Annotated in this window: 816 protein-coding genes, 6 tRNA genes, 39 pseudogenes and 1 riboswitch (1 of these 862 running past the window's edge); of the genes and pseudogenes, 457 read left to right on the top strand and 404 right to left on the bottom strand. The window is 73.1% G+C overall.

The window, feature by feature from the left end; translation table 11 throughout:
- Together OG871_RS04515 and OG871_RS04510 are read left to right on the top strand one after the other, a co-directional pair.
- A protein-coding gene (locus tag OG871_RS04515; protein WP_371494357.1) for a response regulator transcription factor crosses the window boundary here: on the top strand, positions 1-470 show its 3' portion. 241 nt of this gene lie to the left of the window's left edge; 470 of the gene's 711 nt are visible here — the last part of the coding sequence; its start codon lies beyond the left edge, outside the window; its stop codon occupies positions 468-470.
- A gap of 6 nt (positions 471-476) precedes the next feature.
- Positions 477-1,634: a sensor histidine kinase gene (locus OG871_RS04510; RefSeq protein ID WP_371494356.1), complete on the top strand. Its 1,158-nt coding sequence runs from the start codon at positions 477-479 to the stop codon at positions 1,632-1,634.
- A gap of 3 nt (positions 1,635-1,637) precedes the next feature.
- Here OG871_RS04510 and OG871_RS04505 read toward each other — a convergent pair whose 3' ends face one another.
- Positions 1,638-1,760: a proprotein convertase P-domain-containing protein gene (locus OG871_RS04505; RefSeq protein ID WP_371494355.1), complete on the bottom strand. Its 123-nt coding sequence runs from the start codon at positions 1,758-1,760 to the stop codon at positions 1,638-1,640.
- Positions 1,761-2,049: 289 nt separating this feature from the next.
- Here OG871_RS04505 and OG871_RS04500 point away from each other — a divergent pair, with 289 nt between their 5' ends.
- Entirely contained in the window at positions 2,050-2,694 is a 645-nt protein-coding gene (locus OG871_RS04500; protein ID WP_371494354.1) for a hypothetical protein, read from the top strand.
- 31 nt (positions 2,695-2,725) lie between these two features.
- Here the strand turns inward: OG871_RS04500 and OG871_RS04495 are convergent, their stop codons facing one another.
- Positions 2,726-3,166 (bottom strand): alpha/beta fold hydrolase, encoded by a 441-nt coding sequence (locus tag OG871_RS04495; protein WP_371494353.1) that lies wholly within the window; start codon positions 3,164-3,166, stop codon positions 2,726-2,728.
- A gap of 124 nt (positions 3,167-3,290) precedes the next feature.
- Between OG871_RS04495 and OG871_RS04490 the strand changes: the two genes are divergently transcribed.
- The gene (locus tag OG871_RS04490; RefSeq protein WP_371494352.1) at positions 3,291-3,431 is read left to right on the top strand and encodes a hypothetical protein; all 141 of its coding nucleotides are present in this window, start codon (positions 3,291-3,293) and stop codon (positions 3,429-3,431) included.
- A 62-nt stretch (positions 3,432-3,493) separates the two neighbouring features.
- Positions 3,494-3,796: a putative quinol monooxygenase gene (locus OG871_RS04485; RefSeq protein WP_371494351.1), complete on the top strand. Its 303-nt coding sequence runs from the start codon at positions 3,494-3,496 to the stop codon at positions 3,794-3,796.
- 54 nt (positions 3,797-3,850) lie between these two features.
- On the opposite strand, the gene OG871_RS04480 is transcribed toward OG871_RS04485, so the two are convergent.
- On the bottom strand, positions 3,851-5,500 hold the full coding sequence (locus OG871_RS04480; protein ID WP_371494350.1) for a serine/threonine-protein kinase: 1,650 nt from the start codon (positions 5,498-5,500) through the stop codon (positions 3,851-3,853).
- A 100-nt stretch (positions 5,501-5,600) separates the two neighbouring features.
- Complete coding sequence (locus OG871_RS04475) at positions 5,601-6,677, bottom strand: NAD-dependent epimerase/dehydratase family protein (protein ID WP_371494349.1); 1,077 nt, start codon at positions 6,675-6,677, stop codon at positions 5,601-5,603.
- A 116-nt stretch (positions 6,678-6,793) separates the two neighbouring features.
- Here OG871_RS04475 and OG871_RS04470 point away from each other — a divergent pair, with 116 nt between their 5' ends.
- The 3 genes from OG871_RS04470 (at position 6,794) to OG871_RS04460 (ending at position 9,910) form a co-directional block, all read left to right on the top strand.
- Positions 6,794-8,269, top strand: a complete 1,476-nt coding sequence (locus OG871_RS04470) for a bifunctional phosphatase PAP2/diacylglycerol kinase family protein (protein WP_371494348.1) — start codon at positions 6,794-6,796, stop codon at positions 8,267-8,269.
- A 91-nt stretch (positions 8,270-8,360) separates the two neighbouring features.
- Positions 8,361-9,146 carry a DNA-formamidopyrimidine glycosylase family protein gene (locus OG871_RS04465; protein ID WP_371494347.1) on the top strand — a complete coding sequence of 262 codons (786 nt, stop codon included), beginning with the start codon at positions 8,361-8,363 and terminating at the stop codon, positions 9,144-9,146.
- Positions 9,147-9,187: 41 nt separating this feature from the next.
- Complete coding sequence (locus tag OG871_RS04460) at positions 9,188-9,910, top strand: HEAT repeat domain-containing protein (RefSeq protein WP_371494346.1); 723 nt, start codon at positions 9,188-9,190, stop codon at positions 9,908-9,910.
- Here the strand turns inward: OG871_RS04460 and OG871_RS04455 are convergent.
- Complete coding sequence (locus tag OG871_RS04455) at positions 9,861-10,493, bottom strand: uridine kinase (protein WP_371494345.1); 633 nt, start codon at positions 10,491-10,493, stop codon at positions 9,861-9,863. The genes OG871_RS04460 and OG871_RS04455 overlap by 50 nt on opposite strands.
- A gap of 158 nt (positions 10,494-10,651) precedes the next feature.
- Here OG871_RS04455 and OG871_RS04450 point away from each other — a divergent pair, with 158 nt between their 5' ends.
- The 5 genes from OG871_RS04450 to OG871_RS04430 all read left to right on the top strand — a co-directional run bounded on the left by OG871_RS04450 (position 10,652) and on the right by OG871_RS04430 (position 14,850).
- On the top strand, positions 10,652-11,161 hold the full coding sequence (locus tag OG871_RS04450) for an HD domain-containing protein (protein ID WP_371494344.1): 510 nt from the start codon (positions 10,652-10,654) through the stop codon (positions 11,159-11,161).
- Between the two features lie 188 nt (positions 11,162-11,349).
- Complete coding sequence (locus tag OG871_RS04445; protein ID WP_371494343.1) at positions 11,350-11,520, top strand: hypothetical protein; 171 nt, start codon at positions 11,350-11,352, stop codon at positions 11,518-11,520.
- Positions 11,517-11,810: a dsRBD fold-containing protein gene (locus OG871_RS04440; protein WP_371494342.1), complete on the top strand. Its 294-nt coding sequence runs from the start codon at positions 11,517-11,519 to the stop codon at positions 11,808-11,810. The genes OG871_RS04445 and OG871_RS04440 overlap by 4 nt, the downstream gene beginning before the upstream one ends.
- 174 nt (positions 11,811-11,984) lie before the next feature.
- A complete protein-coding gene (locus OG871_RS04435; protein ID WP_371494341.1) occupies positions 11,985-13,676 on the top strand; it encodes a protein kinase in 1,692 nt (563 codons plus the stop codon).
- Positions 13,677-13,689: 13 nt separating this feature from the next.
- A complete protein-coding gene (locus OG871_RS04430; protein ID WP_371494340.1) occupies positions 13,690-14,850 on the top strand; it encodes a hypothetical protein in 1,161 nt (386 codons plus the stop codon).
- Between the two features lie 34 nt (positions 14,851-14,884).
- Here the strand turns inward: OG871_RS04430 and OG871_RS04425 are convergent, their stop codons facing one another.
- Positions 14,885-15,241 (bottom strand): hypothetical protein, encoded by a 357-nt coding sequence (locus OG871_RS04425; protein ID WP_371494339.1) that lies wholly within the window; start codon positions 15,239-15,241, stop codon positions 14,885-14,887.
- A 326-nt stretch (positions 15,242-15,567) separates the two neighbouring features.
- Here OG871_RS04425 and OG871_RS04420 point away from each other — a divergent pair, with 326 nt between their 5' ends.
- A complete protein-coding gene (locus tag OG871_RS04420; RefSeq protein ID WP_371494338.1) occupies positions 15,568-16,095 on the top strand; it encodes an EF-hand domain-containing protein in 528 nt (175 codons plus the stop codon).
- Positions 16,096-16,159: 64 nt separating this feature from the next.
- On the opposite strand, the gene OG871_RS04415 is transcribed toward OG871_RS04420, so the two are convergent.
- The 3 genes from OG871_RS04415 to OG871_RS04405 form a co-directional block, all read right to left on the bottom strand.
- Positions 16,160-16,780, bottom strand: a complete 621-nt coding sequence (locus OG871_RS04415) for a CHAP domain-containing protein (RefSeq protein ID WP_371494337.1) — start codon at positions 16,778-16,780, stop codon at positions 16,160-16,162.
- Between the two features lie 117 nt (positions 16,781-16,897).
- Entirely contained in the window at positions 16,898-18,535 is a 1,638-nt protein-coding gene (dacB, locus tag OG871_RS04410) for a D-alanyl-D-alanine carboxypeptidase/D-alanyl-D-alanine-endopeptidase (RefSeq protein ID WP_371494336.1), read from the bottom strand.
- 286 nt (positions 18,536-18,821) lie between these two features.
- Positions 18,822-19,100: a hypothetical protein gene (locus tag OG871_RS04405; protein ID WP_371494335.1), complete on the bottom strand. Its 279-nt coding sequence runs from the start codon at positions 19,098-19,100 to the stop codon at positions 18,822-18,824.
- Positions 19,101-19,245: 145 nt separating this feature from the next.
- Between OG871_RS04405 and OG871_RS04400 the strand changes: the two genes are divergently transcribed.
- Genes OG871_RS04400 through OG871_RS04390 form a run of 3 tightly spaced genes read left to right on the top strand, consistent with a single transcriptional unit; the run spans position 19,246 to position 23,096 of the window.
- A complete protein-coding gene (locus OG871_RS04400) occupies positions 19,246-21,582 on the top strand; it encodes an FHA domain-containing protein (protein WP_371494334.1) in 2,337 nt (778 codons plus the stop codon).
- A gap of 9 nt (positions 21,583-21,591) precedes the next feature.
- Entirely contained in the window at positions 21,592-22,107 is a 516-nt protein-coding gene (locus OG871_RS04395; RefSeq protein WP_371494333.1) for a hypothetical protein, read from the top strand.
- Positions 22,104-23,096 (top strand): serine/threonine-protein kinase, encoded by a 993-nt coding sequence (locus OG871_RS04390; protein ID WP_371494332.1) that lies wholly within the window; start codon positions 22,104-22,106, stop codon positions 23,094-23,096. The genes OG871_RS04395 and OG871_RS04390 overlap by 4 nt, the downstream gene beginning before the upstream one ends.
- 26 nt (positions 23,097-23,122) lie before the next feature.
- Here OG871_RS04390 and OG871_RS04385 read toward each other — a convergent pair whose 3' ends face one another.
- The gene (locus OG871_RS04385) at positions 23,123-24,370 is read right to left on the bottom strand and encodes a streptophobe family protein (protein WP_371494331.1); all 1,248 of its coding nucleotides are present in this window, start codon (positions 24,368-24,370) and stop codon (positions 23,123-23,125) included.
- A gap of 197 nt (positions 24,371-24,567) precedes the next feature.
- Between OG871_RS04385 and OG871_RS04380 the strand changes: the two genes are divergently transcribed.
- Positions 24,568-25,920 (top strand): DUF6777 domain-containing protein, encoded by a 1,353-nt coding sequence (locus OG871_RS04380; RefSeq protein WP_371494330.1) that lies wholly within the window; start codon positions 24,568-24,570, stop codon positions 25,918-25,920.
- Positions 25,921-25,985: 65 nt separating this feature from the next.
- Here the strand turns inward: OG871_RS04380 and OG871_RS04375 are convergent, their stop codons facing one another.
- Both OG871_RS04375 and OG871_RS04370 read right to left on the bottom strand, forming a co-directional pair.
- Positions 25,986-26,873 carry a lysophospholipid acyltransferase family protein gene (locus tag OG871_RS04375; protein WP_371494329.1) on the bottom strand — a complete coding sequence of 296 codons (888 nt, stop codon included), beginning with the start codon at positions 26,871-26,873 and terminating at the stop codon, positions 25,986-25,988.
- On the bottom strand, positions 26,870-27,730 hold the full coding sequence (locus OG871_RS04370) for a GNAT family N-acetyltransferase (protein ID WP_371494328.1): 861 nt from the start codon (positions 27,728-27,730) through the stop codon (positions 26,870-26,872). Before OG871_RS04370 ends, OG871_RS04375 begins: the two co-directional genes overlap by 4 nt.
- 313 nt (positions 27,731-28,043) lie before the next feature.
- Between OG871_RS04370 and mptB the strand changes: the two genes are divergently transcribed.
- Positions 28,044-29,474: a polyprenol phosphomannose-dependent alpha 1,6 mannosyltransferase MptB gene (mptB, locus tag OG871_RS04365; RefSeq protein WP_371494327.1), complete on the top strand. Its 1,431-nt coding sequence runs from the start codon at positions 28,044-28,046 to the stop codon at positions 29,472-29,474.
- Positions 29,471-30,886, top strand: a complete 1,416-nt coding sequence (locus OG871_RS04360; protein ID WP_371494326.1) for a glycosyltransferase 87 family protein — start codon at positions 29,471-29,473, stop codon at positions 30,884-30,886. Before mptB ends, OG871_RS04360 begins: the two co-directional genes overlap by 4 nt.
- 125 nt (positions 30,887-31,011) lie before the next feature.
- Here OG871_RS04360 and OG871_RS04355 read toward each other — a convergent pair whose 3' ends face one another.
- Both OG871_RS04355 and OG871_RS04350 read right to left on the bottom strand, forming a co-directional pair.
- Positions 31,012-31,806 carry a maleylpyruvate isomerase family mycothiol-dependent enzyme gene (locus OG871_RS04355; RefSeq protein WP_371494325.1) on the bottom strand — a complete coding sequence of 265 codons (795 nt, stop codon included), beginning with the start codon at positions 31,804-31,806 and terminating at the stop codon, positions 31,012-31,014.
- Positions 31,807-31,877: 71 nt separating this feature from the next.
- Positions 31,878-32,609: a FadR/GntR family transcriptional regulator gene (locus tag OG871_RS04350; protein ID WP_371494324.1), complete on the bottom strand. Its 732-nt coding sequence runs from the start codon at positions 32,607-32,609 to the stop codon at positions 31,878-31,880.
- A 263-nt stretch (positions 32,610-32,872) separates the two neighbouring features.
- On the opposite strand from OG871_RS04350, the gene OG871_RS04345 reads away from it, so the two are divergent.
- From OG871_RS04345 to OG871_RS04325, 5 genes are read left to right on the top strand one after another with little or no spacing between them, the layout of a single operon-like run.
- Positions 32,873-34,435 carry an amino acid permease gene (locus OG871_RS04345; RefSeq protein ID WP_371494323.1) on the top strand — a complete coding sequence of 521 codons (1,563 nt, stop codon included), beginning with the start codon at positions 32,873-32,875 and terminating at the stop codon, positions 34,433-34,435.
- Positions 34,432-35,790, top strand: coding sequence for a glutamine synthetase family protein (locus OG871_RS04340; protein WP_371494322.1), 1,359 nt, complete (start codon positions 34,432-34,434; stop codon positions 35,788-35,790). The genes OG871_RS04345 and OG871_RS04340 overlap by 4 nt, the downstream gene beginning before the upstream one ends.
- A complete protein-coding gene (locus OG871_RS04335) occupies positions 35,787-36,488 on the top strand; it encodes a gamma-glutamyl-gamma-aminobutyrate hydrolase family protein (protein ID WP_371494321.1) in 702 nt (233 codons plus the stop codon). The genes OG871_RS04340 and OG871_RS04335 overlap by 4 nt, the downstream gene beginning before the upstream one ends.
- A complete protein-coding gene (locus OG871_RS04330) occupies positions 36,485-37,858 on the top strand; it encodes an aldehyde dehydrogenase (RefSeq protein WP_371494320.1) in 1,374 nt (457 codons plus the stop codon). Before OG871_RS04335 ends, OG871_RS04330 begins: the two co-directional genes overlap by 4 nt.
- A gap of 5 nt (positions 37,859-37,863) precedes the next feature.
- On the top strand, positions 37,864-38,637 hold the full coding sequence (locus OG871_RS04325; protein WP_371494319.1) for a 3-oxoacyl-ACP reductase: 774 nt from the start codon (positions 37,864-37,866) through the stop codon (positions 38,635-38,637).
- A 66-nt stretch (positions 38,638-38,703) separates the two neighbouring features.
- Here OG871_RS04325 and OG871_RS04320 read toward each other — a convergent pair whose 3' ends face one another.
- Positions 38,704-39,018 (bottom strand): hypothetical protein, encoded by a 315-nt coding sequence (locus OG871_RS04320; protein WP_371494318.1) that lies wholly within the window; start codon positions 39,016-39,018, stop codon positions 38,704-38,706.
- Positions 39,019-39,151: 133 nt separating this feature from the next.
- Entirely contained in the window at positions 39,152-42,877 is a 3,726-nt protein-coding gene (locus OG871_RS04315) for a SpoIIE family protein phosphatase (protein WP_371494317.1), read from the bottom strand.
- 198 nt (positions 42,878-43,075) lie between these two features.
- On the opposite strand from OG871_RS04315, the gene OG871_RS04310 reads away from it, so the two are divergent.
- Positions 43,076-44,023: a pseudouridine synthase gene (locus OG871_RS04310; protein ID WP_371494316.1), complete on the top strand. Its 948-nt coding sequence runs from the start codon at positions 43,076-43,078 to the stop codon at positions 44,021-44,023.
- 10 nt (positions 44,024-44,033) lie between these two features.
- Here OG871_RS04310 and OG871_RS04305 read toward each other — a convergent pair whose 3' ends face one another.
- The gene (locus OG871_RS04305) at positions 44,034-45,575 is read right to left on the bottom strand and encodes an ATP-dependent DNA ligase (RefSeq protein ID WP_371494315.1); all 1,542 of its coding nucleotides are present in this window, start codon (positions 45,573-45,575) and stop codon (positions 44,034-44,036) included.
- Positions 45,576-45,748: 173 nt separating this feature from the next.
- On the opposite strand from OG871_RS04305, the gene OG871_RS04300 reads away from it, so the two are divergent.
- Together OG871_RS04300 and OG871_RS04295 are read left to right on the top strand one after the other, a co-directional pair.
- Positions 45,749-45,964: a DUF6480 family protein gene (locus tag OG871_RS04300; protein ID WP_371494314.1), complete on the top strand. Its 216-nt coding sequence runs from the start codon at positions 45,749-45,751 to the stop codon at positions 45,962-45,964.
- Between the two features lie 88 nt (positions 45,965-46,052).
- Positions 46,053-47,567 carry a M1 family metallopeptidase gene (locus OG871_RS04295; protein ID WP_371494313.1) on the top strand — a complete coding sequence of 505 codons (1,515 nt, stop codon included), beginning with the start codon at positions 46,053-46,055 and terminating at the stop codon, positions 47,565-47,567.
- Between the two features lie 518 nt (positions 47,568-48,085).
- Here OG871_RS04295 and OG871_RS04290 read toward each other — a convergent pair.
- Positions 48,086-48,466: pseudogene (locus OG871_RS04290) on the bottom strand (FAD-dependent oxidoreductase); the annotation flags it as partial.
- Between the two features lie 212 nt (positions 48,467-48,678).
- Here OG871_RS04290 and gndA point away from each other — a divergent pair.
- The 3 genes from gndA to OG871_RS04275 all read left to right on the top strand — a co-directional run bounded on the left by gndA (position 48,679) and on the right by OG871_RS04275 (position 51,464).
- Complete coding sequence (gndA, locus tag OG871_RS04285) at positions 48,679-50,121, top strand: NADP-dependent phosphogluconate dehydrogenase (protein ID WP_371494312.1); 1,443 nt, start codon at positions 48,679-48,681, stop codon at positions 50,119-50,121.
- Positions 50,122-50,286: 165 nt separating this feature from the next.
- Entirely contained in the window at positions 50,287-51,189 is a 903-nt protein-coding gene (locus tag OG871_RS04280) for a diiron oxygenase (RefSeq protein WP_371494311.1), read from the top strand.
- Positions 51,190-51,278: 89 nt separating this feature from the next.
- Positions 51,279-51,464, top strand: coding sequence for a hypothetical protein (locus OG871_RS04275; RefSeq protein ID WP_371494310.1), 186 nt, complete (start codon positions 51,279-51,281; stop codon positions 51,462-51,464).
- Positions 51,465-51,468: 4 nt separating this feature from the next.
- On the opposite strand, the gene OG871_RS04270 is transcribed toward OG871_RS04275, so the two are convergent.
- Positions 51,469-52,308: an SDR family oxidoreductase gene (locus OG871_RS04270; protein WP_371494309.1), complete on the bottom strand. Its 840-nt coding sequence runs from the start codon at positions 52,306-52,308 to the stop codon at positions 51,469-51,471.
- A gap of 142 nt (positions 52,309-52,450) precedes the next feature.
- Between OG871_RS04270 and OG871_RS04265 the strand changes: the two genes are divergently transcribed.
- Positions 52,451-52,771, top strand: coding sequence for a winged helix-turn-helix transcriptional regulator (locus tag OG871_RS04265; RefSeq protein ID WP_371494308.1), 321 nt, complete (start codon positions 52,451-52,453; stop codon positions 52,769-52,771).
- A 555-nt stretch (positions 52,772-53,326) separates the two neighbouring features.
- Here OG871_RS04265 and OG871_RS04260 read toward each other — a convergent pair.
- Positions 53,327-53,824: a MarR family winged helix-turn-helix transcriptional regulator gene (locus OG871_RS04260; protein ID WP_371494307.1), complete on the bottom strand. Its 498-nt coding sequence runs from the start codon at positions 53,822-53,824 to the stop codon at positions 53,327-53,329.
- A gap of 72 nt (positions 53,825-53,896) precedes the next feature.
- On the opposite strand from OG871_RS04260, the gene OG871_RS04255 reads away from it, so the two are divergent.
- On the top strand, positions 53,897-54,412 hold the full coding sequence (locus tag OG871_RS04255; protein WP_371494306.1) for a cupin domain-containing protein: 516 nt from the start codon (positions 53,897-53,899) through the stop codon (positions 54,410-54,412).
- 78 nt (positions 54,413-54,490) lie between these two features.
- On the opposite strand, the gene OG871_RS04250 is transcribed toward OG871_RS04255, so the two are convergent.
- From OG871_RS04250 to OG871_RS04240, 3 genes are all read right to left on the bottom strand, one after another.
- Entirely contained in the window at positions 54,491-55,681 is a 1,191-nt protein-coding gene (locus OG871_RS04250; RefSeq protein ID WP_371494305.1) for an Ig-like domain-containing protein, read from the bottom strand.
- 725 nt (positions 55,682-56,406) lie between these two features.
- On the bottom strand, positions 56,407-56,781 hold the full coding sequence (locus OG871_RS04245) for an RNA-binding S4 domain-containing protein (protein WP_371494304.1): 375 nt from the start codon (positions 56,779-56,781) through the stop codon (positions 56,407-56,409).
- 69 nt (positions 56,782-56,850) lie between these two features.
- On the bottom strand, positions 56,851-57,408 hold the full coding sequence (locus tag OG871_RS04240) for a GNAT family N-acetyltransferase (protein WP_371494303.1): 558 nt from the start codon (positions 57,406-57,408) through the stop codon (positions 56,851-56,853).
- 238 nt (positions 57,409-57,646) lie between these two features.
- On the opposite strand from OG871_RS04240, the gene pgm reads away from it, so the two are divergent.
- Entirely contained in the window at positions 57,647-59,287 is a 1,641-nt protein-coding gene (gene pgm / locus OG871_RS04235; RefSeq protein ID WP_371494302.1) for a phosphoglucomutase (alpha-D-glucose-1,6-bisphosphate-dependent), read from the top strand.
- Between the two features lie 33 nt (positions 59,288-59,320).
- Here the strand turns inward: pgm and OG871_RS04230 are convergent, their stop codons facing one another.
- Complete coding sequence (locus OG871_RS04230; RefSeq protein ID WP_371494301.1) at positions 59,321-59,758, bottom strand: hypothetical protein; 438 nt, start codon at positions 59,756-59,758, stop codon at positions 59,321-59,323.
- A 345-nt stretch (positions 59,759-60,103) separates the two neighbouring features.
- Positions 60,104-60,418, bottom strand: a pseudogene (locus OG871_RS04225) (LacI family DNA-binding transcriptional regulator); the annotation flags it as partial.
- A 306-nt stretch (positions 60,419-60,724) separates the two neighbouring features.
- Between OG871_RS04225 and OG871_RS04220 the strand changes: the two are divergent.
- The 7 genes from OG871_RS04220 to OG871_RS04190 all read left to right on the top strand — a co-directional run bounded on the left by OG871_RS04220 (position 60,725) and on the right by OG871_RS04190 (position 68,694).
- Entirely contained in the window at positions 60,725-62,050 is a 1,326-nt protein-coding gene (locus tag OG871_RS04220; RefSeq protein WP_371494300.1) for an extracellular solute-binding protein, read from the top strand.
- Between the two features lie 117 nt (positions 62,051-62,167).
- The gene (locus tag OG871_RS04215) at positions 62,168-63,178 is read left to right on the top strand and encodes a carbohydrate ABC transporter permease (protein WP_371494299.1); all 1,011 of its coding nucleotides are present in this window, start codon (positions 62,168-62,170) and stop codon (positions 63,176-63,178) included.
- A gap of 11 nt (positions 63,179-63,189) precedes the next feature.
- Positions 63,190-64,080 carry a carbohydrate ABC transporter permease gene (locus tag OG871_RS04210; protein WP_371494298.1) on the top strand — a complete coding sequence of 297 codons (891 nt, stop codon included), beginning with the start codon at positions 63,190-63,192 and terminating at the stop codon, positions 64,078-64,080.
- A 134-nt stretch (positions 64,081-64,214) separates the two neighbouring features.
- Complete coding sequence (locus OG871_RS04205; RefSeq protein ID WP_371494297.1) at positions 64,215-65,699, top strand: GH1 family beta-glucosidase; 1,485 nt, start codon at positions 64,215-64,217, stop codon at positions 65,697-65,699.
- Positions 65,700-65,793: 94 nt separating this feature from the next.
- Entirely contained in the window at positions 65,794-66,405 is a 612-nt protein-coding gene (locus OG871_RS04200; RefSeq protein WP_371494296.1) for a GNAT family N-acetyltransferase, read from the top strand.
- A gap of 277 nt (positions 66,406-66,682) precedes the next feature.
- The gene (locus tag OG871_RS04195; protein ID WP_371494295.1) at positions 66,683-67,558 is read left to right on the top strand and encodes a peptidoglycan recognition protein; all 876 of its coding nucleotides are present in this window, start codon (positions 66,683-66,685) and stop codon (positions 67,556-67,558) included.
- A 101-nt stretch (positions 67,559-67,659) separates the two neighbouring features.
- Complete coding sequence (locus OG871_RS04190; RefSeq protein WP_371494294.1) at positions 67,660-68,694, top strand: hypothetical protein; 1,035 nt, start codon at positions 67,660-67,662, stop codon at positions 68,692-68,694.
- Between the two features lie 20 nt (positions 68,695-68,714).
- On the opposite strand, the gene OG871_RS04185 is transcribed toward OG871_RS04190, so the two are convergent.
- On the bottom strand, positions 68,715-69,257 hold the full coding sequence (locus OG871_RS04185) for a 2'-5' RNA ligase family protein (RefSeq protein ID WP_371494293.1): 543 nt from the start codon (positions 69,255-69,257) through the stop codon (positions 68,715-68,717).
- 127 nt (positions 69,258-69,384) lie between these two features.
- Between OG871_RS04185 and OG871_RS04180 the strand changes: the two genes are divergently transcribed.
- Entirely contained in the window at positions 69,385-69,600 is a 216-nt protein-coding gene (locus OG871_RS04180; protein ID WP_371494292.1) for a hypothetical protein, read from the top strand.
- A 59-nt stretch (positions 69,601-69,659) separates the two neighbouring features.
- On the opposite strand, the gene OG871_RS04175 is transcribed toward OG871_RS04180, so the two are convergent.
- A complete protein-coding gene (locus tag OG871_RS04175) occupies positions 69,660-70,919 on the bottom strand; it encodes a hypothetical protein (protein WP_371494291.1) in 1,260 nt (419 codons plus the stop codon).
- A gap of 441 nt (positions 70,920-71,360) precedes the next feature.
- On the opposite strand from OG871_RS04175, the gene OG871_RS04170 reads away from it, so the two are divergent.
- The 5 genes from OG871_RS04170 to OG871_RS04150 all read left to right on the top strand — a co-directional run bounded on the left by OG871_RS04170 (position 71,361) and on the right by OG871_RS04150 (position 75,705).
- Positions 71,361-72,482 (top strand): sorbosone dehydrogenase family protein, encoded by a 1,122-nt coding sequence (locus tag OG871_RS04170; protein WP_371494290.1) that lies wholly within the window; start codon positions 71,361-71,363, stop codon positions 72,480-72,482.
- Positions 72,483-72,587: 105 nt separating this feature from the next.
- On the top strand, positions 72,588-72,743 hold the full coding sequence (locus tag OG871_RS04165; RefSeq protein ID WP_371494289.1) for a hypothetical protein: 156 nt from the start codon (positions 72,588-72,590) through the stop codon (positions 72,741-72,743).
- Between the two features lie 167 nt (positions 72,744-72,910).
- The gene (locus tag OG871_RS04160; RefSeq protein WP_371494288.1) at positions 72,911-73,273 is read left to right on the top strand and encodes a cupin domain-containing protein; all 363 of its coding nucleotides are present in this window, start codon (positions 72,911-72,913) and stop codon (positions 73,271-73,273) included.
- A 202-nt stretch (positions 73,274-73,475) separates the two neighbouring features.
- Positions 73,476-74,396, top strand: a complete 921-nt coding sequence (locus OG871_RS04155) for a phosphatidylinositol-specific phospholipase C (RefSeq protein WP_371494287.1) — start codon at positions 73,476-73,478, stop codon at positions 74,394-74,396.
- A gap of 82 nt (positions 74,397-74,478) precedes the next feature.
- Positions 74,479-75,705 (top strand): trans-acting enoyl reductase family protein, encoded by a 1,227-nt coding sequence (locus tag OG871_RS04150; protein WP_371494286.1) that lies wholly within the window; start codon positions 74,479-74,481, stop codon positions 75,703-75,705.
- Between the two features lie 3 nt (positions 75,706-75,708).
- Here the strand turns inward: OG871_RS04150 and OG871_RS04145 are convergent, their stop codons facing one another.
- The 8 genes from OG871_RS04145 to OG871_RS04110 all read right to left on the bottom strand — a co-directional run bounded on the left by OG871_RS04145 (position 75,709) and on the right by OG871_RS04110 (position 91,036).
- Positions 75,709-77,076, bottom strand: a complete 1,368-nt coding sequence (locus OG871_RS04145) for an FAD-dependent oxidoreductase (protein WP_371494285.1) — start codon at positions 77,074-77,076, stop codon at positions 75,709-75,711.
- 340 nt (positions 77,077-77,416) lie between these two features.
- A complete protein-coding gene (locus tag OG871_RS04140; protein WP_371494284.1) occupies positions 77,417-80,293 on the bottom strand; it encodes a condensation domain-containing protein in 2,877 nt (958 codons plus the stop codon).
- The gene (locus OG871_RS04135; protein WP_371494283.1) at positions 80,290-82,089 is read right to left on the bottom strand and encodes an amino acid adenylation domain-containing protein; all 1,800 of its coding nucleotides are present in this window, start codon (positions 82,087-82,089) and stop codon (positions 80,290-80,292) included. The genes OG871_RS04140 and OG871_RS04135 overlap by 4 nt, the downstream gene beginning before the upstream one ends.
- Positions 82,090-82,148: 59 nt before the next feature.
- Positions 82,149-83,987, bottom strand: coding sequence for an amino acid adenylation domain-containing protein (locus tag OG871_RS04130; RefSeq protein WP_371494282.1), 1,839 nt, complete (start codon positions 83,985-83,987; stop codon positions 82,149-82,151).
- A 27-nt stretch (positions 83,988-84,014) separates the two neighbouring features.
- Entirely contained in the window at positions 84,015-85,187 is a 1,173-nt protein-coding gene (locus tag OG871_RS04125; RefSeq protein ID WP_371494281.1) for an acyl-CoA dehydrogenase family protein, read from the bottom strand.
- Positions 85,184-88,300 carry an amino acid adenylation domain-containing protein gene (locus tag OG871_RS04120; RefSeq protein ID WP_371494280.1) on the bottom strand — a complete coding sequence of 1,039 codons (3,117 nt, stop codon included), beginning with the start codon at positions 88,298-88,300 and terminating at the stop codon, positions 85,184-85,186. Before OG871_RS04120 ends, OG871_RS04125 begins: the two co-directional genes overlap by 4 nt.
- Positions 88,301-88,380: 80 nt before the next feature.
- On the bottom strand, positions 88,381-89,676 hold the full coding sequence (locus OG871_RS04115) for a condensation domain-containing protein (protein WP_371494279.1): 1,296 nt from the start codon (positions 89,674-89,676) through the stop codon (positions 88,381-88,383).
- Positions 89,677-89,731: 55 nt separating this feature from the next.
- Positions 89,732-91,036 (bottom strand): MFS transporter, encoded by a 1,305-nt coding sequence (locus tag OG871_RS04110; RefSeq protein WP_371494278.1) that lies wholly within the window; start codon positions 91,034-91,036, stop codon positions 89,732-89,734.
- Positions 91,037-91,446: 410 nt separating this feature from the next.
- On the opposite strand from OG871_RS04110, the gene OG871_RS04105 reads away from it, so the two are divergent.
- A complete protein-coding gene (locus OG871_RS04105) occupies positions 91,447-91,887 on the top strand; it encodes a DUF732 domain-containing protein (protein ID WP_371494277.1) in 441 nt (146 codons plus the stop codon).
- A 398-nt stretch (positions 91,888-92,285) separates the two neighbouring features.
- Here OG871_RS04105 and OG871_RS04100 read toward each other — a convergent pair whose 3' ends face one another.
- The 4 genes from OG871_RS04100 to OG871_RS04085 form a co-directional block, all read right to left on the bottom strand.
- A complete protein-coding gene (locus OG871_RS04100) occupies positions 92,286-92,885 on the bottom strand; it encodes a hypothetical protein (RefSeq protein WP_371494276.1) in 600 nt (199 codons plus the stop codon).
- 66 nt (positions 92,886-92,951) lie between these two features.
- Positions 92,952-95,879 carry a hypothetical protein gene (locus OG871_RS04095; RefSeq protein WP_371494275.1) on the bottom strand — a complete coding sequence of 976 codons (2,928 nt, stop codon included), beginning with the start codon at positions 95,877-95,879 and terminating at the stop codon, positions 92,952-92,954.
- A 168-nt stretch (positions 95,880-96,047) separates the two neighbouring features.
- Positions 96,048-96,686: a hypothetical protein gene (locus OG871_RS04090; protein WP_371494274.1), complete on the bottom strand. Its 639-nt coding sequence runs from the start codon at positions 96,684-96,686 to the stop codon at positions 96,048-96,050.
- A gap of 173 nt (positions 96,687-96,859) precedes the next feature.
- Positions 96,860-97,612 (bottom strand): ArsR/SmtB family transcription factor, encoded by a 753-nt coding sequence (locus tag OG871_RS04085; RefSeq protein WP_371494273.1) that lies wholly within the window; start codon positions 97,610-97,612, stop codon positions 96,860-96,862.
- 191 nt (positions 97,613-97,803) lie between these two features.
- On the opposite strand from OG871_RS04085, the gene OG871_RS04080 reads away from it, so the two are divergent.
- Positions 97,804-99,345, top strand: coding sequence for an MFS transporter (locus OG871_RS04080; protein ID WP_371494272.1), 1,542 nt, complete (start codon positions 97,804-97,806; stop codon positions 99,343-99,345).
- A gap of 25 nt (positions 99,346-99,370) precedes the next feature.
- Here OG871_RS04080 and OG871_RS04075 read toward each other — a convergent pair whose 3' ends face one another.
- Positions 99,371-99,754 carry a MerR family transcriptional regulator gene (locus tag OG871_RS04075; protein WP_371494271.1) on the bottom strand — a complete coding sequence of 128 codons (384 nt, stop codon included), beginning with the start codon at positions 99,752-99,754 and terminating at the stop codon, positions 99,371-99,373.
- 79 nt (positions 99,755-99,833) lie between these two features.
- On the opposite strand from OG871_RS04075, the gene OG871_RS04070 reads away from it, so the two are divergent.
- Entirely contained in the window at positions 99,834-101,042 is a 1,209-nt protein-coding gene (locus OG871_RS04070; protein ID WP_371494270.1) for an MFS transporter, read from the top strand.
- A gap of 97 nt (positions 101,043-101,139) precedes the next feature.
- Positions 101,140-101,967 (top strand): poly-gamma-glutamate hydrolase family protein, encoded by an 828-nt coding sequence (locus OG871_RS04065; protein ID WP_371494269.1) that lies wholly within the window; start codon positions 101,140-101,142, stop codon positions 101,965-101,967.
- Positions 101,968-102,013: 46 nt separating this feature from the next.
- Here the strand turns inward: OG871_RS04065 and OG871_RS04060 are convergent, their stop codons facing one another.
- A complete protein-coding gene (locus OG871_RS04060) occupies positions 102,014-102,853 on the bottom strand; it encodes a pentapeptide repeat-containing protein (RefSeq protein ID WP_371494268.1) in 840 nt (279 codons plus the stop codon).
- Between the two features lie 430 nt (positions 102,854-103,283).
- Here OG871_RS04060 and OG871_RS04055 point away from each other — a divergent pair, with 430 nt between their 5' ends.
- Entirely contained in the window at positions 103,284-104,177 is an 894-nt protein-coding gene (locus tag OG871_RS04055; RefSeq protein WP_371494267.1) for a DUF4394 domain-containing protein, read from the top strand.
- Positions 104,178-104,530: 353 nt separating this feature from the next.
- Here OG871_RS04055 and OG871_RS04050 read toward each other — a convergent pair whose 3' ends face one another.
- The 4 genes from OG871_RS04050 to OG871_RS04035 form a co-directional block, all read right to left on the bottom strand.
- Positions 104,531-105,559 (bottom strand): ABC transporter permease, encoded by a 1,029-nt coding sequence (locus tag OG871_RS04050; protein ID WP_371494266.1) that lies wholly within the window; start codon positions 105,557-105,559, stop codon positions 104,531-104,533.
- Entirely contained in the window at positions 105,556-107,172 is a 1,617-nt protein-coding gene (locus tag OG871_RS04045; protein WP_371494265.1) for a sugar ABC transporter ATP-binding protein, read from the bottom strand. The genes OG871_RS04050 and OG871_RS04045 overlap by 4 nt, the downstream gene beginning before the upstream one ends.
- Before the next feature lie 128 nt (positions 107,173-107,300).
- Positions 107,301-108,341 (bottom strand): substrate-binding domain-containing protein, encoded by a 1,041-nt coding sequence (locus tag OG871_RS04040; RefSeq protein ID WP_371494264.1) that lies wholly within the window; start codon positions 108,339-108,341, stop codon positions 107,301-107,303.
- A 643-nt stretch (positions 108,342-108,984) separates the two neighbouring features.
- Complete coding sequence (locus OG871_RS04035; RefSeq protein ID WP_371494263.1) at positions 108,985-109,215, bottom strand: RICIN domain-containing protein; 231 nt, start codon at positions 109,213-109,215, stop codon at positions 108,985-108,987.
- Between the two features lie 594 nt (positions 109,216-109,809).
- On the opposite strand from OG871_RS04035, the gene OG871_RS04030 reads away from it, so the two are divergent.
- From OG871_RS04030 to OG871_RS04010, 5 genes are all read left to right on the top strand, one after another.
- On the top strand, positions 109,810-110,760 hold the full coding sequence (locus tag OG871_RS04030) for a carbohydrate ABC transporter permease (RefSeq protein ID WP_371494262.1): 951 nt from the start codon (positions 109,810-109,812) through the stop codon (positions 110,758-110,760).
- Complete coding sequence (locus OG871_RS04025) at positions 110,757-111,656, top strand: carbohydrate ABC transporter permease (protein WP_371494261.1); 900 nt, start codon at positions 110,757-110,759, stop codon at positions 111,654-111,656. The genes OG871_RS04030 and OG871_RS04025 overlap by 4 nt, the downstream gene beginning before the upstream one ends.
- A gap of 58 nt (positions 111,657-111,714) precedes the next feature.
- Positions 111,715-113,058, top strand: coding sequence for an ABC transporter substrate-binding protein (locus tag OG871_RS04020; RefSeq protein WP_371494260.1), 1,344 nt, complete (start codon positions 111,715-111,717; stop codon positions 113,056-113,058).
- A gap of 113 nt (positions 113,059-113,171) precedes the next feature.
- A complete protein-coding gene (locus tag OG871_RS04015; protein WP_371494259.1) occupies positions 113,172-114,923 on the top strand; it encodes a beta-galactosidase family protein in 1,752 nt (583 codons plus the stop codon).
- A 183-nt stretch (positions 114,924-115,106) separates the two neighbouring features.
- Positions 115,107-116,090: a LacI family DNA-binding transcriptional regulator gene (locus OG871_RS04010; protein ID WP_371503209.1), complete on the top strand. Its 984-nt coding sequence runs from the start codon at positions 115,107-115,109 to the stop codon at positions 116,088-116,090.
- A gap of 219 nt (positions 116,091-116,309) precedes the next feature.
- Here OG871_RS04010 and galK read toward each other — a convergent pair whose 3' ends face one another.
- A complete protein-coding gene (gene galK, locus OG871_RS04005) occupies positions 116,310-117,452 on the bottom strand; it encodes a galactokinase (protein ID WP_371494258.1) in 1,143 nt (380 codons plus the stop codon).
- 174 nt (positions 117,453-117,626) lie between these two features.
- On the opposite strand from galK, the gene OG871_RS04000 reads away from it, so the two are divergent.
- The 3 genes from OG871_RS04000 to OG871_RS03990 all read left to right on the top strand — a co-directional run bounded on the left by OG871_RS04000 (position 117,627) and on the right by OG871_RS03990 (position 119,693).
- On the top strand, positions 117,627-117,983 hold the full coding sequence (locus OG871_RS04000; protein ID WP_371494257.1) for a hypothetical protein: 357 nt from the start codon (positions 117,627-117,629) through the stop codon (positions 117,981-117,983).
- A gap of 82 nt (positions 117,984-118,065) precedes the next feature.
- Positions 118,066-118,473: a DUF3224 domain-containing protein gene (locus OG871_RS03995; protein ID WP_371494256.1), complete on the top strand. Its 408-nt coding sequence runs from the start codon at positions 118,066-118,068 to the stop codon at positions 118,471-118,473.
- A gap of 137 nt (positions 118,474-118,610) precedes the next feature.
- A complete protein-coding gene (locus OG871_RS03990) occupies positions 118,611-119,693 on the top strand; it encodes a LacI family DNA-binding transcriptional regulator (protein ID WP_371494255.1) in 1,083 nt (360 codons plus the stop codon).
- Positions 119,694-119,732: 39 nt separating this feature from the next.
- On the opposite strand, the gene OG871_RS03985 is transcribed toward OG871_RS03990, so the two are convergent.
- Positions 119,733-122,186, bottom strand: coding sequence for an RICIN domain-containing protein (locus OG871_RS03985; RefSeq protein WP_371494254.1), 2,454 nt, complete (start codon positions 122,184-122,186; stop codon positions 119,733-119,735).
- A 378-nt stretch (positions 122,187-122,564) separates the two neighbouring features.
- On the opposite strand from OG871_RS03985, the gene OG871_RS03980 reads away from it, so the two are divergent.
- Both OG871_RS03980 and OG871_RS03975 read left to right on the top strand, forming a co-directional pair.
- Positions 122,565-122,786 (top strand): hypothetical protein, encoded by a 222-nt coding sequence (locus tag OG871_RS03980; RefSeq protein ID WP_371494253.1) that lies wholly within the window; start codon positions 122,565-122,567, stop codon positions 122,784-122,786.
- A 50-nt stretch (positions 122,787-122,836) separates the two neighbouring features.
- Positions 122,837-123,325: a DUF2809 domain-containing protein gene (locus OG871_RS03975; protein ID WP_371494252.1), complete on the top strand. Its 489-nt coding sequence runs from the start codon at positions 122,837-122,839 to the stop codon at positions 123,323-123,325.
- Positions 123,326-123,329: 4 nt separating this feature from the next.
- On the opposite strand, the gene OG871_RS03970 is transcribed toward OG871_RS03975, so the two are convergent.
- From OG871_RS03970 to OG871_RS03945, 6 genes are all read right to left on the bottom strand, one after another.
- Complete coding sequence (locus OG871_RS03970) at positions 123,330-124,586, bottom strand: glycosyltransferase (protein WP_371494251.1); 1,257 nt, start codon at positions 124,584-124,586, stop codon at positions 123,330-123,332.
- A gap of 239 nt (positions 124,587-124,825) precedes the next feature.
- Positions 124,826-126,067 carry a sensor histidine kinase gene (locus tag OG871_RS03965; RefSeq protein ID WP_371494250.1) on the bottom strand — a complete coding sequence of 414 codons (1,242 nt, stop codon included), beginning with the start codon at positions 126,065-126,067 and terminating at the stop codon, positions 124,826-124,828.
- Entirely contained in the window at positions 126,064-126,795 is a 732-nt protein-coding gene (cseB, locus tag OG871_RS03960) for a two-component system response regulator CseB (protein WP_371494249.1), read from the bottom strand. Before cseB ends, OG871_RS03965 begins: the two co-directional genes overlap by 4 nt.
- Positions 126,792-127,595 (bottom strand): hypothetical protein, encoded by an 804-nt coding sequence (locus OG871_RS03955; protein ID WP_371494248.1) that lies wholly within the window; start codon positions 127,593-127,595, stop codon positions 126,792-126,794. The genes cseB and OG871_RS03955 overlap by 4 nt, the downstream gene beginning before the upstream one ends.
- Before the next feature lie 102 nt (positions 127,596-127,697).
- Complete coding sequence (locus tag OG871_RS03950; protein ID WP_371494247.1) at positions 127,698-128,297, bottom strand: class F sortase; 600 nt, start codon at positions 128,295-128,297, stop codon at positions 127,698-127,700.
- A gap of 40 nt (positions 128,298-128,337) precedes the next feature.
- Positions 128,338-128,727, bottom strand: coding sequence for a hypothetical protein (locus tag OG871_RS03945; protein WP_371494246.1), 390 nt, complete (start codon positions 128,725-128,727; stop codon positions 128,338-128,340).
- Between the two features lie 415 nt (positions 128,728-129,142).
- On the opposite strand from OG871_RS03945, the gene OG871_RS03940 reads away from it, so the two are divergent.
- Complete coding sequence (locus OG871_RS03940; protein ID WP_371494245.1) at positions 129,143-130,885, top strand: S8 family serine peptidase; 1,743 nt, start codon at positions 129,143-129,145, stop codon at positions 130,883-130,885.
- Positions 130,886-130,986: 101 nt separating this feature from the next.
- Here the strand turns inward: OG871_RS03940 and OG871_RS03935 are convergent, their stop codons facing one another.
- Together OG871_RS03935 and OG871_RS03930 are read right to left on the bottom strand one after the other, a co-directional pair.
- Complete coding sequence (locus OG871_RS03935) at positions 130,987-131,829, bottom strand: aminodeoxychorismate lyase (protein ID WP_371494244.1); 843 nt, start codon at positions 131,827-131,829, stop codon at positions 130,987-130,989.
- A complete protein-coding gene (locus OG871_RS03930; RefSeq protein ID WP_371494243.1) occupies positions 131,826-132,770 on the bottom strand; it encodes an LD-carboxypeptidase in 945 nt (314 codons plus the stop codon). Before OG871_RS03930 ends, OG871_RS03935 begins: the two co-directional genes overlap by 4 nt.
- Before the next feature lie 285 nt (positions 132,771-133,055).
- Here OG871_RS03930 and OG871_RS03925 point away from each other — a divergent pair, with 285 nt between their 5' ends.
- Entirely contained in the window at positions 133,056-134,366 is a 1,311-nt protein-coding gene (locus OG871_RS03925) for a DUF3533 domain-containing protein (RefSeq protein WP_371494242.1), read from the top strand.
- Positions 134,367-134,500: 134 nt separating this feature from the next.
- Complete coding sequence (locus tag OG871_RS03920; protein ID WP_371494241.1) at positions 134,501-135,859, top strand: amidase; 1,359 nt, start codon at positions 134,501-134,503, stop codon at positions 135,857-135,859.
- Positions 135,860-135,869: 10 nt separating this feature from the next.
- Here the strand turns inward: OG871_RS03920 and OG871_RS03915 are convergent, their stop codons facing one another.
- Both OG871_RS03915 and OG871_RS03910 read right to left on the bottom strand, forming a co-directional pair.
- The gene (locus OG871_RS03915; RefSeq protein WP_371494240.1) at positions 135,870-136,907 is read right to left on the bottom strand and encodes a D-cysteine desulfhydrase family protein; all 1,038 of its coding nucleotides are present in this window, start codon (positions 136,905-136,907) and stop codon (positions 135,870-135,872) included.
- 58 nt (positions 136,908-136,965) lie between these two features.
- Entirely contained in the window at positions 136,966-137,601 is a 636-nt protein-coding gene (locus OG871_RS03910; protein WP_371503208.1) for a DUF4360 domain-containing protein, read from the bottom strand.
- Between the two features lie 189 nt (positions 137,602-137,790).
- Here OG871_RS03910 and OG871_RS03905 point away from each other — a divergent pair, with 189 nt between their 5' ends.
- Positions 137,791-138,678: a C40 family peptidase gene (locus OG871_RS03905; RefSeq protein WP_371494239.1), complete on the top strand. Its 888-nt coding sequence runs from the start codon at positions 137,791-137,793 to the stop codon at positions 138,676-138,678.
- Positions 138,679-138,735: 57 nt separating this feature from the next.
- Here the strand turns inward: OG871_RS03905 and OG871_RS03900 are convergent, their stop codons facing one another.
- Together OG871_RS03900 and OG871_RS03895 are read right to left on the bottom strand one after the other, a co-directional pair.
- A complete protein-coding gene (locus OG871_RS03900) occupies positions 138,736-141,546 on the bottom strand; it encodes a poly(A) polymerase (protein WP_371494238.1) in 2,811 nt (936 codons plus the stop codon).
- On the bottom strand, positions 141,546-143,297 hold the full coding sequence (locus OG871_RS03895; protein ID WP_371494237.1) for an RNA ligase family protein: 1,752 nt from the start codon (positions 143,295-143,297) through the stop codon (positions 141,546-141,548). The genes OG871_RS03900 and OG871_RS03895 overlap by 1 nt, the downstream gene beginning before the upstream one ends.
- Before the next feature lie 186 nt (positions 143,298-143,483).
- Between OG871_RS03895 and OG871_RS03890 the strand changes: the two genes are divergently transcribed.
- Positions 143,484-144,278: a metal-dependent hydrolase gene (locus OG871_RS03890; protein WP_371494236.1), complete on the top strand. Its 795-nt coding sequence runs from the start codon at positions 143,484-143,486 to the stop codon at positions 144,276-144,278.
- Positions 144,279-144,358: 80 nt separating this feature from the next.
- Here the strand turns inward: OG871_RS03890 and OG871_RS03885 are convergent, their stop codons facing one another.
- Positions 144,359-145,909, bottom strand: coding sequence for a glycerol-3-phosphate dehydrogenase/oxidase (locus OG871_RS03885; RefSeq protein WP_371494235.1), 1,551 nt, complete (start codon positions 145,907-145,909; stop codon positions 144,359-144,361).
- A complete protein-coding gene (locus OG871_RS03880) occupies positions 145,906-146,502 on the bottom strand; it encodes a TetR/AcrR family transcriptional regulator (protein WP_371494234.1) in 597 nt (198 codons plus the stop codon). Before OG871_RS03880 ends, OG871_RS03885 begins: the two co-directional genes overlap by 4 nt.
- A gap of 20 nt (positions 146,503-146,522) precedes the next feature.
- On the opposite strand from OG871_RS03880, the gene OG871_RS03875 reads away from it, so the two are divergent.
- Both OG871_RS03875 and OG871_RS03870 read left to right on the top strand, forming a co-directional pair.
- Positions 146,523-148,160 carry an FAD-binding oxidoreductase gene (locus OG871_RS03875; protein ID WP_371494233.1) on the top strand — a complete coding sequence of 546 codons (1,638 nt, stop codon included), beginning with the start codon at positions 146,523-146,525 and terminating at the stop codon, positions 148,158-148,160.
- The gene (locus OG871_RS03870) at positions 148,157-149,077 is read left to right on the top strand and encodes a diacylglycerol kinase (protein WP_371494232.1); all 921 of its coding nucleotides are present in this window, start codon (positions 148,157-148,159) and stop codon (positions 149,075-149,077) included. Before OG871_RS03875 ends, OG871_RS03870 begins: the two co-directional genes overlap by 4 nt.
- Before the next feature lie 82 nt (positions 149,078-149,159).
- Here OG871_RS03870 and OG871_RS03865 read toward each other — a convergent pair whose 3' ends face one another.
- Entirely contained in the window at positions 149,160-149,342 is a 183-nt protein-coding gene (locus OG871_RS03865; protein WP_371494231.1) for an antitoxin, read from the bottom strand.
- Between the two features lie 141 nt (positions 149,343-149,483).
- On the opposite strand from OG871_RS03865, the gene OG871_RS03860 reads away from it, so the two are divergent.
- The 4 genes from OG871_RS03860 to OG871_RS03845 all read left to right on the top strand — a co-directional run bounded on the left by OG871_RS03860 (position 149,484) and on the right by OG871_RS03845 (position 151,184).
- Positions 149,484-149,720, top strand: a complete 237-nt coding sequence (locus OG871_RS03860) for a DUF6400 family protein (protein WP_371494230.1) — start codon at positions 149,484-149,486, stop codon at positions 149,718-149,720.
- On the top strand, positions 149,707-149,967 hold the full coding sequence (locus tag OG871_RS03855; RefSeq protein WP_371494229.1) for a hypothetical protein: 261 nt from the start codon (positions 149,707-149,709) through the stop codon (positions 149,965-149,967). The genes OG871_RS03860 and OG871_RS03855 overlap by 14 nt, the downstream gene beginning before the upstream one ends.
- A gap of 114 nt (positions 149,968-150,081) precedes the next feature.
- A complete protein-coding gene (locus OG871_RS03850; protein ID WP_371494228.1) occupies positions 150,082-150,780 on the top strand; it encodes a hypothetical protein in 699 nt (232 codons plus the stop codon).
- 32 nt (positions 150,781-150,812) lie between these two features.
- Positions 150,813-151,184, top strand: coding sequence for a VOC family protein (locus tag OG871_RS03845; RefSeq protein WP_371494227.1), 372 nt, complete (start codon positions 150,813-150,815; stop codon positions 151,182-151,184).
- 37 nt (positions 151,185-151,221) lie between these two features.
- Here the strand turns inward: OG871_RS03845 and OG871_RS03840 are convergent, their stop codons facing one another.
- Complete coding sequence (locus OG871_RS03840; RefSeq protein WP_371494226.1) at positions 151,222-152,427, bottom strand: MFS transporter; 1,206 nt, start codon at positions 152,425-152,427, stop codon at positions 151,222-151,224.
- Positions 152,428-152,659: 232 nt separating this feature from the next.
- On the opposite strand from OG871_RS03840, the gene OG871_RS03835 reads away from it, so the two are divergent.
- On the top strand, positions 152,660-154,087 hold the full coding sequence (locus OG871_RS03835) for a S28 family serine protease (RefSeq protein ID WP_371494225.1): 1,428 nt from the start codon (positions 152,660-152,662) through the stop codon (positions 154,085-154,087).
- Between the two features lie 63 nt (positions 154,088-154,150).
- Here OG871_RS03835 and OG871_RS03830 read toward each other — a convergent pair whose 3' ends face one another.
- Entirely contained in the window at positions 154,151-155,665 is a 1,515-nt protein-coding gene (locus tag OG871_RS03830) for an amino acid permease (protein ID WP_371494224.1), read from the bottom strand.
- 204 nt (positions 155,666-155,869) lie between these two features.
- On the opposite strand from OG871_RS03830, the gene OG871_RS03825 reads away from it, so the two are divergent.
- The 5 genes from OG871_RS03825 to OG871_RS03805 all read left to right on the top strand — a co-directional run bounded on the left by OG871_RS03825 (position 155,870) and on the right by OG871_RS03805 (position 160,757).
- Positions 155,870-156,343, top strand: coding sequence for a DUF5709 domain-containing protein (locus OG871_RS03825; RefSeq protein WP_371494222.1), 474 nt, complete (start codon positions 155,870-155,872; stop codon positions 156,341-156,343).
- An 82-nt stretch (positions 156,344-156,425) separates the two neighbouring features.
- Positions 156,426-158,312 carry a Na+/H+ antiporter NhaA gene (nhaA, locus tag OG871_RS03820; protein WP_371494220.1) on the top strand — a complete coding sequence of 629 codons (1,887 nt, stop codon included), beginning with the start codon at positions 156,426-156,428 and terminating at the stop codon, positions 158,310-158,312.
- Positions 158,313-158,496: 184 nt separating this feature from the next.
- A complete protein-coding gene (locus tag OG871_RS03815) occupies positions 158,497-159,012 on the top strand; it encodes a hypothetical protein (RefSeq protein WP_371494219.1) in 516 nt (171 codons plus the stop codon).
- A 145-nt stretch (positions 159,013-159,157) separates the two neighbouring features.
- On the top strand, positions 159,158-159,361 hold the full coding sequence (locus tag OG871_RS03810) for a cold-shock protein (RefSeq protein WP_371494217.1): 204 nt from the start codon (positions 159,158-159,160) through the stop codon (positions 159,359-159,361).
- Positions 159,362-159,743: 382 nt separating this feature from the next.
- The gene (locus OG871_RS03805; protein ID WP_371494215.1) at positions 159,744-160,757 is read left to right on the top strand and encodes a YdcF family protein; all 1,014 of its coding nucleotides are present in this window, start codon (positions 159,744-159,746) and stop codon (positions 160,755-160,757) included.
- A 16-nt stretch (positions 160,758-160,773) separates the two neighbouring features.
- Here the strand turns inward: OG871_RS03805 and OG871_RS03800 are convergent, their stop codons facing one another.
- Together OG871_RS03800 and OG871_RS03795 are read right to left on the bottom strand one after the other, a co-directional pair.
- A complete protein-coding gene (locus OG871_RS03800) occupies positions 160,774-161,406 on the bottom strand; it encodes an alpha-ketoglutarate-dependent dioxygenase AlkB (RefSeq protein ID WP_371494213.1) in 633 nt (210 codons plus the stop codon).
- A 35-nt stretch (positions 161,407-161,441) separates the two neighbouring features.
- Positions 161,442-161,903 carry a MarR family winged helix-turn-helix transcriptional regulator gene (locus OG871_RS03795; protein WP_371494212.1) on the bottom strand — a complete coding sequence of 154 codons (462 nt, stop codon included), beginning with the start codon at positions 161,901-161,903 and terminating at the stop codon, positions 161,442-161,444.
- Positions 161,904-162,003: 100 nt separating this feature from the next.
- Between OG871_RS03795 and OG871_RS03790 the strand changes: the two genes are divergently transcribed.
- Together OG871_RS03790 and OG871_RS03785 are read left to right on the top strand one after the other, a co-directional pair.
- On the top strand, positions 162,004-162,867 hold the full coding sequence (locus OG871_RS03790) for an SDR family NAD(P)-dependent oxidoreductase (protein WP_371494211.1): 864 nt from the start codon (positions 162,004-162,006) through the stop codon (positions 162,865-162,867).
- 180 nt (positions 162,868-163,047) lie between these two features.
- Positions 163,048-164,679 carry a serine/threonine-protein kinase gene (locus OG871_RS03785; RefSeq protein WP_371503207.1) on the top strand — a complete coding sequence of 544 codons (1,632 nt, stop codon included), beginning with the start codon at positions 163,048-163,050 and terminating at the stop codon, positions 164,677-164,679.
- 36 nt (positions 164,680-164,715) lie between these two features.
- Here the strand turns inward: OG871_RS03785 and OG871_RS03780 are convergent, their stop codons facing one another.
- From OG871_RS03780 to OG871_RS03755, 6 genes are all read right to left on the bottom strand, one after another.
- On the bottom strand, positions 164,716-165,360 hold the full coding sequence (locus OG871_RS03780; RefSeq protein WP_371494210.1) for a hypothetical protein: 645 nt from the start codon (positions 165,358-165,360) through the stop codon (positions 164,716-164,718).
- Positions 165,361-165,587: 227 nt separating this feature from the next.
- On the bottom strand, positions 165,588-167,132 hold the full coding sequence (locus OG871_RS03775) for a hypothetical protein (RefSeq protein WP_371494208.1): 1,545 nt from the start codon (positions 167,130-167,132) through the stop codon (positions 165,588-165,590).
- A 177-nt stretch (positions 167,133-167,309) separates the two neighbouring features.
- The gene (locus OG871_RS03770) at positions 167,310-168,101 is read right to left on the bottom strand and encodes a hypothetical protein (RefSeq protein WP_371494206.1); all 792 of its coding nucleotides are present in this window, start codon (positions 168,099-168,101) and stop codon (positions 167,310-167,312) included.
- Positions 168,102-168,467: 366 nt separating this feature from the next.
- Positions 168,468-168,767: a protealysin inhibitor emfourin gene (locus OG871_RS03765; RefSeq protein WP_371494205.1), complete on the bottom strand. Its 300-nt coding sequence runs from the start codon at positions 168,765-168,767 to the stop codon at positions 168,468-168,470.
- 27 nt (positions 168,768-168,794) lie between these two features.
- Positions 168,795-169,871: a M4 family metallopeptidase gene (locus tag OG871_RS03760; protein ID WP_371494204.1), complete on the bottom strand. Its 1,077-nt coding sequence runs from the start codon at positions 169,869-169,871 to the stop codon at positions 168,795-168,797.
- Positions 169,872-170,090: 219 nt separating this feature from the next.
- On the bottom strand, positions 170,091-170,279 hold the full coding sequence (locus OG871_RS03755) for a hypothetical protein (protein WP_371494202.1): 189 nt from the start codon (positions 170,277-170,279) through the stop codon (positions 170,091-170,093).
- 280 nt (positions 170,280-170,559) lie between these two features.
- Between OG871_RS03755 and OG871_RS03750 the strand changes: the two genes are divergently transcribed.
- The 9 genes from OG871_RS03750 to OG871_RS03710 all read left to right on the top strand — a co-directional run bounded on the left by OG871_RS03750 (position 170,560) and on the right by OG871_RS03710 (position 185,956).
- Positions 170,560-171,426, top strand: coding sequence for a DUF4132 domain-containing protein (locus tag OG871_RS03750; RefSeq protein ID WP_371494201.1), 867 nt, complete (start codon positions 170,560-170,562; stop codon positions 171,424-171,426).
- A 71-nt stretch (positions 171,427-171,497) separates the two neighbouring features.
- Positions 171,498-176,411, top strand: a complete 4,914-nt coding sequence (locus OG871_RS03745; RefSeq protein ID WP_371503206.1) for a DNA-binding protein — start codon at positions 171,498-171,500, stop codon at positions 176,409-176,411.
- 122 nt (positions 176,412-176,533) lie between these two features.
- The gene (locus OG871_RS03740) at positions 176,534-177,715 is read left to right on the top strand and encodes an AAA family ATPase (protein ID WP_371494199.1); all 1,182 of its coding nucleotides are present in this window, start codon (positions 176,534-176,536) and stop codon (positions 177,713-177,715) included.
- Positions 177,716-177,750: 35 nt separating this feature from the next.
- The gene (locus tag OG871_RS03735; RefSeq protein ID WP_371503205.1) at positions 177,751-181,377 is read left to right on the top strand and encodes a DUF5682 family protein; all 3,627 of its coding nucleotides are present in this window, start codon (positions 177,751-177,753) and stop codon (positions 181,375-181,377) included.
- Positions 181,374-183,242, top strand: coding sequence for a hypothetical protein (locus tag OG871_RS03730; RefSeq protein WP_371494198.1), 1,869 nt, complete (start codon positions 181,374-181,376; stop codon positions 183,240-183,242). Before OG871_RS03735 ends, OG871_RS03730 begins: the two co-directional genes overlap by 4 nt.
- A gap of 103 nt (positions 183,243-183,345) precedes the next feature.
- Positions 183,346-184,083 carry an SOS response-associated peptidase gene (locus OG871_RS03725; RefSeq protein WP_371494197.1) on the top strand — a complete coding sequence of 246 codons (738 nt, stop codon included), beginning with the start codon at positions 183,346-183,348 and terminating at the stop codon, positions 184,081-184,083.
- A gap of 39 nt (positions 184,084-184,122) precedes the next feature.
- Complete coding sequence (locus tag OG871_RS03720) at positions 184,123-184,731, top strand: GNAT family N-acetyltransferase (protein WP_371494196.1); 609 nt, start codon at positions 184,123-184,125, stop codon at positions 184,729-184,731.
- A gap of 116 nt (positions 184,732-184,847) precedes the next feature.
- Positions 184,848-185,333, top strand: a complete 486-nt coding sequence (locus tag OG871_RS03715) for a hypothetical protein (protein ID WP_371494195.1) — start codon at positions 184,848-184,850, stop codon at positions 185,331-185,333.
- Between the two features lie 311 nt (positions 185,334-185,644).
- Complete coding sequence (locus OG871_RS03710) at positions 185,645-185,956, top strand: hypothetical protein (RefSeq protein WP_371494194.1); 312 nt, start codon at positions 185,645-185,647, stop codon at positions 185,954-185,956.
- 58 nt (positions 185,957-186,014) lie between these two features.
- Here the strand turns inward: OG871_RS03710 and OG871_RS03705 are convergent, their stop codons facing one another.
- Positions 186,015-187,658, bottom strand: a complete 1,644-nt coding sequence (locus OG871_RS03705; protein WP_371503204.1) for a cytochrome bc complex cytochrome b subunit — start codon at positions 187,656-187,658, stop codon at positions 186,015-186,017.
- Between the two features lie 421 nt (positions 187,659-188,079).
- Between OG871_RS03705 and OG871_RS03700 the strand changes: the two genes are divergently transcribed.
- Both OG871_RS03700 and OG871_RS03695 read left to right on the top strand, forming a co-directional pair.
- Positions 188,080-188,508 (top strand): hypothetical protein, encoded by a 429-nt coding sequence (locus tag OG871_RS03700; protein ID WP_371494192.1) that lies wholly within the window; start codon positions 188,080-188,082, stop codon positions 188,506-188,508.
- A gap of 121 nt (positions 188,509-188,629) precedes the next feature.
- Positions 188,630-191,290: a LuxR C-terminal-related transcriptional regulator gene (locus OG871_RS03695; protein WP_371494191.1), complete on the top strand. Its 2,661-nt coding sequence runs from the start codon at positions 188,630-188,632 to the stop codon at positions 191,288-191,290.
- Between the two features lie 34 nt (positions 191,291-191,324).
- On the opposite strand, the gene OG871_RS03690 is transcribed toward OG871_RS03695, so the two are convergent.
- Genes OG871_RS03690 through OG871_RS03675 form a run of 4 tightly spaced genes read right to left on the bottom strand, consistent with a single transcriptional unit; the run spans position 191,325 to position 195,868 of the window.
- Positions 191,325-192,722, bottom strand: coding sequence for a cytosine permease (locus tag OG871_RS03690; protein WP_371494190.1), 1,398 nt, complete (start codon positions 192,720-192,722; stop codon positions 191,325-191,327).
- A 38-nt stretch (positions 192,723-192,760) separates the two neighbouring features.
- Positions 192,761-193,441, bottom strand: a complete 681-nt coding sequence (locus tag OG871_RS03685; RefSeq protein WP_371494189.1) for a hypothetical protein — start codon at positions 193,439-193,441, stop codon at positions 192,761-192,763.
- Positions 193,442-193,463: 22 nt separating this feature from the next.
- Entirely contained in the window at positions 193,464-195,221 is a 1,758-nt protein-coding gene (locus OG871_RS03680) for a serine/threonine-protein kinase (protein WP_371494187.1), read from the bottom strand.
- A gap of 59 nt (positions 195,222-195,280) precedes the next feature.
- Positions 195,281-195,868, bottom strand: a complete 588-nt coding sequence (locus OG871_RS03675; RefSeq protein ID WP_371494186.1) for a hypothetical protein — start codon at positions 195,866-195,868, stop codon at positions 195,281-195,283.
- 227 nt (positions 195,869-196,095) lie between these two features.
- Here OG871_RS03675 and OG871_RS03670 point away from each other — a divergent pair, with 227 nt between their 5' ends.
- The gene (locus OG871_RS03670) at positions 196,096-196,950 is read left to right on the top strand and encodes a nitrilase-related carbon-nitrogen hydrolase (protein WP_371494185.1); all 855 of its coding nucleotides are present in this window, start codon (positions 196,096-196,098) and stop codon (positions 196,948-196,950) included.
- 3 nt (positions 196,951-196,953) lie between these two features.
- Here the strand turns inward: OG871_RS03670 and OG871_RS03665 are convergent, their stop codons facing one another.
- From OG871_RS03665 to OG871_RS03630, 8 genes are all read right to left on the bottom strand, one after another.
- Complete coding sequence (locus OG871_RS03665) at positions 196,954-197,754, bottom strand: calcium-binding protein (protein WP_371494184.1); 801 nt, start codon at positions 197,752-197,754, stop codon at positions 196,954-196,956.
- Positions 197,751-198,149: a hypothetical protein gene (locus OG871_RS03660; protein WP_371494183.1), complete on the bottom strand. Its 399-nt coding sequence runs from the start codon at positions 198,147-198,149 to the stop codon at positions 197,751-197,753. The genes OG871_RS03665 and OG871_RS03660 overlap by 4 nt, the downstream gene beginning before the upstream one ends.
- Positions 198,146-198,655, bottom strand: a complete 510-nt coding sequence (locus OG871_RS03655) for a PaaI family thioesterase (RefSeq protein ID WP_371494182.1) — start codon at positions 198,653-198,655, stop codon at positions 198,146-198,148. Before OG871_RS03655 ends, OG871_RS03660 begins: the two co-directional genes overlap by 4 nt.
- A 371-nt stretch (positions 198,656-199,026) precedes the next feature.
- On the bottom strand, positions 199,027-199,308 hold the full coding sequence (locus OG871_RS03650; protein ID WP_371494181.1) for a hypothetical protein: 282 nt from the start codon (positions 199,306-199,308) through the stop codon (positions 199,027-199,029).
- A gap of 222 nt (positions 199,309-199,530) precedes the next feature.
- Positions 199,531-199,836, bottom strand: coding sequence for a hypothetical protein (locus OG871_RS03645; RefSeq protein WP_371494180.1), 306 nt, complete (start codon positions 199,834-199,836; stop codon positions 199,531-199,533).
- Between the two features lie 59 nt (positions 199,837-199,895).
- Entirely contained in the window at positions 199,896-200,231 is a 336-nt protein-coding gene (locus OG871_RS03640) for a hypothetical protein (protein WP_371494179.1), read from the bottom strand.
- A 132-nt stretch (positions 200,232-200,363) separates the two neighbouring features.
- A complete protein-coding gene (locus OG871_RS03635) occupies positions 200,364-200,873 on the bottom strand; it encodes a hypothetical protein (protein ID WP_371494178.1) in 510 nt (169 codons plus the stop codon).
- 73 nt (positions 200,874-200,946) lie between these two features.
- On the bottom strand, positions 200,947-201,390 hold the full coding sequence (locus OG871_RS03630; RefSeq protein ID WP_371494177.1) for a helix-turn-helix domain-containing protein: 444 nt from the start codon (positions 201,388-201,390) through the stop codon (positions 200,947-200,949).
- A gap of 215 nt (positions 201,391-201,605) precedes the next feature.
- Here OG871_RS03630 and OG871_RS03625 point away from each other — a divergent pair, with 215 nt between their 5' ends.
- The 3 genes from OG871_RS03625 (at position 201,606) to OG871_RS03615 (ending at position 204,331) form a co-directional block, all read left to right on the top strand.
- Entirely contained in the window at positions 201,606-202,148 is a 543-nt protein-coding gene (locus OG871_RS03625) for an RNA polymerase sigma factor (protein ID WP_371494176.1), read from the top strand.
- A gap of 86 nt (positions 202,149-202,234) precedes the next feature.
- Entirely contained in the window at positions 202,235-202,588 is a 354-nt protein-coding gene (locus OG871_RS03620; protein WP_371494175.1) for a hypothetical protein, read from the top strand.
- Positions 202,589-202,753: 165 nt separating this feature from the next.
- On the top strand, positions 202,754-204,331 hold the full coding sequence (locus tag OG871_RS03615) for a glycoside hydrolase family 10 protein (protein ID WP_371494174.1): 1,578 nt from the start codon (positions 202,754-202,756) through the stop codon (positions 204,329-204,331).
- Between the two features lie 708 nt (positions 204,332-205,039).
- On the opposite strand, the gene OG871_RS03610 is transcribed toward OG871_RS03615, so the two are convergent.
- From OG871_RS03610 to OG871_RS03600, 3 genes are all read right to left on the bottom strand, one after another.
- Positions 205,040-205,843 carry a class E sortase gene (locus OG871_RS03610; RefSeq protein WP_371494173.1) on the bottom strand — a complete coding sequence of 268 codons (804 nt, stop codon included), beginning with the start codon at positions 205,841-205,843 and terminating at the stop codon, positions 205,040-205,042.
- A gap of 122 nt (positions 205,844-205,965) precedes the next feature.
- A complete protein-coding gene (locus OG871_RS03605; protein WP_371494171.1) occupies positions 205,966-206,154 on the bottom strand; it encodes a hypothetical protein in 189 nt (62 codons plus the stop codon).
- A gap of 140 nt (positions 206,155-206,294) precedes the next feature.
- Positions 206,295-206,744 (bottom strand): VOC family protein, encoded by a 450-nt coding sequence (locus OG871_RS03600; RefSeq protein ID WP_371494170.1) that lies wholly within the window; start codon positions 206,742-206,744, stop codon positions 206,295-206,297.
- 226 nt (positions 206,745-206,970) lie between these two features.
- On the opposite strand from OG871_RS03600, the gene OG871_RS03595 reads away from it, so the two are divergent.
- From OG871_RS03595 to OG871_RS03585, 3 genes are read left to right on the top strand one after another with little or no spacing between them, the layout of a single operon-like run.
- Complete coding sequence (locus tag OG871_RS03595) at positions 206,971-207,399, top strand: hypothetical protein (protein WP_371494169.1); 429 nt, start codon at positions 206,971-206,973, stop codon at positions 207,397-207,399.
- A gap of 23 nt (positions 207,400-207,422) precedes the next feature.
- A complete protein-coding gene (locus OG871_RS03590; RefSeq protein WP_371503203.1) occupies positions 207,423-207,626 on the top strand; it encodes a helix-turn-helix transcriptional regulator in 204 nt (67 codons plus the stop codon).
- Positions 207,623-208,603 carry an NAD(P)-dependent alcohol dehydrogenase gene (locus tag OG871_RS03585; protein WP_371494168.1) on the top strand — a complete coding sequence of 327 codons (981 nt, stop codon included), beginning with the start codon at positions 207,623-207,625 and terminating at the stop codon, positions 208,601-208,603. Before OG871_RS03590 ends, OG871_RS03585 begins: the two co-directional genes overlap by 4 nt.
- A 7-nt stretch (positions 208,604-208,610) precedes the next feature.
- Here the strand turns inward: OG871_RS03585 and OG871_RS03580 are convergent, their stop codons facing one another.
- Positions 208,611-209,864, bottom strand: coding sequence for a cation:proton antiporter (locus OG871_RS03580; RefSeq protein ID WP_371494167.1), 1,254 nt, complete (start codon positions 209,862-209,864; stop codon positions 208,611-208,613).
- A gap of 318 nt (positions 209,865-210,182) precedes the next feature.
- Between OG871_RS03580 and OG871_RS03575 the strand changes: the two genes are divergently transcribed.
- The 5 genes from OG871_RS03575 to OG871_RS03555 all read left to right on the top strand — a co-directional run bounded on the left by OG871_RS03575 (position 210,183) and on the right by OG871_RS03555 (position 213,524).
- Positions 210,183-210,452, top strand: coding sequence for a hypothetical protein (locus tag OG871_RS03575; RefSeq protein ID WP_371494166.1), 270 nt, complete (start codon positions 210,183-210,185; stop codon positions 210,450-210,452).
- Positions 210,453-210,471: 19 nt separating this feature from the next.
- Positions 210,472-212,244, top strand: coding sequence for a S8 family peptidase (locus OG871_RS03570; RefSeq protein WP_371494165.1), 1,773 nt, complete (start codon positions 210,472-210,474; stop codon positions 212,242-212,244).
- Positions 212,245-212,283: 39 nt separating this feature from the next.
- Positions 212,284-212,538, top strand: coding sequence for a hypothetical protein (locus OG871_RS03565; protein ID WP_371494164.1), 255 nt, complete (start codon positions 212,284-212,286; stop codon positions 212,536-212,538).
- 15 nt (positions 212,539-212,553) lie between these two features.
- The gene (locus tag OG871_RS03560; RefSeq protein WP_371494162.1) at positions 212,554-212,859 is read left to right on the top strand and encodes a hypothetical protein; all 306 of its coding nucleotides are present in this window, start codon (positions 212,554-212,556) and stop codon (positions 212,857-212,859) included.
- 182 nt (positions 212,860-213,041) lie between these two features.
- Positions 213,042-213,524 (top strand): YidB family protein, encoded by a 483-nt coding sequence (locus OG871_RS03555; RefSeq protein ID WP_371494161.1) that lies wholly within the window; start codon positions 213,042-213,044, stop codon positions 213,522-213,524.
- A gap of 12 nt (positions 213,525-213,536) precedes the next feature.
- Here the strand turns inward: OG871_RS03555 and OG871_RS03550 are convergent, their stop codons facing one another.
- From OG871_RS03550 to OG871_RS03530, 5 genes are all read right to left on the bottom strand, one after another.
- Entirely contained in the window at positions 213,537-213,764 is a 228-nt protein-coding gene (locus OG871_RS03550) for a hypothetical protein (protein ID WP_371494160.1), read from the bottom strand.
- A gap of 88 nt (positions 213,765-213,852) precedes the next feature.
- The gene (locus OG871_RS03545; protein WP_371494159.1) at positions 213,853-214,413 is read right to left on the bottom strand and encodes a hypothetical protein; all 561 of its coding nucleotides are present in this window, start codon (positions 214,411-214,413) and stop codon (positions 213,853-213,855) included.
- A gap of 11 nt (positions 214,414-214,424) precedes the next feature.
- A complete protein-coding gene (locus OG871_RS03540; protein WP_371494158.1) occupies positions 214,425-216,086 on the bottom strand; it encodes an alpha/beta hydrolase in 1,662 nt (553 codons plus the stop codon).
- Complete coding sequence (locus tag OG871_RS03535; RefSeq protein WP_371494157.1) at positions 216,083-216,391, bottom strand: hypothetical protein; 309 nt, start codon at positions 216,389-216,391, stop codon at positions 216,083-216,085. The genes OG871_RS03540 and OG871_RS03535 overlap by 4 nt, the downstream gene beginning before the upstream one ends.
- Before the next feature lie 286 nt (positions 216,392-216,677).
- The gene (locus OG871_RS03530) at positions 216,678-217,997 is read right to left on the bottom strand and encodes a M64 family metallopeptidase (RefSeq protein WP_371494156.1); all 1,320 of its coding nucleotides are present in this window, start codon (positions 217,995-217,997) and stop codon (positions 216,678-216,680) included.
- A 136-nt stretch (positions 217,998-218,133) separates the two neighbouring features.
- On the opposite strand from OG871_RS03530, the gene OG871_RS03525 reads away from it, so the two are divergent.
- Positions 218,134-219,489: a tetratricopeptide repeat protein gene (locus tag OG871_RS03525; protein WP_371494155.1), complete on the top strand. Its 1,356-nt coding sequence runs from the start codon at positions 218,134-218,136 to the stop codon at positions 219,487-219,489.
- A 16-nt stretch (positions 219,490-219,505) separates the two neighbouring features.
- On the opposite strand, the gene OG871_RS03520 is transcribed toward OG871_RS03525, so the two are convergent.
- Complete coding sequence (locus OG871_RS03520; RefSeq protein WP_371494154.1) at positions 219,506-219,940, bottom strand: hypothetical protein; 435 nt, start codon at positions 219,938-219,940, stop codon at positions 219,506-219,508.
- 190 nt (positions 219,941-220,130) lie between these two features.
- Here OG871_RS03520 and OG871_RS03515 point away from each other — a divergent pair, with 190 nt between their 5' ends.
- Positions 220,131-220,811 carry a DUF6445 family protein gene (locus tag OG871_RS03515; RefSeq protein WP_371494153.1) on the top strand — a complete coding sequence of 227 codons (681 nt, stop codon included), beginning with the start codon at positions 220,131-220,133 and terminating at the stop codon, positions 220,809-220,811.
- A gap of 25 nt (positions 220,812-220,836) precedes the next feature.
- On the opposite strand, the gene OG871_RS03510 is transcribed toward OG871_RS03515, so the two are convergent.
- Both OG871_RS03510 and OG871_RS03505 read right to left on the bottom strand, forming a co-directional pair.
- The gene (locus OG871_RS03510; RefSeq protein ID WP_371494152.1) at positions 220,837-221,511 is read right to left on the bottom strand and encodes an NAD(P)H-binding protein; all 675 of its coding nucleotides are present in this window, start codon (positions 221,509-221,511) and stop codon (positions 220,837-220,839) included.
- Positions 221,512-221,574: 63 nt separating this feature from the next.
- Positions 221,575-222,612, bottom strand: coding sequence for a zinc-dependent alcohol dehydrogenase family protein (locus OG871_RS03505; RefSeq protein WP_371494151.1), 1,038 nt, complete (start codon positions 222,610-222,612; stop codon positions 221,575-221,577).
- 98 nt (positions 222,613-222,710) lie between these two features.
- Between OG871_RS03505 and OG871_RS03500 the strand changes: the two genes are divergently transcribed.
- Positions 222,711-223,661: a LysR family transcriptional regulator gene (locus OG871_RS03500; protein ID WP_371494149.1), complete on the top strand. Its 951-nt coding sequence runs from the start codon at positions 222,711-222,713 to the stop codon at positions 223,659-223,661.
- A gap of 20 nt (positions 223,662-223,681) precedes the next feature.
- On the opposite strand, the gene OG871_RS03495 is transcribed toward OG871_RS03500, so the two are convergent.
- Genes OG871_RS03495 through OG871_RS03480 form a run of 4 tightly spaced genes read right to left on the bottom strand, consistent with a single transcriptional unit; the run spans position 223,682 to position 227,315 of the window.
- Positions 223,682-224,305 carry a TetR/AcrR family transcriptional regulator gene (locus OG871_RS03495; RefSeq protein WP_371494148.1) on the bottom strand — a complete coding sequence of 208 codons (624 nt, stop codon included), beginning with the start codon at positions 224,303-224,305 and terminating at the stop codon, positions 223,682-223,684.
- Positions 224,298-225,083, bottom strand: coding sequence for a fatty acid desaturase (locus OG871_RS03490; RefSeq protein WP_371494147.1), 786 nt, complete (start codon positions 225,081-225,083; stop codon positions 224,298-224,300). The genes OG871_RS03495 and OG871_RS03490 overlap by 8 nt, the downstream gene beginning before the upstream one ends.
- Positions 225,080-226,597, bottom strand: a complete 1,518-nt coding sequence (locus OG871_RS03485; RefSeq protein ID WP_371494146.1) for a phytoene desaturase family protein — start codon at positions 226,595-226,597, stop codon at positions 225,080-225,082. The genes OG871_RS03490 and OG871_RS03485 overlap by 4 nt, the downstream gene beginning before the upstream one ends.
- 58 nt (positions 226,598-226,655) lie before the next feature.
- Positions 226,656-227,315, bottom strand: coding sequence for a transcriptional regulator (locus OG871_RS03480; RefSeq protein WP_371494145.1), 660 nt, complete (start codon positions 227,313-227,315; stop codon positions 226,656-226,658).
- 216 nt (positions 227,316-227,531) lie between these two features.
- Between OG871_RS03480 and OG871_RS03475 the strand changes: the two genes are divergently transcribed.
- On the top strand, positions 227,532-227,978 hold the full coding sequence (locus OG871_RS03475; RefSeq protein ID WP_371494144.1) for a nitroreductase family deazaflavin-dependent oxidoreductase: 447 nt from the start codon (positions 227,532-227,534) through the stop codon (positions 227,976-227,978).
- Positions 227,979-228,305: 327 nt separating this feature from the next.
- Here OG871_RS03475 and OG871_RS03470 read toward each other — a convergent pair whose 3' ends face one another.
- A complete protein-coding gene (locus OG871_RS03470) occupies positions 228,306-228,635 on the bottom strand; it encodes a plasmid stabilization protein (RefSeq protein ID WP_371494143.1) in 330 nt (109 codons plus the stop codon).
- A 338-nt stretch (positions 228,636-228,973) separates the two neighbouring features.
- Here OG871_RS03470 and OG871_RS03465 point away from each other — a divergent pair, with 338 nt between their 5' ends.
- On the top strand, positions 228,974-229,888 hold the full coding sequence (locus OG871_RS03465; RefSeq protein WP_371494142.1) for a SigB/SigF/SigG family RNA polymerase sigma factor: 915 nt from the start codon (positions 228,974-228,976) through the stop codon (positions 229,886-229,888).
- 42 nt (positions 229,889-229,930) lie between these two features.
- On the opposite strand, the gene OG871_RS03460 is transcribed toward OG871_RS03465, so the two are convergent.
- Positions 229,931-231,034 (bottom strand): glycosyltransferase, encoded by a 1,104-nt coding sequence (locus OG871_RS03460; RefSeq protein ID WP_371494141.1) that lies wholly within the window; start codon positions 231,032-231,034, stop codon positions 229,931-229,933.
- A 148-nt stretch (positions 231,035-231,182) separates the two neighbouring features.
- On the opposite strand from OG871_RS03460, the gene OG871_RS03455 reads away from it, so the two are divergent.
- Both OG871_RS03455 and OG871_RS03450 read left to right on the top strand, forming a co-directional pair.
- Entirely contained in the window at positions 231,183-231,557 is a 375-nt protein-coding gene (locus OG871_RS03455) for an STAS domain-containing protein (RefSeq protein ID WP_371494140.1), read from the top strand.
- Positions 231,557-232,000, top strand: a complete 444-nt coding sequence (locus OG871_RS03450) for an ATP-binding protein (RefSeq protein ID WP_371494139.1) — start codon at positions 231,557-231,559, stop codon at positions 231,998-232,000. The genes OG871_RS03455 and OG871_RS03450 overlap by 1 nt, the downstream gene beginning before the upstream one ends.
- A 39-nt stretch (positions 232,001-232,039) precedes the next feature.
- Here the strand turns inward: OG871_RS03450 and OG871_RS03445 are convergent, their stop codons facing one another.
- Positions 232,040-232,573, bottom strand: coding sequence for a ferritin-like domain-containing protein (locus tag OG871_RS03445; RefSeq protein ID WP_371494138.1), 534 nt, complete (start codon positions 232,571-232,573; stop codon positions 232,040-232,042).
- A 152-nt stretch (positions 232,574-232,725) separates the two neighbouring features.
- Here OG871_RS03445 and OG871_RS03440 point away from each other — a divergent pair, with 152 nt between their 5' ends.
- Complete coding sequence (locus OG871_RS03440; protein ID WP_371494137.1) at positions 232,726-233,037, top strand: hypothetical protein; 312 nt, start codon at positions 232,726-232,728, stop codon at positions 233,035-233,037.
- 67 nt (positions 233,038-233,104) lie between these two features.
- Here the strand turns inward: OG871_RS03440 and OG871_RS03435 are convergent, their stop codons facing one another.
- Positions 233,105-233,920: a hypothetical protein gene (locus OG871_RS03435; RefSeq protein WP_371494136.1), complete on the bottom strand. Its 816-nt coding sequence runs from the start codon at positions 233,918-233,920 to the stop codon at positions 233,105-233,107.
- Positions 233,921-234,109: 189 nt separating this feature from the next.
- Here OG871_RS03435 and OG871_RS03430 point away from each other — a divergent pair, with 189 nt between their 5' ends.
- The 5 genes from OG871_RS03430 to OG871_RS03410 all read left to right on the top strand — a co-directional run bounded on the left by OG871_RS03430 (position 234,110) and on the right by OG871_RS03410 (position 236,487).
- Positions 234,110-234,565, top strand: coding sequence for an SsgA family sporulation/cell division regulator (locus OG871_RS03430; protein WP_371494135.1), 456 nt, complete (start codon positions 234,110-234,112; stop codon positions 234,563-234,565).
- 105 nt (positions 234,566-234,670) lie between these two features.
- The gene (locus tag OG871_RS03425) at positions 234,671-235,093 is read left to right on the top strand and encodes a hypothetical protein (RefSeq protein ID WP_371494134.1); all 423 of its coding nucleotides are present in this window, start codon (positions 234,671-234,673) and stop codon (positions 235,091-235,093) included.
- A gap of 53 nt (positions 235,094-235,146) precedes the next feature.
- Positions 235,147-235,587 carry a DoxX family protein gene (locus tag OG871_RS03420; protein WP_371494133.1) on the top strand — a complete coding sequence of 147 codons (441 nt, stop codon included), beginning with the start codon at positions 235,147-235,149 and terminating at the stop codon, positions 235,585-235,587.
- Between the two features lie 40 nt (positions 235,588-235,627).
- Positions 235,628-235,753, top strand: a complete 126-nt coding sequence (locus tag OG871_RS03415) for a hypothetical protein (protein WP_371494132.1) — start codon at positions 235,628-235,630, stop codon at positions 235,751-235,753.
- Complete coding sequence (locus tag OG871_RS03410; RefSeq protein WP_371494131.1) at positions 235,750-236,487, top strand: class I SAM-dependent methyltransferase; 738 nt, start codon at positions 235,750-235,752, stop codon at positions 236,485-236,487. The genes OG871_RS03415 and OG871_RS03410 overlap by 4 nt, the downstream gene beginning before the upstream one ends.
- A gap of 4 nt (positions 236,488-236,491) precedes the next feature.
- Here the strand turns inward: OG871_RS03410 and OG871_RS03405 are convergent, their stop codons facing one another.
- Complete coding sequence (locus tag OG871_RS03405; protein ID WP_371494129.1) at positions 236,492-237,316, bottom strand: hypothetical protein; 825 nt, start codon at positions 237,314-237,316, stop codon at positions 236,492-236,494.
- Positions 237,317-237,563: 247 nt separating this feature from the next.
- On the opposite strand from OG871_RS03405, the gene OG871_RS03400 reads away from it, so the two are divergent.
- Positions 237,564-237,725, top strand: a complete 162-nt coding sequence (locus OG871_RS03400; protein WP_371494128.1) for a hypothetical protein — start codon at positions 237,564-237,566, stop codon at positions 237,723-237,725.
- Between the two features lie 31 nt (positions 237,726-237,756).
- Here the strand turns inward: OG871_RS03400 and OG871_RS03395 are convergent, their stop codons facing one another.
- The 9 genes from OG871_RS03395 to OG871_RS03355 form a co-directional block, all read right to left on the bottom strand.
- Positions 237,757-238,251, bottom strand: coding sequence for a DUF6328 family protein (locus OG871_RS03395; protein WP_371494127.1), 495 nt, complete (start codon positions 238,249-238,251; stop codon positions 237,757-237,759).
- Positions 238,214-239,449 carry a glutamate--cysteine ligase gene (locus tag OG871_RS03390; protein WP_371494126.1) on the bottom strand — a complete coding sequence of 412 codons (1,236 nt, stop codon included), beginning with the start codon at positions 239,447-239,449 and terminating at the stop codon, positions 238,214-238,216. The genes OG871_RS03395 and OG871_RS03390 overlap by 38 nt, the downstream gene beginning before the upstream one ends.
- Before the next feature lie 134 nt (positions 239,450-239,583).
- Complete coding sequence (locus OG871_RS03385) at positions 239,584-239,952, bottom strand: hypothetical protein (RefSeq protein ID WP_371494124.1); 369 nt, start codon at positions 239,950-239,952, stop codon at positions 239,584-239,586.
- Between the two features lie 455 nt (positions 239,953-240,407).
- On the bottom strand, positions 240,408-240,746 hold the full coding sequence (locus OG871_RS03380; RefSeq protein ID WP_371494123.1) for a protease inhibitor I9 family protein: 339 nt from the start codon (positions 240,744-240,746) through the stop codon (positions 240,408-240,410).
- Positions 240,747-240,817: 71 nt separating this feature from the next.
- The gene (locus OG871_RS03375; protein ID WP_371494121.1) at positions 240,818-241,909 is read right to left on the bottom strand and encodes a protein kinase family protein; all 1,092 of its coding nucleotides are present in this window, start codon (positions 241,907-241,909) and stop codon (positions 240,818-240,820) included.
- A gap of 71 nt (positions 241,910-241,980) precedes the next feature.
- Entirely contained in the window at positions 241,981-242,376 is a 396-nt protein-coding gene (locus OG871_RS03370) for a hypothetical protein (protein WP_371494120.1), read from the bottom strand.
- A gap of 67 nt (positions 242,377-242,443) precedes the next feature.
- Entirely contained in the window at positions 242,444-243,997 is a 1,554-nt protein-coding gene (locus OG871_RS03365) for a sigma-70 family RNA polymerase sigma factor (protein ID WP_371494119.1), read from the bottom strand.
- 403 nt (positions 243,998-244,400) lie between these two features.
- The gene (locus OG871_RS03360) at positions 244,401-245,240 is read right to left on the bottom strand and encodes a YhjD/YihY/BrkB family envelope integrity protein (RefSeq protein ID WP_371494118.1); all 840 of its coding nucleotides are present in this window, start codon (positions 245,238-245,240) and stop codon (positions 244,401-244,403) included.
- Between the two features lie 350 nt (positions 245,241-245,590).
- The gene (locus OG871_RS03355; RefSeq protein ID WP_371494117.1) at positions 245,591-245,854 is read right to left on the bottom strand and encodes a hypothetical protein; all 264 of its coding nucleotides are present in this window, start codon (positions 245,852-245,854) and stop codon (positions 245,591-245,593) included.
- A gap of 256 nt (positions 245,855-246,110) precedes the next feature.
- Between OG871_RS03355 and OG871_RS03350 the strand changes: the two genes are divergently transcribed.
- Complete coding sequence (locus OG871_RS03350; RefSeq protein ID WP_371494116.1) at positions 246,111-246,557, top strand: SRPBCC family protein; 447 nt, start codon at positions 246,111-246,113, stop codon at positions 246,555-246,557.
- A 49-nt stretch (positions 246,558-246,606) separates the two neighbouring features.
- On the opposite strand, the gene OG871_RS03345 is transcribed toward OG871_RS03350, so the two are convergent.
- Complete coding sequence (locus OG871_RS03345) at positions 246,607-246,855, bottom strand: hypothetical protein (protein WP_371494115.1); 249 nt, start codon at positions 246,853-246,855, stop codon at positions 246,607-246,609.
- Between the two features lie 137 nt (positions 246,856-246,992).
- On the opposite strand from OG871_RS03345, the gene OG871_RS03340 reads away from it, so the two are divergent.
- The 12 genes from OG871_RS03340 (at position 246,993) to OG871_RS03285 (ending at position 256,771) form a co-directional block, all read left to right on the top strand.
- Positions 246,993-247,196: a hypothetical protein gene (locus OG871_RS03340; protein WP_371494114.1), complete on the top strand. Its 204-nt coding sequence runs from the start codon at positions 246,993-246,995 to the stop codon at positions 247,194-247,196.
- Between the two features lie 243 nt (positions 247,197-247,439).
- Positions 247,440-248,078, top strand: a complete 639-nt coding sequence (locus OG871_RS03335; RefSeq protein WP_371494113.1) for an HAD family acid phosphatase — start codon at positions 247,440-247,442, stop codon at positions 248,076-248,078.
- 209 nt (positions 248,079-248,287) lie between these two features.
- Positions 248,288-249,706, top strand: coding sequence for a pyridoxal-phosphate dependent enzyme (locus OG871_RS03330; RefSeq protein ID WP_371494112.1), 1,419 nt, complete (start codon positions 248,288-248,290; stop codon positions 249,704-249,706).
- 112 nt (positions 249,707-249,818) lie between these two features.
- Positions 249,819-249,930, top strand: a riboswitch (SAM riboswitch).
- A gap of 44 nt (positions 249,931-249,974) precedes the next feature.
- Positions 249,975-250,097: a putative leader peptide gene (locus tag OG871_RS03325; RefSeq protein ID WP_371494111.1), complete on the top strand. Its 123-nt coding sequence runs from the start codon at positions 249,975-249,977 to the stop codon at positions 250,095-250,097.
- 75 nt (positions 250,098-250,172) lie between these two features.
- On the top strand, positions 250,173-251,402 hold the full coding sequence (locus OG871_RS03320; RefSeq protein ID WP_371494109.1) for an LLM class flavin-dependent oxidoreductase: 1,230 nt from the start codon (positions 250,173-250,175) through the stop codon (positions 251,400-251,402).
- A 20-nt stretch (positions 251,403-251,422) separates the two neighbouring features.
- On the top strand, positions 251,423-252,808 hold the full coding sequence (locus tag OG871_RS03315; RefSeq protein ID WP_371494108.1) for an NtaA/DmoA family FMN-dependent monooxygenase: 1,386 nt from the start codon (positions 251,423-251,425) through the stop codon (positions 252,806-252,808).
- Positions 252,805-253,929, top strand: a complete 1,125-nt coding sequence (locus OG871_RS03310) for an LLM class flavin-dependent oxidoreductase (RefSeq protein ID WP_371494107.1) — start codon at positions 252,805-252,807, stop codon at positions 253,927-253,929. Before OG871_RS03315 ends, OG871_RS03310 begins: the two co-directional genes overlap by 4 nt.
- A complete protein-coding gene (locus OG871_RS03305; RefSeq protein WP_371494105.1) occupies positions 253,926-255,065 on the top strand; it encodes an LLM class flavin-dependent oxidoreductase in 1,140 nt (379 codons plus the stop codon). The genes OG871_RS03310 and OG871_RS03305 overlap by 4 nt, the downstream gene beginning before the upstream one ends.
- Before the next feature lie 184 nt (positions 255,066-255,249).
- On the top strand, positions 255,250-255,585 hold the full coding sequence (locus OG871_RS03300) for a WhiB family transcriptional regulator (RefSeq protein ID WP_371494104.1): 336 nt from the start codon (positions 255,250-255,252) through the stop codon (positions 255,583-255,585).
- A 160-nt stretch (positions 255,586-255,745) separates the two neighbouring features.
- Complete coding sequence (locus OG871_RS03295; RefSeq protein ID WP_371494102.1) at positions 255,746-256,105, top strand: PRC-barrel domain-containing protein; 360 nt, start codon at positions 255,746-255,748, stop codon at positions 256,103-256,105.
- 63 nt (positions 256,106-256,168) lie between these two features.
- Entirely contained in the window at positions 256,169-256,354 is a 186-nt protein-coding gene (locus tag OG871_RS03290) for a CsbD family protein (protein WP_371494101.1), read from the top strand.
- Between the two features lie 90 nt (positions 256,355-256,444).
- Positions 256,445-256,771, top strand: a complete 327-nt coding sequence (locus tag OG871_RS03285) for a hypothetical protein (protein ID WP_371494100.1) — start codon at positions 256,445-256,447, stop codon at positions 256,769-256,771.
- A gap of 111 nt (positions 256,772-256,882) precedes the next feature.
- On the opposite strand, the gene OG871_RS03280 is transcribed toward OG871_RS03285, so the two are convergent.
- Both OG871_RS03280 and OG871_RS03275 read right to left on the bottom strand, forming a co-directional pair.
- Positions 256,883-257,095 (bottom strand): hypothetical protein, encoded by a 213-nt coding sequence (locus OG871_RS03280; RefSeq protein WP_371494099.1) that lies wholly within the window; start codon positions 257,093-257,095, stop codon positions 256,883-256,885.
- A 33-nt stretch (positions 257,096-257,128) separates the two neighbouring features.
- Complete coding sequence (locus tag OG871_RS03275; protein WP_371494098.1) at positions 257,129-257,542, bottom strand: hypothetical protein; 414 nt, start codon at positions 257,540-257,542, stop codon at positions 257,129-257,131.
- 288 nt (positions 257,543-257,830) lie between these two features.
- On the opposite strand from OG871_RS03275, the gene OG871_RS03270 reads away from it, so the two are divergent.
- A complete protein-coding gene (locus tag OG871_RS03270) occupies positions 257,831-258,928 on the top strand; it encodes a glutamate--cysteine ligase (protein WP_371494097.1) in 1,098 nt (365 codons plus the stop codon).
- An 86-nt stretch (positions 258,929-259,014) separates the two neighbouring features.
- Here OG871_RS03270 and OG871_RS03265 read toward each other — a convergent pair whose 3' ends face one another.
- Together OG871_RS03265 and OG871_RS03260 are read right to left on the bottom strand one after the other, a co-directional pair.
- Entirely contained in the window at positions 259,015-259,704 is a 690-nt protein-coding gene (locus tag OG871_RS03265; RefSeq protein ID WP_371494096.1) for a response regulator, read from the bottom strand.
- Complete coding sequence (locus OG871_RS03260) at positions 259,701-261,299, bottom strand: ATP-binding protein (protein ID WP_371494095.1); 1,599 nt, start codon at positions 261,297-261,299, stop codon at positions 259,701-259,703. Before OG871_RS03260 ends, OG871_RS03265 begins: the two co-directional genes overlap by 4 nt.
- Positions 261,300-261,531: 232 nt before the next feature.
- On the opposite strand from OG871_RS03260, the gene OG871_RS03255 reads away from it, so the two are divergent.
- The 7 genes from OG871_RS03255 (at position 261,532) to OG871_RS03225 (ending at position 268,227) form a co-directional block, all read left to right on the top strand.
- Entirely contained in the window at positions 261,532-262,353 is an 822-nt protein-coding gene (locus tag OG871_RS03255) for an ABC transporter ATP-binding protein (protein ID WP_371494093.1), read from the top strand.
- Entirely contained in the window at positions 262,343-263,206 is an 864-nt protein-coding gene (locus OG871_RS03250; RefSeq protein ID WP_371494092.1) for an ABC transporter permease, read from the top strand. The genes OG871_RS03255 and OG871_RS03250 overlap by 11 nt, the downstream gene beginning before the upstream one ends.
- Before the next feature lie 34 nt (positions 263,207-263,240).
- On the top strand, positions 263,241-264,302 hold the full coding sequence (locus OG871_RS03245; protein WP_371494091.1) for an ABC transporter substrate-binding protein: 1,062 nt from the start codon (positions 263,241-263,243) through the stop codon (positions 264,300-264,302).
- Between the two features lie 468 nt (positions 264,303-264,770).
- Entirely contained in the window at positions 264,771-265,163 is a 393-nt protein-coding gene (locus OG871_RS03240; RefSeq protein ID WP_371494071.1) for a transglycosylase family protein, read from the top strand.
- 141 nt (positions 265,164-265,304) lie between these two features.
- The gene (locus OG871_RS03235; protein WP_371494089.1) at positions 265,305-266,825 is read left to right on the top strand and encodes an MFS transporter; all 1,521 of its coding nucleotides are present in this window, start codon (positions 265,305-265,307) and stop codon (positions 266,823-266,825) included.
- 67 nt (positions 266,826-266,892) lie between these two features.
- Positions 266,893-267,657: a TetR/AcrR family transcriptional regulator gene (locus OG871_RS03230; protein ID WP_371494088.1), complete on the top strand. Its 765-nt coding sequence runs from the start codon at positions 266,893-266,895 to the stop codon at positions 267,655-267,657.
- A 57-nt stretch (positions 267,658-267,714) separates the two neighbouring features.
- Entirely contained in the window at positions 267,715-268,227 is a 513-nt protein-coding gene (locus OG871_RS03225; RefSeq protein WP_371494087.1) for a DinB family protein, read from the top strand.
- A 3-nt stretch (positions 268,228-268,230) separates the two neighbouring features.
- Here the strand turns inward: OG871_RS03225 and OG871_RS03220 are convergent, their stop codons facing one another.
- Positions 268,231-268,923 (bottom strand): RraA family protein, encoded by a 693-nt coding sequence (locus OG871_RS03220; RefSeq protein WP_371494086.1) that lies wholly within the window; start codon positions 268,921-268,923, stop codon positions 268,231-268,233.
- A 245-nt stretch (positions 268,924-269,168) separates the two neighbouring features.
- Between OG871_RS03220 and OG871_RS03215 the strand changes: the two genes are divergently transcribed.
- Together OG871_RS03215 and OG871_RS03210 are read left to right on the top strand one after the other, a co-directional pair.
- The gene (locus OG871_RS03215; RefSeq protein ID WP_371494085.1) at positions 269,169-270,320 is read left to right on the top strand and encodes a PP2C family protein-serine/threonine phosphatase; all 1,152 of its coding nucleotides are present in this window, start codon (positions 269,169-269,171) and stop codon (positions 270,318-270,320) included.
- A gap of 130 nt (positions 270,321-270,450) precedes the next feature.
- The gene (locus OG871_RS03210) at positions 270,451-271,032 is read left to right on the top strand and encodes a hypothetical protein (RefSeq protein WP_371494084.1); all 582 of its coding nucleotides are present in this window, start codon (positions 270,451-270,453) and stop codon (positions 271,030-271,032) included.
- A gap of 96 nt (positions 271,033-271,128) precedes the next feature.
- On the opposite strand, the gene OG871_RS03205 is transcribed toward OG871_RS03210, so the two are convergent.
- Both OG871_RS03205 and OG871_RS03200 read right to left on the bottom strand, forming a co-directional pair.
- Positions 271,129-272,478, bottom strand: a complete 1,350-nt coding sequence (locus OG871_RS03205; RefSeq protein ID WP_371494082.1) for a VanZ family protein — start codon at positions 272,476-272,478, stop codon at positions 271,129-271,131.
- Between the two features lie 81 nt (positions 272,479-272,559).
- The gene (locus OG871_RS03200; protein WP_371494080.1) at positions 272,560-272,961 is read right to left on the bottom strand and encodes a hypothetical protein; all 402 of its coding nucleotides are present in this window, start codon (positions 272,959-272,961) and stop codon (positions 272,560-272,562) included.
- Between the two features lie 148 nt (positions 272,962-273,109).
- Here OG871_RS03200 and OG871_RS03195 point away from each other — a divergent pair, with 148 nt between their 5' ends.
- Positions 273,110-274,348: a hypothetical protein gene (locus tag OG871_RS03195; protein ID WP_371494079.1), complete on the top strand. Its 1,239-nt coding sequence runs from the start codon at positions 273,110-273,112 to the stop codon at positions 274,346-274,348.
- Positions 274,349-274,435: 87 nt separating this feature from the next.
- On the opposite strand, the gene OG871_RS03190 is transcribed toward OG871_RS03195, so the two are convergent.
- Both OG871_RS03190 and OG871_RS03185 read right to left on the bottom strand, forming a co-directional pair.
- Entirely contained in the window at positions 274,436-274,861 is a 426-nt protein-coding gene (locus OG871_RS03190; RefSeq protein WP_371494077.1) for a hypothetical protein, read from the bottom strand.
- A 225-nt stretch (positions 274,862-275,086) separates the two neighbouring features.
- The gene (locus OG871_RS03185) at positions 275,087-276,301 is read right to left on the bottom strand and encodes a glycoside hydrolase family 64 protein (RefSeq protein WP_371494076.1); all 1,215 of its coding nucleotides are present in this window, start codon (positions 276,299-276,301) and stop codon (positions 275,087-275,089) included.
- A gap of 558 nt (positions 276,302-276,859) precedes the next feature.
- On the opposite strand from OG871_RS03185, the gene OG871_RS03180 reads away from it, so the two are divergent.
- Entirely contained in the window at positions 276,860-277,810 is a 951-nt protein-coding gene (locus OG871_RS03180) for a beta-glucanase (RefSeq protein ID WP_371494074.1), read from the top strand.
- Positions 277,811-277,903: 93 nt separating this feature from the next.
- Here OG871_RS03180 and OG871_RS03175 read toward each other — a convergent pair whose 3' ends face one another.
- Positions 277,904-278,563 carry an RICIN domain-containing protein gene (locus OG871_RS03175; protein ID WP_371494072.1) on the bottom strand — a complete coding sequence of 220 codons (660 nt, stop codon included), beginning with the start codon at positions 278,561-278,563 and terminating at the stop codon, positions 277,904-277,906.
- Positions 278,564-279,189: 626 nt separating this feature from the next.
- On the opposite strand from OG871_RS03175, the gene OG871_RS03170 reads away from it, so the two are divergent.
- A complete protein-coding gene (locus OG871_RS03170; RefSeq protein ID WP_371494071.1) occupies positions 279,190-279,582 on the top strand; it encodes a transglycosylase family protein in 393 nt (130 codons plus the stop codon).
- A gap of 13 nt (positions 279,583-279,595) precedes the next feature.
- Here the strand turns inward: OG871_RS03170 and OG871_RS03165 are convergent, their stop codons facing one another.
- Positions 279,596-280,423 carry a GNAT family N-acetyltransferase gene (locus OG871_RS03165; RefSeq protein ID WP_371494070.1) on the bottom strand — a complete coding sequence of 276 codons (828 nt, stop codon included), beginning with the start codon at positions 280,421-280,423 and terminating at the stop codon, positions 279,596-279,598.
- A gap of 91 nt (positions 280,424-280,514) precedes the next feature.
- Positions 280,515-281,810 (bottom strand): RICIN domain-containing protein, encoded by a 1,296-nt coding sequence (locus OG871_RS03160; RefSeq protein ID WP_371494069.1) that lies wholly within the window; start codon positions 281,808-281,810, stop codon positions 280,515-280,517.
- A gap of 632 nt (positions 281,811-282,442) precedes the next feature.
- Between OG871_RS03160 and OG871_RS03155 the strand changes: the two genes are divergently transcribed.
- Positions 282,443-283,057: a plasmid pRiA4b ORF-3 family protein gene (locus OG871_RS03155; RefSeq protein ID WP_371494068.1), complete on the top strand. Its 615-nt coding sequence runs from the start codon at positions 282,443-282,445 to the stop codon at positions 283,055-283,057.
- A 246-nt stretch (positions 283,058-283,303) separates the two neighbouring features.
- A complete protein-coding gene (locus OG871_RS03150; RefSeq protein ID WP_371494067.1) occupies positions 283,304-284,503 on the top strand; it encodes a M23 family metallopeptidase in 1,200 nt (399 codons plus the stop codon).
- 36 nt (positions 284,504-284,539) lie between these two features.
- On the opposite strand, the gene OG871_RS03145 is transcribed toward OG871_RS03150, so the two are convergent.
- Complete coding sequence (locus OG871_RS03145; protein ID WP_371494066.1) at positions 284,540-285,007, bottom strand: recombinase family protein; 468 nt, start codon at positions 285,005-285,007, stop codon at positions 284,540-284,542.
- A 355-nt stretch (positions 285,008-285,362) separates the two neighbouring features.
- Here OG871_RS03145 and OG871_RS03140 point away from each other — a divergent pair, with 355 nt between their 5' ends.
- Positions 285,363-286,016 (top strand): HNH endonuclease family protein, encoded by a 654-nt coding sequence (locus OG871_RS03140; RefSeq protein WP_371494064.1) that lies wholly within the window; start codon positions 285,363-285,365, stop codon positions 286,014-286,016.
- 60 nt (positions 286,017-286,076) lie between these two features.
- On the opposite strand, the gene OG871_RS03135 is transcribed toward OG871_RS03140, so the two are convergent.
- Both OG871_RS03135 and OG871_RS03130 read right to left on the bottom strand, forming a co-directional pair.
- A complete protein-coding gene (locus tag OG871_RS03135; RefSeq protein ID WP_371494063.1) occupies positions 286,077-287,225 on the bottom strand; it encodes a serine hydrolase domain-containing protein in 1,149 nt (382 codons plus the stop codon).
- A 154-nt stretch (positions 287,226-287,379) separates the two neighbouring features.
- The gene (locus OG871_RS03130) at positions 287,380-287,748 is read right to left on the bottom strand and encodes a hypothetical protein (RefSeq protein WP_371494062.1); all 369 of its coding nucleotides are present in this window, start codon (positions 287,746-287,748) and stop codon (positions 287,380-287,382) included.
- A 188-nt stretch (positions 287,749-287,936) separates the two neighbouring features.
- Here OG871_RS03130 and OG871_RS03125 point away from each other — a divergent pair, with 188 nt between their 5' ends.
- Complete coding sequence (locus OG871_RS03125; protein ID WP_371494060.1) at positions 287,937-288,272, top strand: hypothetical protein; 336 nt, start codon at positions 287,937-287,939, stop codon at positions 288,270-288,272.
- Between the two features lie 33 nt (positions 288,273-288,305).
- Here OG871_RS03125 and OG871_RS03120 read toward each other — a convergent pair whose 3' ends face one another.
- The 3 genes from OG871_RS03120 to OG871_RS03110 all read right to left on the bottom strand — a co-directional run bounded on the left by OG871_RS03120 (position 288,306) and on the right by OG871_RS03110 (position 290,749).
- Positions 288,306-288,575, bottom strand: coding sequence for a hypothetical protein (locus OG871_RS03120; RefSeq protein WP_371494059.1), 270 nt, complete (start codon positions 288,573-288,575; stop codon positions 288,306-288,308).
- A gap of 115 nt (positions 288,576-288,690) precedes the next feature.
- On the bottom strand, positions 288,691-289,998 hold the full coding sequence (locus OG871_RS03115) for a diacylglycerol kinase family protein (RefSeq protein WP_371494057.1): 1,308 nt from the start codon (positions 289,996-289,998) through the stop codon (positions 288,691-288,693).
- 253 nt (positions 289,999-290,251) lie between these two features.
- Positions 290,252-290,749, bottom strand: coding sequence for a MarR family winged helix-turn-helix transcriptional regulator (locus OG871_RS03110; protein WP_371494056.1), 498 nt, complete (start codon positions 290,747-290,749; stop codon positions 290,252-290,254).
- A gap of 45 nt (positions 290,750-290,794) precedes the next feature.
- Between OG871_RS03110 and OG871_RS03105 the strand changes: the two genes are divergently transcribed.
- On the top strand, positions 290,795-291,712 hold the full coding sequence (locus OG871_RS03105; RefSeq protein ID WP_371494055.1) for an EamA family transporter: 918 nt from the start codon (positions 290,795-290,797) through the stop codon (positions 291,710-291,712).
- Between the two features lie 37 nt (positions 291,713-291,749).
- Positions 291,750-292,388, top strand: coding sequence for an NAD(P)-dependent oxidoreductase (locus OG871_RS03100; protein ID WP_371494054.1), 639 nt, complete (start codon positions 291,750-291,752; stop codon positions 292,386-292,388).
- A 34-nt stretch (positions 292,389-292,422) separates the two neighbouring features.
- Here OG871_RS03100 and OG871_RS03095 read toward each other — a convergent pair whose 3' ends face one another.
- From OG871_RS03095 to OG871_RS03075, 5 genes are all read right to left on the bottom strand, one after another.
- Positions 292,423-292,839: a VOC family protein gene (locus OG871_RS03095; RefSeq protein WP_371494053.1), complete on the bottom strand. Its 417-nt coding sequence runs from the start codon at positions 292,837-292,839 to the stop codon at positions 292,423-292,425.
- Positions 292,840-292,849: 10 nt separating this feature from the next.
- Positions 292,850-293,224: a helix-turn-helix transcriptional regulator gene (locus OG871_RS03090; RefSeq protein WP_371503202.1), complete on the bottom strand. Its 375-nt coding sequence runs from the start codon at positions 293,222-293,224 to the stop codon at positions 292,850-292,852.
- Positions 293,225-293,403: 179 nt separating this feature from the next.
- Positions 293,404-295,809 carry an ATP-binding cassette domain-containing protein gene (locus OG871_RS03085; RefSeq protein WP_371494052.1) on the bottom strand — a complete coding sequence of 802 codons (2,406 nt, stop codon included), beginning with the start codon at positions 295,807-295,809 and terminating at the stop codon, positions 293,404-293,406.
- 213 nt (positions 295,810-296,022) lie between these two features.
- On the bottom strand, positions 296,023-296,379 hold the full coding sequence (locus OG871_RS03080) for a VOC family protein (protein WP_371494051.1): 357 nt from the start codon (positions 296,377-296,379) through the stop codon (positions 296,023-296,025).
- Positions 296,380-296,519: 140 nt separating this feature from the next.
- On the bottom strand, positions 296,520-297,476 hold the full coding sequence (locus OG871_RS03075) for a LysR family transcriptional regulator (protein ID WP_371494050.1): 957 nt from the start codon (positions 297,474-297,476) through the stop codon (positions 296,520-296,522).
- A 105-nt stretch (positions 297,477-297,581) separates the two neighbouring features.
- Here OG871_RS03075 and OG871_RS03070 point away from each other — a divergent pair, with 105 nt between their 5' ends.
- Both OG871_RS03070 and OG871_RS03065 read left to right on the top strand, forming a co-directional pair.
- Positions 297,582-297,953, top strand: coding sequence for a carboxymuconolactone decarboxylase family protein (locus tag OG871_RS03070; RefSeq protein WP_371494049.1), 372 nt, complete (start codon positions 297,582-297,584; stop codon positions 297,951-297,953).
- Positions 297,954-298,075: 122 nt separating this feature from the next.
- Complete coding sequence (locus OG871_RS03065; protein WP_371494048.1) at positions 298,076-298,381, top strand: hypothetical protein; 306 nt, start codon at positions 298,076-298,078, stop codon at positions 298,379-298,381.
- A 41-nt stretch (positions 298,382-298,422) separates the two neighbouring features.
- On the opposite strand, the gene OG871_RS03060 is transcribed toward OG871_RS03065, so the two are convergent.
- From OG871_RS03060 to OG871_RS03035, 6 genes are all read right to left on the bottom strand, one after another.
- Positions 298,423-298,746 carry a hypothetical protein gene (locus tag OG871_RS03060; protein ID WP_371494047.1) on the bottom strand — a complete coding sequence of 108 codons (324 nt, stop codon included), beginning with the start codon at positions 298,744-298,746 and terminating at the stop codon, positions 298,423-298,425.
- 361 nt (positions 298,747-299,107) lie between these two features.
- Positions 299,108-300,334, bottom strand: a complete 1,227-nt coding sequence (locus OG871_RS03055; protein WP_371494046.1) for an FAD-dependent monooxygenase — start codon at positions 300,332-300,334, stop codon at positions 299,108-299,110.
- A 243-nt stretch (positions 300,335-300,577) separates the two neighbouring features.
- Positions 300,578-301,543 (bottom strand): pirin family protein, encoded by a 966-nt coding sequence (locus tag OG871_RS03050; RefSeq protein ID WP_371494045.1) that lies wholly within the window; start codon positions 301,541-301,543, stop codon positions 300,578-300,580.
- Positions 301,536-302,015, bottom strand: a complete 480-nt coding sequence (locus OG871_RS03045) for an OsmC family protein (RefSeq protein WP_371494044.1) — start codon at positions 302,013-302,015, stop codon at positions 301,536-301,538. Before OG871_RS03045 ends, OG871_RS03050 begins: the two co-directional genes overlap by 8 nt.
- A gap of 47 nt (positions 302,016-302,062) precedes the next feature.
- On the bottom strand, positions 302,063-302,368 hold the full coding sequence (locus OG871_RS03040; RefSeq protein ID WP_371494043.1) for a GNAT family N-acetyltransferase: 306 nt from the start codon (positions 302,366-302,368) through the stop codon (positions 302,063-302,065).
- A gap of 214 nt (positions 302,369-302,582) precedes the next feature.
- Positions 302,583-302,993 carry a YciI family protein gene (locus tag OG871_RS03035; protein WP_371494042.1) on the bottom strand — a complete coding sequence of 137 codons (411 nt, stop codon included), beginning with the start codon at positions 302,991-302,993 and terminating at the stop codon, positions 302,583-302,585.
- Between the two features lie 121 nt (positions 302,994-303,114).
- Between OG871_RS03035 and OG871_RS03030 the strand changes: the two genes are divergently transcribed.
- Positions 303,115-303,378, top strand: coding sequence for a hypothetical protein (locus OG871_RS03030; RefSeq protein WP_371494041.1), 264 nt, complete (start codon positions 303,115-303,117; stop codon positions 303,376-303,378).
- Here OG871_RS03030 and OG871_RS03025 read toward each other — a convergent pair.
- Together OG871_RS03025 and OG871_RS03020 are read right to left on the bottom strand one after the other, a co-directional pair.
- Entirely contained in the window at positions 303,321-304,211 is an 891-nt protein-coding gene (locus tag OG871_RS03025) for an alpha/beta fold hydrolase (RefSeq protein WP_371494040.1), read from the bottom strand. The two genes, OG871_RS03030 and OG871_RS03025, sit on opposite strands and share 58 nt — an antisense overlap.
- A gap of 123 nt (positions 304,212-304,334) precedes the next feature.
- Positions 304,335-304,817 (bottom strand): pyridoxamine 5'-phosphate oxidase family protein, encoded by a 483-nt coding sequence (locus OG871_RS03020; RefSeq protein ID WP_371494039.1) that lies wholly within the window; start codon positions 304,815-304,817, stop codon positions 304,335-304,337.
- Positions 304,818-304,979: 162 nt separating this feature from the next.
- On the opposite strand from OG871_RS03020, the gene OG871_RS03015 reads away from it, so the two are divergent.
- The gene (locus OG871_RS03015; RefSeq protein WP_371494038.1) at positions 304,980-305,489 is read left to right on the top strand and encodes a GNAT family N-acetyltransferase; all 510 of its coding nucleotides are present in this window, start codon (positions 304,980-304,982) and stop codon (positions 305,487-305,489) included.
- A gap of 117 nt (positions 305,490-305,606) precedes the next feature.
- A complete protein-coding gene (locus tag OG871_RS03010) occupies positions 305,607-306,623 on the top strand; it encodes an endonuclease/exonuclease/phosphatase family protein (RefSeq protein WP_371494036.1) in 1,017 nt (338 codons plus the stop codon).
- Between the two features lie 489 nt (positions 306,624-307,112).
- Here the strand turns inward: OG871_RS03010 and OG871_RS03005 are convergent, their stop codons facing one another.
- The 6 genes from OG871_RS03005 to OG871_RS02980 all read right to left on the bottom strand — a co-directional run bounded on the left by OG871_RS03005 (position 307,113) and on the right by OG871_RS02980 (position 310,720).
- A complete protein-coding gene (locus OG871_RS03005; protein WP_371494035.1) occupies positions 307,113-307,628 on the bottom strand; it encodes an HPP family protein in 516 nt (171 codons plus the stop codon).
- Between the two features lie 25 nt (positions 307,629-307,653).
- Positions 307,654-308,112, bottom strand: a complete 459-nt coding sequence (locus OG871_RS03000) for an SRPBCC family protein (RefSeq protein ID WP_371494033.1) — start codon at positions 308,110-308,112, stop codon at positions 307,654-307,656.
- 274 nt (positions 308,113-308,386) lie between these two features.
- Complete coding sequence (locus OG871_RS02995) at positions 308,387-308,797, bottom strand: transglycosylase SLT domain-containing protein (RefSeq protein ID WP_371494032.1); 411 nt, start codon at positions 308,795-308,797, stop codon at positions 308,387-308,389.
- Positions 308,798-309,369: 572 nt separating this feature from the next.
- Complete coding sequence (locus OG871_RS02990; protein WP_371494030.1) at positions 309,370-309,564, bottom strand: hypothetical protein; 195 nt, start codon at positions 309,562-309,564, stop codon at positions 309,370-309,372.
- A gap of 108 nt (positions 309,565-309,672) precedes the next feature.
- Positions 309,673-310,224, bottom strand: coding sequence for a hypothetical protein (locus OG871_RS02985; RefSeq protein ID WP_371494028.1), 552 nt, complete (start codon positions 310,222-310,224; stop codon positions 309,673-309,675).
- A gap of 142 nt (positions 310,225-310,366) precedes the next feature.
- The gene (locus OG871_RS02980) at positions 310,367-310,720 is read right to left on the bottom strand and encodes a hypothetical protein (RefSeq protein ID WP_371494026.1); all 354 of its coding nucleotides are present in this window, start codon (positions 310,718-310,720) and stop codon (positions 310,367-310,369) included.
- A 283-nt stretch (positions 310,721-311,003) separates the two neighbouring features.
- Between OG871_RS02980 and OG871_RS02975 the strand changes: the two genes are divergently transcribed.
- The gene (locus OG871_RS02975; protein ID WP_371494024.1) at positions 311,004-311,438 is read left to right on the top strand and encodes a nuclear transport factor 2 family protein; all 435 of its coding nucleotides are present in this window, start codon (positions 311,004-311,006) and stop codon (positions 311,436-311,438) included.
- A 162-nt stretch (positions 311,439-311,600) separates the two neighbouring features.
- Positions 311,601-312,197: a dihydrofolate reductase family protein gene (locus OG871_RS02970; RefSeq protein WP_371494023.1), complete on the top strand. Its 597-nt coding sequence runs from the start codon at positions 311,601-311,603 to the stop codon at positions 312,195-312,197.
- A gap of 98 nt (positions 312,198-312,295) precedes the next feature.
- On the opposite strand, the gene OG871_RS02965 is transcribed toward OG871_RS02970, so the two are convergent.
- Entirely contained in the window at positions 312,296-313,267 is a 972-nt protein-coding gene (locus OG871_RS02965; protein ID WP_371494022.1) for an SMP-30/gluconolactonase/LRE family protein, read from the bottom strand.
- Positions 313,268-313,404: 137 nt separating this feature from the next.
- Positions 313,405-314,295 (bottom strand): NAD-dependent protein deacetylase, encoded by an 891-nt coding sequence (locus OG871_RS02960; RefSeq protein WP_371494021.1) that lies wholly within the window; start codon positions 314,293-314,295, stop codon positions 313,405-313,407.
- A gap of 106 nt (positions 314,296-314,401) precedes the next feature.
- Between OG871_RS02960 and OG871_RS02955 the strand changes: the two genes are divergently transcribed.
- Together OG871_RS02955 and OG871_RS02950 are read left to right on the top strand one after the other, a co-directional pair.
- On the top strand, positions 314,402-315,382 hold the full coding sequence (locus OG871_RS02955; RefSeq protein WP_371494020.1) for an ATP-binding cassette domain-containing protein: 981 nt from the start codon (positions 314,402-314,404) through the stop codon (positions 315,380-315,382).
- Positions 315,379-316,182, top strand: coding sequence for an ABC transporter permease (locus OG871_RS02950; protein ID WP_371494019.1), 804 nt, complete (start codon positions 315,379-315,381; stop codon positions 316,180-316,182). The genes OG871_RS02955 and OG871_RS02950 overlap by 4 nt, the downstream gene beginning before the upstream one ends.
- Positions 316,183-316,214: 32 nt before the next feature.
- Here the strand turns inward: OG871_RS02950 and OG871_RS02945 are convergent, their stop codons facing one another.
- Entirely contained in the window at positions 316,215-316,646 is a 432-nt protein-coding gene (locus OG871_RS02945; RefSeq protein WP_371494018.1) for a nuclear transport factor 2 family protein, read from the bottom strand.
- A gap of 93 nt (positions 316,647-316,739) precedes the next feature.
- Here OG871_RS02945 and OG871_RS02940 point away from each other — a divergent pair, with 93 nt between their 5' ends.
- The 4 genes from OG871_RS02940 (at position 316,740) to OG871_RS02925 (ending at position 320,142) form a co-directional block, all read left to right on the top strand.
- Complete coding sequence (locus OG871_RS02940; RefSeq protein ID WP_371494017.1) at positions 316,740-317,309, top strand: PadR family transcriptional regulator; 570 nt, start codon at positions 316,740-316,742, stop codon at positions 317,307-317,309.
- 315 nt (positions 317,310-317,624) lie between these two features.
- Positions 317,625-318,554 (top strand): hypothetical protein, encoded by a 930-nt coding sequence (locus tag OG871_RS02935; protein ID WP_371494016.1) that lies wholly within the window; start codon positions 317,625-317,627, stop codon positions 318,552-318,554.
- A gap of 2 nt (positions 318,555-318,556) precedes the next feature.
- Complete coding sequence (locus OG871_RS02930) at positions 318,557-319,399, top strand: SDR family NAD(P)-dependent oxidoreductase (protein ID WP_371494015.1); 843 nt, start codon at positions 318,557-318,559, stop codon at positions 319,397-319,399.
- The gene (locus OG871_RS02925) at positions 319,399-320,142 is read left to right on the top strand and encodes a polysaccharide deacetylase family protein (RefSeq protein WP_371494014.1); all 744 of its coding nucleotides are present in this window, start codon (positions 319,399-319,401) and stop codon (positions 320,140-320,142) included. The genes OG871_RS02930 and OG871_RS02925 overlap by 1 nt, the downstream gene beginning before the upstream one ends.
- 26 nt (positions 320,143-320,168) lie before the next feature.
- On the opposite strand, the gene OG871_RS02920 is transcribed toward OG871_RS02925, so the two are convergent.
- Genes OG871_RS02920 through OG871_RS02910 form a run of 3 tightly spaced genes read right to left on the bottom strand, consistent with a single transcriptional unit; the run spans position 320,169 to position 323,430 of the window.
- Positions 320,169-321,266 (bottom strand): hypothetical protein, encoded by a 1,098-nt coding sequence (locus OG871_RS02920; protein WP_371494012.1) that lies wholly within the window; start codon positions 321,264-321,266, stop codon positions 320,169-320,171.
- A gap of 23 nt (positions 321,267-321,289) precedes the next feature.
- Positions 321,290-322,252, bottom strand: a complete 963-nt coding sequence (locus tag OG871_RS02915; protein ID WP_371494011.1) for an NAD-dependent epimerase/dehydratase family protein — start codon at positions 322,250-322,252, stop codon at positions 321,290-321,292.
- 53 nt (positions 322,253-322,305) lie between these two features.
- Positions 322,306-323,430, bottom strand: coding sequence for a DegT/DnrJ/EryC1/StrS family aminotransferase (locus tag OG871_RS02910; protein ID WP_371494010.1), 1,125 nt, complete (start codon positions 323,428-323,430; stop codon positions 322,306-322,308).
- A gap of 314 nt (positions 323,431-323,744) precedes the next feature.
- Here OG871_RS02910 and OG871_RS02905 point away from each other — a divergent pair, with 314 nt between their 5' ends.
- A complete protein-coding gene (locus OG871_RS02905) occupies positions 323,745-324,989 on the top strand; it encodes a cytochrome P450 (protein ID WP_371494009.1) in 1,245 nt (414 codons plus the stop codon).
- 235 nt (positions 324,990-325,224) lie between these two features.
- Here OG871_RS02905 and OG871_RS02900 read toward each other — a convergent pair whose 3' ends face one another.
- The 12 genes from OG871_RS02900 to OG871_RS02845 form a co-directional block, all read right to left on the bottom strand.
- Positions 325,225-326,985 (bottom strand): ABC transporter ATP-binding protein, encoded by a 1,761-nt coding sequence (locus OG871_RS02900; protein WP_371494007.1) that lies wholly within the window; start codon positions 326,983-326,985, stop codon positions 325,225-325,227.
- A 186-nt stretch (positions 326,986-327,171) separates the two neighbouring features.
- Positions 327,172-327,309 carry a SapB/AmfS family lanthipeptide gene (locus OG871_RS02895; RefSeq protein WP_371494005.1) on the bottom strand — a complete coding sequence of 46 codons (138 nt, stop codon included), beginning with the start codon at positions 327,307-327,309 and terminating at the stop codon, positions 327,172-327,174.
- Between the two features lie 101 nt (positions 327,310-327,410).
- Complete coding sequence (lanKC, locus tag OG871_RS02890) at positions 327,411-330,017, bottom strand: class III lanthionine synthetase LanKC (protein ID WP_371494003.1); 2,607 nt, start codon at positions 330,015-330,017, stop codon at positions 327,411-327,413.
- A 750-nt stretch (positions 330,018-330,767) separates the two neighbouring features.
- On the bottom strand, positions 330,768-331,007 hold the full coding sequence (locus tag OG871_RS02885) for an amphi-Trp domain-containing protein (protein ID WP_371494002.1): 240 nt from the start codon (positions 331,005-331,007) through the stop codon (positions 330,768-330,770).
- Between the two features lie 180 nt (positions 331,008-331,187).
- Positions 331,188-332,018, bottom strand: coding sequence for a DUF427 domain-containing protein (locus tag OG871_RS02880; RefSeq protein ID WP_371494001.1), 831 nt, complete (start codon positions 332,016-332,018; stop codon positions 331,188-331,190).
- 111 nt (positions 332,019-332,129) lie between these two features.
- Complete coding sequence (locus OG871_RS02875) at positions 332,130-333,116, bottom strand: LD-carboxypeptidase (RefSeq protein ID WP_371494000.1); 987 nt, start codon at positions 333,114-333,116, stop codon at positions 332,130-332,132.
- Between the two features lie 8 nt (positions 333,117-333,124).
- Positions 333,125-334,108, bottom strand: a complete 984-nt coding sequence (locus OG871_RS02870; RefSeq protein ID WP_371493999.1) for an ABC transporter permease — start codon at positions 334,106-334,108, stop codon at positions 333,125-333,127.
- Positions 334,101-335,027, bottom strand: a complete 927-nt coding sequence (locus OG871_RS02865; protein WP_371493997.1) for an ABC transporter permease — start codon at positions 335,025-335,027, stop codon at positions 334,101-334,103. Before OG871_RS02865 ends, OG871_RS02870 begins: the two co-directional genes overlap by 8 nt.
- A 94-nt stretch (positions 335,028-335,121) precedes the next feature.
- A complete protein-coding gene (locus tag OG871_RS02860; protein ID WP_371493996.1) occupies positions 335,122-336,789 on the bottom strand; it encodes an ABC transporter substrate-binding protein in 1,668 nt (555 codons plus the stop codon).
- On the bottom strand, positions 336,783-338,378 hold the full coding sequence (gene dacB / locus OG871_RS02855) for a D-alanyl-D-alanine carboxypeptidase/D-alanyl-D-alanine-endopeptidase (protein WP_371493995.1): 1,596 nt from the start codon (positions 338,376-338,378) through the stop codon (positions 336,783-336,785). Before dacB (OG871_RS02855) ends, OG871_RS02860 begins: the two co-directional genes overlap by 7 nt.
- Positions 338,379-338,509: 131 nt before the next feature.
- Entirely contained in the window at positions 338,510-339,361 is an 852-nt protein-coding gene (locus tag OG871_RS02850) for a serine protease (RefSeq protein WP_371493994.1), read from the bottom strand.
- Between the two features lie 415 nt (positions 339,362-339,776).
- On the bottom strand, positions 339,777-340,337 hold the full coding sequence (locus tag OG871_RS02845) for an isochorismatase family protein (RefSeq protein ID WP_371493993.1): 561 nt from the start codon (positions 340,335-340,337) through the stop codon (positions 339,777-339,779).
- Between the two features lie 196 nt (positions 340,338-340,533).
- Here OG871_RS02845 and OG871_RS02840 point away from each other — a divergent pair, with 196 nt between their 5' ends.
- A complete protein-coding gene (locus OG871_RS02840) occupies positions 340,534-340,845 on the top strand; it encodes a hypothetical protein (RefSeq protein WP_371493991.1) in 312 nt (103 codons plus the stop codon).
- A 77-nt stretch (positions 340,846-340,922) separates the two neighbouring features.
- Here the strand turns inward: OG871_RS02840 and OG871_RS02835 are convergent, their stop codons facing one another.
- Both OG871_RS02835 and OG871_RS02830 read right to left on the bottom strand, forming a co-directional pair.
- The gene (locus tag OG871_RS02835) at positions 340,923-341,339 is read right to left on the bottom strand and encodes a VOC family protein (protein ID WP_371493990.1); all 417 of its coding nucleotides are present in this window, start codon (positions 341,337-341,339) and stop codon (positions 340,923-340,925) included.
- Between the two features lie 126 nt (positions 341,340-341,465).
- Positions 341,466-342,449 carry an aldo/keto reductase gene (locus tag OG871_RS02830; RefSeq protein WP_371493989.1) on the bottom strand — a complete coding sequence of 328 codons (984 nt, stop codon included), beginning with the start codon at positions 342,447-342,449 and terminating at the stop codon, positions 341,466-341,468.
- A 98-nt stretch (positions 342,450-342,547) separates the two neighbouring features.
- On the opposite strand from OG871_RS02830, the gene OG871_RS02825 reads away from it, so the two are divergent.
- From OG871_RS02825 to OG871_RS02800, 6 genes are all read left to right on the top strand, one after another.
- Positions 342,548-343,135: a TetR family transcriptional regulator gene (locus OG871_RS02825; protein ID WP_371493987.1), complete on the top strand. Its 588-nt coding sequence runs from the start codon at positions 342,548-342,550 to the stop codon at positions 343,133-343,135.
- 94 nt (positions 343,136-343,229) lie between these two features.
- Positions 343,230-343,784 (top strand): hypothetical protein, encoded by a 555-nt coding sequence (locus tag OG871_RS02820; RefSeq protein ID WP_371493986.1) that lies wholly within the window; start codon positions 343,230-343,232, stop codon positions 343,782-343,784.
- Positions 343,785-343,944: 160 nt separating this feature from the next.
- Complete coding sequence (locus OG871_RS02815) at positions 343,945-344,706, top strand: SDR family oxidoreductase (RefSeq protein WP_371493984.1); 762 nt, start codon at positions 343,945-343,947, stop codon at positions 344,704-344,706.
- Positions 344,707-344,879: 173 nt separating this feature from the next.
- Positions 344,880-345,488, top strand: a complete 609-nt coding sequence (locus tag OG871_RS02810) for a transcriptional regulator (RefSeq protein WP_371493982.1) — start codon at positions 344,880-344,882, stop codon at positions 345,486-345,488.
- Between the two features lie 186 nt (positions 345,489-345,674).
- Positions 345,675-346,808 (top strand): aminotransferase class I/II-fold pyridoxal phosphate-dependent enzyme, encoded by a 1,134-nt coding sequence (locus OG871_RS02805; protein ID WP_371493980.1) that lies wholly within the window; start codon positions 345,675-345,677, stop codon positions 346,806-346,808.
- Positions 346,805-347,746 (top strand): ornithine cyclodeaminase family protein, encoded by a 942-nt coding sequence (locus tag OG871_RS02800; protein ID WP_371493978.1) that lies wholly within the window; start codon positions 346,805-346,807, stop codon positions 347,744-347,746. Before OG871_RS02805 ends, OG871_RS02800 begins: the two co-directional genes overlap by 4 nt.
- Positions 347,747-347,816: 70 nt before the next feature.
- Here OG871_RS02800 and OG871_RS02795 read toward each other — a convergent pair whose 3' ends face one another.
- Entirely contained in the window at positions 347,817-348,215 is a 399-nt protein-coding gene (locus OG871_RS02795) for a DUF4440 domain-containing protein (RefSeq protein WP_371493976.1), read from the bottom strand.
- 116 nt (positions 348,216-348,331) lie between these two features.
- The gene (locus tag OG871_RS02790) at positions 348,332-348,793 is read right to left on the bottom strand and encodes a hydrolase (protein ID WP_371493975.1); all 462 of its coding nucleotides are present in this window, start codon (positions 348,791-348,793) and stop codon (positions 348,332-348,334) included.
- Between the two features lie 274 nt (positions 348,794-349,067).
- Here OG871_RS02790 and OG871_RS02785 point away from each other — a divergent pair, with 274 nt between their 5' ends.
- Complete coding sequence (locus tag OG871_RS02785) at positions 349,068-349,583, top strand: PaaI family thioesterase (protein ID WP_371493974.1); 516 nt, start codon at positions 349,068-349,070, stop codon at positions 349,581-349,583.
- 46 nt (positions 349,584-349,629) lie between these two features.
- Here the strand turns inward: OG871_RS02785 and OG871_RS02780 are convergent, their stop codons facing one another.
- Entirely contained in the window at positions 349,630-350,070 is a 441-nt protein-coding gene (locus tag OG871_RS02780) for an SRPBCC family protein (protein ID WP_371493973.1), read from the bottom strand.
- A gap of 35 nt (positions 350,071-350,105) precedes the next feature.
- On the bottom strand, positions 350,106-350,918 hold the full coding sequence (locus OG871_RS02775; RefSeq protein WP_371493972.1) for a polysaccharide deacetylase family protein: 813 nt from the start codon (positions 350,916-350,918) through the stop codon (positions 350,106-350,108).
- A 321-nt stretch (positions 350,919-351,239) separates the two neighbouring features.
- Between OG871_RS02775 and OG871_RS02770 the strand changes: the two genes are divergently transcribed.
- Both OG871_RS02770 and OG871_RS02765 read left to right on the top strand, forming a co-directional pair.
- Positions 351,240-351,659, top strand: coding sequence for a YciI family protein (locus OG871_RS02770; protein ID WP_371493971.1), 420 nt, complete (start codon positions 351,240-351,242; stop codon positions 351,657-351,659).
- Positions 351,632-352,963: an RNA polymerase sigma factor gene (locus OG871_RS02765; protein WP_371493970.1), complete on the top strand. Its 1,332-nt coding sequence runs from the start codon at positions 351,632-351,634 to the stop codon at positions 352,961-352,963. The genes OG871_RS02770 and OG871_RS02765 overlap by 28 nt, the downstream gene beginning before the upstream one ends.
- A gap of 6 nt (positions 352,964-352,969) precedes the next feature.
- Here OG871_RS02765 and OG871_RS02760 read toward each other — a convergent pair whose 3' ends face one another.
- A complete protein-coding gene (locus tag OG871_RS02760; protein WP_371493969.1) occupies positions 352,970-354,313 on the bottom strand; it encodes a CoA transferase in 1,344 nt (447 codons plus the stop codon).
- Between the two features lie 211 nt (positions 354,314-354,524).
- On the opposite strand from OG871_RS02760, the gene pstS reads away from it, so the two are divergent.
- Positions 354,525-355,652: a phosphate ABC transporter substrate-binding protein PstS gene (gene pstS, locus OG871_RS02755; RefSeq protein WP_371493967.1), complete on the top strand. Its 1,128-nt coding sequence runs from the start codon at positions 354,525-354,527 to the stop codon at positions 355,650-355,652.
- 88 nt (positions 355,653-355,740) lie between these two features.
- On the opposite strand, the gene OG871_RS02750 is transcribed toward pstS, so the two are convergent.
- On the bottom strand, positions 355,741-356,184 hold the full coding sequence (locus OG871_RS02750; RefSeq protein WP_371493966.1) for a MarR family transcriptional regulator: 444 nt from the start codon (positions 356,182-356,184) through the stop codon (positions 355,741-355,743).
- A 110-nt stretch (positions 356,185-356,294) separates the two neighbouring features.
- Here OG871_RS02750 and OG871_RS02745 point away from each other — a divergent pair, with 110 nt between their 5' ends.
- Both OG871_RS02745 and OG871_RS02740 read left to right on the top strand, forming a co-directional pair.
- Positions 356,295-357,119, top strand: a complete 825-nt coding sequence (locus tag OG871_RS02745; RefSeq protein WP_371493965.1) for an alpha/beta fold hydrolase — start codon at positions 356,295-356,297, stop codon at positions 357,117-357,119.
- A 233-nt stretch (positions 357,120-357,352) separates the two neighbouring features.
- Positions 357,353-357,988, top strand: coding sequence for a three-helix bundle dimerization domain-containing protein (locus OG871_RS02740; protein ID WP_371493964.1), 636 nt, complete (start codon positions 357,353-357,355; stop codon positions 357,986-357,988).
- Between the two features lie 145 nt (positions 357,989-358,133).
- On the opposite strand, the gene gcvH is transcribed toward OG871_RS02740, so the two are convergent.
- On the bottom strand, positions 358,134-358,529 hold the full coding sequence (gcvH, locus tag OG871_RS02735) for a glycine cleavage system protein GcvH (RefSeq protein WP_371493963.1): 396 nt from the start codon (positions 358,527-358,529) through the stop codon (positions 358,134-358,136).
- 339 nt (positions 358,530-358,868) lie between these two features.
- Between gcvH and OG871_RS02730 the strand changes: the two genes are divergently transcribed.
- Positions 358,869-360,149, top strand: coding sequence for a hypothetical protein (locus OG871_RS02730; RefSeq protein WP_371493962.1), 1,281 nt, complete (start codon positions 358,869-358,871; stop codon positions 360,147-360,149).
- 598 nt (positions 360,150-360,747) lie between these two features.
- Here OG871_RS02730 and OG871_RS02725 read toward each other — a convergent pair.
- The gene (locus tag OG871_RS02725; RefSeq protein ID WP_371493961.1) at positions 360,748-362,271 is read right to left on the bottom strand and encodes an alpha/beta fold hydrolase; all 1,524 of its coding nucleotides are present in this window, start codon (positions 362,269-362,271) and stop codon (positions 360,748-360,750) included.
- Positions 362,272-362,364: 93 nt separating this feature from the next.
- On the opposite strand from OG871_RS02725, the gene OG871_RS02720 reads away from it, so the two are divergent.
- The gene (locus tag OG871_RS02720) at positions 362,365-363,312 is read left to right on the top strand and encodes a MerR family transcriptional regulator (protein WP_371493959.1); all 948 of its coding nucleotides are present in this window, start codon (positions 362,365-362,367) and stop codon (positions 363,310-363,312) included.
- 52 nt (positions 363,313-363,364) lie between these two features.
- Here OG871_RS02720 and OG871_RS02715 read toward each other — a convergent pair whose 3' ends face one another.
- Positions 363,365-363,826, bottom strand: a complete 462-nt coding sequence (locus OG871_RS02715) for a hypothetical protein (protein ID WP_371493958.1) — start codon at positions 363,824-363,826, stop codon at positions 363,365-363,367.
- A 456-nt stretch (positions 363,827-364,282) separates the two neighbouring features.
- Here OG871_RS02715 and OG871_RS02710 point away from each other — a divergent pair, with 456 nt between their 5' ends.
- Positions 364,283-364,786 (top strand): cupin domain-containing protein, encoded by a 504-nt coding sequence (locus OG871_RS02710; protein WP_371493957.1) that lies wholly within the window; start codon positions 364,283-364,285, stop codon positions 364,784-364,786.
- A gap of 27 nt (positions 364,787-364,813) precedes the next feature.
- On the opposite strand, the gene OG871_RS02705 is transcribed toward OG871_RS02710, so the two are convergent.
- The 4 genes from OG871_RS02705 to OG871_RS02690 form a co-directional block, all read right to left on the bottom strand.
- Positions 364,814-365,338 carry a GNAT family N-acetyltransferase gene (locus OG871_RS02705; RefSeq protein WP_371493956.1) on the bottom strand — a complete coding sequence of 175 codons (525 nt, stop codon included), beginning with the start codon at positions 365,336-365,338 and terminating at the stop codon, positions 364,814-364,816.
- Positions 365,339-365,441: 103 nt separating this feature from the next.
- Positions 365,442-366,341, bottom strand: a complete 900-nt coding sequence (locus tag OG871_RS02700; RefSeq protein WP_371493955.1) for an aminoglycoside phosphotransferase family protein — start codon at positions 366,339-366,341, stop codon at positions 365,442-365,444.
- A gap of 115 nt (positions 366,342-366,456) precedes the next feature.
- Positions 366,457-367,362, bottom strand: coding sequence for a hypothetical protein (locus OG871_RS02695; protein ID WP_371493954.1), 906 nt, complete (start codon positions 367,360-367,362; stop codon positions 366,457-366,459).
- 97 nt (positions 367,363-367,459) lie between these two features.
- A complete protein-coding gene (locus OG871_RS02690; RefSeq protein WP_371493953.1) occupies positions 367,460-367,924 on the bottom strand; it encodes a hypothetical protein in 465 nt (154 codons plus the stop codon).
- On the opposite strand from OG871_RS02690, the gene OG871_RS02685 reads away from it, so the two are divergent.
- The 3 genes from OG871_RS02685 to OG871_RS02675 all read left to right on the top strand — a co-directional run bounded on the left by OG871_RS02685 (position 367,910) and on the right by OG871_RS02675 (position 370,912).
- Positions 367,910-369,061, top strand: coding sequence for a hypothetical protein (locus tag OG871_RS02685; protein ID WP_371493952.1), 1,152 nt, complete (start codon positions 367,910-367,912; stop codon positions 369,059-369,061). The two genes, OG871_RS02690 and OG871_RS02685, sit on opposite strands and share 15 nt — an antisense overlap.
- Positions 369,058-369,738 carry an ABC transporter ATP-binding protein gene (locus OG871_RS02680; protein WP_371493951.1) on the top strand — a complete coding sequence of 227 codons (681 nt, stop codon included), beginning with the start codon at positions 369,058-369,060 and terminating at the stop codon, positions 369,736-369,738. Before OG871_RS02685 ends, OG871_RS02680 begins: the two co-directional genes overlap by 4 nt.
- Positions 369,739-369,832: 94 nt before the next feature.
- On the top strand, positions 369,833-370,912 hold the full coding sequence (locus OG871_RS02675) for an ABC transporter permease (protein ID WP_371503201.1): 1,080 nt from the start codon (positions 369,833-369,835) through the stop codon (positions 370,910-370,912).
- Between the two features lie 42 nt (positions 370,913-370,954).
- On the opposite strand, the gene OG871_RS02670 is transcribed toward OG871_RS02675, so the two are convergent.
- Both OG871_RS02670 and OG871_RS02665 read right to left on the bottom strand, forming a co-directional pair.
- On the bottom strand, positions 370,955-371,347 hold the full coding sequence (locus OG871_RS02670) for a DUF4234 domain-containing protein (protein WP_371493950.1): 393 nt from the start codon (positions 371,345-371,347) through the stop codon (positions 370,955-370,957).
- 85 nt (positions 371,348-371,432) lie between these two features.
- Positions 371,433-371,567, bottom strand: coding sequence for a hypothetical protein (locus OG871_RS02665; RefSeq protein ID WP_371493949.1), 135 nt, complete (start codon positions 371,565-371,567; stop codon positions 371,433-371,435).
- A 659-nt stretch (positions 371,568-372,226) separates the two neighbouring features.
- Here OG871_RS02665 and OG871_RS02660 point away from each other — a divergent pair.
- On the top strand, positions 372,227-374,335 hold the full coding sequence (locus OG871_RS02660; RefSeq protein ID WP_371493947.1) for an NACHT domain-containing NTPase: 2,109 nt from the start codon (positions 372,227-372,229) through the stop codon (positions 374,333-374,335).
- A gap of 67 nt (positions 374,336-374,402) precedes the next feature.
- On the opposite strand, the gene OG871_RS02655 is transcribed toward OG871_RS02660, so the two are convergent.
- A complete protein-coding gene (locus OG871_RS02655; RefSeq protein WP_371493945.1) occupies positions 374,403-375,035 on the bottom strand; it encodes a TetR/AcrR family transcriptional regulator in 633 nt (210 codons plus the stop codon).
- A 67-nt stretch (positions 375,036-375,102) separates the two neighbouring features.
- On the opposite strand from OG871_RS02655, the gene OG871_RS02650 reads away from it, so the two are divergent.
- Positions 375,103-376,692, top strand: coding sequence for an FAD-binding oxidoreductase (locus OG871_RS02650; protein ID WP_371493944.1), 1,590 nt, complete (start codon positions 375,103-375,105; stop codon positions 376,690-376,692).
- A 275-nt stretch (positions 376,693-376,967) separates the two neighbouring features.
- On the opposite strand, the gene OG871_RS02645 is transcribed toward OG871_RS02650, so the two are convergent.
- From OG871_RS02645 to OG871_RS02635, 3 genes are all read right to left on the bottom strand, one after another.
- Positions 376,968-378,521, bottom strand: coding sequence for an amidohydrolase family protein (locus OG871_RS02645; protein WP_371493943.1), 1,554 nt, complete (start codon positions 378,519-378,521; stop codon positions 376,968-376,970).
- The gene (locus OG871_RS02640) at positions 378,521-378,727 is read right to left on the bottom strand and encodes a hypothetical protein (RefSeq protein ID WP_371493942.1); all 207 of its coding nucleotides are present in this window, start codon (positions 378,725-378,727) and stop codon (positions 378,521-378,523) included. Before OG871_RS02640 ends, OG871_RS02645 begins: the two co-directional genes overlap by 1 nt.
- A gap of 398 nt (positions 378,728-379,125) precedes the next feature.
- Complete coding sequence (locus OG871_RS02635; protein WP_371493941.1) at positions 379,126-380,100, bottom strand: GlxA family transcriptional regulator; 975 nt, start codon at positions 380,098-380,100, stop codon at positions 379,126-379,128.
- Positions 380,101-380,201: 101 nt separating this feature from the next.
- On the opposite strand from OG871_RS02635, the gene OG871_RS02630 reads away from it, so the two are divergent.
- Positions 380,202-381,149, top strand: coding sequence for an NADP-dependent oxidoreductase (locus OG871_RS02630; protein WP_371493939.1), 948 nt, complete (start codon positions 380,202-380,204; stop codon positions 381,147-381,149).
- A gap of 49 nt (positions 381,150-381,198) precedes the next feature.
- On the opposite strand, the gene OG871_RS02625 is transcribed toward OG871_RS02630, so the two are convergent.
- From OG871_RS02625 to OG871_RS02615, 3 genes are all read right to left on the bottom strand, one after another.
- A complete protein-coding gene (locus tag OG871_RS02625; RefSeq protein ID WP_371493938.1) occupies positions 381,199-382,755 on the bottom strand; it encodes a CHAD domain-containing protein in 1,557 nt (518 codons plus the stop codon).
- 113 nt (positions 382,756-382,868) lie between these two features.
- Entirely contained in the window at positions 382,869-384,101 is a 1,233-nt protein-coding gene (locus OG871_RS02620; RefSeq protein WP_371493937.1) for a phosphodiester glycosidase family protein, read from the bottom strand.
- Positions 384,102-384,183: 82 nt separating this feature from the next.
- Positions 384,184-384,393 (bottom strand): hypothetical protein, encoded by a 210-nt coding sequence (locus tag OG871_RS02615; RefSeq protein ID WP_371493936.1) that lies wholly within the window; start codon positions 384,391-384,393, stop codon positions 384,184-384,186.
- A 125-nt stretch (positions 384,394-384,518) separates the two neighbouring features.
- Here OG871_RS02615 and OG871_RS02610 point away from each other — a divergent pair, with 125 nt between their 5' ends.
- A complete protein-coding gene (locus OG871_RS02610; RefSeq protein WP_371493935.1) occupies positions 384,519-385,547 on the top strand; it encodes a YihY/virulence factor BrkB family protein in 1,029 nt (342 codons plus the stop codon).
- A 257-nt stretch (positions 385,548-385,804) separates the two neighbouring features.
- Here the strand turns inward: OG871_RS02610 and OG871_RS02605 are convergent, their stop codons facing one another.
- Positions 385,805-386,905 (bottom strand): Ku protein, encoded by a 1,101-nt coding sequence (locus OG871_RS02605; protein WP_371493934.1) that lies wholly within the window; start codon positions 386,903-386,905, stop codon positions 385,805-385,807.
- Between the two features lie 227 nt (positions 386,906-387,132).
- Positions 387,133-388,122, bottom strand: coding sequence for an endonuclease/exonuclease/phosphatase family protein (locus tag OG871_RS02600; protein ID WP_371493933.1), 990 nt, complete (start codon positions 388,120-388,122; stop codon positions 387,133-387,135).
- Positions 388,123-388,550: 428 nt separating this feature from the next.
- On the opposite strand from OG871_RS02600, the gene OG871_RS02595 reads away from it, so the two are divergent.
- The 8 genes from OG871_RS02595 to OG871_RS02560 all read left to right on the top strand — a co-directional run bounded on the left by OG871_RS02595 (position 388,551) and on the right by OG871_RS02560 (position 405,047).
- Positions 388,551-389,084 (top strand): GNAT family N-acetyltransferase, encoded by a 534-nt coding sequence (locus OG871_RS02595; RefSeq protein WP_371493932.1) that lies wholly within the window; start codon positions 388,551-388,553, stop codon positions 389,082-389,084.
- A 79-nt stretch (positions 389,085-389,163) separates the two neighbouring features.
- On the top strand, positions 389,164-391,440 hold the full coding sequence (locus tag OG871_RS02590; RefSeq protein WP_371493931.1) for a WD40 repeat domain-containing protein: 2,277 nt from the start codon (positions 389,164-389,166) through the stop codon (positions 391,438-391,440).
- Positions 391,441-391,566: 126 nt separating this feature from the next.
- Complete coding sequence (locus OG871_RS02585) at positions 391,567-392,121, top strand: hypothetical protein (RefSeq protein ID WP_371493929.1); 555 nt, start codon at positions 391,567-391,569, stop codon at positions 392,119-392,121.
- Positions 392,122-392,414: 293 nt separating this feature from the next.
- Positions 392,415-394,748, top strand: a complete 2,334-nt coding sequence (locus tag OG871_RS02580) for a hypothetical protein (RefSeq protein ID WP_371493928.1) — start codon at positions 392,415-392,417, stop codon at positions 394,746-394,748.
- 102 nt (positions 394,749-394,850) lie between these two features.
- Entirely contained in the window at positions 394,851-395,702 is an 852-nt protein-coding gene (locus OG871_RS02575) for a hypothetical protein (RefSeq protein WP_371493927.1), read from the top strand.
- A gap of 4 nt (positions 395,703-395,706) precedes the next feature.
- Positions 395,707-402,531, top strand: coding sequence for a hypothetical protein (locus OG871_RS02570; RefSeq protein WP_371493926.1), 6,825 nt, complete (start codon positions 395,707-395,709; stop codon positions 402,529-402,531).
- Positions 402,532-402,653: 122 nt separating this feature from the next.
- Positions 402,654-403,967, top strand: a complete 1,314-nt coding sequence (locus OG871_RS02565) for a PP2C family protein-serine/threonine phosphatase (protein WP_371493925.1) — start codon at positions 402,654-402,656, stop codon at positions 403,965-403,967.
- A gap of 201 nt (positions 403,968-404,168) precedes the next feature.
- Positions 404,169-405,047 carry a hypothetical protein gene (locus OG871_RS02560; RefSeq protein WP_371493924.1) on the top strand — a complete coding sequence of 293 codons (879 nt, stop codon included), beginning with the start codon at positions 404,169-404,171 and terminating at the stop codon, positions 405,045-405,047.
- 106 nt (positions 405,048-405,153) lie between these two features.
- On the opposite strand, the gene OG871_RS02555 is transcribed toward OG871_RS02560, so the two are convergent.
- From OG871_RS02555 to OG871_RS02530, 6 genes are all read right to left on the bottom strand, one after another.
- Complete coding sequence (locus OG871_RS02555) at positions 405,154-405,642, bottom strand: hypothetical protein (RefSeq protein WP_371493923.1); 489 nt, start codon at positions 405,640-405,642, stop codon at positions 405,154-405,156.
- Positions 405,639-406,538 (bottom strand): MEDS domain-containing protein, encoded by a 900-nt coding sequence (locus OG871_RS02550; RefSeq protein ID WP_371493922.1) that lies wholly within the window; start codon positions 406,536-406,538, stop codon positions 405,639-405,641. Before OG871_RS02550 ends, OG871_RS02555 begins: the two co-directional genes overlap by 4 nt.
- Positions 406,539-406,809: 271 nt before the next feature.
- Positions 406,810-407,505 carry an NADPH-dependent F420 reductase gene (locus OG871_RS02545; RefSeq protein ID WP_371493920.1) on the bottom strand — a complete coding sequence of 232 codons (696 nt, stop codon included), beginning with the start codon at positions 407,503-407,505 and terminating at the stop codon, positions 406,810-406,812.
- Positions 407,506-407,698: 193 nt separating this feature from the next.
- The gene (locus tag OG871_RS02540; RefSeq protein WP_371493918.1) at positions 407,699-408,226 is read right to left on the bottom strand and encodes a GNAT family N-acetyltransferase; all 528 of its coding nucleotides are present in this window, start codon (positions 408,224-408,226) and stop codon (positions 407,699-407,701) included.
- Positions 408,227-408,402: 176 nt separating this feature from the next.
- Positions 408,403-408,798, bottom strand: a complete 396-nt coding sequence (locus OG871_RS02535; RefSeq protein WP_371493916.1) for a hypothetical protein — start codon at positions 408,796-408,798, stop codon at positions 408,403-408,405.
- Between the two features lie 63 nt (positions 408,799-408,861).
- Positions 408,862-409,917, bottom strand: a complete 1,056-nt coding sequence (locus OG871_RS02530) for a CorA family divalent cation transporter (protein WP_371493915.1) — start codon at positions 409,915-409,917, stop codon at positions 408,862-408,864.
- Positions 409,918-410,426: 509 nt separating this feature from the next.
- Between OG871_RS02530 and OG871_RS02525 the strand changes: the two genes are divergently transcribed.
- Both OG871_RS02525 and OG871_RS02520 read left to right on the top strand, forming a co-directional pair.
- Positions 410,427-410,672: an XRE family transcriptional regulator gene (locus OG871_RS02525; protein WP_371493913.1), complete on the top strand. Its 246-nt coding sequence runs from the start codon at positions 410,427-410,429 to the stop codon at positions 410,670-410,672.
- Between the two features lie 102 nt (positions 410,673-410,774).
- On the top strand, positions 410,775-411,113 hold the full coding sequence (locus OG871_RS02520) for a hypothetical protein (RefSeq protein WP_371493911.1): 339 nt from the start codon (positions 410,775-410,777) through the stop codon (positions 411,111-411,113).
- Positions 411,114-411,250: 137 nt separating this feature from the next.
- Here the strand turns inward: OG871_RS02520 and OG871_RS02515 are convergent, their stop codons facing one another.
- Together OG871_RS02515 and OG871_RS02510 are read right to left on the bottom strand one after the other, a co-directional pair.
- A complete protein-coding gene (locus tag OG871_RS02515; protein WP_371503200.1) occupies positions 411,251-412,345 on the bottom strand; it encodes a M20 family metallopeptidase in 1,095 nt (364 codons plus the stop codon).
- 246 nt (positions 412,346-412,591) lie between these two features.
- Positions 412,592-414,199, bottom strand: a complete 1,608-nt coding sequence (locus tag OG871_RS02510) for an RICIN domain-containing protein (RefSeq protein ID WP_371493910.1) — start codon at positions 414,197-414,199, stop codon at positions 412,592-412,594.
- A gap of 864 nt (positions 414,200-415,063) precedes the next feature.
- Between OG871_RS02510 and OG871_RS02505 the strand changes: the two genes are divergently transcribed.
- The 4 genes from OG871_RS02505 to OG871_RS02490 all read left to right on the top strand — a co-directional run bounded on the left by OG871_RS02505 (position 415,064) and on the right by OG871_RS02490 (position 419,784).
- Complete coding sequence (locus OG871_RS02505; RefSeq protein ID WP_371493908.1) at positions 415,064-415,909, top strand: RNA polymerase sigma factor; 846 nt, start codon at positions 415,064-415,066, stop codon at positions 415,907-415,909.
- A 321-nt stretch (positions 415,910-416,230) separates the two neighbouring features.
- Positions 416,231-416,602, top strand: a complete 372-nt coding sequence (locus OG871_RS02500) for a hypothetical protein (RefSeq protein ID WP_371493907.1) — start codon at positions 416,231-416,233, stop codon at positions 416,600-416,602.
- A complete protein-coding gene (locus OG871_RS02495) occupies positions 416,602-417,009 on the top strand; it encodes an ArsR/SmtB family transcription factor (RefSeq protein ID WP_371493906.1) in 408 nt (135 codons plus the stop codon). The genes OG871_RS02500 and OG871_RS02495 overlap by 1 nt, the downstream gene beginning before the upstream one ends.
- Before the next feature lie 378 nt (positions 417,010-417,387).
- Positions 417,388-419,784: a glycosyl hydrolase family 28-related protein gene (locus OG871_RS02490; RefSeq protein ID WP_371493905.1), complete on the top strand. Its 2,397-nt coding sequence runs from the start codon at positions 417,388-417,390 to the stop codon at positions 419,782-419,784.
- Between the two features lie 76 nt (positions 419,785-419,860).
- Here OG871_RS02490 and OG871_RS02485 read toward each other — a convergent pair whose 3' ends face one another.
- From OG871_RS02485 to OG871_RS02460, 6 genes and pseudogenes are all read right to left on the bottom strand, one after another.
- Positions 419,861-420,121, bottom strand: coding sequence for a transposase (locus OG871_RS02485; protein WP_371503199.1), 261 nt, complete (start codon positions 420,119-420,121; stop codon positions 419,861-419,863).
- Positions 420,122-420,646: pseudogene (locus OG871_RS02480) on the bottom strand (winged helix-turn-helix domain-containing protein); the annotation flags it as partial.
- Between the two features lie 66 nt (positions 420,647-420,712).
- Positions 420,713-421,336: a DUF6082 family protein gene (locus OG871_RS02475; RefSeq protein ID WP_371493904.1), complete on the bottom strand. Its 624-nt coding sequence runs from the start codon at positions 421,334-421,336 to the stop codon at positions 420,713-420,715.
- A 204-nt stretch (positions 421,337-421,540) separates the two neighbouring features.
- Positions 421,541-422,200 (bottom strand): hypothetical protein, encoded by a 660-nt coding sequence (locus OG871_RS02470; RefSeq protein WP_371493903.1) that lies wholly within the window; start codon positions 422,198-422,200, stop codon positions 421,541-421,543.
- 75 nt (positions 422,201-422,275) lie between these two features.
- Positions 422,276-423,150, bottom strand: a protein-coding gene (locus tag OG871_RS02465; RefSeq protein WP_371493902.1) for an IS5 family transposase whose coding sequence is annotated in 2 segments (ribosomal slippage) — positions 422,276-422,793 and positions 422,793-423,150 — 876 coding nt in all. Because the reading frame shifts where the segments join, the coding sequence is not laid out codon by codon here.
- 120 nt (positions 423,151-423,270) lie between these two features.
- Positions 423,271-424,125, bottom strand: a complete 855-nt coding sequence (locus OG871_RS02460; RefSeq protein WP_371493901.1) for a patatin-like phospholipase family protein — start codon at positions 424,123-424,125, stop codon at positions 423,271-423,273.
- Positions 424,126-424,208: 83 nt separating this feature from the next.
- On the opposite strand from OG871_RS02460, the gene OG871_RS02455 reads away from it, so the two are divergent.
- Together OG871_RS02455 and OG871_RS02450 are read left to right on the top strand one after the other, a co-directional pair.
- Positions 424,209-424,769, top strand: a complete 561-nt coding sequence (locus tag OG871_RS02455; RefSeq protein ID WP_371493899.1) for a TetR/AcrR family transcriptional regulator — start codon at positions 424,209-424,211, stop codon at positions 424,767-424,769.
- Between the two features lie 170 nt (positions 424,770-424,939).
- Positions 424,940-425,665, top strand: a pseudogene (locus OG871_RS02450) (transposase); the annotation flags it as partial.
- A gap of 98 nt (positions 425,666-425,763) precedes the next feature.
- Here the strand turns inward: OG871_RS02450 and OG871_RS02445 are convergent.
- The gene (locus OG871_RS02445; RefSeq protein ID WP_371493898.1) at positions 425,764-426,288 is read right to left on the bottom strand and encodes an AAA family ATPase; all 525 of its coding nucleotides are present in this window, start codon (positions 426,286-426,288) and stop codon (positions 425,764-425,766) included.
- A 52-nt stretch (positions 426,289-426,340) separates the two neighbouring features.
- Positions 426,341-426,487, bottom strand: a complete 147-nt coding sequence (locus tag OG871_RS02440; RefSeq protein ID WP_371493897.1) for a hypothetical protein — start codon at positions 426,485-426,487, stop codon at positions 426,341-426,343.
- Between the two features lie 489 nt (positions 426,488-426,976).
- Between OG871_RS02440 and OG871_RS02435 the strand changes: the two genes are divergently transcribed.
- On the top strand, positions 426,977-427,459 hold the full coding sequence (locus OG871_RS02435) for a cysteine/serine endopeptidase inhibitor (protein ID WP_371493896.1): 483 nt from the start codon (positions 426,977-426,979) through the stop codon (positions 427,457-427,459).
- Between the two features lie 105 nt (positions 427,460-427,564).
- On the opposite strand, the gene OG871_RS02430 is transcribed toward OG871_RS02435, so the two are convergent.
- From OG871_RS02430 to OG871_RS02415, 4 genes are all read right to left on the bottom strand, one after another.
- Complete coding sequence (locus OG871_RS02430; RefSeq protein WP_371493894.1) at positions 427,565-427,894, bottom strand: putative quinol monooxygenase; 330 nt, start codon at positions 427,892-427,894, stop codon at positions 427,565-427,567.
- A gap of 143 nt (positions 427,895-428,037) precedes the next feature.
- A complete protein-coding gene (locus OG871_RS02425; protein WP_371493893.1) occupies positions 428,038-428,193 on the bottom strand; it encodes a hypothetical protein in 156 nt (51 codons plus the stop codon).
- Positions 428,194-428,460: 267 nt separating this feature from the next.
- The gene (locus tag OG871_RS02420; RefSeq protein WP_371493892.1) at positions 428,461-429,096 is read right to left on the bottom strand and encodes a DedA family protein; all 636 of its coding nucleotides are present in this window, start codon (positions 429,094-429,096) and stop codon (positions 428,461-428,463) included.
- 181 nt (positions 429,097-429,277) lie between these two features.
- A complete protein-coding gene (locus tag OG871_RS02415; protein WP_371493891.1) occupies positions 429,278-430,423 on the bottom strand; it encodes a DUF4149 domain-containing protein in 1,146 nt (381 codons plus the stop codon).
- A gap of 359 nt (positions 430,424-430,782) precedes the next feature.
- Between OG871_RS02415 and OG871_RS02410 the strand changes: the two genes are divergently transcribed.
- A complete protein-coding gene (locus OG871_RS02410; RefSeq protein ID WP_371493890.1) occupies positions 430,783-432,843 on the top strand; it encodes a SpoIIE family protein phosphatase in 2,061 nt (686 codons plus the stop codon).
- 133 nt (positions 432,844-432,976) lie between these two features.
- Here OG871_RS02410 and OG871_RS02405 read toward each other — a convergent pair whose 3' ends face one another.
- Both OG871_RS02405 and surE read right to left on the bottom strand, forming a co-directional pair.
- Positions 432,977-433,594: an alpha/beta fold hydrolase gene (locus OG871_RS02405; protein ID WP_371493889.1), complete on the bottom strand. Its 618-nt coding sequence runs from the start codon at positions 433,592-433,594 to the stop codon at positions 432,977-432,979.
- Between the two features lie 168 nt (positions 433,595-433,762).
- The gene (gene surE / locus OG871_RS02400) at positions 433,763-434,665 is read right to left on the bottom strand and encodes a 5'/3'-nucleotidase SurE (RefSeq protein ID WP_371493888.1); all 903 of its coding nucleotides are present in this window, start codon (positions 434,663-434,665) and stop codon (positions 433,763-433,765) included.
- A gap of 627 nt (positions 434,666-435,292) precedes the next feature.
- Here surE and OG871_RS02395 point away from each other — a divergent pair.
- Positions 435,293-436,006: a phosphatase PAP2 family protein gene (locus OG871_RS02395; protein ID WP_371493886.1), complete on the top strand. Its 714-nt coding sequence runs from the start codon at positions 435,293-435,295 to the stop codon at positions 436,004-436,006.
- A gap of 112 nt (positions 436,007-436,118) precedes the next feature.
- Here the strand turns inward: OG871_RS02395 and OG871_RS02390 are convergent, their stop codons facing one another.
- Positions 436,119-436,841 (bottom strand): phosphatase PAP2 family protein, encoded by a 723-nt coding sequence (locus OG871_RS02390; protein WP_371493885.1) that lies wholly within the window; start codon positions 436,839-436,841, stop codon positions 436,119-436,121.
- 672 nt (positions 436,842-437,513) lie between these two features.
- Here OG871_RS02390 and OG871_RS02385 point away from each other — a divergent pair.
- The 6 genes from OG871_RS02385 to OG871_RS02360 all read left to right on the top strand — a co-directional run bounded on the left by OG871_RS02385 (position 437,514) and on the right by OG871_RS02360 (position 445,450).
- On the top strand, positions 437,514-438,461 hold the full coding sequence (locus tag OG871_RS02385; RefSeq protein ID WP_371493884.1) for an ABC transporter permease: 948 nt from the start codon (positions 437,514-437,516) through the stop codon (positions 438,459-438,461).
- A gap of 56 nt (positions 438,462-438,517) precedes the next feature.
- Positions 438,518-440,452 carry a dipeptide/oligopeptide/nickel ABC transporter permease/ATP-binding protein gene (locus OG871_RS02380; RefSeq protein WP_371493883.1) on the top strand — a complete coding sequence of 645 codons (1,935 nt, stop codon included), beginning with the start codon at positions 438,518-438,520 and terminating at the stop codon, positions 440,450-440,452.
- On the top strand, positions 440,449-441,447 hold the full coding sequence (locus OG871_RS02375) for an ABC transporter ATP-binding protein (protein WP_371493882.1): 999 nt from the start codon (positions 440,449-440,451) through the stop codon (positions 441,445-441,447). The genes OG871_RS02380 and OG871_RS02375 overlap by 4 nt, the downstream gene beginning before the upstream one ends.
- Before the next feature lie 40 nt (positions 441,448-441,487).
- Complete coding sequence (locus OG871_RS02370; RefSeq protein ID WP_371493881.1) at positions 441,488-443,038, top strand: ABC transporter substrate-binding protein; 1,551 nt, start codon at positions 441,488-441,490, stop codon at positions 443,036-443,038.
- Positions 443,039-443,162: 124 nt separating this feature from the next.
- Entirely contained in the window at positions 443,163-444,785 is a 1,623-nt protein-coding gene (locus tag OG871_RS02365; RefSeq protein ID WP_371493880.1) for a carboxylesterase/lipase family protein, read from the top strand.
- 92 nt (positions 444,786-444,877) lie between these two features.
- Complete coding sequence (locus tag OG871_RS02360) at positions 444,878-445,450, top strand: carboxylesterase family protein (protein WP_371493879.1); 573 nt, start codon at positions 444,878-444,880, stop codon at positions 445,448-445,450.
- A gap of 147 nt (positions 445,451-445,597) precedes the next feature.
- Here the strand turns inward: OG871_RS02360 and OG871_RS02355 are convergent, their stop codons facing one another.
- Positions 445,598-446,140 (bottom strand): sugar O-acetyltransferase, encoded by a 543-nt coding sequence (locus OG871_RS02355; RefSeq protein WP_329561730.1) that lies wholly within the window; start codon positions 446,138-446,140, stop codon positions 445,598-445,600.
- A 98-nt stretch (positions 446,141-446,238) separates the two neighbouring features.
- Between OG871_RS02355 and OG871_RS02350 the strand changes: the two genes are divergently transcribed.
- Positions 446,239-447,153 carry an IS982 family transposase gene (locus OG871_RS02350; RefSeq protein ID WP_371493877.1) on the top strand — a complete coding sequence of 305 codons (915 nt, stop codon included), beginning with the start codon at positions 446,239-446,241 and terminating at the stop codon, positions 447,151-447,153.
- A 102-nt stretch (positions 447,154-447,255) separates the two neighbouring features.
- Here OG871_RS02350 and OG871_RS02345 read toward each other — a convergent pair whose 3' ends face one another.
- Positions 447,256-448,221, bottom strand: coding sequence for an alpha/beta hydrolase fold domain-containing protein (locus OG871_RS02345; RefSeq protein ID WP_371493876.1), 966 nt, complete (start codon positions 448,219-448,221; stop codon positions 447,256-447,258).
- Between the two features lie 265 nt (positions 448,222-448,486).
- Between OG871_RS02345 and OG871_RS02340 the strand changes: the two genes are divergently transcribed.
- From OG871_RS02340 to OG871_RS02305, 8 genes are all read left to right on the top strand, one after another.
- The gene (locus tag OG871_RS02340; protein ID WP_371493875.1) at positions 448,487-450,109 is read left to right on the top strand and encodes an AMP-binding protein; all 1,623 of its coding nucleotides are present in this window, start codon (positions 448,487-448,489) and stop codon (positions 450,107-450,109) included.
- 65 nt (positions 450,110-450,174) lie between these two features.
- On the top strand, positions 450,175-450,660 hold the full coding sequence (locus OG871_RS02335) for an acyl-CoA thioesterase (RefSeq protein WP_371493874.1): 486 nt from the start codon (positions 450,175-450,177) through the stop codon (positions 450,658-450,660).
- 81 nt (positions 450,661-450,741) lie between these two features.
- Entirely contained in the window at positions 450,742-453,114 is a 2,373-nt protein-coding gene (locus tag OG871_RS02330) for an FAD-dependent monooxygenase (RefSeq protein WP_371493873.1), read from the top strand.
- A 32-nt stretch (positions 453,115-453,146) separates the two neighbouring features.
- Positions 453,147-454,151, top strand: a complete 1,005-nt coding sequence (locus tag OG871_RS02325) for a carbon-nitrogen hydrolase family protein (protein WP_371493872.1) — start codon at positions 453,147-453,149, stop codon at positions 454,149-454,151.
- Positions 454,148-455,269 carry a cupin domain-containing protein gene (locus OG871_RS02320; protein ID WP_371493871.1) on the top strand — a complete coding sequence of 374 codons (1,122 nt, stop codon included), beginning with the start codon at positions 454,148-454,150 and terminating at the stop codon, positions 455,267-455,269. The genes OG871_RS02325 and OG871_RS02320 overlap by 4 nt, the downstream gene beginning before the upstream one ends.
- A gap of 214 nt (positions 455,270-455,483) precedes the next feature.
- Positions 455,484-456,389 carry a fumarylacetoacetate hydrolase family protein gene (locus OG871_RS02315; protein WP_371493870.1) on the top strand — a complete coding sequence of 302 codons (906 nt, stop codon included), beginning with the start codon at positions 455,484-455,486 and terminating at the stop codon, positions 456,387-456,389.
- A 137-nt stretch (positions 456,390-456,526) separates the two neighbouring features.
- The gene (locus OG871_RS02310) at positions 456,527-457,270 is read left to right on the top strand and encodes an Asp/Glu racemase (protein ID WP_371503198.1); all 744 of its coding nucleotides are present in this window, start codon (positions 456,527-456,529) and stop codon (positions 457,268-457,270) included.
- Positions 457,271-457,421: 151 nt separating this feature from the next.
- On the top strand, positions 457,422-458,255 hold the full coding sequence (locus OG871_RS02305) for a PaaX family transcriptional regulator C-terminal domain-containing protein (RefSeq protein ID WP_371493869.1): 834 nt from the start codon (positions 457,422-457,424) through the stop codon (positions 458,253-458,255).
- A 3-nt stretch (positions 458,256-458,258) separates the two neighbouring features.
- Here the strand turns inward: OG871_RS02305 and OG871_RS02300 are convergent, their stop codons facing one another.
- Positions 458,259-459,266, bottom strand: coding sequence for a LacI family DNA-binding transcriptional regulator (locus OG871_RS02300; RefSeq protein WP_371493868.1), 1,008 nt, complete (start codon positions 459,264-459,266; stop codon positions 458,259-458,261).
- A 213-nt stretch (positions 459,267-459,479) separates the two neighbouring features.
- Between OG871_RS02300 and OG871_RS02295 the strand changes: the two genes are divergently transcribed.
- The 7 genes from OG871_RS02295 (at position 459,480) to OG871_RS02265 (ending at position 469,073) form a co-directional block, all read left to right on the top strand.
- Positions 459,480-460,730, top strand: a complete 1,251-nt coding sequence (locus tag OG871_RS02295; protein ID WP_371493867.1) for an MFS transporter — start codon at positions 459,480-459,482, stop codon at positions 460,728-460,730.
- Positions 460,731-460,833: 103 nt separating this feature from the next.
- Positions 460,834-463,329, top strand: a complete 2,496-nt coding sequence (locus OG871_RS02290; RefSeq protein WP_371493866.1) for a glycoside hydrolase family 3 C-terminal domain-containing protein — start codon at positions 460,834-460,836, stop codon at positions 463,327-463,329.
- 98 nt (positions 463,330-463,427) lie between these two features.
- Positions 463,428-465,056, top strand: a complete 1,629-nt coding sequence (locus OG871_RS02285; RefSeq protein ID WP_371493864.1) for an amidohydrolase — start codon at positions 463,428-463,430, stop codon at positions 465,054-465,056.
- A gap of 316 nt (positions 465,057-465,372) precedes the next feature.
- Positions 465,373-466,272, top strand: coding sequence for an oxidoreductase (locus OG871_RS02280; RefSeq protein WP_371493863.1), 900 nt, complete (start codon positions 465,373-465,375; stop codon positions 466,270-466,272).
- Between the two features lie 102 nt (positions 466,273-466,374).
- Positions 466,375-467,331 (top strand): GlxA family transcriptional regulator, encoded by a 957-nt coding sequence (locus tag OG871_RS02275; protein ID WP_371493862.1) that lies wholly within the window; start codon positions 466,375-466,377, stop codon positions 467,329-467,331.
- Between the two features lie 107 nt (positions 467,332-467,438).
- Positions 467,439-468,434, top strand: a complete 996-nt coding sequence (gene gap / locus OG871_RS02270; RefSeq protein WP_371493861.1) for a type I glyceraldehyde-3-phosphate dehydrogenase — start codon at positions 467,439-467,441, stop codon at positions 468,432-468,434.
- Positions 468,435-468,701: 267 nt separating this feature from the next.
- Positions 468,702-469,073 carry a ClpX C4-type zinc finger protein gene (locus tag OG871_RS02265; RefSeq protein WP_371493860.1) on the top strand — a complete coding sequence of 124 codons (372 nt, stop codon included), beginning with the start codon at positions 468,702-468,704 and terminating at the stop codon, positions 469,071-469,073.
- 31 nt (positions 469,074-469,104) lie between these two features.
- Here OG871_RS02265 and OG871_RS02260 read toward each other — a convergent pair whose 3' ends face one another.
- From OG871_RS02260 to OG871_RS02220, 9 genes are all read right to left on the bottom strand, one after another.
- Positions 469,105-469,878, bottom strand: a complete 774-nt coding sequence (locus OG871_RS02260) for a hypothetical protein (RefSeq protein WP_371493859.1) — start codon at positions 469,876-469,878, stop codon at positions 469,105-469,107.
- A gap of 215 nt (positions 469,879-470,093) precedes the next feature.
- On the bottom strand, positions 470,094-472,673 hold the full coding sequence (locus OG871_RS02255) for a collagenase (RefSeq protein ID WP_371493857.1): 2,580 nt from the start codon (positions 472,671-472,673) through the stop codon (positions 470,094-470,096).
- 204 nt (positions 472,674-472,877) lie between these two features.
- Complete coding sequence (locus OG871_RS02250) at positions 472,878-473,846, bottom strand: LysR family transcriptional regulator (RefSeq protein WP_371493856.1); 969 nt, start codon at positions 473,844-473,846, stop codon at positions 472,878-472,880.
- A 455-nt stretch (positions 473,847-474,301) separates the two neighbouring features.
- A complete protein-coding gene (locus OG871_RS02245; RefSeq protein WP_371493855.1) occupies positions 474,302-474,880 on the bottom strand; it encodes a Pycsar system effector family protein in 579 nt (192 codons plus the stop codon).
- Complete coding sequence (locus tag OG871_RS02240) at positions 474,877-476,136, bottom strand: hypothetical protein (protein ID WP_371493854.1); 1,260 nt, start codon at positions 476,134-476,136, stop codon at positions 474,877-474,879. Before OG871_RS02240 ends, OG871_RS02245 begins: the two co-directional genes overlap by 4 nt.
- On the bottom strand, positions 476,133-478,310 hold the full coding sequence (locus tag OG871_RS02235; protein ID WP_371493853.1) for a hypothetical protein: 2,178 nt from the start codon (positions 478,308-478,310) through the stop codon (positions 476,133-476,135). Before OG871_RS02235 ends, OG871_RS02240 begins: the two co-directional genes overlap by 4 nt.
- Positions 478,311-478,315: 5 nt before the next feature.
- Positions 478,316-479,086 (bottom strand): hypothetical protein, encoded by a 771-nt coding sequence (locus OG871_RS02230; RefSeq protein ID WP_371493851.1) that lies wholly within the window; start codon positions 479,084-479,086, stop codon positions 478,316-478,318.
- 4 nt (positions 479,087-479,090) lie between these two features.
- Entirely contained in the window at positions 479,091-479,975 is an 885-nt protein-coding gene (locus tag OG871_RS02225; RefSeq protein ID WP_371493850.1) for a Crp/Fnr family transcriptional regulator, read from the bottom strand.
- A gap of 190 nt (positions 479,976-480,165) precedes the next feature.
- Positions 480,166-480,771 carry a TetR family transcriptional regulator gene (locus OG871_RS02220; RefSeq protein ID WP_371493849.1) on the bottom strand — a complete coding sequence of 202 codons (606 nt, stop codon included), beginning with the start codon at positions 480,769-480,771 and terminating at the stop codon, positions 480,166-480,168.
- A gap of 107 nt (positions 480,772-480,878) precedes the next feature.
- On the opposite strand from OG871_RS02220, the gene OG871_RS02215 reads away from it, so the two are divergent.
- The 6 genes from OG871_RS02215 to OG871_RS02190 all read left to right on the top strand — a co-directional run bounded on the left by OG871_RS02215 (position 480,879) and on the right by OG871_RS02190 (position 485,350).
- Positions 480,879-482,471 (top strand): CocE/NonD family hydrolase, encoded by a 1,593-nt coding sequence (locus OG871_RS02215; RefSeq protein ID WP_371493848.1) that lies wholly within the window; start codon positions 480,879-480,881, stop codon positions 482,469-482,471.
- 30 nt (positions 482,472-482,501) lie between these two features.
- Positions 482,502-482,948 (top strand): DUF6069 family protein, encoded by a 447-nt coding sequence (locus tag OG871_RS02210; protein ID WP_371493847.1) that lies wholly within the window; start codon positions 482,502-482,504, stop codon positions 482,946-482,948.
- A gap of 95 nt (positions 482,949-483,043) precedes the next feature.
- Complete coding sequence (locus OG871_RS02205; RefSeq protein WP_371493846.1) at positions 483,044-483,511, top strand: cupin domain-containing protein; 468 nt, start codon at positions 483,044-483,046, stop codon at positions 483,509-483,511.
- A gap of 149 nt (positions 483,512-483,660) precedes the next feature.
- Positions 483,661-483,831, top strand: a complete 171-nt coding sequence (locus OG871_RS02200; RefSeq protein ID WP_371493845.1) for an AMP-binding protein — start codon at positions 483,661-483,663, stop codon at positions 483,829-483,831.
- Between the two features lie 2 nt (positions 483,832-483,833).
- Complete coding sequence (locus OG871_RS02195) at positions 483,834-485,159, top strand: long-chain fatty acid--CoA ligase (protein WP_371493843.1); 1,326 nt, start codon at positions 483,834-483,836, stop codon at positions 485,157-485,159.
- A 53-nt stretch (positions 485,160-485,212) separates the two neighbouring features.
- The gene (locus tag OG871_RS02190) at positions 485,213-485,350 is read left to right on the top strand and encodes a hypothetical protein (RefSeq protein ID WP_371493841.1); all 138 of its coding nucleotides are present in this window, start codon (positions 485,213-485,215) and stop codon (positions 485,348-485,350) included.
- Between the two features lie 55 nt (positions 485,351-485,405).
- Here OG871_RS02190 and OG871_RS02185 read toward each other — a convergent pair whose 3' ends face one another.
- Positions 485,406-485,915 carry a hypothetical protein gene (locus tag OG871_RS02185; protein ID WP_371493839.1) on the bottom strand — a complete coding sequence of 170 codons (510 nt, stop codon included), beginning with the start codon at positions 485,913-485,915 and terminating at the stop codon, positions 485,406-485,408.
- Between the two features lie 145 nt (positions 485,916-486,060).
- On the opposite strand from OG871_RS02185, the gene OG871_RS02180 reads away from it, so the two are divergent.
- Positions 486,061-487,113, top strand: coding sequence for a hypothetical protein (locus OG871_RS02180; protein ID WP_371493838.1), 1,053 nt, complete (start codon positions 486,061-486,063; stop codon positions 487,111-487,113).
- A gap of 54 nt (positions 487,114-487,167) precedes the next feature.
- Here OG871_RS02180 and OG871_RS02175 read toward each other — a convergent pair whose 3' ends face one another.
- Positions 487,168-487,677, bottom strand: coding sequence for a hypothetical protein (locus OG871_RS02175; protein ID WP_371493836.1), 510 nt, complete (start codon positions 487,675-487,677; stop codon positions 487,168-487,170).
- A gap of 346 nt (positions 487,678-488,023) precedes the next feature.
- Here OG871_RS02175 and OG871_RS02170 point away from each other — a divergent pair.
- A pseudogene (locus OG871_RS02170) lies at positions 488,024-488,344 on the top strand (VOC family protein); the annotation flags it as partial.
- A 401-nt stretch (positions 488,345-488,745) separates the two neighbouring features.
- Here OG871_RS02170 and OG871_RS02165 read toward each other — a convergent pair.
- The 3 genes from OG871_RS02165 to OG871_RS02155 form a co-directional block, all read right to left on the bottom strand.
- Positions 488,746-489,600: an IS5 family transposase gene (locus OG871_RS02165; RefSeq protein WP_371493834.1), complete on the bottom strand. Its 855-nt coding sequence runs from the start codon at positions 489,598-489,600 to the stop codon at positions 488,746-488,748.
- Between the two features lie 432 nt (positions 489,601-490,032).
- Entirely contained in the window at positions 490,033-490,788 is a 756-nt protein-coding gene (locus tag OG871_RS02160) for a DUF2637 domain-containing protein (RefSeq protein ID WP_371493832.1), read from the bottom strand.
- 29 nt (positions 490,789-490,817) lie between these two features.
- Positions 490,818-491,072, bottom strand: a complete 255-nt coding sequence (locus OG871_RS02155; RefSeq protein ID WP_371493831.1) for a hypothetical protein — start codon at positions 491,070-491,072, stop codon at positions 490,818-490,820.
- 463 nt (positions 491,073-491,535) lie between these two features.
- Here OG871_RS02155 and OG871_RS02150 point away from each other — a divergent pair, with 463 nt between their 5' ends.
- The 6 genes and pseudogenes from OG871_RS02150 to OG871_RS02125 form a co-directional block, all read left to right on the top strand.
- Positions 491,536-492,792: an IS21 family transposase gene (locus OG871_RS02150; protein ID WP_371493829.1), complete on the top strand. Its 1,257-nt coding sequence runs from the start codon at positions 491,536-491,538 to the stop codon at positions 492,790-492,792.
- An 89-nt stretch (positions 492,793-492,881) separates the two neighbouring features.
- The gene (locus OG871_RS02145) at positions 492,882-493,508 is read left to right on the top strand and encodes a hypothetical protein (protein ID WP_371493827.1); all 627 of its coding nucleotides are present in this window, start codon (positions 492,882-492,884) and stop codon (positions 493,506-493,508) included.
- Between the two features lie 268 nt (positions 493,509-493,776).
- Positions 493,777-494,073, top strand: coding sequence for a DUF3303 family protein (locus OG871_RS02140; protein WP_371493826.1), 297 nt, complete (start codon positions 493,777-493,779; stop codon positions 494,071-494,073).
- A 244-nt stretch (positions 494,074-494,317) separates the two neighbouring features.
- On the top strand, positions 494,318-495,520 hold the full coding sequence (locus OG871_RS02135) for a serine hydrolase domain-containing protein (RefSeq protein WP_371503197.1): 1,203 nt from the start codon (positions 494,318-494,320) through the stop codon (positions 495,518-495,520).
- A gap of 171 nt (positions 495,521-495,691) precedes the next feature.
- Positions 495,692-496,057: a hypothetical protein gene (locus tag OG871_RS02130; protein WP_371493825.1), complete on the top strand. Its 366-nt coding sequence runs from the start codon at positions 495,692-495,694 to the stop codon at positions 496,055-496,057.
- Between the two features lie 278 nt (positions 496,058-496,335).
- Positions 496,336-496,467, top strand: a pseudogene (locus OG871_RS02125) (peptidylprolyl isomerase); the annotation flags it as partial.
- A 177-nt stretch (positions 496,468-496,644) separates the two neighbouring features.
- On the opposite strand, the gene OG871_RS02120 reads toward OG871_RS02125, so the two are convergent.
- A complete protein-coding gene (locus OG871_RS02120; RefSeq protein ID WP_371493823.1) occupies positions 496,645-497,847 on the bottom strand; it encodes an erythromycin esterase family protein in 1,203 nt (400 codons plus the stop codon).
- A 58-nt stretch (positions 497,848-497,905) separates the two neighbouring features.
- On the opposite strand from OG871_RS02120, the gene OG871_RS02115 reads away from it, so the two are divergent.
- Positions 497,906-498,655 carry a TioE family transcriptional regulator gene (locus OG871_RS02115; RefSeq protein ID WP_371493822.1) on the top strand — a complete coding sequence of 250 codons (750 nt, stop codon included), beginning with the start codon at positions 497,906-497,908 and terminating at the stop codon, positions 498,653-498,655.
- A 100-nt stretch (positions 498,656-498,755) separates the two neighbouring features.
- Here the strand turns inward: OG871_RS02115 and OG871_RS02110 are convergent, their stop codons facing one another.
- From OG871_RS02110 to OG871_RS02095, 4 genes are all read right to left on the bottom strand, one after another.
- Positions 498,756-499,373, bottom strand: a complete 618-nt coding sequence (locus OG871_RS02110) for a TOPRIM nucleotidyl transferase/hydrolase domain-containing protein (RefSeq protein WP_371493820.1) — start codon at positions 499,371-499,373, stop codon at positions 498,756-498,758.
- A 129-nt stretch (positions 499,374-499,502) separates the two neighbouring features.
- The gene (locus tag OG871_RS02105; protein ID WP_371493819.1) at positions 499,503-500,660 is read right to left on the bottom strand and encodes a methyltransferase domain-containing protein; all 1,158 of its coding nucleotides are present in this window, start codon (positions 500,658-500,660) and stop codon (positions 499,503-499,505) included.
- A gap of 381 nt (positions 500,661-501,041) precedes the next feature.
- Positions 501,042-502,226, bottom strand: coding sequence for a hypothetical protein (locus OG871_RS02100; RefSeq protein WP_371493817.1), 1,185 nt, complete (start codon positions 502,224-502,226; stop codon positions 501,042-501,044).
- A 39-nt stretch (positions 502,227-502,265) separates the two neighbouring features.
- A complete protein-coding gene (locus tag OG871_RS02095) occupies positions 502,266-502,796 on the bottom strand; it encodes a SigE family RNA polymerase sigma factor (protein WP_371493816.1) in 531 nt (176 codons plus the stop codon).
- Positions 502,797-503,517: 721 nt separating this feature from the next.
- Between OG871_RS02095 and OG871_RS02090 the strand changes: the two genes are divergently transcribed.
- Positions 503,518-504,018 (top strand): VOC family protein, encoded by a 501-nt coding sequence (locus tag OG871_RS02090; RefSeq protein ID WP_371493815.1) that lies wholly within the window; start codon positions 503,518-503,520, stop codon positions 504,016-504,018.
- 297 nt (positions 504,019-504,315) lie between these two features.
- On the opposite strand, the gene OG871_RS02085 is transcribed toward OG871_RS02090, so the two are convergent.
- Both OG871_RS02085 and OG871_RS02080 read right to left on the bottom strand, forming a co-directional pair.
- A complete protein-coding gene (locus OG871_RS02085; protein ID WP_371493814.1) occupies positions 504,316-505,080 on the bottom strand; it encodes a hypothetical protein in 765 nt (254 codons plus the stop codon).
- A gap of 396 nt (positions 505,081-505,476) precedes the next feature.
- The gene (locus OG871_RS02080) at positions 505,477-506,106 is read right to left on the bottom strand and encodes a TetR/AcrR family transcriptional regulator (protein ID WP_371493812.1); all 630 of its coding nucleotides are present in this window, start codon (positions 506,104-506,106) and stop codon (positions 505,477-505,479) included.
- A gap of 85 nt (positions 506,107-506,191) precedes the next feature.
- On the opposite strand from OG871_RS02080, the gene OG871_RS02075 reads away from it, so the two are divergent.
- Both OG871_RS02075 and OG871_RS02070 read left to right on the top strand, forming a co-directional pair.
- Complete coding sequence (locus OG871_RS02075) at positions 506,192-506,857, top strand: class I SAM-dependent methyltransferase (RefSeq protein ID WP_371493811.1); 666 nt, start codon at positions 506,192-506,194, stop codon at positions 506,855-506,857.
- Positions 506,854-507,060, top strand: coding sequence for a hypothetical protein (locus OG871_RS02070; protein ID WP_371493810.1), 207 nt, complete (start codon positions 506,854-506,856; stop codon positions 507,058-507,060). Before OG871_RS02075 ends, OG871_RS02070 begins: the two co-directional genes overlap by 4 nt.
- A 16-nt stretch (positions 507,061-507,076) precedes the next feature.
- On the opposite strand, the gene OG871_RS02065 is transcribed toward OG871_RS02070, so the two are convergent.
- The 3 genes from OG871_RS02065 to OG871_RS02055 all read right to left on the bottom strand — a co-directional run bounded on the left by OG871_RS02065 (position 507,077) and on the right by OG871_RS02055 (position 509,613).
- Positions 507,077-508,447 carry an MFS transporter gene (locus OG871_RS02065; RefSeq protein WP_371493809.1) on the bottom strand — a complete coding sequence of 457 codons (1,371 nt, stop codon included), beginning with the start codon at positions 508,445-508,447 and terminating at the stop codon, positions 507,077-507,079.
- A gap of 117 nt (positions 508,448-508,564) precedes the next feature.
- On the bottom strand, positions 508,565-508,921 hold the full coding sequence (locus OG871_RS02060) for an ArsR/SmtB family transcription factor (protein WP_371493807.1): 357 nt from the start codon (positions 508,919-508,921) through the stop codon (positions 508,565-508,567).
- 266 nt (positions 508,922-509,187) lie between these two features.
- Entirely contained in the window at positions 509,188-509,613 is a 426-nt protein-coding gene (locus tag OG871_RS02055) for an arsenate reductase ArsC (RefSeq protein WP_371503196.1), read from the bottom strand.
- A gap of 299 nt (positions 509,614-509,912) precedes the next feature.
- On the opposite strand from OG871_RS02055, the gene OG871_RS02050 reads away from it, so the two are divergent.
- Both OG871_RS02050 and OG871_RS02045 read left to right on the top strand, forming a co-directional pair.
- A complete protein-coding gene (locus OG871_RS02050) occupies positions 509,913-510,224 on the top strand; it encodes an ArsR/SmtB family transcription factor (protein WP_371493806.1) in 312 nt (103 codons plus the stop codon).
- A gap of 59 nt (positions 510,225-510,283) precedes the next feature.
- Positions 510,284-511,054: an aquaporin gene (locus OG871_RS02045; RefSeq protein WP_371493805.1), complete on the top strand. Its 771-nt coding sequence runs from the start codon at positions 510,284-510,286 to the stop codon at positions 511,052-511,054.
- 162 nt (positions 511,055-511,216) lie between these two features.
- Here OG871_RS02045 and OG871_RS02040 read toward each other — a convergent pair whose 3' ends face one another.
- The 3 genes from OG871_RS02040 to OG871_RS02030 all read right to left on the bottom strand — a co-directional run bounded on the left by OG871_RS02040 (position 511,217) and on the right by OG871_RS02030 (position 512,493).
- The gene (locus OG871_RS02040) at positions 511,217-511,690 is read right to left on the bottom strand and encodes an N-acetyltransferase family protein (protein WP_371503195.1); all 474 of its coding nucleotides are present in this window, start codon (positions 511,688-511,690) and stop codon (positions 511,217-511,219) included.
- A gap of 16 nt (positions 511,691-511,706) precedes the next feature.
- The gene (locus OG871_RS02035) at positions 511,707-512,063 is read right to left on the bottom strand and encodes an ArsR/SmtB family transcription factor (protein WP_371493804.1); all 357 of its coding nucleotides are present in this window, start codon (positions 512,061-512,063) and stop codon (positions 511,707-511,709) included.
- Positions 512,064-512,130: 67 nt separating this feature from the next.
- Positions 512,131-512,493 carry an ArsR/SmtB family transcription factor gene (locus tag OG871_RS02030; protein WP_371493803.1) on the bottom strand — a complete coding sequence of 121 codons (363 nt, stop codon included), beginning with the start codon at positions 512,491-512,493 and terminating at the stop codon, positions 512,131-512,133.
- 392 nt (positions 512,494-512,885) lie between these two features.
- On the opposite strand from OG871_RS02030, the gene OG871_RS02025 reads away from it, so the two are divergent.
- The 4 genes from OG871_RS02025 (at position 512,886) to OG871_RS02010 (ending at position 517,377) form a co-directional block, all read left to right on the top strand.
- Positions 512,886-514,268 (top strand): NAD(P)-binding domain-containing protein, encoded by a 1,383-nt coding sequence (locus tag OG871_RS02025; RefSeq protein WP_371493802.1) that lies wholly within the window; start codon positions 512,886-512,888, stop codon positions 514,266-514,268.
- A gap of 8 nt (positions 514,269-514,276) precedes the next feature.
- A complete protein-coding gene (locus OG871_RS02020; protein WP_371493801.1) occupies positions 514,277-515,497 on the top strand; it encodes an MFS transporter in 1,221 nt (406 codons plus the stop codon).
- A 113-nt stretch (positions 515,498-515,610) separates the two neighbouring features.
- Positions 515,611-515,736: a hypothetical protein gene (locus tag OG871_RS02015; protein WP_371493800.1), complete on the top strand. Its 126-nt coding sequence runs from the start codon at positions 515,611-515,613 to the stop codon at positions 515,734-515,736.
- A gap of 9 nt (positions 515,737-515,745) precedes the next feature.
- Positions 515,746-517,377 (top strand): IPT/TIG domain-containing protein, encoded by a 1,632-nt coding sequence (locus tag OG871_RS02010; protein WP_371493798.1) that lies wholly within the window; start codon positions 515,746-515,748, stop codon positions 517,375-517,377.
- Positions 517,378-517,713: 336 nt separating this feature from the next.
- Here the strand turns inward: OG871_RS02010 and OG871_RS02005 are convergent, their stop codons facing one another.
- Positions 517,714-517,917 (bottom strand): hypothetical protein, encoded by a 204-nt coding sequence (locus OG871_RS02005; RefSeq protein ID WP_371493796.1) that lies wholly within the window; start codon positions 517,915-517,917, stop codon positions 517,714-517,716.
- An 884-nt stretch (positions 517,918-518,801) separates the two neighbouring features.
- On the opposite strand from OG871_RS02005, the gene OG871_RS02000 reads away from it, so the two are divergent.
- Positions 518,802-519,146, top strand: a complete 345-nt coding sequence (locus tag OG871_RS02000) for a hypothetical protein (protein WP_371493795.1) — start codon at positions 518,802-518,804, stop codon at positions 519,144-519,146.
- Between the two features lie 309 nt (positions 519,147-519,455).
- Here OG871_RS02000 and OG871_RS01995 read toward each other — a convergent pair whose 3' ends face one another.
- Together OG871_RS01995 and OG871_RS01990 are read right to left on the bottom strand one after the other, a co-directional pair.
- A complete protein-coding gene (locus tag OG871_RS01995; protein WP_371503194.1) occupies positions 519,456-519,923 on the bottom strand; it encodes a transposase in 468 nt (155 codons plus the stop codon).
- 210 nt (positions 519,924-520,133) lie between these two features.
- Positions 520,134-520,430, bottom strand: coding sequence for a hypothetical protein (locus OG871_RS01990; protein WP_371493794.1), 297 nt, complete (start codon positions 520,428-520,430; stop codon positions 520,134-520,136).
- Between the two features lie 339 nt (positions 520,431-520,769).
- Here OG871_RS01990 and OG871_RS01985 point away from each other — a divergent pair.
- Positions 520,770-521,282, top strand: a pseudogene (locus OG871_RS01985) (transposase); the annotation flags it as partial.
- A gap of 309 nt (positions 521,283-521,591) precedes the next feature.
- Here the strand turns inward: OG871_RS01985 and OG871_RS01980 are convergent.
- From OG871_RS01980 to OG871_RS01970, 3 genes and pseudogenes are all read right to left on the bottom strand, one after another.
- The gene (locus tag OG871_RS01980) at positions 521,592-522,164 is read right to left on the bottom strand and encodes an SMI1/KNR4 family protein (protein ID WP_371493793.1); all 573 of its coding nucleotides are present in this window, start codon (positions 522,162-522,164) and stop codon (positions 521,592-521,594) included.
- A 129-nt stretch (positions 522,165-522,293) separates the two neighbouring features.
- Positions 522,294-522,926, bottom strand: a pseudogene (locus tag OG871_RS01975) (carboxylesterase family protein); the annotation flags it as partial.
- Between the two features lie 279 nt (positions 522,927-523,205).
- Positions 523,206-524,024: an HAD-IIA family hydrolase gene (locus OG871_RS01970; RefSeq protein WP_371493791.1), complete on the bottom strand. Its 819-nt coding sequence runs from the start codon at positions 524,022-524,024 to the stop codon at positions 523,206-523,208.
- A gap of 101 nt (positions 524,025-524,125) precedes the next feature.
- Here OG871_RS01970 and OG871_RS01965 point away from each other — a divergent pair, with 101 nt between their 5' ends.
- The 3 genes from OG871_RS01965 (at position 524,126) to OG871_RS01955 (ending at position 526,270) form a co-directional block, all read left to right on the top strand.
- Complete coding sequence (locus tag OG871_RS01965) at positions 524,126-524,257, top strand: hypothetical protein (RefSeq protein ID WP_371493790.1); 132 nt, start codon at positions 524,126-524,128, stop codon at positions 524,255-524,257.
- A gap of 454 nt (positions 524,258-524,711) precedes the next feature.
- Entirely contained in the window at positions 524,712-525,128 is a 417-nt protein-coding gene (locus OG871_RS01960; protein WP_371493789.1) for a hypothetical protein, read from the top strand.
- 287 nt (positions 525,129-525,415) lie between these two features.
- Positions 525,416-526,270, top strand: coding sequence for a helix-turn-helix transcriptional regulator (locus tag OG871_RS01955; RefSeq protein WP_371493788.1), 855 nt, complete (start codon positions 525,416-525,418; stop codon positions 526,268-526,270).
- A gap of 56 nt (positions 526,271-526,326) precedes the next feature.
- On the opposite strand, the gene OG871_RS01950 is transcribed toward OG871_RS01955, so the two are convergent.
- Together OG871_RS01950 and OG871_RS01945 are read right to left on the bottom strand one after the other, a co-directional pair.
- Positions 526,327-527,721: an amidohydrolase family protein gene (locus tag OG871_RS01950; RefSeq protein ID WP_371493787.1), complete on the bottom strand. Its 1,395-nt coding sequence runs from the start codon at positions 527,719-527,721 to the stop codon at positions 526,327-526,329.
- 484 nt (positions 527,722-528,205) lie between these two features.
- A complete protein-coding gene (locus tag OG871_RS01945) occupies positions 528,206-530,593 on the bottom strand; it encodes a ricin-type beta-trefoil lectin domain protein (protein WP_371493786.1) in 2,388 nt (795 codons plus the stop codon).
- Between the two features lie 980 nt (positions 530,594-531,573).
- Here OG871_RS01945 and OG871_RS01940 point away from each other — a divergent pair.
- The 9 genes from OG871_RS01940 (at position 531,574) to OG871_RS01900 (ending at position 540,878) form a co-directional block, all read left to right on the top strand.
- Positions 531,574-532,953, top strand: coding sequence for a sensor histidine kinase (locus OG871_RS01940; protein WP_371493785.1), 1,380 nt, complete (start codon positions 531,574-531,576; stop codon positions 532,951-532,953).
- Complete coding sequence (locus tag OG871_RS01935) at positions 532,950-533,387, top strand: roadblock/LC7 domain-containing protein (protein ID WP_371493784.1); 438 nt, start codon at positions 532,950-532,952, stop codon at positions 533,385-533,387. The genes OG871_RS01940 and OG871_RS01935 overlap by 4 nt, the downstream gene beginning before the upstream one ends.
- The gene (locus OG871_RS01930; protein ID WP_371493783.1) at positions 533,384-533,767 is read left to right on the top strand and encodes a DUF742 domain-containing protein; all 384 of its coding nucleotides are present in this window, start codon (positions 533,384-533,386) and stop codon (positions 533,765-533,767) included. The genes OG871_RS01935 and OG871_RS01930 overlap by 4 nt, the downstream gene beginning before the upstream one ends.
- A 10-nt stretch (positions 533,768-533,777) precedes the next feature.
- Positions 533,778-534,359 carry an ATP/GTP-binding protein gene (locus OG871_RS01925; protein ID WP_371493782.1) on the top strand — a complete coding sequence of 194 codons (582 nt, stop codon included), beginning with the start codon at positions 533,778-533,780 and terminating at the stop codon, positions 534,357-534,359.
- On the top strand, positions 534,356-535,639 hold the full coding sequence (locus OG871_RS01920; RefSeq protein WP_371493781.1) for a cytochrome P450: 1,284 nt from the start codon (positions 534,356-534,358) through the stop codon (positions 535,637-535,639). Before OG871_RS01925 ends, OG871_RS01920 begins: the two co-directional genes overlap by 4 nt.
- 163 nt (positions 535,640-535,802) lie before the next feature.
- Positions 535,803-536,921 carry a polyprenyl synthetase family protein gene (locus OG871_RS01915; protein ID WP_371493780.1) on the top strand — a complete coding sequence of 373 codons (1,119 nt, stop codon included), beginning with the start codon at positions 535,803-535,805 and terminating at the stop codon, positions 536,919-536,921.
- Positions 536,918-538,558 carry a prenyltransferase/squalene oxidase repeat-containing protein gene (locus OG871_RS01910; protein WP_371493779.1) on the top strand — a complete coding sequence of 547 codons (1,641 nt, stop codon included), beginning with the start codon at positions 536,918-536,920 and terminating at the stop codon, positions 538,556-538,558. Before OG871_RS01915 ends, OG871_RS01910 begins: the two co-directional genes overlap by 4 nt.
- Positions 538,555-539,916 carry a cytochrome P450 gene (locus OG871_RS01905; protein WP_371493777.1) on the top strand — a complete coding sequence of 454 codons (1,362 nt, stop codon included), beginning with the start codon at positions 538,555-538,557 and terminating at the stop codon, positions 539,914-539,916. Before OG871_RS01910 ends, OG871_RS01905 begins: the two co-directional genes overlap by 4 nt.
- Positions 539,913-540,878: a hypothetical protein gene (locus OG871_RS01900; RefSeq protein ID WP_371493776.1), complete on the top strand. Its 966-nt coding sequence runs from the start codon at positions 539,913-539,915 to the stop codon at positions 540,876-540,878. Before OG871_RS01905 ends, OG871_RS01900 begins: the two co-directional genes overlap by 4 nt.
- Positions 540,879-541,189: 311 nt before the next feature.
- Here OG871_RS01900 and OG871_RS01895 read toward each other — a convergent pair whose 3' ends face one another.
- Positions 541,190-541,810: an L-threonylcarbamoyladenylate synthase gene (locus tag OG871_RS01895; RefSeq protein WP_371493775.1), complete on the bottom strand. Its 621-nt coding sequence runs from the start codon at positions 541,808-541,810 to the stop codon at positions 541,190-541,192.
- A gap of 435 nt (positions 541,811-542,245) precedes the next feature.
- On the opposite strand from OG871_RS01895, the gene OG871_RS01890 reads away from it, so the two are divergent.
- Entirely contained in the window at positions 542,246-543,115 is an 870-nt protein-coding gene (locus OG871_RS01890; protein ID WP_371493774.1) for a chitosanase, read from the top strand.
- A 216-nt stretch (positions 543,116-543,331) separates the two neighbouring features.
- Here the strand turns inward: OG871_RS01890 and OG871_RS01885 are convergent, their stop codons facing one another.
- Positions 543,332-544,054, bottom strand: a complete 723-nt coding sequence (locus OG871_RS01885) for a DUF6333 family protein (RefSeq protein WP_371493773.1) — start codon at positions 544,052-544,054, stop codon at positions 543,332-543,334.
- Positions 544,055-544,757: 703 nt separating this feature from the next.
- On the opposite strand from OG871_RS01885, the gene OG871_RS01880 reads away from it, so the two are divergent.
- The gene (locus tag OG871_RS01880; protein ID WP_371493771.1) at positions 544,758-545,420 is read left to right on the top strand and encodes a hypothetical protein; all 663 of its coding nucleotides are present in this window, start codon (positions 544,758-544,760) and stop codon (positions 545,418-545,420) included.
- A gap of 296 nt (positions 545,421-545,716) precedes the next feature.
- Here the strand turns inward: OG871_RS01880 and OG871_RS01875 are convergent, their stop codons facing one another.
- Entirely contained in the window at positions 545,717-548,587 is a 2,871-nt protein-coding gene (locus tag OG871_RS01875) for a BTAD domain-containing putative transcriptional regulator (RefSeq protein WP_371493770.1), read from the bottom strand.
- A 248-nt stretch (positions 548,588-548,835) separates the two neighbouring features.
- On the opposite strand from OG871_RS01875, the gene eccB reads away from it, so the two are divergent.
- The 8 genes from eccB to OG871_RS01835 all read left to right on the top strand — a co-directional run bounded on the left by eccB (position 548,836) and on the right by OG871_RS01835 (position 568,051).
- Positions 548,836-550,290 carry a type VII secretion protein EccB gene (eccB, locus tag OG871_RS01870; RefSeq protein ID WP_371493769.1) on the top strand — a complete coding sequence of 485 codons (1,455 nt, stop codon included), beginning with the start codon at positions 548,836-548,838 and terminating at the stop codon, positions 550,288-550,290.
- Positions 550,291-550,379: 89 nt separating this feature from the next.
- Positions 550,380-550,697 (top strand): hypothetical protein, encoded by a 318-nt coding sequence (locus OG871_RS01865; RefSeq protein ID WP_371493768.1) that lies wholly within the window; start codon positions 550,380-550,382, stop codon positions 550,695-550,697.
- A 37-nt stretch (positions 550,698-550,734) separates the two neighbouring features.
- A complete protein-coding gene (locus tag OG871_RS01860) occupies positions 550,735-551,034 on the top strand; it encodes a WXG100 family type VII secretion target (RefSeq protein ID WP_371493767.1) in 300 nt (99 codons plus the stop codon).
- A 19-nt stretch (positions 551,035-551,053) separates the two neighbouring features.
- Positions 551,054-551,413 (top strand): hypothetical protein, encoded by a 360-nt coding sequence (locus OG871_RS01855; protein ID WP_371493766.1) that lies wholly within the window; start codon positions 551,054-551,056, stop codon positions 551,411-551,413.
- A gap of 88 nt (positions 551,414-551,501) precedes the next feature.
- The gene (locus OG871_RS01850) at positions 551,502-553,670 is read left to right on the top strand and encodes a hypothetical protein (protein WP_371493765.1); all 2,169 of its coding nucleotides are present in this window, start codon (positions 551,502-551,504) and stop codon (positions 553,668-553,670) included.
- Positions 553,671-553,807: 137 nt separating this feature from the next.
- Positions 553,808-554,254: a YbaB/EbfC family nucleoid-associated protein gene (locus tag OG871_RS01845; protein ID WP_371493764.1), complete on the top strand. Its 447-nt coding sequence runs from the start codon at positions 553,808-553,810 to the stop codon at positions 554,252-554,254.
- Positions 554,247-554,546, top strand: a complete 300-nt coding sequence (locus OG871_RS01840) for a hypothetical protein (protein ID WP_371493763.1) — start codon at positions 554,247-554,249, stop codon at positions 554,544-554,546. The genes OG871_RS01845 and OG871_RS01840 overlap by 8 nt, the downstream gene beginning before the upstream one ends.
- Positions 554,547-554,614: 68 nt before the next feature.
- The gene (locus tag OG871_RS01835) at positions 554,615-568,051 is read left to right on the top strand and encodes a hypothetical protein (RefSeq protein ID WP_371493762.1); all 13,437 of its coding nucleotides are present in this window, start codon (positions 554,615-554,617) and stop codon (positions 568,049-568,051) included.
- A gap of 94 nt (positions 568,052-568,145) precedes the next feature.
- On the opposite strand, the gene eccD is transcribed toward OG871_RS01835, so the two are convergent.
- Positions 568,146-569,528, bottom strand: a complete 1,383-nt coding sequence (gene eccD / locus OG871_RS01830) for a type VII secretion integral membrane protein EccD (protein WP_371493761.1) — start codon at positions 569,526-569,528, stop codon at positions 568,146-568,148.
- A 195-nt stretch (positions 569,529-569,723) separates the two neighbouring features.
- On the opposite strand from eccD, the gene eccCa reads away from it, so the two are divergent.
- From eccCa to OG871_RS01795, 7 genes are all read left to right on the top strand, one after another.
- Positions 569,724-573,677: a type VII secretion protein EccCa gene (gene eccCa, locus OG871_RS01825; RefSeq protein ID WP_371503193.1), complete on the top strand. Its 3,954-nt coding sequence runs from the start codon at positions 569,724-569,726 to the stop codon at positions 573,675-573,677.
- A gap of 129 nt (positions 573,678-573,806) precedes the next feature.
- Positions 573,807-576,221: a hypothetical protein gene (locus tag OG871_RS01820; protein ID WP_371493760.1), complete on the top strand. Its 2,415-nt coding sequence runs from the start codon at positions 573,807-573,809 to the stop codon at positions 576,219-576,221.
- 11 nt (positions 576,222-576,232) lie between these two features.
- Complete coding sequence (locus OG871_RS01815) at positions 576,233-576,676, top strand: hypothetical protein (protein ID WP_371493759.1); 444 nt, start codon at positions 576,233-576,235, stop codon at positions 576,674-576,676.
- A gap of 61 nt (positions 576,677-576,737) precedes the next feature.
- Positions 576,738-577,601: a hypothetical protein gene (locus tag OG871_RS01810; protein ID WP_371493757.1), complete on the top strand. Its 864-nt coding sequence runs from the start codon at positions 576,738-576,740 to the stop codon at positions 577,599-577,601.
- Complete coding sequence (locus OG871_RS01805; RefSeq protein ID WP_371493756.1) at positions 577,598-578,089, top strand: hypothetical protein; 492 nt, start codon at positions 577,598-577,600, stop codon at positions 578,087-578,089. Before OG871_RS01810 ends, OG871_RS01805 begins: the two co-directional genes overlap by 4 nt.
- A gap of 83 nt (positions 578,090-578,172) precedes the next feature.
- Complete coding sequence (locus OG871_RS01800; protein WP_371493755.1) at positions 578,173-581,532, top strand: right-handed parallel beta-helix repeat-containing protein; 3,360 nt, start codon at positions 578,173-578,175, stop codon at positions 581,530-581,532.
- A complete protein-coding gene (locus tag OG871_RS01795) occupies positions 581,529-582,851 on the top strand; it encodes a S8 family serine peptidase (protein WP_371493754.1) in 1,323 nt (440 codons plus the stop codon). The genes OG871_RS01800 and OG871_RS01795 overlap by 4 nt, the downstream gene beginning before the upstream one ends.
- Before the next feature lie 219 nt (positions 582,852-583,070).
- On the opposite strand, the gene OG871_RS01790 is transcribed toward OG871_RS01795, so the two are convergent.
- Positions 583,071-583,820, bottom strand: coding sequence for a LysR substrate-binding domain-containing protein (locus tag OG871_RS01790; protein WP_371493753.1), 750 nt, complete (start codon positions 583,818-583,820; stop codon positions 583,071-583,073).
- Between the two features lie 151 nt (positions 583,821-583,971).
- Entirely contained in the window at positions 583,972-585,306 is a 1,335-nt protein-coding gene (locus tag OG871_RS01785) for a MinD/ParA family protein (RefSeq protein ID WP_371493752.1), read from the bottom strand.
- Positions 585,307-585,582: 276 nt separating this feature from the next.
- On the opposite strand from OG871_RS01785, the gene OG871_RS01780 reads away from it, so the two are divergent.
- From OG871_RS01780 to OG871_RS01770, 3 genes are all read left to right on the top strand, one after another.
- Positions 585,583-585,975 (top strand): hypothetical protein, encoded by a 393-nt coding sequence (locus tag OG871_RS01780; RefSeq protein ID WP_371493751.1) that lies wholly within the window; start codon positions 585,583-585,585, stop codon positions 585,973-585,975.
- 168 nt (positions 585,976-586,143) lie between these two features.
- Complete coding sequence (locus tag OG871_RS01775; RefSeq protein ID WP_371493749.1) at positions 586,144-586,494, top strand: hypothetical protein; 351 nt, start codon at positions 586,144-586,146, stop codon at positions 586,492-586,494.
- 127 nt (positions 586,495-586,621) lie between these two features.
- On the top strand, positions 586,622-587,356 hold the full coding sequence (locus OG871_RS01770) for a sigma-70 family RNA polymerase sigma factor (RefSeq protein WP_371493748.1): 735 nt from the start codon (positions 586,622-586,624) through the stop codon (positions 587,354-587,356).
- 7 nt (positions 587,357-587,363) lie between these two features.
- Here the strand turns inward: OG871_RS01770 and OG871_RS01765 are convergent, their stop codons facing one another.
- Positions 587,364-590,258, bottom strand: coding sequence for a BTAD domain-containing putative transcriptional regulator (locus tag OG871_RS01765; RefSeq protein ID WP_371493747.1), 2,895 nt, complete (start codon positions 590,256-590,258; stop codon positions 587,364-587,366).
- Between the two features lie 316 nt (positions 590,259-590,574).
- On the opposite strand from OG871_RS01765, the gene OG871_RS01760 reads away from it, so the two are divergent.
- The 4 genes from OG871_RS01760 to OG871_RS01745 all read left to right on the top strand — a co-directional run bounded on the left by OG871_RS01760 (position 590,575) and on the right by OG871_RS01745 (position 598,590).
- Positions 590,575-593,346 carry a BTAD domain-containing putative transcriptional regulator gene (locus OG871_RS01760; RefSeq protein ID WP_371493746.1) on the top strand — a complete coding sequence of 924 codons (2,772 nt, stop codon included), beginning with the start codon at positions 590,575-590,577 and terminating at the stop codon, positions 593,344-593,346.
- 346 nt (positions 593,347-593,692) lie between these two features.
- A complete protein-coding gene (locus OG871_RS01755) occupies positions 593,693-596,158 on the top strand; it encodes a tetratricopeptide repeat protein (RefSeq protein ID WP_371493745.1) in 2,466 nt (821 codons plus the stop codon).
- Positions 596,159-596,501: 343 nt separating this feature from the next.
- Positions 596,502-596,930, top strand: coding sequence for a hypothetical protein (locus OG871_RS01750; RefSeq protein WP_371493744.1), 429 nt, complete (start codon positions 596,502-596,504; stop codon positions 596,928-596,930).
- The gene (locus OG871_RS01745) at positions 596,896-598,590 is read left to right on the top strand and encodes a caspase family protein (protein WP_371493743.1); all 1,695 of its coding nucleotides are present in this window, start codon (positions 596,896-596,898) and stop codon (positions 598,588-598,590) included. The genes OG871_RS01750 and OG871_RS01745 overlap by 35 nt, the downstream gene beginning before the upstream one ends.
- A 72-nt stretch (positions 598,591-598,662) precedes the next feature.
- On the opposite strand, the gene OG871_RS01740 is transcribed toward OG871_RS01745, so the two are convergent.
- Positions 598,663-599,646 carry a GNAT family N-acetyltransferase gene (locus OG871_RS01740; protein ID WP_371493742.1) on the bottom strand — a complete coding sequence of 328 codons (984 nt, stop codon included), beginning with the start codon at positions 599,644-599,646 and terminating at the stop codon, positions 598,663-598,665.
- 42 nt (positions 599,647-599,688) lie between these two features.
- A pseudogene (locus tag OG871_RS01735) lies at positions 599,689-599,910 on the bottom strand (IS256 family transposase); the annotation flags it as partial.
- 164 nt (positions 599,911-600,074) lie between these two features.
- On the opposite strand from OG871_RS01735, the gene OG871_RS01730 reads away from it, so the two are divergent.
- Positions 600,075-600,974, top strand: coding sequence for a Gfo/Idh/MocA family protein (locus OG871_RS01730; protein ID WP_371503192.1), 900 nt, complete (start codon positions 600,075-600,077; stop codon positions 600,972-600,974).
- A gap of 155 nt (positions 600,975-601,129) precedes the next feature.
- Complete coding sequence (locus OG871_RS01725; protein ID WP_371493741.1) at positions 601,130-602,137, top strand: Gfo/Idh/MocA family protein; 1,008 nt, start codon at positions 601,130-601,132, stop codon at positions 602,135-602,137.
- Between the two features lie 216 nt (positions 602,138-602,353).
- Here OG871_RS01725 and OG871_RS01720 read toward each other — a convergent pair whose 3' ends face one another.
- Complete coding sequence (locus tag OG871_RS01720) at positions 602,354-603,511, bottom strand: ATP-binding protein (RefSeq protein WP_371493740.1); 1,158 nt, start codon at positions 603,509-603,511, stop codon at positions 602,354-602,356.
- Between the two features lie 660 nt (positions 603,512-604,171).
- Entirely contained in the window at positions 604,172-605,209 is a 1,038-nt protein-coding gene (locus tag OG871_RS01715; protein WP_371493739.1) for an NlpC/P60 family protein, read from the bottom strand.
- Between the two features lie 1,152 nt (positions 605,210-606,361).
- On the opposite strand from OG871_RS01715, the gene OG871_RS01710 reads away from it, so the two are divergent.
- From OG871_RS01710 to OG871_RS01675, 8 genes are read left to right on the top strand one after another with little or no spacing between them, the layout of a single operon-like run.
- Positions 606,362-607,282: a SagB/ThcOx family dehydrogenase gene (locus OG871_RS01710; RefSeq protein WP_371493738.1), complete on the top strand. Its 921-nt coding sequence runs from the start codon at positions 606,362-606,364 to the stop codon at positions 607,280-607,282.
- Positions 607,283-607,285: 3 nt separating this feature from the next.
- Complete coding sequence (locus OG871_RS01705) at positions 607,286-608,374, top strand: hypothetical protein (RefSeq protein WP_371493737.1); 1,089 nt, start codon at positions 607,286-607,288, stop codon at positions 608,372-608,374.
- A complete protein-coding gene (locus OG871_RS01700; protein WP_371493736.1) occupies positions 608,371-609,735 on the top strand; it encodes a YcaO-like family protein in 1,365 nt (454 codons plus the stop codon). The genes OG871_RS01705 and OG871_RS01700 overlap by 4 nt, the downstream gene beginning before the upstream one ends.
- Entirely contained in the window at positions 609,710-610,432 is a 723-nt protein-coding gene (locus tag OG871_RS01695) for a type II CAAX prenyl endopeptidase Rce1 family protein (RefSeq protein ID WP_371493734.1), read from the top strand. Before OG871_RS01700 ends, OG871_RS01695 begins: the two co-directional genes overlap by 26 nt.
- Positions 610,429-611,190 (top strand): type II CAAX prenyl endopeptidase Rce1 family protein, encoded by a 762-nt coding sequence (locus OG871_RS01690; protein ID WP_371493733.1) that lies wholly within the window; start codon positions 610,429-610,431, stop codon positions 611,188-611,190. Before OG871_RS01695 ends, OG871_RS01690 begins: the two co-directional genes overlap by 4 nt.
- The gene (locus tag OG871_RS01685; protein WP_371493732.1) at positions 611,187-612,182 is read left to right on the top strand and encodes an ATP-binding cassette domain-containing protein; all 996 of its coding nucleotides are present in this window, start codon (positions 611,187-611,189) and stop codon (positions 612,180-612,182) included. The genes OG871_RS01690 and OG871_RS01685 overlap by 4 nt, the downstream gene beginning before the upstream one ends.
- Before the next feature lies 1 nt (position 612,183).
- The gene (locus tag OG871_RS01680; RefSeq protein WP_371493731.1) at positions 612,184-612,933 is read left to right on the top strand and encodes an ABC transporter permease; all 750 of its coding nucleotides are present in this window, start codon (positions 612,184-612,186) and stop codon (positions 612,931-612,933) included.
- Positions 612,924-613,760, top strand: coding sequence for a class I SAM-dependent methyltransferase (locus tag OG871_RS01675; RefSeq protein WP_371493730.1), 837 nt, complete (start codon positions 612,924-612,926; stop codon positions 613,758-613,760). The genes OG871_RS01680 and OG871_RS01675 overlap by 10 nt, the downstream gene beginning before the upstream one ends.
- Positions 613,761-613,994: 234 nt before the next feature.
- Here the strand turns inward: OG871_RS01675 and OG871_RS01670 are convergent, their stop codons facing one another.
- Together OG871_RS01670 and OG871_RS01665 are read right to left on the bottom strand one after the other, a co-directional pair.
- Entirely contained in the window at positions 613,995-614,930 is a 936-nt protein-coding gene (locus OG871_RS01670) for an NADP-dependent oxidoreductase (RefSeq protein ID WP_371493729.1), read from the bottom strand.
- A 70-nt stretch (positions 614,931-615,000) separates the two neighbouring features.
- Positions 615,001-615,645: a DsbA family oxidoreductase gene (locus OG871_RS01665; protein WP_371493728.1), complete on the bottom strand. Its 645-nt coding sequence runs from the start codon at positions 615,643-615,645 to the stop codon at positions 615,001-615,003.
- Positions 615,646-615,768: 123 nt separating this feature from the next.
- Here OG871_RS01665 and OG871_RS01660 point away from each other — a divergent pair, with 123 nt between their 5' ends.
- From OG871_RS01660 to OG871_RS01590, 15 genes are all read left to right on the top strand, one after another.
- Positions 615,769-616,413: a TetR/AcrR family transcriptional regulator gene (locus OG871_RS01660; protein WP_371493727.1), complete on the top strand. Its 645-nt coding sequence runs from the start codon at positions 615,769-615,771 to the stop codon at positions 616,411-616,413.
- Between the two features lie 263 nt (positions 616,414-616,676).
- Complete coding sequence (locus OG871_RS01655) at positions 616,677-618,071, top strand: KamA family radical SAM protein (RefSeq protein WP_371493725.1); 1,395 nt, start codon at positions 616,677-616,679, stop codon at positions 618,069-618,071.
- Complete coding sequence (locus OG871_RS01650; protein WP_371493724.1) at positions 618,068-619,381, top strand: phenylacetate--CoA ligase family protein; 1,314 nt, start codon at positions 618,068-618,070, stop codon at positions 619,379-619,381. The genes OG871_RS01655 and OG871_RS01650 overlap by 4 nt, the downstream gene beginning before the upstream one ends.
- Positions 619,378-621,120, top strand: coding sequence for a prenyltransferase/squalene oxidase repeat-containing protein (locus OG871_RS01645; protein ID WP_371493723.1), 1,743 nt, complete (start codon positions 619,378-619,380; stop codon positions 621,118-621,120). Before OG871_RS01650 ends, OG871_RS01645 begins: the two co-directional genes overlap by 4 nt.
- A 19-nt stretch (positions 621,121-621,139) precedes the next feature.
- A complete protein-coding gene (locus OG871_RS01640) occupies positions 621,140-621,538 on the top strand; it encodes a hypothetical protein (RefSeq protein WP_371493721.1) in 399 nt (132 codons plus the stop codon).
- Positions 621,535-621,837 (top strand): hypothetical protein, encoded by a 303-nt coding sequence (locus OG871_RS01635; RefSeq protein WP_371493720.1) that lies wholly within the window; start codon positions 621,535-621,537, stop codon positions 621,835-621,837. The genes OG871_RS01640 and OG871_RS01635 overlap by 4 nt, the downstream gene beginning before the upstream one ends.
- Positions 621,834-622,784 carry an AMP-binding protein gene (locus tag OG871_RS01630; RefSeq protein ID WP_371493719.1) on the top strand — a complete coding sequence of 317 codons (951 nt, stop codon included), beginning with the start codon at positions 621,834-621,836 and terminating at the stop codon, positions 622,782-622,784. The genes OG871_RS01635 and OG871_RS01630 overlap by 4 nt, the downstream gene beginning before the upstream one ends.
- Positions 622,781-623,968 (top strand): phenylacetate--CoA ligase family protein, encoded by a 1,188-nt coding sequence (locus tag OG871_RS01625; RefSeq protein ID WP_371493718.1) that lies wholly within the window; start codon positions 622,781-622,783, stop codon positions 623,966-623,968. The genes OG871_RS01630 and OG871_RS01625 overlap by 4 nt, the downstream gene beginning before the upstream one ends.
- Positions 623,968-625,308, top strand: coding sequence for an amidase family protein (locus OG871_RS01620; protein WP_371493717.1), 1,341 nt, complete (start codon positions 623,968-623,970; stop codon positions 625,306-625,308). Before OG871_RS01625 ends, OG871_RS01620 begins: the two co-directional genes overlap by 1 nt.
- Positions 625,305-626,627 carry an acetyl-CoA carboxylase biotin carboxylase subunit family protein gene (locus tag OG871_RS01615; RefSeq protein ID WP_371493716.1) on the top strand — a complete coding sequence of 441 codons (1,323 nt, stop codon included), beginning with the start codon at positions 625,305-625,307 and terminating at the stop codon, positions 626,625-626,627. Before OG871_RS01620 ends, OG871_RS01615 begins: the two co-directional genes overlap by 4 nt.
- Positions 626,620-627,918 carry an MFS transporter gene (locus OG871_RS01610; RefSeq protein WP_371493714.1) on the top strand — a complete coding sequence of 433 codons (1,299 nt, stop codon included), beginning with the start codon at positions 626,620-626,622 and terminating at the stop codon, positions 627,916-627,918. The genes OG871_RS01615 and OG871_RS01610 overlap by 8 nt, the downstream gene beginning before the upstream one ends.
- A gap of 7 nt (positions 627,919-627,925) precedes the next feature.
- The gene (locus tag OG871_RS01605) at positions 627,926-629,227 is read left to right on the top strand and encodes an acetyl-CoA carboxylase biotin carboxylase subunit family protein (RefSeq protein WP_371493713.1); all 1,302 of its coding nucleotides are present in this window, start codon (positions 627,926-627,928) and stop codon (positions 629,225-629,227) included.
- Between the two features lie 28 nt (positions 629,228-629,255).
- Positions 629,256-630,416 carry a 3-deoxy-7-phosphoheptulonate synthase gene (locus tag OG871_RS01600; protein WP_371493712.1) on the top strand — a complete coding sequence of 387 codons (1,161 nt, stop codon included), beginning with the start codon at positions 629,256-629,258 and terminating at the stop codon, positions 630,414-630,416.
- The gene (hutH, locus tag OG871_RS01595; protein WP_371493710.1) at positions 630,413-632,101 is read left to right on the top strand and encodes a histidine ammonia-lyase; all 1,689 of its coding nucleotides are present in this window, start codon (positions 630,413-630,415) and stop codon (positions 632,099-632,101) included. The genes OG871_RS01600 and hutH overlap by 4 nt, the downstream gene beginning before the upstream one ends.
- The gene (locus tag OG871_RS01590) at positions 632,094-633,446 is read left to right on the top strand and encodes an amidase (protein WP_371493709.1); all 1,353 of its coding nucleotides are present in this window, start codon (positions 632,094-632,096) and stop codon (positions 633,444-633,446) included. Before hutH ends, OG871_RS01590 begins: the two co-directional genes overlap by 8 nt.
- 73 nt (positions 633,447-633,519) lie before the next feature.
- On the opposite strand, the gene OG871_RS01585 is transcribed toward OG871_RS01590, so the two are convergent.
- A complete protein-coding gene (locus tag OG871_RS01585) occupies positions 633,520-636,675 on the bottom strand; it encodes a BTAD domain-containing putative transcriptional regulator (protein ID WP_371493708.1) in 3,156 nt (1,051 codons plus the stop codon).
- A 147-nt stretch (positions 636,676-636,822) separates the two neighbouring features.
- On the opposite strand from OG871_RS01585, the gene OG871_RS01580 reads away from it, so the two are divergent.
- From OG871_RS01580 to OG871_RS01570, 3 genes are all read left to right on the top strand, one after another.
- The gene (locus OG871_RS01580) at positions 636,823-637,386 is read left to right on the top strand and encodes a hypothetical protein (protein ID WP_371493707.1); all 564 of its coding nucleotides are present in this window, start codon (positions 636,823-636,825) and stop codon (positions 637,384-637,386) included.
- The gene (locus tag OG871_RS01575; protein WP_371493706.1) at positions 637,383-638,315 is read left to right on the top strand and encodes a sporulation-delaying protein SdpB family protein; all 933 of its coding nucleotides are present in this window, start codon (positions 637,383-637,385) and stop codon (positions 638,313-638,315) included. The genes OG871_RS01580 and OG871_RS01575 overlap by 4 nt, the downstream gene beginning before the upstream one ends.
- A 221-nt stretch (positions 638,316-638,536) precedes the next feature.
- Entirely contained in the window at positions 638,537-639,286 is a 750-nt protein-coding gene (locus tag OG871_RS01570) for an SDR family NAD(P)-dependent oxidoreductase (RefSeq protein WP_371493705.1), read from the top strand.
- 544 nt (positions 639,287-639,830) lie between these two features.
- Here OG871_RS01570 and OG871_RS01565 read toward each other — a convergent pair.
- Both OG871_RS01565 and OG871_RS01560 read right to left on the bottom strand, forming a co-directional pair.
- Positions 639,831-639,986: a hypothetical protein gene (locus OG871_RS01565; protein ID WP_371493704.1), complete on the bottom strand. Its 156-nt coding sequence runs from the start codon at positions 639,984-639,986 to the stop codon at positions 639,831-639,833.
- Between the two features lie 343 nt (positions 639,987-640,329).
- Positions 640,330-644,649, bottom strand: coding sequence for a LamG-like jellyroll fold domain-containing protein (locus tag OG871_RS01560; RefSeq protein ID WP_371493703.1), 4,320 nt, complete (start codon positions 644,647-644,649; stop codon positions 640,330-640,332).
- A gap of 344 nt (positions 644,650-644,993) precedes the next feature.
- Here OG871_RS01560 and OG871_RS01555 point away from each other — a divergent pair, with 344 nt between their 5' ends.
- Together OG871_RS01555 and OG871_RS01550 are read left to right on the top strand one after the other, a co-directional pair.
- Positions 644,994-652,250: an RHS repeat-associated core domain-containing protein gene (locus OG871_RS01555; protein ID WP_371493702.1), complete on the top strand. Its 7,257-nt coding sequence runs from the start codon at positions 644,994-644,996 to the stop codon at positions 652,248-652,250.
- Positions 652,251-652,267: 17 nt separating this feature from the next.
- Positions 652,268-652,555 carry a hypothetical protein gene (locus OG871_RS01550; RefSeq protein WP_371493701.1) on the top strand — a complete coding sequence of 96 codons (288 nt, stop codon included), beginning with the start codon at positions 652,268-652,270 and terminating at the stop codon, positions 652,553-652,555.
- A 187-nt stretch (positions 652,556-652,742) separates the two neighbouring features.
- On the opposite strand, the gene OG871_RS01545 is transcribed toward OG871_RS01550, so the two are convergent.
- From OG871_RS01545 to OG871_RS01525, 5 genes and pseudogenes are all read right to left on the bottom strand, one after another.
- On the bottom strand, positions 652,743-653,135 hold the full coding sequence (locus OG871_RS01545) for a hypothetical protein (protein WP_371493700.1): 393 nt from the start codon (positions 653,133-653,135) through the stop codon (positions 652,743-652,745).
- Between the two features lie 66 nt (positions 653,136-653,201).
- Positions 653,202-653,417: pseudogene (locus OG871_RS01540) on the bottom strand (amidase); the annotation flags it as partial.
- A 203-nt stretch (positions 653,418-653,620) separates the two neighbouring features.
- Positions 653,621-655,030, bottom strand: coding sequence for an oxygenase MpaB family protein (locus OG871_RS01535; RefSeq protein ID WP_371493699.1), 1,410 nt, complete (start codon positions 655,028-655,030; stop codon positions 653,621-653,623).
- Between the two features lie 252 nt (positions 655,031-655,282).
- Entirely contained in the window at positions 655,283-655,597 is a 315-nt protein-coding gene (locus OG871_RS01530; protein WP_371493698.1) for a hypothetical protein, read from the bottom strand.
- 478 nt (positions 655,598-656,075) lie between these two features.
- On the bottom strand, positions 656,076-658,256 hold the full coding sequence (locus tag OG871_RS01525; RefSeq protein WP_371493697.1) for a M4 family metallopeptidase: 2,181 nt from the start codon (positions 658,254-658,256) through the stop codon (positions 656,076-656,078).
- Between the two features lie 584 nt (positions 658,257-658,840).
- On the opposite strand from OG871_RS01525, the gene OG871_RS01520 reads away from it, so the two are divergent.
- The 4 genes and pseudogenes from OG871_RS01520 to OG871_RS01505 all read left to right on the top strand — a co-directional run bounded on the left by OG871_RS01520 (position 658,841) and on the right by OG871_RS01505 (position 661,597).
- On the top strand, positions 658,841-658,996 hold the full coding sequence (locus tag OG871_RS01520; protein WP_371493696.1) for a transposase: 156 nt from the start codon (positions 658,841-658,843) through the stop codon (positions 658,994-658,996).
- A gap of 271 nt (positions 658,997-659,267) precedes the next feature.
- Positions 659,268-660,263, top strand: a complete 996-nt coding sequence (locus tag OG871_RS01515; protein ID WP_371493695.1) for a chitinase — start codon at positions 659,268-659,270, stop codon at positions 660,261-660,263.
- Positions 660,264-660,409: 146 nt separating this feature from the next.
- Positions 660,410-661,207 (top strand): annotated as a pseudogene (locus tag OG871_RS01510) (Tat pathway signal sequence domain protein); the annotation flags it as partial.
- Positions 661,187-661,597, top strand: a complete 411-nt coding sequence (locus tag OG871_RS01505; RefSeq protein ID WP_371503191.1) for a carbohydrate-binding protein — start codon at positions 661,187-661,189, stop codon at positions 661,595-661,597. The pseudogene OG871_RS01510 and the gene OG871_RS01505, both read left to right, overlap by 21 nt.
- Positions 661,598-662,199: 602 nt before the next feature.
- Here the strand turns inward: OG871_RS01505 and OG871_RS01500 are convergent.
- The 3 genes from OG871_RS01500 to OG871_RS01490 form a co-directional block, all read right to left on the bottom strand.
- Positions 662,200-662,472, bottom strand: a complete 273-nt coding sequence (locus OG871_RS01500) for a hypothetical protein (RefSeq protein ID WP_371493694.1) — start codon at positions 662,470-662,472, stop codon at positions 662,200-662,202.
- An 84-nt stretch (positions 662,473-662,556) separates the two neighbouring features.
- The gene (locus OG871_RS01495; protein ID WP_371493692.1) at positions 662,557-662,931 is read right to left on the bottom strand and encodes a helicase associated domain-containing protein; all 375 of its coding nucleotides are present in this window, start codon (positions 662,929-662,931) and stop codon (positions 662,557-662,559) included.
- 4 nt (positions 662,932-662,935) lie between these two features.
- Positions 662,936-663,670: an SDR family oxidoreductase gene (locus OG871_RS01490; RefSeq protein WP_371493691.1), complete on the bottom strand. Its 735-nt coding sequence runs from the start codon at positions 663,668-663,670 to the stop codon at positions 662,936-662,938.
- Between the two features lie 71 nt (positions 663,671-663,741).
- Between OG871_RS01490 and OG871_RS01485 the strand changes: the two genes are divergently transcribed.
- From OG871_RS01485 to iolD, 14 genes are all read left to right on the top strand, one after another.
- Complete coding sequence (locus tag OG871_RS01485; protein ID WP_371493690.1) at positions 663,742-664,671, top strand: LysR family transcriptional regulator; 930 nt, start codon at positions 663,742-663,744, stop codon at positions 664,669-664,671.
- A gap of 255 nt (positions 664,672-664,926) precedes the next feature.
- A complete protein-coding gene (locus tag OG871_RS01480) occupies positions 664,927-665,841 on the top strand; it encodes an ATP-binding protein (protein ID WP_371493689.1) in 915 nt (304 codons plus the stop codon).
- 186 nt (positions 665,842-666,027) lie between these two features.
- Positions 666,028-667,968, top strand: coding sequence for a glycoside hydrolase family 9 protein (locus OG871_RS01475; RefSeq protein WP_371493688.1), 1,941 nt, complete (start codon positions 666,028-666,030; stop codon positions 667,966-667,968).
- A 340-nt stretch (positions 667,969-668,308) separates the two neighbouring features.
- Positions 668,309-668,638: a hypothetical protein gene (locus OG871_RS01470; protein ID WP_371493687.1), complete on the top strand. Its 330-nt coding sequence runs from the start codon at positions 668,309-668,311 to the stop codon at positions 668,636-668,638.
- A 185-nt stretch (positions 668,639-668,823) separates the two neighbouring features.
- Complete coding sequence (locus OG871_RS01465; protein WP_371493686.1) at positions 668,824-669,567, top strand: GntR family transcriptional regulator; 744 nt, start codon at positions 668,824-668,826, stop codon at positions 669,565-669,567.
- Positions 669,568-669,944: 377 nt separating this feature from the next.
- Positions 669,945-670,991: a sugar ABC transporter substrate-binding protein gene (locus OG871_RS01460; protein ID WP_371493684.1), complete on the top strand. Its 1,047-nt coding sequence runs from the start codon at positions 669,945-669,947 to the stop codon at positions 670,989-670,991.
- Positions 670,988-672,094 carry an ABC transporter permease gene (locus OG871_RS01455; RefSeq protein WP_371493683.1) on the top strand — a complete coding sequence of 369 codons (1,107 nt, stop codon included), beginning with the start codon at positions 670,988-670,990 and terminating at the stop codon, positions 672,092-672,094. The genes OG871_RS01460 and OG871_RS01455 overlap by 4 nt, the downstream gene beginning before the upstream one ends.
- Before the next feature lie 14 nt (positions 672,095-672,108).
- On the top strand, positions 672,109-672,984 hold the full coding sequence (locus OG871_RS01450; RefSeq protein ID WP_371493682.1) for an ATP-binding cassette domain-containing protein: 876 nt from the start codon (positions 672,109-672,111) through the stop codon (positions 672,982-672,984).
- A gap of 58 nt (positions 672,985-673,042) precedes the next feature.
- On the top strand, positions 673,043-674,107 hold the full coding sequence (locus tag OG871_RS01445; protein WP_371493680.1) for a Gfo/Idh/MocA family oxidoreductase: 1,065 nt from the start codon (positions 673,043-673,045) through the stop codon (positions 674,105-674,107).
- Positions 674,104-675,018, top strand: a complete 915-nt coding sequence (locus OG871_RS01440; protein WP_371493679.1) for a TIM barrel protein — start codon at positions 674,104-674,106, stop codon at positions 675,016-675,018. Before OG871_RS01445 ends, OG871_RS01440 begins: the two co-directional genes overlap by 4 nt.
- Positions 675,015-676,046 (top strand): 5-dehydro-2-deoxygluconokinase, encoded by a 1,032-nt coding sequence (gene iolC, locus OG871_RS01435; protein ID WP_371493678.1) that lies wholly within the window; start codon positions 675,015-675,017, stop codon positions 676,044-676,046. The genes OG871_RS01440 and iolC overlap by 4 nt, the downstream gene beginning before the upstream one ends.
- Entirely contained in the window at positions 676,043-676,957 is a 915-nt protein-coding gene (locus OG871_RS01430) for a deoxyribose-phosphate aldolase (protein ID WP_371493677.1), read from the top strand. The genes iolC and OG871_RS01430 overlap by 4 nt, the downstream gene beginning before the upstream one ends.
- 41 nt (positions 676,958-676,998) lie before the next feature.
- Positions 676,999-677,964 carry a 5-deoxy-glucuronate isomerase gene (iolB, locus tag OG871_RS01425; protein ID WP_371493676.1) on the top strand — a complete coding sequence of 322 codons (966 nt, stop codon included), beginning with the start codon at positions 676,999-677,001 and terminating at the stop codon, positions 677,962-677,964.
- The gene (iolD, locus tag OG871_RS01420) at positions 677,961-679,883 is read left to right on the top strand and encodes a 3D-(3,5/4)-trihydroxycyclohexane-1,2-dione acylhydrolase (decyclizing) (RefSeq protein ID WP_371493675.1); all 1,923 of its coding nucleotides are present in this window, start codon (positions 677,961-677,963) and stop codon (positions 679,881-679,883) included. Before iolB ends, iolD begins: the two co-directional genes overlap by 4 nt.
- 438 nt (positions 679,884-680,321) lie before the next feature.
- On the opposite strand, the gene OG871_RS01415 is transcribed toward iolD, so the two are convergent.
- The 7 genes from OG871_RS01415 to OG871_RS01385 all read right to left on the bottom strand — a co-directional run bounded on the left by OG871_RS01415 (position 680,322) and on the right by OG871_RS01385 (position 684,878).
- Positions 680,322-680,663: a hypothetical protein gene (locus OG871_RS01415; protein ID WP_371503530.1), complete on the bottom strand. Its 342-nt coding sequence runs from the start codon at positions 680,661-680,663 to the stop codon at positions 680,322-680,324.
- The gene (locus OG871_RS01410; protein ID WP_371493674.1) at positions 680,548-681,294 is read right to left on the bottom strand and encodes a transposase; all 747 of its coding nucleotides are present in this window, start codon (positions 681,292-681,294) and stop codon (positions 680,548-680,550) included. Before OG871_RS01410 ends, OG871_RS01415 begins: the two co-directional genes overlap by 116 nt.
- 41 nt (positions 681,295-681,335) lie before the next feature.
- Entirely contained in the window at positions 681,336-681,926 is a 591-nt protein-coding gene (locus OG871_RS01405; protein WP_371493673.1) for a hypothetical protein, read from the bottom strand.
- Between the two features lie 1,125 nt (positions 681,927-683,051).
- The gene (locus OG871_RS01400) at positions 683,052-683,591 is read right to left on the bottom strand and encodes a hypothetical protein (protein WP_371493672.1); all 540 of its coding nucleotides are present in this window, start codon (positions 683,589-683,591) and stop codon (positions 683,052-683,054) included.
- 100 nt (positions 683,592-683,691) lie between these two features.
- Complete coding sequence (locus OG871_RS01395) at positions 683,692-683,847, bottom strand: hypothetical protein (RefSeq protein WP_371493671.1); 156 nt, start codon at positions 683,845-683,847, stop codon at positions 683,692-683,694.
- Between the two features lie 78 nt (positions 683,848-683,925).
- On the bottom strand, positions 683,926-684,276 hold the full coding sequence (locus tag OG871_RS01390; protein WP_371493670.1) for a hypothetical protein: 351 nt from the start codon (positions 684,274-684,276) through the stop codon (positions 683,926-683,928).
- A 272-nt stretch (positions 684,277-684,548) separates the two neighbouring features.
- The gene (locus OG871_RS01385) at positions 684,549-684,878 is read right to left on the bottom strand and encodes a hypothetical protein (protein ID WP_371493668.1); all 330 of its coding nucleotides are present in this window, start codon (positions 684,876-684,878) and stop codon (positions 684,549-684,551) included.
- 650 nt (positions 684,879-685,528) lie between these two features.
- Between OG871_RS01385 and OG871_RS01380 the strand changes: the two genes are divergently transcribed.
- The gene (locus OG871_RS01380) at positions 685,529-686,323 is read left to right on the top strand and encodes a hypothetical protein (protein ID WP_371493667.1); all 795 of its coding nucleotides are present in this window, start codon (positions 685,529-685,531) and stop codon (positions 686,321-686,323) included.
- Between the two features lie 225 nt (positions 686,324-686,548).
- Here the strand turns inward: OG871_RS01380 and OG871_RS01375 are convergent, their stop codons facing one another.
- Positions 686,549-686,782, bottom strand: coding sequence for a hypothetical protein (locus OG871_RS01375; RefSeq protein WP_371493665.1), 234 nt, complete (start codon positions 686,780-686,782; stop codon positions 686,549-686,551).
- A 126-nt stretch (positions 686,783-686,908) separates the two neighbouring features.
- Here OG871_RS01375 and OG871_RS01370 point away from each other — a divergent pair, with 126 nt between their 5' ends.
- Positions 686,909-687,118, top strand: a complete 210-nt coding sequence (locus OG871_RS01370) for a hypothetical protein (RefSeq protein ID WP_371493664.1) — start codon at positions 686,909-686,911, stop codon at positions 687,116-687,118.
- Positions 687,119-687,199: 81 nt separating this feature from the next.
- Complete coding sequence (locus tag OG871_RS01365) at positions 687,200-687,997, top strand: IS5 family transposase (protein ID WP_371503190.1); 798 nt, start codon at positions 687,200-687,202, stop codon at positions 687,995-687,997.
- Positions 687,998-688,015: 18 nt separating this feature from the next.
- Here OG871_RS01365 and OG871_RS01360 read toward each other — a convergent pair whose 3' ends face one another.
- Positions 688,016-688,780 (bottom strand): maleylpyruvate isomerase family mycothiol-dependent enzyme, encoded by a 765-nt coding sequence (locus tag OG871_RS01360; RefSeq protein WP_371493663.1) that lies wholly within the window; start codon positions 688,778-688,780, stop codon positions 688,016-688,018.
- Positions 688,781-688,927: 147 nt separating this feature from the next.
- Here OG871_RS01360 and OG871_RS01355 point away from each other — a divergent pair, with 147 nt between their 5' ends.
- Positions 688,928-689,476, top strand: a complete 549-nt coding sequence (locus OG871_RS01355) for a hypothetical protein (protein ID WP_371493660.1) — start codon at positions 688,928-688,930, stop codon at positions 689,474-689,476.
- On the opposite strand, the gene OG871_RS01350 is transcribed toward OG871_RS01355, so the two are convergent.
- The 4 genes from OG871_RS01350 to OG871_RS01335 form a co-directional block, all read right to left on the bottom strand.
- Positions 689,394-690,350 carry an IS5 family transposase gene (locus OG871_RS01350; protein ID WP_371493659.1) on the bottom strand — a complete coding sequence of 319 codons (957 nt, stop codon included), beginning with the start codon at positions 690,348-690,350 and terminating at the stop codon, positions 689,394-689,396. The genes OG871_RS01355 and OG871_RS01350 overlap by 83 nt on opposite strands.
- Before the next feature lie 132 nt (positions 690,351-690,482).
- Positions 690,483-691,127 (bottom strand): IS3 family transposase, encoded by a 645-nt coding sequence (locus OG871_RS01345; RefSeq protein ID WP_371493658.1) that lies wholly within the window; start codon positions 691,125-691,127, stop codon positions 690,483-690,485.
- A 2-nt stretch (positions 691,128-691,129) separates the two neighbouring features.
- Positions 691,130-691,417, bottom strand: coding sequence for a transposase (locus OG871_RS01340; protein ID WP_371493657.1), 288 nt, complete (start codon positions 691,415-691,417; stop codon positions 691,130-691,132).
- Between the two features lie 163 nt (positions 691,418-691,580).
- Entirely contained in the window at positions 691,581-692,438 is an 858-nt protein-coding gene (locus tag OG871_RS01335) for an alpha/beta fold hydrolase (protein WP_371493656.1), read from the bottom strand.
- Positions 692,439-692,538: 100 nt separating this feature from the next.
- Here OG871_RS01335 and OG871_RS01330 point away from each other — a divergent pair, with 100 nt between their 5' ends.
- On the top strand, positions 692,539-692,949 hold the full coding sequence (locus OG871_RS01330) for a winged helix-turn-helix transcriptional regulator (protein WP_371493655.1): 411 nt from the start codon (positions 692,539-692,541) through the stop codon (positions 692,947-692,949).
- Positions 692,950-693,303: 354 nt separating this feature from the next.
- Here the strand turns inward: OG871_RS01330 and OG871_RS01325 are convergent, their stop codons facing one another.
- The 5 genes and pseudogenes from OG871_RS01325 to OG871_RS01305 form a co-directional block, all read right to left on the bottom strand.
- Positions 693,304-693,828, bottom strand: coding sequence for a hypothetical protein (locus OG871_RS01325; RefSeq protein ID WP_371503189.1), 525 nt, complete (start codon positions 693,826-693,828; stop codon positions 693,304-693,306).
- 114 nt (positions 693,829-693,942) lie between these two features.
- Positions 693,943-695,061 (bottom strand): annotated as a pseudogene (locus tag OG871_RS01320) (FAD-dependent monooxygenase); the annotation flags it as partial.
- 366 nt (positions 695,062-695,427) lie between these two features.
- Positions 695,428-696,078, bottom strand: a complete 651-nt coding sequence (locus tag OG871_RS01315; RefSeq protein WP_371493653.1) for an NADPH-dependent FMN reductase — start codon at positions 696,076-696,078, stop codon at positions 695,428-695,430.
- Positions 696,079-696,374: 296 nt separating this feature from the next.
- Positions 696,375-697,892: an FAD-dependent oxidoreductase gene (locus OG871_RS01310; RefSeq protein WP_371493652.1), complete on the bottom strand. Its 1,518-nt coding sequence runs from the start codon at positions 697,890-697,892 to the stop codon at positions 696,375-696,377.
- Positions 697,893-697,947: 55 nt separating this feature from the next.
- The gene (locus OG871_RS01305) at positions 697,948-698,646 is read right to left on the bottom strand and encodes a TetR/AcrR family transcriptional regulator (RefSeq protein ID WP_371493651.1); all 699 of its coding nucleotides are present in this window, start codon (positions 698,644-698,646) and stop codon (positions 697,948-697,950) included.
- Positions 698,647-698,797: 151 nt separating this feature from the next.
- On the opposite strand from OG871_RS01305, the pseudogene OG871_RS01300 reads away from it, so the two are divergent.
- Positions 698,798-698,926: pseudogene (locus OG871_RS01300) on the top strand (FAD-dependent monooxygenase); the annotation flags it as partial.
- 500 nt (positions 698,927-699,426) lie between these two features.
- Here the strand turns inward: OG871_RS01300 and OG871_RS01295 are convergent.
- On the bottom strand, positions 699,427-699,900 hold the full coding sequence (locus tag OG871_RS01295) for a hypothetical protein (protein WP_371503529.1): 474 nt from the start codon (positions 699,898-699,900) through the stop codon (positions 699,427-699,429).
- Between the two features lie 269 nt (positions 699,901-700,169).
- Positions 700,170-700,349, bottom strand: a complete 180-nt coding sequence (locus OG871_RS01290) for a hypothetical protein (protein WP_371493650.1) — start codon at positions 700,347-700,349, stop codon at positions 700,170-700,172.
- An 85-nt stretch (positions 700,350-700,434) separates the two neighbouring features.
- Here OG871_RS01290 and OG871_RS01285 point away from each other — a divergent pair, with 85 nt between their 5' ends.
- Entirely contained in the window at positions 700,435-700,596 is a 162-nt protein-coding gene (locus tag OG871_RS01285; protein WP_371493649.1) for a hypothetical protein, read from the top strand.
- Positions 700,597-701,039: 443 nt separating this feature from the next.
- Here OG871_RS01285 and OG871_RS01280 read toward each other — a convergent pair whose 3' ends face one another.
- Positions 701,040-701,177, bottom strand: a complete 138-nt coding sequence (locus OG871_RS01280; protein ID WP_371503528.1) for a hypothetical protein — start codon at positions 701,175-701,177, stop codon at positions 701,040-701,042.
- Here OG871_RS01280 and OG871_RS01275 point away from each other — a divergent pair.
- Complete coding sequence (locus OG871_RS01275; protein ID WP_371493648.1) at positions 701,145-702,092, top strand: AraC family transcriptional regulator ligand-binding domain-containing protein; 948 nt, start codon at positions 701,145-701,147, stop codon at positions 702,090-702,092. The genes OG871_RS01280 and OG871_RS01275 overlap by 33 nt on opposite strands.
- Here the strand turns inward: OG871_RS01275 and OG871_RS01270 are convergent.
- Positions 702,028-702,477: a hypothetical protein gene (locus OG871_RS01270; protein ID WP_371493647.1), complete on the bottom strand. Its 450-nt coding sequence runs from the start codon at positions 702,475-702,477 to the stop codon at positions 702,028-702,030. The two genes, OG871_RS01275 and OG871_RS01270, sit on opposite strands and share 65 nt — an antisense overlap.
- 275 nt (positions 702,478-702,752) lie before the next feature.
- On the opposite strand from OG871_RS01270, the gene OG871_RS01265 reads away from it, so the two are divergent.
- Positions 702,753-702,847 (top strand) — tRNA-OTHER (locus tag OG871_RS01265).
- A 229-nt stretch (positions 702,848-703,076) separates the two neighbouring features.
- On the opposite strand, the pseudogene merB reads toward OG871_RS01265, so the two are convergent.
- Positions 703,077-703,448 (bottom strand): annotated as a pseudogene (gene merB, locus OG871_RS01260) (organomercurial lyase); the annotation flags it as partial.
- Between the two features lie 645 nt (positions 703,449-704,093).
- Between merB and OG871_RS01255 the strand changes: the two are divergent.
- The 3 genes from OG871_RS01255 (at position 704,094) to OG871_RS01245 (ending at position 705,771) form a co-directional block, all read left to right on the top strand.
- The gene (locus tag OG871_RS01255) at positions 704,094-705,059 is read left to right on the top strand and encodes a hypothetical protein (RefSeq protein ID WP_371493646.1); all 966 of its coding nucleotides are present in this window, start codon (positions 704,094-704,096) and stop codon (positions 705,057-705,059) included.
- A gap of 183 nt (positions 705,060-705,242) precedes the next feature.
- Positions 705,243-705,368 (top strand): hypothetical protein, encoded by a 126-nt coding sequence (locus tag OG871_RS01250; protein ID WP_371493645.1) that lies wholly within the window; start codon positions 705,243-705,245, stop codon positions 705,366-705,368.
- Positions 705,369-705,387: 19 nt separating this feature from the next.
- Positions 705,388-705,771, top strand: coding sequence for a helix-turn-helix domain-containing protein (locus tag OG871_RS01245; RefSeq protein ID WP_371493644.1), 384 nt, complete (start codon positions 705,388-705,390; stop codon positions 705,769-705,771).
- 155 nt (positions 705,772-705,926) lie between these two features.
- Here OG871_RS01245 and OG871_RS01240 read toward each other — a convergent pair.
- Positions 705,927-706,239 (bottom strand): annotated as a pseudogene (locus tag OG871_RS01240) (zinc ribbon domain-containing protein); the annotation flags it as partial.
- 105 nt (positions 706,240-706,344) lie between these two features.
- On the opposite strand from OG871_RS01240, the gene OG871_RS01235 reads away from it, so the two are divergent.
- Entirely contained in the window at positions 706,345-706,587 is a 243-nt protein-coding gene (locus OG871_RS01235; protein WP_371493643.1) for a hypothetical protein, read from the top strand.
- 73 nt (positions 706,588-706,660) lie between these two features.
- Here the strand turns inward: OG871_RS01235 and OG871_RS01230 are convergent, their stop codons facing one another.
- Together OG871_RS01230 and OG871_RS01225 are read right to left on the bottom strand one after the other, a co-directional pair.
- Positions 706,661-706,909, bottom strand: coding sequence for a hypothetical protein (locus tag OG871_RS01230; RefSeq protein ID WP_371493642.1), 249 nt, complete (start codon positions 706,907-706,909; stop codon positions 706,661-706,663).
- A gap of 99 nt (positions 706,910-707,008) precedes the next feature.
- Entirely contained in the window at positions 707,009-707,944 is a 936-nt protein-coding gene (locus OG871_RS01225; protein ID WP_371493641.1) for a helix-turn-helix domain-containing protein, read from the bottom strand.
- Positions 707,945-708,072: 128 nt separating this feature from the next.
- Here OG871_RS01225 and OG871_RS01220 point away from each other — a divergent pair, with 128 nt between their 5' ends.
- Positions 708,073-709,116, top strand: coding sequence for a trans-acting enoyl reductase family protein (locus OG871_RS01220; protein WP_371493640.1), 1,044 nt, complete (start codon positions 708,073-708,075; stop codon positions 709,114-709,116).
- Between the two features lie 235 nt (positions 709,117-709,351).
- Here OG871_RS01220 and OG871_RS01215 read toward each other — a convergent pair whose 3' ends face one another.
- Positions 709,352-709,684 carry a hypothetical protein gene (locus OG871_RS01215; protein WP_371493639.1) on the bottom strand — a complete coding sequence of 111 codons (333 nt, stop codon included), beginning with the start codon at positions 709,682-709,684 and terminating at the stop codon, positions 709,352-709,354.
- A 114-nt stretch (positions 709,685-709,798) separates the two neighbouring features.
- Positions 709,799-710,179 (bottom strand): annotated as a pseudogene (locus tag OG871_RS01210) (glutamate synthase-related protein); the annotation flags it as partial.
- A gap of 45 nt (positions 710,180-710,224) precedes the next feature.
- Here OG871_RS01210 and OG871_RS01205 point away from each other — a divergent pair.
- From OG871_RS01205 to OG871_RS01190, 4 genes and pseudogenes are all read left to right on the top strand, one after another.
- A pseudogene (locus OG871_RS01205) lies at positions 710,225-710,506 on the top strand (VOC family protein); the annotation flags it as partial.
- A gap of 207 nt (positions 710,507-710,713) precedes the next feature.
- A complete protein-coding gene (locus tag OG871_RS01200; RefSeq protein ID WP_371493638.1) occupies positions 710,714-711,742 on the top strand; it encodes a hypothetical protein in 1,029 nt (342 codons plus the stop codon).
- Complete coding sequence (locus OG871_RS01195) at positions 711,736-712,740, top strand: hypothetical protein (protein WP_371493637.1); 1,005 nt, start codon at positions 711,736-711,738, stop codon at positions 712,738-712,740. The genes OG871_RS01200 and OG871_RS01195 overlap by 7 nt, the downstream gene beginning before the upstream one ends.
- Positions 712,741-712,801: 61 nt before the next feature.
- Positions 712,802-714,265: pseudogene (locus OG871_RS01190) on the top strand (IS1634 family transposase); the annotation flags it as partial.
- A gap of 69 nt (positions 714,266-714,334) precedes the next feature.
- Here the strand turns inward: OG871_RS01190 and OG871_RS01185 are convergent.
- The 5 genes and pseudogenes from OG871_RS01185 to OG871_RS01165 form a co-directional block, all read right to left on the bottom strand.
- Positions 714,335-714,628, bottom strand: coding sequence for a DUF1330 domain-containing protein (locus tag OG871_RS01185; RefSeq protein ID WP_371493636.1), 294 nt, complete (start codon positions 714,626-714,628; stop codon positions 714,335-714,337).
- A 33-nt stretch (positions 714,629-714,661) separates the two neighbouring features.
- Positions 714,662-716,095: an MFS transporter gene (locus OG871_RS01180; protein WP_371493635.1), complete on the bottom strand. Its 1,434-nt coding sequence runs from the start codon at positions 716,093-716,095 to the stop codon at positions 714,662-714,664.
- Complete coding sequence (locus tag OG871_RS01175) at positions 716,092-716,454, bottom strand: MarR family winged helix-turn-helix transcriptional regulator (protein WP_014173936.1); 363 nt, start codon at positions 716,452-716,454, stop codon at positions 716,092-716,094. Before OG871_RS01175 ends, OG871_RS01180 begins: the two co-directional genes overlap by 4 nt.
- Positions 716,455-716,882: 428 nt before the next feature.
- Positions 716,883-717,155, bottom strand: a pseudogene (locus OG871_RS01170) (transposase); the annotation flags it as partial.
- 18 nt (positions 717,156-717,173) lie between these two features.
- Positions 717,174-718,106: an IS5 family transposase gene (locus OG871_RS01165; RefSeq protein ID WP_371493634.1), complete on the bottom strand. Its 933-nt coding sequence runs from the start codon at positions 718,104-718,106 to the stop codon at positions 717,174-717,176.
- Positions 718,107-718,365: 259 nt separating this feature from the next.
- Here OG871_RS01165 and OG871_RS01160 point away from each other — a divergent pair, with 259 nt between their 5' ends.
- Positions 718,366-719,397, top strand: coding sequence for an FUSC family protein (locus OG871_RS01160; RefSeq protein ID WP_371493632.1), 1,032 nt, complete (start codon positions 718,366-718,368; stop codon positions 719,395-719,397).
- A 395-nt stretch (positions 719,398-719,792) separates the two neighbouring features.
- Here OG871_RS01160 and OG871_RS01155 read toward each other — a convergent pair whose 3' ends face one another.
- From OG871_RS01155 to OG871_RS01145, 3 genes are all read right to left on the bottom strand, one after another.
- Positions 719,793-720,551: a transposase gene (locus OG871_RS01155; RefSeq protein WP_371493630.1), complete on the bottom strand. Its 759-nt coding sequence runs from the start codon at positions 720,549-720,551 to the stop codon at positions 719,793-719,795.
- Between the two features lie 150 nt (positions 720,552-720,701).
- Positions 720,702-721,949 carry a group II intron reverse transcriptase/maturase gene (gene ltrA / locus OG871_RS01150; protein WP_371493629.1) on the bottom strand — a complete coding sequence of 416 codons (1,248 nt, stop codon included), beginning with the start codon at positions 721,947-721,949 and terminating at the stop codon, positions 720,702-720,704.
- A 567-nt stretch (positions 721,950-722,516) separates the two neighbouring features.
- Positions 722,517-722,897: a hypothetical protein gene (locus OG871_RS01145; RefSeq protein ID WP_371493628.1), complete on the bottom strand. Its 381-nt coding sequence runs from the start codon at positions 722,895-722,897 to the stop codon at positions 722,517-722,519.
- Between the two features lie 65 nt (positions 722,898-722,962).
- Here OG871_RS01145 and OG871_RS01140 point away from each other — a divergent pair, with 65 nt between their 5' ends.
- Positions 722,963-723,430, top strand: coding sequence for a GNAT family N-acetyltransferase (locus OG871_RS01140; RefSeq protein ID WP_371503188.1), 468 nt, complete (start codon positions 722,963-722,965; stop codon positions 723,428-723,430).
- 24 nt (positions 723,431-723,454) lie between these two features.
- On the opposite strand, the gene OG871_RS01135 is transcribed toward OG871_RS01140, so the two are convergent.
- Entirely contained in the window at positions 723,455-723,670 is a 216-nt protein-coding gene (locus OG871_RS01135; RefSeq protein WP_371493627.1) for a hypothetical protein, read from the bottom strand.
- Positions 723,671-723,799: 129 nt separating this feature from the next.
- Between OG871_RS01135 and OG871_RS01130 the strand changes: the two genes are divergently transcribed.
- The gene (locus OG871_RS01130; RefSeq protein WP_371493626.1) at positions 723,800-725,131 is read left to right on the top strand and encodes a helix-turn-helix domain-containing protein; all 1,332 of its coding nucleotides are present in this window, start codon (positions 723,800-723,802) and stop codon (positions 725,129-725,131) included.
- 3 nt (positions 725,132-725,134) lie between these two features.
- Positions 725,135-728,974: a hypothetical protein gene (locus OG871_RS01125; RefSeq protein ID WP_371493625.1), complete on the top strand. Its 3,840-nt coding sequence runs from the start codon at positions 725,135-725,137 to the stop codon at positions 728,972-728,974.
- Here the strand turns inward: OG871_RS01125 and OG871_RS01120 are convergent.
- The 6 genes and pseudogenes from OG871_RS01120 to leuC form a co-directional block, all read right to left on the bottom strand.
- Positions 728,964-729,332: pseudogene (locus tag OG871_RS01120) on the bottom strand (transposase); the annotation flags it as partial. The gene OG871_RS01125 and the pseudogene OG871_RS01120 sit on opposite strands and share 11 nt — an antisense overlap.
- Positions 729,333-730,464: 1,132 nt before the next feature.
- Positions 730,465-731,709 (bottom strand): hypothetical protein, encoded by a 1,245-nt coding sequence (locus tag OG871_RS01115; RefSeq protein ID WP_371493624.1) that lies wholly within the window; start codon positions 731,707-731,709, stop codon positions 730,465-730,467.
- A 1,171-nt stretch (positions 731,710-732,880) separates the two neighbouring features.
- On the bottom strand, positions 732,881-733,672 hold the full coding sequence (locus tag OG871_RS01110) for a hypothetical protein (RefSeq protein WP_371493623.1): 792 nt from the start codon (positions 733,670-733,672) through the stop codon (positions 732,881-732,883).
- Positions 733,673-733,823: 151 nt separating this feature from the next.
- Positions 733,824-734,306 (bottom strand): SigE family RNA polymerase sigma factor, encoded by a 483-nt coding sequence (locus tag OG871_RS01105; protein ID WP_371493622.1) that lies wholly within the window; start codon positions 734,304-734,306, stop codon positions 733,824-733,826.
- Between the two features lie 684 nt (positions 734,307-734,990).
- Positions 734,991-735,578, bottom strand: a complete 588-nt coding sequence (gene leuD, locus OG871_RS01100; RefSeq protein ID WP_371493620.1) for a 3-isopropylmalate dehydratase small subunit — start codon at positions 735,576-735,578, stop codon at positions 734,991-734,993.
- Positions 735,579-735,589: 11 nt separating this feature from the next.
- Positions 735,590-736,990 (bottom strand): 3-isopropylmalate dehydratase large subunit, encoded by a 1,401-nt coding sequence (gene leuC / locus OG871_RS01095; RefSeq protein ID WP_371493619.1) that lies wholly within the window; start codon positions 736,988-736,990, stop codon positions 735,590-735,592.
- A gap of 379 nt (positions 736,991-737,369) precedes the next feature.
- On the opposite strand from leuC, the gene OG871_RS01090 reads away from it, so the two are divergent.
- From OG871_RS01090 to OG871_RS01055, 8 genes are all read left to right on the top strand, one after another.
- Complete coding sequence (locus tag OG871_RS01090; protein WP_371493617.1) at positions 737,370-738,161, top strand: LuxR C-terminal-related transcriptional regulator; 792 nt, start codon at positions 737,370-737,372, stop codon at positions 738,159-738,161.
- A 144-nt stretch (positions 738,162-738,305) separates the two neighbouring features.
- Entirely contained in the window at positions 738,306-738,905 is a 600-nt protein-coding gene (locus OG871_RS01085) for a cobalamin B12-binding domain-containing protein (RefSeq protein ID WP_371493615.1), read from the top strand.
- Between the two features lie 41 nt (positions 738,906-738,946).
- A complete protein-coding gene (locus tag OG871_RS01080) occupies positions 738,947-740,260 on the top strand; it encodes a methylaspartate mutase (protein ID WP_371503187.1) in 1,314 nt (437 codons plus the stop codon).
- Positions 740,257-741,234, top strand: coding sequence for a transporter substrate-binding domain-containing protein (locus OG871_RS01075; protein ID WP_371493614.1), 978 nt, complete (start codon positions 740,257-740,259; stop codon positions 741,232-741,234). Before OG871_RS01080 ends, OG871_RS01075 begins: the two co-directional genes overlap by 4 nt.
- 102 nt (positions 741,235-741,336) lie before the next feature.
- The gene (locus OG871_RS01070; protein ID WP_371493612.1) at positions 741,337-742,344 is read left to right on the top strand and encodes a DMT family transporter; all 1,008 of its coding nucleotides are present in this window, start codon (positions 741,337-741,339) and stop codon (positions 742,342-742,344) included.
- Positions 742,341-743,384: an aspartate-semialdehyde dehydrogenase gene (locus OG871_RS01065; protein WP_371493610.1), complete on the top strand. Its 1,044-nt coding sequence runs from the start codon at positions 742,341-742,343 to the stop codon at positions 743,382-743,384. The genes OG871_RS01070 and OG871_RS01065 overlap by 4 nt, the downstream gene beginning before the upstream one ends.
- Positions 743,381-744,469, top strand: coding sequence for an aspartate kinase (locus OG871_RS01060; RefSeq protein ID WP_371493608.1), 1,089 nt, complete (start codon positions 743,381-743,383; stop codon positions 744,467-744,469). Before OG871_RS01065 ends, OG871_RS01060 begins: the two co-directional genes overlap by 4 nt.
- A gap of 24 nt (positions 744,470-744,493) precedes the next feature.
- Positions 744,494-745,525, top strand: coding sequence for a TauD/TfdA family dioxygenase (locus tag OG871_RS01055; protein WP_371493607.1), 1,032 nt, complete (start codon positions 744,494-744,496; stop codon positions 745,523-745,525).
- An 83-nt stretch (positions 745,526-745,608) separates the two neighbouring features.
- Here the strand turns inward: OG871_RS01055 and OG871_RS01050 are convergent, their stop codons facing one another.
- From OG871_RS01050 to OG871_RS01040, 3 genes are all read right to left on the bottom strand, one after another.
- Complete coding sequence (locus OG871_RS01050; protein WP_371493606.1) at positions 745,609-746,493, bottom strand: LysR family transcriptional regulator; 885 nt, start codon at positions 746,491-746,493, stop codon at positions 745,609-745,611.
- A 44-nt stretch (positions 746,494-746,537) separates the two neighbouring features.
- Complete coding sequence (leuA, locus tag OG871_RS01045; protein ID WP_371493605.1) at positions 746,538-748,346, bottom strand: 2-isopropylmalate synthase; 1,809 nt, start codon at positions 748,344-748,346, stop codon at positions 746,538-746,540.
- Positions 748,347-748,773: 427 nt separating this feature from the next.
- On the bottom strand, positions 748,774-749,781 hold the full coding sequence (locus tag OG871_RS01040) for a TauD/TfdA family dioxygenase (protein WP_371493604.1): 1,008 nt from the start codon (positions 749,779-749,781) through the stop codon (positions 748,774-748,776).
- A 250-nt stretch (positions 749,782-750,031) separates the two neighbouring features.
- Here OG871_RS01040 and OG871_RS01035 point away from each other — a divergent pair, with 250 nt between their 5' ends.
- From OG871_RS01035 to OG871_RS01025, 3 genes and pseudogenes are all read left to right on the top strand, one after another.
- Positions 750,032-751,498, top strand: a complete 1,467-nt coding sequence (locus tag OG871_RS01035) for an MFS transporter (RefSeq protein WP_371493603.1) — start codon at positions 750,032-750,034, stop codon at positions 751,496-751,498.
- A gap of 121 nt (positions 751,499-751,619) precedes the next feature.
- Positions 751,620-752,288, top strand: a pseudogene (locus tag OG871_RS01030) (pyruvate carboxyltransferase); the annotation flags it as partial.
- Between the two features lie 134 nt (positions 752,289-752,422).
- Complete coding sequence (locus OG871_RS01025) at positions 752,423-752,815, top strand: hypothetical protein (RefSeq protein WP_371493602.1); 393 nt, start codon at positions 752,423-752,425, stop codon at positions 752,813-752,815.
- Positions 752,816-752,989: 174 nt separating this feature from the next.
- Here the strand turns inward: OG871_RS01025 and OG871_RS01020 are convergent, their stop codons facing one another.
- Together OG871_RS01020 and OG871_RS01015 are read right to left on the bottom strand one after the other, a co-directional pair.
- Complete coding sequence (locus OG871_RS01020; RefSeq protein WP_371493601.1) at positions 752,990-754,186, bottom strand: pyridoxal phosphate-dependent aminotransferase; 1,197 nt, start codon at positions 754,184-754,186, stop codon at positions 752,990-752,992.
- Positions 754,187-754,305: 119 nt separating this feature from the next.
- Positions 754,306-754,890: a cysteine hydrolase family protein gene (locus OG871_RS01015; RefSeq protein WP_371493600.1), complete on the bottom strand. Its 585-nt coding sequence runs from the start codon at positions 754,888-754,890 to the stop codon at positions 754,306-754,308.
- Positions 754,891-755,238: 348 nt separating this feature from the next.
- Between OG871_RS01015 and OG871_RS01010 the strand changes: the two genes are divergently transcribed.
- Together OG871_RS01010 and OG871_RS01005 are read left to right on the top strand one after the other, a co-directional pair.
- Complete coding sequence (locus tag OG871_RS01010) at positions 755,239-757,221, top strand: FAD/NAD(P)-binding protein (protein ID WP_371493599.1); 1,983 nt, start codon at positions 755,239-755,241, stop codon at positions 757,219-757,221.
- A gap of 102 nt (positions 757,222-757,323) precedes the next feature.
- The gene (locus OG871_RS01005) at positions 757,324-757,725 is read left to right on the top strand and encodes a cupin domain-containing protein (protein ID WP_371493598.1); all 402 of its coding nucleotides are present in this window, start codon (positions 757,324-757,326) and stop codon (positions 757,723-757,725) included.
- Between the two features lie 35 nt (positions 757,726-757,760).
- Here the strand turns inward: OG871_RS01005 and OG871_RS01000 are convergent, their stop codons facing one another.
- From OG871_RS01000 to OG871_RS00980, 5 genes are all read right to left on the bottom strand, one after another.
- Entirely contained in the window at positions 757,761-758,729 is a 969-nt protein-coding gene (locus OG871_RS01000) for a LysR family transcriptional regulator (RefSeq protein ID WP_371493597.1), read from the bottom strand.
- 132 nt (positions 758,730-758,861) lie between these two features.
- Positions 758,862-759,443: a TetR family transcriptional regulator gene (locus OG871_RS00995; protein WP_371493596.1), complete on the bottom strand. Its 582-nt coding sequence runs from the start codon at positions 759,441-759,443 to the stop codon at positions 758,862-758,864.
- A 205-nt stretch (positions 759,444-759,648) separates the two neighbouring features.
- A complete protein-coding gene (locus tag OG871_RS00990) occupies positions 759,649-760,371 on the bottom strand; it encodes an HAD family hydrolase (protein ID WP_371493595.1) in 723 nt (240 codons plus the stop codon).
- Positions 760,368-761,474: an acyl-CoA dehydrogenase family protein gene (locus OG871_RS00985; RefSeq protein WP_371493594.1), complete on the bottom strand. Its 1,107-nt coding sequence runs from the start codon at positions 761,472-761,474 to the stop codon at positions 760,368-760,370. Before OG871_RS00985 ends, OG871_RS00990 begins: the two co-directional genes overlap by 4 nt.
- A 17-nt stretch (positions 761,475-761,491) precedes the next feature.
- Positions 761,492-762,547: a ScbA/BarX family gamma-butyrolactone biosynthesis protein gene (locus tag OG871_RS00980; RefSeq protein WP_371493593.1), complete on the bottom strand. Its 1,056-nt coding sequence runs from the start codon at positions 762,545-762,547 to the stop codon at positions 761,492-761,494.
- A gap of 192 nt (positions 762,548-762,739) precedes the next feature.
- On the opposite strand from OG871_RS00980, the gene OG871_RS00975 reads away from it, so the two are divergent.
- The 5 genes from OG871_RS00975 (at position 762,740) to OG871_RS00955 (ending at position 767,579) form a co-directional block, all read left to right on the top strand.
- Positions 762,740-763,381, top strand: coding sequence for a ScbR family autoregulator-binding transcription factor (locus OG871_RS00975; protein ID WP_371493592.1), 642 nt, complete (start codon positions 762,740-762,742; stop codon positions 763,379-763,381).
- Positions 763,382-763,860: 479 nt separating this feature from the next.
- Positions 763,861-763,937 (top strand) — tRNA-Met (locus OG871_RS00970).
- Positions 763,938-765,044: 1,107 nt separating this feature from the next.
- Positions 765,045-766,232: a hypothetical protein gene (locus tag OG871_RS00965; protein ID WP_371493591.1), complete on the top strand. Its 1,188-nt coding sequence runs from the start codon at positions 765,045-765,047 to the stop codon at positions 766,230-766,232.
- Positions 766,233-766,571: 339 nt separating this feature from the next.
- Entirely contained in the window at positions 766,572-767,003 is a 432-nt protein-coding gene (locus OG871_RS00960; RefSeq protein WP_371493590.1) for a hypothetical protein, read from the top strand.
- Between the two features lie 159 nt (positions 767,004-767,162).
- Positions 767,163-767,579, top strand: a complete 417-nt coding sequence (locus OG871_RS00955; RefSeq protein ID WP_371493589.1) for an acetyltransferase — start codon at positions 767,163-767,165, stop codon at positions 767,577-767,579.
- A gap of 290 nt (positions 767,580-767,869) precedes the next feature.
- Here the strand turns inward: OG871_RS00955 and OG871_RS00950 are convergent, their stop codons facing one another.
- Both OG871_RS00950 and tnpA (OG871_RS00945) read right to left on the bottom strand, forming a co-directional pair.
- A complete protein-coding gene (locus OG871_RS00950; RefSeq protein WP_371493588.1) occupies positions 767,870-768,202 on the bottom strand; it encodes a hypothetical protein in 333 nt (110 codons plus the stop codon).
- A 165-nt stretch (positions 768,203-768,367) separates the two neighbouring features.
- Positions 768,368-768,796 (bottom strand): IS200/IS605 family transposase, encoded by a 429-nt coding sequence (tnpA, locus tag OG871_RS00945; protein ID WP_371493489.1) that lies wholly within the window; start codon positions 768,794-768,796, stop codon positions 768,368-768,370.
- Between the two features lie 50 nt (positions 768,797-768,846).
- Here tnpA (OG871_RS00945) and OG871_RS00940 point away from each other — a divergent pair, with 50 nt between their 5' ends.
- The gene (locus OG871_RS00940) at positions 768,847-770,031 is read left to right on the top strand and encodes an RNA-guided endonuclease InsQ/TnpB family protein (RefSeq protein ID WP_371493587.1); all 1,185 of its coding nucleotides are present in this window, start codon (positions 768,847-768,849) and stop codon (positions 770,029-770,031) included.
- A 142-nt stretch (positions 770,032-770,173) separates the two neighbouring features.
- Here OG871_RS00940 and OG871_RS00935 read toward each other — a convergent pair whose 3' ends face one another.
- Complete coding sequence (locus tag OG871_RS00935) at positions 770,174-770,854, bottom strand: TetR/AcrR family transcriptional regulator (RefSeq protein ID WP_371493586.1); 681 nt, start codon at positions 770,852-770,854, stop codon at positions 770,174-770,176.
- A gap of 78 nt (positions 770,855-770,932) precedes the next feature.
- Between OG871_RS00935 and OG871_RS00930 the strand changes: the two genes are divergently transcribed.
- On the top strand, positions 770,933-772,048 hold the full coding sequence (locus OG871_RS00930; protein ID WP_371503186.1) for an FAD-dependent oxidoreductase: 1,116 nt from the start codon (positions 770,933-770,935) through the stop codon (positions 772,046-772,048).
- A 65-nt stretch (positions 772,049-772,113) separates the two neighbouring features.
- Here the strand turns inward: OG871_RS00930 and OG871_RS00925 are convergent, their stop codons facing one another.
- Positions 772,114-773,037, bottom strand: coding sequence for a transposase family protein (locus OG871_RS00925; RefSeq protein ID WP_371493585.1), 924 nt, complete (start codon positions 773,035-773,037; stop codon positions 772,114-772,116).
- 87 nt (positions 773,038-773,124) lie between these two features.
- On the bottom strand, positions 773,125-773,697 hold the full coding sequence (locus OG871_RS00920; RefSeq protein ID WP_371493584.1) for a TetR/AcrR family transcriptional regulator: 573 nt from the start codon (positions 773,695-773,697) through the stop codon (positions 773,125-773,127).
- Positions 773,698-773,801: 104 nt separating this feature from the next.
- Here OG871_RS00920 and OG871_RS00915 point away from each other — a divergent pair, with 104 nt between their 5' ends.
- Complete coding sequence (locus OG871_RS00915; RefSeq protein ID WP_371493582.1) at positions 773,802-774,110, top strand: hypothetical protein; 309 nt, start codon at positions 773,802-773,804, stop codon at positions 774,108-774,110.
- 80 nt (positions 774,111-774,190) lie between these two features.
- On the opposite strand, the pseudogene OG871_RS00910 reads toward OG871_RS00915, so the two are convergent.
- Positions 774,191-775,015: pseudogene (locus tag OG871_RS00910) on the bottom strand (IS110 family transposase); the annotation flags it as partial.
- Between the two features lie 241 nt (positions 775,016-775,256).
- Here OG871_RS00910 and OG871_RS00905 point away from each other — a divergent pair.
- Positions 775,257-775,979, top strand: a complete 723-nt coding sequence (locus OG871_RS00905) for a VOC family protein (protein WP_371493581.1) — start codon at positions 775,257-775,259, stop codon at positions 775,977-775,979.
- A 275-nt stretch (positions 775,980-776,254) separates the two neighbouring features.
- Here the strand turns inward: OG871_RS00905 and OG871_RS00900 are convergent, their stop codons facing one another.
- Positions 776,255-776,959 (bottom strand): GntR family transcriptional regulator, encoded by a 705-nt coding sequence (locus tag OG871_RS00900; RefSeq protein ID WP_371493580.1) that lies wholly within the window; start codon positions 776,957-776,959, stop codon positions 776,255-776,257.
- A 163-nt stretch (positions 776,960-777,122) separates the two neighbouring features.
- Here OG871_RS00900 and OG871_RS00895 point away from each other — a divergent pair, with 163 nt between their 5' ends.
- The 4 genes from OG871_RS00895 to OG871_RS00880 all read left to right on the top strand — a co-directional run bounded on the left by OG871_RS00895 (position 777,123) and on the right by OG871_RS00880 (position 780,869).
- Positions 777,123-777,662, top strand: coding sequence for a YbhB/YbcL family Raf kinase inhibitor-like protein (locus OG871_RS00895; protein ID WP_371493579.1), 540 nt, complete (start codon positions 777,123-777,125; stop codon positions 777,660-777,662).
- A gap of 53 nt (positions 777,663-777,715) precedes the next feature.
- Complete coding sequence (locus OG871_RS00890) at positions 777,716-779,254, top strand: MFS transporter (RefSeq protein WP_371493578.1); 1,539 nt, start codon at positions 777,716-777,718, stop codon at positions 779,252-779,254.
- A gap of 119 nt (positions 779,255-779,373) precedes the next feature.
- On the top strand, positions 779,374-779,916 hold the full coding sequence (locus tag OG871_RS00885; protein WP_371493577.1) for an RNA polymerase sigma factor: 543 nt from the start codon (positions 779,374-779,376) through the stop codon (positions 779,914-779,916).
- Positions 779,913-780,869, top strand: coding sequence for a hypothetical protein (locus OG871_RS00880; protein ID WP_371493576.1), 957 nt, complete (start codon positions 779,913-779,915; stop codon positions 780,867-780,869). Before OG871_RS00885 ends, OG871_RS00880 begins: the two co-directional genes overlap by 4 nt.
- A gap of 158 nt (positions 780,870-781,027) precedes the next feature.
- Here the strand turns inward: OG871_RS00880 and OG871_RS00875 are convergent, their stop codons facing one another.
- A complete protein-coding gene (locus tag OG871_RS00875; protein ID WP_371493575.1) occupies positions 781,028-781,522 on the bottom strand; it encodes an SRPBCC family protein in 495 nt (164 codons plus the stop codon).
- 64 nt (positions 781,523-781,586) lie between these two features.
- Between OG871_RS00875 and OG871_RS00870 the strand changes: the two genes are divergently transcribed.
- Complete coding sequence (locus OG871_RS00870) at positions 781,587-782,183, top strand: TetR/AcrR family transcriptional regulator (protein WP_371493574.1); 597 nt, start codon at positions 781,587-781,589, stop codon at positions 782,181-782,183.
- A gap of 47 nt (positions 782,184-782,230) precedes the next feature.
- Here OG871_RS00870 and OG871_RS00865 read toward each other — a convergent pair whose 3' ends face one another.
- Positions 782,231-782,926 (bottom strand): alpha/beta hydrolase, encoded by a 696-nt coding sequence (locus OG871_RS00865; RefSeq protein WP_371493573.1) that lies wholly within the window; start codon positions 782,924-782,926, stop codon positions 782,231-782,233.
- 414 nt (positions 782,927-783,340) lie between these two features.
- On the opposite strand from OG871_RS00865, the gene OG871_RS00860 reads away from it, so the two are divergent.
- The 3 genes from OG871_RS00860 (at position 783,341) to OG871_RS00850 (ending at position 784,841) form a co-directional block, all read left to right on the top strand.
- Positions 783,341-783,961 (top strand): hypothetical protein, encoded by a 621-nt coding sequence (locus OG871_RS00860; RefSeq protein ID WP_371493571.1) that lies wholly within the window; start codon positions 783,341-783,343, stop codon positions 783,959-783,961.
- Between the two features lie 311 nt (positions 783,962-784,272).
- Positions 784,273-784,584 (top strand): DUF6247 family protein, encoded by a 312-nt coding sequence (locus OG871_RS00855; protein ID WP_371493569.1) that lies wholly within the window; start codon positions 784,273-784,275, stop codon positions 784,582-784,584.
- Positions 784,581-784,841, top strand: coding sequence for a hypothetical protein (locus OG871_RS00850; RefSeq protein WP_371493568.1), 261 nt, complete (start codon positions 784,581-784,583; stop codon positions 784,839-784,841). Before OG871_RS00855 ends, OG871_RS00850 begins: the two co-directional genes overlap by 4 nt.
- Before the next feature lie 560 nt (positions 784,842-785,401).
- Here OG871_RS00850 and OG871_RS00845 read toward each other — a convergent pair.
- Positions 785,402-785,995, bottom strand: a complete 594-nt coding sequence (locus OG871_RS00845) for an HU family DNA-binding protein (RefSeq protein WP_371493567.1) — start codon at positions 785,993-785,995, stop codon at positions 785,402-785,404.
- 438 nt (positions 785,996-786,433) lie between these two features.
- Here OG871_RS00845 and OG871_RS00840 point away from each other — a divergent pair.
- Positions 786,434-786,528 (top strand) — tRNA-Cys (locus OG871_RS00840).
- 269 nt (positions 786,529-786,797) lie between these two features.
- Here OG871_RS00840 and OG871_RS00835 read toward each other — a convergent pair.
- Positions 786,798-787,241 (bottom strand): hypothetical protein, encoded by a 444-nt coding sequence (locus OG871_RS00835; protein WP_371493566.1) that lies wholly within the window; start codon positions 787,239-787,241, stop codon positions 786,798-786,800.
- A 74-nt stretch (positions 787,242-787,315) separates the two neighbouring features.
- On the opposite strand from OG871_RS00835, the gene OG871_RS00830 reads away from it, so the two are divergent.
- Both OG871_RS00830 and OG871_RS00825 read left to right on the top strand, forming a co-directional pair.
- Entirely contained in the window at positions 787,316-787,495 is a 180-nt protein-coding gene (locus tag OG871_RS00830; protein WP_371493565.1) for an IS3 family transposase, read from the top strand.
- 290 nt (positions 787,496-787,785) lie between these two features.
- Positions 787,786-788,301, top strand: a complete 516-nt coding sequence (locus OG871_RS00825; protein WP_371493564.1) for a GNAT family N-acetyltransferase — start codon at positions 787,786-787,788, stop codon at positions 788,299-788,301.
- Between the two features lie 355 nt (positions 788,302-788,656).
- On the opposite strand, the gene OG871_RS00820 is transcribed toward OG871_RS00825, so the two are convergent.
- The 3 genes from OG871_RS00820 to OG871_RS00810 form a co-directional block, all read right to left on the bottom strand.
- The gene (locus tag OG871_RS00820; RefSeq protein WP_371493562.1) at positions 788,657-789,259 is read right to left on the bottom strand and encodes a hypothetical protein; all 603 of its coding nucleotides are present in this window, start codon (positions 789,257-789,259) and stop codon (positions 788,657-788,659) included.
- Between the two features lie 157 nt (positions 789,260-789,416).
- Complete coding sequence (locus tag OG871_RS00815) at positions 789,417-789,593, bottom strand: hypothetical protein (protein ID WP_371493561.1); 177 nt, start codon at positions 789,591-789,593, stop codon at positions 789,417-789,419.
- A 234-nt stretch (positions 789,594-789,827) separates the two neighbouring features.
- Positions 789,828-789,992 (bottom strand): hypothetical protein, encoded by a 165-nt coding sequence (locus OG871_RS00810; RefSeq protein WP_371493560.1) that lies wholly within the window; start codon positions 789,990-789,992, stop codon positions 789,828-789,830.
- A gap of 85 nt (positions 789,993-790,077) precedes the next feature.
- Here OG871_RS00810 and OG871_RS00805 point away from each other — a divergent pair, with 85 nt between their 5' ends.
- Together OG871_RS00805 and thpR are read left to right on the top strand one after the other, a co-directional pair.
- On the top strand, positions 790,078-790,725 hold the full coding sequence (locus OG871_RS00805) for a glyoxalase (RefSeq protein ID WP_371493559.1): 648 nt from the start codon (positions 790,078-790,080) through the stop codon (positions 790,723-790,725).
- A 225-nt stretch (positions 790,726-790,950) separates the two neighbouring features.
- Entirely contained in the window at positions 790,951-791,568 is a 618-nt protein-coding gene (thpR, locus tag OG871_RS00800) for an RNA 2',3'-cyclic phosphodiesterase (RefSeq protein ID WP_371493558.1), read from the top strand.
- A gap of 528 nt (positions 791,569-792,096) precedes the next feature.
- On the opposite strand, the pseudogene OG871_RS00795 reads toward thpR, so the two are convergent.
- Both OG871_RS00795 and OG871_RS00790 read right to left on the bottom strand, forming a co-directional pair.
- Positions 792,097-792,243: pseudogene (locus OG871_RS00795) on the bottom strand (alkanesulfonate monooxygenase); the annotation flags it as partial.
- Between the two features lie 166 nt (positions 792,244-792,409).
- Positions 792,410-792,871 carry a hypothetical protein gene (locus tag OG871_RS00790; protein ID WP_371493557.1) on the bottom strand — a complete coding sequence of 154 codons (462 nt, stop codon included), beginning with the start codon at positions 792,869-792,871 and terminating at the stop codon, positions 792,410-792,412.
- A gap of 213 nt (positions 792,872-793,084) precedes the next feature.
- On the opposite strand from OG871_RS00790, the gene OG871_RS00785 reads away from it, so the two are divergent.
- Positions 793,085-793,177: transfer RNA gene (locus tag OG871_RS00785), tRNA-Ala, on the top strand.
- Positions 793,178-793,291: 114 nt separating this feature from the next.
- Here the strand turns inward: OG871_RS00785 and OG871_RS00780 are convergent.
- The 3 genes and pseudogenes from OG871_RS00780 to OG871_RS00770 all read right to left on the bottom strand — a co-directional run.
- Positions 793,292-793,852 carry a hypothetical protein gene (locus tag OG871_RS00780; protein WP_371493556.1) on the bottom strand — a complete coding sequence of 187 codons (561 nt, stop codon included), beginning with the start codon at positions 793,850-793,852 and terminating at the stop codon, positions 793,292-793,294.
- A gap of 316 nt (positions 793,853-794,168) precedes the next feature.
- Positions 794,169-794,630 (bottom strand): hypothetical protein, encoded by a 462-nt coding sequence (locus tag OG871_RS00775; protein WP_371493555.1) that lies wholly within the window; start codon positions 794,628-794,630, stop codon positions 794,169-794,171.
- A 151-nt stretch (positions 794,631-794,781) separates the two neighbouring features.
- Positions 794,782-795,018 (bottom strand): annotated as a pseudogene (locus OG871_RS00770) (methyltransferase domain-containing protein); the annotation flags it as partial.
- An 841-nt stretch (positions 795,019-795,859) separates the two neighbouring features.
- On the opposite strand from OG871_RS00770, the gene OG871_RS00765 reads away from it, so the two are divergent.
- Both OG871_RS00765 and OG871_RS00760 read left to right on the top strand, forming a co-directional pair.
- The gene (locus OG871_RS00765) at positions 795,860-796,666 is read left to right on the top strand and encodes a thioesterase family protein (protein ID WP_371493554.1); all 807 of its coding nucleotides are present in this window, start codon (positions 795,860-795,862) and stop codon (positions 796,664-796,666) included.
- A gap of 54 nt (positions 796,667-796,720) precedes the next feature.
- Positions 796,721-797,209, top strand: coding sequence for an SRPBCC family protein (locus OG871_RS00760; RefSeq protein ID WP_371493553.1), 489 nt, complete (start codon positions 796,721-796,723; stop codon positions 797,207-797,209).
- A gap of 546 nt (positions 797,210-797,755) precedes the next feature.
- Here the strand turns inward: OG871_RS00760 and OG871_RS00755 are convergent.
- Together OG871_RS00755 and OG871_RS00750 are read right to left on the bottom strand one after the other, a co-directional pair.
- A complete protein-coding gene (locus tag OG871_RS00755) occupies positions 797,756-798,733 on the bottom strand; it encodes a transposase family protein (protein WP_371493552.1) in 978 nt (325 codons plus the stop codon).
- A 76-nt stretch (positions 798,734-798,809) separates the two neighbouring features.
- The gene (locus OG871_RS00750; RefSeq protein ID WP_371493551.1) at positions 798,810-799,379 is read right to left on the bottom strand and encodes a GNAT family N-acetyltransferase; all 570 of its coding nucleotides are present in this window, start codon (positions 799,377-799,379) and stop codon (positions 798,810-798,812) included.
- 71 nt (positions 799,380-799,450) lie between these two features.
- Between OG871_RS00750 and OG871_RS00745 the strand changes: the two genes are divergently transcribed.
- The 13 genes and pseudogenes from OG871_RS00745 (at position 799,451) to OG871_RS00685 (ending at position 813,504) form a co-directional block, all read left to right on the top strand.
- A complete protein-coding gene (locus tag OG871_RS00745) occupies positions 799,451-800,053 on the top strand; it encodes a hypothetical protein (protein ID WP_371493549.1) in 603 nt (200 codons plus the stop codon).
- Between the two features lie 347 nt (positions 800,054-800,400).
- Positions 800,401-800,497: transfer RNA gene (locus OG871_RS00740), tRNA-His, on the top strand.
- Between the two features lie 212 nt (positions 800,498-800,709).
- A pseudogene (locus OG871_RS00735) lies at positions 800,710-800,820 on the top strand (IS5/IS1182 family transposase); the annotation flags it as partial.
- 450 nt (positions 800,821-801,270) lie between these two features.
- The gene (locus OG871_RS00730) at positions 801,271-801,837 is read left to right on the top strand and encodes an RICIN domain-containing protein (RefSeq protein ID WP_371493548.1); all 567 of its coding nucleotides are present in this window, start codon (positions 801,271-801,273) and stop codon (positions 801,835-801,837) included.
- A gap of 234 nt (positions 801,838-802,071) precedes the next feature.
- Positions 802,072-803,078 (top strand): annotated as a pseudogene (locus OG871_RS00725) (IS5 family transposase).
- Between the two features lie 28 nt (positions 803,079-803,106).
- The gene (locus tag OG871_RS00720) at positions 803,107-803,529 is read left to right on the top strand and encodes a hypothetical protein (RefSeq protein WP_371493547.1); all 423 of its coding nucleotides are present in this window, start codon (positions 803,107-803,109) and stop codon (positions 803,527-803,529) included.
- 643 nt (positions 803,530-804,172) lie between these two features.
- Positions 804,173-804,325 carry a GNAT family N-acetyltransferase gene (locus OG871_RS00715; RefSeq protein ID WP_371493546.1) on the top strand — a complete coding sequence of 51 codons (153 nt, stop codon included), beginning with the start codon at positions 804,173-804,175 and terminating at the stop codon, positions 804,323-804,325.
- A 223-nt stretch (positions 804,326-804,548) separates the two neighbouring features.
- Entirely contained in the window at positions 804,549-805,016 is a 468-nt protein-coding gene (locus tag OG871_RS00710; protein ID WP_371493544.1) for a hypothetical protein, read from the top strand.
- Between the two features lie 130 nt (positions 805,017-805,146).
- On the top strand, positions 805,147-806,994 hold the full coding sequence (locus OG871_RS00705; protein ID WP_371493543.1) for a hypothetical protein: 1,848 nt from the start codon (positions 805,147-805,149) through the stop codon (positions 806,992-806,994).
- A 298-nt stretch (positions 806,995-807,292) separates the two neighbouring features.
- Positions 807,293-807,913 (top strand): hypothetical protein, encoded by a 621-nt coding sequence (locus OG871_RS00700; RefSeq protein WP_371493542.1) that lies wholly within the window; start codon positions 807,293-807,295, stop codon positions 807,911-807,913.
- A gap of 2 nt (positions 807,914-807,915) precedes the next feature.
- Positions 807,916-811,401: a hypothetical protein gene (locus OG871_RS00695; protein ID WP_371493540.1), complete on the top strand. Its 3,486-nt coding sequence runs from the start codon at positions 807,916-807,918 to the stop codon at positions 811,399-811,401.
- Between the two features lie 278 nt (positions 811,402-811,679).
- A tRNA-Ala gene (locus OG871_RS00690) sits at positions 811,680-811,775 on the top strand.
- A 712-nt stretch (positions 811,776-812,487) separates the two neighbouring features.
- Complete coding sequence (locus OG871_RS00685; RefSeq protein ID WP_371493538.1) at positions 812,488-813,504, top strand: hypothetical protein; 1,017 nt, start codon at positions 812,488-812,490, stop codon at positions 813,502-813,504.
- A 447-nt stretch (positions 813,505-813,951) separates the two neighbouring features.
- On the opposite strand, the gene OG871_RS00680 is transcribed toward OG871_RS00685, so the two are convergent.
- From OG871_RS00680 to OG871_RS00670, 3 genes are all read right to left on the bottom strand, one after another.
- Positions 813,952-814,755, bottom strand: coding sequence for a hypothetical protein (locus tag OG871_RS00680; protein WP_371493537.1), 804 nt, complete (start codon positions 814,753-814,755; stop codon positions 813,952-813,954).
- A 186-nt stretch (positions 814,756-814,941) separates the two neighbouring features.
- A complete protein-coding gene (locus OG871_RS00675; RefSeq protein WP_371493535.1) occupies positions 814,942-815,268 on the bottom strand; it encodes a hypothetical protein in 327 nt (108 codons plus the stop codon).
- A 139-nt stretch (positions 815,269-815,407) separates the two neighbouring features.
- On the bottom strand, positions 815,408-816,001 hold the full coding sequence (locus OG871_RS00670; protein WP_371493534.1) for a TetR/AcrR family transcriptional regulator: 594 nt from the start codon (positions 815,999-816,001) through the stop codon (positions 815,408-815,410).
- A gap of 166 nt (positions 816,002-816,167) precedes the next feature.
- On the opposite strand from OG871_RS00670, the gene OG871_RS00665 reads away from it, so the two are divergent.
- Positions 816,168-817,133 carry an alpha/beta hydrolase family protein gene (locus OG871_RS00665; RefSeq protein ID WP_371493533.1) on the top strand — a complete coding sequence of 322 codons (966 nt, stop codon included), beginning with the start codon at positions 816,168-816,170 and terminating at the stop codon, positions 817,131-817,133.
- 492 nt (positions 817,134-817,625) lie between these two features.
- Here the strand turns inward: OG871_RS00665 and OG871_RS00660 are convergent, their stop codons facing one another.
- Positions 817,626-818,282 (bottom strand): DUF4232 domain-containing protein, encoded by a 657-nt coding sequence (locus tag OG871_RS00660; RefSeq protein ID WP_371493531.1) that lies wholly within the window; start codon positions 818,280-818,282, stop codon positions 817,626-817,628.
- A gap of 449 nt (positions 818,283-818,731) precedes the next feature.
- Between OG871_RS00660 and ligA the strand changes: the two genes are divergently transcribed.
- Positions 818,732-820,765, top strand: a complete 2,034-nt coding sequence (gene ligA, locus OG871_RS00655; RefSeq protein WP_371493530.1) for an NAD-dependent DNA ligase LigA — start codon at positions 818,732-818,734, stop codon at positions 820,763-820,765.
- 642 nt (positions 820,766-821,407) lie between these two features.
- Entirely contained in the window at positions 821,408-822,517 is a 1,110-nt protein-coding gene (locus OG871_RS00650; protein WP_371493528.1) for a mechanosensitive ion channel family protein, read from the top strand.
- Between the two features lie 23 nt (positions 822,518-822,540).
- Here OG871_RS00650 and OG871_RS00645 read toward each other — a convergent pair whose 3' ends face one another.
- The 4 genes from OG871_RS00645 to OG871_RS00630 all read right to left on the bottom strand — a co-directional run bounded on the left by OG871_RS00645 (position 822,541) and on the right by OG871_RS00630 (position 824,749).
- Positions 822,541-823,080, bottom strand: coding sequence for a hypothetical protein (locus OG871_RS00645; protein WP_371493527.1), 540 nt, complete (start codon positions 823,078-823,080; stop codon positions 822,541-822,543).
- 40 nt (positions 823,081-823,120) lie between these two features.
- On the bottom strand, positions 823,121-823,597 hold the full coding sequence (locus OG871_RS00640) for an ATP-binding protein (protein WP_371493526.1): 477 nt from the start codon (positions 823,595-823,597) through the stop codon (positions 823,121-823,123).
- 76 nt (positions 823,598-823,673) lie between these two features.
- A complete protein-coding gene (gene wrbA / locus OG871_RS00635; RefSeq protein WP_371493525.1) occupies positions 823,674-824,282 on the bottom strand; it encodes an NAD(P)H:quinone oxidoreductase in 609 nt (202 codons plus the stop codon).
- A gap of 164 nt (positions 824,283-824,446) precedes the next feature.
- Complete coding sequence (locus tag OG871_RS00630) at positions 824,447-824,749, bottom strand: muconolactone Delta-isomerase family protein (RefSeq protein ID WP_371493523.1); 303 nt, start codon at positions 824,747-824,749, stop codon at positions 824,447-824,449.
- 189 nt (positions 824,750-824,938) lie between these two features.
- On the opposite strand from OG871_RS00630, the gene OG871_RS00625 reads away from it, so the two are divergent.
- Positions 824,939-825,652 carry an SDR family NAD(P)-dependent oxidoreductase gene (locus OG871_RS00625; protein ID WP_371493522.1) on the top strand — a complete coding sequence of 238 codons (714 nt, stop codon included), beginning with the start codon at positions 824,939-824,941 and terminating at the stop codon, positions 825,650-825,652.
- Between the two features lie 51 nt (positions 825,653-825,703).
- Positions 825,704-826,735 carry a nitronate monooxygenase gene (locus OG871_RS00620; RefSeq protein WP_371493521.1) on the top strand — a complete coding sequence of 344 codons (1,032 nt, stop codon included), beginning with the start codon at positions 825,704-825,706 and terminating at the stop codon, positions 826,733-826,735.
- A 109-nt stretch (positions 826,736-826,844) separates the two neighbouring features.
- Here the strand turns inward: OG871_RS00620 and OG871_RS00615 are convergent, their stop codons facing one another.
- Positions 826,845-827,465 (bottom strand): TetR/AcrR family transcriptional regulator, encoded by a 621-nt coding sequence (locus OG871_RS00615; RefSeq protein ID WP_371493520.1) that lies wholly within the window; start codon positions 827,463-827,465, stop codon positions 826,845-826,847.
- Between the two features lie 145 nt (positions 827,466-827,610).
- On the opposite strand from OG871_RS00615, the gene OG871_RS00610 reads away from it, so the two are divergent.
- A complete protein-coding gene (locus tag OG871_RS00610) occupies positions 827,611-827,964 on the top strand; it encodes an SgcJ/EcaC family oxidoreductase (protein ID WP_371493519.1) in 354 nt (117 codons plus the stop codon).
- Positions 827,965-828,431: 467 nt separating this feature from the next.
- Positions 828,432-828,599, top strand: a complete 168-nt coding sequence (locus OG871_RS00605; protein WP_371493518.1) for a hypothetical protein — start codon at positions 828,432-828,434, stop codon at positions 828,597-828,599.
- Positions 828,600-828,693: 94 nt separating this feature from the next.
- On the opposite strand, the gene OG871_RS00600 is transcribed toward OG871_RS00605, so the two are convergent.
- The 3 genes from OG871_RS00600 to OG871_RS00590 form a co-directional block, all read right to left on the bottom strand.
- Positions 828,694-829,098, bottom strand: coding sequence for a tautomerase family protein (locus OG871_RS00600; protein WP_371493516.1), 405 nt, complete (start codon positions 829,096-829,098; stop codon positions 828,694-828,696).
- 29 nt (positions 829,099-829,127) lie between these two features.
- Positions 829,128-829,937 (bottom strand): MBL fold metallo-hydrolase, encoded by an 810-nt coding sequence (locus OG871_RS00595; protein WP_371493515.1) that lies wholly within the window; start codon positions 829,935-829,937, stop codon positions 829,128-829,130.
- Positions 829,938-830,065: 128 nt separating this feature from the next.
- Complete coding sequence (locus tag OG871_RS00590; RefSeq protein ID WP_371493514.1) at positions 830,066-831,010, bottom strand: LysR family transcriptional regulator; 945 nt, start codon at positions 831,008-831,010, stop codon at positions 830,066-830,068.
- 125 nt (positions 831,011-831,135) lie between these two features.
- Here OG871_RS00590 and OG871_RS00585 point away from each other — a divergent pair, with 125 nt between their 5' ends.
- The gene (locus OG871_RS00585; RefSeq protein WP_371493512.1) at positions 831,136-832,335 is read left to right on the top strand and encodes a YbfB/YjiJ family MFS transporter; all 1,200 of its coding nucleotides are present in this window, start codon (positions 831,136-831,138) and stop codon (positions 832,333-832,335) included.
- Positions 832,336-833,007: 672 nt separating this feature from the next.
- Here the strand turns inward: OG871_RS00585 and OG871_RS00580 are convergent.
- The 4 genes from OG871_RS00580 to OG871_RS00565 form a co-directional block, all read right to left on the bottom strand.
- Entirely contained in the window at positions 833,008-833,760 is a 753-nt protein-coding gene (locus OG871_RS00580) for a nitronate monooxygenase (RefSeq protein ID WP_371503185.1), read from the bottom strand.
- A gap of 153 nt (positions 833,761-833,913) precedes the next feature.
- Entirely contained in the window at positions 833,914-834,618 is a 705-nt protein-coding gene (locus OG871_RS00575) for a type 1 glutamine amidotransferase domain-containing protein (RefSeq protein WP_371493511.1), read from the bottom strand.
- Positions 834,619-834,888: 270 nt separating this feature from the next.
- On the bottom strand, positions 834,889-835,071 hold the full coding sequence (locus OG871_RS00570; protein WP_371493509.1) for a transposase domain-containing protein: 183 nt from the start codon (positions 835,069-835,071) through the stop codon (positions 834,889-834,891).
- A gap of 239 nt (positions 835,072-835,310) precedes the next feature.
- Complete coding sequence (locus tag OG871_RS00565) at positions 835,311-835,862, bottom strand: YceI family protein (protein WP_371493508.1); 552 nt, start codon at positions 835,860-835,862, stop codon at positions 835,311-835,313.
- Between the two features lie 468 nt (positions 835,863-836,330).
- Here OG871_RS00565 and OG871_RS00560 point away from each other — a divergent pair, with 468 nt between their 5' ends.
- Complete coding sequence (locus tag OG871_RS00560; protein ID WP_371493507.1) at positions 836,331-836,936, top strand: dihydrofolate reductase family protein; 606 nt, start codon at positions 836,331-836,333, stop codon at positions 836,934-836,936.
- A gap of 120 nt (positions 836,937-837,056) precedes the next feature.
- Here the strand turns inward: OG871_RS00560 and OG871_RS00555 are convergent, their stop codons facing one another.
- Positions 837,057-838,070, bottom strand: coding sequence for a DUF6801 domain-containing protein (locus OG871_RS00555; RefSeq protein ID WP_371493506.1), 1,014 nt, complete (start codon positions 838,068-838,070; stop codon positions 837,057-837,059).
- Positions 838,071-838,146: 76 nt separating this feature from the next.
- Positions 838,147-840,555 (bottom strand): helix-turn-helix transcriptional regulator, encoded by a 2,409-nt coding sequence (locus OG871_RS00550; protein WP_371493505.1) that lies wholly within the window; start codon positions 840,553-840,555, stop codon positions 838,147-838,149.
- A 153-nt stretch (positions 840,556-840,708) separates the two neighbouring features.
- Between OG871_RS00550 and OG871_RS00545 the strand changes: the two genes are divergently transcribed.
- The 9 genes and pseudogenes from OG871_RS00545 to OG871_RS00505 all read left to right on the top strand — a co-directional run.
- Positions 840,709-841,392, top strand: coding sequence for a hypothetical protein (locus tag OG871_RS00545; protein ID WP_371493504.1), 684 nt, complete (start codon positions 840,709-840,711; stop codon positions 841,390-841,392).
- Positions 841,393-841,541: 149 nt separating this feature from the next.
- A complete protein-coding gene (locus tag OG871_RS00540; protein WP_371493503.1) occupies positions 841,542-842,387 on the top strand; it encodes a protein phosphatase 2C domain-containing protein in 846 nt (281 codons plus the stop codon).
- On the top strand, positions 842,384-844,321 hold the full coding sequence (locus OG871_RS00535) for a hypothetical protein (protein WP_371493502.1): 1,938 nt from the start codon (positions 842,384-842,386) through the stop codon (positions 844,319-844,321). The genes OG871_RS00540 and OG871_RS00535 overlap by 4 nt, the downstream gene beginning before the upstream one ends.
- Before the next feature lie 59 nt (positions 844,322-844,380).
- On the top strand, positions 844,381-844,608 hold the full coding sequence (locus OG871_RS00530; RefSeq protein ID WP_371493501.1) for a hypothetical protein: 228 nt from the start codon (positions 844,381-844,383) through the stop codon (positions 844,606-844,608).
- A 55-nt stretch (positions 844,609-844,663) separates the two neighbouring features.
- The gene (locus OG871_RS00525; RefSeq protein WP_371493500.1) at positions 844,664-845,215 is read left to right on the top strand and encodes a hypothetical protein; all 552 of its coding nucleotides are present in this window, start codon (positions 844,664-844,666) and stop codon (positions 845,213-845,215) included.
- A 156-nt stretch (positions 845,216-845,371) separates the two neighbouring features.
- Positions 845,372-846,286 (top strand): sensor domain-containing protein, encoded by a 915-nt coding sequence (locus OG871_RS00520; protein WP_371493499.1) that lies wholly within the window; start codon positions 845,372-845,374, stop codon positions 846,284-846,286.
- Positions 846,283-848,136 carry a DNA/RNA non-specific endonuclease gene (locus tag OG871_RS00515; RefSeq protein ID WP_371493498.1) on the top strand — a complete coding sequence of 618 codons (1,854 nt, stop codon included), beginning with the start codon at positions 846,283-846,285 and terminating at the stop codon, positions 848,134-848,136. Before OG871_RS00520 ends, OG871_RS00515 begins: the two co-directional genes overlap by 4 nt.
- Before the next feature lie 10 nt (positions 848,137-848,146).
- On the top strand, positions 848,147-848,728 hold the full coding sequence (locus OG871_RS00510) for an SMI1/KNR4 family protein (RefSeq protein ID WP_371493496.1): 582 nt from the start codon (positions 848,147-848,149) through the stop codon (positions 848,726-848,728).
- Positions 848,729-849,354: 626 nt separating this feature from the next.
- Positions 849,355-849,528, top strand: a pseudogene (locus tag OG871_RS00505) (transposase); the annotation flags it as partial.
- Positions 849,529-849,807: 279 nt separating this feature from the next.
- Here OG871_RS00505 and OG871_RS00500 read toward each other — a convergent pair.
- Positions 849,808-851,385, bottom strand: a complete 1,578-nt coding sequence (locus OG871_RS00500; protein ID WP_371493495.1) for a hypothetical protein — start codon at positions 851,383-851,385, stop codon at positions 849,808-849,810.
- Between the two features lie 213 nt (positions 851,386-851,598).
- On the opposite strand from OG871_RS00500, the gene OG871_RS00495 reads away from it, so the two are divergent.
- Positions 851,599-852,036: a hypothetical protein gene (locus OG871_RS00495; RefSeq protein WP_371493494.1), complete on the top strand. Its 438-nt coding sequence runs from the start codon at positions 851,599-851,601 to the stop codon at positions 852,034-852,036.
- 698 nt (positions 852,037-852,734) lie between these two features.
- Here OG871_RS00495 and OG871_RS00490 read toward each other — a convergent pair.
- Entirely contained in the window at positions 852,735-853,970 is a 1,236-nt protein-coding gene (locus OG871_RS00490; protein ID WP_371493493.1) for a serine hydrolase domain-containing protein, read from the bottom strand.
- A 226-nt stretch (positions 853,971-854,196) separates the two neighbouring features.
- Positions 854,197-855,114, bottom strand: a complete 918-nt coding sequence (locus OG871_RS00485; RefSeq protein ID WP_371493492.1) for a LysR family transcriptional regulator — start codon at positions 855,112-855,114, stop codon at positions 854,197-854,199.
- 120 nt (positions 855,115-855,234) lie between these two features.
- Between OG871_RS00485 and OG871_RS00480 the strand changes: the two genes are divergently transcribed.
- Complete coding sequence (locus OG871_RS00480; protein WP_371493491.1) at positions 855,235-855,837, top strand: maleylpyruvate isomerase family mycothiol-dependent enzyme; 603 nt, start codon at positions 855,235-855,237, stop codon at positions 855,835-855,837.
- 38 nt (positions 855,838-855,875) lie between these two features.
- Positions 855,876-856,013 (top strand): hypothetical protein, encoded by a 138-nt coding sequence (locus OG871_RS00475; protein ID WP_371493490.1) that lies wholly within the window; start codon positions 855,876-855,878, stop codon positions 856,011-856,013.
- A gap of 97 nt (positions 856,014-856,110) precedes the next feature.
- On the opposite strand, the gene tnpA (OG871_RS00470) is transcribed toward OG871_RS00475, so the two are convergent.
- Positions 856,111-856,539 carry an IS200/IS605 family transposase gene (gene tnpA / locus OG871_RS00470; RefSeq protein ID WP_371493489.1) on the bottom strand — a complete coding sequence of 143 codons (429 nt, stop codon included), beginning with the start codon at positions 856,537-856,539 and terminating at the stop codon, positions 856,111-856,113.
- Between the two features lie 50 nt (positions 856,540-856,589).
- Between tnpA (OG871_RS00470) and OG871_RS00465 the strand changes: the two genes are divergently transcribed.
- Complete coding sequence (locus OG871_RS00465) at positions 856,590-857,789, top strand: RNA-guided endonuclease InsQ/TnpB family protein (protein WP_371493488.1); 1,200 nt, start codon at positions 856,590-856,592, stop codon at positions 857,787-857,789.
- 45 nt (positions 857,790-857,834) lie between these two features.
- A complete protein-coding gene (locus OG871_RS00460; protein ID WP_371493487.1) occupies positions 857,835-858,188 on the top strand; it encodes a DUF1772 domain-containing protein in 354 nt (117 codons plus the stop codon).
- A gap of 278 nt (positions 858,189-858,466) precedes the next feature.
- Here OG871_RS00460 and OG871_RS00455 read toward each other — a convergent pair whose 3' ends face one another.
- Complete coding sequence (locus OG871_RS00455) at positions 858,467-859,384, bottom strand: hypothetical protein (protein WP_371493485.1); 918 nt, start codon at positions 859,382-859,384, stop codon at positions 858,467-858,469.
- A gap of 124 nt (positions 859,385-859,508) precedes the next feature.
- Positions 859,509-860,105: a TetR-like C-terminal domain-containing protein gene (locus OG871_RS00450; protein WP_371493484.1), complete on the bottom strand. Its 597-nt coding sequence runs from the start codon at positions 860,103-860,105 to the stop codon at positions 859,509-859,511.
- Positions 860,106-860,205: 100 nt separating this feature from the next.
- Here OG871_RS00450 and OG871_RS00445 point away from each other — a divergent pair, with 100 nt between their 5' ends.
- Entirely contained in the window at positions 860,206-861,426 is a 1,221-nt protein-coding gene (locus OG871_RS00445) for an alpha/beta fold hydrolase (protein WP_371493483.1), read from the top strand.
- 125 nt (positions 861,427-861,551) lie between these two features.
- Positions 861,552-861,704 (top strand): annotated as a pseudogene (locus OG871_RS00440) (transposase); the annotation flags it as partial.
- A gap of 592 nt (positions 861,705-862,296) precedes the next feature.
- Here OG871_RS00440 and OG871_RS00435 read toward each other — a convergent pair.
- Positions 862,297-863,292, bottom strand: a complete 996-nt coding sequence (locus OG871_RS00435) for a hypothetical protein (RefSeq protein ID WP_371493482.1) — start codon at positions 863,290-863,292, stop codon at positions 862,297-862,299.
- Between OG871_RS00435 and OG871_RS00430 the strand changes: the two genes are divergently transcribed.
- A complete protein-coding gene (locus OG871_RS00430; protein WP_371493481.1) occupies positions 863,291-863,485 on the top strand; it encodes a hypothetical protein in 195 nt (64 codons plus the stop codon). The two genes, OG871_RS00435 and OG871_RS00430, sit on opposite strands and share 2 nt — an antisense overlap.
- A 110-nt stretch (positions 863,486-863,595) precedes the next feature.
- Positions 863,596-864,411 carry a hypothetical protein gene (locus tag OG871_RS00425; RefSeq protein WP_371493480.1) on the top strand — a complete coding sequence of 272 codons (816 nt, stop codon included), beginning with the start codon at positions 863,596-863,598 and terminating at the stop codon, positions 864,409-864,411.
- 43 nt (positions 864,412-864,454) lie between these two features.
- Here the strand turns inward: OG871_RS00425 and OG871_RS00420 are convergent.
- A pseudogene (locus tag OG871_RS00420) lies at positions 864,455-864,691 on the bottom strand (transposase); the annotation flags it as partial.
- Between the two features lie 392 nt (positions 864,692-865,083).
- Between OG871_RS00420 and rho the strand changes: the two are divergent.
- From rho to OG871_RS00405, 3 genes are all read left to right on the top strand, one after another.
- Positions 865,084-866,613, top strand: a complete 1,530-nt coding sequence (rho, locus tag OG871_RS00415; RefSeq protein ID WP_371493479.1) for a transcription termination factor Rho — start codon at positions 865,084-865,086, stop codon at positions 866,611-866,613.
- A 177-nt stretch (positions 866,614-866,790) separates the two neighbouring features.
- On the top strand, positions 866,791-866,997 hold the full coding sequence (locus OG871_RS00410) for a hypothetical protein (RefSeq protein ID WP_371493478.1): 207 nt from the start codon (positions 866,791-866,793) through the stop codon (positions 866,995-866,997).
- Positions 866,998-867,717: 720 nt separating this feature from the next.
- Entirely contained in the window at positions 867,718-868,050 is a 333-nt protein-coding gene (locus tag OG871_RS00405) for a hypothetical protein (protein ID WP_371493476.1), read from the top strand.
- A 325-nt stretch (positions 868,051-868,375) separates the two neighbouring features.
- Here the strand turns inward: OG871_RS00405 and OG871_RS00400 are convergent, their stop codons facing one another.
- Positions 868,376-868,837, bottom strand: a complete 462-nt coding sequence (locus tag OG871_RS00400; protein ID WP_371493475.1) for a hypothetical protein — start codon at positions 868,835-868,837, stop codon at positions 868,376-868,378.
- 256 nt (positions 868,838-869,093) lie between these two features.
- The gene (locus OG871_RS00395) at positions 869,094-869,654 is read right to left on the bottom strand and encodes a TetR/AcrR family transcriptional regulator C-terminal domain-containing protein (protein WP_371493474.1); all 561 of its coding nucleotides are present in this window, start codon (positions 869,652-869,654) and stop codon (positions 869,094-869,096) included.
- Between the two features lie 27 nt (positions 869,655-869,681).
- Between OG871_RS00395 and OG871_RS00390 the strand changes: the two genes are divergently transcribed.
- The 4 genes and pseudogenes from OG871_RS00390 to OG871_RS00375 form a co-directional block, all read left to right on the top strand.
- Positions 869,682-869,972, top strand: coding sequence for a hypothetical protein (locus OG871_RS00390; protein ID WP_371493473.1), 291 nt, complete (start codon positions 869,682-869,684; stop codon positions 869,970-869,972).
- A gap of 116 nt (positions 869,973-870,088) precedes the next feature.
- Positions 870,089-871,645 carry a phosphatidylinositol-specific phospholipase C domain-containing protein gene (locus OG871_RS00385; RefSeq protein WP_371493472.1) on the top strand — a complete coding sequence of 519 codons (1,557 nt, stop codon included), beginning with the start codon at positions 870,089-870,091 and terminating at the stop codon, positions 871,643-871,645.
- A 185-nt stretch (positions 871,646-871,830) separates the two neighbouring features.
- Positions 871,831-872,688: pseudogene (locus tag OG871_RS00380) on the top strand (transposase); the annotation flags it as partial.
- Positions 872,689-872,829: 141 nt separating this feature from the next.
- Positions 872,830-873,216, top strand: a pseudogene (locus OG871_RS00375) (transposase domain-containing protein); the annotation flags it as partial.
- A 570-nt stretch (positions 873,217-873,786) separates the two neighbouring features.
- Here OG871_RS00375 and OG871_RS00370 read toward each other — a convergent pair.
- From OG871_RS00370 to OG871_RS00355, 4 genes are all read right to left on the bottom strand, one after another.
- Positions 873,787-874,551: an SDR family NAD(P)-dependent oxidoreductase gene (locus tag OG871_RS00370; protein WP_371503184.1), complete on the bottom strand. Its 765-nt coding sequence runs from the start codon at positions 874,549-874,551 to the stop codon at positions 873,787-873,789.
- 95 nt (positions 874,552-874,646) lie between these two features.
- The gene (locus OG871_RS00365; protein WP_371493471.1) at positions 874,647-874,811 is read right to left on the bottom strand and encodes a hypothetical protein; all 165 of its coding nucleotides are present in this window, start codon (positions 874,809-874,811) and stop codon (positions 874,647-874,649) included.
- A gap of 326 nt (positions 874,812-875,137) precedes the next feature.
- A complete protein-coding gene (locus OG871_RS00360; protein ID WP_371493469.1) occupies positions 875,138-875,854 on the bottom strand; it encodes a transglycosylase family protein in 717 nt (238 codons plus the stop codon).
- A gap of 530 nt (positions 875,855-876,384) precedes the next feature.
- Positions 876,385-876,627, bottom strand: coding sequence for a hypothetical protein (locus tag OG871_RS00355; protein ID WP_371493468.1), 243 nt, complete (start codon positions 876,625-876,627; stop codon positions 876,385-876,387).
- 638 nt (positions 876,628-877,265) lie between these two features.
- On the opposite strand from OG871_RS00355, the gene OG871_RS00350 reads away from it, so the two are divergent.
- Positions 877,266-877,475: a hypothetical protein gene (locus tag OG871_RS00350; RefSeq protein ID WP_371493466.1), complete on the top strand. Its 210-nt coding sequence runs from the start codon at positions 877,266-877,268 to the stop codon at positions 877,473-877,475.
- Positions 877,476-877,743: 268 nt separating this feature from the next.
- Positions 877,744-878,697, top strand: coding sequence for a PleD family two-component system response regulator (locus tag OG871_RS00345; protein ID WP_371493465.1), 954 nt, complete (start codon positions 877,744-877,746; stop codon positions 878,695-878,697).
- Between the two features lie 323 nt (positions 878,698-879,020).
- Here OG871_RS00345 and OG871_RS00340 read toward each other — a convergent pair.
- Positions 879,021-879,156, bottom strand: a pseudogene (locus OG871_RS00340) (transposase); the annotation flags it as partial.
- A 54-nt stretch (positions 879,157-879,210) separates the two neighbouring features.
- Positions 879,211-879,462, bottom strand: a complete 252-nt coding sequence (locus OG871_RS00335; RefSeq protein WP_371493463.1) for a hypothetical protein — start codon at positions 879,460-879,462, stop codon at positions 879,211-879,213.
- Between the two features lie 138 nt (positions 879,463-879,600).
- On the opposite strand from OG871_RS00335, the gene OG871_RS00330 reads away from it, so the two are divergent.
- Together OG871_RS00330 and OG871_RS00325 are read left to right on the top strand one after the other, a co-directional pair.
- Positions 879,601-881,052: a hypothetical protein gene (locus tag OG871_RS00330; RefSeq protein ID WP_371493461.1), complete on the top strand. Its 1,452-nt coding sequence runs from the start codon at positions 879,601-879,603 to the stop codon at positions 881,050-881,052.
- 145 nt (positions 881,053-881,197) lie between these two features.
- A pseudogene (locus tag OG871_RS00325) lies at positions 881,198-881,308 on the top strand (IS630 family transposase); the annotation flags it as partial.
- Positions 881,309-881,334: 26 nt separating this feature from the next.
- Here the strand turns inward: OG871_RS00325 and OG871_RS00320 are convergent.
- On the bottom strand, positions 881,335-881,910 hold the full coding sequence (locus OG871_RS00320) for a helicase associated domain-containing protein (RefSeq protein ID WP_371493460.1): 576 nt from the start codon (positions 881,908-881,910) through the stop codon (positions 881,335-881,337).
- 119 nt (positions 881,911-882,029) lie between these two features.
- Here OG871_RS00320 and OG871_RS00315 point away from each other — a divergent pair, with 119 nt between their 5' ends.
- Positions 882,030-882,821: a transposase gene (locus tag OG871_RS00315; RefSeq protein ID WP_371493458.1), complete on the top strand. Its 792-nt coding sequence runs from the start codon at positions 882,030-882,032 to the stop codon at positions 882,819-882,821.
- A gap of 115 nt (positions 882,822-882,936) precedes the next feature.
- Here OG871_RS00315 and OG871_RS00310 read toward each other — a convergent pair whose 3' ends face one another.
- Positions 882,937-884,040 (bottom strand): acyltransferase family protein, encoded by a 1,104-nt coding sequence (locus tag OG871_RS00310; protein WP_371493457.1) that lies wholly within the window; start codon positions 884,038-884,040, stop codon positions 882,937-882,939.
- 81 nt (positions 884,041-884,121) lie between these two features.
- Between OG871_RS00310 and OG871_RS00305 the strand changes: the two are divergent.
- Positions 884,122-885,128, top strand: a pseudogene (locus OG871_RS00305) (IS5 family transposase).
- A 642-nt stretch (positions 885,129-885,770) separates the two neighbouring features.
- Here the strand turns inward: OG871_RS00305 and OG871_RS00300 are convergent.
- Both OG871_RS00300 and OG871_RS00295 read right to left on the bottom strand, forming a co-directional pair.
- Entirely contained in the window at positions 885,771-886,061 is a 291-nt protein-coding gene (locus tag OG871_RS00300) for a transposase (protein WP_371493456.1), read from the bottom strand.
- 329 nt (positions 886,062-886,390) lie between these two features.
- Positions 886,391-890,332 carry a hypothetical protein gene (locus OG871_RS00295; RefSeq protein ID WP_371493454.1) on the bottom strand — a complete coding sequence of 1,314 codons (3,942 nt, stop codon included), beginning with the start codon at positions 890,330-890,332 and terminating at the stop codon, positions 886,391-886,393.
- A 634-nt stretch (positions 890,333-890,966) separates the two neighbouring features.
- Between OG871_RS00295 and OG871_RS00290 the strand changes: the two genes are divergently transcribed.
- Complete coding sequence (locus OG871_RS00290; protein WP_371493453.1) at positions 890,967-897,464, top strand: RHS repeat-associated core domain-containing protein; 6,498 nt, start codon at positions 890,967-890,969, stop codon at positions 897,462-897,464.
- A 631-nt stretch (positions 897,465-898,095) separates the two neighbouring features.
- On the opposite strand, the pseudogene OG871_RS00285 reads toward OG871_RS00290, so the two are convergent.
- The 4 genes and pseudogenes from OG871_RS00285 to OG871_RS00270 all read right to left on the bottom strand — a co-directional run.
- Positions 898,096-898,366 (bottom strand): annotated as a pseudogene (locus OG871_RS00285) (transposase); the annotation flags it as partial.
- 279 nt (positions 898,367-898,645) lie between these two features.
- Positions 898,646-899,640, bottom strand: a pseudogene (locus tag OG871_RS00280) (IS5 family transposase).
- 74 nt (positions 899,641-899,714) lie between these two features.
- On the bottom strand, positions 899,715-900,056 hold the full coding sequence (locus OG871_RS00275; protein ID WP_371503527.1) for a hypothetical protein: 342 nt from the start codon (positions 900,054-900,056) through the stop codon (positions 899,715-899,717).
- A 56-nt stretch (positions 900,057-900,112) separates the two neighbouring features.
- Positions 900,113-900,307: pseudogene (locus tag OG871_RS00270) on the bottom strand (transposase); the annotation flags it as partial.
- A gap of 168 nt (positions 900,308-900,475) precedes the next feature.
- On the opposite strand from OG871_RS00270, the pseudogene OG871_RS00265 reads away from it, so the two are divergent.
- Positions 900,476-901,595 (top strand): annotated as a pseudogene (locus tag OG871_RS00265) (IS630 family transposase).
- Positions 901,596-901,730: 135 nt separating this feature from the next.
- Here the strand turns inward: OG871_RS00265 and OG871_RS00260 are convergent.
- On the bottom strand, positions 901,731-902,306 hold the full coding sequence (locus OG871_RS00260) for a hypothetical protein (protein WP_371493451.1): 576 nt from the start codon (positions 902,304-902,306) through the stop codon (positions 901,731-901,733).
- A gap of 212 nt (positions 902,307-902,518) precedes the next feature.
- Positions 902,519-903,139 carry a TetR/AcrR family transcriptional regulator gene (locus tag OG871_RS00255; RefSeq protein ID WP_371493450.1) on the bottom strand — a complete coding sequence of 207 codons (621 nt, stop codon included), beginning with the start codon at positions 903,137-903,139 and terminating at the stop codon, positions 902,519-902,521.
- 63 nt (positions 903,140-903,202) lie between these two features.
- On the opposite strand from OG871_RS00255, the gene OG871_RS00250 reads away from it, so the two are divergent.
- Complete coding sequence (locus OG871_RS00250; RefSeq protein ID WP_371493449.1) at positions 903,203-903,796, top strand: peroxiredoxin-like family protein; 594 nt, start codon at positions 903,203-903,205, stop codon at positions 903,794-903,796.
- Between the two features lie 1,068 nt (positions 903,797-904,864).
- On the opposite strand, the gene OG871_RS00245 is transcribed toward OG871_RS00250, so the two are convergent.
- Positions 904,865-905,458 carry a hypothetical protein gene (locus OG871_RS00245; RefSeq protein ID WP_371493448.1) on the bottom strand — a complete coding sequence of 198 codons (594 nt, stop codon included), beginning with the start codon at positions 905,456-905,458 and terminating at the stop codon, positions 904,865-904,867.
- Between the two features lie 149 nt (positions 905,459-905,607).
- Here OG871_RS00245 and OG871_RS00240 point away from each other — a divergent pair, with 149 nt between their 5' ends.
- Positions 905,608-906,945, top strand: coding sequence for a hypothetical protein (locus tag OG871_RS00240; protein WP_371493447.1), 1,338 nt, complete (start codon positions 905,608-905,610; stop codon positions 906,943-906,945).
- A gap of 610 nt (positions 906,946-907,555) precedes the next feature.
- The gene (locus OG871_RS00235; protein WP_371493446.1) at positions 907,556-908,572 is read left to right on the top strand and encodes a S8 family peptidase; all 1,017 of its coding nucleotides are present in this window, start codon (positions 907,556-907,558) and stop codon (positions 908,570-908,572) included.
- A 328-nt stretch (positions 908,573-908,900) separates the two neighbouring features.
- Here OG871_RS00235 and OG871_RS00230 read toward each other — a convergent pair whose 3' ends face one another.
- Both OG871_RS00230 and OG871_RS00225 read right to left on the bottom strand, forming a co-directional pair.
- Positions 908,901-909,443 (bottom strand): hypothetical protein, encoded by a 543-nt coding sequence (locus tag OG871_RS00230; RefSeq protein WP_371493445.1) that lies wholly within the window; start codon positions 909,441-909,443, stop codon positions 908,901-908,903.
- Between the two features lie 581 nt (positions 909,444-910,024).
- Positions 910,025-910,303 (bottom strand): hypothetical protein, encoded by a 279-nt coding sequence (locus OG871_RS00225; RefSeq protein ID WP_371493443.1) that lies wholly within the window; start codon positions 910,301-910,303, stop codon positions 910,025-910,027.
- 91 nt (positions 910,304-910,394) lie between these two features.
- On the opposite strand from OG871_RS00225, the pseudogene OG871_RS00220 reads away from it, so the two are divergent.
- Positions 910,395-910,786, top strand: a pseudogene (locus tag OG871_RS00220) (hypothetical protein).
- 607 nt (positions 910,787-911,393) lie between these two features.
- On the opposite strand, the gene mscL reads toward OG871_RS00220, so the two are convergent.
- On the bottom strand, positions 911,394-911,786 hold the full coding sequence (gene mscL / locus OG871_RS00215; RefSeq protein WP_371493442.1) for a large conductance mechanosensitive channel protein MscL: 393 nt from the start codon (positions 911,784-911,786) through the stop codon (positions 911,394-911,396).
- Positions 911,787-912,073: the final 287 nt, after the last annotated feature.

Genomic DNA, 912,073 nt, shown 5'->3' with positions numbered 1-912,073 from the left:
ACCTGCCGGTGGTGATGCTCACCGCCAAGGGCGAGGAGGCCGACCGCATCCTCGGCCTGGAACTCGGCGCCGACGACTACGTCACCAAGCCGTTCAGCCCCCGCGAACTGGTGCTGCGGATCCAGTCCGTCCTGCGCCGCACCGTCCTCGCCGCGCCCGCCGACGGACTCCTCACCGCCGGGGACCTCACCCTCGACCAGCAGGCCCGCCGGGCCCGCCGGGGCGGGCGCGAGCTGTCCCTCACGCTGCGAGAGTTCGACCTGTTGGCCTTCCTGCTCCGGCACCCGGGCACCGCCTTCGGGCGGGAGGAGCTGATGCAGCGGGTCTGGGGCTGGGAGTTCGGCGACCTGTCCACCGTCACCGTCCACGTCCGCCGACTGCGGGAGAAGATCGAGGACGACCCGGCCGCCCCGGTGCTGATCAGCACCGTCTGGGGCGTCGGCTACCGCTTCGACCCGGTGAAGGGCTGAACCGCCGTGAAGGACCTGCTGCTCATCGCGATGTTCGCCGCCCTCGGGGCGTGTTCGGCCGGCCTGCTCGGCTGGCCGGTGGTGCGGCTGCTGCGCCGCCGCTCCGTCGCGCTCTCGCTGTTCATCGTCGCGCTGGTGACGGTGCTCGCCATGACGGCGGGGACGCTGGCGGTCGCCCGGGCGATGTTCCTGTCCCACCACGACCTCGGCGTGGTGATCACCGTGACCTCGATGGCCGCCGTGGTGTCCCTGGTCACCGCCGCCCTGCTGGGCCGCCAGGTGGTGGCGGGCAGCCGGGCGCTGACCGCGGCCGCCCGGACGGTCGGCAGCGACGCCGGGTTCACCGCACCCGGCCGCCCGCTGGGCTCCGAGCTCGCCGAGCTGAGCGCCGAACTGTCCGCCACCAGCGCCCGGCTGGCCGAGTCCCGTCGCCGCGAACAGGCCCTGGAGCACTCCCGCCGCGAGCTGATCGCCTGGATCTCGCACGACCTGCGCACCCCGCTGGCCGGGCTGCGGGCGATGGCCGAGGCCCTGGAGGACGGCGTCGCCGAGGACCCGGGCCGGTACCTGACGCGGATCGGCACCGAGGTGGACCGGCTGACCGGCATGGTCGACGACCTCTTCGAGCTCTCCCGCATCCAGGCCGGCGCGCTCACCCTCTCGCCCGCCCGGGTCTCGGTCTACGACCTGGTCGGCGACGCGATCGCCGGGGCGGACCCGCTGGCCCGTGAGCGCGGGGTCCGGCTGGAGGGTGCCGAGGTCGCCGCCGAGCCGATCGAGGTGGACGGCCGGGAGATCACCCGGGTGCTGGCCAACCTGCTGGTCAACGCGATCCGCTGCACCCCGGCCGACGGCGTGGTCGCGGTCGCCGCCCGCCGTGAGGCCGACGAGGTGCTGGTCTCGGTCACCGACGGCTGCGGCGGCATCCCCGAACCCGACCTGAGCCGGGTGTTCGAGACCGGCTGGCGGGGCGGCAGCGCCCGCACCCCCCGGCCGGCCGAGGCCGGCGCGCCCGGCCCCCACCACGGGGACACCGGCGCGGGCCTCGGCCTCGCGATCGTCCGCGGCATCGTGGAGGCCCACGCCGGGCGCGCCAGCGTGCGCAACGTCACGGGCGGCTGCTGCTTCGAGATCGCCCTGCCGTCCGCGGCCGCCCTGGGCTGAGGGTCAGAACTGCAGGGCCCAGGCGTCGAGGTGGCCGTGGAAGGCGATGATCTTGTCGCTCACCCGCAGCCGCCAGCGGCCGTCGGCGGTCTCGGCGGAGGCGTCGACGGTGAAGATCCGGGCCACGTCGTCGTCCCAGCACCACTCCCTCGGGCGGGCCCGCCGCCGACGCGGGGGTGCCGGCCGCGGCGCCGAGGAGCAGCGCCGTCGCGGCGGTGACCGTGGCGAGGGTGCGGTGGGTGTGGATCCTCGGTGCCATCGGACGGTCCTCCCGGAGCGGCGGTGCCCGGATGCGCGTCAGCGGAGATTAATGTGCATCTGCTCTCAGTAAGCTGACATGTGGTCATCCTGCGCACAAGGGGTGCGGCGCCCGGCTCTCGGCGGGGATGTCCGACCGGACCGCTACGTTCCAGTCATGGGACTCTCACTATCGGTCGGCATGCTCCACACCATGGCGGAAAGCGATCAGGAAGGACTCCGGTACCACCGGGAGGCCTTCGCCCGCCTCCACGACGCGCTGGCGGCGGAGGGCATCGACTGGCGCGAGCCGGAGCCTTCGGAGAGCGCCGGCACACCCCGGCACTACGCCGGCTTCCCCGCCCGCCACCTGACGCACCTGCGCCGCAGCTACGTCCTCCACCGGTGGGAGGAGCCCGTCACCCCGGCGCTCACCTGCGACCCGGCGCAGTACGCGCGCGACCTGCGGTGGATCGAGGACGAGACCTCGATGCTCTCCTCCCACCTGCTGTGCCACTCCGACTCCGCCGGCTACTACGTGCCGGTGGACTTCGACGACCCCCTCTTCCTGACGAGGGGCGCGGGGGTCGACGGAGGCGGCATCGTCGGATCGAGCCGGCGACTGCTGGCCGAACTGCGCGGCTTCGCGCCCGCGATCGGTGTGCGCCTCGACGCCGACGGCACCCTCAACGCCGAGGAGTCGGCCCGGCTGGCCCACCCCTCGCCGGACGACCCGTTCCAGGCCGAGACGTTCGGCTGGCTGCACCTCCACCTCGCCTGCCGGGCGAGTATCGCCGGTGGCCACGCCATCGTGTTCCACTGACCCGCCACCCGCCACAGCCGTGGGCAGGGCGTCAGACGTGGTGCGCGGACAGCCAGTCCAGGGCCGCCGTCGCGCCGGCGAGCACCGAGACGTGCCCTTCCCCGGGGAGCAGCCGGAGCTCGGCGGCGTGGCAGCGCCGGGCCAGCCACACACCGTGCGCACTCGGCACGATCCGGTCCCGGCCGCCGTGCAGCGCCAGCGTCGGCGCGGCCACCTGTGCGGGGTCGAACCCCCAGGCGCGGACGTACGCGAGGTCGTCGTCGACCATGGCGCCGATGCCGATGCCGATGCCGATGCCGTTGTCCAGGCCCCGGCCGGCGACGTCGGCGAGCCAGGACCACGCGCCGCCGAGCGCCGCACGGTCGGCCGCGGTGAACGACTCGGGATCGAACTCGGCGGCGGTCAGCAGGGCTTCGAGCGAGGACCGGCCCTCGACGGCGGCACGCAGCTCGGCCGCGCCGGAGCCCGCCATACCGGCGAACCAGTTGCGACGCCGCCGGGACGGCGGGCAGACTGCTGTCCCCCCGGCCGGGAGTCGCCGTGGGGACGCTGCCACGGATGCGGCTCCCGGTAGCGGTCACCCTGCGGAGGCTCCTGTGAACGACCGCCAGCGGCACATCCTCGCCGTGACCGTCGCCGTCGCCGTACCGGTCGCGATCATCATCCTGGTCCTCAGCGGGGTCCTCGCCCCCGACGGGCCGCAGTGCGGCACCGGCCAGGACGTCCACCCCTGCTGAGCCGGCGTCCACCCTCCGGACCGCCGACTGCGCCGCTGCCCGCGCCGGGTAGCCTTCCGCGCATGTCGCAGCCGGTGAAACTCGTCATCCTGATCACCACTCGGCCGGGCCGCGGCCCGGAGCAGATCGCCGCCTTCGAGCGTCTCGCGCCGACCGTACGAGCCGAAGCGGGCTGCCTGCAGTACGACCTGCACCAGGTGAGTGGCGAGCCCGACCGCTTCGTCCTCGTCGAGCGGTGGGCGTCGAAGGCAGCGCTCGCCGCCCACGATGCCACCCCGCACATGATCGAAGCCGATGCGGCCAACCCGGCGTTCCGCGCGGGCCTCGCCGAGGTCATCGAGCTCGTCGACGAACCGCTGGCCTGACGGCAGCCCGACCGGCGCCCCGCACCGGCGCACCTGGAGCAGGGACGCCCCCGGTCAGGACTGCCGGGTCAACCTGCTGCTCGCGAACCCGTCCTGCTTCAGCTCCAGGCTGCCGTCCGAGTTCAGCTCGAAGGTGACCGCCACCGACACCTGCGGGTCGCAGCCCGGGTTGGACGTGGTGAGGGTCTCCGAGACCACGACGGACTGCTCGGAGGCGGAGACCAGGATGGACGTCTCCCCGCACTGGATGCCGAGCGCGGCCATGGTCGTGGACGCGTGCCCGACGGTGTCGCCGACCTGGCCCTGGACGAGCTGGACCCGGTACGTCGAGACGGTGCCCGAGTCCTGGGTCACCACCCCCTGCCAGGTGCCGAGGTAGCCGTCCGGGACGGCCCCGGCCGGCTCCGGCTCGCCGGATGCCTGGGCCGCCGCGCCCTCCTCCGCGGCGGCACCGGTCTGGCCGCCGTCGCCCGCCGCGCCGCCCGCCTCCGCCGAGTCGGCCGAGGACTGCTGCGCCCCGCCGGCCCCGGCCGGTGCCGCGGTGCCGTGGCTGAGCCAGAAGGTCAGCCCCGCGGTGGCGGCCAGCGCGAGCGCCACCCCGCCGGCCGCGGCCGCCCGCCGGCGCCCGCGCTGCGCCGACCGGCCGGCCGCCTCGGCCACCGTCGGTCCGGCGGCGTCCGGTCGGGCGGTGTCCTGCCGGGCGGTGTCCTGCCGGGCCGGAGCCCGGCCGGCCGCCGGCGTGTCCAGCTCGGTGGGCGGGCCGAACTCCGCCGGGCGCCCGGCCGGTTCGCGGGTGGCCTCGGCGTCGAGGCCGAGCAGCTCGACCGCCAGCCGGGCGACGGAGTCGGACACCGCCGGCGGCAGCCACCCGGCCTGCCCGAGGCGGACCGGGCCGCCCGCACCGTTCGTCAGCCGGTCGCGGACCTGCTCCGGCGTCGGCCGGTCGGCCGGCTCCTTGGCCAGGCAGTCGGCCACCAGCTCGCGCAGGTCGCCGTCCAACGCGCCCAGCTCGGGCGGCTCGTGGACCACCCGGTAGATCAGTACGGCGGCGCTCAGCCCCTCGCCGAACGGTGCCGCGCCGGTGGCCGCGTACGCGAGCACCGCACCCAGCGAGAACACGTCGCCGGCCGGCCCCGGGGTCTGTCCCCGGGCCTGCTCGGGGGACATGAAACCGGGGGAGCCGACCACGAAGCCCGAGCGGGTGAGCGCGGTGGCGGCGTCCAGCGCGCGGGCGATACCGAAGTCGATCAACTGCGGGCCGTCCAGGGCCAGCAGGACGTTGGACGGCTTGACGTCCCGGTGCACCAGCCCGAGACCGTGCACCGCCGCCAGAGCGTCGGCCAGGCCCGCGCCGAGCGTCCGCACCGCGCCGTCCGGCAGCGGCCCGAACTCCCGGACCGCCGTGCCGAGGGCCGGCCCGGCCACGTACCCGGTGGCGACCCACGGACGGGCGCCGTCGGTGTCGGCGTCCAGCACCGGAGCCGTCCAGCGGCCGCCGACCCGCCGGGCCGCCTCGACCTCCTGGCGGAACCGGCTGCGGAACTCGGCGTCGGCGGCGTACTCGCCGTGCACCACCTTGACGGCCACCGTCCGGCCGCCGGCCGTCCGGCCGAGGTAGACCCGTCCCATCCCGCCGGCGCCCAGCCGCCGCAGCAACCGGTAGTCGCCGATCTGCTGCGGATCCCCTGCGACCAGTGCTTCCATGCCTACCCCGCCCCTGTTCCGGACCGCCGCCGGTCCCTTGCCGGGACGACCGTACCGGGTACGGGCGGTCCCGCGCCCGCCGGACCGGGGATCGGCACCGCTACCGCCCGGAGCTGCCCGAATCACGCCGCAACGCTGCCCCCGCGAACTCCGCCATCCCCTCGGCGAAGCCCACCCGCGGGCGCCAGCCGAGCTCGGCCCGCAGCCGCGTCGAGTCCGCCGTGACGTGCCGGACGTCCCCCAGCCGGTACCGACCGGTGACCACCGGCGCCGGCCCGCCGGAGGCCCGGGCCAGTACCGCCGCCATCGCGCCCACCGTGTGCACCTCGCCGCTGCCCACGTTGTACGCCCGCGCGCTGCCCGGCGGGCGCCCGGCGACCGCGCCGAGGGCGGCCACGTTGGCCGCCGCGACGTCCGCCACGTGCACGAAGTCCCGGCGCTGACCGCCGTCCTCGTACACCCGGGGGGCCTCCCCCCGGGCCAGCGCCGAACGGAACAGTGAGGCGACCCCCGCGTACGGCGTGTCGCGGGGCATTCCCGGCCCGTACACGTTGTGGTAGCGCATCGTCAGCACCCGTCCGCCGCAGGCCCGCGCCCACGCCGAGGCGAGCAGCTCCTGCGCCACCTTCGACGCCGCGTAGACGTTCCGCGGGTCCACCGCGGCGTCCTCGCCGACCAGCCCGGGCGCCAGCGGCGCGCCGCACTCCGGGCAGGGCGGCTCGAAGCGCCCCGCGTCCAGGTCGCCGACCCGGCGCGGCCCCGGCGCGACCGCGCCGTGCACCCCGCAGCGGTAGCTCCCCTCGCCGTACACCACCATCGACCCCGCCAGCACCAGGTCCCGCACCCCCGCCCGGGCCATCGCCGCGAGCAGCACCGCCGTACCGAGGTCGTTGCAGCCCACGTACTCGGGCGCGTCGTCGAGATCCAGCCCCAGGCCCACCATCGCCGCCTGGTGGCAGACCGCGTCCACACCCCGCAGCTCCTCCTCGACCAGCGCGCCGTCCCGGACGTCGCCCTGCCGGAACCGGACACCCGGCGGCAGCCGCGGCGCCCGGCCCGAAGGATGGACGGCGGGCAGCAGCGCGTCCAGCACCCGCACCCCGTGCCCGGCCGCGACCAGCTGCGCCGCGATCCGCGACCCGATGAACCCGGCGCCGCCGGTGAGCAGAATCTCCATGCCGCGACGTTAGAGCCCACCGGGCGCCCCGAGGGCCTGCCGCGACGGACCGTCAGCATTCCGTAAGGCCACGCCACGGCGCGACCGCCGCCCGCCCGGCCGCGTAGGCTCTGGACATGCGAGTGATCACCGATCTCGACCGCAGACTCTTCGACCGGGTCGCCGTGAGCCGACTGCGCGGGGCCCACCCCGTGCTGCCCAGACTCACCAGAGCCGCCAACCACGGCGTGCTCTGGCTGGGCACGGCCGCCGTCCTGGCCGCCACCCGCAACCGCACCGCGCGCCGGGCGGCGCTGCGCGGGGTCGGCGCCCTCGCCCTCGCCTCGGCGACGGCCAACATCTTCGCCAAGGGCGCCACCCGGCGGCCCCGGCCGCTGCTGGACCAGGTCCCCGTCGTCCGCCGCCTGGTGGTGCAGCCGACCACCACCTCGTTCCCGTCCGGCCACTCCGCCTCGGCGGCGGCCTTCGCGACCGCCGTCGCGATCGAGTCCCCGCTGCTCGGCCTGGTGGTGGCGCCGGTCGCGGCCGGGGTGATCGCCTCCCGGGTCTACGTCGGCGTCCACTACCCGGGCGACGTCCTGGCCGGTGCCGCGCTCGGCGCCGGCCTCGCCGCGCTCACCCTGCGCTGGTGGCCGGCGCGCGCCGCCGAACCGGCCCGCACCGCGCCGCCCGGCACCGAGGCACCGGCCCTGCCGCGCGGGAACGGCCTGACCGTGGTGGTCAACCCGAGCGCCGGCGCGGACGGCCCCGAGGCCACCATGGCGGAGCTCCGCACCCTGCTGCCCGAGGCAGACCTCCGGCTCTGCGGCCCGGACGACGACCTCGCCGAACTGATGGACCGCGCCGCCGGGGCCGCCACCCGGGCCGGCGGCGCCCTCGGCGTGTGCGGCGGCGACGGCACCGTCAACCTGGCCGCCACCGTCGCCGCCCGCGACGGCCTGCCGCTCGCGGTCTTCCCCGGCGGCACCCTCAACCACTTCGCCGTCGACCTCGGCAGCCACGACCTGCGCTCCACCGCCGAGGCGGTGGAGCAGGGCAGCGCGGCCGGCGTCGACCTCGGCCGGGTGACCGGCGGCGACACCGACCGGCCGTTCCTCAACACCTTCAGCATCGGCGTCTACCCCGACCTGGTCCGCATCCGCGAGAAGCACGAGAAACGGATCGGCAAGTGGCCCGCGCTCGGGCTGGCCCTCACCCGGGTGCTGCGCACCGCCCAACCGATGCCGGTCAGCGTTTCCGGGGTGCCGCGCCTGCTCTGGCTGCTGTTCGCGGGCAACGGCCCGTACGACCCGCCGGGCTTCGCCCCCAGCCACCGCAGCCGCCTGGACGACGGCCGGCTCGACATCCGGGCCGTCGACGGCAGTCGGCCCTTCGCCCGGACCAGGCTGGTCGGCGCCTTCCTGCTCGGCACCCTCGGCAACTCCCGGATCTACCGGGAGGTCCGGCTCTCTGCGCTCGACCTGACGGACCTGCGCGGCGTGGACCACTTCACCGTCGACGGCGAGGTGGTGAAGGCCCCGGACCGGCTGCTGCTGCACAAGGCCGCCCGCGCCCTGACCGTCTACCGCCCGCAGGACCCGGCCATCCCCTGATCCGCCCTGGTCCGAGCCGGTCCGGCGCGATCCGCCCCTGGATCCGCCCCTGGACGAGACCCGGCAGCGGCCGGTCGCGCATGATGGACGGGTGCCCGAAGGAGACACCGTCTACCGCGCGACCGCCCAGCTGCACGCGGCACTGGCCGGCCAGGTGCTGACCAGCGCCGACCTGCGGGTGCCCGCACACGCCACCGCCGACCTGACCGGCCGCCGCGTGCTGGAGGTCGTCCCGCGCGGCAAACACCTGCTGACCCGGATCGAGGGCGGCCTCACCCTCCACACCCACCTCCGGATGGACGGCCGCTGGGCGCTCTACCGCCTCGGCGAACGCTGGAGCGGCGGCCCCGCCTTCCAGATCAGGGCCGTCCTCGGCACCGACCACCACACCGCCGTCGGCTACCGCCTGCCCGTCGTCGAACTGCTGCGCACCGCCGACGAACAGCGGGCCGTCGGCCACCTCGGCCCCGACCTCCTCGGCCCCGACTGGGACGCCGCCGAGGCCCGCCGCCGCCTCACCGGACAGCCCGACCGCCCCCTCGGCGAGGCCCTGCTCGACCAGCGCAACCTGGCCGGCCTCGGCAACGTGTACGCCAACGAGCTCTGCTTCCTCGCCGGAGTCACCCCGTGGACCCCGGTCGGCTCGCTGCCCACCCTCGACCGCCTGCTCGCCCGCGCCCGGCAACTCCTCGACGCCAACAGACTCCACCCCGGCCACGTCACCACCGGCGACACCCGCCCCGGCCGCCAGAACTGGGTCTACGGCCGCGCCCGCCGCCCCTGCGCCCGCTGCGGCACCCCGCTGCGCACCGGCACCCACGCCGAGGACCGCCCCGCCACCTGGTGCCCGCACTGCCAGCGCGGCCCCACCCCCTGAAACACGCTTGCCCGCCCCGGCGGACCAAGGCGCTCAACCGGGTGGACCTCTTCGGCGACGGCGCGCTCGCCGGCCCGCTGCTGCGGGCCCTGGCCGACTACCCGGAGTTCCGCTGCGCGGCCTGGGCCGCCACCGCCTGCGCCGAACTCGGCCTGAGCCGGGCCGTCCCGCTGATCCTCCCGCTGCTGACGGACCGGGAGCCGCTGACCCGCTCCACCGCCTGTGAAGCCCTCGGGCGGTTCGGCGACCCGGCGGCCGTACCGGCACTGGTCGACCTCCTCGACGATCCGGCCGAGCACGTGCGCGCGGGCGCGGCGGCCGCCCTCGGCGCGATCGGCGGGGCGGCGGCCCGGGCGGCGCTGTGGCGCGAGCTGACGCTGCTGCGCCACCCCAGGGCCGGGTATCTGGCCTCCGCCGTCGGCACGTTCGGGCCGGCCGTGCTGGAGGACCTGATCGCGCTGGCCGCCGACCCGTCCCCCGACCGGCGGTACTGGGCCTGCCGGGCACTGGGCGTGACCGCCGAGGACCGCGCCCTGCCCGTCCTCGAACGGCTGGCCGCCACCGACCTGGCCCGTGCGGAGTTCGGCGGCCGGGTCGCCACCGCGGCCCGGCACGGGCTGCGGGCGGCGCACCGGATCCGCGCCCGCCGCAGCCCGCCGCGCGCCGGTGCCGTCGGCTCCGAGGAGGGAAGGGCCGTACCGGCAAAGGGTTCTGTCAGTGCTCGACCAGCGCGGGACGGCGAGGGTCGTCCACCCGAACGGTGAGGTCGGCCAGGTCCTCCGGACCGGTCTCGGCCCGGTAGCGGGCGAACGCGGGCAGCGTCCAGCGCTCCTCGGCCGGCGTGTGCCTGGCCAGCGCCCCGTCCCCCATCGCCAGATGCACCGTCAACTCGAACGGCAGCCATCGCCCCAGCAGCAGCGCCCCGTCCAGCACCAGCACCCCGCCCGGCGCCAGCTCGGTGTACGGGGTCCGGGCGGCCCGGTCGTGCTCCGCGTCCCGGAGTGCGGGCAGGACCCGGCCGCTGCCGCCGGGCCCCAGCGGGTCCAGCACCTCCCGCAGCAGGGCCCGGTCGTCCAGCCAGAGGTCGTGGTACGCGTCGACGTCCTGGTGCCCGTACTCCAGGCGGATCGAGGCCGGGCGCAGGAAGTCCGCCGCGGACACCCGCAGCACCGGCCGCCCGAGCAGCCGCAACGGCTCCACCAGTGCGTCCGCCAGCACACCGGGCCGCGCGGCCGGTGCTCCGTCGACGGCCACCCGCACCCACCGGCCCTCGCCGGCCGGCAGCGCGGCGATCCGTCCGGACAGTACCTCGGTCAGCCGTTCGGGAGAGATCGGTGTCACCTGCATCCCGCCATCCTGGCACCCCGCCCGGCGCCGGCCGCCGGGGGGCGCGCCCCGCCGCCGCGGCGCGCGGGGCGCGCACCCTGCCGGTCGGCATCGCCCGCAACACCGCTATATTGCGCCGGAACTGGCAGATGTTCACCTTGCGGGGGAGTGCCGTGCCCATGCTCAGCCTTGCCGACGTCGACCGCCTCGCCGCGGACGCCCACGCCGGACAGCTCGACAAGATCGGCGTGCCGTACGTGGCGCACGTCCGGGCCGTGGCCGAGGCGGTCGCGCCGTTCGGGACCGGCCTGCAGATGGCCGCACTGCTGCACGACGTCCTGGAGGACACCGCGCTCACCGCCGACGACCTGCTGCGGGCCGGGGTGCCGTTCAGCGTGGTCGCCACGGTGCGAAGGGTCAGCCGGACGGAGGGCGTCGGCTACCACGCCATGCTCCGGCAGATCGTCACCGACCACTCCGCCACCCTGGTCAAGATCGCCGACAACGCCCACAACTCCCGGGCCGACCGGGCCGCCCAGCTGCCCGAGGCCGACCGTGAACGGCTGGCCGAGCGCTACCGCTCCGCCCGGCGGATCCTGTGGCCGGCCGCCGCCCCGGCGGACATCCGGGCCATCCTCGCCGCCGTCAACCCGGCCCTGCTCGACGAGCTCGCCGAACCGGTCGCCTGACCCTGCTCCCTGCTCCCGAGCAGGCAGGGCGTGGGCGGGGCCGCGGCCCGGGCGTCCGGGCCAGCACTGGCCCGCAGCTCCGCACAGGAGCAGGCTGGAACCCAGGGACGCGTCCGGCCGGTCGCGGGCACCGTCACGGCGCCACGGTCCGGCCGACCGCACCAGCATCCGAGCACTGGGAGCCGGCGATGTCCGACATGCAAGACAGGTTCAGTGACAAGGCCGAGCGCGACGCCGAGGACATCCGCGCCGCGGACCCGGAGGAAGGCATCACCTCCTACCAGACCGCCCACGCCCAGGACATGTCCCCGGCCGAGGGCGAACTGCTGGAGGAGACCTCGGAAGGCGGCCAGCAGTGACGCACGGCGGCGCCGCGGCCCGCGAACCGAAGACCAGCGACTGGCAGGTCCGGCTGCACGTCACCGAGGACGGCGACCACACCCTGGCGCACGCCGTCCTCGACACCGGCAGCGGCCTGCTGGAGGCTGACGCCGAGGCCCACCGCAGCCCGCACGACCCCGCCGCCCCCGCGATCGGCGACGAGCTGGCCGTCGGCCGCGCCCTGCTCGACCTCGGCCACCGGCTGGTGCAGGCGGGGTCGGTCGCCGCCGAAGCCGCCGAATCGGCCCGCCGCCGCGACGGAGAGTGACTACGAAGCATCCTTGCCGCAGTAGCACCACAGGCCGGTCGACGTGAAAAGCCGTACCCGAATAACCGAAACTGTGTCCTATCATCGCCCGCGGGCCGGAACTCTCCGGCCCGTGGCTGCGTCACTCTCGGTGGCCGCATGCCCGTGCGGATCAGACCTCCCGGGGGTGGACAGGTGGACGAGAAGACAGGCACGACCGGCCCCGTCGGCGCGCAGCAGGACCAGGGCTGGGAACTCCCCGACTACGAACACCTCCGCGAGCTCGGCGCGGGCGCCGCCGGCCGGGTCGTCCTCGCCCACCACCGGGCCACCGGCACCCCCGTCGCGGTCAAGTACCTCACCGGCTCCTCCGCCGACCACCAGGGCTTCCGCGCCGAGGCCGAACTGCTCGCCGCGCTGCACTCGCCGCACATCGCCCAGCTCTACGAGTACGTCGAGAGCCCGAACGGCGCCGCCATCGTGATGGAGCTGGTCGACGGCATCTCGCTGCGCGACCTGCTGCGCTCCGAGGGCGCGACGGCCCCCGAGGCAGCGCTGACCGTCCTCAAGGGCTCCCTGCTCGGCCTCGCCGCCGCGCACGGCGCCGGCGTCGTGCACCGCGACTACAAGCCCGCCAACGTGCTGGTCTCCGCCGACGGCTCCTCCAAGCTGGTCGACTTCGGCATCGCCGTCCGCCGCGGCGACACCGGGGCGATCGCCGGCACCCCCGCCTACATGGCGCCCGAGCAGTGGGCCGGCCAGCCGGCCGCCCCCGCCGGCGACGTCTACGCCGCCACCGCGACCTTCTTCGAGTGCCTCACCGGCGCCAAGCCGTACGCCGGCACCACGCTGATGGAGCTGGCCGTCCAGCACACCGAGGCCCAGATCCCCGCCGAGCAGGCCCCCGAGGCGCTGCGCCCGCTGATCCGGGCCGGCCTGGCCAAGACGCCGCAGGAGCGGCCGGACGGCGCGGCCCTGCTGGTCGAGGAACTGGAGGCGGTGGCGGGCGCCGCGTACGGGGAGGACTGGGAGGAGCGCGGCCGGCGCCAGCTCGCCGGCCTGGTCGCCCTGCTGCCCCTACTGCTGCCGTTCGCCGGCGCGCAGGCCGGCGGCGCCACCACCTTCGCCAGCACCAGCCTCGCGCCGCCCACCGCACCCGGACCGGTGCCGGGCGCGGCGCGGTTCGGGCGGCGGGCCAAGCTGGCCAGCGCCGCCACCGGGGTCGTCCTGGTCGCGGGCGCCATGGCGGGCGTCGCGGTCGCCGGGGCGACCGGTGCCTCCGGCAGCACGGAGGTGGCCGCCCCCAAGGCGACCACCACCCTGGGCGCGGCCGGGCCCGTCACCGACCCCTCGCCCTCGCCGTCGGCCTCCGTCGAGCCCTCGCCGTCGCCCTCCGCGTCCGGGTCGGCCTCGCCCAGCGCCTCCCCGTCGCCCTCGGCGACCGTCGTCGCCCCGCCCTCGGCTCCCGGCACCCCGACGCCCAAGGTCTCGCCGAGTGCGTCGGTCACCACCAAGCCCGCCAGCCCCTCACCGACCCTCGGCACGGCCACGCCCACCGTCACCCCGACCGTGGTGGCGCCGCCCCTGCGGATCCTCTCGGTGAAGCCGGTGTTCACCTGCAGCCCGTCGTCGGCGACGGCGACGGTCACCGTCCTCACCGACGGCGCGGCCGACGGCACCCTGAACGTGAGCTGGACCAGCGGCCTGTCCCGGTTGCCGACCACGCACACCTTCGCCCTCCGCAAGGGTCAGACGAAGGCGGTAACGTTCAGCGACACGATGCCGTTCGGCGCGGCGTCCACCCTCACCGCCCGGGTCACCACCACCCCGGCGAGCAGCCTGTCGTCCCACACCTTCGACACCATCACTTGCAACCCGCCCCGCTGAGAGCAGGACCGGCATGACCACTCAACCCCCGTCCGACCCGGACCGCACCGTCCGCCTCGGCAAGCAGGGCGACGAGCCGGCCGCACCGGCCCTCGAGCTCGGCCCGGTCCGGCGCCCGAATCCCGCCGAACCGGAGGTTCCGGCCGAACCCGAGACTCCCGCGAAGGCCGGCCCGTCCGCCAGGCCAGTGCCGACCGCGAAGCCCGAGGCGCCGGAGCACACGGTCCAGCTGGTGGTGCCCGCCGCCGCGCCGGAGCAGACCGTGCAGCTGGTGCTGCCCGCCGCCGGACTCCCGGAGCAGACGGTGCGGCTCGGCGGGACGGCCGGGGGACCCGACGCCACGGTGCAGCTCCGGGTGGAGGACGTGCCCGACGCGGAGTCCACCGTCCGCCTTCCGCCGAAGGGGATCGCCGCGGCGCCCGGGGCGGAGGAACTGACGGTCCGTCTGGACGAGACGGACCCGGTGGCCGCCACCGTACGGCTCGACCAGCCTCCGGCCGCGACCTCCGTGACGGCGCCCGTCCCGGTGCCGGCCGACAGCGCGACCTTCCTCGACCCCGAGGCCTGGCCCAGCGCCGCCGAGCGCACCACCCCGCAGCCCGGGGTGCCCGCCGCGCCGGTGCCCGTCGCACCGGTGCCCGTCCCGCCCGTGCCCGCGGAGCCCGACCCGGCCGGCCCGACCCCGCCGGACGGCCTGCGCCGCTTCGGCCCCGGTGTCCCGCCGCAGGCCGCCGCGGTCTGGCACGGCGCCGCGCAGACCGAGGCGCCCGAGCCGCCCCGCAAGCGCCGGCGCCGCTGGCTGATCCTGCCGCTCCTGCTGCTGCTGGCGGTGCTCGCGTACCTCGGCTGGCAGCGCTACGGCCACCCGGTCGTGGTGAAGTCGGTCACCGTGCAGACCGACGCGGCCGGCCCGGCCTGTGACGGGACCCAGGCGATCACCGCCGAGCTGGAGACCGACGGCGGCGCCGGCGAGGTCCGCTACCGCTGGCTGCGCAGCGACGGCACGGACTCCGGTGAGCTCACCCAGCGGGTGCCGAGCGGCCACCGCACCACCGACCTGGTGCTCCGCTGGTCGTTCCACGGCCAGGGCAGCATGGATGCGACGGCCACCCTGGAGGTCCTGTCGCCGGACCCGCGTACCGCGGCCGTCTCGTTCACCTACACCTGCCGCTGACCCGAGGGTCGGCCGGCCCGGCCGGGCGCACCGGTCAGGCCGGCCACTCCACGGTGTCGCGCCGGACCACCAGGGGTTCGGCGACCTCGCTCTCGTGGAATCTCAACTGGCCGACCACCACCGGGCCTTGGACGCCGGTACGGGTGGCGAGCCGGCGCAGCAGTATCCCCAGGTCGTCGAACTCGTCGGGGTGAACCTCCCGGTGGGCCGTCAGTGTCCAGCCGTCGGGTGCCTCGGTGAGGGTGCCGCAGTCCGCCAGCAGCGGATCCGGGCCACCGGGGCCGGCCGGCCGGGGTCCGATCCCCAGGTGCCAACGCAGCCCGGCCAGTTCGCCGTCGGACAGCGGGCCCGGCAACCGCACCGACAGGGTCATCTCGTACTCGTCGCTCATCCGCCGCACCCTACCGCCGGGGCCGGGCGGCCCGGTCGGCGCCCGTCCTGTGTGCAGCCGAAACGGCGTCAGTCCGCCACACCGCTGCGCCATCGGGTGAGAGCGTGACCGCCGATGGCCGAGTGCGTGGGGTCGGCCGGCGCCGCGCGGCCATTGGCGTGACAGCCGGTGCGCATACGTACCGAGGGGGTCTCGCGCGGGTAGACCTTGGAAATCCGACACTCGTTCCGGGTGGCGTCTGCTCGGTCGCGCCGTGCCTTCGCGCTGCCACGGGCGCGAGCAGCCGAGCCCGCGTCCGCGGAGTCGCCCTCCAGGAAGGCAGAAGGATGCCCGACCCCACCCAGGAACGGAAGCTCCGCCGGCACTTCGAGCTGCTCGACTTTGACGGCAACGGTTTCATCGAGCAGAGCGACATCGAGGAGTTCGTCGAGCGGATCACGGAGGCCGCCGGGGCCGAGGGCACTCCGCAGAGCGTGCGTCTGCGGGAGGAGGGCGGGCGGCTGTGGCGGCGCCTGCAGAAGGCGCTCGACACCGACGGGGACCAGCGGATCAGCCGGGACGAGTTCGTCGGCGCGGCGGACCTGAACGCGGTGATGGCCATGGCGGTCGAGCTCGGCGCGGCCTCCTTCGAGGTGACCGACACCGACCGGGACGGCCGGATCAGTCTCCAGGAGTGGATCCGGATGGACCGGAAGCTCGGCGTCAGCCACGCCGACAGCATGCACGGCTTCCGGCTGCTCGACCGGGACGGCGACGGGTTCGTCACCCGGGCCGAGTACGTCAAGGGCGTGGAGGAGTTCTACCGGAGCGACGATCCCCAGGCGCCCGGCAACTGGGCGTTCGGCGGGTTCTAGCCGCCGGCTCGGGCCCCCGGCCGGCCCGGCCTGAGCCGTCCGGCGGGGGCCTGCTGTCACCGGGTCAGTTGTCCTGTTCGGACGGCTGGTCGCTGTCGGCCCGCTGGGCGGGCAGCTCCTCGGTGAGGCGGTGCGGCGGCGAGCCGGGCAGGTCGGACTCGTCGGCCCGGTGGCCGAAGTAGATCACTCCCGCCCGCCCTCGCCACGCGGGGTCGGCGCAGACCAGCCCCTCGGGGTAGGCGGGGTAGCCGTAGGACTCGACGTAGGCGGAGTGGCGCTGGTAGCTGCGGCGGTAGACGCCGTCGCCGTTGGCCGAGCCGTTGGCGTTGGTGTTGCCGGCCACGACGGTGATGGTGTCGTCGGTGTAGGCGATGCAGATGCCGGTGTGCGTCCCGCCCGGGCCGTCCGGGTTGCCGGGCGCGCCGAAGAAGACCTGGGCGCCGATCGCGGGGTAGACCGAGAGCCGGTTGCGCTGCTTGAACCAGCCGCGCCCGACCGTGCAGGAAGCGGTGTTGGGAAAGCGGGTGGCGTTGCCGGTCTGCTTGGCGACGGCGCTGACGAAGTCCGCGCACCAGCTCTCGGCGGGCCGGTTCATCTCCTGCGAGAAGCGGTTGGTGTTGCCGGGTCCCTCCCGGTAGCCGATCCAGCTCTTGGCCTTGTCGATCATCGCTCGTGCACCGGGCATTTCTTCCTCCAAACGGCCGGGCCCTGCCAACGACTGTCGGCAGGGCCCGGTCACGGGGATGGTGCGTCGACGTCCGATGCGCCGGACGGAGGATGGTCGGCGGCGCACCCTCCCGGATCAGCAGCGACCGAAGACTTCGCAGTCCTCCCAACGGGTTCCGCCGGGAATCGCGTCGGCGGGGGCCTCGGTGGCGGCGGGGGCTTCCGCGGAGCGTGCCCCGGGCGCGCTGAAGGACTTCACGCCGGGGGCGCTGCTGGGGGCGCTGGTGGGCGCGGTGGGGTGACCACCCGCGAGGCGTACGGCGATGGCGTCGATCACCGGGCGGGGGGTGGTGCCGGCGAAGTTGCTGAGCATGACGGTGAAGGCGAGCCGGCGCCCGTCGGGCGCGGTGGCGTAGCCGGACAGGTTGTCGACGCCGCTCATCGAGCCGCTCTTGGCGTGCACGTTGTTCGCGGCGGCGGTGCCGCGCATCCGGTTGGCCAGGGTGCCGCCGACCATCCGCTCGGGGTTGCCGGCCACCGGCATCGCGTCGTACCAGGCCTTGAACCAGGGCTTGTCCTGGGCGACCTTCAGCAGGCCGGTCATCTTCGCCGGGGTGATCAGGTCGTACCGGGACAGGCCGGAGCCGTCGACCTGGCGGCCGGCCGGGCTCTCCAGGCCGTTGGCCTTGAGGAAGCCCTTGACCTGGGTGATTCCGGCGGACCAGCTGCCCTGTCCGCCCTTGACCTTGCCGAGCTCCTTGGTCAGGTGCTCGGCGATGCCGTTGTTGCTGATCTTGAGCATCGGGACGATCAGCTCGCCGATCGGCTTCGAGTCGTGGGCGGCCAGCGGCTGGGAGGCCTCGCTGCCAGTGGCGGCGGCGACCGGCCGGGTCACCCGCACGCCGTGCCGGGCGAGCGCCCCGGCGAACACCCGGCCCGCGTAGTCGGTCGGGTTCTCCACGGTGGCCAGCGTGGACACCGGCGCGGCACCGACCGCGATGCTGCCGCTCAGCGCCAGCTCGTTGACCCCGCGGCGGCGCTCGGCGTCCGCGGTGGACCCGCTGCCCGCGGCGCCCGTGGTGACCGTGCCGATCAGCTTCACCGGCGCGTCGGCCGGGAACAGGGTGACCTTGGCCGCCTCGCCGGCCGTGGCACCCGGCGTGATGGTCACCTTGACGGTGTCCATCGTGTACTCGGTGTCGGTGGCGACCGTCAGGCCGGAGATCTGCGGGCTGTACGAGTACGGCTCGTCGTCCCAGGCCCAGCCGGGGCCGAGCGGGGTGGAGTCGTAGCGGGTGCCGTCGGCCAGCACCCGGCCGGTGACGTTGGTGATGCCGGCGGCCGACACCTTCGCGGCCAGGTCCTCCAGGTCCGCGGGCAGCAGGCTCGGGTCGCCGCCGCCGCGCAGCACCAGGTCGCCGACCAGGGTGCCGTTGTAGCGGCTTCCGGTGGTGCGCACCTCGGTGGTGAACCGGTGGTCGGCGCCGAGCAGGTCCAGCGCCGCGGCCGAGGTGACCGTCTTGAGCGTGGAGGCCGGGGTCAGCAGCGCGTCGGCCTGGTGCTGGTAGACCACCTGACCGGTGGTGGTGTCGATCACCTGCACGCCGGCCTGCGCGCCCGCGAGCCTGGCGTCCGCGAGGATCGCGTCCAGATCGGCGACGAGCGTCGGGTCGGCCGGCGGGGCACTGTCCGCGGCAGCGGATCCGACCAGCAGGGTGGCGGCGAGCGCGGTCGCCGCGAACGGCACGGCACGGCGCTTCAGGTGTGACGGCAAGAGTGCTCCAGGATCCGGGAACGGCGGGGAGCACACCACGTTGCGCCGTGCCGGTGTCCGGGCACGGGTCGACAGCTGCCCCCCGTTGGCGTGTGCCGGACAGATCATAGCCTGACGGTCAGTCAGTCGATCCCCGCCCGTACCGCCCTCACCAGGTGATACGCGTCGACGCGCGAAAAAGTCGCACCCGGGTTCGGCGGAGCCGCCGCCATTTTCGGATGCGCCGGTATCGCCCCGGTATCGCCGGCCGGACACCACCGTAAGGACAGTGCCGGCCCGGGGCGGCTCAGCCCTGCGGTGCGACCGCCTCCCCGTCCGACTTGACGGCCTCGACCAGACGCTGGTGCACCTCGCGCGCGGACGCCTCGTCGGCCGCCGCCACCGGGCTGCCCTCCACCGTGAACCAGTCCAGCGCCCCGCTGTACTGCACCGTCAGCCGGGCCTCGCCGTCGATCCACATCGTGTGCACGGTCAGATCGCCCTTGATCACCCCGATTTCCACCGTCCGCACCCCGCCGTGCCCCGCCAGAATCCCCTGTGTCGTCCAGGTCGCCCAGGTGTTCACCAGCCCACTCCCATCCGGCGCCGAACGCACGCCTCGCCCTGCCCCCACAGGTACCCACCCTGCGCCAGGCGGAGCCCGATGTCACCCGGACGGACGCATCCCGCCCCTCGGGCGGGGCGCTCCGGCCGGGACTAGCATCGGCACTATGGCAGAGCGACAGTTCGCGCTCACCGCGCCGCAGCTGGTCCTGGACACCGACGGCGACTCGCGGGTCATGAGCCCGGGCCGCACGTATCACGTCGGCCGGGACCCGGCGGGTGAGATCGTCCTCGACGACCCACGGGTCTCCTGGCACCACGCCGTCCTGCACACCGGGGACGGCCACTGGATGCTCGACGACATCGGCTCCACGAACGGCACGTACACCCAGGGCCACCGCGTCCAGCACCTGGACGTCGGCCCCGGCAGCGTCCTGCGCTTCGGCAGTCCCGCCGACGGCCCGCGCTGCACCCTCACCGCACTACCCGAGCCGACCACCCGGCGCCGGCCCTCCGCGCTGACCTCCCTCACCGGCTCCTACCGGCCGCCGACCGCGATGCACCCGCTGCCGGAGAAGGTGGTCCGGATCGGCCGTGCCCCCGACAACGACCTCACCGTCGCCGACCTCTCGGTCTCCCGGCACCACGCCGAGCTGCGGGCCCGGCCCGACGGCGGCTACGAGATCGTCGACCTCGCCAGCCACAACGGCACCTACCTCAACGGCCAGCCGGTGCAGAGCGCCGTGGTCGGCCCGCAGGACCTGATCGGCGTCGGCCACTCGATGTTCTGCCTGGTCGGCGACGAACTCCAGGAGTTCGTCGACACCGGTGACATCGACCTCGACGTGGAGGGGCTCACCGTCACGGTCGGTGAGGGCCGCACCCTGATCGACGGGATCAGCTTCCCGGTCGGCCAGAAGACCCTGCTCGCCGTCGCCGGGCCCAGCGGCGCCGGAAAGTCCACCCTGCTGAACGCCCTCACCGGCCTGCGCCCCGCCGACCGCGGCACCGTCCGCTACGACGGCCGCGACCTGTACCGCGACTACGCAGAGCTGCGCCAGCGCATCGGCCTCGTTCCGCAGGACGACATCCTGCACACCCAGCTCCAGGTCCGTCAGGCCCTGCGCTACGCCGCCGAACTCCGCTTCCCCGGCGACACCCTGCCCGCCGAACGGGCCGCCCGGGTCGAGGAGGTGATCGGCGAGCTCGGCCTCGACAAGCGCGCCGACCAGGTGATCTCCAGCCTGTCCGGCGGCCAGCGCAAGCGGGTGAGCGTCGCCCTGGAACTGCTCACCAAGCCCTCCCTGCTCTTCCTCGACGAGCCCACCAGCGGCCTCGACCCCGGGATGGACCGGTCGGTCATGCAGATGCTGCGCGGACTCGCCGACGACGGCCGCACCGTGGTCGTGGTCACCCACAGCGTGCTCAGCCTCGACCTGTGCGACCGGTTGCTGCTGCTCGCCCCCGGCGGCCGGATCGCCTACTACGGACCGCCCGGCGAGAGCCTGGAGTACTTCGGTTTCGGTCAGTGGCCCGAGGCCTTCGAGGCGTTCGAGAACGAGACCGACCGCGACTGGGCCGGCCAGTACCGCTCCTCCAACCCCTACCGCCGCTACATCGCCTCCGCGATGGAGCAGCCGGGCCGCCCCGCCGAGGCCCCGCCCGCCGTCCACCCGCCGCCGCCCGCGCCGCAGCACTGGCACCGGCAGGTCGGCACCCTGGTCCGCCGCTACGCGAGCGCGCTCACCGCCGACCGGACCTTCCTCGCCGTGATGATCGCGCTGCCGTTCGTCATGGGCGCGATGGCCCGCGCCCTGGCCGGCAGCAAGCTCACCCCGGACACCGCGCTGAACGCCCTGCTCATCCTCTGCGTCGGCGGTGTGCTCACCGGCGCCGCCAACGCGGTGCGCGAGCTGGTCAAGGAACGCACCATCTACCAGCGGGAGAGAGCCGTCGGCCTGTCCAGATCCGCCTACCTCTGCTCGAAGATCATCGTGTTGGGCACCATCACGGTGGTGCAGGCCGTGGTGCTCACCATGGTCGCCCTGGTCGGTGTCGAGCTCAGACCCGACGGCGGCTCCGGGGTCCTGATGTCACCCCTGGTGGAGATCGCCCTGGCCGTCGCGCTGCTCTCGCTGACCGCGATGATGCTCGGCCTGCTCATCTCCGCGCTGGTCAAGAAGGAAGAGGTGACCATGCCGCTGCTGGTCCTGGTCGCCATCATCCAGGTGGTCTTCTGCGGCGCCCTGCTCCAGCTCGACGGCATCCCCGGCCTCAACCAGCTGTCCTGGCTGGTGCCCTCCCGCTGGGCCCTCGCCGCCATGGCCTCCACCATCGACCTGCACGCCGTGGTGCCGGGCGACCTCACCGACGACCCGCTGTTCGCCCACAAGGCCTCCACCTGGCTGATCGACATGGGCGCGCTGGTCGCCCTGTCCGTGCTCTTCGGCTTCATCGTCGCCCGGCTGCTGCGCCGGCACGAACCGGCCGTGATGCGGCGGTAGGCGGCGGCCATGGGGAGCCCGACCGAATTCAGCCCCACCCATGTCGCGCCTGCCGACGGGCTGCAGACCTGGGCCGAGCCCGACCCGGCCCGGCCCACCGTCCGGCTCGACCCGCTGCTGCCCGTCCGACTGGTCGGCACGGAGGGCAACTGGGCCCGGATCGTCTGCGCCAACGGCTGGTCCGCCTGGGTGGACGGCCGCCTGCTGGTCACCCTGCCGCACCGGCCGCCCGGTACCGGGCAGCCGCTCGGCACCACGGAGGACCCGCGTCCGCTGCTGGCCGCCCTGGAACACGCCCTGGCCGACTACCGGCGGCTGATCGACCAGTACGCCGACGGCCGGATCGACCTGGCCACCTACCGGGCCCGCAGCCGCGGCCTGCGCCTGGGCGCCGTACTGGACGGCACCGAGGCCTGGGTGCTCGACCTCGACCACAGCCGCTGGTACTACTCCGACGGCGCCCAGTTGCAGACCTACGCCACCGTCGACCCGGACCGGTCCGCCGCGGCCGGTGACGGCCAGTGACCACCGCGGCCCGCACCGACCTGACCGGCCACCAGCTGGCCGGCTACCGGCTGGAGGAACTGATCGGCCGCGGCGGCATGGCCGTCGTCTACCGGGCCGAGGACCTGCGGCTCGGCCGCACCGTCGCGGTCAAGCTGCTCGCCCCCGAACTCGCCCGCAACGACGTCTTCCGTTCCCGCTTCGCCCACGAGTCGAAGGTCGCCGCCGCCATCGACCACCCGCACATCGTCCCGGTCTACGAGGCGGGCGAGGCGGACGGCCTGCTCTACATCGCGATGCGCTACGTCCAGGGCCGGGACCTGCGGATCATGCTCGACCGGCAGGGCCCGCTCGCCATCCCGCAGACCGCCCGGATCGCCGTCCAGGTGGCCTCCGCGCTCGACGCGGCGCACGCGCACGACCTGGTCCACCGGGACGTCAAACCGGGCAACATCCTGGTCGCCGAGGGCACCGACCCCGACCACCCCGAGCACGCCTACCTGACCGACTTCGGCCTGACCAAGAAGTCGCTCTCGCTCACCGGCCTGACCACCGTCGGCCAGTTCGTCGGCACCCTCGACTACGTCGCCCCCGAGCAGATCTCCGGCAAGCCGGTGGACGGCCGCTGCGACGTGTACGGCTTCGGCTGCGTGGTCTTCGAGATGCTCACCGGAGCCCCGCCGTTCGAGCGGGAGGACGACCTGGCGCTGCTCTGGGCGCACCTGCACGACGAACCGCCGCGGTTGACCGAACGCCGGCCCGACCTGCCGCCCGCCCTCGACGGGGTCCTCGGCCGGGCGCTGGCCAAGGCACCGGAGGAGCGCTTCGACGGCTGCCTGGAGTTCATCGCCGCCCTGCGTGACGCGGCCCCGTCGCCGACGTCGGCGCCGTCCCGGGCGGCCGCGCCGACCCCGACGCAGGTGGTGCCGCAGCTGGCCGAGCTGGTCGAGGAGGAGCCGGTGCCCTCCCCGCCGCTCTGGGCCTGGCCGGTCTTCGGCGTCCTGGAGTAGCGGTCTGCGGCGGCGCCCGGCCCGGTTCAGCTCTCCGCGCGCCGCAGCCGGCGGGCCGCGGCGCCGCCGATCAGCCCGGCCACCGCGCCCCAGCCGGCGCCCAGCGCGACGGCCACCAGCAGGTTCGGCTCCAGCTCGGTGGCACCGCGCGCGCCGAGCCCGAGCAGGGACAGGCCGAGCGCCGCCGAGATCCGGGTCAGCAGCCCGATCAGCAGCATCGCCAGCGCCAGTGCCACCGCGAGGTGCAGCGCGTGCCGCCAGGCCGGGATGCCGGGCGGGGCGTGCATCGCCATCCCGGTCCCGGTCAGCAGGACGGCCACCGCGGCCAGCACCAGCAGCAGCCAGGCCCGGCCGTCCTGCTCGGCGAGGGTGCCCAGATCCAGCGTGACGTCCTGCCCGGAGTGCAGCACGGCCGCCAGCGGCTCCGGCATCGGCAGCCCGATGGTGTCCGTCACATGGCCGTGCCAGGAGGCGCCCAGGCCGATGCCGAGGGCCAGCCAGGCCAGATTCGGCAGCCCGAGCATGATCACCGCCAGGGTCTCCCGGGCCTGCCCCTGGGTGACGGCGGTGACCAGGCCCACCACCAGGGCCAGGCCCACGTAGACCAGCAGCAGGGTCAGTACGGCGTGCGCGGCGGGCCGTACCGCCGAATGGAAGCGCACCAGCCTGCTCGGCAGCGGGGCCCGCCGGGACACCGCGAGCGCCAGGGCCAGCACCACCACCAGCCACAGCAGCCCGAGACCGGCCGCCGGGAAGGGCTCGACCTTGAAGCCCACCGTCGGCTCGGCGCCGATCAGGCTGCCCAGCTCGTCCAGCAGCTCCTCGCCGGTGGAGACGGTGAAACTGTGCTGCGCCCCGAGTGAGATCAGCACCACGGCGGCCACCCAGAGGACCGCCGTCCGCAGCACCCGGCCCAGCAGTTCACCCGGTCCGACCACCGCGTGCAGCCGGAGCGGACGCAGGAACACCGCCCCGGCGACCAGTGCGCCGACCAGCGTGACGGAGAGCGGGATCGCGGTGATGCCGCCCTGCGCGGTGGCCACGAAGACCGCACCGCCCTCCAACTGGGCGGGCACCCCGAGGGCCATCAGCACGGTCGCGGCGAGCACCGAGCCGAACCCGCCGCCGGGCAGCGAGTCGGCGCCCGCGAGCCACAGCCCCAGGGCGGCCACCACGGTCATCGCGGCGAGCGTCGCGAGCACCGTCGCCAGGGCGGCGAGCCAGCGCTGCAACTCCGTCGCGGAGGTGTCGGTCCGGCGGTCGGTCCGTTGCATTCCAAGACTCCTGGCAGGCCTGGCCCCCCGGCTGCCCCGGCCGGGACCGGCCGGATCCCTCCAGCTTCGGGCCTGCCGCCGGGAACGGCGAACCGATGGACGGGAAGTCGCGGGCCGGCGGCGGGGCACCCAGAATGAGGCGGCAGGGGGCCTGTGATCTGATTCGCCCCGATTCGCCACGATCCGGAGGAGGCCCGGTGACTTCCCCGCCGCCGTCCGACCCGCCGTCCGAGCCGCCCGAGCGGCCGTCGGTGCCGCCGTCCGCGCAGTCCTCGGACACGCCGTCAGGCTCGCCCTCCGGGCCGCCGTCCGGTCCGCTCTCCGGCCCGAACTCGGGTGCGGAACCGGACTCGACCCCGCCGCCGGACGAGAGCGGGGGCCCGCCCACCGAGGCGGTCCGGTCGCCGTCCGAGCCGGCCGGGAAGGCCTCGTCGGGCGCAGTTCCGCCCGTCCCGCCGACCGGTCCGCCGTCCCGGACGGTGGCCGGCTCCGGGGGCGGCGAGCATCGGCCCTGGTGGCGCGGGCGCCGCGGGATCGTCGCGGTCGCGGGGCTCGCGGTGGTCGGTCTGCTGGTCGGTCTGCTGCTCAGCAGCCAGTCGGGCGGCGGGAGCGCCCAGGCGGCCGAGAAGGTGGAGCTGCAGCCGGTGGCCGATGTCGGAAGGGACCCGTTCACCGGTTCGGTCGCGGTCCAGGAGGGGCCGACCAGCCCCGCCGCGTCCCCCGGAACGCCGAGCGCCGGCGGTACCCGCAGCGGCGCCGAAGCGGGGCTGTACGGCGGTTCGCAGTCGGTGGCCAGCTGCGACGTCCCGAAGCTCATCGGGTTCCTGGAGGCCAGCCCGGACAAGGCCAAGGCCTGGGCCCAGGTCGAGGGGATCGAGACGTCCGCCATCCCGTCCTACCTGAACGGCCTGGCGCCCGTCGTCCTGCGGGAGGACACCCGGGTGACCAACCACGGCTACGCCGACGGCAAGGCGGTGCCGTACCAGGCCGTCCTGCAGGCGGGCACCGCCGTCCTGGTGGACGCCCACGGCGAGCCCCGGGTCCGCTGTGCCTGCGGCAACCCGCTGCTGGCGCCGACGCCCGACAAGGGTGTGCCCGACTACGGCGGGGTCCCCTGGGCGAGCTTCCACAGTGACGCCGTCGTGGTGATCGTCCCCGCACCGGCCCCGGCCGACGCCATCGTGGTGGTGGACGAGCACGGGCGTCCGATCCCGAAGCCGGTGAACAGCGCCTCGCCGTCGGCCTCCGCGAGCACCTCGTCCTCCGGCCCGTCGAGCCCGTCCTCCTCGTCCTCCTCGCCGTCCGGCTCGAAGCCCTCCGGCTCCTCCGGCGGGTCCTCCTCGCCCGCGTCCGGGCCGTCCTCACCGCCGACCTCGGGGCCGTCCTCCGGTGCCTCCTCGCCCCACTCGGCGGGCTCCTCGTCCGCGGCGGTGTCCAGCCCGGCCTCCGCTCCGGCCTCGCTGAGCGGGCCGCCGTCGTCGGCCGCCGTCTCACCGCCGCCGCAGTCCCAGAGCGCGCCGGGCCCGGCCACCGTGAGCGCCGCGACCTGAGCCCGGGAGCGCCGTCGGCCCGGCCGTGCCGCCGGGCCGGCGGCGCGGGCCGGCGGGGCCCGTGATCAGGCCCAGCGGGCGGCCCGGCGCCGGGGAGCGACCCCCGCCGCGGCGGGGGTGGGGCGAACGGTGTGCGGGGGAACCGGCCCGCCGCAGGCGCGGCGTTCGACCGCCGCCTGCGCGGCCTGTGCCAGGACCCGGCGACCGACGTGCGGCGACGCCGTGATCGGCCCGGCGAGCTGCAGCTCCCCGACCAGACCGCGCGCGCCGACCACCCGCCAGACGGACGACAGCATCCCGTCGTCGCCGACGAAGGCCGGCGCGCTGGTGGCGGAGCCGTCCGTCAGGCGGTAACGGATCGTCACCGGCTGCACCGGCACGCCCGCGTCGATCGCGGCCTGGAACAGCGCGGGCCGGAACCGGCCGCCGCCGCCCCGGCCGCACCAGGTGCTGCCCTCCGGGAAGACCACCACCCGCCCGCCGCGCCGCAGTACCGCGCCGATCTCCCCGACGGTGCCGGGCAGCGAGCGCAGCCTGTCCCGGTCGATGAAGAGCGTCCCGCCCCAGGCGACGAAACGGCCGGCCACCGGCCACCGGGCGACCTCCGACTTGGCCAGCATCCGGCCCGGCCGGACCGCGGCGATCAGCAGGATGTCCAGCCAGGAGATGTGGTTGGCCACCACGAGCGCGCCGCCGCGCCCGGCCTCCGCCGCACCGGTGGCGCGGACCCGCACCCCGAGCGCCGCGGCCACCGTGAGCGACCAGCCCCGGACCAGCGGCGCCCCGAGCGGTGCCGGGAGCCGGCGGACCAGCGGGGCCAGCGCGATCCCGGCCGCCAGCAGGGTGAACCCCGCGAGGCAGCGCAGCACCCGGCGGACGAGGGAGACCGTCGCCGGCGGCAGCGCCACGCACGCCTGCGGGGTGCACGGGGCCGACGGCAGCCAGGCGCTCATGCCGCCGGTCCCGCCGGGCCGGTCGGCGCGGGCTGTCCGGCCGCCAGGAAGTGCCGCAGGTAGCGCGGGTCGGTGCGCTTCAGGGAGAGCAGCACGTACAGGTCGCTGACGCCGAAGTCGGCGTCGTACGCGGGCTCGCCGCAGACCCAGGCCCCGAGCCGCAGGTAGCCGCGCAGCAGCGCCGGGACGGTGGTCCGGGCCGGGCGGACGATACCGCTCGGGTCCCACGGGCGGTGCGGACGGACCCGGTACTCCGCCGGGGCGAGGTGCCGGGCGGCCATCGCGTCCCAGACCCCGGCCGCGGTGCCGCCGCCGTCAGACAGGGGGACGGAGCAGCAGCCGGCGATCCAGGTGTTCCCGGCCTCGGTCAGGTAGCGGGCGATGCCGCCCCACATCAGGTTGATGACCGCGCCGTTGCCGCGGTGCTCGGCGGCGATGCAGGAGCGGCCGACCTCGACCAGGTCACCGCGGATGCCGGCCAGGTTCGACAGGTCGAACTCGCTGTCGGAGTAGAGGCGTCCGGCCCGGGCCGCCTGCGCCGGGCGCAGCAGCCGGTAGGTGCCGACCACCTCGCCGGTCGACTCGTCGCGCACCAGCAGGTGGTCGCAGAAGTCGTCGAACGGGTCGACGTCGAAGCCGGGCAGCGGGGTGTCCAGCACCGCGCCGAGCTCCTCGGCGAAGACCTGGTGGCGCAGCCGCTGCGAGGCCCGCAGGTCGGCCTCGTCGCGGGCCAGCGAGACGGTGTAGACGGGCGCCGGTGCGGGAGTGGCCCGGCGGGCCGCCGGGGCCGCCGGGGTCGTGGGCGCCGAGGTGCCGTGGACGGCGGCCGGCAGCGTGAGAGTGGTAACTGCAGTCATGGCGAACTCTCCGGGGATTCGCGGGCGATGACCGGCGCGGGAAGCCGCGCACCGGGCAGGTCCGGGACGACCGTCACGCGTTTGGCGTGGCACCCGTATGTCTCCCCGAGTGGGCTGGCCTCGCGGTGGCCATTCGGCGGAGCGCAGATGTGCACCGGCTGAAGGCCTGGCTGCGCCGGCCGGAGGGCCCCGGGCCGGCCGGGGCGTGCGGCGTGCGCCGGGCCTGCGGCGGCCGGGAACCGGCCAGGCACCGGTCACCTGCAGGTCGGTGCCGCGTCGCCCGGCGGCCACCGGATCCTGACAGCGTGTCCGCATGCCGATCCGGGGTGTGGCCACTGACCCGTACTGGTGCCGGACGCTCGGATTCGCGGGCACGGCGGTCCTCGCGGTCGGTGGCCTGGCCGCGGGGGCGCTTCCGATCGGGGTGTCCTACGGACCGCTCCGCGGGCATCCCCGACTCGGGCTGCTGGCCGCGTACTTCGGGCTCGTCCTGCTCGTCGCCGGCTGGCTGCGGCTGGGGCGGGCGCTGCGCGGCCCGCGGCCGCCGGGGCCGCGTTCGCTGGTTCTGACGCTGGCGCTGTGGGCGGCGCCGCTGCTGGCCGGGCCGCCGCTGTTCAGCCGGGACGTCTACAGCTACCTGGCGCAGGGCGCGATGATCGACGGCGGCCTCGACGTCTACACCCACGGCCCGGCCGACCTGGGCGGACCGCTGGCCGAGGAGGTCCCCGCCGTCTGGCAGTCCACCCCGGCGCCGTACGGGCCGGTGTTCCTGGCGCTGGCCGGCGCGGTGGCCCGGCAGGCCGGGCAGGGGGTGTACCTCGGGGTCGTCGGTCTGCGGGTGGTGGCCCTGCTCGGGGTCGCTCTGCTGGTCTGGCTGACCCCGCGGCTGGCCCGGGCCTGCGGGGTGGACCCCGGCGTGGCGCTGTGGCTCGGTGCGCTCAACCCGCTGCTGCTGCTGCACCTGATCGCGGGGGCGCACAACGACGCGGTGATGCTCGGGCTGCTGGTCGCCGGGCTGGTTCTCGCGCTGACCCGGCGCCCGGTCTGGGCCGCCGGGGTCGTCACGCTCGCCGCACTGGTCAAGGCCCCGGCCGCGCTGGGACTGCTGCCGGTGGCGGTGCTGTGGGCCGACCGGCTGCGGGGGCGCGCCCGGACGGTCCGCGCGGCCTCGGCCACGCTCGCGGTCGCACTCGGCACGGCGGCCGCGGTGACCGCCGCGACCGGCACCGGCTACGGCTGGGTACGTGCCCTCGGTACCCCGGTCTCGGCCGGGAACTGGTCGGTGACCAGCGCCCTCGGCCGGGCCACCGACGCTCTGGCGGCCGCGCTCGGGGCCGGGCCGGCCGAGTCGGCGGTGCCGCTGTGGCGTTGGCTGGGCCTGGCCGGCGCGCTGCTGGTGCTGCTGTACCTGTGGACCGGACGGGACCGGCCCGCCCCCGTCCACGCGTTGGGGCTGAGCCTGGCCGCGGTGGTGGTGCTCGGCCCGGCGCTGCGGCCCTGGTACGCGCTGTGGGGCGTGGTCGTGCTCGCGGGGGCCGCGACCGGCGGGCGAATACGCCGCTGGGCGGCGCCCGCCAGCGGGGTGCTCGCGCTGGCCGTGCTTCCGAGCGGGTTCCCGCCCGAGCCCTCGGAGTTGGCGGCGGCCGTCGCCGGCGGGCTGCTGGCGCTGTCCTGCCTGCGGCTGCTCCCGGGCGGCCGGACCGCACCGCTGGCCCTGGAGACGCCGGGGGGATCGCCGTGGTGAGGCTGCCCGCCACCGGGCGCCGGGCCGTGGTCCTGCTCGCGCTGGCCGGTGCGACCGGGCTCTTCCTGGCCGTGATCCCGGGCCACCGCGGCTGGTTCGACGTCGGTGTCTACTACGGGACCGTCCGGCACTGGACCGACGGCGGCCCGCTGTACGACTACGTGCACCCCAACAGCACGATGGGCTTCACCTATCCGCCGTTCGCCGCGGTCTGCATGCTGCCGATGGCCCTGGTGGGCTGGCACACCGCCGTCGCGATCAGCGTCGTGCTGAGCGCGCTGGCCGCGGCCGCGCTGCTGCGCTGGCTGGTCGACCCGGTCGCCCGGCGCATGGGCTGGAACCGCTGGTTCGCGTTCGGGGTGGCCGGCTGCCTGTTCGGCCTGCTCGAACCCGTCCGGGACACCTTCAGCTTCGGCCAGGTCAACCTGCTGCTGGTCGCCCTGGTGCTGGCCGACTGGCGGCTGCTGGCGGGCGCCCGCGGCGGGGCCGCGCCCGGCCGCGAGGACGGCGACGCCGGCCGGCGGCGCAGCCGGTACGCGGGGATCGGGATCGGGCTGGCCGCCGCGTTCAAGCTGACGCCCGCGGTGTTCATCCTCTACCTCGCCGTCACCCGGCGCCGCCGCGCCGCGCTGGTCGCGACCGGCACGGCGGCGGCCGCGACCCTGCTCGGCCGGATGGCGGATCCCGAGGCCTCCTACGCCTTCTGGACCGATCTGCTGTGGCACACCGACCGGGTCGGCTCGCTCGGGTACGTGTCCAACCAGTCCCTCCAGGGCATGATCGTCAGGCTTGCCCCGGACCTGCCGGGCCGCGCGGTCTGGGGCCTGGCGGTGCTGTGCGTGCTCGCCGTCTGGGGGTACCGGGTGCACCGGGCCGCGGCGGCCGGCGACGAGGCCGGCGGCTTCGCACTGACCGGGCTGGCCGCCTGCCTGATCAGCCCGATTACCTGGGTGCACCATCTGGTGTGGGCGCTGCCGGCGCTGCTCCTGCTCGCGGAGGCCGGGCTGCGCGAGCCGGCCGACTCCGCGCGCCGCCGCCGGCTGCTCACCGCGGCGGTCACCGGGTACGTCCTGCTCTGCAGCAGCGTGGTGTGGCTCTGGCGGTTCGACACCGGCGGCGTGGGCGGACTGGTCGGCGGCAGCGCCTATCTGTGGATCACGCTCGGCCTGCTGCTCGGCCTGCCGATCCGCCCGGTCCGTGCCGCCGCCGACCCGCCGGGGGAGGATGCCGTCGCGGGCCGTCCGGTGCCGGCCGGTCGGACCGTTGGGACGGCTCCGGGAATCCACCGCCCGGCGGGAGGTGAATCGATCGGAGCCGGGCCCTCCCGCTCGCGCCGGCGAACGGTCGGGTCGGGCGGCCGCAGCCGTGGCGAGCTCCCGGAGCCCGAACACTCTGCGACACGCCCGATCTGAGTTCCCGTCAGCGCGTGTTCCGGCCCGGGCTCAGTCCTGTGGGTGGAGCGCGCCGTGCGGTGCCCGGACCGCCTGTTCGATCGCCGTCTCGGCGGCGTACGCTCCGCGCAGCACCGTCCGGCGGGTCACACGGGTGGGACGAGGGTGAAGTAGCGGTCCAGGACGGCCCGGTCGCCGGTGACGGCGAGGCGGTCGGCCGGGAGGCGGCCCCACAGGAAGAGCATCAGGTCGGAGGCGGTGCCGGCGAGCTCGACGTCGTACCGGTCGGCGCCGTCACCGAGAAGGACCTGCGAGCCGTCGAAGTGGGCCGTCCAGCGGCCCGGGCCGTCGCTCTCGCGGAGGCGGTAGCGTTCGCCCGATCCGGGTGGGGCCTGGCGCCAGGACCGGCGCGCGGGGGCCATCACGGTGAAGGTCTGCGCGACGGCGTCGCGGGCGAGTGCGGCGTCGACGGGCCGTGCGGTGCCGGCCGCGTCCTCGGCGTCCCAGCGGTGCACGGCGGCCTCGATGGCCTGCATCCGCTGCCAGAACCCGACGCTGCGCTCCGGCGACCAGGTCCACACCTCCTCGGCGGGGTCGCGGTCGGTGAACAGCGCGGCCAACTCCGCTGCCCCGGCGGTGAACCAGTCGCCCAGGCCCGGCGGCACCGGCCCCAGGTTCGGCTGGTGCTCCGGGGCGGGCCAGCCGTCGGTGTCCTCGGGGAGCCGGAGGAAGCCGAGGTCGGTGGCGTCCGGGACGCGGCTCGGCCGGTCCCGGATGACGTGGGTCACCACCCGGTGCACCGAGCCCAGGTGGAGCACGAGGTCGGACACCGACCAGCCGGGACAGGACGGGACCAGCGGCACCGTCTCCCGTCCGGCGGCCCGTCGGACCGCGACCTCGAACGCCCGGACCTCACGGCGGAAGTGGGAAACGTAGTCCATCGCCCCACTGTGCCACCCGGGGGCCGCGCCGGGCGGTGGGCCGGGCCGTGCGGCGCGGGACTCGGCGGGACTCAGCCGAGGAAGGCCCGCAGCAGGGTGGCGGTCGCCTCCAGGTGCTCCTCGGTGGCGCGGCGGGCGGCGGGGGCGTCGCCGGTGAGGATGGCCCGGGCCATCGCACCGTGCTGCTCGGAGGCGTGGTCGATGTTGCGGCCGAGCATCGGGATGGCGTTCAGCAGGTCGTTCAGCCGGATCCGGGCCTCGGTGATGCTGGCGGCCAGCGAGGGGGAGCCGGTCAGCTCGCCGATCGCGAGGTGGAAGCGGGAGTCGCACTGCCGGTACTCCTCGGGGCTCGCCCCGTCCGCGTCCGCGAGGCGCTGCAGCAGGTAGCCGCGCTGCTCCTCGGAGAGCTCGCGTCTGGCGGCCAGCTCGGCGGCGCCGGTCTCCAGGACGAGGCGCAGGGTGAGGGCGTCCTCCAGCTCGGCGCCCAGGTCGTCGGCGGCCCGGCGGAGCTCGTCGACGTCGGGTGCGGGCAGCCGGTAGGTGACGAAGGTGCCGCCGTAGCGGCCGCGTCGCGCCTCGACGAAGCCGGCCTGCTGGAGGGAGCGCAGGGCCTCGCGCAGGGTTTCGCGGCTGACGCCCAGGCGTGCGGCGAGGTCGCGTTCGGCGGGGAGCCGGTCCCCGTGGCCGATCACGCCGAGCTTGATCGCCTGGAGGATCCGTTCGACGGTCTCCTCGAAGGCGTTGCCGGTGCGCACGGGGCGGAACACGGTGCCGAGCTGCCGGTCCAACAGTGCTTCCTCCACGAGGGGATCGTACCCAGGTGCGAGCGGGAAACGGGCGGGGGAGTCCTCTTGACGGCGGGGTGGCCCGGGGTGAACGATGCTCGGCACAGCCCAATGGTCTGCTTCCGGGCCATTGAGCGCAAGGAGGGCGCACCACGACGACGTGGGTGCGCGTGTCGGTCCCGCCTCATTCCCCAGGGGTGCGCATGACGTCCGAACACCAGGCCGGCTCCAGCCCGGCCGAGCAGACTGCCAGACCGGTGTTTCCTGCCGGTTCCGCCACTATGTCCGAGCGGGCAACCGCGTCCGACCCCGCCGTGCTTTCCGAGGACGAACGCCGGCTGCGCGAACTCGGCTACACCCAGGAGCTCGCCCGCTCGATGTCGGGCTTCTCCAACTTCGCGGTCTCCTTCTCGATCGTCTCCGTCCTCTCCGGCTGCCTCACCCTCTACGGGATGGGCATGAACACCGGCGGGCCCGCCATGATCACCTGGGGCTGGCCGCTGGTCGGCCTGATGACGCTCTGCGTCGGCCTCGCGATGGCGGAGATCTGTTCCAGCTACCCGACCGCCGGCGGTCTCTACTACTGGGCCGCCAGGCTGGCCCGCACCAAGGGCCCCGCCGCCTCCTGGTTCACCGGCTGGTTCAACTTCATGGGCCAGGTCGCCGTCACCGCCGGCGTCGACTACGGCGCCGCGTTCTTCACCAACGCCTTCCTCGACCTGCAGTTCGGATTCACCGCCAGCACCGGCCACACGGTCACGATCTTCGTGGTGATCCTGCTGCTGCACGGACTGCTCAACACCCGCGGCGTCAAGCTGGTCGCCCTGCTCAACAGCGTCAGCGTCTGGTGGCACCTGGTCGGTGTCGCGGTGATCGTCGGCGCGCTGGCGCTGCTGCCCGACCACCACGCCTCCGCCTCGTTCGTGTTCACCGAGTTCGTCAACAACACCGGCTTCCAGAACGGCTTCTACGTCGGCATGCTCGGCCTGCTGCTGGCCCAGTACACCCTCACCGGCTACGACGCCTCCGCGCACATGACCGAGGAGACCCACGACGCGGCCCGCTCCGGCCCGCGCGGCATCGTCAACGCCATCGTGGTCTCGCTGGTGGCCGGCTGGATCCTGCTGCTCGGCATCACCTTCGCGATCCGGGACTACGACGGGGCGCTCGGCAGCTCCACCGGCGTGCCGCCCGCGCAGATCTTCATCGACGCGATCGGCCCGACCGGCGCCAAACTGCTCCTGCTGATCGTGATCGGCGCCCAGTTCTTCTGCGGTATGGCCTCGGTCACCGCCAACTCCCGGATGATCTACGCCTTCTCGCGGGACGGCGCACTGCCCGGCGCCCGCCTCTGGCACCGGATCAACCCCCGCACCCAGACGCCCACCAGCGCCGTCTGGCTGGCCACCGGCGGCGCCCTGCTGCTCGCCCTGCCGGTGCTGTGGAACACCACCGCCTACGCGGCGGTCACCTCGATCTCGGTGATCGGCCTCTACATCTCGTACGTGATCCCGGTGTTCCTCCGCCTTCGCCAGGGCGACGACTTCCCGCGTGGTCCCTGGCATCTGGGCCGCTGGAGCAGGATCATCGGCTGCGTCGCGGTCGGCTGGACAGCGGTGATCACCGTGCTGTTCATGCTGCCCACCGTCAGCCCGGTCACCGCCGTCAGCTTCAACTACACGCCCGTGGCGGTCGGCGTGGTGCTCGGGTTCGCCGGCCTGTGGTGGCTGGTCTCCGCCCGGCACTGGTTCACCGGCCCCCGGATCCACGACGGCCCCGCCGCCGGCAGCCAGGAACTGCCGGACCACCAGGCCTCCCCGGCCGACGAATTGGAGACCCGATGAGTGCGTCCCGGCTCACCCTCGACCGGCTGCGGCAGCTGGTCGCCGACGGGAGCATCGACACCGTCGTGCTGGCCATGACCGACATGCAGGGCCGTCTCCAGGGCAAGCGGGTGGCCGCCGACTACTTCCTCAGCGACGTCGTCCCGAACGCCGCCGAGGGCTGCGGCTACCTGCTGGCCGTCGACATCGACATGAACACCGTGGACGGCTACCAGATCTCCTCCTGGGAGAGCGGCTACGGCGACCTCGTCCTCACCCCCGACCTCGACACCCTGCGGATGGTGCCCTGGCACCCCGCCACCGTGATGGTCCAGTGCGACGTGCACCACCACGACGGCAAGCCGGTCACCGTCTCGCCGCGGCAGATCCTGCGCCGCCAGCTGGAGCGGCTGGCCGGCTACGGCTGGAGCGCCTACGTCGGCACCGAGCTGGAGTTCATCGTCTTCCGGGACAGCTACGAGCAGGCCTGGGACAAGGCGTACCACGGCCTCACCCCGGTCAACCAGTACAACGTCGACTACTCCATCCTCGGCACCTCCCGGATCGAGCCGCTGCTGCGCCGGCTGCGCAACAGCATGGCCGGCGCCGGCCTCACCGTGGAGTCCGCCAAGGGCGAGTGCAACCCCGGCCAGCACGAGATCGCCTTCAAGTACGGCGAGGCGCTGACCACCTGCGACGACCACTCCGTCTACAAGACCGGCGCCAAGGAGATCGCCTCGCAGGAGGGCGTCAGCCTCACCTTCATGGCGAAGTACAACGAGCGCGAGGGCAACTCCTGCCACATCCACCTCAGCCTGCGCGACGAGCAGGGCCGGCCGGTGATGGCGGGGGACGGGCCGAACGGCTTCTCCCGCACCATGGAGCACTTCCTGGCCGGACAGCTCGCCTGCCTGGCCGACTTCTCGCTGCTGCTCGCGCCGACCGTCAACTCCTACAAGCGGTACGTGCCGGGCAGCTTCGCCCCCACCGCCGTCGCCTGGGGACGGGACAACCGCACCTGCGCCCTGCGGGTGGTCGGCCACGGCCCCTCCCTGCGGTTCGAGAACCGCGTCCCCGGCGGCGACGTCAACCCGTACCTCGCGGTGGCCGCCCTGATCGCCGCCGGCCTGCACGGCGTCGAGCACCAACTGCCGCTGGAAGCGGAGTTCACCGGCAACGCGTACGCCTCCGACGCCCCCCGGGTGCCGTCCACGCTGCGCGACGCGGTGGAGGCCTTCGAACGCAGCGAGGTCGCCGCCGAGGCCTTCGGCAAGGAGGTCGTCCAGCACTACACCCACGCCGGCCGGACCGAACTGGCCGCCTACGACGCGGCGGTGACCGACTGGGAGCGGCGCCGCGGATTCGAGCGGCTGTGAGCGTGCGCCCCCTGATCGGCATCACCAGCTACCTGGACGAGGCGGCCTGGGGCGTCTGGCGCCAGAGCGCGGCCGTCCTGCCGCAGACCTACCTCGACGCCGTCTCCCGGGCCGGGGGCACCCCCGTCCTGCTCCCGCCCCAGGGCGGCGGCGTCCAGCGGCTGGTCGGCGCGCTCGACGGGCTGCTGCTGGCCGGCGGCTCCGACATCGACCCCGCCCGCTACGGAGCCGACCCGCACCCGCGCACCGGCCGGCCCCACCCGGCCAGGGACGCCTGGGAGTTCGAGCTGCTGGCGGCCGCCCTCGACCGCGACCTGCCGGTCCTCGGCATCTGCCGGGGCATGCAGCTGCTCAACGTCGCCCTCGGCGGCGACCTCGTCCAGCACCTGCCCGACGAGAGCCACCAGACCCTGCCGGCCACCTACGTCCGGCAGGGCGTGGTGGTCCGGCCGGAGAGCCGCCTCGGCGAGATCCTCGGCCCCTCGGCGCAGGTGTCCTGCTACCACCACCAGGCGGTCGGCCGGATCGGCAGCGGACTGCGGGCCACCGCCTGGAGCGCCGACGAGACCGTCGAGGCCCTCGAACTGCCCGACCGGTCCTTCGCGGTGGCCGTCCAGTGGCACCCCGAGACCGACCCGGACGACCCGCGACTGTTCGACGCGTTCACCGCGGCCAGCTGCAAGGAGGCAGCCAGATGACCGATCCCGACCACTACCAGGTGATCAACCCGGCCACCGAGGAGGTGATCACCACCGTCGAACTGGCCTCGCTCGCCGAGACCGACGCCGCCGTGGCCCGGGCCAGGGCCGCCTTCGACGGCTGGCGCAGGGTCGCCCCCGCCGACCGGGCCCGGCTGCTGCGGGCCTTCGCCGCCGCCGTCGACGCCGACCGCGAGCACCTGGCGGCCCTGGAGGTCGCCAACGCCGGGCACACCGTGGGCAACGCCCGCTGGGAGGCGGGCAACGCCCGCGACGTGATCGAGTACTACGCCGCCGCCCCCGAGCGCCTGTTCGGCCGGCAGATCCCGGTGGCCGGCGGACTCGACGTCACCTTCCAGGAGCCGCTGGGCGTGGTCGGGGTCATCGTCCCGTGGAACTTCCCGATGCCGGTCGCCGCCTGGGGCTTCGCCCCGGCCCTCGCCGCCGGCAACACCGTGATCGTCAAGCCCGCCGAGCTCACCCCGCTGACCGCGCTGCGCCTGGGCGAACTCGCCCTTCAGGCCGGTCTGCCCGAGCACGTCCTGCAGATCCTGCCCGGCCGCGGACCGGTGGTCGGACAGCGGTTCGTCACCCACCCCGACGTCCGCAAGGTGGTCTTCACCGGCTCCACCGCCGTCGGCAAGGGCATCATGGCCGGCTGCGCGGACCAGGTGAAGCCGGTCACCCTGGAGCTCGGCGGCAAGAGCGCGAACATCGTCTTCGCCGACGCCGACCTCGCCAGGGCCGCCGCCACCGCGCCCTACGCGGTCTTCGACAACGCCGGGCAGGACTGCTGCGCGCGCTCCCGGATCCTGGTCGAGGAGTCCGCCTTCGACGAGTTCATGGCCCTGTTCGAGCAGGCCGTCCGGGGTGTGCGGGTCGGCGACCCGACGGACGAGAAGACCGAGATGGGGCCGCTGATCTCGGCCGCCCACCGGGCCCGGGTGGCCTCCTACGTCCCCGACGACTCCGCGGTCGCCTTCCGCGGCGCCGCCCCCGACGGGCCGGGCTTCTGGTACCCGCCGACGGTGCTGGCGCCGGTGCGCCCCGACGACCGGGCCTTCACCGAGGAGATCTTCGGCCCGGTGGTCACCGTGGTGCCGTTCCGCGGGGAGGAGGACGCGCTGCGGATCGCCAACTCCACCGAGTACGGCCTGTCCGGGTCGATCTGGACCAGGGACGTCGGCCGGGCGCTGCGGGTGGCGCGCGGTGTGGAGGCGGGCAACCTGTCCGTCAACTCGCACTCCTCGGTGCGCTACTCGACCCCGTTCGGCGGGTTCAAACAGTCCGGACTCGGCCGCGAGCTCGGCCCGGACGCCCTCAACGCCTTTACCGAAACCAAGAACGTCTTCATCTCCACGGAGGAATGATCACCATGACGAAGCGACTTGACGGCCGGGTGGCGGTCATCACCGGCGCGGGCAGCGGCATCGGCCTGGCCACCGCCAAGCGGTTCGCGGCCGAGGGCGCCAAGGTGGTCTGCGTCGACCTCGACGAGGAGACCGGCAGCAAGGCCGCCAACGAGGTGGGCGGCCTGTTCGTCCGCGCCGACGTCACCGACGAGGCGGCGGTGAAGGCCATGTACCAGACGGCCGTCGACCACTACGGCAGCCTGGACATCACCTTCAACAACGCCGGCATCTCGCCGCCGGACGACGACTCCATCCTGACCACCGGGCTGGACGCCTGGCGCCGCGTCCAGGAGGTCAACCTCACCAGCGTCTACCTGTGCTGCAAGTACGCCATCCCGCACATGCAGCGCCAGGGCCGGGGCTCGATCATCAACACCGCCTCGTTCGTCGCGGTGATGGGCGCGGCCACCTCGCAGATCTCCTACAGCGCCTCCAAGGGCGGTGTGCTGGCGATGTCGCGCGAGCTCGGCGTGCAGTTCGCCCGCGAGGGCATCCGGGTGAACGCGCTGTGCCCCGGGCCGGTCAACACCCCGCTGCTGCAGGAGCTGTTCGCCAAGGACCCGGAGCGCGCGGCCCGGCGCCTGGTGCACATCCCGCTCGGCCGGTTCGCCGAGCCGGAGGAGATCGCCGCGGCGGTCGCCTTCCTGGCCAGTGACGACTCCTCCTTCATGACCGCCAACACCTTCCTGGTGGACGGCGGCATCTCCGGGGCGTACGTCACCCCCGAGTGGCAGTAGCCGGACACGGGACTGCGGCCGGGCACCCCGTACGGGGAGCCCGGCCGCAGCTGTACGGTCGGTGAATCAGGCCGCCGAACCTGCGTCACCGCCGACAGCAAAGGCGTCGCCGCCGTCGGCCGCGGCGTCGCCGCCGACCGCGAACGCCGACCCGGCCACGGCCCAGGCGTCGCCGCCGACGGCCAGGGCGTCGCCGCCGTCGGCCAGCGCGTCACCGCCGACCGCGAGGGCGCTGCCGTCGATGGCCGCGGCGTCGCCACCGACCGCGAGCGCGCCGTGCGGGTGGTCGTGCATGTGGGCGGAGGCCGAACCGGCCCCGCCGATCAGCGCGAGCCCGGCGAACAGGGCGGCGGTGGTGACCTTGGCAATGCTGGAACGCATCGAGTCCTCCTGGTTGGGAAAGGGACGGGACCGATGATCCACCGGCCCGGGCCGGTGGCGTGCGAACCACTCCGCACAGTCACCCGACCGGACCAGCCGCGACCGAGCCACGGTCGTTGGGGGCTCGGCGCGGTCAGGTCCGGCCGGCCGGCGGGACCTCCAGTTCGAACCAGACCACCTTCCCCTCGTGGGTGGCCCGGCTGCCCCAGCGGTGGGCGAGCTCGTTCACCAGGTGCATGCCTCGGCCGCCCTCGTCCTGCTCCCGGGCCCGGCGCAGCCGCGGTTCGTGGCTGTCCACGTCCGAGACCTCGACCGTGAGCAACTTGTCGCGGAACAGCCGCAGTTGGACGGGTGCTCCGGCATGCACCAGCGCGTTGGTGATCAACTCGCTGGTCAGCAGCTCCGCCTGGTCGCTCAGCGCGGCCAGGCCCCAGCCGGCCAGCGTCCGCCGGGCGAAGCGCCGGGCGTGCCGGACCATCGAGAGGTCACCCGCGAGGGAGAGCATCGCCAGCCGGTCGCGGCCGATCGGCCGCGCGTGCGCCATGATCACCGCCACGTCGTCCTGGCCGTTGTGCGCGCCCAGCACGTCGATGACCTCGTCGCAGGTCTCCTCCAGGGTGCCGCTGCGGGCGGCGACCGTCCGGCACAGCAGATCCATGCCCTCGTCCAGGTCCTGGCCGCGCCGCTCGACCAGCCCGTCCGTGTACAGCACCAGCAGCCCGTCCTCCGGCAGGGTGAAGTTCATGCTGTCGAACGGCACCCCGCCCACCCCCAGCGGCGCCCCCGGCGGGATGGTGAGCAGCCGGGTGGTGCCGTCGGGCGCCGACAGCACCGGCGGCAGGTGCCCGGCGGTGGCGGCCGTGCAGACCCGGTCCACCGGGTCGAAGACCACACAGACACAGGTCGCGAACTGACCCTCGCCGATCGCCGCCGTCGCGTCGTCGAGGCGGCGCAGCACCCGCGCCGGGTCGATGTCGAGCGTGATCAGCGTCCGGGCGACCGTCCGCAGCTGGCCCATGGTGGCGGCGGCCCGGATACCGTGACCCATCACGTCGCCGACGATCAGCGCCACCCGCCCGCCCGACAGCGGCACCACGTCGAACCAGTCGCCGCCGACCTCGCTGATCACACTGCTCGGCAGGTAGCGGTAGGCGATCTCCAGACCCGGCGTGCGGTGCACGTCCTGCGGCAGCAGGCTGCGCTGCAGGGTCAGCGCGGTGTCCCGCTCCCGCCGGTACAGCCGCGCGTTGTCGATGCACACCGCCGCCCGGGCCGCCAGCTCCTCGGCCAGCGCCACGTCCGCCGCGGTGAACGGATCCGGATTGCGGGTCCTGATGAACTCCGCCCCGCCCAGCACCGTCCCGCGGGCCAGCAACGGCACCATCAGGTACGAGTGCACCCCCGCCTCCAGGCTCGGCTGGACCCGGTCCGGGTGGGCCACGATCCGCTGCAGCGCCGGCTCGTCCACATGCGGCACCAGGATGGACCGGCCGGTCCGCAGGCTCTGCGCGTACAGCTTCGCCGACTGCGAGGTCCCGCCGATCGGATCGGCGGCCTCGGCCATCCGCCCCTCCTCGTCGATCTCACCGATCGCGATCGCCCGCATCAGCACCGAGCCGTCGGTCGGCACCGGATCCGGATCGTCGCCCTGCAGCACCGACTCCAGCACGTCCACCGTGGTGAAGTCCGCGAACCGCGGCACCACCACCTCCACCAGCTCCTGTGCCGTCCGGTGCAGATCCAGCGTGGTGCCGATCCGGGTGCTCGCCTCGTTCAGCAGTGCCAGCCGCTGCTGGGCCGCGCCCGCCGCCTCCAGCGCCCGCTGGCGCTGCTCGGCGGCGTCCCGCTCGCGGGTGTAGAGGAGCGCGTTGTCGATCGAGACCGCCGCCCGGGCCGCCAGCTCGGCCGCGAGCGTCAGGTCCTCCTCGTCGTACGGCCGGTCGGTCACGCTGCGGTAGAAGGTCGCCACACCCACCGCCGCGCCCCGCGCGATCAGCGGCACCACCATGAGCGAGCGGACCCGCTGCTCACGCACGGCGACGGCCCGCTCCTCGTCGTCGTTGAACCAGTTCAGCGCCCGGTCGTCGATGGTCGGCAGGAACACCGGCCGCCGGTGCGCCAGCACCCAGGCGTTCGGCGTGGTCGGGTGGAAGCGGTGCACCGAGCCGACCGGTGTGACCGGGAACATCCCACTGCCCTGCACCGTGTGGTACGCCATCCGCCGCAGCACCGCCGAACGGTCCGCCCGCCCCGGGCCCGGCCCGCTCGCGCCCCGCACCAGCGCGTCCAGCACCTCCACCACCACCGTGTCCGCCAGCCGGGGCGTGGCCATCTCGGCCAGCTCCCGGGCCGTCTGCACCAGGTCGAGGGTGGTACCGATGCGCGCCGTCGCGGTGTTCACCAGCGCCAGCCGCTCCTGCGCCGCCCTGGCCTCCCGCAGCGCCTGCTCGCGCGCCTGGGCGGTCTGCTGCTGGCGCTGGTACAGCCGGGCGTTGTCGATCGCCACCGCCGCGCGCGCCGCCAGCTCGTCGCCCAGCGTCAGGTCGGACTCCCCGAACGGGTCCCGCCCGGCCCGCCGCGAGTACACCACCATGCCCAGCACCGTGCCCCGGGCCACCAGCGGGGTGATCACCACCGGGCGCGGCTGGTCGCCCAGGTACCCCTGCAGACGCTCGGGCGGCACCTGGTCCGCCAGCAGCGGCAGCTCCCAGTTGGGCATGGTCACCGTCCGGCCCGTCGCCAGCGCCCGGGCGTACGCCGACTCCGGCGGCACCTGGTGCACCGACTCGGTCGGCAGGTCCTGCACGGGGTGGGCCGGGTCGACGGTGGCCACCGCCAGCCGGCGCACCAGCAGCGGGGCCGACGGGTGCGGGTCGTTGCCCGCCACCAGGTGCTCCAGCGCGAACACACCGACCGTGTCGGTCAGCCGCGGGACCAGCGCCTCCGCCAGCTCCCGGGCGGTGCGCCGCAGGTCGAGGGTGGTGCCGATGGACGCGCTCGCGTCGGCCAGCACCGCCAGCCGGTCCTGGGCCTTCGCCGCCAGCTGCTCGGCCTGGTGCCGCTGGGTGACGTCCACGATGGTCGAGCTGACCCCCAGCACCTGGCCGTCCGGCTGCTGCAGCCGGAAGTATGACGCCGACCAGGCGTGGTCGTGCCCGGGATCGCCCGGCGTCCGGCCGTGCGAACGGGTGTCGACCACCGCGTCGCCGCCCGCCAGGACGTCGCGCATCACCGCCTCGATCTCCTCCCCGTTCAGGCCCGGCAGCACCTCGGTGATCGTCCGGCCCAGGTGCTCGCCGATCGGGATCCCGTTGATCCGCGCCAGCGCCTCGTTCAGCCGGACGAACCGCAGCTCGTCGTCGTACACCGCCATCCCCACCGGGGACTGCGTGAAGAAACCGTCCAGCACCGCCAGGTCCGACTGCAGCCGCCGCAGCGCCGTCACGTCCGAGGCCACCGCCAGCACCAGCGGCTGCCCGCCGGGCCCCGCGATCGGGTGCGTCCGGAACTCCAGGTTCACGTCGTGCCCCGACCTGTGCCGCACCGGGAACACACCCGACCAGGCCCGGCCGTGCAGGATGTCCGAGAACAGCGCCATCACCTCGGGCCGCTGCTCCGCCGAGACCAGCAGCTGCGCGGCCGGCGCCCCCACCGCCTGCTGCGCGCTGTAACCGAGCAGGGCCTCCGCGTCCGGGCTCCAGTGCAGGATCCGCCCGTCCTGGCCGACCAGCGCAGTCGCGATCGGGACCATCAGCAGGCCGTCCGAAGCCCGCCCGCCGCGCTCGGCCCCGCCCTGCTCGGGCGCTGCCAGGGAGTTGCGGGTCGGAGGGATAGTCCTGTGGTGCTCGTTGGTGTCCATCTAGGCACCCGCCCGGAGGTCGGCGTTCCGCCCTGCCATCGTCGCATGCCCGTCCCGCGCCGCCCATCCGGCGGAGGGCGCGAATCGGGACGCGGGCCGGGGCGGATTGGGACGCGGGCCGGGTCGGATGGTTGGCTGGGTCCCGTCGGACGAGCCCCGCGGGGCCGGAGTCAGCAGCAGACGGAGGGTGTCCGGCCGATGAGGCGCAAGTCCGGGGTACCGGTCAGTCCCCTCCCGCAGCGCCACGGCGTCGACCCGGTCCGGCTGCGACTGCCCGTGACCGGCTCCTGGCCGACCGCCAGGGAGTACCTGCTCGAACGCTACGCGGCCGCCGTCGGCGCCGAGCGCGTCGAGGCGATGCTGGACGGCGGCGAGTTCACCGCCCAGGACGGCCCGATCACCGCCGACCGCCCCTACCGCCCCGGCGAGTACCTCTGGTTCCACCGCGAACTGCCCGCCGAGACCCCCGTCCCGTTCGCGGTCGACGTCCTGTACCAGGACGACCGGCTGGTGATCGCCGACAAACCGCACTTCCTCGCCACCACCCCGCGCGGCCGCCACGTCGCGCAGACCGCCCTCGCCCGGCTGCGCCGCGACCTCGGCCTGCCCCGGCTGAGCCCCGCGCACCGCCTGGACCGGCTCACCGCGGGCCTGGTGATGTTCGTCGCCGACCCCCGCCACCGCGGCGCCTACCAGGGGCTGTTCGAACACCGGCTGGTCCGCAAGGAGTACGAGGCCGTCGCCCGCTTCGACCCCGCGCTCCCGCTGCCGCGCACCGTCCGCAGCCGGATCGTCAAGGAACGCGGCGAGCTCGCCTCCCGCGAGGTCCCCGGCGAGCCGAACGCCGAGAGCCGGATCGAGCTGCTCGGCCACCGCGGCGGTCTGGCCCGCTACCGGCTGCACCCGCACACCGGCCGCACCCACCAGCTGCGCCTGCACATGTCGGCCTGCGGCCTGCCCATCCTCGGCGACCCGCTCTACCCCGAGGTGCTCGCCGAACCGGCCCCGGACGACTTCCGCCGGCCGCTCCAACTCCTCGCCCGCACCCTGGAGTTCACCGACCCGGTGACCGGCGTCCGGCAGCTCTTCCACAGCCGCCGCGAGCTGGCCGCCTGGACGGCGCCGCAGGAGTGGGACGCGCCGTAGCCGGGCCCGCTCAGCCGGGCCCGGCGGCGGCCAGTGCGCGGACCGCGGCGACGGTGTCCGCCTCCTCGGCGAGCTTGTCGTCCCGGTAGCGGACCACCCGGGCGAACCGCAGTGCCAGGCCCGCCGGATAGCGGGGGCTGCGCTGCAGGCCGTCGAAGGCGACCTCCACCACCAGCTCCGGCCGGACCCGGACGGTGGTGGAGTCCCGCCCGACCTCCCGGGCCAGCAGCTCCCGGGTCTGCCACACCAGCAGCTCGTCGGTCAGCCCCTTGAACGTCTTGCCCAGCATCACCCACGGCGGCAGCCCCTGTGCCCCGGCCGCCCGGGCGCCCAGGTGCAGGTTGCTCAGGAATCCCCGGCGACGGCCCGAGCCCCACTCGGCCGCCAGCACCACCAGGTCCAGGGTGTGGTGCGGCTTCACCTTGATCCAGCCCGCACCGCGCCGGCCCGCCGCGTACGGCGCCGCCGGGTCCTTCACGAGGACACCCTCGTGCCCGTGGCCGAGGGCGTCCCGCAGGAAGGCCTCGGCCTGCCCGGGATCCCCGGTGAGCAGGCCCGGCACCCGCAGCCCGGCGGGGACGGCCTGCTCCAGCGCGGCCCAGCGCCGGGCGGCCGGGAGATCGAGCAGGTCGGTGCCGTCCAGGTGCAGCAGATCGAAGAAGAACGGCCGCAGCGGAGTCTCGGCGCGCAGTCGGGCCGGGTCCTGGCGGGAGGCGGCCCGGGCCGCCGTCACCTGGAACGGGCGCGGCCGACCGCCCGGGCCGAGCGCGATCGCCTCTCCGTCCAGGACGGCCGAGCCGACCGGCAGGGCCAACGCCGCCTCGACCAGTTCCGGGACGCGCCCGGTGATCTCGTCCAGGCTGCGGGTGAACACGGCCACCTCCCGGCCGTCCCGGTGCACCTGGACCCGGATCCCGTCCAGCTTCCACTCCAGCGCCGCGGGGCCGTCGATCCGCTCCAGCGCGGCCGCGGTGTCCGGTGCGGCCGCCGCCAGCATCGGCCGCACCGCCCGGCCCACCCGCAGGCCGAAGGCGCGCAGCGCCGGCTCACCGTCCGTGAGGGCGGCGCCCGCCACCGCGCGGGCCGAGCCGCGCAGCATCAGGGCGCGCCGCACGGCCGGGGCCGGGACGCCGGCGGCCTTCGCCACCGCGTCGCCCAGCAGTGCGTCGAGCGCGCCCTGCCGCAGGTCGCCGACCAGCACACCGGCCAGCAGCTCCTGCTCCGGCCCGGTCGCCCGTCCGAACAGCGCGTCCAGCAGCCGTCGGCGCTCGGCCCGGGCGCCCGCGCCGTGCACGGCCGCGATCGCGGCCAGCGCGTCCTCCGTCTCCAGGACCCCCAACGAGGGCGCCGGCGCCGGGGCGGGCAGGTCGCCCAGCGCCGCCGGGCCGACCCCGATCCGCTGCCGCCGGGACTCACCGGACAGCAGGGCGACCGCCGCCGCCCCCTCGGCCGGGCCGAGTTCGCGCAGCAGGCCCGCCAGCAGGCCGACCTTGGCGTTGCGGGCCGGTTCGGCGGCGACCGCGCGGGAGATCTCGGCGATGCGGTGCAGCACGGCGGCCTCCCGGGTGTCCGCCCGGGGTTCCCCGGGTCGGCTCCCATGCTGGTCCGTCCGCGGGAGCGGTGCGCGTCGAGGCCGCGGGTGGCCCCGGCGGCCTCGGCGCGCGACGCTGGTGGGTAGGCCGCGACCTGCCCCGGGCCGCGGTACCGCGAGCGTCGGAGGACACCATGACCACTGCCGCACACCCGGGTGCCCGCCCTGTCCCGCTCGGCCCCGAACCGGCCGAGACCCCGGAGTGCGAGTCGAGCACCAGCCACGAGATCTCGACCCCCGAGGCCCCGGAGCTGCACAACGCCTGGCCGGGCTGGGCACCCATGCTGCTGATCGCCGTGATGGTGCTCGCCTGCGTCCTGTTCATGGTCGGCCGGATCTTCTCGATCTGACCCGGCCGTGCCCGGCGCGGCGCAGGACCTGACGCCGCGTCGGCCCCGATTACCCTGCCGGTTACCATGTGTGACGTCTGAACAGCACATGGAAGTGGTGGTTGCGCTGAACCCCTCCCGTACCGGCGCCGTCGTGCTCCTCGCGGCCGCGATGGTCTGGTCCTCCGGCAGTCCCGCCGCGCCGCTGGCGCCCCGGGGCGGGCCCGCGGACCCGGTCTATCCCGCGCTCGGCAACGCCGGCTACGACGTCGAGCGCTACGACCTGGACTTCACCTACCGCCCCGACAGCCGCAAGGTCGACGCCACCGCGCGGGTCACCGCGCGCAGCCTGGAGCGGCTGCCCCGGTTCGAGCTGGACGCGCTCGGGCTGGACGTGCACGCGGTACGCGTCGACGGGGCGCCGGCCGCCTTCCGGCTGCACGACGAGAAGCTGGTGGTCGAGCCGGGCCGCGCCGTCCCGGCCGGCGCGGTCATGACGGTCTCGGTGGCGTACACCGCCGATCCGCGCGCCTCGCTGCCGCACACGGGCTGGGTGCCCACCGACGACGGGTTCGCCGTCGCCGGGCAGCCGGACGGCGCGCACACCGTCTTCCCCTGCAACGACCACCCCAGTGACAAGGCCCGCTTCACCGTCCGGGTCACCGCCCCGGACCAGCTGCTCGGCGTCGCCAACGGCACGCTCGCCGCCGGCGCCGCGCGCGACGGGCAGACCACCCGTACCTACGTCTCGCGCTACCCGATGGCCACCGAGCTGCTCCAGGTCTCGGTCGGCGCCTACACGGTCAGAGAACGCCGCGGCCCCGACGGCACGCCGCTGCGCGACGTCGTCCCGACCACCCGGGCCGCCGCCACCGAGCCCGCGCTGGCGCTGACGCCGGGCCAGCTCGGCTGGCTCGAACAGCGGCTCGGGGCCTTCCCGTTCGAGACGTACGGCCTGATGCCCGCGGACACGGACGACCCGGAGGCCTTCGACTTCACCGGTCTGGAGACCCAGACCCTGACCATCTACAAGCCGGCCTTCCTGCTCCAGCCGGAGGCGAAGATCGGCTCGCACATGGTGCACGAGCTGGTGCACTCCTGGTTCGGCGACAGCGTCACCCCGCAGAACTGGGCCGACCTCTGGCTCAACGAGGGCCACGCGGACTTCTACGGGCTGCTCTACCGGTACGAGCGCGGCTGGCCGGACTCGCTGGGCTTCACCTCCTTCGAGGCCCGGATGAAGGACACCTACGCCCGGGGCGACCAGTGGCGCCACGACTCCGGCCCGGTGGCGGCCCCGAACGCGGCGAACCTCTTCGACAGCCAGCGCTACCTCGGCGGCGTCCTGGCGCTGTACGCGCTGCAGGAGGAGGTCGGTCCGGACGTGTTCAACCGGATCGAGCGCGAGTTCCTGCGGCGGTACCAGCACGGCACCGCGAGCACCGGCGACTACATCACCACCGCGTCCCGGGTGGCCGGCCGGGATCTCGGCCCCTTTCTGAACGCCTGGCTCTACGGCGACCGGACCCCGCCGATGCCCCACCACCCGGACTGGACCGTCGGCCCGGCCGCCGGCGTGCAGCGTTCGTTCGCGCCCGTGCCGAGGGGGAGCGCCACACTCTGACGCGCCGCCCCGGGACGGGCCGTGGCGGACGGCGGCCGAGCGCGGCCTCGACCCGCGCCGGCGGCCGTCCGTCCGCCACGGCGGCGAGGGCGACCGGCACAGGCTCCACCGCCTCGCCGTCGCCGCCGTCCACCGCCCGGCGGATCCGCTCCACCAGGCCGTCGCGGACCGCGGCCGTCGCCCTCGCCTCCCTTCCGTGGGCGCCCGCGGGGCCCTGCGGGCGCCCACGGTGCATTCGGAGCCGGCCCGCAGCCGGATGGGTCGCCGGTCGCGCCCGGTGCCGGAGCCCGCCCGAAGCGATGCGCCGACGCCGCGACCGTGCGCCCGCGCGGCCCGTCCGGGCACTCGGCCGCCCGGGCGCTCGGCGGCCCGGGCCGAGCCCCGGCCACCGCACCCCGGCGGTCACCGGCCCCGGTCGGCCAGCGGTTCGCGGGCGGCCCGGGCCCCGGAGGCCAGCGCACCCTGGACGGACCCCGTCGCCCGGTGACGGGATGGAGACCTCCGGCCGGTTCTTCCACCCGGGCCCCGAGCGGCGCGAGCGCCGCCAGGTCGCGGGCCGAGGCCGGCCGGCCGGGCCGCAGGTCCCCGGCCTCGCCCGGCCGCCGGGTCGGGTCGACGAAGCGCAGCCGTTCGCCCCGGCCGACCAGGAGGAACCCGGGGGTGAACGGGTGCAGCCGCAGCGACCGCAGCTCCAGCCGCCGCCTGACCTGCGGGTACGAGGTGTTGAACACCTGGAAGCCGCGGTCCAGCCGGAAGCCGCGCACCAGGTCGGTCCGCATCCGGCCGCCGACCCCGTCCGAGGCCTCCAGGACCAGGACCCGCAGGCCGCCCGCGACCAGGTCCTGCGCACAGGCGAGACCGGCCAGGCCGGCCCCGACAACCACGGCATCGAGGGTCACGGCACCGGCCTCCTTCCGGACGAGCGATCGGATCCTCCCGGACGGGCCCGGTGGCCCGGCCGCCGGTCGTCCGGCGTCCAGTCATGCCCCCCCGGCCCGCCGCGGCCCGAGGCGCCCCGCGGGGACCTGACTCGTCCGGGTGCGCGATCGGGCCGATCGCGACAGGGTTGGGAGGTCAGGTCCTCCCGGCGTACCAGTTGGAGCTTCCCGTCATGACCGAGCAACCCAAGGCTCAGATCGGCGTCACCGGACTGGCCGTGATGGGCCGGAACCTCGCCCGCAACCTCGCCCGCCACGGCTACCGCGTCGCGGTCCACAACCGTACGGAGGCGAGGACCACGGCGCTGGTCGAGGAGTTCGGCCACGAGGGCGAGTTCGTCGCCACCGGGTCCATGGCGGAGTTCGTCGCGTCGCTGGAACGGCCCCGCCGCCTGGTGATCATGGTGAAGGCCGGGCAGCCGACGGACGCGGTCATCGACGAGCTGGTGCCGCTGCTCGACGAGGGCGATGTGGTGCTGGACGGCGGCAACGCGCACTTCCTCGACACCCGCCGGCGCGAGCAGGCCCTGCGCGAACGCGGCCTGCACTTCGTCGGCAGCGGCATCTCCGGCGGCGAACAGGGCGCGCTGGAGGGCCCCAGCATCATGCCGGGCGGCACCGCGGAGTCGTACCGGGTGGTCGGGCCGCTGCTGGAGGACATCTCCGCCAAGGTCGACGGCGAGCCCTGCTGCACCCACGTCGGCCCGGACGGGGCCGGCCACTTCGTCAAGATGGTGCACAACGGCATCGAGTACGCCGACATGCAGCTGATCGCCGAGGCGTACGACCTGCTGCGGCACGCCGGCGGCCTGCGGCCCGCGCAGATCGCCGACGTCTTCCGCGGCTGGAACGGCGGCCGGCTGGAGTCCTACCTGATCGAGATCACCGCGGAGATCCTCGCCCACACCGACGCCGCGAGCGGCAAGCCCTTCGTCGACGTGGTGCTGGACCAGGCGGAGCAGAAGGGCACCGGCCGGTGGACGGTGCAGACCGCCCTCGAACTCGGCGTCCCGGTGAGCGGCATCGCGGAGGCCGTCTTCGCCCGCTCGCTCTCCGGCAGCGCCGACCTCCGCCGGGCCACCGGTGACCTGCCCGGCCCGACCGAGACCTGGCTCGACAGCACCGCCGCGGACCGGTTCGCGGACGACGTCGAGCAGGCGCTGTACGCCTCCAAGATCGTCGCGTACGCGCAGGGCTTCCACCAGATCCAGGCCGGCAGCAAGGAGTACGGCTGGGAGATCGACCCGGGCGCGATGGCCGTCATCTGGCGCGGCGGCTGCATCATCCGGGCCCGCTTCCTGGACCGGATCAAGGCGGCGTACCAGGGCGACCGGGAGCCGGCCACCCTGCTCACCGACGACCACTTCCGCGAGGCCCTCGGCTCCGCCCAGTCCGCCTGGCGCCGGGTGGTCTCCACCGCGGCCCAGCTGGGCGTGCCGGTGCCCGGCTTCTCCACCGCGCTCGCCTACTACGACAGCCTGCGCGCCGAACGGCTCCCGGCCTCGCTCGTCCAGGGCCAGCGCGACTTCTTCGGTGCCCACACCTACCGGCGGGTCGACCGCGAGGGCACCTTCCACACTCTCTGGGGCGGCGACCGCAGCGAGGAGCAGCACTGAAGGCAGCACCGACGGGTGCGGCGGCGGTCACGGGCGTGCGCGACTTCCGCCTGGATGTGGCGGGCCCGGATCGGGGGAGCGGTCTGCCAGGTCTATTGACGGACAGTCTAATAGCTCCTACCTTCTCGACAGTACGGGGAATGCCGTCGCCGAGGAGGCCGCGCAGTGACCACCCAGCCCGCCGAACCGCGCACCAGGGACCGCGAACAGACCGCCCAGCGGCTGCTCGCCTCCTCCGCCAAGCTCTCGTTCGACCCGGCCAAGGACGTCGACTGGCAGTCCCCGCCGGTACCCGGCCGCTACTACGCCCCGGCCCACCACCTCTCCCTCTACGGCACCGACCTGTGGGAGCGGCTCGACGAGGACCAGCGGATCGAGCTCAGCAAGCACGAGGTCGCCAGCATCGCCGCCGTCGGCATCTGGTTCGAGGAGATCCTCATGCAGATGCTGCTGCGGCACGCCTTCGACCGCGACCCGACCACCGCCCACGTCCAGTACGCGCTCACCGAGATCGCCGACGAGTGCCGGCACTCCGTCATGTTCGCCCGGATGATCTCCTGGATGGGCGTCCCCGCCTACGGCCCCAACCGTCTCGCCCACAACCTCGGCCGCATCTTCAAGGCCACCTCCACGCACAGTCAGACCTTCGGCGGCACCATGTACGTCGAGGAGATCCTGGACGCCTTCCAGCGCGAGGTGATGAACGACGAGACCCTCCAGCCGCTGACCCGTCAGGTCTCCCGGATCCACGTCATCGAGGAGTCCCGGCACATCAGCTACGCCCGCGAGGAACTGCTGCGCGGGCACATCGGCCCCGTCCGCCGCCGCTGGGAGCAGCTCTTCGTCGGCCTGATCGTCTACTTCGCCACCGTCAGCCTGATCAACCCCCGCCTCTACGCGGCCGTCGGCATCGCCCCCGAGGCCGGCCGCCGGGCAGCCAGGGCCAACCCGCACTGGCGCGCCACCAAGGTCCGGCTGGCGAGCAAGGTGATCGGCGTCCTCGACCGCGCAGGCCTGGTCGGCCGGACCAACCGCTGGCTGCTGCGCGCGGCCGGAGTGCTCGCCTGAGCGCACACCGGCGGGGTCGCCCCCGGGGGCTGTGCTGACTGCAGGGCCGCGGGGGGCGCTGCCGGTCCCGCGCGTGCGGGGAGCAGACCGTGCGCCGGGCGGACACCCTCGGCGCCCGCCGCGGCCAGACCGGGCGGAGGCTCGACCAGGTCGCCACCGGGATCGGCCGGCTCCGCCGCGAACGCCATCGCCTGACCGTCCGCGCCATCGCCCGGCGCGCCGACGTGTCCGCCACGTTCCGCTACGACAACGCCGAGCAGTTCCAGCGACGCTGACCGGTCAGCGGAACGCGGCGATATTGCGGGCGGCCCAGTCGCCGAACGGGCGCGGGGCGCGGCCGAGGACCCGCCGGACGTCCGGGCTGACGCGCAGTTCGGCCGGGTTCGGGGAACCGAGGATGGTCAGGGTGTCCTCGGCGAGCTCAGCCGGCATGCTCCGGGCCATGGCGGCCTTGGCCTCGCCGCGGGTGAGGTCGTGGAACCGCACTGGCGAGCCCAGCGCGGCGGCGATGGCCTCCGCCTGCCGGCGCGGCGTGATCACCTCCGGGCCGGTCAGCTCGTACACGCCGCCGGTGTGCCGGTCATCCAGCAGGCAGGCCGCCGCGACCTCTGCGATGTCCGCCGGGTCGATGATCGGCACCCCGATGTCGCCGAAGGGAGCGGCGACGACCCGCTGCGCGCGGATGGACTCGGCCCACCACAGGGCGTTGGAGGCGAAGCCGCCCGGCCGCAGGATGGCCCACTCCAGGCCGGACTCCCGCAGCACATCCTCCAGCGCGCGCATCGCGATCCGCGTTGCGCCGAAGGGCCTGGTCGCCACGCCCTGCGTGGAGAGCAGGACGACCCGGCGGACCCCGCCGGCCTCGGCTGCGCCGATGATGTCGGCCGGGCTGGCTCCGGCGGCGTGCATGTCGCCGGGCAGCAGCAGGAAAAGCGCTTTCGCTCCGGCCAGCGCGGGCTCAAGGCCGGTCGGCTCGGCCAGGTCGGCCGCCACGTGGCGGACGCCGTCCGGCATCGCCGCCGCGTGCCGCGACACCGCCGTCACCTGCTGGCCCGCCTCGGCCAGTGCCCGCGTCAACGGCCGGCCCACATTCCCGGTAGCCCCGGTCACCACGATCATTTAGAGCTCCTTGTCCGATGTCCTTTGTGGCCTTCACGGTAGGAGCCGGGCTAACTCTTGGTAAGGACATACCTCCAGGTAAGCTCATCACGTGACGGGAAGCGCGCAGCACATACGGGCCGAGGCGGCGGAGCGGTATGAGGTGTTTCACACCGACTGCCCCGCGCGCGATGTGGTCGACCACGTGACCAGCAGGTGGGGCGTCTGGGTGTTGATCTCCTTGCGGGGCAACGACCTCCGGTTCTACGAGCTGCGCGAGAGCATCCAGGGCATCAGCGAGAAGATGCTCGCCCAGACCCTGCGCGCGCTGGTCCAGGACGGCCTGGTCTGGCGGGAGGTCGAGCCGACGACGCCGCCCCAGGTCACCTACGGGCTGACCGAGTTCGGTCGGGACGTCGGCGAGCCACTGGCGGAGCTGTTCGACCGGATTACGCGGCAGCTGTCGCCGCGCAGCGCGGGATAGCGTGGTAGGGGCCGACCACGCAAGCGCATCCAGCGTGACCGAGCACCCCACTGACCCGAGGACCTGGTCCGGCCGGTCCGCCAGGAGGCGGGCCTGAGCCACGCTCAGCTCGCGCCGAGGAGACCGGTGTTGTGCCCGACGGGCCGGTGACGTGCAGGCTGTGCCACCGGCAACCGGATGCCGCCGACGGGCGAGTTCAGATACACGTTCCGGCACTGTTCCTGGAAGTCGCCGAGGCCGAGCGCTCGGGCGTGGCCGAGCACGTCGGAGCGCTGCCGGGACTGGAGGTCGGAGGCCCGTGTCCGAACGGCAACCTGGGCGGCGACAAGCCGGCTCCGCGGCCTGCGCCTGCCGCCGGTGTTCCGGCCGGCCGCTGATGGCCCGTCGGCGACGTGTCCGGTTCAGAGCGCCCCGAACGCCGGTCGAGCAGGTCGCGGCCGCCGTCATCGCCGTGGTGCCGGTGGTGTGGCTCCTCCAGGCGATGCGCCCCGGCGCCGATCATCCGCCGGTCCGCCCGAGGGCACCCGAGCGCGGGGGCGGCCCGAGGCGGTGCGCTCAGGCGTCGGCGTCGGTGTCGACCCCGTGCAGCAGTTTGCGCAACAGCAGGTCGAGGGTGGCGCGTTCGGGGTCGGTGAGGGGGGACAGCAGGCGGGCCTCGTTGGCGGCGTGGTCGGTGAAGGCCGCGTCGACGACGCCACGGCCGGTGTCGGTGAGGGCGACCAGGAAGCTGCGCCGGTCGTCGGGATCGAGGCGGCGCTCGACCAGGCCGGCGGACTCCAGGCGGTCGAGCCGGCTGGTCATCCCCGCGCGGGACATCATCAGGGTGGCCGCCAGCACGGACGGGATGAGCACGTACGGCGGGCCGGACCGGCGCAGGGCCGCCAGGACGTCGAACTCGCCGCGCTGCAGGCCGTGTTCGCGGAACACCCGGTCCACCGCGCGGCCTGCGAGCATCGCGAACCGGCCGAGACGTCCGGCGGTGCCGACGGCCGCGAGGTCCAGTCCCGGGCGTTCGCGGCGCCACTGGTCGAGAATCACGTCCACCTGGTCCATGGACGTATGCTATTCGATGGGAGATAGTTAGACGCAGTACTATCAGTCGCGGAACAATCCCGGGGAGAGATCATGTCGCTGGTGGGTCACGAGGCCGTGGTCGTGCGCAGCGGGGAGGCCGAGACCCTGTCCCTGCTCGGCGGTCGGGCCAGGCTGCTGGCGGACTCCAGCGCCACCGGCGGGGCGCTGAGTACGCTCCGGGTCACCCTCGGGCGGGGGGCCGACGGCGCCACCCCGCACCGCCACGGCAGGTCCTCGGAGCTGTTCTTCGTCGTCGACGGCTCGGCGCAGCTGCTGGTCGGCGAGGAGGTGGTGACCGCCGGGAGCGGGGATCTGGTGGTCGTGCCGCCGTGGGTGCCGCACGCCTTCGCGGCCTCGCCGGCGGCGGGGGCGGACCTGCTGATCGTGATCACTCCCGGGGTGGAGCGCTTCGGGTACTTCCGGCTGCTCGAACGGCTGGGCCGCGGCGAGGGGACCGTCGAGGAGCTGCTGGCCTCCCAGGAGCGCTTCGACAACCACTTCCTGGACGCCCCGCTCTGGACGGCGGCCCGGGAGGCGGCCCGGGCCGAGGGGCCCGAGGCCGGGTGAGCCGGCTGCCGCCGTGACGCGAAGGGGCGGGCACCGCCGCGGCGGTGCCCGCCCCGGTCGATCACCGGGCGGCGGTGGTCACCACTTGTCCCAGCCGATGTTCCAGCCGCTGAGGCCGTTGGCCGGGTCGACCTGCTTGCCGACCGAGTTCTTCACCGTCACCACGTCGCCGATCAGCGCGGACGCGTAGAAGCGGCCCGCGACCGAGTTGTTGTCGCCGTCCTCGGCGGAGCCGTCCTGGAGGCCGACGCAGCCGTGGCTGGTGTTGCGGCTGCCGAACGGGTTGTCGGGCGCGTACTTGCCGTGGACGTAGGTGCCGGTGGGGGTGAGCCGCAGTGCGTGCGGCATCTTCACCTTGTAGTCGGGGCCCTCGTGGTTGACCACGGTGGAGGAGTCCATGACGGTCGTCCCCTCCTTCGCCATGATCACCATCGTGCCGTTGAAGGTGTTCTGCGAGGCGGGCGAGTCCGCCCCGGCGCTGATCGGGATGGTCTCGGCCGGCTTGCCGTCCTCCTCGACCACCATCTGGTGGGACGAGGCGTCCGCCGTGCTGACCCGGGAGCGCCCGATGGTGAACGACTGGTCGCTGTCCACCTCGCCGTAGACGCCCGGCGCGGTCTCGACGCTCTTCAGGCGGTAGTGGGCGACGACCTTGCTCTGCGGCTTCCAGAAGGTCTGCGGACGGAAGTCGACCCGGCTGTCGTTGAACCAGTGGCCCTTGACCACGCTGCCGTCGGAGGTGTCGAAGGTGATCGCCTTCTCCACCGCCGCGCGGTCCTTGACGGGCTTCTTGAACGTCAGCGAGACGATCATGCCGGTGCCGTAGGTCTGCCCGTCCGCGATGTTGTCCTGCGGACTCGCCACCTGCTGCGGCGTCAGCGTGGTGAAGCTGCTCTCCGCGGTCGTCGCCACCCCTTCGGCGTCGGCCGCCTTGGCGCTCACCTTGTACTCGGAGGAGACCGCGAGCCCGGCCGCCGGGGCCCAGCCCAGGCCGTCGGCGGTGAGCGCGCCGGGCACCTCCGCGCCGTCCTTGCCGGTGACCTTGACCTCGGTCAGCTTTCCGTTCGCGACCGACACCTTGAGAGCGCCGGTCGGCTTGACGCCCGTCGCCCCGTTCGCCGGCTCGATGCTCACGGCCGCCGCGGACTTCTTCTCCTTGGACGCGGCGGGCCCGGAGGCCGACCCGCCCCCGCCGCCGCTGCACGCGGTCGTCAGCGCGAGCGCGCCACCGAGCACCGTCGCCGCCAGAACCCTGTACCTGCGCTCCACCCGAGTTACCCCTTTTGCCGTGATCCAGTCGTATATACGCAGCGGCGGGCGGTCAGGTTCCACGCCGAGGGCGACGATTCGGTCACACTGGGGCTTCGCGACGGCAGGCGGAGCGTCCGGACCGGGGTTGCGGCGGGCGGCCGCACTCCGATGGCGGCCGTGGCCCACCGGGCCGAGCAAGTACATCCGCTGGGCGATCGCGATGGCCGGCCTCCAGGACCGCACCCACTGAGCCCGGACGCCGCGCTGCGGGCCCGGGAGCTGTGCGGCAGCGCCCGGGCCTTGAGCTGCCGCAGCGAGAGCGGGGCCGCTGCCCCGGACGAACAGACGGACCGCGGCGACCGCGAGAACCGCGCCGCCCGCCCGGGCGAGCACGGGGGAGAGGCCGAGCAGGCCGAACACGGCGGCAGGCGCCCGCCGCCAGCACCAGCACGTCCGCCAGGGCGGACCGGCCCGCCGATAGGACCAGGCCGCGCTCGACGAGGACGCCGTGGATCTGCCGCAGCGCCTGCCGTGCCTCCCCGCGCCCCGGCAGCCGGTGGAGCTCCACCGGGTTGCCGAAGGCCGGGAGGAGGCCGGCGAGCACCGCCGCGGCAACCGGCAGCGCGACCGCCGGGACGAGCGGAATCCCCCGCATGGCGTACCCCCCGATGCCGAACGCCGTGCGAGAGCGCTCCGGCACCGTAGCGCGACCGGCCGGTCGGGAGTACGGAATCCGGCCCCGGCTACTGGCCCCGCAGCCGCTCGATGTCCCGGCGCTCGCGCTTGGTCGGGCGGCCGGCGCCACGATCACGGGCGGCGACGACGGCGACCTCCTCGCGCGGCGGGGGCGGCGGGCTGTTGTCGACGAAGCACTCGGCCGCCGGAACCGGGCCGACCCGCTTGCGGACCAGCTTGGCGACCACCACCACGCGCTCACGCCCGGCGTGGAACACCCGGACCTCGTCGCCCGGGTGCAGCGACTGCGCCGGCTTGACCTTCTCCCCGTTCACCCGCACGTGGCCGGCCCGGCAGGCCGCCGCGGCCAGGGCCCGGGTCTTGGTCAGCCGGACCGACCAGATCCAGCTGTCCACCCGTACGGTTGCGTCCTGCGACTCCATGCCGTCGACCTTAACCGCAGCCGTGCGGGCCGCCGAAACGGATATCGCGGCGCCGCGCCGGGCCCGACGTCAGCCGACCCGGGCCGGCACCTCGAAGATCAGCTCCAGGCCGTCCACCTCGTCCCACTGCTCGCCGACCGCCACGAAGCCGAAGCCCCGGATGGTGGCCAGCGACCCCTCGTTGTCCGGACTGATGGTGGCCCGCACCGTGTGCACCGCGGGCTCGGCGGCGGCGAGCCGCAGCAACTCGGCCAGCATCGCCCTGGCGTACCCCTGCCGGCGGAACTCCGGTGCCACCGAGTACCCGACCTCGACCATGCCCGCCTCGTCGGGCCCGCCGTGGAACCCGGCGTAGCCGACCACCTCGCCGTGCGGCCGCGCCACCGCGGCCCGTGCGAGCCACGGCGCGTCCTGCGGCCGCTCGGCCAGCTGGTCGAGCCGGTACCGCCAGAGCCAGCAGGCCCGGTCGGTCAGGAAGAAGTCGGTGAGGCGCAGCCCGACGAGGTCGCCGGCGCCCGCCAGGTCGCCGGCGAGGAGCGCGGTCATCGCGGGGGCGGGCAGCAGGGTGAAGCCGATCCGTCGGGGGACGCCGGGGCTGGCCGCGTGGGCCGGGGAGTGATCGTTCATGCTGCGGATGCTGCTGCACCGGACCGGTGGTGTCCACCGCATTGCGGACGGCCGCGCCCGGTGCGACGCGGCGATCCCCGGTTCGACCGCCCGGCGGCCGGAGTTCGACGTACCGGCACGGTCCGGTGAACGGGCGGTCATGTTCGCGCGCACAAGGACTGATGTACTGGTGGGGAGACAGGACAGCCCGGCCCCACCTGCCGGACGGGGTCGGGGTGACGCGACCGAAGGAGACGCGATGGTGCACGCACGGGCCGGATTGCAGGCGGATCCCGGAGACCTGGTGGACGTGGCGAGGCTGGTGACGGCCTATTACACGCTGCACCCGGACCCGGACGAGCCCGGGCAGCGGGTCGCCTTCGGGACGTCGGGGCACCGCGGTTCCTCGCTCGACACGGCGTTCAACGAGGACCACATCGCGGCCACCACCCAGGCGATCTGCGAGTACCGCGCGGCGCAGGGCACCACCGGCCCGCTGTTCCTGGGGGCGGACACCCACGCGCTCTCCGAGCCGGCCCTGGCCACCGCGGTCGAGGTACTGGCGGCGAACGGCGTCACGCTGCTGCTGGACAGCGCGGACGGCTACACCCCCACCCCCGCGGTGTCGCACGCGATCCTCACCCACAACCGGGCCAACCCGCTCGCGCGGGCCGACGGCATCGTGGTGACGCCCTCGCACAACCCGCCGCGCGACGGCGGGTTCAAGTACAACCCGCCGCACGGCGGCCCGGCCGGCTCGGACGCCACCGGCTGGATCCAGGACCGCGCCAACGACCTGATCCGGGCCGGCCTGGCGGGCGTGCACCGGCTGCCGCACGCCCGGGCGCTGGCCGCCGACACCACCGGCCGCCACGACTTCCTGGGCCGCTACACCGAGGACCTGCCGTCGGTGCTGGACCTGGACGCCGTCCGGGCGGCGGGCGTGCGGATCGGCGCGGACCCGCTGGGCGGCGCGTCGGTGGCGTACTGGGGCCGGATCGCCGAGACGCACCGCCTCGACCTCACGGTCGTCAACCCGCTGACCGACCCGACCTGGCGGTTCATGTCGCTGGACTGGGACGGCAAGGTCCGGATGGACTGCTCGTCGCCGTACGCGATGGCGTCGCTGATCGGCCGCCGGGACGAGTACGCGGTCGCCACCGGCAACGACGCGGACGCGGACCGGCACGGCATCGTCACCCCCGACGGCGGTCTGATGAACCCCAACCACTACCTGGCGGTGGCGATCGACTACCTCTTCCGGCACCGCAAGGACTGGCCGTCCGCCGCCGCGGTCGGCAAGACCCTGGTCTCCTCCTCGATGATCGACCGGGTCGCGGCCGAGCTGAAGCGCGAACTGGTGGAGGTGCCGGTGGGCTTCAAGTGGTTCGTCGACGGGCTGCTGGACGGCTCGGTCGGCTTCGGCGGGGAGGAGTCGGCCGGGGCGTCGTTCCTGCGCCGGGACGGCGGGGTGTGGACCACGGACAAGGACGGCATCCTGCTCGCCCTGCTCGCGGCCGAGATCACCGCCGTCACCGACCGCAGCCCCTCGCAGCACTACCAGGACCTCGCGGCCCGGTTCGGCGCCCCCGCCTACGCCCGGGTGGACGCGCCCGCCGACCGCGAGCAGAAGGCCCGGCTGGCCAAGCTCTCCGCTGACCAGGTGCGGGCCGGCGAGCTGGCCGGCGAACCGATCACCGCGGTGCTGACCGAGGCGCCGGGCAACGGCGCGGCCATCGGCGGACTGAAGGTGTGCACCGAGAACGCCTGGTTCGCGGCCCGGCCGTCCGGCACCGAGGACGTCTACAAGATCTACGCCGAGAGCTTCCACGGCCCCGACCACCTGGCCCAGGTCCAGGACCAGGCCCGCGCCCTGGTGACCGAGGTGCTGGAGGCCTGAGACCCGGCCGGGCCGCCCGGGCCCGACCGGGTGTCAGACCGGCTGCGCACCGCCGCCGCCGTCCGGACCGCGGACGGCGGCGGTGTTCCAGGGCTTGCCGACGGCGGCCAGCGAGCTTCCCGCCAGGGCCAGCGCCTCGCCGAGCACCCCCGCGATCCGGCTCGCCTCGCCGAGCTGCTCGCGGGCGTCCCGGACCGTCCTGACCAGGTCCAGGTCGGACACCTCGGGAGAGGAAGGGGTGAGCCGGCCGGCGGCCTGCTCGCTGCTCAGGAAGGTGCCGAGGCGGTCGAACAGCTCCGGCAGGTTCGCCGCGAGGGTGTGCAGGGAGCCGACCGTGTCGGTCAGCTGGTCGGCGTCCAACAGGCCGGGCCGGTCGTGCAGTTGGGCGATCTGATTGGCGGATCGGATGGTGTCGGCGGCCTCGGAGATCAACTCTCCGATCGGACGGTGCGACGGTACGGGCCGGCTCATCGGCATACCCCTCGGCTGGTCGGTGCGGGTGGGGCGGTCACCCGCCCCGCACTGAGCCTGCCCCGGGACCGGGGCTTCAGCGGATCGGAAACCGGCCATCCGCTGCGCGGCCGGATCGCGTCGGGAGGGTCGAGTGCCGTGCGCGGCTCGCTGTCCTGACCACTGAGCCGTGCTCGGAGGCGGATCGGGCGCCAGATGGCTGGGAGCGCTCCCAGTGATCGCCGGCGAATCCCATCCGGAGGGAGGGGAGGGTGAACGGGTCGGCGACGCAAGGGGCCGCCGCACATGAAGTCAGATCCGCTGCCGGAGCGTCAAGACGTCCAGCATCGTTCAAGTCTTGAAGGAAAGGCGTTCGGAGAAGTACGGCTCGGAGAGCAGCCGGGTCTCCGCCTCGGGCACCACCAGGGCGATCGAGTCGGTCCGCGAGGTCACCAGCGAGCGGGCGACCCGGTTCGGGACGTAGCCGAGCTCGGCGATCGCCGCCTGCACCGCGGCCCGTGCTGTGGCGCTGACCTTGGGCGAGCCGTTGATCACCCGGGACACGGTGCCCCGGCCGACCCCGGCGAGCGCCGCGACCTCCTCCAGTCTGGGCCGTACGGAACCGCGCCCACCTGCGGGGACGGCGGGAGACGCGGCGGGCCGCGGGGCGGTCGGGCTCATCGTTCACCTCGGGCGGGATAGGGGTGGGGCCGGGGCGGGATCGGGTGTGAGCGGGCCGGTCGGACCGGACCGTCGCGGGCGTCGGCCGGACACGCTCCGGTAACGCATTGGACTTCAAGTCTTGACATGTGACCCCGCCGGGAAGCAATCTTCCGGCAGACGCATGGGAGCGCTCCCACACTCTACTGGCAGAGCCCCAGGCCTCGGCAACGCCACCAGCCGCACGTCAACCGGCCGAATCCAGGCCGTCCCCCTTCGCCCCCGCTCCCGGGACGCACCGCCGCGTACCGGACCAAGGAGATGGACATGCGCACGTCCCGTGCCGCCCGCCCCGCCCCCTCCCGCAGAGCCGCCGTGCTCGTCACCGCCGTGCTGAGCGCCACCGCCCTGCTGGCCACCGGCTGCTCCAGCAGCGGCTCGGGCGCCTCGACCGATGCGAACGAGAAGATCACTCTGACGGTCGGTGACTTCGGGACCTTCGGCTTCAAGGAGGCCGGGCTGTTCGACGCCTACACCGCGGCACACCCGAACATCACCATCAAGGAGAACACCACCACCCAGGAGGCGGACTACTGGACCGCGGTGCAGACCCACCTCGCGGCCGGCAGCGGACTCGACGACGTCCAGGCCCTGGAGGTCGGCCGCATCGCGCTGGCCACCTCCGACGCGCTGAGCGGCGCGTTCCAGGACCTCTCGAAGGCGCCGGGCGTCAAGAAGGACGACTACCTGCCGTGGAAGTGGCAGCAGGGCACCACCGCGAGCGGCAGGACCATCGGCCTGGGCACCGATGTCGGCCCGATGGCCGTCTGCTACCGCCAGGACCTCTTCCAGGCCGCGGGCCTGCCCTCCGACCCGGCCGCGGTCGGTGCGCTGTGGGCCGGCGACTGGTCCAAGTACGTCGAGGCCGGAAAGCAGTTCCAGGCCAAGGCTCCCAAGGGCACGTTCTTCATGGACTCCGCGACCGGTCTCTTCAACGCGGCCGTCTCCAGCTCCAGCGAGCAGTACTACAAGGGCGGCAAGCTCGCCTACAAGGACTCCGCCGGCGTCAGGAAGGCCTGGGAGCTGGCCATGCAGGCCGACGCCGCCGGCACCTCGCAGGGCCTGAAGGAGTTCGACACCCCCTGGCAGACCGCGTTCTCCCAGTCCACCTTCGCCACCACCATCTGCCCGTCCTGGCAGCAGGCCAACATCGAGAAGTACTCCGGCCCGGCCAACGCCGGCAAGTGGAACGTCGCCCAGGCGCCCGCCGCCGGCAACTGGGGCGGTTCCTTCCTCGCGGTGCCCAGCTCGGGCAGGCACGTCGCCGCCGCGCAGGAGCTGGTGGCCTGGCTGTCCCTGCCGGAGCAGCAGGCGAAGGTCTTCCAGAAGGTCGGCAACATCCCCTCCAGCCAGGGTGCCTACGCGCTGCCCGGGGTCTCGGACTTCAAGAACCCCTACATCGGCCCCGACGCCCCCACCGGCCAGATCTTCTCCACCGCCGCCAAGGCCATCAAGCCGGCCGAGACCGGCGTGCACGCCGGTGACCTGCAGAACGCCTTCAGCAACGGCATCCTCCTGGTCGAGCAGAACGGCAAGAGCGCGGAGGAGGCCTGGAAGGCCACCGTCCAGCAGATCGACAGCACCATCCAGTAGCCCGCTCCCGGGGCGGGGCCAACCCCCGCGGCCCCGCCCCGCCGCCGCCCGTTCCACGCGGAGTTCCACTGCCGTCCAGTGACACCGCACGCCGTCCCTCACGGAAGGAAGCCACCCGTGGCCACCTCCATCAGCGCACGCGGAAGCGGACCGGACTCCGCCACTCCCGACCCGCCTGGCCCCGCGCCCGCCGCGGAGAGCCGCCGCCAGGCCCTGCGCAGCCGCCTCTACCGCTGGGACACCAAGGCCTCGCCGTACGCGTTCGTGGCGCCGTTCTTCCTGGTGTTCGCCGTATTCGGCCTCTTCCCGCTGCTCTACACCGGCTGGCTCTCGCTGCACCGGGTCAGCCTGTACAGCGTCGACCGGGCCGAGTGGGTCGGCCTGCGGAACTACACCGACCTGTTCACCGGCCCGGCGAGCCACTTCTTCTGGAACGCCCTGGGCAACACCGTCACGCTCGGCATCCTGTCCACGGTCCCCCAGCTGATGATGGCGATCGGCCTCGCCCACCTGCTCAACTACCGGCTGCGCGCCCGCTCGTTCTTCCGCACCGCGCTGCTCGCCCCGTACGCGACCTCGGTCGCCGCCGCCACCCTGGTGTTCGCGCTGATCTTCAGCCCGGAGAGCGGCATGGCCAACTGGTTCCTCGGCCTGTTCGGCCTCGACCCGGTCGCCTGGGAGGCCGGCGACTGGACGTCCCAACTCGCCGTCTCCACCATCGTCACCTGGCGGTGGACGGGCTACAACGCCCTGATCTACCTCGCCGCCATGCAGGCCGTCCCCGGTGAGCTCTACGAGGCCGCCGCGATCGACGGCGCCTCCCGCTGGCGGCAGTTCCTGCACGTCACCGTCCCGGCGCTGCGCCCCACCATCCTGTTCACGGTGGTGGTCTCCACCATCGGCGCCACCCAGCTCTTCGGCGAGCCCTTCCTGTTCGGCGGCCAGAGCGGCCACCAGGGCGGCGCCGCCCACCAGTACGAGACCCTCGGCGTCTTCATGTACGACCAGGGTTTCCGCAACAGCATGCTCGGCCGGGCCTCGGCCGTCGCGTGGACGATGTTCGCGCTGCTCCTGCTGATCGGCCTGGTCAACGCCCTGATCGCCCGCCGGCTGCGCACGTCGCAGTGAGAGGAGGAACCATGACCACCGCACTCCCGCACACCCGCCTCCTGCGCCGCGTCCCGCGCACCCGGGCCGGCCGCCAGCACCACGCCGGGCCGGTGACCTACGCCGTCCTGGTCGTCGTCGCGCTCGCCTCGCTGTTCCCGCTGTACTGGACCCTGGTCGCGGCCTCCACGGACGCGCACGCCGTGGTCTCCACCCCGCCGCCGCTCGTCCCGGGCGGCAACCTGTTCAAGAACCTCTCGTACGTCTGGCACAACGCCGGCGGCCGGGGGATGGGCGTCGCGCTGCTCAACTCGACGCTGGTGGCGGGCTCCGTCACGCTGGGCACCGTCTCGTTCTCGCTGCTGGCGGGCTTCGCCTTCGCCAAGCTCCGCTTCCCCGGCCGCGGTGCCATGACCGCCCTGGTGGTCGCGACCCTGGCCGTACCGGCCCAGCTCAGCGTGGTCCCGCTGTTCATCCTGATGAAGCACCTCGGCCTGGGCAACCACCTCGGCGCGCTGATCCTGCCCGCCCTGGTCACCGCCTTCGGCGTGTTCTTCATGCGGCAGTTCCTGGTCCAGGCCCTGCCCACCGAGCTGCTGGAGGCCGCCCGGATGGACGGCGCCAACTCGCTGCGGGTGGTCCGCCACGTGGTGGTACCGATCGCCCGGCCCGCGATGGCCGTGCTGGGGATGCTGACCTTCGTCCAGTCCTGGAACGACTTCCTGTGGCCGATCATCGCGATGAACGGCTCCACCAACCCCACCGTCCAGGTCGCCCTGGCCGGGCTCGGCACCGGCTGGTCCACCGACTGGTCGATCATCATGGCCGGTGCGCTGCTCGGCACCCTGCCGCTGCTCCTGGTGTTCGTGCTGTTCGGCAGGCACATCGTCGGCGGCCTCACCCAGGGCGCGGTCAAGGGCTGAGCCCGACCCGCCGTCCGACCTCTCGCACAACCACCGCCCGGCCGGGCACAGTTGATCCGTACCGAGACCACTCCGGTGCGGCCCCGGCGCCCCGGCCGCACCGACTCCAGCACTCTGATGGGAGCGCTTCCCGCATGACTGCCCCCTCTCCCTCCCTCGCCGCCCGGACCACCGTCGACCCGTCCGGCCGGCTCGCCTTCCCCGGCGGGTTCCTCTGGGGAGCGGCGACGGCGTCGTACCAGATCGAGGGAGCCGCCGCCGAGGGCGGCCGGACCCCGTCGATCTGGGACGTCTTCAGCCGCACTCCCGGCAAGGTGCACGCCGGCGACACCGGCGACGTGGCCACCGACCACTACCACCGGTACCGCGAGGACGTCGCGCTGATGTCCGAACTCGGCCTGCAGGCCTACCGGTTCTCGCTCTCCTGGTCGCGGATCCAGCCGACCGGCCGCGGCCCCGCGGTCGAGCAGGGGCTGGACTTCTACCGCCGCCTGGTCGACGAACTGCTCGCGGCCGGCATCCAGCCGGTCGCCACCCTCTACCACTGGGACCTCCCGCAGGAGTTGGAGGACGCCGGCGGCTGGCCCGTCCGGGAGACCGCCGAGCGCTTCGGCGAGTACGCGGCCATCGCCGCCGCCGCCCTCGGCGACCGGGTGAAGTTCTGGACCACCCTCAACGAGCCCTGGTGCTCGGCCTTCCTCGGCTACGGCTCCGGCGTGCACGCGCCCGGCCGCACCGACCCGGCCGACGCGCTGCGCGCCGCCCACCACCTCAACCTCGGACACGGCCGCGCGGTGGCCGCCCTGCGCGCCGGCCTCCCCGCCGACGCCCGGATCTCCGTCACACTCAACCTGCACCAGGTCCGCCCGCTCACCGACGGCGCGGCCGACCGGGACGCCGCCCGGCGCATCGACGCGGTCGGCAACCGGGTCTTCACCGGCCCGATCCTCGACGGCGGATACCCCGCCGACCTGCGCGCCGACACCGCCCACCTGGTCGACTGGGACGACCTGGTCCGGCCCGGAGACGAGGCCACCGTCGCCGCCCCGATCGACGTCCTCGGCATCAACTACTACACGCCGACCCTGGTGTCCGCGCCCGCCGCCGACGAGCGCCCCGCACCCGGCGAGGCCGCCCGCAACGACGCCCACGGCGCCAGCGACCACTCGCCCTGGCCCGGGGCCGAGCACATCGTCTTCCACCTGCCGCCCGGCGAGGTGACCGCGATGAACTGGGCCGTCGACCCGACCGGCCTCTACGACCTGATCACGGACGTCTCCCGGCGCCACCCCCGGCTGCCGCTCATGATCACCGAAAACGGCGCCGCCTACGAGGACACCGTCACCCCCGACGGGGAGGTGCACGACCCGCAGCGCATCGACTACGTCCACCGCCACCTGGCGGCCGTCCACCGCGCCATCGCCGACGGCGCCGACGTCCGCGGCTACTTCCTCTGGTCGCTGCTGGACAACTTCGAGTGGTCCTACGGCTACAGCCGCCGCTTCGGCGCCGTGTACGTCGACTACCCCACCCAGCGCCGCATCCCCAAGGACAGCGCCCGCTGGTACGCCCGCTCCGTCCGGGAGAACGCGATCCCCCCGGTCCGCGACCTGACCTGAACCGGCCCGGGGCAGGGCGCGGGGCGGGCACGGCAGCCGAGGGTCTGCCCCGCCCGCCCCGCGCCCGTCACCCGACAGCGAGGAGCCACACCCGATGCCGACCGTCCGGCCCTACCGCCCCAGCGACCGCGACGCCGTGTACGACATCTGCGTCCGGACCGGCCACCAGGGCGGCGACGCCCGCGGGCTCTACCCCGACCCCCTGCTGCTGCCCACCGTCTTCGCCGGGCCCTACCTGCGGCTCGATCCGGAACTGGCCTTCGTCCTGGACGACGGCGAGCGCGCCGTCGGCTACGTGCTCGGCACCGCCGACACGGCCGCCTTCGTCCGGGCCTTCCGGGACACCTGGCTCCCCGAGGTCACCGCGCACCACCCGGCCCCGGCCGCGGCCCCCGTCACCCCCACCGAGGTCGTCGTCGACCTGCTGCACCGCCCCGAACGCATGCTGCTGCCCGAACTGGCCGACCACCCCGCGCACCTGCACATCGACCTGCTGCCCGAACACCGACGGCAGGGCCACGGCCGCCGCCTGATGGACACCCTGCTGGCCGCCCTCGCCGAGCGCGGCGCCCCCGGCGTCCACCTCGGGATGGTCACCGGCAACACCCCGGCCCGCGCCTTCTACGACCGGCTCGGCTTCCTCGAACTCCCGGTGCCCGACCCGGGCCCGCTGACCTACCTCGGGCTGCCCCTGCCGCGAGCCTGACACCTCCCGACACCTCCGCACACCTCCGAACCACCGCCGAAACACCTCCCGGGCCCCGCCGCCGCGGCCCGCCGCGCGGGCAGACCCAGGTGGCGGTACGCCGTTGCCCCTTACGCGTGTTCCGTCCGGCGCCGTCGGCGGGCCCGCGGGCCACGCTGTGCGACGGGCGTACGCCAGGTCGCAGCGCGCGGCGGACCGCACCGGGCGGCGCGAACCCCCGCCCGCGCAGCGTGTCGACCGCAGGCGGGCGGCTGCCCGGGCTCATAGCCTCGCCGCCATGGACATCAACCGTCGCTCAGTGCTGCGCCGTGCGGTGCAGGCGGCCTCGGCGGGAGCCGCGGTCGCCCTGGCGGCAGCGGGCCCGCCGCGCCACCTGCTGCCGTTCGCCGACCACGGGCCGACCACCCCCGAACTGCCCGCCCTCGCACTGCAGGGCGGCGCGCTGCCGGCCCCGCTGCCGCCACCGCCGGTGGTACGCCGGTCCACCTGGAAGACCGACGAGCCCGAGACACAGACCCAGATCGACCGGGCCGTGCGGGTGGTCTTCATCCACCACACCGGCGACCGCAACGCCTACGGCCCCCAGGACGTCCCCGAGATCCTCAAGTCGATCTACCAGGAGCACCGGGAGAACCAGGGCTGGGACGACATCGGCTACAACTTCCTGGTCGACCGCTTCGGCACCATCTACGAGGGCCGGCTCGGCAGCACCGGCAACCCGGTGGTCGGCGCCCACACCCTCGGCTTCAACCGCGAGACGATGGGCATCGCGGCGATCGGCTCGTACGACGACGGCATCGAGGTGCCCGCGCCCGTCATCGACGCCATGGCCCGGCTGGCGGCCTGGAAGCTCGGCACCTACGGGTTCGATCCGCTGGCGAAGGCGGAACTCACCTCCAACAGCAGCGGCAGCCGCTTCCCCGCCGGGACCAACCACACCTTCGACACCATCTCCGGCCACCGGGACGCGTTCTGCACCCTCTGCCCGGGCGACGCGCTCTACGCCGCACTGCCGCGGATCATCGAACGTGCCGCCGGATTCATGCACGCCGCGGCCCCCGCGGTGAACGCCGCCCCGGGCGGCCCGGGGCGCGGACACTTCGCCGGGATCCCCACCGGTTCGGTGCTGCGCCGCCCCGAACGATCCGTCTGAGCCCGCCCGGGCCCGGCGCCGGCCGTGGGCTGCGCCGGTCCGCCCGGAACGGCCGTTCGAACAGGCATGGCCCCGCCCGCCGGCCGTGCGATGATCGCTGGGTGACGAGGGCGAACGAGCGGTGGCGGTGGCGGTCCCGGGCGATACGTGTCGGCACGGCCGCCGGGGCCGCGGCGCTGCTCGCGATCGGCCCCGCCGCGGGCCCCGCGGCCGCGGCAGGACTGCCCCGCGAGGCCTTCACCATCACCGACCCGCGGATCACCGAGTCCAGCGGCCTGGCCGCGAGCCGGGCCCACCCCGGCGTCTACTGGACCCACAACGACAGCGACGACGGCCCGTACGTCTACGCCGTCGACTCCGAGGGCCGCACCGTCGCGACGGTCACCCTGCGCGGGACGAAGCCGCGCGACACCGAGGCGATCTCCCTGGGCCCCGACGGACAGCTCTACCTCGGCGACATCGGCGACAACCGCGACGGCACCTGGCCCGAGGTGTGGATCTACCGCTTCGCCGAGCCCAGGGAACTGCGCGACCAGACCGTGGACGTCACCCGCTACCGGGTCACGTACGAGGACGGGCCGCGCGACGCGGAGGCGCTGATGGTGCATCCGGTCACCGGCCGGGCCTACATCGCCAGCAAGAAGCAGAGCGGCGGCGGCAAGCTCTACCAGGGGCCCGAGGCACTGTCCGCCACCGGGGTGAACGTCTTCCGCCCGATCGCCGACGTGCCCTGGGTCACCGACGGCGCCTTCTCGCCCGACGGCACCCGGCTGGTGCTGCGCGGCTACTTCTCCGGCACCGCCTACCGCTGGCAGGACGGCCGCCCGGTGGAGGACGGCTCGGTCAACGTGCCGCTCCAGCGCCAGGGCGAGTCGGTGACCTACACGGCCGACGGCAAGGCCCTGATGTTCGGCAGCGAGGGCAAGGGCAGTGCGGTCTGGCGCGAGGCGCTCGACGCCGCACCCGCCCCCGAGGGCGGTTCGCCGGCCCCCGGCGCGAGCGCTCCGGCGGCCGCCGGGACCGACAGCCGGGCGGACGGCTCCGGCACCGGTGGCGGCGCGGGCGGGTCGGCGGTGCTGGCCGTTCTGGTCGTCGGGGCCGTCGTGCTGCTGGTCCGCAAGCGCCGCAGCGGCTGAGCCCCGGTGGCCGGCGCTCCTCAGCCCAGCGCGCCGAGCCGGCCGCCGAGGGCGGTGGTGGCCTGTGCGGCGCTGTCGAAGCTGCGGGCCGCGTCGAAGGTACCGGTCAGGTCGGGCAGCCGGCCGACCAGGTCGTGGGCGAGGGAGAGTTCGGCGGGCTCCAGACGCCGGGTCAGGCCCAGGTGCGGGGACCACCGACCGGGCAGGTAGAGCGGGTTGGGCTCGTCCGCGGCCGCCAGGGCGGTCCAGATGTCCCGGTGCAGGGTGAGCAGTTCGACGGTCGGGACCACCGACCAGGTCAGCACCCGGCGGCGGCTGCGCGCGCTGAACGACAGCAGACCGGTGAGCCGCACGGGCAGCGGCAGCGCCCCCGCGAGCAGCTCGTCGATCCGGGCGAGCGCGCCGGCGGGCATCGCGCCGCAGGCGGCGAGGGTCAGATGCGGGCGGTGCGTGGGGTGGGTGTTGGCGGCGAGGCTCGGGACCCCGCCGTCGGCTAGCTGCCCCCACACCTCGCGCACGGCCCGGTCGAAGGCCTGGTCGCAGGTCAGTTCCACGGTCTGCATCCGACCACCGTAGATCGTCGGCGGTCCGGGGCAGCGGCCAGGTCGTGTGCGGTACGCCTGCGGCCCATGCCACCGTCCGGGCAGCCTGCTCTCGTCCGGGGCCGTGATCGGCAAGTAACCTGGCGCCATGAGTAGTCAGGTCCACCACTCCCGCTACTGCCCGACCTGCGGCACGCCGGTCAAGGACGGCCCACGCGGCGGGTACGTGTGCACGCTCTGCTACACGGTGGAGGAGCCCCCCGGCGCGGTCACCGACCGGACCGAGTGGCGGCACACCAAGCAGCGGCGGCTGGCGGCGGCCCGGGCCGTCTGGGAGCGGGAAGGGCTGCTCGCCGCCGACTGACGTCGCCCGCCCGCCCGGCGGGCCGGCACCCGGCGGCCGGGTGCCGACCCCCAACGGGATCAGCCGGCGGCGGGCCGCGCGCCGGCCGGCAGCGACTGCTCGAAGTCGGCGAGCGCGTAGCCGTACTGACCGACCGCGACGAACATGGTCGCCCGGTCCGTCAGGGCCCGGGAGAGCGCCGCGGGGCCCTCGGGGTGGCCGAGGCCGTCCAGCCGACGCGCCAGGGCGACGCCCCGGTCGAACAGCGGGAGCAGTTCTTCGAGCATCCGCCCGAGGCGGTCCCCGGCCTCGACGCCGGCTCGGACGACCAGCCTGCGCTGCCGGGTGACCAGCGCGGCCAGGTGGGTGTCCGGGTCCGCCTCCGCGAGCGGCAGCAGGGTGTCCACCTCCGCCGCCAGGGCGGCCCGGTCCGCCCGGTAGCGCGTCCTGACGTCCGGCGACCAGGCGTGCAACGGCCTTCCGTACGGTGGCACCGGCTCGCCGGGCGCCGGGTGCTCGTCCGGGCGGCCGGACAGCGCCAGCAGGGCCGCCCAGTAATCCGCCTGGTGGTAGCCCCACGGGTGCCCCTTGCGGCCGGACAGCCCGGTGAGCAGCGCGAGGGCCTCCGCCCGCGCCGTGGTGGCCCGCCCGGTCCGGCCGTGGGTGTCGAGCAGCCGGGCGAAGTGGAGGAGTGTGTACAGCAGGCAGGACATCGGTCCGGACTCCTCCCCCGCCCCCGCCCGCTGCCGGCGGACGAGGTCGGCGATCGCGTCGATCGCGGCCTCGGGCCGGCCGGCCGCCTCCAGCTGGGCCGCGAGGGCGATCACCGTCACCGGGTCGCCGCTGCGGCCGGCCTCCCGGTCGGCCCGGACGATCTCGGCGTAGGCCTGGGCGGCCTCCCGGTGCCGGCGCTCCTCCGCCAGACCGTCGGCCCAACCGTCGAGACCCGCCGGCGGACCGCCGTGCGCCCGAGCCGCGCCGCGTCCCATGGCGAGCAGCCGCGCCCGCACCGCGAGCGCCTCGGGCCGCCGGCCCGCCGCGCACAGCTCCCGCTGATGGGCGCCCAGCACGTCGGGCAGCAGGTGGTCCCGGAGCTGGTCCGCCTCGCTCAGGCCGAGGATCGCCGCGAGCGCCTCCTCGGTCAGCGCCAGCCGGGCCTCGGGCAGCTCCCGGAGCGCGGCGTCGTACGTCGTGCTCACCAGCGCCCTGGCCAGCTTCGGCCCGTACGCCGCCGGGTTGACCTCCAGCAGGGTCCGGTACGCCCGGACCCGCTGGGCCAGGTCCAGCCGGCCCGCGTGGAACAGCAGCACCTTGGCGCTCAGCACCGCATCGTGATCCATCGTTCCCCCTCGTTCGGCCACCCCGCGGGACTGCCCGCCGGACGGCCGGGCAGCGCGACGCGCGCACCGGGGCAGCCTGTGGGCGGCCCGGTACGGGCGGACGGGGTGGATGGGTCGAGTCTGAGGGTGCCGCGCGCCTCGGACAAGGCCGGGAAATCGTGCTGTTCGTCCTACCGCCGGGGTCGCTGACGAGGCATGATGGACTCGACACTCTGCTGAGGGGCCCTCAGCTGCCGGGTGGCCGCCCGCGAGGTCGGCGAGCACCTCACCCCGCCCACGTCGGATCCCGGGTGTCCCCGTACCGCAGGTGCCGTCCCGCTGCGCCCGCCCGCTCGGGCTGTCCCGCTGCGCCCGCCCGCTCGGGCTGTCCCGCTGCCCGGTGGGGGCCACCTGTGGTGTGCTGGGGTGGGAGCCCGACCACCCAGCCGGTGAGGAGCCTTCATGCGAGCGCGTACCGTCGCTGCCGCCGCCGTCGCCCTGGTGCTTGCCGCTGGGTGCAGCTCGGCGGCCGCCCCGGCGCCGTCCGAGGTGTCCACGGCCGTCGGGGCCTCGGCCTCCGCCGGGACGTCCGGCAGCGGCGTCCGGGTCGCCGGGCAGGTCGCCGATGGGCTCAACAGCCCTTGGGGCATCGTCGTACTGCCGGGGGGCGACCTGCTGGTCGCCTCCCGGAACACCGGGCGGGTCACCCGGGTCGCGGCCCGGGACGGCGCCAAGACCGACCTCGGTGTCGTCCCCGGCGTGGTGGCCGGCGGCGAGGGCGGTCTGCTCGGCCTCGCCCTCTCGCCCGACTACGCCACCGACCACCAGGTCTACGCCTACCTGACGGCCGCCGACGACAACCGGATCGTCAGGTTCGGCTACGACGGGCAGCGGCCGCCCGGCCCGCAGTTCGGCACCCCCACCACCGTGCTCACCGGCATCCCCAAGGGCAGCAACCACGACGGCGGCCGGATCGCGTTCGGCCCCGACGGCATGCTCTACGCGGGCACCGGTGAGTCAGGCCGCACCGAACTGGCCCAGGACCCGGCCTCGCTCGGCGGCAAGATCCTCCGGATGACCCCGGACGGCGCCCCCGCCCCCGGCAACCCGTTCCCCGGCTCGGTGGTCTACTCGCTCGGCCACCGCAACGTCCAGGGCCTCGCCTGGGACGGGCAGGGCCGCCTGTGGGCGTCCGAGTTCGGCCAGAACACCTGGGACGAGCTCAACCTGATCACCCCCGGTGCCAACTACGGCTGGCCCGTGGTCGAGGGTCAGGCCCACCGCGCCGGCTACACCGACCCGCTCGTCCAGTGGCACACCGACCAGGCCTCGCCCAGCGGCATCGCGTACGCCGACGGGGCCATCTGGATGGCGGCGCTGCGCGGCACCCGGCTCTGGCGCATCCCCGTCGACGGCGACCACGTGAGCGGCGCCCCGGAGGCCTTCTTCACGGGGACGTACGGCCGGCTGCGCACGGTCGTCGCCGACGGGGACGGCACCCTGCTGGTCAGCACCAACAACACCGACGGCCGGGGTCAGCCGCGGGCCGGTGACGACCGCATCCTGCGGGTCGCCATCGCCTGACACCGTGCTCACCGGAGTACACCGTGTCACCGGTTCGGGGTGGTTGCCGCCGCCACGTGCGGCCGCTCCCGCTCCGCTCGGTGACGGCTCGTTACGGTCCTTCGTATGCTCCCGACGAGAGGGCCGGACCCGATGCTGAACCTGCTCCTGCTGACCGTCCCGCTGCTGGTGGCGGCCGTCCTGGCCGCGACCGATCCCCGCGGACGCGCCCGTGGTGCGGGGCGACATAGCGCCGGCCGCCACCGCCGTCGGCCACGCTGACCGGACGCCCGGCGGGGGAGGCGGCCGGGCCGCAGCAGGCGCAGACTGGATCTACCGCAGGTGCGGGTCGGCGCGACCGCGACCGGGCTCGGCCACCGGTCGGACGTGAGTCCGGTGGCGTTGCGCGTCCGGCCGGGTCCCCGCCGCTGTCGACGAAGGAGCGTCTCATGGCCGGTCTCGTCCGCAAGAGCCTCGACACGCCGGATGAAGTCCGGCCCTTCGAGGAGGGCAAGGGAAAGCTGGAGCTGGTCAGCCTCGCCGGTGGCCCGGTGGGCCGGGCGACCTTCGAGCCGGGCTGGAAGTGGTCCGAGCACATCAAGCCGCTGGCGGGGACGGAGAGTTGCATGGCGGCGCACACCGGCTACTTCGTCTCCGGCCGGATGAAGATCGTCATGGATGACGGTGAGTCGATGGAGTTCGGGCCGGGCGACTTCCTGACCGTGGCTCCCGGGCATGACGCCTGGGTGCTGGGCGACGAGCCCTGCGTGGTCATCGACTGGCAGGGCTACGGCGACTACGCCAAGCCCTGACCCCGCCGCCGAGCGGTCACCCCGCCCAGGCCCCCCGACCACCGGTCGGGGGGCCTTTCCCTGCCTCGACTCCCTGCCCCGGATCCCGTCCCCGCCTCCCCGCGCCGCTGCGGCGGCCGACCCGTGCACGGGTCTATCCCCGACTCGCCGGCAGCCATGACAATGCACATGGCAACCACCGGGCGAACGACGGGACGAGGCAGTGGAACTGACGGAGCAGCGGATCAGCAGGCGCACCCTCGGCCGGGCGGTGCTGGCCCTGGGCGCGGCGGGCACCCTCGGTGCGGGGCTCGGGGCGGCGGCCCCGGCGGCCGGGGCGGCCCAGGTCCCCGGCGGGGCGGACTGGATGGGGGCGCTGCCCTCCGACAGCTGGCTGTCGCGGCTCACCGTGCCCGGCACCCACGACACCTGCTCGCTGCACGGCGGCCCGATCACCCAGACCCAGACGCTCTCGGTTCCCGACCAACTCGCCGCGGGTGTCCGGTTCTTCGACATCCGCTGCCGGCTGATCGACGGTGTCTTCGCAATCCACCACGGGCCGGTCTTCCAGGAGATCTTCTTCGGTGACGTGCTCAACCAGTGCCAGGACTTCCTCGCCCACCACCCGCAGGAGAGCGTCCTGATGCGGGTCAAGCAGGAGTACTCGACGGCCGCCGCCGCCGACTTCCGGTCCGTCTTCGAGGGCTACCGGGCGAGATGGTCCGGCCTGATGTGGGGCGAGAACCGGATCCCGCGGCTCGGCGAGGTCCGCGGGCGGATCGTGCTGCTCGCCGACAGCCCCGGCCTGCCCGGGATCCCGTGGGGCGGCGCGCTCACCGACATCGAGGACGACTACAACATCGGGACGATCTTCGAGATCGCCTCCCGCAAGTGGCCCGAGACCTCCGCCCACCTCGACGCGGCCCGCGCGAGCGGCGACCCGCAGCGGCTCTTCCTCACCTTCACCTCCTCCTCCGGCTGGGGCCTGTGGCCCCGCCAGGCCGCCGACGCGATGGCGCCCCGGCTGAACGGCTACCTCGGCGGCCTGAACCCGGCCGCCCGCCCGGTGCTCGGGACGGTGCCGATGGACTTCGTCGGCGCGGACTCCGTCCGGCGGCTGTACGCGCTCAACTTCGGCGGCTGAACGGGGGCGCCGGGCTGTTGACACCGCCGCACGCAGGTCCCTAGCGTGAGGGCCCCGTCATTACCGGCCGGTAGGGGATGCCATGGACGCCGATCGCCCGTACGACCTGGTGCTGTTCGGCGCCACCGGCTTCACCGGCGCGCTGACCGCCGAGTACCTGGCCCGGAACGCGCCGCAGGGCTGCCGCTGGGCACTGGCCGGCCGCAACCGGGACAAGCTGGAGGCGCTGCGCACCCACCTGGGCACCCTGGTCCCCGGCTGCGCGGACCTGCCGCTGCTCACCGCCGACGCGGCCGACCCCGCCTCGCTGCGCGAGGTCGCCGCCTCGGCGCGGGTCGTCATCTCCACCGTCGGCCCCTATCTCCGGTACGGCGAGCCGCTGGTGGCGGCCTGCGCGGACGCCGGGACGGACTACGTGGACCTGACCGGCGAACCGGAGTTCGTCGACCTGATGTACCTGCGCCACCACCGCCGGGCCGTGGCGACCGGGGCCCGCCTGGTGCACTCCTGCGGCTTCGACTCCGTCCCGCACGACCTCGGCGTGCTGTTCACCCTGGAACGGATGCGCGCGCTCGACGTGCTGCCCGAGGGCGCGGCGGTCTCGGTCCGCGGCTTCGTCCGCGCCGGGGGCACCTTCTCCGGCGGTACCTTCGCCTCCGCGCTGAGCGCGATGTCCCGGCTGCGGGCCGCCGGCCGGGCCGCCCGCGAGCGCCGCGCCGCCGAGCCCCGGCCGGCCGGCCGAAGGATCAGGACGAGCGCCGGGCCCCTCCGCCGGTCGGCGGAGGCCCGCGCCTGGGCCGTGCCGCTGCCCACCATCGACGCCCAGGTGGTCGCACGCTCGGCCGCCGCCCGCCCCGACTACGGGCCGGCCTTCACCTACGGCCACTACGCGGCCGTCCGGCGGCTCCCGGTGCTGCTGGCCGGCGCCGCAGGGCTCGCCGCGCTGCTGGTCGCGGCGCAGGTCCCGCCGCTGCGCCGGGCACTGACCGGCCTGCGCAGGCCCGGCGACGGGCCGAGCGCCGAGCAGCGCGCGGCCTCCTGGTTCACCGTGCGCTTCGTCGGCGACACCGGCCCCGGCACCCGGGTCTTCACCGAGGTGTCCGGCGGCGACCCGGGGTACACCGAGACCGCGAAGATGCTCGCCGAGTCCGCCCTCAGCCTGGCCTACGACGACCTCCCGCCCACCGCCGGCCAGGTCACCCCGGCTGCAGCGATGGGCACCGCGCTGATCGACCGCCTCACCGCGGCGGGCCTGCGCTTCACCGTCCTGGACGGCCCGCCGGCCACCGCCCCGCGCCGGGGCGCCTAGCCGTCAGCCGTCCCCGAAGCTCGCCCGGAGCATCTCCGCGCGGGACACCACCTTGACCCGCTCGCGGCCCTCGGTGGCGCCGAGCTCGCGCTCGTGGGCGTCCAGCCGGTGCCAGCCCTGCCAGGTGGTGTACTCGACCCCGCGGCTCTCCAGGAACGCGGGCACGGCGTCCTCGCGGGGCGCGGCGGGGGTGCGCAGCCGGCCGTCGCGGTGGTCGGCGACCAGGCAGGCCACGGTCTCGTTGGCGTCGCCCTTGGTGTGGCCGATCAGGCCGACCGGGCCGCGCTTGATCCAGCCGGTCACATAGGTGGACGGCAGCGGCACTCCGGCCTCCAGGACCCGGCCCGCCTCGTGCGGGACGGTCGCGGAGACCGGGTCGAAGGGCAGCTTCGGCAGTTCGGCCGAGCGGTAGCCGACCGCGCGGTAGGCGGCCTGGACGTCCCAGTCCCGGTAGGTGCCGGTGCCCACCACGTTGCCGGTGCCGTCGAGCTCGGTGCGCTCGGTGCGCAGGCCGACCACCCGGCCGTCCTCGCCGAGGATCTCCACCGGGGACTCGAAGAAGTGCAGGAACAGCCTGTGCGGCCGGTCGCCGACGTCGCGGATGGCCCAGTTCTCCAGGGTGGAGGCCACCATGTCCGCCTGCTTGTTGCCGCGGCGGGTGGCGATCGAACCGTCGTCGTACTCGATGTCCTCGGGGTCGACGATCACCTCGATGGTCGGGGAGTGGTCCAGCTCGCGCAGCTCCATCGGGCTGAACTTGGCCTGCGCCGGGCCGCGGCGGCCGAACACGTGGACCTCGACGGCCCGGTTGGCCGCCAGGCCCGCGTGGACGTTCGGGGGTATCTCGGTCGGCAGCAGCTCGTCGGCGGTCTTGGCCAGGATCCGGGCGACGTCCAGCGCGACGTTGCCGACGCCGAGCACCGCGACCTTCTCCGCCTCCAGCGGCCACCGGCGCGGCACGTCGGGGTGGCCGTCGTACCAGGAGACGAAGTCCGCGGCGCCGTAGGAGCCGTCCAGGCCGATGCCGGGGATGTCCAGGTCGCGGTCGGCGTCGGCGCCGGTGGAGAAGATCACCGCGTCGTAGAACTGGTGCAGGTCGTCCAGGCCGATGTCGCCCGGGTAGTCGACGTTGCCGAACAGGCGGACCTGCGGCTTGTCGAGCACCTGGTGCAGCGCGGAGACGATCCCCTTGATCCGCGGGTGGTCGGGGGCGACCCCGTACCGGATCAGCCCGAACGGCGCCGGCATCCGCTCGAACAGGTCGATCGAGACCCCGGGCTCCGCGGCGAGCTCGGACTTGAGCAGGGCATCGGCGGCGTAGATCCCGGCGGGGCCGGCCCCGACGATCGCGACCCGGACGGGACGAGGCATGGCGGGTTCCTTCGGTCGGTGCGCGGCCGGGAGATCACCCGTCCTGCCCGTCACCCTCGCCGCCGCCCGGGCGCCGCAGTAGGGCACCCGGGCTTATGGGGGCATAGGGCAGGCCTATGGGCAGGCGGGAACAGAACCGCCGCCGGCGGGAACGGATGCACGAGGTTCATCGGGCGGGGACCTCGCCGACCGAGTAGCCGAGCAGGACACGCAGCCGCGCCGGACCGGTGTCCCCGGCCTCTGCTTCGACGCCGCTGCCCCTCGTCGGTCCTCCCAGTCGATGACCGCCCCGGACCGGCGCACTGCCGGTCCGGGGCTGCCCGGGTGGCCGGGACCCCGGCTACCGCACCATGGCGGCCAGCACCGTCCGCCAGTCCTCGCCGGGCTCCGGGCGGAGCGGATCGGCGAGCGTCCCGGCGCCGTAGCGCCACGGGCGGGCCAGTTCGGGGTCGGCGTCCGGGCGCAGTTCGACGGTGCTCGGCGAGCCCAGCAGACGGACCAGTTCGGAGCCGAACTCCGGCCAGCCGACGTGGCCGCCGACCGCGTTGACCACCCGGCCGGCCGCCCGGCCGGTGCCGTCGGCGCAGGCGGCCAGGGCGCGGGCGAGGGCGGCGGAGTGCACCCAGGCCGCGCCGTACCAGGCGTGGCCGTCGGCCGCGGGGTCGGGCAGCACCAGGGGCCGGCCGGCCTGCGCGGTCTGGAAGAGCCCGCCGGTCGCACCCCAGCGCAGCTGCTCGCGCAGCCGTCGGTGCGGCCCCCAGACGATCGGCGCGCGGACCACCGCGCCGGGGCCCCGGCCGCCGCTGCCGGCGGCCTCCAGCAGGATCCGCTCGCAGTCGAGCTTGGCCTGCCCGTAGGCGGTGACGGGCAGTGCGGCGGGTGCGCCTTCCGCGACCTCGGTGCCCGGCGGGCGGCCGTATGCGTCGATGCTGCTGACGAACACGAAGCTGCCGTGCCGCCAGGCGTCCACCATGGCCCGCATCGCCGCCACGTCGACCTCGTGCGCGGTGAACGTGCAGGCCGCGTGGATCACCGCGTCCACGCCCCGGACGGCCGCGCGCAGGCTGTCCGGGTCGGCCAGGTCGCCCTCGGCCACCTCGACGCCGTCGAGCGCCACCAGGTGGGCGGACTCCGGCCGGGTGAGCGCCCGCACCGGGCGTCCCTGGGCGATCAGCTCCTGAAGGACGGCGGCGCCGACCCCGCCGGTGGCGCCGGTGACCAGGACGGTGCCCGGACGTACGGCCCCGGGGCCGGCCCCGGCCCGGCGGGGGGTCGCGGCCAGGCGTTCGGCGTCCCGGGTGTCCAGCAGTGCGGCCAGCGCCCGGGGGGTGCGCTGTTCCAGGATGTCCAGCCCGGTCAGCGGCAGGCCGGTGCGCAGCCGCAGCCGTTCGGCGAGCTGCACGGCGACCAGGGAGTGCCCGCCGAGGACGAAGAAGTCGCCGTCCGGCTCGGGTCGGGTGCCCAGCAGTTCCCCGAAGGCCGTCCGGACGGCGTCCTCGTGGGCGCCGCCGGGCGGTGCGGACGGCACGGCCGGCGCGGTCGGTGCGGGCCGCGGGCCCGCGCCGGGCAGCCGGGCCGGGTCGACGGCGCCGTCGGCGGTCCGGGGCAGCGCGTCCAGCAGGGTGACCGCCGCGGGCAGCTGACCGGACGGCACCAGCGGGCGCAGCCCGGCCCGCAGTTCGGCGCCGCCGGGGGCGCCGCCCGGGCCGCCGGCCACCGCGTACGCCAGCGGCGGCCGACCCTCGCGGACCAGCACGTACGCCTCGCGGACCCGGGGGTCGGCCAGCAGCGCGGCCTCGGCGGGGTGGCCGGGCTCGGCGCGCAGCGCGGTGCCGGGCAGCTGCCCGAGCCGGCGCCCGCCGTCCTCGGCGACGGCGGTCAGCAGCGCGGCGAAGTCCGCGGCCAGCTGGGCGCCGGCCGGCTCGGTGAGCGCGTCGGCGTCGTACTGGACCAGGCAGCGCGGCTGCGGGCCGTCCGCCACGAACAGCCCGAGGTCGAACTTGGCCAGGCCGAGGTCGACCTCGACCGGTGCGGCGTCCAGGCCGGGCAACGGCAGTGCGTCGGACGGGGCGACCAGGTCGCAGGTGACCGACAGCAGCGGGGAGCCGTCCTGCCCGCGGGCGGCGGCCCCGAGGCGTTCGACGACCAGGTCGAACGGCACCTCCTGGCGTTCCTGCGCGGCGAGTTGGGCGGCCTGCACCCGGCCGAGCAGGTCGGTGAACGAGGGGTCGCCGGACAGGTCGGCCCGGACCGGGAGGGTGTTGACGCACAGTCCGACCAGCCGGCGCAGGGCGGGCCGGGAGCGCCGGCCGCCGGCGCACCCGAGGGTGAGGTCCGCCTCGCCGGTGGCCCGCCGCAGGGTGGCGAAGGCCGCGGCCAGGACGACGGTGAACAGGGTCGTGCCGTGCGCCCGCCCGAGCGCGCGCAGCCCGTCCAGGGTGGCCGGCGGCAGCGGGAGGCTGTGCAGCCGGGCCGCCCCGGTGCGGGGTCCGGCGGTGGCCGGGCGGGGCAGCGGCACCGGGCGGGCCCCGGCGAGCCGTTCGGCCCAGGCGTCGACCTCTGCGGCGAGCTCCGGGTCGCGGCCGCGTTCCCAACGGGCGAAGTCCGCGTACCGCAGGCCCGGTTCGGGCAGCCGGGCGGGGCGCCGTAGCGAGGCGGCGGCGTACAGCTCGGCCAGGTCGCCGGTGAGCACGGGGAGCGAGCCGCCGTCGATCGCGATGTGGTGCAGCGTGATCAGGACGGTGTGGTCCTCGGACGCGTGCCGCAGGACGAGGGCGCGCAGTACCGGGCCCGAGGCCAGCTCGAACGGGCGGGCGGCCTCGGCCCGCAGCAGCTCCTGCGCCCGCCCCGCCGGCGCGTCCAGCACAGGTACGGGCACCGGGGCCGCCGCCAGCACCTCCTGGTACGGGTCCTGGCCGCCGTGCTGCCCGTACCGGGTGCGCAGGATGTCGTGCCGGGCCGCCAGCGCCGTGAGCGCCTCGGCGAGCGCCGCGGTGTCCAGTGGCCCGCGCAGCCGGGTGGCCAGCGGTACGTGGTACCGGGCGCCGGCCCGGCCGAGCCGGTCCATCAGCCACATCCGGTGCTGGGCGTGCGACAGCGGCGCGGGCCCGGTGGACGCGGTGCGCGGAATGTCGGCGGGACGGGTGGCGTCGGCCCGTCGCCGGGCCTGCCGGAGCAGCTCGGCCTGCCGGCCGGCCGTCTGCGGGGTGGTGCTCATCGGTTCTCCTCGGCGCTCTCGCCCAGGGCGGTGAGCAGGGCCTGCTCGACCAGGGCGGCCTGCGCGGCGACGGTGGGGTGGGCGAAGAAGTCCGCGAGCGAGAGGTCCACGCCGAGGTCCTCACGCAGGTCGTCGACCACCCACATGGCCATCAGCGAGTGGCCGCCCTCGGCCAGGAAGTCGGCGTCCGGCCGTTCGACGGGGTGGCCCAGGGCCCGGGCCCAGGCCGCCGCGACCTCCTGCTGGAGCGGGGTGAGGCGGCTCGCGGCGGCGGGCTCGGCCGGGGCGCCGGCGAGGTCGCGTTCGGCCAGCGCGCGGCGGTCGACCTTGCCGGTGCCGGTGAGCGGGAGCGCGTCCAGGACGGCCCAGCCGGTGGGCACCAGGTGCGCGGGGAGGCGGTCCGCGAGGTGGCCGCGCAGCGCCTCGCCGGTGGGGCGGTGCCCGTCGGTGGGCACGACGAAGGCGGTCAGCGCGGCGTCGTCCAGGCCGGCCCGGCGGACCACGACCGCGGCCTCGGAGACCTCCGGGTGCAGCCGCAGGGTGTGCTCGACCTCGCCCGGCTCGATCCGGAAGCCGCGCACCTTGACCTGGTCGTCGGCCCGTCCGTGGAAGTCCAGCGTGCCGTCCGGCCGGGCCGAGACCAGGTCGCCGCTGCGGTACATCCGCCCGGCGCCCGGGATCTCCCGGAAGCGGTCGGCCGTCAGCTCCGGCTGTCCCAGGTAGCCCAGGGCCAGCCGGCTGCCACCGATCCACAGCTCGCCGCGCCCGCCGGCCGGCACCGGCGCCGACCGCTCGTCGAGGACCTGCACCGTGGCCCCGCCGAACGGCCGTCCGATCGGCACGGGGCCCGCGCAGTCCTCCTCGCGCAGCCGGTGCAGGGTGGTGAAGGTGGTCGCCTCGGTCGGCCCGTACACGTTGACCAGGTCCAGCCAGGGGAAGGCCCGCAGTACGGCCCCGGCGTGCTCCGGCGACAGGGCCTCGCCACCGACCAGCAGGGTGCGCAGCACGCCGAAGATCCGGGACTGCCGGGCCGCCAGCCGGTGGAACAGCGCCGTGGTGAGGAACGCCGTGGTGACACCGAACCGTTCGACGTCCCGGGTCAGGTCCTCGGCCGTCGGGCGCTCGGCGGGCGAGACCATCACGGCGCCGCCGGCGGCCAGCGGCGCCCAGACCTCGAACGTGGCGGCGTCGAAGGTGGACGGGGAGTGGAACAGCACCCGCTCGCCGGGGCCCGGCCGTACCGCGTCCGGCGCCGTGACCAGGCCGGCGATCGCCCGGTGGGTGATCTGCACGCCCTTGGGGCGGCCGGTCGACCCGGAGGTGTACATCACCAGGGCCGGCGCCCGCTCCGCGTCGGCGGCGGGGTGCGGGGCGGTCACCGCGACCTGCGGCAGCGCGTCGAGGTCCAGGGCCAGCGTCTGCGCGGCCGGCACTCCGGCCTCGGCCAGCAGCGCCTTGTCGCCCAGGGTGAGGACGGCCCCGGTGTCGGCGAGCATCTCGGCGGTCCTCGGCCGGGGGTAGGCCGGATCCAGCGGGACGGCGTGCGCGCCGGCCCACCAGACGGCGAGCTGGCCGACCACCAGCCGGGTGGAGCGGGCCGCCAGCAGCCCGACCGCGCTGCCGGGGCCGACCCCGCGGGCGGCCAGCTCGGCGGCCAGCGCGGAGGCGGCGGCCACCAGTTCACGGTAGGTCAGGGCGGTGCTGCCGTCGGACACGGCGAGCGCCTGCGGCCGCAGTGCGGCGCGGCGGGCGACCAGACCGGCTACGCCGCCCGGTCGGGAGTCGTCGAACGTCATGGGTGGTTCCCTTCCGGGTGCCCCGGCTCGGGGCCGGGGCACCCTGGCACGGCGGGTGGTCAGGAGGCGGCGGCGGCTCTCGGCCGGCCGGCCTCGACCAGCGCGGCCAGGCTGCGCAGGTCGGGCTGGCGCAGCAGCTGCGGAGCGCGCAGCCGTACGCCGCAGGACTCCTCCAGGGCCACCAGCAGGCGGGCGGCGGCCAGCGAGTTGCCGCCGGCGTCGAAGAAGTTGTCCAGCGGGCCGAGCTCGGGGCGGCCCAGCAGCTCGCGGCACAGGGCCAGGACCGTCCGCTCGGTGGCGGTGCCGCCTTCGCCGGACGCGGCGGCCGGCGCGGCGGCCTCGGCCGCCAGCAGGGCGGCCCGGTCGACCTTCCCGTTGGCGTCCAGCGGGTAGCGGTCGACCAGCCGGACCACGGTGGGCACGGCCTGCTCGGGCAGCCACTCCCGGACCTGCGGCAGCAGCTCGGCACCGGTCACCGGGCCGTCGCCGGCGGGCTCGACGAAGGCGAGCAGCCGGGCCGCGCCGGACGGGTCGCGGCGCACCGCGACCACGGCGCGCCGCACCCGGGGGTCGCGCTCGAACGCGGCCTCGACCTCGGCCGGCTCGATCCGCACGCCGCTGACCTTCACCTGGTCGTCCAGGCGGCCCTGGAACTCCAGCACACCGTCGGCGCGCATCAGCACCCGGTCACCGGTGCGGTAGAGGCGGTCGACACCGTCGAGGTCCGCCGGCGCGGGGACGAACCGGCGCGCGGTGAGCTCCTCGTCCAGGTAGCCGAGCGCCAGCAGGCTGCCGCCGACCCGCAGTTCGCCCGACTCGCCGCGCGGCACCGGGCGGCCGTCCTGGTCCGTGACGACGAGGACGGCGCCGGGCACCGGCCGGCCGATCGGCGGCGGGCCGTCCCCGCCGGCGCCGGGCGCCATGGTGTGCACGCTGGTCACCACGGTGGCCTCGGCGGGCCCGTAGGCGTTGTGCACGTGCGCCGTGACGTCCGGCCCGGGGTGCCGGCGCAGCCGGTCGCCGCCGATGGACAGGTGCCGCAGCGCCAGGCCGGCCGGCCACGGCCGGTCGAGCACCGGTTCGGCCAGCGGGGTGGGCAGGACACTGACGGTGATGCCGGCCTCCCGCCACCAGTCGGTGAGCGCGCCGGCGTCCCAGCGCACCGCGTCCGGGGCGACGCTCAGCGCGGCGCCGGAGGTCAGCGTCGCCCACAGCTCCATCAGGTGCGGGTCGAAGGCGACCCCGATCAGCAGGCTGTGCCGGTCGCCCGGGCCGAGGCCGGTCAGGCCGCGGTACCAGTGCAGCATCGCGCCGAGCGAGCGCTCCCCGACGGCGACCGCCTTCGGGGTGCCGGTGGATCCGGAGGTGAGCACCGCGTAGTGGCTGCCCGCGGGCGCGCCGACGGCGTCCGCGGCGGCCGGGGCGAAGGCGGCCACCACGGTGGCGGCGGCCGTCGCGCCCTCGGCGGGCAGCTCCAGCGGCAGGTGCTCCGCCGTGCGGTGGGCGGCGGGCAGCAGCGCCGGGTCGCCGACCAGGCAGCCCAGCCGCAGGTTCTCGGCGACGGCCTGCAGGCGCCGCTCGCCGGGGCGCGGGCCGAGCGGCAGGTGGACGGCGCCGAGCCGGGCCACCGCGAGGGTGACGGCGACCAGGGCGGCCGAGTGGTCCAGGCAGACGCCGACCAGCTCGCCGGGGCGGACCCGCCGGCGCAGGGTGTCGGCCACCGTGTCGGCCAGCGCGTCGAGTTCGGCGTAGCTCCAGCTCCGCTCGCCGTCGATCAGCGCGGGGGCGTGCGGGGTGCGGCGCGCCCAGTCCGCGAAGAGCGCCGTGACGGGGGAGTCGTGGTGCGGGCGGCCGTGGGCGACGGACACGGATCGGGTGGTGTTGTCAGCAGTCGTCATGTCGTGGTCTCCGAACAGTGGTTGCGGTCAGCCCAGGCCCATGGCCCGCGCGACGATCACCTTCTGGACCTCGGAGGTCCCCTCGATGATCGTCATCATCCGGACGTAGCGGTACAGGAACTCCAGCGGATGCCCGCGCACCCAGCCGGTCGCCCCGTGCACCTGCAGCGAGCGGTCCACCACCCGCACAGCGGTCTCCGAGGAGGTCAGCTTGGCCAGCGCCGCGTTCTCCGGCGCCTCGGTGCCCTCGTCGACCAGCCGGGCACAGGCCAGCGTCAGCAGCTTCGCCGCCTCCACCTCGGCCCGGCTGCGCACCAGGTGCTCCTGGACGTGCTGGTAGGCGCCGATCCGCTCGCCGAACGCCTGCCGCTCCCGGGCGTACTCGACACCCAGGCGCAGCGCGTACTCGGCGACGCCGTTGCACATCGCGGCCACCACCAGGCGCCCGCGCGACAGGCTGTCCATGGCCAGCGCCATCGCGGCCCCGACGCCCTCCGGGCCGCCGATCACCGAGTCCATCGGCACCCGGACCTGCTCCAGCACCAGTTCGAACATCGGCTCGCCGGACATGCCCTCGTACCGCTGGCCGATCCGCAGGCCGGGGGTGTCCATCGGGAGCGCGAAGGCGGTCGCGCCGCCGGTCGGCCCCTCGCCGAGGTCGGTGGCGGTGACCACCAGCGCGAGGTCGGCGCGGTCGGCGTTGGAGACGAAGGTCTTCCGCCCGCTGATCACCCAGCCGTCGCCGTCCCGGACGGCGGTGGTGGTGAGCCGGAACGCGTCCGAACCGGCGTGCGGCTCGGTGAGCGCCAGGCAGCGGGCACTGGTGCCGCGCACCAGCGGCACCAGGTACTTCTCGACCTGCTCGGGTGTGCCGTGCCGCAGCAGCGGGCTCGGACCGTCCGACCCGGCCAGTGCGTACGGCGCCAGCGCGCAGCCGCTGCGGCCGGCCGCGTGGTACAGCAGCACCACGGCCGTGAACGGCATCCCGGAGCCGCCCAGTTCCTCGGGGTAGTCGCCCGCGTAGAAGCCGAGCGCGGCCGAGCGCTTGCGCACGTAGGCGCGCAGGTCGGCGGGCGGCAGGTCGGCGGTCTCCGGCAGCTCGGCGGCCAGCGGGACCAGCTCGCGGCGCACGAAGCTCTCGAAGGCGTCGACCAGTTCGCGGTGGCCGTCCTCCAGGACGGACGAGGGAGTGGAGCTCACAGCCGGTCCTCCGTCAGAGCGCGGGCCTGGTCGGCCAGGACGGGGTTCTGGAACAGCACGCGCAGCGGCGGCCGACTGCCCAGCCGCGGCTCCAGCCAGGCGGCCAGCTGCGCGGCGAGCAGCGAGTGCCCGCCGACCTCGAAGAAGTGCGAGTCGGCCGTGAACCGGTCGTGGCCCAGCACCTCCCGCCAGGCCTCGGCGACCAGCGCCAGGCCCGGATCGGCGAAGACGCCCTCCCCGGCCGGCTCGTCGCCGGGGGCCGGCAGTTCGGCCACCGTCCGGGCCAGCGCCGCCCGGTCGGGCTTGCCGCCGGGCAGGGTCGGCAGCGACTCCAGCGCCACCCAGGCACCGGGCACCAGCGCGCCGGGCAGCCGCAGCGAGAGCGCGACGTGCAGCGCCGCCTGGTCGGGCGGTACCGCGCCCTCCAGGAAGCCGACCAGCCGGGGGCCGTTGTCGGCGGCGCCGTCCAGCACCACCGCGCAGGAGCGGCCGCCGAGTTCGGCGGAGGCCGCGGCCTCGATCTCCTCCAGCTCGATCCGGTACCCGCGCAGCTTGACCTGGTTGTCCCGGCGGCCGAGGAACCACAGCCGCCCGTCCCGGTCGCGGTAGCCGCGGTCACCGGTGCGGTAGACCCGCTCGCCGCCCAGCGCCGCGACCTCGACGAACCGCTCGGCCGTGGCCCGGACCACGCCCAGGTAGCCCTCGGCGAGCGCCGGCCCGGAGACCGCCAGCTCGCCGACCCCGCCGGCCGGCAGCGGCCGCAGCCCCTCGTCCAGGACGTGCACCGCCGTCCCGGGCAGCTCGGTGCCCAGGGGTATCTCGGCCCCCTCCGCCAGGTCGGCGGCGGTGATCTCGTGCACCGTCGAGGTGACCGTCGCCTCGGTGACGCCGTACGCGTTCAGCACCGTCGCGCGGGTGTCCGCCAGCAGGCCCTCCAGCGCCCGGGCGGGCAGGCGCTCGCCGCCCAGCACCAGCAGCCGCGGCGACCAGCGCCCGTCCCGCAGGGCCTCCCGCAGCTCCTCGCGCACCGCCAGGAAGTAGCTGGTCGGCAGGTTGGCGACGGTCACCCCGCGGGCGGCCAGCACCGCGACCAGCTCGGGCGCGGTCGGCACCTCACGCTGCGGCAGCACCAGGCAGGCCCCGGCGGCCAGCGCCGGCAGCACCTCCTCCAGCGCCACGTCGAAGGACGGCCGGGCGAACAGCAGCACCCGGTCCGCCGGGCCCAGCCCGTAGCGCCGCGCCACCGCGCCGACGTACCCGGCGAGCGCGGGCCGGCCGACCAGGACGGGCTTGGGCACCCCGGTCGAGCCGGAGGTGTGGATCACGTACGCGGCGCCGTCCAGGACGGCGGCGGGCTCGGCCTTCGGGAAGGCGGGCCCGTCCAGCAGGGCGGGCGTGCGGCCCTCGGCGGGGAGCGCGAGCGCGCTCTGCCGGGTGGCCAGCACCAGGGCCGGGTTCAGCCGGTCCAGCAGCAGGGTGAGCCGGGCCGCCGGGTCGTCCGGGGAGAGCGGCGCGTACACCGCGCCCGCCCGCAGACAGGCCAGCAGGGCGACCACGCTGTCGACCCCGCGCGGCAGCAGCGCCGCGACCGGCTGACCGGCCGTCACCCCGGCGGCGCGCAGCCGCTCGACCAGCTCGCCGACCCGGCGGTCCAGGTCGCCGTAGGTCAGCCGCTCGGTGCCGGCGATGACGGCGAGGGTGCTCGGGTCCTGGCGGGTCAGCGGGTCCAGCACGGCCGGCTGTTCCGGGCCGGCGGGCGACGTGGTGGCGGCAGGTGCGGCGGGTGCCGGCGGGGCGGCCAGGGCTGCCAACGTGGCCTGCGGGTCGTCCAGGTAGGCGCGCAGCAGGTCCAGCAGACGTCCGGCCAGCAGGTCGGCGACCTCCTCGCCGAAGACGTCGGCGTCGTAGTCCCAGACCAGGGTCATCCCTCCGGCGCCGTGCCGCTCGGTGACGGTGCGGCGGTCGTCGGGCAGCAGGACGAGGTCGAGGTCGAAGCGGGTGGTGCCGGTGTTGAACCCCTCGTAGAGGGTGACCTCCAGGCCCGGCACGTCGATCTCCGGCAGCGCGGCGTCGTGCGCGCTGAACATCACGCTGAACAGCGGGTTGTCCGCGCCGCTGGTGTGCAGCCCGAGCGAGCGGGTCAACTCCTGCACCGGGACGTCCTGGTGGGGCAGTGCCCGGAGCAGGGTGTCGGTGACCTCGTCCACGCTGTCGGTGCCGGGCGCGGCCGGGTCCAGCCGCAGCCGCAGCGGCACGGTGTTGACGAACATCCCGACGGTGGACTCGAAGCCCACCGGCCGGTTGCCGACCGCGGTGCCCACCACCAGCTCCCGGTGGCCGCTGTGCCGGCGCAGCAGCTCGCCGAAGAGCGTGAGCAGGACGGAGAACGGCGTGTGGCCGTCGGCCCGGCCACGGGCTCGCAGCCGCTCGGCCAGGTCGGCGCCGATCGACTGCCGCAGCTGGCCGCCCCGGTGGGCCCGGACCGCGCCCGGCCGGGCCAGGCCCGGCAGCGTCAGGGCGAGCGGGGCGTCCCGCAGCTCCTGCTGCCAGAACGCCAGGCTGCGCGAACGGTCGATGCCGGCACCGGCCCGGGCGTGTTCCTCGTACGAGCGGGTGGCCGGCAGCTCGGCGCGCTCGCCGGTGACCTCGGCGCGGTAGACCGTGAACAGGTCGCGCAGCAGCATCGCGAAGGAGTGGCCGTCGTGGATCAGATGGTGCTCGACGTGCACCAGCCGGTGGTGCTCCTCACCCAGCCGCACCAGGTGCCAGCGCAGCAGCGGCGCCTCCTCGGTGTCCAGCGGCTCCTCGGCCTCGGCGACCAGCACCCGCTGGAAGGCGGCCACCGGGTCGGCCTCGGCGGACAGGTCGGTGGTGCGCAGCCGCGGCTCGGCCTGCTCGCGCACCCGCTGGTCGGGCAGGCCGCCCTCGCGGGCGACCAGCTCCAGCCGCAGCCCCGGGTGGTGGTCGAGCACGGCGGCGAGGCCGGTGCGCAGCGCCGCCCGGTCGAGGGTTCCCCAGAGATCGAGGAACGCCGTGAAGTTGTAGGCACGGCTGCCGGGCTGCAGCTGCTCGTGCAGCCAGACGATCTCCTGCGAGGAGGAGAGAGCGAACATGGATGGTTCCCCTTGCTTGTGGCGGGACGTGTGCGGACGCGGGGCCGTGCCCGGTGGTACCGGGAGCGGGCCGTGGAGGGTCAGCCCACCGGGCCGGGCGCGGTGGCGCCCAGGTGCCGGCGGAGGGTGGAGAGCAGGGCGTCGAAGGCCTCGGCGGCGGCCGGGTCCGGCCAGTTCCGGCGGTCCCAGGCCAGCCGGACCAGCAGGTCCTCGCCGTGCGAGGCCGAGACGGCGAACGGGGCGGCAAGCGGGCGCCCGGACAGGTGGGTCTCACGTCCGGAGATCCCGCCGAGCACCAGCGGCGGGCGGCGGTGCAGGTCCTCGAAGGTCAGCAGGCCGTCCAGGGCGCCGGACCACCGCGCGCCGGCCGACCGGGCGGCGTGCACCACCTCGTCGAAGGGCATGTCGGCGTGGTCCAGGTCGTCCCACCAGTCGGCGCTGAGCTCGTCGAGCCCGGCCGTGCCCGAACGGGCCGGGTGCACCAGGGTGTTGAGGAAGCACCCGAGCACCGGGGGAGCGACGGCCGGCCGGCCGCCCCACGGGTAGCCGAGGGCCGGCGTGGCCCGGGGGCCGAGCAGGCTGCGGGCGGCCGCCGAGACGGCGTCCAGCAGCGCGGGGAAGACGGCTCCGCGGGCGGCCCCCGAGGCGGCGGGCAGCCGGTCCGTCAGCATGCCGGTGTCCGGCTCCGCCCGGTACGGCGGGCGCTCGGGCGCCCGCAGCGCGCCGAGCCGGGCGGCCCAGTGGGCCCGGGCCCGGTCGGCGGAGGCCGTCGCCTCGGCGGCCAACTGGGCCTCCACCGCGGCGCGGTAGTCGGCGGTGTCGGCCGCGGCGTCCGTCGCCTGGCCGTCCGCCGGTTCGTCCCACGTTTCGTATGCGGTGCTGAGCCCGGCGGTGACGATGCCGAGCGACTGCTCGTCGCAGGCGGTGTGGTCCAGGGCGACGGCGAGGATCTCCTCCTGGTCGGCGGGCCCGCCCGCCAGCAGCAGCCGCAGCGCCGGGCCGTCCGCGGACCAGCCGAGCAGCTCGCGCCGCAGCGCGTCGGCGGCACTCTCGCCGGGCGCCGGCTCGACCCGCCGGACCTCCGCCGCCGGCGGCCCCACCCGCAGCACGGGGGTCCCGCGCAGCGACTCGAACCGGCCGCGCAGCGCCGGGTGGCGGGCCGCCAGCCGGGTCGCGGCCGCCCGCAGGCGGGGCAGCTCGACGGCGCCCGCCGGGAAGGCGAAGAACAGCGGGACGACGTCGGGGCGCCCCAGCGGGTCGAGGCGGCGGGCGAGCAGGAACCGCCGCTGCGCGCCGGTGACGGGCAGGAGTTCGGCCGAGCCGCCGGCCACGGAACGGTAGCGGGAGAGGTAGGCACGGGTGATGCTGGAGTTCACGGGGCCTCCGGTCGTGGTTCGCATCGTGGTCGCGGCTGCGCGCGGCGGGCGGGGGTCAGTCGGCGACGGTGGCGTTCGCCGGTTCGCGCCCGGCGCCGTCCTCGGTGTCGCTCGCGGCCGCCGGGAGGTCCCGCAGCCCGCGCAGCGGCGACAGCAGCAGGGGCACCGGCACGGTGAGGAAGCCCACCGCGCAGAGCCACAGGGCGGCTCTCGGCCCGGCGGCGGCGGCGACGGCGCCGCCGGCCAGCGCGCCCAGTGGCATGGTGCCCCAGACCAGGAAGCGCATGGTGGCGTTCATCCGGCCGAGCAGGGCGGGCGGGCAGATCGCCTGACGGAAGCTCACCTGGGCCACGTTGTAGACCACCGCGCCGAACAGCACCACGGCCGAGCCGACCGCGAAGAGCAGGACCCCCGCGCCCCGCCCGGCCAGCGGCCACAGCAGTGCGAAGGGCGAGGTGGCCACGGTCGACAGCCAGATCAGCCGGGCCTGGCCGACCCGCCGGGCCAGCGGCCCCGCGCACAGCGCGCCGGCCAGTCCGCCCAGGGCGGACACCGACAGCAGCAGGCCGATGGCACCGGGGGACAGGTCGAGCACGCGGACCCAGAAGACCGTCTGCACCGCCATCAGCAGGGCGGCGAAGAGGTTGGAGGCGGCGGTCGCGGCGGCGATCATCCGCAGCAGCGGATGTTTCAGGACGAACGCGAGGCCTTCACCGATGTCGGCCCGCAACGAGCGCCCGGGCACCGCCTCGGGCACCTCCTCCCGGGTGCGGATGCCCACCAGGAGCAGAGCCGAGGCGAGGTAGCCGAGCGCGTCGGCGACGATCGCGAGCGGCGCCCCGAGCAGTTGGACCAGTCCGCCGCCCAGCCCGGGGCCGCCGACCTGGGCGACCGAACGCACCGTCTCCAGCGCGCCGTTGCCCGCGACCAGCTGGTCCCGGGGCAGGAGTTGCGGCAGGAAGGACTGGTGGGCGACGTCGAAGAAGACCGTGGCCACGCCGGTCAGCAGGGCGACGGCGTAGAGCTGGGCCATCGTCAGGACGTCGGCGGCGGCGGCCAGCGGGACGGAGGCGACGGCGAGGCAGCGCACCACGTCGGCACGGATCAGCACCGGAAGCCGTCGGACCCGGTCGAGCCAGGCACCCGCGGGCAGGCCGACCAGCAGGAAGGCGGCGGTCTCGGCGGCGGTGAGCAGCCCGACCTGGAACGGCGAGGCGTCCAACTCGAGCACGGCGACCAGCGGCAGGGCGACCAGGGTCACCTGGCTGCCGAACTGGCTGGTGGCCGATCCGGACAGCAGCAGTCGGAAGTCGCGATGGCCTAAGAGGGGGCCTCGTGCGAGGCGCTGAATGATGTTCATCCGTTCGACTGTCGGTGAAGCGAGTCATACCGGGCAACCGGCCGGGATGATTCCGGACTTCTCTCCTGCCGGGCCCCGGGCAGGTCCCGGCGGGCGCTCGGCGGCCGGTGCCCGAGAGCGCCGCGGGCGCCGCCACCGGTGGCGCACGGGCCCGGAGGCGGTGGGCGATACGGAGGCACCTCGTCCGTATTCCGGACAGAGCCTGTCCGGTCACCGGACGGATGCTTTCAGATATGGCCGGATCGAGTGGTTTGAGGTTCGTTCTTCACCTATCTGTAGAGGTGTTGTGATAACCGCGCGTCGGCCTCCGCCCCGCACCGGCAGGAACTGCGTACCGAGTCGTCTGCCGGTCCGTCACGGGCCTGTCACAGCGGCCGATCCGCACCGCCGGCTGTGGCACGGTTGGCGACATGCGAATTCGAGTCGTCACCATCGGTCTGGCCGCGGCCGCCTCCCTGCTCTCCCTCACGGCCTGCGGCAGCAGCGCCCCCGCGAGCCCGCAGGCGGCGCCGACCCAGGCCGGTAGCACCCCCACCGCCGGAGCCACGGGCGCCACCGGCGCCGCCAAGCCGACCGCCTCGGGCGCCGTCGTCGTGCCGAGCCCCAACGCCGCCCAGCAGGCCGGCCTCCTGGCGGGCCTCAAGGCCGTCAACCCCGAACTCGCGGCGGACCCGGCCAAGGCCGTCGGCAGCGCCCAGTACGTCTGCGCCCAGATCCACACGGGCAAGGACGACGCGGCGGTGGCCAAGGAGGCAGCCGCCCGGTTCAGCGGCGGCAGCGTCACCCTGACCGACCAGCAGGGCAAGCTGGTCATCGCCGCCGTGAGGACCTCGTTCTGCACGATGCCCTGACCTGACGGACCGCCGGCCGGCTGACCGCGAACGGCCCCGACGGCGCGACCGTCGGGGCCGTCGCCTTCCCGGCTGCACCCGCCCCTCCGTCCGCCGGGCCTCCGGGCGCGCGGCCGCGGCTACCCGGGCGTGGCGCCCGCCGGTGCCGTCCACCCCTCGCGGTACTCGACGTGCAGCTCCCGCGCCGCACCGAGGACGCCCTCCTGTGAGTGGAACGCCGCACAGAAGTCGAGTGGTTCGGATGGGCCAGGACGTACCCGGGGTCCTCCAGCGCGAGGGCGAGGAACCTGCCCGCGGTCTCCCGGAACACCTTCGCGCTGCCCGTCATGAACAGCGTCCCGGCCTGCAGGTGCTGGTGGAACAGACAGACGACCGCGGGCCGGCCCCGGACGGGGCCGTCAGCCCCGCGGGAGCCGCTTGCGCCACTCCGGCAGGGCGACCTTGATGCGGCTGGCGGCGGAGCCGTCCCACTCCACCGGCAGACCGGCCGCGGTGAGCGCCTCGACGACCTCCCGGCCGACCGCCACCGGGTCGGCGCCGGAGCCGCGCAGCGGGCCGTAGGACAGCCACAGCCCGCCGCCCGCCGCGACGCGGGCGGTGTCCTGCTGGTGGAAGAAGACGAACCCGTGGTCCCCGTCGGCGGCCTCGGCGTCGATCTCCGAGTGGCCGCAGTTGCGGCAGCAGGTGAAGTCGGCCCGCGCGGTGATCCCGCCGGCGCCGAGGGCGTCGAAGGCGGCCGACAGCCGGTCGGCGTCGGTCGTCTCCGGCCACCCGGCCTGTTCGGCCAGCCGCTCCTCCCACAGCCGGTCGACCAGGTCGGCGGCCTGACTCCAGGTCACCGGCTCGCGCTGCGGGTCGAAGTGCTCCTCGACGTCCCGGATGACCAGGTCGAGGGTGCGGAAGCCACCGCGGATCTGCTCCAGGGCGAACCGCTCGGCCTCCGCCCGGGTGGCGGGCGGGAGGTCGGCGGGGAGGGGGAGGGCTGCTCGTTCCGTCATGCGCGCATCCTGTCACCGGGCACCGACACCCCTCGCCGCCGGCCGCCCGGCACCCTCGCCGCGCGCCTACGGCCGGCACCCCGTGAGCGGCGCGGTGTCGCCGGCCGGCCGGCCGCAGATGCGTTCCAGCCTCGGCTGGCCGTCGGCCTCCCGGGTGACCCGGATGATGTTGATGCCGTGTCCGGGCTGGGTGCCGGTGGCGAGCAGCGGGCGGGTCTCGCGGAAGTCGACGGTGCCGGTGGCCCGGTTCTTCAGCTCGACCGCCCGCAGCCCCGCCATCACCGCGCCGCGGCCGCCGTCCTGGGTGGCGCCGGCGTTCTCCGCACCGGCGTGCAGCGCGGCGGTGGCGTCGTACGCCAGGGCCAGCGAGCCGTCCGAGAAGACGTCGTCCTCGTACGGGTTCCCGCCCGGCGGCTGGGGGACGATCCCCAGCTCGGCGGCGGCGGTCTCGGCCAGGTCGGAGGCACGGGCGGTGACGGTCGGATCGGTCAGCGCGATGTAGTAGAGGGTGGCCTGCGGCGCCATCCGGGTCTCCCCGGTGCTGAACTGGGCCTTGGTCAGGTCGTCACCGGTGAGCACGGTGAGCGGGTAGTTGCACCCGGGGTCGGTGGCCAGCCGCTTCATCAGCTGGTTCACGTCGTCGGCCCGCCCGGCAAGGTAGATCACGGCCGGCGGGTGGCCGGACTGGCAGCTCCGGCGCAGCGCGTCCTCGTAGTCCGGATCCCCGGTGCTGGTCAGGCCGTACTCCAGGGGCCGGTCCTCGGCCAGCTGGAAGCCCGCCTCGCGGAGCATCCTGGTGCCGTACTTGGCCTGTTCGGGGCTGTACTGGTCGTCCTGGCTGGGCCGCCTGGTCAGCACGGCGGCCCAGCGGGCGGCGGGCGCGAGGGCCAGCCCGTCGGCGATCTTGCGGAGCTCGGCGGCCTCCTCCTCGTCGGTCGCCGCCAGCCCGAAGTAGTTGACGTGGCTGCGGGCGAGGTCGCTGCCGGAGTTGGTGGTGTCGACCACCGGGAGTCCGGCGCGCTGCAGCAGACCGACGGCGTTCTGGCTGTCGGTGGTGTTCCGGCCGAGCCCGACCACCCCGACGATCGAGCGGTCCCGCGCGGCCACCTCCACGATCCGCTCGACCATCTCGGTCTGGAAGTACATGTCCTGCCCCCCGTTGGCCACCAGGACCTTGACCTTCGTGGGCTCGCCGGCGTTGTTGCGCAGCTGCGCCAGGTGGACCCCGGTGAGTTCCTTCAGGCTGTTCAGCGCCCGCGACTCCTGCCCGCTCGCGGTGGTCAGCGACCCGGCGTACACGACGGTCACGAACCGGACGTTCGGCAGCGCCGCGATGCGGTCGTTCTCCTGGCGGATCGCCTCCTCCAGGGTGCCGAGCCCGATGCCGGCGCCGGCCTTCCCCGGGTCGCCCGCGTGCCCCGGCCTGGCCCCGCTCAGCCGCACGTCGTGCGCGGTCGCGAAGGACACCCCGCCGGTCGCCACCCCGACGCACTGACGCGCTCCGCCCGGGTCCACCCGCCACACCGCGTCGTGGTTGGAACCGAGCAGCCGGCCCTCGCAGTACTGGTCGGACAGCTGCCGGCTGCGCAGCACACCCCCGACCGACGCCAGCACCAGGACCAGCAGCACCGTCCACCGCGACCACAGCACCCACGCCGAGCGGCGGACCGGCACCGCGGCCAGCCCGGTGGTGTTCCCGGCCTGCAACTGCCGCCGGCTCAGCCCGATCGGCAGCGTCCAGGCCAGCGCCCGCCCCCGGCTCGGCGCCTGCCGCACCCGCAGGTTGCTCACCCAGCTCTCGTACGGGCTGCCGCGGCGCAGCCCGCCGACGGGGACGGTGACCGGCCCGGCGGCGTCCGCCTGGAGCCAGCTCGCGGCGTCCGCGTGGGCGACGCCGGCGAGCACCAGCAGCGGGTCCTGCTCACTGCGGCGGCTGCGCACGTCGCTGATCGCGCTGAGCACCCGCAGCCCGCCGTTGGCGGTGCCGGCGCTCGGCAGGAACACCACCGGCGGCACCCGGCGCTTGCGGCCGCGCAGGTCCGGGGCCCAGGAGCGGTGGGCCGAGCGGAGGTCCTCCAGCAGGGCGAGGGTGCGCAGTTGCAGGTGGAACTCCTGGGCCCGCTCCCGTTCGGCCGCGGGGGTGCCGGGGAGCTGTGCCTTGAGGATCTCCCCGGCGACCTCCCTGGCCCGGGCCTGGGTGACGTCCCAGGACATCCGGGGCCGCCAGATCGACCAGGCGGCGGCCTGCCGCCCGGAGGCGGCGAGGAAGGTGGTGGTGGCGAACCACCGGCTGGCCTGGCCGAGCCAGGACAGCGGCGCGGTGTTGCGCCGGACCCAGCCGCTCACCACCAGCAGCACGAAGGTCGCCAGGACGACACCGAGCACCAGTTCCCAGTGCGCCTGGGTCAGCAGCGTGGTGAGGCCGGCCAGCACCACCGCGCCGATCAGGGTGGTGGAGTTGAACAGCGGCGACAGGGTCTGCTGGAGGGTGCCGCCGCGCCGGTCCGGCCGCCAGTGCAGGTCCCGCAGCCGGGCCAGCACGGCCTCCACCCGGTCGTCGGGCGACTGCGGGCCGCCGGCCGCCTGGTCGACCAGCACATGCCGGGCTGCGGCCTCGACGGCGGCGATCAGCCGGGAGCGGGGGACGGCGTAGTGCCGGTACCAGGAGGGCCCGCGCCGGGCCCACGGCCCGCGGGCGACGGCGTCCAGGATGCCGATCGCGTTGAGGTGCGGGTCGCCGCCCTCCGCCCCGCCGACCAGCCGGTACGGCAGGCCGCCGACCTCCTGGGCGTCCTGGACGGCGCTCACCACGCCGGTCACTTCCCGGTCGAGTGCGGTGTCCGCCTCGTCGGAGTACAGCACCACCACCGGCATCGGCAGCCGCGCGCCTCGGAACTGGTCGATCAGGTCCCTGAAGAGTGTGTCGACCTCGTACTTCGCGGTCGTCGGCAGTCCGCCGAGTCCCGTGTCACCGTGTGCGGATCCCTGTGCCACGCCAGCCCCCCGAACGTCCCCGAACCGTCACCGCGCGCGTATGTCTGACCAGGTGTCAGGTCGCGAGTGTAGACCTGGGCCCTGACAGAAGGACATGTCGCGGGCAGGTGCCGGTTGCGGACGGGGGTGCCGGAGTACCGGGGGGCTCCGGTGTGGTCCGGGTGGTCGTCAGGGGGCGGTGGCGGCCGGGACCTTCAGCCGGAGCTTGCGGGCGTCGGCGGCGGCCGGGGGAGCGGCGCCGAGGTCGGAGAGGGTGGTCACCAGGACGGCGTCGACGTCGGGGAGCCAGTTGCTGGTCTTGGACTGGACGGTCACGCTCTGGCGCTGCTGGGTGCCGTCGCAGACGATCAGCGTCGGCGAGGTGCGGGTGGAGCCGAAGGCGGTGGTGGCCGGGTCGGTGGGGTCGGGCTGCTCCACGGAGGTGTTCAGCGAGCGCTCGCCGTCGGGGGCGGCGCAGGTGTAGAGCAGTTCCAGCCGGACGCGGCCCGGGAGCTTGGGGTCGATGGCGGCCGCGCCGAAGGTGATCACCGTCGCCGCGGGCGGCGGGGTCGGGCTCGGGGTCGGGGTCGGGGTCGGACTCGGGGTGGGCGAGGGCGCGGGGTCCGACGGGTCCGCCGAGGCCGACGGATCCGGTACGACCGGGACGTCGGCCGAGGTGCCGGGCGCCGCCGGATCCTGGCCGGACTCCGACGCCGTGACGGCGGGCGCCGCCACCGGATCCGTGTCCGCGGCGAAGATCGCGGTGGGGACGAGGACACTCATCCCGAGGGCGAGCACGAGCGCGCCGCCGAGTGTTCTGCCTGGCATGGTCCTCCTCGTGTCAGGGTCCATGCACCGACTATCAGTCAGGACGGAACCGCCTGCGAGTCGGTAGACCCGGCCAGGTGTTCGACCGGCCGCCCGAGCGTGGCGGGCGCTCGGGCGGCGGTGGGCGTCGGACGGCGAGCGGGTCAACGCGCCCACCGCCAGGGGTCGCAGGCTCAGGTGTACATCAGCGAGCCGGGGGTGGTGAGCAGCTCGCCCGTCTCCAGCCAGGTCTTGAGGCCGGAGAGGATCATCGGCCAGCCGCCGTACAGCTCGTCGTTCGCGCCCTCGCGCAGCTCGTCGTGGGTGACGGTGAGCCGGCAGGAGTCGCCGACCGGCTCGATCTCCCAGGTGACCCGGCTGGTGCCCTCGCTCTTCACCTCGTCGCTCCAGAGCGCGACCATGCTCTGGACCAGCCGGCGGGGCGGGTCGACCTCCAGGTTCACGCCCTCGCCGATCGGGCCGTCCGCGCGGGGGGAGCCCATCTCGAAGCGGGAGCCGGGGGTCCAGTCCGAGCTGACCCCGACGCCGAAGTTGTACCTGGCGCGGATCTCCGGGTCCGTGATCGCCTCCCAGAGACGCTCCGGAGTGGTGCGGATGTAGATCTCGAAGACCTTCTGCATGGGAGTCTCCAGTCGACTCTTGAGGTCGCTGAGCGCAGCCGCCCACGGCCCCGTGTACTTGCTCACCCACCGGTCGTGGACGAGCCGGATGGGGACCGGGTTCAGGAAGTGCAGCTTCTCCCGGCCCTGTCGCCGGGTGACGACGAGCCCGGCCTCCTCCAGCAGCTTGAGGTGCTTCATCACGGCGAACCGCGTCATCTCGAAGCGTGCTTCGAGGGCGCCGAGCGTCTGCCCGTCCTGTTCGAAGAGAGCGTCGAGCAGACTCCGCCGGGTCGGGTCGGCCAGGGCTTTGAACACCAGATCCACACCTCGAGAATAGGTGACTATTTGGTCACATGTCAACGCGTTCAAGCCCCCGGCGCCCCCGCGGTCCACGTCCGGACCAACTCGCCCGGCGAGCCGGGCGCGCTCGTCCGGTGGTCACCTTCCGTCGTCGCCTACGGTCGAGGCAGTGACGGACGAGGCCCTGCCGCGGCGACGAGGAGACCGGCCGACCCATGGAACGCAAGTGGTGGACCCTGGTCGCCGTACTGGTGGCGACGTTCATGCTGCTGCTCGACATCACCGTCGTGAACGTGGCGCTGCCCGCGATCCGGGCGGATCTCGGCGCCAGCTTCACGGACCTGCAGTGGGTGTTCGACGCCTACGCCCTGACCCTCGCCGCACTGGTCCTGACGGCGGGTTCGCTCGCCGACCGGCTGGGGCGTCGCCGGGTGTTCGCCGCCGGACTCGCGATCTTCTCCGTCGCCTCGCTGCTCTGCGCCATCGCACCGAACCCGACCTTCCTCAACCTGGCACGTGCGCTCCAGGGCGTCGGCGGCGCGGCGATGTTCGCGGTGTCCCTGGCCCTGGTCGCCCAGGAGTTCGCGGCCGGGCGTGAACGCGGCACGGCGATGGGCATGTACGGCGCCACCATCGGGGTCGCGGTCGCGATCGGCCCGCTCGTCGGCGGGGCCCTGACCGACTCGCTCGGCTGGGAGTCGATCTTCTACGTCAACGTACCGATCGGACTGCTGACGCTCGCCGCCACCTACGCCAAGGTGCGCGAGAGCCGCGACCCGAACGCGACCAGGGTCGACTGGGCGGGCGTCGCCACCTTCAGCCTCGCGCTGTTCCTGCTGGTGCTGGCAATGGTCCGGGGCAACGCGGAGGGCTGGGGCAGCGCGCTGATCGTCACGCTGTTCGTCTGCTCCGCGCTCCTGCTGGCCGCGTTCATCCTGATCGAGCGACGCGTCCCCGAGCCGATGCTGCCGCTCGGCCTGTTCGCCCGCGGCGCCTTCACCGGCGTCCAGCTGGCAGCGTTCGCGGTCTCCGGCTCGCTCTTCGCGCTGTTCCTCTACATGACGCTCTACCTGCAGAACTACCTCGGCTACTCGCCCTTCCAGGCCGGCATCCGCTACCTGCCGATCACCGTGCTCAGCTTCGTCGTCGCGCCGATCGCCGGCATCATGCTCTCCCGGGTCCAGGCCCGCTACATGCTGGCCGTCGGCCTCGCCGCCGTCGGGGGCGGCCTGCTGCTGATGAACGGCATCGACGCGAACTCCGACTGGACGACACTGCTCCCCGGCTTCCTGATCGCCGGCGCCGGCGTCGGCCTGATCAACCCGGTCATCGCCGACGTGGCCGTCAGCGTGGTGCCCAAGCAGCAGAGCGGCATGGCGGCCGGCATCAACGACACCTTCCGGCAGGTCGGCATCGCCGTGGGCATCGCCGTCTGGGGAGCGATCTTCGTCGGCCGCGGCGCCGCCGAGGTCCGCGAGCTGACGGCCGGGACGGTGGCAGCCGAGGGACCGCTTCCCCGCGAACTCGTCGAGGCCGCCTCGTCCGGCAGCCTGGAACAGGCCGTCGCCGCGGTGCCCCCGCCCGCCCGGGCGGCGGTCACGGCCGCCGCCCGCGAAGGCTTCCTCGCGGGCTTCAACGACGTGCTGACGCTCGGCGCGCTGCTCAGCTTCTCCGGCGCGGTCCTCGCCCTCTGGCTGGTCCGGGAGGACGAGATCGAGCGCGACCGCCCCGAGCCGCAGGAGGCGCCGGCAAGCTGACCGCAACGCCCGCCCGCCCGCGCCGTCACCCCTCCCGGACCGCCGCCACCGGCCGCACGGCGGCGAGGTAGGCGTGAATGGCGTCACGGTTGCGGGCCAGACAGTCGATCCGCTGCTGGAGCCGCTCGGCCTCGCCCCGCATCAGCGCCTCGGTCTCCGGGGTCAGGCACTCCGGGTGGACGTGGATCTCGTCCGGCCGGTCGAGATACGGCAGGATACGGCGGATGATCTCGGTGGTGAGGCCCGAGTCGAGCAGGCCGCGGATCTGCTGCACCCGGTGGACCTCCGCCTCCCGGTACGCCCGGTAGCCGTTCTCCGCCCGTTCGGGACACAGCAGCGACTGCTCCTCGTAGTAGCGCAGCATCCTGGCCGGCACCCCCGTGCGGCGCGACAGCTCGCCGATCCTCATGACACTCCTCGAAGGCGCTACGACGGCGCCTCGGCCCACGCTTGCCTTCACACCGATGTGAGGGTTCCACCATGAGCCTATGCCCACCGCACCCACCACGGACCGGCCGACACCGCGGCTCGGCGCGCCCGCACGGCTCCCCCTGCGAGCCCTGTTCGCGCTCTTCGCCGCCGCCTTCGGCGCGGTCATGACCGAACTGCTCCCGGCCGGTCTGCTGCCGCGGATGAGCACCGGACTGCACGTCCCCGAGGCCCGCGTCGGCTACCTGGTGACCGCCTACGCCGCCGCCTCCTTCCTCGCCGCCATCCCGCTCACCGCCGCCCTGCGCGGCGTCCGCCGCCGCCGGGTGCTGACCGGCGCGCTCCTCGGCTTCGCCCTCGCCAACACCGTCACCGCCCTCAGCACCTCCTACCCCCTGACCCTCACGGCCCGCCTGCTCGCCGGAGCCATGGGCGGCACCCTGTGGGCGATGCTGGCCGGCTACGCCGCCCGGCTGGCCCCGCCCGAGCGCCGCGGCCGGGCCATCGCCGTGGTGCTCGCGGGCATCACCGTCGCCCTCGCCCTCGGCATCCCGGCCGGGACGGCCCTCGCCACGGCCGTCGGCTGGCGCACCGTCTTCGCCCTGCTCGCCGGCCTCGCCCTCGCCCTCGTGCCGTGGAGCCTGGCGTACGTCCCCGACTTCCCCGGCGAGCGCGCCGGCGAGCGCGCCCCGCTGTGCCGCATCGCGGCGATCCCCGGTATCCCCGCGACGCTCGCCGTCACCCTGTTCCTGCTCCTGGGCCACCAGGCGTTGTACACCTACCTGGTGCCGTTCGCCGCACACAGCGGACAGGGCGGCGCCGGGCCCCTGCTGCTCGTCTTCGGCCTCGCCACGGTCGTCGGCGTCTGGCTCGGCGGCGCGTTCGTGGACCGCCGTCCCCGGCTGGTCCTGCTGGCCGCGCTGGCCCTGATCGCGGGCGCGATGCTCGCCCTCGGCCTGCTCGGCCGGGTGCCCGCCGTCACCATGACCGCCGTCGCGCTGTGGGGCGCCGCCTTCGGAGCGGCGCCCACCCTGCTGCAGACCGCCCTGGTCGATCTCTCCGGGCCGCGCCACGCGGACGTGGCCACCTCCCTGCAGGCCACCGTCTACAACCTCGGCATCGCCGCGGGATCACTGACCGGCGGTATCGCCCTGGACGCCGCCGGCGCCGGAGCGCTGCCCTGGACGGCCCTTCCCCTGGTGACGGCGGCGCTCACCGTCGTCACCCTGGCCCGGCGCCACGCCTTCCCCGCCCGCCGGACGGTCTGACCGCGGGCCGCCGCCCCGGGCGCCGTCCGGTCGTCACCCCCGGCGGGGCGGTGCGCCGCCTTTCCCGGGCGGCCGACCGCTGACATGCTCGACTGCCATGGCCCTGAACCGTCGTGAACCGATCACCGGTCTCGCCGCGGCGCCCGTAGCCGCCGCCCCCGGGACCGCCGCGCCCGCCCTTCCCGCCACCGACACCTACCCCTCCAACACCGCGCTGTACTCCGACCCCGCCCTGGTCGAGGGGGTGGACTACGGCCGGCGCTGCCGACGGCACCCGATCGACGACCAGGACCCGGCCGGCCGGGCGCCCTTCGTCCGGACCACGGTCATCGCGCCCCACGGCGGCGGCATCGAGGAGGGCACCTCCGAGCTCTGCCTGGCGATCGCCGGCTACCACCCTGCCGGACTCGCACCCCATCCCGCCGCCGGGCCGGTCCACGACTTCTGGCTGTTCGAAGGCCTGCGCGCCACCGGAAACGCCGCCCTGCACGTCACCGCCACGCACTGCGACGACACGATGGCCCGATCGCTCGCCGCGGGCAGCCTCAACGTGGTCGCGGTGCACGGCTGTTCGGCGGCCCGGGCGGGAATGGAACCCGGCGCCCGGGCAGTGCTGGTGGGCGGCCTCAACCCGGCCTTCCGGCAGTACCTGGTCGAGGAGTTCACCGCCGCCGGGATCTGCGCGGTGTCCGCCACCGGTCAGGAGGGCATCGCGGGCATCGCGCCGGACAACATCTGCAACCGCACCCTGCTCGGCACGGGCGCCCAGCTGGAGGTCACCGCCGACCTGCGCGCCGAGATGTTCGCGGCGGGCCGCAACACCCCGGCCCGCCGGGCGGAGAGCACGCTCCCGCTGTTCTGGAGCTTCGTCGCGGCCGCCCGCGCCGCGATCGCCCGCGTCGAGGCCGAGCAGCACCTGCTCTGACCGCGCGCGGTCAAAGATCGATGCCGCCTGGGACCTCGGCCGCGCCCTACCAGTGCGACGGGCGGTCGAGCCCGGCCGGGAGCCGCGTGGCCGCGTCCCCGCGCGCGGTGTTCAGCTGCGACTGGGTCAGGAAGATGCTCCCGGTGAGATCCGCGCCCCGCAGGTCCGTGTCCCGCAGATCGGCACCGATCAGGTCGGCCGTGCGCAGGTCGGCGCCGCGCAGATCGGCCCCGATCAGGTACGCCCCCCGCAGGTTGGCGCCGCGCAGGTCCGCGCCCTTGAGCCGGGCACCGACCAGATCGGCCCCCCGGCGGTCCTTCTTGCGCTGCGGGAACCCGGCCCGGACGAGCTCGCTGGTACGCAGCAGCAGCACGTTGACCCGCCCCCGCTGGGCGGCCACGTCCAGGTCCAGCAGCGCGTCCGGATCCTGCCCGGCGAGCTTCTCGGTCTCCTCCAGCGCGCGTGCCAGCTCGGCACGGACCGGGCGGGCCGCCGGGAGGTCGAGCGCCTGGGTCAGGTACCAGAGCAGCTCGTGCAGCTGCCGCATCACGGGCAGCACCCGGAACATCCGCTGCGCGCCGGCCGGATCCTGCCGCCAGTCGCGGCCGCCGAACGTCACCTGAGACACCCGCTGGCCCGCACCGAAGCAGTCGTACCCGGTGCACCCCGCGAAACCGCTGGTCCGGAGCTTGGTGTGGATACCGCAGCGGAAGTCCTGCTGCAGGTTGGGGCAGGGCTGTCCGGCGTCCTTGTCGATCGCGAAGTCCGACGAACGGGTGAAGGTCAGCGCCACGCAGCAGAGCCCGAAGCAGTTCCCGCAGTCGGACCGCAGCAGCGCGAGGCCCCCGTCGGGGGCGGACTGCGCGGGCCGGTGGTTCTCGGACAAGGCGCGTGTTCTCCCGTGTGTCGTCGCCGGGCGACCCCTGCGGCGGGCCCGGCTCCAGCCCCCTACTCTCTCAAACCTCCGCCACCCGTTTTCGCAGCCGCCGCCGCAGCCGCGGGCCGGCAACGGGCCGGACGCCGTACCCGGCCGTGCAGACGTCCCGGCCGCTCGCACCGACGACTGCCGGGGCCGGTCGTCACGCGTCTGTCTTCCCGTCGTCCGGCCTGCGACGGTCCCGCTTCTCCCGCCCCGCGCGCAGGCCGTCCCCGCGCACAGGCCGGACTCGGCCGCACGGTGGTTCTCACGGCGGGGTGGCAGCCGCAACCGACATGGAAGTCATACAGGCACCGTCACGGGGATGTCGGCCGAACAGTGCTACATCGGTTCAATGCGGCGCGATGTCCGCCTCGCTGACGAACCCTTGGGAGAGACCATGCGTAGAGCTGTACTGACCGGTGCGATCGTGCTGGCCGTCGGAGCCGGGCTGCTGGGTGTGGCCGGCCCGTCGGTCGCCGACGGTCACGGCCGGTTCGACCGCCACGGGTTGGCGGTCATCGGCCTGACGGACGACCAGCGGCTGGTGGCGTTCCGCACCGGGGAAGTCGAGTCGGCCTGGTCCCTGGGCCGGGTCTCCGGCCTGGCCGGCGACACCAGGCTGGTCGGCATCGACTTCCGGGTCCAGAACGGGGAGCTCTACGGGGTCGGCGACCGGGGCGGCGTCTACACCCTGGACATCGACACCGCCGCCGCGACCAAGGTCTCCCAGCTGACCGTAGCCCTGCAGGGCACCCGGTTCGGCGTCGACTTCAACCCGGCCGCCAACCGGCTGCGCGTCATCTCCGACACCGGCCAGAACCTGCGCCACAACCTCGACGACCCTAACGGCGCGCCGGCCGCCGACACCACCGTCGCCGACGGCACCCTGACCAATCCCGCCGTCCCGCCGGCCACCACCGGGACCACGGCCACCGGTGTCAGCGGCGCCGCCTACACCAACAACGACCTCGACGCGGCCACCGGAACCACGCTCTTCGACCTGGACACCGACCTGGACCGGGTGTCCCTGCAGTCGCCCGCCAACGCCGGTTTCCTGGCCCCGACCGGTTCCCTCGGCGTCACCGCCGACTCGGGCGCGGGATTCGACGTCTACTACAGCCCCATCCACCACAGCAACACCGCCTACGCCAGCCTCCAGGTGGACGGTGCCCGGCGCTTCTACCGCGTCGACCTGCTCACCGGCGCCGCCCTGAAGCTGGGGTCCTTCCCCGTCGGTCTCCAGGTCACCGACATCGCCCTGCCCCTCGGCCAGGACGACGACCAGGACTGACCCGCCCCGGCCCGGAGCACGGCCCGCCCCCGGCGGCCCGGGGCGGCCTGGGGCGGTTCAGCCGTGCCACCGGCGCCTGTGCACGCCTCGTCCGCTCGGTCGCCCCCGGCGTGCACCAGGTCGTGCCGGTGCCGAGCCCGTGGGTGTTCTCGGCCGCCCCCGAGCCGGTGACGGGACTCACGAACGGGAGAGGCCACCGGTGCCGTGCTGTGCGAGCAGCGGCACCGGCGGCCCGGTGGCGGTCCGGCCGACCCTCAGCGGCCTACCGCCGTTCCGTCCCCCGGCCGGAACCGGGTCGCCACAGCAGCGGGACGACCGTCGGATGGCGCCGCGAGGGACGGAAGGTCACGGGGTCAGCTGGGGAGGCCGACGGCGCGTTCGCCGCTGCGGCGCTGCTGGATGACGACGGCCACGACGAGCAGGGCGCCCTGGGCGACGTTCTGCCAGAAGGCGTTGATGCCCTGGACGGTGAGGCCGTTCTCCAGGCAGCCGAGCAGGGCGACGGCGAGCAGGGTGCCGCCGATGCCGCCCTTGCCGCCCTTGAGGGCGCAGCCGCCGAGGGCGGCGGCGGTGATGGCCTTGAGTTCGAGGCCCTCGCTGCCGGAGGTGGGCTGGCCGGAGCCGGTGCGGGCGGTGAGGAGGATGCCGGCGACGGCGGCGACGACACCGATGAGGGCGTAGACGGAGACCAGGTACTTGTTGATGTTGATGCCGGCGAGGCGGGCGGCGGTGTCGTTGCCGCCGATGGCGTAGATGTTGCGGCCGATGTCGGTGTACTTGAGCAGGAGGTGGACGGCGAGGGCGACGACGATGAGGATCCAGACCATCACGGGCAGGCCGGCTATCTTGCCGCGGCCGAGGAAGACGAAGACGTCGTCGTTGAGGACGTAGCCCTGGGCGCGGCCGTCGGAGATGAGCTGGGCGAGGCCCTTGTAGGCGGCGAGGCCGGCGAGCGTGGCGATGGTGGGGTTGACGCGCCCGTAGACGATGACGACGCCGTTGAGGATGCCGATCAGGACGCCGACGCCGACGGCGGCGGCCATGCCGGCGAAGGGGTTGGACCCGGCGGAGGTGAAGGCCATCGCGCTGACCACCGAGGCGACGCCGGCCTGGGAGCCGACCGAGATGTCCAGGCCGCCGCAGATGATGACGACGGTCTGGACGATCGCGAGCAGGCCGGTGATGGTGGCGGCCTCGGCGATCACCTGCATGTTGGAGATGCTGAGGTAGTTGTCGTTGAGGAACCCGAACAGGGCCATCACGGCGACCAGGGCGCCGATCAGGCTGAGGTTCTGCCCGCCGACGGAGGCGAGGACGGACGTGCCGGTCCGGTGGGCGGGCTTGCCCGTCGTGGTGGGCCGGGGCGTGGTCGTGGTGCTCATGAGGATGCTCCAGGGGCGGGGGTGGTCGCGCTGAGGTCGTCGGCCATGGCCAAGGCGAGGATCGCTTCCTCGGAGGCTTGTGCGCGGTCGAGCTCGCCGGTGATCCGGCCGCCCTGCATGACGATGACGCGGTCGGCGAGGCCGAGGACCTCGGGGAGTTCGGAGGAGATCACCAGCAGCGCGACGCCCTCCTTGGCGAGATCGGCGATGATCTGGTAGATCTCGGCCTTGGCGCCGACGTCGATGCCGCGGGTGGGCTCGTCGAGGATCAGGACCTTGGGTTTGCGGGCGAGCCAGCGGGCCAGGACGACCTTCTGCTGGTTGCCGCCGGAGAGCTTGCGGACCTCGTGCTCGATGGACGGGGTGCGTACCCGGAGGCGGTCGGTGTACTGCTGGGCGAGGTCGCGTTCGGCGCCGCGGCGCACGAAGCGCAGGCGGCGCAGGCGTTCCAGGACGACGAGTGAGGTGTTGTCGCGGATGGAGCGCTGCAGGAACAGGGCCTGGGCCTTGCGCTCCTCGGGGGCGAGTCCGAGGCCGGCCTTGATGACCTCGCCGGGGTTGCCGGAGCGCAGCCGCTTGCCGTCGAGGGTGACGCTGCCGCTGTGGATGGGCAGGTCTCCGGCGAGCGCGAGGGCGAGTTCGGAGCGTCCGGCGCCGATCAGCCCGGCGAGGCCGACGACCTCGCCGGCCCGGATCTGCAGGCTGATGTCGTGGACGGCGTCGGTGGTGACGCCCCGCACGTCGAGGACGAGGCGGTCGGTGGCGACGTGCTCGCGGGAGAACATCGCGGACAGGTCGCGGCCGACCATGAGGCGGACGAGTTCGCCGTCGTCGGTGGTGGCCGCGTCCTGGACACCGACCAGGGCGCCGTCGCGCAGGACGGCGATGCGGTCGGCGAGTTGGAAGATCTCCTGCATGCGGTGCGAGACGTAGACGACGGCGATGCCGTCGTCGCGCAGGCGCCGGATGAGGGCGAACAGGGCGTCGACCTCGTGCTCGGACAGGGAGGAGGTGGGCTCGTCGAAGGCGATCACCTTGGCCTCGCCGGTCAGGGCCCGCATGATCTCGACCAGCTGCCGCTGGGCGGGGGTGAGCTGGGAGCCCAGCAGGTCCGGGTCCAGGACGCCCGCGAAGCCGAGCCGTTCGAGGTCGGCGGTGATCCGGCGGCGCAGTTCGGCGCGGTCCAGGCGGCGGCCGGCGGCTCGGGGCAGGGCACCCGCGTAGACGTTCTCGGCGACCGAGACGTGCGGGATGATCTCGGGTTCCTGCGGGATGATCCGGATGCCGGCGGCGCGGGCCTCGGCGGGGGACTTGAGGTCGACGCGCCGCCCGTCGAGCACGACGTGGCCCTCGGTGGGCTGGTGGTCGCCGGTGAGGATCTTCAGCAGAGTGGACTTCCCCGCGCCGTTCTCGCCCATCAGCGCGGTGACCTGGCCGCCGGGGAAGTCCAGGGTGACACCGGTCAGGGCCTGGACCGCCCCGAACCGCTTGGTGACGCCCTGGACGCCCGCGGTGCGGACGGCGGTCGCGAGGCCGGTGCGGTCGGTGTCCGTGCCGCCGTCGCGGCCGGTGGGTGGGCGGGGGTCCGGGTTTGAGCTGCGCGCTCGACTCATGCTGGTCACCTCGGAGGGTCTTCGTGGGAGGGCGTGTTCGGTGGGGAAGGCCGCCTTCGGCCCGCAGGGGGTCAGGCCGAAGGCGGCGTGGGGGGAGGCCGGTCGCGGGCCTCGGCTGCGGCGGGGTGTCAGCTGCAGGTGACGCCGGAGGTCTTCCAGGTGGTGGCGTCGACCATGGTGGTGGGGGCGAAGGCCTCGGCGGGCATGTCCTTGCTGTTCTTGAGCTTGTCGTACATGGTCTGGACGGCCAGCGCCCCGACGTCCTTGCCGTTGATGAACAGGGCGGCCTTCATGCCGGTGGGCTTGTCGCCGCTCCAGTTCTTGCAGGCGAGGTAGGCGCCGAGGCCGACGCCGATGACGTTGTCGGCCTTGAAGCCGGCGTTCTGCAGGGCGGTGACGCCGCCCTGGACGTTCTCGTCGTTGCAGCCCCAGACGATCCAGTTCTTGACGCCCGCGTTGGCGGTGACGGTGGCGGCGATCTTGTCCTGGGCGCCGGTGGGGGTGTTGTCGGTGGCGACGTCGATGTTCTGGATGCCGGGGACGGCGGCGTCGAAGGTCGCCTTGGCGGCCTTGACGCGGTCGCCGCAGACCGTGACGTCCTGCTTCCAGGCGGAGATGATCCGGGTGTCGGCGGGGTTCCAGCCAGCCTTCTTGTACTCCTCGACGGCGCGCTTGCCGACCTCGCCACCCATCTGGGCGCCGGAGAAGCCGATCCGGGGGACGAGGTCGGACTTGGCGCAGGTGGACGGGTCGGGGCCGGTGGCGCAGATCTGGTCGTCCGAGGTGAGCAGCGCGACCTTCGCGTCCTTGGCGGTCTGCACCACCTGCGGACCGACGGCCGGGTCCGGCACCACGATGATCAGACCGTTGGTCTTCTGGGCTATCGCCGACTGGACCTCGCTGACCGTCTTGTTCGCGTCGTTGCCGAGGTTGACCACCTTCAGGTCGACACCCAGCTGCGCGGCCTTGGCCTTGGCGCCCTCGGCCTCGCCGATGAAGTACTCCTGGTCGCCCTGCTTCTGCAGGTACGTCATCGAGATCTTGCCGGTGACCGGGGCGACCGAGGCGTCGGAGGCGGTGGACTCCTTGCCGGTGGAACAGGCGGTGGTCAGGCCCAGGGCGAGCAGCAGTCCGGTCGCGGCGACGGCACGGCTGGTGGTACGGAACATGAGGACGCTCCTTTGTGCTCGCGCCGAGGGGCGGCGCTCGCACGGTCTGGGGGTGCGGGGAGCAGAGGGGGCGAGTGTCCGCCCCCTGCCTGGTGCGGGTGGAGCTGTGCGACGTGTCGGGCGGATCGGCTCGGCCGGCGTTCCTTCGTCGGAGGGGCTGCCGGAAAAGCGATCAGAACTCAACATGTTCAAACGTGATGGGACATATGACACTCCGGTTACACGGTCAGCGTCAAGAGGATCCGGCAGCCGAGACCCCCTTGTGACGTTCGGCGCCCTGCAACCTGTACCGACGGGACCTGTCGTGGGCCCCCAGGTGCACGGTGGGGGCCGCTTGGAGCGTGGCGGGGAAGGCGTCGTGCGACGGTTTTGCGAGCGCGCCGGGGAATCCGCCCGAGGTGTGGATGTGTCGGGGTCGTTTCGGGTCCGTGGCGTCGTGGAGGCCGAGAATCCGGTGCCGACGGGGCCCCGCCGGTGGTGCGAGTGTCCGAGGCGTGGTCCCGCCTGGAGGCGGATTCGCCGGCTCGGGGGGCAGGCGACATAACCGAACACAAACCGACAGTGGGCCGTGGGCCCGGTGCCGCAGGGGGCGTTCGGCCGCCGCTCCCACGTCCAGGGGGAGCGGCGGCGGTCGAGGGTCGGATCAGGCGGTGGTGCGGGCCCACTGCTGGTTGTCGCCGCCGCTGCAGGCCCACACCAGCAGTTCGGCGCCCCTGCCGGTCGACCGGTCGGCCACGTCGAGGCGCTTGCCGCCGAGCTGGGAGACCACGGTGCGGTAGGTGCCGGTGCTCCGGAGCTTCCACTGCTGGGACGGGTCGGTGCCGCAGGAGTTCTGGACGACGGTCGCGCCGTCCGCGGCGGACCCGCCGTTCAAGGTGAGGCACCCGCCGGCTGGCGGGCGCCGAGCACGGCGACCAGCAGGGCGAGCGGGGCCGCGAACAGCGCGGTCTTGTTCTGGGGCGTGGTCACGTACCTCGTGAGAGTGGATCCGGGCGGGACGGCCCGGGCCGCATGCTGCGACTCCGACAGGCGAGTGGACGGCCTGCGGGAACGTCACGCCGTGGACACGTGGGGGCGGGTGGGTGGGGGCGTCCGGTGGGCGGCCCGAGCATGTTGGCGCAATCACGGTTGGTGGAGCGAGATTGTCGGGGCCGGGCGCGGCGCGCGTCAAGAGCTTCACCGGGCCGACATCTCCCCGCGGCCGGAGCGGCGCCCGGGGTGGGAGTGCGGGCCCACGTGCGGATGCGAACGACCCCTTCCCGCGCATGCCAGGTCGCGTGGACGGCGCTTCCGGCATGACTGGTTGACGGTGATTCAGCCGTTCCGTCCTGGTCTGTCGGCATCCGCATGACGAAGGGGTGTCGCGCGGGTGTTTTGGCTTGACGCCCCGGGTGTCAGCGGTCAAGACTCGGCGCCAACCTCATGTTGGCGTAAACATCCGCAAGCATCCGCGGCGAAGGGCTGTCCCGTGAGCACCTTGCAAACCTCCGCCCCCTCCGGCACGGTCCGACCGACCGGCCGGTCCCGGCCCGCGCCGCGGCCCGGCCGCCGGGGCAGTGGCGCTTTCGGCTACGTCTTCCTCGCACCGTTCCTGGTCGTCTTCGTGATCGGCATCGCCGCTCCCCTCGGCTACGCGGCCTACCTGAGCCTCTTCCAGGAGCGCCTGGTCGGCGGGAACGTCTTCGTCGGGCTGGACAACTACCGCCGCGCCCTGGGGGACGAGCTGTTCCGGGCCGGCCTGTGGCGGGTCGCGCTCTTCCTGCTCGTCCAGGTGCCGGTGATGCTCGGCCTCGCCCTGCTGGCGGCCCTGGCCATCGACAGCGGACGCCTGCGCTGGGCGGGGCTGTTCCGGATCGGCGTCTTCATCCCGTACGCCGTCCCGGCCGTCGTGGCCTCCCTGATGTGGGGCTACCTGTACGGCGGGCGCTTCGGGCTGATCCGCCAGATCGGTGACGCGCTCGGCACCGGGGTACCGGATCTGCTGGGCCGGTCGTGGATCCTCGCCTCCATCGGCAACGTCGTCACCTGGGAGTTCGTCGGCTACAACATGCTCATCCTGTACGCCGCCCTGCGGACCGTGCCGGAGGAGCTGTACGAGGCGGCCGAGATGGACGGGGCCGGTGAGTTCCGCAAGGCCTGGAGCATCAAACTGCCCGCCGTCCGGCCCGCCCTGATGCTGGCCACCATCTTCTCGATCATCGGCAGCTTCCAGCTCTTCAACGAACCCAACATCATGCAGTCGCTCGCCCCGAGCGCGATCCCCACCAGCTACACCCCCAACATGTACGCCTTCAACCTGGCCTTCAACGGCCAGCAGTTCAACTACTCGGCAGCCGTCGCGGTGGTCCTCGGCGGCGTGACCGCGCTGGTCGCGTACGCCGTGCAGCTGCGGTCGATGCGGAAGGAGCAGAGCCGGTGAGCCGAAAGACCACCACCGGGCCGGGAGGACGGAGCCGCCGGCGACGCTCCAGCACCGCCCTCACCGTGGCCATGGGCCTGATGCTGCTGTACACGCTGTTGCCGCTGTTCTGGCTCCTGATGTCCAGCACCAAGGACTCCGGGTCGCTGGTGACCAGCTTCGGACTGTGGTTCGGCGACGGCTTCCACCTCTTCGACAACATCGGGGACGTCCTCGGCTACGACGACGGCGTCTACCTGCGCTGGTTCGCCAACACGCTGATGTACGCCGTGGTGGGCGCGGGCGGCGCGGCCTTCATCTCCACCGCCGCCGGGTACGCGCTCGCCAAGTACCGCTTCCGCGGCCGCACCGCCCTGTCCGCGCTGGTCCTCGGTGCCGTCACCATCCCCGGGACGGCCCTCGCCGTCCCCACCTACCTCCTGTTCAGCAAGGCCGGCCTGGTGGACACCCCCTGGGCGGTGCTGCTGCCCTCCCTGGTCAGCCCGTTCGGCGTCTACCTGATGCGGGTCTACGCCCGGGAGGCCGTCCCGGACTCCATGCTCGAAGCGGCCCGGATCGACGGGGCGGGGGAGCTCAGGACCTTCTTCACCATCTCGCTGCGACTGCTCGCCCCCGGCTTCGTCACGGTATTGCTGTTCGCCCTGGTCGCCACCTGGAACAACTACTTCCTGCCGCTGATCGTGCTCAGCGACCCCCGGTGGTTCCCGCTCACGGTGGGCCTCAACCAGTGGAACGGCCTGGCCACCGGCGCGGCGGGCAGCGGCGCCACCACCGTCAACTTCTACCCGCTGGTCGTCACCGGCAGCGTGCTGGCGATCGTCCCGCTCGTCCTCGCCTTCCTCTTCCTGCAGCGCTTCTGGCAGTCCGGGCTGGCCGCCGGAAGCGCCAAGGAGTGACCGACCGTCACCACCCCGCCCGGCCACGAACCCGCCTCCCCAGCAAGGAAGTCCCGCCATGACCCGTGCGCGCACCACCCCGCGCCGCAGCCTGCCCGCACTCGTGTCGGCCGCCGCGATCGCGCTGTCCCTGACCGCCTGCGGCGCGGACGCCGGCACCGGCACCGAGGCCGCCGACCCGTCGAAGGCCCTGGAGACCCCGACCACCCTGACCTTCTGGAGCTGGGTTCCCAACCTCGACAAGACCGTTGCCCTGTTCGAGCAGAAGCACCCCCAGATCAAGGTCGACATCGTCAACGCCGGCCAGTCCGCGGCCGAGTACACCAAGCTCCAGACGGCCGTCAAGGCCGGCAGCGGCGGCCCGGACCTCGCCCAGGTCGAGTACTTCGCCCTGCCGGAGTTCGCGCTCTCCAAGCGGCTCGTGAACCTCGAGGACTACGGCGCGGCCGACCTCCGGTCGAAGTTCACCCCCTCCGCCTGGGCCCAGGTCGCCGTCGGTGACGGAATCTACGGCATCCCCCAGGACACCGGCCCGATGGTGATGTTCTACAACAAGAAGCTCCTGGACTCGCTGCAGATCGAACCCCCCAGGACCTGGGCCGAGTTCGAGGCGGCCGCCGTCAAGATCAAGGCCTCCGACCCGAAGCGGTTCATCACCTCCATCGACCCCGGCGACGCGGGCGGCCTGGACAGCCTGATGTGGCAGGCCGGAAGCCGGCCCTTCCAGCAGAAGGACGCCACCTCCGTCGCCGTCGACCTCCAGGACCCGGGCGCCAGGAAGGTCGCGGACCTGTGGACCTCGCTGGTCGACCGCAAGCTCGTCGACGCGGCCCCGGGCTGGACCAACGAGTGGTGGCAGTCGCTCGGCACCGGACAGTACGCCATGTGGATCACCGGCGCCTGGGCCCCCGGCAGCCTCGCCGGCACCATCCCGGACACCGCCAAGGACTGGCGCGCCGCCCCCCTGCCGCAGTGGAACGCCGGCGACGACGTCACCTCCGAGAACGGCGGTTCCTCCGTCGTCGTACCGACCACCAGCAGGCACAAGGCGGCCGCCGCGGCCTTCGCCACCTGGCTGAACTCCGACCCCGAGGCCGTCCGGTCGCTCTCCGCCAACGGACTCTTCCCGGCCACCACCGACCTGCTCAAGGACCCGGCCTTCCTCGACAAGCCGCTGGAGTCCCTCGGCGGCCAGCAGGCCAACCAGGTCTTCGCCGCCTCCTCCGCCTCCGTCGGCCCCGGCTGGCAGTTCCTCCCGTACCAGGTCTACGCCAACTCCGTCTTCAAGGACACCGTCGGCCAGAGCTTCGGCGCCGGCGGCCTCTCCTCGGGCCTGACCGCCTGGCAGAACCGGATCTCCGAGTACGGCAGCCGGCAGGGCTTCAAGGTCACCGCGCCCTGACCCCGGGCCGGCGGCCGTCGCGGGGACGCCCCGACGGCCGCCGGCCCGCGACCGGCCCCCTCGCCCCGCCCACCCTCACCGAGCAGCCCACACCCCATCAGGAGCAGCAGCACATGCCCGTTCTGCAGATCGACGACGAGGGCTTCCGCCTCGACGGCGAGCCGTTCCGGATCATCTCCGGCGGCCTGCACTACTTCCGCGTCCACCCGGCCCAGTGGGCGGACCGTCTGCACAAGGCCCGCCTGATGGGCCTGAACACCGTCGAGACCTACGTCCCCTGGAACCTCCACCAGCCGAACCGGGACGAGTTCCGGATGGACGCCGGGCTCGACCTGCCGGCCTTCCTCGACCTCGCCGCCGCCGAAGGACTCCACGTCCTGCTGCGCCCTGGCCCCTACATCTGCGCCGAGTGGGAGGGCGGCGGCCTGCCGTCCTGGCTCCTCACCGAACCCGACATCCTGCTGCGGAGCCAGGACCCGCGCTACCTCGCCGCCGTCGACGACTACTTCGGGCACCTGCTGCCACCGCTGCTGCGCCACCTCGGCACCCGCGGCGGACCGGTCCTCGCCGTGCAGGTGGAGAACGAGTACGGGGCGTACGGCGACGACACCGCGCACCTCGCGCACCTCGCGGCGGCACTGCGCCGCCACGGCGTCGACGTCCCGCTGTTCACCTGCGACCAGCCGGCCGACCTCGCGCGCGGCGCCCTCCCCGGCGTCCTCGCCACCGCCAACTTCGGCAGCCGCTCCGCGCAGGGCCTGGCGACCCTGCGCGCGCACCGGCCGACCGGCCCGCTGATGTGCACGGAGTTCTGGATCGGCTGGTTCGACCGCTGGGGCGGCCACCACGTGGTCCGCGACCCCGACCGGGCGGCCGAGGAACTGGACTCGGTGCTGGCCGCGGGGGCCTCGGTCAACCTCTACATGTTCCACGGCGGCACCAGCTTCGGGTTCACCAACGGCGCGAACGACAAGCACACCTACCGCCCCACGGTCACCTCCTACGACTACGACGCGCCCCTCGACGAGGCCGGCGACCCGACGGCGAAGTTCGAGGCGTTCCGCAGCGTCATCGCCAAGCACGCGCCCGTCCCGGCGGAGCCGGTCCCGGACCGCGGTGCGAAGATCGGCGTCCCGTCCGTGTCCCTGCCGCTGGCCGCCCCTTTGTTCGACGGCCTCCCCGCGCTGAGCACCCCCGTCCGGTCCGACCGGCCGCTGACCATGGAAGAGCTCGGACAGGACTTCGGCTTCGTGCTCTACGAGACGGTGCTGCCCGCCGCCGGGCCCGTCCTGCTGGAGCTGGAGGCGGTCCGCGACCGGGCCCAGGTCTTCGTCGACGGCCAGCCGGTCGGCGTCCTGGAGCGGGAGAACCACGAGCGGGCCATCGCGTTCACCGTGCCGCGCGCGGGCAGCGTGCTGCGGCTGCTGGTCGAGAACCAGGGCCGGGTCAACTACGGGCAGGGGCTGCACGATCGCAAGGGTCTGCCCGGCCGGGTCCTGCTCGACGGCGTCGAGCCGGCCGGGTGGACCAACCGGGCCCTGCCGCTGCACTCGCTCGACGGGCTGGACTTCGCGGAGCGCTCCGCCGCCCCCGTCGGGCCGGCCTTCCACCGCGGCAGCGTCCATCTCGACGCGGTGGCGGACACCTTCGTCCACCTGCCGGGCTGGACGAAGGGGAACGTCTGGGTCAACGGCTTCCACCTCGGCCGCCACTGGTCCCGTGGGCCGCAGCGCGCGCTCTACCTGCCCGGCGCCGTCCTGCGTCCGGGGTCCAACGAGATCACCGTGCTGGAGCTGCACGCCGCGCACGCGGCACGCACCGTCGAGCTGCGCGGGACACCGGACCTCGGGCCGACCGAGGAGTAGCCGGGCCGGCCGGTGGCCGCCCGTCGGGGGGCCGGTGTTCGCGCCAACATGGGCAGGTACAGTGTGCTCCGCCGGGTTCCGGGGCGTTCGACGAGTCCGGGGCGTTCGAAGGGGATGTGCATGACGGTGCAACCGCGGGAGAGCGTGCCCGCGCGCCGACGTCCGCCCGGCGGCCGGCCCTCGATGGCGGACGTCGCGGCGATGGCGGGCGTGTCCTCCCAGACCGTCTCCCGGGTGGCCAACAACCGCCACAACGTCGACGAGGGAACCCGCCGGCGGGTGCTCTCGGCGATGGAGATCCTCGGCTACCGGCCCAACACCGCGGCCCGGGCGCTGGTCACCGGCCGGTTCGGGGTCCTCGGCGTGATCAGCTTCGACGTCACCGCGTGCGGCAACACCAGGACCCTCGCCGGCATCGCCGACGCCGCCCAGGAGGCCGGCTACTCGGTCAACCTCATCGGCGTGCGGGCCCAGACCGAGCGCGCCGTCCGCGAGGCGTTCGAGCGCCTGACCGTGCAGTCGGTCGACGGCATCATCCTGATCGAGGCCCAGATCCTGGACACCCCCGCGCTCAGCCTGCCCTCCGGCATGCCGTTGGTGGTCGCCGACGGCGAGAGCGGCCACCACCACCCCACCGTCGACGTCGACCAGGCCCTCGGCGCCCGGAGCGTCGTCTCCCACCTGCTCGGCCTCGGCCACCGCACCGTCTGGCACGTGGCCGGCCCGCGCGACTCCCACCCCGCGCGCCGCCGTGCGCAGTCCTGGCACCACACGCTGAAGACCGCGGGAGCCCCGACACCGCCGGTGCTGTACGGGGACTGGTCCGCGGCCTCCGGCTACCGCGCGGGCCTCGAACTGGCCGCCCGCCCGGAGGTGACGGCGGTCTTCGCCGCCAACGACCAGATGGCCCTCGGCGTGCTGCGCGCCCTGCAGGAGGCGGGGCGCCCGGTGCCCGGCGACGTCAGCGTGGCCGGATTCGACGACATCGCCGAGGCCGAGTACTTCCCGACGCCCCTCACCACCGTCCGCCAGGACTTCGACGAGGTGGGCAGACAGTGCGTCCGCCTGCTGCTCGACCGGATCGCCGGGCCGGACGGCACCCCCCGCCGGGTCGTCCTGACGCCCACCCTGGTGGCCCGCGGCAGCACCGCCGCCCCCCGTTCCTGACGCCGCGCGTCCGGGCGGGAGAGGACTGCCCGCCCCGGCGGCAAGACGGGGGAGCGCCGCCGCCGACCCGCACCGCCCGACCCCACGGCATCGGCGTCCTGCGCGAATCGACACCGCCCGCGCCCCACCGCCGAGCGGATCGGCCCCGGACGTGAGCTCCCCCGCCGGCGCTGTCGGGGCATCCGACGGGGGAGGGCCGAGGGGACGGGCATCGCCGCGTCAGAGGCGGCGGGTGCCCGGCGAGGGGACGGCGGTGAAGGTGACCGGCGCCGCGAAGCCGGCCTGCCGGAAGGCGGCCCGCACGCCGTCCTCGACCTGGGGGAGCGCGGCCGTACCGACCAGGGCGATGACGGAGCCGCCGAAGCCGCCACCGGTCATCCGCGCCCCCAGTGCGCCGGCCCGGACGGCGGACTCGACCGCGAGGTCGGTCTCGGCGCAGGAGACCCGGAAGTCGTCGCGCAGCGAGGCGTGACCGGCGGTCAGGATCGGCCCCAGGGCGGCGACGTCGCCCTCCTCCAGACGCTCGACGGCCTCGGCCACCCGGAGGTTCTCGCCGACCACGTGGCGCACCAGCGGCCCGAGCTCCGCGGGGAGCCGGCCGAGGGCCGCGGGCAGGTCCGGGGGTGCCAGGTCGCGCAGGGCCGGCAGGCCCAGCAGTGCGGCGGCCCGCTCGCAGCCGGCCCGCAGGGCCGCGTAGGCGCCGTCGCCGAGGTCGTGCTTGACCCGGGTGTCGATCACCAGCAGGCACAGGCCCGCGGCGTCCAGGTCGAGCGGGACGTGTCGCAGCTGCAGCGTCCGGGTGTCCAGGTGCAGGGCCGCGCCGCGGGTACAGCAGGCGGAGGCCATCTGGTCCATGGCGCCGCACGGCACGCCGACGAAGGCGTTCTCGGCGTGCTGGGCGAGCAGTGCGAGCTCGGCCGCGGTCAGGCCGAGCCCGTACAGGTCGCTCAGGGCCGCGGCGGTGGCGCACTCCAGGGCGGCGGAGGAGGAGAGCCCGGCGCCGGTCGGCACGTCGCTGTCGAAGGAGAGGTCGGCGCCGCCGACCCGGTGGCCGGCCTCGCGCAGTGCCCAGAGCACGCCCGCCGGGTAGCCGGCCCAGCCGGCGACCGAGCCGGGTGCCAGGTCGGCGACCGCCAGCTCGGTCACCTGCCCGTCGCCCTGCGCGCTGAACAGCCGCAGGCGCCCGTCGTCACGGCGGCGCGCGGTCACGCGGGTGGTGTGCGGCAGGGCGATCGGCAGGACGAAGCCGTCGTTGTAGTCGGTGTGTTCGCCGATGAGGTTGACCCGCCCGGGCGCCGCCCAGGTTCCGGTCGGCCGGGTGCCGTGGACGGCCTCGAACTCCGTGGCGGCTTCTTCGAACATGTGCTCAGCTCCAGCGACTTGTCCAACCCGGGGCTGCTTCCCGCCGAGGGGGCCGGGGCTGCCGACGGAAATCAACTATCAACATAATCAAACAAGATCAGTCGGGAGTCAACATTCAGGGGCGTCTGGACCGTTCCGCTCCCGCTGCGCAGCGTGATGAGGGATGATCTCCGTGTGACATGTGGGGGTTGGTGGGAACTGCGCAGGGATGCCCTGCTGCACTCCGTCGCGCGGGAACTGCTGCTCTGGGGTGAGGACGTCCTGGACGATCCGGGCGCAGGGGAGATCGCCGAACTGCTGGCCGCCGTCGCGGCCCAGACCGCCGCCGACACCCGCCACCCGGACTTCCCCGACGCGGCCGACCTGCTCGCCCGCGCCGCCACCGAAGTCGCCCGCGCCGACCGCTTCCGCGGCACCCTGCTGCCCCAGGTGGCCCGGCACCTGCGGACCGCGCTCGCCCTCCTGCGCGAGGCCCGCCTGCTGCTCGCGTGCCACCGCAGCGTGCCCCTCGCCGATGCCGGTACGGGCTGAGGGCGCCGCCCCGTCCGGGCCACGGGCGGGCGGCCGATCCGCGCCCCCGCCGATGTCGGACCCCGCCCCTACGATGTCCGGCATGAGAGCCTCCGGAACATTCACCGTCAAGTCCTTCGTACCGACCGACGTGGTGCCGAGCCCGGCCGTCACCACCGCCCTGCCGGTGGGCGTGGCCACCATGGAGAAGCAGTTCGAGGGCGAGGTCGCCGGCCGATCCGCCACCCTGTTCACCGCGGCCTTCGACCAGGCGACCAACGTCGGTACCTATGTGGCGATGGAGTCCTTCGAGGGCTCGCTGAACGGCCGCGACGGCGCCTTCAACTTCGCGCACGCGGCGTCCACCTCCGGCGGCGACCGGACCGGCGAGTACTTCGTGATCGTGCCCTCCAGCGGTACCGGCGAGCTCGCCGGCATCAGTGGCGGGGGAGGCATGGCGGTGGACGAGGACGGCACCCACCGGGTGTGGTTCGACTACGACCTAGGCTGAGCCCTCGGCCGGCGACACCGGCGGGCGGACCGGGACGGCCTGCGCCGGGGCCGGCCCCCCGGTGCCTGTACCTCCTCGCCCGCCACCGTGGCTACCCGGAGGTAGCATGTTCGCGCACGCATGGAGCGAGGAGCGGCATGGACCACGGCGAGAACCCCGACCCGGCGGCAGCGGTCCGCCCGGAGACCGCTTCCCGCGACCGGCGGCGGCCGCCCTCGCAGGCCGATGTCGCCGCGCTCGCGGGCGTCTCCTCGCAGACCGTCTCCCGGGTCGCCAACGACCGGTCCAACGTCGAGCCGGAGACCCGGGAACGCGTGCTGTCCGCCATGCGGATACTCGGCTACCAGCGCAACAGCGCGGCGCGGGCCCTCACGCTCGGGCGGTTCCAGGCGCTGGGCGTGGTGACCTTCGATCTCAGTGCGCACGGCAACGCCCGTACCCTCGCCGCGATCTCGCGGGCCGCGCAGGCCGCCGGGTACTCGGTGAACGTGGTGTGCGCGCAGGAACAGACCGAGGACGCGGTGCAGCAGGCAGTGCGCCGGCTGACCGACCAGGCCGTGGACGGTCTCGTCGTCATCGAGGCGCAGATCCTCGACCGGCCGGGGTTCAACGTCTCGTCCGGTGTGCCCGTGGTCGTCGCGGACGGCGACCCCGAGCACCGCTTCCCCTCGGTGGACACCGACCAGGCCGCCGGCGCGACCGCGGCCACCCGGCACCTCCTCGACCTGGGGCACCGTACCGTCCTGCACGTCGGCGGACCGCAGGACTCCTATGCGGCCCGGCGCCGGGCCGCCGCCTGGCACGCCGCCCTGAAGGCGGCCGGCGCTCCCGTCCCGGCGTTGGAACTCGGCGACTGGACGGCCGAGTCCGGCTACCGGATCGGCCGACGGCTGGCCGAACGCCCGGACGTCACGGCCGTGTTCGCGGCCAACGACCACATGGCGCTCGGCGTGGTGCGCGCGCTGGGCGAGGCGGGCCGGCGCGTTCCGCAGGACGTCAGCGTGGTCGGGTTCGACGACGTGCCGGAGTCCGGGTACTTCGCTCCGCCGCTCACCACCGTCCGGCAGGACTTCGAGGAGGTGGGCCGGCAGTGCGTGGCCCTGCTGCTCGACCGGATCGACCGGCCGGAAGGCGGGCGGACCAACCGGTCGATCGCGGTGCCGACCGAACTGCTCGTCCGGTCCAGCTCCGCACCCCCCGCGGGCGCCCTGCCGGGGTGACCCGGCCGGGCCGCCCCGGGGTGCCGCGGTACGGCTCGATCACCCCGTCCGGAACTGCTGGCTGGTGCTCCGGTTGCACGCGTACTGGACGAGGGCGGCACCCGCCGCACTCGAAGCGCCCGCGACGTCGAGGCACCTCCCGCTGTGGCGGGCCACCAGGACGACGTGGCCGGCCGCCTGGGCGCGCACCGAGAACTCCTGGTCGGCGGCCTCGTCGCAGCCGTACTGCACCACCGCGGCGCCGTCGGCCGTGGAGCCGCCCGCCACGGCGAGGCACATTCCACCGTGCCGGGCCACGATGTTGACGTAGCCGGGGCTGCTGCTGCGCAGGGTCCACTGCTGGCCGGCCCCGCCGGTGCACGCCTCCTGCACGGCGGGCGCGCCGGGTGAGGTGGCGCCGCCGGCGGCGGCCACGCACGTGCCGCTGTGCCGCGGCCGCAGCGGACCCCAGGTGTCGGGAGCGGTCGACCGGAGCCGCCAGGACTGGTTGCGCTCGCCGGTGGGCTGGAAGGCCCCGGCCGCCGCGCCGTCCCACGTGGCGGCGCCGGAGACGTCCAGCAGCCGTCCGGTCGCCTTGTTGACCAGCGTGCTGTGGCCGTCGCCCGTGGTGGAGAGCAGCCAGTACTGCGCGCTGCTCGTGGCGGGGGCGGCGAGGGCGAGTGCGCCCGTGCCGTCGACGGCGAGGGCGGTGCCGTCGGCGCCGTCGGTGATCCGGTAGGAGGCGGTGCTGTTCCAGCCGCCGGAGATCCTGGTGAAGGTCCACCGCTGGGCGGGGTCGGCGGCGTTCGACGGATGCTGGACGAGGCCGTGGCCGGCGGCGGCGAGTGCCAGGCCGCTGTTGTCGTTCACCAGTTGGCGGGCGGTGCCGGTCGGCGCGGTCGCCGTGGCGTCGTCGATGCCGGTCGCGCCCGGGATGACGAACGTGGTGACCGAGTCGGGGCCGACCGTGGTGGTCAGGGTCTTGGCGGCCGAGGTGCCGAGGTCCGCGTCGCGCTGCAGGTTCCTCGCGGCGTCGGTGGTGTACCGCTGCACGGGCACGGCGGTGTTCACCCCGGTGAAGCCGCCGAGGTCGAGGGTGAGTTCCTCGGCCGCACCGGTGGAGTTGGTGTGGACGACGACGGCGCCGCCGTTCGGCCGCAGCGCGGCGAGCGTGCTGTCCGCGTTGGTGGCGATGACGCGGGCGCCTGGCCGGACGAACCGGCTGTAGTTGGCCATCGCCCAGTACTTCTTGTTCCTGCGGATCGGCTCGGTCGCCGGGTCGGCGGGGGTGAGGTCGACCTGGATGAGACCCCAGTTGGCGTTCTCGTGGTCGGCCGTCATGTTCTCGTAGTCCTCGACGGCCTGCCACATCACCCAGGCTCTCGGCTCCAGCTCCCGGATGTCGCCGTTGATGCGTCGGGCCAGGTCGAGCGCGGGACTCATGGCCGTGAAGCTCTGGCCGCCGGTGCCGCCGAGGTCGACCTCGGACATCCAGAGCGGAGTGCCCGAACCCTTGGCGATGTCCCGCACGGCGGGACGGCCGCCGGTGGAGTAGGTGTGCGTGTTCAGCCTGCCGATCCTTCTGCGCACCGGCGCCGGGTAGGAGTCCCAGTCCTCGCGGAACAGGGTCGGGTTGGTCTCGTCCATGGCCGCGATCGGCGTGCTGTCCCCGGCCGCGTTCAGTGCGGTGCGAAGGCTGGTGATCATCTGTGCCTGGGACGCCGGGTCCCAGTGCGAGCCCTCCTGCGGACCGCCGGCCCGCCAGTAGTCCGTGTTCGGCTCGTTGACCGGTGAGATCGAGGCGAAGTCGACGCCGGTGGAGGCCTCGACCCGCTTGAGGGCACCGGCCAGGTAGGCGGCGAACCGGCCGTACTGGTCCGCGCGGAGGTTGTCCTGCCACCCGAGGGCGGCGCCCGAGGCGAGGGAGCTGTGGGTCATGAAGTACGGAGCGGAGTTCGAGAACGCCTCGAAGGTGTCCGCACCGCGCTTCCTGGCCGCCTGCAGCCACCACCGCTGGTTGGGGTCGGCCGAGTCGTTCCAGTGGGTCGGGTCGGCCGGGTTCCACCAGTTCACGGGCTCCTGCCGGTCCCCGGTGCCGTCCGCGGGCGGTCCGAAGGCGGCCGGACGGTTCCAGTAGCCGGGCACGGCGGCGCCGGGGCGCATGTACGGCCGGGTCTCGGGGCTGTCGCCGCCGCCGATGTTGTAGCGGGCGATGGTGAACCCCAGGCCGTTCGCGCCGTAGAGCTCGTCGGCCAGCCGGTTGCGCTGCGCGTCCGGCCAGCCGCCGGTCACGTTGGCGAACCAGGCGAGCGCCGTGCCCCAGCCCTGGAACGGCTGTTGCTGGTAGCTCGGGTCGAGTCGGACGATCACCTGCGGCGCGCCGCTCTCGGCCGCCGCCGCAGGCACGGCGGTCAGGCTGCCCGCGACGAGGGCGGCGGAGGCGACCACGGTGGCGGCGAGGCCCGTGCGGTGGCGGTGGGGGCGTGGACGCCGCTGTCCGTGTGTGAGGGGCAAGGTTTCCTCCGGATGTGGGCTGCGGATCGACGGGTGGACGACGCCCGCCCGGGCGTTCGCCCGGCAGCGCCCGGCACATGACGCCCGCTCAGGCATGGGCCGCAGGGGCTCGGCGGGGCGGGCAGGCGGATCCGGCCGCGGCGCGTGGGTGGGCGGGCGTGCGGTATGGCATCGCAAACATGACATGGCGACGGCCGTACGGGCCGGCAGGCGCGGCGGGTCTGCAGACGCGGTCCCCGTGTCGGGTGCCGGAGGCGGCCGAGACCGACCTCAAATGATCCTCAGGTTCCGGCCGTCCCCGGGTGATTCGTGCAACGATCAAGCCTCTTCCCGGGCCCGGGGCGCCGGGACGTGACGTCGAGGAAGGACGTGCCCACGATGGGTTCGATCATCGCGCTGCTCGGAGGGCTTGCCGCAGTGGCGGCCGCCGCGACGCTGCACCTGATCCGCCGGGACCGGCACCGGTACTCCGGTGACCTCACCGGCCTGCTGATCGAGCAGCAGCACACCGCACGGGCCGTCCAGCTGCGCCGCAGTTGCTCCAGCGCCGCCGTCCACCACGGCACGGGGCTGGTCACCGACGTCGTCCACCCGTACTGACCCTGACGACCCCGCCCCCGCCCCGCCCGGTACCGGCGTCGGATCGTAGGGTGGGCGGGGTGAACGACCAGGGGGAGACCGGTGGACGGCTCCGGGCTCGATCGGCGGCCCTCGGGGCGGCGGCGGTGACGGTGGGTGCCGGGCTGGCGGTGCGGGCGGGCCTGGGCGAGGAGTTCGCGAAGCCCGCCGGTGACGTGCTCTACACCGTCCTGGTCCACACCCTGGTGGTCCTGGCCGCACCCCGGACGAGGCCCCGCACGGCCGCCGCCGTCGCGCTCGCGCTGAGCTGGGCCGTCGAGTTCCTGCAACTGACCGGCATCCCGGCCGGGTTGTCCCGGCACAGCACCGCCGCCCGGCTCGCCCTGGGCTCCACCTTCAACCCGCCCGACCTGCTCTGGTACGCAGTGGGCGCGGCCCTCGCCTGCGCCGCCCACACCGCCCTCCGCACGGCTGCCCGCTCCTCCCGGCTCCGGCACGCCCCGCTCCGGCACGCCCCGCTCCGGCACGCCCGGCGGCGGGCGTACCGCGGCGTGCGGTGACCGGTCAGCGGGGGTCCAGGCCCTCCGGCATCGCCGGCAGCGCCCCGCCGACCGCGTCGAGCAGCAGTCTCGCGGCCACCGCCGCCCCGTCGGTGCGGAAGGTGTCGGCCACGGCCGATGCCCGTGCGCGGGTATCTGGGGTCAGGGCGGTCCCGAGCGCGGCTGCCAGGGACTCGGTGGTCGAGGTCGGGCCGTCGTGTGCCGCGCCGATGCCCAGGTCGGCCACCCGGCCGGCGAAATACGGCTGGTCGGCCCCCTGGGGTACCACCACCTGAGGCGCCCCGGCCCAGGTGGCCGTCGTCGTCGTGCCCGCGCCGCCGTGGTGCACGACGGCGGCCACCCGGCGGAACAGCGCCTGGTGGTTGACCTCGCCGACGACGAAGCAGTCCTCCTGGTCGTCGATCAGGGCCAGATCGGCCCAGCCCCGGGAGAGGAGAACGCGCCGGCCCTGCGCGCGGATCGCCTCGATCGCCACCCGGGCGACGTCCTCCGGATCGCGCACGGGAATGCTGCCGAAGCCCACGTACACCGGCGGTGTGCCGGCGTCCAGGAACTCCACCAACTCGGCGGGGAGCGGGCGTTCGTCCGGCAGGACCCAAGCGCCGGTCTGCACCACGTCGAGGTCCGCCGGCTGCTGCCACGGGGCCAGGACCGGGTCCGTGGCCAGCCACGGCCGGTCGGTGAAGACGTGGTCGCGGACGTTGTCCAGCGCCGGCAGGCCGATCGACGCCCGGTGGGTGTTGATCGCCTCGCCGAACACCGCTTGCGCGTCCTGGGCGTCCCGGTCCCACAGCACGCGGTTGTCGGTCACATCCGGAGGGAGCGGCCGGCCCGGCCGCGGCATCGGCGGGTGGTGCGGCGACGGCAGGCTGACCGGCTGGTAACTCGCGTACACGTAGCGGATGCCCAGCTTCTCGGCCACCGACTTCACGCCGGCCACGGCCGGTACGAGGCCGGTCGCCACCAGCACGTCACACCCCTCGGCCGCCACGGTGACGTTGTCGTGGAACGCGGCGACCAACTCGGCCGCGCGCCGGGGCACGCCGCCCGGCGACGGCGGCGTCTTCCCGGTCACCAGGTCGCGCACCGACCGGCCGGTCGGCACCATCTCCACACCCACCACGGCCAGCCGTTTCGCGAACTCCTCGTCCGGCGGCGCGCAGACCCGTACCTCCGCGCCCAGTTCCCGCAACCGCACCGCGAGTCCCAGCAGCGGCTCGACGCCCCCGCGCGAATCGTAGGCCGACAGCAAGACACGCATTTCGTACTCCCACTTCCCCGAATTCCGGCTACGGTCGAAGATTCTGCGGCACGACGGGGGCCTTGCCGCAAGCCCCCCGGTGCGCTATAACTTGAGAGTGGCAAGGAGTGTGTACTCCTCTTTCCCACCGTCACCCGCTCCGGGCGGACAGGACTCTGCGCAAACAAGCGACAGCGGCGGCCCGATTCGAAAGCCGCCGCCCGCCCCCGGCGCATCGATCGGTCGGAAGCGACGCCCGGTCACCCCTTGCCCTGCTCCTCCCACGCCCGGCTGCCGGCCTGCGGCAGGCGGAGCTCGGCGATCGCGCCGCCGTCGGGGTGGTTGCCGAGCCGCAGTTCGGCCCCGACGGCCTCGGCGTGGCCCTGGGCGATGGTCAGCCCCAGCCCGTGGCCGTGCCCGCGCTCCCGGGCGCCGGTGCGGAATCGCTGCGGACCCTCGCGCAGGACGTCCTCGGGGTAGCCGGGGCCGTGGTCCCGGACGGTGAGGGTGGCGCCCTCCACCGTGACCCGGACGGGCGGCGCGCCGTGCCGGTGGGCGTTGGCGACGAGGTTGGAGACGATCCGGTCGAGTCGGCGCGGGTCGGTGGTGACCACCGCGGATCCGACGGTCCGCAGGTGCACGGCAGACCCGGCCGACCCCACGATCCGGGCCGCCAGCGCACCGAGTGGCTGGTCGGACAGCTCGGGCGCCTCGGCCCGGGCGTCCAACCGGGAGACCTCCAGCAGATCCTCCGTCAGGCCGCACAGTGCGTGCACCCGGTTGCGGACGAGCTCGGTGGGCCGGCCCGGCGGCAGCAGTTCGGACGCGGTGAGCAGGCCGGTGAGCGGCGTGCGCAGCTCGTGCGCCACGTCGGCGGTGAAGCGCTGCTCGTTCGCCAGCTTGCTGCGCAGGACGGCGGACATCGAGTCGACCGCGGCGGCGAGGTCGGCGACCTCGTCGCGGGGGCGGCCCAGCGGGCCGATCCGGGCGTCGAGGTCGCCGCGGGCGATGGTGCGGGCGGTCCGGGCGGCGGTCCGCAGGCGGCTGCTGATCCGGTCGGCGGCGAGGACGCCCGCGAGGACGGTGAGGACGACGGACAGGGCGGCGGAGATCTGGATCGCGCGGTCGAGGTCGGCGATCGCCCGCTCGTCCTCGGCGAAGTCCATCCGGACCGACAGGATCCGGCCGTCCGCCCCGGCGGCGGCCCACATGGCGGTGCCGTGGGGGCCGGGGCCGAGCATCGAGCCCTGGCGGCCGCGCTCGGCGAGCCGTCGCAGCTCGGCGGGCAGCGCCGGGTCGCCGGCGGCGGCGTGCCAGCCGACCACCAGCTGGCCGGTGCTGTCGTAGCCGGTGAGCACCGAGTCCAGGGCGGCCTCGGCGGACTTCCTGGCCTGTTCGGTGTGCTGGCGGACGGAGGCCTGGTGGACCAGGATGCCGACGGTGAGGGCGACCAGGCAGGACACCAGGGCGATCACGGCGGCGATCTGCCGGCGCAGCGTCATGACACCCGCCGAAGGCGGTAGCCGAACCCGCGGACGGTCTCGATCCGGCCGGCCCCGATCTTCGCCCGCAGGCGCTGGACGTGGACGTCCACGACGCGGCTGTCGGCCCCCCAGGAGTAGTCCCAGACCCGTTCCAGCAGGGTCTGGCGCTCCATCAGGACGCCGGGCGCCGCGGTGAACTCCAGGAGCAGCCGCAGTTCGGTGGGCGTGAGCGGTACGGGACGCCCGGCGACCCTGACCTCCATCGCGCCGGTGTCCACCTCCAGGTCGTCGATCACCCGGACGGAGCCTGCGGGGCCCGCGACCGCGGTGGCCGCGGCGGTTCCGGCGGCCGGGTGCGTGCCGATGCCGGTGCGCCGCAGCACGGTCCGGATCCGGGCGACCAGGACGGCCGTCTCGAAGGGCTTGACGATGTAGTCGTCGGCTCCGGCCTCCAGCCCGGAGATCACGTCGATCGGCTCGGTGCGCGCCGACATCATCAGGATCGGCAGGGAGCTCTCCTCGCGGATCCGCCGGCACAGGCCGACGCCGTCGAGCAGTGGCAGCATCACGTCGAGCAGGAGCAGGTCCGGGGGTTGGGCGCGGAAGCGCTCCAGGCCCTCCAGGCCGTCGCCGGCGGTCTCGACCGGGAAGCCGTAGCGCTCCAGTGCCATCTGGGTGGCCTCGCGGATCACCTCGTCGTCCTCGACCAGCAGGATGCGCGGGGTGCCGGGCGCGGGAGTGGTCATCGGGTCCTCGCCGGGGAGGGCTGCGGGACGGCCGGTGGGACCGGCCCGCGTGTGGTCGGCCGGGCGGTGGGCGCGACCGCGGGCGCGGCGCTGGCAGCGACGGACGGCACGGGCGTCGCGGTCGGCTCGTCGGGCGGGCAGCCGGGGAGGTCGGCGGCCGGGCCGGTGGCCTCGGTCCTGCGGTCGGCGAAGGCCATCCGGACGGAGTTCCAGCGGTAGGTGCTGCTGGTCTCCGCGAGCGGGCCGGTCGGCTCGTGGACGACCAGGTCCTGGCCCGCGGTGTCGGCGGTGAAGCCGGGCAGCGCGGTGAGCGCGAGGACGGGCAGCACCTGCCGGTCGCGCTGGGTGTACACGTGCAGCACGGCCCGCCCGCCGCCGGTGCCGGCGCCGGTCACCACGGCGGTGAGGAGTTCGGGGCGGCCGTCGCCGCTGAGGTCGCGGTACTGCGCGGGCTGCACCAGGCAGCCGGGACAGCCGCCGTCCAGGGCGGTCCGTTCGGCGGGGGTGAGCTCGGGGTCCTTGCCGAGGACGGTGCGCGCGTCGACCTCCTGGAGGCCGCCCACGGCGAGGCCGGGCAGCGGCTCCGGTGCGGACTGGTCCGCCACCGGCTGCGGGGAGGGCGGCGCGGACGTCTCGGCGGCGGGCCACAGCGGCAGGGGGCTCGGGTGGGACGTGATCGCTCTGGTCTGCCCGGCATCGTGGAGACCGCCGGCGCTGTCGCAGCCGGCGACCGTCAGGACGGCCAGGACTCCCAGGAGCGCGCACCGCAGCAGCGGGGTGCGGGTGAGCCATATCCTCACGCGGGACGGTGCCTTTCGGAGCGGGGGCGGAGAGGCTGTCAGTCTGCACCACGACGGCGGGCCGTCCACCGTCCAGGGGGAGGACGGCGGACGGCCCGCGCGTCAGGGCACCGGGTCGGCCAGCACGACGATGTTGTCGGTGTAGTGGCCGTCGCCGGCGAGTGAGCCGCCGCAGGTGATCAGCCTGAGCTGGGGGCCGGCGGTGTCGCCGTACACGAGCTCGGTCGGGAACGCGCTCTTCGCGTACTGACGCAGCTCGCGCACCCGGAAGGCCACCGTGCCGCCGTCCGCGCGCCGGATCTCGATCCGGTCACCGGCCCGCAGGTCCGGCAGGCGGTTGAACACCGCCGGGCCCCGGCGGGTGTCGTAGTGCCCGAGCAGCACGGCCGGCCCGCGCTGGCCGGGGGCCGGCCCGTTGCGGTACCAGCCGACCTCGGCCGGCCGGTCGAGCGGCGGGACCTCCACCGTCCCGTCGGTGTTGAGGCCGACACCCTGCACCGGGGCGTCCACCCCGATCCGCGGGATCACCAGGCGCACCGGCGGTGAGAACGCGGCCGTCACGGGATCCGCCGACGGTACGTCAGGGGCCGGCGGGACGGTGGGCGCCACGGCCACGGAGGCGATCCGGACCGGGGCGTTGCCGGGATCCCGGCCGAGCATCGCCGTTCCCACGCCACCGATGACGAGCAGGCCGGCCGCCACGGCCGGCGCCCACGGTGGGCGCCGGCCACGGCGGTGGTGGCTACGCCTGCGCGCCGGCACGGCGGCGGACGACCAGGATTCCCGCGCCGACGACGCCGGCCAGGGCGAGCCCCGACCCGAGGACGACCGGGACCGAGGAGCCGCCGGTGTCGCCCTCGCCGGTCTGGGCGCCGCCCTTGGGGACGGTCCGCACCTGCGGGCCGTCCGTCTTCGCGGGGGCGGCGGCAGGGGCGCTCGCGGCGACGGACGGAGTCGTCACGGCGGGGGCCGGGGTCGTCGCACGGGCGGTGGGGGCGACGCTCGGGGCGGGGGTGGGGCTGCTGGGCCCGTCGGCGAAGGCGGCGGCGCCGGGGAGCGTGAGCGCCCCGACGACACCGGCCGAGACGAGGGCGAGCCGCATCGTACGGCGCACGGAAGTGGTACCTGACATGGGAATCCTCCGGTTGTCCGTCACCCGCGGCCCGGTGGCTGCGAGTTGACCCTGCAAACGGTAGGAACGGCTCCTCACGGTGCTCCGCCGGTCGCGTAACAGCCACCGGCCGACTCTGTAACAGTCCCGCCGACGGTCGACCGGTGGCCGTTCGGTGGCGGATCGGTGGCCGGCCGGCCGGACGGATCGTCTGATCCGGCACAACTCACCGGATTTCGCCGGGCGGTGCACGGGTGCGGTCAACGCGATGAAAAGAACTTGTAACGCCCGACCACTTCCCTTCCGGGGTGATGATCTGACAAATTGCGGCCACCCCCCTTTTGTCATGGGCGCGACTGGTGCCACCAGCGCCATCTGGTCTCCGGAGGACGACGCATTGCTTTCGCTCATATCCAGTCGGCTGACACGCTCGGCCGTGGCCGTTGCCACCCTCGGCACGGCCGTCGCGCTGATCGCCCCCACGGGCCTCGCCGCCGCCGCTCCCGCCCGGACCGCCGCCGCCCCGGCGCCGGCCGCCACCTGGGCCGCCGGCACCCGCGCCTACCTCGTCATCACGGCCCCGGGTGACACCTCGGCCGTCCGGACGGCGGTCGCAGGCAACGGCGGCTCGGTGTTCGCGTCCTACGACGCGATCGGCGTGATCGTGGCCCACTCGACGTCCGCGACCTTCGCGGCGACCCTCCGCGGCGTCGGCGGCGTCCAGCAGGTGGGCGCGACCCGCACCTCCGACGTGCCGGCCGACGCCTACAGCCCGGCCCTGCCCGCCAACCCGACGCAGGCCGCCACCACGCTGACCGAGTCCAACCGCTGGGACATGACCCGGATCAAGGCGGACCAGGCCTGGGCCGTCACCACCGGCTCGTCCACGGTCAAGGTCGGCGTCCTCGACACCGGCGTCGACGACCAGCACCAGGACCTCGCGCCCAACTTCGACGCCGCCGACTCGGCCTCCTGCGCGTACGGCAAGGCCGACACCCGCACCGGCGCCTGGCGCGACGTGGACACCCACGGCACCCACGTCGCGGGCACCATCGCGGCGGCCAGGAACGGCAAGGGCGTCGTCGGCGTCGCGCCGGGGGTCAGGATCGCATCAGTCCGGATCGCCGAGCCGAGCACCACGCTGTTCTTCGCGGAGAACACCGTGTGCGGCTTCATGTGGGCCGGCGACCACGGCTTCAAGGTGACCAACAACAGCTACTACACCGACCCGTGGCAGTTCAACTGCCCGGACGACGTCGACCAGGCCGCCATCATCGAGGGCGTCCGGCGGGCCGAGGCGTACGCCGAGAGCAAGGGCTCCCTGCAGGTCGCCGCCGCCGGCAACTCCAACTACGACCTGGCGAACAAGACCACCGACTCGGCGAGCCCCAACGACTCGACCCCGGGCAGCCGCACCATCACCAACGCCTGCGTCGACATCCCGACCGAACTGCCGGGCGTGGTCACGGTCGCGGCGATGGGCAACGGCAACGTCAAGGCCTCGTACTCCAACTTCGGCCGCAACGTCATCGACGTCGCGGCGCCCGGCGGCGACGGCGCCGACGGCGTGTACTCCACCCTCCCGGGCGGCAAGTACGGCAACAAGAACGGCACCTCGATGGCGTCCCCGCACGTCACCGGCGTGGCCGCGCTGATCGCCAGCACCAACCCGACGCTCACCCCGGCCGACATCCGCGCCCGGCTGGCCTCCGACGCCACCGACACGGCCTGCCCGTCCGACAGCCGCTGCACCGGCACCACGGCCAACAACGCCTTCTTCGGCGACGGCCAGGTCGACGCGCTCAAGGCGGTCGGCGGCACCACCCCGCCGTCCGGTCCGTACTTCGAGAACCTCACCGACGTCGCCGTCAACGACAACGCCACGGTGGAGAGCCCGATCACCGTCTCCGGCGTGAGCGGCAACGCCCCGGCCGCCCTCAAGGTCGGCGTGGACATCAAGCACACCTACCGCGGCGACCTGGTGGTCTCACTGGTGGCCCCCGACGGCACCGTCTACCTGCTGGAGGACTTCACCGACAGCGACAGCGCCGACAACGTCGTCAAGACCTACACGGTGAACGCCTCCAGCGAGGTCGCCAACGGCACCTGGAAGCTGCGGGTCCGAGACATCGCCTCGCAGGACGTCGGCAGGATCGACGCCTGGAACCTCACCTTCTGACCCCGCCGCCCCACCGCCGACCCCGGACCCCGGCCCACCCGGCCGGCCCGGGGTCGGCGCGTTGGCCGACCGGTACCCCGGCGGGCGCCCCGGACGCCCTCCTACGGCCGCCGGGCGAGTGCCGCGATCTCCTCCTCGTGCGGGCCCGGCGGGCGGACGGTGCCGTCGATGCTGCGGACCCGGGCGCACAGGCGGACGCTGGAGACCAGCCACACACCCTCACCGCCCAGCAGGTCCGCGGTGGTCAGCCGCGCGTGGTCGCACTCCCAGCCGGCCGCGGCGGCCGCCCTGAACAGGCCGCGCAGGGCGATGCTCGGCAGGATGCCGAGGTCCGGCGAGGGGGTGAGCAGCCGGCGGCCGCCGGGTGCGAGCACGACGGCGGCGGTCGGCGCCTCCAGGACCGTACCGTCCTCGGCGAGGAAGACCGCCTCGTCCGCGTCGTGGCTGCGGGCCCAGCGCTGGGCCGCCATGTTGACGGCGTACGAGAGCGTCTTGGCGCCGTTGAGCAGCCAGGGCGCCTGCTCGGGCGGCACGGTGACGTGGCCTCTGGTGAGGGTGACGATCCGGACGCCCTCCGCCCGGAAGCGGCGGGTGGAGTCGGGGACGTCGTCGAGCAGGACGAACCCGGTCTGCGGGCCGCCGTCCTCCGGTCCGCGGGTCAGGAAGAACCGGGCGTAGGTCTCACCGCTCGCGCCGTGCCGGTCGATCGCGGTGGCCAGGCAGCGCCGCCAGAGCTGCGTGTCGGGTGCCCGCAGGCCGAGGGCCGCGGCCGACCGCTCCAGCCGGGCGAGGTGTTCCTCCAGGTGCCAGGGCCGGCCGTCGACGACGAGCAGGGCCTCGAAGACCCCGTCGCCGCGCAGGACGCCCAGGTCGTCGGCGCGCAGCAGCGGCAGGGAACGGTCGGCGACGGTGCCGTCCAGCCGTACCAGGGTGCCGGCGCTCATCGCAGCGCCGCCGAGGTGAGGGTCAGCGTGCCTGCCTCGGTGTCGAGTTCGGCCTCGACCCCGAGGGGGACGGTGAGCTGCGGCTGCCCGTGGCCGAAGTCCAGCCCGGTCAGGACGGGAACACCGAGCGGCGCGAGCCGGTCGTGCAGCACGGCGGCCACCTCGCCCGGCGGCCCGCACTCCGTCCAACTGCCGGTCGCCACACTGGCCGCGCCGGCGAACCAGCCCGCGCGCAGCAGCTGGGTGAGCATCCGGTCGATCCGGTACGGTTCCTCGCCGGTGTCCTCCAGCAGGACGATCGCCCCGGCGGCCGGCGCCGCCTCGGCGCACCCCGCGGCGGCGGCGAGCAGGCTGAGGGTGCCCCCGGTGGTGATCCCTCGGGCCCGTCCGGGCGTCGGCGCGGACGGATGGGCGGATGTGAAGGCCAAGGCGTCCTCCGGGCTGAACAGGGTGGTGCGCAGGTGGGCGAGGGTCCGCTCGTCGGGCGGTTCGCCGGCGGGGCCGAAACCGGCGGTGGCCGGCATCGGCCCGAACAGGGTGACGACCCGCAGCCGGGTGGCGAACGCCCGGTGCAGTGAGGTGGCGTCGCTGGAGCCGAGCAGGATCTTCGGCGCCACTCCGGCCATCAGGTCCCAGCGCAGGTGTTCCAGGACCCGGGCCGACCCGTAGCCGCCGCGCGCGCACACCACGGCGGCGATCTCCGGGTCCAGCCAGGCGTCCTCGAGGTCGTGCGCGCGGTCCTGGTCGGTGGCGGCCAGGTAGCCGGAGCGGGCCGGGCCGAGCGCGTGCTCGCCCAGGACGACGTCGAGGCCGAGACTGCGCAGCACCGCGCAGTCGGCCAGCAGCCGCGCGGGGTCGGCGGGGCCGCTCGGGCAGACCACGGCGACGCGGTCACCGGTCCGCAGCCGGGGCGGCCGGTGCAGGCCGGCCGCCGGTCTCATCGGCGCGGGCCTTCCGCCGAGTCCGCCCGCCCGAGCCCGCCGGCCGCCGGTCGTTCGTTCTCCATGCGTCGCAGTATCGCAGGGGAGAGCGGGCCCCTGGGCGGTGTTCGTCCCATCGGGTGCGCCGCCGGACCAGGACGCCGGGCCGTACGCCGGGCCGTATGCCGGGCCGGACGTCGGGCGGGCACCGCGGGCTGAGGGCCGGGTGGGCGAGGCGACGGGTCGTCACGCCCGGTTTCGGATAATTTGCGGGTCTGTGCGATCATCGCCGCCTCCGGGAGAACCATGTCCTCGAACCACCCCGTACGCCGGGCCACCGCCCGGCAGGTGCTGCGCAATCCCCGGATCTGGATGCTGCCGACCGTCCTCGTCGGATTGCTGGCGCTGCTCCTCTCACTGGTCTACATGGGCGGCATCCTCAACCCGCGCGGCGACCTGCACCGGCTCCCGATCGGCCTGGTCAACGCCGACCAGGGCGCCGTGGTCGCCGGTGAGCCGACCAACCTGGGCGCCCGCACCACGGCCGCCATCGCCGCCGCCCCCGACCTCGGCGAGCAGATCTCCTGGCGGCAGCTGGACGAGGCCGGCGCCCAGGAGGGCCTGGCCTCCGGGAAGCTGTACGCCGTTCTGGAGGTCCGCCCCGGTTTCACGGCGGCGATCGCCGCGCTCGGCGCCACCGGGCAGCCGGATCCGGCCCGGCCGACCATGACGGTGTTCACCAACCCGGGCGCGGGCAGCCTGGCGTCCTCGCTGGCGACCTCGATCGCCCAGCAGGCCGCCCACGTCTCCTCGTTGGAGCTCGGCCGGACCCTCACCGCCCGGCTGCCCGACCAGGGTGCCTCGGCCGTCAACGCCGCGCGGATCCAGCTGGCCGACCCGGTCACGGTCGACACCGCGGTCGGCCACCCGATCGGCACCCACAGCGGCCTCGGCCTGACCGCCTTCTACTACACCCTGCTGCTGGTCCTGGCCGGATTCCTGGGCGCCAACGTGATCGCCAACGGGGTCGACGTCTCCCTCGGCTACGCGGCGAGCGAGCTCGGACCGATGCGCACCCAGCTGCCGACCGTCCCGATCAGCCGCACCCAGACCCTCGCCGTCACCTGCACGATGTCCGTCGTCCTGTCGCTCCTGACGTCCAGTCTGATCATGCTGTCCTGCGTGGTCATCCTCGGCATGGACGCCTCGCACCTGCCGCTGCTGTGGGTCTTCTCGGTCTGCGCCTCGGCGGCGGTGGGGCTCGGCGTCCAGGCACTGCTGGCCGCGTTCGGCGGGATCGGCCAGCTGATCAGCATGTTCGTGTTCATCGCGCTCTCGCTGCCCTCGTCGGGTGCGACGGTCCCGCTGCAGGCCCTGCCGGACTTCTACCGGGTGCTCTCCTGGTTCGAGCCGATGCGCCAGCTCACCGACGGCGTCCGCGCCATCCTCTACTTCGACGCCCGGGCCGACGCCGGCCTCACCCGCGCCTGGATCATGATCGGCGTGGGCGTGGTCGCCGCCCTCGCCTTCGGCTTCGCGATGACCGCCTACTACGACCGCAAGGGCCTGCACCGGATCGTCCCCGAGCACGCCCAGGAGCCGCAGCCCGCGGCCTGAACCGGCTACCGGCACCCTTGTCCGGCCCCGCAACCGCTGACTAGGGTGACGGGCGGTGTCCGACCGGGGACGGACGGGCCACGGCAGACGACTGCGGGCGACGGCGGGGGAGCGGCGATGACGGGGGAGCGGCGATGACGGGCTGGACCGGGCGGACGGCCACCGAGACGGCCGAGGCCGTCAGGGCGGGCAAGGTGACACCCCGTGAGGTGGTCGCCGAACACCTGGCCCGGATCGAGCGCCTCGACCCGCACCTCGGCGCCTTCCGCAAGGTCCTGGCCGAACGTGCCCTGCACGACGCCGACGCCCTCGCCGACCGCCCCGACCTCGCCGCGCTCCCGCTCGCCGGTGTGCCGGTCGCCGTCAAGGACAACCTGCCGGTCGAGGGCGAGGCGACCCGCAACGGCTCGGCCGCCACCCCCGCCACCCCGGCGGCCGCCGACCACGAGACGGTCCGCCGTCTGCGCGCGGCCGGGGCGATCGTGGTCGGCCTCACCGCCGTCCCCGAACTCTGCGTCTTCGGCACCACGGACAGCGTCTACGGCACCACCCGCAACCCCTGGAACCTCTCCCGCAGCGCGGGCGGCTCCTCCGGCGGCAGCGCCGCGGCCGTCGCGGCGGGCCTGGTGCCGATCGCCCTCGGCAACGACGGCATGGGCTCCATCCGCATCCCGTCCGCCAACTGCGGCGTGCTCGGCCTCAAGCCCGGCCGGGGCGTGGTGCCCGCCGGGCTCGGGGTCGACGACTGGTCGGGGATGGCCGAGAACGGCCCGATAGCCACCTGCGCGGCCGACGCGGCGCTGCTCCTGGACGTGCTCGCGGGCCCGGCCGAGCGGTCGGCGGCGCAGCCGCGGCCGCTGCGCGTCGCACTGTCCACCGGGCAAACCGCACCGGGCCTGCCGGTCGACGTCGCCTGCGCCGAGGCCGTGCACGACACCGGTCGGCACCTGGCGGCCGCCGGGCACCGGGTCGCGGCCGACGAGGTCCGCTACCCGGCCTGGCTGGGCGCCGCGTCGGTCGCCCGGTGGCTGGCGGGCACCGCCGACGACGCCCGCCCGCTCGACCCCGCGCTGCTGAACCCGCGGACCCGCCGGCACGCCGCACTGGGCCGGGCCGTCCACCGCACGGGCCTGATCCGGGCCGGTCAGCGCGCCCGCTGGCAGGCGCTGCTGGAGCAGTTCTTCACCCGGCACGACGTGCTGGTCACCCCGGCCCTCGCCCACCCGGCGCCGCCCGCGGCCCGCTGGCACACCCGGGGCTGGGCGGCCAACGTGCTGTCCAACATCCGCTACGCCCCGTTCAGCCATCCCTGGAACCTGGCCGGCTGGCCCGCGCTCGTCCTGCCGGTGCACGACCCGGCCGCGGTACGCGGTCTGCCGCTGTCCGTCCAGTTGGTGGCACCGCCCGGTGGCGAGCGCCTGCTGCTCGCGCTGGCGGCCGAGCTCGAACACCGCCGGCCCTGGCCGCGGACGGCGCCGGACCCGGCGGTGTGACGGCGTGCCGTTACGGCCCGTCGGTGCCGGTCGCGGCCTGCGCGCGGGCGACTGCCGCGGGGTGGCCGAAGAGCCCGGGCAGGCCGCCGGTGTGCAGGAAGACGGTGCGCTGACCGGCGCGGATGTCGCCCTCCTCGACGGCGGCGATCAGCCCGGCCATGGCGCGCCCGGTGTAGGTCGGGTCGAGGATCAGGCCTTCGGTGCGGGCGGCCAGCGTCATGGCGGCCATCACGGGTTCGGTCAGCGCCCCGTACCCGGCGCCGACCTGGTCGAGCCTCACCCGCAGGCTCTCCGGCGGGCAGTGGCTGCCGGTCAGGCCGGAGGCCAGCTCGGAGACCGTGCCGGCCGGGTCGGGGACGGCGCCGCAGTGGACGCCGAGCACCCGCTCCGCGCCGAGCGGGTCGATCAGGCCGGCCATGGTGCCGCCGGAGCCGAGTGCGGTCACCACGGTCGCCAGGTCCGGGGCCTGGTCGAGGAGTTCGGCGCCGCACTCGGCGTAGCCGTGCGCGCCCAGCACGCTGGAGCCGCCGAACGGGATCACCGCGGGGACGGCGCCGCTCTTCCGCAGCTCCTCGGCGGCCTGCTCGGCGGCGGAGCCGAGCTCGGACGGGCCGGCCGCGCCGGCCCAGACCACGGTGGCGCCGAGGAGCCCGTCGAGCGCGAGGTTCCCCGAGGTCGAGGACCCGGGGGCGCCGGCCAGTACCAGGACCACGTCGAGCCCGAGCCGGGCCCCGGCGGCGGCGGTCAGCCGGGCGTGGTTGCTCTGCGGTCCGCCGGTGGTCACCAGCGCGGTGGCGCCGTCGGCCAGGGCCGCGCCGCAGAGCCACTCCAGCTTGCGGACCTTGTTCCCGCCGCCGCCGAGGCCGGTCAGGTCGTCCCGCTTGACCCACAGGTCGTCCGCCCCGAGGCCGAGCGCGCGGGCCAGCCTCGGGGCGGGCTCCAGCGGCGTCGGCCAACTGCCGAACACCGCTCGCCGTGGGGTGGTGCTGTCCCGGTTCACCGCCGCGTCCTCCGTCCCGCGCAGCAGGCCCGCGCGTGTGCCGGTCATCCTGTCACGGGTGGCCGGGCGATCGGTCGCGGCGTGGTCGTGCCCGGGTGTCGGTGGGTCAGGGGCAGGTCTTCCAGGCCAGGTGGTAGACGGTGTTGATGTCGCCGTCCGTGGAGTCCATGGTCATGAAGCTGGTGGTCTTCGACGGGTCGGAGGTGCCGGCGTTCACCCGCAGCTCGGTGTTGATGTTGAAGTTGCGGAGCTCGCCGCAGGGCGACCAGACGAGGGCGGCGACCTCGACCGAATCGGTGGCCTGCCAGCTGTCGTCCACCGGCCCCTTGAACTGGTGGTTCAGCGAGGCGGTCTGGGGTGAGCCCTGGAAGTAGTAGTTCGCCCGCTGGACGGCGGTGGCGCCCTTCTCCAGGTGGGCGTAGCCGCGGTAGTCGGCGGAGGCGATGGCGTAGGTGAAGCCCTGCGGGACGTGGACGTTGAGGTTGAGCTGACAGTTCTTCCGGAAGTCGGTGGGCTTGGAGCCGAGGCCGACCTGGGCGAGGTAGTTGCTGTAGGTCACGGTGAAGGCGGTGTTGTCGGGGGAGACCGCGATGGCGGCGGTGCCGGCCGGGCAACCGGAGCCGTTGACCGTCGCCACATCGATGACGATCTTGTCCGGCGGGGGCGGCGTCGATCCGTTGCCGAAGATCGGTGAGCCGAGCACTGAGGCGGCGACGCCGGCGGCAGCCAGCAGACGGAGCATCATGGGCGTTCCTTCCGATCGTTCCTGAGCCCGGATCGCCCACTCGGCGACCCGTTGATTGGCGTGTCCATGCCATCACATTGTGGGGCCCTCGTACAGGGGGCGTGACGGTTCGATCACCATGCGTGAACCCTCCCTCGGCGGACACCACGAGGCGAGGGGGCGTCAGATCTGCTTAGCGTGGCTGCCATGGACAAGAACAACACCATCGTCCCGGCCATGGCCGAAACGGAGTCAGCCCCCACTCAGGTCCGGGCGATACCGGCCGATCGTCACCCGCAGCCGCCCCGCGAGGCGGACCGCCCCGGACCGGGCCGCGCCAGGCGGATCGTGCGCCGGGTCGGCCTGGCCGCCGCCGTGCTGGCAGGCGCGAGTGCGATCAGCCTCGGCGGGGCGGTCGGCGCCAGTGCCGAACCCGCTCCCGCGCACAGCGGCTGGGACGGTTCGAAGTACTGGTTCAAGAACAGCGCGGGTGCCTGGCGCTGGACGACCCACTACGACGTCTACCTCAGCCGGATCGGCGGCGGCACCGGAAGCTCCGGCGGCTCGGGCAGTGGCGGGATCAAGCAGGGCTGGGACGGTTCGAAGTACTGGTTCAAGAACAGTGCGGGTGCCTGGCGCTGGACGACCCACTACGACGTCTACCTCAGCCGGATCGGCGGCGGCACCGGAAGCTCCGGCAGCTCGGGCAGCGGCGGCTCGTCCGCGGCCGCGGGCTCCTACGAGGCGGCGGTCCAGTTCGCGCTCGGCGAGGTCGGCCTGCCCTTCATCTGGGGCGGCAACGGGCCCGACGGCTACGACTGCTCCGGGCTGGTCCAGCAGGCCTACCGCAGAGCGGGCGTCAGCCTGCCGCGGGTCGCCAACGACCAGTACGCCGCGACCACCCCGATCAGTTCGTCGAGCCTGCGCCGCGGTGACCTGCTGTTCTGGTCGGTGACCGGCAAGGCCGCGGACATCGAGCACGTGGCCATCTACCTCGGCAACAACCAGTACGTCGAGGCGGCCCGACCGGGCACCAAGATCCGTATCTCCACCCTGAGCAGTGGGTACTACCCGACCCACCTCGGCCGTCCCTGACCACCGACCTCCCCGTCCGTCTGGCCCGCACCCCCCCGGGGTGCGGGCCCCTTCGCGTCAGCTCAAGGTCGGCACCTCGCCGCCCTGCGCCCAGGCGATCCCGACGCCGGGCACGCCGGCCAGCCACCCGTCCGCGACCGCCGCGAGGCGCGCCGCGTCCGGGGGATTGCGGCCCAGGCCGATCGCGTACCGGGCGGATCCCGGGGCCGACTCGAACGGCCGGGGCCAGGCGTGCGCGTCCGCCGTCCCGGCCTGTTCCAGGGCGGTGAGCAGCGCCCGCAGCCGGCCCCGGAACCGGCCGAGCACGGCGTCGAACTCCTCGCCCGGCCGGCCGCGGACGGTCAGCACGGCCCAGGCCGCGTGCCGCCGGTGCAACGGCGGCGGGGCGAGCAGCTCGGGCCACGGACCCTCGCCCGCGGCGGTGATCTCCCAGGCCCGGTAGAGCTCCTGGACCAGCAGGTCGCCCCCGCCCGCGCCGACCTGCTCGGTGCACGAGCGGACGGGCTCGGTGGGCGTCAGGACCGTCACCGCCGCGCCCGTCCCGGCCGGTCCGTCCGAGCCCGTGGTCAGCCGGACCGGCTCCCGCCAGTCCCAGGCGGCCCAGGTACCGAAGAACTGCCGCAGCAGCGCGCCGGGTTCGCCCTCCTCGGCCCGGCGGGCCGTCAGGGCCGCCATGACCGTCCAGGCCAGGCCGGGAAGCCCGCCGAACGGCGCCGAGTCCAGCCCGCGCGCCCGCGCCCAGGCCTTCACCTCCCGGGCGAGCCGGCCGAAGGCCGCCGGGTGCCCGGCCGTGGCGGCGAGGACGGCGGCCGCGTCGCTGACCGCGCTGAGCGCCGTCGCGGCCGCCTCGCCCAGCTCGGTGCGGCGGGCCACCGCCTCGGCGGGGCCGAGCGACCCGGTGGCGACGACGGCCAGGTCCACCGCCAGCCCGTCCACGAGCAGCCGCAGTCCGGGGACCCGGGCACCCTTCACCTGCCGTACGGCGGCGCCGGGCACCGCCTCCGCCACCCGCGCCCGCAGCCGGGCCGGGTCCACGTCGCCCGGCAGCGCGGCGACCAGGTCCAGATCGGCCCCGGCCAGGTCGCAGCCCAGCCGGCGCGAGCCGACCGGGTGCACCACGCCCTCCGAGAGCACCTGCGTCAGCGTCCGCAGGACGTCCTCCGGCCGGGTACGGGCGGCCGGCGGCGGGACGGCGGCGGGCTCGGGGACCCACCGCACCTCGCCCGTGCCGAGGGCGACGGTGGCCCGTACCCGCATCGGCTCCGTCCCGCGCCGCGAGAGCAGCGCCACCTCGCCGACCTGGGCGGACGTCCCGCCGAGCCGGGCGCCCAACTCGCCGAGCAGCCGGCGCGGGTCGTGGGTGCGACCCAGCGTCAGGTGCGGGGTGAACCCCTCGGCGCGGCCGCGGCAGCGCGGGAAGCGCTGCTCCAGGGCCTCGTGCAGGGCGGCCCAGGGGGCGGCGTCGGCGGCCGCCGGGTCGAGCCAGAGGGTCGATTCGTGACGGTGGGCGAAGGCGCGGACGCCGTCCAGCACGGCGCTGAACGGCGGGTGCTGCGCCGCCACCGTGGAGACCAGCTCCGCCGCCTGCGCGAAGTCGGCCTCCGGGACGAAGCCGAAGAGCAGGTTCACGTGCGGCGGCCAGCGGTCGAGCTGCGGGTCGTGGTGCTGGCGGACCTGCTGGATCGCGGGCCACAGCTCGGCCGGCGGGATCCAGGCCAGTGCGGTGCGGGCGGTCGGCGCGGCGTCGAGGACGGCGCCGGGCTCGACGTCACCGGCCGTCAGGTCGGCCTGCACGCCGTAGTGGTCCGAGGGGAACAGGCCGTCGGTGGGGGAGTCGCCGAGCAGGGTGGCCGCGGTGGCCCGCAGGCCGGGCCCGCGCAGCAGGACCCGGTCCAGCCGGGAGGCCCGGCCGGACAGCGAGGAGACGGCGGCCAGCGGATTGACGTGCGGGTCGAAGGTGGGCGTGCGGTCGCCGCGCCCGTGCACCTGGCTCCAGCCGTCGCGCAGACGCAGTGCGGCGGCGGGCCGGTCGCCGCCGTCGTTGAAGTCGCCGACCAGGACGACCTCCCCGTCCAGGCCGGCCAGCCCCTCGGCCAGCCGGGTCAGTTCGGCCTCGCGCCGGTCCGCGCCGTTCTCGGAGTGGTCACTGCTCAGGTGGGTGGTGGCGACCACGACCGGGCCGGCGGCGCTCTCCACGGTGACGGCGGCCACGGCCTTGTGCGGGCCGAGGGCGTGCCGGCCGGCCTCCCCGACGGGCAGCCGGCTGAGCAGCAGCAGGCCGCTCTCGTCGACGTCGGGTCCGGCCGGGTCGGTGTCCAGGACGTACCGGGCGCGGACCCACGGCGCGGCCAGCAGCAGGGCGACCAGCCCCGCCTCGACCTCCTGCAGGGCGATCACGTCGGCGTCGGCGCGTTCCAGGGCGGAGAGCAGCAGGGGCCGGCGCCGGGCGGTGTCGATCCGGTCGCTGTCGTAGCGGTCCCAGAGGGTGTTCCAGGTCAGTACCCGCAGCGCGGCCGGCGCGGCCCGGCCCCGGACGGGCCCGGTGACGGGGTGCCAGCCCGCCGCGGCGTCCCACGCGTGGGGCGTGCGGGCGGTGAAGAACGGCGCCCGCAGCCGCCGCGGCTCCCGGGCCCGGCCGGCGGAGGTGGAGTCCAGCCGGTCCAGCCCGGTGGCCCGGTCCCAGACCGGCTCGCCGTCCGCCTCGATGAACAGCACCCGGTGCCAGGGGATGTCCCCGCCCGGGACGAAGGCGGGCAGCGGCACCCGTTTGGGGGCGGCGCCGCGCACGTTGACGCCGAGCACGAACCGGGCCGGGTCGAACCGCTGGTCCCAGCGGATCCGGTGGTAGACCTCTTCGCTGGTCCGCATCACAGCACCTCGCTGTCCAGGGTGCCGTCGGTGTCGCCGACGGTCCCGTCCGGGCCGATGTACCAGGTGCGGTGCGCCTGGCCGGGGTAGGGCGGGCCGAAGCGGCCCAGCTGGGCGGCGAGCACCTCGGGCGGCACCGGGTGCTCGCGGGAGGTGTTGCGCCGGGCGAGTTCGTCCGGCCCGACCAGCAGGACGGCGTGCGTGGTCAGCGCGTCGCGGCGGCGCGCCACGGTCTGCACCAGGGAGCGCTGCTGCTGGTTGAGGGAGGTGGCGTCCCAGACCACCGTCCGGCCGGGGGCGAGCGCGGTGTCCAGCCGGTCCAGGGCCGCGCGCAGGATCTCGGGGTTGGCCCGCTGGTCCGAGCGGGACCCACGGGCCTGCCGGAGGTCGTCCAGCGAGACGACCTCGTCGACGCCCGGCAGGGCGCGGGCGAAGGCGCTCTTCCCGCTGCCGGAGGGGCCCGACATGACGACCAGTCGGGGGAAGTCCCCGGATCGCCAACGCCAGCCCAGGGCCACGGCCTCCTCCGGGGTGGAGATCCGGCCGAGCGCGAAGCCCTCCCTGGCCTCGGCCCAGCAGCGGTCGCCGACCTCGGCCGGGTGGTCGTCGAGGGCGGCGCGCAGGCCCTGCCGCAGCTCCTCCAGCGGAGCCTCGCCGAGCAGTCCGGCGTCCTCGGCGAACAGCGCGGACCACTCGGCCTGTTCGCGGGCCGCGCCCGCCTCCTGGTCGCTCCGCCCGGCCGTCGCGGCGAGCGAGACGGCGTGCAGCACGCCGAGGTCGGCCGCGGACGACAGCCGGACCAGCCCGGCCCGGCGGTCGGCGTCGGGGTACGGCCGGTGCAGCGCCGGGTACAGGCCGACCAGGTCGGCGACCCGCCGGGCGAGCGGCATGCCGAGCGGTGCCACCAGCCGGGGTGCCAGCGCGGACCGCCGGCCGTCGTGCAGCAGCGCCGCCAGCACGCCCGCGAGCCGGGCGGAGCCCGTCCGGCCTAGCACGTCGAGCCGGGCGGTGACCTCGGCGAGCACCGCTTCGGCGGGTTCCGGATCCTGCGACCCGTCGCGTTCCGGCTCCAGCGCCGCCAGCAGCGCCGACGCCTCGACCGGCCCGCCCGAGCCCGCCTCCCACAGGGCCGCGCGCGGGCCGAGGCCGTTCGGCACCACGGCGGCGTGCATCCAGTGCGTGTCGGTCCGCACATGCGCCGGGCGGACCCACTTGGCGACCCGGCGGCCGAAGTCGGCCCGGTCGAAACCGGCCGCCGTCCGTACGACGTAGCCCTCCTGCCGGCTGGTGTCCGGCTTCAGCGCCCGCAGCGCACGTTCGTCGAAGACCCCGCGCCAGAGCACCGGCGGCAGCGGCACCCCGATCCGCCGGGTGAAGCGCACGGTGGCGTCCCAGTCCAGGCAGCGGTCGCCGTCCCAGACCGAGAAGGCGTAGAAGTAGCTCTCCAGCTCGTCGTACGCGATCGAGTGCCGCGCGTACATGTTCTCCCCGCACACCCGCAGGCCCGGCCCGATCGCGTGGGCGATCCGCCCCTGCAGCGCCTTGACCCAGGCGCGGGACGGGTGGTGCGCCGAGTCCAGCGAGCGGGCGTGCAGGCCGTCCCGGTACAGGGTGGTGTTCTCGCCGTCCAGCTTCTCGGTCACCACGACCTCCCGGCCGCGCAGGGCGGCGAGGTCGCCGACGCGCACGTCGTCCGAGGTGGCTCCCGGCGACCAGGGCAGGTGCGGGGTGCGTGGGTACTGCGTCCGCATGGCTGCTCCCGTGACGATGCTCCGATGGCGCAACTGTAGGTCGGCTGAGCAGCGGTGATCCATCGAATAACGGCGTCCCGGCCCGCCCGCGGGCACCCCGTCACCGGCCAAGATCGCCTGCCGGTATGCTGCGGCACCGTCAGGTGCGCGGCGCACCTGGGAACTGACCAAGGGACGGTTATCGCCATGATGGGACCGGCGCACTCGCTCTCCGGTGCAGCGGCCTGGCTGGGGGTGGGAGCCGCCGCATCGGCGCTCGACCGGCCCATGCCGTGGCCGGTGCTCCTCGCAGGAGCGCTGATCTGCGCCGGCGCGGCGCTCGCACCCGACCTCGACCACAAGGCGGCCACCATATCGAGGGCCTTCGGGCCGATATCGCGCAACCTCTGCGAGATCATCGACAAGCTCTCGTACGCGGCCTACAAGTCGACCCGCAAGCCCGGCGACCCGCGCCGCTCCGGCGGCCACCGCACGCTCACCCACACCTGGGTGTGGGCCGTGATGTGCGGGGCGGGCGCGGCCGGGATCTGCGTCTTCGGCGGGCGCTGGGGCGTGCTGGCGGTGCTCTTCGTGCACATGGTGCTGGCCATCGAGGGCCTGCTGTGGAAGGCCGCCCGGATGTCCAGCGACATCCTGGTGTGGCTGCTGGGCGTCTGCAGCGCCTGGATGATCGCGGACATCCTCGACAAGCCGGGCAACGGCTCCGACTGGCTGTTCGCCGAGCCCGGCCAGCAGTACCTGTGGGTCGGCCTGCCGATCGTGCTCGGCGCCCTGGTGCACTGCATCGGTGACGCGCTGACCGTCTCGGGCTGCCCGGTGCTGTGGCCGATCCCGATCGGCCGCAAGCGCTGGTACCCGATCGGGCCGCCGAAGGGCATGCGCTTCCGGGCCGGCAGCTGGGTCGAGATCAAGGTGCTGACCCCGGTCTTCATGGTGCTCGGCGGCATCGGCGCCCTCGGCGGGCTCGGCTTCCTCGGCTGACGGCCCCCGGCACCGCACGGCCACCGCCCCGGGGCGGTGGCCGTCGTGTTTCCCGGGCCGGCCACCGCGGTGAGCGCCCGTCAGCCGGCGAGCGCGTCGACGATCTCCTCGACGGCGGCGCGGGCCCGGTCGGCGTCGGCCGCCACCAGGCCGATCCTGGTGCGGCGGTCCAGCACGTCCGCCGCGTCCAGCGCGCCTTCGTGGGTCACGGCGTACTCGATCTCCGCACGGGTGACGTCGATGCCCTCGGCGACCGGTTCGAGCGGGCGCGGCAGCCGGGCCGACTCCAGGACGGCCCGGGCCGCGCCGCCGTGCCGGGCGAGCAGCGAGGCGGGCAGCGCGCCGTCCGGCAGCGGCCGGCTGTCCGGGTGCCCGGGGGCGCCGACCAGCGGCAGCCGGGCGGTCCGGCAGGGCGGGACGGCCCCGCCCCGGGCGCGGAGCACGAAGTCCACCGCGTCCTGGGCCATCGCCCGGTACGTGGTCAGCTTGCCGCCGACCACGGTGACCACCCCGGAGGGGGAGCGGAGCACGGCGTGGCGCCGCGAGAGGTCCGCGGTGTCGCCGTCGCCGGTGTCGAGCAGCGGGCGCAGCCCCGCGAAGGCGCCCCGCACGTCGGCCCGGGTCAGCTGCCGGTCGAGCGCCGTGTTGACGGTCGCCAGCAGGAAGTCGATCTCCTGCTCGGTGGGCACCGGTTCGTCCGGGACGGGACCGGGGGCGTCCTCGTCGGTGAGGCCGAGCACCACCCGGCCCAGCTGCTGCGGCAGGGCGAAGACGAAGCGGCTGGTCGAGCCGGGGACGGGCACGGTCAGCGCGGCCCGCGGGTCGCCGAGTGCGGCGGCGTCGAAGACCAGGTGGGTGCCGCGGCTGGGCCGGAGCCGGATCGACTCGTCGACCTGGTCGGCCCACACGCCGGTGGCGTTGACCACCGCGCCGGCGGTGACCGTCGTCGACCACCCGGTGAGGGTGTCGGTGAGCTCGGCCGAGGTGCCGGTGACCCGGTCGGCCCGGACCCGGGTGAGGACGGTCGCGCCGTGCCCGGCCGCCGTCCTGGCGATCGCCGTCACCAGACGGGCGTCGTCGATCAGCTGCCCGTCGTGGGCGACCAGCGCGCCGCGCAGGCCGTCGGTACGGACCGCCGGGACCAGCCGCTGCGCCGCGTCCGGTCCGACCCGGCGGGCCCTGGGCAGGACGGAGGCCGGGGTACGGGCGCTGAACCGCAGCGCGTCCCCGGCCAGGAAGCCGGTGTGCACCAGGGCCGCCATGCCGCGCCCGACGGACGGCAGCAGCGGGACGGCCTGCGGCAGCGGGCGGATCAGGTGCGGGGCGGTGCGGGTCATCAGGATGCCGCGTTCGACGGCGCTCTCGCGGGCCACCCCGATCCGGCCGGAGGCGAGGTAGCGCAGCCCGCCGTGGACCAGCTTGGAGCTCCAGCGGCTGGTCCCGAAGGCAAGGTCGCGGGCCTCCACCAGGACCGTGCGCAGCCCGCGCGACGCGGCGTCCAGCGCGACCCCGGCGCCGGTCACCCCGCCGCCGATGACCAGCAGGTCCACCGGCCCGCCGGTGGCGAGGGCGGCGAGCTCCCCGGCGCGGCGCCGGGCGTCGAGGGCGGTCGTACCGGGGAGTGCGGTCATGGCGTGAGGTATCCGTTCAGGGCGATGGCCAGTTCGCGACGCCAGGCCTTTTCGGGCAGCAGCTGGGCGACCATGCGGTGCGACTGGACGGTGGACTGGGCGATCAGCAGCACCATCGCGGCCAGCTCGGCCGGCTCCCCGGCCCGGATCGAGCCGTGCCGCTGGCCGCGTTCGACGGCCTCGCGCAGGGCGTCGAGCAGCCCCCGCTGGCTGGTGCCGAGCCGCTCCACGACGTACTCGACGAGCAGGTCGGCGTCCGAGCGCAGCAGGGCGCCGAGCACCGGGTGGTCGCGGACCTGCACGGCGACCTCGACGATCCAGTCGACCACGGCCTCCCGGTCGTCCCCGCTCCGGACGGCCCGCTCCTGGGTGGCCCGGATCTCGCGGGTCAGCAGGGCGCCGACCACCGCGCGCACGTCCGGCCAGCGGCGGTAGACGGTGGGACGGCTGACGCCCGCCCGGCGGGCGATCTCCGCCAGCTGGGTGCGGCGCGGGCCGAGGACGACGACCAGCTCGGCGGCGGCGTCGAGGATCGCGTCGTCGACGCTGCGACCTGCTCCGATGCTCGGGGGCTCCGAGTGACTACTTGACATGATGTGGAAAACTGTAACGCATGCCATCCGAAGCGCACACCGGACCGGGCCGCACGGCGACACTGCCGCTGCCGCCGATGACGTGGAACGCCTGGGGCGACCCGGCCCTCGCCAAGCCGCTCACCGACGACATCAGGGCACTGCTGGAGCAGCTCCTGGGCGTCACCCCGCAGGACGCCCCCGCGCCCACCGCCGACGAGGTCCTGCTGCGCCCGTCCGCCCTGCCCGCCGCCGACCTGGCCGCCCTCGCCGGGATCGTCGGCGCGCAGCACGTCAGCGCCGGCGACGCCGACCGGCTGCCCCGCGCCGGCGGCAAGTCCACCCCGGACCTGCTGCGCCGCCGCAGCCGCCAGGAGCAGGACGCCCCCGACGCCGTCGTCCTCCCGGGCACGGAGGAGGAGATCGCGGCCGTCCTCGCGCTCTGCTCCGAGCGGCGCATCGCCGTGGTGCCCTTCGGCGGCGGCACCAGCGTGGTCGGCGGCCTCGACCCCGTCCGCGGCGACTTCACCGCCGTCCTCTCGCTCGACCTGCGCCGCCTCGACGCGCTGCTCCACCTGGACGAGGTCTCCGGTGAGGCCACCCTCGGCGCCGGCCTCACCGGCCCGCAGGCGGAGGAGCTGCTCGCCGCCCGCGGCTTCGAGCTCGGCCACTACCCGCAGAGCTTCCGGTTCGCGACCATCGGCGGCTTCGCCGCCACCCGGTCCTCCGGCCAGGACTCCGCCGGCCACGGCCGCTTCGACGACATGGTGCGCGGCCTGCGGGTGGTCACCCCCGCCGGCGTGCTGGACCTCGGCCGCGGCCCGGCCTCCGCCGCCGGCCCGGACCTGCGCCAGCTGTTCATCGGTTCCGAGGGCACCCTGGGCGTGATCACCGCCGTCCGGCTGCGGGTCCACCCCACCCCCGCCGTCCGCCGTTACGAGGCCTGGAGCTTCCCCGACTTCGCCACCGGCGCCGCCGCCCTGCGCGCCGTCGAGCAGCAGGGCACCGGGCCCACAGTGCTGCGGCTGTCCGACGAGACGGAGACCGGCGTCAACCTGGCGATGACCGCGAAGATCGGCGGCCACCAGGTCGCCAGCGGCTGCCTGGCCGTGACCGTCTTCGAGGGCACCGCCGAGCAGACCGAGGCCCGCCACCGGCTGACCCGCGAGGTGATGCTCGCGGCCGGCGGCACCTCGCTCGGCGAGGAGCCGGCCCGCGCCTGGGAGCACGGCCGCTTCGACGCCCCCTACCTGCGCGACTCGCTGCTGGACTGCGGGGCCCTGTGCGAGACCCTGGAGACCGCCACCGGCTGGTCCAACCTGGAACGGCTCAAGGGCGAGGTGACGGCAGCCCTGCAGAGCGCCCTGCAGGCGGGCGGCAGCACCTCGCTGGTGATGTGCCACATCTCGCACGTCTACCCCACCGGCGCCTCGCTGTACTTCACCGTGCTCGGCGCGCAGAAGGGCGACCCGATCGACCAGTGGGCCGCCGCGAAGGCCGCGGCCGGCGACGCGATCATGGCGGCCGGCGGGACGATCACCCACCACCACGCGGTCGGCACCGACCACCGGCCGTGGATGCCGCAGGAGATCGGCGACCTCGGCGCCGCCGTCCTGCGCGCCGTCAAGACCGCCGTCGACCCCGCCGGGATCCTCAACCCCGGAAAGCTCATCCCATGACCGCCGGGCCGCAGCGGCGGGAGATCCGCACCGCGGTGGTGCTCACCAACCCCGCCGCCGGCGGCGGACGCGCCGACCACGCCGCCCGGCGGGCCACCGCCCGGCTGCGCGAGCGCGGCGTCGAGGTCCTCGCCGTCACCGGCACCGACCCGCAGGACGCCGTCCGCCTCGCCCGCGAGGCCGTCGCACGCGGCGTCGACGTGCTCGCGGTGGCCGGCGGGGACGGCATGATCGCCCTGGCGATCCAGGCCCTGGCCGGCACGGACGTCCCGCTCGGCGTCGTTCCGGCCGGCACGGGCAACGACCACGCCCGCGAGTACGGCCTGCCGCTGAACGACCCCGAGGCGGCCGCGGACGTCATCGCCGACGGCAACGTCGTCCGGGTGGACACCGGCCGGATCGACACCGCCGACGGCGCCACCCGGTTCTTCGGCTCCGTCCTGGCCGCCGGCTTCGACTCCCTGGTCAACGACCGCGCCAACCGGCTGCGCCGACCCCGCGGGCGGATGCGCTACAACCTCGCCATCGCGCTGGAGCTGGCCCGGCTGCGCCCGCTGCCGTTCCGCCTGGTGCTCGACGACGGCACGGTGGTCGAGCGGTCGCTGACCCTCGCCGCGGTCGGCAACACCCGCAGCTACGGCGGCGGCATGCTGATCTGCCCGGACGCCGACCACGCCGACGGCCTGCTGGATCTCACGCTGGTCGACGCGATGCCCCGGCGGCGGCTGGTGCGGTTCTTCCCGACCGTCTTCAAGGGCACCCATGTGCGGCACCCCGACGTGACCTGCCACCGCACCGCCCGGGTGCGGATCGAGTCGACGGGCATCAACGCGTACACCGACGGCGACCTGGCAGGTCCGCTGCCCGCGGAGGTGCGGGTCGTGCCGCGGTCGCTCTCGCTGCTCGTACCGGGCTGAGGGCGGCGGCCCCCGGCGCGGTGCGCGAAAGGCCCGGGCGGCCGACCGGAGTGCGGTCGGCCGCCCGGGCCGGACGTCCGGGTCACCCGTCGGTGGGGGGCTGCCGGTCGATCTGTTCGTCGGCCTTCTGCTGGGCGGTGTCCACCTGGCTCTGGTACTTGTTCCCGGTCTTCTCGTCGACGGCGTCGCCCGCCTTCTCGACCCCCTGCCGGGCGGTGTCCTCGTGGCCCTTCATCATGCCTTTGAGCTTGTCGAGCATGGACATGCGCGGTCCTCCTTACGGGATGCCTGACGCTCCCAGCATCGCCGAGGTGGCCGGTATGCACATCCGGAGCGGCCCGGGCCCGTGGGCGGCCCGCCCGCGGACACTTGACAGATAGGTAAGGCGAGCCTAATTTCACATCCCATGTCTTCGAACCTTGTGGCCTTCGACCTCGACCTGACCATCGAGGAGGCCCGTCGGCGCGCCGAGGTCGTGGCCGCACTCGGCCCCGACTGGGACCCCGTCGCGGTCATGCGCGGCGAGGACGAGGCGTACGCGCTGCTCTACTCCGGCCTCGACGCCGACCAGCAGCGCACCTACGACGGCCTGGTCGCCGCCGGCGTCCTGCCCGCCCAGAGGCCCGGCCGTGCTGCCCATTGACCCGCAGGCCGACATCGGCCGCCGGGCCTGGGTGCCCTGCCCCGCCTGCGACGACGCCGCGGGCTGCGCGCAGTGCGGGGCCCGCCGCAACTGCACCGAGCACTGGCGTTACCTGCTCGCCAACACCGGCAGCCTCCTGCACCTCCAGTGCCCCGGCTGCACCCACGTCTGGGACCACGAGACGGGCTTCGGCGCCACCCGCTCCGCCGCCGCCTCCGCCGCCCGGCCGCCCAGGCGGCGGTGGTAGGACGGCCCCCGCGCGGCCCCGCCGACGCCCCCGAGTCCCCCCGACGGGTGGTGATCGCGGCGTGACACCCGGGTTCTGCTGACAGCCGGCCGCTCGGCCCGTCAGCATGGCGGGGTGGTGGACTTCCATACGGACGAGAGATACCGCGCCGACGAGAGCTACGTCGTGTCGGTCGTACGAGCGCTCGGCGCGGCCGGCTGCGGCGTCGACTCCTGGCAGACGGACCTGCGGACGGACGACGGCGGACTGGGCGCGGAGCTGTACTGGCGGCGCCGGACCCTGGTGGCGCGCGGCGCCGAGGCCTCCTGGGACCTGCACCTGTTCTGGAACCGGAGCGTCGGCTGGTCCTACCGCTGGGGCCCCGCCCCGGGCAGCGCCGAAGCGCTGAAACTGGACGTCGACGACCTCGCCGCCCCGGCCGGCCTGGTCGCACTCTTCGGCGACCTGGTGGCCGACCGGGACGCCCGGCACCCACGGCGCCCGCCCGGCGCGTACGCGGGTGAGGTGCGAGCGGCCCTGGACGCCTGGCAGAGCCGGCAGCCGCAGTCATCGTCCCGGCCGGCGGACTTCCACGGCGGGCGCCCGGCCACCACCCGCCGGCACCTGGTCGGCGGCCCGCTGGACGGCGAACTGCTCGACGTCAGCGCCCTGACCGCGGAACAGCTCAGGGACGGGGTCGCCCTGCGGGCCACCGGCTGCGCCTTCCCGGACGGCCGCTCCCGGTACGTCCCGGACCCGGACCGGCCCGGGGCGCTGGTGTGGGCCGGTGACATCCCGTCACCCGCACAGGAGGACGCGCCCGGCGGCGTCTGATGCCGGGCGCCGCCGTCCGGCACAATCGGTGGATGCTGACCATCGGGACGATCGTGTTGGGAGCCGCGGACGTGCGGCGCGCCGCCGCCTTCTGGAGCGGGGCGCTCGGTTACGTTCCGCGCGACGGTGAGGTGGCGCCGGACTGGACGGTGCTGGTGCCGGCCGACGGCGCCGGCCCCGGCCTGGCGCTCGGCCGGAGCGAGAGCCCGGTGCAGCAGCACCCGCGGGTGCACCTCGACCTGTACGCGGCCGACGCCGCCGCCCAGTCCGAGGAGGTCGCCCGCCTGGTGGCCCTCGGCGCCCGGCACGTCGACTGGGACCGCTACCCCGAGGACCCCGACTTCGTGGTCCTCGCCGACACCGAGGGCAACCGGTTCTGCGTGATCGACACCAGCCACGGCTGACCGGCCCCGCCTGCGCCCGCCGTCACCCGCCGTGCCGTCACGCGCCCGTGACGGCGGGACGGCGCAGCAGGTACCCGCCGGCGCAGGCGGCCAGCGGTGCCATGCAGCCGATGAAGACCAGCCCCGCGTCCGCCAGCCCGAGCGGCTCGGTCAGCACCCCGACCCCGATCACCGGGATCGAGATGCCGGTGTAGGCGACCACGAACAGCGAGGAGATGGCCCCGGCCCGGTGCGCCTCGGGGGCCGCGCCCGCCACGGCCGCGACCGAACCGCGGAACGAGAGCCCCTGGCCGAAGCCGCCGACCACGGCGCTGAGCACCAGCGGCGGCAGGGTCTGCCAGGCCAGTGAGGCGGCCAGCAGCGCCAGCCCGGCGACCAGCACCAGGCAGCCGGCCGGCAGGGCCCGGGCCACGCCGAGCCGCCCCGCGAGGAGCTGCCCGAGGGTGGAGGCGAAGAATGCGCAGAACACGATCAGCCCGACCACGGCGTGGTTGTGGACGTCCAGGCTCTGCGCCAGGAAGGCGGGCGCGACCGAGGTGAACACCCCGAACAGCGAGAAGCCGACGAACGCGGCGATCCCGGCGGGGACGAACACGGGGCGCACCTCCGGCGGCAGGCTCGGCCGCCGGGGCCGCACGGCGCTCGCCGGCCGGGCGTCGCGGACGGTCTCGGGCAGCAGCCAGGTCACCGCGAAGGAGACGGCGACCAGGGCCAGGTGCACCAGGAACGGGGTCTGCAGCGGCCGGGGTGCGTACTGCGCGAGGATCCCGGACAGCAGCGGGCCGCAGCCGAGCCCGCCCATGTTGGCCGCGGTGGCGGCGAAGGCCGCCCGGGCCTCGCGCCCCGGCGGGGCGAGCTCCATCACGTACGCGGTGGCGGCGCCGGTGAACAGGCCGGCGGACAGCCCGGACAGCAGACGGCCCAGGTAGAGCAGCGGCAGGCCGCCCTCCAGCAGGAAGCAGAGCGCGCTGAGCGCGGCCAGTCCGAGTCCGCACAGCAGGACCGGTCGGCGGCCGACGGTGTCGGAGACGTCGCCCGCGACCAGCAGGACGCTGATCACCCCGAAGGCGTAGACGGCGTAGACGACCGTGACGGTCAGTTCGGAGAAGCCGATCTGTTCCTGGTAGAGGCCGTAGAGCGGGGTGGGGAGCGTCGTGCCGGCCATACAGACGGCGAAGGCGCCGGCGGCGCCGAGGTAGTCGGCCCGGCGGATGCGCGGCGCGGCCGTCTGACGATCACTCATACGTGCCACGGTAAGGGCAGGGCACGAGGTGGGGAGGGTCCGCGACGGCGGGTCGCGCCGCACCGGCCCGCCCGCCCGCTCGCCCGCCCGGGCCGGCCGGCCGCGGCGGTGGGCCCTTGACATCTCGTCATGTACGCGACAGGTTTGGAGCGTTCCGCCCCGCCCGGCCGTGGCGCCGTCGGCCGAGCACCGGACGGCCGGACTCCAGCACCGTTCACCCTACGGAGAGTTGATGCGCACCACGCTCAGAAGACTGCTGACCGCAGGGCTGCTGATATCCCTGCTCGCCCTCGGTCTCGCCGTACCGGCGGCCGCCCGGGAGACCGCCACCGGCGACATCCGCGACCGCCTGGCGGCGATCCCCGGCATGACCGTCACGGAGGAGAAGCCCGCCCCGGGCTACCGCTACTTCCTCCTCACCTACACCCAGCCGGTCGACCACCGCCGGCCCTGGCTGGGCACCTTCCAGCAGCGCCTGAGCGTCCTTCACCGCGGCGAGGACCGCCCGACGGTGCTCTACACCAACGGCTACACCCTCGGGACCACACCCTCGCGCACCGAGCCGACCCGGCTGCTGGACGGCAACCAGGTCTCCATCGAGTACCGCTACTTCACGCCCTCCCGGCCGCAGCCCGCCGACTGGTCGAAGGCCGGCATCGAGCAGGCGGCCGGCGACACCCATCGCGTCATCACCGCGCTCAAGGGCGTCTACGGCCAGAAGTGGATCTCCACCGGCGCCAGCAAGGGCGGCATGTCCTCCGTCTACCACCGCCGGTTCCACCCCGACGACGTGGCCGGCACCGTGGCCTACGTGGCTCCCAACGACGTGAACGACCGCGAGGACCACGCCTACAGCGCCTTCTTCGCCCACGTCGGCACCCCGCAGTGCCGGGCCGCGCTGGACGCCGCCCAGCGCGAACTGCTCGTGCGGCGCGGCGCCCTGGAGCCGCGCTACGCGGCCGACAACGCCGTGGCCGGCAACACCTTCCAGACCGTCGGCAGCGCCGACCGGGCGTACGAGCTCGGCGTCCTGGACGTCGTCTGGGCCTTCTGGCAGTACAGCGGCGAGGCCGACTGCGCGGCCGTCCCCGCCGCCACGGCCACCGACGACCAGCTCTACGCCTGGCTCGACACCCACTCGGGTGTCACCTCCAACAGCGACCAGGCGCTGGCCGCGTACACGGCCTACTACTACCAGGCCGGCACCCAGCTGGGCTCCTCGAGCTTCGACGTCTCGCGCCTCGGCGGCCTGCTGCACTACGACGCCAAGGAGTTGTACACGCCCCGCACCTACGTGCCGCGGTCGATCCCGATGCGGTTCGACCCGAGCGCCATGCGGGACATCGACGGCTGGGTGCGCCACTCCGCCGAGCGGATCATCTTCGTCTACGGGCAGAACGACCCGTGGGGCGCCGAGCGGTTCACCCCCGGCCGCGGCAGTGCGGACTCGTACGTCTACACCGCTCCGGGCGCCAACCACGGTGCGAAGATCGCCACCCTGACCCCCGACCAGTCGGCGGCCGCCACCGCGAAGCTGCTCGGCTGGGCGGGCCTGGCGGCCGACGGCGCCGACGCCCGCTCGGCGCTCGGCGCCCAGCGGATCCCGCCCTTCGGGGATCTGGACCGGGCCGGCCTCCTGGAGGAGCGCCACCGCCTGTAGCGGCTCGACGCGAAGGTCCGGCCCGACCGCACGTCCGCGGCCGGGCCGGACCTTCGACGCGTCCTACGGCTGTTGCCGGACGGACTCGCGGCCGATCCGGCTGTGGCCGCGGCCGTAGAGGAAGTACACGACCATGCCGACCACCATCCAGACCAGGAAGCGCCACCAGGTCTCGGCCGGCAGGTTGATCATCAGCCACAGGCTGGCCAGCACCGAGAGGATCGGTACCACCGGCACCCACGGGCAGCGGAAGGAGCGGTGCAGGTCGGGCCGGGTGCGCCGGAGCACCACCACGCCCACCGAGACCACCATGAAGGCGAACAGGGTGCCGATGTTCACCAGCTCGGACAGCTCCTCCAGCGGGATCAGACCGGCCAGCACGGCCACCACCGCGCCCAGCATCATGATCGCGCGGGTCGGCGTCCCGTACTTCGGGTTCACCATCGAGAAGGTGCGGGGCAGCAGGCCGTCGCGGCTCATCGCGAAGAACACCCGGCTCTGGCCGAGCAGAAGGATCATGGTCACCGAGGTCAGGCCGGCCACCGCGCCGACGTTGATGATGCTGGCGAAGGCGTCCTGCCCGACCGACTTGAACGCGTCCGACAGCGGCGCGTCGCTGGAGAGCTCGGTGTACTTCTCCATGCCGGTGACCACGAGCGAGACGGCCACGTAGAGCAGCGTGCAGATGAACAGCGAGCCGAGGATGCCCCGGGGTACGTCGCGCTGCGGGTTGCGGGTCTCCTCGGCCGCGGTGGCCACCACGTCGAAGCCGATGAAGGCGAAGAACACCACCGCCGCCGCGGTGAAGATGCCCATCACGCCGAAGTCCGTCGGCGTGTAGCCGAACAGCACCTGGATCAGCGGGGACTGACTGCCGGACTTGCCCTCCACGGTGGTGGCCGGCGGGATGAACGGCGAGTAGTTGTCGGCCTTCACGAAGAACAGGCCGGCCACGATCACGATCAGCACGACCGTCACCTTGATCGCCACGATCACCCGGGTGATCTCGGCGGACAGGTGCATGCCGAGCACGATCACCGCGGTCAGCAGCAGCACCAGCAGGGTGGCCAGCAGGTTGAAGCTCCAGCCGCCGGTGGACGCCCCGGACAGCGCGTGCGGCAGCGACACCCCGCCGCTCTCCAGCAGCGACTGCACATAGCCGGACCAGCCGACCGCGACCACCGCCGCGCCCAGCGCCAGTTCCAGCACCAGGTCCCAGCCGATGATCCAGGCCGGCAGCTCGCCGATGGTCGAGTACGCGAAGATGTACGCCGATCCGGCCACCGGGACGGTGGAGGCGAGCTCGGCGTAGCAGAGCGCGGCCAGCGCGCACACCACACCGGCCGCCACGAAGGACAGCGCGACGGCCGGCCCGGCGTGGTTCTTGGCGGCGGTGCCGGTGAGCACGAAGATGCCGGTGCCGATGATCACACCGACACCGAAGACGGTCAGGTCCAGCGCGGACAGTGAACGGCGCAGCTCGTGCTCGGGCTCGTGGGTGTCCGCGATCGACTTCTCGACCGATTTGGTCCGGACGAGGGAGCGAAGCAGGGGTTTCGACTCGGGTGTGGTGCTCATACGGGCCTCCGGAAGGTCGTCCGGTCACGGCTACCCAGGTTCGGGCGCCGTACGACCCCGGACGGCCCGGCTTCAGCCGTAAGGCCCTGCGTGCCGCCCGTCCGGCCGCTCCACGCGCTCGGTCGCGTCCCCGGGGTGCCGGGAGGTGCGGGCTGCGGGAGTCTGGACGAAACGGCACCGGTTGTCGGACGGAAGGAGTGCGCTGTGGCGGAAGAAGCGAACGACGCCAGGGGCGACGACGTCTATCAGCCGGACGGCAGCGAGGTCACGGACGACACGGGCGTGCTCGACAACGAGGACACCCTCGTCGACCGGGGCGCGGACCCGTACGACGAGGGCTGGTCGCCGCCCGAGCGGCCCCTGGCCGTGGAGCGGTTCGGTACCACCGGCAACGAGCAGGCCGAGGGGCAGACCCTGGACCGGCGACTCGCCGAGGAACTGCCCGATCCGGCCCTGGGGGACCTCACCGAGACCACGGACGGACTCGGGGACGCCTCCGACACCGACGGTGAACTCGTGGACGACGAGGTCGGCGACGGCCGTGCCGGCCGGCTGGTCGCGTCGGACGGCCGCCGGGGCGGCATGTTCGCCTCGGACATCGGGATCGACGGCGCCGCCGCCTCGGCGGAGGAGGCCGCCGTCCACGTCGTACGGGACAGCGGGGACGAGGCCCTCTGACCGGGCCGGACAGCCCGGCCCAGCGCGGCGGCTCGCACCGGACCTGCCAGGGTTTCGCGGCCCGACGCAGGACAATGCCGGTGTGACGCCATCCGACGAGGGCCCTCACCTGACCGGCCGGACCGCCTGTACGGGCGGCAGCAGGACACCGCTGCGGGAGTTCCTGCGGACCGAGACGGGCAGCGCCGCCGTCCTGCTGGCCGCCACCCTGGCCGCGCTGGTCTGGGCGAACGCGGCGGCCGACGCGTACGAGTCGTTCTGGGAGACGCACCTGTCGGTGACCCTCGGGTCGGCCGGGGTGTCGCTGGACCTGCGCGAATGGGTCAACAGCGGCCTGATGACGTTCTTCTTCCTGGTGGTCGGCCTGGAGGCCCGCCGCGAGTTCGACATGGGCGAGCTGCGCGAACGCCGACGCTTCACGCTGCCCACGGTCGCGGGGCTGAGCGGGATGCTCGTCCCGGTGCTGATCTACCTCGCCGTCACCGCGGGCGACGGCTCGGCGCACGGCTGGGGTGCGGCGATGTCCACCGACACGGCGTTCGCGCTCGGTCTGCTCGCGCTGTTCGGCAACCGGCTCCCCGACGGGCTGCGGATCTTCGTGCTCACCGTGGCGGTCGTCGACGACTTCGTGGCGCTGGGCGTCATCGCGGTCTTCTACAGCGGGAGCATCTCGCTGCCGGCGCTGGCGGTGGCGGCCGGGATCCTCGGCGTGATCCTGCTGGCGCGGGCCGGCGGCATCCGCCGGGGCGTGGTCTACGCGCTGCTCGCGGCGGCGATGTGGGTGGCCCTGCTGAAGTCGGGCGTCGATCCGGTGGTGACCGGCCTGGTCATGGGCCTGCTGACCTACGCCTACCCGGCGGCCCGCAGCGACCTGGAGCGTGCCAGCGGCCTGTTCCGGCTGTTCCGCGAGCAGCCCACTCCGGAACTGGAACGCTCGCTGCGGGCCGGGCTGGCCACCGCCATCTCACCCAACGAGCGGCTGCAGCGGATGTACCACCCCTGGACCAGCTACGTGATCGTGCCGCTGTTCGCCCTCGCCAACGCGGGCATCACCCTCGGCGGTGGCCAGCTGGCGGACGCCTTCGCCTCGCCCCTCACCCTCGGCATCCTGCTCGGCTACACGCTCGGCAAGCCGGTCGGCATCGCCGGCGCCGCCCTGCTGACCACCGCCCTCAGCCGGGGCCGGCTGCGGCCGCCGGTCGGCTGGGGCGCCATCGCCGCAGGCGGCACCATCGCGGGCGTCGGATTCACGGTGTCGCTGCTGATCGCGACCCTGGCCTTCGAGGGGGACCGGCTGACCGAGGCGAAGGTCGGCATCCTCAGCGCGGTCCTCTGCTCCGCCGCCGCGACCTGGGCGGTGACCGGCGTGATCGGGCTGCTGCCGCGCCGCCGGAAGACCCGGGCGCTGCTCGGCACCGCCGAGGGCCTGATCGACCTGGCCGTCCCGGTCGACGTGGAGCGCGACCACATCCGCGGCCCGGTCGAGGCCCCGGTCACCCTGGTGGAGTACGGCGACTTCGAGTGCCCGTACTGCGGCCAGGCGGAGCCCGTCGTGCGGCAGCTGCTCGCCGGGTTCGCCGACATCCGCTACGTGTGGCGCCACCTCCCGCTGCACGACGTCCATCCGCGCGCGCAGCTCGCCGCCCAGGCCGCCGAGGCGGCCGGCCTGCAGGGCGGCTACTGGGAGATGCACGACCTGCTGCTGAGCCGCCAGGAGGCGCTGCGGCTCGACGACCTGCTCGGCCACGCCGCGGAGATCGGGATCGACGTCGAGCGGTTCCGCCGGGACCTGCACGCGCACGACTCAGCCGTCCGGGTGGCCGAGGACCTCGAGTCCGCGGACCTCAGCGGGGTCGCCGGGACGCCCACCTTCTTCGTCAACGGCCGTCGCCACCACGGCGCCTACGACCTCGCCACGCTCTCGGCCGCCGTCCGCGAGGCGGGGGCGCGGGCCGCCACCGCACACTGAGGGCCCGGCCGCCGAGCGGCAGACCGCCTTCAAGTCCGGCTGCCGGCCGGTCGCCGTAGGGCGCCGAAGGGCCGGGGGGCGGGCCGGGCCGGCCGCGTCCGGGATGTCCGAACGCGGCGGGGGTGTCGGTGCGGGTGGGTACCGTGAGACCGGCGGTGCCAGCACCATCGGCAGGAGGCAGCGAGTGAGTTTCCCGTACCAAGGCCCCAGCGCGGACCCGGCCGCCTGGGTCGCCCGATACTTCCCCGGGCCGCTGCTCGCGGCCCTCGAACAGCGCGGCGGCGTCCCGCACACCGTGCGAGCGCTGATCACCCAGCAGCTGGCCGTCCGCACCCCCGAGCAGCTCCGGGACCGGATCGAGCGCCGCTGGTACCAGCGGTTCTCCGGCACCACCAGGCCGGAGCTGCTGGACCGGGCCGACACCATCGCCACCCGGCTGGTGGAGGAGCCCGGCTGCGAGGTGTCCACCCGCTGCGAGGACGGCTGGCTGCTGGACGACGACGCGAACTGCACCTGGTGCCGGCCCAGCGGCACCGAGTTCTACCTGCAGGACCCGGACGCGGGCCGCCGCTCGACGCCCGAGACCGTGACCCGGATGGCCTCGGAGATCAGGGCCCGGATGCGGCAGGGGCGGCGGTCGCTCAGGGCGGCCACCGAGCGCGCCCGGGCCGAGCGGGCCGACCAGGACGACCGCCGGTGAGCGGGGGCGTGGCGATCGGGTGCCGCAGCGGCGGAAGTGGTTCGAGGCGCGCGCCGACGGGGAAGTGATGCCGGAGCCGTGGTCGAACAGTGGCCGTGGTCGGTGCGCGAGCCGCGCCGCGGTATGGAATGAGGGACTGGCACAGATGGCAACAGGCAAGGTGAAGTGGTTCAACGCCGACAAGGGCTTCGGTTTCATCGAGCAGGATGATGGGGGCCCGGACGTCTTCGTCCACTTCTCCGCGATCCAGGCCACCGGATTCAGGCAGCTCGACGAGGGCGCCGACGTCGAGTACCAGGTCACGAAGGGGCCCAAGGGCCCGCAGGCCGAGACCGTCGTCGTCCGGTAGGAGCACTCGGCGGGGCCCCGCGCACCGGTCACTCCCGGGGCGCGGGGCCCTTGCGGTCGGGGCCCGCGGGGCGCATGGTGGAGATAGCTGGTCAGCAGCCTCCGCGACGGCGGAGACGGGCCCGGTGGCGAACAGACGTGCGGACCATCGAGGTCGACATTGGGCTCCGCGAGACGGAGCCGAGCCAGACAGAGGGCGAGAACCCCACGGCGCTGGCAGGGACCGCTGGTACGGCCCCGAGAATTTCCCTCCGCAGAGTCGGAGAAGAACGAAGGCCCGGCCGAGAGCGCCGGGCCTTCGCCGTGCCCGGCGCGCGCCGGGGGCGACGCGCCGTGCGGACGGCTCGCAGCGGTGGCCCGGGCCGGTCCGTAGGATCCAGCGCATGCCCGCCTACGCCCTGGCCGTCGCCTTCCTGGTGGCCTTCGCCGTCGGCGTCCGGCGCGACCGGCGCCGCTTCGGGAACGCGGTGCTGCTCGGCCTGGCGGTACTCTGCCTGGCCCTCGGGCTGCTCGGCGAGCTCGCCGGGCTGCCTGCCGTGGTGACGGACGGCGCCGCCGCGGCGATCCCGCCCGCCGCGGCCCTCGGCCTGCTCGCGGTGGCCGTCTACCTGGTCGCCAACGGCGTCACGATGGTCCGCCAGGAGGGCGGCGGCACCGCCAACCTGTTCTCGCTCGCGCTCGGCCTCGCCATCCTCGGGCTCATCGCCCTGCTGCTCGCCGCCGAGCACCTGGACTCGCGGGCGCTGCGCGCCGCCGCCGGGGGTGCGCTGCTGATCGCGGGCTATCTGGCGTTCCTGTTCCTCTGCTTCCTGGGGTACGCGGCCCTCTACGTCAGCCTGACCGTGCGCCGGGACGTCGACTTCGTCCTCGTGCTCGGCGCCGGACTGCTCGACGGCGACCAGGTGCCCCCGCTGCTGGCGAGCCGGCTGGACCGGGCCTGGGGCCTCTACCAGGTGCAGGCGGCGCGCGGCCGGCCGCCGACGGTGATCGTCTCGGGCGGCAAGGGCACCGACGAGCGCGTCCCGGAGTCGCAGGCGATGGCCGACCACCTGGTCGCCCGGGGCTGTCCGCCGGGCCGGATCGAGCAGGAGAACCGTTCCCGCACCACCGAGGAGAACCTGACGTTCAGCCGGGTGCTGATGGAGCGCCGCAAGCCCGGTTACCGCTGCGCCGTCGTCACCAGTACGTTCCACGTCTTCCGCTCCGCCGTGATCGCCCGCCGGGCCGGGGTGCCCGGGCAGGTGCTCGGCGCGCACACCGCGTCGTACTACTGGCCGAGTGCCGTGATCCGCGAGTTCGTGGCCGTCCTCGCGCTGTACGGGCCGCTCAACGCGGGCGTGGTCGCGCTGCTCGGGATCCTCGGCGCGGTCGCCGGCTGGAGCGCGGTCAACCCCTGACGGCGCCGGTGCGGGGTCAGGCGGCCGTGACGACCGTACGGAAGGTCACCGAGACCCGGCGGTCGCGGGGGATCCGGCCGAGCGGGCCCGGATCGCTCCTGCGGGCGGCGATGCCGTGCCGCCAGGTCCAGCGCGCCGGGCCGGTCATGACGCACAGACTGCCCGGGGCGAGGCGGACGGCCGCCTTCGTCCCGTCCCCGGGATGGCTGAAGTCCATCGTGCAGCTGGAGCCGAGCGAGACGGCGGCGACGACCGGGCCGAAGCAGGGCACGCAGTCGACATGCGCGCTGATGCCCTGGCCGGGCCGGTACTCGTTCACGATGACCTGGTCGGCCTCCTGGTCCATGAGGCCCTCGCGCACCAGCCGCCGCGCGTGCTCCCGGGCCCACCGGGGGAGCGGCGGGGCGGCCGCGGCCGAGGCCCCGGCGGACACGGCGCGGCGGCCGTAGTCGTACGCGTGGCCGTAGTGCTGCACCCGCCGCCGCAGCGGCGCGGACCAGTCGGCGGCGTCGACCTTGGACAGCAGGCGGGCGCACGCGTCGGGATCGAGCCAGTCGGCGATCAGGTGCAGGCCGGGCACCGCCGGGCCCGGCTGCCGGGCCGAGCCGTCGGCCGTTTCAAGGGGCAGGAGCCCGGAGACCTCGAACATCCGTCGAACGATAGCGGTTCGTCCGGCCCGTCGGCTCACTGCTCGCGCGGCTGCTTGAGCTTGCGCCAGACGGTCTCCAGCGCCTGGATGTCCTCCTGGTCGAGCAGGTCGGTGAAGACCGTGCGCAGCAGTTCCCGGCGGGTGGCGTCCGCCTCGGCGAAGGCGGCGCGACCCTGCCCGGTGAGGGCGATCCGGACGGACCGGGCGTCGGAGGCGGAGGGGGAGCGCGCCACCAGCCCGCGGGCGGCCAGCGCGTCGACGACCCGGGAGACCTGGCTGCGGCTGAGCATCGTGCGGGCGCCGAGGTCGGAGGCGGCCACCGGCTCGCGCTGCCCGTCGAGCCAGAGCATCACCTCGAACCAGGATATCGGCAGGCCGTGGACGCGGGTCAGCTCGCGGTCCACGTGTGCGGCGAGCGTGGTGCCGGCCCAGATCAGGCCGTAGAAGGCGTGGTCCTCCTCCGAGAGGGGGCCCAGGGTGAGGTCGGCGCGCGTCATGACGGTCATCGTACCGGCTTGCGTGCACGTGCACACAGTCGTAGTGTGTGTGTACACGCAACTGAGCCTTCCGTTGCGCGCCCAGAGAAGAGGTACCGCCATGTCCGCCACCCCGCACCCGCAGCAGAAGACCGTCCTGATCACCGGCTGCTCCTCCGGCATCGGCCTCGCCGCCGCGATCGACGCCGCCCGGGCCGGCTGGCTGGTCGTCGCGACCATGCGGGACGTCTCGCGGGCCGGCGCGCTCGAACAGGCCGCCGCCGAGGCCGGCCTCACCCGGTCCGTCCAGGTCCGGCAACTGGACGTCACCGACCCCGCCTCCGTCGACGCCTGTCTGGCAGGCGTGGTCGCCGAGCACGGACGGCTGGACGCCGTGGTCAACAACGCCGGTGCGGGCCACGTCGGCACCGTCGAGCAGGAGAGCATGGACGAGATCCGCGCCGTCCTGGAGGTCAACTTCTTCGGCGTCGTGGCCGTCACCCGGGCGGCCATGCCGCACCTGCGCGCCTCCGGGGGCCGCCTGATCGCCGTGAGCAGCGTCGGCGGCGTGGTCGGCCAGCCGTTCAACGAGGCGTACTGCGCGGCCAAGTTCGCCGTCGAGGGCTTCCTGGAGTCGCTCGCCCCGGTCGCCGCCTCGGTCGGCGTCGCCGTCACCCTGGTCGAACCCGGCGCCGTGGCCAGCGAGTTCGTCGCGAGCCAGGGCATCGACCTGGAGGCCGAGCTGCGCGCCGCCGGCCCGTACGCCCCGGTGCTCAAGAGCTACGCCGAGCGCACCCTGAGCACCTTCGCCACCGCCGCCCAGACGCCCGCCGGCGCCGCCGCCACGATCACCGAGGCGCTCGACACCGACCGGCCCGTGCTGCGGATGCAGACCTCCGAGGCGGCCCGGGCCTTCGTCGGCGGCAAGCTGGCCGACCTGGACGGCTCGGCCGTCCTGGCCGTCACCGGCAGCTGGCTCTCCTGACCTGCCGTCGGCGCCGTCCGGCCCCGGGCGGCCGCCCCGGATGACCTTGTGACGCGCAGTCGCGGAAGGATACGGTCGAGCCCGGCCCGGCCCGCCGAGGTGCGGGCACCGTAGGGGCCGGGTGAGGCGGCGGCGGCCCCCGACGTGGCGGGCGCCGACGAGGACGGGGTCGTGGGGGCCATGGAGACGCTGGGTGGAGAGGATCCGCGGCAGATCGGCGAGTACCGGCTGCTGCGGCGGCTGGGGGCCGGCGGCATGGGCCAGGTCTACCTGGGCCGGACGGCGGGCGGCCGCACGGTCGCCGTGAAGACGGTCCACCGGGAGTTCGCCGCCGACCGCGAGTTCCGGGTGCGCTTCCGCCAGGAGGTGCACGCCGCCCGCCGGGTGGGTGGACGGTGGACGGCGCCGGTACTGGACGCGGACACCGAGAGCGACCAGCCGTGGGTCGCCACCGGCTACATCCCCGGGCCCTCGCTGAACGCCGCCGTGGCGGAGTTCGGCCCGCTGCCGGGGCCGGCCGTCCGGGTGCTCGGCACCGGCCTGGTCGAGGCGCTGGCGGCCGTGCACGGGCTCGGCCTGGTGCACCGGGACGTCAAGCCGTCCAACGTCCTGCTCGCGCTGGACGGTCCGCGCCTGATCGACTTCGGCATCGCCCGCTCACTCGACGCGGCCACCGCGCTCACCCGGTCCGGATTCGTGATCGGCTCGCCCGGCTACCTCTCGCCCGAGCAGGCGCAGGGGCTCACCGCCGGGCCGCCGAGCGACGTCTTCTCGCTCGGCGCGGTACTCGCCTTCGCGGCCGGCGGGTGCGCCCCCTTCGGCGCCGAGACCAGTGCCCCCGTGCTGCTCTACCGGGTGGTGCACGAGGAGCCGGACCTCGGCCGCCTCGGCTCCCTCGACCCCGGCCTGCGGAGCCTGATCGCGGCCTGCCTGGCCAAGGACCCCGAGGACCGGCCGACGCCGGACCAGCTGCGGGACGGGCTGGCGGCCGGAGCGGGCGAGGCGGCCGCCGTACAGCTCGGCAAGGACTGGCTGCCGCCGGCGGTCGCCGGCTCGCTGGCCCGCCTGGCGGTCGAACTGCTGGACCTGGACGGCGAGGACACGCCCGGCCCGGACACCGCGCCCCCGGTCGGCGGCCCCACCGGGCGGTTCGGTCCGCCCGCGCCGTGGCCGGCGGCCCCGTCCCCGACCATGCCGGCCGTGCCGGCCCAGGGGCTGCCGCCCGGCACGCCGTACCCCGGCCACGCCGCCGCGCCGACGGCGCCCACATCGACCCCGGCGCGCGGCCCCCGACGCGGACTGCTGGCGGCCGCGGCCCTCGCGGTGGTGGCCGTCGCGGGTCTGACGGCCTGGCTGGTGAGCGCCATGGGCTCGGCCGGCAGCGGCGGTGAGGGGCTCGCGTCCCGCCCGTCCGCCCCCGCCGCCTCGACCGGCACCGGCGGGCCGGGCACCGGGGGACCGCAGCAGCCCTCCGGCCTGGTACCCGCCGACTACCTGGGTACCTGGAGCGGCGTTCTCGGCGCCCCGGCGTTCTCGGGCAAGGCCGACTTCCGGATCACCATCGGGCAGGGTGCCAAGGGCGACCCGGTGGGCAGCATCCACAACAACACCGGCCCCGGCACGGCGTACTGCGACAGCATGGCGCTGCTGGTCTCGGCCGACTCCGGGCGGCTGGTGCTGAAGACCGCGCCGACCACCGGACTCAGCGGCTGTGTCGCGAACCCGTCCGCGCAGGTCTACACCCGCAACGCCGACGGCAGCCTGCACCTGGAGGTCGACGGCTTCACCGGGGACCTGGCCGGCAAGCGCTGAGCCCGGCGGGCGGCCCGTCCGGGCAGGAGTCAGGAGTCAGGAGTCCGCGGCCGGCGGGTCGGTGGCGGCGCGGCCCCGGCCCTCGGTGAAGAACGCCTGCACGGCTTCGGCGCCGGCCAGTTCGTCCATCGGCCGGGTGGCGCCGAACGGCGCGTTCCAGAACACGCCTACGCGCCGGGTCCACGGGCCGACGTAGGCGTACGGCTCGGGGGAGAAGGAATCCCCGGGTGAGACGCCGTAGTTGACGGCGTCCACGGTGATGCCGAGGTCGAAGTGCTCGGGCCAGAGCACCGGCTCCTGGTCCGGGGCGAACCGGCGCAGCGCGGTGTCCCCCGCCGCGAACCGGGCGAGGAGGTGTTCCGCTGCGGCTGGGTCCAGACGCAGCCCGTCCTGCACACCGGCCCCCGAGCCCTCGCCGTAGAGCCCGGCCGGCTGTCCGGCCTCGACACCGAGCTCGCGGGCCAGCGCGGCGCAGCTGGCGCCGGGCAGCGGGAGACGCCGTTCGCCGGAGACCAGGTCGGTGCCGTGAACGGCGAGGGCCGGCTCGGCCACGGTGGCGAACCCGCCGGGGACCACCCGCAGCCGGATCGTCCCGCTCGCCCGGTACTGGGGGCCGGCCATGAGCAGTTCGGCGACGGCGTGCAGGGAGCGCCGGGTGGTTTCGAGCGCTGCGGTGTCCACGGTGCCTCCAGGCGGGGGGTCGGCCTCGACGGCCGGTGCCACGGTCCGGGCCCGCTCCCACCGGGCCGGGCCGCCGCTGCCCAGGGTACGTCGAGGTCGCCGCCGGACTGTGCGACGGCTCGCGGCGCCGCCGCGCGCCTGACGCACCGTCCGGAGCCGGTGGGGCTTCCGGGAAAACGCGACGGCCGGTCCCGCCACACCGGGTGGCGGGACCGGCCGTCGTCGGGTCAGCGCGCCGCGGGGGCCGAGGCGGCCGGCGAGGTGCTGACGGTCTTCAGCGGCCACTCGCGGTGGAAGACCGGGAACGGGATGCGCTTCTCCGCCACCGGGGTGCCGAAGATCTTCAGGTGCGCCAGCAGGGCTCCGGTGAGGTCGACGCCGCCGTACAGACCCCAGCTGCCCTCGACCTTCGGCGCCGCGCCGCCCGTCTCCAGCGTCACCGAGCCGTCGACCTGGCTGCGCAGGTACGGCTCGACGGTCGCCTCGACGCCCACCGCGTCGTACAGCCCGACGCTCACGTCGGCGCCGAGCCCGGCCTTGACGGCGGCCCGGCCGGCGAGGTGCGCGCGCAGCGGCGAGACCTTGGTGTCGGCCGCGTCGGTCGCCGACCGCCAGCCCTTGCCGCCGGCGTAGTCGGCGTGGACGCTCCAGTTGCCGGTGAACTCCTGCTCGGCGTCCACCGTCACCTTGCCGTCCGCGCTGACCTCCAGGAAGGCGGTCAGCCCGAGGTTGACCACGACCGGCAGCCCGGCGACGGTGAGCACCGGGCTGGCGTGCAGCTCGGCGACGGGCACCCGGATCGGGGTGCCGGTCGTCTTCTCGAGCTCGCCGCTGAGCTTCCACTGGCCGTGGGCGCCGAGGTCGAAGCCGATGGACGCCGTCCGGGGCTCGCCCTTGCCGGCGCCGTGGTAGGCGAAGTGCACCGCGGGGTGCAGTTCGAGGGAGGCCGAGGCGTTGGCGTTCACGCCGCCCGGCAGGGCGATCGGCGCGTTGACGTCGAGCCCGAGGGTGCCGGAGGCGTCGGCCTTGGTGGTGCCCGCCGCGTCCTGGCCGAAGGACAGCTTGAGGTCCTTGACCAGCGGCGTGACCTTGATCGTGTGCGGATCGACGGGGACCTGCCCGTCGGCCTCGGCGGCGCCCAGCAGTTCGTTGAGCGTCGCCGGGCGGGTCGCCACCTCGACCGTGCCCGGGGTGGCGGGGTGCACCTCGGTGACGGCGAGCAACGCGCCCTTCGGTGCGGCCTCGGTCGGGGGGCTCGCGATGAGCTGGCCGACCTGGACCTGGCCGGCGGCGCCCGGTGCGGTGGCGGGCGTGGACGGGGCGGTGGAGGGCGCCGTCGAGGCGGCCGAGACCGAGGCCGAGACCGAGGCCTTGGGGGAGGCCGGGCCGGGTGCCTTCGAGCTGCCCGGGCTGCCGGTAGGCGGTGCGCCGGCCGACGCGGAACCGCCGGGTGCGGCCGTCCCGCTGAGCACGGCCTTCCCGGTACCGGGGTCGTAGGAGGTGAGCCGGATGTCCCCGGCGGCGGGGGCGACCTGCGGGGCGCTCGCCCCGGGGGTGCCTATCGCGACCTGCTGGGCGCCCGGCTGAGCGGCCGTCACCACCAGCGAGCCCGAGACGGCGCGGGCCGCCTCGCTGGAGGAGGCGGCGGGTGCCGAGGCGGCGGCAGCCGTGTCGCCCGACGGGCCGGTCGCCGGAGCCGAGCAGGCACAGCTGCCGATCAGCAGGGCCGCGGCGATCGCGGGCAGGACGAACGTACGTGTGGAGCTGTTCAAAGAGTCCCCTTCGGAGCGGCGGACGAGGACACGACCGCCCGAGATGCATGGCGGCAGGTCATGGTGCAGAGCTGCCGCCCGCGTCATGTTACTGACGAGTCATCACTTTGTCGAAGACATGCAAATGCAGGCCGGGAAGGACGCCGGCCTGCGGAGGAAGGGGGAGGTGGAGAGAGCTCAGCCGTCGCCGAGCAGGGACAGTGCGAGAGCGGTCATCGCGGCGCGGGTCTTCGACTCCTGACGGGCGGGCGGCTCGAAGCCCCGGTCGACGAGGGTGCGTACGAGCAGGTCCTGTGCCCCGGAGGCCTCGGCGGGGGAGGTCCGCAGCGAGAGTTCGAGGAAGCTGAGCCCGTCGCCGACGGACCACAGCTCGACGGTGACCGGGTGGATCAGGTCCCGTCGCGAGGGCTTCCACTGGACGGAGTCGATCGGGCCGAGCGCCGTGAGGCCGTCGAGTTCCTCCTCCCCGGCGCCCGCGCAGGCGAGCAGAGCGCGCTGCTCCCGGCTCAGCCGGGGCTGGGCCGGGCGGTCGTCGCGGCCGGGGGCGGGCCGGTCGAAGCGGCCGTCCACCTTGAGGGAGGCGGCCCAGACCCGGCTGCGGCCGGTCCAGTCCTCCTCGATCTTGAACTCCTGGCCGTCCTCCTCGCGGCTCACCCGGAACTCGGCGGGCAGCGTGTCCGGGTCGCACGGTCGGAGCTTCGCCGTCAGGTCGTCCTCGTCCCCGCCGTCGCCGTGGCCGCCCCCGCCGTCCGCGGCGGCCCGGAGTCGGATCACCGCCCCGCGGTCGAGCAGCGGCAGCTGGACGCCGTCGCCGGCGCCGTCGCTCCGGCGAGGCCTGTCCCAGAAGTGGACGGTGCGGTGGTTCCCGTCGTCGGGGTCCAGTTTGAGGCTCTTTCGGGCAGCCTCGGCGGCCTCGCCCGAGAGGCTGACCTTGATCTCGACGTCCGGGTTCCCGCTGGTCTCCGACATGGTCCTGTTATCACACGGCCGGTCGAGGGCCGCATCCGCTGCGGGTCGTCCGGGAGCGCCGTCCGGCTCGGCGGATCTCCGCGGTGACCGGGGGCGCAGGGCGACGACGGGCGAGAGGCCGGCAGTTCGGCCGGGATCCCGGACGGCGAGATGTCGGGCCCCTGCGACGGTCAGGCGGACGTGCAGCGGATCGCCGGCGGGCCGTTCGGGCACGACCGCGCGCGGCCGAGGTAGACCTTCGGTCGCACGCGTCGGAGCGGTGTGAAGCGGTGTACCCCGCCCGGCGGTCTCCCGCAGGTCCACCGCCGCAGATCCACGCCGGAACCGGACCGCGCCGCAGCCCGGACCGGTCGGTGTGCGACGGGCTCAGGCCGGGCCGGCCGGTCCCTGCCGCTTGGCGAGTTCGGCGAGCAGCGGCCGCAGGGCGGCGGGGACCTGCGGCTCCGTCATCTCCACCGTGCGGTCCCCGGCCGGCCAGTGGACGGTCAGACGGAGGCGCGGCGTCGCGGCGGCCGGGCCGGAGACCGCCGCCGAGGACGGGCCGAGCGCCTCCAGCGCGCGCAGGGCCTCGGCCGCCTGGGGGCCGGGCAGCTCGTCGGTGTCCAGTGAGGAGGTGGTGCGCAGGCCGGTGAAGCCTCCACTGCGCTCCAGTGACACACGCACCACGGTCTCTCCCTCGTCGCGTCGGCGGATCTACCAGAAGCCCTGCTGGCGGGCGGCCGCACGGACCACCTGGGCCGACTCGGCGGGCACCTGCTTGCCCTCGGCCAGGATCCGGGCCTGCGAAGCGGCCACCACGGCCGCGTCGCTGAAGACCGCGGTCGGCCACAGGTTCTGCAGGGTCTGGTACATGATCAGGGTACCCGCGTCGAGCCCGATCTCCTTGCAGATCAGGTAGAACCAGCGGTTGGGGATGCCGGACATCAGGTGCGGGTCGGCGGGTTCGAAGTACCCGCTCATGTCCCGGGGCTGAGGGTCCCGCCCCATGGTCGGATTGTCGTACGCCGAGCCGGGCTCGGCCATGTTGCGCAGCGCCTCGCCGGCGAGGCTGTCCGCCATGACGTCGTCGCCGATGAGCCAGTTGTGGCTCTCCGCGTCCCGGTGGTTGGCCCAGGCGTCGATGGCCGAGCCGATCATGTCGCTGAACGACTCGTTGAGTGCGCCGGACTGGTCGTCCGTGTAGTTGAGGCCCGCGGTGAACTGGGTCACGCCGTGGGTGAGCTCGTGCCCGGAGACGTCGAAGCCGCAGGTGAGGTCCTTGAACACGATGTTGTCACCGTTGCCGAAGACCATGATCTTCGCGTCGGGGTCCCAGAACGCGTTGGCGAAGTCCACACCGAAGTTGACGTTGCCGACGAGGTTCAGGCCCGCGTTGTCGATCGAGTTCCGGCCGAGCTGCTGCTTGTAGAACTCCCGGACCGCACCGAGGTGGTCGTAGGCCTGGTCGGCGTTCTGCCCGGCCACCGCAGGGTCCCCTTCGCCCCGGATCAGCCTGACGTTGTACGTCCACTGGTTCTCGTCGTCATAGATCAGACGGGCGGCGCTCCCGTCAGGCGGAACGGTGACACCGGCGGCGGCCACCACCCGCGGCGCGGCCACCAACTGAGCCGTACCCGGCACGTCCGGGGTCTGGAGCCGACGGGCCCTGCGGAACTGGGCGGACACCACGGCGGTCCGCTGGGCCGGGGTGGGTTCCAGGCTCTCCCGGCCCTGCACGCGGGCGATGTGGTTGAGTACGTGGGGCGGAACGAACGAGCAGTAGCGGTTCATGACGGGTCCCTAGAATTGACGCTCACCGGGTCGGCGGGCTCCCGATGGCGCCCGCGCCGGTCTTGCCGAGCCCCTCTCTTCTCTCCCCCTGCCGAGACATTCTTCTCTTCGTACCCGGCCCTTCCAAGGGGCAGAAAAGCCCCGTCGCCCTGGGTAGATCGGTCCGGCGCCGCGGCCGGCGGCGGCTCCGGACCCCCTGCCCTCGGCGGCCCGGCCGCGTCAGCCGCCGAGCAGCCCGGCGAAGTCGTACCCGAGCCGGGCGAGCGTGGTGAGGTCCCCGAGGTCGGTGACGGCTCCGACCGGGATGGCGGTGTGTTCCCGGTAAGCCGGGGTGGCGGCCGCGGACGTCGCGGCGAGGGCGGCGGCGAGCAGGGCCGCGGTGACGGTGGTTCGGACCAGAATGCGCATCGGGGCCTCCGGAGACGGGGACATGCCGGCCTGATAACCGCCGCCGGGCGTCGCGGACACGGTCCGGGGGCCGGTCGTGGTCGTCCGCACACGGCCGGGCCGCCGCGGGCCTGCCCCTTATCGGTGGCCCTGCGGTGGAATCGGCCCCTGGGGGACGAGTTGTCCGAGGCTGCCGCTAGCGTTCCGATCACATCGCGGCGAGGGTGTCTCGACTCCCCTCCGGCGTGCGGACATTCCTGATCACGGCAAGAGCGACGGCAAGAGCAAGAGGTGGGGACCGATGGGCTGGCTGGCTGCGGGCGAGGGGTACGAAGTCTCCTTGGTGGAGGGCCGGGTGACGGCACGGTCGACGGCCGGGCGATCGGCCGGACGGCAGCTGAAGACGCTGCCGAAGGCGGTACGGGAACACCCCGAGGTGGACCGGCTGCGGAGGTTCGCCGAATGGCTGGACCGTCATGCGGCCGGCTGCGTGGCCCAGGTGGACGCCTGGATGGTCTCCTCGCTGCCCGTCCCGACCGGGCTGGTGGCCCGGGTCTGGCCGGACGAGGCCTGGCAGACGGCCCTGCGCGACCTCGCGGTCGTCGGCGACGACCCCGACGAGGTGGGCTTCCTCCGCGACGCGACGCCCTCCGGTGAGCTCCGGCTGGTCAACCTGGACGGCGAGACGGTGCGCATCTCGCCCGCGACGGTGACCCTGCCCCACCCCGTGCTGCTGCCCGACCTGGAGGACCTGCGCGAGTTCGCCGCCGAACTCGGCGTCGTCCAGCGGGTCGACCAGATCCACCGGGCCACCTGGCACCGCCCGGAGGGCCTCGCCGCCACCGCCCACGAGGTGTCGGACTTCGCCGGCGGCAGCTTCCCCTCCCGGTTCCGGCTGGCGGCCCGGGCCTCCGCGCTCGGCTACCGGGTGTCCGGCGGCTACGCCACCTGCCGGGTCCGGGACGCCGGACGCACCACCGAGGCGGCGGTGTGGATCGGCGAGCCGTACTGGGACGGCGACTCGGAGACCGGCAGCCTCGTCTGGCGCGACCTGGACGGGCGCGCGCTCGCACTGCCCGAGGTCGGGCCGGTCGCCTGGTCGGAAGGGATGCGGATGGCCGCAGCCCTGCACGCCGGCCGCACGGTCGAGGAGGGCCGCAGCGCATGAGCGACACGATGACGGCGGGCACGCCGACGCAGGACAACGGTGACGAGGTGGCGGGAGTGACGGACGTGCGGATGACCGAGGCGCAAGCCGCAGACCTGCTGCTGGCGGGAGGCGTGCTGCCCCCGGGGACGACGGGCGCGGGCGAGCGGGCGGTCCCGCTCACCGCCCGGAGCTACCGTCACCCCGGGCTGGACGACCGGGTCGTGGTACGGCTGGTCCCCGGCGAGCTGGGCCCGGCCGAGGACCTCGCCGCGGGCTTCCTCGGCCTGCGGCCCGCCGAGGACACCGACGGGCCCGACGCCGCCCCCGTGGAGGTCGGCCTCGGCCTGCGCCAGGCCCTCGGCTTCCCCGAATGGGTGCTGGTGCACCACCCGGCGGACGGCCACCACGCGCTCGGCATCGTGCCGGAGCTCGACCGGGTCGCCCACCTGGCCAAGTCCAAGCCGAAGGCGGCGTTCGACGCCTACCTGGAGATCGCCGACCGCCTGGCCGCGGCCGTGCCGCACTTCCTCCCGACCTTCCACGAGCAGGCCGGCCGGGTGTTCCTCGCGGTGGAGAACGCCACCTACGCCGCGCAGCTGTTCACCCGGGCCCGCAAGGCCGAGGCCCAGCACGGCCTGCGGGTCGACGAGGACCGCCTCGACGCGGTGTTCCTGGAGTACGCGCTGGCCGGCGCACTGCCCGTCAAGGTGCTGTCCGGGTACGCGAAGGAACTCGCCGCCCGCGTCCCGGCGGACGAGGCGTTCCGCCGCTTCCGCACGCTCTGCGTGCGCCGCACCGCCGGCGGCCTGCAGCCGTCCGCCCAGATGGCCGCGGACCTGCGCAGGCTCGCCCGCGCCGCGGGCACCGACCCGGACACCGCCGAGGGCGAGTACCTGGCCGACCTGCTCGGCCTGCCGGCCACCCTGCGCGCTGCCCTCGGCTGGTGGAAGGGGCACCGCGAGGCCCTGGCATCGCTGGCCCGGCGCGACCCCGCGATACGCGGCGCGCTGCTGAACCTGATGCCCGCCGCCGACGACCGCGACCTGCCCGGCCTCTGGCTGGACATCCTGGAGGAGTGCGGCGCCACCCCCGGCCTGTGCGACCCGGGCCTGCCGCCGCAGGAGCGCCCGACCGACGGCGCGGCCGGCTGGCTCGAACGCTTCCTCGCCTGGCGCGGAGGCCGCTGGGGCGCCCGCACCCGGATCCCGGCCCTGTACGCCCTCGTCGAGCGGACGGCCGCGCAGCTGCGCGCCGAACTGGCCGGCACCGACCGGGCCGTCCGCGTCACCGAGGCCGACGTCGACCTGCTCGACCAGCTGCTCTCCCTCGACGTCCCGGTCGCCGACCCCGCCGACAACACGGCGCTGCGCCTGGAGCAGTGGGCCTCGGACGACACCCGCCGCGACCTGCTCGCGCTGGCCGCCGACGACCGCTTCCGCCCGGCCTTCCGCAGCGGCGCGCACCGCATCGGCGGCAGCCACGACGGCATCCGGGCGCTGCGGGTGCTCGCCGAGTCGCCGGGCGGCCGCCCGATGCTGGCCGAGTGGATGGCGGAGGTCGCCCGCACCTCCCGCGCCACCGGCCTGCCCGGCCTGCCCGACGCGATCAGCCGGCTCACCTGGCTGCCCGGCGAGGTCCTGGCCCTCGCCGAGGACGACGTGCGCGGCGCGGCCGCCCTCGACCTCCCCGAGGTGCTCGCCCGCACCCTGCGCGGCGGCGTCCTCGACGAGCTCGGCTGGCCCGCCTGGGACGAGGCGGCGGCCGCGCTGGTCGCACCGAAGGACGTCGACGACATCATCGTCTCGGACGCCTGGCCGCACCTGATCGTCGCCGGCCCCACCCAGGCCCGGGTGATCGGCGCCGAGGGCACCGTCCTCACCCACGACCTGCGGATCCCGGCCGACGACACCGCCGGCAGCACCGGCTTCCACTACGTGGACGAGGAACTGCTCGTCTACTGGTACTCGCGTCAGCGCAGCCACCGCGCCGCCGGCTACTGGCACACCGCCGCCGACCGGATCTTCTCCATGCCCGAGGGCACCCGCACCCGCGGCACCGACGTCAACTGGCTCGGCAACATGCGCGACTTCAGCCTGCCGCTGCCCGGCGGCGGCCGGACCACCGGCGCCGGCGTCGTGCACCCCGGCGACACCTCCGTGCCCGCCGAGCGCGCGGTGATCAGCGACGGCACGTCCTTCTGGGTCTGGGCCGACGCCGAGCCGCGCGACACCTGGCACGAGTACGACCCGGCCACCGGCACCACCGGCCGCGCCGCCATGCCCGGCTTCCTCGCGGACGCCCTGACGCACGCCCCCGCCGGCAGCACCTTCGGCTCCGGCTGGCTGCGGCCCACCGCGACCACCGGGCCCACGCCCGCCGACACCCCGGTCGACGGCCTCTACGGCTGGCGCAGCGTCACCCTGCCCGACGGCACCAAGCGCGGCGAGGACCTCGCCGGGAACACCGTCACCGTGCCCGCCCACGCCAACACCCCCGTACGACGGGTGCTCTTCCCCGGCTGCGACCACCCCCAGGCCGTCGCCCAGGACAGCTACAGCATCAGCCTGTACGACGAGGACCACGTCGTCACCGCCACCGCCCGCACCGACAACGCCCCGGGCACCTTCGCCGAGGGCAGCCTCGCCCTGCCGCCGCTGCGCTACTGGCACTGCCTGCAACCCCGCGATCCGCAGGGCTCCCGCGCGCTGCGCCGGATCGACCGGGACACCACGGCCGCTCTGATCAAGGCGGCCGCCGCCACCGACCCCAAGAAGCCCCGGGAGCTGCTCGACGCCGTCCGCACGGTGCTCCCCGAGGTCGGCCACGACGCGCTGGTGGCGGGCATCGCCGGCATCGTCCGCTTCGCCACCACCCAGCAGCTGGCGCTGGACGCCGTCGCGAAGCGGCTCGAACAGCAGCTCTCCGGCACCGGCGAGGAGCCGGACGAGGAGCCCGTCGGCCCGACCGACCAGCAGGTCCGCGAGGCGCTGAACGGCCTCGGCTACCACCGCGGCTGGTACGGCTCCGAGCACACCCACGACATCCTGCGCCAGACCCGCGCGCTGGCCCGGGCCGTCCGGGCCGAGCTCGAACCGGCCCCCGCGGGCACCCTGCACGTGGACGCGCCGGCCCTGCCCGGCGAACGGCTGAACTGGATCGACCTCGGATCGCTGGCCCCCGCGCTCGCCTTCCGCGTCGCCGTCGCCACCACCGACCCGCAGGACCGCGAGGCACTGCACGCCCTCGGCCTGGAACTCGACACGCTCGGCCTGACCACCGCCACCGGCGGCGCGAACTGGCGGCAGTCGCGCGTCCACCTGGACGGCAGCCACCTGCTCGACACCGACGGCAGCCGGCGCAGCGCCCACGTCGACGCGCTGCTCGCGCAGGGCGACGGCGCGTTCCTCGCCTTCGTCGCCGCCGACGTCGCCGACAACGGGGACGCGGAGTGCACGGTCCTCCACCACGACCCGGCCGGCCGCTTCGAGATCCCGGCCCCGTACACCCTCCGGTCCACCGGGCCGATCCCCGCGGGCCCGACCGACGACCGGCTGCCCGGCCTGCTCGCCGCTCTCGCCGCCCGCGGACCCGCCCCCTGGTTCCCGGCGGCGGCCGAGGAGTTCGCGCGACTCACCGGCGTCACCGAGACCATGGCCCGCCTCGTCGTCGCCGGCCTGCCGAAGGCCGACTCCTACGAGCGCGGCTTCCTGACACCCGAGCTGCGCAAGCTGCTCGGTGTCAAGGTCGCGGACGCCGCCGTCGCCAAGGGCGAGCTGCGCGCCCTCGCGGCCGACACCCGGCGCGCCGTCGTCGCGGCGCTCCTGCCCGCCGAGCCGGACCGGCTCTGGACCGAGGGCCCCGACGTGGCGGCCGCCGCCGAGGTGTGGAACGCCAAGGTCGGCCGGCGCGTGGCCGTCCCCGAGGCGCTGCTCGCCGAGGCCGTCCGCGCGGTGCGCACGGACTGGGCGCCGACCGTCTCGCTGGCCGCCGTCCTCGACCCGGCCGGCACCCCGGAACTGACCCGGGACCTCGCCTGGAAGGTCAAGGGCGACCGGGTCGTGCCCGCCGAGCAGGGGGCCACCGGCTTCACCGCCAAGACCCTGGTCGGCGCCGTCGCCCTGACCGCCTGGCTCGCCCACCGGCTCCCCGCGGGCGATCCGCTGCGAGCCGCACTGCCGGCCGCCCTGGCCGCCGTCCGGGACCGCCTGGCCAACCCCGAGCTGATGCTCGACCTCGGCCGGTACGTCCACCTGCCGGCCTTCCGCAAGGTCGCCGGCGCCCCGACCGAGGTCGGCGAGGGCTACGAGCGCTACGGCGCCGTCATCATGGCCACCCACGACGACCAGCCCGCCCCCGGTATCCGCACCGCGCTGCTCGACACCGCCGGGCAGGACCCGTACCTGCCCGCCCTGCGACTCGACGACCAGCAGCCGTTCCCGGCCGAGACGGCACTGGGCGCGGCCCGCGACCCGCGCCTGGCGGCCGCGCTCGCCGACCCCGGCGACCCGGTGGCCGGGGAACGCGGCAAGGACGGCACCTGGTGGCCGCAGGACCCGTCCCGGTCCGTGCCCGACCTCGTCGAGGCCGTGGCCGAGCGGCACGGCCTCGGTGCGGACGCCGCCACCGTCTACCTGATGCTGCTGGCGATGCCCGACCCGACCGACCGCAACACCGCGCGGTGGACCGGCTGGCGCCCCGCCCGGATCAAGGCCGCCCGGGCCGAACTCGCGGCCACCGACCTGGTCGTCGAGGCCACCCGCAGCCGGGCGGGCCGCTCGCTCTTCCTGCCGGGCGGCTGGACGGAGCTCAGGACCCCGCACCTGCCCGTGGAGACCTGGAAGCTCCCGCTGCTCGACCTGGTCAGCGGCCAGAGCGTGCTGCTCGGCGTGGCGGTGCCCACCGAGCCAGCCGCCGCGCTCTACCGCAGGGCGTGGGCGCGGCTGGGCGACGGCGACCTCCCGCGCTTCCAGGAGCTGAGGACGCGGCGCGGCCGACGCCGCTGATCGTGCCGCCGGGCCGGGTGCCGCCGCGCACCCGGCCCGGCCGGCACCACCCCTCGGCCCGTTCCACCTTTTCGACCACCCCGCGGTCGGCCCCGGCCGACCCCGCAACCGGAGGACCCCGGATGACCCCGACGACCGACCAGACCACGGCCCCCCAGGCCCCGCCGGCCCGGCAGATCCTGCCCGCCGAGGAGCGGTACGCCGACGAACTCGCCTTCCTCGCCGCCCTCGACGACGGTCCCCGCCCGCCCGGATGGGCGCTCACCCCGAGCGCCGTGGTCACCTTCGTCTGCGGCAGCGGCGGCGAGGCCCTCAACCTCCCGGCCCGCCGCCGGGCCGCCGGCAGGCTGCCGGCGAAGCTGGTGATCGCCCCCAAGTTCGTCGGCGAACGCGCCCTGGTCGAACGCTGCGTGGTCACCCTCGCGGGGGAGCGGGGCCTGCTGCTCGTCGGCGAGCCCGGCACCGCCAAGTCGATGCTCTCCGAACTGCTGTCCGCCGCCGTGAGCGGCACCAGCGACCTCACCGTGCAGGGCACCGCGGGCACCACCGAGGACGCCTTCCGCTACGGCTGGAACTACGCCCTGCTGCTGGCCCAGGGGCCGACCCCGCAGGCCCTCGTCGCCTCCCCGGTGCTCACCGCCATGCGGACCGGCCGGGTCGCCCGGATCGAGGAGATCACCCGCTGCCTGCCCGAGGTGCAGGACGCCCTGGTCTCCATCCTCTCCGACCGCCGGGTGAACGTCCCCGAGCTCGCGGGCACCCCCGACGCCTCCGTCGCCGCGGCCCCGGGCTTCACCGTCCTCGCCACGGCGAACCTCCGCGACCGCGGCGTCTCGGAGATGTCCGCGGCCCTCAAGCGGCGCTTCAACTTCGAGACCGTCCACCCGATCGCCGACGCCGAGGCCGAGATGTCGCTGGTCCGCGGCCAGGCCACCGCCGCCGTCCAGCGCGCCGGCGCCGCCTTCGCCGTCGACGACGCCGTCCTCGACGTCCTGGTCACCGTCTTCCGCGACCTGCGCACCGGCCGCTCCGCCGAGGGCTGGGACCTCGAACGCCCCGGCACCGTGATGTCCACCGCCGAGGCCGTCCACGTGGCCTCCTCGCTCGGCCTCGCCTCCGCCTACCTCGCCGGCGGCGACGTGCTCGACCTCGTCCCCGGGCACCTCCTCGGCGCCGTGCGCAAGGACGACCCCGCCGACCACGCCCGCCTGCTCGGCTACTGGGACGGTCCGGTCCGCCGCCGCGCCGAGGACGGCTCCGCCATGTGGCGCCGCCTGTGGGACCTGCGGGAGAACCTGCGGTGACCGACCCCCGTACGACGGCGCACACCGCCGCACCCATCGACCCCGCGGCCACCGACCCCGCCGCCACCGACCCCCGTGCCGTGGTGGACACCCTGGCCGCCTCCGCGAGGCCTTACCTGATCGGCGTACGCCACCACAGCCCCGCCCTGGCCGCCGCCGTACCCGCGCTGCTGGACGCCGCCGGCGCCCAGGTGGTCTGCGTCGAACTCCCGGCCGACTTCCAGCACTGGCTCCCGCACCTGGCCGACCCGCAGACCCTCGCCCCGGTGGCCCTCGCCGGGGCCGGCGAGGACGGGCGGCTCGGCTTCTACCCGTTCGCCGACTTCTCGCCCGAGCTCGCCGCCGTCCGCTGGGCGCGCGAGCACGGTGCCCGGGTGGTCTGCTGCGACCTGCCGATGGCCGACCCGCGCTGGTCCGCCACCGGACCCGAGACCGCGCCGGCCGGGCCCGCCGACGAGCCCGGCAAGCCGGCCGACGGGCACGGCGGCACCGCCTTCGCCGACGCGCTGGCCGCCGCCGGCACCGGCCGCGACGGCGACGACCTGTGGGACCGCTCCGTCGAGGTGCGCGCCCCCGGCTGCCCGCCGGACGCCGTCCGGCGCGCCGCCCTCGGCGTGGGCTGGGCACTGCGCCGCGACACCGCCGAACGCGGCGGTGTCCCCGCCACCGACCTCGCCCGCGAGGCCCACATGCGCGCGGTGATCGCCGAGGCCGGCGCCGACGGCGCCCGGGTCGCCGCGGTCGTCGGGTCCTTCCACGCGTCCGCCCTGCTCACCGAGGCCACCGCCGCACCGGCGGCCCCCACCGCCGAACCCGCCGAAACCCCCGGGACGACGATCGCCACCTCGCTCGTCCCGTACACCTTCGGGCTGCTCGACTCCCGGTCCGGCTACCCGGCCGGCATCCGTGACCCGAAGTGGCAGCAGGCCGTCCTCACCGCCGGCGGCGACCCCGACCAGGTCCGCACCGCGGCCGCCCGTGCCATCACCGACCTGTGCCGCGAGATGCGCGCCGCCGGGCACACCGCGGGCACCGGCGAGGCCACCGAGACCCTGCGCCTGGCCTGCGACCTCGCCCGGCTGCGCAACCTCCCGGCCCCCGGCCGCGGCGAGGTGCTCGAAGCAGTCACGACCGTGCTCGGGCAGGGCGAGCCGCTCGGCCGCGGCCGAGCCCTCGCCCAGGCCCTCGAAACCGTGCTGGTCGGCACCGACCGGGGCCGCACCGCCCCCGGCACCCCCCGCTCCGGGCTCGGCCCCGGCGTCGAGGCCGAACTCACCACCCTGCGCCTGCCCTGCCCGGACGAACCCGACTCCCGCGAACTGCGCCTCGACCCGCTGCGCTCCGCCCTCGACGCCCGCCGCGAGATCCTGCTGCAACGCCTCCAGGTCTGCGGCATCGGCTACGGCGAACCCGTCGAGGTCACCGCCGCCGGCGACGCGACCGCGCTCACCACCCGCTGGCGACTGGCCTGGACACCGTCCGTCGCGGCCCGCCTCGACCTCGCCGGCGTACGCGGGGTCACCGCGGCGCTCGCCGCCGCCGGCACCCTCCGGGAGACCGCCCGCCGCGAGCGAGCGGACGGCGGCCCCACCAGCACCCAGCTCCTCGACGGCCTGCGCGCCGCCGCCCGCTGCGACCTGTCCGACCTGGTCACCGAGCGGCTCGCCGAAGCCGAGACCGTCCTGCCGTCCAGTGCCACCCTCCCCGAACTCCTCACCGCCCTCGACCTGATGGAGGCCCTGCGCCGCTCCCACCTGCCCGGCACCACCCCCGCCGGACGCGAACGCGCCGCCGAACTGGCGGTCACCCTGCTCGAAGCCGCCGTCCGCGCCCTGCCCGGCCTCGCCGGCAGCGACGACCCACAGGACGCAGCCGCCCTCGTCGCCCTCGCCACCCGCGCCGGCGAACACCGTCTCGGCCTGCGGATGGACGACGCCCTCGGCACCCTCGCGCGCACCGGCTCCCCGCTCGTCCAGGGCGCGGCGCTGGCCGCCCGGGTCCTGCTCGACCTCGACGGCGCCGACACCCTCGGAGCCCGCGCCGCCGGCTGGATCGACACCGCCACCCACCCCGAGGCCCGCCACCGGCTCGGCCGCCTGCTGACCGGCCTGCTCACCGCCGGCGGCCCGCTGCTGCAGTCCGCCCCCGACGCCCTCGGCCCCCTGCTCGACCGCGTCGACACCCTCCCCGACCGGGAATTCCTGGACCGCCTCCCGGCCCTGCGCGGCGGCTTCGACGCCCTCGCACCCGCCGGCCGGGACCGCCTCCTGCGGACCGTCACCGACCGCCTCGGCGACCGGCTCGACCTCACCCTGACCGCCCCGCCCGAACTGATCGCCCTCTGGACCGCGGCCGACGCGGCGGCCACCGCCGCCCTGACGGCCCTGCGGCTGCCCGGCCTCACCACCACCGGCCTCACCGCCACCGGCACCCCCGCCGACCGGCCCGGACCCGCTCCCGCTCCGCCGCCCGCGGCCGCCGCCGAAGCCGGGCCCGACACCCCCACGAGCCCCGCACCGTCCCCGGTACCGTCCCCCGCACACCGCCTCGCCCCTGCCGACCGCTGGCGCCTGCTGCTCGGCCGGGAACCCGAACGGCTCCCCGCCGACGCCCGTCGCTACGCCCACGCCCTCGACGAGCTCTACGGCGCCGGGCGCGGCGAAGGCGCCGGCGACCTCGCCGGCGCCACCGGCGACGGCGGCGGTCAGGGCGCCTCCTTCCCCACCGCCCGCGAGTGGGCCGAGGAACTCGACGCCCTGTTCGGCGCGGACGTCCGGGAGGAGGTGCTCGGCCGGGCCGTCGACGCGGGCCGCACCGACGTCCTCACCGAACTCGACCCCGAATCCGTCCGCCCGTCCGTCGACCTGCTGACCTCCGTGCTCAACCTCGCCGGAGGCATGCCCGAACAGCGCCTCGCCCGGCTGCGCCCCCTGGTACGCCGCCTCGTCGACGAACTCTCCCGCGAGCTCGCCACCCGGCTGCGCCCCGCCCTCACCGGCCTCGCCAACCCGCGGCCCACCCGCAGGCCCGGTGGTCGGCTCGACCTGCCGCGCACCCTGCGCGCCAACCTCGCACACACCCGGCGCCTGCCCGACGGCCGGACGGTCGTCGTCCCCGAGAACCCGGTGTTCAGCACCCGCTCCCGGAAGGAGGCCGACTGGCGGCTGATCCTGGTCGTCGACGTCTCGGGCTCGATGGAGGCCTCGGTCATCTGGTCCGCCCTCACCGCGGCGGTCCTCGGCGGCGTACCGACCCTGTCCACCCACTTCCTGGCCTTCTCCACCCAGGTGATCGACCTGACCGACCGGGTCGCCGACCCGCTCTCCCTGCTGCTGGAGGTCAAGGTCGGCGGCGGCACCCACATCGCCGCCGGACTCGCCCAGGCCCGCTCCCTGGTGACCGTGCCGAGCCGCACCCTCGTCGTGGTCGTCAGCGACTTCGAGGAGGGCTACCCGCTGGGCGGCCTGCTCGCCGAGGTGCGCTCGCTCGCCTCCTCCGGCGTGCACCTGATGGGCTGCGCGGCGCTCGACGACACCGGGGCGCCCCGCTACTCGGTGCCCGTCGCCCAGCAACTCGTCGCCGCCGGCATGCCCGTCGCCGCCCTCAGCCCCCTCGCCCTCGCCCGCTGGGTCGGCGACCGCCTCCGCGGAGAAACCCGATGACACCTCCCACCACAGGTCTGCCACCCGCGGCGCCGGACACCGTCGCCGCCGCCGTCGAGGCCCTGACCTCCCGGCTGCGCAAGAAGCTGGACGCCGCCGTCGAGCTCTACGCGGCGCTGCCCGTCACCACCGCCGGCGGCGGCGCGGTCACCGTCACCTGCGGCGAGGACGCCCTGGTCACGCTCATCCCCGGGCCGTCCGGCGCCGTCACCGACCACGACCAGGTGCACTGCTCCTGCCTGCTGGCGCCGCGCTGCCTGCACCGGGCGGCCGTCCTGAGCGCCTGCCCGGTGGCCGACCCGGAGACCGCCCCGGCGCCGGCGGACACCGACAGCGGTGCTGCCGCGGCCCCGGCCGCGCCCGAACCGGACGCCGAGGCCCCCGCCGAGGCCGCCCGGCCGCTCACCGCCGCGCAGGTCCGGGCCGCGGCCGGACTGTGGTCGGCCACCGCCGCCGTGCTCGCCGCCGGCGTCCCCGCCGCCGGAGCCGTCCCGCAGGCCGAACTGCTGCGGGCCGCGCACACCGCGCGGCTCGCCGACCTGCACCGCGCCGAGGCCGCCGCTCTGCGGGTGGTCCGGGGCCTGCGCGGGGCGCGCGCCCGCCACGACAGCCACCGGTCGGCCGACCTGGTCGCGGCCCTGCGTGAACTCCTGCTCACCACCGGCCTGCTGACGGCCACCGAGCCCGGTTCCGCCCCGCCCGACCCCGGCCTGCTCGGGACCGCTCGGCGGGCCTACCGGCCCGGCGGCGCGCTCCGCGTCCACGGCGTCTGCCGGGAACCGGTGATCAGCGCGACCGGATACGGCGGCGTGGTCACCCATCTGATCACCGACGAGGGCCGCTGGTACTCCGTCGCCGACGTCAAACCGGGCGGCCCGGCCCGGGCCCGGGGCGCCGGCACCGCGACCGTCACCGTGGGCGCCGCCGTCCTCAACCACGCCGAACTCTCCCGCGGCGGGCTGCTGATCGCCGGTGCCACCGTGTCCGAGGACGGCCGCCTGGGCTCCGGCAAGGGCGTTCGGGCGAGCGTCGCCAAGGGGCTCGACTGGACGTCGGGCCCGCTCGCCGCGCTGTTCGCCCGCCCGCTGGCCCAGGCCGCCGCCGACCGGCTCGCCGACGGACCGGCCGCCGACCCCGAGCAGACCGGACGCGTCCGCGAACCGCTCGGCTGCGACCTGGTCGTGCTCGGCGCCGCCGCCGACTGCGTGATCGCCCGCGAGCTCGACCCCGCCACCTCGGCGGCCCGCGGGCCGCTGATCCGCCTCGCGGCGGCCAACTCCCATCCGGACCTCGCGCACACCGCCAACCTCCGGCAGCTCGCCGCCCACCCCGGCGTCCGGATCCGCGTCCTCGCCCGGATCGACCCCGACCGCGCCGCCACCCTTCGGCCCCTCGCCGTCGGCCCCGTCCCCGGCGCCGCCGCGACCCTGCGCCTGCCGCCGCAGTGGCAGGGCCACGCGGACCTCGGCTACGACCCCCTCCAGGGCGCCCACTTCCCCCCGGTGGACGCCTGCGAACCGGCCGGCCCGCCGCACGGCACCCCGGCCGACCCGCTCGCCGACTCCCCGCTGTGGCGGGTGCGCCGCCTGGTGGAACTCGCCGTCACCGGAGGCCGCCGGGCGGCCGCCGAGGCCGCCCGCAGCGGTGACCCCCGCACCGACGCCGCCGCCCTGCGCCGCACCGGCTTCCACGGCGCCGCCGGCCTGGCCACCGCGCTGGTCGGCGAGGCGGACCGCCGTCACCGCGACGTGTTCGGCCGGCTGGGCGAGCCCGGCGCCGACCGGTACGCCTCGGCCTGGCTGGCGGCGGCCGTCCACCTCACCAGCGCCGAACGGGCCGTGGTGCGCGCCACCTGGGCGGAGTGATCGCCGGGCCCGCGCCGACCGGGCCGGGGTCGGCGCGGGCCCGTGGGCGGGCCCGGGCGGGTCGTGCCCGCGTGGTCGGCCGCGGTGGTGGGACCGTGGAGTCATGTGCGGTCGATTCGTCTCCACCACCGGTCCGCAGGATCTGGTCGAGCTCTTCGGGGTGACCCGGTGGGACCCGACCGAGGCCCTGGAACCCGACTACAACGTCGCCCCGACGAAGGACGTCTGGGCGGTCCTGGAGCGGTCCGACAGGGAGACCGACATCGTCCACCGGCAGCTGCGGGCGCTGCGCTGGGGCCTGGTGCCCTCCTGGGCGAAGTCCCCGGACGTCGGGTCCCGGCTGATCAACGCCCGGGCGGAGACCGTCGCGGAGAAGCCCTCCTTCCGCAAGGCGTTCAGCGCCCGCCGCTGCCTGCTGCCGGCCGACGGCTTCTACGAGTGGACCTCCGTCCCGGCGCCGCCCGGCGGCAAGGCCCACAAGCAGCCGTACTTCATCGCCCCCGCCGACGGCTCCCTGATGGCGATGGCCGGCCTGTACGAGTTCTGGCGCGACGACAGCCGGCCCGACGGCGACCCGCAGGCCTGGTGGACGACCTGCACCGTGATCACCACCGACGCGACGGACGCGGCCGGCCGCATCCACCCCCGCATGCCGCTCGCCATCGACCCCGCCGACGTCGACGCCTGGCTCGACCCCGCGCACACCGACCCCGACGGCCTGCGCGCCCTGCTGCACACCCCGGCCGGCGGCGAGCTCACCGCCACCGCGGTGTCCACCGCCGTCAACAACGTGGCCAACAACGGCCCGCACCTCCTGGACCCGGCCCCCGACCCCGCCTGACCACCGGGCGGGACCGCGGTGCGCGACTAGGGTGGAGTGATGAGCCCCGGATACCGTCCCGTTCCCGCCCGGCCGGCCGGGCCGCAGGACGTCGACGCCATGGTGGACACCCTGACGACCGCGTTCTTCGACGACCCGCTGTGGGGACCGGCCTTTCCGGACGCCGAGCGGCGCGCGGTCCAGGCGGCGGCGCTGTGGCGGCTGTACGTGACCTCGGCGCTGCGCTACCCGTGGACGCTGGTGACGCCCGCCGTGGAGGCCGTGGCCGTCCTGATCCCGCCGGGCGGCACCGAGCTGACTCCTGAGGACGAGGCCGGGCTGGAGCCGCTCCTGTCGGAGGTCGCCGGTCCGGACGTGGCCCGGGCGATCATGATCGTCTGCGAGCGGTTCGAAGCGGTGCACCCCACCGAGCCGCACTTCTACCTGAGCCTGCTCGGCACCCACGACGACCACCGTGGCAAGGGCCTCGGCATGGGCCTGCTGGCGGAGGCGCTCACCCGCGTCGACGCCATCGGCGCCCCTTGCTACCTGGAGTCCTCCAACCCCGCGAACGACGTGCGCTACGGGCGCCTCGGCTTCGTCCCGCACGGTCGGATCACCCTCGCCAGCGGCCACGTGGTGACGACCATGTGGCGCCCTGTCCGCTGACCGGGCGCCATCTCCCGGGGGTGGCCGGACCACTCGCTCGAGCGGGACTCGACCGCGGCTCGGCAGCCGCTGGATCGCACCGTCGACGCCCCCTGCGACGTGGCAGGCTCTGTTCCATGAATCGGTCGAATCACATCCCCGGCCCCGACGCGACCGTCCGTGGACTGCGGATCCCGAGCCTGTTGAGCACCCTTCTCGCCCAGGGCCGGTGGCGCCACCCCGGCGACGACACGATGTCCAGGCTCATCCCGTGGTTCGAGGACCCGCTCGACTTCCTGACCAGCCTGGAGCGGATCGAGCGCGAGTCGGTCGCGCTGGACCGGATCGCCGACCACGAGCCGGCCCAGCTGTTCCGGGAGGTCCGGGGGACCACCCGGGACGCACCGGTCGAGCTGCCGTGGCTGGACGTCGAGCAGGCCGTGCTCATCGCGGTCTGCCGCTTCGCCGGCGACGATGTGGCCCTCGCGCTGGACTACCGCACCGATGCCCTCGACCCGCGGGTGGTCGGGACCGACATCTGGACCAACCCGCAGCTGTACGAGTGGCGCACCGTCGCGCCCACCTTCTCGGCCTTCGCCTCCGCGCTGAATCTGGCCGCCTGACGACCGCTCGGCAGGCGGCAGGCCGGAGGCGGCCGGCGTCCTTGCGGCGAGCGGGCGGCGGACCCGACGCACCGGAACGCACCGGCGCGCAGGCCTCGCGCGGACCGGCCATCCCGGGCACCGTCCGCGCGTCGGCCGGGCCAGGCAGGATCGTCACTGGTAGTAGTTGTCCGCAGGCGTTGGGTCCCGGATGCGGCCGCATGGCGGTGGTGCCGTGGGCCTCCGGCCGGGTGGCGGGTCGAGCGGGCAGGGAGCGGATCATGGGTGGCGGACGACGTACGGGCGCCGGGGCGCGGGAGTGCCGGTCCGGGATGTTCCGTCTGGAGGGCTACCTGGCCTGGGAGGCGGAGGTGGCCGCCGCGCAGCGCGAGGCGGCCGGATTCGTCGAGCGCTTCCCGTGGCTCTCCGGCGGCCAGCGCGAGGCGGTCCGGGAGGCCTACGAGGCCGAGCGGCTCGACTTCACGGAGGGCGTCTTCGACCGGGCGGCGAGGCGCTCCAGGCGGGTGGCGGAGTTCTACCGGCGGCGTTGTCTGACCATCTGTACGCGCTGGGCCGGAGCCTGTGTCGCGGCGATGGCCGTCACGGCCCTGCTGGCGGCGCTCCCGGTGCTGCTCCGCGGCTGACGCCGTCCGGCGCCGGCCCCCGGTGGGGATTCGGCGCCGGACGGCTGCGGGCGGTCCGCTAGTGGTGGCCGCTGCCGATCTTGCGGGCCTCCTCCTCGGTGGGTTTGGCGATCTGCCCGTCCGAGCCGAAGTAGCCCACGGACAGGCGGTGCCTGACCCAGGCGAGCCGGTTCGGCTTCCCCTTGGGGCCGGTCGGCTCCGGCGCCGGTGCGGGAGCGGGCTGGTCGTGCGCGGTGAGCCGGTGCATCTGGGCCTGCGGCAGCGGGGCGTGCACCTCGATGAACTCGCCGTGCGGGAGCCGCTTGATGACGCCGCTCTCCCGGCCGTGCAGGACCTTCTCCTTGTCCCGGCGCTGAAGGCCGAGGCACCAGCGCTTGGCCACGAAGAAGACGATCACCGGGACGACGAAGAAGCCGACCCGGACGGCGTAGGTGATCGAGTTGAGCGACAGGTGGAAGTGGGTGGCGACCAGGTCGTTGCCGCCGCCGATCAGCAGGACCAGGTACTCCGAGATCCACGCCGCGCCGAAGGCGGTGCGCACCGGGGCGTTGCGCGGCCGGTCGGCGATGTGGTGCTCGCGCTTGTCGCCGGTGATCCACGCCTCGAAGAACGGGTACGTCCAGATGGCGATCAGGACCAGCGGGAAGACCATGAGCGGGACGAACACCCCGAGGTTGAGGGTGTGGCCGCCCCAGACCGAGATCTCCCAGCCGGGCATGACCCGCACCAGGCCCTCGGAGTAGCCCATGTACCAGTCGGGCTGGGCGTCGGTGGAGACCTGGTCCGGCCGGTACGGCCCGTAGGCCCAGATCGGGTTGACGGTGGCGATCGCGGACATCGCCGCCACGATCCCGAAGACCAGGAAGAAGAACCCGCCCGCCTTGGCCATGTAGATCGGCATCAGCGGCATGCCGACGACGTTCTTCTGCGTCCGGCCGGCGCCCGCGAACTGGGTGTGCTTGTGGTAGAAGACCAGGATCAGGTGCGCGGTGAGCAGCCCGACCATGATGCCCGGGATCAGCAGGATGTGGACGGTGAACAGCCGCGGGATGATCACCGTGCCGGGGAACTGGCCGCCGAAGATGAACATCTGCAGGTACGTGCCGACGACCGGCACGGACAGCACCGCGCCCTCCATGAACCGGATTCCGGTGCCCGACAGCAGGTCGTCGGGCAGCGAGTAGCCCATGAACCCGTCGAACATGCCGAGGATCAGCAGCAGCGCGCCGAAGATCCAGTTCAGCTCGCGCGGCTTGCGGAAGGCGCCCGTGAAGAACACCCGCATCATGTGGACGAGCATCGACGCCACGAAGACGATCGCCGCCCAGTGGTGGATCTGCCGGATCAGCAGCCCGCCGCGGATGTCGAAGCTGATGTTCACGGTGGAGGCGTAGGCGTCCGACATCCGGACGCCGTTCAGCGGCCCGTAGGCACCCTCGTAGACCACCTCGCCCATGCTGGGCTTGAAGAAGAACGTCAGCCACACGCCCGTCAGCAGGATGATGACGAAGGTGTAGAGCGCGATCTCGCCGAGCATGAACGACCAGTGGTCGGGAAAGACCTTGCGCAGGTTCGCCTTGGCCAGCCCGTAGATGCCCAGGCGCCCGTCCGTCCAGTCCGCGAGCGCTTCGGCCCGGTTGGCCGGCTGCTCCCGTGTCGACGCCGGGGCCGCGGGACGGGACGACTGCCGGTCAGCCCGCATGGCGGCCCCCTCGCGGTGCGACGGGGCAGTGCGCGGCCGGGCCCGTACGGTGTGGCCGGGCAGGCCGCGTGGCCGGTCGTCGACGGTCGGCATCTGTGGTCATCGAAGCGCCTCTCCGGAAGGAAGGGCACCGCGCGAGGCGCCGTCCTTCGGCCCGGCGCGCTCGGGGGTACCCACGTCGATGGCGGCCGTCGTGGAGCGGCGGCCGCCTGCGCGCCGGACGGCCCGCCACCTTCGCTCGGCCACCGGCGCGACCCCGCCACCCCGGTTGCCCGGAGTGACGGCTCGGTTACACCCCTCATGCTGTCGTGTCGTGGATGCGCACGCACGCTCATCAGGCCGTGTCGACCACGTCCGCATCCTCGACGGACGCGCCGGCCCCGCCCGGGCGGGCCGCACCCCGGCCGGTAGGTTTCCGAACATGACCCTCGCTCACTTCGTGCTCGCGTCCGGCCGTTCGATCGAACTCCAGGACGTGCGGATGTCCTCCACCTACGGCGGATTGCTGGAGGGCTATCCGTTCCGGCGCTGGAACGACCGCATTCTCGAACGCCTGGTCAAGAACGCCGGACAGGGCGGCACCCGGCCGGTGCACCTGGTCGAGCCCGTCCGGGAGCATCCCGACCACCCCGCCGGCGCCTTCGGCCCCGTCGAGCTGCTGCCCGCCGTGACCTGCACCGGCTCCTTCAGCTCGTACCCGGTCGACCCGGACCTCGACACGGTGCTGCACTACTCGGCCCTGACCGTCGTGTGGTTCCAGGCCACCCCCGTCCTCCCGACGTCCGGGAGCACCGATCACGCCCTGGCCGCCGTCCGCTGGGACGACCTCGCCGAGGACCGCGAACTGTAGGCACGCCCCGGCGTCCGTACGACCCCTGTCCGAGGGCTCTGGCATACTCCGCACACCCGGGGCCGCGCACGAAGATCACCCTCAACCGTCGTCGCCCCGGGGATCGTGGAAGGAAACGGGGATGGATCCGAGGAACGTGCTGCGGCGATGGCCGCTGGTGGGGCGAGAGGCCCAGCTGTCGGAGTTCGAGGAGGTCCTGCGCGACCCGCGCAGGGCCGGGTTCCTGGTCTTCGGGCCGGCGGGCGTCGGCAAGTCCCGGCTGGCGGAGGAGTGCGCCGACCTGGCGGCCGCGGCCGGTCACCGCGTCGGACGGGCCCTGGCCACCGCGGCGGCGGCCTCGGTGCCGCTGGGCGCCATCGCCCACCTGCTCCCCGCCGGGGCCGACCTCTCGGACCCGGTCGCGGGATTCGCCGAGGTGGCCCGGCTGCTGTCCGCGCGCCCGGCGGGCACCCCGCGGCGCCGGACCGTCCTGCTGGTCGACGACGTCCACCTGCTCGACGCCACCTCGGCCATGCTGCTGCGTCAGCTGATGGACGCCGGGGTGGTCCTGCTGCTCGGATCCGTCCGCTCGGGGGAGGCCGACGGCGAGGCCGTCGCCGCCCTCGGACACGGTGACGCCGTCCACCAGCTGGACCTGGCAGCCTTCGGCCTCCCGCAGGTCGAGACCCTGCTGGAGCAGGTGCTGCAGGGCGCCGTCGGGCACAACACGGCCGGCCAGCTGTTCACCGCCAGCGGCGGGAACCCGCTCTACCTACGGGAGTTGGTGGTCGGAGCGGTCACCTCGGGAGCCCTCACCAGCGACGGTGAGATCTGGGCGCTCGGCGCGGAGCGGCTGCCCGGCACCCGCCGGCTCACCGACCTGATCCGGGCCCGCCTCGCGGTCGCCCCGCCCGCGGGCCGGTGCGTCCTCGACGCCCTCGCCCTGTGCGAGCCGCTCTCCCTGGCCCGGCTCACCATGGAAGCCGGCGAGGACACCCTCGACCGGCTGGAACAGTCCGGGCTCGTCGTCGTCGCCCAGGAACGGCGCCGCACCGCCGTACGGCTCGCCCACCCCCTCTACGGCGAGGTGCTGCGCGCCGACATGACCGCGCTGCGCCGTCGCGAGACCCTCCTGCGGCACGTCGCCCTGACGGAGAAGAGCGGCGCCCGCCGCCGCGAGGACGCGCTCCACCTGGCCACCCATCAGCTGGCGGCCACCGGCACCGCGGACCCCGCGCTGCTCGTGCACGCCGCCGTGCTGGCCGCGCACGCCCGGGAGTACCCGCGCGCGCTGGGCCTGCTGCGGGCCGTGCCGAGGGAGCAGCACGGCTTCGCGATCCGGCTGCTGCTCGGGCGGACCCTGTACGAGGCGGGGGACTTCCGGGAGGCGGAGGAGGAGCTGGCCGCCGCCGACGCGCTCGCCGCCGACGAGCAGGAACTGCTGACCGCCGTCCTGATCCGCACCCAGAACCTCGTCTGGGGCCTCGGAGCCCCGTACGCGCAGGTCCTGACGGTCATCGATGCCGCCCGCGACCGCGTCCGCAGCCCCCTCGGCATCCGCGCCCTGGCGGTCAACGAGGCGAGCACGGCCTTCGCGGTGGGGGAGTTCGCGCACAGCCTCGCCCTGTACCCCGACCTCGAACCCGACGTGGCGCAGGCACCGGACGCCCGGCTGTGGCTGATGGCGGCGACGGCCAGGTCCGCGGCGCTCGCGTTCCTGGGCCGCGGCGAGGAGGCCGTGGACTGGGCCCGGCGCGTCCTCCGCGCCCACCCGGCCACCGACGCCGACACCGACGCGTACGCCGTGGCCACGCACGAGGCGGCACACCTGTCCGTCCTGGCGCTCGCGCTGACCGAGTGCGGCCGGCTGGCCGAGGCCCGCGCGGTGGGCGAGCGGGCCTACGCGGGCCTCGCGGACGCCGGCGTGTACACCGAACGGCGGCTGCTGGCCTTCCACCTGGGCCGCGGCGCCTGGCTGGCCGGGCATCCGGCACGGGCCCGCCGCTGGTTCGCGGAGGTCGCCCGGGCGTCGCGCCCGCACACCGCGGTCGCCCTGCCGATGGCGCTGGCGGGCATCGCCGGCTGCGCCGCACTGCAGGGCGACCTCGACGCGGCCGAGGCGGCGCTGGCCGAACGCGACCGGCTGCCGGGCGCGACGGTCATGCCCGAGGAACAGCTGGGCGAGGCCTGGCTGTACGTTGCCCGGGGCGAGCTGACCCGCGCCCGCGCCCTGCTCGCGCAGGCGGCCGAGGAGGCCCGCGAGCGCGGACAGGTCTCCTTCGAGGCCGTCCTGCTGACCGACCTGGCCCGGCTCGGGCAGGCGCGCGAGGTCGCCGACCGGCTGGCGGAGATCGCGGCCGGCTGCAACGGGCCGTTCGCCCGGGCACGTGCCGAACTGGCCGGCGCGCTGGCCGCGCAGGACCCGGACCGGCTGCTCGCCGTCGCGGCGGACCTGGAGACCATCGGCGCCGACCTGCCGGCGGCCGAGGCCGCCAAGGCCGCCGCCGTCCTGTTCCGGGAGAGCGGCCGGGCCCGCCGGGCCACGGCCACGGCGGTCCGCGCCGAGGAGCTCGCGGCGCGCTGCGAAGGCGCCAGGACACCGGCCCTGCTGGTCGGCGAGGAGGCGGTCCGGCTGACCGGGAGGGAGCAGGAGATCGCCCTGCTCGCCTCCCGGGGCATGCTCAGCAAGGACATCGCCGCCCGGCTGACGATCTCCGTCCGGACGGTCGACAACCACCTGCAGCGCATCTACGCCAAGCTCGGCGTCACCACGCGACGTGAGCTCGCGGGCCGGTTCGGCTGAGGCCGGACCGGCCGCGCGCCGGTCTCACCCGGTCTCACCCGGCCCCGGCTCCCGGACGCCGCGCGAGCACCGCGTACAGGCCGCCGGACACCACCAGCCCCACCGCGAACGAGACGTCGGCCCCGTCCATGGCTCGCGCCACCGGCCCGGTGTACAGGGTGGTCGAGAGGAAGGGGAGCATCGCCGCCAGCCCGAGCAGGTAGCAGGACAGACCGCGCCAGGCCCAACGGCCGTAGCTGCCGCGGTCGTCGAAGATGTCCTCGATCGAGTAGCGGCCCCTGCGGACGGCGTAGTAGTCGACCAGGTTGATGGCCGTCCACGGGACCAGGACGTAGAGCATCAGCAGGATGAAGGTGTTGAAGCTGCCCAGATAGTCCTCGGGCAGGACGAGCGCCACCCCGAGCACCACCGCACCGACCGCGAGCACCGCGCCCGCCCGCAGGACGCCCGTCGGCCGCCGCCGGCGGAACGCGTCCACCCCGCTCACCGCCGTCAGCATCGCCCCGTACGTGTTGACTCCCATCACGCCGACCAGGGCCAGCGAGGACACCAGGACGGCGACCGCGCCGAAACCGGGCAGGACGGCGTCGCCCGCCCGGAGCAGCGCGGTGACGGCGTCGGTGCCCGGCAGGCGGCTGCCCAGGAAGGCGCCCAGCGACATCAGCCAGACCGCGGAGGCGGCCGCACCCGCGTACGTCCACCCGATCACCCGGCGGGCGTCGGCGTCCGCGGGCAGGTAGCGCGAGTAGTCCGACACGTAGACCGCGTAGCTGATCTGGTAGCCGGCCGCCGCCGCGAAGGTCGCCAGGAACGCCGTCCACGGGCTGCCCGCGGCCGGTGCGTCGACCGGCGCGTCCCACCAGTGGACGGCGGCGCCGACCGTCAGCACCCCGAACACCGCGATGAGGATCCAGCTCAGCGCCCGCTGCACGGCGTGCAGCAGGTCGTGCCCGACCAGGGCCAGGACCACCGCGACCGCCGACAGCAGCGGGTACCAGAGCACCGGCCCGCCGCCGGTGACCTGTTCGAGGCCCTGGGCGGCCAGCACGACGTTGAAGACGTTGAACCCCAGGTAGACGAAGACCACCGCCGCGAACGGCAGCACGGCGCCCCGCACCCCGAACTGTGCCCGGGACTGGATCATCTGCGGCAGCCCCAGGCGGGGGCCCTGGTTGGCGTGCACCGCCATGAAGACCGTGCCGAAGCAGGTGCCCAGGACGACGGCCGCCACCGAGCGGCCGACCCCCAGCCCGAGTGACGGGCCGATGAAGCCGATCACCAGCGTGGTCAGCACGAAGTTGCCGGAGAACCAGAACGGCCCCTGGTGCCAGACCTGGCCGCGGCGCTCGTCCGGCGGGACGAAGCCGATGGAACGCGTTTCGAGCACGGGCGGCGTCGCGCGGCCGTGGCGGGAAGCGGGTGGGTGGTGCACAGGACATCCTTAGGTGTGGTGCGAGGGACGCCGGCCGGTCACCGGCAGGCGTAGGTGAAGGTGGTCGCCGACCGGGCCCGGCCCGGCGACAGGACCTCCAGCTCGGCGGTGGCGGTCACCGTCCCGGGCCCGTCGAACGACCAGCGGAGGGTGACCTCGGTCCGCCGCGAGCCCCGCTCGACGCTCTGCCGCATCGGGCCGGAGACCCCGCCGTCGCTGCGCAGCCAGCGGTAGTCGACCGTGCCCGCCTCGCCGTTGGTCAGCAGCGCCGCCGTGACCGTGACGGTGCGGTCGCAGCCCGGCCCGGCGGCGTCGGAGCGGACGGCGACGCCGGTCACCGCGAGGGCGTGGTGGGAGCGCTGCCAGAGCAGGGCGCCGAGCACGGCGACGGCCACGCCGGCGGGCAACAGCCACCGCCGAGTCCTGCGCCGGCGGCCGGCCGGGGCCCGCACGGGTGCGCGGTGGTCGCCGCTGCCGCGCCACACGGAGGTGAGCCGGTCGTGGCTCGCGGCGGGGGGCGTACCCCAGACCGCGCCGTCGAGCAGGGTCGCGCTGGTCGCCTCCTCCACCGGCCGCCGCCCGCGGCCCGTCGCCTGACGGAGCGTCAACTCCTGTGTCGGGTGGCCGATCTCGATGGTCGGCTCCTCGGAGCGGCCCGCCGGCGTGGGCGTCCGAGGGGAGCGCCGGTAGGCCAGGCGCGGGTCGGGTCGTTCGGACATGTCTCCCCCAGTGCGGCGAGGTCTAGAGAACGGGGCTGCAGTCGTCGGAGCGCAGCACCTTGTACGTCCCGCTGCCGGTCGCCGCCGCCGGGACGCTCGTCACCTGCACCCCCCAGTAGAGGGACGTGTCGGCCGAGCCGAACGCATGGCTGTAGGTGCTGCTGAACGCCGTCCGCCCCTGGGGCAGCGTGATCCGGTCCGTGGCCACGGTGGTGCCGGGGCCCGGGGTGTTGCCGTGGAACCAGGTGAGGACGAGCGTCCCGGCGGCCGCGCCGTCGGACTTCACGCTCACCACGCCCTGGGCGCCGTACCGGCCCGAGCACCCGAACTGGGACACCGACAGCGCGAGCACCCGCAGCGGGGCGGGCGCCGGAGCCGGCGCCGTGGTCACCGGCGCGGGTGGCACCGCGGTGGCGGGCGGTGCCACCGGCGTGGCCGTCGCCGTCGGCAGCGGAAGGCCCGGTGGGGCTCCGCCGCCCGGTCGGGCGGCTCCGGAGGCGCCGGGCGCGGAGGCGCCGGGCGCCGGGGCTCCGGTGGTGCCCGCAGCGCCCGCAGCGCCCGCCGCACCCGCCGCGCCCGGCCCGCCTGGCGATCCCGGCTCCGTGCCCGGGTCCGTGCCGCCGGTGGGGCCCTCGGTGCCGGGCTGCTGCTCCCCGGGCTGCGGCCCGGCGGGCGGCGTGGCCGCTGCGCCCGCCTGCGGACCTGCCTGAGGTCGAGCACCGGTGTCGCTCGCCGGGCCGGAGCGGTCGGAGGCGAGCGCCGACACGGTCAGCGCCCCCGCCACCAGCAGCGTCGCGGCGGCCAGGGCCGCCGGCGTGCGCCGAGCGGCGCGAGCGCGGCCGCCCCGGACCGCCCGCGGATCGTCGGAGTGCGCGGCCAGCGTGGTGGTGGCGAGCGCGGTCGAGCCGGCCGCGCCACCGTTCCCGGTGCCCAGCAGCAGGGGAAGCGCGGCGAGCAGCGCGGCCATCCGCCGCCGCCCGCGCACCTCCCAGTCCTCGCCGTACGCGGCGGTCGCGGCCGCCTCCAGTTCCGCCGCGAACGCGGCCGCGCCCCGCGGCCGTTCGGACGGCCGCTTGGCCAGGCCGCGGCGGATCAGCGGACGCAGCGCCTCGGCCGCCCGGTCGTCCGGGATGGGTGCCTCGACGTGCTGGACCGCCAACTCCAGTGCCGTCGTCCCGGAGTAGGGCTTCGCGCCGGTCAGACACTCGAAGAAGACGGCGGTCGCCGCGTACACGTCGGTGAGCGGTGTCACCGGCTGCCCGGCCCACTGCTCCGGCGCCATGTAGGGCGGGGTGCCGCAGACCCCGGCGGCCGAACCGCTGGTGACGGCGATGCCGAAGTCCACCAGCTTGGAGGCGCCGTCGACGCCGACCAGCACGTTCTCCGGCTTGTAGTCCCGGTGCACCACCCCGGCCGCGTGCGCGGCCGCCAGGCCCAGCAGCGAGCCCTTGAGCACCGTGAGCGCGGCCTCGGCCCCGGTCGGGCCCTCCTGGCGGAGCAGGGCGCGCAGGGCGACGCCGTCCACCAACTCCATGACGATGGCGGCCCCTTCGGCATGCTCGACGTACTCGTACAGCCGCGTCACATGCGGTGACCGGATGCCCGTCAGCAGCCCCGCCTCGGCGCGGAACGCGTCCGGTGCGCCGTGCGTCAGGTACTTGACGGCGACCAGGCCGCCGGAGGCGTCGTGCGACGCCTCCACCACCCGCCCGCACGCTCCCCGGCCCAGCTCCCGCCGTGTGGTGTAACCGGGCACCTCCCAGTGCGCGTTCCCGCTCATTGCCTTCGTCGTCCGTTCTCTGTCGCTGTGTCGCGTGGTGGCCGGTGTGCGCGGCGGTGTCACAGCTGCAGGCGCACGGTGGTGGTGATGTCGACGTCGTCGACGAGGAACGGGTGGTGGTTGCCGACACCCTCGGCGGCGAGGAAGGTCAGCGTGAGCTGCCGCGGCACGGCGGCGACGAACCCGTCCGGCAGGGTCAGCTCCCGGCGTTCGTAGCGTTCGGTCCAGTCCTTGTTGGTGAAGGAGTCGGACGCGTACGTGACCCCGTCCTCCGAGGTGAGGGCCACCACCAGCTGGCGAAAGCCCCGGTCGCCCGACCGCGGGTCCTCGACGTGCAGCCAGTAGCTGACGCGGGTGGACGCGAACGCCGGGACGGTGAAGGTCCTGGACACCGTGTCGGCGCCGACGCCGTGGCCGCCCAGCACGGCCTTCCAGGTGCCGGAGTGCGCGGCGGGCGACGGCTGGTTGCCGATCGGCCGGTAGCCCGGGACGGTCGAGCTCTGCCGCCACCCCGCGGCGCCCAGCTCGAACCCGCCGTTGTCCAGCGGGTGGATGTCCGCGTGCGCGGTCGAGGCGAGGGCCGGCTGCCCCAGCGCGACGACGGCGGCGACGGCGCCCAGGCGCTCCGCCCAGCGTCGGTTCTTCATCGGGTCTCCCTGTGGTGGGTGCGAGTGCGGCGCGGGTCCTGTTCACCGCGCCGGTCACAGCAGATCAAGATCGCCGGTGCCCGGTCGTGAGTAGCCGCTACTCAACCGCCGCCCGTCCGTGCCCACCACGTCTGAGCAGCGGCTACTCATCCGCCGGGGCGCCGCCCCGCGGCAGACTCCGGCCACCGAGACATCCGAGCCCAGTGAGCCCAGCGAGGTACCCGCCGATGACCGACGACCCGACCGCGACCACCCGGATCGCCTGCCTGCAGATCCCCCTCGCGGTGGGCTCGCCCGACACCAACCGCGCCCGCGCGGCCCGGGCGATCACGGCCGCCGCCCGCCTCGGTGCCCGGATCGTGGTCCTGCCGGAGCTCACCAACAGCGGCTACCGGCTCGCCGGGCAGGCCGAGGCCGCAGCCCTGGCCGAGCCGCTGGACGGCCCGACCGTCCGGCAGTGGCAGGACCTGGCGGCGCGCCTCGGCCTGCTGGTCGTCGGCGGCCTGTGCGAGCGCGACCGGGCGGGGCTGCTGCGCAACTCCGCGGTGGCGGTGGACGCCACGGGCCTGCGGGCCGTCTACCGCAAGGCGCATCTGTGGGACCTGGAGAGCACGGTCTTCGTCCCCGGTGACGCGGCCCCGCCCGTCCTGGAGACGGCGCACGGCCGGATCGCCCTGATGGTCTGCTACGACCTCGAATTCCCGGAGTGGGTCCGGATCCCCGCGCTGGGCGGCGCGGACCTGCTGTGCGCGCCGGTGAACTGGCCGGTGCTCGCGCCCGTCGCCGCGGGGGCGCCGATGGAGGTCGTCCGGGTCCGCGCGGCCGCGGCCGCCAACCGGATGTTCGTCGCGGCGTGCGACCGGACGGGGAGCGAACGCGGCACGGACTGGGTCGGCGGCTCGGTCATCGCGGACCCGGACGGCATGCTGATGGCCGGGCCGCCGCACGACGGCGGCCCGGCACTGCTACTGGCGGACTGCGCCCTGGCCCAGGCCCGTTCCAAGGCCGTCGGCCCGCGCAACGACGTGCACCGGGACCGCCGGCCCGCGCTCTACCGAGCCTGGCGGCCCGGCTCCGACTGACCGTCAGTCATCGCTACCGTCCTCGCAGTTCGCCCGGGATCCACCCGGGTTGGCGAAGTCGCAGCTGTCCGTGTCCGGCCCGCCGTCCAGGACGTTGCCCTCACCGGCGCCACCGTGCAGGTGGTCACGGCCCCCCTCGCCGAGGAGGGTGTCGCGACCGCTGCCGCCCAGCAGGGTGTCGTCCCCGGTCCCGCCGCGCAGGGTGTCGTCGCCCGCACTGCCGATGATCACGTCCGGGCCCCGGCCGCCCTGGACGACGTCGTCGCCGGCGTCGCCGTACAGGCTGCCCTGCAGGGCGGTGTCGTTGGTGATCCGGTCCGACCCGGTGCCGCCGGCCACGGTGATCCAGTGCAGCGAGCTGTCGCTCGCGCTCGCGCCGGTCCGGTCGACCACGACGGTGTCGTCACCGTCCCGGGTGTCGATCCGGATGCCCTGCAACCGCCGGTCGGGGTTGTAGCACGTGATGAACGGGCCGAGAGGGATACAGCCGGGCCCCGTGCGGACGAAGCCGGATCCGCTCGTACGGATGGTCACGGTGCCCGGCGGGCCGAATCCCCGCGACGTACGGTCGGACACCCGCACGGTGTCGTCCCGTCCCGTCCCGGCCGTGAAGGAGACGACCCCGTGGGGGTCCACCTCCACGAACGCGTTCACGACCACCGGGTCGCCGAGGGCGGGCGCCGGCGCGGGGCCGGTGGCGGCGGCCTGCGCCGTGCCGCCGCAGAGCGCGGCCTGGGGGAGGACGAGGGCTGCGGCGGCCGCGGTGGCCATGGCGGCCATGGTGCCTGTGCTGCGGAGAGTCATCGTCGGCCCTTCGGTGAGGTCTGCGGGATCTGTCGGTCCTCCAGGACGGTGAACCGGTCGCGGCGGCAGACGCGGATGCGGTAACTGCGGCCTTCCCGCAGGGCGAAGGACGGCGCCACCGAGCACCGGGCCTCGCGGGCGGGGGAGCCGGCGCCCGCCTCCACCCGCATCCGGACGGCCAGCACCGGGCTGCCGTCCAGCCACCGGCCCGTCGGGCGCACGGAGAGTACGGTCCCGACGGCCGTCGGGCCCGAGCCCCGTGCCTCGGCCTCCCGCCGGGCGGCCGTGCTCCGGGCGTACCGGAGGACGGCCCAGTGCACCAGCGGTCCCACCCCGAAAGCCGCCAGGGCGACGGACAGGAGCAGGGGTCGCGCCGCGAGGGGGAGGGCGGTCAACACTCGGTGCGGAGGTCGGGCGGGGAGATGGCGACGGTGGCCGTGGCGTGGGCGTGCAGCCGCCCACCGTCCATGCCCACCAGCTGGGCCTGCGCGGTCGCCAACGTCCGCCCCAGGTGCACGACGTGGGCGCTGCAGTGCAGCGGGCCGAGGCCGATCGGGACGGGACGGACGAAGTTCACGTTCAGCTGCACCGTCGAGATGCCCGCGCCCGGTGGCAACAGGGTGAGCACCGAGGCACCGAGCACTGAGTCCATCAGCGTGGCGAGATAGCCGCCGTGGACCGTGCCGTTGATGTTGCCGAGATGCGGGCCGGTCTCACCCGCCACCGCGGCGTGGCCAGGCCGGACGGCGGTCAGCGAGAATCCGAGGGTGGTGGAGATCGGGGGCGCGGCGATCCGGCCGTCGACCACGGCTTGCAGCAGCTCCTCGCCGGACAGGCCCGCCGGGCCTGCCGCCGTCGCGGACGACTCCGAGGAGGGGGTTCGGGGGTTGGGTACCGTCATGACTGAATCCTCGGCGCCGCCGGGAGCGGGGACATGAGTAGGCGGTACTCACCTTCCGCCGTCACGGCGGACGGCGCGACGAACGCGGCCGGTACCGGAGCCCCGAGGACGGGGCCTTCGGGGGAACCGGCGAGCACCCCGGCGGCGGCCGCCGGGCCTTCGGGCCACTCCTGCCGCGCCCGCGGTCACTTCGCGGTTCGTCCGGTCACGACCTCGACGCCGGCCGCGATCATCCGGGCGACGACGAGATCCGTCAGTGTGTCGTCGCAGAGCAGCAGGTCCATCGGCGGGTCGCCTCTCCTGACGATCCGGTGGCCACCGGCCGTCCGCTCGATCTGCCACGCGTCCCGCTCGGTGGTCCACAGCCGCTCCTAGTACCCGAGGTCCGGCGCCGCGGCTTTGTCGCGGGTCGACTCCCCGGTCCCGGGCGGCAGCCGGGACCAGAACGAGACCGCCCGCAGATGGCCGCCCGGCTCGGCGGGTGCGAGCAGGACCTCGGGGCACGGCTCGCCCAGCGCCTCCCGCACCTCGGCCTCCGGGTAGCCGAACAGGTCGACGTCGTCCAGCACCACCGGGACGGCTGCGGGCCCGCGCCACGCCTGCGGCGCCAGGGTGCCCCGGCCGATTCCGGGCCAGGCGGGATCCGGCGGCACGGGTGCTCAGCCCGGCTCAGGACGACGTTCACCAGCAGCAGCTCGGCCGGCTGCGGGCCGTACCAGTCGGATTCGTCGGCGCCCGCGGTCAGGTCGACGTCTCCCCACTCCACGGTGTACATCCAGGTGGCGTCGAGGACACCGTCGCCCCGCACCGGCCCGAGGCGGGCCAGGGTCTCGCGTGTCTCTCGGCCGCCCCGCTGACGTACGGGTCCGGGCCGCTCACCTGCGCCAGGGGAGCGCGTCGACCGCGGCGATGTCGCCGGCGGCGAGGAGTCCGAACAGCCGCAGGACCTCGTCCCGGGAGACCTCGCGCAGCTCGCCGGGCTCTGCCGCCGAGTCCTCGGTGTTCTCCCAGACCAGCAGGCCGCCGGCGAACGCGCTGAGGCACCAGCCGCTCTCGTGGGACAGGGACACGTCGGGATGCTCGTCGTCGGCGTCCGCGAGGCCGTCCAGGACGCGCCGCATGGTGTCCGCGTCGGGCTCGTCGACCGTGCTGCCCGTGACGTCGTACAGGAAGTGGCTCACGCGTCCGATGAGTTCACGCCGGGATCGGGGGGCCGTGCCCGGACACGTTCCGGCGGAGCTCAGGGCTCGGCCGGGGCCCGCTCCTCGGCGGGCTTCGGCTCCTGGGCGGGCTCCCGCCCTCCGGCAGACGACGGCCGTTCGGCGGACTGCGCGCCGAGGCTCCCGGCCGGCGCGGGCGGTTCGGTCGTCGGCGTCCCGGCCGGGCCCGGCCTGCGGGCGGCGACCAGGCCGGGGGCTGCTCCGTCCCCGTACGTCAGCAGCCCCGGTACGGGGGTGGTGGTGCCGGGGAGCGTCAACCCCCGGGTGCGCCAGCGGTCGAGGAGCTCGTGGTAGATCGGCTCGCTGGTGCAGGTGATGGCGCCGGGGCAGGCGGGAGCAGGATCGTGGGTGTCCATCTCTCTCCTCTGAGTGCGGGTCCGGCCCGTCCACGGCGTGCGGGCCGGTCCGACCTCGTGCCCGCCGGTGCGCGAGGTGGGGGAGTCGTCGGTGCTCGACCGACCAGCGCCGGGCGCTGCAGGATCGTTTCTTCACTCGCCCCGCCAACCTCCGTCCCGGGCGCCCGGCGGGTGCCCGGAGCGCGGCGAGGGCAGGACGGCGTCCGAGGTCGCCGCCGGATCCGCCTCCGCTCGCAGGCTCATGACGTCGCGGACCAGGCCGTTCCAGTCCTCGGCCAGGTCGGTGAACTCGGCCGACATCTCCGCGATGACCAGATGGGCCTGGGACAGGTCACTGCGGGTCTGCGAGAGCAGTCCGATGAGGGAGTGAACGCGCAGTTCGAGCGCCTCCTGCTCGCGCACGCGCCGGTCCAGGACCGCAAGTTGGCCGGCCAGTGCCTCGCGCTGGACCGTCACCTCGCGCTGTTCCGAGGCGACCACGGCGAGATGCCCGGACAGTCGGTCGCTCGTCACGCTGATCCAGCGGTTGATCCTGACGAGCGCGATCTCCGTGACGATCAGGCCGGCGAGCAGGCACCCGGCGAGGGACGGCACCCAGGGCGAACCCCAGCCACCGACGGTGCAGAGGGCAAGGCCGGCCACGGGACCGGAGAGCCTTGTGATCGGAGCTGCGAACTTTGCCACGCTGACTTTTCACCTCCAGGACGGCACGCTGTCATCCCGCCTCCTCTTTCCGGGTCTCCTGCTGCAGGCCGATCGCTTGCGCGATGGTGGCGAGGAGGAACCGGCGGATCACAGGGTCGGTGATACCCCAGGTGTCGGCTGCTTCCTCGGGACTGATGGGGTGTGAGCGTACTCGCACGGGAAGATTGTTGGCGGAATCTGCAGAGATAACGCCTCCGCGCACCAGAAGGTCGCGAAGCTCGACCCGGACGGCATCGGCAATTCGTTCGAACTGGGTCGGATGGGGAAGTGTCTCGCCCCTGAGCATGCGGCCCACCGCCGAGGGGCTCATACCCACGTCCTCGGCCAGGGCCTTCCGTCCGCCGGCTCCCGGCCGCAGGTCGTAGCCCGCCCGCTCGGCGGCCGCGTGCACCGCGCTGCCGAACCGGAGGGCGGCCGAGGCGTGTTCCGCGCCCTTGTCAATGCTGGATGCCATGGGCGGAAGGTTACCGCGCTGCATGTTCAGGACATGCAGGCGTGCACGCCTGCATGGTGGTGATCACCCGCATATACGGGATTATTTGACGCGATATCGGGCGCGGAATGCCTTGCATGCATGCAAGTGGTGCTGTTAGCGTCTCCGATCACCCTGACGAGGGCTCACGCCGTACGAGGGAGGCAGTCCTGACATCCTGTGACGTCGACGATGTGATGTCGACTCTGATCGATCACGCCCGAGCGGGCGATCCGGTGGCCTGGAGTGAGTTCTATCTCCGTTACCGCGGCCCGCTGGTGACCTACCTTCTGCGGCGCACGAGGGGCGACCGCACACTGGCCGAGGATCTGACCCAGGAGACGTTCGTCCGCGCGATGCGGTCCATTCGGGGTTACCGCTGGACCGGGACCGATTTCTCTGCCTGGCTGATCACTATTGCCAGAAATCTTCTCAATGATCACTCAAGGCGGGCCATGAACACCGAGATTCCGGTATTCGAGATCCCCGAGCGGGATTCCGGCGTGAGCGTCGAAGGTCTCGTCATCTCCGCGCTCGAATCCGCCGAGAGCGCGGCCAGGCTCGAATTCGCCATGACCAAGCTCACCCGCGCCCAGCAGGAAGCGCTCAGGATGCGCTACTGGGACGGCCTCACCGCGCGGCAGATCTCGCAGCGCACGGGCAAGGGCGTCGGAGCGATCAAGACTCTCGGCTACCGGGCCAGGGAACGGCTGCGCCAGGAACTCGCCGAGGCCCACTGACATGTGGCTGCGGCCGCGGCTGTGTCGGTGGCGTCCGGGATGCTGTCCGGTGACGGGAAGCGGCAGGCGACAGGGGCAGGTGCGCGATGGGTTACCAGGACGAGAGATGGCAGCTGGTCCGCCGCCGAGGGCCCGAGCCGGAGCCGCTGGGCGAGATCGTGATCGAGGAGGCCGACTTCCCCTGGCTGCACGGCCGGTTCGTGCCGGGGCCGGCCTTTCCGGTCGTCGAGCCGCTCTTCATCCGCTCGGCCGCGCTGGCCGAGGCGGAGGACTGGGAGGCGTTCGACCAGGTCTACGAGGAGATCAGACGCGCCGTGTCGCTCCGCTCGCCGTCCGGGCCGGTGGCCGAGTTCCTGCTCCACATCGAGGGCGACCGCGCCTGGTTCCGCTGGAGCGACGAGCCGTTCGACGACGAGCCGTTCGGTGGCGAGCCGGAGTGAGCGGCCGCACATCCCATCCATGGGGAGTGTGGATCCCCGGCCCGCCCCCCGCTGCGCCCTACGCCCCGCTCCGCGCCGTTCTCCGGCGTGTCGGGCGCCGACCGGCGCAGGGCCCGGCATTGTGGGCGTTATGGGTACTTATGTCCATTGTGTTCGGTCGGCGCGATGACCGGCCTCCGCCCGGGGCGGCGTGACGTCCTGTCAGGGCTGTGCCTGCTGGCCGCCACAGCCGTCGGCGCGGTCCGGTTCGGCGGGTCGGCCGCCGCACGGGAACCGGCAGCGGCGGGCCCCGGGCCGGAGACCGGGTCCGCACCGCGTGAGCTGCGCGGAATGTGGATCGCGTCGGTGGAGAACATCGACTGGCCCGCGGCGTCCGGGCTGTCGGCCGACCGGCTGCGCGCGGACTTCACCGACCTGCTGGACCATGCCCGGACGATCGGGCTGAACGCGGTGTTCGTACAGGTCCGGCCGACGGCCGACGCGTTCTGGCCCTCCCCGTTCGAGCCCTGGTCGCAGTGGCTGACGGGCGTTCAGGGCGTCGACCCGGGCTGGGACCCGCTGGACTTCATGGTCGAGGCCGCCCACCGGCGTGGTCTGGCGTTCCACGCCTGGTTCAATCCGTACCGGGTGTCGACGCAGCCCGACCCGGGCCGGCTGGCCGCCGACCACCCGGCCCGACTCAACCCGCACTGGGCGGTGGCCTACGACGGCAGGCTCTACTACGACCCGGGCCTGCCGGAGGTCCGCCGGTTCGTGCAGCGGGCGATGATGGACGCCGTCACCCGGTACGAGCTCGACGGCGTCCACTTCGACGACTACTTCTACCCGTACCCGGTCGCCGGCCAGGACTTCCCGGACGGCGCCACGTTCGCCGAGCACGGCGCCGGCTTCGCGGACCGGGCGGCCTGGCGCCGGCACAACGTGGACCTGCTGGTCGCCGAGATGAGTGACCTGGTGCGCGCGGCCCGTCCCGAAGCCGCCTTCGGGATCAGCCCGTTCGGCGTGTGGCGCAACGCACGCAGCGACCCGGACGGCTCCGACACCGCGGCCCTCCAGTCGTACGACGCGCTGCACGCGGACACCCTGCACTGGATCCGCAGCGGCTGGCTCGACTACGTCGCCCCGCAGCTCTACTGGCCGATCGGCTTCGCCGCCGCCGACTACGCCACCCTGGCACCCTGGTGGGCGGCCCGGACGGCGGGCACCGACACCCAGCTGTGGATCGGCCAGGCCGTCTCCAGAGTCGGCTCGCCCACACCCGCGGGCTGGCAGGACCCGCAGGAGCTGTCGCGCCACCTCACGCTCAACGCCGGACTGCCGCAGATCGGCGGCAACATCCTGTTCAGTGCCAACCACGTCCGGGCCGACCGGCTCGGTGCGGTCAGCCTGCTGGTGGCCGACCACTGGGCGCGGCCGGCGCTGACGCCCGTGCTGCCGCGCCTGAGCGCGGCGCCGGGGCCGCCGGCGCCGCTGGTGAGTGTCACGGGCAGCGGCCCGGACGGTCTGCCGCTCGTCTTCCGCGGAGCGGCGGACAGCACGCCCTTCCAGTACGCCGTGTACGGCCCCGCTGCGCCGGGCCCCACCAGCGAGGCGGACGCGGCCGGACCGGTCGCCGTCGTCCCGGGGCCGGTGGGCCGGTTCACCCTCGCGGACGTGGGCGAGGCGTGGCGCTACGCCGTCACGGCCGTCGACCGCGCCGGCCGCGAGAGCCCGGCCACTCCGGTGGTCCGCCTGTCCGTCTGATCGTGTCGGCGTCCGGTCGGCGGCGGGTCCGCGGCCGGTCGACGGCCGGCCGTGCGGCGCGGACGTGATGGAGCGACCAGCACCGCCCGCCCGACCCGCCGCCTCGATGCGCCGGCCCTCGTCGAGGCGAAGGGCTGACGGGCCGTGAGGGGTTCGCGGCCGGGGCGCCGGTGTGGGAGGCGCCCCGGCCCGGGGGGAGGCTGTCGGCCGTTCGCGCGCACGGCCGACCTGCTCGACAGCCCGTTCATCGGGGGGTGGCGGGGCTGTCGTGATCAGGGATGCTAGACCCGGTCCAGCGCGAGGGGAAGCCCTTTGACCTGCGGCTTTTGCGGCCGCGAACATGTCAGCCCGGTGGGGGCGAGTCCGGCGGCCGCACCCCGGGCTCCGGCCGTCGATCCCGGCTGCCGGAATCCACGGCGCGGCCGGTCGAGAGGTCACGGGTGCCGCGGGCGCCTGCCGCAGCGCCCGTCCGTCGCACCGAGAGGGGGCGGCGCGGGTGAAGCCTCGCCGGACGGGCGCGACCATGCCGGTCGCGCGTTCCTTGGGCGTCGAGGGCGTCGTGGGCGTCGAGGGCGACTGCGGGCACGGCGGGCGCCACCGGTGGGACGGCGGTGTCGCGTCGGCGGCGAGCAGCCCGGGTGCGACCCGAGAGCCGTCGGCGAGGTCGGCCAAGGCCGCTACGACCGACACCGGGGGCGGTACCGACCGTCAGGACGGGCCGGCCGTGGCGGCGGGGCTCGGCTGCCCGCGCAGGACGCCGATCTTGTCGATGCGGTGTTCGGGGTTGCCGTTGCCGTCGCGCCAGGCGTTCCCGGCGGCGTTGTCCTCCGGGGTGGCGCAGGTGGATATCGTGATCATCGCCTGGGTGGGCTGCGCGCCGGGTGTGCCGGGGACGGCGGCGCGCTGCTCGGCGAGCGACTGCTCGGACCGGAAGGACGTCGTCCTGGTCCCGGTGATCTCGTACTCGTAGACCAGGCCGCCCGAGGTCACCCGGACCACGTCACCGACCCGCAGCGACGGCAGGTCGTGCAGCGGGCCGCCCGCGGAGAGGCGGTGCGCCGTGACGAGGTAGTTGCCGACCTCCCCGGGGCCGACTCCGCCGTGGTCGCCGTACGGGCTGGCGGCCACCCCGCGGTCCTGGATCTTCGTCCCCGGCCGGTCGTCGGTGGTCCCGACGTACGGCACGACCGGCAGGTCCGTCAGGCCGATCGCGGGTATCGCCAGCGAGGCGGTCGCGGTCCTGGTGCTGCTCCGGCCCGGGCTCGGGGTCGAGCTGGCCGGGGCCGGGGTGGCCGGGGCCGGGGTGGCCGTCGTCGGGGACGCCGAAGGGGTGCCCGGCGAGGGCGTGGAGGCCTCCGGGCCGGGCGCGGTCGAGGCGGCTGCCGTCCCCGCCGGGGACGGAGTCGCTGCGGCCCGGCCGTCGTCGGAGGAGGCGCAGCCGGCGAGCGCGGCGACGAGTGCGGCGGCGGACGCCGTCGCGAGGGCGGTGGCGACCCTGGGAGATCTGCGCATTCGGACAGCCTGAGGGGTGTGGGGGGAGGGGTGCGCCGCCGCGCGGGTGGTGCGTCGGCGGTGGCTGTCCAGGGTACGACGGCCGGTCCCGCCGCGGGTCGGACGTCTGTTCCCGTGCGGGGCTACCGCTTCTGGGCCCGGTACCGCTTGAGCAGCGCGGTGATCCTCGTGTGGTCCGCGCCGCCGTTGAGCTCGGTGAGCAGGTCGTCGGGACAGAGTTCGTAGTGGTCACCCCACCACCGGCGGCCCTTGTTGTCCCAGATCCGGTAGCCGCCCGGGACTCCTCTGGCCACGTACCGGCGCCTACTCACGCCGCCCTCCGAGCGGGATTCCGTCGGAGAGGGTGAGCGCTTCGGTGATCGGCATCCCGCCATTCTTCCGGGTGGGCGACGGCGGCCCGCACCGGAGCCCGGGCCGCCGCGACCGGGCCCGAGGACCCGCCCGGTGGGCCCTACTGGACGTCGAACTCGTTGCCCTCCGGGTCGGCCATGGTGACCCAGTGCCCGGACGGTTCCCGGACCTGCCGAAGCACCGTGGCGCCGAGGGCTTCGAGGCGGCTCACCTCGGTGTCCCGGCGTTCGGGGCCGGCGTGCAGGTCGAGGTGGAGCCGGTTCTTGACCTGCTTGGCCTCGGGGACGGCCTGGAACAGGATTCGTCGGCCGAGCCCCATGCCGCTCGCCTCGTCCACCCGGTCCGCCGGGTGCCTGATCGCGGCCAGCTCCTTCCAGGCCCGCCGCCCGTCGACCAGGGTGAGTGCCTCCTCGGTGATCGCACCGGCGTCGAGCAGGTGCTCGATCAGGGTGCCGTGCTCCTCCACCGTGTAGCCGAGGGCCTCGGCCCAGAATGCGGCCTGGGCGTGCGGGTCGGCGGAGTCGATGACGAGTTTCCAGTCGAGAGTCATGTAACCGGTGATAGCGGCTTCACCGGCGACACGGCAACCGGACCAGGACGCGGACCGGGCGGCTCGGCCGGCGTGAGCCCCGGACCTGGCGTGAGCCCCGGACCGGGCGGGTGGCCCGGGCGCGGCGGGGTCGGTCGCCGGTGTTGGAGTAAAGAAATCTTGACATCGTGTCGACGTTGCTTGACACTCGTCGATGTCAGGTTTTCTTTACATGGGGAGGGTGGCAGTGGCCGTCGAAGAGAAACGCGCATGGATCATGCTGGTGGTCGCGATCGCGGCCTACAGCTCCTACCTGGCCAGCGTGCTCGGCCGGTCCGGCGACCTGCCGCTCGCCGAGACGCCGTACGTGGCGGCGCTGGTCTGGTCGGTCGTCGCCGCGATCGTCGTGTCGATCGTGCTCAACATCCTCGTGGCGGTCCTCTCGCCCGAGGAGGCGAACACCAAGGACCAGCGCGACCGGGAGATCCACCGCTCCGGCGAGTACATCGGCCAGTCGTTCCTCGCCATCGGCAGCGTGACCGCACTGCTGCTGGCCCTGGCCGACGCCGACCAGTTCTGGATCGCCAACGCGATCTACCTCGGCTTCACCCTGTCGGCGATCCTCGGATCCGTCGCGAAGATCGGTGCCTACCGCGTCGGATTCCACCCGTGGTGAAGCCGACCAAGGTCACCAACACGATCCGGGCGCTGCGGTTCGCCCACGGCGAGATGACCCAGGCCGAGCTCGCCCGCCGGATCGGTGTGACCCGCCAGACCGTCATCGCCATCGAGCAGGGCCGCTACTCGCCCTCGCTGGAGATGGCCTTCCAGATCGCCCACGTCTTCGGCGTGCCGATCGACGACGTGTTCCAGTACCCCGCCACCGAGGGAGAGACCTCATGAAGGCCATCGTCCACGACACCTACGGGCCGCCCTCGGTCCTTCGCCTCGACGAGGTCGAGCGCCCGACGGCCGGCCGGGGCGAGGTGCTCGTCCGGATCCTCGCGGCCGGCCTCGACCAGGGCGTCTGGCACCTCACCGCCGGCATGCCCTACCTGGTCCGGGCCCTGGGCTTCGGCCTGCGGCGCCCCAAGGTCCGCATCCGGGGCCTGGACCTGGCCGGCCGGGTGGAGGCCGTCGGCCGCGACGTCACCCGCTTCCGGGTGGGGGACGAGGTCTACGGCACCTGCGACGGCTCCTTCGCCGAGTACGCGTGCACCACCGAGGACCGGCTCGCGCCCAAGCCGGCCAACCTCGACTTCGCCCGGGCGGCCGTCGTCCCGGTCTCCGCCTGCACCGCCCTCCAGGGCCTGCGCGACGCCGGCCGCCTGGAGGCCGGGCAGACGGTTCTCGTCCTCGGTGCGGGCGGCGGCGTCGGCACGTACGCCGTGCAGCTCGCCAAGGCCCTCGGCGCCCACGTCACCGGTGTGTGCAGCACCGCCAAGACGGAACTGGTCCGCTCGATCGGCGCCGACGAGGTCGTCGACCACACCCGCGAGGACGCCACCTCGGGCGCCCACCGGTACGACCTGGTCATCGACACCGGCGGCAACCGCCCGCTGCGGACGCTGCGCCGCGCCCTCGCACCGCGCGGCACCCTCGTCATCGTCGGCGGCGAGGGCGGCGGCCGGTGGGTCGGCGGCTTCGACCGGCCGATGCGGGCGGCGCTGCTGTCGCCGTTCGTCGGCCAGCGCTTCCCGATGCTCGCGGGCAAGCCGTGCCACGAGGACCTGCGGGTGCTCGCCGAGTTCATCGAGGCGGGCCGGGTGACCCCGGTCGTCGACCGCTGCTACCCGCTGGCCGAGGTTCCGCAGGCGCTCGGCCACCTGCGCGAAGGTACGGTCCGGGGCAAGCTGGCCGTCACCGTGCAGGCGGACTGACGCCGGATCAGGCCGGGTCCGGGCCCGGCTCCGCGCCGGGGCCAGGGGCCTCGCCGGCCCGCGCACGGGCCCGGGCGTAGCGGGCGGCCAGCGGACCGTACGTCAGGCCGTGCAGGGCCAGGCTCATCAGCACCGTCATCGTCATCACCTGCCCGACCAGGTCGGCGCCGTGCGGGTCGACGGGGGCGAGGCCGATGAAGGCGAGCAGCCCGAAGACGATGGACGCCAGCCCCCGCGGCCCGAGCCACGCCAGCAGCCACCGGTCGGCGCGGCTCACGCCAGTCCCGACCAGGCAGAGCAGGACGGGCACGATCCGCACCACGGTCAGCGTCAGCACCGCGTACGCCACCACCCACCCGTCGAAGTCCCCGGTGAACGCCTGGGTGACGAGCTTGCCGAAGACGAACCAGAGCGCCAGCGAGAGCAGCGTCCCGACGTCCTCGACCAGGTGCAGCGCCTTGGGCGGCAGCGCCCGGGAGTCCGGCGTGAAGCACAGGCCCGCCACGAACGCGGCGACGAAGCCGTTGCCGCCCAGCGCGATCGCCAACCCGTACGCGATCAGCGGCAGCGCGACGATCCCCAGCCGGACGGCGGCCGGCCCGGTCCAGCCCGCCTGCCAGGACCGCCGCAGCAGCAGACCGGCCGGCTTGCCGACCAGCACGCCCGCCAGCACCGCCCAGAGCATCGCGGCGAGCGCGTCCACCACCGCCTCGGAGGCGTCGCCCGGCCGGGCCCCGTACGTCTGCGCGCCCGCCAGGCAGAGCAGGAAGACCGGGGCGAGGATGCCGTCGTTCAGCCCGCTCTCCACCGTGAGCACCCCGCGCAGCCAGGACGGCAGCCGGATGTCCCGGATCAGCTCGACGGCCGGCGCCAGATCGACCGGTACGGTCACCGCCGCGAACACCGCGACCAGCCACCAGCGGCCGGACGGGAACAGCAGACCGCCGACCAGCACCCCGAGCACGAAGGTCAGCGGCAGGGCCAGCACCAGCAGCCGGGTCAGCAGCCGGCGCTGGCTGCGGATCACCCCGGCCGGCACATGGGTGGCGTCGGTGAACAGCAGGACGGCGAGGATGATCTCGACCGCGCGCTCGGCGTCCGCGGTGGTCAGACCGATCTGCACCACCGGATGCGACCCCACCGTCAGCGCCACGCCCGCGACCGTCATCGCGACCGGCGCACCGATGCTCCAGCGCTCCAGCCGAGCGGCCACCAGGGCCCAGGCGAACAGCGTCCCCATGCTGACGACCAGCGCGATCACGCCCGCACCTGCGCTTTCCCCGGTGCACCACCGGACGGCGGCGGAAGCCCCCATGATCGTAGGGCCCGAGGCGGCCGGGGAGGCGCGCGGCGGCCCGGCCCGCGTGTCCCCGGGCCGAGTGAGCCCGTACCCGGGGGGAGGGAGCCGGATCAGGATCCGTGCCTGACGGCAAGAGCACGACCACCCGGACGAGTTGACGCGCCCGGCGGGTCGCGGCGGGCAGTCCGCCCGTAGCCGTGTGCCCCGCTCGGCGGTCTCCCGATGGCGGCGCCGAGCGTGCCCCACCACGCTGGGGGAGGGTCTTCCAGAGGCGGGGTCATGTCGGAAGTGATCGTTCAGCTCCGGGTGCCACCGTCCGGAGCAGTGGCCGGCGCACCCGCGTCCCCGGTCGGCGCAGTCGGCGCCGGCCTCCTGCGGACGGGGCTGCGCCTCGAACCGCTGCATCCGGGCGCCACGGATCCGGCCTCGGCGACCTGGTACCGCATCGACGTCCCGCCGGACCGGGACGCGCAGGCGGTGGCCGCGGCACTGCGCGAGCGCGCGGACGTCCGGGCGGCCTACGTCAAACCCCCAGCAGCCACGCCGTGACACGTCGGAAGGAAACACCGTGTCCCCCAGCAGCAACGACAACGGCAGCAGAGCCCAGCGGCGCTCGGACGAGGCCCGAGGCCGGCCGGAACTCATCGCCATCGTCAAGCCGGACGCCGCCGTCCGGATCACCCCGTCGGGCGCGGTCGCCGCCCAGGGCATCGACGTCGGCCGCCTGCACGAGTTGGCGGCATCGCCGGACATCACGATGACCCCGCTGTTCGGCGCCGACGAGGACCGGCTGCTCGCGCGCATGCGCAGCGGGCCGGCGGCGGCGTTCGGCCGCAGGCCTCCCGAGGAGGCCGCCGGCCGGATGGCGCGCTTCTACCACGTCGACGCGCCCGAGGACCGCCTCGCCGAGATCGCCGCCGAACTGCTCGCCCTCGACGTGATCGACAGCGCCTACGTCAAGCCGGCCGCCGAACTCGCCGAGGCCGTACGGTCCCCGTCGACCACGGCGGCCGAGCCGATCAACGACATGGCCCCGACCGGGCCGGACGCCCCGCCCGCCACCCCCGACTTCACCGACCGGCAGACCTACCTGGACCCGGCGCCCGGCGGCGTCGACGCCCGCTACGCCTGGACCCTGCCGGGCGGCCGGGGCACCGGCGTCCGGGTGATCGACTGCGAGTGGGGCTGGCGCTTCACCCACGAGGACCTGCTCCAGAACCAGGGCGGCGTCGTCGCCGGTACCGGCGGGTCGGACACCAACCACGGCACCGCCGTCCTGGGCGAGATCAGCGGCGACGCCAACACCTTCGGCATCACCGGCATCGCGGCCGACGCGGTGATCAGCGCGTCCTCGTTCTCGGAGCCCACCGCCACCGCGATCCAGTCCGCGGCCGACCGGCTCGGCGCGGGCGACGTCATCCTGCTGGAGATCCACCGGCCGGGACCCAACAGCGGGGCGGGCGGCCAGCAGGGCTTCATCGCGGTCGAATGGTGGCCGGACGACTACGAGGCCATCCGGTACGCGGTGGACAAGGGCATCATCGTCGTCGAGGCCGCCGGAAACGGCGCCGAGAACCTCGACGACGCCTCGTACGACACCCCGCAGACGGGCTTCCCCTCGTGGTGGCACAACCCGTTCCGGCGGCGCGAACTGGACTCGGGTGCCGTGCTGGTCGGCGCGGGGGCACCACCGCCCGGTACCCACGACCGCAACGTCTGGGGGCCCGACCGCTCGCGCCTGGACTTCTCCAACTACGGTTCCTGCGTGGACACCCAGGGCTGGGGCCGGGAGGTCACCACCACCGGGTACGGCGACCTGCAGGCCGGATCCGACCCGGACTTCTGGTACACCGACACCTTCAGCGGCACGTCGAGCGCCTCGCCCATCGTGGTCGGGGTCCTCGCCTGCGTCCAGGGCGTCCTGCGCGAGCAGGGCCGCAGCCTGCTGTCCCCCGCCCGCGCCCGGGAGGTGCTGCGCGCCACCGGGTCGCCCCAGCAGGACGCCCCCGGCCGTCCCGCCACCCAGCGGATCGGCAACCGGCCCGACCTGCGGCAGCTCATCCCCGCGGCGCTCGCCACGGCGAGCTGGACGGGCGTGCAGTTCCGCGACACCGTCGCGGGCGGCCGGACGGACACCTGGTTCACCCACAGCTGGCCCGCGCACTGGCACGTGCTGTGGACGGTCGTGCCCACCTCGCCGCGGCCGGGGGCACCGCAGCTGCGCTGGAACGTGCGGGTCGAGCGGGCGAACGACGCCACCGCGACGTACTGGATCGACGTGACCAACCTGGTCGGCGACCCCGTCGACTTCGAGGCCCGCTTCGCGGTCCTCGGCTGGTGAGAACTCGGCTGAACCCGGCCGGCGAGAGAGGAACGACCCATGCGGGTAGGAACACAGTTCACCGGGGCACTGGCCCCGGGCGAGACCGGGCAGTGGTTCACCCACAGCTGGCCGGCGGACTGGCAGGTGGCCTGGACCTTCATGCCCATCACACCGGAGCCCGGCGTCCCCCAGATCGAGTGGGACGTCGAGGTCGAGCGGGCCTCGGAGGCCACCGTCACGTACTGGCTGACCGTCACCAACCTCGGCGGTTCGGCCCTGGACTTCGAGGGCCGCTACGCGGTGCTCAACTAGGAGAGGCCCGATCCGATGAAGATGCAGATCACGGTCACCGACGACACTCCGGACCCGGGCACCGTCCGACCCGGCACCGCCCGACTCGGCACCGCCCGACCCGACGCCCGCGCGGCCGGGAGCGCCGCGGATGCCGGGCGGGCACCCGCCGCCGCTGGCGCTCCGGCGGCTGCCGGCACCCCTGCCACCGGCGCCGCTGCGGCTCCGGCCGCCCTCGACGGCGGCGCCGCGCCCGCGTGGCTCGTCGAGCAGGCGCTGCAGGCCGGGGGGAACCCCGCCCAGGCCCGCGCCCGGGACGCGGGCGGCCCGGGCACCGCCTGACCACCGGAGGCCCGAGTGATCGACTGCCCGAGTGCTCGGCTGCTCGACCTGATCGACTGCCCGACCTGTGACCGGCTCCCGACCGTCAGCCGAATGCCACGGGGGAGAACGGGTGGTCGGCAGGCAGGGCCCGGCGCGGATGGGCGGACACGCACCGATGACCCGAGCCGAACACGCCCGCGGTGGATAGCGTGGCCCATGTCAGGGGCCGGTGGCGGCCGCACGGCGCCGCCCCGGCCCGGCTAACGGAAGGGGTGACAGCCATGGCGGGAAACGACCTCGGAAGTCTGCTGGGCGGACTGCTCGGCGGCGGACGCGGCGCAGGGTCCGGGAATCTTCTGGGTGCTCTCCTCGGCGCGCTCGGCAGCGGCGGCGGCGACTCGTTGAGCGGCCTGCTGCAGCAGCTCCAGGAAGGCGGCCTCGGCGCGAAGGCCCGGTCCTGGGTCGGTACGGGCGAGAACGAGCCCGTCACGGGAGCGGAGGTCGCGCAGGCGCTGCCCTACCAGGAGCTCGACCTCGTCGCACGGCAGGCCGGCCTCTCCCCGGAGCAGGCCGCCGACCAGCTCGCCGTCGCGCTCCCGGAGGCGGTCGACCGGCTCACGCCGCAGGGCGAGGTCCCGGCCGGATCCTGGGAGGACCTGATCGCCCAGGCCGGCAGGCGCTGATCCCGGGCGGCCTCAGGCAGAGGTGCACTGGATCTCGAGGCTGGTGTTCCACCAGATCGGCGGTTCGACGACGGCGTGCACGTGGATCTCCCCGCGCACGACGATCGGGGTGCCGAACAGCACGCACTGGGAGCGGACGAAGCCGGCCCGGGCGGCACTGGTGTAGGCGTTGGTGCAGGCGTTCTGGGTCGCTTTGCAGGCGGTGTTGCCGCCGCCGTGGCCACCGAAGACCGCCTGCACCGTCGTCTGCGCGGTGGGCGTGGCTGCACCGGCAGCGGCTCCTGTACGGGGCTCCCGAGGCCCCGTGCCATCTCACCTTTGCTCTGGCTCAGCTTGGCGTGACGGTGGCCTTCGGGGCCATCAGGCAGCGGGTGTTGACCCGGAACAGGAGGCGGTCGGTGCCGCCGCCGGTCTCCACGCTCACCAGATACCGTCCCTCGGTGTGCTGGGCGTCCAGCAGCGCGGCCGGCTGGTTGTCGTAGGTCTCCCGGTAACCCTTGATCTCGAATCCACGCTGCTCGAGTGCGCTGCGGATCTTTCGGACTGCCTCGGGGTGCTGGGCCGTCGGGACCGCACTCGTTACGGCGTAGGAGAGGGTGTACCGGCCGTCGTAGACGACCTCGTCGTGCCTGCCGACACAGTTGGCGAACGACGGGTGGATCGAGGACGGTGTGAGCTCGACCCCGGCCGTCTGCGCCAGGTAGGTGGTCAGCTCCTGTGCCCAGTCCTGGGCGTCCTGGCGGGCCATGGTGGGCAGTGGCTCGGACGGGTCGGGGGTGGGCATGCAGCCTCCGAGGGCAAGGGAGAGGGCGAGCGCGACCATGACGGCGACGGGTCGGCGGCCCCTCGTCGGGTGTGCCGCGCAGGTGCGGACCGGGGTGGTTGGCACGGACAGGCTCCTCACCTGGGGCTTCGGGTGTTCGGGCCGATCCCGTTGCCGGGGTTGGGGTCGATCCGGCGCTCCTTGGGGACTGTTTCCGGGAGCTGGCCGGCGATGATGCGGCCCTGGTTCTGCAGGCTCTGGCTGTCGGGGTCCCAGTAGCCACTGTGGCCGGAGGTGTCGATCTTGATGTTGTTTCCGCCGAAGCCCTCGTACATGGGATCAGGGCCGAGGGTGAGATCCGTGGCGGCCCGGATGTTGTCGTCCCTCGCGGCCCCGACCCAGACGTGTTTCGGATCCATGTGCAGGTCGGCCGCGTTGCCGGTGGTCAGGCCCGGGCTGGCGATCGCGACGATGTCGTCGGCGCCCAGCCCCTGGCCACCAGCCGCGGCGGCGCCGACCGCCGTGGTTCCGTAGCTGTGACCGATGACGGTCAGGTGGCTGCGGTGGTCGCCTTGAGCCACCCGGGTGCCCTGGGTGAACTGCCGCATGTCGGCGGCGCCGTCCTCGGCGCGGCCGCGGCCGGCCACGCTGAGGTCGACCTCGGGAGCGTCGTAGCCCAGCCAGGAGATCACGGACACCGACTGGCCGGGCTGAGCCGAACCGAGCGCGGAGCTCTGCAGCCGGTCGATCCGCTCGATCTGGCCGGGCATGCTCTCCAGGGTGGTGGCCGTGCCCGGGACCAGGACGGCGGTGTGGTCGGCGGTGTCGGGGTTGCCCATGGCGACGATGGCCCGGCCGTCGCCCTCGGGGTCGAGCCCGAGCAGGAAGAGCCGCTTGGCCTCCGGCTCGCCGTCCTGGCGGTCCAGCCGCTGCTTCAGCCCGCGCATCGCCGCTTCGCGCTGGTTGTACTCCTCGTACGTGATCCCCGTCCCGCGCGGGTCGCCGGCCTTGAGCGCGTCCAACTGCTGTTCCAGCACGAGGCGGTTGGCCTCGTCCCGGACGGTCGACGGCAGGCCGTCGAGGCGGCCGATCTCCTCGGGGTGGAGGGCCAGGTAGCCGTGCTGCTGCTCGGGGGTGAGTGACTTCCACCAGTCGGCGGCCTGCTGCGGGTCCTTGTTCGCCGGGATGTACTCGGTCAGGCCGAGGTCCTCGGTCACGTCCTTCGCGTCCTGGGCGGACTCCGCCGCCGCGCCGAACACCCGTGGCCGGGCGAGGATGTTCGCGTCCAGCCGGCCGAGGGCGCGGGCGCCCTGGTCGCTGGCCTCCCGGGCGTCGGCCAGGGCGCGGTCGATGCGCTCCTGGAGCTGCCCGCGAAGGATCGCCGTGTTCTGCCGGGCGGTCCGGGCGTCGGGGTCGTGCTGCTCGCCCGGGTCCTGCGGCGGCATCTCCACGGTGCCGTCGGACGACACCGGCAGGCCCCACTCCTCGGCGCGGTGGAGGGCGTTCAGGAGGTTGGTCCGGGCCTGGTTCATGCGCTCGGACACGGTGTCCAGGGTCAGCGACGCGGCTTCGCCCTCGACCTTGAGGATCTGCAGGATCTCCTCGTTGCGTTCCATCGCGTAGAAGGCGCCGTCGGCGTCGCGGCCTTCCCAGCGGGCGTGCCGCAGGGGGCCGTTGACCTGTGAGCGGTGCCGGGTGTCGGCCTCCTCGGACTCGGCGGCCAGCTGTCGCCAGGCCCGGGCCGCGTCGTGCAGGCTGGCCGGGTCGAACTGCCGGAGGAGTGCGAAGGTGCCGGTCATCGGGCGTCCTGCCGCTGCCAGACCTCGGCCACCGCCCGGTCGTTCCACTCATGGCCGTCGGCGGTGCGCTGCAGGTTGGCGGCGGTCGTCGTGAATCGGTCCCGGACCTTCGCGAGGGTCGGCGCCCAGCCGTCCGCCATGCTCTCCAGCGCGGCACTCACGGACCAGCCCGCCAGCGGTCCGGCCGCCGCACGACTGGCCGTGACCGCGGTGTCGGCCGGCTTCCCGAGCTCCTCGGCGATGCTCTCGGCCACCCGTGCGGAGGCCCGGAGTTCCACGGCGTCGACCCTGATCTGTCCGCTCACTTGCTCCCCTTCCGGCGGTTCTCGAAGGGCAGACGATATCCCCGGAGAAGGGTGCCGGAACGCCGTGATCGGCCTCCGTCGATATCGGCGCGACGGCCCGGTTCGAAGGCCCGAAAGCCGTCCGACCTGGGGAGATCCGGTGCGGTGCGATGGGGACCGGTGTCGATGTCGGCTAATCCGATATGGCGTCAACGGTTCCTTGGTTGACGAACATCAAGGGTGACGCGGCAGCGCCCCGCCGGCCGTCGGGCGGGTCGGCGGGGCGCTGCCATCGGTCCGTCCGGGCTCAGCGGGTGACCCGCCAGGACAGGGTGTCGGTCAACGAGGTGCGCAGTTCCGGGTCGATGACGGCGGGCGTCCGGTCGGTCGCGACGGCGGTGAGGCGGTGGCGCAGCCACCAGGGGCCGGGGAGGCCGAGGGAGGAGATGTCGACCGTGGTGCGGCCGTCGAGTGCGCGCAGCTCCCGGCCGTCGAGGTACCAGCGCAGCCGGGTGCCGGTGACGGGCAGGTCGACGGTGAGGCGGTCCGAACGGGTCAGGACGGTGTCGGCCGGGGTGGCGCTGGCGAGCGTCGACGCGTACCGGTAGAAGCCCGCGATCATCGCCTCACGGCCGGGCAGGTTGAACTCCCGGCCCAGCGACCGCATGATCGAGTTGTCGGTGGGCCGGTAGATCCCGTGCGGGTAGTAGCCGCCGCCTTCGTACGCGCCGACGGTGCCGCCGTCGGGCGAGGTGCGGCCGAGCCAGCGGTACCACTTGGCGTGCTTGCGGCGCATCTGGGCTGCGGTGAGTTCGGTGGTGTTGACCTCGGCCGGTTCGTCCCCGTCGTAGGTGCCGTACTCGGCGTAGAAGTACTCGTCGGCGAGCTTGCCCAGGGAGTGGCCGGTCTCGTGGACGGCTATCTGGCCGGAGCGGTCGTTGCCGCCGGCCACGGTGGCGATGCCCGAGTAGCCGAGCGGGGAGACGATGTCGTTGTAGCCGGCGCCGCCGTACTTGGCGCTGTTGGCGACGACGATGACGAGGTCCGCCTGCGGCGCCTTGGCGGCGTACCGGTCGACGGCGTCGGTGTCGACGCAGAGCAGGCGCTCGATGTCCTCGCACCAGAAGTACGAGCCGAGGGCCGTGTCGCGGACCGTGGACTTCCCGGGGTCGCCGGAGACGCCGGACTGGGCGGAGTGGGCGTCCACGGCCCAGACGTTGAACAGCGCGCGGTACGTCGCGTAGGGCTCGACCGCGGTGATCTCCTGCCACTTGGTGGCGGCGTCGGTGTGGAACCTGTCCTGTTCGGCCGCGGTGTAGCCGTCGCCGACGATGACGACGTCGAGCTTGGCGTCGGTGCTGCCGTTGCGGACGATCGGGGTGACGGTGCCGTCGCCGGCCGAGCGCTCGCTGCGCGGCCGGGGGCCGGCGGCCGGGGACTTGGCGGGCACCAGGGTGCGGCTGATCCCGCCGTCCTCCGCGAAGACCTCGACCTGGTGGCCGGTCGGCTGTGTCCCGCCGCCGACCGGAGCGGGCGCGGCCGCGGCGGTGGGCGCGGCGCCGACGCCGAGGGCGGCCAGGGCGGTGGTGCCGGCCAGGATCAGGGTGGTGAGTCTGCCTCTGCGCACTGTGCAACCCTCCGGGGCTGATGTTAAGTTGATGATTAATCAGACTTAATCGCTGGGTTAATGTAGGGCAGCCCCGCGCATCGGGCAATGGGGCGAGGAAGACCGGCCGGAGGCGCGCGGCGGAAGGAAGCAGGCCATGACCGAAGAGAACGTGCCCACCGGGATCGGGCAGCGGATCCAGCGGCTGCGCCACGAACGCGGCCTGACGCAGCGCAGGCTCGCCGAGCCCGCCTACACCGCCGCCTACGTGTCCACCGTGGAAGCCGGCCGGGTCCGCCCCTCCGAGACCGCACTGCGGCACTTCGCCGAACGCCTCGGTGTCACCAGCGACGAGCTCGCCACCGGCCGCCCGGCCCACCTCGCCACCGAACTGCACCTCGCCCTGACCGAGGCGCAGAGCGCGCTCGCGGCGGGCGACACCGCCGACGCGGCCGAACGGTTCACGGCCTGCCTGGACCGGGCCACCCGGTACGGGCTCGCGACCGCCCGTCCCGCCGCCCTGCTCGGCCTCGGCGACTGCGCGCTGGAGGGCGGCCACCTCGACGAGGCCCGCGCGCACTACGAGGCGGCCGAACGCCTGCAGGCCGACGAGCCGCTGCCCCGCCGCGCCGCCGCGATCCGCGGCCGCGCCGTCGCCCACCTGCTCGCCGGTGAACTCCGCTACGCCTGCTACCTGCTGGAGAGCACCATCGACCAGCTCAACGCGAGCGGGCTGCACGATCCGGACGCGCTGCTGCTGCTCTACTCCGCCGCGATCGGCCCCTACATGGACATGGGCGCCCACGCCCGCGCCGCCCAGGCCGCCGAACTCGCCCTCGCACTCGCCCCCGGTGCCACCGACCCCGCCCTGGTCGCCGGCCTGCACCGCAGCGTCGCCCGCACCCTGATCGCCGAGGGCCGCACCGCCGAGGCCGACGCCTCGCTGGCCAAGGCCCAGGCGCTCTACCAGGAGCTGCGCCTCCACTGTGACCTCGCCAAATGCCACTGGATGCGCGGCTACGTCCACGCCCAGGCCGGCGACCTGGAGCAGGCGGAACGCGAACTGCGCACCGCCCGCACCATGCTGGCCTCCCGGCGGGCCCTGCTCTTCACCCAGCAGGTGGAGGTCGAACTCGCGGACGTGCTGCGCCGCCGCGGCTCCCACCGGGAGGCCGGCGAACTGCTCGGCAGCCTGCTCGACCGGATCGGCCCCGACCGCGGCGCCGTCCACGCGGCCGGGGCGCACCGCCTGCTCGGCCTCATCGCCGAGGACCGGGGCGACCCGGAGGCCGCCGAGGAGCACTACGTCAGCGCCCTGTCGCTGCTCGAACGCGCCGGAGCCGCCGGAGACCTGGCCGACCTGTGCCGCCTGCTGGGCGACCTGCTGCGCCGCGGCGGACGGGTCGAGGCGGCCCTGGACATCTACCGCACCGGCCTCGGCCACCGCGCGGCCCCCGGCACGACGACCCTCGGCCCGGCCCCCGCGCACCCCCCGGTGCAGGCGGGCTGGTGACAGGCCGTCCAGCGGGCTACGAGACTGCTTCGGCGCGGACGGCCGTGGCCCGGACCCCTGCCCGCTCCAGACACCGGGCCAGCCGGGTGATCTCGGCGAGCGTCCCCGTGTACCCGTCGGCCCGGATCCGCCGGAGGGTGTCCCGGGCCTCGGACAGGTCGCCGCCCAGTTCGGCCCGGACCACCTTCATGACGGTGACGGCGCCGGCCGAGGGGTCGGCCAACCGCAGCCGGGTGGGCCCGTGCCGGGCCAGCAGCCGTTCGCGCAGGGCGGGCGGGAGGCCGTCGCCCCGGCCGCACTCGGCGAGGGTCCACCCGCAGGCCGCGCAGTGGGACTCGATGCTCCACTCGATCGACCTGCCGACGAGCGCCTGCCCGCCGTGGCACGTCAGCACCGCCGCACAGGCCGGACACGGGGACGGGTACTCGACGGACTCGCCCGACACGTGCATCAGTCACTCCCCGTCCTCGCCGGGTGCGCGGGCGGCGCCGCGACCTGCCCGGGCCGCGTGCGGTGGTCACCGCGCGAGCCGGTCACGGACGCTACCGCACCGGCGACTTGGTGAAAGTTTGACCACTTTGGTCAAACGTTGACCTCTTCGTGGGAGAGGCGTGGGCGGGGGCGTCGGTACCGTCGGCCGCATGCCGCCCCCGCCGCGCCGAACCTCGGCTCTCCCCGTGCTGCCCTACCGCAGGCCGACGCCCGGCCGCGACTACTGGGTACTGGACGACGTCCTGCCCGAGGCCGACGCGGTGCGGGCCCGCTGCCTGGCGAAGGACGACTGGGTCGAGGGATACCCGTACAAGCCGGAGAGCTGGCCCGGGCTGCGGACGATGCCCGGCCTGGAGCCCGAGGAGCTGGCCCGGGTCGAACGGCTGGTCAGAAAGGCCACCGGGGCCCGGAAGATCTGGCGGGAGACCGCCCCGGGCGGCGCGACCCTCAACCACAACTGCGTCCAGGTCGTCGGCGAGGGCGAGTGCGAGGTCCGGCCGCACGCCGACTCCCGGACCCTGTGCCGGTACGCCGCCGTGCTGTACCTCAACCCGACCGTGCCCGACGACTACGGCACCAGCTTCTTCCGGCAGAACCTGCCCGGCGGGGTGCTCGGCGGCAACCTGGTCGCGGCCCCGCACAACAACCTGGTGGACGCGCTGGGCACCCGCTACGTCCCGCCGGACTCCTTCACCGAGGACGTGCGGGTGCCGCACCGCTACAACCGCCTGCTGCTCTACAAGGCCAACCTGATCCACAGCGCCACCGGCTACTACGGGACGACCCTGGCGGACAAGCGGATGACGGCGGTCTTCTTCTGGATGGCCTGACCCCCCGTCATCGACCCCTGCGGGCTCAGCGTGCCCCGGTCCGCTCGGCGGCGGCCCGGGCGACCGCCTCCGCCACCGGCTCCGGCCCCCCGGCCAGTTCGAGGACCAGGCCGGCCGTCTCCGGCACGTCCAGCAGCGCGGCCAGCACCGCGGCGACGTCCTCGCGGGGGACGTCGCCGACGCTGCGTCCGGCGGTCAGCCGCACCGCGCCGGCGCCCGGCTCGTCGGTGAGCGCGGCGGGCCGCAGCACCGTCCAGTCCAGGTCCTGTGCCATGAGGTACTCGTCGGCGGCGGTCTTGGCCGTGACGTAGGCGGCCCAGGTCTCGTCGGCGCCGGCCGGCGGCGGGCTGCCGGCGCCGCGGGTGGAGACCATCAGGTAGCGGCGGACCCCGGCGAGGACGGCGGCGTCGGCGAGCAGCACCGCGGCCGCCCGGTCGACGGTGTCCTTGCGGGCCGCGCCGCTGCCCGGCCCGGCGCCGGCGGCGAACACCACCGCGTCCGCGCCCGCGAGGTGGACCGCGAGGTCGGCCGGGGTGAGGGCCTCCAGGTCGCACACCAGCGGGCTGGTGCCGTCGGCGAGCAGGTCCTCGCGGTGCGCCGGGTTGCGCACCAGGCCGGTGACGGTGTCGCCGCGGCCCGTGAGCAGGCGGCCGAGGCGGCGGGCGATCTTCCCGTGGCCGCCGGCGATGACGACGTACATGTGGGTCCTCCGTCGATAGTCGAGGGGAGCGGGGCGCCCCGGAGGGCGCGGACGACCCGGGGATCAGAAAGCTATGAGCGCCTTCAGAGCACGCCGTTCGTCCATCGCAGCGTAGGCCTCCGGCACCTCCGACAGGCCGACCGTCAGGTCGAACACGGGCGACGGGTCGAGCCGGCCGGCCAGCACGTCGGCGAGCAGCTCGGGAATGTACGCGCGGGCAGGGGCGACGCCGCCCCGCAGCGCGATGTTGCGGCCGAACATCTGGCCGAGGTCGACACCCGCACTGCCGCCGTGCGGGACACCGACGAACCCGACCGCGCCGCCGTCCCGGGCGATCGAGATCGCGGTCCGCATCGACTCCTCGGTGCCGACCGCCTCCAGCACGGCCGCCGCGCCCTGGCCGTCGGTGAGCTCCCTGACGGCGGCCACCGCGTCCTCGCCGCGCGCCGCGACCACCTCGGTCGCCCCGAACCGCCGTGCGACGGCCGTCCGGTCCCCGTGCCGGCCGAGGATGACGATCCGCTCGGCGCCGAGCCGGTGCGCGGCGAGCACCCCGCACAGCCCGACCGCGCCGTCGCCCACCACCGCGACGGTGGCACCCGGCCGGGCCCCGGCCGCCAGTGCGGCGTGGTGGCCGGTCGACATCACGTCGGACAGGGCCAGGACGGCGGGCATCAGCGCCTCGTCCAGGTCGCGCGGCAGCCGGACCAGCGTCCCGTCCGCGAACGGTACCCGGACCGCCTCGCCCTGCCCGCCGTCCGAGCCCACCTCGCCCCAGAACCCGCCCTGCGGGCACGAGGTGTGCAGCCCCTCCAGGCAGTACGAGCAGGTGCCGTCCGACCACACGAACGGGGCCAGCACCCGGTCGCCGGGCCGCAGCCCGGTGACGCCCGCGCCGACCTCCTCGACCACGCCGACGAACTCGTGCCCGATCCGCTGCCCCGGCTGCCGGGCCGCGACTCCCCGGTACGCCCACAGGTCGCTGCCGCACACGCAGGCGTGGGTCACCCGCACCACCGCGTCCGTGGACCGCTCGACCCGCGGGTCCGCGACCTCCTCGACGCGGATGTCCTGGGGGCCGTGGATGACGGTGGCGCGCACGAGAGCTCCTCGATGGGGAAGGTGGAGGTACGCACTCTCACCCGCCCGCCACCCCGGCGTCCAGCTACATCGTCTACAGAAGTGGTTAAGCTGGACTTATGCTCGATATTCGCCGTCTGGTCCTGCTGCGCGACCTGGCGGAGCACGGCACCGTCACCGCCGTCGCCGAACTGCACCGCGTCACCGCGTCGGCCGTCTCCCAGCAGCTGAAACAGCTGGAGGCCGAGACCGGGGTCCGGCTGCTCGACCGCGACGGCCGCAGCGTCCGGCTCACCGCGGCCGGGCACGCCCTCGCCGCCGACACCGAACCGGTGCTCGCCGCCCTCGAACAGGCCCGGGCCCGGATGAGCGCCCTGGCCGGCCGGGCCGCCGGCCCCTTCCGGGTGGCCTGCTTCACCAGCGCCCTGGCCCCCCTGGCGGCGCCCCTGAGCGCCTTGCTGGAACACGACCACCCCGAGCTGCGGGTGCACATCACCGAGGCCGAACCGGAGGCCAGCCTGCCACTGCTGCGCCACCGCCGCACCGACCTCGCGGTCATCTACCGCTACACCAACCTCGCCACCCCCGACCCGGTCGGCATCGAGACCCGGCCGCTGCTCCACGACCCGCTGCTCGCCGTCCTGCACGCGGACCACCCCGCGGCCCGCGCCGCCGTCGGCGGCGGCCCGATGCCGCTCGCCGCCCTGGCCGGAACCCCGTGGATCACCGCGGCCGAGGGGACCGCCTGCCGTGAGGCGGTGCTGCACGCCTGCCGGGCAGCCGGCTTCGGTCCCCAGATCCGGCACGTCTGCACCGACTTCGCCGCGATGCTCGCCCTCGCCGCCGTCGGCGGCCAGGTCGCGCTGGTGCCGCGCCTCGCGCTCGCCGCCCTGCCGCCCGGGCTGGTGGCCCGGCCGCTCGCGGACCCGGCGCCGGCCCGTACCGTCGAGGTGGCGGTCCGCCGGGGCAGCGCCGGGGAGCCGGCGGTCGCGGCCTGCCTCACGGCACTGGAGCTGGTGGCGGGCGCCGTCCGCTCGGACGGCGGCGCGGGTGCCGGGGGCGACTACTGAAGCGGCGGCTGTGCGTTCCGTCAGCCGCGACGGCGCAGCCGAGGGATCCGGTCGAGGACGGCGGCGAGCCTGGCCGCCTGGTCGAAGAGCTGGGCGGGCCGTGAGCGGTCGCCGTCCAGGTGCGTCAGGGTCTCCATCCCGAGATAGAACGCGACGGCGGCGCTCGCCACCACCGGGACGTTGACCAGCGACGCCAGCGGCTTGCCGCGCAGCAGCGTGGTCAGCACCTCCCCGGCCAACTCCTCCCAGCGGCGCGTCTCCAGCATCAGCCGCTCGGCCGCCCGGGAGCCGGGCCGGGCACCCGCGTAGATCTCCTGGACGGCGGCGATGTGCCCGACCTCGGTGTCCTCCTGGTACAACTCGCGGAGCAACTCGACCACCCGCCCGGCCCGCTCGACCCCGGACAGCTCGGAGCGGTACCGACGGGCCCGCGCGTCGCAGGTGTGCGACAGCGTCGCCACCACCAGGTCGTCCAGGTCGGTGAAGTGGTAGTAGATGACGCCGGGCGCGAAGCCCCCGCTCTGCGCGATCGCCCGGGCGGTGGTGCCGCCGTAGCCGTTGCGGACCAGGCTGGCGAGGGTGGCGTCGAGGATCCGGATCCGGGTCTCGGCGCTGCGGCCGTCGGCGCCGCGCCTGTCAGACAACGCGCACCGGCCGGACACCGTTGGCGGCGAGGAACGGGTCCAACCGGCGGGCCAGCTCCGGCAGATGGTGGCTGGGCACCTGGGGGTAGAGGTGGTGCTCGAGGTGGTAGGTGAGCTCCAGGAAGAGCGCCGGGACGACCCGCCCGCGCAGCGTCCTGGTCCGGGTCAGCGGCGTGTCGCCGTAGCCGTGGTGCGGCAGATGCACCGTCAACAGCGGATACACCCAGCTCCCTACGATCATCATCACCGTGTACGTCAGCACCCCAGGAGCATAGGGCCGGAGCAGCACGCCGCCCACCAGTGCGGTGACCGGCGCCGCGGCCTCGGCGAGCAGCCAGCCGCGGTCCCGTCCGCGCCGGAACGACCACCACCACAGACGGGGAAGGAAGACCGGGCCGTGCAGCAGCGCGCCGAGGAACGACAGGTCGGCGGGGTGCCCCTCGGGGTCGTCGGGGTGCGGGAAGTACCGGTGGTGCTGGGTGTGGGTGGCCCGGTACGCGTGGCCGCTCTCCAGCAGCACCAGTCCGGTTGCGAAGAGTGCCCAGTCGGTGGCCCGCGCGGACAGCCCGAGCGTGCGGTGCACCACGTCGTGGGTGACGTTGACGACCGCGACGAAGACCAGGAAGGCGATCGGCGGCGTGAGCCACCACCAGCCCGCCCACGCCACGGCCGCGTAGAGCAGGACCCCGGCGAACGGGCGGGTCAGCGCGACGGCCCGCCGGCGCCGGGAGGTGACCAGCAGGTCGGTGCCGAGCTCGGCCAGGGTCGGTGCCTTCACCGGCGGTACCCCCGCTCACGCAGCATGCCCTCGGCGACGATCCGGCTGCCCAGCACGCAGGCGACCGTACCGAGTCCGGGCCAGGTCGAGTCACCGACCAGCCAGAGCCCCGGGCCGCCGAGGTCGTGCGGGACGGCGTGCTGGTTGGTGTTGTCCAGCCGCTGGCGCGGACCGCCGACCGCTCCGCCGGGGCGGAACCCGAACCGCCGGTAGCTGCGCGGCGTGCCGGTCCGGGCGAACACGGCCCGGGCCGCCAACTCGGGGTAGGCGCGCCGGGCGTGGCCGATCAGCCGCTCGCCGATCTCCTTCTTGCGCAGGGCGTACGCGCTCTCGTCGAGCCCGTTCCAGGAGGCGATGTCGGTGTGGGTGGAGATCATCACGGCCCGGTGGCCGGGCGGGGCGCTGACCTCGTCCCCCGGCGCGGAGACGGAGACGAACATGTTGTTGCCGTCGCCCAGCGGCCGGTCGTACGACTGCAGCAGCTGGTGGTGGGTGAGCTCCTGGCCGTCCACCTCCTCCTCGGGCACCCCGAGGAAGACCACACAGGCGCCGCCCTGCGCCGCCTCGTCCCGGGCCAGGTACGGCCGCAGCCGGCCGGCGACCGGGAGCTCGGCGCAGATCCGCGCGGTGGTCGCGGCGGGGACGGCGAGGACGAGCCGCCGGGCCCGGACGGCGCCCTGACGGGTGGTGAGCAGGTAGTTCCCGGAGCCGCCGTCCACCCGGGACACCTCGCAGCCCGTCCGGAGCGCGCCGCCGAGCCCCCGGTAGCGCGCCACCAGCACCCGCCAGAAGCCGTGCATCCCGCCGACGTGCCGGCTCAGCCCGGCGCCCCGGATGGTCACGCCCAGCGCCGCGTTGATCAGCGGCGCGTCGTCGATTCCCGCGTGCACGGTGTCCTCGACCAGCATGGACAGCAGCCCGACCAGCGGCGCCTCGCCCCGCAGACCGTGGCCGCGCAGGGCGTCCCCGAGCGTCCGGTTGAGGTGGCGGGCGAGCGGCAGGCCCGCGAGCCCGACCGCACGCAGATCCCGCAGGGCGGTGCCGGGCCCGCGCACCGGCAGCCTGGCGCCCGCGCGACTGGCCTGCCAGAAGGTCTCCGCGAGGCGGTCCAGCAGTGCCCAGAAGCGCCGGTGCCGCTCGGTGTCGCCGAGCATCCGCAGCCGTTCGGCGTGCCAGGCCGCCGGGTCGCGGTGCAGGACGACCTCGCGGTCCGGCAGGAAGGCCCGGTAACCGGGCAGCAGCTGCGCCTCCAGCGGGCCGATGCCGACGCTGTCCAACAGCTCGGCGCCGACCCCGCCGGGCTCGAAGTCGACCAGTGTGGTCGCCCCGACGTCGAAGGAGAAGCCCCGCTTGCGGTAGTAGCCGGCGCAGCCGCCGGCGTGGCCGTGTGCCTCCAGCACCACCGTGGACAGGCCGGCGGCCTGGAGCCGGAGCGCGGTGGCCATCCCCGCCATGCCGCCGCCGACCACCGCCACATCGGCGACCGGCTCGATCTGAACGTTCGTTCTGAACATGCGTTCAGAATGGCGGCGTGCCTGAGCACCCGTCAATGGCTCTGACAGTCAACGCAGTTCAGGACAGGTGTGCCGAGTCCCAGAACGCACCCTCGTAGGCCTGCATCGTCCTGGCGGCCAGCCTCGCCGCCCCCGGGTCCTCGCCCGCGTCGAGGCCCTCCTGCAGGACGGCCAGCGCGCCCTGCTCGAAGCCGGGTGGGAGCTCGGCGAAGTACGCGAAGAAGGCGGCCTCCGCCTCGGTGAGGCCGTAGTGCCGGGGCAGGGCCGCCGCCAGCCGCGCGCAGTAGCCGCCCCAGAAACCGAAGTTGGCCAGCAGCGCGAGCGCGATCTCGCTGCGGGTGCCGAACTGGCCGAGCCAGGCGAGGTGGTGGGCGTAGGACTGCGCCGCCGGACGAGGCTCGTACGCCGCCAGCGCGGCCGCGTCCAGCCCGAGGGCGGCGGCGTAGCCGGTGAGCAGCTCCAGCGCCCGGGCCTCGCCCCCGGCCAGGCCGAGGAACAGCCCGGCCGCCGGCTCGCGATCGCCGAACCGGGCCGCCATCAGCGCGAAGCTGCGGCGGTCGCTGCGGACGATCCGGTACTCCTCACCCGCGATCCCGCGCAGCGCGGCGAGCGGGGCGTCGCCGGACTCCACCAGCTCCACCAGCCGGTTGCGCGCGGCGGCGGGCGCGAGCTCGGTGACGGCCTGCTCGTACAGGTCCTGTGCGCGGGGACGGTCCACGGTTGCCGAAGCTATCGCGGGCCGCCGCACCGACGCGGGAGGCTGCCGGGCGAGTTGCCCGCTGCCCGCCGGCCGGGGCCCTGTGCTCGCCGCGCGACTCCCCGAGGCGGTGGGTGACTGGCCGCGCCGATGGTGGTAGCCATGGTCGGGTACCGGCGGGGGAGCGGCAGCAGCCCCTGCCCGAGTCGGGTACGACGTCGACAGGGAAGGGATGCCATGCCTCTGGAGGGCGACTACCGGCCGAGCCCCGAACAGTGGGTGCGCGAGCAGGTCGAGCTGTACGAGGGCTCGGGCGGGACCGAGGGGACGACGATGCGGGGCCTGCCGGTGATCATCCTCACCACCCGCGGAGCGAAGTCCGGACGGATCCGCAAGACCCCGCTCATGCGGGTGGAACACGCGGGAACCTACGCCGTCGTGGCGTCCAAGGGCGGCGCCCCCGAGCATCCGGTCTGGTACCACAACGTGATGGCCGATCCCAGGGTCGAGCTCCAGGACGGCCCGGTCCGGCAGGACATGACGGCCCGGCAGGTCACCGGCGAGGAGAAGGCCCTCTGGTGGGCCCGGGCCGTCGAGGCCTACCCGGACTACGCCGAGTACCAGACCAGGACCGACCGCGAGATCCCGGTCTTCGTGCTGACCCCCTCGGCCGTCCCGCACTGACCCGGGCGGGCCGACTCACCGCCCGGGGCCGTGGCCCGTGCGCGGGAGACGGACGGCGTCGTCGGGCCCCGGCGGCTCCGGGTCCGGCGACTGCGGGTCCGGGCCGGGCTGCGGCGGGAACGGCGGTACGGGCGGCGCGGGGCGGGGGTCGTCGGGGCGCGGCGGCGACGGGGGGACCGGCGGCAGCGGTCCCGGGTCGGGTGGCAGCGGCCCGATGTCGGGGTCGGGGGGTACCGGGACGGAATCCATCGTCCGCTCCTCCTGCTCGGATCTCGCGCTGCGCCGACCTCGGCCTGCGCGGCGAGGGCCGGCTCCGGGTCGGCGTCCTCAGAGCTCCCGGCCGAGCGCGTCGGCGAGCTGCTTCCTGTCCATTGTCGACCGGCCCTTGATATCGCGCTGCCGGGCCTCGTTGTAGAGCTGGTCGTACGTGGGCCCGCGGGCCCCGCTGTGCGACCTGAGCCCGCCGCGCCGGCCGGAGGAGATGTCCTGGACCGAGCTGCGGCTTGCGGTCTTCGCCTCGCCGTGGCGGGCGCGCTCCTTGTTGACCGTCCGGGCCGCGATCTCCTCCGCCGTGTCCTCGTCCCGGCCGCGCTCCAGCAGGCCCTCCTTGATGTGCTCGTACTGGCGCTCCCGCTTGGGGCTCGATCCTCGGGGCATGACGGGTGCTCCTTCCGGCGGTACGGTCCGGCCTCGGTCCTGCGGCGCCTACCCGCATGGGGCCCGGTGACACGGCGTGCGCAGGACAAATCGGCTGATTTCGGGAGATTAGCCGCCGGGTCCTTCGGGTAGGGCAACAGTCAGGACGGCGCGGCTTGCGCCTGTCCACTTTCGGCCGGTGAACCCCAAGGGCTCCCGGCCGCGCACACGGCACCCATCCGTGCCGGGACGCCTTGTCCGGAGCAGCCGGGCGCAGCGGTCTCCCCAGTCGGGCCCCCCGGGGCCCCCGTCCGCCGCCGACGGCCGCACGGGCCGAGCAACCCGGAACGCTCAGGGAGATGACCACCGTGCCCACCCTTCGTACCGAACCGATCGCCGCCCGCCGCACCGGGGCCGCCCCGACCGCAGCGGCGCCGAGCCCTGCGCCGGAGCCACGCCTCACCCCCGAGCAGCTGAGGTCGATGGGCAAGACGGAGGCGCGCACCCTCAGTGACGCACTGTTCCAGCGGCTCGCCGGGCTGGACCGCGAGTCCCACGCCTACAGCTACGTCCGGGGCACGGTCATCGAGCTCAACATGCCGCTGGTCCGCTTCGTCGCGTCCCGCTTCCGCCACCGCGCGGCGGAGATGGACGACATCGTCCAGGTGGGCACGGTCGGCCTGATCAAGGCCGTGGACGGCTACGACCCGGACCGCGGCGTGGAGTTCCTGACATACGCCGTCCCGACCATCACCGGCGAGGTCAAACGCTTCTTCCGGGACACCTCCTGGCCGGTCCGCGTACCGCGCAGCATGCAGGAGCTCTACCTGCTGGTCGCCCGCGGCTCCGACCGGCTGGAACAGGACCTGGGCCGCCGCCCGACCCCGGCGGAGCTCGCCGAGAAGCTGGACCTCACCCCGGACCAGGTCGACGAAGGCCTGGCCGCCGGACGGCTCTACCGCTCGCACTCGCTCGACGCGCTCGGCAGCGACAACCCGGAGAATCCGGACGAGCCGGGCGGCGCCCTCGTGGACCGCCTCGGCTGCTGTGACCACAACCTGGACCTGGTGGAGTTCCGCGAGGCCGTCCGCCCGCTGCTGAACGAGCTGGCGCCGCGCGAGCGCACCGTGCTGCTCTCCCGATTCTGGGGCAACCGGACGCAGTCCGAGATAGCCGAGGAGATCGGCGTCTCGCAGATGCAGGTGTCCAGGCTGCTGTCCGCCACCCTCGGCCGGCTGCGCGAGCAGCTGGAGGACCGGGAGTCGGACGCCTGAGCGCGGACTCCGGCCCCGCCTGCCTGTCCACCGGACCGTCGCTCAGTGGTGGAGCCCCTGGTAGACCCGGTCCAGCCGGGCGGCGACCACCGGCCACGCGTGCATCGACCTGGCCCGGTCCAGGCCCGCGATACCGAGCGCCTCGCGCTGCGCCGGGTCCGAGAGCAGCCGACGCACCGCCTCGGCCATCAGCTCCGGATGGTCGGGCGGGACCAGCACACCGGTGACGTCGTCCACCACCAGGCTGCGCAGCGCCCCCACGGCGCCGGCGACCACCGGGACGCCGCAGGCCATCGCCTCCAGCGCGACGGTGCCGGACGGGTCGGTCTGCGGCGCGGTGACCAGGATGTCGCTGGACCGCAGCAGTTCCGGGACGGCCTCGTGCGGCACCTCCGGCACCTGCCTGACCTCCGCCGCTCCCGCCGCGGGTGCGGACTCCGCCTCACCACCGACCACGACCAGCCGGGCGTCGGGCACCTCGGCCACCGCCCGGACCGCCGCGCCCACGCTCGCGGCCGACCGGCCGCCGTCCAGGCAGAGCAGCTGGGCCGGGTCGTGCGGCGGATGGTGCGCCGCCGGGGTGAACTGCCGGGTGTCCACGCCCTGCGGCACCAGCAGCACCCGTCCGTGCCGGGCCCCCAGCCGCCGCAGCACCCGTGCCTCCTCCGGGGAGCGGGCGATCACGGCGTCCGCGCTGCGGGCGACGGCGCTCTGCAGCCGGTGCGCACGGCCCGCCAGCGAGGCCGGCAGGGCGCCCTCGTCGGGGAGGACGGCGATCCGCTCGTGCACCGTGCAGAGGTCCGGGATTCCGCGTGCGGCCACCAGGACCGCGAGCCCCGCGTCGAGTCCGATCGCGTGCGCCACCCGGGGCGGGTCCGCCCGCCAACTGTGCTCCAGCTCCTCGGCCATGGCCGGGACCAAGCCGAGGAGGGCCTCGGTGCCGGCGGTGTCCGGCGGCGCGGTGGCGAGTGGTCGGACCACGACCTCCGGCGGCAGGTCGAAGTGGGTCGGCAGGGCGGCCTTCCACCGGCCGAAGAGCGACACCCGGTGGCCGATCGCGGCCAGGGCCTCGGCCATGACGACGAGGCGCTCGGGGACCGCCTCGTCGGTCGGACGGCGCCCGCCGGCGACGATGGCGATGTGCATCGGTCACTCCGCTCGACAGACGGTATGTCCGGCTTCTGACCGTTTTGCTGCCCTCTGAAACCTTCCGCCGATGCGGACCCGCCCGCCGCGGCACGTGCGGACCTATGGTGGAAGGGGCACGCCCGGAGCGACGCGAGGAGCGGGGCCGATGGATGCTGACACCGCCGGTGCGAACGGACACCTGACGGTCTCCGTGCAGCCCTGGACGCGCGGCGTGGTGATCAGGCCGGACGGTGAGCTCGACCACGACACCGTCGGTCCGCTGCGCGAGGCGCTGGACGCCGTCCTCGCCGAACCGCCCGCCAGGCTGGTCGTCGACTGCGGCGGGCTCGACTTCTGCGACTCCACCGGGCTGAACCTGCTGATCCGCTCCCAGGCCACCGCCGAGGCCGGCGGCGGGCGGCTGGTCCTCGCCGCGCCCGGCGAGATGGTCGCCCGGATGCTGGCGGTCACCGGAGTCGGGGAGGTCCTCCAGGTCTACCCGACCCTGGACGAGGCACTCGCCGGGCAGGCTGACGACTGATGGACCGTACGCCCCGCCCGGCCCTGCCGCAGCCACGCGGCCAGATCCGCAGGCTGCGGCTGTTCGAATCCCGAGGGTCCGTCGGCCGGTGCCGCGCCTTCGCGATCGAGGCCCTGCACGACTGGGGCTGGCTCCCCGCCGAGGACGCGGAGGGGCGCGAGATCGCCGGCGACGTCGTCCTGCTGGTCACCGAGCTCGTCACCAACGCCTGTCTGCACGCCGGCGGCCCGCGCGAACTGGTGCTGACCCTCGCCGGGCCCGCCATCCGGGTCGAGGTGTCGGACGCCAGCCCGGCCGAGCCGGCCATCCGCACCGGCCAGCACCCGGCGGTACCGAGCGGGCACGGCCTCAAGGTCGTCGACCGGCTGGCCGCCGCCTGGGGGTACGCCCGCCACGAGGAGGGCAAGACCGTCTGGCTGGAGGTCGCCCGCCGGGCAACCTGAGGCCGGGGCCGGACGGCGGCGCGTACTCGGCCGGCGTGCTCAGCCCGTGAGCAGGGCGCCCAGCGCCCGCCCGTACTGCAGCTCGTCAGCGACCAGGGACTCCATCAGCCGGCGGCTGTCACCGTCCCGGTCGCCGAGCCAGCGGGTGATCTCCCGATAGGCGGCGACCGCGATCTCGGAGGCCTGCACGTTCTGCTCCAGCATCTGCCTGATCGCCGGGTCGTCGGCCACCGAGTAGTCGGTGTGGGCGCGCTGCGCGAGGGTGTCGGGGTCGAAGGCCGGCCGGCCGCCCAGCCGGGTGATCCGCTCCGCCACCGCCGTGGCGTGCCGCATCGCCTGCTCGGCCCGGAGGTCGAACAGCTCGCTCACCTCGGGCCGGTCGATCCGCCTGGCCGTGATCGCGTGCCGGGTGTAGCGCAGCCAGCCGACCACCTCGGTCGCGACCACGTCGTTGAGGACGCTGACCACGCGCTCCCTGTCGAGCCCGGACGCACCGGCCGCCGGACCGGCGGCCATCGTGCGCAAGGCCTCCTTGCTGATCCGTTCGACGTCCAGTGCCAGGCTCTCGCCCATCCGTGCCTCCTCGGTCGTCGCCCCACCACCGAGCGTATGCCCGGGCCGATCCCGTCCGACCCATGCTCGCACCGAAGGATTGGAACCGCCGTCCACGGGGCACTCGCCGGAGCAGAGAGACCCGTCGCCGGCGAAGCGCGGAGGTGGCGACGATGGACGGACCTGCAATGTCCGGGCACGAGCGACAGATCCTGGCGTCGATCGAGGCCGACCTGAGGACCGACGCCCGCCTCGAGAAACGGCTGAGCACCATGCGCGCGGGATGGCTGGTGCGAAGCCGCCTGGCGGTCTGCGCGGTCCGGCTGTCCACCCTGATCTGGCTGCTGGCCTGGGCAGCCGGCTTCCTCGTGGTGAGTGTCCGCGAGCCGTCGGTGGCGGGGCTGGTGGTGCTCGCCCTGAGCTGGGCGGCCGTCCTGGTCGCGGCGGGTGGCCTGGTCGCCCGGCGACGGCGATCCGGCCGGTGACCCCGCGCCCGCGGCGCGGGTCGCGCGCGTGCGCGGTCAGCCGCGTCCGACGGGACAGGGCCTGAGGTCAGGTCCGTCGGCGTAGCCGGTCGGCCTCGGCGCGGGTCTGCGCGGCCCGCCGCTCGGCGGCGGCGAGGGCGGTGGCGCACTCGGCTTCGGCCCGTTCGGCCTCGCGATGGGCCTGTTCGGCGTCGGCCAGGCGCCGGGCGCTGCGCCGGACCCGTGCGGCGGCGCTCCGGTGTTCGGCGGTGCGGAGTTCCAGGGCGTCCGCGGCCTGCGCGGCCTCCCGCTCCGCGGTCCGTACGGCGGCCTGCGCCGCCCGGGGGGCCGTTCTGCGCGGCTCGGTGGCGGCGGCCGGTTCGGGTTCGGGGACGGCGGGTGCGGGTGTGGGTTCGAGGGCGGGGACGGGTTCGGGCAGGGGCGCGGTGGCGTCGAGGGCCGTGGCGAGGTGGCCCGCGGCGAAGGACTCGGCCGCGTCGCCGTCCGCCAGGACGGACCGCAGGGTCTGCTCCAGTTCGCGCAGCGCGGGCTCGCCGGGGCTGTGGCCGGCCTCGGTCGCCGTCCGGCGGGCCCGGGCGGTGAGCGCCGTGACCAGGTGGTGGCGGCGGGAGGAGAGCTCGCGCAGACGGGCCCCCGCGTGGTCGCTCTGGGCCGCGCGCAGGGCCCGGCCCAGCTCCAGCAGGGGGCCGATCTCCTCGGGGTGGGAGCGGACCAGGAGATTGGCCAGCCAGGCGCCCCCGGTCGGCCGCCGCAGCTTGCGGACCCGGGCGGCCAGCTCCCGGTCGCCCTGCTTCCGGGCCAGTCCCGCGGCGGTGTCGCGGGCGGCGGTGAACTCCGCCGGCGGCAGCGCGTACAGCTCGTCCGCGACGGTGTCGAAGTCCATGCGGTACGTCCTTCGAAGAGGGCCGGGCCCTCGGAGAAGGCCGGGTCCGGGTGGCGAGAGGGCCGCCACCTGCAGGGTAAGGGCTCGGCGGCCGGGCTGTTTCGCCGCAGGCCGGCCGGGCACACGAGGCCGCATGACGCTGTTCGTCCACGGCGCGGCCTGCCGGCCGCCGGAAGGAGTCGGCACCAGATGACTACGCGTACCCGGGTGACGACCGCCGTCACCGCCGAACTCCTGCTCCCGGACGCCGTCCGGCTGCCCGTCCGGTCGACCTGGCGCTACGACTGCGGTGACCCGTTCGCCGTGCACGTCGACTTCGACGTCGAGCCCGGTATCTCGGAGCACTGGACCTTCTCCCGCGACTTGCTCGCCGAGGGCCTGGACGTCCCGGCCGGCTACGGCGACGTACTGATCGAACCCGAGGCGGGCCACCAGCACGTCCTGTTGATCCTGCGCGGTGTGGACGGTTCGACGGCGGTACTGCGGGCCGGGTGCGCGGGCCTGCAGGAGTTCCTCCGGCGCAGCTTCGCCGGTGTGCCGTCCGGGGGCGAGCAGTACCGGGCGGACCTCGACGAGTGGATCCGTGCGGCGCTGGACAACGGCGGTCTGGACAGCGGCGGACAGACGCCCAGCAGCCACCGGTGAGAGCCGGCCCGCGCCGGATCCGTCCCGATCGGGCGTGGTCGAGGCGGGTCGTCCGGCGCGGGCCGGGCAGACGCGGCAGGAGACCTCCCGGAAGGAGACTCCCGCATGCTGATTCTCGGAGTCCTGCTGCTGGCGGCGACCGGAGCGTTCACCGGACTGCTGATCGCCGGCAACCTCGACGGCGGAGCCGACTACACGGTGACCGTGTTCGGTGGTGAGCTCGTCACCATGAGCAGCCTCGCGATCTTCCTCGCGGGCATCGCACTGACCCTGCTGTTCGGGCTCGGGTGCCTGCTCGCCCTCGCCGGCGCGCGCCGGACCCGCCGCCGGACGGCGGAACTGCGCGCGGCCAGGGCGACGGCCGCGGCGCGCGGCCCGGCCTACGCCCGGGCGGTGGACCCGGCGGCCGATCCTGCCGTGCAGCCGGATGTGGATCCGGCCGTTGGTCCGGATGCGGACCGGGGTGGGGAGCCCGCCCCGGAACCGGCGCGGCGGCGGCACGGGTTCGTGCACCGGCTCGGCCACTGACCCGGATCCGTCCACCGGATATTGGTCCGGCACTGGCGGGACAGACGTCCGGTATGTCCATCATGAGAACATGCGCCCGTCCCCTGCTGGCCACGATGTTCCTGTACGGGGGAGCCGGCGCGCTGCGAGATCCCGAGCGCGCGGCGCCCGCCGCCGAGCCGGTGGTGCGTTCGCTCACCGGCCTGCTGGGTGTGCCCGCGACTGTCCGGGGCGCCGTCCGTCTCACCGCGGCGGCCCAGGTCACGGCGGGCACCCTGCTGGCGTTCGGCCGCGTTCCGCGGACCGCCGCCCTCGCGCTGGCCGTCACACTGGTCCCGGCGACCTTGGCCTGCCACCGGTTCTGGGAGGCCGAGGACGACCGGGAGCGGGCCCTGCAGCGCGTCCAGTTCCTCAAGAACGTCTCGATGTGCGGTGGCCTGCTGATCGCCGCCGCCGACAACGGCCCCGGCCCCTCGCTCGCCTGGCGGGCCAGACACCCCGCCCACCATCACTGAGGCGCGGGCGGCCGGCCGCCCGGCCGGGAGGGAGGCACCGATGACGGCCGCCGCACGAACCGCCATCGACGGCACCCCGGCCGGCGCCGGCCGGCGCCGCACGCCCGCCCGGGCGGCGGGGCCCGTCCGGGCCGTTGCCGACAGCGCCCTCGGGCGCGTCCGGTGAACGCCGCCGGCGGGCGGGAGCCCGAGTACGCCGTCTCGGCCGAGTTCTACGACCTGCTGCAGGCCGACGGCGACCGACGTGCGGCCCTGCGGCGGTTCGCCGGGCCGGCCCGGGACGCCCGCCTGGCGATCGTGGATGCCGGCGCGGGCACCGGCATCGTCACCGAGGTCCTGGTCGGCGCGGCCGCCGTCCCGGTGCACGCGGTCGAGCCGTCGGCCGCGATGCGGGCCGGTCTGCTGGCCAGGCTTGCCCGCCTCGGTGCGGACGAGCGCGCCCGGACCACCGTCCACGCCGCGACCGTCGCCGCCTGCGGCCTGCGGGAGGTCGCCGACCTGGCGGTCGCCGCGAACCTCGTCGCCGTCCTGGAACCGGCCGACCGCCGAGCCGCCTTCCGGGCGCTGGCGCGCGCCCTCGTCCCGGGCGGTGTGCTGCTGTTCGACGCGCCGCCGCCCGCCGTGCCGGAACGGGAGGAGACCTGGCGGCTCGGGCCGGTGCGGCTCGGCGCGGACAGCTACTGCGCGCAGGTCACCAGTACCCCGGACCGCGGCATCGTGCGGCTCTGCTTCGCCTACCGCGTCGAGCGGGACGGCGTGCTGCTGCGGGAGGCACGGGAGGGATTCGACCTCTGGCCGGTCGCCCCCGCCGTGCTCGGGGACGAACTGGCCGAGGCGGGTTTCGAACCCGTGACCGCGCCCGACCGCGACCTGGTGGCGGCCAGACGCGGGGGCGGGTGACCGGTCAGTCGGTGGGGGCGCTCACCGTCTCGGTGGGGCCGAACTCGCTGAAGACGGCGGAGTTGACGAAGGCGACGCCCCGCAGCTCGCCGCGCTGCTCGAAGCGGACGGCGCGGCTCTCACCGTCGAGCCAGAGGTCGCACTGGAAGGACGTCATGCCCTTGGTGCCCATGGACTTGGCGGTCCGGGCGTCGATCGTCGTGATCTGCTCCGTGGTCAGTGGCCCGGAGAGGTGGTAGACCGGGCCGCCCGCCTGCTGCTCGACGCCCTTCAGCGAGGCCGGGCCGCCGGCGGCGATCAGCTTGGCGTAGCCGGCGTAGTCGGCGACCGGGGCCTCCGCGGAGCGCGGGAGTTTCACCCAGCCGGTGGTGCCGGGGACACCCTTGCCGTACATGGCGTCGGCGACCACGACACTGTCCATGGAGAGCGTCCGCCCGGCGCCGTCGTCCGCCGTCTCGATGTGCAGGCGCCCGGTGGCCGGACCGTTGATGTTCAGCCGTCCGGTCATCATGACCGTCGACTCGCCACCGATCGTGGTCTCGGCCTTCATCGTCGCGGCATAGGGCTTTCCCGGCGCCTTGACGAGCGCGGAGAGCGTCTCGAACGCGGCGGGGTCCACGGCAGCCGTCGGCGCGGCGGACGCGGACGCGGTGGAGGCCGTCGAGGGCGGGACCGGGGTGGCAGGGGCCGAAGTGGTCGCGGGGGAGCTCGCGCACCCGGCCAGGGCGGTGAGCAGCAGGACCCCGGTGAGGGCGGCGGTGGCGGGAAGGATGCGACGCTGCGGCGCGGACATGGTGCGGTGGACTCCGATGATCTTCGATGTGATCACGGCAGCCTGCCACAGTCGATCGCCGGACCGCATCTCGAATCCGCGTTCGAGGGGTCGATGGTCCGTCCACTCCCCTCCGAGCGTTTCGCGGGCCGAGCCGAAGGCTGGGGTGAGGAGAACCTTAGGGCTTCCTTAGGCGGGCCGTCGGCCCGCTCCCGGGGCTCGAACAGCTCATACGATCATCGTTGTCGGCCCTGGCCGACGGTGGTTGTCGCCGATCAGAACACTCTCGATTCGGAGGATCCCCATGACGTTCCCGCGACAGTACGAGCAGCCCCGGCCCGGCTTCAGACGCCGCCGGGTCACCCTGCTGACCGTGGCCGGCGGGGTCGTACTCGCCGCCGCCGCGCTGATCGGCAGGTCCGGCGCCCCGTCCCGGGTCACGGGCATCGGCCCCGCCGCCGGCTGATCCGCCGCCGAACCGGGCCGACCGCACCACCTCACCGGCGGCCGTTGCCGCGGCGGCGCAGCATGGCCGGCAGCAGCAGCCAGCACACACCGAACCAGGACATCACCACGGCCGCGATCAGCCAGGCCGCCCACCCGAGCCCCGCCACCTTGAGCAGCAGGAGCAGGGCCATCCCGACGGTGACCGCCAGCAGGGCCACCCCGAGCGAGACCAGCCGCCCCGCCGCTGCCACCATGGTCGGCTTGAGATGCCGCCCGGCGAGGACCCGGTGGTAGGAGACCGGGGCGATCAGGGTGCCGGTGGCGATCGCGCCGAGGGTCACCACGGCCACGTACAGGCCGCGGTCGAAGCCGTGCAGGGTGGCGAACCGCTCGGTGAAGGCGACCGTCAGCAGGAACCCGAACATGATCTGCGCACCGGTCTGCGCGATCCGCACCTCCTGCAGGAGCTCCCCCCACAGGCGGTCCGCCCGCTCCTCCGGGGTCTCGTCACGCCCTTCCCGGAGCGGTTGCGGTTCCTCCGGCACGACCTCCTCGCCTCCCTCCGGTCGCCGGGCCCCGGGTGGCCGACCGGCCAGGGGACGCGGACTGGCCGACGGTCACCGCCGCGAGCTCCGCGACGACGTCGGCGAGCGAACCCCGGCACGCGAAGGCGGCCCGCTGACGATCGGCGCCGGTGCCGGCCGCCACCGTGCGGGCGGCGAGCCGGCGGGCCAGGCCCAGGTCGCCCAGGGCGGCCAGCCCGGGCGCGGCGTGCTCCAACAGGTCGGCCAGCAGCTGCGCCGCGGGCCGTGACCGCCCCGTGAACGCGTCGATGCCGTCCCCGGAGAGCCCCACCCGTGCCGCCCGCCGGTGCGCCGCGCACAGCAGCTCCCCCGGTACGGATGGCAGCGGTGCTCCCGCGCGTTCCTCGCGCAGCGACACCGCGACGAGCCCGCGGACGAGCACGGCTAGCAGCACCGTGACGTCCAGGTCGGCGTTGACGTCCGCGACCCGCACCTCCAGCGTCGGCAGGTGCTCGGACGGCCGGGAGTACCAGTAGATCATCCGCCGGTCCAGCAGCACGCCGGACGAGAGCAGGGCCTCGACGGTCCGCTCGTAGCCGCCCTCGTCCAGCACCGGGGCCGGCCCGACGGTCGGCCACCGGCCGTAGCAGAGGGTCCGGGAGCTCGCGACGCCGCGGTCGCGGCCCTCGCAGAACGGCGAGTTGGTGGTGACGGCGTGCAGCACCGGCAGCCAGGGCCGCAGGCGGTTGCCCACCGCGAGCGCCTCGCGGCGGCTGAGGTCGCCGACGTGGACGTGGCAGCCGCACATCTCGCCGCCGGGCTGGTCCGCCACCGGCCCCATGTGCCGGGAGATCCGGTGGTAGCGGACGCCGTCCGAGACGGGCAGCGGGTGCGGGCTGGGCAGGACCGGCGTGCCCGAGGCGACCAGCAGGCAGCCGGCCCGGCCGGCCGCCGCGGCGAGCGCGCGCCGCATCACGGCCAGCTCCTCGCGCAGCCGTTCGGCGGTCTCCACCGGCGGGGTGCAGCCCTCGACCTGGGTGGCGCAGAACTCGGCCTGCGCCCGGTCACCGAGCGTGAGTGCCGCGTCGGCCAGGACGCGTTCCGCGCGCGGTACGCAGACCCCGGTCACCGCGTCCACCAGGACGAACTCCTCCTCGACCCCGAAGCGCAGTGGCTGCGTCGGGCCGGGACGGACGGACGGCCGAGCTGGTTCGACCAAGGGTCCGGTTCTCCTCGTCCGCTGGAAGAGGGCGCCGCCCCGGCCGGTAAGCCGGGACGCCCACGGGTCCGCCGCCGCGGATCGGGCGTCGGCCCGCGTCTGGCGCGTGCCCGCCCGGGCGGCGGTCGAAACGGTCAGCCGGGCCGGTTTCCGGCCCGGGACCGGACGTGCGGCGGTTCGAGGACGTGGCAGCCGTGCGCGGCCAGCCGGCTGCGAACCCGGTGCGCCTCCTCGTCGTTCAGGCTGAACACCCATGAGCCGGGGACGAGCACGACCCCGAAATGACCTGCAGCCGCGTGCTGCACCAGCTCCTCCAGCCTCGGCAGTGGGTCGAACGACCGGCACCCGTTGTCGATGAAGACGACCGGCTCGGGAAGTCCGATCCGGACGGCGTGCCGGCTCAGCATCTCCCGGTGCGCGCGCATCCGCCAGGTGTCGGCGGGATAGCAACGCAGGTAGGAGGCGGACCTCGTGCCGGTCGGATAGGGGTGGGCGATCCTCATGGATGGGCTCCTCGTGGAGCGGGGACCGCTACGGTGCGGGCCTCCGCAGGCTCCGTCCAGGACCGTTTCCGTCGGCGGGCGTGGGGCGCGCGAGAGCGGGAGGGCGGAGTTCCGGCTCGCCGGTCCGGTGCGCGGGGGAGAGCACCTGCGGTTTCTGCCGGGGGGCGCGGCCCGGACCTCCTCGCGGGCCCGCCGGCGGCGGGGAAGAGGTCACGTTGCGTACGGTGCCCGGTCGGGGCGGAGCCGCCGCGGATGGCGCTGGGTCCGTCGCTGTCGGAGCGGTGTCCACACGGGGCAGCGGCGGCCGGCGACGGGTGGGGACCGTGGGTGGCGGTCGGTGCCGACGTGGGGCCGGCGGCCGTCGTCCAGAGCCTCAGTGTGGACCGGCCCCCGTTTCGTGTCCAGACCGGATAGCGGACCGGCCGGTCACCCAGCGTGTCCCCGCCTCGGTCCGGTCAGCCCCCGAAGGCCGAGACCGAGCCGTCCGCCTCGACGGCCTCCGTCGCCGGATGCCGCCGCACCCGCGCCAGCTGTTCCGGGTCCAGGTCGGCGGCGAAACCGGGGAAGACGCTCTCGTACGTGCACAGCGGCGTCACACCGAGTTCCCCGACCACCGCGGCCACGTCGCTGCCCCGCTTGAGCGTGACGAGGTAGCGGCCCACGGCCGGCTGCTCCGCCCCGGCGAGGGGGGCCTTCCGGTCCGGGCCCGGTCGGGCCGCCGCGGTCGCGGGGACGGCCGCCAGCGTGGCGAGCAGCAGCAGGGCGGCGGACGTGCGGCGCGCGGCAGGACGCATGCGGAGTTCTCCTGTTCGAAGGGGCGGCCACCTGCTTCATCGGTCGCCGCGCCGCCGCGCCTGGAGCGATGTCACCCGTACGGGTGGCGAACCGGGCGGGCATCGGTCTCGGCCGCCCCTTCCCGGGTGACCAGGCCCGCCCGGGCGAGCTCGGCCGCCGGGTACGGCGTCCGCTTGCTCCCGTCGCGCAGGCTCCGGTGGAAGCCGCCCAGCACGACGGCGGTCGGGGCGTGGCTGCCCAGCAGTTTCGCGGAGGGCGCCGGGACACCGCCCGGCCGGGTGCCCTCGGTCCAGCCGCGCAGGAACCGGTGGCGGTCCGGGGCGGCGCCGCTGCCGAGCGGCAGGTGGTGCAGGAGCAGGTGGGTCGCCATGTGGGCGCGGTCGTAGTGCCGGTGCGAGGCGAAGAACTCCCGTTCGGCCGGAGAGAGTTCGAAGCGTGAGCTGAGGGCCAGGCCGAAGTCGGAGAAGTAGATCCGGTGGCCGTCGGTGAGCAGGTTGAGGAAGTGCGCGTCGAAGTGCAGCAGTCCGTTGGCCCGCAGGAAGGCGGCTCCCGCGGCGAGCTCCCGGTCGACCCGGAGGTGGGCGGCCGGCTCCTGCTCCGCCAGCCAGGTGCCCAGGGTCTGCGGAAGGTGTTCGAGGAAGAGGACGATGCTCGCCGTGGAGTCGCGGATCGCCTCCAGCCGATCGCGCACCGCCGGTGAGCCGTCCCAGTACGCCACCGCCTCGTCCAGGCCGCCGAACATGCCGTACGGGTCGGCCGCGGCGGGGGAGTCGGGCAGCACCCGCCAGTGGTAGAGCAGCGGAAAGCCCTGGTAGCGGTCGGCGAGCACCCAGCCGGTGGTCATGGTGTGCACGGCCAGCTCGCGCCAGGCGCCGAAGCCCGCCGAGCCCACGCCGTACTGGTAGTAGCCGGGCAGGCCGAAGAGGTTGGCGGTGGACATCACGTGCTCCGGCCGCCGCTCCCGGTCGGTGAGCGCGACCTTCTTGGCGAAGACCTTCACCCCTTCGACCTCCAGCACCGCGGTGGTGCCGCCGAGGCCGGAGCCGGCCGTGGCCGAGTCGTCCAGCAGCCGGGACAGCCGGTGGTCGCTCAGCAGGGCGAGCCCGGTCGAGGCCGTCGCGTAGGCGCTCAGGCGGGTGGAGCGGTCGGCGGGTGCGGGCATCGGTGTCCTTCGGGCCGGGAACGGGGCGTCCGGCCCACCCTGCCAGGCGCCGCCGGCGGGTGTGTGCGATATCAGTCCTGCGTGAGGGAGCCGGCGGCCGGCCAGACACCGTCCGGCGGCATGTCCAGCCGCTCCGCCAGCGGATGCCGCCACGCGGGCGGCGTGAACGGCTCGCCCCAGTAGTCCGTGATCCGGACGGCCAGACCGTCGGACAGCTCGGCGATCGACACGTTCCGGTACACCCGGCCGTCGCCGTAGTCGGTGCTCCACTCGGCGACCACGGTGTCGCCGAGCACCTGCCGCCGTCCGAGGCCCAGCCGCAGCCCGACGAAGTGGGACTCCACCTCCGCGATGCGCTCCCGGCCCCGGATCAGCTCCCCGCTCTGCGGCCACTGCCGAAGGGCGTCCGCCGCCAACGGGACACCGAGGATGCGTTCGAGGCGGGTCCGGTACCCGGGTTCGGTCATGCCCGCAGCTTACGGCTGAGCATTTTGTGAGCCCCGGGGGCTCACCGGTCGCGCCGCGCCGATCCGGTCAGCGAGGCGTCCCGAGGTCGAGGGTCCACATCGGGCCGGAGGCCCCGGACGCCGTGCCGAGCCCGGCGGCGGTGAAGCGGCAGTCGAGCAGGTTGGCCTGGTGGATCGCCCCGTCCATCCAGTCGTTCACCAGGTCGCCGGCGGACTTCTTGCCGCGGTCGAGGTTCTCGCCCCAGCGGCTCCACTGGTACCCGGCGGCGCTCAGCCGGTCGTCCGGCTGGTCGCCGTCGGGCCCGGTGTGGTCGAAGTAGCCGCGGGCCGCCATGTCCTCGGAGTGCCTCTGTGCGGCCGCGTGCACCCGGGGTTCGACCCGCAGCGCGGGGCAGCCGCTCTGCGACCGCTTGGCGTTGACCAGGTCGATGAACTGCTGCTCGACACTGCGCTGGGTCGGGCTGGGGCTCGGGCTCGGGCTGGCCGAGGGGGTCGGGGTGGGCGTCGGCGTCGGACTGGGCGTCGGGGTGGGCGTGGGGGACGGCGAGGGCTCGACCGGTGTCTCGACGGCGCTGACGACGGCCACCGGCGCCGAGGGGGCGGGCTCGGCAGGCCGCGGGTCCTTGCCGTCCTTGCCGTCGGGGAGGACGAGGATCGCCACGGTGACGGCGAGCGCGCCCGCCATCACCACCGGCCCGCGGGCCCGGGGCAGCCGCGGATGCGGCACCGCACCGGACGTCCCCGGATCACCGGGCCCGGCCCCGGACCCGCTGCCGCCGCCCGCACCGGTACCCGGGCCACCGCCCGGCGGCACGGTCCACGCGGTGTTCAGGTGCGCCGGCCACAGGTCGTGCGTCGGCACCACCAGGCCGATGCCCGCGAGCAGGCCCTCGGCCGGCATCAGGTCCCGCTGGTGACCGGAGCAGATCGCGCAGCCGCGGGTGTGCCGGGCTATTCGCTTGCGCCACAGGGCGCCGGGGCTGCCGTCCCAGGGGGCTACGAGCGAGGTGAGCTCGGGGCAGCGCGGGTCGGCCGAGAGCGCCCGCACCACCACCCGGCCCAGCTCCAGCTGCTCCTTCATCCGCTGCACCCGGACCGCAGCGTGCTGGCGGGACAGGTCCAGGGCGGCGGCCAGTTCCTCCCGGGTGAGCTCGCCGGCGGTCTCCAGCCACCAGAGCGAGAGCAGGTCGCGGTCGCCGTCGTCCAGCCAGCGGGTGGCCTCGGCGACCTCCTTGCGCTGCCCGGACAGGCCCAGCCGCAGGATCGTGAGCCCGACGAAGTCGGACCCGGGGTCGGCGACCTCGCGGGTCCCCTCCAGGGTGTCCAGGGGGGCGGCGACGGTGTTCTGCCGGGCCGTCCAGCGGCGGCGGACCTCGTTCATGGCGACGGCGACCATCCAGGAGCGGAAGGACTCGGGGTCGCGGAGCCCGCGGAGCCCGCTGACGACCCGGACCATGGTCTCCTGCACCACGTCGTCGACCTCGCTGTGGCCGTTCATCGCCCGGCCGACGACGTTGTAGAGCAAAGGCAGGCAGGCCGCGAGCAGCCTGTCCCGCGCGTCCTCGTCACCGGCCTGCGCGGCAACGACCACCGCCGTCCCGACCTCAGTGTCCACGTACATCCGCTGTCCTCACTCGTCCGACCGTCGAGTCCCCGTGAACCGGAGACCCGAGCGGGCCGGCCGGATCACAGAAATCACGCGGCGGATTCATCGACCGGATCCGGACGGACTCCGACCAGCCGGCCACGCGGGCCGCCGCCCGGCTTCCGGTCGGGGCCAGGCCGTTCCGGCTGGATCACGAGGGTAGCGTCGGCGTCGTCGCAGGTCACAGGGGGATACCCCGGTTCGGCGCGGAAGGCGGCGGGGGCCGCGCGGCGGCCGGGCCGTACGGGTGCCGACGGATCCGGTGAGGGCGGATCAGCGCCGGTTGTGACCGGGGGCCCGAGCGGGACCGACGGCCAGCGTCGGCGGGACCAAGAGCCCGAACGGAGGCCGGTCACCCGGCCCGCCGCGCCGGGGACGGTCACTGCGGCCGGCCACCCCGCCACCGCCGCCCGAGCCGCGCCACCCACAGCGCGTGCCCGGCCAGCGACCCCGCGAAGACCGAGAACCCCACCCCGATCAGCCAGGACTGCACCACCAGCACCGTCCCGATCGCCCCGTACGACAGCGCGCTGGAGACGATCAGCGGTGAGAACACCAGCCGCGAGAAGACCCTCAGCCCCACCAGCGCGCAGACGGTCGCCAGCGCCCCCGGGAGGAGGGAGCGCCAGGGCACCCGGCCGCCCAGCAGCAGCCACTGGATCCACCAGAAGAACACCACCCCGCCGCCCACCGTGACCGCCAGCCGCAGCGACGGCTGGGCGCCGGTGCGCTCCAGCGGCACCGCGCTCCAGGCGGCGGCCAGCAGGAAGCCGATCAGCCCTGCCAGGCCGACCGCCTGCCGCCACACCGAGTGCCAGGCCGCCGCCTCCAGCCCCCAGATCCGCTCGTATCCGGTCTGCAGACAGGACATGAAGGAGACGCCGAAGACGGCACAGGCCGCGAGGCTCAGCGCCGTGGCGGTGCCCAGCACCCGGCGCGGCGATGAGAACAGCTGTCGGACGGCCTCGGCCGAGCGCCCCGACAGGCCGAGCCCGTCGACCACCCAGTCGGCGAACCCCGTGCCGTGCACCGGAGAGGCCGCCGCCACCACGATCAGCAGCGGAACCAGCGTCACGAAGCCCAGCGCCGCGAACCCCATCGCCCGCCGCATCAGCTCGACCTCGCGCCCGCTCTGCCAGACGACCGCCAGCAGGACCCGCAGCCGCAACCGTGCCCGCGGCCGGGCGGGCGGCACCCCGGTGGGCGTGTGCGCCACCATCTGCTCACCACCTCCCGCTCGGCCGGGCCGCTCGACCGGGCCGGCCGAGCGACCGGGTGGGCCGTTCGACCGGGCGGACCCGGCTCCGAAGACGCCCTCGTGGAGCGCCTGCCCGAAGCCGGGACGTTCATGTACGTGCGCGGTCCGGCCGATCACCGAGCAGGGCGAGCCGACGCGCGCAGGTCACGCACCACCGGACGGCCGACACCCTACCCATGCCCCCCGGCCGACCGGGCCCGGCTCGCCGGGCCGGCAACGGGCTGTGACCCGGTCGGCCGGGGGTGGCTCTCCCGGGGCCTGCCCGGCCCCTCGCGGGGCTGATCCGCGAGGGGCAGGGAAGCCCCCGGCGCCTACCCTTCGGGGCCGAGTCGCTGCGCGCCCCGGGGGAGGTGCACCCCGGCGCCTTCGACGAAGCGCCCGAGCCTCGCCAGCCGGACCAGCCCGGCGGACCCCGTCCGTACCCGCCGGCGGGAGGCGCGGACCAGTGCGACCCCGCCGTGGCGCGGTGCGGTGGTGGCGGGTCGGCGGCGCACCGCGGTCGTCGGCTCTCCCGCGGGCGGCTCGGGGGAGCGGGGGGCGGGCACGAGGGCGATGGGGAGGTCACGAAGCGTCATGAGGGTCTCCGTCTGCTGGACCTGGGAGCAGCGGGCGGTGCCCCCGGGGACCAGCAAACGCGCCGCCCTCCGCGTGATCAATGCGTATCCGTCACCCATTGCCCCGCCGGAACCCTAGGTACCGGCCCTGGCGCGGCCGCCGGGCCGGCACCGAGGAGGCGAGTCTGACTGGATTCCTCGGCCCGGTCTGCGAGGATTCCCGGACACCCCGGCCCGGACGTCGAGGTCGGGGCACGCCCCGGTCGAAGGAGAGTTCATGGCGGGTCAGTTCGAGGCCACGGTCGAGGTCGGCCGGCCCATCGAGGAGGTCTTCGCGTTCCTCGCCGACGGCGAGAACGACCCGAAGTTCAGTCCGCGAGTGCTGCGGATCGAGAAGACGCCGCCCGGCCCGACGGCGGTCGGCACCGTGTTCACCAGCACGGTCAAGGACGCCGGTATGAAGACCGGCCGGCAGTTCCGGATCACCGAGCTGGTGGCGCCGACCACGGTCCGCTGGGCCGAGATCTCCAAGAACATCGTGACGGCCGGCGACGGTGGCTACGACCTGGAGGCGCTCTCGGAGAACAGCACCCGGGTGCGGATCTTCAACACCCTCGAAGGCCACGGTATCGGCAAGCTGCTGGTCGGTTTCGCGCTGAGCGCCGCGCGCAAGGACGCCGACGCCTTCGGCCTGCGCATCAAGGCAGCCGTCGAGGCGTCCTGACCCGGCCAGCACCCCGGCGAGCATCCCGGCAGGGCCGCGCGGGCGCAGGTCAGCGGCCGAAGACCTCGTCCGCGGACATCCAGCCGGTCTCGCTGCGGCCGTCAACGACCCACCGCCGGTGGGCGGCCGCGGCGAGCGCGTGCGCCCGGGCCGCACGCTCGCCCGGGCTGCCCGCGGCTGCCAGCTGATCGGCCGTCAGCACCCGGACGACGTAGTCGTCGACGCTGAGCCCCGCCTCGGCGGCGGCCGAACGGACGGCTTCCTCCAGCTGCTCCGGCAGCTCCACACGGGTGGACATGACGCTCACGATAGCCGCTGCCCCCGGCCGCGAACACCGCCTCGGGCGGGATCGGGCCGGCCGGCCGGCGGCACCCGCGAGCGGCCTCGAACCGGTGGTCGGGCGGATCGCGGGTGTTCGGGGTGCGACACTGAGACATGATCGACGATCGCACCCCCCTCGGGCTGCACTTCTCCGAACCCTCCGCCGACGCCCCCGTGGCGGCGACGGCTCCCCGGCCGCTGCCGGTCGACCGGGCCGTCTTCCAGCCGCCGGAGGAGGACGCGCCGCCGCCCGGTCCGGCTCCCCGGGTCCCGGCCGCCCGAGGCCTGACCTTCTCCGCCCCCGGCACGCAGGACTGATCCCCGCCGGTACCCGCATCCGCCCGCGCCGGCCGGTGCGGGTCCGGTCCGAGGGCACGCCGCGCCGGCGCGGCTCGCCGGAGCCGCCGCGCCGGGCCGGGAACGCCGCCCGGAGGCCGGTCTCCTGACGGCGTTTCGACGACAACGTGTCGACATCCACAAAAAATCTTGGTCCTATGGCTACCCGCGGGTAACCCTGGTGCTCCATCCTGCTCCCGACCCTCGACATGAAGGAGCACGGACATGCAGCACCTCCGCCATCGCCGCAGGACCCTCGGCGCCGCGGCCGCCGTGGGAGCGACGCTCGCGCTGACGGCCACCGCCCCGGCGGTCGCCGCGCAGCCCGCGGCGGCCCCGGCCGCCTCGGTGCAGGCGCTCGGCAAGCCCGACGTGCCGTACGCGACCTGGCTGAAGGACGTCCAGGCCGTGGCCGACCAGGCCGACGCCTACCTCAAGGTGCGGGTGCCGTCCGCCCCGGCGGGCGAGCGCCCGGCGATCGTCCTGGACATCGACAACACCTCGCTGGAGACGGACTACTCCTTCGCGCTGCCGACCCCCGCGATCCAGGCCGTCCGGGACGTGGTCAGATCCGCGAGCGCCCGCGGTGTGAAGGTCTTCTTCGTCACCGCCCGTCCGGGGTTCATCGACTGCATCACCAGGTACAACCTGACGGCCGTGGGATACCCCGTCGACGGCCTGTACGGCCGCTCCTTCGTGGACCTGTTCCAGGAGACCGGGACCTTCAAGACTGCCAAGCGCGCGGAGATCGAGAAGAGCGGCTACACGATCGTCGCGAACATCGGCAACAACACCACGGACCTGGTGGGCGGCCACGCCGAGCGGACCTTCAAGCTCCCGGACTACGGCGGTCAGCTGTCCTGACCCCGCGGCACACGGGTGCGCCGGTGGGCCGACCCCACCGGCGCACCCGTGCGTCCGGGCCGGGCGGCGGCGGGGGCAGCCACTTGCGCCGGCCGGCCGGCCTGACGGAAGCTTCACTGCGGCAGCCGCGCCCGCTCCCCGGACCGGGCCGCCGCCCTCCCGGTCAAGCGGGGCGCACCAATCTCCGACCTGCTGGGAAGGAGGCCGCGGTGGCGGTCTACGAATCGGTCGACGACGCGATCGGCGGGACGCCGCTGTTCCGGCTCACCCGGCTCGGCGAGGGTATCGCCGCCCCGATCTACGCCAAGGTGGAGTTCCTCGGCATCGGCGGCAGCGTCAAGGACCGCGCCGCGCTCTCCATGGTGCTGGCCGCCGAGCGCGACGGGCTGCTGCGGCCGGGCGGGACGATCATCGAGGCGAGCTCCGGCAACACCGGGATCGGTCTGACGATCGTCGGCCGACGCCGCGGCTACCGGGTGATCGTCGGCGTCTCCGACCGCTCCTCCCGGGAGAAGTCGGACATCCTGCGGGCCTACGGCGCCGAGGTCGTCCTCGCTCCGGCGGCCCTGCCGAAGCAGCACCCCGACCACCTGTTCAACGTCGTCCGGCGGCTCGCCGCCGAGATCCCCGGCGCCTGGCTGGCGAACCAGTACGACAACCCGGCCAACCCCGACGCGCACATCCGGACCACCGGCCCGGAGATCTGGGAGCAGACCCGCGGCCGGGTGACCCACTTCGTCGCCGGGATCGGTACCGGCGGCACCATCAGCGGCACCGGCGCCCACCTCAGGAAGGTGTCCGGCGGCCGGGTCACCGTGGTCGGCGCGGACCCAGAGGCCTCGGTCTACGCCGGGGGCGACGGCAGCCCCTACTTCGTCGAGAGCATCGGCCACTTCGTCCACCCGGAGACCACCGACGACCTGTGGCCGCAGTCGTTCCACCCCGAGGTGGTGGACCGCTTCGAGCGGATCCCCGACCGGGAGTCGCTGCTGACCGCCCGTCGGCTGGCCCGCGAGGAGGGCCTGCTGGCCGGCCCGTCCTCGGGTACGGCCGTGGCGGCCGCCCTGCGGGTGGCGCGCGAACTCGGGCCGGACGACCTGGTGGTCGTGCTGCTCCCGGACTCGGGGCGCTCCTACCTCTCGAAGGTGTTCAGCGACGACTGGATGCGGGACTGGGGCTTCCTGGAGGAGCCGCGCACACCCGAGGACACCGAACCGACCGTCCGCGCCCTGCTCGACGCACCACCGGTCCCCGGCGCGGGCCTGCCCGCGCCGACCGCGGACACCCCGCTCGGCGAGGCGCTGGCCGTCCTGCGCGGCGCGGCCTGCGCCGTGGCCCCGGTGGTCGCCGCCCGACCGGACCGCCCGCACGGGATCAGCGCCACCGAGATCGTCGGATCCGTCAGTGCCGCCGGGATCGAGGCAGCCCTCGCCGAGGGCCGGGCCCGCCCCGGGGATCCGCTCCGCGACCACCTCGCCGGACCGCTGCCGACGGTCGGCATCGGCCGGGCGGTCTCCGAGGCGTACCGGGCGCTCGGCCCGGACCACCCCGCCGTCGTGGTCCTGCTCGACGGCCGGGCCGTCGCGGTCGTCCCCCGCGAGCGGCTGCGCGCCGCCGCGGCGACCTGACCCAGCCGTGAGCATCACGCACCGGCGCCCCGCTCCGGCCTGACGACCGCTCAGCCCGGTCGTCCCCGAAGGGCATTGCGCAGGCCGGTACCCGCGGGATAGCGTCGAGGCAGGTGACGAGCGTCAGCGACAAGCCCTGGCTTGCTGACCGGCAACCCTCCCACGCGGCGGGGTGCTCCAGGTGATGACCAGGCGGAGCCGCACCGGCTCCGCAAACGCGAACCGTGACGCGGCCGAGGCCCGTCCGGGCTCCGGGGAGGTGACCGCAGTGCGTGCCGTACCCGACCGCGCCGCCACCGTCACCCTCGACCCCCGCGGGCCCCGCGTCCACCTCTACGGACGCCAGCACATCGACCTGCAGAGGGTGGCCGGCACACTCTGTCCCCGCTGACCTGACTCCCCGTCGACGCACCCGTCCCAGGGATCACTGCGTCCGTTCCCGGTCGATCAGGAAGGCAGCTCCGCCATGCCCGCAGCCGTACCCGCCCCCCTCCCGCCGCTCCACCTTGCCGTCGCGCTCGAAGGCACCGGCTGGCACCCCGCCTCCTGGCGGGAACCGGACGCCCGCCCGCGTGAACTGTTCACCGCCGGCTACTGGGCCGACGCCGTCCTGGAGGCCGAGCGCGGCCTGCTGGACTTCGTCACCTTCGAGGACTCCCTGACCCTGCAGAGCACCCGCCACGGTGAGCCGGACGGCCGCACCGACCAGGTCCGCGGGCGGCTCGACGCCGTCCTCACCGCGGCCCGGGTGGCCCCGCTGACCAGGCACATCGGGCTGGTACCGACGGTGGTCACCACCCACACCGAGCCGTTCCATATCTCCAAGGCGATCGCCACCCTCGACTACGTCAGCACCGGCCGGGCCGGCGTCCGCGTCCAGGCCTCGCTGCGCGCCGACGAGGCCGCGCACTTCGGCCGCCGCTCCTTCCCGGTGATCCGGCCCGACCAGCACCAGGACCCGCAGGTCCAGGAGTTGATCGAGGAGACCTTCGACGAGGCCGCCGACCACGTCGAGGTCGTCCGGCGGCTGTGGGACAGCTGGGAGGACGACGCCGAGATCCGGGACGCGGCCACCGGCCGCTTCGTCGACCGGGCGAAGCTGCACCACATCGACTTCGAGAGCCGGCACTTCGCCGTCCGCGGCCCGTCCGTCACGCCGCGGCCGCCGCAGGGCCAGCCGATCGTCACCGCGCTCGCCCACGCCACCGTCCCGTACCGGCTGATCGCCCGCTCCGCCGACCTCGGCTACGTCACCCCGCACGACACCGACCGGGCCGCGGCGATCGTCGCCGAGATCCGTGCCGAGCAGCGGGCGGCCGGCCGGGCCGGGGAGCCCCTGCACCTCTTCGGCGACCTGCTGGTCCTCCTCGACGACGACCCGGCCACCGCACGAGCCCGCCGGGAGCGGCTCGACGCCCGCCTCGGCGAGCCGCTCACCAGCGACGCCGAGATCTTCGCCGGCACCCCCGCCCAACTCGCCGACCTGCTCCAGGAACGCCAACGGGCCGGCCTGACCGGATTCCGGCTGCGCCCCGCGGTGACCGGCCACGACCTCAGGGCGATCACCCGCGGTCTCGTCCCGGAGCTCCAGGCCCGCGGTGCCTTCCGCCGCGCCTACGAGGCCGACACCCTGCGCGGCCTGCTGGGCCTCACCCGCCCCGCCAACCGCTACGCCGCCCGCACCGCAAGCGCCTGAGCCGGAGGGAACGCACCACCATGGCCAGGCCCCCCAAGCAGATCCACCTCGCCGCGCACTTCCCCGGCGTCAACAACACCACCGTCTGGAGCGACCCGCAGGCCGGCAGCCACATCGAGTTCAGCTCCTTCGCCCACTTCGCCCGTACCGCCGAGCGCGCCAAGTTCGACTTCCTGTTCCTCGCCGAGGGGCTGCGCCTGCGCGAACAGGGCGGCGAGATCTACGACCTGGACGTGGTCGGCCGCCCCGACACCTTCACCGTGCTGACCGCGCTGGCCGCGGTGACCGAACGGATCGGCCTGGCCGGCACCATCAACTCCACCTTCAACGAGCCCTACGAGGTCGCCCGGCAGTTCGCCAGCCTCGACCACCTCTCGGCCGGCCGCGCCGCCTGGAACGTGGTCACCTCGTGGGACGCCTTCACCGGCGAGAACTTCCGACGCGGCGGCTTCCTCGCCGAGGAGGACCGCTACGCGCGCGCCGAGCGGTTCCTGCGCACCGCCGGGGAACTGTTCGACTCCTGGTACGACGACGAGATCCTCGCCGACCAGCAGTCCGGGGTGTTCCTGCCCGACCCCGACGCGGGCCGGTTCCGCCACCACGACCAACACTTCGACATAGCCGGGCAGTTCAACGTCCCGCGCAGCCCGCAGGGCCGGCCCGTGGTCTTCCAGGCAGGCGACTCCGAGGAGGGCCGCGAGTTCGCCGCGGCCACCGCCGACGCCATCTTCAGCCGGCACGGCACCTTCGACGCCGGCCGGGCCTTCTACACCGACGTCAAGGGCCGCCTCGCCCGCCACGGCCGCACCCCGGACGAACTGCTGATCCTCCCCGCGGCGACCTTCGTGCTCGGCGACACCGACGCCCAGGCCCGCGAACTGGCCCACGAGGTACGGCGCAGCCAGGTCAGCGGACAGACCGCGATCAAGATCCTGGAGCAGGTCTGGAACCGCGACCTGTCCGCCCACGACCCCGACGGCCCGCTCCCGGCGATCGACCCGGACCCGGGCGAACACACCCTCGCCCGCGGCCGCGCCAGCGTGCGGATGGTCAGGGACCCGCTGGCCACCGCCAAGGAGTGGCGGGAACTGGCCGAGGCCAAGGGGCTGTCGATCCGCGAGCTGGTCATCGAGACCACCGGCCGTCAGACCTTCGTCGGCTCCCCGGCCACCGTCGCGGACGCCATCGACACCTTCGTCCAGGCCGACGCGAGCGACGGCTTCATCCTCGTGCCCCACCTCACCCCCGGCGGGCTCGACGAGTTCGCCGACACCGTCGTCCCGCTGCTCCAGGAACGCGGTGTCTTCCGGCGCGAGTACGAGGGCGGCACGCTCCGCGACCACCTCGGCCTGACCCGGCCGCCCGCGGCCCCCGCCACCAGGACCAAGGAAGGGCCGACGCTGTGAAGTTCCTCGCCATCACCCTGATCGTGCACGCCCCCGATCCCGTCACGGGCGTGCAGAAGCCCACCACCGAGCGCTTCCGGGAGGTGATCGACAACGCCGTGCTCGCCGAGCGGCTCGGGTTCGACGGCTTCGGCGTCGGCGAGCGCCACGAGCGGCCCTTCATCTCCTCCTCGCCGCCGGTGGTGCTCGGCCACATCGCCGCCCTGACCTCCCGGATCCGGCTGTTCACCGCCGTCACCACGCTCAGCCTGCTCGACCCGGTACGCGCCGCCGAGGACTACGCCACCCTGGACCACCTGTCCGGCGGCCGCCTCGACCTGATCATCGGCAAGGGCAACGGGACGGCGCAGCGCGAACTCTTCCAGGTCACCCCCGAGGACCAGTGGGACCGCAACGCCGAGAGCTACGAGCTGTTCCGGCAGATCTGGCGCCAGGACAGGGTCACCGCGAAGGCCCGGTTCCGCCCGGAACTGACCGAGGCCGAGGTGTGGCCCCGCCCGCTCCAGCAACCGATCCGGGTCTGGCACGGCAGCGCGACCAGCAAGGAGTCGGTCGACCTCGCCGCCCGCTACGGCGACCCGCTGTTCTCCGCCAACGTCACCAACCCGATCGAGCCGTACGCCGAACTCGTCCGCCACTACCGGGAGCGCTGGGAGCACTACGGCCACGACCCGGCACTTGCCACGGTCGGCGCCGGGTCGGCCGGCTTCCACACCGCCCGCTCCTCGCAGCGGGCGGTGGCCGCCTACCGGCCGGTCTTCGAGGGCTACCTGGCCTTCCACCGGCGCGCAGGCCTGGAACCGGTCTTCACCAGCCTGGAGGACTTCGTCGAGCGCAGCTCCGCGCTGATCGGCAGCCCCCAGCAGATCATCGAGAAGGTCCACCGCTACCACGAGCAGCTGGGCCACACCGTGCTGCACGTCCAGGCCGAGGCCGGCGGCCTTCAGGACGCCGAGCACCGGGCCTCCCTGGAGCTGTTCCAGGCGGAGATCGCCCCGGTGCTGCGCCGGGAGATCCCCGACCCGCCGTGGCCCTGGGGCCCGGTGGGGGTGGCTCCCGCCGGGCCCGCCGCCGCCTCCGCCCCGGGCGGCACCGCGTTCGACGGGGGGCTCACCGGATGACCGGCCGGGTCCCGCTCTCCGTCCTCGACCTGGCCCCGATCAGCTCGGGCTCCACCGCCGGCCAGGCGCTGCGCAACACCGTCGACCTGGCCCGGCGGGCCGAGGCCGCCGGCTACCGGCGGTACTGGCTGGCCGAACACCACCTGACCACCGGTGTCGCCGGGGTGGCCCCGGCCCTGCTCATCCAGCTGGTCGCGGCCGCCACCGAGCGGATCCGGGTCGGCGCCGGCGCCGTCCAGCTGGGCCACCGCACCGCCCTGTCGGTGGTCGAGGAGTTCGGCGTGCTGGACGCGCTGCACCCGGGCCGGATCGACCTGGGCCTCGGCCGCTCCGGCTTCCGGGCACCCCGTCCCGGCACCCCCGCCCCGGCGGCCCCGCCCGCGGTGCGCCCGACCGAGCCCCGGTACACCCCCGAAGGCCTGCTCATCCCGGCGCCGTACGACTTCAGCAGCCTGATCGGCTCGCCGCTGTTCGCGCGCTACACCGGCCTGGTCCAGTTCCCGGGGTCGGAGCCCGTGGAGTACGGCGAGCAGCTGGACACCATCCTCGCCCTGCTGCGCGGTGACCACCGCACCCCGCAGGGGATCGAGGCGCACGCCGTCCCCGGTGAGGGAGCGGACCTGGAGGTGTGGGTGCTGGGCAGCAGCGCCGGCGTCAGCGCCGAGACGGCGGGTGCGCTCGGACTGCCGTTCGCCGCCAACTACCACGTCAGCCCCGCCACCGTCCTGGAGGCCGTGGCCGCCTACCGCAAGGCCTTCCGGCCGTCCGCGCGGCTGACCGAGCCGTATGTGCTGGTCTCCGCCGACGTCGTGGTGGCGGAGGACGACGAGACGGCCCGGCACCTCGCCTCGCCGTACGGGCTGTGGGTGCACAGCATCCGCTCCGGCCAGGGCGCGATCCCCTTCCCCACCCCCGAGGAGGCCGCCGCCCACCCGTGGACGGACGGGCAGCGCGCCCTGGTCGAGGACCGGATCCGGACCCAGTTCGCCGGATCCTCGCGGACCGTCGTCGAGCGGCTGGAGGTGCTCCGGCAGGCGACCGGCGCCGACGAGCTCCTGGTCACCACGATCACCCACGACCACCGGGACCGGGTCCGTTCGTTCGACCTGCTCGCCGAGGCCTGGCAGCGCGGCTGACCGGCCCCGACCGCACGTCCGTCCGCCGCCCGGCGGCGGGATCCCCGGATCCCGCCGCCGGGCGGATCCCGTGCGGAACGGCCCGGCCCGACGCGGTTCAACCGGGGTGACCAGGGCAGGCGCAGGAGACCGCGGCCCCCGACACCCGCGGCCACTCCCCGATCCCGCGAGGAGGTCCGGACCGATGACCGACATATCCCGGCTGCCCGGCCCGTTCGAGCTGTACTGGGGCTGGCAGGCGGACGCCGCCTGCCGCGAGCTGGACAGCGCCCTCTTCTTCCACCCGCCCGGCGAGCGCGGCGGCCCGCACGACCGTCGCGACGCGGCCGCCAAACGCGTCTGCGCCCGCTGCCCGGTCCGCGCGCAGTGCCTCGACTACGCGCTGGCGGCCCGCGAACCGTACGGCGTGTGGGGTGGCCTGAGCGAGGACGAACGCCGGGTCCTGCTCGGCCCGGTCCGTCCCGACCGGGCCGAGCAGGGCCCGGTGCGCGAGCCCGCCGACCGGCGGCAGCCGGCGTGAGAACCGGTTCCGTGAGAACCGGGCCGTGTGAGAACCGGACGGCGGGGCAGGCGCGGTTCGTGAGGTCGCCGGGACCGGCCCGCGCCGGCGGCAGCCGGTCGGCGGCCCCACGGACACCCCACGGACACCCCACGGACACCACCGACGGAAGGAAGACCGGATGAGCACGCAGATCTGGAACTACCACGAGACGGCCGGTCGCTTCGAGGGCGTCGACCTGGTGGGCTACAAGGTCGAGGCGACCGACGGGCACATCGGCAAGGTCGACCGGCACTCGGTCGAGGTCGACTCCTCGTACCTGGTCGTCGACACCGGGGTGTGGATCTTCGGCAGGCAGGTGCTGCTCCCGGCGGGCACCGTCACCCGAATCGACACCGAGGAGCGGAAGGTCTGGGTCGACCGGACCAGGGAGCAGATCAAGCACGCACCGGAATTCCAGCCGGAGACGCACACCGAGGACCCCGCCTACTTCGACCTGGTCGGCGGCTACTACCTCGGCGGGTACCCGCCGGTCCGGTGAGCCGAGGCCCACCGGACCGCACCACCGCACCCACCGCACGACACCGAACCTGGAGGATCCCTCATGGGCACGAGTGACAAGGCCGAGAACGCCGCCGACAAGCTCAAGGGCAAGGCGAAGGAGACCGCCGGCCGCGCGGTCGGCAACGAGCGCCTCGAAGCGGAGGGCCGGGCCGACCAGGCCAAGGGCGACGCCAAGCAGGCCGGGGAGAAGCTCAAGGACACCGCGAAGGACGTCCTCGGACATTGACCCCTCCGCCACCGGGGCCGGGGCCGACCCGCACCACGGGTCGGCCCCGGCCCCTTCTGGCGGACACACCGGCGAACGAGGAGGAGCGGCATGGTCATTCCTGACGGCGTCCGGAGCGGGGTCCGCGCCGCCGCCGAAGTGGCGCGGGCACACGACCGGATCCGGGACGCCGAGGACGGCGCCCGGCGCCGGGGCGCCCTGGCGGCCTACCGCTGGGCGCTGGGCCGGGCCCACTCCGCACCGCTGACCGGCGCCGCGGCCGACGGGGTGCCCAGCCTGGAGGCGCTCACCGCCGAGGTGGACGCCTCCCTGGTCCAACTGGAGGCTGCCACCCGTCCGTCGGTGGGCCGCGAGTACATCCAGGGCGTGCACGACGCGTTGGCCTGGGTGTGCGGTCACAGCGACACCCGCCCCTGACCCGTCCCGCGCCCTGGCCACCGGTGCGGAGGCGGCACGAGGACGGCGGCGCCCGACGCGGGGTGCGTCGGGCGCCGCCGTCCTCGGCGCGGTGGGAGTCCGGACGGGGCGTCAGCCGCCGGTCGGCAGCACCGGCTCGGGGCCGGGCAGCGGGGCCGGCGGCGCGGGCGGCCACGGGTCCGGCTCCGACGGCCCGGGAGCCGGCGGTACCGGATCGGGCCCGCCCGGGGTCGGCGCCGGGCCCGGCAGCGGACCGGGGCCGGGCCCGCCCGGGCCGGGCGCGGGGGTCGGGTTCGGCGGGACGGGATCGGTGGCACGGGTCATCGTGGACTCTCCTCTGACGGTGGTGGCCGGGGTTCAGCGCCGGTGCCGCAGGACCGCCCAGGCGATCAGCGCGCCGGCCGTCAGCCCCGCGGCGAGCAGGTACGGGCTCCGCCGGGCCGGCGGAGCGGCCGTCTCCCAGCCGTCGTCCCCGTCCAGCGGATGCCCGGCGCGGGCCCGTTCCGCCGCCTGCCTGACCCGGTTGAGGCCGGCGTCACCGGCGTGGACCGCCGCGGCCGTGGCCTGCCCGACCGAGTCGCGGGCCCGCTCCAGCAGGGAGTGGTCACGGCCGGCGGGCTCCGCCTGCCCGAGGCCCAGCAGGTCCTGGGCGGCCAGGGCGTCCCCGAGCAGCAGCTCCGGGTCGTCCGGTACGGGGGTGCCGAGTCCGGGGTGGGCGGCGGTGCCGCTCGCCCCGGGGCTGCTGTGCCGGTCGTCGTCTTCGGGTTTCATCGCTACCAGCCTCCGGTCGGTGCGCAACGGACTCGGGTGCGGCGCACGGTCACGTCGCGCCGCCGCCGCTCGCCTGCCCCGGAACGGCACGGCGAACCCGCGGAGACCGAGGTGTTTGAGACCGCCCGCAGCGGTCAGACGAGCCTTCGAGGCCGAATTCCCTCCCCCCGGGTTCCGGCCTCGGCAGCCGGCTCCCGGGCCTGACGACGACCGACGGCCCGGGGGCGGTGCTGCCCCAACCGGGGCACCGGACGATTCGGCCGGCGGAGCCGGGGTAGTCGCAGCGCCATGCTGACCTTCGGAGTCGAGGAAGAGTACCTGCTGGTCGATCCGGCCACCGGCGCGCCGGTACCCCGCGCCGAGGAGGTCCTGCTCGCCGCAGACCTGCGCCCCGCCCTCCGGCCGAGCGAGGCCCAGCACGAACTGCTGCAGGTCCAGCTGGAGGTCGCCACACCCGTCTGCCACGACCTGGCCGCCGCCGCCCGGCACCTGCGCCGGATGCGGGCGGCCCTGAACGCGTCCGCCGCCCAGTGGGGCTGCCGGATCGTCGCGGTCGGCGGAGCGCCGTTCGCCGCCGACGGGCCGGTCCCGGTCACCGACCAGGACCGCTACCGCACCGCCCGGGCGCAGGCCCCGCAAGTGGTCGACGACCTGATGCTGAACGGCATGCACGTCCACGTCGGCGTCGAGGACGAGGACGAGCGGGTCGCCGCACTCGACCGGATCCGGCCCTGGCTGCCGGTCCTGGTCGCGATGACCGGGAACTCCCCGCTGTGGTCCGGTGCCGACACCGAGTTCGCGAGCTGGCGCACCATCCACTTCGACCGCTGGCCGGTCAGCGGCCCGCCGCCGTCCTTCCGGGACGCCGCGGACTACCGCCGCCGGGTCCGCGCGCTGCTGGACACCGGGGTGATCCGCGACCCCGGCCGGCTCTACTGGATGGCCAGGCTCTCCGAGCGCTACCCCACCGTCGAGGTGCGCGCCGCCGACGTCCAGCTGACGGTGGCCGACGCCGAGCTGTTCGCCGGAGTGATCCGCGGCCTGGTCGCCGCCGCCCTGCTCGCCGAGCGCCGCGGCGAGCCGCGTCCGGACCCGCCCGAGGAGCTCCTGCGCGCGGCCGTCTGGCACGCCGCCCACGACGGCCTCGCCACCACCCTGATCTCCGCGCGCGACGGCGCCGCCCGCCCCGCCGGCGCCGTGCTGGACGAACTCCGGGAGTACCTCGCGCCAGGGCTGGACCTCACCGGCGACACCAGCGCCGTCGACCGGCTCTGGCAGGACTTCACCGCTGCGGGCACCGGCGCCGACCGCCAACGCCGCTGGTTCCGCGAGTCCGGCCGGAAAGGCCTGACGAAGCACCTGCTGGACTGCACCGTCGCGGGCTGACGGCCACCGGGGGGCCGCTCACCGGCGATCCTGCGACCGGATCGCCTTCCGCGGATCCCGCCTCGCCGTCCCCGCCCGAACGCCGGTCACCGCCTCCCGGGCAGCACGTACCGGTGCTCCGGCCGGCCGGTGTCCCCGTAGCGCAGGCTGAGCCGCAGCCGGCTGTCGCGCTCGAGCTGCTTGAGGTAGCGCTGCGCGGTCGAGCGGCTCAGCCCGGTCTCGTCGGCGACCTCCTGCGCGGACAGCGGGCGGCCCGCCCGCCGCAGGGCGCCCAGGACCAGGTCGGTGGTCGGGGCCGAGTGCCCCTTGGGCAGGTGCGCGACGGGGGAGGCGGCGCTGCGCATGGTGGCGAACAGCCGGTCCACCTCGTCCTGTCCGGCCTCGCGCGCGGCCGGCCCGGCGAGCGCGTGGCGCAGCTGCGCGTACGCGACCAGCTTCTCCCGCAGCCCGGCGAACGCGAACGGCTTGACCAGGTACTGCAGAGCGCCGTGCTGCATGGCCGCGTGCACGGTGGAGACGTCGCGGGCGGCCGTCACCATCATCACGTCGCAGCCGATCCCGGCCGCGCGCATCCGGCGGACCAGCGCCAGCCCGGTCTCGTCCGGCAGGTGGTGGTCCAGCAGGAGGAGGTCCACCGGGCGGCGCTCCAGCGCGGCCAGCGCCTCGGCGGCGCTGTGCGCCGTCCCGGTCACCCGGAAACCGGGGACCTTGGCCACGTACGCGGCATGCACCTCGGCGACCCGGAAGTCGTCGTCCACCACCAGTACGTCGATCACGGTGCCTCCAGGTGGGCCAGGGTGCGGTCCGGGTGCAGGGCCTCGGGCAGCTCCACGGTGAACCGGGCGCCGCCGAGAGGGCCGCGGTCGACGGCGATCCGTCCGCCGGTCCGCTCCACCAGGCGGCGGACCAGGGCGAGGCCCAGCCCGCGCGGACGGTGGGCCGGGGCGGTCTTGCTGGTCCAGCCCTCCTCGAAGATGCGTTCCTGCAGCTCGGGCGGGATGCCGGGCCCGCTGTCGGCGACCTCGACCAGCAGGGTGGCGCCGCAGGCCCGCAGGCCCACCTCGACCTCGCCGCCGGTGAGCGCGTCGAGCGCGTTGTCGACCAGATTGCCGAGCACGGTGACCAGCGCGCGCGGGTCCACCGCCGCGTCCGGCAGATGGGTGTCGGCGGCGATCAGCAGCCGGACGCCCCGCTCGGCCGCCACCGCCGCCTTGCCCGCCAGCAGCGCCGCCACGTGCGGGTCCTGCACCTGCCCGGCGATCGCGGCGGCGACGGCGGCGTGCGAGCCGGACTGCTCGGAGATGAACTCCGCGGCCTGCTCGTGGCGGCCGAGCTCCAGCAGGCCGAGTAGCGTGTGCATCCGGTTGGCGTGCTCGTGGTCCTGGGCCCGCAGCGCCTCGGTCAGGCTCCGCGTGGTGTCCAGCTCCCGGACGAGCGACTCCAGTTCGGTGCGGTCCCGGAGGGTCACCACCGCGCCGCCGTCCGCGGTCGCCATCCGGTTCACCACCAGCACCCGGTCGTCCCGGACGGCCGGCAGGTCGGTGCCCTCGATCCGGCCCGCCAGGATCTCCGCCAGCCGGCCGGGCGGCAGCGCCTGCTCGATCGGACGGCCGGTGCTGTCCTCGGGCAGCGCCAGCAGCCGCACCGCCTCGTCGTTCGCCAGCCGGATCCGGCCCCGGGCGTCGAGGGCGACCATGCCCTCCCGGATGCCGTGCAGCATGGCCTCCCGCTCCACCAGCAGCGCGGAGATGTCGGCGACCGCGATGTTGTGCGTGCGCCGCTTCAGCCGCCGGGCCAGTACCAGGGTCGCCACCGTGCCGGCGGCCAGGCCCGCACCGGCGCACAGCAGGATGCCGGTGGCCATGCCGAGCAGCCGGCGCCGGATCGAGTCGTCGCTGATCCCGACCGAGACCTCGCCGACGATCCGGCCGTCCGCCAGCCGCAGCGGGACCTTGCCGCGCGCCGTCCGGCCGAGCGTGCCCAGCTCGATCGCGGTCACGCTGCGCCCGTTCAGGGCGGGACCGGGGTCGGTGCTGACCCGGAAGCCGATCTTCGCCGGGTCGGTGTGCGACAGCCGGATCCCGTCCAGGTCGGTGACGACCACGAAACTGGCGCCGGTCGCCAGCCGGATCTGCTCCGCGTTGCGCTGCGCGGTGGCGGTGTCCCGGGCCGCCGCGGCCCGGGCGAGGACCTCGTCCGTGGCGGTCGCCTGGGCGATGGACAGCGCGCGCTGCATCGCGTCCCGGTCCAGTTCACGGCTGACGGGGGCGAGGAACAGCCCGGCGGTCACCGCGCTCACTCCCACCGTGACCACCGTCTGGCTGAGCAGCAGCTGGGCGAAGACCCGACGCGGCCAGTGCGGTCGCCTCATCGCGGGACTCCTTCCTGCTCGCCCGGCGGGTGGACGGTCACCCTATGTTTCCGCCGTGTTTCTGTCACCGCCCCCGCTGTTGTAGCGGAAGCAAAACGAGCAGAACAGCCCTCAACGCGCGCAAGCCGCACTACGCAGACAAGGCTGCCGCCCCGCCACCCGCCGCTCCTAACCTCCGGAGCACAGCACAGACCCCGGCGACGGCGCCGGGCGGGCAGAGGTGGTGGTGCACATGAGCGTGCCGGTAACGACAGCCCCGGCGATCGAGTTGGCCGGTGCGACCAAGCGGTTCAGGACCCCTTCGGGCGACCTGCACACCGCCGTACGGGATCTCGACCTGACCGTGGCCCCGGGCGAGTTCGTGGCCGTGGTCGGGCCGACCGGCTGCGGCAAGTCCACCACGCTGACCCTGGTCAGCGGCCTGGAGGAGCCCACCGAGGGCGAGGTCAGGGTGCACGGTGAGGCGGTCACCGGGATCAACCGGCATGTCGGCTTCGTCTTCCAGCAGGACGCCGTCTTCCCGTGGCGCACCGTGCTCTCCAACGTGATGGCCGGACCGCGGTTCCGCGGTGTCCCCGCCGCCGAGGCCCGGGAGCGGGCCCGCGACTGGCTGGCCCGGGTCGGCCTGGGGGACTTCGAGGACCGCTACCCGCACCAGCTCTCCGGCGGCATGCGCAAGCGCGTCGCGCTCGCCCAGACCTTCGTCAACGACCCCCGGATCCTGCTGATGGACGAGCCCTTCTCGGCGCTCGACGTCCAGACCCGGGCGCTGATGTCGGACCAGCTGCTGGAGCTGTGGGCCGGCACCGGCTCCTCGGTCGTCTTCGTCACCCACGACCTGGACGAGGCCATCGCCCTCGCCGACCGGGTCGTGGTGATGACGGCGGGGCCGGCCAGCGTCAAGGAGATCTTCACCGTCGACCTGCCGCGTCCGCGCACCGTGGAGGCCGTCCGGCTGGAACCCCGCTTCGTCGAGCTCTACCGCGAGATCTGGGGCTCGCTCGGCGAAGAGGTCCGGATCACCCGTGAGAGAGGAGCGGGTCGTGCCGCTTGAGACCGCCGTACCCGTAGTCGCGCCCGCCGTCGCCAGCAGGACCGAGGCCCGCCAACGAGCCGCCCGCAAACGGAGGTTCGGCATCTACGGTGCCCGCGCCGCCGTCCTGGTCGCCTTCCTCGGCCTGTGGGAGCTGGCCGCCCGCACCGAGGTCGTCGACCCGTTCAACTTCTCCCAGCCGTCCCGGATCTGGGCGCAGATCTGGCAGTGGACCACCCACGGCACCGCCCAGGGCTCACTCGGCGAACAGGTCGGCTACACCCTCTACGAGGCGCTCACCGGCTGGGTGATCGGTGTCACCGCCGGTGTCCTGTTGGGCATCGCGCTCGGCCGGATCCGCTTCCTGGCCGAGGTGTTCGGCCCGTACATCAAGGTTCTCAACGCCATCCCGCGGATCGTGCTGGCGCCGATCTTCCTGATCTGGTTCGGCCTGGGCCCGGCCTCCAAGGTCGCCTCCGCCGTCGTCCTGGTGTTCTTCCCGGTCTTCTTCAACGCCTTCCAGGGCGCCCGTGAAGTGGACCGCAACCTGGTCGCCAACGCCCGGATCCTCGGCGCCGACAACCGCAGGGTCACCCTGCAGGTGGTCATCCCGGCCGCTACCACCTGGATCTTCACCAGCCTGCACGTCAGCTTCGGCTTCGCCCTGATCGGCGCCATCGTCGGCGAGTACATCGGTGCCACCAAGGGCCTGGGCCTGCTGGTCGCCGCCGCCCAGGGCACCTTCAACGCCGCCGGCGTCTACGCCGCGATGACCATCCTCGCCGTGGTCGCGCTGCTCACCGAAGGCCTGCTCACCCTCGCCGAGAAACGACTCTTCCGCTGGAAGCCGGCCGACGCCGGCGACGGCCGCTGAATTCCCTCCCACCCTCCGGAAAGGCCACCCCCACATGCGCAGAACCCTCGCAGCCGCCGTCGCCGCCGTGCTGCTCCTCCCACTCGCCGCCTGTGCCAACGACGCGTCCTCCACCGCGCACGGCGGCGCCGCCCCGGCGGGCAAGACCGTCGACGGGCCCACCGTCAAGATCATGGTCGGCGGCCTCGACAAGGTCATCTACCTGCCCGCGATGCTCACCCAGCGGCTCGGCTACTTCGCCGAGGCCGGTGTCAACGTGGAGCTGTTGAGCGAGCCGGCCGGCGTCAACGCCACCACCGCGCTGCTCGCCGGGGACGTCCAGGGGGCGGTCGGCTTCTACGACCACACCATCGACCTGCAGGCCAAGGGCAAGAACGTCGAGTCCGTGGTCCAGTTCTCGCAGGCCCCCGGCGAGGTCGAGGTGGTCTCCGCCAAGCAGGCCGCGGCCATCAGGACCGGGGCCGACTTCAAGGGCAAGAAGCTGGGCGTCACCAGCATCGGCTCCTCCACCGACTTCCTGACCAAGTACCTGGCCGTCAAGAACGGCGTCCCCGTCAGCGAGTTCAGCCCGATCGCGGTCGGCGCGGGCCAGACCTTCATCGCCGCCATGCAGCAGGGCAGCATCGACGCCGGGATGACCACCGACCCGACGGTGGCGACCATCCTCTCGAAGCAGATCGGCACCGTGCTCTACGACATGCGCACCCCGGAGGGCTCGCGGGCCGCGCTCGGCGGCCTCTACCCGTCCTCCTCGCTGTACATGAACACCGAGTGGGTGGAGAAGAACAAGGACACCACCCAGAAGCTGGCCAACGCCTTCGTGAAGACCCTCAAGTGGATGTCCACCCACTCGCCCGCGGAGATCGCCGCCCAGATGCCGGCCGACTACGCGCAGGGCGGCGCCGAGCAGTACGCCGAGGCGATCAAGGCCACGCTGCCGATGTTCACCACGGACGGCGTGATGCCCGCGGAGGGCCCGAAGACGGTGCTGGCCGTCCTGGGCGCCTTCCACCCGGACGTGAAGGGCAAGGAGGGCACCATCGACCTCGCCCGGACCTACACCACGGAGTTCGTGAACAAGGCCGCCACCGGCTGACCCGGCCGGGCGGTACCCGCTGAAGGCCGGAGCCCGCGGGCTCCGGCCTTCACCCCTGGGTAGCCGCCGGGCCACGCTGCGGGATGCGTGTGGCGCGGGCCACCTCGGACGGTCGGCGGGCTGCCCGCGCCGTCGGCGGTGCGTCCGTCGGCGGTCACGCTGGGTCGAGGATGTGCCGGGCCTCACAGGGTTTTCGGGGTGACCGGGGCCACATCGGGGTGCGGTGGCGGGGGCGGATCCGCTCAACCACGGGCCGGCGGTCGCCCGGATACTCCCGGTAACCCTGCTCCGAGCTGGGACTTCGCGGAAATCCTTGAAGCCGTCGACCGGCTTCCGTAGCTTCGAAACCAGTGCAGCGAGCACGCCGGTCCCATGGATCGGGTGGATGTGCCGGAGCTGCGCCCCCTGACAAGCAGGCCCCCCGGGCCTGGTTCCGTGTGCCCGGTTCGGGCGTTCGAGAGGATCCGCATGACTTTCCGTAACGAGACCACCGCTGCCACCACCTCCGCCACCACCAAGCGCAAGCGGGTGCGGATGGCTGTCATGGCGGGCGCGGTCCTCGCCCTGCCGGTGGCCGGCCTCGTCACGGCCACGTCCTCCTCCGCCGCGCCGGTCTCCACCTGGGACAAGGTCGCGCAGTGCGAGTCCACGGGCAACTGGAGCATCAACACCGGCAACGGCTTCTACGGCGGCCTCCAGTTCACCAACAGCACCTGGGCCGCCTTCGGCGGCACCTCCTACGCCCCGCAGGCCAACCTGGCCAGCAAGGCCCAGCAGATCGCCGTCGCCGAGAAGGTCCTCGCCTCCCAGGGCCCCGGCGCCTGGCCCGTCTGCTCCGTCAAGGCCGGCCTCACCAAGTAAGGCCCCGCCCGCGCTACGACGCCCCGCACCGACACCGGTGCGGGGCGTCGTGCCGTTCCCCGCCGAATTCGCTGGCGCCGTGCCGCGCCCACTTCTACGCTGTACAGGAATTGTACGCCGTAGAAGAGTGGAGAAACGGGCATGCCCCAACCTGAGCGCCGGCCGGACCGGTGGCTGATCCTCGCCGTCATCTGTCTCGCGCAACTCGTCGTCGTGCTCGACAACACCATCCTCAACGTCGCCGTCCCGTCCCTCACCGAGGAACTCGGCGCCACCACCTCGCAGACCCAGTGGGCGATCGGCGCCTACTCCCTCGCACAGGCGGGCCTGCTGATCGCCGCCGGCGGGCTCGCCGACCGGTACGGACGCAAGAAGGTCCAGCTGCTCGGGCTCGCCCTGTTCGGGGTGGGCTCACTCGGGGCCGCGCTGTCCGCCGACCCCGGGCAGCTGATCGCGGCCCGCGCGGGCATGGGCGTCGGCGGCAGCCTGCTGCTCGCCACCAGCCTCGCCATCGTGGTCCGCACCTTCGAGCAGGACGAGCAGCCCAAGGCCATCGCCGCCTGGACCGCCGTCGCCTCGCTCGGCGTCGCGCTCGGCCCGGTGATCGGCGGGCTGCTGCTCGCGCACTTCTGGTGGGGCGCGGTCTTCCTGGTCAACCTGCCCGTCGCCGCCCTCGGCCTGATCGCCGTCGCCAAACTCGTACCCGAGTCCAAGGACCCGCGCGGCGACCGCCCGGACCTGCTCGGCGCGGCCCTGTCCACGGCGGGCCTGGTCGGGCTGGTCTACGCCGTCATACAGGGCCCGGGCGCCGGCTGGGGCGCGCCGCCCACCCTGCTGGCCGGCCTCCTCGGCCTGCTGTTCCTGCTGGCCTTCGCGTTGTGGGAGCGCCGGATCGAACACCCGCTGCTCGACCTGGACTTCTTCCGCAATGCCCGGTTCCGGGGAGCCGTCTCGGGCGGTGTGCTGGTCAGCTTCGGCATGGGCGGCTCGCTGTTCCTGCTCACCCAGCACCTGCAGTTCGTGCTCGGCTACGGCCCCCTGTCGGCGGGTCTGCGCACCGCCCCGATGGCGCTCACCGTGGTCGCGCTCAACCTCACCGGGGCGGGCATGCGGCTCACCGGCCGGCTCACCCCGCCCCGCGCCGTCGCGGCGGGCCTCACCCTGCTCGCCGCCGGCCTCGCCGCGATCGCCCTGCTGGGCCGGGACGGCTCCTACCCGGGCATCCTGCTCGGCCTGGTGCTGATGGGCGCCGGGGTGGCCTGCGCCCAGCCCGCCATGGCGGGCGCGGTGATGACCTCGATCCCGCCGGAGAAGGCCGGCAGCGGCTCGGGCCTGATGGGCACGCTCGGCGAGCTGGGCAACTCCCTCGGCGTCGCCGTCCTCGGCGCCGTCCTCACCGCGGGCTTCGCGAGCTCGCTGCCCGCCGGCCTGCCCGACTCCTCGGCGCGCTCACTGCCGGACGCGCTCGCCGCCGCCGGGCCGTCCGCCGAGCAGCCCGTCCGGTCCGCCTTCGCGGACAGCCTGACGACCAGCCAGTCGATCGGCGCCGTCGCGGTCCTGCTCGGCGGGCTGGTCGCCGCCTGGCTGCTCGGCCGCGCGGCGGCGCAGCGGCCGGCCCCGGCGGAGCGGCCCTCGGACGGGCCGGTCACCCAGCCGGGCTGACCTTCACTCTACGATCGCTGCACGGCCGTCCCCCGGCGGTCGTGCAGCGAGAGCAGAAGGGCAGAGCATGGTCGACCGGCCCCGCGACCCGAGCGTCAGCGTCTGGGTGGCCCCGCCGAAGGCCCGCCGTCGGGGCAGCGCACCCACCGGGCTCAGCCGGGACGCGATCGTGCGCGCGGCCGTGGCCCTGCTGGACGCCGACGGCATCCAGGCGTTCTCCATGCGCAAGCTGGCGGGCGAACTCGACGTGACGCCGATGTCGGTCTACTGGTACGTCGACAACAAGGACGAACTGCTGGAACTCGCCCTGGACGAGGTCCTCGGCGAGATGCGCATCCCGCCCCTGAACGCCGACGCCGACGCCGACGCGGACTGGCGGCACCACCTGCGCACCCTCGCCCACGAGTACCGCCGCTGCATCCAGCAGCACCCGTGGGCCGCCCAACTGGCCGGACAGTTCCTGGCGCTCGGCCCCCACGCGGTCTCCTTCACCACCAGCGCCGTCGCCGCGGTCGCCCGCAGCGGCCTAGCCGGCGACCGCCTCGGCGGGGCGCTCGGCCTCGTCCTCCAGTTCGCGTACGGCTTCGCACTGGCCGAATCGCAGTGGCTGCTGCGGGTGCGGGTGGCCGGGCTGACCGAGGACGAACTGCACCGGGTGGTCTACGGCATCGTGGAGCAGGCCGACGCCCGACTGCTGGAGAACGCGGACCTGGTGAGCCGCGAGGTCGAGGGCGGCGTCGCGGCGGCCCGCGACCGGCAGTTCGAGCAGGGCCTGGACATGGCACTGGCCGGCATCGACGCCGCCATCGCCGCCTACCCCCGCCGTGGATGACCCCAACGCCCGTAATTCCGATGCGAGATGACCTCCGTCGGGGTACCGTCGGCGACCATGTTGCCTCCCCGCGATCGCCCCGCGTACGACGCCGACGAGCGGACCCAGCTGCTCGGCTGGCTCGACCTGCAGCGTGCGGTCATCCACTGGAAGTGCGAGGGGCTCTCCGAGCCGGACGCCCACCGGGCCGTCCTGCCGTCCTCACCGCACATGACCATGGCCGGCCTGGTCTCCCACCTGCGCTGGGTCGAGCACTTCTGGTTCGAGGTCATCCTGCTCGGCCGCCCCGCCGTGGGCCCGCGGTTCGAGGACGGCCCCGAGGGCGCCGACATGATGGTCGAGGGCATCCCGCTCCCTCAGCTGCTCGCCGAGTACGAACGGCAGTGCGGGATCTCGGACGAGCTCATCGCGGCGGCCGACCTGGACGAGGTCGGGCGGCACCCGGACCACGGGGCCTCCGCCGCGTCCCTGCGGTGGATCCTGTTCCACATGATCGAGGAGACCGCCCGGCACGCCGGCCACGCGGACGCCATCCGCGAACTCCTCGACGGCGAGCGCGGCTACTACTGACCGTCACTCCTCGATGGCCCCGCCGACCCGCCGCAGGTGCTGCCGGAAGGTGTACGAGGGGTCGGCGCCGCGCCGCGCGAGATAGTCCTCGAAGGCGGTCTGCCGTCGCAGCGTGTCACCCGAGCGGATCCTGCGGGCCTGCTCGCGTTCGGTCGCCCGGATCCCGCGGGCCGCCGTCAGGACCTCCTCGGCCCGCTCGGCGGCGACGAACAGCACGCCGTCCTCGTCACCGAGCACGAGGTCGCCGCCGCCCACCAGGTGCGGTCCGAACCGCGCGCTGACCAGCGCCTGCGGCTCCCGTTCGTCCAGCCGCACCGGACCGGGCGGACAGCCGCCGTAGCTGAACACCGGAACGCCGATCTCGACCAGCTCCGGAGTGTCGCGGTGCAGTCCCCAGATCACCAGGCCGGTCAGCCCGGCCGCCGCCGCCTCCAGGACCGCCAGATCGCCGACGCAGGCCTCGTCCGTCCGGCCACCGTTGTCGACGACCAGCACGTCACCCGGTTCGGCCCGGCCGAACACCTCCAGGAACACGTCCACGCTCCCGTAGTGCCGTACCGGCAGCGCCCGTCCCGCCACCCGGTGCCCCGGCACCACCGGGCGGATCCCGGGCGGCGCGACCCGCAGCGGCACCCCCGTCCGCAGGCAGGCGTCGGCCACCAGCGGCGTGGACAGGTCGGCGAACGCCTTCAGCATGCTGTTCTCCCCAGGCTCGGCCCCGGCTGCGCGGCTGCGCGCGACCGCGGCGGACGGTGCCGCGATCCTACCGACGGGAACCGGCCCCGGCGGTGAACTCCGCTGCGGCCGCGGTGAACTGACCGTCGGTCCGGGGCCGGGCACGAGCACCGGAGGCCGGCCGCCCCGCCGCCGTCCCCAACACCACCGGCGGAGGTGGCGGCACCGTCCGGCGATACCGGGCACCGTGCACCTAGAGTGACCGCATGTCGCAATTCCGGGACCAGGGATCCGGGCGGATCCGAGGGCTTCTGCGGTGGCGTCCCGGCCTGAGCGGCCACACCTGGGTCTGGTGGCTTCCCCCGCTGCTGGTGCTCCTGGACATCGCCGTGGAACTGGCCCTCGACAGCCGCGAACCCGTCAGCTTCCTGCTCGTCGGAGTGCCCCCGCTGGCCGCGGCCACCCGGACCCCGCGCCGCACCGCCGTGATCACCGTCGGCTGCGTCCTGCTGCAGATGTGGATGGCCTCCCGGCGGCCCGGCCACTTCGGCGAGCAGCACCACGTCGCGCTCTACCTCGCCACCGTGCTCATCGGCGTCGCCAGCGTCTCCCTCGCCCGGCAACGGACCCGCGCACAGGAGCACCTGGTACAGGCGCGCTCGGTGGCCGAGGCGGTCCAACTCACCCTGCTGCGCCCGGTTCCGGAGCGGATTGGGCCGGTGCGGGCGGCCGGTTTCTACGAGGCGGGCGAGGGCGGTGCGCTGGTCGGCGGCGACCTGTACGACCTGGCGGAGACCCCGTTCGGGGTGCGGGTGATCGTCGGCGACGTCCGGGGGAAGGGCCTGGACGCCGTGCAGACGGTCTCCGCCGTCCTCGGCAGCTTCCGGGTGTCGGCGCACGAGTGGGAGGACCTGGGACGGCTGGCGGAACGGCTCGAACTCAGCATCGCCCGCAACTCCGGCCGGGCGGCCGGGGACGCGGAGCTGTTCGTCACCGCGCTGCTCCTCGAGTTCCCCACCGGGCGCCGCGAAGTACGGATCGTCGACCGCGGGCACCCCGCCCCGGTGCTGGTCGGGCCGGGCGGCGCCGAGTGGCTCCGCACCTCCCCGGCGCTGCCGCTCGGGCTGGGCGAGCTCTGCCCGGGGGCCGGCAGCGAGGTCACGGTCCACCCGGTCGGCCCGGAGGAGGTCGTGGTGGTGTACACCGACGGGGTCAGCGAGGCGCGTGACGGGGGAGGGGTCTTCTACCCGCTTCTGGAGCGCCTGGCCGGCCGCTTCGGCGGGCGGCACGCGCCGCAGCCGGAGGCGGTGGCCTCCTTCGTCCGGGCCGACGCCGACCGCTGGTCGGTCGGCGCGGACGGGGACGATCGGGCGCTGCTCGCCCTCGCACTTCCCGCGGCGCCCCACCGGCCGCACTGACACCGCCGCGCGGCCGCACCGGCCGGCACCGGCCGCAACCATCGACCCGCGCCGCCCGTCCTTCTCTATGAGGGACTTTATGGGGGACACACGCTCTACGGGGGGACACACGCCCGAGGAGGCGGTGGTCATGCGACGTTGGACGATGATTCCGATGGCGGTCGTTCTCGCGGGCACCGGAGCGGCGATCGCACCGGTGACGGCCTCGGCGGCGCCCCCGGCCGCGGCGGTCGCGCAGTGCCCGACCGGCTGGGGCAGCCTGCCGGAGGACCGGACGGCATCCGGCTCCCAGCCCCTGGTGAACATCAGAACCGGTGCTCACCCCTGCTACGACCGGCTCGTGCTCGACGTGCCCGGCACGTCCGCCGCGCACCCGGTCGGCTACCACGTCCGGTACGTGGACACGATTCTCCAGGACGGCTCCGGCCGGCCGGTCCCGGTCCGCGGCGGGGCGGTGCTGGAGATCGTGGTGGTGGCCCCCTCGTACGACCCGGGGACCGGTGCCACGACCTTCCCGGCGCGGGCCGGGCAGCCGCTGCCCGGGGTGGACCTGAAGGGCTACCGAACCTTCGTCGACACGCGCTTCGCCGCCAGTTTCGAGGGCCAGACCCAGATCGGCCTCGGCGTCCGCGCCCGACTGCCGTTCCGGGTGTTCCAGCTGGACGACCGGCTGGTCGTCGACGTCGCGCACAGCTGGAACGCCACCCGCTGAGCGGTGCGGGGCCGGCCTCGCCCGCCCCGCACCTCTGCACCGGCCAGGCGGGCGGACGGATCGAGGCCGTCGCGCGGCCCTGCGGGAGGCCCGCCGTCAGTGGTTCGCGTCGAGCAGGCCGCCGCTCCTGATCGGCTCGCCGGTGACGGCGTCCAGGAACACCACGGCCTGTCCCGGACTCTCGCCGCCCTGGGCGGGCCGGGCCCGGGCGGGAGCGTCCGACGGGATGGTGAGCCCGGCCGGGGTGAGGGCCAGCAGCCAGCAGAGGTGCCACTCGCCCCGCTGATCGGCCTTGGCGATCAGTTCGCCACCGGTGACCGTCATTCCCGGGCGGGTGGCCAACTCCTTGGCCCGCTCCGCGCTCACCGCAGGTTTCGGCAGGGCGGGCGGCGGGATGTGCCGGGCCGAGAAGGACACCACCCGGCGGTCGTCGCCCACCACCAGGTCGAGCCGCATGGGCATCAGGACCCCGTCGACACGGGACCGCCACTGGACCAGCCTGGCCGTGCCGCCGGGGCCGCCCGCCGGGTAGACCGTGGTGGCCGAGTCCGACAGCGCCCAAGGGAAGTGGGCCCGGGCGAAGTCGGTGCCCGCGGCCAGCGCGGCCTCGTCGGACAGCTGCGGGCGGCCCTCCGGCAGTTCGGGGACGGATCCCAGGACCCCGGAGGACACCTCGCGGGACGGCCAGTCCAGTACGAGGTTCCCCGCGGCGGTGGCGACCTCGACCCGGCCGGGCTGCCCGGAGCCGCCGGGCGAGTACTGGACCCGCCGGACCGCGGTGTCGGAGCCGAAGAACCGGTGCGCCGCGTCCGTGGCGGCCGCGGTCTGCGCGTGGTCGGCCCGGTGCCCGTCGCTCACGTCCGAGACGACGAAGAGCAGCGCGGGGACGGCGACGGCCGCCAGGACAGCGCCGCCGCCGACGGCGATGACCGAGGTCAGCCGGATCTCCCGGCCGAGCGCACGGGAGCCGGCGCGCCGCAGCCACAGCCGGCCGACCAGACAGCCCAGCAGGGCGCCGACCACATTGGCCTCGAGGTCCGCCGAGTCGCACGCCCGCCCCATCCCGGAGACGAGCGCCTGAGTGACCTCGATCGCCCCGGACAGCACGGCGGTGGCCGCGGCGACGGGCAGCGGCCGGTGGGAGACGACCGTCAGGAAGAACGACGCCGGCACGAACATCGCCGCGTTCATCAGCCCCTGGTCGCCGAGGAGCGCACCCACCACGTCCCGCTGCACCGTGCACGTCATCGCGGCCGGCGCCTGCGGGCTCAGCGGGTAGAGCGTGGCCGCGAGCACCAGCGACAGCGAGCCGGCCGCGCCGAGCGCCCACACCGGGGAGACGCCGTACCGGCGGCTCGCGAACCAGGTCGGAACGGCGCCGAGCGCCCACAGCACCGCTGCGACGAGGAGGAGCGACTGATTGCCGCGAAGGGCTGCTTCGATCATGGGAGCCGTCGGTTCCTGGGGTCGGGGACTGAAGGGCGGCCCGGCCCCGCCGGAGCGGAGCCGGGCCGGTCGTACGGGTCGTCAGCAGATGCCCACCGGGGCGTTGTAGTAGGTGCCCTGGCCGTCGACCTCCATCCAGCCGACGACGTCCGAGCAGTCGGTGAAGCCCAGATCGTGGAAGCTCTGCATCCGCGAGGTGCCGGAGGTCTGGACGATCCAGCCGTTCGCGTAGCTGTAACCGTGGTAGTTGAACCCGAGCTTCTGGTTGATCGTGCCGCCGCCGGTCTTCTCGTACCACTCCTCCATCCGCCAGTAGCCCGTGCCGTCGTACTGCGGGGTGATCTGGGTGAACAGGTTGCCGTTGGAGAGCTTGGTCTTCGACGCGTACGCGAGGTAGTTGCCACGGGCCGAGGCGGCGGGCGCCAGGGCGAGAGTGAGGGCCGCGAGGGCGGCCGACACGGCCAGGACGGAGCGAGATCGCACGGTCGTACCTTTCGTGGACGGAGGCGGCGGGCCGGGCCCGCCGTGTCGTGGACCGGAGGATCATCTCTTCGTCTGCCAACGGACGACTAACATACGACTCACGTGTGACGAAGGCCATGTGAGTGGCAGTCAGGTCGGGGGGCGGCGCGTGGGGATCCGGTTCGGCCTGCTCGGGCCACTCACGCTCACGGACGGGAGCGGCCCGCGCGCCCTCGCGGGGACGAAGACCCGGCTGCTGCTGGCGGCGCTCCTGCTGCGCTGCAACCAGGCGGTCTCCGTCGAGCAGTTGGAGGCCGTCCTGTGGTGCGGGAGTCCGCCCCGGACCGCGAGGTCCTCGCTGCACAACCACGCGGCCCGGCTGCGGCGCGGCCTCGGGCCCCAGGGCGGCGCCAGGCTCAGAGCCGTCCCGCCCGGCTACCTGATCGAGGTGAACGAGGGCGAGCTCGACGCGGAGGACTTCGCCGGACACCTGCGCCGGGCCCGTGGCGCCCGGAGCGCGCACGACCTGCTCGCGCGCTTCCTCACCGACCTCGGGACCGATGCCCGGCACCTCCCGGAGCACACCGACGACCGCGCGGCCCTCTACCGCGCCGTCCTCGCGGAGCGCCGGATCCTGATCGTCCTCGACGACGCCCGCGACACCGAGCAGGTCCTCCCGCTCCTGCCGGGCAGCGGTGGCTCGGCCGCGATCGTCACCAGCCGCCGCACCCTCGCCGCGCTGCCCGGCCCGGCCCGCATCGCCCTTGGACCGCTGACCGGGCCGGAGCAACGGCAGTTGCTGGCCGCGGTGTGCGGCGCCGACCGGATCGCCGCCGACCGGCGGTCCGCCGAGCGGATCCTGGACGCCTGCGCGGGGCTGCCGCTCGCCGTCCGGATCGCCGCCGCCCGGCTGGCCGCCCGGCCCGGCGAACCGCCGGACACCCTGGCGCGCCGGCCCTCCCCGGCCGGTGGCCGGCTGGACGTCCTCGCCCTCGACCACCTCGCCGTCCGGGAGACCTTCCTGACGAGCTACCACGCGCTGCTGGCCGACCCGGCCCCGCTCTGCCGCGACGCGGCCCGGGCCTTCCGGCTGCTCGGCCTGCGGCCACAGGGCCCGCTCGGGCCGCAGGCCGTCCGGGTGCTGCTCGGCGAGGGGCCGGACCGGGCCGCCGACCTGCTGGACCTCCTGGTGGAGCGTCACCTGCTGGAGCGACCGGGCCCGGACGCGTACCGCTTCCACCCCCTGGTCGGCGAGTTCGCGGCCGAGCTGGCGGCGTCCGAGCAGCCGGCCGCCGAGCGTACGCGGGCCCTGTCGCGGCTACGGGCGTCGGCGCGGCCGCCCGGCGGGCGCCGGGTGGACGATCCTCGTCCCCGGCTGCCCGACCGGGGGGACGCGGCGCTCCGGTGAGCCGGTCGAGTGGCTCGGCGGCGTCACCCCGAAGGCGCTGCCCGACCGGACGGACGAGCACGCCGGGGCGTGCGGCGCGGCCGGCGGTCAGGCGCTGTCCAGCGCCTTCGCCCGCAGGGCCGTGAGCAGCGGCAGGACGTCGCTCTCGTCCGCGTCCTCGGTGAAGTTCAGGATGGCGGCGATGACGGCGCGGGCGATGTCCGCCGCCGCGCCGTCGTCGGCGCCGGCCGCCCAGGTCCTGAGTGTCCGGCCGAGGACGGTGCACATCCGGGCCGTCACATCCGTCCGCATCGCCTCGGACGCGGCCTCCGCCCCCTCGTCGCCCTCGCTCTCGTCGATGCCGAGAGCGAGGGTGACCAGCGACTGCAGGACCAGATCCCCGTAGTCGGCGACCAGCACCGGCAGGGTCGGCTCACCCGGGCCGCGCTGGGCCAGCGCGGCCACGGCCTGCTCGTCGTGCGTCCAGGCCGCCTCCAGGGTGGCGAGGGCGCGCAGGGTCTCGTCCGGTGTCATCCGGTCACCGTACAGCGGTCGGGCCCGGTGGGACGGAGGGTCCGCCCGGTCGGAGCGGCGCGGGGCCGCGCGCCCGGGCAGCTCGCCCGGCCGTTGTGCTGCAGTTCGCGCACGAGTGCGGCATCCAGGCCGGCCAGCACGGCGCTCCACTCCTCCGCCGGGCGGCCGCGGGCGTGCCGTGGCCGCGATTCTCGGGCGCCCCGAGCTTAGGCCTCCTGTGCCCGGTCAGTTGAGCGGGTCGAGCGTCACATAGGCCTGCTGCGGGTTGCCGTCGTGCACCAGCGACTCGTGGTGGCCGACGTCGTCGAAGGCGAAGGCGTACGCCGATCCGTCGGCCATCTGGGCATGGATCTTGCGCGCGTAGTGGTTGGTCACCGCGTCCTGGTAGAAACCGGCCGAGCCGGAGTCCGGCTGGTTCGGGTTGGTGAGCAGGGTGGAACGGTTGTAGCCCGCGCACAGCGTGCGCGAGATCGGGCCCCGGACCAGGTCGTTGGGAGCGTCGAGGAGCTTGTAGCAGCCGAAGATGCTGTCGGAGTCCGGCTTCTGGAAGCTGGTGACGACGGCGCCCGCGCTGTTGGTGAAGTTCATGACGTTGCCGGCGACGCGGCCGTAGTACTTGGTGTTCGGCTGGTCCGCGAACGGCGTCACCGTCAGCGTGGAGCCGGCGTACCTGCTCCACACCCGGTTGACGTAGTCGTTCATGGCGGTGGCCGGGAGCGCACCGGTCTCGATGCCGTGGCCGGGCGCGAGGGCGCGCAGGACGGTGCCGTCGGAGCGGGTCTGGACGAGGTTGGCCCAACCGCCCGGCTGCGCCTTGAGGGCGTTGAAGAAGCCCTGGTAGCCGCCGGGCTTGAGGTGGCCGGTGCTCCGGGTGGTGCCGTCGGCTGCCTTCACCCCGACCGCGTACGGGGCCGAGAACATGTCGACCTGGGTGCTGTTGATCCACAGCCCGGCGTCGTTGAGCGTGTACTCGGACCAGTTGAAGAGGATGTTGCGGTTCGGGTCGCTCGGGTTCTGCACCGCGGGCTGGACCAGGCCGCCGGTGGCCAGCTTGAAGACGAGCTTCTGCCCGTAGGAGAAGTAGATCCGTCCGGAGAACTTGGGGATCCGGATGGTCGTGGCGCGGCCGCTCGCCGGGCCGGTGATCGCCGCGTCGGGGGCCGGTGCCGGCGGGTTCGCCCCGCCGGGCCAGGGGTGGAAGGCGCCGTTGGCGTCGGCCCAGCCCTGCTGGCCGGTGGAGAGCAGGGTGCCCAGGTTGTAGATGTAGACCGGTTCGCCGCGGCCGGAGTTGTTGGTGATGGTGAGCGGGACGGTCGCCGCCACGGCGGCCTGGGCGGGCTGTGCGGGGGCGCCGACGGCCAGCCCGGCGGACACGGCCAGGGCGAGGGCCAGGCAGGTGCGGCCCGCCGTGCGGGGTGCGGGTGCTCGTCTCGTTCCCATCGGGTCGGCTCCTTCGGTGGGGGGCGATGGTGCCGCGGCGTCAGGTCGGCCGGGTGGGGCGGCCGATGACGGCGGAGCTCTCCGCGCCGGGACCCGGAGGTCTTCTTCGGGCGGCTGAGAGCGCTCTCAGAATGGGTCGCGGGAGGTGGTCATGTCAATGGTCCAGACATCGCGGCCCTGGTGCGACGGGGTCGGTGGCGCGGATCGTCCGGGTGCGGAGCTGTCCGCGGGCCTCGGCGCGAGCCACCGGACATGACGTGGGGTCACCCTTTTGCCGAGGTCGGGATTGGTCGGCGAGCGGCGCTCCAGGGGGCGTGAGATACAGAGCTCATGACACTTTCTGATCATCCGTCCTTTATCGGGACGCCCGGTGACGGGGGGTCACCGAGCCCCCGCCAGGGCCGATCGGCCGAGCCCGTGCCGGCCGACCCCCGGGAGCACGCCGGGGCGGGCCCGCCCGTCGGCCGGTGCGACGGGCCGCCGACGGCGAGCACCCGGCCCCGCCGAGGAGTCCGGGGACGGGCCGGCGCGGTGCGGCGGGTCGGACGGCGGGCGGCCGTGGTCGCCACGCTGACCGCACTGGGGCTCGGCATCGGCAGCCCGGCCCCGTCCGCGCTGACCCTCCCGCCCGTCCCCACGGGCGTCTACGCGCCCCGCCCGCAGGACTGGGGCCTCGGCTCGCAGCTGCCCGGCCTGTTCGGATCGCTGCCCGGCGCGCTCGGGTGCGCGAACTGCCCCACCACCGGCTGGCCGGTGTGCTTCCCGTTCGCCCGGCCCTGCATCCCGCCGGAGCGGCCGCCGGGCACCAAGCCGGGCCCGCCCACCGACGGGCACACCCTGGTGTGGTCCGACGAGTTCTCCGCCCCCCTCGCCCCCGGCGCCCGGTGGGTGGCCGACCGGACCAGCGCGTACGAGTTCGGCAACCACAACCCCAAGGACGACAAGCTCGACTGGCTCAACCCGGCCAACGTCGGTGTCGCCGACGGGATCGCGACCTTCACCGCGCGCCCCGGCACCCACCTGCTGGAGAACGGACGCCGGTCCTGGGACACCGGTCTGCTCACCACGGAGGGCTCCACCGAGGGCTTCCGGGTCAGGACCGGGGACTACGTCGAGACCCGCGTGCAGATGTCGACCGGCCTGGGGGCCTGGCCGGCCCTGTGGACCTGGAAGGACTCCGGCAACGAGGTCGACTCCTTCGAGTACCACCCGGACCACCCGGCGATGCTGGAGCTGTCCAACCGCGTCGGATCCACCTACCGGTACCACACCGACCCCGCGGCGGTCGCCCCCGGCCGCTGGGTCACCATCGGCACCCGCTACGGCCAGGACTCGGTGGACTGGTACCTGAACGGCGTCCGCATCCACGCGGACCGCAAGGGGGTGACCCCGACCTGGTCGTCCTACCTGATCCTCAACCTCTCGGTCGGCGCCGGCCGTTACCACCCCGCGCCGCCCACCGGCGCCCCGATCGAGTTCAAGGTCGACTACGTCAAGGTCTGGCGCTGAGGCCGGCCCGGCTCCCCTCCGTGCCGGCCTGCCCCGTTCGGGCCGCAGCAGCGGCCGGCCGCACACCGGCCGCTGCTGGTCCCGCCTGCTGGTTCAGTGCCAGGTCCAGGCCTGGTTGTCCCAGCCGTTGCAGCCCCAGAGCTGGACCTTGGCGCCGTCGTTGTTGATGGTGTTGAGGTCGCCGTCAAGGCACTTCCAGCCGTGCGAGTTCTGCAGCGTGCTGCCGGTCCAGTACCAGGTCTGGTTGTCCCAGCCGTTGCAGCCCCAGAGCTGGACCTTGGCGCCGTCGTTGTTGATGGTGTTCAGGTCGCCGTCCAGACACTTCCAGCCGTGGCCGTTCTGGATGGTGTAGTAGCCGACCGGCAGGCCCGGGGCCGGGGTCCAGTACCAGCTCTGGTTGTCCCAGTTGTTGCAGCCCCAGAGCTGGACCTTGGCGCCGTCGTTGTTGATGGTGTTGAGGTCGCCGTCCAGACACTTGCCACCGTGGTTGTTGGTGAAGGCCGGCGTGCGGTAGGTGACGGTGACGGCCTGCGGGGCGAGGGCGGCCGAGCCGTCGGCGGGGGCGGCCGGAAGCTGGGAGGGTGAGCCGACGTCGACGATCTGCTTGCCGGCCGCCGGACCGGTGGTGGCGGCGGCGACCGCGGGGCCGGTGTTGTGGGGGGCGGCGCTGTGCGGGGCGGCCTGGGCGGCCGTGCTCAGCGCGAGGACGCTCAATCCGGCGAGCAGGGCGAATCCGAACCGGTTCTGGCGCATGTGCAGTCCTCAATTCGTAGCGAGTCCGCAGGGTGGACACTCTGTGTGCGACCTTATTGAGCGGAGAGTGGTTCGGGCAAGGAGTAGTTAAAAAGAATGACAGTCTGAAAAGGGGCGCGCGTTGGTGTAACTCGGTTTTTCTGCTTGGTTTCTGATGCAGAATCATTTCTGCTCGACCTGCCGGCCGAAGGGGTGCGGCGTCGCCGGAGCCCTCCGTGCGGGGGCGGGCGGCTGCGGGGGGGTGGGTGTGGCGCGGGCCACCTCGGGCGGTCGGCGGGCTGCCCGCGCCGTCGGCGGTGCGTCCGTCGGCGGTCACGCTGGGTCGAGGATGTGCCGGGCCTCACAGGGTTTTCGGGGTGACCGGGGCCACATCGGGGTGCGGTGGCGGGGGCGGATCCGCTCAACCACGGGCCGGCGGTCGCCCGGATACTCCCGGTAACCCTGCTCCGAGCTGGGACTTCGCGGAAATCCTTGAAGCCGTCGACCGGCTTCCGTAGCTTCGAAACCAGTGCAGCGAGCACGCCGGTCCCATGGATCGGGTGGATGTGCCGGAGCTGCGCCCCCTGACAAGCAGGCCCCCCGGGCCTGGTTCCGTGTGCCCGGTTCGGGCGTTCGAGAGGATCCGCATGACTTTCCGTAACGAGACCACCGCTGCCACCACCTCCGCCACCACCAAGCGCAAGCGGGTGCGGATGGCTGTCATGGCGGGCGCGGTCCTCGCCCTGCCGGTGGCCGGCCTCGTCACGGCCACGTCCTCCTCCGCCGCGCCGGTCTCCACCTGGGACAAGGTCGCGCAGTGCGAGTCCACGGGCAACTGGAGCATCAACACCGGCAACGGCTTCTACGGCGGCCTCCAGTTCACCAACAGCACCTGGGCCGCCTTCGGCGGCACCTCCTACGCCCCGCAGGCCAACCTGGCCAGCAAGGCCCAGCAGATCGCCGTCGCCGAGAAGGTCCTCGCCTCCCAGGGCCCCGGCGCCTGGCCCGTCTGCTCCGTCAAGGCCGGCCTCACCAAGTAAGGCCCCGCCCGCGCTACGACGCCCCGCACCCGGGCGGCGGGGCATCGGCATACCGCCAGAAGGCGCTCAGCGGGGACTCGCCGAACTCCGCGACGACGGTGAAGCCGAGGCGCCGGTAGAGCTCGACCGCCGTGGTGTTGTCGGCCCGCACGTTGAGCCCGATGAGGTCGACGGTGCGCGCCAGCTGGCGGCAGAGCGCGGCGACGCAGGCGGCGGCGGCACCTCGGCCTCGCAGGGCGGGGTGCGTGGTGACGTTGCCGATCGCCGCGACCCGCTGGGCGGGGGAGTGGACGTGGACGCCGGCGACGGCGATCAGCCGGCCGTCGTGCCGCGCGCCGACGTACTGGCCGGTGGCCAGCATCCGCTCGTCGAACCAGTTCCCCGGGTAGCTCTCCGCGAAGAGGGCGGTGAGCTCGGGAAGATCGCTGTACTGCAGTGGTGCGGGCGCCCACTCGCCGTCCGGGTGGGCGTCCGTGCGGCCGGGGTCGGTGAGCGCCATCCTGAGCAGGACCGCGTGGTGGTCCGCCGAGTAGAACGGGTCGAGGATCTTCTCCGCGCCGCAGCTCAGGTGCCCGAAGAAGCGCCGGGGAAGCATCGGCAGCAGGGCGTGCAGCAGGTCCTCCAGCTCGGCCGCCCGGTCGGTGCGGGCGAACGCGAGCAGGGTCGGGATGTCCCCGACGCCGTACAGCAGTGCGGCCGGACCGTCCTCCGTCAGCGTGTACCAGCTGGTGTGCGGCCACAGGAGGTCGTCGAGGTCGCCGAGCTCGAAGAGGTGGAGTGCCGGGTCGCGGCGGAACCTCGCGGCGAGCGCGGATCGGTCGTGGAGGCTGAGCAGTGGCATCGGATCAGCGTACGGCGGTGCTCGCCACCCCGGGTGCGGGGGTGGCGAGCACGGTGGCCGGGGCAGGGGCCCGGGGCCTGGGGCCGGGGCGTCAGGCGTTGAGCGCCCACTTCTGGTTGCCGCCGCCCGTGCAGGTCCAGAGCTGGACCGGGGTGCCGTCGGCCGCGTTGTTGCCGGTGACGTCCAGGCACTTGTTGGCGTTCGGGTTGACCACGTCGTGCGTGCCCGCGTTGTACGACCAGCGCTGGGCGCCGGTGCCGTTGCAGTCCCACAGCTGGACCCGGGTCCCGTCCGCGGTGCCGCTGCCGGAGGCGTCGAGGCACTTGCCGAGTGCTCGGATCGTCCCGTCGCCGCCCACCGTCCAGTGCTGCGCGGGGGTCCCGTTGCAGCCGTAGAGCTGCACCTGGGTTCCGTTGGCGGTGCCGGCCGCGGCCACGTCCAGGCACTTGCCGGCGAGACCGGTGAGGGCGCCGGTGTTGCCGCCGCCGGTGGAGGTGGTGACCCGGACGTAGTCCACGACCAGCTGCTGCGGGAAGGCGGTGGAACCGTCGGGGTCGCCCGGCCAGTAGCCGCCCACCGCGAGGTTGAGGATGAGGAAGAACGGCTTGTTGAACGCCCAGCTCCGGCCGCCGAGGTCGGCGGGGGTGCGGCGCTGGTAGACCGTGCCGTCCACGGACCAGGTGAGGGAGTCCGGTGCCCAGTCGACCGCGAAGGTGTGGAAGTTGTCGGCGAACGCCTGCCCGCCGGGCAGGGTGTACCCCGCGCCGATTCCACCGCTCCCGGAGTAGCCGGGGCCGTGGATGGTGCCGTGCACCGTGCCGGGTTCGAAGCCGACGTTCTCCATCACGTCGATCTCGCCGCTGTTCGGCCACCCGACCTGGCCGATGTCGTTGCCGAGCATCCAGAAGGCCGGCCACATGCCGTGGCCGCGCGGGATCTTCATCCGGGTCTCGACATGGCCGTACGCCTGGGCGAACCGGCCCGAGGTGTTCAGCCGGGCCGACGTGTACTGACAGGTGCCGTACCAGCACTGGTAGTTGGCGGGGTTCTCGCGTCGGGCGGTGATCACCAGGTGGCCCTGGCCGTCCAGGGCGGCGTTGGCGTTGCCCGCCGTGTAGTACTGCCGCTCGTGGTTGTTGACGTTGTCGCCGGTCTCCACCTGCCACCGGCCGCCGTCGACGGCGGATCCGGCGGCGCCGTCGAAGTTGTCCTCGAAGTTGACGGCCTGGGCGGCCGGTTGGGCCTGCGGGGCCTGCGGGGCCTGTGCGGCCGGTCCGGCCGCCGAGGCCGCAGCCACCGGGTGCGGTGCCGAGCTGAGTGCGGTGACCAGGCCGGCGACCACAAGAACTGTGGCCCAGATCGGTCGTCGACGTGTCGCTGAGAGCATGGGTGATCGCCTCGATCCGTGCAGATGGATGCGCCAACCAGCAGGTGGCAACGGCGGGTTGACGGTCCGACCGGCCAGAGCGGGATCTGACGCCGGTCCAGACCTTTCTTCAGGAAGTGAACTCTGGTGACGAATCCCTGTCAATGATTCGGACAGGGAGTCCGTCGTCTCGGCGCGATGGAGCCGTGGGCGTCCGCCCGCCGGGCCGGCAGCCCGGGCAGCACGGACGGACACCCGGTGGGCGCTGTGCGCTGGTCCCGGGTGTCCCGCCGGTCGACGGCCCGGCAGTCGGCTGTCCCGAAGGCCGCCGCCTTCGGCGCGCTCCGGCGGGGACGGGCACGGGTGGACCGGCTCGGCCGGGTCGGGCGAAGCTCCATTACCTGAACCCGGCCTCGGGCCGCCCGCCCCGGCGGGCTGCTGCCCGGCCCGGGCGCGACGCCCGCCGGCCCGACCTTCGTGTAGTGGCCGGACGAGGAGTTCCCGGTCGCCAGCTGACTCCCCGGACCGGCCGGGGGCGCCCCCGGACGACTCCTCCCGGGCATCGCTCCGCCGCCCGAACGGTGGGTACCCGCGTGCGCGAGTCCCGCGCCGCCGTTCCGCGCGGGCCCGAACTCGGTGGCAGGATGGCCGCCATGGCGAACACCCGCGGCGCGACGCCGGGCCCTCGTGCGGCCGCAGCACAGACGGTCCACACGATCACGGTCACGCTGACCGGCTCCGAGCCGCCGATCTGGCGCCGCCTGGAGGTCCCCTCGGGCAGCACGCTGCGCGAGCTGCACGATGTCGTCCAGGCGGCGGTCGGCTGGGAGGACCACCACCTGTGGGTCTTCGACACCCCGCTCGGCCGCTACGGCGCCGCCGACCGGGAGCTGGAGATCCACGACGCGGCCTCGCGGCGGCTCGGCCAGGTCGCCGACCACGCCGGCGCCCGGATCCGCTACACGTACGACTTCGGTGCCGACTGGCACCACGACGTCCTGGTCGAGGCGGTCGGCGACGCCGAGCCGGGTGTCGCCTACCCCCGGTGCGTCGACGGCGCCCGGGCCTGCCCGCCCGAGGACTGCGGCGGTATCGAGGCCTACCGGTACCTCGTCGAGGTGCTGGCCGACCCCGCTCACGACGAGCACGACGAGCAGTTGGAGTGGCTCGGCCTGGACGCGGCGGACGACTTCGACCCCGCGGCCTTCGATCCTGCCGGCGCCGACCGGGCCCTGGCCGGCCTCGCCCGCGTCCTGGTCGAGAACTGACACCGCGCCACATCGCACCGCACCTGCGCCACACCGTGGCACGTGGGCCAGGCGCCGAATGGGCGAACTCTCCTGCGTCCGCCCCGCTTCCCGCTCCCGGCCGCACCGCTTGTCCCTAGTCTGCCAATCGCCGACCGCGCGAGGGGCCGGCGCGCGAGGGTGGCGGGCAAGCGCGACGGTGGCGGGCCACGAGGGCGACACGTGAGGACGAGGGATGCGAGTCGTTCGGGAAGGCCGGTCACGGCGATGGTGACGATCGCGATCGCGGCTCTGGGGCTCCTGGGGGCGGGTGCCGCGGACGCTTCCGCACCGGCCCCGGCCGACCGGGCCGCCGCGGACCGCCACACACCGGTGGTGATGTCGGTGATGTCGCCGCCGAGCTGGTTCAAGGGCACCGACGGATGCTTGCACCTCGTCCACGAGCTCCAGCTGACCAACGGCATCGGCCTGCCCGTCACCGTCACCTCGGTCAGCGTCCAGGACGTGGACCGCGGGCGGACGCTCGAGGAGCTCGACGGTGCTCGCCTGACGGAGTCGATGTCGCTGATGGCCGTCGCGGCCGCACCGACGACGACGATCCCGGGCTCCGCGGTCGGTGTGATCTGGTTCGACATCACCTTCCGGGACCGGGAGGGGATTCCGGACCGGATCAGCCACACCCTGACCGTCGCCGTGCCGCCGGGCCTGCCGGTGCCGACCTCGGTCACCGACTCGGGCGCCGAGGCGGCGGTGGACACCCGCCCGCCGGTCGAGCTCGGCCCGCCCCTGCCCGGCCCGGGCTGGATCGTGGCCGGGAACTGCCGCGACGGCGCGCACCGCAGGTCGATCCAGCCGGTGAACGGGCGGCTCCGGCTCGGCCGGCGCTTCGCCGTCGACTGGAGCGGGAGCGACGCCCGGCACCGTCCGGTCGTCGGCGACCCGGACGTGAACCGGAACTGGGTCTGCTACGGCGCGCCCGTGATCGCGGTCGCGGACGGCACGGTCGCGGCGGCCGAGGACCGCTTCCCGGACCAGATCCCCAACCACCCGGTACCGGTCACCCCGGCGGAGGCCGACGGCAACTTCGTGGTTCTGGACCTCGGCGACGGCCGCTTCGCGGGCTTCGCCCATCTGGTGCCGGGCAGCGTGCGGGTGCGGCCCGGGGACCGGGTGCGCCGAGGCCAGGTGATCGGGAACCTGGGCAACTCGGGCAGCTCCAGCGGGCCCCACCTGCACTTCCAGGTGATGGACGGGCCCTCGCTGGTCGACGCGAACGGTCTGCCCTTCGTCATCGACGCGTTCCGCGTGGTCGGGCGGATCCCGCCGCTCGACGAGGCGCTGACCGCCTCGATCGACGCGGGCAACCCGGTGCCCGTCGGCCCGGTCGGCCGTGGGCCGCGCCACGGCGAACTGCCGCTCGGCCGGGACGTGGTCGACTTCCGAGGCCCTGAGGACCGGCACGCCTGACCGTCGCCCAGCGGCGTACGGAGCACCACCGGGAGCTCAGGCGGGTGAACCCAGGACGGCCGGTGAACCCAGGACGACCGGAGGCCGGCGCACCGGGTCGGAGCCGCCGTACGGCGCGTCCGGCCCGGCCAGGGCGAGGGGGCGGGACGGGCGGCTGCCCCGCTGCTGGTCGGGGAGCTCGACGACGTCCGCACCCGAGCTCCGGAGGAAGTCCGTGACGGAGTCGGCGGTCCGGTTGTCGAGGGAGAACACCCAGTGGCCGGGCACCAGCACCGTGGCGATCCGGCCCTCGGCCGCCCGGGCGAGCAGCCGGCGCAGCTGGGGCCGGGGGAGCCGCGAGGAGATGCCGTTATCCAGGAAGACGTGGGGGGCCGGGAGGCCGAGCCGGCGGGCGTGTTCCTCCAGCGCCCGCAGGTGCGCCGCCATCTGCCAGACGTCGTAGGGGTAGCAGCGCAGGTAGGCGGCGGTCGCGCCGGGGGCTGCGGGGCGGTGGGTGGCGGTCATGGTCGCTCCTCGTCGAGCGGAGGGCAGGGCGGTACCTGTGCCACGCGCGCCCGGTGCCAGGTGTTGCTCGACCCTTTGTGCACCCTCCATTGTGGACTGGACCACTTGTGAATGTCTAGACCTTTCTCCCGGGGGTGGCGGGTCGGACGGGTGGTCGGCGCCTCGGGTCGACCCAACTCCACTGGAAAAGGGGCAATTTGGCGCCTTCTGTGGCTTTCGCGGCGGCATGCGGGCTTCCGATACGCGATGGTCATGAACAATTCACATCCTGGGGTCTACTCGCATAGACCGCAGGGCGGGATTCTGGTGCGGCACCCCCACCCCCACCATCCCCCTGCCACAGGAGTGCCCTGCCATGCCCCGATCCGCCATACCCCGACTCGTCCGCCGCCTCGCCACCGCCGTCACGACCTGCGCCCTCGCCGCCGGCCTGCTGACCGCCACCTCCGGCACCGCCCAGGCCGCGCTGCCCACCCCCGTGTCGGCGGCCACCGCCCGCAGCTACCTCGCCTCGCTGACCGTCGCCGTGGAGAACCGCACCGGCTACAACCGCGACCTCTTCAACCACTGGATCACCATCTCCGGGGCCTGCAACACCCGCGAGTGGATCCTCAAGCGCGACGGCTCCAACGTCGTCACCAACTCCTCCTGTGCGGCCACCTCCGGCACCTGGTTCTCGCCCTACGACGGCGCCACCTGGACGGCCGCCGCCGACCTGGACATCGACCACCTGGTGCCGCTGGCCGAGGCCTGGGACTCCGGCGCGTCCGGCTGGACCAGCACCAAGCGCGAGCAGTTCGCCAACGACATCACCCGCCCCCAGCTGATCGCCGTCACCGACAACGTCAACCAGGCCAAGGGCGACCAGGATCCCGCGACCTGGCTGCCCTCCGTCGTGAGCTACCGCTGCACCTACGTCCGCGCCTGGGTGCAGGTCAAGTACTACTACGGCCTGAGCGTCGACACCGCCGAGAAGAACGCCCTGACCAGCGTCCTCAACGGCTGCTGACCGGGCCGCCGCGCCGTCCCGCCGCGCCGCCGGGCCGCCCGGCGGCGCGGCGCCGGGGCCTCAGACGGTGACCGCGTACTTCCAGAAGTCCCGCATCACCGTGGGCGGGGTCGGCCCCGCCAGCTCCATCTGGGTGAGCAGGATGGCGACCGCGCCGGTGGACGGGGTGATGTGGGCCGCCGTTCCGGTGCCGCCGATCCAGCCGTAGCGCCCCGGCACGTTCCAGGGGGCGATCGCGGCGACGTCGACCGAGCCGCCGAACCCCCAGCCCTGGCCCTCCAGGAAGAGTCGGCCGGCCTCACGTTGAGGGCCGGTCAGGTGATTGGTGGTCATCTGCCGGACGGAGGAAGGCGACAGCAGCCGGCGGCCGTCGAGGCTCCCGCCGCCGAGCAGCAACCGGGCGAAGAGGTGGTAGTCGTCGACGGTCGAGACCAGCCCCCCGGCGCCGGACGGGAAGGCCGGCCGCCTGCTCCACTGTCCGTCGGGGGCGTCGACCAGTTCCAGCCCGTGAACGGGCCGGTTGCGGTAGCAGGAGGTGAACCGGTCGAGCTTGCCGGCCGGGACCTCGAACCCGGTGTCGGCCATGCCGAGTGGTTCGAAGATCCGCTCGGCCAGGAACTCGGGCAGCGCTCTGCCCGACGCCCGGGAGATCAGTACGCCCTGGATGTCGGAGCAGGTGTTGTACAGCCAGAACTCGCCCGGCTGGTGCAGCAGCGGGATGCGGGACAGCGCGGCCATCCAGTCGTCCGGGGCGGGGACGAGCTGTGGCTGCGGCGGCCCCTGCTTCAGCTCGCCGAACAGCAGGCCGACCGCGGGCAGCGAGAAGTCGTCCGGGAAGCCGTACCCCGCGCGGAAGGTGAGCAGATCGGCCACGGTGATCGGGCGGGCGGCCGGCACGACGTCGTCGACCGGGCTCGCCGGGGTGCGCACGACGACCGGGGACCCCAGCTCCGGCAGCCAGCGCCCGACCGGGTCGTCCAGGGCGATCCGGCCGTCCTCGACCAGCATCATCACCGCCGCGGAGACGATCGGCTTGGTGAGCGAGGCGATCCGGAAGATCGACTCCCGGGTCATCGGCGCGGTGCCTTCGGCATCGACGGAGCCGGCGACCGTCACCTCCAGATGGTCGCCGCGAGCGGTCAGGGCCACTGCGCCCGGGATCTGGCCGCTGCCGATGTGCGGCTCCAGGGCGCCGTGCAGGTTGGTCATCGGATCCGCCTTCTCGATCGGGAGTCCGGCCCGGTGTCCGCACGAAGGTACTCGTCCGGCGCGGGTGGCCGGACGACGGCGCGCCGGTCGAGCGCGCCGGCCCGGCGCGCTCCCGATCGGCGGGAGCGTGCCGGGCCGGCGTCGGTCCGCGGGGTTACTGGTCGGAGTAGCTGAGGTCGCCGACCGTCCAGCTGCTGATGTCCTCGATGGCGATGCGGTACATGCCGCCGGTGTGCGGCAGCGCGTAGCTCCCCTGGAGGATCCTGGCGAGGTGGAGGTGCAGGTGGGTGGGTGGTTCGGCCCGGTCGGTGGCGCTGCCCGTGGTGGCGAACAGCGAGGAGAACGGTTTGAGGTGATCGGAGGCTTGGAGGACCTCGGCGACGCGTTCGCGCCACAGGCTCTCCGGCGCCAGCCGGCCGGTGATGACGGCGCCGGGGACGACCACGGTGAGAGGCATCTGATTGCTGTGCTCGGACTCCACCGTTGCGGCGATGTCGACGAGCAGCCGATCGGGTTTCGACATGCCGCCAGCGTAGTGCGTCGGAGCGGTCGTCCGTCGGCGGTCGAGGCCCTCCGTCGCGGATCGTCCGCCGTGGGCCCGGCCCCGGGGTGGGTACCGTGATCGGCCGGTGTCGGGCTGCGGGGTGGTGGGCCACAGCTCCTTCACCCGGGCGCCGGTGTGGGCGGGCGCCCGCCGGGGATGATCGGCTTGTGACGGACAGCTGGTGGGGGAAGAGACGGGACGCCCTGCTGGGGCAGGTCTCGGCGGAGCTCCGCTCCCTGGGCGCGGACCCGGTCGACGACCCGGGCGCCGCCGAACTCGCCGAGCAGGCGACCGAGCTGGCCACGCGCGCGCCGGCGGACCGCCGAGCTCCCGGGGCCGCGGGCCTGCTCGCTGAGGCCGCCGTCGAGCTCGAACGGGCCGACCGTTTCCGCGGTACGTTCCTGCCTCAGGTCCTGCGCCATCTGCGGCGCGCACACGGCCTGCTCCTTCGGGCCGGTGGTCACCCCGGCGGCGACCGGGCCGTCGGCCGGCCGGACGCCTGAGCCCGCGTCACCGGCCGGGCGCGGAGGTGCCGCTCAGCCCAGCCAGTGGGAGGTGTCGTCGGGTACTGCGCCGGACCGGTCCGCCGAGCCGTCCGCCGCCGGGCTGTCAGCCGGTGCTTCCAGCAGGGCGGTCAGGGCGCCCGCCGCCACGGCCACGGCCGGCCTCAGCTCGTGGGCGGCGTCGAGGGCGCCGCGCGGGTCGTCGGCCTGCCAGCGTTCGAGGGCCAGCGCCGCGAGGTCTCGCACCTCGCTGAGCTTCTCGGCCGCGATCCGGGGTGTCTGGTCGTCAGCGTGTTGAGTCACACGCCATGGTGGTCCGCGGTCCGGCCCGCGACCAAGATCATCGGAGTGTCGTACGCCCGCCGACCCGCTCGCCGGTGGCGGTGCGGTCGGCCGCCGCCGGCCCCGGGCCGGTGGCTCAGCGGAGTCGGGCGAGGTGGGTCAGCCGGTGCCAGTTGCGCAGCACGCCGGACGGTGGGCTGCCCGGGCGGTCGCGCGGGACGCGGACCCGCAGCGCGCCCGGCCGTACGGTGCAGCGGACGGGGACCGGCAGCACCAGCGACTCGCCGTCGACGGCCACTGGGATCTCCCGGCTGTCCGAGATGACCACCACCTCGGCCGCGGTCAGCTCGGTGATGCCCGCGGACTGCCCGCCCAGCGCCACCGCCGCGGCCTGGACCGCCCCTTCGACCCGCAGGCCGAGGACGCCGAGCCGCCCGCTGTCCAGCCGTGGCCGCCGGCCGGCGGCGAGCCGGTCCCGGGTGTCGTACGGGTTGTTGCTGACCAGCAGGGCCTGGGGGGCGCTGAGCCGGACGTCGTCCGCGTCGACGATGATCCGGGCGCCGCTCTGCCCGGCCAGGAGCTCGGGGAGGGCGTCGAGGGCGGTGCCGGCCTTGGCGTCGCGATAGGCCGGGCTCTGCACGATCTCGGCGTACGCGCCGAAGGACACCGTGTTGACGAAGGCGCGCCCGGCCACCATCCCGAGGTCCACCCGCAGCTCCACGCCCTGGACCAGCGCGTCCAGGCAGCTCGCCGGGTCCGTGCGGTCGAGCCCGAGGTCCATCGCGAAGTGGTTGCGCGTCCCGGCGGAGACCACCAGGAAGGGCAGGTCGTGCTCGGCGGCCACCTCGGCGACCAGTGCCTGGGTGCCGTCGCCGCCCGCGACACCGAGCAGGTCGGCGCCGGCGGCGACGGCTTGTCGGGCGATGGCGGCGACGTCCGCGGTCCCGGTGGCGTCGAGCAGGACGACCTCCGCGCCCAGCGCCTCGGCCCTCGCCTTGAGATCGAACCGCTCCACCTTGCCGCCGCCGGAGCGCGGGTTCATGATCAGCACGGCCCGTTTCGGCGGCGGGCTCACCCGGGCCAGCATCTCGGACACCGGCCGGGTGAGCCGCAGCGCCCGGTCCGCGCAGACCAGCGCGGCCCCCCAGAGCAGCAGTGCGCCGGACGCGGGCGCCCACAGGCCGCTGTGGACGTAGTAGGCCAGCACCGAACCCACCGCGACCACCGCGAGCACGGCGCCGAGCAGCCGGCGCAGCCCCCGGTGGGCGAGCGTCCACCAGACCCCGGCGGCCGCCCCGGCCAGGCCGGCGAGGGTGGCGGGCACCAGGCCCACCCCGCGCAGACCCAGCATCACCAGCACCACGAGCAACGCCACGAACGCGCAGCCGAGCGCGACCCTGGCCAGCAGCCGCGCCCTGCCCGCCGCCTCCTTGGGCCCGACCATCCCCGACTTCCTCACTGCCCCCACCTTCCGTGTCGATCACTCGGGTGGGACGGTAGCGCGATTTCCCGCCCGCGCGCGGGGCGGGCGCCCGCTCCACCGGGTGGTCACCCCGACTCGGCGTGGAAGATGCCGACTCCGACCTCGGAACGTCTCGGTCGCGGAGCGGCGCCGGCGGGCGCCGCAGGCGGTCGGCGAGACGGCTGCCGTCGTCGCTGCGGCGAGCGTCCGTGTGCCGGTCTCCCGCCTGGCGGGATCAGCCGGTGGAGTCGCCCAGGCCCTCCAGCAGGGCGCGCAGGGTCTCGGCGAGCCGGTCGCGTTCGTCGGGGGAGAGGCAGGCCAGCAGGCCCTGCTCGGTGGCCAGGTGGTCGGGCAGGGCCTGGTCGATCAGCGCGAGGCCGGCGTCGGTGAGAGCGACCTGGACGACCCGGCCGTCGGTGGGGCTCGGGGTGCGGGTCACCAGACCGCGCTCCTGGAGCCGGTCGAGGCGCTGGGTGACGGCGCCGGAAGTGACCATCGCCGAGCGCATCAGCTCGGCGGGGGTCAGATGCCGGGACGGGCCGTTGCGCCGCAGTGTCGCGAGCACGTCGAAGGAGGCCGCGTCGAGGCCGTGGGCGGCGAAGGTGCGCTTCATCACCGGTTCCATCAGCAGCGACAGCCGCTTCAGCCGTCCGATCACGGCCATCGGTGAGACGTCCAGATCGGGCCGCTGTTCGGCCCACTGCGCCAGTACTCGGTCCACGTGGTCTGTCACGGGTCCAGTCTAGTAGATCTCTTAGCGATGAGATATGTTGTCTTAGTGCTAAGGAATCGACCGGCCACCGTGCTGCTCACCGCCCTCGCCCCTGCCGTCTGGGGCTCCACCTACCTCGTCACCACCGAACTCCTCCCGCCCGGAAGGCCGTTACTGGCCGCGGTGCTCCGGGCCCTGCCCGCCGGCCTGCTGCTGGTCCTGGTCACCCGGAAACTGCCGACCGGCAGCTGGTGGTGGAAGTCGCTGGTCCTCGGCGCCCTGAACATCGGCGTCTTCTTCGCCCTGCTGTTCGTCGCGGCCTACCGGCTCCCCGGCGGCGTCGCCGCCACCGTCGGATCCGTCCAGCCCCTGCTGGTGGCCGGCCTGTCCGCCCTTCTGCTCGGCCAGCGCCTCACCGCACCGGTCCTGCTCGCCGCCGTCACGGGGATCGCCGGGGTCGCCCTCCTGGTGCTGCGCGCCGACGCCCGTCTCGACGCCCTGGGGGTGGCGGCCGCCCTCGGTGGCGCGGTCGTCATGGCGACCGGCGTCGTCCTCAGCAAGCGCTGGACCTCCCCGGCGCCGCTGCTCGCCACCACCGGATGGCAACTGGTCGCCGGCGGACTGCTGTTGCTCCCGGTGGCGCTGCTCGTCGAGGGCCCCCCGCCGGACGCGCTGACCACCCGGAACCTGATGGGCTACACCTACCTGAGCGTGATCGGTGCCGCGCTCGCCTACACCCTGTGGTTCCGCGGCATCAAGGCCCTGTCCCCGACCGAGGTCACCTTCCTCGGCCTGCTCAGCCCGCTGGTCGCCGCCACCCTCGGCTGGCTCGCCCTCGACCAGGGCTTCACCCGGCTCCAACTCCTCGGCGGGCTGCTCGCCCTGACGGCCGTGGCGCTGGCCCAGACCCGGCGCTCCCGCAGCCGTCCGGCCGTCGCCGAACCCGCCCACGGCAGCCCGGCCCACCGCACCCCCGTCCGCTGACCCCGACCCACCCACCCACCACCAGGAGAAGGCCACCATGCGCATCACCGTCCTCGGCGCCGCGGGCGCCGCCGGCAGCCGGATCGTCACCGAGGCCGTCTCGCGCGGCCACGAGGTCACCGCCGTCGTCCGCGACCCGAGCCGCTTCCCCGCTCTCCACCCGGCCGCCCGCCACCGCACCGGCGACGCCCTGAACCCGGACAGCACCGCCGAACTGAGCACCGGTCAGGACGTGGTGATCAGCGCCACCCGGCCGGCCCCCGGCCGGGAACAGGACCTCGCCGAGGCCGCCCGCGCCCTGCTCACCGGCCTCGCCCGCACCGGGGCCCGGCTGCTCCTGCTCGGTGGCGCCGGCAGTCTGACCCTGCCGGGCGGCACGGGGCGCACCGTGCTGGACGGCCCCGGCTTCCCCGCGGACTGGCGCCCGATCGCCCTGGCCTGCAACGAACAGCTGGCCGTCTGCCGCGCGGACCGCACCGTCGACTGGGCCTACCTGAGCCCGGCCGCCGTCCTCGAACCGGGGGAGCGGACCGGCCGCTACCGGCTCGGCACCGACGAGCTGTTGGTCGACGCCCACGGCAACTCCGCCATCTCGATGGAGGACCTCGCGGTCGCCCTCCTGGACGAGGCCGAGCGCCCGAAGCACCACCGCACCCGCTTCACCGTCGGGTACTGACCGGTCGGGCCGGGGTACCTGCGCCGGCAGGGCCTCACTTCCCGAGGGGCTGGGTGAAGCGCAACAGGTTGCCTGCGGGGTCGCGGAACCCGCAGTCGCGGACGCCGTAGGGCTGGTCCATCGGCTCCTGCAGCACCTCGCCGCCCGCGGCGCTGATCCGCTCGAAGGTGGCGTCGCAGTCGTCCGTCGCGAAGATGACCCCGCGCAGCAGCCCCTTCGCCATCAGTTCGGCCATGGCCTGCCGGTCGGCCGCCGAGGCGTTCGGGTCCGCGAGCGGCGGTTCCAGGACGATGTTCACATCGGGCTGCGAGGGCGGCCCGACGGTCACCCAGCGCATCCCCTCGAAGCCGACGTCGTTGCGCACCTCGAGGCCGAGCACGTCGCGGTAGAAGGCGATCGCCTTGTCGTGGTCGTCGACGGCGATGAAGCACTGCGAGAGCCTGATGTCCATGCCGTCCACGCTACGGCCGAGCGGCCGCGCTTGCTTCTCCGTTTCTGACCGGCCTTGTGTGGATCTTGGCCATGCAGGCCGGGATGGCGGCACCGTCCTCATGGCTCCGGGCCCGGTAGCTGCTCGGGTTCTCCCCGACCAGCTCCGTGAAACGCGAGCTGAACGAGCCCAGCGACGTACATCCGACCGCGAAGCAGACCTCGGTCACCGAGAGGTCGCCACGCCGCAGCAGCGCCTTGGCCCGCTCGATGCGGCGGGTCATCAGGTAGCTGTACGGCGTCTCGCCGAACGCGGCGCGGAAGCTGCGGGAGAAGTGGCCGGCCGACATCAGGGCGTCACGCGCCAGCGCCGGCACGTCCAGCGGCTCGGCGTAGTCGCGGTCCATCCGGTCGCGGGCCCGCCGCAGCCGTACGAGGTCGTCGAGGTCGGGCCGTTTCACCCGACCAGTTTCCCACAGCCGCCGGGGCCGGCCGCGGTGAGCAGGGCGGACGCCCCCGAACCGGAACCGGCCGTGGACCCGCCCGGCGCGGACACCGCGCCCCGCGGTGTCCGCGCCGGGCGCGGTCAGGTACCGACGTAGGCCGCCAGGTGCTCGCCGGTGAGGGTGGAGCGGGCGGCGACCAGGTCGGCGGGGGTGCCCTCGAAGACGATCCGGCCACCGTCGTGGCCCGCGCCGGGACCGAGGTCGATGATCCAGTCGGCGTGCGCCATGACCGCCTGGTGGTGCTCGACGACGATGACCGACTTGCCGGAGTCGACCAGCCGGTCGAGCAGGCCGAGCAGCTGGTCGACGTCGGCCAGGTGCAGCCCCGTGGTCGGCTCGTCGAGGACGTAGACGCCGCCCTTCTCGGCCAGGTGGGTGGCCAGCTTGAGCCGTTGACGCTCGCCGCCGGACAGCGTGGTGAGCGGCTGGCCCAGGCTGAGGTACCCGAGCCCGACGTCGGCGAGCCGGCCGAGAACGGCGTGCGCGGCCGGCGTGCGCGCCTCGCCGGCGCCGAAGAACTCCTCGGCCTCGTTCACCGACATCGCCAGCACCTCGCTGATGTCACGGCCGCCGAGGTGGTACTCCAGCACCGCCGCCTGGAACCGCTTCCCCTCGCACTCCTCGCACACCGTGGCGACGCCGGCCATCATCGCCAGGTCGGTGTAGACGACGCCGGCGCCGTTGCAACCGGGGCAGGCGCCCTCGGAGTTGGCGCTGAACAGTGCCGGCTTCACACCGTTGGCCTTCGCGAATGCCTTGCGGATCGGGTCGAGCAGCCCGGTGTACGTCGCCGGGTTGCTCCGCCGGGAGCCGCGGATCGCGCCCTGGTCGATCGACACCACACCCGCGCCGTCGGCCGCCGTGCCGTTGACCAGCGACCCCTGCACCAGCGAGCTCTTGCCGGAGCCGGCCACGCCGGTGACGACGGCGAGCACCCCGAGCGGGACGTCGACGTCGACGTCGCGCAGGTTGTGCGTCCGCGCGCCGCGGATCTGCAGCGTGCCGGTGGGCCTGCGTACCGTCTCCTTGAGGGAGGCCCGGTCGTCGAAGTGGTGGCCGGTGACGGTGTCGGCGGCCCGCAGCCCCTCGACGGTGCCCTCGAAGCAGACCGTGCCCCCCGCCGTACCGGCGCCGGGGCCCAGGTCGATGACGTGGTCGGCGATCGCGATCGTCTCCGGCTTGTGCTCGACCACGAGCACCGTGTTGCCCTTGTCCCGAAGCCGCAGCAGCAGGTCGTTCATCCGCTGGATGTCGTGCGGGTGCAGGCCCGCCGTGGGCTCGTCGAAGACGTAGGTGGTGTCGGTGAGCGAGGAGCCGAGGTGCCGGATCATCTTGACGCGCTGCGCCTCGCCGCCCGACAGCGTGCCCGACGCCCGGTCGAGCGAGAGGTAGCCGAGGCCGATCTCCACGAACGAGTCGAGGGTCTGCCGCAGCGTGGTGAGCAGCGGTGCCACCGACGGCTCGTCGAGGCCGCGGGCCCACGCGGCCAGGTCGGTGATCTGCATCGCGCAGGCGTCGGCGATGCTGATCCGCTTGATCTTCGAGGACCGGGCCCCCTCGCTGAGCCGGCTGCCGTCGCACTCGGGGCAGGTGCTGAAGGTGACCGCCCGCTCCACGAACGCCCGGATGTGCGGCTGCAGCGCCTCCTTGTCCTTGGCCAGGAAGGACTTCTGGATCTTGGGGATCAGCCCCTCGTAGGTGAGGTTCACCCCCTCGACCTTCACCTTGGTCGGCTCCCGGTACAGGAAGTCCTGCATCTCCTTCCTGGTGTAGTCGCGGATCGGCTTGTCCGGGTCGAGGAAGCCCGACTCGGCGTACACCCGGACGGTCCAGAAGCTGTCCGACTTCCAGCCGGGGATGGTGAACGCGCCCTCGGCGAGCGACTTGGAGTCGTCGTAGAGCTGGGTCAGGTCGATGTCGGAGACGGCGCCCCGGCCTTCGCAGCGGGAGCACATGCCGCCGGTGCGGTTGAAGGTCGCCTTCACCGTCTTCCGGTCACCGCGTTCGACGGTGATGGCGCCGCTCGCCCGGACGGTTGGGACGTTGAAGGCATAGGCGCTGGGCGGGCCGATGTGCGGCTTCCCGAGCCGGCTGAACAGGATCCGCAGCATCGCGTTGGCGTCGGTGGCGGTGCCGACCGTGGAGCGGGGATCGGCACCCATCCGCTGCTGGTCGACGATGATCGCGGTCGTCAGGCCTTCGAGCACGTCGACCTCGGGCCGCGCCAGCGTCGGCATGAAGCCCTGGACGAAGGCGCTGTAGGTCTCGTTGATGAGCCGCTGCGACTCCGCGGCGATCGTGCCGAACACCAGCGAGCTCTTGCCCGAGCCGGAGACACCGGTCAGCACCGTCAGCCGCCGCTTTGGGATCTCGACGCTGACGTCCTTGAGGTTGTTCACGCGTGCGCCGTGCACGCGGATCAGATCGTGGCTGTCGGCGACGTGCGGCGCAGGCGACTGCGAGTCCGTCCGCGTGGCCATGCTCATCGTGTCTCCATCTGTCGGGCGGAGCCGCCCTCGCGGTCTCCGTCGGCGGGGCCCGGCCCGATCCAATCAGTTTCGAGCGGCCCGCCGGGTGGTTCTGTGCTTCTGCCCGTCGGGTGCCCGGGCCCCGGCCGGGCGGCGTGCCCGGCCGGGGCGGTCGGGCGCGCCCGGGCCCGTTCACCGGCGACCGGCGCTCATCGGACGCTCACCGGTCGCTCACCGGTCCTGGAGCAGCCCGAGGAGGTTGCCGTCGGGGTCGGTGAAGGTGGCCACCAGCCGGCCGCCACCCACGTCGTGTGCGGCCTCCTTCACGGTGGCACCGGCGGCGGTCACCTCGGCGAGCTTGGCCTCGATGTCCGGCACGTGCCAGTACGCCACCGGTGCGGACATACCCTGCGGTCCACCGCCCGGCACCAGCCCGATGTGCTGACCCGCGACCTCGAAGCCGACGTAGTAGGACTCGTCGGTCTGCGGCGGTACGCCGAGCAGGGCGGTGTACACCTGCTTGGCCGCGGCGAGGTCGGAGACGGGGTGCAGGACGGTCTTGATTCCCTGGGTGGAAGAGCCGGTCATGGTCACTCCTCAAGTCGTGGGCCCGGTCGGGATCGGCCGGCCGGAGGACGAACGGGTGGTCCGGAGAGCGACGGGTCGGCCGCTCGTCCCGGAGGAGGACCACCGGGACGGGACCCCGTGGGCCGCGATCTCCATGCAGGTCACGCTAGCCGCGGCCGGCCGGTCCCCGCTTCTCGATTCCTGATCGGTCCGGCCGCCTGCTCCGCGCCGTACGACGGCACCCCCGCCTGCCGGCCGTCCGCCCCCGCCTCGGCAGCCCGGACGAAGGCGAGGACCAGCGGGTCGGGACGGTCCGACGGCCAGGCGATCACGACCCGGCTCGGCGGGTAGCCGGTGAGCGGGACGAAGGCGACGCCCTCGGCGCGGTGCCGGTCCGCCGCGCCGGCCGGCAGGATGCCGACCGCCCCCTGCCACACGACGGCGTGCAGGCACTCCGGCACGGACCGGACCACCGGCCCGGCCACCGCGCCCTCCAGGCCGCCCGACCAGTAGCGGCGCCACGCCGGATCGCTCTCCTCGGGCAGCCGGATCCACGACCGGCCGCGCAGGTCGTCCACCGTCGCGGTGGCCCGCCGGGCCGTCGGATCGTCCGCCGCGACGACGGCGACCAGCGGCTCGACGGCAAGCTGCCGGACGCTGATCCCCTCGGTGTCGAACGGGAGCCTGGTCAACGCGAGATCGACCAGGCCCGACCGCAGACCGGCCGTCGGATCGTCGATCCCGCTCTCACGCATCCGCACCTCGGTGTCCGGGTGGGTGCGGCGGAAGGCCGTGGCCGTCCGCGGACCGAAGTCGAGCCCGGCACCGGCGACGGTGCCCACCACGACCGGACGTCGCCGGCCGGTCTCCCGTACCCGTTCCCGGGCGAGCTCCGCCGATTCCAGCAGCCGTCTGGCCTCCACCAGCAGCACCGACCCGGCCTCGGTGAGCCGCACTCCCCGCGGGGAGCGGTCGAACAGCCGGCAGCCGAGCTCGTCCTCCAGCTCCCGGATCCGCTGGCTCAGCGGCGGCTGGGACATGTGCAGCCGCACGGCGGCCCGGCCGAAATGCTGCTCCTCGGCGACGGCGACGAAGTAGCGCAGGCGGCGGTGGTCCATGCCCGGCACCATATCGGGACGCTCACGACCCCATCGAAACGGTCTTGGACCGGGCCGGGTGCCTGCTGATGGGCTTGGTCCCACACACCCACACTCGGAGGTCCCGTGCAGCACAACACCCCCTGCCACCCGTACCACGACCCGTCGGACCTGAACCGGGCCCGTGCGGTCGGAGCCCTCGCCCCCGCGGAGTTCGCGGCCTGGCGGTCGTTCCAGGAGAGCGTCGACCGCGGCGACGGCGCGCTGCCGCGCAGGACCCGAGAGCTGCTGTCGATCGCGGTCGCGCTCACCACCCAGTGCTCCTACTGCCTCGACGTCCACACGGCCCAGGCCCGTCGGCACGGCGTCACCCCGCAGGAGCTCGCGGAGGTCGTCTTCGTGGCCGCCGCCGTCCGGGCCGGGGCCTCGCTGGCGCACGGGCTCCAGGCGATGAAGCTGTACGAGGCGCACGGCGTCGCCGCGCCGACCTCGTCGTAGCGGGCGCGCGCCCGCGCGGATCACGCGTCCGATCGGGTGGACCGGCGCGTCCGGGCCCCGCGCGGCGGGTAGGACGCCGGGCGGGGCGGCCGACCGGCCACCGCGGACCGGAGGGAGCCGGGATGGGCACCGAGCGTCATACGATCGCCGTGGCGATGGACGAGGTCGACCGGCTGCTCTGCCGGACCGTCACCGATCCCGTCTGCCGCTCCCGGGACCAGCGGTTCCGGCTCACCGACGAGGCGGACCTGCTGGCGTCCGTCGGCACCACCCTCGAAAGCCTCGACCGGCTGGCCCGAGGCCTGGCCGACCAGCTGACCAGCGCCACCTCGCGAGGCGCTTTCCACGATGCGGCCCGCCACCTGTCGGCGGCGCTCGACGCGGTCAGGGAAGGCCGCGGCAGGGCACCCGGCGCGGACGGCGAGTAGACCGGCGGGCCGGCCCGGCCGTGCGCCCCGGTGCGGAGGCGTCAGATGGCGCCGTCGCCCGGGGCGTTGGCGGTGCGGATCCAGCGCAGCAGGGTGTCCAGCAGCTCGGGGTCGATCTTGGCGGCCTGTCGCAGGGCGTCGGTGTCACCGAGGGCGAGCGGCACCCGGGCGGCGTCGAGGACCCGGACGAGGTCGGCCCACCGGCCCGCGGCCTCCGGGCCCGCCAGGGTGTCCTGCGCGGACGGCGGCGGCGCGGTGGCCGCCCGAAGGCCGTCCGGTCGAGGGCCGGGCAGCGGCGGGTACGCCCACGCGGTGCGCGGGTCGGCTGGGAAAGGCGGCAGGGCACGGTCGACGGGCTTCACCACCGGCCCAACCCCCGTACCGGGTCTGACGGCACGCCCACTGCTCCGTCCGGGGGAGGCGGGCCGCGGGGGTGGGCGGCCCGTCGCCGGGTGACGTGGGGTGGCGTCGTGAAGGCCGGACCGCCGGTGGTGGTGCAGCGGGTGGTCCGGCCTTCCCCGGGCGGGTCGGTCCGTGCAAGGTCCTGCCTGCCGGGTCGGCCGGAGCGCTTCCGGTGCCGGAAGGGGTGCGCGCTACGGCCTTCGAGTCGGGCCCGCCGGATTCTGTTGGCTGCCCTGGGGGATGACGGTAGCCGGGTGCGCGGCCCGTGCGAATCCCAACTGGCGGGTATCCCGCTTGGTGGGACGGCGCCGCGGGGTGGCCGTGCTACGGACCGGGCCGGTCCCGGACGGTGGCGCCGGTCGCCGGAAGCGGGGTGCGCCAGTCGAGGAGACGGAGGAGCTCCTCGTCCACCCGTCGCTCGGGACGCTCGGAGTCGCGGGCCGCCGGAACGGCGGCGTCGGGCGAGGACGGCTCCGGCCGGGCGGACCTGGCGGCGGTGAGCCGGCCGCTCACCTCGATGTTCCGCTCCGTCCGGGGCCGGCGCAGGAGCTCGTAGCGGTCGAGGGCCGCGGCCGGGGAACGGGCGTCGCGCAGTGCCTTGGCGAGCACCACGGCGTCCTCCAGGGCCATGGACGCGCCCTGGCCGGTGGCCGGGGAGGCGGCGTGCGCCGCGTCGCCGATCAGGACCGTGCGGGGGCTGTGCCAGCGGCCTCCGGGGTTCAGCTGCAGCGCGTTGGTGACCATCAGCTGCTCGCCGGTCGCGGCGACGATGTCGGCGGCGGGGGTGCGGTCGGCGCGCAGCAGCGGCAGGAGCCGCTCGCGCCACTGGGCGGGGGTCGTGCCGGCGAGCTCCTCGGCGGTCGCCGGCGGGCCGGGCACGCGTGCGAACCAGTAGGTCTCGCCGGTGGGGGAGACGGCGTAGCCGAACGCGGCGACACTGCCGCGGACCATGGTGATCCGGTCGGACGGGCCCTCCGGCGGCACTGCGGCGTCGGCGGTGTAGCCGTAGAAGACCCGCTGGCCCGCGTAGCCGGGTCGGGCGGCGGCCGGGTCGAGCTGGGTGCGTACGGCGGAGTGCAGACCGTCGGCTCCGACCACCAGGTCGGCGGTGGCCGAGCTGCCGTCCGCGAACGTCACCGTGACGTCCTCGGCGCGCTCGGCGACGCTGACCAGCCGGGCCGCGTGCCGGATCGGGATGCCGCGGCGCCGGACCTCGCGCTGGAGGGCCGCGCCGAGGGCGGCGCGGCGCAGGCAGCGGTAGCGGGTCAGCGGGTGCTCGTGCTCGCCGAGCGGCAGGGCGGCGAGTTCGCGACCGTTCTCGTCGAGGACGTGCATCGCGGTCAGCGGGAAGCCGAGCCCGGCCACCAGCGTCGCGGCGTCGAGCTGGGCGAGCGCACGCATCCCGTTGCTGGCCAGGGTGAGGAACGCTCCGACGTCCGCACCGGTGTTCGGATGCGCCTCGTGGACGGTGACGCCGAAGCCTGCCTTGTGCAGGCCCAGAGCGACCGCCGTGCCGGCGATGCCACCGCCGATGACCATGATCCGCGCCAACTCGGCCCCTCCGGCTCCGCTTCGACGGGCTCCCCGGCAGTTGCCGACGACGCTCCAGGGCGACCATAGCGCCGCCGCGTCGGGGGCCCCGCCCGAACCGGCGGGCGCGGCCGAATCCCGCCCCTGGATCGCCGGTGAACGTCCGGTTCCCCCGGTCGCTGCTCCGAGTCGGGCAGCCGCCGGGGGAGGGGGACCGGGGCGGTCCACGACGCTCACCGGCCCCGGCCGCCGTGGCCGGGCGGGTCAGCGGCTGCGGCCCCGCGCCTTCAACGGTGTGGCGGGGAGGGCGGGCGCGTCCAGTCGGGCGCCGTCGTAGCCGTGCACCTCGCCGAAGCGGGTGCCGGTCGTCCACTCCTCCCGGGCCTGGGCGATCTCCTCGCCGGTGCGGCCGATGAAGTTCCACCACATGACGATCTCCTCCTCGAACGGTTCGCCGCCGAGCAGCAGCAGTGAGCTGTCGGTGAGCGCGCGCAGCGGCAACTCGTCGCGGCCGCAGCCGAGGTAGAGCATGGAGCCGGGTTCCAGGGGGACGCCGTCGGCCTCGGTGCGTCCGGACATGGTCAGGACGGCGTACTCGAAGTCGCGTTCCAGGGGCAGTCGGTGGTGGGCGCCCTGTCGGAGGGTCAGGTCGGCGCCGACCAGGGGTGTGTGGGTGGTGCCGGGTGAGGTGGTGCCGTCGAGGGTGCCGAGGATGAGGTGGGCGTCGAGGCCGGCGGCGGTGATCCGGGGCAGGTCGGGGTGGTGCTCGAAGGCGGGGGTGGTGTGGCGGTGGGCGTCCGGGAGGGCGACCCAGAGCTGGGCGCCGTGCAGGAGGCGGGCGTGCTCGCGCGGGGACTCCTCGGAGTGCGAGATCGCCCGGCCGGAGGTCATCAGGCCCAGTTCGCGTGGGCGGACGGTCTGCAGGCTGCCGAGGCTGTCGCGGTGCAGCACCTCGCCCTGGTGCAGCCAGCTGACGGTCTGCAGGCCCATGTGGGGGTGCGGCGGGACCTGCATGCCGGGCTGGTCGGCGATGTCGTCCGGGCCGTAGTGGTCGACGAAGCACCAGGCGCCGACCATCCGACGGCCCAGGTTCGGCAGCAGCCGCCGGACGACGGTGCTGCCGCCGAGCGCGGTCTCGCGCGGTGCCAGCAGCTCCCGGACGGGGTGGGCTGCGACGTCCTGGTGGCCGCCGCGGACGGCGGCCGGGAACGGAGGACGGGGATCACTCATGGTCGGCGGCCTCCGTTCCGGCGGCTGCGACGTGGGTGGGCGCCCGGTGCGAGGTGAGGGACACGATCGGTGTGCCGCCGCCGACGGCCCGGGTGACGGGCGTCCGGTCGGCGATGTCCAGCAGACGTGCCCGCTGGCCGTCGTCGAGATCGCCGAGCAGGTCGATGCGCCGGGTGATCCGGGCGGTGCCGTCCCCCTTCTCGTACCCGAGGTGCACCCGGACGGTCTCCAGCGGCCAGTCCTTGCGCTGGGCGTACATCCGCAGCGTGATGGCGGTGCAGGAGCCGAGTGCGGAGAGCAGCAGGCCTATCGGTGTCGGCGCGGTGTCGGCGCCGCCGACCGACTCGGGTTCGTCGGCGGCCAGCGGGTGGCGGCCGGCGCGGATCTCCACGCGGTAGTCGTCGCCGGTGCTGGTGGCGACCGCGGCGGCCGACCTGACGAACTCCGGTGCTGTGGTGGTGGTGTGGTCCATGTCCGTGGTGTCCGTCCTGGTCCGTCCGTGAGCGGGGTGGCGGGGTTTTACAGGCCGAAGCGGGCGCGTCGGGCCGCCGGCACCAGCTCGGTGTACTCGGGGTGCCTGCCCAGCCAGCCGCGGATGAACGGGCAGTAGGGGAGGACGGCCAGGCCCTGCTCCCGGGCGGAGTCGAGGGCGGCCCGGGCGAGCTGCCCGCCGAAGCCCCGGCCCTCGAAGCGGGCGTCGATCTCGGTGTGGATGAAGGCGATCTCGCCCTCGGAGCGGTGGTACTCGGCGAACCCGGCGAGCTCGCCGTCGTCGAGGATCTCGAACCGGGACCGGTCGGGGTTGTCCTGCACGTTGGTGGTCATCGCTTCGCCTGCTCCTGTCCGTCGGGCCCGGTGGCCCGAGATGAGTAGTTTAGAGTTAAACTAGCTCAAGATCAAGAGCGGTTCCGGACAGGGCGTGGCGGTGTCCTGCCCGAGAGCGCCCGCGAGCGCCCGAGAGCGAACGGCCCTGACGGTCCGTCGCGCCGCGGGCAGGGCGGGGCGCGACGGCAGCAGGAGTCGCGCGACGGATCCGCTGTCAGATCTCGGACCCGTCGCCGATCGGCCGCACGACCACCGCGCGCGCGGGGCTGCCCTCGGGCGTGGGGCACCGGGCCACCCGGGCGGCGATCTCCGTGACCCGGTCGAGGCCGGCGCAGTCGAGCACCCAGTACCCGGCCATCAGCACCTCGCCCGCACCGTACGGGGCGTCGGTGACCACGGGCCGTCCGTCCGGCCCGACGATGACCGCCCGCGCCTGGGCGGGGTCGGTCAGCCCCTGCGCGTCCACGAGCTCCCCGGAGGCGGCGAGTTCGTCGTTGACGGCCTCCATGTAGGCGAACATCGCCTCCACGTCGGGCCGCGACCACGGGGGCAGGCCGGGCGACGCCGTCCCGCGCATGGCGTCGTAGTCGCGCTGCGAACCCTGAACCATCACGAGGTATTTCATGGCCCCAGGTAACCGCCCAAAGGGCCGGCGGCGACCGCACCCCGCCGGTCGGGCACCCGCGCGGGCGTACGTGCCGGTCCGGCGGGCGGTGGTGTCAGTGGTGACTGGAATGCTGCCGGATATGGACGATGCGCTGATGAGGGGCCGGGTCTACGGAGCGGACCACGACGATCCCGGTCCGCGGCCGGGGCACCGCTACCGCGAGCTGGTGGCAGGCCCGCTGGACGGGCTCCTGCTGGACGTCACCGACTGGAGCGACGAACAGCTCCGCACCGGCGCCGCCCTGCCGACCGAGATCGGCGCCCACGGTCCGGGCGGCCGGGCCCACTACGCGCCGCGGCCCACCGACCCGAGGCGCTGGGACTGGGCCGGCGACACCTCCTGAACTGCGCCGCCCGACCCGCCGGGAGCCCGGCCCAGGACGGCTTCGACGGCCTCCCGGATCGTCCGGGCCACGGTCCGCGGCGCGGAGCGGTGCGCGGTGTGCCCGCATCCGGGCAGCGTGACCACCCGGGCGTTCGGCAGGGCGGCGGCGAGATCGGCGAGCCGTTCCCGCAGGTGGGACGGGCTCTGCCCGCCCTCCAGCAGGGTCGCCGGCAGGCGGAGGGCGGTGAAGCGGTCGGTGCCGACGCCCAACGCGTCGAGCGCCCGGACGTCCGCCGCCTGCGCCGCAGCCCGCAGCGTGAGCAGGCGCCGCGTGTCGGGATCCCGGATCAGGGCCTCCACGTGCGCGGCCGGCAACCCGACGATGTCGCGGAGCTGGATGCGCACCGCGCCGGTCGGGTCGCCCGAGGCCAGCGCGGCGGCTGCCCGTACGGCGGCCGGACCGCCGACCGGCGACCTGGACGGCACCGGTGGCTCGTACAGGAACAGGCCGACGAACGCCGAGGGCGCTACCAGGGCGGCCTCGATGGCGGCGATGGCACCCGAGGAGTGCCCGATCAGGTAGGCCGGCTGCCCGAGGAGGCCGGCGACCGCCAGGATGTCGGCGGCCTCGACCGCGCACGAGTGCCCCACCCCCGGGGTCGGCGCGCCCTCGGCGTAGATCCGCCGGTTGATCCTGACGACGCGGAAGTCCTCGACCAGTGACTCGGTCACGCCGTCCCACGAGCCGGCGTCCTCGCCGCCGCCGTGGACGAGCAGCAGTGCCGGCCCGGTGCCGCCGTCCAGCGCGGTGACGAGGGTGCCGTCGGCCGAGGTCGCAAGGAGATCAGTCATGACGCGAGCATGCACCACCGGGCGGCCGCAGCCCGTCTGCGGCGCGGCGGGCAGGGGCGCCGGGTGCGGCCGCGGATGAACGGGCAGGAGGGGAGGGCGGCCATGCGCCCCGCGCCCACCCGCCTACCGCTTGCGGTCGGCCAACTCCTGTACGGCGGAGGGGATACGGGTCTCGAAGTCGAGGACCTTCGCCCAGGTGGGGGTGACGGTGATCCGGGTCATGGTCTCGTACAGCCGGCGCACCTCGGCCTCCCAGGCCGGGAACACCGCGGGATCCAGGTAACGCCGACTGGCGTCCAGGAACTCCTGCGGCACGCCCTCGACGGTCTCCAGGGAGGCGGTGCCCCGCACCATCAGCACGTTCGGCGGGAAGGCGTCGGTGTCGATGGTCAGCGCCACCCGCGGATCCGCGCCCAGCGCCGCCACCTTCGCCGACCCCGGGACCGTGCACACCACGAACCGCGTACCCGTCCAGCTGTACCCGATCGGGACGACCCGCGGCGCGCCGTCCCGACCCGTGTACGCCAGCCGCATCAGCCGGCAGGAGGCCAGCAGCCGTCGCGCGACGGGATCGGCGAGCTGCGCCGCCACCTCGGACGTGTCCATCCCCGCCACCTTCCACGAGCCACCGAAACCGTCGACCGGGCAACACTCTCCCCCGCAGGGCGCCCCACCCGTCCGCGCCACGCCCGGGCACTACCCCCCGCCCGGCCGTGACGGACGAAAAAGCAGGGGACCCAGGGCGGCCGGGAGGAGACAATGAGCCCCATGTCCATCCGCGCCGTCCGCACCGACGAACTGCCCCTCCTCCAGGACATCGAGCGAGCCGCCGGGCAGTGCTTCCGCGAGGTCGGCATGCCCGAGATCGCCGACGACGAGCCGTTCCCGCTCGACGAGCTCGCCCGCTACCGGCGGGCCGGCCTGGCCTGGGTCGCCGCGGACGCGGCAGACGTGCCGGTGGCCTACCTCCTCGCCGACCGCGTCGACGGCAACCTCCACGTCGAACAGGTGTCGGTCCACCCCGACAGCGCCCGCCGCGGCATCGGCCGCTCGCTCATGGACCACCTCGCCGACCGCGCCGCGCACGAGGGCGTCCCCGCCCTGACCCTCACCACGTTCACCGACGTCCCGTGGAACGCGCCCTACTACGCGCGCTGCGGGTTCCACCCGCTCGGCGACTCCGCGCTCGGCCCGGGCCTGCGGGAGATCTGCGGACGGGAGGCGGCCCACGGCCTCGACCGGTGGCCCCGGCTGGTGATGCGCCGCGCCCTGGCGTAGCCCGCACCCCCGGGCTCCGGTGGAACCGGCGGCGGGCGGGCGGCGTCTCCAGCCGGAGGCGACGGTGGATGATCACCGGCGTACGGTGCAACGCGGGTGGGATGCGGGGGAGCGGGCATGGTCGACGTGGTGACGGCAGCGGTGACGGAGAACGACCCGCCGACCCGGCGGCGCCGCCACCGCACGCTGCGCACGGCGGCGGTGGTCGTCTGCTGCCTCGCGCTGGTCGGCCCGGCGGGACTGCTCCTGACGAGGCTCGGCGGGTGGGACGACGGCACGGTGCTGGCGATGCCGATGTCGACGATGCCCTACGCGGTTCCGGTCACCCTGGTGGCACTGGCCGCGCTGCTGGTGCTGCGCTCGTGGCGTACGGCCGCCGTGGCCGGCCTGCTGGCGGTGGTCCAGCTGGCCCTGGTGGTACCGCGCTTCGTGCCGGACGGCACCTCGGTGGCGGCCGACGTGCCGAGGCTGCGGGTCGCCACCAGCAACTCCTACCTGGGACAGGTCGATGCGGCCGCGCTGGTCCGGCTGGTGCGCGAGCAGCGCGTGGACGTGCTCGCCGTGGAGGAGCTCAGCCCCGGCGCCGCGCGCCGCCTCGACGAGGCCGGGATGGGCGAGCTGATGCCGTACCGCGAGCAGCCGAACAACAACGACACCGCGCTGTTCTCGCGGCTGCCGCTGACCCGGCTCGACAGCTCGGACCCGGCGGTGACGCGGGCGCAGGTGGGTGCGGAGGTGGCCGTGGCGGGGCACAAGGTGCGGGTGGTGGCCGTCCACACCTACTACCCGCTCGGCGACGCCCGCAAGTGGGCCCGCGGCTTCGACGGGTTGAAGGCCGCGGCGCGCGCCGACACCCGCAACTCGGTGCTCCTGGGCGACTTCAACGCCACCCTCGACCACGCGCCGATGCGCTCGCTGCTCGACACCGGCCTGACCGACACCCACGCGGAGCTGGGCCGGGGCGGGTCGCCGACCTGGCCGGAGCACAACGCCGACTTCCCCTACCTGCCGCCGGTGATCCAGATCGACCATGTGCTGCACGGCGACGCCCTGACCGCCGTCGACGTCTCAGAGCACACCGTGCACGGCTCCGACCACCGTGCGGTGGTCGCCGAGTTGGCGCTGACGGGCTGACCTCCCGGACGAGGCCTCCGGCGCCGGCAGTTCCTGCTCGACCTCCGCACCACGGGCCGCACCGGCCCGGACTCGGCCCCACCGGTCACGGGCGGTGGCAGTGGCCGGGCTCACGGCCGGGGAGAGGTGACCGTCGGTGACGGCGCCTCAGGACGTCCCCGGGGCGGCCCGGGCCCGCGGTGGACGGCGTCCGGGCCCGGGCCGGGGGAGTCGTACGGTGGTAGGAGGCGAGCGACGATCCTGGGAGTGGTGGCGATGTCCGAGCCGTCCGCAGTCCCGATGATGACGTGCACCGGTTGCGGCCGGACGGTGCCGTGGACACCGTACGGCGTGTGCTCCTGGCCCTGCTACGACCGGCCCCGGGACGATCCCGCGAGCTCGGAGGCGCCGACCCCTCGGGCGCCGATCGTGGCGGCGCCGGACCGACCGGACCGGCCCGGAGCCGGGTGGCGGGCGGGGTAGGACACCTCGCCGGGGCCGGCGCCGCCGTCACCACCAGTAGGACGGGTACGGCGTGGCGGCGCGGCGCAGCCTGGCGGCGGCGCAGCCGGCCAGTACCAGCAGGACGGCCGCAACGGCGAGGGTGCTCAGGAAGCGGGCCGGCGGCGGTCCCTGGAGGACGGCGATGACGGCGGTGTCACAGGCGGGGGAGTGGGGGGTGCGGGCGAGCATCGTCGTCCCCAGGGCCAGGCCGGCGGCGATGGCGGCGCTCCACAGGGAGCTGCCGAGGGCGGCATGGACGCCGAGTCCGACCGCCGCGCAGAGCAGGTGCCCGCCGATCACGCTTCGTGGCTGGGCCAGCGGCAGGGCGGGGACACTGTGGATGAGGGCGGCGCTGGCGGCCAGCGGCGGTATCAGCAGCGGTTCGTGGACGGCGGCGCCGATGGCGACCCCGACGGGGCGGCGTGGGAAGGCCCGGTGCAGTCCGGCGTCGCGTGGATGTACGCCGCGGCGCCGGTGTGGTTCCGGATGGCGAGGGGTGCGGTGAGCTCGCTGTCGGATCACGTGGCCCAGCCCGCCCGCGGGCGGGCTACGGCCGGCGCTCGGCCGTTGCCCCGAGGTACTGCAGCCACCGCTCCAGGGAGGAGTGGAGGGCTGCCCGGAGCCGTTCGGCCTGGTCCTCGACCGGGGCGCCGCTCCAGGACTCCTCGGTGTGCACCCGGACGGCTCCGTCGACCTCCTCGAAGGTCCACACGTGGATACCGTCGATGCCCTGCGCGGGCCCGCCCCAGACGATCCGCCGGTACGGCACCAGTTCGAGGACGGTGGAGGTGATGTCGAGGCCGTGGGTCAGCCAGCGGAACGAGGAGCCCGGCGACAGCGGCCCTGCGAGCTCGGCCTTCTCGACGTCCGGGTGCCAGATCGGCCACGCGTCGACGTTGGTGTGCAGCGCCCAGACACGGGCGAGCGGGGCGTCGACGGTGGTGGAGAGCCGCACGACGACGGGCGCGGCCTCGTCAATGGTGGCGGGCGTGGCGTGGCGGGGCATGGTGGTCTCCTTCTGACGGAGGGGTCCGTGCCGTCGGGTGAGTGGTTGACCGCTCACTCGCCGGTGTGTGAGTAGTCAATCACTCATGTGTGGCGGGGGCAACCTCGGCCGGTGATCGCGAACGCCGGAAGGGCCCGGCGCGCTTTCGCACACCGGGCCCTTCCGGCTGCCGGGGAGACTCCGCCCGTCGTGGCGGTCAACGGCCCGGCGGTCGGACCTCGGCGGCACCACGGCCCGGTGGTCGGGGCCGATCCGTGCCGTCGTGGCGGTCCGATCAGTACCAGTGGTGGGTCTGCCAGAACGCCCAGGCGGCGTTCGGGCTGCCGTAGCGCTCGTTCATGTAGTTCAGGCCCCACTTGATCTGGGTCGCGGGGTTGGTCTTCCAGTCCGCGCCGGCCGAGGCCATCTTGGAGGCGGGCAGGGCCTGCACCAGGCCGTAGGCGCCGGAGGAGGCGTTGGTGGCCGTGACGTTCCAGCTGCTCTCGTGCGCGACGATCTGGTTGAACGACGCCAGCTGGTTGGCGGGCACGATCTGCGCGGCGATCGCCTGCACCGAGGCGGGCGAGTAGGCGGGGGTGGCGGCGGAGGCGACGGTGGGGACGACGACGCTGCCGAGGGCTGCGACACCGGCGGCGGACGCGAGCAGCGCGGCCGAGGCGCGCAGACGGGTGGAGAACATTCGCATGAAGAAATTGCCTCAATCGGTTGGCTACGCTCCCGGCCACCCGTGACCGTCGGCCGGATGGCGGCCGAGGGGTGGAGCGGGGCGTGGGGCACCTCATGGAGCGAGGGCCTGAACGGGCGCCGCGGCCTGACAGGTTGCTGCGGCGTCTGACGACTTCGCCATTGTTAGCGGCGACGTCGCCCGCGGCCAAGAGGCCCTGTTACGACGGGCGGTCGTAGTAAACATCGATTTTCGCCCGGCTCGGGAGATCGCCCCGAGGCGCATCAGCGGCGATCTAAACCTTAAGAAAACGGGCATTTCGGTCAAAATTTCGAGGTCTGATGGGCCCTGCACCCCGGTGGCACCCGCAGACCGGGCCCGCTCCCATGATCGCGGCCGGCGGCGGCACGGATCCTCGTCGGCCCGACCCGGACGATCAACTACCGGCGGTCGTAGGCCCTGGGAGGCGTGTGAGCACCCTCACCGCCCACCCCTGCCGCACCGGTCCGCCAGGCCGGTTCCGGCCACGCACGGCATGCCGGTGGGCACTCCCCGCATGCGCGGCGCCTGCCGCCCGTACGGCCGGGCGCGGATCAGGCGAAGGCGAGCGCGGTGACGGGCAGCAGGACCACCAGGGCCGCCAGGAACAGCCGACCGCCTCGGCTCGACGGCAGCTGCATCGGGCCCGGGCCGCGGCGCGGCCGGCTGTTCGGGGTCTGCCGGTCGGGGTCCCAGCCGCCGTCCCAGCTGCTGCCGTCGCCGTTGCTGTCGCTACCGGTGTCGGTCATGGTGCGGGTCCTGCGGTCGTGATCGCCGCGCCAGGACCGCCGCGCCGGGCTTCGTGCTCCCGCCCCGGGTTCGGCCCGGCGGGGTGCGCGGTGCGGTGCGGCGCCGGGTCACGCGTGCGGCTCGTAGCGGGCGTCGGCTCCCGGCCAGCCGCGGTGCATGAAGGCGGGGCGGTCGACCCGCAGGAAGCAGCGCAGCAGGAACTCGGTGAACGTGCCGGCCGTCTCGAACCACTCGCCCTGCTCGCTGTTGACGACGATCCGCCACTGCGAGGGGTCCTCCTCGACCGCGCGGAAGAAGTACCGGCCGCCCTCCTCGTTGCCGCCCCACATCAGCAGGGCGCCGGCCTTGACGTCCGATTCGTCGAACTCCCATGGCTGGTCGGCGATTTCGGCGTACCAGGACGGGAGCTCGGGAGCCGGCCCCCAGTGGCGCTCCATCGCGGTCCCGGTGGCGTCCAGCGGGCGGTCGATCGTGAGATAGCCGTCGACCACGCCGGGGCCGTACAGGTCGAGGAACTCCTTGCAGTCCACCGGAAGCCGTCGGCCGAGATGCCGTTCACTGGCCTCCCAGATGGCCGGCCGGGCCCAGCCGCGCCACACCGGCTCCCCGAGCAGCTCACCCAGCTGCTCCAGCGTGGACCTGCCCCCTGTGATCGTCATGGCGGCATTCTGGCCCACGGGAGTGACAGCGCGACCGCCCGGTGCGGCGGAGTCCGTCCGGCAGGCCGTCCTGCGAACACTTCGCCGACGGATCGGGGCTCCGACGGCAAGGCGCCCCCGGGGCCCCGGTGGCGTGACCCTCCTACCGCTGCACGGACCAGACCGGGCACAGGGCGGTGTGGGAGCTGAGCATGACCACCGTTCCGCCGTCCATGACCTCCCGGGTGAGCACCACCTCGCAGCAGGCCACGGCCCGAGGCCGGGACACCGCCGGGGTCTCGACCAGCACGTCCCGGTCCGGCGCCTCGGTGCGCGGCCAGAGCGGTGCGTCCCCCGGAAGCCCGGCGAGCGGCCCGGCGAGCGGCCCGGCGAGGGGTCCGGCGAAGGGCCTGGTCCGGCGGCCCTTGGGTGTGCCGCGGCGGGGGACGCGCTCGACGGAAACCCCGAGGGCGCGGGCTCGGGCGTGCAGGCGACGGCGGTCGCGGCGTTCGGACATGAGCACTACCTTGCCTGCCCGGGCCGCCTCAGCGCCAGCGCCGAGGTCCGCACGCGGCGGACCCGCCCGGTTCCCGGGGTCCGTCGTGGCCCGGGACGCGGCCTCCCGGCCCGGCCGTGTCGGCCGGCGAGGGTATCCGGATCCCCGCTCACAACCGTCGGTTGTGGCCATCGGCATCCGGCTGTTGGCCCGTCACCCCGGTGCGGGGCTTTGCTGGTGGTCGGCGGGGGAGAGAGCACACCGAGGGCCACCTGCCGACCACCGACGACGAGGGAGCACTCCGATGACCGACACCAGGACCGAGCCCGAGACCGACCCCCGCACCGTGGTGGTCCGCTACGTGACGGCCGTCGCCGATGGGGACCTCGTGGCCATGGCCGCGAGCTTCGCCGAGGACGCCACCTGGACGTACCCGGGCGATCTGCCGCTGAGCGGCGTGTACCGCGGCCGCGACACCATCATCCAGGACTTCCTCGGCGGCGCCGCCGGTCTGTTCGCCCCCGGCGGCGCTCCCCGCGTGACGCTCACCCGGGTCATCGCCGACGGGGAGCAGGTCGTCGCGGAGTGGACCTCCACGGGGGTGGCGGCGAGCGGCCGGGTGTACGACAACAGCTGCCTGGGCGTCTTCACCGTCCGGGACGGGGCGATCACCTCGGTGCGGGAGTACGCCGACACCCAGCACGTCGAACGGAGCCTGTTCGGCGGGCCGACCGCCTGACCGGGAGCGGGGGCGCGTCCACCGACCCGTCAGTTGCGGTGTCGGCGGCCGACGTTCACCGGTTCTGTCGGTGCCGGGCTCTATGTTCTCCACATCACCACTGCGGGAGCGCGGCAGTCCTCATCGCCGTCACCCCTGGAGCGAGAACGAGGAGCGAGTCCCGTGCGTATCGTGATCAGCGAGTTCATGAGCCTGGACGGTGTCGTGCAGGCACCGGGCGGTCCCGAGGAGGACACCGACGGCGGCTTCGCCCACGGTGGGTGGTCCCACCCCTTCTTCGATCCGGAGGTGGTGGGCGGCGCGTTCGACGAGGCCCTGGGCAAGGCGCAGGCGCTGCTGTTCGGACGCCGTACCTGGCAGACGATGGCCGCGGCATGGCCGGAGCGGGCCGGCGATCCGTTCGCCGACCGGATGAACGCCATCCCGAAGTACGTCGTCTCCGGGACGCTCGGCGACACGGCGCTGACGTGGGAGAACACCACCCTCGTCCCCGGTGACAAGGCCGTCGCCCGGATCGGGGAGCTGCGGGAGACCGCCGGCGGCGACCTGTTGGTCATGGGGAGCCCCACCCTCGCCCGCACGCTGCTGAGCGAGGGCCTGGTCGACGAACTCCGGCTCATCGTCATGCCGGTGCTGCTCGGCGGCGGGAAGAAGATCTTCCCCGACGACGGCGCGCTGCGCACGCTCGAACTGGTCTCGACCGTCACCAGCGGCACCGGCGTGAACGTGTGCACCTACCGGCCGGTCGCAGCGGGGTAGGGGCCCACGCCCACGACGCGGCGACGTGCCGATACCGCCGCGGCGCGGATCGGCACGCGCCTCGGTGCCGTCGGTGAGCGCTTCTGTCGGTGCTTCTGTCAGTGCTTCGGGCGGTCGAGGCGGGCGAGCAGCAGGTTGGGGTCCTGAGCCGTGGTGAAGGCCGCGCTGGTCACGTAGACGGTGTGGCCGCGCAGCGCCACCGCCGTCGGGTTGGAGAGTCCGTCTCCCCGCGTCAGGACGGTGGTGTGCGCGCCGTCGGGGGTCACGTGGGCGACCTCGCTGGTGGGGTTGAGCGCGGCGAGGACGGTGTCGCCGTGCCCGACGAAGGCGAAGTCGTCGATGCCGACCAGCGCGCCCGCGCGGATCTCGGTCGGCGCCGCCGACCCGTCCTCGCAGACGGGGATTCGCAGCAGGGTGCCCTGGTCGGAGTTGCTCACCCAGACGGCGCCGTGGTGGAGTTTGAGCCCGTTGGCGCCGATGAGGCTCACGGGCCGCAGCTCGGGCCCGCTCGCCCAGACGGTCACGGGGCCGCCGTGCAGTGGGATGCGGTGGACCACCCCGAGGGCGGAGTCGGCGGAGTACAGGACGCCGGCGTGCTCGTCGAGGCCCAGCCCGTTGGCGAGGCCGTCGACGGGCAGCGGGACGATCAGCTGCGGCGCGCCGCCCGGCGTCAGACGCCAGATGCCGGTGAGGTCCGCCGTACCGGTGTTGTAGCTGAAGTAGAGGGTGCCGTCGTCGGCCCGGACGATGCCGGTGAGCGCGGGGAACCCCACGATCGGGGTGGTCGACCCGGCCGGGGCGGGCAGCGTGGCCAGGATCCGGACCGCGCCCTGCGGGGAGACGTGGGCGATCTGTCTGCTGCCGATCAGGGTCAGGTCCGCGGATCCGTCCGGTTCCAGAGTGATGTTCTCGGGCATCTGCCCCGCGGCCAGATCGAAGTGCACCAGGATGTGAGGGTCCGACAGCGGCGGGGCGACGGCCGCCGTCGGGGTCGCGGCCAGCAGGGTCAGGGCGAGGGAGACGGCGCCGAGGGAACCGGCGAGACGGGGCAGGCGGGTCGAGCGGGGCAAGGTCACTCCTTACGGGGACAACCGGGCTGGGTTTCCCAGCAGAGCACGAGGTGCGTGCCCGCCCCCGGACGGCGACGCCCGCGCGCGACAGGATCCGCCCGGCCGGCCCAGAGCACCCCGCCCGGCGACGGTGGCGGTCAGGGCGTCGACGCCTCGCCTCCGAGCCGTTCCGCGAGGGACGTGAGCGCCGCTCCGAGGGGCAGGGCGACCCGGGCCGCCGCGAACTCGTCCCCGCGGGTCGCGCCCTGGTTGACGATGGCGACCGGTTTGCCGGCTCGTGCCGCGTGCCGCACGAAGCGCAGACCCGACATGACCGTCAGCGACGACCCGAGGACCAGCAGCGCACGGGCGGCGTCGACCAGGTCGTAGCACTGCTGGACACGGGGCTTGGGCACGCTCTCGCCGAAGAAGACCACGTCGGGTTTGAGGACGGCGCCGCAGGCCTCGCACGGTGCGATGCGGAACGTCTCCACCAGCGCGGCCGGCAGCTCGACGTCCCCGTCCGGGTTGACCCGCGCGCCGGTGTCCCGGAAGGCGCCGTTCAGGGCGTGCAGGCGCCGGTCGAGCTCGGCGCGCGAGCTGATGCGCCGGCACTCCAGGCAGATCACCCGGTCGAGGCCGCCGTGCAGCTCCACGGCGTCGACCGTGCCGGCCGCGCGGTGCAGGCCGTCCACGTTCTGGGTGATCACGGCCGACACGTGGCCGGACCGGCGCAGCGCCTCGACGGCCCGGTGCCCGGCGTTGGGTTCGGCCCGGGCGATCGCCTGCCAGCCCGCGTGGCTGCGCGCCCAGTAGCGGCGCCGGCCCTCCTCGCTCGCGACGAACTCCTGGTACGTCATCGGGGTGTGCCGCCGGAGGCTGCCGGTGGCACCTCGGTAGTCGGGAATGCCCGACTCGGTGGAGAGCCCGGCGCCGCTCAGCACCGCGACACCCCGTCCGGCCAGCAGGTGTTCGATCTCCGCCAGACCGGCGGCGTGCGGTGCGGACCCGTCGGCCGCCGTCCCGTCGAGTGGGGCACGCGTAGGCATGCGGACAGCTTAGATCGGAGGACGATGGAAGGGGTCCCGGCTCGGCCCGGCCCGCCCGGCCGGGCGGCCAACCGTCACGTCGAGCGAGGACAAGTGAGGGCAGCGGATGGGACAGGCAGCCATCAGCGTCGTCGGTCTCAGCAAGCGGTTCGGGTCCGTGACCGCCCTGGAAGGGGTGGACTTCGAGGTCCGGCCGGGGACGATCTTCGGGCTGCTCGGGCCGAACGGCGCGGGAAAGACCACGGCGATCCGCATCCTCACCACGATCCTGCGCCCGAGCGGCGGCCACGCGGCCGTCCTCGGGCACGACGTGGTCCGGGAAGCCGCCACGGTCCGCCGGCTGATCGGGCTGGCCGGACAGTACGCGGCCGTGGACCCCAACCTGACCGGCCGGGAGAACCTGCGGCTGATCGGCCGACTCACCCAGCTGCCCGCGGGCCGGACCCGGCCCCGCGCGGGCGAACTCCTGGACCGGTTCGACCTCGCGGCGGCCGGCGACCGCCCCGTGCGGACGTACTCCGGCGGTATGCGGCGACGGCTGGACATCGCCGCCGCCCTCGTCCCGGAGCCACCCGTGCTCTTCCTCGACGAGCCGACCACCGGCCTGGACCCGCAGAGCCGGACGGCCCTGTGGGAGCTGATCCGCGAGCTGGCCGGCCACGGAACGACCGTCCTGCTCACCACCCAGTACCTGGAGGAGGCGGACCGGCTCGCGGCCCGGGTCGTGGTGGTGAACGACGGCCGGATCATCGCCGACGACACCCCCGCCGTCCTCAAGGCGCGCCTGGGGAACACCGTGATCGAGCTGGGCATGGGCGACGAGGCCCGGGCCGGGCGGGCGGCCGCCGTCATCGCCGGGAGCCTCGCCGAGCCCGCCGAACGGGAGGGAGCCCTGCTCCGGCTGGCCTCCCGGGACGGGTCCCGGCTGCTGCTCGACGTCCTGCACTCGCTGGACGCGGCCGACCTCGTGCCGCGCACCGTCACCGTCCGCGAATCCAGCCTCGACGACGTCTTCCTGGCCCTGACCGGGCACCGCACCCGCACCGGTCCGGCCGGCGGACCCGACGACCCCGGAGGCGCACGATGACCGTCACCGACGCCGGGCAGCTCGGCACCCGGATCGCCGCACCCGTCCGCGACGGCCTCGCGGTGGCCTGGCGCAACCTGATCGCGCTGCGCCGCGTCCCGCGGCTGCTGATCTTCTCCACCATCCAGCCGCTGGTCTTCGTGCTGATGTTCCGGTACGTCTTCGGCGGGGTGGTCGGCCCGGCCCTGCCGCCCGGCGTCTCCTACGTCGACTTCCTGATCCCCGGCATCTTCGTGCAGACCGCCGTCTTCGGGTCGATGAACACGGCGATCGGCCTGGCGACCGACATGCAGACCGGCCTGATGGAACGGTTCCGCTCGCTGCCGATGGCGCGTTCGGCGGTGCTCTCCGGACGCACCATGGCGGACCTCGCCCGGAACGTCTTCGTGGTGACGCTGATGACCGGGGTCGGCTTCGCCCTGGGTTTCCGGATCCACGCGGGGGTGCCCGCGTTCCTGGGTGGAGTGCTGCTGGTGCTGGCGTTCGGCTTCGCGATGTCGTGGATCTTCGCCGTGGTGGGGATGGCCGTCGGGGACCCGGAGACCGCGCAGGCCGCCGCCTTCCCCGTCCTCGCGCCGCTGGTCTTCGCCTCCTCGGCCTTCGTGCCGGTCGCGACCATGCCCGGCTGGCTTCAGGCCTTCGCCAACCACCAGCCGGTCTCGATGACCGCCGAGGCCGTCCGGGTGCTGGTCCTGGGCGGGCCGGCCACCAGCGTGGTCTGGCAGGCACTCGCCTGGGACTTCGGGATCATCGCGGTGTTCGCACCGCTCGGCGTGTGGTTCTACCGCAGGGCGGTGTAGCGCCGCTCGTGCGCCGGACCGGTCGGCGGGCGCTACCCGTCGGTGGGTGCGGGGACGAGGCCGTCGGCCACCAGACCTTCGAGGACGGCCTGACCGAGTGCGTGCACGGCGGACTGGGGGCGGACCATCACGGTGAACTCCTCGACCCGGCCGCTCTCGTCGAACTGGAGCAGGTCGATGCCGTGGATCTGCACGCCGCGCACGGTGGCCCGGAACGGCAGGACCACCGACGGGGCCTCCCGCCCGTCGGTGCCGGTCTCGGTCACGCCCTCGAAGTGCCCGACGTAGCGGAGGTCGTCGAAGGTGCGCAGCAGGACGCCGAAGAGCCCCAGCACCATGGGCTTGCCCTCGAAGGGGCGGAACTTCACCGGGCTGTAGAGGCGGATGTCCTCGGTGAACAGCTCGTCCAGGGCGGTGAGATCGCGCTTCTCGACGGCGGCGCGGAAGCGTGCGGCGGTCTCCATGGCGGGTGGCCCCTCCTCATACTCAAGAATCTGACTAGTTATTTTCTTGAGTATGATGCAGTGGTAGACGAGGAAAGGGAAGGGGCAGCTGCGATGGCCTTGCGGCACGCGGTGCTGGCGGCACTGCTGGACGGCGAGTTCAGCGGCTACCAGTTGGCGAAGGCGTTCGACATCGGCGTCGCCAACTTCTGGCACGCCCTGCCGCAGCAGCTCTACGCCGAACTGGCCAGGCTGGAGCGGGAAGGGCTGGTCGCGGGCCGCGAGGTGGTGCAGGAGTCCCGGCCCAACAAGCGCCTGTTCCAGGTCACCGAGGCCGGCCGCGCCGAGCTGGAGGCGTTCGCCTCGGCCGCGTCGAAGCCCTCGTTCATCCGCGACGACCTGCTCGTCAAGGTCCAGAGCGCCGACCGCATCGGCACCGAACCGGTGATCGCCCAGCTGGAGGAGCGGGCGGCCGCCGCCGACGCCAAGATCGAGCTGCTCGGGAACCTGCTGCGGCAGCTGCGCGGCGACGAGGACGAGGACGAGTTCCTGCTCCGCGGCGAGCGGATCGGCGGCTACCTGACCTGCCTGCGCGGCCTGTCCTTCGAACGGGAGCACCGGGACTGGTGCCTGCGGATCGCCGCCCTCCTGAAGGAACGGCGGACGACGCACGCCGAACGGTGAGCGGGTGCCTCAGGACCGGTCGGACAGGACCTCGACCCCGGCCGCAGCCGTACCGCCGGAACCCGTTCGGCGGGCGGGCCCGGGACGCCGGATCCGGGATGCCTCCCCGCGGCCGGGCCACCCGCCCGACCGCCGGCGCCGGGCGCGCCCGGCACCGGCGGACGGCTCCCGCACCCGGCTCCGGCGGCTGCGGCGCGGCAGCAGCGGGCCCAGACTGGTGGTGAATGCCGCCGGCGGTACGGGCGGCCGGGCCGTGCGGCACGACCGGGATGCCGGCCGGTCTCCGCACACGATCCGCGAAGGGCGTCCGGAACCATGCTGCTCGGTCTCACCACCGCGCTCGTCGCGACCGTCTGCTTCGGCTTCGCGTGCGTCTTCCAGGCGCGCGGGGCCCGGGCGGCGCCCCGGGCCGACGGGGTGCGCCTGGGCCTGCTGGCGGCCCTGGCCCGTTCCTGGCAGTTCCTGCTCGGGACGGGCCTGGACGTCGCCGGGTTCGCCCTGAGCATCGTCGCGCTGCGAAGCCTGCCGCTGTTCGCGGTCCAGGCGGTGACCAACGCCAGCCTGGCCATCACGGCCGTGGCCGCGGTGTGGCTGCTCGGCGCCCGGCTGCGCCGCACCGACGTCGCCGCGATCCTCGCCGTGGTCGTCGGCCTGACACTGGTCGCGGTCGGCTCCGGACGGGAGGGCCGCGAGTACGCCGGCACGGCCTTCCACGTCGCCCTGCTCGCCGCCACGGCGCTGATGCTGCTGCTCACCGTCGTGCTGGCCCGCCGGGGCGGGAACGCGGTGGCGGCGGCCCTGGGCCTGCTGGCGGGTGTCGGCTTCGGCATCACCAGCCTCGCCGTCCGGGTCATCGACGCCGCCGATCCGGTGTCGCTGCTGACCGACCCGGCCGCGTACGCGCTCGCCCTGGGCGGGCTCGGCGGCTACCTTGCCTACGCGCTCGCCCTGCAGCGGGGGACGGTGACCGCCGCGACCGCCGCGGGAACGGTCGCCGAGACCTTCGGGCCCGCCGTGGTGGGCGCGCTGGCGCTGGGTGACCGGGCCCGTCCCGGGTTCGCCTGGTCGGCGGTGGCCGGCTTCGCGATCGCGGTCGGCGGCACGTTCCTCCTCGCCCGGTTCGGTGAGGTCGAGGCGGCGCCGCAGGAGTACGAAGGACCGCAGGCCGACCCCCCGGCCGACCGGACCGACGGGGAGGCGCCGCCTGCCTCCGCCGCGTCCGTCCCCCATTCAGCGGACAGGTGAGCATGGACGACAACAGTGCGCGACCGCCGGCCCCGATCGACCTCCCGCTCGACCTTCCGCAGGCCCCCTCCCCAGGGCCCCGGCCGGCGGCCGACGGCCGCCGGCGTCCCGTCGCCCTGATCACCGGGGCCTCCTCGGGCATCGGTGCGGCGACGGCGGTCAGGCTCGCGCGGGCCGGCTGGTACCCGCTGGTGTCCGGTACCGACCCTCGCCGGCTGGCGGAGGTCGCCGCCCGCACCGGCGGCCACGCCCTCGCCGAGGACCTGGCCGTTCACGGCGGGGCGCAGCGCCTCGCCGAGCGGGCCGTCGCCGTGGCCGGCCGGGTCGACGCGCTGGTCGCCAGCGCGGGCGTCGGCTGGCGCGGGCCGTTCGCCGAGATGCCGCCGGACGTGCTCGACCGGATCGTCGAGGTCGACCTGGCGGCCCCGCTGCGGCTGGCCCGGATGCTGCTGCCGGGCATGCTGGAGCGCCGGCGGGGGCGGATCGTCCTGCTCGGCTCGATGGCCGGCCAGGTCGGGGTGGGTGACGAAGCCGCGTACGCGGCGGCCAAGGCGGGCCTGGCGCTGTTCGCCGAGAGCCTCTGGTACGAGCTGCGCGGCACCGGCGTCGGGGTGCGCATCATCCTGCCGGGCGCGGTGGACACCCCGTTCTTCGCCCGCCGCGGCACCCCGTTCCACCGCGAGCGCCCGCGGCCGGTGTCGCCCGAGCGGATCGCCGAGGACGTCCTGCGGGCGCTGACCGGCCACCGGGACCGGCTGTTCGCGCCGAGCTGGCTCGCCATGCCCGCGCGGTTGCACGGGGCCGCACCCGAGCTGTTCCGGCAGCTGGCCGCCAGGTTCGGCTGATGGGCCCGGCGCGCGCGGCCGGGTGGGCCGCGGCGGCGGTGGCGGGCGGGCAACTGCTGCACCTGGCCCCTGCCGCGAGCCGGCTGACGATGGTGCGCCGGTACGCGGCGCCGACCGTCGCGGGCCGCGGCGCCGCCGGGCACGTGGCGCTGACCTTCGACGACGGGCCCGACCCCCGCAGCACCCCGAGATTCCTCGACGCGCTCGACGCGCTCGGCGTCCGGGCCACCTTCTTCCTGCTCGGCGGCATGCTGGAGCGCGCGCCCGGCCTCGGCCGCGAACTGGTCGCGCGCGGCCACGAGGTCGGCCTGCACGGCTGGTACCACCGCGCCCAGTGGTACCCGGCGCCCGGGCGCGACCTGCGGGAGCTGCGACGCGCCACCGACGCGATCACCGCCACCTGCGGAGCGCGGCCGCTGTGGTACCGGCCGCCGTACGGGGTGCTGACCACCGGGCCGGCCCTCGCCGCCCGCCGCCTCGGCCTGCGGACCGTCCTGTGGACGGCCTGGGGCCGGGACTGGACCGCCGACGCCACCCCGGCGTCCGTCCGGCGGACCCTGTGGCCCGACCTCCGGGGCGGCGCGACCCTGCTGCTGCACGACTCGGACTGCACCTCGGCCCCCGGCGCCTGGCGCTCGGCCCTCGGCGCCCTGCCGTCCGTCGCGGAGCGCTGCCGGGAGCTCGGGCTGACCCTCGGCCCGCTGCGCGACCACGGCCTGCCGCCGGTGGCGGCCCGCCCGTAGCGGCCCGTGCCGCCGACCGCCCGCGGCTACCCGCCGTCGCCCGCCAGACCGACCCGGGCGAGCACGGCCGAGAAGGCCGACCGCCAGGCGTCCGGTGAGGCTCCCGCGGACGGGGCCGGTGTCTCGCGGCCGAGCGCGGCCAGGGCACTGCGGACCACCTCCCGGGGGCGGGCGGACACCACGTCGGCGTGGCCGAGCTCCAGCTCGTGCTGGAGGTTGTCCCGACCGTGCCCCTGGACCACGTCGAGCAGCAGCAGCCGCCGCCCCAGCGCGCGGGCCTCGCTGCAGGTGTCGCCGGAGCTGGTCACCACCAGGTCGGCGGCCGCCATCAGGGCGGGCACGCGCTCGGTGTGGCCGAAGGCGTGCACCCGCGGCTGCCGGGCCTGGACGGCGCGCAGCCGGTCCTCCAGACCGGTGTTGCGCCCGGCCACGGCCAGGACGTGCGGGCCGGCCTCGGCCAGCGACTCGGCCGTGCGGGCGAGCGGACCGAGCCCCCACGACCCCGACATCAGCAGCACGCACCGCCCGTCCTCGGGAATGCCCAGCTCGGCGCGGGCGGCGGCGCGGGTGGGCGGCCGGTAGAAGGCCTCGCGCAGCGGCGCGGGCACCACCGCGATCGGCGCGTCCGGCCGGTAGCGGCGTACGGCGCAGGCCGCGACCTGCGAGGTGACCAGGAACAGGTCCGTCTCCTCCTGCACCCACAGCCGGTGCGGGGTGACGTCCGTGCAGAGCACCAGATGGCGCATGCCCGGGCGGCCCCGGCGCAGCAGGTTCACCGCGGAGGTGGCGGTCGCGAACACGGAGACCACCAGGTCGGGCTGCTCCTGGTCGAGCAGGCGGCGCAACCGGGGGACCAGCCGCCGTCCGGCCGCGCCGTCGGCGAGCAGGGCGATGCGGGCGCCGGGGCGCAGCGCGGCGAAGTGGAAGGCGTCGTAGAGGCCCGGCAGGTCGAGCATGCGCCGGAAGACGGCCTCGCCGGCCGGGCCGGCGCGCTGCCCGAGCAGGGCCATCGCGTCGACCGTGCGGGTGGTCCAGCCCCGGGCGCGCAGGGAGTCGGCGCAGGCCAGGGCCATCACGTCGTGGCCCTGGCCGAGCGATCCGGAGACGAGCAGCGCGTGCGGCACGGCGTTCCCCGGTGGCCGGCCGGTCAGCCCGCCGCGCCGTCGCCGGCCGCCGGCGGCGCGGCGGGCGGCTCCTGGGCCCGGTACCAGTCGGCGTAGCGGCTGACGCCGTCGGTGAAGCTGGTGCGCGGGGACCAGCCGAGCAGCCGCTTGGCGCGGGCCGAGGAGATCCGGCGGCCCGGGTAGTCGGCGGTCCGGGCCGGGATGTGTTCGATGGTGACCGGGCCGAGCAGCTGGTCCACGGTGTCGGCGATCTCCCGGACGGAGATGGCGGTGGAGCCCTCCAGTGCGAGGGTCTGGTCCTGCGCCGCGGGGGAGAGTGCCCGGACGTGCGCGTCCGCGAGGTCCTCGACGTAGACGAAGTTGCGGGTCTGCCGGCCGTCGCCCGCGATGGTGATCGGCGTACCCGTCAGGGCGGCCTGCACGAAGCGGGCGACGACGAGCTCGTCGCGCATCCGCGGGCCGTACGGAATCCCGTACCGCAGGATCGTGAAGTGGCTGCCGTAGAGCTCGCGGTAGCTGTGGACGAGCATCTCCGACGCCAGCTTGCTGGCGACGTAGAGGTGGCCGCTGCGCTCCAGCTCGACGGGGACGCGCTCGTCGAGCTCGTCCCCGTCGAGGTCCGCCTCGGCCAGGGCCGCGCCGTACACCCAGACGGTGCTGGCCAGGACGGTGCGGCTCAGGCCGCAGCGGCGGGCCGCCTCCAGCACGGTCGCGGTGCCGTCGATGTTGAGCCGCACGGCCCGGACGGGATCGGCGCTGACCTGTTCCACGTCGGCCATCGCGGCCAGGTGGAACACCACCTCGCTGCCGTCCAGGACGGAGGTCAGCGCGGCCGGGTCGAGGATGTCGACGCGGGCGTGCTCGGCGCCCGGGTTGAGGTACCGCTCCGTGGTGTCGACCGCGAGCACCTCGTGCCCGGCCTCCAGCAGCCGGTCCACCACGTGGGAGCCGATGAACCCGCATCCTCCGGTCACTGCTACGCGCATTCCTTCTCCTTGGTCCGGTCCGTTCCGCCCCTGGTCGAGCCGCGTGTGCCCGGTCAGCCCGCCAGCCGGCGGTGGACCTGGGAGACGGCCCCGACCACCTGGTCGATCTCGTCCTCGGTCATGTCGGTGTGCACCGGCAGGCAGACGTGGCGGGCGCACACGTCCTCGGCAACCGGCAGCGGCCCGCCGCGGTAGGGGGCGAGCACGGGCTGTTCGTGGAGCGGCAGGTCGTACACCTCGCCGGCGAGCCGGACGCCGAAGTCCTCGGCCACCTCGCGCTTGAACCGGGCCCGGTCCGTGCCGGGCGGCAGCAGCAGGACGTACTTGTAGTAGTTGCCGCGGCAGCCGTCGGGCTCGGTGAGCGGCTGGAGACCGTCGACGGCGGCCAGCGCGGTGTCGTACCGGCGGGCCACCCGGCGGCGGCTCTCGACGAACTCCTTGAGCCGCCGCAGGTGGACGGTGCCGACGGCGGCGTTCAGCTCGCTCAGCCGCCAGGATCCGCCGAACCGGATGTGGTGGTTGGTGGCGAACGAGCCCTTGCCCTGGTCCCGGTAGATCCGCGCCTCGTCGCGCAGGTCCGGCGACTCGGTGAGGATCATGCCGCCCTCGCCGCTGGTGACGACCTTGGTCGGGTAGAACGAGAAGGCGCCGGCCAGGCCGAAGGTGCCGGCCGCACGGCCGCCGAAGCTGCTTCCGTGCGCGTGCGCCGCGTCCTCGACCAGGGCGATCCCGCGCTCGTCGCAGAGCCTGCGGACGGCATCGACCTCGGGCGTGATCAGCCCGCCGACGTGCACCAGCACCACGGCGGCCGTCGAGGGGGTCAGGGCCGCCTCCACCGTGGCCGCGCTGAGCGCGAAGGTGGACGCCTCGACGTCCGCCGGCACGGGCCGGCCGCCCGCGTGCAGGACGGCCCCGGCGGTGGCGTAGAAGGTGACCGCCGGCACCACCACGTCGCGGTCGCGCACCCCGAGCGTGCGCAGCACCACTTCGAGAGCGGCCGTCCCGGTGGAGACCGCGACGGCGTGGGAGGCGCCGTGTTCGGCGGCGAAGGCCTGCTCGAAGCGCTCCGTCCAGGGGCCGAGGGTGAGCATCCCGGTGGACAGGATCTCCGTCACCGCTTCGGCGACCGCCGTCCGGTCGTCCTCGTCGAACACGATCCGCGCCGCGGGAACGCCCACGTGCCACCTCCAGCAGGAATGGAAACGTCCCATAGCGGACGAATCGGGCACCTCAGGCTAGCGCGACCAGCCCCGCCCGTCCCGACGCGACAGCCCGTCCGGGTTACGGCCCCGCACTCTCCGGAGTCGGCCGAAGCGCCCCCTGCTCGGCCCCGGGACCGGCCGGCCCCGGACCGGGCCGGCGCTGCGGAAGTCCGCCGACCGTACCGGGCAGTCGGGAAAACTCCGCCCCGGATCCGGACGGTACGGGTACATTCCATGGCGGACCGATCTTGATCAACAAGTACCGACCCGACCTCCGGAGAGCCTTCCTGATGGACACTCAGCGCTGCCCGTACCGACTCGACACCACCGCCGCCGACCTCCACGGCGAGGCCGCCCTGCTCCGCGCCCAGGGCCCGGCGACGCCGGTGGAGCTGCCCGGCGGCGTCCGGGCCTGGTCCGTGACCGACCCGGGCCTGATCAAGCGACTGCTCACCGACCCGCGGGTGTCCAAGGACGCCCACCAGCACTGGCCGGCCTACCTCGACGGCGAGGTCGCCGAGGACTGGCCGCTGCGGATCTGGATCGACGTCCGCAACGCCCTGACCGCCTACGGGCCCGAGCACACCCGGCTGCGCCGCCTGATCGGCACCGCGTTCAGTGCCCGCCGGGTCCGCCTGCTCACGCCGGCCATCGAGAAGATCGCCGCGGACCTGATCGACCGGCTCGCCGCCGCGGACGGGGACGAACCGGTCGACCTGCACGCCCGGTACACCTGGGTGCTGCCGCTGATGGTCGTCAACACCCTGCTCGGCGTCCCCGAGTCGATGCACGACGACTTCCGCAACACCGTCGGCAGCCTCTTCGACACCGACGTCACCGCCGAGCAGGCCGTCGCCAACGGCCAGGCCGTCTACCGGCTGCTCACCGAGCTGGTCGCCGCCAAGCGGCAGGACCTCGGCGACGACGTCACCAGCGCCCTGATCGGCGCCCACGACGACGAGACCGGCACCGGCCTGTCGGAACAGGAACTCCTCGACAGCCTGCTGCTGCTGATCGGCGCCGGGCACGAGACCACCGTCAACCTCCTCGACCACGCCGTCGTCAACCTGGTCGACCACCCCGAGCAGCTCGCCCTGGTCCGGGACTCCCGGGCCACCTGGGCCGACGCGATCGAGGAGACCCTGCGCCACCAGGCCCCGGTCGCCAACATCATCCCGCGCTTCGCCACCGAGGACCTGCACGACGCCGAGACCGGCGTGACGCTCCCGAAGGGTGAGCTGATCGTCATCAACTTCTCCGCCGCCGGCCGCGACCCCGGCCTGCACGGCGAGGCGGCCGACCGCTTTGACCTCACCCGCGCCACCCGCCGTGACCACCTCTCCTTCGGACACGGCACCCACTTCTGCCTCGGCGCCGAACTCGCCCGCCTGGAAGCCCGGATCGCCCTGACCGCGCTGTTCGACCGCTTCCCCGACCTCGCACTCGCCGTGCCCTCCGGCGAGCTGCGCCCGCTGGAGTCCTTCATATCCAACGGTCGCAAGGAACTCCCGGTCCTCCTCGGCCGCCGGGCCTGACCGGCTCGGCCCCGGCCCCGGACCGCGGGGCGGTGCGGGGCGGCGGTCCACGGGCACGGTGGGCCGCCGCCCGGCCGCAGGGACAGCGTCCCCCGGAGGGCCGGGCGTGCCGCGCGGCGACCTCCGCTCAGCTGCGCTGCGGACCGACGGCGCGCCCGGGGCGGGGGCCGTCCGTGCGGCCGTGGCCGCGGTGATGGCCGGCGTCCTGCCCGCACCCCCGCGCTGAGCACCCGGCTCAGCGGGCCGCGGTGGCCTGACTGGCGACCAGTTCCCGGTACGGGGTGCAGCGTTCCAGCAGGGCGGGGTGGTCGCCCGCGTCGAGGACACTGCCCCCGCTCATCATGATCACGTGGTGGGCGTGCTGGACGGTGGACAGCCGATGGGCGACCACGATCACCGCCCGGGTGGCCGCGAGATCCTCCACGACCGCGCGGAACCGCTGCTCGTTGAGGCCGTCCAGCTGGCTGGTCGGCTCGTCCAGGAGGACGATGTCGGCGTCCGAGAGCAGGGCGCGGGCCAGTGCCATCCGCTGGCGCTGGCCACCGGACAGGTCCGACTCCCGCCCCAGCAGGGTGTCGAGGCCCTGCGGCAGGCGGGCGATGTCCTCGGTGAGGCCGACGGCGTCCAGCGCGGCCGCGAGCTCCGCGTCCGTGGCGCTGGTCGCGCGGCCGAGCTGGAGGTTCTCCCGGGCGGTGGCCTCCAGCAGGGTGAACGCCTGGTCGACGTAGGCGATCCGGGCCCGCAGCGCGTCCAGGGGCCAGTGCCGGGTGTCGTGGCCGAGCACGGTGATCGAGCCGGAGGTCGGCCGGATGAACCGGTCGATCAGTGACAGTGCGGTGCTCTTGCCGGCGCCCGACGGCCCCACCACGGCGGTCAGCCCGGTACGGGCGGTGCTGAACGAGATGCCGCGCAGCGCGGCGTCGCAGGCCCCGGCATGCGTGTACGAGACGGAGCGGAAGACCACCGACGGGGCGTCGGGAGTAGGGGTGGGGACGGCCCGTCCGTCGTCCCGGTGGTCGGTCTCCTGCGGGAGCAGCAGCAGGTCGTTGCAGCGGTCCCGGGCCGCCAGGCCGGCCTGCAGCCGCCCGAGGCCGGTGGCCAGGGTGCTGACCGACGGGATGGTCTGCAGCAGGTACAGCAGGAACGCGGCGAAGGCGGCCACCTGGAGATCCCCGGAGGCCAGCCGGGCGCCGCCGGTGAGGATCACGGCGATCATCGCGAACTGGTTGCCGAGCGTGAGCAGGGCCGGGATCAGGGCGCCGAGGCGGGCGCCCTCCAGCGAGACGGTCTGCAGGGCGTCCGCGTCCGCCGCGAGGGTGCGGGCCGCCACCGGCTCCGCCCGGTACGCCTTGATCGTGGTGAGCGCCTCCAGGCTGGAGGTGAAGCGCTGGGCGATCTGGCCGACCGCGACCTGCTGGCCGGTCACATTGGCCTTCATCCGGCGGAGGACCAGCAGCAGCAGGACCGTCAGCGCGGCCAGCGACACGACCGTGACCAGCGTGAGCACCCAGTCGATCCACACCATCACGGCCAGCGTCGACACCACGGTCAGGGCGGCCAGGGGAAGTTGGGTGGCCACGTCCACGACCTGCCGCAGCAGCGCGGCGTCGGAGGTGATCCGGGCGGCGAGCTCGCCGGTGCCCTGGGTCCGGACGACGGTGAGCGGCAGCCGCAGCGCGTGCTCCATGAGCCGGATGCGCAGCCGGTACGCCATCCGCTCGCCGATGCGGGCCAGCAGGAAGCCGGAGCCGGCCTGTTCGACGGCGCCCGCGACGGCGGCCGCGCACATCAGCAGGATGTCGGTGCCCAGCGGCCGGTGGGCGGAGAAGTCGGTGATGACGTTGCGGACGAGCAGCGGGAGCGCGAGGGCCGCGGCGGTGGCGGCCAGGGCCAGCAGCAGGGCGAGGACGAGTCGGCCGGGCTCGGCGGTCAGTTCGCGGCGAAGCCGGACCGGGCCCGGAGCGCGGCGGGCGGTACGAGGGAGCTGGTCGGCCACGGGGAACCTCTCTGGTGGTTCGGGGTCGCGGGCGGCGCGCCCGTCGGGCGGCGGACCGGCGCGGGCCGGGGACGCGGACCGGGCCGGAGCAGCGGGGCGCCGCTCCGGCCCGGTGACCGGCCGGGCCCGTGGTGGCGGCCCGGCCGGCTCGGTGTGCTGTCCGCCCTCAGCGGGCGGTGGTGCAGGTCAGAGACAGATGAGCGTGCTGACCGTGCTGGTGCCGCAGTTGAGCACGCTGAGCGAGCTCGTGCTGGCGAGGGTGTCGTCGATCGGGGTCGCCTCGGTCTCGGGCAGGTCCATGGTCTGGAGGTCGAGGATCGCCATGACTGTTCTCCTTCGTTAACCGGTGTGTATCGCCCGGCCGGTGGCCGGGAGTCGGTGGGGGCGCGGCTGCGCCCGGTGGCGTCGCGGGCCCGGGGGCCCGGTCAGCAGGGGGTGGCGGCGGCCGACGGCCGGTCGGCCGGCCGGCCGGTCCAGGGGAGGAAGGGGGTGCCGGCGAGCGCCGTTCCCAGCGCCAGCAGCACACCGGCGGAACCGGTGGCCAGGTCGGCCGAGAGGCGTAGCAACTGGTCTCCGGGGAAGGCGAGTTGGCCAAGGTAGGAGATCTGGTGCAGGGCCAGCAGCCGGCGCTGCCGGTCCAGGACGGCACGGCCGTCCCGCGCGCCGGTCGCGCTGTGGGCGCGCGGTCCGGTGAGCGCCAGGTAGCCGAGCAGCCCGGCGCGTCCGTTGAACAGGCCCGGCTGGATGATGAACTCCGGCTCGGCCGCCCGGCGGATCGGCCGCTCGTCCGCGGCGGACGGGCTGTCGGGGCGGTGGGCCAGCAGGGCGTCCAGGGCCAGTCCGATGCCCGCACTGCCGGTCTCGATGTACGGCAGCACCCGGCGCCCGTCGACCACCTGGAGCGTCCCGTCGGCGACCGACACGCACCGGTCCAGGTCCAGCCGGAGCAGGGTCTCCGCCTGGTCGAGCAGGGCGGGGTCGCCGGTCCGCTCGTGGAGGCGGACCAGGGCAAGTGCGGCCCCGGAGCCACCGGCCAGCAGGCCGGCCCTGCGGTTGGCGTCGCCCGAACCGGCCTTCTCCAGGGCGTCGGCCGAGGCCCGGGCGAGGGTGACGGCCTCGTCCAGCAGCCGCCGGTCGGCGGTGACGGTGGCGAAGTGCAGGAGCGTCAGGGCGATGCCGGCGCCGCCGCCGGCGAGCCCGGGGCCCAGGTCGTCGTCGGGTGCGGCCGCCAGCCGTTCCAGCAGTTCGAGGGCGGCTGCGCGTTCGCCGAGCAGGTCGAGGGCGTAGGCCACGCCGTGTCCGCCGGAGTACAGGCCCGGCCCGGGTGGGCGGGTCCGGGCGGCGCGGACGAGCCAGCCGATGTGGTCGGGGTCGACGGGGCAGCCGGTGGCGTGCAGGGCGTACAGGACCCCGGCCGCGCCGTGGGCGAGGCCCAGGCCGCCCTGGGTGAACTGGGCGACGTCGCCGGGGAACAGCCGGTCGGTGCGGTCGGGGGTGGCCATCGCCGCGATACCGCGGGCGAGGGAGTCCCTGATCCGGGGCCAGTCGGCCTGTGGGTCGGTCAGCAGGGCGGCGGTCTCGGCGCGCTGCTGACCGAGTTCGGGTCGGAGCGTCCGGCCGTCGGCGGGCGCGGGGCCCAGCATCCGGCGGATCTCGTCGGTGTACCCGGCGGGTACCGGGAAGCGGCGTTCGAGGGCGTCGGCGAGTTCGCCGGCCTTGCCCGGGTCGAGGGCCGGCAGCTGGGCCAGCGGCAGGAACAGCCAGAGCCGGATGGCGGCCAGGCCGTACCGGTCGACCTGGGCTCCGGTGTACCCGGACGGCGCGGTGAAGCCGGCCGCACCCAGGGCGGGGCGGACGAACTCGTCCATGGCGCTGGCGAGTTCGAAGTCGATGAAGCAGATCTCGCCGTCGGGGCGGATGATCAGATTGCGCGGGTGGAGGTCGCCGAAGACGACCCCGCGGGCGTGGATCGCGTCCAGGGCCCGCTCGATCCGCGCCACGATGGCGAGTGCCTCGCGGGTGTACTCGGCCACCGAGTCCTCGTCGGCGTCCGGGTGGATCAGCGGGTAGTTGGCGGTCAGCCACTGGCTGAGGGATCGGCCCTCGACGAACTCCTGTACCAGGAAACGGTGTTCCCAGGCCGTCAGCAGTCCGTGCAGGGCCGGGACGCCGCGCACGCCGTCGAGCCGGGCCAGCATGTCGTGCTCCTGCTGCAGCCGGGTGACGGCGTCGATCCCGCGCTGGTCGAGGCCGGCGTGCGGCCGGGCCTCCTTCAGGACGACCTGCGGTCCGTCGGCGCCGTCACGGGCCAGGTAGACGCCACCCGCGTTGGAGAAGTGCAGGACGCGTTCCACGGTGTACGGCAGCCCGGTGTCCTGCTGCGCGGCGCGGGCGGCGACGGCCGGTGCGATGCACGCCGGGACCGGCGCCCAGGCGGGGACGGCGAACCCGGCGCCGCGGACGTCCGGCACCAGCCGGCCGTCCGGGCCTTCGAGGGCCAGCACCCGCTCCCCGGCCGCGTTGCGGCAGTGCCGCTCGGCGAACCCCCCGTACCGGAGGTAGAGCGGGCCGTCCCCCCAGCGCAGGTCGCTGAGGATGTACGGGCCCCGGCGGCCGGCCAGCAGCGGGCCGAGTCCTTCGAGGCATCGCTCCAACTCGGCGTCGTCGACCGGGTACAGCGTGCAGAACTTGCCGCTCGCACCGCGGGGCGCGTACTTGGAGTTCTGCACCTGGAGGATCGGCATCCCGCGGAGGAACTTGAAGGTGATTCGTTCCTGCAGGCAGAAGGAGTAGACCTGGTCGAGCACCGCCTCGGCGTCCTCGGCGCACGAGGACACATGGATCTTCCAGCCCTGCGAGGGCAGCCGGACGCCGGTGGGCCGGACCACGGCCCAGATCTCGAGGTCGCCGCGCTCCCACCCCGCGGGCAGCGGCCGGCCGACGGCCTCGAACTCCTCCTGGGCGCCCCAGCGCCGGGGCGAGTCGTAGAACAGCGGGTCGGCGTAGGCATAGGCCTCGTACCGGTTGTCCAACGGGACCCTCCTCGGGGCGGGACGTGCGAACGGCGGGTGGAGAACGGAGCCGGATCTGCCGCCGGCCGGGACGGACGGGGTCGAATCCGGACCACCGGCCGGAGCGGGAATTCCCGGAATCCGGTGGGACGATGTGAAGTATTAAGGGCAGGCAAGTTCGCCCACAACGGCGCGGATGCGCCAATTCCGAACGCAATTACACTACCCGGCGCAGATGCGGATCAGGGTGTGAGCCGGAGTGCCGCGTCGTGCGCCGGGGCGGCCCCGGAGGCCTCGGGTGGCCGCCGGCCGGCGCCGGCTACGGTCGTATGCCGACCGTCCCAGTCGTCCCGATGCGCTATTGACCTGCGAAGATGTGGGCGCAGTCGACAGTCGGAGGGTGCGGGCGCAGGAGCGGTCGGTCGCTGGACCGGCTCGGGGGAGTGGCGAACCGACCCCTGAAATCAACACTCCCGTCGGCCTGTGGTCACCGACGGGAACTCTGAGGACAATCCGAAAAGCGTGAACGAAAGATCAATGATCGGCTATCTGTTCTATTTTATCGGCGCTCCGAAAGCCTGCATGAAAGGAAATCCCCCCACGCGCATCGTGGCGGGCCCCCGGGAGACGGCCGACCGGCTGCCGGACCGCGCCCCGCCCGCGCCGGTCCTCCACACGCGCTCGGCCGCGGAAGGCGCCCTCGCCTTCCGCGGCCGCTGCCACCGACCCGGCAGGGCCGAGCCGGACCGGTGTGCGGATCCCCGCGCCGGCTCAGCCCTCCGCCGGTGCGGTCGGCCACTTGAGCTCGACCTCCAGCTCGACCTGGCCGTCGCCGACCTCCACCTCGATCTCGCTGCGGAGTTCGTCGGGGATCCGCAGGGTCAGCTTGCCGGGGCCGAGTTCCAGTTCGGCGTTGCCGCCGTGTCGCAGTGCGGCGGCGAGCTGCTCGAGCTGGTCGGCGGCCTCCAGCCGGGTCAGTGAACGCTTCTGCTCGAATTCGAGATCCTTCACGGAAGTCTCCGATCCGGGAGGGAACAGCGGACACCGCCGATTGTCACTCCATGCGGCGGGGCCGGCATCACCCGGCCCGGGTGAGCCGCAGGTCAGCGCGGGACGGTGGCGGCGCAACCGGGCCCGGTGGCGGACGTGGGTCGGCTCCCCGTCGGCGGTGGTGGGCCCCGCCGCCGGGTGTCAGCGAGCGCCGGCCCGGGGGGAGAAGGGGGTGCGGGGACGTTCGAGGGCCCGGCCGTCGAGGAACAGGTCGGTGCGCTCGTTGTAGAAGGCGATCAGGCCGGCGATGGGCTGGAGTTCGCGGGTGGGGAAGCCGTAGGACCAGGCGAGGTCCGGATGCAGGCGGTCGCCCGTCCTGGCCGTCCAGTAGCCGCTGGTGGTGCCCTTGTACGGGCAGGCGGTGACGGTGTCACTGGGGATGAGCCGGGTCCGGTCCACGTCGGTCGGGTTCAGGTAGTAGCGGGTCGGCAGGCCCGTCTCGAAGACCAGCACCGGCGAGGAGGACTCCGCCAGCACCACCCCGTCCCGCTCCACCCGGACCGTCCTGGTCGAGCGCAGCGCGTCCACCCGGGTGTACGGGCTGCGCGGGTGCACGAAGACCCGCTCGTCCTCCTCGTACCAGGCGTCCACCGCGTCCCACCCGAAACGCGCGGTGTCCGCGAGCCCGTCCGTCCCGGACTCGTGCAGCACCCGGGCCGCGTCGCGGCGCACCTCGTCACCGACCCGCAGCGCGTACCGGTGCACCGGCCCGCGGGGGCTGTCCTCGGGGGCGGTGTCCTGCGGGACGAGCAGGTCCGTGCGGACGTCGGCCAGCGGGATGTAGTACTGCGGGTAGTGCGCGTGCTCCCAGACGTAGCTGGCCCGGACGGTGTCCAGCACGGTCTCGCCCCCGAGGACGGCACGGATCCGGCGGGGGACGGGCTCGACGTGGCCCGGTCGCACGATGATCGCGGGATAGTCCTGGTGGCTCCGGCCGGCCCGGTGCTCCTGGCGGTCCTGGCGGTCGTTCACGGCGGGCTCCCTCGACGAGGTGCTGGCGGTTCACCGCCCAGGCTACCCACCGGGGCCCGCCGCCGGCCCCGCTCCGAGGCTGGAGATGATCATTTGCCGGGTACGACAGGCTCAGGAGCCGCAGGTGGCCTCCTCACGCCGTGCCTCGGACGCGGACCGGGCCGCCAGCGGCGGCTCCAGCAGGGTGAGGGATCCCCCGGCGAGCTCCGCCCGTACGCCCAGCGGCACGGTGAGCTGGAGCGGGCCGTGCCCGGCCGGCAGGCCCGAGACGACCGGCACGCCGAGGTCGCCGAGCCGGTCGGCGAGCAGCGCTTCGACCTCCTGGGGCGGGCCGCAGTCGGTGAAGTCGCCGAGCACGACGGCTGCGGCCCGCTGCAGGACCCCGGCCCGCAGGAGCTGCGTGAGGATGCGGTCCAGCCGGTAGGGCTCCTCGCCGACCTCCTCCAGGAGCAGCAGGCAGCCGTCCGGCGGGAGGGCGGTCGGCGTGCCGACGGACGCGGCCAGCAGGCTGGCGTTGCCGCCGGCGATCGGGCCGCGGGCGGTGCCGGCCACCAGCTGCGGGCCGGTGAGCGGCAGACCGGTGACGCGTTCCGGCTCGAAGAGCACGGTGCGCAGGTGCGCGGCGCTCGTCGGATTGTCGGTGAACGCGCCGGTGGCGGGCATCGGGGAGTGCAGCGTGGCGGTGCCGAGCCGGGCGGCGAAGGCCTCGTGCAGGGCGGTGATGTCGCTGGAGCCGATCAGCAGGGCGGGTCGCGCGGCGGCGGCGAGGAGAGGCCAGTCGACCAGGTCCACCATGCGCTGGGTGCCGTAGCCGCCGCGGGCGCAGAACACCGCCCGTACTCCCGGGTCGGTGCAGGCCGCGGTGAGGTCGGCGGCGCGGTCCGCGTCCCGGCCGGCGAGGTGGCCGAGGTGGGTGTCGTGTACGTGCGGCAGCACGGTCACCACCAGCCCCCAGGACTCCAGCAGTGCGGTGCCGTGCTGCAGCAGCCCGGGGTCGGGCGGCCCGGCGGGCGCGGCGACGGCGACCCGGTCGCCGGGCCGCAGGGCCTGCGGCACAGTGCGGTGGCCGGGAGCGGGGGCGCGGGTCGGGGTCGGCACGGCGGTCCTCATCTCAGCTTCGGGTCGTAGGCGTCCCGGACGGCGTCGCCGAGCAGGATGAAGCTCAGCACGGTCGCCGAGAGGAACAGCGCGGGGAACACCAGCAGGTGCGGGAAGTCGAGGAAGTACGCCTGGGCGGCGTTGAGTTGCAGCCCCCAGGAGAGCGCGGGGTACTGCAGCCCGACGCCGAGGAAGTCGAGCGTCGCCTCGCCGGAGATGACGTTGCCGACGTTGAGCATGGCGACCACCACGACCGGGGTCACCGCGTTGGGCAGCATGTGGCGGCCCATCAGGCGCAGCGGGCCGGCGCCGGTGGAGCGTGCCGCCTGGACGAAGTCGGCGTCCTTCACCCCGATGACCTGCGCCCGCATCACCCGGGCCATGGTCGTCCAGCCGAGGGCGACCAGCACGAGGGTCATCGCGCCGAGGCCGTGGTCGGGGAAGGCCACCAGGACGACGGTGGCGCCGAGCACGAACGGCAGGCCGAAGAAGACGTCGGTCAGCCGGAAGACCAGGGCGTCGACCCAGCCGCCGCAGTAGCCGGCCAGCATGCCGAGCAGCACCGAGACGGCCAGCGCGCCCGCGGTCACCGCGAGGCCGATGACCAGCGACGGCCGACTGCCGCGGACGACCTGGGCGAGGTAGTCGCAGCCCTGGAGGTCGAAGCCGAACGGGTGGCCGGGCGCCGGCCCGACGCGGGAGTCGGCGAGCTCGCAGCGGCCGGTGTCGTCCGTGAGCAGCGTGATGAACGGGTCGGGCAGGGCCGCCATCAGCGCCATCACCATCAGTACGGCGATGCAGGCGATCACCAGCGGGCGCGAGCGCAGCTCCTGCCAGGCGCTCGCGCCGGGCCGCCCGGCGGTCCGTGGTGGATCCCCGGCCGGCCCGTCCGACGGGCGCCGGCCGCCCCTCGGTGGCAGCAGCAGGTCCTCGGTGGGTACCGAGGTGGGTACGGCGGCGGGGCCGGCGGGCACCGGCTGCGGGTTACTCATGGCGGATCCTCGGGTCGAGCAGGCCGTACAGGACGTCGACGACCAGGTTGGCGAGGCAGAAGACCAGGACCAGCAGCGTGGTGATGCCGACCACCGTCGGTCCCTCCCGCAGCTGGATGGCCTGGAAGACCTGCTGGCCGATGCCGGGCAGGTTGAAGATGTACTCGGTCACGACCGCCCCGGCCATCAGTGAGCCGAGCTCCACCCCGAGAAAGGTCACCACCGGGATCAGCGAGTTGCGCAGGGTGTGCCGCAGCACGATCCGGTGCCGCCGCAGGCCCTTCGCCCCGGCGGTGCGCACGTAGTCGGCGCGCAGGTTCTCCAGCAGCGAGGCGCGGGTCAGCCGGGCGACGTACGCGACGCCGAAGGAGGCGAGCACCAGCGCGGGCAGGAGGTAGGCGGTGGGCCAGCCGCCCTCCGTGCCGGAGACGGGGAACCAGCCCAGGCGCACGCCCAGGATCAGCTGGGCGAGGTAGCCGACGATGTAGACCGGGACGGCGATCACCAGGGTGGTGCCGGCCAGCACCGTGTTGTCGGCCCACCGGCCCTTGCGCAGCGCCGCCCACACACCCAGGCCGACCCCGAGCACGGTCTCCAGGCACCACGCGGTCAGACCGAGCCGCAGGGTCACCTGCCAGCGGCCGGCGAGGGTGTCGGCGACCGGCTCGCCGGTGAAGGTGCTGCCGAGGTCGCCGGTCAGCAGGCCGCCGAGGTAGGCGAAGTAGCGGGCGAACAGCGGGTCGTCGAGGTGGTAGCGCTCGTGCAGCTCGGCGAGGACCGCGGGTGGCACCGGGCGGTCGCCGGCGAGGCCCTGGATCGGGTCGCCGGGCAGGACGAAGACCATGGTGTGGATCAGGAAGGTGGTGGCCAGCAGTACGGGGATGGCGTACAGCAGGCGGCGGGCGATGTAGCGGCCCATCGGAGCGCCCCCGTCTCTCGCGTCGTCGGTGCAGCGGTGCAGCAGTGCGTCGGTTCGTGACCTCGTGGGTTCGTCGGTCCAGCGCGGTGTCGGTTCAGTGCCGGACGGTCACCCTCTCCAGGTGCAGCCCGGCGACGTACGGATCGACCAGGACGTTGCCGATCCGGCTGCTCCAGGCGGTCTGGTCCTGCCAGTTCCACAGCGGGATCAGCGGCAGTTCGGCGAGCGCGATGTCCTCGGCGTCGTGGTAGTGCGCGATGCTCTCCGCCGGGGTTGCGGCGGCGTTGCCGCGGGCGAGGGCGTCGTCGAAGGCCGGGTTGGACCACCCGGTGCGGTTGTCGCGGCCGAGCAGTCCGGCCAGGTAGTTCTGCACGCTCGGGTAGTCGACCACCCAGTTCTGCCGGTACGGGCCGGTGGCCTTGCGGCCGTTGAGGATCGGGCCGAGGTCGGCGCCGGACATCTTGCGGAACACGATGTCGTGGATGCCGAGGTTCTGCTTCAGCTCGTTGGCGACGGCCGTCATCCACTGCTCGTAGGTGGGGTCGGAGTTGGCGAAGTACAGCTCCAGGGTGCCGGTGAAGCCGCCGGCCCGGTCGAACAACTCCTTCGCCGCTGCGGGCCGGTAGGCGCAGGTGTCGCCGCAGGCGCCGGCCCGGTGGCCCGGGATCATCGCGGCGACCAGCGAGTCGGCCGGCGCGAACACCTCGTTGAAGATGGCCCGGGTGATGCCCCTGCGGTCGATCGCCATGGACAGCGCGCGCCGCAGCTCGGGCTTCGCGTAGCGCTGGTCCCACAGCGGCAGGCCGAGGTAGTCCATGGTCCCGCTGGGACGCACCGAGTACCGCCGCCCGAAGGTCCGCTTCGCCTCGTACGCGCGGGCCGCCGGCACGCTGGCCATGAAGTCGACGTGTCCGGCGCGCAGTTCGGTGAAGGCGGTGTCCTTGCTGGTGAAGATCCGGAAGTGCACCTGGTCGGCCATGGGCGGGCGGGGCCCGGCGTAGCCCGCCGCGCGGCGCAGGTCGATCCGCTGGTTGTGCCGCCAGTCGCCGTCCATGGCGTACGGGCCGTTGCCCACCGGGTGCCGGTCGTAGCCGGCCGGGTCGGTGAACGCCGCCGAGGGCAGCGGCGCGAAGGCGGGGAACGCCAGCAGCATCGGGAACTGGCTGAACGGGGCGGTCAGGGTCACCCGCAGGGTGGTGTCGTCGACGACCTCCAGGCCGGCGAGCTCCCGGGTGGGGGGCTGGGCGCCGTCCGCCGGGTTGAGCGCGTCGTAACCGTCGATCTGGCTGAAGTACCCGTTGCTGCCCCAGCCGTTGGGGCCGTACGCGGCGGCGTTCCAGGCGGTGGCGAAGCTTCGGGCGGTGACCGCCTCACCGTTGTGGAAGGCTCCGCCGGGTCGTACCCGCAGGGTCCACACCCGTTGGTCGTCGGAGGTCAGCGACTCGGCGGCGAGCGGCACGGCGTGCCCGTCGGCGGGGTCGAGGGTGACGGGCGGGTCGAACAGCCCCTGGATGACCTGCAGGGCGTAGCTGCTGGTGGTGCGCCCGGGGGTGAGGTGGTCGGGCTCGGTGAGGGCGACGGTGTAGGCGCCGCCCGGAACGGCCGGCGGGTCGGGGAGAGCGTCGTCGGCGCCGCGGCGGGCGCAGCCGGGTGCGAGTGCGAGCAGCAGCGCGACCAGGGCGAGCAGCGCGGGCCCGGCCCGTCGGCCGGCCTCAGGCCCCGAGGCCCGTCCCGGCGCCGTGCTCGGCGCCGCGCTCAGCACCGCGCCTCCGCGAGACAGGTGTTCTCCCAGTCGTGCGCGCCGGTCACCGGCTCGCCCGCGCGGGCGGTGGGAGCGGTGGGGACGGCCTTCGCCGTGGTGCCGCCGGCGAGGCGGAGGACGAAGGCGTCGATCACCGAACGCGGGCCGGTGGCGGTGAAGTTGTTGACGATCACCGCGAAGGCCAGCGGCTGCCCGTCCGGACGCTCGACGTACCCGGTGAGCGCGTCGACACCGGTCATCGAGCCGGTCTTGGCGTGCACCCGGCCCTCGGCGGCGGTGCCGCGCAGCCGGTTGGTGAGGGTGCCGCCGACCATCCGCCGGGCGTCCCCGGCCACCGGGAGGGCGTCGTACCAGGTACTGAACCAGCTCTGCCGGCGAGCGAATGCGAGCAGTGCGGTGAGCCGCCGGGCGCTGAGCAGGTTGTGCCGGGAGAGGCCGGAGCCGTCGACCTGCCGGGCCTCGCCGGTCTCCAGGCCACCGCGGTGCAGGAACGCGCGTACCTCGTCGGTGCCGGCCGCCCAGCTCCCCTCGTCTGCCCGGACCCGTCCGATCTCCTTGATCAGGTGCTCGGCGATGCCGTTGTTGCTGAGCTTGAGGAACGGTGTCATCAGCGCGGAGACCGGAGCGGAGTCGTGGCTCGCGAGTTCGGTGCCGCCCTCCGGGGCCGGCCCCTCGGCGACGGGGCCGTGCACGGTGACGCCGTGCCGCGCGAGCGCCGCGGCGAAGACCGTCGCGGCGAGGACGGCCGGGCGGTCCACCGCGATCCACTCGTCGCCGGGGTCCGCGTCCGCGGGGACGCTGCCGGAGAGCACCAGCTCGTTGCCGCCGGGGCGCCGGGCGACGTCCACGGTGCGCTCGCTGCCGGCCGCGCCGGTGCGCACCTGGCCGCTGAGGTGCACGGGCGCCTCGGCGGGGGTGACGCGTACGGCGGCCGGCCGGCCCGGCGCGTCGCCCGGGGTGACGGTCAGCCGGACGGTGCCCGGGTCGTAGTCGCCGTCGGTGGTCAGCGTGAGCGCGGAGATCTGCGGGCTGTAGTACGCGGCCTGGTCGTCCCACGCCCAGTTGGGGCCGAGCGGCACGTCGTCGTAGCGGCTCGCGTCGGCCAGCACGCCGCCGCCGACGGAGGTGACGCCGCCGTCGGCGACCTGACGGGCGAGGTCGTCCAGGTCGGCGGCCAGCAGCGACGGGTCGCCGCCGCCGCGCAGCACCAGGTCACCGTCGACCACCCCGCCCGTGCGCCGGCCCGCCGCGAGGACGTCGGTGCGGAATCGGTGGTCGGGCCCCAGCAGGTCGAGCGCGGCCGCTGCGGTCACCGTCTTCTGGGTGGAGGCGGGGAGCAGCAGCGCGCCGGGCGCGTGCTCGTACACCACCTCACCGGTGGCCGGGTCGGTGACCAGCGCGGAGACCTGGGCACCCGTCAGACGCGCGTCGGCGAGCAGCCGGTCGAGGTCGGCGGCGAGCGTACGGACCGCGCCGGGCGTGCGGCCCACGGTGCCGGGGGCCGACCCCGCCGGGACCAGCACGACGAGGACGGCGGCGAGCGGAACCGACAGCAGCCGGACGGGGAGCCGGGAGGGAAGGGTGAGCACGGTGATGCCTCCAGAGGAGCGAAGCCGGGCACCACCTTGGCGCCGACGGGCGCCCGGAACGCGCCGATGGCGCCGCGACCGGCGAGAATTCGCCCGCACGGACCACGTACGCCGTGCGGTCGAGGCGGGTCCTAGACGTGCGGATCCGCAGGCCCGCGGGACGGCCGCCGGACACGCGGGGGGATCGAGGCGTGGAACTGGGCGTCCAGGTAGAGCCGGGTGATCGTCCGGTCGAAGTAGGCACTGTAGGAGACGTCGGCGGTGTCGCCGCCCAGCTGGTAGCCGCCGATGACACCGATGACCGCACCGGAGGCGGTGTCGATCCAGGGGCCCCCGCTGGTCCCGCCGGGGTAGGAGGGACAGTGGATGCGCCGCTGGTGGGCGCTGAACCGAGTGGTGGTGTTGGTGCACAGCAGCGGGACGTCGGCCCGGCTGCCGTAGCCGTACAGACGGACGCCGGCGGTGAAGGCGGCGTTCAGGCCGAGCGGGTTGGCGCCGACCACGGACTGGATCTCCCGGCCGGCGCTGTCGGCGCCGACCTCCAGGAAGGCGAAGTCCTGGTCGGGGTCGTGGCGGCTGGTCCAGCCCTCGGTGGTGAAGATCCTGACGACCGGCCAGGTGCCGTACGGCGCCGAGCCGTCGCGGTAGCCGGGCGCGAAGGTCACGCCCTGCGGGGAGCCGATGCAGTGGGCCGCGGTGAGCAGCAGGTTGCCGATCGGGCTCGGCACCACGCCGGCGGTGCAGAAGTGGCGTCCCGGGCCGAATCCGCCGACGAACAGGGCGCCCACCCGGTCGGCCTCGGGCGCGCTCGGCGCGACCACGGTGGTGTCGGGCACCAGGACCGGGGGCGGCTCGCCGTGCGGTGCGACCGCCTGTGCGGTCTGGGCGCCGATCCCGGCGAGAGCGGTCGGCAGGAGGAGGGTGAGGAGCAGCAGGGCCAGGGGTGAGTTCCGTCGGGGAACGGGCCGTCGCTCACGTCTCATCGGACCGGCTTCCTCTGCGCTCGTGGGGGAAGCCCGGAGGGCCCGACGGGACGGAGGCGTCTCGCCTGACGGGGCGTCAGCGCGACAGTAACGACCGGCCCGGGCCGTCACTCGGAGCCACGCCGGGCATGGCGTGGCTCCGGGTGACAAAGATCGTGAACGGCTGCCGACCGGCGGCGAGGTGCCACGGGCAACCTGCGCGTGCCGGTCGGGCCGGTCGGCCCACCTGAGCGGCGGGCGTCCGACTCAGGACTGGGGCCGCTTGCCGTGGTTCGCGGCGTGCCTGCGGCGAGTCCTCTTCTTGCGGCGTCGCTTCGACGACATGCCCTCTCCTCTCCCAACGCTGAGGTCCGGCCCCCCGTCCAACGTCGCACATCGCCGCCGCATCGGCACGGCGTCGGGCAGCCGTCCGGGCTCAGGAGCCCGTCGCGAAGTCGACGTCCTTCGTCTCGACCGTCCCGGCCGTGCGCCCCGGTGCCGTCTGGTAGCTCCAGTACAGGTTCGTGTGGGCGATGACCTGGGCCGCCGGCGGTGCGCCCCAGGCCGTCTGGTCCTCCGTGGTGTGGGCGTCGCTGACGAGGATCGTGTCGTACCCCCGGACCAGTGCGCCGTGGAGGGTCGAGCGGACGCACACGTCGGTCTGCGCGCCCACGACGAAGAGCCGCCCGGCGCCGAGGCCCGACAGCACGGATTCGAGGGTGGTGTCCTCGAAGGCGTCGCCGTAGGACTTCCCGACGCGCGGCTCGGCGTCGCCCGGAGTCAGCTCGGCGACGATCTGCCAGCTGTGGCCGCCCTTCGGCATCTGCTCGTCGGAGTGCTGGATCCAGACCACGGGAACGTGTTCCAGCCGCGCCCTGTCGACCAGGCTGCCGATGTTCGCGACGACCGCGTCGCGCTCGTGAGCCGCCTCGACGGCGCCGTTCTGCACGTCGACGACGACGAGCGCGGTGTGCGGCCGGTTCTCGAGTGTGGTCATGTCTTCCCCTCGTCACGCGGAGTTCCTGTGTCCACGCACAGTAGACCCACCCTCTGACAGTCGGCTGCCGCGTCGACCGGGCGATGCCCGGCACGGATGTCACCGACTGCCGCCCCCGGTCCGTGTCAGCGGTGAGCCGCGTTCGCGCGGGTCCGCATGACCGGTGTGCGACGTGACAACGGAAGGTGCGTCAGGGATGAGGAATTTCCGCTCGGGCCTCGGTGGCGAACTCGCGGGGGTGGCGGCGGCGCCGCCGGGCGATGCCGTCCGGACCGCACTCCGTGACGGCCGTCGGGCCCGCGGAGGGCGGGCGGTCGGCGCGGTGGCCGGCTCGGCCGTCGCCCTGGTGGGCGTCGCCTTCCTGCTCGCGGGTTCGCCGCAGACCGTCGGCGGCTCCCCGAGCCCGGCAGGCGCCGCGGCCGGGCCCCCGTCGGCGGTGGCGGCGGTCTCGCCACTCTGCCGGCCGCAGTGCCGAAGGCCCGCAGAGCGGCGGTTGCGCTGCCGATGACGAAGCCGCCGCACCGATCCCCCCGGTGCCCGCCGCCGTGTTCGGCACGCCCGGGGGATCGGTGCGCCGCCGCCCGTTCAGGCCTGCTGCTGGGTGATGTTCACCAGCCAGACGATGCCGAAGCGGTCCGTGCACATGCCGAAGACGTCGCCCCACATCTGCTTCGCCAGCGGGACCGACACGGTGCCGCCGTTGCAGAGCTTGTCCCAGTAACCGCGCAGTTGGGCGTCGTCGTCGCCGCTGACGCTCAGGGAGATGTTGTTCCCCGGCTTGTACGTCATCTCCGGCGGGTTGTCGGAGCCCATGAGGGTGAAGCCGTGGTCGGTCTCCAGCATGCTGTGCATGATCTTGTCGGCGGCCGCTCCGGCGTCCTTCGCGCCGAAGTCGCCGTACGTGTTCACCGTCAGGGTGCCGCCGAAGACGCTCTTGTAGAACTCCATGGCCTGCCGGGCGTTGCCGACGAAGCTGATGTACGGGTTGAGGCGAGAGGACACCGGATTCCCTTTCGTGGCGTTATGTCGGTTTCGACAGGCTAGGTGATGGACCGCCGATGATCCGGCGCGACTCCCCGGAGGCCGCTCGGCCCCGGTGGCCCCGGCGGCCGCGCCGGGTGGCCGGGCTCAGCCGTTGAGGCTGCCCATGAGCTCCGGCGCATAGCGGTCCCCGGAGGCCACACCCCGCGGCGCGACCGCTTCGAGGGCGGCGATGTCCTCGTCGGTGACGGTGACGCCGGTGGCGGCCACGTTCTCCTCCAGGTAGCGACGGCGCTTCGTGCCCGGGATGGCGACGGCGCCCTGACGCAGCACCCAGGCCAGCGCGAGCTGCGCGGGGGTGACGCCCTTGGCCTCGGCGAGGCGTCCGACCTCGCGGACGACATCCAGGTTGCGGGCGAAGTTGGCGCCCTGGAAGCGTGGGTCGGTGCGGCGGAAGTCGTCGGCGGCGAAGTCGTCCGGGCTGGTGATCGCCCCGGAGAGGAACCCGCGGCCGAGCGGGGAGTAGGCGACCAGGCCGATGCCCAGCTCGGAGAGCGTGTCGGCGACGCCGTCGGTCTCGATCCCGCGCTCGAACAGCGAGTACTCGGTCTGGACGGCGGTGATCGGGTGGACGCCGTGCGCGCGGCGGATCGTCGCGGGCGCGACCTCGCACAGGCCGATGTACCGGACCTTGCCCTCGGCCACCAGCTCGGCCATGGCCCCGACGGTCTCCTCGACCGGGACCTGCGGGTCGACGCGGTGGAGGTAGTAGACGTCGACGTGGTCGGTGCCCAGGTGCCGCAGCGAACGCTCCAGTGAGCGGCGCACGTAGGTCGGGCTCCCGTTGTGCCCGCGCAGCTCGCCGTCGTCGGTGAACTCGATGCCGGTCTTGGTCGCGAGGACGGCCTGGTCCCGCCGCCCGGCGAGCGCCTTGCCGAGCAGGCGCTCGTTGCGGAACGGGCCGTAGCTCTCGGCGGTGTCCAGGAAGGTGACGCCCAGTTCCAGGGCGCGGTCCAGGGTCGCGAGCGACTCCGACTCGTCGGTGGCGCCGTAGAAGGCGCTCATGCCCATGCAGCCGAGGCCCTGGGCGGAGACGGCCAGGCCCTGGCTGCCGAGTGCGCGGTGCTTCATGGTGGTGCTCCTCGCTGAGGTAACTAACTGGTTAGTTCGACTGTGCGGCACCGAGCCGCCGATGTCAATAACCGGTTAGTTACCTGTACGCTGTGTGCATGGCCGGAGACTCCCAAGCAACCCGCGCGCGCCTGCTGGACGCCGCCTTCGCCGAGTTCGCCGAACACGGCCTGGCCGGTGCCCGGGTCGACCGCGTCGCCGCCGCGGCCGGGGCCAACAAGCGGATGATCTACGTCTACTTCGGCAACAAGGAGCAGCTCTTCGACCGTGTCGTGGAGCGCTGTCTCGCCGAAGGCGCCGAAGCCGTTCCGTTCGACGTCGCCGACCTGCCCGGGTACGCGGGGGCGCTCTTCGACCACCTGGTCACCCGCCCCGACCTGATGCGCCTGGTCGCCTGGAAGCAGCTCGAACGGCCCGACGCCACGGACTCCGAAGCGGAGTCCTACCGGGCGAAGGTCGACGCCCTTGCCTCGGCGCAGGCGGAGGGGCTGGTCGAGCCCGGCATCGCCCCGCGCGACATCCTCACCCTCACGCTGGCGCTCGCCCAGGCCTGGTTCACGGCCGCCGACGGCGCCGGCGCCCTGCGGGGTGAGGTTGCCGTAGGCGCCGCCGCCCTCGCCGCCCACCGGGCCGCGGTGATCGAGGCGGTCCGGCGGATGACCGCGGCTCCCGCGCCCACCGGCTGAGTTCGGGCCGCGCTCCCCGACCCCTCGGGGGCCGTCGGAGGAGGCCCGTGGGGCGGGTGGCGGGGCCGACCGGGCCGAGTAGTACCTTTCGCGCATGCGATCGACCACTGCCGGCGAGACGGATCAGGCCACGCTGGAACTCCGGCCTTCGAGCCGTCCTCTGGCCGTGCTCGCCCTCGTGGTCCTGGTCGGCGGCATCAGGTCCGGCGCCGACCTCCTGTGGCCGAGGGATCGCTTCGCCCTCGTCGTCGGCGGCATCGGGTGTGTGGGCATGATCGTGGTGCTCGTCGCCCTGCTGGTCGTGGCAGCGCGGGACCGGACCTCCGGCTGGCGGGTGCGCCTCGATGCCGACGGCGTGACGGTGCGAGGCAGCGACACGGTGCCGTGGTGCGACCTGGAGGCGGTCCGGCTGCGAGCGGCTTCACGTGGGTCCTCCCAGCGGTTGGTGGTCTTCGTCCCCCGGCCCGGCGTCGTCCTGCCGGCTGTTCCCGTATCCCTTCCGATGTCCCGGGCCGGGGCGAGGGCGCGCTCGTGGACGAGGCGGTTCGGCAGCCCGATCGCGCTGAACCCCATCAGGGTGGGTGTCTCCGCCGACGAGATCGCGGCTGCCGTGCAGCGGCTGAGCAACGTGCCGATCGTCCGCGCCTGATCCGAGCCGGCCCGGCCCACAGCGGCGTCCGTCGCCCGGTTCGAGGGTGGTCCTGGCGTTCCCAGGGAAAACAGCGCCCTGGCACGGCCGTACCACCCGGGCCGAGAGTGGCTTCGTCAGCAGGACCCGCGAAGTACCACCGACCCCTCAGGAGCGCCGGATGAGCTACCCCGCCCTCGCCGCCCGTACCGCCGTCGTCACCGGAGCCGCCAGCGGGATGGGCGAGGCGACCGCCCGGCTGTTCGCCGCGAACGGCGCCCGGGTCGCCCTGCTCGCCCGCCGGGCCGATCGGCTGGCGGAGCTCGCCGGGAAGATCGTGGCGGACGGCGGCCAGGCCCTCGTCGTTCCCGTCGACATCACCGACCAGGCGTCGGTGGACGCTGCCGCCGCGCGCGTCCACGACGCCTGGGGTCGGGTCGACCTGGTGGTGAACAACGCCGGAGTGATGCTGCCGAACCCGCTTGCCGAGGGCCGGCTCGACGAGTGGACCCGCATGATCGACACCAACCTCACCGGCGCACTGCGGGTGACCCGCGCCTTCACCGCCGACCTCACCGCCGCCGCGGCCGCGGGGTCCACCGCCGACCTGGTCAACATCTCCTCCATCGCCGCGCACCTCAACTTCCCCAACTACGCGGTGTACTCGGCGACCAAGGCGGCCCTCAGCCAGCTCTCCAGCACGCTCCGCGGCGAGCTGGGCCCGCGCGATGTCCGGGTCACCAACATCGAGCCGGGTCTGACCGCGACCGAGTTGGCCGGGCACATCGACAACCCGGAGCTCACCGAGCAGCTGGGCGGGATGTTCGCGGCGATTCCCGCGCTCACCTCGGAGGACATCGCCGATCTGATCGCGTACACCGTCAGCCGCCGCCGGGAGGTGAACCTGCGCCAGCTGGTTGTGCTGCCCACCCGCCAGGCCTGACCGGCCCCGGGCCGGAGCACCGGACCGCCGGACCCGCCGGACCCGCCGGACCGCACGCCGGAGCGGCGGCGGTCCGGTGGGCGCTGTGGACCGTCCATCCAACTCGGACTTATAGTCCAGGCATGGGGAATACGGAGCCGGGGCCAGACCCTCGGGTACGGATGTGGGCGCCGGTGTGCCAGGCGGTAGCGGCGCTGCTGGGCCCGTACGCCGAGGTGGCGCTGCACGACCCGGACACCGACCGGGTCCTGGAGATCTGGAACCCGATGACCTCCCGCCGCGCGGGGGATCCCTCGCTGCTCGGCGAGCTGGACGACCTCGAACCGTCGGCGCACGACGTCTTCGGGCCGTACGAGAAGCTCCTGACGGACGGCCGTCGCCTCAGCTCGGTCAGCGCGGTACTGCGCGACGATCTCGGCAAGCCGTCCGCCGTACTCTGCATCAACCTCGACCGCACGCCGTTGGACCAGGCCGCCGCCCTGCTGTCCGCGTTCGGCGCCCCGACCGTCGAGCGCCCTGAGCCGCTGTTCGAGCAGGACTGGTCCGAGCGCATCCAGAACATCATCGGCGACTACGTCCGGGAGACCGGCCGGCCCGTGGAGCGCCTGACCCGCCAGGACCGCCTGACCGTCCTCGGCCGGCTCGACGAGGCCCGCGTGTTCGCGGTGCGGCGGGCGGCCCCGGTCGTCGCCGGCGCCCTGCGGGTGTCCCGGTCCACCGTGTACGGCCTCCTGTCCGAGCTCAGGGAGCCGGCCCCGAAGAGCCGCCGGGCCGACGCCTGACGCGTGAACTGTGCCCACGCCCCCCCGGGGGGGGTGTGGGCACAGCCATGTCCAGGCCTGGACTTGTTGTCCAGATTGGATTTATAGTCCAGATGTGGAGAGTGTGGACGATGGGCGCGACCCTCGGACACGTAACCCGCGGCCCGCCGGCCCAGCCGGTGAAACGAGCGCAAAGGACCGACCGCCATGACCCGCCTGCCCGACTTCCGGCTCGAAACCTACTTCTCCCGCTGGGAGTTCACCGCCCGCCACCACCTGACCGCCTCCGACGTCCAGACCATGACCCTCGGCGAGCTGCTCGCCCTGGGCGACGACGCGGACCGCGACGCCTTCCAGAACCTGTCCCTGGGCTACACCGAGACCTTCGGCGACCGGGCGCTGCGCGAGGTGATCGCCGGGACGTACGAGAACGCCGACGCGGACGACGTCATCTGCTTCGCCGGTGCCGAGGAGGCCCTCTACCTCGCGATGAACGTCCTGCTCGACGCGGGCGACCACGCGGTGGTGGTGACCCCGAACTACCAGGCCGCCGAGACCGTGCCGCTGGCGCTGTGCGAGGTCACCGGCGTCGCCCTCGACCCGGACCGGGACTGGGCCCTGGACCTGGAGGCGGTCGCGGCGGCGATCCGGCCGAACACCCGCGTCGTCTCGGTGAACTTCCCCAACAACCCCACCGGGAAGATCATCGACGCGGCCGACTTCACCGCCCTCGTCCGCCTCTGCGACGAACGCGGCATCCACCTCTTCAGCGACGAGGTCTACCGCGGCCTGGAGCGCGACGCGGCCGCCGCCCTGCCGCAGGCCTGCGACCTGTCCGAGCGCGCCGTGTCGCTGAACGTGACCTCCAAGTCCCTGGGCCTGCCGGGCCTGCGGATCGGCTGGATCACCTGCCGCGACCGCGCGCTGCGCTCACGCCTGGAGCGGGCCAAGCACTACACCACCATCTGCAACTCCGCGCCCAGCGAGGTCCTGGCCCGCATCGCGCTGAAGGCCCGCGGGACCATCCTCGACCGCAACCGGGCCCTGATCGCGGCGAACCTGCCGCTCTTCGAGGCGTTCTTCGCCGAGTTCCCGGACGACTTCGAGTGGCGGGCGCCGGACGGCGGCTGCGTCGCCTACCCCCGCTACCTCGGCGCCGACGGCGTGGAGGAGTTCTGCACCCGGCTGGTGGAGGAGGCCGGTGTCCTGCTGCTGCCGGCGAGCATCTACCACTCCGAACTCACCGCCACCCCCACCGACCGGTTCCGCATCGGCATCGGCCGTGGCAACCCCGAAGAGGGCCTGGCCGCGTTCGCCGAGTGGATGCGGGCCGGCCGGTGAACGTTCCCGTCTTCGGGCCGGCCGCCATCGAGGAGGCCGCAGCCCCCCGGCTGGTCCTGGACGCCGTCCGGGACGCGTCGATCGCCCACGCCGAGGGCCGCACCACCGTGCCGCCGCCACTGCACATGGAGTTCCCCGACGCCGACGGGGACTGCCACGTCAAGGCCGGGTGGATCTCCGGCGCGGCCGACTTCGCCGTCAAGATCGCGACCGGCTTCTACGCCAACCCCGCGATCGGCCTGCCGTCCAACCACGGGTTGGTCTGCGTCATCAGCGCGCGTACCGGACAGGTCCGCGCCCTGCTCGACGACCGCGGCCTGCTGACCGCGTGGCGCACCGCCGCCGCGGGCGCGCTGATCACCCACGCCCTGGCCCGGCCCGGCGCCACCGAGCTCGCGGTCTTCGGCACCGGACAGCAGGCGCTCCTCCAGGCCGTGTGGCTGGCCGAGCTGCGCCCGCTGACGGCGGTGCTGGTCCACGGCCGTCATCCGGACCGGGCCGCCGCGCTGTGTGGAGAGCTCCGCAGCCGTGGCCTCGAAGCCCGGCCGGCCACGGCACGGGAGGCGGCCGGCGCCGACATGATCGTCACCACCACCCCGGCGACGAGTCCGGTCCTGGACGCCGCCCACGTGCGGGAGGGAGCGCACGTCACGGGGATCGGCACCGACATGCCGCACAAGAACGAGCTCCCGCCGGAACTCTTCGGGCGCGCACGGATCATCGCGACCGACGACCACACCCAGTGCCTCGACCACGGCGACTTCGGCCACGCCGTCCGCGCCGGAGCCGCGGCCCACGACAGCGACACGCCGGTCGGCCTGCTGCTCAAACAACCCCTCGACCGGTCCGCCACGGCCATCACCGTCGCCGACCTCACCGGCGTCGGAGCACTCGACGCGGCACTCGCCTCGGCCGTCCTCCACCGACTGCTGCCGTGAACACCCGACACGCGGCACACCGCGTCGGACGTGGCCGGCGCCGGCGCAGGGCGTCCCCGTCGCACCGCGGTCAGGGCTGGTCGTACCAGGTGAAGGATGCTATGCGCCAGCCCTCCGGGGTGCGGACGAACTGGAAGGACTTGGTCCCGCCGCCCTCGAACGGCTCGCCGTCCAGGATCCCGGACTTGCGGTACTCGCCGAACCGCGAGGCGATGTCGCCCGCGACGTCCGTCCGCTCGGAGGTCTCCCATTCGGAGAACTCGACCAGCCGACCGTCGGCCAGCAGCTTCTCGCGGGGCGCGATGAACTCGTCCACGGTGTAGACCGTCAACTTCGGGCCGGTCAGGACGATCACGCCACCCGGCAGCATCAGCCGGCGGATCCGGCCGACCTCGGCGGCCCGGCCGCCGCGGTTGTCGAAGGCGCCGAAGAACTCGGCGGTCACCGCGTCAAGCTCGATCTTGGACATGGCGCCGACAGTAACACCGAACGAGCGTTTGGCACCGGCACTTTCGGCAAGCCAGAGGCAGGCCGCAGACCAGTCCTTCGCGCACCTCCCCCGAGGGGTCGGACCGCCCGCGCCGGTCACGGGTGCGCCGGAGATCCCCCCTCCCCAGCGGTGGTCACGCGCTTGATGCCGACGAGGTGGCGGTACCGTTCCCGGGCCGCGAAGTCGGCCGGCGTCCACAGGGCCGGGCGGCCGACCTCCGCGCACAGGTGCAGTACGGATTCCGGTGCCACCCAGACCCCGACGTGGGCGCCGTACGCGTCGTCGGTCGCGTTGAACAGGAGCAGGTCGAGCGGGCGGGGGGCCGTGACACGGACGGTGGAGTCGTCGGCCCACAGGTCGCTGGAGCGCAGCGGTGGCGCGGTGAGGCCGAAGTGGGCGAGTACGGCGTAGGCGTAGAGCTGGCAGTTCGCGCCGGCGTCGAGGCCGGGCCGCTCGGCCACGGCCCGCGAGCCCGGACAGCGCGCGCCGACGTACGGAACGGCCCGCAGGTGCGGGGGCAGGAAGGCGGTCGGCGGCCGGGCCGCGGCGTCCGTCATGGGCGGGACCAGTCCTCTGTGCTGTGGTTGACCCGGTCGCGGATGAACTCCGATGCCCGTGAGGCTACCCGGAGCCCGTGCGGCCTTGGAGACGCGGAGCAGGCGGCGGTGGCGGAGCGGTGGCCGAGCACCCCGGGTGACCTCGATCGGTGACCTGGGGCGTCGGTCCGGGCTGATCGCGCTCTGCCGCCTCGGGGGGCGTGTCGGAAACGGTACGGATCCTGCCGGATTCGCCACTCCCGCCCGGCCGGGGCGGATCCTTAGGGTCGATCTCATGACGATCTACGAATCCCAGGCTGCAACCCGTTCCCGCACCCACAGCTGGGAGCCTCGCCCCGAGATGACGGCCGATGTGCTCGCGATGTCCGGCCGGGAGATCCTCCGGGGCGCACTGGACGGGAGGTTCCCGGCGGCGTCGATCATGAGCACCCTCGGCTTCCGGCTCACCGGGGTCGGCGACGGGAACGCCACCTTCGAGGGCGACCCGGGGGAGCACCTGCTCAATCCGATGGGCACGGTGCACGGAGGTTTCCTCGCCACGCTCCTCGACTCGGCGCTCGGCTCGGCCGTGATGACCCGCCTGCCGGCCGGATCGACCTACACGACCGTGCAGCTGGGCGTCCACCTGGTCCGGCCCGTGTCGGCCGACACCCAGGTCCTCCGCTGCGAGGGAAGGGCCCTGCACGTGGGCCGTACGACGGCGACCGCCGAGGCCCGCGTGGTGGGCGCCGAGGACGGCAGGCTGTACGCCCACGGGACGACCACCTGCGCGGTCCTCCGGTTCGGCTGACGCCGGGCACGCCCGGCCCGGGGCGTCCCGGCGGTTCCACCCGGGGTCACCGTGCGCCGTCGAGCAACCGCCGCATCACCCGTCCGAACAGGAGGCGGCCGCACCAGGCGGTCGGGCCGTCGAACAGGCGGGGCAGCGCCGTCACCCGGACGTCCTCCCGCCACTGGACCACCGAGCCGTCCGGCTGCGGCCGGACCTCGATCTCGGCCCAGCCGGTGACCACCGCACCCCGCTTCTCCAGGCGGCACAGACCGGGCCGCCCCGGCTGCGGGGCCTGCCAGCGCGTCACCTCCATCGGGTCGTCGAACCCGACCGGGCCGACGGCGGTGCGCGCGGTGAAACCGGCCCCGAGCCCGCGCGGCGACGCGCTGGTCACCCGGATCGCCGTGAACGGGACGGGCCCGGCATGCCGCTCCCAGTCGGTCATCCGGCGCCACGCCTCGGCGGCCGACAGAGGGGAGCGGCGGGTGATCCGGAGCAGCGCCATACGGCGATCCTAGGCCTGCGGCCGGCGCCCGTCGCTCAGCGCGGAGTGGTGAACTGGTAGCCCTGGCCGGTCAGTACGGGCAGGTAGGAGCGGAGCGCCGTCACCGTCTGCGTGCGGTCGCCGCCACCGTCGTGGTTGAGCACGATCGAGCCGGACCCGACGGCCTTCAGAACCCGGTCGACGATGGCGGAGCTGCCCGGGCGGGACCAGTCCCGCGGGTCGACCGACCATGCCATGGGCCGCATACCGAGCTCGGCGCCCACGCGCAGCGAGGCCTCGGTGAAATCGCCGGCCGGTGCGCGGAACCAGGTGGGTGCCCGGCCGGTCGTCTCGTACAGGAGGTCGCAGGTGCGTCTGAGCTCGTCACGGGCCTCGGTCTCCGACAGGCGGCGCAGGTCGGGGTGGGACCAGGTGTGGTTGGCGATGTGGTGGCCGTGCGCGGCGATCTCCCGCACCAGCGCCGGGTGCTCGGCCGCGTTCCGCCCGATCAGGAAGAACGTGGCCGAGATCCGTTGCTCGTCGAGGATCTTCAGCACGGCCGGCGTGTAGGTCGGGTCCGGCCCGTCGTCGATCGTCAGCGCCAGCAGCCGGTCGGTCGTGGAGAGTGCGGCCAGCGGTGCCCGCATCGGAACCGCTTGGGGACGCCCGCCCAGGGGTGCCGCCGCGACGGCGGCCGGGGGCGCTGCGGGGGCGGTGGCCGCGTCCTGCGGGCCGGGTGTCTCGGGCTCCGCTCCGCCGGCCGAGGTTCCTGCCGCCTGTCCGTCGGCGTCGCGGGGTGGCGCGCCACCGCAGGAGCGGGGTGAGAGCAGCGAGAAGCCGGCCCCGGCGAGCAGGAGCCTACGGGTCATGACCTGACGATGCGACAACATGACTAATGCATCCCCGGAAGACCGGCCGCGCTCCCGTCGGAGGCGGTACCCGGCCCCCAGCAACACCCGGCCGGCCCAACGCCCGCCGCTGGTGACCTCGGCCGGCACGCGCGTGGTGCGGTCGGCGCACCCGTTCCTCGGCGCCCGTTTTCGGCGCCCGCACCACGTGCCGGCCCGGACCGGCGGCAGGCGAGAAAAGAATTCCGTCCCGGGTCCGTGCCCCGTGTCGATCCGCGGCCACGCCGTTCGACCTTGGGGTGAGAGGGTCGAGAGGCGACCCCGACACCAAGGAGATCGATCATGGCGAAGTACATGCTGATCATGCGCGGCACGGACGAGTCCGTCGCGAAGATGATGGAGACACCCTTCGACGAGATGCTCGAAACGGTGGGCCGTTTCAACGAGGAGCTGATCCGGGCGGGCGTGCTGGTCGCCGCCGAGGGCCTGGACGACCCGACCCAGGGCGTGGTGGTCGACTTCAGCGGCGAGACGCCGGTGGTCACCGACGGCCCCTACGGCGAGACGAAGGAGCTCTTCGGCGGGTTCTACCTGATCGACGTCGCCTCGAAGGAGGAGGCCGTCGAGTGGGCCAAGCGGCTCCCGGCGATCGCAGGCTCCAAGTGCGAGGTCCGTCGGGTGCCGGGCATCGAGGAGTTCCCGCAGGACAACGAGTGGATCGTCAAGGAGCGGGCGTGGCGCGAGCGGACCGGCCAGCTCTGATGCCCCGAACCGCCGACGGCCCGCCGAACCCCGACTCGGCACGGCGGGCCGTCGAGGCCGTCTGGCGGATCGAGTCCGCCCGGATCGTCGCGGCGCTCGCCCGCTACACCGGGGACTTCGAGCTCGCCGAGGACGTCGCCCAGGAAGCGGTGGCCGAGGCGCTCGTCACCTGGTCGCGCGACGGCGAGCCGGCGAACCCGGTGGGCTGGCTGCTCGCGACCGCGCGGCGGCGCGCCATCGACAGCTTCCGCCGGCGCTCGGCCCTCGACGAGCGCTACGCCGTGCTCGCCGCCCCGCTCGCCGAGGGCGAGGCGGACTCGGGCGCGCCGACCCCGGGGGGCCGCCCGGACGACCCGCCGTGGGATCCCGACCGGATCGACGACGACATCCTCGCGCTGATGTTCGTGGCCTGCCATCCGGTCCTCTCGCCCGAGGCCCGGGTGGCCCTGACCCTGCGCGTGGTCGGCGGCCTGACGAGCGAGGAGATCGCCCGGGCGTTCCTGGTGCCCCTGCCGACGGTCCAGGCGCGGATCACCCGGGCGAAGAAGACGATCGCCGCGGCGGGAGTGCCGTTCGGACTCCCGCCGCCCGAGGAGCGGCGCGAACGGCTCGGCGCCGTCCTGAGCGTCCTGTACGTGGTGTTCACGGAGGGCTCCACGGCGACGGCCGGCGACCGGCTGCTCCGTTCCGACCTGGCCTACGAGGCGATCCGGCTGACGCGGATGCTGGTCGCACTGCTCCCCGACGAGCCGGAGGTGCACGGGCTCCTCGCGCTGTGCGAGCTCACGGCCGCGCGCTTTCCGGCGCGCACCGGGCCCGACGGCGAGGCGGTGCTCCTGGAGGACCAGGACCGCCGCCGCTGGGACCGGTCGGCGATCCGCCGAGGTCTGGCCGCGATCGGCCGGGCCTCGGCGCTCGGGCGCGGCCTCGGACCGTACGGGCTGCAGGCGGCGATCGCGGGCTGCCACGCGTCGGCGGCCTCGGTGGCGACGACCGACTGGGAGCGGATCGTGCTCCTCTACGAGGCGCTCGGCCGGGTCGCTCCCTCACCCGTCGTCGAGCTCAACCGGGCCGTCGCCGTGGCCATGGCGAGCGGGCCGCAGCCGGCGCTGTCCATGGTGGACGAGCTGGCCGCCTCCGGCCGCCTGTCGGGCTCGTACCTGCTCCCGAGCGTGCGCGGCGAGCTGCTGGCGCGGCTCGGCCGGAGCGCCGAGGCGCGGGCCGAGCTGGAGCTCGCCGCCCGGCTGTGCGGCAACGTCCGCGAGCGGTCGGTGTTGCTGCGCAAGGCGGCCGCGCTGGGGTGAGGCGGGTCAGGTCCAGGACGGTCGGTCGGTCCCCCAGCGGCTCGGGCCGCGCGTCCAGGTGGCCGGTGCGCCGGCGTAGCCGATCGGCGGGCGGGCGTGCCGCAGCAGGCCGTACGGGCTCGGGGTCTCGGTGAGCCAGCGGTCGGGCGTGCGGCCCTGCTCGGCGTCGGGCCCGGCGCCGTCGGTCCGGGGCAGGCCGATCAGCCAGTCGGCGGTGCCGGCGAGCGAGAGGCGCAGCCGGGTGCCGCGGCCGTTCAGCTGGCGTTGCGTCAGGGCGTGCAGCACAGCGGCGGCGAGCAGGTAGCCGGTGCCGTGGTCGAGGGCCTGGGCGGGGAGGGCGCAGGGCGTTCCGTCGGGGGCGGACTCCAGGTCCGCGATGCCGCGGCCCGCCTGCACCAGGCTGTCGAAGCCGCGCCGGTCCGCCCACGGGCCGGTCCACCCCCAGGCGCAGAGCTGGGCGGTGATCAGCCCCGGGTGGCGCTCGGCCAGTGCGTCCGGCGACAGGCCGAACCGGTCGAGTGCGTGCGGGCGGTAGCCGGTGATTACGACGTCCGCCTCGGCGAGCAGACCGTCCAGCGCGGCCCGGTCGGCGAGGTCGAGCCGGGCGGAGCGCTTGCCGAACCCGGTGTCCGCCTGCGCGTCCTCGCTCTCGGGCAGGTGCGGGGCGTCGAGGCGCAGCACGTCCGCGCCGAGCAGGGCGAGGGTGCGGGTGGCGACCGGGCCGGCGATGACCCGGGTCAGGTCGAGGACGCGCACGCCGGCCGCGGGGAGCGGCGCGGCCGCCAGGGAGCGGTCGGTCGGGCCGCCGGCCAGGGTCTCGACCAGCGGCAGCGGCTCGCGTGCCGGGTCCACGGGGGCGACGGCGACGGCCAGCGCGTCGGCGGCGTACGCGGTCTCCTGGACGTCGACGGCCGCGCGGGTGGCGAGCTCCGCGGCCAGCCGGGCGGCGTCGGCCTCGGCCGGGAGGCCGAGGGCGGCGAGCAGCCGGGCGCGGTGGTGCGGGTAGTTGGCGTGGGTGCGCACCCAGCCGTCGGCGGTCCGGAAGAAGCCCGAGTGCGGCGCGAAGCTGACCGGGGTCCGGCCGTCGATCCGCAGGTGCCGCTCGCTGACGAAGGCCGTGGCGACCGCCTCCTCGTCCACCTCGACGTCGGGCAGCCGCGTGTCGTTGCGGGTGGCGAGGAGTTGGGCGGCCGCGAGCGAGCAGGCCGCGACGGTGGCGCGGGCCAGGTCGCGCACGGCCAGCCGGGAGGGGAGTGTCCCGGGCGCGCTCTTGTGGCGTACGGCGGCGGCGAGTTCCGGCGTGTCGCTGATCGCGGCCCAGGCGTCCGCGGTGGCATGATCGTTCGTCATGCCGCCATTGTGCGCCCGGCGGTCACCCGGTCCGCCGGGGGGTGCGGCTCGACGGCCCGGGAGCCGTGCGCGAGCGGGTGGACGGGTACGGCCGTATGGGGTCGGAGCCTGGGCCGTCCGGGGTGGGGCCCGGCATGTCGTCCGTCCTGAGCGGCGGGGAGCGGGCCCAGGATGGGCGTCGTCCGCATGCCCGCCCGTCCCGGAGACCACCATGCGCCCACGGGGTACCGTCCTGCTCGCTTCGCTGTCCAGGACGGCCGTCGTCCTCGCCCTCGCGTCCGCCGCCGCGGCGTGCGGGTCCGATCCGTCCGGGGGGCCGACGCTGTCGGTGCCCGCCGAGAGCGCGACGAGCGCCATCGCGTGCGCCGGGTCGGGGCAGGTGCTGGGCGCCGGTTCGACCGCTCAGGGCAACGCGATCGACATCTGGAAGACCGCCTTCAGCGCAGCGTGCCCGAGTGTCACGATCACCTACGGCGCGAGCGGGTCCGGCGCCGGCATCCAGCAGTTCACCGCGGGGAAGGTCGCCTTCGCCGGTTCCGACGCGGCGCTGAAGCCCGCCGAGGTCGATGCCACCAAGGAGACCTGCACCGGAGGCCAGGGTATCGACCTGCCGATGGTCGGCGGCCTGGTCTCCATCGTCTTCAACATCGACGGGGTCGACTCGCTGGTCCTGGACGGACCGACCATCGCCAAGATCTTCGACTCGCAGATCACCACCTGGAACGACCCCGCAATCGCCGCTCTCAACCCCGGCGTGTCGCTGCCCGACGCCGAGATCCAGGCCATCCACCGTGCGGACGACTCCGGCACCACCGACAACCTCACCCAGTACCTCGCCGCGACCTCGGGCGGCGCCTGGCCGTACCCGCCGGCGAAGTCCTGGGCGGGTAAGGGCGGCCAGTCCGCGAGCGGCAGCGCGGGGGTGGCCGCGCAGGTCAAGCAGGTGAAGAACTCCGTCGGCTACGTCGAGCTGTCCTTCGCGCAGACCAACAACCTCGACAGCGCAGCCGTCGCGACCGGCGCGTCCAAGCCGGTCGAGGCCACCGCGGCCAACGCGGCCACCACCATCGGCACCGCGCAGGTCTCCGGCACCGGCAACGACCTGGCCCTGACCCTGGACTACGGGACCGATCAGGAGGGCGCCTACCCGCTCGTCCTGGTCACCTACGAGATCGTCTGCGACAAGGGCAACCAGCCGGGGACCCTCGACGCCCTCAAGGCCTTCCTCACCTACACCGCCGGCAACGACGCCCAGCAGGCCGTCGGGGCGAAGGGCTACGTCGCCCTCCCCGAGGCGATCACGAGCAAGGTCCGCACCGCCGTTGCCGGGCTCTCCTGACACCGGGCCCGGCGAGCGGCGTCCAGACGCGCGGCGCTCACTGCCCGCAGGGTGGGGGCCGAGGGTGGCGGACGAGGCCCGGGCGGGGTCAGGGGCGGGGCGGCGTCAGGTGCCGGGCGAGGACGGCGAGGGCGTCGGTGACTTCACCCAGGCGGGTCGGGTCGTCACCGCCGAGCGCGGCGGCCAGGGCGTGTTCGACGCCGGTCGCACGGACGGCGGCGACCCTGGCGGACGGCTCGTCGGCGGGGTGGAGGAGGGTGCGTCGCCCGTCGGCCGGGTCGGCCGAGGCGCGGATCGAGCCGGCCTCCTTGAGCCGGGCGACGGCGGTGGAGACCTGGCTCTGCGGGACGCCGGTGCGGGCGACGGTCTCGGCCGCGGTGGTGCCGGGGTGGGCGGCGATGTCGGTCGCGACGATCAGGACGGTGCGGGTGCCGCCTGGCAGCCGGTCGGTGCCGCCCGGTGGTTCGGGGAGGGCCGACTCCCCGATCCGCATCAGGACGCGCCCCAGCTGGAAGAGCTCCACTCCGTTCATGGGGGCCAGACTACATCCAGAGTGATGCATCTACTTGGATGTATCCATCTGGATGCACTACGGTGGAGGCAGCTCGGCGGACGGTCCGTCGGGCGAGGGGGGAGACCACCATGTCCACCGGCAGCCTCAGCGCGCCCGGCGCGCTCCTGCACTTCCGGATCGTCGGCTCGGGCCCGGTCCTGCTCGTCGCGCAGAGCGGCGAGGGTGACGCCGACCGCAGCGCCGACCTCGTGGCCGGGCTCACCGACGCCTACACCGTCGTCACCTACGACCGCCGGGGACTGTCCCGCAGCAGGTTGGACGAGCCGGAGCTCGGTGCGAGCCTGGCCGAACACGCCGAGGACGTGCACCGCCTGCTGGCCGCCGTCACCGACCGGCCCGCGCTGATGCTCGGCTGCAGCCTCGGCGCCGTGATCGGGCTGCATGTCGCAGTGCGGCACCCCGGGCAGATCGGCACACTGATCGCCCACGAGCCGGTCGCCCCGCGCCTGCTGCCCGCCGCCGAACGGCCCCGACACCAGGCGGAGCTGACCGGGCTGCAGGAGCACTACCGCCGGAACGGTCTGGGGTCGACGCTGCCCGAGATCGCCCGGGTGCTGGGCATCGACCCGAGGGGCGAGACCGAGCCGGGCCTCACGCCGCACCCCATGGACGCCCGACGGCTCGCCAACTTCGACCACTTCATCCGGCACGACTTCAGCGTGATCGTCCAGGACACCCTGGAGCCGGCCGACCTGCGCACTGCCGGCACCCGAATCGTCCCGGCCGTCGGCCGGACCACTCCGGTGGACGTCTTCGACCGCCGGTGTGCCGAGGCCCTGGGCCGGCTGCTCGGCGCCGAGGTCGAGGAGTTCCCCGGCGGCCACAACGGGAACCTCTCCCATCCGCGCGCCTACGCCCGGCGGGTGCGTGAGGTGCTGGGCGGGTCGGCCTGAGTCCGACTCGGGGGTGCGGCGGGGCTGCGGCAGTCAGTTGGGCATGTCATGTACAGGCCACGGAGACTCCTTCCCGGTCAAGAATCGGGCGAAGGGGCGGGCGGAACCGCGTACCGGCAGGCGGTCCGGCCCGAGCAGTCGGAGAATGCTGCATGCGGGGGCCGTGCGCCGGGTGGACCCGGCCGGTCGGCCCGAGGCGGGCGGATGCGAAGGGTCGTGGGCCGGTGCAGACGGTGGCGGTTGAGAGCTGGGCGGCGGACTGGGCCCGGCAGGCCAGAGAGGTTCCGAGCGGGTCGGTCGCGGCCGGCCTGCTGGTCGATCTCGTCGCGGATCCGAGGCAGCACCTCGCCCGGACGGCGACCTTTCCGGTGACGGCCGCGGCCGCGGCCCTGCGTGTCGAACCGGGTCTCCTCCGTGAGGCCCTCCGAGATCTGGCCGACGCGGGCCTGCTCACCCTGGCCTGCCACGACACCGGAGAACCCGGGGGCGAGGTCGCCGTGGTGACGCTCACCGCGCCGACGCCCACCGTGAACCGAAGGGCCCGCTCCGTGACCACCGGTGACCCGGCACCCGCTCCAGCCGGCCGCCCGCAGCCGTCCGACGGCACGCCCTGGCCGTCCCCGGTGGACGGGGAGAGCGAGACCAGGGCCCCGTCCGGGGACGAGGAGGCGATGCGGCTGGTAGCCGCTCGCCTCAAGTCCGCGCACCCCGCGGCCGACCCGGCCGCCGTGGACGCCCTGGTCGCGAGTGCCTACGACGAACTGCGCGACGCCAAGGTCCGGACGTTCATCCCGATCCTGGCGGAGCGCCGCGCCAAGGCCCTGCTCACGATGCCCCCGCCGGACACCCACCCCGCCCCGGAGGGCTGACCCCGCCACGATCGGCTGGGCGGCTCCGGTGGGGGACAGGTGCCGCCGGGCATCGCCGCGGCACCCTCCCGGTTCCCGCCGGCGGCCCGTCACCTCCGGAGCACGGGCCGGACTGCGTCCGACCTCCGGTGCCGGAGCCCGCGGACTACTCGGACTCCTGCTTGACGTAGTCCGCGTACGCGGCGGCGGTGAGCAGCTCGTCGAGCTCCTTGGGGTCGGCGAGCTTGACCTGCACGATCCAGCCTTCGCCGTACGGGTCGGTGTTGAGCTGCTCCGGCTCGTCGCTGAGGCTCTCGTTGACGGACTCGATGGTGCCGGCCACCGGCATGTAGATCTCGGACACCGCCTTGACCGACTCCACGCTGCCGAACGGCTCGGAGGCCTCGAAGCGGTCGCCCGACTTCGGCTGCTCGACGTAGACGACGTCGCCGAGCTGACGTTGGGCGTGGTCCGTGATGCCGATCTTCACCTGTCCCTTCGCCGAGGAACGGACCCACTCGTGGTCCTTGCTGTACTTGAGGTCGTCCGGGATGTGCGCCATTCCAGCCTCCGCAGAAGTCGTCCGTGCGGCGCCGCGACGAGATGGGGCGCGGCGCCTGGGCAGAGCCTGCTACAGCCCGCGCCCGCCGGGCGGGATGCTCACTCGGACGAGTGAGTCGATCGCAGCGCTCGGCGGGGCGGCTGCCGGCCACCGCCGGGCCGGGATCTGACGCGCCGTCCGCCCGTGCAGCGCAACGGCGACTATTTCCGGCTGTCTCCGTGACGCTTCGGCTGCGGAGAGTGGCGAGTGCTCTAGCGTGTGGTCACTCGCTGTTGTGACTGTCGGGCCCCGCCGTGTCGGTTCTCCGGGGTGGTCCGTGACGGCCGAAAGGGAATGACCATGCACGTCGTCTCCGTCCGAACCGGCCTCGGCCGGGCTGCCCTGGCCGCGTGTGGGGTGTCGGTGCTGCTCGCCCCGTCCGCGGGTGCCGCGGTGTCCGGGACCGGCCAGCCGGGGGGTGTCCGGGGCGAGGTGGTCACCGTGACGACCGCGAAGGTCGGTGCGCCGGGCAACGCGGCGGTCGGGGTCGTGCCGTTCACGGACGCGGTCTACCGGTCCTGCGCCGACGCCCCGCCGGGATCGGCCGACTGCCTGATGGTGGGCGGTGTCGACGATCCGTACGAGATCGGGCAGTTCGAGATCACCGTCGCCCAGTGGGTGGCCTTCCTGAACACGGCGGACCGCGGCGGGCGCGATCCGCACGGCCTGTACGACCGGACGGAGAGCTCGTCGGCGTGGCCGAAGTACGGCTCGATCGACTTCTCGGCCGCCGCCCCCGACGGCCACCACTACTCCGTGGCGTTCCCGGAGTGGGCGGACAAGCCGTACGGCTTCGCCGACTTCCTCAAGGCGGCGCGGTTCGTCAACTCGCTCTACAACGGCCGGTTGATCTCCAGGGGGGCGAGCACCAGCGGCACCTTCGAGTACGCCACCTACGAGGTCGAACTGTCGCCGCAGACCGAGCGCGGGATGTACGACCTGGCCCGGCCCGACGCGACCCGGGCCGGTGGCTCCGGCTTCGTGGTGCCGAGCCAGAACGAGTGGATCAAGGCCGCCTACTACGACCCGAGCGGCGGCGGGACCTACTCCTACTGGAAGTACCCGACCAACGCCGGGGTCTTCGGCGACGGCGACGCGAGCGCACCGGCGCCCACCGTCCTCCACCCCACCACCGGCGACGTCACCAACGGGGCGACCCAGCCGCTGGCCTCCTACCACGCCACCGGCCTGCCCGCGCCGAGCTGGTGCCCCGGCCAGGTGCAACCCGCCGTCTGCGCCACCGCCAACCCGTTCGGGCTCGACCCCATCGCCTACGCCGCGGCCTATCAGGGCAGTCTCGGAACGGTCGGCCAGGCACGGACCACCTCTCCGTGGGGCACCCTCGACCAGGGCGGCAACGCGGTCGAGTGGACGGACACGATCACCCCGCCGCCTGCCGGCGGCGATCCGGCGCGCGTGTGGCGGCGCGAGCACGGCGGGGTGTCCAACGCGGGGGCGTACCAGATGTGGCCCTCCGCGGTCGGCCTGCAGCCGCAGGACAACGTCTTCTTCGGCCACACCTATCCGTGGCTGGGCTTCCGGGTGGGTGTGGTCGGCGACTCGGGGCCGTGCAAGCCCTGACGGGGTGTCCGACTGCTCGGCCAGGGAGAGGCGCCGCGCGGCCCGCTGACAGGGCAGCACCTGAGGGTGCGGTCGTGGGCCGTGTCGGGCGGTGCCGTGGTGGTCGGGCTCGCAGGTCCTCGCCGGCTCGTGGTCGTCCCGCTCGCGCGAACCGCCGCGCGGGGTTGACCGGCGTGACCTGCATCGTCGGCCAGGGACGCATGGATGGAAACAGTGGTCCGGCCGGGGCCGGGGGCCGTGCGGCGGCGGTCTGGGGCGGGGCTCGGGCACTCCGACCGACCGTTCGATCGGTCAGGTGGTGGCGCTGCGTAGATTTGGCATGTACGCTGCGTTGCGCTGGCAGGCAAAAACTCAGCCGCCTCCGCGCCCCGTGGGGGGAGCGCCAAGGCGGCCTTGTTTCCCAGCTCGGGCCCGGCCGCCGTTCCGTGGGGGAGTGTCGGCCGGGTCTCCCTTCGGTGTACCCGCCTTGCGACGCGTTCATGCCAGGATCTCGGGCCGGCCTTGCGGATCCGGGCCCGTCCTCCGTGGCAGTCGCCGCCCGACGGGTGGCCGCCGCTGCGCGTCGACCCGCCGACCGAGCCGGGGCCGAGCGCCCGGCTCAGGCCGTCAGGTGCCCCAGCACTGAGCGCATCGCGCGGCGCACGGCCTCGCGCGACTCCTCGGTCGGGCCGAGGGTCTCGAAGCCGTGGCGGCCGTGCGGCACGTCCACCACCTCGACGTCCGCCCCGCAGGCCTCGGCCGAGGCCAGGAACTCCTTGACGGTGCCGGCGATCTCGGGCATCTCCAGCCCCGCCCGGGTGAGCACGACGGGCAGGGCCCCCGCGCCCGCGACCGCGTCCACAGGGTGGAACCGGCTGTCGGTCAGGCCCCAGTTCGGCAGCGGCGCCAGCACCGGGTAGGTCGCGGCCACGCAGCGCAGCCACACCGGAGGCGCCCCCAGCCAGTCCGCCGCGACCAGACCGCCGGCCGAGAAGAACCACAGCGCGACCCGGCCGGCGTCCACCCGGGCATCGCCCCGGACGAACTCCACCGCGGCGGCGACGTCCGCGGCGGCGCGCTCGAAGTCGCCCAGGTCGTGCAGACGGTGGTCGAGGGTCACACCCACCACCCCCAGTCCCGCCGCGTAGCGGGCGTACCCCGTCATGGTCGGCGAGTCCCGCGGGGTCGGCCGCGCCTCGGCGGGGACCGGGCCGCCGTGCACGAACACCACCGCAGGCCGCGGCCCCTGCGCCTCCGGCAGGTACAGGTCGATGTTCCCGTGGCGCTCCCGGGGGAGTTCGGGTACCTCCAGCAGGAACGGTCGCAGATGCGCGGGCGGCTGCCCGGCGCCGGCCGGCTCCAGCCGGTGCCCCTCCCCGGCCGCGGCCCGCAGCAGGACCTCCGCCAGCTCGGCGGGGCAGGACAGCATCGGCCAGTGCCCGGTGCGCAGTTCGAAGAAGGCCACCCGGGCGTCGGCCAGGGCCCGCAGGGCGGGGTCGCCGAAGCTCACCCGCATCTGGAGCATCTCGATGCTCGCACCGCTGCCGGTGCACAGCACCCCGGTGGTGGGCACCGCGGCCACCGCGCCGGTCAGCCGCAGAGGCTGGAGCAGGGTGCCCAGGGGCTGTGGCGCGGCGCGGGCGGTGAGCCGGTCCAGGGCCTCGTCGGAGACGCCCGCCGTGCTGCCCCAGCGCTGCCACTCCTCGCGGGCCGGCGGTGGCAGCACGTCGGCGTCCGTTCCGTCCGTTGCCGCGAGCGCGGCGACCCGACGGCGCAGGGACCGGTCGGACACGGCGGCCAGGGCCGGAACGCCGTCCTGCGGCATCCCCGCGTCCAGGTACACGATCCGCGCGATGCGCTCCGCCCGCCGGTCGGCGGCGCCCACCACCGGGTGGATACCGTAGTCGTGGCCGACCAGCACGACCTCGCGACGGGGCGCCGTGCCGACCTTGTCGATCACCGCAAGCACGTCCGCGATGTGCGTCTCCAGGTCGACACCCGCCCCCGCGGCGCCGCCGGGCCCGTCGAGCCCGTTGAGGGCCACCGCGTGCACCTCGGCGCCCGCCGCGGCCAGCCGCGCGGCCGCCTCCTCCCACACGTGTGCGCCGGTGAACATACCCGACACCAGGACGAATGCAGTCATGGCCCGCTCCTCAGTGCGCCGTTGTCCGCGAACGGCCCGATCGCCCGGCCGCGCTCGCCGGTACCGTAGAACCTCCCCCTGAGGGAGGTTCAAGTGTTCACCTCGCACGACGGTCTGTGCAGCATCGGCGAACTCGCCGAGCACGCCGGCGTCACCGTCAAGACCGTCCGCTTCTACTCCGACCGCGGCCTGCTGCCGGAGGCCTCCCGCAGCGCCGGCGGCCACCGCCGCTACGGCCCCGACGCGCTCGAACGGCTGCGTCTGATCCGCTCCCTGCGCGCCCTGGACCTGTCGGTGTCCGAGGTGCACCGCATCCTCGACGACGAGGACGAGGCCGGCGGCAGTGCCCTGGAGGCCGCCGTCGCCGGGCAGTTGCGTGAACTCGGGACCCGGCTCAAGGCCCTGCGCTGGCGGGAGGCCGGGCTGCGGCTGGTCCAGGAATGCCCGGCCGGGGAACGGGCCGACCGGCTCCGCCTGCTCGGCGCCGTGGCCGCCCCGCCGAGCACCGCCCCGCTGGCCCGGTTCTGGCGCGGCTGGCTGCCGCCGCGGATGCCCGCCCGGTCGACCGCCGCCTTCCTGGACGCGGCAGTCCCGCAGCCGCCCGACGACCCGACCCCGGGCCAGGTGCTCGCCTTCGCCCGGCTGAACGCCTTCGTGACCCGTCCGTGCACGGGCGGCGAGCAGCGCCGACCCGCCGTGCACAGGACCGCGGGCGCCCGCGGGTCGGCCGTGCTGTACGCGGGTCTGGCCGAGGCGTACGAGCTGGCGGGCGCGCAGCTGCGCCGGGGCCGGGTACCGTACGCCGGCGAGGCGCTGGACGGCTTCGTGGCCGCGTACGCCGGCGCCTACGGCACCCGGGACACCGCGGACTTCCGCCGCCTGCTGGCCGGCCAGCTCGCGGTCGACCCGCGGATCGACCGGTACTGGGAGCTGGTGGCCGAGGTGCTGACCGCACCGGGCGGCCCGGTGGAGCCGACTCCCGGATCCGCCCACGACTGGCTGCTCGGAGCACTCGTCGCGCAGAGCGGGGCGGCTGCCTGAGCCCGCCGCCCCGCTCCCGCCGCCCTGGTTCGGGCGGCCCGTCGGCAGGTCGTCAGCCGGTGCGAACCTGGTGGTGACCGCTCCTGGGGCGCAGGGCCAGCCTGGACCAGAACGTTCGGCGGCCCTCGGCCGGCGCGGCGACCGGTTCCGGCGCGGGCCGGACGCCGACCTCGGGGTGCAGCACCCGCAGGGCCTCCCGGAACGCGTCGCCGGAGTCGTCGATGACCCCGGTACCGGGGGCGGACGTGTCGGACCCCTCGAACTCGCGGGGGCCGGCCTGGGGCGCCGGGGGCGCCGTCGGCCCCTTCTTCGCCGCGACGCCCGCGCTCGCCGGTGCCACAGCCGGTGCCACAACGGAGGCCTGGGCGAAGGCCGGACTGCCGGACGCGAGGGCGCCGCCCACCCCGAGGGCCGCGGCCAGCCCCACGGCCGCCCCGCCGCGGCGCACGCTCTGCGCGTACGCCCGGGTCCTGCGCTGTCGGCCCACCGGGCCGCCGAGTTCGACATCGGTCATGACAGATCACCTCTCCATGGGGGACACCATCACCACCGCCGGTGCGTCCACTGAGTGGGCCGGCGGCTGCGGTCGGGCGCGCAAGCACCGCTCGATGCGGGGGCGTTCGCCGACGAGCCCGACGCTAGTAGGAGGGCCCCCGGCGCGTCTGCCGTAGGACGGGCGGGGGCGACCGAAAGGTTGACGCTCCGACAGACCGTGTACGGCCCGCACCGACCGAAGGGTTGCGGGCGCTGCGGAACGGACCGTCCGCCCAGGTCGTCCGGGGTGATCCGGACGGGGACGCCGCTGCGGCAGGTGCCGGGCGATCACCGGGCGAACCCCGTCTGCCGCAGGCCGGCAACAGGCGCCCCATGGTCCGGGACGCCGAGTACCGACACGGCCCTCGGCCGCGCCGCCGCGCGCGGTCCGCGTCGTCGCACGGGAGAATCGGGCCACCGGGACAAGGAGGGTGCGATGCCGACAGCGCATCAGTGGATCGAGGCGTTGGGGCTGGAGCCGCATGTCGAGGGCGGGTACTTCCGGCGGACGTTCCAGGCCGACCACCGTGCCCGGGTGCGGACGCCGGGTGGTGAGCGCTACACCCTCACGTCGATCCACTACCTGTTGACCCGCTGGTCGCCGATCGGGCACTGGCACCTCAACCAGTCCGACATCCTGCACTTCCACCACCACGGCGACCCGATCACCTATCACCTGCTCCTTCCGGACGGGACCTCGGAGACCGCCGTGCTCGGCCAGGACCCGACCCGGGGCCAGCTCCTGACGCTCGCCGTCCCCGGCGGCGTCTGGAAGGCCTCCCACCTCACGGCCGGTGACCACGGGCTGATCAGCGAGGCGGTCGCACCCGGGTTCGACTTCGCCGACATGACCCTCGGCCGGATCGAGGACCTCCTGGCGCGCTTCCCGGAGCACGAGGAGCTGATCCGCCGGTACTGCCGCCCGGCCGAACCGGGCTGAGCCCTCGCCCGCCGTCCGCCGCCACCCTCAGAGGATGGCCCGATCGGCCTCGTCCTCGGCCTCGACGCGGTAGGTGCGAAGACCCCGCCTGTGGTAGTTGGCAAGGGCGTTGGGGTGGTCGTCCGAGGAGGTGTGCAGCCAGACGCGCCGGACGGCGGCGGCCTCCAGGGGCTCGGTCGCCCAGGCCTGGCGCAGGGCGAGCGTCAGCGCGTACCCGCCGAGCCCCTGGCCGACCCGCTCCGGCAGCAGACCGAAGGTGGTGATCTCGACCTGGCCGCCCGGCTGCGGTTCCAGGAAGGCGACGCCGGCCACGTCGGCCCGGTGGTTGAGGAGCCAGTACTGGCGCCGCGGGTGGGCCTCGATGGCCGCGGCCCACTCGCCCGCCGTGCGGGTGGTGCTGCGCCAGCCGTGCGGTGCGCCGATCCGGGCCGGGGTGGTGCGGACCAGCGGTGAGGAGCTGTCGACGCGCAGCAGCCCGAGGTCGGGCAGCGCCGGTGCGGGGCGGAGTTCCGCCGGGGCGGTCATCTCCAGGTAGGTGACGGTCTTCGGCATCCTGCCGGGCCTCCCGTGGGACGGTGCCGCCGGAGCGGACAGCTGGTCGGGTCCGGCGTCACGAAGCTCGTTGCGCCGCTCCTGGTGGGCCCGCCTCACCGCGTCACCCCGCGTGCGCGTGGTCGGTGAGGATCTGGTCGATCACGTGCCGGGCGATGCCGGCCATCGTGGGGTTGGTCTCCCGGTAGTACCAGAGCTCGTTGAGGGCGATCGAGAGGGCCCAGCCGCGTCCCCGTGCCCAGTGTGAGTCGTCGTCCGTCGTGGCGGCGCGGAAGACCTTCCGGGCGTCGGCGGGCAGTACGTACCACGCGGCGATCAGGTCGACGGCGGGGTCGCCGAGGCCCAGGCAGCCGAAGTCGATGACGGCGCCGAGCCGGCCGCCGACGGTCAGCAGATTGCCGGGTTGGAGGTCCCCGTGGATCCAGGTGGGCGGGCCGGACCAGGCGGGGGCCCGCAGGGCGGAGTCCCACGCGGCCGTCGCGGCCTCGGTGTCGACGAGCCCGTGCACCTTCCCGATCGCGGCCCGGGTGCCGGCGTCCCGGGTGGCCAGCGGCTCGCCGCGGTAGGACGGGGGGCCGTCGGCGGGATCGGTCCGGCGCAGCGCGTCGATGAACGCCGCCAGGTCCACGGCGAGCAGGTCGGGCCGCTCGACGCGGCCGGTGGTCGGGTTCTCCCCGTCGAGCCAGCGGTAGACGGACCAGGACCAGGGGTAGCCCTCCCCGGGCGCTCCCCGGCCGAGCGGTACGGGGACGGCGACCGGGAGCGGCGGGGCGAGACGGGGCAGCCAGTGGTGTTCCTTCGCCACGTCGCCGGCGGCCCCCGGGGTGCGGGGGAGGCGTACGACGAGGTCCTCGCCGAGCCGGAACATCGCGTTGGAGGTACCGGCGGCCTCGACCCGGTCGAGGGGCAGCGCCGCCCACTGCGGGAACTGTGCGCGCAGCAGCCCGCGCACCATCGACGCGGAGACGATCACCTCGTCGGCATGCATGCTGCGATCCCCCATGAGCACCCTCCCCCGACGGAACGACCGGCCGTCGTCGATGCAAACGGCAAGAGGCCCCGCCCGTCAACGCATTTCCCGGCGGCGGCCGCCGGCCCGCGCGCCGACCCGCCCCCGGTCAGCTGCCGGAGGCGACCTGCGCGGCACGTCTGAGGGCGGCCTCGTTGCTGTCCTTGACCTTCTTCAGGGCCTCCGCCCTGGCGTCGATGTCGTGCCGCTGCATCGCGGACTCGACGGTGAACCAGACACCGACCACGTTGTGGCGTGCGGCGCACTCCTGGTCGGCGAGCGCGGTCTCGGTCTCCTCCCTGCTGGGGGAGTCGGTGGCCCACCTGCGGTCGTTCAGGGCGTCCAGGGGTGTCCCGTAGGTGTACCCCTTGTCCTTCATGCACCCCGACCACTTGGCGAAGACGTCCTTGACCCGGGCGTCCTGGAGCGAGCGTTCGTAGTCACCGCTGTTGATCCGGTCGGCGAGTTCGGCCTCCTGCAGGCCGCGGTCGGGGTGGACCTTGGCGACGGCCTCGCCGATGCAGCCGCCGGCGGGTACGGCCTGCCCCCGGACGGCCGGGCCCGGGGTGGCTGCGGGCCTGTCGGGCGTACCACCGCCGGTCAGGACCTGCTGGCCCTCCGCGGAGAGGCCGGTGGCCGGTTCCTTGGCGCGGCTGAAGCCGGCCGGGGCGTGGTAGCCCAGTGACGCGGCCTCGGACGGATCGGTGACGCCGTAGCGCCGCGCGGTCTGGGTGACCGGGCTCTGCAGATCGGGCTGCGGCGGGCGGTAGTCGAAGCCGAACCGCGCCATGCAGCGGGTCTCCAGGGTGCCGACAGCGCTCTGGAGCTGCGCGGTCTGCCGGCCGTTGAGCAGGTACGCCTCGATGGGCAGGGTGCGGTCCTTGACGGTGGTCAGGGTGGGGACCGCGCCGATCTCGACAGGTCCCGGCGGAGCCGACTCGCGCCCGGTGGCGGAGCACGCGGTGGCCAGGGCGGCGACGACCACGACGGCGACGGCGAGGGGGGCGGTGCGCACGCTCGGCACTCCTGTCATTTCTGTGCGGGGGGGGATCGGTACCGCGCCGCCCCACCGGGAATTCCCGATGGGGCGACGGGATGTGGACCGGGATCGGTCAGCCCCAGGACTGCGAGGCGTTGTTGTTCTTCAGGGTGGCGTTCAGGTTGGCGGCATCCCAGGCGCCAATGGTCTGAACCGGTCCGGCCTGGTTGGAGTTGTACCAGATGTGCACCGCGAAGTTGGTGTCGAAGTTCGAGACCGAAGCGGCGTTGTTCTTGGTGTAGACGCCGGCGCCGTTGGAGCCGCCCTGCCAGGACTTGAAGGTGTACGTGGTCCCGTAGTTGTTGCGACCCGGGTCGCCGACCCGGGCGCCCTCGAAGTTCGAGTTGAAGTACAGGCAGGCGTCGCCGCTGGTGCAGTTGCCGGAGTTGTCGGTGGCGAACGCGACGCCGGAGCCGAGGGTGGTGGCGGCAGCGGCAGCGGCGGCGGCTGCGACGAGTGCGACCTTGCGAAGCTCCAGGTGACCCCGTCGGCCGACGGCGGACCGGGCGCCGCCGTCCAGGTGGTGACGGCCGTTCACGCGAAGCCGGGCGAACCGGTCCGGCCGGGCGCCGTCCTGCTGGAGGTGTCGGGCCGGCCACTGATCGCACTGCCCGGCGCGGTGCCGATCTACCGGGACCTGAAGCCCGGCGCGCACGGCGAGGACATCGGCCAGTTCCAGCGGGCGCTGCAGTCCCTCGGCTACGACACCGGCGGCGACACCGCCGGCGAGTTCGGGTCGGGTACGAAGACCGCGCTCACCCGGCTCTACGCCAAGCTGGGCTTCGACCACCCGGTCACCGGTACCGACGACGAGGCCAGGCTGAAAGCGGCCGAGCAGGCCGTCGACACCGCACAGCGTCAGGTCGACCTGCTGAAGTCGCAGATCGCCGCCGCGTCGTCGGCGACCTCAGGTGCCGCCACCGCACCGGACGGACGTCCGGCGGCCGGCCCGAAGGAGGCCGTGGGCGGCGAGAGCCTGGACACCCAGCTCAGGTACGCCCGCAAGACGCTGGTGTCCGCCCAGAGCGATCGTGCCAGGCTGGTGGAGACCACCGGACCGATGCTCCCGGTCTCCGAGGCGGTCTTCCTGCCCGCCTTCCCGGCCCAGGTCACCGCGTTCTCCGCGAAGGTCGGCGACCCGGTGAAAGCGCCGCTGATCACCCTGTCCACCGGAGAGCTGGGGGTCACCTCCCGGATGACCCCCGACCGGGCGGCGCTGCTCAAGCCCGGCATGCCGGTGGAGATCGAGGTCACCGGATCCGACCGGCACACCACCGGGAAGGTCGCCTCGGTGGGGGAGCCGACCGCGGCGGACCCGGCGGCCGAGGGGACGCCGGGCGGCGCCGGCGGCGCGGGCGGCGGCGGTGCGCTGATGGCCCAGGTGCTGATCACGCCCGACACCGTGCTCGGCCCCGACTGGGCCGGCCGCGACGTGCAGCTCACCGTGACCGCCGCGTCCAGCGGCGCGGACGTCCTGGTGGTGCCGCTGTCCGCGGTGTCCACCGGCGCCGACGGCAAGGCCTCCGTGGTGAAGGTGGCCCAGGACCCGGGCGGCCCGCCGACGGCCCGGGTCGACGTGGTGGCCGGCCTGGCCGGCGGGGGGTTCGTCCAGGTGACGCCGGTGCGTACGGGCGAACTGGCGCCGGGCGACCGGGTGATGGTGAGCGAGAAATGACCGAGGTGATCCGCATGTCCGGGGTCGGGATGACCTACCCCGGGCCTCCCCCGGTGCACGCGCTGCGCGCGCTCGACCTGACCGTGCGGGCCGGCGAGTACGTCACCGTGGTCGGCCCGTCCGGTTCGGGGAAGTCGACCTTCCTGAACATCGCCGGACTGATCGACCGCCCCACCCACGGCTCCTACCGGCTGAACGGCATCGACACCGCCGGGCTCAGGGAGGCCGAGCGCACCGCGCTGCGCGGCCGCGCACTCGGCTTCGTCTTCCAGTCCTTCCACCTGCTGACCTACCGCACCGCCGTGGAGAACGTGACGCTGGCCCAGCTCTACAACGGCACCGACCGGCGCCGGCGCGCCGACCGCGCCCGGCAGGCGCTGGCACAGGTGGGCCTCGGGCACCGGCTGGACGCACTGCCCTCCCGGCTGTCGGGCGGCGAACGCCAACGGGTGGCGATCGCCCGCGCCCTGGTCAACCGCCCGTCCCTGCTGCTGTGCGACGAGCCGACCGGCAACCTGGACTCCGCGACCGCCGAGGCGGTCCTCACCCTGCTCGACGGCCTCAACGCCGCCGGCCTGACCCTTCTGGTGATCACGCACGACCCGCAGGTCGCGGCGCGCGGGCAGCGGACCGTGACCATCCGCGACGGAGTGCTCGCCGAGGGGGTGGCCGCATGAGCAGGCCCGCCGTCGAACCGTCCCGGCTGCCGCTGCGCGACCTGCTGTCCGAGGCGCTCTCCGGTCTCCTGCAGCGCCCGGGGCGTTCGTCGCGATCCTCGGCCTCACCGCCACGGCCGGCGGCCAGATCGACAGCCGGTTCACCGTCCTGGCCGCCACCGAGGTCACCGTCCAGGACCTCGGCCCGGGCGGCCCGGACGCGCCGCTCTCCTTCCCCCCGGACGCCTCCGCGCGGATCCGGGCGCTGAACGGCGCCGTCCGGGCCGGAGTGTGGTGGCCGCTGCCGGTCCGGGCGCGCACCGTCTCGGCCGCAGCCGCCGCGCCGGACGGCGACGGCCAGGGCCTCGGCCTGTACGCGGCCGACCCGCAGGCGCTGGAGGCGATGCACCCCACGCTGGACACCGGCGTCCTGTTCGGGGAGTTCCACCAGCAGCGCAGGGACCGGGTCGCCGTCCTCGGCCGGGGCGCCGCCGAACGCCTGGGCATCACCCGGCTGGACGCCCAGCCGGCGGTCTTCGTCGACGGCTCCCCGTACACCGTGATCGGCATCGTCGGCGACGTCCAGCGCTCGCCGGAACTGCTGCTCGGCGTGGTGCTGCCGTCCGGCACGGCCCTGGCAGCCTATGGCCCGCCGGTGGACCCGCGTGCCTCGATGGTGATCGAGACCCGGCTCGGCGCGGCCCGGACGATCGCCGGTCAGGCCCCGCTCGCACTGCGGCCGGACGCCCCCGGACTGCTCCGGGCCTCGGCGCCGGCGGACCCGACGGCGCTCAAGGGCGGCGTGGCGAGCGACCTCGGCACGCTGTTCCTGCTGCTGGCCTCGATAACCCTGGTCATCGGCGCCGTCGGCATCGCCAACACCACCCTGGTCGCCGTCCTCGAACGCACCGGCGAGATCGGCCTGCGCCGGGCCCTCGGCGCGCGCCCGCGCCACATCGCGCTCCAGTTCCTCACCGAGTCCACGGCGCTCGGCACCTTCGGCGGACTGGTCGGCACCTGCCTGGGGGTCGGGGTCGTCCTGGCCGTGGCCCTGGCCCAGAGCTGGACCGCCGTGCTGTCGGCATGGGCAGTGCTGCCGGCCCCGCTGATCGGCTCGGCGGTCGGCCTCCTCGCCGGGGTCTACCCGTCGCTGCGCGCCGCCTGGGTGGAGCCCGCCGAGGCGCTGCGCCGCTGACCGGCCCGGCCGGCTCGGCCCGGGGCGCCGTCTGAGAACGGCTCAGGCGACGGGCACCGTGGTCGCGGCGCTCCTGGTACCGGCCCAGAAGGAGTTCAGCTCGCTCTGGTAGTACAGCGAGTGCAGCCCGAAGACGAAGCTCAGCAGCAGGCCGATCCAGGGGTTGCAGGTGGCGACCAGCCCGCGGTTGCGCTGCATGGTGGCGATGCGGTCGCCGGTGTTGTAGATGGACACGAACGGCGGAATGATGATGATCCAGCCGAACAGGATGGCCACGACCGACACGGCGGGATTGACCTCGATCCGATCGTCGTAGTCGCCCACTTCCCGGTTGATCTTGTACCACCACACGAAGTGGTAGATCCCCAGCGTGAGTACGGGCCAGACGAGCCATACCAGGAAGATGTTCCGGTCTTTTCCGATCCGACCTGCCATCGCGCGCTCCCGGTGCTCGGAACCTCCGGTCCCCTCCAGTATGTGGGCCCTTCGTCGAGCAGGCACACCGGCGTACACCGGCACGTCACCCCCCATGAGGGCGGCCGCTCTGCTGCACCCGCAGGTACTTGCGCAGGGTGACGAGGGCCGCGCCCGCCGCCATGCCGGCACCGGCCGGAACGAGGACCGGGATCACCGACGGAACCGGGGAGATCCCCACGGAGCGGATGAACGTGATGCGGCGGCCGATGAGGTAGTGGCCGACGAGCGGGAGTCCGGAGGCCGGAGCCGCGCCGAGCAGGGCGGCGAAAACGGCAAGGGGCTGGCGCGTGTCGGGACTGCCCGAAAGGGAGACCCGACCGCCGCCTCCGGCCGGGGGCCGGGGCTCGCGGTGGTTGGGCCGGGCGCAGTGGCACTCCGACGTTCACCTCCCGCGAGGGGCCCGAGTTCCTGGCGGGGTAGTCGTCGGAGCAGCGATGCCCGAACAAGCCCGGAACGGAGGGCTGTTCGGACGGCCCTGCGCCCGGTGGTAATGATCGTAGGCGCGCCGGGCCGCCGGGTCTGCGGCGGGAGAGGGCCGCTAACAGTGCCCTAATGTTCCGCTCATCCCGGGCTCAGCGAACCGCCGGTCCGGCCGCGGGCGGCGGCGGGGGCGCTCCGGGGCGGGGCGCGTGCCCTGGTAGGGCGGGCCGTCGATGGCCGTGAGGTTCTCGGGCACTGCCGCCGGGAGTCGCAATCCGCCCCGAAGTGCCGGGAACTGTTGGAGGATTGGCGCGACGGTGTGCATACCGTCGTTCTGACGGTGCGGTCGGGGACGGGTGAGGGATGTCGGGAGCGGGTGCTGCGGGGCGCGGTGAGGACGGCGGACCGGCAGGTGAGGTGCCCGGAAATCAGACCGTGGTCAACGGGCCGCTGCACGGCGCCGTGATCCAGGCCGAGCGGATCGACTCGGTGACGGTGTTCGCGCCGTCGGCCGGAGTGGTCGAGGACTGGCTGGCGAGGACCACCGGGCTGCTGGCCGCGGAGGTCGGGTCCCGGCTACAGCGCGAGGAGGAGCAGCGGCGGATCCGGGACCCGTTCCCGCTGCCGCTGCGGTGGCGGCCGGCGCCGGACGGGCTGCGCGACCACTGGGCCACCATCTGCGCGAAGCGGGACGCCGGTCCACTGGATCTGGCGGGCGAGTTGAGCGAGGTCGTGACGGTCTACCGGAGGATTCCGTCCGGCCGGCTGGTGGTGCTGGGCCGGGCGGGATCGGGGAAGTCCGTCCTGACGCTCCGGATGGTCCTGGGGCTGCTCGCCGGGAGAGCGGCCGGGGACCCGGTGCCGGTGATCTTCAGCCTCGGATCGTGGAACCCCGAGCGGACCCCGCTGCGGGACTGGCTGGCCGGGCAACTGGTACGGGACTACCCGGGGTTGGCCGCGCCCGCCTCCGACGGCTCGACCGTGGCGGCCACACTGGTGGGGGCGGACCGCATCCTGCCGGTCCTGGACGGGTTCGACGAGATCGCCGACGGCCTGCAGCGGTCCGCGCTGCAGGCGCTGAACGAAGTCACGGCGCTGCCAATGGTGCTGACCAGCCGTCGGACGCAATTCGAGGCAGCGGTGGGGAGGAGCAAGGTCCTGTCGAGGGCCGCCGCGGTCGAACTGGTCGACCTCGCACCGGCCGATGTGGCCGAGTACCTGTCGCTCACCACCCGCAGGACCGCGGCTGACGGGCCGGGCGAGGCCCCGGTGACGGTGTGGCAGCCGGTCCTGGACGTGCTGCGTGAGCCGCCGCGGACCCCGGCCGGCGCGAATCTCACCGAGGTGCTGAGGACGCCGCTGATGGTCGCGCTGGCGCGGACGGTCTACAGCGACACACCCGACCACTCGCCGTCGGACCTGCTGGACACGTCCCGGTTCGCGACCGCCGGGGCCATCGAGGACCACCTGCTGGACACTTTCGTACCCACGGTCTACCGGCGCCGCCCGGTCAACGGATCCGCCGGGCGTGAGCGGCACTGGGACCCCGACCGGGCCGCGCACTGGCTCGGCCATCTCGCCGGACACCTGGAGCGGCTCGGCACGCCCGACCTCGCCTGGTGGCAGGTCGGCACCACGATGGGCCGGTTCTCGCGGATGCTCGTGGTCTGGCTGGTCTGTGGGCTCTCGTTCGTCCTCGTGGAGGCGATCGTGCTGGGGGGCCAGAGCTTCGGCGGCCGCGGGCCGCAGTTCATCGCCCTGTTGACCTGCGCGCGAGGGGTGGTGATCGGGCTGGCCTTCGGTGTCACGTACGGGCTGATGCTCCGCTACGTGGACGGCGCGTTCGAGCCCTCCCGGGTGCACATCCGGCTCCGGCGCGGGGCACCACGGCTGCGCAGGGGGTACCGCCGCCGGCTCGCGGTCGGACTGGGCGGCGGGTTCGTGGGCGTGCTGGGGCTCACCGGCGTGGACGGGCTCGTGTTCGGCCTGTGGGACGGCGTACCGGGCGTGGCGGTCGACGTCCTGCTGCGCGGGATTCTGGTCGGCCTCGCGGGCGGGGCCGGTCTGGTGGTCGTGGTCGGGGCGATGTCCGCACTGCTGGCCGGCGTGGAGTCCCCGGTCGACATCAGGTCCGCCGGCCGGCCCGCCGACCTGCTGAACACCAACCGGGCGACCGTCCTCTTCGAGGCCCTGGTGGGCGGAGCGGCGGTCGGGCTCGGCCTGGGCGTCGTCGACAGCCTCGTGCAGGGGCCCGTGCTCGGCATCGTGTTCGGGATCATGGGAGCTCTCGTGACCGCGACCGGCAGCGTGTTCAGCCTGAGCGCCTGGGGCCAGTGGGTGGTGTTCGCGCGGATCTGGCTCCCGCTGACCGGGCGGCTGCCGTGGGCGCTGACCGCCTTCCTGGACGACGCCTACCAGCGGGGCGTGCTGCGGCAGGCGGGGGCGGTCCACCAGTTCCGCCACGCACGGCTCCAGCACCACCTGGCCCGGAGGTACGCGGCGCCGCGCCGGGACGCCGGACGGTAGCGGGATCGGTGACGTGTCGGCACCGGACCGGCCGGCCTCCTACGGCCGGTCTCCGACCGCAGGCCTCCTACGGCCGGCCGAACACGGTGCCCGCGGCGGCGAACAGGCGGACGCAGCGTTCCGCCATGGCGTCCGGCGACTGGTCCGGGTGGCGGATCCACCAGTGCACCAGCGCGGTGACCAGCCCGCGCCAGGCGTACTTGAGCGCGTCCGCGTCGAGCGGGTCGGCCGGGCCGGCCGGGTCGGCGGCCCGCAGGACGTCGGCGGAGCCGCTCGCCGCGAGCCGGTCGATCGCGGCCCGGTGCCGACCGGCGGCGCGGGCGGCCTCGCTGTCGGTCGGCAGGGTCGTGTCGTAGAGCACGAACCAGCCCTCCCGTGCGCCGTCCAGCGTGGTGAAGACCGCGCGCAGCACGGACAGCGGGGCGTCCGGCGCGCCGGCGCCGTCGGCCATGGCCGCGCGCATCGCACTCAGCAGCCGCTCGCCGATCGGGGTGAGGCAGGCGAGGTAGAGGTCCTGCTTGGCGCCGAAGTACTGGTGCAGCAGCGTCTTGGTGACGCCGACCTGCTGCGCGATGGCGGCCATCGAGGCGCCCTCGTACCCGCGCCGGCCGAACTCGACGGTGGCGGCGGCCAGGATCTGCTGCTCGCGGTGGGCCCGCGGAACGCCCTTGGTGCCCGCTCTGCTCTGACTGGTGGTCACGACCACGATCTTACCCTAGGGTAATTTACCCATAGGTAAGTTCAGCTTCCCCGAGGAGCCGCACGCCATGACCGATCCCGCGACCGCCCTGCCCCGCGCCCGCTCGTGGTGGGGCTGGGGCTGGGCCGACGAACAGCTCGACGACGCCGAGTGCACCGCGCTGGGCGCCCGGCTCCCCGGTACGCTGCCGCGCCCGCTGCCCGTGCCCCGCGTCGCCGACCTCCGCGTCGAGGCCCCGGCCGTCCAGGTGCCGCGAACGCTGGCACACCTGGTCACCGCCGACCCGGAGCAGCGCGCCGCCCACGCCATGGGCAAGGCCTACCGGGACGTGATGCGGGCCCTGCGCGGACAGAGCGGCCGGCTCCCCGACCTGGTGGCCCGCCCCGCCCGGGAACAGGACGTCGCCGACCTCCTCGACTGGGCCGGACGGCACGGCGCCGCCGTGGTCCCGTACGGCGGCGGGTCCTCGGTGACCGGCGGCGTGGAGTACCGCGGCGACGAGCACCGCGGGGTGCTCTCCCTCGACCTGACCGGAATGGACAGGGTGCTGGAGGTCGACCGGGAGAGCCGCGCCGCCCGGATCCAGGCCGGTGTGTTCGGCCCGGCCCTCGAGGACCGGCTGCGCCCGCACGGTCTGACCCTGCGCCACTTCCCGCAGAGCTTCGAGTTCTCCACCCTCGGCGGCTGGCTCGCCACCCGGGCCGGTGGCCACTACGCCACCGGGCCGACCCACATCGACGACTTCACCGAGTCGCTGCGTGTGGTCGCCCCGGCCGGTACGGGCGAGTCGTGGCGGCTGCCCGCCTCCGGCGCCGGTCCCTCGCCCGACCGGCTGTTCCTCGGCTCCGAAGGCGCCCTGGGAGTGATCACCGAGGCCTGGATGCGGCTGCAGGACCGTCCCCGGTTCCGGACCTCCGCCGCACTGGCCTTCGCGGACTTCGGCCGTGCGCTGGGCGCGGTGCGGGCCGTCGCCCGGTCCGACCTCGCCCCGGCCAACTGCCGTCTGCTGGACGCGGGGGAGGCCGCCATGTCCGGGGTCTCCAAGGACGGTTCGGCGGTGCTCGTACTCGGTTTCGAGTCCGCCTTCGCCCCGGTGGACGACCGCCTCGCCCAGGCCGTCGGCCTGGCCCGCGACCACGGCGGGGAACCGGCTGCCGAGCGCGGGGAACCGGCGGGCGCGGCCGTGGACGCCTGGCGCGCGGCCTTCCTGCGCATGCCGTACCTGCGCGACGGCCTGGCCCGGATGGGCGGCGTGGCGGAGACCTTCGAGACGGCGGCCACCTGGGACCGGCTGCCCGCCCTGATCGAGGCCGTCCGGACCGAGGTGGGCTCCGCCGCGCACCGGGCCACCGGGCATCCCGCCGTCGTCAACTGCCGCCTCACCCACGTCTATCCGGACGGTGCCGCGCCCTACTTCACCGTCCTCGCCGCCGGCCGGCCGGGCTCGGAGGTCGCCGTCTGGGACGACCTCAAGGCGGTGGCGACCGAGGTGCTGCACCGCCACCGGGCCACCATCACCCACCACCACGCCGTCGGACGGGACCACCGCCCCGGCTACGACCGCCAGCGCCCCGAACCCTTCGCCCTCGCGCTGCGGGCGGCCAAGCGCGCCCTCGACCCCCAACGGGTGCTGAACCCGGGCGTGTTGATCGACTGACGCCCGGTCGGAGGTGGAACCGGCCTGTGCGGAGCAGGCGCGTGCGGAGAGGGCAGGATTCGAACCTGCGCGGGCCGCGTGGGCCCTGCTCGGCCGTTGCCGGCCAGGCACCCGATGAGCCGCTCCGGGCACCCCTCCCAGGCCGGGCAGTCCGTCTGCCCTCCCCGGCGTGTGCTCACCATGCCCGGGCGAGCTGATGCCGCCCTGACACCCGGCTGACCCGCCCGTCAGGTCAGCCCCCCGGCGTCGCCGCCGGAGCCGTGCCGCGTCGGGGCTCAGGTGTAGTAGCCCGCGAGATGCTGCAGCTGGGGCACGCCGCTGCGCGCCACGGCGGCGAAGTAGGCCGCGTCGTGGGTCAGCGCGTCCAGGGGCGGGACGGCCAGGCCCTGCGGGATCGCGTCGGCGTCGGCGAACGCGTCCGGTGTGCCTTCCGGCATGTCTCCCAGCAGGACGAGCGGCGCGTCGAGATCGTCGAGTGTGCCGGCCCAGGCCGTGAGCGCGGCCTGCGAGTCGCGCCAGGCGGCCACCGGGTCGTCGCGGACCTTCTCCAGCGCGCGTACGACACCGGGCCAGTCCAGCTGGGCGTCGGTCCGGCCCGGTCGGCGCACCGCCACGCTGCGCCGGCGGCCGGCCGTCGTGATCGGGTCGGTGTCCGTCGCCCCGGCGGCGGCCATCAGCGCGGGTGTCCCGTAGAACGGCCGGCCGCGCACCAGCACCAGGGCGATGTGACGCTCGGTCGCGTCGATCAGGTTGCGGTAAGCGTCCCGGGTCGGATCGTGGCGTTCGAGCACGAGCAGGTCCGCGGCGCTGCCGTTCTCCAGGCGTCCCACCTGCGGCCCCCAGGCGGTCGCCAGTGCGTCGCCCGGGTTCGCGGTGACCATGTCGCACAGGTCGCGGTCGCTGAAGCGCCCGCCGAGGTCGTGGTGGTTGACGGCGTCGGCGACCTTGAGCTCGCCCAGCACGTGCTTGGTCCCGGACGGCGACCAGTCGGAGCCCAGTGCGATCCGCAACCCCTTCCGGTCGGCCTCGGCGACGTCCGTCGTGTCGTGGTACAGCCAGTAGTTGGAGAACGGCGACCACACGACGGTCCCCTTCTCCGCGGCGTCGATCCCCGCCACCGCGTCCTGCCACTGCCGGAAGTCGTCGGCGGTCAGCGCGGTGCCGTGCACACCGATCAGGCCCGGCTTCAGGCACGGTTCGAGCTCCTCGAACTCGCGGTGCACGATCGATCCCGGCCTGCCCTCCGCGACGTGGTAGATCAGCACGCGGGTCCCGTCGAGCCGCGGCGCGCGGTCCTCCCGCAGCACGTCGGCATCGAGCTGGAGTGCCGCCGTCATCACCATGTCGGTGCCCGCCGGCAGCTTCTCGTTGTCGATGATCCGAAGGAGCCAGCCGTCGACGGGGCGCGTCGAGCGGGGAGGGCCCTGGATCGACGTGGTCCCGCCGATCAGCGCCTTCACCTCGGCGTACTTGATCAGCGCCTCGGGCGCGGCCCGGCCGAGCACCTTGGCGGGCCAGGTCACGGACGTGGAGTAGGCGGGCGGATCCGTCTCGCCGACCCAGCGGTCGTGGTGCAGGTACGGGACGCCGACCGCTTCCCACAGCGGGAGCGTGTTGTAGGCGATGTGGTTGTGGAGGTCGACCAGGCCCGGGAGGATCAACCCGCCGGTGTCGATCCGCGGCGCCGCCGAGAACCCGGTGGGCGGCTCCTGACCGGCGGCCAGCACCCCGGCCAGGCGGCCGTCGTCGCCGACGTACACGGCGCCGGGGTCGAGGATCCGGTGCTCGCCGTCGAAGGTGACGACCGTGCCACGCAGGACGACCGCCATCAGTCCGGCGCCTTCCAGACCAGCGTGACCCGCTCGGTCGGCCCCGGGTCCGAGGCCACGATCAGCACCCGGGCCGATCCGTCGAGCCGGCCTCGGTAGAAGATCGGCCCCCAGTCGAACCAGAACGCCGATTCGACGGGCGGATCGGGCACCTGTGCGAACAGCTTGGCGAACTGCTCCGTCGGTCCGGGATCGAACTCCGCCATCACCCACCGCCTCCTCGCCGGCCGTGGGCGGAACCGGCCGGCGGCGGGGACCGGCGTCCGCCGCGGCCGCGACCCCGAGCGCGGGACGACCTCCTCGGGGGCGCCTCGCGGCGGAGGGGATCCGGGTCTCCGACATCGGGGTCACGCATGGGGCCAACGCCTTTCTGCGCAATCAGGCTGGCGTGGCGTGGGAGGTGACCTTCCCTGCCTTCATGGTCCCGCCGGACGGGAACCGGTGCAACTGGGTGGTGACGCTCCGTGGTTGCGGCTCGGCCGGTCACCGCACCGTCGGTGACCGGCCGAGCCCTGTGTTGCCATCGGCGGAGCGACCGGCAGGAGAACTGACGGACCGTCGGCCGGCGAGCCGAAACCCTGACGACGCAGCCCTTGTACGGCCGTTATGAGGCGGTCGGCTCCTTGGCCTGGAAGGTGCGCCGGTAGGCCAGTGGCGGGACGCCGACGGCGGTGTGGAAGTGCTGGCGCAGGGAGGTGCCGGTGCCGAAGCCGCAGCGGTGGGCGATCGCGTCGACCGGCAGGTCGGTCGTCTCCAGCAGGGAGCGCGCGAGGGCGATGCGCTGCTGGGTGAGCCACTGGTTGGGGCTCAGCCCGACCTCCTCGCGGAAGCGTCGGGTGAAGGTGCGCACGCTGAGTGAGGCGTGGGCGGCCAGCTCCGCGAGCGGGAGCTGCCGGCCGAGGTGGTCGAGCGCCCAGGCGCGGGTGGGGCCGGTGGTGGCGATGGAGGACTGCGGCACCGGGCGTTCGATGTACTGGGCCTGGCCGCCGTCCCGCCACGGGGGCACCACGCAGTGGCGGGCGACCCGGTTGGCCTCCTCGCTGCCCAGGTCGTGGCGCAGGATGTGCAGGCACAGGTCGATCCCGGCCGCCGCGCCCGCCGAGGTGAGGATGTCACCGTCGTCCACGAAGAGGACCTTCGGGTCGAGCCGCACCCGGGGGAAGAGCGCGCCGAACGACTCGGTGAACGCCCAGTGGGTGGTGGCCGGGCGCCCGTCGAGAAGCCCGGCGGCGGCCAGTACGTAGGTGGCCGCGCAGATGCTGACCAGCCGCGTCCCCGGTCTGACCAGGGCCAGCGCGTCGGCGACGGGCCCGGGCAGGGTGCCGTCCTGGTACACCGGGTGCGGCGGCGAGAACGGCGGGACGACGACCGTGTCGGCCGTCGCCAGCACCTCGGCCGTGTGGTCGACGGTCACGCCGAACCCGCCGTTGGTGCGCACCGGGCCTCCGTCGACCGTGCAGGCCAGCACCTCGTACGCCGGCTCCCCGGCCGGAGTGCGGGCGATCCCGAAGACCCGGGCCGGAATGCCCAGCTCGAACGGATAGACCTGGTCGAGGGCGAGGACGGCTACTCGGTGCATGGCCCGATTCTTTCACATCATGGCCATCGGGCCACTGGTGCGGGGTCCGAGCCTGCCGGAGAGTAATCACCGGAACGAAGACCCACCCCGGAAGGACCCCCATGAGCGGCAAGACCATGCGTGCGATCACCCAGGACACCCTCGGCGGCCCCGAGGTGCTGCGGCCGACCGAGACCGATCGCCCCGAGCCGGGCGTCGGCGAGATCCTGGTCCGCACGCACGCGGCCGGCGTGAACCCGATCGACTGGAAGACCCGCGAGCACGGCGCCTTCCTCGGCAAGCCCCCGTTCGTGCTCGGCTGGGACGTCTCCGGCGTGGTGGAGGCCGTCGGCCTCGGCGTACGCCTCTTCCAGCCCGGCGACGAGGTCTACGGGATGCCGCTCTTCCCCGAGCAGGCGGGAGCCTACGCCGAGTACGTCGCCGCGCCCGCCCGGCACTTCGCCCACAAGCCCGCCGAACTCGGCCACGCCGAGGCCGCCGCGCTGCCGCTCGCCGGGCTCACCGCCCGGCAGGCACTGGTGGACGTCGGCCGGGTACAGGCCGGCCAGCGCGTCCTGATCCACGCCGCGGCCGGCGGTGTCGGACACCTCGCCGTCCAGATCGCCGCATCCTTCGGGGCCCACGTGATCGCCACCGCCCGGACGGCCAACCACGACGCTCTGCGCGCCCTCGGCGCGGACGAACTGCTCGACTACACCGCCGTCGACGTCAACACCGTCGTGCGCGACGTCGACTTCGTGCTCGACAGCCTCGGCGGCGCCAACACCGCCGCGACCCTCGCCACCCTCAAGGACGGCGGAACGCTCGTCTCCCTCCCCTCCCCGGAGGAGGACGCCGTCATCCCGCAGGCCGCCGAGCGGGGCGTCAGGGCCGGATTCATGCTCGTCCAGCCGGACCGCACCGGCCTGCTGGCGATCAGCGACCTCGTCCGGACCGGGCAGCTGCGCCCGCTGATGGGCCCCGCCTTCCCGCTGGAGCGGGCGGGCGACGCCCACCGCGTCGGGGAGAAGGCCGGAACCCTGGGGAAGATCGTCCTCACCGTCGCCTGACCGCGCGGTCTCCCGCCTGTCCGCAGCCGGCGCGCCCGAACGGCGTACGTCAGGTCGTCAGGCGCCGGTGCGCCTTGGCGGCCTTCTCGACATGCCGTCGGGCGTCCGCCCGTTGCCGGGCGTAGAGGATGCCGAGGCCGAAGGCGGCTTTGCCCCGCTGCGCGGGGGCCGCGGCGAGCTCGGCCAGCGCCTGCTCGCCCATCACACCGTCCTGGTGGGCACCCAGCGGCTTCTGGACCTTCTTCATCCGGCGGGTCGTACGGATGGCGGGGCGCTCGACGAGGACGCTGACGCTCTCCGCCGCGTACCGGGCGCGCTTGGCCGCCTTGCGGGCTCGGTGAAGTTCCCGGTCCCGCCGCGCTCCCGGAGCCAGGGCGAGTGCGTCGCCGAGCCGGTGGGTGGTGCGCCGCCGCTGCCTGCGCAGCATCCGGCGGGCCTCGGACCGGCCCCGCTCGGCGCGGCCGTTCAGCGGCGGGCTGGACACGAACCGCTCCAGGTCGTCCAGCAGGGCGAAGTAGCGCCGGCCGTCCATCGCGCGGACGGCGTCCCGGTGCGCGGCCCGGTAGCGCGCGTCGAACCAGTCCCGGATCGCCGCGCCGACCGCGGCCGGATGCCCGGCGGGCGGCAGCTGCGCCGCCTGCCGGCCGAGGCGCTCGGCGAGCACCTCGGCGTCCCGTGCCCTGCCGAGGACCTTCCCGAGCCGGCGGAGTTCACGGTCGAGGCGGTCGGTCGCGGTTCGGTCCAGGAGCCGGCGGTGCGCCGCCAGGGCGCTGCGCAGCCGCCGGACGGCGACGCGCATGCGGTGCACCGCGTCCGGTTCGTCCAGCCGGACGGCCGCATCGAGGGCGCGCAGGGCGGCGTACTGGGTGCGCAGATAGGCGGTGAGCGCTGCGCCGACCGATCCTGGCGTGGCGCCGGTACCTGCTGCCTCGGACGTGTCCCGGACATCCGGGGTGTCCGAGCCGTCGCCCGCCGCCAGCCGGCCCGCGAGGGCGCGGCCGAGCTTGGACCCGGAGGCCGACCGGTGCAGTCCCCGCCGGAGCAGCTGCGCCTCGACCTCCTCGATCAGCCCGGGGCCTCCGGCGGCCAGCTCGACCTCGGTCTCGACCCAGGTGACGGCCCGCGCGGGGGCGGGGCCGCCGTCGCGGCGCGCCCCGCCCCCGAGGAGCTCGGCGGAGACCGTGTCGCGGGCCAGCTCGGCCAGGGTGCGGTCCTTCTCGTCGACCAGATTCGTCAGGTCGCGCCTGGTCCGCAGGTGGGCCACCGGGGCGACCGGCTCGCCCCGGGCGTCGGCGCGCGTCCGCGCCACGAGCTCCGCCGGCGGGTGGCGGAGGTCGCCGGCGGCGAGGGGCAGCCGGGCCTCCGTCCTGCTGTCGTCGGGCCCCGGCGTCTTCAGGTGCCAGCCGGCGTCGTGGCCTCCCGTCCGCCTGCGCAGGGTGATGCCCCGGCGGAGCAGGTGCAGCTGGGGGGTGTCGTAGTAGACGGCGTCCAGCTTCAGCGTGCCACCGGCCCGCAGCCGGGCCACCCGTGGCAGCTCCGCCGCCGACAGCGGCCGGTCCGTGGCGCCGTCGTACTTGCGTTCGGTCTCCGTGTGCTCAGTCGCCATACGGGTCGTCTGCCCGGCCGCGGCGGATCGAACCGGTCGGCGTACGGGTCGCGTACCGGTGGTCCACCGGTGGTCGTGGCAGGCGCCTCAACCGGCAGGCGGGAGGCCGGAACTCAGGGGGAGAACACGGCGATGCCGTTGGGGACTTCGCGTTCGGTGTCCTTGTCCAGGTGGTTGCGGACGGTGACGAGGCCGGTGCCGGGGTCTCGGGTCGCGAGGGTCGCGGATGCCCCGCCGTCGAGGTAGGACGCCTCGTCGCAGTCCAGGGAGCGCAGCACGTCCGCGAGCTCACTCAGGGTGAGCCCGGTGGACGTGCCCTCGCGGCCGTCGGTGGACAGCAGCCGCAGAACACGTCCCCCGGCGGAGATGCCGACCGCGGAGCGGGGCAGGGCTGCGGCCGTGTCCAGGCCGGGCAGCGGCCGGCCGCCGCGCAGCAGCGGGTAGGCGCCGAGGGCGAAGGAGAACGGCACGGCGCTGTCGGAGGCCAGCCGGTAGTCCACCCGGACCGGGGTACCGACGCCGAGGCGGCGCAGGGCGTCGGCGCCGGCCTCCCGGCCGAGCAGCACGAGGGCGTCGGCGGGGATCGTCCCCCGTCCCGGGTCGGCCGCGGCGGACTCGACCCGGCCGTGGCGGACGGTGAGCTCGTGGCTGTCGCCGGTGCAGGGCGCGGCCCGGTTCCGGTCGGTGCCGCAGACGGCGCGGGCGCGCGAGGGCGGGCCCCACTGCGGGGTGAACAGGCCGATCGAGTCCACCGGCAGGGCGTACTGGTTGAGCCCGCCCAGGGGCAGGCTCTCCAGCGGCGTGTACAGCCGGCCGCGCAGGGTGAGGCGGGCCGTGCGCGCGACGCCGTCCACGCCGACGCCGAACACGTCCTGGCTGGTGTCGCCGGGTGGCGGGGTCCAGCCGAACCGCTGCCCCTGCGGCACCGCCGCTTTGAGCGCTCTGCCGGCCCGGACGGCCGGGCCCGACGCGGCACCGGTCACCTCGACGCCGGGGTGCTGCCGTTCGTCGATGTCGAAGAAGTCGCCGTTGATCCCCGCCACCGCGCCCTGCTCCTCGACCATCCGGGACACCGCCCGCCGTGCGGCCACCGCGCCGGGGTAGAGGAGGCCGGCCCGGACACCGGGCCGACGCAGATCCACCGTCAGCACATGCACACGCGTGCCGCCGTGCGAGCCCGGGACGGTGAACGCCCGGTAGTCCACGCCCGGTGCGATCCGCTCGGCGGTGCCCCACCCGCCGGCGCCGGCGCCGGTACCGGAGGCGACGGCGGACAACGGGGGCGAGACGGCGGTCAGACAGCCGAGCAGCAGAGCACCGATGCCACGGGAGGTCAGGATCGTCACCGGACCACTCTGCCGCCCGTGGCGCCGATCACGGTGGCGCACCGCCGGGCGACTCAGGCACGGCACCGCGCCAGGGCTGCGGTCAGTCCGGCGGGCCCTGACGCCGCGGGCGAGCGTGGCGCGCCGCGCGCAGGTCGGCAGGCGGCGGTTCGCGGTCCTTGCGGCGCTGCCCCAGGACGAAGGCGAGGAGGATGGCGAGGACGAGGACGGCGCCCACGGCGATGAGCCACAGGTGGGCGCCGGCTCCGTCCGCGGCGAGCGGGACGGGCTGGGTGAGACGGGTGACTGCCATGCCGGCCGTCTGTCCGCCCGGGCCGACGGCAAACCCGCGGGGGCGGGAGACCGCGACGCCGCGTCGGCGAACCCGCAGGCGCGCCGGAAGTGGTTCACCGCGGTCGGTGCGGACAGACGCACGGTATGGCACCCATCTTCAGTCACGGACACACGACCCAAGGCCGGGACGGCGCCGACGGCGGCCCCGGCCCGAGCCGGCAGGTCGAGGAGGCGGCCCCGGACGCGCTCGGCGAGCTGCCCCGGCGCTCCTGGCGGGCGGTACTGCGCCGCACCGGCAGGGAGTTCCTCGACGACGAGCTCCCCGACCGGGCGGCGGCCCTCACCTACTACGGCGTCCTGGCGGTCTTTCCCGCGCTGCTCGTGCTGGTCTCGGTGCTCGGTGTCGTCGGGCGGTCCGCCACCGGCGCCGTCCTGGACAACCTGCAGGACCTCGCCCCCGGCCCGGCCCGGGACATCCTGCGCAACGCCGTCGAACAGTTGCAGAACAGCGGTGGCAGCGGCACGGTCCTGATGGTCGTGGGACTGGCGGGCGCCCTGTGGTCGGCCTCCGGCTATGTGGCGGCCTTCATCCGCTCGGCCAACGCGGTCTACGACATTCGCGAGGGCCGCCCCGTGTGGAAGACCACGCCGCTGCGCCTGGGGCTGACGTTGCTGCTGATGGCGTTGCTGGCGGCGAGCGCCGTGATCGTGGTGTTCACCGGCCCGTTGGCGGACCGCGTCGGCCGGGCCCTGGGCGTCGGGAGCACCGGGCTGACGGTGTGGTCGATCGTCAAGTGGCCGGTCCTGGTGCTCCTCGTGGTGCTGATGATCGCCCTGCTGTACTGGGCCGCGCCCAACGTGCGCGACCGCGGATTCCGCTGGATCTCCCCCGGCAGCGTGCTCGCGGTCGTGCTCTGGACGGCGGCCTCCGCCGGGTTCGCCCTCTACGTCGCGAACTTCTCCTCCTACAACAGGACCTACGGCACCGTGGCCGGCGTCATCGTCTTCCTCGTCTGGCTGTGGATCTCCAACCTCGCCGTCCTCCTCGGTCTCGAGTTCGACGCCGAGCTCTCCCGTGAACGCGCGATCGAGGGCGGCCTGCCGAGAGGCGCGGAACCGTACGTCAGGCCCCGCGACACCCGGACGTGGTCCGACGACGACGAGCAGCGCTGACGAGGGCCCGGCTGGCACCGCGACCTCCGGGCCCGGCGCGATCCACCCGCTGAACGGCCTGTACGACGCGGAACTCGACCCGCCGGGAAACGGCAGGGAGTGGGAGCGCGGCCGGCCCATGACGGCCGGGAGACCGCGCCACCCCGATTGGACGCCCGATCGCGGGGCAGGCGCGACGTTCGTACGGAACGTCCGGGCGGGAGGAGCTCCGGCGGGAAACGCCCCGCCGTTCCGTCGATCCGCCGGGACGGCCGTGGTCAGGAGGCGGTGCGCAGCCGGCGGCCGGCCTTGCGGACGGCGTCCTGGAGCTCGTCGCGGGTCATGGTGGAGCGGTGGGCGATGTCGTACTCGGTGGCGCGTCGGTAGAGCTCGGCCTTGGTGAGGGCGGAGAGGTCCTCCTTCCCGGCGGCCGGCTTCTTCGCGGAGGCGGAGGCGGCGGAGGTGCTCTTCGTCCCACCCGTCGCCTTCGGGGTACGGCGAACGGACTTCGGGGCCGGCCCGCGCCCCGTCGCCCTGCGCCCGCCCTCGCCGCCCTTGCCGCCTTCACCGCCCCGGGCGTCCTCGGCGTCCGGGCCGCGGGCGGCCTCCAGGCTGCGTCTGAGCGCGTCCATCAGGTCGACGACGTTGGTGGCCTCGGCCGGCGGTCCCTGGGAGACGGCGATCTCGCGGCCGGCGGCCTTGTCCTCGATCAGCTTGCGGACCTGCTCCTCGAAGGTGTCGTGGTAGTCCTCGGGGTTCCAGTCGACCGCGAGCATGTCGATGAGCTGCTCGGCGGTGCCGAGCTCCTGGCCGCTGTACCTCGCGTCGCCGGTGGGGAGGTTGTCGATCTCGCGGCGAGGGTCTCGGACCTCGTCGGCGAAGTGCATGGTGTGCAGCTCCAGAAGGCCGTTCTCGGCGCGGACCGCGGTGAGGTACTCCTTGCCGCGCATCGCGAACATCGCCAGCCCGGCCCGGTTGCTCTTCTCCAACGCCTTGGTGAGCAGCCCGTAGATCTTGGTGTACTCCTTGCCCTTCGGGCCGAGGTAGTACGTCTTGTCGAAGAAGATCGGGTCGACCTCGGAGAGATCGACGAACCCGGACACGTCGATGGTGCGCGAGCGACCCGGCGAGATCTGCTCCAGCTCGTCCGGCTCGACGACGACGTACTCGCCCGACCCGACCTCGAAGCCCTTGACGATGTCCGAGAACTCCACCTCCTCGCCGGTGCGCTCGTTGACCCGCTTGTTGCGCACCCGGTCCGAGGTCCCGCGCTCCAGCTGGTGGAAACGCACCGTGTGGCTGTCCGTCGCCGTGTACAGCGACACCGGGACGGTCACCAGCCCGAACGACAGAACCCCGGTCCACACCGGCCTGGCCATCACGGCCTCCTTCCACGGCGATCCCGGATTCCGCGTCCGGGGGAGGACCACGGAACCGGGGGCCCGCCACCCAGCCTGCACCACATCGCGATCGCCCGGCGCCACCTGCTGCGCCGCTCGGGCCACGGGCGGGGCCGGCTCCGGTGGTGGGCACGGGGCAGGGCCCGCCACCGGGGCACCCGGACGTCCCGCAGGGGCCCCGCCCCGCCGTCCGGGCCGGTCGGGGCCTACAGCGGCAGCTCGGCCACCAGGGGCCGGTGGTCGGAGAGCGAGGTGGCCGGGGTCGCGGCCGGACGGACCGGGGACAGGTGAACGCCGCGGACCAGCACGTGGTCGAGCTGGACCATCGGCCGGTGCGCGGGATAGGTCGCCCCGCGGGCCGCCCGCTGCCAACGGCGCTGCGGGGCAACGCCGTCAAGGGTCCGATCGGCCTGCGCGGCGGCACCCCGGTGCAGGCGTTCGGCGACTTCCCGGCGGCCGGATCCGGCGGCCCCGGCGGCGGCCAGGGCCAGCCGGGGCAGCGGGCCGACCAGGTTCAGGTCGCCGAGCAGCACGTGCGGGAGCGGCATGGCGGCGATCCAGCGCCGCACCGCGAGGAGTTGGCGGACGTTCCAGCCCGGCACGAAGGAGAGATGGAGCGCCACCGCGGTGAACGGGCCCCGCCGCCCTGCCAGGACGGCGGCCAGCGCCACCCGCGGCCGGTCCCGGACGACGGTGAGGCCGCCGCGGCCGACCACCCGCAGGGGGAGGGCGGCCGGCGCCGGGGACAGCCGTACCGCCCGCCAGCGCAGTACCGGGAGCCGCGACAGCAGGGCGAGGCCGTGCGAGGGCACAGCGGGGCCGTCCGCGCCGGCCGCCTCGGGGCCGTGCACCCGCAGGCGGGGGACGGACGGGTCCAGGACCCAGCCCTGTCCGAGCACCGAACGACCGTGCAGCGCCGAGGCGTAGCGCCAGTCCACCGCACCCGCCGCCTCGGCTGCGGCCCGGGCCTGGTCGATCCTGCCGGAGCGGTCCTGGAGGTGGTCGACCTCCTGCAGTGCGAGGACGTCCGCGTCCAGCGATGCCACGGCGTCGGCGAGCGGACCTGCCGCGCGCCCGTCCGGCGGCAGCGCCCCGGGCCGGCCGGCCCGGACCACCCGGCCGTGCAGGACGTTGAACGTCGCCACCCGGACCGCCCCGCCGGGGTGCGTCCGGTCCGCGTCCGCAGGAGCCGCCATGCCCGGACGTTACCAAGGGCCCGAGTGCCCCGAACCCGGCGGCCTCGACGGCGGTCGACGTCCGTGCGAACGGCCGGCGACGGCGGGCTTCCTGACTGACCGCGACACCCGCGCACACGGCCGGCGCCCGCGGCGGAGTGACGCGTCATCGAATCGTAAGGTTTGTTACCACTGAGTAAAAGTTCGCTGCCGCGGCCGGCCGGGCGGTGCGGACCTCCGGTGGGTGCGCCCTTCCCAGGGGCACCCTCGGGAGCCGGATGCTTCGTGTCCGACCGTGCTCGCGCCGGAGTCCGCGGAGCCTTCGGGGAGGCCCCGACCCCCGTTGGTCGGCGGGTTGATCTCCGCGCGTAGAGGTGATCTGATGGGCCGCCCCGGCGCGTCGAAGGGGGCTGACCGTGCGCCCACTGAACACGCTTCCGGTACCGTCCATGACGGACGGCCAGGTGACGATCCGCCACCCCGTGGTCGGCGACGCCGCCACCGTCCTGGCCGGCACCCGTGACCCGTTGGTACGCGAGTTCATGCAGGGAGTGATCCCCCATCAGGACCTCGCGTCGGCCGAACGCTGGATCGCCACCGTCCCTCCGCTGCTCTGGGCCGAGGGCCGGGCCGCCTATTTCTCGGTGGCGCTCGAGGACGGCCCCGCGGTCGGCTGGGCCGAACTCGTCGACCTGCGGCCCGCCGAGGCCGCCGCCGAGGCCGCGGTCTGGCTGCTGCCCCGGGCCCGCAGTCTCAAGGTGGCGAGCGCCGCCCTTCGGCTGATCTGTCGCTTCGGCTTCGAGCAGTTGGAACTGAGCCGGATTGACGCGTACGCTGCGGCCGAGAACATGCCGGTTCAGGTGGTTGGTGCGTATATCGGATTCCGCCGCGCAGGGTACCGGTCGGAACTGTTCCGCAGCTCCCGGACCCACAGGCTGCACGACGCCGTGTACGCCACCCTTACGCCCGAGGACCTTTGCTGACGCCGGATCAGGATCGCGCGCGGGGGGCGTTTCGCGGCGGAACGTGACCGACGGGACACCCGTCGGAGAGGAGAGCGACATGTCGGAGGAAGCCGGAACTCCGGTCACCGGGACAGTGCCTGACGAACCGGTCGGCCCTGGCCTGCTGCTCACCACCGGCCACGAGGGACTCCCCTCGGGGTACGTCGAGTTGGCCGTCGGCCCCGACGGCACGATCCGGGCCGGCCGCCGCACGGCCGACACCCTGGTGACACGCACCGGGAGGATCGACCCGGCACTGCTCGAGCGGGTCCTGTCGGCGCTGCGCAAGGCGCGCCCCGGACTCGCCCCCGGCGACCCGGCCCTCACCACCCCCGCCACCGGCCGCAGACTCGCCGTACTCGGCCTGCTGCCGGCCGGCGACCAGATCTGGGACGACACCACCGAGGCACCCCTGCCCGGGGTCGGCAACGCTCTGGAGGCGCTCGCCGCGCAGGTCCTCGACCCGGCGGCGGCCGGCCGGCTGCCCAGCGCGCTGATCGCCCTCGACGAGCCCGACCCCGCGCCCACCGAGCCCGCCGCCCGGCCCGCGGCCGCCATCGGCACCGTGGCCGGCCGCCCCGCCTACGCGCTCGCCGAACCCGGCCTCGGCTTCGGACTGGCCACCCTGGACGGCTCCGTCCCGCTCGGCGGCTCCGACTCGGACGCCGGCGTGCTGCCCACCGCAGTCGCCCTCGGCACCGCGGGCGGCCGTGACCTGTTCGCGGTCGGCGGCGAGGACGGCGCGGTGCAGGTCTGGGACGCCGCCACCGGCGCCCTGCTGCACGGCACCGCCGGCGGCGAAGGCGCCCAGGCGGTCACCGCCGGACTGGTCCAGGGCGTGCCGCTGGTCTTCTCGGCCGGCCGCGAGGGCGAGGTCCAGGCCTGGCACGCCGAGGACGGCCGCGCGCTCGGCCTGCTGCCGGTCGCCGGGAACGGCGCCGCGGCGCTGTGCCACGCCCGCTGCGCCGACCTCGACCTGGTGGCCGCCGCCGGCGACGACGCGGTGGTCCGGGTCTGGGACGCCGCTACCGGCGAACAGCTCCACCTGCTGGTCGGCCACACCGACCGGGTCACCGTCCTCGCCGTCCTCGCCCTCGGCAACCAGGCGGTGCTCGCCTCCGCCGGGCTCGACGGCTCGATCCGGCTCTGGGACCTCGCCACCGGACAGCCCGTCGCGGTGCTCACCGGCCACTCCGGCACGGTCACCGGGCTCGCCTTCCTCACCCCCGACACCGATCCGCTGCTCGCCTCGTGCGCCCTCGACGGCACCATCCGCACCTGGGACGTCTTCACCGGCAAGGCACTCAACGGCTGGCCCGCCGAGCGCCGCTGGCTCACCGGACTCGCCGCCGTCCGCCCGGCCGGCCGGCCCGTCCTGGTCACCGGGGACGAGAGCGGCAGCCTGACCTTCTGGGACCCGGCCACCGGCGCCGGCCTCGGCGAGTGCACCCCGGCCGAGGCCGGCTTCCCGGTGAACGCCCTGGCCTCCGGCGAGCTGGACGGCCGCCCGGTGCTCGCGGCCGGCTACGGCGACGGCACCCTGCGCCTGTGGGACGCCACCCTGCGCACCGAACTGCGGGTCACCGTCCCGGACGGCGGCCCCGTCACCTCGGTGGCGCTGTGCCGGACCGACGACCGGCCGCTGATCGTGTGCGGCACCGCCACCGGCGCGGTCCGCTGCCTGGACCCCCGGGACGGCGTACCGCTGTCCGTCCCGACGCCGCACACCGGCGCGGTCCTCGGGCTCGCCTTCGCCGACCCCGTCGAGGACGGCGACGCGCTGCTGGTCTCGGCCGGCGCCGACGGCACGGTCCGGGTCCGCGACGCCGTCACCGGCAGCCCGCTGCTGCGGCTGGCCGCCGACCCGCGTGGCGTGACGGCGCTGGCCGTCGGCCCGGTCGCGGGGCGGCGGATGGTCGCCACCGGCGGCACGGACGGTGTGGTGCGGCTCTGGGACGCCCTGGACGGCCGGCCGGGGGCCGAACTGACCGGCCTCGGCGGCCCGGTCGAGGCGCTCGCGTTCGGGCTGCTCGGCGACCGGCAGGTGGTCGTCGGGGGCAGCGCCGGCGGTGGCGTCCTGCTGTGGGACGCCCAGGACGGCACCCGGGCCGCGGAACTCCCGGGCGGCGACGCCGCCGTACGGAGCGTGGTCTTCCAGAACCTCGACGGCGAAGCCCTGTTGGCGACGGGCGACCAGCACGCGGCCCTGCGGCTGTGGCACGTCGCCAGCGGCACGCTGCTCAACGAGGCCGGGCTGGACCGGGTCCCGCTCGCCATCGCCTTCGGCGACACCGGGCTGCACGTGGTGGGCCCCGGCGGCGCGACCACACTCTGACGGGGGGAGACCGTCCCGCCCGTCGGCGGGAACGGAGTTTTGTGATCGTTCAGCGGCCCGGTCCACACGGGGACCGGGCCGGACGGGACCGGGCGCAAGCCTGGGGGGACAAGGGGTGGGCAGCACGTGAGCGGTACGTCGTTCCAGATCAATCTCGACGAGGTCGAGGCCGCGGCCAAGGCGATCCGGACCATGCTCGACGACCTGGAGGCGCCGACGGCGCGCCTGGAGGCCGTGATCAAGCAGATCCGGCCGGCCGCGTACGGTACGGACGCGGTCGGGAAGTCGCTGACCGGCGGCGGCTCGGCCGTCGGCGGTCTGCCCGAGCACCAGCAGCAGGTGTTCGACGGGGTGCGCAAGTACCTCCAGAACTCGGCCCAGTTGGCGGCCAACCTGGAGCTGATGTGCAAGCAGCACCGGCAGACCGACGACGCGCAGGCCGCCGAGCTGACGCGGCTCAACGGCGCCCGCGCGGAGGGCGACGCGGTCCCGGCCTCGCGCGTCACGCCGGTCACGCCGCGCGTCCCGCAGAAGGACCCGATCACCCTGACCTCGTCCTCGCCCGAGTCCGCGCCGACCTACCACGACCCGGACGCGCCGGACCTGGACTACAACGAGCGCGACTCCGCCCCCGACCCGGAGCCGCACGCGCCGGCCGGCGGCCGCAACATGCTCATCTAGCCCGGTGGCTGACGGGTCGGTCCCCGGGCGCACCGCCGGGACCGACCCGCCCGCCACCGTCGGCCCACCGGGCCCACCGGGCCCACCGGGCCCGCACGGACCTCCTCGGCCCCTCGCGCCCCGGCCGGTCGCCGCCGTTGGCAGCGCCGTGATCCGACAGCTCCGGCGGAACCACCACCTCCGGCCGGGCCACGTTCCATCAGCAGTACCTCCACGAGCAGCAGTTCCCATCCGAGCAGCACGTCGTCACCCACCACACCGCCCGCCCCAGGCCAGCCGGCCAGCCAGCCGAAATGAGCGACCCCGTCATGATCGAGCTCCCGTCCGACCTCGCCGAGGTGCTCAAGGTCGTCCAGAGCAACGAACACGGCTCCGGAATCCTCTTCCCCAATGCCAACGAAGAGCTGCTGGCGGAGCTGGCCGATGCCTGGGAGGCGTGGAACAACGCCGCGGAACCGGCCGTGCGCACCATCGTGGCGAGCGCCAACCGCGCGATGGCCAACATGTCCGGCACCGCGGCCGACAGCTTCGAGGGCTACCTGCGCAAGTACGCGGGCACCGACCAGTCGCACGCGGTCACCACCCTGGACGCCGGGGTCGCCATGGCGCGGTCACTGCGCGGCGCGCACCAGGCGGTCACCCAGACCAAGACCGAGATGGTCCGGGAACTGCAGTACGCCAAGGACTACATGGAGCAGAACCCGGCCGGCAAGCACGACGACATCGCCCAGTCCGAAGGCATCAAGACGGCGGCGGACACCTACAACACCTACGTGGGACAGGTCGGTTCCAGCGTCGACACGATGCTCCGGCAGAGCGCCGGACACGTCGAGCGGATGACCAGCGCCGGACAGGTCGCCAGCCTCGGCGGCTCCGGTGGCGCGGGCTCGGGCACCGGCGCCACCCGGCCCACCGCCACCACCGCTCTCGACGCGAGCACCCTGCAGCACCCGACCACCGGGCTGGACTCGCTGACCCCGACCGGCGGCGTGCCGAACGGCGCCGGCGGTGCCGGCATGCCCGGCGACGTCGGCATGTCCGGCGGCCCCGACGGCGGCTCGGGGAGCGCGTACAAGCCGCAACTGTCCTCCCTCCAACCGTTCCAGGCGCCCTCCCCGGTCGGCCGGACGGTGCCCGGCGCAGGCCTGGGTACGGGCGGTGCGGGCGTCGGCGGTGGCGGTGGCGGTGGCGGGGCGGGAATGCCGGTGTTCAAGCCGAGCAGCTCCCCCGGCCTGGGCCTGGCCGGCATGCCCGGCTACACCGGCGGTGGCGCCGGCGGCAGCACGTACAGCCCCTCCGGGCTCAGCCCCTGGTCCGGGTCGGGAACGGGCTCCTCCGGGCTCGGCGGCTCCGGTGCGGGCGGGGCATTCGGCGGCGGCTCCCCGTTCGGCGGGCTCGGGGGCCTGGGCGGCGGCAGCGGACTCGGGGGAGGCACCCGGCCCGGCTCCGCCCGGTACGGCGGCATGACCGGCGGGGCGACCTCCACCCGCCCCGGCGGAGTCGGCGGTACGGGCTCGCGCGGAGTCGGCGGGGTCGGTGGTACGGGCTCGCGCGGGGTCGGCGGGGTCGGTGGTACGGGCTCGCGCGGGGTCGTCGGTGGCGCGATGGGCGGTGCGGGCGGCGCCGGGCGCGGTGCGGGAGGCGGTGCGGCGGGCGGCCTCGGACGCGGCGGCTCGGTCTCCGGCGCGGGCGGCCGGATCGTGCCCGGAAAGTCGGGCCTCAGCATGGCCTCGGGCACCGGGGACGCCATGCGGTCCGGCTCGGGCTCCGGGCTCGGCGGCACCGGGACCGGCCGAGGCGGGTCCGGCACCGGCGGAGCTGCCGTCGGCAGCGGCACCACCCGCACCGCCGGAGCGGCCGGAATGGCCGGCGCCCACGGGCCCGGCGGCATGCCGGGCGGTGGCGGCGGCCGGTCCGAGCGCAGCAGCGGCAACCGGTTCGTCCGGCCGAGCCGATTCGGCGAGAACGGGCCGGAGGACGAGGAGGAGACGGTGCTCGCCGACTCCGGCGTCGACGGTCAGGCCGGCCACCACGAGCACAGCGACCGCCGCTGGCGCCGGATGCGCCGCCAGTGGCTCGACGCCGCCCGCAGCGACGACCCCGACACGCAGCAGACCGCCCAGGACGCCACGGCCGCACAGCCCGCCCCCGACGAGAACGCCCTGCTCAACCAGCTCGCCACCGCCCTGCTCGGCCCCGACGCCGCCGCCCCGGCCGACGGCGGCGACACGACCGACACGGCGTCGGCCGGCGCCGACGGCACAGCCGAGCGGACCGCCGAGCGGGCCACGGAACGGACGGAAGCCCGGGCGAGTGACCGGACCGGTGACGGGTCCAGCGACCGGAACGGCGACCGACCCGCGCCCACAGACGACGAGGCCTATCTCGACCGGGCCCGCTCCGCCGCCGCCCGGCGGGGCCGCCCCGACGACGCGGCCCCCACCCCGACCCCGGACACCCGGACGGCGGGGGAGGCCGGCCGGCCCGCACCGCTCCGGGAGGAGGGCGGCTACCAGGTGCCCAGCCCGTTCCTACGGGCAGCGCTCGCCCGGCTCGCCGCCGGCGGTGCGCCCGAGGGCGGCGGCAGCCTGCCCGGGACAGCGCCGGCCGCGGCGGCCGGCCGATGAGCCGTCCGTCGGCCGGGGTGTCCCGCCGCCGGTCCCCGAACTCTCCCCGCCACCGTCCCGGTCACCCCGCCGGTACCCGAACTCCCCTGAACTGGAAGCGCCATGGATGAGCAGGCACACACGGAGCCGGTCCACGCGACCATGCGCGAGAGCGTCGACACCGTGAGCGCGACCCGGCAGACGGCGGCCGCCGAGCCCGTACACGAGGCGCTGCGCGCGACGCGAGTGGACGCCGTGCCGATTCAGGAGGCGTTGCGTCCGATGGAGGCGACGCATGCGGTGGAGCGGGAGGCGTTGCGTCCGATGGAGGCGACGCATGCGGTGGAGCGGGAGGCGTTGCGTCCGATGGAGGGCGTGATGCGCAGTGACTCCGGTCCGGGCCTCGCCGCCTCCCGGGCGGCCGCGGCGACGGCCCCGGACGACGGGGAAGCAGCTGTGAAGCGCCGTGCGCCGGCCGCCGAGCAGGGGGCGCAGGGCTCCGGCGCCTCCGGTGGATCGGCGGGTACCGGTTTCACGGTCGACCCCGCCCAGTACCAGGCCGCGGTCGCTCCCGTGCTCGCCGCCGCCGACCAGCTCTCCGAGTTGGTCACCGGCCTGACCGCCTTCCTGGATCACACGCAGTCCACGGCTCCCTGGGGCAACGACGAGTCCGGGAAGAAGTTCGCGGAGGGGGAGAAGGGCTACCTGAAGTACAGCACCGAGACCCTCAAGGGCCTCAAGGGCATGCCCGACGCCGTCCGCTACGTCGCCGACGGCCTGAAGGCGATGGCGCAGAACTACCAGCACGCCGAGGACGCCACCACCGACGTCTTCCGGAGCGACGGCGGCGGCGAGGTGGCGGCCGCGCCGCAGGTCGGCACGTACACCGCCCCCGTCAACCCGACGATCCCCACCGGTGCTCTCGGCAGTATCGCCCAGAGCCGTCCGAGCACGCACACCACCGGAAGGGCTTGATCCCATGGCAGTCGAGCTGCCCGAGCCCCTGCAGTGGGTGCTCCTCCTGCTGGCCGGCACCCGCTGGCCGGAGGCCGACGAAGACATGCTGCGCGACATGGCCGAGCGCTGGCGCAACGGCGCCGAGACCCTGGAGGACGCGGGCAAGTCCGCCGACTCCGCGCTGAAGCGGGCGCTGGACGGGCAGGAGGGCGAGGCGGCCAAGGCGCTGGCCAAGCACTGGGACCAGTTCACCGTCGGCAAGGGCACCGAATCGGACCCCGGATACTTCCCCGGCCTCGTGCAGGCCTGCAACGGCATGGGCGACATGCTGGAGGCGATGGCGAACTCCGCCGAGACCGCGAAGATCCAGATCGTGGCTCAGCTCGGCATCCTGGCGTTCGAGATCGCCACCGCCGAGGCGGAGGCCCCGTTCACGGCCGGCGTCTCGCTGGCCCAGATCCCGGTCGCCGTCGGCGTCAGCCGCACCGTCGTTCAGCAGATCCTCAAGACGCTGCTCAAGGAAGCCCTCGAGTTCGCGGCCAAGCAGGCCGCCCAGATGGCCGCCATCAACGTGCTGGCCCAGGGCATCGAGGTGATGGAGGGTCACCGCAAGAGCATCGACATGAAGGAGGTCGGGCAGAACGCCCTCGGCGGCGCCGTCGCGGGCGCCAGCGGCCACCTCATCGGCAAGGGACTCAGCGGCGCCGGCTCGAAGCTCGGTCTCGCGGGCGCCATGCAGACCACCACCGGCAAGATGGTCCACGGTGCGGCCGTCGGTGTGGGCGCGGACGTCTCCACCCAGCTGATCACCACCGGCCACGTCGAGGGCGGCAGCCTGCTCGGCTCCGGCCTCAGCGGCGGCGCCGCCGTCGGCCTGAAGACCGGCGCGGCCAACATCAAGGGCCGGTTCAACGGTCCCGGCAACATCCCCACCCCGCACGGCGGCCCGCCGCCCACGGGCGGTGCCCCGGAGGGCGGCGCCCGGATCGGCGGGTCGTCCATCGGCGGTTCCTCGGTGGGTGGTTCGTCGGCGGGTGGTTCGCCCACCGCTGGGTCGTCCGTAGGTGGTTCGCCCGCAGGTGCGGGCGGCCACGGCGAGGGCACCCCGACCTTCTCCAAGCCGGACACCTCGGCCTCCGCCTTCCACGGGCCGGGCACCCAGGCGGGAACCGGTACGAGCGGAGGCGCGGCCCACGCCGGCGAAGGCGGTGGCACCCCTCCCGGCGGCAGCGGTCCGACCGGCGGCAGCGGTACCACCAAGAGCGGCGGCACCGGCGGCCTCGTACCCTTCGGCTCGGACCGGCCCGCGGCCCCCAGCAGCCACGGCGCCGGCGACAGCCCCGGTGGAGGCGCGCAGGTCCGTAGCGCGCCGGACCACTCCGCGCCGCCCGCCGACCATGGCGCGCCCGTCCAGCACCAGTCCCCGCAGGCCTCCACGGGTCACACCACCGCTACGGAAAACACCCCCCACAGCGCCCCGGCCGAGCACGGCACCACCCGAGCCACCGAACCGGCGGCGGTCGCCCAGCACACGCAGCCCCCGTCAGCCGACAGCGCCGCCGCCCACGCGGCGCCCGCCCCGCACACCGGCGCGGAGCCTCGTACGGTGACAGAGCAGCCGCACACCACTCCGGACAGCACCGCCCGGGCCACCCCGGACAGCACTGCCCGGGCCACCCCGGACAGCACTGCCCGGGCCACCCCGGACAGCACTGCCCGGGCCACCCCGGACAGCACTGCCCGGGCCACCCCGGACAGCACGCCGCAGCACACCGAGGGCGGAGCCGGACGGGCGGCGGCCGAAACGCGGCCCGCGGCCACGGAGCCTCAGGTGCACGCGGGTTCGGAGCATGTGCCGAGTTCGGCCGTGCACGAGGCGCCGGCCGCTCAGGTGCATGCAGGTTCGGAGCATGTGTCCGGTGGAGCTTCGCGTGAGGGCTCGGTGGTTCCGCCGGTGCACTCGGCGGGTTCGGAGCACGTGCCGAGTTCGGCCGTGCACGAGGCGCCGGCCGCTCAGGTGCACGCGGGTTCGGAGCATGTGCCGAGTTCGGCCGCGCACGAGGCGCCGGCCGCTCAGGTGCACGCCCCGGCCGGCTCGGCCGCCTCCGCAGCCCCACCCGTCGGCCATGCCACCGGATCCGGCTCGGCGGTCCCGGCCGGTGCCTCGGTGCCGCATCCGTCGGCTGCCGGTGACGGCGGGTCGGTCCCACGGGAACCCGACGGTGGTACGAGCAGGCTCGACACGGCCGGCCTCGGCGGGCTGTCCGTCCCGACCGTCCGGCCCACGACCGGCGGTGACCACAGCGTTCGGTCCGTCGACCCCTCGACCGTTCCGCCGCCGCCCCCGGCGGAGGCCTCCACCGGCACCGCGACGCCGCAGGGTGTACCGGGCGCGGGCGGGGTCCACGTGCCGACCCAGGGCGTCGGTACTCCGTCCTCCGTCCCGCACGGCTCGACGACCGCACCGCCGCCCTCCACACCTGCCTCGACGTCGCCCAACCGGGGGCAGGGCGGCCTCGGGCCGGTGCACCCGTCGACCTCGACGCCGGCTACGGCCGGAAACCACGGCACCGGTGGCGGTCTCAACCGTCCGCTGAGTGCCCAGGCTGCCGACCAGATCCACCAGACCCAGCGGGACCAGCGGCAGGCCGAGTTGGACGCGCTGCGCCAGAACGGCGGCCGGATCAACCGTGCGGCCCAGGACCTCGGCCGCGACCAGGCGTTCTCGACGGTGCGTCCGCCCAACGCCGACGTGCTGGTCCGCGACGTGCCGACGATGTCCGCGCAGGACCGTACGGCCGCGCTGGCCGTACTGCCGCCCGCGCAGCGGCGCTGGATCGCCAAGGACCCGGCGTTCGTGGACGCGCTGAAGGCGAACCTGCCGCCGAAGGAGTTCGCGCGCACCGCGGCCCAGCTGATGGTCGACGTCGACCCGCGGGCCGAGCGGGGGGCCTCGGCCCGCGCCGAAGCGCAGGCACAGGCCGCCCGGATGCTCCAGGATCCCGACGTGGCAGCCACGTTGCTGAAGAACGGCGCCGGGCTCGTCGTGGTGCCCAAGGACGTCTCGATGACCGACGTCAGTGCCTTCCACAACATGAAGGGCACCACGGCGGGCGGCGCCTCCGGCGCAGGCCGGGGCTGGGACGACGTGCGGGGCTCCGGCGGACGCCGCGCCGCGGTCACCGAGGAGAACCTGCTCGGTGAGGACACCTCCATCGGCAATGCCACGCACTACCAGGACGGGTACTCGACGACCACGCACGAGTTCGCCCACACCATCCACATGAACGGCCTCTCGGCGCCCGACCGGGCCGCGATCACCACCAGTTACCAGAACAAGCGCAACGACCCGAACGCGGTCTGGAGCGACGGCCCGCGCCACGACCTCCAGAACAACCCGGTCGACAACTACGCCTCGCGGGACGAGCTGGAGTACTTCGCGCAGGTCTCGAACGCCTACCTCGGCACCAACCACGGCACCGACCCGCACACCGGCCAGAACCGCAACAACGGCCCGGCCTGGGTGCGTGCCAACGAGCCGGCCCTGGTGCCGTTGCTGGAACGGTTGTACGGGCCCGACCCGGTCGCGGTGCACCACGACCCGGCGAACCCGGTCGAGGCGGTCCGCGCGGAGAACGACGCGTACGAGGGCCTGCGGGACTTCATGGACCGGGTGGAGAACCCCGCGCCCGTGCCCGGCACCCCGCAACCGGCGACTGCGGGCAGCCACACTCCGCCGGCGCCGCTCCACCCGGCTCCGACGAACCCGGCTCCGACGAACCCGGCTCCGGCGAACCCGCACGCGGCGACCGCCGGGAGCACTCACGGGCAGGTGCCTCCGCCGCCGACGCACGACGGGATCGGCCCGGGTCCTCACGCCACCGGCTTCCCCCTGGGCCCGGTCTCCCGGAGCGGTAACACCGCTCCTGCCGACCCGGCGGCCCAGCACGCCCAGGCGCCCCCGCCCCCGCCGCCTGCCCCGCCCGTTCGCACGGCGCCGGAGACGACGACGCACGCCGACGTCCCACCCCCGCCGCCGGCCGCTGTGGGCAACCAGACCCAGGCGTCCACCTCCCACGACGGCCACGACACCCCCGCCACCCACGAAACGCAGACGCAAGGCACCCACGACACCCCCACCCACGACACCCCCACCCACGACACCCCGACCCCCGACCCGTCCGCCCGCGACCTGTCGCCGGACCACGGGACGACCACACCGCGCAGCTGGAACGCCGACCGCGCGCCGCTGACGTCCCCGGAGGATCGCGCGGCCCAGCTGCGCACGGACGCCCGCTTCGCGGGCCACTCGCCCGACGAACTGCTGGATCTCGTCCACAGCGCCCGTGCCGGAAAGGCCGACGACCTCGCGCAGTGGGTGGACCGCAACGGCGCCGAGGCGGTGCATGCGCTGGCCAAGGAGATCCCGGAGCACGCACTGTGGGCCGTCGGCCGGCAGGAGCCGCACACCGGCGACATGCTGGAGGCCATCACGGAGCGACGTGGCGGCAAGGCGCCGTCGCCGCAGGAGATCGACGGGCGCAAGCAGGTCTACGAGAAGCTCGGCCAGTACGAGTCGGTCACGGTCGTGGTCGAGTCCGGCCCGGGTTCGGGCCACCAGGCGGCGGCCGTCACGCTGGTCCGTTCGCTGCGCGAGCTGGGCTACCAGGGCGAGATCCAGATGGTCGCGCCCCGCAGCGTGCAGGCCCGGCTGGAGCGGATGCTCGACACGGAGGAGCTCGGCGTCCACGAGCCGGTGTACGTGGACAAGGAACTCGATCACGACGGGAACTACGCGGAGCCCGTGCGGCCGGACCTCGGCCGGGGCCCGACCTTCGTCGCCGCCAGCGACAGCCTGGACGCCGACAGCGGCTCGGCCCGCGCCCTGTTGTCGTTCACGGGCGCCGACAAGGCGATGCTGCTCACGCCCTACGCCTGGGGCCACCCGCGCGCGGTGTACGAGCGGACGGTGGGCGAGGACGGCACCTCGTCCTACGCCGCCCACCACATGGATGCCGGGCTCAGCCCGAACCACGGTCTCTACCAGTTCCACATCCCCACCCCGGAGACGGTGGCGTTCCCCGGCGACCCCGAGCTGCAGGCGATCGCCGACTCGGTGATCGACGGCAAGGTCGACATGATGCCGGTCTACGGGCTGGCCCGGATGGACGACCGGCTCCGTGCCAGCGGGCCCGAGTACCTGGCGTCGGCGATCCGCGAGTCCGGCGTGCACGACGTCGGCGGGGTGCGGACGTACGGCAAGCCGGCGGTGATGCTGGAGGTGGGCGGACGGGAGATCGGATACGCGGAGCAGTTCGAGCCCGGCTGGCTGAAGCGGGCCGATCTGGCCACCGCGGACGTTCCCAGGCTGGTGTCCGAGCTCCAGCCGGGCGAGGTTCTGCTCCTGCGCAGCGGCGGGACCACGCAGGCGAACTTCGAGAAGCTGTTCCAGCTCGGCAACCTGCCCGCGATCCAGGAGGGTGCCAACACCACGAACGCCAGCCAGCTGACCGGACGCCCCTACCTGTCCCCGAACGTCAGCACGACCCCCTACCCGGGCATCCACGAGCCCGCGGCCGCGGACCTGCTGCACGCGCGGGTGGCGAACGCCCTCGGGTCGGACGGGGCGGCCGCGCTCCCCGACCTGGCTCGGGCGCGTGACGCGTGGGACGAGGTCAGCTGGCGCAACCCGGAGCCGTCCCGCGAGGACTACGGCAAAGCCGCCGAGGAGCTGCGGAACGCCGCCGCCGACGTCGACCGGTTGGCCGAGAGCCAGCCGGAGCCGGTCGCCCGGACCTTGCGCGACGCCGCGACGCGGGCCCGTGACGACGCGGCGGTGCTGACGCGTTCCGCGGAAGCGCTGCAGGTCAACGCCGACCTCACCAGGGCGACGGAGGCGATGAACGCGGGCACCGAGTGGTCCGACCAGGCCCAGCTCTCCCACCCGCACAACCAGCTCGGCAAGATCAAGTGGGGCCGGGAGATGCTGGTGGAGTGGCGCAAGGAGGCCGCACAGCACGACGGCGAGGACACGTTCCTGATGCCCGTCGACAAGCTCCAGGACTTCGCCCGGGCGGTGGTCGGCAGCGAGGACCGGACGCGTGAGCCCAGCGCCGCCGAGCTGAGCACGGCACTGGAAACGGTCCACTCCATCCTCAGGACGGGGCTGAGCACAGACGATTCCGCCGCACTGGAGAGGTACCTGGACACCAGCACCTGGGAGGGCGAGATGGTCCGCACCCAGGTGACGCCGTCGACCAACCTGGGCCGGCCGGAGCAGGTCCAGCAGAACCTCGATGCGCTGGCCGCGGCGATCGCGAAGCAGGAGACGGCCTACACCGCCGCGGTCGTTGCCGAGTTGGGGGGTACCAGCAACGCCCCGAGGCCGGAGTCCGTCGCGGTCATCGCCGAGGTGCTGAGGGGCTACCGCACGCCGGAGTCCCGGTTCCAGGCCTACACCGCCGAGGTCAACGCCCGGGCCCTGGACTGGCGGCAGGACCAGCTGCTGATGGGTCTGCTGCACATGGACGACCCGCACATGCTCACCGACGAGAGCGTCCAGGCTGCGGCCGAAGCGCAGCTGAGCGAGCGCCGTGAGGTGGTCGCGCGGGAGGTCAGGGAGCGGGAGCGGGAGGAGCGGAACCGGCAGACGGAGGAACGGCGCCGCCAGGCACAGGAACTGCGCCAGGCCCAGCTGGAGGAGGCACGCCAGGCCCGGGCCGCAGCCGCTGCCGCGGCAGCCGCCGAGGCCGAGGCAGCCGCGGCCGCGCAGTCGGGTCGCACCTCCGACGAGGAGAGCGACGGCGAGACCTTCGACATCGGCACGGACGACTTCTCCCTCTTCTGAGCCCGGCGCCGCCTTCCGCGCCGGTCACCCGGTCCCGCACACCGGACCGGGTGACCGGCTCACCCCGTTGCTGCCGGCTGTCCGCCCTGGCGGGCGCAGGGGTGCGGCGGGATGGTGGGTGGATGGAGACCGGGACGGGACGGCTGTCGCCCGCGGCGACCGGCGGCGGTGACGCGCAGCTGGGCTCGGTGCTGGCCGCGCTGCTGGAGGCGTCGCACCAGGCCGCACCCTGGGACGTACCTGCCCTGGTCCGCGAGGCGGGCCGGGCACTGGGGCTGGGGGAGGCGCGGGTGTTCCTGGCGGACGTCCAGCAGCGTCTGCTCGTACCGATGCCCGAGCCGGCCCCGCCGATCTCCGGGCCGGACGTGCCGTCGGGCGAACCGAGCCCACCGGAAGCCCGGACCCGGGGCAGGGACGTCGGCGATTCGGACGTCGGCGAATCGGGGGCCGGACTGGACGTGGACGGCACGCTCGCCGGCCGCGCCTACCGCACCGAGCGCCTCCACCGCGGCGCGGGACCGACGCCGGAGTGCTGGGTCCCGCTGGTCGACGGCATCGAACGGATCGGCGTGCTGCGGGTGCACCCGGGCGCGAACGCCTCCGCACCGATGGAGGACCGGGCCCGGGCGCTCGCCTCCCTGGTGACCCTGGTCCTGGGGTCGAAGAGCACGTTCAGCGACGCCATCGTCCGCACCACCCGGACCCGGCCGATGTCCTTGCAGTCCGAGCTGCTGTGGGCGTTCGTCCCCCCGCGGACGATCGGCACCCGCCGGGTGACCTCCAGCGCCGTCCTGGAACCCGCGTACGAGGTCGCCGGTGACGCGTTCGACCACAGCCTGGCCGGGGACGTCCTCCACGTGACGGTGGTGGACGCGATGGGTCACGACCTCGCCTCCGGTGGTGCGAGTGCCGTCGCGCTGGCGGCGTGCCGCTCCACGCGCCGTGCGGGCGGCTCACTCGCGGACATCACGACAGCGATCGACGACACCCTGAACGAGTGGATCCCGGACCGGCTGCTGACGACCGTTCTCGCCGACCTCGACACCGTCACCGGCCGGCTGTCATGGGTGAACTGCGGACACCCCGCGCCCCTGCTGATCCGCGCCGGCACGGTGGTCCCCGGCGCTCTGGAACGCCGCCCCCACCCGCCCCTCGGCATCGGCCTCCGCCCCGGCCCACCCGAGGTGAACCGGCTCCGGCTGCAGCCCGGCGACCGCATCCTCATCCACACCGACGGGGTGACCGAAGCCCGCTCCACGGAGGGTGACCTCTTCGGCGAGCACCGCCTCGTCGACCACATCGTTCGTCACACCGCCACCGGCCAGCCCGCCCCCGAGACCCTGCGGCGACTCATGCACGCCCTCGTTGTCCATCAGGACCACCGGCTGCGTGACGACGCCACCGCCGTCCTGATCGACTGGCACCCCGGGCCGTGACCGCCCGCCCGCGCAGGCGCTTCAGCGCCGGCCCGGCCGCCGTGGCGAGCGCCGAGGACCGGCGAGTACGGCGCCCGGGTCAGGGTCCTCCCGGCAGCTGGGCCTCGCCGAGCTCGCGCCGGTTCCTGCCGCCGGACAATGGTGATCAAGACGTGACCTGCGGCTCTTCAGTCCGCGCCGGTTGATCACTACGGTGCCAGCATGAACAGCAGTGACAACGCCCCCGGCTCGGGCGGACCCGACGACGACCGGTGGAACGTCGTGCTCGACGACGACTTCGTCAACGCGGCGACCGTCAAGGAATCCCGGCCGGGGCAGACCGGGCCCGGCGCCGGGCCCGATGCCGGGCCGAAGCGGGTGTGGCCGCGGAACCTCGCTCTCGCCCTCTGCGCGGCCGCGTTGGCGTTCCTGGTGCTCAAGGTGATCCAGCCGTCCGACGAGGAGTCGACGGCCTCGGCCCCCGCCTCGGCGTCCGCTTCCGCCCCGACGGCCGGCTCCTCGGTGTCGGCCACGCCGTCAGCGTCAGCGTCAGCCTCCGCGTCAGCGCCCGCCGCAGCGGCGGCCGCGGACCGTCCGGCCGTTCCGCTGGAGCAGGTGTTCCCCGCAGAGGTGAAGGACGCGGCCGGCGGGGTCTACACCAAGCTGGGCGCGGCCGTCCTCGCCTCCTGCGTGGAGCCGGACTCCGTCGGCCCCCGCCTGATCGCGCTGATCAAGCGGGGCAAGGGCTGTGTGAGCCACCAGGTCGCGCTCTACAAGGACGCCCAGAACAACCAGTTCAACGTGTCGGTGTTCACCATGAAGGACCCGAAGGACACCCTGCACCTGGTGACCGAGCTGAGCATGGCCTTCGACGACTACCAGGTCGGCGCCCAGGCGCCGCCGCCGTCCGCGGGCCTGCCGGTGCTGGCCGCCGACAGCGGAATGATCCAGACCTTCGCGGGCGTCGACCGCGTGATGATCGTGACCCTGGGGCAGTGGGCGGACGGCCGGGTCGCCGACTACCAGAAGCTGACGGATCGGACGAGCCCGCTGAGCGATGCCGTCTCGAAGAACGTCAGCGCCTACGAGATCAAGCGCTGAGCGGTCCGGCCGCACCGGGCGGGGACCCGGACACGCGAGCCGCCGAGTACGGGGGACCGGCCGGTCCCTTCCGGTGCGGCGGCTCGCGTACCACCGGCCACAGCCGTCACTGCCCACCCGGCGATTCACGCGCTCCGACGTGCTCGGATGTGGGTGCGGATGCGGGTGCGGGCGAGGCCGCCGACCGGTCGCCGGGCAGACAGAGCGTCACCGTCGTGCAGCCGGCCCGGGTGTCGATCCGCAGACACTCACTCAGCTCTCCGCCCGACCAGCGCAGCCGCGGGCCGTCGGTTCCGATGGCGGCCCCGGTCTGCGGCCCGACCGCGGGCCGACCGGCGCCGTCCTCGGCGATCCGGCAGACCAGCGTGGTGTCGTCCGGCCGGCTGATGACCACGCGCACGTCCGGGCCGGGAGCCGTCACGATGCTCTCGGCGACCTCGTGCACGGCGAACACGAGCAGATCGCGGTACTCGATGCCGGCACCGGCCAGGGTGGCGCAGTGGGTGACCACGGCGCGCAGGACGGGGAGCTCGTCGGCGCCGAAACGCTGATCCGTCACCAGCTCGTCGAGTGCTGTGGCACGGTCGTGGATCATGCGTCCGCCACCTTCGTCACCGTGACCTGCTCGACGGACCGGGCACCGAGCATGCCCAGCACCCTGGCGTGGAACGGCAGACAGCGGATCTCCATCCGCGGGCCGCCCGCGGGTAGCTGTCTGGCCGCGTGCAGCAGCGACATCGCGCAGTCGGACCCGAGGAAGGACAGCCCCGTGAGATCGACCGGCACGTGTCCGCTGCCGGTGGCCGCGGCCAGGTCGAGGGCGGCCGGAAGTTCGGCGAGCAGCTGGGGACGGGTGGCGACGTCGGCGTCGCCGATCAGCCGCAGACCTCCGTCGGCGTGTTCGATCCGCAGGGCCCCGAGGCGGCTCAGGAGGGCCACGGGGTGGCCGTGGCGCATGGCGTCGAGGACATCGGGGTCGAAGCGCCGCCGGTCGTACGTGCAGATCTCCGCGTAGCGCCGGTCCGCGAACAGGTCGTGCGCGTGCGTCTCGCGGTGCATCACCCCCTCGATGTCCATCCCCAGGTCCTCGACCCAGGCCATGTCGATGACGGTACGGAACCCGGTGAAGCCCTGCCGCCGCGCCGTCTCGGTCTCCTCCCGCAGCCGGCCCATCTGGCGCGCGGCCGTGAAGCGGGCGTCGGGACTGATCAGGTCGCGCATGGTGGTGTACGACAGCTGGCCGCGCCCGAAGGCCGCCCCGGCGGATCCGTGGTGCACGTGCACGCGTTCGTGGACGTCCTCCGCCGGGACCGCCGGGTCCGCCATGACCGTGACCTTCTCCCCGCGTGCCAGCCCCTCGTGGATGAAGGTGAGCAGTACTTCCCAACGAGCCTCGTCGTCGTCGTAGTCCGCGTAGGCGTGGTCGCCGGGGCGCATCCGAAGAACGGGTATCGTCCGGTGCACGGGGACGGCGACGGAGTCCGTGGGCACGTGATGTCCTTTCCGCCGGGTACCCCGCCGGGCGGCGGGGAGTGCCCGAGATCATACGAACTCCACTGCACCGAAGGTGACCTGATGAAGCATCAGGTCGACAACTGTTCGGCGGGGATCGGAACATGGCGCCTTCCGCCCGGCCGGTGTCGGTCGGAGAGGACGCGCCGAGCGCGTGTTCCGTCGGCGGGATCCCGGTGGAGGTGGAGCCCCGGCCGAGGTGGAGCCCCGGCCGGGAGACGTGTACGCCGAGCAGCCGGAGCGCCGCCACTCAGGCGGGGTGCTCGAAGGTGCCCGGGCTGTCGGGGGTCGCGCGCCACGCGAGGGACCGTTCCGGGTCGGCCGCGGCCAGCGCCCGCCGTACGCCGCCGGCGTCCAGGTCCGTCGTGTAGACGGGCGTGCCGGGCTGCTGACGCCAGGAATCCTCCAGGGTGCCGGCATCGACCGCGTCGAAGCCGAGCTCCTCCACGAGGCCGCGCACGATCTCCTTGGCCCGGGCGTCGTCCCCGGCGACCGGCAGGGCGATCCGGTCGGGCGCGCCCACCGGTCGTCCGAAGTCGGCCAGGTGCTGCGCGTAGATGTTGTTGAAGGCCTTGATCACCGGTCGTCCGAGCTGCTGTTCGACCCACCGGCTCTCCGTGTTCCCCTTCTCGATCCCCTCGATCCGGCCGTCGCGCTGCTGCGGGTAGTAGTTGCCGGTGTCGACGACGACGAGCCCGTCGGCCGCTCCGTCGAACAGGCCTGCGGGAAGGCCGGGGACCTTGCCCTGCGGGATCGTCACCACGGCCAGTTCCGCGCCCCGGGCCACCTCCTCGACGGGCTGCGCCGTCGCGCCGCTCTCGGCGGCGAGGTCGGCGATGGTGTGCGGCCCACGGGAGTTGGCGACGGACACGTCGTGGCCGAGGGCGCAGAGCCGTCGGGCCAGCGTGCCACCGATGTTGCCGGCGCCGATGATCGCGATCTTCATGCTGCTCCTGGTATCGGGAACGTAGCTGCCCCCGGTGGCGCCCGGGAGCCGGTGCGCCGGAGGTCGGCACCATGCAACCAGGCGTCGCCGAGGACCGCGGGCAATCACGGCGCCTGCGGCGCGTCAGCGGTGCGAACGGCCCGGGGCTCGATCCGTTCGTCGCCGAGCCTGACCGGTCACGGCCGGCGGACGCCTACCGCGAGGCGGGCCCGGCAGTATCAGCGCGACTCCGGGTGAGCAGGCGGGTCGTACTGCCGTCGTCCTCCTCGATGTCACGGACGTGCTGGAAGCCGATCCTGCCCAGCAACGCCAACGAGGCGAGGTTCGACTCGGCGACCGTCGCGTGCACCTCGGCCAGTCCCAGGGTGGTGAAGCCGTAGTCGACGACCGCGTCCGCGACTTCGGTGCCCAGGCCGCAGCCCCACGCCTCGACGGCCAGCGCATAGATGATCTCGAAGCCCTCGACCACCGCGGCGGGCTTGATCTCGGCGTGACCCACGAGACGGCCGTTGTGCCGGACGGCCCAGACGTCGAACCGGTTCAGGGCGTACACCTTCGTGAAGACCCGAGCGAACAGGGCCCGATCCTCGGCCTCCGACTGCGGACCGTCGCCCATCCACCGGGACACCCTCGTGTCCTGAAACAGTGTCACGAAGTCTTCTTCGTCCGCGGGGACGTACGGCTCGAGCAGCAGACGCTCGGTACGCAGAGTCGGGGTCATGCCGGGGGACGGTACTCGCACCCCATCCGCCCAGCAACCGCTTTCAGGCAGGTCGTCGCACCGATGGCTGCCGCCGCCTCGCCGGCTCACCCGGAGTGAGCCGGCTCCGGCGGAGCATTCGGGAGGAAGACGGCAGCGGCAGAGCCGGGCGGACCCGAGGGCCGAACAGCGCGCTGTCACAGGTCGTACGGATAGAGGGCGAGTGTCTCGCGCGCGACCCGGAGCTCGACCCAGGTGCCGACGACGCCGTCGGGCACGGGAGCGGTCAGATCCAGTAGGACCGTCGCACCGTCCAAGTCCAGGAGGCCGACGCCGTCCTCCGCGAGACGCAGGTGTCCTCGTAGGACGACGCACTGTCCGTCGGGGCGGATTTCGGGCCCTGTGCCGACAGCCGACTCGGCGTTCCGGCCCCAGGCGATGTCCTCGTCGACCGTCCACTCCACGTGGTACTCGCCCGCCCCGGCGGTGGGGGCTCCGCACCAGCGCACCGCGGCGCGGCCGAAGGCCGTCCTGACCTGAGCCGTCAAAGGGCTCCCCGGGAGACTCGCGATCCGCTCCACCTCGACCAGCATGGTCCGATCATGCGGCACTCGCCCTCACCGCCGGAACCGATTTCGTGGTGCCCGGGCCCGTGATCACTCGGTGGAGGTGGCCGAAGCGCGTGGGGCGCCGGCGCGTACCTCCGGCTGGGGCGGGGTGTCGTGGCTGCGCCGCCGGCGCAGCCAGATGTAGAGCAGCAGGCAGGGCAGCAGCAGTCCGCCGATGCCGAGGGCGAGGAACGCGGTGAGGCTGGTGACGTTCCTGACCAGCCAGGCGAAGTTCTGCCCGAAGAACCCGACCACGAAGGAGAGCGGGAGGAACACGCTCGCGAGGATCGTCAGCCGCTCCATCGTGGCGGTCTGTCGAAGATTGATCTTGTTCTGCTCGACGGAGATGACCGCGATGTTCGCCTCGAGGACGGTGGCCAGGAGATCGCGTTGGGCGGCGACCTCCTCGTTGACCAGCAGGAGATGGTCGTGCACGTCGCGGAAGTAGGGCAGGAGTCCGGTCGGCGACCGGCCCGGCTGCAGCCGCCGCGCCAGCACGGCGAGCAGCGGGTGCACGGCCCGGTAGAAGTCGGTGGCCTCGCGGCGCAGGAAGTAGATCCGTTCGGTCGGGGCGACGGCCCCGGAGAACACCGTCGCCTCGATCTGCTCGATGTCGCGCTCGAGCTCCCCGACGACGGGTGCGTAGCTGTCGACGACCTGGTCGAGGATCGCCCAGAGCGTGGACGTGCTGCCGGTCCGCAGCAGCTCGGGGCGGCCTTCGAGTCGGCTGCGGGCGCCGGCCAGCTCGCTGGCGATGCCCTGACGCACGGCGATCACGAAGTGTTCCGCGAGGAAGATGCTGATCTCGCCGGTGTCGATCTCCTCCGACTCGTCGTCGTAGCGCGCGGTCCGCAGGATGATCAGTTCTGTGCCGTCCTCGTACTGCTCGGCCTTCGGCCGCAGGTGGAAGGCCTGGGCGTCCTCGACGGCGAGTTCGTGCAGTCCGAAGCTCGCGCGTACCTCGGCCAGTTCCTCGGGGCCGGGTTCGAAGAGGCCCAGCCAGACGAACCCGCCCTGGGCGCAGCGCGCGGCGGCCTGTTCGAGCGGAATCGCGCCTTCGTGCTGGCGACGCCCGTCGCGGTAGTACGCACAGTCGACGATCATGGCCTTCCTCCTTGCGTCGAGCTCGCGTCGAGCCGGCTGGGCCGCCTGTCGCCCCCGGCGAGGTGGTGCCGTTCACGCTTCACCGCAATCGATGCTCCTCCGATCCGTCCGGGATTTCCCCGCGGCCGGTGCGGCGAGCGGCGGACAGCGACAGGCTCGGGTGCCGGGGCGGCTGCACGGCGGCGGCTCAGGGTGTCGACATCGCAGCTCCGGGTGTGCGCGGGGGCCCCGGTGGGGTAGGAGCGCGGTATGAGACAGGACATACAGGATGAAGCGGGCGTAGGGTCGGACACTGGCGCGTCGGTGCTCCGGTCCGCCGAGATGCTGCGGCGCCAGACCGCCGAGGCCGTCGCCCACCTGCGCGAACAGGCCGCCCGCATGCACGCCGGACTGCCACCCGACCCTCGCTCCCAACCTCCCGCGAATGCTGCGGAGGGGAGTTGAACGGCCGCCGCCTCGCCGGGCGTGCGGCCGGATGGCAGGGAACAACCGAAACCAGGAGGTTGCACATGGCCGAGCCGGACCTGTCCCGGTTGCTGCGGGACACCATGCGCCGACGGCGACTGACGCCGCAGGCCGTCGCCGACCTCACCGGCATACGGACCCCACGCATCCGCGCCTGGGCCGAGGACGGAGCCGACGGCCCGATCCGGCCGACCGCCCGGGAACTGGCCGAACTCGCCGACGCGCTCGCCCTGCCACTCGCCGGTGCCGCCGCCGGTTCCAGGGGTTCCCGGCGCGTGGCCGGGCGATGACGGTCGGTGGTTCACGCCGGGCCCTCGCCGCGGCCGTGGGTCTGCCGTCCACCCCGCTCGGGCGCAGGATGAAGTGAGGTGTTTCCGGCAAGGGAGGCGGGCATGAGCCGCGAGTACCACTTCCACCGCGAGCACGCGGGCTTCTCCGTGACGGCCGGGGTGCGTCTCGGTGGGCATCGGGAACTGGAGCTGCTGGTGGACGGAAAGGAGGTGGCCGCCGCGCGGGTCGACGGCCACCGGGCCGAGGTCCGGTCGATGACCACGGTCCTGCCGACGGACCCGCCCCGGCGTATCGACGTCCAGGTGTCCCTGCCCGGCCCGGTCAACGGCGATCCGGCCTGTGTGCTGCTCGCGGACGGTGCGGACGGCGCCAGGCTGCCCATGCCCGCGAGGGACGTGCCCCGCAGGGCCCGGCTGACGGAGGCCTCCTGGTACGGCTGAGGACCGGCTTGCCCGAATAGCGGCAGGGCCGGGTGGTCCGGGCCCTGCCGCAATCAGCTGGTGTCGGCACGGCCGTCGCCGTGTCCCTGCCGTGGCTGATCGATCACCGAATGTGATTCCCTCGGGCAGTGAGTCTCCTAGGCGTCCCGGATCGCCTTCACGAGTCCGGCGACGAGCCTCGCCCGCTCGGCCATGGTGCCGATCACGAGGTATTCGTGGTCGGCGTGGGCTCCGCCTCCGACCGCTCCGAGGCCGTCGAGTGTCGGTACCCCCAGTGCGGCCGTGAAGTTGCCGTCGCTTCCGCCGCCGACCGCTCTGCCTTCGAGTTCCGGAAGCAACCGCTTCGCCGCTGCGAACAGCCCGGCCGACGCCGACTCGGGCATCGGGGGTCGGCCGACGGATCCCTGCACCGAGATCTCCGCCCCTTCGAGGTGCGGAGTCAGCGCTGCGAACGCGGATTCGACGCGTGCCTTCTCGTCGGCGGACTCGACCCGGACGTCGACGATGACGGTCGCCGCCGCGGGGACGACGTTGTCCAGGGTGCCCGCGAACGCGACGGTCGGGGTGACGGTGGTGCCGAGGCCGGGTCGACCGAGCGCTGCGATGTCCAGGACCTGGTGTGACGCTTCGATCAGGGCGTTGACCCCGGCGGCGGGTTCCAGACCCGCGTGCGACGCCCGGCCCGTGACGGAGACCTGGAACGTCCCGCAGCCCTTGCGGCCGGTCTTGAGGGCCCCTCCGTCCGCGGCGCCCTCGAACACGAGGACGGCGCCGCAGGCAAGGGCGCGTTCTTCGATGAGAGCGCGGGACGAGCGCGAGCCGACCTCTTCGTCGGCGGTCACCAGGATCTCGACGCCGGACCGGTCGTCGAGCGTCGCCAGACCGTGCACGGCCTGCACCAGACCACCGAGCATGTCGAAGACCCCGGGGCCGGTCGCATGCCCGCTCTCCACCCTGAACGGGCGGCGCTCCAGGGTGCCGAGCGGAAACACCGTGTCGTGGTGACCGAGGATCAGCACCCTGGGATCGCCGCCGCCCGACCAGTGGACGTGCGGCCCGGCCTCGCTCTCGACGAGCACGGCCTGCCCGCCCAGCCGGCTCTCGATGACCGCGGCGACGGCCTTGGCGGATGCCGCCAAGGCGTCGAGATCACGCGAGGGGGACTCGACCTCGACGAGCGTCCTGAGGTCCTCGATCATCGCGTCGACACTCACGTCGACGCTCCTGTGCATCGTCACCGTGCCAGCGTATCCGGCGCGCCGCGGCGCAGCGGACCGCCCCCGCACCACTGATCGGCGCCTGACCTGCGGGAACAGCGAGCGGGCGGCCCGTCGGCGAGGACGCACACCGGGAGGAGGACGGCAGGTTCGCGGCGGCTGAGGGCGATGCGGTCGGTTCGGTTCGCCAGGTACGGGGACAGCGGCCGACCCCTCGTCGAGTTGTCGATGTGTGGACAAGTCCGCGGTGGGGCGGCGGAGTTACGGTCCCTGGTCGGCGGTGAAGGCGAAACTGGCGGAGTGGTAGTAGTCGGGCAGTTGCGCTATGTAGGTGCCCTCGGACGGGGGACGGACCTTGGTCCACTCCACCGGGCCGAGCAGGTGCGTGGCGTAGTCGCTGGAGGGGACCGGGGGGACGAAGAACAGGCGGAACGCGGTGCCGTCCGGTTCTGGGCTGAACTTCCACAGCTGGACCTCGCGGTCGGACGCGGGCAGACACTCCGCCTGCACGACCTTGACGGTGTTTCCGCCACCGGTGGTGCCGTCGAGGCACCTGCCGGTACCGGTGTTGCGCAGCTGGTAGGTGTTGTTGCCGGCCGCGATGCGTTCCCAGCGCTGGGACGCGTCCTGGCTGCAGGACTGGAGCTCGATGGAGGGCCCGGCAGGGTCCTCTGGGCCGACGCACAGGCCCGACGTCGTGTTGAGGAGGCGGAAGCCGGCCGGTCTGCCGGTGGGGGAGGGGGCGCTGGACGAGGGTGCGGTGGGGGAGGGTGCGGCAGAGGAGGCCGGGGGCGCTGCGACGGGCGCGGTGGGCCCGGCGGTGGTCGGTGCGGCACTCGGCACCGGCGAAGCGGAGACCGCGCCGGAGACGACCGGTGATGTCGTCACCGGGACGGTGACGACGGGGGCGGACGACCTCGGGTGCCCGTCGGGTTCGGGGATGGCCGCGGTGACCGCCACGATGACCACGACCGTCGTCACGGCCGCTCCCGCGCACAGCACGAGCGAGCGCCTGTGGTCGCGGTGCCGGTCATCGGTGGTGGGCGCGGCGGCGTGCCGGGCGGCTGTGGGGGCGGCCGCCAGTGGCAGGGACGTCTGCCCCAGCCCCGGTGGGGCCGCGGCGGGCGGACCGGCCGGCCGCCGCGCGGTCCACAGCATCAGGGCGCCGTACAGCCGGTCGGGGTTCCAGGTGTGGATGGCCGAGAGCTCGGTCCGGGCCCGGCGGCACCTGTCGCATGCGGCCGTGTGGCGGTCGAGGTTCGGGTGGGCCGTCCGGTGCCGGACGGAGTCGCCCATGGCGGCCGCGAGATGGCGGCAGGCCCGGTCGGACGTCTGGGCGAACGCCTGGAGGTATGCCTCCCACAGGCCGTCCCGGGTGGCCGCGGACGGCGGCGGGTTGCCGGGGTTCCCGTGCTCGTCGGCGAAGGCGCGCCACAGTGCCGCCTGCCAGTGCTCGGGCAGGGCCCGCAGCGCACGCAGCATGACGGAGTCCTCCTCGGCGCTCACCGCCGCGGACGCGGGGTCCTCGCTGCCGGGCAGGGCGGCGAGCCAGGCGGTGAAGCCGGCCGAGAGCCGTGCGTCGAGGCCGTCACCGGCCCACCGGGCGGCGGTGAGTCTGACTGCCGATGCCAGGTAGGGGCGCCAGGCCGCGGACGGGCCGCCGCCCTCGCGGACGGCCTGCAGGGTCAGGGCGAAGGCCTCTTCGGCGAGGCGGTGCGCGTCCTGGTCGTCCGGGCAGTACAGGCCGGCCTGGCCGAGAGCGGCATCCTGGTGGCGCGCGAGGACCTCGGCCCTGGCGGACGGGTGGCCGACGCGGATGAGACGGGTGACTCGGGCGTCTGCCGTCTCGCTTGCCATGGGCTCAGGCACGGCTCTCCTCCTGGATGGTGTCGCTGTCGGTCGGCGTCGGCGTTGGGCGCCGTCGCCTGCTCCGGCCGGCCGCAGGCGCGCGAATCAGGTGACGACGGCCCACGTCGGGTTCGGCCGCCTACTCTCTGGTGATCCTGCCGGGGCGGTGGGGATAACGGAAAGTCGCGGACCTTTCTGATCTCCGCCCGGTCGTCCGTCCCGCTCCCTCCCCCTTGAACCGTTGCGGACGTGTGCCACTCGGCCTGAACCGACGCGGTACCGGGGCCGCCCACGGCGGTCGGCCGCCGCCCCGACCTGTGAGAACGGGGCGGGGCGGTGCGTCGGCGCTGCTGGGAGGGCCGAGTCTGAGCAGAACCTTAGGGCATGGTCAGCGGATCCTGTGCACAGCGGTTTCGGTGCCGCGCCGATCCTACGATCAGTCACATCGGTTACCGGCCAGGCCCGTCAAGCCCGGGCGGGAACCGCTTCGAGGAGCCCGGTCCGATGGCAGGCCGTCAAGGATCGGGCCCCCGATCGACGGCGCGTACGCCGGTGGTCCCACCCGCCGGCGCAGCGCGCCGACCGTACCGCGTCCCGGCTCCCGGTCTTCCCCCGCTCCGGAAGGGCCGTCGACGCCCCGGGCGGACCGCAGGCTGCCTCCTGCGGTCCGCCCGGGTCCCTCCGGCAGGAATGAGTGTGCGCAGTGGCAAGTGACCGTCCGAAGAACCGCCGGTGCGGCCTCGGCGCCCACGACCACGCCGACCGACCGGCCCCCGAGAACTCCGCCGCCGACGCCCGCACGAGGTGGGCCGTGCCCGGCACGTCCCGATGCAGGTGCCGCTGCCGAAGCAGTCCGTCCGGGGGAGAGCGAGTGAGGAGCTGTGCATGACTCCCGATCGAGAGTCCTTGGTGGCGGATGTCGCCGCTGCTCAGGCCGGTGACAAGGCGGCTCTGGGCCGCATCATGGCCGCCTTCCTGCCGTTGGTGTACAAGCTGATCGGCCGGGAGCTGGACGGGCATGTGGATGTGGACGACGTGGTCCAGGAGACCATGGTCCGTGTCGTCGACAGGCTGGGCACGCTGCGTGACCCGTCCTCGTTCCGGTCCTGGCTGGTGGCGGTGGCCAAGAACGAGGTCCGGCGGCGCTGGAGCCGTCGGCAGCAGGTGCTGGACCCGGTCGAGCCGGGTGACCAACTCGCCGATCCGCAGGCCGATTTCGTCGAGGTCACCATCCTGCGGCTGGGCATTCTCGATGCCCGCCGCGAGTTCGCGGAGGCCGTCCGGTGGCTGGACCACGAGGACGGTGGCCTTCTGGCGCTGTGGCGGTTGGAGAACGAGGGTGAACTGAGCCGGGCGGAGGTCGCCGAGGCGCTGGGGATCTCGCTCCACCACGCGGGCGTGCGCATCCAGCGGTTGAAGGGGCGTCTCACCACCGGTCGCGCCGTGGTCCGTGCCCTGGCCGCCGAACCCGGCTGCCCGGCGCTCGACGCGGCCACCGCGGGCCGGGACGGCGCGGTGACGCCGCTGTGGCGCAACCGGATAGCCCGGCACATCCGTTCGTGCGCCTGCTGCTGTGGCTACCAGGGTGACCTGATGCCGGTGGAGGTCGTGCTGGCCGGCGCGGCGCTTCGGGGCATGGCCCCGCCTCGGCGGCTGTACTCCGCGGCGTCGCCCGTACTGCCCGCGGCGCGCAGGCACTCCGCCCCGCGCCACGCCGTGAGCGTCGGCTGACGACGCAACTGCGGTGCGGCGGTGGGAGTTTCAGGCCTGGCGGGGGACGCCGCCTCACCGGGTACCCGGCTGGTTACGCGCGGCTCAGCCGCGCCGAGAAGCTCCGGGAGACCGCGGACCTGCCGGTGGAGGAGGTCGCCCGCCTGGCCGGCCACGGGTGCGGAGCCGGCAGGCAGATGCGTCACCCGGTGGCTCGGAGAGGCCGATGAGGCCGCCGCGCCGAGGAGCGGCTGAGGGGCAAGGTACACCCTCGAATCCGTGAATTGCAGAGTTTTGCAATTCGCATGATGCACAGTCAGCTTGCTGACTAGCGTTGCGGTCATGGCACACACAGACGTGGCGTTGAAGGAAGCGATGATGATCGAGGGCGCCATCGGCGTTGCCCTCGTGGACGTGGGCAGCGGCATGGCGCTCGGCACGCTGGGAGGCGGACGGGACTTCGACCTGGCCGTTGCCGCGGCCGGCAACACCGACCTCGTGCGGGCGAAGATGCGCACGATGGAGATGCTGGGGCTCCAGGGCACCATCGACGACATCCTCGTGACCCTCACCAACCAGTACCACCTGATCCGCCCGTTGACCTCGCGCAACGGCAGCGGTCTCTTCCTCTACCTGGCGCTCGACCGCAACCGCGCGAACCTCGCCATGGCCCGCCGGCGGCTGCAGCTGGTCGAGGGCGAGCTCGAGGTCTGATGCCGCAGCCTCCGCTCTACCAGGTCAAGGCGGAGTTCTTCCGGATGCTCGGCCACCCGGTGCGGATCCGCGTGCTGGAGCTCCTCCAGGGCGGGCCGCTGCCGGTACGAGCCCTGCTGGCCGACATCGGTGTCGAGCCGTCCAACCTCTCGCAGCAACTCGCGGTCCTCCGACGCTCCGGCATCGTCGTCTCCACCCGGGAGGGGCCGGTCGTCCTCTACGCCCTCGCGGGCGGCGACGTCGCCGATCTCCTGCGCTCGGCCCGGCGGATCCTCACCGTCCTGCTCACCGACCGCGAAGGTCTGCTGGACCAACTGCGTGAGCCGGAAGCGCCCGCAGACATCCCCACCGGGGCAGGCGCCCTTCCGGAATGGGCGGCAGGCCAGGGCGCCGATCTCCCACGCTGACACCACTGATCGGCCCACCCGCCCCGCGCCCGGCTCGCTTCGGGCGCGGGGCGGCGGCCTTTCCCCTCACGCGCGGGGCCGGCGCGGGCCGGTCCGCGGCCCCGGGCACCGGATGCCCGCGGCGAGCAATTATCGATTCCGCTCAATGCCTTCAGTGGGTGAGTACGGATGGTGACCGCGGTTGGGACGGCCGTCAGGCCTTGCCGATCTGCGCAGGCTGGCGCTCACACCTAGCGTGGAGGTATACGGGGCTGGGCACGAGGCAGTACTGCCGAAGAGTTCCAGACCTTCGCCCCCGAGGTCGAGGTGCTCGCGCGCTTCGGCCGCGCTCCCGCCGAGCCTTCCGACCGACGTAGCCTCGACGGAAGGGACGTTCTGATGGACATCGAAATTGTGCGAGCCGCACACCCGATCAAGGCCGGCCAGGTGGTCCACACCACAGGATCACCGATCACCCCCACTCCCCCTGCTGTCAAACCGATCACCGTCACTGTCCCCGCTGTCGAGGAGTTGCATACCATTCCGTTCTTCGGGGTTGCGCTGGAGTCGGCGAACGACCCCGGAGACAGCGTCAAAGTCCAAATAGGCGGTGCTCTCAGCGAACACCTGGGCCGCGGTAGGTTCGGCGCGGTTGGCATCAACAGTTCGGGACAGCTCGTCCGCGCCGGGGATAGAGAATGCGTAAGCGCTCCGAACTGGATTGGTGACTGCGATGATTCGGGCACGGTGACAATCCGGCCCCGCCGCGACACGCGGCTCAGCGTGCTCGACTTCGGAGCGATGGGAAACGGCAAGGACGACGAGCGCGCCGACGACACGGACGCGATCCAAGGTGCTCTGGACTGCGCGATGCGACTCGGCGGCACTACTGACGGCAAAGTCGTCTACCTTCCTCCGGGGGACTACCGGATCAAAAGGCCTCTCGTCATTTCGAACGGTTGCATTCTGGAGGGAGCCGGCCTTGCTCGTGGCGATGAAACCAGTCGCATATTAGCAGATGTGAAATCCGGAGATTTCAACCTCTCCACTCGTACCGGAATCGGTAAAGTCGGAGGGGAGCGGGAGGGGGAGACCGTTTACTGCGCAATTGCCCTGGTGGGCTATGAGACCGGATCGGCCATGAAGCCCCCTCGCGGTCGTGCGGACTACAGTGCGCTTCGTCAGTTCGCTCTCCATTCGATCCCCGCTCAAGGGAGGCATCTCCCCCCCTTCCCGGTCCATCAGGCCCCACAGATGGACGGTGTGCGAGTCATGGCGACGGGCGCATTCATCGAGAGAATGAGCGTTGTCAGCTTCAGACGCAACGGAATAGAGGTATCCTCGACCGAAATCGCTCCAACGGTTAACGTCGGCCTCGTTCAGATACGTGACTGCCTCCTTACCAGCAATGGCGAGCACGGGCTCGACATCGGCAGTCTGGGCAACAGCAACGCCAGTACCATGCTGGTGATGGACGTTTCCGCCACGGACAATGGGCGCGATGGAATTCACGACCATTCGTACTTGGGCTGCACCTTCGTTTCGTGTCACACGGCAGGAAACCGTCACCGAAACTACAGTTGTGAAAACAACGCTCCACAGTACGCCGTGTACATCGGCTGCTATGCCGAGGAGGATGCACCGTCCGTGTTCAAGGGTGGGAGTATCGCTGTAGTCGGCGGGGACATGGATATCACCTCGGACTCAACATACTGGGGCTATGGAGCTTACAACAAGGGGCCTTCCACCCTCAAAGTGGCAAACAATTATTCCAAATATCCCAGGTATTGGATCACCAAGGCGGGGGTTGATATCGAGGAGGGTGAGCTGCAGACGCCCGGGAACGGATACGTATATCGAGCAGTTCACGCCGGGCATACTTCTGGAAAGAATGGCAAACCCCCCGACGGTATGCCTGATTTCCCGAAGGGGATCGGACAGACGATCGAAGAGCTCGATCGGCTGGTATGGAAGTGTGAGGGTGAATACAGGACTGAGGTCTCAACGTTCAACAACCTTGGGAGTGCTGCGGATTCCACGATCATTCAGGATTACGGCTCTGTCACGCCGGACGGCCAGGGGACGTCCCTCTTCCGTATCCAAGTCCAGACAGCTCCCGACGCTATCAAGGGCAGGATTGAAACGTCCCTCGTACACCCGGCGGATCGCCACACGTACTATCAAACCGCGTACGAAAACGGCCCGGTTCCCGGCGCGCTGATGCTTCCGGAAGCCTGGATTGGAAACTACGTCCACGGTGAGCGGAGAATCGCTGTTGTTCATGGCGGAACTCCCTGGAATGTGCCTGTCGGTAGCTGCAACTTCTACAGCCCGGGTGATCTGCTCCTCAATGCCACCGGAGCGACCGCGCGCCAAGGCGAGATCGGCTGGGCGGTGAAGGCTCCGTGTGGAAGGCGGTCAGCGGCTTCTGCCTGGGCTCACGGGACGCACTACCGCATAGGGGAAATCGTCAGGCCGGCGAACCTCAATGGCTTCGTGTATCGACTGGTCGCCTACACCGGTGGCCCGTCGAACCAGCTGCGCAAGGTCTCCGGCGAGCAGGAGCCACAGTCCTGGCAACAGCCGGGGCCGGGGCAGAGTGTGGGAGGCCTGACCTCCGACCATCACCTTCAATGGCAGACGATCTATGACTTGGATGCAAAGCCAGGGCTCATCGAACCGCTTCCTCAGCGCGCGACAGGACAGTCGGACTCGAAAGCGACGGACATTGCCCAGCTGAAGGCGGATTTCAACGCACTTCTCGCCAAGATGAGGTCGGCGAACCTCTTGGAATGAGCGCAGGCGGCCGGAACTGGTCGGTTGTGTCGTTGAGCGGGCATACTGGCTACTGAACTTGAATTGGTGATGTCGGTCAGCCGTCCATGATCAGGCCGGTGCCGGCCAGGCCGCCGTCGACCAGGTCCAAGCAGTACTGGATCTGCTTGAGTCTGCGCTTCACGGCGCGGGTGACCTGGTCGAGGTTGGCTGCGGCGAGGTTGCCGATGTCGACCCTGACCAGCGACCAGAGTCTTTCCTGCGGATTCAAGTCTGGTGAATAGCTTGGCAGTTGGAAGACTGTGAGCCAGTCGGCGTGGTCGGCGATGAACTCGCGCAGCGGTTCGACCAGGTGCATGCGGAGGCTCGAAGACGATCCAGGCGCCACGAGCCGCCGCGGTGCTTCTACACGCGGCCACACCTCCGTCTTCCACAGCGCCACCGCCGCGTCGTCGCGCTCGATCGCCCGGCGGGCCGGCTGCTGCCACGACCAACCGTGCCGTTTGAGCAGCCGCCACGTGCCCTCGACCGTGTAGGGGACGTGGAACAGCCGGCCGATCAGCGTCTTCACCCGGGCCAGCGTCCAGCGTTGATCCGCCCAGCCGTGAGCCAGCGGACCACGCTCCAACTCCCTTGCCAGCCTGGCGATCTGCTTATCGCTGAGCCTCGGTCGCCCTGGTGAGCCCGTCGACGGGACCCCGGCCTGACCCCGCTCGCGCCATTGGTGACGCCACCGCTCCACCGACCGCTCGCTGGCCCGCAACGCGGCAGCGATCTCCCGGTTCTTCTGCCCGCTCTCGAAGCGTTCCACGGCCTGCAGCCGGACCCGCTCCCGCGCGGCCCTCCCAGCGTCGGTCAACCCGCCGCCTTGCGCATATCTCACGCTCCAGGGCTATCGGAACGGCTCGTCCGACGTCAGGCGCACCGCTGCGGCATCACCCAATCCAGTTCAGTAGCGTCGGCCGCGCAGGGCCGATCCGGCTACCAAGCCGGCGCCCAGGCCGATCAGGATGCCCACCGGCGTGCGCCACGCGCGCGATGTCCCCGAAGCGGCTCCGCCAGACGGGCTGGATGTCACGATTGAGCGAGTCGGTGGCGCGGCGGCGGCAGCACGATCGTGCTCCTCGCCAACGATGGTCAGGAAGTGGCGCCCGCGACGACTTCCGGACGCGCTGGCGATCCAGGAGGTACCGGCCCTGCTCCAGTAGGTTCGCCCGGCCTCTCCGGTGAACATCCCGGCGAGCATGTCTCGCAGCAGGCTCTCGGGAATGGTCCCGACTTCGAAGCCCATCCACGCGTAGTTCATCATCAGATCGGCATAGACGTGCTGCTTCTGCTCATGAGGATCGGCGATGTCCATGTCGCCCCAACAGGGCTGGTAGAGCGGCATGTCGTCGAGTTCCATGCGGACCAGTTCGAGGTAGTAACTACGGATCGCCTGGACCTGGTCCGCCCTGCCCTGCCGGTTCTGGACGAGCAGGGAGGCGGCGACACCGGTCAGCGCCAGCGCCGAGACGATCGCCGACGTGAAGCCGTACGCCGCACCGATCTGACCCAGCTGGTTCCAGTCCACTCCCTTGGAGTCGGAGACTCCTGCAGCAGAAAAGGCGACAACAGCACCGCGGCCAGCGCGCCCGCCCCGGCAGCTACAAGTCCCAGAACTGCACCTGTCCGGCGAACCAGCAGACGTGCATACACGGGTCGTTGACGTGATATCAGGTGGATCAACCCCCCAAACGGGCCTGCCCCAGTGACTAGGGTCTGTTGTGAAAGTGGATCAGGAGTCGTGGTCGGCTCGGGCGGCTGTCTGGTCTGACCAGCCCCGCGACAGGGGGAGACGGCCGGATCGGAGCGTGTCGCGCTGTTCGGTCACCCATTGCTCAACCTGATCTACGGATTCCGCGACAGGCTGGTCCGTGGTGTCGAGCAGGTGGGTGCACCATCGCCGATCGTCGGCGGTCCACCCGGTCCAGCGGTGCCAGGCCATGCGGGGCCAGCTGTCGTCGATGATGACGTCGGGTCGGGATCGGGGATCTTCGGCGTGCTTGCGGTGCCAGGCGGCCCAGCCGAGGAAGGCGTCGACCGCCGGAGCGTCCCATCGGTCCGAGTCGCGCTTGGTGAGCCTGCCGCGCCGGGCCTCGTCGGACACGTCGACCAGACAGACCGCGATGCCATCCAGCAACGGGGCGGAGGGGCTGGCCAGGACCTCTCCCAGCGGGGACTGCCCGGTCAGCAGGAGGTCGACTCCGCGGGCCTGGTATTCCAGCGCGCGACGCACCCACATCTCGGTCATGTGGTTTCGCCACTGGCGATCGGCTCCTTTCGGTACGCCGAGCTCGTCGAAGTCGTGCACGGCGATCCGCCCCAGCCGCTCGCCCACGGAGTAGGCGAGCGTGGTCTTGCCCGAACAGCTGGAGCCGGTCAGTTTGAGCAGCATCTCACCAGGGTGGCAGGTCAGTAGTGATGTCCTCGAAGGGTTTTCCCGGAACCTTGCGCCCCGCTCTGGTGCTTGTCACAACCACTCATTGATGGCAGCGACCAGTACGGTCGCTTCGTAGCGGACAGCCAGCTTGTCGTATCTCGTCGCCACCGCGCGGTGCCTCTTCAGCCGGTTGATCCCGCGCTCCACCGCGTGTCGCTCGCGGTAGTCGACCTTGTCGAACTTCGGCGGTCGGCCGCCACGGGAGCCGAGCTTCTTGCGATTGCGGACCTGGTCGGCCTTCTCCGGGATCGTGCAGCCGATGCCACGTCTGCGCAGGTAGGCGCGGTTCGCGCGGGAGCCGTAGGCCTTATCCGCCCGCACCTTGTCCGGCCGGGTGCGCGGCCGGCCCCGACCCATCCGGGACACCCGTATGGCCTCCAGTACCGGCTGGAACTGCGGGCTGTCATGCCGATGCCCGGCGGTGACGATGAGCGAGAGCGGCTTCTGACCCTGCTCGACCGCCAGGTGCAACTTGGTGGTCAATCCGCCGCGCGAACGCCCGAGGCCGTGGTCGTCGGGCTCGGTGTCGACGCCGCCGGGAGACTCCTTCTGCTCTGCCCCTTTTTACGCGCCCCGGCGGCGTGCTGGTGCGCCCGGGCGATGGTGGAGTCCACGCTGATGTCCCATGTGATGAGGCCCTTCGCGTCGGCTACGGCCTGGAGCTGCTCGAAGATCCGCTTCCAGGTGCCGTTGCGCTGCCAGCGGCGGAACAGGTCGTAGGCCCGGTCCCACGGCCCGTACCGGTCCGGAACGTCCCGCCACGGCGCACCAGTCCTGGTCCGCCAGCGTATGCCGTCGATCAACTGCCGACGCGTCCACGTCGGCGGCCGCCCCGGCTTCTTGCCCAGCGGCAGCAACGGCTCCAGCCGAGCCCACTGGCCATTCGTCAGATCTCCGCGCCCCACAGCGCTTGATCATCCACGACCTTGATCGACTTTCACAACAGACCCTAGTACTCCAGCGGTAGATCGTGATCTTTACGACCGGATGGTGGGACGGGCAGCAGTCTGGGGATCGGGCGGCGCTCAGGCCATGTCGGATCCGGTCTTCCAGGCGAGGCGGAGCTGCTCTGCGGCGTCGGTGGCTTGGCGAAGGCCCGCCTGGTAGGCCGGTTCCCAGGCCGTCCGGGCATTCAGGTCCGAGCCGAATGCGCGTATTGATGCCGGATCGGGCTCGATGGTCACCACTGTGTGCGCCGCGGCGACCGCCAGCTCCTGCTGGAGCAACTCCCGGGGAAACAGGTGCGCCTGCGGGTCGATCACGACGAGCGTGCGGGCTCCGGCCGCGAGTGCGGCGTTGGTTGCCGACCGCAGGGAGCCGTCCATGTATCGGCGGCTGTTGATGGTGATCGGTGGGTAGATGCCCGGGAAGGCTGTGCTGGCCGCCACGGCGGAGGGCAGCGGTGCGCCACTCGCGCGGTCGAAGACCTCCTGCTCGCCGGTCTCAGCGTCCATCGCGGTGATGAGCAGCTTCCGGTCCGGCCATTGGTCTGTGCCGGCCATGGCGCGCATCCGGGTGATATGTGCCTGCTCGGGGCCGGTTTCGGCGGCGAGCGCGATCTGGCCCACTCGGCGCCAGGCCTCGGCTGGGTTTGAGGCGGCATTGCCGAGCACGGCGAACGCCTCGCCCAGCCGGCGCCCGTCCACCTGGGGCGGGGTGCTGTTGGTGTCGGCGGGGCGTACTGGGGCGGCGAGTCGGCCGGGGTCCTGACCGGTGGCCAGTACTGCGCCGATGATTGCGCCAGTCGACGTGCCGACGATCAGATCGGCCTCGCTGAGATCCACTCCGCCGCGGCGCAGTCCGCAGGCCAGTCCGGCCATCCAGGCCGCGCCAACGGGGCCTCCGGCGCCCAGTGCGAGTGCCCGGTCGAGTGTGTGCATGACTGTCTCCTTCCCATTGTTGAAACAGTCGTACCATATACTGATGCAGGCTCAGATCCGCAGTACCGAGAGGATGATCCACCGTGGGGCGACCCCCAGATCCCGCCCGACGGGAGGCCACGCTGGCGCGGGCGACCGACTACGTACTGGCACACGGCCTGGCCGGGTTGAGCCTGAGGCCGCTGGCCGCAGCTCTCGATACCAGCCCGCGGATGCTGCTCTACGACTTCGGCAGCAAGCAGGAGTTGGTATCTGCCGTCCTTGCCGAGGCCCGCCGCCGCGGTGCGACACGGCTGGCCGAGAACCTCCCGGCGCAGGCAGCCTCTGCGGAGGAACACCTGCGCGGCATCTGGGCCTGGATCAGCGCACCTGAGCGCGCCCCGTACGTCCGGCTGATCTTCGAGGTGCACGCCGACGGCCTCGCTCACCCCGAGAACTACCCGGACCAGGCCGAGGCGATCACGGGCTGGTTCGACACTCTCGGCGCCACGATCCGCGACATCACCACCGACCCTGGCGACACCGTCACTCCCACGCTGGTCATGGCCGTCATCCGGGGCCTACTGTTCGATCTCACGACCACCAGTGACCGCCGCCGCACCGACCGCGCCCTGGACCGCTTCTGCGAACTCCTCCGGCCTTGAATGAGGACACACGATCACGCGGTGACCTCAGGTAGCAGCGCAGACCCTGCCCGCTGGCAGGATGCATTCGAGGCCCTGATGGACCGGATCGCTGGCCGGTTCACGCGGGTCGAACCCCGCCGTCGGATAAGGCGGTTGGTGCTCGGCCTGCTCTCGGATCTGCCCCGCTCCTGGACGCCGGCCACCATGCCTCCTGGGTGGCCGGAGACGAGGTCTACGGCGGCAACCCGAAACTGCGCACCGCCCTGGAAGCACGCGGCACCGGTTACGTGCTCGCGGTGGCCCGAACCCACGAAGTCACCACCCACGCAGGCAAGTCCCGTGCGGAAGCTCTGGCGAAGAAGCTCCCCAAGCGGGCCTGGCAGAAGCTGTCCGCCGGAGCTGGAGCAAAGGGGCAGCGCTTCTACGACTGGGCCCACATCGACCTACCCAGCACCGCCCCCGGCCACCGCCACCTGCTGATCCGCCGAAACCGCACCACCGGTGAACTCGCCTACTACCACTGCTACACACCCCAACCGGCGCCACTGGCGACCCTGGTCCGGGTCGCTGGATCAAGGTGGCGAGTGGAGGAGACGTTCCGGTCCGGAAAGGGCCTGGCCGGACTGGACCAGCACCAGGTCCGCCGCTACGCGTCCTGGTCCCGCTGGGTCACCCTCGCCATGCTCGCCCACGCCTTCCTCGCCGTCATCCGCGCCGACGAACACACCCGCCAGCCCGCCCGGGACAAGCTGATCCCGCTCACCTGCAACGAGATCGCCCGTTTGTTCGTCACCCTCGTTGCCCAACGCGTCCACGACACGGCCCACCGGCTCCGCTGGTCCCACTGGAGACGCCGCCACCAGGCCCGATCCCAAGCGAGCCACTACCACCGCCAAGCCGCAGCCCCAACATGATCACGATCTACCGCTGGAGTACTAGGGGCTGTCCGGCGGATCATCTCGGGCTGGTGCAGGCACGCCCGGTACGGCTGAGCTGCCGTGGGCCGCAGCAGTCACCCGAACGACGGCCACCGGTCGGCGGCCCACTCCCGCCAGTCGACCCACCCGGGCGGCGGGCTGGCGTCCCCGCGGCCCTCCAGCTCCGCCGCGTCGGGCTCCTCGAAATGCGCGCGCCCGTGCAGGATGTCGGCCTCGGACATCGGCAACGTCTCCTCGGGGGTGGTCGCCCAGCGGTGGGCGACACGGGTGCGTTGGGTCTCCTCGTCCACCGGCAGGTAGACCATGCGGAAGCACGCCCCCTCGGCCTCCACCAGCCAGCGGATCGCGGACCGTTCGTCCCGTGACCAGCAGCCGTAGTCCACGACGACGTCGGTGCCCAGTCTGACCGCCTCCAGGGCGAGCCAGAGCATGCGCCCCTCCAGCACGTCGCGCTTCCCGTCCGCCTCCGCCTCGCCGAACAGGGGGATCATCCAGTCGTCGGGCGTCAGACGCAGCGCGCCGTGCTCTGCGGCGAGCTGCCGAGCCCGTGTGGTCTTTCCGGCCCCTGGCAGGCCGACCATCAGGAACAACGTGGTCACCCCCAGATCGTGGCAGGAAGCGAATCAGGCAGCCACCGTTTTATCTGCCCGATCACGGGCTGAGCCACAGGCGGAGGGATGCCACGGTGACAGTGCCGTGGAAGACGTAGGCGCGCTTGTCGTAGCGCGTAGCCACGGCGCGGAAGTGCTTGAGCCGGTTGATCATGCGCTCGACCTCGTCTCGGCGGTGGGCATCCACGCACCCTGCTCGAAGTGTCCTGCTCGTGCGGCCGTGCCGTGACTCCGTAGTCGGGACAGCTCGGGGGCCCTGGGCGTCTGCCTTGCGCCGCCGGGCGCCGGCTTCGGCACCCGGCAGCCGTCGTTCGCGGGTGGAGGTGTGCCCCTGCCCAGGTCCTCCGCCGGCTTCTCCTGCTCACCCGTGCTGCTGCTCCTCGGGGTTGAGCGGAGCGGGTCCTGCATCGGGCCGGACCCTGCGCGGACGCCAACCTGGCGACCGCCGGCGGCGGGAGCGGCACCTGCTGCGGCCGCTCGGGGTGTCGTCGAGAAGTAAAGCATGCCGCCATGTGTCCATGACAACACATCAAAGGTCTGGACCTCGTTCGTGCCGTTGGCATACGTTCCTCCCGCGACCGGCTGCCGGAGCTCTGAACTCGGCATCGGGAAAGGCTACTTGGCCTGACCTGTCACTCCACCCAGTCGCCCGCCCGCACCGAACCGGAGGGAAACAATGCGAGTCACGAGCAACATCAGGATCCTGGCCGGCGCCCCGCTCGCCGCCGCCGCGCTCATCGCGCTGGGAGCGGGCACCGCCGGCGCCGCGATACCCGTCAACAAGCCGATGACCGGCAAGGCGACGTACTACAACGACGCCGGCTACGGGGCCTGCGGCACCCAGATCAATGCCTCCACCCAGATGCTCGTCGCCGTCTCGCACGCCTGGTGGACCGCCGCGAATCCCAACAACGACCCGGTCTGCAAGGGGATCTCGGTCAAGGTGACCTACCAGGGCAAGACCATCACCGTGCCGGTGAGGGACAAGTGCCCGTCCTGCGACCGCACGCACATCGACCTCAGCCAGCCCGCGTTCGCCAGGCTCGCGCCCTTGGGCCAGGGCGTGATCGACGGCCTCACCTGGCAGTTCGTCAAGACCGGATTCGCCGGTGAGACCGTCCTGATCTCGGAGCCCGTGGCCGGTTCGACCCTCGGCTGACGCGACGGCACCCCGCCTGCCACTACTGCGAGGCGGGAAGCCGCGAGACCGCCTCGGCCCGCACGCGGTGCTTCGCGACACGCGCCGGGGCCGCCGGAGGGAGCGTTACGGGTGGCGGGGAGTGAGCTCCGCCATGGCCGACCAGCCGTCGCCCGGCGCCTCCGTGCTGATGATCTGTGGCGTGGAGGCGATGGCGTCGGCCATCGTCTCCATGGCCTTCCTGAAGTGGGCCGACTCGACGTGGGCCTGGCCGGCCTCCCGGGAGGCGAAGCCCTCGACGAGGACGAACTGGTCGGGGTCGTCGACGCTGGTGGACCACTCGAAGAAGAGGTTGCCGGGCTCCTCACGCGTGGCGGTGGTGAACTCGTCGACGAGCGCCAGCCAGTCCTTGCTGCGCTCGGGGCGGACGGTCATCTTGACGACGATGAGGATCATCGGTCTCTCCTGTGCTGTCGGGTAGGCAGGGCGACGTGCCGCGGTAGCCCGTGGACGCTGCGGGCCGAGGGCCACAAGCCACCGTAGCGGGCAGGCCAACGGCAAGATCGGTCCAGCGAGCCGTCCCGGGCGCGTGACGGTGCTCACGCTGCGGTGACGAGGGCGGCCATGGCGAGGGCTGCCAGGGCGGCGATCGTGGTGTCCAGGGCCCGTCGGAGCAGCGTCATCCTGCGATGGCAGCTGTCGGAGAGGACGCGCAGACGCTCGAGGCGCCGGTCGGGGGCCAGCTCGCTACCCACCCGCTGAACCAGCTCACGCCGGTCAGAGTTCGGTGAGATCGGTGACCCGTCTCACCGAACCTTGACGAGGCTCGTCGAGGTTCGACCGCGGAACTCGCGCAGATTCCACTTCACCGCGGGTTCCCCTTGTCCATCACCCCCGGGCGGTGGTGGGGGCGGTGGCGGTCACGAGGACGGACCGGGGGCACTGGCAGGGTCGGTGCGGTCGGTGCGCTCCGGACCTGCACGGTCGCAGCCGGGTTCACGCCCGAGAGGGCCGTAGCGGTGTCACCGGCCTCGGGAGTCGCCGCGGGCTCGCAGCAGCAGCGGCAGGAGGGAGAGGACCACGACCGCACCCACCAGGAACCACAGGTAGTGGTCGATTCCCGGGACGGCGGCGCCCAGCCAGTACCCGGCCAGCACCAGGCTCTGGGACCAGAGCACACCGCCGACGATCTGCCAGACGGTGAAGGTGCGCGTGGGTACGTCCAGCATGCCCGCCAGGGGACTGAGCACCGTCCGGACCACCGGCACGAAGCGGCCCAGGACGATCGCCTTGCGGTAGCCGTAACGGCGCAGCAGCGCGTCCCCGCGGGCGGCCGCCGATCTCAGGCGCCTGCTGCGGGTACGGGCCAGGGCCGTCCGGCCCCCGTGCCGTCCGAGCAGGAAGCCGAGCTGGGCCCCGGCCACCGCTCCGACGGCGGCGCAGAGCATCACCTGCCACAGTGACAGCCGGGGCCCGGCGCCGCTGCCGGCGGAGCAGAGCACCCCGGCCGGCAGGAGGAGGGTGTCGCCGGGGAGGAAGAACCCCACCACCAGCAGGCCGGACTCGGCGAAGACCACCACCAGCACGGCCAGCGCCCCGAAGGCAGCCAGCAGCGAGGACCCGCTGGTCGGGTCGATGGCCAGCAGCGGCCCCGTCATCGGGAGCCGGCCCCGGCTGTCGGGCGGTGCGGGTGTCGTCCTGCACGGGAACTGGACACGTCTTGAACCGTACTCGCGCGCCCGAGGACGCACCGGCCGCCTGCGGCAGGCAGCCGTCTCGCGGGCTTTCGCGGGCCGCCGGGACGGGAGTCACCGCCGTCCCGGGGGCTCCCGGTCCCGATCAGTTCGGAAGGGGCGACGGGGTCACTGCGGCGGCCGCCCGACTGCGGGCCAGCCGACCGGAGAAGCGGTAGGCGCCGCCCATGAGCGCGACCACGGCGACGGTCTCGGCCGTGCCCCACACCCAGGTGGACGCGTCGACCTCCTTGGCCGCGAGCTTCGGCAGCTTCTTCGCCGGGATGGGGGCGGCGGACTGCTCGGCCACCTTCGCCTGGTAGGCCTGGTTGCGGGCGGAGCCGTGCAGGAAGGGGGCGACGAACAGCAGAGCCAGACCGAGCACGACCTCGACGGCGACCACGAGCGGGAACCTGCGCAGCAGCACGGTGACCAGGGGGCGCTGGTCACCGTCGTCGCGCAGCGCGTCGATCCGGGGGTGCAGCCAGAACTGGTTGAACATGCCGAGGAGCAGCAGGCCGCCGAAGATGAGGATCTTCACGCCGAGCACGCGCCCGTACATGGTGGTGACCAGCTGCGTCGGTCCGTCCACGTGCTCCCAGTACAGGAACAGGCCGGACAGGGTGATGGCGGCGACACAGGCCATGGCGGTGACGGAGAAGCGGCGGACGGCCATCGACCAGAAGGCGCGCCGTTCGGCCGGGGGTATCGCGCCGGGGGCGGCGAGCAGCAGCAGGCCCGCCAGGCCGCCGAACCAGACGCCGCCGCCCTGGAGGTGGAGCATCCACATCAGGGTGTCGAAGCTGGTGCGGCCCCAGTCCTGGGGCGCCTTGGTGGGGAACTTGGTGGTGCCGAGCGCGACGGCGCCGGCGGCCAGGCCGGCGCCCAGCAGCCACTTGCGTGACCGACCGGCCGCGAGCGGACGGGCCGCGAGCGGGGCGACCAGAACGGCCGCGGCCAGCGCGAGAGTGACCTCGAGCCCGGACAGCCGGCCGGCGTTGCTGCCGTCGTAGAGGGAGTCCCACGCCGCCGAGTAGTCGTAGCCGCCGCTCTTCGAGGCACCGTGGGCCAGATCGGTGAGTACCGCCGGGACCGCGAGGACACCGAGGACGACGGCGGCCCGGGCCAGCCGGGCGGTGACCACCGGAAGCGCGCTCGGGGCCGTGCGAGCGGCGGCCGGTCCCGCCGACAGCAGCGCGAGGGCGGTCAGACCGACCAGGCCCATGAGGGTGACCCACGTCGTCCAGGTCACGGCGCTGTCGATGAAGGGGCCGAGCGGTGTGGAGGGTGCAGCCGCTGCCAGGGTCGTCAGGGCAGGGGGTACCGAAGGCGAGGGCACGGGTGGCTTCCTCATTCAGGGGGGAGGGGGCGGACGGGCGCTTAGGTTAGCCATACCTAATTGATGATGCAACTACCCGCGGGCCGGCTCCGGCGCGGAGCCAGCTCGTTCGTGCACGGGGCCCACGACGGGCGCCGACCGGACGCGGTACCCATGACTCTGTCCTCGAGTCCCACCCGCCTCAGGTACGTGAAGGCCCGGCGCGAGGCCGGTCGCGTACCCGTCGACAGCGGGCGACAATGAGCTGGACGACACACGTGAGGCGCCGTGCCATGAGCCGCAGCCAAGTCCTCGGACCCGGGGAAGACCCGGCGGGCATACCCGGCCGCGCGGCGATGGTCGTGGACGCCGAGGCGCGCGTCCTCCTTCGCACAGCAGCCGCCGCCGCGATCGTCAGGATCGTCCCCGGAGCGCCGTGCGAGCCGATCCGGACGCTGCTCGCGGAGCCGCTCGACCACCGGCCTCGTGAGATCCGGCTGTCCGACGCGGCGGGAACGATCCGGGAAGTCGCCGCCACCGTGACGCCGATGGCCGGCACCGGCGCAGGGGCTCCCGGGGCGGCGCGTTGGCTCGTGCTCCTGACGCGGAGCGATTCCACCGCCGACCCCGTCGGCGCGGACGCCGAGACCCGCAGGCGGCTGGAACTCTCCCACGCCGCGGCGACCAGGATCGGCGAATCACTGGATCTCGTGGACACGGCCCAGACCCTCGCCGACCTGCTCGTCCCGGACTTCGCCGACCTGGCGACCGTCGACCTCGCCGAGCCGGTCCTGGTGGGGGACGAACCTCCCCAGCTGTTCAGAGGCCGCGATGTCCGGCTCCGCCGCGTGGCCGCCGCCCAGGGCACCGACATCCGCACGGAGTACCTGCTCCCGGTGGGCGAGGCACTCCCACCGATACCCGACAACACCCTGATGCGGCCCATGATGGTGGGCCGCTCGGTGATCGTCTCCGACATCGACGTCCTGCGCAGCGCGCTCGGCCCCGCCCCGGAGACGCTGCGGTCCTTCATCCCCGACGGCGCCCACTCCACGATCGCGGTCCCCCTGTACGCCCGGGGCCTGGTGCTCGGGTGCCTCACCCTGTGGCGCGGCCGTCTGCCCGTCCCGTTCGGCGCCGATGACGCCGACCTGCTCGAGGAGATCACCTCCCGGGCCGCACTGAGTGTGGACAACGCCCGCCGCTACACCAAGGAGCACCGCTCGGCCGTCGCGCTTCAGCGCAGCCTGCTGCCACGCTCGGTCTCCCGCCTGCCCGGGGCCGAGACGGCCGGCGTCTACCACCCGGCGGGTGGCGGCATCGGCGTCGGCGGGGACTGGTTCGACGTCATCCCGCTGCCCTCCCTGCGGGTGGCGTTCGTCGTCGGAGACGTGGTGGGCCACGGCCTCGACGCCACCGCCGCCATGGCGCGGCTGCGCACCGCCATCCACGCACTCGCCGACCTCGACCTGGAACCGGACGAACTGCTCACCCACCTCGACGACCTCGTGCTGGGGCTCTCGGCGGAGCAGGACGGCCAGCTCTCCAGCTCCGAACAGGCCGTCCTCGGCGCCACCTGCCTCTACGCGGTGTACGACCCGGTGACAGGCCGCTGCGCGGCGGCCACCGCGGGCCACCCTCCCCTCGCGATACTCGCCCCGGGGCGGGATCCGGCCTTCCTCGACGTCGCTCCCGGCCCACCCCTGGGCGTCGGCGGCATGCCGTTCGAGATGACCGAGTTCGACGTACCGCCCGGCGCGACCCTGGCCTTCTTCACGGACGGCCTCGTCGCCGGCCGTACCGGGGACATCGAGCACGGCATGGGCCGACTCCGGAGTGTCCTCGCGGACGTCGAGCGACCCGAGCCGCCCCTGGGCGAGGCCGGCCAGGCGGTCTTCGACCGGATGCTGCCGTCCACCCCGACGGACGACGCGGCCCTGCTGCTCGCGCGCACCCGGCGGCTGCGCGGCGACCAGGTGGCCGCGTGGGAATTCGACGCCGATCTCGCCCTGGTCGCCAGGGCGAGGGAGCTGGTCGTCGCCCAACTGGCCACCTGGAGGCTCGGCGAGGACCTCGCCTTCGTCACCGAACTCGTCGTCAGCGAACTGGTCACCAACGCCATCCGATACGCCGGCGCCCCCGTCACCCTCCGCCTGATCCGTGACCGCGTCCTGGTCTGTGAAGTGTCGGATCCGAGCAGCACCCAACCCCGGCTGCGCCGCGCCCGGGAGACCGACGAGGGCGGCCGCGGCCTGTTCCTGGTCGCCCAGCTCACCGACCGCTGGGGGAGCCGCTTCACCGGTGCGGGCAAGACGATCTGGGCCGAGCAGACGATTCCCCCCGCCCCGGACTGAGCGCCGCGGCCGCGGCCGGCGACCGCCGCACCTCCTCTCACCGGGAACGCCGGCCCGCCGCAGAAGACCCGTGAACGCGTCCGGCGGCGGGCCGCCGGACGGGGGAGTGCCCGCTCGGACCCAGCCCGCTCGCTCATACCCAGCCGGCCAGGGAGGCGAAGAAGGCCGGGAGGTCGTCGCGGTGGATGCAGTGCCCGGCGCCGGGTACCACGGTGACGTCGAACCCCCGCTGTTCGAGGAGACCCGCGGTCGTGGGGCCGATGGTCAGGCTGGGGTCGGCGAGCTGCACGAGGGTGGGAACGATCGGGGCACGTGGCAGGTAGTCCTCCTCGAAGCCGCCGACACCGTCGAGGAAGGAGAGGTCGAACCGGGCGAACCCGGCCACCTCGGCGGCCACGTCCGCCTCCGACCAGCGCGGGTTGGCCGTGCGGATGCTCGCCGGGGAGGCCGTCTCGACCATGGACCGCATGACGGCGAGCGCGCCTGCCGGAAGGTTCCCGAGCCGGAATCCCGGGTCGGAGAACACCGCCCGGCGCGGCCGGAGCCGGGCCAGTGCGAGGGCCAGGGACAGTCCGCCGAGCGAGTGCCCGATCGCGAGGTCCGCTCCCGCGGGAAGGCTGTCCACCACCCGGTATCCCAGGCCGATCAGACGGCGCTCGACGGCGTGCCAGGTCCGGTGGTCGGACATGCCGCCGTGGATCAGGAGGGCGAGCCGGTCGCCGTCTCCGGCCTCGTGCAGATGCAGCTTCACGTGACTCTCCGATGGATGGTGGTGCGAAGGGCGGATGCCGGCGCGGGGCCGGTCCTCGCAGCAGCCCGGCCGCGCTGCCGGACGGCGCAACCGGCTGCTCCGGGCTGCGGATTGCGGGGGCGGAGCGCCGGTCGCGGGCGCTCCGCCGCTCTGCGCCGGGCGGGACGGTTACGGGCGCAGCCCGGCCACCGCGGCCGCGGCCTTCGCGGCGGCGGCCGGGCCGGCGTTCCAGTCCGCAGCCATCGGGGAGACGGCGATCCTGCCGGCCTGCAGCGCCTCCAGGTCCGAGCCGGGGGCGGGCGCCTTCAACCCGAAGGCCACGCTCACGTTCCAGGTGTCGCCGGTGGCCGGTGTGTAGCTGGGGGTGAGGACGCGCTGGCTGTCCTGGGTGGTGACGGCGACGCCCTTGGCGGTGCCGGTGCCGTCGGCACCGACGACCGGGTGGTTGATGTTCAGGCCCACCCCCTCGGGCAGCAGCCGGCCCGACCTGCTCTTCTCCTTGAGCCGGTCGACGAGCTTGGCGGTGAAGTCGGCCGTCGGGCGCATGGCGTTGAGGGTGGCCTGCGGGTTGCCGGCGGCGGCATCGGTGCTGACGGCGATCGCCGGCACACCGTTCTCCAGCGCGGCGACCGCCGCCCCCACGGTGCCGGAGTGGTTGGCCAGCACCGCGTAGTTCGGGCCGAAGTTGGTACCCGAGATCACCAGATCCGGCGCCTTGTCCTTGAAGACCTGGTACAGACCGAACAGGACCGAGTCACCGGGAGTTCCGTCCACGGCCCACACGTGCTCCTCCGGGTGCTGGACGGTCACGGTGGGCGCGGAGTTGATCTTTGTTCCGGCGCCGCTGTTGTTGCGGAGCGGCGCGACGATCGTGACCTCGTACCCGGCCGCGGTGAGCCGGTCGTAGACCGCTCTGATCCCCGGGGCGTTGTAGCCGTCGTCGTTGCTGAGCAGGATCCGCAGCGGTGACGTCGGGGCGGGCCGGTCGGTGGCTGCGGCGGGCAGTGCCCCGGCGAGAGCAGGGGTGCAGAGCAGTGCGGCTGCCATCGGCAGGGCGCGGGAGCGTCGCATGGGGGAGACCTCTCGGTGAGCGGAACCGGGGCCGTTCGCGGCGACGGGGCGGGTGCCCGGCGCGCGCGGTGTCGGCCATGTGTCACACGGGATTACACGTGTCAGCACGGAGATGCCTTTCTACACCCCTCCGTGGCGTCGCGCCAGATCCCGGTATGCCTGAACTGGGTTCGGCGGCGGTGTCGGCGTCCGCCGGCGGCGGTTCGGTCGGCGAGACGGGTTCGTCGGTCCGTCGCGTTTCGGGGGTGCGGGCGCTGCGGCCGTCCGCATGTCCGGGTATTGCGCTCTGGTGACGGTAGTGGAATTGGCGCTATGCTCTGCCCCCTTCAGTGGACGGTCACGGACCGAGCCTCGCCATCACCCCCAGGTCATGCGCGGACCGGCAGCCCACCGGCGCCGACGGGAACGCCGTGACCGGGCGAGCGCCCGAGCGGCCTTCGACATCGCCCCCGGCACCCGGGGCCGTCACACCGCCCGTGCTGCCGCACGGAGTGCCGCGCGCAGCCCCTACAGGTCGGCCGTGGGCGACCCGGTGCCGTCCACTGCCGCCAGCCCCCTCGTCGGGGCTTCCCCCTCCTCGGCCTGCGCGCGCCGGTGCCCGCTCCGGCCGATCCCGAAAGGTGCCACATGTACGACGTCCTTCCCCCGGAGAGAAGACCGAGGGCGCAAGCCGCTCCCGATTCGATCCCGTCCCCCGCGCCGCGGTTCGCGGTCCAGACCGGTGCGGCGGCGCTGGCCGCCTCGCTCGTGATCGCGGGACTGCTGGCGAACGATCCGCGTACTCCGGTCCTGCGCGGCCCGGACGCGGCGCTGACGGGTGCGCTGACCGGCCCTCACGGCAGCCTCTTCACCGTCGCGGCAACGGTCGTCCAGGCCGGAGTCGGGGGCCCGCCCGGACTCGTCGGCCCCCTCCTGCTGGTCGGTTACCTGCTCGTCTACCGGCGCTGGTGGTCCGCGCTCTACTCCTTCCTGACCTGCGCCGCGGCGAACGTCCTGCTCCTCCCCTTGAAGAGCGCTGTCGACCGCCCGCGGCCGGCGGACCCGTGGATCCTGGTGAGCGGCGGGTCGTTCCCCTCGGTGCACGCCTACAGTGCGGCCGCGCTCACGGTCGTCCTCAGCGCGGTGATCGCCGGTGAGGCCGCGCGCCGGCGCTGGTGGCTGCTCGGCGCGGGTTTCACGCTGATCGTGATGTGGACCGGCGTGTGGGTCCACTCGAACTGGCCCAGCGACGCGGTGGCCGGCGCCCTTGCCGGGGCGGGGACGGCGTTGCTGCTGTGGAAGGCGTTCTCCTCGCCGCTGCGGCGCGAGGCCGAGAGGGAAGCGGCCTCGCGCCGGCGGTAGCGCCCGCTCGCGCACCTGGCGGGCCCCCGTCCTCCGCCTCGCGACGCACGGGCCGACGCACAGACCGACGCACGAAACCGAGACGCCGCGCGGCGTTCGGCGTCGGGCGGCCCTAGCGTCCGCGTCTGCGACCGCCGTTCTCGTTCCGCTGCAGTGCCTCCCGGGCCAGCAGCGGAGCGAACGCGCACCACAGCAGGAGCGCGGTCGCGGCGCCGGCCGCGGCGCCCGCGGCCGTGTCGCTGAGCCAGTGGGCGTGCAGCCAGGTGCGGCTCCACATCATCGCCGTCGTGAAGCAGGCGCCGAACAGCCACCACACGCGCCGCCGGGCCGGCGGAACGAACAGCGCGCCGACGAGGACGGTCAGCAGTGCCGCGCCGAACGCGTGGCCGGAGGGGAAGGAGCCGTGGTCCACGCGGACCAGGGGGGCGAGCGGGCGGGGGCGGTCGACGGCGCTCTTGAGCACCTGGACGACGACCATGCTTCCGCCGACGTACGCGCTGAGGAAGTACAGGGTCGACCACCAGCGCCGCCGGACGGCGAGGGCGATCACCAGCGCGAGCGGGACCGTGATCCCCAGTGGTCCGCCGAACCAGTCGAGTGCGGTGGCCGGGAGCCGCAGGACGCCGTGGTGCGGGCCGCCCATCCACTGGAGCCAGCGGTCGTCCAGGCCTTGGACGGCCGGCCTCCGCACGTCGGCGGCCACGGTCGCGCTGATCGCGGTGGCCGCGAGTGCGCAGCCGATGCCCGCGGCGAGGGTGCGCGGACCGGCATGTGGTGGCGTCTGCTCCCGGGTGGGGCAGGTGATGTCCGGAGTGGGGGTGATCGAGTCGGGCATGGGGCTCTCTCGGGGAGGACTGTCCGTCGCCTGCTCGGGCCGGCGCCGGGCCGGCCGGGGGCTGCGGAAGCGATGGATGACGGGCGCGCGGGCCCATGGGTGGCCGCGCTGCGACGGGCTGCTGCCGGGGAGACGGCGAAGGGCCCGCGTGGCCGGTTCCTGCGGCCTGCAAGGCCGGGACCGGACGGAATGCCCCGATGTTACACGTGTCACCACCGAGTGGAGCGGGGCCGCCCTCCGCGGCGGGTCGCCCGTCGCTCCGGTATCGCCGTCGCCTCGCCGGGTGTGACGCCCGCCCGCGGTCCGGAAAGCCCTGCCGTTCACCCGGGGGAGGAGCCACCCGAGCGTCCTGACGGTGCGTGGGAAGCGCTGTGCCCCCGGGCCGGCGCGGTCGGGTGTGCACCCCCGCCCGGCCGCTCGCGGAGGCCCGCCCCGCCCGGCGGCGCGCCGCGAGTATTGCTTGTGCATCTCTCCTGGCGGTAGTCAAATCAACGCGATACTCTGCGGGCACCGCGAGGGCGACAGCCCGCGAGTCCCCTTCCCTCCGCCTGCCTGCAACCCTCGGCGATGTCACGTGTAACCCACGGTAGGTCGCCACCCGAAGGTTCGGCGGGACCTGTCGGCGTTCTGCCGGCCGGCGACTCCCAGAGTTGCGTATCAAATGAGGTGAACATGGCCATCCTTCGGTTGGTGGCCCGGCGACTACTGTCATCGGCCCCCCTGCTCCTCCTTGTTTCAGGTCTGACCTTCGTCCTGGTCTCGCTGGTCCCCGGAGACCCCGCCCGTACGATCGTGGGCCAGCACGCCACGGCCGAGCAGTACGCGAGCGTCCGTGCCCAACTCGGCCTGGACAGGCCACTGGCCGCCCAGTACTGGCAGTGGCTGGGGAAGGCCTGCCACGGTGATCTGGGCTCCTCGCTGTTCAGCGGGGAGCCGGTGACCGCCATGCTCAACAGCCGGCTGCCCGTCTCGCTGTCGCTGATCATCGCGGGCACCGCGGTGTCCGGGGTGCTGGGAGTCGGCCTCGGGCTGGCGAGCGCGCGCCGCGGCGGTCTGCTGGTCAGGAGCGTGGACGGGCTGTCCCTGCTGGGTCTGGCGGTGCCCGCGTTCTGGTTCGCGCTGGTCCTCATCGCCCTGTTCGCGGTCAAGCTGCGCTGGTTCCCGGTGACCGGCTACGTGCCGCTGCTCGACGACCCCGTCGAGTGGGCCCGCTCGCTGGTGCTGCCGGTGCTGTCCCTGTCACTCGGCGCGGTGGCGATCATCGCGAAGCAGACCCGCGACTCGGTCCTGGACACCCTCGGCAGGGACTTCGTCCGGGTGATGGAGGCCAACGGCTTCCGGCGGCGCTCCGTCCTGTACCGGCACGTGATGTGCAACGCGGCCCTGCCGGTGGTCACCGTGCTGGGCGTGGTCCTGGTCAACCTGCTGGCCGCCGCGATGTTCGTCGAGACCGTCTTCGCCATGCCGGGCCTGGGGAGCCTGACTCCGCAGGCCACCCTGCAGCACGACATCCCGGTCATCCAGGGCGCCGTCCTCTACATCACCGTGCTGGTCGTCGTCGTCAACCTCCTGGTCGACCTCGCCTACGGCCGCCTCGACCCCCGGGTGCGTGCGTCATGACCGGCCGGACCACTGCCACTGCCACTGCCACCCGAACGGCCACTGCCACCGGTACCGTGCCCGTGCGCGCGGGCCTGCTGCGCCGCCTGGCCCGGCGGCCGGCCGCCGTCGTCGCCGCCGGCTGGCTGGTGCTGCTCACCCTGGCCACCTCCGGGGCGGCGCTGCTCGCCTCGTACGGTCCGCTCGACCAGGATCTCGACCGCGTCCTGGCCGGTCCGTCCGGCTCGCACCCGCTGGGCACCGACACCCTCGGCCGGGACCTGCTGAGCCGGCTGCTGTTCGGCGGCCGCTCCACCCTGCTCGCCGTCGCCGAGGCCCTGGTGGTGTTCCTCGTCATCGGCGTCGGCCTCGGCCTGGCGTCGGGCTACCTCGGCGGATGGGTGGACCGGCTGGTCACCGGGGCCGCGGACCTGATGTTCGCCCTGCCCGGCATCATCGTCGTCCTGGTCGTCCTGTCGGTCTTCCCCGGCAATCTGCACGCCGCCATGGTCACCTTCGGCGTCCTCGGCAGCCCCGGACTGATCAGGATCCTGCGTGCGCAGACCCTGGGCCTGCGCGAGGAACTGTTCGTGGCCGCGGCCAAGGTCGCGGGCCTGTCCCACGGCCGGATCCTGCGCCGCCACGTGCTGCCCCGACTGGCGAGCACGGTCATCGTCCAGGCCGCGCTGTTCGCCGCGATCGTCGTGATCATCCAGGCGGGGCTGGGCTTCCTGGGCCTGGGTGCCCAGCCCCCGAACCCTTCGTGGGGCGGGCTGGTCGCCGATGCCTCGCAGGCCATCGACCGAGACTCGTGGATGCTGGTCCCCGCCGGCGTGCCGCTCGTCCTCACGGTGATCGCCCTCGGACTGCTCGGGGACGCCATCCGCGACTCCGCCGTGGAGAACTGGTCGACCGTCAGGACATCCCCCTCCTCGCGCCGCCCGCCCGAACCGGGCCCGAACTCCGCCCGGACGGCGGACGCCCCCGACGCCGGGGCCCTGCTGTCGGTGCGCGACCTGTCGATCTCCATCGGCGGCATTCCCGTCGTGCAGGACGTGAGCTTCGACGTGCACGCCGGGGAGACCCTCGGCGTGGTCGGCGAGTCCGGCTGCGGGAAGTCCGTCACCTCGCTCGGCGTTCTCGGCCTGATCCCGGGCGGCGGGCGGATCACCGGCGGCCGCGTCGTCTTCGACGGCACGGACCTGGTGGACGCGCCCTCCGCACTCGCCCGGGTGCGCGGCGCCGGCATCGCCTACGTCTCCCAGGAACCGATGGTCGCCCTCGACCCGACCTTCACCGTCGGCCGGCAGCTGGCCGAGGCGGTCCGCACCCACCACCGCACCCACCACCGCACCGCCCACCGCACCGCCCGCCGGATGCGCCACAGAGCCGCCCGCCGCGCCACCCGCGACCGGGTCCTGGAACTCCTCGCGATGGTCAACATCCCCGACCCGGCCGCGGTGGCGGGGCGCTACCCGCACCAGCTCTCCGGCGGCATGGCCCAGCGCGTGGCCGTCGCCCTGGCCCTGGCCGGCGAACCGAGACTGCTCATCGCGGACGAGCCCACCACCGCCCTGGACGTCACCGTCCAGGCCGAGATCCTCGCCCTGCTGCGCACCCTGCAGGACCGCACCGGCATGGCCGTCGTCATCGTGACCCACGACTGGGGCGTGGTGGCGGACCTGTGCCACCGGGCGGTGGTCATGTACGCCGGCCAGGTCGTCGAACAGGCAGCGGTCGAGCCCGTGTTCACCCTTCCGCTGCACCCCTACACGGCCGGCCTGCTGGCCGCCAACCCGCACCGCGCCGTCGCCGGCCGGCCGCTGCCGACCATCCCCGGCACCGTGCCGCCGCCCGGCCGCCGGCCCACGGGCTGCCGGTTCGCCGACCGCTGCCCCCGGGCCGACCGGCGGTGCACGGCGGCACCGGTGCAGCTCACCGAGCCGGCGCCTGCCCGGATCACCCGCTGCGTCCACGCCGAGCAGCTCCTGTTGGAGGCCGAGGCCCGATGACCACCCCGCACATCCTCGAACTCTGCGACCTGAGCGTCGAATTCCGTCAAGGCCGCCGTGTCCCGCCTCTCCGAGCCGTCGACGGCGTCTCCCTGGCCATCGGCCAGGGCGAGACGGTCGGCCTGGTCGGAGAGTCCGGATCCGGCAAGTCCACCATCGGCCGCGCCGTGCTGGGGCTCACCCCCGTGCACTCGGGTCGGGTGCTCTTCGACGGCGCCGACATCACCCACGCCGGCGCCGGGACCCGACGCGCCCTCGGCTCCGCGCTCCAGGTGGTCTTCCAGGACCCGTACTCCTCCCTCAACCCGGCGCGCACCATCGGTCAGACCCTCGCCGAACCCCTGCTGGTCCACGAGCGGCTGGACCGCCGGCAGAACGCCGCCCGGATCGTCGCCATGCTCGAACGCGTCGGCATGCCCGCCGACACCGCGGAACGCTACCCCGGCCAGTTCTCCGGCGGGCAGCGTCAACGCATCGCCATCGCCCGGGCCCTCATGCTCTCCCCGCGTCTGGTCATCTGCGACGAGCCCGTCAGCGCCCTCGACCTGTCCATCCAGGCCCAGGTGATGAACCTGCTGGCCGACCTCCAGCGGGAGATGGCGCTCAGCTACCTGTTCATCGCGCACGACCTGCCCGTCGTCCGCCACCTCTCGCACCGCATCGTGGTCCTCTATCGCGGCCAGATCATGGAATCCGGTCCGGCCGCACGGGTGTACGCCGAGCCCGCGCACCCCTACACCCGGATGCTCATCGCCGCCGTCCCGGAGCCGGACCCCACGGCCCGGCGCTCCCGCAGGCCACCCCGCGAGGTGAGCGCGCCGGGGCCCCCGGCCCCCACCGGCTGTGCCTTCGCCCACCGCTGCGCCCATGTCGTCGACATCTGCCGCACCGTTCGTCCGGTTCTCCTCCCGTCCGCCGTCGGCCCCGAGGCCGAGAACGCCGAGCATCTGACCGCCTGCCACCGCTCCGCAGAGCTGGCCGTCCCGGCCGCCTGACCCTTCGCCGGCTCCCCGCCCCCCTCCTGAAAGGGACCCCATGTCCAGACACCGAACCGCCCCCGGCCTGGCGGCGCTCGCCCTCCTCGCCGCCTCCGTCACCGCCTGCGGCAGCTCCGCCACCGGCACCTCCCGGGCGCAGGGCGACACGCTCACCGTCGTCTCCTACAGCCCGCCGGCGAGCATGGACCCGGCCAGGGCGAACGTCGGCTCCGACAACTGGTTCGTCAACCTGACCTACGACAGCGTCCTGCGCATCCGCGAGGGCGGCAGGATCGACGCCGGCCTCGCCACCACCTGGGGCTACGTCGGCGACGGAAACCAGACCTTCGACTTCACCCTCCGGGACGGCGTCAGGTTCGCCGACGGCACCCCGGTGACCGCCCAGGCGGTGGCGGCCTCGCTCGACTACTCCCGCAAGAACGGCCTGAACGCCTCCTGGGTCTCCGCGATCGACTCCGTCACCGCGACCGGCCCCCTGACCGTGCGGATCCACTGCTCCTCCCCGCACCCCAACCTGCCCCACCTGCTCACCCAGCTCCTGATGGTCGGCTCGGTGATCAGCCCCAAGGGCCTGGAGGACCCGGCCAAGCTCGCTACCCGGTCCTTCGGCGCCGGCCCGTACGTCCTGGACACCGCCAACACCGCCTCCGGTGACCACTACACCTACACCCCGAATCCCAACTACTGGGACAAGTCCAAGATCCACTGGAGGAAGGTGGTCATCAAGGTCATCCCCAACCCGAACTCCGCCCTGCAGGCCGTCAGGACCGGCCAGGCCGACATCATCGGCCTCAGCGCCGGCCAGGTCGACACCGCGAAGTCCGGCGGCCTGGCGATCACCAAGTCCCCCGCCTTCTTCCTGGGCGCCAACCTCGCCGACCGCGAGGGCACCCTCGCCCCGCCGCTGAAGGACCCGAGGGTCCGCCAGGCGCTGAACTACGCCGTCGACCGCCAGGCCATCACCAAGGCCGTCGTCCAGGAGTACGGCCGGCCCACCGACCAGATCTCCCTGCCCGGCCTGGACAGCTACGCCGCCGACTACGACAACCACTACCCGTACGACGTCGACAAGGCCAGGAAGCTCCTCGCCGACGCCGGATACCCCAACGGCTTCTCCCTGACGGTGGAGACCCAGGGCATGCTCGGCATCGACCTGGTCACCCAGGCCGTGGTCCAGCAGTGGAAGCAGATCGGCGTCAACGCCGACGTCACCACCGACACCGGCATCGGCCAGTGGCTCGCCAACGCCACCTCCAAGAAGTACGCCGCCCTCGGCTTCGGCTACGGCGGCGCCCCCGGCTACCTGGCATCCCTGGACTGGCTGCTGCCGCACCCCACCGCCTTCAACCCCTTCGCCACCCAGGACCCCGAGCTCACCCGCAGGCTGGCGGCCGCCGCAGCCGCCCCCGCCGAGCAGGCCCCCGCCCTGTACCAGGACGTCATGCGCTACGCCGTCGACCAGGCCTGGTTCGTCCCCGTGCTGCGCATGGACGGCATCTACGCCTACAACGCCAAGAAGCTGACCGGCTTCACCGCCGCGCCCGGCTACCTGCCCGACCTCGCCTGGACCACCGCGCCCAAGGCGTGACCGCCACCCCGTAGCCGGCCCCGGGGGGCCACACGCCCCGGCCGGCCGCGGCCACCCCGGCCCCGCAAACCCCGCACGTGCACCACTCGGCGTCGAGTCACCCACCACTCCACCTGGAGGCCCCGTGCGACCCCACCCGCCAGCTCGACCGCACCCTGCCCTCGTCCTGCTGCTCGCCCTCGCGGCCCTGCTCCTGTCGGCCGTCCCCGCCCTCGGCGCAGCCCGCTCGACCGGCCCGCTGGCCGTCACCGGCTCCGGCCTGGTGGCGGGCCTGCCCATGGACGGCGCCGAGGCGTTCCTCGGCATCCCGTACGCGGCGCCGCCCACGGGAACGGGCCGCTTCCGGGCGCCCCGGCCGCCCGCCCGCTGGGACGGTGTCCGCCAGGCCACCCGGCAGGCGCCCGCCTGCCTGCAGTTCTCGCCCTTCGGCCTCGCCGACCCGCAGAACGTCAGCGAGGACTGCCTGTACCTCGACGTCCACCGCCCGGCCGGCGCGGCCCCCGGCGCCCGCCTGCCCGTGATCTTCTGGATCCACGGTGGCGCCTACTCCCAGGGCACCGGCACCCAGTTCGGCGGCCGGACGATGGCCGGGCTCACCGGGAGCATCGTGGTCAGCATCAACTACCGGCTCGGCCAGCTCGGTTACCTCGCCCTGCCCCAGTTCGACCAGGAGGGCACCGTCGGCTCGGGCACCTGGGGCCTGCAGGACCAGATCGCCGCACTCGCCTGGACCCGCCGGAACGCCACCGCCTTCGGCGGAGACCCCGGCAACATCACCATCGCCGGCCAGTCCGCGGGGGCCGGATCGGTCTGCGCCCTGCTGACCTCCCCGCGGACGGCCGGGCTGTTCAGCCGTGCCATCCTCCAGAGCGGCCCCTGTTCCCTGCTCACCGCCCCCGACCAGCGGACCGCCCAGGCCGACGGCCAGGCCTACGCCGCGGCCGCCGGCTGCCCCCAGGGCCCCGACACCCTCACCTGCCTGCGGACCGCACCGCCCGCCGCCCTGCTCGCCGCGGCCCAAAGCCACCCCACCCCCGGGCCGGCCACCGGCACACCCGTCCTGCCCCGACAGCCGATCGACGCCATCACCGCCGGCGCCTGGCACCAGGTCCCGATCCTGATCGGCTCCACCGCCGCCGAGGCCCGCCTCCTCGTCGCCCTCACCCAGCCCCACCTCACCGCCGAGCAGTACACCGCCCGGATCACCGCCGACTACGGCCCGGCCGCGGCCGGGATCCTGGCCCACTACCCCCTGGCGGACCACCCCTCGCCCTACCTCGCCTACTCGGCGCTGCTCACCGACGCCACCTTCGCCTGCCACACCTACCGGACCGCCACCACGCTGCGCACCCAGGTGCCGACGTACGTCTACGAATTCGACGACCCCGGCTCGCCGACCCTGCTCGGAGCCCAGGTCCCGGGGCTGGACGAATCCAACGCCCACAGCGCCGAACTCGCCTACCTGTTCGACTTCACCATGGGCGACCGCCCGCTGACCTCCTCCCAGAAGGCACTGGCGGACCAGATGAAGCGCTCCTGGGCGGCCTTCGCCCGCACCGGCAACCCGAACACCCCCGGCCAGGCCGCCTGGCCGACGGCCGGCGGCGACACGTACCGCGTCCAGAGCCTGCGCCCCGACGGGGCCACCCGCACCATCACCACGTTCGCCGCCGACCACCAGTGCGCCCTGTGGTCCTCGCCGGCCGACGCCGGCGGCCCGCCGCCCCGGGCCGGCGACCGCCGCTAGCCGGCGAACGAACTCCCCAGGCAGAAGAGTCCGACAGTGAGGGGGCGGGGCGCAGGTCCCGCCCCCCGAACCACCAACAGGAGGCACCCCGCATGGAACCGGTCGTCGTGACCACCGCCGGGTCGGTCGAGGGGACGCAGACCGACGGGCTGAAGATCTTCAAGGGGATCCCGTACGCGGCTCCGCCCGAGGGCCCGCTGCGCTTCCGGGCCCCGATCCCGCCCGAGCCCTGGACGGGGGTGCGGCCGGCCAAGGCGTTCGGCGCCGCCCCGCCCCAGCTGCCGCTGGTGCCGGGCATGCCGGTCGCCTGGCGTCCCGAGGACGGGCCGGACTGTCTGACCGTCAACGTGTGGACGCCCGGCGAGGCCGGCGACGACCTGCCGGTGATGGTGTGGATCTACGGCGGCGGATGGAAGAGCGGTCACTGCCCCGACCCCGCCTACGACGCGGCCGTCCTGGCCCGCGGCGGCGCGGTCATGGTGACGTTCAACTACCGCGTCGGCTTCGAGGGCTTCGGGTACGTGCCGGGCGCCCCCGCGAACCGCGGCTTCCTCGACCAGGCGGCCGCGCCGGCGCCGCGGCCCGCACCCGGCCCGCGCCCGACCTGGCGGAACTCACGGCGCTCGCCCGCCGGATGCTCGACGCCGTCCTGGCCGACTAGATGATCAATTCCAAGGGGTCAGTGATCACGCGGGGTAAGCGCGCGGATGCCCCCTGGGCTGGAGCCAGTTGCCTCGGGGAGGGGCGCCAGGCTTCCGATGTGGTTGATGGCTGCCCGTAGTCAGGGGCTCGGCGTGGCCCCGGAGAGGTCGTCACCACCGTCGGTGCACGGTTGCCTTACTACCGGTCACCAGGCTTGCCGGCGGAACGTCATCGGTCACGACAGCGCCAGCGGCGATCACGGCATCACGGCCAATGCTGACGCCGGGCAGGATCGTGGCACCGGCACCGATCCACACGTTCTCCGCCACGTCGATGGGCGCACCGGTGAGGTACAGCCGCCGTTCCTCGGGATCGACTGGGTGGCCGCTGGTGATGAACGTGACCTTCGGGCCGACCATCACGCGCTCGCCGAGCCGGATGCCGGCGTAGTCCAGGAACGTGCAGTTCTGGTTGATGAACACGCGCTCGGCGAGGTCGAGGTGAAGGCCGTGGTCCGTGTAAAAGGGCGGATAGATCGTGACTCTCGGTGGCAGCGGCTTGCCGAGGATCTGTTCGAACAGCTCCGCCTTGCCCGCTTCGTCCTCGAAAGGCAGGACGTTCAGGCGGGAGGTGAGCTCGGTGACCCGCAGGACCCTCTCGGCCATGGCCTGGAACTCGGCGCTGTGGATGCGCATGAGACGGTCGCTGGACATACCGCGATCCTTTCTGGTGTACCGGTGACCGGTAAGACAGGTGATCGATTCCAAAGGATCGGCTGCGCGCATGGGACGATGGCGTCCAACGTCAGTGTGTGAAGACAGAGTTGGACACCCTCGCGACTGCACTCTATGTGAAGACCGACGATCTGCTGAAGGCGTCTCCGCATCTCGTGCCATGGCGGCCAGCGGTGGGGATCGCCCCGCAGCTCACGGACGCCGAGCTGGTCACACTGGCCATGATGCAGGCCATGCTCGGTTTCACCTCCGAGGCCAGGTGGCTCCGCCATGCCCGTTCCCACCTGCGGCATCTCTTCCCGTACCTGCCGCAGCAGCCCGGCTACAACAAGCGGCTGCGCAAGGCCGCCGGACTGCTTCGGCGGGTGACCCGGCTGCTGGCCACCGACACTTCCGTGTGGAGCGATGACGTGTGGATCGTGGACTCCACGCCGGTGGAGTGCGGACGCTCCCGCGAGACCGTCAAACGCTCCGACCTGGCCGGATGGGCCGAATACGGGTACTGCGCCAGCCACAGCCGCTTCTTCTGGGGCCTGCGGCTGCACCTGGTATGCACGCTTCAGGGCCTGCCCGTCGCCTTCGCCCTGACCGGGGCCAAGGCCGACGAGCGTGAGACCCTCCTGGACCTCCTTGCGGCCGAAGCGGACCTCGTCGCCGCACGTCCTGCCCAGACGCTGATCGGCGACAAGAACTACTTCGGCCGCAGCTTCGAACACGAGTTGGCCGAGCAGGACGTCCGGCTACTCCGGCCGGCCCGCAAGGGCGAGCCGGAGCGTCCCGGAGCACCCCTGTTCGAGCCGCTACGGCAGATCATCGAGTCGGTCAACGAGACCTTCAAGGGCCAACTCGATCTCGAACAGCACCGAGGGCGCACACCCGGCGGCGTCGTCGCCCGCGTCATGCAGCGCATCCTCGCGCTGACCGTAGCGATCTGGCACAACGACCACACCGGAGAGCCTGCCCTGCGCTCACTCACCGCCTATGACCACTGACCCCTTGGAATCGATCATCTAGACCGGGCGGCCCCCGCCGGCCGGCCGTTCACAGATCCAGGCTCCACCCGGCCAATCAGGAACGGCGGCCGGGCCGCGGGGTCAGCCGGCGGCGGACAGGTGGCGGGCGAGGAACTCCACGCTCCGCTCGACGATGGCGGGGATCTCCTCGGACCCCAGGAAGATGTGGTCCGCGCCGTGGACGGGGACCAGCTGCACGGACGCACCCTGCGCCGTCAGGTGGTCGGCCAGCCGCTCGCTCTGGCTGTACGGCACGAGGCTGTCCCCGGTGCCGTGGACCAGCAGGAACGGCGGGACCGCCGACGGCACGTGGCTGACGGGACTGGCCGCGGCGGCGAGATCGGGCCGGTCGGCCGGTGAGGCGCCGAGCAGCGCCGTGTACGGATCACCCACGGCCGGCACCTCCGGCGCCGCACCGCCCGCGAGGGCGGGAAAGGCGGCCGCGGCCGCGCCGATGTCGGACACCCCGTACCAGTCCACGGCGCACAGCACGGCGCTGCTTCCGGTCGGGACGCCTTCGGTTCCCTCCAGCCTGCCGCCGTCGCTGTCCGCGTCGGTGAGCGCGGCCATCGCGGTCAGGTGGCCACCCGCGGACTCGCCGAACACGCCGATACGCTCGCCGTCGATGCCCAGCCGCGCGGCGAAGTGCCGCACGTAGCGGATCGCGGCCTTGACGTCGTGCAGCTGCGCCGGGAACGGCGCCTCCAGGCTGTGCCGGTAGTCGATGGTCACCACGGCCATGCCGGCGTCGAGGATCGAGCCGAAGAGCAGGTCGACGGGCACGGTCGGCGGGGGGTACCGGCGGTCGCCGTCCATCCAGCCGCCCCCGTGGATCCACACGACGGCGGGTACCGGCGCGGTGGCGGCCGGGACGTGCACGTCGAGCAGGCGCGGGCGGTAGCCGAAGGTCCGGGCGTAGGTGGCTCCGTCGTACCTGAGGACGCCGTGTTCCGTGCGGTGCGGCGGCGGTGGCGGGAGGTACGGCGGCGGCGGCCAGCCCGTGGACTGGTCCTGCGGCATCTCGGTCTCCTGCGGCGACTCGGTCAAGGCGGCTCCTCGAATGAAAGAACGAATCGGACATTTCCTGCGGGCGGACCCTTGAGTCGATCTCCCGTCGCGTGCAAGATAACACGTGTAACCCCCCGGCGGAAGTGACCCCAAAGCCCCTTGTCGGTCGACGAGTTCGCGCCGCCCCTGCAATGACGGGGCATGTCGGCGAGATTCCCTGGGGTAGAAGTATGCAGAAGTGTTGACTGTCGTCAGGAGAGCGCCATACTTGCCTCACTCCCCGCTGATCCGAGAGGTGCCGCCCATGGAGCTCTCCCCTTCCGCTCATGTCGACACGTTCTGTCGCGACCGCCTGCCGCCGGCCGAGCAGTGGCCGGACCTGCTCTTCGATCTGCCCGAACTCCACTACCCGGACCGCCTGAACTGCGCGCGCGTCCTGGTCGACGAGGCCGTCGAGCGGTGGGGTCCGGACCGCCGCTGCCTGCTCACGCCCACCCAGGAGTGGAGTTACGGTGCGCTCCGGCGCCGGTCCGACCAGGTCGCCCAGGTGCTCACCGAGGATCTGGGCCTGGTGCCGGGCAACCGCGTCCTGCTGCGCGGCCCCAACAACCCCTGGCTGGTCGCCTGCTGGCTGGGCGTGCTGAAGGCCGGCGGCGTGGTGGTGACCACGATGCCGCTCCTGCGGGCCTCCGAGATCAGTTCCCTGCACGAGATCAGCAGGCCGGTCGTGGCGCTGTGCGACCACCGCTTCCTCGACGCGGTCGAGGCGGCCGAGACGCCGGGTCTCACCGTCGTCCCCTACGGCGGTTCGGCCGCGGACGACCTGACGCGTCGCTGCGCCGCCAAGGACGCGGTGTTCGCCGCCGTCGACACCGCCGCCGACGACGTGGCGCTGATCGCCTTCACCTCCGGCACCACCGGTCGGCCCAAGGCGACGCTGCACTTCCACCGGGACGTGCTGGCCAACGCCGACACCTTCTCGCGGCACATCGTGCGGCCCGAACCCGAGGACCTGTTCGCCGGGACGCCGCCGCTGGCCTTCACCTTCGGCCTCGGCGGCCTGGTGGTCTTCCCGCTGCGCGTCGGCGCGGCCACGCTCCTGGTGGAGCAGGCCACCCCCGACCAGCTCGCGGACCTGGTCGCTGAGCACGGCGTGAGCGTGCTGTTCACCGCGCCGACCGCCTACCGGGCGATCCTGGCGGCGGGTCTCGCCGACCGGCTGCGCGGGCTGCGCCGCTGCGTGTCGGCGGGCGAGCCGCTTCCGGCCGCCGTCTGGGAGGCCTTCCACCGGGAGACCGGGCTGCGCCTGATCGACGGCATCGGCGCGACGGAGATGCTGCACGTGTTCATCTCCGCCGCCGACGGCGACATCAGGCCGGGTGCCACCGGCAGGCCGGTGCCCGGCTTCCGGGCGACGGTCCTGGACGAGGACGGCGCACCCGTGCCCGACGGCCGGCCCGGACTGCTCGCGGTCAAGGGTCCGACCGGCTGCCGGTACCTGGACGACGAACGCCAGAGCGTCTACGTGCGGGACGGGTGGAACGTCACCGGCGACACCTATGTCCGCGACGGCGAGGGCTACTTCTGGTACCAGGCCCGCAGCGACGACATGATCGTGTCCTCCGGTTACAACATCGCCGGCCCGGAGGTCGAGCAGGCCCTGATCGCCCACCCCGACGTGGTCGACTGCGCCGTCGTCGGCGCGCCCGACGAGAGCCGCGGCGCGATCGTCAAGGCGTACGTGGTCCTGCGGGCGGGCGCCGCCGCCGACCCGCGGACCGCGAAGGCGCTGCAGGACTTCGTCAAGCAGGCCATCGCCCCCTACAAGTACCCGCGCGCGGTCGAGTTCGTCGAGGTCCTGCCGCGCAACTCCAGTGGCAAGCTCCACCGCGCCGAACTCCGGCGCTGGGCGCACGCCGGCCGCTGACCCCGCATCCTCCCGCTGCCCCGCCGGGCCCGCCGGCGGCAGTCCCACCGTTGAGAGGAACCGTCATGGACCGTCCCGCACCCCGGGAAGCCGAAGCCGCCGAGGCCGTGGAAGGGGGCGGCCCCGCCGCCGCGGCTCTGCCCAGCGTGGTGATCGAGCGGAAGGTCGAGTGGTCGGACACCGACGCCGCCGGCCACTACCACTTCTCCTCCGTGCTGCGCTGGGCCGAGGCGGCGGAGGCGGTCCTGCTGCGCCGCCTCGGCCTCGGCGACCTGTTCGGCAGCATCCCCCGGGTCCACTTCGAGGCGGACTACCTGGAGCGGCTCTGGTTCGGGGACGTCGTCCGGATCGACTTCCGGGTCCACCGGGTCGGTGCGTCCTCGCTGCACTACGCCTTCGACGTGCACGGTCCCGAGGGGCGTGCCGCGGCGGGGCGGATGTCGGTCGTCCACTCCGCCGCGACGGCCAAGGGCACCGCGCCCTGGCCCGAGGGGACGCGCAGCAGGCTCACCGAGTCCGGCCCGCAGCGCCCGGAGTCGTACACCGACTGAGCGCCAAGAATATCGCGGCGTCTTGACGATCGACATATTTGCGCAATATCTTGAGTGTCACAGAACCACTGGAGGACCTTCATGCGCGTAGCAGTCATCGGGGGAGGGCCGGGCGGCCTGTACTTCGCCGCTCTGGCCAAGCAGCTCTCCCCGGCGTGGGACATCACGGTGTGGGAGCGCAACGCCCAGGGCGACGCGTTCGGCTTCGGGGTCGTCTTCTCCGACGAGACGCTGGACGGGATCGCCCAGGCCGACCCCGAGGTGTTCGCCGCGATGTCGGGCCGCTTCGCGCGGTGGAGCGACATCGACGTCTGCTACCGCGGTAAGGTCCGCACCTCCGGCGGGCACGGGTTCGCCGCCCTGGACCGCAACAGGCTCCGCGCGATCCTGCAGGAGCGTTGCGCCGCGCTCGGCGTCGACGTCCGCTACAGCACGCAGGCGCCGCCGGTGGAGGAGCTGTCCGCCGCGTACGACCTGGTGGTCGCGGCGGACGGCGTCCGCTCCCCGACCCGCGCGACCTGTTCGGACAGCTTCGGCACCGATCTGGACGAGCGGACCTGCCGCTACATGTGGCTGGCCACCGACCGGGTCTTCGAGGCGTTCACCTTCATCGTCGAGGAGCGGGACTTCGGTGCCGTGCAGGTCCACGCGTACCCGTTCGACGAGACGCGCAGCACCTTCATCGTGGAGATCGCGGAGGACGCCTGGCGCCGCGCCGGCTTCGAGGCCCTCGCCGACCGGGAGTTCGCCCGCGGTGACAGCGACCTGGAGAGTGTGCGCCGGTGCGAGGAGATCTTCGCCGACCACCTCGACGGCCACCGGCTGATCCCGAACGCGTCGAAGTGGATCCGCTTCACCACCGTCCGCAATGCCTCCTGGCGGCACGAGAACGTGGTGCTGCTCGGCGACGCGGCGCACACGGCGCACTTCTCGATCGGCTCGGGAACCAAGCTCGCCATGGAGGACGCCCTCGCGCTCGCCGCGAGCCTGCACGAACACCCCACGGTCGCCGGGGCGCTGGCCGCCTACGAGGCCGAGCGCAGGCCGGTCGTCGAGTCCACGCAGCGGGCCGCCCAGGCCAGTCTGGAGTGGTTCGAGAGCATCGGCCGGTACACCGGCCAGGACGTCGACCAGTTCGCCTTCAACCTGCTCACCCGCAGCCGCCGCGTCACCTACGGCAACCTGCGCGAGCGCGACACCGCCTTCGTCGACGCGGTCGACGCCGCCTTCGACGGGAGCGGGGCCGCGGTCCCGCCGATGTTCCGGCCGCTGCGGCTCGGCGGTCTGACCCTGCGCAACCGCATCGTGGTGCCGCCACTGGCGACCTTCACGGCCGTGGACGGCCGGCCCGGCGGGTTCGAGCACGCCCAGCTCGCCGCCCAGGCCCTCGGCGGAGCCGGCCTGGTGTTCGCCGGCATGACGGCCGTCAGCCCCGAGGGTCGCGCCACGGCCGGCTGCCCCGGTCTCTGGGACGACCGGCAGGAGGCCGGCTGGACGTCGATCGTCCAGGCCGTCCGCAGCGTCTGCGACACACCGCTGGGCATCCAGCTCACCCACGCCGGACGCCGCGGATCCACCGCGGTGCCCGGTCCGGACGGGGTCGGCCTGCCGCTGGGCGGGGACGGCTGGCCGACCCTGGCCGCGTCGGCACTCGCGTGGGACGAGACCCACCCCGTGCCGCGCGAGGCCACCCGCGCCGACCTGGCGGCCGTCACCGCCGCCTTCGCCGAGGCGGCGGCGCGCGCCGACCGGGCCGGATTCGACGTCCTGGAGCTCCAGTTCGGCCACGGCCACCTGGTGTCCGGCTTCCTGTCCCCGCTGACCAACCGGCGCACCGACGCCTACGGCGGCAGCCTCGAAGGCCGGCTGCGCTTCCCGCTGGAGGTGCTGGCGGCCGTCCGCGCCGCCTGGCCGGCCGGAAAGCCGGTCCTCGTCCGGATCTCGGCGAGCGACTGGGCGAAGGGCGGCACCACCGAGGCCGAGGCGGTCGAGATCTGCCGCGCCCTGGCCACCGGGGGAGCCGACGCCGTGGACGTCTCCACCGGCGAGGTCGTCGCGCACCAGCAGCCGCCGTACGGACGCAGCTACCAGACCCCGTTCGCCGACCTGATCCGCAACACCACCGGCATCCCCACCGTCGCGGTCGGCGCCATCTCCACCTACGACGACGCCAACTCGATCATCCTCGCGGGCCGCGCGGACCTCGTCGCGGTGGGCCGCGCCCACCTGTGGGACCCGATGTGGACGCTGCACGCCGCGGCGGAGCAGGGCTACCGCGGGCCCGCCGCCCGCTGGCCCGAGCCGTGGCGGGCCGGCAGCCGCAAGCCTGCCGGACCGCGCGCCGACCGCGTCGCGCCGCGGCTGCAACTGCTGCGCGAGGAGGCCGCCCCCGTCCACCGGCGGTGGCTGCCGGCGGCCCCGGCCCGGCCGCTCGCGGTCACGTCCCCCCGCTGACCCGCCCTTCTGATCCGGAAACGGAGGAACTCATGGACCTGCCCCGATTCACCGCGGCCGCCGTCCAGGCGTCCCCGGTCTACCTGGACGCCGCCGCGACCGTCGAGAAAGCCGTCTCCCTGATCGGCGAGGCGGCCGGCCACGGCGCCTCGCTGATCGTCCTCCCCGAGGTGTTCGTCCCCGGATACCCCTACTGGAACTGGACGATGAACCCCGTCCAGGGCTCGCCCTGGTTCGAGAAGCTCTACCGCTCCTCCGTCGACGTACCGGGCCCGCACGTGGACGCCCTGCGCGACGCGGCCCGCAGGCACGGCGTGACCGTGGTGATCGGCGTCAACGAGCGCGGCGCGCACAGCCTGGGCGTCCTGTACAACACCCTGCTGACCATCGGCCCCGACGGCGAACTCGTCGGCGTGCACCGCAAGCTGGTGCCGACCTGGGCCGAGAAGCTCACCTGGACGGGCGGCGACGGCAGCTCGCTGAAGGTCCACCAGACCCCGATCGGCCCGCTCGGGGTGCTCGCCTGCGGCGAGAACACCAACACCCTGGCCCGCTTCACCCTCCTCGCCCAGGGCGAACTCGTCCACGCCGCAAGCTACATCGCCCTGCCGGTCGGCCCGGAGGACTACGACATGGCGGAGGCCATCGCGGTCCGCACGGCGGCCCACTGCTTCGAGGGCAAGGTCTTCTCGGTGGTGGCCTGCTCGACGATCTCGGCGGACATCGTCGATCAGGTCGCGGGCGACGACGCGGAGATCCGCAAGATGCTCGCCCGCCCGCGCAGCGCCCTGTCCGGCATCTTCGGCCCCGACGGCCGTCCGGTCACCGAGCCGCTGATCGACGACGAGGGCATCGTCTACGCCGAGATCGACCTCGCCAGGTGCATCCAGCCCAAGCAGATGCACGACATCATCGGCCACTACAACCGCTTCGACGTCTTCCAGCTCCAGGTCGACAACCGTCCGCGCAACCCGTTGACGTTCACCGCTCCGCCGCCGCCGGAGCCCGCACCTTCCGCACCGAAGGAGGAAGCGTGACCACCCACGACGACAACCGGCTCGGCCGGGCCCGCGTCTTTGACAGCCCCGAACTCCTCGCCTACTACGACGAGTTGGCCAAGCTCGACGCGGGCGCCCTGTGGACCGTGGCCAACGACATCGAGCCCTGGTACCCGCAGCCCAAGTCCGTACCGGTGCTGTGGCGCTACGAGGAGCTGCGCCCGCTCGTCCACAAGGCGCTGCCGCTGGTGAAGGCCGACGACGCCGGCCGCCGGGTGGTCATGCTGGTCAACCCCGGCCGCAGGGACGTCAGCGCGGCCGTCGGCCTGCTCTACACCGGGCTGCAGATCATGGGCCCCGGCGAGGCCATGACCGCCCACCGCCACCAGGCCGCCGCCCTGCGCTTCGTCCACGAGGGCACCGGCGCCTGGACCATCGTCGACGGCCAGAAGCTCAAGGTCGGCCCCAGGGACTTCGCCATCACCCCCAACGGCACCTGGCACGAGCACGGCAACGAGTCCGCCGACACCCCCGTCATCTGGCAGGACGGCCTCGACATCCCCCTGGTCAACGCCCTCGACGCGGGCTTCTACGAGGTCCACCCCGAGCTGTACCAGGTACCCGGAAAGGTCGTCAACTCCTCCGTCCTCAGCTACGGCACCAACCTGCTGCCGTACGGCATGGAGAAGTGGACCCGCCCGTACTCGCCGGTCTTCGGCTTCCCGTGGGAGCCGACCTACCACTCCCTGCTCAACCTGGCGAAGGCCGTCGAGGGCTCCCCGTACGACGGCGTGATCATGGAGTACACCAACCCCCTCACCGGCGGACCGGTCATGCCGACCATGGGCGCCCACATCCAGCTGCTGCGCCCCGGACAGGCCACCAAGGCCCACCGCCACACCGGATCGGTGATCTACACCGCGGCCAAGGGGCACGGCGTGTCGGTGGTCGCGGGGCGGCGCTTCGAGTGGCGGCAGGGCGACATGTTCTGCGTCCCGTCCTGGGCGTGGCACGAGCACGCGAACCTCGACCCGTCCGAGGACGCCTGCCTGTTCTCCTTCAACGACTTCCCGGTCATGCGCTCGCTCGGCTTCCAGCGCGAAGAGGCCTACACCGACAACGACGGCCACCAGCCCGTCCCGCCGGACGGCCGTTAGAGCGTGCCGCCGCGCGGTCACGACCGGTCCGGCCCGAACGAGGGCTCGGGCCCGGACCGGCCGCGCGGCGGTGCTTCCGGAGACGATCCGTCCTGCACCGTCGTCCCGGCCGGGCCGGCGCCCCCGGTCCACCACTGCGGACCGGGGACCGCCGGCCCACCCCACCCACTCACCCCGCCTCAGCCTCCCGACCGAGTCACCGCAAGGAGCCACCATGCGCCTGGTCACCTACACCCCGAACGACACGAGCGAGGCGCCCGCCCGCCTCGGCGCCCAGCTCGGCGACCGCGTGGTCGACCTCGCCGCCCTGGCCCGGGCGGCCGGCACCGACCTGCCCGGCGACCTGCTCTCCGTCGTCCAGGCCGGAGCGCCGGCCCTCGACGCGGCCCGCGCCCTGCTCCAGGGCGAGATCCCGGCCGGCGCCGTCCACGACCTCGCCGACGTCACCCTGCTGGCTCCGCTGCGCCCCGGCAAGATCATCGGCGTCGGGCTGAACTACGTCGAGCACGTCGCCGAGTCCCACCGCACCCTGGACACCGACCGCGAACTCCCCGACCGCCCGGTGCTGTTCTCCAAGCCGGCCACCGCCGTCACCGGGCCCGGACAGCCGATCCTGCACAACGCCCACCTGACCAAGCAGCTCGACTGGGAGTGCGAACTCGCCGTCGTCATCGGCACCACCGCCTCCCGCGTCGCCGAGGAGGACGCGATGGACCACGTCTTCGGCTACAGCATCGTCAACGACATCAGCGCCCGCGACCAGCGCCGTTCCGGTCAGTGGTTCTTCTCCAAGGGCCAGGACTCCTACGCCCCCTTCGGCCCGGCCGTGGTCACCGCAGACGAGATCCCCGACCCGCAGAACCTCGACCTGTCGCTGCGCGTCAACGGAGACACCAAGCAGGACTCCAACACCCGGCACATGCTGTTCAGGATCCAGCGGCTGATCGCCGACATCTCCTCCGGGGTGACCCTGGAGCCCGGCGACGTCATCGCCACCGGCTCACCCTCCGGCGTCGGCGCCGGCCACGTGCCGCCGCAGTTCCTCCAGCCGGGCGACCTGGTCGAGGCCACCATCGAACGGATCGGCACCCTCGCCAACCCGGTCGTCGACGCCCGCTGAAAGCCCGTGGGGCCGGATCCCCCCGGCCCGGCCCGGCCCCACGGCCCACCCAACCCCGCACCACGAACCCAACGGAGCACCCCGTGTCGGCACGCACCTACCGGATCGGCCAGATCGTCCCCAGCTCGAACGTCACCATGGAGACCGAGGTCCCCGCCATCCTGCGCGCCCGGGAGACCGTCGCCCCCGAGCGCTTCACCTTCCACTCCAGCCGCATGCGGATGACCCATGTCACCCCCGAGCAGCTGAAGGCGATGGACGCCGACTCCGACCGCTGCGCCGTCGAACTCTCCGACGCCGCCGTCGACGTCCTCGGCTACGCCTGCCTGGTCGCCATCATGAGCATGGGCCACGGCTACCACCGGGTCTCCCAGCAGCGCCTGCACACCCGTACGGTCGAGAACGGCACCCCCGCCCCGGTGGTCACCAGCGCCGGCGCCCTCGTCAACGGCCTGCACACGCTCGGCGCGAAGAAGATCGCACTCGTCGCCCCCTACATGCGCCCACTGACCCGCACCGTCGTCGACTACCTGACCAACGAGGGCATCACCGTCCTCGACTACGAGGCCCTGGAGATCCCCGGCAACCTCGACGTCGCCGCCCACGACCCCGCCAGGCTGCCCGCCATCGCCAAGCGCCTCGACCACGCCGAGGCCGACGCCGTCGTGCTGTCCGCCTGCGTCCAGATGCCCTCGCTGGCCGCCATCGAGGAGACCGAACAGCAGCTCGGCAAGCCCGTCGTCTCCGCCGCCGTGTGCACCGTCCACCAGATGCTCCGCTCCCTCGGCCTCCCCGCGGTCGCCCCCGGCGCCGGCCACCTCCTCTCCGGCGCCCACGCCGAGGCCCCGCTGCGCACCGACACCGCCCCGGCCGCGGGCTGACCGGGGCTCGTCCGAGGATCCCGCCGGGCGTCGCGAACCGCCAGACCCGCCGGACCCGCCGGGGCGACGTCCGACCGCCCCTCGCCGGTCCCCGGGCAGCGGCAACACCGCTCGGTATGATCATGGGACGATCGACGAAGGAGGTCGGAGCATGCCGGAGACCACCGCACGCCCCAGCTCCCTGATCAGCACCGTCTACGGCGAGTTCGTCCGCCGCCTCGGTGGCTGGATCTCCATCGCCGACCTCATCGCCCTGATGGCGGAACTGGACGTCGACGGGCCCGCCGTGCGCTCGGCCATCTCCCGCCTCAAGAAGGGCGGCACGCTCGTCCAGGAACGCCGAACCGGCACCGGCTACCGGCTCGGCCCCGACCTGGGCCCCGTCTTCGACGAGGGCGACCGCCGGATCTTCGGCAGCCTGGAACCCGCCCGGCTGGCGGACGGCTGGGTGCTCGCCGTCTTCTCGGTGCCCGAGTCCGAGCGGGCCCACCGCCACCAGCTGCGCTCCCGGCTGACCTGGCTCGGCTTCGGCAACGCCTCCCCGGGCGTCTGGCTCGCCCCCGCCCGCCTGCTGCCCGACGCCCGGCTCATGCTCCAGCGGCACGGTCTCGCCGAGTACGTCCACCTCTTCACCTCCGACTACGCCGGCTTCGCCGACCTGAAGGAGACCGTCGGCTCCTGGTGGGACTTCACCGCGATCGAAGCCCAGTACGCCGACTTCACCGGCACCTACCAGCCCGTCGCGCAGGAGCTCCGGCAGGAGCCGAGGATCGACGAGGTCGAGGCGTTCCGCGACTACGTGCCGATGCTCACCGACTGGCGACGCCTGCCCTACCTCGACCCGGGCCTGCCGGTGGAGCTGCTGCCCGACGACTGGAACGCCCTCGAAGCCCGCCAGATCTTCGTCGAACTCCACACCCTGCTGGCCCGACCCAGCCTGCACCACGTCATCAAGGTCACCGGTCTGGAGCACCGGGACCCGTAGGCGTCATGAGGACTGACGGGCCACGACCTCGAACCACACCCGCGGCAGCTCCGGCGCCGTGCCGTCGCGCACAAGCCGGTCCACCGCCTCGGCCAGCAGATCGGCGCTCGGCAGGTGGTACCGGATCGAGGTCAGACGGGGGCGCACCACCTGCCCGAGCAGCAGGTCGTCCGCGCCGACGACGGCGACGTCCTGCGGCACGGCGACACCACCGTCACCGAAGGCCGCGCTCAGCAGCGCCGCGTACTCGTCGTTGTAGCCGAACACGCCGTCCAGCTCCAGCTCCCGGCACAGCAGCGCCACGGCCGAGGCGGCCGCGTCGGTGTAGCGCATCGGCAGCGGCGTGACCGTCGCGCCGTGCTCCTCGGCGGCCCGCTGCGCTCCCAGCAGCCGCGGCTGGGCGAACGCCGACAGGCCGCGCTCCGCCGGCAGCACCACGCCGATCCGCGACCTGCCCCGCTCCACCAGGTGCCCGACCGCCGCCGCGCCGATCTCCGACTGGTCCCCGACGAAGGTGAACACCCCCTCCACCGGCGCCGCCGCACCCGCCACGACCGCACGCACGCCTGCCCGGACCAGCACCTTCGCCGCCTCGGGGGTCATCCGGCTGTCGTTGATCGCGACCACCGCGGCGGGCCGCAGCCGCGCCCAGACCTGCGCGGCCGCCACCGGGTCGGACGTCCGGTCGGCGTGCAGGACCACCGTGTAGCCGCGCCGGCCGAGCGCCGTCTCGACCTCGTCGACCCATTCGCTGAACAGCCGCCCGATCGCGGACACGGACACCGGCACGACCACCAGATCGCTGCGCCCCGCCCGCAGCGAGCGTGCCGCGGCGTGCGGGACGTACCCCAGCTCCTTGGCCACGGCCAGCACCTTGGCCCGGGTGGTCTCGCTGATCCGGGCTCCCGGCGTGTCGTTCAGGACGAACGACACGGTGGCCCGCGAAACCCCGGCGGCACGGGCGACATCGGCGGTGGTGGCCTGCGGCGGGGTGCTCTGGTCAGTCGACATAACGATTGCATCATTCCAGGTCGCTCGAGGCTGGCGCCGCACCGGGGGGAGTGATACCAATGCTTACACGTGTTATCACGTTTCGCGAAGAGCGCCCCACCCGGTGCCGTCGACGGCCGGCGAGCAGACCACCCCGCCGCTTCCCGCCGCAGCCGTCTCCTCAACTCCTCGTCCGCCGCGCCCCACACGCGGCCCGCTTCACCGGAGCCGACCATGACCACCCAGACGACGACGGACGCGGACCGCAGATCCGCCCGGCCCGCCGAGTCCCCGGCCAGGACGGGCGGACTGCTTCCGCTGCTGGCCCTCGCCAACACCTCGATGTTCGCCCTCTACATGGGCGTCGGTTCGGTCCTCATGCCCGTACAGATCGCCCAGATCGACCCCGCCCACAAGGTCGCCACCCTGGGGATGATCGGCGGCGTCAGCGCCGTCTTCGCGACCGTCTTCAACCCGGTCGCGGGCGCCCTGTCCGACCGCACCGGCCGTCGCGGCCCCTGGATCCTGGGCGGCGGCCTGGCCGCCCTCGCCGTGATGCTCCTGCTCGGGAGCGTCCACACCGTCCTGCTCGTCACCATCGGCTGGTGCCTCGGGCAGGCCGCGATGAACATCTACCAGTCCGCGGTCACCGCCGTGGTACCCGACCGGATCCCACCTGCCAGGCGGGGCACCGCCTCCGCCGTCGTCGGCCTCGGACTGCCCATCGGCGGCACCCTCGGCGTCGTCATCGCCTCGCAGACCGTCACCGGCCTGCGCACCGGCTACCTCGTCCTGGGCGCGGTGGTGGCCCTCGCGGCGGTGCTGCTCACCGCCCTCGGCCGCGAACCCCGCCGTACCCCGACCCCGGCCGCGCCGCTGAGCCGGCAGCTCAAGGCCTTCATGTCGGCCCTGGCCAGCCACGACTTCCGCTGGGCGTTCATCGGGCGGGCGCTGATGGTGCTCGGCTACTTCCTCGTCGTCAGCTACCAGCTCTACATCCTGACGGACCATGTCACGCTGCCCGCCGGCCTGGAGCCGACGGCGGCGATCGCCGTCCTCACCCCGGTGTCGATGGCGGCGATGGCGGTCTCGACCGTCGTCGGCGGAGTGCTGTCCGACCGCTGGAACCGCCGCAAGCTCTTCGTCGGCCTGTCCGCCGCGCTGGCCGGGCTGGTGATGGTCGTGCCGGTGGTCAGCCCCACCTGGACCGGAATGCTCGTCTTCAGCGCCCTCAACGGGCTCGCGTTCGGCTGCTTCATGGCGGTGGACACCGCCGTCGTGACCCTGGTCCTGCCCCGGGCCGAGGACGCCGCCCGCGACATGGGCGTCCTGAACATCGCCAGTGCGGGCCCGCAGATCGTCGCCCCGTTCGTGGCCGCCACCGTCATCGGTCACCTGGGCGGCTACACCGGGCTGTTCCTCGTCGGCGGCGCGCTCTCCCTGCTCGGGGCGCTGGCGATCGTGCCCATCCGGTCCGTGCGCTGACACCCCGCGCCCGAGACACCCGGGCCGCCCCCAGCCGGCGCGCAGCCCGTCCCGCGCCACCGCACGTCCCCCCACCCCAGTCGGAACCGACCCCGAGGACCCCATGAACACCGAGCCCAGGCCCGTCGCCGCCGCCGACCGCGACCGCGAGGCGGCCGTCCACAAGGCACTGTCACAGCTGTCCCTGCCCGCCAAGGTCGCGCTCCTCGCCGGAGCGGACATGTGGTCCCTGCCCGCCAACGAGGACATCGGCCTCGGCCGACTCGTGATGTCGGACGGCCCGGCCGGCGTGCGCGGAGAGCAGTGGACCCCGGACGACCCGTCGATCGCCATCCCCTCCCCGACCGCGCTCGCCGCCACCTGGGACGTCGACCTGGCCCGCCGCGTCGGACGGCTCCTCGCCCAGGAGGCCCGCCGCAAGGGCGCCCACGTCGTTCTCGCGCCGACCGTCAACCTGCACCGCACCCCGCGCGGAGGCCGCCACTTCGAGTGCTACTCGGAGGACCCCCTGCTGACCGGTGACATCGGCGCCGCCCTGGTCGCCGGGGTCCAGGACGGTGGCGTCGCCACCACCCCCAAGCACTTCGTCGCCAACGACTCCGAGACCGACCGCTTCACCGTCGACGTGCGACTGGACGACCGCACCCTGCGCGAGCTCTACCTCGCCCCTTTCGAGGCCATCGTCCGCAAGGCCGGCCCCTGGGGCCTGATGGCCTCGTACAACCAGGTCAACGGCGCAGGCATGACCGAGAACAGCACCCTCAACAACGGTGTGCTGCGCGCGGAATGGGGCTTCGACGGCGTCCTCGTCTCCGACTGGACCGGCGCCCGCGACACCGTGCGCTGCGCGCTGGGCGGACTCGACATCGCGATGCCCGGCCCGGTGACCGTCTACGGGGAACACCTGGTCACCGCCGTGCGCGAGGGCCGCGTACCGGAACCGACGGTCGACGACCTCGCCCGGCGGGTGCTCCGACTGGCCGCCCGCGTCGGACTCCTGGAGGGCGCGCCCGCGGCCGTCCCCGCCGACCGGCTGCCGGCCGCGATCGACGGCGAGGCACTCGCCCGCGAGGTCGCCGAACGCTCCTTCGTCCTGCTCCGCAACGAGGGCGGCGCCCTGCCGCTCGCCCGGTCCGCCCGGGTGGCGCTGATCGGCGCGGCCGCCGTGCAGGCGCGCATCGGCGGCGGCGGCAGCGCCCAGGTCTTCCCCACCCGGGTCATCACCCCCCTGGACGGGCTGCGCGCCGCCGGCGTCGAGGTGACGTACGCGCTCGGGGCCGACCCACTGGTCCATCTGGCCCCGGTCGCGGTCCCGCTCACCGCCCTCCTGCAGGACGCCGCCGGAGAGGTGCTGGCCACCACGGTCGTCCCCGACGGGAGCGTGCGGTGGATCGGGCAGCTGCCCGGCCGGGTCGACTTCTCCGAGCTGGCGGCCGCCACCTTGACCGGCACGCTCGTGCCGCAGGGCAGCGGCGTCCACCGGTTCGCCGTGCGCGGCGTGGGGCGCTTCTGCCTGGAGGTCGACGGACGGGTGCTCTTCGACGACGTCCTCGAACTCGACGGCGACGACCCCGCGGCCGCGTTCCTTGCCCCGCCGGAGCGGGTGTTCGCCGTCGAGCTGGCGGCCGGCCGCGCGGTGGAGATCTCCCTCGGGCACACCCTGCCGGAAGCGTCCGGTGTCGCGGGCTTCGGCCTCGTCTCCTTCACCCTCGGCCACGCCGCCCCCACCCGCACCGAGGAGCAGCTGATCGAGGAGGCCGTGGAGGCCGCCCGCGCGGCCGAGGTCGCCGTCGTCATCGTGGGCACCACCGAGGAGGTCGAGAGCGAGGGCGTCGACCGCGCCGACCTCGCGCTGCCCGGCCGTCAGGACGACCTCGTCCACCGGGTCGCCGAGGCCAACCCGAACACCGTCGTCGTGGTCAACTCCGGAGCCCCGGTGCTGATGCCGTGGCGCGGGAGTGTGGCAGCCGTCCTGCTCACCTGGTTCCCCGGCCAGGAGGCCGGCCACGCCCTCGCCGACGTGCTGCTGGGCCGCACCGAGCCGGGCGGGCGGCTGCCCACCACCTGGCCGGCCGAGGCCGCCGACACGCCGGTGCTGCGGGTCGAGCCGCACGACGGCGTCCTGCCGTACGACGAGGGCCTGTTCGTCGGCTACCGCGCCTGGCAGCGGGGCGCCGCCGAACCGGCCTACTGGTTCGGCCACGGCCTGGGCTACACCGAGTGGGCCTACGAGGGCCTCGAAGTCCGCCGCGTCGAGGACCCCACGGACGAGGACCCCTACGGGACGGCGGCCGAGGTCACCGTATGGGTGCGCAACACCGGTGAGCGCCCCGGGCGCGAGACCGTCCAGATCTACCTCGCCCACGACGGCGCCGACCCCTCCCGCCCGGACCGGCACCTGGCGGGCTTCACCACCGTGGAGGCCGCGGCAGGCGACCGGGTGGCCGCCCGGACACGCATCCCGCTGCGCGCGTTCCAGACCTGGGACACGGCGGCCGAGGGCTGGCGGCTGCGGCCGGGCGTGTACGGCGTCGAGGCCGGGCGCAGCGCCGCCGACCGCCGCCTGTCCGTGGCGCTCGACGTCCCCCTCCACGGCTGACCGCCGTTCGCGTGGGGGCGCCCGCACCGGGCGCCCCCACGCGCCCGTCCGCTGCCCGGCCCGCTTCCCGACGTTCCGTCACACGTGAGGACCAGCCCATGCCACAGCCGCACGCCGACCTGCTGATCAGAGCGCACACCGTGCACACCCTCGTGCCCGGCGAACCGGTCCAGCGGGCCCTCGCCGTCACGGGCGGGCGCATCAGCGCGCTCTCTCCCGAGCCGGACGGCCTGGACCACCTGATCACCGAGCACACCAGGGTCGTCGACGCCGCCGACGCGACCGTCATGCCGGCCTTCGACGACACCCACACCCACCTCATCTTCGCCGCGTACAGCAGTCACGACGTGCCCGTCCACCAGGCGCGGACCATCCCCGAGTTCCTCGACCTCATCCGGCGGCGCGCCGCCGTCACCCCGCCCGGCGAATGGATCCGCACCACCACGAACTGGCAGGAACTCAACCTCGCCGAACGGCGGATGCCCACCCTCGCCGAACTCGACCGGGCCACCACCGACCACCCGGTGCTGGTCAAGCGCGGCGGCCACAACGACGTCCTCAACTCGCACGCGCTGCGTCTGGCCGGCATCACCGCCGACACCCCCGAGCCCCCCGGCGGCCACATCGTCCGCGACGAGGACGGCCAGCCGACCGGCCGCCTGGTCGACACCGCCATCGCCCTCGTCGAGCGGCTCCTGCCGCGCCCGGACCTGGCGACCCGGATCGACGGGCTGCGCGCGGCCTCCCACGACTACGCCGCCACCGGCATCGGCACGGTGCGCGACTGCATGGTCCCGGTCGAGGATCTCGACGTGCTGCGCGCCGCCCACCGGGCCGGGGCCCTCGGCGTACGCGTGCGGGCCCTGGTGTCGGGCTTCGGTGTACGGACCGCGGCCGACGCCGACGAACTGCTGGACCGCATGGAGCCGTGGCGCGGCACCGACGATCCCTGGCTGCGGGTCTGGGGCGTGAAGTTCGGCATCGACGGCGGAATCGAGGCCGGTGCGCTGGAGGAGCCGTACGCCGACCGGGACTGCTACCACGGCCTGCTGCTGTGGGAGCCCGACGCGCTGGCCGACACGGTCGACCGGGTGGTCCGGCGCGGCTGGCGGGTGGGGGTGCACGCGTGGGGCGACCGCGGACTGCGCATCCTGCTGGACGTGTACGAGCAGGTCCTGGACCGACACCCCGGCCTGGAGCCCGGCACCCTGGTCGTCGAACACGGCGGCCTGGCCACCCCCGAGCAGCGGGCCCGCGCGATCCGCCTCGGGATCCCGGTCACGGTCCAGCACCCCCTGCTGCACGACGCGGCCGCCCCGCAGATCCAGGCCTGGGGCCGGGAGCGGGTCCGCGACATCTTCCCGCTGCGCGAATGGATCGACGAGGGCGCGCTCATCACCGCCGGATCCGACTTCCCGGTCGGCCCGTACGGTGCCATGACCTCCGTGTGGGGAATGACGACCCGTCAGACCGCGGTCGGCGTCCAGGGATCCGAACACGCCATCAGCCGCGAGGAGGCGGTCGCCCTGCACACCACCGACGCGGCGCGGATGCTCGGCGAGGACGGCGAACGCGGCACCCTCGCGGTCGGCGCCCTCGCCGACCTGACCGTGTGGCCCGAGGACCCCTTCACCTGCCCCGCCGACGGCCTGGCCGCCATGCGCCCGACCGTCACCCTCGTCGGCGGACGCGCCGTGCACGACCCCGCCGGGCTGACGGCCCCGTAGGGCGGCGGGCCGGCGGGGTGGGTCAGACGTGGCAGCGCACGTTGACGAGCAGCGTGTCGGCGGGCAGTGCGAGCAGATACGACTGGACGCCCAGGTGGCCTTCGCCGACGTCCGGCTCGTGGACGCACTCGGGCGCGGCGGGTGACCGCCGCTGCCGCTCCGCTCGCCCGTGACCTGGTCACCTGGACCTGCGGCTCGCTCGCGGACGGCGCCGCCAGCCCCCGGTAGCGGATCATGCCGCTGTTGAGCAGGACGGCCAGCCCGTGAATCGTGGCGAACACGAGACGGCCCGCGGCCGGGGCGTCAGGCTGGAGCCATGACCACACCGCACGAGAAATGGTCCGCCGCCGACCTCCCCTCGCAGGCCGGCCGCACGATCGTCGTCACCGGAGCAACCAGCGGCCTGGGCGCGGTCACCGCCCGCGAGCTCGCCGGGGCGGGCGCCCACGTCGTCCTCGCCGTCAGGGACACCGCCCGTGGTGAGCGCCTGGCGCAGACCCTGCCCGGCAGCACCGAGGTGCGACGACTGGACCTCGCCGACCTGTCCTCCGTCCGGGCGTTCGCCGCGGCCTGGGACGGCCCGCTCGACGTCCTGGTCAACAACGCGGGCGTCATGGCCATCCCCGAACAGCGCACGGTCGACGGCTTCGAGATGCAGCTCGGCACCAACCACCTCGGGCCGTTCGCCCTCACCAACCTGCTGCTCCCGCACATCACCGGACGGGTCGTCACCGTCGCGTCCAACGCGCACCGCCGGCCGGGGGTGGACATCGACTTCGACGACCTCAACTCCGAGCGCACGTACAGCCCCTGGCGGGCCTACCAGCAGTCCAAGCTGGCGAACCTGCTCTTCGTCCGGGAGCTTCAGCGCAGGCTCACCGAAGCCGGGTCGCCCGTGACCGCGCACGCCGCCCACCCGGGCTATGCCGCGACCAATCTCCAGAGCCACTCCGGCAGCGCCGTGCAGCGACTGGTCATGGCCGTGGCCAACCGGCTGGTCGCCCAGTCCGACGCCATGGGGGCGCTGCCGTCCCTGTACTCGGTCACCGAGCCCCTGCCCGGTGGCAGCTACGTCGGCCCGGGAGGCCGCGGCGAGCTGCGCGGACACCCGGCCCCCGCCCGACAGAGCGCGTACGCCCGCGACGGCCTGCGGGCCCGCCGCCTCTGGGAGGTGTCCGAGCGACTCACCGCGGTGGGCTTCCCCGATCTCGGGTGAGACGAGGGCCGCCCACGCCTGAGCCGGTGCAGTCCCCGCTGACCTGCGCGGCCCCGGGCACCGGACCGATGCAACCCCGATCTTCCGCGTACCCTCGTTTCCGTGCCAGCCTCACCCCTGCATCGCGTCGCCGTCCTCGTGCTCGAAGGTGCGAAGCCCCTCGACGTCGGTATTCCCGCGCAGGTGTTCACGACCCGCGCGAGCATGCCGTACGAGGTGCGGGTGTGCGGCGCGGCGCCCGGTCTCGTGACCGGCGGCGACGGCCTGTCGTACTACGTCGCCCACGGCCTCGACGCGCTCGCGTGGGCCGACATCGTCTTCGTCCCCGGCTACCGGTTCCCGGACCGTGAGGACCCGCCGCAGGCCGTCCTCGACGCGCTGATCGCCGCCCACCGGCGGGGCGCGAGGCTCGCCGCCATCTCGACGGGCGCCTTCGCGCTCGCCGCCACGGGCCTGCTCGACGGCCGGCGCGCCACGACGCACTGGCACTACGCACGGGCGCTCGCCGCGAAGCGCCCGCTCGTCCGGGTCGACGAGAACGTGCTGTTCGTCGACGAGGGCAGCGTGCTGACGTCGGCCGGCGCGGCCTCCGGCATCGACCTGTGCCTGCACATCCTGCGCGGCGACCTCGGGGTGGCCGCGTCGAACCACGCGGCCCGGCGCCTGGTCGCGGCCCCCTACCGCAGTGGCGGCCAGGCCCAGTACGTGCCGCGCAGCGTGCCGGAGCCGCTCGGCGAGCGGTTCGCCGCCACCCGCGAGTGGGCGCTGCACCGGCTCGGTGAGCCCCTCACCCTCGAAGCGCTCGCCCGGCACGCGGCGGTGTCGCCGCGCACGTTCTCCCGGCGCTTCGTCGACGACACGGGGTACACGCCGATGCAGTGGGTCATGCGCGCCCGGATCGACATGGCCCGTGAGCTGCTCGAACGTTCCGAGCGGAGCGTCGAGCAGATCGCCGCCGACGTCGGCCTCGGCACCGGTACCAATCTGCGTCTGCACTTCCAGCGCATCCTCGACACCACACCGAGCGAGTACCGGCGCACCTTCGCCCAGGGCGAGTGACCCGGGACCACCGCGTGGCGGGAAACTTTCGGACCGTGGCGATCACACCGCTGTCACCGGCGGACTCCGCGCGCGAACCTTGTGGCGAACCCGAAAGGACACCACACATGACTCGCATCGCCATCAACGGATTCGGCCGCATCGGACGCAACGTGCTGCGCGCGCTGCTCGAACGGGACAGCAAGCTCGAGGTCGTCGCCGTCAACGACCTCACGGAGCCCGCCACCCTCGCGCGGCTGCTCGCCTACGACACGACCGCGGGCCGGCTGGGCCGCCCGGTCACCGTGGACGGGAATGCCCTCGTCGTCGACGGGCGTCGGATCACCGTGCTCGCCGAGCGCGAGCCGGCGCAGCTGCCGTGGGCCGAGCTCGGCGTCGACCTCGTGCTGGAGGCGACCGGCCGCTTCACGTCGGCCGCGGCCGCCCGCGCCCACCTCGACGCGGGCGCGAAGCGGGTCCTGGTCAGCGCGCCGGCGGACGGCGCCGACGTCACGCTCGCGTTCGGGGTCAACACCGATGCGTACGACCCGGCCACGCACACGATCGTCTCGAACGCCTCCTGCACGACCAACGCGCTCGCGCCGCTGGCCGCGGTGCTCGACGAGCTGGCCGGCATCGAGCACGGCTTCATGACGACGGTGCACGCCTACACGCAGGAGCAGAACCTGCAGGACGGTCCGCACCGCGACGCCCGTCGCGCCCGCGCCGCCGCCGTCAACATCGTGCCGACCACCACGGGCGCCGCGAAGGCGATCGGCCTCGTGCTGCCGAACCTCGACGGCAAGCTGTCGGGCGACTCGATCCGGGTGCCGGTTCCGGTGGGGTCGATCGTCGAACTCAACACGACCGTCGCCCGCGACGTGACGCGCGAGGAGGTCCTGGCGGCGTACCGCGCCGCGGCGCAGGGTCCGCTCGCCGGCGTGCTGGAGTACTCCGACGACCCGCTCGTGTCCTCCGACATCACCGGCAACCCGGCATCGTCGATCTTCGACTCGGAGCTCACCCGCGTCGACGGCCGCCACATCAAGGTGGTCGCCTGGTACGACAACGAGTGGGGCTTCTCGAACCGCGTGATCGACACGCTCGAACTCCTCGCCGGCTGACCGGCGTCGCCGGGCCGCCCGGTGCCGGAGCCCACGCTCGCCGGGTCACCACCAGCGAGCGGCTCCGGCCGGCCGGGAGCGCTCGCCCGCGGCACGACGGCCTGACCGCGAACCCGCACGGCAAGCCCGCTCCCGGCGTCGCCCCGTCCGAGCAGTGGACCTGACAGCCCGTCGACGCGGCGGCGAGGTCCTGCCCGGGGCGTCTTGTCAGGGCGTTCCTGACGTCTATATCCTGCCGTCAGGGATTGCCTGACAAGGAGGTGCGGTATGCCCGCGGCTGTGGCCGAACACGAGGGCCTGCGATGCTCGTTCTGCGGTAGGCCGGAGGCGGAGGTGGCCAAGCTGGTCACGGGACCGGGGGTGTACATCTGCAACGAGTGCGTCGACCTGGCCGCCTCGATCGTGGCGGAGTACGGCGGGAAGCCGGCCGACCTGCAGCTTCCGGTCCGGGACTCGCTGACCGACCAGCAGATGCTCGACCGCCTTCCCCGGGTCGCCGCGGTCGCGGACCAGGTCGAGGCGGACCTGCGCGGGTGGGTCCAGGATCTCCGCGGGCGGGGTGTGACCTGGGCGAGGATCGGCGAGGCCCTCGGCATCACCCGTCAGTCCGCCTGGGAACGGTTCTCCGGCGAGGAGTGACCTGCCCGGGCCGGACGCGGCGGGGTGGTGTTCAGTAGCCCGCGGGCGAGCGGTTCGGGTCGGCCTGCTGGACGTTGGCGGCGAGGTTGTGGCCGTCGCGCGCAACGCCGTAGGTGTCCATGACGTAGTTCATCGCGGCGGCGAAGTTTGCGACGGGGTCGTAGATCTGTAGGGACGTGCCGGCCTGGTGGTAGCGGGCGAACGTCTGGGGGATGCACTGTGCGACGCCGCGGGAGCACTGGAACGGCGCTCCGGGGAGGGCGGAGTCGTCCGGCACGGGTGGCCCGACCGCGTTCGAGTCGGAGGTGTTGATCTGCCACTGGGGCGAGTTGTACGCGGATTCCCTGGAGGCGATGGTGTTCATGCCGAGCTCCCAGTGTCCGCGGGCGGTGGGATCGGTGACTCCCATGACGTCGAGTGCCCGGTCGATGTGTCCGACACAGGCGGCCGATCCGCTGGGCCACGATCCGGCGCCGGAGAAGTCGATCTGCGAGGCGGGGATCTGTCCGGGGGTGGTGGGCACGGGGTCCAGCGTGGCGTAGACGGGGAACGCCAGGCCGTCTGTTCGGGTCACCGTGACGGCGTGGGTCCCGGCGGGGACGGGAAACGGGATGACGACCTGTCGGCCCCCGTCGTTGCCGACCTGCACGACGTGCACGTCCGGCCGGTCGGCCGACCAGATCACGACCCTCAAGCCGGCCTTCGTGTTGCCGTCCAGGGTGTTGTCGCAGAAGAACGCCACGGCGGTGTGGTCGCCCTGCGGGAAGCTCACCCCGCCGCGGTCGGTGATGGTGAAGGAAGGCATACCGCTCCAAGGGCCGGAGGCCGGACGCCGCTCGATTCGGACACGTACAGTAACCCGTTCGGACCACTGTCGAGGCAAGAGCTCGGAGACCAAGTAGCCCTGATGGCGGAGCGCGAAGGGCGCTCGGGCGGCGCGGACGACCGACGGGCAGTCACGGGGGCGGCGGAGCGCGCCCGTGACTGCCCGGGGTGAACGGGGTGAGTCGGGGTCAGGACTCAGAACTGGGTGCTGATGGTGACACCGCTGAAGTCGGTGCCGGCGTACAGGCTGAGGTAGCGGTAGCCGGCGGTCGGGTTGGTGACGGTGATGGACTGGGTGGTCCCGGGGTTGCGGGAGGAGGCGGTGAAGGCGCTCGGCGAGGCCCAGGTGTCCGCGTTGTAGTAGAGGTACGCGGTGCCGGTGCCGCCGGAGGTGGTGACCTTCAGCGTGCTGGTGCCGGCCGGCAGGTAGACGTACAGGTAGTCGAGGTTGCCGGCGGTCGCGGCGCGGTTGGCGCGGGAGCAGTTCTGGCCCATCGCGTCGGCGCGCTGGTCGGTGCAGGTCGGCAGGGTGGTGGGGCCGCCGGTGGTCACCGTGACCGAGGTCGGGGTGCTGGCGCTCCGGCCGGTGTCGTCGGTGGCGGTCAGGGCGACCGTGTAGGTGCCGGCGGCGGCGTAGGTGTGGGTCGGGTTGCGCAGGTCGGAGGAGCTGCCGTCGCCGAAGGTCCAGTGCCAGGCGGTGATCCGGCCGGGGCCGGTCTGCACGGAGGTGTCGGTCAGCGTGACCGTGCCGCCGCTCACGGACTGGGTGAACAGGGCGGTCGGGCCGGCGGCGAAGCAGGCGCCGGCGGCGCAGCCGGTCAGCCAGCTGTCGAAGTCGGCGTCGTAGGCGGTCCCGAGGGAGTTGTAGACCGCGTAGCCGCCGGCGTAGTCACCGGTGCGGAAGTGGCTGAGCATGGTGTGGACGTCGGCCGGGTGCTTCTCGAACATGTACCGGACGGCGAGGTAGCCCCACGGGTAGACGCGGGTCGAGTCCGAGTTGCCGTAGGTGTTCTGGAAGATCGTGCTGAGCTTGTAGGTGTGCTTGGCCGCCTCGGACATCGCCTGGGTGTCGGTGAGGCCGCGGTAGGCGTACGACTCGTACTCGGCGACGCCCTCGATCCACCAGATGTCCGGGACGGAGGTCTCGGTGGTGAAGCTGCCCTTCATGTTGTGGATGCTGTCCAGGTAGTGCGTGTACTCGTGGTTCAGGTTCCACACGTTGGCGGGGAAGCTGTCGTTCCACGACTTCTGGTACATCACCGACACGGCCTGGTTGTTGGGGTCGGTCGGGTCCATCAGGGTCTGGCCGCCGTTGTCGGTGGAGTTGCCGTAGATCGCCCAGGAGTAGGTGAGGTAGTCGGCCTGGTTGGCGAAGACCGCGAGGGTGATGGTCTTGTCGTACTGGCCGGGTATCGGGCCGTTGTCCTTGACCAGGTTGTGGAAGAAGGTGTCCTCGCCCCGCAGGCTCGCGCAGACGGCGGCCAGGTCGGCCGGGGAGAGCGCCTCGGTCACGATGGTGCGGTTGTCGCAGACGAGTCGGTTCGGCAGGACGGCCGCGGTCAGCTTCGCCGTCAGGTCGCAGGTCTGGTAGTAGGCGCACTGCCCGTGGTCGTAGGCGTTGGCCTGGTACGCGGTGTGGACGTACAGCGGGCCGGTGCGGCCGAGGATCTGGGTGGCGTCGAGCACCTGCTTGACCAGCGGCTTGGCCACCGTCTCGATGGTGGTGTTGTCGCCGGCCATCCGGGACAGGTCGTTGCCGGCGTTGGTGTCCAGGAAGGCGTTCGGGCCGCCGAGCAGGTCCTGATGGTTGAGTGCGAACGCGCCCAGGGCGGTGACGATACCGGGGTCGGCGCTGACCGCGTTGACGAAGTCCGGGTTCCAGTTGGCCCGCCACAGCGGCGCGGACAGCACCGAGTTGACCGCGCCGACCATCTTGGGGAACGCGTTGTAGTCGTTGGTGTAGCTGCTCAGGACCTGCTTGTAGACGTTCAGGTACTTGCCCTGCAGGTTGGCGCTGTCGGTGAGGATCAGCACCTCCTTGAGCACGGAGCCGTTGGCGTCGGTGACGTCGGTCCAGTGCGCGCTCGTGAGGAAGGCGTCCAGGCCGGCCTTGGTGGCATTGGTGAGGGCGGTGTCGTAGCTGCCGACGGAGCCGCTGTTGTAGGACTGGACGTAGTAGCCGGCCCGCAGGAAGAGCACCAACTGCAGGACGGAGGACGAGTTGTCGCCGGTGTAGGAGGTCGCCAGGGCCTGGAACGCGTTGGCGACGGTCAGCATCTTCTGCTGCTTGAAGATGTTGCCCGCGTCGGTGCCGGTGACGTTGTACAGCGTGCTGACGCAGTCCGTGGTCGAGGACTTGATGAACGCGACCAGGTCGGAACCGCTGCGGCTGCCGAAGTCGGCCGGGGTGCAGCTCTGCGTACCGGAGGCGGCCGGGGCGGCGGACGCCGGCTTGGCCTGGCCGGCCTTCTGCTCGGCCGGGCGGGGCGTGGTCCGGTAGGCCGTGCCGGCCGGCTGGCCCATCACGACCTGGCCGAGCAGGGCCGGTGGCAGCGGTGCCGCGACGGGGCCGGGCTCCTCGGAGCCGGCCGCGACGAGGGGGCCGAGCGGCTTCGGGACGGCGGGGGAGGCCGCGGCGGCGGGGGTGTCGCCGGCCCGGGCGGGCGCGCGAAGGGCGGGCGCGGCGAACGCCGAGGCCGGCAGCAGCGTGGCGACGGTGGCACAGCCGGCGACGACGCCGGCCACGAGGGTGGGAAGCGGTATGCGAAGGCGCACTGCGGGTCCTTCATCCTGTGGGGGAGCTCACCGGGCATCGGGGGTGAAGCCAGGGGGGTGACGACGTGAATCCTGACACCGGATCAGCCATCAGAACAATGTCACAGGTCATATGACATCAGTAGGGCCTGGCATAACACCTTTACGGCTCCATGGCAGAGGGACCGGCAGTGGCAGTGGGCGCGGACGGGTCGGGGCCGGGCCTTACTGGCCGGCCGAGCCCGAAGGGCGGTACGTGCGGGCGGCCCAGGCGCGGAAGTGCGGCGAGCCGGCGATCAGGCCCCGGTAGGCGGAGGTCGCCGCGCCGAACAGTGACTCCACCACCTGGTCGCTCACCGCCGCCCGCCGCCAGACCAGCAGGTGCCGGAACCAGATCGGCGTACCCGCCAGCGGTCTGACCACCACATCGGCGAGTGGGCGGGTGGTCGCCTGGACGATGGAGATCCCGAGGCCGGCCGCGATCAGCTCCTGCAACTCCAGTCGGCCGCCCAGGAACTCGTGCACCGTCGCCGGTGAGAAACCGGCAGCCGCGCAGGCACCGTGGAAGACCGCGTGCCAGCCCGCCCCGTCGTCCGGGGTCAGGAACCAGGTCTCCGCCGCCAGGTCGGCCAACGCGATCTCGGTCCGGTGCCTGAGCCGGTGGCCGGCCGGCAGCGCCACGAACGTCGGCTCGGTGGCGATGCTCCGGTACGCGAGCGCCGGCGAGTGCCGCAGCTCCCGCCCGGGATAGTCCACCGCCAGAGCGGCATCGGCCCCGCCCCGCTCCAGCAGCTCGACGATGTCCGAGGACCGGTAGACGCTGCTCACCGTGAACTGCAGGTCGGGCCGCTGCCGCCGGGCCCGGGCCAGCAGTCCCGGCAGGACGGGGGAGAGGGTCGCGGCCAGCCGCAGTACCCGGGGAGCCTGTGCGGCGTCCCCGGCCCCCCGGCGGCCCAGACGGTCGGCGCGGGCCAGGACGTCGCGCGCGGCCGCGAGCACCTCGACGCCGAAACAGGTCGGAACCACGCCCGAGGCCGCCCGCTCGAACAGCGGAGCGCCCAGATACCGCTCGATCCGGCGCAGTTGGGTGCTGGTCGCCGGCTGGGAGGCCCCGAGCAGCGCGGCCGCCCGACCCACACTGCCGGTGTCCGCGATCGCGCACAGCACCCGCAGGTGCCGAAGCTCCAACTCCATTGGCCCTCCTCGCCCGACGGCCCGCCCTCCCCGCCGGTGGCGTCGAACGGCCGCCGTTCGCCTGGTGCCATGGCGCGCGTGACATGGCACGCGTGACATGGCAATGGTCGGCCCACCTTCGCGGTGCGTACCTGCCACGTCAAGCCCGTTCCGCCCGCCCCGCCGCGGGACGGCGCCGGTTCGGCTCCCGTGACGGCGCCGCAGGCCGCGCCGCTGCCCCGGCCTGCGGCTTCGTCACGCACAGCGCCTGACACCCGCGGTCGCTCCGGCGCCGGCCCTCCGCGCCGCGCCGGGTACGGCCCTTCCGCTGCGTCCTACCGCTCGGCGCAGGCTCGCCGAGCGGTAGGAGGCGGCCGCCGAAGCGCTCGTCGAGCGTGGGTCCGCTGGGCGAGCCCCGTGCTGAACCGGCTGCCGGCGTCGACCGGTTCGGGCCCGGGTGGGTGTGTCGGCGGTGGTCAGGGCAGGCCGAGGACGGAGGTGAGGGCGGCGAGGATGGCGGCGCCGAAGGTGGCGGCGCCGAGGAGGACGCAACGGTGTTTGACCACGGCGATGCGGCTGGTCGCGCGGAGGGCGTCGAGGAGCGGGGGGAGAGGGTCACGGGCCATCAGGGTGAGGGCGGCGTGGAGGTCTGCGCTGTGGTCGGCGCGGGCCACGTCGCCGAAGTAGGTGATCGGCTCGCCCGGCCGCCAGCGGCTGCGCAGGGGGCGCGGCAGTACCACCCCGAGCAGGAAGAGCAGGGACGCCGTCCAGCAGACGGCGCCGAACCACCACAGGACGCGGGCGACGGCGGGAAGCTGGTCGGGGCTCCACTGACGTCCGGCCAGGACGGCGATCAGCGCCGCCCCGGTCGCGCCGACCGCGCCGAGCAGGATCGCCGCCTTGCCGTCCGCCCGGGCGATCTCCTCACGGACCCCGGCCAGGAGCGTCGCGGCCTGGTCCAGGCAGTCGACCGGGGGACGCTCCCGCCCCGCCTCGACCGCCCCCGCCGCCGCTGCCTCCACCTCTGCCGCCGGCGGCAGCGGGGGCGCGGTCACGGCTGGTACCCCGGCGGCGGATCGGCCGGCGGGTAGGACGGTGGCGGGTAGGACGGTGGCGGCGGCGCCGTCGGCCGATCCGGCGAGGGCAGCGGCGCGGCCTGCCGCGGCGCGAGCTGGAGCAGTTGCTGGAGGTGTTCCAGCGCCAGGCCCAGCGGTGCCTCGTACTCGTGCGGCTGGATGTGGCCCTGCTGGATCATCTGCGTGATCAGCTCGGCCTTCATCGAGGCTTCGTCCCGGTCGCGCTGGTTGAGCGCCGAGATCACGGCAGCCGCGTCGTCCGGGTTCTGCGCCAGCTGGAGGGCGAGCCGGGACACGTCGTGGGACTCGAGGTACGCCGCGTGGAAGGCGGCCGCGGACGCGGTCAGCTGTTGCTGCTGGGACTGTTCCAGCTTTCTCAGCTCGTGCCGGCCGGTGGTGGTGGAGATCGCGCGCCGCTGCTCCCGCAGGGTCGTCAGGTAGGCGGTGGAGCTCTGGTCGAGGGCGAGCCGGACGAGGCACCAGGTGTGCAGGCCGAGTTCGACGCCGACCGGCGCGCCGGAGAGCTCCTTGTTGACGGCCTCCTCCGCGTCCGCGCTGTGCTCGATGTCGAAGCGCCGGGTGACCGCGCGGATCCGGGACAGCAGCAGCGGTTCGAGCGCGGCGCGGATGTCGGTCAGGCCCTCCCGGACCACCCGGACCGGGTCGGACACCTGCCAGCCGAGGTCGATCACCGCGGTGAAGTGGAAGGCGTCGCCCTGGCTGGGGACGGCACTGTGCACCTGCAACGGGTGCCGGCCGAGGTCGACCTCGTAGTAGCTGCGGTAGACCCGCCAGGCTGGCTCGTTCTGCCGCTGGTCGCGGGCGGATCCGTTGGGGATCAGCTCCCCGCTCGGCGCCACGTAGAGGATCACGCTGGCGGCCGCCCCGGTCGGCTTGCGGATCAGGTTGTCCAGCCGGCTGAGCGGGCGCGGGCCGACGACCGGGTTGTTCATCGCCATGAACCGCGGCAGCGCCGCCTGCGGCACCCCGGGCGCCGGCGAACCGGCGAAGATGTCGCGCAGGAACTGCTGGGCGCCCTGCCAGGGTTGGGCGGGCGGCTGGGCCGGGTGGGGCTGCCAGCCCGGCGGCGGGTGCGGGGGCTGGTACGGCTGCGGCGCCTGTGGCCCGTACGCCTGCGGACCGTACGGTTGAGGGTCCGGTGGCCCGTACGGCTGCGGGCCCTGTGGCCCGTACGCCTCGGGCCCGGGCTGCGGTCCCCACTGCTGGTGCGTCATCCTCGCGTCCTCTCTGCGTCGCCGGGCTCGCCGACGACGACGGGCGTGTTCCCCGCGTACTGGGGGGCCGGGGCGGTGAGCGGGTGCCGCAGTTCGGCCAGTGCCTGGGCGGACAGCCCGCCGGCGCGTGCCACCTGCCGGAGCAGGTGGTCCAGGCGCGCGCGCTCCCGGTCGGTCTCGACCAGGGTCGGTAGGAAGGAGGTCAGCGCCACCACCAGACCGTGCCGCCGCTCCGCTCCGTGGAGCCAGCCGCGCAGTGCCTCCACCGCGGCGCCGCCGAACGGGGCGGATTCGAGCGCCGCCCGCCACAGCACCCGGACGGACCGGGCGGACTCGCCCTCGCCGAGGCCGATCCGCAGCAGTCGGGGCCACGGGTCACTGGCGTCGTCGCCGGTGTCCCACTCGAGCACGGCCAGCAGGAACGCCCGGAAGCAGGTGTCCCGGAGCTCCGGGGAGGGGTCGCGCGACCACTGGACCAGCGCGGACAGCACGGGACCGGGCCAGCCGCCCACCATCAGGGTGCCGAGCGTGCCCAGCACCACCTCCCGCAGCTGCTGCCGGGCCTCGTCCCGGGCGATCAGTTCGAGGTCCCGCAGCGCGGAGGACGGGTGGTCCACGCCGAACGTGGCGTAGGCGCGGGCGGCCGTCCAGCGGAGGGCGACGCCGCCGTCACGGCTCCAGTCCCGCAGCAGCCGCTGGACGAGGGGGAGCAGCCCGGCCTCGGCGGCGACCTGGAGCGACCAGGCGGCGAGCTGCCGCAGCCGAAGCCCGCTGCTCGCCGCCCAGGGCGCCACGAAGAGCTGGAAGCCGCTCTCGAAGTCGAGCGTGGTCAGCAGTCCCGCGGCCACCGCGGCGCGGACCCGGTGCAGGGGCGCCTCGGAGCGGGCGAGGCCGTTCAGCCACTCGGCGACGGGCTCGCGCGCCGCCGGGTGCTCCAGCCAGAGGTGGCGCAGGGTCGCCAGGCCCGCCCCGGGGTCGCGGAAGGAGATCTTGGTGGCGGGTACCCGGCCCCAGTCGGTGTCCTGGACGCTCGGCGCCTCGAACGCGTGGGCGAGCTCCAGCAGTCGCGCCCTGTCCCGGTCGAACCGGGGCAGACCGAGGTGCCGCTCGGGGTCCTCCGCCTGCCGCAGCACCAGGGTGAGCGCGTCGGACTCCGCGACGATCTGCTGGTAGGAGGCGTCTTCGAAGACGGCGAGGGCCAGCAGGAAGGCCTTGTCGCGCAGGTCCAACGCGGGATCGTCCAGCACCTCGGCGACCTGCCCGGTCGCGGACTCCGCCACGAAGCCGCCGAGCTGCTCCTCGCTCAGGTCTCCGTCGAGATGGCGGACGAGCAGGTCGGCGAAGTACCGCAGCCGTGCCGGGCCGTGATGCCCGGCCAGCAGCTGCGCGGTCTGCGGAAGTGCGAGCAGCCGCTCGCACTCGGGGCCGTCCGGCTCACGGCGGGCCGCCACCAGGGCCTGCCGGAGATGGGCGCGGAGCACCCGGTCGGCGTCCGCGGGCCGCCAGCGCACGGTGTGGACCCCGGAGACCGCCGCCTGCGGATCCAGGACGATCACCAGGAAGCTGCCGTGGGCGGCGAGCCGCTCCCCGAGCACCGCGATCCGGGCGCCGCGCAGCGGGTCGGAGGTCCGGGTGACCGGCTCCGCCAGCAGGTAGCCGCCCCTGGCCGTGGACTCCTCGGGGAAGCGGGCCAGGTCGGTGTCCGGGTCCAGCCGGAACACCTGCTCGTCGCCGACGGCGTGCAGCAGGCGCAGCGCCGCGGCCTTGCGGCCGGACCGGGGCGCACCCTGGAGCAGCAGGACGTGCCGTCGGCCGAGCTCGATCACCGCCTCGCCGTCGGCGGGACCGGAAACGTAGACCCCGGCCAGCGCGCGAAGCTCGTCCGGGCTCACCCGGCCCGGACGGGCGCCGGTGGCCTCGTTCGGCCGGTGGTAGTGGTAATGCTTGCCGCCGGTGAACTGGTCGCCGCCCACCGACTCGGCGTACAGCCGGTGTTGGCCGCCGTCTCCCTGCCGGGCGCCGCCCAGTTGGTAGAGCAGGTCGGGGCGGTCCGGGCGGTCGTCCTCCCGGGTGGGGGGAGCGGCGGCGTGCTCCTCGGTGTTCTTCGGTTCGGCCGCCGGCGCGGCCTCCTGTGCGGCCTCCGGTGCGCCGGCCGCCTTCTGCTGGGCCTCCATCGCGGTCAGACCACCCCGTGGTAGTGCTTGCCGCCGGTGAACTGGTCGCCGTGGACCACGCCCGCGTTGAGGGTGGTGGTGCCCGTGCCGCCCGTACCGCCGGTGCCGCTGTCCGGTGTGCCTGTGGGGGCGCCGGCGGATGCGGCCGGCGGAGCCACCGGCTGCTCGCGGCCGTCCGGGCGTGCCGGTGCCGCGAGCGGATCGAGGACCCACCGCGGATCGTGGACCCACAGCGGGACGAGGCCCTCCTTCGAGCTGAACTCGGTGCGCCGGAAGGACTCCTGCGCAATGCCCGGATAGCCGTGCCGGACGGTCGCGTGGTGGACGAACTCCGAGACGGCGACGGCGACCGGCCCGCCGGTCGCGCCGAGCGCGGCCCGCAGCGGCTCGGCGTCGAGCATCCGGAAGGCGGCGTCCAGGTCGGCCCCGCTCTCGCCCTCGGCGTCCCTGCGCACCTCCCCGGCGTGCAGGACGACCCGCAGCCGCACCCGGGTGCCCGGGCTCGCCAGCCGGTTCCGGGACGTCAGCTCGTCGGCGAGGTCGCGCAGGAGGGCGTGGAGCAGCCGGGGCTTGGGGACCGCCGGGTCGACCAGCACCATCACGCCGTCGCCCCGGTCCGCCGTGCGGTACTGGGTGTGTTCCGCGCCTGCCGTGCGGAGCGCCGCGTGGATCACCTCGTACATGGTGCGCCGGATGACGGGTTTCTCCAGATCGTCGCGGAGGCCCGACCCTTCGATGTCGGACAGCAGGATGGTCTGGTGGAGCGGGTCACTCACGGCGTTACTCCAGGCCGGTCGGGTCGGTCAGGTCGGTCGGGTCGGTCGTGTCAGTCAGGTCGGTCGGGTCGGTCAGGTCGGCCGCGCGCGCGGGACGGCCGGAGCGAAGCCCCCCGAGCCTCGCTCCGGACGTGTCGCCCATGCTCCTGCGGTCCTCCTCGCCGCGCGGTGACGGACGACGCGGAGGGTCTGTGACCGAGTGCACAGAGCCGGCGATCCGCCGCAGCACCTCGGGCCTCCGCACCACCACGCTGCGGCGGTCGGTGGTGACCACAGCGCGGTCCCGGAGGTCCTTCAGGACCCGGGCGACGGCCTCGCGCGAGGCGCCCACGGAGCCGGCGAGTTCGCGCTGGGAGAGCCCGATGGCGATGACGGTCCCGTCGGGCCGCTCCGTCCCGTGCTGTTCGGCCAGGTCGAGCAGCAGCCGGGCGAGCCGCTCGGGCACGGTGTGCGCGGCCGCCTCCAGCCGTCTGCGGTCGGCGATCCGCAGACGTTCGGCGAGGACGGCCACCAGGGCCAGCGCGGCCCCGGGTGTCCGTTCCAGGAAGGCCCGGAAGTCGGCGGATCTGACGGCGAGCAGCCGGGCGGCACTCATGGTCGAGACTCGCGCCGAGCGTGTCCGACCGTCGATCGCCGCCAGCTCGCCGACGACCTCGCCGGGGCCCCGCAGGGCGAGCAGCCCCTCGTGGCCGTTGGCCGAGGAGGCCGTCACCCGCAGCCAGCCGTCGATCACCAGCAGGATGTGGGTGGACGGTTCGCCCTCGTGCAGCACCACTGTGTCGGCCGCGACCGACTGCGGCAGCCCGAGCGAGCGCAGCTCGTCCCGGGCCGGCTCGTCCAGGCGTGCCAGATAGGGGACGCGGTCCCCGAGGCCGACCTGCGTGGCCACCAGTCCTCCCGGTTGCCGCGCGGACACCGACGATGATTCCTCTGCGAATGGGTCCTGACGCTATCTCACATCCGTTCCCCTGTCAGGGAATAGGTTCATCTGACGGGAGCGGCCGGGCCGGCGGCCGGAGGGAGCGGCAGGGACCGGCCGCCTGCATCCCGGATCTGCGGCAGAGGCCCGGCTCGGGTCGCTAACCGTCGCCGAGCCTCGTGGGGAGGGGGTCGGCGAGGTAGTGCTGGATGGTGGGGGCGAGGAGGTCGACGACGGTGTCGGCGGGGAGGGTGGCGATGTCGCCGACCTGCCAGATGTAGCGGTTCATGACCATACCGACGATCTGGGTGGCGACGAGGCTGGCGCGCAGGCTGCGTTCGGTATCGGGCAGGCTGTGGGAGACGACGGCCAGGACGAGTTCGGAGAACAGCTGCCGCAGGCGCTGCATGGCGGCGGGCTCCTGCGCGGCGGTGAGGATGATGGCGCGCAGGATCTCGGCGCGGACGGGGTCCTCCCACAGGTGCAGGGTGGCCTGGACGAACGCCCGTCCGCGCTGGTGGACGGGCTGTTCGGCGGCGGCGGCCACGGCTGCGCCGAACGCCTCGGGGGGTTGCATGACCGCTTCCAGCAGACCGGGCTTGGTGCGGAAGTAGTAGTTCACCAGACCGGGGTCGACGCCGGCGTCCTGGGCGACCGACCGCAGTGATGTCGCGGCGTAGCCGCGGGTGGCGAAGGATCTGCGGGCGGCGGCGAGGATCTTGTCCGCCTGCTCTCCGCGTTCTCCCCGGGGGCCTCGCCCAGTCACGCCGCATCACCTTCCGTAGCAGGTCGGAAGAGGACGTCCTTGCCCTCCCGAGAGTTTCAGCATACGCTGAAATTAGTTTCCACATGTGAGGAAATTAGGAGTTGATCATGCACACGCTCAAAGATGAGTGGATCGCGGCGTCCGACGGCGTCCGGATCTGCGCAGATGTGTACCTGCCGGACGGGGACGGCCCGTTCCCGACGCTGTACGCGGTGGCGCCGTACCAGAAGGACCTGCTGTACCTGCCGGCGGTGTCGATGTTCCGGTACGTCGAGACCGGCCCGCTCGACTACTGGACCGGCCACGGCTACGCGGTCGTGGTCGGCGACCAGCGCGGCACCGGAAGGTCCGAGGGGGAGTTCGAGCTGTTCGGGCCCGCCGAGCAACGCGACTTCTACGACACCATCGAGTGGATCGCCTCCCGGCCCTGGTCGACCGGGAAGGTGTCGATGATCGGGGAGAGCGCCTACAGCGTGAACCAGTGGCTGGCCGCCGCGCAGCGCCCGCCGCACCTGACCTGTGCGCTGATCTACAGCGGGTTCACGAACCTCTACCACGACGCGGTCTACCACGGCGGCATCTACTCCATGGGGTTCCTCAACTTCTGGTCGACCGACAACCTCCGGGCCGCCGCCACCATCGGCGGCACTCCGCCCCGGCCCGGCGGCATCACCGCCGACGTCATCGGCATGACCCTGGACCGGCCCGTCGTCGACGACTGGTGGGACGAGCGAGCGGTGAAGGTCGAGAACATCGACGTCCCGGTGCTGAACATCGCCTGGTGGTACAGCATCGGCCTGCATCTGCGCGGTCAGCTCGACGGCTACGAACGCCTCCAGCGCGCCGACAAGCGCCTCGTGGTGCTCGCCGGCACCGACAGCCACGAGCGCTACTACCGACCCGAGTTCCTCGACACCTACATCCGCCCCTGGTACGACCACTGGCTCAAGGGCATCGACAACGGCGTCATGGACGGCCCGCCGGTCCGCATCCAGGTCGCCAACTCCGGGCGCCCGCTGCAGGAGGAATCCGAATGGCCGCCCCGGCGCGCCGAGCCGACCACGTACTACCTGCACCCCGAACCCGCACACGCCGTCCGCTCACTCAACGACGGCAGCCTCACCACCACCCCGCCCACCGGGCCGACCGGACAGCCGACCGTCTACGACTACCCCAACCCCGAGTGGACGGTGGGCACCACCGTCATGACCGACGGCATCCCACAGCCCACCCGCGGCATCCTCACCTTCACCACCCCACCCCTGGAACGAGACACCGAGGTCACCGGGAAGATCACCCTGGTGCTGTACGCGGAGTCCGACCAGACCGACACCGACTTCCACGTCAAGGTCTCCGAGCAGAAGGCCGTTCCGAAGCTCAAGCAGACCCTGATGCGCAAGGTCGCCAAGAACGTGCCGCCGCGCTCCGTGATGGTCACCCGCGGCTGGTTGAAGGCCTCCCACCGCACCCACCCTCCCCAGCCGATCGAGCCGGGGACGGTCGTCCGCTACGAGATCGACGTCTGGCCGACCTCCTACCTGTTCCCCAAGGGCAGCCGCATCCGCCTGGAGATCGCCAACGGGGACTCCCCGGTCGCCGACGGCCTGTTCCACCACTACTACGGCCACCAGGTGGGCCGCAACCTCATCCACCACGACGCCGACCACCCCTCCCACCTCGTCCTGCCCGTCATCCGCTGACCCCCCGACCCTTCCCACGGAGCGACCACCATGGCCACCCCCTCGTCCTCACCGACACCGTCCGCTCCTCGGCGCACCGAGGCCCCCGGCCGCGTGCTGCGACCTGCTGCCATCGGCATCGGCCTCCTCGCGAACCTCACCTACGTCATCGTCCTCAGCGACGTCGCCGGATACGACCTCAGAGCTCCCGCGGTGTTCGGCCGGCCGACCCAGTCCGTCCTGATCGGCGTGGTGATCGCCGCCTCGGTCGTCCCGGCGCTGCTCGGCTGGGGGCTCCTGGAGCTGCTGGAACGATTCGTCCCACGGCGGGCCACCGTCATCTGGGCGGCGCTCGCGGTAGTGGTGCTCGTCGGCGGTCTTCCCTACAACGGGGCCGGTGTCACGACGACCGACCAGATCCTGCTGGCCGGGATGCACCTGATCGTCGGCGTGGCGGTGATTCCCGCCTTCGTTCTCACCTCGCGGCTCCGATCCTGACGTCGCCTCAGGCCGCCCGAGGAGCTCGGGGCGCCATCGTCTGCGCCTCGAAACCCCCTGCCCCCGCAACCCGCCGCACCCGCCCGGAGACCACCATGACCATGGCCTACCTCGCCCAACCCGACCAGCAGCAGACCCTCGAATGGCTCCACGGCGGACTGTTCACCATTCTGCTCGACAGCCAGGCCACCGAAGGACGGCTCAGTGTCGGACGGTTCGACATACCCAAGGGCGAGGCCCCGCCCTTCCACGTCCACACCCGCGAGGACGAGGTGTTCCTCCTCCTCAAGGGCGAGGCGCTCGTGTGGGTCGGGGACGAACGCCACGAACTGTCCGAAGGCGGCATCGTCTACCTGCCCCGCAACATCCCCCATGGCTACCGCATCACGTCCGACCGCGCAGACCTCCTCCTCATGGCCACCCCCGCAGGGATCGAGGAGATGTTCCGGCACGCCGGACGCGACATCACCACCCCCCGCCCCGACGGGTTCGAGATCACCAAGGAGAAGCTCGCCGAAGCCGCCGCCTTGCGCGGCAACCTCATCATCGGACCACCTCGCTGACCATCCGTTCTCAGCGTGTCCGGCCCCGACCCCGCCGTCCGCGTGGTGGTGATCCCCGCATTGGTGATCGCTGCGCCGCCGGAGCGTGCCCGACCACGTCGTCGCCCGCTCGATCCACCCCCGTCCAGTCCGAACCCGAGGAAACCGCCATGACCAACCTCGCCACCCTGCTGACGGGCTCCGCGTCGGCCCGCGGCGCCCGGATCGCAGTACGGCACGGGACCACCGCGCTGACCTACGCCCGACTGGACGACCTGAGCGCACGGACGGCCGCGCTGCTCCAGGCCCGCGGCGTCCGCCCGGGTGACCGGGTGGCGTGATCATGCCCAACGTGCTGCACTTCCCCGTCGCCTACTACGGCATCCTCCGCGCGGGCGCCGTCGTGGTGCCGATGAACCCGCTGCTCAAGGCCGGCGAGATCGCCTTCACCCTGCGCGACTGCGGCGCCCGGACGGTGCTGACCTCGCCGATGTCGGCGGGCGAGGCGGCCGAGGCGGCCGCCGCCACCGGAGCCGACTGCCTGGTCGTCGAACCGGACGGCTTCGACGAGCTGCTCGACCGCGTCGAACCGCTGCGCGCCGTCGCCGAGGCGAAGGACACCGACCTCGCGGTGATCCTCTACACCTCGGGCACCACCGGCACGCCCAAGGGCGCCGAACTGACGCACCGCAACCTCCTCAGCAACACCGCCACCGCCGTGCAGACGCTGTTCCACGTCGGCCCCGGCGACGTGCTCTTCGGCGGCCTGCCCCTGTTCCACGCCTTCGGCCAGACCTGCGCCCTCAACACGGCCGTGGCCGCGGGGGCCACCCTGACCCTGCTCACCCGGTTCGACCCGGCGGCGGCGCTGGAGACCATCCGCAGGGACGCCGTCACCGTCCTCCTCGGCGTCCCGACGATGTACGCGGCGCTTCTGCACGTCGGGCTTCCCGACGATTTCGCCGCCCCCCGCCTGCGCCTGGCCGTCTGCGGCGGTGCGTCGCTCCCGGTCGAGGTGCTGCACGGCTTCGAGCGACGTTTCGGCGTCGCCGTGCTCGAGGGATACGGCCTTTCCGAGACGTCGCCGGTGGCCGCCTTCAACCCCCCGGACGGCCCCCGCAAGCCCGGCTCCATCGGCCTGCCCGTCCGCGGCGTCGAGCTCCGGCTGGTCAGGGAGGACGGGACGACGGCCGGGCCCGACGAGGTCGGCGAGATCGCCGTCCGCGGGGAGAACCTGATGGCCGGCTACCACAACCGGTCGCGCGCCACCGCGGAGGCGATCCGCGACGGCTGGTTCCACACCGGCGACCTCGCCCGGGTCGACGAGGACGGCTACTACTTCATCGTCGACCGCAAGAAGGACCTGATCATCCGCAGCGGCTACAACGTCTACCCACGCGAGATCGAGGAGGTCCTGTACCAGCACCCGGCGGTCGCCGAGGCCGCCGTCGTCGGAGTACCGGACCCGCTGCTGGGGGAGGAGATCGCCGCAGTCGTGGTCCTCAAGCCCGAGGCGCACGCCACCGCGGAGGAGATTCGCGACCACGTGAAGTCACGGGTGGCCGCCTACAAGTACCCGCGGGTCGTCACGTTCACCGGTGCACTCCCCAAGGGGCCGACCGGCAAGATCCTCAAACGGGAGATCGTCATCACCCCGGTCGAGTCCTGACCCGGGCCGGCCTCCGCCCGATCACGGACGTCGACACCCCCGGGGGTCACGGGGTGGACGAGGGCTCCGGCCCGTCGGCCGTCCTCGGCATCGCCGGTATCGGGTACTGGCTGTGGGCGACCTTCGGAACAGAGGAGCCCGTGGAGCACCACAGCTCCATGCCGAGCGAGTACGACCCGCCGGACGGCTGATCGACCTCGATCCGCAGTCGGACCGATTCCCGCGCAACCGTCGGGGTCCGCGCCCTCAGGAGCGCTCAGGGTGCGGTCCGTCCTGCCGCGCGGCCCCGTCGGGCCAGACGACATCGACGTCCAGGCCCGCCGCGCGTGCTGCCGCGACAGCGTCGGCGGTGCCGCCGCCCTTGCCGGTCGGCGGCCGTCCGTCCCAGACGGCGACGAGCCTGTCGGCGCCGTGGATCAAGGCGAGGTTCGCGGCCTCGTACGCGTCCCGGTCGGCGGTCTCGTGAGGAAGGGTCACCACCTCGGCCGCGGCTTCCAGAAGGCGGTCGAACACCGGTGCGTGATCGGGCCCGACCACGGTCCGCCGGTAGTCCCTGGACGGGACGATGACGACCAGTCTGCCGCCGACGGCGAGCAACTCCTCGGCGAAGAGGGTGTCCGCACCCCGGGCGATACACGACAGCCCGGTCACACCATCGTGCGTGTACTGCTGGAGGACCCCGCGCAGCGCCGCACGGATGAGCGGGACGGAGCCCTCCGTGAGGTCCATGTGGCCGGTGACGGCGAGTGTGGTCATGGGAGGCACATGTTATCCGTTGCACGGGCAGGACGATGAGGTGCGGGCGGGCTGACGGCGACGCCGCGCTCCGGCCGTCGGCCGGCTGTCAGGCGCCGGCCCCGGGGGCGCCCGTGCCTGGCCGGTTCCTGTCTTGGACCAGTCCATGGCGCTGACACATCATGGCGCTATGGACGACAGTGCGCGGGACAGTCGGCTCGTACCCGGCCGGATCCGGCGCTCGGCGCGCGGACTGGGGTTTCGGCTCCTGGGATTCGTTCTGCAGGTCGCCGGTGCCCTTTCGATTCTGGTGGCGGCCACGCGGGTTCGGGTGTCCGGGGTGGTGCTGAGCTCTCCGTACCACTCCCTGCCGGTCGGGCAGACGCTCCTTGTCACGGCAGGCATGCTCGGTGCCGGAGGCGCCGCGCTCTATGCGGGCAGGCGGCTTGCCCGCCACGGACGGCGGCACACCACCAGAGTGCTCCGTTCGCCCGATGACGTGGGGCCGGAGCCGTTCGTGCTCTACCTCCGTCCGTTCAGCGAGGACCGGAAGACGTTCCAGCAGGGAGCGGCCTTCAACGTGAGCGGCTCCGCGCTGAGCATGTTCATGGGGTTGGGCCTCGAGGACCCGAGCTCCCGCACAGTTGAGGAGCGGATCGCCCGGACGTTCCAGAGGTTCGGAAAGGTGGTCGCCGTCGGTCAGCCGGGGGAGCACCTCCCACTTCCGGGTGCCGACAAGCTGTACCTGCCCCTGGACGGTTGGCAGCCCGTCGTCAGCGACCTCATCCGCCGCGCCCGCCTGGTCGTCATCGTCGCCGGTCCCGGCCCCGGCACCCTGTGGGAGTTCACCGAGGCGGTACGCCTTCTGCCGCCCGCCCGGCTGGTCCTGCTCGTGCTCCCGGACACCGCGACCTCTCCGCGCGAGGGCCCCACCACGTACGACCGATTCCGGCAGGCGGTTCCTGCCGCCTTCGCGCAGCGGACCGTGGCCGGTCGGCCGCCGCGTCTGCCCGAGTGCCCACCTCTGCGCCGCCCGGGCAGACTTCGATGGGAGCCTTCCATCCGGGGAATCGTCCGCTTCGGAACCTCGTGGACGCCGGAGTTCGTCCGCCTGGATCCCACAGCCGTTCGGGCGCTCACCGAACTCGGGACACGCAGAAGACTGCACCGCACCCGACTCGCACCACTCCTGGGGCAACTGCAGCGCGACCTACGCTGATGCCAGGCCCGGGGGAGTCGCGCCGACTCTGCCGCATGGATCGCGGAGGCGGCGTCAGAGCACCTTGGCGAGGAAACCCATCAGATAGGTCGCGCTGAAGATCGCGGGGACCCACTGCTCGATATGTGTCAGCGGCAGGTACTTCCGCCAGTCGCGGCCCTCACCCAGCGCGCTCCACTCCGCCCGGGAGTACGCGTAGGCGGGCAGCCGTTCCTCGAAGGCTCCGATCACCCGGTACTTGGCGGCATTGAGCTGCCGGTACGAACGCACCATGACGAACCACGCCGCGCACTGGCCGAGCAGAATCACCAGGCCGGCCAGTAGGGCCCAGTCCGAGGCAGCCGCCAGCCCGTCGCCCGCAGCGGCCACCAGGACGGCGACGACACCACTGTTCAGCGACAGAAAGAACGTGTTGGCCAGGTTGCGCCGGGCACTGACGCGGTCGGCCATCTCCACGCACAGCTTGTACTGCTCAAATATCGTCTCCAGGTACTTCTGGTTGGAGGCTGAGTAGTAGGCGGGGCTGACATCGGTGTTCCAGAGTGAGTTCCTGGTGTCGGTCACGAGTCCATCATGGCTGTTCTCCGGGTCGGCAGGGAGTGCTTCGATCAGGTCCGGCGGTCGCATACTGGCCCATGGATCAAGGAAATTGACGAAACGTCAGAGATCTGCTGGCGCGGGCGGCGCGCATGGAACGCGGTGAGTCCGTCCTGCTCACGGCGGCGGCCTGCCCAGCCGCGTCTCGCCGACCCGGCACTGACGGAGCCGTCCACCGGGAAGTGAGGAGGGCGGCGCGCGAGTCCTTGGGATTCGGGCTCGGCAGGCGGGAGATGTGAGTCTGCGACAGGGTTTGAAGCGGGCGATGGTGTCGTGCCACCACGCCCGATCGCCGTCCTGGCAAGATGGCGGCATGGAACGTGTGCTTGGAATCGGTGGCTACTTCATGCGGGCGGCCGACCCGGCGGCCCTGGGCGCGTGGTACCGCGATTGCCTGGGCCTGGACGCCGATGAGAACGGCCTGTGGCGCCAGGGAGCCGGGCCGACGGTGTTCGCGACGTTCGAGTCCGACAGCGACTACTTCGGGTCCCGCGCCCAGCAGACCATGCTCAACTTCCGGGTCCGCGACCTGGACGCGATGCTCGCGCAGTTGCGCACCAAGGGAGCGGACGTGGCCGAAGAGACGCAGGACATGGACGGCGTCGGTCGGTTCGGCTGGGTCACCGATCCTGAGTGGACGTTAAGTCCGTTTCTGGTAGCGGCCGCGTCCGGGTTGGGTGAGGAAGCCTTGGCGAGTGAGGCGTCCGAGGCGGCTGCGGGTGATGTTGACGGACGCCTCGTCGGTGGGCATGCCGAGGAGTTCGTGCAGCTCGCGTGCCCGGAATGCGTGGGCGGGGTGCTGGTTGAAGGCGTTCACGATGGCCTGGTAGGTGGTGTTCGTCTCGGGCGGTTCGGATTCGGTTCCTGCCGGCGTGACCTCCATGATGATCTTTCGGGTGGTGGCCAGGTCCGTGAGCCGCGCTTCGGTCTGGGTCAGATCGGCGGCGAGCTCTTCGATCCGGGCGCGTAGTTCTGCGGCCCGGGCGGTGGCCTCGTCCTGCCGGCTCTGGAGGTCTGCCAGGAGTTCGGCGACGTTCACGCCGCCAGTCCGAGGGTGTCGCGCCAGGCCGGGGCCGGTGTGGTGAGGCGGCGGGTCATGTTCGCGGTGGAGGCCCAGTAGACGCGTGAGGCGGAGTTGTCGGGCCGGTGGTCGTACTCGCGGGCGAGGCGCCGATGCAGCATCAAGGTGCCGTTCGTCTGCTCCACCACCCACCGTTTCGGCTGCGGGACGAAACCCTTGCCCTGGTCGGCCGGGTTGCGGCGGACGACCTCGACGTCGATATCCAGCAAAGCGCCGTGGATGACGACCTCGTCCTTGAAGCCCTGGTCCACCAGAGCCTTCTCCAGACGCATCCCGCACCGCTCGGCGACCTGGTCGAGCAGGGCGGTGCCGGCGGCGTTGTCGTGGGCGGAGGCGGCCAGGACGACAACGCCGATGATCAGCCCCAGGACGTCCACGGCCAGTCCCCGCTTGCGCCCCGACACCTTCTTGTTCGCGTCCAGCCCCGTCGTGGTCTTCGGGACGCCGGCGGCCGCCCGGACGGACTGGGTGTCGATGATCACGAGGGACGGGTCCTCTAATCGGCGGGCTCGCTCCCTCACCTGGCAGCGCAGGAGTTCCTGGATCCGCTGGTCGAGCCCGTCCTGGCGCCACAGGCCGAAGTAGTAGAACACCGCCGACCAGGACGGCAGGTCATGGGGCAGGTAGCGCCACTGACAGCCCGTCCGGTTCTGGTAGAAGATCGCGTTCACGATCTCCCGCAGATCGCAGGACCCCGGATCCCCGGTAGCCGACCGCGCCACCCGGTCCTGCTTCCAGGCCGTGATCATCGGCTCGATCAACGCCCACTGCTCGTCCGATAAGTCGCTCGGATACGCCCGTCTGTCCATGCGCCGCAGAACATCACCCGAACCCCGGCTGGCACGCCAGTACGGTCGACGTTCACACGAACGAGCGATCACGAACCGAAAGAAAAGGGACTTAACGTCCACTGAGGGCAATCGGGTCGAACTGTGGCAGCCCGCCTGACCGCGCCGACGGCCAGGACGGCAGGGGTGTTCTGCCCGCGCTGCCGCGGCGGCGATGTCCACCAGGTCCGGTTGCGCGAGAATCAGTGCGCCGGTTCAGGATCGGGCCCGCTGCCGGCTCGGCCGGAGTGAGCGCGGAGGGCCGGAGCCGTGGCGATCGGACGGCGACGATCGGACGGCGAGACCGGGTGCGCCGGCCGACCGGGCCGGCAGGCGCACCGATCCGCTCGCCCCCGCCCTTCCGCCGGACGACGCACCCGTGCCCCCGTGTCCAGTGCCCGGCGGCGACGCCGTTCAGCGACGGGCTTTGTGCGAAGTCGGCCGGGCGGCGGGCCGTCGCGCGTCCCGGTTCCCGCCGAGCTGGCGTACCAGTTGGTGCAGCGAGATAGCGCTGGTGATCGGGGGGAGGCCCGCGACCACCATGTCGGGCAGCGCCTGGGAGACGTCGGCCACGCACAACACCGTTGCCACGGTGGAGAAGACGACCACCACAACCCAGGAGTGCACGACCCGGCGCCCGTCCAGGGCGGCACGCAGCACCGAGAGGCAGCCCGCCAGCCACGGCCCGTAGATGATGATCGGCCACAGCTGCGACAGCCCCTGCGGCACCCGGGAGAACGCCAGATCGCGCAGCGGATGGTAGGAGAGCATCCACCCCACCAGGCACACGGCGGTGACGGCCACGGCGGTGAGCAGCCCGAACACCGAGCCGAGGATCTGCGACCACGACATCGCCCTCGGCGGGGCGGTCCGCCGGCGGGAGCCCCGAACGGGCGGTGTGCCCGTGCCGGTGACGGGCGAGCGGGGTTGTGGAACGAACACCTCTCCGTGCCCCCAGGCCCCGAACGCCTCGGCGGTCTGCGGATGGATCCCCGGACCGCCCGCCATCGGAGTCCCGTCATGCCACCCGTGCTGTTCGTGCAGAGTGGCATGGAGATCGTCCTCCATGGGCGCGTGCAGGCCGGTCACGTAAGGGATGTACTCGCTGTACTCGTTCGTCGCGCCGTACATGGCCTGTTCTGCGGCACGCAGGTAGGCCTCGGTCGCCATTCCCGGGTCGGGAGTTCGCATGGTGGCGCTCATGCTCCGGCGGGGGTGGGCAGGGAGTCCCACCGGTGGGCGATGTCGCCCTCCAGCTGGCGGATCGTCCGCAGCAGGTCGGCGAGGACGCCGGAGCAGTACGGCAGCACGACCCGCTCGCCGTCGCACGTGAGGTAGCCGTGCTGCACCTCGCCCAGGGAGTTCGTGCTGTCGGGGACGAAGACCCAGGCCCCGGAAGTGCAGAGCGGCTCGGGGTCCGGCTGGGGCGAGGGCTGCGGCTGTGACTGTGGCATCGAAATCATGCTTCACCAACGACATCCGTCCCGGCGCGGATGTACGGCGTATGGGCGTCCTTCCATATTCAGTACTTGCACCGCTCGTCGAATCTCCCCGTGGGGTGCGTGCCGTATCCCCGGGTTTTCCGAGTTGGTTCCCGTCATGCCTGCCCCCGCGCGGCGCGGGAGCCCGGTGGCCTTCGTGCTGTGCTCAGCGAAATTCCCCGGGGTGGCTTACGCGCCACCCCCCCAATTCCAGCCGATTCCCCCCGTGGGGCGTCGGGCCGATCGTCGGCGTGATGGGCGACGGCGGGCCGTCGGGTTGGTCCTGCTCGGTGAAACTCCCCAGGGTGAACGGCGGGGAAAAACGATTCTCCTTCGTGATCTTTCCGGTCCTCGTGCTATGTTTCCCGCCGCGTTGGACAGGTTCGTCAAATTCGGTGTCGACGCGGTTGGAATGCCGGCTAGTGGGGAGGATTGGTTGCTCACCAGGGAGGAGTACCTGGAAGCGCACACATTGCGCTGCCTGGGCTGGTCCATCGCGGCGATCTCCCGCCGCCTGGGCCGAGATCGCAAAACCGTCAGGTCGTATCTTGGGGGGGAGCGCATAGCGGGCGTCAGGCGCCCTCCGCAGGACGAGTTTCTCCGGTTCCTGCCGTACTGCCGCCAACGCCTCGCAGACGACGCGCACCTGCGGGCGACCGTCCTGTTCGACGAGATCGTCGAGCTGGGCTACCCGGGCGCCTACTCGACCTTCACCCGTGCCCTGCGCAGGCATCAGGTGCGCCCGTCCTGCACGGACTGCCAGGGCGACACCGACGGGGACGGCACGGCCGTTCCGCACCCGGCCGGCGGCGAAGTGCGGTTCGCCTGGCTGAGGTTGCCCGATCCGCCCGCCAGGTGGGGCTGCGGTGGCGACGCCCATGTGCTGGTGGGCTCACTCACCCGCTCGGGCCGCTGCGGAGCGGTGCTGGCGGAGAACGAGGAGTTCCCGCAGCTGGTCGAGGCGGTGGACCTGGTCCTGAGACGACTGGGCGGCACCGCCAACGTGTGGCGGTTCGACCGGACGCCCGCCGTGTGCAGCCCGGCGACCGGCCGGGTGGCGCCGGCGCTGGCCCGGGTGGCCAGGTACTACAAGGCCGGAATCAGGTGGCCCTCCTGCCAGTGCGGCCGCTCCGGTACGGCAGTCGACGACCTCCGGATCTCCGCCCAGCACTGGTGGCGCACGGTCGGCCGCGACACCCGCCTCCAGGTCGCCCAGGGCAGTCTGGACCGGCTCACACAAGGAATGGCCGTCCGCGGTCCCGAGCGCAGTGCGGGGAGCGTCGCGGGAGAGGGGTTGTTCGAGCTGCCGGCCACGCCGTTCCCGGCGCGGGTCCGAGCCGTCCGCAGTGTCACCTCCCAGGGGCTGGTCTCCTTCCGCGGCAACGAGTACGCGGTGGCACCCGACCTGGCCGGCGCCGCGGTGGAAGTCCGGTGGCGCCTCGACGAGCCGTATCTGTCGATCGTCACACCGCGCGGGGCGGTCATCGCCCGCCACGAGCTGGCACCGCACTGGGCGGGACGGAAGGTGATCGGCTGCCAGCCGATCGTCCTCGAGCACCCTGCGCGCGACCAGCGTGCCGGTGCCGGGTGCTGCACCGCCCACGCCTGGCCCTCGCCGCCCTCGGCAGCGGCCCTCGCCGAGGCCGACGCCCTGCGCGGAGCCGGTGCGGTGCACGGCGCGCAGCCGTCCTGAGCCCCGGCCCCGCGCCGCCGCGTCGGCCGGGCAGCCGCCGGTGCCCGGTCGAGTGGAACCGTCTCGGCACCGCAGGTCGGTGGGTCCCCGTGCCGAATCAGGGCTCCGGCTTCGGAACGGAACGTTGGTCCGAAGCCGGAGCCCTGGCATGCCTCGTCCAGCGGGGCGCGGAACACCAGCGGGCTCTGCGCGGCCAGAGCACCGTAGACCGCCACGGATTCCTCCGCCGCGGCCAGCGCCTCGCGCAGGCCGCGGTGTTGACTGATCCGCACCAGCACCACGGCGACCAGCATGTGCGCGAGCTGGGGCCGGTGGGCGGCCGGGTCCTCCTGCGCGAGCTGCCGCTGCAGGCCGAGCCCGTAGAAGAGCCCCATGACGAGGTGCGGCCGGTGGGCGGTGGGGTCCTCCTGGGCGAGCCGCCGCCAGACGGCGACCGACTCCTCGCCGGTGGCGATGACGTCCTCGTGCCGGTTCAATGCTGCCAGCGGCCGTCCGAGGGCCCCGAGGGAAGCCGCCAGCACCAGTTCGGCCGCGGGGTGGTCGAGGCGCCGCCAGAGTGCCACGGCCTGCTCGCCGACCATGACGGCCTCTTCGGGCCGCCCGGTCTGCGCCCAGGACGAGATGCGGGACGGGAAGAACGCGCCGAACGGTTCGACCGGGTGGTCGGCGACGACGGGGAACCAGATCGGGCAGGGCTGGGCGTGACGGATCGATAGCAGCCACGGCCCAGGCGTCGAAAGGTGCCGGGGATTGCCGCTCGGTGCGGTGGTGCGAGGCGACGTATGGGGATCCGGTGGGCCTCCGGCGGATCCCCATACGTAGCTCGGCCGCAGCGACCGGCTCCGAGCCGGGCCGCCGGCCGGCACACCGAGGACAGTGCCGGTCGTCGCACCGATGGCCCACACCGAAGGCAGCGGTGTCTCGGTGCGACAACCATGGGTCGGACAAGGCACAGGCGCCGACGCCAATGGGAGTGGAGCAGTCATGAGGATGTTGCTGACCGTTCAGATGGACACGGACAAATCGAACAAGGCCATCACGGACAACGAACTGGCCGGGATCATGCAATCGGCGATGGAGCGGCTTCAGCCGGAAGCCGCGTACTTCGGCGCCAAGGAGGGGCAGCGAACCGGATTCATCGTCTTCGACCTGAAGGAACCGTCCGACATCCCCTCAGTCGCCGAACCCTTCTTCATGAAACTGGGCGCCAAGGTGACCCTCATTCCGGTCATGAACCTCGACGATGTCCGGAGCGGCCTGGCCAAGGCCGGCCACGGCTGATCCTTACCAAATCCCGGATCCCGCATCCGGCGCGATCCTTCCGGAGTCCGCGCCGAGCTCCATCACATCTCCCGTGTGGGCAGCGCCGTTCGGGCACCACACCGCTCGGGATCAGTTCCTCCGAGTGGGTCACATCACCTGCCCACACGCCAGCCAACACTGACCGTAAGTCATGTCTGTCCGCCAGAGCAGCCGGGGCGCACCCGGTAGCCGTCGACTCGTCGTCCCGGAGGCCCGCACCGTGTTGCCCCGCCCGCGCCCACGTCGGCGCATCCGCCCGCTGCGCCCGACCGCCGCCGTCCTCGCCGCCGCCTCCCTCCTCGTGCTGATCGCCGGACCCGCCCGGGCCGGCGGGCACGCGGGGGAGGCGGACCGCCACGGTCTGCGGGCCCGCCTGCAGGAGCTGGTCGACAATCCCCAGGGCCCGCCCGGCGTGATCGCGGTGCTCCGCCGCGGCGACCACCTCGACGTGTACCGGGCCGGGGTCGCCCAGGTCGGCACAGACCGCCCGCCGCGTCCCACCGACCACATGCGGATCGCCAGTGTCGCGAAGGCGTTCAGCGGGGCGGTCGCCCTCCGATTGGTCGACCAGGGCCTGCTGGGCCTGGACGACACCATCGCCGAGCGGTTGCCCGCACTGCCCGCCGCGTGGGGATCCGTGACCCTGCGTCAGCTGCTCAACCACACCAGCGGGCTGCCCGACTACACCTCCGACCCGGAGTTTGTGGCGCTGCTCACCGCCGACCCGCACCGGCTGTTCGACTCCCGCCACCTGCTGGACTTCGTCGCGGACAGGGGACTGGAGTTCCCGCCCGGCACCCGCTACCAGTATTCGAACTCCGACAACATCGCGGTCGCCCTGATGGCCGAGGCCGTCACCGGCGAGCGGTACGAGAACCTGCTGCGCACCGAGGTCTACCGGCCGCTGAGGCTGCGCGAGACCAGCCTCCCGCAGGGCTACCGGCTGCCCCGGCCCTACCTGCACGGCTACCTGGTCGACCCGCCGAACCAGCCCGAGGACATCAGCACCGCGCTCGGCCAGTCGGGCGTGTGGGCCTCGGGCGGAATCGTGTCGACCCCGAAGGACTTCTCCGCCTTCATGGCCGCCTACGCCGGTGGCGATCTGATCACCCGCCAGACCCGGCAGGAACAGCTGGCCTTCATCGACGGCGCCTCGGAGCCGGCCGGTCCGGGTACGAACCAGGCCGGCCTGGCGATCTTCAAGTACACCACCCGGTGCGGCGTGGTGTACGGCCACACGGGCAACACCCCCGGGTACACCCAGCTCGGCGTGGGGACGCCGGACGGCCGGCGCAGCCTGACCTTCTCCATCAGCGAGCAGGTGAGCAAGACCATCAAACCGGATGTCCTCGCGCAGGTCCGGGCCGTGCAGGAGGACTTCGTCTGCGCCCTGCTGTCGGACGACGACGAGCCGCACGAGCGCTGAGCCGCGCCCACCGGGTGCCGGGTGGGGGCCGGCGTCCTGCCACTCCTGCGCCCCGCCCACCACGGACGACTCAGGGACGGCGCCACCCGGGCGGCGCCGAGGCCCGGCTCTGTCGCGTCGGCGGTTATCCGGTACGGGGGACAGACCCGGACCCTGGAGAGGCGGTGGGTGATGGACTTCTTCGCGGCCGGGGCGGTGTACCGGCATTCTCGGGACGGGCGGCCCTCGGAACTGGGGGTCTTCGTGGTGGCGTACGTCGGCCGTGCTCCGGAGGGTTTCGCGGTATCGCAGGAGGCCGACGGCGTGGCGTTCGGCTGGCGGTGCACGAGTGACGAGACGGGTCGTGGACAGCCGCTCGGCTCGTACGTCACCGCGGACTTCAGCGGCTGGCGGGAGGTGCCCGGCTCGGACCTTCCGGCGCTTCTCGGCGACGTCCTGCCCGTGGCGCCGCAGGCGACCCGGCCCCGGCAGGTGTGGCCGTCGGCCGAACCGGGGCGGACCCGCCGATGGTGGCGGCGCCCGACCCGGGAACGCTGACCGGGCGCCGGACACCTGGGAGACACCCGCGGGGCGGCCCCGAGCTCCGCAGCCCGACCGCCTCGACGATGTCCCGCCGCGCCGCCGCGCCGCCGCGCCGCCGCTCGTCGAACCGCCCGAGCGCCCCGACCGGGCGCCGCCGCCCCGGCAGCACCACCCGAAGCCCGTGCCGTTGCTGTGACGAGCACCGTTCAGCCCACCGCGCCGGACACCGAGGGGGATGTTGTTCGGCGGGGAGGCTGACACCTGACATGGCCTCAGTCCCAGCGGGAATGTGGATCTTCGGCGAGGTCGCCGATGACGCGGGCAAGAAGGTGGTGGACGCCATCGCCACCGCCGAAACCAACCCCCGCACCGACCGCCCGGTCAACGACGTCCTCATCGAGTCGGTCGAGATCGAGACCCGCTAGGGTCCGCTCCGCCGCACGGTCGTGGGCAGGGGCGGTGTGCTGTCGCGCCTGGTCCGGCCCGGCCTGCTGCTCCGTCAGCGGTCGGGCCGTCGACTCCCAATGCCACGCTCGCCGTTGACGGCCGGGACGCCTCCCGCGCCTCCGGGCCCCCGGCAGGCCGGCCTGCCGGTGGTGGCATCAGCTCTGCGGGACATCCCTGACGAACACGATGCCGTCGCTGTCCGCCAAGTGGGCCGGGTCGAGGGGGGAGTAGCCGAACCAGGGGGATACCCGGGCCGCGGGCCGCGGGTCGCCGAGGGCGGTGGCCAGCCGGCGGGCGTCGACGACGCAGCGGTCCTCCGGGAACGTGTAGAGGAGTCCTTCGACGGTGTCCGGCGGCGGCGTGTCCACGCCCTGGTGCCGGATGGTGCCGAGGGCCGTGGCCACGAAGGCGTACCCCTCGCCGAGCCGGGCGCTCACCAGCGCACCGGCGCTCCACCACTCCAGCGGCGTCCCGCCCATCCGCATCGTGCTCTTCTCCCGCTGGAGATGGGAGTTGTGGGCGTGGACGAGTGCCGGGCCCCGGGCGGCGAGGGCGAGGAGGTTGTGGGCCATCATCTGGTCCCGCACGCCCACCAGCCGGGTCATGCGGGCCGGTGAGGTGTCAGCCATCCAGTGGTGGTAGCGCAGCAGGCCGGTCGCGGTGCGCCCGTACAGGCGGGCCCGGTCCCAGCCCTCTCGCGAGGTCGCCGTGATCAGGTGTGGTGTCTGCGCGTCGAGCAGCGCCACCAGATCGTCGGCGAGCAGCCGCAGCTGACCGGCCTCGGCCGACTGCCCCACGGACTGGGCCGGGTCCGTCATCGCGGCGGGATCGGCCCACCGGTCGTCGGCGCCGAGCAGGCGGTCGAGCGTCTCTTCGGTGCAGGGGAACAGGTCCGCGTCCACCCTGGCGGCGAGGTAGCAATGGAGTTCGATCAGGGACTGCCGGGGGCTCGCGGCACCGGTGATCTCCAGCGGGCCGTCGATACCGGCGAAGCGGAGCCGCTCGGGCGCGGGCCGGCCGTCGTTGTAGGCGCGCATCCAGCTCACGAGCTCGCGGTTGGCCGCGGAGACGCCCCAGCCGTGGCTGAATCCGTGCGCCATGACCTCGTCGAGAGTTCCCGTGCCGGAAGTGACGTAGTCGTCCACGACCAGGCCCATCATGCAGTCGCTCTCGATCGCGATCGTCCGGTAGCCCTCCTGCTCGACAAGCTGCCGGAAGAGCTCGTTGCGCAGGTCGAGCAGTGTGTCCTCGCCGTGAGTGGGCTCGCCCAGGGCGAGCACCCGAGGCCGGGCCGGGAGCAGCCTCATGACGGCGGCAGCCTCGACGGCGTGGGCGGTGTCCGTGATGTCGGTAGCCATGCCTTCAACGGTATCGTTGAACCTTCGGTGGAAACTTGCCCGCTATATCGTGGGGCCCATGGGGCGAAACCTTCAAAACGGCGAGCGACTCAGGCCGGTCGATCTGGCGCGCGTGCACGGTCTGTCCACGCAGGCGGTCAGGAACTACGAGGAGACCGGCATCCTTCCGGCCGCCGCTCGCACGCCCAGCGGCTACCGCGCCTATACCCCGCTGCACGCTGGGGCCCTGCGCGCGTTCCTCGCCCTGGTGCCAGGCCACGGCCACCGGACGGCGATGTCGATCATGCAGGCCGTCAACCGGGACGCGGTCGACGAGGCGTTCCGCCTGATCGACGAGAGCCACGCCCAGCTCCTCGACGACCGGCGGACGCTTCAGGCCGTGGAGAGCGCCCTCCGCGACCTGGCGCCCACCACGGCGTCCGACCCCGGTGTGGGGTCCGAGCCGGCCGCGGTGTCCGGGCCCGGAGGTACGTTCATCGGGCCGCTGGCAGGGAAGCTCGGAATCCGGCCCGCGACGCTGCGCAAGTGGGAGCACGCCGGACTGGTGCGCCCGCAGCGTGACCCGCAGACCGGGTACCGCGTCTACGACGAGGCCGACGTGCGGGACGCCCGGCTGGCCCACCAACTCAGGCGGGGCGGTTACCTGCTGGAGCAGATCGCCCCGCTGATCGCCCAGGTGCGGGCGGCGGGCGGGCTGGAGCCGCTGGAAGCCGCCCTGCACGACTGGCGCGGCCGGCTGTCCGCCCGCGGGCGGGCGATGCTGACCGGGGCCGCAGAGCTGGATGCGTACCTCCGCGAGCGTGGATGAAGCGTCGGCCACCAGCCGAACTGCTCAGTCGATCTCTCAAACCGGGATCCACTGGCAGCCCTGGCTGCAGCCGCTGCTGCTGACCTCGATCGGCCTTCGGTCAGAGGCTCGCGAGCAGATTGTGGAGGGGAGCAGGCACCTGCTCGGAGTCGAGGGCCTCGGCCAGGAGGCGGCCGTAGCGGATCTTGCGGCCCTTCTTCGTCCCGAGGAAGCGTCGCATCTGCCGCTCCGGGGGCCGGCCCTGGTGTGCGGGTTGGCGCAGGAAGGTCTGCCAGGCCGGTAGGTCGCCCTCAGCCTCGACGATCTCCTCGACCTGTGTCACGCCCAGCGCGCGGATGAGTTCGTCCTCCAGGTCCGTCACACAGACGAAGAACCCTTGGCGTGGCGCGCGAGCCCGCTCGAGACCGCGGTCGTAGAAGCTCTGCTCGTTCTCGTCGCACAGTCCGGCGAGGCGCAGGCCCAGTCCCGGTGGCCCGAGGAGGCCGGCGTAGCGGCTGATGTTCATCGCTCCGCCCATGGGTACGACGCACACCCCTTCGGCGGGCAGGTCCCGGCCGTGGCGTGCGGCCAGCGTCTCGACGGCCGCGAGGTCGCTCGGCCCTTCCAGCAGCACCGCGGTACGCACACGCAGTCGAACGGCCAGCTCACTCGCCGGCCCGCCGGGGTGGCCCGCCGCCCAGCTGGTGACCGCATCTCGGAACGCTCGCATGTCTGCCATGGGGCGATTTTGCTCCTGCTCGGGCAGGCACGGCACGGATTTTCGTCGGCCGCTCGCCGGAGGGCTTCAAGACCTCGCGCGACACGGAGAGGCGCCCGGCGTCCTCGCCCGCCGCCGTGTGGGTCGTGGTTACGGGGTGGGCCAGCGTGGCCCGGTGCCGGGGTCGAGCGCCCAGGTGTACTGCCCGTCCTGGTCGACGGTGATGCCGTAGTCGTACACCCCCGGGCATCCGATCCGCTCCCACTGCGTCCAGGTGGTCTCCAACTCCGTGGCGAGCCGGCGGGGCCCGCCCTCGTGCACCCACGCGCCGCCGCCGGGGCGGGCGGAGAACGACGCCCAGGAGCTGCGGCCGTCGGTGAGCCAGGCGCTGGTGCCGTCGCCGTCGACCGCGGTCGTCACCCGGACGTCGGGCAGGGCGACGCGCACCGCGAAGGCGAGCTGCCACCAGTCGGTGAGGGCCGTGAGGTCGCGGCCGGTTTCGCCGTGGTGGGCGGGACCGGTACGGCCGCGGACCTCCGCGAATCCCGCCGGTCCCGGGCCTTCGCCCGCGGCGGGGCCGGGTGAGCGGGTGGGCATGAACTGGCCCAGGCCCTGCATCCAGCCGCTCGCGGACCTCCCGTCGTCGGCGACGGTCAGCGCGACGTGGCCGAGCCGCCCCCACGGTGTGACGATCCGTCCACCCGGAACGGTCTGCTCCACCCAAGCCCACGGGATCCGCTCCACCGCGTACGTGGCGACCACCCGCTCGTACGGCGCTCCGGCCGGCCGGCCGGCGTCGCCGTCGCCGACCTCCACCCGCACGTCCAGGCCCACCGCGCGCAGCCGCGCCAAGGCTGCGGCGGCCAGACGCGGGTCGAACTCCACCGAGGTCACCCGGCCGGGGCCCGCACGGTGGGCGAGCAGCGCGGCGTTCCATCCCTGGCCGGTGCCCAGTTCCAGCACCCGCTGCCCGGGCTCCAGCAGCAGGCAGTCGGCCATGTCCACCACCACGGCCTGGCACGACAGGCTGGAGGTCGGCAGGCCGTCGGTGAGCTGGGTGGTCGCCGCGCCGTCGGGACTGCCGTACAGCTGCTGCGCCCAGCCCTGGGGGTCGGTGGCCCGGTCGACCGGCATCCACGTGTGCCCGTCCCACCGCCACAGCCGTTCGGGCGCGAAGAGGTCCCGGGGCAGAGCGGCGACCGCGTCGCGGATCCAGGGCGCGCGCTCGGGCCACCCCCCGCGGTCCGCCATCACGCGGGTGAGGTGGTCGCGGTGTGCGTCGAGGTCGAGGGTGTCGGTGGTCGTCATCGCCGGGCCTACTTGCGGTGCTTGCCGTCGCTTGGCGGTGGCGGCGGCACCTGCCCGTCCGCGTTCCCGGGCGGCGGGGCGCCCTGCCCCGGGTCCGGTGCCGGCTTCTCGTGCTCACCCATCACGAATCCCCTCCCACTCGGCGGGCCGTCACGATGCGTGTGCCGGCCCGGAGCCATCGTGCCCGCGGCGCGGATGATGGGGAAGAGCGCATCAGGTGGCGGACCGGCGCGCGAGTTGACGCGCGCGGCCCGGGCACCGGGCGCGTCGGGCCACCCGGTCGGCCCGGGCCGCCGCCCGCCGGCTCGCTGGTTCCGGCCCGGGCCGGCGCCGCCACTCTGCCGCTGCGATCACCGTCAGGCCGGCCGCTCATGGCCCGGGTCAGGTGCGCCAGGCCGGGGCGGAGGCGAGGGCGTTCAACCTGTCGAGGTCCAGGGCGGGTGTTCCGGGGAGGAAGGTACGGCCGTCGGGGCCGTTCCACTCCGTGACGGTCACTCTGGTTCCGTTCGGGTGGAGCGCGTCTGCGCCCCACTGCACGATCGGGCCGTCCGTGGTCTTCGACTCCCGCTCGGTGATGGCGACCACGGCGGTGCCGTCCGCGGAGTGCGACAGTTCCGGGCCGTGGCCCGACTCGAACACCCCCCGCGGGTCGTCGTGTGCGCCCTGCTGCCAGCGTGGTTCCACGGTGACCGACAGCCAGCTCGTGCGGCCCTCGAAGGTGATCCGAAGCCTGGTGCTGCCGGGCGTGACGGGCCCGTCCCCGGGCTCGGCCACCGCACCGGCCGGCAGCAGTCCGGTCGCTGTGCCGAGCAGCGAGGACGCGTCCGGGGTCGGCACCCCCGGCCGTGGCGCATTGGTGACCCGCACGCCTTCGAAGGCGGCGTCCCACGCGTTGCTGAGCACGACCGCGGTCGCCTGCTCAGCGGTGATCGGGGGCTCCGGCCGCCCGTCCGGATTGTAGGTGGACAGCCGCACCTGCCGCCCGTCCGGTCGGGTGTAGGCCACCACCATCGTTTTCGACATGCCCTGCTGCTCCGGCGACAGCACGTTGACCATCAGCACCGCACCGTCCGGACGGACGGTGCGGCTGCAGCTCTCGGTCGCGCGCTCGAACGGGTCCTGGCAGCGCGTCCCGAAAGCGGAGTCGGTCAGCGGCACCGCGAGGCGGTCGACGGTGAGCGTGATCTGCCCCCCGCCGAGCGCCGTCTCGATGCCGACGACGGCCGACGGGGCCGACTTGACGTTGCTCTCGCTGCCCGTGAAGCCCAGCGCGGTGGTGGTCCGGCCGCTCGGCAGCAGGGCGAGCAGGGTGTCGCGCATGTACTCACCGCTGACCGCCGGCCAGGGCTGCGCGGCCACCACGGGGTCACCGCGCAGGACCGGTACTCCACTGAACGCCAGTGCCGCCGCGGCCACCACCGCGGCCCCGGCCAGCACGGCGGCCCGTCGGCGCCGGCGCTTCTGCTCCCTGCGGGCCCCGCTCTTCGCCAGGGCGACGACGTCCGGCCCGGGCGCCTGGTCGGCTGCCGACCGCAGCGCGACACTGAAGTTCTCCTCGAAGGGCATCCTGGTACTCCGCTTCCTCTCGTACTGCCCGGGTGTCGGTCAGGGGTGGACGAGCTCGTCGAGCTCGTCGCCGAGCAGGGCCCGCATCCGGGTCAGCGCCCGACTGCTGCGCGAACGCACCGTGCTGGGACTCAGCCGCAGCACCGCCGCGGTCTCCTCCACGCTGCGGTCCTCCCAGTACCGAAGCACCAGCACCGCCCGGTCCGGCGGGGGCAGTTCGCCCAGCGCCCGCAGGAGCGTCACCCGCAGCGCCGGGTCCGGTGCGGTCTGTGCCGTCTCGGCGAAGGTGTCCGTCACGTGCTCACTGCTGCTTCGCCGACGGCGGTGCGACAGGAAGGCGTTGACCAGAACGGTCTGCGCGTAGCCGGCGGGGTTCGCCATCCGCGAGACCTTCCGCCACCTCCCGAACAGCCGGCCGAACGCCTCCTGGGCGAGGTCCTCGGCGAGGTGGGCGTCACCGCCGGTCAGCAGGAAGGCCGTTCTGACCAGGTGATGCCCCCTCGCCGCAGCAAAGTCGAGGAAGGCCGGCGGCTCGGTGGGCGCCGGGCCCGTCGTCGTTGTGCGGTCCATGACCTTCTAACGCGGTGGGACGGGCACCGCGTCCCACCGGTGTCGGCGTAGCCCTGGTCACAGTGGCGCTCGTCCGGGCCGCACCGCCGCCGTGCGCCGACTCGTCCGCTGTGCGCCGCTTCCTTAAGCCGCCGGGCTGCCCTGCTTTCACGGTGCCAGCGGCGGGCGGTCCCGCTTGCCTCGCCTCTGGAGGCGCAGACGCCAGGCCGTCGCCCGACGCTGCCGTGACCGGCGCCGCACCCCCCTCTCGGATGGCCTCCGCGCGCAACCAGCCCCTGGCGCCACGTCAGCTGACCACACGCAGGACACGGCATCTGACCAGCCCGGACAGCGAACCGCGCTAGGACGGTGCCTTCCCGTAGACGTGGTTGAGGCTGTCGCACATGACGTTCGACGACCCGATCCACGGGATCACGAAGGTGTGGCCGCCGCTCGTCCTGGTGACGGAGCCGGCGCAGTAGTCCGGCCTGATCCTGGCGGGTGCGGCTCCGAAGGCCGGTGCGGAGCGCGGGAACTGCAGCTGCTCGGGCAGCCAGCAGGTCCCGATGTCGACGATCCCCTTGGCGTCCTTGCGGACGACGCCACCATGCGGCGGCCCTGCTCGCCGAGGTCGCGCTGGTCCTGCAGGGCGTTGGTTCGGCGCGGTGCAGCGTGGCTGCGGTGCTTGCGTGGACCGCGCGGCATACGGTCGTCGGGGAGATTCGAGGAGCGGGAGGAAGCCGTGCCGGAGCAGAAGATCACCACCTTCCTGTGGTTCGACGACCAGGCCGAGGAGGCGGCGCGGTTCTACACCTCGCTGTTTCCGGACTCCCGGATCGTCGAGGTGAAGAGGTATGGGGAGGCGGGCCCCGGCGAGGCGGGTTCGGTGATGACGGTGGCGTTCGAGCTCGCCGGGCAGCGCTACGTCGCACTCAACGGTGGGCCGCTGTTCCCGTTCACCGAGGCGATCTCGCTCCAGGTCAACTGCGGCGACCAGGCGGAGGTCGACCGGCTGTGGGCCGCTCTCACCGAGGGCGGACAGGAGAGCGACTGCGGTTGGCTGAAGGACCGGTACGGGCTGTCCTGGCAGATCACCCCCCGGCGGCTGATGGAACTGCTCGGCGACCCGGACCCGGTCAGGGCCGAGCGGGTGATGCGGGCGATGCTGCAGATGAGGAAGATCGACATCCAGGCGCTGGAGGACGCCCACGCGGACGGCGGCACGACCCACCCGGCCTCGTAGGCGCAGATCGCCAGCTGCGATGGCCGGGGTCCCCGGCGCCCGCCTCCGCCGCCCTTGAGCGCTTCACCGCAGCGGATCGGCGTGCTGTGCCCCACTCCGCGCGGGTCCGCCGCGACCAGGGCCACCCGGCTCCGCCGAACGCGTCCGCGTAGCACCAGGCCGTCCTGCCTGTCGGATGAGGGGCAGGACGGCCTGGACGGCAGCATGACGGGCGTATGTGGACGCACTGGTGTCGCACCGGAATTGACGGCACGTCAGCTCGGTGGTGTGGATGCAGGTTTGGGTTTGCGAACTCGGTCAGATGATGGAGTAACGATGCAGCGCGAATTTCAGCGCGTCGGGCTCGACGTGGATTCCCCCGCTGAAGGGGTGGTTCATGGCTGACAACAAGGTCAGAACGCCGGACAGCAACAGTGCCAGGCCGCCGATTCCGACGAATCCTGGCCACGTCAGGGTGTTGATCTGGAGCGCGGAGGTGGCCACCAGAAGGACTGCGGACAGGATCAGGCCGACCCAGAGGTAGTTGGGGACTTCCTGGGAGACCGCCAGTATCCGCGCGCGCCGAGCGTCCCCGACCTCTCTGAGGGCCAGGAGTGAGTCCCGCGCGAAAGTCTGCTCCTGCTTGGAATCGCCCGCCGTGTCCTGCAGTACGCGCCGCAGTTCGTCGTACAGCTCCTGCGCCCGTGCGCTGGTCCCGCCCTCGGCCATGGCCGGCCACTCGTCGTTGATCACCGCGACCGTGTACTGGCGAGTCAAGTCGCGGACCTCTGCTCGTGAGGTCTCCGGCAGAGGCCGTGTCGCCCAGTAGAGGTTGACGAGGCTTGCACCTTCATTGCTGACCTCGTCGGCGGCTTTGCTCAGACTCGCGCTGGCGGAGACGATCGAGAGGGCCAGAATGAAGCTGAACAATGTCCTATTAAGGGTCGAAAAATGTTCGACGCCATCGTTCAGAGTGGATCCCTCGCGCCAGCGCTGAGGAATGTATCGAACCATGAGGACGAGGACGAGGATCGAGGCGCCGACACAGCAGGCGACCAGGGTACTGATTGAAGCCCATCTCATACGCCCATTTGACCCTACCGGCACGTGCAGGATGCACCAAGCAATGGCACATCCATCCCATTGAGTGCACGGGATGATCGAAGTTGATTTGGCATACCGCATGAATATGATCGCCATCTTTTAAGATGTGCGCCGCAATCTCCGCCGCCGGACAGTGGGGCGGGCTGCACGCTGAAGCCCAGCCGGCACGCCGGGTGGCGCGCGCCCGCGGTGAGGACCGGCCGCTGCGCCGAGGACGAGGTGCGGGCCACGGCGAGATCCTCCGAACGGGGCCGGAGGGGACGTCGCGTCAGGCGGCGGGTTCGAGCTGGGCGGCGTCCGCAGGTCCGCCGAGCACGGCACGGGGCGGAGTGTCGGGGCGTCCAGTGGTCGAGTGCCACCTGATGCCGCGCTGGATCAGTTCGTGGCGTCGACCGCCAGCAGTCGCATCGTCAGGGCGCCGAGCGCGGCGTCGGAGTGTGCGGGGTCGGGTGCGACGGTGCGTCGGAAGTTCTGGGAGGCGAGAAGGGAGATCAGCCACCACGCTCCGGCGGCGGGTTCGAGGTCGGGCCGGATGCTGCCGTCGGCCTGGCCTCGTTCGAGCAGGTCGGCGAGGGTCCGGGCCAGGGCCTGGTTACCGCGGCGGGCTGATTCGAGAACCGCGGGTTCGGTGGTGAGGGTCATGGCGTCCTCGAAGAGCACGCCGAGGGTGCCGCGGGCGTGCACGTGGGCGAGGTGTTCGGGTGCGAGGAGTTCGCCGAGCCAGGCGCCGACGCTGGGGGAGCGGCCGGCCCATTCGCGCATGCCGGTGGACATGCGTTCGGCCGCATGGTCGAGGACGGCGGCGAAGACGGCGGCCTTGGAGCCGAAGTTCTGGAACACGACGGGTTCGCTGACCCCGACCCGGCGGGCGACCTCGGACATCTTGCCGCGCTGGTAGCCGACTTCGGAGAAGACCTCGGTGGCCGCGTCGAGGATCGACGCCCGGCGGTCCTCCGCGCTCAGGCGCGGGCGCCGGGGCTTCTGGGCGGGCTGAGAGGCGGGCATACCGGCATCCTATCCGCCCCTTGCCAGAAAACTTAGTGGCGACTAAGTTAAGCGCTACTTAGTCGCCACTAAGAAAGGTCCAGGCATGGAACTCGCACGCTTTCTGCACGGCACGGCGGACTCCCGCACCGGTGGGCAGACCATCCGCCACGGACGCGCCTACGAGGCGTTCGGCACCGTGCTCTTCGGCGGCCGTCGCCGCCATGTCTTCACCCGCCTCGCCGAGCTGACCGGCGCCCGGCCCGGCGACCGCGCCCTGGACGTCGGCTGCGGCACCGGCTACCTCACGCTGCGCCTCGCGGACGTCGTCACATCGGCCGGCAGCGTGATCGGCGTCGACCCGTCCGCCGACGTCCTCGCCCACGCCCGACGCCGCGCCAATGGCCGCACCCACTGCACCTTCACCGACGGAATCGCCGAGAACCTCCCGGCCGCCGACGGCGAGTTCGACGTCGTGGCGAGCAGCCTGATGCTCCACCACCTCCCCGAGGACGTCCGCGCCCGCGCCGTCGCCGAGATGCGCCGCGCGCTCCGGCCCGGCGGCCGCCTGCTGCTCGCCGACTTCCGCCCGCCGACCAACTCCGTCGCCCGCCACCTCGTGGGCGCCGTCACCGGACCCGTCATGGAACGCAACCCCGTCCACCTGCTGAGGCCGCTCGTCGAGCAGGCCGGCTTCACCGAGGTGCGCACGGGCGACCTCCACCCGTGGATCCACTACGTGCAGGCCGTCAAGGCGGGGCCCGCCGCATGACCGCGATCCTGCGGACGAACCGCGCCCTGCGCGTCGGAGCCGCCGTCCTCGTCCTCGGCGGGCTCGCGCTCCATCTGTGGCTGGGCACCAGGATCCCGCTGCTCGCCGTGCCGGTCGGCCTGGTCTGCCATCTTGCCGCGGGCGTCGCCGTCCGCCGCCGGCTACGTGGACGCGCGCGGTCCTCGGACACCGGGGCGGCCTGACAGCCGGCCGAAGAGGTCAGTGTGCGGCAGCCCCGCTGCGGGCCGAGCGCGGCCAGGCGTGGTGGTGCTGGTCGATGACGTAGTGGTGGTCGTGGCTCCAGCCTCCGGCCCGGAACCGGTGGGCGTCGGCGAGGTGGGGGTGGCCGGCCGGCAGGTCGGTGTGCTCGTGCTGCAACGCATCCGGATCGCGGCGCGGCCACAGGGCGACCGCGCCGATGGCTGCGGCGAACGCGACGACGCCCAGGATCACGGCGGTGGCAGGCAGGCCCGTGCCGGCGGCGAGCCAGCCGGCGAGTGGATACGTCAGCAGCCAGCATGCGTGCGAGAGCGAGAACTGGGCGGCGAACGCGGCGGGCAGGTCCGCGTCGGCAGCCGAGCGGCGGATCACCCGTCCGCCCGGCGTCAGCGCCGCCGAACTGGCCGCGCCGACCAGAGCCCACGCCGCCAGCAGCGCGGCCCACGCCCACCCGCCCGGGGCGGCGGCGGTCACCGCGGCGACGGCGGTGAGCACGGCGGGCAGGGCGAGGGCCGCAGTCAGCATCACCGCCCGGTCGCCCACTCTCGACAGCAGGCGGGGCAGCAGCAGCGCGGCCAGCACGGAGCCCGCACCGTAGGCGCCGAGTGCGAGCGAGACGTCGCCGGCGGGGTGGCGGAAGTGCTCGCGGACCACCACGACCGTGTTCACGAACACGATGGCCCCGGCTGCGGCGACCGCGAGGTCGAGCGCCAGCAGTGCCCGGAGCCTGGGCGTCGCCCAGAACAGCCGGGAGCCGAACGCCGCCTTCGCGTACGCGCCGCCGGTGCGCTCCACCGGTGGCGCCTTCGGCAGGACGGCGGAGACGACCAGGGCGGCGGAGGCCAGGAAGCCGACGGTCGTGCCGGCGAACAGCCAGTTGTAGGACACCGCGGTCAGCAGCAGTGCGGCCAGCGCCGGGCTGAACAGTGACTCCAGGTCGTAGGCGAGGCGGGAGAGCGACAGGGCGTTCGTGTAGTCACGCTCGGCGGGCAGCACCCGGGGGATGGTCGCCTGGAACGTCGGTGTGAACGCGGCCGAGGCGGCCTGCAACACGAACACCACCAGGTAGATCTGCCACACCTGGTCGACGAACGGCAGCGCGAGCGCGACACCCGCGCGGGCCAGGTCCATCGCCACCAGCAGCGCCCGCCGGGGAACGCGGTCGGCGAGCGCGCCCGCGACCGGCGCGATCGCCACGTACGCGACCATCTTGATCGCCAGCGCGGTGCCCAGCACCGCGCCCGCCTCCGCCCCGGCGATGTCGTACGCCAGCAGGGTGAGCGCCACCGTCGCCAGCCCGGTGCCGACCAGCGCGACGACCTGGGCGGTGAACAGGTGTCGGTAGGTGCGGTTGTGCAGTACGGCAAGCATGGGCCCGTCCCCGGCTCGTCGGTGGGTGACCGTCCCATCGTAATCAACATGTGCATACTCGCGCACGTGTTGGAGGGCTGTCGCTGCCGCCGATGGGCAGACCGGTGCGGTGCCCGATCAGTTGTGGGGAGGGAGCGAGCCGATCTGGTGGTCGGCGACGTTCAGGGCCTCGTCGACCAGGCGGCGCAGGTGGCCGTGGCGCAGGGAGTAGACGACGCGACGGCCGTCCTTGCGGGTGGTGACCAGCCCGGCGAGGCGGAGCTTGGCCAGGTGCTGGCTGACCGAGGGGCGGGCGGCGCCGGTGGCCTCGACCAGGGTGGTGACGTCCGCCTCGCCGCGGCCGAGGCGCTCCATGAGGGCGAGCCGGGTGCGGTCGGCGAGCAGCGCGAGAACGGACGCGGCGACGTCGAGGCGCCCGCCGCTGGAATGCTGGTGCGAGTGGTCTGCATCTGCGACCGGCGTGCTCGTGTCCATTCGGACATCGTAGGTCTGATCCCGGGTGCCCGTGTGCGCACACGTCATGGTGGGGATGACGGGCAGACCGGGTGCCCCGACGATCAGCCCGCCGATGTGCTGCCCCGCCCCACCCGGGGCGGCGCCCGCCCACCGCGAGCCACCGACAAGGGTTGTCGAAAGGCAGTGGCTTCAGCCAGGCGCGGGCGGCGTACCCGGTGCGGCCCGAGCCGACGACGGCCTCGCGCACGTCGGCGCCGGCCTCCTCGGTGGCGGGCGTGAAGATGTCAGCTCGCCTGCCCGGCCTTGGCGTCGATCTCGGCGATCAGGCCCTCGATCAGGGACCTGATCTCGTCGCGGATCGGGCGGACCGCCTCGACGCCCTGGCCCGCAGGGTCCTCCAGCTTCCAGTCCAGGTACGTCTTGCCGGGGAAGTACGGGCAGGCGTCGCCGCAGCCCATGGTGATGACGTAGTCGGACGCCTGGACGGCCTCGGTGGTGAGGATCTTCGGCTTCTGGTCGGAGATGTCGATACCGAGCTCGGCCATCGCGGCGACCGCGGAGGGGTTGATCTGATCGCCGGGGATCGAGCCGGCCGAGCGGACCTCGACGCGGTCGCCGGCGAGGTGGCGCAGGAAACCGGCGGCCATCTGGGAGCGGCCGGCGTTGTGGATGCAGACGAACAGTACGGAGCCGGTCGGCGCGGTGGTCATCGTGGAGGTTCCTTCGGTTGTGCGGACGGTCGCGCCCGGGTGTGGGCCGGACGCGGAGGTCTCGGGGGCGAAGGTGCCGTCATGGCGCAGGGCCAGGCGGGCGGCGCCCGCCGGGAGTCTCGGATCCGGCGCCGGTGGCGGGTGATTGGTCATCTGGCTGTCCAGTCCTTCGGGGCTGGGGGCACCCCCGGCCGGAGGCCGGGGGAGGGTCGTGGTGCAAGGACGCCCAGGTGTCCCCGGTGGCGGCCGCGAGGAAGGGGGCTCGCTTCGCGGGCCTGACACGGGTAACGTATCAGCCCATGGTGACATCAGTCGACAGTGACGTAATGAAGGCTCTTGCCGACCCGCTCCGGATGCAGATCATCACGCTGCTCGCCGGCGAGGCGCTGTGCACGACGCATCTGGTCGAGGAGACCGGCGCCCGGCAGACGAACCTGTCGAACCACCTGAAGATCCTGCGCGACGCCGGGCTGGTCGACACCGAGCCTTGTGGCCGCTTCACGTATTACAAGCTCCGCGCCGACGCCCTGGAGGCCGTTGCCGCGGAGTTCGCCGGGCTGGCCGCCACCGCCCGCGAAGCCGCTGCGGCCAGCCGCAAGCGGTCCTGCTGAACCACCCAGCCCGAACCCGGCGGCCCACCCCGCCCCTGCACCTGCCCAGGAGTGCCCTGATGAGCGCCATAGACGAGGCCAGACCCGAGAACACCGGGGCGGAGCCGCTGGCCGCCGAGCCGCCGGCGATCCCGCTGCCGAACAGGGTGGCGGCCGAGCTGGTCGGCACGGCCGCCCTGGTCGCGATCGTGGTCGGCTCCGGCATCCAGGCGACCGAGCTCAGCCAGGACGTCGGCCTGCAGCTGCTGGCCAACTCCCTGGCCACAGTGTTCGGCCTCGGCGTGCTGATTCTGCTGCTCGGCCCGGTTTCGGGCGCGCACTTCAACCCGGTCGTGACGCTGGCCGAGTGGTGGACCGGCCGTAAGGACCCCAAGGGCCTGGGTCCGCGCGAGGTTGCCGCGTACATCCCGGCGCAGATCGCAGGCGCGATCGGCGGGGCGATCCTGGCGGACGCGATGTTCGGCGAGGCACTGGTGAAGTGGTCGACCCACGACCGCTCCGCAGGGCACCTGCTGCTGGGCGAGGTCGTCGCCACCGCCGGCCTGGTCCTGCTGATCTTCGGCCTCGCCAAGACCGGCCACCTGCGGTTCGCCCCCGTCGCGGTCGCCTCCTACATCGGCGCCGCGTACTGGTTCACCTCCTCCACGTCCTTCGCCAACCCGGCCGTCACCATCGGCCGCGCGTTCACCGACACCTTCGCCGGCATCGCGCCCGGGTCGGTCCCCGGATTCATCGGCGTGCAGCTGCTCGGCGGGATCGTCGGCCTGGCGATGGTCGCGCTGGTCTTCGACCACCGCCGCCGCACCAACGCCGCGGCCGGTTCGAAGTGAGCGAGGTCCGGCGTACCCAGTACTCGTCGTCGGCGCGGGCCAGGCCGGTCTCGCCGCCGGGTACTACCTGCGGCGCGCCGGACTGGACTCTGCCAACGCACCGGTCCGGACAGGCGGCGGCTCGCTCCGTCCGATCGCCTTGCGCACCGGCCCGCCGGGACATCAGCCGACGACCGGACTGCGGCGCTCGATCAGCAGGACGTCCCGCCAGGTGCCGTGGTGGCGGCCGATCCGCTCGCGGGTGCCGATCACGCGGAACCCGGCCCGCTCGTGGAGGGCGAGGCTGGCGGTGTTCTCCGGGAACACGCCGGACTGAATCGTCCAGATCCCGGCCTCCTCGGTCGAGGCGATCAGCGCCTCCAGCAGTCGGCGCCCGACGCCCCGGCCCCGGGCGGCGGGGCGGACGTAGACGGAGTGCTCGACCACGCCTGCGTACGCGCACCGGTCGGAGACCCCGCTGGCTGCCACCCAGCCCAGTACCGTCGCGTCCCGGTCGAGGGCGACGAACCGGTGGCCGGCCAACTTGGCCGCATCGAATGCTTCCCATGTCGGGGTGGTGGTCTCGAAGGTGGCGTTGCCCTCGTCGATCCCGGCCTGGTAGACCGCCAGCACCTGCTCGGCGTGGTCCGCCGTCATCCGGGTCACCGCGAAGTCACCGCGCACGGCACTCTCCCGCATCCGGTGAGGCCGGGGCTTCGCCGAGGATCGCCCGCACGGCGGCCGGGAAGACCGTCAGGCATGTGCGGTTGACCGCGTAGCGCGTGGACGTTCCCTGCCGCTCGGGCAGCACGAAGCGGACCTCGGCGAGGACCCTCAGGTGGTGCGAGACGGTGGACTGCCCCACCGGCGACCGTTCCACGATCTCGCCCACACTCATCGGCCGGCCAGCGGTCGCGAGCAGGTGAAGCACCTGAATGCGGGTGGGGTCGGCCAGAGCCTTGAACCACGCCGCGTACGTCTCGGCGGCCTGCGCGTCCATCACGGGCCGGGCGGAGTCTGTCTCGTTCATCGTTCATCGACGATAGTCGATGAACGGCACCTCCGACAGCCCCGAGGTGGATCGCGGCCGGAACGGGTCAGTGGGCGGTGGAGAGCAGGCCGGCCATGGCGGCGAGCACCTCGGGAGCGACGCGGTAGTAAACCCAGGTGCCGCGCCGCTCGCTGGTCAACAGGCCGGCCTCGCGGAGTTTCTTGAGGTGGTGGGAGACGGTGGGCTGGGAGACGCCGACGTCCTGGATGTCGCACACGCACGCCTCGCCGCCCTCGTGCGAGGCGACCCGGGAGAAGAGCCGCAGCCGCACCGGGTCCGACAGTGCCTTGAACATCGCCGCCATCTTGACCGCGTCGGCCTCGGACAGGGCGGCCGAGGTGACCGGCGGGCAGCACGGCACGATCTCGGGCTCGATGACCGGCAGTTCCACCAGTTCCAGATTCGACATGCGTCTATGTTGACATCCATCGATGTGATGGAGCAAGCTCGAAGCACATCGACAAACGTCGAATCAACGGCCGGGGGCAGGCTCCCGGATCGCTGACCAGTGCCCTTCCTCCCCGAGGAGACAGCCTTGTCCGAGTCCACCACCCCCGCGTCCTCGACGTCCGCTGCCGGTTGTTGCGGTACGGCCGCTGCCGAGGCCCCCGCACCGGCTGAGGTGTCCGTCCCTGCCGCCGCCCCGTGCTGCGGCACCGCGAAGGACGCAGCCGCGTCCGGCGCCTGCTGCGACCCGGCCGCCAAGGGCGAGGCCGTTGCCGCCGGCGCCGGCTGCTGCTGAACCGGCCCCTCGCACGACCGCCCGCCCGCCCCTTCACCCGAACCACCCGGAGAACCGTGATGAGCGAGAACACCACCGCCCAGTTCCTGCCGATCGTCGTGGTCGGCGCCGGTCCCATCGGGCTCGCCGCCGCCGCGCACCTGATCGAGCAGGGCCTGGAGCCGCTCGTGCTGGAGGCCGGCCCCACCGCCGGGACCGCAGTGCGTGAGTGGAGCCACGTCCGGCTGTTCTCGCCCTGGGCCGAGGTTGTCGACCCGGCCGCCGAGAAGCTCCTCGCCCCCACCGGCTGGATCCGCCCCGACGGCACGGCCTACCCGTCCGGCGGCGACTGGGCCGACCAGTATCTGCAGCCGCTCGCCGACGTCCTCGGCGACCGCGTCCGCTACAACACCCGGGTCACCGGCGTCGCCCGCGCCGGACGCGGTCGGATCGCCGACTCCGGCCGCGACGAGCAGCCCTTCACCGTCCATCTCACCACCGCCGACGGAGGGGAGGAGCGCATCGTGGCCCGCGCCGTCATCGACGCCTCCGGCACCTGGTCCACCCCCAACCCGCTCGGCGCAGACGGCCTGCCCGCCCTCGGCGAGCACGCGGCGAACGGGCGCATCTCCTACCGCATCCCCGACCTGAAGGACCCCGCTGTCCGTGCCCGCTACGCAGGGCGCCGCACCGCCGTCGTCGGCACCGGAGCCTCCGCGTTCACCGCCCTCGCGTACCTCGCCGACCTGGCGAAGGAGGAACCCGGCACGCACGCGGTCTGGGTGCTGCGGCGCGGCCTCACCGGCTCGACCTACGGCGGCGGCGAGGCCGACCAGCTCCCCGCCCGCGGCGCGCTCGGCCTGCGTGCCAAGGCAGCCGTCGACGGCGGTCACGCCAGCGCCCTCACCGGCTTCCGCACCGCCGGCGTCGAACAGGCCGACGGCCAGCTGGTCCTGCTCTCGGAGGACGGCCGCCGAAGCGAACCGCTGGACGAGGTCGTCGTGCTCACCGGCCTGCGCCCGGACCTGTCGTTCCTGTCCGAGGTCCGCCTCGGCCTCGACGAGCGCCTGCAGGCCCCCGTCGCTCTCGCCCCGCTGATCGACCCCAACCAGCACTCCTGCGGCACCGTCTACCCGCACGGCGCCGCCGAGCTCTCCCACCCCGAGAGCGACGTGTACCTGGTCGGCATGAAGTCCTACGGCCGCGCACCGACGTTCCTGGCCATGACCGGCTACGAGCAGGTACGTTCCGTCGCCGCCGCCCTGGCCGGCGACCACGAGGCCGCCGCCCGCGTCGAGCTGACGCTGCCCGAAACCGGCGTGTGTGGCGGCGCGGGCCTGTTCGACCAGCCCGACGTCGAGCAGACCGACGGCGGCGGCTGCTGCTCGGTGCCGGCCGCACCGCAGCTCATCACCCTCGGCGCCGCCCCGCAGGACTCCTGCTCCACCACCGGCGGCTGCTGACCGGCCCGGTGACCGCCACTCAGATCAGCGGGGCCGCGACCGGAACGGGGGACCGGTCGCGGCCCCGCGCCGCTCTGCCCGCCCTCTGCCTCACCCAGATCACCGGCTGGGGCATCCTCTACTACGCCTTCCCCGTCCTCACCCCTCGCATCACCGGCGACACCGGCTGGTCCGCCCCTGCGACGACCGCCGCCTTCACCGCAGCCCTGCTCGTCTCCGCCGTCGCCGGCATCCCGGTCGGCCGGACCGTCGACCGGCACGGCCCGCGCACCGTGATGACCGCCGGTTCCATCGCGGGCAGCACCGCGCTCCTCGGCGCCGCACTCGCCCCGAACCTGCCGATGTTCTTCGCGGCCTGGCTGCTTGCGGGCACCGCGATGGCCGCCACCTTCTACCAGCCCGCCTTCGCCGCCCTCACGCGCTGGCACCAGCCCCGCCACGTCCGCGCACTCACCACCGTCACCCTGGCCGGCGGCCTCGCCTCCACCGTCTTCGCCCCCATCACCGCCGCCCTCGCCGACCACCTGAGCTGGCGCACCACCTATCTCGTGCTCGCGGCGACACTGGCGGCCGTCACCATCCCCCTGCACGCCCTGACCCTGCGCCACCCATGGCCGCTGGCATGCCCTCCCAAGGCCGGCCACGAGGCGGCCGACGTGAGCCCGGTACGAACACGCCCGTTCCTCATGCTCGCCGCCGCGTTCACCCTGTCCGGCTTCGCGATGTACGCCGTCGTCTTCAGCCTCATCCCCCTCCTCATCGAACGAGGCGTCACTCCCACGACGGCGGCCTGGGCACTCGGCCTGGGCGGCCTCGGCCAGACCTTGGGCCGTACCCTCTACAGCACGCTCGCCCGCCGTACCGGAGTCACCACCCGCACCACGATCCTGATCGCCGCCAGCGGTACCACCACAGCCCTCCTCGCCGCGGTCCCCGGCCCCACCGCCCTGCTCATCGGCATCGCGGTCCTCGCCGGAACCGTCCGCGGCAACCTCACCCTCCTGCAAGCCACCGCCATCACCGATCGCTGGGGCACCACCGCCTACGGCAGGCTCAGCGGTCTGCTCTCCGCCCCCGCCTCGATCGCCGGCGCACTCGCCCCGTGGGCTGCCGCAGCCATCGCCCCTTTGCTCGGCGGCTACCACCCGCTGTTCGTTCTGCTCGCCGCAACCTCCGCCGCCGCAGCCGCTCTCGCTGCGGCGGGCGTCCCACGGCGCAGCCCGGTCTGAACGGAGCAGCGTGAGGTTGTGGCGGCTCCCGCCGGGTGAGCGACACGGCCAGTCGATGCGGTGGTGGGGGAGGTGGCGCCGCCGACCGCGCCGACTGGCGCTGCCCGGGTGGCGTGGCCAACCTTGACCGTCTGCGACTCGCCCCGGAAGTCGGCGAGTTCGTCCGCGACCTCCTCGAGCCGGCCGACCTGCCGGTCTTCCTCGAGAGCTTCGCCGAGTCCGCGACGGCGGCCGGCTGAGCGGCCGCGTTGGGCCGAAAGCCTGAACCGGCTCCGCCGCATGGCCGACCGGATATCAGGAAGCTGCCCCGGCTCATAGATTGTCCACGAACCTACTGGGCGAGTACCCGAGGAGCAAGCATGACAGTACAGTCGTTGGATCCGACCACCCGTAAGGTGACCATGACTCTGGCCGCGATCGCGGCCACCGCGGCGACCCCGCGTCCGTCGGGGGAGACCCTTTCGGAGCAGGCGGCGCGAATCACGCTCGGCGTCAACGCCCACCTGTCGGACCCCTCCCTCGCGACGGGCGGCGACTGGCAGCTGCTATGGCTCGGGCTGAGCCCGGACAACGCCAACCTGGTGTACCTGGTGAAGAACACCTCCGGCCCGAACGAGTTCGCCGTGGTCATCCGCGGCACGGTTGCCGACAACGCGACCGACATGCTCGAGGACCTCTCCGTTGGCACCGTCGTGCCGTTCACCGGCTGCGGATCGCCGCAGCCCGTCTCGGTGTCGAAGGGCGCCATGGCGGCGTTCACGCAGGTCGTCACCGTCAGCTCGAATGGCGTCAACCTGGTGCAGGCGCTCGACGGCGCGATCCGCCGGGCGCCCGCGAATCCGACGGTCTACGTCGTCGGTCACAGCCTGGGCGGCTGCATCGCCACCATGGTCGCGCCGTACCTCAAGGTGGTGAAGTGGCCGGTCAACACACCGCAGTTCGCGCTGTCGACCTTCGCCGCGCCCACGGCCGGCGATCAGGGCTTCGCCGACTTCGTCAACTCTCTGCCGTGGGTCGCGAACGAGCACTGCTACAACGTGTGGGACCTGATTCCGCAGGCCTGGGCGGGCCTCGCCGCCGCCAAGAACTGGTACCCGACCCCCGGACCGGCGGCGAGCTTCTACGTGAAGGCGCTCATTTCGACGATCGCCTCCCTCCCCGGGCCCAACGTGTATGTCCAGCCGGGCGATGCGTACACCCTGAACCCCGACTACGGGACACCCGGTTCGTACGACCCGTACGCGACCCGGAGTTCGGAGGAGGACTTCATGGCCCAAGTGGCCTTCCAGCACGCCAATTCCACGTACCTGGGACAGATCGGGGCACCCGCCGTGAGCTCCGGACCGGTGGTGACCTCGTTCAGCCCCACGTTCGGACCCATCGGTACGGAAATCACCATCCACGGCAGCGGCTTCGGTACTGATCCCGAACTGGCCGAGACCGTGGTCGACTTCGGCACCCTCCCGTGTGAGAAGTTCACCGTCAACGGGGACGGCACGCAGATCACCTGTTTCGCGCCCGAAGGGACGGGCGTCGTCGACGTCCAGGTGACCAGCATCCTGGGCACCTCCTCGGCCTCGCTGTTCAATCAGTTCGCCTATGACGGGCCGCAGCCGGCGGTGGTCCTCGACATCTCCCCGGCCTCGGGAACGGCCGAGACGAAGGTCCTCGTCAACGGCGTGGGCTTCGCGGAAAACCCCGTCGTGTACTTCGGGAACAAGACCGCCGACCTCATTTCCGCGACGTCGACCCAGATCACCGTGCGGGCCCCGCTGCCGGACCAGAGCCCGATCGCGCCCTCGACCGTGAACGTCCGGGTGCTGACCAACGGCTACCTGACCCCCACCGCCGGGTCCAACGAGTTCAGCTACACCGGGTGATCCGGTAGTACTCCGTCAGGCCTGCGTGTGTGCTGCCGCTGAAGGTGGGTTTCATGCTGCACGGGATACCGCTCGCGACGGTGGCCCGGACCAGGCTCGAGGTCTTCCGCCGGCTCACCCACTGCAACGCCCGTCGCCGTCGCAGCGCCCCGGCCACCTCACCCCGCTCGACTTCGAACAGTGACGCCACGCCTCGGCCAAACCCTCCCTCGCGGCATGAAACCCCTGGTCCACGCCCCGGGGGTCGGCTCGGCCGCCGACAGCCCGCTGTTCACGCCGGTGCCGCAGCGCGACACGCGCGCGCCGCGGCACCGGCAGACGTTCGGGGGCCTTCTCTCACAGCAGGAAGATGACGTCGATCTGTCCGTCGGGCCGGGTGGTGATGGTTGCCTCGCCGGGTCCCTGGGCGGGGGTGATGTTGAGGTAGTTGGCTGCGGCGTCCGCGTCCGGCTGGATGACGTGGCGCCAGGTCTTCGTCGCCGCGGACTCCCTGGCCATGGCCTTCTTGGTCTCTGCGGCGGTCGCGCTGACCTGGGTCATGGGTCACTCCTTCGAATGGTGGGCTGAGAGTGCCACCCTGACTGGGCGGCAGCTGGAAGCTACCACTGGTAGTTGGTCGAATACTCACAGACACGGCGGTGGTTCGTCTTCGAACGGAATCCCGTTCCTGTGATTCGGGGCGGCCGGTTGGCAAGCCGGCTTGGGTCGGGCCCTACCAGGTCGCCCCGAAAGCGGTGAGCTGTCCGAGCTGGTCGACGTTGAGCTTCGCGCGGCGGGTCTTGTGCCGAGGGCGGGTGCGCGGGCGTCGACTTCGCGGAGGACGCCTATCGGGACCTCCTGGAGGAGGCGGCGGCATTGTCGGGGGGAGCGGTCAAGGTCTCCGACACCGAGCTCGTGCCGGCCGGGAACGCACTCGGGCGCCTGAACTTCCTGCTCAACGGCGAGCCCGCATCCTGGACGATTGAACAGGAGCCGGATGACTACCTCGATCGGGGCGCTGTGTGGGAGGGCGTCGACCGCCTCGTGTCCGGCGCCAGGACGACGTGGTCCCGGACGATGCCGCACTGTTCCGGATCGCAGAAGAAGTACTGCCGACCGCCCCGGGCTGGGTTGCCGGATCGTAGAACGTCGACGACGGTTGGCGGGTCAACGACGAATGGACGCGCCGCCCGGGCGGCCGCCGCCCACCTCTGCCACCGGGACCGCAAGGGACGGGGGTGGACAGTGGGGGGCCACGTGCGAGGCACGTCACCGCAGACTCGAGGCGGATACGGGCCGAGCACGCCCGGCGCCCGGCGGGTGGGTTGCGCCGCAGGGGCGGTGCCCTCCGCGTGACCTCGCAACTGGACCTTGGTCGGTTCACAGCGAACGGAGCGTCAAAGGCAATTGTCCGAAGGGTGCTCGGGATGATTGGATCGGCTCCCGTGCCTCTGATCCAGCCTGTGGGCGACTCCCTGTTCAATCCGCATCCGCTCACTACGCCGCGTACGACGTGGGAACGGCTCCGACTGCCCAAGACGGATTCGGGCCGGCCGCTGCTCGTCGCCAATCTTGCGTTCCACGTGCTGATTGCCGCTGTTCTCGGTTTCGCGGCCCTGACGGGGCCAGGGTCGATCCTCTACTCCGCCGGTGCGGTCAGCGCGGTGACTGGTGCGGTGCGCACCGGGTACATCATGCGGTTCGTCGCCCGGGGCGAGACCGGTGTGACCGCGGACGGAGAAGTCATCGTCGCGGACTCCGATCCGAGCAGCCGGCCGAGGACGTTCTGATCGCGCGGAAGCGCCCGGGACGGCCACCTTGTTGACCGCCCTGCCCTGCGGTCTTACCTGTGTCGGCAGAACGAACCGATGAACCGGGGCCTACCGGCCCGGCATCCGCTCGCGGCTGCCACGGTCGTCGCCGCACGTCACCACGAGAACCACGCTCTGCACGAACACCTCGAATCCCGCACCGGAGGCGTCGTGACCCTGGCCGGTCCCTGGTCCGAGTGACGCGGTCAGCCTTTGAGACCCCGCGGAAACCAGGGCGCGTATCGAGTCGCGATCATCATCCGGTCCGGGTGAGGTCTTTGAGTCAGATCATCGAGGCGCGCACGTGGCGGCTGGCGAGGTAGCTGTCCGGGGTCTTGTCGTACCGGGTGACGCATCGCCGTGGAGCTCGTCCTCGGCGGCGTCGATCTGGCCCGCCTCCGCGAGGATCTCCTTCGCGATCTGCTCGTAGCTACGGCTGGCGTGGTTGGCGGCCGAGGCCTCGAACTTCGAGCCGTCGACGGCGAGCACCCGCCACCTGACCGGGCCAGCCTCGGCGCGGAGGTCGAGCACCCGGCCGCAGAGGCCAGCGAGGGCCTCCTGGTGGCGGACCCGGAAGCGGGCGATCGTCGCGTGGTCGGGGGCCTGGTTTGCGCAGATCACCCGGAAGGCGACGTTCTCGCGGCAGCGGCGCTCGATCCCGCGCGAGCTTCGCTCGCCGACGCGGTAGGAGTAGCGAGCAGGGTGAGCATCGTCTTCGGCTCGCGGGCGGCCCGGCCGTGCCTGTCGGAGCGACAGGCGGCGTGGAAGGGATCGAGGTGGAGCTGCTCGATCCCTTGATCACGGACCAGGCGAGGTGGTCTTCGGGCAGCCAGTCACTCAGGTCAGGGGACTGCAGGGCCGCAGTAGCGGTTTGGTCTCGATAGCATGTGAGGAAGTTCTGCGGCATGCCCCGATGGTCCAAAACGGCCCGGACGGCAGGGGTTTGCGCGACATCCCCCTTGAGAATCAGGTGCCAGAGTTGTCGACGAACCCCACGATGTCGAGGTATTCGATTTTGGGCGGGACGCCATAAATCCCCGTCACCTTGTCGACGAGCTCCGCCGTGAAGAAGGCACGGGCTTTGTCCTCGTCATCCCACACGTAGAAGTTCCTTGCCTGAGCGCCGTCTTCGTCGAGCATGAAGCTCTTGAAGCGAAGGCCAGCCATGCCTTCGAACGGTCCTCGGAGTTCGCCGGCAGTCTTTGCGAGGGTTGAGCGATCGAACTTGCCGGTCTGCGTGAAAGTCACGAGCACGCCGATCATCGGGCCTCCTGTCGATTGGGTGAGCAACGGTCGATCGAGTGATGCTAGAGGCGGATCCTAGTGCACGCGGCCGGACATTCTGGTCGTTAGGCCGCGAGTCGGACGTGTGGCTCGCGGTCGGCGATGCGGACCAGGAGCGCGTCGGGCTTGCGTGCGTGAACGCCCATCGAACGGGTGGGCGATTTGGCGCATTATTCCGACCAATACTTGCGGCCGCGCCTACTGGGCACGTATTGAGTCGTGATCAATCTGTGGGATTTGTCCTCGCTCCGAGGCCTGATCCGGTAGATCTCTTTCTTGCTGACGCGAGTGAAACTGACTGACGAAGAGTAGGAGTTCATCGGGCCGTACCTGCCGATTGGCGAGTATGGCCCGTACCCCGAGCGGCTGCGCCAGCAGTTCGAGGGCGTGATCTGGCGGTTCAGGACGGGGGGTAGTGGCGGGAGATGCCGCAGGAGTTCGGCGCCTGGCAGACCGTCTCCAATCGCTTCCGGCCATGGCGTGACGCTGGCGTGTTCGAGGCCCTGCTGGAGGGCCTGATCGCGGAAGCCGCGAAACGGGCATGGTGGACCTGTCTCTGGTCAGCATCGACTCCACCACCGCGCGCGCCCACCACGCCGCCGCCGGGATGCACCTGAGCGAAGACGTGCTCGTCGCCCTGGAGAAGGCTGCTGCCGAGGAAGAGAAGGCCAGGTCAAAGGGGGCGGCCTCGACGAACAAAACGGGCAGGGAGCCAACGCAGACCCCGAGCGGGAGGAGCGACGACGCATCCGGCGTCGCCGAACGCTGCGACTGAGGGCCGCTCTCCTGGGACGCTCCCGGGGCGGGCAGACCAGCAAGATTCACGTCGCCGGCGGCGCTGCCCGAAGCAGCTGCGCCCGAGGCCGTTCGGGACGGAGTCTGCTGGTCTCACGCCTGAGCACGGCGGCCGCCGTACCGACTGGCGCAGCGCCTCGGCGGCCGCCCGGGCGGCACGCCGGAGGACTGGCTGGGCGCGCCGACGCATCGCCCTGAGGTGGGGCCGGCACAGCGATCCGAGGTCGCCCGGACGGCGCGGCACCTACCGGCGCCGCTTGGCGGTGGCCGCCGGGGGCGGGTGAGACAAGACCCGCCCGGACGACGACCCCGCGGCCTGGCTCACCACCGTCACCACTCGCCAAGTCAGCAGGCAGTTGCCTCGGCGCGAACGCGAGGCAGCGCCCATGGCTGTACTGCCCCGCTCACCAGGTCGGCCAGGAACTGAACCGCTCCGCCGCTGTAGTGCCACCACGCGGAGCTCCGCGAGGCGACGGTGACGGTCCACTCGTCCGGGCTCGCAGGGGTGGTGGTCCACAAGAAGAGGTCCCCCTGGTACGACCCGGCCCAGGGGAGAAGACCGCCCGGGGCGGGATACGGGTGCATCGGAACGGCCAGGTCGGCTTCTGTGCACCACTCCGCAACGTCCTCCAGGTCATTCCAACTATCCCGTGCCCAGGCGACTTCTTGGCCGGGCGCCGGACCGCCGACGCCCAGGAAGTCGCCGAGGATGAACGGCGGGTAGAGCTGGCACAGGAGCTTGTAATCGGCCGGCAGGCCGCAACCCAATTCGGTCTCCACCAGGTGCCAGTTGATGTCCGTCGGGTTGGCAAGACGCAGTGCGGAAAGACCCGGCACTGCGCGCTCCAACTCATCGACGGCCTCACGGGGATCGGAAAGACGGCGGGCCGGTGCCTGGGTGCCTACAAAGTCGTCCACGCGATCAGAGTGCCAGAGCCGCGGTCCACGGCCCTCGTCGGAGGCTGCGGGACGGCGTGCAAGCAGCCCTGTTCATCGTGCCGGCCGGCGGCGAACTCACCACCACTGCGGTCAACAGCGTCCGCGACAAGCCCGCCGGAACAGCCCGCGTGCCTGCTCCATGACCATCAGGCAGGCGACCGAGGCTCCTCCGGCGGAGTGCCCGGCGACCGTGACATTCCCCGGGTCGCCGCCGAAGGCCGCGATGTTCTCCCGGACCCACCGCAGCGCAGCGGCCTGGTCCAGCAGTCCGCGGTTGTCGGAGAAGCCGGGCACATGGCCGAACCCCTCGAAGCCCACCCGGTAGTTGCAGCTGACCACGACCGGCCCGGCGCGGGCCAGGGCTGCCCCGTCGAAGTCGGGCTGGGCGGAGGAGCCGAAGGCGTAGGCACCGCCGTGGATCCAGAAGAACACCGGCAGCGCGCCACCGTCCGTCTGCTCCGGCACCCACACGTTGATGGTGAGGACGTCCTCGTCTCCGGGGTGCCACGCCGGCGCTCCGGGCAGCTCCGCCGACTGCGGGGCGATGGGACCGAAGGCCGTGCAATCCCGGACCCCGTCCCAGGCCGGCGCCGGTTGCGGCTCCTGGAACCGGTGGGCGCCGAACGGCGGGGCCGCGTACGGAATGCCGAGCACGACCGTGACGCCGTCGGTGGACTCATTGCGCCGCACACGGCCGCTCGCCGTCCGAAAGACCGCTTCAACGCATGCTTGCTCACTCATCGCAGGTCAGCCTCGCTCACCACAAGGCGCCCTCGCGACAAGGTTTGGACTCCGCCGATGACGGTGCGGCACGCTGCTCCGGTTCAGTCGTCTGGTGCTGCGCCGTCCGGCGCAGCCCCGGCCGAGCACGTGCGGGGGAGCGCGCGGCGTCGGCCCGGTGGGACTCCTCGTTGTGTGGGTCGCCGCGGCCGCCCGGTCGGACGGCGGAGGGGAGATGTGGTCAGGCGCCCTTGGCCATCGCTGTGGCCCCGATCGGAGAGCGCAGAAGTGGCCGCTTCGTCACGTGTTCAGCGTCGCCACCAGGGCCGGCAGGTCGGCGAAGGAGTCGAGGACGTGGTCGGGGGTTCCGTCGGCGTCGCGGACCGCTTGGTCCTGGTACTTTCCCGTCCTGACGAGAACGCCGGTGATTCCGCAGTGCTGGGCCGCGAGTACGTCGGACGTGATGTCATCGCCCACCATCAGTGTCCGGCCCGCCTCGGCCCCCAGCCGCGACAGCGCCCCGGTGAAGAACGCCGCGGCGGGTTTGCCGACGACCTCGGCCCGCTGACCGGAGGCGCGCTCCAGGCCGAGCAGGAAGGCCCCGCCGTCGAGCTGCAGGCCCTGGTCCGTGCGCCAGTACAGGTTCCGGTGCATGGCGACGAGGCGGGCACCGCGCTGGAGGTGGCCGAAGGCGCGGTTGAGCGCCTGGTAGCCGAATTCGGGGCCCGCGCCGCCGACCAGGATCACGTCCACAGGCTCCGCCGCTGCCGTCTCTCCCTCCTCGACCAGCGTGATCCCTTCGAGGTCCTCGCGAATGTCGCCGCTGTTGAGCAGCAGGCAGCGGGCGCTCGGACGGTTCTCCGCGAGGTGGGCTGCGGTGACCACCGGCGCGGTGACGATGTCGTCGACTACGACAGGGAAGCCCGCATCGGCGAGCGTGCTCGCGATCGACGCCCGGGACCGTGAGGTGGTGTTGGTGAGCAGCGCAAAGGGCAGTCCTGCCGTGCGTAGTCGCTCCAGTGCCTCGACGGCTCCGGGAAGCGGCTTCCAGGACACCGTGAGGACACCGTCGATGTCGATCAGGGCCGCACCGACGCGAGGCCTGGTGTCACGCTGCATGAGCCGACCATAGCCCCAGCCCGGCCAGGAGGCACCCCGCCGTCACGGAGCGTGATCCGTCCTGGTCGTCCTCGGTGCTGACGGCTGTTCGCCGTGTGTCCGTGTGCTACGACCACTACGACATAGACCGGGCCGAACGTCGGCTGCGCCGACGCATGGCCGCCAACCGCAGCGCCTGCGCCCGCGTCGACGTCGGGGCCTTCGACGGACTCTTCGACCAGCGTCTCGGCTGATTCGCTCCTGTGACGCAACCATGACTGATGGTCCATCAACAACCCTCTGAATATGGAAAACTGCGACTCACACGTATGCGTCCCACCGCTCCTACAGTCGGCATCGAGACACGAGAGAGCTGCCGTGACACCTGGATCCCCTTCTCCCACCCCCGACTCCTCCGCAAAGCCCGATCCCGCCCCGCCCACCCCACCTTCGCCGGCCGACCCTCACCGCGGCGCGAAGATCGCGGGATGGTTCGGCCTGGCAGGCGCACTGATCACCGCAGCCGCCACACTCGCGGCCGGCGGCGGAGACGATTCCAAGGGACCCTCGGCAGCACCCGCCCCCGTGCCCAGCGTCGCCAGCGTGCAAGTGAGCCCCTCCGCAGCCACACCACCGGCGGCCGCCGCCAGCGCCAGCCCGGCCTCAAGCCCGGCGGCGCCGCCACCAACCGCATCCGCTCCCCGGCCGATGAGACTCTCCCCGCCCGCCTGCGACAACATCAACTACGTCCACATCGACTTCGATTCGGACCGCCTGACCCAGCGTGTGAACACCAAGGACCTCTCCTCCGCCGAAGCGGCGGCCTTCGACATGGGCTGGGCCGGCTGCATCACCCAAGTCCTGGAAACCGAACGAGGCCGTTCCGCAGGTCTGCTCCCCAAAGACGCGGATGCCACCTTGAGCTCGTGCCGCGCCGCCGCCAGCGGAGGAGGACTCGAACAAGTCTCGATCGACAGCCAGCGCGACATGGCGGACAAGGGACTCGTCCCCGGCGCCGCGATCTGCGTCATCACCGACCAAAAACGCGTGGCCATGGCAAAGATCGACAAGGTCACCTGGGCCACAAACCCGACCATCGACTTCTCCGTCACGACCTGGGGATGACAGAAAGCCCTGCACCTGATGTGAGCCGCCGCGGGCATCGCAGGCAGGGAATTCCAGGCTGGTTGAGGGTCGTCGAAGACATCCTCCCGGGGTGTCAGGCCTGGCATTGCCGCTCGCGCGATGTTCCCACTCGTTCGTACGGCACCCGGAGCCGACCGGTTGACCGGGTCCTCGCGTTCAGGTGGCTGCGGCAAGCCCGGCGAACGGCGGGGGGGACAGCCAGGACGGGCTCTGCCTGGGTGCGGCGCACCCAGGCACGCGCGTGAGGCGCGGCTTAGCCTGAAGGGGTGACCAGCAACGATCTCGGAGACTTCCTGCGTGCTCGCCGCGCCCGCCTGGGACCCGACGATGTCGGGCTCGTCTCCTACGGCGCCCGCCGGGTGGCGGGGCTGCGGCGGGAGGAGGTCGCCGTCCTGGCAGGCATGAACAGCGACTACTACGCCCGCCTCGAACAGGGCCGCGAACGCAGCCCTTCCCCGCAGATCCTCGAGGCCATCGGCAGCGCCCTGTCGCTGGGTGACGAAGCGCGGGAGCACATGTTCCGGCTGGCAGGCACCGCGCCGGAGGGTGCGCGGCCGCAGCCGAGGGAAACGGTCGGCCCTGAGCTGCGGCGACTGCTGGACGGATACCCGAACGCCGCGGCGTTCGTCCTGAACCCGGCCACCGACTTCCTGGCCTCGAACGCGCTGGCCGACTCGCTGTTCTCACCGTTCGAGAGCGTGGACAACCTGGCCCGCATGATCTTCCTCGACCCGGCCGCCCGGAGCTTCTTCATCCAGTGGGGGCGGGCAGCCGAGGCAGTCGTTGCCGGACTGCGCCACGCCACGGGCCTCGACCCGCACTATCGGCGCCTGCACGACCTCGTCGGCTCCCTGGCCGAAGCGAGCGAGGAGTTCGCCGCCCTGTGGTCCTCGCACGCCGTCCACGGGAAGACCCGTGACGGCAAGGAGCTTCTCCACCCCGACGTCGGGCCTCTCGCCCTCACCTTCCAGACCTTCGACGTCCGCGGGGCATCCGGCCAGCAGCTGGTGATCTACCACGCAGAACCCGGAAGCCCGAGCGCCCAGACACTCGCCCTGCTCGGCAGCCTCCACGCCACACACCGCCGGGAGTGCGCCACGGAGCAGTACACCCCGTCATAGTCCACCGTGGTGCGATGGGCTCACGTGCGCAGAGGTGCGGTAGCTCGGGGCGGGGGTCAGACGCGGGGAGTGTGCAGCACGTACTCGCGGGAAGCGTGGACCTCGTCGCGGAGGGCGGGCAGATCGACGTCGAGGACCTGGCCGTTCCACTTGCGGGGCTCGCCGTTGATGAGGACAGCGCTGATGTTGCGGGCGTCCGAGCCCAGCACGACGGTGCCGATCGGGTCGTTGAGCGGCATGTTGTTGAGGTCCTCGGCCTGGATGACCAGCAGGTCGGCCTTCTTGCCCGGGGTGAGCGAGCCGGTGACGCCTGCCAGGCCGTTGGTGCGGGCGCCCTGGAGGGTGGCGAAGTCCAGGACGTCGTGGGTGGTGATGCGGGCCGGCCGCTGGTCGGTGCCGTAGGCGGCGTTGACCGCGCGCATCCGCTGGATGGCGTGCAGGGCCCGCATCTGCGTGAACATGTCGCTGGCCAGCGCCACCTCGACGTCGATGCTCAGACCGGGCCGGACGCCGACCGCCAGGGCCTCGTCGATCGCGGGGACCGCGGTCTCCAGCCCGATCTGGGCGTCCGAGGTCGGGGCCAGGGCGATGCTCGTGCCGCTCGCCCCGATCGCCTTCCACGCCGCCGGGGTCAGGCCGGTGGCGTGGATGAGGGTGAGGTCCGCGCCGAGGAGGCCGTCCTTGTCCCACCCCAGAATGGACTGGGAGGAGGAGGTGCCGAAGACGGCGTCGACACTCACACCGATCCCCAGATCCTTGGCCGTTCGGGCGAGTTCGGTGCCGTAGGCGAGGGCGGGCCCGGCGATCTCGTCGGTGGCCAGGGCGGCCAGGCGCAGGGTCAGCAGTTGGTCGTCGCCGGCGAAGTACTTCGCCTTGAGGCGGGCCAGGTCGCGGGGCCACTGCTTGTCCCAGTCACCGAAGTGCGGGCCCATGGAGGCGTGCACGCCGCGGATGCCGGTGTCGACGAGGCCCTGCACGGCGGCGTCGGAGTGCTCGGGGGTACGGGAGTTGTGGGAGAAGTCGAGCATGCACGTGATGCCGCTGTCGATCGCCGTCAGGGCGGCCAGCTTGGTGCCGACGTACATGTCCTCGGGTCGGTAGACGGTGGCGTAGCCGGCGAGGGTGGACATCACGTAGGCGCCGAGGTCGTCGACGTCCGGCATGATCCGGCGCAGCTGGGTCTCCCAGGCGTGCCGGTGGGTGTCGACGAAGCCCGGCGTGAGGATGGTGCCGGTGGCGTCGACGACCACCGCGCCGTCCCGGTTCAGGTCGGAACCGATCGCGGTGATGGTCTCGCCCTCGACCAGCAGGTCGGCGTCGTGCAGAACACCGAGGGCAGGGTCCATGGTGACGATGGTCGCGCCGGTGAACAGGATGCGTCGCTCGGGGTCCGCGGACTGGCGCTGCAGCTGTTCGAGTACGGCAGGGCTGGTGGTGTCGGAGGCGGTCAACGGGAGGTCCTGTTCGTCATGCCAGGGCGGTGGGCCTGTACGGGGTGGGTGATGACCCCAGCTTCGGCCCGTCCGACAGCGGCTACCAGGCCGCGGTCTGCCCGGGTACAGCCCACCCAGGCTCACCGCTCGATTCGTGGCCCGCGGAAGACACGGGAACGGTGTTGCTCCTGCGGTGAGGTTGAGTGCCAGGACCACGTCGGTGCCTGGTGGGTCGTCGCGGCGCACGATGCTGTAGCCGTCGGCCCGCGCCCTGCCTCCAGGGCGTCGGGCGGCGGGCTCGGGCCGGAGCTCCGGGCGGCAGGGGCCGCCGGTGTCGGAGAGATGGTCTGGGTCCGGAACGACGATGATCAGCCCGATGCCCTGCTGCGCCGCGGCGAGGGACGTCGGGTGGGTGGGCAAGAGGGGGGATCCTGTCGGACGGCTCGGGTGTGCGTGGCGGCCCCCCTGGGGGAGGCCGCCACGGGTGTGAGGCCGGGCCGGGCTACGGCAGGGTCCACCGCTGGTTGGTGCCGGCGTGGCAGTCCCAGATCACCAGCTGGGTGCCGTTGGCGGTGGCGGAGGCGGGGTCGTCGAGGCAGCGGTCGGACTGGACGCCCTTGAGGGTGCCGTCCGGCTGGGGCGTCCACCGCTGGTTGGCACCGCCGTTGCAGTCCCACACCTCGACCAGGGTGCCGTTGGCGGTGGCCTGGCCGGTGACGTCGAGGCACTTGCCGCGGCGGGTGAGGGTGCCGTCGGCCCAGGTCCACACCTGGGCGCTCCCGCCGTTGCAGTCCCACAGCTGGGCCTTGGCGCCGTTGGCGGTGGCGTCGGCGTCGTCGACGCACTTGCCGGGCAGGGCGGAGGTGATCGGACCGGTGCGGGGGGAGGTCGAGCCCGGGGTGAGGGTGAAGTTGTCGAACTGGTCGGTCTGGTAACCGGTCACTCCGAGACCGGCCTGGCCGACGGGGTAGGCGGTGTCGGCGGCGCTGCCCAGGGTGGCGCCGTCGACCGTGGCGGTGAGGGTCGAGCCCTGCAGGGTGAAGGCGACGGTGTGCCACCGGCCGGTACCGAGCGGGGTGGTGGTGCCGCTGGCCAGGGTGGTGTACGTCCAGGTGGTGTCGCTCTTGTCGATTGACCAGGCCCCGGAGGCGCTGACGCGCAGGTGGTAGGCGTTGAGACCGTTGTTGTTGCGTCCCTGCTGGTTGACGCGGCCGAGGAGCTCGATGGTGCTGCTCTGCTCGAACAGGGTGTCCGCGGTGACGGTGTAGTTGCTCCAGCTGCCGTCGCCGATGATGCTGTAGGGGGCGTTGTACGGCTCGTCGGTCCAGCGGATGGGCGTGGTGGGGGCCATCTGGCGCAGGCAGGTGCCGGACCGCCCGCCGCCGCAGGGGACGGTCTGGAAGGCGCCGTTCATGTCGGTGAAGTACCTGGGTGAGGTGGTCGTGGCGGGCGTGTCGAAGGTGTCGCCGTAGGGCAGCGGGAGCGTGGCGGGGGCCGGCGGGGTCGCGGTGCCCTTGCCCTGGCCGGTGGTGGTCGTCACGGTGTAGAGGTGGCCGGGCTGGAGGGTGAGGGAGTACTTGCCGTTCGACGGTGTCACGTCCGGCTGGCGGACGAACCAGTCTGCGGAGTTGGCCGACCTGAGGTCGGTGGCCCACAGGTGGACCTGTCCGGTGGGCAGGCCGCCGGTGACGGTGAAGGCGGCGTTCTGGGCGGCGGTGGCGTCCAGTGTCTCGATGACCGTGCTGTAGCCGGAGTTGTCGGGGGACCTCAGGGTGACGTAGCTGCCGCTCGTCCGCTTGCCGGTGAGGTAGCCGCTCGCGGCGTCGATGTAGCGCCAGCCGGGCTGGGTGAACTGTGTGGTGTGCGCGGTGACCCAGGTCGTCGTGCCGATGGCGTAGTGGCCGGACCACGGCTGGTTGGCCACGGACATGCCGTCGGTGGAGAAGTACAGGTTGGGGTAGAGCGCGGCGATGACCGGCCAGTTGAAGAACGCGGTCATCTTCCCGTCGAGGTAGTCGCGGTTGATGGCGCGGGCCACCGCGGGTGCCCCGGTGTCGGCATCCTGGGAACCGTTCTCGCTGGCCCACAGCGGTTTGCCCAGTTCCTGGGCGCGGGCGGTGCTGGGGCAGGTGGTGTAGCTGCCGAGGTACCCGCACGGGTAGTGGGTGCCGACGACGTCGACCGCGTTCTTGAACGCCGGGTCGGTGGCCATGGCGTCGGCCACCGTCCAGTCGCTGTCCGCCGCCACGACCTTGGTGGCGTAGCCGCGAGCGGTGAGCGTGCTCTTGAGGTTCTCGTACCAGGCCTTGTCGTAGCCCCGCTCGTTCCAGCCGCCGAGGTAGTCGACGGTGAGGTGGTGCTGGGTGGCGCAGCCGAGCCAGGACATCAGGTAGTCGATGGTGTCCTGGGACCAGAAGGTGCCGTTGCCGATCCATCCGGGCGCGCCCCAGGACAGGGCGGCGATCCTGATGCCGGGGTTGCGTGCCTTGGCCTGCTCGGCGAGCCACCACTCGTAGCCTTGATCGCAGTCGACGGTGCCGGCGGTGTGCATGTGGCTGGGTTCGGCGCCGTCGGTGGAGTTGGTGTCGCCGCCGATCTCCAGCTTGAGCAGCTGCAGCGAGGCGCCGTAGCCGGGCTTGAAGAGGTAGTCGAGGAGTTGGCTGCGCTGCGGTTCGGGGTAGTCCGCGAGGAGTCGCGAGTTGCCGCCGCCGCCGGAGATGGCGCCGACGCCGTCGAAGGTCAGGCCCGGCTTGGTGCCATCGACCGCGATCGCCGTCGTGGGGGTGGGTGCGGCCCCGGCGGGGGGTGCCGTTGCCAGGCCGGCGAGCGTACCCAGCAGAAGGCTCAGGACTGCGGCGAGCACGGGGCGGCGCGCTGGTGCCCGGGACATGCTGGCTCCTTGGGGGTTTCGGGGTGCTGGCGGTCCGTCGGTGCGGCCGCCGCGGGACGGGGCCGGGCCGTCGCCGACGTCATCGCGCGGGACGTGTCCGGGGATCGGGGGCGCCGGCAGCCGAGGGCCGCCGCCTCCAGGCAGAGGGGCGGGGAAGGCCTTGCTCGAACATGGCCAATATGGAACGGAAGTGAGCACTAGTCAACACATGCGCACAGAATCGCACGTCCGATCGCGGGCGATGAGGCTGGGCGGCCGGTGACGAACGCGGAGCGGTAGGCCGGGCGTTCCTCTGCGGTGCGCGGCGGTGCGTCCGAAGTGGAGTTCCTCGGACGGGACGAGGAACGCCTCGAGCTCCAGGCGTTCGAGCACCGGGACCGCCCTGTTCTGGATTCGGACGTTGAGCCCGGCTGAACGTGGGTGCCACGCCGGTGCACGGCACCGGGCCGCGACTGCGGCCCGAGCCGTACGTCGCAGCCCCCGCACCTCCGCCCTCCGGCGTGCCCGGTGCCCTCGGGCACCAGCCCGGGCCAGGGCGCCCGGCCGCCCAAAGTGTGGTTCAGGCACGGGTACTTAACACATGATGTGATCTAATGATCTCTCAGAAGCGGAGCGCTCGGATCTAGTTGCCGCTCCGTAACCCCAGCTGAAGACCGCGGAGTTCAGGATGATGCTCACGACTGCAAGGCCGCCGCATGCGGGGGCGTCGGACGTCCCGCGCGGAGCGCCGTCGCGTTGTGGAGCGGGAGCTCGGTGGTGAGCTGAGCGGCGCGGTGCACGTCCGACGGTCCGTGCGGTCTACTATGTCGTGGACATGGCACGTCGCTGCGCTGCCGCGGCTGCGCCCAGTGCTGCTCGTTCGATCAGTTTTCCGTCCGTAATCTGCCGGTACTCCGAAGGCTGGGCGCTCGTTCGCCGCGCGAACGAGTGGCTCCTCAACGTCTGGCCCCGGAGCCGGCTCGAGCCCGAGGACCCGACCGTTGACCTCGATTCCCGAGACCGCCGCAGTGGTGCTCGGCGCCACGACCGCTGCCGGCGCCGTAGCCACGGCGCTGCTGGCGCGTTCGCGTCGCGCCCTGCTCGCGCAAAGAGCTGTGCAGTCCGAGGCGCTGAGTGTGGCCGATACGCGCGGGCAGGAGCTCCGTGGCGAACTCCAGCAGCTCCGCGAACACCTCCAGCAGCTCGGCGACGAGCTCCAGCATCTCGTCGCCGACCGTCTCCCCGGCCTGGCGCTGAACCTGGTCAGCTCGCATCACCCGGTTCCCGGCCTGAAGCACGAGGCCCTCGCCGGGACCGGGTTCGCCGCTCTGAACGAAGCCGTTCTCGGCCACTACTCGGACACCGTGGCCAAGGAGCGCCGGCGGATCGACGCCTCCGCCCGCGCAGCGCTCCGTGGTGCCTGCCAGGACATTCAGGCTCTGTCGTACCGGCTGCAGACCCAGGTCGAGAGCCTGCAGAGCGACTTCGACGACCCGCGTCTGCTGGACAGCCTGTTCAAGGTCGACCACCTCAACGAGCAGGCCATCCGTCTGGTCCAGAAGGCCGCGATCGTCTGCGGAGCCTGGCCCGGGCACGTGCGTCCGGACACCTACGTGGTCGAGATCGTCAGCGGGGCGTCGTCCCGGCTCCACGGCTACGAACGCATCAAGATCAGTTCCCGGCTGCTCGACGCGAACCTCGCGGTCGTCGGTCGCGCCGCGGAGCCCATCGCCGTCGCCCTCACCGAGCTCATGGCCAACGCTCTGGAGCACTCCCGCGACGACCTCGCGGTGGAGGCCAGCGTGATCCAGACCGGCAGCGGCAGCGTCTGCGTCACCATCGACGACGCGGGCACGGGCATGAGTGCGGAGGCCGCCGGCCGCGGCGTCCGCCTGGTATCGGGTGAGGACCAGCAGCACATGCCCCTCACCGAGCTCGGCGATCCGCCGGCTCTCGGTTTCGCGGCCATCGGCCGACTCGTCGCCGACCACGGCTTCCAGGTCTCGATCGACCAGGTCTCCCCGTACAACGGGGTCCGTGCGGTCCTCACCATCCCTGCGCACCTGTTGACCACGATCGACGAGAGGCACGAACCGATCTCGGCGATGGCTCCGCTGCCCGCCGCACCCCCCGCGGCCCCCCAGTGGCCGACGCCGGCCGCCCCGGACGAGGCGCCGGACGCGGCGCCGGACGAGGCACCGGGCGACGGCAGCGCCCTGCCCCAGCGCCGTCGCCGCGCTCGCACGGAGCCCGCCCGCAGTGATGCGCCCGTCATCGAGTCCCGGGAGTTGAACCCAGAGAAGGCTCGTGACACCTGGAGCCAGTTCCAGGAGGGAATCGCCGCTGGTCTCGCCCCCACCGACTCGAAGGAAGCACAGTGACCCTCTCCACCTCGCGCCCTGTGATCGAGGACCCGTCGTGGGTCCTGAATCCCATCACCGAAGTCAGCAAAGAGGTCAAGCACGCCCTGATCCTGTCGAGCGACGGCATGGTCATCGGCGCAACGGAAGGGCTCCTTCGCGAGACCGCGGAAGGCATCTCCGCCATGACGGCCGCCCTTCACGGCGCGGCCCGCGCCGCGGCCAACGCGGCGTTGGAAGCCGCGGACGGGACCCCCGTCACGACCATCACCGTGCAGAACACCCACGGCACGTACATGATCATGCCGGCCGGTGCCCGCACCAACACCTTCATCGCCGTGGCAGGCGGCCTCGACATGCCCATGGGTACGGTCGCGCACATCATGGCCCGCCAGGCGAAGAAGCTCGGCGAACAACTCATGTTCGTCCCGGCCCGCACACAGGGGGCGTCATGAGCCGCGCCCCGCAACGGCGGCGGATGATCCCCAGCTACCTGGCGACCCGAGGCGTCGGCACCCCGACCCGCAACACCCTCCAGTCGCTCATGGCTGTGGTCGCCACGGGTCTTCCGCCCGCCCCGCACCACACGCCCGTGCAACAGCGGATCATCTCGCTGCTCACGGGCGGCGCCCTGACCGTCAGTGAGACGGCTGCCTACCTCCGTCTGCAGACCGGTGTGTGCAAGGTCCTGGTCTCCCAACTCCTCGACGGCGGCCACCTGCAGGTCCGCGTGCCGGCCCCGGACGCCCTGCTCCCCGACGCGCATGCCGACCGTCCGTCCAAAGAACTCCTGGAAGAGGTGCTGAGTGGACTCCGCGCGCTCAGGCAGCACTAGCCCGAAACCTGTGTATCTGCCCGAGGACGACCACCAGCGGCTGAAGATCCTGGTGGCAGGCCCCCTCGGTATCGGGAAGACCACCGCGATCAGGACGCTGTCCGAGATCCCGACGCTGCACACCGACGAGGTGATGACCGACGCCGCCGCATCGGCGGACGACCTCACCCTCGACGGCCTGCGCGGCAAGACGACCACCACGGTCGCCATCGACTTCGGCCGCCTGACCGTGCCGCAGGCCAAGGTGGTGCTGTACCTGTACGGCACCCCCGGGCAGCGCCGCTTCCTGCCTCTGTGGGAGGACATCGCCGACGGCGCCATCGGCGCCCTCGTCCTGGCCGACACCCGCCGTCTGGACCAGTCGTTCGAGGTCATGGACCTCATCGAGGAACGCGGCCTGGACTACGCGGTCGCCGTGAACACATTCCCGACGTCGCCCGAGTACGACATCGAGACCCTGCGCTCCAAGCTCGACCTGGACGCGCGGACCCCGCTGGTGACCTGCGACACCCGGGAGAAGAACTCCACCCTGGACGCGCTCATCGCCCTGACCGCCCACCTGATAGCCCGAGCCGGAGACGAATCCTCGTGACCGCCACTCCTCCCGCAGCCCCGGTGCGCATCCACGGGCCAGAGCACGACGCGGACCCCCGGCGCAGCTACGAACTGCTGCGCCTGCAGGGGCCGGTCGGCCTTGCGGAGATCTCGCCCGGTGTCGTCGTCCACCTGGTCACCGACTACCGGGCCGCACTCGACCTCCTCCACGACACGGACACCTGGTCCAAGGACACCCGCCCGTGGATGGACCAGGTCCCGCCGGACAGCCCCCTCATGCCGCACGTGCAGTGGCGGCCCAGCCTGTTCTTCGCCGACGGCGCCCAGCACGCCCACCTGCGCAGCGTCATCACGGACAGCTTCAGCCTTCTGGACCCGCACGACGTCCGCGACCTGACCTTCCGTTACGCCGACACGCTCCTCCAGCGGTTCGCGGAGGACGGCGAGGTCGACCTGGTCGCCCAGTACGCGCAGCAGATACCCCTGATGGTCTTCAACGCGCTGTTCGGCATGCCCGACGAGTACGCCTCCCGGCTCCTGGAGGCCCTCACCGGCATGGTGAGCTCCGATCCCGAGCAGATGGCCCGGGGTGCGCAGTCGCTGAACGAGTACCTCACCACCCTGTACGCCGCCAAGGCCCAGAAGCGCGGACACGACCTGACCTCGTGGTTCATCGACCACCCGAACGGGCTGAGCCCGGAGGACGTCCTCCAGCAGGTCATCATCGTTCTCGGCGCGGGCAACGAACCGCTGACCAACCTCATCGCCAGCACGCTCGCCCGCATGCTCTCGGACGACCGCTACTTCGGCAACCTCACCACCGGGAGCCTGCCGATCCAGCACGCGATCGACGAGGCACTGTGGAACGACTCCCCGCTGGCGAACTACAGCCTTCACTTCCCCCGGCAGGAGGTCGACTTCTACGGCACGGTCATCCCGGTCGGTTCGCCCGTGATGGTCTCCTACGCGGCCGCCAACTCCTGCCCGCACGCCAACCCGCCGAAGGAGGGCCACCGCTCCGGCAGCAAGGCCCACCTCGCGTTCGCCGCAGGCCCTCACGCCTGCCCGGCCCGCTCCACCGCGGTCCTCGTCGCCACCGCGGCGATCGAACGGCTCACCTCCTACCTGCCCGACATCAAGCTCGCCGTACCCGCGGAGGAGCTGACCTACCACGGCGGCCCGATCTACCGGAGCCTGACGGCACTGCCGGCCCGCTTCATCCCGCTCACCCGTGACGCCAAGGGAGCCACCCCCTGGCACCGGCCCTCCGGATCGTCCGGGCCGGCCGGACCCGCCAGGGACCTCGCGTCGGCGTAGCGGCGACGACAGCACGTACGCGCACCACCCGGTCACGGCATCGTCCTCACCGTTCGAAGCATGGTGACGAGGTGTTTTCTGCCACACCGGCACCAGGGCGTGACAGTTGAAACACTTGGGGATGTGTGTCGATGACCACATCTGCTCGCCAAAGGAACATGTCGTGACCGTTCTTGACCACAAGAGGCTCGGACCGCCTGCGCTCGACGTCATACCCCATCCCGCCGCACTGGACCTCTCGGCCGTGCGGCGGGATGTCGACGCAGCGCTGGCCACGTTCCTGGAAGCCAAGGAACAGTCCGCGCCCGGGCCGGAACTGCCACCCCTCATAGCCCAGCTCCGCACCTTCCTGACGGGGGGAAAGCGCCTTCGCCCCCTGCTGTGCGTGTGCGGCTGGTACGCCGGAGGCGGGGAGGGCGACCCCTCCCCGGCGATCCGCGCGGCGGCCGGCCTCGAACTCTTCCAGGCGTTCGCCCTCATCCACGACGACGTGATGGACGCCAGCGACGCCCGTCGAGGCCGGCCCTCCGCCCACCGCGCGCTGGCCTCCGCCTACACCGCCAACGGCGGCCCGGCCGACCGGGCCGAGGAACACGGTCTGGGCGCCGCCGTGCTCCTCGGGGACCTGGCGCTGATCTGGTCCGACGAACTCCTGCACGGAGCGAGCCTGACGGTCCGCAGCCCCGAGCAGGTCCTGCCGCTCCTGGACGAGATGCGCGGCGAGGTGCTCTACGGCCAGTACCTGGACCTGCAGACCACCGGCCGGCTGTCCGACGACGTCGACACCGCGGCTCGGGTCATCCGGTACAAGACGGCGAAGTACACCGTCGAGCGGCCCCTGCACATCGGCGCAGCACTGGCCGGCGCCACCCCGGGGGTCCGTCCGGTCCTGAGCGCGTTCGCGCTGCCGCTCGGCGAGGCCTTCCAACTCCGCGACGACCTGCTCGGAGTCTTCGGCGATCCCCGGGAAACGGGAAAGTCGGTGCTGGACGACCTACGCGCGGGCAAGGCCACGGTCCTCATGGCCCTCGCGGTCCAGCGGGCCTCACGCCGCGAGATGCGGTCGCTGCGCGCACGGTTCGGCAGACGCAACCTCAACGAGCGGGACGCCGACGTGGTCCGGGCCATCCTCGAGAGCACCGGAGCCCGGCAGACCGTCGAAGACATGATCCGGACCCGGCGGGACGAAGCCCTGACGGCCCTCGACCACACCCCCTTCCCGGCCGCCGCCGTCGCGGCGCTGCGGGACATCGCCGGATCCGCAACCGCGAGGCACGCATGAACGACCACCAGTACGGCGAGGCCGGCACATCCCTGGCGACGGCCCTCGTCGAGCACCCGCCGGTGGACGACACCCACATCGGCGCAGCGACGAGGCTGATCAGCGCGGTCGACGCCGACCCCTGGGGCAGCGTCCGCCCGTCCCTGTACGAAACGGCCCGCGTGCTGTCCACGGCGCCGTGGCTGCCCGGCGGACAGACCCGGGTCGACCACCTGCTGCGCGAGCAGGCCGGCGACGGCAGTTGGGGCGAGGGGCCCGCGCCCTACCGTCTCCTGCCGACGCTGAGCGCCGTCGAGGCCGTACTCGTGGTACTGGAGCGAGGACCCGTGGCCGGCGATGCGGCGGACCGTCTCGCCGCGGCGGCGGCCGGCGGGCTCGCCGCGCTCGGCGCCCTGCCGCAGGCCGGGCCGTGGCCGGACACCGCGGCCGCCGAAATCCTCGTCCCGAGCCTGGTCGCCGCCGTCAACGGGCGACTTGACCAGCCCCGGATCGCCGACCTTCCGCACCTCGGGCCCTGGCACCGCGGCTCACGTCCCGTCGTCCCGGGCGGCTACCACGCTGCGGCACCCGAAGCGGTCGCACGCAAGTGCCGAGCCGCCGGGGGAGTCCCGCTCAAGCTCCACCACACCTTCGAAGGCGTCGCCGGACACCTCCCGAACACCCTGCTGCCCGAAGCGGACGGGCTGCTCGGCAGCTCCCCGGCCGCCACCGCGGCCTGGCTCGCCTCCGCACGCCACTCCCCGCAGCAGCAGCGTGCGGCCGACGAGCTCGCCGCTGTGGCACACCGCTACGGCGGCCTCTTCCCGGAAGCGGCACCGATCACGGTCTTCGAGCGGCTCTGGGTCGCCGCCGCGCTGGCCCGTGCCGGCCTGGCGTCCTCCGGCATGCCCACCCTGCGGAAGTGGGCCGACCGCCTCTACGACCCCGAGGGCGTCCGAGGCACACCCGGACTGATGGTGGACGCCGACGACACCGCCATGGCCGTACTCGTCGCGGCCCTCGTCGACCGGCCCCGCGACCCCGCTCCGCTCGCCATCTTCGACAACGGCCACCACTACGACTGCTACATCGGCGAGGACACCGGATCCCTCAGTGCCAACGCGCACGCCCTCCAGGCCCTCCACGCCTACCTCCGCCACCGCCCCGAAGCCGCGGAGACGCACCGACCCGTCATACGCCGGGTAGCCGACTGGCTCATCGAGCACCAACAGCCGCAGGGCCACTGGACCGACAAGTGGCACGCCTCCCCCTACTACGCCACCGAGCGGTGCGTCACCGCGCTGGCCTCCCTTCCCGGCCCCCGAGGGCGCCGGGCGCTCCAGGCAGCCACCGCATGGGTGCTGACCACCCAACACGGGGACGGGTCGTGGGGCGTCTGGGGCGGCACCGCCGAGGAGACCGCCTACGCCGTGAAGATCCTGCTCAGCGCGTCCGAGACGGCGCGGCAGCCGCAGCACACCCGCGCCCTGGACCGCGCCGAGACCTTCCTGCACGAGGCAGCCCACACGCCCGGCCACCGGCACCCCGCCCTCTGGCACGACAAGACCCTGTACGCACCGGAAGCAATGATCCAGGCCGAGGTCACCGCCGCCCGCCACCTGCTGCGGACCCGCCACGAAACGGAGTACCTCCCGTGACCGCCGACGCAACGACCCCACCGCACGCACCAGGGCGCCTGCCCGTCGTCGGACACGTGATGCCGCTGCTCCGGGACCGGCTGGCGTTCATGCAACAGCTGCGCGGCCACGGCGACGTGGTGCAGATCAGGGTCGGCCCGCGGCCGGTGTTCGTCGTCAACTCGCCCGAGCTCATCTGGGAGATGCTCACCGCCCAGGCCGCGAACTTCAGCAAGGGCCGGCTCTTCGACAAGCTCCGGCTGTTCGGCGGATCACCGCTGCCGATCGCCGAAGGACAGCAGCACCTGCAACGCCGCCGCCTGATGCAGCCGGCCTTCCACCGCGAGCGCATCAACTCCTACATCGACACGATGAGCACCACCGCGGAGGCCGCACTCCAAACCTGGGGTCACGGGGCACAACTCGACGTGCTGAACGAGATGCAGCTCATGACCCAGGGCGTCGTCATGTCGGTGCTGTTCTCCTCCAACCCCGACCGCGACCCGGCGCAAGCCATCATGAACAGCGTCGACACCGTCTTCCAGGCCGCCATCCGGCGCGCCGTCTCGCCCGTCTCCGCCTGGGAGAGGATGCCCCTCCCGGGCAACCACAAGCTCCGGGCCGCGAACACGCTGCTGCGCCGGACGGTCAGCGACATCGTCACCGCCCGCCGCACGGCCCCCGAAGCCCACGACGACATCGTCTCCCTGCTCCTCGAAGCCCGCGACGAGGACGGCCGGCCCCTGGACGACGACGAGATCCTGTCCGAAATCACCGCCCTGCTGGCGGCCGGCTCCGAAACCACCGCGGTCACCATGGCGTGGCTCTTCCACGAACTGGGCCGTAACCCCGACATCGAGGAACGGCTGCACCAGGAGGTCGACACCGTCCTGGCCGGCGACCGGCCCACCGCCGACCACCTTCCCCGGCTCGGTTACACACGCAGACTCGTCACCGAGACACTGCGCCTGCACAACCCGGGCTGGATCGTGACCCGCCAGGCCACCGTCCCGGTGCGGCTCGGCACGGCACTCGTGCCCGCCGGGGCCGACCTGGTGTGGAGCCCGTACGCACTGCACCGAGACCCGGAGCTGTACCGCGACCCACTGCGGTTCGACCCGGACCGCTGGCTTCCCGAGCGACCTCAGCCTCCCCGGGGTGCGTACATCCCCTTCGGCGCCGGAAAGCGCATGTGCATCGGCGACGGCTTCACCTGGGCCGAGGCAACGGTCCTGGCCGCCCTCGTCGCCTCCCGCTGGACACTGCGGCCCGCACCCGGCACCACCGTCCGGCCCGTACCCGCGATCACCGTCCACCCCTCGGGCCTCCACATGATCGTCGAGGCCAGAGGGCATGCAGCGGCACGGGAGGCAGCGTGACCACCACCGAACGGACGGGCATCGCCTCCCTGCCCATGCCCGACCTCTCCAGCACCTTCCCCGGCCCCTTCCCGACCAGCCCGCACGCGGACCACATCGGGAAGCACCTGGTGCAGTGGCTCCTCCGGTTCCCGCTCCTCGGCCCGCCCGACGCGCTGCGCACCCTCTGCGACATCGTGGCGCACGGGGTGGCCCGGACCTTTCCTGCCGCCGAACCGGACGGTCTCCTCCTCTGCGCGGACCTCTTCCTGTGGCTCACCGCGTTCGACGACACCCACGGCGAGGCGGCGGCGGCAGGCAGCCCGGCCCGACTGGTGCGCCGGATCCGGGGCTGCGTCCACCTCCTGGCCGACGGCGAGCCGCCCGGCGACGCCGACCCCTTCGACGGAGCACTCCACGACCTCCTCGTGAGGCTGCGGGCCCGGGCCACGGCCGCCCAGTACCTGCGGGTCACCGGGTGCCTCAGAGACATCCTCTTCGGGATCCTCTGGGAGGCGCACCACCTGGCCGAACCCGAGCACGTGACGTTGCGCGACTACCGCGCGATACGCCCCCATACCGTGTTCGCGCGGACCCTCATGGCCGTTGCCGAAGTCGTCCTGCGATACGAGCTGCCGGAGGAGGCGCGAAACTCCGAGGCAGTGCGGCAACCGGAGTCGGCCGTCGCCGACCTCGCCGGCGTGCTGAACGACCTCGGCTCCTACACGAGGGAAGCCGCCAGAGGCGTCCCGAACTCGCTGAACCTCATCTCGTTGATCACGAGAGAGCAGAACTGCGATGTTCCCACCGCATACGAGGCGGCTTCCCGCCTGGGGGAGGAGCACGCCGCGACCGCCCGGCACTGGATCGGCGAACTCGTGACCAGCGACTCGGCTCCGCTCGCGCTGCATGGCGGAGCCTTGGAATCGATCGCCTGCTCCTACGTCTGGCACATCGACCACGCCCGCTACAAGAAGGCCTGAGCACGCCACGGGCCCGCCGACCGGAACTGCCGGGCACGCCGGAAAGGGACTGCCCGGCGTCCGGTCCGGCCCGGCGGCCCGGTGCCCGTTGCTGCCGCGTGGCGCCCGTCGGTGAGCGTCGCTCCGAAGCGGTGAGCCCACCGCTTCGGAGCGGGCAGGGGCGATGGCCGGTGGGTCCGCCCCCGACCTCCTGCCATGACTTCACCCGGGAACCATGGTGCGGATTTCGAACGACACCACCGTCGCGACCTGATCCGCGCCCCGGCGGGCCCTGGCCCTGACAGCCTGTCAGCCGGACCGCGTTCGCGCCGTCACTCGAAGGGCGTGGGGTCGCCGGCCCCGCGCCGGACGATCTCCGGCCCGTCGCCGGAGAAGTCGACGACCGTCGTCGGGTCCGTGCCGCAGTCGCCGGAATCCACCACGGCGTCCAGCACGTGGTCGAGTCGCTCCTTGATCTCCCACCCCTGGGTCATCGGCTCGTCCTCACCGGGGAGGAGCAGGGTGCTGGAGACCAGGGGCTCGCCGAGCTCGGCGAGCAGGGCCCGGGTGACGACGTGGGCGGGGATCCTGACTCCCACCGTCTTCTTCTTCGGGTGCAGCAGACGGCGCGGGACCTCCTTGGTGGCGGGGAGGATGAAGGTGTAGCTGCCCGGTGTCGCCGCCTTGACGGCGCGGAAGACGTCGTTGTCGATGTGGACGAACTGCCCCAGCTGGGCGAAGTTCTCGCACATCAGGGTGAAGTGGTGGCGGTCGTCGAGACGCCGGATCGACCGGATCCGTTCGAGGCCCTCGAGGTTGCCCAGGCGGCAGCCCAGGGCGAAACAGGAGTCGGTCGGGTACGCGATGAGGGCCCCGGAGCGGAGGCTGTCGGCCACCGTGCTGATGGTGCGGGCCTGGGGGGTCTGCGGGTGCACGTCGAAGTACTTCGCCATTGGCCGACCCTACGGGATCCCACCCGGCCGGCGGTACCGACTGGCTCAACGAACGCAAGCACCGCATCGAGGACGCCGTCCGCAACGCGAAGGCCGCCGGCGAGGAGGGCATCGTCGCCGGTGGTGGTGTCGCGCCGCTGCAGGCCGGGCCGGTGCCGCGTTCGACAGGCTGGAGCTCGGAGGAACCGTTGCGGGCCGACCGGCCGAACGGCATCAGTAGACTGCTCGCCGGTTGTCGACATCCACGATCGGAGAGCATGCGCCATGGGTCACAGGCGTGCCGTGAGGGGGACACGGGGGACGAGGAGAACCCGGAGACCCCGGAGAACCCGGCGGCTCGCGGTGGCCCTGCTGGTCGCCGTGGGTGTGGCTGCGGTGACGGGGGTCGCGCTCGGCGGCGGTTCCCGGTCCCATGACGCAGCCACGGCACGGCCCGTGCCGGCCCCCGCCACCGACCCCGGTGGGCCCGTGGACCAGGGCGAGATCTCCGCCCTGGCGGGCCCGAGCGCCGCCGCCCCGCCGTCGCCGAGCCCGTCCGCCTCGGGCAGCGGCACCGCCGACCCCTCGGCCGCAGCCGCCGCGGCCGCGCTGAGCGCGAGCCCGGCCCTGGACAGCCCGCGGATGAAGGAGATCGCACAGCAGCTGGTCTCCAGCGCGGAGAACTCCTCGCTCGACTGGCAGGCCCAGTACAAGTACATCGAGGACATCCAGGACGGCCGCGGCTACACCGGCGGCATCATCGGCTTCACCTCGGCCACCAACGACATGCTCCAGCTGGTCAGGCACTACCAGACGCTCAACCCCGGCAACCGCCTGGTCCGCTACCTGCCCGCGCTGCAGCAGGTGGACGGCACCGACTCGCACGAGGGACTCGACCCGACGTTCACCGAGGACTGGCGGGCCGCCGCCCAGGACCCCGCCTTCCAGCGGGCCCAGGACGAGGAACGCGACCGCGTCTACTTCACCCCGGCGGTCCGCCAGGCCAAGGCGGACGGTCTGCACGCGCTCGGCCAGTTCGCCTACTACGACGCGCTGGTGATGCACGGCCCCGGCACCGGACCGCGGAGCTTCGGCGGGATCCGCGCGGCTGCTCTGGCCAAGGCCCTGCCACCGTCCCAGGGCGGCGACGAGACCGCCTACCTGACCGCCTTCCTGAACGCCCGCCGGTCGGTCATGGCCGCCGCGCAGCACGACACCGACCGGGTGGACTCCGTCCAGGCGGCCTTCCTGCGGGCCGGCAACCTCACCCTGGCCACCCCGCTGCGCTGGACCATCCACGGCGACTCGTACACCATCGCGCGCTGACGGGCGGCGGGAGCCGATGCCCGAGCACGAGACCGGTGGTGGCGCAGCACATCGGAGGGTGGAACGACCCGGCGCCGGCTGGACGGAGCAGGCCGCGGCGAGGCGGTCCCACGCACGGCCGCTCGCCTCCGCCGGCGAGTTGAGCTGTGTCCCCGGGCGACATCGACATCGCGTGCTCGGCCCGGTCCGCCCCGGGTTGGGCCGCCTTGCGTTCGGCTAGAAGTCGAACAGCCACTTCTCCTCCATCAGGGCCGTGGCGCTCTCGGTGTGCCGGACCCGGAAGGCGGACATCTCGAGGTCGGAGCGGCCCCATGGGTCGCTCCGGCCGAGGGCGAGGCGGCCCAGGGCCGACCAGTTCGAGCTGCGGGGGTCCTGGGCCAGGTGAATGTCCTCGTCGGGGAGGATCGCCGGGTCGATGTCGAGGGCGCGCAGCACTGCGGGGAGGTCGCCGGAGAGGTGGTAGGGGCTGTCCTCGGTGGGCCAGCCTTCGGTGTGCAGCGTAAGCCCGCCGGGCAGGTGGATGACGTCCTCGGCGTGGCTCGATCCGCAGTCGGCCCAGGCCGATCCGACGATCAGGGCGTCGGGGTACCGGAGTTGGAGGGTGTTGGTCTGCTCCAGCACCGGGCACATCACGCCGTTGTCGGCCAGCGCCGGGTCGGCTATCGCGATGACGTTGCCCCAGCAGCCGACCCTGATCAGGTCCAGATCGGCCCGGGTCACCACGGAGTCGTAGTCCGCTGCCGTGGTGGACTCCAGCTCCTCGAGGACCTTGTCCACGGTGCCGAACGCCTCCGCGAACTGCCGGGCTCGGCCCGGGTCGTGAGGCCCAAAGCCCGCCTCGCCGGTGGCGAACGGCGGCAGCACGACCGTGATGGTGAACTCGCCGTGTCCCTTGACCCGCTGGTCGGCCGGGTAGTCCCAGAAATCGCTGTCCGTCATGGCGGCCACCGTACCGACGGGAACCGACAGTTGCGATCGCACTGGCTGCCAGGCCACGCTGCGGGCTTACCCCGCAAGCAGTTGAGGACCCGCGGCACGCCGACACCGTGACCGACGGGCCCGCCGATCGGCAGTCGGCGGGTCGTCACACCTACCGCGAGGCCGCATTCGGTAGTGGGGCTGGGAGCGGCAGCCTGTGTGAAGGGCGTGGTCGACCCGGCCGTCGCAGCTGCGACACGGACCACAACGGGCCGGACGATCGGAATGCGGTGGTGGTCGTGGCGCGACCCTTGGGGCCGGGAATGTGTCATGGCCCTCGCCGATGCTTCGCCGACGGCCTGCTTCGCGGTTCGCAGCCGACTACGATGCGTGGCATCGGCATAGCGGGACAGTGGGGGTGCGTGGCGTGAGCGGTTACGGCGGGGGCGGGTACGGGGATCCGGTGGGCGGCGGGGGCAGTCAGCCACCCGCGGGGTGGCCGGGCCAGGGCTCCCCGGTCCCGCCGCCGGGAGCCCCGTACGCTCCGCCGGCGGGGTATCCGTTCGCGCAACCGATCCCTCCGCAGGGGCACCCGTACGCGCCGCCCTATCCGCCGGTTCCGCCACCACCTGTCGAGCCGTCGCGGGGACGGAAGATCCTGCGCGGCCTCCGCAATCCGTTCTACGCCGCCCAGCGGACCTTCCGTCCTTCGCGTCCCGGCATCGTGGACGATCCGGCGGTCCGCACACTCCAACTGTGGCGGACCGCGCTGGGGCTCGTCGCCTGGGTGGGCCTGATGGTCACCTACAACGCCGTCGTCAGCGCCGACGACGTCAAGGCGGTGGCGGACGAACGCCTCAACCAGAGCTGGGCCAGCGTCCTGGTGCTGGTCTGCACCTTCCCCGTGGTGGTCGGCGCCTTCATGGCGGCCGCACGGGGCGGGTTGCGGCGTGTCTACCTGCGACGGGCCCTGCGCTCACTCGGTGCGGTGGTGGCCATCATGGCGTCCATGGGCACCTCGGCGCTCGCGATGGCGCCGGAGTTGGCGGGGCTCCGGGACGCCGTCGGGCTGCCGGGAAAGATCGCCATCGGGGTGCTGTGCCTGTGGTCGATCGGGTTCGCCCTCTACGGCATCGGTCTGTCGCTCGTGCACGTTTTCCGTACCGCCGACATCCATGAGGTGATGCCGCCGATCCTTGCCGGCGTCCTGGTGTGGGAGATGGCGCTCCTGGACGTGATCACGGGCGCCTACCCCCAGGTCCCGGCGGGCGCCCGGGCGGTCTTCATCCTCGGCGCCCCCGTCACCGTCACGGCCCTGTCCTGGTGGGAGATGCGCCGACTGCGCCGCCATCACGGACTGACGGTCCGTGCCGCGCTGGGGCGCTGACGGCCCGACCGGCCCCCGATCGCTTTCCCCCGGCCGTCCTCATCCCGTGGCGCTCGGCCCGGACACCCAGGGCGCCCGAGACCTCGCCAGGGCACTGACCAGCCGGACGGGCGAGCGTGCTCCGGCCTCGACCGCAGCCTGGAAACCGAGGCCAGGCGTCGCGTCGGCCGGCTCGCGGATGGGTCTCCGCGCAGGCCGACCCCTCCGGCAGCACAGCGGCGAGTTGGCCGCAGAGCGGTTCAGCCTGCCAAGACGGCAGTCCAGGCACAGGTCTTGGTGATCACGCGGCGTACGCGCTACGCGATCCGCATGGTGCCACGGGACCGGGAGCCGTTCGCGGACGTGACGGGCGGCAGTGCCTGGTGCTCGCGCGGCCCGGCCAGCTTCCGGTCCAGGCCTTCGGCCAACCGCACGTCCCCGTGCGCGGTGTACAGCTCGCCCGCCGCCCGCAGGTGGTCGCGGGCCTCGTCGGCCCGGCCCGTGCCGGCCAGGAAGTCGGCGAAGTGACGCCGAGCCAGGGCGTGGAGCCGCACGTTCCCGCTCGAGCGGCACCGGTGCAGCGCGTCCCGCCAGACGTGCTCGGCCGCTTCCCGTTCGCCCAGCGCCTGGCGGGCGAGGGCCTCGCTGACCATCGCCCACACGTGGGCGTTGGCCGTCGGGTTCCCGGCCAGCAGGGCGCGCGTCTCCCGGGCGTGGTCCAGTGCGGCGACCGGGTCGCCCAGGACGACCTTGATGGCCGCCGCGTTGCTGAGCACGGTGGCGGCGTGCTCGCGCAGCCCGCTGCTCCGGATCAGGGCGAGGGCAGCCTGCGAGAGCCGGTCGGCCCCGGCCGGATCCCCGGCCAGGGCGGCCATCGAGGCGCGCACGGAGAGGGCGTGGATGTGCAGCTCGCCGTCGTCCGGCGTGGTCCGGTCGGCGGCCCGCCCGGCGAGCGGCAGCGCCTCCGCGACGCGCCCACTCGACCCGAGCGCGCAGGCCGTCGTCGTCTCCATGGCGGCGAGCCCCTCCCGGCCGCCGTCCAGCTGGGCGGCCCGCAGCCCGATCCGCAGGCAGTCGAGCCGGTCCGAGAAGCGCCCGGCGCCGTAGTACAGGGTCGCGGTCGTCCGGGCCAGGCGCCAGGCGCGCTCGTACTCGGCGAGGTCGGTCGCGGCTGTCACCAGTGCGCGGAGCACCGGCTCCTCCGCCTGGCACCAGGCGAGCGTGGCCGGGACGTCGGCGAGCCGGGGAAGCGCCCGCGGCCCGGGCCCCGGCGGCCGGAACGGCTCGTGGTACGGGTTCAGCCGCTGCACGGCCATCCCGGCGGCGGTCAGCTCGTAGTCGACCAGGCGCCGGAACGCCTGCCGCTGCCGCTCCGGGGAGAACCGGTCGAACTGCTCCGCGCCGTAGAGCCGGACGAGGTCGTGCCGGCCGAAGCGGCCGGGCGTGGGCTCCGTCAGCAGGTGGTAGGCCGCGAGCGAGCCGAGCGCGTGCCGGGCCCCGTCGGCGTCCGTGTCGAGCAGGACGGCGGCCCCGTACTGATCGACCTCGGCTCCCGGGTGCACGGTCAGCAGCGCGAGCAGCTGCCGTGCGACGTCCGGGAGATGATGGTGTGTCACGGAGAGCGCGGTCCGGACGCTGGCGACCCCGCCCGGGGTGCCGAGGGCGGCCAGCCGGGTGCGTTCGTCGGTCAGCTCGTCCACCAGATCGGCGACCCGCCAGCCCGGGCGGGCGGCGAGGCGGCCCGCGACGATCCGCAGGGCCAGCGGGAGCCGGTCGCACAGCTCGATCAGCCGCCCGGCCGACTCCGGCTCGGCCGCCACGCGCTCGGCGGTCAGCTGGCGTTCCAGCAGGTGGTACGCGTCGGCGGCGGGCAGCGCGGCGAGCTGGAGCAGGGCGGCGCCGTCGGTGACCACCAGGTCCTCCAGACTGTTCCGGCTGGTGACCACCGTGGCGCAGCCGGGCCCCGACGGCAGCAGGTCGGCGACGTCGGCGACGGACCGGGCGTTGTCCAGCACGACGAGTAGCCGGCGCTGCCGGGTGTGCTCCCGGAAGAGCGCCGCGCGCGCGGCCCGGTCCTCGGGGATCGCCTGCTCGGGCAGGCCCAGCTCCCGGAGGAAGCGCGTCAGGACCTGCGCGGGGTCGCCCGGGCCGGCCGGGTCGAAGCCGCGCAGGTCCGCGAAGAGCCGGCCGTCCGGGAAGCCCGCCGTGGCACGGTGCGCCCACCGGATCACCAGGGCGGTCTTGCCGACGCCTGCGGGGCCGGCGACCACGGCCAGGCCGTCCCCGGTCCGGCTCTGCCCGCACTGCCGGTCGAGCCAGCGGTCCTCCGCGTCGCGTCCGACAAAGCGCCTGGGCGGCCCCGGAAGGTGACTCATCGCCGGCGAGGCGTGGGGCGTGCCGGGTGCGGCCGCGGCGCTACCGGGCGCGCTGCCGCCGGTGCCGGGTGCGTCCTCGATGGCCCGGCCGGCCGCCAGCACCTCGGCCAGGGCCTGCTGCAGCGGGGGCCCCGGCGGAACGCCGAGCTCCTCGTCCAGCCGCGCGCGGGCCCGGTGGTAGGCGCGGAGCGCGTCCGGGCCGCGGCCGCTCTGGTGCAGACAGCGCATCAGCAAGGCGATCGTGGGCTCGCGCAGCCCGTCCGCGCGGACGCTCTGCTCCAGCGCGGGGACGGCCGTGTGACCGTGTCCGAGTCGCAGCTGCCGCTGCGCCCACGCGGTGAGGGCCTCGGTCCGGTCCTCGTCGAGCCGGCGGGCCAGGGCGGCGCAGAGCGGTGTGGGCGGCAGGTCGGCGAGGGCCGCGCCGCGCCACAGCGGGAGCGCCTGCTGGAGCAGTGCCGCGGCGGTGGCGTCGTCCGCGGTCCCGGCGGCGCGTGCGGCCAGCGCCCGGGCGGAGAGCGCATCGACCGCGTCGGGGTCTCCGTCGAGCCGGTAGCCGGGCGCGCGGGTGGCGAGCGTGAACCCCGAGCCGGTCAGGACCTTGCGCAGCGCCGCGACGTGCCCCTGGAGGGCGGCCTTCGCGTGCGTCGGCGGTGCGTCGGCCCAGAGCAGCTCGAGGAATCGCTCCACGGGCACGGCCCGGCCCAGCTCCATCGCGAGCAGGGCGAGCACCGCCCGCCGCTGCGCGCCGCCCAGCCCGGCGGCGTTGCCGTCGGCGAGCCGCAGCTCGACCGGGCCGAGCAGCCGTATCTCCATCGTCCCGTTTCCCCTGCCGTGCCTGTGCCGCCTGTGCCGCCCGTATCGCCATCGCCCCGAACGGCGGGGGAGAAAGCCTACCGGCGAGTAGGGTGCCGCCGGCACCCGCCGTCCGCCGGGGGTCGGCCACCCGGTCGGCGGGGGTCGGCCGAAGATCCGCCCGGCCCGGGTGAACTCCGCGGCCCGCCGGGGCCGTACAGCGGGGTGGGGGCGCGGTCCGACGTCCCGGAAGCCCAGGGAGGAACCGGATGCAGTCCCGACGCGACCAGGTGCAGGCCCACCTGTTCGTGATGAGCAGGCTCGCCTCCGGCATGCTGCGGGCCGAGCCCGACGTGCCCGACACCCCCACCGGCCGCACCACCAGAGGCACCCTCAACGGGCTGGCCCTGGCGGTGCTGGTCGGCCTCGGCGTCGCCGTGTACGGGCTGGTCAAGCCCGGCGGCGACGCCGAATGGGCCAAACCCGGCACCCTCGTGACGGTCAAGGAGAACGGCGCCCGGTACCTCTACCTCGGCGGGCAACTGCACCCGGTGCTCAACGACACCAGCGCCAAGCTGGTGGCGGGCGACCAGATGGTTGTCCGCCAGGTCGGCCGGGACTCCCTGGAGGGCGCGCCGCGCGGCGGGCCGGTCGGCATCGTCGGCGCGCCGGACGGGCTGCCGTCGGCCGCCGAACTGGCCGGTACCTCCTGGCTCGTCTGCGGCACCACCCAGCCCGGCCCGAACGGCCCGAGCAGTCCCGTCGTCCCGAAGCTCGCGCTGCTGGTGGACCCGGCGACGGAGGGCAACGCACCGGCCCCGGCACAGGCCGTCCTGGTCGGCACGCCCGACGGCGCGGTCCACCTGCTCTGGCAGGGCCGGCGGCTGCGCGTCGACACCGCCAACTGGGCACTGCAGGCACTCGGTTACGGCGACGTCGTGCCGTTCCCGGTGCCGGCCGGCCTGGTGAACGCGCTGCCCGCCGGCCCGGACCTGGCGGCCCCGGCCGTCCCCGGGCGCGGAACGCCCGGGCCGGTGCTCGCCGGCCGCCCCACCCGGATCGGCCAGCTCTTCGAGGCACCCGGCGGCGCGCATTACGTCCTCCTGCCGGAGGGCCTGGCCCCGCTCACCAGAACCCAGTTCGACCTGCTGCGCGGCGATCCGCGCACCCAGAGCGCCTACGGCGACGCCGCCCCGACGGTCGCGGAGATCTTCCCCGCCGACCTCGCCGCCCACAAGGCGCCCGGCGTGCCCGCCCCGGCCTTGCTGCCCGACGCGCCGCCCGCCCTGGTCGTGCCCGGGCGCGGCGAGGGCGTCTGCGCCGACCTGCACACGGGGGCCGGTGCGCCCACCAGCACGGTCACGGTGCTGGCCGGCGCCGACGCGGCCGCGGGCCGCCCCCCGGTCGTCCAGCCGGGGGTGGTGGCCGGCTGCCCCGCCGCCGACCGGATCGCCGTCCGGCCCGGCCGCGGAGCCCTGGTCCGGGCCCTGTCCGGCGGGGGCGCCGGCACCACCGCCTACCTGGTCACCGAGGGCGGCGTGAAGTACCCGCTGCCGTCCGCCGCCGTGGTCAAGCAGCTCGGCTACGCGAACGCCACCCCGGTGGCCGTCCCGGCCACGGTCCTCGACCTGCTGCCCGTCGGGCCGGCCCTCGACCCCGCCGCCATGGCCGACGGTGTGGTGGCGGCCCCGACGACCGCACCGAGTCCGCCGCCATGTGGCTGAACCGTCCCGCACGGCACGCCCGTTGACCCTGATGACGCGTGTGCGGCGCCGCACCCGTGGCCCCGCGAGCAGAGGAAGGAGCACCAGCGATGTCCATGTTGGTCAAGGAGGACGAGGCGATCCGCCAGGTTCTCGCGAGCCTGGAGACGCAGATCGAGAACATGGTGACCGCCGGCCGGACGGTCGAGCGGATCAAGGAGGAGGTCGCCGCCGGCTACATCTCCGGGGCGAGCAGCACCTTCCAGGCGAAGATCGAGGACTGGATGCAGCGGTACAACCAGGTCATCCAGGCCTTCGAGCACTTCGTCCAGAGCACCCAGGACGCGAGCCAGATCCTCACCCAGGCCGAGGACGACGCCCGGACGCACGCCGCCGACGGCATCTACGACGGGCTGCAGGGCGCCTGACGGCCCGGCGGCAGAAAACACCGAGAGGAGTACACCGATGGAGTTCGGAAACATCCACCTTCACCACGAGACGGTGGCACAGGCGGTCCAGGAGCTCCAGAAGGCCGGGTCCCTGATGACCGGCAACCTGGACACCCTGGTCAAGCAGCTGAGCACCGTGATCGACGGCGGTCACTTCCAGGGCACCGCGGCCACCGCGTTCGAGGAGTTCGCCCGGGTGGTGTCCAACAACGAGCGCCAGATGGACGAGGACATCGCCGCCGCGGCCAGGACGCTCAACACCATGCACGAGATCATGCAGCAGTCGGACTTGGACGCCTCCAAGGGGTTCCACTAGCAGCGAGGGGTGACCGCGCATGGGTGGCGAAACCATCAAGGTCTCGCTGGAGGGCCTGAACACGTTCGCGGACCAACTGGTGACCTTCGAGGGGGAGGTGGGCAGCAGGAAGGCGGAACTGGCCAACTGGCCGCCCTTGCTGCCGGGCAATGACGTGTACGCCCCGGCCAAGTACCTGCGGTCGCAGTTCGACGCGTACCGCACGAGCCTGGACTCCGCCCTGGTGACCATTCACGACGACATCGACAAGATCGTGGTGGGCCTCCAGCAGGCGGTGACGAAGCTCGGCGAGGGGGAGCACGAGTCCCTGACCGCGGCTCAGATGATGGAGATCCTCGACGGTCTGCCATGGGGTTCGGCCCCGCCCAAGATCGGCTGATCGCCGTCGGAGGCCGGGCGGATCCGACAGACCGTCCGGCCCCTCGGTGTCCCGCCGCGACCTGATCCCACCTCACCGGAAAGTAGCCATGGCGGAAGAGAAGCCGACTCCGAAGTCCCACCCCTGGGAGGACATGCTCAGGGCGTTCGCGGGCCAGAACCAGTCCACGATCACCACCCGCGAGGACGTGACCGCCGAGAAGTGGATCGGGTACGTGACGGTCACGACGGCCAACTCGTGGTCCCAGAACGACCGCAAGAAGAAGAGCGACTACTACCACTACTCCGGCTACGACATGTGGGCGGAGTGGGTGTACCCGGACCTGACGCCCAACGGTCTGCAGCACTACACCACCTTGGTGGGAGCCACATTCAACTGGCCCACCTGGGACGATCCGCCCGCGGGATCCAGCAACACCACGCTCGGGAACTTCGAATGGGCCGCGGAGAACATCCTGAGCCCGCTGATCTGGGGCTCCGGGGACAACGGCAGGACGAGCGCCGCCAGCTTCGACAACGCGGCGACCGCCATCGCGGGGCTGGACACCTGGTGCGGGCTGCAGCAGAAGAAGGTCCAGGGCTGGGCCGACTCCGTGGACGGTGCGGGAAGCGACTTCCAGGGCAGTGCCGCCGGCCGCTTCAAGGAGGTCCTGATCGGGCTCCGGAGCGAGTTCGACCAGGTGCACCAGCGGCTCGGCGGTGACAGCGGCAGAATCGCGGCGGGCCTGCAGCACGCCGGCGAGGCGCTGCGCACGGCGCACCGGACGATGTACAACGACGGCTACAACAAGTGGCGTTCGGACGAGCACATCCCCGACTTCGCCGGCGGGTGGACCTACAAGGAGGACAAGGGCTCACTCTCCTGGCCGCACGCCTGCCTGCGGCTGGCTTTCATGATGGAAACGGGGAACCTGACGCCGACGTACGACAAGGATTCCGACAAGGTCACCTGGGTGAATCGTGAGGGCGGCATCACACCGACGGACGGCGGCGACAGCCCGTTCGCGCTGGCTCTGGAGGCCACGGCCAAGCGGTGGTGGACGTTCTGGGCGGCGTGGACGCTCGACAGCGCGGCGAGGGCGGCGGACATCCAGTTGACGCGGGACTTCGGCACGGCGGCCGGGATGCTCGGCTCGTTCAAGCCACCCGCGATGATATTCCCGACCGACAAGCCGCCCGCCACGGAAGACTCGAAGACCGATGGCGGGCCCGGCGGCAAGGACGGACCGAAGGACGACAAGGGCCCGGATCTCGGGTCGATGGGCGCGGGTCCCCCGCCGCCGAAGACCAAGACCGGCCCGCCGCCGCCCGTGACGGGCAACCTCGGCGGCGTCGGCGGAGGCGGCGGCCAGTCGGCGCTCCTGGACAAGAACGGCAAGCCGCTGCTGGGCAAGGACGGCAAGCCGCTGACCGTGCCTCCCGGCACCAAGGTCAACGAGAAGGGCGAGCTGATCGGGCCCGACGGCAAGCCGCTGCTGGGCGCTGACGGGAAGCCCCGAATGGTGCCGCCGGGCACCACCATCGGGCTGCCGCCTCCGATCGGGAGCGTCTTCAAGCTCCCGGCGGGCTCGAAGGTGAACGAGGACGGCACCGTGACCGGGCCGGACGGTGCCAAGATCCGTGACGCCAACGGGAATCCGGTGGTGCTCGACAAGGGCTCGACCATCGACAAGGGCGGCGTCGTCCGCGACGCGGACGGCAGGACGGTGTCGCCGTTCGAGCAACTGCTGGCCGACCAGCAACGCGTGATCGCCAATCGCACCGCTGGTGTGCTGACGGGCGGGACCGGTGGCAGCGGGGCGAGCGGTGTGGGTCTGCCCGTCTCCTGGGGCGGCCTGGGCGACTCCATCGGCACGAGCCGCGTCGGCGAGTCCTTCGGAAACGGCGGCGGTACCGGGGCGTCGGGCGTGCGGACGGGCGGCATCACCGCGGGCCCGCCGACGGTCGGCGTGGGCGGGCGGCTGAGCAGCCTGGGCGTGGCCAAGGGCGCCGCCGCGATGGCCGAGGAGGCGGTCGCGGCGCGGGGCGTCGCCGCCCAGCGGGCCGCGGCGGCGACCGCCGCGGAGGAGGCCGAGCTGATGGGCCGCCGGGTCTCGACCACCGGCGGAGCGGGGGCCCCGATGGTGCCGCCGATGGGTGGCGCCGGGGCGGCAGGCGGGCAGGGCGAGAAGGAGCGGCAGCGCACCACCTGGCTGGCCGAGGACGAGGAGGTCTGGGGCACCGACGCCGGTGGCGTGACCGGGGTCATCGGCCGCTGAGCGGTTTCCCCGTGGCCGGCCGAACCTCCGGGCCTCGCCCGTCCGTAGAACAGAACGGACGACCCACAAGCCGGCGTGTTCCGGGCCCTCCCCATGGGGCCCGGAACGCGCCACGGGAAGAGACGGAGGTGCCGGCGATGTCGCTCTCGTACGCCGAGCAGATCGAACAGGCGATGGCCGAGCTGACCGAGCAACAGGCGCAGATGGCCTCGACGGCCAAGGAGTTGGAGGCTGCCACCGCCTCGGTGACCTCCAAGGACCGGATGGTCACCGCGGTGGTCGGGGCGCAGGGCCAGGTGGTCTCGCTGACCTTCCACACCTCGGCCTACCGCTCGATGGCGCCGGCCGAGCTGGGCCGGGTGATCACCGACGTGCTGAACACCGCGCGGGCCGACATCGCCGAGCGGGTGATCGAGGCGATGAGCTCGTTCAGCGGCCTGGGCGAGATGCTGCGCAGTTCGATGACCGGCGGGACCGAACTGGACGAGCTGCTGGAGCCGTTGCGCGCGATGCGGCCCGGCCACGCCGACGCGGCCGCGGAGGAGCGGCGCAAGCGCGAGCGGCAGGAGGAGTTCCGTGGCTAAGCAGCTCACCGCCCTCCAGGACCTCAACGCGGCGTTCGCCAAGTTCCCCGACATGTCGGACCTCGTCGACCTGATGGGGAGGAGGGCCGACGAGATCGACAAGTTCAACAAGGAGTCGGCCGGAAACGACGACATCGGGAAGACGTACCACAAGAACGCCGACTCACCCACCCGGATCCTGCACTCGCTGATCAAGGGTGTGCGCAACACGCTGAACAGCGCGGGAATGACCGGACAGCAGGCGGCCGCCCTGTTCGACAACGCCAACGAGGACGCCAACAGCGTGGTCTGACGCGCGCCGCCTGCCCGGCACCGGCCGTCGCCGTAGCCCCGACCCACGAACCGCCAGGAGTACCGACCGTGTCGATCATGCTGCCCGCGGGGCTGGCCAAGGTGTTCTCCCTCGTGAGCGGCATGAAGTGGCCCGAGGCCAACGAGGACAACCTCCGCACGGCCGGTGACGACTACCTGGCGATCGCGAACGACATGCCCGAGCTGCGCGGTTACGTCGTCGAGTTGATCAAGCGCTGCCTGGTGGAGTTCGAGGGGGAGGCCGCCACGCAGTTCGAGGCGCGGATGCGCCAGCTGATCGGTGGGGAGGACGGGAACGACGGTGTCGACTACCTGAGGGCGGCGCAGGAGTCGGCGAAGGAACTCGGCGAGTTCGCCCACAAGGTGGCCAACCAGGTCGAGTACACGAAGTGGATGATCATCGGCCAGCTCATCCAGCTGCTCGCCCAGATCGCCTGGGCGATCGCCAACATTCCGCTCACCTTCGGCGCCTCGCTCGCCACCATATTCGCGGCCCGGGCGGCGGCGGCGGAGATCATCAAGCAGGTCTTCCTCTGGCTGCTCAGGCAGATCGCGCTGCACGTGTTCCTCAGCGTCACCACCGGCCTGATGCTCGACGTGATCATCCAGGGCATCCAGATCGGCAAGGGCCACCGAAAGGAGTGGGACAGCGAGGCCACCCTTCAGACGCTCAAGTTCGCGGCGATCAACGGCCTGATCGCCGGGCCGCTGGAACTGCTCACCTTCGGCTTCGGCAAGCTCTTCGGGAAGCTGTTCGGCGGGGGCATCGGCAACCTGCTGAAGGCCGACCTCAAGGGCCTCGGCAAGGGGCTGGGCGGCGCCGCCGGGAACGTGGCCAAGAACGACGTCAAGACCCTGGCGGGCGGCGTCCTGAAGGGAGACCTCAAGGCGGCGGCGGGCGGCGCGCTCAAGAGCGACCTCAAGACGGTGGCCGGGAACGCGGCCAAGAAGGAGGCCGGGGCCACGGCGGCGGCAGCCGTCAAGGGCGGGACCAAGACCGTCGGCGGTAAGACAGCGGGCGCCGAGGCGAAGGCCGCCACCGAAAAGGCCGTCGGAGCAGAGGCCGGCGGCGCGGTGGCCAAGGACGTCGAGAAGAAGCTTTCGAACGTCGAGAAGTTCACCCAGGAGATGGGCAAGACCTTCGGGGACAGTCTGTCGAAGCTGGGCATCGGGAGGGAGGTCGCGAACCAGGCGGGCCAGAACTTCGCCAAGACGCTGGCTTCCAACGGTGCACGCTACGCCGTGGACCAGGGGACCGTCCGCAAGCTCCTGGACTCCGTCCTCACGGGTCTGTCGAAGGAGGAGCAGCGGGTCGTCAGCGAGCTGGCCGAGCGCACCATGCATCTCGCGAGCGGCCTGCGTCCCCAGACCGGACACCAGCTCCTCTACAAGTTCGGCGAGGGCCTCGGCATGTACCTCAAGGGGGGCATCCAGAACATCCTCACCGAGGGCACCTACAACGCGATCTACAACGAGGACCACGAGTTCCACGTCACCTGGGAGAGCTTCGTCGCCGGTGTCTCGATGGGGGCGATCACCCACTTCGGGCACCTGGCCACCGCGCCGCTCCAGCTCAAGTTCCAGAATCGGGTGCGCGAGTGGGACGCCGAGTCCGAAAAGACCAGCGACGCCCCGTACTACGGCCCGTTCCACACCCGCACCCTGCTGGCTCTGGCCGCGAACCTGAGCGGCCACCCGACGTCGCTGCTGATCCCCAGGCCGATGGGCCCCAAGGCCCGTGCGGCGCTCGGTCTCGACGCGCCCACGCCCGTCGGCACGGAGTCCTCGGGTGCGTCCCACTCCTCGAAGACCCCGGACCCCTCGAAGGCCCCGGACCCGGCCACGTCCTCCGGCCGTTCGGCCGGCGACTCGCAGGACCACTCCCGCTCGTCGACGGACGGTGCCACGAGCGGGTCGACGAAGGTGGTGTCGGACGGCGGCACCGACACCCCCGGCGCGCCGAAGCCCCCGGCGGAGAAGGACCTTCCGCCGACGCGCGTGGCCGAGACGGCCGGTACCCCCGTCCCAGTCCGGACCACGGACCACACCCCCGCCACCGGACACCCCACGACGCCGGCGGGCGGCGAGAATCAGTCGCCGCCGCGGGCCGATGCGGACGGGCGGCCGGCTCCGGGCGAGCACGGCCCGGTCCCGGCACCGGTGCCCGCCGACCAGCCGGTGCCGCCGCGGGCCACCGGCGACACCCCCGGGGCGACCGGGGACGTTCCCGCGCCGGCGGGCGAGAAGCCGCCGGCGCCGGTGCCCGTGCACACCCGGTCCGGTGCCGGCCACCGGCCGGACGCCGCGTCGGGGCCTGCCCCGCATGAGCGCGCGGACCACGACCTCGCGGACGGCCACAGCCCCGACGACGGTCTCGACCTGCTGCCGGTCGACCACCGGGCGGGGAGCGATCACCAGGAGACGCCCGCCCACGGCAGGCGCCTGACCGACTTCGGGAGCGCGCAGCAAGGGCGCTGGATCGCGGACCACGAGCTCCCGGTCGGTCGGCGGACGGGGATCGAGGACGCCCTCTCGCGGATGCCGGTCGACGTGACCAAGTACACCGTGGCCATACACATCGGGGAGAGCGGGGTCCCGAAGGTCGACGGCCGCACGCTCGAGCCGAAGGAGATGGCCGGGACGCTGCGGGATCTGGAGGCCTCGGGGGAGTGGGACCCCCACACCCAGACCGTCGAATTCGTCGCGTGCGGTGCCGGCCGGTCCGTCGAATCCGGTTACGTCCACAAGGTCATGACGGAGCTCTGGACGAGCGTCCCCGGCGCCCGGGCCAGGGCCGCCGACGGTCCGGTGTGGCTGGTGCCCTCGTTCTCCCGTCCCGAACACGGCGGGATGCAGGGTGGCCCCGGCCACCTGGTGGTGGCCACCTGGGTCGGTCTCGACGCGAACGGCCGGCCGGTCATCGAGGGTGGGGGGCAGTGGCACGAGTACCAACGCCCGCTCTCCGACGAGCAGGTACGGCTCCGGGAGGAGGGCACGCCGTGGTACCTGCGTGCGGATCCGGAGCAGCCGTCCGCCCCCGACCACTACACGTACACGGCCGCGAAGCCCGACGGCCGCAGGAATGAAATGCCGGAGGCCGTGGTCTTCGGCGACCCGCCGACCCCCGAGCAGGTGGCCGCCGGGACGAACCTGGCGCTTCGGCACCTCGGCGCGGCCATGACCGACCATCAGCTCCGCGAGTTCATGGGGGGGATCAAGAGCGGTACGTTCACCGGCAAGCGCGGCGCCGGCGGGATGCTCAGGAACCGTTCGGGGGAGCAGTTCGAGGACCTGATGCGTCAGGTGGGGAATTTCTACACGCACGCGGCAAAGGAAGCCGTCCGGCCGCCGGCCGGAGACCCGACGGGCGAAACCCTGCTGCTCTACCGAGCGGTCAAGATGAGCCAGGAAGCCCGGGCCGCCGGGGAGTTCCTGGAGCTGCTGCCCTCCTCCACCTCGTTCAACCCGGACTTCCACGAGCAGTGGACCACGAACGGCGGCGGGCGCGAGAACTACGCGCTCTTCGAGATCGAGGTACCGGTCTCGCACCCGATGCTGGCGCTGTCGTTCCCGCCCGGCCACACCCGGCTGCCGGGCGGCCCGGACGAGGTGAACCCCGGGCAGTCCGAGGTGACGCTCGGCCCGACCCGGCTGAGGGTGATCGGAGAGGCGCAGAACCAGGACGGCCTCGACGTCATCCGGGTGCGTGCGGAGCCCCTGGAGGTCGCCGACATCCGGACGGCGGTGCAGAACTGGTCGAGCGACATGTCGATGGAGGCCGCCTTCGAGGGGTTCTCCCGGCACTTCAGCGCCGACTCCCTGCGGGCCGCACACGGCCTTGAGCGCGACCAGCGGGTCACCGAATCGCTGTCGGAGGACGGCCGGCAGAAGACGATCGAGATCCGGTCACTCCACCCGAAGCTGGCCGGTCAGCACCTGACGGTGACCATCACGCTGGAGGAGGGCGGGTCCGTCTCGGTCCACTCCCGCAGTAGCGATGACGAGACCGACGGCCACAACCCGGAGCCGGCGGTCTACACCGCCTCGAACATCGACGGGGTGAGTGACTTCCTTCGTGGTGGCACGCTGGGCGAGCACCCCAGCTTCGAGGTGCTCGACCTTCCCGCCGAGTGGTACTCGACGGACCCGGTCCCGCGGATGGGCGAGGTCGGTGAGTCGTTCACCGCCTTCGGCGGCTCCGAGCACGGCTGGTGGCTGGGTGACTCCGAGCCGGCCCCGGCCGCGCGGGAGGCCCTGGCCGGGACGCTGTCGCGGTTCCCGTCCCGAGAGGGCGTGTTCACGGTCGCCGTGCACACGGATCCGGCGACGGGCATGCCGGTCCGGGACGACGTCACGCTCACCGAGGACACCCTGGTCGGGATCCTCGCGGGACTGCACGAAGGCGGTGCCTGGAACGGCACCGACCAGCTCCAGTTCGTCGCCTGCGGGCTGGGCGGCACCGTGGACCACGGCTACGTCACCGAGGTGATGCGACAGCTCGGCCTCGGGAATCTCGGCACCACGGCGATGGCCGCGACGGGAAGGGTGTACTTCGTCCCCCCGGCGGTCGGCGGCGCCGGCCGTGGCCATCTGGTGGTCGCGTCCGAGGTGGGCCACACCACCGATGGCCGGCCCGCGGTGGTGGTGGGCGGGGAATGGCTGGAGTTCCACCGGCCCACCGAGGCGGTCCCGGAGCCCGCCCCGCAGCGGCACGGGGCGTATCTCCCCGGCGACGGCGAGGCGAGCCGTCCCCTGCCCGACAGGTACGTGGCGGCGGATCCGCACCAACTGGACCGGGACAGGCCGCTCGACGGCGCGATGCCGTTCGGTGACGAGCCGTCGCATCCGGCGCCGTCGGAGCACGATCAGCCGGCGCCGGTGCACGACTCGACGGACATGCCGTCCGCCACCGTCCCGCACGATCCGCAGCAGACCCCGCCCCCGACGGGGGCCGACCGCACCGCGTCCGGGCACGCGTACCACTACACCGCCGCACCCGAGCACGTCCGGGCGGAACCGGCCGGCCGGGGCCAGGAGCAGTGGCGCGAGGCTCAGCGCGAGCTCCAGGACACCTACGACGGCAAGCTTGCCGAGGCGGCCGGGAAGCTGCAGTCGGATCCCGACGGCAGCGGCCGCGCCCATGACGCGCAGGCCGAGGAGGCGCTGCGCGAGGCCTTCGCCGACCCCGACGGACCGGTGCGCTTCCCCGAAGGCACCGGCCCCGGGCTGCCCACGGCCGTCTGGCAGCGCGCGAAGAACCTGATGTACGAGCAGTTGACGGCCCGGCCGCAGGACCGCGCGCAGATCCTGGCCGACCTGCCCGGCCTCACCCACCTGGCCGCCGTGCGCGAGGCGGCGGTCCGGGTCGCGATGGAGCGCTTCGACCGCACCGTGACCGAGTGGAGCGCCCCCCCGCGACTGCTCGACGACGTCAGCGGCGGCAGCGGGCCCGGGACCAGGCCGGGCGACCTGCCGCCCGCGACCCTGGAGCTGATCCGCCGCGACGCTGCGGTGCGGTTCCGCGCGCAGGCCGAGGGCGAGGTGGCTCGGCTCTACGCGGGCCCGGAGGACCTCACGGCGGCGCGCAACGCGCACGCACAGAGGGCCCTGGACCGCCTCACCGAGCACCTCGGGCAGGACCTCGCCTTCCGGGCCGACCACGAGAGCGCCCTCGGGACGGCCGACCACCTGGTCGGCCGCACGGAGGGTTCCTGGTACGACCGGCTCGACCCGACGGACCGGGAGCTGCTCCGGGCCCTCGGCGTGACGGAGCGTCCCGAACTCTCCGCGGACAGCCTCGTGCTGATCAAGGACTCGTTGCGCGAGCGGCTCTCCGCCGACTTCGACGAGATCGCCGGCCCGGCCGACGGGGCCGCCGGGCCGCGCCGGGAACGTGGTTCTGCCGCCGACCTCTTCGAGCGGGCGCTGGCCGGCCGCGCCGAAGCCCTGCCGCACGAGTTCGCCGTGCAGGCGGCCCGTGAGGCCGCGATCCGCAAGGCCTTCTCCGAGGTCGAGAAGGCGACCACGTCCTGGGGCGAGGACGCCGGTGCGGCGCACGTCGAGCTCGCGGACGGTTTCGGGGCCACCGCGTCGGACGTCCACCAGGCGCGCGGCACGGTCACCCGGGAACTCGCGGACGTGGTCGACCGGCGGATCGCGGACCACCTGAACCGGGCCGCGAAGGACACGGCGGAGCTCGCGAAGGACCTCGACGACCTCACCGGCACCGGCTCCGTGCACGACCGGCTGACGCACCAGGCCGCCCGGCTGGCGGTGCGTCGCGATGCGGGCGACGCCGCGCAGACGGCGGCCCGGGAGCACGTCGGGCTGTCCGGACACGGCACGGACCGGCTGAAGGAGGGCCACACCGACCGGATCGGCAAGGCCTTCGACGAGGTCTTCGGCAGGCCCGCAGACCTGGCCACCCGTCAGGAGCAGTGGCATGCCAGGCGGCAGGAGCTGAACGAGGAGCTGGCCGAGCACGCCGCCTTCGAGGCCGAGGCGGCGCCCGCACTGAACCACGCGGCCAAGGGCTTCGAGGAACTGGCGGCCCTGCACGCCCTCAACGAGGAGCTGGTCTCCTCCTTCAAGCGCGAGTACGGCGCCGACTTCTTCACCCGGTACCGCGAGCTGTGGAAGCTGGCGCACCTGGACGCGGCCGGGTGGCGCGCGCACGAACGCTCCCACGAGGACGCCTTCGCGCACCGGGAGTCCGCCCCGGCGACCGGGCCCACGGCCCTGGTGCGGACCGGGCCGGCGGCCGATCATGACGGGCCTGCCACGCGCCCCGGGCGGGACGACCTGGCCACGTCGATCGAATCGGCCCTCGGCGGCCCCGCCCGGCCGCCGGCGGCCGGGCCGCACCCGGACCGGCCCTCCGGCCCGGCGGCGACGTCGACGGAGCGGAGCTCGAACCCGGGCGACCAGGCGGTGCCGGCCCCGCGTCCGACGGAGCCGGTGACCGGTGGGCACGACGGTGCGGCGCACACCGCGGACAGCGGGACGGTGCTGGTCCGGGCCGGCAGGAGCCTGGGCCTGGACGAGACGGCGGCGGCCCGAGGTCTCCAGATGTCCTCGGGCGAGTTCATCGGGGACCGGAAGGTCAGCCGGAACACCCTCGCCGACGTGTACGCCCTGGCCACCCGCCTGGACGCCCTCGGCCTGCTCGACCCGGCGACGAAGTCGGCGGTCGACAAGCTGTACGACACCGAGCGCAACAAGCCCCCGTCCAGGCTTCCGAAGCCGGTCCCCAACGAGCGCACGGCCAGGCTCCCGTTCGGCCACGGGAAGGCGCTGACCGCGAAGCAGCTGGTGGACGTTGCCCCGCTGCTCCCGGCGGCGGCCGAGTTCCTGAGCCCCGTCCTGCGTCCTGGGCAGGCGGAGTCGCTGGGCGTACGGATCGGCGCGGACGTCGGCCCCGGGGCGGCGAACCGCCCCGAGGACGTCCGCGCGCTGGCCGAGCACCTGCACGACCGGGACCGCCTCGGCGCCGACGACCTCGCCGCGCTGACCTCGAAGTCCGACGGGCCGGCGTCGGCCGGGACCGCCGCGGCGCGGCTGCACGACGCCCTGCTGACCCTGCGCGCCGACCACCTGGCGGGGCGACTGGACCTGCCCGCGCCCGACAGCGGGCACAAGGTGGTCGCGGCGATGGGGCGGCCCGAGCTGCGGATGACCTGGCGGGTGGCCGGCGGGGCCGGTGAGCAGGGCAAGGCCGACTTCCTCCGGTGGGCGCGGGGGGAGACGGACGAGGTGCCCGCGATGTCCGAGGACACCACGCTCAACTGCTGGGAATCGATCTTGCTGGTCGCCCACCACGCGGGCGTGCTCCCCGCGGACTGGGTCCGCGAGACGTACCGGGGCTTCGAGGCCGACGGAACGTGGAACGACCGCCTCCGCGACCGGTTGTTCCCGCACGGCAGCAAGGTCTACGACGCCTCACTGGAGTACACGGCGCTGCCGCGGGCCGGGGACATCGTCGTCACCAGGAACGACAACAGCCATGTCGCGCTCGCCACCGGCCGCACCGAGAACGGCGTCCCGGTCGTGCTGAGCTTCGGCGTCTCCGTCGGTGAGAACGGTTCGGCCCACGACGTCATCCGGGTGACGGCCGACCAGGTCGATCTCTCCGTGGCCGAGTTCGGGCCCGGGCCCTGGTTCCGGGAGGGCGACGCCTCCGCGTCGGTGGCCGCGACGGACCACGCGCAGGTGTCCGTCCCGGGCATCCCCCTGAGCAGGGCCGTCGCCCGCGAGCTCGCCCACGAGGTCGGCACCGGCGTCCACTGGCTCGCCGACCCCACCGAGCGCGGACGGCCCGAGGAGCAGACGATCCTGCCGGTGCTCCACCGGATTCCGCACGACCCCGACCACTTCACCATCGCCTACCACAGCGACCGGGCCGACGGAGCGCCCACCTGGAACGGCTCCCCGGTGACGCCCGGGGTGGCGGCTGAGGCACTGGCCCGGATGCGCGTCGACGGCGTCTGGCAGGGGGAGCCGTTGCGGGTCCTCACCTGCCGAGGCAGCCGGGGCGGCGAGACCTCCTACGTCGCCGAGATGATGCGGGAACTGCACAGGCTGCTCCCCGATGAGGGCCTCCGCGTCCTCGCCTCCCCGGACTTCGTCCTGCTGGTGCCCGGGGAACAGCCCCGGGTGCTCGCCGCCCGGGCCGTGGGCTTCTCGGCCGACGGCGTTCCCCGGGCCATGACTCCCGGCCACTGGAACGAGCTGAGCCTCGACGAGCACGGGAACGTCAGGGTGGCGACGCGGGGCGAGGATCTTCCCGCCGGGCCGAGGCCGCAGGGCCGGGAGACCGCGGCGAACGAGGAGATTGCCCTGAACGGCCACGAGGCGGTCGTGCTCGGTGGCAAGAAGAAGAAAACGGCAGCCGTCGACCCCGACGACCCCGGACCGGAGGTGAACTCGGCGCCCGCCTGGCCGGAGCCGGGCCCCGGCACCGCCTCCACGCCGGTATTGCGCACGGGGATCACGCAGTTGATGGACAACCTGCAGACATCGTCGGACCGGCCCGGCAACGCCGAGTTCGGGCGGTTGACGAGGAGCCAGGGAGTCCAGGAGCGGATGGACGGGCCCGCGTACCTGGAGTTCGTCCAGCGCAGTACGCGTGACGACTACCCGCTCGGCTTCGTCGTCAACTCCATGACGGCATACGGGGAAGCCCACCGGATCCGCGAGGTCGTCGACCGGATCCTGGAAGGGGTCAGCGACGCCATGCGCTCGAGGGTGGCCTTCGTCATCGGGCTGAACGCGCCGTCGGAGGTTCCGGTGGAGCGGCTGAACGAGGCGGTCGAGCAGGCCCGGGCACTGGTGCGGGACCTGCGCGTCCCGATCGCCGTCGTCGGGAAGCAGTTCGACTGGTCGGTGTCGTCGAGCGGCAAGAAGTCCCCCCCTTACGGGACGCTGCGCAACGGTGTGCTCGACAGCGAACCGACGCACCAGCTGATCGACGCGATGATGGAGCGTGGGCTGCACCCCTACCTCTCGGTGCAGGACTACGACTTCGGCTCGCGCAGGGTGCCCTCGGGCGAGCACGTCTTCGACTACGTGGAGGCGGCTCTCCGCCGCCCCCAGCCGCGCCCGGAGCACCCCAACGCGGACCACTACGACCTCGACCTGCTCCGGGAGGAGGAAGCCCGGCCGTCGTCGAACAGGCCACTGGCCTTCAGCGGTGGCTACCGCATGCCCACCGAAGGGGCGGATCTGGCGAGGCTGATCGCCGACATCGAGAAGAAGCTCACCTCGTCCGAGCTGCCTGCCGGATGGGCCACCCCGGAGGGCCGGCAGGATCTCCTGGAGAGGTTCGGACGCCTGGTGGACGAGGACATGGCCGAACGCGACTGGCAGGCTTCGTACGCCCCGCTGGTGCCCTACGCGCCCGAGCCGAACCTGATGATCGACGGGTCCGCCGTGCGGCTGCGCACCCAGGACGGCAAGCCGTACCTCCAATGGGGCAGGGGCGGAGCGGAGTTCGAGGAGATCGGACGGCGGCTGAACCGCCTCAACGGCTGGGAGCTCCGGCGCCGCTACGAGCCGATGCTGGAGGGCCGGCCCGACTCCGTGGAGGTGACGAACTCCAGGACGAGTGCCCCCGAGGTCGTGGAGAACGGGGTGGAGCGGATCCCCGAGTTGGAGCGGGGGCGGGACGAGATCACCGAGCTGGTCCGCGCCGACGCTTCCAACAACCGGTTGCCGCACCGGGGCGAGGCGTTCCGGACCGACTTCCGCAACGGGGCCGTCGTCACCGACCTCGCCCGGATCGCCGCAGACTACTTCGAGAAGGTGCGGAATAAGGAGAACAACCCGAAGCCGAGCGACTCGGAGCCGACGGTGCTGCAGTCACACACCGGCTTGACGACGGTGCTGGGCCGGCTGTTCAGCAACGACTCCCTGCCCGGGGAGACGAAGGGGAATGCCAGGTCGGCGAAGGACGGCCTCAGCCTCGGTCCGTACCGGACCGCCTACCGCCCGGGCGACCTCGACACGTTCCTCAGGGACGAACAGCTCAGGCCGGGACCGGAGGGGCACGAACGCGGCACGCTGCCACCCAAGCAGGCCCGGCCGTTGGGCGATCACGCCAAGAACGTGCTGAGTCACTCGACGTCGGCATCCGTCGGAGGCGCGTTCCCGGACGTCAGGGCCGGCATTCAGGACGAGCACAAGGTGCTGGCCTCCCAGACGCTGGCGCTGTCGACCTCGTCGATCCGGCTGGGCCGCAAGCTCGCGCACCTGCGGTACGCCCCTGACCTGCTGGGAGATCTGGCGGTCACCAGGCCCTGGCCGGGAGGTCGCAGCTCCGTGCCGGCCGACGGCGACTGCCTCTACCACGCCGTCAACGCCGTTCTGCGTCCGGGCGAGGTCGGAGACCCGCTGGCGCTGCGCAACCTGGTCGTCGACTGGATGCTGGCCCCCGCGAACCTTCGACGGGTCACCGAGTTCGCGCGGGCGCGCGGGACGGCCTTCGACGAGCTGTTCCTGACGATCGCCCTGACCGGGAACTGGAACACTGCGGCGGGCGATCTGGCTCCGATGGCCGTCGCCTCGGCCTTGGGAGTGCGACTGCACATTCACACCGAGGACGGCTCGGAGCACGTGCTCGCTCCGCTCGATGGAGCAGAGTGGTCGCGGGAGGTCCATCTGTGGCTGGCCGGAAACCACTACTCCGACCGGCAGCCGGACGAGGCCGGCGGCGACCCGGACGTCGAAATGCTGGACGTCGGCGGACCGAAGCGGCGGCTCGACGACGATGACGCCGACGACGGTAACCGGAACCGGCGCGGCTGGGCCGGCGGTGACTTCCAGACGCCTCCGGCGCCCTCCGACGGGACGGTGGTGGCCCCGCAGCCCAAGGCCCCGCACGGCGGCACGGCGCCGCCGGACACGCCCCTGCACCAGCGGGTCCAGGACCTGGAGCACCTCGCCCCCGAGATCCGCCAGGAGCTCGCGAACGACACCCGGTTCGTCGACAGCCTGCTGCGTGAGCTTGGGCCGAAGGACTTCGCACAGGCGGCGGCCCGGTTGATCGTCGACGTCGACCCCCGTGCGCACGAGCCCGTCTCCGCACGCCGGGAGGCCTACGCCCAGGTCGCGCGGATGCTCCAGGACAGGGACGTCGCCGCAGGCCTACTGGCGAACGGTGTCCGGGTGGTGGTCGTGCCCCGGGACGTCCCGATGACCGACGTGGTGGGATTCGAGAGCCTGCGCGGCCTGAGGGCCGCCGGCGACGCCGGTGGCGACCGCCACTGGGACACCGTCCGAGGCTCCAGCGGCAAGGTCGTGGCCGTGACGGAGGAGAACCTCCTCGGTGCGGAGACGGAGATCGGCACGCAGGTCTACCCCGAGGGATACTCCACCACCACCCACGAACTCGCCCACGCCATCGAGAGGTTCGGGCTGACCGGCGATGAGACGAAGCTCATCGAGCAGACCTACCTGACCAGGCGCGGCGAAGACCCCCACCAGGAGGGCGACGACAAGGCCTGGCCGGACGGCAGCCGGCGCAACGGATCCGGCAAGGTGGTCGGCAACTACTCGTCGGCCGACGAGCACGAGTACTTCGCCCAGCTGACCAACGCCTACCTCGGCACCAACCACGGGAACGACCCGACAACCGGCAAGCCCCGCAACAACGGTGCCGACTGGGCCAGGAAGAACGCACCCGAGTTGTTGCCGCTGCTGGTGAGGCTCTACGGCCCCGACCCGCAGGCCCTCCACCCGTCGGCTGCCAACCCGGTCCGCGCGACTCGGGCGGACGAGGAGATGCTGCTCGGCTTCCGCGAGTTCATGAGCGGCCCGGGCGCCGAGCCGGGCACCGAACCGGCCCCCCGGCACGCTCCGGACCCGGAGCCGTCCGCCGCACCCTCGGGGCCCCCCGTGCGGGCGTCGCTGACCGAGGCCGACCTGGTCGAGCACGTCCTCAACCCGGCCGGCCCACGCGATGTGCTTCCGCCGCCCAAAGGTGAGACGGCGTCGAAGCCGGCCAAGCAGAAGCAGGCCGCGGCACCCCCAGAGCCGCGTCCCGGTTCGCCGACAGCGGCGAACGCCGCGCTCGACCCGTTGCTGGAGCCGCTCTTCAGGACGATGGACGATCTGAAGACCTTCGCCGTTGTCAGCCTGACCATGAAGGACGACCCCGCCAGGAAGTGGCAGTCCGACGCCTTCGTGAGCGGCTACGACAAGACCGTGAACAGAACGACACCGTCCTATCAGGCCGCCTTGGCCTGGAAGGATCTGAAGCAGGTCGACAAGCAGCTGAACGACGCCGAGGTCAAGGCGATGGCCGCCGTGCACGCGACGATGAACTCCTGGAAGTCCCGGACACCACCCAAGCCACCGGAGAAGTCCACCGAGCTGCCCGTGGTCACGATTCCTCCGCAGCCCGAAGGCGTCCTAAGCGTGATCTCCACGCGCGGCACCTGTGACAGCTGCCGGTACGTCGTCGACGACTTTCTGCAGAAGTACCCGGGGATGAGTGCCTATGTGGGCTATGCGCTCAACGTGGACACCAGGAGAACCTTCACGACCAGTTCCAGGGCATCGATCGACAGCAAGAGGGAGGTCGGGCTCACCTACGGTTGGAGCGACGCCACCGAGCTCAACTCCACGAACCCGGCGGTTCCGGACGCCCAACGAATCGTCTTCAAGTACTTCCCGTCGGTGCAGGAGGTCCGTGCGGCGGCCGAGCGCGCCGCCGCCGAGGCCGCCGCCGCAGCCGCGCGCGCCCTTGCGGAGCAGCCGACCAGGGACTTGGAGCTGATCAACGGCCTCCTGAAGCCGCCGGTGGCAAGGGCCTTGATGCGGGAGGTGACGGCCTTCGGGAATAGCGCGGGCACCCAGTCCTTCACCACGTTCGTCGACACGGCCATGAAGAAGACCCCGTTGCCCTGGAAGTCGACCAAGGCTCTGCTTGACGCCCTCCAACGCTGGTACGACAGGGGCGAGGATCGGCCGGACATCATCGGCGCGTAGCGGAGTTCGGGGCCCGGCCGCGTCGGCCGGGCAGGGAAACGGCAGCGGCGCGTCCGGCGAAGCGAACGCGCCGCTGGAAAGCCGTGGCCCCGGGTCAGCCGCCCAGGCCGCGCAGGGTGTGGTAGACGCCGCAGGCCTGGAGGGCGAGGGGCAGCAGGGCAAGAGCGCCGAGGGTGTGGACGATGTCCGCGATGCGGCCCCAGTAGGGGAGCAGGCGGCGGCCGGGGATCGTCCAGGCCGCCACCAGGAGGGAGACGGCCACGGTCAGCAGGCTGCCCAGCAGGACGAGCCGCTCGCCGGCCGAGGAGGTCGTCGCCTGGCGGGCGAGGAGCACGGCGGCGCCGTACACGCCCGGCAGGAGCAGGCTGAGCCGCTGGCGGATGCTGCCGATCGCGCGTGCGTGGAGCAGGAGCAGCAGGCTGAGCGCGCCGGCCTCCGCCGGGCCCGCCCAGCCGTCGGCGAAGGGCAGCAGGGTCAGACAGGCCGCGCAGACCGCTCCGATCGCGGTGTAGAGGGCCATCAGGTAGTCGTCCGCGACCAGGCTGCGCGGCAGCACGGCGTCGGCCGGGAAGGGCTCGATGTTCTCCTGGAGCTCCTCCGCGTTGCGCGGCAGCATCGGCAGCCGCAGGCCGGAGAGCCGGAAGGCGAACGACGGGACGAACGTGCCGACCAGCACCGCGAACACCACGATCACCGCGACCAGTTGGTCGGGCGTCAGGCCGGCCAGGACCAGTACGCCGGCCAGCACGCCGAAGCCGGCCGCCAGGACCAGACCCAGGAAGAGCGGCGCGGCGCCGCCGACGGCCGCGAGGGAGAGCACCGCCGCACCGGCCGCCGCCGAGGCGGCGGCCAGCACCCGGGCGCCGAGGAGGTCGTCGCCGCTCGGGCCGCCGGGCAGCAGCAGGGCGGCCAGCGCCAGATACGGCACGGCGGCGGCGCCCAGTGCGGCGCCCGCGCCGGCGTCGGCCATCGCGCGGGAGGCGCTGGCGGCGCCGAGCAGCAGCAGCACCGCCGTGGCGGCGGCCGCCGCCACCCGCGCGATGGCCGGGCCGGGCAGGGCGAGCAGCACCCACCCGCCGGCCAGGGTGAGCAGGGCCACCGCGATGGCCAGCCGGCGGGTCAGGGTGGGCCGCCAGCTGTCGCCGCGTTCGTTCATCCCGGTGGCCACGCCGTCCACCAGGTCGTCGAAGTGCACCGTCGGCAGGGCTTCGTGGCGTGGTCGCAGGTAGAGCGTGTCGCCGTCGCGCAGGTTCAGCGCCTCGGCGCTCTGCTCCTCGTCCAGCGGGTCCTCACCGAGCCGCTGGAGCGTCCAGCCGCCGTGTTCCAGCCCCTCCTCGGCCAGTGCGGCGCCCGCGTGGCCGAGGACTGCCGGCAGCAGGTCGGCGAGCGGAACGTCGGCGGGGACGGCGAGGTCGAAGGCCGCCCCCGGCGCGTGGAACCTCAATCGGCACAGTCCTGCCACGACACTGCTGCTCACGCCACTCCTCCGGTACGGGTCCGTCCGTCTGCTTCCTCTCCCTGTCGAACGGGCAGCGCGGCGCGACGCGTTCAACCGCGACTGAACCCCGGGCGGCCCGCGGCCCGTCACCCTGGGAGGACGGCCGTGGCAGTGAGGAGCCCTGACGTGAGTGTGGTGCTGATCAACCGGACGCCCCGGCGCCCGGGGCCCGAGATGCCCGACGGCGAGGTGCAGTTGCAGGAGCCGCCGAGCCTGCCCGAGAAGCAGAGCGGCATGGCGAGCGTGATCAGCATGATGCCGATGGCGCTCGGCTCGCTGTCCATGGTCTTCATGTTCCTGCACCCGGGCGGCAGTGAGGGCGGCGGCGCGCTCAGCTACGTCGCGGTCGGCATGATGGCGCTCTCCGCGGTCGGCATGCTGGTCACCCAGCTGATCCGCGGCTCCAGCGACCGAAAGCAGCTGCTGCGCGCCGAGCGGCGCGACTACCTGCGCTACCTGTCCCAGGTGCGCCGCCAGGCCCGGCGCTCGATCGACGCGCAGCGCAAGGCGCTGGCGTGGCGGCACCCGGCGCCCGGCGAGCTCTGGTCACTGGTGGGCACCACGCGCCTGTGGGAGCGGCGGTCCGCCCACCCGGACTTCAGCGACGTCCGGATCGGCCTCGGCGCCCAGCGCCTGGCGACGCCGCTGGCCCCGCTGGCCACCAAGCCGGTCGAGGACCTGGAGCCGCTGTGCGCGCACGCGCTGCGGCGCTTCATCCACGCCTACGGGACGGTGGCCGACCAGCCGATCGCGATCCACCTGCGCGGCTTCGCCCAGCTGCTGCTGCGCTCCGACGACCCCGACGCTGCCCGGGCGCTGGTCCGGGCGGTGCTCGCCCAGCTGGCCGTGGTGCACGGGCCGGACGAGCTGCGGATCGCCGTCGTCGCCGCGCCGGAGCAGCGCGCCGCGTGGGAGTGGGCCAAGTGGCTGCCGCACGCGCTGCACCCGAGCGACACCGACGGGGCTGGCCCGGTCCGGCTGGTGGCGGGCAGCCTGGTCGAGGTGGAGCAGTTGATCGGCGAGGAGTTCACCGGCCGCCCCGGCTACGAGCCGGACGCCGTGCCCAACCGCGACGAGCCGTTCACCGTGCTGGTGCTCGACGGGCCCGGCGCGCACGCCGGCAGCCGGGCCGCGCTGGCCGGCTACCGCAACACCGTACTGATCGACCTCGCCGAGAACCTGGAGTGGCGCCCGGCCCGGACCACCCTGCGGCTGCGGATCGACGGCGGACGGCTCGCCATGGTCGGCGCGGACCGCAACCGCAAGGACGTCGACACCGACCTCGGCCGCCCCGACGCCCTCACCCGGCTCGCCGCGACCAGGCTCGCCGCCCTGCTGGCCCGCTACCGGATCGCCGACACGGTGGACGTCGCCGAGCCGCTGGCCACCGACTTCGACCTGACCGCGCTGCTCGGCATCCCCGACCTGCACGCGGTGGACGTGGAGGCGCTCTGGGCCCAGCGCGGCATCCCCCAGCGGCTGCGGGTGCCGCTCGGGCTGGGCCCGGACGGCCGCCCGGTGGACCTCGACCTCAAGGAGTCCGCGCAGGGCGGCATGGGCCCGCACGGCATGCTGATCGGCGCCACCGGCTCCGGCAAGTCCGAGCTGCTGCGCACCCTGGTGGTGGCGCTGGCGATGACGCACTCCTCCGAGGTGCTCAACTTCGTGCTGGTGGACTTCAAGGGCGGCGCGACCTTCCTCGGCCTGGACACCCTGCCGCACACCTCGGCGGTGATCACCAACCTCGCCGACGAGGCGGGCCTGGTCGACCGGATGCGCGACGCGCTGCACGGCGAACTGGTCCGCCGTCAGGAGGTCCTGCGCGAGGCCGGCTACGCCTCGCTGCTGGAGTACGAGACCGCGCGGGCCGCGGGGACGCCGCTGCGGCCGCTGCCCACGCTGTTCCTGGTGGTCGACGAGTTCAGCGAACTGCTCGCCGCCCACCGCGACTTCATGGAACTGTTCGTGATGATCGGACGGCTCGGCCGCTCGCTCGGCGTCCACCTGCTGCTGGCCTCGCAGCGCCTGGACGAGGGCCGGATGAGCGCGCTGGAGTCCCACCTCTCCTACCGGATCGGCCTGCGCACCTTCTCCGCGATGGAGAGCCGCGGCGTCCTCGGCGTGCCGGACGCCTACCAGCTGCCCTCCCAACCCGGCAACGGCTTCCTGCGCAGCGACATCTCGACCCTGACCCGGTTCAAGGCCGCCTACGTCTCCGGGGCCTACCGTCCCAAGCGCCGCGCCGCCCAGCAGGCGGCCCTGGCCGGCCAGGTGGTCGCCTACGGCACCGAGTACCTGACGCCACGTCAACTGCCGCAGCCGGTTGCCGAACCGGTGGAGGAGCCGACGGCAGGCTCGCTGCTGGAGCTCGCCGCCGACCGGCTGCGCGACGCCGGGCCGCCCGCCCACCGGGTCTGGCTGCCGCCCCTGGACGTCCCGCCCACCCTGGACGAGCTGCTGCCGCCGATCGTCCCGCACCCCGAGCGCGGCCTGACCACGGCGGACGCACGCGCGCACGGCGCCCTCGGCGTCCCGGTCGGCGTGATCGACCGCCCCTTCCACCAGCTGCGCGACCTGCTGACCGCCGACCTCTCCGGGGCCGGCGGCCACGTCGGCATCGCCGGCGCCCCGCAGAGCGGCAAGAGCACCCTGCTGCGGACCCTGATCACCGGCCTCGCGCTCACCCACACCCCGCGCGAAGCCCAGTTCTACTGCCTGGACTTCGGCGGCGGCACGCTCTCCGCCCTGCGCGGCCTGCCGCACGTCGGCGGGGTGACCGGCCGGCACGACGGCGAGCGGGTACTGCGCACCGTCGCCGAGGTGAACGGCATCATCACCCGGCGCGAGAAGTACTTCGCCGAGCTCGGTATCGACTCGATCGCCTCCTTCCGCCGCCGCAAGGCCGCCGGCGAGCTGCCCGACGACCCGCACGGGGACGTCTTCCTGGTGGTCGACGGCTGGAACACGCTGCGCCAGGAGTTCAGCGACCTCGTCCAGCCGCTCACCCTGATCTCCCAGCGCGGCATCAACTACGGCGTCCACCTGGTCGTCGCCACCACCCGCTGGGGCGAGATCACCGGCGGCCTGCGTGACCAGCTGCAGACCCGCTTCGAGCTGCGGCTCGGCGACTCCGTCGACTCGGTGGTCAACATGCGTGCGGCGGCCAAGGTCCCCAAGGTGCCCGGCCGCGGCCTCACCGACGAGCAGCTGCACTTCCTCACCGCGCTGCCCAGGACCGACGGCTCCGGCCGCACCGACGACCTCGGCGAGGGCGTCGCCGACCTGGTCGACGCCGTCGCCGCGCACTGGACCGGCCCGCGCGCGCCCGAGGTGCGGATGCTGCCGCTCACCCTCGACGCCGCCGAACTGCCCGCCCCCGATGGCCGGTTGCGCGTACCGATCGGCCTGGAGGACACCGAGGTCGCGCCGCTCTGGCACGACTTCGAGGAGAACCCGCACCTCCTGCTGGTCGGCGACAGCGAGTCCGGCAAGACCAACCTGCTCAAGCTCATGATCCGCGCCATCACCTCGGCCTACACGCCCGCCGAGGCGCGGATCATGCTGGTCGACTACCGGCGCGAGCTGTACGACGCGGTGCCGGAGGCGTACCGGCTGGGCTACGCGGTCGCGGTCGACAACCTCCGCCAGATCGTGGACGGCGCGTCCCGCGCGATGAAGAACCGCATCCCGCCCGCCGACATCACGCCCGCGCGGCTGAAGCTGCGCGACTGGTGGGAGGGGCCCGAACTGTTCATCCTGGTCGACGACTACGAGCTGGTGGGCACCGGCTCGGGCAGCTCGGGCAGCTCGGGCAGTCACCCCTTCGCGGCACTCCTCGAAGACCTCGCCCAGGGCACGGAGATCGGCCTGCACCTGGTGGTCGCCCGCGGCGCCAACGGCATCGGCCGAGCCCTGAGCGACCCGCTGCTGCGCAAGCTCCAGGAGGTCAACTCGCCGTCGCTGCTGCTCTCCTGCCCGCCCTCGGAGGGCCACCTGTTCGGGAACCTCAAGCCCCGCCAGTTCCCCGCCGGACGCGGCCTCTACATCACCCGCCGACGCACCGTGCAGGTGCAGACCGGCCGCCTGGTCGAGGCGGCCGGTGAACCGGACGGGACGGCGGGCCCGTAGTCCCCGCCGGGCCCGTCCACCCGCCCGGCGGGCCCGTCCACCCGCCCGGCGCACCGACCAGCCCGGCGCACCGACCGGGCCGGACGTATCCACCCAGAGCAGGCGCATCCACCAGAAAGGAGGCCGACCATGATCCCGCCGGCATCCGGGGCCGCCGGGCCGTCCACGCTCCGCGCGATGGGCCCGCACTTCGTCATCGCACCGCCCGCCGCCGAGCAGGCCGGGCTGGCCGCCGCCCTCGACCCGGTGCGGGCCGAGCCCGGGACGGTGCTGCTGCTCGCCGCCGCCGCCGACGCCGCACCCGTCCTGAGCACGTCGCTCGCGGAACTGGCCCGGGCCGCGTCCGGGCGCGGTGCCGACACCCTGGTCCTGGCCGCCTCCGGGCTGGCCGCGACCGGGACGGACGGCCGGCGCCCCGCCGAACTGCTCGCCCGGCGAACGGGGCTGACGGTGGTCGGGCCGGACGCCGTGGTCTCCGTCGAGGCCGACGGCACCCTCCAGGTGCCGGGCGGCTCCTGGTGGCGCTGTCGGCCCGGCGGCCCGGCCGAAGCGCTCGGCGAACGCTGGCCGGCCGCCGCCACGATTACCGCCCTGCCCGGCGGCGCCTTCTGGGTGACCGGCACCGCCCCGGCCGCGCGGCTCCCCGTCCTCGACCGGGCGGCAGGCCAGGACGGCACCCTGCTGCTCGTGCTCGGAGAGCCCGGCGGGCGGCTGCCCACCGGCGGCCAGCTGGCCAACGCCGCGTCCCTCCTGCTCGCCGCCGCCGGCGACGCCGTGCCCACGCTCAGCGCGCCCTGGGGAGAGCCGATCGAACTGGTCGACCTCGCCGCGGTGCTGGCGGCCTCGCTCGGCCGCGAGGTACGCGCGGCCGTCGGCCTGCCGGTCGGCCACGGCACGCCCCCCGGCACCGCCCACCGCAGCGTCCACGTGGCCGCGGACGGCACGCCGGGCTGGGAGCCGTACCTCACCGAACTGTCCGCCTGCCCGGTCGGCCGCACGGTCACCGCAGTCGGCCGGCGCAGCCGGCCGGACGGTCCGGCGGCCCCAGGTCTCGCGCGCTACCCGGCCTTCCCCGGCTGGGAGTTGGAGGCGGTCGCGGCCGGCCTCTGGCTGCACCCGGAGGGGACCGCGGACCGCGGCCCCCGGCTGCGCCGCCCCGACCCCGGGCAGCCGGTCCTCGTCGTCGGCGCCCCGGGACAGCCCGTCACCCAGGACGTCTGGGACCACCTCGGCGGCCTGCTCGCCGGCCTCCCCCCGCTCGACGAGGCCCCCTCCGGGACGGCACGCCTGGCGCTCCTGGTGGCCGGGACGACGGACCTGGAGTCGGACGCGGTGGGCAGGTTCTGCGCGCGGATGCACGGGCTCCACTGGCTGGAGGCGGAGCGGGCGGTGAGACCGCCCGCCGTGCCGCAGCCGACGGAGGTTCCTCCGGTGGCGACGGCTACGGCCATGGCGGTGGCCACGGTCACTGAAACGGTGACCGAGACGGTGACCGAAACGGGGACGGAGACGGGGACAGAGACGGAACCGGAGACGGAGACGGCGGTGGTCACGGCTACGGTCGTGCAGACGTCGGCGTCCGAGGCGGTGCCCGCGCCTGACGCGCCCGCCCGGAACGAGACCTCAGGCGGGCCGCCGGGACCTGCCTGGGTACCGGCGCCCGCCGCCGCTGCCCCCCTCGCGTCCGGGCCCGCCGATCCTGCCGGGGCCGCCGCCCCCGAGCCGGACCCCGTCCCCGCACCCCCGCCGGCCGAGGCCGGGCCCACCACTCTGGCCCAGGACCGTGCGGTGCTGGTCGCCGCACTCGGGCCCGCGTACCAGCGCTGGGCCCGGCGCGCCGACGACGCGACGACCCGCCTGCCCGGTCTTCGCGCGCTCACGGACGACGACCCGCGGCCCGAACTGGTCGCCGTCCTGCTGCACCACACCGACGCCGGCCTCCCGGCCGGACGGGCCGAGGTCACCGCGGCGGCGCGGGCGGCCGCATCCGGCCCGCTCGGCTCCTACCTGCGCTGCCTCGCCGCCGGTCTGCGCCGGCTCCCCAGCCACTACGGCGGCGTGGTGGCCGCCGCCCCGGCCGGACGGTCCGACCCGGCCCGCTATGCCCCCGGCACGGTCCTGACCGAGCCGGCCCCCGTGAGCGGGATCGCCGCCGTGGGCGCCGACCTCGGCGAGGATGTCGGGATCGAGTTCGCCATCTGGTCCGTCCGCGGGCGCCGCACCTCGGCCTTCGGCGAGCCGGGCGAGCAGCCGACCGTGGTCTTCGCGCCGGGGAGCAGCTTCGAGGTGGTGGACGTCGACCCGCCGGACGCCGCCGCGGGTCGCCCGGCGCGGGTCCTGCTGCACGAGGTCGGCGGCATCCGCCCGGCCCCGGACCGCCTGCGGGCCTGGCTCGGCCGGCGGGACGCCGTCGCGCCCGCCGACCGGATCCGCCTGGCCCACCCCGCCCGCTTCCGTCTCGACCTGGGGACGGCCGCCGACCCCGACGGTGAACCCCGGAGCACCGCCGGCCCGTCGGAGGAGACGAAGGCCCAGGATGTGTGAGGAGTGCGCGGATGGCTGAGACGGTGCAGGGCGGATTCGAACTCGCGGCGGTGTTCGACGTGGTGGATCCGCTGACGGGCCCGGGCTTCGCGCCGGGGCGTCCGCGGATCGAGGCGGGTGCCGGGCGTGAGGCCGTCGCCCGGTATCTGCGCGAGGGGACGGCCGTGCTGCTGACCCCGATGCTGATGGACGACGTGGTGGAGCCGGAGCGCGGCGGCGTGGTGCCGATGGGCTTCCGCACCGACGGGCGGTGGATCTGGACCGACACCGTGACCTACTACCTCGACGAGTACGGTCTGGCCCCCGAGGCGGGCCTGCTCGCGCACGTCCGGGCGCAGGGCGACGACCTGCCGGCCGTACCGGAACCCGAGGTGCTGGAGCGCGCGGTGGCGTTCATCCTGACCCCGCCGGAGCCGCAGGACGCCCCGGTGTGGACCGTCGGGCAGGAGATCTGAACCTCGGCGGGCGTGCCGTCCGTACCTCCCCACAGGAGTGTCGTCGAGGGCAGGGGTTGAAGTGGGCGAGGAGAGGCGCGGTGCGCAGGCGCAGGGAACAGCCGGGTTCCGGCTCCCCGAGGTGAACTGGGCCGTGGCGGCGGAGGCAGGAGCGGAGGAGGAGACCTCCGCGGCGGAGCAGGCCGGTGTGGCCGCACAGCCGGCCGGTGCCCCGGCGGGCGTGATCGGCGGCGCAGGCGCGGTGTCCGGTGCCGCGCCCGCCGTGCCCCCACCGCCGGCCCCGCCCGGGGCCGTCGCCGAGGCCGGACCGTCGGCGGCCGGCACGGCGGAGGCACTGGCCAACGCCGTCCCGGCCGAGTCCGGCCCCGACGCGGACGCCGGGGCGCCCGGCCCGAAGCCCGGCCGGGTGTCGCGGCCGATGATCGCGGCGGCCGTCGCGGCGGGGCTAGTGCTGGTCGGCGGCTCGGTGGTGGCGGCCAGGTTCGGCGCGGCCGAGCCGAAGCACGGGCCGGCGCAGGCGGACGCCCCGCCGGCCGGGTACGGTCCGCAGGGCGGCGACGGCGGCAACGGCTTCGTGCCCGGGTTCGACGAACACGGCGGCAGCGGCGGGGCCTCGGCCTCGCCCGGGACGACGCCCGGTTCGTCCGTGCCCGGCGGGGAGACCGGCCCGGTCACGCCCAGCCCGGGCGACCAGGTGCCCGCAGCCGATGCGCCCGCGGCCGGCCAGGGGGCGGCTCCGGCGGCGCCCCGGCCGCGGGCCGGCCGGCGCCCGGGTCCGCCGGGGCCGCGAACTCCACCGGCGCCGGCGCGGTGGCGCCGGCCCCCGGAGCCGGCGGCAACCCAGCCGGCGCTCCGCAACAGCCGGCGCCGCCGAAGCCCGTCTCCAACCCGGCCCCGGCCCCGCCCCCGGCCCCCGCCCCCGTGATCGCGGTGGCCGGGCCGTACTGCGGCGGCAAGGGCGTCTCGTACAGCCAGGGCAAGTGGTTCGACCAGGGCATCTCCGGCTGGAGGAGCAACTCCGGCGGCTGGAGCGGCGACGGCTGCAACGGGACGTACACCTCGGTGCCCATGTCCGGTGCGGCGAACAAGGACGACGGCAACTCCGTCGTGTGGACCTTCAACCTCGGCAAGGTCTCCAGCTGCGCCCTGGCCGTCTACATCCCGGCCGACGGCGACGTGAAGAAGGTCGGCGGCAACCCGACCTACTACACCGTGCAGAGCGGCAGCTCCTCCGGCTCCTTCTCCATCAACCAGACCGCCAACCGGGGCCGTTGGGTGAACCAGGGGACGTATCCCTACCACGGCTCGCTCTCCGTCACCCTGCACACCCGCGGCCTGGACTGGCACGACAGCACCAAGACCTACGCCCACCACGCGGCGAGCGCGATCCGGGCCACCTGCACGCCCTCCTGAACCAGCCCCACCCCCATCACCTCGACGAAGTCACCTCAACGAAGTCGCCTCGACGAATCGCCCCAACGAAGGGAACCCCTGGCATGTCGCGCCCGGTGCTGACGGTCTGCGCGGAGCAGCGGGAGTCCAACTCCTACCGCACGATCGGTGAAGCCCTTCAGGCAGCCCGCAGCGGCGCGGTGATCTCGGTGCGCCCCGGCCGGTACGAGGAGAACCTGGTGGTCACCAAGATGGTGACCATCACGGCCGAGGACGTCCGGGGCAGCGTGCGGATCAGTCCGCGGCGCGGCTCCGTGGTCCAGGTCCTCGCCGAGGCGGTGCAGCTGACCGGCCTGGTGCTCCAGGGGCAGGACGACGACCTGCCGGCCGTGGACGTGCCACAGGGCCAACTGGCGCTTCAGGACTGCGAGGTGGTCGGCAACTCGTGGACCGCCGTGCTGACCCGCCGGCAGGGTTCGCTGGCGATGCGCGGCTGCCGGGTGACCAACCCGGCCGGCGCCGGACTGGTCGAGACCTCGACCGGTACCAGCGTGATCGAGGACAGCGTGGTCGAGCACCTGGGCACCTCGGCCCTGGTGATCGGCGAGCGGGCCAACCCCGTCGTACGGCGCTGCGTGCTGCGCGACGCCCGGGGCAACGGCGTGTGCGCCAACGGCGAGTCCCGCGGGGTGATCGAGGACTGCGAGATCTCCGCCACCGACAAGCCGGCCGTGGCACTGGAGGAGCAGAGCACCACACGGCTGGTACGGACCGAGATCCGGGACAGCGAGCAGGGCGTCTTCCTCGGCTCCACCGCCCAGGTGGTACTGGAGGAGTGCACCGTCACCGCCGTCCGCGGCCACGGATTCCTCCTCGCCAACGGCACCGACCCCCTGCTGCGCCGCTGCCGCGCCGTCCGAACCCAGGGCCACGGCCTGCACATCGCCGGCCGCTCCCGGGGCACCTTCGAGGACTGCGAGGTCACCGCCGCCGCCCAGGCCGGCATCTTCGTCGGGGAGTCGGCCGGCCCCACGCTGGTCCGGACGGTGGTGCGGGACAGCGAGACCGACGGGGTGGAACTGACCGGGGAGAGCGTCGCCGAGTTCGACCGTCTGGAGGTGCGCGACGCGGCCGGGACCGGCATCGTCGTCCGCGAGGGCGCCAACCCGCTGCTGCGCCGGATCGTGGTGGCCGCCGCGGCCGGACACGGCGTCGAGGTGCTGCGGGACGGGCGCGGCCGCCTGGAGGAGGCGACCGTGGTCGACTCGGGCAGGTCGGGCGTGCGGATCGCCGACGGCGCCAACACCTACCTCGGCGGCGGCACCGTGCGCGGCAGCCAGGCCAGCGGGATCTCGGTCGGCGCCGACGGCATCGCCACCCTGCGCGAGGTCGAGGCGGCCGACAACGCCTACGACGGGGTGAGCGTCGAGCGCGGCGGGGAGCTGACCGCCACCAGGTCGCGGTTGCGGGCCAACCGCCGGCACGGGCTCCACCTGCTGCCCGGCGCCCGGGCCACCCTGACGGGCTGCCGGCTGACCGGGAACACGGTGGACGGCATCCGCTCGGAGTCCGCCGAGCCGGTCCGGCTCACCGACTGCGTGGTCGCCGAGAACCAGGGCGCCGGCCTGCGCCAGAGCGAGCCGAGCGAACGGCTTTCGGTGGAGAACCTGGAGAGCCGCGACAACCGCACGGCGGACGCCCACGGCACGGCCACCGCCGCAGCCGCCGCGACCGACGGGGAGGCCGCCGCGGTGGCCGACGGAGTGCCGCCGACCCGCCCCGCGCCCGGGCCACAGGGCCCGCAGGCCGTCCTGGGGACGCTGGTCGGCCTGGAGGGGGTCAAGGAGCAGGTCGCCACCCTGGTCAACCTGAACAAGCTCGCCCGGCGCCGCGAGCAGGCCGGGCTGCCGACGCTGCCGATGAGCCGGCACCTGGTGTTCGCCGGGCCGCCCGGCACCGGCAAGACCACCGTCGCCCGGCTCTACGGCGCGATCCTGGCCGAGCTCGGCGTGCTGCGCAGCGGCCACCTGGTCGAGGTGGCCCGGGCCGACCTGGTCGCCTCGGTCATCGGCGGTACGGCGCTGAAGACCACCGAGGTGGTGAAGGAGGCCCTCGGCGGGGTTCTCTTCATCGACGAGGCCTACACCCTGTCGGCCGGGTCCGGCGGGAACGGCCCGGACTTCGGCCGGGAGGCGATCGACACCCTGGTCAAGCTGATGGAGGACCACCGCCAGGACCTGGTGGTGATCGTGGCCGGCTACGAGGCCGAGATCCGCGCCTTCCTGGCCTCCAACCCGGGCCTCGCGTCCCGGTTCAGCCGGACCGTCGAGTTCGCGAACTACAGCGTCGAGGAACTCAGCACCATCGTCGAACGGGCGGCGTCCGGCCACGGCTACGAACTCGCCGACGGCACCCGTGAGGCGCTCGCCCAGCACTTCGAACGGATGCCCAGGGGAGCCGACTTCGGGAACGGCCGGGCCGCCCGAAAAGTCTTCGAGGAGATGGTGGACCGCCAGGCCTCCCGGCTCGCCGAGCTGGAGCACCTCGACAACGCCGACCTGGCGGTCCTCGTCCCCGCCGACGTGGACGAGCATGCCGCCGCCGCGGCGGCGCGCGCCACCGCCGGCGGCGAGCAACCCGAAGAACCGGGCCTGCTCGACCGGCTGCGCGCGATGGTCGGGCTCGGCGCGGCGAAGGAACAGGTGGAGGACCTCGTCAACCTCACCCGGCAGACCCGGCGCCGGGTCGAGGCCGGGCTTCCGGCCGCCGTCATCAGCCACCACCTGGTGTTCTCCGGGCCGCCCGGCACCGGCAAGACCACCGTGGCCCGGCTCTACGGCGAACTGCTCGCCGAGCTGGGCGTGCTGCCGGGCGGCCAGCTGATCGAGACCGCCCGCGCCGACCTGGTCGGCCGCTACATCGGCCACACCGCCCAGCTGACCCGGGACGCCTTCGAACGCGCCCGCGGAGGCGTCCTCTTCATCGACGAGGCCTACACCCTGACGCCGCGCCACGGCGCCGGCGGGGACTTCGGCCAGGAGGCGGTGGACACCCTGATGAAGCTGATGGAGGACCACCGCGACGAGGTCGTCGTGATCGTGGCCGGCTACCAGGAGGAGATGCGCGGCTTCCTGGCCTCCAACCCGGGCCTGGCGTCCCGCTTCTCCCGGGAGATCACCTTCGACCACTACGCGGACGAGGAACTGGTCACCATCGTCCGGATGCAGGCCGAGTCGGCCGGCTACCGCTGCACGCCGGAGACTCTGGCGGCGCTCGGTGGGCTGTTCGGAGCCGTCCCGCGCGACCGGTCCTTCGGGAACGGCCGGTTCGCCCGGCAGGTCCTGGAGGCGATGATCACCCGGCAGGCCGGGCGACTGACCCGCCTGGACGTGGCCGACCTGGCCGAACTGAGCCTGCTGCTACCGCAGGACATCCCGGCCGAGCGGATCGGCAGCCTCGTATGAACGCGGCGGTCCGCCGTCCCCCCGGCGTCGGGTCGGCGGGCGCCGTGCTGGCCGGGGTCGTACTGTCGGCGGGCGTCCTGCTACCGGCCGGCGCGGCCCGGGCCGACACACCCGGACCTTCGGCGGCAGCGGGCGCGCCGGGCGACGCGCTGCCGGGCGTCACCCAGCTGCGCCGCCAGCCGGCCGGGAAGCCGGCCGGCTGCCTGCCGGCCTCGGCCAAGGGCACGCAGCTCACCCCCTGGCCGCAGACCTTCCTGCGACCCGACCGGGTCTGGCCGCTGAGCCAGGGCGACGGCGTCACCGTCGCGGTGCTCGGGTCCGGGGTGTCCGACGGGTCCGGCCTGCTGGCCGGGCGGATCGACTTCGCCGCCAAGCTGCCGGACGCCGGCGACCCGGCCCGCGACTGCGTCGGGCACGGCACCTTCCTGGCCGGACTGATCGCCGCCGACCGGCGCGACGGCGCCGGTTTCGCCGGCCTCGCCCCACACGCCCGGATCCTCGCGGTGGGCGTCACCGACGACACCGGCGCCACCTCCCCCGACCTCCTCGCCCAGGGGATCACGGCCGCGGCCGAGCGGGGCGCGCGCGTCATCGACGTGGGCGTCACCGTTCCCACCGGCAGCGACGCGCTCGCGGCCGCCGTGCGCCTGGCCCGGAGCAAGGGTGCGCTGGTCGTCGCCCCGGCGGCCCCGGACGTGATGCCCGGCAGCCAGGGCGACGCGAAGCCGGAGCCGGTCTACCCGACCGCGTATCCCGAGGTGCTGGCCGTCCGCGACCTCGGCCCGGGCGGCGCGCTCCCGGAGGACGGCGCGGCCGCGGTCGGTGGCCGGGTGGATCTCACGGCCCCCGGAGACGCGGTGATGAGCACCGGTCCGACCGCTGGCGGCTACTACACGGGCTCCGGGCCCAGCTACGCCACGGCCTTCGTGGCGGGAGCCGCCGCGCTGGTGCTCGGCTACCGGCCCGGCCTGAGCGCGGACCAGCTGGCGCACCGTCTGGAGGCCACCGCCTACCGCGCGGGCGGCGCGGTGCCCGACCCGCAGGTCGGCCACGGCACGGTGGACCCGGTGGCGGCCGTCACCAGCCTCCTCGCCCAGGAGCAGTCGACACCGTCCCCCGCCGGCACGGCCCCCGCCACCCCGACCGTCCCGGTCATGCCGCCCGCCCGCCCGGCCTCCGCCGCACCCCGCCAGGCCGCCGTCGTGGCACTCGGCGCGCTGGGCGTGATAGCGCTGGTGGCCCTGGCCGCGGCGATCGGCCCCCGCGGCCGCGCCCGTGGCTGGCAGCCGCCGAAGCCCGAGCCGGGCGGCGGGGCGTGACAGGGCCGGCCGTCAGCCGGGCGATCCTGCCCCGCCCCCGCCCCCGCCCCGCCCCCGCCCCCGCCCCGCCCCCGCCCCCGCCCCGCCCCCGCCCCCGCCCCGGCCCCGGTAGCGGCCGGGAGACGGACGGCACTTCCCGCCAGTACCGGAGCGAGGCCGACGGGCGGCGGACCGCCCGGGCCGGACCGGGTGACCAGGGGCGTGCGGAGACCCGCCGCCTCAGTGGTCGGTGGAGGGTGACTCCGCCGAGGCCTGCAGCAGCAGGTCGCGCAGTGCCGTGGCGGTGTCCGAGGGCTCGGTGGGGGTGAGGACGACCTGGTCGGCGGTGGTCGAAGGGCCGGTGAGGGGGATGATGCGCAGGCCGGGTGGCTGGTGGTCGAGTGCGGATTCGACGGTGATGCCGATGCCCGTTCCCGCAGCGACATGGGCGGCGATGGCGTGCACGCTGTCGGCGGTCCTGATGATGCGCAGATCGGCTCCGCCGATGTGGAAGGCGGACAGGAGGCGGTCGCAGAGACCGCTGTTGATCTGGTGGGGCCGGGTGAGCTGGGCTGTGGTCGGCATGGCCTCCGGCACGATCGTCACGTCGGGGAAGCGGTCACGCAGTTGCGGCAGGCAGCGCAACAGCAGCTGGTGACCGGTGTATTCGGCGTGGGCGACATGCCGGGCAACAACTGGAGCGGTGGCGCCCGCGACGACGTGAACCGGCTGGGCTCGTGGCTGGGTCCGATGAGCCAGAGCCACGCCGACCAGGGGCCGGAGCACGCCGGATCGCGCGGCGACCGGATCACCGCGGAGCGGTACGGCGAGCGGATCGCCCGGCTGACCCAGCGTTGGGTCAAACGCCGTGCCGTACGACACCCCCCGGATGACCGAACACGAGGCCCGCGCCCTGTCGGCCTCCCTCAGGGAGACGGACCACGCACCGGCAGCGCTGACCGGCGCCTGACCTCGCAGATCGCCCCGCACCGGCGTCGGCGTCCTGGACAGGCAAGCCGTGCGCCCTGACGCACTGGCGCGTTCTCGGCAAGGTCCGCACCGACCCGAAGCGGGGAGCGCACTGGTCAGGGTCCCTGCCGGTCCTCACGAACCACGAAGTCGCCCGGACGATGCACACCGCTCAATGACGAGGATTGGCCAGGACCGGCCCACCGGTGGCGGTGGCGGCGAGGTGGGGGCCGGTCGCGCTCAGCGGGAGGGCGAGAGCCGGGCTGGGAGCGGCCAGTGCGTCGCCGACGAGCGCCGCCAGCTCCAGGAGGGCCGACCAGGCCCGCGGCCCCGAGCGGGCCTGGTCCGCCGAGCCGCCCGTTGCGGACCGGCGGACGGCGGGAACGACGACGACGCCTCGGCAGCGGGTGCCGAAGTGCGCGATCAGATCACTGGCCGGCACCGGGCGGTCGGTGCCCGCCGCCGAGCGCGGGCAGGGCGAGAACACGATGACGGCGCCGCGAACCGACTCGCCGTGTCCCTGCACGACCAGGTGCTCCAGCAGGCTGGACAGGTCCTTCGCGCCGGTTGCCGAGGCCCGCGCGCAGATCACCAGCTGGTCGGCGAGTTCGACGGCGGCCCGCCGGACGTCGTCCGCCGCGGCCGAGGCGTCGCTGAGGATCAGCGGGTACTGCCCGCTCAGCGTCGCCATCACCTGCCGGTAGCCCGTTCCGTCGAGGGCGGGGACCGGCAGGTCCGGACGCACGGTCAGTACCTCCAGCCCGCCGGCCGGGCGGTCGGTGGCCCGGGGCGGACGGGCGAGGGCGGCCGGTACGGGTACCGCCGCGAACAGGTCGCCCACCGCCCACCCGCCCGCGTGCGGGCCCGGCTGCGGGCTCCCCTGCGGAGCGGCGCCGGGCCGGCCGGAGTGCGTGCCGTCGAGGCCGACGGCGATCACCCGGTCCGGCCGGTGGTGTGCCAGCAGGGCGCCGAGCGCCACCGTGACGCCGGTCCGCCGGACGTCGGCAGCCGGGCCCAGCACCGTGATCCGGTGACAGCCGAGCAGCGGGGTGCGGACCCGGTCCACCAGGCGCCGCCGCTGCTCCTCCCCGCCGCCCACGAACGGCAGCCGCAGCGCGCGCGGGCGCTGCGGTCCGGGCGTGGCCCCGGTGACGGCCCCGGCGACGGCCGGCCGGGGCAGCGGGGCCACCGCCTGGCGTGCCGGCACCGAGGCCGGTGCGGGGCCCGCGCACGAGGACATCCAGGGCAGGTCCGGGCTCTGCGGCGCGGCCGGCGTCGGGGCCGTGGTCGGGGCGGTCGTCGTGGCCGTCCCGGTGGCCGTCGTCCCGGGATCCGCGCCACGGGTGAACAGCGACCGTTCGGCGGACGGGATCAGCTGGGTGCCCAGGGGGTCGAGCGGGCGCCGTGCGACCAGCGGTACCGGGTCGGGCCAGGCGGCCGGGGTGTAGTCCGGGACGTACGGGTCGGGGCGGCACGCCGTACCGAGGGTGCCGTCGAAGTGAGCCATCCAGTGTCCTCCTGGTTCGTGGGTCCGCCCTGCCGGCCCGCCCTGTCGGCCCGCCGGACCGGTCCGTTCGACCGGCCCGATCACCTGGTCCGTTCGACCGGTCCGTTCAGCCAGGAGTACGGCTCGCGGCTCGTCCCGGTTCACCCGGCACCCGGCGGCGGGCCCGGGCGGCCGTTCCCGCGGCAGTGCCGTGACCAGGTGAACCATGCCCGGCGGCAAGACCGTTGAGGGGAGCAGGGCGCACTCGGCGCTCGTCCCGATCCTCTGGAGGACCCCATGCGCACCACCACGACCCGCGCTGCCAGGACGGCCGGCCTGGTGCTGGCGGCCGGCCTCGTCGGCCTCACCGGCGCCACCTCCGCCCGGGCCGCGGACGTGCCGGCCAAGCCGGCCATCCCGGCCGGGGCGAACTTCGTGCTGTGCTCGTTCGGCAACTACCCGTCGTACGCGGTGTTCCCGAAGCGGGGCGACATGGCCACGGTGATCGCCGAGCCCGGGCGGTGTGTCGGCCTGTCGCTGAGCGGCCAGAGCAAGGAGAAGGTGGTGCTCTACGGCATCAAGCCCAACCAGAGCTCCTTCAAGATCGCCACCGACACCTTCGACGACCGCGAGGGCGAGCGGATCCGGACGCTCAACACGCCGGCCGACAACGACTGGCAGACGTTCTGACCGCAGGTCGACCGGCGGGCCGGGGCAGCCGTCAGGCCGGCCGCCGGAAATCCCCCGCCTGATTCGGCGGCGACTCGATACCGTCTCCTCGGTGGTGTCCGACCGCTGTCGGGCACCATCGAGGAGAATCGGCGTGCGTCCCGTTGCGGGGCGGGGGAAGGGGCAACAATGGCACCGGACGGACCGAGACCGCGCGACTTCGTCGCGGCTCTGGTGAGCGAGGGGGCGGAGAGCCTGCCCGGGCCGCCCGCGCTGGCGCTCCCCCTGGCACCGGCGGACGACGTGATCGCCGCCGCCCGGCGGATCGCGCTGCGCGCGCTGCCGGACGGGCCGGCGCGCCCGGACCCCTCGCCCGGCCTGCTGCCGCTCGCGGCGGCGCTGTTCGTCGACGAGCACCCGTCCGCACCGGCCTGGTCCGCGGCGGAGCGGGAACGGCTCACCGAGTGGGTCGCCGTGCTGATCGAGCATCGTGGTGAGGACGGGATCCAGGACCTGATCGGCGCGCTCACCCGGAGTTGAGCCGGTGACGGGCGGGCATTGGCGGATTGTTGGCGGACTCTTGGCGGCCCCCGGCAGCCTGGTTGCTCGGCCGCCGGGGGGATTCCGTCGGTCTGTGCCCCGCCCCTTCCCGACCCGGAGGTAGCGCGTGTCCACGCCGTCCGCCACCCCGCTCCACCCCGTCGTCCCGCAGGCCGCCACCCCGGTGTGCGCGGAGCCGCTGCCCGTCACCTCGCAACCCGACGAGCCCCGGGCCGCCGCGGCCTCGCGGGACGCGGCCCGCCCGACCCTCGACCCGGACACGCTCGCCGAAATCCACCGCCTGCACGGCGGCTACCTGCTCCGCGCCCTGCTGCGGACGACCGGCGGAGACCGCGGCAAGGCCGAGGACATCCTGCAGGAGACCCTGCTGCGCGCCTGGCAACACCCCGAGGCGCTGTCGGCCGGACCCGAGCAGAGCCGGCCCTGGCTGTTCACGGTCGCCCGGCGGATCGCCATCGACCACTACCGGATGGCCGCCGCCCGCGCCCGGGAGGCGCTCGGCGAGTCGACGGAGGACCGTCCGCGCCCCGACAACCCGTACGACCAGGTGGTGGTGGCCCGGGACGTCGACCGGGCGCTGCGGCGGTTGCAGGAGCACCACCGCGAAGTGCTGGTCGAGCTGCACCTGAACGACCGGTCGGTGGCGGACACCGCGGCTCGGCTCGGGGTGCCGCCCGGCACCGTCAAGTCCCGCAACTTCTACGCCGTCCGCGCGCTGCGTCCGATCCTGGCGGCGGAGCAGGGGTACGGCCCGAAGGAGGAGTACGCCGTGCCGCCCGCTGCCGCACGGCCCGGGACTGGAGTGCGCCGGGCGGCCGCGGTGCCCCGGGTCGGTGAATGACGCATCGTCAGGAGCGCTGGCCTGTCCGCAGGTTCAGGGACTCCTCGACGACGGTGGTCAGTTCGCTGGCCGAGCCGGCCAGATGAGCGTGCGAACGGAAGCGGTCGAGGGCCGAGCGCAGGCGCCCGACCGCCTCCGGCTCGCGGCCCCGGGCCAGCAGGAAAGCGGCGAAGGACTGCTCGGCGATGGCCCGCATGTGCAGCTGCCCCGCCTCCTCGCAGGCGGCCAGCACCCGGTGCCAGGCCAACTCGACCGCCTCGTGGCCGCCGAGTGTCTGCATGGCGTGCGCCTCGGTCAGCATCGACCAGAGGTGGATCGTCGCAGCCGGATGGTCCGGCAGCAGGTCCCTGGCCTCGCGGGCCTGGCGCAGCGCGCTCTCCGGGTCGCCTGCCAGCAGGCTCACCCCGGCCTGGTAGCCGAGGGCGTAGGAGAGCTGTCGGGGGTCGCCGCACTCCCCGGCCAGCGCGGACGCGGTGGCGGCGAGCCGGGTGGCCTCGGCTGTGTTCCCCAGCATGGCGACGGCCATGGCCAGGCTGACGAGCGCCCGGATGTGCGGGTAGCCATCGCCGGGGGAGGTGCCGGCCAGCGCCTTCCGGGCGGCCTCGGCCGCCTCCTGGCGGCGCTCCAGCCCGAGCAGGGCGTTGGCCAGGACGCCGCGCAGCAGTGCGGTGCCGATTCGGTCGCCGCAGGCCTCGGCTGCGTGCTCGCCCGCGCGCAGGCACTCCAGCCAGTCGGAGAAGCGGCTGGAACCGTAGTAGAGCGCACTGGCGCTCATGGCCAGCCGCCAGGCCCGCGGGGGATCGGTGCCGGCGGCCGTCGTGACCAGCGCGCGGATCGCCGACTCCTCGGCCCGGAACCAGTCGAGCCCGCCGCGGGCGCCGACCGCCTGCGGCAGCGCGGCCGGCGGGTGGGCGCGCTCGCCGTAGCCGTCCTGGCCCGGTTCCAGGTGCTCGCCGAAGCGCCGGACCGCCTCCAGGTAGTAGTCCAACAGCCGCTCCGTGCCCAGGCGTTGGAGTCCGTCGGGGTGTTCGGCAAGCAGCTGGGAACCGAACAAGCGGACCAGCTCGGACCGGCCGTACCGCCCGGGGGCGGTCTCGGTGAGCACGTGGTGGGCGGTCAGCTCGCCCAGCGCGTCGCGGGAAGCGGCCGGCTCGCCACCGAGCAGCGCCGCACACGCCAGCGCGTCCACCTCCCGGCCCGGGTGGGCGGCGAGGAGAGTGAACAACAGCGCGGCACTGGGCGACAGATGGCGATGCGTCAGTTCCAGTGCGTCGGACATGCCGGGCACCCCGTCCGCCTCCAGGGCGGCCAGGCGGGTGCGCTCGTCGGCGAGTTCGGCGACCAGGTCGGCGATCGCCCAGTCCGGCCGGGCGGCCAGCCGCGCGACCGCTGTCCGCAGCGCCAGCGGCAGCCGGTCGCAGAGCTCGGCCAGCCGTGCGGCGGCCGCCGGCTCGGCCTGCACCCGGGCGGGCGTCAGGCTGCGCTCCAGCAGCCGCAGAGCGTCGGAGTCGGGGAGCGCGCCCAGGCGCAGCAGGGCGGCCCCCTCGGTGACCAGCAGGTCCTCCAGCGACCCGCGGCTGGTGACCACGGTCGCGCAGAGCGCCCCGCCCGGCAGCAGATCGGTGACCTGTCCGGCGTCGAGGGCGTTGTCCAGGACCACCAGCAGGCGCCGTCCGTGCGTCCGTGCGCGGTAGAGGGCGGCCCGGCCGGCCCGGTCCGCTGGGACGTCGGACGCGGGCACTCCCAGGGCGTGCAGGAACCGGCCCAGCAGCTCGGTCGGGTCCGCCGGCCCGGCCGGGTCGAAGCCGCGCAGGTCGGCGAAGAGCCGGCCGTCCGGGAAGCCCGTGGCCACCCGGTGGGCCCAGGCGGCGACGGTGGCGCTCTTCCCGGCCCCGGCCGGGCCGACCACCAGCGCCGGCCGGCCCTCGGTGCGGTCCGGTCCGCAGACGCGGTCCAGCCACTCCCACTCGGCCGTCCGGCCGACGAAATCCACGGGGCGACGTGGGAGCTGACGTGGCGTCGCGCGGGCCGGCGGATCCGGCCTGCCCGGGGCCGGTGCGGCCGGCGCTGGCCGGGCCGCACCGGACCGGGGCGGCGCGGGCCGGCTGTCCCCGTCCCCGGCGAGTACCTCGGCGAGGGCCGCCTGGAGGGCCGGGCCGGGCGGAATGCCGAGGTCGCGGTCGAGCAGCCCGCGGGCCCGGTGGTACGCGGCGAGTGCGTCCGCCGGCCGTCCGGCCTGGTGCAGGCAGCGGACCAGCAGGGCCACCACCTCCTCGCGCAGCCCGTCGGCCCGGACGGTCTGCTCCAGCACGGGCACGGCCGCCGCGCCGCTGCCCTGGCGCAGCCGCAGTCCGGCCCAGGTGATCAGGGCCCGGGTGCGGGCCTGGACCAGCTGGTCCACCACGGCGCGGCGCGGCGCGGTGTCGGGCAGGTCGGCCAGCGCACGGCCGCGCCAGAGTCGCAACGCCTGCTCCAGCAGACCGATCGCCAGGTCGTCCGTGCCGTCCGTGCCGTCCGTGTCGTCCTCGCCGTTCGCCTTGCCCGCGCCGCGGTCGCGGCGGGCGGCGTGCTCGGCGGCCAGCCCTGCCAGCGCCTCGAAGCGCAGCGCGTCCACCTCGTCCGCGGGGCCGGTGAGCAGGTAGCCGGGGGACCGCGTGTGCAGCACGAACGGGCTGCCGGCGAGCGCCTTGCGCAGTACGGCGACGTGCCCCTGGAGCGCAGCCCGGGCGCTGGCCGGCGGCCACTCTCCCCAGAGCAGCTCGTAGAAGTCGTCGACCGGGACCACCCGTTCCAGCCGCAGGGCCAGGAGGGCCAGGACCGCCCGCCGCTGGGCCCCCGGTGGCGTCGTGAAGCCGTCCGCCCCGGTGCGCAGTTCCACCGGGCCGAGGAGCCGAATCCGCACCCGTTCCCCTTACCCTCCGAACCGCCCCGACCACGCCCGGGCACGTCCCGGGGGTGCAGTGTAGTGCTCCCGCGACTACCGTCCGTACGCCGGGAGGGGCAGGGGCGTACGCTGCCCGGCGCGTGCCTGCGCTCCGCCCGGGCCTATCCTCGGACGACTCGGAGAGTCCCGACGACGCAGGTGAGCCGGGAGGCATCGGACGACCTCACCCGGAGTCACCCGGAATCATCCGAAGTCATCCGGAATCGTTCGGCGTCGGACGGTTCGGCGAAGTGCCCGGCGGACCGGCCGCCGGTGGGGGAGGAGAGGCAGCCGCATGTGGATCGACCTGCTCGGGCCGGTTGCCGTTCGGCGGGAGGACGGGACGGTGCTCACGCCCTCGGCCCCCAAGCGCCGGGCGCTGCTCAGCGCGCTCGCCGTCCGGTTCGACCAGCTCGTGGCCGCCGACGAGCTGATCGAACTGGTCTGGGACGGCAGTGCGCCGCCCACCGCCCGCGCCGCACTCCAGGGACACGTCGCGGTCCTGCGGCGGGTGCTGGACGACGAGTTCCTCACCCTCGGCACCCGCGGCGCCGGCTACGTCCTCACCGGTGACCCCGAGCGGGTGGACGCGCTGCGCTTCCAGCGGCTCTGCGAGCGGGCCGGCCCGCAGCTGCCCGGCCGCACGGATCCCGCCGGCCCCGGAGCGCGGGCCGACGACCCCGCGCTCCCGCTGCTCCGCGCCGCCCTGGACCTCTGGCGCGGCGCCGCGCTCACCGACTGCGGCTCCACCCTGCTGCGGGACCGGACCGCCCCGCACCTGGCCGACCTGCGGCTGCGCGCTCTGGACCGGCTCGCGGACGGCATGTGCCGGGCGGGCCGCGGCGGCGAACTGGTCGCCGAGCTCACCGAAGCAGCCTCGGCCCACCCGTCCCGGCAGGGGCTGGCCGCCCGGCTGATCGCCTGCCTCGATCAGGCCGGCCGCCGGGACGAGGCCACGGCCTGGTACGACCGGTCGGTGGCCCGGCTGTCCGGTGCGCCGGGGCCCGAACTGCGCGTGGCGGGCGAGCGGATCGGGCACTCGGCGGCGGCCGGCCTGCCTCCCGCGGCCACGGCGGTCCGGCCCGCGCCCCCGGCTCCGGCCGGCCTGCCTCCGGCCGACCGACGGTTCGTCGGTCGGGCGGCCGAGCTCGACCGGCTGGACGCGGCGGTCGACACCGGCCCGGCCGGCCGGCCGATCCTCGTCACCGGGCCGGCCGGGGTCGGCAAGACCAGCCTGGTCCAGGCCTGGGCGCAGCGGGCCGCCGACCGCTTCCCCGACGGCCTGCTCCACGTCGACCTGCGCGGCTTCGCCGAGGCCTGCCCGCGCGATCCGGCGGAGGCGCTGGGCATCCTGCTGGCCGCCCTCGGCGACGCCGAGGACGAGTTGCCCGACGCGCTCGACGACCGTGCCGACCGCTTCCGCGAGCTGCTGGCGGGCCGTCGGCTGCTGCTCGTGCTGGACGACGCGCGCTCCTACGAGCAGCTCGCCCCGCTGCTGCCCGACGCGCCGCCCGACCCCGCTCCGGCGGGCTGCGCTCCGGCCGGTGCCGCTGGGCCCGTCACCGTCGTGACCAGCCGCAGCCGGCTGCGCCGCCTGCTGGTCCGGGAGGGCGGCATCCCGCTCCCGCTGGACGCGCTGACCCCCGCAGAGGCGGGGGAGCTGCTCGCCCGGACGCTCGGCCCCGCTCGGGTGGCCGCCGAGCCGCAGGCCGCGGTCGAACTCGCCGAGCGCTGCGACCACCTGCCGCTGGCCCTGCGCCTGGTCTCCGCCCGGCTCGCCGCCCGCCCCGGCTGGACACTGGGCGACCTGGTCGCGGAACTCTCCGACGAGCAGGCCGGCCACGCCGCGCTGGCCGGCGTCGGCGGCCCGCTCGGCGTCACGGCGGCCCTCGACCTGACCTACCGCACGCTGCCGCCCGCGGCGGCCCGGCTGTTCACCCTGCTCGGACTGCACCCCGGCGGGGTGATCGAGACCTGCGCCGCCGCCGCGCTCGCCGACCTGCCGCCGGCCACCGCCCGGACGATGCTGGCCCGGCTCGACGCCACCCACCTGCTGGAGGAGAGCACGCCCGGCCACTACACCCGGCGCGAACTGGTCCGCCGCTACGGCGCCCGCCGGGCCGCCGACCTCACCTGCGACGAGCGGCTCGCCGCCCTGGACCGGCTGATGGACCACTACCTGGCGAGGACCGCGGGCGGCGGTGCCGGCCGGACCTGGGCCGGCACGGTGCCGGCCCCGCCCGGCCCCGCCACGGCCGGCCCCGCCACGCCCGGCCCGGTGGCCCCGGTCCCTCCCGGGGACACGGAGGCCTGGTTCCGGCGGGAGGAGAGCGCGGTGCGCGCGGTGGTGCTGGGCGCCGAGCGGCACGGCCGCACCGCCCATGCCTGGCGGCTCGCCCACCGGGCCGCAGGCCTCTACGAGCGCACCGACCACGATCGCTCCCACTGGCGGACCACCATCGAGTCCGGCCTGCGTGCCGCCCACGCCTGCGACGATCCGGCCGCCGTCGCCCGGCTCTCCACCGACCTCGCCGTCCTGCTGGTCGCCCGCGGGGTGTTCCGCGGCGCCACCGAGTACCTGGAACGGGCCGCCGCCGCGGCCGACCGGGCAGGCGACCCGGAGCTGCGCCACCGCTGCCGGGCCCGGCTGGCCGACGCCCTGGTCCGAGCAGGGCGGTACGAGCCGGCCGTGCCGCTGCTGACCGCCCTCGTGGCCGACGCCCGCACGCCGGCCACCGGTCACCTGCTCGCCCGGTCGCTCACCGACCTCGCCGACGCCCTGGTGCTCGCCGGCGTGCCCGGCCAGGCCCTCGCCCGCGCTGACGAGGCGCTCCAGGCCGCCACCGTCCGCCCCGGCACCGCCGACGCCGTGCTGGCCACGCACAGCCGCGCGCGGGCCCTGGACGCGCTCGGCCGCCGCGACGCCGCTCTGGTCTCGGCCCGGCTGGCCGTCGCACTGGGGCGCTCGGTCGGCGACACGGCTCTCGAAGACCGCTCCCACGGCCTGCTCGCCGAGCTTCTGGCGGTCGGCCGACAGCCCGGCGTACCCAGGCCAGGAGACCGCTGACTGGCGGGCCTGCCCGCGCCCGGCCGCGACCACTGTTCCCACGGCCCGCTCGGCGGCCTCGCCGACCTCGCGGGAGGCGGACGCCCGCACGCCCGCGCGCCCGAAGACCACCGGCCGCCGCCCGGTCCCTCGCCCGGCCCGGCGCCGCCACAGGCAGAAATACCGGCAGATCTACCGTGCGAAAGTGCCGCCCCGGGCTCGGCCGCCCGCTCCTGCACGGGCGTCAGGATGCGGGCTGAGCTGGACTGATGTCGGGGAACCTGTGCGGACCGGGCATACTTCTGCCTGGCATGCTGGATGAGGGCATGTCATGGGGCAGAAGTAGCGGCAGTAGCGGGGGCGGAACATGGCTGATGCGGACGGCGTGGGTGCGGACACCGGCGAGGCCGGCGAGTTCTGCCGGCTGCTGGCCCGCCACCGGGTGCGGGCGGGGCTGACGCAGGAAGAGCTCGCCACGGCGGCCGGGATCAGCCTGCGCGCCGTCGGGGACATGGAACGCGGCCGCACCCGGGGGCCGCAGCGGCGCACCGTCCGGGCCCTGGCGGAGGTGCTGCGCCTGGACGCGGGCCAGGCCGCCGCACTCGAACGGGCCGCCCGGGCCGGCCGCCCCCGGGGCGCGCGGGCGGCCGGGTGGTCCACCACCGCGGCCGCACCCGCCGCGGGCGGCACGGACGGGAACGGCACGGACGAGAGCGCCACGGACGGGAACGGCACGGACGAGAACGGCACGGACGAGAACGGCTTGGACGACGGCACCACGGGCGAGGCCGCCGACGCCGCTGCGACGGCGGCGGGGACGTACGCCCTGGCGCTGCCCCGCGACATCGCCGACTTCACCGCCCGGGCGGACGCCCTGACCCTGATCGCGGAGCTGGCCCAGGACGGTGAATCGGCCCACACCCGGGTCGCGCTGATCAGCGGTCAGCCCGGCCTGGGCAAGACCGCCTTCGCCCTCCACACGGCCCATTCGCTGGCCCGCTTCTTCCCGGACGGGCAGCTCTCGCTGGACCTGCGGGGCATGGCCCCGACGCCCCTCCCGGCCCGCGAGGCCCTCGGCCAGCTCCTGCGGGCCCTCGGTGTGGGCGACGGTGCGGTGCCCGCCGGTACGGAGGAGCGGGCCGGTCTCTACCGCGCCCTGGTCCGCGAGCGTCGGCTCGTCCTGGTGCTGGACAACGCCGCCGACGAGAGTCAGGTCCGGCCGCTGCTGCCCGGCTCCGGGCCGGCCCTGACCATCGTCACCAGCCGGCACACCCTGCCCGGGCTCGAATCCGTCCACCGCCTGCAACTCGACGCTCTCACCCCGGCCGAGGCCGCGCTCCTGGTCGGCCGCATCGCCGGCCCCGACCGGATCGCCGCCGAGCCGGACGCCACCGCCGAACTGGCCGGCCTGTGCGGCTACCTGCCGCTCGCCCTGCGGATCGCCGGCCAGCGCCTGGTCGCCCGCCCGCAGCAGACGGTCGGCCACCTCGTACGCCAACTCACCGCCGAGGAGGACCGGCTGGACGTGCTGGAGACCGGCGACCTGGCGGTGCGTCCGGCCTTCGCCCTCTCCTACCGCAAGCTGCCCGCCGAGACGCGGCAGGTGCTGCGCCGCTGCGCGCTGACCGCCGGGTACGACGTCTCCGCCGCCGTGGTCGCCGCCTACGCGGACCTGCCCGTGCGGCGGACCGAGCGCCACCTGGAGCAGCTCACCGACGCCGGACTGGTGCAGCTCTCCACCCCGGAGCGCTACCGCCTGCACGATCTGGTCCGGCTCTACGCGGGCGAGCGGCTCGCCGCCGAGGAGACCGCGGCGGGCGTGGACGCCGCCCGCGAGAAGGCCGGCAGCCGGCTGTTGCGCCGGGCCGCCGCGGCCGGCCGGCTCTTCAACCCGGACCCCGCCGAGGACGACTCCGACGGTGACCCGGACCCGGCCACCGCCCCGGAGAACCTGACCGAGGCCGCGCGCTGGCTCGAGGAGGAGAGCCCGGAGTGGCTGGCCGCCCTGCGCCGGGCCTTCGCCGCCGGACGGCACCGCGAGGTCATCGACACCGCCGAGGCCATGCACTGGTTCTCCGACCGGCTCCTGAGCTGGGACATCTGGGCCGAGGTCTTTCAGCTCTCCGTCGACGCCGCCCGCGCCTGTGGTGACCGGACGGCCGAGACCGTCCACCTGAACTACCTGGCCTGGACGTACGTCACCTGCCTGCACCAGTACCGGCGAGGGGTGGATCTCGCCGGCGAGGCCCTGGAGTTGGCCCGGACGATCGGTGACCGCGAGCAGGAGGGCTGGGCGTCGGCCTACCTCGCCAGCGGGCTCCGGCGGCTGCTCCGGCACCAGGAGGCCATCGACACCTACCAGCAGGCCGCCGACGTCTTCGCCACCGTGTCCAACCGGTCCGCCCAGCTGGGCCGGATGGTCACCCTGCGCGGCGCGGCCAACTGCCTGCGCGAGACCGGACGGGTCGAGGAGGCGGTGGAGACCCGCCGCCTCGCCCTGGTCGGCGCCATGGAGCTGCTGGAGGTCTGGTCCTCGCCGCTTCCCCACCTCATGGCCGCGTTCACGGCCCACGAACTCGGCCTCGACCGCGCGGAGTTGAAGCACTGGGCCGCCGCCGAGAAGGCCTACCGGCAGGCCTTGGTCCACTTCGAGGCGGTGGGCCGCCCCGACAGCACGACCAAGACCCTCACCGAACTGGGCACGGCCCTGATCGAGCAGGGCCGCGCCGACGAGGCCCGCGAAATTCTCACCGAGGCGCTGACCGACCTCGGTGCGGACGGCAGCCGGCACGGCACCCGCCGGGACACCACGGCGCCGCACACGTCCCGGTAGAGCGACGTGGTCGGCGCGACACGCCCGGTGTGCGACACGGCACGTGCTGGTGCCCGGCGGGGCTCGGGCCAGGTTCTGCACGACGGATCACCGTCGGAGCCAGTGGCGACCGCCCGGAAGCCTCCGAGTCGGTGGATCGTGCGCTCGACCTCGTCGCGCCGCTGGTAGGCCTTTGGAGCCGCCAGGGTCTGCGCGCGCGGCCGTCATGATTGCCGTGTCACCAATATCAACGGTACGGAGGCTCTCGTCCAGTCCCTTGCGTGGTCGATGAATGAGGGTAGCGTAGAAGTAATAAGGGCGCACCGGAGTCCGCCGTGTAACTCTCCGCTATCTCTGTCTGGGGGTGGAGCTGATGGCCGGTCATCTTAATCTGTTCCTGAGCGAGGAGAGTGCCGACGCCTCGCAGCTTGATATCCTGGCCGGACGCCTGCGATACGAATTGCTGCAACTCGATGTCGTCGATGTCGGCCGATTGCATGCAGCCGAGCTCCCTGTCGGTGCGCGCGGTCTTGACGCCGCGACGGTGGGTGGTCTCGTGGTCGGGCTCGGCCAGTCGACCACAGCGCTCAGCTCAGTCGTGTCGACGATCCGTCAGTGGTTGACGAGAAGCCGGGGTGTCGCGCGGGCAGTCCGCATCGAGATCGATGGTGACGCCCTGGAGTTGGCCGAGGCGACGGTTGCAGATAGCGACCGATTGGTGGATCTCTTCGTCAGCCGGCACACGATGGAGGCAGGTCATGGACGGAAGACGCCTGGCCCTGATCATCGCTAATGACGAGTACACGGATGAGGGGCTCAGGCAGCTCCAATCACCCGCGCAGGATGCGGTCGAGCTGGGCGGTGTCCTGGGTGAGCCCCAGGTCGGTGGCTTTGATGTGGAGATCATCCGGAACGAGTCCGCGCACGATGCCGAAGCGCGCATCGAGGACTTCTTCGTCGATTGCGGCCCCGACGATCTTCTGCTCCTGCACTTCTCGTGTCACGGGCTCAAGAATGAATCCGGGGAGCTCTTCTTCGCAGCCTCCAACACCCGGCCGAATCGGCTGGCATCCACCGCGATCCCCGCCGACTTCGTGCACCGGTGCCTACGCGACAGCCGGTCCCGGCAAAAGGTCCTGCTCCTCGACTGCTGCTACGGCGGGGCTTTCACGCAGGGCTCGCGTGTGCGCGCGTCCGGCGATCTGAATGTGCTCGACTCCTTTGACGGTGGCAAGGCCGATCGGGGGCGCGGCTGGGCCGCCATCACTGCTTCCAACGGCATGGAGTACGCGTTTGAAGGCGACCATCTGGCAGAGGAGGGCGAGCGGCAGGCATCGGTTTTCACCAGCTCGGTGGTCGAAGGACTCGTGACGGGCGACGCCGATCGTGACGAGGACGGGCGCATCTCGCTCGACGAACTGTACGACTACGTCTTCGACCGTGTCCGCGACCGGAATCCGCATCAGACGCCGAGCAGGATCGTCGAGCTGCAGGGCGACCTGTACGTGGCGCGCAGCCGACGGCGCCGGGTACACGCTGATCCGATACCGCAGGACCTGCGTGAGGCATTGACCCACGTCAACGTCTTCACCCGCCTCGGCGCCATCACTGAACTGCGGTCGCGCCTCGACAACCCCGATCTTCCGATCGCGCTCGGAGCCTTCGAAGCACTGTCGGAGATCGCGAAGAAGGACATTCGAATGGTTGCCCAGGCGGCCGAGCAGGCACTCGCCGAGGCTGCCCCGAACCCCGATCAGCGCGAGGTTGACTTCGGAGTCGTGGTTCAGGGCGCGCCGGACCCGTCCCAGGTCGTCCACCTGCTCGGACCGCCTGTTGCGCACTCCTGCGTTCCGGTGGCGTCGGACAGCTGGCTGCGGGCAGTCGAGTCCGACGACGGAGTCACGATCTCCCTGGACACCTTGGACCCGGGCTCTCGCCACGGCGAGATCGTTCTCACCGGCGCGACCGGCACGGCGACGATCCAGGTGAACGCCACCGTGACAACCCCACGGTCGGCACCACCGCAGCCGCCAACCACTGGTCCCGAGTCCGATGGACCGCCCCCGTCCGACACATCACGCGGGAAGTCAACGACGCAGCCCTCGGATCCGGGTTCGGGTCAACGGCGGCGGCCTGCTCCGCCCAACGTGTCCGGGCCATCCGATCCGACGCACGCGCCGGGCGATCCCCGGCCACGTCCCGTGAGCAGCAAGCAGGCCCTGATTCTGGCTATTGCCGCACTGCCACTGAGCATCGTGTTCGGTATCGGAGGGATCCTTGCGGTCTTCGCGCTGAGGGCCGTCCACACATCGAACACGATCATGAAGAACTCGCCGGATGCCTACCGCGGCGAAGTGGTCAACCGAACGTCCCAGGCCCTCGCCTGGGTAGCGATCGTGGTCTCAGTCGTCTTTCTGGTGGCCGATATCGCCGAGCTCGCGGCGGGCCACTGAGTCCGGGGCCGAGCCTGTTTCGAGGCATTGTCAAACCCTGTGGACTGACTGCACAGTCCAATCACCGGTCGATCAAGCAAGCGGCTTGCGGTAACGGACGTACTCGTTCTGCCGCCGGAACCCCACGCTCTCGTAAAGATCGTAGGACCGGTGCGGGTTTGCCGTGCCCGTGAACAGCCGGGCGGTCGTTGCACCCTGCTCGCGAAGGCTTCGCAGCCCGTCCAGCAGCAGGGCCCGGCCGACTCCGAGGCGTCGCTGGTCCCTCCGGACACTCAGCTCCTCGACCTCGCCCACAGTGTGGTCGTGACGGCGGATGGAGCAGAGGGCGACGCCGACCATGTCCTGCCCGTTCCAGGCAGCCCTCCAGCATGCCGGGTCGGCGTTGTCGACGAAGTCCTGGAAAGGCCATTTCTGAGTGAAACCGGTGTCCGCATACGAATCGACGACCGCCCTCCAGGCTGCACCGTAGTGGCTTGTCCCGATCGGGCCCGTCCGTATCCCGGCCGGCAGTTCGCTGCCTCGCCCGGGCAATTGCTGCAGATCGCCCAGCTCCAGCTCGACCAGGCTGAAGACACGTCGATAGCCGGTTGCCAGCAGTAGCGCCGTGGCGTCCTGCTCGGAGGCCAGGGCGTTCGCGCCGATCACTGCCGTCCGCGCCGTTCCATGGTGTTCGACGAGTTGACGGATTCGCTCTTCGGCCCAGCTCAGCATGGCTGAGCCGATGCCCTGGTGGCGATGCTCCGGCAAGAGGTAGCCGCGGTGCAGATATAGCCATGTATCGTCCCGCTCTTGCCACCACCGGATCGTCGAGTAGCCGACGACGCTTCCGCCGTGCACTACCAGGATCTGGTTCTTGGACGGCTCCTCCAGCTCGGCAGAGGCTTCGGCGATCTCGGCCGCGGTGGGGAGCCCTTCCACAACCGAATGGGCATCGACCCGGTCCCGTTCAGCACAACCCAGCCGCACCGCGGCCATGGCGCCGTGGTCTCCGTCGCCGCGATACGGCCGGAACCCGAAGCCGACGGGAAGGTCCTGTCCTGGCACGCCATCCAACATGACGGGATGATCTCGAACTTCGAGGCAGGTCCGCCACCCTATTCATGCCGCGGTCGTCTGCTGCCGTTCAACGAGCTGGCCGCGTTCGAAGCGGGCTCCGGCGCGGACAAGGGCGACGAGGTGGGGTGCGTTCACGGCTCGCCACCGTTGCTGGGCGGACTCGACGAGCTTGAAGACCATGGCCAGGGCGGCAGCGCGGGAGCCAGCGCCCTTGGTGACCTTGGTCCGCAGGCGGACGGTCGCGAAGGTCGACTCGATCGGGTTACATACCGAGCCCACCTCGACCTGGACCGGGCGGGCAACGAGGTCTGTCGGCTGACGGGCCGGCCGGGCCGTCAGGTAGTCTCCTGGGTCTCTGGTGGTCTAGACAAGAGTGTGGGGGCGGGATGGAGAGCGCGGCGGCGACGGCTTCGGCGGAATCGGCCAGCATGCCGGTCGGTGTCATAGGGCTGGGCAATATCGCGCAGAAGGCATACCTTCCGGTACTCGGTGCACTGCCCGGGCTGGAGCTGCGGCTGATGACCCGCGACCGGGCCAAACTCGACCGCATCGGCGACGCCTACCGGGTGGAGCACCGCTTCTGTGACCTCGATGAGCTGGTCCGGTCGGGCATCCGCGCGGCGTTCGTCCACGCCCCGACCGAGCACCACTACGTGATCGTGATGCGGCTCCTGGAGGCAGGCGTCGACGTGTTGGTCGACAAGCCGCTCTCCTACGACCTGGCCGAAAGCCGACGGATGGTGGAGACGGCCCGCGAGCTCGGGCGGTCGCTGATGGTCGGCTTCAACCGGCGCTTCGCACCCGCCTACGCCGCGGCGCTCGAGCACCCCCGGGACCTGGCGGTGCTGCAGAAGGACCGCCACGGCGGCACCGGGGACGTGCGCACGATCGTGCTCGACGACTTCATCCACCTCGTCGACACCCTGCGCATGCTGGCCCCCGCCGACGCCGGACAGGTGAGCGTGCGTGGCAGGGTCGACGAGGCGGGCAACCTGCACCATGTCGTGCTGCAGCTCTGTGGGGAGGACTTCACGGGACTGGCCGTGATGAACCGCGCCAGTGGTTCGGGTGGTGAAGTTCTGCAGACTGCCGGCAGGGACCGGCGCCGTGATGTCGTCAACCTCTCCGATGTCACGGAGCACGACGGTGCGCCGCGGCTGCTGCGCGGCGCCGACTGGGAGTCGGTGGGGCGTCGCCGTGGTATCGACGGAATGTGCCGTCACTTCCTCGACGCCGTCCGGGCGGGCCGTCGGCTCGACGCCCAGGATGCCCTGGCCACCCATGAGCTCTGCGAGCAGGTCATCACCGCGCTGGCGCCGGCCGCCTAGCCGGTGCTGGACCGGCCGGGTGGACGACGGGCCGGCCCGAAGGTGGGCGGCGCACGCAAAGCGCGTACCGAAGAGCAGGTCCGGGTTGCCCGTCTGTAAGGCCTCCCGTACGGTACTGACCGCGACCCGGCATTGGTCTAGACAAGAGGTGATCCGTGGACTCGGCTCATGAACGTCCCATCCGCTGGGGCATCCTGGCCACCGGGGGTATCGCCGCGGCGTTCACCGAGGATCTTCACCGAACACCGGGCGCGGTGGTCGCGGCCGTCGCCTCCCGCGACGCAGGGACGGCACGCGCATTCGCAGCCCGGCACGCGATCCCGCGAGCGCACGGATCGTGGCGGGACCTGGCCGACGATCCAGACGTGGACGTGGTGTACGTTGCCACGCCGCACGGCCACCATCATCCGGCCGTCGAGATGCTGCTGGACGCCGAGCGGCCCGTGCTCTGCGAGAAGCCCCTCACCGTGAACAGCGTGCAGGCGCGGGAACTGATCACCCTCGCCCGCGAGCGCGGCACGTTCCTGATGGAGGCCATGTGGATGCTCCTCAACCCCGCCCTGCGCAAGGCTGCCGATCTCCTCGCCGACGGTGCGATCGGCGAGGTCCGCTCCCTGCGCGCCGAACTCGGCTGGCGTGCCGAGGTCGACCAACGGCATCGGCTCCGCGACATTACCGCGGGCGGCGGCGCCCTGCTCGACGTCGGCGCCTACCCTGTCGCGTTGGCGCACTTCCTGCTCGGCAGCCCGGACCGCATCCACGCGCAGGCCCAGCTGACGCCGGAAGGCGTGGACGAGCACACGAGCATCCTGCTCGGCCACCCCGGCGGGGCCACCGCATCGCTGACCTGTTCCTTCGCCGCCACCTTGAGCCAGGCCGCCGTCGTCTACGGCACACGTGGACGCATCGATATCCCGGCGAACCTGTTCAACCCGCACGGGATCGTCCTCCATCGCGAGGGAGCCGAACCGATGCACTTTCCCGCCCCGGCCGTCATCGGCCACGGCTACGGACCGGAGGCCGCCGAGGTGATGCGCTGCCTGCGAGCCGGGCAGACCGAGTCGCCACTGGTGCCCCTGGACGGCACACTCGCGGTTCTCCGTACGATGGATGCCGTTCGGCAGCGGATCGGCCTGAGATACCCGCACGACGACCACGTCTGATCCGCGACTCCCTGCGTGGCCGCCCGGTCAGCCGCCGATGCGGCCAGTGTGCGGCGCAGCCGGGTCGGCTCGACCCTCCCCGAACCTACTGAGACCGTGTTTGAAGTCTGCCGTGCCCTGTGGCGGGTGGGGTCGTTGGGACCGTCTGCGCCCACCCAAAAGCCCAGGCCGGGGACCAACCCGGACCTGGGCTTCGGTGTCTTCGGTGTGCTGCTGTCAGTGGCGGGTGGTCCTCGAGATCCGGGCGAGGACGGTCGTCGCCTGCGCCGGGTTGGCGCGGAGCCAGGCGGCCAGGTGCTCTCGGACGGCCTCGGCGACGCAGGCGCGGACGGGTCCGTTGCCCAGTCGGTCGCGGGTGGCCCCCTCGAACTCGGGGCGATCGAGCTTCACCGACACGACCGCCGTCAGGCCCGCGCCGAGCTGGGTGGGGATGAAGTCGGGGTCGGACGGGGTGAGCAGCTGTTGCTCCCGGGCGTAGGCGTTGACCGCGGCCGCCAGGCCGTCGCGGAAGCCGAGCTCGTGGGTGCCGCCGCCAGTGGTCGGCAGGCTGTTGGCGTAGCTTGCCAGCCGCTCCTCGCGCGAGTCGCACCAGCGGAGAGCCACCTCGACGGTTCCCTCCATTTCGGAGTACTCGCGCTCGAAGCCGATCACGTCCGGGTGGAGGGGGGCGCGCTGCTCTGCGATGTGGTCCCTCGGTCCGCCCGGGAAGCGGAAGCGGATGGCCCGGGGCGCCGCGGGGTCGCGGTCATCGGTCAGGGTGATGTCCAAGTCCCGGTTCAGGAAGGCCAGTTCCCTGAAGCGCTCGGCCAGGGCGTCGAACGAGAACTCCCGTGTCTCGAAGATCTCGGCATCGGGCCGGAAGGTGATCGCGGTGCCGCTGTCGCCGGCCGGTCCAGTACGGGTGGGCGGCGCGACAGCTACGCCTCGCTCGTACGCCAGCACCCAGCGGGCGCCGCCGCGCCGTACATCGGCCGTCAGGCGGTCCGACAGTGCGTTGACGACGGCCAGTCCCAAGCCGAAGCCGAAGTGGCCGCCGAACAGTGAGCGCCGGTTGGCGGGCTGCGCCCCACCGAAGAGCACGGCCAACCGGGTCTCCAGCGGAGGGCCGTCGATGTGGCCGGCGTGCTCGACCGGGAGGCCCGTGCCGTCGTCGGCGACGCGGACGCCGCCGTCGGCGGTGAGGGTGATCTCGACACGGCCGGCGGTGCCGGTGAGGATCTCGTCCAGCGCCGGCTCGGCGACCTCGAAGACCAGGTGGTGAAGGCCGCGTTCACCGACCGATCCGATGTACATCCCGGGCCGCTTCCGAACGGCCTCCAGTCCCTCCAGAACCACGATCGCGCCGGCGTCGTACGCCTTGGATTCCTCGCTCATGATGCCCCCTCCGAGGGTGTCCGACAGAGCTCACCCAGCCTAGGAGGTTTTCGAGAAAACACCAGCTCATGGCCGGTTTGGCGAGGTCTCGTACGGGCTTCTGAGGGACAATCGGGAGCGCCCGGCCGGGGAGGGCTCGGGCCGCTGCCGCACGGCTGTCGCGGCCGTCTGAGGGTCGTCTGCGGCACTGTTTCGGGCGGCTGCGAGGCCACGAATTCCAAGAAGTTTCCGCGTCGGCCCGATGCGGTCGTGGATGACGAGTGGACCGTCCGGCCCCGCGCCCGAATGGTCACGCGGCCGGGCGGTTCGATCCGTCAGACCGCGCTCGAGATCTCGTGAATTGGTGCGTGAGAGGGGGCGTGGTCGTGTGGCGGGCGGGCCCCGGGTCAGCCGGCGGGCCGTGATGTCCATCATTGCCCAGCGGATCACGGTCTCATCGCCGCGACCGGGCCCGACCCGACGGGAGCGGGAGTGAGGACCTCAGCCTCGTCGCTGATCGAACCGCTGCCGTACACCGTCAGGAAGCCCCGACGGTCCTCGGGGAAACCGGTTCCCCAGGTCGCCTGGGCGGCGGTCCGAGCGACACGCTCGTCGGCACCGTACTCCGGCGACGTCGGCCCTTGCACCGGGCAGCCCGGCCTCGCCGTCCCGGCGCTCGGCTCACACCCGGCGGATGGTGGAGATCGGCATGGCGTCGGCCTTCATCGTCTTCACCACGTCACCGGCGCGCGGCGCGTGGACCACCAGGCCGTTGCCGATGTACATGCCGACGTGACGCCGGTCGTTGTGGTAGATGACCAGGTCGCCGGGCTGGGCGTTGGCGATGTCCGTCCCGACGTTGGTGCCGACGGTGGCCTGCTCCTGCGAGGTGCGCGGCAGCGAGACGCCGGCCTTCGCGTACGCGAAGACCATGAGGCCGGAACAGTCGAAGGTGTCCGGGCCGCTGGCGGCCCACTTGTACGGGTCGCCCTGCTGGTCGAGGGCGGTCTTCACGGCGGTTGCGGCGCTGCCGCCGGCCGCGGGGAGGGTGGACGGGTCGATGCGGCCGGAGCTGCGCGAGGCGGTGTCGTCGGTGCCGCGCAGGATCGCGTTCCGGTCCGCGACGCTGAGCTGGCCGAGCAGTTTCTGCGATTCCTGGAGCTTGTGCTGCACGTCGGTCTTGGCGTCGTTCAGCGTCTGGGTGGAGCGGTCCAGCTCGGCGAGGACCGAGGCGGCCTCCTGTTTCTGCTGGTCCAGCCGGCGCTGCTGGTCCTTGAGCGACTTCAGGGTGTCGGCCTGGGTGTTGGCGGCCTGCTCGAAGCGGGACGCCTCGGCCAGGTACCTGTCCGGGTCGGTGGAGAGCATCAGCTGCATCGACGGATCGACGCCGCCCTGGCGGTACTCGTCGGCGGCGACCGCGGCCAGGCCGGTGGCCAGCTCGGTCAGCTGGGCCTGGCCGCGGGCGACCTGGTCCTGCAGCTGCTCGGCCTGCTTGTGCAGTTGGTCGGCCCGTTCCTTGGCGCCGTTGTACTTCTCGGCCGCCTGCTCCTGCTCCTCGAGGAGCTTGTCGACCTGGGCCTTCACCTCGTCCTTGCTCGGCTGGGCGGGCGCGGCGTGTGCGCTCACCTGGGCCGTCAGGGCGACCGCGGTGGCGGCGGCTCCGGTGAACACGTAGACCCGTGCACGGCTCGGCTGCTTGGGACGGCGGTGAGTGGCCACGGGTCTAGCTCCTTCGTCCAGCTGGACCCACCCGTCGAGGTGATGATCCGGAAAACAGGTTTGACGACAGACCGTAATGAAGTTCCCGCCCCAAGTCCACTCCGGACGTGGCGAACTCGCCCTCTGCACAGCCGGACTGGCTGGCCGTCAGTATGGACACGGCAACGCGCCATGTGCGGTGCTCACAGGAGATGGGCCGCCGAGCACGTGCCGGTGCGGGCCGTTGCGGTGAGCGGCCTGGCCGGAGGCGCGGGCGGTGGGGTGCCGGGACGGATGCGGCACACGAGCCCGCCGCCCGGAGCTTCACCGGTCCTTGCTCCCCCCTCCTGGCACTCGAGCCACGCCGCGTTGGCAGGGACCGCGTCCGGGAGGAACCGGTCGAGCCCGGTCCGCTGTTCGCCGTGGGACGACCAGAGCGACGGCCCGGGCGTCCTCGACGTGGTCGTCGGCGATCCGGCGGTGCACCGTCGGTGGGCAGCCGTCGAACCAGCGGACGATGTGCTGCCGGCGTGCCTCGGCCAGTGCCACGACCGCCTCTGCTCGGCCGCGGCGCCCTCGTCGACGTGGGCGAGCCGCCACCACCACTCGGCGGACTCGGCCGTCAGCTGCCGCCAGTTCGACCCCCGACGACCCACCCGGCGGCGCGAATCCGTACGGAACCCCGGAACCCGCCTCCGGAAGTCGCTGCGGGCGCGGCGTCTGATGCAAGGTCAAATAGTGATTACCGAACGGTAATTGGGTCCACGCGAGCCGTTCCGTAACCGCTGTGACCGCTGCTACGCTCCGAGGCGGCTGACGAGCCGGATCCATCTCCTTCGTGCCCTCGATTGGAGGTGAAGGAATAATGTTGAGCTTCTCCAGCCAGGTCGGCAGCACCGCGACCGGTGGTGCGTTCGTCCAGGTGGCTCCGGGAGCGAGCACCACCTGCGGCGGCGGGAACTGCTGCTGCAGCTCGTGCTGCAGCTGGTAGTCGACCAGGTCGGGCGGGGTCCTCCGATCCCGCCCGATGCGCGAGCCCTCATGACGCGACCCCCGTGACGCAAGCCCTCATCGCGCGAGCCGCCGTCGCGCGAGCCGTCTTCGTGCAAGGCGCCGTCGCGCCACTCCGTCGAGCGAAAGGCCGAGATGTCACTGAAGGACTCGCAGGAAGCCGTGTCCGACCACCTGAGCCGCAACAGCCACGTGGCGACGGTGGCGGCGTTCGGCCAGCAGCACACCTCCGTGTCGATGTACAGCGCGACGACGGTGGTGCGGGCGCCCGAGTCGGTGGTGCGCGGCCGGTGGAATCCGGCCGTGGACGGCTTCGTGGGTGAGGACCTGCTGCTCAACCACCGCCGCAGCGGGCGGGATCTCGGGATGCAGCTGGGGGTGTCCAGGTTCTACGGCCACGACGCCGTACTCTCCAGTGCCCACAGCGACCTCCAGGAGCGGCTGGACGGGGCGATCGCCCTGCCCGCCCACCGGCGGCTGCGCAGTGGCCTGACGGCGACGGTCGCCGCCCGGCGCAGCGGCCGCCAGTTCTCGGGCAAGCCGGCGTCGGTCGAGGAACTGGCCACCGTCCTGTGGCACGCGCAGGGGGTATCGGGGAGTCTGCCGGTGCCGACCGCCCAGGACGGCGATGCCGCGGTGGCGCTGCGCAACGCGCCCTCCGGAGGCGGGCTCTACCCCGTCCGGCTGGCGGTGCTCGCCCAGCACGTGAGGGGCATGGCGCCCGGCGCCTACGAGTACCAGCCGCACAGCCACACCCTGTTCCCGTACCAGACCGTGCGGCCGGTCGAGTTGAGCCGGCAGCTGTGGACGGCGGACGTGGAGCTCGACAAGGTCGCCTTCGCCCTGGTGTACGTCTACGACCTGTACGTCAACTCGCAGAAGTACGGGGACAGCGGGCTGGTGTTCGCGTTGATCGAGGTCGGCGGGATCTCGCAGAACGTGCACCTGGCCCGGACCTCGCTCGGCATGATCGGTTGCGACCAGGGCGGGTACGACAAGCAGACGCTGGAGAAGACCCTCGGCTGCGACGGCACGTCGCGCCATGTCGTCCACCTGACGCTCCTCGGACACGGAGAGGCCTGAGCCATGACACCTGTACCCTCCGATCCGGGAGTGGTCCTCGCGACGTCGGTCCGTCTTCTCGCCGTCGAGCCGGGCGTCGTCCGGCTGCGCTGGGGGATCTGGAACTTCTCCGAGGTGAACGTCGACCTGCGGGCCGAGTCGCCCGCGGTCCGGGCCGCGATGACCGCCCTGTTCGAGAGCCTGGCGGCGGGCAAGCCGGCCGACGGGACGTTCGCGGACGCCGCCGACCTGACCCCCGTCGAGCGGGCCAACCTGCAGCTGGCGGTCAACGAACTGCGGCAGGCCGGGTTCCTCGCCCACGACCGCCCGTCCGAGCGCGGCGGGGACATGGCCCGGGCCCTGCTCGGCAACCTGGACCTGTACGGAGCGGGCGAGTCCGTCGAGGCGACGGTCGCCTTCGCGGCCGACTCGCCCAGCGCCGCCGCCTACGTCAGCGAGCAGGCCCAGCGCCTCGGCCTGCCGCTGGAGCTGCTGCCGGCCGACTTCCTGGACGGGCTGCGCGGCGCCGACCTGACCTCCGGAATGGGCGGCCTGGCGGCGGCCGACGCGCTGAAGCGCCTGAGCGCCGCAGTGGCGCACTGCGACTCGCTGGTCGTCCACCTCGGGCAGGCCTCGATCCTGGCGCTGCGCAACCTCAACCGGCTCGCCTGCCACCTGGAGAAGCCGGTGGTGGTCGGTCTGGTCGACGGCCCCTTCGCCACCGTCGTCGGTGCGGACAGCCCGCGCACGGGCTGTCTGGAGTGCTTCGAACAGCGCTCGCTCGCCCGGCTGGAGGACCACATCGGCTACCACGCCTTCGTCGGGGCGGCGGCGTCCGGCGGCACCGGGCGGGCCAACGGAGTGGAGTCGCTGCTCTGCGCCCACCTGGTCAACGAGGCGGTGCTGCTGCGCTCGCTCGGCACCTCGCGCTTCCTGGGCCGGGCGCTGAGCATCTACCTGCCGACGTACGAGATGCAGGCGCAGGACGTGCTGCGGATCGGGACCTGCCCGGCCTGCGGCCACGTCGCCCGGGACATCGTGCGGGAGATCAACTTCTCCAGCCGGGTCGTCGTCGACCGGCACGTGCGCGACGCGCTCGGAGGGGGCCGATGAGCGGCATCCCGCTCCTGGGCCACCCCGGGATGGCCGACGCGCTCGCCCGGTACCGGCGGATCGGCGGGAACCAGGGCGGCATCCTGCCCGGCATGCTGGTGTCGGTCGCCGCGGTCGAGGGCGAACCGTACCTGCGCTCGGCGACGGCGGCGATGCCGCAGTACCACCGGCTCGCGCTCGACGACCCGCACATGCAGATGCAGTACCACCTGGCCGGCTACGGCTCGACCAACGAGGAGGCGGTGACCCGGCTCACCGGCGAGGCGGTGGAGCGCTACGCGGCGATCATGGCGATGCCGCTGTTCGCGGACCGGATCGAGTACGCCTCGTACCGCGCGCTGTCGTCGCGGCACCGCTGCCTGCCGCTGGAACTGCTGGGCATCTTCGACGCCGAGCAGCAGCGACAGCTGGCCCGGATGATGCACCGGTACTCGCCGGAGCCGCCGACCGAGGACGACGTGATCGCGTGGATCGCCTGCCCGTCGCTCACCAGGCCCGGGGAGGAGGTCTACCTGCCGGCGCAGTTGGTCTTCCTCGGTTTCCGCAGCGACCGGGACGCGGCCGACAGGATGTTCACCCCGTCCTTCTCGACCGGGACGGCGGCCCACGTCTCGCTCGACAAGGCGCTGTTGGGGGCGCTGGTGGAGGCGGTGCAGATCGACGCCTTCATCCTCAACTGGTACACCGAGGCCAAGGCGCCGCTGATCGATCTGGACGCGGACGGCCGTGAGCTCCTCGCGGCGGCCGCCCTCACGGCGGACGGCCCGTACGAGGTCCGGGCGACCCTGCTGTCCCGGCCCGAGCTGCCGCTGCCCAACGTCGGGGTCACCCTGGTGCGCCGGGACGGGAAGCTGCCGTACATCGCGTTCGGGCTCCAGGCCGACCCGGACCCGCGGCGGGCCCTGCTGCGGGGAGCGGCCGAGGCGACCGCGATCCTCGGCATCGGCATGTTCAGCACGGTCTTCGACCTGCCCAACGTGCACTTCGCGCAGACGAGTTCGGCGTACACCGACCTGGACACCAACGTGTTGTGGTTCGCCGCCCCCGGCGAGGCCGGGCGCAAGCTTGCCGCGGTGGAGAGCCGGGTCGAGGGGCGGGTCGGCTTCGCCGGGCTGCCCGGCTACGCGGACGACGACACGGCGGCGATCCGCCGGCTGCTGGCGGACATCGCCGGCGTCAGCGAGTTCGCCGGCTACCTGGACTTCACCCCGCCGGAGCTGGCCGACACCCCCTGGCGGGTGGTCCGGGCGGTCATCCCGGAGCTGCTGAGCATGTGTCTGCCCGGGTTCCCGCCGAAGGGCCACCCCCGGATGCGCAGCCATGGGGGCGTGACCCATGTGGTCCCACACCCGCTCCCTTGAGCTGCTGGTGCTGGCGTCCACCGTCGCGCCCGCCGAACTGATCCGGGTCGCAACGGCGTTCGGTCCGGCGGCGGGCGCGGCCGCGGGCGCGGACCGGGGACGGGCCGCACGGTGGGGGACGCTCGGCGCCCCCGCCGCGTACCTGGCGGTGACCGCGCTCGCCGTCGCCGTCGCGGCGGACGGGGGCTTCACCCCGGCCGCGCTCACCGGATGGCGGGCCGGTGCACCCTGGCTGGTGCCGGCGGTGCTGGTCGGCGTGGTGCTGGTCGGTGCGGAGTTCGCGGTCGGCGCGGTGCCAGGGCTGCTGGACGGCACGGGCCTGCCGCGGCTCGCGGTGCACCTCGGCGGCCCGGTGGGCGGCGGCTACGCGGCCTCGATCCTCTCCACCGCCGTCGCGGAGGAACTGCTGTACCGCGGCCTGTGGATCGGTGTCCTGCACGAGCGTCTGCGGCTGCCGGTCGGTGCCGCGGTCGCGGTGGCCGCCGTGGCGTACGCGGCGGGGCACCTGTTCTTCGGCGGGCTCGCCGTGGTGCAGAAGACGCTGTCCGGGACGGTCTTCGGGCTGCTCCTGGTGGGGTCGGGCAGCCTGGCGGTGCCGCTGGTGGCGCACCTGGCGCAGAACGCGACGGTCCTCGCGCTGGCGGTCCGCCAGGAGCGCGGCGAACGCGCGACCGGCGGCCGGGAGGCGGTCGGATGAGCGTGTCCGCCTTCGCCGCGCTCGCCACGGCCGTCGTCGCCGGGTGGCTCGCGCTGTACCGGTTGCCGTTCAACGACCCGGCGCGGCGTCGGCGGACGGCGCTGTGGCTGGCCGACCGGACCGGTCTGCGTCCGGAGGCGGCCTTCGCGGTGTTCGGCACGGCGGTCTACCTGGTGCTGGGCGCGCTGGCGCTGGCGGTGCTCCTGACGGCCACGCCACTCACCCTCCACCAGTTGTTCGGCGTCCCCGCGCCCGGCATGCTGCTCGCCCTGCTGCTGGCGGTGTTCGGCACCTCCAGCGCCAACATCCTGTGCGTGTCGCTGCTCTACCGGGCCGACCCGCGGGTGGACGTCCCGGGTGAGATCGCGCGCATCCGGTGGATCGCCTCGATCCTCGCCCTGCCACGGCACTACCGGTGGGTCGTCCCGGCGGCCGCGGCACTGTTCGAGGAGGTGCTCTTCCGTGGTGCGGTCCTGATGGGGCTCGCGGCGCTGGGCAGCGGCCCGCTCCTCGCCCTGGCCGTCAGCACCTGCCTGTTCGCGGCCGGGCAGGTCGCCCTGGTCTCCACCCGGGTGCAGGCGTACGTGCTGGGCACCTCCAGCCTCACCCTCGGCGTGGTCGGCGGACTTCTCACCGTGGCCACCGGCGGCGTGCTGCCCGCCCTGGTGCTGCACATGTCGTTCGCCGGCTTCTACACCAACCTCAGCGCCGCCTCCGCCCCCGGAGCGCGCACGACCCCCGGGAGGCTCAGCCTGTGACCACCAACCAGCCGTCCGCCGATCCGGCGTCGGTGGAGTCGGAGTCCGAGGCGGTGGTGCGCGTCGACCGGCTGACCGTCGCGTACGGCACCTTCACCGCCGTCCGCGACGTCTCGTTCCGGATTTCTCCCGGGGAGGTGTTCGGGCTGGTCGGACCGAACGGCGCGGGCAAGACCTCGATCGTCGAGGCGGTCGGCGGCCTGCGGCCGGTCCGCGGCGGCATGGTCGCCGTCTGCGGCCACGACCCCCGCCGAGACCGCGCCACCGTCACCCGCCTGGTCGGCATGCAGCTCCAGGAGTCGCAGTTCCCCAGCCGGGCCCGGGTCGGCGAGCTGTGCGACCTGTACGAGGCGATCTACCGGGCGCCCGGCTCCTCGGCCGCGCTGCTGGAAGCCTTCGGCCTCGCGGACCGCCGCCGTAGCCAGATCGCCGACCTGTCCGGCGGCATGCGCCAGCGCCTCGCCCTGGCCCTCGCCCAGATCGGCGACGTCCGCCTGGTCGTCCTCGACGAGCTCACCACCGGCCTCGACCCGCACCAGCGCCGGGAGACCTGGCGCTCGGTGCTCGACCTGGCCGCCCGCGGCGTCGCGGTGCTGCTCACCTCGCACGCGATGGACGAGGTCGAGGCGCTCTGCGGCCGGGTGGGGGTGCTGCGGGGCGGGGAACTGGTCGCGCTCGACGCACCGGCGCGGCTGACCGCGGCGCACGCGGGGCCGTCCACCTTCACCGTCGACCTCGAAACGGCCCTGGACGGCGACCCCGAGCGGACCGCGGGCATCGAGGAGCGGCTCGGCGGTCTCGGCCTGACCCGGTTGCCCGGCGCGTCGGGCCGGCCGGAGTTCGCCGGGAGCTTCCCCGCCGACTACGACCGCATCGTGCGCCTGCTGGCGGACGCCGGCCTCCCCCCGTCGGCGGTCGGTCGCCGCACCCCGACCTTCGAGGACGCCTATCTGCGGCTGGTCGGCGACACCAACGAGACCCCGGAGGTCTGAGATGGCGACGCTGTGGCCGGTCGTCCGGTTCGAGTGGCGGCGGATGATGCGGAACTTCGCCCCGGTCTTCTTCGCCCTCGCCTTCCCGGTACTGATGCTCTGCATGTTCGGCGGGATCTACGGCAACGAGCCGTCCGAGAAGTTCGACGGCCGCGGGACGGTGGACATGTCGGTGCCCGCCTACCTGGTCCTGGTGGTCGCCGTCACCGGGCTGATGAGCTTTCCGCTGGGCCTCGCCGAGTACCGCGACCGCAAGGTCCTCAAGCGCTTCCGCGCGACGCCGGTCGACGCGTCCGCCTTCCTGGTCGCGCAGGGGCTGGTCAACATCGTGCTGAGCCTGATCGGCGCCCTGCTGCTGGTCGCCGCCGGATACCTGTTCTTCGACCTCCACCTGCCGGGCTCCGGTGCGGCGGCGGCCGCCACGGTCGGGGCCCTGCTCCTCGCCGCCCTCGCGATGTACGCGCTGGGGGGCGTGGTGGCCGCGGTCGCACGGTCCGAGCGGGCGGCGGTCGCCATCGCCAACCTGGTCTACTTCCCGATGATCTTCCTCTCCGGGGCGACCGTCCCGCTGCAGATCTTCCCGCCCGCCATGAAGACCGTCAGCGACGTGCTGCCCGCCACCTACGCGGTCGAACTGCTCCAGCGCGCCTGGCTGGACGGCGCCGCCGACACCGCCCTCGACCTCGGCGTCCTCGCCGCCGTGGTCGTCGTGGGCACGGCCGCCGCCGTCCGACTGTTCCGGTGGGAGTAGCGGTGCCGGCCGCCCACCCGCCGCTCGCCGAGCAGGTCCCCGCCACCGCCTTCCTCACCGCACTCGCCCGGGCCGGCGCGACCGCCGAGCCGGGCAGCGGACTGCACGACCCGTACGCCGACCGCTTCGCCCGCCTCTGCCCGGACTCCGTCCGCCGCATCACCCGGCACACCGCCGGGACGCCCGTCGTGGCCGCCCGCACCCTCGCGGTCGACCGCCTGCTCGCCGACCTGCTCGCGGCCGGGCCTTGGGACGTCTGCGTCAACCTCGGCGCCGGGTTCGACGCCCGCACCCACCGCCTCGACTGGCCCGGCCCCTGCCGGGTGGTCGAGGTCGACTGCGCCGCCGTTCTCGACCTGAAGGACCGCCTGCTGCCTGCCGTGGCCGCGCCCGTCCCGGTGGAACGGCTGCGCTGCGACCTTCGCGACCTCACCGCCCTCCGCGGGCTCCTGCGGCCTCGCACGGAGGGCCGCCGGACCCTCCTTCTGGCCGAGGGCCTGCTCACCTACCTGACCGTGAGCGAGGTCCGCGCTCTCGCCGCCGAAGCGGCCGGAGCGGCCGGCGCCGGTGGGGTGTGGATCTGCGACGTCCTGTCCACCGGCTCCGCCCGGACCCTCACCGCCGCTGCCCTCGCCGCCGGGACGAGCCTGCCGATGCACGGCCTCACCGACCTCGGCCCCTTCGAGGCCGCCGGCTGGCGCTGCGAGCGTCTCGAACTCCTGCCCACGGCCCGGCCGTCCACCCGGCCCGGCACCACCGGGCGACAGCTGCCCGACAGCGTGCTGCAGCTGGGTCGGAGGCGACCGGCCGGGCCTCCGGCGGGGTGAGCGCGGCGCGGGTGGCGGCCGCGGAACCGGTGTCGCGCCTTCCCCGCAACGCGACACGGAGCGAGACCGCGCAGGTGCTGGAGGGCCCGACCGGTGAGAGCTGAGGGCGCGTGGGGCCACCCCCGCCGGGGATGAGCACGCGGCGAGCCGACGGATCCACCGCCGAGACACGCCCGTCGCGCCGACGGTTCGGAACGCAGTCGGGCCGCAGACGCCCGCGGCCGTCGCGGAGGATCAGGACGGGATGCTGAGGACCGTCCGCCCCCGGGCGCGGCCGCGCTCCACCTGGGTCAGGGCGTCGGCGGCACGGTCCAGCGGGAGGACCGTCTGGACGACGGGCCGCAGCTCGCCGGATGCCACCAGCTCGGCGATCCGGGTGAGTTGGGCGCCGTCCGGGCGCATGAGGAAGGCGTTCGCCTGCACGCCCCATGTGGCCTTCTTGGCCTCGGCGTCGGGGATGAAGACGATCGACACCAGGGTGCCGCCCGGCTTGAGCAGCGGGAAGGACCGGTCCTGGGTCTCCCCGCCCACGGTGTCGAGGACCACGTCGACGGGCGCGACGACCTCGTCGAACTTCTCGTTGCGGTAGTCGACCACCTGGTCGGCGCCCAGCGCCCGGGCCGACTCGGTGCTGTCGGTGCTGACGGTGGTGACGACCTCGGCGCCGAGGTGCTTGGCGATCTGGATGGCTGCGGCGCCCACGCCGCCCGCGCCGCCATGGATGAGTACCCGCTGCCCGGCCACCAGCCGGCTCTGTTCGGTCAGGGCCTGCCAGGCCGTGAGCGCGACGAGCGGCAGCGAGGCGGCTTCCGCGAAGGAGAGCGTGGCGGGCTTTGCCGCGACCAGGGATTCGTCCACCGCCACGAGCTCGGCGAATGCTGCGCCCACCTGCGGGTCGACCCGGGCGAAGACCTCGTCGCCCACCGCGAAGCCGGTGACCGCGTCGCCGGTCGCGGCCACCACGCCGGCGACCTCGTTGCCGAGGACGCGGGTGTGTGCGAGCCCCTCGGGCTGCATAAAGCCCTTGACGATCAGGTGGTCGATCGGGTTGACCCCGGCGGCCCGGGCCTCGATCAGTACGTCGTGGGGGCCGACCGTGGGTGCGGGGACGTCGCTGAGCGTCACGACGTCGGCGATGGGGCCGTAGGTGCGGATGGTTACTGCCTTCATGGTGCGTTCCTTGCGTGTGTCGGTTGGCGGGTGGGCGGGGCGGGTGTGCGGGGTGGGTGTGCGGGAACCGCTATGCGTCGGCGGGCGCCGGCGCGGTGCCTGCGGCGATCTTCGTCATGACTTCGAGGAGCAGCTCCGGGCTCTGGGCCCCCTGGACGGCGACCTCGCCGTCGAAGACGAAGGTGGGAACCGAGGTGATGCCCAGCCGTGCGGCCTCGGCGAGCTCGGCGCGGACCTCGTCGACGCCGTCCGGCGAGGTGAGGAAGGCGGCGACCTCGGCCCGGTCCAGGCCGGCCGCCACGCCGATGTCCGTGAGGGCTGTGCGGTCGCCGAGGTGGCCGCCGTCGGTGAAGTAGTGCGCCAGCAGGCCTTCCTTCACGGCGCTCTGCCGGCCGTGTCGTGCGGCGAACCAGATCAGCCGGTGCGCCTCGAAGGTGTTGGTGGCCACCGCGGCGTCCATCCGGAAGGTGATGCCCTCGGCTGCCGCTGCCTCGGTCAGCGGGCCGAAGATGCTCTGCGCCGGGCGGCCGAACTTCCGCTCGTAGACCTGCGCGGACGGCTCGCCGACCTCGGAGGCGGCGGGGTTGAGCTGGAACGGGCGGAAGGTCACCTCGACGTCCGCCGCTCCGGGGAACGCCGCCAGGGCCTTCTCGAAGCGGCGCTTGCCTATGTAGCACCACGGGCACACGACATCCGAGTAGATCTCGACCTTCACGACTGCTCCTGACGGGTCCGGACGGTGGGAGTATTTGACCTTACGTTCCAGAACTTAGCAATTGTGGAACGTAAGGTCAAATACTTGCTGCCTCCGGCGCCCGCGTTGGGTAGCGTTGGCTCCATGGGACGACCGCGCACGTTCGACGAAGAGGCGATCCTGGACCGGGCGATGCTCCTGTTCTGGCGCAAGGGCTACGAGGCCACCACCATGAACGACCTGGTGGAGGACCTGGGGCTGGGCCGCGGTTCGATCTACGCGGCGTTCGGTGACAAGCACCGCCTGTTCCTCCTGGCCCTCGGCCGCTACCTCGGCCGCCAGGACGACCTCCTCGCCTCGTCCTTCGACGACCGCGGCCCCGCGCTTGCGCAGCTGCGGCAACTGTTCGAGCGGCTGCTGCAGACCGACTCGTTCTGCAGCGGCTCGGGATGCTTCAGCGTCAACAGCATCGCCGAGCTCCTGCCGAACGACCGCGAGGTCGCCGAGCTGGCACAGCGCAGCCTGCGCAGGGCCGAGCAGACGTTCGCCGCCCAACTCGACCGGGCCAGGTCGAGCGGTGAGCTGTCGCCCACGGTCAGCCCGGCCGAGGCCGCGCACCTGCTGGTGACGCTGGTCCAGGGGCTTCAGATCATGCGCAAGGTCGACCCGGATCCGGCCCGCACCGGGGCCTGCCTGGACTCCGCCTTCGCCCTGCTGCGGCCCCACCCCCGGGCGGACGGGGCGCCCACCCCGGAGCCGGCCGCGGTCCCGGACCTCGCGCTGTCCTGAGGTCCGCACCCGAAGGCGCCCCGACCGGCGGCACGGACCGTACGCCCGGCACGGCGGCGGACAGCGCGGCGGCCGGCCGGGCCGGCCCCGGATGCGCCTCGCCGCGTACGCCGATGTCGCGCCGGCCGTAGCCGCCCCACCTCGGGCCTTCCGGCGTCGATGCGGCAGGAATGCACCGGGAATGCAGCAGGAATGCAGCGGGGATGCACCGCGGATGCGGCGGCGATGCAGGACGGATGTTCGAACGCTTGAGGCTGGGCGCCGTGACGACGACGACCCCTGCCGGGACATCCACCGTGCTCTACGAGTACCGGCGCAGAGAGCTGATCGAGCCGGACTGGCGGCGGTTCCCGCCATGGAGCCGGGTCACCGCCGAAGAGTGGCGCGACCCGCAGTGGCAGCGAGCGCACTGCGTGAAGAACGTGCGGCAGCTGCGGGAGGTGCTCGGGGCGGTCGCGGGGGAGACGTTCTTCGAGGACGTCGCCCGCGACCAGGAGCAGTTCGCGACCATGTCGCTGCTGCTGCCCCCCCACGTGATCAACACCATGAGCCCGCAGGGCCCTCCCACCGCCGACGCCCTGTACGCGGACCCGGTGCGCCGGTACATGCTGCCGGCCGCCTCGGACCGTGACCCCGACTGGCCCAGCCACCCGGTGGCCAGCCGGGACTCGCTGCACGAGGCCGACATGTGGGTGGCCGAAGGCCTGACCCACCGCTACCCGACCAAGGTGCTGGCCGAGGTGGTCGCCACCTGCCCCCAGTACTGCGGGCACTGCACCCGGATGGACCTGGTCGGCCCGGCCACGCCCGCCACGCCCAAGTACCGCTTCGCGCTCAAGCCCGGTGACCGTCTCGACCGGATCGTCGAGTACCTGCGAGCCACCCCCGCGGTGCGCGACGTGGTGGTCTCCGGCGGCGACACCGCCAACCTGCCCTGGCCCCGGCTGGAGGCCTTCCTGCTGCGGCTGCTCGACATCGAGAACATCCGCGACATTCGGATCGCCACCAAGGCACTGGTCGGCCTGCCGCAGCACTGGCTGGCCGACGAGGTCCGGGCAGGGATGGCCCGGGTCGCCGCGCTCGCCTTCAGCCGGGGCGTCAGCATCGCCGTGCACACCCACGCCAACGCCGCCCAGCAGGTGACCGCCTCGGTCCAGGAGGCGGCCCGGGCGATGCTGGAGGCCGGCGTGCGCGACGTCCGCAACCAGGGCGTCCTGCTGCGCGGCGTCAACGACAGCACGCACGCCCTGCTCGACCTGTGCTTCGCGCTCCTCGACGGCGGCGGCATCACCCCGTACTACTTCTACCTCTGCGACATCATCCCCAACAGCGAGCACTGGCGGACCTCGCTCGCCGAGGCGCAGCGGCTCCAGGACGCCATCATGGGCTACCTGCCGGGCTTCGCCACGCCCCGGCTGGTGTGCGACGTGCCGTACGCCGGCAAGCGGTGGGTGCACCAGGTCGCGCGCTACGACCGCGAACTCGGGATCTCGTACTGGGGCAAGCACTTCCTGACCCTGCTGGACACGGACGACCCGCAGGCGCTGGAGCGGCTCCACGAGTACCACGACCCGATGCACAGCCTCCCGGAGTCCGGCCGGGAGCACTGGCGCCGCCAGTTCGCCCCGGCCCTGTCGGTATTGGAGCGCAGCCGATGATGCTGTTCAACGACCCCGCCGCCGGTGCGGCCTTCGCCGAGGCGCACGGCCGCCTCGAGGCCCTGGAGGCCGCGGGGTTCGCGCCGGAGTTGGTCCGCGAGGTGCAGCGGGAGAAGCTGGCCCTGCTCTGGGACCGGGCCGCCGAGGCTCCCTACTACCGGGACGCGCCCGGGGTCGCCGCCCGGGACCTGGACGCGGTCGAGCCGACCGCCAAGGACCGGCTGAAGGCCGGCCCGACCGACTTCGAGCGGCCCGGCCTCGAACGGGTCGTCAAGTACTACGAGAGCTCCGGCTCCTCCGGCATCCCGACCCCCACCCCCCGGCTCGCCGAGGACGTGATCCACAACGTGGTCGGCGTCGCACCGCTGTGGCGCCGGGCGCTGGGCGCCGACCCGCGCCGGGTCGCGGTGCTGCTGCCCTCGGACATCGTCCCCGTCGCCGACTTCGTCGCCGGGGTCTGCGAGTACCTCGGGCATGCCGCGCTGCGCTGCTACCCGTTCACCACCGGGATGTGCGACTTCGACCGGCTGGAGCGGCTGTTCGCCGGCTACCGCCCGGAAGTGGTCTTCGCCGCCCCCGGTGTGCTCACCCAGTGGACCCGGGTGCTCAAGAGCCGCGGCGCGCTGGCCGACGCCCGGGCCCGGGTACGGACCGTGATGCTGCTCGGCGAGGTCTCGCTGCCGGCCCAGCGCGCCAAGCTGGCCGCCGACTGGCAGGCCGACGTGTTCGACGCCTCCTACGGCAGCACCGAGACCGGCACCATCGCCGCGACCTGCGAACGCGACCGGCTGCACCTGCTCCCGCACGGGCACATCCTCGAACTGAGGGACGGTGACAAGCTGGTGCCCGCCGAGCCCGGCGCCACCGGCGAACTGGTCGACACCCCGCTGAACAACTTCGCCCGCCCGCTGCTGCGGCTCGCCACCGGCGACGTCGCCGACATCGCGGCCGAGCCCTGCCCGTGCGGCCTGGCGCTGCCGACCGTGCACATCCACGGCCGCCGGTCCGACCGGGTGGAGATCGGCGGCACGGTCGTCGACGAGCGCCTGATCGGCTCGATCGTCTACCAGGACCACCGGGTCACCGGGTACCTGATCCAGGTGCAGGAGCCGGCCGTCCGGCTCGTCCTGGAGCGGGACGTGGACGTCGAGGAGAGCGACGACCTACTGGCCGCGGACGCCCGCGAGCGCTTCGCCGGCACCGGCATCCACTGGGACGACGTGTTGGTGGTCAGCCAGCTGCCCGCCGTCACCAAGGCGGGCGGCAGCCAGAAGAACTGGAAGCGCACCAACGTGATGGTCGCCCGATGAGCCCGATGGGCCAGATGAGCCCGACGACGCTGCTCGCCGACGGGGGCGCCCGGCAGGGCGAGGCCGACCTGTGGTGCAGCTATGCCGCCGTGCGTACCCTGCACTGGCTCGGCAAGAAGCCCGCCCGGCCCGAGGACGTCATCGCCTTCCTGCGCTCCCGGCAGAACGCCGACGGCGGCTTCGCCTGGCAGCGCGGCCTGCCCTCGGACGTCTGGGCGACCTACTACTGCGCCCAGGCCCTCGGCGACCTCGGCCACCCGGTGCCCGACCCCGACCGGCTGGCCGGCTGGCTGGCCGACACCCGAACCGCCGACGGCGGCTTCGCCATGACGCCCGGCCAGGGCGCCGACATCTGGGCCGTCTACTACGCGACGCGGGTGCAGCGCGAGGTGCTCGGGCGTCCGGTGCCCGAGGTCGAGGCGCTCGGCGGCTGGCTCGCCGCCGCCCAGCACGCCGACGGCGGACTCGGCTGGAGCCCCGGCAGCCGCACCCCGGACGTCCGGGCCGGCTACTACGGCGCGCTCGCCTGGCGGGCGGCCGCCGGGGCCGCACCGGTGCCCTGGCATGCGCAGGCGCTCTCCGGCTGGCTCCGGGACCAGCAGGACACCACCGGCGGCTTCCGGTTCTCGCCGACCTCGCACCCGTGCGCCTGGGCGGCGTTCCGCGCGGTCCGGGCCCTGGACGCGCTCGGCACCGGCCCCCGGGAGCCGGACGCGCTGCGCCGCTGGCTGGCCGACCGGCGGCTGCCCGGCGGCGGCTACGAACGCTGGGCCGGGTACGGGCGGGCCGACGTGTGGTCCGCGTTCAGCGTGGTCGGCGCCCTCCAGACGCTCGGCGACCCGATCGGCCCGGCCGACCGGGCGACCATCGCCGACCAGGTCCGCGGCTGTCAGCTGCCCGAGTCCGGGTTCACCTACACCGAGCCCGGCCGGGCCGGCGACAGCCTGGCCACCGCGGCCGTCACCATCCTCGCCGCACTGCGGCCCGCTGCCGGCCCGGCCTCCCCCGAGAGCACGGTGCGCTGGCTGCGCGGTGCCCACCTGCCGTACGAGGACGGCGTGATGTACATGCCGGGCCGGGGCGCCGAGGTGCGCTGCACGCTCTGGGCGGTGGAGGCGCTGGCCGCCGTCGGGGAGAGCCTGGACACCGGACGGCTCGGCCGTTGGATACGCGGCCTGCAGAACACCGACGGCGGCTTCGGGTACTGGCTCGGCCGCGGCTCCGACCTCGTCTCCACGGTGAGCGCCGTCGAGGCGCTGGCCGCCGCCGGACTCGACCCCGCCGACTGGACCGACGTCCCCGCGGTCCTGCGCTTCCTGGCGAACTGCCGCCACCAGGACGGCTACGGCCCGGTACCCGGCGCCGAACCCGCCCTGGCCGCCACCGCCCAGGCCGCCCGGGTCCTCGACCTGCTGGGCGAGGGCGGCCCCGCCCGGGAACTCGGCGCCGGCCTGGCCCAGCGGTCCGGACCGCTCGGCGGCTTCGGCCCGAGCCCCCGCGGCCTGCCCGATCTGCTGTCGACCTATCAGGCCGTACTCACCCAGCGGACGCTGGGCCTGCCGGTCGACCTGGACGGGCTGCGCCGGTTCCTGGCGAAGGTGCGGGTCGGCTCGGGCTTCGCCTGGAGCCCGCTGAGCCGGCAGCCGGCCGGCCTGCTGGCGGGGTGCCTCGGTGAGCAGCTCGCCGCGCTTGCCGCCAGCGACGCCGCGCCCTCGCGCCTGCTGCGGCTGAATCTCTGACCCCGAGGAGGAGTTCCCCGTGCCGACCACCAAGGTCGAGACCCCGCTGTCCGATCCGCTGTTCGAGCGGGAGGTCGCCAAGCGGCTGAGTTTCTGGTGGCGCCAGGAGGGCGCCGACCTCAACCACGTGCTGACCCGCTTCGCCGACCTGCCCGGCCACCGGGTGTTCAGCGGTCCGTTCCCGCTCGGCGGCGCCCCCGGCGACGACCTCGCCACCAACCTCTTCGCCATCGTCACCTGCGTGGTGTCGCACGAGCGCGACGCCGCCTTCCGCCGACGCTACGCCCTCGCGGTCCGGGCCGCGCTCGGCACCCGCATCCCCGTCGACCGGATCTTCGTCTCGTTCGAACCGACCGATCCGGCCGACCACTTCACCCCGGGCACCGCCTGGGCCGAGCCCTCCGAGGAGACCCTGTGAACGCCACCCCGGCCACCGACGCCGTCCCCCTGCGCGACAGCCTTCGGGAGGCGCTCGCCGCGCTGCTGGGCCACCCGCTGGCGGCCGCCGACGACGAGGTCTCGCTCGCCGAGATCGTCCCCGAGCGCTACGACAGCCTCGGCGTGCTGGACGCCGTCGGCCTGGTCGAGAAGGAGTTCGGCGTCTCGGTCGACCTGGTCGTCGACGACCTTCGCTCCACCTTCTTCAGCGTCGCCGCCATCGCCGCCCTGGTCGACCGCAAGCGGCGCGACGCGGCCGTCCTCGGCCTGCTGTCGTGACGTTCCGCGAGCAGACCGCCCCGATCGCCTTCGCCACCTCCGGCTCGACCGGACCGCCGCAGCAGTGGCTGCGGGAGCCGGCCCAGCTCCACGCCGAGGCGCGCCTGCTGATCGGACTCTGTGCCGACGACGGCGTCGACGGGGTGCTCTCCTACGCGCCGCCCCGGCACCTGTACGGGCACCTGATGAGCCTGGTCGTCCCCCGGATGCTGGAGGTGCCCTGCCTGCAGGCCGGGCTGACCGCGCCACTGGCCCGGACCGTGGCCCGCTGGCGCCGCCCGCTGGTCGCGGCGGTGCCCGCCGCGTTCGCCGTCCTCGCCCGGTGCCTGCCGGAACTGGCCGGCGCCGAGCGGATCGTGCTGGTGCACAGCAGCGCCGTGCTGCCGGCCGGCGCCCGGGAGCTGGTCGCCGCGCTCGGCGAACGGGCCAGGCTGGTCGAACTGTTCGGCTCCACCGAGACCGGACTGATCGCGAGCCGCACCGGCGGCGCGGGGGAGTGGACGCTCGCCGAGGACACCCGGTTCGCGCCCGAGCCGCCGCGTCCGGACGGCGTCCGGCCGCTGCGGGTCGCGAGCCCCCGGCTGGCCCGCCGCCCCGGCGAGCCCGCCCCGGCCGCCACCGCCACCGGCGACCTGGTCACCGAACTCGACGAGCGGACCTTCCGCTGGCACGGCCGGGCAGGCCGGCTGGTCAAGGTCAACGGTGTCCGGGTCGACCTCGACCGGCTCGCCGACCGGCTCGCCGAGGCGGTCCCCGGCGTCGCCGTCAGCTGCCGGGCCGAACCGGACCCGCTGCGCGGCGAGTGGTTCTCGGTGCACGCCGCCACCGACGACCCCCGGCTGCTGGCCGACCTCGCCGCGGCCGTCCGCGCGCTGCCCGCCGCCGAACAGCCCCGCGCGCTGCACCCGCTCCCCGCGCCCGCCCCACCCACCCGGGAGGTCCGATGAACGACCCCGACGCCGCCCTGCGCACCCTGGCCCGCGCGGCCACCAGGTTCCCGCACTTCGCCGACAAGTACCGCGCGCTCGACCTGACCGGCGACTTCGACGTCACCGCGCTGCCCGAGATGACCCGAGAGGACGTCACCGCCGCCGCCGAACAGGCCGCCGGCGAGCGCCCCCGCCCCGCCTCCGCCTACCTGTTCACCAGCGGCGGAAGCACCGCCGAACCCAAGCTCGCCTGGATCCCCACCGAGATGCACCTCGGTGAGCTCACCCGGCACTGGCAGCCGCTCGGCCCGAGCGACGTCCTCGCCAACCTCGCCAGCCCCGGCCGGCTCTGGTCCGCGCACTACTGCTACAACCGGCTCGCCGAACTGGCCGGCGCCGACGTGATAGGCCTCGGCTACATCGCGGACGAGGAGCTCGGCCAGTGGCTGGACTTCCTCGCCCGGCACGGCACCACGGCCGTCGCCGGAACACCCTCACAGCTGCTGCGGATCCTGCGGTACTGCGAGCGGACCGGCCACCGCTTCGCCTCCACCGTGCGGGCCGGCATCTGGTTCGGCGAGCCCTGCGACCCGCACCTGCCCGAACTGCGCGACCGCGTCGCCCCGGGCTTCGGCCTGTGGGGCAACTACGGCTCCACCGAGACCTGGGTGATCGGTCACAACGGGCCCGACTGCCCGACCGACACCTTCCACCTGCTGCCCTACCAGCACGTCGAACTGGTCGACGGGGCCGTCCTGGTGACCACCCTGCACCCGGGCGCGGTCGCCCCCGTCATCCGCTACCGGATCGGCGACCGCGCGGAACCCGTCGCCTGCCGCTGCGGGCGCCCCGGCGACACCCTGCGGATCGCCGGCCGGGAAAGCTCCCTGGTCAAGTTCGCCGGCACCCTGGTCAGCCCGCAGCAGCTGGTACAGATCGCCAAGGAGCTGCCGGGCGTGCACGCCGCCCAGATCGTCCTCACCGGCGCCGCCGGGATCGCCGAGCAGATGGAGGTCAGGGTCGTCGCCGACACCGCCGTCACCGACGAGAGCGTCCGCGCCCACCTGCTCGCCTCGCAGATCGACCTCGGCTTCGCGCTGCGCGGCGACGACGAGGAGTTCCGGATCAGCCGCGCCGACGCCCTGAGCGCCAACCCGCGCACCGGCAAGACCCCGGACCTGCTCTGGGCGGCGGCCCGCTGATGCCCGCCCAGGACCGTCGGACAACGATCCCGCCCGCGCTGTTGCTGCCGCTCGCCGAACGCCGGCGCCGGCTGGATGCCGGCGAACTCGACCCCGCCGCGTACCGTGCCACCCTGCTCGACCACATCCGCCGCACCGACCCGCTGATCCGCGCCTTCACCGACTGGCGGCCCGCGGACACCGCCGACGCGTCCGTTCCCGAGCGCACCTCGGTCAGCTACAAGGACACCATCCACGTGGCCGGCCGCCCCACCCGGCTCGGCATCCGCAGCGGCTACCGCGACTACCCCGCCGACTCCGCCGAGGTCGCCGCCCGCCTGGCCGCCCGCGGCCTGGCCTGCGTCGGCAAGGTCACCACCACCGAGTGCGCCCTCGGCACCACCAAACCGAGCCGCAACCCCCGCTACCCGCACGTGTCCACCGCCGGCTCCTCCTGCGGGTCCGCGGTCGCCGTCGCGGCCGGCTACTGCGACGTCTCGGTGGGCAGCGACTCCGGCGGCTCGCTGCGCTGGCCCGCGGTCTACTGCGGGGTCACCGCCCTGCGCGTCACCCCGCACCCCGACCTGCTGGCCGGCGTGCACGCCGTCTCCCCGAGCATGGAATCGGTCGGCCTGGTCACGCGGACCGCCGCCGACCTCGGCTGGCTCTGGCGCCGCCACGCCCTCGCCGACTGCTTCGGCGCCGCGCCCGCCACCGCACCCGGACAGCTGCGGTACGCCGCCGCCGCACCCCCCGGCGAACCCCTGCACCCGCAGGTCCGCGCCCTGCTGGACGCCGTCCACCGGGTCCTCGCCGACCACGGCCACCGGGGCGTCACCGCCCCGCTGGACGACATCTGGGAGCTGCGCGCCCCCGCCGCCGAACTGCTCGCCCGTGAGGCCCACGACAGCTATGCCCCCGTCCTGGACGCCCCCGGGGTCACCGTCGGACCGGACACCCTGACGGCCATCCGGCGCGGCGCCGCCACCGACGAGACCCGCCACACCGCCCTGAAGGACGGCCAGGACCGGGCCGAGAAGCTGCTCACGGCGCTGCTCACCGAGCAGCTCGACCTGCTGGTCCTGCCACTGGAGGCCGGCCTCCCCGACCTGGCCGGCCCGCCCGCCGCGAGCACCCTCGACGGCGCCGCCCCCGGCGGCGGCGAACTCACCCTGATCGCCAACTACGCCCGGCTGCCGGTGCTGGCGATCCCGCTCGCCCTCAGCGAGCAGGACTCCCCGCTCGGCGTCCAGGTGCTGGCCGCCCCCGGCGCCGACGACCTGCTGGTCACCGTCGCCGAAACCCTCGAACGGCTGGCCGGGGCGATCACCGACACGATGAGACGGACGGCACACTCATGACGACAACACCGACCGAGCCCGGTGCGGTGGTCCTGCTCGGCGCGATGCTGGGCGGCCGCTACCCCGAACTGGTGCCGGCCGCGCTGCGCCGCGGCCTGACCGTACTCGGCATCGACGCCGACACCCCCCGGGCCCGCCGCTTCGACCGGGCCCGCCGCGAGCGGAGCGACCACCCGCTGGCCGGCCTCGCCGAACTGGCCTGGCTCCCGGGCGAGCGGCACGAGGAGATCGTCCAGCAGATCCTCGACTGGCAGGCCGCCGGACACACCGTCCGGGCCGTCGTCCCGTTCGGCGAGGACTACGTCGAGGCGACCGCCGTCGTCGCCGACCTGCTCGGTCTGCCCGCACCGGGCCTGCGGGCCGGCCGGGTCTGCCGCAACAAGCTGCTCCAACGCCGCTACCTCGCCGACTGGAGCCCCCGCGCGGTCCTGCTCCCGCCCACCGCCCGCACCGAACGCGCCGCCGCCTGGACGCACTACCCCGCCGTCGTCAAACCCCTCGACGGGCAGGCCAGTTCAGGGGTCGAACGGGTCGACGACCCGGCCGCGCTCACCGCCGTCCTCGCCGACCGCGACGGTGCCGAACCCCTGCTGGTCGAGGAACTCGCCCACGGACACGAGGTCTCCGTCGAGTCCCTCGTCCAGCACGGCGAGACGGTCTTCGCCGCCGTCACCGGAAAGCGCACCAACGAGGGCGGGGACGACGCCGCCCGCTGGTTCGTGGAACTCGGCCACACCGTCCCCGACCCCGACCTGGACGACGCCACCCGCGCCGCCCTGCTCGCCGTCAACGCCGCCGTCCTGCGCCGGCTCGACTTCCGCGACGGCATCGCGCACGCCGAGTACCGGATCGCCCCCGACGGCACCGTCCGACTGATGGAGATCGCCGCCCGGGCCGGCGGCGACAACATCCTCACCCTCTATCACCTGGCCACCGGCGCTCCGCTGGAGGAGGCGATGCTCACCGTCGCCCTCGGCGAGCCCACCCGCTACCCCGAACCGCGCCGCTACGTCCGCCAGGTCTACCCCGAGCACACCCCCGGCGTACTGCGCGACGTCACCGCCCCCGGCCTGGACACCGAGGTCAGCTGGCTCGCCGACCACTGGATGTGGCCCGCCGTCAAACCGCTCGACGGCGAACCCGGCGCCATCCACATGATCGTCGCCGGCCGATCCCGCGGCGATGAACTGTCCGCCATCCGCGCCTCCTCCGACCGCTCGGCGATGTACGTCATCGACGCCCCGACCCCCGCCGAACTCGACGCCCTGCAGGCCCGCGTCGACGCCGCCCTGACCGTGGAGGTCGACCCCCGTGGCTGAATCCCGCGCGCAGTCCCTGCGCGCCCTGGTCCTGGAGCGGCTCGACCCCCTGCGCCCGCCCGGCTACCGGCGGATCGCCGCCGCCATGCTGGTCACCAACGTCGGCAACGGCATGCAGTTCATCGCCAACTGCCTGCTGGTGCTCCAGATGACCGACAGCCCCCGGGCGGTCGCCCTGGTGCTGCTCACCGCAGCCATCCCCGGCGTCTTCTTCGGCCCGCTGATCGGCGTGGCGATCGACAGGTTCGAGCGCCGCTGGGTGTTCGTCTGCGCCGACCTGGTCTCCGTCCTCACCCTGGCCGCCACCGTCACCCTCCAGGCCACCGGCCACCTGAGGACCTGGCACGTGTTCGTGATGGTCTTCGTCCTCGGCCTCACCGAGTCCACCGCCGTACCCACCGGCACCACCATGGTGCGCGAGATCGTCCCGGTCCGGAAGCTGCTGGCCGCCAACGCCACCACCGGCGTCGCCGTCCAGATCGGCAACGTCATCGGCACCGCCGCCGGCGGCTTCCTGATCGCCGCCTCCTCGGTCACCTGGGTACTCGCCATCAACCTGGTGTCCTTCACCGTGTCCGCGCTGTTCGTGTCCGGCGTCAGGAGCACCCGGGTCATCACCAAGGAGGGCGGCGACGGCTGGCGCGAGACGGTCCGCCGGGCCGCCGCCGGCTTCACCTACCTGCGCACCCACCCGGCGACCCTGCCCTCGTACACCATGCTGCTGGTGCTGTTCGCCGTGCTGTACATGATGAACACCCTGGTCGCTCCGTACGCCGAGAGCGTGCTGCAGGTCGGAGCCAGCGGCCTCGGATTCATCGACGCGATGTTCGCCGTCGGCGCCATCCTCGGCGGGCTCGTCCTACCGCTGCTGACCGCTCGCTTCAACCGCGACCGGCTCGCCTGCTACGGCCTGATCGGCATGGGTCTGACCCTGATCCTGCTCTGGCAGGCCGACGGACTCGCCCAGCCGATGGTCTTCTACGCCCTGGCCGGCATCAACTTCCAGGCGTTCTACATCTTCCGCACGCGGGTCCAGGAACAGGTCCCGGTCGACATCCAGGGCCGGGTGATGGCCCTGCTGATCACCACCGTCGGGATCTGCCGGATGGGTGTGTACATCGTCCTCGCGGCCTTCGTCTCCACCTTGACGCTCCGGCTGATCTACCTGTGCTGCGGCCTCGGTGTCCTGGCCCTCGGCATCGTCATGACCACGAGCACCATCGTGCGGCGGGTCGAGTCCCGCCCCCCGGAGAGCGAGCCCGAACTCGCACCGGCCGGCACCGGAAGGTAACGCGACCATGGAGAACCGACGCCCCGCCCTGCTGCTGCTCGGCGGACTCACCGTGGCCTGGAACCAGCGCTGGCTGGACGCCGCCCGCGCCCGCGGCCTCGACCTGCTCGTCCTGGACGCACCCACCCCGCACGCCGACACCCTGCTGGCCGGCCGCGACACACCGGGCCACCCGCTCGACCGGGTCGCCGACGCCGACCTGATCGAGCCCGACGACCACGCCGCCCTCGCCGACCGGGCCGCCGCCTGGGCCCAGGCCTACGACATCCGCGGCCTGTGCTGCCTGCGCGAGGAGTACGTGGAGGGCGCCGCCGTCGTCGCCGACCTGCTCGGCGTGCGCTCGCCCGGCCTGCGGGCCGCCCGGGTCTGCCGCAACAAACACCTCCAGCGCCGCTACCTCGCCGACTGGAGTCCGGACTCCGCCCTGGTCCCCGCCGCGGGCCGCGCCGAGGCCGTCGCCGCCTGGGACGGCTTCCCGCTGGTCGTCAAACCGGTCGGCCGGCTCGCCAGCTCCGGGGTGCGCCTGGTCGCCGACCGCCGGGCGCTGCTGGACAGCCTCACCGCGTACGGACCCGAGGAGACACTGCTGTTCGAACGGCGGGCCGAGGGCCCCGAGTACTCCGTCGAGTCGCTCAGCCTGCACGGCGAGGTCCACTACCTCGGCACCACCGGGAAGCGCACCACCGAGGTCACCAGCGACTACTTCGTCGAAATGGGACACACCACCCCCGCCCCCGACCTGGACGAGCCCACCCTCGAGCGGCTGTACGCCGTGCACCGAGCCGTGCTGGACCGGCTCGCCTTCGACACCGGCATGGCCCACGCCGAGTACCGGATCGGCTCCGACGGACGGATCGCCCTGATCGAGATCGCCGCCCGGCCGCCCGGCGACAGCATCATGGCCCTGCACTGGCTCGCCACCCTGGCGCCGCTGGAGGACGCCGTGGTCGCCGTAGCCCTCGGTGAACGCCCCCACCCGGCCCGGCCGCAGCGCTACGCCCGCCAGGTCTACCTCCCGCACGAGCCCGGCGTCCTCACCGACCTCGTGGTCCGGCCCGCCCTCGCCACCGAACCGCAGTGGTTCGACCCGGCCGAGGTCCGCGCCCAGGTCGCCGACTGCGCCGCCCCGGGCGACCCGTCCGCACTGCGCTGCGTCGTGGCCCTCAAACCGGCCGGCACCCACCTCGCGCCGGTCCGGCAGTCCGGCGACCGGGCCGCGATGTTCGTGGTCGACGCCGCCACCCCCGGGGCGCTGGACGAGATCGAGCGGCGCTGCCTCGCGGCGATCGCCCTGCGGACCCGAGACTGACCCGACACCGAACGGACGGCACCCGACTATGTCAGCACTGTTCACCGCCGAAACGGCACCCGGCCCCGAGGCCGGGTGGCCCGTGCAGTCGGCCGTGGACCAGGTCACCGCCCGGCTGCGCGAACAGCCCCCGCTGGTCGCCCTGGACGACTGCCTGGACCTGCGCCGACGCCTCGCCGAGGTCGCGGCTGGCCGCGCCCACCTGATCCAGGGCGGCGACTGCGCCGAACTCTTCGCCGAGGTGTCAGCCCACACCGTCCGCCGCAAGGCCGCCCAACTCGGCGAACTCGCCGACCTGGTGGAGAGCGGCACCGGCCGCGAGACGGTCACCGTCGGCCGGATCGCCGGCCAGTTCGCCAAACCCCGCTCCCAGCCCTACGAACCCGGACCCTACGGCGAGAGCCTGCCGGTCTACCGCGGCGACGCCGTCAACAGCGCCCTGCCCACCGCCGAGGCCCGCATCCCCGACCCGCAGCGCCTGCTCACCGCCCACCGGCTGGCCGCCGAGATCCACCGCCACCTGGACGACGAACGCACCGCCGGCGGCCGCCCGGTGTTCACCAGCCACGAAGCGCTGCTCCTCGACTACGAACTCCCGCTCACCCGCACCGACGGCGGGCAGCTCCACCTGACCTCCGCCCACCTGCTGTGGATCGGCGAACGAACCCGCGATCCGGCCGGCCGGCACGTCGCCGCGCTCGCCGCCACCGCCAACCCGGTCGCCGTCAAACTCGGTCCCACCACCACCGCCGCCGACCTCACCGCCCTGGCCGCCGCCCTCGACCCCGAGGGGATCCCCGGCCGGCTCTCCTTCATCCTGCGGCTCGGCGCAGACCTCGTCGAACCGGTCCTGCCCGGCCTGGTCCGCGCCGCCGCCGAGGCAGGCCTGCGCCCCGCCTGGATCTGCGACCCCATGCACGGCAACACCGAACGCTCACCCGCCGGCCGCAAGATCCGCCGGACGGCCGCCGTCCTCTCCGAGATCCGCTCCTGCGTCCGCGTCCTGCGCAGTCTCGGCCAGCACCCCGGCGGCCTGCACCTCGAACTCACCCCCGACGACGTCACCGAATGCGTCAGCGCCCACCACGACCCCGCCGTCCAGCCCCGCTACTGGACCGCCTGCGACCCACGGCTCAACCCCGAACAGGCCCGGCTCGCCGTCACCGCGTTCACCGAGGAGGCCGGATGATCCGCCTCGGCACCGGCGAACTCACCCCCGCCACCGTCGCCCGGCTGGCCGACGGACCCCTGCACGACCCGGTCGGCCTCGACGGGCCCACCGCCGACCGGATGAACCGCTCGGTCGGCCTGCGCGACCGCCTGGTCGCCTCCGGCGAACCGCTCTACGGCGTCACCACCGGCTTCGGCGACCGCAACATCGGCCACATCCCCGCGGCCGCGGCCGCCGAGCTCCAGCACAACCTGATCCGCTACCACCTGGTGGGCAGCGGCCCCGAGGCCTGCGCCCCGATCGTCCGCGCCACCATGCTGATCCGGGCCAACTGCCTGGCCCGCGGCTGCTCCGGCGTCCGCCGCGACGTGGTCGACCTGCTGCTGAACTGCCTGCGGCACGACATCCTGCCGCAGATCCCCGAACGCGGCTCGGTCGGCGCCAGCGGCGACCTCGTCCCGCTCTGCTACCTGGCCTCGTTGCTGATCGGCGAGGGCACCGCCGTCCACCGCGGCGAACGGCGCCCGGCCCGAGAGGCGCTGGCCGCCGCCGGGCTGCGACCGCTGGACCTCCAGCCCAAGGAGGCCCTCGCACTGATCAACGGCACCTCCTTCATGGCCGCCTTCGCCGTCCACGCCGCCGCCGAGGCCCGCCGGCTCGCCGACGTCGCCGAGGCCTGCACCGCGCTCGCCGTCGAGGTCCTGCTCGGCAACCGCGACCACTACCACCCGGTGATCCACCGGCAGAAACCCCACCCGGGCCAGGTCCGCTCCGCCGCCCGGATCCGCGCCCTGCTGGACGGCTCGCGCCTCGCCCGTGACCACGCCGGGGTCCTGCACGACAACCGAGCCGACGACGACGGCGCCGCCCCCGAGCACTACCGCCGTCTTGACCACCCCATCCAGGACCGCTACTCGGTGCGGTGTGCCCCCCACGTGATCGGCGTCCTGCACGACACCCTCGACTGGGTCGACCGCTGGCTCGACACCGAGATCAACTCCACCAACGACAACCCGCTGTTCGACCCGGACGGCGACCGGGTCCACAACGGCGGCAACTTCTACGGCGGCCACGTCGGCCTCGCCATGGACAGCCTGCGGGTGGCCGTCGCCAGTGTCGGCGACCTGCTGGACCGTCAACTCGCCTGCGTGGTCGACGAGAAGTTCAGCAACGGCCTGACCGCCGGGCTGACCGCCCCGACCGCACCCGGCGACCCCCGGGCCGGCCTGCACCACGGTTTCAAGGGCGCCCAGATCGCCTGCTCCGCGCTGGTCGCCGAGGCACTCTCACTGGGTATGCCGGCCACCGCGTTCTCCCGCTCGACCGAGGCCCACAACCAGGACAAGGTCAGCATGGCCACCATCGGAGCCCGCAGCACCCGTACGGTGACCGGCCTGGTCTTCGAGGCCGCCGCGATCCAGCTCGCGGCCCTGTGCCAGGCCGCCGACCTGCGCGGCGCCCACCTGCTCGGCCCGGGCACCGCCGAGGTGTACCGGCTGGTGCGCCGCCACGTCGCGTTCATGACCGCCGACCGCCGGCTGGACACCGAACTCGCCTCCCTCGCCGAGGCGCTGCGCACCTCGGGAACGGCGCGGGGCCCGGGAACGGCACTGACATCCGCAGCAGCGCGGACCCCCGGAACAGCACAGGCGGCGGCCCAGGCCGGCCCGCCCGCAAGGATCGCGGAGGACACCCATGCCTGACGTCGCACAGGCCGCCACCGAGTACTTCACGGCGGGCCGGCCCACCGGGCCGGACACCGCGCCGCCGCCGGTGCTCGCCCTGCCGCTGCGCGACCGGCTGGCCCTGCTCGACGGGGGAGGCCTCGCGCTGAGCGAGTGGAACGCGCTCGCCGACGACTGGGCCCGCGAGTCCGACCACCGCTACCGGGCCTGCGTCGAACTGCGGCCCGGCGGCCCGCAGGCGCCACCGCTGCGGCTCGGCGTCAAGGACACCGTCGACGTGGCCGGCTTCGCGACCCGGCTGGGGCTGCGCCGCTACCGCCACCACCCGGCGCGCAGCGCCGCCGTCCTCGCCGCAGGCCACGGCCTGGCCACCGTCGCCAAGGTGGTCACCACCGAACTCAACATCGGCATCGGCTCCGGCTGCGGCAACCCCTGGTTCCCGCGGATCGACCCGGCCGGCTCCAGCACGGGCTGCGGCGTCGCCGTCGCCGCAGGCATCTGCGACCTCGCGCTCGGCACCGACGTGCTCGGCTCGGTCCGCTGGCCGGCCGGCCGCTGCGGCGTGGTCGGCCTGCGGATGACCCACGATCCGGCCGCCGTCCGCGGCATGCTCCCGCTCAGTCCCGCGATGGACGCCCCGGGCTGGGTCGCCCGGACCGCCGACGACCTGGCGCTGCTCGCCGAGCTGTCCGGCCTGCCGATCCCGCGTGCCGAGCACCGCCGGGGCCTGCGGATCGGTGTGGTTGCCGAGGTGGCCGAGGGCGGCGCCGAACCGGAGATCCTGGACGCGCTGAGGACCGCCGGAGAGCTCCTGGCCGCCCATGGGCACCGGGTGTCCACCGCCCGGCTCGGCGAGCTGTGGGACCTGCGCGGCGCCGCCTGGGAGCTGTGCGCCCGGCAGGCCTGGCAGGGCAGCCTCGGCTGGGACCCTCGGATCGCCGACGAACTGTCACCCTCCACCCGCCGCGCCGTCGACTCCGGCGCGGCGATCGACGAACCGCGCCACCGCGAGATCGAGGAACAGCTCGCCCGGACCCGGGCCGGGGTACCGCGCCTGTTCGACGACGCCGCCGTGGACGTCTGGCTGCTGCCGCTCGACCCGGACGTGCCCCGCCCGCGCGGGGCGCAGCGCGCGGCCTCCTCACTGGTCACCCCCGGTCACCCGGACTACGACCGGGAGATCGGCTACACCCCGGTCGCGAGCTTCGCCGGACTGCCCGCCCTCACCTTCCCGGTCGGCCGGTCCGCGGACGGCGAGGCGCCGCTGGCCATGCAGCTGGTCGGCCGCCCCGGCAGCGAGGGACTGCTGGTCGGACTCGCCCGCGAGGCGGCCCGCACGGCCGGGGACGGTGCCCGCCGGTGAGCCGCCTGCCGGGGAGTCCGGGCCGCCGGTCACCGCCCACCGCGGACCGTAGGACGGGCCGACACGGGTGGTGCTACAGAGCGCCGCTCGGCTCGGGAAGGCATGCGAGCGCCAGATCGGCCCGCAGCCGGGCGGCCCGGCCCGGGTGCAGCCGGGAGAACAGGGCCAGCGCCCGGTCGGTGTGCTCCAGCGCCGCCTGCCGCTCGCCCGCGTCCAGCGCCAGCCGGGCCAGGCCCTCGCAGGCGACCCCCTGTTCGAACCGCAGCCCCAGTTCGGACGCCAGCCCCAGCGCCCGCTCGTGGCACTCCCGGGCGGCCGCGGGCGCGCCGCGGGCGCGGTGCACCGACCCGATCAGGTTGAGGGTCTGGCTCTCCACATCACGGCTGCCGATCTCCCGGGCCAGGACCAGTGCCTCCCGGGCCCGATCGAGCGCCGCGGCCTGGTCGCCGCAGTGGTGCAGCAGGTCGCCGAACGCCCAGCGGGCCTGCGCCTCCACCTCACGGGCCCCCAGCTCCCGGGTGCGGCTCAGGGCCTCCTCCAGGCAGCTCCGGGCCTCCTCGGTGTCGTTCAGCCGGGAGAGCACCCAGCCGACGTTCAGCAGGTCGACCGCCTCCCGGAACGGGTTGTCCAGTTCCCGGCTGAGCGCGAGCGCCCGCCGGTGGTGGGCCAGCGCGTGCCGGTACTCGGCCAGGTAGCCGTACACCACCCCGATGTTGCCCAGCACGGCGGCCTCGTCACGGGCGGCGCCGACCTGCTCGAAGATCTCCAGCGCCGCCCGGTACTGCTCCAGCACCGCCGGGTAGTCGCCGCGCAGCAGGCCGACGTGCCCGAGCGTCCACAGCGTGCGGGCCTCGCCGTACCGGTCGCCGGTGGTCCGGCACAGCCCCAGCGCGGTGCGCAGCGCCTGCACCGCACGGTCGTAGCGGCCCAGTGCCCGGTACGCCAGACCGAGGTTGGTGTGCACCTCGGCCTGGCCGCCCAGGTCGTCGTCGGCGCGGGCGGCGTCCAGGGCGTGCCCGTAGCCGGTCAGCGCCTCCTCGACGTAGCCGTTGCGGACCAGTAACGGGCCCACCGCGACCGCGAGGCGCCAGATCTGTGCCAGGTCCCCGCCGGTCGGGGGGCCGGCCAGCACCGCGACGATGTTGGCCCGCTCCGCGGCCAGCAGATCGGCCGCGTCGGCCACCGTCCGCAGCCCCGGGATCGCCCGCGGCGCCTCCGGGGCCCGCCCGGTGGGCCGCCCGGGATCCGACAACTCGGCGACACAGTGGGCCAGGTCGAGGTAGTGCTGCCGCAGACGGTGCAGGGCCTGCTCCCGGCCGGCCGGCTGCTCCTGGTGCTCGGCCTTGGTCAGCGCGTACTGCCGGATCAGGTCGTGGAAGTAGTAACGGCCCACGGTGTGCTGGCCGAGCAGGTGGGTGTCGAACAGCTCCTCCAGCATCACCTCGGCCTCGGCCACCGTGGAGCCGCTGAGCACGGCGGCGCCGACCGCGTCGAAGTCGTGCCCGGGGTGCACTCCGAGCAGCCTGAACAGCCGTTGCTGGGGTTCTCCCAGCTGGAGGTAGGAGACTTCGAAGGCGGCGGCCACGCTGCGATCGCCCGCCACCAGCTCGGCCAGCCGCCGCTGGCGGTCGCGGAGCCGGTCCGCGAGGTGGGCCACGCTCCAGGCGGGCCGGTGCCGCAGTCGCGAGGCGGCGATCCGGATGGCCAGCGGCAGGCAGCCGCAGAGTGCGACGACGTCCTCGACGTCGGCGCGTCGGCCCTCGGCGCGGTCCGCGCCCACGATGCGGACGAACAGCTGCACCGCGTCCTCGGGGGTGAGTACCTCCAACGACAGGTTGACGGCGCTGTCGAGCGCGGTGAGTCTTCGCCGGCTGGTGATCAGGACCAGCGCGCTCCCGGCGCCCGGCAGCAGCGGCCGTACGTGCCCGACGTCGCGGGCGTTGTCCAGGACGACCAGGACCCGCTGCCCGGCCAGCGCGGCCCGCCAGGCGGCCGCCCGCTGGTCCACGCCGTCGGGGATCCGTTCGGGACTGACGCCGAGGTAGCGCAGCAGGCGGTCGAGGGCGGCGGCCGGGGTGATGGGCTCCTGACCGGGCGTGTGGCCGTGCAGGTCGACGAAGAGCTGGCCGTCCGGGTAACGGTCGGCGAGGGCGTGCGCGGCCCGGACGGCGAGGGTGGTCTTGCCGATCCCCGCCATGCCGTCGACGGCGGTCACCACCAGTGCCTGACTCCCGGCGCCGTCGGCGCGCGAGGCCTGCTCCGCAAGCGCCACCAGACGGTGGAACTCCTCCCCGCGCCCGGTGAAGTCGGTGACGTCGTACGGCAGGAAGCGGCGTTGGTGGGCCCGAAAGACGCTGCCGGTGCGGGCGGGCGCGGTGGGCTCGGGCGGCCCCGCCGGAGGAACGCCGGGCGAGGCGGCCGGGGGAGCGGGGGGCTCGGCGCTGCCGGCGGCGGGCCGGTCCAGGGCGGGGTCGCAGCGCAGGATGCGCTCGTGCAGCAGTCGTAGTTCGGCGCGGGTGTCCAGGCCGAGGTCCGCGGCCAGCAGAGCGCGGCCCTGCTCGTACACCTCCAGCGCATCGGCCTGCCGGCCGGCGCGGTAGAGCGCCAGCATCAGCTGTCGGCGGAACGGGTCGCGCAGCGGGTGGGTGGCGACCAGTTCGGCCAGCGCCGGGACGAGCGTGCCCGGCGCGTCGCCGTCGAGGCACAGGTCGAACCGCCGCTCCAGGGCGGTGAGACGCTGCTCGTCCAGCCGGCCGGCCAGGATCCGCACCGCGCGGCCGTCGAGTCCGGCGAGCGCCGGGCCGTTCCACAGGGCGAGGCCCTCGGCCAGCGTGTTGGCGGCCTCGCTCCGGTGGCCGGCCGCGAGCGCCGCCTCGGCGGAGCGGACCAGGCGGCGGTAGCGGTGGGCGTCGACCCGTTCCCGGCCGCCCGTGACGCCGCTCAGGTCGGCGCGGTAGCCGCGGCCGTCGGTGACGATCAGGTCGCGCAGGGGGCCGAGGCACCGGCGCAGGGTCGCGATGGCGTTGTGCACCTGGCGCCGGGCGGTGTCGGGCGGTGCGTCGTCCCACAGCGCGTCCACCAGGGTGTCGAACGGCACGACCCGGTCGCCGTCCAGCACCAGGACGGCCAGCACCTTCTCCTGGCGCGGGCCGCTCAGGTCCAGCTGCTGCCCGCCGACCTGGACCCGCAGCGGTCCGAGCAGCTGGATTCCCCACTCCTCGTCGGTCATGACACGCACCGTCCTTCGAGTAGCGGTGGACAACCGGAAGCATGTATATCAGCAGTCGATCCCACTGATCCGGAACTCCGGTGAACCCGGCCGCAGTTGGCAACGACGCCGCCGGGACCTGGCCGACGGAAGGCACTGCGGCACCTGATGCACGACCGAGACAAGCTCCCGAAGGCCACGGCCGAGCGCGCGTTCCGGCAGGTCATCGCGCTGCTCGGCGCCGCCCTGCTGCTCGCACTCCTTGCCCAACTCCCGCCCGGCGGGGGTGGCGCGGCCCCCGGATCCCGCCCGCACGACGCGGCCTGGCTGCTGTGGCCACAGGGCTGGAACCTCTTCGACAACGGCCAGTACGCCCCCGAACTGGCCGCCTACCGGCCCGGCCCGGCCGGCTGGACCAGCGCGCTGATCATCCCGCAGGCCGGCCTCGGCACCCGCTGGGGCGCCGACCGCTCCCCCCGCACCCAGGCCCGCGAGATCGAAGCCCTGGCCGACCTCCTGCCGCCCGGCGCCTGGCAGCCGTGCCGTGCCGCCGCCCTCGACGACTGCACCCGGACGCCGCCCACCGCCCTGGCCGTCCGCAGCCCCGCCGCCCGCCCCACCCTCTGCGGGTCCATCGCGCTCACCAGGGAGACCCTCGCCCGTTGGGGCACCTCCGATGCCGGGCACTGGCGGATCGACGACGCCGTGCTGCTGCGGGTGGAGTGCCCGTGAGACCCTCGCCCGGTCCCCTGCGCCGACGCCTCGCGACCGGCCTGGCAGGCTTCGCACCCGGCCCCGGCATCGCGGCCGGCCGGAGCCTGCTGGCCCTCACCCAGCTGTTCACCCTGCTGTGCACCCCCGACTCGGCCCTCTTCGCCCACGGCGGCTACGGCCCGCTCGCACCGTACTGCGACGGCTCCCGCGCACTCGGCCTCTGGTGCCTCGGCCCGGCCGACGGCACCATGACGGTCCGTCGGACCATCGCCGCACTCGGCCTGGCCGTCATCGCGTCCGGCTACCGGCCCCGTTGGACCTGCCTGCCGCACTGGTTCCTCACGTTCAGCCTCACCACCGCCACCGGGCTCGCGGACGGCGGCGACATGGCCGCCCGGATCGCCACCCTGCTCCTGGTGGTGATCCTGCTCGGAGACACCCGGCGGTGGCACTGGCGGCGCAGCCCCGGCACCCTTCCGCCGCAGTGGCGCGGCGCCGGCTATGCCGCCCACCTCCTTTTCCGCGTACAGGTTCTGATCATCTATCTGCAGGCCGGCCTCTCCAAACTGCTCGACCCGGTGTGGCGCCAGGGGACCGCGATGTACTACACACTGCACAGCCACTACTGGGGCGCCCCGGCCGGTCTCCGCCCCTGGATCGACCCGGTACTCGAGCACGGCTGGTCCGTGCGCCTGCTCGGCTGGTCCGTCGTCGCACTCGAACTCGGCCTCGCGGCCGCCATGCTGCTGCCGGCCCCCGCCCGCCGGGCCGCCGTCCCGGGCGCGGTGGCCCTGCACGCCGGAATCATCGCCCTGATGGGCCTGTTCGGCTTCGGCCTCACCATGATCGCGCTGGTGTCGACGGCTGCTGCGGGGCGCCGATGCACAACCGATGTAACCGGAGGCCACACTGAGGAGCGGTCGAGTGCCGCTCGCGCGGCGCCCTGACCGGCCCTCGACCGGAGCGGCACAGACGGACACAGACAGACGCAACACGGATACAAGGGAAGCAGCGGTATGAACCCGACAAGGCTCGTGATGTTGGTCATCGCGCTGGTGGCCACCGTCACCATCGTGTCGCAGCCCGGATCGTCACAGCCGGTCGTACACCGGCAGCAGGCCTCGGACCCGTGCCCCTCGATCGGGCCTTGCTAGAAAGGAGACTCCGGATGTCCCGACTCGTAGTGGTCTCCGGCGGCGGCAGCGGCATCGGCCGCGCGATCGCCGAACACTTCGCCAGGGCCGGCGACGACGTACTGATCCTCGGCCGCCGCGAGGCGACTCTCGCCGAGGCCGCCGACGCGGTCAACGCGGACCTCGACACCAAGCGGCTCACCCACCTGAGCGCCGACCTCAGCGATCCCCGGCAGGTCGAACACGTCGCCGCCCGCCTGGCCGAAGGCGGCCGCACCGTAGACGTCCTGGTCAACAACGCCGGCGGTTTCTACGGCCTCGACCAGCCCGACACCCTGGCGGGATACGCCGCCCAGTGGCGGGCCAACTTCGAGGGCAACGTCCTTCCGGCGGTGCTGCTCACCGAGGCGCTGCTCCCGCAGCTCACCCGGCCGGGCGCCCGGATCGTCACACTGTCCTCGATCGCCGCCCTGCGCGGCCCCGGCACGTACGGCGGCGCGAAGGCGGCGCTCCACCCGTGGAACGCCGAGCAGGCCACCGCACTCGGCCCCGAGGGCATCACCGCCAACATCATCGCCCCCGGTTACATCGAGGCCACCGAGTTCTTCGGCGACCGGATGACCCCGGCCGGCCACGCGGCCCGGATCTCCCAGACCCTGGTCGGCCAGGCCGGGCGGGCCGCCGAGATCGCGGCCATGACCGGCTACCTCGCCTCGCCCGAGGCCGGCTTCGTCACCGGCCAGATCCTCCAGATCAACGGCGGCGCCCTGCTCGGCCGCGGCTGACCGCCGCCCGGCGCCCGCTCCCGGGGTTCCGCAGCCTCGCGGGCGGGCGCCCGAGCGCCACCGACGTCAGCGCCTGCTCCGCCGTCTGTCGCGTCCTCGAACGGCCAGGTCTGGACGTGTCCGCTCGTACGCCCTCGGCGTGCGGCCGAACGGCCGGTCGCGCCCTGTCCTGGAGTGCGCTGCGATGTCCGCTTCGGCCCGGAGGCGTGGACAGGCAGCATGGCGGGATGCCGGATCCGCTGTGGGACGGCGTCAGGAACTTCTTCGACCCTGCTGTGCCGGTTCCTGGCCGCGGTCGGCCACCGGCTGGGCCAAGCGGTCGTGATGACCGCCGAATGCGACTACGGGAACCCGGTGATCGGGTCCGACCCATCGGTCGACCGCGTGGTGCTGCTGGCGGACCCGCAGCTCACCTGACCGCTGGGGCCGGCCGGACTCGTGGAGGGTGCCGTCGCGGAGCATCGCGAACAGGACGCCGACCCGGGCCTTGGGCCCGCCGGCCGGCGTGACGGCGATGGCGCCGGGCTTCGGGCGTGCCTCTGGTTCAGCCGTTCAGCGGTTCAGCCGGTCGGTCGTGGGCGGTCTTCGGTGTGCGGCGGCGGCGCCGTCCCGGGGCGGGTCCGGCGGCGGCCAGGGTGGTCACCGGCTCCTGGGGCGGCCTGGTCTCCCGGCTCCAGGCCTGGACCTCCGGAGCGGTCACGGGATAGTCCCGGTCATCCCTCTGCCGAGTCCGTGACGATACGTGAGTCGATCGACGAGAAAGCGAACTCGGTGACGTTCCGGTGCGGAGGGGACCGCGCCAGCACCACCGCGTCCCGCTGGAACTCCACCGTGTACCGCGTACTCGTGTTGCTCCTGGTTCGCGCCTGTGACTGCTTCCTCCGGGCTCGCATGTTCCGGTCTCCAGGGGGCCGACCGTTGGGTGGAACCTCAGGCGGCCAGCCCCCGGATCCCGCACGCCCGGGCCGGCCGGAACACGGAACGGCCCGTCCACCCCCGGGCGGGGCGGACGGGCCGCGTCGCTTCACCGGTGCGGGCCCGGCTCAGCTCAGCCGGGTCGGCACCGGCCGCTTCCCGTCGAGCGAGGCGACCCCGATGGGGGTGAGCGCCTCGGGGAAGAGCTGCACGTCGGCGACCTGGCCGGCGGCGTACTCCCCGTAGCCGCCCTTGTAGAGGCGGCGGCCGAGCTGCAGCGGACCGGTCGCGTTCCAGACCGTGCCCGCGTAGTCGGCGGTGCCCGCGGACTCGCCGTCGACGTACAGGCGCAGGTCCGAGGAGTCCGCGTCGTAGACGCCCACCAGGTGGTACCAGGTGTTGGTCCTGGGCGCCGACGCGCCGGTGGTGGGCCCGTAGGCGCTGGTGAAGGCGCCGCCGGTGTCGTCCGCGTGGGCGTGGCCGAAGGCGAACGCGTGCGCCCCGCTGGAGTAGTACAGCTGGAGGGCGTTCCCGTGGGTGCCGGACTGCGAGACGAAGGTGGAGTTGTCCGTGAGGCTGGTGAGCTTCACCCAGGCCGACACCGTGTAGCTGCGGCCGGTGTCCACCGCCGGACCGGCGGTCTCGGCGTACGCGGTGGAGCCGTTGAGCGTCAGGGTCCCGCCGCGTGCCGGGTCGGCCCCGACCTTCGCGCCGCCGTTGAGGGTCAGTTCACCGGTCGGGCGGATGCTGTCCGCGGTGCTGTCCAGCTTCCACCAGGCCGAGGGCTGACGGACGTTGCCGATGCTGACCGGGGCTCCGAACTGGGCCAGGCCGCCGACCGGCGCCGCACCGGGGTACTCGGTCAGCCGACCGGACCGGGAGCCGGCGTAGAGCGCGGGGAACCCGGTGCCCTGCACGTCGCCCGGCGAGGCGACGGCCGGGGCGTCCCGGTCGCCGACGCCGAGCGGCAGCACCTTCTGGGCGGTGGGCAGGACGTTGCCGCTGGTGGCGGCCCACCGCTGGTCGGCGATGTTCATGCAGTCGTAGATGATCACCTGGGTGCGCGGGTTGCGGTTGCTCGCCGGGTCGGCCAGGCAGCGGCCGGACTGGGGGTTCTTCAGGGTGCCCGGGTACGGGCCCGGGACCCACACCTGGGCACCGGTGTTGTTGCACTGGTAGAGCTGGACCGGAGTGTTGTTGGCGGTCTCGCCCTTCTGTACGTCCAGGCACTTGCCGAGCGCGTGGACGCTGCCGTCGGCGCCGAGCGTGAACTGCTGCGCGTCGGTGCCGTTGCAGGTGTACATCCAGGCCGCGGTGCCGTTGGCGGTGTTGCCGCCGGCGATGTCCAGGCAGAGGTTCTTGTTGCTGGTGTCGAGCACGCCGGAGACCAGCGGAGCGTGGCTCGGTGCGACGATCCTCGTGGTCGGTACGCCGGCGGTGAAGGTCAGCGGGAAGCTGCTGACCGCGCCGGTGGCGTTGTCCCGGGCCCACAGGGTCGGCACGCCGCCCACCGGGCCGGGGGCGAGCAGGGTGGTGCCGGACCAGTCGCCGGTGCCGATCCGCACGCCGGCCCCGAGGTTGCAGCCGGCCAGGAACGTGCCGGGGAAGTACCAGAGTTCACCCTTGTCGACGGTGATCAGGTCGGGGGCGTCGGCGGACTGCGCGAGCTTGCCGGGGGCGAGGATCTGGGTGACGTTCTTCCAGGTGCCGTCCGAGCCCTTGGCCGGGCAGGAGGAGGAGTTCCGGATCGGCACCACGTTCTGGGTGAGCGTGAAGCGCCCCGTCGTGCCGCCGGGCGTCACGGCGTCGTTCTGGTAGAGGTACAGCTCGTGGGTCGACGTGGAGTAGGCGAACAGGTCGTCCACGGTGGTGCCGGTGGCGGTGCCCCGGTGGGCGACCAGGTAGTCGTTCCACCCCGTCCCGTCCGGGCTCTGGGCCTTGGTGGAGGCGCTGACCGGCGGGGCGGCCGGGTCGGCGTCGCCGCGGACCAGGACGAGGTCGCCGTCGGTGGTCGGGGCGAGGAGGTCGGGCACCGCGTCACCGTCGACGTCGCCGGCGGTCACCTTGCCGGCCGGGTTCCAGGGCGCGAAGAAGCTGTACTGGCCCACGGTGCCCTGGCTGTTGCCGGCGTTGTCCACGGCCCGGACGAACAGGGTGTGCGCGCCCCACTGGGCGGCGCTGAGCACGATCGGGACCTCGGCGGTGGCGCTGCCGCCGGTGGTGGCCACGGCGTTGACCGAGGCGGCGCCGTTGGCCGGGATGTTGGCGTCCAGCGAGTACTCGAAGCGGTCGACGCCGCTGCTGACGCAGCTGCCCCGGGTGCAGTCGGTGGGCGTCGGGTCGTTGGAGGCGACCGAGACCTTGACACCGGTGTCACCGGCGTGGCCCGTCGGCGCCCTGTCGCCGCCGAGCGGCGGGAAGACCGGCGAATCGGTGAACGAGGGGATGCTCGGCGCGGCCAGGTCGACCTTGAAGTAGCAGTTGGCGGACCAGGGGCTCGCCAGGGTGCCGTCCTCCGCCTTGACGTGCCACCCGTACTGGTGGCCGTCGGCGACCTTGAAGCCGATGTTGGGCCGGGCGGTGCCGCCGTCGCTGATCCAGCTGCTGACCGGGGCGCTCCTGTCGGTCGAGCCGCCGTCGGCGGCCGCCGTCTTGGTGTCCCAGACCTCGTACCGGGCGCGCAGGTTGACGCCGCTCATCTCGGTGTCGAGGTGTGCGTTGAGCGTGATGTCGGAGGCGTCCCCGGCCAGGCCGGACTGTCCGATCCAGCCGTCCGCGGCGCCGGCGCAGCCGTTGCTCGCGGGGGCGCGGGTGGCCGGGGTGGTGCCCAGGTTGTCGGGCACCTCGGGGGCGACGTCGAACACCGTGGTCAGGTACGGGTTGTTGGCGAAGCGGACGAAGTCGTTGTTGCTGCTCGACTTGGACTCGTTGCCCCAGAGCCCGAAGGTCCAGCTGTCCTTGACGCCGGAGAGCTTCCTGATCTGGCCGGTCACGTCGAAGTTGACGTCGTGGTTGCCGCACTTCTGGCTGATGTTGGAGCTCTTGACCTTCTGGGTGCCGCCGATGTAGCCGTCACCGGTGACGTCCGGCTGGTTGTTCCAGCTGGTGGAGCCGCCGATCGAGGTCACGGTCGCGAGCTTCACGCTGGTCTCGTTGTCGCAGTCGAACGACGCTCCGTAGGTCGAGGTCAGGTGGACCACCGACTTGGAGATCACCATCTTCTTGTCGAGGCCGGCGATGTTCAGCTCGAAGTAGGCGCGGTTGAGGCCGAAGCAGTCCTGCCAGCGCTGGTAGCCGACGCCCTCGCCGTTGTCCTGCGCGTCGTCGTAGGGGCTCTGGCTCGCGCAGCCCTCCTTGACGGTGACGAAGTGGCTCTTCTTGCTGGTGATCGGATTGGTGTACGGGTCGATGTACAGCGGCCAGACGGTGTCGGCGCCGCCCAGCAGGCCGGCGTCCGGCACCAGGGTGAGGGTGTCGGCCTGGTGGGTCACGGCGATCCGCTTGACCTGGGCGGAGCTGCCCGGCTGCTCGGGGGTGGAGGCCGTGGGACGGGCGCCGTCCGTCGGCTCGTCGGCCCGCGCGTCGGCCCGCGCCACGGCCTTCGGTGCGCCCTTCGCCGCGGCCGGTGAGGTGGCGGCCGGCGAAGGCGCGGCGGCGGTCGCGGCGGCGGGTGCGGCGGCCGTGGCCGAGTCCCACATCAGCGGGGTCGGCGAGCGGAAGACCGCGCTGCCGTCGGCGGCGGCGACCGCCACCCGGCCGTCCTGGTCGGTCGTCAGCGACAGGCCCGCGCTGACGGTGGTGGTCAGTTTGAGCGCGGCGAGCGCCGGGTCGGCGGCCGCCCTGGCGTCGTGGACGATCAGGACCTCGTGGAACCCGCCCTGGTCGGTGCTGGTGACCTTGAGGTCGACGCCCGGCAGGACGCCCTTGTACTGCGCGGTGCTGCCGCTCACCACCGGCGCGGGGAGCGGGAACGGGAGGGTGTAGGAGAGCCTGTGCCCGTCCGGGTCGGTGAGGGTGGCCAGCGGTCCGCCGCCCCCGCCGGAGAGGGCCAGCCCGGAGGGGGTGGCCGCGGGGGAGAGGGTGCCGTCGCCGTTCCTGGTCAGGGAGGCGTCGACGTCCTTCCAGCGGCCGTCCTTGCGCACCCGGGCGGGCTGCAGGTGGGTGGTGACGGTGAAGGTGCCGTCGGCGTTGGCGACGGTCCTCGCGGTCTCGGTGGTCAGGCTGTCGACGGTGACCGGCCCGCCGGTGCGCGCGGCCTCGGCCTTGGCGGCCGCCAGCGGCGAGTCCGCTGCCGCGGTCGCCGTGCCGGTGGACCCGGCGGCGGCCGGATCGTCCGCGAGCGCCGGTCCGGCGCTGCCGAGCAGCAGGCCGGTGACCGCCGCCGACAGCGCCAGACGGCGTGTCAGTGTGCGCGCCGGATTTCTCCGGGCGCGAAGGTTCTCCCCCATGGATCGCCCTTTCAGGGACCGGAGGCGGGAGGTCCCGGGCGCCGCTGTGTTTCTCCTCACAGGGTGGCCGCCCCGTGGCCCCCGCCACGTGTCGGAATTGCGGTCGTTTCCTCGCCCTGGTGGCACTTGTGAAGCCTTTTTGGGGCTCGTGTGACAGGTGAGGGCAGAGTGACCGCTGGGGAAGGGTATTGCCCTGACTTGCCCATGGCAATACCGTTCCGGTCGGCCGAACGTGCCGTCAGCTGGTGAGTCGTCAGATCGTCGGCTGTCCTGGATGTCTCATGGGGGATTTGCACATGCGCGCAGAACCGCGCGGATTTCGAGGTGCCCGGAAACGGGTCTGGATGAAACGGGGAACCGTCGCGCTCGCGACGGCCACCGTGTTCTCGCTGGCGACTCCGCTCGCCGTCGCCGACGTCGTCGTCGGCGGATATCAGTACGCGGACAAGGTCTGGGGCGCCGACCCGCTGCCCGATCAGCCGAAGGTCCCCGGCGCTCCGGTGGGAGGCCGCGGGGCGAGCGTCCCGGCCCCCGCGATACCGCCCGGCGCGCGGGAGTTGGTCCCGCACGTGGTGAAGCCCGTGCGCTGGCCGGCTGCCGCGACCGCCACCGTCGACCTCGGGAAGACCACCGCGGTGCGCAGCCTGGCGGCGCCCGCCGGGGAGGCGAAGGCCGGCGGCCTGCCGGTGTCGGTCTCGCCCGCCGCGCCCACGGCACTCGGTGCCCGGGCCAGGTCCCTCGCGCCGCCGGTCGCCCCGATCAGCCCGGTCTCCTCGGTCCAGGTGAAGCTCGCCGACCGCGGCCAGGCCAAGAAGGCCGGCGTGGACGGCCTGCTGGTCGGCCTCGACCGGGCCGACGCCCGGACGGAGACCGGCAACGTCGCGGTCTCCCTGGACTACGGCGCCATCGAGCAGGCGTACGGCGGCGGCTGGGCGTCCCGGCTGCAACTGGTGGCGATGCCCGCGTGCGCGCTCACCACTCCGCAGCTCACCGCCTGCCGCACCCGCACGCCGATCGAGGCGGTCAACGACCCGGTCAACCGGAAACTGAGCGGCACGGTCGCGCTTCCGGCCGCCGGCGCCAACACTCGTGCGGCGAAGACGGGCAGCGCCTTCGCCGCGCCCTCCGCCGTGGCGGCCGCGCAGTCCTCCGGCGGTGTCGCGGTGGCCGCCGTGGCGGGCAGCAGCGGATCCCAGGGCGACTACGGCGCGACCTCGCTGTCCGCCTCGGGCGCCTGGTCCGCCTCCGCCTCGGGGGCGTTCACCTACCGCTACCCGATCACGGCGCCGCCGTCGCTGGGCGGTGCGGCGCCGACCGTCGGACTCGCGTACGACTCGCAGTCGGTCGACGGCGAGACCTCGGCGCGCAACTCGCAGTCCTCCTGGATCGGTGACGGCTGGTCCTACAGCCCCGGCTTCATCGAGCGCTCGTACAAGAGCTGCAAGGACCAGGGCATCGAGGACTCCGGTGACTCCTGCTGGGCCGGCTGGAACGCCACGATCTCGCTCGGCACCCACACCGGCCAGCTGCTGCGGGACTCGGACGGGGTCTACCACCTCCAGACCGACGACGGCACCCGGATCGAGCGGCTGACCGGCGCGACCAACGGCCTCTGGCAGGGCGAGTACTTCAAGGTCACCACGACCGACGGCACCGCCTACTACCTCGGCCTCGACCACGCGCCCGGCACCACCTCGGACGACGCCACCGACAGCGCCTGGGGCATCCCGGTCTACCATCCCAAGTCGGGCGACCCCTGCCACAGTTCGGACAAGGGCGACGACTCGCAGTGTGACAAGCCGGTCGGCTACCGGTTCAACCTGGACTTCGTGGTGGACCCGCACGGCAACGTGCAGCGCTACGACTGGGCGACCGAGTCCAACTACTACAACATGGGCTTCGGCCAGATCCCCGACGAGGACAAGGACGACAAGGGCGGCACCCTCACCCAGTACACCCGGGGCGGCCACCTCACCCAGATCTCCTACGGCTACCAGCTGGAGGACGCCCGGGCGGGCCGCGAGCCGGCCGCCAAGGTGGTCTTCCGGACGGCGCAGCGCTGCACCACCTCGGACACCGTCTGCAAGGACGGCAACCTCTCCTCGGACACCGCCGCCAACTGGCCGGACACCCCGTACGACCTGAACTGCCCCTCCGACTGGAAGACCAAGGTCGGCAAGGAGGGCGACACCGACGGCGTCTGCCTCGTCTCCGGTCCCACCTTCTGGCAGACCCATCGCCTGAAGGGCGTCGACACCAAGGTCCGGACCGCCTCCGGCTGGCAGGACGTCGACACCTACGAGCTGAAGCAGGTCTTCTCGGACGCCGGCGGTACCTACGACCCGGTCACCGGCAAGACCCAGGACCCGAAGTCCACCGGCTCGCTGCAGTCGGTGATGTGGCTCTCGGAGATCGTCCACACCGGCAAGGACACCTCCGCCGGCGGCGACGGTCCGCTCACCCTCGACCCGGTCACGTTCGTCGGCCTCGAGATGGACAACCGCGTCGACGGGCTCTCCCCGGCGGCCCCGCCGCTCTACCACCCGCGGATCTCCAGCGTGCAGACCGAGACCGGTGAGTCGGTCGCGGTCACCTACCGGGCCCCGGAGTGCTCGCGCGAGAAGTCGACCATGCCGGCCTCGGCCGACTCCAACACGATGGCCTGCTACCAGGTGTTCTGGAACACCCCGGGCGGCAAGGACCCGATCGAGGACTGGTTCCACAAGACCCTCGTCGCCCAGGTCACCTCCAGTGACCGGACCAAGGCCGGTTCGCCCGCCAAGGTGACCAACTACACCTACTCGGACGGCGCCGCCTGGCACCGGGACGACTCCGAGCTGACCGACGACAAGCACCGGACGTGGAACGAGTTCCGCGGCTTCCGGACCGTCACCACCACCACGGGCGCCGCCCCGGACCCGATCACCCAGTCGGTCGTCTCGTACCTCCAGGGCATGGACGGCGACTACAAGGCGGACGGCACCCGGCGCAGCGTCAAGGTGAAGAACTCGCTCGGCGAGGAGATCACCGACAGCCCCTGGCTGGCCGGTACCCCGTACGAGCAGCAGGGCTTCACCCAGGCCGGCGGCACCGTCGTCACCAAGACCCTGACCGACACGCCGGACTCGGTGGTCGTGGCGACCGCCGGCCGCACCGCGTGGACCTCGGAGGACCCGAAGCCGGACAAGCTCTCGACGCTCCCCGACATGACCTCCCGCCGGGTGAAGTCCAGCAGCAGCCGTTCGCTCGGCCTGCTCAGCGACAACAAGACCTGGCGGACCACCCGGAGCAGCACCACCTTCGACGACCTGGGCCGGATCTGGAAGGCCGACGAGCAGGGCGACCTGTCCGTCCCCTCCCAGCGGACCTGCACCGTCACGACCTACGCCGACGCCCCGGCCGACAACCCGATGATGCTGGTCTATCCCAAGGAGACGATCAGCCTCGCCGGCCCGTGCGACACCAAGCCGGGGAAGAGCACCACGCTCAGCCACAAGCGGGTGTACTACGACGGCGACGGGACCGTCACCGGCCCGGGCACCCTCGGCCGGCTCGGCCAGCGCGCCGGGTCCCTCGGCCTGGTCACCGCCACCGAGTCGGCCACCGGCTACGACGCGGCCGGCAAGCCGCAGTTCCAGGTGCTCGGCGCGATGACGTACGACCGCTACGGGCGGGTCAGCCGCAGCACCGACGCGGCCGGCCAGACCACGTCGACCACGTACACGCCGGCCACCGGGATGCTGCCGACCGCCGTCTCGACCGAGAACCCGCTGAAGTGGACCGCCACCAGCACCGTCTCGCCGGGCCGCGGCTCCATCACCCACGCGAAGGACGTCAACGGCCGGGTCACCGACTCCGACTACGACGCCCTCGGGCGCCGGGTGAAGGTGTGGATGCCGGGCAGGAACAAGGCGAACCAGTCGCCCGACCGGAGCTTCTCCTACACGGTGCACGGCGCCGGCGACAGCCCGGACCCGTCCACCGTCACCACCAGGACGCTGCGCGAGGACGGGAGTTACAGCACCGAGGTCGCGTTCTACGACGGCACGCTGCAGGCGAGGCAGACCCAGACCACCACCGCCGACAACTCGGCGGGCCGGCTGATCTCCTCGACCTTCTACGACTCCCACGGCTGGACCTCCTCCGCCATCGCGAGCTACCACGACGCGGCCAACGCGCCGGGCACCTCGATGTGGGCGGAGACCAACAGGACCGGCCCGGCGGTGACCCGGACGTCGTACGACGGCCAGGGCCGGCCGGTCACGGCCCAGCAGGTGTCCTTCGCCAGCACGCTCTGGCAGGCCACCACCACCTACCGGGGCGTCGACCGGGTGGACGTCACACCGCCGCCCGGCGGCAAGGCGACCACGGTGTACACCGACGCGCTCGGCCGCCGGACGTCGGCCGTCGTCCGCGACACCACGCCCGACCGCAAGCTCGCCGGCGGCACGGTGATCGCCTCCGGGACCTCGGTGGTCTCCCGCAGCGTCCGTCTGGCCGTGCAGGCCGACGGCAACGTGGTGCTGACCGGTCTGGTCGACGGGAGGACCCGCTGGTCCTCGGGCACCGCGGGCCGCCCGGGCGCGTACGCGAGCGTGCTCGCCGACGGAAGCCTCGTCGTCCTGGACGCCACCGGCAAGACCACGCTCTGGACCAGCGGGAGCGGCGGGCACACCGGCGGCTACCTCAAGGTGCGGGGCGACGGCCGGATCGTCATGTACGACGGCGCCAACACCGAGCTCTGGTCGGCCGGCACCGCGGACGCCACGTCCGCGGACATCACCACCGCCTTCACCTACACCCCCCGCGGTCAGGTCGACACGGTCAAGGACACGGTGGGCAACACCTGGTCCTACACCTACGACCTCCAGGGCCGGACGGTGGCCCAGACCGACCCCGACAGCGGCGACTCCAGCAGCACCTACGACCCGCTCGGCCGGGTGCTGACCGTCAAGGACGGGCGCGGCCAGGTGCTCTCGTACACCTACGACGAGCTCGGCCGAAAGACCGGGGAGTACAGCGGTGACACGCCGGGCGACCCGGCGAAGCTGCTCGGGGAGTGGACCTACGACTCCCTCGGCAAGGGCATGCCGGCCTCGTCGACCCGCTACGTGGGCGGTAGGAACGGCAGCGCCTACGTCAAGAAGGTCAACGGCTACAACGCGGTCGGGCAGCCGACCGGCTCCACCACGGTGATCCCCGCGGCCGAGGGCAAGCTCGCCGGCACGTACACCGCTGGTGCGTCCTACACCGGGACGGTGAGCCTGCTCGCGTCGACCACCTTCGGTACCGAGGGCGGCCTGCCCGCGGAGACGGTCGGCTACGGCTACAACCTGCAGGGCAAGCTGGTCGCGATGGGCTCGGCCAGCCGGCCGTACATCGCCACCGTCGCCTACAGCCCGCAGGGCAAGGTCCTGCAGACCACCATCGGCCTGCCGTCCAAGCAGCTGCGGACCGCGCAGACCTGGGACCAGGCCACCGGCCGACTGGCCACCAACCGGGTCACGCTGCAGAACAACACGGCCAACCCGATCTCGGCGACCACCTACGGCTACAACGCGGCGGGCAGCGTCACCGCCGTCTCCGACGTGCAGTCCAGCGGCGGCACCGACCGGGTCACCGACACCCAGTGCTTCGGCTACGACGCACAGAACCGGCTGACCACCGCCTGGACGGACACCAAGGGCCTGACCGCGGCGACCGCCGGGCAGCTCGCCAAGTGCGCCACGGCGGCACCGTCGCCGAGCACCATCGGCGGGCCGGCCCCGTACTGGCTGGACTGGCAGTTCAACCAGCTCGGCGACCGGGTCCAGCAGGTCAGCCACGATGTGAAGGGGGCGGCCGCCAAGGACGTCACCCAGAGCCTCAGCTACCCGGGCGGCGGCACCACGCCGGCGAAGAAGCCGAACGCGGCCACCACCGTCACCACGGCCGGCCCGTCCGGCTCCACCACCGTCGTGCCCGAGTACGACGGGGCCGGCAACACCAAGACCCGGACCGGTCCGGGGACCGCCGGCCAGGGCTTCGAGTACAACGAGGAGGGCCGCACCAAGTCGGTCACCACCAACGGCAAGGAGGCGAGCTACCTCTACGACGCGGACGGCAACCTGCTGATCCAGCGCAATCCCGGAAACGACGTCCTCTACCTCTTCGGCGGAGCGGAGCAGCTCAGCCTCGACACCGTCAAGAAGACCGTCACCGGCCTGCGCTACTACCACAGCCCGGACGGCACGGTGATCGTCCGCTCCTCCGGCGGCACCGTCAACTACCAGCCGACCACCCCGCACGGCACCGCGCAGCTCCAGGTGGACGGCGCCACGCTGGCCGTCACCCGGCGGGCGTACGACCCGTACGGCAACCCGCGCGGCACCGCGCCCGCGGCCTGGGCCGACAACCGGGGTTTCCTCGGCAAGCCCTCGGACGCCACCAGCGGGCTCGATCTGCTCGGCGTGCGCGTCTACGACCCGCTGATCGGACGGTTCCTCACCGTCGACCCGGTCTTCGAGTCGAACGATCCCAACCAGATGGGCGGTTACGGGTACGCGGCCGACAACCCCACCTCCGGGAGCGACCCCAACGGCCTGTGGTGGAGCTGGGGCGACGTCGGGAGCTTCTTCACCGGCGTCGGCGACTCGATCGTCGGCGACCCGTACCAGTGGAGCGTCAACACCCTCTCCGACTGCTGGAACTCGTTCGCCGACATCGCCAACGGCGACAACGAGGTCTTCAACGACATGTTCGGCTACTCGAACGAGACCCCGTTCGAGCTCGGACACACCGGATACGTCGACGACACGCCGCTGGCGGACCTCTTCGAGGTGGACACCAGCTCCACGTCCTACTTCGCCGGCCAGGTGGTCGGAGTCGTCGGCTCGTTCGCGATCGACGGCTACGGAGCGGTCAAGGCGATCACCGGAGGCGTCAAGGCCGTCAAGGCGGTCAGGATCGCGATGTCCGAGGGCGAGGACCTCGTCAGCGCGGTCAAGAGGCTGCTCTCCGGCGACCTCCCCACCACCACCAAGCCGGACCCGGCGCCGACCACGCCGAAGACGGAGAAGCCGAGCAGCCCGAAGTCCGGCACCGGCAAGGGCGGTGACGACCCGGGCGCTCCCGCGTCCGAGACGCCGGCGGCCGGCAAGGACGCCGGACGCTCCAACGGTGTCGGCTCTTCCGACAGCGGTGGCGGGACCGGTTCGAAGCCACCGAAGCCGGGCAAGGCGGAGGACACGCTCGCGGGCGCGAACCCCGAGGGCTACACCGACAACTGCGGCGCCTGTGTCCAGGTCGGCGACAGCCGTCTCGGGGGCTACGACAACGGCGCCACGGCCTGGGACACCGGGATCATGCAGCCGGAGGAGCTGGAGTACGTGTTCAGCTCCAGTTTCTACGGGACCGGCGGGATCGGCGACATCACGGAACAGCTGACCGCGCTCGGTTACGGGAGCCGTGGCATCGTGTGGGGCTGGAACGAGACGGGCCCCGGCCACGTCTTCAACGTGGTGAACGACGCCGGTGTGATCAAGTTCCTCGACTACCAGAGCGAGGCACATGCCGTGACCTCGGAGTGGGACAATTTCGATCTGATGATCACATGGATGTAGGTCAAGGAAGGACACGGATGGCGAGCGTGGACCAGGAGTCGGCACGGCTGGCGGCGGAGGCGTTCTGCCGCGAGCGGGTCCGCGACTGGGACGAGCGTGCGTACCAGCTGAAGATCGAGGAAAGTATCTCCATCGAGGGCGCCTACGTCTTCGGCTACCTGCCGACCGTTCCCGACGCACGCGGGCGACTGCGGGTCATCGGGAACCTCCCGGTGATCGTCGACCGGCAGACCGGCGAATGCCGGCTCGTCGCCGGCGTCACGGAGTACTTCGCGCTCCGGGAGGCGAAGCGACAGCAGGGCTGACCGCCCGACGGTCCGGTGCCCGGGTGTGCTCCACGCACACCCGGGCACCGCCGTTCTGTCAGGACGTCCGCCCTCGCAGCGGGATGAGGACCTCCTGGTGCGCGGCCCACTGCTGCGGCTCCAGCGCGGCGGCGGCCTCGGCCACTGTCCGCCGGGCGGGACACGGTGCCGGGACGCGGTCCGTCGCTCACTCGGCCGGTTCCCCGCGGCCCCGGGTCACGGCGGCGACCAGGAGGGAGAGCGCGAGGGTCACCACGAGGCTCGCCACCGCGACGACGCCCACGCCGATCAGGAAGAGGCCGCTGGAGTCGTCGGACCAGTCGTAGCAGGCGGCGGCGGTCAGACCGGCCGTGGTGCCGAGCACGGCATCCGCGACGTGCCGTCGGGACGCGGCCCAGCACAACGGCACCAGCAGGGTCAGCACCAGCCCGATCACCTGCCAGGGTTCGTACGGGCCCGTCTCCGAGCCGTCGGGGTGCACGTCGTAGTGCTGGTCCCAGCCCAGCCACGCGGCCCACGCCGTAGCGGAGACGAGAACCAGCACGGGGGAGAGGACGGGGTTCGGTCGCTTCGGTCGCATGGCACCAGCGTCCCGGCGCGTCCCGGCCCGGGACCAGAGTGCGCGTACTCACTTCCGCGGGTGCCCTTCCCTCGGGTCGGGGGTGTGGTCGTGCGGGAACGCGGGCGTGGGTGTGATCGGGCAGACCGCGGCGTCGAACTCGGCGAAGAGCCGCCGCCAGCCGTGGCCGTGCAGTTCGCGACGGCCGTCCGCCTCGACCCGGTCGCGGTGGCCGAACACCATGCCGCGCAGCCGCGTCGCAGCGAGACTCCGGTCGTCCGCGCCCAGCCGGGCGGCGATCGTCATGCTCCCCGCCGGCCACAGGGACAGTTCGAAGGCGTCCACGTCCGGTTGTGAGCCGGGCGGGGATGTGTCCTGACCTTGCCCGGACAGCGACCGGTTCCGCGGTGAGCACCACCCCCGCCCCGTCCTCCAAGCCTCACAGCCGGTGCCGGCGGGCCCTTCTGGCCGGCTGCCGGCGAGCCGGATACGCCCGTAAGCGGGTGTCAGGGACGCCCGAGGAGTGACGCGCCGGCGACCGTGTCAGTTCGGGCGGTGAAGAAGTCGGCGAACGCGGTGACGAACTCCTCCTCGCTGATCCGGCCGTCCCCGTCGGTGTCCAGCTGCCGGAAGCCGTCGTTGAGTTCGGCCGGGTGGACGCGCGATCCGCCGAACAGGATGCGGTACTCGTCCGCGCACAGGTGACCGCTGCCGTCGGTGTCGGCGGTCCGGAACAGGGTGCGCACCGCGGGCTTGAGACCGTGGTCCAGGTAGGCCGGGTCCCGGTCGACACCGCCGAGCATCGCGGACACGAACTCGGCGCAGTCCACGGTGCCGTCGCCGTCGGCGTCCACCGCCGAGCAGAGGTGCTTCCACCAGGTCTCGAACGCGGTGTAGAGCACGTCCTCCCGCGCGGCGGGGAGTTCGAGTTGCCAGCAGACGTTGTGGACCATGGCCTGGAGGTCGGCCGAGTCGACCCGTCCGTCGCCGGTCTGGTCCAGGACCTGGTGGAAGACGGCCTCCAGGCGGGCCCTGCGGGAGTCGGCGACGCGGGGCCGGGGCACCGGGCGGGCCGGCGGGCGTCGGGGAACCGGCCGGCCGTCGGCGTCGGTGGTGGCGCGGTGGCGGTAGCGCAGGTGCTCGGGGAGGCGGGTCATGACGTGCCGCATACCGCGGTGCGCCGCCCAGGACAGCGCGGCGCCGGAGCGGGTCCGGCGCGTGCCGAACCTGTCGTGCCACGCCGGCGGCAGGTCGGCCACCGTGAGGCTGCTCAGCACCCGGGCCGCCACGAGACGCAGCAGCGGCCACGCGGGCCCGAGCCGTCCGAGCCTGCGGGGGGCCGGCGCCTCGCGGAGCATCTCGAACAGCAGGTGGCGGACCAGGTCGCCGCACTCGAGGACCTCGCGGACGTTGTGCTCCACATAGGCCGGCACGTCGGCGGCGGTCGACGGGAGGACCTCGCCGGGGATGTCGAGCGCTTCGCAGACGTCCCTGAACTCGCCGTAGAGCGCGTCGAGTTCGGCGGGTCCGAGCCGCCGGCCGGACAGTTCGTGCATGGCCGTGATGGCTTCGTACAGCGTCACCATCACCCAGGCACGGACCTCCGGGTCCTCGGCGGTGTACGGGCGTCCGGTGTCGTCGGTGCCACGGATCCGGCGATGGGTACGGGCCAGCCGGGCCACCTCGAGCCGGCGTTCCTCCGGCCCGGCGGAGAACAGCCTCGCACCGCTGTCCACGGTGTGCTGGATGCGCCGCCACGGGTGCGCCCGGTAGGTCGAGTACCGGGCCATGCCGGCCGCGACGGCGGGATGGGCCGCCTGCAGGACGATCAACCGCCAGGCCACCAGCCCGATCCGCCACTCGCCGAGGCTGCGGCGCAGCGGGCCGAGGGTGTCGGGTAAGGGCGTGGACGTCATCGGGGCTCCAAGGGGGAGAGGTGGACGGACACCACGTACAACGGGCCCCGGGGCCGGGCGGCACTGTGGATCACTCCTCCGTGTCGCCGCCGGACCGCCGTGGCCGCTGTTCCCGTCGTCGTTCGGTGCCCACCCGGGCGGGGACGGTCCGGCGACCGCCATCGGCGGTGCGCCCCTGACCCGGTGGGGGAGGAGGGCAGGTCGCTCACCGCGCCCGGGGTGTGCGAAGGCTCCGGCGGCCCTTCTGGTTGTTCAGCCACGCGCCCAGGCCGGCGTGGACGACCTCGACAACGTCTTCCCACCGGCGCCGGCCACCGCGACCTCCAGCGGCTCCTTGTGCGGGCGCGGGACCCGGACGTGACCCTCCCGCTCGACAGAACTCCTTGGCCCGGTCAACAGCCCTGTGAGCTGCCCCGAGTGCGTGAGGTCGGCCAGCCACAGCTGGTTGGGGCGCTCGGCGGTGAACCGCCGGTTTACCGGGTCCGGCGGGCGAGGTGCGGCCGGCTCCGGGATCGTGGTGCGGCGCCGCCGGCCGCGGATGACGCCCTCGATGCCGAGCTCGCGCATCCGCCGCTCGACGGTGCAGCGCGCCACCTCGTGCCCGGCCCGGGGACCAGCGCGCGAGTGATGCGGCGGGCGCCGTAGGTGCGACCGGAGTCCTCCCACACCGCTGTGACCAGCGCGATCAGCTCCTCGTCCCGGAGCTGCCGGGCCGATTTCGGGTGCGTCTTGCGGGCGAAGTACGTCGACGGCGACAGGTCCAGCACCCGGCATACGGGATCGACCCCGAAGCCGTCGCGCTGCCACCGTGCCGTATGAGGAGGCGCGGCGGCGGGTCGGTGCGGCGCTGGCCGCCGGCGGCCGACTGGTGTCCGGGGCGAGCGCCCGCGTGGTGGGGGCCTGCGGATCCGGAGGGTGGCGAGGTGTGCGTGAGCTCCTGGCAGGGGCGGGGCGGGTGGCCGCAGCAGTCGTGGGAGGTGCTGCGGTGGACCCGGGCGGGACGTCGTGGGTCGACCGCCCGGGTCCACCGGTCCGGGGGCCGGGATCAGCCGGCGGTCACCGAGGTGTCGTCGATCAGGAAGCCGGTCTGGAGGGAGGAGTCCTCCGTGCCGGTGAACTTGATCGTGACGGTCTTGCCCTTGAAGGCCGACAGGTCGAGCGTGCGCTGGACGTAGCCGGAGGTGGCGTCGACGTTCGAGTAGGTGGCCAGGGTGGTCGTCGTGGTGCCGTTGACGACCTGGACCTTCAGGGTGTCGTACGCCGTGCTGCCGGTCTCGGCGGTGGTGATCCGGTTCCAGAAGGTCAGCTTGGGCGCGGTGGCGGTCGCCGGGATGCTCACCGACTGGGAGAGCGTGTCGGTGTGCGCGGAGCCGTAGCCGTCCAGCCAGGCGTAGTACGAGCCGGTGCGGGGGGCCGCGCCCGCGTCGTTGGTGATGACGCCGGAGGTGCCCGTCCAGGAGGTCGCGCCGGACTCGAAGCCGGGGTTGAGCAGCAGGTTGTTGCCGGTCGGCGGCGGGGTGGTGCCGCCGCAGGTGGTGGCGGTCGGGGCGACGGAGACCGCGCCCCACGCCTTCTCCACCGCGGCGCACTGGGCGCTGCCGGCGCCGTACAGGTCCTTGGCGGCCTTGACGGTGGCGGTGCGGGCGCCCGGGTAGTCGGTGTTGGAGGTCATGTAGACCGACAGCGCGCGGTACCAGATCTTGGTGGACGCGTCGTTGCCGATGCCGGCGACGGTGGAGCCGTCGCAGGTCGGGCTGTTGCCCCACTGGGACTGGCCGGAGCCGACGGCGAGCAGGTAGAAGAAGTGGTTGCCGACGCCGGACGAGTAGTGCGGGTTGAGGTTCTTGGTGGTGCTGGACCAGCACTTGACGGACTTTCCGTCCTTGCTCGGGTCGTCCATCCAGCGCAGCGGGGTGCCGTTGCCGTTGATGTCGATCTTCTCGCCGATGAGGTAGTCCGGCGCGTCGGCCGGGCTGTTGGCGTTGAACTCGACCATCGTGCCCATGATGTCCGAGGTTGCCTCGTTGAGGCCGCCCGCGTCGCCGCTGTAGATCAGGCCGGCGGTGGCGGCGGTGACGCCGTGGCTCATCTCGTGGCCGGCGACGTCGATCTCGGTGAACGGCTTGGAGCCGGCCGCGCCGTCGCCGTAGATCATCGCGAAGCTCGCGTCGTCCCAGCCGGCGTTGTCGTAGTTGGTGCCGTAGTGGACGAAGGAGCGGGCGCCGACACCGTCGTTCTTGATGCCGTTGCGGCCGAGGACGCTCTTGTAGAAGTCCCAGGTGGCCTGGATGCCGTAGTGGGCGTCGACGGCGACCGTGGCGCGGTCGGTCAGGGCGTTGTTGCCCCAGACGTTGTCGGCGTCGTTGAAGGCGACGCCCCAGCCGGCCGGCGGGGAGTCGTTGGTGGTGGTCTGGTTCTGCGCGTCGCGGGTCTCGCCGTTGCCTCGGACCGGGTCCTTGAGGGTGTAGCTGGTGGTGGAGTTCTGCGTGGTGCTGACGCTGACGTTGCCGACCTGGTAGCCCTTGCCGGTGCCGGTGGAGGCCGCGGCGGCCAGGGCGGCGGGGGCGGCGGGCGCCGACACGGCGGTGGGGGCCGCCTTGGTCGTGGTGCGCTTGGTGCCGTCGGGCAGGAACGCGGAGAAGCCGTCCCAGCTCTCGCCGGTGGCGCCGGTGACGGCGTCGACCAGGACGTGGAGGTGGCTGGGGGAGCGGTCCGCGCCGGTGCCGTTGAGCACGACCTCCCAGACCAGCTTCGCCGAGGCGCCGGTGACGTCCACGGTCAGGACGGCGGTGCTGCTGCCGAGGGTGCCGTGGAAGAGCGTGGCGGCCTTGGCGATCGCCTGCTGATCGGTGACTGAGGGGGTCACCGAGAGCGAGAGCGGCGCGGCCTGGGTCAGGCTGGTGGAGTCGAGGGTGCCGTTCGGGGCGGAGTGGACGACCACGTCGCCGCCGCGGACGGGGAGGCCGCGGTAGGTCCGGTTGAAGTGGACGTGGCGGGCGCCGTCCGCGTCGACCTGCACGTTGGTGGCGACGAAGCGGTCGTCGGTGCCGGCGTTCACGGCGTCCGGGTGGGCGGCGACCTGGGCGTTGGCGTCCTGCACGGCCTTGCTGTGGGAGGCCTGGGGCTGCGGGCTGGGGGCGGCGGCCACGGCGGGGACACCGGCGCCGGCTATGACGAGGGTGCTGATCGTGAGGGTGAGCGAGCTGCTCAGAAGGTGTCTCTTCATGGCGTCGAAGCGTGCTGGCTCATATGAATACCAGTCAACGCATGGCAATTCTGCAAAAATTAACAGACTTCAAGTTGACGGTTGATGTGAACGGTCCGAAGCTGGGAGTTTCCTGGGAGAACCCGCTGCAGCCTGGGAATTCTTGACCGTGGGCAGTCGGAACGGTGCTGCCAGCCGGCCCGCGACTGTGATCCATCTCACGGCGCTGCGGCGGCTCGGTGAGGGACCGTCGGTAAGCCTCAATCGGCCTGTTCAGAGCCGTCGGGAGGCGTTGGCGAGCCACGTGACCCCGTTGCCCATTCGTGGTGGGAGCGGATGGGGTATGACAGTCGGGCGGGCCGGGTGGGCGGTCGGCTTCCTCCCTGTCCCCAGTCGGGGGAGTGGGTGTGGTCGTGTCGACGGAGCCGCAGTCGTGGCCGGAACCGGAGCCCGAGGTGGCGGGCGAAGAACCACGGACGGAAAATCCCGTTACCCGTGGCGGGCCGGGACCGGCTCGGGGAGCTGTTCTCGGATGTCGAGTCCGCCGAGGCATCCGGTGCCACGGGCCCGGTGGGCCGGTCGCCGGCAGGCCGGCGCTGGGCACGGTGTTCCAGACGGCGGAGAACCTGACCGACCGGCAGGCGGCGGAGGCGGTGCTGGACCGGTTGTCGTGGAGGTACGCGTTGGGCGTGGAGCTCGAGGACTCCGGCGCGCTCCCGCAGTCCCGCAGTCGGCTCGGCTCGATGGCCGGCGCGGCATAGGGTGGCGCACCTCCAGGGCTGCGATCGGCAACGGCAGTGCGGGCTGTGAGCGGACACCTGGCACCTGTGTGAGTGTCCGGTTCCTGTCGGCCGCGCCCTCGTCGTCCCCCCGGGTTCCGGCGGGTGGTGCCGCCCGCCGGGATCCGCCGGGTACTGGCCTTGCCGGCAGCTGGCGCACTGTCACACCCCTTGACGTGAACGGGTGCTGCTGCTTTCCTCCCTGATATTAGGAAAGGTTCCTAACATTCATCCCTTTACGGATCGGTGACCCATGGCTCCGAACGCCTCGTCCCGCACCCTGTTCACGCTCGCCGCCACCGTCGCGCTCACCCTCTCCGGCCTCGCCGCAGCGCCCGTCGGCCAGGCCGTCACGGCCGACCCGATCGGGCTCAACGCCCCGTACGAGTACCTGGGCTGGGGCAGCCCGCAGAAGCCCACCGACGTCATGAACGCCACCGGCGTCAAGCAGTTCACGCTCGCGTTCATGCTCAGCGACGGCACGTGCAACCCCAAGTGGGACGGCAGTCGGGCGCTGACCGGCGGCGCCGACCAGTCCGCGATCAACGCCATCCGGGCCGCGGGCGGCGACGTGGTGGTCTCGTTCGGCGGCTGGAGCGGCAACAAGCTCGGCGAGAAGTGCAGTTCGGCGAGCGCACTGGCCGCGGCGTACCAGAAGGTGATCAATGCCTACGGACTGAAGGCGATCGACATCGACATCGAGAACACCGAGATCGCCAGTTCCACCGCGCGGCAGCGCGAAATCAGCGCCCTGAAGATCATCAAGACCAACAACCCGGGCATCAAGGAATACGTCACCATCGGCACCACCACGACCGGCCCGGATGCCGCCGGCACCGACCTGATCAGGAAGGGTGCGGCGGCCGGACTCGCGCTCGACGGCTGGACGATCATGCCGTTCGATTTCGGCGGCCACAACGGCTCGATGGGCTCGGTCTCCACGGCCGCCGCCGACGGGCTCAAGAACACGGTGGCCAGCGCGTACGGCTACGACTCCGCGACCGCCTACCGCCACATCGGGATCTCCTCGATGAACGGGAAAACCGACGAGAGCGACGAGACCGTCTCCACCTCGGACTTCACCACCATGCTCAACTACGCCAAGGCGCACCACCTCGCCCGCTTCACCTTCTGGTCGGTCAACCGCGACCGCCAATGCCCCTCCGGCACCCCGGCGGGCGACTCGTGCAGCGGAATCAGCCAGTCCGCGTACGCCTTCACGAAGATCATCGCCTCTTACCACGGCTGACCCCTCGGCGCTGCCCGCCGGCACCGGGGTCCCCCCGGCGCCCTGCCCGACCGTCGCGCCGTCATACCCCCGCACCGCAGGAGAGTCTGCCGGTCCGTCGGCGTCAGCCGGCACCGGTCGCTGCCTCCGACCGCAAGGAGCCTCCCGTGAACAGGCCATCCCGTCGTACCGTCCTGGGCGCCGCCCTCACCGCGGCCGTCACCACCGCACTACCCCGCACCAGCGCTTCGGCCGCCACCCTGAGCCTCTCCAGCTGGCAGCAGCGCTGGGCGCCCTCGGCCGCCGTCGACGGCCTCGCCGCATTCGAGACCGTCGAGGACGACCGTGCCGACTCCCACCCGGCCGGCGCCCCGCACATCCGCGTCGAGGGCGACAACTTCCGCTGGAACATGCACATGGTCGACCGCGACACCTCCACCGACCGCCAGCGCCACGAGGTCACCGGCATGCGCACCCCGGCCGGCGGCGACCACCTCCAGTGGCTGCCCGGCGAGACCTGGCGAACCACCTACTCGATGTACATCCCGTCCTCGCTGAAGGCGACCACCACCTTCACCCACATCATGCAGATGAAGGAACCCGGCGCGGGATCCTCCCCTATCGTGGTCCAGTCCCTGCGCCGGGTGGCCGACGCCCAGACCATCGAACTCCAACTCCCGGTCAGCGGAGTCATGGTGGGAAGAACCAGCCTCGACCCGCTGCACGACCGATGGGTGGACGTCGACTTCCAGATCAAGGTCGGGGACGGCACCTCGGGATCGGTTCGGTGGATCCTGCGCAGCGCCGGCACCACGCTCATCGACGTCACCAAGGCAGGCGTCGACACCTTCCTCGCCGACCGGGTACGGCCCAAATGGGGAATCTACCGCTCGCTCGGAGACACCTCGGGCTCGCTCCAGGACTGCTACCTGCTGACCACCGGGATGCGCGGCTACCAACTGGTCTCCGGCAGCTCCGGCGTCTACCAGGCCGAGGAGGCCCGGATCTCCCAGGGCGTCGTCGAGTCCAACCACACCGGCTACAGCGGCACCGGATTCGTCAACCTCACGAACACCGCGGGTAGTTACGCCGAGTGGACGGTCCAGGCCGGCGCGGCGGCCGGGGCCACCCTCGACCTGCGGTACGCCAACGGCACCACCGTCGACCGGCCGATGGACATCACCGTCAACGGCACCCGGATCGCCACCGGACGCCCTTTCCCGCCCACCGCGAACTGGGACACCTGGGCAACCGCCTCGCTCCCGATCGCACTCAAGGCCGGAGCCAACACCATCCGGGCCACCTCCACCACCGCCGACGGCGGCCCCAACCTCGACCGGATCACCATCCGCTGACAGCGCCGGCCCCCTGCCCGGCGAGCCCGGGCAGGGGACTGGCGGATGGCACATGCGGCCCACGAAGCCCGGAGTCCCAGCCAGCGATGCGGGTCAAGACCACTCCCGCCACCGTCCACGAACCGGACGGCGACGGAGTGCCAAGCTCCGGCCTTCTACACTTCAGAAACCGGGCACGTCCACCGTACGCACGGTGGGGAACCCGGTGCATCACCTTGTGCCAGGTGTGCGGGCCAGGGCGTACTTGCGTACGGTCCGGCGGTCCAGCTCCCGGGCCACGGAGCTGTAGGGGCGGCCGGCATCGGTCACCGCCAGCCAGGGAGGCCGCGAGCCGGGCCGGAGTGAGCCGAGCCGACCGCCGGAGGTTGGCGCGACCGGGTCTGCCAGAGGCGCCCGTCCCAGGCGGAAGACCGATCGCAGCGGACAACTCCTGGACGGCTGGGTCGGGCTGATGGCCCACCAGGCCCGACGCCGGCCGGGACGGTGAGGAACCAGCCCGGCGCAGCACCCCTCGACCCACGAGGCCCAGCACCCCAGACAGCCGCAGCAGGGCCCCCACAGGGTTGTCAGAGGAACGCAACTTCACACCGTCTGGCGCGTCGTCAGGGCGGCGTCGGGCAGGAGGAGCCACCCGTGCCGGCCAGCGCGATCAGGACCACCGCCACCGCGAACACCGCGAGGGCCGCCGACACCACCTCGGCGAACGTCCCAGCCTCGGCCTCGGCGTTCCTGGCGATCCAGCCGCCGATCCAGCCGCCGAGGTAGGCCGCCGCGAGCTCCAGGACGAACGCGACGGGCAGTGCGGCCGACAGTGCGGCCTGTGAGCCGGGCTCCAGGTGGCTCTCGCACCCCCGCCATCGCTGCCCGATCTCCATGACCGTCCCTACCGCCCCGAGCCCCGCCGCTAACGGCCCCAGGCAACCGAGCTTTGCCCACATGCGCAACTTCAACCCCCTCTGTCACAGCCTCGGACGCCAATCGGTGGCGGGCAGTTGCGACCTGGCGACCGCGTACGTGGGCTGCCAGACGATCGGCCAAGTGGGGCACCACCACGGGTCGATCTCCTCCAGCGCCCGGCGCCGCTCGTTATCGAGCGCCCCCGGCTCCCCGGCCGGCACCTGGGCGGCGGCCCGCAGTTCGGACAGCCACGTGCCGATCGCGTAGCCGCCGACCGAGGCCCTCGCCGGCGCCGCCAAGCTCCCGCCGTGGCCCTTCGCCCAGACCCGCGCCCAGTCCAGACCCGCCTCGAACCGCGCATCCGAGACCGACCGGATCATCCCGAACGCGGGGTTGAAAACACCCCCGTCAGGCTTCGGGCGGAGACGGCGCGGCATGGTCTCACCAGGGAATCGGCCCGTCCTCGGCCAGAAAGGCGCCCGTCGGGCCGTCCTCGCCCACGGTCGCCAGGTCAACCGCGACGGCCGCGCCCTCCTCCGCCGTGCGCATCCCGCTGTGGCGGTTGAGGTCGGTCGCGCAGTAGCCGGGACTCACCGCGTTGACCAGGATCCCTTCGGCGCGCAGTTCATTGGCGTAGAGCACGGTGATCGCGTTCAGCGCGCTCTTCGAGGTGCAGTAAGGGAGCAGAATCGAGTAGTAGGCGGACCACGGGCTGCCCGGGTCGGCCTGGTGGGTGAGGGAGCCGAGTTCGCTGGACATGTTGACGATGCGTGCGGCGGCGGAGCGGCGTAGCAGGGGGAGCATGGCGTGGGTCACCGCGATGACGCCGAACACGTTGGTCTCGTAGACCTGCCGGAGGGTGGCGGCGGGGGTTTCACTCGGCTTCTGCGGTCCAGCGGCGATCGCGGCGTTGTTGACGAGGATGTCGAGGCGGCCGAACGTGGCGTCGATGTGCTTGGCGGCGGCCTGGACCGAGATCTCGTCGGTGACGTCCAGCGGAACGAACCGTACGTCGGCGCCGTCGGCGCGAAGCTCCTCGGCCGCCGCCTCGCCTCGCTCGGCGTTGCGGGCGCCGATCAGCACGGTGATGCCGAGGGCTGCGAGCCTGCGCGCCGTTTCCTTGCCGATGCCCTTGTTCGCGCCGGTGATCAGAGCAGTTTTCTGCGAAGTCGTCATGGCACCCAGCCTCCCCTCACCCACGGGCGGCAGGGAAACACCAGAAGACTCTGGATCTATAGTCCACAGATATGAGTGAGCTAGAGGTGCGGGAGCTGAGGTACTTCATCGCGGTCGCCGAGGAACTGAACTTCAGCCGGGCCGCGCAACGCCTGGGGATGGCGCAGCCCCCGCTGTCGAAGGCGATCGCTCAGATGGAGTCCCGGCTCGGGGTACGCCTGCTGGAGCGCACCACCCGGCAGGTGAGGCTGACCACCGCCGGTCAGGTGCTGCTCGACCAGGCCCGGATCGCGGTCGACGCGGTGCACGCGGCGGCCCGGCGTGCACGCCGGGCCGGTCAGCCGACACCCCAGCTCGTCGTGGCGGTCAAGCCGGGAGGCGATGCCGGGCTGCTGCGGGAGATCCTCGCCGCCTACCGGGGAACGGGTTCGCATCTGCCGCCGCCTGAAGTCGTCGTCGGCGGCAGCGGAGAGCCGATCGCCATGCTGCGGGACGGCCGTGCCGATGTAGCGCTGCTGCGCAGCCCGTTCGACGGTCAAGGGCTGGATTCCCAGACGCTCGTGGTCGAGCCTCGACTGGCCGTTCTCCCCGCCGCGCACCGCTTGGCCGGACGCCGGCGACTGCGGCTGACCGACCTCAAGGGCGAACCGATCCCACGCTGGAAAGGGGCCGCCCCCTCCACCACCGCCTACTACACAGGATGCGACGGAGCGGAAGCAGGCGATGGCCACACAGGCTTGGCGCCGGCCGACGCTCCTGAGGGGCCGCTCGTGGCCAGCGTCGAGCAACTCCTGGAGGTGGTCGCGCTGGGCCAGGCGGTGGCGTTCCTGTCACTCTCCACCACCAAGCGGCACCGGCGCCCGGACATCGCATACCGGCCGGTCACCGGCCTCAGCCCCAGTGCGGTCATGGTCGCCTGGCCGGAGACCTCGCGATCCGCAGCCGTCGCCGCCTTCGTCCAAGCCGCCCACGACGTCGCCGCCCCCACCCCGACCACATGACCGCACCCGGCGCGCTTCGGTGCTGTTCAGCCACACCCCCGGCGACAGCCCCGCCGCGGTCTTGAACCCCCGCAGCACTCGGTCATGCCCCTCCCGCTGCCGGGAGCGGCCAGCCAGGCCGCTGTGGCCCAGGCACCTGTTGCCGAGTGAGGCGACTGAGCGAGGCCGCAAGGGTCGGGCGTTGTCGTCGAGTGTGGAGGTGGTGGTGTTCGGCCCGTCAGGGGTTGTTCGAGTCGGGGGTTAGGCTGCTGGCCCATGCGTGTATTGGTGTTGGAGGACGATCCCGAGCTCGGGCCTGTGATCGTGTCGCGCCTACGGGACGCGGGGTTCGCGGTGGATCTTGCTCTGACGTTGGCGGATGCCGATTTCAGGCTGTCCGTCAACGACTTCGACTGTGTCGTGGCGGATCGTATGGTGCCGGACGGTGACTCGCTGACCTTGCTGGCCGCGCAGCGCCGGGCGGGTTCGACCGTGCCGTTCCTGTTGCTCACCGCCTTGGACACGGTCGCGGACCGGGTGGCGGGTTTTGAGCACGGCAGCGATGACTATCTGGTCAAGCCGTTCGCGTTTGCCGAGTTGACGGCTCGGGTGCGGACGCTGTGCCGCCGTGCCCAGCCCACGCGGCTGCCGCAGCTGCGGGCAGGGGACGTGGAGATGGACCTGCCGCGCCGCAGGGTGCGCCGGGCCGGGATCCTGCTCAGCCTGACCGCGAAGGAGTTCGCGGTGCTGGAGGTGCTCGAGCTCACGCCCCTACGCCTGGACCAGCTGGTCGAGCTCACCGTCGAGGAGATGCCCGACCGCGAGGGCATCCAGGTCAGCACCGAGCCTGTGGTGGTCCTGGGTGATCCCGAACTCCTGGCGCAGGCCGTCCGCAACCTGGTGGAGAACGCACTGCGGCACGGCCGTGCCCGTCCGGGTGCGGCGCCGAGGCCGGTGGAGGTGACCGTCGCTCCCACCTTCATCGCCGTGCGCGACCACGGGCCGGGCGTTCCCGCGGCGGACCACGAGAAGGTCTTCGCGCGTGGTGTCACCGGGGGCTCGGGCACCGGAACGGGCCTGGCGATCGTGCGCTGGGTCGCGGACCTGCATGGCGCAACCGCCCAGCTGACGGACGCACCCGGCGGGGGACTTCGGGCACAGCTGCTACTGCCACCGCACGCCGCGCGCTGAGCCCCAAGCCCCGCCCCCAGACGCCGGCGGCCCGCCGTCCGTGGCGTGCTCTGCGGCCAGCCACCCGCAGAGCAGCCCGGGCAGGCCGCCCTTCACGGCACCAGGACGGGCGAGCCTGACGCCTTCGCACACATGCCTGGTGGCAGTCTCATCTTCGTCTCATGAACGCTCCGGCAGGTTGGGGACATGAACACTTCTCCCCGCACGCCGCGCCGTCTGCGCTCGGCCGCCCTGCTCGTGGCCGGCACTGTCGGCGTCGGCGCCCTGCTGTACGCGATGCCCACCGAGGGCTCGGCGGCCACCGGCCTCCAGCGATCCGGGACCCGGGCGGAGATCCGCGTCGACCAGGTCGGATATGCCGTCGGCGAGACGAAGAAGGCCTTCGTCATGGGCAGTCAGGCCGCACTCCAGGAGGCCGGCTTCAAGCTCGTGGACCGCGACGGCAAGGTCGTGGCGACCGGGAAGGTCGGCGCCCGCACCGGCAACTGGAACAGCACCTACGACGCGGTCCACGTGCTGGACCTGTCCGCGGTCAACACCCCCGGCAGCTACCACCTCGAACTGACCGGCTCGGCGGCCGGCACCTCACCCACCTTCAAGATCGCTTCCGCCCGCGACCTGATGACCCCCCTGGTCGAGGACAACGTGCGCTTCTTCCAGGCTCAGCGCGACGGCGCCGACGTGCTCACCAACGTCCTGGGGCGCAAGCCCTCCCACCTGACCGACCGCCAGGCCACCGTCTACGCGACTCCCCACTACAACGACGAAGGCAACCAACTCCTGGACGAGAAGCTCACCCGGGTCAGCGGCCCCGTCGACGTCTCCGGAGGATGGTCCGACGCCGGAGACTTCCTGAAATTCACCCACACCACCTCCTACGCCCTCGCCGAGATGCTGCTCGCGCAGCGCAACACCCCGAACGCCGCCGGACTGTCCGCGGAGACGGGACACGGCCTGGCGTGGCTGGACAAGATGTGGGACGGCAAGACCGGCACGCTCTACGCCCAGGTCGGCATCGGCGCCGGCAACGAAGGCGTCCGCACCGACCACGACGTGTGGCGGCTGCCCGAGGACGACGACGCGCTCACGGTCGCGCCCGGCGACCCCGACTACACCGTCAAGCACCGGCCGGTCTTCCGCGCCGGCGAACCCGGCGCCCCGATCAGCCCCAACCTGGCCGGCCGCATGGCCGCCGTGTTCGCCCTCGCCGCCCAGCGCGAAGCACCCGGCAACCCCGCCGCCGCCAAGACCTGGCTCGACAAGGCGGCAGCCGTCTACGCCCAGGCCGACACCGAGCCGAGCGGCGAGCTGGTCACCGCGTTCCCGCACGGCTTCTACCCCGAGTCGTCGTGGCAGGACGACATGGAGTTCGGAGGCGCCGAGCTCGCTCTCGCCGCCAAGGCCCTCGGCGACGACCGGGCCGCAGACTGGCAGCAGCAGGCGGCCGGCTGGGCCAAGGCCTACCTGGACTCCGACACCAAGGGCACCCTGGGCGTCGCCGACGTCAGCGCCCTCGCCCACACCGACCTTCTCACCTCCCTGGGCGCGGCCCAGGCGGCGGGCATCAGCGCCGCGGACCTGACCAAGGACCTGCGCCGGCAGCTCGACGACGGCGTCTCCCGCGCGGCCAGGGACCCCTTCAGGGCCGGAGCCGTCTACAACGACTTCGACGCCGTACCGCACACCCTCGGCTTGGTCGCCACCGCGAAGCTGTACGAGAAGGCGACCGGAGACCCCCACTACCGGGCCTTCGGCACCGAGCAGCGCGGCTGGGCGATGGGCGCGAACTCCTGGGGAACAACCTTCATGATCGGCGCGGGCGAGGTCTACCCGCACTGCCCTGAACACCAGGTCTCCAACCTCGCCGCCAATCCTGCGGGAACCGGCGACGACATCCTGCGCGGCGCCGTGGTCAACGGCCCCAACGCGGCCTCCAAGCTGGCCGAACTGAACACCTTCCCCACCATGAAGAAGTGCGCCGCGAACCCGCCCGGCGGCGGCACCTGGACCGCCTTCGACGGCAAGGGCTCCCGCTACCTCGACGACGCAGGAGCCTGGCAGACCGTCGAGCCGGCAGTGGACTTCACCTCCACCGCCCTGTTGGCCTTCGCCCTGACCGCCAACTGACCCCGCTCAGGCCTGGCAGCCTGCGAGAGAGGAGCGCTCGCCGGCTACCGACCCTCGTACGCTCGAAGCGGCGGCCCATCGTGCTGGTGGGCCGCCGCTTCGCGGTGCTGGGACGGTGTGCTGTCCGGGGCCCCACGCTGCTCGGGTTCACCGACGCGGCGCTCGGCGAGCAACTGCTGCCGGCGGCCGCCGGGATGGTGCACTGTGACGCGGCGCGGCTGAGGGACATCCTGGAGAGGACCGGCGTCGCCGAGTGCTCGGGGTCCGCTCCGGAAACGGGCAGGCGATCTTTCCCGAACCGGTGCTGCGAGACTGGGCGACCTACGGGCCCGGGGCGGAAATGACGCTCGACCGGTCCACCGACCCAGTGGCGGTCGCCCTGGGCGACGCACTCGTTCGGCGGGTCCGCGAGTTCCCCGCCGTCCGCTCGGTGTGGGCGGCGCAGGTCCGGTGGCGGGCCGGCGGCGAGGAACGCCTGGTGCTGCACGTCGCCGTGGACGAGGACCTGCCCTCGGCCTCCGCCGGCCGCCTGATGCAGATCCTGCTCGGCGAGGAGGTGAAGCTCGGCCGGAGGCACCCGGAGGTCGGGATGCTCCGCACTCAACACCGCCACCCACGCCGACACCATCGCCCAACTGGACCGCCAGGGCCCGGACACGGTGTGCCATGACGTCGAGTCGGGCCAGGTCCAGGTGATCTCGCGCGAGTTCGACGACCCGTCGGTGAACATGACCCCCGACCGGCCTCCATCTCCGCGAGGATCATTCATCCTGTCGTCCTGACATCAGGACCGCGGCCGGGCGGGTGCGCCATAATGGATCCCCACCCTGCCGCCCCTGTCGATGCGGAGTCGCGATGCCGCCCCTCGCCGAGCTGATCAGAGTTGACCGGTCGAGCCCGATCCCGCTCTATTTCCAGGTCGCCGAGCGGCTGGAGGGGCTGATCACCTCGGGCGAGCTGGCCGCCGGGGCGCGGCTGGACAACGAGGTCTCGCTGGCCAGGGAGCTGGGCCTGTCCCGCCCGACCATGCGCCAGGCGATCCAGCACCTGGTGGACAAGGGGCTGCTGGTCCGCAAGCGCGGGGTCGGCACCCAGGTGGTGCACAGCCGGGTCCGCCGGCAGGTCGAGCTGACCAGCCTCCACGACGACCTGGTGCGCGACCACCGCAGACCGCGCACCGAGGTGCTGCGGCTGGCCCGGGTGGAGGCCGGCGAGGAGGTGGCGGCCGCGCTGCAGGTGCCGCCGGGTTCGCTGGTGTGGGAGCTGGAGCGGCTGCGCTTCGCGGACGACGAGCCGCTCGCCCTGCTGCGCAACCACCTGCCGGTCGGACTGTGCCCGCTCGGCGAGGAGACGCTGTCGCGCAGCGGCCTGTACGAGGAGCTGCGCGGGGCGGGGGTGCAGCTGGGCGCGGCCGAGCAGTCGATCGGCGCCCGCCGTGCATCCGCGGCCGAGGCGCGGCTGCTGGGCGAGGGTCGGGGAGCGCCGCTGCTGACCATGCGGCGCACCGCGTACGACGTGCAGGGCCGCCCGGTCGAGCGCGGCGACCACCTGTACCGGCCCTCGCTCTACTCGTTCGAGTGCACCCTGCTGGCGCGCTGACACACCGTCACCGGCCTTGCCCCCTAGTCCTGGCGCGGGCCGGCAGGCGGTCGGCGGGTGCTCCGTAGGCGGTGCGAAATCGGCGCAAAAGCGCCCCCACATGACTGGTCAGTATGTCTTGACATACTGACCTACTGATACCAATCTTGTGGCACTCGAGCGCCCCACCCGCAGCGCCGCCCGACCCTCGCGGCGCCGACGCACCATCAGGCCGACCACGCACCACCGCCTGGAACGCCGCTGGAACCCGGACCGCCCGGGACGAGCCCGGCCCGACCACCCCACGTTCGAGCCATCCCCGGAAGCCGCTCCGTCGAATCCTCCACCACCGGCCTACGCCCAGCCGCGTGCCGTATCCCACCCTCGGAGGCAGTGCCATGACCCACTCGCGGACCCCCGACGCCGACCGTTCCCTCATCCGCCGCAGGCGCGCCCGTACCCGGCCGCTGCTCACTGCCGCTGCCGCGGCCGCCCTGCTGCTGGCCGCCGCATGCAGCGGACCGGCCGGCGGGAGCAGCGCCGCCTCCGGCAGCGCGCCCGCCCCGGCCCCCGCGTCCGGTTCCGGTCCGCTCCACGTCACCGTCATCACCCACGCCGGGCCCGGTGACGCGTTCTGGAGCGTGGTGAAGAACGGCGCGACCGACGCGGGCAAGCAACTGGGCGTGCAGGTCGACTACGCGTCAGATCCCGATCCGGCGGGCCAGGCCAAGCTCATCGACAACGCCGTCGCCCAGCACGTCGGCGGCCTGGTGGTGTCGATGGCCAACCCGGACGCCCTGCAGACCGCCGTCAAATCCGCGGTCGCGGCGGGGATCCCGGTGGTCACGGTCAACTCCGGCTCGGCCCGGAGCGTGGAGTTCGGCGCCGTCGGCCACGTCGGCCAGGAGGAGACGGTGGCAGGCCAGGGCGCCGGCGGCAAGCTGAAGAGCCAGGGCCTGCACAAGGTGCTGTGCGTCATCCACGAAGCTGGCAACATCGGCCTGACCCAGCGCTGCGACGGTGCCAAGCAGGGCTTCGGCTCCGATGTGGTCAACCTCCAGGTGGATGCCAACAACCCCACCGACACGCTCTCCAGGATCCGCGGCGCGCTCCAGGCCGACCCCGCCGTCGACGGCGTTCTCACCCTCAACGCCCAGGTCGCCGCCCAGGCCGTGGACGCGGTCAAGGCGGTCGGATCCAAGGCCCAGGTGGCGACCTTCGACGTCAATCCGGACGTGTTGGCGGCCATCAAGGCCGGCACCGTGTCCTTCGCGGTCGACCAGCAGCAGTACCAGCAGGGCTACCTGCCGGTCGTGATGCTGAAGCTGTACCACGACAACGGCAACACCCTCGGCGGCGGCCACCCCGTGCTGACCGGCCCGGCCTTCGTCGACAAGTCGAACGTCGACCAGGTCACCGCCTACGCCGCCCGGGGTACCCGGTGAGCCGGCGGCCTGAGGCGGCGGCCACCCTGGCCGCCGCCGCCCCGGCGGGCCCCGAAGGCGCCGCGACCGGCGCTCCCACCACCGGAGCAGGACGGTGGGGCCGGTCCGGACTGCTCCACCGCCTGGTGGTCCGGCCGGAGTTGGGTGCGGCACTGGGCGCCCTGCTGGTGTTCGGGTTCTTCTCCACGATCACCGGGCAGTTCCTCAGCCCGCTCGGCGCGGCGACCTGGCTCGACGACTCGGCGACCCTCGGGATCGTCGCCGTCGCGGTCGCGCTGCTCATGATCGGAGGCGAGTTCGACCTGTCCGCCGGTGTGCTGACGGCCTCCACGGCGCTGGTCACCTCGCTGCTCGCGGTACGGCTCGGCTGGAACGTCTGGGCGGCGCTGCTGGCCGCGCTGGTCTTCGCCCTCGCGGTCGGTGCCCTGAACGGCTGGCTGGTGATGCGCACCGGGCTGCCGAGCTTCATCGTCACGCTCGGCTCGTTCCTGGCGCTGCAGGGCCTCAACCTCGGGGTGACCCGGACCGTCACCGGCACCGTGCAGGTCAGCGGCATGCGGGCGACGGACGGCTACCCCTCGGCCGGTTCGCTGTTCGCCTCCACCATGGACCTGGGCGGTACCACCTTCCCGACCTCGATCGTCTGGTGGCTCGGTGTCACGGCGGTCGCCTCGGTGGTGCTGGTCCGCACCCGCTTCGGCAACTGGATCTTCGCGGTCGGCGGTTCGGCGCCCAGCGCCCGCCAGGTCGGCGTCCCCGTGCAGCGCACCAAGATCCTGCTGTTCATGGCCACGTCGGCCGCGGCCTGGCTGGTCGGCAGCATCAATCTGCTGCGGTACACCACCGTGCAGGCCAACCAGGGGGTGGGGTTGGAGTTCCAGTACATCATCGCCGCGGTGATCGGCGGCTGTCTGATGACCGGCGGCTTCGGCTCGGCGGTGGGCGCGGCGATCGGCGCGCTGATCTTCGGCATGGCCCGCCAGGGCATCGTCTTCGCCCGTTGGAACAGCGACTGGTTCATGCTCTTCCTCGGACTGATGCTGATCTCCGCGGTCCTGGTCAACAACACCTTCCGCCGCCGCGCCGAACGGGCCCGCCGATGACCTGGGAGCAGCCGATGACCAGCAGGACGCCTACGGGTCCGCAGCACACCACCACCTCACCGCCCCTGCTGGAGACCAGGTCCGTCGGCCGGACGTACGGCAGCGTCAGCGCCCTCGACGGGGTGAGCGTCGAGGTGAGCGCCGGTCAGGTCACCTGCGTGCTGGGCGACAACGGGGCCGGCAAGTCCACCCTGATCAAGATCCTCTCCGGCGCGCACGAGCACACCAGCGGCGAACTGCTGCTGGACGGCCGGCCGGTGCGCTTCACCTCGCCGCGCCAGGCACTGGACCGCGGGATCGCGACGGTCTACCAGGACCTGGCCGTCGTCCCGCTGATGAGTGTCTGGCGCAACTTCTTCCTCGGCTCCGAGCCGGTCCGCCGGTACGGTCCGGTACGGCTGCTGGACCGGCGCACCGGCCGGGAGACCGCCCGGGCCGCGCTGGCCGAGATGGGCATCGAACTGGCCGACGTCGAACAGCCGGTCGGCACCCTCTCGGGCGGCCAGCGCCAGTGCGTGGCAATCGCCCGGGCGGTCCACTTCGGCGCCCGGGTCCTGATCCTGGACGAGCCGACGGCCGCGCTCGGCGTCCGGCAGGCCGGGGTGGTGCTGCGCTACGTCGCCCAGGCCCGGGACCGGGGCCTCGGCGTCGTCCTGATCACTCACAACCCGCACCATGCCTACCCGGTCGGCGACCGCTTCCTGCTGCTCAAGCGGGGCCGCAGCCTGGGCTGCTTCGAGAAGGCCGACATCTCGCTCGCCGAGCTCACCCGGCAGATGGCGGGCGGTGCCGAACTGGACGCCCTCGCCCACGAGTTGCGCGCCGACCCAGCCGACCCAGCCGACCCAGCCGACCCCGCCGCCCTCGCCTCGGACACCACCGGCTCCTGACCGGCCGGCCGTACCCCGCACACCCGGCCCTCCTGCACTCCCGACGAAAGGCCCTCCCATGCGTGTCGGTCTCCTCGGTACAGGCCGCATCGGCCTCTTCCACGCCTCCACCCTCGCCCACCACCCGGCCGTCACCGAGTTGCTGCTCGCCGACGCCGACCCGGACCGCGCCCTGGACGCGGCCGCCCAGCTGACCGCCGGCGCCGGCGGCGCCGAGGTCGTTGCGCTCGGCACGGTCGGCGCCGTGCTCGCCGCCGGTCCGGACGCGGTGGTCGTCGCCACCGCCACCGACGCCCACGCCGACCTGATCGTCCGCGCCTCCCGGGCCGGGCTGCCGACGTACTGCGAGAAGCCCATCGCCAGCGACCTGGCGGGCACCATCAGCGCCCTGCGCGAGGTGGAACGCAACGGCACCATCCTGCAGATGGGTTTCCAGCGCCGATTCGACGCCGGGTACGCCGCGGCCCACGCCGCCTACCGCTCCGGCGAGCTCGGCTTCGTGCACACCCTGCGGACGGTGACCGCCGACCCGGCGCCCCCGCCGCCCGGCTACGTGCCCACCTCCGGCGGCCTGTATCGGGACTGCCTCGTGCACGACTTCGACGCGGTCCGCTGGGTGACCGGCCGGGAGATCCTCCAGGTGTACGCGACCGGCTCCAACCGCGGCGAGCCGTTCTTCTCCGCCGCCGGCGACGTCGACACCGCCGCCGCGCTGCTCACCCTGGACGACGGCACCCTGGTCAGCTGCACCGGCACCCGCTACAACGGCGCCGGGTACGACGTGCGGATGGAGGTCAGCGGCAGCCTGGCCCAGATCACCGTCGGTTTGGACGGGCGCACCCCGCTCACCTCGGCCGAACCCTCCGGTCCCGCCGCGCCGAAGCAGCCGTGGCCCGACTTCCTCAGCCGCTTCCACGACGCCTACCTGACCGAGCTCGACATCTTCCTGGACGTCGCCCGAGGCCGCCGCCCGAGCCCCTGCACCGGCCACGACGCACTTGAGGCGCTGCTCGCCGCCGAGGCCTGCGAGCTGTCCCGCGCACGCGGCGTGCCGGTGGCCGTCGACAGCGTGCGCTCCGCCGCGGCCCTGCGGGCCCTGCCCGCACAGGAGGTGGCCCGATGACCGGGCAGCCGACGACCGCTGCGCTGCGGCCCCGGCTGGCGGCCGCGCCGATCTCCTGGGGCGTGTGCGAGGTCCCCGGCTGGGGCCACCAACTGTCCGCCGACCGGGTCCTCGCGGAGATGGCCGGACTCGGCCTGGCCGCGACCGAGTTCGGCCCGGACGGCTTCCTGCCGGCCGACCCCGCAGAGCGGGCCGCCACCCTGCGCTCGTACGGTCTGGCCGCGGTGGGCGGCTTCGTCCCGGTCGTGCTGCACGAGCCCGATCGCGACCCGCTGCCCGCTGTCCGGACCGCGCTGCGGGCGCTGGCCGGCTGCGGCGCGGGCACCCTGGTGCTGGCCGCCGCCACGGGCCGGGACGGCTACGACGACCGTCCGGCGCTGGACGCCGTCGGCTGGCGCACCCTGCTCGCCAACCTGGCCGCGATCGTCGGGCTGGCCGCCGCCGAAGGCGTCACCGCCACCCTCCACCCGCACATCGGGACCATGGTGGAACGCGCCGAGGAGGTCCAGCGCGTCCTGGACGGCGGCGACGCGCCGCTCTGCCTGGACACCGGCCACCTGCTGGCCGGCGGTACCGACCCGGTCGACCTCGCCCGCCGGGCCGCCGGCCGGATCGCCCACGTCCACCTCAAGGACGTCGACGCCGAGGCCGCCGCCCGGGTCAGGTCCGGCGAGGTCGGCTACGCCAAGGCCGTCGCCTCCGGCCTCTACCGGCCGCTCGGCCAGGGCGACGTGGACATCGCCGCGCTGGTCCCGGCTCTGGAGCGCGCCGGCTACCGCGGCTGGTACGTGATGGAGCAGGACACCGTGCTCACCGGCGCACCCGTGCCGGGCGCCGGGCCGGCCGCCGACGTACGGGCGAGCCTGGACTTCCTGCTCGCCCTGGAGCCCGAGGGGACACCGGCCGTATGAACCGCCCCCACGACCTGATCACCCTGGGCCGGGTCGGCGTCGACCTCTACCCCCAGCAGACCGGTGTGCCGCTCGCCGAGGTCGAGACCTTCGCCCGGTCGCTCGGCGGCACCGCCACCAACGTGGCCGTCGCCGCCGCCCGCCATGGCCTGCGCACGGCGGTCGCCACCGGCGTCGGCGACGACCGCTTCGCGCCGTACGTGCGCACCGCGCTGCGCCGCTTCGGAGTCGACGACAGCCAGGTGGTGACGGTGACGGGCCGGCAGACCCCGGTGGTGTTCTGCGAGATCCACCCGCCGGACGACTTCCCGATCCTGTTCTACCGTGCCCCGATCGCCCCGGACCAGTGCCTGACCTGCGAGGACCTCGACCTCGCGGCCTTCGCCCGGGCCCGGATGATCTGGATCACCGGCGGCGGCCTGGCCGTCGAACCGTCCAGGACCACCACCCTGGAGGTTGCGGCGCTGCGCGCGCCCGGCGCCGACACCGTGCTCGACCTGGACTGGCGGCCCTCGTTCTGGTCCCGTCCCGAGGACGCCCGGCACTGGTACGCACGGGCGCTGGAGCTGGCCACCGTCGCCGTCGGCAACCGCGACGAGGCCAAGGTCGCCGTCGGCACCCGCGACCCCGACAAGGCCGCCGATCTGCTGCTGGCCAGCGGGGTACGGCTCGCCGTCATCAAGCAGGGCCCGCACGGCGTGCTGGCCCGCACCCCCACCGAGGAGGTCGTGGTCGAGCCGATCACCGTCCGGGTGGTCAACGGCCTGGGCGCGGGCGACGCCTTCGGCGGCGCGCTCGCCGCCGGGCTGCTCGCCGGCCGCCCGCTGCGGGAGGTCGTCGAGACCGCCAACGCCGCCGGCGCACTGGTCGCCGGGCGGCTCGCCTGCGCCGACGACATGCCCGAGCCGCACGAGGTGACCGAGTTGCTCTGGCGCAACGCCCGCCGCCACCCGCAGGACCCGCCACTGTCCGTACCACCCCGCGCCTTCACCCTGGCCGCCCACCGACCCCGGGACGTGAGCCCGTGACCGCAGACCCCGGCCCGCTCGCTCTGGCCGCCCGCCACCGCCCCGACCTGGGCCACCTGACGGAGCTCCGGGTGACCAACCCGCAGGCCGTCGCCGAGGCCCTGCTGCTGCGCCCGCGCTTCGACCGGACGGCGCTGGCCCGGCCGCTGTTCGTCCTGGCCGCCGACCACCCGGCGCGCGGCGCGCTGGCGGCCGGCGGCTCCCCGACCGCGATGGGCGACCGGCACGAACTGCTCGCCCGCTGCATCGAGGCACTCGCCCGCCCGGGTGTGGACGGCTTCCTCGGCACCGCCGACCTGGTGGAGGACCTCGCCCTGCTCGGCGCCCTCGACGGCAAACTGGTGCTCGGCTCGATGAACCGCGGCGGTCTGCCCGGCGCCGCTTTCGAACTCGACGACCGCTTCACCGGCTACGACGCCCGCGGCATCGCCGAGGCGGGCCTGGACGGCGGCAAGCTGCTGCTGCGCCTCGACCCCGGCGACCACGGCACCGCCACCACTCTGGAGAGCGCCGCCCACGCCGTCGACCAGCTGAACGAACGCGGCCTGATCGCCATGGTTGAGCCGTTCAGCTCCCACCGGGAGGGCGGCCGGGTGGTCAACCGGCTCACCGCGGACGACCAGATGTGGGCCAACAACATCGCCCAGGGCCTCGGCCGCACCACCGCCCACACCTGGCTCAAAGTACCGGTGGTCGAGGACATGGAGCGGATGATGGCCTCCACCACCCTGCCCGCGATGCTGCTCGGCGGCGAGGGCGGCGGCGACCGCGACGCGCTCTTCGCATCGTGGCGACGCGCGCTGCGGATCCCCCAGATCCGCGGCCTGATGATCGGCCGCACCCTGCTGTACCCGCCGGACGGCGACGTCGCGGGCGCCATCGACACCGCCGTCTCGCTGCTGGAGCGCTGACCGGCACTCACCCACCACCCCCGACACCATCAGGAGGCACCGTGCCTGCGGACGCGCCCGGCCCCGGCCCCGTACGGCTGCACCTGCCCGACGGGTCCGCCACCCGCGACGGCTACCGCTGCCGGATCGACCCGGCGACCGCCGGCTGGACCTACACCTCGCTGCGGATCCTCGACCTGGCGCCCGGCGCATCCCGGACATTCGACACCGGGGACAGCGAGTGGATCGTGCTGCCGCTCTCCGGTGCGGCCCGGGTCACCTGCGACGGCCGGACGCTGGACCTGCACGGGCGGCCCGACGTGTTCCGTGCCGTCAGTGACTTCGCCTACCTGCCGCGCGACAGCACGGCCACCGTCACCAGCGCGGCCGGTGGACGGTTCGCCCTCACCGGGGCCCGGTGCGAGCGGCGGCTGGCCTTCCGTCACGGACCGGCGGACGAGGTCCCGGTGGAGATCCGCGGCACCGGGAGCAGCACCCGGCAGGTCAACAACTTCGCCGGGGTGGACGCCTTCGCCACCGACCGGCTGATCGCCGTCGAGGTGCTCACCCCGGCCGGGAACTGGTCCTCGTACCCGCCGCACCGGCACGACCGGGAGCGTCCGGGCGAGGAGAGCCGGCTGGAGGAGATCTACTGGTTCACCATCGCCGACTCCCCTGCCGGCACGCCCGGCAGTGGCTACCACCGGGTCTACCCGTCCGGCGACCGCACCCGTTCGGACCTGCTCGCCGAGGTCCGAACCGGCGACGCGGTGCTCGTGCCCGACGGCTATCACGGCCCGTCGATGGCGGCGCCCGGGTACGACATGTACTACCTCAACGCGATGGCCGGGCCCGGCGCCACCCGTGCCTGGCTGATCTGCGACGACCCCGCCCACGCCTGGGTCCGGCAGACCTGGACCGGCCAGGCCCCTGACCCGCGGCTGCCGCTGTACACCGCACCCGCCCGCGGAGCAGCAACACCCGCACCAGCACCTGTACCCGCACCGACGGAAGGCCCCGAGCGATGACCGCCGCCAGTCCCGAGGCGCCCGGCGCCGCCGTCCGCCTGACCACCGCCCAGGCGCTGGTGCGCTTCCTCGCCCACCAGTTCACCGAACGCGACGGCCACCGGCAGCGGCTGATCGCGGCCTGCTGGGGCATCTTCGGCCACGGCAACGTGGCGGGTCTCGGGCAGGCGCTGCGGCAGGCCGGGCAGGACGGCCCGGACGGCATGCCGTTCCTGCAGGGCCGCAACGAGCAGGCGATGGTGCACGCCGCCGTCGGCTTCGCCCGCCAGCGCGGCCGGGCCGCCACCCACGCCGTCACCACCTCGATCGGCCCCGGCGCCACCAACCTGGTCACCGGCGCCGCCCTGGCCACCGTCAACCGGCTGCCGGTCCTGCTGCTGCCCGGCGACGTCTTCGCGACGCGCCCCGCCGACCCGGTCCTCCAGCAGCTGGAGTCACCGGCCTCGGGCGACCTGACGGTCAACGACGCGCTGCGCCCGGTCTCCCGCTACTTCGACCGGATCTGGCGCCCGGAGATGCTCATCGACGCGGCGCTGCACGCCATGCGGGTGCTGACCGACCCGGTCGACACGGGGGCGGTGACGCTCGCCGTCCCGCAGGACGTCCAGGCCGAGGCGTACGACTGGCCGGCGGCCTTCTTCGCCGACCGTCTCTGGCGGATCCGCCGTCCGCAGCCGGACGCCGGGGAGCTGGCCCGGGCCGCCGAGCTGATCAGGGCCGCCCGCCGGCCGCTGCTCGTGGCGGGCGGTGGTGTCCACCACAGCGGGGCCGAGGCGGCCCTGGCCTCCCTCGTCGAGGCGACCGGCCTGCCGGTTGCCGAGACGCAGTCCGGCAAGGGCTCGCTGCCCTGGGACCACCCCGCGCAGCTCGGTGCGGTCGGCCACACCGGAACCACGGCGGCCAACGCCGCCGCGGCCCGGGCCGACCTGGTGATCGGTGTCGGTACCCGCTGGACAGACTTCACCACCGCCTCCGCCACTCTGTTCGGTTCGCCCGGCGTCCGCTTCGTCAACCTCAACATCGCCGCGCCGGACGCCCACAAGCTGGCCGGCGAGCCGCTGGTGGCCGACGCCCGCAGCGGACTGGAGCAGCTCACCGCCCACCTGGCCGGCCACCGGGTCGACCGGGAGCACCGGGAGGTGTGCGCCGGCGCCGCCCGTACCTGGCAGCGCCTGGTCGACCGGGCTTACCACGCCCCGGACCCGGCTGCCCGCCCCACCCAGACCCAGCTGCTCGGTGTGCTCCAGGAGACCCTCGCCGAACGCGACGTGCTGGTCAACGCGGCCGGTTCGCTCCCCGGCGACCTGCACCGGCTGTGGCGGGCCCGCGATCCGCGGCAGTACCACGTCGAGTACGGCTACTCCTGCATGGGGTACGAGATCCCGGCCGCGCTCGGCGTCCGGCTGGCCGCCCCCGACCGGGAGGTCTTCGCGCTGGTCGGCGACGGCACCTACCTGATGATGCCGACCGAGCTGGTCACCGCCGTCCAGGAGCGCATCAAGATCATCCCGGTGCTGGTGCAGAACCACGGCTACGCCTCGATCGGCAACCTCTCCGAGGCGGTCGGCGCCGAACGCTACGGAACGGCGTACCGCTACCGGGCGCCGGACGGCGGCTACACCGGTGACCCGCTGCCGATCGACCTCGCGGCCAACATGGCCAGCCTCGGCCTGGAGGTCCTGCGGGCCGACACCGTCGAGCAGCTCCGCCACGCCCTGCGCACCGCCCGCGCCGCCGACCGCCCCACCGCCGTGTACGTCGAGACCGCGGCGGCGGCAGCCCCCGACGACGTCGCTCCGGCGGTCACCGCGTCCGCCTGGTGGGAGGTCCCGGTCGCCGAGGTCTCCACCCGCCAGGCCACCGCCGAGGCCCGCCGGGCCTACGACGACGCCAAGCGGCGGCAGCAACGACACCTGTGACCGCGCAGACGGCCTTCCCCACAGCCCACCAGTGTGAGTTCCGTGCCCTGGACCGAGGTCTGAGTGGGATTTGACCGGCCGATCTCGTGAGTCGAGCGGGAAACGTCCCGGCTCGGCCGTCGAGGCGTCGAGCTGTTGTTCGCGGTCGGGCTTCCGGCTACGAGGGAAGCCGGACGGCGGCACCGAAGGGCCGCCCCCCGGGGTACGGGCACATCCGCGCCTCCCGATCCCACCCGGCGCTCGGCTCGGTGTCGCGGTCTCGCGTCCGGTCGCCGTTCCGGGCGTCGGAGCTGCCCAACCATGTCCTCCCCCCAGACGGTTCACCACCGTAGTGCAGGGCCCACGGGAACGTCAGCCTGACGCTGAATCAGCCGATTCTCCGGTCCCGAGATCCGGCACGGGCTCTGGAGGGGTCGGGCGAACCGAACGGGCACAGGGTCACGGCGCCGGCCTACGAGTTGGACACCCCTGCCCCCAGTCGAGGAGGAGCAGCTCGCCCTCGAAGAAGTAGCCGCCGTCGTACTCCCCGGTGCCGACCGCAAGCAGGGGCGCCGTGGGATGGAAGGCCAGCGCGTGCACCGGGAAACGCGTACGGAGCACGGCCCGGCAGGCAAGGTTCCCCGTGCCGTACACCGCGACCGTCGCTGTCTGGGCGAACCCGCGCTCACCCGCGACGGCGAGCAGGCCGCGCCCCTCGTCGGGGACGGCCAGGACAGGCTGACCGATCTCGGCGAACGAGCGGTGGCCCAGGACGTGGAGGACGCGGAGCGGGGAGTCCATGCCGGAGATCCTCCCAGCAGGCGGTGTCGGGCCCTTGCGCGGGCCTCGCCGGGAGACGGCGCAGCCCCGTACGAGGAGTTGAGGGCGGCGTGGGCCCGGTGGTGCGCGCCGGCTGACGGCGGAGGATCTGGGTGGTCCGGTCGACGAGGCGGCCGGCGAAGCCCTGGTCCGCCAGATCTTCCGGACACCAGGGCGGTCGAGCCGGGTCCAGCAGCAGGCGGCGGGCGCCGTCGCGGTCCTGGACGCTGGCCGCGACAACGTGCACGGCCAGAAGCAGGCCGAGGGTGTCGGCGACGATGAACCGCTTGCGGCCTTTGACCTTCTTGCTCACGTCGAAAGGGACCTGCCTTTGCCGGTCGTGGTGGGGATCATGAACGCGGCGCGCGGGGCGTCCTCGTTCGCCGAGGCGGGAGGCGGCGTCAGATCCGGAGCCATCGAAGCCGTGATCGGCGAGATCCTGGAACACACCGAGACGCTCGCCGCTGGTCCATCCCAGAGAAAATCCCCATCCCGTGCTCGCGGTGGGACAGACCTGCTCACCGCGGGTCCCACCCACAGCAAGCTGGCCCCGGCCCGCTGGGCTGTGTTGCCGGTCTGCCTGATCGGCTGGCGGATGGGCGTCCGATGGCATGGCGGACCTGACAGTGGCGGGCGGCCCGGCTCGGGGTGGGGCTACTGCTCGTGGGTGGGCAGTCCGTCCGCGCCGCGGACCTCGATGCGCAGGTCGAACTCGTCGCGCAGCGCCGCCGCCTGCCCGGGGGTGGCCAGCAGGTAGTAGTCGTCGGCGCAGGCGCCGTCGCCGGGGACGCAGTGGAAGACCCGCGGGTCGTCGCCGCCCGGGACGAGGTCCGAGATGCCCTCCTCGACGGCGCCCAGGTCGAGGTAGTCGTCGGACTCCTGCTCGATCCGCCAGGACTTGGGCTCGCCGTTGACCTTGAAGTCGAGATCCCGCGGCGAGCCGATCTCGCCGATCAGTTCCACGTCCGTGACGGTGACCGCGCCGCCGATCATCCGCTCCGCGTCCTCGAAGATGCCGGCGTAGGCGCCCTCGGCGAAGTCGACGTCCTCGCCGTGGGCCTGCAGGGCCACGTCGCAGACCTCGAGCACCTCGGTCAGCTCCTCGGTGCGCCGGTTCGGGTGGGGCTCGCCCCAGTCGGCGGTGTACGCGCCCGACTCGTCCGCCTTCTGGCGGGTGATCATGCCGAGTTCGTGCAGCCGGACGGCCAGGCGCTGGTATGTGTTCATCCCCGTGTTCTCGACCATGCGGGGGATTCTGACATGCCGTCATGACAGCGTAGTCAGGGCCCCGGTGGGAGCACGCCGGCTTGGTCGCGGCGGTTCGCAGCAGGTCGTCGACCGGCTGCAACCGGGCCCGGCAGTCGACGGTTACCGCCGGGCCGCGCCGAGGCTGTGACGGACCCTCACAGGCCTTGCCGGTGCACATGGGCGGACCGCCCGCACCTCGGGGCATCCCGCGCTCCTGACGGCCATCACGCCACGCCCCTCCACCGGCCCCGGCCGCTCCCGACACCCCGGGCCGTGGGGGTACGGATAACAGGGGCCGAGCGACGGCAGTACCGCCACGCCCACGTGAAGGGGCGCTCGGCTCCGGTCAGCGATTACCTGGCCGCAGGGACACAGGGACACAGGGACCGGCGGGATGGGGGAAGCGGGAGCTCCGCCTTGCCACGCCCAATTCCATTGCGACACAAGGGTGGTGCGCGCGTTTTGCAAATGAAAGTCCGCCCATACATGCCTAACGAGCGAAATAGGCAGCCCGATGGGTTCGGGACTGTGCTGTGACCAGGGTGCAGCGGCCCCGCTGCCACCGACCCGTACAACCCCGATTGCCGCTCCGGCACGGGGAACTCGAGGGGATGGACGGAATGGATCACACGAAGAAGGCCCGGGCGGCGTGGTGGACGCGGGCTGCCGACTGGGGCCAACGCCGGGCGGCGCTGCTCGGGGTCGCGGTCGCCGCATGCGGGGTGATAGTCCAGGCGGTCACCGGACGGTAGAAGAGTCCAGCCGGGACGGCACCCTGGTTGATGACCTCCCTCGCCGCCAGGCCCACGGGCCGAGCTCCCAGGTGCCAGCCGCGAGATTGGCCAGGCCGTTGTCGGGCACCGCGTCGTCGCCGGTGCGCAACGCGGTCGACCAGGTGCTCGGGCCAAGAGAGCGGATGCCGAGCCAGTACGCAGGCTGCAGGACGGGGCCGGTGTCGGCGAGCGCCCGGTAGGGCTGGGCGGACCAACGCGCCGCGCCGTACCCGGACCTCGGCCGCCACCTCCGGCGGGACGCCCGCGGCCACGACGAAGCCGCTGTCCACGGCATCCGAGGCCAATCCTCGTACAGCGGCGACCCCACCTCCAGCAGAGCCTCGACGCGTCAAGCCGGAGGCCGACGGCCTGGCCTCGACACGTCCCCGCGGGGATCCTCAGGATCGTTTGGGTCGGCTGGAGTGGGGGTGGCGTCGGGGGCGATCGTGGTGAAGCGGCCGACGGCGCGGGTGCCCAGGTGATGGAGGTCGGAGTCGTCCCACGCCCGATTTTTCTTTCTCTGCTCCTCCCTCACGATCCGCATGACCGAAGCGAACACATTGACGGCAGGGAAATAGAGCAAGAAGAAGAGTAGCCCGGCAATACACCATAGGACGTAGCGTGGATCCGTACCGAAAAAATATGGCGCACTTCTCCGCTGCTCTTCGGATTTTCCAAGGAATTTAAAGCACCCCGCCTCGCAGCCGAGGCTGAATAGAATCAAAAAAGCCCAAGCTGCACTAGCGAGAAAAGGAGCAGTTAGCAGCTTCCCCCCTCTGAGGGCGATCTTTTTCGAAGCCTCACGCATCTCAATGGCTCCGGCAAGAGCCAGGACCGGAATCGTTACGGCGGCAGTCGACGCGAAGACTTCTGTCATTGTCACATCCACGACATACATCGTCCGCCCTCAGGCCCGGAGTGCCACGGATTCCAGTCGGTGAGTCGCACCGAGGACGGATGAGATACCTCGCGCGGGGCGCACCCAGCCCTCAGCCACAGGCTGATGAGCCGCGCACCAGCGGGGAGTCGAGGATCGCCCGGCCCAGGTGCCGGCGGGCCGGGACGGGCCCGCCGCGGGACGCGAACAGCTCCAGCCGTACGGGCGCAGCGGCAGGGGCGGGGTCGGGGCGGGTGGAGTCGGTCATCGCGGGTGCTGCCTTCCGGGTCGGCGGGGGAACGGGTGAAGGGCGGCCCGGTGGTCGGGCCGCCCCTGTGGCGGTGTGCTACTGGCCGGTGGCGCAGTGGTGGTCCGACTCGACGTACTCGCCGTCGGCGAAGTCGGTGTCCAGGGACCAGCCGCCGGCGGAGCACTCGGCCCGGCCCTCCCAGCCGATCTCGGGTCCGTCGCCCTGGCCGCAGTCGTGGTCGGCGGCCACGCTCGTGCCGTCCTCGAACTGGGCATCTCCCCCGTCGCCACAGGCGCCGCACGACCACTCAGCGGACCAGGTGACAGGAGCCGGCGGGGCCGACGTGACCGCCTGCTGGGCGAGGGCGGTCAGCGCGTCCAGCAGGGCGAGCTGCTGGGGGCTGAGCTTTCCGTTGGTGCGGGCCTTGTCCTGCATGCGCGCAGCCACGCGCCCGGTCGGAAGGTCGGGTCGGTGCCGCCGCCGGTGCGGTTGCACAGGGTGGTGTGTTCGTCGGTGCGGGCGAAGAAGCTGAAGCGGTGATATCCGTCCGATGCGGTAGATGTCCTCGAAGTAGGCGGCGATGTTACAACCGGGAGAGTGTGCCCTCGTCCAAATAGAGGTGCCGCCGCTGTCCAGGTGGCGCCGGATGAGGTCGAGGAGTTGCTGCCCGGCGGTGTGCAGGGCGGTGCGGACCTTCGGTGCGGTGCTCCGGGCAGTTTTCAGCGCGGGTGCAGGGCCTCGGCGCCGCTCGTGACCGCCCCTCCCGTCTCCCGGCCCAAAGACAGGCGCAGCCGGTAGTCGACGGCGTGGCCGAGCGCGGCGAACTTCGGGTGGGCGACATCCATGGGCTGGACAGGGCGGGGGAGTTGGGGCAGTCGGGCCAGGTAGTCACCCCTCACGTGACGGGCGTCGGGCAGGTGCTGTTCCCTGAACCGGGACATGGGGGAGGCGAGGTACTTGAGCTGCCCGGTGAGGCTGAGTTCGAGGCGCCGCCCGCCCGCGCCGGGCCCGCAGCTGAAGGCCTTCTCGTATGCGCTGAGCCAGGCCATGGATTCCATGTCCAGGTGTCGGCGGGGCGCGGGTGACCGCGACGTAGGCCAGTCGTGCTTCGGGCAGGGACAGCGGCAGCTGCATCCCGTCCTCGTCGAGGGCGGCGCCTCGAACCCGCCGGCGATCCGCACAGTGTCCCACTCGCGGCCCTTGGCCTTGTGTGCAGTCGACACCGCCACTTGCGCATGCTCCTCGGGGGCGAGGCTCTGGGCAGCGGCGAGGATCGCCTCGGGGCCGTGCGTGTCGACGAGTTGGACGTTGCCTTGAGGTCGGAGTCGGCACTGTCCTGCTCGACGTACTCCTGCACCTCGCCCCAGGAGGAGAACAGGAAAAGCTCAGGGTGGGTGGTGCGCTTGCCCGCCTTGAGCTCCAGTACGGCCTGAGCGCAGGGCGTCGGCGTTGGTGCGGCACAGCACCGCGTCGGCGCCCGGATCGGTGATCGGATCCGCGTGAGCGGCCCCAACTCGCCGTCTCCGCCGTACTCGTGCCGTACGGCCCCGAGCGAGCGCCGGCCGGGCGCGCGCCCGGCGGTGCCCCACCGCGGACCGGGGCCGGTCTCCGTACGGATACACCCACCCGCACCCGGGGAAGCAGTTCCCTTGCGTGTCATACTTCGGCAGCCGACCCCCTCCCACCTGAGGAAACACCCTTGCGCACCTCCCGAGCAGCGGCCTGTGCCGCCGTTGTGACTCTCGCCCTCGCCTGCGGGTTGACTGCCTGTTCGGACGGGACCCCCAAGGGGCCGTCCGCCCAGGAGCTGCTGCGCCGGGCCGCGGAGACCATGGGCAGGGCCCAGAGCGCGGTGGAGCGGATCGACATCGAGCAGCCGGACGGCATCCAGCGCAGGTCCGCGAAGGTGAGTTGGGCGGCACCGGAGATACGTGCCGATCTCGGCGCCGGCGTACGGGTCGTGGACGGGGCCGCGTATCAGGACGCATCCTGGGCGGGCCTGAAGTGGGTCCGTATCGACGGTCCCGAGGGTCGGCCCGCCAACGCCTGGGCCGACCGTGCGGCGTCGTTCAACACGGCCGGGGGCTTTCTCAGGCTCCGCCGACAGCTCAACCCCGTCACGGGCCTCACCGGCGCCGGTGCCTCGGGCACGGTGGAGAATCTCGGGGACACCGACGTCGGCAAGGTCCGCAGCACCCGCCTGCGGGTCCGGATGCCCGCCACCGACTACTACGCCGCCGGTCTCGCCACCGACGAGCGGGCACAGGTCGCCCAGTCGCTGGCGGCCGAGGGCACCAGCACGGTCACCGCCGACTTCTGGATCAGCGCCAACGGAGAACTGGTCAAACGCGTGGAGGCCGAGAACACCTCCCAAGGCCCGCGCACCACGACCACCACCTACCTCGACCTCGGGGTCGCCGTCGACGTCCAGGCGCCGCCCGCATCGGATTTGTCCACCTATCAGGAGATGCTGCAGCACGCCATCCACCCCTGACCGCGGGCTCCCGGCAGGATCCGCACAGTCACCGACCGCGTCCCGGCCGGAACGCTGACGCTGTCCCGTGTATCCGCCGACGTGTGGCCGTATCGGCCGGTGTCTTCCCGCCCGTACCTCACAACGACGATGGGCCACCCCCGGCAAAAGCCGAGCGTCAGAGCATGCGGGCGGCCCCGCGCACCGGGAACGGTACGCAGGGCCGCCGTGTGTCCACCGGTTGGTTCAGCAGTGGGGCAGACCGGGCACGTTGTGGAACCGCACCGCGTTGTCCACGAACGGTGCGAACGTCCAGGACACCCCCACACCGATCTCGCCCCCGTTCTGCCACACGTCCTCGGTGCGGTACCAGACATCGCCGGCATTGCCGACGTTCCCGCCGGCCACCCAGCAGTCCGCCCAGACGTAGTCGCTCCACGGCGAGAGGGTGATGTTGCCGAACTTCGGGCGGGAAGGCACCCCAAGGGTTGGCTCGTCATGTGACTTGAGCCACTGGGTGAGGATCGATGGCTCAGGCCGGACGAGACGTTCCGGGTTCGATCCGACTACAACGGCGATGAGCTGGCCTTCTCCATAACCTTCTGGGTGGATGACAACGACCGGTCGGCGGGGATCGAGAACGTCGCCGTTTGGATCGAGAACGGTGACTGCTACGCGGAAGTCGTCGACAGGGCGGGCAACCTCATCGAGTGCGGCCACCAGAGGCCTGCGGAAGTCGACAGGCGACGGCAGGCCGCGCTCGAAGGGGCGCAAAAGCGCGCGGCAGCGCGGAAAGCGGTAGGAGAGACGGTCTGATGAATGGGCCGTCGCAGATACCGATCAGGGCCAGGTCCTCCTCCGCGACGCGGACGCTGGTCGCCTTCAGCAACTTCCGCTCTGCTGCCCGTGCGGAACGGATACGCCGAGAGCCGTCCGCTGGGTTGTCACCGGCGACGGGTTCCAGACCGGACCGTCTTCGAGTACGTCGTGCTCGCGCTGGTCCATGGCTCCGGCTACGAACGGATCGCTGGCGCCGGATGCTCCGACCGGACCATCCGGCGCCGCGTCAAGCAGTGGGCTGAACTGGGGATATCCGAGAAGGTCCATGCCCTTGCACTCGAGGCCTACGACCGCGTGATCGGCCTCGGGCTGAGCGAGATCTCGGTGGACGGCTGCATCACCAAGGCCCCGTCCGGTGGGGACAAGGCCGGGCGCTCCCCGGTGGACCGGGGCAAGCAGGGGCTGAAACGCTCCGTCGCGTCCGATGCCTGTGGTGTCCCGCTCGGGATCGTCTCCGACGGGGCCGACCGGCACGATTCACCCCTGCTCGGCCCCACTCTGGACGCGGCACGGGCACAGGTCGGCGCGATGCCGGAGACCGTCAGCGTCAACCTCGACCGCGGCTACGACAGCGCCAAGTCCCGTCTGCTGATAGCCGGGTTGGGCTTCGCTGCCGAGATCGCACGCAAGGGCGTGCCCGCCCCGATCCAAGCCGGAAAACGCTGGGTGGTAGAACGCACCCACTCGTGGATGAACGGCTACGGAAAGCTCCGTCGCTGTACTGAGAGGAGCGGCGAGGTCGTGGACTTCTACCTCTACCTCGCCGCCACTCTCGTCACGCTCCGCATGCTCATCCGACGCTCGACGAGCCGCTACCGCTGGGACGGCCGCCCCACCACCCGACGCCTCAAGTGATCCATTTGCCGGTCGGTCTTAGCCCCAGTCCTGCAGCTGCTGGAGCAGGTCGGCGTCGCCCTCCATCCGCAGCGAGCCGGCCGGGATGCGCATGTACATGAGCAGGGCCATCTCGCTCGCCGTGCCGTAGATGGCGGCGGTGGGCTTGCTCTCGGCGGCCTCCGCCGCGGTGAGGCGGGTGAAGCGGGAACCGGCGGCGTCCACCGTCTGGCGCCAGGAGCCAGCCTCGGCTGCGTGGTAGTCCATGGTGGCGGGCTCGCCCGGCCACGGGACCGTGCCGGTGCAGACGGTGGCGAGGAACTCCTCGATGGCGTCGACCGCCTCGGTCGTCGGCAGCTCCTGCGGGGTACCGGAGGCCAGTTGGGCGTCGTAGGTGTGGATCAGCGACTCCGGGACGCGGCGGCGGGCCACGGCGGCCACCGCGTGCGGCGAGGCCAGCGGCTCCCACCAGGCCCAGCAGCCCCGGTCCGGGCCGGCCTCGCGCAGAGCAGTAAGCAGCTGCTCCGTCGAGTCGGCCAGCCAGGTTATGAGGGCCTCGCGCTCCCTGGGCGCCGCCAGCCCGTCCTTGCTCGGCCGCTCGTCGCCCGGCGCGGTGTTCAGCACGATGTAGGCCCAGAAGCGGTCCCCCTCACTGAGGTGGTTCGCCAGGTCGTACAGCGTCCAGCCCGGGCAGGACGGGACGTCGGCGTCGAGGCTGGGGGCCGCGGCGACGGCGGCGCGGAACGCGGCGGACCGCTCGTCAATCATGCGCAGCAGGGTGGGGAAGTAGAGATGATCAGTCACACAGACCTTGTATCACCCGGACCGGGACTCTCGCACTCGATTAAGAGCGTGGTGGTGAACCGGTCTGTAGCTCGATGACCAGCAGCTTTCGAGTGGTCTCGGTGTCGGGGCGGTCGGCTGCGGGCAACCAGCGGAGGGTTCGTCTGGTTGTGGGAGGATCTGGAGTCCTGGCTGGAGATGTTGCGGGAGGCCGAGGTGCAGGCGGAGGCAGCCCGTCAGCGGCTGGAGCATGCGCGGATCGCCCGCGAGGAGGTGGCGCGCATGTTCGCCGAAGGTGCAGTCCCAGCCCGGGATGGTGACGGGGCGTCACCAGCGCCGACCGTGGTGGAGGAACCCGTGCATATGGCCGGGGCGGTGCCGACGGGGCCGGTGCTGCGGGAGGGCTATGACGCCCGGCCGCCGACCTGGCAGGCGGGGCTGGGGGCCGATGTGTTGTGCGGGGCCTACCGGCAGGTCTTCGAGACGGCCCTGGCCGCGTCGGGGCCGGTGACGGTGCAGGAGCTGACCCGGGCGCTGGGCCGGGACGCGGCGCGGTTGAACGAGGTGGAGAAGGTGCGCCATCGTGCCTATGCGCTGGAGGCGCGCGGCTGGCTCTTGCGCGAGCGGGGCCTGTTCAGGCCGGCCGCGGGTCCAGGCGCTCGGGCCGGAACTCCGGCCAGTGCAGACGCTCTTTCGCCAGCCTCCGCGTCAGGGTGATCAGGCCGGCCCACCACACCATCTGCGTGTGGTGGTCGGGCCGGCGCTCGTGATCGCGGTTCAGACGGCGGGCCCGCGAGAGCCACCCCAGCGTGCGCTCGACCGCCCACCTGCGCGCGAGCACCACGAATCCCCTGGTCCCGTCCGGGCGCTTGACCACCTCGACCCTGACCCCGTGCGCCGCGAACGCGTCCGCCAGCGCCGGGCCCTGGTAGGCGGTGTCCGCCCAGACCAGTTTCAGCAGGCGTCCGGGCTCGGCCATGAACGCGTCGATCAGTTCCGGGGCGGCCACCGAATCGTGCACGTTCGCGGCGGTGACGGTGACCTCCAGCAGCAGGCCGCCCGTGTCGGTCAGGATGTGGCGCTTGCGTCCGTCGCGCCGCTTGTTGCCGTCGATCCCGCGCGTGGCGGTGGGGCAGGTCTCCGAGCCGTCCACCGACTGCGCGTCCATGATTCCCGCGCTCGGCTCGGCCACCCGTCCGTCCCGCTCGCGCTGCAGGCGACGTAGTCGCTGGTAGAGCTCGCGCACATACCCGTAGCGCGACCAGCGGCGAAAGAAGTCGTAGACCTTGCGCGGGGCAGGCAGGTCGACGGGCATCGCCCGCCACTTCGCGCCGTTGTCGACGAGGTAGCGCACTGCGTCGACCATCTCACGGTGGCAATGGGCCTCGGGGCGTCCGCCCCGGCCCTCCAACCAGGCCGGCACCGGCATCGAGGCCTTGACCTGGGCCCATTCCGCATCCGTCATGTCGGACGGGTAGTGCGGCGCACGCCGCCCCGCCGCGATCGCCCCGTACTGGTGAACGAAGCAGTCACACGCCAGAGTGTCCGAAGTGGCATCGACCGGCACAGGGATGGTGAAGTGGTACGGCAACGGGCCTCCTGGGCCGGAGGGTTGGTCTCGACAACCGCACTCCTACCAAGAGGCCCGTTCGTCTACACCCGCCCAGCGGCCAGCATGAACGCTCAAGGCATCCACGACCCACCCCACCGAACACCACCCGGTTCACCACCACGCTCTGAATCCGCCTTCGCTGCCGCGGTCGCTATGAAAGATCACGCCGTCCACCACCCCACCGCGCGTTGCCGCGGCCATCTGCAACGATGCCGCGACCAGGGCGGCGTCGTGGCGGGCGCCCATCGCATGGCCGAGCAGGCGACGTGAGAAAAGATCAAGGACGGTGGCGAGGTAAAGCTCGCCCTCGCCGGTCTCGATCTCGGTCATATCGCCTACCCACAGCACGTTGGGTGAGACAGCGTCAAAGCCGCGACGCACCAGGTCAGGGGCGGCCTTGCGCTTGCCCTGCCGGGTGAGCGAGCGGCGCCGGCGCGGCGGCTTGCGGCCCTGCAGCCCCAGCTCGGCCATGAGCTCGGCGACCGTGTTCACCGACACCTGCCAGCCCTCGGACCACAGGTCCAGCGTGATCCGCGGGGAGCCGTAGGTGTCGCCCGAGCGGCGGAAGAAGTGCGTGATCCGCTCCATCAGCTTCGCCCGCCGGACCTCCCGGTTCGTCGGCGCGGCCGGGCGCCGCCGCCACTTGTAGAACCATGCCTGGGACACGCCGAGCGCCCGGCAGGTGACGGTGTGCGGGATGCCGTACTCGGTCCTCTGGTCGCTGATCACCCCGACGAGCTCCGCCGGGTCCGCCACAGCTACTTCACCCACAGGACCATGCAGCGTTTGAGGACATCACGCTCCATCGCCAACTCTTTGTTGTCCCGCTTCAGTTGAGCGTTCTCCCGGCGAAGTCGCGCCAGCTCCTCACCCTCCCCGGGCCCGGTGCCACCGGCTTGCCGGGCCCGCGAGACCCAGGTCGCCAGGGTCGTCTCGTTGATCCCCAGGTCCCTCGCCACCTCGGCCAGCGTCTTGCCGGTCTCGGCGACGATCCGCACAGCCCCCTCGCGGAACTCCGCGTCGAACTTCCGCCTCTTGTCTGCCATGACTCCCAACTTCCCCTGCAGTCACGGTCTCTACGCTACGAGGGGAAGGACAGGTGGGCCATCCACTCAAGGTGTCGCAGGATGTTCTCCGAGCGGTCCTGGACATCTCACCGCTGGGACGAACGCCCGAACCGCCGACCGCGATCCTTCGGCCCCGCTCCAGTCACTTCGGCAGATCGGCGGATAGGAAGGGAGCAAGGAGCGCGAACAACGCGTCGGGGCGGTCGAGGGGGATGATGTGGCCGCAGTCCTGGAGATGGTGTCCGACCAGGTCATCGGCGATGGGACGGAGTTGGCGTTCGAGCCCGGTGCCGACGGGGTGAGAGCCGACGGCCATGGTGGGCATGGTCAGCCGAGCCGTCGCGACGGCGTCCTGGATCTGCTGCGTGCTGGTGGGCAGGGCCCGGTAGTAGGAGAACGCGCAGCGAAGGGCCTCGCTCCCGGTGTACGCGTGAACGAAGGCCGCACGGATGTCGTCGGGTACTCCTCGCCCGAGCGTCCCCGAGTCGAGGAACCAGTCGATGTACGGGGCCTCGTTGCCGGGCAGGACGGTCTCAGCGAGGCCGGGGACGGCGTGGAAGCCGAACCACCACGGGGCGCCGCCCGCGACGACGTGTTCGGCTCCGGACAGGCGGCCGAGCAGTGCCTCCATCACGACCAGGCGCCGGACGAGGCCGGGCCGGCGCAGCGCGAGCAGGACGGCGGGGGCAGTGCCCGCGTCGATGCCGACCACCGCTGCCGAGGGCTCGCCGAGTGCGTCGAGCAGCCCTTCGGCGTCGGCGGCTAGGGTGCCTGCGTCGTAGCCCTCGACGGCACGTGCACTGGCACCGAAGCCTCGCAGGTCCGGGGCGATGACCCGGTACCGTCCGGCCAGTCGGCCCATGATGCCGCTCCAGAGTTGCCAGGTGTGCGGGAAGCCGTGCAGCAGGAGAACCGCGGGTCCGTCCCCGGCGATCGCGACGTTGAGTTGGACGCCATTCGTCGCGATGCGGCGCAGTTGGTGTGCGGTGGTGACGGGCATGACGGCTCCTCCGACTGGTTACCATTGGTGACCACAGAACGATAGGTAACTGTCCGACCGCTTGCTAGACGGCACTTTCAGGGAAGGTGGTGAGCCACAGGTGACCACCCGAGGAGCCCGGGCCGCCGGTCGTGGGGTACGCGGCGATCTGTTCGATCCCCACTGCCCGACACGGCAGTTGCTGGACCGTATCGGTACGAAGTGGACGTCCATGGCCGTCAAGACGCTCGCCGATGCCGCACCGGACGAGGTGCGCTTCGCAGAGCTGAGACGCCGGATGCCCGGCGTCTCGCAGAAGATGCTGTCCGTGACGCTGCGAAGCCTGACCCGCGACGGGCTGGTGTCGCGTCGGGTCGAACCGACGGTGCCGCCGCGGGTCTTCTACCGACTCACCGCACTCGGGCTGTCCCTGGAAGCCGCGCTTGCGGGGCTGCGGACCTGGGCGGAGGAGCACATGGCCGAGATCGACCATGCCAACGAAGCCATCGACCAGGAGGTCGATGAGGGATAGGCAGGCCGGTTCCGCGCTCAGTACTGGTTGGCTCGGGTACTCGATGTAGCCGGCGTCGCCGCCGGCTACCACGCAGGAGATGGAGGGGGATGTCGTCGGCGCGGTGGCTGGTGACGAAGGAGCTGGTGAAGGAGGGCGGGGGATGGTGTTCGAGGACGGCATCTCCCGGTTCTGCCCTGAGCACTCCAAGATCCTGGGGTCGCCGTCGAGGGCACCTGTCTGCGGCGGCTCTACACACCATGACATACAGTCACTGCTCCGAACCCATCAGGGACTTCGCGAAGCATCACCCCGACGAGCCGAGGTCGGTAACGGGTCAGACCTACCCGGAGGAGCCACGTCACATCCTCGCTCTCAGATGGCGTGGCCATGGGCCGCGGCGATGGCGCCGTCCAACAGCGCATCGGCTTCGGTGTCGTCGACGGCGCGCATCGCGACGTGCCCGTCGGGGCGGATGAGGATCGCTCCGGTGTCGCTGATCTCGCACAGGGCGTGCCAGTCGCGGTCGCAGACCAGGTCGGATCCGACGACGTAGGCGGCTATCCCAAGCATGGCGCGGCGCGCTGCCGCGGGCCAGGCCGTACCGTTCCGGCCGGTGAGGAGGAGGAACCGGCCTGGTTCGATCAGACGGTGTGTGGTGGTCCGCGTTCCGTTGTGCTCGAACCACGCGTGCGGGGCACGATCGCCGGGTCGTGCGCCGGGTGCATGGCCGAGGCCCAGTGGGTCGCGCTCCTTCGCGGGTGTGCCGTCCGCAAGGGTCGCACCGTCTTCGTAGCTGTGGCCGAGTTCGATGTCATGGTGCTGCCACTCGGGGCGCAGGGTGTACAGAAGTTCCCGCAGCCGGGCGCGGCGCGTTGCACCGTCCGCTCCGTCGGCCATCACCGCCTGGAACGTGGCGAGGTTCTGCGCGGGCGGGGCGCCGGCGACGATGCCCCAGGCGGCCTGGGTGGTCGTCAGGTGGTTGAGGGCGCTCAACATGGCCCATTCGATGTTGCGGACGGCCACTGGACGTCGTTCGCGCTCGTAGCTGTCCAGCAGGGCCTCGGCTGCGGCGTCCTGGAGCACGGCGGCGAGTTTCCAGGCGAGGTTGTGGGCGTCGGCGATCCCGGTGTTCAGCCCGAGCCCGCCGGTCGGGGGAAAGCGGTGAGCCGCATCCCCGACCAGGAACACCGGTCCGGTGCGGTATCGGTCGGCCAGAACGCTCTCGATCGTCCATCCACCGGATCCGAGCATCTCCACGTCGAGCTCGGGAAGGCCCAGGACCTCGCGGATCGTTGCGATCGCCGTGGCGTGGTCGATGTCGGCGGCCGTCGATGCGTCGTCGGCCGGGCCGATGACGTTGAGTACCCACTCCTCGCAGTGCCGGTTTCAGTTGGTCGGCCCCATCGCCACCAGCGCGACCTCCAGCATTGTCCCGTCGTCGGTGACGCGATTGATCAGGCGGATCCATGAGTCGTCGTCCTTGCGCAGCGCGTGCGACAGGTCGGCGGCGAAGTGGAGGGCGACCGCGCGTCCGAGTGGGGGAAGTCCGGACATGGCGATGCCGGCCGCGGCGGCCACCGTGCGGCCGCCGTCGGCCGCGAGCGCGTAGCGGGCGCGGATCTCGCTCTCGCCCGCGGCGGAGCGGACGACGGCGGTGACACCGTCCGTGTCGTGGGTGAGAGAGATGACCTCGTGCTGGAAACGTACGTTCCCGGGGTTCTTCTTCTCCGCGGCCCGGCGTAGCCGCGGCTCAAGATGCTTTTGCGGCAGGTTCCCGCTGATGTGTGCGCTGTCGCGGGCGTATGCGTGCGCCAGCGCGCCGCTGCCGAAGCCGTCCTGGCGCATCACCATCTCCCCCTCGGGGGCGAGGGTCGTGTACCAGGCGAGGCCGCCGGCCTGGCTGGCCCCGGCTTCGTAGATCTCCTCGGCCATGCCGACCGAGTCGAGGATCTCCATGCTGCGCGAGTTGAGGTAGTGGGCCTTGGGCAGGCGCGAGGTGCCGTCGCGGCGTTCCACAACGACGTGGGCGATGCCGAGGTCGGACAGCAGCAGGGAGCTGACGAGTCCGACCGGTCCGCCGCCGATGACGAGGACGTCGGTCTCGTGGGCTTGCTGGGGGGTGTCGTGCATCGTGTGTCCTTGGGTATGTGGGACGGTCCGGGAGGACCGGATGTGGCTGATCGGGTGTTGCTCTTGATGACTCGGAGGGAATGGCCGCCCGGTCCTCCGGGACGCTCCGACCACTGCTCCGGAGATTCCCCGTCGAGGCTGGTCAGCGCCGGTCGGGTGGCCGCTGCCGGTGAAGGTCGACCCTGGTATCGCGACGGTCCCCGTCCGTGTGGCAAGTACCCGCGCCAGCACGGTACTTCGTGCTGGTCTTGTCGGCCGGACCGGTCACCCCGATCACGGTGGTGCGCCTTCCGCGCACGGCTCGGGCCAGGCCCCCAGAGCCTTCTACACGTCCGGGGTTTCACCGGCACCGCGCTTCGCGACGACTCAACGCCTGCGGGATTCCGCGTCGAGCATCGCGGCACGCAGCCGGGCCCGGCCCGGCGGCAGCTCGCCGGCCGCACGGGCCTGCTCCAGTGCGGCCGACCACCAGGCCAGGTCGTCGAGTGCGACAGCGAGTCCCGCGCTCGTCAGTGGGCTGGTGGGTCGGCCCGCGTCATCGAACGCGTCGTCGACGAACGGGATCACGACCGTGTTGCGAAGCGGCACGGCCTCCGCCTCCACCATGATCTGGGCGAGGTGCTCGATCGCCCGGGTACCGCCGCCGATGCCGGCGCTGTAGCCGACGACGGCGACCGGCTTGTTGCGGAACGCGTTGGATACCCAGACCGAGTCGATGGCGTTCTTCAGGACGCCCGGGACGCTGTGGTTGTACTCGCCCGTCACGACGACGCAGGCATCCGCGTCCTTGATCTTCGCGTTCCACGCCTTCACGACCGGCTCGGAGTACGTCGGGTCGTGGATGTCGCCGATGGTGCCGAAGTGCTCGGAGAAGAACGGCAGCGGCCAGTCCCGCAGGTCCAGCACCTCGACCTCGAAGCGTTCGTGGGCGGCGGCGACGGATGCCACCCATGGTGCCACCCTGTCGGCCGCCCTGGTCGGGCGCGTGGTCCCCACGATGATCTTCAGCTTGGACATGTGCACCTCTGCGCCGCGATCGACAGATCGTGCGCTCGTAGCCAATGGACGGTGAACATCGATCATTCGGGGTCGTCGCCAACGGACGTCCTCGCGTCCCGGTCGACCGCCGACGGGACGTCACCGAGCTCTCCCAGGGCGACGGGACGGTGCGGGAGGCGGTTGGGGCGGGATTCGCTTCTTCCCCGGCTCAGCCCCCGACGAGCGCGCGACCCCCGACGAACGGCGGTCGCACGGTCGCGTCGACCACCCCGGTCACCACGGAAGGAGTCCGCCCCGTGCCGGCGCCTCAGGACCTAGCTGCGCGGGTCGCCCAGCCAGCGGGTCGCGGCTCGCTGGAATGCTTCGGGGTCGGCGTGGTGGTCGGCCCACGCCACGGTGCCGTCCGGTCGGATGAACACGGCGGCGAGTCCGAGGTCGTTGTGTACCGGTCCGGCCGCGTAGCGGACCCGGCCGTGCCAGCCCTCGGCCGCGGTCTGGAGCGCGCGGTCGAGGGTGAAGTCGAGGAGCACGCCCTGGCCTCGGCGCAGCAGTTCGCCGAGGCGCGTGCCGCCGGTGAAGCGGAAGTCGGGGGCGCTGCGGCCGACGATCGGCTGTTCGCTGCCAAGGTCGTAGCGGTTGAACAGCCCCGAGGTCTGCCGGTACACGTGGGTGACGCCGTCGGGGGTGCTCACCAGGTCGAGGATGAGCTTGCGCAGGGCGGGTGCGTTGGGGCCCGGCTTCATGGTGGCGACCTGGGCGCGGGACCAGTCGAGGACGGCGGCCCCGACGGGGTGGCGCTCGTCGGTGTAGGTGTCGAGCAGGCCGGCGGGTGCGGTGCCGTGGACGGTGGCGGCGAGCTTCCAGCCGAGGTTGACGGCGTCGCCGATGCCGAGGTTGAGACCCGGGCCGCCGAGGGGCGAGTGGATGTGCGCGGCGTCACCGGCGAGCAGGACGCGGCCCATCCGGTAGCTGCTGACCTGCATCGCGCGGTCGGTGAAGCTGGAGGCCAGTTCGACGCCGGTCAGCGTCACGTCGGTGTCGGAGATGCGGCGCAGGACCGCCTGAAGGTGCTCGCGGGTCAGTGGCTGGGAACGGTCGAAGGCGCCGTCGTCGAAGTCGTTCATGCCCAGGTACCCCCAGGGCGTACGCAGGTACATCCCGTTCGGCGTCAGGTTGAAGCCGAACGACAGCTGCTTGGGGTCGGCGAAGGTGACCTTGGCGACGTACCCGGTGAACTGCGGGTCGGTGCCGACGAAGTCGAAGCCGACGAGTTCACGCACGGCGCTGCGCCCGCCGTCGCAGCCCACCAGCCAGCGTCCCCGGTACTCCTGCCCGCCGGCGGTGGTGGTGACGCCGTCGTCGTCCTGCGCCACGGCGGTGACCGGAACGCCCCGGATGACTTCCACTCCGAGTGTGGCGGCCCGCTCGGCCAGCACCGTGGAGACGGCTTCCAGGCTCGTCATGAACCCTTCCATCGCCGGGCTGGGCAGCCTGAACGGCAGTGCGGACGCGTCGATGCCGCCCGCGTCCAGGCCCATGCCCGCGAAGTGGGACACGTCGCGGGGAACGGGTGCCTCGACTGCGTCGGGGTGCGCGCCGACCTCCTTCGCGTCGGCGCCGGAGGCGTCCAGCATCGCGTCCAACAGGCCGCGGCGGTGGAACGTCTCGGCCGAGCCGGCGTTCAGACCCCGCATCCCGAGCGGGAGCGTATTCAGGGGCGAGGAGAGTCCCTGGTCCCGCTCAAGGACCAGGACCGAGCAGCCGGCCAGGGCCAGTTCACCAGCCAGGAACAGGCCGACAGGGCCGCCGCCCGCGACTATGACGTCATGCATGAGAGGTTTCCCTTCAAGGAATGATCGATCGGCGGACCCGGCCGGATACGGAGGGTCAACGCAGGTGGGTGAGGCCGTCGAGAACGACGGCGATGCCGGTGAGGAACTGCTCGCGGTCGTCGTGCTCCCTGATCTGGCCGACGATGGCGTGCATGAACGGGTAGGTCTCGGCATCGAGGTCCTGCCACGCCTGCGAGGTCGCTTCGAGGAACTCCTCGCGGTCCGCCTCGGGGTCGACGCCCGAGGCGGCGTCCTCGATGCGGGCGTTCTGGCTGACCGCGCCGAGGATGTAGTGGACGAGCGTCGAGGCCGCGGAGAACCAGCGGGCCTGCGGGACGCCCAGGGCGCCGACCTGCTGGCCGAGCCTTTCGAAGATTCCCACCGTCACCGGGCCGACGGGGTTGCGGATGATCTGGAGGGTCAGCCGTGTGGCGAGCCAGTGGTGCTCGGCGATGGCGTCGAACAGGGCCAGGGCGACCGCGCGGATCTCGTCCTCGGGTGTCGCCTCGGCCCCGCCGGGCCGGGCGGCCAGGGCGGCGGTGATGACGGTTTCCGTCGCCGTGTCCATAAGCTCGTCCCGGTTGCCGACGTGGTAGTAGATCGCCCCTGACCCGGTGGTCAGGCGATCGGTCATCGCCCGGACGGTCAGGGCCCCCTCGCCACCGGTGTCGAGAAGGTCGATCGCGGTGGCGATGATCTGCTCCCGGGATAGCACCTGGTTACGCCGTTGAGTCTGGCGTGCTCGTGTTGGCATGCCCCAAAGATGACACATTTGGAGCGACGAGCCAAATTGGATCGCCCGACCAAATTGGAGCGTTGCACCATCTGAGTCTATGGTTCTACTTTGGAGCGGTGCGCCAAATGGGTCGGCGGAGCACGCCGCCCCCGCTCACGAAGGAGGCACGATGCACCCCGTGGCCATCATCGGCGCCGGGCTCGGCGGACTCGCACTGGCCCGGGTCCTGCATCTGAACGACATCCCCCCTGTTGTCTGCGAGGCGGAAGCCTCACCCGCGGCGCGGGCCCAAGGCGGCACGACATCCGCTCGCCGGCCCGGAGAAGGCGGCCGAGCGGGCGGGGAAGGACCGGAGGAGCAAGACGGGCAGGATGCCGCAGAAGACCCGGAACGGGACGAGCGGCGAGGTGTCCGACATCGACGCAAGCTCCGTCTGAAGGCCCCCTGCTCCGGCGCTCCAGGGGCGGGCAGACCGGCAGGTCCACGTCGCCGGCGAGCGAAAGGCCGCCCGCTGGCGGCCGTCCTGACCGAGGGGCAGGCCGCCGACAGCCCGCAGTTCATCCCCGTGCTGAAGAAGCCGGCCCTGGCGCCACGAACCGACCGCGGCGTTCAGCCGCCTGGCGGCACTGCCCGGACCGGCAACCTGACAGGCGAATCCGCCCCTGACCGCCACGCCCCGAGGACCCGGGGGCACCCGGCCGCGCCGGGTCCTCGGCACGCCCACCGCCTGACGGCGGCCCCGCAACCTCCGTGGCAAGGGCCGTCCCAGATCAGCCGACGCGGACCGAAACGCGGAGGTCAGCCGACGTTCAGCGTGAAGTACCTGACGGTGAGCGTGTCCGACTGCGAGCCGGGGTGCAGGTCGATTCGCTCCACGAATGCGCCTCCGAAGTTGTACCGCTTGATGATGTGGCCGGAGGAGTCGGGAACTCCGACGGTGATGTTCTTGAGGCGCCCCTCGCGTCCCGCCATCGCGTCGTCGATCCACCGGTCGACCGCAGGGCTGTGGAATTCGGTACGCACCAGCGTCACCCGGTGGTCCGCGGGATCCAGCCCGCTGACCTCGCGCAGGAACTCGACGGAGGTTCCGTCCATCTGCAGGATGAAGATGTCAGTCGCGGAGACGTCGTGCGGGTTGATTCCGCCGCTCAGGGCCGGGCCGGCGGGCATGGCTGTGGCGGGGGTGGCCGCCACCCCGGTCGCGGCCAGGAGAACGGCGCTGATGACGCCAATCCCACGAACCGCCCAGCGTCCGCCGAGAACCTTGCTCATATCGATCTCCTTCCGAAGGGCATGTGCCATTGTCATGTTCACATCCAGAGTCGAGAGAGTGAAGAGCCGAAACCGGCCAGCTCGCCCCACAGTTCCAGCCAGAGTCACCCATCCGACACTTCGATGCCGCTGCGTCATGGCGTAGGGCGGACTGCGCCTGGGTGTCAGCCCCGGGCACGTGAAGTGCGAGGGCGGCACGTCGAGCGCCCGGATCGCCGGGCTCATCGCGACGTCGCCAACCCGCCCCGGCCCGGCAGGGGGTTGGCCGCTCAGATGATGGTGGTGCGCCGGTAGAGCCGGCTGCGGTCGTCGCGGTACCAGCAGGTGCCGTCGGCGTCGGCGAATTGGACCTCCAGCGGGACGCGGGACTGCGGCGCGAACTGGCCGAGATCAGCGATCTCGACCTCGACCTGCTCTCCGGGCACCACCAGGCCGACGGCCACGATCATCAGCGGCTCCTCGCCTTCCAGCAGGGATGGCGTGGGGGGCCGGGACGCAGAGCGTGGCGCTGTGAACCGGCCTGGACCCGGAGGTGTGGACGACGGCCGTGTGGAAGTGGTGGTCGCCGAACTCGCCGAACTCGCCGAACGCCTCGGCCGCGGTCGGAAGCACCGCGCCCTTCGCCAGCGCCTTCCGCAGGCCGGTGCACCAGGCGTCCAGCGCCTGGACCGTCTTCCCGTAGCCGACGGCTCGTGACGGACCGTCCAGCAGCTCGCCCGGCCCTGCACCGTCCTCCTAGGGTGCGCCGTTGCGAGCCCGAGATCAGCTCCAGGTGCCACTGCGGAGGCGTCAGGTCCTTGACGTGCAAAGGGAATTCGTGCAGAAGCGGCCGGCGCCCGGCCGACTCGATCTCGTCGGCGGTGAACAGGTCCTGGAACCACGGCAGGCACACGGGCGTACTCGACGCTCGAATCCAGCCGTTCCATGTGCCACAGCCTCGTGAAGCCGTCGGTGACGACCTGCTTCGCCAGCAGCTGCTTCGTGGCACCGACCGCCCCGGACTTGGAAATCAGTAAACAACCGGATGTGGAAGCGCAGAGCGTCGTCGCGGACCTGAAGCCCGGTGGCGGCTACCGGGGGCCGTCGGCCCGCACGCGGGCGCAGTGGCCGACTTGTCCGGGCGGGAGTCTCGTCGCCTGTCACAGCCACACGAGTCCGTGAGTCCGCTGTTCCTGCGGCCGTCCGGCCAGGGCGCGGGCCATGGCCGCGTCCAGCGCGTCGCGGGTGTTGATGAGGTCTGTGATTTGGGACGAGAGCTTCTCGCGTTCCTGAGCCATCCGCTCCACCGCAGCCTGGGAGTATTCGAGACTCGGCGAGTCGACACAGGGCAATTCGGCGCGTCGGGGGATCCCGCGGCCGGGCTGCTGGTGGGGGCGGACCTGCGGCCGGCGGCCCTGGACGTCCTGGGCCATGTCGTGCTCGGCTGCGCCACGCTGGGTGAGGCCGCCGAGGCCGCGGTCCGCTACCACCGGCTGGTGAGCGAGGCCGGCGAGATCGAGCTGGTGCGCGGCAGGACCCTGTCGCGGGTGGTGTACCGACCCACCGTCGCGCCCGGCGCCATGCGCCCGCAGCAGGTGGAGGCCGTGGTGGTGGGGATGGTGAGCGCCGCGCGCTGGCTGGCCGGGCCGGCCTGGACGCCCGCCGGGGTCACCTTCACCCATCCGTGCGGGAGCGAGCGGCTGGGCTACGAGCGGGTGCTGGGCTGTCCCGTGGCGTTCGGGGCGGCGGACAACGCGCTGACCGTGCCGACGGCCGAGCTGGAACTGCGCCGGGCGGTGGTGGACCAGGGCCTGGCGTCGCTGCAACGCGCCTACGCGGACCGGCTGCTGGCGGACCTGACCGGGCCGGACGCCGTCCCGCAGCGGCTGCGGCGGTGGCTGGCCGGTGTGCCGCTGGAGGGGGTGGGGTTCGCCGACGCCCAGGCCACCTCGCGGATGGGCGGGCGGGCGCTGCGGCGGGTGCTGCGCGAACACGGCACCTCCTGGCGGGTGCTGCTGGACGAGGCCCGGCACACCCGGGCCAGGCTCCTCCTGGAGACCACGGACCTGACCACCGACCGGGTCGCCCGCGCGGTGGGGCTGAGCGGGGCGGCGGCGCTGGGGCACGCCTTCGTCCGGTGGCAGGGCGTCAGCCCCGGTGCGTACCGCCGTACCCGGCGCGCGGGCGCGGCGGGCGCGGCCCCGGCTTCCTGACGCCGCAGGCGGGGCCCGCTCGCAGGTCGGGCGACGCGCCGGTGGACGGTGCTCCAGCCGAACGGTTGATCCTGGCCGTGCTCGCGGTGTCGCCCGGCTCGCAGACACCGCTGCCCGCCGCGGTCCCGGCGTCGTGGCTGCCCGGCATGGCGACCCGGTCGAGCGGCCGGTCCCCGATCGTTCCCTGCAACTGCTCCATCCAGGAATCCAGTTGGATGTCCTGCGCTGCGGATGCGGCCCCGGCCGGTACCGAGAGCGCAGCGGAACCGGTGATCCCGGTGCTCTGCGCGGGCACCGCCCCGACACCCGACAGGCCGACGGCCACGACGCCGACCCCCGGCCGGCAGCGGAGCCGGGTGACCTTCCCACGCGCCGTGACGGCCATGCACATCCTCCTGAGGTGCTGTCGGCGGCCCGGTGCCGCACCGTGCCGGGACTCGGTTGCCGCCCGACCACCGGAGACGGGCGGATCCCGCAGGAGCCCGCACAGAAGGTAGGCCGTGGCGCGACGGCCGTCATGATGCGGGCGGCCGACTCCTCGACCCCGAGGGCCCGCGGGAGCCGAGGCGGCCGGGTCAGGATCGGGTCAGCGTCCGGTCAGGCCGGTACGGCAGGCTGAGGGGACACCAAGGGAGCCCCGGAGGCGGGCTCCCAGGACTGGGAGAGGTGCCCGGAGCGGTTCATCGGGTGCCTGGCCGGCAATGGCCGAGCAGGGTCCGCGAGGGCCCGCGCAGGTTCGAATCCTGCCCTCTCCGCCGCACCGGCCCGGCCGCTGCCCACGGCGGTCCGGCTCGCGCGGGCGGGGCTCCGCCGGCCTCCGATCCCGGCCCGGTGGGCCGCCCTACGGGAGGCGGCCGGTGCCGGTCCCTCGGTCGGGCAGCCCCAGAAGGATCCGTGCAGGCCGATCTGCGTGAAGTAGGCGCCTGCCGCGGCGGGGTCACGGCGGGTGTAGCCCGCGTCCAGGCGGCCGGTGTACCAGTCGGAGGCGAAGTGCCACAGGGTGGCCAGGTCCATCACGTAGCCGCGCTCCTGGCCGGTGCGGCGCAGCCAGCTGCCGACGCAGTCGGTGGAGCAGAACAGGCGCTGGTTGCCGCAGGTGCGGACCACGTCGTCCCAGACCCGGTGCATGGGGACGAGGAAGTGCGCCACCTGGTCGCCGGGCGGAGGCGCCTGCCGGCCGACCACCCAGGCGTGCGGGGTGTCGCAGGCCGGACAGCGGGTGGCGACCAGGACGTCGGTCTCGTCCCGCAGGAGGTGGGGCATGGCGAACGAGTCCCAGGCGCAGCCTCCCCACCACAGCGTGCGGGCCCCCATGACGGAGAAGCCGAGCGGCACGGACGCGAACGGATGGGCCATCACGATCCGATCGCCGTCCCGCGGGTCCAGTACCAGGTCATGGCTGTTGTGCAGCGCGCGGAGCTCCCGGCGTACCCCGTCCGGGGTGAGGGCATTGAGCGCGGCGAGTTCCGGCACACCCGGGGCGCGGCCGGTCCGTGCGAATCCGCGGTAGACGGCCAGGCGCACCCGTTCCGTCGCGGGCAGCGGGTCCGAGGCCTCGGGGCGGGTTCCGGTCATCCTTCTCGCTCCTGCGTCGGCGGGGGCGACCTGGCCCGGTCGCCCGTACCAGGATCGACCACACCTGTACCGGGCGGCGCCCGAACACCCCCCTGCCGAACGGTCGATCGCCGACGGGTGGCTCGGGGGCGGGTGTCACCGTCGTCGCCGAGGTCCGGCAGGTCGGCGGACAGCAGGTGCTCGGCGCCGCCTTCGGGCCGACCAGCTCGGCGATCTCGGCGTGCAGGTTCTCGACGTCGGGGAACGGGCCTCCAGGAAGTCCACGGTGTACTGCAGAACGGCAGGGGAGACGGCCCGGCGCACCCGTGACCAGGCGCCGTCGGCGGGCCCGGCGACGGTGGTGAGGGTCTGCGCTCGGTCCGCCGGGTCGGTCCGCCGGACACCCGTGTGCTGCGGCCCGACCCGGCACCCCTAGGATGCGGGGCCATGACGAGACGTGGCCTGATCCTGGCCCTTGCGATACCCCTGTCCCAGGTGACCGGCGCCGGCGTGGCCCATGCGGACGTCTGTACGACGATGACGTCCGGGACCTACCGGATCGACGGGGTGTACGGCGCGGTCCCCAAGGTCCGCACGGGCGGTTCCCGCGAGACCGACAACACCCTGCACCTCGACGCTCCCGACCAGAGTGCCACGGCGTTCGAGGTGGCGGTCGTCCCCACCCGGCAGCAGGGCGGCTACACACCGGGGCCCGCGCCGTCGGTGCAGCTGAGCGTGGACGGTGGCCCCGCGCACCGCTTCTCGTTCACCTGGAAGCCGGCCCTCCAGCCCGGCAACCTCGGCACCTGGAACTCCAACCGTGTCGAGTTCGGCGGACTGACCCGCGGTGACCACGTGCTGCACGAGACCCTCTCGATGCCCGCCGGCAGCCCGGACGGGGTGTACGAACTCGGCGCGTACCTCTACCCGGAGGGGCCCTGCTCGATGGTGACGGGCACCAAGATGGGCGGCGTGAGCTTCGAGTTCACCGGCGGCAGCCCCGCCCAGGCCCCGACCCCGGCACCCGGCGGCGCCACGACGCGTAAGCCGGAGCCGCGGACGACGGCGGCCACGACACCCGTACCGCGCACGACGCAGACCGGCACTCCGGTGCCACAACCGGCTGCCGACCCGCCGTCGCCCGTACCGTCCGAGGCACCGTCGTCGCCTGCGCCCGAGGCGCCGGCACCGAGCGCGAACGCCACCCCGAGCGCGGCACCCACGGCGCCGGACCGGCCGACCGCCGTGCCGCTGGCCGCCACGCCGGCCGCACACGGCAGTCCCGTACTGCCCTGGGCACTGGGCACGTCGGCGCTGCTCGCCGCCGCGACGGCGGGCGGGGTACTGGCACTGCGCCGGCGCCGCGCGACGGACGGAACAGCGGACGCTCCGGCGACCGCCGACGGCGGCTGACACGGCGGCCCGGGCGCCCGGCGCCCCGATACCCGAACGCAGAGAGACCGCTCGAACCTCGCGGCCGGGCGGTCTCTGTCGTCCGGGCGGGCCCATGCGCCAACACGGCCCGCTGCGCCGCCGCCGGCCGCCGACGGGCCGCGCCCGGCCCCGTCCTGGCTGCCAGGACGCGCCGAAGCGATCGTGATCGTCGTCGTCATCGCCCTCGCCGCCGCCCTGGTCGCGGCCGGGATGGTGGCCGACGCGGCGCTCGAACTGGCGGGCGGCAGCTGGCTGGTGGGACTCCGGCTGCGGCGGGAGCGGGCCTGAGCGAAGAACGCCGACCGCGATGGGACGCAGAGAGAACCCGGTCGCGGCGAGCGAACCGGCACTGCGCCGCCTGGCCTGCTGGCTGCGCGAGCAACGTGACCGGGCCAAGCTGACCTACCGTCAGCTCGCCGACCGGACGAACTTCCACCCCACCACCCTGCAGCGGGCCGCCGGCGGCCGGTCCCTGCCGAGCTGGGAGGTCACCGAGGCCATCGCCCGCGAGTGCGGCGCGGACCTCAGAACGGCCCGCAGGAAATGGACCCAGGCCAACTACTGGGCCCACGTCCCGCGCACGTCCGGCGGACAGTGCCGCCGCGCACCACGGCGCCTCAACCCGGAACACGTCGACTCCTTCGCCGACCTGCGCCGGGCCATGCACGAGATGCGCCGCAAAGCGGACTGACCCTCCCCGGAGGAACTGGACCGCCGGGCCCGCGCCCGGGGGAGCCGCCTGCCCTCTAACACCCTCGCCCTGGTCCTCAAGGGTGAAGCGCCCCTCCACAAAGCCCTGCTGACCACCTACGTGACTCTCCCCCGGATGGATCAGGGGGCTTCTCGTTACGCCTGGTCGGCGTGACGACGGACCAGCCCGGCCCGTAGAACGTTGCGTGTTCCCACGGTGTCGGCGTGCGCTTGGTGGCCGCAGCTGACGCAGTGGAACTTCTCCTGTGTGGGTCGGTTCTCCTCGGCGGTGTGCCCGCAGTCGGGGCATTCGCGGGAGGTGTTGCGGGGGTCCACGGCGATCACTTCCCGTCCGGCGCTCTCAGCCTTGGCGTGCAGGATCGTCAGGAACACCCCCCCACCCGGCATCGGCTATCGAGCGGGTGAGCCCGGCCTTGGCGGCAGCCCCGTTGGGCAGGAACGCGCGCGGCGCCGCGAGAACTACCGGCGCTACGCCGCCCTGCTGCTCACCCCGGACGACGCCGGCGGCGTCGTCCGCGACGCCTTCCGCGAACTCGCCGGGCACTGGCACCACGTGCTGGCCGCCGCCAGCCCGGCCGCCTGCGCCTGGCAGAGCCTGCGCAGCCGGGTCTGCGCGCTGGCCGGCCCTCGCCCGCTGCGCCCGGTCGCCCACCTCACCGCCCCCCGGCAGGACGTCCTGCTGCTCCACCTGGTTCTCGGCCTGCCTCCGGCGGTGGTCGCGGCGCTGACCGGCACCGAGCCCGCGGCGGTCCACGCCCGGCTGCGCTCCCTGGCCGCGGCCCGGCCCCGCGGCTGACCCGCCGGGGTCCGGCCCGGGCCTCAGCACCCGCCCGCGCGGGCCACCACGACGATGTTCTCGCCGGTGGCGGTCAGCGGGCCCCGCACCCGTCGCCGTACCAGCCGTCGACGGTGAAGCCCGCCTCGGCGAGGAAAGCCCCGATCCCGTCGGCGTCCAGGAACCGCAGACGCGCCCGTTCGGTGCGCAGGGGCTCGCCCTCGCGGGTTGCCGTGGTCTCGGTGAGGGTGACCACCCCGCCGGCGACGGACTCGACCGGGTGGATCAGCCGCAGCGGACGGCCCGCGTGGTCGACGACGTCGAACGGGCCGGACGGGTGCAAGCCATCCCGCGCCCGCGCCCCCGGGTCGCGGGTGCCGAAGACGTACCGCCCGCCCACCGCCGGGGCCGCGCGGATCGCCGCCAGGGCCTTGGCGCTCGTCTAGGGACGGAAGGTGCGGCGGTATGTGTCGGGTGGGACGCCGACGCTGCGGTGGAAGTGGCGGCGCAGGGTGGTGGCGGTGCCCATGCCGGCGGCTGCGGCGATGGTGTCCACGGTGGCGTCGGTGGTCTCCAGCAGTTCCTGGGCGTGGCGAATGCGCTGGGTGTGGAGCCATTGAAGTGGCGTGGTGCCGGTGAGGTGCTTGAAGTGGCGGCCGAGGTGACGTGAGCTCATGCGGGCCTGGCGGGCCAGGTCCTCGACGGTGAGCGGCTGGTCCAGCCGCTCCAGCGCCCAGGGGAAGAGCTCGCCCAAGGGATGGTTACCCGGGGCGGGGAGGGGGGTGGCGATGAACTGGGCCTGGCCGCCGTCGCGATGGGGTGGGACGACCAGGCGTCGGGCGATCTTGTTGGCGTTGGCCGAGCCGTGGTCGAGGCGGACCAGGTGCAGGCACAGGTCCATGGCGGCGGCTTTGCCCGCGGAGGTGAGGACGTCGCCGTTGTCGACGTAGAGGACGTCCGGATCGACGGTGGCCGCCGGGTGGCGCCGGGCCAGTTCCCGCGTGTGGGCCCAGTGTGTGGTGGCGCGCCTCCCGTCGAGCAGTCCTGCCGCGCCCAGGATGAAGGCGCCCGTGCACAGGGAGGCCACGCGGGCACCGGCCGCGTGTGCGGCACGCACCGCCTCGACCAGTTCGGCGGGCGGGTCGCGGTCGGTGTCGGCCCAGCCGGGAACGATCACCGTGTCTGCGTGTACGAGGTGGTCGAGCCCGTGGTCGGGGTCCAGGCGGAAGCGGCCGACGTGCACCGGCCCGCTCCCGCAGAGGGCGAAGTCGTACCAGGGATCCACGATGTGGGTCAGGTCGGCTCCGAAGACCTCGACGGCCACGGACAGTTCGTAGTGGAGCATGCCGTCGGTGACGGCCAGTGCAACAGCAGCCATGTCCGAAACTGTACGCGGCATGTCGTTTCCGACGCTCGTACGGGGCGCTGCCGGAGGGACAGGATGTGGATGTCAGGCCGCAGCGGATCGACCTCGCAGCGGGCGTTCGAGTAGAGCGGGAGAGTCTCATGGGGTCAGGTCAGCTGGTGACGGTGTTCGGCGCCTACGGTCACACCGGGCGGTTCGTGGTCGCGGAGCTGGCCGCGCGCGGGTTCGTCCCGGTGCTGTCCGGGCGCAACGCACAGACCTTGGAGGAGATGGCCCACGAACACGGACTGGAGGCCCGGGCGGCGTCGGCCGAGGACCCGGCTTCGCTGGACCGGGCCCTGGCGGGCACGGCGGCGGTCATCAACTGCGCCGGCCCCTTCGCATCAACCACCGGCCCCGTCATCGAGGCCGCGCTCCGCGCGAGGATCCCCTACCTGGACGTGGCCGCCGAGCTCGAGGCCAACCTCGACACATTCGCCCACTACGGCGAGCGGGCCCGGGACGCGGGAGCGGTGATCGTCCCGGCCATGGCCTTCTTCGGCGGCCTCGGCGACCTGCTGGCCACCGCGGCGATGGGCGACTGGACCGAGGCCGACGAGGCACACATCGCCTACGCGCTCAGCAACTGGCACCCCACGGCCGGCACCCGGCTCTCCGGCGCGGTCTCCCGCGAGCGACGCGGCGACCACCGCCTGCGCTACCGCGGCGGACAGTGGGAGCGCCGCACCGACGCCGCGCCCACCCTGGAGTGGACCTTCCCGGAACCGATGGGACCCCGGCTGGTGATCGGGGAGTTCACGATGGCGGACGTCGTGACCGTCCCCCAGCATCTCTCCATCCCCGATGTGACCACCTACATGAGCGCCGAGGCGGCCCGAGACGTCGCTGCCCCTCAAACACCCGCCCCGACCGCCGCCGACGAGAGCGGGCGCTCGAACCAGACCTTCCTCGTCGACGTCGTCGTCCGCTCCGGCGGAACCGAGCGCCGGGCCACGGCCGGCGGCCAGGACATCTACGCCGTCACCGCGCCCCTCGTCGCCGAGGCCACCGACCGCGTCCTGACCGGCCGCACCAGGACCGTCGGCGTCGTCTCCGCCGGGGAGATCTTCGACGCCTCCGACTTCCTGCACGCGCTCGCCCCGCACATCACAGTCGAGTTGCACCCGCAGAAGCAGAACACCTGACCTGAGCCATCCGCCCGGCCGCCGACCGCGTGCCCTCAACGAGCCGTGGCTGCGTGGGCCTCCACGCTCGATTCCCTCGCCTGCACGGGTGCTGCCCGAAGTCCTGAACGCTGCCCAGAGCCGTGAACAGGGCCACGTGGATCACTCCTGCGTTCGGGTTCTCGAACCTCCGGGCGCACCCATCGTGTGCGCGGGCATCCGGTCGCGCGGGCCCCGTGCCGTGGGAGCGGCAGTGTCACCTCTGGGCGGGACTTCCGGTCAGCGCATCCGAGCAGCCGTCGTACCACCCCTGCGGCAAGGACTCTCCGGCCAGGTCCGAGCAGGCCCGCCCCACCGCCATGACGTCCTCGGCGGTGTGCCTGACCTGCCTCCCGGACTGCTTGCCCGCCTGGTAGCCCGCGCGGTAGGACGTGGTCCCGATGTCGCCGCCGTCCGTCCCGAGCAGCGCGACGAGCAGCACCAGCGAACCTCCCAGGACGATGGCGGCGGTCAGCCAGGCGGCGAGGCCGGACCCGGGCCCCCGGTGCCGGCCGCCTGGTGCGCGCTGCGCGTCTGTCTGCGGTGTCAAGGTGTTCTCCCTGCCGTCGGATGCGCCGGTGTACCGGGGGAGATGACTACCGGTCAGTAGGGATCGGTTCCCGCCGCGGCGACGGGCGTACCGGGGCCCGTCGCCGCCACCGCGTCAGAGGGCGGGCGTCCCGGTGCCGTCCGGTGCGGAGGTGAGCAGCGCTGTGATCCGGTCGGCGAGGTGCGGGCCGAGTCGGCCCCAGCCGTCCTTGTAGCCGTAGACGCCGCCCAGGGTGCGGGCCTCGTAGTCGCCGTTCATGATCTCGATGTCGTCGGGCGTGATGAGCGCCGGGTGGGCGACGCCGAGGGCACCGGAGACCTTGATCAGCTCCTTGCGCAGGGCTCGCAGGTAGACGGCCGCCCGGGTGGACTTGGACGCCGGGTCGACGCCGCGGGCCAGCCACGGGTTCTGGGTGGCGATGCCGGTGGGGCACTTGTCGGTGTGGCACTTCTGCGCCTGGATGCACCCGATGGACAGCATCGCCTCACGCGCCACCCCTCACCGGGGCACGTCGCAGGCGTTCTCGAAGAACCCACCGCTGGGCCCGGCCTGACGGGTGAGCAAGCCGACGCTGCTGGACACGGTGACGATCCGGGGCGACCGGGAGCGGCGCAGCGACGGCAGCAGCGCGTCGGTGACACGGATGACGCCGATCACCGGGTGCACCTCGATCTGGCCACCACCTCGCTCGCCCACCAGGCGGAGCTGGTCGCGCGGCTGAAGGATCTCGGTGCGACGCTCGCCGACGTGGGACAGGGTGACGTGCCGTGGACGGTCATGGCCGACCCGGAGGGCAACGAGTTCTGCCTGCTCAGCCCTCGCTGACCCCGGGTACCGGGGCGCCCGGCGGCGGGGTCGGGCGGACATCCGGAACGCCCCGCCGGCCGGCTGCGGCGCCCGGGCCCTGTGGTGGAGGGCGTCCCCGGCCGCCCGGCGCACCGGGTGTCCGAGGTCTCCCGTACGCTCGGGCGGCACCCTGGAATCCGGAGCGGTCGGTGCCCCGGCCGGCCCCTTCGACGAGAGAGCACCGTGGATCGATCCGACGATGACGAGCGCGCCGAGTTCGCCCGCCTCGACGCCCTGCTGACGGAGCTGCACCCGCGCCACGGCGCCACCCGGCGCGCCGCCGCGCCCGCTGCGGACGTACCCCGCAGGCTGGCCGCCCTGTGGCAGGGCATCGGCGTCAGCGAAGTGACCGTGGCGCCGGGCACGCGGACCAGCACGGGCACGGCCGAGAGCCGGCGGATCATGACCGAGGTCTTCGAGGAGTGGTTCGACGACGCCGAGCGCCGCGACCGCTGGGGCGTGGAGGCGGACGACCACGGCCCGGCCTGGGCACGGCTGGGACGGCGGTTCCGGGTGCTGGCCGCCCGCGGGCCCCGCAGCGAGCTGGCGGCGGTGCTGGACGAGGTCGCCGTCACCGACGAGTCGGCCGGCCAGGACGATCCGCCGGTGGTCGTGGTGAGGAGCGACGGCCGGCCGGTCCACCGCTGGCACGGCAGCGCGGTGGAGTGGCAGATCTGGCACATCCTGCAGCGGGCCGCGCTGCACCGCTCGGCGCGCTTCGATCCGCGCTGCGGGCTCACCGGCGAGCCCGTCCTCCCGTCCGTCTATCCCTGGCTGGAGGTGCTCGGCGACGGTGTCTGGCGGCTGAGCGAACCCGGGCCGGCACGTCAGGACGTTCGGCCCGCACTGCCCGAACTGCTGGTCTTCCGCTCGCCGGCACACTACTTCGCCCTCGCCCGGAGCGTCGACGACGCGACGCTGGCGCGGCTGCACCCGCCGGGCCCCGGCCGACTGATCGTCACCGCGGCGGTACTCGACCTCGACGGGACGGACGTCCGCCGGGTGCCCCGCGACCGCCGGACGCCGTTCGACCGGACGGTGGAGGCGATCGGCCGGATCGACGGCGCGGACGTGTGGATCGAGAGCCTCGGCGACCAGGCCGTCCTGCACTGCGACCCGCGGCACCGGACGGCGGTGGGCCAGGAGTTGACCCGGCTCGGCGGGCGCGTGATCCGGGACGAGACCAGGGAAGGGTGGCAGCAGGCATGGTGAACGTCCACGGGCAGAGGGGCACGTCCGATCCCGACGGGCAGACCCTCGACCGGTCGCATCCCGACGGGCGGCCGCTCGACGGGCCGGACCTCGGCCGGGTCGGCGCCGAGGCCCAGGCCATCCGCGAGCTGTTGGAACGCCAGTCGCTGCTCTACCGCAGCACCGTCCGCCCGATCGCCTTCGAACCCGCCGAACCCCCGCTGATCCGGGCCTTCTGGGAGGCGGTCGGCTGGGCCCCGCTGTTCGCCGCCGGACGGATCACGAACCCGCACGTCGCGTCGGGGATCACCACGGTGCGCCAACGCCTCGCCGAGTACGGCGCGGAGGAGCACTTCACCCTCACCGAGGCCGACCTCCCGTCCCGCTACCGCCTGGTGTACGCCGACAACGACGGCATCGGCTTCGCGGTCACCGACGAACACGAGGGCGTCGCCGACCCGGCGGTGCTGAGCGTGCTCTGGGACGACAACGAGATCGTGCCGTACGCACCCAGCTACCTCCGGCTGTCCGCCGAGGCCGTGCTGAGCGCCGCGTTCGGCTCCTGGTACTCGATCTGGCTGACCGCACCCGCCGAACGGACGCTGGTGCCCGGCGGGGGAGCGGTGGAACGACCGTTCCCGCTCCTGGTTCCGGGCGCCCACCGACTCGACCCGGACCGCTGGCTGCTCCGCTCCACGGAACACTCCGGGCCGACGACGGCCTGGCTGCTCGCCGCCCCAGGCTTCGAGCACCTCGTCGAGTGGCTGCACGGGCAGAACCTGGACGGGCTGCGCATCGCCCGGCTGCCCGGCGACACCCTGCGCCGCACCGGGCCGCTTCGGGTGGCCGACGGCACACCGGTGCGGCTCTCCGGTACCGACGAACCCGACCCGGACCGCTGCCACCGGGCCGGCTGGATCGGCGGCATCGCCGTGATCGTCGAGGAACGCGGGGACCGGCTGACCATCGCGGTGAACCCGCGCCACCGGGCATCGCTGGAGGCGCTCCTGGACGGCTAGTCCCGTCCTCCGCACATGCGTGGTTCGGATGAACTGATGATGTGGCCGGTACCTCGGTGGGGTGCGGTTCGTTGGGCGGGGCGTGTCGTCGATATCTCGCTCGCCGCGGTCCCGGGTGCACCGTCCACGCTTCGTCGTGGAGATCGCACCCGTGGTGGAGAGGCGTCTGGGTGCTCTGCCCGCCTCTGCCGGGTTTCTGCGCCGGCTGGACGTGGCCGGGATCGTCGACGAGCTGTGTCCGGTGCGTGAGGTCGCGCATCTGACACACGGGCAGGTCATCGAGGTGCTGGTGGCCAATCGGCTGTCCGCGCCCGCGCCGCTGGTGCGGGTGGGCGACTGGGCCGCCGAGTGGGCGGTGGACGAGGTCTTCGGGATCGAGCCCGCACTGCTGGGCGACGACCGGCTGGCCCGGGCGCTGGACGCGATCGCTCCTTGTCTGGAGGAGATCGTCGGCAGTGTGGGCGCGCGGGCGATCGCCGAGTTCGGGATCGACGTGGCGCGGCTGCGCTGGGACATGACCAGCATGTCGCTGCACGGTGCCTACGAGGACCAGGAGGACGGCTTCCCGCAGGTCAGATACGGGCATCCGAAGGACCGGCGGGTCGATCTGAAGCAGGTCCAGGCCGGGCTGGCGGTCACCGGTGACGGCGGCGTGCCGGTGTTCCACCGCGTCTACGACGGCGGGGCCGGTGAGGTCGCCCAGGTCGTCGGCGCCATGACCGCCCTGCGGAAGATGGCCGGCCGACGGGACTTCCTCCTGGTCGCGGACTCGAAACTGGTGTCCTACCCGAACATCACGGCCCTGGTCGGGGCCGGGGTCCGGTTCGTCGCCCCGGCCCCCGCCGCCAAGATCCCCGACCACCTCTACGCCGCTCTGGACCCGGCGTCTGCGCAGGTGGTCGACTACACGGCGGACCGGGAGGCGGGCAAGGACCCGGCCGAGCGCGGTGTCTACCGGGTCCTGGAGGACACCCACGTCCTGGCCGGGCCCCGCAAGCGCGACCCCGTGATCGGCCTGCGGCGGATCCTGGTCCACTCCACCGGCAACGCCGCCGGCCAGCGCGCGGCCCGTGACAAGCGCATACGCCGGGCCGCCGAGGACCTGGACAAGCTCCAACGCGGCTGCGGCGGCCGCTTCTACAGCACCGCCCAGAACGTCGCCGCCCGGATCGGCGTGATCACCAAGACCCACCGGGTCGCGTCCTGCCTGCGGACCGCCATCGGCGCCGATCCTGACGGCCACCCCATCCTGACCTGGTACTTCGACCAGGAGGTCCTGGTCGCCGAGGCCGCCGTCGACGGCTGGTACGCGCTGCTGACCAACCTCACCCCCGACCAGGCCACCGCCGAGCAGGTGTTCCTGCGCTACAAGGGCCAGGCCGTGGTCGAGCGCCGTTACAGCGACTTCAAGGGCCCGCTCGCGGTCGCCCCGATCTTCCTGCAGCACAACCGGCGCATCGCGGCCCTGCTCACCGTGATCTGCCTGGCCCTGCTGGTGTTCTGCCTGATCGAACGCCAGGTCCGCCAAGCCCTCGGACCCGAGCAGACCATGCGCGGCCTCTACCCCGACAACCGTGCCGTCCGTGGACCTCGGTCAGTCGATGCCTTCGACGATGCGGAAGTCGCGCTCGACGCCGTCGGAGAGGGCGACCAGCGCCTCCTGGTAGGCCGCACTCTCGCGTGCCGCGACGGCCTGCTCGAAGCTGTCGAACTCGATCAGGACGGTACGCTCGGCGATTCCGGCGTCATGCGCCACGACCCGACCGCCACGGACGAAGGTCCGACCGCCCCCGGCCTTGACGGCCGGAGCGGCCAGCTTGTTGTAAGCAGCCAGCTTCTCAGGGTCTGAAATGGTGCGGTAGACGCTGACCCAGTAGCCCTTGGGCATGGAACCTCCAGTGTTGGGATGAGTGCATCTGACTTACGGGTTGGTCTCGGACGAGCGTCGGCGGGCGAGAGCGAGGCTTGTCAGCGTCGTGATCGCCATGGCGCCGATGCCGACCAGCGCCGCGGTGGTGTAGGCGCTGTCGTCGGGGAAGAGGTGGCCGGGGCCGGTGCCCGCGGCGAGGATCAGGCCGCCGATGGCGCTGCCCAGGGAGTACCCGACGCTGCGGACGACGTAGTTGAAGCTCATGGCGCTCGACGTCTCGCTCTTGGGGGTGACGGCCAGGATGACGCCGGGCATCGCGGCCGAGAAGCCGCCGACGCCGAAGCCGAGCACGCCCATCGCCGCGAACAGTTCGGCCAGGTCCGACCGGGCCGCCGCGAACAGGGCGAACCCGCCGCCGACCACGACGGCGCTGCCGGCCAGGAGCAGGGGGTCGACGATCCGCGTCCGGACCCGCGGCGTGAGCTTGCCGGCGACGAACCCCAGCACCGAGAACGGGATGAGGACCAGCCCGGCGACGAAGGTCGTCAGCCCGAAGCCGTAGCCGGCGCCGTGCGGCGTCTGCGCGTACCGGGTGATGAGCGTGAGCAGGAGGTACATGCCGATCCCGCCGACGAACGTGGCGAGGTTCGCCCCGGCGACCGCCGGGTGCCGCACCGCCCGCACATCGACCAGGGGCGTCGTGCTGCGCAGCTCGATGACGGCCCAGACGCAGAGCAGCACCACCGCGACGACGGCGAGGCCCGCCGCCACGGCGAGGTGCCGGCTCCACAGATTCCGTTCGCCGGCGAGGAACAGCACCAGGAGCAGCGCAGCGGCCAGGAAGACCGCGCCTGCCACGTCCACGTGGGCGGAGCGGCCTTCGGGGGCTTCGGGCATGGAGCGCCACGCGGTCAGGAGGGCGGCGGCGGTGACGACCAGGCCGAGGCCGTAGGCGGCCCGTACCCCGCCGAGCTCGGCGAGCAGTGCGGCCAGCGGGTAGCCGACGCCGGCCCCGATGATCGAGACCACCGAGATCAGGGCGATCACGGCCGCGCTGCGCTCCTCGGGGAGGTGGTCCCGGGCCACGCCCATCATCAGCGCCGTCAGCCCGAGCCCAACGCCCTGCGCCGCCCTGCCGGCCAGCAGCCACGCGAACGGCAGCGGCAGCACGGTGAGCGCGCTGCCGGCGACGACGACCGCCAGCGTGGCGAGGATCGTGGCCCGCCGGTGCGGGCCGGCTCCGAGCCGGCCCAGGACCGGTGTGGCGACGGCGCCGCTGAGCAGCGCGACGGTCAGCGTCCACTGCGCGCTGCCGAGCGAGACGTGGAACGAGGTCGCCACGCTGGTGATGAGCGGCGTTCCGAGGCTGGCGACCGCCGCCACGACCAGAGCGATGAACATCAGGGCGGGGACCAGCAGCCGCGCCTCGGAACGCGCCACCGGGAACGCCTTCACCGCGACCCCGCCGACCGGCTGCCCGGTCACTGCTTCGGCCCTTCGCGGTCCTGGCTTTCGAGCTCTGCCAGATGCTTCAGCGCCGGAAGGGCCGCCACCAGCGCCTCGACCTCGTCGCCGGTGAGCTCGCCGATCAACCGCTCGAACGCGTGGACGCCCGCCTGGCGCCGCGTCCGGACATAGGAGGCGCCGGCCTCGGTCAGGCACACCAGCGTGACCCGCTTGTCGGACGCGTCGCCCCGCCGCTCGACCAGGCCGGACTCCTCCATCACCCGGACCAGGGCGGTCATCGCGGGCTGGGTGACGCCCTCGACCGCGGCCAGATCGGTGATGCGCCGCGGGCCGGTCCGGTCCAGGGTGGCCAGGGTGGCGGCGGACGTCAGGCTCATGTCCCGGGGCAGGCGTCTCGCGGCCCTGGTGGCCAGGCCGTAGAGGGCTGCCCCGATGGCGGCGGACGCGCCAGGAGCGGTGTCTTGACGACTCATGCTCGAAGCATAGCATTTTTATATTCATAGTTTATGGAAATGGTGGACTGGCGCGGGCGGCCTCGATCCGCACCCGCGACGGCGGCCAGCCATCGGGCTCGGTGCGCGGCCGGAACCTGCCGTCCGTCGACCAGGAAGTGCGCGTCCAGCACCTCCAGCGCGTGGTGGGCCATGGCCGTCTCAGCCCGAATCCACCGAGCTGATTCGGGGCTGAGGGTGTCGGCGGTTTTGTCGGGGTGAGCGGCTGGAGGGCGTGGGGTGTCCGCTGGTCTGCCCAGCTCTTCCACGTCTGCTCCGGTCGGGCCCTGGCGGGCGGTGGTCGGGTCGGGTGATCAGCCCGGTGGTGCGTGGGCGGCGTCGAACAGGTCGGTGAACGCGTGCTGCCAGGGCCATCGGGCGGGCAGGTGGAGTGTCAGCCTGCGGGCCGAACGGGCGATGCGGGCAGGAACGTTGACCAGGTGGGCCCGCAGGGTCGCGGTGGTCGCCCTGGTGTGGAAGACGCCGGCGAGGCTGCCGGCGGCCCGCAGCAGGTTGAACGCGATCGCCCACAAGGTCAGCCACGCGTTGTTCGCCTGGAAGCTGCCGGAGGGCAGGTGGGCGAGTCCTAGGGTCTGTCTCTTCGATCATGAGCGGATCCAGATGATGATGGCTGCGAACGTGACGGTGCCGAGGAAGACATGGCCGCGCTTGTCGTATCGCGTTGCCACACCTCGAAAGCCCTTGAGCTTGTTGATCGCTCGCTCCACGACGTTGCGCTTCTTGTACCGCTCCTTGTCGAAGCCGGGAGGCCGACCGCCGTGCGAGCCGCGCTTGACGCGGTTCGCCGCCTGGTCGGCCTTCTCCGGGATCACGTGCCGGATACCCCGCTTGCGCAGGTAGGCCCGGGTCCGGCGGTTGCTGTACGCCTTATCGGCACTGACGCTGTCCGGTCGCCTGCGGGGCCGCCCGGAGCCGGTCCTCGGAACGCGGATCTTCTCCATGACCGGCTCGAACTGCGTGCAGTCCGCCCGCTGCCCGGACGTGACCAGCAGGGACAGCGGCCGACACCGGCCATCGGCACTCAGGTGGACCTTGGTGGTGAACCCGCCCCGCGAGCGGCCCAGGCCCTCACCTGCCGCACCACCTCCGCCAGGTGGCCGGCCAGGCCCTTCCAAACCGGATCGATCTGGTGTTCCACCACCGCTGCCCCCCTTTAAGGACATGGGCGGAGGCGCTGTGCGAGCCCCGGCGGCGTGCTGATGAGCGCGCATCACCGTGGAATCGACCGAGATGTCCCAGTCGATGGCGCCCTCGGCGTCCGCGACGGCCTGAACCTGCTGGAGAAGCCGCTCCCAGGTCCCGTCGGCCGACCACTGCACATGCCTCTTGTACACGGTCTTCCACGGACCGAACCGCTCAGGCAGATCACGCCACTGCACGCCGGTCCGCACCCGATGCAGGACCCCGTTGATCACCTGCCGGTGGTCCCGCCATCTGCCACAGCGTCCGTTGCTCACCGGCAGGAGCGGCGCCAGCCGCTCCCACTCACTGTCGGTCAGATCCCCGCGGCCAGTCATATCGAGCCAACGAGTCAGATGATCGGAGAGGCATGGTTCGGGGCAGGGCCAGTGGCACCCCAAAACGACAGGGGCTGCGCAGAAAAAGGTTCTTGATAAACAATCTGTGACCGCGGCGACCACGCCGTGCGCGACCTGCCAGCACCCGGATGCGTCAGTGGCGTTCGCCGGTCTGGGATGCCCGGTTGCGTAGGGTGACCGCAGAGCCGGGCAGGCAAGTGAGCCAGCCCCTGGCCCCGGACGTGGGAAGGGTCGTGCGGTGGGCGAGGCTGAGCACGGGGACGTTCCGAACGGCGGGAAGCCGGACGCGGCAGCGGTTCCGGCCAAGCAGTCGGGCGCCCATCGGTGGCTGCACATTCTCGGCGCTGTCGTGGTGGCGATCGGGCTGCCGGTCGCGGTGGCTGGGATCGTCGCCGGGCAGCTGGGTGCCCAGGCCGTGTTCCTCGGCCTGCTCCTGGGCGTCGTCGGGGCGAAGCTCGGCGGAACCCGCCGCATGCTGTACCTCGCCCCCGCGGCGGGGGTTGCGGTCGGCCTGGGCGCCCTCACCGCCTACGACTGGTGGTGGGTGGCGCTCCTCGCGGTGACCGGCGCCGTCGTGGGGGCCGGGATCGGCTTCGGCTGGCTCCCGCCGCTGCTGACGCTCGCCTTCGCCGCCACGTTCGCGGCACCGACGCAGTCCGGCACCGACGCGCTGATCTCCGGGATCATGGCGGCCCTCGGTGTGGGCTACGGCATCGTGATCGCCCACCGCTTCGGCGCCGCCCCTGTCGTCGAAGGCGACCGCCTGCCCGTCAAGGTGGCCGCCGTGGTGGCGCTCGTGTTCGGCGCCGCCCTCGGTGCCGCGGCCGCACTCGGGGTGGCGCTCGGGTGGACCGAGCCCTACTGGGTGCCGGAGCCGATCATCATCCTCGCGCTGTACATCGTCACAGGAAAACGCGACCGGATCCGGGGCAAGGCCATCGGCACCGCCGCCGGCGCCGGCGCCGCCCTGCCCGTGGCGATCCTCGCCCCGTCCGTCTGGGTCACCTCGGCCATCGCCACCGTCGCGTTCATCGCCGCTCTCACCCAGGCCAACAGGTATTGGCTCATGTACGGCCTCTACACCTTCGCCATCGTCCTCGCCCTCGCCTCCCCCGGCCAGGTCGCCGTCGAAGCCGAACACCGCGGCTTCGAAATCCTCGCGGGCATCGCCATCCTCGTCATCGGCCTCGCCGTCGTCCACGTCATCGGCGACCGCCTCCTGCGGCACAGCCCACAACCCGAACTCGCCACCAGCAATCACAGCAGCTAACGGCTGCCCACACCTCGCTCGCCCCTCCTGGGCAGCAGTCACCCTCGCAGTCGGCACCATCTGGAGCAGCTCATGATCGGGGAGACACGGCCTAGTGGTCGAGGTCGACGCGGACGGAAGATTTCAAGTCCAGTGAGACGGTTGTGACGCTATGAGGTTTGTGGTGTGGGTTCCCTGCGCTTGGCGGGGTCGTTGATCCACGCCGTCTTCGGGATCTCGGGTGGTCTGGGGCGGCGGCCGAAGCGTTCGGGGTGCCGCGCGTAGGCCTCGGCGAGGGTGACGGCCCGCTGGTCACGGATCTCCTCCGCGGTGCCGAAGTGGACGCTGGCGGGCGTGTGAAGTCCGATGCCCGAGTGCCTGTGCTCGTGGTTGTAGTACGAGGTGAAGGCGTCGAACTATTCGCGGGCGTGGGCCAGGGAGTCGAAGCGCGCGGGATAGTCGGACATGTACTTGGTGGTCTTGAACTGGGCCTCGCTGTAGGGGTTGTCGTTGGAGACCTTGGGGCGCGAGTGACTCCGGGTGACGCCGAGATCGATCAGCAGCTGGGAGACCTTCTTGGAGGTCATCGAGGTGCCCCGGTCGGCGTGCACGGTCTCGGGGACGATGCCGTTGCGCGCGATGGTCTCGCGGATCAACTCCTCAGCCCGCTCGGCTGATTCGGCCAATTCGACGGTGTGGCCGACGATGTAGCGGCTGAAGATGTCGATGACGACGTAGGCGTGGTACCAGATGCCCTTGCCGGGGCCGGCCGCTTTGGTGATGTCCCAGGTGAACACCTGGGAGGGGCCGTCGGCGACCAGTTCGGGCACCGTCTTGGCCGGGTGGGTGGCCTGGCGGCGGCGCTCACCCGACTGCCCCCGCGCTCGCAGGATCCGGTACATCGTGGAGACCGAGCAGTGGTAGCGACCGGTATCCAGTTCACGGGCCCAGATCTGTGCGGGTGGCAGCTCGGCGTACTCGGAGCTGTTCATCAACGCCAGTACCGCGCCACGCTCTTCGGCCGTCAGGGCCGACGGCTGGACCTGCGGGGACCTGGGCCCGCGCGGGGGCGGCGGCTTCAGCCTGCGGTAGTGGGTGGCTCTGGAGCGGCCGGTCAGCCGGCACGCGGCCGTGGTGCCCAGCTCGTGTTCGACGGCGGTGAACGCCTCGTCCACGACGGGATCGGCGGCGTGCCTCAGTCCGCGCTCTCGGAGATCATTTCCAAGAGCGCCGACGGTCGGGTGGCCCGGGGGAATCGCACCCCCGGGCTCCCACAGATCCCGGCGTGACAGTCTCCCGTCACCGGGCTCCTATCGCCCTCTTCGTCAGGTGACGTTGACCCATTTCCAGTGCGCGAAGAATGCGGGGTAGGCCGCTACGACCTGATCCCATCTCCTCGTGGCCTTCTTGTAGGTCTTCAGTCGTTTGTGCTTCTTCCGGACCCAGCGCAACAGGTAGTAATTGATGCGCTGTAGGAGGGGATACAGTTCGGTTTGATAGAACGCCCCGTAGTACTGCATCCACCCGCGAATGATGGGGTTCAGCCATTTCGCGAACTCACTGAAGGAGTAGGTGACATGCATGTGAATCCGCCACGAGCGGACTTCCATGCTCATCCTCTTCAAGGCGTCCTTGCTGACCGCCGGAAGGAAGGACGTGAACACATCTCCATTCCGGTCGACCGCCGGACGGTTCCGGAAAGTGTAACCGAGAAAAGTGAAGGATGTGGCGGCTCCGCCGCCCTCCTTCGTCTTCCCGCAGTACACGATCCGGGTCTTGTCCGGGTGCAACTCAAGTCCCACCTCTGCCATCCTCAGTCCCAACTGCTCCAGGACCTTTCGGGCCTGACGCTCGGATGAGCAATGAATTACCGCGTCATCCGCATAGCGTTCGAACTGGACGCCCGGGAAAGTCCGGGTGAGCCACATGTCGAACGCGTAGTGCAGGAACAGGTTGGCCAGTACGGGTGAGACCGAGGACCCTTGCGGAGTTCCCCGATCTCGGTGCTGCAAGGCACCGTTGGGCATCAGTACTGGGGCGGCAAGCCACCGCTTCACGTACAGAATCACCCATGCGGCATCGGTATGAGATTCGACCGCCTTGACGATCAGGTCCCAGCGGACACTGTCGAAGAACTTGGCAATGTCGAACTCGACCGCCCACTTCTTCTTCCAGCATCGCCGCCGGCATGTTGCCACCGCGTCCAGGGCCGACCTTCCCGGCCGGTAGCCGAAGGAGTCGGGGTGGAACACAGGCTCTACCCGCTTCTCCATGTGAACGGCCACCACCGTCTGGGCGATCCTGTCCGCCACGGTAGGCACACCGAGGAGTCGGACCCCGCCGCCATGCGGCTTGGGAATCTCCACACCTTTTACCGGAGGCGGAAAATAGCTACCCGAAGACATGCGATTCCAGATCTTGTAGAGATTCCCCTGCAAGTCCTTCTCGAACTCTTCGACAGTGCAGCCATCCACCCCCGCAGCACCCTGATTCTCCCTCACCTTCAGGTACGCATCCCAGACTTCTCTCTTCGAAATCTCAAACGACTTCCCTGACGACTTCAGCCCGCTCACGCAGCTCCTCCCGGACAAAGCCCGGTTGACCAAACAAACGAACCACGGACAATCCGGCCCCTTCGCTCCACCCCCACCGCGCTCAGCAAGGGCTTCACCACTACTACGGACCGGTCCGCCAACACGAACTGCATCGGTACTCTGCCTCTTACGGGTTCTCCGCTTGAGGTCCTCCCTTGCGCGGCATCATCCAAAACGGGTAACCGCAACATCAGTTCGTGCCTTCCCACGTTCCCTGCGAGCGCAGCAGACCAGGATCACGTCGCCTCCACGCCGGGCACCACCTGGCCAGTAGATCGGGTATCCGCCAGGCTCATCCCGGGGCAAAAAGTAACCCCCGGTTTTGATGCCGCTTCAATCCTTAACGACGCGTCAACAGCGTCCCCCTCGCGGGGATTTGCGCTCCGTCTTCCTGATCCCTACCTGACGCCTCTTGGACGCCTTTTCCACATCGCTCACCACGGTCGCGTCACCGCTTCCGCAGCATGTGGTGGTTTGAAGCCTCCCCCCGCAGGGCGGCTCCGAAGGGCCTACCTTCATCACTCGCACAGCATCGCGTTCAGCCGCTCAACTACCCATTGCGGCCTCCCGCGTTCGTGGCGCACCTTTTCCCAGGACCTCCACCGCAGCCTTGTTCCGGGCGAGCTCCTTCTCCAGCCGTTCCACCTGTCGGCGCAGCTTCTCGTTCTCGACTTCGGCGGCGGACTTCTTCGGGCGGACCGGGCTCGTGCGCCGGTCGACCAGGCTCTCCAGGGCCCCGGCATCGCGCGCGGCCCGCCACTCGGTGACGTGCGAGTGGTACAGGCGCTCACGGCGCAGGACCGCGCCCTTTTCGCCCTCGGGCGCGGCGTCGTACTCCGCCACGATCCGCAGCTTGTACTCGGGGCTGAACGTGCGGCGCTTCGGCCGGGGAGCCGGGTCGGCTGCGGGCGGATTGGTGCTGGTCATCAGGGGTGGAACTCCTACTCGGGCCCTCTCAGGCTAACCCGACAAGCGGGACGTCTCACCCAAGGCTGACAGAGAGGGTCTACGCGGACGTCCAGGCACCGCTACTCCACCTGCCGAACTACTGCGTCGAGGCGTTCACCGAACGCCTCGACCGCCATCGCACCGAGCCCGGATTCGAACTGGTCCTCGGCTACGACGGCGAGGTCGCCGTCGGCTACGCCTACGGCAACACCGTCGACCGGTACTGGAGCCGCCTGGCCAAACCCCTTCCCGCCGGCTTCACGGACACAGCCGTGCTGGCCGTCAAGGAGATCGGCGTCCGCACCCCGTGGCGCGGCACCGGCGCCGCCCGCCGCATCCATGACTCCCTGCTGGCCACCCGCACCGAGGACCGCGTCGCGCTGATGGTCAACCCGCTCGCGGGTGAGGGCAGGGTCCGGCGGCTCTACGAGGCCTGGGGCTACAGGGCGTTCAACACGCAGCCGGCCACCGCGGATTCCCCCCTCCTCACCGCGATGAACCGCCCGCGCTGACGGCGCCCCGTCCGGCCGAGCCGTTCAGCTCCGAAGAGCGGTGCCCAGCGCGATGATGCCGCAGAGCAGGGTGAGCGCGACCGCGAAGGCGCCGCCCGCGCGGGTGATGGCACCGGGCAGCGTGGCTCCGTCCCAGCGTGCGAGGAATCCGGCCGCGGCGGCGGCGACAAGTGCGACCAGGACTGCGGCGAGGACCGCGGCCGCAAGCATCCAGACCGCCGCGCCAGACTGTGTGATCATCGTTCAATCTCCTTTTTCCCGTGGGTCGTTGTCCGCAATTCACGATGCCACCCGGCGTGTACGCTGGCGTTCGGGTGAACGCATCTGTACACCGCGGTCGGCTGCACGGCCGGTGCCCCGGAGGGTTCTGTGGCAGATTCGAACGACGCGGGGCGAGACCGGCCGGACGACCGCTCGGCGGCGGACCGGCTCCGTCGACTCCTTCGCAACCGCCGTGCTGAGCTGCGGATGACGACGATCGCACTGGCACGCCAGGCATCCCTTGGCCGCACCACGGTCAGCAAGGCGCTGAACGGACCGGAACTGATGTCGTCGGAGACCTTGGACGCGCTCGCCAAGGCCATGAGGATGACGGTCGAGCCGCTGCACGAGCTGTACGACCGGGCGGAGGAGGAGCAGTCCGATCCCCCCAGGCCGCAGCTGAGGGAGTTCTTCGACAACCTCATCGGGCAGCACACGCATCTCTTCGCCGGACGGCAGGCCGAGACCGCTCTGATCACGGCGCACATCCGGGACCGGGGCTCCGGCTACGTCTTCGTCGAGGCGAAGTCAGGCTTTGGCAAGACTTCCCTCCTCGCGGACCTCGTCCACCGGAACCCCGAGTTCCACTACCACTTCATCAGCCAGGCGTACCGGGGCGGCAGCGGCTTCGATCCCACCAGCCTCGTCCACGTGCTGAACTGCCTGTGCGAGCAGCTGGATCCCGCGCACGTGCCGGGCCTCGACCCCACCAGCCTGCAGCAGCACTTCCGCGGCCTCCTCGCCCGCCAGCCCAGGAAGCAGACCGTCGTCGTCCTCGACGCCATCGACGAGCTGGCGGAAACCTCCGAGCTCGGTCCTCTGCTCCCGCACCGACTGCCGCCGGGGATGACGGTCGTGCTGTCGGCCCGGTGGCTGGACGGGAGGTCCTACCTCGACGACATCGGCTTCAGGGCGGACCACCTGGGCCTGCGCGTGTCCCTTCCGGGCCTGGACCTGGCGGCGCTTGTGGAACTGCTCGGCATGGCGGGCGGCGAAGCCCCGGCGCTGGCGGCCGACGAGGACTTCGTCTCGGAGATGTACCGGGTCTCCGCGGGCGACCCGTTCTACATACGGTTCCTGGTCGACGACGCCGCGACCGGACGGCTGACACGCCAGACCGTCAAGCGCATGCCCACGGGCCTGGAAAGCTATCTCGACCAGCAGTTGGAGCAGCTGTACCGCAGCGCGCACCGAGCGGAGCACCTCCGGATTCTCTCCTACCTGCTGAAGGCCGGCACCCTCAGCGGGAGTGACCTGGTCAGGGGCGTCCCGGGCCTGGCCTGGTACAACTTCGATCCGATCATCCGCGAGATCCACCGCTTCCTGCTGGTGCAGTACCTCGACGGGCCCCTCGCCGGGCTCAACCGTCGCAGCTACAGCTTCTGCCACGACCGCTTCCGGCAGTACTTCCTGAGCCGGCTCCAAGACGGGGAGGCATAGTCGATGGGCGACTTCCTCAGCGAGATGCGGGCCCTGTGGAGCAGCGGCGAGCTCGACGCCGGCCTGTCCGCGCTCGCTCGCGACTGGCGGGCGGACCCCACCGACTACTCGATCGGGAATGCCGTCCGGTGCGCCGCCGACGAGAACCGCGGCGACGACCTCCTCGACACGCTCCTCGACCCGGAGTTCCAGCGTCTGCGGCGGCTGACGACCGGTCCGGTGGGACGCATGGACGACGGGCCGAACGCCCTCGGAGCCGATCTGCGCATCGCGCGCGACCACTTCCTGAAGAGCAGTCCCGATCTGGTCCGCTACCTGCAGGTGGTGCTCGTCCAGCAGCACCCGTTCGCCAGGCCCGGGAGCATGGAGGCGCAGCGGGCGCACTGCCGGGCCTACGCCGAGTTCCTGCAGCTCGACCTGCTGCCGGACGAGCGGTCGGCCGCCGGGCTCGACAAGGTGGTGAAGCGCCTCTTCGCCTCGAAGGCCCGCTACGGCCTTCGGCTGCGGCTCGCCGGCTACGAGCTCGGAGAGTGGACCTGCTCCTGCGGCCGGGTGACCGGGCTCGCCCGCCGGTTCGACCACCACTGCCCGTGCGGCGAGGTCGCGGGCCACGGCCGGATCCCGCACCCTCCCCCCGGCTGCGCCTCGTGCGGCGAGTCCGTCTGTTACGCCGTCTGCCCCGACTGCCGCACCAGAGTGACTTTGGCCAACCTGTGGCAGGTGAGGCGCGGCGGGGCGGGGCCGGACGATTTCCTCGTCCCCCTCACCGTGGACGTCCGCGTCGACGGCGAGTCGGGAGAACTCGAGGAGGAGCAGCGCCTGTTGCTGATGTGGCTGCCGCTGCCGATCGGTGTCCGCGAGCGCGACGGGGTGGTCGGCTTCGACCCGCCTGCCGTCTTCTGGGCCAGCGGCCGGGCGGAGCGGGACCGGCCGGAGGTCGGCGACCGGTTCCTCGGGTTCGAGGACACGGTCGCGTACGACCGGCAGACCGGGTTTGAGCCCCCTCTGCTGGAGGCGATGCTGCGGCGCACGCTGCTGCGGCACCGTAGCGGATACGACCGGTTCACGGACCTGCTGCTGGGCCAGCTGATGGAGTGGGACGACCACGAACGCGTGCGCCCTCACCTCTACACCCGCGGATTCTGGCACCGGCTACGGAAGGTCGCCGTGCCCGACCTCAGTCCGGGCGAGTTGGTGAGCCGGGGCACCGTCACGTTCCAGTGCACTGTCGCCGCGTCACCCAGACTACGGGGCAGGGCCGCGGTGGTCGCGAAGGACTTCGCGGCAGCGGACGATCGTGCGGTGCCCGTGCTGCACCAGGTCGGTGTCGCTCTGACGAACGGTGCGGTCCTCACCGCGAGCCCCCCGTCCGTCGACACCGAGCAGGCGTCAAGCCTCGATGAGTCCGGCCTGCCCGTGCCAGGTCGCCCGGTGCTGCCCGGCCAGTTGCTGGTGGGCATCGCCGCGCCCATGGGGCCGGAGACACCCCGTACGCCCGAGCAGAAACTGCTGGAGGTCATCTACCCGGGTCAGATGATGGAGGACCGGTCGCTGCGCATGCCGGGGGACCAACCGGGACACGTGCTGGACCAGTGGATCGATCCCGGCTTCCCGGCGAAGCACAGGCTCCCGGCTGCGGTGGGGCGCCGTTCGGACGCCGGGTACGGGCTGCAGACCCGGGTCACGGTGACCGTGGCCACCGACCACCGGGTACGGGACGGGGACGTCCTCACCGACGCGGACGGCGCCGATGCCGTGGTGTGCGGCCTGGTCGGGAGGGCCCCACTCGAGCGGCTCGCCGCCACCGGCGCCTCGCCAGACATCGTGGTCGCACCGGACCACCCCTGGGCACCACCGCCCGGGACGCCCCTTCGCACGGTCGTGGTGAGCTTGTCCGCACAAGGACTGGCGAGCCTCGACACGGCGGCGCGCGGCGCCGGCGGCTACTCCCTGCTGAACCACCAGCCCCTTCAGGGCGACGGCGGTGCCCAGCTGGTCGAGTCCGCGGACTTCCGGTGGCTGACCGCTCACGGAGCCCGCCACCTGGCCATGGAGCTCTACGGCCCGCGGAGTGACTGCGCGGCCTGGCGCGAGAGCCTCACCACGAGGCTGGAGACGGACGGGGTCACTCCGCTCGGCCCGCCCGCCAGCGGCCCCGCGAACCTGGGCGAGGCCGCGAGCCACGCCGTGCGCAGCCTCGGCTCGACGCTGCGGGCCGCCCGCGTCCTCCCCACGCTGACGGCCGACCGCATCAGCCTCCAGCTGATGACCGACAACGACGTGGTGGCCCAGTCGCACGGCGAGGTGCGTGACCCGGAAGGGATCAACTTCCGCACGACCCTTCCGAATCCCGGCGGTATCCACTGCCAGCGGATCTTCGGTCCCCTCCGGGACGATGTCTGTCCGTGCGGGGAACCCCGCCACCCCACGGACTCCGGGCGCACCTGCCGTGCCTGCGGGCAGGCGACCGTCCCGTCCGGCGAACGCGGCCGCCGGTTCGGCCACATCGAGCTCCCGGTGTCCGTCGTCCACGGCTGGTACCTGCACGGCCGGGCCTGCACCGAGCTGGCCCGCGCCATCGGAGTGACCGAGCACGAGCTCCGGCGGATCGCCGACTGCATGACACACGTGGTGACGGAGCCCGGGTCCACGGGCCTGCGGCCCGGGCAGCTGCTGGCCGACGACGAGTTGGTGGCGCACCCCGGCAGATACGAGATCTCGACTGCCACCGGCGGCCAGGCGGTGAAGATGCTACTGCACCGGGCCTCCGGCAGTGGCCCCTCCGGTCGGTACGGCCCACCACTCGACACGGTGGTCATCCGGCGGATCCCGGTCCTGCCACCGGATCTCCGCCCGCACGTGCGCACGCTCACCGGCTACTGGGCCACCAGCGACCTCAACACCCTCTACCGGCCGGTGCTCACCTGCGCGGCCACCTACCGCCGCCGCCAGGAGGAGGGAGCCAGCCCCAGGTACATGGACCGCGAGCAGCGTGAACTCCAGCTGGCCGTCACGCGTCTCCTGGCCAACCGCGACTGCCCCGATCCCGCCGTGGGAAGCGAACGGCACACGCTGGTCGGCCTGTCCGACCACCTCACGCCCCGGCCGACCACCACCGGTACGCTGCGCGAGGCGCTCCTGCTCCGGGCCGTCGACTACAGCGCCCAGGCGCGGTTGGTGATCGGCCACCCGTCGGCCGCCGGTACGGAACACCAGCCGGAGGCGGACCTGCCGACGGACGACCCGGGCGCCGTCGTCCTCGACCGCGGCATGGCCCTGCGGCTCCTCGGTCCCCTGGTGGTGCACGCCCTCACATCCTCGGGAGCAGCCCTGCGGCTGCGGGACGCCCGTGCGATGGTCCGGGCGCGCTCCACGGCGGCGTTCGACTGCCTGGACGCGGTGTGCGAGCGCGCGGTGATGCTCCTCGGTCTGCCGCACGGGCCCTGGCGGCTTCTCTCCGTCCGCGTCCGGGCAGCGCACGCGTCTGCCGCACCGACCGCGTCCGGCGTCGTCGTTCCGCCTGCGCTCCTCGACCAGGTCGGCTGGGAGAATCTGGGCGAGACCGTCCGGATCTTCAGCGTCCTGTCCCAAGAGGCACGGCAGGAGGCGGACCGCTTCCTCACCGCCGCGGCGTTGCGGCGCCGATCGGTTCCACGACAGGTCGAACCCGCCGCGGAGGGCGCGTTCTTCGACCTGCCGTGCGACGGACTCGACGGTCGCCTCGCCGACGCCGCACGGACACACGGCTCGATGCCCCTGCTACCGGACGACGCCCTGCTGCTGTGCGACCCCGCCTGGCTCACCGGCCACCGACCGGGGCCCCCGGCCGACCCAGGTAGGTGAGCAGTTTGCGGATGGACCAGTGGGTGAAGGGCTGCCCGAGCTTGGCCGGGCGGGTGGTGGCCGTCTGGACGACGAAGTCCTCGTCGTCAGTGCTGAGCAGGCGGGGACGGCCTCCCGCCCATCGAGGGTCCAGGCAGGCCAGGCCGATCTCGTTAAACCGGTGGATCAGGTCCCGGACGGTGTCCTCGTCGGCCTGGACGAGCTGGGCGATCACTGGCACCCGGTTGCCGTCGGCCGAGGCCAGCAGCATCATCGCCCGTCGGTAGCGCACCGTGTTGGTGCTGCCCCGGCGCACGATCCGTTGTAAGTGCTGGCCCTCCTGATCGGTCAGTCTCCTGACCTTGACCGGCTCCGCCACCGTGCCCCCACTCCGTTGGATGTCCGCCACATCCAACCGGTTCGGCCCCGCCACCACCAACCCGGTGAACGTTCCCGGTCACAGCACTACCCAGGTGATGTGACGGCGAAGTCCAGACGGCCGTTGGGCGTTCTCGATCACGGCCGGCACCGACCGCGATCACCCGGACGGGGCTCCCGTTCGATCGGCGAGTTCCTTGGTCGGTAGGGCAACGGCTTCCTACCCGTCGAGACGTGGTCTGAGGCGAGCCGCCAATGGTCGGGCCGGGGCGCGCCCTGTCGATGCAGGGCTCGCGGCGCTGGGAGGGTTCCTCCGGTGTGATGGCGGTGGCTCGCACGGGGAGTGCGGGTGATGTGTGCCTGAGGACGACCGGGAACGATATCGCCCACGCCGTCGGGCTGCTCCTGCGGCGGGGCACCCGCGCCCGCGTCCACACCCGCCTCACCGAGGGGCTGGGGGAGGCGGTCGATGACTTCACCTGCCGGGTCTTCGGCGGCTTTGCCTGGTCCGGTCGGTGCTGCGCCGCGGGCCTGGGGCGCGGGGTCGACCTGGGGCGCTCTGCTGTCGGTCGCCGCGCCGGCCGTGTGGAGCGGGCCGGCCTGTTGTGACGTGGGTCCGACCCGGCCGCCGGCCGTGTGACCGTGCTCGCCCGCACCGGTGACGGCGGCGGCATCGTGGCGGTCACCGGGCGGTGAGTGGTGGCCGCCGTCGAGGCCTCGCTCGGCACGTGGCCGCGGGTGGATGCCCGGGTCTTCGCCCGCCTGTTGCGCCGTTTCGTCGACGGGGGCCTTTCGTCGCCGGCCGTGACTGGCCGTCGCGGGCCTTGTCGAGAGGTCGTGGGCCTCATGGTGGGTGGTGTCGTGGGCTTTCTGCCGGTGTGGGGGTGGTCTTGATGGCCTGTCGGGCGGGCGGGGTCGCCCGGCGGGAGGGGGGACACCGCTTCCGGCTCGTGTTCCGCGTCGTGCGCTCGCGATACCGCCGCGCCCGGCGCCTTGATCGTCTGGGTTGTTCCTGGTGACGTCGTGGTGCGCTGTGACGGGTGGGGACTGTGGCCGCTGGGATTGGAACCGGGTCGCTGTCGGCGGTTTGGTGGTTTGGTGGTTCGGGTTCGGTGGGGGCGGGTGGTGGGTGCTCAGTTGGTGCCGCTGGAGGGGGTATCCGGGGTGGTGTCGGTTGTGCTGGAGGTGTTGCCGGTGGTGTCCGTGCTGGCGTCTGTGGTGGTGTCGGGGGTGCTGTCGGCGGTGTCCGGTGTAGGGGCGGTGGTGTCGTGGGTGGTGGTGTCGGGGGTGTTGTCGGTGCTGTCGTGTGTGTTCGGGGCTTGAGTGCTCTGCGGGGTTGCGTCGGCGGTGTTCGGGGTGGTGTTCGGGGTGGTGTCCGGCGCAGGGTTGGCGGTGTCGTGGGTGGTGGTGTCGGGGGTGTTGTCGGTGCTGTCGTGTGTGTTTTCGGTTTGGGCGCTCTGGGGGGTGGTGTCCGGCGTGGTGCTCGGGGTGGTGTCCGGCGTGGGGTTGGTGCTGTCGTTGGTGGAGTCCGGTGTGTGGCCGGTGCTGTCGTTGGTGGTGTCCGGTGTGGGGCCGGTGCTGTGGGTGGTGTCCGGCGTGGGGTTGGTGGTGTCGTGGGTGGTGCTGTCGTTGGTGGAGTCCGGTGTGGGGCCGGTGCTGTGGGTGGTGTCCGGTGTGTGGCCGGTGGTGTCGTGGGTGGTGGGGCCGGTGGTGCCGGGAGTGTTGTGTGTGTTCGCGTCGGGGGTGGTGTCCGGGGTGGTGCTTTGGGGGGAATCTGCTGTGTTGTTCGTGGGGTTGTGCTGGTGGGTGTCGGTGCTGGGGGCTGGGGTCTTGATCGGGTGGCCGCCCGGGTCGGCGGCGTGCCAGGTGCCGCCGAAGCGGGTGAGTCGGTGGCCGGAGGCCTGCCCGGCGGTCTTGTCGTCGGCGCACAGGTACAGCGGGTGGCCGTCGTAGAGGACCTGGATCGTCTTGTCGGCGCGGATGGTGGTGCCGAGCAGGCCTTGGGTGGCGCCCTGGCCGGCGATCGGGGCGGACGTGGTGGTCAGCGGGGGCAGTGCGGTGGCGCAGGCCTGGTAGCAGGTCGACATGGCGATGGTGTCGGCTTCGAAGACGTAGAGCGTGTGGCCCTGGGCGTCGGTGAGGACCGGGCCGAGCGGGCCGGAGTTGCCCACCGTGACGGTCGTGCCGGGTGCGGCCGGGACCGGCGCGGGGAGCCCTGCGGGCACGGTGGCGTGCCCGCCGGTGGGCTGCGGTGTGGGGACGGCGTGGGTGGGGCTGGGCGCCGAGGGGGGCAGTGGGCGCCACTCGCTGGCGCAGCTGCTCAGGGTGGCGGTGAGCATCGCGGCCGTGAGGGCGGCTGCCTGGCGGGTTCGGGGCATGCGCTGCTCCTTGGGCGAGGGTGGTGGTGCCTGTCTCCACTACCTCCCGGTTGCGGGTGCTCGGCCACTCCACAGGTGCTGTCGCGGACGCGCGGGGGAACGGTTTGCGCTGGATGGCTGATCGCCTGCGGGTCTTGGTGCGCTCCGGGTCGGGGGTGGCTCGCGCGGTGTGGGGTGGGTTCCCGTGCGACGGTCTGTCAGCGAGGGCGGCTGGGAGCGGCGGAGGGGCGGTCGGAGGGCGGTCGCGGGTCGGCCGGTCGCGGCGGCTGGCCGGGCAGGGGTCGTTCTGGCGGGCCGGGAGATCGGTGGATCTGTTGGGGGAGTGCGGTGTGACCCGTTGTGTGCGGGTGTGGACGGGACGGGGTTTCGGAGCGTTGGGGCGCGTCGCCCCGTCTCGGCGCCCGTCGGCTGGTCTTTCGCCGGTTCGCGTGTGGTGCAGGGCTGGTGTGTGCGCTGCTGGGTCGTTTCCCGGTGTCGTTTTCCGGCCCGGTAGCTCGGGTGCGGTGAGGAGTACCGGCGGTGCCTGTCGGTCGCCGTGTCCGGTCGGCGCCGACCGGGATCTCGGACCTGTGGCCCGGGCCCGGGGCCCGGGCCTGAGGCCCGGTGCGGAGTGGTGGTGCGCGTGCCGGTGGTCCGGGCCCGAATCAGGGTCGGGCCGCCGGCGGGGTTTCGGTGCGGGTGTGTGGGCGGCCTGTTCGGTGACGGTGTGCCCCGTGTTCCGGGCCCGGCTTCTGTGGCCGTCACCACCGGTCGGGCTGCCGGCCGGGTTTCGGTGCGGGTGTGTGGGCGGCCTGTTCGGTGACGGTGTGCCCCGTGTTCCGGGCCCGGGCCCTGTGGTCGTTGCCGTTGGTGGGGCCGTGTTCCGGGCCCGGGCCTTGTGGTCGTTGCCGTTGGTGGGGCCGTGTTCCGGGCCCGGGCCTTGTGGTCGTTGCCGTTGGTGGGGCCGTGTTCCGGGCCCGGGCCTTGTGGTCGTTGCCGTTGGTGGGGCCGTGTTCCGGGCCCGGGCCTTGTGGTCGTTGCCGTTGGTGGGGCCGTGTTCCGGGCCCGGGCCTTGTGGTCGTTGCCGTTGGTGGGGCCGTGTTCCGGGCCCGGGCTCTGTGGTCGTTGCCGTTGGTGGGGCCGTGTTCCGGGTCCGGTGCGCAATCCCGGTGCGTGGCCTCGGTGCGCTGTGTCATCCCGGTGCGTCCAGTGGGACGGCTTCCAGTGCGGCGAGCACCTGCGGGTCGCGGACCAGGGCGTCCAGGTCCTCGGGCGTCATCGCCCTGGACTCCTGTGGCTCGCCGCCTTCTCCCTGGGGTGGGGTGGCTGTGGGGAGGGTTCCCAGTCCGGCGATTCGGCCCTGTGGGGTGACGAGGGTGAACTGGGTGCCCGGGTAGGAGGTGGTCCGGTACAGCCAGCCGGTCGAGCCGTCCGGCAGGGTCCGGGACACGCAGTCGCTCGCGTAGACCGGCCGGCCGGCCCGTGGTTCGCACGGTGAGGGCGCGCGGCTGCCCGGTGCCAGCGGATCGCCCATGATCGTCGCCACCGCCGTGAACCCGCCGTCGGCGCGGACCAGCCGGAAGGTGGTCGGGCCGCCGCCGTCCAGCACCCCGGTGTACCCGGCCGGCAGGTGGGCGGCCAGGGCGGAGCGCAGCCGCTCGTGCACCGCGTCCAGTTGGTCCATCCCGTAGCTCGACGGCTGCGCCGTCGAGGGCCGGCCCCCGGCCGGGTCGAGCCCCACCAGGTCCCGCAGCCGTGGCGTCCCCGCCGGCCCCGCTACGGCCAGCGCCGCCGTGAGCGTCAGCACCGGTACCGCCGTCAGTACCGCCGCGCCGAGCGTGAGCCGCCGCCGGGCCCGCAGCCGCCGCCCGCCGGCCCGCACCGCCGCCAGCACCGCGGGCGGCTCCGGCTCCGGCTGCTCCAGCACCGCCCGGAACACCTCCGCCGCCATCCGCCGGTCGGGGTCCTCTCCACCGTGCGTCATGCCCGCTTCCTCCCTCTCGCTCCGCGTCCCCGGCCTCGCCCGTACACCCGCTCGCCCACCTGTCGTGCCGCCGATCGGCCGTGTCGCCCATCCGCCGCGCCGTGCACCTGCCGCGCCGTGCACCTGCCGTGCCGCGCATCTGCCGGCTTGTTCACGTGCCGGCGATCTCGTGCACCGAGTCGCCGAGGATCGTCCGCAGCTGCGCCAGACCGCGGTGGGCGTCCGACCGCACCGTGCCGCTGCTCCGGTCGAGGATCGCGGCGCACTCCTCGACGCTCAGGTCCTCCCAGTAGCGCAGCACCAGCACCGCCCGGTAGCCCGGTGACACCCGGGCCAGCGCCGCCAGCAGTGCCAGCCGCCGGTCCGGGTCGGCGCCCACCGCGGCCGTCTCCGGGGGCTCGGCGCTGGCCACCTCGCCGGCCGAGCGGCGCCGTCGCCCGTCCACGAAGGTGCGCACCAGCGTGGTGCGGGCGTAGCCCCCGGCGGTGTCCGGGTCGCGCAGCCGCGGCCAGCGCGCGTACACCTTGATCAGGGTCGACTGCACCAGGTCCTCCGCCAGGTGCCAGTCGCCGCACAGCAGGTACGCGGTGCGGCGCAGCGCCCCGTACCGGGCGGCGGCGAACTGTTCGAACAACCTCTCGCGCTCCGGCGACATCCGTGCCCGGCCCCCTTGTTCCGTCGTCCGTGCCGAGTTGCCCGCGCGACGGTGGTGCCCCGCGTCGACTTCTACACGGGACCGGGCGCGGGAAATGTTGCGTCCCCGGCGGATCCCGACCGTCCGCGAGGGCCGGCCCGCCGCCGTGCCCCGCCCGCCTGCCGCCTGCCGCCTGCCGCCTGCCGCCTGCCGCCGCTGTCCCGGGCCCGCCATGGCACGGCGCCGTCGAGACCCGCGCCGCCGCCATCCGCGCCCGGCACATCGGCTGCCCGCCGCGCCGCCCGGCCGCTGTCCTTCGGTTCCCGGCGCTCGTTTCGGTGCGCGGGTCCGAACCCCTGTGGGGAGCAAGCTCGATGAGGCCCTGCGGCCTGACGGCCGTCGGGGGTGTGTGGACATCCTGGTGTTCCGCGGTCGCCGCGAGGACGGCTCCACCGTGGGGATGGGTTCTCGGGTGGTGGTGGAAGGGGCCGGTGGTGTGCGGCGGCCGGTCGGGCCGGTGTCCTGGCCCGGTTCGCCGGGGGGTTGCCGGGTTGCCGGGTTGCCGGGGTGCCGGTTCGCTGGCGGGGCTGGGGTGTTGGCGGGGTGATGGGTTGTCGTGGATGCCGTGGCCGACGGTCCGCGCGGTGGGGTGGTGGGGGTGGCTGTGGGGTGTGGGGTTCGGTGTCAGTGGGTGTGGGGGAGGGCGGGGCGGCGGTGGTGTTCGTAGGCGGTGATGTCCGGTGCGTGTTGCAGGGTGGCGGCGATGGGGTCGAGTCCTTGCAGGAGTCGGGTGCGGGTGTCGTCGTCGATGTCGATGGGGTGGACGAGGTCTTCGCAGCGCAGTTGCCGGTGGTGCAGGTCGACGGTGAGGGGGGTGGTGGGGTCGGCGTCGATGAGGTTCCAGAGCGTTTCGACGACGTGGGGTGGTGCGGTGACGGTGAGGAGGCCGTTCATCAGGGCGTTGCCGCGGAAGATGTCTCCGAAGCGGGGGGCGACGACGGCTCGGAAGCCGTGGTCCTGGAGGGCCCAGACGGCGTATTCGCGTGAGGAGCCGGTGCCGAAGTCGTTGCCGGCGACCAGGATGGTCGCTTGGTGGTGTTCGGGCCGGTTCAGGACGAAGGTGGGGTCCTCGCGCCAGTCGGCGAAGAGTGAGGCGGCGTGTCCGGTGCGGGTGGAGTGGACGCAGAAGCGGGCCGGGATGATCTGGTCGGTGTCGACGTTGCTGCGCTTGAGGGGGGCGGCTGTGCCGGTGTGGACGGTGAACTTCTCCATGGGTGTGGACCTCACAGATCGGTGGGGGCGGCGAGGTGGCCGGCGACGGCGGTGGCGGCGGCGACCGGCGGGGACACGATGTGCGTTCGGGAGCCCTTGCCCTGCCTGCCTTCGAAGTTGCGGTTGTTGGTGGAGGCGGCTCGCTGTCCGGGGCCGAGGCGGTCTTCGTTGAGTGCGGCGCACATGGAGCAGCCTGCGGCGGCGCGGAAGTCCGCGCCGGCGTCGGTGAAGATCCGGTCGAGGCCTTCGGTGACGGCCTGCCTGCGGACTTGGGCGGAGCCGGGGACGATCAGCATGGTGGTGCCGTCGGCGACGCGGCGGCCGCGCAGGACGTCGGCGGCGGCGCGCAGGTCCTCGATGCGGCCGTTGGTGCAGGAGCCGAGGAAGACGGTGTCGATGGGGACGTCGCGCATCGCGGTGCCGGGGCGCAGGCCGACGTAGTGCAGGGCGCGTTCGGCGGCGGCGCGTTCCTCGGGGTCGTGGAAGTCGGCGGGGGAGGGGACGCGGCCGTCGAGGGGGACGCTCTGGGCGGGGTTGGTTCCCCAGGAGACGTAGGGGCGAAGCCGGCCGGCGTCCAGCTCGACCTCGGTGTCGAAGACCGCGTCGTCGTCGGTGCGCAGGCCGCGCCAGTGGGCGGTCTCGGTGTCCCAGTGTTCGCCTCGGGGCATGCCGGGTCGGGCGCGCAGGTAGGCGAGGGTGGTGTCGTCGGCGGCGACCATGCCGGCTCGGGAGCCCGCTTCGACGGACATGTTGCACAGGGTCATTCGGGCTTCCATGGACAGCGCGGTGACGGCCTCGCCCCGGTATTCGATGATGTGGCCCTGGCCGCCGGCGGTGCCGACCTCGGCGATGAGCGCGAGGACGAGGTCCTTGGCGGTGACGCCGTCGGGCAGGCGGCCGGTGACGGTGACGGCCATGTCCTTGAGCCGGCGCATCGGGAGTGTCTGGGTCGCCAGGACGTGTTCGACCTGGCTGGCGCCGATGCCGAAGGCGAGTGCCCCGAAGGCGCCGAGGGTGGTGGTGTGCGAGTCGCAGCAGACGATGGTCATGCCGGGTCGGGTGAGGCCGAGCTCGGGGGCGATGACGTGGACGATGCCCTGGTCGGGGTCGCCGAGCCGGTGCAGCGGGATGCCGAACTGTGCGCAGTTCTCGCGCATGAGGGCCGCCTGGCGGCGTCCGGCCGGGTCCCGGATGACCTTGTCGATGGCGAGCGTCGGGGTGTTGTGGTCCTCGGTGCCGAGGGTGAGGTCGGGCCTGCGGACGGTGCGGCCGGCCGCGCGCAGGGCGTCGAACGCCTGGGGGGTGTTCACCTCGTGGAGCAGCTGCAGGTCGATGTAGAGGAGGTCCTCGCCGGCGCTGCCGCTCCGTACGACGTGTGCGTCCCACACTTTCTGCGCGAGTGTCCTGCCCATGCGGTTCCTACTCCCTGGTGACGAGGTTGCCGGTGGTGTGATGCGCGGACGGCCGCTCCGCGCGGGGGCGGCCGGGGAGGCGTTTCGTGGCGCCGTGGCGGGGCCGGTGAACAGCGCCGGCGACCTGGGGTGCGGGGGCTGCCGGCGACCTGGGTCGTGCCGTTCTCCCGAAGGCCGAGGGCCCTGCGGGATCCGGGGCGTCACCGCGGGTCCGTATCCGGACGCCGTTCCCAACACGCCCTGCACGCCGTGGTTCTGACTGTGCTTAACTTACCGCCCGTGTCCACGATACAAGAAGATATGTATCGGATTCTGGACTATATGAAGAAACGTCATGGAAGGCCCAGGCCCGCGTTCCACGCGTTGAGGGGAAAGAACTATGCCGCGTATCCGCGCACCGAAGGACGTCTGGCTCGCCGACGGTGAGCTGGCCGAGCCGGCGCCGCGCGTCCTGCTCGCCGACCACGACCCGGTCTCCAGGCACGTCCTGGGCCGGGTGCTCGACAGAAGCGGGCGGCTCGCCGGCGTCGTCTGCGTGGACACCCGCAGCCCGTGGCAGGAGTGGCCGCTGGCCCAGGTCGACGTGGCCGTGCTGGCGGTCGGGCCGCAGGAGGACCTCACCCGCACCGTCCGTGAACTCGCCGCCCGGGGCATCCGAATCCTGATGATCGGCGTCGACTGGACCCGGCAGCGGCTGGACGGCGCCTTCGCCGCCGGCGCCGCCGGCTGCCTCGTGAAGGACGCCCGGATCGAGGGACTGGCCGCGGCGGTCCACACCGTGGCGCACGACCACACGGTGCTGTCCCCGGAGCTGCTCGGGCTGTACGCGCGCGCCCCGCGTCCGTCGGCCGGCCGGGCCGCGGCCGCCCGCGCCGGCGGCGGCCCGTCCCCGGAACACCTGTTGGGCGCCCTCACCGACCGGGAGCGCGAGGTCCTCGCGCTGCTGTCCGACGGGCTGTCCACGGCGGAGACCGCCGGGGCCCTCAGGGTCTCCCCGGCCACGGTCAAGAGTCACGTGTCGCACGCCCTGACCAAACTCGGCCTGCGCAACCGCCTGGAGGCCGTCCTGCTCATCCAGCGGGTGCTGCACGGCCACCACCCCGCTGCCCGCCCCCAGCACCGGGCGCACGGCGCCCCTCGTCCGCTGGTCGCACGCGGCGCCGGCGCCTGACGGCCCATCGGCCCCGCCGCGCGCCGGCCCATCGGCCCCGCCGATCGGCGGCATCGGCCAGACGCCCTGCTGGGACGTGGACGACCTGCAGCTCAGGACCGTAGCGTCGTTCTCACCGCCTCCCGCAGAAGAGGGATCCACCCGATGACTTCGATAACTCTGGCCCGCCCCAAGCGGTTTGTCGTATCCAGCGTCTCGTCCGACGCGCACATGTGGAATTTGGTCTTCCTGCAACTCCTCCTGGAGGAGCAGGGCGGCGACGTCATCAATCTCGGAGCCTGCGTGCCCGACGAGCTGATCATCGACGAGTGCCGCCGCATCCGACCCGACGTCCTGGTCATCAGCACCGTGAACGGCCACGGCCACCTGGACGGACTCCGGCTGATCCGCAAGATCCGCGAAGACCCGGACCTCGTGGGCCTGCGCGTCGTCATCGGCGGAAAGCTCGGAGTCAAGGGCGCCGGGAACGCCAAATACGTCGACGAACTCGTCACCAGCGGATTCGACGCCGCATTCGAGTCCGACGCCGGCCTCGGCCGGTTCGAGGAGTTCCTCGCCTCCCTGGAACCGGCGAAGCAGCCCGCCCTGACCAACCGGCAGCCCGAACCCACCAACCGGCAGCCCGCCCTCACCAACCGACAGCCCGAACCCACCAACGGGCAGCCCGCCCTCACCGGCCGGCAGCCCGAACCCACCAACCGGCAGCCCGAACTCGTCGGCGCACGGAACGGAGCCCGGAAGTGATCGGCGACGCAGAGACCGCCGCACCGATGACCGCCGCACCGATGACCGTCGCACCGAGGACCGCCGCCACCCTCCCCAGGCGGGGCCCGCACGGACGGTTCTCCCGCTTCGTCGGCAACGCGCGCGACGCCGGCCACCTGGTCGTGCAGCCGCGCATGGGATTCGGCGAGATGCCGAGAATGCGCGCCGGACTCCAGGCGGTCCGCCAGGCCCGGGGCGCCACCGTCGGCACCATCACCGTGGACAGCTACACCCGGGTCAACGACCACGAATCGGCCCGGCGCGCGCTGGCCAAGGGCGACGACCTCAACGGCTTCCCGGTCGTGGCCCACGGCCCCGAGCGGGTCCGGGAGATGCTCGCCCAGGTGGCCGGCGAACGGTTCCCGGTCCAGATCCGACACGGCTCCGCCCAGCCACAGGAGCTCTTCGCGGCCCTGGCCGCCGCCGGCGCCGACGCGACCGAGGGCGGCCCCGTCTCCTACTGCCTCCCCTACAGCCGCGTCCCGCTGTCCCAGGCGGTATCGGCCTGGTCCGAGTGCTGCAGGCTGCTCGCCGACCTCGCCGAGCCGATCCACCTGGAGAGCTTCGGCGGCTGCATGCTCGGACAGCTGTGCCCACCGAGCCTGCTGGTGGCACTCAGCGTCCTGGAGGGCATGTTCTTCCGCGAGCACGGCCTGCGGAGCATCTCCGTCAGCTACGCCCAGCAGACCGACCCCGCGCAGGACCTGGAGGCGCTGGCCGCCCTGCGGGCGCTGGCCGGCGAATGGCTGGGCGACGCCGACTGGCACGTCGTCCTCTACACCTACATGGGCGTCTTCCCCCGGACCCCGGTGGGGGCGTTTCGGATCCTGGAGGACAGTGCCCGGCTGGCGGTGCGCAGCGGCACCGAGCGGCTCATCGTCAAGACCCCGGCCGAGGCCCACCGGATCCCCACCGTCGCGGAGAACGTGGACGCCCTGGAGTTCGCCGCGGCCGTCGCCCGGGACGAGTCCACCCGGGCGCCGCACGTGCGCCCGTCGGACACCGGCCTCTACGAGGAGGCCCGCACCCTCATCACCAGCACCTTGCGCTTCGGCGACGACGTCGGCAGCGCCCTGGTGCGGGCTTTCGCCCGAGGGCACCTCGACGTTCCGTACTGCCTGCACCAGGACAACGCCAACCGGTCCCGGGCCCGCATCGACGCGCGCGGCCGGCTGCGCTGGTCCGAGAGCGGCGGCATGCCGGTGGCGGTGCCCGCCGACGGCGCCGGGGAGCGGGCGGTCACCGCCCGTGGACTGATCGACATGCTCGGCTTCAACGAGCGCCGCTTCGACCGCGAACAGCTGGTCGGCTCACACCCGAGGGGTATTCGATGAGCGCCACCACGACGGCCGCCGGCTCGACCGGCTCCGCCGGCTCCACCCTGCGGCGGATCCGGTCGGCCGGCACGCTGCGGGCGGTGGTCAGCCGCGGCATCCGCGGCCTGTCGCTGCGGGGCGCGGACGGCCACTGGAGCGGCATGGACGCGGACGTGGTCCGCGCCGTGGCGGCGGCCGCCCTCGGCGACGCCGCGGCGGTCACGTGGCTGCCCACCGACCCGGCGCAGCGTCTGGAGCGGCTGGTCGCCGGCGAGGCGGACCTGGTGGCCTGCAACCTCACCTGGACGCTCGGCCGCGAGGCCGGCCACCCGGTGCTGTTCGCCGGCGTGACCTGCTACGACGGCGAGGGCTTCCTGGTCCGGGCCGCCGACGGCATCACCACCGCGGAGCAGCTGGCGGGCCGCCGCCTGGCCGTGCAGGCCGGTACGACCAGCGCGGCGAACCTGGCCGGCTGGTTCGGCCCGCGCGCACTGGCCGTCGAGCCCGTCGCCTATCCGACGCCGGGCGAGGCGCTGGCGGCCTACGCGCGGGGCGAGTGCGCGGCCTACGTGCTGGACCGGGTCGCGCTGGCCGGCGAGCGCGCGGCCCTGCCGGACCCCGCGGCGCACGTCATCCTCGAGACGGCCATCTCCCGGGAGCCGATGGCGATGGCGGTCGGCGACGGTGACGCGGCCTGGTACCGGCTGTGCCGGTGGGTGCTGCGGTTTCTGACCGCCGCCGAGCACGCCGCGGACGAGGCCGCGGGGCAGGACCGGGCGAACGCCCTGGCCGCCGCCGCCCGTTCGGCGGGCCGCCACGGGCCGGCCCTCGGCCTGGACGAGGACTGGGCCGCTCGCGTCCTGGCCGCCGTCGGCACCTACGGCGACGTCTACGCCCGCAACCTCGGTCCCGCGTCGGGCCTGGACGTGCCGAGGGGCCTCAACGAGCTGTGGACCCGCGGCGGCCTGCACTACGCGCCGCCCCTGCACTGACCCGATCCACCCGATCCACCCGATCCACCCGATCCACCCGATCCACCCGATCCACCCCCGCACCGAGATCCCGCCGGGGCCTCGCCCCACAAGGAGAGTGACATGTCCTCATCATTGAAGTCGCGTGCCAAGGAGACGGCAGGCGCGATCGAACTCACCCTTGCCATGGTCCTCTCGGGCACCATCGGCATCTTCGTGGTCGAGTCCGGAGCCTCCCCCTTCAACATCGTCTTCTTCCGCTGCGTGTTCGGAGCGGTCGGTCTGGGGCTCTACTGCCTGGCCCGGGGCTTCTTCACCAACCACGGCTTCACCGCGAAGAAGCTCGGCCTGACCGCCCTGGGCGGGGTGTTCATCGTCTTCAACTGGGCCTTCCTCTTCTCGTCCTACGAGAGCACCTCCATCTCGGTGGCCACCGTCGTCTACCACACCCAGCCGTTCTACGTGGTCCTGCTGGGAGCGCTGCTGTTCCGCGACAGGATCACCGCCGCCAAGTTCGGCTGGCTCGGTGTCGCCTTCGTCGGCCTGATCCTGGTCGCCGGCGTCACCGTCTCGGACCTCAGCGGCGACAGCGGCTACCTGGTCGGCCTCGGACAGGCGCTGCTCGCCGCGGTGTTCTACGCCTTCGCCACCGTCATCACCAAGCGCGTCACCGGCGTGCGCCCCCACCTCGTCGCGCTCGTCCAGGTCGTCCTCGGCATCCCGCTGCTGCTGCCGTTCACCGATCTGGGCAAGGTCTCGCACCTGGGGAGCGGCTGGGCCTGGCTGGTGGGCCTCGGTCTGATCCACACCTGCCTGATGTACGTGCTCATGTACTCCGCCTACCAGAAGCTGCCCACCCCCAAGATCGCGGTCCTCGCCTTCGTCTACCCGGCCGTGGCGATGCTCTGCGACTGGGCCGTCTACGGACACCACGTCACCCTGCTCCAGGCCCTGGGCATCCCGCTGATCGTCGGCGCCAGCCTGGGCATCAACCTCGGCTGGCGGATCGGCCCGCGCCGCACCCCCGCCCCCACCGCCACCCCCACCGCCACCGCCACCGCCACTCCTGCCCCCACCGCGACCGCGACCGCGGCCGCCCAGCAGACCGTCACCGTTGGAGAGAACCGATGACCCTCGTGAGCGATCCCTCCGCCCCGCGCATCACCCTCGTCGGCGCCACCGGCGCCGTCGGGAACACCCTGATCCGGCTCATCGAGGAACGCGGCTTCCGGTACCGCGGGATCAGCCTGGTCGCGTCGGCCAGGTCCGCGGGCCGGGAGATGACCGTCGACGGCCGCTCCCACCGGGTCCACGACCTCGACGGCTTCGACTTCTCCGACACCGATGTCGCCTTCTTCTCGGCCGGGGGGTCCGTCAGCGAGAAGTGGGTGCCCACCGCCGTCGCCCAGGGCGCCCTGGTCATCGACAACACCAGTGCCTTCCGTATGGACCCCGACACTCCGCTGGTCGTGCCGCAGGTCAACGCCCACGAGCTGGACCGCCGTCCGGCCAGCGGCGTGATCGCCAACCCCAACTGCTCCACCATCCCGCTGGTCCGCCTGCTGCAGACGATCGAGGAGCGCTGGGGCATCCGCCAGGCGGTGGTGAGCACCTATCAGGCCGCCTCCGGGCGGGGGCACTCGGGAGTCGCCGAACTCTACGAGGCCAGCCGGATCAGCCTCGAGGACCACGAGGCGATGGGACCCGACGAGGAGTTCACACCGTCCCTCGCGTTCAACGTCGTGCCCAGCATCGACCGCCTGCTGGACAACGGGTTCACCTTCGAGGAGCAGAAGATGCTCCAGGAGTCCCGCAAGATCCTCGGCCTGCCGCACCTGGACGTCACCACCACCTGCGTGCGGGTCCCGGTCGTCAACGGGCACTCCGAGGCGGCCTGGATCGAGTGCCACAACCCGGTCGACCGCGAGGAGATCGTCCGGCGTCTGGCGGCCCTGTCCGAGGTCACCGTCCACGACGAGGTCACCGTGGGCGCCTTCCCGACGCCCCGCACCGCGGGCCACCCCGACCACGTCCACGTCGGCCGTATCCGGGTCTCCCCGCAGAACCCGCGCGGCTTCTGGCTCTGGATCGTGGCCGACAACGTGCGCATAGGCGCCGCCCTGAACGCCATCCAGATCGCCGAGGCCCTGACCGAGAGGGGTGTGCTGTGAGCAACCCACCCGCCGTCCTGAAGTTCGGCGGCTCCAGCTTCCGCTCGCCGGAGGCCTACGCGGACCTGGCGCGGGCCCTGTCGGAGCGGATCGCCGCGGAGCGCCGCCCCCTGGCCGTCGTCGTCAGCGCCATGCCCGGCGAGACCGAACGGCTGCGCGAGCGCCTCCAGCAGGTCAACCCCCACCCCGCGGACCCCAGTGTGGCCGGCCTGCTGACCATGGCCGACACGGTCAGCGCGCACCTGCTGGCCACCGCGCTGCACAGGGCCGGGCGCCGGGCCACCGTGCTCGCCGGCTCCCAGCTGGGGCTGACGACGGACAGCACGTACATGTGGGCCCGCGTCCGCGAGGTCGATCCGGCCCCGCTGGTCGGCGCGCTGGCCGAGCACGACGTCGTGGTGATCCCCGGCGGCCAGGCCGTCGACGCCCACAACCGCCCGACCTGGCTCGGCAAGAACAGCTCCGACCTCTCGGCGCTCCTGGTGGCGGCGGTCGTCGGCGCCGGCGAGTGCGAGATCCACTCCGACGTCGACGGCATCTACAGCGCGGACCCCAACCTCGTCACCGGGACCCGCCTGCTGCCCGCGGTCTCCTACGAGGTCGCCACCGCGCTGTCGCTGCACGGCGCCAAGGTCCTGCACCGGCGCGCGGTGAGACTCGCCCAGCAGCACGGCATCGCCATCGTGTGCCGGCACAACCGGGCGCCGTTCCCGGCCGGAACCACCATCAGCGCCGTCGGATCACCCACCGAGGCGGTGATCGTGAACCGCCGCTCGGTGGTCCTGGGCTACCAGGACGACGCGCAGGCCGACCTGGCGCACGCCGCCTTCCACGCGCAGGGTGTCGACACCACCCGGCTGGAGGGCGCACCACAGGTCGCGGTCATCGGCGGCTACCTCGACCTGGAGGAGTTCCAGCGCCGCCACCACCTGCCGCCCGCCCGGGTCGAGGGCATCCCGGTCTGCGAGGTGCACGGCAGCCGGGTCACCACCCACCTCGCCCCGGACGAGTACGAGGCGGTCGTGCTGGCCCAGCGGCTGCACGACGACATCGCCGCCCCCGCACGCCGGCTCACCTCGGTCTGAACCAACCACAGGAGAGAAACCGTCATGACTGTGATCGACCACCGCGGCCCGCAGGCCGTCCGCCCCCGGACCCTCGCCGAGATCGCCCTCCCGGACGTCGCCCGCGACGCGATCGGGCGCGAGCTCGCCGCGATGTCGGACCCGACGAAGGACATCGACCGGGCGATGGCGCGCTACTACCAGATCTTCGCCTCGCTGCCCGTCGACATCCTCCAGGAGATGCTGGACTTCGGCCGCCACCCGGACGCCCCGGGCGTCGGCCTGGTCCGCAACCTGCCGGTCGACGCCGAGCTCCCGCCCACCCCCCGGGACGGCAGGCCGTGCCCGGACAAGGCCACCTACACCGCCGAGGGCGTCCTGCTCGGGCTCAGCGGCCTGCTCGGCGAGCCCGTGGGCTTCCTGTCGGAGAAGGACGGCCAGCTGGTGCACGACGTCATACCCGTCGCCACCGGCGCCCAGAGCCAGACCAACCAGGGCTCCACCGTCTTCCTCAACTTCCACAACGACATCGTCCACGACGTCATCGGCCGCTACGACGTCAGCAACCCCGACTTCCTGGTCCTCAGCTGCGTGCGCGCGGATCACGAGGGCGTGGCCGCGACCTACTACGCGGACGCCCGGGACATCGTCCGGGCCCTGGACCCGCAGGTCCTGGAGGTGCTGCGCAGCCCGCTGTTTCGGCTCAACGCCCCCGGCAGCTACGTGCGGGACGTGGCCGGCGGCGCCGAGGTGCTCTCCGACCCGGTGGCCATCATCAGCGGTCCGGACGAGGCGCCGGAGATCTCGGTGTCGGCCAACGGCGTGCGGGCGATGACCCGTGCCGCCGAACAGGCCCTCGAGGTGCTCCAGGCGGTGTGCCGGGAGGTCTCGCACGAGGTGTTCCTGCGGCCGGGCCAGGCCCTTTTGATCAACAACCGCAAGGGGCTGCACGCCCGCTCGCAGTTCACCGCGCGCTACGACGGCCGGGACCGCTGGCTGCAGCGGACCTACGTGCGACGCGACCACTGGAGCATCCGCTACCGGGCGACCTCCGGCAGCCGGCGCGTCCACTACTGAGCCCGCTCGACCGTGTGGGCCGCGCTCCCGGACGACGGAGCGCGGCCCACACGGTGTTCGGCCCGGGGGAGTGGGCCGGTGGCTCACGCCGCCGCGGAGCCGGCCTCCTGCACGGCACGGATCGTCTCGTCGATGAACAGTTGCAGTTCGCGCGAGAGCCGCTTGCCGCGCCGCCACGCCAGCTGGGTGTGCACCGCGAACGGCGGCTCCCACGGCAGGGCCACGAGCGAGCCGGCGGACAGCGCGTCCCGTACGGCCACCTCCGGTATCAGGCTGACTCCCAGGCCGGCGACCGCGCCGCGCTTGATCGCCTCGATCGTGCCGAACTCCAGGAACGACGCGGGCTCGCCCGGCCCGGTGCTCAGCTCGGCCTCGAAGAGGTCGCGGTAGGCGCAGCCGGGCTCGGTCGCCAGGACGGTCACCCGGCGCAGCTCCGGGACGGTGATGCGGGACGCGCAGGCCATCGGGTGGCTGGGGGAGGCGACCAGGACGAGTGGCTCCGGTGCCAGGACGACGGTCTCCAGGCCCTGGTGGTGCACCTGCTGTTCCATCAGGAAGCCCACGTCGTAGGTGCCCTGTTGCAGGGCCAGGCGGGTCTCCGCGCACAGGCTCGGCCGCAGGGTCAGCTGGATGCGCGGGTAGCGGTAGTGGAACATCTCCAGGAGCGGGGGCAGGCGGTAGGAGGTGATGCTCTCCATGGTGCCGACGGTCAGGGCGCCGGCCGGCTCCCGGACTCCGGTGAGCTGGTTCTGTGCCTCCTCGGCGAGCGCCAGTATCTGCTCCGCGTAGGGCAGGAGCCGTTGGCCGGCGTCGGTGAGCTGGATCCTGCCGCCGAGCCGGTCGAACAGCTCGGTCTGCAGGGCCGCCTCGAGGTGCTTGATCTGGCTGGTGACGCTGGACTGCGCGTAGCTCAGTTCGGCTGCGGCCCGGGTGAAGCTCAGGACCGCGGCCACCTTCTGGAACGTCACAAGATGTCTGAACTCCATAACGGCTCCCGGTGAGATGGGTTGGTTCACCGAACCGGTGGTTCGGATCGGTGCTGGTGCGCGCGGTTGACGGCGCTGACGGCGGCTTTGACGGACGCCCTGGCGATGCTGGGGTCGGTGCCGAAGCCCCAGACGACCCTGTCCTCGACCCGGCACTCCAGGTAGGCGGCGGCCGTGGCGCCCACGCCCTGGTCCATGGCGTGCTCGGCGTAGTCGAGGATCCCGATGTCGACGCCGACGCCGGCGAGGGCGTTGACGAACGCGTCGACGGGACCGTTGCCGTGGCCGGTGAGGACGGTGTGCGCGCCGTCGACGACGGCGTCGGCGGTGAAGGTGTCCCGGCCGTCGTGTGTGCTCAGGGCGAGGCGTCGTCCCAGCCGGATCCGGCTGCCGGGGGTGTCGGCGGTGTTCTGGTACTCGTCCTGGAAGAGCGACCAGATCGCCGCGGGGGTGACCTCGCCGCCCTCGGCGTCGGTCTTGGCCTGGATGATCCGGGAGAACTCGATCTGCATCCGGCGCGGCAGGTCCAGCTTGTGGTCGTTCTTCAGGACGTAGGCGATGCCGCCCTTGCCGGACTGGCTGTTGACCCGGATGACGGCCTCGTAGGAGCGGCCGACGTCCTTGGGGTCGATCGGCAGGTACGGCACGCCCCAGGTGAACTCCGAGACCGGGACGCCGGCCGTCGCGGCGTCGACCTGAAGCGCGTCGAAGCCCTTCTTGATGGCGTCCTGGTGCGAGCCGGAGAACGAGGTGTAGACCAGGTCGCCGGCGTACGGGTGGCGCTCGGGGACGGCCATCTTGTTGCAGTACTCGTAGGTGCGGCGGATCTCGTCGATGTCGGAGAAGTCGATCATCGGGTCGACGCCCTGGGAGAACAGGTTCATCCCGACGTTGACCAGGTCCAGGTTGCCGGTGCGCTCGCCCTGCCCGAACAGGCAGCCCTCGACGCGGTCGGCGCCGGCCATCACGGCCAGTTCGGCCGAGGCGACGCCGGTGCCCCGGTCGTTGTGCGGGTGCGCGGACAGCGCGACGAACTCGCGGCGCGACAGGTTCCGCGACATCCACTCGATCTTGTCGGCGTAGACGTTCGGGGTGGAACGCTCGACCGTGGTCGGCAGGTTCAGGATGATCTCGCGGCCCTCACCCGGCTGCCAGACGTCCATCACCGCCTCGCAGACCTCCAGGGCGAAGTCCAGCTCGGTGTCGATGAAGATCTCCGGCGAGTACTCGTAGCCGAGGACGGTCTCCTCGCCCAGCAGCTTCTCGCCGTACTCCATCACCAGCCGGGTGCCGTCGACGGCGATGGTGCGGATGTCGTCCCTGGACCCCTTGAACACCACCCGGCGAAACAGCGGCGAGGTCGCGTTGTACAGGTGGACGGTCGCCCGGTGGGCACCGACCAGGGACTCCACCGTGCGCTCGATCAGGTCCTCACGGGCCTGCGTCAGCACGGAGATGGTGACGTCCTCCGGGATCGCGCCCTCCTCGATGATCGAGCGCACGAAGTCGAAGTCGGTGGCGCCGGAGGACGGGAAACCGACCTCGATCTCCTTGTAGCCCAGCTTGACCAGCAGGTCGAACATCGTGCGCTTGCGGGCCGGGGACATCGGGTCGATCAGCGCCTGGTTGCCGTCCCGCAGGTCGGTGGACAGCCAGCGCGGGGCCTGGGTGATCACCTTGCTCGGCCAGGTGCGGTCCGGCAGGTCGACCGCGGCGAACGGCACGTACCGGTGGAACGGCATACCGGACGGTCTCTGACGGCTCGTCGCCCCGGCGGCCGGCGCCGGCCGTCCGGGCGGAGCGGTGGGCACAGGAAGGTTCACGGTCGTGGTCATCGGGCTCCCCTGTCGCGTGGGCTGTTCGAAGGGGGCGCGAAAGGCGCGACGGCCGAGGTGAACTGACGTGCGCAGCACCGGCGCAGCGGCGAGGTGGCCTCTGCCCGTTGCACTGCCACCTCGCGAGGGGCGTGGTGCGGCCCCTCGCCCCCTGTGCCCTTGGCCCCTTCGGGTAGCGGACCACATCATGCCACAGAAGAATACCTTCTGGAAGGAATGTTAGGGGCGGGGCCCGTCACCGCACACGACCCGGCCCGGCCGCGCGTGGATCTCACGCGGGGCCGGGCCGGGAACGGCACGCCCGGCCGGTGGGTCGCACGGGCCTGGGCAGCGGGCAGGTGGAAGGGCAGGTGAAAAGGCAGGTGGTCGGGCGCGGTCCGTACGCCCGCCCGGGGGAAGCGGGCGTACGGACCGCCGAGGGCGGCCGTCAGTCGGCCACCCGGCCTGGGACGCCGTCGAGCCAGTGGCCCGAGTACCGGTCGGCGGCGCTCTGGTCGCGGAACGCGTAGGTCTTCAGCAGCCAGCGCCTGCGGGCCCGCGCCGGGTCGTTGATCTCCATCTTCTCCCGGCTGTGCAGACCGTCCTGGTTGGCGAGGGCGAACAGGTCGCCGGTCAGGATGCGGTGGCGGACCTTGTCCGCCCGGACCAGCGCGTTCTTCATCGCGAGCAGCGCCCGGACGGCCTCTTCCGGGCTTCCCTCGGCGACCGTGGTGCAGGTGTCGAGGTAACGGAAGCTGTGGTGGTTCTCCAGGATCGGATGCCGCTCGGAGACCGTCTGGCGGCTGTTGCTGTCGCGCGAGAACACGTCGAACGGGGTGATGAAGCAGGGCTGCCGCAGCACCGCCTGCTGCTCCTCGGACAGGTGGGCCAGCAGGGAGCGCCCGTCGACGAAGCCCGTGTAGATGAAGTCGGCGTCGGAGCAGCGCATGCCGAGCAGCGAGATGAAGTCCGCCCTCACGGCGTGGGCGGTGCGGTCGTTGTGGAAGACGAGCTCGCTGTCGCTGAAGCCGGTCTGCATGCCGCTGTAGCGGTTGATGGCGACGACGTCGGTGAAGAAGTCCCCGTTGAAGCGCGTGGCGTACGCCAGCAGGGGAGTGGCGACCAGCTGTGCGAACAGCTCCAGGAAGGCCTCGGCGACGAAGGTCTTCTTCTTGGCGTACTTGTCGGCGATCGGGTCGTCGGGGTCGAGGTCCGGGACGTGGGCGTCGATCGGGCAGTTGCGCAGGACGTGGGCGTCGGAGACGCCGGCTTCGCGCTCGGCGCGGATGCGCCCGCAGACCTGCGTGAAGAAGGCCGGCACCTCCCCGCGGTCCACCACGTCGGCCACCGCGCGGGAGAAGGCGGGGTAGTCCTCGAACGGGTTCTTCCCGACGCTCTCCAGGACGCGGTACAGGGCGTCGCGCTCGTGGTCGGACAGGGCGTAGAAGGGTTTCACGGGTCGCTCTCCCCGAGGCTGTGGGCCGGTTGGTGCCCCAAGCCTCGGTCCGGCGCGGCGCCCGGTCATCGGTCGGTGGTGGAGGCCGTCGCCTGCCGGTCATCCCGAAGGAGGGTCCGCACTCCCGCTTTGGTGGAGGCCGGGACCTGACGCCGCAGGTCACCGCCGGGGTCATCCATGAACAAAAAGAATACCTTCTAGAAGGAATTTTTCTGTGTCATCATGGCCCGACGCCCCCGAAGGGATCGCTATGCCCACCACTGACACGACGTCACATCGCCTGCCCCCGCGCCGGGACGACGCCACGCCGGATCCGGCACCCCCGAACGCCGCGCCCGTGTCCCGCCTGCCGCTGATCGCCCTGAGCCTCGGCTACTTCCTCGTGATGCTCGACGTCACCGTGGTCACCGTGGCCGTACCGGCGATCCGCGGGTCCCTGCACGCCGGCCCGGCCGGCCTCCAGTGGATCGTCGACGGCTACAGCACCGTCTTCGCCGGCCTCCTGCTGCTCGGCGGGGGACTGGGCGACCGCCTCGGCCACCGCACGATGTTCGTCGCCGGACTGACCGCCTTCACCGCCGCCTCGGTCGGCTGCGGCCTGGCGCCCACCACCGGCGTCCTGGTCGTCGCCCGCCTGCTGCAGGGAGCGGGCGCCGCCTTCCTGGTCCCGGCCTCGCTCGCCCTCCTGCAGACCGCCTACCCCACCAAGGCCGACCGCGCCCGCGCCTTCGGCATCTGGGCCGGCGTCTCCTCGATCGCCTTCGCGTCCGGCCCGGTCCTGGGCGGCCTCCTGGTGGCAGGACTGGACTGGCGCGCCGTGTTCTGGCTCAACGTGCCGGTGGCCCTCGTCGCGGTCCTGCTGACCCTGCGCCACGTCCCCTCCCCACCGCCCCGCCCCACCCGGACCCGGATGGACCCGGTGGGCCAGGTGCTCGGCGTGGTCGGCCTGATCGCACTGGCCGGCGCACTCAACGAGGCCGGCACGGCAGGCTGGACATCACTCCCGGTCCTGGCCGCGTTCGCCGCGGGCGCGCTCGCGCTCACCGTGTTCGTCACGGTGGAGCGCCGCCTGGAGAGTGGCCTCGCCTCGCGGCCCGACGGCCGGGCACCGCTGATGCCGCCGTCGCTCTTCAGCCGCACGGGCTTCGCACCCACCGCCGTGATCGGCTTCCTGCTCAGCTTCGGCTACTACGGCATGCTCTTCCTGGCCACCCTCTACTTCCAGCAGGAACGCGGCTACGGCGCCCTGGGCACCGGACTGGCCCTGCTCCCCTCGGTCTGCATGTCCCTGATCGCCGCGCCGCTCTCCGGCCGGATCACCGCCCGCACCGGCCCCTACCCGCCGATGTGCTTCGCCCTCCTGCTGGGATCCGTCGGCTTCCTGGGCTGGCTGGCCGCCGACCACGACACCGCCTACCCCGTCCTGCTGTTCGCCCTGATCGCCACCGGGCTGGCCACACCGATGACCGTGGTCGCCGCCACCGCCGCGATCATGGAATCCGCGCCGGCCGGCGGAGCGGGAGTCGCCTCGGCGGTCTTCAACGTCTCCCGACAGGTCGGAAACGCCGTCGGCGTGGCGCTCTTCGGAACCCTCTGCGCCACCGCGGCCCACTTCACGTCAGGCCTGCACCGGTCGGCCCTCATCGCGGGCGCGGCCTTCCTCACCGGCTCCGCGCTCGCGGCCGCCACGATGCGACGCGGCGCCCCGCCCGCCTGAGGGGAACCACACCCGCACCCCGGCACCCAGCGCACCCCGCACGGCCCCATCCCGAACCCCCCATCCCGAACCCCCCCATCCCGCACCGCCCATCCGTCCGCACACACATGGAGGACGCACAATGGACCACCGACCCGCAGCGCGACGGATCTCCGTCTTCGACACCACACTGCGCGACGGCGAGCAGGCCCCCGCCAACGCGATGACCCCCCAGCAGAAACTGGACATCGCCCTGCGCATCGAGGCGCTCGGAGCGGACTACATCGAGGCCGGCTTCCCGGCCTCCTCACCCAGCGAGTTCGAAGCCACCCGCCTCATCTCCCAGCACCTCACCACCGCCCGGTTCACCACCTTCTGCCGCGCCGTACGGGCCGACGTCGACCGCGCCGTCCAGGCCGGCGGGACCGCCAACCACCAGGTCCAGGTGATGGCCACCGGAAGCGACATGCACCTGAAGCACAAACGCGGCATCACCCGCCGCGAGGCCGTCGACGAGGTCGCCGACACCGTGGCCCACGCCTACTCCCTCGGCGTCGAGTCGGTCTCCGTCGGCATCGAGGACGCCAGCCGCGGCGAGCACGACCTCCTGCGCGCCATCACCGAAGGCGCCATCGACGCCGGCGCCACCTGCTTCGCGGTCGCCGACACCTCCGGCTGCACCACCCCCGAGGAGTACGCCGACCTCATCGCCGCCTTCCGCCGCTGGGCCCCCGCCCCCATCCGGCTCTCCACGCACTGCCACGACGACTTCGGCCTGTCGACCGCCAACGCGGTCGCCGGCCTGCAGGCCGGCGCCGACGAGGTCCAGGCCACCCTCGGCGGCATCGGCGAGCGCGCCGGCAACACCCCCTGGAGGAGGTCGCCGCGCTGCTCAGCTACAAGCGCGGCGTCCTCGGCATCTACACCGACATCGACCTCGCGTCCATGTACGAGGCGTACACGGCACTGCGCAGGACCATCCGCCTGGAGGAGCCGCGCAACAAGGCGATCTTCGGCACCTACGCCTTCGGCACCGCCGCCGGCATCCACCAACAGGGCATCCTGCGCAACCCCGCGACCTACGAGTACGTGGAGCCGGCGCGATTCGGCCGCGAACGGTCCATCCTGATCGGCCGCCACTCGGGCCGAGCCGTGCTGCGCCACCTGCTGGACCAGCTCGGCGTCGAGGTCGACAACGAGCGGCTGGCCGAGCTCTACCGGGTCCACATCGCCGAGCGCACGGGCGCCGACTGCGAGGACCTCGCCGTCGTCAAGGCGCGCCTGGCCCGCGAGCTCGGCACCCCCGTCCTGGCGGGCGCCGTGTCGTCCACCGGCTGACCGACCGGACGCCGCCGACGCGAGCCGGCGGGCACGGGCCACCCGGCCCGCGCCCGCCGGCTTCGGCGTCCCCGGGCCGCGCCCGCCCACGAGGGCGGCGCGGCGCGGAGAACGGCGGCGGCGCCCGGTCGGGCCGGGCGCCGCCGCCGTACCGTCGTCTCCCCTGCCGGGCCGTCAGCCGCGCACGGCCGCGCCGCGCCGACCGGCCAGCGCGGTGGCCATCCGCTCGAGCGCGGCCTCGATCACATCCCGCGAGGTCGCGAACGAGAGCCGCACATGGCCCTCCCCGCCGGGCCCGAAGGCCGAACCCGGCGTCACCGCCACGCCCGCCTCCTCCAGCAGCCAGGCGGCGAACTGCGCGGACGTCCCCAGCCCGGTCGCGCTGATGTCGGGGAACGCGTAGAGGGCGCCCTCGGGAAGCTCGCAGCTGACCCCCGGCAGGGCGTTGAGTCCCGCCACGATCACCTCCCGACGGACCGCGTACTCGTCCACCATCTCCCGGATGAAATCCTGCGCACCGGTGAGCGCGGCCAGGCCGCCGCGCTGCACGAACGACCCCGCGCAGCCGACCGAATGCTCCTGCACCTTCACCATCTCGCCGATGACGTCGCCGGGCCCGGCCACGTACCCGAGCCGCCACCCCGTCATCGCGTAGCCCTTGGAGAACCCGTTCACGACGAGCGTGCGCCCCGCGGCTGCGGGCAGGCTCGCCAGGCTCAGATGCTCCGCGCCGTACAGCACCTTCTCGTAGATCTCGTCCGTGATGACCAGCAGGTCGTGCTCGGCGGCGAACTCCGCCACCTCGAACGCCTCCTGACGGGTGAGGGCCCGCCCGGTCGGATTGTTCGGCGTGTTGATCAGCAGCGCCTTCGTCCGCTCCGTCACATACCGCTCGAGGAGCGCGCGGGAGAGCCGGAAGCCGTCCTGGGCGCTCAGCCGCGCCGCCACCGGCCGGGCCCCCGCGAGGCGCGCCATCGACTGGTAGCTGACCCAGCTCGGGGTCGGGATGATCACCTCGTCGCCGGGATCGAGGACGGACATCATCGAGATGTACAGGGCGTGCTTCGCCGACGGCGTCACGATGATGTCGGTGGCCGGGTCGACCACCACCGCGTTGTCGCGGGCCAGCTTCCCGGCGATCGCCTCCAACAGCTCCGGAAGGCCGCGGCTGGGCGTGTAGTGGGTGAATCCGCCGAGCAGCGCCTTCGACGCCTCGGCGGTGATGTGCGCGCTGGTATCGAAGCTCGGTTCGCCGCTTCCGAGGTCGAGGACGTGGACCCCCTGCGCGCGCAGCGCGCGCACCGTGTCCACCACGGCGAAGGTCGCCGACTTCTCGATGCCGGAGAACCGGGCCGCTGTGCGGTTCTTCATGTCTCCCACCCTTCTGCTGGGCCGACGGCACGGTTGCCGCCGGCCGGTTCACTGGATCTCTCCCGGGACGCCCCCGCGGTCGGCACGGATCACCGCGCGGTCCGAACGGGCCTTCGCCGTCAGGCGGGCAGGGCCCGGTCCACGCTGGTGATCGTCGCGGTCCGGGCCAGGACCTTCAGCGCCGCCTCGTGCAGCTCCTGGTCGGAGGTGGCGGTGGCGTCCTCGAGGACCTCGACGCGGTAGTCGCGGTCGTGCCCCTCCCGGGCCGCGGACAGCACCACCAGGTCGGTGGTCACCCCGGCCAGCAGCAGGGTGTCGACCCGCAGACCGCGCAGCAGCACCTCCAGGTGCGTGCCGTGGAACGGGCTGACCCGCCGCTTGGCCACGACCGCCTCGCCGTCGGCGGGCCTGATCGCCTCGTGCACCCGCGTCGCCCACGTGCCCAGCACCAGGCGCTCGTCGGCACGCGCCGAGTCGAATACCGGTGACCCTTCCGGCCAGTCGGCGAAGCCCGCCGAAAAGCCGACCACCACGTAGATGACGGGAATGCCCGCCGCACGGGCACGCCCGATCGCCACGGCGGTCCGTTCGAGCACCCCTCGCCGGGTGATCTGCTCAAGATATCCCTCGGCGGCGTATTTCCCGTCCGGGTGCACAATCTCGTTGATCAGGTCCATCACCAGAAGTGCCGGTCGTCGTCGCATTCCTGTCTCCGATCGAGGTATTCGGCCGCTGTCGGCCACGACAAGGGGTGAAGGCGGCCCAAGGCCGCCGGTGCGGCCGCCGCCGGCCACGAGCGGCACGCACGGCCGGCGCGGTCCGGCTCGCTTCGGCGGCGGCGAAGCCGCGCATGAGAAACGCTCATGCCATGCATGAACCAAGCGCCGTTGAACCGCCTCCCCGTCCGGTCTACGCTCGGGGAGTCGCTTGAGGAGAACACCTCGCCCCCCATTTCGGACGTCAATCCTGGCTGCGCGGATATGCCTGGTCATATCTCCGTCCGGTCCGTCGGGAGCGAGCGCGTTCACGAGAATTCAGAGAAAGGTGGAAAGGTGAAGAGCCGAGTCGCGTCCCGCTTCGAGGAACCGGCCGCACGTGCCACGTCCGCCCCGGTGACGGGTGCCCCCCGGCCCCCGCGCGAGCACGCCGGCCACGGCCGCCCGCACCGCGTCGCGGTGGTCGGCAGCGGCCCCCGGGGCCTGAGCGTGCTCGAACGCATGGCGGCCCGCCTGGCCGAGGCCCGCCCCACGCGGCCGGTGGAGATCTACCTGATCGACGCGGTCCAGGTCGGCAGCGGCCGGGTGTGGCGCACCGACCAGCCGGACTGGTTCCTGATGAACACGGTGGCCGCCGAGGTCTCCTCGTTCTCCGGCCCGTGGGACGGCGGCCCCGTCCGCCCCGGAAACGGCCCGTCCCTCGCACAGTGGTGGAGTACCACCGACCCGGCGTTCCCGGGCCCCGACGGGTACGCGCCGCGCGCCGTGCACGGCCGCTACATGCAGTTCGTGCTGGACACCGTCGAGGCCGCGCTGCCCGCAGGCTCCTCGCTGCACAGGATGAACACCCTGGTCGAGGACCTCGAACCCACCCCGGGCGGCTACCGCCTGACGCTGTCGCAGGGCCCCGACCTGCTGGCCGACCGGGTCGTCCTGGTCACCGGGCACACCCAGCCGGAACTGACGGGCCACCAGAAGGAGCTCGCCGGCTTCGCGGACACCCACCCCCGGCTCACCTACATCCCCGGCGACTCCGCCGCCGACATGCCCCTGGACACCATCGCGGCGGGCTCGGCGGTCGGCGTCCTCGGCCTCGGCCTCTCCTTCTACGACGTCATGGCCGCACTCACCCTCGGACGCGGCGGAACGTTCGACGACGACGGCGACGGCGGGCTGCTCTACCGCCCCAGCGGAGACGAGCCCGTCATGGTGGCCGGCTCCCGCAGCGGAATGCCGCTGCCGGCGCGCGGCCGCAACCAGAAGCACCCCGACCACCGCTACCGGCCCCTGCTCTTCACCGCCGACCGGGTCCGCCGCCGCGGCGGCGGCGAACGCGTCGACTTCATGGCCGACGCCATGCCGCTGCTGATGGCCGAGATCGAACTCGTCTACTACGCCACCGCCCTGCAAGAGCGCCGCGGCGCCGGCGCGCGCTCCGCCTTCGTCGCGCAGGTGGTCGACGCCGTGCGCACCGAGGTGCCCGACGTGGCCGCCATCGCCGCCCGCCACGGCGTCGGCGACCTGCCGCCCATCGACCTCGACCGGCTGGCCCGCCCGTTCGCCGGCCGGACCTTCCCGGACCGGGAGTCCTTCGAGGACGAGCTGACCGCGGCCTTGCGCCGCGACCTCGACCACGCGGAACAGGGAAACGTCGACTCGCCGCTCAAGGCGGCACTGGACGTCGTACGCGACACCCGCGGGGTCATCCGCGAACTGGTCGACTTCTCGGGCCTGGACCCCGCCTCGCACCGGACCGACTTCCTCGGCTGGTACGTGCCCAGGAGCTCGTTCCTGGCCGCGGGCCCCCCGCTCGGCAGGCTGAAGCAGACGGCGGCCCTCATCGACTGCGGCCTGCTGCGCATCGTGGGCCCCGACGCGCGGTTCGGCACCGACGCGGACACCGGCACCTTCCTGGTCTCCTCGCCCCTGGTGGCCGGATCCGAGGTCGCGGTGGACACCGTGATCGACGCCCGGATCCCCTCGCCCGACCTCACCCGGGACCCCGCCGCGCTCACCCGCCGGCTTCGCGAACGGGGCATCTGGACCGAGTACGTCAACCGCGCCGGCGACGACGCGTTCCACACCGGTGGCGTGGCCGTGACCGGCACCCCGTTCCACCCGGTGGGCCGCGACGGACGCCCGGACCCCGGGCTGTACGTCCTGGGCATCCCCACCGAGCACACCCGCTGGTTCATGCAGGGCGGCAGCAGCCGACCGGGTTTCTGGACCGACTTCGTCCACGACGCCGACGCGATCGCGGGCGACGCGCTGGCCGCCGCGCTGCGCCCGGTGGGGCGGCCCCGGCTGGTGGACGCCTGAGCGGCGGGCCCTTTCGGCCCGGCCGCCGGGCCCGGCCGCCGCCGCCGCCCCGCACGCATTCGCACGTACCCGTTCGCAGGTGAACACCGAGGAGAATCCGCCATGTCGATGCCCACTCAGCTCTCCGACGGCCCCCGGGGCCGGAACGTCACGGTCCTGCGGGACCTGTTGTCCCCCGAGGGGTTGGAGAACCTCGACTGGGTGCGCTGGGTCCAGCCCGGCCGGGCCGGGGTGGAGGTGTGCCCGATCTACACCACCGAGGCCCCGCAGTCGGCGTCGGCCTTCCTGGTGCGGATGGCGCCCGGGGCCCACGGCGACCTGCACGAGCACACCGGATACGAGCTGATGTTCGTCCTGTCGGGGGAGTTGTGCAACGACAACGGCGACCGGTACGGGGTCGGTGACCTGATCGTCGAGGAGCCCGGCAGCGTGCACCGGGTCCGCACCGACACCGGCTGCGTCGCCCTGGGCGTCCGCGAGGCGCCGACCGCGCCCCTGTCCTAGCGGCCCGGGCCGTGGGAGGCGGTGGTCGCGGCCCATCAGCGGACCGCCGGTGGGCCGGCGGTCCGCCGGAGTCCGGCGGTCGGGGCGGGGGTCGGGGCGGGGGTCCGGCGGTGCTGGGCCGGCCGGTGACTCCAGTCGTTTCGCCGGGCGAGGGCCTGCGCGGTGGCGATGAAGGCCTTGACGGCGGGGGAGTTGCCTGCCGCCCCGCGGACGCCGATGGCGAGGTGGCGGGTGACGGTGGGTTCGAAGGGCAGCGCCCGCAGGCCGGGGGGCAGCGCGGGCAGCGCGAGGGCCGGCAGGACCGTCAGGGCGAGTCCTTCGGCCACCATGGCCAGCAGGGCGTTCACATCACGGACGCGGTGGGCGACGACCGGTTCCAGGCCGGCGGTGCGGAAGATCGTGCGAAGCATCGGCTCGACTCCGCCCTCGGGCATGATGAGGGACTCGGCCCTGAGGTCGTGGATCCGCAGGGCGCGGGAGCCGGCCAGTGGGTGGCTGTCCGGCAGGACGGTGTACCACTCGTCCTGCAGCAGCGGAATGGTCGTCAGATCGCGCTTCGGCAGGGTCACGATGCCGACGTCGAGCGCGTATCCGCGAAGCCACTCGGTGATCTGCGCGTCGGTGCCCTCGCGCAGGGCGATCTCCAGGCGGGGGAACGTGGAGCGGAACTCCGTCATCAGGCGCGGCAGCAGCCGGACGGCGAAACTCTGGCTGGTGCCGATGCGGATCGTGCCGCCGGCGTCGGTGCGCAGGAGGTCCGTCTCCTGCCGCATCTGCTCGGTGTGCAGGATGACGGCGCGGGCGTGGCCGAGGACGCGCCGGCCGACGTCGGTGAGTTTGACGCCGCTCCGGTCCCGCTTCATCAGCGCCACGCCGAGTTCGGCCTCGAGGCCCGCGATGGCGTGGCTGACGGCCGACTGGGTCACTCCCAGTGCCGTCGCGGCGCTGGTGAAGGTACCGGTGTCGGCTATGGCGACGAAGGCCGCGCACTGGGCGAGCTTCACTGGACGACCACCTCCACGGACACGACGGGCACCTCGGGCAGGGCTTCAGGATGACAGAGTAAAATACCTTCCGAAAGGTATTTTCATCGGACGCCGATCGGACTTTCCGATCGGCGCGGGGTCCGGGCCCGGTCAGCGGCGCACCGTCGCCGCGACCAACTCCCAGATCTTCTCGGCCCGTTGGGGCAGCGAGGTGCCCGCGGTCGGCGGCGGGACGAAGTGGATCCCGAGGGCGACCGCCAGGAGCAGCTGGGCGACCGTCTCGGGGGAGTGCTCCGGGGCGACCTCGCCGGCCGCCTGGGCCCGCTCGACGAGGTCGACCAGATGCCGCTGGATGTCGAAGAAGGCCCCCGCCGGCCCGGTCTGCAGCCACGCGCGCTCGACGACCAGCCGCAGTGCGGCCTTGAACCGGACGCCGTCGCCCGGATGCGCGGCGAGTTTCAGCGTGAGCGCGCGCAGCGCGTCCAGCGCCGGGACGCCCGGGGCGTCGCACGACTCGCGCAGCGCGTGCCAGGCCCGCTCGCCCTGCTGGACGAGTGCGGCGGCCAGGTCCTCCTTGGACGCGAAGTGCCCGTACAGGGCCCCCTTGGTCAGGCCCGTGCGGGCGACCACCGAGTTCAGGCTCGTGCCCGCGTAGCCCCAGGCGGCGAACTCCTCCGCCGCCGCGTCGAGCACGTGCTCACGGGTCGTGCGACCGCGTTCCTGCCGCGCCATCCTCACCCCTCGGTCGGCCCGCAGATAAAAAACCATCTGGAAGGTATGTTACATGTCCGGGGTCGACCCCGGGACCCCTTGCCGCACCCCGGGCCGGACGGCGATCCACTCCCGGCGGCCGCCCCTTCGAAACACCGGGGCACGGCAAGGGCCGACGGACCGGGCCGATGGGCGAGACGAACGCCCGCCGGCCCGGCCGCCCGGCTCAGCGACCGCCGGCCGCGCGGTCCTTGCCGTGGACGCCGGCCGGCAGCACCGGCCAACGGCCCTCGCGCGCCCGCGCCAGCAGGACCGCATCCCGGCCCACCACCCGGGGATGCCCCACGGCACGGAGCATGGGCAGATCGCTGGCATGGTCGGCGTAGCAGAAGCACTCCGCGGCGTCGAGACCCAGCTGCGCGACGGTCGCGGCCACCGCCTCGGCCTTCGCCGCGCCGATCATCGGCCGGCGGACCTCACCGGTCAGCAGCCCGTCCCGGGCCACCACCGGTTCGGTGCACAGCAACCGGTCCGCCCCGAGGTCATCGGCCAGCGGAGCCAGGCACGCCGCGAAGGAGCCCGACACCAGCACGACGGCGTCACCGGCCCGGCGGTGTCCCTCGAGCGCGGCGGCGGTGGCCGCGACGAACGCCGCCGGCCTGCGGCGGTAGCCCGCGTACCAGGCCCGTCCGGCACTCTCGGTCTCGGCGCGCGAGGCCCCGGCGAACAGACGGAAGTACGCGCGGTTGACCTCGCTCCGCGGCACCCCCCGGCGGACCAGGGCGTCCAACCCCTCCAGCCCGGCCCGGTACCGGGACCACCCGCCGCCGCTCCACACGGTCCAGTAGCGCCAGAACTCCAGCATGCTCTTGGCCGCGATCACCGTCTCGTCGACATCGAAGAACGCACCCCGCCGCGGGGCCGTCCCCGAGGCCCGCGACACACTCACCGCCCCCGCCCGTCCTCGGCGGCGAAGGCGGCCTTCGCGTACTCCGAAGCGGCCTTCTCGAACTCCAACGTGGCGTGCCCGGCCGCGACGGTGACGTCACGCCAGCTCCGCTGCAACGGGCTCGACTCCCTCTGGGCCTGCGCCCCCGACGCGCGGAAGATCCGGTCGACCGCGGTGGCGCACAACTCGGCGGCCATCGCGACGTCACGCTGGTTCTGCGCCACGACCAGGGCGGTGACCCGGCCGTGGTCCGCCCGCTGCGCCGCATGCTCCACAAGCAACTGCGCCGCGTGGATCTCCGCCGACGACCGGGCCAGGACGAACTGCACGGTCGCCGTGTCCCGGGCCGAGCGGCCGTCCGCCCGGCGCCTGCCCGCCATCGAGGAGAGCCAGTCGCGCTGCGCGCCGCGCGCGGCACCGAGAATGGGCGCCACGAACTGCAACCCCGCGACGAGCGGGAACGGCACGCTGTGGCAACGGCCTCCGCCGCCGCCCGGACGGAGCAGGTCCTCCAGCGTGAACGAGCGGTGCCGCGGGACGAACGCGGCACCGACGGCCACGCCGCTGCTCCCGGTTCCCCGCAGGCCCACGTTGTGCCAGGTGTCGATCACCTCGAAGTCCCCCCGCGGGACCGCGAAGATCCGGTGCTCCCCGGCTGTCCGGCTGGCGAGAAGGATCCAGTCGGCGTGGTCGACCCCGCTGGCGTAGTCCCAGCGGCCGCTGAGCCGCCAGCCGTCCGGGACGGCGGCCGCCTCGCCCGAGGGCGGGATGACGCAGGCCGCGATGCGCACGTCGGGGCGCTCGCCCCACAGTTCGCGCTGCGCCTGGTCCGGGAGGTAGGAGGCGAGCCGGGCGTGCGCGGCGTAGAGCGCCGCGCACCAGGCCGTGGAGGCGCAGGACTCGCCGACCGTGGCGACCGCCGCCACCAGCTCGCCGAAGGATCCGGCCCGCCCGCCCCAGCGTTCGGGGACGAAGTGGCGGGTGAAGCCCGCGTCGGTCAGGGCCGTGGCGAGGTCGGCGGGTAATCTGCGCCGGTTCTCCGCCAGGTCGCGGTGCAGGGCCGCCGCGGCCGCCACGTGCCGGGCGTCGGGTTCGAGCGGCACGGGTGCCGACGCCGTGGTCAGCAACGTCCCTCGCCCTCTCGGTCGGTGTGGCTGCGCTGGGTGGGTATTCGAGGCTTCGGCACGCGGACCCACTGCTGGATCCCGGTCGCCAGGGTCCGGCCCTCCTGTGTCGCGGCGAGGCCGAAGCAGAGGTCGTCCGAGCCGGGGGCGGGATGGGAGGTGATGGTCACCGGGGCGCCGAGGCGGCCGAAGGCCGAGAACGACGTGGCGGCGAAGGTGAGGACGGCGATGCTCGGGGTCGGGGCCGAGGCGTTGTCGCGTTGGGCGGCGGGGTGGCAGGCCTGCCGGAAGGCCTCCAGCAGGACCATGCCGGGGATGTGGTCCGATCCGTGGTCGAACAGCACGGGATGGTCCTGGTCGACCTTCAGCAGCCAGGTCCCGGGCGCCGCGTGCGGCACGGGGGACAGGAGGACGTCGCGCTCGTGCAGGTGCCCGACGTCCGCGGGCCGAAGGGCCGGGCCGCAGGCGACGGCGGTCGGTGCCGGCTTCGGGGCGGGGCCTTCGGGCCGGCGCAGCATCGTGTACCGGCGGTGGTCCATCGCGCCCCAGCGCAGACCGGCCCGGCCGTAGCGGTGTCCCTCGACGTGGATCGAGCACTCCATGTCCATCGCGAAGCGGCGCGGGTTGTCGGTGGTGGGGACGCAGGAGACGTCCAGGACGACGGCCAGCGGACTCCCCGTGCCTTGCGGTATCCCCGGGGCGTCGATGTCGAATTCCAGGCTGTCGAGGATGAAGTGGTGGCCTTCGGGCACCGCGTAGAAGCGGTGCGACAGGTAGATCACGGCCTGCCGGATGGTCTCGGCCACCAGCAGCGGGTCACTTGACCCGTTGGCGGCGCCGTTGTAGAGCAGGTGTTCGCGTGGCCACTGGGCGGCCACGACGAACCTGTCGGTGTCGAGCATCAGAGCGTCGGTGAGCAGTACCTCGGAGACGGCCGCCTTGTGGACCAGCCGACGCGGAACCCCGTGTTCGAACGTGAGCAGGCGGTGCGGATCGGGCTTGCTGGGTTGAGCGACCAGCTGAAGATTGGCTGACGGTACGCTGGCGTGCATGTACGTGCTCCCTCCCCCGGGAGTCGCAGGACCTCAAATGACCTGAACATCACGAACCGCGCGCCGGGCGCGTCACCGCGACCCGAACGCTCCTCGAAAATATACCGGCCGGAAGGTATATTGCAACGGGATGCCGACGCGCCCTCCACTCCGGCATCGGCCGAGCACCACGAAAGGTAGGACAGCGTGCCAGTGACCTCATCTGTGCCCGCGTGGGAGAACCCCAAGTCAGGACCGCCCCGGTCGCCCGAACTCGTCCAGGACCGAGCCGTCCGCACCCGTGCCCAGGTGCTGCTGGCCGCCGCCCGGCACTTCGCGGGCTCCGGGTTCCGCGGGGCCTCGGTCAAGGACGTCGCGGACGAGGCAGGAGTGACCAAGGGAGCCGTCTACTTCCACTTCGTCAACAAGGAAGCACTGGCCATCGCCGTCGTCGAGGAGCACTACGCCCGGTGGCCGGCACTGCTCAACGAACTCCAGGCCGAAGACCTCAGCCCCCTGGACACCGCCGTGGAGATGCTCAACCGCGCCGCGCTGGCCTTCCGGGACGACATCGTCGTCCAGGCCGGCGCCCGCCTCCAGATCGAACGGTCACTGATCGACGCCCCGCTCCCGACGCCCTACCAGGGCTGGACGGACCTGCTGAGCGACCTGCTCACCAAGGCCCGGGACGAGGGCCAGCTCCGCCCCGGGGTGGACCCGCACGCCGCCGCCCGCGTACTCGTCTCCGGCTTCTTCGGCGCCCAGCACATCTCCGAGACCCTCCACCACCGCGCCGACCTCCTCGACCGCTGGAACGAGATGCGCGACCTGCTGACCTCGGCCATCCGCGCATGACCTGAGGCTCCCAACCCCGACGCCGACACCGGAACCCCCGACCGAACCGAAAACCCAGGCCCACCGCGGAAGAGAAAGGCGGAGCGGCCCCCTCCGGCAGGAGACCAGGGCCGCCGCGCTCAACGACCGTCCAGCCGTCTCCCGGCGCAGCCGGACGACCCCGGCGCGCCCGGCGCCGGCGGCCCTCGGCCACCGCGCCGAGGGCGCGGCCGTCAGCGCGGCAGCGCCACCACCGTCCCGCCCGCGCCGGCGCAGGCCTGCGCGACCAGCCCTCCGCCCGGCCCCCGGACGCCCGAGCCGCCAGAGGTCCCCGCGCAGGCGCCGCCGGGTCCGGCCGCCGCGGCGAGGAGCACCCACCTCGCGCCGATCCCGTCGCACAGGAGCCCGGCTCCCGTGGACCACAGGCACCCGGCGGCAGCGCGGGGCGGGAAACGCATTTCCCGCGCGTGGCCGCCGTGCCGTACAGTCGCGTCTACCGACGCGGGGTGGAGCAGCTCGGTAGCTCGCTGGGCTCATAACCCAGAGGTCGCAGGTTCAAATCCTGTCCCCGCTACCAACCCCGGTAGGGCCCGGCACCCCAGGTGCCGGGCCCTGCCGCGTTCGGCGCCTTTCCGCCCCTTCGCGCCCTGCCGGCCCCGTCCCTGACGCATCGCCGGTCAGCCGCGGTCGAGCCCGCGATCCGGCGGCGGCGGTTGCTGCGCCGGAGCATCGGCCCCGCCGGGCGGACGACCGGGATTCCCTGCGAAGATCAAGGATGGTGGCGGCGGCGAGGCGCGGGTGGTGCGGTTGCGGATGCGCAGGGTCTCGCCGGGGGTGAGTTGGGCGAAGCGGACGATGTCCTGGGGGCCTCGAGCCCGTGGGCGGATGGGCCCTTTGCCCAATTCCTCTTCCAGCGAGGCGAACTGGTCGGCCGACAGCTTCGGGACGCTCGCCGGACCCAGTGGTTCTCGCCCCCACCCGTCAGGCCGGCCCTGGCCCGCGGCCCGGTGATCACGGTTGCCCGTCCAGGCACTCCGCACTGCCTGATCCGCAGAGCACCCGCCGCCCACGCGTGGGACGTGGTCCGAATGCGATCCGGCGGACCGGCAGGGGGAGTGAGCGGTGTCGTGGAAGGGGCGGTCCAGTCGGTACTGCGGGTGCTGGTCGACCAGGGCGGGCGTCAAGTACCCGGACCCCTACCCGGAGCTGTTGCGGTCGGCGCGGAACACAGGGACATCGACGCGGACGACGTGACGCCCACGCTGCTCCTGGACGGCGCGATCGTCACGGGAACCGTGGTGTCCTCGAGGTCTGGGAGCGACCGCACGTACTGACCGGAGCACTGCGAAACGAGCCGTCCATCGCCACCGGGTGCCCGCACAGGCAGAGGGGGTGTGTTGTCCGCGGACAACACCCTCCCCGTCGGGACGGGCTCAGGCGTCCCTGACGGACCCCTGTTCCGGAACCTCGGGCCGCGTCGGTGAGTAACCGATGCTCATGCCACGAGGACCGTGACCACGCGAGACTCCAACCGACCCGCCCACTCTGGATGAAGGAGTCGCTCATGAAGTCGTGGCGAGGAATGCTCGTTGTCTCCTCGGCGATCGCTGTCGCACTTGCCGCGACAGCGGCTCAGGCGATGGTCCTGCCGCCGAGTTACTCTCCTGCGCTCGTCTCGCGGACAGTGGGGGCCGCCGCGAACGGCCACGCCACGGTGTCCAGCGTCAACGACAACTCCCGTTACGTGGCCTTCACTTCGACGGCGGACAATCTGGTGTCCGGAGACACCAACGGCCGAAGTGACGTCTTCCTCAAGGACCTCCTCGACGGCACCGTGACTCTTGTCAGCGCCGACCAGACCGGAAGGATCGGCAACGGCGCGAGCGCTGTCACCTCGCCTCAGTCGATCAGTGGAGATGGCCGCTACGTCGTCTTCAGCTCGGTGGCGAGCAACCTCGTCCCGGGAGACACCACGGGTAGGACCGACGTCTTCCGCAAGGACATGCAGACCGGAGCCGTCACCCGGATGAGCCGCAGTGCCTCGGGCCAGGCGGCCAACGCAGACTCGGTGCTTCCCACCATCAGCCGGGACGGCAATCTCGTCGCCTTCACCTCGACCGCCGACAACCTGACCTCCGGCGACGCCAACGCCCGTGCGGACGTCTTCGTGCGGAACGTGTCGGCCGGTACGGTCGCCCTGGTGAGCAGAACCGCAGGGGGAGGGCCCGCCAACGGCGATGCCTTGCACTCCGCCTTCAGCGGCGACGGAGGATTTCTCGCCTTCGACTCCACGGCGACGAACATCGTCACCGGGGCCTCCGGAGTTCTTGCCGTCTACCGGGTGAACCTGAGCGACCGGTCAGTCACGAGCGTCAGTGCCTCCAGCGCGGGAGTCCTCGCAAGCAGGGACTCCACCGAACCCGCACTGAGCAACGACGGCAGGTACGTCGTCTTCCGTTCCTTCGCTTCCAACCTGGTCGCCGGCGACACCAACGCCACCAGCGACGTCTTCCGCAAGGACCTCACCACGGGTGCGGTCGTCCGGGTGAGCGAGAACGGAACAGCGGAACCCGATGGTCCGGTCGGTTACCTGCCGGTCATCAGCGGCAGCGGGGACGTTGTCTCGTTCGACTCCGACGCCACCAACCTGCTCCCCGGGTTCTCGGGCACTCACGTCTACCGCAAGGTCATCTCCACGGGCTCTCTCAGGGCCGTGAGTGTCAACGCGGCGGGAACCCCTGGCAACAACGTCAGTTCCGCTCCCTCGATGACCCGCAGCGGGAGCACCGTGACGTTCATGTCGTACGCCGACAACCTCGTGGCCGGGGACACCAACAACCGGAGTGACGTCTTCATCACCCGCACCCCATGACGTCTGCGTCATAGGGCGGCGTGCGGTGGGGCACTCCCGCCCGAGCGGACCGCCCGGTGGGCCGGTCGAGGAAGCGGGCCGGGGGTGGAACGCCGGTTCCACCCCCGCGAGCGGCGCGGCCTCCTCCGTGAAGGGGCGCTTCTCGGGACACCTCGATCTGCTCGGCGAACGTCACTGCTGAGCAGGCGCTGTTCAGGCAGCGGAAGCGGCGCACGAGCGGGGCCCTCGTGCGATACGGCGGTGTTACGCGGCTGCGCCAGCATGGTCGACGTTCGATCGATCATCGATGATCCGCCTCAGACAGGGTTCCGTATGCACGTCCTCCGCCGAGTCCTCGCAGTGTTCGCCAGTGTGGCGCTGCTCGCCGGCGTCAGCCTGTTCGCGTCCTCCACCGCGCAGGCCGCCACCTCCTGCTCCGGCACCATCACGTACCACCAGAGCGTCTCGCACAACGGCAGTGCCATCGGCGAGTTGGTCATCTACTACAACAGCAGCAACGGCGGCACCAACAGCGCCTGCTTCTACCACCGCGGAGCGTCCTACGGCGTCTCGGCGACGACCAGCGTCGAGATCTACCGGTGCCTGCAGAAGTCCGGTACGGGCGGCGGCTGCACCGTCGACGCCTCGTCGCGCATCGACAAGGGATCGTACGCGTACAACGCCGGACCGGTCGGCGTGACCGGCACGGCGGACTACTGCGTCTACGCCTACGGCTACGTCAACTGGGCCGGCCACGAGTACTCCGTGTCGAGCGGAACCCGGGGCTGCTGAGCCCCGCCTCCCGCCCCCTCGACGGGCCGCGGGAACGCCCCCGAGGTCCCGTTCCCGGCTCCGGCAGGCCCGTCCCCCGGCGGACCGACCAGAGCCCGACAGATCCGCATTTCCGACCGTGTCGAACCACTGGATGTTCGGCGCAAGAGAGGTTTTTCCGTGCGCAAGAAGCTCGTCTCCGTCCTCGGCGCCCTCGCGATGGCCGGAGCCGCCACCGTGATGACCGCGCCTGAGGCCTCGGCTCTCGCCGCCTCGCCGACGGAGGTCTGCGGCCCCGGCTACAAGGTCGTCGACTCCGAACAGCTCATCAACCGCGACGTGTGGGTCTACCTGACCTACAACAGCTCCAACGGCTACAACTGCGTGGTCACCATCCGCGGGAACGCGGGCTCCCCGGTGCACATGTCGGCCGGCCTCACCGTCCAGGGCAGCTCCCAGAAGTCCGACACCGGCTACTACGGGTCCTACGCCGGCCCGGTCTACGCCCACGCCGCGGGCGAGTGCGTCAAGTGGAACGGCTGGTTCAGCGACAACGACCAGAGCTCGTACGAGAGCCCCTGGAGCCACTGCGGCTGACCCGCCGACGGCGGCCCCGCCACCGGACCCGGATCCCGCCCCACAGCGGTCCGGCCCGGTGACGGGGCTTCGGCGTTCCACTCCGCCCGATGCCGCTGCGGCCCGATACCAGGGCCGAATGCAGCGGGCGCTCCCCGCGCGTGCGGGGAGCAGACTACGAAAAGGCCGCAGACGACCACCCCGACGGGGCGGGGAGGACGTCGCCGACCGAACCGGAGATCGGCGAGTACTCGGCTGACCATTACCGCGGGCCGGACCATGAAGGCCGCGCTCTCGGCGGTCGCCAGCATCTATGCAGCCCCGGTCCGTTGCGCGAACTCCCGCAGCCCCGGCAGTGCGACCGGCCCGTACAACAACCCCGCCGTCATCGCACGCAACGCCGGCCGCTGCGCCTCCTCCGGCGCCGCCTGCTCCACCAGCCGCAGCGCGGCGAACGTCTGACGGTGATCCCCGAGCTGCTGCCACATCCTCGCCGTGTCCGTCCCCAGTCGGGCCCGGCGCTCCGCCGTCGGCAACGCCGCCGGGGCAATCCGTGACGCGTACCGTACGGCCTCGTCCGGCGTACCGAGCGCGTTGTGCACCCCGATCCAGTAAAGGTCAGCCTGTGCAGGCGTGGCGTCCACGGTGAAGAGCTCCTCGCCGGCACCGGCTGGCTGCGGACGACGGCCTGCTCGGCCTCGCCCATCCTTGATCTTCGCAGGGAATCCCGGCCTTCAGGCCGGGCGGGAATACGATCCCTGGCACGGAGGCGCGGAGCGCCGGAGGTCTCTGCGCCTCCGTGGTGACGGTCAAACGGGGCGCTTCTGGTTCTCGATGTAGTCCTTGACGATGCTGAGCGGTGCGCCGCCGCAGGACCCCGCGAAGTACGAGGGTGCCCAGAAGACGGACCCCATGCCGATCCGGTTGATGCGCCCGGTGTACTCGGCCCGCAGGTAGCGGGAGCTGACGCCCTTGAGGCTGTTGACCAGCTTGGAGACGGAGACCTTCGGCGGGTAGTGCACCAGGAGGTGGACGTGGTCGCCCTCGCCGTTGAACTCCCGCAGCTCCGCGCCGAAGCCGTCGCACACGTCGCGCATGATCATCTCGCAGCGCGTCAGCATCTCGTCGTTGAAGATCTCACGCCGGTACTTGGTGACAAACACCAAGTGTGCGTGCAGGTTGGAGACGACATGGTTTCCCCGCCGTATATCGGGGTCTGGTTCCCAACGTGGTGACATGGGCCAAGCGTAGTATGATCAATCGTCAGCACCGGGAGGGGGTGGACCGGATGATCCGTGCATACAAGTTCCTCATGCGGCCCACCGTGGGTCAGACACAGGCACTCGCCGAGATGCTGCGGGATCACTGTTCGCTCTACAACGGGGCGTTGCAGGAACGCCGCGACGCCTACCGGCACCCGTCGAAGACGAGCGTCAAGTACGGGATGCAGTCGGCGCAGCTCAAGGACATCCGGGCATTCGACCCGGAGCGTCAGGGCCGGTGGTCGTTCTCCTCCCAGCAGGCGACTCTCCGCCGTCTCGACAAGGCGTTCGCGGCGTTCTTCCGCCGGGTCAAGTCCGGTGAGACGCCCGGCTACCCCCGGTTCCGGGGTGTGAACTGGTTCGACACGGTCGAGTTCCCGAAAGACGGGGACGGCTGCCGGTGGGACTCCACCCCGCACGACCCCGTCACTCGCGTCCGGTTCCAAGGCGTCGGACACGTCAAGGTCAATCAGCACCGGGCCGTGGTCGGCAAGGTCAGAACCGTCAGTGTCAAGCGCGAGGGCCGCAAGTGGTTCGTCGTGCTGACCGCCGAGCAGGACCAGCCCGAGCAGCTGCCCGCGACGGGCAGCGTGGTCGGCATCGACCTGGGCATAGCCAACTTCCTTGCCGACTCCAACGGCGAGTTCGTGCCCAACCCGCGCCACGCCCGCACCGTCGCCGCGAAGATCGAAGCCGCACAGCAGGCCCTTGCCCGGTGCAAGCGGCGCAGCAACCGCCGCCGCAAGGCCGTGGCCAAGGTCGCCGACCTCCACCGCAAGGTCCGCCGCCAACGCCTCGACCACGCCCACAAGACCGCCCTTGGACTGGTCCGCGCGCACGACTTCATCGCGCACGAAGACCTCAAGATCCGCAACATGAGCAAGGCCCCCAAGCCGAAGCCCGACCCCGATCAGCCGGGCGTTTTCCTGCCCAACGGGTCCGCCTCAAAGGCCGGACTCAACCGCAGCATTGCCGACGCCGGATGGGGGGTGTTCCTCGCGGTCCTGCACGCCAAGGCTGAAAGTGCCGGACGGGAATTGATCGCCGTGGACCCCCGCAACACCTCCCGGACCTGCCCCGAATGCGGGCACGTCGCCAAGGAGAACCGGCCCGCACAGGAGAAGTTCCACTGTCAGCGGTGCGGCCACCACGCGCACGCTGACACCGTGGGAGCACTCAATGTTCTACGGGCCGGGCTGGTCCGTCGCTAAGCCGTACCGGCATAGCGAGAAGCCCCCGGCCTCAGCCGGGGGAGGAGTCACTGCCGCGCGCTTTGGTGAGGTTGCGACGTCGCAACGCGTCAGCGTCGATTCGGCGCCACGGGCGGCGCTCGTCCGGCCCCTTGGCCGCGCGTCAGCTTGAGATGCGGGCTTCGATGCCGTCGAGGAGGAAGTCGAGACCGGTCCGGAAGGTTCGGTCAGCGTCCAGGTGAGGGCCATCGCGTACGACCGTGGCCAGCGCCGGGAATCGGCCCGTTGCGAAGGTTCGCTCCAGATATGGCCCGAAGGCGGCCTGCCACTGCTCCTTGTCCATCCCGGTGGCCCGCTCGGCACGCCGCTCGGTGATCTCCCGGCGCACCGCGCCGGTCACGTACGCATTGACCGCGGCGATCGCCGGCACGGCGGTGTCCAGGTCGACGCCGCCCATTGCGGCCACCACGGCCTCCCCGCAGGCCAGCGTGTGCGGCCCGAGCTGCGGGCGCCCACCGATCAGGTCGGCGAACCATGCGTGCCGTTGGGCGGCCTTCCGGGTGGCTTCGGCAAGGGAGTGCAGCACCTCTCGCCAGCCGTCTCCGGTCGGCCGGATCTCGGCGTGGACCGCATCGACCATCAGATCGAGCAACTCGTCCTTTGTGTCGATGTAGCCGTACAGCCGCATCGGCCCGACGCCCAGCGCGGCGGCGACCTTGCGCAGCGACACCGCCTCCAGGCCGTCCGCGTCGGCCAGCCGGATCGCCGCTCGTACGATCCGCTCCCGGCTCAACGTGGCCGGCACCGGCCGATCCGGCGGCTCCGGCCTCTCCCACACCAACATGTCGCCGACACTATCGCGAGTGATACGGTGACATCAGCGATACAGTGTATCGACCAATGCGGTGAATCGGGGGCAGTCATGACCATCGCCATCGTCGGAGCCGGCCTGGGTGGCCTGGCCCTCGCCCGTGTGCTGCACGTGAACGGCATCGACGCCGTCGTGTACGAACGCGAACCGTCGCACGGTGCGCGCGGCCAGGGCGGCATGCTCGACCTGCACTCCGGGACCGGGCAGCGAGCGATACGCGAGGCCGGCCTGATCGACCGGTTCCACGCGATCGCCCGCCCCGAAGGCCAGGATCTGCGCCTCCTCGAGCCGGACGGCACCCTGCTGCTGCAGGAGGACACGCCCGACGACGCACCGCTGGAGCGACCCGAGGTCGACCGTGCCGATCTGCGCGACCTACTGCTGGACTCCCTCCCCGAACACACGGTGCGCTGGGGGCATGCGTTCGAATCCGCCGACAACGGCCTGCTGCACTTCGCCGACGGCAGGGTTGCGACGTACGGCCTGTTGGTCGGCGCCGACGGCGCGAACTCCCGGGTCCGCGCACTGCTCACCGACGCCCGACCGGCGCACACCGGCCAGAACGTCGTCGAGCTCGGCATTCCCGACATCGACCGCACCCACCCCGACCTCGCGGCGATGGTCGGGCGCGGCAACTACTGGGTGCTCGGCAACGGGCAATCCCTGTCGGCGCAGCGGAACGGCGACGGCCGCGTACGCGTCTACCTCAGCTTCCACAACACCGCCGAGGACTGGTTCGCCGCCAGCGGGATCCCGTTCGACGATCCGGCCGCGGCCCGGGTGCGGCTGATCGACCTGTTCGCCGGCTGGGACCCACGGTTCACCGCACTGATCGCTGCTTGCGACGACACGATCCTGCCGCGGTCGATCAGCACGCTCCCGGTCGGCCTGACCTGGCCGTCGACGCTGGGCGTCACGCTGCTCGGCGATGCCGCGCACCTGATGCCGCCGGTGGGGCAGGGCGCCAACATGGCGCTGCTCGACGGCGCCCTGCTCGGCCTCGCGCTGGCCGCACACCCGGACGACTTTCCCGCAGCCGTCGAAGAGTACGAACGCGAGATGTTCGAACGCACCAGCGCTGCCGGCCGGCAGTCCGCGCACATCCAGGAAATCCTGGCGTCGCCGGACGCCAGCCAGAAAATGCTCGCCTTCTTCCAACCTGCCTGAATGTAACGGCCTTGTGTGCGAATGAGGTCGGGGCGTGTTGGTCTGGTGGGTTGTCTGATTGGTGCTCACCTCTCGGCGGCGCGGTCGGAGACCAAGGCGGCGACTGCCGCGTAGGTCTCGTCGAAGTACTCGCGGCGTCCGAGGTAACGCTGGAGAGTTCGCCACTGCTTGTGTTCAGCGGTGGCGTGCTCGACGCGGATGCGCTCCGAAGACTGCTGATGGCGGGCCGCGTCCCAGCCGGCGACGTCTTCGGGCGGGGCGCCCTTCTTCGGTTTGAGCGGCGGGGCTTGGACCTGGTCGGGGAACTGCTTGGCAAGTCCGCGGTAGCCCGCGTCGACCTTGGCTCTGACCTGGGGGTACTGTTCGAACAGGTCGCAGATTCCCTCGGTTTTCACGGCTGTCTGGTCGTGCATTCGGCCGGGTCGGAAGGCCCCGGCCCACAGGGTACGGCCCTGTCCGTCAGTGACGACAGTGGCCTTCTTGGTGTTCTGCCGCATCTTGCCCGAAACGAAGGCGCGACGGCCTGGCCTGTTCGCCCGGGGTCGTCGAACCCGGACCTCCGTGCCGTCCAGCCGCAGCTCGACATCCTCGGCCGCCGCATAGGCGAAGACGTCCGCGAGAGTGCGAAGCCGCAGGTCACCCTGTCCGGGAACAGCAAAGCCACGAGCGGCCAGAAGGGGACGGACCTCGTGGACAGCCCGGGTGATCGTGGAGCGGTCCACTCCGTAGAGCAAGGCCAGCGCCCCGTGCGGGAGCTGGAACCTCAGGGCGACCAGCGTGGCGATGACCCGGTCGGTGAACACCAGCTGGTGATTCGGTCCCGCACCGGCCGCACGCAACCGGCTGCGGCCTCGACGCTCGTGCAGTCGGCCCTCCTCGGCGGCCATCCATGCCTGGGCCAACTCTGCGATCAGCGAACCGAGTCGACGGCGCTGAAGGCCAGTGAAGAGACGATGGGACAAGGCCGTGCGGCCAAGGTATTGCGTCACAACAACACCCAACCCGCACGGCCCTGTTCATGTCATGACAGAAGCATGATCGTTACAGCGCGCCACGTTGCTGTGGTCTGACACGGGTCAGCCCGGGCTCGGGATAGCGGAGAGCAGGGCCGCGGCGGCGCTGTCGAAAGGCGCGATGCTGCCCGCTGCGCGACAGAGGATGTGGGCGCCTTCGAGTGTGACGATCATGAGGGTGGCCAGATCGGCGGCCTGGGATGAGCTCATTCCGGCCTGGGTGAGTTTTCCGGTGAGCTCGCCGACCCAGCCGGTGAACGCTTCGGCGGCGACAGTGCGCAGGCTGCTCTGGTCGGCAATGGCCGCACCGCCGTCGACGGTGACCGCCGCGATTGCGCAGCCGCCACCCCCGGCGGACGCCTGCACCACGGGGCGGACGTTGCCGAGGAACGCCTCCACAACCTCGCGTGGCGTGCGGGCCGGCAGTTCGTGCAGGTGGCCGCGGACGTCCTCCGCGTTGCGGCGGGCGGCTTCGAGCGCGAGTTGCTGTTTGCCGCCCGGGAAATGGTGATAGATCGCCCCGCGCGCGGCACCGCTCTCGGCCAGGACGTCGGTGAAGGACATCGCAGGCAGGCCGTGGCGTTGCAGCAGCCCGATCGCTGCGCCGATCATGCGGGACTTCGTGTCCGCGGCCATCGCACCCCCCTTGACTAGTACGGCCATCCTACTCCATGCTCACACTACTAGGACGCACGTACTAGTGACGTGGGCCGGGCAGGCCCCGAAACCGGAGGTTCGTGATGGGCAAGACGTTTCTCTACACCGAGATCCAGGCGGCAGTGCCGTTCGAGCAGTTCGACTGGCACCAGGTCAACGTGGCCCTGAAGACCGCGCCGGGTCTGATCCGCAAGACGTGGCTGTCCGGGATCGGCACCCACACCATCGGTGGCTTCTACGAGTTCGACAGCGCCGAGAACGCCCTGGCCTTCGCCCAGGGCCCCTTCGCCGAAGAAGCCCGCCGGGCCGGAGCCCCGGCAACGACACGACTGTTCGACGGCGACATCGTCAAGGACGCCAGCATCGACCTGAACTCGCCCTACTACACCTGACACCGCAGGTCGCCGCCGAGTCGGCTCTGGACACCGCCTCGCTCCACTGCCGGGGCGAGGCGGCCCCAACGGAAAGGCTTGCCCATGCCGGGCAGGCTCAGGATCACATCGGCGTTCGGATGCTCGTGGAGCCGGGCCTCGATCAGGGCGTCGATCTCGGCGATCTCCTCGTCCAGGGCCATCACCCCCTTCGCGAGGCGAACCACCATCGAGGCGGCCAGCTTCTCGCCGGGCAGTGCCGTGTGCTGGGCCTCGGCCGCCTCCACCGCAACCTTGGCGAGTGCGGCGGCGCCGCGCACTTTGCGGTCGCGCAGCCACGTCTCGATCCGTTTCGCTCCGCTGCGGCGGATCGCCGCCGGAGTCTGGTATCCCGTCAGCAGCACCACCGGACCCTTGTTGGTCAGCTCCAGCGCCCGCTCCAATGCCGGGAAGATCTCCAGCAGTTGAGCACGGAGCCGGTTGATCTGACGGGTGCGGTCGCAGACCAGGTCGGTGCGGTGAGCGGTCAGCGTGCGCAGGTCGACGGCGACCTCGTCGCCCGGCCGCAGCAGGCCCAGGTCCCGGCGCATACGGGCCTGGTCGGCAATGACGAAGGCGTCCTTGGCGTCGGTCTTGCCCTCGCCTCGGTAGGAGGCCGAGGCGCGGTGCACGGTCAGTCCGGTGATGTAGACCATCGGCTGGTCGTGGCCAAGGAGCAGTCCGATCAGCAGCGCGGCACCGCCGTGGTTGAGGTCGACGGCCCAGAGAACATCGGTGTCGAGGGCCAGGACGTCCCCGATCAGTTCCAACAGGGCGGTCTCGTCGTTCAGGACCCGGCGGGACAGCAGCCGCCCGCCGTCCGAGTCGATCACCACGCAGTGGTGGTGTTCCTTGCCGATGTCCACTCCGGCCCATATCCGGGGCACGGTCACCTCCGCCAGCTCGTCGCGCTACCTCTGCCCAGCAGACGACCTCGCCGACGTTGCCCTACACAGCGATCGAGTCGCATCTCCCAATTGGCGGTCGAGTCGTCGCGGGGCTCTGGGCGGCCAAGCCTTTCAAGCCATCTGACGGCGACCCGATGACAGCCATACCCAGAGCCCCTGGGTTCCGCTGATCTTACGAGTGACCAGTTCGAACCCACGACCAAGAAAGTAGGGCATCTCGATGAACATCACGCGGCACCCCGAGAACAGCGTGAGCTGGATCGACCTCGGCACCCCCGACATGGAGACGACGACGGCGTTCTACACCGCGCTGTTCGGTTGGACCGTCGCCCCACCGGACCCCAACGGCTACAGGCTCTGCACACTGCGCGGACAACCTGTCGCCGCCCTGGGGCCGGCCGAGGACCCCGGCGCACCCTACTGGACGATCAACGTCACCGTGGCGGACATCCAAGCCACCGCCACCCGCTTCACGAACCTGGGCGCCCAGATCATCGTGGCACCCACCCGGGTCGGGACACTCGGCCACGCCGCCGTCGCCCTCGACCCTGTCGGCGCACCACTGTCACTCTGGCAGCCCGGCACCCACACCGGCATGCAGCTGACCCACGAACCGGGCACCTTCGCCGGCATCAGCCTTCTCACCGACCACCCCGAGCAGGCCGCCGCCTTCTACCGACCAGCCCTGCACTGGAACTCCAACCCTGAGCACACCGAGTTCCGGTTGCCGAACAACTCCACCGCCGCCACCGGCCCGCCGCCAGGGAAACCAACGGCGCAGCGATCACTCTGGCGGGTCAGTTTCGCCAGCAACAGACCCGATGCCGACGCCAAGCAGGCCCAACAGCTCGGTGCGACCGAAGTTCGCCAGGACCCCAACGGAGACGTGGTCCTGCGCGATCCCACCGGCGCTCTGTTCGGCCTTACCCAGTACCCCCGATAGTGCCACTCCGTCCGAACGCGTTGCCCCAGGCAATCGCGCACCAAGCTGTAACCGAATACGGCGAGGCAACCGGCCACCACGCGTCGGTGGAGATCGCGGTCGTGGACGCGTAGTCGTGGCCGACCTGGTCCTGGGCGAAGCGGGCGTTCCAGCCGCTCGATCAGGGGGGTGACGTAGGAGCTCCGGAAGGACTGGAAGTCCGGATTCTCAGAGCCCGGGCCGAAGGTTGACGGTGCTGTGGTGGCGGCAGCCGGGGCCTTCCCGCAGTGGCGTCGTCAGCAGCCATCCCCTTCGCATTCGTGCGGGGTGGTGGTGAGCGCGGCGCTGGTCATGGTCAGGTGCTGGGTCAGGAGTTCGGCGGCGGTGTCGGCGTCGCGGGCCAGTGTCGCCTCCTCCAGCCGGGCGTGCTCGACCAGGGCGTCGCGGCGGGGGTTGAGCTGGGCGGCCCAGCGGCGGGCGAGTTCGCTGGCGGTCCACAGCCGGTCGAAGGTCTCCAGCAGGACAGGGTTGCCGCAGCCCTCCAGCAGGGTGCGGTGGAAGACCCGGTGCGCCTCGGCCCAGGCGGCGCTGTAGGACTCGCCCTCCTCGGGCACGTGCGTCGGGGTGCGGGCCAGCCGGTGGTGGGCGGCTCGTACGCGGCTCTCCCAGTCGAGGTCGCCGTGCTCGATCGACAGGCGCAGTACGACCGGTTCGATGGTCCGGCGGGCCTGGGTGATGTCCTGCCAGCGCTGGTCGGAGAAGGCGGGGACGGCGAAGCCGCGGTTGGGCAGCCGGTCGGCCAGGCCCTCGCCGACCACCCGTACCAGCGCTTCGCGCACCACCGCCAGGCTGACGCCCTGCTCCCGGGCGAGGTCCTGCGGCTTCAGGGCGGCGCCGGGGCCGTACTGGCCGCGCATGATCGCGTCCCGCAGGTGTGCGTAGACCTGCTCGGAGAGCATCTGCTTCCCGGGCGAGGCCGCGATGTGGATCGTCTCAGGCATGAGCCCATCATAGACGAACCCCTTAATAATCGATTATCAGTGATACTGTCGATTCTGTGGTGGGGGGAACAGAGTGACCCCCTACCCGCCCGATGCGGCGGGCCCCGGCCTGTGCCGACCCCACCGCCGGCACTCCACAGCACCGCTTGAGAGGAATCACGCCATGAGCGCCAACAACCCCTTCGCCCGCCTGCCCGAGACTGCGTCCTTCACCGTCACCAGCACCACCGTCACCGACGGCGCCCCCCTGCCGCCCGAGCAGTACTCCGGCATCTTCGGCGTCCCCGGCGGCAAGGACGCCTCCCCGCAGCTGTCCTGGAGCGGCGCCCCCGAAGGCACCAAGAGCTACGCCGTCACCGTCTACGACGCCGACGCCCCCAGTGGATCCGGGTTCTGGCACTGGGCGGTCGCCGACATCCCCGCCACCGTCACCGACCTGCCCGAGAGCGCCGGCGACGACACCGGCTCCGGCCTGCCCGAGGGCGCCTTCCAGCTGCCCAACGACGCCCGCGCCGCCCGCTACATCGGTGCCGCCCCGCCGGCCGGCCACGGCCCCCACCGCTACTTCACCGTGGTGCACGCCCTGGACGTCGAGTCCATCGGCGTTCCGGCCGACGCCACCCCGGCCCTCCTCGGCTTCACCATGGCCGCCCACATCCTGGGCCGCGCCGTCCTGACCGCCACCGGCGAAACCCCCGCCTAGGACCAGCAGCACGCCCACACCCATCGGGCTCCGACCAGAACAGGACCAGTGCCATGCCCACCGTCTCCCTCACCCGGCGCACCAGGCCGCCGACCGCACCCCGCACCGGCCCGGTCCCGGCCGGCCGGCCCGTCGGCTCCCGCCGCGCCGCGATCGGCATCGCCGTCGTGCTCGTCGCGCAGCTGATGCTCCTGCTCGACAGCACCATCGTGAACGTCGCCCTCCCCAAGATCAGCACCGACCTCGGATTCGGCCCCGCATCGCTGTCGTGGGTCCTCAACGCCTACACACTGGCCTTCGGCGGACTGCTCCTGCTGGGCGGACGCCTCGGGGACGCGTTCGGCCGCCTGAAGGTCTTCGAAGCCGGCCTGGCCCTGTTCACCCTCTCCTCCCTCCTGGGCGGTCTCGCCCAGTCCCCGACGATGCTCATCGCGGCGCGGGCCGCCCAGGGCATCGGCGCCGCCCTGACGGCACCGGGCGTGCTCGCCCTGGTCACCACCAGCGCCCGCGACGAAGCGGCCCGCCACCGGGCCCTGGCCCTGTTCTCCGCCGTCAGCGTCGGCGGCGGCACCCTCGGCCTGGTCCTGGGCGGCCTGGTCACCGAATACGGCTCCTGGCGCTGGACCCTGTTCATCAACGTCCCCATCGGCATCGCGGTCCTCGCCCTGGCCCGACGGTTCGTCACCGAGACCCCGCGCCACCCCGGCCGCTTCGACTTCATCGGAGCCGTCACCGCCACCGGAGCAGCCATCGCGGTGGTCTGGGCCCTGACCGAAGCACCCGACAAGGGCTGGACCTCCCCGCAGACCATCGGCGGCCTCGTCCTGGCCGCAGCCCTCGCCACCGTCCTGGCCCGCACCGAACGCCGCGTCACCCACCCACTGCTGCGACCGGACCTGCTCCGCGGCCGGCGCCGGATCGGGGGACTGGTGATCGTCACCCTGGTCTTCGGCGCACAGATCTCCACGCTCTTCCTGCTCGTGCAGTACCTCCACGAGGTCCTCGCCTTCAGCCCCCTGGTCGCCGGCCTGGCGTTCCTGCCGATGACCCTGGCCATCTTCGGCCTGTCCCGCATCACCCCCCGGCTGGTCGGACGCTTCGGACAGCGACCGCTCCTGCTCATCGGCACCCTCGGCCTGACCGGCAGCTTCGTCTGGCTCGCCGACCTCGACACCACCAGCAACTACGTCCCGGCCGTCTTCGCCCCCCTGCTGCTGAACGGCATCTGCGCCGGACTGGTCTTCATGCCCGCGGCGTCCCTGATCGTCGGCGGAGTCGCACCCGAGCACGCCGGATCCGCGTCCGGACTGCTCCAGACCACCCAGCAGCTCGGCGGCGCGATCGGACTCGCCGTGGTCGTCTCGGTCAAGGCCGCGGGTGACGTGCCCGGCGCGTTCGTCCCCGGCACACACGCGGCGTTCGTGACCACCGCAGCCTTCACCCTGGCCGCGTTCATCGCCACCGTGCTGGGTCTGCGCCCCAGCCGGAACAGGGCTTCCCGGAACGCCCGGACCGCCCGTGACCCTGGCCGGGTGGGGCGCTCACCGGGGGTATCGGGACGCACGGCGAGGGCGCGCGTGTCCGGTTCCTGACGGCCACTCTGTACGGGGCGGCACCTTCGACCAGCGGTAGATGAAACGAGGTCGGATAGGTGTTAGATCCGGGGCCGGTCACACATAGACCGGGTGAAGCGATCGGTCGAGGGGTGACGGTGGGGGAGCGGGAAGAGTTCCGGGGGGTGTACCGCGAGCACTACGGCGCGGTGTATCGCTACATGATCAGGCGGGTCGGCGCCGCCGACGCGGCGGACCTGGCCGCGGAGGTGTTCGCGGTCGCGTGGCGCCGCATGGACACGCTGCCGGCCGGGGCGCCGCTGCCGTGGCTCTACACGGTCGCCCGCAACACGGTCGCCAACCACCGGCGCGCGGTCGGCCGCGCCGAGGACCTGCACCGCGATCTGGCCGTCGACGCCACCGTCACCGCCCGGGATGTCGGAGAGGCGGTGACGGAGCGTCACGTCGTGCACCGGGCCTGGGCGGCGCTGCGGACCTCGGACCAGGAGGTGCTGGCGCTGATCGGCTGGGAGGGCTTGACGGTCCGCGAGGCGGCCCGGGTCCTGGGCTGCTCCGCGCCTGCCTGTTCGGTGCGCCTGATGCGGGCCCGCGCGCGGCTCGCCCGGGCGTTGGAGACCGTCGGCGGCGCCGGAGAGACACCGGAGACCATCGGTCGAGAGGCTGTGGGGGCAACAGGATGAGCACGAGCAGGAGCGTCAGGAACCTCATGGGCCCCGCCGACCCCGCAGCGGGAGTCACGCCGGGCACCGAGGCGGCCGAGCGTGGCCTGGAGCGGATCCTCCGGGACGCACCGGTTCCCGCCCTTCGGCGCGCACCGGCCCGCGCGGCTTTCCGGTCGCGTCCGGCGGTGGCCGCGCTGGCGGTGGCGGCAGTGGTGTCGGGCGCCGTGGCCGTGTGGCCGGGCGCGACGCCCGTTGCTTTCGCTGCGACCCCGCCGCCGCTGGCCTATCACTTGGCGGCCGAGGACTCCCGCCGTGGCGCGGCGGCGGAGCTGGAGGAGATCGCGCGGCGCGTCGAGACGCTCCCGGAGAGCCCGGGCGGGGAGCGGTCGCATCTGCGGTGGCGGCAGTGGGCGCTGTGGACGAGGACGGACTCCGGCGGATCGTTCTCGAAGGTGGTGCCGGAGGAGTTCGACCTGGTCCGGTCACCCGAGGGCGCGCGGCTGAGGCGGTTCCTCCTGGACGACGGCCCGGGCTCGGCGACCGAGCAGACGGCGGATGCGACGCTGCAGGGCCCGGTGCCGGTGACCGCGGACGGTCTGCGGGCCTGGCTGCGGAGTCGGACGCCGGGGATCGACGGGCCGTTGGGCGCCTCCCAGGCGGTCCACGACCTGGTCACCCAACGGGTCCTGTCGCCCCGGCAGCGGGCCGCGCTCCTGCGGCTGCTGGCCGACCTGCCCGAAGTGGCGGTGACCGGGGAGGTGGTCGACCGTGCGGGCAGGCCGGGCGTCGCCTTCTCCGCGGACTCGGCGGCCGGCGGTCTGCCGACCCGGTACACGTTCATCGTCGATCCGGTGTCCGGGCAACTCCTCGGCCAGGAGGAGACTCTCACCGAGTCGGCCGGGAAGCTCAACGTGCCGGTGCCCTCGGTGATCGAGTACGACGCCTACCTGGTGTCGCAGGACACCCCGTAGGCCGGCGGGGCCGGTCGGCCGCCGCCGGCCCGGCGGGTGCACAACTCGCGCAGCGCATCCCCTGGCCGACCGCCGCGATCCGGCACGACGACCGCACGGCCGGCCCGTCCTGCGCCGCTGACCGCCTACGATCACCGACCCCTTGCGGGGTCGCGTCGTCAGCGGGCGAGCGAGCGCAGGAGGCGGACGTACGGGGACCAGCGGGACGGTTGGGACACCGTGCCGGTGCAGGCCGCCTCGGCGCGGTCCAGGGCGTCCTCCAGGCAGGCGTCGTGCATCCAGCGGAAGGCCAGTGGCCAGCTCAGACGTGCCGGGCCGCCGGTCCGCATCGCGAGGGTGTGCCGGAGTACCGTGCGCTCCCCGTCGAGCGGCAGCGCCGCGAACTCGTGGAAGCCGTCGAAGCCGCGCGGCCCGCTGAAGGCGAACCGTACCCAGGTGCCCGGCACGTACGCGGCGACCGTGTAGCGGACCGGTCCGTGGCCGCCCACCGCGCCGACCGCCAGCGGGCGGTCGAACTGCACCGCGGGCCACTTCGAGTGCGGCCACAGCATGTCCGGCCGGTCGGCCGTCCCGCCGGACAGGCTGTCGATGAGCGCGCCCACCTCGCTCGCCTCGGCGGTCAGCACGCGTTCGTGGACGTTGTAGACGGGCATGGGTCTCCCTCGGACGTAAATTAGAGAACTCTCTCTAGTTGTTCTGGAGGTTACCCTCTGATTCATGGCTCGACCACCCCGCTTCGACACCGGTCAGATCCTCGACGCCGCGGTCCTCCTCGCCGCCGCCGGCGGCCCGGCCGACGTGACCATGACCGCCGTCGCCCAGGCGGTCGGCGCGCCGAGCGGATCCGTGTACCACCGCTTCCCCGGCCGGCCGGCCCTGCTCGCCGAGGTGTGGCTGCGCAGTGTCGAGCGCTTCCAGGACGGGTACTTCGCCGCGCTCGGCAGCGACCCCGACCCCCGGCTCGCCGCCCGTGCCGCCGCCCGGCACGTCGTCTCCTGGAGTCGCGCGCACCCGCAGGAGGCCTCGCTCCTCCTGTACGGGCCCGAGGAGTTCGGCCGCGCCGACTGGTCCGAGGAACACAAGGAACGCGCGGACCTGGGCAACCAGCGCGTGTTCGGCTCCCTTGCCACCCTCGCCGAAGCACTCGGCGCGGCCGGCACCCAGGACCGCGACCGCGTCATCCTGGCCCTGATCGACCTTCCGCTGTCCGTGGTCCGCCGACATCTGCGCGCCGGCCGCCCGCTGCCGCCGTACGCCGAGGACCTCGCCGAGGAATCCGCGGCGACGCTACTGGCCCACACCCGCACCTGGTAGCGGTCCGGGGCGAAGGGCGGAGGTCCGCCCACCCGGCGCACCGCTGTTCACAGCGTCAGCAGCAGGTCCCGGACCGCTGCGGGCCGGGACAGGAACGGGTGGTGGCCGGCGTCGAGCTCGACGACGCTGCCGGCCCGGCGGGCGAACTCGCGCTGCAGCGGCGCCGGGGTTCCCCGGTCCCGAGCGCAGACGAGGTACGTCGAGGGCAACAGCCGCCATGCGGCCGCCCCGACCGGCTGCCCGGTCACCTGCACGCTCTGCCGGGCGAGGTGGTCCGCCGCCTGCGCCTGGACCTCGGGGTCGCAGTCCTGCAGGAACGTGTCCACGAGCAGCTCGGGCCGGACCCCGAACGTGCCGGCGTCGGGGTCGACGTCGAGGAACGGGGCGGGGCCGCCGTCCCCGAACTCCGACAGGCTCTGCCCGACCTCGGGCAGGTAACTGGAGACCAGCAGCAGGTGGCGCACCGACCCGATTCCCGCAGCGGCTTCCGCGGTGACGATGCCGCCGTAGCTGTGGGCGACCACGACGGTCGGCTCGTCGCCGGCCCGCAGCACCTGCCGCACCGCGGCAACATCCTCGGGCAGCCCCGGACCGCCGACGCCGCCGGGCAGGCCCGCCTCGCCACAGCTCGGCAGCGCCGGAGCCACGCTCGGCACCCCCCGTTCCCGCAGCAGCTCGGCGGTGCGGTGCCACCACCACGCCCCGTCCCGCACGCACGCCCCGTGCACGAACACGACCCTCATCGCCACCTCCACGTCGGTCTCGACCGCCCCCCTGCACATAGTGCTGCGCAACCCACCAGCCAGGCACTCCAACCCGCGACGGCGCCGCCGGCGGGCCCGCCGAGCGAAGCGCCGCACCGGCACCGACGCCATCGCCGGCACCCCGCCCAGGGACCGCACCGGGCTGACGACCTCGGCGTTCCCCACCCGCCACCGTGCATCGCAACCGACGCCACGGCCCAGCGAGCCACCGCCCTCGCACGAGCCGTCCGGGCTCGCGCACCGGACGGACGGCACCGCCGACGGCTGACCGCCGTAGCGCCTGCGGGCTGCCCACGGCCTCCTTCCACGGGCCTGGCATGATCGCCGGGTGACAGGTGTTCGCTTGCCCGCACGCCGGGGATCGGTGCGGCTGTGCCGCTGGGGTGGTTGCTGATGGCTTGGTGGTTCCGTCGGCGGTCGCAGCCGAACGAGGAGTTGGTGTCGGTCCGGCTGCCGGTCGGCGGGGCCGGGATGCCGCCGGACGAGGAGCTGGCCGAGCTGACGGTCGCGGCGGAGCTGGGCGACGACGTGGCGATGGGGAGCCTGGCGGCGGCCCTGTACCTGAAGGGTGATCGGGCCGGCGCGCTGCACTGGTGGGGCCGGGCGTGGGCAGCCGGGAACGCGGTCGCCGCCTACAACCTGGGCATGCTGCACGCGGTGGCCGGTGACGCGAACCGCGCACAGGTGGTCTGGGAGAAGGCCGCGGCGCTCGGCGATCCGGACGCCATGCTGGGCCTCGTCAAGCAGGCGCTCGACCGCGGCGATGCGGCCGGTGTCGAACGCTGGGCGTCGGTGATCCTCGCGCAGGACGAGGCGTTCCCGATCACCGCGCTGGGGGTGGCCTTCCGGGACCGAGGCGACCTGGAGCGGGCCGTACAGGCATTCCTGCACGCCGAGGAGCTGGGCGACGGGTACGCGATGGAGTACCGGGCACGGATCCTGGCCGCCCAGGGGCAGCACGAGGAGGCCGACGCGCTGCGAGCACGGGCGGCAACGGCCGAGCGGATGCTCTGAGGCGTACGCGCGCGGCGAGCCGAATCCACCATCGACCTGCGCGAACCGGCCCGGCAGATGCTCAACTCGCCGACTGAAGCGCTCAGTCACAGGACCGGGGAATTCCCAGGGCCCCGGCGGCGCCGTGGTGAGCCAGGGCGGGACACGGACCTGCGCCCGTTCCCGGGGTGCGAAACGCGGCCCGGCGTCCGGTCGGGCGGGCGGCCGTCCGGCGCATTCGAATCGACCGACGGCGGGAGAATCCCCTTGTGCCCGCTACCGGTTGCACCCGATTGCCGTACCGTGACGGACGACGAAGTGGAGGACCCCCAGTGAGCGCCCAGCCCGAGCATCTTCCAGCCCCGCCGCCCGCCCCGGCCCCGCGCGCCGCCGCCCGGCTGCTGGCCCGCATCCGCGCCGAGCGCCCCGAGCGCACCGCCCGGTGGCTGCCGGCGTTCGAGCGGGACTGGGCCAAGGCACTGGAGGACTCCCGCCAGACCTACGACCTCTCCCCACTGCACGACGTCGTACGCACCTGGCAGGTCCGCCTGGACAGCGCACCCGCCGTCGACGCCTTCGTCGCCGCCGGCATGGACGACGAGGACGGCACCGACCTGGCCGACCTCCTCGGAACCCGCCCGTGAGCGACCCGGTCTGGCCCGCCCGCCTGTCCCCGAACGCCGGCAAAACGTTCGTCAACCTCCCCTCGCACGCCCAGCAGATGGTCGGCGACCTCCTCGACATCGCCTCCCGCACCCCCTGGGGCTGGCCCCAGTGGGACGCCACCGACCCCGAAGGCGAAGACGTGCGCTGCGCCTCCATCGGGCAGCTGAGCCTGGTCTACCTGGTCAACCGGATGGCCGGGCGCCTCCACGTCATCGACATCGTCTGGCTCGGCTGACCGTTCACCGAGACCCCAGGGAGTCCCAGAAGTCCGCCTCGGCTTGTTCGACCTGCTCGGCAGAGGTGAACCAGGGCGTCTCGAAATATTCCGCGAGGGAGTAGGGGTGCTGCGGATCGGTCAGTATCCGATGGATGAATTCCGCCGAGGAACAGTCGAAGCGCTCCCAGGGATCCCACTTGTCGCTACGAGTGAAGACCGGCCACTGGTCCGGGTCCGAAGGTTCCACGAGCCAGCAGAACGGGTGTCCGGCCGAAGTCGTGGCCCACTGGAGGAGCCGGACCGTGGGCCCGTCACAGGGAGCGGGGCTGGCAAACTCGGCGCGGTCCGCGACGATCAGATCAAGGGCCAGATGCCGTGCCGTGGAATCCGATGAGCCGTCGTGGGCCGAGGAAGTCGTCGCGCTGACCGGTTGGCGGGGGGACCGGCGGCCGCTCGACTGGAAGTCGGTGGAGCGGGGGCTCGGCGTTCGTCTTAGCCCGGCGTGCCGGGCCCGCCGTCGGCGCGATCGACCGCATGGCGGGCACGGGGCTCGTGCCGGGCCGGGGCGCCCGTTCGGGTCAGGTGGTGGCGCGGCGGGTGGTCCGCTTGGCGGGCGTGGTCGTCTTCTTGCCCGCCCCGGGTGCGGTCTTTCTGGCGGTGGTGGTCTTCTTGGCGGGGGCGGTCGTCTTCTTCGTCCCAGGGGCGGTGGCTGTCGTCCTCGCCGTGGTCGTGGCCTTCTTGGTGGCGGTCTTCTTGGCTGGTGCCGCCGGCGCGGCGGTGGCGGTGGGGCGCTTCGTGGAGGCCCTCCTCGCGACGGGGGAGCCGGCGGTGGCCTTGGGTGTGGTGAGGGAGCCCTTGGGGGCCTTGGCGACGGCGGGTCCTGCCTTGGGGAGCTTCTTCGCGCCGGAGACCAGGTCCTTGAAGCCCTGGCCGGGGCGGAACCTGGGCACGGTGGTCTTCTTGACCCTGACGCGCTCGCCGGTCTGGGGGTTGCGGGCGTAGCGGCCGGCGCGCTCGACCATCTCCAGCGTGCCGAACCCGGTGACCTGCACCCGCTCCCCGGCCACCACCGCGCGGACCATGACGTCGAGCACCGCGTCCACGGCGTCCTCGGCGGCGTTGCGGCTGCCGAGTTGCCCGGCCACCGCCTCCACGAGCTGCCCCTTGTTCATGACGACGACTCCAAAACCGAATTCGATGGGGTTTTTGTGCTATTTCATCCCCAACATAGGGGCCGGTCGGGCATTCCGCCCGCCGGCGCGGGCCGCACACCACGCAACCTCCCCGCCACGCCGTCCCGGTGAGCGCCCTGCGCCCCTCACCTCGGCCGCCCACAGGCCGCACGCGAGCCCCGACCTCGGACCCGGCCCTGCACGTGGCGGGCCCACCCAGCACCCCCGGGGCCGCCAACTGCCCTGGCTGCTCCGCGTCCGGCCGCGCCCCGAGCCTTCACGCCGGGCCCTGCCCTCGGTGCCGGCCCGGACCAGCCCGCCCCGGCCGGTCCCGCTGCGCCTGCTCGGGGCGCGGCCCGGATCAGTCGGGTGTCAGTGCCCGGTCAGGCCGCCGGGCCATCCTGAGAGCACGTCAGGGAACGCGAGGGTCCCTGGCTGGGAGAGGTGCCCGGAGCGGTTCATCGGGTGCCTGGCCGGCAACGGCCGAGCAGGGCCCTTCGGGGCCCGCGCAGGTTCGAATCCTGCCCTCTCCGCCCCTCTCCGGCCGGTGGACCAAGCCGCCCCCGGACGTGGCGTCCCGCCCGACTCGGCCGCGTTCCCGACCTCTGGCCGGGCCGAAGACGCGGACCGTCGCGGCCGCCACCCACCACCGGGTGGCCGACGCTGCGCACACCGGCCCGCCGCACACTGGCCCATCGCACGCCGCCCCCGCGCCCTGCATCCGGCCGCCGACCCTGACCGCCCCGCCACCGGCCCCCGACCACCCCGGCGCGACAGGAGCCGCCGGGAGCCGGCCCACCGATCAGCGGGACCTGCGGATCGTCACCGCCCGTCCCTGACCTGGCTGTTGACCATGCGCCCGCGCCCTGGTGGGCGTCAGATCGGCGCTCCCGGGGCGCCTTGCCGGGTCGAACCCGAGGCGCACCAGCCGGAACCCCGCCCCCGGCTGCGCGTCGCCCCGGCGGGACACCGCGGCCTCCCAGCCGGCCACGCTGACCGTGCCGCCGAATACGGTCAGCAGCTCCTGGCGCTGGTCGTGCAGCGCCGTGTAGCTGTCCCGCTCGTTCTGCGCGCTCTCCCACCACGAACCCAGCAGGATCTTCCCGAGCCGCCGGTCCGAGAAGATGCTGAACCCCCGGTAGCCGGCCTGACCGGAGAGCAGCCCGACGGATTCCGCCTTCAGCCCCTCCAGCGCCTTGTCGGCCAGCGCCGGATCACCGGTCAGATAGATGGTGCGGACGTACATGGCTGCGCCTCCGTCCCGGTCCGCCGCGGAACGGGCATCCCGCACCCGCCCCGCCCACCTTCTTCTTCGCCTCAATGAAGCGGGAGTTGATGCACGGAGCGCGCTGGGCCAGCCAGCAACAGGCGAGGCTGGATGTGTTCCGCTGGATCTCCTTCTACAACCTCCGCCGACGCCACTCCACGCTCGGCTACCTCAGCCCGATCCAGTTCGAACAGCAGACAGCGGCGTCCCGTAGGATCACCCTCGCCGCATGAAACTCCGGTGTTCACGTCCCGGGGGAAGGCTCAGTCACCACTGGACCCCGCCCCGCGACCACTGTGACGGCGTCCAGCTCGCATTCCCCACGTACGGCCGGTTACAAACTCACTCCGTGACGCCGCGGTCTGCGAGTACTCCCAACCGATTGACCCGAAGGATCTTCCTCGGCCGTCGGTGACTCCGGAAACTCCCGCCGACACGGCAGGGTCAGCCCGGGACAGCTCGACCGAGCCCACCGGCGAAAATGCGTCGTCTCCGCGCCGGACGGGACAGCATCATGATGCCCATGCACATCAAGGCCTGCCGACAAGAAGATCTGGATGCGCTGGAAGAGCGCCTGCCCTCCTCGAGCGCCATCTCCTACCACGCTCAGCGGTTCGCCCGACAGCTCGCGGGAACCAGCACGTTCCTGGTGGCCTGGCTGGACGCCGCCCGGCTGGCCGGAACCTGCGAGGTCCGTTGGGATGGATGCGCGGCACCAGAAGTGCGGGCCGTCATAGCGGGCTGCCCGGAGATCAACGGTTTGCACGTCGTCGATGCGCTGCAGTCCCGCGGGACAGGCAGCGCCCTGATCCGCCACGCCGAACAGCTTGCTGCCGAACGAGGCGCACGCCTGATCGGATTGGGAGTCGACGATCACGGGAATCCGCGAGCCGCAGCACTCTACGCCCGCTTGGGGTACCGGCCCACCGTCCGTTACCTGGATCGCTACTTCTACACCGATGACACAGGCGCCGAACACCAAGTCGCAGACCCCGCCGTCTTCCTGGTCAAGGAGCTCGATCCCGACCCCCAGACATGACCAGCAACGCCCCGCCATCCACACAGCTGTGCCGCGGTCTGTTCGGTGCCGACGGCGGGGAGGAGGTCGAGCGGGCCGCAGGCCTCGCCCCGCCTGCGGGCGTCGGCGACGAAGACGGCGTGGACCCGGCCGACGTCGAGCAGGTGCTCGCGCCCGCGCCGGACGGCGAACTGCTCCGCGCCCGGCGCCGGGGCGGCCGGGGGCCCGCTGCGCTGCGCCCTTCCCACCGGGGCCCCAGGACGCCCCCGACCGCGCTGCGTCCGGTCCGGTCCGGTCGTCCGGTCCGGTTCGTCGCGGGCCGGGTGCCGGGAGCGGGCGGGCAGCCGGCTGCCGCGGTTCCCGAGCCCCTGCCGGCCTACGGCCGGTCGAGGAGCTCGACGTCGAACTCCTCGAGTGTCTGCACCTGCACGCCCGACGCCTCCGCCGCCTTCGAGCGGAGCCGCGCCTGCGCTCCCCGGGTGGCCTCCAGCGCCGCCCGGTCGCGGAAGATCGCGCCGACGCTCCCGGTTCCGCGCGTCCGGTCGATCAGCAGTGCGCCGCCGACGAACCCGTCCAGTGACTCCAGCCCGGGCAGCGCGGTCGCCTCGAACGCCTCCACCAGCCGGTCGACCGCCGCCGGGTCGAACCCGAGGCGTACCAGCCGGAACCCCGCCCCCGGCTGCGCGTCGCCCCGGCGGGACACTGCGGCCTCCCAGCTGGCCACGCTGATCGTGCCGCCGAATACGGTCAGCAGCTCCTGGCGCTGGTCGTGCAGCGCCGTGTAGCTGTCCCGCTCGTTCTGCGCGCTCTCCCACCACGAACCCAGCAGGATCTTTCCGAGCCGCCGGTCCGAGAAGATGCTGAACCCCCGGTAGCCGGCCTGACCGGAGAGCAGTCCGACGGATTCCGCCTTCAGCCCCTCCAGCGCCTTGTCGGCCAGCGCCGGATCACCGGTCAGGTAGATGGTGCGGACGTACATGGCTGCGCCTCCGTCCCGGTCCGCCGCGGAACGGGCATCCCGCACCCGCCCCGCCCACCTTCCATCGCACGCCCGACTCGACCCCCGGTCAAACGCTGGGCGTCACGTGGTCGGGGATGTCTGCGGCGTCGGGAGTCCGCCGGCCGCCAGAGTTCGGTCACCGCCCCATCGTCCCGGCCGCCCTGCGCTGCTCTCGGCCGCTCCCCGGCCCGGCGTCCAGGGCCCGCGCCGGACCGAGCAGCAGGTCACGGCGCGTGCCCGCAGGGAGCGGCTTCCATCCGGCGGGGGTGTGGACGTCGGAGTCCTCCGCGCCGAGCGCGGTGATCTTCTTCATGCCCTGCGCAACGAGGACGCCGTTCCCGGGCCACCGGGGAAGCCATCGTCTGGCCGGGGACCGCGCCGGGCGAGGTGTGGGCCGCGCACCTGGCGCGGGAGCGGCTCGTGCGGGACATCCCGAGGCGGTAACGCCGGGGTCGCGGGGCTTCCCGGCACCACGACGGGGCACTGGGACGGTGTCTGTCCGGTCGGGTCCGGGGCAGGGACGAGTAGGCCCGGGAGCCGTAAGCGGTCATCCCATCCGTACGGCCTCACTCCCTGCGGCGGCCGCGAACGGGACGGGCACGGCGCTGTGGGCGGCCACGCCGTTCTCCCCGGGGAGGGCCTCGTCCGCCGTGGTGGCGAGGTGCCGGCGGGCGGTGGTCCACCGGTTGACATCCTCCCCGTCCTTGAACACCGCGGGGTCCCGCTCTGAACCAGGTCTCAGGACCGGTCAGGATTCGAGAAGCCCTGGTGGCTGTGCACCTCCTAGCGTCTTGGTCATGGCAACCACCACCTCCACCACAGCCCACACATCCCTCGTGTCCGTCACCGTCGAGGTGGCCGGCCTTGAGGCTGCCCGCCGCTTCTACAGCGACTTCGGCGTGGACACGTACATACGCCTGCGGGCGTCCGAGGCGCACTCGAACGGATTCCGCGGCTTCACTCTGGCGCTCACGGTGTCCGGGCCGGGCACCGTTGATGGCTTCGTCGGCGCCGCAGTGGCCGCCGGCGCCACGGTGCTGAAGCCTGCCGCGAAGTCGCTGTGGGGCTACGGTGGCGTCGTCCAGGCACCGGACGGGACGATCTGGAAGATCGCGACCTCGGCGAAGAAGGACACGGGCCCCGCCACCCGCGAGATCGACGAGGTCGTCCTGCTGCTCGGAGTCGAGGACGTGAAGGCCACCAAGCAGTCCTACGTCGGCCGTGGCCTGACCGTGGCCAAGAGCTTCGGTGGCAAGTACACCGAGTTCGCCCCTGGACAGTCCGGCCCCGTCAAGCTGGCGCTGTACAAGCGCCGTGCCCTTGCCAAGGACCTCGGTGTCCCCGCCGACGGCGCCGGCTCGCACCGCATCGTCCTCGGCAGCACCGCCGGCACCTTCACCGACCCTGACGGGTTCGCCTGGGAGGCTGCCCCGACGCCGTCCTGACTCCCCGGCCCCCGCCGGTGCCGGTGTGCGGCGCCTGGTGGACGCTGTCCGGGCCGGTGCTTCCGTCGGTCGGCCGCGGCGCGGCGCGGCGGGGAGCCGGGGAGTGTCGGCGACGTTCCGGTCGACGGTGCCGGCACGCCGTCCTGACCGGCGCTGCCGGGTGGCTGCGCCGCAGGCGGGTCTCCTCCCCGGCCGGGAACGCTGGTGGGGTGCTAGAAATCCCTGGTGGACGTTCCCCCCGAGCCCTCGACCCTGCGTGTCTTCGTGGCGTTGGCTCCGCCCGACGACGCCAAGGACGAGCTGGCCCGGGTCCTGCAGCCCGCTTACACCAGGTACCCGCGGCTGCGGTGGAACCGGATCGAGGACTGGCACATCACTCTGGCCTTCCTCGGTGAGCTGCCCTCCACGGCAGTGCCGTTGCTGCGGTCGGTGCTGGCCGGCCGGGCGGCGTCGCACCCCGCTCTGCAGCTGGGGCTGCGTGGGGGCGGCCACTTCGACGAGCGACTGCTGTGGAGCGGGATCGACGGGGACCTGGAGGGACTGCACCTGCTCGCCGCCGACGTCCGGGACCTGGCCAGGTCCTGCGGGATCGAGTTCAACAACCGCCCGCTGCGCCCCCATCTGACCCTGGCGCGGTCCCGTCGCGACGATTCCACCAGCGTGCCGCAGGCCGCGGCCGGGCTCTCCGGGTTCGTGGGCCGACCGTGGCGCACCGAGCGTCTCCACCTGGTCGGCAGCAACATCGGCCGCGGCCCTGGGCCGATCCGTTACCGCGACATCGAGGCGTGGCGATTCGGCGCCGCGGGCCGGGCCGGGGGCAACGGCGCTCCCGCCGAGCCGTAGCCGACAGGCGGGCGCCTCCTCGCGCGGGGGCTGTCGGCCGGTCTGATGCGGTACGGTCCCGTCTGCACTGAGAAGCACCGGCCCGTCCCGCGAGCAGTACGGGGCGGACCGTTCTCGTTCGCGGCGCGGGGCGGCGTCGCCGGTCGGGCTGTGCGTCAGACCAGCCGCTCCCAGGCCCGGCCGTAGCGGCGGCGGTAGAGGCGGGTCACGGTGAGGCGGTACTCGTCGGGGAAGTAGGCGGCGGTGAGCAGGGCGATGGTGCCGGCGCTCAGGCCGTCCCCCGACGCTGTCGGTCGTGATCACGCCGAGCTCGCCGGCGAACGCGTACAGGACGTACTCGGGGGAGTCGGGCTGGGTGAGCATCAGGTCCACGGGGACTCCCTCGGGTCCCCCATCCCTTCCGCGCGCTCGGGGCCGATCGGACAGGACGCCGCGTGAACCTCTTCACGCCGGCAGTCCGGCGACCGCGGACACGACGCCGCACCCTCGCAGGCGAGGCTCCCGGGTGGGTGGGAGGCCCGGGTACTACTCGGCACCGCGGGCGATCTGCTCCAGGTACGCCACACCCGGCGGCCGGTCCGACCCGGCCGTGCCGGGCGTGTACCCGTGCCCGCCGCCGGTGATGTGCCGGCTGTCGCCGTTGGTGGGCAGGCACCGATGGACGGCGAGAGCCACGGACGGACACGCTCCTGCGGTCGGTACTGCCCGCGCCAGGTGTTGCGGAACCCACCGACGGCGGCAGCCGGCCGCGCACACCCGCGCCAGATCCACGTGCACCCGACGCGCGAGGGGGAGGCCCCGGAGCGGTCATGGACCGATTCTCCGGGACCCCCCACCACGATCAGGCGTTGCCGGTGCCGGCCGACGACGTGCCGTGGGTGTACCAGGCGCTCCAGTTCCCGTTCTGGTCACGGTCGCGGGACCATGTGCGGTTGTCGCTGCCGCGTGCGGTGATGGTGAAGGCGCCGCCGAGGGTCTGGCGGGTTATCTCGACCTTGCTCGTGAAATAGCCGCCCATGGAGGTCCAGGCGCTCAGCTTGCCGGAGCTGCCGATCGTCCAGCGCGTCCACACGGCGTGGTCGGTTCCGATCACGAAGATCTCGCTGGTGCCGTCCCGGAAGCCGAAGTAGGTCCCGCCCTCACCGTAGGCACCGCCGCACAGGAAGGTGCCGCCGAACTGCTTGTTGCCGCAGTGCGCGGGGGTGGCGGGGACACCGATGTCACCTGCCGACGCGGGAGCCGCGCTCAGCCCGATTCCGGCGAGGACGGCGGCGGCCGTGACGGCGGCCTTGATCTTGTTCATGTCTGCTCCTGACTGGTCGGGACCGGGCCTCGTCAGCCGCCCGGGGCACCCGGGCCGCAGCCCGTCCGGCGCCCGCCCGGCGGGCCCTCACCGGTACCAACGGGAGCAGCAACCAAGCGAGTTCATCGATCGCCCGTCCACCGGTCGACGAACGCCCCATCGCTTCGGACCGCGAAGGCACGTCAGGGAGCGCGAGCGCGGCTCCCGGCACTGGGAGAGGTGCCCGGAGCGGTTCACCGGGCGCCTGGCCCGTGATGGCCGAGCAGGTCCCCCTGGGGCCCGCGCAGGTTCGAATCCTGCCCTCCGTCCCACCGCGCCGGGCCGTGCACGCCGACCCGGTACGTCGCGGCACGGCCTCCTGCGCAGGCTCCGCCCGATCGCCCCCGCCGGCGCCGGGCGGATCCCCGGCCGGTCCGGGGTTCAGCGCGGACCGGCAGGCTCCGACACGGCGAACTTACGCTCGGCAGGCTCCGGCACGCTGAACTCACGCTCGGCTGTCGTCGTCACCCACATCGGAAGCTGCGCCACCGCTATGGCCGGAGAGGCGGGGAAGTCCGGGCGGATCGCCCCCTTCGGGAAGAACGCCATCCGGCACCGTCGGCACAACCAGGCCGCCTGCCAGACCCGGTGGCACCGTTCCCAGACCGCGCGCCGCCTCCGGGCCGCGTCCTCGGCCACCTTGACCCGCCGCCGTTTCGTCGCCAGCTGCACGACCAGCCCGGCCAGCGCCAAGGGCACGGTGAGGATCAGCGGGCCGAGGAGGTAGCCCATGCGGTAGGACGCGTTGGCGTCCCGCAGGTCGGGGAGGCTGTCGGCCATGTTCTTCAGCCCGAGGACGGTGATCACGGCCGCCGCGGCGTAGAGCGCGATGGCGGGCTTGGCGCGCTCGACCGCCGCCGGCGCCGGTGGCGGTGGCGGCAGGAGCAGGCCGTGCTCCGGTGCCGCGAGCGGGTGGCCGGTGTCGGTCAAGGCGTGCGGCACGCTCACGGTCTGGTCGCACTCGGCGCATCGGGGGCATACAGCGTTCATCGGCCGGTACTGCTCCCGGTTCTGAGGTCGCACTCGCAGGTGGTGCGTGGACGGCGTGACAGCGCATTAGAGCACACGTGTCCGATCGTCCGTCACATGATTTCGCGGGAGAGCCCATCCTCTCCAGTACCGCACCCGTCCGGACCGGTCCGCCCTGCGCGCCCCGGCCCGGGCAGGACCCGCACGCACCATCCGCACCGCCGCCGGCTCGGCCGCCGTGTCACCTGCCGCGGCCGGGACGGGACGGACCTTCTCGATCGGCACCGCCTCACACCGCGAGCCGCCCCCCGCCGGAGCACCGCGCGCCCACGGGGTGGTCGGGGCTGTCGAGCCACGCGTGCTGGCCGGCGGCGTCGACGGTGAGGCCGAACCGGGTGAAGCCGGGCCGGCCCTGGGCGTCCCACCAGCGCCAGGCGGCCTCGACCTCGCCCCACAGCGACCGCGGGCCGGCCTGCACGACCTCGTACGTGCTGCGGTCCGGCTCCCAGTCGGCGCTCGCCCAGGACCGGGTGTCGGTGGAGTCGTAGAGCCACAGCGTGTAGGTGCCGTCCTCGTACCGCTCGCTGCGCCAGAACACGTGGGGGACCCGCAGGCCGATCGCGAACTGCTCGACCCAGCCGCCGGTGAGCGCCGGCGACAGCGCCGTGGTGGAACGGCGGCCGTCGGCCGGCCACGGCCGGCCCTTCAGATAGGCGTCGAACGGCGGCCGCACGCCACGCTGGGAGCGCATGCGCATGAACGCGGAGGACCGGGTGAAGCGGCCCTGCGCGACACCGCCCGGGGCGACGGTGAGGCGGGCGACGGCCTCGCCGCCGAACTCGGTGCCCCCACGGCACGACGATCAGCCCACCCGGCGCGGTCTGCGCCACCCACGCGGCCGGAACGTCCGTCACGGAGAACGTCACGACGATCCGGTCGTACGGCGCCCGGTCCGGGTACCCGGCCGCGCCGTCCCCGGCCACGCAGTGCGGGTGCAGGCCCCGGGCCGCGAGGCGCTCCTGGGCGGCCGCGGCGAGGCGCGGATCCACCTCGACGGTCACCACCCGCTCGCCGCCGAGCCGCCAGGCCGGCAGGCCGGCGTTCCAGCCGGCGCCCGTCCCGACGTCCAGCACGCGCATCCCGTCGGCCACGTCCAGGTCCGCGAGCATCCCGCCCGCCCGTGCTGCGCCGTGCGCCTCTCCCGCCCGGACCGCAGGCCGCCGCCCTGTCCCCGCGGCCGCGGGTCGCGGGGCCTGCTTCCCGTGTCGCGCTGCGATGGGCGTGCGGGTGTTCAGTGCGGAGTGGGGATTGGGGTGTTCGGGAGTGGGGTGGCGTGGCAGGGGTTGCTCGGTGTTCCGCAGGTGGGTTGGGGTCCGGGGTCCGGGTGGACGATGGTGCAGTTGCAGCCGGGGGCAGGGTCGTTGCTGGTCGGCCGCGGCCCTGGGGTGTTCGCCGCGTGTGTGGGCGCGGGACGGCTGCGGGTGGTGGTGGGCGACGGTGTGTCGGTCTTCGCTGCGGTGGGGGCGGGAATGAGCGATGGTGACGGGGAGTCGGAGGGTGCCGGTGTCGGCGAGGGTGTGGGGGACGCGGAGGGCGTGGGCGAATCGGCGGGTGCCGAGGTGGGCGATCGAGTGACGGCCGGTGTGGCGGTGGGCTGCCCGGCCAGGCCCGAGACGGCCACCGCCGTCACGGCAGCCACTACGGTCGCGGCGACTGCGGCGCCGGCCAGGAGGCGGGAGAACCGCGGGGGACGGGCGGAGACGGCCGGCTCCGCCGCGCCACCGGCTGCTACTGCCGGGTCCCGTCGATCGTCCGTCGGGGCGGTTTCGCCGGCGTCTTTCACGTGCGTCCTTCCAGGTCGGGGCCGTCATCGTCGCAGGGAGTGCCGAGGACTTCCGAGGCGGGGCGGGTGGCCGGAACCCGGGACAGCGGCGACTACCAGCCAGTAGCCTGCTGCTGGCGACCGACGGGAGACAGGCGATGACCGGGACCGGCAGCGGGGCCGAGGCGTTCTTCGAGCAGCTCTCGCAGGAGCGGTTCGCCCCCACCGGGTACGCCCGGGGGCCGTGGGACGTGGACAGCCAGCACGCCGGGCCGCCCGCCGCCCTGCTGGGCCGGGCGGTGCTGCTGCGCCCGGGCGCCCGGGAGGACCTGCGGGTGGCCCGGATGACCTTCGAGATCCTGCGGCCGGTGCCGCTGCGGCCGCTGACGGTGGCCACCCGGGTCCTGCGGGCGGGGCGCAGCGTGGAGCTGGTGGGGGTCTCGCTGGCGGTGGACGGCGGTACGGAGGTCATGCGGGCGACCGCGCTGAGCATCCGTACGGCGCCCGGCTCGGTGCCCGGGGTCGCGCCGGAGCCCGTGGTGGCGCCGCCCGGCCGCTCCCGGCCGCAGCCGTTCTTCGCGGTGCCCTGGGAGCAGGGCTACCACACCGCCATGGAGTTCCGGTTCGCGGCCGGATCCTTCCTGGAGCGGGGGCCGGCCGCCTGCTGGCTGCGGATGCGGGTTCCTCTGGTGGCCGGGGAGAAGACCGACCCGCTGGAGCGGGTGCTGGTGGCGGCGGATTCCATCAACGGGGTCAGCAACGAACTCGACTTCACCTCGCACCTGTTCGTCAACCCGGACCTGACGGTGAACCTGCACCGCCATCCTGTCGGCGACTGGGTCTGCATCGACGCCCGGACCGCCGTCGCCCCGGACGGGATCGGCACGGCGGAGGCCGGGCTCCACGACGAGCGGGGCCCGATCGGCCGCGCCTCGCAGAGCCTGTTCGTCGCCGCCCGCGGCTGACGGCACCCGAGCCCGGACGGGTCCGCCGGGCACCCCTTCGTCAGGAAGAAGCCGATGCCGCGTCAGTTCGAGATCGAGGAGTCCATCCTGGTCGACGCCGCTCCCCAGACGCTCTACCGGCTGGTGGCGGACCTGCGGGCGATGGGGCGGTGGAGCCCGGAGTGCCGCCGGGTCTGGCTGGCCGGCCCGGCCGCCCGGCCCGGCACCCGGTTCGTCGGGTTCAACCGGCGGGGCCTGTTCGTGTGGTTCACCACGGGCCGGGTGACGGTGGCCGCGCCGGGCGCCGAGTTCACCTTCGACGTGGACGTGCTCGGCCTGCCGATCGCGCGCTGGCGGTACCGCTTCGAGCCCGAGGGCGCCGGCACCCGGGTCACCGAGTCCTGGCAGGACCTGCGCACCGGCCGCGGCGCCCGCGCCGCCGAACTGCTGGGCCTGGTCTTCGCCGGCACCGGCCCCGCGCGCCGGATCGAGGTCAACCGCGCAGGCATCCGCACCACCCTGGCCCGGCTGGCCACAGCCGCGGCGGGTGCCCCGGCCGCCTGACCCCGGCTGATGCCCCTGCCGGTCCGGGGACCTGACACCTTGATGCGGTGACCGAGGAAGCTCTCCTCCAAGGTCGACCCCGGATGCAGCAGCCGCACCCGGTCGTTCAGCGCCTGCTGCGCCACACGCGCGATTTCGGTCTCGCTGTGAAGACGCACCTTCAGCATGGCGACCTTCAGACAGGCCGTCGCCACACCCCCCAAGGTCGTCAGCGGTGAATGATGTGCGTTGGCCGGGGTAGCCCGGGCCTGATGAGCGCGCATGGCTGGACGGTGGCGCCGACGCGGCAGTTGTAGATCGTGATAGGGCTGGTGCTGGTCGGCGCAGGTGAAAACGTCTGCGGCGCGCGGCGGGAGCTTGAAATCCGTCAGGCCGCCCCCGGTCGCCGCGAGGGGCGCCGTCCAACCGAGCTCGCGGCCCCCGAAGCCCCCGCCGGTGCGGCCGACAGTGCGCCGGGCAAGGATGCCCCGACACAATGGGAGCCTTACGAGTAGCCGCACGATAGGGCTTGGGACGTGCTGGCCTGGCGGTTCGGCTCGGGGTGGATCAGCAGGCCGTCGCGCGGACGAGGTCGAGTTCCGTGCTCGGCCTTCTGCGGGTCGGGCGCTTGGCGCTGCGGTCGGAGACCAGGGCGCCGATTGCGGCGATGACCTCAGGCAGGTCGTCGCGCTCGCCGGTCCAGCGTTGCAGCGACCGCCACTGCTTGATCTCTGCGTTGGCGTGCTCGACCATGATCCGCCGTTGGGATTGGCGGCGGCGCGTGTGGTCGTAGAAGTTGCGCTCGGACGGCCCGGCGTCCGCCGCTGGTTTCTTCGGCGGGGCGCTGACCTGGCCGGGGAAGTCGCGGGCCAGGCCGGCATAGCCGGAGTCGACTTCGGCCTTCACCTTCGGGTGCAGCCGCAGCTGCTCCTCGATGCCCTCGGTGCGTACTGCGGTGGCATCGTGCATACGGCCCGGGCGGATCGCCCCGAGCCACAGCTCCCGCCCCTGCTCGTCGCTGATCATCGTGGCCTTCTCGGTGTTCTGCCTCTTCTTGCCCGACACGAACGCCTTACGGCCCAGCCGCCCCGCCTTCGGGCGGCGTACCTGCACCTCGGTACCGTCGATCCGCAGCGTGATCCCCTCGGCCTGGGCATAGGCGAACACGTCCGCGAGGGTCCTGAGCCTGATCCCGGGCCGATCCGGCACCGCGAAGCCGCGAGCGGCCAGCAGCGGGCGCATCTCTCCGACCGCCCGGTCGATCGTGGAGGGCGAGACTCCGAACAGCACCGCGAGCACCCTGTGCGACAGCGCCCAGCGCAGCACCACCAAGGTCACCAGGACCCGGTCCACGAAGACCAACTGGTGATCCAGCCCGGCCCCGGCCGCCCGCAGTCGACCATGGCCACGCCGTTTGGCAAGCTCGGAGTCTCGGGCGGCGGTCCACGGCCCGGCCAACTCGGTGATCAGCGCACCCAGGTGTTCCTTCGAGATCCCGCACAGGGCAGAATCAGAACAGGCCGCGCGGGCCCAGCTTGACTTCACACGCCAGATGATCCCGCGCGGCTCTTCGCCCTCCGGCACCAGGGCCGCTGCCGGAGCCTGGCCACCGATACCCCGATCATTCAGGCCCGGGCCGGTGCGCCCATTCCTGGCCGAGGATGCTGAAGACGTCGGAGTCACGCCAGCCGTCCCGGATCCGCGCGGTGTGCCGGTGCCGGCCCTCGTGGGTCATGCCGAGCTTGCCCAGCACCCGGGCCGATGCGACGTTGCGAGGATCGCAGGTCGCATAGATCCGGTGCAGTCCTATCAGCCCAAACCCTGTGCCGAGTAGTTCCCCGCCGATGGCTGTGCCCACGCCTCGACCCCACACCCGAGGATGGACGAGATAGGAGATCTCGCCCTGACGGTGGGCCAGGCTACGAACCTTCAACTCGCCGATACCGACGAGTTCACCGTCGAGGCAGGCCGCATACACGAATCTCGCCCGCGGGGACTGCAACCGGGCATCCACCGCGCTTTGGACGAAGTCCCGCGTCTGTTCCTCGGTGTTCGGCCCCCACGCCTGGTAGCGGCAAGCCTCCGGCAGGCTGGCGAAGGCATGTACAGCGTGGCAGTCACCGACAACAAGCTCGCGCATAGTCACCGAGGTTTTCATCACGAGCCGATCCTGCCAGGCCAGCACCGCCACAAACCAGCGCTCAAGTCGCGGGGCTCCCGCACGATCAAGATCGCGTCACTATCGTGCGGCTACTCGTTAGAGTGAGTGGCAATCAGTCCGCCGCAGCCGCCGCCATGGCGGGCATCGGAGAACTGCTGTCGTGCATCGGGCCGACCTGTGGGGACACGGTCGACTGGAGTGCGGTGGAGCAGGTCTACGGGAGTTCCTTCCCCGCCGACTATCGGGCTTTTGTCGCCAAATTCGGCAGCGGCTCGATCGAGCAGATGGTCGGCATCCAAATCCCCGCCGTCACCTCGGACGAGCAGCATGGGAACACGGTTTCGCGGCTCTCCGAGGAAGCGCTCGCGGATGAGGCGGTGAACCGGTGGGGTCCCGCGGATGAGGGGCAGCACCGACTCGAGGAACTGCTCATCTGGGGATGGACAGCCGCAGCCGACACCCTCTGCTGGATCACGACTGATCCGGACCCAGACCGATGGCGGGTCGCGGTGTACTCACGTGGGAATCTTGAGTGGTCGGTGTATCGCTGTGGGATGGCCGAGTTCCTGCTCAAGCTGCTGCGCAACGAGTGGCCGAAGTGGCCGATCAGTGACGACTCGCTCCAGGACATGGCGGACCCGCGCTTCCTGCACAACACGGACGAGGCGGCGGCCTGGGCATCGGGGAACGACCCCTGGGAGTAGCCGGACGTTGGCCGTGAGGGCGTTGGGCCGAGCCGGGAACTGTTCGCCGCCGGGGAACTGGGTTGCAGATCCCCGCGGGGCGCTCCGGCTGCGCCCCGCGTGCCCGCTCCGGCCGTCCCACCGGCTGCAGAGAAGTATCTGACCCAGGGCCCGTGCCCGCCGCTGCTCGAAGGCGCGCCATGGTTCGCCGCCGCTCCTCACCCTGCCGGCCCCCGTCCGCCCGGCCGCTCCTGTGGGACGTGCTGCCCGCTGTGGGCCCGGGATCAGTGGGGTGTCAGCGGCTGGTCAGCGCGGCGGGGCATGCTGAGAGCGCGTCAGGGAGCTGGAACCACGGCTCCCCGGTGTTGGGAGAGGTGCCCGGAGCGGTTCATCGGGTGCCTGGCCAGTGATGGCCGAGCAGGGTCCCCTCGGGAGCCCGCGCAGGTTCGAATCCTGCCCTCTCCGCCCCGCAACCCGACCCATGCCTTCATCTCACGGCTCGGGCCCGGTGCCACTGCCGCCAGGCGCATCCTTAGGCTGGGACGGCCGTGTGCTGCGCCCCTGGCCGACTGTCGGGCCCCCAGACCAGCGTCGGCGTGGTGCGATTCGAGGACGAGGTTCTGCACCGTGCGGGCGCTGGGCGGTGCGCCGTCGCGGGTGCGGCAGACGCTGACGAGGGAAAGCTCGGGTGGATCTCACGGGCCCTGCCGGGACGCACCCACAACCTGACCGCGGCCCGCGCCCACCGCATCGTGAAGACCTGCGTCAGGCTCCGCATCTCCGCCCTGGTCCGTCCTCGCCTTGGCCCGGCGCCGCCTCGACGTTCTCTGGGCCCTCATACGGACCACCGCACGTTCACCGTCGAGCCGCACCCCGGAGCGCTCTCGCAGCGGGTGACACACTCACGCACCGTCACGCATTCCCTTGAAAAACCCGATTGGGAATCACTGAACCCGGCCCGGGCTCGGGGCCCGCGTGCCCCCGGGCCCGTCGGCCCCCCTGTGCGGCCCCGGCCCCGAAGCAGGAGCAGGAGCAGGCGCGACAATGGACTTGATCGACTGTCGGTCGGCTGCCCTATGATGCGCCGGTGTCGGCAGCCCGGCAGGTGGCCGGGGCAACAGGGGGCGGGCTGATCGAGCGTGGTCTCGACGCCCGGCCGACACGGGACCGGGGCGATCCACACCCGGGCGATCCCAGCTCGTCCTGCGCTCACGACTCGTTCAAGGGATCGGACTCCGATGACCAGCCGTACACCGCTCGACCGTCCGCGCACCGCCGCGGCCGTCGCCGGCACCGCCGTCGCGCTCCTCGCCGTGCTGCCGGTCACCCCGGCCTCCGCGGCGGGCGGCGGCTTCACCGGGCCGTCGTCCACCACCGTCGTCAACGCGAACTCCGGGAAGTGCCTGGAGATCGCCGACTGGCGTACCGACAACGGGGCCCCCGCCCGGCAGTGGGAGTGCACCGGCGGCGCCCACCAGCTCTGGGATTTCAAGCAGGCACACGGCATCACGATGCTGGTCAACCGGAACTCCAAGAAGTGCCTGGAGATCGCCGACTGGCGCAGGGACGACGGCGCACCCGCCCGCCAGTGGGAGTGCACCGAGGGCTGGAACCAGGGCTGGCTGTACGTGGGCCAGATCGGGCCTCGCAAGGAGCTCGGGCTGTCCAACCTCAACTCGGCGTCACTGCTGGAGATCGCCGACTGGCGTACCGACAACGGGGCCCCCGCCCGGCAGTGGAGCGGCGGCACCGCAGGGGTCGTCGCCGCCAACAAGGCGTGGATCACGGCCATCAAGCCGCTCTGACAGTGATCACGAACCCGGGGTGTTGAGCTCCGGCTGCTCCTGGCCGCCGGGGTGGCGACCGCCCTCGCTCCGCTGCTCCGGCTGCCGGTCCTGGTTGCCGAGGCCCTGGTGCGCAGGGTGGCGGCCGGGCAGGCTACTTTGCTCGGGTGAGTCTCCTAGGGACTGTTCTGAATTCAGATCATGATTGCGCCGGTTCGTGCTCCTCGGTGGTGTGGTGGCTGGTAGAACGAGTCCATGACGCGCGGCGATCTGACGGACAGTGAGTGGGAGCTGGTTGAGCCGTTCCTGCCGATGGCGGCGACGGGGCCGATCCCGGACCTGCGGCGGCAGTTCGACGCGATCATGTGGCGGTTCCGGGTGGGCAGTCCCTGGCGGGATGTCCCCGAGCGGTACGGCAACTGGTCGACGATCTACGGCCAGTTCGGCACCTGGGCGCGCACGGGAGTCTTCCAGACGCTGATGGAGGGGATGATCGCCGAGGCCGCCGCGCGCGGCCAGGTCGACTTGTCACTGGTCAGCGTGGACTCCACCGTCTCTCGTGCGCACCATCACGCCGCCGGGATGGTCGTGGACGCCGAGTTGCTGGAGGAGCTGGAGAAAGCCGTCGCGGAGGAAAAGGGGCTGTTGCGAAGGGACGAACCGGAGCGATAGCGGGCCGGGGCGACGACACCGACGAGGCGGAGGAATCCCGGCGGGAGGCGAAGCGCCAACTACGCCGACGCCACCGGGCCCGGCTCAAGGCGGCCGCGCTGGGGCGATCGCGCGGCGGGCTGACCACGAAGACCCACCTGGCTGCCGAGCGGCGCTGCCGCCCACTGTCCCTCGTACTCACCCCGGGCCAGAGCGCGGACAACCCGCGGTTCACCGCCGTCATGGACAAGATCAAGGTACGCGGCCCGATCGGCCGGCCCCGAACGCGCCCCGACGCGGTGGCCGCCGATAAGGCCTACTCCGCTCGCACCACCCGGGCCTACCTGCGCCGACGCCAGATCAAGGCAGTCATCCCGGAGAAGGACGACCAGGCCGCCAACCGCAAGAAGAGAGGCCGAGGCGGCGGACGGCCCGTCAGCCACGACGCCGATCTGTACCGCGATCGCAACACCGTCGAACGAGCCATCAACAAGATCAAGGACTGGCGGGGCCTCGCCACCCGCTACGACAAGACGCCCGCCAGCTTCGAAGCAGGTCTCCACCTGCGCGGCTCCATCATTTGGCTCCGCAGCCTGAAGCCCACACCATGATCTGAATTCAGAACAGTCCCTAGATGATGTGGCCGAGCGCGACAGCTGGCGATGCTGGGTGTGTGACGAGCCGGTCGACCCCGACAAGTCGGTGAACGACCCGCGGGGGCCCAGCGTCGACAGCCGGACCGCCGACCGGAAGGCCAAGGTCGCCGAGCGGCTCGCGCACCGCGGGTGCAACTCCCGCAAGGGCGCGGTCAAGGTGGTCATCGCCTGGCCGGACCGCCTGTACGTGGTCGAACCCGCGCCGCTGATCACCGTTGCCGCCAGGCTGGAACGCAAGGGGGGCCGCGAGATGGTGGGCCGTTGTCCGACCAGGCAGGACGCCCAGGAGGCGGCGGACTGGCTGGTGGACCGGTTCTCCCGACTGGTACCGGGGCTGCAGGTGACCGCCGACATCGAGGCGGGCGGCGGCCAGTTCCTCGTCATCCTGGCCACCGGCCGCCGCTGACCGGGGATCACCAGCGCACACTCACGTCGAGCCGAACCGTCGGCCCACATCGACCTGTCCTGGCACGAGCCGACCCACATCGCCAACACCCCCGACCGCATCACCCCCGCCATCCACGACCGCACACCCGCCTGCTGCTCCTGTTGGCCGTCAAAGCCCGTCCGGGCTCCTTCCCATCACCGGTGCGGTCCTGTTGGTCGGCTGCTCGGGTTCGGGTTCATCCGGTCCGGGTGCGGGGGTGGGTGGTGTGGCCGGGCAGGGGGCCGTGGACGGTGCAGTGCTCGCAGTCGCAGGTGGTGAGGGAGTTGGCCGGGCAGTGGGCGGTGGGCCAGATCCGGGAGATGCACGGACCGGGGTCTACCGGAGTGTCGTCGTCGGGCCAGGGTGCGCCGGCACCAGCCGCACCGGACGGTGGCGGGCACACCGGCTCGGCGGAGCTTGCGGGCCGCGGGTGCCCGCTGTGGCGGCGGCGAGGGCCTGCTGCTCCCGGCCGCCGCCGTGGGCCCGCCGCCGTCCCGGTCGGGTGCCGGCGCCGGGTGGTGGCGCGAGCTCCGGCTGCTGTTGCAGGTCGCAGGGCGTTGGGTGCCGGTTAGTGGCCGCTCCCGGGGGTGGTCGCCGGCCCGCGGCGGCGCACCCCGCCCCCGTGCCCGCCATCGAGCAGGCCGGACGGGAGCGGGGCGCGACGGAGCTGGAGCTGCACGCCCAGGTCCAGGCGCTGGGCTTCTACGAGCGGCTCGGCTACAGCGCCGAGGGCCCCGAGTACCCCGACGCGGGCATCCCGCACACCGGACGATGACGCGGGCGCTGTAGCCCTGTCCGCCCATGCCGCAGCCGCTCCGTTGTGTGCGGGGCAGGGGCTGGGTAGGGTCGCGCCGGGGCGGGGCCCGCTCGGTTGTGACCATGCTTCGGCCGGCGCGACACTTACAGCCTGCTTATGGATCCATTACCAGCATGAGGGATCGTCAGCCACCAGCGTCAGCGGGGACGACGGTCCAGCCAGGTTGGTGAGCGTGAGTCAGATGAGCAGCGGGGAGTTCAGGATCGACCTCCAGGAGGTCGAGGCGGCCGCGAGGAAGATCCGGAGCCTGGTCGCGGAACTCGAACCGCACACCGCCGAGGTGGAGGCCGCGGTGCAGGGGGTCTCCCGGGCCGAGTACGGCACCGAGTCGGTGGGTGCGGCCCTGCTGGGCGGCGGGTCCGGGGTCGGCGGCCTGGTCGAGCACCAGAAGCAGGCCGTCGAGGGCATCCGCCGGTACCTCCAGAACTCCGCCGCGATGGCGGACAACCTGCTACTGATGTGCCGCCACTACCGCGAGGCCGACGACGGCCATGCCGCCGAGCTGCTGGGCATCCTCGGCGAGGCCGGCGGGCAGGCGGCCGGCGGGCAGGCCCCAGGTGTTCAGACGCCAGGTGTTCAGACGCCAGGTGTTCAGGCCCTGCCGCTCGCGAGGCCCGCGCCGCCGGTGCGGGGGAATCCGGCGGTCTAGCCCGGTCCGGTCGCCGACCGGCAAGGCCTGCGCCTGCCTGCACCGGCCGGTAGCTGTGTGCCTGCCTGCCTTGTGCCTGCTTGTACCTCCACGACCGGACGTCCCGGTTCGCCCCAGAAAGTGACCAGTCATGATCGAGCTGCCTGCCGACCTGGCCGAGGTGCTCAAGACCGTCCAGAGCAGCCCCAACGGGTCGGGCATCGCCTTCCCGAACGCCGACGAGGGCCGACTCGCCGAACTCGCCACGGCCTGGGAGGCGTGGAACACCGCGGCCGACCCCCGGGTGCGGAGCATCGTGGCGAGCGCGCAGCAGGCGATGGCCCACATGTCCGGGGCGGCCGCCGACACCTTCCAGCAGTACCTGGAGAAGTACGCCGGCCACGACAACGCCCACGCCGTCACCACGCTGGAGACCGGACTGACCATGGCCCGGTGCCTGCGCGGCGCGTCGGACACCGTCACCCAGGCGAAGACGGCGATGGTGCAGCAGCTCAGGTCCACCAAGGAGTACCTGGACGCCGGCCTGCCCGGCGCCCTGCCCGAGGTCGCGGCCCAGTCCGAGGGCGTCCGGAAGACCGCCGACTCGTGCAAGGAGTTCGCCGGACAGGTCGGCGCCGACGTCGACTCGATGCTCCGTCAGAGCGCGGGCCAGGTCGAGCGTATGACGGGTGCCGGCAAGGTCTGCCTGCTCGGCGGGGTGGGCACGGCCTACTCGGCGACGGCTGCCGCCGGCGTGGACAGCCCGGCTGACGGCGCCGCGGGCGGGGCCTCGGCCGTCGCGGCCCGGCCGGTGCTCGCCGGGCTGGGCGGCCCCGGCACACTGCGGTCCGAGTTCGCCTCGGCGGAGGTGCCGGGGGCTGCCGCCTGCCGTCCGGGGGCCGGCGCCCCGCCCGGCCTGAACCTGGCGGGCTTCACCGGCGCCGACGCGGGTACCGGCGCGCAGGGCGGGCCGTCCTCCGGCGGTGTCGGCGACCCGGCTGCTGCGGCGGGCTCGTCCTCGGGATCGCTCGGTGCGGCCGGTGCGGCCGGTGCGCTCGGTGCGGGGGGCGGGTCGGCGGGCCGGGCGCGGGCGGGGTCCATGCCCTCCTTCGCAGGCGCGGGCCTCGGTACGCAGTCCGTTACGGCGGCGGGGGCCGCAGGGGCGGCGGGCCGGGCGGGAACGGTCGGGCAGGCCGCACCCGGCATGACACGGCAGACGCCGGCCTCCGGTACGGCCGGTACCGGCACGAGGGCGGGCGCTGCCGCAGGAGCGAGCGCCGCCGGGCGGGGGCCCGGCATGGGCGGCATGCACGGCATGGGCCATGGCGGGGGCAAGAAGGGATCACGCGGCAGGCGCAGGGCAGGCCTCGTCGTCGAGCAGGCGCCGGAGCAGGACGAAGCACTCGCCGACTCCGGGGTGCACGGCCAGGCCACCGAGGCCCAGCTCGGCGACGGGCAGACGCAGCGGGCGCGCCAGCGCTGGCTGGACGATGCCCGGACCGTGACGGTCGAACAGCGCCGGGCGGGTGCCCCGCAGGCCGCGGCTGCGGGGGAGGAGCGCCCACCGGCACCCGCGGGCGATCTCCTCACCCAGCTGACCAGCGTGGTGCTGGGGCCCAAGGCCGGGAACGGGGGCCAGACGGGGACGGGGACGGTGACCGGCGTGGGCGGTGCGGGTGCGGGTGCCGGTGCTGGCGTCGGGCAGACGGAGGGCCGCCCGTCCGCAGAGGCCGCGTACCTGGAGCAGACCGGCGCGGCGGCCGCGCGCCGCCAGGGCGCGCCCGGCCAGGGCGCCTCGGGCATCGGAGCGGGGGCCCCGAACGGAGCGGACACCGGCGGGAAGCCCGCGCAGCTCCGGGAGGAGGGGGGCTATCAGGTGCCGAGCCCTCAGCTGCGCGCTGCCCTGGCGAAGCTGGCGGCCGCGGGGGAGCTCGACAAGCCCGCTCCCGCCAAGGCAGCCCCGAGGCCGTCCGTGCCGGAGGAGAGTCCCCGGCCGTGACCGGCCGCGGGGAGAACGTGTAACGCGTGCTGTCGGCCCGTCGGCCGCCGCGCGCAGCAATATCCGCTCGCCGGTCGCCCGACCGGCAGGCGGCACAAGGCGGGGAGAAGGCGTCATGGAAGATCTGTTTCGTACGAAGGTGCATGGACCAGGCGAGGTGCGGACACCAACGCCGGTTCCTGCGAAGGGGCTTGAGACGGCGACGAGGGCGACCGGTTCGCCGGACGGTGGGATGGCGACGGAGGTCGTGAGTCGGGCGGGTGTGGGGACCCTTTCGCATGGTGCGCCGGGTGATGGGATGGCGACCATGGTTGCCGGTTCGGCGGCGATGGGGACGGCTACTCTCGGGGCCGGTTCGGCGGCGATGGGGACGGCTACCCTCGCGGCCGGCTCGGCGGCTCCGGCAGCTTCGGCGGCGTCCGCTGCTGCTGCTGCTGCCGCCGCCGCTGCGAAGGCCAACGCCGGGACGGGTTTCGAGGTCACCCCCGAGCAGTACCAGGCGGCGGTCTCCCCGATGCTCGCCGCCACGGACCGGGTCTCCGCGGCGTACCTTGCCCTGGACAGCTACTTGACCAGCATGAACGCCACCCACCCCTGGGGCAACGACCACGCCGGGCACCAGTTCGCCGAGGGCGAGAAGGGCTACCTCGCGTACAGCGCCGGCACGCTGAAGGGCCTCAAGGGCCTCCCGGCCGCGCTGCACCGGATCGCGGACGGCCTGAAGCTGATGGCGCAGAACTACGAGACCGCCGAGCAGCGGGTCGTCGGCAGCCTCAACGGCCGTATGCAGGAGCTCGACACCTACCGCCCGATGAACCCGCTCACGGCGGCCGCGCTGCCGCAGGCACCCGTATCCGTGGCGCCGACCCTGCCCGCCCCCCACGTCGGCCCGATGGTGCACACCGGCGGGAGGCGCTGACCATGGCTACCGAGCTCCCTGAGCCCCTCCAGTGGGTTCTGCTGCTGCTGTCCGGCACCCGCTGGCCCGAGGCCGACGAGGACAGCCTGCGGGGTATGGCCGAACACTGGCGCACCATGGCCGAGACCCTCAATGAGGTCGAGGAGTCGGCCGACGCCGCCGTCAAGCGCGCGCTGACCGGTCAGGTCGGCGTGGCGGCCACCGGACTGTCCCAGTACTGGGACCGGTTCACCGTTGGCAAGGGCGAGGCCCAGCCCGGCGTCTTCCCCGGCCTGGCCAAGGCCTGCGAGGGCATGGGCGAGATGCTGGAGTCGATGGCCAACTCCGCCGAGACGGCGAAGATTCAGATCATCGCCCAGCTGGGCATTCTCGCGGTCGAGATCGCCACGGCCGAGGTGGAGGCGCCGTTCACCGCAGGCCTGTCGCTGGCTCAGATCCCGGTCATGGTCGGCATCAGCCGCACCGTCGTCCAGCAGATTCTGAAGAAGCTGGCCACGGAGGCGATGAAGTTCGCCGCCAAGCAGGCCATCCAGATGGCGGCCATCAACCTGCTCGCGCAGAGCATCCAGGTCCTGGAGGGGCACCGCAAGGGCCTCGACATGAAGGAGCTCGGCCAGAATGTGGTCGGCGGCGCCGTGGCGGGAGCCTCCGGCAACCTGCTGGGCAAGGGCATCGGCGCGGCCGGTTCCAAGCTGGGCGTAGGCAAGGCGCTGGGGACCGTCCCGGGCAAGATGGCGACCGGCGCGGCGGTCGGCGTGGGCGCGGACGTCGTCACCCAGGCCGTCACCACCGGGACGGTGGACAGCCACAGCCTGCTCGGCTCCGGTCTCAGTGGAGCCAGCGCCGCCGGCCTGCATGCTGCGGGCGCCGCGGTCAACGAGCACTTCAAGGCCCCCGTGACGGAGGTCCCACACGGCGGGGTCCCGGGTGCGGGGGGTCCGGAGACGGCCGCGGGGGCGCACGGGCCGGAGCAGCCGCCGTCGGCGGCCTCGGGCAACTCGGCCGGGGCGGAGGGCGGTGGGGGCACCGGTGGCAGCCGTGCGATGCCTGCGGCGTCCGAGCACGCGGCCGGGGCGGAGGTTCCCCCGTCGGCCGCGCACGGTGCACCGGCGGGCGGTACGCACGACGGCGTGCCCGGCCAGCACCCGGCGGCCGGCTCGGAGGCGAGCCCTGCCAGTGCGGGTGGTACGCACGGACCGGCGACGGAGCCGGTCGGCGGCGCGGCGCAGCACGCGGCCGACGGCAGCGGTGCCGCGCAGTCGCAGGGCCAGTCCCACCCGGCGGCTCCGCTGTCGGAGCACGGCGGTACGGGCGGCGGCTCGCCGACGTCCGCCGCCCACGGGAGTGAGGGTGGCACGCCCGCGCACGGTCCGTCTGCCCTCGCGGAGGGCGGCGCACCTTCCGCACATGGCGAGGCCTCGCCCGCCCACGGCGGTGGCACGCACACGCCGATGACGGAGGGGGCGCAGCCGGCGGCGGCCGGATCGCACGCGCCCGTGTCCGAGGGGACGCCTGCTCAGCACGTCGGCCCCGCTTCGACGCACGAGCCGGCGCCGGCTGCGGTCCCCCACGAGAGCTCCGTGGCGCCCGTGCCGAGCCACTCCTCCTCGCTGCCGCCGCTCCACGAGGCTGCGACGGTCGGCACGCCGGCAGCGCACGAGACGCCCGTCCCGGCGGGCGGCGGCCGCCTTGGCGCGGATCTGCCGCAGGTGCATGTGCCGGTGGAGACTGGGCCGGTACGTCCGGTGGCTGAGGTTGCTCCGCGGGTGCAGCATGTGGCGGATCTGCCGCAGGTGCATGTGCCGGTGGAGACTGGGCCGGTACGTCCGGTGGCTGAGGTTGCTCCGCGGGTGCAGCATGCGGCGGATCTGCCGCAGGTGCATCTGCCGCAGACGGAGGTCGCGGCCGTTGCTTCTCCGGAGGCGCCGGTCCGTCCGATCGGGTCCGGGGCCGACGAGATCCGGCTCGCGAGCCCGGCCGAGAGCCCGTCCTCCGGTGCCGGCCGGCCGGTGAGTGCCATGCCGGAGATTCACCCGACACCGGTCCTGCACAGCAGTGCTACCGCACCTGCCCCGGCTACGGCGGCCTCCTCGTCCGCACGTCCCACCGCGCAGCCGGGCCATCCGAGCGTTCATGTCCCGGCGGATTTCCGGACGGGCCCCGTCCGCCCGGGGCCGGCGCACGCCATGCCGGGCCGCGTCGAGTCGTCCCCCGCGCGGGTGGAGGGCAGTCCGGGGCGGCCGGACACCGGCCGGCAGGCCCGCCCCCTGCACGAGCATCCTGCCGGGCCGTCGCTCGTCTTCCCGTATCAGAAGTCCGCGCTGCAGAAGGTGCTCTACAAGGCGGAGAAGCTGCTGGTGCCCAGCACTCCCAACAGCTTGTCCGCGCTGCTTCCGGGCCTGCCGCACAACAGCCCCGGGGGGACGCACCTGCACCCGGTGACCGGCAAAGGGGCCGCCCAGCGCCCTCTCGAGGGCACCCATCTGAACAAGCGCACCAAGACGTTCAAGACCGACCTCGACCCGATCACCTTCAACGACCTTGCGTCGCCGGTCAGGAAGAACCTCCTGAAGGCGACCGAGGAGGCCATCAGGACCCTGCCGTCCTACAAGTTCGAGTCCACGGGACACGAACGGATCGAGTTGGTGGCGCGCCAGGACTACCGGACCGCCGACTACTGGAACGGACAGGACGCCCGCCGCGCGCAGCTCGACGAGATGGTGGCGGCCAACGCGGAGCGGCAGCCGGCCGGCCTGCCTCACGACGCCCTGGCCAACGTCGACAGGGTGCTCGGAGATGCCCACAACGCCATTTCCGGCGCCCGTGCCGTCCTTGCGGAGCACGACGGTTTCGTTCTGGGGGAGGGCCACTCCGCTTCGCGGACCTGGCCGTTCCTGAAGGACAACATGGCGGCTCTGCACGAGGCGGGTGTCAGCACCGTCTACCTGGAGGCGCTGCGCGGTGACAGCTTCCAGCCGCTCATGGAGGAGTTCCTGCGCTCCCCGCAGGACAAGGCGATGCCGCCGGAGCTCAAGTTGATGATCGAGCGGTACGACCGGAGCTGGAACTCGCTGGAGGGCAACGATCTGCACGCCATGGTGCAGGAGGCCAAGGTGCAGGGAGTACGGGTCCAGTTCGTGGACGGGCTTCCGACGACCGGTAACCCGCCGGGACCCTGGGGTTCCTTCCAGCGCGCGGGGCGTTTCAACACCTATGCGGCCGATGCCATCGCGGGGGATGTCGAACGGGCGGGGAAGTACGTGCTGGTCGTCGGTAAGGCGCACGTCCACCCGCACGACGTGCCGACGGCGCCGCTGCCCGACGGGATGGCCCCCACCACGCACGCGGCGCCCGGGCTCTCCCAGCTGCTGGATGTGCCGGGGCTGGAGCTGGGGCCGAGGCGGACCGCCGACGAGAGCGGTGGTCAGGGCGGGGATGCGATCGTCGCCGAGTCCGGCCCGGAGGTGCTGAGCCGCATCTTGTCGTAGGGCCATGCCCGGCGCCGGCTCCGGCGCCCGGCGAGGCCCCCCGCGGCCCGCACCCGCACCCGCACCGCACCCGCGCCTTCGCCCGCGCGTGGGCGTCGCACCGCCGGGCGCCCCGGGTCGCCGCCTGACAGCAGGCAGAGCGCCGTATCCCGTGCCGGGCCGCGGAGCCGGCGGCGGCCGGGTGGGACGGTGCGGGGGTCAGCCGGGCGTCAGCACCGGGTCAGGTGCCCGGGGCATCCTGAGGGCACGTCAGGGAACGCGAGATGGGTCCCGGACAGGGAGAGGTGCCCGGAGCGGTTCATCGGGTGCCTGGCCAGCGATGGCCGAGCAGGGTCCCCCTGGGGCCCGCGCAGGTTCGAATCCTGCCCTCTCCGCCCCTGCGCCGGGCCGCGCACACGGCGCCCGCACGGTCTGTCTCCCTCACCTGCAGCTCGGCCGCGCGTCCACGCCGGCCAGGGCGGGAGTGTGCCGTACGGTCGCAGCCGGGGACGGGACGTCCACGCTGATCCCGCCGCCGATCCCGGCCCGGCCGCACACCCCCGGCGGCCGGGCCCCACCACGCAGGCTCACGGACACGCGCCGCCCGGTCCCGAGGCGGCAATGACGGTGCTCGACGGCCTTCACGATGACCCGGCGGCAGCAGCCCGGCCTCGAAGCACCCCTGGTGCCGAGTCAGGTAGGTTCCGCCTGCCCGGCCTTTCGCCGACGCTCGATAGCCGGCTCGGCATGACCGGATGCCGCGGTCATCGGCACCACCACCCGGGCCGGCGGGTGGGGGACGGCGACACCGGGTGCCTCGTCAACGAGCACTCCCCGATCGGCGTACCGAAGGTCACCGCGACTCTCTACGGCCAGGGCTCCTACGGTCTGATCGAAGGGCAGCCGACCACCTGGATCTCCGCTCGGGCAGCTGATCCCCCAGCCGTCGAGCGCGTGAGCGAGCGCGCGCCGGCGCGTCGGGGTGCAGGCAGATTGGCGGACCGGTGCGGTGGACCTCGGGTGAATCACCTGGTCGTGGCCCGTGGGCCTCCCACCCGTAGCGCCCCGTGGCCGCCATCGTTGACCCGACGACGGGAGGAAGCGCAGATGACGCGACCGAGACAGGGCATTGTGGCGGCCGACAACGGCCCGGCCGTCTCGCCGCCGCCCGGGCTGGCGAACGGCCTGGCCGACGGCGAGGCGTCCCCGGCCATGCGCCGGATCGGGGCGGCCGTCCGGGCCGGGCGGACGGCGGAGGCCTGGCAGCTGGCCGAGCAGCTCCAGCACGAGCTGGCGGCAGAAGCCGGCCCCGAACACCCGGACGTGCTGCGGGTGCAGGAGGTCCGGGCCTACCTGGCGCACCGGTCGGGCGACCACCGGCTCGCGGCCCGGCTCTACCGGGAGACGGCGGCCGTGTGGTCCCTCACCGGGGCCCTCGCCTACTGGCACACGACCATCAACGCCCGTGTCTGCGAGGCGCTGGCCGCCCGGCAAGCCGCCGCCGGCCCGGCTCCGGGCACCGCCGTTGCGGCGTCCGCCGGCGTGCCGGCCGGCCATCTCCGCCGAGGCCCGGGCGCGGCCGCGCGCACGGCCGCCTCGGGCGCCCGGGCGCTCTCCGCCCCGGCGGCCCGGCGGAGTGCCGTGCTCGCCCTGGTGGTTGCCGCCGCGGTGGTCACCGGGGCCGAGCGGATCGCCCCCGAGCGCGGCCGGACCGAGCGGATCACCGCGTCCGAGCTCACCGCCGCGCCGGTCCTGCAGGCCCTGGAGCACGCGCCGGTACCGATGCCCGAGCCCGCTGCCACGCCGCTGGGTCAGGCCGCCGCTCCGATCCCCACCCCGCCGCCGGCCCCGGAACCGGAGCCGGAGCCGGAGCCGGAGCCGGACGATGCCCTGGAGCCCGAGTACCGGGGCGCCGATGTCGCGCCCGGCCCTCCGGCCGCACCTTCCCGTTCCAGGCCCGCACGCTCCTCCGGCCGCGCCTCCGGGCCCACCCGGCCCCGGGAACCGAAGCCGCCGCACTCCAAGCAGCCGCCCTTCGCGCCGGCGGACGTCTGCGCGCAGGGCGGCCGGTACGGCCTGCCCGGGAACCTGGTCGACATGTGCCGCAAGGCGTACGCGCGGTGACACGGGGCACGGGGCAGCCCCGTGCCCCGGGGCCGGGCGCACGAGTGGGCCCGGCACCGCCCGGGGAGGAGGGCCGGTGACCAGCCCGCTGGTGCCCGCCCGCACGAGACGCACACCTCACCGGTGGGCACCGCCCGTTGGCCGAGGCCGCTGGTCTCCGCTGTCCGTCGGGTGGATCAAGCCCGGGGCCGCCACGATCGTCACGGTCCGCTGCCCGGACGCCGGGCCTGGATCCCTTTCGACACCTGAAGACACCTCGAAGGAGGAGGTGCGAAGTGCAGGCCCCGTGGCGGCTTGGATCACGAGCGGGCCCGGGCGTGCCGCCGGACACCGACGCGGCCACCTGACCAGCGCCGCCCCGCGGTCCGGGCAGGACGGCGGGCCTGCTCCCTTGCGTACCTCGTCTCGCGGGCGCCCGGGGCGCCCGCGGCGGCGGGTGGTGGTTCGTCAGGCTGTGAGCTTGGCCTTGAACTGCGAGTAGTCGATGACGTTGTCGGCCGGCGGGGCCTGGACGGTGATGGGCTTGTCGAAGTCGCTGAAGACCATCTCGCCGGGCTCCTTGCCGTCGTGGGTGACCTTGACCAGGTAGGGCTTGCCGTCGGTGGCGACGTAGGCGGTGGTCTTCGCGCCGTCGTCGTCGGTGGTGACCACGGTGAAGGTCTTGACGCCGTTGACGGTGGCGGCGGCGCCCTTCACCGCGTCGGGGTCGGTCTCCTCGTCGTCGGTCATCGCCTTGACCAGGTCGCACATGGCGGCGAGCCCGGCGAGCTTGGGGTCGTCCTTGGCGCCGGTCAGGTAGCGGCCCTTGAAGAGTTCGGCGGCCATCGCGCCGGCCTGGGGGTTGGTTCCGCGGCCGCCGATGGCCTTCCAGAAGGCGGCGTCGGGCTTCATGTAGCTCACGCCGGCGGTGTGGATGATCTCGATCTCGCCCATGTCGGCGATGCCGACCTTGCCCTGGCAGTTGCCCTTGGTGTCGGTCGCCAGGTCGAGGGTCATCTTCTGGCCGTCCGTCACCAGGTTTCCGGCGACCTTGACCGAGGACAGTGAGGCCATCGCGTCGCGGGCCTGCTTCTCGATCTCGGCGGCGGTCAGCTTGCCGGTGTCCAGGTGCCCGGCCGCGCCCGCACTCGTGGAGGAGGCCGCCGCGGACGCGGTGGCGGCGGCCGGGGCCTTGTCCTGGCCGCACCCGCTCGCTCCCACGATCAGGGCCGAACAGGCGACGGCGGTGGCGACAAGACGCTTCGAGAGCATGGGTTTCCTTCTCCTCAACTGACGCGGGCAGGGGCCAGTATGGGGCCGAACGGGGTACCCCCGTCGGGAATATCCCGCCGGGTGGGAACTGGACGGGAACGGGCCGGCGGCCGGACCGGGCGGTGTCCCGGGCGGGCGATCCGCACTATCAGATGCTCGGCGTCGCGCGGCTCCAGGACCTCGCGCTCAGCGGATGAGCCGGTCCCGTCTCACGGTGAACTCCTCGCGTCCGTCCGGCGTCGCGACGCCGTGAGGCGAGGTGGACACGGTGACGACCTCGTCGTCCTGCGGCAGGACGGGGCCTTCGACGACCACGCAGGCGACGGTGACCTCCACCGGGTAGGCGGAGTGCGGGCCGAGCCCGCCCGGGGCCGCGAAGACCGGGGCCTTGTCGAACAGCGACCAGCGCCGTCCCGCCGCGTCCGCGAACCGGACCTCCACCACTCCGGGCCACGGCTCGTCGTCCACCCAACGGACCGCCTCGCACCGCAACTGGAACACGAACGCCCCCACATCGAACATGGTCAACAACCGGCGCCGGTATGCCGCGAGGCCGCAGCCGTCGACCTACGGGACAGCGCATTGGCCGGGACCGTGACGGACGGCATCTCGGAGAGTGCAGGGAGCAGGTCGCGACGTCCGCTCGTCGGCATCAGGACGTCTGCGGTTGCTGAAGTCCCTGGAGGAGGAGGGCGATCAGGCGTCGGGGGTCGTAGCGGGGATCGTTGTCGCGTCCGATGCAGAGGTTGCCGATGCCGCGCATCAGCTCGTAGGGCTGCGTGCCGGCCCTGATGTCACCGGCCTCGACCGCGGCGTCGAGCAGTTGGGCGCAGACGGGCAAGAGGCGGTCGAGGAAGTAGGCGTGCAGCGCGGCGAAGCGGTCGCTGTCGGACTGCAGGGCGTCGGCGAGTCCGTGCTTGGTGACCAGGAAGTCGACGAAGAGGTCGATCCACTGGCGTAGCGCGTCGAGCGGTGAGCCGGTGCTGGCCAGCAGGTTCGGGCCGGCCTCGGCGCATGCCTCGATCTGGTGGCGGTAGACGGCGGTGACGAGATCCGCCCGGGTCGGGAAGTGGCGGTAGATCGTGGCCATCCCGACGCCTGCCTGGGCTGCGATCTGGCGGATGGGCGCGTCGACGCCGGAGGCGACGAAGACCTCGGCGGCGGCGGTGAGCACCGTCTGCCGGTTGCGCTGGGCGTCGGCCCGCTTGCTTCGGGACGGCACCTCCCCTGCAGGGCTTTCGGTCATCACGTTCTCCTTCGACACCGCTTGACAAAACGGAGCATCGCTCCGGATATTAAGTGGAGCAACGTTCCGTTTCAGGATATCCGAAACGGGATGCCCTGACTGTCTTCTCCGCTCCCGGTCGCAGGGAGACCGGGAGCGGCAGGCACCACGAAAGGGAACCACCATCGTGAGCACATCCACCACCACCAGCGCCGACGCCTTGGGCTCGCCCGTCCCGGTCCTGTCATTCAGCCCCGTGGTCCTGCCCGTGCCCGGACGTCCCGTGGACCTCCAGGTGCGCGTCTCCGCACCCGCGACCGGGACCAGCCTCCCCGTCATCCTTCTCTCCCACGGCCACGGCCCCTCGAACAACCTCTCCTCGCTCAACGGCTATGCACCGCTCGCCGACTTCTGGGCGGCACACGGATTCGTCGTCGTCCAGCCCACTCACCTCACCTCAAGGACACTGAGCCACCTGGTCGCCGACGCCCCCGGCGCACCCGACTTCTGGCGCTCCCGCGCCGAGGACATGACGCACATTCTCGACCGGCTCGACGTCATCGAGCACACCGTGCCGCAGCTCGCCGGACGGATCGACCACACCAAGGTCGCCCTCGTCGGACACTCGCTCGGCGGCTTCACCGCCGCCCTCCTGCTGGGCGCCGGGCTCACCGACCCCGACACCGGGAACGTGGTGCACCTCGTCGAGCCCCGGATCAAGGCGGGCGTGCTGCTCGCCGCGCCCGGCAGGGGCGGCGACGCCCTCAACGGACCCATGGCCGAGCAGTGGCCGATCATCGGGGCCGTCGACTTCTCCACCATGACCGCACCCGCGCTGGTCGTCGCCGGCGACAAGGACGACCCCCTCCACTTCACGGACATGGGGCCGGACTGGCACGCCGACCCCTACACCCTCGCCCCCGGCCCCAAGACCCTGCTCACCCTGTTCGACGCGGAGCACGGACTCGGCGGGATCGCCGGATACGACGCCGCCGAGACAACCGACGAGAATCCCGAGCGAGTCGCCGCCCTCGCCCGGCTCACCGCGGCCTACCTCCACACCCAGCTCCACCCCGGCGCCCCCACGTGGCAGACCGCTTGCGAGGCACTGACGACCGGCCCCGACCCGGTAGGACGAGTCGAATCCAAGTAGCCCCCCGCCGCCACGTCCCGTATCGGACGGCCCGCGCCGTCGTCGTTCGGCTCGCCGCGTCCGGGTCGCGCAGGGGCCGCAGCCCCTCGCGCGGCACGAACGCGGTGAAGCCCGGGCCCGGGAGCCGTGAGCAAGAGAACGGCGCAGCAAAGTCCCCCTGCCGCGCAAGCCGGCAGGGGCGCACGGGGTCAGTCAGCGGGCTGGCACTCGACGACCGGTGTCCGGCTGGCCGGCCGGCGTGAAGTGCCTCGACACACAGGGTCCTCAGCCGAAATCGGCTGCCTCGGCGCTGCCCAGTCTCCTGCACTGTTCGAATCGCAGCCGACCGCAGACGCTGCTCGAACCGGTGAACAACTGCTGCTGGTACTCGTGAACAGAGCCATACTCGGAGGTCGGGGGTGGAGCGCGGCCAAGGGCCAAGCAGCGGACTCACGGAGCGGGGATGCGGGGCTGGCCGCCACCGACGGGCCGGGCCGGGCGGGGCGCCCGCGGTCACTCGCCCTGGCCGGCGCTTCCCATCGGGCCGATCCTCACCGGGGATCCGCTGCCGTCCGTGACGGGCAGTGAGCCGGCGCCCGGCCAGGGCAGGGTGACCGACTGGGTCTCATCAGGCGGGGTCACCACCAGGCCGGTGATCCGGACGCCGGAGCCGCCCGAGGTGTTGGCCGGGTAACTGATGCCGAAGTACGTCGACTTGCCGCTCCTCACGACGCCCGCGACGACCGGCTCGCCGGAGCGCTTCGCGGACAGCGTGCCCGCGGAGGTCTTCAGGTCGACGCCCGCGTACCCGGAGAGCGTGCAGTCCTTGCCGCTGTGGTTCTTCAACTCGACCACGACGGTGTTGTCGGCGTCGCCGGTGATGGTGCGGTCCGCGGCGGTGATGGTCAGGTCCGCGGTCCGGCACTTGGCGGTCTTCCCGGCCCCGGTGGAGCCGGCCGGTGCGGCGGTGGGCGGCGTGCTGCCCTTCCCTGGACCGCCCGAGGCCGGACCGCCCGAAGCCGGACCGCCGGAGGCCGGACCGCCGCTGGGGGAGGCGCCGGTGGACGCGGTCTGGGCCTGTGCGGTGCCCGTCTCGTCGTCCTGGCAGGCGGTGAGCGAGAGGGCGGCGGCGACGGCCAGGACGGCGAACGCGAGCTTGCTGACGCGCATGGTGTATTCCTCCGGGTGGTGCGGCGGGTGCCTGGTGCTTGGTGCGAGCGGGTTTCCGAAGACCAGGACCGCCCGCCCGGACGAACCGTTCCGCCCGGGCCGCCCCCAGAACAGTGCTGTGACATGTACGGCCGGAACCACCCGCGCCGCCGCCCTCCGTACCGTGCCGCACCCCGCCGCCGACCTGCCCGGACGCCGGACCACACCACCGCCGCGCACCGCCGTCGCCGTCGACCACCGCCGGGACAGACCCGTGACCCGGACCACCTTGACCACAACCGCGACAAACGCAGGCTCAGGCCTGCGACATCGCCTCTGTGACTGATGTGACGGGTGAGCAGGGCGCGGATCCGGCAGCGGAGCGACCGGAGCGGGACTTGAGGCCGCCGCGGCGGGCGCCACCTGGGCACGCGGATCCGTGTGTCAGTGCTGGTCGGGATGATGGACCCATGACCGACGCTGCCCCACTGGCCACCCCCAGCGCCTACGCCGACGCCGTCGCCACCGCCGTCCAGGCGGCCGCGGCCTACTACGCCGACGGATCCACGCCGCTGGGCGACGACGAGTACGACGCCCTGGTGCGCGGCATCGAGGCGTACGAGGCCGCGCACCCGGACGAGGTGCTCCCGGACTCGCCCACCGGCAAGGTCGCCGGCGGCGCCGCCACCGGCGACGTCCCGCACAGCGTGCCGATGCTCAGCCTGGACAACGTCTTCTCCGCCGACGAACTCGCCGCCTGGGCCGCCGGCTTGGAGCGCCGCCTCGGCCGTCCGGTCGACGGCTGGTGCGTGGAGCCCAAGCTCGACGGCCTGGCCGTCGCCGCCCGCTACCGCGCCGGCTCCCTGGTCCAGGTCCTCACCCGTGGCGACGGTCTCGCGGGCGAGGACATCACCCACTCCGCCGACGCCGTCCTCGGCCTGCCCGCGCGGCTGACCGAGCCCCTCGACCTGGAGCTGCGCGGCGAGGTCCTGCTCACCCAGGACCAGTTCGACCACGCCAACGAGGTCCGCACCGCACACGGCGCCACGCCCTTCGCCCACCCGCGCAGCGGCGCGGCCGGGACGCTCCGGGCCAAGGACCGCCCCTACCGGGTCGAACTCACGTTCTTCGCCTACGGTGCCATCGGCCTCGACGACCTCGGCCACACCGCCCTGCTCGGCCGCCTCGCCGAGCTCGGCGCCAACACCGCCGCCACCACGGAGGCCCACCCGCAACGCTGCGCGACCGTGGAGGAGGTCCAGCAGCGCGTCGAGGAGGTCGCCGCACTGAGGTCAGCGCTGCCGTTCGGCATCGACGGCGTCGTGATCAAGGCGGACACCGCCACCGACCAGCAGCAGGCCGGGTCCGGTTCCCGGGCGCCGCGGTGGGCGGTCGCGCGGAAGCTGGCAGCCGAGCACAAGGTCACCCGGCTGCTGGGCGTCGAGTGGAACGTCGGGCGGACCGGCATCATCGCGCCCCGGGCCGTCCTGGAGCCCGTGGTCATCGACGGCGTCACGATCACCTACGCCACGCTCCACAACCCGGCCGACATCACCCGCCGCGGGCTCCTCCTCGGCGACCAGGTCTTCGTCTACCGCGCCGGCGACGTGATCCCACGGGTGGAAGCGCCGCTCGTCGACCAGCGCACCGGCGCGGAGCAGCCGATCGCCTTCCCCGAGGCCTGCCCGCGCTGCGGGGACCCCATCGACACCTCCGAGCAGCGCTGGCGCTGCTCGCGCGGCCGCGGCTGCCAGGCGGTCGCGTCCATCCGCTACGCGGTCGGCCGCGACCAGCTCGACATCGAGGGCCTCGGCGGCACCCGAGCCGTGCAGCTGGTCGACGCCGGCCTGGTCGAGGACGTCGCCGACCTGTTCGCCCTCACCCGCGACCAGCTCCTCGCGCTGGAGCGGATGGGCGACACCAGCACCGACAACCTCCTCGCCGCCATCGAAACCGCGCGCAACGCCCCGCTGAACCGGGTGTTCTGCGCGCTCGGTGTCCGCGGCACCGGCCGCACGATGTCCCGCCGGATCGCCGCCCACTTCGGCTCCATGGCCGCCATCCGCGCCGCCGACGCCGAAGCCCTCGCCGAGGTCGACGGCATCGGCGTGGAGAAGGCCAAGGTGATCGTCGCGGAGCTGGCCGACCTGGCCCCGGTCCTGGACAAGCTCATCGCCCAGAACGTCGGCACCGCCGTCACCGAGCCCACCGCTCCCTCGAACGCCGGCCCGCAGGAGGACGGTCCCCAGGGGCCGCTCACCGGACAGAGCGTGGTCGTCACCGGCAGCATGGCCGGCAGCCCGCTGGACGGCCTGTCCCGCAACGAGGTCAACGAACTGATCGAGCGCGCCGGCGGCAAGGCATCCTCCTCCGTGTCGAAGAAGACCACCCTGCTCGTGGCGGGCGAGAAGGCCGGCTCCAAGCGCACCAAGGCCGAGGAGCTCGGAATCCGCATCGTCTCGCCGGCGGAGTTCGCCGCCACCGTCGCCGACCACCTCGCCTGATCGTCACAGCCCACCAGCGGCAGTGCCCGAGACCGGCTGCGACGGGCCCCGGGGGGCACCCGCCTCGGAACCTTGGCCTCGCCCTGCCCCGGCCGCCGCCGGGGCAGGGCGGCCCGACCACCGGCCTGGCCGCCTCTCGGGGACCTGACCGGCGCAGCAGCGGGTGTCGGGCACCGCGATGACCACGCCGGTCCGGACAGGGTGGCTGACGTTGGGGCTGGTGACGGTTCCGGTCGACTTCCGCGTCGTCCTGCGGTTAGGGCCTGTTCCTGGACCACGTCTGATCAGTGGGCGGAATTGACGGGCCCCTCTGCCCATGGCGGGGGAGGCGGGAGCGTGCCTCGGCGGTGCAGAGGGGGCCCTCCCGCCGAAGGCTGGGGCGCGTCGACCGCCCGAAACAGGCGACCCCGCTGCCGCACGGACGGAGTAGCCCCGCCGAGCGGCCGAGCGGCCGGAACGCCGGGGTCCGGCTGTGGCGGCAGCCGGGCCATGGGGCAGGATGGCAGTCCGTTCGGAATGCGTACGTCCGCTCCAACGCGGCAGCGCACAACACGACCTGACAGGCGACAAGGTGACGACACAGCACGTACGGCGGCCGGCGGCGGCCCGTTCCCTCGCCCTCCACACTGCGGGGGCGGGACGGTGACCCGGGACCTGGTCCTGCACGACTGGGTGGTGGCCGGCATCGCGCTGGCCTCCGGCTGTGTGGCGGGCCTGGTGCTGCGGGCTCTGATGAAGTGGCTGGGCAAGCACGCGACCAGGACCAAGTGGAGCGGGGACGACATCATCGTCGACGCGCTGCGCACCATCGTCCCCTGGGCGGCCGTGATCGCCGGGGCCGCGGTGGCCGCTTCGGCCCTGCCGCTCACCGCGCGGATCGGGGGGCTGGTCGACCAGTCGCTGACGGCCGTGCTCATCGTCATCGCGACGCTCAGCGCGGCCCGGGTGGTGGCCGGGCTGGTGCAGTCGGTGGCCGCGTCCCGGACGGGCGTCGCGGCGTCCGCGACCATCTTCGTCAACATCACCCGCATCGTGGTGCTGTCGATGGGCGTTCTCGTGGCCCTGGAGACCCTCGGGGTGTCCATCGCCCCGCTGGTCACCGCCCTCGGGGTGGGCGGTCTCGCGGTCGCGCTGGCGTTGCAGGACACCCTCGCCAACCTCTTCGCGGGTGTGCACATCCTCGCCTCGAAGACGGTCCAGCCGGGTGACTACATCCGGCTCACCAGCGGGGAGGAGGGGTACGTCGTCGACATCAACTGGCGCAACAGCGTGGTGCGCAACCTGTCGAACAACCTGGTGATCATCCCCAACGGCCGCCTGGCGCGGACGAACATGACGAACTACTCCCAGCCCGAGCAGAAGCTGTCGATCCTGGTCCAGGTCGGGGTCGGCTACGACAGCGACCTGGAGCACGTGGAGAGGGTCACCCTCGACGTCGTCGACAGCGTGATGGCCGACATCAGCGGTGGTGTGCCCGACCACGAGGCCGCCGTCCGTTTCCACACCTTCGCGGACTCCAGGATCAACTTCACGGTGATCCTGGGCGTCGGCGAGTTCAGCGACCAGTACCGGATCAAGCACGAGTTCATCAAGCGCCTGCACCAGCGGTACCGGACGGAGGGCATCTCGATCCCCGCGCCCACGCGTACGGTCTCGCTGCAGCAGGACGGGGCGGGCGCACCGTCGTCCCTCCCGCCGGTGCTGCACCAGTGGGAAGCGTCGTCCGAGGTGCTGGCGGACCAGCGGCGGTAGCCGGCGCGGGGGCTAGCCAGGGGTCAGCAGGACTGGGCTCCGCGCAGGCCACGCCAGACGGTGGCGGAGGTGGCCTGCCGGGGTGCGGCCGAGATATTCGATCTCGCAGTCGAGGTCGGGCCGGACGAACAGGACACCGCTCGGCAGCTGCTCAAGACGGCGGCGGCGCTGCAGACAGGACAGCCCGGCCCGGTGAGGTCCTGGTCGCCGTCGGCGAGCACGTCGAACAGCACCAGGGTGACGGGAACGGTGTGCATCGCGGCGCGGGTCGCCTGCGGCCGGCGCAGCGACAGCCACTGCTGGAGGCGGTGAAAGGACGGGCGGCCGGTGGCGGGATCGAGTGCGATGATCTCCCCGCCGAGGACCAGCCGACGGCCCTTCAGCAGCCGGGTGAGGACCTCCAACTCCGGATACTGCCTGGCGACCTCCCGGCGGTTGCGGGTCACCAGCCGCCACCCGCCCCGCCCGTCCAGACCCACCGCGATCCGCACCCCGTCCCACTTCACCTCGAACGCCCACCCCGACGGGTCCGCCGGCAACGACGTGACCGGCGTGGCGAGCATCGCCTCCGGGACACCGGGCCCGGCCCACTGCTGGCGGTGTTCAGGCGGCGATGGGGAGGTCTGCCCAGTGGGCCGCGCCGCGGGGAAGGGCGCGTTCGCCGTGCGCGATCGCCAGCAGGGCGATGATGGGGGCGCCGCGGCCGTGCTCTTCCGGATCGCGGCCGGCGGCTCGGGCGCGGTCTTCGGGGGCGGGGCCGCCGTCGTCGACCTCGACATGCAGGGCGCCGGACTCCGTGCGTTGCTCGAGGTGGAGGGTGACGGGGGGCAGGGCGTGTTCGACGGCGTTGGTGACGAGTTCGGACACGACGATCAGGACCACGTCGGCCGTGTCGATGTCGGCGCCCAACGCGTCGAGGACGGTGCGGGCGATGCGGCGCGCCGTGCCGGCGGACTCGGGGTGGTGCGGCAGGTTCCAGGCACAGGCCACCTCGCCGGTGCAGGTCGCCGGAAGGACGCCGGGCGTGGCATACGACGCGGGTTCGGCGGCTGTTCGGTCGGTGGCGGTGGCGGCGTACATGGGGGTCTCCTCGGCGGGGGCGCCGGCGCCGCCGGTGTGGCGGCGCCGGGCTGCCCTGACTTAGGCCGGTGGGTGGTCAGGCTGCCTTGAGCTGCGCGGCGATCCGCACCACGCGCTGGGCCTGGTGACGGGCGGCGGCGCGGGTGGTCTCGTCCACCGGCTTCGTGCCCTGGCCGTCCACGTGCGAGGTGCCGTAGGGGTTGCCGTCGGCGAACTTGACCGGGTCCGTGAAGCCGGGGGCGACCACGATGCCGCCGAAGTGGTGGACGCTGGTGTAGAGCGCCTGGAGCGTCGTCTCCTGGCCGGCGTGGGGGGTCGCGGACGAGGTGAAGCCGCTGTAGACCTTGTCGGCCAGCTTCCCCTCCGCCCACAGTCCGCCGAGGGTGTCGATGAACTGCTTGAGCTGCGAGGAGAGGTTGCCGAAACGGGTGGCGGATCCGAACAGTACGGCGTCGGCCCAGTCGATGTCTTCAGCTGTCGCCTCGGGGATTTCCAGGGTGGCGGCGTGGTTGGCCGCCCAGGCCGGGTTGGCCTCGATGGCCGCCTGCGGGGCCAGCTCGGCGGCCTTCACCAGGCGGACCTCGGCGCCCGCCTTCTCACCGGCGTCGCGCAGTTCCTTGGCGATCTCGGTGATGGTGCCGGTCGAGGAGTAGTAGACGATCGAAAGCTTGACGGGGGTGGCCACGGCGATGGCTCCGTTCGTTTCTGGGGATTCTGAATCGGACTGGGAATAGACGACTGGTCGGCTATTCCAAAATAGACGACCGGTCGTCTAGCGTCAAGCGGACGCTGCGCTTCCGGTGGGAGCGACGGGGCCCGTCAGGCGGCGACGAGCCCCGTTCGTGGGGCTCAGGTGGTGGCGGCGGCCCTGCCCGGGTCGTTGGGGTGGGACTCCAGGGGCGTCACCACCGAGGTCATCCACGGCCAGAGCGGCAGCGTACCGAGCACCTCCCCGTACAGCTCGCCCTCGTCGGCGGCCCGCCACAGGCCGATGCTGCGCAGTTCACCCACCGGGCGCCACAGCCTGACGAGGTGGCCGGCCGCTGCCAGCTCCCTGGCCCTGGCGGATTCGTCGGCGCGGCGACGGTCCACCTCGGCAGGGTCGGTGCCCTCGGGAACGGTGGTGGTGAGCTCGACCAGGAACTCCTTCATGGCGGTTTCTCCTTCTCTCTGCGGGGCTCTCGTCCCCTCGCGACGACGCACGGCTGCGGGCGCAGGCCCTGCGCGCTGACGGTGCACACAGGCCTTTGAAATTACCCGACCGGTCGTCTACTTTGACATGGACGGCCGCCTGGCTACCAGTCGGGCCCTCCTCGTCCCCTTGAAGAAGGTCAGGTCACCATGAGCACGCAGGTACAGAAGGTCGCGGTCGTGACGGGCGCGTCCCAGGGCATCGGAGCCGGGATCGTCACCGCCTACCGCAAGCTGGGCTACGGCGTCGTCGCCACCTCGCGCCACATCGCCGCGTCGGACGACCCCGGCGTCGTCACGATCCAGGGCGACATCGCCGACCGCACGACCGCGGAGCGCGTCATCGCCGCCGGCGTCGAGCGGTTCGGCCGTATCGACACGCTGGTCAACAATGCGGGGATCTTCGTCGCGAAGCCCTTCACCGACTACACCGAGGACGACTACGCCGCGGTGCTCGGCGTGAACCTGGCCGGCTTCTTCCGCATCACCCAGCTCGCGGTGGAGCGCATGCTCGAGCAGGGCGGCGGTCACGTCGTGCAGATCACGAGCACACTCGCCGACCAGGCCAGCTCCAGCGTGACCTCCGTACTCGCCTCTCTGACCAAAGGGGGGCTGCAGTCCGCGACCAGGGCGCTGGCCATCGAGTACGCCGGCCGCGGCATCCGCAGCAACGCCGTGGCGCTGGGCGTCATCAGGACACCCATGCACCCCGAGGAGAACCGTGCGGCTCTCGCGGCGCTGCATCCGCTCGGCCGCATGGGCGAGGTGAGCGACATCGTCGACGCGGTCGTCTACCTCGAGAACGCCCCGTTCGTCACGGGCGAGATCCTCCACGTCGACGGCGGCCAGAGCGCCGGGCACTGATCGCTCCCGGACCAAGTCCGTCCCCATCTCGCAAGGAGAAGAAGGCACTCCATGACTTCGCCACTCAACGCTCTCGCCGTGGACAACCCGGTTCTGGCCGCGCCGATGGCCGGCGGCCCCAGCACCCCCGCACTGGTCGTCGCGGCGGCCCGGGCGAACGGGCTGGGATTCCTCGCGGGCGGATACAAGACCGCCGACGCACTGGCCGAGCAGATCGCCGAGGTCCGACGTCACGACATCGCCTTCGGCGTCAACCTCTTCGCCCCCAACCCCCTGCCGGTCGATCCGGAGGCCTTCCGACGCTATGCCGCCGCGATCGCCCCCGAAGTCCGGGCCTACGAACTCGACGTCCGGACGGCGGGAATCGTCGAGGACGACGACCACTGGTCGGACAAGATCGACTTGTTGCTGTCCGTGCCGGTCCCGGTCGTCAGCTTCACCTTCGCCGTCCCGGACGCAGCCGTCATCGCCGCACTGCGCGCCGCCGGAACCGTGGTCGTCCAGACGGTCACCTCAGCGGCGGAGGCCCGCCTGGCCGCGGACGCGGGCGCCGATGTCCTGGCGGTACAGGCGTCGGCCGCCGGAGGGCACTCCAGCACGCTCACTCCCGAGCATGTTCCGGCCTCCGTCCCGCTGACCGAGCTGCTGGGGCGGATCCGGGCGGCGGTGTCGCTGCCGCTCGTCGCCGCGGGCGGGCTGGCCACCCCGGCCGGCGTGGCCGAGGCGCTGCACGCCGGGGCCGAGGCGGTCATGGTCGGCACGGTCCTGCTGCGGGCGGACGAAGCCGGCACCTCGCTTCCCCACCAGGCGGCCCTGGCCGACCCGAAGCGCCGCCGGACCGTTGTGACCAGGGCGTTCACGGGCCGGCCCGCGCGGGCACTGGCCAACCGGTTCACCGACCACTACAGCGACCTCGCCCCCTGCGGCTATCCCGCCCTGCACCATCTGACCAGGCCGATGCGCCAGGCCGCCACCGCGGCCGGGGACCCCGAACGGATCAATCTGTGGGCCGGGACCGGGTACCGCCAGGCCACCGCCGAGCCCGCCGCCCAGATCCTGCGGAGACTGGCCTCACACGTCTGAACTCCCCTCGGCGCGCGACGCACGACGCACCCCAAGGCGCCGGCGGTCCCGAACCTGGGAACGGGACTCCGGCGCCCGACGCTCCGACCCGCCGGAAGCGGACCAGTGCTCACACCTCGACCGCTGCCACCTGCGGCATCCGGGCGCCCAGCAGAGCCAGGCAATTCGCCCACAGAACGCTCAGCCGGGACGTGTTGTTGTAGAGCTTGGCGAACAGCACCTGACCCTCAAGCTGCGCGACGACCGACCGTGCCGCCTCACGGGTGTCGGCGACATCGACCTCGCCGCGCCCACGCGCCTCGGCGACGACCGACTCCACCATGTCGACCTGGGCGTCGAAGATCTCCTGCAGGCGCCGGCGGATCGCTTCGGTCTGATTGCTCAACTCCAGTGCGAGGTTCCCGAACAGGCAGCCGGAGACGGTGCCGCAGCTCTGCTGCCCCGCGCGCTGGCTCGCCTCGGTCTCCTCGAAGAGCTGCCGCAGCCGCTGCAGAGGATCGGCGTCGCCGCGCAGGACACGGGTCCACTCGCCATACTGGCCGGCCCAGTGCTCGTCGAGCACGGTCAGCGCCAGAGCCTCCTTGGACTCGAAGAAGTAGTAGAAGCTCCCCTTGGGCACCCCGGCCGTCTTGCAGATCTCGGCCACGCCCAGCGCCGAGTAGCCACGCTGCTCGATGAGCAACTGCGTGGCGCTGATGATCTTCTCCCTGGCATCACTGGTCCGTCCCATGGTTGCAAGTATACGACCGCTCATCTACATTGATAATAGACCGGTCGACTAGTGATCGTGGTTGTTGGCCACTCCGCGACCAAGCGCAGGGGTCCGCTGCCCGCACACCCACTCGCAGACGAGAGCTGAAGCAATGAGCCATCCGATGCATGACGTCCTTCGGCGCTGGAAGTCCGCTTTCGACGACCACCAGCCCGACGCCATGGCCGATCTGTTCACCCCGGACGCCCTCTTCCAGGGCTTCGGACCCGCCGTCCTCACAGGCCGGGGCGCGGTGCGGGACTACTACGAAGCCGTACCGGCCGGCCGAAGGGCCGAAGTGACAGTCCTGCACACGTACACGATCGGCGAGCAGGTCGCCGGAGGCTTCGCGGCCGTCACGTTCAGCGACGCGCACGACTGGGAGGCCCGTGTGAATCTGTCGCTGGTGCTCCGCCTCCACGACACCGGCTGGCGAATCCGCCAGTACCACGTCTCCCGCGTCGAGGCCGAACACTAGCCGGCTGGCTAGCCGAAGGCCGAGGTAGCGGCCGGGTTGCGTGGCCGTCCGCGCGTACGATCGACGGGTGGCCAAGCAGAAGACGTTCGAAGCCGCACTGATGACCGCGCAGCGGGCGCTCGCCGCCGTCCGCGCGTAGCGTGCCGCCTACCTGCCGGTCTGCCGGCGTGGAACGGTCCGGAGGCGACCACAGCCGGCCGCAGCGCCGGAGTCAGCCCGGCTGGAGGAGGCCGAGCGGCAGGCCGCGTACGTGGTGTGGGTGGATGCGTACTGGGCGGGCTTGCGGTGGAGGATCGGGTCGGGGCCCGTACCCAGCTCGGTCACGTCGACGACGGGCCCGACCCGGCGCCAGCCAGCCACGTAGACCGTCGCCGACCGGGCTGACAACCTGGGGGCGTCGGGGCGCTGTTGCTTCACCCAGGCACTGACCGAAGGTCGCGCGGGTCGGCTGAGGGCGATGCAGGGGCTTGTGCTTCGCCGGCGGACGTCGACGCCTGGCTCGACCCGCCCGCACCGACCCCGACGACCACACCCCGGCCGTCGGCGAACTCACCGCCACCCCTGTCGGCACCGCGGTCGACAACGTCCGCAACAACGGGCCCCAGCTCCTGGAGCCGATCCCCGAGCCTGCCTGACCCACAGGCACGCGGCGGGTGCGGCACCTCGGTCGGCCGGCTCGGCCGGGGGGACCGGCGGCGGTGCACCGCCGGCCGCGCATGGTGTGCGGGTTCAGTGTCCGGGGGCCGGGAGGTCACCTTCGACGTACTGGGCGCGGCCGTCGGCGAACGACCAGTCCTCGGGGCCGTTCTCGAAATAGCCGACGAACAGGTCCTCGCCGTTGACACCGGCTTCGGCGAGCTGTTTGGCGAGCGTGCGGTAGACGAGCCGCTTGTCCTCGGTACTGCGGCCGCGCTGGGTGAAGATGTGGACGATGACGGTGCCGGCGGTGCGCTGGAAGCCCAGTCCGGCGTCCAGGGCGATGATCTCGTCGGGGTCGTGCTGGGTGACGAGCTGGAAACGGTCCCGCTCGGGGATCTTCAGGACGTCGACGAGGGACCGCTGGACGGCGTCGGCGATGGCCCGGATGCTCTCGGGGGTGCGGCCGCGGATCATGTCGATGCGTACGAGGGGCATGGCGAGCAGCTCCTGCGGGTGAGGGCCGGTCAGGGCTTGAGGGGGAGCCAGGTGCCGTGGTCGGCGATGCGCAGGACGGAGGTGAGGCCGGCGTCGTCGAAGGTGTGCTCGATGGCGTCGCGGCCTTCGGTGAAGTGGGCCCAGCCGGTGTAGTGGGCGGGGATGTTGACGGGGGCTCCGAGGATCGCGGCGGCCGCGGCGGCGCGGACGCTGTCGAGGCTGACCGGGCGTTCGCGGAACTTGCCCGGGACGCGGGCGGCGCCGGCGTGGAGGACGGTCGCGTCGATGCGTGGGGTGCGGCGGGCGATCTCGGTGACGGTGCGGATGGAGGCGTTGTCGCCGCTGATGTAGACGGTGGGCAGTCCGGCTCCGGCGAGGACGAAGCCGACGACCTGGCAGTTGACCTCGCCGTCCGGGTCGCGCTCGCCGTCTTCGGGGCCGTGGACGGCCGGAACGGCGGTGACGGTCAGCTCGCCGCCGTCCGGGCGGGCGAGGGTGTGGGTGTCCCAGGCGGCCAGGCCCTTCGCGCCGCCGCCGAGCCTGCCGGCGCCGCCCGTGGTGGTGAGCAGCAGCGGGGCGGCCAGTGCGAAGGTACGGCCGCGGTCGTCGAAGTTGTCCGCGTGGTTGTCGTGGCTGACCAGGACCAGGTCGACGTCGGCGAGCCGGTCCTCGGCAAGGGCCGGGCCCTCGGTCTTGGTCAGGTAGCCGTGCGGGCCCGGGGCGTCGAAGGTCGGGTCGGAGACGATGCGCAGCCCGCCGAGGTCGAGAACGGTCGTGGGCCCGCCGACCACCAGGGCCGAGCCGTCGTGACGGGGAAGAAGGGGGGAGGGCGACGCCATGCTGCTGCAGCTCCTTGGCCGGGGCAGGAAGGGGAGGGGAGGGGAGGGGGCGGGCCCTGGGCCGCCCCTCCCTCGCGTCGACCGTAGGGAGATAGCAGGCGCCAGCGGAAATGCCGTTCCGGCTGCGGCTATGCCTCACCTGCATGGCTGGAGGTCGCGGCTGCTTCGAGTGCCGCGTCGAGGAAGCGGCGCAGCAGCGCGGAGCCGGTTCCTGCCTCTGGGCGGTAGGCGAGGCGGACCGGGCTGGGCGGTGCGCCCGTCAGCGGCCGAAAGCGCAGCGCGGGGTGGCGGATGCGGCGTTCGGCGACGTCGGGGACGATGCCGAGACCGCGTCCCGCGGCCACCGATTCGAGCCACTCGTCGAAGTTCGCGGTCTCCACGTACCGACGCGGGCCGTCCCCGTTCGGCCAGCACCAGGGGCCGGTGGTGCCGCTGGCGGTGTTGACGACCAGAGTCCACTCGGGGGCGTCCTGCCAGCGCACAGCGTCGGCCACGGCCTTGGGGGGATGGCTGTGGGAGGCCTGCGGCCCGCCGCCCGGGGCTTCCTCGCGGGCGCGGACGGCGACGCGCTGCTCGTCGTACAGGTGCACCGTGCGCACGGCGGCCCCGACCGGTCTGCCGCCGCGCACCAAGGCCACGTCGACACCCTGGCGGTCGAGGGCGTCCAGCGGATCGTCGCAGCGCACCAGCTCGACCCGTGCCCCGCTGTCGCGCTCGAAGCGGGCGATGGCGCGCTGGGCCCAGGGATCGGGCAGCAGCCAGCTGAAACCGAGCCTGAGGGTCAACTCGTGACGGGCCGCGGCCAGGGCCGCGTCGAACGCGGCCAAGGTCCGCTCCACATGGACGAGGAACTCGGCGCCGGTGTCGGTGAGCGCGACGCCGCGAGACGAGCGGTCGAGCAGTCGCACCCCGAGGGCCGCTTCCAGCTGGGCGACGGTGCGGCTCAGGGCCGGCTGCGTGATCAGCAGTTCCTCGGCGGCCTGGGTGAACGAGCGGCGCCGGGCCACCGCTGCGAACGCCCGCAGGTGCCGCAGCTCGATGCCGGATGTGCCTGCGGGGCCGGGCGCGATCACCGTCGCCTCGCGCGATGCCTGGGGAACATGGATGCAGCGTAACCGGCATTTCCGCGCACTGTGCGCGCCGCCTAGCGTCGAGAGGGAAGCCTTGCGCACGGGGATGACCGCGAAAGAAAGTGGCCATGAAACAGGAGCTCGCACAGCCCAACCACACCCGCGCCACAGCGCGGGCCGGCTCCCCGTGGCCGACCGTGCTGCGCGGCGCGGCGGCCCTGGCCGCCGCGATGGGTGTGGGCCGGTTCGCGTACACGCCGATCATGCCGCTCATGCACGCCCAGGCCGGGATGTCGGACAGCCTGGGGGCCTCGCTGGCCACCGCGAACTACCTCGGCTACCTGGCAGGCGCCCTGCTCGGCATCACCGCCCCCGCGCTACTACGGTCGGCGACCACCCTGCGTGCCGGGCTGCTGGTCCTGACGGCGTCCCTCGCCCTGATGCCCCTGACCCACGACGACGGCGCATGGCGGGCGCTGCGGCTGACAGCGGGCGCGGCCAGCGCCCTCGTCTTCATGATCGCGACGAGCGCCATGCTGGCAGGGCTCGCCGCGCACGCCGAGCACATGACCGGCTGGGCCTTCGGCGGGGTCGGCGCGGGAATAGCCCTTTCCGGGCTGACGGTGGTGGCGGTGCAGCAGGCCGGCTCCTGGCAGGCGGCCTGGTCGGCCTGCGCCGCGCTCACCGCGCTGCTCACCGCCGCCGCCTGGGGCCTGGCGCCCCGCGCCGCGGCTCCCGCCGCCACGGCGCCGGCCGAACGGCCGCGCACCCGGCGCTGGTTCACCGCCCTGCTGGCCAGCTACCTCCTGGAAGGCATCGGCTACATCATCGCCGGGACCTTCCTGGTCGCCGCCCTCCAGCAGGGTGCACCCGGCTGGATCAGCAGCGGCGCCTGGATCGTGGTCGGCCTGGCCGCGCTGCCCTCGTGCGCCCTGTGGATGCGCCTGGCCCGCCGCATGTCCCGCCCGGCCCTGCTGACGATCTCCCTGGCCCTCCAGGCCGTCGGCATCGCCCTGCCCGCCCTGTCCGCCGGCAGCGTCCCCGCGCTCGCCGCCGCCATCCTGTTCGGCGCCACCTTCATGGGCGTGAGCACCATGGCCCTCGCCATCGGCACCCATCTGCGCATCCCACGCGCCATCGCCCTACTCACCACCGGCTACAGCCTCGGCCAGATCCTCGGCCCCCTGCTGGCCGCACCGCTGCTGCGCAACGGCTACCACTCCGCACTCCTGCTCGGCGCCGCCCTGGTGCTCGCCGCCGCCTGCGCCGCGGCCGCCTGCTGCGTACGGTTCCCCCACCACCTCACCCACCACACCCCCACCGCCTGAACGTGGAGAGTCACGCCATGCCCGGTGACCTGACCGTCATCGACACCGACCGGCCCGTGTGGGCCGCCCCGACGGCCGGCGGCCCCAGCACCCCCGCCCTCGTCCAGGCCGCAGCCCGGGCCGGAGGACTCGGCTTCCTCGTCGGCGGCTGCAAGACCCCGCCGACCTCGCCGCCCAGATCACCCAAGTCCGCGCCAGCAGCGCGGTGTTCGGCGTCAACCTCTTCGCCCCCAACCCCGTCCCCGTCACCCCGGACGCCCGCCGCGCCTACGCCCGCGCACTCCAGCCGGAAGCCGGCCGCCACGCCTCACCCTCCCCACAGAGACCCTGGCGGAGGACGACGACGCCTGGGCCGACAAGCTCGACCTGCTCCTCAAAAACCCGTACCGCTCGTGTCCTTCACCTTCGGACTCGACCGCCTCGTACAACGTGGTGCTCACGACGTCGCCCACCTGACGCTGCGCACTGCGGTCAGCGCGGCTGGCCGCTGATGCCGATGGTGTGCTCTGCACGCCGAGTACAAGGGGCGGCCGCTGTCCCGATCTACGCCCGCCCGCATCACAGATCCGATCCGACTGTTGCCCATGTGCCGCCCGCTCCCGTCAGGTGGTCACGCTCGGTGATCTTCCTATCGGGACCGGAGCGCGGCGGGGAAGCGGAGCAGGGCCGGGTTCACCCGTGACGGGGGACAGCCGTACTGACCGATCCCGGCCGCCCGCGCCTGGGATCGGTCGGAACGCGGTCGCGGTCGCGAGTGCGTCGAGGAAGCCGTGGCGGATGCCGCGGCCGTGCCGGCCCGAGAACGCGTGGGAGCCGTCTGTACCGGGCGCGGGTGCAGGACCTCCCGGTGCACCGCCGGTGCCGCGGATTGCTCGGTGGCCGGGAACGCCGTGCCGAATCGACGCCGCCTGCTTCCAGTGCGCGCCCTTCGTCGAGGTCTGGTCGCCGCGCCCACGGTGATGATCCCGCGGCGGCGGCACTCGGCGAGCACTCGCGCGCTGGGGGTGCCGAAGACGAAGCGGAACACGCGTGGTCGGTGTTCGAGCACGACCTCGACCTGTTCGTCGAAGTCCGGCAGCGTCTGGGGGCGGTGTTCCGGCAGGTCCGCGCCCAGCGCGTCGTACCGGGGCGCAGCCGGGCGGGCGCGGCCTGGAAGGTTTCCTCGTCGATGCCGCGCGGCTGGTCGGCGGTGGGCACCCACGGGTTGACCGCGAACGGCCGGCGGGTCGCCGCCGCAAGCGCACCGGTTGTGGCGTCGGGCTGGTCGGGCTGCAGGTGGTGACCACCGAAGGAGCCCGGACTACCGGCGTTGGACACCGCCGTGGCGAGCGTGACCGTGGAGACCCCACCGCCGAACGGGCCCTGCACGATGGGGTACTGCGGGTCGAACAGCTCACTGATCCGGGTTCTGGCCCAGCCGGTCATGGTGTCGGGGCGGCGCACCTGCTCGCCACTGGTGTGGTGAGGCGTTCCGGCTGGTGTGGCGGTGGTGGTGCCGATCGGTGCGCTGGGCAGGGATCGCCCGCGGCGCGAGCGGGGTTGCTCGCGCCGCGGGCGATCGCGTCACCATGGGTGTGGTCAGGCGAGCAGGTCGAGCACGCGGTGGGCGGCGGCGACGGTGGAGCCGGGGTTCTGTCCGGTCACCAGGTTGCCGTCGACGATGACGTGGCTGCCCCACGAGGCGCCGGCGTCGAACCTGGCGCCGGCCGCGCGCAGCCGGTCCTCCAGCAGCCAGGGGGCCTTGTCCGCGAAGCCGGCCTGGGTTTCCTCGTCGTTGGTGAACGCGGTCAGGTGCCGGCCGTCGAAGGCCCAGCTGCCGTCGGCGCGGTGGGCGGGGAGGAAGCCGGCCGGGCCGTGGCAGACCGAGGCCACCACCTTGCCGGGAGTGTCGAGCAGCGAGACCAGCAGTCGGCCGAGCGTGTCGCTGACGGCCAGGTCCTGCATCGGTCCGTGGCCGCCGGGCACGAACACGGCGTCGTAGTCCGCGGGATTGATGTCTTCCAGCCGCCGGGGCGCGGCGAGGAACCCGTCGACCTCGGCGAGGTAGGCGCGGAAGCCGGCGACCTTGGCCTCGTCGCCGCCGTTCATCGCCGGGGCCAGGCTCAGCTCGTCCACGATCGGCCGCACCCCTCCGGGCGTGGCCAGCGTGACCCGGGCGCCGGCCGCGGTGAAGGCCCGGTGCGACTCGATGAACTCCTCCCCCCAGAACCCCGTCGGGTGCGCGGTGCCGTCCTTCAGCGTCCAGTGCCGGGCACCGGTCAGCACGATCAAGATCGATGGCATGTCTGTCTCCTGTCAGTGGCTTGGAGTCCAACTCGGCCTCTCGAGAAAAGTGTAGCCGACCGGTCGACTATTTGGGCTTGGGCAGGTCGAGCCACCGGGCCGTGTGTTCTCCGAGCCTGGCGACCACGGGCTCGGACGCTCGCGGGGCGGACTGACGAGACCGTCCGGAAACGTCCGAACCGCACCCCGGGCGTGGCCGGTTGCGCAAGCGGCCCGGTCAGGACCTCGAACAGGCGGCGGACCGGTGCCGGGCCGACCCGGCGCCGCAGGTCACGCAGAGCCTTCGCGGTCGGCCCGGCGACGTCCAGGCCGACACCCCAGCCGGTAGCCGACCTCCGGGAACAGGCACATCGCCAGCAGGAAGTAGACCCCGACTCGCGAGGGCAGGTCACGCAGCCGGCGCCGCACACAGCCGGTCTCCTCCAGGACCGCGTCGACGAGCTCGAACGGCACGACCTGCGTCAGCCCGCCCAGATGGCCAGGCGATGGTGCAGTGCTCGCAGTCGCAGGTGGTGAGGGACGAGATCAAGGGCCTCATCGACGGCCTCATCGCCGAGTTCCGTCCGCACCCGCACGACGTTTGCCGAGCGGGTGCGGACGGCATCCGACCCGGCGGCCACGGTCCGCGCGCCGCATGGTCGCTTCCTGTGCGGTGCCGCCTCCGACCGGGTGCGGCGGCCGGTCCCGGGCTGCTAGCTCTGCTTGATCGCGGAGATGTCGAATTCCAGGACGACCTTGTCGCCGACCAGAACGCCGCCGCCTTCCAGCGCCGCGTTCCAGGTCACGCCGAACTCCTTGCGGGAGATGGTCACCGATCCTTCCAGGCCGACCCGCAGGTTGCCGTAGGGGTCGACGGCGTTGCCGCCGTACTCGAAGTCGATGGTGACCGGGCGGGTGGTGTCCTTGATGGTGAGGTCGCCGGTGACCCGGTACTCGGTGTCGGAGCGGGGCTCGACCGCGGTGGTGCGGAAGGTGATGTCGGGGAAGTTGGGGGCGTCCAGGAAGTCGTTGGTACGCAGGTGCTGGTCGCGCTGTTCGACGCCGGTGTCGATGCTCTCGGCCTTGATCACCACCTGGGCGGTGGATCGGGTCGGATCGGTGCCGTCCAGACGGGCGGTGCCCTCGAACTGGTGGAACGCGCCGCGGACCTTGGTCACCATGGCGTGGCGGGCGACGAAGCCGATCCGGGTGTGGGCGGGGTCAAGGACGTAGTCCCCGGTGAGTTCGGGGCCGGTGACGGTCATGGCTGAGGTTCCTCCGCAAGACGGGATCCAGGCGACGGTTCGCCCGGATCGTTCCGGACTCACGCTAGGGCGCGACCGCTTCCCGGCCCGGCCAGACGCACGGGGCGGCGGCAGAGTGCACCTTGCCCAGCGACCTCGGGCCATCGGCTTGCCACTGCCGTCCTTCCTCGCACCGTGACTCCTCCCCGTCCCTTCAGGGCGGGGAGGAGTCACGAACTTCTGCATGGCCTGCTCCCGACTCCCACAGGCCGTAGATGACGAGTCCGTTGCCGGTGGGTACGCAGGGCCTGCGGTCACCCCAGCAGGGTCGGCCAACGTCTGCGCGCTGAGCCCTCCGAGGTCCAGTAACGACGCCAGCAGCGCGCCGAACCCGGGGTTCTCCGTCATGGCCGCAGACTGGTGCTGCGCCGCGGCGCCGACGAGTTTCCGGCGGTTGCACGGACTACCCATCGACGAAGGGAGCACACCATGCGCAAGATCATCGTCTGCACGTTCCTGACGCTCGACGGCGTCATGCAGGCGCCGGGCGGTCCGGACGAGGACGCTGGGAGTGGCTTCAAGCACGGCGGCTGGCAGAAGCCGGTCGCCGACGACGAGGTCGGCACGGCCATCGCCGGTTGGTACGAGCACTCCGACGCGATGCTGCTCGGCCGCAAGACGTACGAGATCTTCGCGTCGTACTGGCCAACCGCCGATCCCGAGAACCCGTTCACCGATCGGATGAACAGCATGCACAAGTACGTGGCGTCTCGGACCCTGACGTCCGTCGAGTGGCAGAACTCCACGCTGCTGGAGAGCGACATCGTCGATGCCGTACGCAAGCTGAAGGCGTCCGACGGCGGCAACATCAACGTCGTGGGCAGCGGCAACCTCGCCCAGACCCTCATGCAGCACGGCCTCGTCGACGAGTACCGGCTGACCATCCACCCGGTGATCATCGGTACCGGCAAGCGCCTGTTCGCCGACGGAGCGATCCCTACCGCGCTGGAGCCGGTCAGTGTCTCGGCGACGAAGGGCGGCACCGTCATCGGCGTCTACCGGCCGAACGGTAAGCCCGGCTACGACAGCTACTGACGTCCTGCGCCGCGGTTACGTCCAGCGTCCGTCGGTGGAACTTCCACGGCGCAGCAGTAGCCAGACGAGGGATACATCGTCGAAGGCCTGAGCTGAGATCTCCACCGAACCCGGGGAGGTTCAGTAGCGGTGGCCGGACGCGCGTCGGCGCTTCAGCTGCGGGCCGAAGCGGAAGGCGGCTGCGGCTGTCGCTGTGGCTGCGGCAAGGACGCCCGCCAGCAGGAGGATCACGCTGCCGGTGCCCTGGCCGCCGCCGGTCGTGGCGGTAGTCGTCGCCGCAGCATTGATCGTGGATCTCGTCGGGTCCGGCGTCGCAGCACTGGCGGGCACGGCGGCCGCGGTGCCGGAGCCGTCGCTGGTGGGGCTCTGCGTGGCGGTCGCGGTGCCGGAGCCGTCGGACGCGGGTGAGCCGGTGGGGCCGGTGGGTGTGGCGGCAGCCGGGGCTGTTGGCCTGCCTGCGCTGGGGGTGCCGGGCGTTCCCGTGGCGGCCGGGCCGGTCGTCGTCCTCGGCGCCGTGATGTCGAACGTCGTCACGACGTTGTCCTGTCCGGTGTTCAGCGTGCATGGCACGTTGGTCCTGCCCGGGCTGGTGATGTTGCCGTTCGCGTCCTCCGGCACGAGGTGCAGGGTGAAGTTGCCGGCGGTGATCCTCGCACTGCCCGGTTTGGTGAAGGTGAGCGTGGGTGCGGTGCCGGTCGCCGGGATGTCGAAGGAACCGGATGCCGGGATGCTGGTCCTGGTGATGGTGAGGTGCACGGGGATGCCGATCTCGCCCTGGGGCGCGGTGACGGTGGTCTCGGCGTCCAGGGAGCCCTCCATGATCCTCACACCGAGGATGTAGCGGAGCCCGAAGGTGAAGGACGCGTCCACCGTGGCCGCCGCCTTGATGGCGAACGGCGGACTGGACTCGCCGACCGCGATCGACGTGGGGATGTCCGTGGATATCCTCGCGGTGATGGGCTGGCCGCCGATCGTCGGGAAATTACAGGTGTACCTCAGCGTGGGTGAGGCCGGCTGCGCGGCTGCGGTTCCGGTCCCGAGGACGCCCACGATTGCGCTCGCGGCTCCCCATACCGTCGCCACCGCGACGACGGTCCGCATCCGTGTGCTTCGCGCACCGTACCTGGCACTCATGGTCACCCTCCACTGCACGTCTGCATCGGTGCTTGAACGATTGGCGCGGATCCCGGGGACCGCGCATGCGTCCTGGTCATGTGGCCCGGGCCGGGTCCCTGCTGCCTGACGGTCCCCGTCGGTGGGGCTCGTGACGCTCCTGGAAGGCCCGGCTCAGGTGGCTCTGGATCCGGGCGTGGCGGAACTGGTACACCGCGCCGACCTGGCGGAGCACACCGCGTTGGTGGGCGTCGTCCAGGAAGGCGATCAGTGCCCAGGGCAGTCGCCCGGTCAGCGGTAGCCAGATGCGGGACAGGGCCACCCACTGACCCCAGGCGGTCAGGCTGAGCCCGTACCCGAGCCCGGCTCCGAAGGCGGCTTCGAGTCCGAACACGGTGCCGACTTCGAGTCCGCGCACAGGCCCGTACACGATCCCGTTGAGAAGCCCGACTTCGAGTCCGATCACGAGTGCCCAGGTGACAAGGTGGAAGGCCACATTGCGGCGGTCTATGTCCAGCAGGTCGGCGGGGCTGACGACGGACTCGGTTCTGACGGGAGCTTCGAGCAGGGCTATCAGGGCGAACACGAGCCCGGTCGCGAGAGCGATCGCGGGTATGAATACGAGTCCGGTCATGAGTCCGTCGCCGCTCTGGCCGTCCCCGAGCCCGAGCGGTGCGACCACGCCCTCGTCGATGAGGACCAACATGGCCATGGCAGCCAGCCCGCAGCCCAGCCCGACCATGAACCTGGCGCGGGCGTTCCCACGTGTCTGCCTGGTCCCGCCCGAGAGCTTGATGCGTACGGGAGAGGGCTTGAAGGCCTCGCGCTCGGAGGCGTACCAATACACGAGCCCGAAGAGCAGTCCGGCCGCGAGTCCGTGCAGGAGCCCGACCACCAGTCCGCGCACGATCGCGAACCTGAGCCCGTGCGAGGTCGCGACCAGGTCCACCGGTAGGTTCCCGATGGCGGTCGTGACGCCGAAGGCCAGTCCCGCCAGGAATCCGATGATGAGCGTGCGCGAGGAGCGGCGCATGCTGGTGCCCAGTTCCCACCAGGCGAGGTCCTGTCGCTCGCGGTCGAGCCGCACCAGGTGATGGGCGAGGTAACCGAGCCACCGCTGGGCACGCTCCGGGTCCCACTGCGCACGGTGGGGACGGCCGTTGTCGAGCCGTTCGGGGGCGCGGCGCCGGTAGACGGTGGGGACGAAGCCCGCGAGGAGGTGTTCCTCGATGGCGTGCGGGTCGGGGAACCGGGTGGTGTCCAGTAGTTCGCCCGGTTTGCGATCGGGGGTGTCGCTGTACATCGTCCGGGCGAGGGCGATCATCAGCGGGGTGCTCAGGGCGGCGGCGAGGTTCGCGCCCCCCGCGCTCTCCGTGAGCTGCGCTTCGTCCAGGACGGTGTCCCAGGTCGCGCCGGGCCCGTCGGGGCCGGGAGGGTCCGGGAACGCCGGATCGGTCCGGGGCAGGTAGTTGCGCAGGTCGTCGAGGGTCAGGTCGCACAGCTCGAGGACGACGGCCGAGGCGAGCGGTGCGTGTTCCGACCGGACCGCTTCGGCGAACTCGCCCTGACGGCTGGTCAGGACGAGCGGCAGCGGGGAGAGGTTGAGCGCATCGAGCGCCTCGCCGCGTAAGCCCTTCGCGATCTCGTCGAATCCGTCGAGGACCGGCAGGATGAGATCGTCGTCGAGGAGGTCCGCGGCGAGCGACTTCCCGCTCGGGACCCGGCGGGCCAGATGCGGGTAGTCGCGCAGCAGCCGGTCGATCAGCCAGTCGCGCAGGGCGACGGCGGTCGGGTCCCAGGAGCCGAGGCTGAAGATCACCGGCACCCGCTCGGACCGTGCCCGGGCGTCCAGCAGGTCCAGGGCGAACCGGACCGCCATGATCGACTTGCCCGAGCCGGCACGGCCCAGAACCACCAGCCGCCCGGACCGGATCCGCCGGTAGACCTCGGCCACGCGGCGTAGGTCGCCGCTCAGGTCCACGTCGGACGAGGTGTCGCCCGGGGCCAGGCGCTGGGTGTTCTCCGACCGGTCGGACACTCCCGCGGGTACCTGCCGCCAACGCACCGGCAGCGCGAAAGGATGGTGCACCCGGTGCTGGGCCTCCTCGCGCCGCCAGCGTCGCTTGCTCTCCCTGGCCAACTCGTCGGCGGCGTCGGCAAGCGGGCCGTGCGCCCGCGCCGGTGCGGACGGGGGGTCGAGCGGCTCCTGCGGTGGTATCTCCTCGGCGCCGCCGAGCGCCGCCGTCAGCCGCTGGCGGTCCTCGGGGCCGGCCTCCAGCGCGTCCGCAAGTCGTGCGACGGTTCCGAGGCGGTGGTCGAAGGGCTTGTCGTTCTCGATCCTGCCGATCGTACGTTCGCCCAACTGGGCACGCTCCGCCAGCTGAAACTGCGTCATGCCGGCCTGCTTCCGCAGGCGGCGCACTAACGCCCCGAGCGTCTCCGCCACAGCCTGGCCCTTCTCCCCACGATCCGGAACAGGCGTGAGCCTACCCTGACAACTGGTCATCTATGGCCAGTGCTTTGACCTGTGCACTTCCCCGGAGAAACGCCAGCATCAGCGGTGCGGGCCACCAGTCCTGCGGCCCTGGCGGACCTGCCTGCGGCCCCAGCGGACACGCCCGCAACATCCGTGCGTGGAAGTGAAGGAGGCGGATTTCTGATGGCGGAGACGAAGGGCGTCCTGCTGCCGGCCTACGTGGTGGCCGACGAGTCGGGCTCGATGGCGCCGTACCAGAGCGAACTGGGGGGCGGCGTGGCGTCCCTGTGCGAGGGGTTGCGCGCGGAGCCGATGATCGCGGCCAAGCTCCGGCTGGCCGTGCTGGGCTTCTCCGACGACGTACAGGTCCGGCTCGCGGTGGCCGACATGCGCACCGAGACCACCGTGCCCCAGGTGGCGATCCGCGGGGTGACCAACTACCGGGCCGTCTTCGACGACCTGCTGCAGCGGATCCCCTCGGATGTGCAGTGGCTCCGCGGCGAGGGCTACAAGGTGCACCGCCCGGTGGTCTTCTTCCTCAGCGACGGCCTGCCCACCGACGGAACCGCCTGGCGCAGGCCGCACGCTGCCCTGACCGACCGGAGCCAGACCCCGGCCGCCCCGAACATCATCGCCTGCGGTATCGGCGACGCTCAGGCGCAGACCATGGTCGATGTCGCTACCCGTCCCCAGTTCGCCTTCATCGCCAAGTCCGGTGCCGACGTCGGACGTGCGATCTCGGAGTTCTTCCACTCCCTCACCGCGAGCCTGGTGGCATCGGGGCACGCTCTGAACTCGACCAATCCGCAGTTGGTCGTGAACCGCCCGGACCAGTTCACCATGGCCATCGACGAGGTCGGCCTGTGACACCGGTCCACCGGGAGAACCCGGCCCACCCGGCACCCGCGCCCGGCCCGCTCACGCCGCCACCGCCACCTCCTTCCCAGGCTCCGCCCTCAGCGCCGTCCGAACCGGGTCCGGCGCCGTGGCAGCGGATCACGGTGGGCGTTGCGGGCATGGAGTTCGAGGCCCGCCCACCCAGCCAGTACGCCTTCGACTTCCCCGACAGCGAGTGCGAGGGCTGGTCCACGGACGCTCTCACCCTGCGGTTCGCCTCGGTACGCGGCGCCAAGCACCGCTACTACCGCCAGCCGCGCCAGGACGCGGCCCGTGCGGCCGTGCACGAGGCCACCGACAGCATCGTGTTCGCCGTCGCCGACGGCGTCTCCAGCGCCTCCGAGTCGCACCAGGGCGCCGTCGAGGCCTGCCGGGCCGCTGTCGAGCGGATCCTGCACCTGCTCGACCGGACACCGGGGCCGCTCGACCCCGCCAACGTCGCCGCGCACGCCGCCGAACGGCTGCGGCAGCTCGCGCAATGGCGGCTGGGCGTCACAGAGCCGGGCCCCGCCGAGGTGGCCCGCCTGTATGCGACCACCCTGGTCGCCGGCGCGGTCCGCCCCACCGCCAAGGGCCTGAGCGTCGAGCTCTTCCGGATCGGTGACTCCGGAGCCTGGATCCTCGATCGAGCCGAAGGACGCTACCGGCCGCTGTTCGGCTCGAAGACCGGATCGGACACCCTGCTGGTCACCAACGAGGTGTCCCCGCTGCCCCTGATCCCCGACCGGCTCGAAACGGCCACCGGACGGCTGGAGGCGCCCTGGACGCTGCTGGTCGGCACGGACGGCTTCGGCGACCCGCTCGGGGAGGGCGACGGCCGGGTCGGCGCGCACTTCGCCCAGCACCTCAGCACGCCACCGCCACCGCTGTGGCTCGGGCACGTACTGGACTTCACCCGGGAGACCTTCGACGACGACCGCACCCTGCTGGCCCTCTGGCCCCGGAACGAGGCGCAGCCGCGGTGAGCACCGACCCCGCAGCCCCGGTCGACGTCGCCGCCCTGGCCCTGGGTCACCAACTCGGGCAGGGCGGCCAGGGCTCCGTCCACCAGGTGCTCAACAAGCGCATCAACGAGGGCGCTGCCGACGGCGGCTGGGAGATCGTCTACAAGGAGTACAGCCCCTCCGTCCTGCCCCAGCTCGACGCCGCCGCGCTCGACGCGGCCGCGGCCCTGCCCGGCCGGCTCACCGGAGCACAGGGGCGCTGGCTCTGCGAGAAGACCGCGTGGCCGGCCGCCGTGGTCCAGCGCCAGGGACAGGCCTGCGGGTTCCTCATGCGCGCCGTGCCCGACCGCTTCCACTTCATGCTCCGGACACTGACCAGCGCGAACACCGGGTCGCGGCGGCTGGCCAGCACGGAGTACCTCCTCAACGACGACGCCTACGTCGCCGGGATCGGACTGGCGGTCAGCGACCGGCACCGGCTGCTCCTGCTCGCCGACCTGGCTGCCACCATGGACCGACTGCACCGGCTGGGCATCGCCGTGGGCGACGTCTCCCCGAAGAATCTGCTCTTCAGCCTGGCGCCCGAGCCCGCGTGCTTCCTGATCGACTGCGACGCCATGCGCCTGCACGGCGCGACCGTACTGCCGCAGGCCGAGACCCCCGACTGGCAGGTCCCCGCAGGCGAGGAGCGGGCCACCCGGGCAAGCGACGTCTACAAACTCGCCCTGCTCGCCGTCCGCATCTTCGCCCGCGACCAGACCGCCACCGAGCCCGCCGCCCTCGGCGCGATCAGTCCCGCACTCGGTGACCTGGCCCGCGCCTCGCTCGACCCCGACCCGGCGCGACGACCGGCCCCCGATGTGTGGGCCGAGCGACTTGCCTCGGCCGCAGTCGGCGCGTCCACCGGCACCACACCGAGGACTCCCCGGCACACGAGGTTGCCTCCTGGCCGACCGGGCACCGGTCGACCGCCCACCATCACCGGGACACCGAAGCCACCCACCTCCGCGGCGGCCAAGGTCGGCAGGGCGGTAGGCGCCCTCGCCGCCGGCCTGGCCCTCCTGCTGGTGATCGTCAGCAACCAGCACTCCTCGGAGGCCGACGCCTCCGGAGCGGCCGACAGCGCCCGAGCGGCGAGCTCCTACACCCCGTACGCCTCCCACAGCCCCGCGTGGACGCCCGCCACCCAACCAGCGGGGACCACCTCCGCCCCGGACACACCGACCCCGACCCCGACCCCGACCCCGACACCGACACCGACGCCGACACCGACCCCGACGCCGACCAGTCCCATCGGCACCGCGCAGGTCGGCGACTGCTTCTACGACTCCGGCACCAGCGGCCACGCCGACCTGACCGCCACCGACTGCGCCTCCGGGACGTTCAAGGTCGTACGGATCAACGCCGGCAGCACCGACCTGAACAGCTGCGACAGCGTCACCAACAGCGACGAGAGCGTCTCGTCCAGCCTGTACGACCGCGTCCTGTGCCTCAGCTACCAGAGTTCCGGCGGCACCGCCTACCACGCCCGCCAAGGCGACTGCGTCTTCGGGGCCCCCGGTGCCGACGCCTGGTCGACACAGGCCTGCCAGACCGGCAACTTCAAGGTCCTGGCGGTCTACCGCGGCACCTCCGACCACACCAAGTGCGACAACTGGCCGCACTACAACTACTGGCGTTCGATGCCCACGGCCGGGCACTCCGGCCTCGACGTCCTGCTGTGCCTGTCCATGAACTACCCGGACGACGCCGGCTACGCCACCGTCAACGAATGCCTGCTCAAGTCAGGCTCCACCTTCACCAACGTCGGCAGCTGCGGCGGATCCAACGTCTACGTCACCGGACGCACCAGCACCCCCTACGACACCGCGTTCTGCGGCACCAGCGGATCCACCTACTGGCGATCCGGCGACTACCCGGCCTTCGGCTACACCGTCTGCTGGCGCTGGCGCTGATCTCCTGGGCGCCCGCAGCGGACAACCCACCATCGGAACACGAGAGTCGAGGAACTGACATGGCATACCGCTACCGGTGCGGCGAGTGCGGCTTCAAGACGTCCTGGGGCACCGAGTCCCAGGGTGAGCAGCAGCAGATCGCGCACTACGCCGACCGCCACGCGGGCCTCGCCCCCGGCGGCCAGGTCGAAACCAACACCAAGAACCCGGACGGCGGCAACAGCTGCCTCACCTTCATCGTCATCGCGATCCTGCTCCTCGTCCTCGCCTCCTCGTGCCACCGCTGACGCACGTCCGACACCGCCAACCGCACAGCACCACCGCACTCGGAGGAGATCCGGCATGTCCACTCGGACCACCGGCATTGCGGACAAGTTGATCCAACGAGCCGTCAAGGAGCGGGAGTCACGTAGTTCAGGAAGGTCCCGGGCCATAGCGGTCATCGTGCTGCTGGCCCTGTTCGCCCTCGGCCTCGTGCTGGCTTTCGCCGTCTACCCCGGCCACCCGGGCGACACGTCGGCGCCCCGGTGCAACGGCACGACGATGTCGCCGGGCGACATCTGCGACGAGTTCGTCAACGGCGCGCTGACGCACTCGTACAGCTACCAGGAGATGCTCCACCGGCAGCAGGCCGGCCATCCCGGCGCACTCGTCGCCGGAATCATCGCCATGGCGATCGCCGTACTTCTGTTCGCCCCATCGCTCCGAGCCCTCGACCCGGCGAAGCCGTGGGGAACGGCCCGGCCAGGGGACTGCCCACGGTGCCGGAAGCCGAATCTGCGCGAAAAGCCGATGACCCACTCCGAGACGCGCGGCCGCGTTCAAAGCAGCTGGAGCGGCATCGTCACCCTCTGCACCCCCGGCTGCGAGTTCGCCACCGTACGGCAGCGCTGACCGGCCGTCGGACCCACGAATCCGTTCGTCGACGCATGACGGCTCCACCTGGTCGCCAGTCCAGCGACTACCCGGCCTTCGGCACACCTTGCCCGAGGCGGATTCGGGGCTGCGTCGAACGGCGCCGGCAGGAACACCACGACACGGGAGGAAGGCATGACAAAGCACTACTGGAACCCGGATCCGGCGGCGCCGGCGCCCCCCACCTGGCAGCAGACCCCAAGGGCGGTGCCGCCGCAGTTCGGTCGGCCCGGCTCCTCGGCCCCGCCCGCGCGAAACGGGTCGCCCGGCACCTCGACGCCACCCGCCCCCGTCCCGGCCACGCCGTCCGCGCCGCAGCAACAGGCATCGGCCCCGCGCCCCTCGCGTCCACAGGGTCCGAGTGCGCGCCGACGCGTTCGGGCACTGCGCCACTGGCGGCTGCTGCTGGCCGCGGTGGTGCCCTGCCTCGTGCTGGCCGGCATCGGGTGGTGGGTGTGGCCGCAGCAGCCCACGGGCCTTCCGCCGCACATAGCCGAGGGGACCGTCCAGGCGGACCTCCTCAGCGCTGACAGCGTCAGCGGGCTGGCCGGGACGACGGTGGTCGCCGGCCCCCAGTCGAACCGGCCGCACGCCGCGCTCGCCGTGGCGCCGTCGGAGTGCGCCGTCGCGGCGGGGCCGACGACGCAGTCGGTCTACGGGCAGGCGTGGAAGGCGTTCCTGTCGGCGACCTACCAGGATGCCGGGGGTACGGGCGCCTACACCGTGAACCAGACGTTCGGGGTCTTCCCGGACACCGACACGGCCGGCACCGCCCTCCAGAGGCTCACCGACGGTCTCGCCAAGTGCCCGTCCGCCACGGTCGCCGACCAGGCCGGCCGCAGCTCGAAGTGGGCCTACACGGCGCGCCCCGCTACAGAGGCCGCCGTGGTGTGGGCCGCGGCGCAGGACGGCGCCGCGGGCTGGGCCTGCTTCCACCAGGCGAGGGTGAAGGGCGCAAGCCTGGTGCAGGTCGCCGTCTGCCAGGCGGGTGACGGTGCGTCGACCGCCTCGAAGATCGCCGACGAGCTCGCCGGGAAGGTGACCGGATGACCCCGTCCTCGCGCAGGGCGGCCGCGCGCCGCCGGCGGACGCTGCCCCGCGTCGTCCACCTCGTGCTGGTGGCGCTCCTGGCGCCGATCGTCGCCATCGGAGCGCAGACGATTGCGGCGACCGGCGCTGCGGCGGTCACGGCACCGGTGGGCACGCTAGCCCCCGTTCCGCTGGTGGCGCCCCGGGGCTTCGAAGCCGCCCTGGCGACCCTCCTGGTGGAGATCGACGACGCGAACCGGCAGGCGGCGCAGCTGGCGCAGCAGGAGAAGGACGTGGTCGCCGAGGCGGAGCGGATCACCAAGGAGTCCGCCGCCATTCGCGACAGCAAGTCGGCGCTCAACGCCAGGGTCGCCGCGGTGAACCAGGAGATCAGCGGCCACAACGAGCGCGCGAAGGCCGTGGACGGTGAGATCGCCGCCCACAACGCCAAGCCGCACACGTTCCAGATGCCTGCCGAGGCGAACGCGGCCGCCACCTTCGATGCCGAGGCGCGCCGACTGGAAACCCAGAAGAACCAGGAAAACGCCGTGGAGGACAAGATCCAGGGCGAGGAGAGCCAGATCCGGCAGGAGGCCTCCCAGGTCGACGCCAGGTCCTCCCAGCTCGACGCCGCCTCCAAGGCCAATGACACGAAGGCCTCCGACCTCAAGACGAAGGCACAGCAGCTCCAGTCCCGGGGCCAGCAACTGCTCGGGCAGATGGCGCAGGTGATCCAGAGCTTCACCACCACTGCGTCGAACCCGGCGGCGGCGATGGACCAGGGCGGAGACGCGCCCGCCCCGCCTCCGCAAACCAGCAGCCGGCCCGTGAGCCAGGGCGACGACACTGGCGACACCCCCTACCAGCAGCCACGGGTCTCCGCCCTGAAGGAGTACGGGAAGCAGGCCGGCACCACCGTCGACCTGCGCCCGGGAACCGCGTACCTGACGCCCGACGCCGTCAGGCGGCTCCCGGCCGCGCGGGCGGCCACTCTGGCAAGCCCTTCCTTCACCTACGACGGGCTGGTTCGCAAACCCAACGGGCACTACACGGCGCTACGGGTACAAGCGCCCACCGCGGCCGCGGGCCCGGCTCCGGAGGTCTTCGCATCCGGAGGGCTCGTCGCGTACCGCAACGGCGAACAGCTCCCCATCGACGGGATCACGACGATCCAGGAAGCAGCCGCCTCCTCGGGGTCCCAACCGAGCGCCGGTCCGGAGGGAGGAGACGAGCGTCCGGACCCCGAAGACTGCCGACGCGGTGGCAAGGGATGGGTCGACCTCGGCAAGCGTGACGGCGCGAACGGGAACCGGGCGAGCCAGATGAACGCCTGCCTCGACGAGGAGTACCTCGCGGCGAACAAGGGCAGCAGCACCGAAAAGGACCCCCGCCCGCCCGGGTACTACTGGGCCAGGAATTACAGCCGCTACCTGGGAAACGGGGATCCAGCGAAGTGGATCAACAACTGCCACCTGCTCGCCAACCGGCTGAGCGGGAGCGGTACCGACCTGGACAACCTCGCCACCTGTTCCAGGGCGGCGAACGCCGCTCCCAGCACGGCCGGGGACCCAGGGATGACTCCCCACATGGAGGACCTCGAGAGAGAGGTCTTCGACGCGATCGCCAAGAAGCACCAGGTGGTCCGCTATACGGTGACACCGCACTACGCCGGGAACAGGACGGTCCCGTACGAATTCGTGATTACCGCCCAAGGGGTCTACCGCGACGGAACTCGGGGCATCGATAGGGAGAGCGTCCTGATTGAGAACAAGATCTGGAGTATCAAGAACGGTCAGTGGCACAACCTCGGGCGTGTATTCGACGATCGAATGAATCCGGTGAGTCCGGTTCCGACGGGCCCGACGGATTAGGGGAGAACCGATGACAAGCGATGCGCTTGAACGTTTGCGGCGGGTTCTCCCGCCATCGCCGGCCAGCGCGGACGGGGCGGCGCTGGACCTACAGGGGGTTGCGGAGGCCGAGGCCGCGTTGGGGGTCCAGTTGCCGCCGGACTACCTGGACTTCCTCGCGGTCTACGGCGCCGGGTCGCTTGACGACTTCCTGCTGATCGCGGCACCGGCGGAGGCGCCCGGCCACCAGTACAGCACCAGTATGGTGGATATCACCGGGGCGTTTCGCCGGGCTGCTGCCAAGCCGTACATCGCCGAAGATCTGGGTGACGGTGAGGCGTATATCCACTGGGGCATGGATGACGGTGGTGTCTACTACCTGTGGCGCGTCGAGGGCGAGTCGAGCGCCGAGTGGCCGGTGTACGTATACGGGGACGAATTGACGGTCCTGCCGTACGGGATCGTGGAATTACTGGCCAGAGCCTGTACCGGAGGCCTTCCCCGCGAGCTGCAGCGCAGGTTCCGCGGCAATGGCCACGAATTCCTGCACTGGCAGGACCGGTACCGCCGCGACGTCGAGCAGTACGGTTCCGGGTCATACATCGGCGGCTGAGCGACTCGCTCCCGCTCCGCCGGGGCAGGGTTCAGCGACGCGGCGGCCCCGCATCACCGGAGCCGCCGACGGCGAATGCGGAGGTTGCGGCCAAGTCTGACCTCGATTCGTCAGCGGTGAGCCGTCGGTGAGTGGCTCGGCGGTTTGCCCGTAATGTCCCGCTGCCGTACGGGTCGGGTCGTCGCATGTCGCTGCGGGGACGCCGGGTTCCTCATGCCCGGATCTGCTGCTCCTTCCTGGTCCGGCTACCGCACCGGGTCCGTCGCTGGGCCGGCTTGGCTCGGTGATCGGGCCGCCGCCTGCGGGCGGAGTGGTCCCAGTCCCGTGGGAGCCCGGGCCCGGCGCGCTCGGTTTCCAACTGTCCGCGGACTACCGGGCGTTCGCCGACCGGTACGGGACGGTCAGCATCAGCGACGAACTGCACATCTACACACCATCGGAAGCGCCCACCCCCGTACAGCTCGGGGGTGTCGAATCCAACCGAGCAACAGGAGGCCCTGGTGCTGCAGTCTTCCGAGTCTGCTTCGGTGTCGTCCAACTCGGCTTCCCTGAGGTGTGATTGTCTCGCTTGCCGGTTCGGGAATGCCGCGGATCGTCCGCACAGGCGACCGAGGTATCCGTCCGACATGAGCGACGCGGAGTGGGCGGTGGTGCGGAATGCGAGGCCGGTCCCGGGGTGGTTGGAGGGCCCCGGCGGGCAGCCGGAGGACTACTGCCACCGGCAGATGGTGGATGCGGTGCGCTACCTGGTCGCGGGCGGTATCGCCTGGCGGGCGATGCCCGCGGACTTCCCCGCATGGGACCGTGCCTACGCGTTCTTCCGGCGCTGGCGGGACAAGGGCCTGGTCCGCGAGTTCCACGACCGGCTGCGTGACCGGGTCCGTGAGGCGGCGGGCCGGGATCAGGAGCCGACCGCGGGCATCATCGACGCGCAGGCGGTGAAGGCGGCCGCGTCGGTGCCGGCCTCCACGCGAGGGTTCGACGGAGGGAAGAAGATCATGGCCGCAAGCGGCACATCGTGGTGGACGGCGGGGCACGTCCTCATGGACGTGCCCCGCCGTTGGCACAGGTCGGTTGGGTTACCAGTGGTCGTGGCGCTCGCAGCGCTCGTGGTGCTCGTGGCGCGTGATCTTGGTGAGGTCGGTGGCGGTGTGGCTGGTGGTGTCGCCGCCTCCGAGGGCGGTGGCGCGGTTCGTCACCTCGGCGTGGGCCCCGCAGGAGACGTCGACCTGCAGGGTGATGGGAGGGTAGTTGCTCCCGGCGGGGAGGACGTCGCTACGGGTGCAGGTGAGGATGTCCAGGGTGCAGGTCCATCCCGTGCCACTGATGCTGTCGGCGCTGAGCCCGGCGGGCAGGGTGTCGTACACGGTGACCGCGGCGCCGGTGGTCGGGGCGGCCCCGACGGCGTTGCCCACGGTGATGGTGTAGGTGCCGTCCTGCCCCTGTGTGAAGTCCTCGGTGTGGGTCTTGGTGATGGTCAAGGACGGGAGCGTGTAGGAGATGATCACCTGGCCGTCGTGGTTCGCCGTCCCAAGTGTCGAAAGCGCATAGCTCGTGCCTGTACCCGTGGGGGTGGCGAAGCTGCTACCCCCACCACCCCCGCCCCCACCCGCCGCGGTGCCCGTGTTGTTGACGGCGCCGCTGCCGCCACCCCCACCGGCGAAGTACCCGCCCCCACCGCCACCACCGGCACTGACGGCAGTGGCGGCGCAGCCGCCGTCGAAGCTGCCCCCGGTGCCACCGGTACCGACCGTGGCACCGGAGAACCCGCTCCCCGACCCGCCGTTCGTGACCGCACAGAATGGAACGGTGCCTGCGGCCCCGCCGGCACCCCCCGTACTGGTACTGGTGCTGCCGCCGCCCCCGCCCTGCCCCGGCGAAGCCCCGGGGCCGGTGGCAGTTCCTGCGGTACCGCCGGTGGCATCCGGCGTTGTCCCGCCGTTGCCTCCGTTGCCCCCCGTGGAGCCTGCTCCGGTGCCGCCGGCGGCACCGCCGCCCCCGGCGACCACCAGCAGGGAGCCGCCCGTGCTGATGCTGGAGGCCCCGCCCCCACCCGGACCTTCAAATTTGAACCCACTGGCCGGATAACTCCCCCCCGGGGCGCCGCCGTTGAACCCGCCGGCACCCGGCGTCCCGGCGCCGTTGCAGCCTTTGCCGCCGGTGCCGCCGACGTTGATGGTGAAGGTCGTCGGGGCGGTGGTTTGCGGCAGGGTGGTCACCACCCGCGCCCCCGCCCCACCGGCCCCTGTGACGGAACAGGCGGTGCCGGTATTGTCGGCGCCGCCCGCGCCGTCCGCGGTGATCGTCACCACCGCCGCCGCCGGAACCGTCAAGGTCTGCGGAGCGCCGGTGAAGGTGAAGGTCTGCGACGGATCAGCCCGCCGCGCCTGCACTGGCACGGCCTCCACCGGCGCGGCGGCCACCGGTGGAGCCGTGGCCGCCAGCAGCGCCATACCGGACAGCAGCGCGCACCCCAGCGATGCCACCCCCACACCGCGCTCCCCACGTTGTCCACCCGAGTCAACCGGATCGGACGCGACGACGGCGGGAACCGGAGTCGTCCCACCGTCCAGGGCCCTGTTGAACACGGCCACGGGCCACTGACGGCTGATCCGATACCACGGCAGGTCGCCCTGTCCACGAGTACGAGCACTCATCCGCGGGTTCACCTCTCCTCACAACAAAGCGCCCCGCACCCCCCGAGCGACAAGTCACCAGCATGACAGGACACCTGACGGACAAATCATGACAAACCACAATTAGATACCCCGATCCGATCACTTCGAGGTAGCGAGGTCATGAGAAACCTCGTGTGTCGCAGCGCTGCGCGGTGCGCACCGGACACACCGTCGGCCTCGGCGAGGCGCTTGGTGTCGTTGCCTCTCCGGCCGCCCGCTGCGGCCCCGGCCCCGGCCCCGGCCCCGGCGCAGGCGCAGCCCTCGGCCCCCAGCCCGCCCAGGGCCGCCAGCAGCCGCCCTGGCGGCCGCCCCACGCCCGCTCCGGACCCGCCGGCCCACCCAACAACGCCCCGACCCGCCGAACAGGCCGCCGACGCCATCGCCGCGCTGCGCCACATCCGCACCCCGGCCGCCGTCCTGGAGTCCGCACTGCACCTCGCCCAGGCGCTGCTGGACCGGCCCGCCGAAGACCCGCTCCTCCTGGAGGCCGCCGAGGGCCTGGCCGCCGTCATCCCGCAGTACCTCGCCGCCGCCCATACCCCGGCGCCCGGTCGGCCAGCCGAGCCGCGCCGTCGGCTGCAAGCCGCTCCGACGCCGACGACTGGCGGGACCGGCACCCTGCGGGCCTGAGCCCGACTCAGGACGCCGGCGGCCCGCGGCGGGTAGTGTCCCGGGCAGTGTCTGAGCCGCCGTCAAGGCGCGCGTACGGGCCCGGCGAGGCGAAAGAGCCCGCCGGAACTCCCCGGGTGTCTCCCCGGGGCCGTCCCCGGGTGCTGCCCCGGGAGGATCTCGTGCCAACGTTTCGACATTTCCCCAGCTCAGACCCAAGATTCGGCCTGCCCTGGATCGCCGACTACCCTCTCCCTCCCCTTGTTCCCTTGTCTTTGGTGTTGGTGGGTTGGTGGGTGTGGGGGGTAGGTGCGGTCTCGGGTTCGCTCCGGGTCCGGCGGGCCCTGCCTGGACGCTCCCGGGCCGCTGTGGCCCTCCCCGTGGCCGGGTGGCCGCGCGCCTCCCGCAGGTCGGCGCCGACGGGCCAGGGCGGTGGGCGGCGGCTGGGTGTCGGTGGTGTGCGGTAGATCAGGTAGATCAGCACCAGCGACGGCGACGGGGGAGCGGGCGTGACTCCTCCCCCGGCTTTGGCCGGGGGAGGAGTCACCCACCCGTACGTGGCTCTGCACATCAGCTCGTACGCCGACACCAGGTGTGGCAGCGACCCGCCGCCGGCGACGGGCGTGTCGGTGAGGAAGACCTGGTGGCGCATCCCTGTCTGACAATGCGCGCCCGTCGGGAATTGTCAGACAAGGCCTACGGGTGACCCTGCCGGTCGCTCACCCCCGGCCGGCGCAGGTCCCGGCGTCGACGAGGTCCTGCCACGCCTTTCCGCTGGCCGCCGGGTCGGAGGAGCCGTAGAAGTTCACCGACATGGCGAACTGGCGCTGCCCGTCCGCCGCGCCGAACATGCCGGTGTGGTAGCCGGGGATGCCGCCGGTGAGGCCCCAGTACAGCCCGCACGGCGTGTCGTACCGCTGGAGGCCGAGACCGTAGTCCTTGCCGTCGCCCAGGCCGGTGGTCCGCTGCATCTCGGCGAGTTCGGCGGGGCGGAGCAGCTTGCCGCCGAGCAGGGCGGCGATGAACCGGTTGAGGTCGGCGGTGGTGGAGATGCCACCCCCGGCCGGGCCGGCCCAGGAGGGGTTCTCCAGGGTGACGTCGGCCGGCCCGGCGGGCAGCTGGAGGTAGCCGTGGGCGTGCGGGCCTGGGATGAACGGCGAGCTGACGGGCATGGAGGTGTGGGTCAGGCCGAGCGGGCGGACGATCCTGCGGTCCACCTCCTCATTCCAGGTGTGTCCGGTCACCTTCGCGATGATCATCCCGGCCAGGACGTAGTTGGTGTTGGAGTAGTTCCAAGCGGTGCCGGGAGCGGCGAGCGGAGGGAACCTGTTGGCGATGTCGACCAGGTCCTGGGCCCGGTAGTCCTTCCACCGGCCGCGCTCCGCCCAGTCCGGCTTGGTGAAGTCGAACGCCGGGTCATCGGTGTGGTTGGGCAGACCGCTGGTGTGGTTGAGCAGCTGGCGCACCGTGACGGCGGCGCCGTTCGGCACCTCGCCGGGCAGGAAGCGCTCGATCGGATCGTCCAGGCCCAGCCGGTGCTCACCGACGAGCTGGAGGACCACCGTGGACACGAAGGCCTTGGTGACGCTGCCGATGCGGAAGCGGCCGTTCTCGTCGACCGGCGCGCCGGTCGCGACGTCGGAGGTGCCGGCCGCGCCCTTCCAGGTCGGGCGGGAGCCCTCCCGGACGGCGCCCAGCGCGGCCGAGGCGCCGCCCTGCTTCACCATCGCGGCCACCGCGGCGTCCAAGGAACCCCGGTCCACCCGGGGGGCGCTGCTCCCGGCCGTCGGGCTCGGGCCGACGTCGACCGGGGTGCCCTGCGCGGTCGCTGCCGGTGCCGCGGTGGCCAGCAGGCCCGCGCCCGCGAGCGCCGTCACGGCCATCCGGAGTCGCCGACGGCGCTGGCACGTTCCCGGCGTGCCGCGGTCCGACTGCATGCCGCTGTTCCCCGTCATGTGCCCCGCCCTTCCGAACGGGCGGTGCCTTCGGCGTCCGCCCAACTACGTGACACTCTGTCAGTTCGCTCCGGAAGTGGTCCTCCGCCCCAGGTACCGTCCGCACCCGATCCCTGCCGTGGCGTCTCCCCCTGGATGGGTAGGCCTCAGGTCGGGGACGGCCCGCCAGCCATCCGGATTCTGCCGGACGTACGGGGCAGGCAAGATCCGGAAGAGACGTCCTGCCCTACGGCGTGGGTGCCTTCGGCAGGGCGTCGTGCAGCCGGGCGAGGAGCGCCCGGGCCGCCGGGCTTGCGGGCCCGGCGGCCGGCCAGGCGAGGACGATGCGGGCACGGATCCGGGGCTGGACGATCGGCAGGGTGTGCAGGGGGGCGGCCATGCCCGGCGTCTCCTCGTCGATGGGCATGACGGCGACACCCAGGCCCCGGACGGCGAGCTGGGCGAGCACGTGGGGGGCCGCCGCCTCGAAGGCGACCCGGGGCCCGAACCCGGCCTGCGCGCAGGCGCGTTCGAGCGCTGCCCGGACTCCGGTGCCCTGCGGCAGGCAGATCAGCGGGCGGTCCCGCAGATCCGTCAGGGGGACATCGGTGCGGTCGGCGTCGGCGAGGAGCGGATCGCCGACTGCGACGGCGACGCCGAGCGGAGCGTCGATGACCGTCCGGTAGGACAGGCCGGGCGGAGGTTCTTCGCCAGGGGGTCCGAGGAGAGCGATGTCGATCTCACCCGCCAGGAGCGCGGCCTGCATCCGATCCGAGGCGTCCTCGGTCAGTGCGATCTCCAGGCCGGGGTGGGCGTCGTGGAAGTCCGCGAGGAATGAGGCGACGTCGAAGGCGTGCCCGGTGGCGCCGGGAACCAGTCCGAGTGTGACCCGGCCGCGCAGCAGTCCGGCGTGCTCGTCCACCGCGTGCCGCACCGCGTCCGCAGCCGCCAACGCCGCTCGCGCATAGGGCAGGACGGCCCGGCCCACCTCGGTCGGCGTCACCGACCGGCTGGACCGGTCGAGCAGGGTCTGCCCCAACTCCTTCTCGAGCTGGCGGATCTGGGCGCTGAGCCCCGGCTGGGTCAGGTGCAGTCGGGCAGCGGCGCGGGTGAAGCCGCCCTCCTCGACGACGGTGACGAAGTAGCGCAGCTGGCGAAGCTCCATAACTCCTGATTCTAGATCGCAGCACATCCATCTATTGGACATGCGGTTCGGCCGGACCGCAGAGTTGATCACATGGAGAATGCGATATCTCGAAGGCGCAGGAACGCCGAGGTCAGGGCCATGATCGCGGCGGAACGCCAGGATCTGGCCGATCTGCTCGACCGCCTGAGGCCCGCCCAGTGGGACGAGCCGAGCCTCTGCGCGGGATGGCGGGTCCGTGAGGTCGCAGCCCACATGTCGATGGGGTTCCGGCTCTCCCTGCCAGCGACGATGGGCGAGTTGGCCAGGGCCCGGGGAAGCCTGCACCGCATGACCGACCGTGTCGCACGCCGGGACGCGGCTGCCCATTCCGCGGTCGAACTCGCGGCGTTCCTGCGGGAGAACGCTCACCACCCCTGGACTCCGCCGGTCGGTGGACTCCAAGCCGCGCTCGGCCACGACGTGGTGCACGGCCTGGACATCACGATCGCCCTCGGCCTGGACCGGCGTGTCCCCGAGGACCGGCTGCGGGTGCTGCTCGAAGGGATCCGACCCAGCGGTCTGAGGTTCTTCGGCGCCGACGTCGGCGGAGTGCGGCTGTGTGCCGAGGATCTGGACTGGTCGTACGGATCAGGTTCCCCCGTGTACGGCGCCGCCCAGGACCTCCTCCTGCTCGCCTTCGGCCGCAGGCTTCCGCCCGGCCGGCTCCGGGGCGAGGCGAGAAGCCGCTTCACCGCCGTCTGAACGCAGACACCGCTCGCGCCCCCAGGGGAGAGGCATTCATGCGCACCCGACTCCTCCAGGGACTGTCCCTGTTCTCCACCGGCCTGCTTGCCGGCGCCTTCGGCTACGGCGCCGCGAACCTCGTCCCGACCTTCAACGCCGTGCCACTCGAGATGAGACTCGACTTCCATCCTTGATCTTCGCAGGGAATCCCGGCCTTCAGGCCGGGCGGGAATGCGATCCCTGGCACGGAGGCGCGGAGCGCCGGAGGTCTCTGCGCCTCCGTGGTGACGGTCAAACGGGGCGCTTCTGGTTCTCGATGTAGTCCTTGACGATGCTGAGCGGTGCGCCGCCGCAGGACCCCGCGAAGTACGAGGGTGCCCAGAAGACGGACCCCATGCCGATCCGGTTGATGCGCCCGGTGTACTCGGCCCGCAGGTAGCGGGAGCTGACGCCCTTGAGGCTGTTGACCAGCTTGGAGACGGAGACCTTCGGCGGGTAGTGCACCAGGAGGTGGACGTGGTCGCCCTCGCCGTTGAACTCCCGCAGCTCCGCGCCGAAGCCGTCGCACACGTCGCGCATGATCATCTCGCAGCGCGTCAGCATCTCGTCGTTGAAGATCTCACGCCGGTACTTGGTGACAAACACCAAGTGTGCGTGCAGGTTGGAGACGACATGGTTTCCCCGCCGTATATCGGGGTCTGGTTCCCAACGTGGTGACATGGGCCAAGCGTAGTATGATCAATCGTCAGCACCGGGAGGGGGTGGACCGGATGATCCGTGCATACAAGTTCCTCATGCGGCCCACCGTGGGTCAGACACAGGCACTCGCCGAGATGCTGCGGGATCACTGTTCGCTCTACAACGGGGCGTTGCAGGAACGCCGCGACGCCTACCGGCACCCGTCGAAGACGAGCGTCAAGTACGGGATGCAGTCGGCGCAGCTCAAGGACATCCGGGCATTCGACCCGGAGCGTCAGGGCCGGTGGTCGTTCTCCTCCCAGCAGGCGACTCTCCGCCGTCTCGACAAGGCGTTCGCGGCGTTCTTCCGCCGGGTCAAGTCCGGTGAGACGCCCGGCTACCCCCGGTTCCGGGGTGTGAACTGGTTCGACACGGTCGAGTTCCCGAAAGACGGGGACGGCTGCCGGTGGGACTCCACCCCGCACGACCCCGTCACTCGCGTCCGGTTCCAAGGCGTCGGACACGTCAAGGTCAATCAGCACCGGGCCGTGGTCGGCAAGGTCAGAACCGTCAGTGTCAAGCGCGAGGGCCGCAAGTGGTTCGTCGTGCTGACCGCCGAGCAGGACCAGCCCGAGCAGCTGCCCGCGACGGGCAGCGTGGTCGGCATCGACCTGGGCATAGCCAACTTCCTTGCCGACTCCAACGGCGAGTTCGTGCCCAACCCGCGCCACGCCCGCACCGTCGCCGCGAAGATCGAAGCCGCACAGCGGGCCCTTGCCCGGTGCAAGCGGCGCAGCAACCGCCGCCGCAAGGCCGTGGCCAAGGTCGCCGACCTCCACCGCAAGGTCCGCCGCCAACGCCTCGACCACGCCCACAAGACCGCCCTTGGACTGGTCCGCGCGCACGACTTCATCGCGCACGAAGACCTCAAGATCCGCAACATGAGCAAGGCCCCCAAGCCGAAGCCCGACCCCGATCAGCCGGGCGTTTTCCTGCCCAACGGGTCCGCCTCAAAGGCCGGACTCAACCGCAGCATTGCCGACGCCGGATGGGGGGTGTTCCTCGCGGTCCTGCACGCCAAGGCTGAAAGTGCCGGACGGGAATTGATCGCCGTGGACCCCCGCAACACCTCCCGGACCTGCCCCGAATGCGGGCACGTCGCCAAGGAGAACCGGCCCGCACAGGAGAAGTTCCACTGTCAGCGGTGCGGCCACCACGCGCACGCTGACACCGTGGGAGCACTCAATGTTCTACGGGCCGGGCTGGTCCGTCGCGAAGCCGTACCGGCATAGCGAGAAGCCCCCGGCCTCAGCCGGGGGAGGAGTCACGCCGAGCTGATGAAGATGAACGGGATCACGGTGCAGGGTGCCATGGCGGTCTCCGCCCTCAGCTCCCTCGCCCTGGCCGCCCTCACGCGCGGCAGGCCGCGAATCCTCGCGACTGCGGCCGGGTTCCTGACCGTCGCGTCCTTCCTGATCACCCGGTTCGGGAACGTCCCGATCAACGGCCTCATCAAGCAGTGGGCCGCCACCGCAGCACCGGCCGACCATGCGGGCATCCTGCGCCGCTGGGAGCTGTTCAACGACGCCCGTACCCTCGCCGCCGCGGTGGCGTTCGCCCTCCTCACCGTCCTCGCCCTGCGGGAGACGACTCCATCCCCGACGGCAGACAAGCCGCAGGAACCGGCCTGATCTCGCGGCCGGCGCGGCGCTGTCCGTAGGGCGGAGCCGGGGCTCGCTCGGTGCCGGGAACCGGACAGCTGATCGGGCTCCACGCACCGCACAACGAACGTCCTGCGGCAAGCATCCTCACGCTGGCCGCCGTGCTCCGCGTGGAGTCCCTCGCGGCGAGCAGCCGCTCCTCTTACAGGGCGATGACGGGGCAGGGGAGATGGTCGCCGTCCGACGTGCCAGAAGGTCTGATGACGTCTTCCTGTGGTCCGTCTCCCGGTTGCCTGGACGAGGCTGACCTACCCGACCAGGCGGCGGCGCCAGTCCAGGGGGGTGATGGTGATGGCCTGGCCGGGGTCGTGGTCCCAGTCGGTACGCAGGCCGGCTGCTTCGAGGGCGGCCACGACCTCGTGGCCGATGGCTGTGGTGGTTGCGGGCGAGCCGTCGAAGCCGCCGTAGAGGAGCGTCAGGCCGTGGCCGGCCGCGGCGGAGTCCGTGCACTGGGTGTGGAAGTAGACGAAGCCGCGGGTGTCGGGGCCGCCTTCGCCGCCGATCTCGGACTGGCCGCAGCTGCGGCAGCAGGCGAAGTGCTCGCGGGCGGTGATACCGGCCTCCTGCAGGGCGGTGAACGCGCGGGTGAGCCGCTCAGGGTCCGTCTCGCCCTGCCAGTCGGCCTGCTCCGCCAGGCGCTCCAGCCACATCCGGTCGGCCAGCACCCGCGCCTGCTCACGCGACACGGGCCGGCGCTCCGCGGTGACCAGGTAGTCCTCGGCGAGCTCCGCCAGAGCGGCGCGGGTGACGTAGCCGCCGGCCAGCGTCTCGCGGAGGCGCTGCTCCAACACCGCGCGGTCGTCGTCGTCCAGGTCGAGCGGCGGTACCTCGGGGGTGGGGCCCAGGTCCAGCAGCGACCAGGCCAGAGTGGTGTCCCAGCCGGGCGTCCGGGCGGCCCAGCCGGTCATTGCCGCGGTCACCGTCTCGGGACTGTCGACCATCACCTGGAAGTGCTGACCGGCGGGGCCGGCGCGGTGCTGCAGCGTGTAGTCCCCGCCGGCCTCGTGCCAGACCTGCGTGAAGACGTCGGGCAGATCGGGTATCCGCTGGACGACCAGGAAGCGGTCCCCGTCACCGCCGATCCGTTGGACCAGCCCGGCCAGTTCCTCGGCGGACACACCGACGTGCCGCTCCCCGTTCTCGGTCTCCACCACGATCTTCAGCATCCGCAGACTCTGACACATCCCCCCGACAGCAGACCTCCCGGGACCGCGACCGCCCAGCGGCCCGCCCCGCCCCGCTTCGGCGTCCGGTCCGGTAAACAACGGCTCCGTCCGCGCCCACGGCGCGTCAGTCGACGGCAGAACCCGCACGTGCGCTGCCGAGCAGTCTGTCGACGAGGAGCTCGGGGTAGCCGGTGGCCGGAGGGTCGATGCCGAAGATCGCCCGCAGGTAGAACGGTGCGATGAGCTGGTCGAGGATCTGCTCCAGGGGTGGTGGGTTCTCGCCCCGGGCCGTGGCCCGCCGGCGGATCTGCTCGATGGAGTGCATCCGGCGCCGGAAGTGCTGCGCACGCTCGTCCTGGGCCTGGGCGCTGTTCGGCATGGACAGGATGACGGCGCGCACGAGGGCGCGCCCTTCGGGTGTGCGGATGCTCGCGACGCTGGCTTCGGCCCAGGCGAGGAGGTCGCCGCGCAGGGTGCCGGTGTCGTTCAGCGGCGAGTCGCGTTCGAGGCGGGTGGTGACCATGTCGGCCAGAAGTGTGTCGAGGCTGCCCCAGCGCCGGTAGACGCTGGTGTGGTTGACGCCGGCGCGTTGCGCGATCGCGGGGATGTTGAGGTCTTCGCCCTCCGGGTCGCAGAGCAGGTCGATGACCGCCTGGTGGACGGCCGCGCGGACCTGTTCGGGGCTCTTGCGGATGCGTGTGGTCGGTTGTTTCGGAGTCACCCCCACATCGTAAGCACAGATGTTTGCTTCGAGTATCCGGAGGGGCTACAGTTCTCGCCGTAAGCACAGATCCGTGCTTAAGGGTCCTGAGGAGTGTCCGATGAAGCAGCTGCTGTTCCCGAACAACATCCAGTTCTGGTACGAGACCCTGCGCTCGATGAGTCACATCGCCTACGGCGGCGCCGACTTCGGCGAGGTCGTCGCCACCGGTGAGCGCATCACCGAGGGTGACTACGCCAGCTGGTACACCGAGTGGCTGGCCACCGCCGACCGGGTGTCCGGCGAGGCCGAGAAGGCACTGGCGGCCGGTCACCGGGTGAGTGCCCGGGACGGGTTCCTGCGGGCGTCGAACTACTACCGGTCGGCCGAGTTCTTCCTGCACGGCCACCCCTGCGACCCGCGTCACGACCACGCCTACGACCGCAGCGTGGCCTGCTTCCGAGCGGCGGCCGCGCTGTTCACCCCGATCATCGAGCCGGTCGAGATCCCGTACGAGGCCACCACCCTGCCGGGCTACCTGTACCGCGTCGACGACTCCGGGACCCCGCGGCCGACGCTGATCATGCACAACGGCTTCGACGGCACCGCGGAGGAGCTGCACTTCTTCGGGGCGATGGCCGGCGTCGAGCGCGGCTACACCGTGCTGGTCTTCGACGGCCCCGGCATGCCCGGGCCGCGCCACCACGAGGGCCTGGTGTTCCGCCCCGACTGGGAGAACGTCATCACCCCCGTCGTGGACTTCGCCGAGACCCTCCCGGACGTCGACAACAACCGCATCGCACTCCTCGGTATCAGCATGGGCGGCGTCCTCGCCCCCAGGGCCGCCGCGTTCGAGCACCGCCTGGCCGCGCTGATCGCCGTCGACGGCCTCTACGACCTCGGCCAGACCTCCGTCCGCAACATCCCCGGCACCCGCGAGGAGGCCGAGCGGCTCCTGCGCGCACAGTCCGCTCCCGAACTCGACGCCGCCCTCGAACAGATCATGGCCAAGGACCCGATCGCCCGCTGGGCGATCAACCACGGCATGTACGTCATGGGCGTCGACACCCCCCGGGCCTTCAACGCCTCCTACCTCGACTACACCCTCGCCGACGGCATCGCCGAACGGATCCAGTGCCCCACCCTGGTCTGCGACGCCGAAGAGGACATGTTCTTCAAGGGCCAGCCCGAACAGCTCTACGACCACCTCACCTGCCCCAAGACCCTGATGGTGTTCACCGCCGAGGAAGGCGCCGGCGCCCACTGCCATCCCGGCGCCATGCGCCTGACCCAGGCCCGCATCTACGACTGGCTCGACGACACCCTCAAGGCGACCGCCTGAGGAGCTGACGACCCGACACCGCGACGGGGCCCCCGGCCGCGGACCATCCGCCGAGCGTCGTTCCCGCCGAGGCACACCGCGCGGTGGACAGCCGGAAGGCCGCCACCCGCAGGTGACGCACTCACCTCGGCCGCCACCGCTGGGTGATCGAGAGGACCGTCGCTTGGCTCGGCGGATTCCGTCGGCGCCACCGCTGATACGAACGCAAAGCCGACCACTTCGCAGCCTTCGCCACCATCGCCGCCACCTTCATCTGCCACCGCAGGCTCACCAAATGAGATGACTTCTAATCAGCACCTCCCGCGCAATGGGGAAGCTCGACGCCGACCAGGAACCGGCAGCGGACACCGCTCAGGCACCCAACTCCTGACCCCTGTAGCCCGTGGCCGCGAAATCCCCCTCGCGGCTACGGCTCTGGTTCGGAAGCTCGCCGACCGCGCCGGTCAGGCCGCCCCGGCCGGACCGGCACGTGTGCCGGGCCCGGCCTGTTCGGTTCACCTGCATGTGCGGCGGCCGACCTGTTTGGCAGATGTGGCCTTCCTCCCGGCGCCAGGAACTGTCTTCTGAGCGGAAGCGGCGGTCTTCTTCGCTGCCGGAGCGGTGGTGGTCCTCTTCGCCGCAGCCGTGCTCCTCCTCGCGGGTGATCCTCCCGGCGTGGAACCGGCCGTCCCGACACGGCAGGCCGCTGCGCCCTGCCAGGTGTCGCGCGCCAGAGGGCTCGCGCGGAAGGCCAGCACCGTCGAAGGGACGGCGCCGGCCTTTCCGCTGCCTGTCGCCCGAGTGTGGCGAGGGCGGTGTGTACGGCGCGGCAGGGTTCCTCGGCGCGCAGCCGGCACGGACATCGGCCCCGGCGCGGTCGGCCGTGGCGGCTCAGGCCGTCGCCGGTGCGCTGACCGGCTTGGCGAACGGCGCGGCGATCAGCGCGGCGATCCGGTGCCGCCGCCACAGCAGCCAGTACAGGCCGGAGACACTCGACCACGGGTACGTGTCACTGAACCCGCCCAACGCGGCGAAGTGCGGTGCGGCCGCAGCGTGCCGGCCCGACAAGGCGAAGGCGGCGGCCAGAGCGGTGTGGGCCTTGATCCAGCTGAAGCCCGGCCGGAAGTCCGGGTGCCACACGGAGGCTGCGGCCGCCTTGGCCAGGGTCTCGCGTACCCCCGGCCGCCCCCAGTAGGTGAGGTCAGCCTTCTCCGCTGCCCACATCCAGTGCTCCAGGTGGGCCTCCACCGTGATCAGGTGCCCGAGCCCGCCGGGGGCGGCTGTGCGCCCGCACTTGCGGGCGAACGCGTGTGCCGCCTCCCAGTTGCCGCCCCACTTCGGGCAGAGCTGCTGCAGGAACTGGCTCTGCGCGCGGTAGTGGCGCGGGTCCACCGCGGCGAGGCTGTCGTAACGGCGGCGTGCCTCGCCCTGGCCGAGTTGCAGCCCGCGGGCGGTCATCAGCTGCAGGTACCAGCCGAGCGTGTGGCCCGGGTCGACGCTCACGGCATCGGCCAGCAGCAGTTCGGCCTGCCGCAGGTGCCCGTGGAACCGGGTGAACTGCTCGCGCGAGACGTACCGGGCCCGTGCGTGGGTCCGGATCCGCCAGCCGGTTGCGATGTGGTGGTGGGCCAGCAGGGACCGTGCCAGCACTTTGTCGGGGCCCTCGCCGGATGCGGCCAGGGCCGCCTCCAGCATGGTGTCGGCGCCCGGACTCTCCGCGACGACCTGGGAGGCGACCGCCGCGTCGTCGCCGTCCAGGCCGGCGAACACCGTGCTGACGGAAGACCAGTTCCCCGCGACGGCGGCCGAGCGCAGCCGGGCGAGCTCGGGGAAGGCGGCGTGCGGGGCGTGGACCGGCCCGGTGAGCAGTGCGGTGATGGAAGGCATGCGCAGGATCGTAGGACCGGTGGTGATCATTCCCCGTGGCTGGCTGCCGGTCGTGCATGCCGGCCGCCTCACCCGGGACTGCCGTCGCCACCTGCGTGCACCGGAGAAGAGCGAACTGTCCGCACCACAGCGCACCTTGGCCGTCGTGCCGATCCGCTTCTGCGCAGTCATCGCCAGGGCGAACGTCGCCTGAGCTTGTGCTTTAAGGCCGGACCGGGCCAGTAGCGACGTGCGGCACCGGGTCGCTAACCGCCCCGAACAAATCCGCTGGCACCGAGACCTTCAGATGACAAGACTGCACTGGTGACGACCCTGCCGCCGTTGCCCGGCCCGTTCCCTCTGCCGGTACAGGACCCGCGTGCCCGCGACGTCGTCCTCGACTATGCGGACATGCACGCCCTGGTGGCCGACCTCGCTCTGCCCAACGGCGCGTCGATGTACGTCATGAGCGCGCTGGAAACGTCCCGCGAGCTCATCCGACACTCCTACTACCGGTACGAGTTCGCCACCGTCGCCGTCACGCATTCCCTGCTCGCCCTGGAGAACGTCCTCGCCGAGCGTCTGGCCATCGACAAGCCACTGCGGCACCTGATCGAGCGGGCCGCCGACGCGGGGCTCATCACGGCAGGCCTCGCCGCCGAACTCGACCGCAGCCGACTGCTGCGAGACAGGCTCACGCAGGGCTCCGTGACAAGTGCCGCTCTCCTACAGGCCCAAGCCGTCGCAATGGTGCGTGCCGTCTTCGATGCCGTCTCCCTGCTCCTTCGCCTACCGTCCGCGGCAGAGACGACAGCCGTCCGCATGAGCGGAGCACAGCCTGAAGACCGACTCGCCCGGTTGTCGGAGGAACATCGGCGCGCTCTGTTCCCCGACGGCTTCCGCGGCGTGGACATTGTGGGCGTGGAGCTGATCCTCTTGGACGCCAACGTCGCCGGCCTCATCCAGAGGGAGCTGAACGGCGGGCTCGACGACAACGGCATCGCCAACCTCTGGTCGTGCATCGCCGACCTCGACAAGATCGTTCCCCTGATCAACTCGGCTTACTGCGCCTCCTACTTCGCGAAACTTCGGACGCTTGCCAAGCTCGCAGCAACACGCTACATCCCCACTGCGACCTGACCCGTGGAGTCGAAATTGCAATCTCCCACGACCCTCGTCGGGATCTGACCCGGTCGCGTTCGATGATGCTCCCGGGGCGTCTGACGATCTTGCCCACGTCGTAGCGGGCGGCGGGCTGCTTGTTCTTCGAGCCGAGTGGTCGGCCTGGGCCCGGCCGGGTCGGTTTCGGCACTCGGGCCGGGCAGGGCAAGGTCGCGCGGAGGTTCCTGAACCCACGGCGGACGCGGGCTGGGGTGAGCCTGTGCGGTTCGGCTGGTCGTTCCCAGGAGCGGCGGACGTCCTCGCCACGGGACGCCGCTCGACCGCACCTGGCGCGCTCGGCAACGGGACGCTACACTGGCGGATGGCCTAACAGGGGTGCTTGCCTGGAGACTCGGCAAGTTCAGCATTCTGCCACCACCTGGCCTCCTTCACGGAACGCCTGACCCATCCCCTCACAGGCCTGACAGGCACGGTCCAGCCACACCGCCGAGCCCGTCCCGCCCAGGCCCCGCCCGATGCCGCCCGGGAACCCCACAGCGGCACAGATCTTGCGAGCGTTCAGGGCCCAGGCCACACAGGGCGGAACTCGCAGCGATCCCCGCCGTGCCCGATCGCGGTCGCGCGTGACACGTGCAGCCTCGGCGGCCGCGTGGACCGAGACAAAACCGCGCAGCCACCGGGCAGACCCGTATGCCGGCACCTCGCCGACCGGGGCACACCGCTCTGAACACCGCTCTGACCAGTGACGGCAGCGCCCATTGGAGGCTGCCGCACCCCTCAACACCACATCAACCGGAGTACCTTCTCGTGACCACAGCAACCGAACCCTCAACCACCCCCCGGACCACCAAGTCCGAGCCGAACGCGACGACCGACCTGGACAGCCTGCTGAAGCCCGACCTCCAGCAACTCGCCTCGACGCTCGGCGTCCCCGGCGCCGCCCGGCTGCGCAAGGGCGAGCTCGTAGAGGCGATCACCATCACGCGCTCCGCCGGCCGTCCGGCAACCGGCCACCGACCAGTCAGCCCCGGTGCTCGACCTACCCCGCCGGCGCAGCGCACCCGCAGCCGGTCGCAGGTGCCCGCCGCTGCGGACGGCGACCTCGTACCGGTCGCCGGCGTCCTGGACATCCGCGACGGCCACACCGTTCTGCGTACCTCCGGATACCTTCCCGGCCCCGCCGACCAGCACGTGTCCACCGCCCAGGTCCGGGCCCTCGGCCTGCGGCCCGGTGACGTCCTGACCGGAGCCACCCGCCCCCACACCACTGCCGATAACCGGCCGTCCTTGGCCCGCATCGACACCGTCAACGGCCGCGCCGCAGGCGAGCCCCAACTCCGGCCCGCATTCACCGAACTGACGCCGCTGTACCCGCAGGAGCGTCTGCACCTCGAAACGGACCCGAAGCACCTGACAGGCCGAGTCATCGACCTCATCGCCCCGATCGGCAAGGGCCAGCGCGGCCTGCTCGTCGCCCCGCCGAAGACCGGCAAGACAATGATCATGCAAGCCGTCGCGGCAGCGGTCACCCGCAACCATCCCGAGGCCCACCTGATGGTCGTCCTGGTCGACGAGCGCCCAGAGGAAGTCACCGACATGCAGCGCTCCGTGAAGGGCGAGGTCATCGCCTCCACGTTCGACCGGCCCGCCCGCGACCACATCGCCATCGTCGAACTCGCCATCGAGCGCGCCAAGCGCCTCGTCGAACTCGGCCACGACGTCGTCGTCCTGCTCGACTCGATCACCCGGCTCGCCCGCGCCTACAACACCGCAGCCCCCGCCACCGGCCGCACCCTCACCGGCGGCCTCGACTCCGCCGCGATCCACCATCCGAAGAAGCTCTTCGGCGCAGCGCGCAACATCGAGAACGGCGGCTCACTGACGATCGTGGCCACCGCCCTCGTGGACACCGGCTCCCGCATGGACGACCTGATCTTCGAGGAGTTCAAGAGCACCGGCAACATGGAGCTGCGACTGGACCGCCGCCTCGCCGACAAGCGCCTCTACCCGGCCGTCGACGTCCGCGCGTCCGGCACCCGCCGCGAGGAACTCCTCCTCGGCCCCGCCCGTACCTCCGCCACCTGGACCCTGCGCCGGGTCCTCAGCGGCCTGGACACCCAGCCTGCCACCGAGCTGCTCCTCGACCGGTTGAAGCGAACCGAAAGCAACTCCGACCTCCTCCGCCAGGTGATCGCCAATTCGCCCGCCCGCGCAGCGTGACCGGTCGGGAAGCCGCCGACCAGAGCGGCCGCGCGGGCAGAGGCCGACCGGGACTGCGGAGGTCACGCCGGGAGCGTGGACCACGAAGCGCTGCACAGCCGACAGGAACCCAACCGGGGCGGGCCCGCTACCGGCGACCACCTGCCAGGCCCCAGCCACGTGGCATCGGGCCTCCTCGTGCGAACTGGTGAGTGCACGGCGCCCGTCGCCGACCGTGTCTCGACCCTGCCCGACGGCCAAGACGGCTACGAGGCGGCCTACCAGGCCCGCCTGGAGGACTTCGCGATCCGCCACCGCGAGCGGCTGCAGCACCTGTTCACCCGATACGGCCCCCAGGGCGAGCCCGGTTCGCCCGGCCGGATCGAGATCCTCGACCCCCCATGAGCCTGCCCCTGTGGGTGTGACCTTATCTCGCGGCATGAGCGTGAATCGGCGTGTTTTCGGGGTTTCCGGCCTCCGCATCCGGATTGGTCCAACCACTGCGAGGGCTGAGCCGCTCCGTGCGGACCGTGTCCGGGGTGTCCGTGCGTTCCGGGTTCGGTGACGCATGGTGGTCGTTCTCCCGGCCGCCGGGGCCCTCTCGGGGCCGCCGGGCGCGGTCCGGTCACCCCGTTGAATTGACGGGTCGTCGTGAATGCCCGCCGTATTCCGCTCCCGAACGCGGCTGCTATTCCTTCGGGAAGAGCCGGTCGGGCGGTCCAGGATTTCCGGTGGATACCTGTCGGGACTCCCGGTCGCGGCCTCGGGGGCGGTGTTGGCGGTGGTCCGTCCCGGGCGACCTCCGCCCGGCCTGGCGCTGCGCCGCCCTGCCCGCAGCTGCGCGCCCGGTCCGCCGCTGGCCTGCCCCGTCCCGGTCTGCCGCCGTCCGCCGTCCGGGCCGCCGGGTGCCGAACTTCGAGTAGATGCTGTACGGCAACGCCGTGCTGCTGTGCGTCTGCCTGCACCGGTGGCGGGCCGTCGGCGATCGACGGCCGTGCCCCGTTCCGCTCCGGCTTGTCCGTCCGCACTCCCGGCAGCTCCTGGCGGGCGGGATGTGCAGAGGGGTTGGAACCGGGAGGGGGGTGGTGCCGTCCTGCGGGTGTGGAAAGACGGTCAATCGGGTGCTTGGCACCGGCGCTGCTGACGGTGTCGGCCGCGCTGATGCTGTCCAGCACGCTCTTCACCGCGGAAGCGGAGGGTCCACTCTTCGCGGGCTTCCACGACAACACCTCCGACGTCGCGGCGCTGCTCCTGGGGTCTGGCGTGCTGCTGCTGTTCGCCGGAACGGCCGTCGGCATACGAGCATCCGGGCGCGGCCGGATCGCAGTCGCCATGGTCGCGGTGACGCTGCTGATGTTCGGCGCGTTCCGGGTGGCGGCGGTAGCGCCGATGCTGAGCTGCGACGGCAGCCGGATCGCCCAGCAGGCGGACGGCTCGTACACCTGCGTGGACGGCTGAGCCACCTTGAGTGCCGGGCGCAGCCCGGCTGCGCCTGCCCGCCGGGATTCCCGGTCGCGGTGTCGGCGGTGTCGCCGGCCCGGTGGTGGCCGTCGTCCCGGCCTGCCGCAGCCGCCGGGCCGGCACCCCACCGCGACTGTCAGGCCCCTGCGGCCTGGCGGGTGCCGGGGTTGTCACACCGTTTCGGTCACTGGGTGTTTGTGCTGGTCGGAGGGTGTGTCAGTGACTGGAGTGACTGAGGTTCGGGGTTGGTGTTGGGACGTCCTCTCTTCGGACTGCTGCGTCCGGCCTCCGTGCCATGTCCGGGGCGGGCGGGGGTGGTTGATCAGGTCGTGTCGTGTTCCTGCTCCTTGTCCTTGGGTCCGGTTTTGGTGTGCTGCGCTTGGAGGAAGGCGTGTCCGGCTTCGTGGAGGGTGTATTTGTGCCTCGGTGTGGGGTTGCCGGTGGGGCCGGCGCTCCAGAGCAGGCGCCCGCTGTCGGCGTCGACCGGGGGCGCGCCAGCGATGCCGGGGCCGCGGGTTGTGGCCGTGACGCGTACGTGGGCGCAGACGATGGACCCCTCGTTCTGGCCGGAGGCCAGGATCAGGCACAGCGGTGGCCGGTGCACGGGATCGTGGATGAGGCCCGCCGCGTGGGTCAGCAGCCGTTCGCGCTCGTCGGGGTCCGCAGGGCGGATGGTCAGCGGCCCGAAGCCTTCGTGCAGGTTCACGGCCAGCACGCCGTCGAACCAGACATCGATCGTCTCCTCGCCTTCGTGCCAGGCGGCGCTGCGCAGCAGCAGCGTCATGTGGCTGACGGTGTAGTGCCACAGGCGGAAGTACCGCTCCATGGGGAAGCTCGTCGACGCGGGTTCCGGGGCTTGATCACTCATCGCCCCATGATCACGGAACGCGTACCGCAAGGACAAGGTGCCGCCGCTCGCCGGCCCTGACCCGCCGCAGCGGCCGTCGTGCCGCCCGCCGCTGCGCCCGAGCCGTGCTGCTGGCCGTGGCCCGGTGGGACAAGCCCCGGTCGCTGCCGGGCTGTCCTGTCTCAGCGAGGTTTCACCAGTCTCGCTGGAGATTGACGACCGCGCTGCTCGTCTCGCCGAAGTTCGACTGGTCGCCCGCGGCGGCGATGAGGGCCGCCAAGCCGTCGAGGTGGCGGTCGAGGCCGAAGGTGAACAGGGATTCGGCGGACAGGTCCAGGCCGGGGTCGGTGCGGGCGGTGGTGAACGCCGGGAAGGTGCCGTCCGACAGCAGCGCGGCCATCCGGGCCTCCTGGACCTGCATCCACTGGTCGCTGGTGACACCGCTGGCGTGACCCGCCTCCTGTTCCGCCGCGAGGTCGACCGCGCAGCCCCGGACGAATCCGAAGAGCGAGACCGCCGCGTGCATGCGGGCGCCGGCGTCGAGGCCGAGGCCCTCCAGTGCCGCCAGGGCCCATTCGATATGGCGCATGCCGTTCGGTGCGAGCAGCGGCCGGGTGAGGTTCATCGTGGCCGCCAGCCAGGGGTGCTCCTGGTAGAGCCGCCACTGCGCCCGGGCCGAGAGGTCCAGGCAGGACCGCCAGTGCGGCGGGGCCGGGGTTGGCAGCTGCGCCTGCGCGTAGGCCGCGTCGACCATCAGCGCGAGGAGCTGGTCCCACGGGCCGTGCCCTCGGCCCCCAGCAGCGCCCCCAGGGCCGCCAGTAGCCGCCCTGGAGCCACCTCGCCGCCGTCCCGGCCCCACCGGCTCACCCCGGACGCCCCACAGCCTGCCCTGCGGCCCGCCGGGCAGGCCGCCGACGCCTTCGCCGCGCTGCGCCACATCCGCGCCCCGGCCGCCGTCCTGGAGAACGCGCTCTACCACGCCCAGGCCCTCGTCGAGCAGCCCCACGCTGGCCCGCTCCTCCTGGAGGCCGCCGAGGGCCTGGGCGCCGTCAGAACCTGCATTCCGGCCTAGCCGCGACCGCTTACCGCCTCCTGAACCGACGTCGAAGTGCGGCCCGTTCTCGTGAACAGAGCTACGCGCCCGGCCTCGGCCGTGCCTGCGGCCTTCCCCTCCCCCGAAAGGTGGCCATGCCCCACACCTCCGCCACGTCCGCCCGCCCGGCCTGCGCCGCTCTGCGGCGCCTGCCCCGCCTGCCCCGCCTGCGCCGCCTGACCCGGACGGCGATGGTGACCGCCGTCGCCACCCTCGCCCTGGCCGTGGCCCCGTTGGCCATACCGCACGCCGCCCTGGCCGAGGGGAAGGACAACCGCGACGCCTTCCAGAACCTCGGTTCGGCCGACCAGCAGGACTGGATGGGCAAGGTGGGGGCGACCACGCCGCTGACGGCGATGTCCATTCCCGGCACCCACGAGACGCTGGCCGTGCACGGGGGTTCCAGCGCCCAGACGCAGCAGGACTTCGGCGACAGCGCGGCGACGCTGTCCGCGCAGTTGGACCGTGGGATCCGCGCGGTCGATATCCGGGTCCGCATCATCAACGACAAGTTCGTGATCCACCACGGCACCTTCTACCAGAACGCCAACTTCGACGACGTCCTGACCAAGGCGAAGGCCTTCCTCTCGGCCCACAAGGGCGAGACCCTCCTGATGCGCCTGCGGGCCGAGTGCGACGGCTCCATCGGCAGCTGCTCGGACGACCATCCGACGGCGAGCCACACGGCCCTCTTCGACGCCTACGCGAAGCAGTACGCGGGCCTGTTCTACAACAACGGCAAGCGCAGCGAACCGCCGACGCTGGGCCAGGCCCGCGGCAAGATCGTGCTGTCCGTCTTCAACGCCGACAACGGAGGCTCCTACGGCCTCAACGGCTTCTCGGACCACACCGAGGACACCTGGAACGCCACCGACGCCCCGGCCAAGTGGAGCCTGGTCAGCAAGAACCTCGCCGCGGCCGGCTCGGCCCCCGCCAACCAGACCTTCGTGACCTACACCTCCGCGTCCCGGGCACCGTTCAACCTCGTCCCCTCCGAGTACGCGGGGGGCTACAGCGTCCTGCGCGGCAAGGACATGGTCTGGGTCGACGGCGTCAACGTGCGGCTGATGAACTACCTCAACAACGACACCGCCAACCGCCGGCTGGGCATCGTCATGATGGACTACCCCGGCTGGGCGCTGGTGCACAACATCATCGCCCGCAACGCCTACTACGACGCCCGGGGCACCAGCCCGGCGATCTGGCTGGTCAAGCCTGACAAGACCTACGTGGACAGCAAGTACGGCCGGTGCATGACCCGCGGGCCCCAGTTCGACAGCTCCGGGCAGGGCGGTGTGGTGCAGCAGCGGGCCTGCCAGAGCAACCCGCCCAGCAGCCAGCAGTGGCAGGCCGCCTATCCGTCCACCTTCGACAGCCTGGGCTACTACTGGATCAAGGCCGCCAACGGCCAGTGCCTGACCGTCCCGTGGAACAACGGGACTCCGCCGTCGGCCGGGATGGAACTGTTCTGGTGGCCCTGTGAGACCCGCTGGATCTCCGACAACCAGATGTGGAACATCATGCCCACCAATCTCGCCAACCAGTCGGCCCTCCGGTTCATCAACAAGTGGACGAACCTGTGCCTGATGGTGGATCCGGCGACCGCCTCGCAGTCGGGCGGCAAGGTCGTCCTGGGCAACTGCCCGGCCTGACCGGACCACCCCGCCACCTGGCCCGACGCTGCACCGCGTCGGGCCGGGCCCGGCCGTTCGAGCCGTACACGGACACGGTTACCCACCTTTCGAGCGAGGGCCGGCAATGAACCGGAATTCGAGCTCGGCGTTGGACGACACGGCTGCACGTCGTCGGCGAACCGCCCGTGGGGCCGGCCGGGGTGGGCGTCTCGCGCAAGAAGTCCGACCACCTCGACGCGATGGTGCTGGCGAACATCCTGCGCACCGACGCCGACGCCCACCGGTAGCTGCCGGCCGACAGCGAACTCGCCTAGGCCGTCGCCGTCCTTGCCCGCGCCCAGCAGGACGCCGTCTGGGACCGCACCCAGGCCGGCAACAAGCTCCGCTCCCACCTGTGCGAGTACTTCCCCGGCTACCTCGCCGCCGTCCAGCCGATCACCGGCGGCCTCACCGCGCCGCTGGCCCGCACCCTGCTGGCCACCGCACCCACCCCCGGCCAGGCCGCCCGCCTCACCCGCCGGCTCAAGGCCGTGCTCAAGCGCGCCGGCCGCCAGCGCGGCATCGAAGCCGAGGTCGAGCGCCTGCACGCCGCCCTCCGCGTCCCGAAAATGCGCCAGCTCCCGCTGGTCGAGACCGCGATGGGCCGCCAGACCCTGGCCCTGCTGGGCAAGTTCGAGACCGTCTGCACCGCCGCAGACGACCTCGCCGAAGCCTCCGTCGAGCTGTTCGAGCAGCACCCCGACGCCGCAGTCATCACCAGCTTCCCCGGCCTCGGGGCGCTCAGCGGCGCCCGGGTCCTCGCCGAGATCGGCGACGACCGCAGCCGCTTCGCCGACGCCAAGGCGCTCAAGGCCCACGCCGGATCGGCGCCCGTCACCCGCGCCTCCGGCAAGAGCCACGCGGTCATGGTCCGCCGGGTCAAGAACCAGCGCCTGGCCGCGGTCGGCTACGTCTGGGCCTTCGCCTCGCTCACCGCCTCGCCTGGTGCCCGGGCCCACTACAACCGCCCGCGCAAGGCCGGCGACCGCCACAGCTCCGCCCAGCGCAACCTCTACAACCGGCAATGCCACGAAGTTAGGCCTGTTGCCGCACTGTCAAGTGCGTTCGCAAGATGGGCACATGGGGCGGAATCCCCTGGTAGGAGGAGAGCCGACCAAGACTTGTCCCGTTCAGAGGATCCCGTTGTCGAGCCAGCCTGCCACCTGCACATTGACACGCACCACGATCGTGCCGAGGGCGCCTTCGCTCCCGGCCACCTCGGCGGGTTGACCCAGTTCCTGCCGTTCGAGCTCGTCGACGACGTGCTGGAGCAGACCGGAACCGTCCAGCAGCGCGTTCGAGCCTTACCGTCCCGCGTCGGGATCTACTTCGTACTGGCGTTGGGACTGTTTCCAGGGCTTGGTTACCAACGCGTGTGGGACAAGCTCGTCGCCGGCCTTGCGGGCCTCGACGTACATGCCCCTTCGGAGACTGCCCTGCGCCACCTGCGCAGACGACTGGGACCGAAGCCGCTGGAGATGCTCTTCCACGTGCTCGCGGTGCCGCTGGCGCGACCTTCAACACCGGGCGTGTGCTACCGGCACTGGCGGGTTGATGGTGTTGGCGAGTTGGCCGGCGGTCTTTGGGCTGGGGGTTTCGTGGGTGTGGTGAGAGTGGTGCTGTTCCTTTGAGGGGTCTCCTGCATGTGGCGGGTTCGGTGATAGCCCTGTCGGTGGGTGGCTTGCTGGTGGGTGTGGGCTGTGGCGCGGATGGCTGCTGAGATTTCGTGAACGGGGTGGGTGATCTTCCGGGGTCGGGGCGTCTAATAGTCGGGGTGGAAGAGACGCAGTCGTCGCAGGTCAGCTGGCGCTCCGTCAAGGGCGGCGCGGAACTCACTTTGATCGTGGACACCGCCCTTGGTCGGTTCATGCGCCGAATACCTGATGCTCTGCGTTGCCGGCCGATGTCGAGCAGGGCACTGGGGCCGAGATGGCCACACACGCGGCCGCTGCTACCTGGGGCCTGCCGGACTTCGAGCTGCGCTCGGTTTCCCGGGGTCCTTCGCGGCCCCCGTCGATGATGACCCGCGGGCGTGCGCGGAGCGCGGACCACCGCGCAGCCCGGCCCGGATGGCGGTTCACCGCCCGGGCGGGGCCGCGCCCCAGAGGGGCCCGCCGGTCTCAGGCCGCGAAGCCGCCGTCCACTGCGATCGCGGCACCGGTGATGTACCGGCCCTCCGGGCCCACCAGGTGGGCGATGGTGCCGGCCACGTCCGCGGGGGTGCCGAACGAGCCCAGCGCGGTGAAGCTGGCCTGGAAGTCGGCGCCCGGCCCGTCGGCCGGGTTCATGTCGGTGTCGGTCGGACCGGGGTGCACCAGGTTGGCGGTGATGCCGCGCGGCCCGAGCTCCCGTGCCAGCGCCTTGGTCAGCCCGGACAGTGCCGCCTTGCTGGTCGCGTACACCGAGCCACCGGGGAAGGCGACCCGCTCGGCCATGCAGCTGCCGATGGTGACGATCCGTCCGCCCTCGCCCAGGTGGGCGATGGCCGCCTTGGAGGCCAGCAGCGACCCCCGGACGTTGACGTCCAGCACCCGGTCGATGTCGGCCTCGTCGATCTCCTCGATCGGGCCGACCACGCCGACGCCCGCGTTGTTCACCAGGATGTCGAGTCGGCCGAACCGCGTCGCCACCGCGTCCACGGCCTCCCGGATCGCCCGGGGGTCGGCGCTGTCCGCCCGTACGGCCCAGGCGCGGCGGCCCATTCCCTCGATCTTGGCCGTGACCGCCTCGGCGCGCTCGGCACCTTCCCGGTAGGTGAGCGCCACGTCGGCGCCTTCCTCGGCCAGCCGCAGCGCGACCGCCTCGCCGATTCCCCGGCTGCCGCCGGTCACCAGCGCCACCTTGCCCGCCAGCCGTGCGGCCACCATGGTCGTGCTCATCGTCATCTTCCCCGAACTCGCTGTCGTGTTCTCGGACATGACTCGATGATCGGACGCCGGCGATCACGAGTCCGGCGGTATTCGGACATCGCGTTCAACGTTCAACAATCGATCGGACGCCAGTCCTTCACGGCGATTCCCGCGAGCGCCGCGGTCGCCAGGCGCAGCGCAGGCAGCGCGGCCAGGTCGGGCGGGGTGGCGAGCGGGCCGACCAGGTCGACGCCGGTGAACTCGGCCGCTCCGGGCAGCGCCCGCGCGGCCTCCACCTGTGCCCGGCCCGCGCCGCTGCACAGGTCGAGCCAGGCGGCGTCCGCGCCGGCCGGACCGCCGGGTCGAAGCCCAGTTCGCGGGCGTAGCTGTTGACGCCGCTCAGCCCGCGCTCGCGGTTCATGGTGTTGTGTCGACGACGGGGGAGCCGGTCAACTCGGGGCCGCTGATCAGCTTCGCCGCCCTGCGAGCCTACTGACGCGGACACCGGGGCCCTCCAGCCCGGTCGCCCGCCGGGGGCCCGGGCACGGCGCCGGACACCAGGGCCCACGCGCCGGAGCCGGCCGCCCCTCGGAGGGGTGGCCGGCCGTGGTCCGACCCGGAGTCAGAGGTCCAGCACCTGGTCCGGGAAGATCAGGTCGGGGTCGCCACCGATGGTCCGGATGTTCCTCGTGTACAGGCTCCACACGTCGGTGCCGAACTTGACCGCGATCTCGCTGAGGGTGTCGCCGCTCTTGACGGTGTAGGTGCCGGTGGGGGCGCCGGGGGAGTTGACCGGGGACGACGGGGTCGGGGTCCGCGCCGATCGCGTGGCGTCGGTGGAGCTCCGGTCGGGCTTCTGGGCCGGCCGGGCCTGGGCGGGCTTGGACTTGGGAGCGGGCTTGGCCTCGGTGGCGGTGTCGACCTGGGCCGGCGCGCCGCCCCTGGTCAGACCGGCCTTCCTGGAGCAGACCGGCCAGGCACCGGGGCCCTGCGAGGCGAGCACCTTCTCGGCGACGGTGATCTGCTGCGCCCTGCTGGCCCGGTTCGCCTGCGGCGCGTACGCGGTGCCGCCGTACGCCCGCCAGGTGCCGGCGGTGAACTGCAGACCGCCGTAGAAGCCGTTGCCGGTGTTGATCGACCAGTTGCCACCGCTCTCGCACCGGGCGACGGCGTCCCAGGTCGAGGCGGAGGCGGCCGAGGCCGAGGGGGCCGAGACGAGGCCGGCCACCGGCAGAGCCGCGACGGCGGCGCCGGCCACGACGGCCACGCGGACTCGGTTGCGCTTGGTGGGGGCCTTGGTGGAGGTGGTGGCAGCGATGGTCTCGTGACCGGAAGTCATGAACATCCTCTCGACAAGCCCCAGGCAGGCATGCGGAACCAGGCCCCGGTGGGGCCCATGTTTCGTTCACCTCATTCGTTGGACGGCCGGGCACGTGTCCGACGTGCCCGTGCCGCCCGGTCTCCCCGCTCACCGCCGGCCCGTTCCGAGCTCGGCCGGTCGGCGGGCACGGCCCTCGCACCGGGGTCAGCCGGCGGGCCGTGCTTCGGGGTGAACCCGGGTGGTGCTCGTTGCACCGCCCAAGAAGCTACGGGCGGTTGTGGCCAGTCATCAAGTAATTCCATTACGGCGCAGGCCAGTTGACTGTTACCGGCGGTAAGGATCAAGAAGTCTCGCCGGAAATGACAGCTTTTGAGGGGGTTTTTCATGATCGAAGAGGCCGGCAACGCGCCCCCGATCACACCAATGCCCATCGAAGCCGCCCGCGAGCTCCACCCGAAGTGATCGTCATATGACGATCCGTCACCGAATCAAGCGGAGTTCCCGCTTCCGCCGCCTGTCTTGGTGGCACCAGCCACAGCCGTCACCCATCACGCCCAGGATGGTCGCACAGCGTAATGGCCCACCAGCCCGTACCCGGCGCAGTAGGCCAGTCGCGGCGCCTTCGGCGAGAGGCATGCGCCCATCGACACCCCCACCACCGCCAGGAACAGCTGCCACGTCAGCGAGGCCGCGCACACCCCCGGCCGCAACGCGGCCCCGCCGCCGCGTACCCGGGCGCCCCCTCCCGTCACCATCGCGGCGAAGTACAGCGCCGTCGTCGGGTTGACCATCGTCAGGTCCCTGAACCGCAGGAACGTCCCCGCGACGCCTCGCGCCGAGTGCCTGCCGGACCCCGCCCCCGACCCTCCGTCAGCCACGGTGCCCACCCTGCCGGGTACGGCCGCCGGCACCTCCGAGGACGCCGACCGCCGCAGCCCCACCAGTCCGCGCACCGCGACCACCGCCGGCAGGAGCGCCGCGACCGCCGGCGTCCACGGCTCCCACCCGGCGAGCGCCTCCAACAGTCGCGCCCCATTAACGTCGCCAGCGCCGCTCGTCCTCGTTGGTACCGCTGTGGTCTGTGCCGTGGTCGCCGAGGAACTGTATCGGCGCGGCCGGAAATCCCAACGGCAGCCAGGCGGGCGCCCCCTCCGCAGCAGGTGACCGCGAGGCCCACGGCGCGGGCGCCCTGCGCGTCCCGCCGGGCGCCCGCCCCGGGCACCGACGGGACTGCCGGATCACGGAGTCCCGGAACTATGCAGGCACGCCGACGCTGGCTGTTGCCGGTGTGTTGTCGTCCGCTGTTGCGGGGGTGTTGCAGGGCGCGCAACACTCCAGGCCTCCGAGATGCTTCTGCCAACTCGTTCTGCTGATCGAGTCTTTGGGTCCGCGCCGAGGTGGCTCGGGCTGGCTTGTGCGGAGGTATGAAGTGCGGCGTTCGCTGCTGTCCATGAGGTCGGCGCTGGTCTTGCTGCTGGCCATGCTCACCGGGATCGGGGCGGGGGTGCTGTGCCGGCTGTCCGGCTCGCCGACCGCGCAGTGCGTCCTGTACGGGGCCGGAGCGTTCGGCGTCGCGGTCCCGTTCTTCGACCGGCTCGTCGCCGGCCCGGAGACCGAGTGCGAGGAATCGTCCCCGTGACCGCTGCGCACCGGGGGGGCATGGGGTGGCCGCCCGAGCGGGTGGCGGGGCTTGAAGGCGAACCGGTACCGGACGGGCCGGTCAAAGGGGTGGGAATGGGCGGGCTTCAGCCGCTGGACGACAAACTCAACAGCGAGTGCCGGGCCTTCGCCGAAGCCCTACGCGAGTTGTTCCTGGAACTGGCCCTGTCCGCCCGCCGCTACGCGACCCGCTGCTACATCAGCCCCGGCACCCTCTCCCGCTACTTAGGCGGCACCCGCATCCCCCAGTGGGACTTCATCGAGACCTCTTCCGCCACGTCGCCGAGGAGCGTGGCACCCAGATCGACCCCGCCACCCACGACCGCCTTCGCGGCCTGCGCCTGGCGGCCCTGCGCACCAGCGCCTCCATCAGCCAGGCCGTCCAGCAACTCGAAGGCCAGCTGAAGGCCGCCGACCAGGAAGCCAGGCGCACCAGCGCCCGTAAGGACGAACTCGACCACGCCCTGGACGACTACCACCACCTCATCGCCGACCTTGACCTGCGCCTGAAGCGGCTGGAGACGGACCAGGATCCTGTGCCGACCGCGGAGGCGCTCCCGATCGTGCCCGACGAGGACATGGCGAAGATCCTCACCGAACGGCAGATCCTCGCCATGGAAGTCACCCGGCTCAGCCGCGAACTGGAGGAGACCCGCCAGCGCGCCGCCTTCGCCGAGGTCCGCTGCAACCTGCTGGAGCGCCAGCTCGCCGTGGTCGAGAACCAGCAGGGCACCCTCCTACCCGAGCCCGAACTGGTCCAGCTGGTCGACCCCGCCACCAGGCCGACGCTGACCGGCCAGCCCAAGGTGCTCCTGGTCGACGACCAGCACCCCAACCTCCTGGCCCTCGAAGCCGTCCTCGGCACCCACGACCACGAAGTCGTCTCCGCCTCCTCCGGCCCGGAAGCCCTCAAAGCCCTCCTGGAGTCCGACGACTTCGCCGTCATCATCCTTGACATCCAGATGCCCGAGATGGACGGCTACGAGACCGCCGCCCACATCAAACGCCGCGCCCGCACCCGCGACATCCCGATCATCTTCCTCACCGCCATCGGCAACGACCCCGAGTACTCCATGCGCGGCTACGCCGCCGGCGCTGTCGACTTCATCGTCAAACCCTTCGACCCCTGGGCCCTGCGCGCGAAGGTCGCGGTCTTCGTGGAGATCTACCTGGAGCGCCGCCTCTACGCCCTACCCCGATAGCGACCTCCGAGGAACGCACCGGTGCCGTGTCGGGGTTGTCCGCCTTGTCGACCGTTGCCCCCGGCATCCGCCGGCGAATGGCGGCACATGGACCACGTGCACTTGCGTCCGAAGCGATCCCGGAGCCGATCTCGAAGGGGTGCCAGGCCAGCGACGGCCGGGCACCCCTTCCCCGCGTCGACTACCGCTGCGCCTCGGTCTGCTCGCGGATCGCGGCGGCAACGTCCGGCAGCGCGTACGCGACAGCGGCCAAGCCTTCGCCGATTGCGTCGGTCTGCTTCTCCTCACCCTGCCGGCCAGCTGCGTCGCTGGCGTACGGGCGAGGTGGCCAGGTAGAGCTGTTTGAGTGCAGCCTGCTCGTGCTCGTTGGGGAAGTGGCCGCAGGGGCTGGCGGCTCTGCGGTATCGGGAGTTGGGGCTTTCGACGGCCGCTGGTGGTGCAGATGATCTTCCGGATCTCGTGTCGAAGCCGAGGAGGGGGCGAGCCGTCTGGCCGCCCGTGGCTTACCAGTGGTCAGGGCTGGTCGGTGTCGGGCGCGGTGTGGTGGGTGGTCGGTGGTGTGCCGGGGTCTGCTGCTGGTGGTTCGGTGTCGGGGGTGGGTGGGGTGCGGTGGTTGCCGGTCCAGGCGCCGTACAGGCCCCCGACGGCGACGCAGACGGTGGCCAGGTCCCCGGTGCGCACCCCCGCGACGGTCATCAGTACGGCGGCCGCGAGGACGGCGAAGAAGACGATCGCGTCCAGCCTGCGCTTGTTGCGCGAGCGCATGAATTCCTCCATCGGGTTTCGGCGTTGGGGTGAAGGCCAGCATGCGCTCGTGGTCTGATTGTCCGTCTCGGCCGCAGCGGAGAGTGCCTGGTCGGCCCGGGGAAAGTCGTGGACAGTGCGGACACGGGGAGACTGGCGATGGCGCAGGCGGACAGTGGCGGCGAACCGTTCGACGGCCTGGACGGCGACACGCCGCCGGCCGAGGCGCTGGCCGGCTGGCTGCGCGATCTGACCACGGGGCTGAGCCTGCGTGAGCTCGCCAAGCGCTTCCGCTACGGCCACACCCGCTGGGGCGACTTCCGCTCCGGCCACCGGCTGATCCCCAGCTGGCTCCTCGAGGAACTCGTCACCGCCCTCGTCAAGGACCCGGTCAAACGGCACCTGGCCCTGGTGCGAGGCCAAGAACTGCTCGCCGCGGCGGAGGAAGCGGCCCTCGCCGCCACCGCGGCACCGCCCACCGCGGCGACCGACTCCGCGGCCGAGATCCAGCTCAGACTCGACGACGCCCGCCAGGGACAACTCCAGGCCGTCCAGATGGTCCATGACACCACCCGGATCATCTTCATGCTCCTGACCGCCGTCGCCACCCTCGGCGAACGATGCCGACACCTCGAAGACCAACGCGACCGCGCCGCCACCGGCACCCACGACCAGCGCGAACTCACCGCCGTCCAGGCCGAACTCGCCGACACCCGCCAACGCCTCGAGCACAGCGAGACACTCCTCGCCAAAGCCCGCCACGAACGCGACCAGGCCGAACAGCTGCGCATCGAGGCCCAGCAACTGGCCGCGGCCCACTACCGGGCCTGGCAGAACCGCCGGCTCCCACGCGACCCGCACCCACACGACGACACCACCACCACCGGCACCGCCACCCCCGACGACACCTCACCGCCCACACCACCCCTGTGGCAGTACGACCACCTCCTCGAAACAGCCGACGCCGAACTCGACGCCCACGCCACCAACCTCGCGGCGCTGCGCCGGCGGATGGGTCTGCCGGATGCCGCCGACCCGGTGTCTCCGGCCGCGGGGTCCGGTGTCGTGCCCGGCCGCGTTGTCCGCGTGGACAGCGTGGACACCAGCGTCGGCTTCGCTGATTCGGACGGCATCCTGGGGCCAGGTCCCGAGACGGCCGTGACCTTGTCGGGTGTCCGGACACCTGACGTCGCACGCCGGCCGGAGGTCCGCGCGCTGGCGGAACAACGGGCCGGGGAAGCAGCCGTGACGGCGGCGCGCTCCGAACCTTCCGCGACTCCGCACTCTCCGCCTCCCGGCCTCGCGGTGGTGTCCGGCCCGGTCGCCTCGGACGGCGCCCGAGAACGTCGGCCCCGACGGGCGGTGATCACCGGCATCCTGGGGCTCCTGGCCGGCATCGGCCTGATCTCCTACGCCTTCACCGCTTTCGCCCGTGGTACCGCTGCCGACCCCGCCACCAAGACTCTGAGTGGCACCGGTACGGCGATGGTCGCCACCGGCGTGCTCGTCTGTGTGATCGGCATGGGCTTCCTTCTCTCCGCACTCATCGACCGATACGGCGACCTTCAGGCGTCCGACAGCGAGGACGTCCCCTACTGGACCGGGATCTGACACGGCGCCCGAGGGCGTGACGCCGGACTGTAGGCGATTGGAGGCGCCGGTCAAGCCCCCAACAGCCACCATCCAGTTGCTCGCCGCCCGCCTGCGGGCGAGAAAACTGCGCACCCTACACCGCCTGATGCGCGGGTCAACCCCAAACGCCAACGCCCGCCACCCCGACGTCCTGGCCGCCAAGCGCCGAGAACGCGCTCGAATCCGCAGCGAGAAGGGCATCCGCTGGGGCGGACGCCCACTACTCGCCGCTTGATCGAGCACCCCGGCGAACCTATGCGGTCACAGCACTAGGGCCTCGGTGCGGCGCTGCGCGGTGCGGGCGTTCTTCATGATGACCCCGACCGGCCTGCCACTCCAGACGGCCTCGTTCGGCGGGCAGGCGTGCCCGTGCTCGGCCGAGTACCCGGCCACCGCGGCGAGGTTGTCGGTGAAGGCGGTGTCGAATGCAGACCACACCATCCCGAGCGCGTCCAGTTCCTTGACGCGCTCCGAGTCGAGGACGTCGGCGGCCTTGTAGCGGCGCTGGTCGGCCACCCACACCCCGAGCCGGTGCCCGGACGGCGCGACGTAGGCGTAGGGCACCCGGACGTCGTCGAACTTCTCCTTGTAGGCGAGGAGCTCTTCCAGGCCCCGCCGGAACTCGGCCCGCTCCGGCTCCAGCACCCGGGTCCGCACGAACGCCGCGATCACCGCCGGATCCCGCTGGGTGGAGAACTGGAGCAGCTGCGCCTCTCCGCCGGCGGAGCGGAACTCGTCCGGCTCCCCGGCGTGCTTCGGCTCACGCGGGGGCCGGGTCTCGGACTGGGGCAGGGCCAGGCGCTCGACGGCGGCCGCGTCGTGTGCGCGCAGCGCCATGAGCAGCTTGGCCAGCCCGTCGTAGGCCCGGGAGGTGAGCAGCTGGTTGCCGTTGGAAGGGGTTCGCCGCCCACCTCACCGAGACGTGCGCCTCCGACAGCGTCAACGTGATCACGGACGTGGCCACTACCTCCGCCGCCACCAACGATGCCCAGGCCCTGCCCGGCATCCACAGCCGCTGGGAGCGTCGCGGACTACTGCCCGCCGAGCACCTGGTCGATGGCGGCTACACCTCCCTGGTCCACCTGGAGCGAGCCGCCCGCGAACACCAGGTCACCGTCAGCAGACCACTCCCGGACAACCCCACCAGCCAACATCGCCGGAACGAGGGCTTCGACCGGGACGACTTCCACATCGACTTCGACCGCCGACAAGTCACCTGCCCGAACGGCCAGGTCAGCGCCGGCTGGCACGGCCCCTACCCGACCTCCTCACCCACCGCGGCACCCTTGATCGTGGCGCGGTTCACCACGAGCCAGTGCCAGCCGTGTCCGGACCGGCCCCGCTGCACGAACTCCCGAGCCCGCAACGTGGGCTTTCCCCCACGAGAACTCCGCGACCTGCAAGTCCGCGTCCGCGCCGAGCAGCAGACGCCCCACTGGAAGGCCCGCTACGCGGTCCGCTCCGGAGTGGAAGGCACCATCAACGAGTTCGCCCACGGCCATGGCATGCGCCGCTGCCGCTACCGTGGCAGCCTCGGCGGCCCCGCCCACACACGCCACCGCCTGCCAGCACGTGCTCACGTGCCGGCAGGCGGTGGTGGACTTCATGGAGGAAGTGTCGCGCCGGTCCTGCGGCGGCCGTGCCCCCGGGGTGCGGGCGGGGCAGGACCGGCGCCGGTGACCCGAAAAGGGCGGAACGCCGAAGGGCACGGGCAGCTCAGGCCGTGGATGGCCTGGGCTGCCCGGTGAGCCGGTGGGCGCTCCTGGCGCGGCTGTCCGCGGCGCCTGTCCTCCCTGGATTCTTGTGACCGCCGTACCCGGCCGGCCGGCCGCCGTGGTGCAGGGCGCGCGGCCCGCCGACGGTCTACTGGCCGCCCGCGGCTGCCCCCTGGGCCACCGGGGTGGCGGCCGCGGGTTCGGGCAGCGGGCCCGGGGCCGGCACGCGCACCGCGTGCACGGCAGGCCGGCGGGGGTTCTTCGGGCCGATCCGCCGCAGCCACTTGTCCGCGGGATGCTCGATGAAGCGGTAGCAGAGCCACGACAGCACGACCGCCACGGACAGGAAGGTCCACAGGGGCACCAGGTTCTGCCAGCGCTCGCCCTGCACCATCTTGACGTGGGGCTCCAGCCACTTCATCACGGTGAGGTGGATCAGGTAGAAGGCGTACGACCAGGTCCCCAGTGCCACCAGCGAGCGGGAACGGAACACGGAGCGCTTCCCGGCGAGGTCCCGCCCCGCGGCGGAGATGATGAGCACCGCGAAGGCCGGGGTCATCAGCTGGTTCCACCAGAACATTCCGAGCAGTTGCTGGTCCATGGCCCACTTGATGGCGTAGACGTCGGCCGCGACCAGCAGCAGCGCGACGCTCATCGGAATGCGCGGCCGCCAGCCCCTGAGCATCGCGGCTGCCACCACGATGCCGAGCAGGAACTCCAGGGCCCGGTACGGCGGAATGCGCAGCACCACCAGGAGGTGGAAGGTGTCGTTGTGGTGCGGGAGGTAGTAGTCGAACGCCCACTTGCGGAAACCCAGGTCCAGACCGACCAGCAGCGCGGCCAGCGCGGCCAGGACGACCGGCTTGGCCTTGATGATCGGGCGGATGACGAAGGGGAAGATCAGATAGAAGAACGCCTCCGCCGACAGCGACCAGGACACCGGGTTGCCGGTCAGCAGCACGTTGGGGTGCCATGCCTGCAGCAGGCTCACGGCGAGGAACACGTCCTGGTGGGCGACCGACCACACCTGGTGCAGCGCCACATAGGCGAAGGCCACGCTCACCACCAGGGCGGGCCAGATGCGCACCAGCCGGCGCCAGTAGAACACCCGCATCCTGGTCTCGTCGGAGAACGACCAGGCCAGCACGAAGCCCGACAGTACGAAGAAGAACGCCACCCCGGAGTCTCCGTAGAGGGTGTAGTCACCGAGATAGGGGACCCGGCATATCTGCCCGCTGTGGTAGATGAACACCGCTAGGGACTGTTCTGAATTCAGATCATGATTGCGCCGGTTCGTGCTCCTCGGTGGTGTGGTGGCTGGTAGAACGAGTCCATGACGCGCGGCGATCTGACGGACAGTGAGTGGGAGCTGGTTGAGCCGTTCCTGCCGATGGCGGCGACGGGGCCGATCCCGGACCTGCGGCGGCAGTTCGACGCGATCATGTGGCGGTTCCGGGTGGGCAGTCCCTGGCGGGATGTCCCCGAGCGGTACGGCAACTGGTCGACGATCTACGGCCAGTTCGGCACCTGGGCGCGCACGGGAGTCTTCCAGACGCTGATGGAGGGGATGATCGCCGAGGCCGCCGCGCGCGGCCAGGTCGACTTGTCACTGGTCAGCGTGGACTCCACCGTCTCTCGTGCGCACCATCACGCCGCCGGGATGGTCGTGGACGCCGAGTTGCTGGAGGAGCTGGAGAAAGCCGTCGCGGAGGAAAAGGGGCTGTTGCGAAGGGACGAACCGGAGCGATAGCGGGCCGGGGCGACGACACCGACGAGGCGGAGGAATCCCGGCGGGAGGCGAAGCGCCAACTACGCCGACGCCACCGGGCCCGGCTCAAGGCGGCCGCGCTGGGGCGATCGCGCGGCGGGCTGACCACGAAGACCCACCTGGCTGCCGAGCGGCGCTGCCGCCCACTGTCCCTCGTACTCACCCCGGGCCAGAGCGCGGACAACCCGCGGTTCACCGCCGTCATGGACAAGATCAAGGTACGCGGCCCGATCGGCCGGCCCCGAACGCGCCCCGACGCGGTGGCCGCCGATAAGGCCTACTCCGCTCGCACCACCCGGGCCTACCTGCGCCGACGCCAGATCAAGGCAGTCATCCCGGAGAAGGACGACCAGGCCGCCAACCGCAAGAAGAGAGGCCGAGGCGGCGGACGGCCCGTCAGCCACGACGCCGATCTGTACCGCGATCGCAACACCGTCGAACGAGCCATCAACAAGATCAAGGACTGGCGGGGCCTCGCCACCCGCTACGACAAGACGCCCGCCAGCTTCGAAGCAGGTCTCCACCTGCGCGGCTCCATCATTTGGCTCCGCAGCCTGAAGCCCACACCATGATCTGAATTCAGAACAGTCCCTAGCGCCGCGAACCATCGGAGGCCGGTGAGGGAGTCCAGCCGCTGAGTTCGTTGCGTGGGGCTGAGAGGCAGTGACATCAATGATCCAAGGATTAGATGGGCGCTGTGCCAAGCAGGGCATGTTAACAAGGACCACATCCGTACACAGAGCGGGCCCCGGCCACCCTGCCACCCCGCCCGCCCCGTTCCGGAACGAACCGAACCCGCCTGCACCACCGACGGCGCCGTCGTCGAGAACCACACCTACGACAGCGCCGACCGTCTGACCGACACCGGCTTCACCTACGACGCCTTCGGCCGCACCACCAAGACCGGCACCGGCGCCACCAACACCTACTGGGCCAACGACAAGGTCGCCGCCCAGGAGAAGGGAGACACCAAGCAGGAATGGGCCCTTGACCCGGCCCACCGCCTGACCGCCTTCACCACCGCCAAGAAGCAGGCCGACGGCACCTGGGCAGGCGCCACCAGCAAGCTCAACCACTACGGCGACGACAGGCGGGGCGCCGGTTGGCTGTTCTGCGCAGCAGCGCAGAACAGCCAACCGGCACCCATCCACCCCACCTGGCGTAGCCTCCCGGCCTCGCCCGGCCCCGGTCACGAGTACTCGCTCACGCGCCGATCATGGCGGGACTATCAGGATTCCGTCGTCCTGGGTGAGGCGCTCGCGGAAGTCGGTCAGCACGCTGTGGTGGAAGCCGGGATCGTTCAGATCCATGGCCAGGGAGTACTTGAAGTCGATGCGGCAGCGGACCGCTTCGGCTGCCTGACGGTCCGACAGTCCGAGCAGGAACTGCAGCACGCAGACGGTGCCCAGCTGGGCGGGCGAGAGACCGGGACGGCCGTCGCGCGGGTACCAGCCGGCGAAGTCCTCGTCGTGCCACAGCCCGTCCAGCCGGTCCCGTACCCACATCGCCGTCGTCCCCTTCGGATTGCTCGCCCGTGCGACCTGCACAGTCAGAGCGGGAACCTCTTCGCCGGAACGGGGACGGACGGACAACGCGCACCTCGCCACTGGGTCGACCTGCACCACAGCCACGAACCTGCCCACTGATCACCCTGCTCAGCCGGGGACCACCAAGATCACCGACAGAGTCAAGCTAAGGGGCCGCTTGGTATTTGAGGCACCGGGTGACGGAACTGGACCCCCAGTTTCCCTCCGCCGCCCTTGGAGTCCCACACCCGGCTGCCCGGGCCGTGTCGGCCCGGGCAGCTATGAACGGGTGCTTGTGCGGGGGGTGGTTAGTTGACGGTGCCGGAGGCCCAGATGGGCCATCCGTCGTAGCGGTAGATGACGAGGTTGCCGTCGGGTTGGAGGAACATGCTGTCGCCGGGGGAGGCCGTTCCGACGGCCCACAGGGCCGTGCCGGGTGTGTGGGCAGGTTGCTGGTAGATGCCGAGGTTGCCGTCCGACTGGAGGGTCAGGACGGCGTTGGGGTAGCCGCTTGCGCCTTGGGTCCAGGTGCCGCCGGCGGCTTTGGTGATGGTGAGGAGACCGTTGGTGAAGGTCATGCCGGCGCGGTTCGTGGTCCAGGTACTGCCGCTGGAGTAGTTGGTGTCGTCGCTGGGGAACAGGACGTAGCCGGGAGTACCGGACAGCAGTGCGACCTGGCTGGGGTTGAGGGTCGTGCCGGCCCAGACCTGGACGTTGGAGACGGCTCCCTTGAAGGGGCTGACGTGGCTGCCCTGGTACATGTAGTCGCCGACCCGGAAGCCGCCGGTGAACCCGGCCACGGGGCTGTGCAGCCCGGAGACGGTCTCGATGCCGTTCAGGTACAGCGCCATGACGTTGGACGTGCGGTTGTAGCTGACGGTCAGGTGCGTCCACGTGCCGATCTGCACGAGACCACCGCCCGCGCCGGCGTGGACGCAGTCATACGCCCAGGCACTGCTGTCGGCCTGCGACATACAGAAGTACCACTGCTTGCTCGCACTGTCCGCGTACACGATGAAGCCCGCCGACTGGGTGCCGTCCTGCGAGAGCAGCACACCGCCCGTCGCGTCCGCCTTCACCCACGCCGAGGCTGTGAAGTCCGCCGAAGGCGACAGGGCGGCGGAGCTGCTGCTCATGACGCCGGTGCTGGTGCCGCTCAGGCGCACGTCGGGGTTGAAGATGTCCTTGGTGCTCCAGGTGGCGCCGGCCTGCCCGGTGAGCGGGGTGGTGCCGGTGGTGTCCTTGGCGGTCGTGACGGCTGCGCCGTTGGTGGTGTTGTCGTTGAGGGCCCAGGTGTGGGTGGGTGTGACGAGGGTCTGGTTGGCGGTGGGGGTGAGGGTGGTGCCGTTGAAGAGGTAGGGGGAGGCCTTGCCGTTGGCGTCGACGGCCCAGAGGTCGGCGGTGCCGTTGCGGTCGATGTCGGCGGCCTGGAAGGCGGGCTTGCTGGTGGCGTCCCAGCCGCTGGAGGCGACCTGGAGGGGGGTGACGGGGTTGCCCATGGGCAGGTCGAGGAGGTTCTGGGGGCTGTAGTAGTAGAGCTGGCCGCCGGCGTCGGAGCGGGCGAAGAGGGCGGGAAGACCGTTGACCAGGGTGGTGGTGATGGTCCAGCCGGTCCAGTTGCCGGTGCCGGTGGGGTTGGTGTCGGAGACGTCGATGGCTCCGCCGGTGCCCGTAAAGGTCCCCGTGGTGACGGCGGCCTGTTCGACCTGGAGGGAGCCGTCGAGGATGAGGAGCAGCCCGGGGAAGCCGTTGACGGGCTCGTCGTTGAGAGTGTTGTAGAGGGAGCCGGCGCTGGCGATCCGGGTGGCCTTGGATCCGGAGCCGGTGGTAAAGGCCTTGTCGATGACGTTGACCGCGGCACCGGTCGCGGGGGAGAGAGCGGAGCCGTCGCCGCTGCCGAAAAGAACGGTGCCGGTGCCGGTGGTGGGGTTGTAGGCGAGGACGTCGTTGAACCCGTCGCCGGAGGCGAAGTGGCCAACGACAGCCTGGAGACCGTTCCAATCACTCGGGTTGCCGTTGGTGTTGACCGCAGTGCCTTGTGCGCCGATGTTGTCTGCGGCGGCATTGAGTGTGTTCACTGTCGTACCGGAGGACATCCACAGGCCCGCCGGAAGGTTGGCCCGGTTGCCTACGACCGCGAGGTCGGGGTGCGTGTCGCCGGTCAGGTCGTTCTCCGCCGCGGTTGCGGGCGCGGTGGCATTGAGAACGATGCTGGCAGAGTCACCGACATTCCCCCCGGCCGAGATCGCCGTCACCGTCAGAGTGTTGACCCGCCGGGTGGGCTTGATGGTCACCGTCGCGTTGCCGGAGACGGCGGCGACGGTGGCGGGGGCGGCGCCGTTGAGCTGGTAGAGGTAGCTGGAGGGCACGATGCCGGTGGGGTTCGCCGTGACGCTGAAGTTGGCAGTGGTCCCGACCGTGTAGGAGGTGGCGGGCTGCGAGATGCTCGGGGCGCCGGGGACGGTCGGGTCGAAGGTGAAAGTGCAGGTGGCACTTGTGGGGCTGTTGGCGATGCCGTCGCTGGCGACGACGTTCCAGGAAAAGTTGGTCAGGGCGCCGCCAGCTGCTGCGGCGAGGGTGGCTCTGGGAATGATCAGCGAGGCGGTGGTACCGGAGGTCGCCGACAGCGAACCAGTGGTGCTGGAGGCGATGACGGCGCCGGTGGAGCTCTTGACCGCGGTGAACGCGACGCCGAGGGTTCCGCCGTCGGGGTCGCTGACGCCGGCGTAGAGGCTGACGTCGCCGTTGCCGATCACGGTCGGGGTTCCGCCGCAGGAGGTCTGGGGCGAGGTGGTGAGGGGAGCCGGCGTGGTGGGGGTGTGGTTGTAGGTGGTGGACATGTACATCGTGGACGGCTGGAACTTCTTCCACGCGTACTTGTCGGACTCGTTGGAGGCCTTGAGACCGAGGGTGACGTCTCCCCAGTTTCCGTTGGCCGCGGACTGCATCAGTGAAGTGGTGTCGAAGCCGACGGAGGCGGTGGGGCAGCTGCTGGAGTATCCGTTGGCTACGGTCTGGGTGTCGCTCTTGCCGGTCCAGTTCGGCTGGTTGTTCCAGGTGGTGGAGCCTGTGATGCCGCCGGTCCACCACAGTTCGACCGGGGTGGCGGTGCAGGAGGGGGACCAGGTCTCGGTGGCGTAGAACCGGGAGGAGGTGACCTGGGCGCCGTAGATGCTGCTGGGGACACCCATCCGGGCGTAGGCGCGGCCGACGTAGTTGGGGGATTCCCAGCCGTTGTAGCCGACGCGAAGTCCGGTGGCGTCGGAGGTGTGCCAGTAGCTGGTGGTCTGGAAAGTGGAGTTGACGTAGGTCCAGTCGTACAGCGGGCTGCCGGCGCTGGAGTACGTCGGGTCGATGTACAGCGGCCAGACGGTGTTCTGGCCGGACAGCAGCGCGGGGTCGGGGGTGAGGGTGATCGACCCGGCGGTGACGGTCGCGGCGATGGGTGCGGTGTGGGCGGTGGCGCCCGGGGCGGCGGCGCTGGAGCGCGCGGGGCTGCCGCTGCGGGCGTCGAGGGTGGTGCCGGTGGTCGGGTCGGTGACGGTGGGGGCCGCGGTGTCGACGGCGGAGTCCCACACGCCGCGCACGGGGGCGGGAGCGGAGAAGACCACCTTGCCGTGCGGGTCCTTGGCGGCGATGTTGCCGGCCGCATCCGCGGTGAGGCCGATGCCGCTGGTCCTGGTGGTGAAGGCGAGCGACTTGAGAGCCGGGTTCGCGGCGGCGGCGGCGTCCTTGACCACGAGGACTTCGGAGAAGCCGCCCTGCGGGTCGGCGGTGACCTTCAGGTCCACGCCCGCGAGCACACTGTAGGTGGCGGTGGGCCCGTCGAGTGCCGGGGAGGGAAGGCTCTTGGTGAGCGCGTCCGGCAGGGTGATCGACAAGGACCGGGTGCCGGACTTCATGACGGCGAGGGGGCCGTTGCCACCCTTGGAGAGGGTGAGGTCGCTGGTGGTCAGGGCCGGCGCTATGGAGCCGTCGGCGCGCTTGACGAGTGTGGTGTCGAGTGGCTTCCAGGCGCCGTCCTTGCGTTTGCGGACGGGGGCGAGGGCCTGATTGAGGGTGAGGCTGCCGTCAGGGTTGGCGGTCAGCTGATCTGTTGCGGTGGTCGAGGCGTCGACGGGGACGGCCTTGCCGGTGGCGCGGGCTTTGGCGGAGGCCTGGTCGGCCGTCAGCGCGGCGGTCGGAGCAGCCTCCGGGGCGGCTGTCGCGGGGTCGGCGTGTGCGGGTGCGGCCAGGGCGGTGAGCGTCATCGCGGTTAGTGCCCCGGCGAGGGCCGCCGCGAGGATGCGGCTGCGTGGTGTGGGTGCTGGCACGGGAATGAGCCCCGCCTCTCACAGAGTCGTGTCGGTGCTGCCTGCGGCAGCCTCGCGGGAAGAGTTGCACGTCAGAGCCCCTGCTTCCGAACGCGCTTCCCTGCACTGCGATCACGCCTTGAGGGGATTCCTGACACTATGTCGGAGATGCCGTTTGAAAACTTGATAAAGCCTTTGCCAAGCCGATGGTGACGGCCCAGGGCCGAAACGGCCTCCGCGGGGAGGGCGAAGGCTCGGCGACAATCCGGCGATGTCCGCCGGTCGACTCGGCACGCAGGATTGCAGACCCTATGTCCGATATGAGACAGAAGTCCTCGGTAAAGGTTTTGTCAAAGTGGCAGGTGGGGGCCCATCAGGTGGTGACTCGCAGTCAGGTGGCTTGCCATAGTCAACGCACCGGCGGTGATCACGCCGGTGTTCCGTGCTGCCCGCGCGCAGCTGACGACAGAGGTGCCCACGCGCCATGCGCATACCCGTCGACGCCCGTCGACCACATGGATCCCGTAAATCGTCCATATCAGGGCGCTCCTGGTTGCCCTTCATATCCGTCACGGCTCTTCTGTCGGCGCTGGTGGCAGCGCCCGCCTACGCCGTCCCCGCGAGCGGAGGGCCGCTACCCGCGGCGCCGTCCGCCAAGGCGGTCAAGGGCGTTCGCAACCTCAACCCGAAACCGGGCCAGGCGCCGGGCGGGGAAGCCCGCAAGACCTACACCCCGCACGCCACCGCCTGGCCCAAGGCCACCAGCGGCAGTGTGCACCTCGCCGCCCCCACGGATAAGTCCGACGGCGCGAAGCAGACGGCGAGTGGTACCCCGGTGTGGGTCCAGGCCGCCAAGCCCGCTGCCGGCGCCTACCAGGGGCCCGGTGAGGTCGGCATCAGCGTGCTGGACCGTCAGAAGTCGGCCGACCTCGGCATCTCCGGCGTGCTCTTCACCGTCAAGCCCACCACCGCAGGGCAGGGCAGCGTCAGGGTCGGCGTCGACTACTCCACCTTCGCAGAGGCCTACGGAGGCAACTACGCCTCCCGCCTCCACCTGGTCTCACTGCCGGCCTGCGCACTGACCACGCCCGAGGTACCCGCCTGCCGGGTCCAGACACCGCTCACCACCCAGCGGGACGCGAAGACGGCATCCGTGTCGGCCGAGGTCGACCTCGGCGCCGCCCCCACCACTGCCACCAAGACCTCCACCACGGAGGACTCGAGCCGGGCAATTTCCGCCACCTGGTCCGCCGAGAGCACGACCGCTCTGAAGGCGTCCACCACGCAAGCACCGCAGGTGCTGGCCGCCACGGACTCCACCGGCCAGGAGGGCGGCGCGACCGGCAGCTACGCCGCCACCCCTCTCGCGCCGAGCGGCAGCTGGACGGGTGGTGGGAACAGTGGCTCGTTCACCTACTCCTACCCCATCGGGACCCCCGGCGCCTCGACCTCGCTGACGCCGAAGGTCTCACTGGGCTACGACTCGGCCACCGTGGACGGCAAGACCGCCTCCACCCAGGCCCAGGCCTCCTGGATCGGCGACGGCTGGTCCTCCCCGGACTCCTACATCGAGCAGACCTTCACCTCCTGCGCCGACAAGCCGGAAGGCACCGCGTCCCCGTCCGAGACCAACGACGAGTGCTACGCCGGCCCGATTCTGAGCCTGTCGCTCAACGGCGCGTCGTCGGCGCTCGTATGGGACGCGGCGCAGTCCGTGTGGAAGCCGGTCAACGACCACGGCGAGAAGATCACCCACGTCACCGGCGCCAACAACGGCACCGGCACGTACAACACCGACTACTGGACGGTCGCCGACCGCTCCGGCACGGTGTACTCCTTCGGCCTCAACCAGCTGCCCGGCTGGAGCGCCGGCAAGCCGGTGACTAACTCGGTCGACTCCATGCCGGTGTACTCCGCGCACCCGGGCGACCCCTGCTACAACGCCGCGGGCTTCACGTCGTCGGTGTGCACGATGGCCTACAAGTGGCACCTGGACTACGCCAAGGACGTCCACGGCCAGGCCATGTCCTACTGGTACAACCAGGACACCAACTACTACGGCCAGAACAACGGCGCCTCCAACACCAAGTACGTCCGCGACTCCTACCTGGCGCGGATCGACTACGGGTTCAACGACGGCGGCGCCTTCGGCACCGTCCCCGACCAGGTGGCGTTCACCACCGGCGCGCGCTGCACCGCGGCGACCTGCGATCCGATCTCGGCGTCGAACGCGGGCACCCAGTACCCGGACGTGCCGTTCGACCTGATCTGCAACAGCGGGGCGACCTGCACCTCGCACTCGCCGGCCTTCTTCTCCACCGTGCGACTCAAGCAGATCACCACCAGCCAGTACTCCGTCCCGGCGGGCACGTACCTGCCGGTGGACACCTACGACCTGACGCAGTCCGAACCGCCGACCGGTGACGGCACCTCGCCCACCCTGTGGCTGGCCTCCGTCGTCCGCACCGGCAAGGACACCACCGGCGGCGGCTCCGGCAGCCCGATCGCCCTGCCGCCCACCGTCTTCGGCGGCACCACGATGCAGAACCGGGTCGACACCACCAACTTCCCCGGAATGTTCCGCTACCGCCTCACCTCCATCACCGGAGAGCTCGGCACGGTCACCGGCATCTCCTACGGCCTGCCCAACCCCTGCACCCCCGCCTCCATCGCCTCCGCGAACCCGTCCACCAACACTGCCTCCTGCTATCCGGTGAACTGGACGCCGCCGTTCTACAGCGCACCGATCACCGACTGGTTCCAGAAGTACGCCGTCACCCAGGTCCTCGAAGCCGACCAGACCGGCGGCGCCACCACCAAGGCCACCACCTACAGCTACGGCGGCGGCGCGGCCTGGCACTACGACGACAACGAGGTCGTCCAGCCCAAGTACCGCACCTGGGGGCAGTTCCGCGGCTACGCCACCGTCACCACCTACGCCGGTGACGGAGCCAACGACCGCAAGACCAAGAACACCGCCAGCTACCACCGCGGCATGGACGGGGACTATCTGACCCCGACCTCCACCCGCACCGTCACCCTCACCGACTCCCAGGGGGGCACGCACACCGACAGCGACCAGCTGTCCGGCAGCCAGCTGGAATCCACCGCCTACAAGGGCGACACCGGCGCCGTCGAGAACCTGACCATCACGTCCTACTGGATCTCACCGGCCACCGCGACCCGCAACCGCACCGGCCTGCCTGCCCTGAAGGCCACCACCGTCAAGGACGCCGAGACCTACACCCGGCAGGCCGTCACCTCCGGCGGAGCCACCACCTGGCGTGTCGGCGAGACGGACAACACCTACATCACCGACCCGGCCGACGTGAACTTCGGCCTGCCGACGGCGAGCTACAGCCACACCGTCCCGGCCGTCGCCGCCTACGACCGCTGCACCACCTCCACCTACGCCCCAGCGAACACCGCCCTCAACCTGATCGGCCTGGTGGCCTCCCAGGAGAGCGTGTCCGTGGCCTGCGGCGGCTTCACCCAGGGCGCCATCGCCTCCGTCCCGGCCGGATACAACACCCTGACCGCACCTGCCACGGTCAACCGCCCGTCGCAGGTGATCACCGCGACCCGCACCTCCTACGACGACCCCACCTTCAACACCGCCTTCCCGCAGAGCGCGCCACCGACCGTCGGCAACCCCACCATGGTGCGCACGGCCGTCGACCACAGTGGAGGCGCCTACAGCTGGGTGACCAGCAAGCGCACCACCTACGACACCTACGGTCGACCGCTGGTCGCCTACGACGCCAACGGGAACGCGACCACCACCGCCTACACGGTCGACACCGTCGGCCTGACCACCGGCAGCACGGTCACCAACGCCAGGAACCAGAGCGTCAGGACGGCCCTGGCACCGGCCCGCAGACTCACCATCGCCGCAACCGATGCCAACGGCGTCACCGCGACCGGCCAGTCCGACGCACTCGGCCGACTCACCGCCGTGTGGACCAACAGCCGCACCAGCCCGGCGCCGGCCAACATCAAGTACACCTACACCGTCTCCAGCACGGGCCTGTCCGGTGTCACCACTGACAAGCTGAACGAGCAGCTCGGTTATGCGACGTCGGTGACGGTCTACGACTCGCTGGGCCGGGTGCGGCAGACGCAGACGCCGACGCCGCAGGGCGGCCGGATGGTCACCGAGTCGTTCTACGACTCCCGCGGCTGGGTCCGCAAGCAGAACAACGCCTACTGGGACTCCGGGACGCTGCCCAACCTTGCGCTGGCCTCGGTGCAGGACTCGCAGATCCCCAACCAGCAGGTCACCACGTACGACGGCCTCGGCCGCGCGGTCAGGACCGACTCCCTGAAGTACGCGGCGGTGCAGGAGACCACGACCACCGTCTACGGGGGTGACCGCACCACCGTGGTGCCGCCGGCCGGCGGCACCGTGAAGACCACCGTCACCGATCCGCTGGGCCGCACTACTGAGCTCGACGACTACACCGCGCGCCCGACCCTCACCCCGCCCGCCGACACGTTCACCGGCACCTACACCCTCTCCGGTGGCACCAGCCAGGCCATCACCTACGGCTTCGACGGCCACGGCAAGCAGAACACCGTCGCCGCCAACGGCTCCACCTGGACCACCACCTACAACCTGCTCGGCCAGGCCACCGCCAAGAACGACCCCGACGCCGGCAACAGCACCATGCAGTACGACCCCGCCGGCAACCTGATCCAGACCACCGACTCCCGCGGCAAGACCGTCAGCTCCACCTACGACGTCCTCAACCGCAAGACCGCCACCTACACGGCACCGGTGACCGGCCAGACGGACGCGAACAAGATCGCCGCCTGGGTTTACGACAACGACAACAACGCGGTCGCCTCGATGGGCTACCCGATCGGCCACGCCACCACGACGACGTCGTACAGCGGCGGCGCCGCCTACGTGACCCAGTCCCTCGGCTTCAACAAGTTCGGCGAATCCCTCGGCGACACCATCACCATCCCGTCCGCGACCGAGGGCACGCAGCTCGGCAAGAACTACACGTTCAAGCACGACTACACCACCAACACCGGCCTGCCCTACAGCGACGTCTCCCCCCTCGGAGCGGGCCTGCCGGCCGAGACCGTCCTGCACTCCTACGCCACCGCCCTCGACCTCCCGAACGGGCTTGCGACTGCCAGCTACGGCTACGCGCAGGGCACCACCTACGACGCCTACGGCCGGGTCAACCAGACCACCCTCGGCGCGCTGGGCAACCTCGGCTTCATCACCAACACCTACGACGACCACACCGGCCGCCTGACCGACCAGCTCGTCTCCCGCGCCACCACCGGAAGCCCCGCCAGCGACGTCGACAAGCAGCACTACGACTACGACAAGGCCGGCAACATCACCCGCCAGGTCTCCACCCGGCTCGGTGCGACCTCCGAGACCCAGTGCTACGGCTACGACCAGCTCGACCGTCTCACCCAGGCCTGGACCGCCACCGACTCCTGCGCCACCGCCCCGACTGGTGCCGCGCACTCCCAGGTCGGTGACGCGATCAGCGGCGGCGCCTACTGGACGGACTGGGCGTTCGACGCGCTGGGCAACCGCACCAGCCAGACCGAGCACTCCACCACCGGTGGAGCCGACACCTCCACCGCCTACACCTACAACGGAAACGGCACCGGCCAGGCGCACACCCTGACCTCCACCAGCGCCAACAGCATCTACCAGTACGACACCGCGGGCAACACCACCACCCGCACCACCCCCGCCACCGGCACCCAGACCCTCACCTGGGACGACGCCGGCCGCCTCACCACGATCACCGGCGGCACCACCGGCAACTCCTCCTACGTCTACGGCGCCGACGGCCAGGTCCTCCTCCAGAAGGACACCGGCACCACCACCCTCTACCTGCCCGGCCAGCAGATCACCCTCAACACCACCACCAGCACCCTCACCGGCACGCGGTACTACCCGCTGCCCGGCGGCGGCACCACCGTCCGCACCGGCACCGGCACCAACTACCGCTTCGAAATAGCCGACCCCCACGGCAGCGCCGGCCTCGTCCTCGACTACACCTGCCAGACGCCGACCTGGCGCCAGTTCACCCCCTACGGCGCACCCCGCGGCACACCGGCCACCTGGCCCGACAACCGCGGCTTCCTCAACGCCCCCACCTCCGCCGCCAGCAACCTCACCACCCTCGGCGCCCGCCAGTACGACCCGGTCACCGGCCGCTTCATCAGCCCCGACCCGCTCTTCGATGCCGCTGATGCCCAACAGCTCGGCGGCTACAACTACGCCGGCAGCAACCCCATCGGCAAGAGCGACCCCACCGGACTAATAGCTACAACTTCACACTGCCTCGATACCTGCAACGCCGTGGATCGCCCGCGCATGCAGTCTGGTCTATCCGAGGAAGCCAGGAATGAGGAGAAGAAAGCTCAGGTCGGAGCGGTCAAGTCGAAACTCAAGCTCTCTCTCGCAAAACAAATCAAGGGCGACTCGGCGATATCAAGCTGCAAGGGTTTTAGCCTGATCGAAGGAAATTGCGCACCACTCGCCCACTACTATGGTCAGCTGAGCGCGCCCAACTATCCGGCAGGGTTTTCTGATGCCCTCAATAGGCTCGATCCATACGATCTCGCAAACATGTGGGCGCTGGAGGTCGGCGGCGCATACCATGACCTCTACTTCGGCCCAAATTCAAACATTGTGCGCCAGCTCGCGACCGACGACCACAACATTTCCCTGCTCTATAAAATAGCCAAGCAGTATAAGTCGAAGCCATCCCACTTCGACCCCGACGCCCCGTGGATTTCGGCAAGTCGGCCCGGAAGCTGGATGGATGGGATTTCGTTGCTTACGAATGGCGCAATTGGAACCAATGATGCCGATGCGATACTTGGCTCATACACTGAGGAATATCAAGTCCTCCAGGTGGATTCCAAGAATCGAACGGTCACTGTTAATATTAGGGCATCGAATTCCACAACCTGGGTGTCATTCTGCCATGACCACGCCTGCGGGGAAACGCATGACTCGACCTCCGGTGTCGGTGCCACGATCGTCCAGCACTACAATTGGACTCAGACCATCTCATTTGACGTAAAGGAGCATGGCGAGCGATGAAATCGGGCAGACTGTACCGCTCGGCCCCCGGGAATGGAATCATAGTTATCGCTGCGACACTGGCAAGCGCGGCGCTCCTCACTTCTTGCGCCAGTGATCCCCGTGCGAGTGGCCCAGCCCTCAGTGGCTCCACCGTGGCGGGAACGTGGGAGTCTCCAGTCGGCTCGAGGATCACCTTTGAATCTGACGGCAGGTTCTCTGTGAGCAACTTCCCCTATGACGGAAGCCCGGGCAGGATGGACCATCTCATATCTGGGGATGGGAAATGGGTGATATCGGATTCGGGAGGCGCCGCCAATACGGGCGTAGCGCTCGAATTTGATTCGAAGTATGCGGATTTGGTAGCGGGGAGCATTACCAAGCTAGTCTCAGTTCGAAACCAATCTACGGCCGAGACGGACCTGTGTACTCTCGGTGATCCCGATGATTGGTGCGCTGGCGTCGTATTCGAAAAAGTCAAGGACTGATTGAAAGGTAGTGCCAGCTTCGAATGCCTCAGCTCTAATGGGCCGGATCCTTGAACCGGCGGTTTGAGTCGAAGTAGTGATGCTCCCGCCCAACCATGTGAGGCGGGAGCATCACTGCGCTGGTCACCATCTCTGACTGGGCGTTTCGTCCCTGACTTCGGGGCTCAGGTTCCGCGCCAGGTCGGGGTGGATTCGCTGGTGAGTCGGCGAGTCATGAGGCTGATCATCGCGATGTGAACCATGGCTTCGGAGCGGGCCGGGAGGGCTTCGTAGTCGCGGGCGAGGCGGCGGTGGTTCATGAGCCAGCCGAAGGTGGCGCTCGACGACCCAGCGGCGGGGCTGGACGACGAATCCCCTGGTGGCGGGGTCGCGGCGGACGATTTCGACGTCGATGCCCTGCGTGGCTCCATGTTCGACGACGGCGTTCTTGTAGCCAGCAGCGCCAGATCACGGGCCTCGTACTTACTGCGCAACTCCCGCGCCCGCCGCCGGGCCGCCACCGACCCCACGGCCTTGCGCGTGACCCCCTTCGCCATGCCCATCCCGGCTCTCTCACTCACCCGCACCGAACGGCGCGCACCGGGGCACCTTCGCCGTCACCGGCGGGAACGAGCCCGGGCGCCGCGCCGACCACCAGGCAACCCGCCACCGCCCTCCCACCGGAAGCACGCACCCCGCCAGATCCCGTCTAGGGCCTGTTTGGAGTCGTGATCATTAGGCGGGACCGAGGCTGCGCATCCAGATGATGGATCCGCGCAGTTGTAGCCCCGCCATGTAGCTCTCGGGAGTCTTGTCGTATCGGGTGGCCAAGCCCCGCCAGGCCCGGATCTTGTTGATGCAACGTTCCACTGTGTTGCGCTCCTTGTAATGCTCGGCGTCGTGGGAGACGGGTCGGCCGCCGGCGCTGCCGCGCTTCTTGCGGTTCGCGGCCTGGTCGACTTTCTCCGGTATCACCGCCTTGATCCCGCGTCTGCGCAGGTAGGCGCGGTTGGCCCGCGAAGAGTACGCCTTATCGGCGGCGACCGCGGCGGGCCGGGTGCGCGGACGGCCGAGCGGACCTCGCACCTTGACCTTCTCCAGCACCGCGACGAACCGCGGGCTGTCGGCGGCCTGCCCCGGCGTGAGAACGAAGGCCAGCGGGCGGCAGCGCCGGTCCGCCGCGAGGTGGACCTTGCTGGTGAGACCGCCGCGCGAGCGCCCGAGCTCCGCGGCTTTGAGCCGGGCCCGGCGGCGCCGCCGCAGCCGTCGACGCTCGGCGCGATCCGCCGCAAGCGACGCCGACTCGACGGTCACCGGGGCGGTTTGCCCGGTTTCCGCTGCCCCTTTTCCTCCGCTGCCGCCTCCTCCAGGGCCGCCAGCACCTCGGGGTCCGCCACCATCCCGGCCGCATCATGGTGCGCGCGGGCGACCGTGGAGTCCACGCTGACCAGCGACATGTCCGCCTGTCCACGGCTGGCGGCCTCGGCGATCATCGCCTCCATCAGCACGGCGAACACGCCGCCGTCACGCCACTGGGCGAAGCGGTCGTAGACCGTCTGCCAGGCCCCGAACTCCTGGGGCATCTCCCGCCACTGGCCGCCGCTGCGGAACTTCCAAATGACGCCCTCGAACTGTTCACGCAGATGCTTCGGATACGGGCCATACCGGCCGACGGGCAGGAATGGCTCGACCAACTCCCACTCACTGTCGTTCAGTTCGCGTCGCGTCACGGAAGCTTTCTACCAGCCCCGCCCGGCCCGCGGTGGGCGAACCGGGCAATTGATCACGACTCCAAACAGGCCCTCTAGAAGGCACGAAGGTCGACGCCGATCCCCATGCCGTCGAGGTCGCTGTCTAGCCTCCAGTAAACGTCGGTCTCGTAGAAGCTCGCTGCATCGCCGTTCCCCTCAGCGGGGTCGATCTTGTACATCTCGGGGACGTCGTAGGCCATCGTGTACCCGGCCTCCATGTCGGTCCACTGGAGCCGGACCACCATGTCCGCTGTGCCGATGTCGTAGTTGTCGTTCCCGTGGTTCTTAGCGATGTACTCGAACGGGTACGTGAACGTGTAACTGTCGTCCTGCTTGATCGACCGCAGGTAGTCCTGCTCGTCCTCGAAGCCATAGTTGTTCGACTCACTCCACATGGAAGGAGCATAATGCCCTGCAGCTCTGCCAGAGGCGACACTCTGGGCCAGTAGGCAAAGCGCTCGTAGGCTGTCTGCCCGGCCCCGAACTCCTCCCGCGGCATCTCCCGCCACTGGCTGCCGGTCCGGAACCGCCACCCCACGCCCTCGAACTGCTCACGTAGCCGCTGCGGGTACGGGCCGTACTGTCCGACCGGCAGAAACGGCTCGATCAACTCCCACTCACTGTCGCCCAGCTGGCGTCGCGTCACACCGGCGGTTCCAGCAGCCAAGCACCAGTTCGATAGCCGAATCAGCCCACAAAGATTTCAACTCCAGACAGGCCCTAGTGCTCTGGCCGAGAAGGTTCACCGGGTTGGCGCTTGCGAGGCAGGTAGCGGTTGGATGTTGGCGACATCGAACCGGTGCGGGGAGGCGTGGTGGCGGAGCCGGTCAAGGTCAGGAGACTGACGGACCAAGAGGGCCAGCAGTTACAGAGGATCGTGCGTCGGGGCAGCACGAACACCGTGCGCTACCGGCGGGCGATGATGCTGTTGGCATCAGCCGGCGGCAACCGGGTGCCAGTGATCGCCCAGCTCGTGCAGGCGGACGAGGACACGGTGCGGGATGTGATCCACCGGTTCAACGAGATCGGCCTGGCCGCTCTGGACCCTCGATGGGCGGGAGGCCGTCCCCGCCTGCTCAGTCCTGACGACGAAGACTTCGTCGTCCAGACGGCCACCACTCGCCCGGCCAAGCTAGGGCAGCCCTTCACCCGCTGGTCCATCCGCAAACTGCTCGCCTACCTGCGCCGGGTCCACGGCCGGGTGATCCGCATAGGCCGCGAGGCCCTGCGCTGCCTGCTCGCCCGACGAGGCGTCACCTTCCAGCGCACCAAGACGTGGAAGGAGTCCACCGACCCCGAGCGGGACGCCAAGCTCGACCGGATCGAGCACGTCCTGGAGCACTTCCCGGACCGCACGTTCGCGTTCGACGAGTTCGGTCCGCTCGGCATCCGCCCCCACCGCGGGCAGCGGCTGGGCCGAGCAGGGCCGGCCCGACCGCCTGCCCGCGACCTACCACCGTACCCACGGCGTCACCTACTTCCACGGCTGCTACTCCATCGGCGACGACACCCTCTGGGGCGTCAACCGCCGCCGCAAGGGCACCGCGAACACCCTGGCAGCCCTCCGCTCGATCCGGGCCACGCGCCCCGACGGCGCCCCGGTCTACGTGATCCTGGACAACCTCTCCGCCCACAACGGCAAGAAGATCCTGCGCTGGGCGAAGAACAACAACGTTCACCTCTGCTTCGCCCCGACCAACGCATCCTGGGCGAACCCGATCGAGGCGCACTTCGGACCGCTGCGGCAGTTCACCCTGGCGAACTCGAACCACCCGAACCACACGGTCCAGACCCGAGCCCTGCACGGCTACCTGCGCTGGCGCAACACCAACGCCCGACACCCAGACGTCCTGGCTGCACAGCGCCGCGAACGCGCCCGCGTCCGCAGCGAGAAGGGCCTCCGTTGGGGCGGACGAGCCGTTCTTGCCGCGTGATCAAGCACCTCGTTGAGCGATGCATTGGCGGAAGTGGTCACAGGTCGTTGCTGGAAAACCAGACCACGGGATGCGCCGGATCGGTCGTGCTGACCTGCAAAAACTTGACACTACGTCCGCTTTCGGGGTCGCTTCTTACACGACGTACGACAGCATCGGTTCCGCCCCTGGGCAGCAGATGGTGTCCTCATCAGCAATCACCTTGATGCAGCCTCCGCAGAGCCACACCGTTTCGGGCTCCACGGGCCCGGACGCGGACACCTCGTTGTCACGCACCGTTAGCTGCCAAGTGTCCCAGTGCTCCTCGCCCTGCGCGTCGATCACACCGTTGAGTACGTGGTCGAAGGTGAAGCTCTCGAACCCCGGCTTGCCTTGGGCGTGGGCGCCCGGCTTGAGGAAGTGATCGATCAGGTATGCCATCCACTCGGGTGAGTCGTAGAACTTCTCGGTCCGATTCCATTCGATCGCTGCCCCGTCATCCGTCGGCTCCCACTGGCACCACAGGCCGGGCTGGCCCTCCGGGGGCTTGCTGTACTCGCGGATGTCGGCGTCGCGGCCCTGTCCCGCGTGGCCGGTGCCGTCGACGAAGTAGGGGCCGTTGTCACGGTTCATTCGCCGGGTGCCGGCGAACTTCCGCAGGTAGGCGTTCTCCTGCTCGTTGAGCGGCGGCTCGACGGCGATCTGACCAGTGAATGTCGTGGTGTAGCCCATGCCGGGCATGGTAGCCACGCCATCCGACACCGCCCGATGCCGGTATGGACTACTCCGACCTCACCAGGTCCGCGACCAGGTCGGCATGCGTCGACGCGAACCCGGTGAACCTTCTCGGTCACAGCACTAGCGATCACGATCCTGAACAGCCGGAGCACCTCACGCTCACCCCATACCAGCCCCGTGGCCAGCAACTTCAGGTTGGAAACCGCTCAATCGATGCCCAGACCGCGGAGCACCACCTCCGCACCGGCGAGGAACTCGTGTCCGGGGTCGGGCTGCTGCCCGGTGAGCGCGGCTGCCAGCAGGGGGAAGGCGTCGGGGGCCGGCAGTGCCGTGCGACTGGCCATGTCGGTGTGCGGGCCGCTCCGGTGCTCGGTCTCCAGGGCACCGATCACGTAGGACGTCAGGGTCCGAAGCGCACTCCGGCTCCCGGCGCCGTCGAACCCCGCCCGCCGGAGGGCTTCCAGGACGTGCTCCGCCCAGCGGAGGGCCGGCAGGCAGCCCGCGTGGTGGCGGACGGCCAGCGGGAGGACACCGGGATGGGCGCCCACCGCCTCGCGCATCAGCCCCATGAGCGCCAGCAGCCGCTCGCGCGGCGGGGTCGCCTCCGGGGCCGCCCGGGCGCGGTCCAGGACGGTCCCGAGGGCGAGTTCCACCACGAGGCACTCGAGTTCCTCGCGGTCCTCCACGTAGCGGTAGAGCGCCATGGTCCGGCGGTCGAGCTCGTCGGCGACGGTGCGCATGGACAGGGCCGCCAGGCCGTCACGGTCGATCACCGTGATCGCGGCGGCGGCGATCGCCTGTGTTGTCAGGGAGCGTGGTCGTGGCACGACTTGACAGCGTACGGCATACGCCTACAGTTTTAGGCGTACGGTCTAAACCTAAGGAGTCCCGTGCCTCGCCTTCAGATCGGCATCACCGCCCCGGACCTCACCCTGACCGACGTGACCGGCGCGTCCGTACCGCTTCCGTACCCCGACGGGCTCGTCCACCTGCAGTTCCGCCGGTTCGCCGGCTGCCCCGTCTGCAACCTCCACCTCCGCAGGTTCGCCGTGCGACACGGGGAGCTGCGCGCCGCCAGGGTGCTGGAGGTGGCCGTCTTCCACTCCCCCGCCTCCGAGCTGGCGCCGTACGTCGACGGCCTGCCGTTCCCGCTCGTCGCCGACCCCGGACAGGCCATCTACCGCGCCTACGGCGTCGAACGCGGCGCCCGCGCCCTCCTGGACCCGCGGGTCTGGCCCACGATCGTCCGGGCAGCGGCCCGAAGCCTCGTCGCCGTCCTCCGCGGCCGCGAACGACTCCCGGCGGCCCGCCCCCTCGGCGGACGCTACGGCCTCCCCGCCGACTTCCTGGTCTCGGCCGACGGCCGGGTCCTAGCCGCGCACTACGGCGCCCACGCCGCGGACCACTGGTCCGTGGAGCAGGTCCTCGCGCTCGCCGCAGGACACCGTACGGCGCCGGTCGGCGAGCCGGCGATCGACGGCTGATCCTGCCGCCGGAGTGCCGACAGCGATCGGCCCGGCAGAGCGATTCCGACGAAGCGGCCACGCGGCAGACGATCACCTGCTACCGATCACGCCGCCGACCAGCCCGAGCGCCCCACCATCACCCCACACCAGGCCCCGTGACCTGCAATTTCGAGGATGAAAACCACTCATTGCGACGGCGGGTTCTACACGATCACCGCGGACGTGTCGCTCGCGCGTCATCCGTTGCAGCATCTCGTTCCAGCTTGAGGGGGTCCCCCTCGATCCGACGCCCCTGCAGCACCTGTACGCGCGGTTCGAGGTACCCCGACGCGGTTACCTTCGGCCGCTCACCGAGAAGTCCATCGGGCCGAGACTCGCTCAGTGGCCGGGCACTGTCCTGGATGTCGTGGGGTTGATCACCACGGACGGGTGGAGCCCGTCGGGGCGCGGCTGGGTCGTCGGTGTTGTCGCGAAGAACCCGTTCCCTATCGAAGAGCCAGGACCGCCAGAAGACTGGCCGCTGCACCCCAGGGAAGACGGACTGTTGGTCGGCGCCCTTCGGCATCACCATCCGATGGGGGAGCCACCAAAGGAGTACCGCTTGCAGGGGTGGGAATCTGCCCGGACCTCGGACGTCACGGTGATGAGGGCTTTCGTCGGCCACGAATGACCGGCAAGTGACACGAGGCCGGCCCCGCCCACGAGACGGTGGACCGGGCCAGCCTCCCTAGGAGATCAGTTGCTCCGGACCATGCCGTTGGTCGAGCTCGGCGCGTCCGGCGCTGTGTGACGGCGGGTCGGCTGTGGCTGGGACACTGACGGTATGTCTGTTGAGCGTCGCCCGCTGTGGCGGCCTTCTCCGAGTCCCCTGCCGATGCTCCGCTGCCCGCCGCGAGGGATCGGCTGCTGCCCGTGGAGCGCGCCCCGTTCCGGGAGCCGACGGCCCCCGCCGAGGAGGACGAGGCGCAGCGGTGCCAGGCGGGGCCCGTGGGGCGTCGGCGGCTCGGCCCCGGGGGTTCCTCCGGGACCGGTACGCCGTAGCCGGGCGCACCAACGTGACACCCACCGTGGCCGGGCGGGGCGGGCTCACCGACGTCGTTGATGGGGGCGCCTGGCGAGGTGGGTGCGGGTAGCGGCCTGCGGGATGGTGTGGCACAGCAGCCCGGGCTGCGCCTGGCAGTGCGGGCAGCGGCGGGTGATCGCGTCGAGGTACTCGTCCCGCTCGTCCGAGTCGAGGTTCCACAGGCGGGCGGCATGGGCGACGCCGGCAAGCCGTCTTGCCGTCGGCAGGCGGTGGCAGGCCCGGCCCGCGGGCGCGTCGCACAGCCAGCACGCGCGGTCGCAGACCGGGCAGCCGTCCTCGGTCCGCAGTGCGGCGCAGCACATGATCTCGGGGCCGCCGGGTCCCAGGGTGGCGATGTGGAGCTCGGTTGGCCCGGGCCGCCTGAAGTCGTCGTCCCACAGCGGCTCGTCACTGTCGTAGTAGCCGTCCCACGGCGCGCGGGGGGCCGGTGCGGGAGTCGGTCGCGGTGCGATGGCTCGCGGGCCCGGGGGGCCGATCCGGGCTGCGCCGTGTCGTACCGGGTGGACCTCGCTGCGGTTGCCGCACATGACCCCCGGCCGGGCCTTGCACTGCGGGCACGGCACTGCCAGGGGCGCCTTGTGGCCGCTCGTCTCCATCCCCGACTTCCCCTCCGGCTACCTCACGTGACGGTATGACCACGGATTCAACCACCGGGAGCGCCGCCCGCGCTGCCCGCTGCTGCAATCCGCGCTGCCGCTGCGCAGTGGTTTACGAAGCGCGCTTCGAAAGTGGCTAAGATCCACTCGTGACTTCCGAAGCGCCGCTACGAAAAGACGACCCCTCAGAATCCCCCGCCCCGGAGCCGGTAGGCGCCGCCTGCGGGCACTGCGGCGCCCTGCTGCCTCCCGCGCCGAGGGGCCGGCCGCGGGCGTACTGCGATCTGTCGTGCAAGTCCAAGGCCGCCCGCCATCGCATCGCCCAGCGCCCCAAGCCGGCCGCCCCGTCGCCCACCGCCGCCGCAGCGCCGCCGGCGCCGCCCGGTCTGGATCTGCTGGCCGCCGCCACCGACGGCCAGGCGCCCGGCCCGCGCGGCCGCGTCCTGGAACTCGCCGAATCCCTCGCCGGCATCGCCTACCACTTCGTGCGCACCCTCGACGACGGCGACCAGGCCCGCGCCCTCGCCACGCTGCGCCGCACCGTTCCGCTGTTCACCGCCGAGCTCCTGGAGCAGGCGCAGGCTGCGTACGACGACGCCCAGGCCGCCGCCGCGCCGACCCCCGGCGGTGGCTCGGCGGACCGCGAGGACTCCGTCTTTACGAAGCGTCGCTTCGAAACCCCCGGCCCGGGAAGCGGGACAACCGCTGTTGTCCCAGCCCCTGCCGACGGGCCAACGCCGCCGTCCGCGCAGGCGCCCGACCCGGCCGCCGCCAGCCCGGCCCGAAGCATTGACGGCCCGTCCTTTTCGAATCGCCGCTTCGAAAACCCGGCCCCCGAGACGCGGCCGGACACGGTTGTCCCCGCCCCCGCGAACGGGACAACCAATGAGCCTTCGGCCGCTCCCGGCCCGGCTGCGCCGGACGCTGCCGAGCGCCTTGATAGTCCGCCCGTTTCGAATCGGCGCTTCGGAAGTCGGCCGTCGGCGGCAGAGCTGGAGGAGGCGCGGCGGGTGCTGGACAGTCCGCAGGTACGCTCCCGCGTCTCGCCGCATCTGCGGGACCGCACCGCCCCGGCCGCCGCTCCCGTCCCCGCGGCTGGCCGGCGGCCCGCCCCCGCCCCCGCACCCGCGCCTGCTTCTGCTGCGCCCGGCGGTGGTGTGCGGCCGTCGCAGGCCGCCAGCCGGGTGCTGACCGCACCCCCGTCCCCGTACGCGCGCGGCTTCGGGGACTGCGACGTCCTTCTGGCACTGCCACAGCTCGGCCCTGGGTGGGAGCTCGCCGGCTGGAAGAACAACCGGCTCGCCTACTACGTGGTGGAGAACGGCGAGATCGTCGGCTGGGTCGAGATCGGCATCGGCGCCGTCCCACGCTGGGCCGCCATCACCGACGGACTCTTCCTCACCGACACCACCACCGGCGAGCCCCTGTTCCACACCAGCCCGGAGCTCGCGGCCCGCACCGTCCGCCAGGCCCGCCTCACACCCTGAACCCGCCACGACGTCAAAGGCGGTGCGCGCCGCAGGCAATGAAGGACGGCGCGCACCGCCCCCGGCAGTCTCCCAGAGACCACCGCCGGAGCCTGCGCCTCCTCGGGCTGCTGCGCCCCGGTCCCTGGTGCTGTGCCCGGGGCGGGGCCGGGACGGTGGCCGCCCGGTGCTCCCGCTCGCACTGGTCCCCGCCGTGCCCGCGCCGCCTGCTGCTCCAGGCCGCCCGCGGCCGGTTGCAGTCCGCCGATGAGGGGGAGCTGGCCGAGGGCGGGCAGTCCGACGGTTGCCGGGAGCAGCCGGCCTGCCACGGGCAGGGCGCCTGTCGCTGCGGGTAGCTGGCCGACGACGGGGCCGAGCAGGGTTGACGCTCTGGGCACGGTGGCGACGGGTTGGAGGTCCTGGTGCCCGACGAGAGCGGCCGCGGTCGGGCTCGCCCCGTCCGGGGGGAGGGGGCGAACCCAGGTCGGAGGGCTGGCGCCGCGCGGCGCCAGCACGGACGTGGTCGGTGGTTGACGTCCCTTGCTCGTGAACACGTGAGAGTGGTGTCGTCGCACCGAGCCGGACTCGATGCGACATGTCATTGCATTGAGTAGTCGCAGGAACGCGTAGTGTGTCGGACGGTCTCTGGCGTTTTCGTCGTCGCGATGTGCTGGTTCCGCAGCTGAGTGGCCCTCGGGGCAGTCGCAGTCCGCAGAACCGGTGGCTGCCGACGGGCAATGGGCGCCGGCCGTCCCGCCGTTTCGATCGAGCCAGGAGCAGACAGGTGGCCATCAACACCCAGACAGGCGCGCCGTGGGGGATCGCCCGGATCTCCTACCGTCCGAAGCCGACATCCGTCACGTTCGAAAGGTACGTGTACGACGAGCGGGCCGGCGAAGGGGTGGACATCTACGTCCTGGACACCGGCGTCCACACCGCCCACCTCGGGTTCGGAGGGCGTGCCCGGCAGGGCGTCAACGTGACGGGCGGCGGAAACGACGACACCGTCGGGCACGGAACCCACCTGGCCGGCACGGCCGCCGGCTCGAAGTACGGTGTCGCGAAGAACGCGTCGGTCATCGCCGTGAAGGTGACGGACAACATGCTCGCGAACCCCGGGAACATCGCCGAGGGCCTGGCCTGGACGACGGAACAGGCCCAGTCGTCCGGACGACCGTCCATCGCCCTGATCGGTTCCTGCCAGTCGCGAAACCTCGCACTCGACGAACAAGTCAATGACGCCGCCCGCCAAGGGCTCTTCGTCGTCGTGCCGGCCGGCGACGATAACAAGGACGCCCTCAACTACTCGCCATCCGGCGCCTCCGGGGCCTTCACCGTGGGCGCCTCCAACATCCGAGACGAGCGCGCCTTCTGGTCCAACCACGGGCCGGGCATCGACGTCTTCGCCCCCGGATTCAACATCCCCTCCGCCTTCATCGGCGGCCCGAACACTGCCAACATCATGTCCGGCACGGCGCAGGCAGCCGCCCACATCGCCGGCCTGGCCGCCTATCTACTGTCGACGACTGACGGACTGACCACCACCACCGTCCGAGACGCCATCACGCAACTGGCCACACGTGACCTGCTGACTGCCGTCCCGACGCCAACCAGCAACCTCCTGGCGTTCAACAACGCCACGCCCTGACCTCGACACAACCGAGGACGGCAACTGTCCACACACCGGCGGGCCGATCGCCGGGCGGCCGCGCTGCGCCGCCGGGCTGGGCCGGCGCGAGGGTGAGGAGGCCGCCGGGCTGCGGATGTGACGGGCGCCGTGGAGCGGCCGATCGGGGATGCGGGTGAGGACGGTACTCCCGGCGTCGGCGCGTTGCCGCCGTCCGGTTCTCACGCCCGGGTCCGGCCCCGTCGGCGGCCGCGTCGGGTGAGGCTGCGGGTGTGGGCGCCGAGGCCGCGCCGTCTGTGCGATCGGGCCGGCCGCCGCAATGCGGTGGCCGGCCGTGCGGGGATGCCGGTCAGGGGTTGTGGGACCTGATCATGGGGAACGGCAGGAGCTGTGCGACGACCTGCCCGGGGGCGCCGACCGGGGCGAAGTCGACCGCCTGCTGCAGCTGGTAGACGGAGCCCTGCGGGGGGAAGACGGTGAGCCTGTCGCACTGGGTGGTCATCGGCCGGGAGTTGGACAGGACCGCCGGGCCGCCGCCCCCCGGGGGCTTCTCGATGGTGAGCGTGAAGTCGTGGAAGAGAGTGTGGCGCAAGACCGGCGGCATGGCGCTGGTGACTTCGAGCAGGCTGAGCGGGGTGGTGTCGACGTCCGCCCGCGAAAGGACGACCCGTCCCAGGATGGGGGAGTCGGCACTGTACTCCTCACCGATGATCCTCATCTTCACGCCGCCCAGGTCGCCGGGGATACTCTCCTCGACGCGAAACCTGATGCCGCCCTTGATGTCCAGGGTGACGAGGCCAAGCACATTGATCTGCAGCGGCACGTTGACCGCGTAGCTGGAGCAGGGAATCTCCTGCCCGACCTGGGGGAGTACACCACCGAGGATGGTCATAGGAATGCCTCCGAGCATGGGCCAGTCCGCGCCGGGCGACGCGGACACGCTGCCGGGCAGCGCTGCGCCGCACGCTACCGACCGGAACGTGCACGCACCGTGCTGCCGTGCCGGACGTGGCCACGGAAGGATGAACCCGACGCGGCCACGACCCACCCGGGCCGTCAGACGTCCACAGCTCGCCCGCGCCGGCCTCCACCTCCTGACGCCGACCACCAGGCCGTCCACGACCTCACCCGCCACCTCGACCCCACCACGCTGCGCCAGGTGATGGGCTGGCTGGAGCGCACCCGCACTGCGGCCCTCGCCCTGCCGCCGGCCGGTGATGGGAGAGCCAGAAGGGCGGTCGGTCATCGACGCCGCCGACGGTGAGCCCTGGCTCTCCAAGGACACGCAGTACGCGGTCTCCCTGCTCCGGGCCGCCCTGGACCAGCAGATCGCCTGAACGCCGGCCCGGTCACCGGCCTCCGCCTCGCGCAGGCCACCACGGGGCGGGGCGTCGCCTCCCTGGCCTGAGCGTCCGCCACCGAGAGGCGACTGCGGTGGCGGACGCGGGGACGCCCCGAGGTCGGCAGTCCGGCCTATCGGAGGTCCAGGTTGCCCGCTTCCAGTTTGGTCTTCATCGCCAGGATCGCTGTCATCGGCACGCTGAGCTGCAGTCGGTCCGCGACGGTGCCGGCGGCCCGGCTGATTGGCTCGTCCCGGAACGCGGCCGAGAGCTGCCCGAGCAGCGCGACGGCGGTCTCCAGCAGGGTCTCGTCCACCCGCACGCTCTTCGAATCGTTGCCAGGCACCGCCGACAGAGCCTCGACGAGGGCTGCGAGCTGGTCACGCTCGCCACGGTCAAGTGCAGTTGTCATGCGGACGATCGTCCGGCCGGTCCCCAGCACACCGCAACGCAACCGCACCCAAGCGGGACGCAACGGCGGCCGGGCAGGCTTGTTTGCTCGGGTGAGTCTTCTCGATGATGTGGCCGAGCGCGACGGCTGGCGGTGCTGGGTGTGCGACGAGGCGGTCGACCCCGACAAGTCGGTGAACGACCCGCGGGGGCCCAGCGTCGACAGCCGGACCGCCGACCGGAAGGCCAAGGTCGCGGCTCGCGCACCGCGGGTGCAACACCCGCAAGGGCGCGGTCAAGGTGGCCATCGCCTTCCGGTCGGCGGTCCGGCTGTACGTGGTCGAACCCGCGCCGCTGAATCACCGTCGCCGGGAGACTGGAGCGCAAGGGGTGCCGCGAGATGGTGGACCGGTTCTCCCGACTGGTGCCGGGACTCCCGGTGACCGCCGACATCGAGGCGGGCGGCGGCCAGTTCCTCGTCATCCTGGCCACCAGCCGCCGCTGACCGGGGATCACCAGCGCACTCGAGCCGAACCGTCGGCCCACACCGACCCCCACCGGACAAGGGGCAAGCGCAGTGGCGACAACCTTTCTGTGCCTCACCGCCAGGTTCCGGTGGGCGTTCAGAGCCCGAGAGCGGCGAGAGGGTCCACGGGCCTGGTATTCGCGATGATGAACCGCCGAACTGGGTAAGGACGTGCAGGCCGGCCTTGTGCAGAACGGCGGCGAGAGCCGTAGGGGTCTCGGCCACGGACTGGGCGAAGTGGTCGACGGCATCACCTGCCTCGGCCCGTCGCCCAGAGCGGTCAGGTCGGGGCTGGGCCGCCATTCGACCGCGACTGATCCTGCGGGGGCGGCGACGAGCTCGAAGCGGAAGCCGACGACCTCGTCTGCCTCCAGCGACGCCTCTGGCTCCACGCCATCGGCCCCTGGTACGGCGACTTCCGCGAGGTCTTGGACCACGACGTGATCCACATCTTGGGACATTGGCACGCGCTCAGCTGACGCGGCACATACACCACCACGCCATCCATCCGGTGCAGCCGGCCCGAGTAGCACGGACAGAGCCTCCCCGGGGTGCGGCTCGCCCGGGGAGGATCCGTCACGCAGGCTCAGCGACGCTGCGCTTCGCGCAGCAGGTCCCGCATCTGGGTCAGCAGCTCGAGCTCGGTCGGCGGCTCGTCCAGGATTGGGAGACCGGCCTTGCGGCGGCGGCGATCGGCGAGGGTGTTGAGCGGTGCGACGACGAAGAAGTACAGCGCGGCGGCGATCAACACGAACGAGATCAGCGCGTTGATGAACGCGCCGTAGCGGAAGACGCTGCCGTTGATCGTGAAGGTGAGCGCCGAGAAGTCCTGGTTGCCGAAGATGGCCGCGATCAGGGGGGTCAGCAGGTCGCTCACCAGGCTGTTCACCACCGCGACGAATGCGGCGCCCATCACGAAGGCGACGGCCAGGTCGATCACGTTCCCGCGCATGATGAACTTCTTGAACCCGTGCAGCACCCGCGGCCTCCTCGGAGTCGTACCTTCTCCCAGCCTGTGGCGCCGGGCGGGCTCCGGCACAGCCGGCGGGCCGCCCGGGTGACGGGGCGCCGTACCGGCCGGGCACCCGGCCGCGCAGTTCCTCCTTCCCCCTGCGGGCACACCGCAGCCGTCGTGGCGTTCGCCGCCACCACCCCCGTCCACTCCCGTCCCTGGGGCGCGCCCACCCGGCGGCCGCCCGCACCCGCTCGGGGTCGGCCTCGATGCCGATCGCGGCGAGCAGGTCGCGCTGGCCCTCCTCCAGACCG

It is taken from the genome of Kitasatospora sp. NBC_00374, assembly GCF_041434935.1.
Classification (GTDB): Bacteria; Actinomycetota; Actinomycetes; order Streptomycetales; family Streptomycetaceae; genus Kitasatospora.
This window is presented reverse-complemented; position numbering and strand designations above follow the sequence as displayed.

Bases quoted from the DNA above. Each gene is read 5' to 3' on its own strand.
- OG871_RS00730 (WP_371493548.1), top strand. From the start codon at position 801,271: ATGACCAGCCGTACACCGCTCGACCGTCCGCGCACCGCCGCGGCCGTC.
- OG871_RS03475 (WP_371494144.1), top strand. From the start codon at position 227,532: ATGCCTCTGGAGGGCGACTACCGGCCGAGCCCCGAACAGTGGGTGCGC.
- OG871_RS02935 (WP_371494016.1), top strand. From the start codon at position 317,625: ATGCTGCTCGGTCTCACCACCGCGCTCGTCGCGACCGTCTGCTTCGGC.
- OG871_RS04015 (WP_371494259.1), top strand. From the start codon at position 113,172: ATGCCCGTTCTGCAGATCGACGACGAGGGCTTCCGCCTCGACGGCGAG.
- OG871_RS03655 (WP_371494182.1), bottom strand. From the start codon at position 198,655: ATGACGGTACCCAACCCCCGAACCCCCTCCTCGGAGTCGTCCGCGACG.
- OG871_RS00920 (WP_371493584.1), bottom strand. From the start codon at position 773,697: ATGGCCGCGGACACGAAGTCCCGCATGATCGGCGCAGCGATCGGGCTG.
- OG871_RS02375 (WP_371493882.1), top strand. From the start codon at position 440,449: ATGACCACCCCGCACATCCTCGAACTCTGCGACCTGAGCGTCGAATTC.
- OG871_RS02805 (WP_371493980.1), top strand. From the start codon at position 345,675: ATGACCCGCCTGCCCGACTTCCGGCTCGAAACCTACTTCTCCCGCTGG.
- OG871_RS03385 (WP_371494124.1), bottom strand. From the start codon at position 239,952: ATGAGGATCGCCCACCCCTATCCGACCGGCACGAGGTCCGCCTCCTAC.
- OG871_RS01080 (WP_371503187.1), top strand. From the start codon at position 738,947: ATGACCGTCGCACCGAGGACCGCCGCCACCCTCCCCAGGCGGGGCCCG.
- OG871_RS01815 (WP_371493759.1), top strand. From the start codon at position 576,233: ATGGCTGAGACGGTGCAGGGCGGATTCGAACTCGCGGCGGTGTTCGAC.
- OG871_RS03160 (WP_371494069.1), bottom strand. From the start codon at position 281,810: ATGCTCTCAGCGACACGTCGACGACCGATCTGGGCCACAGTTCTTGTG.
- OG871_RS04375 (WP_371494329.1), bottom strand. From the start codon at position 26,873: ATGAGCGCCTGGCTGCCGTCGGCCCCGTGCACCCCGCAGGCGTGCGTG.
- OG871_RS02235 (WP_371493853.1), bottom strand. From the start codon at position 478,310: ATGGAGGCCCAGCAGAAGGCGGCCGGCGCACCGGAGGCCGCACAGGAG.
- OG871_RS01395 (WP_371493671.1), bottom strand. From the start codon at position 683,847: ATGACCGACTCCACCCGCCCCGACCCCGCCCCTGCCGCTGCGCCCGTA.
- OG871_RS03295 (WP_371494102.1), top strand. From the start codon at position 255,746: ATGAGCACGCAGATCTGGAACTACCACGAGACGGCCGGTCGCTTCGAG.
- leuA (WP_371493605.1), bottom strand. From the start codon at position 748,346: ATGACCACGACCGTGAACCTTCCTGTGCCCACCGCTCCGCCCGGACGG.
- OG871_RS01930 (WP_371493783.1), top strand. From the start codon at position 533,384: ATGAGCCGCGCCCCGCAACGGCGGCGGATGATCCCCAGCTACCTGGCG.
- OG871_RS03945 (WP_371494246.1), bottom strand. From the start codon at position 128,727: ATGTCAGGTACCACTTCCGTGCGCCGTACGATGCGGCTCGCCCTCGTC.
- OG871_RS00845 (WP_371493567.1), bottom strand. From the start codon at position 785,995: ATGAACAAGGGGCAGCTCGTGGAGGCGGTGGCCGGGCAACTCGGCAGC.
- OG871_RS03810 (WP_371494217.1), top strand. From the start codon at position 159,158: ATGGCAACAGGCAAGGTGAAGTGGTTCAACGCCGACAAGGGCTTCGGT.
- OG871_RS00875 (WP_371493575.1), bottom strand. From the start codon at position 781,522: ATGCCCGTCTACAACGTCCACGAACGCGTGCTGACCGCCGAGGCGAGC.
- OG871_RS02335 (WP_371493874.1), top strand. From the start codon at position 450,175: ATGGACCGTCCCGCACCCCGGGAAGCCGAAGCCGCCGAGGCCGTGGAA.
- OG871_RS01145 (WP_371493628.1), bottom strand. From the start codon at position 722,897: ATGACCAGCACCAATCCGCCCGCAGCCGACCCGGCTCCCCGGCCGAAG.
- OG871_RS04050 (WP_371494266.1), bottom strand. From the start codon at position 105,559: ATGAGCACCACGACCACGCCCCGGCCCACCACGACGGGCAAGCCCGCC.
- OG871_RS03695 (WP_371494191.1), top strand. From the start codon at position 188,630: ATGGATCCGAGGAACGTGCTGCGGCGATGGCCGCTGGTGGGGCGAGAG.
- OG871_RS03730 (WP_371494198.1), top strand. From the start codon at position 181,374: ATGACACCTCCCACCACAGGTCTGCCACCCGCGGCGCCGGACACCGTC.
- OG871_RS04345 (WP_371494323.1), top strand. From the start codon at position 32,873: ATGTCCGAGCGGGCAACCGCGTCCGACCCCGCCGTGCTTTCCGAGGAC.
- OG871_RS03725 (WP_371494197.1), top strand. From the start codon at position 183,346: ATGTGCGGTCGATTCGTCTCCACCACCGGTCCGCAGGATCTGGTCGAG.
- eccB (WP_371493769.1), top strand. From the start codon at position 548,836: ATGCAGTCCCGACGCGACCAGGTGCAGGCCCACCTGTTCGTGATGAGC.
- OG871_RS00890 (WP_371493578.1), top strand. From the start codon at position 777,716: ATGCCCACCGTCTCCCTCACCCGGCGCACCAGGCCGCCGACCGCACCC.
- OG871_RS02775 (WP_371493972.1), bottom strand. From the start codon at position 350,918: ATGACCCGTAGGCTCCTGCTCGCCGGGGCCGGCTTCTCGCTGCTCTCA.
- OG871_RS00695 (WP_371493540.1), top strand. From the start codon at position 807,916: ATGGCTACCGAGCTCCCTGAGCCCCTCCAGTGGGTTCTGCTGCTGCTG.
- leuC (WP_371493619.1), bottom strand. From the start codon at position 736,990: ATGGGCAGGACACTCGCGCAGAAAGTGTGGGACGCACACGTCGTACGG.
- OG871_RS02605 (WP_371493934.1), bottom strand. From the start codon at position 386,905: ATGGCCAGGCCGGTGTGGACCGGGGTTCTGTCGTTCGGGCTGGTGACC.
- OG871_RS02640 (WP_371493942.1), bottom strand. From the start codon at position 378,727: ATGGCGGAGTTCGATCCCGGACCGACGGAGCAGTTCGCCAAGCTGTTC.
- iolD (WP_371493675.1), top strand. From the start codon at position 677,961: ATGACCGCCGCCAGTCCCGAGGCGCCCGGCGCCGCCGTCCGCCTGACC.
- OG871_RS00520 (WP_371493499.1), top strand. From the start codon at position 845,372: ATGACAAAGCACTACTGGAACCCGGATCCGGCGGCGCCGGCGCCCCCC.
- OG871_RS02530 (WP_371493915.1), bottom strand. From the start codon at position 409,917: ATGATCGTCGACTGTGCGTACTACCGCGACGGGCGTCGCCAGCACGAA.
- OG871_RS02730 (WP_371493962.1), top strand. From the start codon at position 358,869: ATGCACGTCGTCTCCGTCCGAACCGGCCTCGGCCGGGCTGCCCTGGCC.
- OG871_RS00465 (WP_371493488.1), top strand. From the start codon at position 856,590: ATGATCCGTGCATACAAGTTCCTCATGCGGCCCACCGTGGGTCAGACA.
- OG871_RS04260 (WP_371494307.1), bottom strand. From the start codon at position 53,824: ATGGACCAGGTGGACGTGATTCTCGACCAGTGGCGCCGCGAACGCCCG.
- OG871_RS03095 (WP_371494053.1), bottom strand. From the start codon at position 292,839: ATGGACATCAGGCTCTCGCAGTGCTTCATCGCCGTCGACGACCACGAC.
- OG871_RS03175 (WP_371494072.1), bottom strand. From the start codon at position 278,563: ATGCGCCAGAACCGGTTCGGATTCGCCCTGCTCGCCGGATTGAGCGTC.
- OG871_RS04450 (WP_371494344.1), top strand. From the start codon at position 10,652: ATGCTCAGCCTTGCCGACGTCGACCGCCTCGCCGCGGACGCCCACGCC.
- OG871_RS03440 (WP_371494137.1), top strand. From the start codon at position 232,726: ATGGACGGACCTGCAATGTCCGGGCACGAGCGACAGATCCTGGCGTCG.
- OG871_RS04055 (WP_371494267.1), top strand. From the start codon at position 103,284: ATGCGTAGAGCTGTACTGACCGGTGCGATCGTGCTGGCCGTCGGAGCC.
- OG871_RS03715 (WP_371494195.1), top strand. From the start codon at position 184,848: ATGAATCGGTCGAATCACATCCCCGGCCCCGACGCGACCGTCCGTGGA.
- OG871_RS03240 (WP_371494071.1), top strand. From the start codon at position 264,771: ATGACTTTCCGTAACGAGACCACCGCTGCCACCACCTCCGCCACCACC.
- OG871_RS04395 (WP_371494333.1), top strand. From the start codon at position 21,592: ATGGGGAGCCCGACCGAATTCAGCCCCACCCATGTCGCGCCTGCCGAC.
- OG871_RS04485 (WP_371494351.1), top strand. From the start codon at position 3,494: ATGTCGCAGCCGGTGAAACTCGTCATCCTGATCACCACTCGGCCGGGC.
- OG871_RS00880 (WP_371493576.1), top strand. From the start codon at position 779,913: ATGAGCACGAGCAGGAGCGTCAGGAACCTCATGGGCCCCGCCGACCCC.
- OG871_RS02420 (WP_371493892.1), bottom strand. From the start codon at position 429,096: ATGACGGGGCCGCTGCTGGCCATCGACCCGACCAGCGGGTCCTCGCTG.
- OG871_RS03905 (WP_371494239.1), top strand. From the start codon at position 137,791: ATGGACAAGAACAACACCATCGTCCCGGCCATGGCCGAAACGGAGTCA.
- OG871_RS00580 (WP_371503185.1), bottom strand. From the start codon at position 833,760: ATGACCGGCTGGGCCAGAACCCGGATCAGTGAGCTGTTCGACCCGCAG.
- OG871_RS02395 (WP_371493886.1), top strand. From the start codon at position 435,293: ATGTACGACGTCCTTCCCCCGGAGAGAAGACCGAGGGCGCAAGCCGCT.
- OG871_RS02215 (WP_371493848.1), top strand. From the start codon at position 480,879: ATGCACACGCTCAAAGATGAGTGGATCGCGGCGTCCGACGGCGTCCGG.
- OG871_RS03565 (WP_371494164.1), top strand. From the start codon at position 212,284: ATGCGGGTAGGAACACAGTTCACCGGGGCACTGGCCCCGGGCGAGACC.
- OG871_RS01795 (WP_371493754.1), top strand. From the start codon at position 581,529: ATGAACGCGGCGGTCCGCCGTCCCCCCGGCGTCGGGTCGGCGGGCGCC.
- OG871_RS02825 (WP_371493987.1), top strand. From the start codon at position 342,548: ATGGCCGGAGACTCCCAAGCAACCCGCGCGCGCCTGCTGGACGCCGCC.
- OG871_RS03885 (WP_371494235.1), bottom strand. From the start codon at position 145,909: ATGACCGCACTCCCCGGTACGACCGCCCTCGACGCCCGGCGCCGCGCC.
- OG871_RS03485 (WP_371494146.1), bottom strand. From the start codon at position 226,597: ATGTTCAGAACGAACGTTCAGATCGAGCCGGTCGCCGATGTGGCGGTG.
- OG871_RS02615 (WP_371493936.1), bottom strand. From the start codon at position 384,393: ATGGCAGTCACCCGTCTCACCCAGCCCGTCCCGCTCGCCGCGGACGGA.
- OG871_RS01580 (WP_371493707.1), top strand. From the start codon at position 636,823: ATGCACGACCGAGACAAGCTCCCGAAGGCCACGGCCGAGCGCGCGTTC.
- OG871_RS00485 (WP_371493492.1), bottom strand. From the start codon at position 855,114: ATGGAGCTTCGCCAGCTGCGCTACTTCGTCACCGTCGTCGAGGAGGGC.
- OG871_RS02820 (WP_371493986.1), top strand. From the start codon at position 343,230: ATGCGATCGACCACTGCCGGCGAGACGGATCAGGCCACGCTGGAACTC.
- OG871_RS03675 (WP_371494186.1), bottom strand. From the start codon at position 195,868: ATGAAGAACCGACGCTGGGCGGAGCGCCTGGGCGCCGTCGCCGCCGTC.
- OG871_RS04045 (WP_371494265.1), bottom strand. From the start codon at position 107,172: ATGAGTCGAGCGCGCAGCTCAAACCCGGACCCCCGCCCACCCACCGGC.
- OG871_RS03235 (WP_371494089.1), top strand. From the start codon at position 265,305: ATGCCCCAACCTGAGCGCCGGCCGGACCGGTGGCTGATCCTCGCCGTC.
- OG871_RS04070 (WP_371494270.1), top strand. From the start codon at position 99,834: ATGCCCACCGCACCCACCACGGACCGGCCGACACCGCGGCTCGGCGCG.
- OG871_RS03140 (WP_371494064.1), top strand. From the start codon at position 285,363: ATGCCCCGATCCGCCATACCCCGACTCGTCCGCCGCCTCGCCACCGCC.
- OG871_RS03170 (WP_371494071.1), top strand. From the start codon at position 279,190: ATGACTTTCCGTAACGAGACCACCGCTGCCACCACCTCCGCCACCACC.
- OG871_RS03620 (WP_371494175.1), top strand. From the start codon at position 202,235: ATGGGTTACCAGGACGAGAGATGGCAGCTGGTCCGCCGCCGAGGGCCC.
- OG871_RS04325 (WP_371494319.1), top strand. From the start codon at position 37,864: ATGACGAAGCGACTTGACGGCCGGGTGGCGGTCATCACCGGCGCGGGC.
- OG871_RS03435 (WP_371494136.1), bottom strand. From the start codon at position 233,920: ATGGACTTCGACACCGTCGCGGACGAGCTGTACGCGCTGCCGCCGGCG.
- OG871_RS03165 (WP_371494070.1), bottom strand. From the start codon at position 280,423: ATGCCACTGCTCAGCCTCCACGACCGATCCGCGCTCGCCGCGAGGTTC.
- OG871_RS03965 (WP_371494250.1), bottom strand. From the start codon at position 126,067: ATGACGCTGCGCCGGCAGATCGCCGCCGTGATCGCCCTGGTGTCCTGC.
- OG871_RS03370 (WP_371494120.1), bottom strand. From the start codon at position 242,376: ATGACCGAACCCGGGTACCGGACCCGCCTCGAACGCATCCTCGGTGTC.
- OG871_RS03610 (WP_371494173.1), bottom strand. From the start codon at position 205,843: ATGCGCAGATCTCCCAGGGTCGCCACCGCCCTCGCGACGGCGTCCGCC.
- OG871_RS02790 (WP_371493975.1), bottom strand. From the start codon at position 348,793: ATGACGGACGCCGCGGCCCGGCCGCCGACCGCCTTCCTGCCCCCGCAC.
- OG871_RS01780 (WP_371493751.1), top strand. From the start codon at position 585,583: ATGCGCACCACCACGACCCGCGCTGCCAGGACGGCCGGCCTGGTGCTG.
- OG871_RS04320 (WP_371494318.1), bottom strand. From the start codon at position 39,018: ATGCGTTCCAGCATTGCCAAGGTCACCACCGCCGCCCTGTTCGCCGGG.
- OG871_RS01480 (WP_371493689.1), top strand. From the start codon at position 664,927: ATGCGTGTATTGGTGTTGGAGGACGATCCCGAGCTCGGGCCTGTGATC.
- OG871_RS00475 (WP_371493490.1), top strand. From the start codon at position 855,876: ATGCGCACCCGACTCCTCCAGGGACTGTCCCTGTTCTCCACCGGCCTG.
- OG871_RS01015 (WP_371493600.1), bottom strand. From the start codon at position 754,890: ATGCGACGACGACCGGCACTTCTGGTGATGGACCTGATCAACGAGATT.
- OG871_RS00865 (WP_371493573.1), bottom strand. From the start codon at position 782,926: ATGAGGGTCGTGTTCGTGCACGGGGCGTGCGTGCGGGACGGGGCGTGG.
- OG871_RS01615 (WP_371493716.1), top strand. From the start codon at position 625,305: ATGACGACAACACCGACCGAGCCCGGTGCGGTGGTCCTGCTCGGCGCG.
- OG871_RS00320 (WP_371493460.1), bottom strand. From the start codon at position 881,910: ATGGCGCTGCGCGCACACGACGCGGCCGCCGTCGAGCGCCTGGCCCTG.
- OG871_RS03525 (WP_371494155.1), top strand. From the start codon at position 218,134: ATGACCGAAGAGAACGTGCCCACCGGGATCGGGCAGCGGATCCAGCGG.
- OG871_RS04170 (WP_371494290.1), top strand. From the start codon at position 71,361: ATGCGAGCGCGTACCGTCGCTGCCGCCGCCGTCGCCCTGGTGCTTGCC.
- OG871_RS03425 (WP_371494134.1), top strand. From the start codon at position 234,671: ATGCTGATTCTCGGAGTCCTGCTGCTGGCGGCGACCGGAGCGTTCACC.
- gcvH (WP_371493963.1), bottom strand. From the start codon at position 358,529: ATGGCGCACATCCCGGACGACCTCAAGTACAGCAAGGACCACGAGTGG.
- OG871_RS03335 (WP_371494113.1), top strand. From the start codon at position 247,440: ATGCAGCACCTCCGCCATCGCCGCAGGACCCTCGGCGCCGCGGCCGCC.
- OG871_RS03835 (WP_371494225.1), top strand. From the start codon at position 152,660: ATGCGCACCACGCTCAGAAGACTGCTGACCGCAGGGCTGCTGATATCC.
- OG871_RS04430 (WP_371494340.1), top strand. From the start codon at position 13,690: ATGACCACTCAACCCCCGTCCGACCCGGACCGCACCGTCCGCCTCGGC.
- OG871_RS01005 (WP_371493598.1), top strand. From the start codon at position 757,324: ATGTCGATGCCCACTCAGCTCTCCGACGGCCCCCGGGGCCGGAACGTC.
- OG871_RS03130 (WP_371494062.1), bottom strand. From the start codon at position 287,748: ATGTCGAAACCCGATCGGCTGCTCGTCGACATCGCCGCAACGGTGGAG.
- OG871_RS01690 (WP_371493733.1), top strand. From the start codon at position 610,429: ATGAGCGTGTCCGCCTTCGCCGCGCTCGCCACGGCCGTCGTCGCCGGG.
- OG871_RS03560 (WP_371494162.1), top strand. From the start codon at position 212,554: ATGAAGATGCAGATCACGGTCACCGACGACACTCCGGACCCGGGCACC.
- OG871_RS01460 (WP_371493684.1), top strand. From the start codon at position 669,945: ATGACCCACTCGCGGACCCCCGACGCCGACCGTTCCCTCATCCGCCGC.
- OG871_RS00895 (WP_371493579.1), top strand. From the start codon at position 777,123: ATGAGCGCCAACAACCCCTTCGCCCGCCTGCCCGAGACTGCGTCCTTC.
- OG871_RS04425 (WP_371494339.1), bottom strand. From the start codon at position 15,241: ATGAGCGACGAGTACGAGATGACCCTGTCGGTGCGGTTGCCGGGCCCG.
- OG871_RS02575 (WP_371493927.1), top strand. From the start codon at position 394,851: ATGGATGAGCAGGCACACACGGAGCCGGTCCACGCGACCATGCGCGAG.
- OG871_RS03460 (WP_371494141.1), bottom strand. From the start codon at position 231,034: ATGCACATCGCCATCGTCGCCGGCGGGCGCCGTCCGACCGACGAGGCG.
- OG871_RS03340 (WP_371494114.1), top strand. From the start codon at position 246,993: ATGATCGACGATCGCACCCCCCTCGGGCTGCACTTCTCCGAACCCTCC.
- OG871_RS02070 (WP_371493810.1), top strand. From the start codon at position 506,854: ATGACCGCGATCCTGCGGACGAACCGCGCCCTGCGCGTCGGAGCCGCC.
- OG871_RS03995 (WP_371494256.1), top strand. From the start codon at position 118,066: ATGAGAGCCTCCGGAACATTCACCGTCAAGTCCTTCGTACCGACCGAC.
- OG871_RS01315 (WP_371493653.1), bottom strand. From the start codon at position 696,078: ATGTCCAAGCTGAAGATCATCGTGGGGACCACGCGCCCGACCAGGGCG.
- OG871_RS01340 (WP_371493657.1), bottom strand. From the start codon at position 691,417: ATGGCAGACAAGAGGCGGAAGTTCGACGCGGAGTTCCGCGAGGGGGCT.
- OG871_RS01165 (WP_371493634.1), bottom strand. From the start codon at position 718,106: ATGACTGGCCGCGGGGATCTGACCGACAGTGAGTGGGAGCGGCTGGCG.
- OG871_RS02165 (WP_371493834.1), bottom strand. From the start codon at position 489,600: ATGGACAGACGGGCGTATCCGAGCGACTTATCGGACGAGCAGTGGGCG.
- OG871_RS03895 (WP_371494237.1), bottom strand. From the start codon at position 143,297: ATGCGGACGCAGTACCCACGCACCCCGCACCTGCCCTGGTCGCCGGGA.
- OG871_RS04495 (WP_371494353.1), bottom strand. From the start codon at position 3,166: ATGGCGGGCTCCGGCGCGGCCGAGCTGCGTGCCGCCGTCGAGGGCCGG.
- OG871_RS03515 (WP_371494153.1), top strand. From the start codon at position 220,131: ATGCCGCCCCCGCCGCGCCGAACCTCGGCTCTCCCCGTGCTGCCCTAC.
- OG871_RS01760 (WP_371493746.1), top strand. From the start codon at position 590,575: ATGTGGATCGACCTGCTCGGGCCGGTTGCCGTTCGGCGGGAGGACGGG.
- OG871_RS04400 (WP_371494334.1), top strand. From the start codon at position 19,246: ATGGCAGAGCGACAGTTCGCGCTCACCGCGCCGCAGCTGGTCCTGGAC.
- rho (WP_371493479.1), top strand. From the start codon at position 865,084: ATGCCGGCACCTCGCCGACCGGGGCACACCGCTCTGAACACCGCTCTG.
- OG871_RS03215 (WP_371494085.1), top strand. From the start codon at position 269,169: ATGTCGCAATTCCGGGACCAGGGATCCGGGCGGATCCGAGGGCTTCTG.
- OG871_RS00680 (WP_371493537.1), bottom strand. From the start codon at position 814,755: ATGCTCTCGAAGCGTCTTGTCGCCACCGCCGTCGCCTGTTCGGCCCTG.
- OG871_RS02565 (WP_371493925.1), top strand. From the start codon at position 402,654: ATGGAGACCGGGACGGGACGGCTGTCGCCCGCGGCGACCGGCGGCGGT.
- OG871_RS00835 (WP_371493566.1), bottom strand. From the start codon at position 787,241: ATGTACGTCCGCACCATCTATCTGACCGGTGATCCGGCGCTGGCCGAC.
- OG871_RS02105 (WP_371493819.1), bottom strand. From the start codon at position 500,660: ATGACGACCACCGACACCCTCGACCTCGACGCACACCGCGACCACCTC.
- OG871_RS01020 (WP_371493601.1), bottom strand. From the start codon at position 754,186: ATGAAGAACCGCACAGCGGCCCGGTTCTCCGGCATCGAGAAGTCGGCG.
- OG871_RS03625 (WP_371494176.1), top strand. From the start codon at position 201,606: ATGTCGACTCTGATCGATCACGCCCGAGCGGGCGATCCGGTGGCCTGG.
- OG871_RS04355 (WP_371494325.1), bottom strand. From the start codon at position 31,806: ATGGACTACGTTTCCCACTTCCGCCGTGAGGTCCGGGCGTTCGAGGTC.
- OG871_RS02815 (WP_371493984.1), top strand. From the start codon at position 343,945: ATGAGCTACCCCGCCCTCGCCGCCCGTACCGCCGTCGTCACCGGAGCC.
- OG871_RS02075 (WP_371493811.1), top strand. From the start codon at position 506,192: ATGGAACTCGCACGCTTTCTGCACGGCACGGCGGACTCCCGCACCGGT.
- OG871_RS02760 (WP_371493969.1), bottom strand. From the start codon at position 354,313: ATGACGAACGATCATGCCACCGCGGACGCCTGGGCCGCGATCAGCGAC.
- OG871_RS03065 (WP_371494048.1), top strand. From the start codon at position 298,076: ATGGGCACCGAGCGTCATACGATCGCCGTGGCGATGGACGAGGTCGAC.
- OG871_RS02240 (WP_371493854.1), bottom strand. From the start codon at position 476,136: ATGACGCACCAGCAGTGGGGACCGCAGCCCGGGCCCGAGGCGTACGGG.
- tnpA (WP_371493489.1), bottom strand. From the start codon at position 856,539: ATGTCACCACGTTGGGAACCAGACCCCGATATACGGCGGGGAAACCAT.
- OG871_RS01445 (WP_371493680.1), top strand. From the start codon at position 673,043: ATGCGTGTCGGTCTCCTCGGTACAGGCCGCATCGGCCTCTTCCACGCC.
- OG871_RS02870 (WP_371493999.1), bottom strand. From the start codon at position 334,108: ATGAGTAACCCGCAGCCGGTGCCCGCCGGCCCCGCCGCCGTACCCACC.
- OG871_RS02645 (WP_371493943.1), bottom strand. From the start codon at position 378,521: ATGGCGGTCGTCCTGCGTGGCACGGTCGTCACCTTCGACGGCGAGCAC.
- OG871_RS03100 (WP_371494054.1), top strand. From the start codon at position 291,750: ATGCGCATCACCGTCCTCGGCGCCGCGGGCGCCGCCGGCAGCCGGATC.
- OG871_RS00615 (WP_371493520.1), bottom strand. From the start codon at position 827,465: ATGGGACGGACCAGTGATGCCAGGGAGAAGATCATCAGCGCCACGCAG.
- OG871_RS01560 (WP_371493703.1), bottom strand. From the start codon at position 644,649: ATGGGGGAGAACCTTCGCGCCCGGAGAAATCCGGCGCGCACACTGACA.
- OG871_RS02035 (WP_371493804.1), bottom strand. From the start codon at position 512,063: ATGAACGAGACAGACTCCGCCCGGCCCGTGATGGACGCGCAGGCCGCC.
- OG871_RS04420 (WP_371494338.1), top strand. From the start codon at position 15,568: ATGCCCGACCCCACCCAGGAACGGAAGCTCCGCCGGCACTTCGAGCTG.
- OG871_RS01440 (WP_371493679.1), top strand. From the start codon at position 674,104: ATGACCGGGCAGCCGACGACCGCTGCGCTGCGGCCCCGGCTGGCGGCC.
- OG871_RS00525 (WP_371493500.1), top strand. From the start codon at position 844,664: ATGTCCACTCGGACCACCGGCATTGCGGACAAGTTGATCCAACGAGCC.
- OG871_RS02545 (WP_371493920.1), bottom strand. From the start codon at position 407,505: ATGAAGATCGCGATCATCGGCGCCGGCAACATCGGTGGCACGCTGGCC.
- OG871_RS01700 (WP_371493736.1), top strand. From the start codon at position 608,371: ATGAGCGGCATCCCGCTCCTGGGCCACCCCGGGATGGCCGACGCGCTC.
- OG871_RS04315 (WP_371494317.1), bottom strand. From the start codon at position 42,877: ATGGACACCAACGAGCACCACAGGACTATCCCTCCGACCCGCAACTCC.
- OG871_RS02980 (WP_371494026.1), bottom strand. From the start codon at position 310,720: ATGTCCGAACGCCGCGACCGCCGTCGCCTGCACGCCCGAGCCCGCGCC.
- OG871_RS01195 (WP_371493637.1), top strand. From the start codon at position 711,736: ATGGTGAACGTCCACGGGCAGAGGGGCACGTCCGATCCCGACGGGCAG.
- OG871_RS01990 (WP_371493794.1), bottom strand. From the start codon at position 520,430: ATGATCGGCGTGCTCGTGACTTTCACGCAGACCGGCAAGTTCGATCGC.
- OG871_RS01035 (WP_371493603.1), top strand. From the start codon at position 750,032: ATGCCCACCACTGACACGACGTCACATCGCCTGCCCCCGCGCCGGGAC.
- OG871_RS01295 (WP_371503529.1), bottom strand. From the start codon at position 699,900: ATGAGCAAGGTTCTCGGCGGACGCTGGGCGGTTCGTGGGATTGGCGTC.
- OG871_RS04385 (WP_371494331.1), bottom strand. From the start codon at position 24,370: ATGCAACGGACCGACCGCCGGACCGACACCTCCGCGACGGAGTTGCAG.
- OG871_RS01695 (WP_371493734.1), top strand. From the start codon at position 609,710: ATGTGGTCCCACACCCGCTCCCTTGAGCTGCTGGTGCTGGCGTCCACC.
- eccCa (WP_371503193.1), top strand. From the start codon at position 569,724: ATGCCCGACGGCGAGGTGCAGTTGCAGGAGCCGCCGAGCCTGCCCGAG.
- OG871_RS03790 (WP_371494211.1), top strand. From the start codon at position 162,004: ATGTCCGCCACCCCGCACCCGCAGCAGAAGACCGTCCTGATCACCGGC.
- OG871_RS03800 (WP_371494213.1), bottom strand. From the start codon at position 161,406: ATGTTCGAGGTCTCCGGGCTCCTGCCCCTTGAAACGGCCGACGGCTCG.
- OG871_RS02130 (WP_371493825.1), top strand. From the start codon at position 495,692: ATGGACTTCTTCGCGGCCGGGGCGGTGTACCGGCATTCTCGGGACGGG.
- OG871_RS02525 (WP_371493913.1), top strand. From the start codon at position 410,427: ATGGCCGAGCCGGACCTGTCCCGGTTGCTGCGGGACACCATGCGCCGA.
- OG871_RS01280 (WP_371503528.1), bottom strand. From the start codon at position 701,177: ATGGCTCAGGAACGCGAGAAGCTCTCGTCCCAAATCACAGACCTCATC.
- OG871_RS02435 (WP_371493896.1), top strand. From the start codon at position 426,977: ATGCGAGTCACGAGCAACATCAGGATCCTGGCCGGCGCCCCGCTCGCC.
- OG871_RS00445 (WP_371493483.1), top strand. From the start codon at position 860,206: ATGAAGCAGCTGCTGTTCCCGAACAACATCCAGTTCTGGTACGAGACC.
- OG871_RS02715 (WP_371493958.1), bottom strand. From the start codon at position 363,826: ATGACCGATGTCGAACTCGGCGGCCCGGTGGGCCGACAGCGCAGGACC.
- OG871_RS04135 (WP_371494283.1), bottom strand. From the start codon at position 82,089: ATGACGTTCGACGACTCCCGACCGGGCGGCGTAGCCGGTCTGGTCGCC.
- OG871_RS01090 (WP_371493617.1), top strand. From the start codon at position 737,370: ATGCCGCGTATCCGCGCACCGAAGGACGTCTGGCTCGCCGACGGTGAG.
- OG871_RS01730 (WP_371503192.1), top strand. From the start codon at position 600,075: ATGCCGGTCGGTGTCATAGGGCTGGGCAATATCGCGCAGAAGGCATAC.
- OG871_RS03710 (WP_371494194.1), top strand. From the start codon at position 185,645: ATGTTCCGTCTGGAGGGCTACCTGGCCTGGGAGGCGGAGGTGGCCGCC.
- OG871_RS01065 (WP_371493610.1), top strand. From the start codon at position 742,341: ATGACCCTCGTGAGCGATCCCTCCGCCCCGCGCATCACCCTCGTCGGC.
- OG871_RS03420 (WP_371494133.1), top strand. From the start codon at position 235,147: ATGTCCATCATGAGAACATGCGCCCGTCCCCTGCTGGCCACGATGTTC.
- OG871_RS02940 (WP_371494017.1), top strand. From the start codon at position 316,740: ATGGCCTTGCGGCACGCGGTGCTGGCGGCACTGCTGGACGGCGAGTTC.
- OG871_RS00600 (WP_371493516.1), bottom strand. From the start codon at position 829,098: ATGCCCCTCGTACGCATCGACATGATCCGCGGCCGCACCCCCGAGAGC.
- OG871_RS01290 (WP_371493650.1), bottom strand. From the start codon at position 700,349: ATGATCGTGGCCGTCGGCCTGGTGGTGCCCGGAGAGCAGGTCGAGGTC.
- OG871_RS01625 (WP_371493718.1), top strand. From the start codon at position 622,781: ATGAACGACCCCGACGCCGCCCTGCGCACCCTGGCCCGCGCGGCCACC.
- OG871_RS00610 (WP_371493519.1), top strand. From the start codon at position 827,611: ATGCATGACGTCCTTCGGCGCTGGAAGTCCGCTTTCGACGACCACCAG.
- OG871_RS03455 (WP_371494140.1), top strand. From the start codon at position 231,183: ATGGATGCTGACACCGCCGGTGCGAACGGACACCTGACGGTCTCCGTG.
- OG871_RS02355 (WP_329561730.1), bottom strand. From the start codon at position 446,140: ATGTCCAGCGACCGTCTCATGCGCATCCACAGCGCCGAGTTCCAGGCC.
- OG871_RS03245 (WP_371494091.1), top strand. From the start codon at position 263,241: ATGCGCAGAACCCTCGCAGCCGCCGTCGCCGCCGTGCTGCTCCTCCCA.
- OG871_RS00585 (WP_371493512.1), top strand. From the start codon at position 831,136: ATGAAACAGGAGCTCGCACAGCCCAACCACACCCGCGCCACAGCGCGG.
- OG871_RS03880 (WP_371494234.1), bottom strand. From the start codon at position 146,502: ATGTCAAGTAGTCACTCGGAGCCCCCGAGCATCGGAGCAGGTCGCAGC.
- OG871_RS03415 (WP_371494132.1), top strand. From the start codon at position 235,628: ATGACGGCCGCCGCACGAACCGCCATCGACGGCACCCCGGCCGGCGCC.
- OG871_RS03935 (WP_371494244.1), bottom strand. From the start codon at position 131,829: ATGAGCGCCGGCACCCTGGTACGGCTGGACGGCACCGTCGCCGACCGT.
- OG871_RS01680 (WP_371493731.1), top strand. From the start codon at position 612,184: ATGGCGACGCTGTGGCCGGTCGTCCGGTTCGAGTGGCGGCGGATGATG.
- OG871_RS04210 (WP_371494298.1), top strand. From the start codon at position 63,190: ATGACCACCGCACTCCCGCACACCCGCCTCCTGCGCCGCGTCCCGCGC.
- OG871_RS02945 (WP_371494018.1), bottom strand. From the start codon at position 316,646: ATGGAGACCGCCGCACGCTTCCGCGCCGCCGTCGAGAAGCGCGATCTC.
- OG871_RS01740 (WP_371493742.1), bottom strand. From the start codon at position 599,646: ATGTTGGATGGCGTGCCAGGACAGGACCTTCCCGTCGGCTTCGGGTTC.
- OG871_RS02555 (WP_371493923.1), bottom strand. From the start codon at position 405,642: ATGATCCACGACCGTGCCACAGCACTCGACGAGCTGGTGACGGATCAG.
- OG871_RS03305 (WP_371494105.1), top strand. From the start codon at position 253,926: ATGACCGGCCGGGTCCCGCTCTCCGTCCTCGACCTGGCCCCGATCAGC.
- OG871_RS03270 (WP_371494097.1), top strand. From the start codon at position 257,831: ATGCTGACCTTCGGAGTCGAGGAAGAGTACCTGCTGGTCGATCCGGCC.
- OG871_RS03750 (WP_371494201.1), top strand. From the start codon at position 170,560: ATGGGCTGGCTGGCTGCGGGCGAGGGGTACGAAGTCTCCTTGGTGGAG.
- gap (WP_371493861.1), top strand. From the start codon at position 467,439: ATGACTCGCATCGCCATCAACGGATTCGGCCGCATCGGACGCAACGTG.
- OG871_RS03255 (WP_371494093.1), top strand. From the start codon at position 261,532: ATGAGCGTGCCGGTAACGACAGCCCCGGCGATCGAGTTGGCCGGTGCG.
- OG871_RS02600 (WP_371493933.1), bottom strand. From the start codon at position 388,122: ATGGCGGCTCCTGCGGACGCGGACCGGACGCACCCCGGCGGGGCGGTC.
- OG871_RS01500 (WP_371493694.1), bottom strand. From the start codon at position 662,472: ATGGAGATCGGGCAGCGATGGCGGGGGTGCGAGAGCCACCTGGAGCCC.
- OG871_RS02065 (WP_371493809.1), bottom strand. From the start codon at position 508,447: ATGCTTGCCGTACTGCACAACCGCACCTACCGACACCTGTTCACCGCC.
- OG871_RS03135 (WP_371494063.1), bottom strand. From the start codon at position 287,225: ATGACCAACCTGCACGGCGCCCTGGAGCCGCACATCGGCAGCGGCCAG.
- OG871_RS03355 (WP_371494117.1), bottom strand. From the start codon at position 245,854: ATGACGCTTCGTGACCTCCCCATCGCCCTCGTGCCCGCCCCCCGCTCC.
- OG871_RS04185 (WP_371494293.1), bottom strand. From the start codon at position 69,257: ATGCAGACCGTGGAACTGACCTGCGACCAGGCCTTCGACCGGGCCGTG.
- OG871_RS01055 (WP_371493607.1), top strand. From the start codon at position 744,494: ATGACTGTGATCGACCACCGCGGCCCGCAGGCCGTCCGCCCCCGGACC.
- OG871_RS03900 (WP_371494238.1), bottom strand. From the start codon at position 141,546: ATGCGGACCAGCGAAGAGGTCTACCACCGGATCCGCTGGGACCAGCGG.
- OG871_RS00230 (WP_371493445.1), bottom strand. From the start codon at position 909,443: ATGACCATCCTCGGTGGTGTACTCCCCCAGGTCGGGCAGGAGATTCCC.
- OG871_RS01025 (WP_371493602.1), top strand. From the start codon at position 752,423: ATGTACGAGGCGTACACGGCACTGCGCAGGACCATCCGCCTGGAGGAG.
- OG871_RS03450 (WP_371494139.1), top strand. From the start codon at position 231,557: ATGGACCGTACGCCCCGCCCGGCCCTGCCGCAGCCACGCGGCCAGATC.
- OG871_RS02110 (WP_371493820.1), bottom strand. From the start codon at position 499,373: ATGGCAGACATGCGAGCGTTCCGAGATGCGGTCACCAGCTGGGCGGCG.
- OG871_RS02050 (WP_371493806.1), top strand. From the start codon at position 509,913: ATGGTGACATCAGTCGACAGTGACGTAATGAAGGCTCTTGCCGACCCG.
- OG871_RS02780 (WP_371493973.1), bottom strand. From the start codon at position 350,070: ATGGCGCTGCTCCGGATCACCCGCCGCTCCCCTCTGTCGGCCGCCGAG.
- OG871_RS02680 (WP_371493951.1), top strand. From the start codon at position 369,058: ATGACCGAGGTGATCCGCATGTCCGGGGTCGGGATGACCTACCCCGGG.
- OG871_RS02120 (WP_371493823.1), bottom strand. From the start codon at position 497,847: ATGGCTACCGACATCACGGACACCGCCCACGCCGTCGAGGCTGCCGCC.
- OG871_RS01865 (WP_371493768.1), top strand. From the start codon at position 550,380: ATGTCCATGTTGGTCAAGGAGGACGAGGCGATCCGCCAGGTTCTCGCG.
- OG871_RS02905 (WP_371494009.1), top strand. From the start codon at position 323,745: ATGGACACTCAGCGCTGCCCGTACCGACTCGACACCACCGCCGCCGAC.
- OG871_RS02280 (WP_371493863.1), top strand. From the start codon at position 465,373: ATGACCACACCGCACGAGAAATGGTCCGCCGCCGACCTCCCCTCGCAG.
- OG871_RS01775 (WP_371493749.1), top strand. From the start codon at position 586,144: ATGGCACCGGACGGACCGAGACCGCGCGACTTCGTCGCGGCTCTGGTG.
- OG871_RS03760 (WP_371494204.1), bottom strand. From the start codon at position 169,871: ATGAACCGCTACTGCTCGTTCGTTCCGCCCCACGTACTCAACCACATC.
- OG871_RS00335 (WP_371493463.1), bottom strand. From the start codon at position 879,462: ATGCGCTCGCGCAACAAGCGCAGGCTGGACGCGATCGTCTTCTTCGCC.
- OG871_RS02040 (WP_371503195.1), bottom strand. From the start codon at position 511,690: ATGACGGCGGACCACGCCGAGCAGGTGCTGGCGGTCTACCAGGCCGGG.
- OG871_RS03220 (WP_371494086.1), bottom strand. From the start codon at position 268,923: ATGCTGAAGGCGTTCGCCGACCTGTCCACGCCGCTGGTGGCCGACGCC.
- OG871_RS02370 (WP_371493881.1), top strand. From the start codon at position 441,488: ATGTCCAGACACCGAACCGCCCCCGGCCTGGCGGCGCTCGCCCTCCTC.
- OG871_RS02250 (WP_371493856.1), bottom strand. From the start codon at position 473,846: ATGGAGTTGGAGCTTCGGCACCTGCGGGTGCTGTGCGCGATCGCGGAC.
- OG871_RS01850 (WP_371493765.1), top strand. From the start codon at position 551,502: ATGGCGGAAGAGAAGCCGACTCCGAAGTCCCACCCCTGGGAGGACATG.
- OG871_RS02200 (WP_371493845.1), top strand. From the start codon at position 483,661: ATGACCAACCTCGCCACCCTGCTGACGGGCTCCGCGTCGGCCCGCGGC.
- OG871_RS02590 (WP_371493931.1), top strand. From the start codon at position 389,164: ATGTCGGAGGAAGCCGGAACTCCGGTCACCGGGACAGTGCCTGACGAA.
- OG871_RS02080 (WP_371493812.1), bottom strand. From the start codon at position 506,106: ATGCCCGCCTCTCAGCCCGCCCAGAAGCCCCGGCGCCCGCGCCTGAGC.
- OG871_RS03190 (WP_371494077.1), bottom strand. From the start codon at position 274,861: ATGACACCGGACGAGACCCTGCGCGCCCTCGCCACCCTGGAGGCGGCC.
- OG871_RS04165 (WP_371494289.1), top strand. From the start codon at position 72,588: ATGCTCCCGACGAGAGGGCCGGACCCGATGCTGAACCTGCTCCTGCTG.
- OG871_RS03030 (WP_371494041.1), top strand. From the start codon at position 303,115: ATGGACGATGCGCTGATGAGGGGCCGGGTCTACGGAGCGGACCACGAC.
- OG871_RS01070 (WP_371493612.1), top strand. From the start codon at position 741,337: ATGTCCTCATCATTGAAGTCGCGTGCCAAGGAGACGGCAGGCGCGATC.
- OG871_RS03345 (WP_371494115.1), bottom strand. From the start codon at position 246,855: ATGTCCACCCGTGTGGAGCTGCCGGAGCAGCTGGAGGAAGCCGTCCGT.
- OG871_RS00560 (WP_371493507.1), top strand. From the start codon at position 836,331: ATGCGCAAGATCATCGTCTGCACGTTCCTGACGCTCGACGGCGTCATG.
- OG871_RS03830 (WP_371494224.1), bottom strand. From the start codon at position 155,665: ATGAGCACCACACCCGAGTCGAAACCCCTGCTTCGCTCCCTCGTCCGG.
- OG871_RS04340 (WP_371494322.1), top strand. From the start codon at position 34,432: ATGAGTGCGTCCCGGCTCACCCTCGACCGGCTGCGGCAGCTGGTCGCC.
- OG871_RS02030 (WP_371493803.1), bottom strand. From the start codon at position 512,493: ATGTCGAATCTGGAACTGGTGGAACTGCCGGTCATCGAGCCCGAGATC.
- OG871_RS03075 (WP_371494050.1), bottom strand. From the start codon at position 297,476: ATGGACCACCGCCGCCTGCGCTACTTCGTCGCCGTCGCCGAGGAGCAG.
- OG871_RS03210 (WP_371494084.1), top strand. From the start codon at position 270,451: ATGCGACGTTGGACGATGATTCCGATGGCGGTCGTTCTCGCGGGCACC.
- OG871_RS02745 (WP_371493965.1), top strand. From the start codon at position 356,295: ATGTCCACCGGCAGCCTCAGCGCGCCCGGCGCGCTCCTGCACTTCCGG.
- OG871_RS03150 (WP_371494067.1), top strand. From the start codon at position 283,304: ATGGTGACGATCGCGATCGCGGCTCTGGGGCTCCTGGGGGCGGGTGCC.
- OG871_RS03575 (WP_371494166.1), top strand. From the start codon at position 210,183: ATGTCGGAAGTGATCGTTCAGCTCCGGGTGCCACCGTCCGGAGCAGTG.
- OG871_RS00460 (WP_371493487.1), top strand. From the start codon at position 857,835: ATGAAGATGAACGGGATCACGGTGCAGGGTGCCATGGCGGTCTCCGCC.
- OG871_RS00825 (WP_371493564.1), top strand. From the start codon at position 787,786: ATGCACATCAAGGCCTGCCGACAAGAAGATCTGGATGCGCTGGAAGAG.
- OG871_RS01110 (WP_371493623.1), bottom strand. From the start codon at position 733,672: ATGACGCACGGTGGAGAGGACCCCGACCGGCGGATGGCGGCGGAGGTG.
- OG871_RS00935 (WP_371493586.1), bottom strand. From the start codon at position 770,854: ATGTTGGTGTGGGAGAGGCCGGAGCCGCCGGATCGGCCGGTGCCGGCC.
- OG871_RS02540 (WP_371493918.1), bottom strand. From the start codon at position 408,226: ATGACCCCGACTCTGCGTACCGAGCGTCTGCTGCTCGAGCCGTACGTC.
- OG871_RS00995 (WP_371493596.1), bottom strand. From the start codon at position 759,443: ATGGCGCGGCAGGAACGCGGTCGCACGACCCGTGAGCACGTGCTCGAC.
- OG871_RS03755 (WP_371494202.1), bottom strand. From the start codon at position 170,279: ATGCGCATTCTGGTCCGAACCACCGTCACCGCGGCCCTGCTCGCCGCC.
- OG871_RS03670 (WP_371494185.1), top strand. From the start codon at position 196,096: ATGACCGACGACCCGACCGCGACCACCCGGATCGCCTGCCTGCAGATC.
- OG871_RS04195 (WP_371494295.1), top strand. From the start codon at position 66,683: ATGGACATCAACCGTCGCTCAGTGCTGCGCCGTGCGGTGCAGGCGGCC.
- OG871_RS02840 (WP_371493991.1), top strand. From the start codon at position 340,534: ATGAGGAATTTCCGCTCGGGCCTCGGTGGCGAACTCGCGGGGGTGGCG.
- OG871_RS00625 (WP_371493522.1), top strand. From the start codon at position 824,939: ATGAGCACGCAGGTACAGAAGGTCGCGGTCGTGACGGGCGCGTCCCAG.
- OG871_RS00790 (WP_371493557.1), bottom strand. From the start codon at position 792,871: ATGAACAAGATCAAGGCCGCCGTCACGGCCGCCGCCGTCCTCGCCGGA.
- OG871_RS00805 (WP_371493559.1), top strand. From the start codon at position 790,078: ATGGCAACCACCACCTCCACCACAGCCCACACATCCCTCGTGTCCGTC.
- OG871_RS02485 (WP_371503199.1), bottom strand. From the start codon at position 420,121: ATGCACCTGGTCGAACCGCTGCGCGAGTTCATCGCCGACCACGCCGAC.
- iolC (WP_371493678.1), top strand. From the start codon at position 675,015: ATGAACCGCCCCCACGACCTGATCACCCTGGGCCGGGTCGGCGTCGAC.
- OG871_RS01875 (WP_371493770.1), bottom strand. From the start codon at position 548,587: ATGGAGATACGGCTGCTCGGCCCGGTCGAGCTGCGGCTCGCCGACGGC.
- OG871_RS02185 (WP_371493839.1), bottom strand. From the start codon at position 485,915: ATGACCACACTCGCCGTCACCGGCCACATGGACCTCACGGAGGGCTCC.
- OG871_RS04445 (WP_371494343.1), top strand. From the start codon at position 11,350: ATGTCCGACATGCAAGACAGGTTCAGTGACAAGGCCGAGCGCGACGCC.
- OG871_RS00360 (WP_371493469.1), bottom strand. From the start codon at position 875,854: ATGACTTCCGGTCACGAGACCATCGCTGCCACCACCTCCACCAAGGCC.
- OG871_RS01885 (WP_371493773.1), bottom strand. From the start codon at position 544,054: ATGACGGACAGCGATTTCTGGGACTACCCGGCCGACCAGCGGGTCAAG.
- OG871_RS02560 (WP_371493924.1), top strand. From the start codon at position 404,169: ATGAACAGCAGTGACAACGCCCCCGGCTCGGGCGGACCCGACGACGAC.
- OG871_RS02895 (WP_371494005.1), bottom strand. From the start codon at position 327,309: ATGGCGATCCTCGACCTCCAGACCATGGACCTGCCCGAGACCGAGGCG.
- OG871_RS01310 (WP_371493652.1), bottom strand. From the start codon at position 697,892: ATGCATGACGTCATAGTCGCGGGCGGCGGCCCTGTCGGCCTGTTCCTG.
- OG871_RS03540 (WP_371494158.1), bottom strand. From the start codon at position 216,086: ATGACCGGCACCTTCGCACTCCTCCGGCAGTTCGACCCGGCCAGCCTG.
- OG871_RS02025 (WP_371493802.1), top strand. From the start codon at position 512,886: ATGAGCGAGAACACCACCGCCCAGTTCCTGCCGATCGTCGTGGTCGGC.
- OG871_RS03085 (WP_371494052.1), bottom strand. From the start codon at position 295,809: ATGAGCATGGCCACGCGGACGGACTCGCAGTCGCCTGCGCCGCACGTC.
- OG871_RS02580 (WP_371493928.1), top strand. From the start codon at position 392,415: ATGAGCGACCCCGTCATGATCGAGCTCCCGTCCGACCTCGCCGAGGTG.
- OG871_RS02045 (WP_371493805.1), top strand. From the start codon at position 510,284: ATGAGCGCCATAGACGAGGCCAGACCCGAGAACACCGGGGCGGAGCCG.
- OG871_RS02195 (WP_371493843.1), top strand. From the start codon at position 483,834: ATGCCCAACGTGCTGCACTTCCCCGTCGCCTACTACGGCATCCTCCGC.
- OG871_RS02570 (WP_371493926.1), top strand. From the start codon at position 395,707: ATGGCAGTCGAGCTGCCCGAGCCCCTGCAGTGGGTGCTCCTCCTGCTG.
- OG871_RS02785 (WP_371493974.1), top strand. From the start codon at position 349,068: ATGACGATCTACGAATCCCAGGCTGCAACCCGTTCCCGCACCCACAGC.
- OG871_RS00295 (WP_371493454.1), bottom strand. From the start codon at position 890,332: ATGACGCTCACCGCCCTGGCCGCACCCGCACACGCCGACCCCGCGACA.
- OG871_RS01115 (WP_371493624.1), bottom strand. From the start codon at position 731,709: ATGCCCCGAACCCGCCAGGCAGCCGCCCTCACGGCCGCGATGCTCACC.
- OG871_RS02305 (WP_371493869.1), top strand. From the start codon at position 457,422: ATGCCGGAGACCACCGCACGCCCCAGCTCCCTGATCAGCACCGTCTAC.
- OG871_RS03350 (WP_371494116.1), top strand. From the start codon at position 246,111: ATGGCGGGTCAGTTCGAGGCCACGGTCGAGGTCGGCCGGCCCATCGAG.
- OG871_RS01495 (WP_371493692.1), bottom strand. From the start codon at position 662,931: ATGCCGCGCCGTCTCCGCCCGAAGCCTGACGGGGGTGTTTTCAACCCC.
- OG871_RS01075 (WP_371493614.1), top strand. From the start codon at position 740,257: ATGAGCGCCACCACGACGGCCGCCGGCTCGACCGGCTCCGCCGGCTCC.
- OG871_RS03930 (WP_371494243.1), bottom strand. From the start codon at position 132,770: ATGAGACCGGCGGCCGGCCTGCACCGGCCGCCCCGGCTGCGGACCGGT.
- OG871_RS02750 (WP_371493966.1), bottom strand. From the start codon at position 356,184: ATGAACGGAGTGGAGCTCTTCCAGCTGGGGCGCGTCCTGATGCGGATC.
- OG871_RS02925 (WP_371494014.1), top strand. From the start codon at position 319,399: ATGGGCCCGGCGCGCGCGGCCGGGTGGGCCGCGGCGGCGGTGGCGGGC.
- OG871_RS04455 (WP_371494345.1), bottom strand. From the start codon at position 10,493: ATGCAGGTGACACCGATCTCTCCCGAACGGCTGACCGAGGTACTGTCC.
- OG871_RS00500 (WP_371493495.1), bottom strand. From the start codon at position 851,385: ATGAGTGCTCGTACTCGTGGACAGGGCGACCTGCCGTGGTATCGGATC.
- OG871_RS00540 (WP_371493503.1), top strand. From the start codon at position 841,542: ATGGAGTTCGAGGCCCGCCCACCCAGCCAGTACGCCTTCGACTTCCCC.
- OG871_RS01545 (WP_371493700.1), bottom strand. From the start codon at position 653,135: ATGCGACCGAAGCGACCGAACCCCGTCCTCTCCCCCGTGCTGGTTCTC.
- OG871_RS01475 (WP_371493688.1), top strand. From the start codon at position 666,028: ATGAACACTTCTCCCCGCACGCCGCGCCGTCTGCGCTCGGCCGCCCTG.
- OG871_RS01255 (WP_371493646.1), top strand. From the start codon at position 704,094: ATGACGAGACGTGGCCTGATCCTGGCCCTTGCGATACCCCTGTCCCAG.
- OG871_RS02325 (WP_371493872.1), top strand. From the start codon at position 453,147: ATGGACCTGCCCCGATTCACCGCGGCCGCCGTCCAGGCGTCCCCGGTC.
- OG871_RS00630 (WP_371493523.1), bottom strand. From the start codon at position 824,749: ATGAAGGAGTTCCTGGTCGAGCTCACCACCACCGTTCCCGAGGGCACC.
- OG871_RS03615 (WP_371494174.1), top strand. From the start codon at position 202,754: ATGACCGGCCTCCGCCCGGGGCGGCGTGACGTCCTGTCAGGGCTGTGC.
- OG871_RS00400 (WP_371493475.1), bottom strand. From the start codon at position 868,837: ATGACGCTGCTGCTGCGCAGCGCCGCCTGGCACGAAGGCGAGGAGACG.
- OG871_RS02295 (WP_371493867.1), top strand. From the start codon at position 459,480: ATGACCACCCAGACGACGACGGACGCGGACCGCAGATCCGCCCGGCCC.
- OG871_RS03720 (WP_371494196.1), top strand. From the start codon at position 184,123: ATGAGCCCCGGATACCGTCCCGTTCCCGCCCGGCCGGCCGGGCCGCAG.
- OG871_RS02930 (WP_371494015.1), top strand. From the start codon at position 318,557: ATGGACGACAACAGTGCGCGACCGCCGGCCCCGATCGACCTCCCGCTC.
- OG871_RS01270 (WP_371493647.1), bottom strand. From the start codon at position 702,477: ATGGCCGTCACGGCGCGTGGGAAGGTCACCCGGCTCCGCTGCCGGCCG.
- OG871_RS01910 (WP_371493779.1), top strand. From the start codon at position 536,918: ATGAACGACCACCAGTACGGCGAGGCCGGCACATCCCTGGCGACGGCC.
- OG871_RS04255 (WP_371494306.1), top strand. From the start codon at position 53,897: ATGTCGCTGGTGGGTCACGAGGCCGTGGTCGTGCGCAGCGGGGAGGCC.
- OG871_RS02385 (WP_371493884.1), top strand. From the start codon at position 437,514: ATGGCCATCCTTCGGTTGGTGGCCCGGCGACTACTGTCATCGGCCCCC.
- OG871_RS03910 (WP_371503208.1), bottom strand. From the start codon at position 137,601: ATGCTCCGTCTGCTGGCTGCCGCCGGCGTCGCCGCCTCAGTGCTCGGC.
- OG871_RS00330 (WP_371493461.1), top strand. From the start codon at position 879,601: ATGGCGCAGGCGGACAGTGGCGGCGAACCGTTCGACGGCCTGGACGGC.
- OG871_RS02315 (WP_371493870.1), top strand. From the start codon at position 455,484: ATGCGCCTGGTCACCTACACCCCGAACGACACGAGCGAGGCGCCCGCC.
- OG871_RS03700 (WP_371494192.1), top strand. From the start codon at position 188,080: ATGACCCTCGCTCACTTCGTGCTCGCGTCCGGCCGTTCGATCGAACTC.
- OG871_RS03920 (WP_371494241.1), top strand. From the start codon at position 134,501: ATGACGGGCTGGACCGGGCGGACGGCCACCGAGACGGCCGAGGCCGTC.
- OG871_RS01845 (WP_371493764.1), top strand. From the start codon at position 553,808: ATGTCGCTCTCGTACGCCGAGCAGATCGAACAGGCGATGGCCGAGCTG.
- OG871_RS01555 (WP_371493702.1), top strand. From the start codon at position 644,994: ATGAAACGGGGAACCGTCGCGCTCGCGACGGCCACCGTGTTCTCGCTG.
- OG871_RS02430 (WP_371493894.1), bottom strand. From the start codon at position 427,894: ATGATCCTCATCGTCGTCAAGATGACCGTCCGCCCCGAGCGCAGCAAG.
- OG871_RS02535 (WP_371493916.1), bottom strand. From the start codon at position 408,798: ATGCTGGTCGAGGTGGAGCGGATCGCGAGTCTCCCGGGGAGCCCTTTG.
- OG871_RS03465 (WP_371494142.1), top strand. From the start codon at position 228,974: ATGACCACCGTGCCCACCCTTCGTACCGAACCGATCGCCGCCCGCCGC.
- OG871_RS03845 (WP_371494227.1), top strand. From the start codon at position 150,813: ATGCTGACCATCGGGACGATCGTGTTGGGAGCCGCGGACGTGCGGCGC.
- OG871_RS02995 (WP_371494032.1), bottom strand. From the start codon at position 308,797: ATGCGAATGTTCTCCACCCGTCTGCGCGCCTCGGCCGCGCTGCTCGCG.
- OG871_RS04100 (WP_371494276.1), bottom strand. From the start codon at position 92,885: ATGACGGAACGAGCAGCCCTCCCCCTCCCCGCCGACCTCCCGCCCGCC.
- OG871_RS04065 (WP_371494269.1), top strand. From the start codon at position 101,140: ATGGCCCTGAACCGTCGTGAACCGATCACCGGTCTCGCCGCGGCGCCC.
- OG871_RS02630 (WP_371493939.1), top strand. From the start codon at position 380,202: ATGAGCGGCAAGACCATGCGTGCGATCACCCAGGACACCCTCGGCGGC.
- OG871_RS01485 (WP_371493690.1), top strand. From the start codon at position 663,742: ATGAGTGAGCTAGAGGTGCGGGAGCTGAGGTACTTCATCGCGGTCGCC.
- OG871_RS00480 (WP_371493491.1), top strand. From the start codon at position 855,235: ATGATCGCGGCGGAACGCCAGGATCTGGCCGATCTGCTCGACCGCCTG.
- OG871_RS02115 (WP_371493822.1), top strand. From the start codon at position 497,906: ATGGGGCGAAACCTTCAAAACGGCGAGCGACTCAGGCCGGTCGATCTG.
- OG871_RS04140 (WP_371494284.1), bottom strand. From the start codon at position 80,293: ATGAGCACCACCCCGCAGACGGCCGGCCGGCAGGCCGAGCTGCTCCGG.
- OG871_RS04075 (WP_371494271.1), bottom strand. From the start codon at position 99,754: ATGAGGATCGGCGAGCTGTCGCGCCGCACGGGGGTGCCGGCCAGGATG.
- OG871_RS01245 (WP_371493644.1), top strand. From the start codon at position 705,388: ATGGGACGCAGAGAGAACCCGGTCGCGGCGAGCGAACCGGCACTGCGC.
- OG871_RS03010 (WP_371494036.1), top strand. From the start codon at position 305,607: ATGGTCGACGTGGTGACGGCAGCGGTGACGGAGAACGACCCGCCGACC.
- OG871_RS04180 (WP_371494292.1), top strand. From the start codon at position 69,385: ATGAGTAGTCAGGTCCACCACTCCCGCTACTGCCCGACCTGCGGCACG.
- OG871_RS04200 (WP_371494296.1), top strand. From the start codon at position 65,794: ATGCCGACCGTCCGGCCCTACCGCCCCAGCGACCGCGACGCCGTGTAC.
- OG871_RS02205 (WP_371493846.1), top strand. From the start codon at position 483,044: ATGACCATGGCCTACCTCGCCCAACCCGACCAGCAGCAGACCCTCGAA.
- OG871_RS04010 (WP_371503209.1), top strand. From the start codon at position 115,107: ATGGCGGACGTCGCGGCGATGGCGGGCGTGTCCTCCCAGACCGTCTCC.
- OG871_RS03285 (WP_371494100.1), top strand. From the start codon at position 256,445: ATGGTCATTCCTGACGGCGTCCGGAGCGGGGTCCGCGCCGCCGCCGAA.
- OG871_RS02710 (WP_371493957.1), top strand. From the start codon at position 364,283: ATGCCGACAGCGCATCAGTGGATCGAGGCGTTGGGGCTGGAGCCGCAT.
- OG871_RS03145 (WP_371494066.1), bottom strand. From the start codon at position 285,007: ATGACCGCCACCCACCGCCCCGCAGCCCCCGGCGCGACCGCCGCCTAC.
- OG871_RS00260 (WP_371493451.1), bottom strand. From the start codon at position 902,306: ATGGGCTACACCACGACATTCACTGGTCAGATCGCCGTCGAGCCGCCG.
- pgm (WP_371494302.1), top strand. From the start codon at position 57,647: ATGGTGCACGCACGGGCCGGATTGCAGGCGGATCCCGGAGACCTGGTG.
- OG871_RS04245 (WP_371494304.1), bottom strand. From the start codon at position 56,781: ATGGAGTCGCAGGACGCAACCGTACGGGTGGACAGCTGGATCTGGTCG.
- OG871_RS00660 (WP_371493531.1), bottom strand. From the start codon at position 818,282: ATGCGCGTCAGCAAGCTCGCGTTCGCCGTCCTGGCCGTCGCCGCCGCC.
- OG871_RS02705 (WP_371493956.1), bottom strand. From the start codon at position 365,338: ATGCCGAAGACCGTCACCTACCTGGAGATGACCGCCCCGGCGGAACTC.
- OG871_RS03470 (WP_371494143.1), bottom strand. From the start codon at position 228,635: ATGCCCCGAGGATCGAGCCCCAAGCGGGAGCGCCAGTACGAGCACATC.
- OG871_RS03015 (WP_371494038.1), top strand. From the start codon at position 304,980: ATGTCCATCCGCGCCGTCCGCACCGACGAACTGCCCCTCCTCCAGGAC.
- OG871_RS01585 (WP_371493708.1), bottom strand. From the start codon at position 636,675: ATGACCGACGAGGAGTGGGGAATCCAGCTGCTCGGACCGCTGCGGGTC.
- OG871_RS01125 (WP_371493625.1), top strand. From the start codon at position 725,135: ATGGGCGACTTCCTCAGCGAGATGCGGGCCCTGTGGAGCAGCGGCGAG.
- OG871_RS03225 (WP_371494087.1), top strand. From the start codon at position 267,715: ATGTTGCCTCCCCGCGATCGCCCCGCGTACGACGCCGACGAGCGGACC.
- OG871_RS03520 (WP_371494154.1), bottom strand. From the start codon at position 219,940: ATGCACGTGTCGGGCGAGTCCGTCGAGTACCCGTCCCCGTGTCCGGCC.
- OG871_RS01220 (WP_371493640.1), top strand. From the start codon at position 708,073: ATGGGGTCAGGTCAGCTGGTGACGGTGTTCGGCGCCTACGGTCACACC.
- OG871_RS03400 (WP_371494128.1), top strand. From the start codon at position 237,564: ATGACGTTCCCGCGACAGTACGAGCAGCCCCGGCCCGGCTTCAGACGC.
- OG871_RS02845 (WP_371493993.1), bottom strand. From the start codon at position 340,337: ATGACCACACTCGAGAACCGGCCGCACACCGCGCTCGTCGTCGTCGAC.
- OG871_RS01960 (WP_371493789.1), top strand. From the start codon at position 524,712: ATGAGACTCTCCCCGCCCGCCTGCGACAACATCAACTACGTCCACATC.
- OG871_RS02100 (WP_371493817.1), bottom strand. From the start codon at position 502,226: ATGCCCTTCGAGGAGAACTTCAGTGTCGCGCTGCGGTCGGCAGCCGAC.
- OG871_RS04500 (WP_371494354.1), top strand. From the start codon at position 2,050: ATGGGACTCTCACTATCGGTCGGCATGCTCCACACCATGGCGGAAAGC.
- OG871_RS03770 (WP_371494206.1), bottom strand. From the start codon at position 168,101: ATGTCGGAGACCAGCGGGAACCCGGACGTCGAGATCAAGGTCAGCCTC.
- OG871_RS01855 (WP_371493766.1), top strand. From the start codon at position 551,054: ATGGGTGGCGAAACCATCAAGGTCTCGCTGGAGGGCCTGAACACGTTC.
- OG871_RS00435 (WP_371493482.1), bottom strand. From the start codon at position 863,292: ATGCCTTCCATCACCGCACTGCTCACCGGGCCGGTCCACGCCCCGCAC.
- OG871_RS04120 (WP_371494280.1), bottom strand. From the start codon at position 88,300: ATGTTCGCTCTCTCCTCCTCGCAGGAGATCGTCTGGCTGCACGAGCAG.
- OG871_RS01325 (WP_371503189.1), bottom strand. From the start codon at position 693,828: ATGGCCGACGGAGCGGACGGTGCAACGCGCCGCGCCCGGCTGCGGGAA.
- OG871_RS00595 (WP_371493515.1), bottom strand. From the start codon at position 829,937: ATGGCGTCGCCCTCCCCCCTTCTTCCCCGTCACGACGGCTCGGCCCTG.
- OG871_RS02390 (WP_371493885.1), bottom strand. From the start codon at position 436,841: ATGCCCGACTCGATCACCCCCACTCCGGACATCACCTGCCCCACCCGG.
- OG871_RS03990 (WP_371494255.1), top strand. From the start codon at position 118,611: ATGGACCACGGCGAGAACCCCGACCCGGCGGCAGCGGTCCGCCCGGAG.
- OG871_RS03205 (WP_371494082.1), bottom strand. From the start codon at position 272,478: ATGATCGAAGCAGCCCTTCGCGGCAATCAGTCGCTCCTCCTCGTCGCA.
- OG871_RS04470 (WP_371494348.1), top strand. From the start codon at position 6,794: ATGCGAGTGATCACCGATCTCGACCGCAGACTCTTCGACCGGGTCGCC.
- OG871_RS01720 (WP_371493740.1), bottom strand. From the start codon at position 603,511: ATGAGCGAGGAATCCAAGGCGTACGACGCCGGCGCGATCGTGGTTCTG.
- OG871_RS01405 (WP_371493673.1), bottom strand. From the start codon at position 681,926: ATGGTCGAGAACACGGGGATGAACACATACCAGCGCCTGGCCGTCCGG.
- OG871_RS00395 (WP_371493474.1), bottom strand. From the start codon at position 869,654: ATGGTCGACGCGGCCTACGCGCAGGCGCAGCTGCCAACCCCGGCCCCG.
- OG871_RS01515 (WP_371493695.1), top strand. From the start codon at position 659,268: ATGGCTCCGAACGCCTCGTCCCGCACCCTGTTCACGCTCGCCGCCACC.
- OG871_RS02850 (WP_371493994.1), bottom strand. From the start codon at position 339,361: ATGAGACGTGAGCGACGGCCCGTTCCCCGACGGAACTCACCCCTGGCC.
- OG871_RS04310 (WP_371494316.1), top strand. From the start codon at position 43,076: ATGAGGCGCAAGTCCGGGGTACCGGTCAGTCCCCTCCCGCAGCGCCAC.
- OG871_RS02670 (WP_371493950.1), bottom strand. From the start codon at position 371,347: ATGGCAGGTCGGATCGGAAAAGACCGGAACATCTTCCTGGTATGGCTC.
- OG871_RS03840 (WP_371494226.1), bottom strand. From the start codon at position 152,427: ATGAGTGATCGTCAGACGGCCGCGCCGCGCATCCGCCGGGCCGACTAC.
- OG871_RS00545 (WP_371493504.1), top strand. From the start codon at position 840,709: ATGGCGGAGACGAAGGGCGTCCTGCTGCCGGCCTACGTGGTGGCCGAC.
- OG871_RS03600 (WP_371494170.1), bottom strand. From the start codon at position 206,744: ATGACTCTCGACTGGAAACTCGTCATCGACTCCGCCGACCCGCACGCC.
- OG871_RS04220 (WP_371494300.1), top strand. From the start codon at position 60,725: ATGCGCACGTCCCGTGCCGCCCGCCCCGCCCCCTCCCGCAGAGCCGCC.
- OG871_RS03890 (WP_371494236.1), top strand. From the start codon at position 143,484: ATGATGGGACCGGCGCACTCGCTCTCCGGTGCAGCGGCCTGGCTGGGG.
- OG871_RS02795 (WP_371493976.1), bottom strand. From the start codon at position 348,215: ATGTCCAAGATCGAGCTTGACGCGGTGACCGCCGAGTTCTTCGGCGCC.
- OG871_RS02990 (WP_371494030.1), bottom strand. From the start codon at position 309,564: ATGACCGACACCGGTAGCGACAGCAACGGCGACGGCAGCAGCTGGGAC.
- OG871_RS01705 (WP_371493737.1), top strand. From the start codon at position 607,286: ATGACACCTGTACCCTCCGATCCGGGAGTGGTCCTCGCGACGTCGGTC.
- OG871_RS03680 (WP_371494187.1), bottom strand. From the start codon at position 195,221: ATGAGCGGGAACGCGCACTGGGAGGTGCCCGGTTACACCACACGGCGG.
- OG871_RS00980 (WP_371493593.1), bottom strand. From the start codon at position 762,547: ATGCACGCCAGCGTACCGTCAGCCAATCTTCAGCTGGTCGCTCAACCC.
- OG871_RS04295 (WP_371494313.1), top strand. From the start codon at position 46,053: ATGGAAGTGGTGGTTGCGCTGAACCCCTCCCGTACCGGCGCCGTCGTG.
- OG871_RS02635 (WP_371493941.1), bottom strand. From the start codon at position 380,100: ATGCACCGAGTAGCCGTCCTCGCCCTCGACCAGGTCTATCCGTTCGAG.
- OG871_RS03260 (WP_371494095.1), bottom strand. From the start codon at position 261,299: ATGAGGCGACCGCACTGGCCGCGTCGGGTCTTCGCCCAGCTGCTGCTC.
- OG871_RS02955 (WP_371494020.1), top strand. From the start codon at position 314,402: ATGGGACAGGCAGCCATCAGCGTCGTCGGTCTCAGCAAGCGGTTCGGG.
- OG871_RS01085 (WP_371493615.1), top strand. From the start codon at position 738,306: ATGACTTCGATAACTCTGGCCCGCCCCAAGCGGTTTGTCGTATCCAGC.
- OG871_RS01465 (WP_371493686.1), top strand. From the start codon at position 668,824: ATGCCGCCCCTCGCCGAGCTGATCAGAGTTGACCGGTCGAGCCCGATC.
- OG871_RS03300 (WP_371494104.1), top strand. From the start codon at position 255,250: ATGACCGACATATCCCGGCTGCCCGGCCCGTTCGAGCTGTACTGGGGC.
- OG871_RS02340 (WP_371493875.1), top strand. From the start codon at position 448,487: ATGGAGCTCTCCCCTTCCGCTCATGTCGACACGTTCTGTCGCGACCGC.
- OG871_RS03320 (WP_371494109.1), top strand. From the start codon at position 250,173: ATGCCCGCAGCCGTACCCGCCCCCCTCCCGCCGCTCCACCTTGCCGTC.
- OG871_RS00490 (WP_371493493.1), bottom strand. From the start codon at position 853,970: ATGACGGGGAACAGCGGCATGCAGTCGGACCGCGGCACGCCGGGAACG.
- OG871_RS02290 (WP_371493866.1), top strand. From the start codon at position 460,834: ATGAACACCGAGCCCAGGCCCGTCGCCGCCGCCGACCGCGACCGCGAG.
- OG871_RS00765 (WP_371493554.1), top strand. From the start codon at position 795,860: ATGACCGGGACCGGCAGCGGGGCCGAGGCGTTCTTCGAGCAGCTCTCG.
- OG871_RS03500 (WP_371494149.1), top strand. From the start codon at position 222,711: ATGCTCGATATTCGCCGTCTGGTCCTGCTGCGCGACCTGGCGGAGCAC.
- OG871_RS03795 (WP_371494212.1), bottom strand. From the start codon at position 161,903: ATGACGCGCGCCGACCTCACCCTGGGCCCCCTCTCGGAGGAGGACCAC.
- OG871_RS01450 (WP_371493682.1), top strand. From the start codon at position 672,109: ATGACCAGCAGGACGCCTACGGGTCCGCAGCACACCACCACCTCACCG.
- OG871_RS00830 (WP_371493565.1), top strand. From the start codon at position 787,316: ATGAAGCGGGAGTTGATGCACGGAGCGCGCTGGGCCAGCCAGCAACAG.
- OG871_RS00430 (WP_371493481.1), top strand. From the start codon at position 863,291: ATGCGCAGGATCGTAGGACCGGTGGTGATCATTCCCCGTGGCTGGCTG.
- OG871_RS01385 (WP_371493668.1), bottom strand. From the start codon at position 684,878: ATGGCCTGGCTCAGCGCATACGAGAAGGCCTTCAGCTGCGGGCCCGGC.
- OG871_RS00710 (WP_371493544.1), top strand. From the start codon at position 804,549: ATGAGCAGCGGGGAGTTCAGGATCGACCTCCAGGAGGTCGAGGCGGCC.
- OG871_RS01550 (WP_371493701.1), top strand. From the start codon at position 652,268: ATGGCGAGCGTGGACCAGGAGTCGGCACGGCTGGCGGCGGAGGCGTTC.
- OG871_RS04105 (WP_371494277.1), top strand. From the start codon at position 91,447: ATGCGAATTCGAGTCGTCACCATCGGTCTGGCCGCGGCCGCCTCCCTG.
- leuD (WP_371493620.1), bottom strand. From the start codon at position 735,578: ATGGAGAAGTTCACCGTCCACACCGGCACAGCCGCCCCCCTCAAGCGC.
- OG871_RS01335 (WP_371493656.1), bottom strand. From the start codon at position 692,438: ATGCCCGTCACCACCGCACACCAACTGCGCCGCATCGCGACGAATGGC.
- OG871_RS02595 (WP_371493932.1), top strand. From the start codon at position 388,551: ATGACGGACGGCCAGGTGACGATCCGCCACCCCGTGGTCGGCGACGCC.
- OG871_RS01600 (WP_371493712.1), top strand. From the start codon at position 629,256: ATGTCAGCACTGTTCACCGCCGAAACGGCACCCGGCCCCGAGGCCGGG.
- OG871_RS00860 (WP_371493571.1), top strand. From the start codon at position 783,341: ATGGCTTGGTGGTTCCGTCGGCGGTCGCAGCCGAACGAGGAGTTGGTG.
- OG871_RS00275 (WP_371503527.1), bottom strand. From the start codon at position 900,056: ATGTGGAGTGAGTCGAACAACTATGGCTTCGAGGACGAGCAGGACTAC.
- OG871_RS03865 (WP_371494231.1), bottom strand. From the start codon at position 149,342: ATGTCCATGCTCGACAAGCTCAAAGGCATGATGAAGGGCCACGAGGAC.
- OG871_RS00355 (WP_371493468.1), bottom strand. From the start codon at position 876,627: ATGGTCAACCCGACGACGGCGCTGTACTTCGCCGCGATGGTGACGGGA.
- OG871_RS04130 (WP_371494282.1), bottom strand. From the start codon at position 83,987: ATGACGACTGCTGACAACACCACCCGATCCGTGTCCGTCGCCCACGGC.
- OG871_RS01660 (WP_371493727.1), top strand. From the start codon at position 615,769: ATGGGACGACCGCGCACGTTCGACGAAGAGGCGATCCTGGACCGGGCG.
- OG871_RS02300 (WP_371493868.1), bottom strand. From the start codon at position 459,266: ATGTCGACTGACCAGAGCACCCCGCCGCAGGCCACCACCGCCGATGTC.
- OG871_RS02985 (WP_371494028.1), bottom strand. From the start codon at position 310,224: ATGACGATCACAGGGGGCAGGTCCACGCTGGAGCAGCTGGGTGAGCTG.
- OG871_RS02865 (WP_371493997.1), bottom strand. From the start codon at position 335,027: ATGGGCCGCTACATCGCCCGCCGCCTGCTGTACGCCATCCCCGTACTG.
- OG871_RS01820 (WP_371493760.1), top strand. From the start codon at position 573,807: ATGATCCCGCCGGCATCCGGGGCCGCCGGGCCGTCCACGCTCCGCGCG.
- OG871_RS02160 (WP_371493832.1), bottom strand. From the start codon at position 490,788: ATGGCGACCGAGGCCTACCTGCGTGCCGCAGAACAGGCCATGTACGGC.
- OG871_RS03275 (WP_371494098.1), bottom strand. From the start codon at position 257,542: ATGAAACCCGAAGACGACGACCGGCACAGCAGCCCCGGGGCGAGCGGC.
- hutH (WP_371493710.1), top strand. From the start codon at position 630,413: ATGATCCGCCTCGGCACCGGCGAACTCACCCCCGCCACCGTCGCCCGG.
- OG871_RS03380 (WP_371494123.1), bottom strand. From the start codon at position 240,746: ATGCGTCCTGCCGCGCGCCGCACGTCCGCCGCCCTGCTGCTGCTCGCC.
- OG871_RS03875 (WP_371494233.1), top strand. From the start codon at position 146,523: ATGCCATCCGAAGCGCACACCGGACCGGGCCGCACGGCGACACTGCCG.
- OG871_RS03430 (WP_371494135.1), top strand. From the start codon at position 234,110: ATGACTACGCGTACCCGGGTGACGACCGCCGTCACCGCCGAACTCCTG.
- OG871_RS04330 (WP_371494320.1), top strand. From the start codon at position 36,485: ATGACCGATCCCGACCACTACCAGGTGATCAACCCGGCCACCGAGGAG.
- OG871_RS02950 (WP_371494019.1), top strand. From the start codon at position 315,379: ATGACCGTCACCGACGCCGGGCAGCTCGGCACCCGGATCGCCGCACCC.
- OG871_RS00245 (WP_371493448.1), bottom strand. From the start codon at position 905,458: ATGGAGACGAGCGGCCACAAGGCGCCCCTGGCAGTGCCGTGCCCGCAG.
- OG871_RS03870 (WP_371494232.1), top strand. From the start codon at position 148,157: ATGACCGCCGGGCCGCAGCGGCGGGAGATCCGCACCGCGGTGGTGCTC.
- OG871_RS00775 (WP_371493555.1), bottom strand. From the start codon at position 794,630: ATGCGCTCCCAGCGTGGCGTGCGGCCGCCGTTCGACGCCTATCTGAAG.
- OG871_RS04020 (WP_371494260.1), top strand. From the start codon at position 111,715: ATGACCCGTGCGCGCACCACCCCGCGCCGCAGCCTGCCCGCACTCGTG.
- OG871_RS03365 (WP_371494119.1), bottom strand. From the start codon at position 243,997: ATGTACGTGGACACTGAGGTCGGGACGGCGGTGGTCGTTGCCGCGCAG.
- OG871_RS03155 (WP_371494068.1), top strand. From the start codon at position 282,443: ATGGCGAACACCCGCGGCGCGACGCCGGGCCCTCGTGCGGCCGCAGCA.
- OG871_RS03510 (WP_371494152.1), bottom strand. From the start codon at position 221,511: ATGTACGTCGTCATCGCCGGCGGCCACGGGAAGATCGCCCGCCGCCTC.
- OG871_RS00815 (WP_371493561.1), bottom strand. From the start codon at position 789,593: ATGAAGAAGATCACCGCGCTCGGCGCGGAGGACTCCGACGTCCACACC.
- OG871_RS00820 (WP_371493562.1), bottom strand. From the start codon at position 789,259: ATGTACGTCCGCACCATCTACCTGACCGGTGATCCGGCGCTGGCCGAC.
- OG871_RS03805 (WP_371494215.1), top strand. From the start codon at position 159,744: ATGCCCGCCTACGCCCTGGCCGTCGCCTTCCTGGTGGCCTTCGCCGTC.
- OG871_RS01785 (WP_371493752.1), bottom strand. From the start codon at position 585,306: ATGGCTCACTTCGACGGCACCCTCGGTACGGCGTGCCGCCCCGACCCG.
- OG871_RS03090 (WP_371503202.1), bottom strand. From the start codon at position 293,224: ATGGACCGCGACTACGCCGAGCCGCTGGACGTGCCGGCGCTGGCGCGT.
- OG871_RS03360 (WP_371494118.1), bottom strand. From the start codon at position 245,240: ATGGTGGCGCACACGCCCACCGGGGTGCCGCCCGCCCGGCCGCGGGCA.
- OG871_RS02515 (WP_371503200.1), bottom strand. From the start codon at position 412,345: ATGCACAGGAGCGTCGACGTGAGTGTCGACGCGATGATCGAGGACCTC.
- OG871_RS04090 (WP_371494274.1), bottom strand. From the start codon at position 96,686: ATGCCAGGCAGAACACTCGGCGGCGCGCTCGTGCTCGCCCTCGGGATG.
- OG871_RS03640 (WP_371494179.1), bottom strand. From the start codon at position 200,231: ATGGACACCCACGATCCTGCTCCCGCCTGCCCCGGCGCCATCACCTGC.
- OG871_RS01525 (WP_371493697.1), bottom strand. From the start codon at position 658,256: ATGAAGAGACACCTTCTGAGCAGCTCGCTCACCCTCACGATCAGCACC.
- OG871_RS00930 (WP_371503186.1), top strand. From the start codon at position 770,933: ATGACCATCGCCATCGTCGGAGCCGGCCTGGGTGGCCTGGCCCTCGCC.
- OG871_RS03970 (WP_371494251.1), bottom strand. From the start codon at position 124,586: ATGCGTGTCTTGCTGTCGGCCTACGATTCGCGCGGGGGCGTCGAGCCG.
- OG871_RS00640 (WP_371493526.1), bottom strand. From the start codon at position 823,597: ATGTACGCCGCCACCGCCACCGACCGAACAGCCGCCGAACCCGCGTCG.
- OG871_RS03980 (WP_371494253.1), top strand. From the start codon at position 122,565: ATGGGTTCGATCATCGCGCTGCTCGGAGGGCTTGCCGCAGTGGCGGCC.
- OG871_RS04145 (WP_371494285.1), bottom strand. From the start codon at position 77,076: ATGCCTCGTCCCGTCCGGGTCGCGATCGTCGGGGCCGGCCCCGCCGGG.
- OG871_RS00565 (WP_371493508.1), bottom strand. From the start codon at position 835,862: ATGACCGTCACCGGCCCCGAACTCACCGGGGACTACGTCCTTGACCCC.
- OG871_RS02490 (WP_371493905.1), top strand. From the start codon at position 417,388: ATGGACATCGAAATTGTGCGAGCCGCACACCCGATCAAGGCCGGCCAG.
- OG871_RS01470 (WP_371493687.1), top strand. From the start codon at position 668,309: ATGACGCTCGACCGGTCCACCGACCCAGTGGCGGTCGCCCTGGGCGAC.
- OG871_RS02330 (WP_371493873.1), top strand. From the start codon at position 450,742: ATGCGCGTAGCAGTCATCGGGGGAGGGCCGGGCGGCCTGTACTTCGCC.
- OG871_RS01970 (WP_371493791.1), bottom strand. From the start codon at position 524,024: ATGCAGCGTGACACCAGGCCTCGCGTCGGTGCGGCCCTGATCGACATC.
- OG871_RS02060 (WP_371493807.1), bottom strand. From the start codon at position 508,921: ATGGACACGAGCACGCCGGTCGCAGATGCAGACCACTCGCACCAGCAT.
- OG871_RS01800 (WP_371493755.1), top strand. From the start codon at position 578,173: ATGTCGCGCCCGGTGCTGACGGTCTGCGCGGAGCAGCGGGAGTCCAAC.
- OG871_RS02085 (WP_371493814.1), bottom strand. From the start codon at position 505,080: ATGAGATGGGCTTCAATCAGTACCCTGGTCGCCTGCTGTGTCGGCGCC.
- OG871_RS01895 (WP_371493775.1), bottom strand. From the start codon at position 541,810: ATGGCGAAGTACTTCGACGTGCACCCGCAGACCCCCCAGGCCCGCACC.
- OG871_RS00870 (WP_371493574.1), top strand. From the start codon at position 781,587: ATGGCTCGACCACCCCGCTTCGACACCGGTCAGATCCTCGACGCCGCG.
- cseB (WP_371494249.1), bottom strand. From the start codon at position 126,795: ATGACCACTCCCGCGCCCGGCACCCCGCGCATCCTGCTGGTCGAGGAC.
- OG871_RS04480 (WP_371494350.1), bottom strand. From the start codon at position 5,500: ATGGAAGCACTGGTCGCAGGGGATCCGCAGCAGATCGGCGACTACCGG.
- OG871_RS04175 (WP_371494291.1), bottom strand. From the start codon at position 70,919: ATGGATCACGATGCGGTGCTGAGCGCCAAGGTGCTGCTGTTCCACGCG.
- OG871_RS01490 (WP_371493691.1), bottom strand. From the start codon at position 663,670: ATGACGACTTCGCAGAAAACTGCTCTGATCACCGGCGCGAACAAGGGC.
- OG871_RS04300 (WP_371494314.1), top strand. From the start codon at position 45,749: ATGACCACTGCCGCACACCCGGGTGCCCGCCCTGTCCCGCTCGGCCCC.
- OG871_RS02460 (WP_371493901.1), bottom strand. From the start codon at position 424,125: ATGCACACACTCGACCGGGCACTCGCACTGGGCGCCGGAGGCCCCGTT.
- OG871_RS00385 (WP_371493472.1), top strand. From the start codon at position 870,089: ATGCCCCACACCTCCGCCACGTCCGCCCGCCCGGCCTGCGCCGCTCTG.
- OG871_RS00530 (WP_371493501.1), top strand. From the start codon at position 844,381: ATGGCATACCGCTACCGGTGCGGCGAGTGCGGCTTCAAGACGTCCTGG.
- OG871_RS03630 (WP_371494177.1), bottom strand. From the start codon at position 201,390: ATGGCATCCAGCATTGACAAGGGCGCGGAACACGCCTCGGCCGCCCTC.
- OG871_RS02975 (WP_371494024.1), top strand. From the start codon at position 311,004: ATGACCGACACCAGGACCGAGCCCGAGACCGACCCCCGCACCGTGGTG.
- OG871_RS02520 (WP_371493911.1), top strand. From the start codon at position 410,775: ATGAGCCGCGAGTACCACTTCCACCGCGAGCACGCGGGCTTCTCCGTG.
- OG871_RS03185 (WP_371494076.1), bottom strand. From the start codon at position 276,301: ATGGGAACGAGACGAGCACCCGCACCCCGCACGGCGGGCCGCACCTGC.
- OG871_RS04150 (WP_371494286.1), top strand. From the start codon at position 74,479: ATGGACGCCGATCGCCCGTACGACCTGGTGCTGTTCGGCGCCACCGGC.
- OG871_RS01650 (WP_371493724.1), top strand. From the start codon at position 618,068: ATGATGCTGTTCAACGACCCCGCCGCCGGTGCGGCCTTCGCCGAGGCG.
- OG871_RS03230 (WP_371494088.1), top strand. From the start codon at position 266,893: ATGGTCGACCGGCCCCGCGACCCGAGCGTCAGCGTCTGGGTGGCCCCG.
- OG871_RS02210 (WP_371493847.1), top strand. From the start codon at position 482,502: ATGGCCACCCCCTCGTCCTCACCGACACCGTCCGCTCCTCGGCGCACC.
- OG871_RS01225 (WP_371493641.1), bottom strand. From the start codon at position 707,944: ATGGCTGCTGTTGCACTGGCCGTCACCGACGGCATGCTCCACTACGAA.
- OG871_RS04475 (WP_371494349.1), bottom strand. From the start codon at position 6,677: ATGGAGATTCTGCTCACCGGCGGCGCCGGGTTCATCGGGTCGCGGATC.
- OG871_RS01860 (WP_371493767.1), top strand. From the start codon at position 550,735: ATGGAGTTCGGAAACATCCACCTTCACCACGAGACGGTGGCACAGGCG.
- OG871_RS00555 (WP_371493506.1), bottom strand. From the start codon at position 838,070: ATGAGTGCCAGGTACGGTGCGCGAAGCACACGGATGCGGACCGTCGTC.
- OG871_RS03020 (WP_371494039.1), bottom strand. From the start codon at position 304,817: ATGGACACGTCCGAGGTGGCGGCGCAGCTCGCCGATCCCGTCGCGCGA.
- OG871_RS00700 (WP_371493542.1), top strand. From the start codon at position 807,293: ATGGCGACCATGGTTGCCGGTTCGGCGGCGATGGGGACGGCTACTCTC.
- OG871_RS03585 (WP_371494168.1), top strand. From the start codon at position 207,623: ATGAAGGCCATCGTCCACGACACCTACGGGCCGCCCTCGGTCCTTCGC.
- OG871_RS04205 (WP_371494297.1), top strand. From the start codon at position 64,215: ATGACTGCCCCCTCTCCCTCCCTCGCCGCCCGGACCACCGTCGACCCG.
- OG871_RS03705 (WP_371503204.1), bottom strand. From the start codon at position 187,658: ATGCGGGCTGACCGGCAGTCGTCCCGTCCCGCGGCCCCGGCGTCGACA.
- OG871_RS03315 (WP_371494108.1), top strand. From the start codon at position 251,423: ATGGCCAGGCCCCCCAAGCAGATCCACCTCGCCGCGCACTTCCCCGGC.
- OG871_RS00900 (WP_371493580.1), bottom strand. From the start codon at position 776,959: ATGCCTGAGACGATCCACATCGCGGCCTCGCCCGGGAAGCAGATGCTC.
- OG871_RS00455 (WP_371493485.1), bottom strand. From the start codon at position 859,384: ATGCTGAAGATCGTGGTGGAGACCGAGAACGGGGAGCGGCACGTCGGT.
- OG871_RS01530 (WP_371493698.1), bottom strand. From the start codon at position 655,597: ATGCGCGAGCTCGGCATCGAGGGCGTCATCCGCGGCCGGCGGCGCCGC.
- OG871_RS01410 (WP_371493674.1), bottom strand. From the start codon at position 681,294: ATGCCATCGGACGCCCATCCGCCAGCCGATCAGGCAGACCGGCAACAC.
- OG871_RS03080 (WP_371494051.1), bottom strand. From the start codon at position 296,379: ATGACCGGCTCTTCCACCCAGGGAATCAAGACCGTCCTGCACCCCGTC.
- OG871_RS03375 (WP_371494121.1), bottom strand. From the start codon at position 241,909: ATGCCCGCACCCGCCGACCGCTCCACCCGCCTGAGCGCCTACGCGACG.
- OG871_RS03000 (WP_371494033.1), bottom strand. From the start codon at position 308,112: ATGCCCCGCCACGCCACGCCCGCCACCATTGACGAGGCCGCGCCCGTC.
- OG871_RS01415 (WP_371503530.1), bottom strand. From the start codon at position 680,663: ATGGACTCCCCGCTCCGCGTCCTCCACGTCCTGGGCCACCGCTCGTTC.
- OG871_RS02505 (WP_371493908.1), top strand. From the start codon at position 415,064: ATGACTCCCGATCGAGAGTCCTTGGTGGCGGATGTCGCCGCTGCTCAG.
- OG871_RS03745 (WP_371503206.1), top strand. From the start codon at position 171,498: ATGACCGAGGCGCAAGCCGCAGACCTGCTGCTGGCGGGAGGCGTGCTG.
- OG871_RS01590 (WP_371493709.1), top strand. From the start codon at position 632,094: ATGCCTGACGTCGCACAGGCCGCCACCGAGTACTTCACGGCGGGCCGG.
- OG871_RS03685 (WP_371494189.1), bottom strand. From the start codon at position 193,441: ATGTCCGAACGACCCGACCCGCGCCTGGCCTACCGGCGCTCCCCTCGG.
- OG871_RS01570 (WP_371493705.1), top strand. From the start codon at position 638,537: ATGTCCCGACTCGTAGTGGTCTCCGGCGGCGGCAGCGGCATCGGCCGC.
- OG871_RS03445 (WP_371494138.1), bottom strand. From the start codon at position 232,573: ATGGGCGAGAGCCTGGCACTGGACGTCGAACGGATCAGCAAGGAGGCC.
- OG871_RS03035 (WP_371494042.1), bottom strand. From the start codon at position 302,993: ATGAAATACCTCGTGATGGTTCAGGGTTCGCAGCGCGACTACGACGCC.
- OG871_RS01620 (WP_371493717.1), top strand. From the start codon at position 623,968: ATGCCCGCCCAGGACCGTCGGACAACGATCCCGCCCGCGCTGTTGCTG.
- OG871_RS02960 (WP_371494021.1), bottom strand. From the start codon at position 314,295: ATGCCTACGCGTGCCCCACTCGACGGGACGGCGGCCGACGGGTCCGCA.
- OG871_RS02095 (WP_371493816.1), bottom strand. From the start codon at position 502,796: ATGGACCGCACAACGACGACGGGCCCGGCGCCCACCGAGCCGCCGGCC.
- OG871_RS02700 (WP_371493955.1), bottom strand. From the start codon at position 366,341: ATGGGGGATCGCAGCATGCATGCCGACGAGGTGATCGTCTCCGCGTCG.
- OG871_RS00705 (WP_371493543.1), top strand. From the start codon at position 805,147: ATGATCGAGCTGCCTGCCGACCTGGCCGAGGTGCTCAAGACCGTCCAG.
- OG871_RS02260 (WP_371493859.1), bottom strand. From the start codon at position 469,878: ATGCCTTCCTTCACCATCACCGACCGCGGCGGGGTGAGCTTCCCGCAG.
- OG871_RS04270 (WP_371494309.1), bottom strand. From the start codon at position 52,308: ATGATCGTGGTGACCGGGGCTACCGGGAATGTGGGCCGGCCGTTGACG.
- OG871_RS01175 (WP_014173936.1), bottom strand. From the start codon at position 716,454: ATGAGCCTGACGTCCGCCGCCACCCTGGCCACCCTGGACCGGACCGGC.
- OG871_RS02770 (WP_371493971.1), top strand. From the start codon at position 351,240: ATGGCGAAGTACATGCTGATCATGCGCGGCACGGACGAGTCCGTCGCG.
- OG871_RS02610 (WP_371493935.1), top strand. From the start codon at position 384,519: ATGGCACCCATCTTCAGTCACGGACACACGACCCAAGGCCGGGACGGC.
- OG871_RS02005 (WP_371493796.1), bottom strand. From the start codon at position 517,917: ATGACCCAGGTCAGCGCGACCGCCGCAGAGACCAAGAAGGCCATGGCC.
- OG871_RS00575 (WP_371493511.1), bottom strand. From the start codon at position 834,618: ATGCCATCGATCTTGATCGTGCTGACCGGTGCCCGGCACTGGACGCTG.
- galK (WP_371494258.1), bottom strand. From the start codon at position 117,452: ATGTTCGAAGAAGCCGCCACGGAGTTCGAGGCCGTCCACGGCACCCGG.
- OG871_RS04415 (WP_371494337.1), bottom strand. From the start codon at position 16,780: ATGCCCGGTGCACGAGCGATGATCGACAAGGCCAAGAGCTGGATCGGC.
- OG871_RS04110 (WP_371494278.1), bottom strand. From the start codon at position 91,036: ATGAACATCATTCAGCGCCTCGCACGAGGCCCCCTCTTAGGCCATCGC.
- OG871_RS04040 (WP_371494264.1), bottom strand. From the start codon at position 108,341: ATGTTCCGTACCACCAGCCGTGCCGTCGCCGCGACCGGACTGCTGCTC.
- OG871_RS01755 (WP_371493745.1), top strand. From the start codon at position 593,693: ATGGCTGATGCGGACGGCGTGGGTGCGGACACCGGCGAGGCCGGCGAG.
- OG871_RS02140 (WP_371493826.1), top strand. From the start codon at position 493,777: ATGAGGATGTTGCTGACCGTTCAGATGGACACGGACAAATCGAACAAG.
- OG871_RS00515 (WP_371493498.1), top strand. From the start codon at position 846,283: ATGACCCCGTCCTCGCGCAGGGCGGCCGCGCGCCGCCGGCGGACGCTG.
- OG871_RS00370 (WP_371503184.1), bottom strand. From the start codon at position 874,551: ATGACGATGAGCACGACCATGGTGGCCGCACGGCTGGCGGGCAAGGTG.
- OG871_RS00685 (WP_371493538.1), top strand. From the start codon at position 812,488: ATGACGCGACCGAGACAGGGCATTGTGGCGGCCGACAACGGCCCGGCC.
- OG871_RS03025 (WP_371494040.1), bottom strand. From the start codon at position 304,211: ATGACTGATCTCCTTGCGACCTCGGCCGACGGCACCCTCGTCACCGCG.
- OG871_RS01945 (WP_371493786.1), bottom strand. From the start codon at position 530,593: ATGTCCCGGGCACCAGCGCGCCGCCCCGTGCTCGCCGCAGTCCTGAGC.
- OG871_RS00760 (WP_371493553.1), top strand. From the start codon at position 796,721: ATGCCGCGTCAGTTCGAGATCGAGGAGTCCATCCTGGTCGACGCCGCT.
- ligA (WP_371493530.1), top strand. From the start codon at position 818,732: ATGACCGACGCTGCCCCACTGGCCACCCCCAGCGCCTACGCCGACGCC.
- OG871_RS04240 (WP_371494303.1), bottom strand. From the start codon at position 57,408: ATGAACGATCACTCCCCGGCCCACGCGGCCAGCCCCGGCGTCCCCCGA.
- pstS (WP_371493967.1), top strand. From the start codon at position 354,525: ATGCGCCCACGGGGTACCGTCCTGCTCGCTTCGCTGTCCAGGACGGCC.
- OG871_RS02500 (WP_371493907.1), top strand. From the start codon at position 416,231: ATGGCACACACAGACGTGGCGTTGAAGGAAGCGATGATGATCGAGGGC.
- OG871_RS03115 (WP_371494057.1), bottom strand. From the start codon at position 289,998: ATGGTCGGGCCCAAGGAGGCGGCGGGCAGGGCGCGGCTGCTGGCCAGG.
- OG871_RS00645 (WP_371493527.1), bottom strand. From the start codon at position 823,080: ATGCTCGCCACGCCGGTCACGTCGTTGCCGGCGGACCCGTCGGGGTGG.
- OG871_RS01505 (WP_371503191.1), top strand. From the start codon at position 661,187: ATGCGCGGCTACCAACTGGTCTCCGGCAGCTCCGGCGTCTACCAGGCC.
- OG871_RS00915 (WP_371493582.1), top strand. From the start codon at position 773,802: ATGGGCAAGACGTTTCTCTACACCGAGATCCAGGCGGCAGTGCCGTTC.
- OG871_RS02410 (WP_371493890.1), top strand. From the start codon at position 430,783: ATGAGCCGCAGCCAAGTCCTCGGACCCGGGGAAGACCCGGCGGGCATA.
- OG871_RS01185 (WP_371493636.1), bottom strand. From the start codon at position 714,628: ATGCCCAAGGGCTACTGGGTCAGCGTCTACCGCACCATTTCAGACCCT.
- OG871_RS04080 (WP_371494272.1), top strand. From the start codon at position 97,804: ATGGAACGCAAGTGGTGGACCCTGGTCGCCGTACTGGTGGCGACGTTC.
- OG871_RS00620 (WP_371493521.1), top strand. From the start codon at position 825,704: ATGACTTCGCCACTCAACGCTCTCGCCGTGGACAACCCGGTTCTGGCC.
- gndA (WP_371494312.1), top strand. From the start codon at position 48,679: ATGACCGAGCAACCCAAGGCTCAGATCGGCGTCACCGGACTGGCCGTG.
- OG871_RS02055 (WP_371503196.1), bottom strand. From the start codon at position 509,613: ATGACCACCGCGCCGACCGGCTCCGTACTGTTCGTCTGCATCCACAAC.
- tnpA (WP_371493489.1), bottom strand. From the start codon at position 768,796: ATGTCACCACGTTGGGAACCAGACCCCGATATACGGCGGGGAAACCAT.
- OG871_RS00300 (WP_371493456.1), bottom strand. From the start codon at position 886,061: ATGTGGGTACGGGACCGGCTGGACGGGCTGTGGCACGACGAGGACTTC.
- OG871_RS01305 (WP_371493651.1), bottom strand. From the start codon at position 698,646: ATGCCAACACGAGCACGCCAGACTCAACGGCGTAACCAGGTGCTATCC.
- OG871_RS03740 (WP_371494199.1), top strand. From the start codon at position 176,534: ATGACCCCGACGACCGACCAGACCACGGCCCCCCAGGCCCCGCCGGCC.
- OG871_RS00510 (WP_371493496.1), top strand. From the start codon at position 848,147: ATGACAAGCGATGCGCTTGAACGTTTGCGGCGGGTTCTCCCGCCATCG.
- surE (WP_371493888.1), bottom strand. From the start codon at position 434,665: ATGCGACGCTCCCGCGCCCTGCCGATGGCAGCCGCACTGCTCTGCACC.
- OG871_RS01670 (WP_371493729.1), bottom strand. From the start codon at position 614,930: ATGAAGGCAGTAACCATCCGCACCTACGGCCCCATCGCCGACGTCGTG.
- OG871_RS02650 (WP_371493944.1), top strand. From the start codon at position 375,103: ATGACCGATCCCGCGACCGCCCTGCCCCGCGCCCGCTCGTGGTGGGGC.
- OG871_RS01745 (WP_371493743.1), top strand. From the start codon at position 596,896: ATGGACGGAAGACGCCTGGCCCTGATCATCGCTAATGACGAGTACACG.
- OG871_RS03665 (WP_371494184.1), bottom strand. From the start codon at position 197,754: ATGACTCTCCGCAGCACAGGCACCATGGCCGCCATGGCCACCGCGGCC.
- OG871_RS03045 (WP_371494044.1), bottom strand. From the start codon at position 302,015: ATGGACCACACCACCACCACAGCACCGGAGTTCGTCAGGTCGGCCGCC.
- OG871_RS00670 (WP_371493534.1), bottom strand. From the start codon at position 816,001: ATGACCGAAAGCCCTGCAGGGGAGGTGCCGTCCCGAAGCAAGCGGGCC.
- OG871_RS01605 (WP_371493713.1), top strand. From the start codon at position 627,926: ATGGAGAACCGACGCCCCGCCCTGCTGCTGCTCGGCGGACTCACCGTG.
- OG871_RS00550 (WP_371493505.1), bottom strand. From the start codon at position 840,555: ATGACCAGTTGTCAGGGTAGGCTCACGCCTGTTCCGGATCGTGGGGAG.
- OG871_RS02725 (WP_371493961.1), bottom strand. From the start codon at position 362,271: ATGACTGCATTCGTCCTGGTGTCGGGTATGTTCACCGGCGCACACGTG.
- OG871_RS02495 (WP_371493906.1), top strand. From the start codon at position 416,602: ATGCCGCAGCCTCCGCTCTACCAGGTCAAGGCGGAGTTCTTCCGGATG.
- OG871_RS02155 (WP_371493831.1), bottom strand. From the start codon at position 491,072: ATGCCACAGTCACAGCCGCAGCCCTCGCCCCAGCCGGACCCCGAGCCG.
- OG871_RS02180 (WP_371493838.1), top strand. From the start codon at position 486,061: ATGGCGCTGACACATCATGGCGCTATGGACGACAGTGCGCGGGACAGT.
- OG871_RS03290 (WP_371494101.1), top strand. From the start codon at position 256,169: ATGGGCACGAGTGACAAGGCCGAGAACGCCGCCGACAAGCTCAAGGGC.
- OG871_RS00905 (WP_371493581.1), top strand. From the start codon at position 775,257: ATGAACATCACGCGGCACCCCGAGAACAGCGTGAGCTGGATCGACCTC.
- OG871_RS04370 (WP_371494328.1), bottom strand. From the start codon at position 27,730: ATGACTGCAGTTACCACTCTCACGCTGCCGGCCGCCGTCCACGGCACC.
- OG871_RS02360 (WP_371493879.1), top strand. From the start codon at position 444,878: ATGGAACCGGTCGTCGTGACCACCGCCGGGTCGGTCGAGGGGACGCAG.
- OG871_RS01135 (WP_371493627.1), bottom strand. From the start codon at position 723,670: ATGATCACACAGTCTGGCGCGGCGGTCTGGATGCTTGCGGCCGCGGTC.
- OG871_RS03280 (WP_371494099.1), bottom strand. From the start codon at position 257,095: ATGACCCGTGCCACCGATCCCGTCCCGCCGAACCCGACCCCCGCGCCC.
- OG871_RS03050 (WP_371494045.1), bottom strand. From the start codon at position 301,543: ATGAGTGATCCCCGTCCTCCGTTCCCGGCCGCCGTCCGCGGCGGCCAC.
- OG871_RS00940 (WP_371493587.1), top strand. From the start codon at position 768,847: ATGATCCGTGCATACAAGTTCCTCATGCGGCCCACCGTGGGTCAGACA.
- OG871_RS02915 (WP_371494011.1), bottom strand. From the start codon at position 322,252: ATGCGCGTAGCAGTGACCGGAGGATGCGGGTTCATCGGCTCCCACGTG.
- OG871_RS02285 (WP_371493864.1), top strand. From the start codon at position 463,428: ATGCCACAGCCGCACGCCGACCTGCTGATCAGAGCGCACACCGTGCAC.
- OG871_RS03785 (WP_371503207.1), top strand. From the start codon at position 163,048: ATGGAGACGCTGGGTGGAGAGGATCCGCGGCAGATCGGCGAGTACCGG.
- OG871_RS03915 (WP_371494240.1), bottom strand. From the start codon at position 136,907: ATGACCGGCACACGCGCGGGCCTGCTGCGCGGGACGGAGGACGCGGCG.
- OG871_RS02265 (WP_371493860.1), top strand. From the start codon at position 468,702: ATGCCCGCGGCTGTGGCCGAACACGAGGGCCTGCGATGCTCGTTCTGC.
- OG871_RS01645 (WP_371493723.1), top strand. From the start codon at position 619,378: ATGAGCCCGATGGGCCAGATGAGCCCGACGACGCTGCTCGCCGACGGG.
- OG871_RS01535 (WP_371493699.1), bottom strand. From the start codon at position 655,030: ATGACGTCCACGCCCTTACCCGACACCCTCGGCCCGCTGCGCCGCAGC.
- mptB (WP_371494327.1), top strand. From the start codon at position 28,044: ATGCCGATCCGGGGTGTGGCCACTGACCCGTACTGGTGCCGGACGCTC.
- OG871_RS02470 (WP_371493903.1), bottom strand. From the start codon at position 422,200: ATGCTGCTCAAACTGACCGGCTCCAGCTGTTCGGGCAAGACCACGCTC.
- OG871_RS02310 (WP_371503198.1), top strand. From the start codon at position 456,527: ATGGAGACCGAGGTCCCCGCCATCCTGCGCGCCCGGGAGACCGTCGCC.
- OG871_RS03925 (WP_371494242.1), top strand. From the start codon at position 133,056: ATGTCCTCGAACCACCCCGTACGCCGGGCCACCGCCCGGCAGGTGCTG.
- OG871_RS03860 (WP_371494230.1), top strand. From the start codon at position 149,484: ATGTCTTCGAACCTTGTGGCCTTCGACCTCGACCTGACCATCGAGGAG.
- OG871_RS03040 (WP_371494043.1), bottom strand. From the start codon at position 302,368: ATGACCACCAACGTGCAGGACAACCCCGACCGGTCCCGGTTCGAGATC.
- OG871_RS02625 (WP_371493938.1), bottom strand. From the start codon at position 382,755: ATGGCGACTGAGCACACGGAGACCGAACGCAAGTACGACGGCGCCACG.
- OG871_RS02830 (WP_371493989.1), bottom strand. From the start codon at position 342,449: ATGAAGCACCGCGCACTCGGCAGCCAGGGCCTGGCCGTCTCCGCCCAG.
- OG871_RS00225 (WP_371493443.1), bottom strand. From the start codon at position 910,303: ATGACAACTGCACTTGACCGTGGCGAGCGTGACCAGCTCGCAGCCCTC.
- OG871_RS04230 (WP_371494301.1), bottom strand. From the start codon at position 59,758: ATGAGCCGGCCCGTACCGTCGCACCGTCCGATCGGAGAGTTGATCTCC.
- OG871_RS04160 (WP_371494288.1), top strand. From the start codon at position 72,911: ATGGCCGGTCTCGTCCGCAAGAGCCTCGACACGCCGGATGAAGTCCGG.